This window comes from Corallococcus sp. NCSPR001 (assembly GCF_017309135.1).
GTDB lineage: Bacteria > Myxococcota > Myxococcia > Myxococcales > Myxococcaceae > Corallococcus.
Window position 1 is genome coordinate 961,710 of sequence record NZ_JAFIMS010000002.1, and the last position, 907,630, is coordinate 1,869,339.

The 907,630-nt window shown below is 70.3% G+C and carries 744 protein-coding genes, 2 tRNA genes, 4 pseudogenes and 4 riboswitches (2 of these 754 only partly in view); of the genes and pseudogenes, 394 read left to right on the forward strand and 356 right to left on the reverse strand.

Features of this window, described 5'->3' with window-relative positions; translation table 11 throughout:
- Both JYJ93_RS06030 and JYJ93_RS06035 read right to left on the reverse strand, forming a co-directional pair.
- A protein-coding gene (locus JYJ93_RS06030; protein ID WP_206787209.1) for a HAMP domain-containing sensor histidine kinase crosses the window boundary here: on the reverse strand, positions 1-553 show its start. 926 nt of this gene lie to the left of the window's left edge; the window shows 553 of its 1,479 coding nt (coding positions 1-553); it begins with the start codon at positions 551-553; the stop codon falls past the left edge of the window.
- Positions 554-653: 100 nt separating this feature from the next.
- Positions 654-848 (reverse strand): hypothetical protein, encoded by a 195-nt coding sequence (locus JYJ93_RS06035; RefSeq protein WP_206787210.1) that lies wholly within the window; start codon positions 846-848, stop codon positions 654-656.
- Between the two features lie 239 nt (positions 849-1,087).
- On the opposite strand from JYJ93_RS06035, the gene JYJ93_RS06040 reads away from it, so the two are divergent.
- On the forward strand, positions 1,088-1,510 hold the full coding sequence (locus JYJ93_RS06040; RefSeq protein ID WP_242543683.1) for a response regulator: 423 nt from the start codon (positions 1,088-1,090) through the stop codon (positions 1,508-1,510).
- A gap of 6 nt (positions 1,511-1,516) precedes the next feature.
- Here JYJ93_RS06040 and JYJ93_RS06045 read toward each other — a convergent pair whose 3' ends face one another.
- From JYJ93_RS06045 to JYJ93_RS06055, 3 genes are read right to left on the reverse strand one after another with little or no spacing between them, the layout of a single operon-like run.
- Entirely contained in the window at positions 1,517-2,821 is a 1,305-nt protein-coding gene (locus tag JYJ93_RS06045; protein WP_206787214.1) for a dicarboxylate/amino acid:cation symporter, read from the reverse strand.
- An 11-nt stretch (positions 2,822-2,832) separates the two neighbouring features.
- Complete coding sequence (locus JYJ93_RS06050; protein WP_206787216.1) at positions 2,833-4,614, reverse strand: monovalent cation:proton antiporter-2 (CPA2) family protein; 1,782 nt, start codon at positions 4,612-4,614, stop codon at positions 2,833-2,835.
- A gap of 55 nt (positions 4,615-4,669) precedes the next feature.
- Positions 4,670-5,437, reverse strand: coding sequence for an SDR family oxidoreductase (locus JYJ93_RS06055; RefSeq protein WP_206787218.1), 768 nt, complete (start codon positions 5,435-5,437; stop codon positions 4,670-4,672).
- Positions 5,438-5,559: 122 nt separating this feature from the next.
- On the opposite strand from JYJ93_RS06055, the gene JYJ93_RS06060 reads away from it, so the two are divergent.
- A complete protein-coding gene (locus JYJ93_RS06060) occupies positions 5,560-6,468 on the forward strand; it encodes a LysR family transcriptional regulator (protein WP_206787220.1) in 909 nt (302 codons plus the stop codon).
- Between the two features lie 2 nt (positions 6,469-6,470).
- Here the strand turns inward: JYJ93_RS06060 and JYJ93_RS06065 are convergent, their stop codons facing one another.
- The 7 genes from JYJ93_RS06065 to JYJ93_RS06095 form a co-directional block, all read right to left on the reverse strand.
- The gene (locus tag JYJ93_RS06065; RefSeq protein WP_206787223.1) at positions 6,471-8,204 is read right to left on the reverse strand and encodes an ATP-binding protein; all 1,734 of its coding nucleotides are present in this window, start codon (positions 8,202-8,204) and stop codon (positions 6,471-6,473) included.
- Positions 8,205-8,319: 115 nt separating this feature from the next.
- A complete protein-coding gene (gene cheB, locus JYJ93_RS06070; RefSeq protein ID WP_206787225.1) occupies positions 8,320-9,387 on the reverse strand; it encodes a chemotaxis-specific protein-glutamate methyltransferase CheB in 1,068 nt (355 codons plus the stop codon).
- The gene (locus JYJ93_RS06075) at positions 9,384-11,534 is read right to left on the reverse strand and encodes a response regulator (protein WP_206787227.1); all 2,151 of its coding nucleotides are present in this window, start codon (positions 11,532-11,534) and stop codon (positions 9,384-9,386) included. Before JYJ93_RS06075 ends, cheB begins: the two co-directional genes overlap by 4 nt.
- Before the next feature lie 3 nt (positions 11,535-11,537).
- The gene (locus tag JYJ93_RS06080) at positions 11,538-13,181 is read right to left on the reverse strand and encodes a methyl-accepting chemotaxis protein (protein ID WP_206787229.1); all 1,644 of its coding nucleotides are present in this window, start codon (positions 13,179-13,181) and stop codon (positions 11,538-11,540) included.
- Entirely contained in the window at positions 13,178-13,792 is a 615-nt protein-coding gene (locus JYJ93_RS06085; protein WP_206787231.1) for a chemotaxis protein CheW, read from the reverse strand. The genes JYJ93_RS06080 and JYJ93_RS06085 overlap by 4 nt, the downstream gene beginning before the upstream one ends.
- Positions 13,793-13,804: 12 nt before the next feature.
- Entirely contained in the window at positions 13,805-15,604 is a 1,800-nt protein-coding gene (locus JYJ93_RS06090; RefSeq protein ID WP_206787233.1) for a protein-glutamate O-methyltransferase CheR, read from the reverse strand.
- Positions 15,601-16,086 carry a chemotaxis protein CheW gene (locus JYJ93_RS06095; protein ID WP_206787235.1) on the reverse strand — a complete coding sequence of 162 codons (486 nt, stop codon included), beginning with the start codon at positions 16,084-16,086 and terminating at the stop codon, positions 15,601-15,603. Before JYJ93_RS06095 ends, JYJ93_RS06090 begins: the two co-directional genes overlap by 4 nt.
- A 212-nt stretch (positions 16,087-16,298) precedes the next feature.
- Here JYJ93_RS06095 and crtI point away from each other — a divergent pair, with 212 nt between their 5' ends.
- From crtI to JYJ93_RS40535, 3 genes are all read left to right on the forward strand, one after another.
- Positions 16,299-17,879, forward strand: coding sequence for a phytoene desaturase family protein (gene crtI / locus JYJ93_RS06100; RefSeq protein ID WP_206800123.1), 1,581 nt, complete (start codon positions 16,299-16,301; stop codon positions 17,877-17,879).
- 74 nt (positions 17,880-17,953) lie between these two features.
- On the forward strand, positions 17,954-19,402 hold the full coding sequence (dgt, locus tag JYJ93_RS06105) for a dGTP triphosphohydrolase (RefSeq protein ID WP_206787237.1): 1,449 nt from the start codon (positions 17,954-17,956) through the stop codon (positions 19,400-19,402).
- 85 nt (positions 19,403-19,487) lie between these two features.
- On the forward strand, positions 19,488-20,276 hold the full coding sequence (locus tag JYJ93_RS40535; RefSeq protein WP_206787239.1) for a hypothetical protein: 789 nt from the start codon (positions 19,488-19,490) through the stop codon (positions 20,274-20,276).
- Positions 20,277-20,283: 7 nt separating this feature from the next.
- On the opposite strand, the gene JYJ93_RS06115 is transcribed toward JYJ93_RS40535, so the two are convergent.
- A complete protein-coding gene (locus JYJ93_RS06115) occupies positions 20,284-20,643 on the reverse strand; it encodes a VOC family protein (protein WP_120598699.1) in 360 nt (119 codons plus the stop codon).
- Between the two features lie 166 nt (positions 20,644-20,809).
- Entirely contained in the window at positions 20,810-22,594 is a 1,785-nt protein-coding gene (locus JYJ93_RS40540; RefSeq protein WP_206787241.1) for a methyl-accepting chemotaxis protein, read from the reverse strand.
- Positions 22,595-22,896: 302 nt separating this feature from the next.
- On the opposite strand from JYJ93_RS40540, the gene JYJ93_RS06125 reads away from it, so the two are divergent.
- Positions 22,897-23,106: a CsbD family protein gene (locus JYJ93_RS06125; protein WP_014400294.1), complete on the forward strand. Its 210-nt coding sequence runs from the start codon at positions 22,897-22,899 to the stop codon at positions 23,104-23,106.
- Positions 23,107-23,192: 86 nt separating this feature from the next.
- Here JYJ93_RS06125 and JYJ93_RS06130 read toward each other — a convergent pair whose 3' ends face one another.
- On the reverse strand, positions 23,193-23,354 hold the full coding sequence (locus JYJ93_RS06130; RefSeq protein ID WP_014400293.1) for a hypothetical protein: 162 nt from the start codon (positions 23,352-23,354) through the stop codon (positions 23,193-23,195).
- A gap of 479 nt (positions 23,355-23,833) precedes the next feature.
- Here JYJ93_RS06130 and JYJ93_RS06135 point away from each other — a divergent pair, with 479 nt between their 5' ends.
- Both JYJ93_RS06135 and JYJ93_RS06140 read left to right on the forward strand, forming a co-directional pair.
- A complete protein-coding gene (locus tag JYJ93_RS06135) occupies positions 23,834-24,748 on the forward strand; it encodes a universal stress protein (RefSeq protein WP_242543684.1) in 915 nt (304 codons plus the stop codon).
- Between the two features lie 37 nt (positions 24,749-24,785).
- Positions 24,786-26,651, forward strand: a complete 1,866-nt coding sequence (locus tag JYJ93_RS06140) for an ABC transporter ATP-binding protein (RefSeq protein WP_206787243.1) — start codon at positions 24,786-24,788, stop codon at positions 26,649-26,651.
- A gap of 7 nt (positions 26,652-26,658) precedes the next feature.
- Here JYJ93_RS06140 and JYJ93_RS06145 read toward each other — a convergent pair whose 3' ends face one another.
- The gene (locus JYJ93_RS06145) at positions 26,659-27,018 is read right to left on the reverse strand and encodes a thioredoxin family protein (protein WP_014400290.1); all 360 of its coding nucleotides are present in this window, start codon (positions 27,016-27,018) and stop codon (positions 26,659-26,661) included.
- Between the two features lie 214 nt (positions 27,019-27,232).
- Here JYJ93_RS06145 and JYJ93_RS06150 point away from each other — a divergent pair, with 214 nt between their 5' ends.
- A complete protein-coding gene (locus tag JYJ93_RS06150) occupies positions 27,233-28,579 on the forward strand; it encodes an SMI1/KNR4 family protein (protein ID WP_206787244.1) in 1,347 nt (448 codons plus the stop codon).
- Between the two features lie 111 nt (positions 28,580-28,690).
- On the opposite strand, the gene JYJ93_RS06155 is transcribed toward JYJ93_RS06150, so the two are convergent.
- Positions 28,691-28,966, reverse strand: a complete 276-nt coding sequence (locus tag JYJ93_RS06155; protein ID WP_120560922.1) for a hypothetical protein — start codon at positions 28,964-28,966, stop codon at positions 28,691-28,693.
- A 115-nt stretch (positions 28,967-29,081) separates the two neighbouring features.
- A complete protein-coding gene (locus tag JYJ93_RS06160) occupies positions 29,082-29,729 on the reverse strand; it encodes an ElyC/SanA/YdcF family protein (protein WP_206787245.1) in 648 nt (215 codons plus the stop codon).
- A 274-nt stretch (positions 29,730-30,003) separates the two neighbouring features.
- Between JYJ93_RS06160 and atpG the strand changes: the two genes are divergently transcribed.
- From atpG to JYJ93_RS06210, 10 genes are all read left to right on the forward strand, one after another.
- Complete coding sequence (gene atpG, locus JYJ93_RS06165; protein ID WP_206787246.1) at positions 30,004-30,897, forward strand: ATP synthase F1 subunit gamma; 894 nt, start codon at positions 30,004-30,006, stop codon at positions 30,895-30,897.
- 332 nt (positions 30,898-31,229) lie between these two features.
- Positions 31,230-32,675 (forward strand): F0F1 ATP synthase subunit beta, encoded by a 1,446-nt coding sequence (gene atpD / locus JYJ93_RS06170; protein ID WP_120587022.1) that lies wholly within the window; start codon positions 31,230-31,232, stop codon positions 32,673-32,675.
- A 7-nt stretch (positions 32,676-32,682) separates the two neighbouring features.
- A complete protein-coding gene (locus JYJ93_RS06175; protein WP_206787247.1) occupies positions 32,683-33,240 on the forward strand; it encodes a hypothetical protein in 558 nt (185 codons plus the stop codon).
- A gap of 29 nt (positions 33,241-33,269) precedes the next feature.
- Complete coding sequence (locus JYJ93_RS06180; RefSeq protein ID WP_206787248.1) at positions 33,270-33,674, forward strand: F0F1 ATP synthase subunit epsilon; 405 nt, start codon at positions 33,270-33,272, stop codon at positions 33,672-33,674.
- Positions 33,675-33,781: 107 nt separating this feature from the next.
- A complete protein-coding gene (locus JYJ93_RS06185) occupies positions 33,782-34,051 on the forward strand; it encodes a hypothetical protein (protein WP_206787250.1) in 270 nt (89 codons plus the stop codon).
- Positions 34,052-34,474: 423 nt separating this feature from the next.
- Positions 34,475-35,506, forward strand: coding sequence for an ADP-ribosylglycohydrolase family protein (locus tag JYJ93_RS06190; protein WP_206787252.1), 1,032 nt, complete (start codon positions 34,475-34,477; stop codon positions 35,504-35,506).
- A gap of 194 nt (positions 35,507-35,700) precedes the next feature.
- Positions 35,701-36,105 carry a phage holin family protein gene (locus JYJ93_RS06195; protein WP_206787254.1) on the forward strand — a complete coding sequence of 135 codons (405 nt, stop codon included), beginning with the start codon at positions 35,701-35,703 and terminating at the stop codon, positions 36,103-36,105.
- The gene (locus tag JYJ93_RS06200; protein ID WP_206787256.1) at positions 36,102-36,599 is read left to right on the forward strand and encodes a hypothetical protein; all 498 of its coding nucleotides are present in this window, start codon (positions 36,102-36,104) and stop codon (positions 36,597-36,599) included. Before JYJ93_RS06195 ends, JYJ93_RS06200 begins: the two co-directional genes overlap by 4 nt.
- A 36-nt stretch (positions 36,600-36,635) precedes the next feature.
- Complete coding sequence (locus JYJ93_RS06205; protein ID WP_277989510.1) at positions 36,636-37,958, forward strand: cytochrome ubiquinol oxidase subunit I; 1,323 nt, start codon at positions 36,636-36,638, stop codon at positions 37,956-37,958.
- A complete protein-coding gene (locus JYJ93_RS06210) occupies positions 37,948-38,961 on the forward strand; it encodes a cytochrome d ubiquinol oxidase subunit II (protein ID WP_206787259.1) in 1,014 nt (337 codons plus the stop codon). Before JYJ93_RS06205 ends, JYJ93_RS06210 begins: the two co-directional genes overlap by 11 nt.
- Here JYJ93_RS06210 and JYJ93_RS06215 read toward each other — a convergent pair.
- The 7 genes from JYJ93_RS06215 to JYJ93_RS06245 all read right to left on the reverse strand — a co-directional run bounded on the left by JYJ93_RS06215 (position 38,951) and on the right by JYJ93_RS06245 (position 45,488).
- Positions 38,951-39,478, reverse strand: coding sequence for a hypothetical protein (locus tag JYJ93_RS06215; protein ID WP_206787261.1), 528 nt, complete (start codon positions 39,476-39,478; stop codon positions 38,951-38,953). The two genes, JYJ93_RS06210 and JYJ93_RS06215, sit on opposite strands and share 11 nt — an antisense overlap.
- 42 nt (positions 39,479-39,520) lie before the next feature.
- Positions 39,521-40,291, reverse strand: a complete 771-nt coding sequence (locus JYJ93_RS06220; RefSeq protein WP_206787263.1) for an SDR family NAD(P)-dependent oxidoreductase — start codon at positions 40,289-40,291, stop codon at positions 39,521-39,523.
- 57 nt (positions 40,292-40,348) lie between these two features.
- Positions 40,349-40,930 (reverse strand): class I SAM-dependent methyltransferase, encoded by a 582-nt coding sequence (locus JYJ93_RS06225; protein ID WP_206787264.1) that lies wholly within the window; start codon positions 40,928-40,930, stop codon positions 40,349-40,351.
- A gap of 118 nt (positions 40,931-41,048) precedes the next feature.
- Entirely contained in the window at positions 41,049-41,945 is an 897-nt protein-coding gene (locus JYJ93_RS39855) for a hypothetical protein (protein ID WP_242543685.1), read from the reverse strand.
- Between the two features lie 225 nt (positions 41,946-42,170).
- Positions 42,171-43,760, reverse strand: coding sequence for a glucose-6-phosphate isomerase (locus JYJ93_RS06235; protein ID WP_206787266.1), 1,590 nt, complete (start codon positions 43,758-43,760; stop codon positions 42,171-42,173).
- Between the two features lie 169 nt (positions 43,761-43,929).
- Positions 43,930-44,829 carry a sterol desaturase family protein gene (locus tag JYJ93_RS06240; RefSeq protein WP_206787268.1) on the reverse strand — a complete coding sequence of 300 codons (900 nt, stop codon included), beginning with the start codon at positions 44,827-44,829 and terminating at the stop codon, positions 43,930-43,932.
- A gap of 20 nt (positions 44,830-44,849) precedes the next feature.
- Entirely contained in the window at positions 44,850-45,488 is a 639-nt protein-coding gene (locus tag JYJ93_RS06245; protein ID WP_206787270.1) for a TetR/AcrR family transcriptional regulator, read from the reverse strand.
- Positions 45,489-46,046: 558 nt separating this feature from the next.
- On the opposite strand from JYJ93_RS06245, the pseudogene JYJ93_RS40545 reads away from it, so the two are divergent.
- Positions 46,047-46,310, forward strand: a pseudogene (locus JYJ93_RS40545) (M23 family metallopeptidase); the annotation flags it as partial.
- A 174-nt stretch (positions 46,311-46,484) separates the two neighbouring features.
- Here the strand turns inward: JYJ93_RS40545 and JYJ93_RS06255 are convergent.
- On the reverse strand, positions 46,485-48,194 hold the full coding sequence (locus JYJ93_RS06255) for a GTPase (protein ID WP_206787273.1): 1,710 nt from the start codon (positions 48,192-48,194) through the stop codon (positions 46,485-46,487).
- Positions 48,195-48,315: 121 nt separating this feature from the next.
- Here JYJ93_RS06255 and JYJ93_RS06260 point away from each other — a divergent pair, with 121 nt between their 5' ends.
- On the forward strand, positions 48,316-51,252 hold the full coding sequence (locus JYJ93_RS06260) for a hypothetical protein (protein ID WP_206787274.1): 2,937 nt from the start codon (positions 48,316-48,318) through the stop codon (positions 51,250-51,252).
- A gap of 3 nt (positions 51,253-51,255) precedes the next feature.
- On the opposite strand, the gene JYJ93_RS06265 is transcribed toward JYJ93_RS06260, so the two are convergent.
- Positions 51,256-51,948: a hypothetical protein gene (locus JYJ93_RS06265; RefSeq protein ID WP_206787276.1), complete on the reverse strand. Its 693-nt coding sequence runs from the start codon at positions 51,946-51,948 to the stop codon at positions 51,256-51,258.
- Positions 51,949-52,259: 311 nt separating this feature from the next.
- On the opposite strand from JYJ93_RS06265, the gene JYJ93_RS06270 reads away from it, so the two are divergent.
- Positions 52,260-52,595 carry a hypothetical protein gene (locus JYJ93_RS06270; protein WP_206787277.1) on the forward strand — a complete coding sequence of 112 codons (336 nt, stop codon included), beginning with the start codon at positions 52,260-52,262 and terminating at the stop codon, positions 52,593-52,595.
- 77 nt (positions 52,596-52,672) lie between these two features.
- Here the strand turns inward: JYJ93_RS06270 and JYJ93_RS06275 are convergent, their stop codons facing one another.
- Positions 52,673-54,940, reverse strand: coding sequence for a di-heme oxidoredictase family protein (locus tag JYJ93_RS06275; protein WP_206787278.1), 2,268 nt, complete (start codon positions 54,938-54,940; stop codon positions 52,673-52,675).
- 290 nt (positions 54,941-55,230) lie between these two features.
- Here JYJ93_RS06275 and JYJ93_RS06280 point away from each other — a divergent pair, with 290 nt between their 5' ends.
- Both JYJ93_RS06280 and JYJ93_RS06285 read left to right on the forward strand, forming a co-directional pair.
- Entirely contained in the window at positions 55,231-55,881 is a 651-nt protein-coding gene (locus JYJ93_RS06280; protein ID WP_206787279.1) for a 2OG-Fe(II) oxygenase, read from the forward strand.
- Positions 55,878-56,549 (forward strand): SRPBCC domain-containing protein, encoded by a 672-nt coding sequence (locus JYJ93_RS06285; RefSeq protein WP_206787280.1) that lies wholly within the window; start codon positions 55,878-55,880, stop codon positions 56,547-56,549. Before JYJ93_RS06280 ends, JYJ93_RS06285 begins: the two co-directional genes overlap by 4 nt.
- Here the strand turns inward: JYJ93_RS06285 and JYJ93_RS06290 are convergent, their stop codons facing one another.
- The 3 genes from JYJ93_RS06290 to JYJ93_RS06300 form a co-directional block, all read right to left on the reverse strand.
- Positions 56,550-58,427 (reverse strand): hypothetical protein, encoded by a 1,878-nt coding sequence (locus JYJ93_RS06290; RefSeq protein WP_206787281.1) that lies wholly within the window; start codon positions 58,425-58,427, stop codon positions 56,550-56,552.
- A 100-nt stretch (positions 58,428-58,527) separates the two neighbouring features.
- A complete protein-coding gene (locus JYJ93_RS06295; protein WP_206787282.1) occupies positions 58,528-60,138 on the reverse strand; it encodes a Na+/H+ antiporter in 1,611 nt (536 codons plus the stop codon).
- A 126-nt stretch (positions 60,139-60,264) separates the two neighbouring features.
- Positions 60,265-60,795: a hypothetical protein gene (locus tag JYJ93_RS06300; RefSeq protein WP_206787283.1), complete on the reverse strand. Its 531-nt coding sequence runs from the start codon at positions 60,793-60,795 to the stop codon at positions 60,265-60,267.
- Between the two features lie 251 nt (positions 60,796-61,046).
- On the opposite strand from JYJ93_RS06300, the gene JYJ93_RS06305 reads away from it, so the two are divergent.
- Positions 61,047-61,949: an arginine deiminase-related protein gene (locus JYJ93_RS06305; RefSeq protein ID WP_242543686.1), complete on the forward strand. Its 903-nt coding sequence runs from the start codon at positions 61,047-61,049 to the stop codon at positions 61,947-61,949.
- Positions 61,939-62,733: a hypothetical protein gene (locus tag JYJ93_RS06310; protein WP_206787284.1), complete on the forward strand. Its 795-nt coding sequence runs from the start codon at positions 61,939-61,941 to the stop codon at positions 62,731-62,733. Before JYJ93_RS06305 ends, JYJ93_RS06310 begins: the two co-directional genes overlap by 11 nt.
- A 5-nt stretch (positions 62,734-62,738) precedes the next feature.
- Here the strand turns inward: JYJ93_RS06310 and JYJ93_RS06315 are convergent, their stop codons facing one another.
- The gene (locus tag JYJ93_RS06315) at positions 62,739-63,392 is read right to left on the reverse strand and encodes an MBL fold metallo-hydrolase (RefSeq protein ID WP_242543687.1); all 654 of its coding nucleotides are present in this window, start codon (positions 63,390-63,392) and stop codon (positions 62,739-62,741) included.
- 139 nt (positions 63,393-63,531) lie between these two features.
- On the opposite strand from JYJ93_RS06315, the gene JYJ93_RS06320 reads away from it, so the two are divergent.
- From JYJ93_RS06320 to JYJ93_RS06330, 3 genes are all read left to right on the forward strand, one after another.
- Positions 63,532-65,403: a lipase maturation factor family protein gene (locus tag JYJ93_RS06320; protein WP_206787285.1), complete on the forward strand. Its 1,872-nt coding sequence runs from the start codon at positions 63,532-63,534 to the stop codon at positions 65,401-65,403.
- Positions 65,404-65,512: 109 nt separating this feature from the next.
- A complete protein-coding gene (locus JYJ93_RS06325; protein ID WP_242543688.1) occupies positions 65,513-69,532 on the forward strand; it encodes a protein kinase in 4,020 nt (1,339 codons plus the stop codon).
- Positions 69,533-69,648: 116 nt separating this feature from the next.
- Positions 69,649-70,488: an Ig-like domain-containing protein gene (locus JYJ93_RS06330; protein ID WP_206787286.1), complete on the forward strand. Its 840-nt coding sequence runs from the start codon at positions 69,649-69,651 to the stop codon at positions 70,486-70,488.
- Between the two features lie 63 nt (positions 70,489-70,551).
- On the opposite strand, the gene traB is transcribed toward JYJ93_RS06330, so the two are convergent.
- From traB to JYJ93_RS06350, 4 genes are all read right to left on the reverse strand, one after another.
- The gene (traB, locus tag JYJ93_RS06335; RefSeq protein WP_206787288.1) at positions 70,552-72,177 is read right to left on the reverse strand and encodes an outer membrane exchange protein TraB; all 1,626 of its coding nucleotides are present in this window, start codon (positions 72,175-72,177) and stop codon (positions 70,552-70,554) included.
- Positions 72,174-74,276: an outer membrane exchange protein TraA gene (traA, locus tag JYJ93_RS06340; RefSeq protein ID WP_277989458.1), complete on the reverse strand. Its 2,103-nt coding sequence runs from the start codon at positions 74,274-74,276 to the stop codon at positions 72,174-72,176. Before traA ends, traB begins: the two co-directional genes overlap by 4 nt.
- 141 nt (positions 74,277-74,417) lie before the next feature.
- On the reverse strand, positions 74,418-75,482 hold the full coding sequence (locus tag JYJ93_RS06345; RefSeq protein WP_206787290.1) for a hypothetical protein: 1,065 nt from the start codon (positions 75,480-75,482) through the stop codon (positions 74,418-74,420).
- 87 nt (positions 75,483-75,569) lie between these two features.
- Positions 75,570-77,309, reverse strand: a complete 1,740-nt coding sequence (locus tag JYJ93_RS06350) for a GTPase (RefSeq protein ID WP_206787292.1) — start codon at positions 77,307-77,309, stop codon at positions 75,570-75,572.
- Between the two features lie 111 nt (positions 77,310-77,420).
- Here JYJ93_RS06350 and JYJ93_RS06355 point away from each other — a divergent pair, with 111 nt between their 5' ends.
- Entirely contained in the window at positions 77,421-78,800 is a 1,380-nt protein-coding gene (locus JYJ93_RS06355; protein WP_206787294.1) for a thioredoxin family protein, read from the forward strand.
- A gap of 28 nt (positions 78,801-78,828) precedes the next feature.
- On the opposite strand, the gene JYJ93_RS06360 is transcribed toward JYJ93_RS06355, so the two are convergent.
- Positions 78,829-79,977, reverse strand: coding sequence for a metallophosphoesterase (locus JYJ93_RS06360; RefSeq protein WP_206787296.1), 1,149 nt, complete (start codon positions 79,975-79,977; stop codon positions 78,829-78,831).
- Positions 79,978-80,008: 31 nt separating this feature from the next.
- Positions 80,009-81,136: a LuxR family transcriptional regulator gene (locus tag JYJ93_RS06365; RefSeq protein ID WP_206787298.1), complete on the reverse strand. Its 1,128-nt coding sequence runs from the start codon at positions 81,134-81,136 to the stop codon at positions 80,009-80,011.
- A gap of 389 nt (positions 81,137-81,525) precedes the next feature.
- Between JYJ93_RS06365 and JYJ93_RS06370 the strand changes: the two genes are divergently transcribed.
- From JYJ93_RS06370 to JYJ93_RS06395, 6 genes are all read left to right on the forward strand, one after another.
- The gene (locus JYJ93_RS06370) at positions 81,526-82,701 is read left to right on the forward strand and encodes an amino acid deaminase/aldolase (RefSeq protein ID WP_206787301.1); all 1,176 of its coding nucleotides are present in this window, start codon (positions 81,526-81,528) and stop codon (positions 82,699-82,701) included.
- A gap of 4 nt (positions 82,702-82,705) precedes the next feature.
- Positions 82,706-84,061, forward strand: coding sequence for a D-arabinono-1,4-lactone oxidase (locus JYJ93_RS06375; protein WP_206787303.1), 1,356 nt, complete (start codon positions 82,706-82,708; stop codon positions 84,059-84,061).
- A gap of 143 nt (positions 84,062-84,204) precedes the next feature.
- Positions 84,205-85,146: a hypothetical protein gene (locus tag JYJ93_RS39865; protein WP_242543689.1), complete on the forward strand. Its 942-nt coding sequence runs from the start codon at positions 84,205-84,207 to the stop codon at positions 85,144-85,146.
- 17 nt (positions 85,147-85,163) lie between these two features.
- Positions 85,164-88,007, forward strand: a complete 2,844-nt coding sequence (locus JYJ93_RS06385; RefSeq protein WP_242543690.1) for a DUF4105 domain-containing protein — start codon at positions 85,164-85,166, stop codon at positions 88,005-88,007.
- A 747-nt stretch (positions 88,008-88,754) separates the two neighbouring features.
- Positions 88,755-89,255 carry a hypothetical protein gene (locus JYJ93_RS06390; RefSeq protein ID WP_206787307.1) on the forward strand — a complete coding sequence of 167 codons (501 nt, stop codon included), beginning with the start codon at positions 88,755-88,757 and terminating at the stop codon, positions 89,253-89,255.
- Between the two features lie 253 nt (positions 89,256-89,508).
- A complete protein-coding gene (locus JYJ93_RS06395; RefSeq protein ID WP_206787309.1) occupies positions 89,509-90,030 on the forward strand; it encodes a GreA/GreB family elongation factor in 522 nt (173 codons plus the stop codon).
- A gap of 1 nt (position 90,031) precedes the next feature.
- On the opposite strand, the gene JYJ93_RS06400 is transcribed toward JYJ93_RS06395, so the two are convergent.
- On the reverse strand, positions 90,032-90,748 hold the full coding sequence (locus JYJ93_RS06400; protein WP_206787310.1) for a class I SAM-dependent methyltransferase: 717 nt from the start codon (positions 90,746-90,748) through the stop codon (positions 90,032-90,034).
- A gap of 136 nt (positions 90,749-90,884) precedes the next feature.
- On the opposite strand from JYJ93_RS06400, the gene JYJ93_RS06405 reads away from it, so the two are divergent.
- The 5 genes from JYJ93_RS06405 to JYJ93_RS06425 all read left to right on the forward strand — a co-directional run bounded on the left by JYJ93_RS06405 (position 90,885) and on the right by JYJ93_RS06425 (position 94,295).
- Entirely contained in the window at positions 90,885-91,373 is a 489-nt protein-coding gene (locus JYJ93_RS06405; RefSeq protein WP_206787312.1) for a hypothetical protein, read from the forward strand.
- A gap of 134 nt (positions 91,374-91,507) precedes the next feature.
- A complete protein-coding gene (locus JYJ93_RS06410) occupies positions 91,508-92,233 on the forward strand; it encodes an SDR family oxidoreductase (protein WP_206787314.1) in 726 nt (241 codons plus the stop codon).
- Positions 92,230-93,021, forward strand: coding sequence for a dihydroneopterin aldolase (locus tag JYJ93_RS06415; protein WP_206787315.1), 792 nt, complete (start codon positions 92,230-92,232; stop codon positions 93,019-93,021). Before JYJ93_RS06410 ends, JYJ93_RS06415 begins: the two co-directional genes overlap by 4 nt.
- Before the next feature lie 77 nt (positions 93,022-93,098).
- Positions 93,099-93,845 (forward strand): queuosine precursor transporter, encoded by a 747-nt coding sequence (locus tag JYJ93_RS06420; RefSeq protein ID WP_206787316.1) that lies wholly within the window; start codon positions 93,099-93,101, stop codon positions 93,843-93,845.
- A 33-nt stretch (positions 93,846-93,878) separates the two neighbouring features.
- Positions 93,879-94,295, forward strand: coding sequence for a hypothetical protein (locus JYJ93_RS06425; RefSeq protein WP_206787317.1), 417 nt, complete (start codon positions 93,879-93,881; stop codon positions 94,293-94,295).
- A gap of 7 nt (positions 94,296-94,302) precedes the next feature.
- Here JYJ93_RS06425 and JYJ93_RS06430 read toward each other — a convergent pair whose 3' ends face one another.
- Positions 94,303-96,912 (reverse strand): U32 family peptidase, encoded by a 2,610-nt coding sequence (locus JYJ93_RS06430; RefSeq protein ID WP_206787318.1) that lies wholly within the window; start codon positions 96,910-96,912, stop codon positions 94,303-94,305.
- 271 nt (positions 96,913-97,183) lie between these two features.
- Between JYJ93_RS06430 and JYJ93_RS06435 the strand changes: the two genes are divergently transcribed.
- The 5 genes from JYJ93_RS06435 (at position 97,184) to JYJ93_RS06455 (ending at position 104,523) form a co-directional block, all read left to right on the forward strand.
- Entirely contained in the window at positions 97,184-98,329 is a 1,146-nt protein-coding gene (locus JYJ93_RS06435) for a heparan-alpha-glucosaminide N-acetyltransferase domain-containing protein (protein ID WP_206787319.1), read from the forward strand.
- Between the two features lie 53 nt (positions 98,330-98,382).
- Entirely contained in the window at positions 98,383-98,694 is a 312-nt protein-coding gene (gene grxC, locus JYJ93_RS06440; RefSeq protein WP_330166759.1) for a glutaredoxin 3, read from the forward strand.
- 268 nt (positions 98,695-98,962) lie between these two features.
- The gene (locus tag JYJ93_RS06445; RefSeq protein ID WP_206787320.1) at positions 98,963-100,600 is read left to right on the forward strand and encodes a right-handed parallel beta-helix repeat-containing protein; all 1,638 of its coding nucleotides are present in this window, start codon (positions 98,963-98,965) and stop codon (positions 100,598-100,600) included.
- Between the two features lie 106 nt (positions 100,601-100,706).
- Complete coding sequence (locus tag JYJ93_RS06450) at positions 100,707-102,611, forward strand: PAS domain S-box protein (protein ID WP_269012843.1); 1,905 nt, start codon at positions 100,707-100,709, stop codon at positions 102,609-102,611.
- Positions 102,601-104,523 carry an ATP-binding protein gene (locus JYJ93_RS06455; protein ID WP_206787324.1) on the forward strand — a complete coding sequence of 641 codons (1,923 nt, stop codon included), beginning with the start codon at positions 102,601-102,603 and terminating at the stop codon, positions 104,521-104,523. The genes JYJ93_RS06450 and JYJ93_RS06455 overlap by 11 nt, the downstream gene beginning before the upstream one ends.
- Before the next feature lie 21 nt (positions 104,524-104,544).
- On the opposite strand, the gene JYJ93_RS06460 is transcribed toward JYJ93_RS06455, so the two are convergent.
- Positions 104,545-105,405 carry a general secretion pathway protein GspE gene (locus tag JYJ93_RS06460; RefSeq protein WP_206787326.1) on the reverse strand — a complete coding sequence of 287 codons (861 nt, stop codon included), beginning with the start codon at positions 105,403-105,405 and terminating at the stop codon, positions 104,545-104,547.
- 314 nt (positions 105,406-105,719) lie between these two features.
- Between JYJ93_RS06460 and JYJ93_RS06465 the strand changes: the two genes are divergently transcribed.
- The 4 genes from JYJ93_RS06465 to JYJ93_RS06480 all read left to right on the forward strand — a co-directional run bounded on the left by JYJ93_RS06465 (position 105,720) and on the right by JYJ93_RS06480 (position 108,455).
- Positions 105,720-106,457: a MotA/TolQ/ExbB proton channel family protein gene (locus tag JYJ93_RS06465; protein ID WP_120547582.1), complete on the forward strand. Its 738-nt coding sequence runs from the start codon at positions 105,720-105,722 to the stop codon at positions 106,455-106,457.
- A 142-nt stretch (positions 106,458-106,599) separates the two neighbouring features.
- Positions 106,600-107,088: a biopolymer transporter ExbD gene (locus JYJ93_RS06470; protein ID WP_206787329.1), complete on the forward strand. Its 489-nt coding sequence runs from the start codon at positions 106,600-106,602 to the stop codon at positions 107,086-107,088.
- Positions 107,089-107,106: 18 nt separating this feature from the next.
- Positions 107,107-107,685: a biopolymer transporter ExbD gene (locus tag JYJ93_RS06475; RefSeq protein WP_206787331.1), complete on the forward strand. Its 579-nt coding sequence runs from the start codon at positions 107,107-107,109 to the stop codon at positions 107,683-107,685.
- A gap of 110 nt (positions 107,686-107,795) precedes the next feature.
- A complete protein-coding gene (locus JYJ93_RS06480; protein ID WP_206787332.1) occupies positions 107,796-108,455 on the forward strand; it encodes an HAD family hydrolase in 660 nt (219 codons plus the stop codon).
- A gap of 71 nt (positions 108,456-108,526) precedes the next feature.
- Here the strand turns inward: JYJ93_RS06480 and JYJ93_RS06485 are convergent, their stop codons facing one another.
- Entirely contained in the window at positions 108,527-109,660 is a 1,134-nt protein-coding gene (locus JYJ93_RS06485) for an acyl-CoA desaturase (protein ID WP_206787333.1), read from the reverse strand.
- Positions 109,661-110,018: 358 nt separating this feature from the next.
- Here JYJ93_RS06485 and JYJ93_RS06490 point away from each other — a divergent pair, with 358 nt between their 5' ends.
- Together JYJ93_RS06490 and JYJ93_RS06495 are read left to right on the forward strand one after the other, a co-directional pair.
- Entirely contained in the window at positions 110,019-110,225 is a 207-nt protein-coding gene (locus tag JYJ93_RS06490) for a cold-shock protein (RefSeq protein ID WP_120547587.1), read from the forward strand.
- Positions 110,226-110,318: 93 nt separating this feature from the next.
- Positions 110,319-110,510: a hypothetical protein gene (locus tag JYJ93_RS06495; RefSeq protein ID WP_120621161.1), complete on the forward strand. Its 192-nt coding sequence runs from the start codon at positions 110,319-110,321 to the stop codon at positions 110,508-110,510.
- A gap of 114 nt (positions 110,511-110,624) precedes the next feature.
- Here the strand turns inward: JYJ93_RS06495 and JYJ93_RS06500 are convergent, their stop codons facing one another.
- Complete coding sequence (locus tag JYJ93_RS06500) at positions 110,625-110,846, reverse strand: hypothetical protein (protein WP_120560975.1); 222 nt, start codon at positions 110,844-110,846, stop codon at positions 110,625-110,627.
- A gap of 211 nt (positions 110,847-111,057) precedes the next feature.
- Here JYJ93_RS06500 and JYJ93_RS06505 point away from each other — a divergent pair, with 211 nt between their 5' ends.
- Positions 111,058-113,514: an ATP-binding protein gene (locus JYJ93_RS06505; RefSeq protein ID WP_269012841.1), complete on the forward strand. Its 2,457-nt coding sequence runs from the start codon at positions 111,058-111,060 to the stop codon at positions 113,512-113,514.
- A 7-nt stretch (positions 113,515-113,521) separates the two neighbouring features.
- Here JYJ93_RS06505 and JYJ93_RS06510 read toward each other — a convergent pair whose 3' ends face one another.
- Positions 113,522-114,112 (reverse strand): VTT domain-containing protein, encoded by a 591-nt coding sequence (locus tag JYJ93_RS06510; protein WP_206787334.1) that lies wholly within the window; start codon positions 114,110-114,112, stop codon positions 113,522-113,524.
- Positions 114,113-114,229: 117 nt separating this feature from the next.
- On the opposite strand from JYJ93_RS06510, the gene JYJ93_RS06515 reads away from it, so the two are divergent.
- From JYJ93_RS06515 to trxA, 5 genes are all read left to right on the forward strand, one after another.
- Positions 114,230-114,886 (forward strand): LON peptidase substrate-binding domain-containing protein, encoded by a 657-nt coding sequence (locus JYJ93_RS06515; protein WP_206787335.1) that lies wholly within the window; start codon positions 114,230-114,232, stop codon positions 114,884-114,886.
- Between the two features lie 122 nt (positions 114,887-115,008).
- Positions 115,009-116,901: an NAD(+) synthase gene (nadE, locus tag JYJ93_RS06520; protein ID WP_206787336.1), complete on the forward strand. Its 1,893-nt coding sequence runs from the start codon at positions 115,009-115,011 to the stop codon at positions 116,899-116,901.
- A gap of 202 nt (positions 116,902-117,103) precedes the next feature.
- On the forward strand, positions 117,104-118,264 hold the full coding sequence (locus tag JYJ93_RS06525) for a hypothetical protein (protein WP_206787337.1): 1,161 nt from the start codon (positions 117,104-117,106) through the stop codon (positions 118,262-118,264).
- A gap of 170 nt (positions 118,265-118,434) precedes the next feature.
- Positions 118,435-118,758 (forward strand): FKBP-type peptidyl-prolyl cis-trans isomerase, encoded by a 324-nt coding sequence (locus JYJ93_RS06530; protein WP_120560981.1) that lies wholly within the window; start codon positions 118,435-118,437, stop codon positions 118,756-118,758.
- A gap of 9 nt (positions 118,759-118,767) precedes the next feature.
- Complete coding sequence (gene trxA, locus JYJ93_RS06535) at positions 118,768-119,151, forward strand: thioredoxin (protein WP_206787338.1); 384 nt, start codon at positions 118,768-118,770, stop codon at positions 119,149-119,151.
- 39 nt (positions 119,152-119,190) lie between these two features.
- Here trxA and JYJ93_RS06540 read toward each other — a convergent pair whose 3' ends face one another.
- Positions 119,191-120,078: a hypothetical protein gene (locus JYJ93_RS06540; RefSeq protein ID WP_206787339.1), complete on the reverse strand. Its 888-nt coding sequence runs from the start codon at positions 120,076-120,078 to the stop codon at positions 119,191-119,193.
- Positions 120,079-120,195: 117 nt separating this feature from the next.
- Here JYJ93_RS06540 and JYJ93_RS06545 point away from each other — a divergent pair, with 117 nt between their 5' ends.
- The gene (locus tag JYJ93_RS06545) at positions 120,196-122,655 is read left to right on the forward strand and encodes a TonB family protein (RefSeq protein ID WP_206800139.1); all 2,460 of its coding nucleotides are present in this window, start codon (positions 120,196-120,198) and stop codon (positions 122,653-122,655) included.
- A complete protein-coding gene (locus JYJ93_RS06550) occupies positions 122,652-123,464 on the forward strand; it encodes a hypothetical protein (protein ID WP_206787340.1) in 813 nt (270 codons plus the stop codon). Before JYJ93_RS06545 ends, JYJ93_RS06550 begins: the two co-directional genes overlap by 4 nt.
- Position 123,465: 1 nt before the next feature.
- Here JYJ93_RS06550 and JYJ93_RS06555 read toward each other — a convergent pair whose 3' ends face one another.
- From JYJ93_RS06555 to JYJ93_RS06575, 5 genes are all read right to left on the reverse strand, one after another.
- A complete protein-coding gene (locus JYJ93_RS06555) occupies positions 123,466-124,002 on the reverse strand; it encodes a Uma2 family endonuclease (RefSeq protein WP_206787342.1) in 537 nt (178 codons plus the stop codon).
- 128 nt (positions 124,003-124,130) lie between these two features.
- Complete coding sequence (locus tag JYJ93_RS06560; protein WP_206800715.1) at positions 124,131-125,099, reverse strand: Ig-like domain-containing protein; 969 nt, start codon at positions 125,097-125,099, stop codon at positions 124,131-124,133.
- A 110-nt stretch (positions 125,100-125,209) separates the two neighbouring features.
- A complete protein-coding gene (locus JYJ93_RS06565; protein WP_206787344.1) occupies positions 125,210-125,959 on the reverse strand; it encodes a putative metal-binding motif-containing protein in 750 nt (249 codons plus the stop codon).
- A 129-nt stretch (positions 125,960-126,088) separates the two neighbouring features.
- Complete coding sequence (locus tag JYJ93_RS06570) at positions 126,089-126,724, reverse strand: hypothetical protein (RefSeq protein WP_206787346.1); 636 nt, start codon at positions 126,722-126,724, stop codon at positions 126,089-126,091.
- 113 nt (positions 126,725-126,837) lie between these two features.
- Entirely contained in the window at positions 126,838-127,434 is a 597-nt protein-coding gene (locus JYJ93_RS06575) for a hypothetical protein (protein WP_206787348.1), read from the reverse strand.
- Between the two features lie 219 nt (positions 127,435-127,653).
- On the opposite strand from JYJ93_RS06575, the gene JYJ93_RS06580 reads away from it, so the two are divergent.
- Both JYJ93_RS06580 and JYJ93_RS06585 read left to right on the forward strand, forming a co-directional pair.
- Positions 127,654-128,517: a deoxyribonuclease I gene (locus JYJ93_RS06580; protein WP_206787350.1), complete on the forward strand. Its 864-nt coding sequence runs from the start codon at positions 127,654-127,656 to the stop codon at positions 128,515-128,517.
- Positions 128,517-130,235, forward strand: coding sequence for a carboxypeptidase regulatory-like domain-containing protein (locus JYJ93_RS06585; protein WP_206787351.1), 1,719 nt, complete (start codon positions 128,517-128,519; stop codon positions 130,233-130,235). The genes JYJ93_RS06580 and JYJ93_RS06585 overlap by 1 nt, the downstream gene beginning before the upstream one ends.
- Position 130,236: 1 nt before the next feature.
- Here the strand turns inward: JYJ93_RS06585 and JYJ93_RS06590 are convergent, their stop codons facing one another.
- The 6 genes from JYJ93_RS06590 to JYJ93_RS06615 all read right to left on the reverse strand — a co-directional run bounded on the left by JYJ93_RS06590 (position 130,237) and on the right by JYJ93_RS06615 (position 136,937).
- Entirely contained in the window at positions 130,237-130,776 is a 540-nt protein-coding gene (locus tag JYJ93_RS06590) for a MarR family winged helix-turn-helix transcriptional regulator (RefSeq protein ID WP_206787352.1), read from the reverse strand.
- A gap of 180 nt (positions 130,777-130,956) precedes the next feature.
- Complete coding sequence (locus JYJ93_RS06595) at positions 130,957-134,220, reverse strand: P-loop NTPase fold protein (RefSeq protein ID WP_206787353.1); 3,264 nt, start codon at positions 134,218-134,220, stop codon at positions 130,957-130,959.
- A 149-nt stretch (positions 134,221-134,369) separates the two neighbouring features.
- The gene (locus JYJ93_RS06600) at positions 134,370-135,005 is read right to left on the reverse strand and encodes an EcsC family protein (RefSeq protein ID WP_206787354.1); all 636 of its coding nucleotides are present in this window, start codon (positions 135,003-135,005) and stop codon (positions 134,370-134,372) included.
- Between the two features lie 43 nt (positions 135,006-135,048).
- Positions 135,049-135,489, reverse strand: coding sequence for a hypothetical protein (locus JYJ93_RS06605; RefSeq protein ID WP_206787355.1), 441 nt, complete (start codon positions 135,487-135,489; stop codon positions 135,049-135,051).
- A gap of 111 nt (positions 135,490-135,600) precedes the next feature.
- Positions 135,601-135,993 (reverse strand): aspartate 1-decarboxylase, encoded by a 393-nt coding sequence (panD, locus tag JYJ93_RS06610; RefSeq protein ID WP_206787356.1) that lies wholly within the window; start codon positions 135,991-135,993, stop codon positions 135,601-135,603.
- 101 nt (positions 135,994-136,094) lie between these two features.
- The gene (locus tag JYJ93_RS06615; RefSeq protein WP_206787357.1) at positions 136,095-136,937 is read right to left on the reverse strand and encodes an LEA type 2 family protein; all 843 of its coding nucleotides are present in this window, start codon (positions 136,935-136,937) and stop codon (positions 136,095-136,097) included.
- A gap of 90 nt (positions 136,938-137,027) precedes the next feature.
- Here JYJ93_RS06615 and JYJ93_RS06620 point away from each other — a divergent pair, with 90 nt between their 5' ends.
- From JYJ93_RS06620 to JYJ93_RS06645, 6 genes are all read left to right on the forward strand, one after another.
- Complete coding sequence (locus JYJ93_RS06620) at positions 137,028-138,554, forward strand: alpha/beta hydrolase (RefSeq protein ID WP_242543691.1); 1,527 nt, start codon at positions 137,028-137,030, stop codon at positions 138,552-138,554.
- Positions 138,555-138,568: 14 nt separating this feature from the next.
- On the forward strand, positions 138,569-139,303 hold the full coding sequence (locus JYJ93_RS06625) for an ATP-binding cassette domain-containing protein (RefSeq protein WP_206787360.1): 735 nt from the start codon (positions 138,569-138,571) through the stop codon (positions 139,301-139,303).
- Positions 139,300-140,472 carry an ABC transporter permease gene (locus JYJ93_RS06630; protein WP_206787361.1) on the forward strand — a complete coding sequence of 391 codons (1,173 nt, stop codon included), beginning with the start codon at positions 139,300-139,302 and terminating at the stop codon, positions 140,470-140,472. The genes JYJ93_RS06625 and JYJ93_RS06630 overlap by 4 nt, the downstream gene beginning before the upstream one ends.
- Positions 140,473-140,566: 94 nt before the next feature.
- Positions 140,567-141,640: a DUF2804 domain-containing protein gene (locus tag JYJ93_RS06635; RefSeq protein ID WP_206787362.1), complete on the forward strand. Its 1,074-nt coding sequence runs from the start codon at positions 140,567-140,569 to the stop codon at positions 141,638-141,640.
- A 99-nt stretch (positions 141,641-141,739) separates the two neighbouring features.
- Positions 141,740-143,149 carry a tail fiber domain-containing protein gene (locus tag JYJ93_RS06640; RefSeq protein ID WP_206787363.1) on the forward strand — a complete coding sequence of 470 codons (1,410 nt, stop codon included), beginning with the start codon at positions 141,740-141,742 and terminating at the stop codon, positions 143,147-143,149.
- A gap of 161 nt (positions 143,150-143,310) precedes the next feature.
- On the forward strand, positions 143,311-144,300 hold the full coding sequence (locus tag JYJ93_RS06645; protein ID WP_206787364.1) for a hypothetical protein: 990 nt from the start codon (positions 143,311-143,313) through the stop codon (positions 144,298-144,300).
- Here the strand turns inward: JYJ93_RS06645 and JYJ93_RS06650 are convergent.
- From JYJ93_RS06650 to JYJ93_RS06665, 4 genes are all read right to left on the reverse strand, one after another.
- The gene (locus JYJ93_RS06650) at positions 144,292-145,644 is read right to left on the reverse strand and encodes a phosphoenolpyruvate kinase (protein WP_206787365.1); all 1,353 of its coding nucleotides are present in this window, start codon (positions 145,642-145,644) and stop codon (positions 144,292-144,294) included. The genes JYJ93_RS06645 and JYJ93_RS06650 overlap by 9 nt on opposite strands.
- A complete protein-coding gene (locus tag JYJ93_RS06655; RefSeq protein ID WP_206787366.1) occupies positions 145,641-146,288 on the reverse strand; it encodes a DUF3226 domain-containing protein in 648 nt (215 codons plus the stop codon). Before JYJ93_RS06655 ends, JYJ93_RS06650 begins: the two co-directional genes overlap by 4 nt.
- Complete coding sequence (locus tag JYJ93_RS06660) at positions 146,288-147,430, reverse strand: AAA family ATPase (protein WP_206787367.1); 1,143 nt, start codon at positions 147,428-147,430, stop codon at positions 146,288-146,290. The genes JYJ93_RS06655 and JYJ93_RS06660 overlap by 1 nt, the downstream gene beginning before the upstream one ends.
- 134 nt (positions 147,431-147,564) lie before the next feature.
- Positions 147,565-150,120 carry a M1 family metallopeptidase gene (locus JYJ93_RS06665; RefSeq protein WP_206787368.1) on the reverse strand — a complete coding sequence of 852 codons (2,556 nt, stop codon included), beginning with the start codon at positions 150,118-150,120 and terminating at the stop codon, positions 147,565-147,567.
- Between the two features lie 324 nt (positions 150,121-150,444).
- On the opposite strand from JYJ93_RS06665, the gene JYJ93_RS06670 reads away from it, so the two are divergent.
- The 8 genes from JYJ93_RS06670 (at position 150,445) to JYJ93_RS06705 (ending at position 160,767) form a co-directional block, all read left to right on the forward strand.
- Positions 150,445-151,497, forward strand: a complete 1,053-nt coding sequence (locus tag JYJ93_RS06670) for a hypothetical protein (RefSeq protein ID WP_206787369.1) — start codon at positions 150,445-150,447, stop codon at positions 151,495-151,497.
- A 155-nt stretch (positions 151,498-151,652) separates the two neighbouring features.
- Positions 151,653-152,342 (forward strand): CHAP domain-containing protein, encoded by a 690-nt coding sequence (locus tag JYJ93_RS06675; protein WP_206787370.1) that lies wholly within the window; start codon positions 151,653-151,655, stop codon positions 152,340-152,342.
- Positions 152,343-152,355: 13 nt separating this feature from the next.
- Positions 152,356-153,249, forward strand: a complete 894-nt coding sequence (locus JYJ93_RS06680; protein WP_242543692.1) for a biosynthetic peptidoglycan transglycosylase — start codon at positions 152,356-152,358, stop codon at positions 153,247-153,249.
- 232 nt (positions 153,250-153,481) lie between these two features.
- Entirely contained in the window at positions 153,482-154,858 is a 1,377-nt protein-coding gene (locus JYJ93_RS06685) for a DUF2156 domain-containing protein (RefSeq protein ID WP_206787372.1), read from the forward strand.
- Between the two features lie 129 nt (positions 154,859-154,987).
- Complete coding sequence (locus JYJ93_RS06690; protein ID WP_206787374.1) at positions 154,988-155,782, forward strand: alpha/beta hydrolase; 795 nt, start codon at positions 154,988-154,990, stop codon at positions 155,780-155,782.
- 9 nt (positions 155,783-155,791) lie between these two features.
- A complete protein-coding gene (locus JYJ93_RS06695; protein ID WP_206787375.1) occupies positions 155,792-157,795 on the forward strand; it encodes an ATP-binding protein in 2,004 nt (667 codons plus the stop codon).
- A gap of 560 nt (positions 157,796-158,355) precedes the next feature.
- A complete protein-coding gene (locus JYJ93_RS06700; RefSeq protein ID WP_206787377.1) occupies positions 158,356-158,730 on the forward strand; it encodes a hypothetical protein in 375 nt (124 codons plus the stop codon).
- A gap of 129 nt (positions 158,731-158,859) precedes the next feature.
- Complete coding sequence (locus JYJ93_RS06705) at positions 158,860-160,767, forward strand: sodium:proton antiporter (RefSeq protein ID WP_206787379.1); 1,908 nt, start codon at positions 158,860-158,862, stop codon at positions 160,765-160,767.
- Here JYJ93_RS06705 and JYJ93_RS06710 read toward each other — a convergent pair.
- Complete coding sequence (locus tag JYJ93_RS06710) at positions 160,754-161,305, reverse strand: beta/gamma crystallin-related protein (protein ID WP_206787381.1); 552 nt, start codon at positions 161,303-161,305, stop codon at positions 160,754-160,756. The genes JYJ93_RS06705 and JYJ93_RS06710 overlap by 14 nt on opposite strands.
- A gap of 344 nt (positions 161,306-161,649) precedes the next feature.
- On the opposite strand from JYJ93_RS06710, the gene JYJ93_RS06715 reads away from it, so the two are divergent.
- The 3 genes from JYJ93_RS06715 to JYJ93_RS39870 are packed head-to-tail and all read left to right on the forward strand — an operon-like array spanning position 161,650 to position 164,933.
- Positions 161,650-162,960: a cytochrome c peroxidase gene (locus tag JYJ93_RS06715; protein WP_206787383.1), complete on the forward strand. Its 1,311-nt coding sequence runs from the start codon at positions 161,650-161,652 to the stop codon at positions 162,958-162,960.
- 12 nt (positions 162,961-162,972) lie between these two features.
- The gene (locus tag JYJ93_RS06720) at positions 162,973-164,091 is read left to right on the forward strand and encodes a metallophosphoesterase (RefSeq protein WP_206787385.1); all 1,119 of its coding nucleotides are present in this window, start codon (positions 162,973-162,975) and stop codon (positions 164,089-164,091) included.
- Positions 164,092-164,114: 23 nt separating this feature from the next.
- Entirely contained in the window at positions 164,115-164,933 is an 819-nt protein-coding gene (locus JYJ93_RS39870) for a cytochrome C (protein WP_242543693.1), read from the forward strand.
- Between the two features lie 40 nt (positions 164,934-164,973).
- Here JYJ93_RS39870 and JYJ93_RS06730 read toward each other — a convergent pair whose 3' ends face one another.
- Both JYJ93_RS06730 and JYJ93_RS06735 read right to left on the reverse strand, forming a co-directional pair.
- Positions 164,974-165,159, reverse strand: a complete 186-nt coding sequence (locus JYJ93_RS06730; RefSeq protein WP_206787387.1) for a hypothetical protein — start codon at positions 165,157-165,159, stop codon at positions 164,974-164,976.
- 55 nt (positions 165,160-165,214) lie between these two features.
- A complete protein-coding gene (locus JYJ93_RS06735) occupies positions 165,215-165,424 on the reverse strand; it encodes a hypothetical protein (protein ID WP_206787389.1) in 210 nt (69 codons plus the stop codon).
- A 560-nt stretch (positions 165,425-165,984) separates the two neighbouring features.
- On the opposite strand from JYJ93_RS06735, the gene JYJ93_RS06740 reads away from it, so the two are divergent.
- Positions 165,985-168,342, forward strand: coding sequence for a hypothetical protein (locus JYJ93_RS06740; RefSeq protein ID WP_206787391.1), 2,358 nt, complete (start codon positions 165,985-165,987; stop codon positions 168,340-168,342).
- A 42-nt stretch (positions 168,343-168,384) separates the two neighbouring features.
- Here JYJ93_RS06740 and JYJ93_RS06745 read toward each other — a convergent pair whose 3' ends face one another.
- The 3 genes from JYJ93_RS06745 to JYJ93_RS06755 all read right to left on the reverse strand — a co-directional run bounded on the left by JYJ93_RS06745 (position 168,385) and on the right by JYJ93_RS06755 (position 171,882).
- A complete protein-coding gene (locus JYJ93_RS06745) occupies positions 168,385-169,419 on the reverse strand; it encodes a rod shape-determining protein (protein WP_014400170.1) in 1,035 nt (344 codons plus the stop codon).
- Between the two features lie 217 nt (positions 169,420-169,636).
- Positions 169,637-170,356 (reverse strand): glycosyltransferase family 2 protein, encoded by a 720-nt coding sequence (locus JYJ93_RS06750; RefSeq protein WP_206787393.1) that lies wholly within the window; start codon positions 170,354-170,356, stop codon positions 169,637-169,639.
- A 56-nt stretch (positions 170,357-170,412) separates the two neighbouring features.
- Positions 170,413-171,882: an aminotransferase class I/II-fold pyridoxal phosphate-dependent enzyme gene (locus tag JYJ93_RS06755; RefSeq protein ID WP_206787394.1), complete on the reverse strand. Its 1,470-nt coding sequence runs from the start codon at positions 171,880-171,882 to the stop codon at positions 170,413-170,415.
- A gap of 201 nt (positions 171,883-172,083) precedes the next feature.
- On the opposite strand from JYJ93_RS06755, the gene JYJ93_RS06760 reads away from it, so the two are divergent.
- The 8 genes from JYJ93_RS06760 to JYJ93_RS06795 all read left to right on the forward strand — a co-directional run bounded on the left by JYJ93_RS06760 (position 172,084) and on the right by JYJ93_RS06795 (position 181,028).
- On the forward strand, positions 172,084-172,395 hold the full coding sequence (locus JYJ93_RS06760) for a hypothetical protein (protein ID WP_206787395.1): 312 nt from the start codon (positions 172,084-172,086) through the stop codon (positions 172,393-172,395).
- Between the two features lie 63 nt (positions 172,396-172,458).
- Positions 172,459-173,286 (forward strand): 2,3,4,5-tetrahydropyridine-2,6-dicarboxylate N-succinyltransferase, encoded by an 828-nt coding sequence (locus JYJ93_RS06765; RefSeq protein WP_206787396.1) that lies wholly within the window; start codon positions 172,459-172,461, stop codon positions 173,284-173,286.
- 83 nt (positions 173,287-173,369) lie between these two features.
- Positions 173,370-174,002: a cupin domain-containing protein gene (locus tag JYJ93_RS06770; protein ID WP_206787397.1), complete on the forward strand. Its 633-nt coding sequence runs from the start codon at positions 173,370-173,372 to the stop codon at positions 174,000-174,002.
- A 45-nt stretch (positions 174,003-174,047) separates the two neighbouring features.
- A complete protein-coding gene (dapE, locus tag JYJ93_RS06775) occupies positions 174,048-175,136 on the forward strand; it encodes a succinyl-diaminopimelate desuccinylase (RefSeq protein ID WP_206787398.1) in 1,089 nt (362 codons plus the stop codon).
- 165 nt (positions 175,137-175,301) lie between these two features.
- Positions 175,302-175,703: a cell envelope biogenesis protein TolA gene (locus JYJ93_RS06780; protein WP_206787399.1), complete on the forward strand. Its 402-nt coding sequence runs from the start codon at positions 175,302-175,304 to the stop codon at positions 175,701-175,703.
- Between the two features lie 179 nt (positions 175,704-175,882).
- Positions 175,883-178,141 (forward strand): family 2 encapsulin nanocompartment cargo protein terpene cyclase, encoded by a 2,259-nt coding sequence (locus tag JYJ93_RS06785; RefSeq protein ID WP_206787400.1) that lies wholly within the window; start codon positions 175,883-175,885, stop codon positions 178,139-178,141.
- Between the two features lie 54 nt (positions 178,142-178,195).
- The gene (locus tag JYJ93_RS06790) at positions 178,196-179,593 is read left to right on the forward strand and encodes a family 2B encapsulin nanocompartment shell protein (RefSeq protein ID WP_206787402.1); all 1,398 of its coding nucleotides are present in this window, start codon (positions 178,196-178,198) and stop codon (positions 179,591-179,593) included.
- 34 nt (positions 179,594-179,627) lie between these two features.
- On the forward strand, positions 179,628-181,028 hold the full coding sequence (locus tag JYJ93_RS06795) for a family 2B encapsulin nanocompartment shell protein (RefSeq protein WP_206787404.1): 1,401 nt from the start codon (positions 179,628-179,630) through the stop codon (positions 181,026-181,028).
- A gap of 72 nt (positions 181,029-181,100) precedes the next feature.
- Here the strand turns inward: JYJ93_RS06795 and JYJ93_RS06800 are convergent, their stop codons facing one another.
- From JYJ93_RS06800 to JYJ93_RS06820, 5 genes are all read right to left on the reverse strand, one after another.
- Positions 181,101-182,543, reverse strand: coding sequence for a hypothetical protein (locus JYJ93_RS06800; protein ID WP_206787406.1), 1,443 nt, complete (start codon positions 182,541-182,543; stop codon positions 181,101-181,103).
- A 318-nt stretch (positions 182,544-182,861) separates the two neighbouring features.
- Entirely contained in the window at positions 182,862-184,106 is a 1,245-nt protein-coding gene (locus tag JYJ93_RS06805; protein ID WP_269012837.1) for a hypothetical protein, read from the reverse strand.
- Positions 184,107-184,114: 8 nt separating this feature from the next.
- Positions 184,115-184,426, reverse strand: a complete 312-nt coding sequence (locus JYJ93_RS06810; RefSeq protein ID WP_206787408.1) for a 4a-hydroxytetrahydrobiopterin dehydratase — start codon at positions 184,424-184,426, stop codon at positions 184,115-184,117.
- Between the two features lie 75 nt (positions 184,427-184,501).
- Positions 184,502-185,986: a glycerol kinase GlpK gene (gene glpK / locus JYJ93_RS06815; protein WP_206787409.1), complete on the reverse strand. Its 1,485-nt coding sequence runs from the start codon at positions 185,984-185,986 to the stop codon at positions 184,502-184,504.
- A gap of 214 nt (positions 185,987-186,200) precedes the next feature.
- Positions 186,201-186,440 carry a hypothetical protein gene (locus JYJ93_RS06820; RefSeq protein ID WP_206787410.1) on the reverse strand — a complete coding sequence of 80 codons (240 nt, stop codon included), beginning with the start codon at positions 186,438-186,440 and terminating at the stop codon, positions 186,201-186,203.
- A gap of 395 nt (positions 186,441-186,835) precedes the next feature.
- Between JYJ93_RS06820 and JYJ93_RS06825 the strand changes: the two genes are divergently transcribed.
- Positions 186,836-187,960 (forward strand): alpha/beta hydrolase, encoded by a 1,125-nt coding sequence (locus JYJ93_RS06825; protein WP_242543694.1) that lies wholly within the window; start codon positions 186,836-186,838, stop codon positions 187,958-187,960.
- A gap of 69 nt (positions 187,961-188,029) precedes the next feature.
- On the opposite strand, the gene JYJ93_RS06830 is transcribed toward JYJ93_RS06825, so the two are convergent.
- Positions 188,030-189,013, reverse strand: a complete 984-nt coding sequence (locus JYJ93_RS06830; protein WP_206787411.1) for an SDR family NAD(P)-dependent oxidoreductase — start codon at positions 189,011-189,013, stop codon at positions 188,030-188,032.
- 428 nt (positions 189,014-189,441) lie between these two features.
- A complete protein-coding gene (locus JYJ93_RS06835) occupies positions 189,442-190,053 on the reverse strand; it encodes a TetR/AcrR family transcriptional regulator (protein WP_206787412.1) in 612 nt (203 codons plus the stop codon).
- A gap of 77 nt (positions 190,054-190,130) precedes the next feature.
- Here JYJ93_RS06835 and JYJ93_RS06840 point away from each other — a divergent pair, with 77 nt between their 5' ends.
- Positions 190,131-191,027, forward strand: a complete 897-nt coding sequence (locus JYJ93_RS06840; protein WP_206787413.1) for an NmrA/HSCARG family protein — start codon at positions 190,131-190,133, stop codon at positions 191,025-191,027.
- 84 nt (positions 191,028-191,111) lie between these two features.
- The gene (locus tag JYJ93_RS06845; protein ID WP_206787415.1) at positions 191,112-191,528 is read left to right on the forward strand and encodes a DUF6194 family protein; all 417 of its coding nucleotides are present in this window, start codon (positions 191,112-191,114) and stop codon (positions 191,526-191,528) included.
- Between the two features lies 1 nt (position 191,529).
- On the opposite strand, the gene JYJ93_RS06850 is transcribed toward JYJ93_RS06845, so the two are convergent.
- From JYJ93_RS06850 to JYJ93_RS06860, 3 genes are read right to left on the reverse strand one after another with little or no spacing between them, the layout of a single operon-like run.
- Positions 191,530-192,732: a lipocalin-like domain-containing protein gene (locus JYJ93_RS06850; RefSeq protein WP_206787417.1), complete on the reverse strand. Its 1,203-nt coding sequence runs from the start codon at positions 192,730-192,732 to the stop codon at positions 191,530-191,532.
- Between the two features lie 3 nt (positions 192,733-192,735).
- Positions 192,736-195,276 carry an ABC transporter permease gene (locus JYJ93_RS06855; RefSeq protein ID WP_206787418.1) on the reverse strand — a complete coding sequence of 847 codons (2,541 nt, stop codon included), beginning with the start codon at positions 195,274-195,276 and terminating at the stop codon, positions 192,736-192,738.
- On the reverse strand, positions 195,273-196,004 hold the full coding sequence (locus JYJ93_RS06860; RefSeq protein WP_206787419.1) for an ABC transporter ATP-binding protein: 732 nt from the start codon (positions 196,002-196,004) through the stop codon (positions 195,273-195,275). Before JYJ93_RS06860 ends, JYJ93_RS06855 begins: the two co-directional genes overlap by 4 nt.
- 221 nt (positions 196,005-196,225) lie before the next feature.
- On the opposite strand from JYJ93_RS06860, the gene JYJ93_RS06865 reads away from it, so the two are divergent.
- Positions 196,226-198,346 (forward strand): ATP-binding protein, encoded by a 2,121-nt coding sequence (locus tag JYJ93_RS06865; RefSeq protein WP_206787420.1) that lies wholly within the window; start codon positions 196,226-196,228, stop codon positions 198,344-198,346.
- Here the strand turns inward: JYJ93_RS06865 and JYJ93_RS06870 are convergent.
- A complete protein-coding gene (locus tag JYJ93_RS06870) occupies positions 198,297-199,121 on the reverse strand; it encodes an alpha/beta fold hydrolase (protein WP_269013117.1) in 825 nt (274 codons plus the stop codon). The two genes, JYJ93_RS06865 and JYJ93_RS06870, sit on opposite strands and share 50 nt — an antisense overlap.
- Positions 199,122-199,191: 70 nt before the next feature.
- On the opposite strand from JYJ93_RS06870, the gene JYJ93_RS06875 reads away from it, so the two are divergent.
- From JYJ93_RS06875 to JYJ93_RS06920, 10 genes are all read left to right on the forward strand, one after another.
- On the forward strand, positions 199,192-199,485 hold the full coding sequence (locus JYJ93_RS06875) for a DUF3467 domain-containing protein (RefSeq protein ID WP_206787422.1): 294 nt from the start codon (positions 199,192-199,194) through the stop codon (positions 199,483-199,485).
- Between the two features lie 60 nt (positions 199,486-199,545).
- Complete coding sequence (locus tag JYJ93_RS06880; protein WP_269012836.1) at positions 199,546-200,295, forward strand: hypothetical protein; 750 nt, start codon at positions 199,546-199,548, stop codon at positions 200,293-200,295.
- 43 nt (positions 200,296-200,338) lie between these two features.
- Positions 200,339-201,238, forward strand: coding sequence for an oxygen-dependent coproporphyrinogen oxidase (hemF, locus tag JYJ93_RS06885; RefSeq protein ID WP_206787423.1), 900 nt, complete (start codon positions 200,339-200,341; stop codon positions 201,236-201,238).
- Positions 201,238-201,768 (forward strand): hypothetical protein, encoded by a 531-nt coding sequence (locus JYJ93_RS06890; RefSeq protein ID WP_206787424.1) that lies wholly within the window; start codon positions 201,238-201,240, stop codon positions 201,766-201,768. The genes hemF and JYJ93_RS06890 overlap by 1 nt, the downstream gene beginning before the upstream one ends.
- 174 nt (positions 201,769-201,942) lie before the next feature.
- Positions 201,943-203,022: an Immediate early protein ICP0 gene (locus JYJ93_RS06895; protein ID WP_242543695.1), complete on the forward strand. Its 1,080-nt coding sequence runs from the start codon at positions 201,943-201,945 to the stop codon at positions 203,020-203,022.
- A 61-nt stretch (positions 203,023-203,083) separates the two neighbouring features.
- Complete coding sequence (locus tag JYJ93_RS06900) at positions 203,084-203,698, forward strand: sigma-70 family RNA polymerase sigma factor (protein WP_014400131.1); 615 nt, start codon at positions 203,084-203,086, stop codon at positions 203,696-203,698.
- Between the two features lie 85 nt (positions 203,699-203,783).
- Positions 203,784-204,431, forward strand: coding sequence for a zf-HC2 domain-containing protein (locus tag JYJ93_RS06905; protein ID WP_206787426.1), 648 nt, complete (start codon positions 203,784-203,786; stop codon positions 204,429-204,431).
- Positions 204,428-204,880 (forward strand): hypothetical protein, encoded by a 453-nt coding sequence (locus JYJ93_RS06910; protein ID WP_206787428.1) that lies wholly within the window; start codon positions 204,428-204,430, stop codon positions 204,878-204,880. The genes JYJ93_RS06905 and JYJ93_RS06910 overlap by 4 nt, the downstream gene beginning before the upstream one ends.
- Before the next feature lie 713 nt (positions 204,881-205,593).
- Positions 205,594-205,830 (forward strand): chaperonin, encoded by a 237-nt coding sequence (locus tag JYJ93_RS06915; RefSeq protein ID WP_206787430.1) that lies wholly within the window; start codon positions 205,594-205,596, stop codon positions 205,828-205,830.
- Positions 205,831-205,892: 62 nt separating this feature from the next.
- Positions 205,893-207,506 (forward strand): phospholipase D-like domain-containing protein, encoded by a 1,614-nt coding sequence (locus JYJ93_RS06920; protein ID WP_269012835.1) that lies wholly within the window; start codon positions 205,893-205,895, stop codon positions 207,504-207,506.
- Here the strand turns inward: JYJ93_RS06920 and JYJ93_RS06925 are convergent.
- Both JYJ93_RS06925 and JYJ93_RS06930 read right to left on the reverse strand, forming a co-directional pair.
- On the reverse strand, positions 207,503-208,870 hold the full coding sequence (locus JYJ93_RS06925) for a hypothetical protein (protein ID WP_206787434.1): 1,368 nt from the start codon (positions 208,868-208,870) through the stop codon (positions 207,503-207,505). The two genes, JYJ93_RS06920 and JYJ93_RS06925, sit on opposite strands and share 4 nt — an antisense overlap.
- Positions 208,871-208,974: 104 nt before the next feature.
- The gene (locus JYJ93_RS06930; RefSeq protein WP_206787436.1) at positions 208,975-209,571 is read right to left on the reverse strand and encodes a hypothetical protein; all 597 of its coding nucleotides are present in this window, start codon (positions 209,569-209,571) and stop codon (positions 208,975-208,977) included.
- 269 nt (positions 209,572-209,840) lie between these two features.
- Here JYJ93_RS06930 and JYJ93_RS06935 point away from each other — a divergent pair, with 269 nt between their 5' ends.
- The 7 genes from JYJ93_RS06935 to JYJ93_RS06965 all read left to right on the forward strand — a co-directional run bounded on the left by JYJ93_RS06935 (position 209,841) and on the right by JYJ93_RS06965 (position 217,162).
- Positions 209,841-210,221: a BlaI/MecI/CopY family transcriptional regulator gene (locus tag JYJ93_RS06935; protein WP_014400122.1), complete on the forward strand. Its 381-nt coding sequence runs from the start codon at positions 209,841-209,843 to the stop codon at positions 210,219-210,221.
- 5 nt (positions 210,222-210,226) lie between these two features.
- Complete coding sequence (locus JYJ93_RS06940) at positions 210,227-212,548, forward strand: M56 family metallopeptidase (RefSeq protein ID WP_206787438.1); 2,322 nt, start codon at positions 210,227-210,229, stop codon at positions 212,546-212,548.
- 86 nt (positions 212,549-212,634) lie between these two features.
- The gene (locus tag JYJ93_RS06945) at positions 212,635-214,350 is read left to right on the forward strand and encodes an aldehyde dehydrogenase (protein ID WP_206787440.1); all 1,716 of its coding nucleotides are present in this window, start codon (positions 212,635-212,637) and stop codon (positions 214,348-214,350) included.
- 49 nt (positions 214,351-214,399) lie between these two features.
- On the forward strand, positions 214,400-215,575 hold the full coding sequence (locus JYJ93_RS06950) for a tetratricopeptide repeat protein (protein WP_206787442.1): 1,176 nt from the start codon (positions 214,400-214,402) through the stop codon (positions 215,573-215,575).
- A 72-nt stretch (positions 215,576-215,647) separates the two neighbouring features.
- Complete coding sequence (locus tag JYJ93_RS06955) at positions 215,648-216,199, forward strand: hypothetical protein (protein ID WP_206787444.1); 552 nt, start codon at positions 215,648-215,650, stop codon at positions 216,197-216,199.
- Positions 216,200-216,339: 140 nt separating this feature from the next.
- A complete protein-coding gene (locus tag JYJ93_RS06960) occupies positions 216,340-216,735 on the forward strand; it encodes a hypothetical protein (protein ID WP_206787445.1) in 396 nt (131 codons plus the stop codon).
- A 7-nt stretch (positions 216,736-216,742) separates the two neighbouring features.
- Entirely contained in the window at positions 216,743-217,162 is a 420-nt protein-coding gene (locus JYJ93_RS06965; RefSeq protein ID WP_206787446.1) for a hypothetical protein, read from the forward strand.
- 12 nt (positions 217,163-217,174) lie between these two features.
- Here JYJ93_RS06965 and JYJ93_RS06970 read toward each other — a convergent pair whose 3' ends face one another.
- Genes JYJ93_RS06970 through JYJ93_RS06980 form a run of 3 tightly spaced genes read right to left on the reverse strand, consistent with a single transcriptional unit; the run spans position 217,175 to position 220,976 of the window.
- Positions 217,175-218,236, reverse strand: a complete 1,062-nt coding sequence (locus JYJ93_RS06970; RefSeq protein WP_206787447.1) for an SDR family oxidoreductase — start codon at positions 218,234-218,236, stop codon at positions 217,175-217,177.
- A 17-nt stretch (positions 218,237-218,253) separates the two neighbouring features.
- Entirely contained in the window at positions 218,254-219,390 is a 1,137-nt protein-coding gene (locus JYJ93_RS06975; protein WP_206787448.1) for a cyclic nucleotide-binding domain-containing protein, read from the reverse strand.
- Positions 219,387-220,976: a cation:proton antiporter gene (locus JYJ93_RS06980; protein ID WP_206787449.1), complete on the reverse strand. Its 1,590-nt coding sequence runs from the start codon at positions 220,974-220,976 to the stop codon at positions 219,387-219,389. Before JYJ93_RS06980 ends, JYJ93_RS06975 begins: the two co-directional genes overlap by 4 nt.
- Positions 220,977-221,050: 74 nt before the next feature.
- Between JYJ93_RS06980 and JYJ93_RS06985 the strand changes: the two genes are divergently transcribed.
- Complete coding sequence (locus tag JYJ93_RS06985) at positions 221,051-221,821, forward strand: ABC transporter ATP-binding protein (protein ID WP_206787450.1); 771 nt, start codon at positions 221,051-221,053, stop codon at positions 221,819-221,821.
- The gene (locus JYJ93_RS06990) at positions 221,818-222,621 is read left to right on the forward strand and encodes an ABC transporter permease (protein ID WP_206787451.1); all 804 of its coding nucleotides are present in this window, start codon (positions 221,818-221,820) and stop codon (positions 222,619-222,621) included. The genes JYJ93_RS06985 and JYJ93_RS06990 overlap by 4 nt, the downstream gene beginning before the upstream one ends.
- A 94-nt stretch (positions 222,622-222,715) precedes the next feature.
- Here the strand turns inward: JYJ93_RS06990 and JYJ93_RS06995 are convergent, their stop codons facing one another.
- Positions 222,716-223,591, reverse strand: a complete 876-nt coding sequence (locus tag JYJ93_RS06995; protein WP_242543697.1) for a PQQ-dependent sugar dehydrogenase — start codon at positions 223,589-223,591, stop codon at positions 222,716-222,718.
- A 167-nt stretch (positions 223,592-223,758) separates the two neighbouring features.
- On the opposite strand from JYJ93_RS06995, the gene JYJ93_RS07000 reads away from it, so the two are divergent.
- The 3 genes from JYJ93_RS07000 (at position 223,759) to JYJ93_RS07010 (ending at position 226,666) form a co-directional block, all read left to right on the forward strand.
- Positions 223,759-224,337 (forward strand): type 1 glutamine amidotransferase domain-containing protein, encoded by a 579-nt coding sequence (locus JYJ93_RS07000; protein WP_206787452.1) that lies wholly within the window; start codon positions 223,759-223,761, stop codon positions 224,335-224,337.
- Positions 224,338-224,771: 434 nt separating this feature from the next.
- Entirely contained in the window at positions 224,772-225,650 is an 879-nt protein-coding gene (locus tag JYJ93_RS39880) for a hypothetical protein (RefSeq protein WP_242543698.1), read from the forward strand.
- A 131-nt stretch (positions 225,651-225,781) separates the two neighbouring features.
- Positions 225,782-226,666 carry a hypothetical protein gene (locus JYJ93_RS07010; RefSeq protein ID WP_206787453.1) on the forward strand — a complete coding sequence of 295 codons (885 nt, stop codon included), beginning with the start codon at positions 225,782-225,784 and terminating at the stop codon, positions 226,664-226,666.
- Here the strand turns inward: JYJ93_RS07010 and JYJ93_RS07015 are convergent.
- Both JYJ93_RS07015 and JYJ93_RS07020 read right to left on the reverse strand, forming a co-directional pair.
- Complete coding sequence (locus JYJ93_RS07015) at positions 226,643-227,530, reverse strand: nucleotidyl transferase AbiEii/AbiGii toxin family protein (protein ID WP_206787455.1); 888 nt, start codon at positions 227,528-227,530, stop codon at positions 226,643-226,645. The two genes, JYJ93_RS07010 and JYJ93_RS07015, sit on opposite strands and share 24 nt — an antisense overlap.
- Positions 227,531-227,553: 23 nt before the next feature.
- Positions 227,554-228,477, reverse strand: a complete 924-nt coding sequence (locus JYJ93_RS07020) for a DUF1684 domain-containing protein (protein ID WP_206787457.1) — start codon at positions 228,475-228,477, stop codon at positions 227,554-227,556.
- A gap of 117 nt (positions 228,478-228,594) precedes the next feature.
- Between JYJ93_RS07020 and JYJ93_RS07025 the strand changes: the two genes are divergently transcribed.
- Together JYJ93_RS07025 and JYJ93_RS07030 are read left to right on the forward strand one after the other, a co-directional pair.
- Positions 228,595-229,437, forward strand: coding sequence for a 2-oxo acid dehydrogenase subunit E2 (locus tag JYJ93_RS07025; protein WP_206787459.1), 843 nt, complete (start codon positions 228,595-228,597; stop codon positions 229,435-229,437).
- 28 nt (positions 229,438-229,465) lie between these two features.
- Positions 229,466-229,696 (forward strand): hypothetical protein, encoded by a 231-nt coding sequence (locus JYJ93_RS07030; protein ID WP_206787460.1) that lies wholly within the window; start codon positions 229,466-229,468, stop codon positions 229,694-229,696.
- A 17-nt stretch (positions 229,697-229,713) separates the two neighbouring features.
- On the opposite strand, the gene JYJ93_RS07035 is transcribed toward JYJ93_RS07030, so the two are convergent.
- Positions 229,714-230,463: a glucose 1-dehydrogenase gene (locus JYJ93_RS07035; RefSeq protein WP_206787461.1), complete on the reverse strand. Its 750-nt coding sequence runs from the start codon at positions 230,461-230,463 to the stop codon at positions 229,714-229,716.
- Between the two features lie 106 nt (positions 230,464-230,569).
- Between JYJ93_RS07035 and JYJ93_RS07040 the strand changes: the two genes are divergently transcribed.
- Complete coding sequence (locus JYJ93_RS07040) at positions 230,570-231,175, forward strand: TetR/AcrR family transcriptional regulator (RefSeq protein ID WP_242543699.1); 606 nt, start codon at positions 230,570-230,572, stop codon at positions 231,173-231,175.
- A gap of 92 nt (positions 231,176-231,267) precedes the next feature.
- Positions 231,268-231,828, forward strand: coding sequence for a hypothetical protein (locus JYJ93_RS07045; RefSeq protein WP_206787463.1), 561 nt, complete (start codon positions 231,268-231,270; stop codon positions 231,826-231,828).
- A gap of 54 nt (positions 231,829-231,882) precedes the next feature.
- Here the strand turns inward: JYJ93_RS07045 and rsgA are convergent, their stop codons facing one another.
- Positions 231,883-232,974, reverse strand: coding sequence for a ribosome small subunit-dependent GTPase A (gene rsgA, locus JYJ93_RS07050; RefSeq protein ID WP_206787464.1), 1,092 nt, complete (start codon positions 232,972-232,974; stop codon positions 231,883-231,885).
- 344 nt (positions 232,975-233,318) lie between these two features.
- Here rsgA and JYJ93_RS07055 point away from each other — a divergent pair, with 344 nt between their 5' ends.
- A complete protein-coding gene (locus JYJ93_RS07055) occupies positions 233,319-234,056 on the forward strand; it encodes a MerR family transcriptional regulator (protein WP_206787465.1) in 738 nt (245 codons plus the stop codon).
- A 70-nt stretch (positions 234,057-234,126) separates the two neighbouring features.
- On the opposite strand, the gene JYJ93_RS07060 is transcribed toward JYJ93_RS07055, so the two are convergent.
- On the reverse strand, positions 234,127-234,897 hold the full coding sequence (locus JYJ93_RS07060) for a hypothetical protein (RefSeq protein ID WP_206787467.1): 771 nt from the start codon (positions 234,895-234,897) through the stop codon (positions 234,127-234,129).
- Positions 234,898-235,121: 224 nt separating this feature from the next.
- Between JYJ93_RS07060 and JYJ93_RS07065 the strand changes: the two genes are divergently transcribed.
- From JYJ93_RS07065 to JYJ93_RS07080, 4 genes are all read left to right on the forward strand, one after another.
- Positions 235,122-236,003, forward strand: coding sequence for a hypothetical protein (locus JYJ93_RS07065; protein WP_206787469.1), 882 nt, complete (start codon positions 235,122-235,124; stop codon positions 236,001-236,003).
- 223 nt (positions 236,004-236,226) lie between these two features.
- On the forward strand, positions 236,227-243,669 hold the full coding sequence (locus JYJ93_RS07070) for a HAMP domain-containing protein (RefSeq protein ID WP_206787471.1): 7,443 nt from the start codon (positions 236,227-236,229) through the stop codon (positions 243,667-243,669).
- A 119-nt stretch (positions 243,670-243,788) separates the two neighbouring features.
- Positions 243,789-245,762 carry a PAS domain S-box protein gene (locus JYJ93_RS07075; RefSeq protein ID WP_206787472.1) on the forward strand — a complete coding sequence of 658 codons (1,974 nt, stop codon included), beginning with the start codon at positions 243,789-243,791 and terminating at the stop codon, positions 245,760-245,762.
- A 116-nt stretch (positions 245,763-245,878) separates the two neighbouring features.
- Positions 245,879-247,804, forward strand: a complete 1,926-nt coding sequence (locus tag JYJ93_RS07080; protein WP_206787474.1) for a sulfatase-like hydrolase/transferase — start codon at positions 245,879-245,881, stop codon at positions 247,802-247,804.
- Here the strand turns inward: JYJ93_RS07080 and JYJ93_RS07085 are convergent.
- The 9 genes from JYJ93_RS07085 to JYJ93_RS07125 form a co-directional block, all read right to left on the reverse strand.
- The gene (locus tag JYJ93_RS07085) at positions 247,801-248,712 is read right to left on the reverse strand and encodes a DUF3396 domain-containing protein (RefSeq protein ID WP_206787476.1); all 912 of its coding nucleotides are present in this window, start codon (positions 248,710-248,712) and stop codon (positions 247,801-247,803) included. The two genes, JYJ93_RS07080 and JYJ93_RS07085, sit on opposite strands and share 4 nt — an antisense overlap.
- Positions 248,709-249,428, reverse strand: a complete 720-nt coding sequence (locus tag JYJ93_RS07090) for a hypothetical protein (RefSeq protein ID WP_242543700.1) — start codon at positions 249,426-249,428, stop codon at positions 248,709-248,711. The genes JYJ93_RS07085 and JYJ93_RS07090 overlap by 4 nt, the downstream gene beginning before the upstream one ends.
- Positions 249,429-249,533: 105 nt before the next feature.
- Positions 249,534-250,220, reverse strand: a complete 687-nt coding sequence (gene drmC, locus JYJ93_RS07095) for a DISARM system phospholipase D-like protein DrmC (protein ID WP_206787478.1) — start codon at positions 250,218-250,220, stop codon at positions 249,534-249,536.
- Positions 250,211-252,058: a DUF1998 domain-containing protein gene (locus tag JYJ93_RS07100; protein WP_206787480.1), complete on the reverse strand. Its 1,848-nt coding sequence runs from the start codon at positions 252,056-252,058 to the stop codon at positions 250,211-250,213. Before JYJ93_RS07100 ends, drmC begins: the two co-directional genes overlap by 10 nt.
- Positions 252,045-255,383: a DISARM system helicase DrmA gene (drmA, locus tag JYJ93_RS07105; RefSeq protein ID WP_206787482.1), complete on the reverse strand. Its 3,339-nt coding sequence runs from the start codon at positions 255,381-255,383 to the stop codon at positions 252,045-252,047. The genes JYJ93_RS07100 and drmA overlap by 14 nt, the downstream gene beginning before the upstream one ends.
- 8 nt (positions 255,384-255,391) lie before the next feature.
- On the reverse strand, positions 255,392-258,892 hold the full coding sequence (locus JYJ93_RS07110) for a DNA methyltransferase (protein WP_242543701.1): 3,501 nt from the start codon (positions 258,890-258,892) through the stop codon (positions 255,392-255,394).
- 425 nt (positions 258,893-259,317) lie between these two features.
- Positions 259,318-262,497 (reverse strand): DISARM system SNF2-like helicase DrmD, encoded by a 3,180-nt coding sequence (gene drmD, locus JYJ93_RS07115; RefSeq protein WP_206800153.1) that lies wholly within the window; start codon positions 262,495-262,497, stop codon positions 259,318-259,320.
- Positions 262,498-262,613: 116 nt separating this feature from the next.
- Positions 262,614-263,528, reverse strand: a complete 915-nt coding sequence (locus JYJ93_RS07120) for a type VI immunity family protein (protein ID WP_206787486.1) — start codon at positions 263,526-263,528, stop codon at positions 262,614-262,616.
- The gene (locus JYJ93_RS07125) at positions 263,525-264,334 is read right to left on the reverse strand and encodes a hypothetical protein (protein WP_269012828.1); all 810 of its coding nucleotides are present in this window, start codon (positions 264,332-264,334) and stop codon (positions 263,525-263,527) included. Before JYJ93_RS07125 ends, JYJ93_RS07120 begins: the two co-directional genes overlap by 4 nt.
- A 196-nt stretch (positions 264,335-264,530) precedes the next feature.
- Here JYJ93_RS07125 and JYJ93_RS07130 point away from each other — a divergent pair, with 196 nt between their 5' ends.
- The gene (locus tag JYJ93_RS07130; protein ID WP_206787488.1) at positions 264,531-266,246 is read left to right on the forward strand and encodes a DUF4157 domain-containing protein; all 1,716 of its coding nucleotides are present in this window, start codon (positions 264,531-264,533) and stop codon (positions 266,244-266,246) included.
- Between the two features lie 6 nt (positions 266,247-266,252).
- On the opposite strand, the gene yedA is transcribed toward JYJ93_RS07130, so the two are convergent.
- Positions 266,253-267,152: a drug/metabolite exporter YedA gene (gene yedA / locus JYJ93_RS07135; protein ID WP_206787490.1), complete on the reverse strand. Its 900-nt coding sequence runs from the start codon at positions 267,150-267,152 to the stop codon at positions 266,253-266,255.
- A 207-nt stretch (positions 267,153-267,359) separates the two neighbouring features.
- Here yedA and hrcA point away from each other — a divergent pair, with 207 nt between their 5' ends.
- Complete coding sequence (gene hrcA / locus JYJ93_RS07140) at positions 267,360-268,391, forward strand: heat-inducible transcriptional repressor HrcA (protein ID WP_206787492.1); 1,032 nt, start codon at positions 267,360-267,362, stop codon at positions 268,389-268,391.
- A gap of 9 nt (positions 268,392-268,400) precedes the next feature.
- Here hrcA and JYJ93_RS07145 read toward each other — a convergent pair whose 3' ends face one another.
- Entirely contained in the window at positions 268,401-269,309 is a 909-nt protein-coding gene (locus JYJ93_RS07145) for a lipid kinase (RefSeq protein ID WP_347402693.1), read from the reverse strand.
- Between the two features lie 310 nt (positions 269,310-269,619).
- On the opposite strand from JYJ93_RS07145, the gene JYJ93_RS07150 reads away from it, so the two are divergent.
- Entirely contained in the window at positions 269,620-270,072 is a 453-nt protein-coding gene (locus JYJ93_RS07150) for a transcriptional regulator (RefSeq protein WP_206787493.1), read from the forward strand.
- Positions 270,073-270,144: 72 nt separating this feature from the next.
- Here JYJ93_RS07150 and JYJ93_RS07155 read toward each other — a convergent pair whose 3' ends face one another.
- The 3 genes from JYJ93_RS07155 to JYJ93_RS07165 all read right to left on the reverse strand — a co-directional run bounded on the left by JYJ93_RS07155 (position 270,145) and on the right by JYJ93_RS07165 (position 272,173).
- Positions 270,145-270,858 (reverse strand): HAD family hydrolase, encoded by a 714-nt coding sequence (locus JYJ93_RS07155; protein WP_206787494.1) that lies wholly within the window; start codon positions 270,856-270,858, stop codon positions 270,145-270,147.
- 46 nt (positions 270,859-270,904) lie between these two features.
- On the reverse strand, positions 270,905-271,732 hold the full coding sequence (locus JYJ93_RS07160; RefSeq protein ID WP_206787495.1) for a hypothetical protein: 828 nt from the start codon (positions 271,730-271,732) through the stop codon (positions 270,905-270,907).
- Positions 271,733-271,825: 93 nt separating this feature from the next.
- Positions 271,826-272,173 carry a hypothetical protein gene (locus tag JYJ93_RS07165; protein WP_120551649.1) on the reverse strand — a complete coding sequence of 116 codons (348 nt, stop codon included), beginning with the start codon at positions 272,171-272,173 and terminating at the stop codon, positions 271,826-271,828.
- A 215-nt stretch (positions 272,174-272,388) separates the two neighbouring features.
- Between JYJ93_RS07165 and JYJ93_RS07170 the strand changes: the two genes are divergently transcribed.
- The 3 genes from JYJ93_RS07170 to JYJ93_RS07180 all read left to right on the forward strand — a co-directional run bounded on the left by JYJ93_RS07170 (position 272,389) and on the right by JYJ93_RS07180 (position 276,286).
- Positions 272,389-273,390, forward strand: coding sequence for a site-2 protease family protein (locus JYJ93_RS07170; RefSeq protein WP_206787496.1), 1,002 nt, complete (start codon positions 272,389-272,391; stop codon positions 273,388-273,390).
- Positions 273,387-274,139 carry a hypothetical protein gene (locus JYJ93_RS07175; RefSeq protein WP_206787497.1) on the forward strand — a complete coding sequence of 251 codons (753 nt, stop codon included), beginning with the start codon at positions 273,387-273,389 and terminating at the stop codon, positions 274,137-274,139. The genes JYJ93_RS07170 and JYJ93_RS07175 overlap by 4 nt, the downstream gene beginning before the upstream one ends.
- A gap of 149 nt (positions 274,140-274,288) precedes the next feature.
- Positions 274,289-276,286 (forward strand): ATP-dependent DNA helicase, encoded by a 1,998-nt coding sequence (locus JYJ93_RS07180; protein WP_206787498.1) that lies wholly within the window; start codon positions 274,289-274,291, stop codon positions 276,284-276,286.
- On the opposite strand, the gene JYJ93_RS07185 is transcribed toward JYJ93_RS07180, so the two are convergent.
- From JYJ93_RS07185 to JYJ93_RS07205, 5 genes are all read right to left on the reverse strand, one after another.
- Positions 276,240-278,381 (reverse strand): TonB-dependent receptor, encoded by a 2,142-nt coding sequence (locus tag JYJ93_RS07185; RefSeq protein ID WP_206787499.1) that lies wholly within the window; start codon positions 278,379-278,381, stop codon positions 276,240-276,242. The genes JYJ93_RS07180 and JYJ93_RS07185 overlap by 47 nt on opposite strands.
- A gap of 129 nt (positions 278,382-278,510) precedes the next feature.
- Positions 278,511-278,930 (reverse strand): DUF5684 domain-containing protein, encoded by a 420-nt coding sequence (locus tag JYJ93_RS07190; RefSeq protein WP_206787500.1) that lies wholly within the window; start codon positions 278,928-278,930, stop codon positions 278,511-278,513.
- A gap of 117 nt (positions 278,931-279,047) precedes the next feature.
- Positions 279,048-280,154, reverse strand: coding sequence for a PilT/PilU family type 4a pilus ATPase (locus JYJ93_RS07195; protein ID WP_206787502.1), 1,107 nt, complete (start codon positions 280,152-280,154; stop codon positions 279,048-279,050).
- Position 280,155: 1 nt separating this feature from the next.
- On the reverse strand, positions 280,156-282,036 hold the full coding sequence (locus JYJ93_RS07200) for a PilT/PilU family type 4a pilus ATPase (protein ID WP_242543702.1): 1,881 nt from the start codon (positions 282,034-282,036) through the stop codon (positions 280,156-280,158).
- 179 nt (positions 282,037-282,215) lie between these two features.
- On the reverse strand, positions 282,216-282,755 hold the full coding sequence (locus JYJ93_RS07205; protein ID WP_206787503.1) for a GNAT family N-acetyltransferase: 540 nt from the start codon (positions 282,753-282,755) through the stop codon (positions 282,216-282,218).
- A gap of 270 nt (positions 282,756-283,025) precedes the next feature.
- Between JYJ93_RS07205 and JYJ93_RS07210 the strand changes: the two genes are divergently transcribed.
- Positions 283,026-283,751: an ADP-ribosylation factor-like protein gene (locus tag JYJ93_RS07210; protein ID WP_120561098.1), complete on the forward strand. Its 726-nt coding sequence runs from the start codon at positions 283,026-283,028 to the stop codon at positions 283,749-283,751.
- Entirely contained in the window at positions 283,748-285,241 is a 1,494-nt protein-coding gene (locus JYJ93_RS07215) for an ATP-binding protein (protein ID WP_206787504.1), read from the forward strand. Before JYJ93_RS07210 ends, JYJ93_RS07215 begins: the two co-directional genes overlap by 4 nt.
- Before the next feature lie 32 nt (positions 285,242-285,273).
- Here JYJ93_RS07215 and JYJ93_RS07220 read toward each other — a convergent pair whose 3' ends face one another.
- Together JYJ93_RS07220 and JYJ93_RS07225 are read right to left on the reverse strand one after the other, a co-directional pair.
- Positions 285,274-286,599 (reverse strand): MgtC/SapB family protein, encoded by a 1,326-nt coding sequence (locus JYJ93_RS07220; protein WP_206787505.1) that lies wholly within the window; start codon positions 286,597-286,599, stop codon positions 285,274-285,276.
- A gap of 218 nt (positions 286,600-286,817) precedes the next feature.
- Positions 286,818-287,951: an aquaporin gene (locus JYJ93_RS07225; RefSeq protein WP_330166758.1), complete on the reverse strand. Its 1,134-nt coding sequence runs from the start codon at positions 287,949-287,951 to the stop codon at positions 286,818-286,820.
- Positions 287,952-288,067: 116 nt separating this feature from the next.
- Between JYJ93_RS07225 and thiL the strand changes: the two genes are divergently transcribed.
- From thiL to larC, 8 genes are all read left to right on the forward strand, one after another.
- Positions 288,068-289,039, forward strand: coding sequence for a thiamine-phosphate kinase (gene thiL / locus JYJ93_RS07230; protein ID WP_206787506.1), 972 nt, complete (start codon positions 288,068-288,070; stop codon positions 289,037-289,039).
- 64 nt (positions 289,040-289,103) lie between these two features.
- Positions 289,104-290,477: a methyl-accepting chemotaxis protein gene (locus JYJ93_RS07235; protein WP_206787507.1), complete on the forward strand. Its 1,374-nt coding sequence runs from the start codon at positions 289,104-289,106 to the stop codon at positions 290,475-290,477.
- 50 nt (positions 290,478-290,527) lie between these two features.
- A complete protein-coding gene (locus JYJ93_RS07240) occupies positions 290,528-290,950 on the forward strand; it encodes a chemotaxis protein CheW (protein ID WP_014400068.1) in 423 nt (140 codons plus the stop codon).
- A 71-nt stretch (positions 290,951-291,021) separates the two neighbouring features.
- Complete coding sequence (locus JYJ93_RS07245) at positions 291,022-291,390, forward strand: response regulator (RefSeq protein ID WP_014400067.1); 369 nt, start codon at positions 291,022-291,024, stop codon at positions 291,388-291,390.
- Between the two features lie 68 nt (positions 291,391-291,458).
- Positions 291,459-293,897 carry a chemotaxis protein CheA gene (locus JYJ93_RS07250; protein WP_206787508.1) on the forward strand — a complete coding sequence of 813 codons (2,439 nt, stop codon included), beginning with the start codon at positions 291,459-291,461 and terminating at the stop codon, positions 293,895-293,897.
- Complete coding sequence (locus JYJ93_RS07255) at positions 293,894-294,484, forward strand: chemotaxis protein CheC (RefSeq protein ID WP_206787509.1); 591 nt, start codon at positions 293,894-293,896, stop codon at positions 294,482-294,484. The genes JYJ93_RS07250 and JYJ93_RS07255 overlap by 4 nt, the downstream gene beginning before the upstream one ends.
- Positions 294,485-294,528: 44 nt before the next feature.
- Positions 294,529-295,281, forward strand: coding sequence for a nickel pincer cofactor biosynthesis protein LarB (gene larB / locus JYJ93_RS07260; protein WP_206787510.1), 753 nt, complete (start codon positions 294,529-294,531; stop codon positions 295,279-295,281).
- 6 nt (positions 295,282-295,287) lie between these two features.
- Positions 295,288-296,466, forward strand: a complete 1,179-nt coding sequence (gene larC, locus JYJ93_RS07265; RefSeq protein WP_206787512.1) for a nickel pincer cofactor biosynthesis protein LarC — start codon at positions 295,288-295,290, stop codon at positions 296,464-296,466.
- Here the strand turns inward: larC and JYJ93_RS07270 are convergent.
- The 10 genes from JYJ93_RS07270 to JYJ93_RS07315 all read right to left on the reverse strand — a co-directional run bounded on the left by JYJ93_RS07270 (position 296,444) and on the right by JYJ93_RS07315 (position 308,834).
- A complete protein-coding gene (locus JYJ93_RS07270) occupies positions 296,444-297,211 on the reverse strand; it encodes a VOC family protein (protein ID WP_206787513.1) in 768 nt (255 codons plus the stop codon). The genes larC and JYJ93_RS07270 overlap by 23 nt on opposite strands.
- A gap of 109 nt (positions 297,212-297,320) precedes the next feature.
- Positions 297,321-299,018 carry a DUF6311 domain-containing protein gene (locus tag JYJ93_RS07275; protein ID WP_242543703.1) on the reverse strand — a complete coding sequence of 566 codons (1,698 nt, stop codon included), beginning with the start codon at positions 299,016-299,018 and terminating at the stop codon, positions 297,321-297,323.
- Positions 299,019-299,079: 61 nt separating this feature from the next.
- Complete coding sequence (locus tag JYJ93_RS07280; protein WP_206787518.1) at positions 299,080-300,411, reverse strand: hypothetical protein; 1,332 nt, start codon at positions 300,409-300,411, stop codon at positions 299,080-299,082.
- A 93-nt stretch (positions 300,412-300,504) separates the two neighbouring features.
- Positions 300,505-302,235, reverse strand: a complete 1,731-nt coding sequence (locus tag JYJ93_RS07285) for a caspase family protein (RefSeq protein ID WP_206787519.1) — start codon at positions 302,233-302,235, stop codon at positions 300,505-300,507.
- Positions 302,232-303,029 (reverse strand): hypothetical protein, encoded by a 798-nt coding sequence (locus JYJ93_RS07290; protein ID WP_206787521.1) that lies wholly within the window; start codon positions 303,027-303,029, stop codon positions 302,232-302,234. Before JYJ93_RS07290 ends, JYJ93_RS07285 begins: the two co-directional genes overlap by 4 nt.
- A complete protein-coding gene (locus tag JYJ93_RS07295; RefSeq protein ID WP_206787523.1) occupies positions 303,026-303,724 on the reverse strand; it encodes a sigma-70 family RNA polymerase sigma factor in 699 nt (232 codons plus the stop codon). Before JYJ93_RS07295 ends, JYJ93_RS07290 begins: the two co-directional genes overlap by 4 nt.
- Before the next feature lie 158 nt (positions 303,725-303,882).
- Positions 303,883-304,158: a hypothetical protein gene (locus JYJ93_RS07300; RefSeq protein ID WP_206787525.1), complete on the reverse strand. Its 276-nt coding sequence runs from the start codon at positions 304,156-304,158 to the stop codon at positions 303,883-303,885.
- A gap of 37 nt (positions 304,159-304,195) precedes the next feature.
- Entirely contained in the window at positions 304,196-306,112 is a 1,917-nt protein-coding gene (locus JYJ93_RS07305) for a serine/threonine-protein kinase (RefSeq protein ID WP_206787526.1), read from the reverse strand.
- A complete protein-coding gene (locus tag JYJ93_RS07310; protein WP_206787527.1) occupies positions 306,109-307,035 on the reverse strand; it encodes a DUF2381 family protein in 927 nt (308 codons plus the stop codon). The genes JYJ93_RS07305 and JYJ93_RS07310 overlap by 4 nt, the downstream gene beginning before the upstream one ends.
- A gap of 1,109 nt (positions 307,036-308,144) precedes the next feature.
- Positions 308,145-308,834, reverse strand: a complete 690-nt coding sequence (locus JYJ93_RS07315; protein WP_206787528.1) for a hypothetical protein — start codon at positions 308,832-308,834, stop codon at positions 308,145-308,147.
- Between the two features lie 203 nt (positions 308,835-309,037).
- Between JYJ93_RS07315 and JYJ93_RS07320 the strand changes: the two genes are divergently transcribed.
- Positions 309,038-309,694, forward strand: a complete 657-nt coding sequence (locus JYJ93_RS07320) for an outer membrane beta-barrel protein (protein WP_206787529.1) — start codon at positions 309,038-309,040, stop codon at positions 309,692-309,694.
- A gap of 17 nt (positions 309,695-309,711) precedes the next feature.
- Here JYJ93_RS07320 and JYJ93_RS07325 read toward each other — a convergent pair whose 3' ends face one another.
- The 5 genes from JYJ93_RS07325 to JYJ93_RS07345 all read right to left on the reverse strand — a co-directional run bounded on the left by JYJ93_RS07325 (position 309,712) and on the right by JYJ93_RS07345 (position 314,306).
- Positions 309,712-310,281, reverse strand: coding sequence for a head protein (locus tag JYJ93_RS07325; RefSeq protein WP_206787530.1), 570 nt, complete (start codon positions 310,279-310,281; stop codon positions 309,712-309,714).
- A complete protein-coding gene (locus tag JYJ93_RS39885; RefSeq protein ID WP_242543704.1) occupies positions 310,278-310,784 on the reverse strand; it encodes a hypothetical protein in 507 nt (168 codons plus the stop codon). Before JYJ93_RS39885 ends, JYJ93_RS07325 begins: the two co-directional genes overlap by 4 nt.
- Before the next feature lie 171 nt (positions 310,785-310,955).
- Positions 310,956-311,522 carry a head protein gene (locus JYJ93_RS07335; protein WP_206787531.1) on the reverse strand — a complete coding sequence of 189 codons (567 nt, stop codon included), beginning with the start codon at positions 311,520-311,522 and terminating at the stop codon, positions 310,956-310,958.
- Positions 311,519-311,791, reverse strand: a complete 273-nt coding sequence (locus tag JYJ93_RS07340; RefSeq protein WP_269012825.1) for a hypothetical protein — start codon at positions 311,789-311,791, stop codon at positions 311,519-311,521. Before JYJ93_RS07340 ends, JYJ93_RS07335 begins: the two co-directional genes overlap by 4 nt.
- 166 nt (positions 311,792-311,957) lie before the next feature.
- The gene (locus JYJ93_RS07345) at positions 311,958-314,306 is read right to left on the reverse strand and encodes a lamin tail domain-containing protein (RefSeq protein ID WP_242543705.1); all 2,349 of its coding nucleotides are present in this window, start codon (positions 314,304-314,306) and stop codon (positions 311,958-311,960) included.
- A gap of 244 nt (positions 314,307-314,550) precedes the next feature.
- Here JYJ93_RS07345 and JYJ93_RS07350 point away from each other — a divergent pair, with 244 nt between their 5' ends.
- From JYJ93_RS07350 to JYJ93_RS07370, 5 genes are all read left to right on the forward strand, one after another.
- Positions 314,551-315,063, forward strand: coding sequence for a transcriptional regulator (locus JYJ93_RS07350; protein ID WP_206787533.1), 513 nt, complete (start codon positions 314,551-314,553; stop codon positions 315,061-315,063).
- A 101-nt stretch (positions 315,064-315,164) separates the two neighbouring features.
- Positions 315,165-316,013 carry a nucleotide exchange factor GrpE gene (grpE, locus tag JYJ93_RS07355; protein WP_269012824.1) on the forward strand — a complete coding sequence of 283 codons (849 nt, stop codon included), beginning with the start codon at positions 315,165-315,167 and terminating at the stop codon, positions 316,011-316,013.
- Positions 316,014-316,015: 2 nt separating this feature from the next.
- Positions 316,016-317,845 carry a molecular chaperone DnaK gene (dnaK, locus tag JYJ93_RS07360; protein WP_206787537.1) on the forward strand — a complete coding sequence of 610 codons (1,830 nt, stop codon included), beginning with the start codon at positions 316,016-316,018 and terminating at the stop codon, positions 317,843-317,845.
- A 94-nt stretch (positions 317,846-317,939) separates the two neighbouring features.
- On the forward strand, positions 317,940-318,233 hold the full coding sequence (locus JYJ93_RS07365; protein ID WP_242543706.1) for a hypothetical protein: 294 nt from the start codon (positions 317,940-317,942) through the stop codon (positions 318,231-318,233).
- 103 nt (positions 318,234-318,336) lie between these two features.
- Positions 318,337-319,770: a serine/threonine-protein kinase gene (locus JYJ93_RS07370; protein ID WP_242544239.1), complete on the forward strand. Its 1,434-nt coding sequence runs from the start codon at positions 318,337-318,339 to the stop codon at positions 319,768-319,770.
- 95 nt (positions 319,771-319,865) lie between these two features.
- Here the strand turns inward: JYJ93_RS07370 and JYJ93_RS07375 are convergent, their stop codons facing one another.
- On the reverse strand, positions 319,866-320,726 hold the full coding sequence (locus JYJ93_RS07375; RefSeq protein WP_242543707.1) for a YsnF/AvaK domain-containing protein: 861 nt from the start codon (positions 320,724-320,726) through the stop codon (positions 319,866-319,868).
- Between the two features lie 361 nt (positions 320,727-321,087).
- Between JYJ93_RS07375 and JYJ93_RS07380 the strand changes: the two genes are divergently transcribed.
- From JYJ93_RS07380 to JYJ93_RS07415, 8 genes are all read left to right on the forward strand, one after another.
- Positions 321,088-321,378, forward strand: a complete 291-nt coding sequence (locus JYJ93_RS07380; protein WP_206787541.1) for a hypothetical protein — start codon at positions 321,088-321,090, stop codon at positions 321,376-321,378.
- Positions 321,379-321,540: 162 nt separating this feature from the next.
- A complete protein-coding gene (locus JYJ93_RS07385) occupies positions 321,541-322,752 on the forward strand; it encodes an ABC transporter substrate-binding protein (protein ID WP_206787543.1) in 1,212 nt (403 codons plus the stop codon).
- Between the two features lie 21 nt (positions 322,753-322,773).
- Positions 322,774-323,694, forward strand: a complete 921-nt coding sequence (locus JYJ93_RS07390; RefSeq protein WP_206787544.1) for a branched-chain amino acid ABC transporter permease — start codon at positions 322,774-322,776, stop codon at positions 323,692-323,694.
- Complete coding sequence (locus JYJ93_RS07395; protein WP_206787545.1) at positions 323,694-324,764, forward strand: branched-chain amino acid ABC transporter permease; 1,071 nt, start codon at positions 323,694-323,696, stop codon at positions 324,762-324,764. The genes JYJ93_RS07390 and JYJ93_RS07395 overlap by 1 nt, the downstream gene beginning before the upstream one ends.
- Positions 324,761-325,639 (forward strand): ABC transporter ATP-binding protein, encoded by an 879-nt coding sequence (locus JYJ93_RS07400; protein ID WP_206787546.1) that lies wholly within the window; start codon positions 324,761-324,763, stop codon positions 325,637-325,639. The genes JYJ93_RS07395 and JYJ93_RS07400 overlap by 4 nt, the downstream gene beginning before the upstream one ends.
- Positions 325,636-326,388, forward strand: coding sequence for an ABC transporter ATP-binding protein (locus tag JYJ93_RS07405; protein ID WP_206787547.1), 753 nt, complete (start codon positions 325,636-325,638; stop codon positions 326,386-326,388). The genes JYJ93_RS07400 and JYJ93_RS07405 overlap by 4 nt, the downstream gene beginning before the upstream one ends.
- A 179-nt stretch (positions 326,389-326,567) precedes the next feature.
- Positions 326,568-327,335 (forward strand): hypothetical protein, encoded by a 768-nt coding sequence (locus JYJ93_RS07410; RefSeq protein ID WP_242543708.1) that lies wholly within the window; start codon positions 326,568-326,570, stop codon positions 327,333-327,335.
- Positions 327,336-327,507: 172 nt separating this feature from the next.
- Entirely contained in the window at positions 327,508-329,928 is a 2,421-nt protein-coding gene (locus JYJ93_RS07415) for a sialidase family protein (RefSeq protein ID WP_242543709.1), read from the forward strand.
- On the opposite strand, the gene JYJ93_RS07420 is transcribed toward JYJ93_RS07415, so the two are convergent.
- The gene (locus JYJ93_RS07420) at positions 329,925-330,569 is read right to left on the reverse strand and encodes a YiiX/YebB-like N1pC/P60 family cysteine hydrolase (protein WP_242543710.1); all 645 of its coding nucleotides are present in this window, start codon (positions 330,567-330,569) and stop codon (positions 329,925-329,927) included. The two genes, JYJ93_RS07415 and JYJ93_RS07420, sit on opposite strands and share 4 nt — an antisense overlap.
- 270 nt (positions 330,570-330,839) lie before the next feature.
- On the opposite strand from JYJ93_RS07420, the gene JYJ93_RS07425 reads away from it, so the two are divergent.
- The gene (locus tag JYJ93_RS07425; RefSeq protein ID WP_206787550.1) at positions 330,840-333,035 is read left to right on the forward strand and encodes a PhnD/SsuA/transferrin family substrate-binding protein; all 2,196 of its coding nucleotides are present in this window, start codon (positions 330,840-330,842) and stop codon (positions 333,033-333,035) included.
- Here the strand turns inward: JYJ93_RS07425 and thpR are convergent.
- Together thpR and JYJ93_RS07435 are read right to left on the reverse strand one after the other, a co-directional pair.
- On the reverse strand, positions 333,032-333,583 hold the full coding sequence (thpR, locus tag JYJ93_RS07430) for an RNA 2',3'-cyclic phosphodiesterase (RefSeq protein WP_206787552.1): 552 nt from the start codon (positions 333,581-333,583) through the stop codon (positions 333,032-333,034). The genes JYJ93_RS07425 and thpR overlap by 4 nt on opposite strands.
- 15 nt (positions 333,584-333,598) lie before the next feature.
- Positions 333,599-334,144, reverse strand: coding sequence for a metal-dependent hydrolase (locus JYJ93_RS07435; protein ID WP_206787554.1), 546 nt, complete (start codon positions 334,142-334,144; stop codon positions 333,599-333,601).
- A 161-nt stretch (positions 334,145-334,305) separates the two neighbouring features.
- On the opposite strand from JYJ93_RS07435, the gene JYJ93_RS07440 reads away from it, so the two are divergent.
- The gene (locus tag JYJ93_RS07440; RefSeq protein ID WP_242543711.1) at positions 334,306-335,457 is read left to right on the forward strand and encodes an adenylate/guanylate cyclase domain-containing protein; all 1,152 of its coding nucleotides are present in this window, start codon (positions 334,306-334,308) and stop codon (positions 335,455-335,457) included.
- A 61-nt stretch (positions 335,458-335,518) separates the two neighbouring features.
- Here the strand turns inward: JYJ93_RS07440 and proS are convergent, their stop codons facing one another.
- Entirely contained in the window at positions 335,519-336,952 is a 1,434-nt protein-coding gene (gene proS / locus JYJ93_RS07445; protein ID WP_206787558.1) for a proline--tRNA ligase, read from the reverse strand.
- Between the two features lie 127 nt (positions 336,953-337,079).
- On the opposite strand from proS, the gene JYJ93_RS07450 reads away from it, so the two are divergent.
- The 3 genes from JYJ93_RS07450 to JYJ93_RS07460 all read left to right on the forward strand — a co-directional run bounded on the left by JYJ93_RS07450 (position 337,080) and on the right by JYJ93_RS07460 (position 339,495).
- Complete coding sequence (locus tag JYJ93_RS07450; protein ID WP_206787559.1) at positions 337,080-337,775, forward strand: DUF4336 domain-containing protein; 696 nt, start codon at positions 337,080-337,082, stop codon at positions 337,773-337,775.
- Between the two features lie 117 nt (positions 337,776-337,892).
- Positions 337,893-338,507 (forward strand): MXAN_6652 family MXYO-CTERM-anchored protein, encoded by a 615-nt coding sequence (locus tag JYJ93_RS07455; protein WP_206787560.1) that lies wholly within the window; start codon positions 337,893-337,895, stop codon positions 338,505-338,507.
- An 82-nt stretch (positions 338,508-338,589) separates the two neighbouring features.
- Complete coding sequence (locus tag JYJ93_RS07460; RefSeq protein ID WP_242543712.1) at positions 338,590-339,495, forward strand: endonuclease/exonuclease/phosphatase family protein; 906 nt, start codon at positions 338,590-338,592, stop codon at positions 339,493-339,495.
- 4 nt (positions 339,496-339,499) lie between these two features.
- On the opposite strand, the gene JYJ93_RS07465 is transcribed toward JYJ93_RS07460, so the two are convergent.
- Positions 339,500-340,063, reverse strand: a complete 564-nt coding sequence (locus JYJ93_RS07465) for a hypothetical protein (protein ID WP_206787562.1) — start codon at positions 340,061-340,063, stop codon at positions 339,500-339,502.
- Positions 340,064-340,330: 267 nt separating this feature from the next.
- On the opposite strand from JYJ93_RS07465, the gene JYJ93_RS07470 reads away from it, so the two are divergent.
- Positions 340,331-340,915 (forward strand): YdcF family protein, encoded by a 585-nt coding sequence (locus tag JYJ93_RS07470; RefSeq protein WP_206787563.1) that lies wholly within the window; start codon positions 340,331-340,333, stop codon positions 340,913-340,915.
- 7 nt (positions 340,916-340,922) lie between these two features.
- Here the strand turns inward: JYJ93_RS07470 and JYJ93_RS07475 are convergent, their stop codons facing one another.
- Positions 340,923-341,360 (reverse strand): MarR family transcriptional regulator, encoded by a 438-nt coding sequence (locus JYJ93_RS07475; RefSeq protein WP_242544242.1) that lies wholly within the window; start codon positions 341,358-341,360, stop codon positions 340,923-340,925.
- A gap of 142 nt (positions 341,361-341,502) precedes the next feature.
- Between JYJ93_RS07475 and modA the strand changes: the two genes are divergently transcribed.
- The 4 genes and pseudogenes from modA to JYJ93_RS40775 form a co-directional block, all read left to right on the forward strand.
- Positions 341,503-342,318, forward strand: coding sequence for a molybdate ABC transporter substrate-binding protein (gene modA / locus JYJ93_RS07480; RefSeq protein WP_206787565.1), 816 nt, complete (start codon positions 341,503-341,505; stop codon positions 342,316-342,318).
- On the forward strand, positions 342,318-342,995 hold the full coding sequence (gene modB, locus JYJ93_RS07485; RefSeq protein WP_121715184.1) for a molybdate ABC transporter permease subunit: 678 nt from the start codon (positions 342,318-342,320) through the stop codon (positions 342,993-342,995). The genes modA and modB overlap by 1 nt, the downstream gene beginning before the upstream one ends.
- 190 nt (positions 342,996-343,185) lie before the next feature.
- The gene (modC, locus tag JYJ93_RS07490; protein ID WP_206787566.1) at positions 343,186-344,256 is read left to right on the forward strand and encodes a molybdenum ABC transporter ATP-binding protein; all 1,071 of its coding nucleotides are present in this window, start codon (positions 343,186-343,188) and stop codon (positions 344,254-344,256) included.
- Between the two features lie 336 nt (positions 344,257-344,592).
- Positions 344,593-344,787, forward strand: a pseudogene (locus JYJ93_RS40775) (GntR family transcriptional regulator); the annotation flags it as partial.
- An 883-nt stretch (positions 344,788-345,670) separates the two neighbouring features.
- Here the strand turns inward: JYJ93_RS40775 and JYJ93_RS40780 are convergent.
- The 6 genes from JYJ93_RS40780 to JYJ93_RS07520 all read right to left on the reverse strand — a co-directional run bounded on the left by JYJ93_RS40780 (position 345,671) and on the right by JYJ93_RS07520 (position 357,168).
- The gene (locus tag JYJ93_RS40780; protein ID WP_330166757.1) at positions 345,671-346,189 is read right to left on the reverse strand and encodes a hypothetical protein; all 519 of its coding nucleotides are present in this window, start codon (positions 346,187-346,189) and stop codon (positions 345,671-345,673) included.
- Positions 346,186-346,848 (reverse strand): pentapeptide repeat-containing protein, encoded by a 663-nt coding sequence (locus JYJ93_RS07500; protein WP_206787570.1) that lies wholly within the window; start codon positions 346,846-346,848, stop codon positions 346,186-346,188. The genes JYJ93_RS40780 and JYJ93_RS07500 overlap by 4 nt, the downstream gene beginning before the upstream one ends.
- A 107-nt stretch (positions 346,849-346,955) precedes the next feature.
- Positions 346,956-349,394 (reverse strand): isoamylase, encoded by a 2,439-nt coding sequence (locus tag JYJ93_RS07505; RefSeq protein ID WP_206787572.1) that lies wholly within the window; start codon positions 349,392-349,394, stop codon positions 346,956-346,958.
- A 229-nt stretch (positions 349,395-349,623) separates the two neighbouring features.
- The gene (locus JYJ93_RS07510) at positions 349,624-352,857 is read right to left on the reverse strand and encodes a DUF4215 domain-containing protein (protein WP_242543713.1); all 3,234 of its coding nucleotides are present in this window, start codon (positions 352,855-352,857) and stop codon (positions 349,624-349,626) included.
- Between the two features lie 10 nt (positions 352,858-352,867).
- Positions 352,868-354,118, reverse strand: coding sequence for a carboxypeptidase-like regulatory domain-containing protein (locus JYJ93_RS07515; protein ID WP_206787574.1), 1,251 nt, complete (start codon positions 354,116-354,118; stop codon positions 352,868-352,870).
- A 23-nt stretch (positions 354,119-354,141) separates the two neighbouring features.
- A complete protein-coding gene (locus tag JYJ93_RS07520) occupies positions 354,142-357,168 on the reverse strand; it encodes a protein kinase (protein ID WP_242543714.1) in 3,027 nt (1,008 codons plus the stop codon).
- Positions 357,169-357,671: 503 nt separating this feature from the next.
- Here JYJ93_RS07520 and JYJ93_RS07525 point away from each other — a divergent pair.
- The 3 genes from JYJ93_RS07525 to JYJ93_RS07535 are packed head-to-tail and all read left to right on the forward strand — an operon-like array spanning position 357,672 to position 360,398.
- Positions 357,672-358,820 (forward strand): hypothetical protein, encoded by a 1,149-nt coding sequence (locus tag JYJ93_RS07525; RefSeq protein ID WP_269012823.1) that lies wholly within the window; start codon positions 357,672-357,674, stop codon positions 358,818-358,820.
- Positions 358,821-358,832: 12 nt separating this feature from the next.
- Positions 358,833-359,822, forward strand: coding sequence for a HEAT repeat domain-containing protein (locus JYJ93_RS07530; RefSeq protein ID WP_206787577.1), 990 nt, complete (start codon positions 358,833-358,835; stop codon positions 359,820-359,822).
- A gap of 48 nt (positions 359,823-359,870) precedes the next feature.
- Positions 359,871-360,398 (forward strand): hypothetical protein, encoded by a 528-nt coding sequence (locus JYJ93_RS07535; protein ID WP_206787578.1) that lies wholly within the window; start codon positions 359,871-359,873, stop codon positions 360,396-360,398.
- Between the two features lie 64 nt (positions 360,399-360,462).
- Here JYJ93_RS07535 and JYJ93_RS07540 read toward each other — a convergent pair whose 3' ends face one another.
- From JYJ93_RS07540 to JYJ93_RS07565, 6 genes are all read right to left on the reverse strand, one after another.
- The gene (locus JYJ93_RS07540) at positions 360,463-360,738 is read right to left on the reverse strand and encodes a hypothetical protein (protein ID WP_206787579.1); all 276 of its coding nucleotides are present in this window, start codon (positions 360,736-360,738) and stop codon (positions 360,463-360,465) included.
- Positions 360,739-360,756: 18 nt separating this feature from the next.
- Complete coding sequence (locus tag JYJ93_RS07545) at positions 360,757-361,449, reverse strand: lysoplasmalogenase (RefSeq protein WP_206787580.1); 693 nt, start codon at positions 361,447-361,449, stop codon at positions 360,757-360,759.
- A gap of 73 nt (positions 361,450-361,522) precedes the next feature.
- A complete protein-coding gene (locus JYJ93_RS07550; protein ID WP_206787581.1) occupies positions 361,523-362,905 on the reverse strand; it encodes a hypothetical protein in 1,383 nt (460 codons plus the stop codon).
- Positions 362,906-362,917: 12 nt separating this feature from the next.
- Positions 362,918-368,842: an AAA domain-containing protein gene (locus tag JYJ93_RS07555; RefSeq protein WP_206787582.1), complete on the reverse strand. Its 5,925-nt coding sequence runs from the start codon at positions 368,840-368,842 to the stop codon at positions 362,918-362,920.
- 311 nt (positions 368,843-369,153) lie between these two features.
- A complete protein-coding gene (locus tag JYJ93_RS07560) occupies positions 369,154-369,810 on the reverse strand; it encodes a 4Fe-4S single cluster domain-containing protein (RefSeq protein WP_206787584.1) in 657 nt (218 codons plus the stop codon).
- Positions 369,807-371,528, reverse strand: a complete 1,722-nt coding sequence (locus JYJ93_RS07565; RefSeq protein ID WP_242543716.1) for an AAA family ATPase — start codon at positions 371,526-371,528, stop codon at positions 369,807-369,809. The genes JYJ93_RS07560 and JYJ93_RS07565 overlap by 4 nt, the downstream gene beginning before the upstream one ends.
- Before the next feature lie 913 nt (positions 371,529-372,441).
- On the opposite strand from JYJ93_RS07565, the gene JYJ93_RS07570 reads away from it, so the two are divergent.
- A complete protein-coding gene (locus JYJ93_RS07570) occupies positions 372,442-374,169 on the forward strand; it encodes an SH3 domain-containing protein (protein WP_206787588.1) in 1,728 nt (575 codons plus the stop codon).
- On the opposite strand, the gene JYJ93_RS07575 is transcribed toward JYJ93_RS07570, so the two are convergent.
- A complete protein-coding gene (locus JYJ93_RS07575) occupies positions 374,166-375,383 on the reverse strand; it encodes an FAD-dependent monooxygenase (protein ID WP_242543717.1) in 1,218 nt (405 codons plus the stop codon). The two genes, JYJ93_RS07570 and JYJ93_RS07575, sit on opposite strands and share 4 nt — an antisense overlap.
- Positions 375,384-375,583: 200 nt before the next feature.
- On the opposite strand from JYJ93_RS07575, the gene JYJ93_RS07580 reads away from it, so the two are divergent.
- From JYJ93_RS07580 to JYJ93_RS07635, 12 genes are all read left to right on the forward strand, one after another.
- Positions 375,584-376,378 (forward strand): SDR family oxidoreductase, encoded by a 795-nt coding sequence (locus tag JYJ93_RS07580; protein WP_206787589.1) that lies wholly within the window; start codon positions 375,584-375,586, stop codon positions 376,376-376,378.
- A 156-nt stretch (positions 376,379-376,534) separates the two neighbouring features.
- Entirely contained in the window at positions 376,535-377,362 is an 828-nt protein-coding gene (locus JYJ93_RS07585; RefSeq protein WP_206787590.1) for a TadE family protein, read from the forward strand.
- 14 nt (positions 377,363-377,376) lie between these two features.
- A complete protein-coding gene (locus JYJ93_RS07590) occupies positions 377,377-379,050 on the forward strand; it encodes a pilus assembly protein TadG-related protein (protein ID WP_206787591.1) in 1,674 nt (557 codons plus the stop codon).
- A 14-nt stretch (positions 379,051-379,064) separates the two neighbouring features.
- Positions 379,065-380,174, forward strand: coding sequence for a pilus assembly protein (locus JYJ93_RS07595; RefSeq protein ID WP_206787592.1), 1,110 nt, complete (start codon positions 379,065-379,067; stop codon positions 380,172-380,174).
- Positions 380,171-380,371, forward strand: coding sequence for a hypothetical protein (locus JYJ93_RS07600; RefSeq protein ID WP_206787593.1), 201 nt, complete (start codon positions 380,171-380,173; stop codon positions 380,369-380,371). Before JYJ93_RS07595 ends, JYJ93_RS07600 begins: the two co-directional genes overlap by 4 nt.
- A gap of 160 nt (positions 380,372-380,531) precedes the next feature.
- Entirely contained in the window at positions 380,532-381,617 is a 1,086-nt protein-coding gene (locus JYJ93_RS07605) for a 3-oxoacyl-[acyl-carrier-protein] synthase III C-terminal domain-containing protein (protein ID WP_206787594.1), read from the forward strand.
- Positions 381,611-382,186, forward strand: coding sequence for an isoprenylcysteine carboxylmethyltransferase family protein (locus JYJ93_RS07610; RefSeq protein ID WP_206787595.1), 576 nt, complete (start codon positions 381,611-381,613; stop codon positions 382,184-382,186). The genes JYJ93_RS07605 and JYJ93_RS07610 overlap by 7 nt, the downstream gene beginning before the upstream one ends.
- Positions 382,179-382,454: an acyl carrier protein gene (locus tag JYJ93_RS07615; RefSeq protein WP_206787596.1), complete on the forward strand. Its 276-nt coding sequence runs from the start codon at positions 382,179-382,181 to the stop codon at positions 382,452-382,454. The genes JYJ93_RS07610 and JYJ93_RS07615 overlap by 8 nt, the downstream gene beginning before the upstream one ends.
- Positions 382,451-384,208: a fatty acyl-AMP ligase gene (locus JYJ93_RS07620; protein WP_206787597.1), complete on the forward strand. Its 1,758-nt coding sequence runs from the start codon at positions 382,451-382,453 to the stop codon at positions 384,206-384,208. Before JYJ93_RS07615 ends, JYJ93_RS07620 begins: the two co-directional genes overlap by 4 nt.
- Positions 384,209-384,221: 13 nt before the next feature.
- Entirely contained in the window at positions 384,222-385,319 is a 1,098-nt protein-coding gene (locus JYJ93_RS07625; protein WP_206787598.1) for an NAD(P)/FAD-dependent oxidoreductase, read from the forward strand.
- 91 nt (positions 385,320-385,410) lie between these two features.
- The gene (locus JYJ93_RS07630) at positions 385,411-385,971 is read left to right on the forward strand and encodes a gamma-glutamylcyclotransferase (RefSeq protein ID WP_206787599.1); all 561 of its coding nucleotides are present in this window, start codon (positions 385,411-385,413) and stop codon (positions 385,969-385,971) included.
- 145 nt (positions 385,972-386,116) lie between these two features.
- Complete coding sequence (locus JYJ93_RS07635; protein ID WP_242543718.1) at positions 386,117-387,568, forward strand: DNA/RNA non-specific endonuclease; 1,452 nt, start codon at positions 386,117-386,119, stop codon at positions 387,566-387,568.
- A gap of 27 nt (positions 387,569-387,595) precedes the next feature.
- On the opposite strand, the gene JYJ93_RS07640 is transcribed toward JYJ93_RS07635, so the two are convergent.
- The 3 genes from JYJ93_RS07640 to JYJ93_RS07650 form a co-directional block, all read right to left on the reverse strand.
- Positions 387,596-388,279, reverse strand: a complete 684-nt coding sequence (locus tag JYJ93_RS07640; RefSeq protein ID WP_206787600.1) for a RibD family protein — start codon at positions 388,277-388,279, stop codon at positions 387,596-387,598.
- 240 nt (positions 388,280-388,519) lie between these two features.
- The gene (locus JYJ93_RS07645; protein ID WP_206787601.1) at positions 388,520-389,008 is read right to left on the reverse strand and encodes a hypothetical protein; all 489 of its coding nucleotides are present in this window, start codon (positions 389,006-389,008) and stop codon (positions 388,520-388,522) included.
- 13 nt (positions 389,009-389,021) lie between these two features.
- Positions 389,022-389,738 carry an NIPSNAP family protein gene (locus JYJ93_RS07650; RefSeq protein WP_206787602.1) on the reverse strand — a complete coding sequence of 239 codons (717 nt, stop codon included), beginning with the start codon at positions 389,736-389,738 and terminating at the stop codon, positions 389,022-389,024.
- Between the two features lie 67 nt (positions 389,739-389,805).
- On the opposite strand from JYJ93_RS07650, the gene JYJ93_RS07655 reads away from it, so the two are divergent.
- The 4 genes from JYJ93_RS07655 to JYJ93_RS07670 all read left to right on the forward strand — a co-directional run bounded on the left by JYJ93_RS07655 (position 389,806) and on the right by JYJ93_RS07670 (position 394,056).
- A complete protein-coding gene (locus JYJ93_RS07655; RefSeq protein WP_206787603.1) occupies positions 389,806-391,413 on the forward strand; it encodes a PLP-dependent aminotransferase family protein in 1,608 nt (535 codons plus the stop codon).
- Between the two features lie 120 nt (positions 391,414-391,533).
- Complete coding sequence (locus tag JYJ93_RS07660) at positions 391,534-392,109, forward strand: hypothetical protein (protein ID WP_206787604.1); 576 nt, start codon at positions 391,534-391,536, stop codon at positions 392,107-392,109.
- The gene (locus tag JYJ93_RS07665; protein ID WP_206787605.1) at positions 392,082-393,167 is read left to right on the forward strand and encodes an MBL fold metallo-hydrolase; all 1,086 of its coding nucleotides are present in this window, start codon (positions 392,082-392,084) and stop codon (positions 393,165-393,167) included. Before JYJ93_RS07660 ends, JYJ93_RS07665 begins: the two co-directional genes overlap by 28 nt.
- A complete protein-coding gene (locus JYJ93_RS07670; protein WP_206787606.1) occupies positions 393,139-394,056 on the forward strand; it encodes a hypothetical protein in 918 nt (305 codons plus the stop codon). Before JYJ93_RS07665 ends, JYJ93_RS07670 begins: the two co-directional genes overlap by 29 nt.
- Here JYJ93_RS07670 and JYJ93_RS07675 read toward each other — a convergent pair.
- The 3 genes from JYJ93_RS07675 to JYJ93_RS07685 are packed head-to-tail and all read right to left on the reverse strand — an operon-like array spanning position 394,053 to position 396,102.
- Complete coding sequence (locus JYJ93_RS07675; RefSeq protein WP_206787607.1) at positions 394,053-394,640, reverse strand: Uma2 family endonuclease; 588 nt, start codon at positions 394,638-394,640, stop codon at positions 394,053-394,055. The genes JYJ93_RS07670 and JYJ93_RS07675 overlap by 4 nt on opposite strands.
- Before the next feature lie 51 nt (positions 394,641-394,691).
- Positions 394,692-395,732 (reverse strand): class I SAM-dependent methyltransferase, encoded by a 1,041-nt coding sequence (locus JYJ93_RS07680; protein WP_206787608.1) that lies wholly within the window; start codon positions 395,730-395,732, stop codon positions 394,692-394,694.
- 40 nt (positions 395,733-395,772) lie between these two features.
- Positions 395,773-396,102 carry an MXAN_6627.5 family MYXO-CTERM protein gene (locus JYJ93_RS07685; RefSeq protein ID WP_206787609.1) on the reverse strand — a complete coding sequence of 110 codons (330 nt, stop codon included), beginning with the start codon at positions 396,100-396,102 and terminating at the stop codon, positions 395,773-395,775.
- Between the two features lie 125 nt (positions 396,103-396,227).
- On the opposite strand from JYJ93_RS07685, the gene JYJ93_RS07690 reads away from it, so the two are divergent.
- Positions 396,228-397,550 (forward strand): response regulator, encoded by a 1,323-nt coding sequence (locus JYJ93_RS07690; protein WP_206787610.1) that lies wholly within the window; start codon positions 396,228-396,230, stop codon positions 397,548-397,550.
- Between the two features lie 30 nt (positions 397,551-397,580).
- Here JYJ93_RS07690 and JYJ93_RS07695 read toward each other — a convergent pair whose 3' ends face one another.
- Positions 397,581-398,222: a hypothetical protein gene (locus JYJ93_RS07695; protein ID WP_120549386.1), complete on the reverse strand. Its 642-nt coding sequence runs from the start codon at positions 398,220-398,222 to the stop codon at positions 397,581-397,583.
- Between the two features lie 57 nt (positions 398,223-398,279).
- Here JYJ93_RS07695 and JYJ93_RS07700 point away from each other — a divergent pair, with 57 nt between their 5' ends.
- From JYJ93_RS07700 to JYJ93_RS07720, 5 genes are all read left to right on the forward strand, one after another.
- Positions 398,280-398,777 carry a hypothetical protein gene (locus tag JYJ93_RS07700; RefSeq protein ID WP_206787611.1) on the forward strand — a complete coding sequence of 166 codons (498 nt, stop codon included), beginning with the start codon at positions 398,280-398,282 and terminating at the stop codon, positions 398,775-398,777.
- Between the two features lie 59 nt (positions 398,778-398,836).
- Positions 398,837-399,460 carry a thioredoxin-dependent thiol peroxidase gene (gene bcp, locus JYJ93_RS07705; RefSeq protein ID WP_206787612.1) on the forward strand — a complete coding sequence of 208 codons (624 nt, stop codon included), beginning with the start codon at positions 398,837-398,839 and terminating at the stop codon, positions 399,458-399,460.
- 229 nt (positions 399,461-399,689) lie between these two features.
- Entirely contained in the window at positions 399,690-400,211 is a 522-nt protein-coding gene (locus JYJ93_RS07710; protein ID WP_206787614.1) for a hypothetical protein, read from the forward strand.
- 137 nt (positions 400,212-400,348) lie between these two features.
- Positions 400,349-400,720 (forward strand): hypothetical protein, encoded by a 372-nt coding sequence (locus JYJ93_RS07715; protein ID WP_206787615.1) that lies wholly within the window; start codon positions 400,349-400,351, stop codon positions 400,718-400,720.
- Between the two features lie 171 nt (positions 400,721-400,891).
- Positions 400,892-403,237 carry a kelch motif-containing protein gene (locus tag JYJ93_RS07720; RefSeq protein WP_206787616.1) on the forward strand — a complete coding sequence of 782 codons (2,346 nt, stop codon included), beginning with the start codon at positions 400,892-400,894 and terminating at the stop codon, positions 403,235-403,237.
- Positions 403,238-403,246: 9 nt separating this feature from the next.
- On the opposite strand, the gene nagZ is transcribed toward JYJ93_RS07720, so the two are convergent.
- The 4 genes from nagZ to JYJ93_RS07740 all read right to left on the reverse strand — a co-directional run bounded on the left by nagZ (position 403,247) and on the right by JYJ93_RS07740 (position 408,850).
- Complete coding sequence (gene nagZ, locus JYJ93_RS07725) at positions 403,247-404,356, reverse strand: beta-N-acetylhexosaminidase (protein WP_206787617.1); 1,110 nt, start codon at positions 404,354-404,356, stop codon at positions 403,247-403,249.
- A 474-nt stretch (positions 404,357-404,830) separates the two neighbouring features.
- On the reverse strand, positions 404,831-406,930 hold the full coding sequence (locus tag JYJ93_RS07730) for a BatA domain-containing protein (protein ID WP_206787618.1): 2,100 nt from the start codon (positions 406,928-406,930) through the stop codon (positions 404,831-404,833).
- A complete protein-coding gene (locus JYJ93_RS07735) occupies positions 406,927-407,808 on the reverse strand; it encodes a DUF58 domain-containing protein (protein ID WP_206787619.1) in 882 nt (293 codons plus the stop codon). The genes JYJ93_RS07730 and JYJ93_RS07735 overlap by 4 nt, the downstream gene beginning before the upstream one ends.
- A gap of 13 nt (positions 407,809-407,821) precedes the next feature.
- The gene (locus JYJ93_RS07740) at positions 407,822-408,850 is read right to left on the reverse strand and encodes a MoxR family ATPase (RefSeq protein ID WP_128799546.1); all 1,029 of its coding nucleotides are present in this window, start codon (positions 408,848-408,850) and stop codon (positions 407,822-407,824) included.
- 362 nt (positions 408,851-409,212) lie between these two features.
- Here JYJ93_RS07740 and JYJ93_RS07745 point away from each other — a divergent pair, with 362 nt between their 5' ends.
- Positions 409,213-410,496 carry a hypothetical protein gene (locus tag JYJ93_RS07745; protein ID WP_206787620.1) on the forward strand — a complete coding sequence of 428 codons (1,284 nt, stop codon included), beginning with the start codon at positions 409,213-409,215 and terminating at the stop codon, positions 410,494-410,496.
- A gap of 8 nt (positions 410,497-410,504) precedes the next feature.
- Here JYJ93_RS07745 and JYJ93_RS07750 read toward each other — a convergent pair whose 3' ends face one another.
- A complete protein-coding gene (locus tag JYJ93_RS07750) occupies positions 410,505-411,422 on the reverse strand; it encodes a LysR family transcriptional regulator (protein ID WP_206787622.1) in 918 nt (305 codons plus the stop codon).
- A gap of 67 nt (positions 411,423-411,489) precedes the next feature.
- Here JYJ93_RS07750 and JYJ93_RS07755 point away from each other — a divergent pair, with 67 nt between their 5' ends.
- The gene (locus tag JYJ93_RS07755) at positions 411,490-412,443 is read left to right on the forward strand and encodes an NAD(P)-dependent alcohol dehydrogenase (RefSeq protein ID WP_206787623.1); all 954 of its coding nucleotides are present in this window, start codon (positions 411,490-411,492) and stop codon (positions 412,441-412,443) included.
- A gap of 44 nt (positions 412,444-412,487) precedes the next feature.
- A complete protein-coding gene (locus JYJ93_RS07760; protein WP_206787624.1) occupies positions 412,488-413,462 on the forward strand; it encodes an alpha/beta hydrolase in 975 nt (324 codons plus the stop codon).
- Positions 413,463-413,468: 6 nt separating this feature from the next.
- Here JYJ93_RS07760 and JYJ93_RS07765 read toward each other — a convergent pair whose 3' ends face one another.
- From JYJ93_RS07765 to JYJ93_RS07775, 3 genes are all read right to left on the reverse strand, one after another.
- Positions 413,469-413,885 (reverse strand): type II toxin-antitoxin system VapC family toxin, encoded by a 417-nt coding sequence (locus tag JYJ93_RS07765; RefSeq protein WP_206787625.1) that lies wholly within the window; start codon positions 413,883-413,885, stop codon positions 413,469-413,471.
- Complete coding sequence (locus JYJ93_RS07770; protein ID WP_206787626.1) at positions 413,878-414,180, reverse strand: type II toxin-antitoxin system Phd/YefM family antitoxin; 303 nt, start codon at positions 414,178-414,180, stop codon at positions 413,878-413,880. Before JYJ93_RS07770 ends, JYJ93_RS07765 begins: the two co-directional genes overlap by 8 nt.
- A 135-nt stretch (positions 414,181-414,315) precedes the next feature.
- On the reverse strand, positions 414,316-415,461 hold the full coding sequence (locus JYJ93_RS07775) for a hypothetical protein (protein WP_206787627.1): 1,146 nt from the start codon (positions 415,459-415,461) through the stop codon (positions 414,316-414,318).
- A gap of 179 nt (positions 415,462-415,640) precedes the next feature.
- Between JYJ93_RS07775 and JYJ93_RS07780 the strand changes: the two genes are divergently transcribed.
- Both JYJ93_RS07780 and fliB read left to right on the forward strand, forming a co-directional pair.
- Positions 415,641-419,414, forward strand: a complete 3,774-nt coding sequence (locus JYJ93_RS07780; RefSeq protein ID WP_206787628.1) for a TIGR02266 family protein — start codon at positions 415,641-415,643, stop codon at positions 419,412-419,414.
- A 9-nt stretch (positions 419,415-419,423) separates the two neighbouring features.
- Positions 419,424-420,785 carry a flagellin lysine-N-methylase gene (gene fliB, locus JYJ93_RS07785; RefSeq protein ID WP_206787629.1) on the forward strand — a complete coding sequence of 454 codons (1,362 nt, stop codon included), beginning with the start codon at positions 419,424-419,426 and terminating at the stop codon, positions 420,783-420,785.
- Between the two features lie 3 nt (positions 420,786-420,788).
- On the opposite strand, the pseudogene JYJ93_RS07790 reads toward fliB, so the two are convergent.
- A pseudogene (locus JYJ93_RS07790) lies at positions 420,789-421,352 on the reverse strand (DsbA family protein); the annotation flags it as partial.
- Between the two features lie 183 nt (positions 421,353-421,535).
- Here JYJ93_RS07790 and JYJ93_RS07795 point away from each other — a divergent pair.
- Positions 421,536-423,566, forward strand: coding sequence for a S9 family peptidase (locus JYJ93_RS07795; protein ID WP_206787632.1), 2,031 nt, complete (start codon positions 421,536-421,538; stop codon positions 423,564-423,566).
- A gap of 37 nt (positions 423,567-423,603) precedes the next feature.
- On the opposite strand, the gene JYJ93_RS07800 is transcribed toward JYJ93_RS07795, so the two are convergent.
- The 8 genes from JYJ93_RS07800 to JYJ93_RS07835 form a co-directional block, all read right to left on the reverse strand.
- Positions 423,604-423,882 carry a hypothetical protein gene (locus JYJ93_RS07800; RefSeq protein WP_206787633.1) on the reverse strand — a complete coding sequence of 93 codons (279 nt, stop codon included), beginning with the start codon at positions 423,880-423,882 and terminating at the stop codon, positions 423,604-423,606.
- A gap of 80 nt (positions 423,883-423,962) precedes the next feature.
- The gene (locus tag JYJ93_RS07805) at positions 423,963-424,682 is read right to left on the reverse strand and encodes a DUF4142 domain-containing protein (protein ID WP_206787634.1); all 720 of its coding nucleotides are present in this window, start codon (positions 424,680-424,682) and stop codon (positions 423,963-423,965) included.
- A gap of 329 nt (positions 424,683-425,011) precedes the next feature.
- The gene (locus JYJ93_RS07810; RefSeq protein WP_206787636.1) at positions 425,012-426,760 is read right to left on the reverse strand and encodes a tetratricopeptide repeat protein; all 1,749 of its coding nucleotides are present in this window, start codon (positions 426,758-426,760) and stop codon (positions 425,012-425,014) included.
- Positions 426,761-426,768: 8 nt separating this feature from the next.
- Positions 426,769-429,912 carry a DUF4175 family protein gene (locus JYJ93_RS07815; RefSeq protein WP_206787637.1) on the reverse strand — a complete coding sequence of 1,048 codons (3,144 nt, stop codon included), beginning with the start codon at positions 429,910-429,912 and terminating at the stop codon, positions 426,769-426,771.
- Between the two features lie 235 nt (positions 429,913-430,147).
- Positions 430,148-430,681, reverse strand: a complete 534-nt coding sequence (locus JYJ93_RS07820) for a MarR family transcriptional regulator (RefSeq protein ID WP_242544252.1) — start codon at positions 430,679-430,681, stop codon at positions 430,148-430,150.
- Between the two features lie 262 nt (positions 430,682-430,943).
- The gene (locus JYJ93_RS07825) at positions 430,944-431,297 is read right to left on the reverse strand and encodes a helix-hairpin-helix domain-containing protein (protein WP_206787639.1); all 354 of its coding nucleotides are present in this window, start codon (positions 431,295-431,297) and stop codon (positions 430,944-430,946) included.
- Positions 431,294-431,539, reverse strand: coding sequence for a hypothetical protein (locus JYJ93_RS07830; RefSeq protein ID WP_206800182.1), 246 nt, complete (start codon positions 431,537-431,539; stop codon positions 431,294-431,296). The genes JYJ93_RS07825 and JYJ93_RS07830 overlap by 4 nt, the downstream gene beginning before the upstream one ends.
- A gap of 417 nt (positions 431,540-431,956) precedes the next feature.
- Complete coding sequence (locus JYJ93_RS07835) at positions 431,957-432,940, reverse strand: aldo/keto reductase (protein WP_206787640.1); 984 nt, start codon at positions 432,938-432,940, stop codon at positions 431,957-431,959.
- Positions 432,941-433,047: 107 nt separating this feature from the next.
- Here JYJ93_RS07835 and JYJ93_RS07840 point away from each other — a divergent pair, with 107 nt between their 5' ends.
- The 10 genes from JYJ93_RS07840 (at position 433,048) to JYJ93_RS07885 (ending at position 448,407) form a co-directional block, all read left to right on the forward strand.
- Positions 433,048-433,602, forward strand: a complete 555-nt coding sequence (locus tag JYJ93_RS07840) for a TetR/AcrR family transcriptional regulator (RefSeq protein ID WP_269012821.1) — start codon at positions 433,048-433,050, stop codon at positions 433,600-433,602.
- 35 nt (positions 433,603-433,637) lie between these two features.
- A riboswitch (cobalamin riboswitch) is annotated at positions 433,638-433,844 on the forward strand.
- A gap of 63 nt (positions 433,845-433,907) precedes the next feature.
- The gene (locus JYJ93_RS07845; protein ID WP_206787642.1) at positions 433,908-435,893 is read left to right on the forward strand and encodes a TonB-dependent receptor; all 1,986 of its coding nucleotides are present in this window, start codon (positions 433,908-433,910) and stop codon (positions 435,891-435,893) included.
- Entirely contained in the window at positions 435,874-437,481 is a 1,608-nt protein-coding gene (locus tag JYJ93_RS07850) for an MXAN_6577-like cysteine-rich protein (RefSeq protein ID WP_206787643.1), read from the forward strand. The genes JYJ93_RS07845 and JYJ93_RS07850 overlap by 20 nt, the downstream gene beginning before the upstream one ends.
- 43 nt (positions 437,482-437,524) lie before the next feature.
- Positions 437,525-437,748, forward strand: a riboswitch (cobalamin riboswitch).
- Positions 437,749-437,903: 155 nt separating this feature from the next.
- On the forward strand, positions 437,904-439,328 hold the full coding sequence (locus JYJ93_RS07855) for a hypothetical protein (RefSeq protein WP_206787644.1): 1,425 nt from the start codon (positions 437,904-437,906) through the stop codon (positions 439,326-439,328).
- Positions 439,329-439,336: 8 nt separating this feature from the next.
- A complete protein-coding gene (locus tag JYJ93_RS07860) occupies positions 439,337-439,999 on the forward strand; it encodes a cell surface protein (protein ID WP_206787645.1) in 663 nt (220 codons plus the stop codon).
- Between the two features lie 144 nt (positions 440,000-440,143).
- On the forward strand, positions 440,144-440,461 hold the full coding sequence (locus tag JYJ93_RS07865; RefSeq protein ID WP_206787647.1) for a hypothetical protein: 318 nt from the start codon (positions 440,144-440,146) through the stop codon (positions 440,459-440,461).
- Positions 440,462-440,480: 19 nt separating this feature from the next.
- Positions 440,481-440,641: riboswitch (cobalamin riboswitch) on the forward strand.
- 169 nt (positions 440,642-440,810) lie between these two features.
- A complete protein-coding gene (locus JYJ93_RS07870) occupies positions 440,811-442,127 on the forward strand; it encodes a hypothetical protein (RefSeq protein WP_206787648.1) in 1,317 nt (438 codons plus the stop codon).
- Positions 442,127-442,900, forward strand: a complete 774-nt coding sequence (locus JYJ93_RS07875) for a cell surface protein (protein WP_206787649.1) — start codon at positions 442,127-442,129, stop codon at positions 442,898-442,900. The genes JYJ93_RS07870 and JYJ93_RS07875 overlap by 1 nt, the downstream gene beginning before the upstream one ends.
- A gap of 202 nt (positions 442,901-443,102) precedes the next feature.
- The gene (locus JYJ93_RS07880; protein ID WP_206800184.1) at positions 443,103-444,797 is read left to right on the forward strand and encodes an FHA domain-containing protein; all 1,695 of its coding nucleotides are present in this window, start codon (positions 443,103-443,105) and stop codon (positions 444,795-444,797) included.
- A gap of 85 nt (positions 444,798-444,882) precedes the next feature.
- A complete protein-coding gene (locus JYJ93_RS07885) occupies positions 444,883-448,407 on the forward strand; it encodes a serine/threonine-protein kinase (protein WP_206787650.1) in 3,525 nt (1,174 codons plus the stop codon).
- A 34-nt stretch (positions 448,408-448,441) separates the two neighbouring features.
- Here the strand turns inward: JYJ93_RS07885 and JYJ93_RS07890 are convergent, their stop codons facing one another.
- A complete protein-coding gene (locus JYJ93_RS07890; protein WP_206787651.1) occupies positions 448,442-448,921 on the reverse strand; it encodes a hypothetical protein in 480 nt (159 codons plus the stop codon).
- Positions 448,922-449,134: 213 nt separating this feature from the next.
- Between JYJ93_RS07890 and JYJ93_RS07895 the strand changes: the two genes are divergently transcribed.
- A complete protein-coding gene (locus JYJ93_RS07895) occupies positions 449,135-451,354 on the forward strand; it encodes a ferrichrome ABC transporter permease (RefSeq protein WP_206800186.1) in 2,220 nt (739 codons plus the stop codon).
- Here the strand turns inward: JYJ93_RS07895 and JYJ93_RS07900 are convergent.
- The 3 genes from JYJ93_RS07900 to JYJ93_RS07910 all read right to left on the reverse strand — a co-directional run bounded on the left by JYJ93_RS07900 (position 451,351) and on the right by JYJ93_RS07910 (position 454,061).
- Positions 451,351-452,121 carry a YoaK family protein gene (locus JYJ93_RS07900; RefSeq protein WP_206787652.1) on the reverse strand — a complete coding sequence of 257 codons (771 nt, stop codon included), beginning with the start codon at positions 452,119-452,121 and terminating at the stop codon, positions 451,351-451,353. The two genes, JYJ93_RS07895 and JYJ93_RS07900, sit on opposite strands and share 4 nt — an antisense overlap.
- Positions 452,122-452,142: 21 nt before the next feature.
- Entirely contained in the window at positions 452,143-452,493 is a 351-nt protein-coding gene (locus tag JYJ93_RS07905) for a histidine triad nucleotide-binding protein (protein WP_206787653.1), read from the reverse strand.
- 62 nt (positions 452,494-452,555) lie between these two features.
- Positions 452,556-454,061, reverse strand: coding sequence for a hypothetical protein (locus JYJ93_RS07910; RefSeq protein ID WP_347402694.1), 1,506 nt, complete (start codon positions 454,059-454,061; stop codon positions 452,556-452,558).
- Positions 454,062-454,109: 48 nt separating this feature from the next.
- Here JYJ93_RS07910 and hprK point away from each other — a divergent pair, with 48 nt between their 5' ends.
- On the forward strand, positions 454,110-455,075 hold the full coding sequence (gene hprK, locus JYJ93_RS07915; protein ID WP_206787654.1) for an HPr(Ser) kinase/phosphatase: 966 nt from the start codon (positions 454,110-454,112) through the stop codon (positions 455,073-455,075).
- Positions 455,072-455,935 carry an RNase adapter RapZ gene (rapZ, locus tag JYJ93_RS07920; protein ID WP_206787655.1) on the forward strand — a complete coding sequence of 288 codons (864 nt, stop codon included), beginning with the start codon at positions 455,072-455,074 and terminating at the stop codon, positions 455,933-455,935. The genes hprK and rapZ overlap by 4 nt, the downstream gene beginning before the upstream one ends.
- Before the next feature lie 21 nt (positions 455,936-455,956).
- Here the strand turns inward: rapZ and JYJ93_RS07925 are convergent, their stop codons facing one another.
- Complete coding sequence (locus JYJ93_RS07925; protein ID WP_206787656.1) at positions 455,957-456,799, reverse strand: DUF1629 domain-containing protein; 843 nt, start codon at positions 456,797-456,799, stop codon at positions 455,957-455,959.
- A 168-nt stretch (positions 456,800-456,967) separates the two neighbouring features.
- On the opposite strand from JYJ93_RS07925, the gene JYJ93_RS07930 reads away from it, so the two are divergent.
- The gene (locus JYJ93_RS07930; protein ID WP_206787658.1) at positions 456,968-458,110 is read left to right on the forward strand and encodes an ATPase, T2SS/T4P/T4SS family; all 1,143 of its coding nucleotides are present in this window, start codon (positions 456,968-456,970) and stop codon (positions 458,108-458,110) included.
- Positions 458,111-458,129: 19 nt separating this feature from the next.
- Complete coding sequence (locus JYJ93_RS07935) at positions 458,130-458,549, forward strand: hypothetical protein (RefSeq protein ID WP_206787659.1); 420 nt, start codon at positions 458,130-458,132, stop codon at positions 458,547-458,549.
- A 23-nt stretch (positions 458,550-458,572) separates the two neighbouring features.
- On the opposite strand, the gene JYJ93_RS07940 is transcribed toward JYJ93_RS07935, so the two are convergent.
- Both JYJ93_RS07940 and JYJ93_RS07945 read right to left on the reverse strand, forming a co-directional pair.
- Positions 458,573-459,397 (reverse strand): class I SAM-dependent methyltransferase, encoded by an 825-nt coding sequence (locus JYJ93_RS07940; RefSeq protein WP_206787660.1) that lies wholly within the window; start codon positions 459,395-459,397, stop codon positions 458,573-458,575.
- A 10-nt stretch (positions 459,398-459,407) separates the two neighbouring features.
- The gene (locus tag JYJ93_RS07945) at positions 459,408-460,799 is read right to left on the reverse strand and encodes a general secretion pathway protein GspE (protein ID WP_206787661.1); all 1,392 of its coding nucleotides are present in this window, start codon (positions 460,797-460,799) and stop codon (positions 459,408-459,410) included.
- A gap of 155 nt (positions 460,800-460,954) precedes the next feature.
- Between JYJ93_RS07945 and JYJ93_RS07950 the strand changes: the two genes are divergently transcribed.
- The 9 genes from JYJ93_RS07950 (at position 460,955) to JYJ93_RS07990 (ending at position 468,414) form a co-directional block, all read left to right on the forward strand.
- Positions 460,955-461,980: an SPFH domain-containing protein gene (locus tag JYJ93_RS07950; protein ID WP_206787662.1), complete on the forward strand. Its 1,026-nt coding sequence runs from the start codon at positions 460,955-460,957 to the stop codon at positions 461,978-461,980.
- 25 nt (positions 461,981-462,005) lie between these two features.
- A complete protein-coding gene (locus JYJ93_RS07955; protein ID WP_206787663.1) occupies positions 462,006-462,926 on the forward strand; it encodes an NAD+ kinase in 921 nt (306 codons plus the stop codon).
- Between the two features lie 419 nt (positions 462,927-463,345).
- Positions 463,346-463,768, forward strand: coding sequence for a PTS sugar transporter subunit IIA (locus JYJ93_RS07960; protein WP_014399911.1), 423 nt, complete (start codon positions 463,346-463,348; stop codon positions 463,766-463,768).
- 33 nt (positions 463,769-463,801) lie between these two features.
- Positions 463,802-464,287: a PTS sugar transporter subunit IIB gene (locus JYJ93_RS07965; RefSeq protein WP_206787664.1), complete on the forward strand. Its 486-nt coding sequence runs from the start codon at positions 463,802-463,804 to the stop codon at positions 464,285-464,287.
- A gap of 4 nt (positions 464,288-464,291) precedes the next feature.
- Complete coding sequence (locus tag JYJ93_RS07970) at positions 464,292-465,011, forward strand: PTS sugar transporter subunit IIC (protein ID WP_206787666.1); 720 nt, start codon at positions 464,292-464,294, stop codon at positions 465,009-465,011.
- A complete protein-coding gene (locus JYJ93_RS07975) occupies positions 465,008-465,826 on the forward strand; it encodes a PTS system mannose/fructose/sorbose family transporter subunit IID (RefSeq protein ID WP_206787668.1) in 819 nt (272 codons plus the stop codon). Before JYJ93_RS07970 ends, JYJ93_RS07975 begins: the two co-directional genes overlap by 4 nt.
- A gap of 33 nt (positions 465,827-465,859) precedes the next feature.
- Entirely contained in the window at positions 465,860-466,138 is a 279-nt protein-coding gene (locus JYJ93_RS07980; RefSeq protein WP_014399907.1) for an HPr family phosphocarrier protein, read from the forward strand.
- Between the two features lie 43 nt (positions 466,139-466,181).
- Complete coding sequence (gene ptsP, locus JYJ93_RS07985) at positions 466,182-467,990, forward strand: phosphoenolpyruvate--protein phosphotransferase (protein ID WP_206787670.1); 1,809 nt, start codon at positions 466,182-466,184, stop codon at positions 467,988-467,990.
- A 94-nt stretch (positions 467,991-468,084) separates the two neighbouring features.
- Positions 468,085-468,414: a hypothetical protein gene (locus tag JYJ93_RS07990; RefSeq protein ID WP_206787672.1), complete on the forward strand. Its 330-nt coding sequence runs from the start codon at positions 468,085-468,087 to the stop codon at positions 468,412-468,414.
- A 44-nt stretch (positions 468,415-468,458) separates the two neighbouring features.
- On the opposite strand, the gene JYJ93_RS07995 is transcribed toward JYJ93_RS07990, so the two are convergent.
- From JYJ93_RS07995 to JYJ93_RS08015, 5 genes are all read right to left on the reverse strand, one after another.
- Positions 468,459-468,980 (reverse strand): MgtC/SapB family protein, encoded by a 522-nt coding sequence (locus tag JYJ93_RS07995; RefSeq protein ID WP_206787674.1) that lies wholly within the window; start codon positions 468,978-468,980, stop codon positions 468,459-468,461.
- A gap of 13 nt (positions 468,981-468,993) precedes the next feature.
- Positions 468,994-469,599: an MXAN_6521/LA_1396 family lipoprotein gene (locus tag JYJ93_RS08000; RefSeq protein WP_206787676.1), complete on the reverse strand. Its 606-nt coding sequence runs from the start codon at positions 469,597-469,599 to the stop codon at positions 468,994-468,996.
- A 99-nt stretch (positions 469,600-469,698) separates the two neighbouring features.
- The gene (locus tag JYJ93_RS08005; RefSeq protein ID WP_206787678.1) at positions 469,699-472,350 is read right to left on the reverse strand and encodes an MMPL family transporter; all 2,652 of its coding nucleotides are present in this window, start codon (positions 472,348-472,350) and stop codon (positions 469,699-469,701) included.
- A 117-nt stretch (positions 472,351-472,467) separates the two neighbouring features.
- Positions 472,468-474,636, reverse strand: coding sequence for a site-specific recombinase (locus JYJ93_RS08010; RefSeq protein WP_206787681.1), 2,169 nt, complete (start codon positions 474,634-474,636; stop codon positions 472,468-472,470).
- Positions 474,637-474,754: 118 nt separating this feature from the next.
- Entirely contained in the window at positions 474,755-475,351 is a 597-nt protein-coding gene (locus JYJ93_RS08015) for an ABC transporter substrate-binding protein (protein WP_206787683.1), read from the reverse strand.
- A gap of 234 nt (positions 475,352-475,585) precedes the next feature.
- On the opposite strand from JYJ93_RS08015, the gene metK reads away from it, so the two are divergent.
- The 3 genes from metK (at position 475,586) to JYJ93_RS08030 (ending at position 478,182) form a co-directional block, all read left to right on the forward strand.
- Complete coding sequence (gene metK / locus JYJ93_RS08020) at positions 475,586-476,776, forward strand: methionine adenosyltransferase (RefSeq protein WP_206787685.1); 1,191 nt, start codon at positions 475,586-475,588, stop codon at positions 476,774-476,776.
- Between the two features lie 129 nt (positions 476,777-476,905).
- Positions 476,906-477,823: a formyltransferase family protein gene (locus JYJ93_RS08025; RefSeq protein WP_206787687.1), complete on the forward strand. Its 918-nt coding sequence runs from the start codon at positions 476,906-476,908 to the stop codon at positions 477,821-477,823.
- Positions 477,824-477,876: 53 nt separating this feature from the next.
- Complete coding sequence (locus JYJ93_RS08030; RefSeq protein WP_242543721.1) at positions 477,877-478,182, forward strand: type II secretion system protein GspG; 306 nt, start codon at positions 477,877-477,879, stop codon at positions 478,180-478,182.
- Between the two features lie 194 nt (positions 478,183-478,376).
- On the opposite strand, the gene JYJ93_RS08035 is transcribed toward JYJ93_RS08030, so the two are convergent.
- Positions 478,377-478,850, reverse strand: coding sequence for a YchJ family metal-binding protein (locus tag JYJ93_RS08035; protein ID WP_206787688.1), 474 nt, complete (start codon positions 478,848-478,850; stop codon positions 478,377-478,379).
- A 139-nt stretch (positions 478,851-478,989) separates the two neighbouring features.
- Between JYJ93_RS08035 and JYJ93_RS08040 the strand changes: the two genes are divergently transcribed.
- The 3 genes from JYJ93_RS08040 to JYJ93_RS08050 all read left to right on the forward strand — a co-directional run bounded on the left by JYJ93_RS08040 (position 478,990) and on the right by JYJ93_RS08050 (position 481,571).
- On the forward strand, positions 478,990-479,883 hold the full coding sequence (locus JYJ93_RS08040) for an undecaprenyl-diphosphate phosphatase (protein WP_206787690.1): 894 nt from the start codon (positions 478,990-478,992) through the stop codon (positions 479,881-479,883).
- 14 nt (positions 479,884-479,897) lie between these two features.
- A complete protein-coding gene (locus tag JYJ93_RS08045; protein WP_206787691.1) occupies positions 479,898-480,521 on the forward strand; it encodes a CoA pyrophosphatase in 624 nt (207 codons plus the stop codon).
- A gap of 129 nt (positions 480,522-480,650) precedes the next feature.
- Positions 480,651-481,571, forward strand: coding sequence for a class I SAM-dependent methyltransferase (locus JYJ93_RS08050; RefSeq protein ID WP_206787693.1), 921 nt, complete (start codon positions 480,651-480,653; stop codon positions 481,569-481,571).
- A gap of 8 nt (positions 481,572-481,579) precedes the next feature.
- On the opposite strand, the gene JYJ93_RS08055 is transcribed toward JYJ93_RS08050, so the two are convergent.
- The 4 genes from JYJ93_RS08055 to JYJ93_RS08070 form a co-directional block, all read right to left on the reverse strand.
- The gene (locus JYJ93_RS08055) at positions 481,580-482,173 is read right to left on the reverse strand and encodes a hypothetical protein (protein ID WP_206787694.1); all 594 of its coding nucleotides are present in this window, start codon (positions 482,171-482,173) and stop codon (positions 481,580-481,582) included.
- 3 nt (positions 482,174-482,176) lie between these two features.
- The gene (locus JYJ93_RS08060; protein ID WP_206787695.1) at positions 482,177-484,597 is read right to left on the reverse strand and encodes a hypothetical protein; all 2,421 of its coding nucleotides are present in this window, start codon (positions 484,595-484,597) and stop codon (positions 482,177-482,179) included.
- 137 nt (positions 484,598-484,734) lie between these two features.
- Positions 484,735-486,090 (reverse strand): sigma-54 dependent transcriptional regulator, encoded by a 1,356-nt coding sequence (locus tag JYJ93_RS08065; protein WP_206787696.1) that lies wholly within the window; start codon positions 486,088-486,090, stop codon positions 484,735-484,737.
- Complete coding sequence (locus JYJ93_RS08070; RefSeq protein WP_242543722.1) at positions 486,087-487,307, reverse strand: ATP-binding protein; 1,221 nt, start codon at positions 487,305-487,307, stop codon at positions 486,087-486,089. Before JYJ93_RS08070 ends, JYJ93_RS08065 begins: the two co-directional genes overlap by 4 nt.
- A 74-nt stretch (positions 487,308-487,381) precedes the next feature.
- Between JYJ93_RS08070 and JYJ93_RS08075 the strand changes: the two genes are divergently transcribed.
- Positions 487,382-488,788, forward strand: coding sequence for a serine hydrolase domain-containing protein (locus JYJ93_RS08075; protein WP_206787697.1), 1,407 nt, complete (start codon positions 487,382-487,384; stop codon positions 488,786-488,788).
- Between the two features lie 42 nt (positions 488,789-488,830).
- Here the strand turns inward: JYJ93_RS08075 and JYJ93_RS39890 are convergent, their stop codons facing one another.
- From JYJ93_RS39890 to JYJ93_RS08090, 3 genes are all read right to left on the reverse strand, one after another.
- Positions 488,831-489,307, reverse strand: coding sequence for a hypothetical protein (locus JYJ93_RS39890; RefSeq protein WP_242543723.1), 477 nt, complete (start codon positions 489,305-489,307; stop codon positions 488,831-488,833).
- Between the two features lie 824 nt (positions 489,308-490,131).
- The gene (locus JYJ93_RS08085) at positions 490,132-491,604 is read right to left on the reverse strand and encodes an MBOAT family protein (protein ID WP_206787698.1); all 1,473 of its coding nucleotides are present in this window, start codon (positions 491,602-491,604) and stop codon (positions 490,132-490,134) included.
- Positions 491,605-491,607: 3 nt separating this feature from the next.
- A complete protein-coding gene (locus tag JYJ93_RS08090) occupies positions 491,608-494,355 on the reverse strand; it encodes a GDSL-type esterase/lipase family protein (RefSeq protein ID WP_206787699.1) in 2,748 nt (915 codons plus the stop codon).
- A gap of 178 nt (positions 494,356-494,533) precedes the next feature.
- Between JYJ93_RS08090 and JYJ93_RS08095 the strand changes: the two genes are divergently transcribed.
- The 4 genes from JYJ93_RS08095 to JYJ93_RS08110 all read left to right on the forward strand — a co-directional run bounded on the left by JYJ93_RS08095 (position 494,534) and on the right by JYJ93_RS08110 (position 500,724).
- Complete coding sequence (locus JYJ93_RS08095) at positions 494,534-495,595, forward strand: mannose-1-phosphate guanylyltransferase (RefSeq protein ID WP_206787700.1); 1,062 nt, start codon at positions 494,534-494,536, stop codon at positions 495,593-495,595.
- Positions 495,596-495,816: 221 nt separating this feature from the next.
- A complete protein-coding gene (locus JYJ93_RS39895) occupies positions 495,817-498,198 on the forward strand; it encodes a serine/threonine-protein kinase (RefSeq protein ID WP_242543724.1) in 2,382 nt (793 codons plus the stop codon).
- A gap of 169 nt (positions 498,199-498,367) precedes the next feature.
- The gene (locus JYJ93_RS08105; RefSeq protein WP_206787703.1) at positions 498,368-499,738 is read left to right on the forward strand and encodes a phosphomannomutase/phosphoglucomutase; all 1,371 of its coding nucleotides are present in this window, start codon (positions 498,368-498,370) and stop codon (positions 499,736-499,738) included.
- Between the two features lie 53 nt (positions 499,739-499,791).
- On the forward strand, positions 499,792-500,724 hold the full coding sequence (locus JYJ93_RS08110) for an ROK family protein (protein WP_206787705.1): 933 nt from the start codon (positions 499,792-499,794) through the stop codon (positions 500,722-500,724).
- Between the two features lie 45 nt (positions 500,725-500,769).
- On the opposite strand, the gene JYJ93_RS08115 is transcribed toward JYJ93_RS08110, so the two are convergent.
- Both JYJ93_RS08115 and JYJ93_RS08120 read right to left on the reverse strand, forming a co-directional pair.
- A complete protein-coding gene (locus JYJ93_RS08115; protein WP_206787707.1) occupies positions 500,770-501,807 on the reverse strand; it encodes an oxidoreductase in 1,038 nt (345 codons plus the stop codon).
- A 62-nt stretch (positions 501,808-501,869) separates the two neighbouring features.
- Entirely contained in the window at positions 501,870-502,712 is an 843-nt protein-coding gene (locus JYJ93_RS08120; protein ID WP_206787709.1) for a DUF547 domain-containing protein, read from the reverse strand.
- Between the two features lie 155 nt (positions 502,713-502,867).
- Between JYJ93_RS08120 and JYJ93_RS08125 the strand changes: the two genes are divergently transcribed.
- Positions 502,868-503,890: a Rieske 2Fe-2S domain-containing protein gene (locus JYJ93_RS08125; protein WP_269012819.1), complete on the forward strand. Its 1,023-nt coding sequence runs from the start codon at positions 502,868-502,870 to the stop codon at positions 503,888-503,890.
- 23 nt (positions 503,891-503,913) lie between these two features.
- Here JYJ93_RS08125 and JYJ93_RS08130 read toward each other — a convergent pair whose 3' ends face one another.
- Both JYJ93_RS08130 and JYJ93_RS08135 read right to left on the reverse strand, forming a co-directional pair.
- A complete protein-coding gene (locus JYJ93_RS08130) occupies positions 503,914-504,123 on the reverse strand; it encodes a hypothetical protein (protein ID WP_206787713.1) in 210 nt (69 codons plus the stop codon).
- A 149-nt stretch (positions 504,124-504,272) separates the two neighbouring features.
- The gene (locus JYJ93_RS08135; protein WP_206787714.1) at positions 504,273-505,670 is read right to left on the reverse strand and encodes a TolC family protein; all 1,398 of its coding nucleotides are present in this window, start codon (positions 505,668-505,670) and stop codon (positions 504,273-504,275) included.
- Between the two features lie 202 nt (positions 505,671-505,872).
- Here JYJ93_RS08135 and JYJ93_RS08140 point away from each other — a divergent pair, with 202 nt between their 5' ends.
- Positions 505,873-506,361: a MarR family transcriptional regulator gene (locus tag JYJ93_RS08140; protein ID WP_206787715.1), complete on the forward strand. Its 489-nt coding sequence runs from the start codon at positions 505,873-505,875 to the stop codon at positions 506,359-506,361.
- Positions 506,362-506,375: 14 nt separating this feature from the next.
- Here JYJ93_RS08140 and JYJ93_RS08145 read toward each other — a convergent pair whose 3' ends face one another.
- The 4 genes from JYJ93_RS08145 to JYJ93_RS08160 form a co-directional block, all read right to left on the reverse strand.
- Positions 506,376-507,176 carry an energy transducer TonB gene (locus JYJ93_RS08145; RefSeq protein ID WP_206787716.1) on the reverse strand — a complete coding sequence of 267 codons (801 nt, stop codon included), beginning with the start codon at positions 507,174-507,176 and terminating at the stop codon, positions 506,376-506,378.
- 17 nt (positions 507,177-507,193) lie between these two features.
- The gene (locus tag JYJ93_RS08150) at positions 507,194-507,631 is read right to left on the reverse strand and encodes a biopolymer transporter ExbD (protein WP_120589507.1); all 438 of its coding nucleotides are present in this window, start codon (positions 507,629-507,631) and stop codon (positions 507,194-507,196) included.
- A gap of 3 nt (positions 507,632-507,634) precedes the next feature.
- Positions 507,635-508,327, reverse strand: a complete 693-nt coding sequence (locus tag JYJ93_RS08155; RefSeq protein ID WP_206787717.1) for a MotA/TolQ/ExbB proton channel family protein — start codon at positions 508,325-508,327, stop codon at positions 507,635-507,637.
- 217 nt (positions 508,328-508,544) lie between these two features.
- On the reverse strand, positions 508,545-509,540 hold the full coding sequence (locus tag JYJ93_RS08160; RefSeq protein WP_206787718.1) for an aldo/keto reductase family protein: 996 nt from the start codon (positions 509,538-509,540) through the stop codon (positions 508,545-508,547).
- A gap of 158 nt (positions 509,541-509,698) precedes the next feature.
- On the opposite strand from JYJ93_RS08160, the gene JYJ93_RS08165 reads away from it, so the two are divergent.
- From JYJ93_RS08165 to JYJ93_RS08215, 11 genes are all read left to right on the forward strand, one after another.
- A complete protein-coding gene (locus JYJ93_RS08165) occupies positions 509,699-511,264 on the forward strand; it encodes a hypothetical protein (RefSeq protein WP_206787719.1) in 1,566 nt (521 codons plus the stop codon).
- Positions 511,265-511,283: 19 nt separating this feature from the next.
- Positions 511,284-512,282 carry an AAA family ATPase gene (locus JYJ93_RS08170; RefSeq protein ID WP_206787720.1) on the forward strand — a complete coding sequence of 333 codons (999 nt, stop codon included), beginning with the start codon at positions 511,284-511,286 and terminating at the stop codon, positions 512,280-512,282.
- Positions 512,275-514,047, forward strand: coding sequence for a hypothetical protein (locus tag JYJ93_RS08175; protein ID WP_269012818.1), 1,773 nt, complete (start codon positions 512,275-512,277; stop codon positions 514,045-514,047). The genes JYJ93_RS08170 and JYJ93_RS08175 overlap by 8 nt, the downstream gene beginning before the upstream one ends.
- A complete protein-coding gene (locus JYJ93_RS08180) occupies positions 514,044-515,030 on the forward strand; it encodes an ABC transporter ATP-binding protein (protein WP_206787722.1) in 987 nt (328 codons plus the stop codon). Before JYJ93_RS08175 ends, JYJ93_RS08180 begins: the two co-directional genes overlap by 4 nt.
- The gene (locus tag JYJ93_RS08185) at positions 515,027-516,550 is read left to right on the forward strand and encodes an ABC transporter permease (protein WP_206787724.1); all 1,524 of its coding nucleotides are present in this window, start codon (positions 515,027-515,029) and stop codon (positions 516,548-516,550) included. Before JYJ93_RS08180 ends, JYJ93_RS08185 begins: the two co-directional genes overlap by 4 nt.
- Before the next feature lie 5 nt (positions 516,551-516,555).
- Positions 516,556-517,407, forward strand: coding sequence for a DUF58 domain-containing protein (locus tag JYJ93_RS08190; RefSeq protein WP_206787726.1), 852 nt, complete (start codon positions 516,556-516,558; stop codon positions 517,405-517,407).
- 82 nt (positions 517,408-517,489) lie between these two features.
- The gene (locus tag JYJ93_RS08195; RefSeq protein WP_206787728.1) at positions 517,490-519,223 is read left to right on the forward strand and encodes a BatA and WFA domain-containing protein; all 1,734 of its coding nucleotides are present in this window, start codon (positions 517,490-517,492) and stop codon (positions 519,221-519,223) included.
- Complete coding sequence (locus JYJ93_RS08200; RefSeq protein WP_206787730.1) at positions 519,220-521,955, forward strand: VWA domain-containing protein; 2,736 nt, start codon at positions 519,220-519,222, stop codon at positions 521,953-521,955. The genes JYJ93_RS08195 and JYJ93_RS08200 overlap by 4 nt, the downstream gene beginning before the upstream one ends.
- Before the next feature lie 708 nt (positions 521,956-522,663).
- Positions 522,664-524,346, forward strand: coding sequence for a hypothetical protein (locus tag JYJ93_RS08205; protein WP_242543725.1), 1,683 nt, complete (start codon positions 522,664-522,666; stop codon positions 524,344-524,346).
- 1,648 nt (positions 524,347-525,994) lie between these two features.
- Entirely contained in the window at positions 525,995-527,011 is a 1,017-nt protein-coding gene (locus tag JYJ93_RS08210; RefSeq protein ID WP_242543726.1) for a hypothetical protein, read from the forward strand.
- 8 nt (positions 527,012-527,019) lie between these two features.
- Positions 527,020-527,409 (forward strand): LuxR C-terminal-related transcriptional regulator, encoded by a 390-nt coding sequence (locus tag JYJ93_RS08215; RefSeq protein WP_206787732.1) that lies wholly within the window; start codon positions 527,020-527,022, stop codon positions 527,407-527,409.
- On the opposite strand, the gene JYJ93_RS08220 is transcribed toward JYJ93_RS08215, so the two are convergent.
- From JYJ93_RS08220 to JYJ93_RS08250, 7 genes are all read right to left on the reverse strand, one after another.
- Positions 527,392-528,372 carry a DUF4438 domain-containing protein gene (locus JYJ93_RS08220; protein WP_206787733.1) on the reverse strand — a complete coding sequence of 327 codons (981 nt, stop codon included), beginning with the start codon at positions 528,370-528,372 and terminating at the stop codon, positions 527,392-527,394. The genes JYJ93_RS08215 and JYJ93_RS08220 overlap by 18 nt on opposite strands.
- 16 nt (positions 528,373-528,388) lie before the next feature.
- Positions 528,389-529,486 carry a hypothetical protein gene (locus JYJ93_RS08225; protein WP_206787734.1) on the reverse strand — a complete coding sequence of 366 codons (1,098 nt, stop codon included), beginning with the start codon at positions 529,484-529,486 and terminating at the stop codon, positions 528,389-528,391.
- A 59-nt stretch (positions 529,487-529,545) separates the two neighbouring features.
- A complete protein-coding gene (locus tag JYJ93_RS08230; RefSeq protein ID WP_206787735.1) occupies positions 529,546-531,540 on the reverse strand; it encodes a hypothetical protein in 1,995 nt (664 codons plus the stop codon).
- A 21-nt stretch (positions 531,541-531,561) separates the two neighbouring features.
- Positions 531,562-532,866, reverse strand: coding sequence for a hypothetical protein (locus JYJ93_RS08235; protein WP_206787737.1), 1,305 nt, complete (start codon positions 532,864-532,866; stop codon positions 531,562-531,564).
- Between the two features lie 36 nt (positions 532,867-532,902).
- Positions 532,903-533,967 (reverse strand): hypothetical protein, encoded by a 1,065-nt coding sequence (locus JYJ93_RS08240; RefSeq protein ID WP_206787739.1) that lies wholly within the window; start codon positions 533,965-533,967, stop codon positions 532,903-532,905.
- A 42-nt stretch (positions 533,968-534,009) separates the two neighbouring features.
- Entirely contained in the window at positions 534,010-535,209 is a 1,200-nt protein-coding gene (locus JYJ93_RS08245) for a hypothetical protein (protein WP_206787741.1), read from the reverse strand.
- A gap of 215 nt (positions 535,210-535,424) precedes the next feature.
- Positions 535,425-536,741 carry a hypothetical protein gene (locus JYJ93_RS08250; protein ID WP_242543727.1) on the reverse strand — a complete coding sequence of 439 codons (1,317 nt, stop codon included), beginning with the start codon at positions 536,739-536,741 and terminating at the stop codon, positions 535,425-535,427.
- Between the two features lie 128 nt (positions 536,742-536,869).
- On the opposite strand from JYJ93_RS08250, the gene JYJ93_RS08255 reads away from it, so the two are divergent.
- Positions 536,870-537,919 carry a hypothetical protein gene (locus JYJ93_RS08255; protein WP_206787743.1) on the forward strand — a complete coding sequence of 350 codons (1,050 nt, stop codon included), beginning with the start codon at positions 536,870-536,872 and terminating at the stop codon, positions 537,917-537,919.
- Positions 537,920-537,962: 43 nt separating this feature from the next.
- On the opposite strand, the gene JYJ93_RS08260 is transcribed toward JYJ93_RS08255, so the two are convergent.
- Both JYJ93_RS08260 and JYJ93_RS08265 read right to left on the reverse strand, forming a co-directional pair.
- Positions 537,963-542,699 (reverse strand): translocation/assembly module TamB, encoded by a 4,737-nt coding sequence (locus JYJ93_RS08260; RefSeq protein WP_206787745.1) that lies wholly within the window; start codon positions 542,697-542,699, stop codon positions 537,963-537,965.
- Entirely contained in the window at positions 542,696-544,873 is a 2,178-nt protein-coding gene (locus JYJ93_RS08265) for a BamA/TamA family outer membrane protein (protein ID WP_269012817.1), read from the reverse strand. Before JYJ93_RS08265 ends, JYJ93_RS08260 begins: the two co-directional genes overlap by 4 nt.
- Positions 544,874-545,040: 167 nt before the next feature.
- On the opposite strand from JYJ93_RS08265, the gene JYJ93_RS08270 reads away from it, so the two are divergent.
- Positions 545,041-545,352 carry a hypothetical protein gene (locus JYJ93_RS08270; protein ID WP_206787746.1) on the forward strand — a complete coding sequence of 104 codons (312 nt, stop codon included), beginning with the start codon at positions 545,041-545,043 and terminating at the stop codon, positions 545,350-545,352.
- A gap of 60 nt (positions 545,353-545,412) precedes the next feature.
- Here the strand turns inward: JYJ93_RS08270 and JYJ93_RS08275 are convergent, their stop codons facing one another.
- Positions 545,413-546,966 (reverse strand): 4-alpha-glucanotransferase, encoded by a 1,554-nt coding sequence (locus JYJ93_RS08275; protein WP_206787747.1) that lies wholly within the window; start codon positions 546,964-546,966, stop codon positions 545,413-545,415.
- Positions 546,967-547,112: 146 nt separating this feature from the next.
- Here JYJ93_RS08275 and JYJ93_RS08280 point away from each other — a divergent pair, with 146 nt between their 5' ends.
- The 7 genes from JYJ93_RS08280 (at position 547,113) to JYJ93_RS08310 (ending at position 553,735) form a co-directional block, all read left to right on the forward strand.
- A complete protein-coding gene (locus JYJ93_RS08280) occupies positions 547,113-547,697 on the forward strand; it encodes a DNA-3-methyladenine glycosylase (RefSeq protein WP_206787748.1) in 585 nt (194 codons plus the stop codon).
- Positions 547,698-547,732: 35 nt separating this feature from the next.
- Positions 547,733-548,362 carry a sigma-70 family RNA polymerase sigma factor gene (locus JYJ93_RS08285; protein ID WP_120592678.1) on the forward strand — a complete coding sequence of 210 codons (630 nt, stop codon included), beginning with the start codon at positions 547,733-547,735 and terminating at the stop codon, positions 548,360-548,362.
- Between the two features lie 65 nt (positions 548,363-548,427).
- Positions 548,428-548,667, forward strand: coding sequence for a zf-HC2 domain-containing protein (locus JYJ93_RS08290; protein WP_014399836.1), 240 nt, complete (start codon positions 548,428-548,430; stop codon positions 548,665-548,667).
- Positions 548,664-549,734: a radical SAM protein gene (locus JYJ93_RS08295; RefSeq protein WP_206787749.1), complete on the forward strand. Its 1,071-nt coding sequence runs from the start codon at positions 548,664-548,666 to the stop codon at positions 549,732-549,734. The genes JYJ93_RS08290 and JYJ93_RS08295 overlap by 4 nt, the downstream gene beginning before the upstream one ends.
- A 202-nt stretch (positions 549,735-549,936) precedes the next feature.
- Positions 549,937-550,689 carry an SDR family oxidoreductase gene (locus JYJ93_RS08300; protein WP_206787750.1) on the forward strand — a complete coding sequence of 251 codons (753 nt, stop codon included), beginning with the start codon at positions 549,937-549,939 and terminating at the stop codon, positions 550,687-550,689.
- A 127-nt stretch (positions 550,690-550,816) separates the two neighbouring features.
- Positions 550,817-551,440, forward strand: coding sequence for a DedA family protein (locus JYJ93_RS08305; protein ID WP_206787751.1), 624 nt, complete (start codon positions 550,817-550,819; stop codon positions 551,438-551,440).
- 93 nt (positions 551,441-551,533) lie between these two features.
- On the forward strand, positions 551,534-553,735 hold the full coding sequence (locus JYJ93_RS08310; protein ID WP_206787753.1) for a hypothetical protein: 2,202 nt from the start codon (positions 551,534-551,536) through the stop codon (positions 553,733-553,735).
- Positions 553,736-553,954: 219 nt separating this feature from the next.
- Here the strand turns inward: JYJ93_RS08310 and JYJ93_RS08315 are convergent, their stop codons facing one another.
- Positions 553,955-557,104 carry an ABC transporter substrate-binding protein gene (locus JYJ93_RS08315; protein ID WP_206787754.1) on the reverse strand — a complete coding sequence of 1,050 codons (3,150 nt, stop codon included), beginning with the start codon at positions 557,102-557,104 and terminating at the stop codon, positions 553,955-553,957.
- Positions 557,105-557,169: 65 nt separating this feature from the next.
- Here JYJ93_RS08315 and JYJ93_RS08320 point away from each other — a divergent pair, with 65 nt between their 5' ends.
- Entirely contained in the window at positions 557,170-558,207 is a 1,038-nt protein-coding gene (locus tag JYJ93_RS08320; protein WP_206787755.1) for a lasso peptide biosynthesis protein, read from the forward strand.
- On the opposite strand, the gene JYJ93_RS08325 is transcribed toward JYJ93_RS08320, so the two are convergent.
- Positions 558,191-559,216: an arginine N-succinyltransferase gene (locus JYJ93_RS08325; protein WP_206787756.1), complete on the reverse strand. Its 1,026-nt coding sequence runs from the start codon at positions 559,214-559,216 to the stop codon at positions 558,191-558,193. The genes JYJ93_RS08320 and JYJ93_RS08325 overlap by 17 nt on opposite strands.
- A 340-nt stretch (positions 559,217-559,556) precedes the next feature.
- Here JYJ93_RS08325 and JYJ93_RS08330 point away from each other — a divergent pair, with 340 nt between their 5' ends.
- From JYJ93_RS08330 to JYJ93_RS08355, 6 genes are all read left to right on the forward strand, one after another.
- Entirely contained in the window at positions 559,557-560,585 is a 1,029-nt protein-coding gene (locus tag JYJ93_RS08330; protein ID WP_206787759.1) for a polysaccharide lyase, read from the forward strand.
- Positions 560,586-560,778: 193 nt separating this feature from the next.
- Positions 560,779-561,486, forward strand: a complete 708-nt coding sequence (locus JYJ93_RS08335) for a hypothetical protein (protein ID WP_242543729.1) — start codon at positions 560,779-560,781, stop codon at positions 561,484-561,486.
- Positions 561,486-562,403 carry a type VI immunity family protein gene (locus tag JYJ93_RS08340; RefSeq protein ID WP_206787763.1) on the forward strand — a complete coding sequence of 306 codons (918 nt, stop codon included), beginning with the start codon at positions 561,486-561,488 and terminating at the stop codon, positions 562,401-562,403. Before JYJ93_RS08335 ends, JYJ93_RS08340 begins: the two co-directional genes overlap by 1 nt.
- 28 nt (positions 562,404-562,431) lie before the next feature.
- A complete protein-coding gene (locus tag JYJ93_RS08345; RefSeq protein WP_206787764.1) occupies positions 562,432-563,718 on the forward strand; it encodes a TIGR04013 family B12-binding domain/radical SAM domain-containing protein in 1,287 nt (428 codons plus the stop codon).
- A gap of 22 nt (positions 563,719-563,740) precedes the next feature.
- On the forward strand, positions 563,741-564,076 hold the full coding sequence (locus tag JYJ93_RS08350) for a hypothetical protein (protein ID WP_206787765.1): 336 nt from the start codon (positions 563,741-563,743) through the stop codon (positions 564,074-564,076).
- A gap of 81 nt (positions 564,077-564,157) precedes the next feature.
- On the forward strand, positions 564,158-564,403 hold the full coding sequence (locus JYJ93_RS08355) for a hypothetical protein (protein WP_206787766.1): 246 nt from the start codon (positions 564,158-564,160) through the stop codon (positions 564,401-564,403).
- Positions 564,404-564,461: 58 nt separating this feature from the next.
- Here JYJ93_RS08355 and JYJ93_RS08360 read toward each other — a convergent pair whose 3' ends face one another.
- The 3 genes from JYJ93_RS08360 to aceB form a co-directional block, all read right to left on the reverse strand.
- The gene (locus JYJ93_RS08360) at positions 564,462-564,872 is read right to left on the reverse strand and encodes a hypothetical protein (RefSeq protein ID WP_206787767.1); all 411 of its coding nucleotides are present in this window, start codon (positions 564,870-564,872) and stop codon (positions 564,462-564,464) included.
- A gap of 210 nt (positions 564,873-565,082) precedes the next feature.
- Positions 565,083-566,369: an isocitrate lyase gene (gene aceA, locus JYJ93_RS08365; RefSeq protein WP_206787768.1), complete on the reverse strand. Its 1,287-nt coding sequence runs from the start codon at positions 566,367-566,369 to the stop codon at positions 565,083-565,085.
- A gap of 62 nt (positions 566,370-566,431) precedes the next feature.
- Positions 566,432-568,054 carry a malate synthase A gene (gene aceB / locus JYJ93_RS08370; RefSeq protein ID WP_206787769.1) on the reverse strand — a complete coding sequence of 541 codons (1,623 nt, stop codon included), beginning with the start codon at positions 568,052-568,054 and terminating at the stop codon, positions 566,432-566,434.
- Positions 568,055-568,328: 274 nt separating this feature from the next.
- Between aceB and JYJ93_RS08375 the strand changes: the two genes are divergently transcribed.
- Complete coding sequence (locus tag JYJ93_RS08375) at positions 568,329-568,688, forward strand: PspC domain-containing protein (protein ID WP_206787770.1); 360 nt, start codon at positions 568,329-568,331, stop codon at positions 568,686-568,688.
- Between the two features lie 21 nt (positions 568,689-568,709).
- On the opposite strand, the gene JYJ93_RS08380 is transcribed toward JYJ93_RS08375, so the two are convergent.
- Both JYJ93_RS08380 and JYJ93_RS08385 read right to left on the reverse strand, forming a co-directional pair.
- Positions 568,710-570,617: a methyl-accepting chemotaxis protein gene (locus tag JYJ93_RS08380; protein ID WP_206787771.1), complete on the reverse strand. Its 1,908-nt coding sequence runs from the start codon at positions 570,615-570,617 to the stop codon at positions 568,710-568,712.
- A gap of 29 nt (positions 570,618-570,646) precedes the next feature.
- Positions 570,647-571,198 carry a PDC sensor domain-containing protein gene (locus tag JYJ93_RS08385; RefSeq protein ID WP_206787773.1) on the reverse strand — a complete coding sequence of 184 codons (552 nt, stop codon included), beginning with the start codon at positions 571,196-571,198 and terminating at the stop codon, positions 570,647-570,649.
- Positions 571,199-571,455: 257 nt separating this feature from the next.
- Here JYJ93_RS08385 and JYJ93_RS08390 point away from each other — a divergent pair, with 257 nt between their 5' ends.
- Positions 571,456-571,998 (forward strand): Uma2 family endonuclease, encoded by a 543-nt coding sequence (locus JYJ93_RS08390; RefSeq protein WP_330166756.1) that lies wholly within the window; start codon positions 571,456-571,458, stop codon positions 571,996-571,998.
- 4 nt (positions 571,999-572,002) lie between these two features.
- Here the strand turns inward: JYJ93_RS08390 and JYJ93_RS08395 are convergent, their stop codons facing one another.
- On the reverse strand, positions 572,003-572,482 hold the full coding sequence (locus JYJ93_RS08395; RefSeq protein ID WP_269012816.1) for an MOSC domain-containing protein: 480 nt from the start codon (positions 572,480-572,482) through the stop codon (positions 572,003-572,005).
- Positions 572,483-572,582: 100 nt separating this feature from the next.
- On the opposite strand from JYJ93_RS08395, the gene fumC reads away from it, so the two are divergent.
- Complete coding sequence (gene fumC / locus JYJ93_RS08400; protein ID WP_206787777.1) at positions 572,583-573,980, forward strand: class II fumarate hydratase; 1,398 nt, start codon at positions 572,583-572,585, stop codon at positions 573,978-573,980.
- 10 nt (positions 573,981-573,990) lie between these two features.
- Here the strand turns inward: fumC and JYJ93_RS08405 are convergent, their stop codons facing one another.
- The 3 genes from JYJ93_RS08405 to JYJ93_RS08415 form a co-directional block, all read right to left on the reverse strand.
- Positions 573,991-576,732 (reverse strand): hypothetical protein, encoded by a 2,742-nt coding sequence (locus JYJ93_RS08405; protein ID WP_206787778.1) that lies wholly within the window; start codon positions 576,730-576,732, stop codon positions 573,991-573,993.
- Positions 576,733-576,849: 117 nt separating this feature from the next.
- The gene (locus JYJ93_RS08410; protein WP_206787779.1) at positions 576,850-579,681 is read right to left on the reverse strand and encodes an ELWxxDGT repeat protein; all 2,832 of its coding nucleotides are present in this window, start codon (positions 579,679-579,681) and stop codon (positions 576,850-576,852) included.
- Positions 579,682-579,901: 220 nt separating this feature from the next.
- Positions 579,902-582,769: an ELWxxDGT repeat protein gene (locus JYJ93_RS08415; RefSeq protein ID WP_206787780.1), complete on the reverse strand. Its 2,868-nt coding sequence runs from the start codon at positions 582,767-582,769 to the stop codon at positions 579,902-579,904.
- A 184-nt stretch (positions 582,770-582,953) separates the two neighbouring features.
- Between JYJ93_RS08415 and clpP the strand changes: the two genes are divergently transcribed.
- A complete protein-coding gene (gene clpP / locus JYJ93_RS08420; protein WP_206787781.1) occupies positions 582,954-583,553 on the forward strand; it encodes an ATP-dependent Clp endopeptidase proteolytic subunit ClpP in 600 nt (199 codons plus the stop codon).
- Between the two features lie 126 nt (positions 583,554-583,679).
- Positions 583,680-584,087, forward strand: coding sequence for a hypothetical protein (locus tag JYJ93_RS08425; RefSeq protein ID WP_206787782.1), 408 nt, complete (start codon positions 583,680-583,682; stop codon positions 584,085-584,087).
- A 3-nt stretch (positions 584,088-584,090) separates the two neighbouring features.
- Here JYJ93_RS08425 and JYJ93_RS08430 read toward each other — a convergent pair whose 3' ends face one another.
- The 5 genes from JYJ93_RS08430 to JYJ93_RS08450 all read right to left on the reverse strand — a co-directional run bounded on the left by JYJ93_RS08430 (position 584,091) and on the right by JYJ93_RS08450 (position 591,225).
- On the reverse strand, positions 584,091-585,989 hold the full coding sequence (locus tag JYJ93_RS08430) for a bifunctional metallophosphatase/5'-nucleotidase (protein WP_206787783.1): 1,899 nt from the start codon (positions 585,987-585,989) through the stop codon (positions 584,091-584,093).
- Between the two features lie 135 nt (positions 585,990-586,124).
- A complete protein-coding gene (locus tag JYJ93_RS08435) occupies positions 586,125-586,574 on the reverse strand; it encodes a DUF3293 domain-containing protein (protein WP_206787784.1) in 450 nt (149 codons plus the stop codon).
- Complete coding sequence (locus JYJ93_RS08440; protein WP_277989459.1) at positions 586,567-588,162, reverse strand: MBL fold metallo-hydrolase; 1,596 nt, start codon at positions 588,160-588,162, stop codon at positions 586,567-586,569. Before JYJ93_RS08440 ends, JYJ93_RS08435 begins: the two co-directional genes overlap by 8 nt.
- 136 nt (positions 588,163-588,298) lie before the next feature.
- The gene (locus JYJ93_RS08445) at positions 588,299-588,814 is read right to left on the reverse strand and encodes an ester cyclase (RefSeq protein ID WP_206787785.1); all 516 of its coding nucleotides are present in this window, start codon (positions 588,812-588,814) and stop codon (positions 588,299-588,301) included.
- Complete coding sequence (locus tag JYJ93_RS08450) at positions 588,811-591,225, reverse strand: acyl-CoA dehydrogenase (RefSeq protein WP_206787786.1); 2,415 nt, start codon at positions 591,223-591,225, stop codon at positions 588,811-588,813. Before JYJ93_RS08450 ends, JYJ93_RS08445 begins: the two co-directional genes overlap by 4 nt.
- Positions 591,226-591,424: 199 nt before the next feature.
- On the opposite strand from JYJ93_RS08450, the gene JYJ93_RS08455 reads away from it, so the two are divergent.
- Together JYJ93_RS08455 and JYJ93_RS08460 are read left to right on the forward strand one after the other, a co-directional pair.
- Positions 591,425-592,642 carry a phospholipase D-like domain-containing protein gene (locus JYJ93_RS08455; protein WP_269012815.1) on the forward strand — a complete coding sequence of 406 codons (1,218 nt, stop codon included), beginning with the start codon at positions 591,425-591,427 and terminating at the stop codon, positions 592,640-592,642.
- Positions 592,643-592,719: 77 nt separating this feature from the next.
- A complete protein-coding gene (locus JYJ93_RS08460; protein WP_206787789.1) occupies positions 592,720-593,988 on the forward strand; it encodes a phospholipase D-like domain-containing protein in 1,269 nt (422 codons plus the stop codon).
- 3 nt (positions 593,989-593,991) lie between these two features.
- Here the strand turns inward: JYJ93_RS08460 and nth are convergent, their stop codons facing one another.
- Positions 593,992-594,741 (reverse strand): endonuclease III, encoded by a 750-nt coding sequence (nth, locus tag JYJ93_RS08465; RefSeq protein ID WP_242543730.1) that lies wholly within the window; start codon positions 594,739-594,741, stop codon positions 593,992-593,994.
- 892 nt (positions 594,742-595,633) lie between these two features.
- On the opposite strand from nth, the gene JYJ93_RS39900 reads away from it, so the two are divergent.
- Positions 595,634-596,059 (forward strand): hypothetical protein, encoded by a 426-nt coding sequence (locus JYJ93_RS39900; RefSeq protein WP_242543731.1) that lies wholly within the window; start codon positions 595,634-595,636, stop codon positions 596,057-596,059.
- A gap of 12 nt (positions 596,060-596,071) precedes the next feature.
- Here JYJ93_RS39900 and JYJ93_RS08475 read toward each other — a convergent pair whose 3' ends face one another.
- Entirely contained in the window at positions 596,072-596,563 is a 492-nt protein-coding gene (locus tag JYJ93_RS08475; protein WP_206787791.1) for a GNAT family N-acetyltransferase, read from the reverse strand.
- Between the two features lie 166 nt (positions 596,564-596,729).
- Between JYJ93_RS08475 and JYJ93_RS08480 the strand changes: the two genes are divergently transcribed.
- From JYJ93_RS08480 to JYJ93_RS08490, 3 genes are all read left to right on the forward strand, one after another.
- The gene (locus tag JYJ93_RS08480; protein WP_206787793.1) at positions 596,730-602,378 is read left to right on the forward strand and encodes a hypothetical protein; all 5,649 of its coding nucleotides are present in this window, start codon (positions 596,730-596,732) and stop codon (positions 602,376-602,378) included.
- 33 nt (positions 602,379-602,411) lie between these two features.
- Entirely contained in the window at positions 602,412-603,335 is a 924-nt protein-coding gene (locus JYJ93_RS08485; RefSeq protein WP_242543732.1) for a CHAP domain-containing protein, read from the forward strand.
- A gap of 77 nt (positions 603,336-603,412) precedes the next feature.
- Positions 603,413-603,820, forward strand: a complete 408-nt coding sequence (locus JYJ93_RS08490) for a hypothetical protein (protein ID WP_206787795.1) — start codon at positions 603,413-603,415, stop codon at positions 603,818-603,820.
- Between the two features lie 13 nt (positions 603,821-603,833).
- Here the strand turns inward: JYJ93_RS08490 and bla are convergent, their stop codons facing one another.
- Both bla and JYJ93_RS08500 read right to left on the reverse strand, forming a co-directional pair.
- Positions 603,834-604,580 (reverse strand): subclass B1 metallo-beta-lactamase, encoded by a 747-nt coding sequence (gene bla / locus JYJ93_RS08495; protein WP_206787797.1) that lies wholly within the window; start codon positions 604,578-604,580, stop codon positions 603,834-603,836.
- 114 nt (positions 604,581-604,694) lie between these two features.
- On the reverse strand, positions 604,695-607,145 hold the full coding sequence (locus JYJ93_RS08500; RefSeq protein ID WP_206787799.1) for a protein kinase: 2,451 nt from the start codon (positions 607,143-607,145) through the stop codon (positions 604,695-604,697).
- A gap of 168 nt (positions 607,146-607,313) precedes the next feature.
- Between JYJ93_RS08500 and JYJ93_RS08505 the strand changes: the two genes are divergently transcribed.
- From JYJ93_RS08505 to JYJ93_RS08565, 13 genes are all read left to right on the forward strand, one after another.
- Complete coding sequence (locus JYJ93_RS08505) at positions 607,314-616,853, forward strand: flagellar hook-length control protein FliK (protein WP_206787801.1); 9,540 nt, start codon at positions 607,314-607,316, stop codon at positions 616,851-616,853.
- A 13-nt stretch (positions 616,854-616,866) separates the two neighbouring features.
- On the forward strand, positions 616,867-617,475 hold the full coding sequence (locus JYJ93_RS08510; protein WP_206787803.1) for a hypothetical protein: 609 nt from the start codon (positions 616,867-616,869) through the stop codon (positions 617,473-617,475).
- A 57-nt stretch (positions 617,476-617,532) separates the two neighbouring features.
- Positions 617,533-618,228 carry a 7-cyano-7-deazaguanine synthase QueC gene (gene queC, locus JYJ93_RS08515; RefSeq protein WP_206787805.1) on the forward strand — a complete coding sequence of 232 codons (696 nt, stop codon included), beginning with the start codon at positions 617,533-617,535 and terminating at the stop codon, positions 618,226-618,228.
- A complete protein-coding gene (ddpX, locus tag JYJ93_RS08520; RefSeq protein ID WP_206787807.1) occupies positions 618,228-618,833 on the forward strand; it encodes a D-alanyl-D-alanine dipeptidase in 606 nt (201 codons plus the stop codon). Before queC ends, ddpX begins: the two co-directional genes overlap by 1 nt.
- A 98-nt stretch (positions 618,834-618,931) precedes the next feature.
- Complete coding sequence (locus JYJ93_RS08525; protein ID WP_206787809.1) at positions 618,932-620,170, forward strand: serine/threonine-protein kinase; 1,239 nt, start codon at positions 618,932-618,934, stop codon at positions 620,168-620,170.
- 44 nt (positions 620,171-620,214) lie between these two features.
- Positions 620,215-621,027, forward strand: coding sequence for an alpha/beta hydrolase (locus JYJ93_RS08530; protein ID WP_269012814.1), 813 nt, complete (start codon positions 620,215-620,217; stop codon positions 621,025-621,027).
- Between the two features lie 117 nt (positions 621,028-621,144).
- Positions 621,145-621,774: a methylthioribulose 1-phosphate dehydratase gene (locus JYJ93_RS08535; protein ID WP_206787811.1), complete on the forward strand. Its 630-nt coding sequence runs from the start codon at positions 621,145-621,147 to the stop codon at positions 621,772-621,774.
- Positions 621,771-622,316, forward strand: coding sequence for an acireductone dioxygenase (locus JYJ93_RS08540; RefSeq protein ID WP_206787813.1), 546 nt, complete (start codon positions 621,771-621,773; stop codon positions 622,314-622,316). The genes JYJ93_RS08535 and JYJ93_RS08540 overlap by 4 nt, the downstream gene beginning before the upstream one ends.
- A complete protein-coding gene (gene mtnC, locus JYJ93_RS08545; RefSeq protein WP_206787815.1) occupies positions 622,313-623,014 on the forward strand; it encodes an acireductone synthase in 702 nt (233 codons plus the stop codon). The genes JYJ93_RS08540 and mtnC overlap by 4 nt, the downstream gene beginning before the upstream one ends.
- Positions 623,015-623,034: 20 nt before the next feature.
- Positions 623,035-623,919: an S-methyl-5'-thioadenosine phosphorylase gene (locus JYJ93_RS08550; RefSeq protein ID WP_206787816.1), complete on the forward strand. Its 885-nt coding sequence runs from the start codon at positions 623,035-623,037 to the stop codon at positions 623,917-623,919.
- 26 nt (positions 623,920-623,945) lie between these two features.
- Positions 623,946-625,061 (forward strand): S-methyl-5-thioribose-1-phosphate isomerase, encoded by a 1,116-nt coding sequence (gene mtnA / locus JYJ93_RS08555; protein ID WP_206787818.1) that lies wholly within the window; start codon positions 623,946-623,948, stop codon positions 625,059-625,061.
- Positions 625,058-625,702 carry a class II aldolase/adducin family protein gene (locus tag JYJ93_RS08560; RefSeq protein WP_206787820.1) on the forward strand — a complete coding sequence of 215 codons (645 nt, stop codon included), beginning with the start codon at positions 625,058-625,060 and terminating at the stop codon, positions 625,700-625,702. The genes mtnA and JYJ93_RS08560 overlap by 4 nt, the downstream gene beginning before the upstream one ends.
- Before the next feature lie 103 nt (positions 625,703-625,805).
- Entirely contained in the window at positions 625,806-629,006 is a 3,201-nt protein-coding gene (locus JYJ93_RS08565) for a tetratricopeptide repeat protein (RefSeq protein WP_206787822.1), read from the forward strand.
- Positions 629,007-629,014: 8 nt separating this feature from the next.
- Here JYJ93_RS08565 and JYJ93_RS08570 read toward each other — a convergent pair whose 3' ends face one another.
- Positions 629,015-630,187 carry a metallophosphoesterase gene (locus tag JYJ93_RS08570; protein WP_206787824.1) on the reverse strand — a complete coding sequence of 391 codons (1,173 nt, stop codon included), beginning with the start codon at positions 630,185-630,187 and terminating at the stop codon, positions 629,015-629,017.
- A gap of 124 nt (positions 630,188-630,311) precedes the next feature.
- On the opposite strand from JYJ93_RS08570, the gene JYJ93_RS08575 reads away from it, so the two are divergent.
- Both JYJ93_RS08575 and JYJ93_RS08580 read left to right on the forward strand, forming a co-directional pair.
- Positions 630,312-630,992 carry a TIGR02269 family lipoprotein gene (locus JYJ93_RS08575; protein WP_206787826.1) on the forward strand — a complete coding sequence of 227 codons (681 nt, stop codon included), beginning with the start codon at positions 630,312-630,314 and terminating at the stop codon, positions 630,990-630,992.
- A 3-nt stretch (positions 630,993-630,995) separates the two neighbouring features.
- Positions 630,996-631,712: a double-CXXCG motif protein gene (locus tag JYJ93_RS08580; protein WP_206787828.1), complete on the forward strand. Its 717-nt coding sequence runs from the start codon at positions 630,996-630,998 to the stop codon at positions 631,710-631,712.
- Here JYJ93_RS08580 and JYJ93_RS08585 read toward each other — a convergent pair whose 3' ends face one another.
- From JYJ93_RS08585 to JYJ93_RS08595, 3 genes are all read right to left on the reverse strand, one after another.
- Positions 631,713-632,249, reverse strand: coding sequence for an FHA domain-containing protein (locus JYJ93_RS08585; RefSeq protein ID WP_206787830.1), 537 nt, complete (start codon positions 632,247-632,249; stop codon positions 631,713-631,715). It lies immediately after the preceding gene.
- Positions 632,250-632,333: 84 nt separating this feature from the next.
- Positions 632,334-633,968, reverse strand: coding sequence for a long-chain fatty acid--CoA ligase (locus tag JYJ93_RS08590; RefSeq protein WP_206787832.1), 1,635 nt, complete (start codon positions 633,966-633,968; stop codon positions 632,334-632,336).
- A 105-nt stretch (positions 633,969-634,073) separates the two neighbouring features.
- On the reverse strand, positions 634,074-635,111 hold the full coding sequence (locus JYJ93_RS08595; RefSeq protein ID WP_206787834.1) for an ATP-dependent 6-phosphofructokinase: 1,038 nt from the start codon (positions 635,109-635,111) through the stop codon (positions 634,074-634,076).
- Positions 635,112-635,249: 138 nt separating this feature from the next.
- Between JYJ93_RS08595 and JYJ93_RS08600 the strand changes: the two genes are divergently transcribed.
- Positions 635,250-636,008: a glucosamine-6-phosphate deaminase gene (locus tag JYJ93_RS08600; RefSeq protein ID WP_206787836.1), complete on the forward strand. Its 759-nt coding sequence runs from the start codon at positions 635,250-635,252 to the stop codon at positions 636,006-636,008.
- 30 nt (positions 636,009-636,038) lie between these two features.
- Here the strand turns inward: JYJ93_RS08600 and JYJ93_RS08605 are convergent, their stop codons facing one another.
- From JYJ93_RS08605 to JYJ93_RS08615, 3 genes are all read right to left on the reverse strand, one after another.
- Positions 636,039-636,809 (reverse strand): transglycosylase SLT domain-containing protein, encoded by a 771-nt coding sequence (locus JYJ93_RS08605; protein WP_206787838.1) that lies wholly within the window; start codon positions 636,807-636,809, stop codon positions 636,039-636,041.
- A 94-nt stretch (positions 636,810-636,903) separates the two neighbouring features.
- Positions 636,904-637,455 carry a hypothetical protein gene (locus JYJ93_RS08610; RefSeq protein WP_206787840.1) on the reverse strand — a complete coding sequence of 184 codons (552 nt, stop codon included), beginning with the start codon at positions 637,453-637,455 and terminating at the stop codon, positions 636,904-636,906.
- Positions 637,456-637,473: 18 nt separating this feature from the next.
- Positions 637,474-638,070 carry a hypothetical protein gene (locus JYJ93_RS08615; RefSeq protein WP_242543734.1) on the reverse strand — a complete coding sequence of 199 codons (597 nt, stop codon included), beginning with the start codon at positions 638,068-638,070 and terminating at the stop codon, positions 637,474-637,476.
- Between the two features lie 361 nt (positions 638,071-638,431).
- Here JYJ93_RS08615 and JYJ93_RS08620 point away from each other — a divergent pair, with 361 nt between their 5' ends.
- The 3 genes from JYJ93_RS08620 to JYJ93_RS08630 are packed head-to-tail and all read left to right on the forward strand — an operon-like array spanning position 638,432 to position 640,963.
- Entirely contained in the window at positions 638,432-638,905 is a 474-nt protein-coding gene (locus tag JYJ93_RS08620) for a hypothetical protein (RefSeq protein ID WP_206787844.1), read from the forward strand.
- 2 nt (positions 638,906-638,907) lie between these two features.
- Positions 638,908-639,612: a hypothetical protein gene (locus tag JYJ93_RS08625; protein WP_206787846.1), complete on the forward strand. Its 705-nt coding sequence runs from the start codon at positions 638,908-638,910 to the stop codon at positions 639,610-639,612.
- A gap of 55 nt (positions 639,613-639,667) precedes the next feature.
- The gene (locus JYJ93_RS08630; protein ID WP_206787848.1) at positions 639,668-640,963 is read left to right on the forward strand and encodes a hypothetical protein; all 1,296 of its coding nucleotides are present in this window, start codon (positions 639,668-639,670) and stop codon (positions 640,961-640,963) included.
- Between the two features lie 225 nt (positions 640,964-641,188).
- Here the strand turns inward: JYJ93_RS08630 and JYJ93_RS08635 are convergent, their stop codons facing one another.
- Both JYJ93_RS08635 and JYJ93_RS08640 read right to left on the reverse strand, forming a co-directional pair.
- Positions 641,189-641,713, reverse strand: coding sequence for a hypothetical protein (locus JYJ93_RS08635; protein ID WP_206787850.1), 525 nt, complete (start codon positions 641,711-641,713; stop codon positions 641,189-641,191).
- A 245-nt stretch (positions 641,714-641,958) separates the two neighbouring features.
- Positions 641,959-642,705, reverse strand: coding sequence for a hypothetical protein (locus JYJ93_RS08640; protein ID WP_206787852.1), 747 nt, complete (start codon positions 642,703-642,705; stop codon positions 641,959-641,961).
- Positions 642,706-643,179: 474 nt separating this feature from the next.
- Between JYJ93_RS08640 and JYJ93_RS08645 the strand changes: the two genes are divergently transcribed.
- The 6 genes from JYJ93_RS08645 to JYJ93_RS08670 all read left to right on the forward strand — a co-directional run bounded on the left by JYJ93_RS08645 (position 643,180) and on the right by JYJ93_RS08670 (position 650,092).
- Positions 643,180-643,410: a transposase gene (locus JYJ93_RS08645; protein WP_206787853.1), complete on the forward strand. Its 231-nt coding sequence runs from the start codon at positions 643,180-643,182 to the stop codon at positions 643,408-643,410.
- Between the two features lie 582 nt (positions 643,411-643,992).
- A complete protein-coding gene (locus tag JYJ93_RS08650) occupies positions 643,993-646,797 on the forward strand; it encodes a beta-propeller fold lactonase family protein (RefSeq protein WP_206787855.1) in 2,805 nt (934 codons plus the stop codon).
- Between the two features lie 119 nt (positions 646,798-646,916).
- Complete coding sequence (locus JYJ93_RS08655) at positions 646,917-647,387, forward strand: DUF4375 domain-containing protein (protein WP_206787857.1); 471 nt, start codon at positions 646,917-646,919, stop codon at positions 647,385-647,387.
- Between the two features lie 49 nt (positions 647,388-647,436).
- Positions 647,437-648,360: a DUF6310 domain-containing protein gene (locus tag JYJ93_RS08660; protein ID WP_206787859.1), complete on the forward strand. Its 924-nt coding sequence runs from the start codon at positions 647,437-647,439 to the stop codon at positions 648,358-648,360.
- The gene (locus tag JYJ93_RS08665) at positions 648,357-649,112 is read left to right on the forward strand and encodes a DUF5953 family protein (RefSeq protein WP_206787862.1); all 756 of its coding nucleotides are present in this window, start codon (positions 648,357-648,359) and stop codon (positions 649,110-649,112) included. Before JYJ93_RS08660 ends, JYJ93_RS08665 begins: the two co-directional genes overlap by 4 nt.
- Before the next feature lie 119 nt (positions 649,113-649,231).
- Positions 649,232-650,092, forward strand: coding sequence for an alpha/beta hydrolase (locus tag JYJ93_RS08670; protein WP_206787864.1), 861 nt, complete (start codon positions 649,232-649,234; stop codon positions 650,090-650,092).
- Positions 650,093-650,097: 5 nt separating this feature from the next.
- Here JYJ93_RS08670 and JYJ93_RS08675 read toward each other — a convergent pair whose 3' ends face one another.
- Positions 650,098-651,906, reverse strand: a complete 1,809-nt coding sequence (locus JYJ93_RS08675; protein ID WP_242543735.1) for a hypothetical protein — start codon at positions 651,904-651,906, stop codon at positions 650,098-650,100.
- Positions 651,907-651,920: 14 nt separating this feature from the next.
- Complete coding sequence (locus tag JYJ93_RS08680; protein ID WP_206787866.1) at positions 651,921-652,259, reverse strand: hypothetical protein; 339 nt, start codon at positions 652,257-652,259, stop codon at positions 651,921-651,923.
- Between the two features lie 141 nt (positions 652,260-652,400).
- On the opposite strand from JYJ93_RS08680, the gene JYJ93_RS08685 reads away from it, so the two are divergent.
- On the forward strand, positions 652,401-653,804 hold the full coding sequence (locus JYJ93_RS08685; RefSeq protein WP_206787868.1) for an FAD-binding oxidoreductase: 1,404 nt from the start codon (positions 652,401-652,403) through the stop codon (positions 653,802-653,804).
- Here JYJ93_RS08685 and serA read toward each other — a convergent pair.
- From serA to JYJ93_RS08700, 3 genes are all read right to left on the reverse strand, one after another.
- On the reverse strand, positions 653,801-655,054 hold the full coding sequence (serA, locus tag JYJ93_RS08690) for a phosphoglycerate dehydrogenase (protein ID WP_206787870.1): 1,254 nt from the start codon (positions 655,052-655,054) through the stop codon (positions 653,801-653,803). The genes JYJ93_RS08685 and serA overlap by 4 nt on opposite strands.
- 157 nt (positions 655,055-655,211) lie before the next feature.
- A complete protein-coding gene (locus JYJ93_RS08695; protein ID WP_206787872.1) occupies positions 655,212-656,867 on the reverse strand; it encodes a trypsin-like peptidase domain-containing protein in 1,656 nt (551 codons plus the stop codon).
- Between the two features lie 130 nt (positions 656,868-656,997).
- The gene (locus JYJ93_RS08700) at positions 656,998-657,375 is read right to left on the reverse strand and encodes an STAS/SEC14 domain-containing protein (protein ID WP_206787874.1); all 378 of its coding nucleotides are present in this window, start codon (positions 657,373-657,375) and stop codon (positions 656,998-657,000) included.
- 287 nt (positions 657,376-657,662) lie between these two features.
- On the opposite strand from JYJ93_RS08700, the gene JYJ93_RS08705 reads away from it, so the two are divergent.
- The gene (locus JYJ93_RS08705) at positions 657,663-658,694 is read left to right on the forward strand and encodes a class I SAM-dependent methyltransferase (protein WP_206787876.1); all 1,032 of its coding nucleotides are present in this window, start codon (positions 657,663-657,665) and stop codon (positions 658,692-658,694) included.
- An 11-nt stretch (positions 658,695-658,705) separates the two neighbouring features.
- On the opposite strand, the gene JYJ93_RS08710 is transcribed toward JYJ93_RS08705, so the two are convergent.
- Positions 658,706-663,667, reverse strand: a complete 4,962-nt coding sequence (locus tag JYJ93_RS08710; RefSeq protein ID WP_206787878.1) for an ATP-binding protein — start codon at positions 663,665-663,667, stop codon at positions 658,706-658,708.
- Between the two features lie 443 nt (positions 663,668-664,110).
- Here JYJ93_RS08710 and JYJ93_RS08715 point away from each other — a divergent pair, with 443 nt between their 5' ends.
- From JYJ93_RS08715 to hppD, 3 genes are read left to right on the forward strand one after another with little or no spacing between them, the layout of a single operon-like run.
- Positions 664,111-665,091, forward strand: a complete 981-nt coding sequence (locus JYJ93_RS08715) for a fumarylacetoacetate hydrolase family protein (RefSeq protein ID WP_206787880.1) — start codon at positions 664,111-664,113, stop codon at positions 665,089-665,091.
- Positions 665,088-665,747, forward strand: coding sequence for a maleylacetoacetate isomerase (maiA, locus tag JYJ93_RS08720; protein WP_206787882.1), 660 nt, complete (start codon positions 665,088-665,090; stop codon positions 665,745-665,747). Before JYJ93_RS08715 ends, maiA begins: the two co-directional genes overlap by 4 nt.
- Positions 665,748-665,787: 40 nt before the next feature.
- Positions 665,788-666,951: a 4-hydroxyphenylpyruvate dioxygenase gene (gene hppD / locus JYJ93_RS08725; protein ID WP_206787884.1), complete on the forward strand. Its 1,164-nt coding sequence runs from the start codon at positions 665,788-665,790 to the stop codon at positions 666,949-666,951.
- Positions 666,952-667,005: 54 nt separating this feature from the next.
- Here the strand turns inward: hppD and JYJ93_RS08730 are convergent, their stop codons facing one another.
- On the reverse strand, positions 667,006-667,293 hold the full coding sequence (locus tag JYJ93_RS08730) for a hypothetical protein (protein WP_206787886.1): 288 nt from the start codon (positions 667,291-667,293) through the stop codon (positions 667,006-667,008).
- Between the two features lie 90 nt (positions 667,294-667,383).
- Between JYJ93_RS08730 and JYJ93_RS08735 the strand changes: the two genes are divergently transcribed.
- From JYJ93_RS08735 to JYJ93_RS08745, 3 genes are read left to right on the forward strand one after another with little or no spacing between them, the layout of a single operon-like run.
- A complete protein-coding gene (locus JYJ93_RS08735; RefSeq protein ID WP_206787888.1) occupies positions 667,384-667,677 on the forward strand; it encodes a hypothetical protein in 294 nt (97 codons plus the stop codon).
- Positions 667,674-667,871: a hypothetical protein gene (locus JYJ93_RS08740; RefSeq protein ID WP_206787891.1), complete on the forward strand. Its 198-nt coding sequence runs from the start codon at positions 667,674-667,676 to the stop codon at positions 667,869-667,871. Before JYJ93_RS08735 ends, JYJ93_RS08740 begins: the two co-directional genes overlap by 4 nt.
- A gap of 49 nt (positions 667,872-667,920) precedes the next feature.
- Positions 667,921-668,280: a hypothetical protein gene (locus JYJ93_RS08745; protein ID WP_206787893.1), complete on the forward strand. Its 360-nt coding sequence runs from the start codon at positions 667,921-667,923 to the stop codon at positions 668,278-668,280.
- Between the two features lie 341 nt (positions 668,281-668,621).
- On the opposite strand, the gene JYJ93_RS08750 is transcribed toward JYJ93_RS08745, so the two are convergent.
- From JYJ93_RS08750 to JYJ93_RS08765, 4 genes are all read right to left on the reverse strand, one after another.
- Positions 668,622-670,319 carry a M57 family metalloprotease gene (locus JYJ93_RS08750; protein ID WP_206787901.1) on the reverse strand — a complete coding sequence of 566 codons (1,698 nt, stop codon included), beginning with the start codon at positions 670,317-670,319 and terminating at the stop codon, positions 668,622-668,624.
- A gap of 88 nt (positions 670,320-670,407) precedes the next feature.
- Entirely contained in the window at positions 670,408-671,289 is an 882-nt protein-coding gene (locus tag JYJ93_RS08755) for a sulfite exporter TauE/SafE family protein (RefSeq protein WP_206787903.1), read from the reverse strand.
- 11 nt (positions 671,290-671,300) lie between these two features.
- Complete coding sequence (locus tag JYJ93_RS08760) at positions 671,301-671,621, reverse strand: rhodanese-like domain-containing protein (protein WP_206787905.1); 321 nt, start codon at positions 671,619-671,621, stop codon at positions 671,301-671,303.
- Position 671,622: 1 nt separating this feature from the next.
- Positions 671,623-672,324 (reverse strand): MBL fold metallo-hydrolase, encoded by a 702-nt coding sequence (locus tag JYJ93_RS08765; protein ID WP_206787916.1) that lies wholly within the window; start codon positions 672,322-672,324, stop codon positions 671,623-671,625.
- A gap of 99 nt (positions 672,325-672,423) precedes the next feature.
- Between JYJ93_RS08765 and JYJ93_RS08770 the strand changes: the two genes are divergently transcribed.
- The 8 genes from JYJ93_RS08770 to JYJ93_RS08805 all read left to right on the forward strand — a co-directional run bounded on the left by JYJ93_RS08770 (position 672,424) and on the right by JYJ93_RS08805 (position 678,427).
- Positions 672,424-672,849: a YeeE/YedE thiosulfate transporter family protein gene (locus JYJ93_RS08770; RefSeq protein ID WP_206787918.1), complete on the forward strand. Its 426-nt coding sequence runs from the start codon at positions 672,424-672,426 to the stop codon at positions 672,847-672,849.
- Positions 672,850-672,861: 12 nt separating this feature from the next.
- Complete coding sequence (locus JYJ93_RS08775) at positions 672,862-673,323, forward strand: DUF6691 family protein (RefSeq protein ID WP_206787920.1); 462 nt, start codon at positions 672,862-672,864, stop codon at positions 673,321-673,323.
- Between the two features lie 45 nt (positions 673,324-673,368).
- Positions 673,369-673,890 (forward strand): RNA polymerase sigma factor, encoded by a 522-nt coding sequence (locus JYJ93_RS08780; protein ID WP_206787922.1) that lies wholly within the window; start codon positions 673,369-673,371, stop codon positions 673,888-673,890.
- The gene (locus JYJ93_RS08785; RefSeq protein ID WP_206787924.1) at positions 673,877-674,635 is read left to right on the forward strand and encodes a zf-HC2 domain-containing protein; all 759 of its coding nucleotides are present in this window, start codon (positions 673,877-673,879) and stop codon (positions 674,633-674,635) included. Before JYJ93_RS08780 ends, JYJ93_RS08785 begins: the two co-directional genes overlap by 14 nt.
- Before the next feature lie 273 nt (positions 674,636-674,908).
- Positions 674,909-675,250 (forward strand): rhodanese-like domain-containing protein, encoded by a 342-nt coding sequence (locus JYJ93_RS08790; RefSeq protein WP_206787926.1) that lies wholly within the window; start codon positions 674,909-674,911, stop codon positions 675,248-675,250.
- Positions 675,251-675,335: 85 nt separating this feature from the next.
- Positions 675,336-676,952 carry a bifunctional metallophosphatase/5'-nucleotidase gene (locus JYJ93_RS08795; RefSeq protein ID WP_206787928.1) on the forward strand — a complete coding sequence of 539 codons (1,617 nt, stop codon included), beginning with the start codon at positions 675,336-675,338 and terminating at the stop codon, positions 676,950-676,952.
- A 36-nt stretch (positions 676,953-676,988) separates the two neighbouring features.
- On the forward strand, positions 676,989-677,450 hold the full coding sequence (locus JYJ93_RS08800; protein WP_206787931.1) for a DsrE family protein: 462 nt from the start codon (positions 676,989-676,991) through the stop codon (positions 677,448-677,450).
- Between the two features lie 167 nt (positions 677,451-677,617).
- Entirely contained in the window at positions 677,618-678,427 is an 810-nt protein-coding gene (locus tag JYJ93_RS08805; RefSeq protein ID WP_206787932.1) for a sigma-70 family RNA polymerase sigma factor, read from the forward strand.
- Here JYJ93_RS08805 and JYJ93_RS08810 read toward each other — a convergent pair.
- On the reverse strand, positions 678,414-679,493 hold the full coding sequence (locus JYJ93_RS08810) for an aminomethyltransferase family protein (protein ID WP_206787934.1): 1,080 nt from the start codon (positions 679,491-679,493) through the stop codon (positions 678,414-678,416). The genes JYJ93_RS08805 and JYJ93_RS08810 overlap by 14 nt on opposite strands.
- A 38-nt stretch (positions 679,494-679,531) precedes the next feature.
- On the opposite strand from JYJ93_RS08810, the gene JYJ93_RS08815 reads away from it, so the two are divergent.
- Genes JYJ93_RS08815 through JYJ93_RS08825 form a run of 3 tightly spaced genes read left to right on the forward strand, consistent with a single transcriptional unit; the run spans position 679,532 to position 681,659 of the window.
- On the forward strand, positions 679,532-679,858 hold the full coding sequence (locus JYJ93_RS08815; protein ID WP_014399741.1) for a cupin domain-containing protein: 327 nt from the start codon (positions 679,532-679,534) through the stop codon (positions 679,856-679,858).
- On the forward strand, positions 679,855-681,258 hold the full coding sequence (locus tag JYJ93_RS08820) for a vitamin K epoxide reductase family protein (RefSeq protein ID WP_206787936.1): 1,404 nt from the start codon (positions 679,855-679,857) through the stop codon (positions 681,256-681,258). The genes JYJ93_RS08815 and JYJ93_RS08820 overlap by 4 nt, the downstream gene beginning before the upstream one ends.
- Positions 681,259-681,281: 23 nt before the next feature.
- On the forward strand, positions 681,282-681,659 hold the full coding sequence (locus JYJ93_RS08825) for a translation initiation factor (RefSeq protein ID WP_206787938.1): 378 nt from the start codon (positions 681,282-681,284) through the stop codon (positions 681,657-681,659).
- A gap of 65 nt (positions 681,660-681,724) precedes the next feature.
- Here JYJ93_RS08825 and JYJ93_RS08830 read toward each other — a convergent pair whose 3' ends face one another.
- The gene (locus JYJ93_RS08830; protein WP_206787940.1) at positions 681,725-682,732 is read right to left on the reverse strand and encodes an isocitrate/isopropylmalate dehydrogenase family protein; all 1,008 of its coding nucleotides are present in this window, start codon (positions 682,730-682,732) and stop codon (positions 681,725-681,727) included.
- A 367-nt stretch (positions 682,733-683,099) separates the two neighbouring features.
- Between JYJ93_RS08830 and JYJ93_RS08835 the strand changes: the two genes are divergently transcribed.
- Positions 683,100-685,283: a hypothetical protein gene (locus JYJ93_RS08835; RefSeq protein WP_242543736.1), complete on the forward strand. Its 2,184-nt coding sequence runs from the start codon at positions 683,100-683,102 to the stop codon at positions 685,281-685,283.
- 95 nt (positions 685,284-685,378) lie between these two features.
- Entirely contained in the window at positions 685,379-687,295 is a 1,917-nt protein-coding gene (locus tag JYJ93_RS08840) for a HEAT repeat domain-containing protein (RefSeq protein WP_206787944.1), read from the forward strand.
- Between the two features lie 2 nt (positions 687,296-687,297).
- On the opposite strand, the gene JYJ93_RS08845 is transcribed toward JYJ93_RS08840, so the two are convergent.
- Positions 687,298-688,080: a DUF2270 domain-containing protein gene (locus tag JYJ93_RS08845; RefSeq protein WP_206787946.1), complete on the reverse strand. Its 783-nt coding sequence runs from the start codon at positions 688,078-688,080 to the stop codon at positions 687,298-687,300.
- A 174-nt stretch (positions 688,081-688,254) separates the two neighbouring features.
- Here JYJ93_RS08845 and JYJ93_RS08850 point away from each other — a divergent pair, with 174 nt between their 5' ends.
- Together JYJ93_RS08850 and JYJ93_RS08855 are read left to right on the forward strand one after the other, a co-directional pair.
- The gene (locus JYJ93_RS08850) at positions 688,255-690,300 is read left to right on the forward strand and encodes a hybrid sensor histidine kinase/response regulator (RefSeq protein WP_206800204.1); all 2,046 of its coding nucleotides are present in this window, start codon (positions 688,255-688,257) and stop codon (positions 690,298-690,300) included.
- 30 nt (positions 690,301-690,330) lie between these two features.
- A complete protein-coding gene (locus tag JYJ93_RS08855) occupies positions 690,331-691,587 on the forward strand; it encodes a tetratricopeptide repeat protein (protein ID WP_206787948.1) in 1,257 nt (418 codons plus the stop codon).
- 1 nt (position 691,588) lies between these two features.
- Here the strand turns inward: JYJ93_RS08855 and JYJ93_RS08860 are convergent, their stop codons facing one another.
- Together JYJ93_RS08860 and JYJ93_RS08865 are read right to left on the reverse strand one after the other, a co-directional pair.
- Entirely contained in the window at positions 691,589-692,098 is a 510-nt protein-coding gene (locus tag JYJ93_RS08860) for an O-acetyl-ADP-ribose deacetylase (RefSeq protein ID WP_206787949.1), read from the reverse strand.
- Positions 692,095-692,712 carry a DUF4230 domain-containing protein gene (locus JYJ93_RS08865; RefSeq protein WP_206787951.1) on the reverse strand — a complete coding sequence of 206 codons (618 nt, stop codon included), beginning with the start codon at positions 692,710-692,712 and terminating at the stop codon, positions 692,095-692,097. Before JYJ93_RS08865 ends, JYJ93_RS08860 begins: the two co-directional genes overlap by 4 nt.
- 95 nt (positions 692,713-692,807) lie before the next feature.
- Here JYJ93_RS08865 and JYJ93_RS08870 point away from each other — a divergent pair, with 95 nt between their 5' ends.
- A complete protein-coding gene (locus JYJ93_RS08870) occupies positions 692,808-693,410 on the forward strand; it encodes a 2OG-Fe(II) oxygenase (RefSeq protein ID WP_206787953.1) in 603 nt (200 codons plus the stop codon).
- Between the two features lie 25 nt (positions 693,411-693,435).
- Here JYJ93_RS08870 and JYJ93_RS08875 read toward each other — a convergent pair whose 3' ends face one another.
- A complete protein-coding gene (locus JYJ93_RS08875; protein ID WP_206787956.1) occupies positions 693,436-693,978 on the reverse strand; it encodes a hypothetical protein in 543 nt (180 codons plus the stop codon).
- Positions 693,979-694,234: 256 nt separating this feature from the next.
- On the opposite strand from JYJ93_RS08875, the gene JYJ93_RS08880 reads away from it, so the two are divergent.
- Positions 694,235-694,939 (forward strand): hypothetical protein, encoded by a 705-nt coding sequence (locus JYJ93_RS08880; protein WP_206787957.1) that lies wholly within the window; start codon positions 694,235-694,237, stop codon positions 694,937-694,939.
- Positions 694,940-695,015: 76 nt separating this feature from the next.
- On the opposite strand, the gene JYJ93_RS08885 is transcribed toward JYJ93_RS08880, so the two are convergent.
- The gene (locus tag JYJ93_RS08885; protein ID WP_206787959.1) at positions 695,016-696,527 is read right to left on the reverse strand and encodes a hypothetical protein; all 1,512 of its coding nucleotides are present in this window, start codon (positions 696,525-696,527) and stop codon (positions 695,016-695,018) included.
- 174 nt (positions 696,528-696,701) lie between these two features.
- On the opposite strand from JYJ93_RS08885, the gene JYJ93_RS08890 reads away from it, so the two are divergent.
- Positions 696,702-697,448: a hypothetical protein gene (locus JYJ93_RS08890; protein WP_206787961.1), complete on the forward strand. Its 747-nt coding sequence runs from the start codon at positions 696,702-696,704 to the stop codon at positions 697,446-697,448.
- Positions 697,449-697,450: 2 nt separating this feature from the next.
- On the opposite strand, the gene JYJ93_RS08895 is transcribed toward JYJ93_RS08890, so the two are convergent.
- From JYJ93_RS08895 to JYJ93_RS08905, 3 genes are read right to left on the reverse strand one after another with little or no spacing between them, the layout of a single operon-like run.
- A complete protein-coding gene (locus JYJ93_RS08895; protein WP_206787963.1) occupies positions 697,451-697,828 on the reverse strand; it encodes a DUF2019 domain-containing protein in 378 nt (125 codons plus the stop codon).
- A complete protein-coding gene (locus JYJ93_RS08900; RefSeq protein ID WP_206787965.1) occupies positions 697,825-699,252 on the reverse strand; it encodes a hypothetical protein in 1,428 nt (475 codons plus the stop codon). Before JYJ93_RS08900 ends, JYJ93_RS08895 begins: the two co-directional genes overlap by 4 nt.
- A gap of 49 nt (positions 699,253-699,301) precedes the next feature.
- On the reverse strand, positions 699,302-699,859 hold the full coding sequence (locus JYJ93_RS08905) for an XRE family transcriptional regulator (RefSeq protein ID WP_206787974.1): 558 nt from the start codon (positions 699,857-699,859) through the stop codon (positions 699,302-699,304).
- A gap of 90 nt (positions 699,860-699,949) precedes the next feature.
- Here JYJ93_RS08905 and JYJ93_RS08910 point away from each other — a divergent pair, with 90 nt between their 5' ends.
- The gene (locus JYJ93_RS08910; RefSeq protein ID WP_277989460.1) at positions 699,950-700,666 is read left to right on the forward strand and encodes an SDR family oxidoreductase; all 717 of its coding nucleotides are present in this window, start codon (positions 699,950-699,952) and stop codon (positions 700,664-700,666) included.
- Positions 700,663-701,685: an S-adenosylmethionine:tRNA ribosyltransferase-isomerase gene (locus tag JYJ93_RS08915; protein ID WP_206787976.1), complete on the forward strand. Its 1,023-nt coding sequence runs from the start codon at positions 700,663-700,665 to the stop codon at positions 701,683-701,685. The genes JYJ93_RS08910 and JYJ93_RS08915 overlap by 4 nt, the downstream gene beginning before the upstream one ends.
- A 6-nt stretch (positions 701,686-701,691) precedes the next feature.
- On the opposite strand, the gene JYJ93_RS08920 is transcribed toward JYJ93_RS08915, so the two are convergent.
- The 3 genes from JYJ93_RS08920 to JYJ93_RS08930 all read right to left on the reverse strand — a co-directional run bounded on the left by JYJ93_RS08920 (position 701,692) and on the right by JYJ93_RS08930 (position 705,304).
- A complete protein-coding gene (locus JYJ93_RS08920) occupies positions 701,692-702,915 on the reverse strand; it encodes a zinc-dependent alcohol dehydrogenase (RefSeq protein ID WP_206787978.1) in 1,224 nt (407 codons plus the stop codon).
- 162 nt (positions 702,916-703,077) lie between these two features.
- Positions 703,078-704,598, reverse strand: coding sequence for a Ppx/GppA phosphatase family protein (locus JYJ93_RS08925; RefSeq protein ID WP_206787987.1), 1,521 nt, complete (start codon positions 704,596-704,598; stop codon positions 703,078-703,080).
- A gap of 118 nt (positions 704,599-704,716) precedes the next feature.
- Positions 704,717-705,304, reverse strand: coding sequence for a hypothetical protein (locus JYJ93_RS08930; RefSeq protein WP_206787988.1), 588 nt, complete (start codon positions 705,302-705,304; stop codon positions 704,717-704,719).
- A gap of 274 nt (positions 705,305-705,578) precedes the next feature.
- Between JYJ93_RS08930 and JYJ93_RS08935 the strand changes: the two genes are divergently transcribed.
- A complete protein-coding gene (locus JYJ93_RS08935) occupies positions 705,579-706,682 on the forward strand; it encodes a serine/threonine-protein kinase (protein ID WP_206787990.1) in 1,104 nt (367 codons plus the stop codon).
- 10 nt (positions 706,683-706,692) lie between these two features.
- Here JYJ93_RS08935 and queF read toward each other — a convergent pair whose 3' ends face one another.
- Positions 706,693-707,058, reverse strand: a complete 366-nt coding sequence (queF, locus tag JYJ93_RS08940; RefSeq protein WP_043322193.1) for a preQ(1) synthase — start codon at positions 707,056-707,058, stop codon at positions 706,693-706,695.
- Positions 707,059-707,251: 193 nt separating this feature from the next.
- On the opposite strand from queF, the gene JYJ93_RS08945 reads away from it, so the two are divergent.
- Positions 707,252-709,156 (forward strand): ATP-binding protein, encoded by a 1,905-nt coding sequence (locus JYJ93_RS08945; protein ID WP_206800205.1) that lies wholly within the window; start codon positions 707,252-707,254, stop codon positions 709,154-709,156.
- Here the strand turns inward: JYJ93_RS08945 and JYJ93_RS08950 are convergent.
- From JYJ93_RS08950 to JYJ93_RS08960, 3 genes are read right to left on the reverse strand one after another with little or no spacing between them, the layout of a single operon-like run.
- Positions 709,143-709,988, reverse strand: a complete 846-nt coding sequence (locus JYJ93_RS08950; protein ID WP_242543738.1) for a ChbG/HpnK family deacetylase — start codon at positions 709,986-709,988, stop codon at positions 709,143-709,145. The two genes, JYJ93_RS08945 and JYJ93_RS08950, sit on opposite strands and share 14 nt — an antisense overlap.
- On the reverse strand, positions 709,918-710,934 hold the full coding sequence (locus tag JYJ93_RS08955) for a hypothetical protein (RefSeq protein WP_206787999.1): 1,017 nt from the start codon (positions 710,932-710,934) through the stop codon (positions 709,918-709,920). The genes JYJ93_RS08950 and JYJ93_RS08955 overlap by 71 nt, the downstream gene beginning before the upstream one ends.
- Before the next feature lie 11 nt (positions 710,935-710,945).
- Positions 710,946-713,111 carry a serine/threonine-protein kinase gene (locus tag JYJ93_RS08960; RefSeq protein WP_206788011.1) on the reverse strand — a complete coding sequence of 722 codons (2,166 nt, stop codon included), beginning with the start codon at positions 713,109-713,111 and terminating at the stop codon, positions 710,946-710,948.
- A gap of 299 nt (positions 713,112-713,410) precedes the next feature.
- Between JYJ93_RS08960 and JYJ93_RS08965 the strand changes: the two genes are divergently transcribed.
- The 3 genes from JYJ93_RS08965 (at position 713,411) to JYJ93_RS08975 (ending at position 716,576) form a co-directional block, all read left to right on the forward strand.
- Positions 713,411-714,691, forward strand: coding sequence for an amidohydrolase family protein (locus tag JYJ93_RS08965; protein ID WP_206800207.1), 1,281 nt, complete (start codon positions 713,411-713,413; stop codon positions 714,689-714,691).
- Positions 714,692-714,746: 55 nt separating this feature from the next.
- The gene (locus JYJ93_RS08970; protein WP_206788013.1) at positions 714,747-715,307 is read left to right on the forward strand and encodes a redoxin domain-containing protein; all 561 of its coding nucleotides are present in this window, start codon (positions 714,747-714,749) and stop codon (positions 715,305-715,307) included.
- Positions 715,308-715,523: 216 nt separating this feature from the next.
- Positions 715,524-716,576 (forward strand): glycosyltransferase, encoded by a 1,053-nt coding sequence (locus JYJ93_RS08975; protein ID WP_206788015.1) that lies wholly within the window; start codon positions 715,524-715,526, stop codon positions 716,574-716,576.
- Positions 716,577-716,680: 104 nt separating this feature from the next.
- On the opposite strand, the gene JYJ93_RS08980 is transcribed toward JYJ93_RS08975, so the two are convergent.
- Positions 716,681-720,244: a hypothetical protein gene (locus JYJ93_RS08980; RefSeq protein WP_206788017.1), complete on the reverse strand. Its 3,564-nt coding sequence runs from the start codon at positions 720,242-720,244 to the stop codon at positions 716,681-716,683.
- Positions 720,245-720,313: 69 nt separating this feature from the next.
- The gene (locus JYJ93_RS08985) at positions 720,314-722,383 is read right to left on the reverse strand and encodes a chloride channel protein (RefSeq protein ID WP_206800208.1); all 2,070 of its coding nucleotides are present in this window, start codon (positions 722,381-722,383) and stop codon (positions 720,314-720,316) included.
- A gap of 219 nt (positions 722,384-722,602) precedes the next feature.
- Here JYJ93_RS08985 and JYJ93_RS08990 point away from each other — a divergent pair, with 219 nt between their 5' ends.
- Positions 722,603-723,043, forward strand: a complete 441-nt coding sequence (locus JYJ93_RS08990) for a peroxiredoxin (RefSeq protein ID WP_206788019.1) — start codon at positions 722,603-722,605, stop codon at positions 723,041-723,043.
- A gap of 11 nt (positions 723,044-723,054) precedes the next feature.
- On the opposite strand, the gene JYJ93_RS08995 is transcribed toward JYJ93_RS08990, so the two are convergent.
- The 3 genes from JYJ93_RS08995 to JYJ93_RS09005 form a co-directional block, all read right to left on the reverse strand.
- Positions 723,055-723,837 carry a DUF1109 domain-containing protein gene (locus JYJ93_RS08995; RefSeq protein WP_206788022.1) on the reverse strand — a complete coding sequence of 261 codons (783 nt, stop codon included), beginning with the start codon at positions 723,835-723,837 and terminating at the stop codon, positions 723,055-723,057.
- Entirely contained in the window at positions 723,834-724,418 is a 585-nt protein-coding gene (locus JYJ93_RS09000) for an RNA polymerase sigma factor (RefSeq protein WP_242543739.1), read from the reverse strand. Before JYJ93_RS09000 ends, JYJ93_RS08995 begins: the two co-directional genes overlap by 4 nt.
- Positions 724,419-724,530: 112 nt before the next feature.
- Positions 724,531-725,958 carry a site-2 protease family protein gene (locus JYJ93_RS09005; protein ID WP_206788024.1) on the reverse strand — a complete coding sequence of 476 codons (1,428 nt, stop codon included), beginning with the start codon at positions 725,956-725,958 and terminating at the stop codon, positions 724,531-724,533.
- Between the two features lie 96 nt (positions 725,959-726,054).
- On the opposite strand from JYJ93_RS09005, the gene dusB reads away from it, so the two are divergent.
- On the forward strand, positions 726,055-727,068 hold the full coding sequence (gene dusB / locus JYJ93_RS09010) for a tRNA dihydrouridine synthase DusB (protein ID WP_206788026.1): 1,014 nt from the start codon (positions 726,055-726,057) through the stop codon (positions 727,066-727,068).
- Here dusB and JYJ93_RS09015 read toward each other — a convergent pair.
- Positions 727,047-728,363, reverse strand: a complete 1,317-nt coding sequence (locus tag JYJ93_RS09015) for a family 1 glycosylhydrolase (RefSeq protein ID WP_206788028.1) — start codon at positions 728,361-728,363, stop codon at positions 727,047-727,049. The genes dusB and JYJ93_RS09015 overlap by 22 nt on opposite strands.
- A 347-nt stretch (positions 728,364-728,710) precedes the next feature.
- Between JYJ93_RS09015 and JYJ93_RS09020 the strand changes: the two genes are divergently transcribed.
- The 4 genes from JYJ93_RS09020 to pyk all read left to right on the forward strand — a co-directional run bounded on the left by JYJ93_RS09020 (position 728,711) and on the right by pyk (position 733,006).
- A complete protein-coding gene (locus JYJ93_RS09020; protein WP_206788029.1) occupies positions 728,711-728,917 on the forward strand; it encodes a hypothetical protein in 207 nt (68 codons plus the stop codon).
- 124 nt (positions 728,918-729,041) lie between these two features.
- Entirely contained in the window at positions 729,042-730,508 is a 1,467-nt protein-coding gene (locus JYJ93_RS09025; protein WP_206788038.1) for an NFACT RNA binding domain-containing protein, read from the forward strand.
- A gap of 152 nt (positions 730,509-730,660) precedes the next feature.
- Positions 730,661-731,476 (forward strand): hypothetical protein, encoded by an 816-nt coding sequence (locus tag JYJ93_RS09030; protein ID WP_206800210.1) that lies wholly within the window; start codon positions 730,661-730,663, stop codon positions 731,474-731,476.
- A 99-nt stretch (positions 731,477-731,575) separates the two neighbouring features.
- Positions 731,576-733,006 carry a pyruvate kinase gene (pyk, locus tag JYJ93_RS09035; protein ID WP_206788040.1) on the forward strand — a complete coding sequence of 477 codons (1,431 nt, stop codon included), beginning with the start codon at positions 731,576-731,578 and terminating at the stop codon, positions 733,004-733,006.
- A gap of 9 nt (positions 733,007-733,015) precedes the next feature.
- On the opposite strand, the gene JYJ93_RS09040 is transcribed toward pyk, so the two are convergent.
- The gene (locus JYJ93_RS09040; protein ID WP_206788051.1) at positions 733,016-734,524 is read right to left on the reverse strand and encodes an HD family phosphohydrolase; all 1,509 of its coding nucleotides are present in this window, start codon (positions 734,522-734,524) and stop codon (positions 733,016-733,018) included.
- A 173-nt stretch (positions 734,525-734,697) separates the two neighbouring features.
- Here JYJ93_RS09040 and rpe point away from each other — a divergent pair, with 173 nt between their 5' ends.
- Entirely contained in the window at positions 734,698-735,357 is a 660-nt protein-coding gene (gene rpe, locus JYJ93_RS09045) for a ribulose-phosphate 3-epimerase (RefSeq protein WP_206788053.1), read from the forward strand.
- Position 735,358: 1 nt separating this feature from the next.
- On the opposite strand, the gene JYJ93_RS09050 is transcribed toward rpe, so the two are convergent.
- Complete coding sequence (locus JYJ93_RS09050; protein WP_121781376.1) at positions 735,359-735,757, reverse strand: response regulator; 399 nt, start codon at positions 735,755-735,757, stop codon at positions 735,359-735,361.
- Between the two features lie 253 nt (positions 735,758-736,010).
- On the opposite strand from JYJ93_RS09050, the gene JYJ93_RS09055 reads away from it, so the two are divergent.
- From JYJ93_RS09055 to JYJ93_RS09075, 3 genes are all read left to right on the forward strand, one after another.
- Positions 736,011-736,087, forward strand: a tRNA-Pro gene (locus JYJ93_RS09055).
- Positions 736,088-736,734: 647 nt separating this feature from the next.
- Positions 736,735-737,403, forward strand: a complete 669-nt coding sequence (locus JYJ93_RS09065) for an IS630 family transposase (RefSeq protein WP_206788057.1) — start codon at positions 736,735-736,737, stop codon at positions 737,401-737,403.
- A 512-nt stretch (positions 737,404-737,915) separates the two neighbouring features.
- Positions 737,916-738,584, forward strand: a complete 669-nt coding sequence (locus tag JYJ93_RS09075) for an IS630 family transposase (protein ID WP_206788057.1) — start codon at positions 737,916-737,918, stop codon at positions 738,582-738,584.
- 119 nt (positions 738,585-738,703) lie between these two features.
- Here the strand turns inward: JYJ93_RS09075 and JYJ93_RS09080 are convergent, their stop codons facing one another.
- The 3 genes from JYJ93_RS09080 to JYJ93_RS09090 all read right to left on the reverse strand — a co-directional run bounded on the left by JYJ93_RS09080 (position 738,704) and on the right by JYJ93_RS09090 (position 742,230).
- Positions 738,704-739,939 carry an IS701 family transposase gene (locus tag JYJ93_RS09080; RefSeq protein ID WP_242543740.1) on the reverse strand — a complete coding sequence of 412 codons (1,236 nt, stop codon included), beginning with the start codon at positions 739,937-739,939 and terminating at the stop codon, positions 738,704-738,706.
- A gap of 58 nt (positions 739,940-739,997) precedes the next feature.
- Entirely contained in the window at positions 739,998-741,362 is a 1,365-nt protein-coding gene (locus JYJ93_RS09085) for an IS701 family transposase (RefSeq protein WP_206788059.1), read from the reverse strand.
- A 62-nt stretch (positions 741,363-741,424) separates the two neighbouring features.
- Positions 741,425-742,230 (reverse strand): IS5 family transposase gene (locus tag JYJ93_RS09090; RefSeq protein WP_206788061.1). Its coding sequence is split into 2 segments (ribosomal slippage): positions 741,425-741,900 and positions 741,900-742,230, totalling 807 coding nucleotides; the frame shifts between segments, so codons are not numbered across the junction.
- A 129-nt stretch (positions 742,231-742,359) separates the two neighbouring features.
- On the opposite strand from JYJ93_RS09090, the gene JYJ93_RS09095 reads away from it, so the two are divergent.
- Together JYJ93_RS09095 and JYJ93_RS09100 are read left to right on the forward strand one after the other, a co-directional pair.
- Positions 742,360-743,165, forward strand: a protein-coding gene (locus JYJ93_RS09095; protein ID WP_206788063.1) for an IS5 family transposase whose coding sequence is annotated in 2 segments (ribosomal slippage) — positions 742,360-742,705 and positions 742,705-743,165 — 807 coding nt in all. Because the reading frame shifts where the segments join, the coding sequence is not laid out codon by codon here.
- Between the two features lie 50 nt (positions 743,166-743,215).
- Positions 743,216-743,359 (forward strand): hypothetical protein, encoded by a 144-nt coding sequence (locus tag JYJ93_RS09100; RefSeq protein WP_206788065.1) that lies wholly within the window; start codon positions 743,216-743,218, stop codon positions 743,357-743,359.
- On the opposite strand, the gene JYJ93_RS09105 is transcribed toward JYJ93_RS09100, so the two are convergent.
- The 3 genes from JYJ93_RS09105 to JYJ93_RS09115 form a co-directional block, all read right to left on the reverse strand.
- Positions 743,356-744,579 carry an IS701 family transposase gene (locus JYJ93_RS09105; RefSeq protein ID WP_206788069.1) on the reverse strand — a complete coding sequence of 408 codons (1,224 nt, stop codon included), beginning with the start codon at positions 744,577-744,579 and terminating at the stop codon, positions 743,356-743,358. The two genes, JYJ93_RS09100 and JYJ93_RS09105, sit on opposite strands and share 4 nt — an antisense overlap.
- 87 nt (positions 744,580-744,666) lie before the next feature.
- Positions 744,667-745,203, reverse strand: coding sequence for a transposase (locus JYJ93_RS09110; RefSeq protein ID WP_206788071.1), 537 nt, complete (start codon positions 745,201-745,203; stop codon positions 744,667-744,669).
- A 41-nt stretch (positions 745,204-745,244) separates the two neighbouring features.
- Positions 745,245-745,781 (reverse strand): helix-turn-helix domain-containing protein, encoded by a 537-nt coding sequence (locus JYJ93_RS09115; RefSeq protein WP_206788073.1) that lies wholly within the window; start codon positions 745,779-745,781, stop codon positions 745,245-745,247.
- Positions 745,782-746,112: 331 nt separating this feature from the next.
- On the opposite strand from JYJ93_RS09115, the gene JYJ93_RS09120 reads away from it, so the two are divergent.
- The gene (locus JYJ93_RS09120; protein ID WP_206788075.1) at positions 746,113-747,042 is read left to right on the forward strand and encodes a hypothetical protein; all 930 of its coding nucleotides are present in this window, start codon (positions 746,113-746,115) and stop codon (positions 747,040-747,042) included.
- 752 nt (positions 747,043-747,794) lie between these two features.
- Here the strand turns inward: JYJ93_RS09120 and JYJ93_RS09125 are convergent.
- Positions 747,795-748,085, reverse strand: coding sequence for a hypothetical protein (locus JYJ93_RS09125; RefSeq protein ID WP_206788077.1), 291 nt, complete (start codon positions 748,083-748,085; stop codon positions 747,795-747,797).
- Positions 748,086-749,166: 1,081 nt separating this feature from the next.
- On the opposite strand from JYJ93_RS09125, the gene JYJ93_RS09130 reads away from it, so the two are divergent.
- Positions 749,167-749,820 carry an NYN domain-containing protein gene (locus JYJ93_RS09130; protein ID WP_206788087.1) on the forward strand — a complete coding sequence of 218 codons (654 nt, stop codon included), beginning with the start codon at positions 749,167-749,169 and terminating at the stop codon, positions 749,818-749,820.
- Positions 749,821-750,337: 517 nt separating this feature from the next.
- On the opposite strand, the gene JYJ93_RS09135 is transcribed toward JYJ93_RS09130, so the two are convergent.
- The 3 genes from JYJ93_RS09135 to JYJ93_RS09145 are packed head-to-tail and all read right to left on the reverse strand — an operon-like array spanning position 750,338 to position 752,693.
- Complete coding sequence (locus tag JYJ93_RS09135; RefSeq protein WP_206788089.1) at positions 750,338-751,309, reverse strand: hypothetical protein; 972 nt, start codon at positions 751,307-751,309, stop codon at positions 750,338-750,340.
- An 11-nt stretch (positions 751,310-751,320) separates the two neighbouring features.
- Positions 751,321-751,503, reverse strand: a complete 183-nt coding sequence (locus JYJ93_RS09140) for a hypothetical protein (protein WP_121722547.1) — start codon at positions 751,501-751,503, stop codon at positions 751,321-751,323.
- A gap of 8 nt (positions 751,504-751,511) precedes the next feature.
- A complete protein-coding gene (locus JYJ93_RS09145; RefSeq protein WP_206788091.1) occupies positions 751,512-752,693 on the reverse strand; it encodes an MBOAT family protein in 1,182 nt (393 codons plus the stop codon).
- A 330-nt stretch (positions 752,694-753,023) separates the two neighbouring features.
- Here JYJ93_RS09145 and JYJ93_RS09150 point away from each other — a divergent pair, with 330 nt between their 5' ends.
- Positions 753,024-754,811 carry a hypothetical protein gene (locus JYJ93_RS09150; RefSeq protein ID WP_206788093.1) on the forward strand — a complete coding sequence of 596 codons (1,788 nt, stop codon included), beginning with the start codon at positions 753,024-753,026 and terminating at the stop codon, positions 754,809-754,811.
- Between the two features lie 78 nt (positions 754,812-754,889).
- Positions 754,890-755,141 carry a hypothetical protein gene (locus tag JYJ93_RS09155; RefSeq protein WP_206788096.1) on the forward strand — a complete coding sequence of 84 codons (252 nt, stop codon included), beginning with the start codon at positions 754,890-754,892 and terminating at the stop codon, positions 755,139-755,141.
- A 204-nt stretch (positions 755,142-755,345) separates the two neighbouring features.
- Here JYJ93_RS09155 and tuf read toward each other — a convergent pair whose 3' ends face one another.
- From tuf to JYJ93_RS09170, 3 genes are all read right to left on the reverse strand, one after another.
- On the reverse strand, positions 755,346-756,542 hold the full coding sequence (gene tuf / locus JYJ93_RS09160) for an elongation factor Tu (protein ID WP_206788097.1): 1,197 nt from the start codon (positions 756,540-756,542) through the stop codon (positions 755,346-755,348).
- Between the two features lie 340 nt (positions 756,543-756,882).
- Positions 756,883-757,686 (reverse strand): hypothetical protein, encoded by an 804-nt coding sequence (locus JYJ93_RS09165; RefSeq protein ID WP_206788106.1) that lies wholly within the window; start codon positions 757,684-757,686, stop codon positions 756,883-756,885.
- Between the two features lie 282 nt (positions 757,687-757,968).
- Positions 757,969-759,951, reverse strand: coding sequence for a glycosyl hydrolase family 18 protein (locus JYJ93_RS09170; RefSeq protein WP_206788107.1), 1,983 nt, complete (start codon positions 759,949-759,951; stop codon positions 757,969-757,971).
- A gap of 502 nt (positions 759,952-760,453) precedes the next feature.
- Here JYJ93_RS09170 and JYJ93_RS39905 point away from each other — a divergent pair.
- A pseudogene (locus JYJ93_RS39905) lies at positions 760,454-760,609 on the forward strand (IS5/IS1182 family transposase); the annotation flags it as partial.
- Positions 760,610-760,673: 64 nt separating this feature from the next.
- Here JYJ93_RS39905 and JYJ93_RS09175 read toward each other — a convergent pair.
- Both JYJ93_RS09175 and JYJ93_RS09180 read right to left on the reverse strand, forming a co-directional pair.
- Positions 760,674-761,807: a tetratricopeptide repeat protein gene (locus JYJ93_RS09175; protein ID WP_242543742.1), complete on the reverse strand. Its 1,134-nt coding sequence runs from the start codon at positions 761,805-761,807 to the stop codon at positions 760,674-760,676.
- An 89-nt stretch (positions 761,808-761,896) separates the two neighbouring features.
- Positions 761,897-762,853, reverse strand: coding sequence for a Circumsporozoite protein (locus JYJ93_RS09180; protein ID WP_206788111.1), 957 nt, complete (start codon positions 762,851-762,853; stop codon positions 761,897-761,899).
- 722 nt (positions 762,854-763,575) lie between these two features.
- Between JYJ93_RS09180 and JYJ93_RS09185 the strand changes: the two genes are divergently transcribed.
- Positions 763,576-764,895 (forward strand): hypothetical protein, encoded by a 1,320-nt coding sequence (locus JYJ93_RS09185; RefSeq protein ID WP_206788113.1) that lies wholly within the window; start codon positions 763,576-763,578, stop codon positions 764,893-764,895.
- A 107-nt stretch (positions 764,896-765,002) separates the two neighbouring features.
- Here the strand turns inward: JYJ93_RS09185 and JYJ93_RS09190 are convergent, their stop codons facing one another.
- Positions 765,003-766,574, reverse strand: coding sequence for a serine hydrolase (locus JYJ93_RS09190; RefSeq protein WP_206788115.1), 1,572 nt, complete (start codon positions 766,572-766,574; stop codon positions 765,003-765,005).
- 207 nt (positions 766,575-766,781) lie between these two features.
- Here JYJ93_RS09190 and JYJ93_RS09195 point away from each other — a divergent pair, with 207 nt between their 5' ends.
- Positions 766,782-768,407, forward strand: a complete 1,626-nt coding sequence (locus JYJ93_RS09195; RefSeq protein ID WP_206788117.1) for a hypothetical protein — start codon at positions 766,782-766,784, stop codon at positions 768,405-768,407.
- A 15-nt stretch (positions 768,408-768,422) separates the two neighbouring features.
- Positions 768,423-769,049: a hypothetical protein gene (locus JYJ93_RS09200; protein WP_206788119.1), complete on the forward strand. Its 627-nt coding sequence runs from the start codon at positions 768,423-768,425 to the stop codon at positions 769,047-769,049.
- 74 nt (positions 769,050-769,123) lie between these two features.
- On the opposite strand, the gene JYJ93_RS09205 is transcribed toward JYJ93_RS09200, so the two are convergent.
- The 5 genes from JYJ93_RS09205 to JYJ93_RS09225 form a co-directional block, all read right to left on the reverse strand.
- Positions 769,124-770,482, reverse strand: a complete 1,359-nt coding sequence (locus JYJ93_RS09205; protein WP_242543743.1) for a hypothetical protein — start codon at positions 770,480-770,482, stop codon at positions 769,124-769,126.
- Positions 770,483-770,705: 223 nt separating this feature from the next.
- A tRNA-Asp gene (locus JYJ93_RS09210) sits at positions 770,706-770,782 on the reverse strand.
- 222 nt (positions 770,783-771,004) lie between these two features.
- Entirely contained in the window at positions 771,005-773,023 is a 2,019-nt protein-coding gene (locus JYJ93_RS09215; RefSeq protein WP_206788121.1) for a putative metal-binding motif-containing protein, read from the reverse strand.
- Positions 773,020-773,874, reverse strand: a complete 855-nt coding sequence (locus JYJ93_RS09220) for a hypothetical protein (protein ID WP_206788131.1) — start codon at positions 773,872-773,874, stop codon at positions 773,020-773,022. The genes JYJ93_RS09215 and JYJ93_RS09220 overlap by 4 nt, the downstream gene beginning before the upstream one ends.
- A 189-nt stretch (positions 773,875-774,063) precedes the next feature.
- Positions 774,064-774,648: a CAP domain-containing protein gene (locus tag JYJ93_RS09225; RefSeq protein WP_206788133.1), complete on the reverse strand. Its 585-nt coding sequence runs from the start codon at positions 774,646-774,648 to the stop codon at positions 774,064-774,066.
- A 97-nt stretch (positions 774,649-774,745) separates the two neighbouring features.
- Here JYJ93_RS09225 and JYJ93_RS09230 point away from each other — a divergent pair, with 97 nt between their 5' ends.
- The gene (locus JYJ93_RS09230; RefSeq protein WP_206788135.1) at positions 774,746-775,321 is read left to right on the forward strand and encodes a hypothetical protein; all 576 of its coding nucleotides are present in this window, start codon (positions 774,746-774,748) and stop codon (positions 775,319-775,321) included.
- Here the strand turns inward: JYJ93_RS09230 and JYJ93_RS09235 are convergent, their stop codons facing one another.
- Complete coding sequence (locus JYJ93_RS09235; RefSeq protein ID WP_206788137.1) at positions 775,322-775,909, reverse strand: Crp/Fnr family transcriptional regulator; 588 nt, start codon at positions 775,907-775,909, stop codon at positions 775,322-775,324.
- 67 nt (positions 775,910-775,976) lie between these two features.
- Here JYJ93_RS09235 and JYJ93_RS09240 point away from each other — a divergent pair, with 67 nt between their 5' ends.
- Complete coding sequence (locus JYJ93_RS09240) at positions 775,977-777,209, forward strand: sterol desaturase family protein (protein ID WP_206788139.1); 1,233 nt, start codon at positions 775,977-775,979, stop codon at positions 777,207-777,209.
- A gap of 124 nt (positions 777,210-777,333) precedes the next feature.
- Entirely contained in the window at positions 777,334-778,176 is an 843-nt protein-coding gene (locus JYJ93_RS09245) for an alpha/beta hydrolase (protein WP_206788141.1), read from the forward strand.
- A gap of 45 nt (positions 778,177-778,221) precedes the next feature.
- On the opposite strand, the gene JYJ93_RS09250 is transcribed toward JYJ93_RS09245, so the two are convergent.
- The 5 genes from JYJ93_RS09250 to JYJ93_RS09270 all read right to left on the reverse strand — a co-directional run bounded on the left by JYJ93_RS09250 (position 778,222) and on the right by JYJ93_RS09270 (position 784,078).
- Positions 778,222-779,550: a DUF418 domain-containing protein gene (locus JYJ93_RS09250; protein ID WP_206788143.1), complete on the reverse strand. Its 1,329-nt coding sequence runs from the start codon at positions 779,548-779,550 to the stop codon at positions 778,222-778,224.
- Positions 779,551-779,622: 72 nt separating this feature from the next.
- Positions 779,623-780,204: a hypothetical protein gene (locus tag JYJ93_RS09255; protein WP_206788145.1), complete on the reverse strand. Its 582-nt coding sequence runs from the start codon at positions 780,202-780,204 to the stop codon at positions 779,623-779,625.
- Positions 780,205-780,221: 17 nt separating this feature from the next.
- Positions 780,222-782,171, reverse strand: coding sequence for a tetratricopeptide repeat protein (locus JYJ93_RS09260; RefSeq protein WP_206788155.1), 1,950 nt, complete (start codon positions 782,169-782,171; stop codon positions 780,222-780,224).
- Positions 782,172-782,687: 516 nt separating this feature from the next.
- Positions 782,688-783,299 carry a hypothetical protein gene (locus JYJ93_RS09265; protein WP_206788157.1) on the reverse strand — a complete coding sequence of 204 codons (612 nt, stop codon included), beginning with the start codon at positions 783,297-783,299 and terminating at the stop codon, positions 782,688-782,690.
- Positions 783,296-784,078, reverse strand: a complete 783-nt coding sequence (locus JYJ93_RS09270; RefSeq protein ID WP_347402712.1) for an ATP-binding cassette domain-containing protein — start codon at positions 784,076-784,078, stop codon at positions 783,296-783,298. Before JYJ93_RS09270 ends, JYJ93_RS09265 begins: the two co-directional genes overlap by 4 nt.
- Positions 784,079-785,272: 1,194 nt before the next feature.
- Between JYJ93_RS09270 and JYJ93_RS09280 the strand changes: the two genes are divergently transcribed.
- Positions 785,273-786,214 carry a hypothetical protein gene (locus JYJ93_RS09280; protein WP_206788168.1) on the forward strand — a complete coding sequence of 314 codons (942 nt, stop codon included), beginning with the start codon at positions 785,273-785,275 and terminating at the stop codon, positions 786,212-786,214.
- 56 nt (positions 786,215-786,270) lie between these two features.
- On the opposite strand, the gene JYJ93_RS09285 is transcribed toward JYJ93_RS09280, so the two are convergent.
- The 5 genes from JYJ93_RS09285 to JYJ93_RS09305 all read right to left on the reverse strand — a co-directional run bounded on the left by JYJ93_RS09285 (position 786,271) and on the right by JYJ93_RS09305 (position 789,365).
- Positions 786,271-786,777 carry an SgcJ/EcaC family oxidoreductase gene (locus tag JYJ93_RS09285; RefSeq protein ID WP_206788176.1) on the reverse strand — a complete coding sequence of 169 codons (507 nt, stop codon included), beginning with the start codon at positions 786,775-786,777 and terminating at the stop codon, positions 786,271-786,273.
- Positions 786,778-786,805: 28 nt separating this feature from the next.
- Entirely contained in the window at positions 786,806-787,363 is a 558-nt protein-coding gene (locus tag JYJ93_RS09290; protein WP_206788178.1) for a DUF2378 family protein, read from the reverse strand.
- Between the two features lie 156 nt (positions 787,364-787,519).
- Positions 787,520-788,467 carry a hypothetical protein gene (locus JYJ93_RS09295; RefSeq protein ID WP_206788180.1) on the reverse strand — a complete coding sequence of 316 codons (948 nt, stop codon included), beginning with the start codon at positions 788,465-788,467 and terminating at the stop codon, positions 787,520-787,522.
- Entirely contained in the window at positions 788,413-788,922 is a 510-nt protein-coding gene (locus JYJ93_RS09300; RefSeq protein WP_206788182.1) for a phage holin family protein, read from the reverse strand. Before JYJ93_RS09300 ends, JYJ93_RS09295 begins: the two co-directional genes overlap by 55 nt.
- An 11-nt stretch (positions 788,923-788,933) precedes the next feature.
- A complete protein-coding gene (locus JYJ93_RS09305) occupies positions 788,934-789,365 on the reverse strand; it encodes a hypothetical protein (RefSeq protein ID WP_206788184.1) in 432 nt (143 codons plus the stop codon).
- A gap of 428 nt (positions 789,366-789,793) precedes the next feature.
- Here JYJ93_RS09305 and JYJ93_RS09310 point away from each other — a divergent pair, with 428 nt between their 5' ends.
- A complete protein-coding gene (locus JYJ93_RS09310; RefSeq protein WP_206788185.1) occupies positions 789,794-790,972 on the forward strand; it encodes an efflux RND transporter periplasmic adaptor subunit in 1,179 nt (392 codons plus the stop codon).
- 21 nt (positions 790,973-790,993) lie between these two features.
- Positions 790,994-794,101, forward strand: a complete 3,108-nt coding sequence (locus tag JYJ93_RS09315; RefSeq protein WP_206788194.1) for an efflux RND transporter permease subunit — start codon at positions 790,994-790,996, stop codon at positions 794,099-794,101.
- 61 nt (positions 794,102-794,162) lie between these two features.
- Here JYJ93_RS09315 and JYJ93_RS09320 read toward each other — a convergent pair whose 3' ends face one another.
- Positions 794,163-794,756, reverse strand: a complete 594-nt coding sequence (locus JYJ93_RS09320) for a hypothetical protein (RefSeq protein WP_206788196.1) — start codon at positions 794,754-794,756, stop codon at positions 794,163-794,165.
- Positions 794,753-795,712 (reverse strand): 3-hydroxyacyl-CoA dehydrogenase family protein, encoded by a 960-nt coding sequence (locus JYJ93_RS09325; protein WP_206788198.1) that lies wholly within the window; start codon positions 795,710-795,712, stop codon positions 794,753-794,755. The genes JYJ93_RS09320 and JYJ93_RS09325 overlap by 4 nt, the downstream gene beginning before the upstream one ends.
- Before the next feature lie 240 nt (positions 795,713-795,952).
- Between JYJ93_RS09325 and JYJ93_RS09330 the strand changes: the two genes are divergently transcribed.
- Both JYJ93_RS09330 and JYJ93_RS09335 read left to right on the forward strand, forming a co-directional pair.
- Entirely contained in the window at positions 795,953-797,461 is a 1,509-nt protein-coding gene (locus tag JYJ93_RS09330) for an aldehyde dehydrogenase family protein (RefSeq protein ID WP_206788206.1), read from the forward strand.
- A 177-nt stretch (positions 797,462-797,638) separates the two neighbouring features.
- Positions 797,639-797,938, forward strand: a complete 300-nt coding sequence (locus JYJ93_RS09335; protein ID WP_206788208.1) for a hypothetical protein — start codon at positions 797,639-797,641, stop codon at positions 797,936-797,938.
- A 73-nt stretch (positions 797,939-798,011) separates the two neighbouring features.
- Here JYJ93_RS09335 and JYJ93_RS09340 read toward each other — a convergent pair whose 3' ends face one another.
- Entirely contained in the window at positions 798,012-798,842 is an 831-nt protein-coding gene (locus JYJ93_RS09340; RefSeq protein ID WP_206788209.1) for a class I SAM-dependent methyltransferase, read from the reverse strand.
- A gap of 75 nt (positions 798,843-798,917) precedes the next feature.
- On the opposite strand from JYJ93_RS09340, the gene JYJ93_RS09345 reads away from it, so the two are divergent.
- The gene (locus JYJ93_RS09345; protein ID WP_206788211.1) at positions 798,918-799,340 is read left to right on the forward strand and encodes a helix-turn-helix domain-containing protein; all 423 of its coding nucleotides are present in this window, start codon (positions 798,918-798,920) and stop codon (positions 799,338-799,340) included.
- Between the two features lie 20 nt (positions 799,341-799,360).
- Here JYJ93_RS09345 and JYJ93_RS09350 read toward each other — a convergent pair whose 3' ends face one another.
- The 5 genes from JYJ93_RS09350 to JYJ93_RS09370 form a co-directional block, all read right to left on the reverse strand.
- Positions 799,361-799,678, reverse strand: coding sequence for a hypothetical protein (locus JYJ93_RS09350; RefSeq protein WP_206788213.1), 318 nt, complete (start codon positions 799,676-799,678; stop codon positions 799,361-799,363).
- A 209-nt stretch (positions 799,679-799,887) separates the two neighbouring features.
- Positions 799,888-800,520, reverse strand: a complete 633-nt coding sequence (locus tag JYJ93_RS09355) for a glutathione S-transferase N-terminal domain-containing protein (RefSeq protein WP_206788223.1) — start codon at positions 800,518-800,520, stop codon at positions 799,888-799,890.
- Between the two features lie 29 nt (positions 800,521-800,549).
- Positions 800,550-801,773: a serine hydrolase domain-containing protein gene (locus JYJ93_RS09360; protein WP_206788225.1), complete on the reverse strand. Its 1,224-nt coding sequence runs from the start codon at positions 801,771-801,773 to the stop codon at positions 800,550-800,552.
- A 96-nt stretch (positions 801,774-801,869) separates the two neighbouring features.
- Positions 801,870-802,928 (reverse strand): hypothetical protein, encoded by a 1,059-nt coding sequence (locus JYJ93_RS09365; protein WP_206788227.1) that lies wholly within the window; start codon positions 802,926-802,928, stop codon positions 801,870-801,872.
- 77 nt (positions 802,929-803,005) lie between these two features.
- Positions 803,006-803,794: an AraC family transcriptional regulator gene (locus tag JYJ93_RS09370; RefSeq protein WP_206788236.1), complete on the reverse strand. Its 789-nt coding sequence runs from the start codon at positions 803,792-803,794 to the stop codon at positions 803,006-803,008.
- A 77-nt stretch (positions 803,795-803,871) separates the two neighbouring features.
- On the opposite strand from JYJ93_RS09370, the gene JYJ93_RS09375 reads away from it, so the two are divergent.
- Positions 803,872-804,363, forward strand: a complete 492-nt coding sequence (locus JYJ93_RS09375) for a DUF1772 domain-containing protein (protein WP_206788237.1) — start codon at positions 803,872-803,874, stop codon at positions 804,361-804,363.
- A 17-nt stretch (positions 804,364-804,380) separates the two neighbouring features.
- Here the strand turns inward: JYJ93_RS09375 and JYJ93_RS09380 are convergent, their stop codons facing one another.
- Complete coding sequence (locus JYJ93_RS09380) at positions 804,381-804,788, reverse strand: DUF3224 domain-containing protein (RefSeq protein ID WP_206788239.1); 408 nt, start codon at positions 804,786-804,788, stop codon at positions 804,381-804,383.
- 249 nt (positions 804,789-805,037) lie between these two features.
- Here JYJ93_RS09380 and JYJ93_RS09385 point away from each other — a divergent pair, with 249 nt between their 5' ends.
- The gene (locus tag JYJ93_RS09385; RefSeq protein WP_206788241.1) at positions 805,038-805,208 is read left to right on the forward strand and encodes a hypothetical protein; all 171 of its coding nucleotides are present in this window, start codon (positions 805,038-805,040) and stop codon (positions 805,206-805,208) included.
- 4 nt (positions 805,209-805,212) lie between these two features.
- Here the strand turns inward: JYJ93_RS09385 and JYJ93_RS09390 are convergent, their stop codons facing one another.
- Positions 805,213-805,656 (reverse strand): DUF4437 domain-containing protein, encoded by a 444-nt coding sequence (locus JYJ93_RS09390; RefSeq protein WP_206788243.1) that lies wholly within the window; start codon positions 805,654-805,656, stop codon positions 805,213-805,215.
- 102 nt (positions 805,657-805,758) lie between these two features.
- Between JYJ93_RS09390 and JYJ93_RS09395 the strand changes: the two genes are divergently transcribed.
- The gene (locus JYJ93_RS09395) at positions 805,759-806,682 is read left to right on the forward strand and encodes a LysR family transcriptional regulator (protein WP_206788245.1); all 924 of its coding nucleotides are present in this window, start codon (positions 805,759-805,761) and stop codon (positions 806,680-806,682) included.
- 27 nt (positions 806,683-806,709) lie between these two features.
- Here the strand turns inward: JYJ93_RS09395 and JYJ93_RS09400 are convergent, their stop codons facing one another.
- The 7 genes from JYJ93_RS09400 to JYJ93_RS09430 form a co-directional block, all read right to left on the reverse strand.
- Positions 806,710-807,213, reverse strand: a complete 504-nt coding sequence (locus JYJ93_RS09400; protein ID WP_206788247.1) for a nuclear transport factor 2 family protein — start codon at positions 807,211-807,213, stop codon at positions 806,710-806,712.
- 78 nt (positions 807,214-807,291) lie between these two features.
- On the reverse strand, positions 807,292-807,693 hold the full coding sequence (locus tag JYJ93_RS09405; protein ID WP_206788249.1) for a hypothetical protein: 402 nt from the start codon (positions 807,691-807,693) through the stop codon (positions 807,292-807,294).
- Positions 807,694-807,712: 19 nt separating this feature from the next.
- Positions 807,713-808,294 (reverse strand): hypothetical protein, encoded by a 582-nt coding sequence (locus tag JYJ93_RS09410; RefSeq protein WP_206788251.1) that lies wholly within the window; start codon positions 808,292-808,294, stop codon positions 807,713-807,715.
- A gap of 109 nt (positions 808,295-808,403) precedes the next feature.
- Positions 808,404-809,162, reverse strand: a complete 759-nt coding sequence (locus tag JYJ93_RS09415) for an ABC transporter ATP-binding protein (RefSeq protein ID WP_206788253.1) — start codon at positions 809,160-809,162, stop codon at positions 808,404-808,406.
- Positions 809,159-810,130: an iron chelate uptake ABC transporter family permease subunit gene (locus tag JYJ93_RS09420; protein WP_206788262.1), complete on the reverse strand. Its 972-nt coding sequence runs from the start codon at positions 810,128-810,130 to the stop codon at positions 809,159-809,161. Before JYJ93_RS09420 ends, JYJ93_RS09415 begins: the two co-directional genes overlap by 4 nt.
- A complete protein-coding gene (locus JYJ93_RS09425) occupies positions 810,120-811,154 on the reverse strand; it encodes an iron chelate uptake ABC transporter family permease subunit (RefSeq protein WP_242543745.1) in 1,035 nt (344 codons plus the stop codon). The genes JYJ93_RS09420 and JYJ93_RS09425 overlap by 11 nt, the downstream gene beginning before the upstream one ends.
- Entirely contained in the window at positions 811,117-812,094 is a 978-nt protein-coding gene (locus JYJ93_RS09430) for a siderophore ABC transporter substrate-binding protein (protein ID WP_206788264.1), read from the reverse strand. Before JYJ93_RS09430 ends, JYJ93_RS09425 begins: the two co-directional genes overlap by 38 nt.
- Positions 812,095-812,256: 162 nt before the next feature.
- On the opposite strand from JYJ93_RS09430, the gene JYJ93_RS09435 reads away from it, so the two are divergent.
- The gene (locus JYJ93_RS09435) at positions 812,257-813,846 is read left to right on the forward strand and encodes a family 43 glycosylhydrolase (RefSeq protein WP_206788273.1); all 1,590 of its coding nucleotides are present in this window, start codon (positions 812,257-812,259) and stop codon (positions 813,844-813,846) included.
- On the opposite strand, the gene JYJ93_RS09440 is transcribed toward JYJ93_RS09435, so the two are convergent.
- Together JYJ93_RS09440 and JYJ93_RS09445 are read right to left on the reverse strand one after the other, a co-directional pair.
- Positions 813,843-815,267 (reverse strand): hypothetical protein, encoded by a 1,425-nt coding sequence (locus JYJ93_RS09440; protein ID WP_206788275.1) that lies wholly within the window; start codon positions 815,265-815,267, stop codon positions 813,843-813,845. The two genes, JYJ93_RS09435 and JYJ93_RS09440, sit on opposite strands and share 4 nt — an antisense overlap.
- A 34-nt stretch (positions 815,268-815,301) precedes the next feature.
- Entirely contained in the window at positions 815,302-815,574 is a 273-nt protein-coding gene (locus tag JYJ93_RS09445) for a DUF2277 domain-containing protein (protein WP_128799261.1), read from the reverse strand.
- Positions 815,575-815,707: 133 nt separating this feature from the next.
- Here JYJ93_RS09445 and JYJ93_RS09450 point away from each other — a divergent pair, with 133 nt between their 5' ends.
- From JYJ93_RS09450 to JYJ93_RS09460, 3 genes are all read left to right on the forward strand, one after another.
- The gene (locus JYJ93_RS09450) at positions 815,708-816,112 is read left to right on the forward strand and encodes a hypothetical protein (RefSeq protein ID WP_206788277.1); all 405 of its coding nucleotides are present in this window, start codon (positions 815,708-815,710) and stop codon (positions 816,110-816,112) included.
- An 86-nt stretch (positions 816,113-816,198) separates the two neighbouring features.
- Positions 816,199-816,624, forward strand: coding sequence for a hypothetical protein (locus JYJ93_RS09455; protein ID WP_206788279.1), 426 nt, complete (start codon positions 816,199-816,201; stop codon positions 816,622-816,624).
- Positions 816,625-816,752: 128 nt separating this feature from the next.
- The gene (locus JYJ93_RS09460; RefSeq protein WP_206788281.1) at positions 816,753-817,814 is read left to right on the forward strand and encodes a ferrichrome ABC transporter substrate-binding protein; all 1,062 of its coding nucleotides are present in this window, start codon (positions 816,753-816,755) and stop codon (positions 817,812-817,814) included.
- Between the two features lies 1 nt (position 817,815).
- On the opposite strand, the gene JYJ93_RS09465 is transcribed toward JYJ93_RS09460, so the two are convergent.
- From JYJ93_RS09465 to JYJ93_RS09480, 4 genes are all read right to left on the reverse strand, one after another.
- Positions 817,816-819,123, reverse strand: a complete 1,308-nt coding sequence (locus JYJ93_RS09465) for a hypothetical protein (RefSeq protein WP_206788283.1) — start codon at positions 819,121-819,123, stop codon at positions 817,816-817,818.
- A gap of 112 nt (positions 819,124-819,235) precedes the next feature.
- Positions 819,236-820,393, reverse strand: a complete 1,158-nt coding sequence (locus tag JYJ93_RS09470) for a trypsin-like serine protease (protein ID WP_277989461.1) — start codon at positions 820,391-820,393, stop codon at positions 819,236-819,238.
- Between the two features lie 142 nt (positions 820,394-820,535).
- Positions 820,536-823,178, reverse strand: a complete 2,643-nt coding sequence (locus tag JYJ93_RS09475) for a winged helix-turn-helix domain-containing protein (RefSeq protein ID WP_206788301.1) — start codon at positions 823,176-823,178, stop codon at positions 820,536-820,538.
- 48 nt (positions 823,179-823,226) lie between these two features.
- Positions 823,227-823,856, reverse strand: a complete 630-nt coding sequence (locus JYJ93_RS09480) for a histidine phosphatase family protein (RefSeq protein WP_206788303.1) — start codon at positions 823,854-823,856, stop codon at positions 823,227-823,229.
- A 490-nt stretch (positions 823,857-824,346) separates the two neighbouring features.
- Here JYJ93_RS09480 and JYJ93_RS09485 point away from each other — a divergent pair, with 490 nt between their 5' ends.
- From JYJ93_RS09485 to JYJ93_RS09495, 3 genes are all read left to right on the forward strand, one after another.
- Entirely contained in the window at positions 824,347-826,227 is a 1,881-nt protein-coding gene (locus JYJ93_RS09485) for a nucleoside-diphosphate sugar epimerase/dehydratase (protein WP_242544288.1), read from the forward strand.
- A gap of 767 nt (positions 826,228-826,994) precedes the next feature.
- The gene (locus tag JYJ93_RS09490) at positions 826,995-828,362 is read left to right on the forward strand and encodes a hypothetical protein (RefSeq protein ID WP_206788307.1); all 1,368 of its coding nucleotides are present in this window, start codon (positions 826,995-826,997) and stop codon (positions 828,360-828,362) included.
- Between the two features lie 124 nt (positions 828,363-828,486).
- On the forward strand, positions 828,487-829,638 hold the full coding sequence (locus tag JYJ93_RS09495; protein WP_206788316.1) for an aminotransferase class I/II-fold pyridoxal phosphate-dependent enzyme: 1,152 nt from the start codon (positions 828,487-828,489) through the stop codon (positions 829,636-829,638).
- On the opposite strand, the gene JYJ93_RS09500 is transcribed toward JYJ93_RS09495, so the two are convergent.
- The 6 genes from JYJ93_RS09500 to JYJ93_RS09525 form a co-directional block, all read right to left on the reverse strand.
- Positions 829,559-830,305 (reverse strand): sugar transferase, encoded by a 747-nt coding sequence (locus tag JYJ93_RS09500; RefSeq protein ID WP_206788324.1) that lies wholly within the window; start codon positions 830,303-830,305, stop codon positions 829,559-829,561. The two genes, JYJ93_RS09495 and JYJ93_RS09500, sit on opposite strands and share 80 nt — an antisense overlap.
- Positions 830,306-830,373: 68 nt before the next feature.
- Positions 830,374-831,699 carry a lipopolysaccharide biosynthesis protein gene (locus JYJ93_RS09505; protein ID WP_206788333.1) on the reverse strand — a complete coding sequence of 442 codons (1,326 nt, stop codon included), beginning with the start codon at positions 831,697-831,699 and terminating at the stop codon, positions 830,374-830,376.
- On the reverse strand, positions 831,696-832,919 hold the full coding sequence (locus JYJ93_RS09510; protein ID WP_206788335.1) for a glycosyltransferase family 4 protein: 1,224 nt from the start codon (positions 832,917-832,919) through the stop codon (positions 831,696-831,698). The genes JYJ93_RS09505 and JYJ93_RS09510 overlap by 4 nt, the downstream gene beginning before the upstream one ends.
- 1 nt (position 832,920) lies before the next feature.
- The gene (locus tag JYJ93_RS09515; RefSeq protein WP_242543746.1) at positions 832,921-834,204 is read right to left on the reverse strand and encodes an O-antigen ligase family protein; all 1,284 of its coding nucleotides are present in this window, start codon (positions 834,202-834,204) and stop codon (positions 832,921-832,923) included.
- Positions 834,205-834,238: 34 nt separating this feature from the next.
- Entirely contained in the window at positions 834,239-836,443 is a 2,205-nt protein-coding gene (locus JYJ93_RS09520) for a polysaccharide biosynthesis tyrosine autokinase (protein WP_206788345.1), read from the reverse strand.
- Positions 836,440-837,561, reverse strand: a complete 1,122-nt coding sequence (locus JYJ93_RS09525) for a polysaccharide export protein (protein WP_206788352.1) — start codon at positions 837,559-837,561, stop codon at positions 836,440-836,442. The genes JYJ93_RS09520 and JYJ93_RS09525 overlap by 4 nt, the downstream gene beginning before the upstream one ends.
- A gap of 248 nt (positions 837,562-837,809) precedes the next feature.
- Between JYJ93_RS09525 and JYJ93_RS09530 the strand changes: the two genes are divergently transcribed.
- Together JYJ93_RS09530 and JYJ93_RS09535 are read left to right on the forward strand one after the other, a co-directional pair.
- On the forward strand, positions 837,810-838,751 hold the full coding sequence (locus JYJ93_RS09530; protein ID WP_206788355.1) for a GNAT family N-acetyltransferase: 942 nt from the start codon (positions 837,810-837,812) through the stop codon (positions 838,749-838,751).
- A gap of 30 nt (positions 838,752-838,781) precedes the next feature.
- On the forward strand, positions 838,782-839,648 hold the full coding sequence (locus JYJ93_RS09535) for a hypothetical protein (protein ID WP_206788356.1): 867 nt from the start codon (positions 838,782-838,784) through the stop codon (positions 839,646-839,648).
- 6 nt (positions 839,649-839,654) lie between these two features.
- Here JYJ93_RS09535 and JYJ93_RS09540 read toward each other — a convergent pair whose 3' ends face one another.
- Positions 839,655-840,827 carry a zinc-dependent alcohol dehydrogenase gene (locus tag JYJ93_RS09540; protein ID WP_206788359.1) on the reverse strand — a complete coding sequence of 391 codons (1,173 nt, stop codon included), beginning with the start codon at positions 840,825-840,827 and terminating at the stop codon, positions 839,655-839,657.
- Positions 840,828-840,993: 166 nt separating this feature from the next.
- Between JYJ93_RS09540 and JYJ93_RS09545 the strand changes: the two genes are divergently transcribed.
- Both JYJ93_RS09545 and JYJ93_RS09550 read left to right on the forward strand, forming a co-directional pair.
- Complete coding sequence (locus JYJ93_RS09545) at positions 840,994-841,839, forward strand: AraC family transcriptional regulator (protein ID WP_269012811.1); 846 nt, start codon at positions 840,994-840,996, stop codon at positions 841,837-841,839.
- 45 nt (positions 841,840-841,884) lie between these two features.
- The gene (locus JYJ93_RS09550) at positions 841,885-843,111 is read left to right on the forward strand and encodes a hypothetical protein (RefSeq protein ID WP_206788363.1); all 1,227 of its coding nucleotides are present in this window, start codon (positions 841,885-841,887) and stop codon (positions 843,109-843,111) included.
- A gap of 13 nt (positions 843,112-843,124) precedes the next feature.
- Here JYJ93_RS09550 and JYJ93_RS09555 read toward each other — a convergent pair whose 3' ends face one another.
- Both JYJ93_RS09555 and JYJ93_RS09560 read right to left on the reverse strand, forming a co-directional pair.
- Positions 843,125-844,447, reverse strand: a complete 1,323-nt coding sequence (locus JYJ93_RS09555) for a hypothetical protein (protein ID WP_206788365.1) — start codon at positions 844,445-844,447, stop codon at positions 843,125-843,127.
- 14 nt (positions 844,448-844,461) lie between these two features.
- Positions 844,462-845,334 carry an ATP-grasp domain-containing protein gene (locus JYJ93_RS09560; protein ID WP_206788367.1) on the reverse strand — a complete coding sequence of 291 codons (873 nt, stop codon included), beginning with the start codon at positions 845,332-845,334 and terminating at the stop codon, positions 844,462-844,464.
- Between the two features lie 214 nt (positions 845,335-845,548).
- Between JYJ93_RS09560 and JYJ93_RS09565 the strand changes: the two genes are divergently transcribed.
- Positions 845,549-846,577 (forward strand): serine hydrolase domain-containing protein, encoded by a 1,029-nt coding sequence (locus JYJ93_RS09565; protein WP_206788369.1) that lies wholly within the window; start codon positions 845,549-845,551, stop codon positions 846,575-846,577.
- 7 nt (positions 846,578-846,584) lie between these two features.
- On the opposite strand, the gene JYJ93_RS09570 is transcribed toward JYJ93_RS09565, so the two are convergent.
- Positions 846,585-847,214, reverse strand: a complete 630-nt coding sequence (locus JYJ93_RS09570) for a hypothetical protein (protein ID WP_206788371.1) — start codon at positions 847,212-847,214, stop codon at positions 846,585-846,587.
- An 82-nt stretch (positions 847,215-847,296) separates the two neighbouring features.
- Between JYJ93_RS09570 and JYJ93_RS09575 the strand changes: the two genes are divergently transcribed.
- Positions 847,297-847,734, forward strand: coding sequence for a hypothetical protein (locus JYJ93_RS09575; RefSeq protein ID WP_206788373.1), 438 nt, complete (start codon positions 847,297-847,299; stop codon positions 847,732-847,734).
- A gap of 492 nt (positions 847,735-848,226) precedes the next feature.
- Here JYJ93_RS09575 and JYJ93_RS09580 read toward each other — a convergent pair whose 3' ends face one another.
- Both JYJ93_RS09580 and JYJ93_RS09585 read right to left on the reverse strand, forming a co-directional pair.
- Positions 848,227-849,789, reverse strand: coding sequence for a HEAT repeat domain-containing protein (locus tag JYJ93_RS09580; protein WP_206788375.1), 1,563 nt, complete (start codon positions 849,787-849,789; stop codon positions 848,227-848,229).
- A gap of 102 nt (positions 849,790-849,891) precedes the next feature.
- Positions 849,892-851,151 (reverse strand): GAF domain-containing sensor histidine kinase, encoded by a 1,260-nt coding sequence (locus JYJ93_RS09585; protein ID WP_206788377.1) that lies wholly within the window; start codon positions 851,149-851,151, stop codon positions 849,892-849,894.
- 178 nt (positions 851,152-851,329) lie between these two features.
- On the opposite strand from JYJ93_RS09585, the gene JYJ93_RS09590 reads away from it, so the two are divergent.
- Positions 851,330-853,138 carry a glycosyl hydrolase family 18 protein gene (locus tag JYJ93_RS09590; RefSeq protein WP_206788387.1) on the forward strand — a complete coding sequence of 603 codons (1,809 nt, stop codon included), beginning with the start codon at positions 851,330-851,332 and terminating at the stop codon, positions 853,136-853,138.
- A 324-nt stretch (positions 853,139-853,462) separates the two neighbouring features.
- Entirely contained in the window at positions 853,463-858,412 is a 4,950-nt protein-coding gene (locus JYJ93_RS09595) for a hypothetical protein (protein WP_206788389.1), read from the forward strand.
- Between the two features lie 22 nt (positions 858,413-858,434).
- Here JYJ93_RS09595 and tal read toward each other — a convergent pair whose 3' ends face one another.
- Positions 858,435-859,556: a transaldolase gene (gene tal / locus JYJ93_RS09600; RefSeq protein ID WP_206788391.1), complete on the reverse strand. Its 1,122-nt coding sequence runs from the start codon at positions 859,554-859,556 to the stop codon at positions 858,435-858,437.
- 195 nt (positions 859,557-859,751) lie between these two features.
- On the opposite strand from tal, the gene JYJ93_RS09605 reads away from it, so the two are divergent.
- Entirely contained in the window at positions 859,752-861,644 is a 1,893-nt protein-coding gene (locus JYJ93_RS09605; protein ID WP_206788392.1) for a transketolase, read from the forward strand.
- 3 nt (positions 861,645-861,647) lie between these two features.
- Here the strand turns inward: JYJ93_RS09605 and JYJ93_RS09610 are convergent, their stop codons facing one another.
- Positions 861,648-862,181 (reverse strand): ankyrin repeat domain-containing protein, encoded by a 534-nt coding sequence (locus JYJ93_RS09610; RefSeq protein WP_206788394.1) that lies wholly within the window; start codon positions 862,179-862,181, stop codon positions 861,648-861,650.
- 221 nt (positions 862,182-862,402) lie between these two features.
- Here JYJ93_RS09610 and JYJ93_RS09615 point away from each other — a divergent pair, with 221 nt between their 5' ends.
- On the forward strand, positions 862,403-863,755 hold the full coding sequence (locus tag JYJ93_RS09615) for a cytochrome c peroxidase (protein WP_206788396.1): 1,353 nt from the start codon (positions 862,403-862,405) through the stop codon (positions 863,753-863,755).
- 10 nt (positions 863,756-863,765) lie between these two features.
- Here the strand turns inward: JYJ93_RS09615 and JYJ93_RS09620 are convergent, their stop codons facing one another.
- Together JYJ93_RS09620 and JYJ93_RS09625 are read right to left on the reverse strand one after the other, a co-directional pair.
- Positions 863,766-864,305 (reverse strand): ankyrin repeat domain-containing protein, encoded by a 540-nt coding sequence (locus JYJ93_RS09620; protein WP_206788398.1) that lies wholly within the window; start codon positions 864,303-864,305, stop codon positions 863,766-863,768.
- Positions 864,306-864,320: 15 nt separating this feature from the next.
- Positions 864,321-865,790 (reverse strand): catalase, encoded by a 1,470-nt coding sequence (locus JYJ93_RS09625; protein ID WP_206788400.1) that lies wholly within the window; start codon positions 865,788-865,790, stop codon positions 864,321-864,323.
- A 139-nt stretch (positions 865,791-865,929) separates the two neighbouring features.
- Between JYJ93_RS09625 and JYJ93_RS09630 the strand changes: the two genes are divergently transcribed.
- Positions 865,930-866,874: a LysR substrate-binding domain-containing protein gene (locus JYJ93_RS09630; RefSeq protein WP_206788406.1), complete on the forward strand. Its 945-nt coding sequence runs from the start codon at positions 865,930-865,932 to the stop codon at positions 866,872-866,874.
- Here the strand turns inward: JYJ93_RS09630 and rraA are convergent.
- A complete protein-coding gene (rraA, locus tag JYJ93_RS09635; RefSeq protein ID WP_206788416.1) occupies positions 866,849-867,346 on the reverse strand; it encodes a ribonuclease E activity regulator RraA in 498 nt (165 codons plus the stop codon). The genes JYJ93_RS09630 and rraA overlap by 26 nt on opposite strands.
- A 117-nt stretch (positions 867,347-867,463) precedes the next feature.
- On the opposite strand from rraA, the gene JYJ93_RS09640 reads away from it, so the two are divergent.
- Positions 867,464-868,396 carry a hypothetical protein gene (locus tag JYJ93_RS09640; RefSeq protein WP_206788418.1) on the forward strand — a complete coding sequence of 311 codons (933 nt, stop codon included), beginning with the start codon at positions 867,464-867,466 and terminating at the stop codon, positions 868,394-868,396.
- 15 nt (positions 868,397-868,411) lie between these two features.
- Here JYJ93_RS09640 and JYJ93_RS09645 read toward each other — a convergent pair whose 3' ends face one another.
- The 3 genes from JYJ93_RS09645 to JYJ93_RS09655 form a co-directional block, all read right to left on the reverse strand.
- Entirely contained in the window at positions 868,412-869,467 is a 1,056-nt protein-coding gene (locus tag JYJ93_RS09645) for an alcohol dehydrogenase catalytic domain-containing protein (protein ID WP_206788427.1), read from the reverse strand.
- 18 nt (positions 869,468-869,485) lie between these two features.
- Entirely contained in the window at positions 869,486-870,781 is a 1,296-nt protein-coding gene (locus JYJ93_RS09650) for a universal stress protein (protein ID WP_206788435.1), read from the reverse strand.
- Positions 870,782-870,880: 99 nt separating this feature from the next.
- On the reverse strand, positions 870,881-871,417 hold the full coding sequence (locus JYJ93_RS09655; protein WP_206788438.1) for a flavodoxin domain-containing protein: 537 nt from the start codon (positions 871,415-871,417) through the stop codon (positions 870,881-870,883).
- 198 nt (positions 871,418-871,615) lie between these two features.
- Here JYJ93_RS09655 and JYJ93_RS09660 point away from each other — a divergent pair, with 198 nt between their 5' ends.
- Both JYJ93_RS09660 and JYJ93_RS40550 read left to right on the forward strand, forming a co-directional pair.
- Positions 871,616-874,147, forward strand: coding sequence for a cation-transporting P-type ATPase (locus tag JYJ93_RS09660; RefSeq protein ID WP_206788440.1), 2,532 nt, complete (start codon positions 871,616-871,618; stop codon positions 874,145-874,147).
- Positions 874,144-876,990: a PAS domain S-box protein gene (locus JYJ93_RS40550; protein ID WP_206788442.1), complete on the forward strand. Its 2,847-nt coding sequence runs from the start codon at positions 874,144-874,146 to the stop codon at positions 876,988-876,990. The genes JYJ93_RS09660 and JYJ93_RS40550 overlap by 4 nt, the downstream gene beginning before the upstream one ends.
- Positions 876,991-876,997: 7 nt before the next feature.
- Here the strand turns inward: JYJ93_RS40550 and ppsA are convergent, their stop codons facing one another.
- On the reverse strand, positions 876,998-879,346 hold the full coding sequence (ppsA, locus tag JYJ93_RS09670) for a phosphoenolpyruvate synthase (RefSeq protein WP_206788443.1): 2,349 nt from the start codon (positions 879,344-879,346) through the stop codon (positions 876,998-877,000).
- A 146-nt stretch (positions 879,347-879,492) separates the two neighbouring features.
- Between ppsA and JYJ93_RS09675 the strand changes: the two genes are divergently transcribed.
- From JYJ93_RS09675 to JYJ93_RS09685, 3 genes are all read left to right on the forward strand, one after another.
- A complete protein-coding gene (locus JYJ93_RS09675) occupies positions 879,493-881,355 on the forward strand; it encodes a bifunctional acetyl-CoA hydrolase/transferase family protein/GNAT family N-acetyltransferase (RefSeq protein WP_242543747.1) in 1,863 nt (620 codons plus the stop codon).
- 123 nt (positions 881,356-881,478) lie between these two features.
- Positions 881,479-882,834: a universal stress protein gene (locus JYJ93_RS09680; protein WP_206788444.1), complete on the forward strand. Its 1,356-nt coding sequence runs from the start codon at positions 881,479-881,481 to the stop codon at positions 882,832-882,834.
- A gap of 10 nt (positions 882,835-882,844) precedes the next feature.
- Positions 882,845-884,293, forward strand: a complete 1,449-nt coding sequence (locus JYJ93_RS09685; protein ID WP_206788446.1) for a glycosyltransferase — start codon at positions 882,845-882,847, stop codon at positions 884,291-884,293.
- Here the strand turns inward: JYJ93_RS09685 and JYJ93_RS09690 are convergent.
- The 3 genes from JYJ93_RS09690 to JYJ93_RS09700 form a co-directional block, all read right to left on the reverse strand.
- Positions 884,290-887,070, reverse strand: coding sequence for an HAD-IC family P-type ATPase (locus tag JYJ93_RS09690; protein ID WP_206788448.1), 2,781 nt, complete (start codon positions 887,068-887,070; stop codon positions 884,290-884,292). The genes JYJ93_RS09685 and JYJ93_RS09690 overlap by 4 nt on opposite strands.
- Before the next feature lie 84 nt (positions 887,071-887,154).
- Positions 887,155-887,733, reverse strand: a complete 579-nt coding sequence (locus tag JYJ93_RS09695; RefSeq protein ID WP_206788450.1) for a DUF1629 domain-containing protein — start codon at positions 887,731-887,733, stop codon at positions 887,155-887,157.
- A gap of 1 nt (position 887,734) precedes the next feature.
- On the reverse strand, positions 887,735-889,036 hold the full coding sequence (locus JYJ93_RS09700; protein ID WP_206800215.1) for an AHH domain-containing protein: 1,302 nt from the start codon (positions 889,034-889,036) through the stop codon (positions 887,735-887,737).
- Between the two features lie 157 nt (positions 889,037-889,193).
- On the opposite strand from JYJ93_RS09700, the gene JYJ93_RS09705 reads away from it, so the two are divergent.
- The 3 genes from JYJ93_RS09705 to ahcY all read left to right on the forward strand — a co-directional run bounded on the left by JYJ93_RS09705 (position 889,194) and on the right by ahcY (position 892,452).
- Positions 889,194-890,141 carry a DUF2381 family protein gene (locus JYJ93_RS09705; RefSeq protein WP_206788452.1) on the forward strand — a complete coding sequence of 316 codons (948 nt, stop codon included), beginning with the start codon at positions 889,194-889,196 and terminating at the stop codon, positions 890,139-890,141.
- Positions 890,142-890,152: 11 nt separating this feature from the next.
- Positions 890,153-890,644, forward strand: a complete 492-nt coding sequence (locus tag JYJ93_RS09710) for a serine/threonine protein kinase (RefSeq protein ID WP_206788454.1) — start codon at positions 890,153-890,155, stop codon at positions 890,642-890,644.
- Between the two features lie 213 nt (positions 890,645-890,857).
- Positions 890,858-890,930: riboswitch (S-adenosyl-L-homocysteine riboswitch) on the forward strand.
- A gap of 91 nt (positions 890,931-891,021) precedes the next feature.
- Positions 891,022-892,452, forward strand: a complete 1,431-nt coding sequence (gene ahcY / locus JYJ93_RS09715; protein WP_206788456.1) for an adenosylhomocysteinase — start codon at positions 891,022-891,024, stop codon at positions 892,450-892,452.
- Between the two features lie 69 nt (positions 892,453-892,521).
- On the opposite strand, the gene sthA is transcribed toward ahcY, so the two are convergent.
- The 4 genes from sthA to JYJ93_RS09735 form a co-directional block, all read right to left on the reverse strand.
- Complete coding sequence (sthA, locus tag JYJ93_RS09720; RefSeq protein WP_206788459.1) at positions 892,522-893,919, reverse strand: Si-specific NAD(P)(+) transhydrogenase; 1,398 nt, start codon at positions 893,917-893,919, stop codon at positions 892,522-892,524.
- 91 nt (positions 893,920-894,010) lie between these two features.
- Entirely contained in the window at positions 894,011-895,504 is a 1,494-nt protein-coding gene (locus JYJ93_RS09725; RefSeq protein WP_206788462.1) for a PPC domain-containing protein, read from the reverse strand.
- A 161-nt stretch (positions 895,505-895,665) separates the two neighbouring features.
- Positions 895,666-896,337 (reverse strand): hypothetical protein, encoded by a 672-nt coding sequence (locus JYJ93_RS09730; RefSeq protein ID WP_206788464.1) that lies wholly within the window; start codon positions 896,335-896,337, stop codon positions 895,666-895,668.
- A 73-nt stretch (positions 896,338-896,410) separates the two neighbouring features.
- A complete protein-coding gene (locus JYJ93_RS09735) occupies positions 896,411-896,866 on the reverse strand; it encodes a cupin domain-containing protein (RefSeq protein WP_206788466.1) in 456 nt (151 codons plus the stop codon).
- Positions 896,867-896,949: 83 nt separating this feature from the next.
- Here JYJ93_RS09735 and JYJ93_RS09740 point away from each other — a divergent pair, with 83 nt between their 5' ends.
- Entirely contained in the window at positions 896,950-898,389 is a 1,440-nt protein-coding gene (locus JYJ93_RS09740) for a PLP-dependent aminotransferase family protein (RefSeq protein ID WP_206788469.1), read from the forward strand.
- Between the two features lie 93 nt (positions 898,390-898,482).
- Positions 898,483-899,214, forward strand: a complete 732-nt coding sequence (locus tag JYJ93_RS40555; RefSeq protein WP_206788471.1) for a DUF4328 domain-containing protein — start codon at positions 898,483-898,485, stop codon at positions 899,212-899,214.
- Positions 899,215-899,220: 6 nt separating this feature from the next.
- Here the strand turns inward: JYJ93_RS40555 and JYJ93_RS09750 are convergent, their stop codons facing one another.
- Positions 899,221-899,661 carry a nuclear transport factor 2 family protein gene (locus JYJ93_RS09750; protein ID WP_206788481.1) on the reverse strand — a complete coding sequence of 147 codons (441 nt, stop codon included), beginning with the start codon at positions 899,659-899,661 and terminating at the stop codon, positions 899,221-899,223.
- 285 nt (positions 899,662-899,946) lie between these two features.
- On the opposite strand from JYJ93_RS09750, the gene JYJ93_RS09755 reads away from it, so the two are divergent.
- The 3 genes from JYJ93_RS09755 (at position 899,947) to JYJ93_RS09765 (ending at position 903,201) form a co-directional block, all read left to right on the forward strand.
- The gene (locus tag JYJ93_RS09755) at positions 899,947-901,464 is read left to right on the forward strand and encodes an acetyl-CoA acetyltransferase (RefSeq protein ID WP_206788483.1); all 1,518 of its coding nucleotides are present in this window, start codon (positions 899,947-899,949) and stop codon (positions 901,462-901,464) included.
- Positions 901,465-901,630: 166 nt separating this feature from the next.
- Positions 901,631-902,365, forward strand: coding sequence for a lysophospholipid acyltransferase family protein (locus JYJ93_RS09760; protein ID WP_269013143.1), 735 nt, complete (start codon positions 901,631-901,633; stop codon positions 902,363-902,365).
- Between the two features lie 299 nt (positions 902,366-902,664).
- Entirely contained in the window at positions 902,665-903,201 is a 537-nt protein-coding gene (locus JYJ93_RS09765; RefSeq protein ID WP_206788485.1) for a DUF4833 domain-containing protein, read from the forward strand.
- Between the two features lie 9 nt (positions 903,202-903,210).
- On the opposite strand, the gene JYJ93_RS09770 is transcribed toward JYJ93_RS09765, so the two are convergent.
- Positions 903,211-904,635 carry a hypothetical protein gene (locus JYJ93_RS09770; RefSeq protein ID WP_206788487.1) on the reverse strand — a complete coding sequence of 475 codons (1,425 nt, stop codon included), beginning with the start codon at positions 904,633-904,635 and terminating at the stop codon, positions 903,211-903,213.
- A gap of 285 nt (positions 904,636-904,920) precedes the next feature.
- On the opposite strand from JYJ93_RS09770, the gene JYJ93_RS09775 reads away from it, so the two are divergent.
- Together JYJ93_RS09775 and JYJ93_RS09780 are read left to right on the forward strand one after the other, a co-directional pair.
- Positions 904,921-905,577 carry a hypothetical protein gene (locus JYJ93_RS09775; RefSeq protein WP_206788489.1) on the forward strand — a complete coding sequence of 219 codons (657 nt, stop codon included), beginning with the start codon at positions 904,921-904,923 and terminating at the stop codon, positions 905,575-905,577.
- Positions 905,578-905,821: 244 nt separating this feature from the next.
- A protein-coding gene (locus tag JYJ93_RS09780) for a non-ribosomal peptide synthetase (protein ID WP_206788498.1) crosses the window boundary here: on the forward strand, positions 905,822-907,630 show its start. 3,324 nt of this gene lie beyond the right edge of the window; the window shows 1,809 of its 5,133 coding nt (coding positions 1-1,809); the start codon lies at positions 905,822-905,824; its stop codon lies off the right edge, out of view.

Sequence of the window (907,630 nt, forward strand, 5' to 3'; positions counted from 1 at the left end):
GCCGGCCCACCAGCCTGCGGCCCATGGCCATGGCGGCCAACAGGAAGAACAGGGAGAGCGCCGCCGTGGCGATGAAGGTGCCCACCACGGTGGTGCGCACGTGCATCTCCTGTTCGGACATGGACTCGGTGATTTCAATGGCGCCCATGCGCCGGCCCAGGAACACCGGCGTGTATGAGCGCAGCACGCCCGGGCTGGTGGTGGTGTCCATCAGCCAGCCGTCGTTGCCCGCGCGCAGGCTGAGCAGCAGGGTCGGGGGCAGCGCCGGCGCGAAGCCGGAGCCCGGGCCGCCATCCAGCCACACCCACCGCAGCCGCACCTGCTCCTGGAAGCGGTTGGCCTGGTTGAGGAGCGTGAGCGCCTCGGCCTCGCCCGCCAGCTGCCACGCCTTGCCAATGGAGCCGGCCAGCGTGTGCCCGAGCAGGCGGTGGTCGTGCTGCGTGTCGATTTCCGACCGGGCGAGCTCCCGGTTGACCTGGAACGCCTGGAGCCCGGCCATCACCGCGACGGCGAGCAGCACGAGGGCCAGGGTGAATTTGCGAGCGAGCTTCACGGAAGAGGCAACCCCCGGTTCGTGCGTGAGGGGGAAGGAACACACGGACCGGGGAGGTACGCTACGGGTACCGCGGGTGCTGCGTCACGACAGTGTGTGGCTAGTTGCTGCTCGAGCCTTCGGCCGGAGCGGCGGGGGCCTTCTGGGAGGTGCCCGTCTTCGCCTTCTTCGCCTTGGTGCCGGCCTTCGCCTGGGCGGTGGGCGCGCTCTTGGCGGGCTTGGGGGCCGCGGCGAACGCGCCCATGGAGGCGAGGGACAGGGACAGGCCGAGGACCAGGGCGGAAGTGCGCTTCATGGAGAGACTCCGAATCAGACCCGCGAGGTGTGGAGTGGCGTGCGGGCTGACCGGGGCTAGAGCATTGGCCATGCCAACACGCGCCCCAGAGCGGGGGGCTGCCAACGCGGGGCACGATGTCCATGCATGCCTGGGGCACATTGCCCCGGCGGGGGCAGGATGCCCCGGAGCCCCACGCGACATGACGGATCCACGTCTCTTGAGGGCACGTGGCATGCGCCATGCTCCTCCGCAATCAAATGACGAACGCACCTCCGCGAGAAGAAGCCACGCACGCCCCGCGCATCCTGGTGGCCGAGGACGACGACGCGATGCGCGCCATGCTCGTGCGGACGCTCAAGCGCGCGGGCTACACGGTGGTGGAGGTGGAGGACGGCTTCGAGCTGGGGGACTACGTGACGATGATGCAGGGCCACGGAGGCTCGCTCGCCCCGCCGGACCTCATCGTCAGCGACGTGCGCATGCCGGGGCGCACCGGGCTGGAGGCGCTCGGGAGGCTGCGCGCGCAGGGCATCGCGTGCCCGGTGCTGCTGCTCAGCGCCTTCGCGGACGAGGAGACGCACGCGGAGGCCCTGCGGCTGGGCGCCCGCCGGTTGCTCGACAAGCCGGTGGACCTGGACGTGCTGAAGGAGGCGGTGCGCGACGCGGTGGCGCGCCCCTGATCCGGCTCAGGCCGGCGTCCCCGCGTCGGCGGGCGGGACCTCGGGGACGGGCTGCCCGTTGAGCTCCGCGCGCAGCCGTTCGCGGTCCAGCTCGTTCTCCCAGCGGGACACGACGATGCTGGCCACGCCGTTGCCAATGAAGTTGGTGAGCGCGCGCGCCTCGCTCATGAACCGGTCGATGCCCAGGATGAGCGCCAGCCCCGCCACCGGCACGGACGGCACCACCGCCAGCGTGGCGGCCAGGGTGATGAAGCCCGCGCCCGTCACGCCGGAGGCGCCCTTGGACGTGAGCATGGCCACGCCCAGCAGCGTGGCCGTCTGCGTGAACGTCAGGTCCACGTTGAGCGCCTGCGCCACGAACAGCGCCGCCATGGTGAGGTAGATGTTGGTGCCGTCCAGGTTGAAGGAGTAGCCGCTGGGCACCACCAGGCCCACCACGGACTTGGAGCAGCCCAGCCGCTCCAGCTTCTGCATCAGCGGCACCAGCGCGGACTCGGACGACGACGTGCCCAGCACCAGGAACAGCTCCGCGCGGATGTAGCGCAGGAACTTCAGGATGGAGAAGCCCGTCGCCCGCGCGACGAGCCCCAGCACGACGACGACGAAGAGCACGCACGCCAGGTAGAAGCAGCCCATGAGGCGCAGGAGCGGCCCCAGGCTGGTGACGCCGTAGGCGCCCAGGGTGAAGGCCATGGACGCGCCCGCGCCAATGGGCGCCAGCTTCATCACCGCGCCAATCATGTGGAAGAAGGCCTTGGAGAGCGCCTCGAAGAGGACGACCACGGGCTTCGCCTGCGCGCCAATGGCCGTCAGAGAGAAGCCGAACAGCAGCGCCAGGAGCAGCACCTGGAGCAGGTCGCCCTCGCCGGTGAAGGCGTCCACGAAGGTGCGCGGGATGATGTGCAGCAGGAAGCCCAGGGTGGACTGGTCATGCGCCTGCTGGGCGAAGCGGGCCACGGCGCTCGCGTCCAGCGTGCGCGGGTCCACGTTGAAGCCGGAGCCGGGCTTGAGCACCGTCACCACCAGCACGCCGATGAGGAGCGCGAACGTGGAGATGACCTCGAAGTAGAGCAGCGCCTTGCCGCCCACCCGGCCCACCTTCTTCATGTCCGCCACGTTGGCCACGCCCAGCACCACGGTCAGGAAGATGACCGGGGAGATGAGCATCTTCACCAGCGCGATGAACCCGTCGCCCAGCGGCTTGAGCTTCACCGCGGTGGACGGCGCGAAGTGGCCCAGCAGGCCCCCCGCGAAGATGGCGGCCAGCACCCACAGGTAGAGGCGGGAGGAGGGCTTCGTGTCGGCGCTCATGGCTGTGTCCCTCAGGCCGACTTCTGCTCGGCTTCGTCCTTCTCGAACAGTTGCTCCAGCTCACGGCGCGCGCGGACGATGACCTCCATCATCTTCTTCTCGTCCTTGAAGACCTTGGCGCTCTCCAGCATCAGGGCCTCGTCGTGCTCGCGGAAGCGCTCCACGGAGCGGCGGGCCTCCGCGAAGGTGAGGCCCAGCTCCTGGAGCACGTCGCCGGCCATGGTGAGGCTCGCGTCGAACGTCTCGCGGATGAGGTGGGTGACGCCCAGGTCCAAGAGCCGGTACGCGTGCTCGCGGTTGCGCGCCCGCGCGTAGATGGTCAGGTGCGGGAAGTGCTCCTTCACCATCTGCGCGGTGCGCAGGGACGCGGCCATGTCGTCGATGGCCAGCACGAACACCTTCGCCTTCTCCGCGCGGGCGGCGCGCAGCAGGTCCAGCCGGGACGCGTCGCCGTAGAACACCTGGTTGCCGAAGCGCTGGATGAAGTCGATGTGCTCCGCGCTCGCGTCGATGGCGGTGAACCCGATGCGGCGGGCGCGCAGCAGGCGGGCCACCACCTGCCCCACGCGCCCCATGCCCGCGATGATGACCGGGTGGTCCTCTTCCGGGGCCACGTTGTACTCGCGCTGCGGACCCTTGTGCTTGAAGCGCGGCGCCACCCAGCGCTCGTGGATGGCGGACAGGAACGGCGTCACCACCATGGACAGGCCCACCACCAGCACCAGCAGGTCCGCCTGCTCGCGGTCCATCACGTGGAAGGACACCGCCAGGGAGAAGAGGACGAAGGCGAACTCACCGCCCTGGGAAATCACCACCGCCAGGCTCTCCGCGGAGCCCGGCTTCTTCAGCCCCACGCGGCCCAGCCCGTACAGCACCAGCGCCTTGAGGAGCGTGAGGCCCAGCACCAGCGCCAGCACGCGCAGGGGCTCGCGCGCGAGCAGCGCCAGGTTCACGGACATGCCCACGGCGATGAAGAACAGGCCCAGCAGCAGGCCCTTGAAGGGCTCGATGTCCGCCTCCAGCTCGTGGCGGTACTCGGACTCCGACAGCAGCACGCCCGCGAGGAACGCGCCCAACGCCATGGACAGGCCCACCGCGCTGACCAGCGACGCGGTGCCCACGACCACGAGCAGCGCCGTCGCGGTGAACAGCTCCTGGCTGTGCACGGACGCCACCGCGCGGAACACCGGGCGCAGGAGGTAGCGGCCCGCCACCACCACCACCAGCACCGCGCCCACGGCCTTCACGGCCATCAGCCACCCGGGCTCCGTGGATGGCGTGTCGGACGTGCCCAGCAGCGGCAGCGCGGCCAGCAGGGGAATCACGGCCAGGTCCTGGAACAGGAGGATGCCGAAGGCCAGTTGCCCGTGCTCGGTGGTGAGCTGGTTCTTCTCCCCAAGCAGCTGGAGCGCGAACGCGGTGGAGGACAGCGACAGGCCGAAGCCCGCGATGATGGCCGCGTTCCAGGACAGGCCCAGCGCCTTCGACACGCCCGCGAGCAGGAGCCCCGTCAGCACCACCTGCGCGCCGCCCATGCCGAACACGGAGCGGCGCAGGTTCCACAAGCGCGACGGCTGCAGCTCCAGGCCAATCACGAACAGCAGCAGCACCACGCCCAGCTCCGCGGTGTGGAGGACGCTCTCCACGTTGGAGATGAGGCCCGCGCCATACGGCCCGATGGCCGCGCCCGCCGCCAGGTAGCCCAGCACGGAGCCCAACCCCAGCTTCTTGAAGAGGGGCACGGCGACGACGGCGGCGGCCAGGAACACCAGCGCCTGATGCAGGAAGGACATAAGGCGCCTGCATGGCACGCTGAAGGCCACCTCGGCAACAGGCGTGGGGCGCGGCTCAGGCCTGCTGGGTGGGCATGAGGGTGAGCTGCTGGAAGTTGATGTGCCGGGGCAGGGCGGTGGCGAAGGCGATGATGTCCGCGACCTCCTCCGGGGACATCCAGGTGAGCGACTTCCGGGCGCTGTCTAGCCAGGCCCGCGCGCCCGGGTCGGTGTTGCCGTCGTGCAGGGCCGTATCCACCAGCCCCGGCTCCAGGGCCATCACGCGGACGAAGCGGGGGCCCAGCTCCGCGCGCAGGTGGCGGGACAGGTGGGTGACGGCGGCCTTGGTGGCGCCGTAGACGTTGAAGTTCGCGTACACCGCCTGCGCGGCCACGGACGACACGTTGACGAGGTCCGAGCGCCCGCCCGCCTTCGCCGCCGCCAGCAGCGGCTCCACGAAGGTCTCCACGACGCGCACGGTGGCCTTCAGGTTCAAATCAATCATCCGCTCCCAGTCCTCCGTGGGGTGTGCCTCCATGGGCGTGGGCCGCATGAGGCCGGCGTTGTTGAGGACCAGGTCCACGACGCCCAGCTCGCCCGCGATGACCTTCGCCGCCTCCTTCACGGACTTCGCATCCACCACGTCGGTGCCCAGGGCGAGCGCCCGGCCACCCCCTTGCGTAATGGTGGAGGCGAGCGCGTCCAGCCGCGCCTTGCTGCGTGCGAGCAGGGCGACGCTCGCGCCGTCCCGCGCGAGGCGCAGGGCGGTGGCGGCGCCGATGCCGCTGGAGGCGCCGGTGATGACGGCGACGCGGCCAGACAGGGGCAGGGTGGGGGATGCCATGGCAGGACTCCTGCTCGCGCTTGGGAAGGGGACTGCTTTCGCGAGACAGGACAAGGGATAGGGAACGGGCGCTTGTGGGGGTAGGTCTGGAATCCGGATGGACTCCTGAAGAAAACTCAGGAATGGCCCTGACCCCGCTCAATGCCTTGCACCAGTTCATTACCGTCGCGCGGCACCGCAGCTTCACGGCCGCGGCGGCGGAGCTGGGCGTGTCCGCCTCCGCGCTGAGCCACACGGTGCGCCAACTGGAGGAACGGCTGGGCGTGCCGCTGCTGTCGCGCACGACGCGCAGCGTGGCGGTGACGGCGGCGGGCCGGCGGCTGGTGGAGCAGGCCGGGCCGGGCGTGGCGCAGGCGCTGGGGGCGCTCAAGGACGCGTCCTCGCGGCCCGGCGAGGTGACGGGTGCGTTGCGGCTGACGCTACCGGCCACCGCGCTGCCCTTCGTGCTCACGCCGCTCGTGGCCTCGTTCCGCGAGCGCCATCCCCAGGTGGAGATGGACCTGGTGGTGGAGAGCCGCAAGGCGGACATCGTCGCGGAGGGCTTCGACGCGGGCATCCGGCTGGAGGAGTACCTGGAGCGGGACATGGTGGCGGTGCGCATCGCGCCCCCGTTCCGCTTCATCGTGGTGGGCGCGCCGGAGTACCTGGAGCGCCACGGCACGCCGGTGAAGCCCCGGGACCTGCTCCAGCACGACTGCTTCACCTACCGCTCGTCCAACACCGGCGCGCTCTTGCCGTGGGATTTGGAGAAGGGCCCGCGCACGTGGCGGCTGCCGGTGCGCGGCACCGTCACCACCAATGACGAGCGCGTCTGGCTGGGACTGGCGGAGGCCGGCCTGGGGCTGGCGTACGTGCTGGAGTCACAGGTGGAAGCGCAGCTGGAGGCGGGCACGCTGCGCCGCGTGCTGGAGGACTACGCCGCGTCCGTGCCGGGCCTCTTCCTCTACTTCCCCAGCCGCGCGCGGGTGTCCCCCGCGCTGCGCGCCTTCCTGGAGCACGCGCGCCCTCCCGCGAGGAGGAAGGGGCGCTGAAGTCAGTGCTCGTAGGTGTCGCGCGGACGCGACATGCCACCGGCGGCGGCTGCCTGCGGAGCGGCGACGGGCATGCCGATGTGCGCCACGGGCAGCGTGAAGGTGAAGACGCTGCCGGTGCCCAGGATGCTCTCCGCGCGGATGGAGCCGCCGTGCGCCTCCACCAGACCCTTGGCGATGGCCAGCCCCAATCCGGTGCCGCGGGCCGCCGCGTCGCGCGCCTGCCAGTAGCGGTCGAAGATGTGCGGCAGCGCGTCCGGCGCGATGCCGTTGCCCGTGTCGCGCACGTCGAAGGACACCTCGCCGCCGCGCATCACCGCCTTCACCGCCAGCGTGCCGCCCGGCGGGGTGAACTTCACGGCGTTGCCCAAGAGGTTGCCCATCACCTGGAGCACGCGGCTGCGGTCGCACTTCACGCGCAGGCCCTCCGTGGGCAGGTCCGCCTCCAGGTGCAGCCCCTTGGCCTCCGCCAGCGGACGGATGGCCTCCAGCGCCTCCGTGGCCAGCGCCACGGCGGTGTGCTCGCCCAACTCCAGCGGCAGGTGCCCCGCCTCCAGGCGGCCCCAGTCCAGCAGGTCGGAGATGAGCCGCGACATGCGCTCCGCCGCGTCGTTGATGCGCGTGGCCTGCTTCGCCACCGCCTCGCCGCCCGGCTTGCCCGCCGTGCCGCGCAGCAGCAGCGCCGCGCCCAACTGCACCACGCCCAGCGGGTTCTTCAGGTCGTGCGACACCACCGCGAGCAGGTCCTCGCGCGCGCGCGCCGCCCGGCGGGACTCACCCACCAGCCGCGCGTTGTCGATGGCCAGGCTCGCGCGCAGGCACAGGTCCTCCGCCAGCGCCAGGTCGTCCGGGCCGTAGCGGCGCCCGGAGCCGGAGCTCACGAACGTCACCGCGCCCAGCGTGTGGCCGCGCGCGCGCAGCGGGATGATCATGTACGAGCGCGCCTGCAACGCCTCCAGCATCGCCGGGTGCGCGGGCTCCGCCGCCGCCGCGCGCAGGAGCGACTCCGTCACCGCGGGCACCAGCTCCGGCTCGCCCGTGCGCAGCACGCGCAAGAGGCCCACGGGCGCGTCCTCGCGGACCTCCGTACGCATGGGCAGGCCCCGGGCGCGCTCCTGCTGCGTCGGATCCAGGCACGCCACCGCCGCGCGGCCCACCCACGGGCCCTGCTCCAGCGCGTCCACCAGGCACCAGTCCGCCAGGTCCGGCACCGCCAGGTGCGCGAGCAGCGTGTACATGCCCTGCGGATCCGGCGGGTGCGTGAACAGCGTCGTCATCGCCTGGTAGAGGAAGGAGCGGCGGCGCTCGGCGGTCTCCACCTCCGCGCGCGCGGCCTGCTCCAGCTCCAGGGCGCGTGAATAGACGGCTTCGGCTTCCGTGAGCGCCCGCGCCGTCACCAGCACCGCCGGAGACGCCTCCGCGTCCGAACCCAGCGGCGTGAGCACCAGCGCGTGCCGGCGGATGCCCTGCGCGCCCGGCCACGGCGCCTCCACGGTGGTGGACTCCCGCAGCGTCACCACGCGGACGCGCGCGGACTCCAGCGCGGCCAGGGATTCTTGCGGCAGCCCCAGCTCGCTCCAGTGCCGGCCCGACAGCGCGCCCGCCTCACGGCCGAGCGCCCGGGCCCCCGCCGCGCTACACGACACCAACCGCCCCGTGCCATCCAGCAGGTAGGCGGGGTCGGGGATGGCGGCGAACACCGCTTCGTAGGCCAGACCGGTCGTGGGAGCGCTCATCGGGAAGAGGGGGGCGGGGGTGGGATGCCCCAATTGGACCCGATATTGACACTCCGTGCCAGGGCCGCCATTCCGGCCACGCAATCCGATGAATCAATTTCACTCAACCAACACTTCAGCCAAGCCGGCCCGTGGGCTGGAGCAGGGCCAGCAGCCGCCGCGCGATCTGCCCGAGCGGCAGGACCTCGTGCGCCAGGTTGGCGCCCACCACCACGGCGGGCATGCCGTAGACGACGGACGTCGCCTCGTCCTGGGCGATGACCCGCCCGCCTGCCTGGTGCAGGTCCCGGATGCCGTCCAGGCCGTCCTGCCCCATCCCCGTGAGCACGACCGCCAGTGACGTCTGCCCATACGCACGGGCCACGCTGCGGAAGAGCCAGTTGGCGGACGGCCGGAAGCCCTGGATGGGGGCGGCGCCGGACACCTGCGCGCGGTGATCCGTGGTGACACCCAGGTGCTTGTCGTCCGGGGCCAGGTACACGGTGCCGGGCACGAGGGGCTCGCCGTCCTCGGCCACCTTCACGCACAGCTTCGTGGCCGTGCCCAGCCAGGTGGCCAGGCCGGAGCCGAAGCCCAGCGCGATGTGCTGCACCAGCAGGATGGGGGGCGGGGGGGCATCCCTGCCGCCCAGGTCGGACAGGATGCGGTAGAGCGCGGCGGGGCCCCCGGTGGACGCGGCCATCGCCAGCACGGCGGGCGGGCGGGCGCCGGGCGTGGGCGTGGACTCCGGTGGAGACGAAGGCGTGAGGGCGCGGTCCGGCCAGCGGCGGACCACCTTCACCTGGGCCATGGCCTTGAGCGTGTCGCGCAGGCGGCGGCTGTCCGCCTCGAAGTCCGGCGACTCCGGGCCCACCGGCTTCTGGAGCACCGCCAGCGCCCCGGCCCTCAGCGCGGCCATGGACGTCTGGATGTCGCGCTCCACCAGCGTGGACACCACCACCACCGGCGTGGGGACCTCCGTCATGATGCGGCGGGTGGCGTCCAGGCCGTCCATGCGCGGCATCTGGATGTCCATGGTCACCAGCGCGGGCTGCAGCCGCTGGCACAGCTCCACCGCCTCCAGGCCGTCCCGGGCCTCGCCCACCACGGTGAGCGCCGGGTCGGTGCGCAGGATTTCCACCAGCAGCCGCCGGGCGGTGGGCGAGTCCTCGGCCACCAGGATGCGCAACGGTTCGGTCTTCATAGCAGTCGCCTCAGGGTCTCCAGCAGACTCGTGGGGTCAAACGCGCTCTTCACGATGTACGCGCTCGCGCCGGCTTGCAGGCCGCGCGCCTTGTCCTCGGGCTTCTCACGCGACGTGACGAGCACCACCGGCAGCCGTCCAAAGCGTGGAGAGGTGCGCACGGCCTCCGTCACCTGGAAGCCGTCCATGCGCGGCATCTCCACGTCCATCACCAGCGCGTCCGCGCCGCCCGCCTGGAGCCGCTCCCACGCCTCCGCGCCGTCCGCGCACGCGGTGACGTCGTAGCCGGCGCCCTCCAGGATGCTCTGCTCCAGCATGCGCGTCGTGGGCGAGTCGTCCGCCAGCACCACGCGCCGCCGCGCCACCTGCTCCTTGGGCGTGGGGAAGAACTGCGCGGAGGGGCGTCCCCCCGCGGCCCGCACCAGCGACGCGGGGTTGAGCAAGAGCGCCATGCGCCCATCCGGCAGCACCGCCGCGGCGGCCACGTGCCGGGCGCGCTTCACGCGGCTGCCCAGCGAGCGCACCAGCACCTCCTGCTCCGCGATGACCTCGTCCACCACCAGCGCCGCCTGCGCGGTGCCCGCGGACAGCACCACCGCGGGGGGCCGCGTCTTCGGCGGCCCCGGGGGCAGGTCCAGCACGCCCGCGAGCGACGCCAGCGGCACCAGCGCCTCCGGCGTCACCCAGGACATGCGGCCCTCCACCTCGCGCACGTCGGAGGGGGCCAGGCGCAAGAGCCGGTCCACGCCCTCGCTGGCGAGCGCCAGCACCTGCCCGCCCACGGACACCAGCAGCACGCGCAGGGTGCTCAGGGTGAGGGGCACGTCCAGCGTGAAGCGGGTGCCCTGGCCCGCCTTGAAGGCCACCTCCACGCTGCCGCGCAGGGCCTCCACCTGGGCGCGCACCACGTCCAGGCCCACGCCCCGGCCGGACACCGCCGTCACCTTCGCCGCGGTGGACAGGCCCGGCAGGAACACCAGCCGCGCCGCGTCCTCGTCGTCCTCGGGCGCCTCCATGCCCCGGGTCCGCGCGCGCTCGCGCAGGGCCTCCAGGTCCAGGCCGCGCCCGTCGTCCTCCACCGCCACCTCCACCCGGCTGCCGCGCAGCCGCGCGGACAGCACCACGCGGCCCTCCTCCGGCTTGCCGTGGCGCACGCGCTCCTCCGGCGCCTCCAGGCCGTGCGCCACCGCGTTGCGCACCAGGTGCAGCAGCGGTTCACGCAGGGACTGCAAGAGCGAGCGGTCCAGGTCCAGCCCGCCGCCGTGCACCTCCATGCGCACGCGCCGGCCCAGGCCGTGCGCCACGTCGCGCGCGGCGCGCTCCAGGCCGGTGCAGCCCTCCTCGAAGGGGAGCATGCGCGCGCGGCGCACCTCATCATCCAGGCCGGTGGAGGACTGGAACAGCGCGCGGCGGTCCTGCGCCAGCACGCGCGCCACCCGCCCCAGCTCCAGCTCCACGCGGCGCAGCGTCGTCTCGGACTGCGTGCCGCGCACCCGCTCGCGCAGCCCCGTCACGTCGTCGCGCAGCGCCTCCAGCGACTCGGCGTGGCCCTCCAGGCGCAGCATCGCCACGCGCAACTCACCGCTGCGGCCCAGCAGCGCGTCCAGCTTCTGCCCGGACACGCGCACCGGCAGCGTCTCCCCGCTGGCCTGCGCGGGGAGGGCGGGCTCCGGCTCGGCCTCCGCGGGGGCCGGGGGCTTCGCGTCGGCGGCGGGGGCGGCGGGCGCCGGCTTCGGCGGAGTCTGGCCAGGCGTGCCGTGCGCGGCCTGCTCCAACTGGGGCAGCAGCGTCTCCAGCGGCGAGCCGGCCAGCTCCTGGCGCGAGGCCAGGCGGCGGCCCGCGTCGTCCAGCGCGTCCACCGTGGCGAAGCACAGCTCGAAGAGGTCCGGCGAGGGGGCGCGCCCGTGGATGAGCGGCTCCAGCACCTCCTCCATGCGGTGGCAGGCGTTCTCCACCATGCTGGCGCTGGCCGCGCGCGACGCGCCCTTCACGCTGTGCAGCGTGCGCAGGATGCCCGGGATGAGCTCCTTCGCGCGCGCCGGGGCCTGCTCCAGCGCGAGCAGGTCCCGGTTGAGGGACACCACGTGCCCCTCCAGCTCCTCCAGGAACGAGTCCAGCAGTGCCTGCGCCAGCCTGTCGCGATCCATGGGTTAGCGCCCGAACTCCCCGAGCAGCCCCTTGAGCTTCTGGCCCATGGCGTTGATGTCCTGCATCGCGCGCTCCGTCTGCCGCGACGAGATGAGCCCCTGCTGCGTGGCCTGGTTCACGTCGTGCATCGCCTGGCGGATCTGCCCGATGCCGGTGGCCTGCTGGTTGGCGGACGCGGCGATTTGAGCGGCCGTGAGCGACGCCTGCGTGAGCAGGTCCGCCAACTGCTGGATGGTGGTGCCCGCTTCGGTGACGACGCGCGTGGCGGCGGACACGCTCTTGGTGCCCTCCTCCGTGGTCATCACCGCGCCGTGGGTGGCCTTCTGGATTTGACCCAGGATCTGGCGCACCTGCGCGGTGGCCTTCTTGGACTGGTCCGCCAGGGCCTTCACCTCGGAGGCCACGACGGCGAAGCCGCGGCCGTGCTCGCCCGCGCGGCTGGCTTCAATGGACGCGTTGAGCGCGAGCATGTGCGTCTGCTCGGAGATGTCGTTGACGGTGGTGATGATGTCGCCAATGGCCTGGGCCTGCTCGGCCAGGGCGAGGATGCGCGACGCGATGGACTCCACCTGGTCGCGCACGGCGCCCATGGAGGACACGGCCTCCTCCACGGCGCGGCGGCCGGAGCGGCCCACCTCCTCCGAGTGACGGGCGGACTCGCTCACCGCGCGGGCGCGGCCGGCGGCCTCCTCCGACGTCTTGGTGATCTCCTCGATGGTGCTCACCGTCTCCGTGACGGCGGTGCCCTGCTCCTGGGCGCCGGCCACCTGCTCGGTGGTGCTGGCGAGGATTTCGGAGGACGCGCCGGCCAACTGGTTGACGAACTCCGCCACGGTCTTGAGCGTGTGCTCGCGCTGCTCGGCCTGCTTGGCCAGCTGGATCTCCGCCTGCTGGCGGCGCTCCGCCATGCCATTGAAGGCGCCGGCCAGGTCGGCCATCTCGTCCTTGCCGCGCACGTCGATGCGGTGGGTGAGGTCGCCCTTGCCCAACTGCTCCGCGCCGAAGGTGAGCTTGCGCAGGGGGTCGGTGATGCCGCGGGTGATGACGAAGCTGCCCACGCCCACGATGGCCAGGCCCAGCAGGGTGCCCAGCGCCAGCACCCAGACGCTGCGCTGCGCGGCCTGGGAGGCGGCGTCGGAGTACTGCTTCCAGCGCTCCTCCTCCGTGTCGCGCATCTCGAAGATGACCTCCCGGATGCTCTCCATCTCCTTCTGGCCGCGGTTGGTCTTCACGATGGCCTGGGCCGCCTCGAAGCCCTGCTCACGGCGGACGCGGATGGTGTCCGCCAGCTCGTCCAGCTTGTTCAGGACCAGGGGCTCCAGCTTCGCGAAGCGGGTGCGCTGATCCGGGTAGCGGGCCATCGCCGGGCGCAGGGCGTCCAGGTCCGTTCGCAGCTCGGCCATGGCGTTCTGGTACGGGCGCAGGTAGCTCTCTTCACCGGTGAGGATGAAGCCGCGCTGGCCGGTCTCCGCGTCCACGACGAGCGCGCGCACCTCGCGCAGGAGCTTGTAGTTGTTGTGGGCCTCCAGCAGGCCCTCGGTGGTGGTGGTGAGCTGCTGGGCGCCCTGGAAGGCCACGCCTGCGATGATCAGCAGCACCAGCAGGGACAGCCCGAAGCCCAGCGCGATGCGATTCCCGATGCTCATGCGACTCCTTCTTCGGAAAGCTCGAACACGAGACGCTCGTCGGCGAGGAGGGCCTCTCCCTCCAGGACGAGCGTGCCGTCGGGGCTGACGCCGGACACCAGCGCGCCCGCTTCCTCTTCCAGGGAGGGGGGCGCGGGCAACAGGTCCGTGCCCGTCAGCACCATCACCTCCATCACCTCATCCGTGCGCAGGCCCAGCTCCGCGCGGGCCACTCCCACCACCAGCACGGGGCCGGTGCCCTGCGCCGCGGGCCGGCCGAACAGCGGCGCCAGCTCCACCACCGGCAGCACCTCGCCGCGCAGCAGCGTCAGGCCGCGCAAGAGCGGCGGCGCGCCCGGCAGCAGGGTGAGCTCCGGCGCGCGCATAACCTCCAGGATGAAGCGCGACTCCAGGGCATACGTCTGGCCCGCGGCCTTGAAGCGGACCATCTCCCGCTGGCTGCCGGGCAGCACGGGGACTTCCGGCGGGCGGGCCAGCAAGAGGGCGCGCGCGTCGAGCGCTTCGCGGGCCGCGTCGTCGGTGAAGGTGTCGCGTGCCTCGGTGGCGCGCTCCAGCGCTTCCAGCCGGGCCCGGGCCTTGTCCCAGTCGATGTTTCCCTCGCGCTTCGCCATCCGCTCGCCTCTTTAGACTTCGGTCTGCTCCAGGCGCCGCCACTCCGCGCGGGCCACGTCCGCCAGCGCCCCGGCCCGCTCACCTTCCGCCAGCGGCACCAGCGCCTCTGGCGACAGCTTCCGGCACAGCCCTTCCGCCTCGCGGTAGGCCCGGGCGGCGGCGGCGGACTGGTCCTGCCGGCGCAGCACGTGGCCCAGGAGCAGGTGGCCCACCGCGAGCCCCGGCTCCAGGTAGAGCGCCTGCCGGGCGGACTTCTCCGCGTCGGCCAGCCGCGACTGCCCCAGGAGCAGCAAGGCCTCCAGATACCGCAGACCGGCGACCAGTGGGTGACGAACCGAAGCCTCCTCGCAGGCGAACAGCGCCGCGCGCGGGTCCAGGTTGGCCAGTGCACGAACCGCGGCCAGGGCGCCCTCCGGGTCGGCGGATTGGGCCCCCGCCCGCCGGGCCGCCTCGCGCCAGTCGCCCCGGGCCAGCGCCACCCGCACGGCCTCCAGGGCCTCCACGCTGAGCGTGAAGCGGGTCCGCGTGCCCGAAGTGGACGCATCCCCGGTGCGGCCCGCCGGTGTCCCCGAAGCGGGAGCGGCGCCGGAGCGGGCTCCCCCCGGCAGGGGCGCACCGCCGCCCGGAGTCCCGAGGCCCGGAGCGGGCGCACCGCCGAAACGTCCGAGCTCCGGAGCGCCGTGGGGGCCGGTCCCCGGAGCCGGCGCGCCGGTCCCCGCTCCCGCGAGCCCGGACGTCCACGGCGGGGAGACACCCCCGGTCGCGCCAGCCGCTCCGGCCGTCGCGGGCATCCCGGCGGCGAGCGTCCCCGGCGCGGCGCCTCCGGCACCTCCCGCCGGAGGCGGCCGGGCCCCTGGCGGCGCGGGGAACGAACCGGAGCCGGGACGTCCGCCGGAGGCCGCCCCCGGCGTGGCCACGGGGAAGGGCGTGCCATCCGCGCGCAGCGGCGCCAGGGGCTGGAGCGGGACGAAGTGCCCGGCGTTCGCGCCGGCCAGGGGCTTGCGGTACAGCACGCCCCACTCCGTGAGGACGGGCTCGAACGGCGCGTAGTCCCCGAGCGGCGGATCCGACGGCCCCGTGAACAGGTACCCGCCGTCATTCAGCGACGCATGGAGCCTGCGCGCCACGCCCTCGATGGTGGCGCGGTTGAAGTAGATGAGGACGTTGCGGCAGAAGATGACGTCCATCTGCCAGAGGCCGCTCTCCGCGGAGGGCCACGTCTCCAGCGCCAGGTTGAGGTAGCCCAGCTGCACGTGGCGCTTCACCTCCTGCGACAGCAGGTAGAAGCGGCCCTCCTGCTTGAGGTGGGGGCGCATGCGGTCCGCGGAGGGGCCGCGCAGGGACCAGTCCGTGTAGCGGGCCTGCTGGGCGCGCTGGAGCGCCGTGCGCGACACGTCCGTCGCGCGCACCGTCATGCGCTCTTCCCACCCCTCGGTCATCAGCAGCGCGGCGATGGAGTAGGGCTCTTCCCCGGAGGAGCACGCCGCGCTCCACGCGCGCAGCAGGTGGTCCGGCCCCTGGCGCTCGCGCAGCTCCGGCAGCACCTCGCGGCGCAGGTGGTCGAAGTGCTCGTGGGTGCGGAAGAAGTACGTCTCCCCGATGGTGAGCTCGGTGAGCAGGTCGTCCATGAGCGCGCTGTTGAACGACAGCTCGCGCAGGTAGGCCTCCACGTCCTCCTGGTTGGCGCGGGCCATGGCGCGCTGGATCCCTTCCAGCGCGGCGGCCAGGCAGCTGGGCGCGGCGAGCCCCGCGCGCTCCTCCACCAGGGCGAGCACCTCCTTGAAGCCCGGGGGGAGGACGCCGCCAATCAAGCAGGCTCCGGACGGGCTCCGAGCGCGCTGTCGAGTTGCAGGGCCTCCGCCTCGGAGAGGAAGGAGCGCAGGTCGTGCACGAGCACCAGTCCGTCCGTGAGCTTCGCGGCCCCGGCCACGAACCCCACGCCCGGCAGCTCCCGGGGGGACGGGTCCCACTCCCCGGGGGTGACGGCGTGGAGTCCTTCCGCCCGGTCCACGCGCATCGCCACCACCCGGCCACCGGCGGAGGCGACGATGAAGTGGTCCATGGGGGACAGGGCGCGAGCGGGGTGGCGGAAGCGGCGGCGCAGGTCCAGCACGGGCAAGAGCTCCCCGCGCAGGTTGAGCAGGCCCTCCACCACGTCTGGGGCCCGGGGCAGGGGCGTGAGGCGCGCGGCGCGCACCAGCTCGCGCACGTCCTCCACGGGCAGGCCGTAGCGCTGCCGCTCCAGGGTGAACAGCAGGACTTCCTGTGGGCGGGCCTCCGAGGGGGGATTCATGGATGCGCGTCGCAGGCTACAGGAGGCCGGGCACCCTGGGGATTCAGGATGTTGGCCCGTCTTCCAGAGAACGCTCCGAAGGAGAAGGAGCGGGTCGGCCTGGAGCCAACGCCCGGCGGGCCGCCCGGAGTCCCGGAAGGAAACGCTTTTTCGTGCGGGCCGTCCTCAAGGGACAGTCGCCAGGCGGCATGGGGCCGGGCATCGTGAGGCACATGGTTCAGCACGTCATCGTCGTGGGCGCGGGCCCGGGGGGCCTGACGGCCGCCATCAACCTCGCGGGGCAGGGCTTCCGGGTCACCGTGGTGGAGAAGGACCCGGTGCCCGGCGGCCGGATGAAGGGGCTCACGCTGGGGGAGGGCGGCGAGTACGCGGTGGACACCGGCCCGTCCATCCTCCAACTGCCGGGCATCCTGAAGCAGATCTTCTGGCGCTCGGGGAAGCGGCTGGAGGACTACGTCACGCTGGTGCCGGTGGACCCGAACACTCGCGTGCACTTCTGGGACGGCACGCACCTGGACACGCGCAAGGACCTGGAGCGGATGGGCCAGGACCTGGAGAAGTTCGGCGCGGGGAAGGGGCGCGCGCTCCAGGAGTGGATGGAGGACGGGCGGCGCAAGTACGCGCTCGCGTACGAGAAGTTCATCTGCACGAACGCGGGCAGCCTGGACTACTACGCGCCCTGGCGGCTCGCGCCCACGCTGCGCTTCAAGCCGTGGCAGACGCTCTACCGGCAGCTGGACTCGTTCTTCCACGACGACCGGATGACGTACGCGCTGGCGTATCCGTCCAAGTACCTGGGGCTGCACCCGACGACGTGCTCCTCGGTGTTCAGCGTGATTCCGTTCATCGAGCTGTGCTTCGGCGTGTGGCACGTGCAGGGCGGGTTCCGGGAGCTGGCGCGAGGCATGATGAAGTGCGCCCAGGACCTGGGCGTGACGTTCCGGATGGGCACGGCGGTGGAGCAGGTGCGCACGGAGGCCGGGCGCGCGGTGGGCGTGAAGCTCGCGAATGGCGAGGCACTGGACGCGGACGCGGTGGTGGTGAACGCGGACCTGGCGTACGCGGCGCAGAAGCTCTTGGCGCCGGAGCTGCGCGAGGGCACGCGGCTGTCGGACGGGGCGCTGGAGCGGGCGAAGTATTCGTGCAGCACGTTCATGGCGTACTACGGGGTGGACACGACGTACGCGGACCTGCCGCACCACCTCATCTACCTGTCGGAGAGCGCGAGGCGCACGGACAAGGACGCGCTGGAGGACCGCACGGTGGACGTGGACGACCCGCCCTTCTACGTGTGCAACCCGGGGGTGACGGACGGCACGGGAGCACCGAAGGGGCACTCCACGCTGTACGTGCTGGTGCCCACGCCCAACACGGCGCGCCCGGTGGACTGGGCGAAGACGGAGGCGGCGCTGCGCGAGCGCATCCCGAAGATGCTGGAGAAGGTGGGCATCAAGAACCTGCGCGAGCACGTGAAGGCGGAGCGCTACTTCACGGCGGAGACGTGGAGGGACGACTTCAATGTGTTCCGGGGCGCGGTGTTCAACCTGTCGCACACCTGGATGCAACTGGGCCCGCTGCGGCCCCGCGTGAAGAACGCGCAGGTGGAGGGGCTGTACTTCGTGGGCGGCGGGACGCACCCGGGAAGCGGGCTGTTGACCATCATGGAGAGCGCGAACATCGCGGCGGACTACCTCACGCGTGAAGCCGGCAAGGGTCCGCTGAAGGGCTGGCCGTACGTGCCGCCGATGGAAGATGTCGGCGACGAGCCGCTCCGCGTGGCGCGGAGCGGCTGAAGGGGCGCGCCGGGTCATCCCATGTCAGACCTCCCCGCTAGGTTCGGCGACATCGTCGAAGCAGGGGGGACATCATGGGGCTGGATTGGAAGACCTTGCTGTGTGACACGCGGATCCGCGAGGCCATGGGTGGACGGGCCTCCGCGCCGCTGGAGGACGATGGCCGGACCGAGTTCGATAGGGATTATGACCGGACGGTCTTCTCCACACCGGTCCGGCGCCTGAAGGACAAGACCCAGGTGTTTCCGCTGGATCCGAACGACGCGGTCCGGACGCGCCTGACGCATTCGCTGGAGGTGTCGACATTGGCCCGGGGGCTCGCGCGTGGCGCGGCCCGTTGGATGTGGCGCGAGGGCCACATCGATTCCAGCCAACGGGTCCTCGACATTGAAGCCATCGCGGCGACGTGCGGCCTCATTCACGACCTGGGAAACCCTCCATTCGGTCATGCGGGCGAGGAGGCCATCAGCAGCTGGTTCAAGAAGCGCTTCGGCGAGACGGGCCAGGGGCTCTACCCTGGGACGAAGACGGCTCCTGGACGTGACGGCCAGCTCCGGAGTGATTTCTTGCGGTTCGAAGGAAACGCCCAGACGCTGCGCATCGTGTCGCGCCTTCAACTGCTCGCGGACTCCTACGGGCTGAACCTGACGGTGGGCACGCTGTCGGCCGCGATGAAATACACGGCCGCTTCGGATGAGACGTCCGACACGGGGCCCGCCGACAGGAAGAAGCCCGGTTATTTCGCCTCGGAGCAGCCCCTCGTGGACAGGGTTCGGTCGCTCACCGGAACGGGCGCTGCGCGCAACCCCATCGCGTACCTCGTCGAGGCCTGTGACGACATGGTCTACGCGACCGTGGACCTCGAGGATGGAGTGAAGAAGGGCATCGTGAGCTGGCACGAGGTCGAAGCCTTCCTGGAGGGGAACGACGATTCGGGCATGGCGCAGCGCATCCTCAAGAGTGTCCATGAGTACATCGAGAAAGCGGACACGCCGCTGGCAGGGCGGGCTCAGGACGAAGCCCTCGCGCAGCACTTCCGGACCCTGGTCATCGGCGAGGCCAAGAAGGAGGTCCTCGCGGCCTTCCGGCGGCACTACGCCCGGCTCATGCAGGGAGAGGCGCTGACACAGGGCGACCTCATCAATGCCAGTGGGGCGGCCCGCCTCATCGAGGTGTGCAAGAAGTTCGGGCGCGAACACGTCTACAACGCCCCGGAGACGCTCCGCCTGGAGACCCTGGGCCGCCGTGTCATCCACGGATTGATGGACATCTTCTGGGAGGGGGCTCAGGGATGTCCGGACCCGGTGGACACCACAAGCAAAGCCTGGAAGAAGTTCAACAAGAGCCCTGAAGGCAAGGTCTACAACCTGCTGTCGAGGAACTACCGGACCGCGTTCGAATCCGCCTGCAAGAACCCGAGCCTCCCTCCGCTGTACCACCGCTATCAGTTGGTGACTGACTACGTCTGTGGAATGACAGACACCTTCGCTTGCGACCTCCATGCGCGGCTCACCCACGGATAGCGCGGTCATCCACGATCCCGTGGGGGTCCTGCGCAGGCGTCTGAGCGACTTCGTCACCCGCGTGCCGCATCCCTGGCATGGGGCGATGCGGACGCTCCTGGACGTCTTCCGGGAGCATGACTGGCAGGTCTTCGTCTTTGGCGGCACGTTGAGGGACCTGCTGGCCGTGTCGGCGACGGCGGCGCCCCGGGACGTCGACCTGGTGGTGGCGGGGGCGACGGGGGATGCGCTCCGGGAGGCGTTCTCTCGGGAGTTGGTCCGGGTCAACCGGTTCGGGGGGTTGCGGCTCCAGGTCCAGAAGCTCCCGGTGGACATCTGGACCCTGGAGTCCACGTGGGCCTTCCAGCAGAGGCTTGTTCCCGGAGGGGACTTCGCGCACCTGCCGAGGACGACCTTCCTCAACGTGGAGGCCGTCGCCGCGGAGCTGGACACCCGGAAAGGGCGTGCGCGCCAGGTGTACGGAGACGCTTTCTTCCGTGCGGTGCGCGAGCAGGTGCTCGAAATCAACCTGGAGGAGAACCCCTACGAGGGCCTCTGTGTGGTCCGGTCCCTGCTCACGGCGAGGAAGCTCCACTACGCGCTGGGGCCTCGGCTGGCGCAGTACATCGCCCATCATGGCTCCCGCATCGACGCGGCCGAACTGGAAGCCATCCAGCGCTCCCACTACGGCCGCGTCCGGCTCGACCGGGACCAGTTGATGCGCCTGACCCGGATCGTGAGCCGGAAGGTGACGGCCACGCGGCCGAGGCCCGTCGAGCTGCCCCGGGTGCATCAGCTCGAATGGAAGCTGCCGCGTCCCCAGCAACTCGACTGGCACTCCCGGGAGTGGAGGTCCACGTCCCGGGAAGAGCCCCCTTCGCGGCGCACCGGCTGACCCTTTGTCAGGGGCGGCAGCTCACCTCCACGAGGATGCCGCCCGGGGCGCGGCAGTAGACGAGGGTGCCCCGGTTGTTGCGGATGACGTCGGACACCTCCAGGCCGTCCGCCTTCACGCGCTCATGGAAGGCGAGCACGGGGGCTTCGGAGTCCTGGAGGAAGCCGACGTGGAAGTCCTCGGGGAAGACGTCGGAGTCGCGCTTGCGGCGCTGGAGGATGAGCACGAAGCCATCCGTCCCGCCGAGCATGGCGATGGCGGGCGAGTCATGGTTCTTCGCGTGCGACGTGAAGCCGCAGTAGCGCGTGAAGAAGCGGGCGGTGGCCTGGACGTCGGGGACCTGCAGATCAAGGTGGTTCAGCTTCATGGTGGACCTCGCGAAGGCACACGAATGCCTTCGAAGGGCCGTGGGTCCTGAATCCCGAAGGAGACGGACAAGTGCTTCCACCATGGAAGTGACCGGGGCTCACCGAACCGGTCCGCCGTTTTTCGACCGGGATGGAGGCTAACGCAATGACAGACGGAAGGCCAGACTACGACACGTACCGCTCCGCCAGCTCCGACACCTGCCCCGTCGCCTGGGCCACCGCCGTCGCCGCTTCCTGCGTCGTGCCCAGCTGCCGCAGCGTCGCGGCCATCAGCTCGTCCATCTCACTCACCGCGCTGAACAGCTGATCCACGCCCGCGTGCTGCTGCGCCACCGCTTCGGCGATCTGCCGCACCGCCGACGCGGACTCGTGCGTCAGTTTGATCAGCTCCCGCAGCCGCTCGCCGCTCTTGCGCAGCGGCACCAGCGCCGCCTCCACGCCCGCGGAGCTCTTGTCCGCCGTCACCACCGCTTCGCCCGTGGCGGTCTCCATGCCCTCCAGCAGCCCGCGCACCTGGCCCGTCGCCTTGATGGACTGGTCCGCCAGCTCGCGCATCTGCCGCGCCACCACCGCGAAGCCCCGGCCCTGCTCGCCCGCGCGGCTCGCCTCGATGGCCGCGTTGATGGCCAGCATGTGCGATTGGTCCGCCAGCGACTTCACCACCTCCGACACCCGGCCCACCTCGCGGGCCCGCGTGCCCAGGTCCACCACCTGCCGGTTCAAGCCGTGCGTCAGGCCCCGGATGTCGTCGAGCCCCTGCTCCGTGCCCGCCAGTGACTCCTCGCCCAGCTTGCCCATCGCCGCGGCGCGCTCCGCCACCTGCAGGACGCTCCCCGCGCGGCTCGCCGCCAGCTTCGACATCTGCTGGATCTCCTGCGCCGTCGTGCGCGCCTGATGGATGGCGGACGCCTGACGAGACAACGTCTGGTTCTGCTGGTCGCTCGCCTCCGTCAGCCGCGTGCCCGCCTTCGCCAGGTGCCCCGCGGACGAGCTCAGCGCCCGGGGCAGCTCCTGCAATTGTTCGTAGAGCAGCCACGTGCGCGCGGACAAATCCCCCAGCTCATCCGTGGACACCCACTGCGGCGGCGCCGCGCGGCCCTCCACCAGCGCGTCCAGTGACGCCCCCACCGCCCTCGCGCCCTGCGCCAGCCGGCGCGCCGCCCACGCCGCCGTGAAGATGGCCCCCAGCGCCGCGAACCCGCCCAGGAACGCCACCGGCAACGTCAAATCGCGCTGCAACGGCTGGATGCGCGCGCGCACCCGCGCCGCGCCCCGGTACTCGCCCGACAGCTCCAGGTCGTCCGCCAGCGACGACAGGTTCTTCTCCAGCCGCAGCTGCAACGTGGCGATGCTCGTGATGCACGTAATCAGGAGCGCGGACACGACGATGGCCGGCAGGAACCAGCTCTGCCGGGGCAGGAACAGCCCTTCGCCAACGGGGCGCTCGTGCGGCGCGCGGCGGAACGCCTCCAGCGTCACCGCCGCCAGCGCCTTCTCGTAGAGCATGTACATGATGGGCGCGCTGAAGAGCCCCGCGCTCATCGCCACCGCCACGCCCACCAGGATGACGCGCGGCGGCCGGTCCATCGCCAGGCCAATGGCGCCGTTGAAGAAGATGCCGCCCAGGAACCAGCCCGCCTGCGCCTCCACGAACGTGAGCACGCCCGGCAGCCGCAACAGCCGCCCCAGCCGCTCCGCGGGACTCGCCTTCGCCTCCACCGCGTGCCTGAGCAGCGCGCCCACCGCGCCAATGGGCACCACCAGCGCCAGCCCGCCAATGACGATGGGCGTGACGACGCCGAGCACGAACCCCACGTTGCTCGCGTCCACCTCCAACAACTGCATGTCGACGTAGATGGCCGGCGCCACCGCCACCGTGACGACCAGCGTGCGCAGCAAGAGCAGCTTGAAGAGCAGCGCCTGGGTCGAAGGGGGGGATGGCTGTGTCATCGGGTGACGGATCCGGTTGAACGGCTCAAGCCTGCGGGCGAAGTGCGGATGCGTCAATGCAACGTCTTCGTCTTGCGACCCAGACTCCCGGGTCTCCGTGGATAACAGGGACGCAGCGGGTAGGGAGGGCAGGGCGCGTGTCGTTTCATCGCGCGTCGCGCGCTGTCCATTGCCTGACATTCCGGCCTGTCGCGGTCCAAGCAGGGCGGCCGTGCGGACGAGCCACCGTCACCTGCCGCGCGCCTGGGACGTGAGCACGTTGTCTTCCACAACGATTCACACACCGACGTCAGGAGGACGCCATGGGCGAGTGGACTGACAAGGCCAAGGGGAAGGTGAAGGAAACCGTGGGCGTGGCGACGGGCGACCGTTCGCTGGAAGCCGAAGGCAAGGCGGACACGCTCAAGGGCAAGGTCAAGGGCGTGGTCGAGGACGTGAAGCACGCCATCAAGGACAAGACCGACGAGCGCGAGGAAGTGCGTCGCGGTGACGCGGATCCGTATCAGCGCTAGCGACACACCTCACAGCCGTTGAAATCATTCGGGCCGCGGAAGCCTTCGTGCTTCCCGCGGCCCGAGCTGTCTTCCGTGGCGCGTGCTCACTGCCGCATCTTCTCGCAGGGACACGCCACCTCCAGGAAGGTGGTGGACTTCCCGCTGAGCATCACCCAGAGGCAGCGCAACACACAGGCTGTTCCGAACTCCCGGTAGATGAGTCCCAGGTTGGCAACCACCTCACGTCCGGTGATGACCCCTCGCATGTTCCCGCTCCCTTGCGTCCTGCCGTCCGACCCGCCGCCCATGGCCTCGTGAGAAGCCGTGAAGAGGTCTTTGCAAAGGGCTGGCCGAACCTCTGAAAGCGCCCCCATTCCCCAAGGTCCGGCGGTGAACGTCTCAAACCGTTGAAATGGCGGCCCTGAACGCACGCCTGCCCTGGGGTCCTTGAACGAAGCGGTGCGGCGCCCTGAAAACGTTACAGAAACAGGACGGCGTCCAGAGGATGGAAGGCCTGTCCGCCTGCCCCCGCCAGAGCGTCCCGCCGGGCCACGCCGCTCGCATGCCGCGCCGCAGGGCTGCGGACGCAGCGTCCCCGCAGAAGACGGGTGGCACATCCACCGACGGGTCTGAATGTATGTCCATGAGGGCCCGCGTGAGACGGCAACCCTTCGCGGTGCGTCCCGTGGTGAAGGGGGAGGGAGTCGAGATGAGGCCAAACGTGTCTTCCAGGAGGAGCCTGCCCTTGCTGCCCGACAGCCTCCCTCGCGCCCAGCGGGGGCTGCGGCGGGTGGCGGTGGGGTTGGACTTCTCCCTGCAATCCGAGTTCGCGCTGGCCCGCGCGCTGCGGCTTCCGCTCGCGCATGGGGCGGCCTTCAGCGTGCTGCACGTGAGCCCGGCCTTGGATGGCCACGCCGGCCCGGACGGGGCGGTGGACGGCGAGCAGTGCCTGCGCCGGTCGGTGACGTCCGCGGCGAAGCGGCTGCGGCAGCGGCCCGACGTGGACGTGCGCGAGGAGCTACGCACCGGTGACGCGCCACACGAGGCGGCGGAGCTGGCGAAGGACCAGGGCGTGGAGGTGCTGGTGGTGGGCCGGCCGCACCTGCCCCAACCCGCGAAGCCCCTGCCGGACGACGCCATGGTGATGCGCCTGGTGCGCGAGGTGGACGCGTCCGTGCTGGTGGTGATGCCGCACCCTGGCCGCGTCTACCACCGGCCCCTCGTCGCGGTGAACTTCTCGCGGGAGTCCCGCCGCGCGCTGGAGCTGACGATGCGCCTGTGTCCGGCCTCGACCCCCATCGAGGTGCTGCACGTGGTGGACCTGCGCGAGAACGAGGACGCCCCCCTCGCGGAGCAGCTGCGGCTGCGGCAGGAGCGGGAGGACGCGGCGCGAAGAGCGCTCGCGCGCTTCCTGGCGCCGTACCGGGAGACAGGCCGGGCGATGGAGCTCCGCCTGCGCTTCGGAGACCCGTGCGAGTGCATCCTCGCGGAGGCACGGGAGCGCGACTCGGACCTGCTCACGCTGGGCATGTCCTCCGCGAACCCGCCCACCTCGCTGACGGAGGGCGTGCTGCGGCACTCGCGCTGCGACGTGCTCATCTCGCGGCACGCCGCCCCGCCCACCCCCCTGCCAGACGGCGGGGGCACCCCGGCCTCCTGAAGGCAGGGAAGTCCAGCGCGGCGGGCGCTGGAGCGTTATGAGGGGCGGCACCTTGTCACCCCCCCTTCCGACACCGCCGCCTACGCTCCGGGCCCGCCTGAAGAACGCGGGCATCCTCTTCAAGCAGCTCCCGGGCACCTTCCACCTCTTCTGGAGGGCGAGCCCCCGGGGCGCGGTGGTGCTGGGCGCGCTCACGCTGGTGGCGGCGGTGCTGCCGGCGGGCATCGCGTGGGTGGGCAAGCTCATCGTGGACACGGTGGTGGCCGCGGCGAAGGGCGACGTGGCGGCGAACTCGCGCGTCGTGGGGCTCGTGGCCACGGAGTTCGCGCTGATGGTGGCCTCCGCGGTGGTGGACCGGGGGCTCACGCTCACGAAGGACCTCCTGCGCGCGCACCTGGGCAACCTGCTCAACGAGCGCATCCTCCAGAAGGCGCTGGACCTGGAGCTGAAGCACTTCGAGGACTCGGACACCTACGACAAGATGCAGAACGCGCGGCGCGAGGCGAACGCGCGCCCGCTGTCGCTGGTGATGCAGGCGTTCAGCATCGTGCGCAACGTCATCACCCTGTCCACCTACGCGGTGCTGCTCGTGGCGCTGTCGCCGTGGAGCGTGGTGGTGCTGCTCGCCGCGTCCATCCCCGCGTTCATCGCGGAGGCGCGGCTGGCGGCGGAGGGCTTCCGGTTGTACTCGTGGCGCGCGCCGGAGGGCCGCAAGCTCAACTACCTGGAGTGGATCCTCACGCGAGACAGCACCGTGAAGGAGGTGAAGCTCTTCGGGTTGGGGCCGCTGGTGCTGGGGCGCTACCGCGACCTGTTCCAGAAGTTCTTCTCGGAGGACCGGGCGCTCGCGCGCAAGCGCATGGTGTGGGGCCTGGGGCTGGGCCTGCTGTCGCTGGCGGCCTTCTACGGCTGCTACCTCTTCGTGGCCAGCAAGGCGGCGGCCGGCGGCATCTCCGTGGGCGACATGGTGCTGTACCTGGCCGTGTTCCGGCAGGGGCAGGCCGCGTTCCAGGGCATCCTCACCAGCGTGGGCTCCATGTACGAGGACGCGCTCTTCATGAGCAACCTCTTCGCCTACCTGGACATCCCCACGGTGGAGAACACGCCGCGCGTGCTGCCCGCCGTCTCACCGCCGCGCGGCAGGCACAACGCCATCGAGCTGAAGGACGTCTCCTTCCGCTACGCGGGCAAGGACGCGTGGGCGCTGCGCAACGTGAACCTCACGCTCAAGCCCGGCCAGAAGCTGGCGCTGGTGGGGGAGAATGGCGCGGGGAAGAGCACGCTCGTGAAGCTGCTCTTGCGCATGTACGAGCCCACGGAGGGACAGGTCCTCTACGGCGGCGTGGACACGGCGCGGATGGACGCGGACGACCTGCGTGGCCGCTTCGGGGCGGTGTTCCAGGACTTCGTGCGCTACCAGTTCAGCGTGTCGGAGAACATCGGCCTGGGCCACGTGCCCGCGCTGGAGGACCGGCCCCGCATCGAACGGGCGGCGGAGCAGGGCGGGGCCAACTCCGTCATCGCGGCGCTGCCGGCGCAGTACGACACGATGCTGGGCGGCTGGTTCGAGAAGGGCCAGGAGCTGTCGAGCGGCCAGTGGCAGAAGCTCGCCGTCTCACGCGCGTTCATGCGTGACGACGCGGAGGTGCTCATCCTGGACGAGCCCACGGCGAGCATCGACGCGGAGGCCGAGCACGCCCTCTTCGAGCGCTTCCAGGCGCTGGCCGCGGACCGCATCGCCATCGTGATTTCGCACCGCTTCTCCACGGTGCGCATGGCGGATCAGATCGCCGTGCTCCACAACGGCACGGTGCAGGAGCTGGGCAGCCACGACGAGCTGATGGCGCTGGACGGGCGGTACGCGCACCTGTTCCGGCTCCAGGCGCGCGGCTACCGGGACTGAGGGCTTCTCAAGCCTGCGCCTTGGCTCCGCCGGGCAGGTGGTCCCGGATGACGCCCAGGAAGTACGGCTTGCCGTAGTACTGGCTCATCTTCCCCAGCAGCTTCCCGTTGCGGAACAGCAGGAAGGTGGGGATGCCGAACAGGCCGAAGCGGGTGGCCAGGGCCTCGTGCTCGTAGGCGTTGACCTTGACGACGCGCATGGGGGCGCCGTCCAGCTCCTTGAGGAGCTCGGGTTCGGCGGCGGCGTAGATGTCGCAGTTCGGGCAACCGGGGCCCCAGAAGTCCACCACCACCAGCTCGTCGCGGGGTTCCATGACGAGCGAGTCGAAGGTCTCGGTCGTTGCCTCGATGCTTACGGGATGCGCCATGGCGCCTTCCTAACGCCCGGGGGGACGGGCTTCCATCCGGGTTGCCTGGACCCGGGGCAGGCGGCCAGGAGGGATGGAGGGGGCGGGCGTGTCAGGTTGTCCAGATATGTCTAGAGGCCGTCGGGTGGACGAAACCCGACATGCACACTGCTCACGGGGGCCCAAGGCGCCATAAGGTGCGAGCCCTGGTGGCTGTCGATGTCGTGGAGGGGTCATGCACGAGTGGTTGGAGGCACTGCGCAAGTCGGCGAAGGCGACCTCGGAGGGTGTGCAGGCGGAAGAGGTCCGCCGCGCGGAGACGGAGTGCGGCGTCCCGTTCCCCGAGGACCTGGCGGACCTGTACCAGGCGCTCAACGGCGGTGAGTTCCAGGGCGAGGTGCGGCTGTTCCCGCTGCGTGGCGAGGAGGGAGCGCCCAGCGTCCTGGAGAAGAGCCGGCTGATGGTGGTGGGCCTGCCCGCCGCGGGCGTGTGGCGCTTCGGGCTGAAGGGGGCGCACCGGCACCTGTTCGTCGCGCGCAAGTCCGCGATGGAGGAGCAGGGGGACGGCGGCGGACCGCTGCCCGGCTGGGTGGACGCGCTGGACGGCGACACCTGGGTCTTCGGCACCTGGGACGGCGAGAAGAAGGAGATGCGGCTGTACCGCAGGCTCAAGGACATGCTCGAGGTGCTGATTCCGCCCGTGGAAGAGGTGGAGAGCTTCGGGGAGCGGACCTTCGCGCGAGCCATGAACGCCGTGCTCCAGGGAGCGCTGTCCGGAGCGGCCGCGCAGGCGCTGGAGGACGAGGAGGGAGCCCCCGCTGGCCGTGGCGGCGACTACTCGGGAGCCCTGGCCGCCCTGGCTCATGACGCGGGCGAGGACGAGGAGGAGGAACTCGAAGCCGCGGAGGCCGCCGACGAGCTTGAAGCCGCGGAGGCCGAGGACACGGAGGCCGAGGTGTCCGGCGAGGAGGAACTGGAGGCGGAACTGGCCGAGGACACGGGTGAGGCGGAGGCCGAGGCCGCCGAAGAGGAGGCCCCCGAGCAGGAGGAGCTGTTCGAGGAGCCCGAGCCCAAGCGCCCCGCCGCGAAGAAGGCCCCCAAGGGCATCGCGAAGAAGGCCGATGCCCCCGAAGCGGAGGCGCCGAGCGAAGCTGTCTCCACCCGAACGCGAGCGCGCAAGGCGGCCGGGAAGAAGGGCGCCGCGAAGAAGGCCGCGCCCGCGCGTGGGGCCGCGAAGAAAGCCACGGGCAAGACCGCAGCGAAGAGGTCCGCTGCGAAGAAGGGTGCGACCCGAACCCGCGGCACTGCCGCGAAGGGAGCGGCCCAGAAGCGTGGCGCTGCCGCGAAGAAGAGTGCCACCGCGAAGAAGGGGGCTCAGACGCGCGGGGCTGCCGCGAAGAAGGCCACGGGCAAGGCCGCCGCGAAGAAGGGCGCTCAGACGCGCGGGACTGCCGCGAAGAAGGCCACGGGCAAGGCCGCCGCGAAGAAGGGCGCTACCAAGAAGGGGGCAGCCGCCAAGAAGGGCGCATCCACGCGCGGGGCCGCGAAGAAGGCCGCCGCGAAGAAGTCCTCGCGCCGTTAGTGCCGGGCCGCATGGGGCCTCCCCTCGGAGGCCCCGCCTGAAAACGAAGGGCGCGTCCCATGCACGGGGACGCGCCCTGTTCTTTGCGCCGCATCCGACCGCTGGACCCGGCTACCCCTCGGGCAGCAGGTCAGGCGACTGGGCACGCGGTCCGGGCTCGTCGGGCTGCGCGGTCAGCTCGCGCTCCTCTTCCTCTTCATCGCCCCGGCCGAAGCGCTGGATCTGATCCGGCAGGATGTCCCGCGCATCCGCTTCCTCCTCCATGGGGGGCGACAGCGCCAGGTCCTGGTCCGAGATGTTGATCTCGTCCTCTCCTGTGTCCGGGTTCCGGTGGCGCAGCGAGGTGGACTCGCCCACATCCTCGTCTCCGAGCTTGTTGAACTTCATGGGGTCTCCTCGACAGGGACGGTTGAGAAAAGCTTCCGTGTCCCCACGAAAATGGGCCCCCCGGACGGGAGCGGCAATGGACGCCGCCCGCCTGCCTGGCGGGCCTGGTCCCCCGTCAGCGGGGAGCCGTCGGCGGCTGGCCGTCAGTGCTGCCGGGCTTCACCTCGAAGAGCACCATCCCCAGCGCCAGCACCCGGGACAGCGTCTCGCGCACCGTGTAGCGCCAGGGAGTCGCCCGTCCCTCGTCCGCCGCCACGCCCCACGCGTCGATGCCCACCGAGTTGGCGATGAAGAGCGCCCGCGACAGGTGGAAGCGCTGCGTGACGAGCACCGCCCGGTCCGCGCCGAACACCGAGCGCGCCCGCAGGCAGCTGTCATAGGTGGACAGTCCCGCCTCGTCCCCCATCACCGCGTCCTCCGGCACGCCGCGCTCCAGCAGGTAGCGCCGCATGGCCCGCGTCTCGTTGTGGAAGGGCGCGGAGTTGTCCCCGCTCACCAGGAGCGACCGCACCTTGCCCTGCCGCCAGAGCGCGATGGCCGCGTCCAGCCGCTGCGCCAGCACCGGCGACGGCACCGCGCCCGGCGCCAGCCCCGCCCCGAACACCAGGGCGATGGGGGCCTCCGGAGCCACGGCCAGCGGCACGATGCGGCCCTGGTAGCGCAGGCGCACGAAGTGGGACAGACCCAGCAGGACGGCCAGGGCCAGCCCGAGCAGCCCCAGGCCCCTGCGTACCCACACCCTGGTCGTGCCGCCAGCCTTCATGGACCCCGCAGAACGGTCGGAAGGGGCCATTCTCTTCCGGAGCCCCCCGCTCGGAAAGCACCACCCGCGCCCCTCTGGCGGGAACTGGTCACGCCCGCCCGGCCCCCGGACGGGCCATGGCGGCGGGCTCTGGTGGCAGGCAGGGGCCCCGGGTCCGGGCACCCCGCCGTTGACCGGCCTCCGCCCCGCCTATATAGGGGGCCCGCCGTCCCTTAAGGCCAGCCCGGGCTGTCACGGGGCGCGCGCCGCACGTCTTACGAGGAGTTTCCGGTCCATGGCGTCCCTTCGCGACATCCGCAAGCGCATCCGCTCGGTGAAGAACACGCGGCAGATCACCAAGGCCATGAAGATGGTCTCCGCCGCGAAGCTGCGGAAGGCGCAGGACGCCATCCTCGCCGCCCGCCCGTACGCGCAGACGCTGGAGCAGATCATCTCCGAGCTGGCCGTGCGCTCCGCCGACCAGGAGCTGGCGCACCCGCTGCTCGCCACCCGCCCCATCCGCCGCGTGGAGCTGCTGCTCCTCACGTCCGACCGCGGCCTCGCCGGCGGCTTCAACTCCAACGTCATCCGCCGCGCCAACCGCTACCTGTACGAGAACAGCAACCTCCAGGTGCGCGTCTCCACGGTGGGCCGCAAGGGCAACGACTTCTTCCGCAACCGCGGCCAGTCCATCCGCAAGGACTTCGCCGGCCTGTACGCGACGCTGAACTACCGCTCCGCCGCCAACGTCGCGGAAGAGCTGGCCGCCGCCTTCCTCAACGACGAGGTCGACGCGGTCTACGTCGTCTACAACGAGTTCGTCTCCGCCATCACCCAGAACGTGGTCGTGTCGCAGCTCCTCCCGCTGCAGCCCGCCACCACGAAGGCCGCCACCCCCGCCCCGGAGACCGTGACCTCCGCCCTGGCCCTGGTGGACTTCAAGTACGAGCCGTCCCGCCAGGCCGTGCTGGACCGGCTGGTGCCCCAGGCGGTGAACATCAAGCTGTACCGGGCGCTGCTGGAGAGCGTGGCCAGCGAGCAGGGCGCGCGCATGAGCGCCATGGAGAACGCCACCAACAACGCCACGGACATGATCTCCAGCTACACCCTGCTCTACAACCGCACCCGCCAGGCGGTCATCACCAAGGAGCTCATGGAGATCGTCTCCGGCGCCGAGGCGCTCAAGTAGCCCGCCTCCCAGCCGGCTGCCTCCCCTCGGCTTCAGACGATGGGCCCGATGCTTCGCGCTCCCACGAGCGCCGGGCACGGGCCCTTCGTCGTTCCAGACTCCCCCCTTTGAGGCTCCCCAGCGGCCAGGCGCGTCAGAGGGGAAGCGCAAGGGACTGGCGCTGGGGACACCGCTCCGCTAAGCGGGACTTACGCAGGCGGACCCGGGAGGCTTGACCCTGCCGGGCACCCCCCGGTAAAGGGGGCCCGCCCACACCCCTCTTCGGGGTTCGATTTCCTGACGGGCGGCGGCGCCCCGGCCGCTCGCCACACGAGACAAGGCAGAGGAGTCCCATGAGCGCTCAAGTCCCGACGACTGGCAAGATCACGCAGGTTCTCGGCCCCGTGGTCGACGTGGAGTTCCCGCCCGGCGGGCTCCCTGAGGTGTACGCCGCCCTCAAGGTGACCAACCCCAACCTGGGCGCGGAGAAGGACAACCTCACCATCGAGGTCGCGCAGCACCTGGGTGAGAACACCGTGCGCTGCATCGCCATGGACTCCACCGAGGGCCTGGGCCGCGGCATGCCGGTGAGCAACACGGGCGCCCCCATCCAGGTGCCGGTGGGCAAGGCCACCCTGGGCCGCATCATGAACGTCACCGGCGAGCCGGTGGACGAGATGGGCCCCGTGAACGCCACCGAGTACTGGCCCATCCACCGCGCCCCCCCTCCGTTCACGGAGCAGGACGTGCGCGTGCAGATGTTCGAGACCGGCATCAAGGTCATCGACCTGCTCGCCCCCTACACCCGTGGCGGCAAGATCGGCCTGTTCGGCGGCGCCGGCGTGGGCAAGACGGTGCTCCTGCAGGAGCTCATCCGCAACGTGGCCGTGGAGCGCGGCGGCTTCTCCGTGTTCGCCGGCGTCGGTGAGCGCACCCGCGAAGGCAACGACCTGTACCACGAGATGCAGGAGACCAAGGTCATCCAGACCGACAACCTGGAGAAGAGCCAGGCGGTCCTCGTGTACGGCCAGATGAACGAGCCGCCCGGCGCCCGCGCCCGCGTGGCCCTCTCCGCGCTGACCATGGCGGAGTACTTCCGCGACGTGGAGGGCCGTGACGTGCTCCTCTTCGTGGACAACATCTTCCGCTTCACCCAGGCCGGCTCGGAAGTGTCCGCCCTCCTGGGCCGCATCCCCAGCGCGGTGGGTTACCAGCCCACGCTCGCCACGGAGATGGGCGGCCTGCAGGAGCGCATCACCTCCACCACCAAGGGCTCCATCACCTCCGTGCAGGCCATCTACGTGCCCGCGGACGACCTGACGGACCCGGCCCCCGCGACCGCGTTCGCCCACCTGGACGCGACCACGGTGCTCAACCGCTCCATCGCGGAGCTCGCCATCTTCCCCGCCGTGGACCCGCTGGACTCCACCAGCCGCATCCTGTCCGCGGACGTGCTGGGCGCCGAGCACTACGCCGTGGCCCGCCGCATCCAGGGCATCCTGCAGCGCTACAAGGAGCTCCAGGACATCATCGCCATCCTCGGCATGGACGAGCTGTCGGAAGAGGACAAGCTGTCCGTGGCGCGCGCCCGCAAGATCCAGCGCTTCCTGTCCCAGCCGTTCTTCGTGGCCAAGGTCTTCACGGGCCTGGACGGCCGCTACGTGAAGCTCCAGGACACCATCCGCTCCTTCAAGGAGATCGCGGACGGCAAGCACGACGACCTCCCGGAGTCCGCCTTCTACATGGTCGGCTCCATCGAGGAGGCGCAGGAGAAGGCCCGCAAGCTGGCGGCGGCGTAAAGCACCCATGCGCCTGACCGTCGCGCTCGCCCTGCTGCTGTGTGGTGCCGCGCCTTCCGCCCTGGCGGAGGAGCGCGGCAGCCGGGCACGGGTGAGCGCGAACGGTCTCTACAGCGTCCGCAGCGTGGACGTGGGCGTGGGGAAGTGCCGGCTGGAGATGCTCAAGGAGAGCGGGCCCCTCTGGACGGCGGACGTGTGCGTGGGGACGGTGGATGACCTGTACTTCGCGTCGAATGACGGGGAGAAGGTCTGGGTGATCTACCCGCTGGTGGAGAAGGGCAAGCCGCTCCCCAGCAAGGGCAGGAAGAAGGCGAAGGGCCAGAGCCTGGCGTGGGCGCGGGTGATGGTGGCCGCCCAGTTCGACCGCACCGGGCAGAAGCTCCAGGAGCGGCGGCTGACGGAGTTGATGACGGCGAAGCAGCTGTCGGAAGTGCGGCAGCTGGCCCACCACCTCAAGTGGCTGGAGGGCACGCTGGGCATCCCGGGCAGGGGCCCGCGCCTGACGGACGCCGGGGTGGTGGAGTTCGAGCCGGTGGGCGTGAAGACCCAGCGGCTGACTTTCTGATGCGGTAGTGCGGTAGCACGAGGACCTTCATGGCCAAGCTGACTGTCGAGATCGTCACCCCCGAGAAGCGCATCCTGTCCGTGCAGGCCGACGAGGCCATCGTGCCGGGCGGAGAGGGCCTGTTCGGCGTGCGTCCCGGCCACACGCCGTTCCTGTCGCTGGTGGAGCCGGGCACGCTCACCCTCATCGAGGCGGGCAAGCAGGACCGCTACTTCGTGGCCGGCGGCTTCGTGGAGGTGAGCAACGACAAGGTGCTGGTGCTGGCGGACGCCGCCGAGCACGTCACCGGCATCGACGTCGCGAGCGCCCGCCGCCGCATGGAAGAGGCCCAGGCGCGCCTCAAGGACCTGAACACCGCAGACGCGCGCTACGCGCTGGAGCAGGCCGCGGTGCGCCGCGAGGCCGCGCGCATCAGCGCCTCCGAGTCCCGCTAGGGGCCTGTCTTCGCGGTCTACCGGAAGGGTGGAGTTCCGAAGCCCCGCGGCACGGGGGCCGGCGCTCCACCCTTTTCGCGTTCCAGGGCGCATGATGCGGCGCTGAAATGAGCACGCCCGACTCGCCCGTCCTGGAGCTGTTCCACCGCATCGCGGATCCACCGTCCGCCACCGCGCGCCGCTTCGTCACGGACCACGCGCTGGAGGACCGCGTGCGCTTCCGCAACCTCACCTACGAAGAGGTGGAGCAGGACTGGCGCGAGCGCGGCGGCCACACGTCCCCCGCGCTGTGGGACGGCGCGCGGCTGCACCAGGGCGCGGAGGCCGTGGTGGCGCGGCTGATGGCGGTGGTGAACCTGGGCCGCGACGACGCGTGATCCGCGCGCATGCACGTGCGTCGCCTGGATGAAGTGAAGTCGCCCGCGTCAAGGTGAACACCTGAGCCCGTGGGCGGCGCACGCGCACGGGTCCACCCGTGCGTCCCTTTCGGTCCATGCGCAGCATTCGAAGTTGGACATGCATGCGTGCTCGCGCGTTTCAACGGGCTCGCCTGCTTGCTGAAACGCAGCGGGATGCGATAGCTACCGCGCCCCCGGTTGCGCCGTGGTTGCGGCGGAGGAGGCGGACAGTGGCGACGCGCGTGGTGCAATCCAGCGGGACCTTTCTTGTCCAGCGCTCCACCGCACCCGCTTCGTGCACGTCAAGGCCCCATGTTCGATCCGCCATCGCGTCGCGCGCCCATGCAGCGTTCATCTCGGTGCTCGTCCTTGGCTGAGGCTCGGGTAATCTCCGCCCCTCCGATGCCGCTGACTCCCGCAGACCGCCAGGACCGTTTTCACGCGGCATTCCTGGGGCTCGCCATCGGGGATGCGCTCGGCTTTCCGCTGAGGGGCATCCCCCCGGCGAGCCTGGCGCGGCTGCCCGGCCTGGCGGAGGACTTCGCGCCCCGGCCGCGCGGCAAGTTCGCCAAGGGCCAGTTCAGCGACGACACGCAGCTGCTGCTCGCGGCCGCGGAGAGCGTCATCCGCGAGGGCAAGGTGGACGGCCGCAGCGCGGCGCTGCACCTGGCGTGGCTGTGGCAGGAGGGCATCATCCTCCAGCCGCCGCGCAGCCTGTCGGAGGCGCTGCAGCGGCTGGCGGGCGGTACGCCGTGGATGAGCGCGGGGGCTCCGCTCGGCACGAAGTGCCCGTCGGTGCTCAGCCGCGCGCTGGTGGTGGGGCTCTTCGAAAGCGGCCAGCGCGCGCGCCTGCCGCACGACGCGGGCGTACTCACCGTCATCACGCACAAGGACCCGGTCTGCGCCGCCGCCGCCGCCGCGTTCGCGCAGGCCGTGGCGCTGGGCATGGAGCAGGAGGCCCTCACGCCCGCGGCCTTCTGCGAGGCCCTGGCGCTGTCCACCGCCGTGCACGACAAGAACCTGGCGGAGGAGATCCGCCACCTGCCGCGCCTGCTCACCTGGGACACCCAGCGCGCGCTCAACCAGCTGCGCAAGGTGGGCGTGCCCCCCAGCGAGCTGAAGGGCGTGGACGGCCTGCCGTGCCACGTGGTGCCGGTGCTGCTCACGTCGCTGTACGCGACGCTGAAGGTGCCGCACGACTTCCGCGAGGCCGTGGTCCTCACGCTGCGCTGCGGCGGAGAGGCGGACGTGGCCGCGGCCCTCACCGGCGCCCTGCTGGGCGCGCATCTGGGCACCCGCGCCATCCCGGCCCGCCTGCGCAAGCAGGTGCTGTACGCGGAGAACCTGCTGGACACCGCGGACCGCCTGTTCCGGGCCCGGCAGGTGCGCGAGACGCTGGCCACGGCGATCGCGCACCAGAAGACCCGCCGCTAGGCCCTGGCGGCCGGCCGCCCCGCCCGGGAGGGCTGGGGCACCAGGCAGGCAGCCGGACGCGGATGGGGTGTGCGGCGGGACTTCTCCCACACACCCTTCCTGACCACCTTCAGGGACAGACCGGGGACAGCCGGGACGCCAGGCAGGCGGCCGTCGGTGATTCCCCGTGAAGTCATCCTGTCGGAGGCACGGTCGTGGACCTTGAATCAGAACGCCTGGAGCGCAGCCAGCTGGAGACGCTCTCCACCCCCGAACTCATCCGGCACGCGCTGTCGGAGACCCGCCTGTTGGTGAAGGCGGAGGTGATGCACGCCAAGAAGGAGCTGAAGCAGGAGCTGCAGGCAGCCAAGCTGGCGGGCATCTTCCTGGGCGCCGGGGCCGTGCTGGCCCTCACGTCGCTGGCCGTGCTGTTCGTCGCGCTGGGCCTGGCGCTGCCCCTGGGGGCCGCCGTGGGCGTGCTCATCGTGGGCGCGGTGCTGCTGGCCGTGGCCGGCCTCCTCCTGTTCCTGGGCACCAAGCGGATTCCCAAGAAGCCGCTGGTCCATACCCAGGAGCGCCTGAAGACGGACTTCCAGATGACCCGGGAGACGCTGCAATGAGCCAGGCACCCGACACCGAAGCGCACGTGGACCACGCCATCACCAAGCGCATGGGTGACCGCGAGCAGGTGGAGCAGACCGCGGACCGCATCCGCGACGAGCTGCTGCTCACCCTGGAGGAGCTGGACCGCCGGCGCACCCGCGCCACGGACGTGCGCTACCACGTCAACCAGAACAAGGACCTGCTCCTCACCGTGGGCGCCGCCGCCCTGGTGGCGGTGGGGCTGGGCGTGGGCATCGCCATCTACCGCGCCCGTCACCACGACGAGCGCGTGCGCCGCATGCGCCGCAAGGCCCTGGAGCGCGCCTGGGCCCACCCGGACCGCGTGGCCACCAGCATCGAGGACAAGCCGCTGGGCGCGGAGCTGGGCCGCAAGGTGGTGATGATCTTCGCCACCTCGCTCGCCACCGCCGTGGCCCGCAACTCCATGCAGACCCTGGTGCCCTCGCGGACCGTTGCCAAGGTGCCTGCGGACAAGGATAAGAAATCCTGAATGCGTAAAATGCGCGCATAAAGCAGACTGATGTCCATGACGGACCTGCTCTATGCGCGCGCGCAGATGGGGCTCTCGCTCGCGTTCCACATCGTGTTCGCGGCGGCCGGCGTGGCGTTGCCGGTGCTGATGGTGTTGAGCGACCTGAAGCACCGGCGCACGGGGGACGCGGACTACCGGAAGCTCAGCGAGAAGCTGGCCAAGGGCACCGCCATCCTCTTCGCGGTGGGCGCGGTGAGCGGGACGGTGCTCTCGTTCGAGCTGGGCCTCTTGTGGCCGGAGTTCATGGGCCGCTACGGGGAAGTGATTGGCCTGCCCTTCAGCCTGGAGGGCGTGGCCTTCTTCACCGAGGCCATCTTCCTGGGCATCTACCTGTACGGCCGCGAGCGCGTGTCGCCGGGCCTGCACCTGTTCAGCGGCGTGATGGTGGCGGTGAGCGGCGCGGCGAGCGCGTTCTTCGTCACGCTGGTGAACACGTTCATGAACAACCCGTCCGGCTTCACGCCCACGCCGGCGGGGCCCGCGGACGTGCAGCCGCTGGTGGCCATGTTCAGCCCCGGCTGGCAGTACCAGACGGCCCACGTGCTCCTGTCCTGCTATCAGGCCAGCGCGTTCGCGATGGCGGGCATCCACGCCTTCATCATGCTGAAGCACCCGGGCGCGGCGTTCCACAAGAAGGCGCTGTCCATCGCGCTGCCGCTCGCGTGCGTCACCGCGCTCGCGCAGCCGCTGGTGGGCGACCTGTCCGCGAAGCACGTGGCGCGCGCGCAGCCGGTGAAGCTGGCCGCGATGGAGGCGCACTTCGACACGGAGGCGGGCGCGCCCCTGCGGGTGGGCGGATGGCCGGACGTGGAGAAGCGCACGGTGTCGGGCTCCATCGACCTGCCGAAGGGGCTCTCCATCCTGGCGTTCGCGGACCCCAACGCGGAGGTGAAGGGCCTGAACGAATTCCCCCGCGACGTCTGGCCCCCGGTGGCCAAGGTCCACATGGCCTTCCAGGTGATGGTGGGCACGGGCAGCCTGATGGCGCTGCTCGCGCTGGCCACGCTGTGGCGCCGGTGGCGGGGCCGCGAGTGGCCGCACGGCAAGGGGATGATGCGCGCGTGGCTGCTGTCCGGGCCGCTGGGGCTGGTGGCGCTGGAGGCGGGGTGGCTCGTCACGGAGTGGGGCCGGCAGCCGTGGATCGTCCGCGACGTGATGCGCACGGGCGAGGCGGTGACGCCGGTGCCGCACCTGGCCGCGCCGTTCTTCACCTTCACGGCGGTGTACCTGTTCCTCGGGGTGACGGTGCTCTTCGTGCTCTGGCGGCAGGTGGCGGGCACGCTGCCCGCGAAAGACGGGGTGGCCCATGCCCATTGAGACGACGGTGCTGGGGCTCGCGGTGGCGGGCACGTTCGTGCTGTACGCGCTGCTGGGCGGGGCGGACTTCGGCGGCGGGGTGTGGGACCTGCTGGCGCGCGGGCCTCGCAAGGCGGAGCAGCGCGCGCTCATCGCCCACGCCATCGGCCCGGTGTGGGAGGTGAACCACGTCTGGCTCATCGTGGGGCTGGTGCTGCTCTTCAGCGGCTTCCCGCGCGCGTTCGCGGCGCTGAGCGTGGCGCTGCACGTGCCCCTGACGCTGCTGGTGCTGGGCATCGTGTTCCGGGGCACGGCGTTCACCTTCCGCGCCTACGACACGCGCGGGGACGCGGTGGAGCGCCGTTGGGGCGTGGTGTTCAGCGTGGCGAGCGTGGTGGCCCCGCTGCTCTTGGGCATGTGCGTGGGCGCGGTGGCCAGCGACGCCATCCGCATGCAGGGGCACGCGGTGGTGAGCGGCTTCTTCGCGTCGTGGCTGTCGCCCTTCGCGCTGTCGGTGGGCGTGCTGACGCTGGGGCTGTTCGCGTTCCTGGCGGCCGTGTACCTCACGCATGAGGCACGCACGCCGGAGCTGGCGGAGGACTTCCGGCGCCGGGCGCTGGTGACGGGCGGGCTCCTGTTCCCGCTGGCCCTGGCCGTCCTGCTGCTGTCGCGCGAGGGGGCGCCCCGGGTGTGGACGGGCCTCATCCAGACGCCGTTCGCGCTGGCGCTGCACACCGGCACGGCGGTGGCGGCGGTGACGGCGTTCGCGCTCCTGTGGACGCGGCGCTTCCGGGCCGCGCGGGTGGCGGCGGCCACGCAGGGCGGGCTCATCGTGCTGGGGTGGGCGGTGTCGCAGGCGCCGTACCTCGTCTACCCGCACCTGACGCTGCAGAGCGCCGCGGCGCAGCCGGTGGTGCAGCGGCTGCTCCTGGTGGCGCTCGGGGTGGGGCTGGTGACGGTGGTGCCGTCGCTGGTGCTGCTGTTCCGCGTCTTCGGGCCCCGGGGCCAGCAGGCTACGACTTGAGCACGGGGAACAGCGGCGGGTGCACGACGCGGGGCTTGTCGTCGCCTCGCGCCACCAGCACGCGGGCCCCTTCGAGCAGCTCCTCCGCATCCAGGGCCTCCACCACGGTGCGCGCGGCCGTGTCGGGGTCCATCACGCGGCAGTGCACGCGCATGACGCCCTGTTCCGTCTCGCCGCCCTCCACCTCGCCGTTGCCCGTCCAGCCGAGCGCGTCCGTGAGCAATTCCTCCACGGCGTTGCGCTGCTCGAAGTCGTGGCCGGTGCCCTTGCCCTGCACGGTGTATTCGACGAGCAGCACGGACAGGGCGTCCGGCTCGGGCTCGTCGTAGCCGGCGTCCACCAGGGCCTCGGCCTCCTGGGCGATGACCATGTCGGGGTCCTCGTCCGGGGGGACGGGAACGGTCTTCTGCTCGCCGCCATCACCGACGGTGCCCCAGTGCACCGTGACGACGCCCTCGTGCTCCCACGCCTCCCAGTAGCGCAGGGTGTCGCCGTCCTTCTTGTAGAGCTTCAGCAATGCGTTGGCCTCATTCGCGCGGACTGCATACCGCAACCGGGTTCAGTAGGCACGGCCCTGGCCGCCGTCCACGGGCAGGGTGGAGCCCGTCACCCACTTCGCCCGCTCCGAGCAAAGGAAGGCGACCACGTCCGCCACCTCCTCGGGCGTGCCGAAGCGGCCCCAGGGAATCTGCTCGCGCACCACCTTCGCCACCGCCTCCGGGTCGTGCTGCTGGCGCCGGTCCCAGCTGCCGCCGGGGAAGAAGATGGAGCCCGGGGCCACGGCGTTGACGCGGATGCGGTGGGACGCCAGGTCCACGGCCATCTCCTTCGTGAGCGCGATGAGGCCCGCCTTGGCCGCGCTGTAGGGCGCGCTGGTGGCGTACTCGCGGCCGAAGATGGAGCTGATGTGCACGATGCTGCCGCCGCCAATCTGGCGCATCACCGGCACCGCGCGCTGGCTGCACCACACGGCGGACATCAGGTTGCGCTGGAGGACGTCGTTCCACTGCTGGGTGCTGGCCGCGTCGAAGGCGCCCGCGCCGCCGCTGCCGCCCACGTTGTTCACCAGGATGTCGATGCCGCCAAAGGCGCGCACCGCCGAGTCCACCGCCAGGTACGCGCCCTCCTGCGTGGCCACGTCGGTGACGACCGTGGCCACCTGGGCGCCCTCGGAGCGCAGCTCCTTCGCGAGCACCTCCAGCGGCTCCGGGTTGCGCGCGCACACGCACACCCGGGCGCCCTCGCGCGACAGCACCATGGCGATGGCCCGCCCGATGCCCTTGCTGCTGCCGGTGACGAGCGCCGACTTTCCCGTGATTCCGAGTTCCATGCCGTCCCTTCTACCGCCTGCCCGGGCCGGGTGGGGGACGGGATTCACCCAGGGCGTTCAAAGCCGTTCGAAGACGTCCAGGCGCCAGGTGCCCTCCATCTCGCCGCGCAGGTGGCGCAGGTGCCTGGGGGTGAGCCGGCGGAAGGCGTCGTGGACCTCGTGGCCGCTGCAGCGCATGTCGCGCGTCTGGCCGGTCCAGTGCACGAGGACCAGGTGCCCGCCGGGCTCCAGGTGCTCCAGGATGCGCTGCTGCGCGAGCGCCATCTCCGGGAGGCTCCACCAGGCGCCGCGCCCGGACAGCAGGGTGAGGTCGAAGGTCCCCTCCGGGTAGCGGTCCGGCACGTTCATGCGCTCGAAGCGCACGTGCGACAGGTGGCGGCAGCGGTGGATGGCGCGGGCCTGGGCGGAGTCGGAGGTCTCCAGGGAGAGCAGGGTGTCACAACGGGCCTGGAGCTTCTCCGTGAGCAGGCCGATGGCGCCGCCAATCTCCAGGGCGGAGCGGTAGCGCGCGCGGGGAAGCGCGGACAGGGTGACGTCGTCGCGGCTGCGCACGCAGCCGTGCGCGGCGAAGGGCCACGGGTCTTCGGCTTCCCGAGAGGGGACGGGAGGGGCGAGCTGGAAGGCGGAGGACGGTTTCATCGGGAGGCGGCTCCTGGGGGTGAGCCTTCACGATGGAACCCGCCCGGGCCCTCCACATCCCGTGCGCCCGGGGCCATGAAGGTGTCGACCCTGGGGCAGTCCGAGCGTCGGGCGTTGATCAGGGGCCGTGCCAGTAGTCTGGCTGACAGGACCACGGGAGCTTCTCGCCGCGCCGGTCGCAGTGGAAGCCCTCGTCGCAGGGGTTGGGCTCGTCCGGGTCGCAGGCCTGGAGGCAGTGATAGCGGTCGCAGACCTGGCCTTCGCCGCACGTCGGGTTCGTTTCGGAGCAGCGATGAACGCACTCCGCCCAGACCTTGCCCGGGAACTCCGGGTGCGAGATCCACTCGCACTTGCGGCCATCGGGACACGGTGTGTCCAGACAGTTCGGACCATGGATGGATGCGCAGATGGAGGTGCCCTCCTCGAATGGGACACAGCGCTCCCCCTGCGGGCAGCCGCGCTCCTCACAGGTGGGGAGACACGAGGGCTTCGGCTTCACGTCCGCGCAGAAGAATCCCTCTGAACACGTCCCGGGTTGGCCAGGGGTGCAGGCACGAGCACAGTAGCCATCCCTGCCCACGCACTCGGACTCCGCCCTGCAGGCGGAGGTCGCATCGAAAGCGGTCTCCAGGCAGGGCTCTCCCTCCTGGCGGATGCCGACGAGCGCGCAGAGCCTGACCAGGACTCCGCCCGCGCTGAGGACCGGCAGGCTCGTGCATCGTTGCCCTTCGGGGCACTGACTGTCGGTCGTGCAGGCGCTGTCCGTGCAATAGCGCCGGAAGCGGACGTCGCGGTAACAGACGAGAGGGGCCTCACAGTCGGTCTGCTTCGAACAGGTGTAGTGGTAGGTCACCCGCCGCATCCGCTCGTCGTAGGTCAGCATGGGGACCAGGCCCTCCGGCTCCGGAATGGAGGAGGCACCGGCTTCCCGCACCTGGCGGAGGACGAAGAGGGCGGGGGCCAGGAGGACGAAGCAGGCCACCAGGCTCAGGGGCACGTGCCAGGGCCTCGTCATGGTCCACCACACCGCTCGATGCACTCTTTGCTCGGCTCGGTGTCCTCTGGACAGAGGCGCCTGTAGTCGCGCGCGTCACAGCCTTCCGGGCGGTGCACCTCCGGGCATGCCGCCAGCCCGCCCAGGACGCACAGCCACAGCCCCATCGCGTGTGCTCGGCCCATGACGGTCCAGGCTAGCCGTGGCCTGGAGCCGTCAGGCATTGCCCTTACGGGCAATGATTTGTCACACGGACTGGAAGCGGGCCTCCGCCGGACGCGCCCCACCCGAGCGCTTCACGCCGTGGTCGCCGTTCACGGACAGGTGCTCCAGCAGCTTGAACACCGTCTCCACCTCATCCGCCGCGCCAATGTCCTGCGCCAGTTGATCCGCGGACCGCGCCTCCGCCTTCGCCGCCTTCAGCTTGGAGAGCAGCTTGCCCTGGAGCTCCAGCACGCGCCCCGCGGCCTTCTTGCCCGCCTCCACGCCCGGCTGGTGATAGGCATTGATGTTCACCAGGCTCGCGTAGAGGCCCACCGCGCGCTCGTACAACGCGATCAGCGCCCCCACGGTGCGCGCGCTCACGTCCGGCACGGTGAGCGTCATCGACTCGCGGCCCTTCTCGAACAGCGCCCGGCGCGTGCCCAGGAGGAACCCCAGCAGGTAGTCACCGCTGGTGTTCTCCCCCTCCACCGCCAACGACTTGCCGTCCCGGTCCTTCAGCACCTCCACGAAGGTGACGAAGAAGTTGTTCACGCCCTCGCGCAGTTGCTGCACGTAGGCGTGCTGGTCCGTGGAGCCCTTGTTGCCGTAGACGGCGATGCCCTGGTTCACCACCTGGCCGTCCAGCGACAGCTCCTTGCCCAGCGACTCCATCACCAACTGCTGGAGGTACTTGGACATCAGCATCAACCGGTCCTTGTACGGCAGGATGACCATGTCCTTCTGGCCCTTGCCGCCGCCCGCGTGGAACCACATCAGCGCGAGCAGCGCCGCCGGGTTCGCCGCCACGTCATGCCCGCGCGTCGCCGCGTCCATGTCCTTCGCGCCCGCGAGGAAGCCGTCCACGTCCAGCCCCTGCAACCAGGCCGGCAACAGCCCCACCGCCGACATCACCGACGTGCGCCCGCCAACCCAGTCCCACATGGGGAAGGTGCGCAGCCACTTGTGGCCCTTGGCGTAGTTGTCCAATTCGCTGCCGTCGCCCGTGACGGCCACCGCGTGCGCGCCGAAGTCCAGGCCGCGCTGCGTGTAGGCGGCCTCCGCCTCCAGCATGCCGTTGCGCGTCTCCTTGGTGCCGCCGGACTTGCTGATGACCACGGCGAGCGTCTCCGCCAGCCGCTCGCCCAGGCCGTTGAGCACCCGGTCCATTCCATCCGGGTCCGTGTTGTCCAGGAAGTGCACCTGCATGGCGTCCCGGCCGCTGCCCAGCGCGTCCGCCACCAACTGCGGGCCCAGCGCGGAGCCGCCGATGCCGACGATGAGCACCTGCGTGAACTTCGCCGCCTTCGCGGGCTTCACCTTGCCCGCGTGCACGTCCTTCGCGAACGCGGCCACCTGGGCCTGCATGTCCGTGATGGCCGTCTTCAGCTCCGCGTCCGGCGCCAGCTCCGGGGCGCGCAGCCAGTAGTGGCCCACGCGGCGCTTCTCATCCGGATTGGCGATGGCGCCCTTCTCCAGCGCGTCCATGGCCTGGAACGCCGCGTCCATGCGCGGGCGCATCCCGTCCAGGAAGTCCGCGCCGAAGTTCATGCGGGAGATGTCCAGCGTGAGCCCCACGGAAGGGACGACGCACAGGTGCCGCTGGTACCGCTCCCACAACTCGCGCTCCGTCATGACCCGACTCCCTTGCAAGGGGCGCCGACCTCATGCGCGGCGCCCGCCAGAACCGTCGCGGCGCACCGTAGCAAGGCCCGCACGGCGCGGACGCAACGATGTCGCGGTCCGCGTTGTCTGGACGTCGCCTGGACGTCGCTTCTGTCCTCCACCCGGAAGGTCGCCGCCCCTACGGTGCGGAGGGCGCGGCCTCCACGGGCGCGGGCTCCGACGCCGGCAGCGCCCCCTTGGGCTTCCACGCCGGGTTGCGGAAGATGTAGCCCAGCCGCTGGCTCAGCGGCCCCGGGCGGGCCGCGTCCCGGGCGATGGCGGCGAACTCGTGGAACGCGATGCGCACCGGGTTGTGCGTGGTGAGGTTCTTCGTCAGCCCGTAGATGGGGCGCTCGGTCTCCGGGACGAACGTGCCGAAGAGCCGGTCCCAGATGATGAGGATGCCCGCGTAGTTCACGTCGATGTAGGCCGCGTTGGACGCGTGGTGCGCGCGGTGGTGCGACGGCGTGTTGAACAGCCACTCCACGGGCCGAGGCAGCCTGTCGATGGCCTCCGTGTGGATCCAGTACTGGTACAGCAGGCTGATGGCCTGCTGCGTGACGATCATCTCCGGGGAGAAGCCCAGCAGCGCCAGCGGCGCCCAGAACACCCAGCCCGTCATCGGCGTCCACGTCTGCCTCAGCGCCGTGGACAGGTTGTAGTGCTGGCTGGAGTGGTGCACCACGTGCGACGCCCAGAAGAAGCGGCTCTCATGATGGACGCGGTGGAAGGCGTAGTAGCAGAGGTCTTCCAGGAAGAAGAGCAGCACCCACGCCAGGAGCCCGTGGCCCAGGCGCAGGGGCGTCAGGTGGTAGAGCGCCGCGTAGCCCGCGAACGCCACGCCCTTCCAGAACACGCTCACCGCCACGTTGCCCAGGCCCATGGAGAGGCTGGCCAGCGTGTCCTTCCACGTGTGCCCCTTGATGCTCTCGCCGCGCTCCTGCCGCAGCTTGCGCACCCACAAGGCCTCGGCGATGACGGTGATGACGAACACCGGGATGGCCGGGGTGATGAGGTCGGGGATGTGCGACATGTCCATGGCTGCTGACCTCCTGCGAATCAATCCTTGGGGGCGAACGCGACGCGCATGAAGCGCGCCAGCGTGTCCAGCATGCGGCGGTGCGCTGGATCCGAAGGACGGGCGGCCCCACCCACCGCCGCGCCCTGCACCGCGTCCAGCGCCAGCTCCACCACGTCGTCGAAGTCCGGGTGCGTGGCGGCCACGTCCGGGAACAGCTCGCGCGCCACGCGGTGCATGTTCTGGCGGTGCGGCCCGTCCACCACCGCCAGCGCCCTCTGCAGCTCCGGGCTGGTGCGCGCCGCGACGTACAGCTCGATGGCGGCCTGGAGCTCCGGCCGCTGATAGGCGGCCCACAGCATGTCCACCGCCGCCCCCACCCGGTCCTTCCCGGACGGACGCGCGCCCACGCCCGCGAGGAAGTCCTGGATGAGGCGGGGGAAGAGGTGCTCCACCGCCACCGCGAGCAGCTCCTCCTTCGTTTCGAAGTGCGTGAAGAGCGCCCCCTGCGACACCCCCGCCCGCTTCGCCACCTCCACCGTCGTCAGCCGCGCGTAGCCCTGCTCCACCAGCGTCTCGATGGTGGCGTCCAGCAGCTTGCGGCGCGTCGACTCGCGGCGCTCCGCCTGCGTGCGGCGCACGGGAGCCTCGGCCTTCCTGGCGGCGGACTTCGGGGGCATGCCGGAACGATAACCGCCTACTTAAAAAGTGACCAGTCACTTTCTGAAGGGACGCCTTCAGGGTGTCTGATCGCCGACCCCTGGGCCTGCCCGTGGGGCTTTCGAGCAGGCGGGCGTCTGTCTTTAGCTCTGGTCAGATGACAGGGATTGGAGCGGCATGGGTTGAGAGGGATGAAGCCCGCCAACCGGGCAGGCAGGGAGACAGGCGCTCTTGTGCTTTCGGAGCGTTCTCCCTCTGGAGTGTGGTCAAGGGTCGCCCCCTTGAGACGGAGCAGGGCGCGGCTCGGCTGCTAGTGATCCGTTCGGGACTGAGCGAAAATCACAGGGAAATAGCGCAAGCCCTTGCGCCGGTTGTCCGCCCGCCCCGATATGAACATCTCCGCTCTTTTCGTCGGCTCCCTCCTCGCTTCGGCTCCTGTCCTCCCTCCCTCCGCCAACGCGGTCGCGAACATGCCTGAGGTCGGCGTGCCCTTCGCGTGTGGCCGCATCTATACGGTGAGCCAGGGCCATGAGACTGGCAGCCACCAGCACAACGACACGTTCGCGTGGGACTTCCGGATGCCGGAAGGCACTCCCATCGTGGCGGCGCATGACGGCGTCGTGCGCATGGCGCGTGGCGACAGCCGGCAGGGCGGGTGCGGCGAGCAGTTCGCGCCGCTGGCCAACTACGTCGTCATCTCCCACGGCGACGGGCTGGAGACGCAGTACCTGCACTTCAGCGCCGTGGTGGTGAAGGCCGGTGAGAAGGTGAAGGAGGGCCAGCTCATCGGCTTCTCCGGCGCGACGGGCTGGGCGTGCGGCGCGCACCTGCACTTCAAGGTCGCCAAGGAGCAGGGCGCCGGGTGGAACAACCCGTCCGTGCCCGCGCGCATCGTGGGCTATGGCGATCCGGTGCGTGACACGCTGGTGTCGGCGCCGCTATGCAAGGACTCCGCGCAGCCGATGATGGCCTCCAACGGCGGCGTCCACCTGCCGGGCCAGGCCGTGATGTCCATGTCACCCGACAGCGCGAATCCGCTCCAGGATGCGTCTCGCGGCCTGCCGCCCGGTGCCAAGGCCATCATCGACGGCCTCTCCCAGCCTCCTGCCCAGGGCGGCGAGGGCCTCGACAAACCGGCTCCGGCCCGCGCTCCCCGCATGGCGAGCGGCTCCAACGAGACTCGCTGACGCGAGCAGCGCTCCGGCGCCCGCGAGCAGCCCGAAGAAGGCCCCCGCGTTGAGGAAGTACTCCAACGGCAACAGGGGGCCTTCGACGTAGCCGCGCACCACGCGGTACCCCACGTGCCCCAGCAGCGCGAGCAGGGGCAGGTTGATGAGCGGCAACACCAGCCACCGGGCCGTGCGCCACCAGCGGGCCACGGCCTCCGCGACGGCGGTGGAGGCCGTGTAGCGCCAGGCCCCCGCGCGGGCCACGCGCAGCTCCGACAGCATCACCTCCACGTCCGGCACGCCCAGCACTTCCGCCTCCAGGCCCTGCGTGCGCGCCACGCTGCGCGCCTCCGCCAGGGCGGTGCGCGCGGCGGACTCCGCGAGGAAGTCGTCCTCGAAGGGCTCCACCACGGCCACCTCCGCGGCGCGGGCGCGGGTGCGGTCCCTCACCGCGTCCACCACCGTGGAGGCCGCCGCCACCGCGAGCCCCGCGGGCAGGCTGCGGCGCGCGACGAGCGCCCCCACGCCCATGCCGGACGCGCCCCACAACGACAGCCTCAAGCCCCACGCGGCGGGGCCCCAGAAGCGGCCCGCGGCCTGACGGCGGACCTCCGATGCCAGGTGCCCGTGGGCCAGGGACAGCCGCGCGTCGAAGTCCGCCTGGAGCGACTCCGCCGCGCGCGCGAGCCCCGCGTCCAGCGCGGTGCGCGTCTTCGCGAGCAGCGCGTCCGTGTCGTCGAGCGCCGTCCGCACGGTGTTGGCCAGTTCCTCCAGCGCGCCCAGGGCGTTGGTGTGGCGCACGCGCGCGGCGACGGCCTGGGTCGCCAGGCCCCGGAGGTGGAAGAGGAGCGGGCCGAACTCGCCGGAGACGTCCTGGCCGTCCTTCGCGGACCTCGCGCTGATGGCGAAGACGGGCACGTCCTCCGCGGCCAGGCCGTAGTGCTGGGTGGCCACGCGGCGGACCTGGGATTTCAGCGCGTCGCGGGATTCGGCGGACAGCTCGTCCGCGAAGTTGAGGATGAAGACGAGCGCGCGGCGCCGGGCGAACTCGCCGAGGAACTCCACCTGGGTGGCCTCCGCGACGCTGCCCCGGTGCATGACCACCAGCGCCACGTCCGCCTTGTCCAGCGTGGCGCGCGCGACATCCCGGTGCGCCGTGGCCACGCTGTTCAGGTCCGGCGTGTCGATGAAGACCTGGCCGCTCCACAGGCCCTGGGGGCCGGGCGTGTAGCGCACGACGCGCGCGCCGGTGCGGGCCAGCTCGTCCGTGGCGGTGCCCTCCGGCGCGAAGAGGGTGGAGACGGTGCTGGTGGGGCGGTCCACGCCTTCACGGGAGAGGTTCTGGCCGGAGAGGGCGTTGAGCAGGGTGGACTTGCCCGCGCCGGTGGCGCCCACGAGCGCGACGACGAGCGGTGCGTCCTTCCGGGCCATGCCCCGCGCGTAGTCCTCCAGCAGGCGCTCCAGGCGCGGGCCATGGGGCTTCAGCGCGGGCAGCGTCAGCGCGTCGGTGAGCAGCGGGCGGAGGGCTTCGGGGTCGGGGAGGCGGGTGTCGTCCACGGAAGGGTCAGCGTGGCGTGGCGCGCGCGTGCTGGCTACCGGGATGTGCGGTGACGGTGCGCCAGCGTGCATTCCCCTCCCTGGACGGTGGGGGATGGCCTGCTGCTACGGTCCGTGACACATGCACTTTCGTATCGTTCGTGGGTGGTGCCTCGGGCTCCTGCTGACCCTGTCCGCGTCCGCTGCCGAACCACCGTCTCAGGGCGTGGTCCTCGCCGCCGAGCCGCGGACCTTCGCGGAGGCGAAGGCGCTTCCTCCCCAATTCACGGAGTCCGCTGCCTGCGACCTGGGGCTGGGCAAGACGCCCGACATCACCGTCTCCCAGACCGTGGAGGTGACGCAGGCCCTTCCGGACTTCTGCCGGCCCGCCGAGGCGGTCATCACCCAGAGGCTGTCCCTGCCTGATGGCTCACACGTCGAGCGCGACTTCCGCATCGTGGATGACGCTCCTGGCACCCAGCTGCCCCCGCCTTCCCCGCGCCCAGGCTTCCGCGTCCGCTGCGAGGCGAAGCGGCTGGAGCTGTCCGTGGAGGGCGTGCCCGAATCCCCCGCGTTGACGCTGGAGCCCATCGGTATCGGCGCCACCTCCGGCTCGGTGAAGTTCCGGGTGTCCCGGGACAGCGAGGCCCGCTTCCTGCCCCTGCTGGCCCGGGACGACGCCGGGGCCCGCCGGGCGCTGGAGGCATGGGACTTCCTGGCCGCCCATGGCGTCCCCTCCCGCATGTACGTTCGAGACGCGAACCTGCCGGAGGCGGACAGCGTCGCGGGGCTGGCCGCCGCGCTCGAGCGCGCCCGGAGTCGCGCCGCCCTGGCCGCGGGTGAGGACCTGGAGCAGTACGCCCCTCGCGACGTCCTGGCGCCGGACCTGGAGGGAGACCGCCCGCCGTTGAAGACGGGCGTTCCCGAAACCATCGGCGAGCTCCAGCCGCCCGCGCCGGGCTCGGCAGCGGACTCGGACCTGTTCTGGCGCCAGGGACGGTTGTGCGTGGTGCGGCAGGACTCCGGTAAACGGATGCGCTGCTACGACCCCGTGGCGCGGCGCTGGGGCAAGGCCGTCGCCGTGAACCGGGGTGAACAGTCCGCCTGGAGCCCTCGCGTGGGCCGCTGCGGCATTCCCCTGGGGACCCGGAACGTCCGTCCTCCCTCGGAGCTCGAGCCCGTCCTGCGCCTGTCTCCCCGGGCCGTCCTGCTCTGGAACATCCGGGCCCACGAGGCGCACGTCATGGAGGTTCCCGAAGGGGACGGCCCACCGCGCCTGCGCGCGCCGGAAGCGGAGGAGCTGAAGACGGCGATGCTCGCGTCCACCGGCTCCCGGCTCCTCGCCGAGGGCCGGTTCATCCTGGACGAGGACCGCAAGCAGTTCTGCTCCGCGCGCAGGCCCCTGGGGTGCTGGTCCCTGCAATGGAACCGTGGGCCCGAGGATGAGGGCGGCAACCCATTGTCCAAGGCTCGGGTGTCCCCGGACGGCCGGTGGGTCGCCTACCTTCGCGGTCCTCCTCCCAGCAAGGTGGGCCCGGAGGAACGGACGCGGGCGCTGGTCGTGCGTTCCCTGGAGCTGGGGCCGTACGTCGCGCCCCGTGTGCTCGCTTCGACGGAAGCGCCTCTCGTGCGGACGGACGTGGTGATGCGGAAGCCGGCCTGGGACGGGCCCGCGCTGACGTGGAACGACGATGAACGCCTCACCCGCGCGCGGATCTCCTGCGACCTGGGCCAGGATCCACGCATCCCCTTGGAGCTGGAGACGAAGCGCACTGTCTCGCCGTACAACCCCCTCGGCTCCGCGGACAGCTGCCACGGCGGTTGGGTGAAGCTGCGCCAGGAATGGACCGCGCCCGGAGGCTTGCGGTTCGTTCGCCATGCCTCCGTCGTCACCGGGGACAGCCGGTCATCGGAAGGCGACATGAAGATGCGCTGCGAGCCCGGACGTCTGTCGTTGTGGATGGAGGGCGTGCCGGGCTTCCCGGCACTGACGCTGGCCTCCAACATGGGCGCGTTCGGCGCGGTGCGCTGGGACCTGGCGCCGGAGACCGAAGCCCGCCTCCAGGCGCTGCTCGCCCGCGACGACGCCCCCGCCCGCGAATCCCTGGCCGCCTTCGCGCGGCTGGTGAAGCTGAATGACGACGCGCGCGACGCCTCGTTCGGGGAGAAGAAGGAAGCGGTGCGCATCTCCCGCATGGGCTGTCTCTCCACGGCGCTGGAGGCCATCGCCGCCCGGCGGGCGCTCGCGGAAGGGGTCCACCCGGAGCTGCATGTCTCGCTGAAGACCGAAGGCGCCTGCGCCAGACGCTACGGCATGCACGCCCTCCAGCAGCGGCTCCAGGCCGCCACGCGTCCGCTCCCACTGAGCGTCGAGGCGGTGAAGGGCAAGGCGGAGGTCATCGGCCAGGTTCCGTTCGCCCCCAGCATCCCCCCGGAGCGTCAGCCCCAGCTGTACTGGCGGGAGGGCACCCTGTGCTTGGTCCAGCCGGATGGCGCACGGGTGCGCTGCTACGACCCGGCGGCGCGCGAGTGGGGGCCCGTGGCCGCCAGGCAGGACCGCCCGTTCCCGCGAGAGGACCTGCTCATGAAGTCGCGATCTCCCCCGGGCTCGTGCGACCCGCCGGGCGGCCCCTCCGTCCCCAATTCGGAGGCGCTGCGGGATGCCCTGCCGCTGTCGTCGCGGGCCTCGCTGTTCGCGGACACCTCGCGCGGCGAGCTGGCCCCGGAGTTCCAGGTCATCGAAGCCCCCGAGGACGCGGGCCCCGCTCGCACGCGAGCACCCACCGTGGAGGAGCTGGCGCTCGCGGCGCGCAACGGCGGAGGCTCCGCGTCCCTGGGGAACGGCGGGTTCCTGCTGCACACCCCGAAGGACGAACGTTCGCCGTGGCTGTGCACGGCGGTGCGCCCGTGGATGTGCTGGAAGCTGCCCGTGGAGTCCGACGACTACGGCGTGCGCGCCCCGCTGGTGTCGCCCGATGGCCGCTGGCTGTCCTATGTGCGGATCCCCTGGGGCAAGCCCGAGGACCCGAAGAAATACCCCAAGGAGCTCGTCCTGATGCCGCTGCCGGCCAGCCCCTGAGCCTCAGCCCGCCACGGCCTCGGCGGCCTGGGGGACCTGGCCTGTGTCCCCCACGGTCTTCCAGAGCCAGGCGTTCACGTCGAAGCGCGGGTCGCCCAGCTGGCGCCCCAGGTCGATGCCGTCCCAGGCCAGGTTCTGATCATCCGGAGGGCCCATGTCGCTGAGCGTGCCCATCAGCCGGTTCAGCTGCTCTTCGGGGAAGCGCTCGTTGGAGGCGCCAAACATCGCGTAGAAGGCTAGGTATTGCGTCGAGGCCTCATCGGGGCGGCTCGCGCGAAAGCCGGTGGGCGGCAGCGGGCGCGGGTGGTTGAGGTTCCAGCGCTGCTCCCGCTCCGATGCCAGGCCATCCAGTCCGGAGTCGGTGCCAGCGAACAGCAGGCCCAGGTCGCGTCCGGCCTCCGCGCCATGGATGCGCGTGCTGGGGCCGTCGCCGGTGGTGAGCAGCCACCGGACGCGCTGGGCCGCGCGGGAGAACAGCTCCAGGGCGAGCCGCCCCTCCCGGCGCTCCTCGTCGGCACGCTCCCGGAGGAAGTCGCGCCGCAGGTGGGCGTGCTGCCGGAAGAACTCGCGCACCTCCGCCACCCGCCGCGCCGCGACAGCGGTCAGCCAGTGTCCCCGTGCATCCATGAAGGCCACCGCTTCCGCCTGGAGGTCATTGTCGGAAAGCGGCGGCGGAGGGGCGGGACGATGCGCCATGGGTGTTCTCCGGGAAAGGGTCACCGGAAAGGTCGGAACGCTTCACGAGGCCGGGAGTGGGGACTCCTCCGCACCTGTCCGCCATCGCGCATCGCGGACGCCGACCGTGCTCTCGTGCGCAGTCACCCGGACCTCCCGGGTGTCAGGCGGCCTCCGCGGATGTGTTCTCGCGGTGGAGCAGGGTGTGCCTGTTCATGCGCGCACCGTGAGCCCGGAGAGTGACTTCGCGCTTCGTGAGAATAGCGGCCGGGCCGGCGTATCCCCCTTGCTCGAGCGCGGCCGTCGCCGCTGGCTCCTTCCTGGTGGCATGCATGACGCGATACCTGACCGGCCTTCCTCACCTCCTCCCCTTCGCGGCGGCCTCCGTCCTGGCGGCCTGCGGCGGAGACCCCTCCCCCAGCGGCTGTGTCCGGACCATCTCCAAGGACGTGACCTCCACGACGGCCTGGGCGCCGGACACGACCGTGGAGTACGCGGGGGCGCTCACCGTGGAGCCGGGGGTGCGCCTCCAGTTCGAGGCGGAGTCCGGGCTCCGCATCACGGAGACGGGCTCCCTGGTGGCGCGCGGGACGGCGGAGGCGCCCATCGTGTTCACGGGCAGGACGGAGACGCCGGGGTACTGGAAGGGCATCTCCATCCTCTCCTGAGACGGCACGACGCCGGACGCGAGGGGCTCGAGTGGCCCCTCCCGCCCGGCGTCTGGGTTTGAAGCCGGCTTGCCGCCTTACAGCGAGTTGACGAACTTCAGGAGCGCGTTGCGGTCCGCGGCGCTGAGGTTCACGAAGGCCTGCTTGGAGGCCTCGCCCTCGCCGCCGTGCCAGAGGATGGCCTCGGTGACGCTGCGCGCGCGGCCGTCGTGCAGGTACGCCTCACCGCCGGACACGCCCGCCGTCAGGCCAATGCCCCACAGCGGGGCCGTGCGCCACTCGGAGCCGGAGGCCTGGCCTTCCGGCAGGTTGTCCGCCAGGCCCGCGCCCATGTCGTGCAGGAGCAGGTCCGTGTACGGGTGGATGGTCTGGCCGCGGAACTCGGCCATCGCGCTGTACTGGCTGGTGGTCAGCGTGGGCGCGTGGCACTTCGCGCAGCCCGCGTTGTTGAACACCGTCTCACCCTGCATCGCCGTCGCGTCCGAGTGGTCGCGGCGCGCCGGGACGCCCAGCAGCGCGATGTAGCGGGTCATCCGGTCCAGTTCGGTGTCGCCCAGCTCCGTGCTCGTGCCCGCGCAGCCCTGCTGGGACGAACCGCAGTCCTGCGTCTTGAACACGTTGGTCGTCACGCCCATGTCACTGTTGAGCGCCTCGGCCACCTGGTGCTTCACGCGCGCCGTGCCGGCCTTCCAGCCGAAGCGGCCCATGCGGGTGACGCCCGTCTCCGGGTCCTTCACCGTCTGCATGCGGCCGGAGATGCCGTCGCCGTTCGCGTCGTTGGGGTCCGCCAGGCCGGCGATCTGCGACTCCGGCACCGCCTCCAGGAGGCCCATGCCCACCAGCTGCGGCGAGATGCGCGCGGAGAAGTTCGTCGGCGTCACGTTGAGGAAGCTGTAGTTGGGCTTGCGCAGGCTGTACGCCGTGCCGCCGTTCAGCGTGCCGCTCGCCGTGGTCGTCCAGCTGCCGATGCGCACGTCCGCCTCCGGCGTGCCGCTGACCGCGCGCGGCTGCAGGCGGAAGCCCAGCGCCGGATCCACGGACACCACGCCGTTGTTCACCTTGCCCACCTTCACCACGTAGTTGTCCAACGTGGTGTTCGTGGTGGAGGGCGGCAGGCCGCGGCCGTTCTGCTTGTGGCAGGAGATGCAGGACACGTTGACGTAGTTGTTGCCCAGCTTGTTCGCGTGCGCGGTGAAGACGGGGTTGTCCGGCTCGGAGTGGGTGCCGTCGCGGAAGTTCGTGTGGTGCAGGCGGCGGCCCTCCACGAAGGGCTGCGCGTTCACCGGCGCCATGTTGGTGGCCATCTGCAGGAAGCGGTTGTCCGGCTCGTTGGAGAACGGCGTGTGCAGCGTGCCGCGGCCGCCCGACCAGGCCTTCTCCGGCAGCGGGAAGGAGTCGCGCAGGCTGCCCTGGCCCTCGAAGGGCACGATGCCGCCCTGGCCCACGATGTAGAGCATGCCCGTGGAGTAGTAGTTGAAGCGGCCTTCCACCGGCGCCTGGAGGAACACGCCAATCTCCAGCTCCATCCGGTCACCCACGCGGATGGCGCGGCCCTCCTTGGCGTTGAAGTTCACCGACGACGTGTACTTGTAGTCGTTGACCTTCACGAAGTCCGCGTTGTGCCAGTACTCGGCCACCGTGTTGATGCCGCGGAAGAACGCGCGGAAGTCCGGCGAGTCATACGGATAAATCGTGTACAGGTTCACCGTGATGACGCTGCCGCCCTTGGCGACCTGGTCGACGATTTCAATCCAGTGGGTGCGCTTCTCGAAGTACAGCTTCAGGTAGTGGTCGTAGGCCTGGTACTGGTCCTCGCGCATGTGGCGGTCGCGGACGCGGTCGCCCACGCGGGTGATGAGGGCCGTGGAGGTGTTCTCCACCGTGGCCGGCTCCAGCGCCGTGCTGCTGGTGAACAGCGGCACCACCGGGCCCGCGTCGCCGTTGGGAGGAGGGCCGGCGTCCACGCCGGTGCCCGCGTCGGGCGTGCCCGTGCCCGCGTCCGTGCCGCCGCCCGTGCCGGTATGCGTGTAGCGCGTCCAGGTCGTGTCGCGCGCGCAGGCACAGGACACGTCCCAGTACGTGAAGAAATAGTCGATGGTGTTGCCGGTGCTCAGGCCCGTGACGGTGTACTGGTTGCGGCCTCCCGTCACCGTCATGCGGATGTTCTGCTGTCCGCCGCCGTTGAGCACGTAGTGGATGTCCGCCCAGTCCGTCGTGTCGACGTAGAAGACGGCGGAGGAGCCCGATGGCGTAACGCCATACGTGGCGGCTTCTGCGGATTGCACCGCCAGACAACTGACGGCCAGGAATGCGAGCGCGATTCCCGTGAGTCTGCTTCGGCTCATGGTTGCGAACTCCATGGTGGGGGTGGATGGGGCGTGGGACGGCGAGCGCTGCGAAGGGGACTTCGTAGTTTGACCGAAGAAAGTCTGAACGCCTGGGAGCCGCAAGGTGGGAGGCCGGAGAATTCGACTTAGACCTGATAACTGATAAATAAGTGAAATTGATGTCATCCTTGACGCGCCGTGCTGTCGCGGATTGACGCGACGTGTTGCGCATGGGGGCGTGGAGGGCCTCCGCCCGAGCGGCGGCGGGGGATGGGGCAGCGCGGCGTGGGTGGGTAGACTCCGGGCCCATGCGCTTCCAGCCACCGTGGGGTGGAGCCTTCCGGCTCGACACCTTCTTCCACCGCACTCCGGACGTCCTCCCCGAAGAGACGATGGCCTCCATCCGCTCGGCCATCCTGGGCTCGTCGCTGCTGGGGGAGTCGAACCTGTCGGGGCAGTTCTCCGGCACGTATGGCTTCTCGCTGACGTTCCGCCGGGACGCGCTGCCGGAGGTCCATGAGCGCTTCCCGGCGTTCGCGCCGTACCTGGCGAAGACGCTCCTGCCGGAGTGCAACGCCTTCCTGCTCAACCCGCTGCTGGTGGGCAGGGGCCGGAACGTCGCGGCGCACATCGACCGGAGTCTTGAATTCTACGGCCCGAGCATCGGCTGTCCGGTGGCGGTGAGCGTGCTGTATGTCCAGGTTCCGAAGGAACTCCGGGGCGGGGCGCTGCGGCTGTACCACCGGGGCGCTCGGGTGGCGGAGCTCACGCCCCAGGAGAACGCGCTGGTGATGTTCCGGGGCGACCTGCTGCATGAGGTGGAGGCCATCACCTCCGGCGCGGAGTCCATGCGGGAGTCGCGGATCAGCCTGGTGGTGGAGCAGTACCGCGCGCCGCCAGAGCAGCTGGCGAACGTGCCCCGCTTCGAACTGCGCACGCGTTCGGGGGTGCGGGCGTGAGCGACCTGACGCTGGAGTGGAGGCTGCCCGCGCCGCCGGAGGCGGTGTTCCCCGCGTTCTCGGAGCCCGCGCTCATCCGCCGCTGGTTCGGCGCGCCGCCGGGCTGCTACCGCACGCACGCGCCAGACCCCGGCGCGCTGGGCCAGCCCTACCGGGTGGGCCTGAGGGACTCGGCGGGCCGGGTGTTCTCGCAGGTGGGCTGCATCGTGCAGGTGGAGCCGGGGCGGTTCCTGGCGCTGGAGATGGACTGGGAGGGCGGCGGGCCGGTGCCGCCGGGGCGCACCCGGGCGGAGCTGACCTTCCATGCGACCGGAGCGGGGGACGCAGGCACGCGGCTGGAGCTGCGCCAGGGCCCGTTCGCGGACGACGCGGCCCGGGACGCGCACCGCGCCTACTGGGAGGCGTGCCTGGGGCGGCTTGGGCGCGTGGTGGCGGGCGAGGCGGTGCCGTGCTTCGAGGAGTTCTGGGAGGAGTCGCGCGGCTACGTGGGGCCGCTGGCGGTGGCCGCGTACACGGTGCTGGCGGGGCTGCGCGAGGCGGGCGCGCCGAAGGAGGCGGTGTCCCAGGTGGAGGACGTGCTCTACACGCACCTGTCGCGGCTGCGCGAGGACACCGCGGACGTGCTGGGCGCGGTGCTCCAGTCGCGGGTGGAGGGAAACGCGAGCTGACTAGGGGTTGGGGCAGGGGGCCGCGTCGTCGTTGCCATTGATGACGCGCACCTCCATCCCCGAATAGACGCGGTCGGCCAGCTCGCGCGCGCTGCACGCGGGCAGCAGGGGATTGTTGGCCACGTTGAACCCCTGCTCCACGGTCTGGAGCCCGTGCAGGCCCAGCTCCTGGAGGGACGGGTTGTCCGTCACGGTGAGGAACTGGAGCTGGCGCAGCCCCTCCATCCGGTTCAGCTCCCGCAGGTCGTTGTTGTAGCGGACCGACAGCCGGTCCAGCCGCAAGAGCCGCCCGAAGCCGCCCAGGTCGGTGAGGCGCGGATTCAACTCCACGAGCAGGGTGTGGACGGAGTCCAGGTGGCCCAGGCCCGCCACCGACGTCAGCAGGGCGTTGTTCCGGACGGTGAAGACCTCGGACACGGTGCGCAGCTCCGGCATGCCGCCCGCGGACACCAGCGCCGCGTTGTCGCCAATGAGCACCGAGCCCACGCGGATGAGGCTGGGGAAGCCCTCCATCGTCTGGAGCTTCGCGTTCTTGGCGACGGTGATGGAGCTCGCGGACTGGAGGTTGTCGAGTCCCTGCACCGTCGTCAGCTTCCCGCTGGAGAAGATGGACAGGTGTTCGACGGTGCGCAGGCTGGACAGGCCGGACAGCGACTCCAGGGACGCGTTCTGGCTCAGCGACACGCTGCCCGCGGACTCGAGGAACGGCATGGACAGCGTGCGCAGCCGCGGGTTGCCCTGCACGCTGAGGCCATCCGGGAGGCTGTCCACCCCGGGGAACTCGAAGGTCTCCAGCAGCGCGTTGTCGGACACGCCCAGCCAGCGGCGCGGGGTCAGCGCGCGCAGCCCGTCCAGCGACGGGAGCACGGGGTTGCCCCGCACGGACACGTTCCGGTCCACGTGGACGCGGCCGGCCGGGTCTCCCACGGTGGCCGTGGACAGCGCCGCGTTGTCATCCAGCCACAGCTCCCCGGCGAACCTCAGCCCGGGCAGCGCCACGCGGGTGAGCTGGGGGTTGGCCTGGATGGACAGGGCGCCCATGACGGCGGACAGCTCCGGCAGGGCCAGGTCCGTCAGGGTCTCGCCGTGGATGAGCAGGTCCCCGTCCACGCGGGTGACGCCCTGGAGCCCCGCCAGGTCCTCGGCGGTGGCCACCACGTACGGGCCGCCGCTGTAGACGCGCGCGGGCTGGCACAGCAGGAGGGTGGTCAGGGCCTCCGCGTCGGGGTCCCGCTGTCCGTTGTTGTCGAGGTCTCCAAAGGCCTCCACGCGCGTGCCGGGCCGCCCGCAGGCCCCGCCGGCCGGCTCGGGCTGGACCTGGATGCGCAAGAGGGCGCTGTCCACGAGGCAGAAGTGATGGGAGGCCTGGACCTCCGCGGTGCCGAGCACGCCGTCGCCGTCCACGTCGTCGCCTGCCTCCAGCACGGTGGCGGGGGACAGGCAGAGGGGGCTGTCCGTCACCGGCCGGGTCCGGGTGACGATGGCCGCGGCGCGCGTGCAGGCGGGGACCTCGCGGGTGACCTCGGCGTCGTCCAGCACGCCGTCCCCGTCCAGGTCGAGCCCCGCCTGCGTCAGCCGGCCCCCTTCCGCGCACACGGCGCCAGGGGCGAGCTCCGAGGTCCGGACCAGCACCTGCGTGGGCGCGTCCGCGCAGACGTAGTCGGTGTGGGTGACCTCGGTGGCCGCCAGCGCGCCGTCTCCGTCCAGGTCCAACCCCGTCTGCACGGCCTTTCCACCGAACGCACACGCGGCCCCCGGTGCTTCCGGGAGCACGCGGGAGAGGGCGGGGGCCTGCGGCTTGAGGGCGGTCAGGTCGAGCGGTGCGCACCCTCCCGCGACGAGGGAGAGCACCAGCCACGAACCCCGGATCCACCGCATGCGCGTCGCCTCTCCTGTCCTGCCGGAAGGCCCTGACGATACCGGGCCCCCGCCCCTTCATACGAGGGGGAGGGCCCGGCCGGGTCGTCGGGCCGGCCGCTCAGGAGGCCAGGGCCTGCGGAGGAGGGGCGGGGGTGTCCTCCTCCGGGACGTGGGCCTCCGCGTCCTTCGCCTGGGCGATGCGCTCGTCCAGCTCCGCGGTGAGGTGCTCGAAGACCTCCTTGTTGAGCGTGCCCTGCTGGTAGGCGCTGAAGAGGGCGTCCTTCTCCACGACGAGGACGCGGCGGATGGCCTCCTGCTTCTCCTCGTCGTGGAAGCGGTTGGACTGCTGCTTGAGCGCGATGATCTCCTGCTCCACCGCCTGCGCCTTCTGCTGGTAGTCGCGCTCCAGGGGCTCCAGCGTGTCCACCGGGATCTCGCGGGCGCGGCGCATGGCCTCCAGCGACGCGAGCGCCGCGTGGATGGCGCCCAGCCGGCCCCGGGCCAGCTCGTACTGCTCCTGGTAGACGTCCTTGATGCCGGTGATGCCCAGCGCCTTGAGCATGGGCGCCATGGTGAGCCCCTGGACGATGATGGACAGCACCACCACGCCGAACGTCATGTTCACCAGCAGCTCGCGGTGGGCGAAGTCGTTCGGGAGGCCGAGCACCAGCACCATGGACACCGCGCCGCGCAGGCCGCTCCAGGTGAGCACCGCGCTCCACTTCCACGGCAGCTTCTCCGACGTGAAGCGCAAGAGGCCGGACACGCCATAGACGACCACCGCGCGGCCCAGCAGCACCGCGGCGTAGGCCAGCAGGATGGGCAGCCACGAGTCGAGCAGCGACGACAGCTGCACCTCCAGGCCGATGAGCAGGAACACCACCGAGTTGAGCGCGAACGCCAGGTACTCCCAGAAGCTCTCCACCGCGATGCGCACCGTGGGGCCCATGCCCTCCTGGGCCGCCCAGTTGCCGCACACCATGCCGGCCACCACCACCGCGATGACGCCCGAGTAGTGGAAGTGCTCCGCCACCACGAAGGACCCGTACGCGGCGATGACCGTGCAGGTGATCTCCACCATGGCGTCCTCCACGCGCAGGATGACCTTGCCCACCGCCCAGCCCACCGCCGCGCCGATGACGGCGCCCATGCCGGCGACCTTGATGAAGTCCATCACCGCGCCGCCCACGGTGAACTCCTGGCCCGCGGCCACGCCCACCACCAGCGTGAAGAGCACCACGGAGGTGCCGTCGTTGAGCAGGCTCTCGCCCTCCACCAGGATGGCCAGCCGCTTCGGCGCGCCCAGCGCCTTGAACAGGCCCACCACCGCGATGGGGTCCGTGGACACGATGAGCGACGCGAACACCATCGCGTGGATGAGGCCGAAGCCCGCCATCAGGTTCATCCCCCGCATGACCGGGGACAGGAACAGCGCCGTGAGCGCCATGGACGCCACCAGGCCCGGGATGGCCATGGAGGTGATGGCCAGCTTGTTCTTCATGAACTTGCGGAAGTCCACGTGGAACGCCGCCTCGAACAGCAGACCCGGCAGGATGACCGCGAACAGCAGCTCCTTCGTCAGGTGCGGCGGTTCAAAGGCCTGCACGATGCCCAGGCCCAGGCCCGCCAACACCAACGCCACCGTGTACGGAAACTTGAAGTAGCGCGCCGCGATCGCCACCGCTGTCGCGATGGAGAAGAGCAGCACGAAGGCCAACTCGAAGTGCATGAATCCCCAGCCCCGTTTGTGCTCAAAAATGGGGAGGATGCCATGCGCGCGGGGCGGTGGGGCAACCCCCTTTCGGAGGGAAACGAGAGGGGACGGGCAGGCGTTGCAAATTGCCAGCCTGCTTTCTCAGGGCACGAGACTGAGCAGGGTGAGCGTGGCCGGACCGGCGACGGAGGGCACGCCCGTGGTGGCGCAGGCGAGCAGGTCCGTCTGCGCCAGGACGACGGTGTAGTTGATGGTGCCGCCCTGGAAGCGCCCCTCGGTGATGCTGCCGATGATGGTGGCGACGACCTCTCCCGCGGGACGCAGGGAGATGGACACGGCACCGGTGGACTTGCTGGTCGTTCCGTCGCTCCACCGGATGGTGAAGCTGGCGGTGCCGGTGCTCGGACCGCAGGCGAACTTGCCGAACGCGTCGTAGGTGAAGAGCGCGGACGCGATGTTCGTCGACGTCAGGCCCGTGCAGGGGCCGAAGACGGCGTCCGAGTGGACCTGGGTGTCCTTCGCGGTGTTGGTGAGCGGTGGCTTGTACGTGGTGGCGGACGTGCCCACCGGACACGTGAGCAGGGCGATCTCCGCGCGGGACTCGGTGGCGGACAGGACGGTGCCCAGGCAGAAGGCGAACGCGGCGATACGCGACAGGGATTGCAGGTGCATGGTCTGGCTCCAGGAGAAGGCCCCCGGCACGGGGACCGGACGAGGCGGAAGGGGGCGCCTCGCGGTGTCTGGAGATGGGGTCTGGCCGCCCGTTCCTCCATCTGTCCAGGAAGGCAGGGGCTTCGGGGCAAAGCGCGCTCAAGGATGGAATGAACATCCAATGTGGAGCGGTGGACGGCTGGACTTCAGGCGGACGGGTGGCGCGGGACAGATGCGTTGTGGGGGCTCCGGACGGCGGCTAGAAGCGAGGGATGATGGACCTCTTCCTGATGTCGCCCCCGGGCCGGGGCTGGGCGTTGCGAGGCCGTTCGAACTTCCGCAGCCGCGAGGCCGCCCCGGCGGATGCGCGCGGCGCGCGGCGGGAGTGGCTGACGCTCGCCCGGCACATCGAGTCCCGAGGCGGCACGGTGGTGGCGCTGCCCTCGCCGTCTGACGCGCTGACGGGCATGCCCTACGCGGCCGAGTGCGGCCAGGTGGTGGCGCGCGAGGGCCAGGCCCCGCTGTTCCTGCTGCCCAGGATGATGAGCGTGCATCGCTTCGCGGAGCGCGACCACTGGACGCCGCTGGCGAAGCGCCTGGGCCTGGAGGTCGTGGACCCCGGCGTGGGCATCTGGGAGGCGCACGGTGACGTGGCCACGTTCGACGGCGTGACGCTGCTGTTCTGGGGCGGGCGCACGACGCTCGACGGGCTGGAGGCGGCCCAGCGGTACTTCCCCGGCGAGGTGCTGCGCGTGCAGGTGCGCGAGCCCGCGTTCCACGGGAACATGGCGGTGCTGCCCCTGCCGGCGGTGGACCGGCTGGTGGTGTGCCCGGACGTGATGGCGCCGGAGTCGGTGGCGCTCCTGGAGCAGCGCTTCGGCGCGGACCGGCTGGTGCGGGTGACGGAGGCGGACATCCGCCGCTACGCGACGAACGGGCTGCCGCTGGGGAAGGACCTGCTCGCGCCCACGGTGATGCCCGCGCACATCGTGGAGACCTTCGAGCGGCTGGGGATGCGCGTGGTGTCCATGCCGATGCCGGAGCTGACGGAGAAGGGCGGCGGTTCGTCGCGCTGTCTCGTGTCGCGCGCGTCGGTGGACGCCTCGCGCGTCTCGCTTCCTCCGGAGTACCGGTTGGACGTCGTGGCGAAGGACCTCGACGCCGATGGCGGGTGAGCTCGCGTCGCTGGCCCGGGAGTTCTTCGCCTCGACCCCGGAGCTGTCATTGCAGGCGCTGGGCTCCGGCGTGCACGTCCCGTCGCTGGACCTGGCGCCGTACGGCATCCCGGTGACGCACCTGCTGGCGGAGCACAACGCGGAGCTCGCGCGGCAGTACCTCACGCTCAATCAGCTGGCGTTCGGCGGCATCGGCGTGCCGCGTTGGGTGCTGTCGGACCTGTACCTGTTGCCCGGCGCCATCGGGCTGTTGCGCTGTCCCGCGCGGCTGCTCAAGGCCCCCGCGCGCGAGCGGCTGCTGCTGGCGGACGAGGAGTCGGCCATTGGCGCGGCCTGCTACGTGGCGCCGTCGCTGACGCCGGGGCTGTTCGTGGGGGTGTCGCTGTTCAGCTTCCTGCCAGGGCGGGGCGCGTCCGCGTGGGTGAAGCTGCTCACGCTGGGCATGGTGCGCGCGAAGCGGCTGCGCGGCATCACCCAATGGGACAACCCCGCCGTGCGCGTGCACTCGCGGCTGGGGCCCATGCGGCTGGTGGGGCGCGTCCCGGGGGGACACGACTACGACGAGCGCACCTTCGTCTACGAGACGGACCTGCGTGACGAGTCGCGCGTGGCCCAGGCGATGATCCGCGGCGCCGCGCCGATGCCCGCGGTCCGCATCCCCGTCACCGACCTGCTGTCGCTGGGCGCGCTGCTGGACCGGGCGGAGGCCGGGGCCCGGCTGGAGCTGGTGCCTCCGGGCCAGGACGACGGCCACGTGCTGGTGCGCGAAGTGCCTCCGGGCTGAAGGCTTCAGGGCGCGGGGGCGTGCGGGAACTCGTCGTCCTCTTCCAGGGCCTTGCGCAGGGCGCTGGCGCCGTCCTTGAGGATGGGCGCGCCGTGCGCGAAGCAGACGGTCTGGATGGGCAGGTGGTCCAGGATGCGCTGGATGCTGGTGCGCGTGCGCAGCGGTTCGTCCTGGTACTCGCCGGGGACGAAGGTGGGCGTGCGCCGGCCCTCGTGTGACAGCAGGTCGGAGATGAACACCACGGCGTGCGGGCTCTTCTGGAGCCACAGCGTGTACATGGCCTCCGTGGGCCCCGGCGTCTGGAAGGTGTTGAGGCCGCCCGGCAGCGTGGTGCCGTTCACGTATTCGAAGTCCGGCTTCTCCTCCAGGCCCTGCGCGCCCTCGGGTGCCCAGACGGGTACGCCGAACGCCTTGCGCAGGCGCCACGCGGAGCGCTGGTGGTTGCCCGCGGTGAGCACGATGGCGTCGATGTCGCCCAGCTTGCGCAGGGCCTTCTCGTCGATGGGCAGCGGGTCGATGAGGGTGACGGTGCCGTCGTCGTCCACCACCGCGTAGGCGTCGCTGCGGATGCCGCCGAGCCGGTCGTCGGAGACGGTCCAGTGGTGCACGCCGGGGACGATTTCATCCGTCTTCTTCGCCTGGGCCTTGGGCTCGCTCATGCGGACAAAGCTAGGCACCTGTCCCCAGGTGACAGGGGGGCCCGCTCCGCTGCCCGCCTGCCCCTCCAGCGAGCCCTCCTGGCCCCTTCGCATCCCGCCCGCCGCGCGCACCTTTGTCGTTGGACGAAGGAGCGACCCGATGCGCGAGATGCCACCGCTGGTGCTATTCGATGGAGACTGCGGCTTCTGCAAGCGCTGGGTGGCGCGCTGGCGCCAGGACACCGGCGGCCGGGTGCGCTTCGCGCGGGGGAGCGGATGGCTGCTCAAGCTCCTGGGCATTTCGAAGAAGGACATGCTGCGGGCAATGCAGCTGGTGGAGCCGTCGGGGCGCCGCTCGTCCGGCGCGGAGGCCGTCTTCCGCATGCTCGCCTGGTCGCCTCGCTGGAGCACGCGGCTGGCCGCGCGGCTGGGATTGGCGCCCGGCGTCCGGCAGGTGGCGGGCGCGGTGTATTCGGTCATCGCGCACCACCGCCGGCGCGCGTCGAAATGGGACACGTGGTTGTTCAGCCGCGTGACGGAGCCCGCGGAGCACCGGCTGGTGCGCTGGGCCTTCATGCGCCTTTTGGGGGGCACGTTCCTCGTCGCCTTCACGTCGCTGGGGAAGCAGGTGCTGGGGCTCTACGGAGAGAAGGGCATCCGTCCCATCCGCGACGTGGCGCAGTCCGAGCGTTGGGCCGCGCAGGGCCGCTGGCGCCGTCCCTCCGTGTTCTGGAAGGACGCGTCGGACGCGGCGCTGGTGCGCGGCTGCCGCGTGGGACAGGCGCTGTCGCTGGCGCTGCTCTTCAACGTGGCCCCGCGCCCGAGCGCCGCCGCGCTGTGGGCGCTGTATCTGTCCTATGTGTCACTGGGGCGCGAGTTCCTGTCGTTCCAGTGGGACGTGCTGCTGTTGGAGATGGGGCTGCTGGGCGCGCTCACCGCGCCGGCCGGCGTGAGGCCCGGGCTGGGGAAGCGGGACGTGTCCGCGCTGGAGGTGTTCCTCTTCCGCACGCTCGTGTTCCGGCTCTACTTCGGGTCGGGCATCAGCAAGTTCCACTCGGGTGACCGGACTTGGCGCGAGTTGAGCGCGTGCGACGTGTACTTCGAGACCGCGCCCCTGCCCACGCGCGGCGGCTGGGCCGCGCATCAGCTTCCGCGCCGGGTGCGCCACGCGGGCACGGCGGCGGTGCTGGCGGCGGAGACGGCGGTGCCGTTCCTCGCGTTCGGTCCCCGGCGCGTGCGGCAGGCCGCCTTCGGCGTCTTCTCCGCGTTGCAGGCGGCCATCATGGCCACGGGCAACTACGGCTTCTTCAACGTCCAGTCGCTGGCCCTGGGGCTGTGGCTGCTGGACGACGCGGCCCTGCGGCGCGTGCTGCCAGAGGCGCTGTGGCGCGACGCCGGGCCCACGCGGCGGCCGTCGGTGCCGGGTACGGCGCTGGCCATGGCCGCGGCGGTGCCATTGCTCACGCTGGGCACCGTGGAGCAGCTGCGCCGGACGGGGTGGTGGCCTCGCGGTCCGGAGCGCCTGGTGCGGGCGGTGGACTGGCTGGAGGACCGGGTGATGCCGCTGCACTCGGTGAACTCCTACGGCCTGTTCGCGGTGATGACGGTGGACCGGCCGGAAATCACCGTGGAGGGCTCGAATGACGGCGTGCACTGGGTGGAGTACCCGTTCCGATACAAGACGTCGGGCGTGGACCGGCCACCGCGGCAGGTTGCTCCGCATCAGCCCCGGCTGGACTGGCAGATGTGGTTCGCCGCGCTGGGGTCGCCGCCGTCGTGGTTCCTGGCCCTGATGGAGCGGCTGCTGGAGGGCTCGCCGGAGGTGCTGGGGCTGTTCGCGTCCAATCCCTTTCCAGACCGTCCGCCCCGGCTCGTACGGGCGGTGCTGCACGATTACCGGATGACGTCCCGGTCGGAGCGCCAGCGCACCGGGGCCTGGTGGAAGCGGGAGCGGCGCGGGCTGTATGTGTCGCCGTTGACCCTCGCGCCCGGGTCGTCCGAGCAGGCCGGACGGCTGACCTGGTCCGTCTGAAACATTGCTGGGTCGATGTGAATCGTGCGCGGTACGCCAGGACCCCACACGGGGGCGGAATGGCTAATGGCTCCCCGTGCGAAAGCAAAGGGCCGGGGACTGGCGGGGGATGGCGATCGCTGGGTACGGTTCAAGGGCGATGGTGTCCGGTGCTTCCCCGTCTTCCCTCATCTTCGGCAGGTATGCGGTGCTGCGCCGCGTGGCCGTGGGGGGCATGGGGGAAATCTTCCTGGCACGTCAGGTGGGGGTGAGCGGCTTCGAGCGCCCCGTCATCCTCAAGAGCCTGCTGCCGGACCTGCTGGAGCACGACGGCTCGGTGGAGATGTTCCTCGACGAGGCGCGCGTCGCGGCGCACCTGAACCACCCGAACGTCGTCTCGCTGTACGAGGTCGGCGCGTGGCAGGGCACGTTCTACATCGCCATGGAGTACATCGAGGGCGAGAACCTGGGCCGTCTGGCCAAGGCCGCGGCGCGGGCCAGCACGCCGCTGCCCCACCGCGTCTGCGCGCAGATGATCCGCGACGCGGCGCTGGGGCTGGACCACGCGCACCACGCGCGCGACAGCCAGGGCCAGTCGCTGGAGCTGGTGCACCGGGACATCAGCCCGCAGAACATCATGGTGCGCCTGGACGGCCTGACGAAGGTGGTGGACTTCGGCGTGGCCAAGGCGACCATCCGCGCCAGCCGCACGCGCACGGGCGTGCTCAAGGGCAAGCTGCGGTACATGTCGCCGGAGCAGGTGCGCAACGAGCCCGTCTCCGGCACCAGCGACCAGTTCGCGCTGGGAGTCGTGCTGTGGGAGCTGTGCACGCGCCGGCCGTTCATCGACACGGACAACCCCGCGGAGGCCATGCGGCGCATCGCGCTGGCGGCGGTGCCCCGGCCCTCGCAGTTCGTGGAGGGGCTGTCGCCGCTGCTGGAGCAGATCATCCTGCGCATGCTCCACCGCGCGCCCGGTCAGCGCTTCGCCCGCTGCGCGGACGTGGCCCGCGCGCTCCAGACCTATCTGGACGAAGCGCCGGAGCCGCCGGAGGAGAGCGTCCCCGCGGTGGTGACGCGGCTGGTGGGTGACGTGGTGCTGGCGCGCCTGCGCGACGCGGGCGCTGGCGAGCCCGGGCTGCCGCAGGTCCGCGAGCCCTCCAACGTGTCGTGCCCGCGCTGTGGCCAGTCCACCCCCGCGACCAGCCGCTTCTGCCCCGCGTGCGGAAACTCGCTCACGCCCCCGGCCGGGGACGCCGCGCCGAAGCTGCTCACGCCGGTGTCCGGCAATGACGTGCCCAGGCTGGCCCGGACGCCCGCCTCCGGAGCCGCCGCGCCGGACCTGGCGATGATGCCCGCGCTGCGCGAGCCGCCCGTGCACCTGGGCGACGAGGACCTGCCCGACGCGCCGACGGCCAAGGCGCCCGCGCGCCGCGGCGACGGCGCCGTGCACGAGCCGCCCACCGACCCGACGATGGAGGTGCCCGCGCCGCTGGCCTCCGCCCTGGCCGGGCCGCCCGCCGCGCACGAGGACGACGAGGGGCCCCCGGCCCTGGGGGACGAGGCCCCGGGTCCCACGGTGAAGATCCGCGCGATGGACGCGCAGGCGCAGATGCGCCGGCTCACGCTGCTGGTGGTCGCGGGCGAGCCGGCCCAGGCGGCCCGCCTGCGCGAGGCGGTGGCGCAGTTCTCGACGCGCCACCACGTGGAGGCGATGGCGCTGTCGGACACGCACTGGTGTCTGCCTTTCGGCCTGCCGCAAGCGCACGCGGAGGACGCGACGCGGGCGCTCCAGTGCGCGGAGGACTTGGGCGGCGCCGGTTTGAACCTGCGGCGGGGCCTGGAGTCCGGCGTGGTGCGCGTGAGCGCGGAGGCCGGAGCGTCGCGGCTGTCCGGCGTGGGGCTGGAGCGGGCCCAGGCGCTGGCGGACGCGGCGGTGTCCGGCGAGCTGCTGGTGGGCGCCTCGGTGAAGTCGCTGCTGGTGGAGGCGGGCGGGGTGCGCATCGGCATGGCACGCGAGCTGCCCGGTGGCACGGCGTGGCGGGTGGAGTCCGGCGCGCCCGCGACCCGCGTGGACGCGCTGGTGGGGCGCGACGAGGCCCTGACCCAGGCGGCGCTGGTGGTGGAGGCGGCGTGCAGGAGCGAAGGCGGCGCGCGGCTCTTCGTGGGGCCCTCGGGCGTGGGCCGCAGCCGCTTCCTGGAGGCGGTGGCGGAGCTGGCCACGGGCGCCTCGCCGCGCGTGGTGTACGCGTGGGGTGGAGACCCCCGCTCCGCGGGAGCGCTGGGCCTGTGGCGCACGGTGTTCGCCGCGCTGTCGCGGGCCGCCACGGGTGGAGACGCGTCGCTGCCCCCGCTGTCGGGGCTGGGCTTCTCCGAACCGGAGGCCGCGGCGCTCTGGCGGAGGCTCGCGCGGGGCGCGCCGCAAGGTGGCGGACTCCTCCCGGCGGGTGACGGAGCGGTGGTGGACGCCATCCAGCGCGTGGCGAAGCCGTCCGGCCTGTTGCTGCTGGTGGACGACATGCACCGCGTGGACGGCCCTTCGCTGGAGATGCTCGCGGGGCTGCTCGCGGCGAAGGAGCCAGGCGTGTCGCTGGTGGCCACGGGTGACGTGGACGCGGTGCCCACGGCCCTGGCGTCGCTGCCCGTGACGGTGCTGGAGGGGCTGTCGCCGTCGGAGCTGAACGCGCTGCTCACCGCGAGCCTGGGCATGGCCCTGTCGCCGTCGCTGGAGCGGGCGGTGGCGGACCGGGTGCGCGGCAATCCCGCGCATGCGCTGGCGCTGGTGCGGCTGCTGGTGTCGGTGGGCGTGTTGCAGCGAACGGAGGGCGGCTTCCAGTCCAACGGCCCGCTGTCCCCCGCGGCGCTGCCGCAGGGCCTGGGGCAGGCCTTGGGCGCGCGGCTGGAGCTCCTGCCCGCCGCGTCGCTGCGCTTCCTCCAGCGGGCCGCGGTGGAGGGCTCGCTCTTCTGCGCGGAGCTGGTGCGCGCGTCGCTGCTGGCCTCGGACGGCGCCAGCGTGTTGGAGGACGCGGAGTGGGTGGTGCCCGTGCCCGGGCAGCCCGGCATCTTCCGCTTCAGGAGCGAGGAGGCGCGGCAGGTGCTGCGCGAGCGCCTGTCCCCCTCGCAGCTGCGGAGCGCTCACCAGGAGCTGGCGGAGGCGCTGGAGATGGTGGCGTTCGCGCAGGAGCCGGCCCGCGAGGTGCGCGTGGCGGACCACCTGCTGGGCGCGGATGCCGCTGGCGCGCCGGCCGCGTGCGAGCGGGCGGGAGACTGGTTCGCGGCGCGGGGCGAGTGGCGCTCCGCGGTGGAGTTCTTCCGCTGGGCCTTGGGCCGGGCGCCCGGCGCGACGGCGGCGGTGGTGCGCTGGCAACTGGACGTGCTCGCGCGCGCGGCGGGCTGTCTCACGCAGGCGGACCCCGCCGCCGTGGACGGGCTGGTGACGCCGTGGCTGGACCGCGTGCCGGTGATGCAGACGCCCAGCCGGTGGGCGGAGGTCGCGCGGCGCCTGGCGGTCGCGGAGCTGAAGCTGGGGCGCGTGGACGACGCGGAGGTGCGCCTCGGCATGGTGCAGGGGCCGGCGGGCGCGGACCCGGAGGTCGAGGCCCTGGTGCTCTGCGAGCTCGCGCGGGTGCGTGAGGCCAAGGGCGAGACGACGGCCGCGGTGGAGCTGCTGGCGCGGGCCTTCCAGCGCATGGGGAACCGCACCCCGCACACGACGGACTTCTTCTGGGAGCACTACCTGCTGCTGGGCCGGCTGCAGCAGCGGCTGGGGCAGTTGGACCGGGCTCGGGTGGCCTTCACGCGCGCGGCGGAGCAGGCGCGCTCGGTGGGCAGCGCGGCGGGACAGGCGCGGGCGCTGTCGCAGCTCGCGGGCCTGCGGGTCCTCGCGGGCGAGCCGGCCCAGGCGCTGTCGGACCTGGAGCGCGCGCTCGCGCTGGCCGAGCAGGGCGGGGATGCCCAGGAGGTGGCGCGCATCCACTACAACGCCGGGCGCCTGCTGGTGGCGGGAGGCCGGGCCCCGGAGGCGCGCGAGCGGCTGGAGCAGGCGAGGGAGCGCGCCCGGGTGGCGGGCTGGCGGGAGGGGGAGGCCCTGGCCGCGCAGGTGCTGGGGGCGATGGAGGCCCGGGCCCCGCGCCGGGGAAGTGGGCAGTAGTCGTCAGCAGGCGTGCGGGCGGGCGGACTTCGTCGCGGGCGCTCACGGTTTTCACGCCCGCCGGGTGATCCACCGGTAGACTCGGCCATTCCCCACCTGCCCCCGTGCCTGCCTTCGTGAAGACCTCACGTCCCGTCTCCTTTTCCCTGTTGGGGTTCCTCGCGCTGGGTGTCCTGGGCGCATGTGGACCGACGCCCACGACCATCACCCTGGAGCCGCCCGAGCAGCGCTACCTGCGCACCCAGGGGCAGAACCTGCCGCTCAGCTACACGGTGTTGGACGCGGACGGGCGCAAGATGATGGACACGCGCCTGCGCTGGACCAGCTCCGCGCCGGAGGTGGCCTCCGTGCTGGAGGACGGCACGGTGGTGGCGCGCAAGTCCGGGAAGACCATCATCGGCGTGCAGGGGGGACGCGCGAAAGCGGCGCTGCCGTTGGACCTGACCATCCTCGCGTCGCTGGACGTGCGCGCGCCGGGCGCGGACTTCGTGGAGGTGGGGCGCACCATCAAGCTGCGCGTGGTGGCGCGCAATGAAGCGGGCCACGTCATCCCCGACGCGGCGCCCGACTTCCGCTCCAGCAACGAGGCCGTGGCACGCGTGGAGAACGGCGAGCTCATCGCCGCGTCGGCCGGCGTGGCCACCGTCTCCGCGACGCTGGGGCACCTGCACCGCGCCATCGCCGTGCAGGTGGTGCCGCCGGACTTCGCGCGCCTGGGGCTGAACCTCACCTCGTACACCTTCAAGAAGAAGGGCCAGTCGGTGATGGTCCAGGCGCGCGCGTACAACCGCAACGGCGTGGCGCTGGAGAAGGTGCCGCTGGAGTGGTTCAGCTCCAACAGCGCCGTGGTGACGGTGTCGCCCGAGGGCCGCGTGACGGCCGTGGGCAAGGGCCGCGCGGTGGTGTCGGTGGTGGCCGGCCGCCGCCGCACGGCCGCCGACTTCATCGTCGAGTAGCGCCGCGTCCGCGACGCCGGGCCCGCCGCCCTGGAGCGACGGACCCTCGATGCGACGGCGCCGCTACGGCTTCTTCTTCGGCGCCGGAGACTTCGGAGCGGGGCGCTTGCCGGGCTTCTTCTTGGACGCGGCCTCCACGTCATCCGGGCAGGGCGGGCGCGGCCCGTCGCTCGGCGGCTGGATGGTGAACTCCACGCGGCGGTTGAGGGCCATGCCCTCCTCGGTGGCGTTGTCGGCCACGGGCATGCTGCGCCCGAAGCCCTGCGAGCACACGCGCTCCGCGGCGACGCCGCTCTCGATGAGGAAGCGCTTCACGCTGGCGGCGCGGCGCTTGGACAGGTCCAGGTTGTACTGGTCGCTGGCGCGCGAGTCGGTGTGACCCTCGATGAGGATGCGGTCCATCTTCGGGTTCTCCTCCATCACCCGCGCGACCTCCTCCAGCACCGGGTAGGACTCGGAGAGGATGACGTCCTGGTCGGTGGCGAAGTTCACCTGCTCCAGGATGACGATCTTGTTCCCCGACGTGCGCGCGAGCGGACAGCCGTCGCGGCCGCGCTTGCCCTGCGGGACGTCCGGGCACTTGTCGATGCGGTCCACCACGCCGTCGGAGTCCGCGTCGGTGTCCGGGCAGCCGCTGTTCTCCACCGGGCCCGCGAGGTTGGGGCAGCGGTCGCGCTCACCGATGACGCCGTCGAAGTCGGGGTCCACGGGCGGCGGGGGCGGCTCGGGCGGCTCCTTGAAGCGCTCGATGGCCTCCCACTCGCGCGTCTTGGCGGGCACCCAGAGGATGGACGTGAAGAAGCTCAGGTTTGGAGACGCCAGCGAGCAGCCGCAGCCCAGGCCGCCGCCGAAGGTGAAGGTGACGCCCAGCGAGCTGTACCAGCGCAGGCCGATGAGCAGCTCCGCGGGAATCTGCCGCTCCTGGCCCGGCGCCTTCTTGAGGCCGACCGCGCCGTTCACCATGCCCAGCGCGGTGATGCCGCTGCCGCGCAACAGGGGCACCTCCGTGCCCAGGCCGAACGGCGCCATGTCTCCCAGCTGCACGCCGCTGAAGATGACGTCCGGCCGCTTCCAGAAGCCGCCGTTGAAGGCGAGCAGGATGCCGGACTCGAAGCGGTAATCGAGCACCAGGCCCGGCGCCCAGGTGAGCTCGCCGTCGCCCGCGAACGCCTCCTGCACGCCGGTGGGGAAGCTGACGTTGAGCGTGAGCGCCGCGCCCCAGCCGTGGCCCTCCGCGGAGCGGCGGAAGCCGGGGATGGCCACCTTGCCCATCAGGCGCAGGTCGCCCAGGGCGAAGCTCTCCACGGGCCCTTCGGTGCCGATGACCTCCAGGTTCTGGCCGCCCTGGAGGAGCACGAGCGGCATGTCCACGCCGACCTCGAACCAGTCGAAGAGGCCGACGGTGGCCATGACATCCAACTGGAGCCGGTTGCCCACGAGGCTGATGGAGCCCAGGTCTCCGTCCTTGGGGACGAGCGAGAGCGGGTTGATGGAATAGCTGAAGTAGGGCCCGGCGGAGACGGACAGGTGGGACAGGGGCCGGGACTGGGTGACCATCACCAGGTCCTGCGGCGCGCCGGAGGGGCGGAAGACCTGGATGTTGAAGCGCGGATCCGGCGCGGCGTGGGCGGCGGTGGACAGCGCGAGGGCCAGCAGCAGCGGGAGCAGCGGCGTGCGGGAGGGCTTCATCGGACGCGGCGGGCGGAGCGCAGGAAGAGGAAGCCCAGGGCGAGGGTGACCAGCATGGCGGTGCTGCCGGTGGGCGTGGCCTCGGCGGTGGTGCCGCAGCAGAAGGCGCCGCCCTGGGGTTCAGTGCCGGGTTTGCGGCGGCCGCGTTCGCACTGCTGGGTTTCGGCGGAGCAGAACTCGACGCCCAGGCAGTCGCCGCTGTCGGCGCACGTTTCGAGACAGGTGTTGGACGTGAGGTCGCAGGTGCCGCCGCAGGGGCAGTGGGCATCCGCGAAGCACTCGACGCACGCGGAGCCGTCGCACACGGTGCCTTCCGCGCACGTCACGGCGCAGGCGCCGGTGTTGGAGCAGGTGCGGGTGGTGGGGTCGCAGGTGCCGCTGCCGCAGTCGGAGTCATTGACGCAGCCCACGCACACGCTGTTCTGCACGGTGCCGTCGGAGAGGCAGAACGGGGTGTCACCGCCGCACGAGTCACAGCGGGGACCACAGCGATTGTCGGTGGTGCAGGAGCTGCACTCACCGCTGACGCAGGTCTGGCCGTCGCCGCATTCCAGGTCGTTGCGGCACTGGACGCAGACCTCGCCGTCGAGACAGAAGGGGCGCTCGCCGGGGCACTTGGAGCAGCCGGGGCCGCAGCGGTCGGAGGTGTTGCACTCGGCGATGCTGTCGACGCAGGCGCCGTTCAGGGTGTCGCAGCGCTGGCCGTTGGAGCACTGGCTGTCGGTGGTGCACTCGACGCAGGAGGGCGGGGCGCCGGGAGTGGGCGCGGCGCACTGGGTGCCCTTGGGGCAGCAGTTGCAGGAGTTGCCGGCGCAGGCGTCGTTGGTGTTGCAGGGCGTGCAGACGTGGTTGGAGCACGACTCGCCACGGTCGCATTGGGTGTCTTCGTTGCACTCGACGCAGGTGTTCGCGGTGAGGTCACAGACCTGGCTGCCGGGGCACTCCGCGTCGGAGGTGCACTGGACGCAGGTGAAGTTCGGCTCGTCGCAGACCTGGCCGGAGCCGCAATCGGAGTCGCGGACGCAGCCAGTGCACACGTTGTTGGTGGTGTCGCAGCGGCCCGTGGCGCAGTCACTGTTCTGGGTGCACGCGACGCAGGTGAACTGACCGTTGACCTGCGCGCAGATGGGCGCGGTAGGACCGCAAGGTGAGCACGTGTCTCCGCACAGGAGGTTCGTGTCACAGGGCGCGCAGAGCGCAGCGGAGTTGCAGTAGTAGGACGGACCACAACTGCCATTGCCGGGCTGGTTCGCGAACTGCCGGTTGCACTGGACGCACTGGTCCAGGTTGTCCGGGAACGACGGGCGGCCGGTCTCTGTCTGGAACAGCTGCGCGGGCTGGACCAGCGAGAAGCCAGCGGTGTTGAGCGGGACGACCGGATCCTCACCAGCGGGCTGATCGAAGTCCGTGAATGCTCCGTCCAGGACGGCGAACTCCAGCGCAGCGTGCTCCACGATCTGCACGTAGAGCAGTTCAATAGGGTAAAGCCCGGATTGGGTGAAGGTGACGGAGTTGGTGGTGCGTCGTGTTGGCGCCCCCAACTCCGGCGGCCGGATGATGATGTCGTAGCGTCTGCTTGCCTTGTCGAACAGGACGAGGCTGATGGCGTCATCGGCGTAGAAGCCGAAGTGCAGGACGCGCCCGACCATGGCCGGAGTGACATTCAAGTAGCCGCGGAAGCGTGAGACGAAGCGCGTGCTTGAATTGTTGTAGTGGAAGGGGCAGCCGCCCTGGGCGCAGCCCGAGACCACGTTGACGAAGTCGCCGTAGCTCAGGATTCGACCGTCGTTCAGGTTGTTCGACAGGTCGAACGCGGAGCGCAGCACGGAGGTCATGCGCGTCGCGCGGTTCTCCTCCATGTAAGCATTCAGGTTGTCCGTATAGAGCGACTGACTTTGCGGATACTCCGCCGTGGTGCGCGTCCACACGTTGGACGCCATGCAGAGCCCCGTACCTGTATCCGTGGGCGACGGCGCCGCGGGTGCCCCCGTCACCACGACAGCCGGCAGCTTCTGCGCCACGGCAGGCGCGCTCGCGAGGCACACGGCGAGCAGGGACAGCGCGGCGTACGCGCGGAGGGGGAGGGGAGCAGTGCGCAAAGCGCGCGCAGCCTTACAGATTAAGTTGACGTTCTCAACCTTCCGCCCACGTCCCGAGTCCCAGTGCCCGAATGCGACCTCCAGGGTCCTCCGTCCCTCCGCGTCGCAATCAATCCGGACAGCATGCAAAACAGGAAACCGTCACGCGCGACGGCACGCGACATCCCCGTCCTGCGAACGGATGAACGCCGCGGCGAGCTCGTTGCCCAGGGCCGCGCACAGCACCTCGAACGTCCGCCGACGCGCTCCGCCGAAGAAGCCCGGCTGCCGCGCCAGGGTCTCCGGGTGACGCACGAAGACGTTGTACCCGAGGATGCAGCCGTCCGCGCGCAACACGGTGATGCCGTCGGTGGCCATCATGCCGCGCAAAAGCTGCGAGGCCGCCCGCACCGCTGACGCCGCGCTGCCGTCCTGGGTCGCGTGGTGCCGGTCCAGCAGCGCCACCACGTCCATGGGCCGGGGCAGCAGGATGCCGTCCACGAACAGCGCGGAGCCCGCGCGCTCGCGGGGCAACACCGCCACCAGCGTGCCGTGAGAGGACTGCATCACCTCGAACAGCACCCGCTGGAAGAAACCTCGCGCGTACTCGCGGCTGGAGGGCAGGACCTGCTCGGTGACCGCGCTCGCCAGCGCGTCCAGCACCACGGAGGGCGGCTCCAGGTCGACGCGCGCGCCAGACAGGTACACGTGCCGGCACAGCCCGCCGCCTCCGCGCAGCTCGATGATATTGTCCGCCAACTGCAACACGCCCACCACGCGGGCGCCCCGGTCCGGCGCGTGCCGCAGGCGCTCCAGCGGCGTCTCCGCCAGGGGGAACGGATCCGTGCGGAAGATGCCGTAGGTGAGGCCCGCGGAATCGCGCACCAGGTACAGCGCCCACCAGCGCCCCTGTCCCAGCGGCGCGCACTGCTTGAGCGCCCGCTGGATGGTGGCGCGGTTGCGAGGCCCCGAGCCCAGGGGAATCGGGTCGTGCCCGCCCAGCATCTCCATCATCGTGCCCAGGTCGTCACCCAGGAACGCGGTGGGGAACAGCAGCGCGCCCTCTTCGCGGTAGCGCGACAGCGTTACCAGCAGCTCGCTGAGCGCGTCCGCCGTCTGCGGACATGTCATGTCCGCCTCGTCGAGGAACGCACTGACGGACTCGGTCAGCAGATGACGGAACGACAGGATGAGAGGAGAACCCGCCTCCGGGCCCGGACCGGTCATGGCGGACCCAGCATGACGCATCGGTGACGATGAGGCACGAAGTCTCGCCTCCATCCGGGAGGCGGGACCCTGTCAGGAACCGGCCGCCTACTCCGCCGCCCGCCGTGCCGTCTCCAGGGTGGAGGCCGTGCGCAGCCAGCCCTCCGCCTGGGCGTCCAGGTGGGACAACAGCTCCGCGAAGAAGCGCGTCTCCAGGGCCCGCGCCAGCGTGGCCCCGTGCGCGTCCGCCCACTTGCGCGTCACCGTCGCGCGCACCTGGGCGCCCAGCAGGTCCACGAAGCGCTCCAGCAGCGGCGTGGACAGGAGCGTCCCCGCCCACACCACCGCGTCATGGCCCAGGCCGCCGGTGGCCACCGTCACCACCGCCGCCGCGCCGGATGGCACCGAGTACACCAGCGTGGTGAGCGCCTGGAGCAGCTCCTCGCGCATGCCGCCCTGCAGCTCGCTGCCCACCAGTTGGCGGCAGAAGTCATACAGCGTGGCCCGGTCCGCCGCGTGCGCGTGCAGCGCGCCCAGGTCCAGCGGCGCATCCAGCCGGCCGAGCATCGCGGGTCCGAACGCCTGCGCCAGCTTCTCGCGCGTCTCCCCGTCCCCGCGCCACGCGGCCACCTCCGGCGCGAAGGCATCCACCAGCCTGCGCAGCCCGTCCTTCAGCGAGTCATCCACCGCCTGCGAGGGCAGCGCCTCATGCGGCTGGGGCCCGGTGAAGGACTCGCGCACCTTGCGGCTCACGAACGTGAGCGCCGTGGCCAGCCCCCGGAACGGCAGCCGCACGAACCGGTGGAAGGTGCTGCGCGCATCCAACTCGTCGCGGAACGCATCCACCAGCACGTCCGCGGGCACGGCCTTCAGCGCCGCCTGCGCGCCAATGCCTTGCAGGTCGTGCCGCAGCCGCTGCCTCAACCGCTCCGGCTCACGGGCCGCGCGGGTCGCCGCTTTCGCCACCGCGTCCAGCTCCGAGCGCGCATCCGACAGCGACGCCTCCAGCGCCCGCGCCTTCAGCTCGCGCGCATGTTCCGCCTGTCCCAGCAGCGCGGCGAGCGGCGGCCGTCCATCCAGCGCCTCCGTGGCCAGCGGCTTCAGCCCCGCCTCCACGTCCGGCTGGTGCGGCGCCAGGTAGCGCGCGAGGGGCGGGTGGCCCACGTCCTGGGCCAGCTTGTCCAGGTGGCCGCGCGCCACGTCCTCGCGCGTGGCCTCGTTGTAGACGAGCAGGTACGGCTTGCCGTGGCCCACCGCCGCGCGCAGGAAGTCCACCAGCGCCGCGTTCTGGTACGTCTGCCGGCTCACCACGAACACCAGCACGTCCACCGTGACGAGCAGCGCCTCGGCCCGCTCGCGGTTGTCGCGGTACACGCTGTCGAAGTCCGGCGTGTCCATCACCAGCAGCCCGCGCGGGACGGCCTCCGACAGCACCAGGTACAGCCGGCCCGCGGGCCCGGCCTCGTCCACGGGCGCCACGGTGCCGTCGGCCACCGGGATGATGTCGTAGCGCTGGGTCAGCATGTCCTTCAGCGCGCCCGTCCACGTCTCTTGATTCGCCGCGGCCAGGCACTGCTTGGTGAGCCCGCCCTCGGGCCGCGCGGGGGACAGGGACGCCTTCGCCAGCGAGTTGAAGAGCGTGGACTTCCCGACGTTGTTGGGGCCGGCGATGGCCACGAGGAGCAGCGGCGCGTCCCCATCTCCCAGGCGGGGCAGCAGGTCGCGGCGCAGGCGTTCAGCCAGGCGGCGGGCCACGTCGGCGTCACCGCCGTCGGGGAAGCGCTCGGAGGCGGGCAGGGCGTCCAGGGCGGACGCGAGGGCGGTGCGCAGGGCGCGAGGGTCCTTCATGGGCATAGGGGGCCACGCGTAGGACAGCACGCACGCGGCGTGGTGCCCAGCGCGGTGTGCGCACTCTGTCCACCGGGGACACCCCTGGAGAGGCGCGGTAGGGTGCGCCGCATGCGCTCCCTCCTCGCCTGCCTGCTCCTGTCGGGGTCCATCGCCTGCACGGCCACGAACGCCAACGCGCCCGCGCCCGCGTCCGCCGAGGCCCACGCCGAAGGCCCGCTGCCCTTCATCCCGGACGACTACGCCCGCGCGCTCGCGGACGCGAAGGCGAAGGGTGTGCCCCTGTTCGTCGACACCTGGGCGCCGTGGTGCCACACCTGCCGCTCCATGCGCGCGTATGTCTTCACGGACAAGGCGCTGGCGAAGCACGCGGATCGCTTCGTGTGGCTGGAGCTCAACACCGACCTGACCCAGAACGCGACGTTCCAGGAGAAGTACCCGGTGGAGTTCTGGCCCACCTTCTTCATCATCGACCCGCGCGAGGAGAAGGCCCTGCTGCGCTTCGCCGGCAGCGCGACGGTGCCCCAACTGGAGCGCCTCTTCGAGGACGGCGAGCGCGCCTGGCAGGGCGGCGCCACCGGAGCAGAGGCGCTGCTCGCCCGGGGTGATGCCCTCTACGGAGAGCGCAAGCCCGCGGAGGCCGCCGAGGCGCTGTCGCTCGCGCTCGCGGAGGCGCCCGCCGATTGGTCCCGCCGGGGCCGCGCGCTGGAGTCGCTGCTGATGGCGCAGTACGGAGCGAAGCAGTACGTGCCCTGCGCACAGAAGGCGGTGGCGGAGCTGCCGAAGGTGCCGCGCTCACTCAGCCTGGCCAACGGCGTCCTCAACGGGCTCACCTGCGCGCTGGCCATCCCGGAAGGGACGCCCGAGGCGGCGGACCTGCGGCACGCGCTGGAGGCGAAGGCGCGCGACGTGCTGGCGCCGCCCGCCATCGACATGGAGGCGGATGACCGCTCCGGCCTGTACGAGGTGCTGGTGGAGGCGCGCAAGCAGGACAAGGACACCGCGGGCGCGAAGCAGGTGGCCCAGCAGTGGCTGACGTTCCTGGAGGGCGAGGCCGCGAAGGCGCCGAACCCGGAGGCGCGCAGCGTGTTCGATTCGCACCGCATGCTCGCGGCGATGACGCTGGAGCAGCCGCAGCGGGCCATCCCCGCGCTGGAACAGAGCGAGAAAGACCTGCCACAGGACTACAACCCGCCCGCGCGGCTCGCGACGCTGTACCGCCTGTCGGGCCGGCTGGACGACGCGCTCGCCGCGAACGACCGGGCGCTGGCGCGGGTGCAGGGGGCGCGGCGGCTGTCCGTGCTCTCCGGCCGCGCGGACATCCAGGTCGCGCGCAAGGACACCGCGGGCGCGGTGAAGACGCTGGAGGAGGCGCTCGCCTTCGCGAAGACGCTGCCCGCCGCGCAGGTGTCCCCGCGTCAGGTGGAGTCGCTGGAGAAGAAGCTCGCCGGCCTCAAGTCGCCCGCCGCCGTGCCTGGCGCGGCGCCGTAGTCCGTACACGGACCGTCGCGCGGGACCATCACGGAGCCAGCGGCACCGCGCGACGGCCAGCCAGGTCGAACAGCTCGAAGTCCTCCGCGCGGCCCTCGCGCATGGCGCCGTCGGTGAACACCATCACCGCCTCACCCGGGCCCGTCACGGGCGGCGGGCCGTGCGCGTAGTCCACGCGCGTCCCGTCCGTCACCAGGTGGCGCAGCACTCCGTCGCGCACGGGACCGGGTGACACCAGCTCCCGCACCCGCTTGTCCCGCGTGTGGCCCACCACCTGGGTCAACCCGAGCGGCAACCTCCGCGGATCAAACCTGCGCCGGGGCGTTCCCCGCACGCGCTCCCCGTCCTCCGCGGCGAGGCTGGGCCGCTGGTAGAAGATGCCCACGCCCTCGCCATCCTTCGCATTGCCCGGATGATGCAGCCCCGGCAGCACGAGCGGCCCGCCCTTCCACGCCGCCACCGCCCGGTCCATCACGCCGTTGAGCGCCTCCGCCACCGCGCGCGCCTCCGCCCACCGTTCGGGCTCGAGCCCCACGACCCCCAGGTCCTCGCGCGTGACGCCCGCGTGCAGCACCAGCAGCGAGTCTCCGGCCGCATGTGCCACGCGGAAGCGCCGTGCTCGCAGCAGATGCTCCACCCACGCGCGCTGCTCCTCGGTCCAGGTGCTGAAGTCCCGCGCCGCCAGCTCCACCGTCGGCAATCCGGGCCAGCGCTGGAGGAAGGCCCGCTCCGCCGCCGCGTCGGTGTCGTCTCCCGCGTAGATCCGGTCCGCCTCCACCTGTGCCGCGCGGAACGTCGCATCCGTGAAGTCCGCCAGCTCGCCCACGCGCCCCAGGTCGTGGTTGCCCAGGAGCATCACCGCCTGATCCGCTGGATGGGACGCGAGCCACGCCACCAGCCGGAGCGCGCTCCGGGCCACGCGCTCCCGGTCCGCCGCCGGGCCCCAGTCGAAGTAGTCGCCCACGCACACCAGGCACGCGTCCGGCCGCAGCCCTCCCGCTTCGTCCAGCAGCCCGTGCAGCGAGAGGATGGACAGCACCCGGTCGAAGTCCGCCTGCGGGTCCCCCATCGCCACGTGCAGCGTGCGCCGCCGCCCATCCGCCGGCACCGCGTGTGGCCCCCTCGCCACCGCCGCGTCGGCGCGGGCCAGCGCCTTCCTCAAGAGCGCTTCATCCATCCCCCCATCCTAGTCACGCCGCGCGGGCGCATCAGGACTGGAAGAAGCGAGAGATGAGCGCGGAGCGGCTCTCCACCTGCGCCTTGTTCAGCAGGTGCGTGACGTGCACCTCCACCGTGCGCTCGGCGCAGCCCAGGTGCAGGGCGATGGCCTTGTTCGTCTCTCCCTGCACCACGTGCTCCAGCACCTGCGCCTCGCGCGCGGTGAGCCCCCAGCGCTGGCTCAGCACGGGCAGCCGCGACGTCGGCTCCATCGGCGGTCCGGGGTCCAGCACCAGGTAGTGGTCCGGCAGCCCCTGCGTGCGCAGCGGGCCGGAGGAGAACAACGGCCCCGTGCCCGGCGGGCTCCGCAGACACTCGCGCACCTGCGCCGCCAGCGCCTGGGAGTCCTGCTCCCACCGCGCCTGCCCCGCCTTGTTCGCGTGCATCACCCGGCCGCTGAACGTGACGACCCACGCGGGCCGCCCCAGCACCTCCAGCGCCGCGCCCAGCGCCGGCCCCAGCAGGCCCGCCTCGCGCAGCCGCCGGTCCATGGCCATCCGCCGCTGGATGGCGGGCGTCAGCGCCTGCAACAGCCGCTGCTCCCGCTCCGTGAAGGGCTCCGTCCGGAAGGCGCCCACCCACCCCAGCAGCATGTCGCCTTCGCACACCAGCACCCGCAGCTGCGCCAGTTGCTCCAATCCCAATTGCCGGTAGAGCTGGGAGGCATGCCCGGCCAGCTGCGTCCGCGCGTGCTCCCACTCCTCCTCGCTCAATCCCAACCGCTCCCACAGCGGGCCCTCGCCCTCGCCGGTGATGGGCAGGGCGCGCAGCGGCTCCGACATGCCCAGGGGCGAGAAGCGCATCGCCCGGTTGCGCTGGGCCAGCGGCGGACGCGCGGGATCGAAATAGCCGAAGTGGCTGCCCGCCGGTGGCAGCGATGCGTCAAAGGCCTCGGAGAGGACGGAGGGCGGCTGAGGGAAGCCCACGCCGTGCACGAACGACGTGTGATAGCGGTCCGGGCCCACGTCCACGCCGTAGGCCGCCGTCCGCTCCGCGCGCAGGGCGCCTCGGAGCGCGACGAGGACCGTCGGCAGGGCCTCGGAGCCGGGCTCCAACCCCTCCAGAAGGCCCTCCAGCTCCTGCAAGAGGCGTTGGTCCTCGGAAATCAAATCAATCACGATTTTCTTACTATAGCCGTTGGAGACAATTGGAAGACTTGTGAGGTCGGGAGTGGAATCAGTGCTTCTTCCGCCTGTCCAGGTGGGAAGTGATTCCCTGCCCCCCGAGTCGTTTAAGACTCGCGTGATTTCCTCAATAGAAATGACTTTCGGCTGGCGGCACCATGGCGTTCCGTGCCCTTCCGGGGGGGTGGGCCGACCTAGGAGTCGAAGTATCCGCGTGTGCGCGCGCCGGGCGTTCCCCCAGGGATGTCCGGCGCGCTGCCCCTTTTCCGGCTCCTGTCCTCGCCTGTCCACCACCCCACGCGCCCGGTGCCAGCAGGCCCCGGGCCCGACGGGGCGCGGCGATGATGTCCGCTCCCGTCGTGACCGCGCCCGGAGGCCCTGAAATGCCGCGTGATTACGCCTACTACGCCCAGGCGCTGGAGGGACGGAGGCTGCCCCTGGCCTTCGCGGACCTGGACCTGCTCAACGAGAACGCGGCGGCGCTGGTGCGGCGCGCGGGCGGGCTGCCGGTGCGGGTGGCCACGAAGTCGGTGCGGTGCGTCGCGCTGCTGCGGCGCGTGCTCGACGGGCATCCCGGCTTCCAGGGCCTCATGTGCTTCAGCGCCGATGAGGCCGTGCACCTGCGGGAGCGCGGCTTTAGCGACCTGCTCATGGGCTACCCCGTGGTGGATGCCGAGGCCCTGGCGGAGCTGTGCCGGCCGCCAGCGCCCGTGACGCTGATGGTCGACTCGCCGGAGCACGTGGCGCTCGCCGCCCGCGCGGCCCGCCGGCACGGGACGCGAGCGCCGCTGTGCCTGGACGTGGACCTGTCCGTGGACCTGCCGGGCCTGCGCTTCGGGGTGCACCGCTCGCCGGTGCGCTCGCCGGAGGACGCGCTGGCGGTGGCGAGGAGCATCGCGGCGGAAGGGGACGCGGTCTTCCTCGCGGGCGTCATGGGCTACGAGGCGCAGCTCGCGGGCGTGCCGGACGCCGCGCCGCACGCGGGACCGAAGAACGTGGTCATCCGGGCGCTCAAGCGGGGCTCGGTGGGCCGCGTGCACTCGCGCAGGCAGGCGGTGGTGGCCGCGCTGAAGGAAGCGGGGTTCGCGCCGCGCTTCGTGAACGGCGGGGGCACCGGCAGCCTGGAGTCCACCCGCGAGGACGCGAGCGTCACGGAGCTCACCGCGGGCAGCGGCCTGTACTCGCCCGCGCTCTTCGACGGCTATCGCGGCTTCCAGCATCAGCCCGCGGTGGCGTTCGCCATCCCCGTCACGCGGCGTCCCGGCCCGGGCCTCTTCACGCTCCAGGGGGGAGGCTTCGTGGCCTCCGGCTCGGCGGGCGTGGACAAGCTGCCCGTCCCCTACCTCCCCGAGGGCGCGAAGCTCCTCCCGCTGGAGGGCGCGGGCGAGGTGCAGACGCCCATCGCGTACGCGGGCCCGGTGCCGCTGCCCCTGGGCGCGCCGGTGTTCTTCCGGCACGCGAAGGCAGGCGAGGTGTGCGAGCACTTCCGCACGCTGCTGCTCATCTCCGGGGGGCGCGTCGTGGAAGAGGTCCCGACCTACCGGGGCGAATGGGGGTGACGGCATGACGACCGACACGGCGAAGACGAAGACGTGGCGCAACTGGTCCGGTGGGGTGGAGGCCCATCCCTCCAGCTTCCTCCGGCCGGACTCCGTGGACGCGCTGAAGGCCGCGCTCCGCGACGCCAGCGCCCAGTCGCGCACCGTGCGCGTGGTGGGCAGCGGCCACTCGTTCCCGCCCCTGTGCGCGACGGACGAGACGATGGTGTCGCTCGAAGCGCTGCGGGGCCTGGAGTCCGTGGATGAGCGCACGCGCGAGGCCGTGGTGTGGGCGGGCACGAACCTGCGCGAGCTGGGCGCGCTGCTCGCGTCGCACGGGCTCGCGATGGAGAACCTGGGCGACATCAACAAGCAGTCGCTGGGCGGCGCGCTGGGCACGGGCACGCACGGCACGGGCGTGGGGCTGGGCATCCTCTCCACGCAGGCGGCGGCGATGACGCTCGTCACGGCGAGCGGGGACGAGGTGACGTGCTCGGAGGACACGTCGCCGGAGCTGCTCCAGGCCGCGCGCGTGTCCCTGGGCGCGCTGGGCGTGATGACGCGGGTGCGGCTGCGCCTGCTGCCCGCGTACCGGCTGCGGCTGACGCGGCGGAACCTGGGGCTGGAGGAGTGCCTCGCGGGATTGGACGAAGCGCGGGCACGCCACCGGCACTACGAGTTCTTCTGGTTCCCGCACTCCGACCGCGTGATGACGAAGGCGATGGACCTCACGGAGGAGACCCCGCACGGGGTGGGCGTGGGGCGCTGGTTCAGCGAGATGGTGATGGAGAACGCCGTCTTCGGCGCGGTGAGCCGCGCGTGCCGCATGCGGCCGGCGTGGTGCGCGCCGGTGAGCCGGCTGTCGGCGAAGCTGGCGTCGGAGGGGGTGCTGGCGGGGCAGAGCCACACGCTGTTCGCCACGCCGCGGCTCGTGCGCTTCCAGGAGATGGAATACGCCGTGCCGGTGGAGCGGGGGCCGGACTGCCTGCGCGAGCTGTCCGAATACATCATGCGCGAGCACCTGCCCGTGCACTTCCCGGTGGAGTACCGCTTCGTGCGCGGCGACGACGTGTTCCTCAGCCCGGCGCACGGCGGGGACCGCGCGTTCATCGCGGTGCATCAATACCAGGGCATGCCGCTGGAGCCCTACTTCTCCGGCGCGGAGGCCATCTTCCGCAACCACGGTGGCCGGCCCCACTGGGGCAAGCTGCACACCCAGACGGCGGCGACACTGAAACATCTGTATCCCCGCTGGGATGACTTCCAGCGCGTGCGCGAGCAGCTGGACCCGCAGGGGCGCTTCCTCAATCCCTATCTGAAACGTCTCTTCCTGGAGGGCGTCCGTCATACCCGCGGTGAAACAGGGGCGCGAAGCGCGTGACGCACCCCGGGGCCTGTTTTTCGCGCCGTATCGCGTCAGACGATCCAGCAACCTCTCGATAATGCACAATCCAGCGCCCGGCATGCGGTTGGCTAGGGCACTGGCTGGCGCCAGGCCCGGTGGCGCCCTTTCGAGGGGGATGGATGCGGACGAAGTCTTCATGGAAGCGCGTGGTGACGGCGTCGATGCTGATGCTCGCGGTGGGGTGTCGCACGCCCGCCGGGGGCTTGAGGGCCGCGGGGGCATCGGATTCGGGCAACTCCTCGGACTCGGGCGCGTCCAGCCAGGGGGACTCCAGCCAGTCGGACTCGGGCAACTCCAGCCAGGGTGACTCCAGCCAGGGCAACTCCAGCCAGGGGGACTCCAGCCAGTCGGAGTCCAACGGCTCCAGCGACGAGGGCTCCAGCGAGTCGGGCTCGGGCGAGTCCAGCGACTCCGACTCGGGCAACTCCAGCCACGGGGATTCGAGCAAGTCGGACTCGGGCGACTCCTCGGGCTCCAGCGACCACAGCTCGCGGGAGGGCGGCTCCAGCCACTCCGGCTCCAGCGAGAACAGCAACGCGGGCACCAGCGAGTCGAACCAGGTGGACCAGGGCGACGACTCGCGCACGCGCAGCGAGAGCAGCAACGGCCGCGAGAACCAGCTCCTGTCGACGGCCACGGTGGCGCTGACGGTGATGGGCCTGGGCATCATCATCTGGCAGTCGTACGCGCGAGCCGAACGGCGCAAGGGCAGGCACCCTCCGCCGAAGGAGGTGGGGCACGCGGCCCAGACGTACCTGCGGGCCCGCACGCACCAACTGCGAGAGGACCTGGCGCTGGGCGCGGGCCCGACGGTGGAGGACCTGGCGCAGGCGGCGCGCATCCGCCGTGAGAACCTGGATGTCTTCGGCAAGCTGCTGCGCACGCACCGCAAGGAGCTGCTGATGATGGCGGACGCGAAGACGCTGACGCCCGAGCGCGCCCGCGCCTGGCTGGAGCGCGTGGGGCAGTTGGCGCGCACCGAACCCCGGCTCGAAGAGGACCGTCAGGCCTTCATCCTGGAACTGGAGGGGGCGCCCCAAGCGGCCGAGGCCCTCCAGTGAGGCCTCGCACAGCCTGGATGGGATGGCTCACGGTGCTGCTGTTGCCCGTGAGCGCGCAGGCTCGTGACGAAGAACCCCTGGGCCACCTCGCGGTGCCGGCGTTCTTGAAGGAGCGGTCTCCGGAGGTCGTCCTGGCCGAACGGGTCGCGGCCTTGGAAGCCACCGCGGGCATCGTCCTGCGTGGCGCCGCAGCGCGGGATGCCTTGCTCGTCTCCGACGTGGAAGCAGGGCTCGCCGCCCTGCCTCCCGCGATGCGCCGTCCACCGGGAGGCCGGTTGGAGTTCGTGCTCCACGCGGAGCCCGCGCCGCTGGGCCTGGGTGACGGCACGACGGCCCGTCCGGACTGGTCGGAGCAGCGCGAGCAGTTCCACCTCTACCGCTACGCGCCTTCCGAGGAGCGCCGGGCCACGCTGCGTCTGTCACGTCTCACCGATACGGAGGCCGAGCAGCTGTGGCGCCGCCGCGCCGTGGTGCACGCCGTGATGCAGCGCTGGGACGACGCGCGCGGTTGGAGCAGGCGTCCCCAGTGGCGCAGGCTGGATGGATGGCTGCTCCCCTTCGAGCGCCCCCTCACGTGGAAGGAGACCGCGAGCATCACCTACGCGGGGGCCTTCAGCCGCGCGCGGGGGCAGGCGAGCGCCTCGCTGGACCTCGTCACGTTCGCGGAGGAGCTGTTCGTCCCCGTGGAGTCCCTGCGTCCGGACGCATTGCCCGAGGATGATCAGGTGCGCTGTCAGGAGCTGTCCAAGACGCGCGCCGTGTCGGAGTTCATCTCGGAGGCGCGCCTGGGCACGCTGCCCGCGCGGGGAGCCTGCCCGGCCTTCGACACGTGGGCGGAGGCGGAGGCGCTCTCCCATCTGGAGGTCCTGCTCGTCGCGGCCACGGGCCGTCAGCCCCAGTCCCTCTTCGGCCACCTGCTCCTGCGCCCGGTCTGGCGCGAAGGCGCCACGGTGCAGGGCCCCGGCTTCGAGCGCGTCGTGCAGCTCGTGGCCCTCACCGGCATGGAGGAGAAGGGCCTGGGCTACCTGATGAAGGGCATGACGGGCGGCTACAGCACCGTCTTCCTCACGGGCACCCTGGGCGACATCACCCATGAATCGCTGGAGCTGGAGCAGCGCACCATCCGCCGCTTCCGGCTGAACCTCACGCCCGGCGAATCCCAGCGCATGCTGGAGCGCACCTGGGAGCTCGAGCGTCGCGGCTACCTGGGCTACTACTTCTTCACCGACAACTGCGCCGCCGCGCTGCTCTTCCTGCTCAATGGCTCGCTGGAGAACGGCCGTCACGTGAGCGCGCCGGGCACCCTGTGGGTCCTGCCCACGGCCACGCTGGACACGCTGGCGAAGACGAACGTCGTGGACGCGAACGGGCGCGCGGTGCCGCTCCTGGAGCACGTCCCGGACGCCTTCGAATCCACGGGAGACCGCGCCCGGCGCGCGCTCGTGGAAGAGGAGCGGCTGCTCACGAAGCTGGCCTCCCTGCTTCCATCCACCGCGCTCGCGCCATTGCACCAGGTGCACCGCCGCCTCCAGTCCCCTGAACCCGACGAGCGCAGGCAGGCCTGGGAACAGTTGATCCACGCCGTGACGACGGCGCTCGACGCGGCATCTCCCTCCGCGCGCCCCGAAGCCCGGGATGCCCTGCACGCGTATGTGGCCCACGCGGTGCGGGTGGAGCGCGCGGCGGTGGACCAGGCCGAAGGGGAGACGCTCGCCATCGAACGCGAGCGCCTCGTGTCCCTCGACTTGAAGGGGCAGGGCGGCGCGGCCCAGGGCGTCAAGGACCGGCAACTCCTCTTCGAGCGCGAGGACGCCATGCAGCGCAAGCTCGCGGTGCTCGACCGCACGGCCCTGCTCCAGCAGGCCCTGGACACCGCCATCAAGCGCCCGCCCACGCCGGACGAGCTCAAGGCCCTGGTCCGCGCGGAGCACACCGAGGCCGCCTTCGCCGCGGCCACCGAGGCACAGGGCGCGCTCAACGACGGACCGCTCGCGGACGTGGATCTGCGGGCCTTCCTCGCGAAGGACCATGAACAGAAGGTGGAGACGGAGACCACCTGGGCCCGGGGCGCGCTGCGTGAATCCGGCGCGGCCCGCACGGTGGTCAGCGGCGGCGTGGACTTCCCGGAGGTGGGCGCCGCGCGGCCGGTGGTGAGCCTGCGCACCTCCGCGATGAACGAGGCCCTGGGCGACGCGCGCCTGCACGGCTTCCAGTCCAGCAGCGAGCTGCGCGTGCTGGACGGAGAGCTGTCGGTGGAGCCGCGCTGGGGCGTGCCGCGCATCCTCGGCTCACGCCTGACGCTGGTGGGCTACCGCACGCTGATGCCCGAACTGCCCCAGCAGCAACGGTCGTTCTCCGACGCGCTGGGCTGGGGCGCGGAGGCGAGGATGTCCACGGACATCAGCCGTCCGCTGCCCTACCGCGCGACGGTGGAGGCGGAGGCGCTGGGCGTGGTGGCGGCCTCGGAGCGCTTCGACACCTTCCTCGCGGTGGGGCTGGGCGCCCAGGCCACGATGGCCTGGAGCCCCACGGAGACGGTCCCCACGGTGGGGCCCCGTCTGTCATTGGCCCATCGCGTGGGCCTGCCAGGGCCTGGCAACAGCGCCCTGCGCCTGGAGGCCACGTACGTGCCGTCGTGGCGCACGGGCATCACGCCGGGCTTCACGCACGAGGCGGACGCGACGCTCCAGGTGGAGTGGTACCTGGGGCGCATCTCCCGCTGGAGCGTGCTGCTCACTCCCCGCGCACAGGTCCACTGGGAGGGGACACTCGCGTCGTGGGCAGGTCCCGGGAGAAGTCTCGCGAGCCTTCCGGAAGGGCTGGCGCGACATCGCCTTGCGCTAGGAGTGGAGGTCCGCTGACGTACTGCGTCCGGAAGACGGGCGTCTCACCGGTGAACACCGGCCGGCTGGCCGCGCCACAGAGCGCTCCGATGAACAGGCCGATGACGTGCAGCAGCGTCCAGTTCCCCCAACCCAGGCCCAGGAAGATGCGCTCGCCACCCACGCTGAAGACGTTGAAGGCCACGTAGAACGCGGCGGGCACCACCACCGAGGCGACGGCCGCGGCGCCCAGCGCCCGGCGGAGGCGCCCCGCATGGAAGCCGCCGAACGTGCCAGCCAGCAGGCCGTTGAACAACGGAATGAAGAACGTGACGGTGCTGATGAGCACCATCGTCAGCACGCTCACGTCGAACCGGTTGTGCTTCAGCTCGAAGTGGCTCTCCTCCACACGCACGCCGGGCGGAAGGACCTCGTAATCGAATCGCGCGTTGTTCAGGGGAGGGCGGTCGCTCGAATTCGTGACGCGATCCGAGTCCTCCGTATAGGTCTCACTCATGGAGCTTTGGCCTCCGTGCGGGCGGGGGAAGGACGTGCCCGGACACCTTGGGAGATGGTGCTGGAAGCGGGCGGGTGGAAGGGCTGACGGCTCCACCGGTCCCCGGGAAGGTGGGCGCATGCCGTGCCTGCCTGCCGGGAATTTCGCGACCCGGCGTGAGGGCGGATGCCGTACACGGGGGCTGTCACGCACCGGAGACTTGGCGTCTGGTGGCTGGCGGCTATGCTGCCGCGCCTCCGACGTACCGCTTCCCAGCCTGGATGGATTCCATGAGCCTTCGCCGCAACCTGCTGACCATCGCCGTCCTCTCCTCCGCGCTGCTGTCCGGCTGCGCGCTGCGCCCGCGCTACAACGAAGTCATCCAGGCCAACGGCGGCGCCTCCGAGCTCCAGGCGGGCCAGCTGATGGTGCTGCGCGTGACGGACGCCGCGACGGGCAAGCCGGTGAAGGGCGCCAAGATCCTGGGCGGCGAGTACCGCAACCACATCAACGCCACCACCGATGAGAACGGCGAGTTCTCCCTCCCGCTCGACCCGGGCCTGGTGAAGGAGAACCCCCTGGTGGAGGTCGTGCTACCCAAGGGCGTGAGCCGCTACAAGCTCCAGGTGGTGCCCTCCGGTCAGGCCCCCGCGCCCGAAGGCGCGCCCATCGCGCCCCCGGCTGAGTCGTCCGCCGCGGAGCCGTCCGCCACGGAGCCGTCCACCACGCCCGCGACGCCCGGCGCTCCGTCCGAGACCGCGGCCCCGGCGGCCTCCGAGTCGGCGAAGTAGGTCCGCTTCGTCAGGTGAACCCGCGGATCAGGCGCCTGCCCCGCAGGCGCCTGGCCGCCGCTGGAAGTCCTCGCCGATGGTGACGAAGCGCACGCCGCGGCGTCCTCGCGTGCGCTCCCCAGCAGCAGTGCGCCTTCCAGGAGATCGCCCGCCTTCATCAGCTAGAGCCTCTACGCACAGCGAGCGAGCAGGCGGACCCGCCGTGCAAAGCCTGGGAAACGTTGAGAAATTTCCCGGACGAAGGGAGCTGGCCATGTCGAAGGCATTCACCAAGGAAGACGGGGGCGGCGACGAGGGGCTCACCCCCGCGCGTCCCCGGTCGACGTCGGCGGAGCAGCGCTACATCACGCCGGAGGGCTACCGGGCGCTCCAGGAGGAGCTGCTGGAGCTGCAGGGCCCCGCGCCCCGGGACTGGCCGGAGCTGGAAGCGGGCGTGCGCAAGCGCGAGCGGGAGCGCCGGACGCGCGAGCTCACCGCCATCCTGGAGGACGTGCGGGTGGTGGAGGCGGATCCCTCGCAGGCGGGCCGTGTCTTCTTCGGCGCGTGGGTGGTGCTGGAGGACGAGGACGGCGCGCGCATGCGCTATCGCATCGTCGGTCCGGATGAAGCGGACGTGAAGGCGGGGCGGCTGAGCGTGGAGTCCCCGCTGGCGCGCGCGCTCCTGGGCAAGGAGGCCGGCGAGGCCGTGCAGGTGGAGCGTCCGCGCGGCACGGTGGAGTACGAAATCCTCGCGGTGGAGTACGCAGAGTCCGAAGCCGCCGCGGCCGCGCCGTGATTCAGCGCTTCGTGGCGATGACGGTGACGAGCCGGCCGAAGGGCTCCGGCATGTCGCCCTCGCGCACCTCCACGTCGAAGCCCGCCGCCTCCAGCAGCGCGCGGGCGCGGGGCACGAGGAACGTCAGGTAGTACATGACGAACGGCGGCTTCCAGAGCGCGTTGCGCACGCGCATGGCGGCGTTGAAGCCCTTCGCCACCCAGTAGCCGGGGTTGAGCGCGGACGGCGGTTGCGCCGTGACGAAGACGAAGCGGCCCCCGGGCTTCAGCGCCCGCGCGATGCCCTCGACGAGGCGCGGCTCGTCCTCCTCCAGGATGTGCCCGAAGGCGCCGAAGCTGGTGACCACGTCGAACGCCGCGTCGAAGGGCAGCGCCAGCGCATCGCCCCGGACGAAGTCGAGCGCCGCGCTGCCCGGCGCATCCGCGAGCCCGCGCCGCGCCTCCTCTAGCATGCCCTGGCTCAGGTCGAACCCGACGACGCGCTCCGTGCACAGCGGGCGTAGCACGCGCATCGCGGCGCCGGTGCCGCAGCACACGTCCAGCGCGCTGCCCACGCTGCCTTCGGGGCCCACGTGCGCGAGCGCGGCCTTGAGCACCGGATCCGGCGTGCGGAACGGCGTGTGCTCGAACTTGGGCGCGAGCAGGTCATAGCCCTCCTCGACGGAGGTGAGGGCCTGCCGTGCAAGCTCGCGGAAGGTGGGGCCGTCTCGGTGGAACATGACCGGAGATGTACCCACATCCCCCCGGGCCCGCCACCCCGCGGCCTCCGGTGTCGAGAGGGACTCGATGGGATTTGAATGTTCCGGCGGGACCCCCGTCAGTCAGGACAAGCAACTCGGACGGAGGATGGAAGACATGGCTTTCAAGCTCGGACTCGCGACCCTGGCCTTCGGTGCAATGCTGCTCGGTTCCTCCACGTCGTTCGCGGCGGACTGGCGCGGCCCGACCCGGGCGGATGCGCAGTGGGGCGGCCAGCAGCGGTACAACGGCGGCTGGGACTCCGCGCCGCAGGGCCAGGCGTTCCGCTACGACAATGACGACGCGAAGACGCGCCGCTTCATGGGCTGCCGCGGCCCGAACTGCAACTACGGCCCCATGCCGCGCCCGGTGGACTCGCGTGGCCGCTACGAGCTGCAGACGGTGGAGCGCTGGGTGCCGGCGCGCTACGAGCAGGTCTGGGTCCCCGAGCAGTGCGTGTCCCGTGGCCGCCACGGCCGCCACACGCGGTGCACGCCGGGCTACTACGACCAGCGCTATGTGGCGGGCGGCTACCAGGCGGTGACGGAGTGGGTCTGGGTGCCGTACGGCGGGCGCCGCTGGCAGACGGTGGTCTACTACCCGTAGCAAACACGAGGAGCCAAGACGGGACGGACGACGCAAAGGGGATGAAGTGCCGCGGGGCGGTGCCGGGAGTGGGGACTCCGGGTGCCGCCCCGCGGTGTTTTTTCGCGGGCGGGCCTGTTAGGCAGGGCCCGCATATGGGGACCGCATTCATCACGGGCGCGGGCGTGCGCATCGGCAGCGCGGTGGCGCGAGCGCTCGGCCGCGCCGGCTACGACCTGGCGCTTCACGCGAACCGCTCCATGGAGCCACTGGAGTCGCTGGCGCGGGAGCTGCGAGCGCTGGGCCGCGACGTCACGTTGTACAGCGGCGACCTCTCCGACGCGCAAGCCGTGGACGCGCTGGGCGCGCGGGTCCGGGAGGCGCACCCCGCGCTGGACGTGGTCGTCCACAACGCGGGGCTCTATGAGCGGGTGGACTTCGCGGCCGTGACGCGCGAGCAGTACCGCCGCATGCTCGCCGTGAACGTGGACGCGCCCTTCTTCCTCACGCAGGCGCTCTTGCCGTCGCTGCGCGCGGGGAAGGACCCGCTGGTGGTGCACCTCACCGACATCGGCGGGGAGCGGGCGGTGAGCCACTACGCGCACTACTCGGTGAGCAAGGCGGGGCTCGTGATGCTCACGCGCGCGCTGGCGGTGGAGCTGGCGCCGCACGTGCGCGTCAACGCCATCTCACCGGGCGTGGTGGCCTTCCCGGAGGACTTCGACGAAGCCGCGCGGAAGGAAGTGCTCGACCGCGTGCCCATGGGCCGCGAGGGCAGCGTGGAGGACGTGGCGCGCACGGTGGTGTTCCTCGCGCGCGAGGCGCCGTACCTCACCGGGCAGGTCATCGCCGTGGATGGTGGAAGGAGCGCGCAGCTGTGAGCCAGGAACCCGTGTGGATCCACCCCGTGGTCACCGACGCGCAGGGCCGTCCGCTGGACGTGATGGAGCTGCGCGGGCTCACGGTGGACGTCATCGTGGGCCTCTACAACCGCGAGCGCGTGACGCCGCAGCCCTTGCGCCTGGACGTGGCGCTCTTCCTGGACGCGCGGCAGGCGGCGGTGGGCGGGAGGCTGGCGAACACGGTGCACTACGGGCGCCTGGCCGGGGAGCTGCGCTTCCTCCTGGATGCGTGCCGCTTCGAGCTCTTGGAGTCCGCGGCGGAGGCGGTGTGCCGCTATCTCCTGGCGCCGCCCACGGACGCCGCGCCGCACGCGCCGCTGCACGCCGCCACGGTGCGGGTCACCAAGCCGGAGGCCCTGACGGGCTGGGCCATCCCGTCGCTCCAGGTGCACCGCACCGCGGAGGAGATGGTGTACCGGACGGACGCGAAGCCCTTCGGCCACGTGGACGTCATCCACGAAGGCGCGACCTACGGCGTGTACCGGCTGCGGGTGGAGCCGGGAGCGAGCATCCCGCCGCGCGCGGACGGCCACACGGAAGGCATGGAGCTGGTGCTGGGCGCGGGGCTGGTGCTGCAAGGACAGCCGGTGGGGCGGGGGATGGCGTTCAGCGGACCGGAGGTCTTCGGGCACGGCTACGACAACCCGACGGCGACCGAGCAGACGGTGCTGGGGGTGTACCGGCCGCGCCTGGTCCTGTCGGAGGCGGGCGGCTCCGGGGAGACGGCTCCCGTGGGGCAGGGCAGGCAGTACTACCTGCCCGAGTAGGCCCCGGGCGTCCAAGCGACGAGGGCGGGAGGGTGTGCTAGCTGTAGGGGCGCCTCTGCTCTTGAAGGACGCATCGGATGACCCTGGACCGGCGGATTCAGCTTTTCGTGGTGCTCGCGGGGCTGTTCATCACCTCGCTGGTGGTGGGCGACATCATCGGCGTGAAGCTATTCGAGGTGCACCTGGGCCCGGTGGTGGCGGTGATGTCGGTGGGGATGTTGCCGTTCCCGGTGACGTTCCTGCTGACGGACATCCTCAACGAGTTCTACGGCAAGAAGGTCGCGCGGTTCGTGACGTGGGTGGGCTTCGTGATGGCCATCTTCACGTTCGTGATTGTCGCGCTGGCGGGCCTGATTCCGTGGGCGCCGATGACGGAGGCCAGGGACTACAGCGGGACGGTGGCGGCGTCGTTCAACAACGTCTTCGGCGGTTCGCAGCGCATCCTGGCGGCGTCGATGATTGCGTACCTGGTGGCGCAGTTCCTGGACATCTCGGTGTTCAACCTGCTCAAGCGGGTGACGAACAACCGGATGCTGTGGCTGCGGGCCACGGGCTCCACGGTGGTGTCGCAGCTCATCGACACGGTGGTGGTGCAGTTCGTCGCCTGGACGGGCGTGCTGCCCCGGGAGGTCATCTTCCGCATCATCTTCACCTCGTACGCGGTGAAGCTGCTGGTGGCCATTGGACTGACGCCGCTCGTCTACCTGGGGCACGCGCTGGTGGAGCGCAAGCTGGGCATCGCCCCGGTGGTGCTGGGCGAGGACGGTGAGCCGGTGAACCTCGTGACCACCAAGGCCGAGCCCCCGTCCGCGGCCGCGGCCTGAACGCGGTAGACTGCGGGGGCAGGAGGGTGCCCCATGCAGTTCACGATCACGGACCATCCGCTAACGCCGCCGCTCGCGAGCTATCTCTGGACGTTGTTGTTCTTCTTGCCCTGGGTCGTGGTGCCGCTGGTGCGCTGGTTGAGACGGGGGCCTCGCGACAGCCATGACGTCCTGGGCCTGATGGCACCGTCGCCCCGGAGTTCCATCTCGACCTTCCGTGACCTCCTGACCTGGGGCTGCGTGGCGGTGGCCCTCATCGGACCGCTGCTGCTCGGCATGGAGATCCTCATCAGCGCGGACACGCTGGTGGAGCATGTCGCTCAGGCGGGGGATGGCATCGATCCCACCCACTGGAAGTGGTTCGCCGCGATGACGCTGCTCTTCGTCCTCGTGCGCATGAGGTGGCTGCGGAGCGCCTCGTCCCACCGGGACGTGCTCCGCATCGCCTGACCATGTCTCAGCGCGCGTTCGCCGCCGGGTGTTTGAGTACCTGCATCGTGCCGCGCGTGACGCCGAACTGTTCGTGCACCGCCGCGCGCTTCACCGCCTCCGCGGGCGACAGCCGGCCCGCGAGCAGCTCCTGATACGCGCCCAGCACCCGAGCGGCCTCCTCGCGCGTCTCGCGCACGAACTCCACGCGGAAGCGCCGCACGCCGCGCTCCAGCAGCCGGGGCACCAGTGACGCCGCGCTCTGCGCCTGGGCGTTGAACACCGTGTTGCGGCACCCCACGTCCACGATGACCGGATGCTCCAGGCCCAGCCGGTCCTTCAGCGCGATGGCGCTCTTCTCACACGGCCGCCCGCAGGTCTTGTAGTCGCGCCCGTTGGACAGCGTGTGTGAGTACACGCAGTGCTCCGTGTGGAACGTCGCGATGTGGTGGTGCAGCGCGACCGCGAACCGGTGCGCCGGCGCCTGCTCCAAGAGCCCGAAGAGCTGCTCCGAATCCAGGTCGTGCGACACCGTCAGCGTGTCCAGCCCCAAGCTCAACAGGTGCGCCGCCGTCAGCGAGTTCGTGACGTTCAGCGAGAAGTCCCCGTGCAGCACCGGCCGCGAGGCCCCCGCCGGCTGCTCCAGGAAGTGCATCATCGCGCCCCAGTGGCGCACCAGCACCGCGTCCGGACGCAGCCGGTCCAGGCGCGTGTCGTAGCCCTCCTCGCCCGGCTTCTGCACACGCACCGTGGCGATGGTGACGCGCAGCCCAGCAGAACGCGCCCGCTCCACCGCCTTCTGGAGCCCCACCATCTCCATCCAGTCCAGCTCCACCTCGCGCAGGCCCGCGGCGATGACCGCCTCCAACTGCGCGTCATCGCGGCACAGCGGCAGCAACCGGGGCGCCTCCTCCGCAGGCCGCGACGCCACCTTCGCCAGCAGGTCCTGACGCACGCTGGCCTCCACCGTTTCCGTGCTCACCGTCCGCGCGGGGCCACGCTCCACATCCGCAGTCAGCTCAGTCACCAGCTGCCGCCGCAGCGCCTTCAGCTCCGACACCGGCAGGTGCAGCCCCGGCGCCAGTCCGGACGCATCCAGCTCCGCCAGGTGGAACGACGTCCCGCCCAGCGCGGCCAGCTTGTCCTTGAGCAATGCCGCGTCCACGCCCGCGCCCCGCGACGGCGCGAGCAGCGTCGTGCCCACGGCCTCGCGAGTGAAGCGCCCGGTGCTCATCCGCACGCGCAGCGGCGTGCCCTCCGCGCCGGACACCACCAGTGACAGCGGGATGCGGCCCTCGGGCTCACCCTGCGCGAGCAAATCACCCGTGCGCCGCGCGAGCGCGGGGTCGCTGTTCAGCCACACGCGCTGCCCCGGCGCCACGCGGCCCAGGTCCGGGCCCGGATGGCCGAAGCCCAGCACCCACGCGTCGCCCTCGCGCTCCACGCGGAAGATGGGGCCGCCCGGCTCGTGCTTGTCCTCCGGCGCGCCCGCGTCGAACACCACGCCCATGCCCGGGCGAGGATCCACGTCCGCGGGCTCCGTGTCCCCGGGCAGCGGCGCGGACACGTTGCCCGCCGGGGCCTCCGGGCGCTCGTCGCCCAGGCCCAGCGCGCCCGTCCACGGCCGGTCGTCCGGCACCACGAGCACGTCCTTGCCAGACACCGCATGCACCCGGCCCAGGTACAGCCCGCGGTGCTTCGGGAAACGCCCCTCCACCAGCGTCTGGTGGTCGGAGCCCGCCAGGAAGCCGTGGGAGAAGCCCCGGCTGTACGACAGCGACATCTCCGCCAGGTCCTTCGCCAGCCGCACGCTGTCGGGCTTGCCGGCCATCACGCCGTCCAGCCAGCGGCGGTAGCCCTGCACCGTGCTGGAGACATACGCCGGCCCCTTGAGGCGGCCTTCAATCTTCAAGCTGTGCACGCCGATGTCCGCCAGCTCCGGCACCGCGCGCACGCCCGCCAGGTCCTTGGGGCTGAGCAGGTACTTCACCTCGCCCAGGTCGCGCGTCTCGCCGTCCACCACCAGGTCGTACGGCAGCCGGCACGACTGCGCGCACTGGCCCCGGTTCGCGGACCGGCCGCCCCAGGCCTCGCTCGTGAGGCACTGGCCGCTCCAGGACATGCAGAGCGCGCCGTGGATGAAGACCTCCAGCTCGATGTCCGTCTGCGACGCCAGCCGGCGGATCTCCGCCACCGACAGCTCGCGCGGCACCACCATGCGCGTGAAGCCCAGGCCCGTGGCGAACCGCGCGCCTTCCGCGCTGGACAGCGTCATCTGGGTGGACGCGTGCAGCTCCAGCTGGGGACAGATGGCTCGCGCCAGCAGCGCCACCGCCGGGTCCTGCACGATGAGCGCGTCCACGCCTGCCTTTGCCACACCGCGCAAGAGGTGCTCCACCACCGGCAGCTCCGGCTCGAACACCAGCGTGTTCAGCGTCACGTAGGCGCGCGCACCGGCCCTGTGGATGAGCCCCACCGTCTCAGGCAACCGCTCGAGCGAGAAGTTCTCCGCGCGGGCTCGCGCGTTGAAGCCTTCGTCGAGCCCGAAGTAGACAGCGTCCGCGCCACTGGCGAGGGCGGCACGCAACGACTCCAGGTCACCAGCGGGGGCGAGGATTTCGGGGCGTCGGGCAGACATGACTCCTACCTAGCACGCCCGCTCCCGCCGCTCCCCTCTTGATGTCCGTCCACCTCCCCACCGGGCGGGCGCCCGACCCTCGCGGGTCAAGCCTGAATCCAGACAGGGTGCTTGGCGCGACAAGGATTCCAGTGGGAAGAGATTGGCCGTCCGAATGTTTGTCTTTGACGGCCGGAGTGATATCCGGTCTGCCGGCGCGCAGTGCAGGCATCCACTTCGAGGGGGAGGGATGCCATCCAGGCCGCGCGCCATCATTCCGAAAGGATTACCCATGCAGCGCGAGCAGGTGTCGGGGGCGCGCTCCGCCTCTGGACGGCTGGAAGCGGTGGATGCCATGCGGGGCACGGTGATGTTGCTCGTGTTCCTCTCTCATTTCGCGGACGCGTATCTCTATCCGCTGGGCGGTGAGGCCGCGCACCTGCGCGAGCGGCTCAACCTGCTGACACGGTTGGCCACGCCCGGCTTCATGGTCATCAGCGGCCTGATGCTGGGGCTCCTGTACGCGCGCAGCCGCGACTTCGGCCCGCTGCGCACGCGGCTCCAGCGCCGGGGTCTGTTCCTGCTCACCGCGGGACACCTGCTCATCGTGCCCACGTATCGCTTCTGGCCGGACGAGCCGTGGGTCCTGCTGCGGGCCCTGCCGGTGACGGACACCCTCGGCGTGGCGCTGCTCGTGGGGCCCTGGGTGGTGACGCGGCTCGACGGACGGGCCCGCGCGGTGCTGGGGCTGGGGCTGTTCGCGCTGAGCTGGACGGTGAGCCTGTGCTGGTGGCCGGAGTGGGGCGTGGCGCGCGCGTTCAAAGAGATCTTCTTCGGCCAGCGCGAGCTGTCCGTGCTGCTCTCCGGCTTCCCGGTGGTGCCGTGGCTGGGCGTGTACCTGGTGGGCAGCATGTTCGGTGAGTGGCTGGGGACGTGGGGCCGCGCGGACGTGAAGGGCATGGGGCGCCGCTTCGAGCTCGTGGGCCTGGGCATCGCCGTGAGCGGCGCTGGGCTGGTGGTGCTCCACATCGCGGTGCACCACCTGTGGCATGGCGCGGGCTTCGACACGCTGATGGCGCTCACGTCGCAGGCGCAGAAGTACCCGCCGGGGCCCGCATATGTCGCGCTCTATGGCGGCACGGCGCTCGCGCTGTTGGGGCTCCTGATTCGCGCCGAGCAGGCCGGATACCTGTCGCGCTGGCTGCGCGTGGCGAGCGTCATCGGCCGGCACTCGCTGCTCGCGTTCGTGCTCCAGTTCTACGTGTACTACGCGGGCCTGTACCTCCTGCGGCTGCACTACACGCCGCTGTGGCCGCTGCTGTTCGCGTGCACCGCCGCGCTCCAGTGGTGCGCCCTCTACGCGTGGGACCTGCGCGGACGTGCCCGGGAGGCCAGCGAGCGCCTGCCCGCGCCCGTGCCCGTGTCCGGCGTCCGCTGAAAGGCGAGCGGGCAGGGGAGCGAGCGCACTCGCGCCGGGTGGCGGACCGCGGGATGAGTCCCCACCCTTCGACGCAGGAGGCCGTGATGCTCGAGGTCGTCGTCTACATGAAGCGCACCTGCCCCTATTCGCGGCAGGCCATGGACCTGCTCAACGAGAAGGGCTGCGAGTTCCAGAAGGTGGATGTCGCCGCGGACGAAGCGCGGCACGAGGAGATGATGAAGCGCTGTGGCCGCCGGACCGTGCCGCAGATCTTCATCGCGGGCCGCCACATTGGCGGTTGCGATGACCTGTATGACCTGGAGGCGCGCGGGGAGCTGGACGCGCTCCTCGGCCGGGACGCCCAGGACTCCGCCGCCCCCTGAGGCCGACATCCGCCGTCGCGTTCGGGCCGTGTTCCTCCTTCCTGAGGACACGGCCCGAGTGTTTCTGCGCGCGGTGCCCACCCTCCAGCACATTCGCGGGCCGCTGTCGCCATGCCCAACCGCGTGGATTCACATGCCTGCCCGGCTGCCCTGCGACCGGGCGTCAGCAATGTCCACGGCTGACGGGGAATGCACGGCACGCATGTTCCCGTTGCCCGCCGACCCCGCGAGCGCACCCCCGCGCCGTGAACCCCTACCAGGAGTCCACATGCGCTTCCGCCAGACCCTGACGACCCTCGTCTGCGCCACCGGGATGCTTGCTGGCACCGTTGGCTGTACCGGCAAGGTCGAACCCGCGCCCGCGACAGCCACACCTCCGGGCACATCCGGTCCACCTGTCGTGCAGCGCCCGCAGATGCCCGCCGACGCGGGCACGCCCCCCATCGTTGACGGCGGCGTCGCCACGCCCACGGATCCCGTGGACCCGCCGCCCATGGAGGAGCCCGAGCCGCCGCCGCCCGCCGAGCCGCAATACACGCGGGTGCTCTGGGTGTCCCCCAGCGGCAACGACTCCGCGGCGGGCACGGAGGCGCTGCCCCTGCGCACGGTGGCGCGAGCCCTGTCCCAGGTGAAGCCCGGCGAGGCGGTGTTCCTCCAGTCCGGCACGTGGCGCGAACACGTGCAGTTAACGGAGCGGCAGGGCACGGCGGACAAGCCGCTGACGCTGAGGGCCGCGCCGGGCGCCACGGCCATCCTCAAGGGCGGCTCCATTGGCGGGACCTCGCTGGTGGACGTGAGCGGCGCGTACTGGAACCTCCAGGGGCTCACGGTGGACGTGGGCGGCGAGTCCATCTTCGCGGTGATGTGGCGCGGCGCGGGCGCGCACCACGGCGTGCTCCGCGACAGCATCGTGAAGAACGGCACGGAGGGTGCGGGCGTGTACGTGACGGAGAAGGCGCACGACGTCCTCATCGAGGACAACGACATCTCCCACTTCGACCAGGGCGACGTGGACAGCCACGGCGTCGCGGTGCAGACCTCCGCGTTCAACGTCACCGTGCGCGGCAACGACATCCACCACAACTCCGGTGACGGCGTGCAGTGCCTGGGGCCGGAGGGCGGCGCCACCAACCCGGGCACGCCGTTCGACAACCTGCTCGTGGAGGACAACCAGCTCCACGACAACCGGGAGAACGGCGCGGACATCAAGACGTGCACCCATGTCACGCTGCGCGGCAACACCATCTACAACCACCGCGCGGTGTCCACCTCCGCGGGCGAGGGCATCCTCGTCCACATGTCCCCGTCCGACGTCACGCTGGAGGACAACGTCTTCTACGCCAACGCGCGCGCCATCCAGATTGGCGGCAACCGCGAGGGCGCGCCCCCCACGCGCGTCATGCTGCGCCGCAACCTCATCCATGACGGCCTGGGCGAGGCGGACGGGGAGGAGGGCACCGGCATCCGCATCGACGCGTCCGTGGACGTGAAGGTGCAACACAACACGGTGTCGAACCTGAGCGGCGCGTGCCTCATCTTCGGCACGGGCTCCAACGGTGCCAGCCAGGGCCTGGACGTGCGCAACAACATCTTCGCCGGCTGTGGCATCGCCGCGCGCGGCGGCGCGGGCCGGAGCGGCGCCGTGGTGGACGGCAACCTGTACTTCCGGAGCAGCGGCGCGGCGGTGTTCAACCTGGAGGGCGCCACGATGGGCCTGGCGGACTGGCGCACGAAGGCTGGCCTGGACAAGCGCTCCCAGGAGCGCGCGCCCGGCTTCGTGGACACGGGCGCGGATGACTACCAGCTGTCCTCGCAGTCCCCCGCGCGCGAGGCGGGCCTGTCCCTGGGGCTGCCCTTCTGCGGTGCGGCGCCGGACCAGGGCGCCTTCGAGTCGGGCTGCCCCTGACCCCGGGGGTTGTGTAGACTCCGGGGCCCCTCGCTCCGGAGTCCAGCGCCCCGTGTCGGCCCCGTCGGAACCCGCCTTCGGCATCGTCCTGGTCCCCCCAGGGTCGGTGGCAAGAGAACCCCTCAACGCCGCCGCCGAGCGCGCGGGCCTGCGCGTGGTGGACGACCCGGACGACGCCGCCCTGGCGCTGGTGGACCTCACCGCCCCCGGCTGCGGCCCCGCGGTGGTGGAGCTGCTCACATCCCTCAACGGGCCGCACCTCACGCTCATCGCCGTGGTGTCCCCGGAGCCGCGCGGCTTCGCCGCCGTGGACACGCTGCGCCCCGCGGACATCGTCACCCACCAGGGGCTGCCCTACGAGCTCACCTGGCGCCTCCAGCGCGCCGCGGAGCGCCACCGCGAGCGCGAGGAGCAGGCCCGCAGCCAGACGGACCTGGCGCTGCTCCTGGAGCTCACCGCCGACTACGCGGAGAGCTCCGACGTGGAGGCGCTCCTGCACGGCGTGACGCGGCGTCTGGCGGAGCAACTGGACATCGCGCGCGCCACGCTGGTGATGGTGGGCGGCGGCGTGGACGAGGGCGTCATCGTCGCCGCCAGCGACGACCCGGGCATGAAGGACCTGCGCATCGACCTGGCGCGCTACCCCGAAATCCGCGAGGTGGTGCGCACCGGCAAGCCCGTGGTCATGCAGGAGGCCGCCACGCACCCGCTGCTGGGCGACCTGGAGCGCCGGGCCGTGGCCGCGCGGGGCATCCACGCCATCGCCGCGCTGCCCCTGCCCATCCGGGGCCAGGTGCGCGGCGTGCTGCTCTTGCGCGCCGCCGGGCGCAGGCGGGCCTTCAGCACCCGTGAAATCGACTTCCTCACCACGGTGGCCCACGCGACCGCGGTGGCGCTGCGGAGCGCGTCGGTGCTTCAGTCCGTGCAGACGGCGCGGCTCGCGGCGGAGGAGAAGGCCGCGTCCTTCAAGCCCTACCAGCTCTTCTTCGCCCACGTGAGCGAGGGCGTGGCCATCCTCGACGACGAGGCCGCCGTGCTGTCGCTCAACCCAGCCGGCGCGCAGATGCTGGACACCACCGCCGGCGAGGCCCGGGGCAAGCACCTGAACCAAATCACCCAGCCGGTGGATGACGGCGTGCTGATGGAGCTGGTGACGTCCGCGTCGCGGGGTGAAGCGCGCATGGGCGTGGACGTGGTGGTGCGCACGCCCGCCGGAAGGTGCCTCACGCTGTCCATGTCCGCGGCGCCGCTGCGCGACGAGGACGCGGCCACCATCCTGTCCTTCCGCGACGTGACGCACGCGCGCAAGCTGGAGGACGAGCTTCGCAACACGAAGGACTTCCTGGAGCGGCTCATCGACTCGTCGGTGGACGCCATCATCGCGGCCGACCTGAAGGGGCGCATCATCCTCTTCAACAAGGGCGCGGAGGCCATGTGCGGCTACACCGCGCAGGAGGCCCAGGAGAAGCTCAACGCGCTCCAGCTCTACCCGCCCGGCGAGGCCCAGCGCATCATGGCCCAGCTGCGCGGGCCCGACATGGGCGGCAAGGGCCGGCTGTCCCTCACGCGCCAGGAGCTCATGCACCGCTCCGGTGAGCGCGTGCCCGTGAACATGACGGCCTCCATCGTCTACGAGGGAGGCCGCGAGTCCTTCACCGTGGGCATCTTCACGGACCTCCGGGACCGGGTGCAGCTGGAGCGCAAGCTGTACGACGTGGAGACGCGGCTGGAGGAGAGCGAGAAGAACGCCGTCATCGTCGCGCTCGCCGGCACCGCGGCCCACGAGCTCAACCAGCCCCTCACCTCCGTGATGGGCTACGCGGAGCTGCTCAAGCGCAAGCTCAAGGAGGAGGACTTCGCCTACAGGCCGGTGGACATCATCTACCGCGAGGCGGAGCGCATGGCGGAGATCGTCCGGAAGATCGGGAAGATCACCCGCTTCGAAGTGAAGTCGTACGTGGGGGCGAAGCAGATCCTCGACCTGGACAAGGCCAGCTCCCATGAAGAGTGAGGTCCGCGCCGTGCGTCCGTCCGGAAATCTGGCCCCCGACGCCTTCCAGGCCTTCTTCGACGCGCTGGACGAGCCCGCCGCCGTCTGCGACGTGTCCCTGCGCATCGCGGCCGTGAACCCGGCCATGCGCCGCTTCTGCGCCACGCACGACATCAGCGTGGACGTGGTGTCGGAGGCCCTGTCCAGCGCCGTCGCGCCGGAGGACGGGCAGTCCCACGAAATCGACCTCGTGCTCCAGAGCGGCACCTCGCTGGTGCTCACCCTGTCGCGCCGCTCGGACACCGTGGCGGTGCGCGCCCGCGTGGACACGGAGGTCATCAGCGGCCGGCTGGTGGTGGCGGAGCGGGCCCTGCTGGAGCAGGCGCGCACGGAGGGCGTGCTCCTGGACCTGGGCCGCAGCGTGGCGGAGGCCGGCGGCGAGGAGGAGCTGGTGGCCGCGGTGGCGCGCGGCGTGAAGGAGCTCTTCCCCGGCCGCGCCTTCTGCATCCGCATCGTGGACGCGCGCACCGGCGGCCTCACGTCGCTCTACGCCGAAGGCCGCCTCAAGGAGGGCGCGCACGAGCCGCTGGTGCTCTTCCAGCGCTCGGTGGAGAAGACCAACCTCACGCAGACGGCGCTGCCCCAGGGGCGGGTGACCATCTCCGAGGAGGTGCCGCTGCTCTTCCACGGCAGCACCCGCGCGGTGAGCGCCCCGCTGGTCGCGAGCAGCCAGCTCTTCGGCGCCATCAACATGGAGTACCCGGAAGGGCTGGACGCGGACCCCGCGCACGACGAGCGCGTGCTGCTCCAGCTGGCCAGCCAGGTCGCCGTGGCGGTGAAGAACGCGAAGCTCATCGACGAGCTGACGTTCGTGCGCAAGTACCTGGAGGAGCTGCTGGAGAAGGCCAACGCCCTCATCCTGGTGGTGAACCGGGACAAGCAGGTGGTGGTCTTCAACCAGGCGCTGAGCGCGCTCACCGGCCTCACCAAGGAGCAGGTGCTGGGCCGCGACTTGTCCTCGCTGGTGGCGGACAGCGAACAGCTGCGGCTGGTGCCCGTGCTGGCGGCGGCCATGCGCGGCGAGTCCGTGAACAACTTCGAGACGCGCCTGCTCACCCGCGAGGGCGGCGAGGTGCGCGTGTCCTTCGCCACCTCCTCCATGCAGACCCAGCCCGGCGAAGTCGAGGGCGTCATCGCCATTGGCCAGGACGTCACGGTGGTGAAGGAGCTGGAGAAGCGCATCATCCACGCGGAGAAGCTGGCCTCCATCGGGCAGCTCGCGGCCAGCGTGGTGCATGAAATCAACAACCCGATGACGGCGGTGGCCACCTACGCGGACGCGCTGCTCCAGCGCTCGCGGATGACGCCGGGCGCGAACCCCGCGGATCAGGAGAAGCTGAAGAAGATATTGGAGAGCAGCCACCGCATCCTGCGCTTCACCCGCGACCTGGTGAGCTACGCGCGGCCCGCGCAGGACCGGCCGGAGCGCGTGTCGCTCAACGCCGTCGTGGACATGGCGGTGGGCTTCTGCGAGCACGTCGTGTCCCAGGCCCGCGTCAGCGTGCAGCGCGACTACGCGAGCGACGTGCCGCCCCTGGCCGCCGTGCGCGCCAACCTGGTGCAGGTGTTCGTCAACCTCATCACCAACGCCTGCCACGCCATGCAGCCCGGCGGGCTGGTGGCCCTGACCACGCTCCAGGAGGGGACGGAGGCGGTGGTGCGCGTGCGCGACACCGGCACCGGCATCGAGCCGCGCAACCTGTCGCGCATCTTCGAGCCCTTCTTCACCACCAAGCCCGAAGGCCGGGGCACCGGCCTGGGCCTGTCCATCTGCCAGGGCATCGTGGAGAACCACGGCGGGCGCCTCACCGTGGAGAGCACGATGGGGCAGGGCACCACCTTCACGGTGCGGCTGCCCCTGGCCGCGGATTGAGCGCGCGCGGCGTGGGGCGCCTCAGCCCTCGCCGCCCTCGTCGTCCAGCTCGCGCCGGAACTCCTCGTTCGTGAGCAGGCCCTTGCGCGCCATGATGCGCATCAGGGCCCAGAAGCGGCGCTCCAGCTCCTCCAGCCGGTCCGGCTCCTCGCGCGCCGCCTGGCCGAAGAGGTAGTCCAGGTCATCCAGCACGCCGCCCCCGCCGGCCGCGGGCGCCCGCGGCTTGCCCTTGTCCGCCGCGCCCCCGCGCTTGCGCTTCGCCTGCTCCTCGCGCTCGCGGATGAGGTCCGCCAGCGACGTGCGCTGCGTCTTCTCCGACGCGGGCAGCTCCTCGCCGACGATGACCTCCTCGTCGTCATCCTCCACGGCCGGACGCACGGGCACTGGAGCCGCTCTTGCAGCCGGCCGCGCCGGAGCGGGGCGGGGGCCCGTGGCCACGGGGACCTTGTGGTAGTAGCGCAGGATGGCGCCGCGCACCGCGGACAGCGCCGTCACCCGGCCGCTGACCTTCAGGCCGCTGGTGAACTCAATCTCTTCAATCGCGGTGATGTTCAGCGGATCAGCCATCGCCACCACCAGCTGGCGCTTGCCGCCCACGTTCTCCAACGCGTACGGGAACAGGTCGTGCTGTTCGCAGAAGCGCGCGCGCAGCAGGTGCACCGCCGCCCAGTCCGGGGTGATCGCCGCCAGGTCCACCTGCGGCATCCCCAGCGCCTCGCTGAGCGCCTGCGCGAGCGTGGCCTCCGTGATGGCGCCCTGCCCGATGAGCGTCACGCCCAACCGCTGCCGCGTCTGCCGCTGCGCCGCGAGCCCCGCCTCCAGCTGGGCGGGGGTGATCGCGCCACGTTCCACGAGCAGCTCACCAATGCGCTTCCTGGCCATGGTTTTCCCGCCTAACACGTCATCCCAAGGTGCCCAAATCGCTGGCATGCCTGTTGCGCAAGCCACTGAAAAGGGCCCGTCCTGTGCCCTGTGGAGCGACTTGGCAAGCCGCGCGCCAACGCAAAATTCCTGTGAGATTTCAGTAACTAACGCTGAGGGTGCCTGCCTTGACACGCCTGGGAGCGGTTCCTAGACTCGGCGCCACCGTGATCCAAAATTCCTGCCGCTGACCCGGGTGGATGTCCACCTGGCCGGCAGCAGTGCGGAGCGGCTCGCAGGCGCGTGCCGCGCCGTCCATCTGGAGGCTTTCCGTGATGAACCTGGGGTTCGTAGCCAATCTGTCCGTCCTCGCCAATGCCGGCGGAAGCAATGAGACCTTCCTGCAGGAGTTGGGGCGCCGCTGGGAGTCCGGTCAGGCCGGTATGTACCCCATCGCGGTCTGTCTGGTGATCGCGCTCTCCATCATCATCGAGCGCAGCATCGTCCTGTTCGGCAAGGCCTCCATCAACAAGGAAGGCTTCCTGCGCGGGCTGAAGAAGCACATCTACGCGGGCGACCTGGACAAGGCCATCAACTACGTGGCCGGCCAGAAGAGCACGCCGCTGACCAACGTCGTCAAGGCCGGCCTGATGAGCGTGCCCAAGGGCCAGGAAGAGGTCCAGGCGGCGCTCGACGAGGCCAGCCTGCGTGAGACGCCGAAGCTGGAGGCGCGCACGGGCTACCTGGCGATGCTCGGCAACGCGGCGATGCTCGCGGGCCTCCTGGGCACGGTGAACGGTCTCATCACCTGCTTCGAGGCGGTGGCGAACGTGAACCCGGCCGACAAGGCGACCATTCTGGCGAACGGCATCTCCGAAGCCATGAACTGCACGGGCTTCGGTCTGCTCACGGCCATCCCGGCGCTCGTGGCCTTCTCCGTGCTGATGGGCCGCACCCAGGGCATCATCAACGACATCAACGAGACCAGCGTCTCCGTGCTGAACCTCATCGTCGCCAACCGCGACAAGTTCAAGAACCTGAACATCCCGGCCTCCGCCCACGCCGAGGAGTAGTCCTCCTCGCCGTAGCGCGGTGTCGTGGAACCGGCGGTACTGGCGCGCTGTCTGGAAGCTCCAGGAGGCGCGCCAGCCTTCGCAGTCTTCTTGAAACGTCGTTCGTGCGCGAAGAGCGCGGTAGGGTTGGGAGGTAGTCGCCATGGCCGGCGGAATGGACCTGGGCACCGGTGGAAAGGGTGGCAAGAAGCCGCTCGATACCGCCATCAACATGGTGCCCTTCATCGACCTGATGGCAGTGACCATCAGCTTCCTCATCATGACGGCGGTCTGGACCCAGATTGGCCGTCTCCAGGTGTCGCAGGCCGGCGGGGCCTCCACGGACGAGCAGCAGGAGGAGGAGAAGACCAAGACGGTCCAGCTCACCCTCCTGGTGTCCGCCACGGAGATGCGCCTCACCGCCGACCAGAGCGCCTTCGACCCCATTCCCCTCACCCGGGATGACAAGGGGCGGCCGGACCTGACCAAGCTGGTTGCGCGCTTCAAGGAGTTGAAGGCGCAGCTGCCGGACCAGTCCGCCATCACCCTTCAGACCGAGGACGCGGTCCGCTACGAGGACCTGGTCCGTATCATCGACGAGTGCATCGGCTCCGGGTTGCCCCAGGTGTCGGTCTCCGCGGCGATGGGCTAACAGGAGTCACCGAACGCCATGGGCATCAAGGTTCCCGGTAAGCGGTACGGCAAGCGGTTGGAGCACTCCAAGGTCTTCGGCCACGGCGGTCACGGCAAGAAGAACGGCAACGCGGACCTGCTCATCACCCCGCTCGTCGACATGTTCGTCATCATCGTGCTCTTCCTCATCGCGAACTTCTCCGCGACGGGCGAGGTGCTGATGATGACCAAGGACATCGTCCTTCCCGAAGCGGTCAACGTGAAGGAAGTGGAGATGCACCCGGTGGTGATGGTGTCCAACGACCAGGTCAGCGTGTCGGGCACCATCGTGGGCCGGGTGGAGGACCTCACCAAGGACGAGTACCTCAACATCCCCGCGCTGGAAGAGAAGCTGCGGGACATGAAGAAGCAGTTCGAGGACCTGCACTCCATGGCCGGCGGTGGCGAAACCTTCAAGGGTGACGTGAACATCCAGGCCAACAAGGACGTGCAGTTCAAGATCATCAAGCGGGTGATGTTCAGCTGCGCCACGGCCGGCTACGGCAACATCAACTTCGCCGTCATCCAGGCCGGTGGCGCCGCGGCCGGTGAGAAGACCGCCGCCGTCACGCCGTAACAAAAGCTTCGCGGCGGCTCCCGGCCGGTTCCGGGAGCCGCGCTTTACCAACGACGCCCTGACCCTGCCTGGGTCGGGGCGTTCGCGTTTCTGCTAGAGAAGCGCCCATCATGCTCCTGCGCGCCGTGCTCTTCGACCTGGATGGGACGCTGGTGGACTCGCTGGAGGACATCGCCACGGCGATGAACCACGCGCTCGGGCAGCACGGCCTGCCGCCGCACCCGGAGGCCGCCTACCTGCGCTTCGTGGGAGAGGGCGTGGCGAAGCTCGCGGAGCGGGCCACGGGCGGGGCGTCCCCCGCGCTCCAGGGGCAGGTGCTGGCCACCTACCACGCCTACTACGACGCCCACCTGTTCGACCGGACGTATGCCTACCCGGGCGTGGAGGACGCGCTCGCGGAGCTGGCGGCGGACGGCGTGCGGCTGGGCGTGCTCAGCAACAAGTCCGACGACTTCGTGAAGCGGCTGGCGGCGCGGCTGCTGCCCAGGGTGCGCTTCACGGCCGTGTACGGCGAGCGGCCGGGCATCCCGCGCAAGCCGGACCCCACCGCGGCGCTGGCCCTGGCAGCGGAGCTGGGCGTGGCGCCGGACGCGTGCGGCTTCGTGGGGGACACCTCCGTGGACATGGACACCGCGAAGGCCGCGGGCATGTACGGCGTGGGCGTCACCTGGGGTTTCCGCACGGCGGAGGAGCTGCACGCGCACGGGGCCCGCGCGGTGGTGGCCTCGGCGGGGGAACTCCTGGCGGCACTGCGGACCGCGGGCGCCTGAAAAGCAGCAGGGGCCGCCTCCTTCGCATGAGGAGGGCGGCCCCTGGGGCTGACGCGCGGTGGCCGGGTGGCTTAAGCGGCCACGGCGAGCTTCGGCTTGGCCTCTTCCTCGGCGGAGCCCATCGCGGGCGGACGGCTCAGCATCTTGAGCATCCGGTAGTGCGACGCCACGGCGCTGCGGAAGGTCTTCGCCTCGATGTAGGGCAGGCCATGCTCCTGGGCGGTGGCCTTCACGATTTCGCTCAGGGCCGGGTAGTGGATGCTGCACACCTTGGGGAACAGGTGGTGCTCCACCTGGAAGTTGAGGCCGCCCACGTACCAGCTCAGCAGGCGGTTCTCGCGGGCGAAGTTCGCGGTGGTGCGCAGCTGGTGCGCCATCCACGCGTCCTCCACCTTGCCGTCCGTGTCCGGCACGGGGAACTCCGCGTCCTCCACCACGTGGGCCAGCTGGAAGACGATGCCCAGGATGAAGCCCGCCGTCATGTGCATGGCCAGCTGCCCCACCACGAACTGCCACCAGGTCACGTCCAGCACCAGCCACGGAATCACCAGCGTCCAGCCGTAGTACACGGCCTTCATCGCCAGCAGGCGGGCCCACTCGGCCGGCGCGTGCTTCTTGTCCTTGTAGGGGCCCAGGTCCTTCTGGAAGAAGTACTTGTAGTCCTTGGCGAACACCCAGAAGACGGTGGTCAGCGAGTAGGCCACGAACGCGTACAGGTGCTGGAAGCGGTGGTACGCCTTCCACTCGCTGTGCGGTGACAGCCGCAGCTGCGGGCTCACCGTCAGGTCCTCGTCCATGCCCTGGATGTTGGTGTAGGTATGGTGAAGGACGTTGTGGGTGATGCGCCACATGTAGCTGTTCGCGCCAATCATGTCGAACGCGAGGCCCACCACCGTGTTCACCCTGGCGTCGTCGCTGTAGGAGCCGTGCACGCCGTCATGGCCGATGCAGAAGCCGATGCCCGCGATGGCCACCCCCATCAGCACCGCCAGCCCCAGCATGCCCCAGGCGTTGAAGTGGCCGCTGAGCAAGAGGCCGTAGACGCCCGCCGTGAAGCCCAGGATGGACAGGGCCTTCACATACATGGCCTTGTTGGCCCGCTGCGAGAGGTTCCGGGTCTCGAAGTACTCGGAGACGCGCCGCTTCAGGTCCTCCGCGAAGGAGGCATCGCGCTGGCCAAAGGTCACACGGGTCGGGTTTGTCACTGGGAGGGACGCCTCACGGGAGGGGGACGGCAGGGTGGAGCGGGAACGGGCGGAGTCCACGATAGGCCACGTCCAGGCGGAAGTGTTCAGGGCTGGAAACTATTCCAGAACACGCGTGCGCCCGAAAAGTGTCACCCCTGGCTGCCTGGAGCGTCGGCCAGCGGGAAATGCACCGCCCCGAGAAGGCGTTTCACCCTGTGATCGAGGTTGTTACCTTTGACGGCGTGAGGGAGACCGGGAGTGGTTCCCGGCTCGACTTCATGCCTGTTCAGGGTTAAGGCGCGGTCTTCGCCCCAAAATATGGGGGCGGGCAGTCCGGCGATTTCGCCGGGTTGCCAGTGGGAGAAGGAAGCAGATCATGGCAAGTGGTACGGTGAAGTGGTTCAATGATGCGAAGGGCTTTGGTTTCATCACCCAGGACAGCGGTGGTCCGGACGTGTTCTGCCATCACACGGCCATCCAGTCGGACGGCTTCCGCACCCTGGCTGAGGGCCAGAAGGTGGAGTTCGAAGTGAAGAAGGGCCCCAAGGGGCTCCAGGCGGAGAACGTCCGCCCGGTCGGCTGAGCCTACCGGCTCGGTTGCTCTTCACGCATCCACGAGGTCCGGCCTTGACGGGGCCGGGCCTCTTTTTCGGTCAATGTTTTCAGAGGAGGTTCCATGCAGGGAAGGTCCACGAAGCGGCAGAAGGAGATGGCGCGCGCGCAGAAGCAGCGCGAGAAGGACGCCAAGAAGGCCGAGCGCAAGACCGAGAAGGACCAGCGTCCGACTCGCGGCCCGGGCGAAGAGGATCCCGACATCGCCGGTATCATCCCGGGCCCGCAGCCGCTGCCCGACGCGTTCAATACCTGAGCTTCATGAAGCGACACCGCCCCGGCCCATGAGGGCACCGGGGCGGCGGTGGGCGAGGGGCCGGTGGGCCCCTTTTTCATGTCCGGGCTCCCGAGCTTGGGGGGGGCCGCGTGCCTAGCCCATGCCGTAGCGCATCCGCTCCTTGTCCTCGGCGCGGTTGTACGCGGTGGCCGCGGCGATGACGTGGCACACCCAGCCGAGGATGCCGCCCGTGCCCAGCCAGAAGCCGGGCGTGATGATGAGCCAGAAGACCCCGCGCAGGATGTCACCGTTGTAGATCTGCCCCACGCCGGGGATGAAGAACGACAGCAGCGCAGCAAGACCGGGACGCGACATGGATTTCGTTCCTCCTTGCCCTTCCTACGGTCCCCAAGGGTGTCCATTGCATCGCCTGCCGCACACCGCCTGCCTGCCGGGCGGGCCTGCCGGCGGATGGGGTGCAACGCACGGCGGTCCCCGCTAGCATGACGCATGTTCCTGCCGGCCCTGGTGTCACGGCCCGGAGGGGACGGGGGGAATCATCATCCAAGGTCGTCCTCAGGCCCGTGTGGCGGCGTTCCCGGTCCGGGGCCTCGTGGAGGTCCTCGCGTTGGCGGCGGTGTACCTGCTGGCCGCGCGGGTGGCGCTGTCCCTGGCCGCGGAGAAGAGCCACATCTGTCCCGTGTGGTTGCCCTCGGGCGTGGCGCTGGGCGGGCTGCTGCTGCTGGGCGTGTCGCGCTGGCCCGCGGTGGCGCTGGGCGCGGGCGCGGTGTCGTACGCCATGGGGGTGACCCCGGGCGTGGGGCTGTCCGTCGTGCTGGGCTCCACGCTGGAGGCGGTGCTGCCGGCGCTGCTGTTCCGCAAGATGGAGGGCGCGCGGGAGCTGCACCGCGTGCGCGACGTCGCGTGGCTGGGCGCGGGCGCGGGGCTGGGCGCGCTCGTGGGCTCCGGGCTGGGCACGCTGGGGCTCGTCCTGGGCGGGGTGGTGCCCGCCGCGCAGTGGGGCGCCTCCGGCTGGCTGTGGTGGATGGCGGACCTGCTGGGCATGCTGCTGGTGACGCCGGTGGTGCTCCTGCGCAGGCCGCGGCGCATGGCGCGCTCGTGGGAGGCGCTGCTGCTCACGGCGCTGACGTTCATGGTGTGCGTGGGCGTCTTCGCCTTCCCGCGGCCGGGCTCCGGGGCGGCGCACGCGATGACGTTCCTGCTCTTCCCGCTGATGGCCTGGGCGGCCCTGGGCTTCGGGCTGCGGGGGGCGGCGCTGTCCTCGCTCTTCATCGCGCTGGCGGCCATCGCCGGCACGGCGCGGGAGCTGGGCCCGTTCTTCACGGTGGACCTGCCGCACCGGGGCCTGGTGGTGCTGCAGCTCTTCATCGGCATCACCGCGCTGACGGGCCTGCTGCTCGCGGCGGCGCGCGCGGAGCGGCGCCAGGCGGTGGAGCTCCTGGAGCTGCTCGCCACCACCGTGCGCGCGGTGCACGAGGGCGTGCTCATCTGCGAGGTGCGCGAGTCGGGCGGCCTGCACACCGTCTTCGCCAACGAGGCGCTGTGCGCGCTGGTGGGCCGGCGGCGCGAGGAACTCGTCGGCGCGGCGCCCGGGGAGCTCCTGGCGTCCGCGGACGGCGGGGGCCGGCAGCGGCTGCTGGAGGCGCTTCGCGAGGAGCGCTCGCTGCGCGCGGAGGTGGCGCTGACGCGGCCGGATGGCACGCGGGTGTGGAGCGAGATGCAGCTGTCCCCGGTGCGCGCCAATGGCCAGGCCGTGACGCACTTCGTGGCGACCCACCGCGACGTCACCGCGACGAAGGAGCTGCAGGCGCGGCTGGTGGCCGCCGAGCGCGTGGCGGCCGTGGGCACGCTGGCCGCGGGCGTGGGCCATGAAATCAACAACCCGCTGGCCTACCTGGCGCTGAACCTGGAGGCCGCGCGCAGGAGCCTCTCGGCGGGCCTTTCTCCGGAGGCCCCGCCGGGCGTGCGCGACGCGCTCTCCAGCGTGCGCGGGGCCCAGGAGGGCGCGGAGCGCATCCGCCTCATCGTGAGGGATTTGCAGGTGTTCAGCCGCGAGGGCGCGCCGGAGAGCGGCCTGGTGGACCTGAACGCGCTGGTGCCGCCCGCGGTGCGCGTGGTCCTGCACGCCCTGCGCGCTCGCGCGCGGCTGGTGGAGGACTTCGGGCCGGTGCCGCGCGTGATGGGCAGCGAGGCGCGGCTGGGGCAGGTGCTGCTCAACCTGCTGGTGAACGCCCTGCAGGCCATCCCGGAAGGGGACCCCGGCCGCCACGAGGTGCGCGTGCGCACCGGCACGGACGCGTCCGGCCACGCGCGCGTGGAGGTGGAGGACACGGGCGGCGGCATCCCGCCGGACGTGCTGCCGCGCATCTTCGACCCGTTCTTCACCACCAAGGGCAGCGACGAGGGCACCGGCCTGGGGCTCGCCATCTGCCAGCAGATCGTCCGCACCCACGGGGGCGAACTGCGCGTGCACAGCGTGCCGGGCCAGGGCGCCACCTTCACGCTGCTGCTGCCGCCCGCGCCCGTGCGGAGCGCGGGGAGCCCGGCGCCGCTGCATGCCGTGGCGTCCGTCGAGGAGGCGCCGGAGCCGGCGGCCTCCGGGCGGCACGGGCGGGTGCTCATCGTGGACGACGAGCCCCGGCTGGCGCAGTCCATGCGCCTCTTGCTGGAGCCTGGCCACGAGGTGGTCACCGTCACGCGCGGCGAGGACGCGCTGGAGAAGGTGGCCGCGGGCGCGTCCTTCGACGTGGTGCTGTGCGACCTGCAGATGCCGGGCATGGACGGCATCGCGGTGTACCGGCGGCTCCAGCAGCAGGCCCCCGAGTTGGCGGCGCGGGTGGTGTTCATCTCCGGCGGGGCGTCATCGCCGGAGGCGAGAGCGTTCCTGGAGACGGTGGCCCAGCGGGTGCTGGAGAAGCCGGTGCGCCCGGACGTGCTCTTGTCCACGGTGGAGGAGGTGCTGGAGGGCCACTCCCCGAAGGTGGCGGCGCGCGGCGCGGTGGGCGGCACGCGCCGCGGCTAGGCGCGACTCAGACGCGCAGCCACTTGCGGGCGGTGGGGCCGAAGAAGCGCACCACGCTGCCCACCAGGAAGAAGCGCACCGAGCGGCCGATGACGGACGCCAGCAGGAAGCGCTCCAGCGGCACCGACACCAGGCCGCTGCCGATGGCGACGATCTTGAACGGCGTGGGCAGGATGGAGCACAGGAGCGCCAGCACCCAGAAGTTGCGCCCCAACAGCTCGCCCACCGTGCCGGACACGCCGAAGCGGTCCACGCGCACGTCCAGGTCGATGTGCAAGAGCTGCGTGATGCCCTCGCCCACGAAGGCGCCCAGCCCGTAGCCGATGAGGCCGCCCACCAGGCTCGCCAGGGTCCCGAGCAGGCAATAGCGCACCCACTTCTTCGGCTGGGCGAGCACCATGGGGACCAGCACCGCGAAGGGCGGGATGGGGAAGACGGACCCGTCCACCACCGACACCGCCATCATCGTGGCGAGCGCGTGCGGGGTGGACGCGGCGGCCTCCACGCGCAGGTACATCCGGCGGTACCAGGACAGCTTCGGGGCGTCAGCGGCCGGGGCGGCCGGGGAGGTCGGGGGGGAAGGCTCGGTCGAGGACATTCGGGGGCGCACCCTAGCGGAACCCGGGGCCCTTGCCACCGGGACGCCGGGCCCGGATGCCTGCCTGATTGGAATGCGCCCCATGCCCCGGGGGCTTACACACGGGGAAGGGTGACCATGACCGCACAAGAGACCGTGGAACGCGCCGCCGGTGCGCTGAAGGTGTTTCCCCTGCCGTCGGCGGTCCTGTTCCCGCACACCGTGATTCCCTTGCATATCTTCGAGCCGCGCTACCGGGCGCTGGTGAAGGACGCCCTCGCCACGGACCGGGTGCTGGCCCTGGGCCAGCTGGAGCCGGGCTGGGAGGGCAACTACGAGGGCCGTCCGCCGCTGCAGCCCCTGATGTGCGCGGGCGTCATCGTCTGGGACGAACAGGTGGAGGACGGGCGCTACAACATCCTCCTGCAGGGCGTCAGCCGCGTGCGGATGGTGAAGGAGCTGTCGCCGGACACGCTCTACCGCCAGGTGCGCGCCCAGGTGCTGGCGGATCCGCCCTACACCGGGCCGGAGGAGGAGCAGCTGCGCCAGGCCGTCTTCGAGCTGGCGGGCAGGGTGCCGCCCTCGTTCGCGGAGAGCCTGCTGCCGGTGGCCGCGCGCGCCGGTGGGGGCATGCTGGCGGACGTGGTGGCGTCCGCGCTGGTGCCAGAGCCCGGACGGCGGCAGGAGCTGCTGGGTGAGCTGGACGTGCGCCGCCGCCTGGAGCAGGTGCTGGTGGACGTGAGCGACCTGTTGAGCCAGTTGCAGCCGGTGCGCCCCAGCGGACCGATGAACTAGCCGGGCCCTCCGGGCGAGGGAACTGAACGCCCCGGGGCCCGGGGCCGCATCCTCCGCTTGCCCTGGCCCCCCCATGCGCGCATTGCTCGGGACATCACGCCTTCCGAGGAGAGCGACGCACCATGCGGCTCGTGAAGATTGGCATCGCAAGCGTCAACACCACCGTGGGCGCCTTCCAGGCGAACACCGACCGGGTGCTGGACCTGGCGAGGAAGATGGCGGCGGAGGACGTCACGTTGGGCGTCTTCCCCGAGCAGGTCATCGCCGGCTACCCCGCGGAGGACCTGGTGCAGTGGCAGGGCTTCATCGACCACCAGTGGCCGCAGCTGGAGCGCTTCGCGAAGGAGACCGCGGCGCTGCCGCTGGTGAGCATCCTGGGCGTGGGCGTGGCCCACCAGGGCGTGCGCCTCAACTGCGCGGCGGTGGTGGCGGGCGGCAAGGTGCTGGGCCTGGTGCCGAAGGAGAAGCTGCCCACGTACAACGTCTTCTATGAGGGCCGCACCTTCGGCCACGGCCAGCCGGGCATGGCGGAGACGCACCGGGGCGTGCCGCTGGGTGACTACCTCTTCCAGTTCGACTTCGGCACGCTGGCGCCGGAGGTGTGCGAGGACATCTGGAGCGCGGACGGCCCCATGCGCCGGCGCGCGTACTCCGGCGGCGAGCTGGTGGTGAACCTGTCCGCGTCCCCCTTCCGGCTGGGCTTCTGGGAGACGCGCCGCGAGCTCATCGCCACGCGCGCGTCCGACCACCAGGTGACCATCGCGTACGCGAACGCGGTGGGCAGCAACGACGGCCTCATCTTCGACGGCGGCGGCTTCATCAACCAGAACGGCCGCCACGTGCTGGAGACGCCGCGCTTCCAGCAGGGCTTCACCTCCGCCGTGGTGGACCTGGACCGCACGCTGCGCCTGCGCACGGAGAACACCACCTGGCGCGTGGACCGCGAGGACTGGGTCACGGCCGGCGGCAGGCAGGTGCCCACGCTGGACTGCACGCAGGCGGTGGCGACAGAGCGCCAGAAGCTGACGTACCCCGTGCCCGCGCACCGCAGCTTCTTCCTGCCCGCGCCGGACACCCGCCGCACCGCGCGCGTGGCGCTGTGCGAGGACATCCTGGACGCGCTGTCGCTGGGCGTGGGCGACTACTTCGAGAAGACGCGCGCCTTCAAGCTGTTCGGCATCGCGCTGTCGGGCGGACGGGACTCGCTGCTCACGCTGCTCATCGCGCACCGGTACGCGAAGCGCGCGCGGCCGGACAACCCGGGCTCGCTCATCCAGGCGTTCTACATGCCCAGCCCGTACTCCAGTCAGCAGACGCGCGACGCGGCGGAGACCATCGCGCGGGAATTGGGCGTGCCCTTCCAGGTGGTCTCCATCGAAGAGGCCTTCGAGCGGGAGAAGGCCGCCGCCCAGACGATGCTGGGCGCAACGAAGCTCACCCCCATCACCGAGCAGAACATCCAGGCCCGCATCCGCGCCCAGCGCATGTGGAACTGGAGCAACTCCTGCGGGGGCCTGTTCCTGCAGACGGGCAACATGAGCGAGAAGTCCGTGGGCTACACCACCATCGGCGGGGACCTGATGGGCGCGCTCGCGGTCATCGCCAACGTGCCCAAGACGGTGGTGATGTACCTGTTGGACTACCTCCAGGAGACCACCGGCTACGAGGGCATCCGCAAGGTGCTGGCCAAGCCCGCGGGGCCGGAGCTGGCGCATGATCAGGTGGGCGAGGAGGAGCTGATGCCCTTCCCCATCCTGGACGCGTGCTTCTACCTGCACGCGGGGGAGAAGCTCACCCCGTCGGAGATGCGCACCGCGCTCACCGCGATGTTCCCGGAGGTGGATGCGGAGCGGCTGGGCGGATACGTGGACCGCTTCGTGCGCCTGTTCCACCAGTCCATCTACAAGTGGGTCCAGGCGCCGCTGTCGCTGCACATCGGCAACCTGGACCTGGACCGTGAGCGCGCGCTGCAATTGCCTGTCGTCACCGGTTCGGCCTGGCTGCGCAAGGCGTGACGGAAGGTCCATGGACGTCTGTCTTTGACGGTGGACAGGGGGGCGTCCGGGCCCTCCGTCCCCGTGAAGTGGCTCTGAAACCACGCCCTGTCCCCTGGAGGGCAGGCGGGCAGGTCAGCTGTCTTTGACCTTCCGCGCAAGGCTTGCCGGATGTCCCTCGCACGACAACCTTCATGTCAGTCAGTCGACGATGGAGGGTTGGATGAAAGCGAAAATTCTGGCGGGCGCCATCGCGGCGCTCATGTACGGGACGGGCGCAGGTGCGGCGGAGAAGGATTGCCCTCCAGGGCAGGCCGCGGTCCCCAAGGACCAGCAGAACAAGGACACGACGGCGCAGTCCTCCCAGGGCGGGGTCCAGGAGGAAGACCTCCTCATCGAGGAAGCGCCCGTGGATGAATCGCTTCAGGGCACGGGCGGCAGCGGGTCGATGGACGAGTCCTCGAAGAGCAGCAAGAACCTGGGCACCAGCGACCAGGGCCTGAGCAGCCCCAGCTCCAGCAGCACCGGTGAGGGTGGCGTCGTCTACCTGAACAAGCCGATGCGGTGCGAGCCGATCAGCCCGTCCGGGACGGGCGGCAGTGGCGCCAGCGGCATCACGCCGCAGAACGAACCGGTTGCGCCGGAACCCCCGGCGCCTCCTCCCGCGGCGGTGCCTCCCGCTCCGCCTCCGCCTCCGTCCGGCACGAGCAGCGGTGGCATGAGCCAGCGTGACAGCTCGCTGTCCGGCGAGCAGGCCACGGGCGGCAGCGGCATGACCACGCCGCCTCCGGCGTACACGCCCTCGGCGTCAACCAATGAGGACATCCAGCCGCTGGAGGTGGAGAAGAAGAGCAAGAACGACAAGAAGGGGCTGACGCTCCTCATCGGTGGCGGTGTGGAAGGCTACACCGGCGCCCTGGCCCCGCAGCTCGCCCCCGGTCCCTCCGCGGCCGTGACGGCGTCGCTCAAGCCGACGTCCGTGCTGGGCATCGAGGTCGGCTACTCCGGCGCCTTGAACAACATCAAGGACGCGGGCTCCGCGGGCGCGGATACCGGCCCGGACCTGGTGCGCAACGGTGGCCAGGCGGCCCTGACGCTCGCCGTGACGCCGTCGGCGGTGCAGCCGTACCTCCTGGGCGGCATCGGCATCAGCAACTACCACTTCCGCGGCGGTGAATCGCTTGGCTACAGCGATGACACCGTGGGCAACATCCCGGCGGGCGTGGGCGTGCGCGGCCACTTCGGCCACTTCACCGCGGACCTGCGTGGCTACTACAACTTCCTGTTCGACAAGCAGTTCGCCCCGGACATCCAGCCGGGCGGCAGCGACCCGTCGGGCGGTGGCAGCTACACGACCACGCTGAACGTGGGTGGCACGTTCTGACCTGAAGTCTCCATGGCAGGAGCTGGCGGCGGGGTGTCCGGAATCATCCGGAGCCCCGCCGCCACTTTTTTATTCCAGCCCGGGGCGGGGCATTCAGGGAGGCGGGAGGCTGCGCACGGCGTTAGAGTGCGCATTTTTCCAGGGCGGACCCTTCCGCCAAGGAGCTTGAGATGAGCCTGGGTGTAGAGGACGTGAAGGTCGGAACCGGGGCGGAAGCGGTCGCTGGCAAGCGGGTGACGGTGCACTACGTGGGCACGCTCACGGACGGCAAGAAGTTCGACAGCAGCCGCGACCGGGGTCAGGGCTTCACCTTCGGTCTGGGCGCGGGCCAGGTCATCCAGGGCTGGGACCAGGGCGTCGCGGGCATGAAGGTCGGCGGCGTCCGCAAGCTCACCATCCCGCCGGAGCTGGGCTACGGCTCGCGCGGCGCGGCCGGTGTGATTCCCCCCAACGCGACCCTCTTGTTCGAGGTGGAGCTGTTGGACGTTCGGTAGGAGGACTTCATGGCGACGCTCGAAATCACGAAGGACAACTTCAAGGAGACGGTGGGCAAGAGCGGCATCGTCATCCTGGACTGGTGGGCGACCTGGTGTGGTCCCTGCCGCGCGTTCGCGCCCATCTTCGACAAAACCTCCAACAAGCACGCGGACGTCGTGTTCGGGAAGATCGACACCGACGCGCAGCCGGAGTTGTCCGGTGCTTTCGAGATTCGCTCCATCCCCACGCTGATGGTGTTCCGGGACGGCATCCTGCTGTTCGAGCAGCCGGGAGCGATGCCGGAGGCGGCGCTGGAGGACCTGCTGCGGCAGGTCCGCGCGCTGAACATGGATGACGTGCGGCGCGAGGTCGAGGCGCAGCGCGCCGCGAAGGAAGCGCCCAAGGCCTGACGCTTCCGCCGGGGCCCTCCCCCTCGTGACGGGGAGGCCCTACGGCGCGGCGACGGTGCAGACGCCGCCGCCGTTGAGGTGCGCCTGATCCACGATGCTCTGGGTGACGAACTCCTGGAGCGTGCGCAGGGCGTAGGCGCCGGGCTGGTAGACGACCGGCTGGCCCTGGGCGTCCCGCAGCTCGCCGCCGTCCAGCCCGCGCAGGTCGAGCAGTTCCTGGGACGCCAGCCCCTCCGGCGTGATGGCGTGGTCCGCGTCCGCGGTGGCGGCGATGGCCTCGAAGCGCAATTGCACGCCGCGGTGGGTCCCCAACCGGTCGTAGAACATGTGCTCGGCGTGGATGGTGACCTCCGCCTCCGCCACGGAGCCCTCCGGTACGACGATGCCCTGGGTGCCGTCCACGCCGTTGATGCAGTCCACCATCCGCGCGTCCACCGGGAAGCCCATGCGGAAGGTGTAGAGGCCCAGCGCGGGGTCGCGGTTCTGCGCGCGGCCCTCCACGAAGTAGCTGAAGCCGCGCTCGCGCATCATCGCCAGGTCCTCCTCGGACACGGACGTGCCCGCCACGGTGCGCGCCTCCGGAGGGCTCACGCGGAAGGCCACGCCGTAGCGCCCCGCCTCCAGGCCCGTGAGCCCGGTGAGGGGCACGTCCCCCTTCTGCACGTCCACCAGCAGGTGCTCCGTCGTGGCGTGCACGTCGCCGGCCGCGGAAGTGAGCGTGAAGTCGCCCAGGGACACCAGGTACTTGGTGAACTGCACGGACCAGCCGTCCTGGAAGAGGTGATCCGCGTAGCCGCGCTGCGTCCCGTCCCCGCCGCTCAACGACACCCGCACGTCGCCCTGCGCCACGGCGTCACCGCAGCCGCAGGCCATGAGCGCCAACGCGCCTGGCAGCAGGCCACGGGTCCACTTGCTTCGTTGGTTCATGCATCCGGTTGGTATTTGTAACTATGTTGCAAGTCAAGTCTGGGTTGCGATATCCACGGGTGGCCGTTGGGAGGTCCGCCCGTGCCGGGTGGACCCCGAAGGCCGAGGTCGTTGCCTGTGTTCATCCCGACGCTGGTGCTCTGGCTGTTGAGCGCGTCGCCCGAAGCCCCCGTGACGCCGCCCGTCCCCGTGGAGGCACCGCCGCCCGTGATGCCGGCGGACGTCCCGCCGTTGACCCAGGCCGTGCGGGTGCTGCTGCGGCTGACCATCGACGCAGGAGGAGAGGTGTCCCAGGTGGAGGTCCAGGAGTCCGGAGGCACCGCGTTCGACCGGGCCGCGATGGCGGCGGCCCTGCGCTGGCGCTTCCAGCCCGCGCGCCAGGGCGCGGAGCCGCTGGAGGTTCGCGTGGACGTGCCGGTGACGTTCGAGCCGGTGGCGGAGTCTTCCGTGGTGGAGGTCGCGGAGCCCGCGCCTCCTCCGAAGCTGGAGCCGCCCTCATTCTCCACCACGGTGCGGGGGCAGTCCGCCGCTCCGCCTCCGGTCGCCGTGGGGGACTTCCACATCACGGTGGGTCAGCTGGCGGATGTGCCTCGCAACTCGGCCACGGACCTGATGTTGCTGGCGCCGGGCGTGATGCTGGCCAATCACGGCGGGGAAGGGCACGCGGAGACCGTCTACCTGCGCGGCTTCGACGCGGGCGAGGGCAAGGACGTGGAGATGCGCCTGGACGGGGTGCCCCTCAACGAGGTCTCCAACGCCCACGGTCACGGCTACGCGGACACGTACTTCATCATCCCGGAGCTGGTGCAATCCCTGCGCGTGACGGAAGGGCCGTATGACCCATCCCAGGGCGACTTCGGCGTGGCGGGCACCGTGGAGTACCAACTGGGGCTGGAGCGGCGGGGCATCACCGCGTCCGCCAGCTCCGGCAGCTTCGCGTCGCGCCGGCTGTCCCTGGTGTGGGGCCCGCCCGAGTCCACCGCCGCCACCTTCGTCGGCGTGCTGCTGCGCCAGGGGCACGGCTTCGGCCCCAACCGCGCGTACGCGAACGCGGGGCTGATGGCCCAGACGGAGCTGCGCCTGGGCCCGGAGACGAAGCTGCGCCTGTTCGGCGCGAGCTACGCCGCGCGCTACGCCTCCGCGGGCGTGGTGCGGGAGACGGACGTCGTGGACGCGCGGCTGCCGTGTGACGCGGACGCGGACTCGCAGTTCTTCTGTCTCTACGACCCGAACCAGGGCGGCGCGAGCCAGCGCCACATCGCCTCCGTGGAGCTGACGTCCCGGCTGGAGCGCGGAGGCCGCTTCGTGCAGCAGGCCTTCGCCATCGCCCGGCGGATGCGCAGCCGCGAGAACTTCACCGGCTTCCTCCAGGACACGCCTCCCATTGGCGAGGCCCAGCGCGGCGACAACACGGAGCAGTCCTACCAGGGCACCACCGTGGGGCTGCGCGGCCGTTACACGCCGGGCCTCACCGGGTGGGGCCAGCCGCAACCGGTGGAGCTGGGCTACGTGGCCCGCTACGACAACGTGCACACCCGCGCGCGGCGCCTGCGCGACAAGGGCGGCGCGCCCTACGCCACCGTGTTCGACAACCAGGTGCGCGTAACGAACCTGGGCGCATACCTGTCCCTGCGCGGCGCGCCGCTGGAGTGGCTCACGCTGCGAGGCGGCGTGCGCGTGGACACGTTCCTGTTCGGCGTGGAGGACCTGAACCGGCCGGCGGAGGACCGGCAGGGGGCGCGCATCCCGGAGGAGTCCGTGGAGGCCTATGGCTTCTTCGCCAGCCCCCGGGCCAGCGCGGAGGTGCGCCTGACGCCGCGCCTCACGTGGCTGACCAGCGCGGGCCTGGGCGCACGCTCCAGCGACGCGGCCGGCCTGTCCGACGCGGAGTTCGCGCCCTATGCGCGGGTGACGTCCGGGGAGACGGGCCTGGGGTGGCGGTGGGACGACGGTCCGTCATCGCTGGAGCTGCGGAGCGCCGTGTTCGCCACGCGCGTGTCCCAGGACCTGGTGTTCAGCGAGACGACGGGGCGCAACCAGCCCATCGGCCCGTCGCAGCGGCTGGGCGCGTTCGGCAGCGCGCGCTTCCAGTGGGAGCAGCACCTGGACGTGCAGGCGAGCCTCGCGTGGGCCCGCGCGACGCAGCCGTTGCCCGGGGCCTCGGCGTGGAGGCCGTGGGACGGCGCGGTGCTGCCGTACATCCCGCAGGTGCTGGGGCGCGTGGACGCGTCGTGGCGGGGCACGGCCACCGTGGCCCGTCAGCCGGTGGGGTGGAGCGTGGCGTTGGGGCACAGCGCCATCGGGCCCAGGCCCCTGCCGTTGGATCGCTACAGCGAGTCCATCTTCCTCTTCGACGTGGCGGCCCGCGCGAGCTGGCGCGCCGTGGAGCTGGGCCTGTCCGTGGAGAACCTGCTGGACGCGCGCTGGCGCGAGTCCGAGTTCAACTACGTGTCCAACTTCCGCGGCCCCGACGCGCCCGCGTCCCTGCTGGCCACGCGCCACTTCTCCGCCGGTGCTCCCCGCACCGTGCGCGGCACCCTCACCGTGTACCTGGACCTCCAGGAGGATCGGCCATGAAGCGCTACTCCCGTCGTGCCTTCACGTGGATGTTGGGCGGAGCGTTCGCCGCGGGATGCGGGCTGTCCGGCACCGGTGGCCGGAGCATCACCTTCCGCATGGGCCTTCGCACGGGACTCGCGTCCGGAGAGACGGCCGTCGGCGCCTTCACCACCGACACCGGTTGGCGCGTGACGCTCACCACCGCGCGCCTGGTGCTGGGGCCCATCTACCTGTTCGAGAAGGCCTCGCCCCTCCAGCCCCAGGCCCTGCTGCGCCGCCTGGGAGACGCGCTGCTGCCCACCGCGCACGCGCACGAAGGGGACTTCTTCTCCGGGGGCCGCGTGCTGGGCGAGTGGGACCGGGAGGTGGTCTTCGATCTGCTCGCGGACGCGGGACAGGCGCGCGTGTTGGGGCGCTCCCCTGGCATCGCGGGCATGGCGCGCTCGCTGTCGCTGCTGCTCCAGCCGCCGTCGAGCGCCCTGGGCGCGGAGGCGGACGTGATGCAGGGGCGCTCCCTGTTCCTGGAGGGCGTCGCGACCCAGGCTTCGGCGCGCGTGCCCTTCCGCGTCGCGATGGACTTCCCTCCGCCCGTGGAGCTCCAGCGCGTGGACTTCGTGCCCATCGAGGTGGACCTGGACGACGAGGGGCTCTTCGTCCTGGAGCCACGGCCGGACCGCTGGTTCACCGGCGCGCGCTTCGACCGGCTGACGGTGCCCGCGGAGGGGACACCGGTGGACGTGGGGACGGACACGCAGGTGTACCGGGCGCTGAGCGTCAACGTGCGCCGCTTCGACGCGTTCACGGGCGCGTGGGAGCCCGTGGCGTGATTCACACCTGCGTCCAGAACGGCGCCAGCACCAGGTCCACCTTGCCGAAGGGGTCGGCGCGCACGCGGTCCTCGCTCACGAAGGTGTTCATCAGCACCCAGCGCTCGTGGTCCTGGCGGAACACCTCCACCACGCGGTGCACGGGGTTGATGATCCACGCGTTGCGGATGCCCGCGCGGGCGTAGCGCGGCATCTTGATGGCCAGGTCCAGCTTCGCGGTGGCGGGCGTCAGCACCTCGCAGACCCAATCCGGCACGCGGTCGATGAACGAGCCATCCGGCAGGGTCGGCGGCCGTCCGCTCATCCATCCCGCCAGGTCCGGGACGAGCACGTCCTCGCCCAGCAGCAGCCGGGGCTCGGAGGTCCACCACCAGCCCTCGGGTGCGCGTCCCAAGAGCGGCGTCATGCCCTGCTTGCGCGCGATGGGCGGCGACGAGACGTAGAGGACGCCATCCAGTGCTTCGCCCACGAGGTAGTGGGGCAGGGTCTGCACTTCCTCGTAGGGGGCGAGCGTCCTTCGGGGAGCGGCGTGGCGCATGCGGGAGGCCTCCGGGTCCGAGAGATACCGTCACCGTAGCGGGCAGCCCTTCACGCGGCATTGGACCGGCGGGGAGGCCCACCTTGTCCTGGTGGACGCACGCCCTCCCCGCGGGCTGTGTGGGATTGCTATTCGCGCTCCAGCACGAACTGGAGGTGCTCCGAGGCCACGGGGCCGAACTGGAACAGGTGGATCTGGTCCCCCGGCTCCGACGTGAACGTCACCGTGTGCGTGATGCCGGCGCAGATGAACCGCGCGGGGGCGAGCACCGACGCCACGTCCGTCCCCGCCGTGTCGTTGGTCACCTTCGTGGGGACCTCCTGGTTCAGGTAGAGCGTGACGTGCTCGGCGTTCTCCGGGTCGGAGATGAAGCCCGTGTAGCCGCCGAAGCCCGCCTCCACCGGGCGCAGGGTGACGTCGTAGCGCGCGTGGCCGGTCTGCGTGTCGGGCGGGAAGTCGAAGGGCGTGCGGCCCGCGGTGACGGCCTCCGGCGTGTTGACGAGCGTGTGCGTGCACGCGTGCTCCAGCTCCGGGTCACGCTCGCCGGTGGTGAAGTCCAGCGCGGTGTCACCGCCCAGCCTCACGGTGGCCGCTGACAGCGCGTTCCCGGCCGCGTCCTTCAATGCGTCCAGCGCCAGGGCGTGGTGCGTGGAGACCTCCAGCGGCCGGGTGCTCTCCTCGGTGCGTGGCACGGTGACGGTGAGCGTGCGCGCGTCCTCGGACCAGATGCCGGTGAGGACGCGGGCGGGGGCGGTGGTGTCCGTGCGGTCATGCAGCGTGACCTGGGCGGCGGTGATGTCCATGGGCTCGCTGAAGGTGAGCGTCAGCACCTTGCGGAAGGCGATGACCGGCGTCTGGCCGGACGCGTCCAGGTACATCTCCAGCGGGTAGACGTCCGTCTCGCCCTCGGAGGGACGGGAGGTGGTGACGGTGGCGGTGGACGCGGTCGTGCCGGCGTCGGTGCCGGTGCCCGCATCGGAGCCCGCGTCCGTCGTCATGCCCGCGTCCGGCGTGACGATGGAGGCGTCATCATCGCAGCCGGTCAACGCGAGGGCGGCGCAGGTGGCGAACAGGAAGGTGGCGGAGGAGAGACGCATCGGGGAGTCCTTCAGGCATGCGGGGAAAGGCCCGCGCCGGAGCACCGTTCCGAGGTGAGATGCTCCAGCGCGGGAGCGGACCTGCTCAGGCCCGCGTCAGGGGACGGCGATCAGCACTGCGACCCGTCGCAGTTGTCATCGATGCCGTTGCCACAGATCTCCGTGGCGCCCGGGTGGATGCTGGCGCCGGAGCCCGGCGTGTCGTTGCAGTCGAAGCGCTGCGTCGTGTAGCCGGAGGGCGGCGTGCACGCGGTGAGGACGGACACGGAGTTGTTGCCGTACCCGTCGCCGTCCGCGTCCTGGTAGTAGCGCGTGCGCGTGTCGTTGAGGAACTCCGGCACCACGGTGAGCGCGTTGCCGGACGCCGGCCCCGCCTCGAGGATGTACGTCGTGCCCGCCGTCAGGTCGTAGACGGACACGTACGTGAGCGAGCACCCGGAGGCCGACACGCCGTGCGCCAGCGCGGAGGGCACCGTGGCGCTGGTGGCGCCGTTGACGACGGTGAAGGCCACGTTCTGCGTCCGGTAGAACGCATATGAACCGGTGGTGGCCGGGACGTACGTCACGGAGCCCTCGGCGCCGGACGGCAGCGCCAGGTCATACGCCTTGTGCTTCGTGCTGATGGCGGGCGCGCTGGTGACGCGCGTGGCGCTCGCCGTGATGGACACGTGGTCCGTGGGGTTGCCGGCGTGGGTGCACGCGTGCGTGGTGATGCTCGTGCCCAGCGACGTGCAACCGGCCTCCAACTCCTGCGAATCCCGCGCCTCGAAGGAGGCCTCCGGCGCCTCCTCCATCGGTCCGCAGGCCGTCAGGCCGAGCGACAACCACGCGCCCAGCGCGATGCGCTTCATCTTCAACATGGGTGTTTCCTTTCGGGATGCCGGACGCGGCGGGGTGCCAGGCGGCCAGGAAGCCACCGGTGCGTCCGGTGACCCACTCATGCCGTAAACGCAATTTTGTTGCAATAAGTCGCGGGGCGATTCAGGCCGTCACTGGAGGTGTTCGATGACGAGCCCGAGGTTCGTGAGCGGGGTGGGGCCGAAGGTGACGGTGTACTGGACCTTGTCCGTCAGCTCGTAGCCGACCATCTGCTTCAGGCCGTCACAGAAGCCGCCCGTGGCCTGGGTGCCCATGGGCTCCACGACGCGCTCGCCCTCCTTCACGGTGACGGCGACGTCGGGCGTGCTCAGGTAGAGGATGAAGTCGCCGCTCGCCCAGGCCTTGAAGCTGAAGGTGCCCATGGACTGGCCGTTCTCCGGGCGCAACTGGACGGTGTAGTGCGTGTGGAAGTCGTCCACGCGCGGCTGCCGCTCTGGCGATGCGGTGACGGTGGCGAAGGGGCCGTTGGTGACATGCCAGCAGGCGTGCTCGCCGTTGTCCCCGAAGTCGAAGTCCGTGCGCGGCACGTAGTCCGGGTCCGCCACGCACGACAGGCCCGCTTCGCTGGCCAGATAGCCCCGGTTGCAGTGGCACCAGTCGCCGTCAGGCTCGCGGTGGATGTGGCCGTTGGGGGCGCATGGGTCGCCCTGCTCCTGGGGCGTGCCGGGCGAGGCGGCGTCGCTGCCGCAAGCGGTCAGGACCGCGAGGCCGCCGGCCAGGAGGAGGGCTGGAAACGGGGTGCGCATGGGGCTGTCTCATCGGAAGCTGGGACGTAGATGCAATTGAGATACAGAAGTTTTCGGATGTTGGGAAGGCCCGTGGACCTTGGAGGTGTCCACGGGCCTTCGGTCACGCGGGCCTACTCCTCGGGGTGGTCGTGGCCCGTCTCCTCGACGATGAGGAGGAACGTGGCGGGCTGGGGAACGACGGCCGCGAAGTCCAGGCGGTAGTCCACGCCGCCCTCCAGGTCGGCCGTGACGGCGGTGCGCAGGTTGCCGCAGACCTCCTGCGGGACGTGGTAGCGGCACTCGAGGCCGACCTCCTCGTTCGTGGCCGCGTTGAAGATGCGGACGGCGCGGTAGCCGGAGGTGAGGAAGGCGTACTCGGTGGACTCTTCCGGCGTGAAGATGACGGAGCCCGCGTAGGCCAGCGTCCACTGCTTGTAGCGGATGGCCGGCAGGGTGACGTTGTACGCGGTGTGCCCCACGCTCACGTCCACGAAGGACGGGCCGCCATAGGGCGCGGCGGTGACGGACTCGAAGGGGCCGTATTCGGCGTGGATGCAGGAGTGCTCGGCGACCTCCGCCAGCTCCTCCGTGTCCTCGCAGGCGGCGAGCAGCTCCGACTGCTGGGTGACGGGGGCTTGCGTATCCGGTGCGGGGGCTTCTTCGGTTCCGCAGCCGGCGAGCAGGACGACGGCGCCAGCGGCGAGCAGGGCATGGAGATGCTTCGACATCAGGGACTCCTTGGGTGGGTACCGCGGGTGAAGGCGGGAGTCCGCAGTAGATGCCACCAGGAGTCACATGCAATCAAGTTGCATTTTGTGAGGTGGTGCCTGGGGGAGTGTCGGGCGGGGTGGGCTGTCACTCCGATTCCACGAAGGAGGGCTGGTCCTGGGACGCGGGCGTGCCGAAGATGGGGCGCTTTTGTCCCGCAGGGCTGGAGGTGCCGTGAAATGAGAGGGTCGTCCTTCTTGTCGCGCGTCCTGGTGTTGTCCGTGCTGGTGCTCCCCGCGTTCGCGCAGGCGGGCTCCTATCTCCGGGTGGTGAGCTGGAACCTCCGCCACGAGGGATGGGCGGCCGAGCAGACCTACCTGGATGACGCGAAGCAGCTGTGGAACCAGTTCGGTGCGAACAGCAACTCGAACAATGGCTGTGACCTGGTGTTCCTCCAGGAGGTGATGGACGCGGCGGCGGCGACGGCCATCGCGACGAACCTGACGACGGTCTCCGGGGTGACATGGAAGGCGGTGGTGACGCCGCTCATCGGCCGGTCGTCCTACAAGGAGCACTACGCGGTGCTGTACCGGACGGACACGGTGTCGCTGCTGTCCTCCACGGTGTGGACGGACACCGGGGACCTGTTCGAGCGCGAGCCGCAGGTGGTGAAGGTGCGCCACGTGCCCACGGGCGCGGACTACACGTTCCTCAACTGGCACGCGGTGTGGGGCACGGCGACGGACCGCACGCTGGAGGCGCAGGCCATCGACGGCGTGTTCGCGTCCGTGCAGTCCGCCAGCAGCTCGGACCAGGACGTCATCCTCGTGGGCGACCACAACATGGCCTGCACCCACGCGTCCTGGAGCCAGCTGAAGGGCCTGTCGCCCACGGTGACGTGCAAGCTGGACGTGGCCACGACCATGAACACGTCCGGGGGCTACGCCAACCCGTACGACCACTTCTGGATGCAGGACACCTACGTGACGGAGTTCTCCAGCACGGGCCGCGACTACATCGCGAACCCGCTGGACTACGTCACCCGGCTGTCGGACCACGCGCCGGTGTGGCTGTCCCTGTACTCCAACAGCGACACGGACTGATGCGCGTGAAGCAGGTGCTGGGAGGTCTGCTGGTGGCGGTGCTCGTGGGCGTGGGCCTGTGGATGCTGCTGCGTCCCGAGCCCGCGCCACCGCTGGCGCCGCCATCACCTCCCGTGACCGCGCGGGTCGAGGACGCCGGTGTGCCGGAGGTGGCTCCTCAAGTGGAGGCCGCGGTGGACGCGGGCCTGTGGCTGACGGCGACGCTGGAGGGCTCACGTCCGTTCGAGGGCGAGGCGCGCGTGGGCGCGGCGTTCATCTCCGACGCGGATCGCGGTTGGTGGGAAGAGGAGGGCCGCCGGCGCATCTCTCGCGCGGGCCCCAAGCGCCTGGAGGAGATGGCCAATGTGCGGGAGTGGGTGGAGTCTCCAGCCACTGCTTCCGCGCAGGGCGGCGTGGTGGGGCCGGTGGCGGTGCCTTCCGCGCCGCGCTACCAGGTGATGGCGTACGCGCCGGATGGCACGGTCTGGTGGGGCGACCATGTGCCCGACACGCAGCCGGTGACGGGGCGGGTGGACGTGGGCCGGCTGCGGGAACATCCACCCACGGGCGTGCGCGTGCGGCTGGAGGGGGCTCGGGATGTCCCGGGCACCTTCACCGTGCGGATGCAGCGGGGCGTGGATCCGGACGACGCGGAGGAGGCCAGCATGCTGCTGCCGGTGCTGGCGCTGGCGGCGCCGGAGTTGATGCACGCCTTCGAGAACGACACCCCCGTGCCCCTGGTGAAGGACGGAGAGACGCGGCTCGCGCCCCTGCCTCCGGACCGGTCGCTGAGGCTGTGGTTGCGCACGCCTTCGGGGAAGCAGAGCGAGCCGGTGGAGGTCCCCCTGCGCGAGGGCATCGTGGCGCCGGTGACGCTGGACGTGGCGAAGCTGTTCCCCGAGGGCGTGGGGGAGACCGTCACGCTGCGGGGCCGGGTGCTGCTGGGGGATGGGGCGCGGCCCCTGGGGCCCGCGGTGTACCGGCAAGGGGATGGCGGCGAGGAGCACCCGCTCGCGCCGGACGGCCACTTCACGATTCCGGACGTGCCGAAGTGGCAGGAGACCCGCTTCACGGTGCGGCGGGAGGTGACGGAGGACGAGGGACGGCCCGTGGGGCCCTCGTGGTGGGACTTCGTCTTCACGCCGACGGCGGAGTCGCGAGGCACCGTGGACGTGGTGTGGCGCATGCCGGTGTACCGGTGGCTGGTGCTGCGGATGGATGGCTTCACGCGGGCGCAGTTGAGGGAACGCACGTCGCCGCCCTATCCGGTGTACCTGCTGGAGCGCCGCGACGCGCAGGGCGTGTGGAGCGTCGTGCCCACGCGGGAGTTCCGCCCGGAGGAAGATGGCCTCGCGGTGTCCCTGCTGGAGCCCGGCACGTACCGGATCCAGGTGGCGTCGTCGCCGTATGCCTCACGGCCGAGCAGCACCGCCCGGGCGGGCGAGGACTTCTCGGACGTGGAGACGCGGCTGTCACCGGAGGACGCGGCCGTGTCCACGTGCGAGGTGCGGGTCTTCCGCGAGGGACGGCCGGTGGCGGGCGCGCTCGTCATCGCGGGCGGAGCGAATCCATCCCTGCCGCCCGTGCGGGGGGAGACGGACACCGCGGGCCGGTGGCGGATGGGGCTCATGACCTCCAGCGCGCTCCCCTTGCAGGTGCACGAAAGGGACGCCATGGATTGGGAGGGCGACGGAGCGGAGGCGTGCCACCGCTCGGGCGTCGTGGAGGTGCGGCTGTAGTTCAGGCGGCCGACGCCGTTAGAAGCTCGTCGGGGGCGCTGGCCAGCTCGACGTTCTCCTCGGTGACTTCCTCGGCGGTGCGGGCCTGGACGGTCAGGGCCTGCACCCACAGCTCCAGGACATCCATCAGCGCGCTGCGCGTCTCGCCCTGGAGCGGGGCCAGGCGCCGCGCCATGCGCTCCTGCACCTGCGCATCCATCTGATCCGCGAGCACGCGGCCCACGTCGGTGAGGCGCACGCGCACGCGCCGGCGATCATGCCGCACCGAGCGCTCCCGCCGCACGAGGCCGCCGTCCTCCAGCCGGTCCACCAGCCGGCTCAGGCGCGGCATGGCGAGTCCCCCCAGGCGCGCGGCGAGCACACCCACGGGCAGCAGGCTCTCCGAGCGCAACCACCAGATGGCCTGAAGCTCCCGAGGCTCCCAGTGGGGATGGCTCAGGGCATCCAGGGGACTCTCCAGCGCGCCGCAGCGGGCCGCGTCCACGAGGAGATTCCGCCACCGCGCCACCTGCACGCGCACCTCCGCCGAGAGCTCCGTCATGTGTCCCTCACCGCCGTCAGCAAGCGCCGCGTCCGAGCCTCGCGTGCGCCGCCTCCGGCATCCCGCGGGCTCAGCCCGCGAAGACATCAACGGAAATACGTGACGGATATATCGAACTGGTTACTGACCGGATTTTCGCGGGGCGGGCCTACCGCGTCTGGCACGACGGATGCTGGCGCCTCACGAGGCCTTGCTCACCTTGGGCCGAGCGGGTGCTGCTGTCCTCCTGCGAGCCATCAGCACCGAGCGGGCCTGGAAGGAGTAGCGCGCGACGCGGGGCGCCCACTTCACGAAGGCAGCGCAGGAGAGGTCCTCCGGGAAGACGTGTTGTTGCCGGAGTTCATCCACCCGCGCCTTCAGCTCCGCCCAACGCTCCGGTGATTTCTCGGAGCTGGGGCAGGCTTGGATGAAGTCCCACCACGAGCCCGTGGGCGCCTGTTCCACCAGGGTCTCCAGCACTCGCGTCGCTTCCGCTGGATGGCCAATCAGCATCGCGAGCAGGAACTGCGCGAACCGGCATTCGCCGGGACGCTCAGGGCTTCCGATGAACGCGGCCCGCTCGTTGGTTGGGAGGGAGGCATGCAGGAGGCGGTACGTGTTGACGAAGCGCTTGGCGGCCCGGGGTGAAGGGATGAACCCATGCAGCGCTTTCATGAAGCGGCCCTCCTCGTCCGTGATGCGTAACAGGAGCGGCGCTGGAGGCGGAGGGGGCGGTTCGCTGGCTCTGACGGGCTTCGCTTCTGGAGAGGGGACGGGCTTCTGTTCGGGATCAGGCAGCGCGGGTGCCGGGAGGGCGGGTTGGAGTGCGGCGTCTCCGGGCGGTGCCGGGAGGGTGGCTGGAGCCGCTTCGGCGGCGGCTCGGGTCAGGTCATCGATGAGGGAGCCGAAGCCCTCTGGATCCATGACGCGCAGGGCGTAGGGAATCTGGAAGATCTTCTCCAGGTAGTTGAGCGGCGTGGATTGCCAGTGGTGCTGCTCCTCGCTGGACATGCCGTTGTCCTTTTGGAGCGAAGACTGGAAGACCTTGGAGTTCTGCTGGAGGGAGTGCAACAGCCAGCGTGAGTCCACGCCCACCACGACGACGAACAGCTCGAAGGCGAGGAGGAGGTGGACGGCCTGGAGCACGTCGACGACTTTGTCCTCGGGGCAGCGGTCCAGGTCGTCAATGTAGAGGATGATGCGGTCGATCCGCGGCAGGTCGGAGGGCTTGTTCGAGTGTTCCTCGCGTGCCGCCTTGAGCAGCTCGGTGAGCCGTTCGAAGTCCTGCTGGGCGCGGGCAATGACGCCCAGGTGCTGGGTGTAGTCCGTGCTCTGGTGCCGCTTGCGGATGAAATCGGAGACCTGTCGGTCCGCGCGCAGGGCATCGAGCTGCGCCTCTACGTCGCGAAGCGCGGCCATGGCTTCGTCCACGGACTTCTGGGCCTGATCCACTTGAAGGGTGAGGGTCTTGCGCTCTTCTTCCATCTCCGCGCGCCGCGCCTGCTTCCGTTCTTCGATCTGCGTGGTGGCCGCGTTCCATGCGGTCTCCAGTTCCTTCGCCGCTGCCTTCGCCGCCGCGAGGAAGGGCCGCAGTTTCAGGACGAGTCCTGCGATGCCCGCGAAGCTCAGGAGCCCGCACAGCTCCTTCCAGGCCTCGATGAAGTGAGGTGCTACCAGCAACGCGAGGGCAGGGAGGCCCAGGCACACGAGCAGCAACAGCAGGAAGCTCCGCCGTTCTCCGGAGGGTTTGGACGCGAGCGACTGCCAGAAAGCACGGAGGCGTCCGGACAGGTTTCGCAGCTCCAGGAGTTGTTCGATGCCCTCCGGCGTCAGAGCTTGCTTCAAGGGAAGCTGGAGCTTCGTGGAGAGTTCCTCCGCCTGCTTCTGAAGTCCCGTGGTCTCCATGATGCGCTGGAGGGTGTTCCGGTTGAGCTTCACGTCTCGCAGGTCGGAGCGGAGCTCTTCCTCCGCGTGCTCCAGCTTCTGGAGTCTTTCCTCGCTCTGACGGAGGCTGAGTGCGACGGATTCCTTCTGCTGCTGGGCTTCGGCCAGCACGTTGCGCGAGCTGTCCGTGGCGGCGAGCAGTTGGGCGCGCTTCGTGGCGGCGGTGACGGTGTCGCCGCTGGAGAGCTTCTGGGCAAGCTGTTCGAAGATCTCCGAGGTCAGGCTGGCCCAGAGGTTCTGCGTGTCGATGTAGCTCCAGGCGTTGAAGCGGATCTGAACGATCTTCTCGCAATAGCCAGGAGTCGCCGTCGCCGCGACGGCGTCGATGGACTTCTCCAGCCGACGCATGAAGAAGCTCTTGCCGCTGCCCCAGTCGCCGAAGAGGCCCAGGGACAACGGAGGCTCCACGTCCCGTGCGGCCAGGACGGAGACCAGCGCCTGCACTTCCGAGTCGATGCCGAGTCGGTCCTCGCCTTGGAGGTCATCCGGGCGGAAGCCCACGAGGAGCGGTTCGTCCAGGGGCTCGAATGCGATGGCCTCCCGGCTCAGGCCCATGGCCGCCATCGCCTGGACGAGCGGGCTTTCGTTGACGGATAGGACACCGTGGAGCAGATGGGTGCTCTCGATGTGATCCGACAGTCGGACAGTGGCTGCCTTTGCGGCGAGATCGAAGGCTTCGCGAACGTAAGTGGAGAGTTCTGGAAGGGTTCTGATTGGGGAGACTTCGTAGCTGCCACTGCGAGGAATCTCGGTGCGACTCTCCTTGTGGATGGCAGTCATCAGCTCGTCAAGAGAGATTCCTCTGCGCCGCATCATCTCAGGAAGAGGACCGGCTGCTTCTTGCGCGAGCGCGGCGACGAGATACTCCAGAAGGATCTTAGGCCACGGCTTAGGGACAGCCCGGCGCATGCCATCCGCGACCTCAAGGACTTGACGTGCAGGGGACGTTAGCTTCTCGAACCACAGCCGCTCGGTGAGCATCTGCTGGGCCCAGGCTGCCTCGTCCCTCTCCGGTGCGAGATGCCCCTGTACGATGGACCAGAGACTGCTTTCTCTGAGCCAAGTCAGAGGGATGGCTTGGCAACGCCTTGGTGAAGTGGAGGAAGAACGAAGAATGCCCACGAGGCGGCCATCGGAAATGATGGGCGCTCCACTGCTTCCGGCTGCGGGAAGTGGGCCATCAACTCTTAAGAGCAGCAAGCCATTGGTCTCGACGAGGACTACGCTCCCCGAGAACCGCAGTGTGAATTGGGTTGGCTCATCATCATTGAAGATCCCTCGGGACTGCCAACTCGCGCCTACCTGCGGGGGGTGGAACGTCAGCGCTGGGGGACGTTGGGGGGCACCGTCTTGGTGCACCAACTGCAAGAGCGCGATGTCTTTCTGTGAATCACGCCCCACGACGCGGGCTGTTGCAGAAAGTTCCCGATTGTCCGGGTTGATGACAATGATGCGAGACGCGTTGCTGGGAATGGCGTGGTTGGTGGTGAGCGCCAGTCCCGGTGCCAGCAATGTCGCCATGGCGTGCCAGCGGGCTCTATGGAGAGGCCCCTCTGGAATCACGATGAGCGCGATCGAATCGAGGACCGAATGCTCTTTATTCACCAACTGCCCCCCAACGTGTCAGGCCTTGCTTCCGCAATCCTAACACGTTGGGCCGGTGCCTACGGTCACTCCGCGCCCGCTGCCTTGCGCCGCGCGGTCCGCGCCTTCGCGTGGGCCTTGTCGAAGCCTTCGTAGAAGCGCACGGCCTGCTCACCCACCATCTGGATGTGCTGGTTGTTGAGGTACGCCGTGATGGGCGCGGCGACCAGCGGCATCGCGCGGCCCAGCGTCGTCATGCCGCCCTTCGCGAGCAGCAGCGCCGCCAGCTTGCCCAGCACCTTCGGTCCGGAGCGGTGCAGCGGCCCCAGCCCGTTGGCGTAGCCGAACAGGTCCAACAGCTCTCCGCGCGCCCGGTCCGTCTTGAGGTTCGCCTTGTAGAGCGTGGCCACGTCCGTGAGCAGGACGAGCTGCAGGTACGCCATGAACGTCAGGTCCGCCGGCAGCGAGATGAGCCCGAACACGCCGCTCACGCCGCCCACCATGCTCGCGAGGCTCTTCTTCTCGTCCACCAGCCGCTGCGCCAGCTCCTTGGTCGTCGCGGACGGGTAGCGCTTCTCCAGCGCCGCCACGCGCACGCGCGCCCGGCCAATCTCCCCCTGGATGAGGTCCGACAGGCGCAGCGCCCCCAGCTTCTTCATCTCCGCGGGGGACAGCTTCTTCATGAAGCCCAGCCGCTCCGTCACGCTGTCGTAGAAGGCCATGTCGTCTCCTCCTTGGGGCCGCGATGAACGCGGCCGGTCGTCTCTAGTAACCCCGGTCCGCCAGATACAGGTCCACCAACGCGCCCTCTTCGTACCAGGCGTGTCGCATCTCGGACTGGAACCACCGCGAATCCGGGCGCGCCGAGCGCACCTCCAGCTTCACCCGGTTGGGCCCCGTGTCGATGACCGCCGCCCGCGCCTTGCACGCCGCGCCCGGCTCCTCGCCGAAGCCGCCCTCCAGGCACACCTCGTCCCCCACCGACAGGCGCCGGGCGTACTCCTGGGCCAGGTAGAGGGCGTCGTCACAGCCGCCGCGCACGGAGGACTTCCCCAGCGCCGCGCAGCGGTCCTGGGCGGGCGCGCGGATGACCGGCACGTTGGAGACGAACGCGTCCTCCTCGTTGGGGTCGCGCTGATACGGGCCCACCTGCTTGCACCCCGCCACCGTCACCAGGACCGTCAGCCCTGCCCACGTCCACTTCATCGCGTCATCGCCTCCGGGACGCGCGCCGCCGCGCCTCCGCGCCTACAGGGAAAGGGCGGGAAGCATGGCAGACAGGGCCGGAGCGGCAAAGCCGCCCCGGGGAAAGCGTCCCTAGGCGATACGGCGCGCGGGACCGGGGATTTCCTCGGTGACGCCGGGGACCGCCCGGTTCTTGCCGTCCACGAAGACGACCGTGGGCTTCCAGTTGGCGACCTCCGCCTCCTCCACTTCCGCGAAGGTGGCCAGGATGACCAGGTCGCCCGGCTGGTTGAGGTGCGCCGCCGCGCCGTTGATGCAGATGACACCGCTGCCGGACTCGCCCTCCAGGGCGTACGTCTCCAGCCGGGTGCCGCGCGTGACGTTCCACACCGCGACCTTCTCGAAGGGCAGGATGTCCGCCGCCTGGAGCAGGTCCTTGTCGATGGTCACCGAACCCTCGTAGTCGAGGTCGGCCTGGGTCACCGTCGCGCGGTGGATCTTGGACTTGAAGAGGATGCGGCGCATGGGGGGCCCTCGGGAAGCGGCGCAACCGTAACGGCTCCCCTGTCCGGGGACAACATCCCCGGTGTCCCATGCACCGCCCGCTTCCCTGCACGCCCTGCTGTCTATTTCGTGAAATTCACGAGCTGGCTCAGGTTCAGGGGCACGGACTGCGCGTCCGACGTCAGGTTGCCCGTCAGGCTCACCTGCGCGTTGCCGCCCGAGCGCAGCGCCATGGCCGCCGAAGCCGCGCTCGCGAAGTTGATGGTGAGCGGCAGGGTGACCTGCTTCGTCCCGCTGCCATCCAGCATGCCCAGGTTGCCCGTGGACAGGTTGCCCACGTTGGCGCCCGCCACCTTGAGCGCGCCGGTGATGCCCGCCACCGGCAGGGGGAAGGCGTTGCGGTTGGTGATGGCCAGCGGAAACTCCACCGTGGCCCCGCTCAGCGTGACGTTCGTGATGCGCGGCGCCTGGAACTGCACCTGGGGAACCTTGGGGACGGGGAACGTGCCCTCCTTCTCCAGGGGGAATCGCAGCACGCCCAGCGGCGTCTGGACGCCCAGCGAGCCCTGCGCCTTGAAGGCCGCCACGTCCTTGTCCAGGAACGTGGTCACCACCGGCGCGATGTCCGCGAACTTCACGTTGGCGGGGAAGACAATCTGGCTCTTGCCGTTGGACTTGAGGTTCAGGCCCTCCTTCGGCTTGCCGGCCACCAGCTGCTTGCCCTCCACGAAGAAGGCGTAGTCCACCGACGCCAGCTTCAGGCCCAGGCTGTTGGGGTTGTCCAGCTCGTACACCAGGTCCACCGTGGCGTCGGACAGGGAGGCGTTCGCCAGCCGGGCTGTCTTGAACTTCAGCGTGGGCTTCTTGAAGGCTCCGTTGAGCAGGCTCTGCAGCGTGGCGCAGCCGGCGAGCGTGGTGAGCGAAAGGGCGAAGAGGACCAGGAACGCGCGTTTCTTCATGGGCATGGGCGTAGCAGAGGACGCCCCGCGTTCGCGCGGATTCAATCGCCGCGCATGTCGGGGCTTCGACGGGTGCACCTTCGGTGCGCCAATGGTATGCGCCAGGGGCTCCCCCGTGCTGGAGGTTGGCCCCTCGTGACAGGTGGCATCTTGTCTCACCCCCTCGCCTCGCTGGCGGTGCTGGCGGCGCTGTCACTCACGGGCTGTTCCCGGTCCTCCAGCGCGGAGGCCGCCTCCCCGCGGCGGATGGACCTGAAGCCGTGCCGGCTGGACGGGGTGGCCGCGCAGACCCTCTGCGGCACGCTGGAGGTCTTCGAGGACCGGGCCGCGGCGAAGGGGCGCAAGATTCCGCTGCGCGTGGTGGTGGTGCCCGCGCTCGCGTCGCAGCCGAAGGAGGACCCGCTGTTCTTCCTCGCGGGCGGCCCCGGCCAGGCGGCGTCCCGCACGCGCATCCTGCCCGCGCTGGAGCGCATCCGGCGCCAGCGCGACATCGTGTTCGTGGACCAGCGCGGCACGGGGGACTCGCACCCGCTGGACTGCGAGGCGTTGAACCCCTCGCGCGCGTCGCTGGCGGAGCGCTTCGAGGACCGCGAGGACGCGGACGTGATTCCCCAGTGCCGCAAGGGCTGGGATGCGGACGAGCGGCTCTACACCACGTCCATCGCCATGGACGACCTGGACGACGTGCGCGCGGCGCTGGGCTACCGGCAGGTGAACCTGTGGGGCATCTCCTACGGGACGCGCGCGGCGCTGGTGTACATGCGCCAGCACCCGGACCGCGTGCGCACCGCCATCCTGGATGGCGTGGCCCCCATGGGGCAGTACCTGCCGCTGTACGCCGCGCGCGACGGCCAGCGCGCCCTGGACCTGCTGATGGACGCGTGCGCGAAGGACAGCGTCTGCGCGAAGGCGTATCCGGACCTGCGCGCCCGCACGGAAGCGCTGCTCGCGAAGCTGGAGGCCAGCCCCGCGAAGGTGCACCTGGCGCATCCGCGCACGGGCGTGCCGGAGGACTTCACGCTCACCCGGCGCGTCTTCCTGTCGGAGCTGTTCTCGCTGCTCTACAGCCCGGACGTCGCGTCGCTGGTGCCCTTGATGCTGGACCGCGCCGCGAAGGATGACTGGACGCCCTTCGTCGCGCTGTCGCTGGGGCTCACCGACGAGGTGGCGCGCACCACCAGCCGGGGCATGTTCCTCGCCGTGGTGTGCGCGGAGGACGCGCCCTTCTTCACGGAGGAGGACGCCGAGCGTGAAGCGAAGGGCACCTGGTTCGGCCCGCGCATGGCGCAGGAGCTCAAGCGCGCGTGCGCGAAGTGGCCCCAGTCCAACGTGCCCCCGAGCTTCCGCGAGCCCGTGAAATCGGACATCCCCACGCTGCTGCTGTCCGGTGAGCTGGACCCCGTGACGCCGCCGCCCTGGGGCGAGGAGGCGAAGCGGACGCTCACGCACAGCCTGCACGTGGTGGTGCCGGGGCTGGGGCACAACACGGTGGGCGCGGACTGCGCGCGCACGCTGATGGCGGACCTGCTCACGCGCGGCAGCGTGGAGGGCCTGACGCCCGACTGTGGCGCGGGCCTCAAGCGGCCACCCTTCTTCACCTCCTTCGCCGGCCCTGTCCCGTAGGACCCAAAGCGCCCATGATTGAAGCCAGGAACCTGCACAAGCGCTTCGGCTCCGTGACGGCCGTGCACGACGTGACCTTCACCGCGGAGGACGGCGTCATCACGGGCCTCCTGGGCCCCAACGGCGCGGGCAAGACGACCACGATGCGCATGCTCTACACGCTGGTGCGCCCGGACGGCGGCACCGCCACCGTGGACGGCGTGGACGTGGCGAAGGAGCCGCAAGTGGCCCGGCGCGCGCTGGGCGTGCTGCCGGACGCGCGCGGACTCTATCCGCGCCTCACCGCGCGCGAGCACGCGCGGTACTTCGGCGAGCTGCACGGCCTGTCCGGCGCCGCGCTGGACGCGCGCGTGGAGGAGCTGGTGGAGCTGCTGGACATGAAGGACATCGCGGACCGGCGCACGGAGGGCTTCAGCCAGGGCGAGCGCGTGAAGGTGGCGCTGGCGCGCGCGCTGGTGCACGGGCCGCGCAACGTGCTCCTGGACGAGCCCACCAACGGCCTGGACGTGATGGCCACGCGCTCCGTGCGCACGCTCTTGCGCAAGCTCAAGGCGCAGGGCTGCTGCGTGGTGTTCTCCAGCCACGTGATGCAGGAGGTGGCCGCGCTGTGTGACCGCATCGTGGTGGTGGCGCGCGGGCGGGTGGTGGCGGACGGCACCGCGGACGCGCTGCGCGCCTCCACCGGCAAGGACAGCCTGGAGGAAGCCTTCGTGAGCGTGATTGGCAGCGAGCAGGGGTTGCGCGAATGAAGGGCCTCATCGGGACGGTGCTGCGCAAGGAAGTGCTCGACCACCTGCGGGACAAGCGCACGCTGGGCACCGCGGTGATGTGGCCGCTCCTGGGCCCGCTGGTGTTCCTGGTGATGTTCAACGTGATGGCCTCCTGGTACCGGCAGGACCGGCCGCTGGAGATGCCGGTGGTGGGCCGCGAGCACGCGCCCAGCCTGATGGCCTTCCTGGAGCGCTACGGCGCGAAGCTGACGGAGGCGCCGCAGGGCTACGAGGCGCTGGTGCAGGCGGGGAAGCTGGACCTGGTGCTGGTGGTGCCGGAGGACTACGCGAAGTCCTTCACGGACGGGCACACCGCCGCGGTGCGGCTGGTGGTGGACAGCTCGCGCAACAAGGCCCGCCAGTCCGTGCAGCGCGCGCAGCGGATGCTGGCGGTGTACTCGCAGCAGACCGGCAGCCAGCGCCTGTTCGCGCGTGGCGTGTCCCCGGAGCTGGCGGTGCCCGTGCGCGTGGACGAGCTGGACCTGTCCACCCCCGAGCGCACCGCGGCCACGGTGCTCACCACCATCCCGCTGTTCCTGGTGATGGCGGCGTTCGCGGGCGGCATGCAGCTGGCCAGCGACACCATGGCGGGTGAGCGCGAGCGCGGCTCATTGGAGCCCCTGCTCCTCAACCCCGCCCCGCGCGGCGCGGTGGTGGCAGGCAAGTGGCTGGCCACCTGCGCCATGGCGGGCACGGGCGTACTCTTGTGTCTGGTGGGTTACTTCCTGGTGGTGAAGCGCGTGCCGCTGGAGGACCTGGGCGTGCGCGCCCGCTTCGACACGCCGGCCGCGCTGGGCATGCTGGCCGCGGTGCTGCCGCTGGTGCTGGCCGCGTCCGCCGTGCAGATGTGGGTGTCCACCTATGCACGTTCGTTCAAGGAGGCGCAGACGTACCTGTCCCTCCTGATGGTGCTGCCCACGCTGCCCGGGATGCTGCTGGCCCTGTCCCCCATCCAGACGCAGACGTGGATGTTCGCGGTGCCGGTGCTGGGGCAGGAGCTGCTCGCGGGCGAGGTGATGCGCGGCGAGACGCTGGGGCCGGTGCCCTTCCTGCTCGCGTTCGCGTCCTGCGTGGCGGTGTCCCTGGTGGCGCTGCGGTTCACCACGCGTCTGTTGACCCAGGAGCGCATCATCTTCGGCAGGAGCTAGCGGGCAGGCGTGAGCGCTCCGAGTGTCTTCGGGGCACAACTTGGCTCGCGTGTTCACGTGACAGCGCCAGCGAAGTGCCATCCAATGTTTCGCGATGACGCTCGAGCGTGAACGAGAAGCCTTGCTGCCCTTCGCCCCGAACTCGGTGGCCTCCACGGAAGGGGAACCGCGGTTCGGCACGTACCAGGGAGAGCTGCCGGAGGTGGACCTGCCCCGGCTGCTGGGGAAGTGGGCTCCGGGGCGCACCACGCGGCTGCTCAAGCGCAAGCGCTGGCACTACACCTTCGTCGCCACGCAGGAGGTGGCGGCCCTCTTCGCGGTGGTGGACCTGGGCTACACGGCCAACGCCTTCGCGGTGGCGGTGGACCTCCAGGAGAAGAAGCCCCTCTGTGACGTGAGCTTCCTGGGCGTGCCCGGGCCGCTCGCGGAGGTGAGCGACAAGCCGGGCGCGGGGCTCGTGGCGGCCTTCCGCACGCTGGGCGGGCGCATGTCCGTGAAGCGCGGCGAGTCCGACGAGCGCTACCAGGTGGAGGTGGACGTCAGCCGCATGCGCACGCAGTCGCTCCAGTCGTTCCAGTGGAACGGCGAGCTGCTGGTGGCGGGCGGTCCGCCGGCCCTCACCGTCATCGCGCCGGTGCAGGGCGACGGGCTGGTCAACGTCACCCAGAAGCGCAGTGGCCTCTTGGCCTTCGGGAGCCTGGAGGCGGGAGGCCGGCGCTTCCGGCTGGACGGCGGCGTGGGCGGCATGGACTACACGCAGGGCTACCTGGCGCGGCACACCGCCTGGCGCTGGGCCTTCGCGGCCGGGCGGCTGCCGGACGGCACGCCCGTGGGGCTCAACCTGGTGGAGGGCTTCAACGAGGGCGCCACCGAGGCCAACGAGAACGCCGTCTGGCTGGGCGACCGGCTCTACCCGGTGGGCCGCGCGCACTTCGAATACGACGCGAAGGAGCTCCTGGACCCGTGGCGGCTGACGACGGCGGACGGCGCGGTGGACCTGCGCTTCAAGCCCATCTACGTGCACCGCGAGGAGCGCAACCTGCGGCTGGTGGTGAGCCACTTCGCCCAGCCCGTGGGCTTCTTCGAAGGCACCCTGCGCGTGGGCGGCCAGGAGCTGAAGCTGTCCAATGTCCCCGGCGTCACCGAGGACCAGGACATGCTCTGGTAGGGGTGGTTCTCCTGGATGGCGGGACTCCCTGGGAGGTCCTGGGTTGTCCGCGACCCGGCGCTTTGCCAGTGTGATGGGCCTTCACCTGGAGAGCACCGCATGTCGTCTGTCCGAGGAGCTGGCGTCGCGTTGAGCTGTGTCGTGGGGCTGCTGGCCGGCGGGTGTGGCGCTGACGGCACGCAGGGGCCGGCGGGGCCGGTGGGTCCCGCGGGGGCGGTGCAGGTGGGCACGGGGCTGAAGCTCGACGGCGAGGCGGTGAGCGTTGTCTACGGTGACGGGCCGGGCACGGCGGTGGAGGGGAATGATCCGCGCCTGTTGGCCGCGGGGCAGGGCATCCGCAACGGGACGGAGCCGCAGGACGCGTCGTTCGCGGTGGCGGGCACGGGGCAGGTGCGCGGCCGGCTGACGGCGAACGCGGAGGTGTTCCTGGACGCGGCGGCGTCCGCGAAGGACACGGTGCCGCTTCTGCGCGTGCGGAACACCGTGTCCGGAACCAACGAGCCCACCTGGGACAACTACCGCGTCTTCACGGTGGACTCCGCGGGCGGGCTGCTCGCGCGCGGCGAGCAAGGCGTTGGCAACATCCCCATCACGGGCGCCGGGGACCGGATGATGTGGCACCCGTTCAAGGCGGCCTTCCGCGTGGGCCATGCCGAGACGGAGTGGGATGAGGCCAACATCGGCTTCGTGTCCTTCGCGGCCGGCAACCAGACGACGGCCAGCGCGTACGGCACCGTCGCGTTCGGTGAGCAGTGCGCGGCGTCCGGCACGGTCGCGGCGTGCATGGGCAGCAACAACACGGCCAGCGGGACCGCGTCCTTCACCGCCGGTGCCTCCAACACCGCGAGCGGCTTCTGCTCCATGGCGGTGGGCTACACCAACGTGGCCACGGGGCAGGGCTCCATCGCGCTGGGCTATCGCACCAACGCGAACGCGGACTACTCCACGGCGATGGGGCAGCGCGCGAGCTCCGGCGGCTTCCGGGGGGCCTTCATCTGGGCGGACAACTCCACCAACGCCTCCGTGGTGGCGAACACCGCGGACAACCAGTTCACGGCGCGCGCGGCGGGCGGGTTCCGCTTCCGCACGAGCAGCAACATGGCCATGGGCTGTGACCTGCCGGCGGGCTCGGGCGTGTTCAGCTGCACGTCGGACCGGACCACGAAGGAGGACTTCCGCCGCGTGGACGCGGAGGCCGTGCTGGCGAAGGTGGCGGCGATGCCGGTGGAGAGCTGGCGCTACAAGACGGAAGCCGACGGCGTGCGGCACGTGGGCCCGGTGGCGCAGGACTTCCGCGCGGCGTTCGGCCTTGGCGCGGACGACAAGAGCATCGGCCTCCTGGACATCGACGGCGTGAACATGGTGGCCATCCAGGCGCTGGCGCGGCGCACGGAGGAGCTGAACGCGAAGAGCGCGGAGGTGGACGCGCTCAAGGCCCAGATGGCCGAGCTCCAGCGCAGCCTGTCCCGCCTGGAGGCGGCCGTGCATGCGCAGGCCGCGAAGCCCTGAGAGACTCCCGCGTGTTCATGCAGGTCGCAGCGAAGGCGCGGTGTAGGCTCTTCGCGCCTTTTTTCGCCTGAGGAGGACTCCACCCCATGTCCTGCCCGCATTGTGGTCAGCCGCTCCCTGAAGGCCATTCGTCGCGGACGTGTCCCTCTTGCGGTGGGGATTTGAACGCGCCGGGGTCGCCGGTGATGGACGAGGTGGCGGACCACGCACAGCGCGCGGCGGACACGGCGGGCCGCGCGGTGCAGGACGTGCTGGATGACCCGAGGCTGCGCGAGCGGCTGCCCGGGGGCTCGCTGCCGCTGCTCGGTTCCGGGCTGGTGGCGGCGGCGGTGGTGGTGCCCGTGCTGCCCTTCGTCGGCGGCGGGTTGGGGCTGCCCTGGTCGGTGTTGATGCTGGTGGGCGCCGGCATGCTGGGCGCGCGCGAGTGGCGGGCCGCGGGCCGGAAGCTGCCGGACGCGCTGGTGCCGGTGGTGAGGTGGGCCGCGCATCCGGCGTTCCTGCCCATGTTCACCGCGCTCACCGTGACGCAGGCGTTCCTGTCGCTGGGCCTTGGCGTGGCGCCGCTCTTGTGGGTGCTGGCGGCGGTGGTGCTCGCTTCCGTGCAGTGGCGGGCGTTCAAGGCGTCGTCGCTGGCGGAGCCGTCGCTCACGATGCGGCCGGCGGACGTGCGGCTGAAGCGGTGGGTGTTCGCGGGCGTGGCGGCGTGCGCGGTGGGGCTCTTGCTGCCGTGGAGCTCGGCGTGGTCGCTGGTGCCCACGGCCCACCTGCAGCGCGAGCGCAACATCACCATCGACGACAACTTCGCCTGGGACATCCAGGACAACGACACGTGGAAGTTCAACACGCTGGTGCTGCCGTCGGGGCAGGGCGCGGGGACGGGGCGCGGCCGGCTGGGCGCGACGGGCGTGGTGCTGGGGCTCTTGGCGCTGGGCGTGCTGGGGTCGGTGCGGCGCGCGCGGGAGGCGCTGCCCTCGGTGGTGCCGGCGGTGCTCGCGGGGCTCATCACCGTCTGGGCGCTGACGGGCCTGTCGTCACGGCCGGGGCCGTGGCTGTTCCTCCTGGGCATCCTCGCGGTGGACGTGGCCGTCGCGCGCGAGTGGCTGGGGCCCCGGAGCGCGGTGCCCCCCGCGGAGCCGCCCGCGTCAGCGTGACGCGCGGCCCTGCACGATGGCGCGGAAGGAGCGGCTCCTCAGCTCCTCCAGCGTGAGGCCGGTGGCGCGGGCCTCCTCCTCCGTGAGGGCGCCGCTGGCCAGGCCGCGCAGGAAGAAGTTGAGCAGGCCCTGGCCGGTGGCGGCGTCGTCGAACACGTCGCCCAGCAGGGTGGCCTGGGCGGCCTTGTCCACGAAGGCCTTGAGGCGCTGGGACGCTGGCTCCAGGCCCTCCAGGAAGAAGGCGTAGACGGCGGCGTAGCGCACGGGGAGCTGGGCGGGGTGCAGGTCCCAGCCCTGGTAGTAGCCGCGCTCCAGCGAGTGGCGCGTGTGCCGGTACGCCAGCTGCCACGCGCGGTGCACGGCGTCGGTGTTCTCGCGCCGCTGCGTGGGGAGCAGCGGGGTGTCGCCCTGCTTGCGGTGGGGGCCCACGGGCATGACGTTGGTGGCGCCGTCGGACAGGTGCACGCCGCTGCCCGCGAGGAGCACCTGCACGGTGTCGCGCAGGGAGTCACAGGCGGGGTGGAGCATGTGCTGCATGTGCGCGCTGACGTCCAGGGCGGCGGTGTAGTCGTAGACGCCCAGGTGCACGTGGGAGCAGCGGCCCTCGCCGGCCTCCACGAGCGAGCGCAGGTGCGGCCGGCCGCGCGAGTCGAAGAGGGCCTGGGGCGTCTCCACCATCAGCTCCAGGGCGAGCGCGCCGGGGGCCAGATGGTGGGCGGACTCCAGCTCCGACAAGAGCTTCGCCAGGGCGGTCACCTGTTCCGGCACGGTGACCTTGGGCAGGGTGACGACGAAGGACGGAGGCATCCTGCCACCGGATTGCTCCAGCAGCGCGGTGACGAAGAGGTCCAGGGTGCGCGAGGCGCGGGCGTAGAGTTCTTCGGTGAAGGACTTCACGCGGATGCCGATGAACGGCGGGAGCGAGCCCTGCTCCAGGCCCCGGGCCACCTCCGTGGCGGCGGCGACGGCGTGGGCGTCTTCTTCGGCATCGGGGCGGTGGCCATAGCCGTCCTCGAAGTCGATGCGGAAGTCCTCCACGGGTTCACGCTGGAGCTTGTCCACGACGCGGTCATGGACGCGCTGGGCGAAGCCGCCGCGCTGGGGCAGCCCCAGCCCGTGCGCGAGCTGGGAGCCATCCGCGGCGTAGTCGCGCAGCGCCGCGAGCGCCAGGTCCCCCATCTTCCGCGCCGTGCCCGCGCGGAAGAGGTGGGCGCCGCCGTACACGGTGTGCACGGGCTGGCGCCGGGAGGATTCACCCGGGTAGGCGTGGCCGAACGCCACGTTGGCGCGGCGCAGGGCTTCACGGGAGGCGGCGGAGGCTTCGGGCGTGAGCGTGGTCTTCATGGGGCTGGGGCTTCGGGAGCGGGGATGAACAGGCGCCGCATCCAGGCCACGAAGCGCTGGGCGAGCTCGTGGTCTGCCTGGAGGTAGTGCTTGGAAACGGCCTGGCCGAGTGGCGTGCCGGGTTCCTGCTGCCAGGCGAGCCAGGTGTGGATGGCGGCCTTGGAGTGGTAGGTGGGCTTGAAGCGGCGCTCGGGGAGGGCGTCCAGGGCCGTGAAAGCCGCGGGCAGGAGCGGGTCGCCCTGTGTGACGAGCTGCTGGAGGAAATCCTCCAGGATTCCGGTGAGCTGGTTGTCCGGCATCATCCAGATGCCGATGCGCGGCAGCGTGCCTTGGGTGGGGATGATGATGCCCGCTGCTTCAGGCTGCCCGGGCAGTTGGGTGTAGCCGGAGTGCTCCAATACATCGCGCAGCGACTGCCACCGGTGGGCAAGGTCTTCATCCGCGTCGACAACGACGCCGATCGTCTTCACTCCAGGCACGCGCGGTCGGACTTTCAAATCGTCGCGAAGACGCTCGTAGCCGTCCTTGGCTTCAACAACGAAGAGTTGCTTGTTGTCGAGCTTGTGGTGGTTGCAGAGGTGGTAGACGACCTCGCGGTCCTCCGCGCCTTCGACCAGGAGGATCCGCTCTGGCTTGGGCGGCATCAGCGGACCTCGATGGATTCCCGGGTGATGATCTCCAGGTCGCCCTCGTTGAAGACGGTGGCTTTGATGTCGCCGTCAGTCTGCGCGAGGCTGATGAGCATCCCGTCTTCAGGGTGAGCGGACGCTGCTTTCTGGAAGGCAGAGATGCAGTCCCAGCTGTGCGTGGTGGCGAAGACCTGCACATTGAGCTGGCTGGAAGCCTCGAAGATGAACCGCCAGAGCTGCTCTCGAATAGAGTAGTGGATTCCGTTCTCGATCTCATCGATCAGGAACAGCCCATTCCCAGAGCTCACGAGACCCAATGCCAGCTCGAAGATGCGAGTCATGCCATCTCCCATGCTCTGAAGAGGCTCTGGGATGGGATGTCTTGCCCTGGCAACGAGCGCATAACGCATGCCGGGTTGTCTGGAGTCTTCAATCAGTGAGATGCGTTCGATGTCCGGAAGGATGAGCCTCAAGGCATCAACAGCGGATTGCTCGTTCGCGGTCAGGACGATGTTGTCCCAAAGGGCTCCGATACTTGATCTGTCGAGACCACGGACTGGGACGTAGTTGCAGACCAAGGAGCCCCGTTGCTCAGGATGGGACTTGCGGCGTGCCTCTGAAGTCGATGCCGCGATGGCGTCATTGAGCGCACGAATACGAGAGCGTCTGGGGGGAGACGCGCCATACCGGACCTCCAGCGCCTCGTCGCTCTGCAGTTCCTCGTAAAACCGCGCATCACCTTCCATGACGAAGTGCGCACGGACGTCAGGCTCCTGCGACTGGACCGGGATGACGAGCCGACCTGATTGGATCCGAAGCTCTTTGTCTCCTTGTAGCGGCCCAAGCCGGATCGACTTCGGACGATCTTGGGGCGGACCGTGGAAGAACATCCGGTCGACATCAATCGGAGACTGTGCCTTGTCGCGGAGAGCGCCTCGTTGAATCTCTTGCCTGCGTTCGAGAAGGTCACGAAGTTCCCATGCAGCCTCCAACCCGGCTGCATAGACCTTGATCGCCTCCAACAACGTGGTCTTCCCCACGTTGTTCTTGCCGACGATGAGATTGACGCGGCCCAGGCGCGGAATCTCCAGGTCCCTGAACGCTCGGAACCCCTGGATGCGGAAGGAGGGGAGGAGGGGAGCGGAAGGGGGCGGCATGGCAGCGGTGTCCTGGCGCACGGCCAGATGCCGTGCAGTGCGCCCCGGGCAAGCCCCGAGGCATCTCGAACCATCCCCAGAACCCCCCGGCCGCGCAACTTCCAGATGCGCGGCCGGAGGCGTCCTTCAGGGCCTCACGGCCGGCGCTTCAACCACGCGGCCACCTCCGGGGCCACGCGCTCGCGCAGGGCCACGTCCTGGGTCAGCCTTTCCAGCGTCTGCGCGGTGGCCTGCTGGGCCTCCGGGATGGGGTTCGCCTGGAGCAGGGCCTTCATCTGCTCCAACTGCTCGCGCGTGCGCAAGAGGCCCAGGCCTTCCACCACCCGGCGCAGGAGCATGGGCGCCGCGCCCGTGCGCGCCACCAGATCCTTCCATCGCTTCTGCAGCTGCGCCCACCACGCGTCGCGCCCGGTGCGGTTGCCCAACAGGCCCGTCGCGAAGCTCGCCACGTCCTGCGTCTTCACCGTCTCCGTGAACAACAACCCCTGCGCCCGCTCCGCCAGCGTCGCGTCCTCGAAGGACGTGAGCGCCATCAGGTAGCGCCGCTGCGTCGCCGGGTCCGGCTCCCTCGGCATCCGCTGCGACAGGTCATCGAACAGCGCCGCGTCGCCCGCGCGCGCCACCATGCCCACCGCCGTGTCCAGCAGGTTCGCGTCCAGCGCGGTCTTGTCTCCCTGGAGCATCCGCGCCACCAGCGGACGCGCCTGCGCCAGCACCTCCGGACTGCGCGCCAGGCCGCCCACCGCGCGCACCAGCGCCGCGCGGCGCAGCCGCACCCGGTCCGGCTCGCCCGGCGCCGCCTGCCAGCTCAGCTTCTTCAGGCCGCCGCCCAACAACTGCTCCACCCACCGGCGGAAGCGCTCCTGGTCCTCGCCCTCCGTCAGCCGGTTCTCGATGTAGCCGAGCCGCCCGACGAGCTCGTCCAGCACCGCCTCGTCCTCCTCGTCCCCGAAGCGCGCCGCCAGGTCCAGCAGGTCCGCCACCGGCGCCTGCGCCGAGCGCACCAGCGCCCACGTGTCCGCCAGCAGCGAGATGCGCTCCGACGGCGCCAGCGTCCCCAGGTTCGCCGCCAGCGCGTCCAGCGCCGACTTCTCGTACGCCACCCGGTAGAAGCCCGTGGAGCCGCCGTTGGCGCACAGCCACTTCACGTCGCCCGAGCCGCCCTCCAGCGTCACCGTCGTCTCCGCGTCGCGGAAGAGCACGCGCTGCTCCCGCACGCCGCCCGCGTCCTCGAAGCGCAGCACCATGGGCACCGGCCACGTCTCCGAACTCTTCACCCCCGGCTCCGAGTAGAAGCGCCGCTGCGACAGCGTCACCTTCCGCCCCTCCACCTTCACCGACACCAGCGGGAAGCCGCTCTGGCCAATCCACTTCGTCGCCAGCTCGTTCACCGGCTGCTTCGCCGCCTCACCCAGCGCGTTCCACAGGTCTTCCTTCACCGCGTTCGCGCGCGCGTGCTTGCGCATGTACAGCCGGATGCCTTCGCGGAAGGGGCCCTCTCCCAGGAACCCCTCGATCATCCGCAGCACCGCGCCGCCCTTCTCGTACGTAATCGCGTCGAAGCTCTCACCGGCCTCGCCCGCGTTGCGCACCTCCCCGTGGATGGGGTGCGTGGACTTGAGCGCGTCCAGCGCCAGCGCGCTCGCCCGGTGCGCGTCGAAGTCCAGCCACATGCGCCAGTCCGGCCGCCACTGGTCGACGATCTTGAAAGCCATCCACGTGGCGAACGCCTCGTTGAGCCAGAGGTCGTCCCACCACACCATCGTCACCCAGTTGCCGAACCACTGGTGCGCCAGCTCGTGCGTCACCACCTCCGCCACGCGCTTCTGCACGGACAGCGGCGCGGTGGCCGGGTCCAGGAGCAGCGCCACCTCCCGGTAGGTGATGAGGCCGGCGTTCTCCATCGCGCCCGCCTCGAAGTCCGGGATGCCCACCTGGTCCACCTTGCCAAAGGCATACGGCAGCCCGAAGTAGTCCTGCAGCCGGGGCAGCACCTGCAGCGCCGCGTCCTGCCCGAACTTCGCCAGGTGCGCCTTCTCCGGCAGCGCCCACGTGCGCACCGGGATGCCTTCCGCCTGCTCCTCCGGCGTGCCCACCAGCGGGCCCACCACCAGCGCGATGAGGTACGAGCTGAGCAGCTCCGTCTCCTCGAACGTCACCTTGCGCAGCGCCCCGTCCTTCTCGTCCTTCACCACGCGGCCGTTGCCCAGCACCGTGTGGCCCTCCGGCACGCGCACCGTGAGCGCCCAGCGCGCCTTGAAGGCGGGCTCGTCGAAGCAGGGGAACAGCCGGCGCGCGTCCGCGGCCTCGAACTGCGTGGCGGCCACCTTGCCCGCCGCGTACAGGCCGCGCAGTCCGTCGCTGAAGTGCCCCGTCCACAGCACGTCCAGCGTGGCGCTGCCCGCGGGCAGGGGAGCGTCGAACGTGAGCACCACCGTCTCGCTCACCGGGGCCACGCGCTTGGAGGTGGGCTTGCGCACGTCGTTGCCGGCGCGGAAGGTGACCTCGCCCAGCTCCAGCGCGTTGGCGTGGAGGATGATCTCCGTCGTGGGCTGGGACAGCTCCAGCTCCACCCGCTGTTCACCCGTGAAGGTGCGCCCCTCCAGGTCCAGCGTCACCGTCGCCTGATAGCGGCGCGGACGGAGGGTGGTGGGCAGGCGGAAGTTCTTGTCGTCGGTGGGATGCGCCATAGGGGCGGCAATCTAGCGCCGGCCGCGCCTTGTGCTCGTGCTCCATTTCCCAGTGTCCTGCGCTTCACGGCGCTCCGCCCCCGCTGGCGGGGGCACCCGCTGCCCGAAGAAGCTCGACTCGCGCTGGAAGGAGCACACGCTGCGCTGCTCCGCGGGCGACAGACGCGAGTCGTGGGCGAAACGCACCAGGGGCTCGGTCCAAGCCCTGGGGGCCTGTCGCGCCGTACATCCACCTCCACCGGGCGACACCTCCGTTGGCCGGAGGGCAGGAAGGTGCCTCGGTGGATGGCATTGGAGCGGGGGACTCGCGCAGACTGTCCGGCCATGGGCTCTCGTCTCATCCACGTCCTCCTCGTATCCGTGGTCACCGTGGTGGGGCTGCTCGTCCCGTGGGTGCAGGCCGACGACTGGGTCCGCCTGCTGGCGACGGTGCTGGGCTCGGCGGCCGTCTGGCGGCTGTCTCCGGTGGAGCAGGGCGTGGTGCACCGGCTCGCGGAGCTGGGCGTCTTTTGCGTCGCGGGGGCGATGCTGGGGAACGCGCAGGCGTTCGCGCTGCGCCGGGCGGGGCTCCAGGTGCCGGGCTGGGCGGGGCGCACGGCGATGGCGGTGGCGGTGGGCCTGGTGGGCTCGCGGGCCCTGGCCGTGGCGCTGGGGCTGTCGCCCGGGACGGCGGCCATCGGGATGGGCATGGCGGTGGGCCTCACGCAGGGGTGGCTCCTGCGCCGCGAGGCGCATGGCGCCGCCGTGTGGGTGGCGGCGTGCACGGTGGGCTACGGCATGGCCGGGCCGGCGGCGGACTGGAGGGACCAGGCGTGGAGGGCGGCGGTGGACGTGGGCGCGACCTGGCGTTTGTCCTCCATCGTCATCACGGCGCAGGCCATGACGTGGGGCGCGCTTGCGCTGTGCACGGCCATTGGCGGGGCGTTCATCCTGTCGAGCCTGCGCGCGCAGGTGCTGCCCGCGCCCGGTTCGCGGATGCCCGGCGCCGTGGGCCAGTTCGCGGTGCTGGGGCTGGCGCTGCCCTTGATGGTCGCGCTGGAGGCCCGGGAGAAGAGCCCGCTGTCCCTGGCGTCGCCAGCCCCCAACCCTCCAAGGCTGATACAGCCCAGGCCCATGCGGACCTGGGGAACCGACCAGCCCGTCGAGGTCTTCAGCCCCGGATGCTCGGGCAGGGGCTGCGGGCCGGCGCAGACCCTTGAAGGAGGGCCCCGTCCGGCGCCCGTCCTCCATGACGAGCACCTGCGCGAGTTGTTCCGCGAGGAACGGAAGCGGATGCCGCCGCCGTCGCCCGGTCGCCGGTGGAACAACCCCGCGTCGGGTGACGCGCAGCTGCCCGCGGGCGCGACCGGAGGCAGCACGAACAGCGTCGTGTACTGAGGGACCCAGGGCGCGCGGTTGCCATGGGTGGGAACTTCCTTTCCCATCGCGAGCCGGAGGGCGCGCGCGCTTCGTCGTGAGGTGGACACGCGCAACGCCGCGGAGGCCGGGCACGGCGGTTGCTCTGCCGCGTCCGCATGGGACGAGGCGTGTGGGTGGGCGCGTTGGTGAGCGCGCTGGTGTGGGGCGGGGCGGCTCAGGCAGCGAACAAGGCCACGGCGATGAAGAAGGCGCGGCCGGCGGTCCAACTGGCGGACCGGGCGCTGTGGCGGGCGAAGTCCTGGGTGGGAATGACGACGCTGGCGAAGATGAGCTCGGCGGTGAGCGATGACTGCTCGGGCATGACGCGGCTGGCGTTCCAGCAGCGGCGGTTGGACCTGCTGCCGGACGACGTGCTGCCGGAGGAGAACGGCGTTACGGCCATCCACCGCAAGGCGCGCGCGCTGGGGATGCTGACGGAGACGCCGAAGCCGGGCGCGCTGGTGTTCTTCAAGAACACGTTCGACCGCAACCGCGACGGCCTCATCAACGACGGCCTCACGCACATCGGCATCGTGGAGCGGGTGGGGGAGGACGGCACGGTGACGTTCGTGCACAAGTCCGGCGGGCTGGTGAAGCGCTCGCGCTTCAACCTCGCGCAGCCGGAGGCGCGCAAGGACGCGAAGGGCCGCATCCTCAACGACTGGCTGCGCCGCAAGGGGAAGAAGTCGCGCGGCTACCTGGCGGGAGAGCTGGTGGCGGGCTTCGCGTCGGTGGACGAGCGCTGGCGTTCGCCCGAGCCGCAGCCGCGCCTGGCGTCCGCGAAGCTCACCGTGAAGGGTGACGCCCGGACGGCGCGGCGCTAGACACGGCCGGAAGATGTCCACCGTCGAAGGTCCATCCGAGTCCCCGAGCCCCGAACCCGCCGCGTCCCTGCCGCCGGTACCGCCGCAGGTGCGTCCCGCGCCGCCGCCGCGAAAGAGGCGGTGGGCGCGCTGGGTGCTCGGCGGTGTGTTGGTGCTGGGCCTGGGGACCGCGGCGGTCACGTTCGCCGGGCTGCCGGACGCAAGCCCCCTGGCGAAGGAGAACCCGAAGACGACGGCGCTCATCGAGCAGCGGGCGAGCGAGGCGCGCGAGGCCGGGCGCAAGCCGCGCCGCAGGCAGCAGTGGGTGCCATTGTCCGCGGTGTCCAAGCCCGCGGTGGACGCGGTGCTCCTCTCCGAGGACGCGAGCTTCTACCTGCACGACGGCGTGGACACGGTGGAGCTGGCGCGCGCGGTGGGGCAGGCGGTGGAGAAGGGCGAGCTGGGGCGCGGGGCCTCCACGCTCACGCAGCAACTGGCGAAGAACCTCTGGCTGTCCACGGACCGCAGCCTGACGCGCAAGCTGAAGGAGCTGGTGCTGGCGCACCGGTTGGAGGAAGCGCTGACGAAGCAGCGCATCCTGACGCTGTACCTCAACGTGGTGGAGTGGGGGAACGGCGTGTATGGGATTGAGGCGGGGGCGCGGGAGCACTTCGGCGTGTCCGCGTCCCAGCTCTCCGTGGCGCAGGGCGCGGTGCTCGCCGCGATGCTGCCGTCTCCGCGCAAGCGCTCGCCGTCCAGCGGCTCCCGGGCGCTGTGGAAGCACGCGCACCGCGTGGTGGACGCGCTCAAGACCTACAAGCGCATCAGCGCGGTCCAGGCGGAAGCCGCGCACGCGGAGGTGGACCGGCTGCTCGGCCGCGCTCCCGCGGATGACGGTGGAGACGACGCGGAGGACGACGGTTCTTGAGCGGTACTGCCGCCGGGTCCCCCATGGGAGGGCCGCCCCAAGGGGGCCCGGCTTCCGGCCCTGATATCCCCGTCAGGGACGTTCCCCTGGAGTGCGTGGGAGCGGCCGGATTGGATCCATGCCCCGCGCGTTTCCACCGGGAGTGGTCCGTTCCTCCAGGGAGGGCCCTGCCTCCCCGCGTGGCTTTGGCTGGCGGGGGGACCCCGTGGAACGTAGTTTGAGCGCAAACACCATGGCCGACCCCCACCAGGACCCCGCAGTCGACCCGCGCGAGCGGGTGCTGACGCTGCTCAAGCAGCACGGCTGGAACGCGACGTCCTTCCAGGTGCTGCAGCCGGGCTTCGAGTACTGGTTCGCGCCGGAAGGGGACGGGTGCATCGCCTACGTGGACACGGGCGGCGCGTGGGTGGCGGGAGGAGGCCCCATCGCCGCGCAGGAGCGCGTGCGCGACGTGGTGGGGGCCTTCCACCGGGCGGCCCGGAGCGCGGGCAGGCGCGTGAGCTTCTTCGCCACGGAGTCGCGCTTCTCCAAGCTCGTCCCCTTCGAGGAGCTGCCCATCGGTGAGCAGCCGGTGTGGGACCCGGCGAAGTGGGATGCGGTGGTGAAGGGCAGCCGCAGCCTGCGTGAACAGCTCCGTCGCGCGCGCTCCCACGGCGTGCGCGTGCGCGAGGTGCCCGCGGAGGTGATGGAGACGGAAGGCCACCCGCTGCGAGCGGCGGTGGAGGTGCTGGCCGAGCACTGGCTCGCGTCACGCCGCATGGCGACCATGGGCTTCCTGGTGGGGCTGGCCCCGGGAGCCTTCGCCCGCGAGCGCCGCGCCTTCGTGGCGGAGGTGGAGGGCCGCGTGGTGGGCTTCCTGTCGGTGACGCCCGTGTACGCGCGCGACGGCTGGTTCCTCCAGGACCTGCTGCGCGAACCCTCCGCGCCCAACGGCACGGCGGAGACGCTGGTGGACGCCGCGATGCGCGCGGCGGCCTTGAACGGGCGCCAGTACGTGACGCTGGGTCTGGCGCCGCTCGCGGGGCCGGTGCGGCCGTGGCTGCGGTTCGCGCGCAGCGCCGGGCGCCCGCTGTTCGACTTCGAGGGCCTGCGCGCCTTCAAGGCGAAGTTCCGCCCCGACGCGTGGGTGACGCTCTATCTGTCGCACCCGAAGGACGAGCCGGCACCGTGGGCCATCTACGACGCGCTCCGGGCCTTCGCGCGGGGAAGCCTGGTGAGGTTCGGGCTCGTGACGCTGCTGCGCCGGCCGCGCTTCTTCGTGCGGGCGCTGACGGCGCTGCTGGTGCCGTGGACGGTGCTGCTCGCGCTGCCCATGAGCGCGCGCTGGTTCCCCTCGCCGTGGGTGCAGCACGGCTGGGTGGCGTTCGACGTGGGGCTCATCGTGGGCCTGTTGCTGCTCCTGCGCCGCTGGCGTGACAACCTGGCCACGCTGCTGGGGCGGCTCACCACCGCGGATGCCTGTCTGACATTGGTGCAGGCATTGGCCTTCAACGCCGCCCGCGCGCGGGGGCCCTGGGACTGGAGCATCATCATCGCGTCGGTGCTCGCCCCCGCGACCGCGTCCGCCATGCTGCTGCGCTCCCGCGACCTGCGCGTCCCGGAGCCTTGAGGCGCTCCAGGCCCCGGTGATGGATGCTGCCCGGGCTGGACTCTTCTCCCAGGAAGGAATTGATCCAACGCGTGGGGACTCCGTCACTTCATCCTGGGGTCGACTGTTCCCTTCACATTGGAGCGACACATGAACGTGCTTGCCCGCAACAACATCAAGGTGAAGGGGCAAGGCACGCAGCCCATGGTGTTCGCCCATGGCTTCGGCTGCGACCAGAACATGTGGCGGTTCGTCGCGCCCGCGTTCGAGCAGGACTACCGCACCGTGCTCTTCGACCACGTGGGGGCTGGCGGCTCGGAGCTCGCGGCCTATGACCGCGACCGGTACGCAACGCTGGAGGGCTACGCCGATGACGTCCTGCGGATCTGCCACGAGCTGCGGCTCGAGCAGTGTGTCTTCGTCGGTCACTCGGTGAGCGCGATGGTGGGCGTGCTGGCGGCCATCAAGGAGCCGGAGCGCTTCGCCCGGCTCGTGCTCATCGGCCCCTCGCCCTGCTACATCAACGATGGCGGGTATGCCGGCGGCTTCTCCCGCGAGGACATCCTCCAGTTGTTGGAGTCGCTCGATGACAACTACCTGGGCTGGTCCAGCACGATGGCGCCCGTCATCATGGGCAACCCGGACCGGCCCGAGCTTGGCGCGGAGCTCACCAACAGCTTCTGCCGCATGGATCCCGAAATCGCGAAGCAATTCGCGAAGGTGACCTTCCTCTCCGACCATCGGGCGGAGCTTCCGAAGGTCAAGACGCCCTCCCTCGTGCTCCAGTGCTCGAACGACGTCATTGCCGGGGATGCGGTGGGGGAGTACGTGTGCCGGCGGCTGCCTGCGGGCCAGCTGGTCCGCCTCAAGGCGACCGGACACTGCCCGAACCTGAGCGCTCCCGAGGAAACCATCGCCGCGATGAAGCACTTCCTGGGCTACTGAAGGAGGACAATGCAAGGAAGCGCTGACACCGGGCAGGGGGAGGACTCTTCCGAGGACTCGGCGGAAGAACTCTATGAGAATGCTCCGTGTGGCTACCTCTCCACGAGCCCGGAGGGGCGCATCCTCAAGGTCAACCAGACCTTCCTGACCTGGACGGGCTACTCCAGGGAGGACTTGCTCGGCGGCAAGCGGTTCTGCGAGCTGCTCACGGTCGCGGGCCGCATCTTCCACGAGACCCACTACGCCCCGCTGCTCCAGATGCAGGGCTTCATCCACGAGCTCTCGCTGGACCTCGTCCGTGCGGACGGCCGTCCGCTGCCCGCACTGATCAACTCCGTGCAGAAGCGGGACGCGCTCGGCAGGCCGCGCTCCGTCCGGACGACGCTCTTCAACATGACGGAGCGCAAGCGCTATGAGCGCGAGCTGCTGATGTCCCGCCGCAAGGCGGAGCAGCTGGCCCAGGCGAAGGCGGCGCTGCTCGCCACCCTCAGCCATGAGGTCCGCAACCCCCTCAACGCCATCACCGCCGCCACGCGGCTTCTGGGGATGACGCCGCTCTCCGACAAGCAGTCGAAGTACCTGCGCATCCTCGGCTCCGCGTCCGGCAACCTGCTCGCGCTGGTCAACGACATCCTGGACTGGAGCAAGATCGAGGCGGGCAGGCTCTCGCTGGAGCAGCGCGAGTTCTCTCTCCGGGAGCTGCTCGGCGACATCCTGAACGGCCAGGCCGCCCGGGCCGAGGAGAAGCGGCTGCTGCTCCAGATGGAGACCGACGAGCGGGTCCCGGCCATTCTCCTGGGGGACCCCGTCAAGCTGGGGCAGATCCTCACGAACCTCGTGAGCAACGCCCTCAAGTTCACGGAGAAGGGTGGGGTCAAGGTCAGCGTGGTCCTCCGGTCCCGGGACGGCGACGCGTGTGACCTGTCCTTCCAGGTGAGTGACACGGGGATCGGGATTCCACCGGACCGCCTCGCCGCCATCTTCGAGGAGTACACCCAGGCGAACTACGACATCGGGATGAAGTACGGCGGGACGGGGCTGGGCCTCTCCATCAGCCAGAAGCTGGTGGCGCTGCATGGCAGCAAGATGGTCGTGGAGAGCGAGGTGGGGAAGGGAACCCGCTTCTCCTTCGACCTGCGCTTGAAGTCCGCGGCGGGGGGCGCCGCCGCCGGCGCGGCTCCCAGCACCGAGGCGTCTCCGCGGGCCCTGCGGGGCCTGAAGGTGCTCGTGGTCGAGGACAACGAGGTCAATACCTACGTGCTCGCCCGTTGGTTCGAGCACTGGGGCGTTTCGTTCGACGCCGCCAGGAACGGACACGAGGCGGTGGAGCGCCTCCGCCAGGGGGGCTACGAGCTCGTCCTCATGGACCTGCACATGCCGGTGCTGGATGGCTACGACGCGTTGAAGGTCATCCGGCAGCTCCCGGACGAACGGCTCCGCCAGATTCCCATCATCGCCATCTCGGCCTCCACGCGGGCCTGGCAGGAGAGCAAGGTCCTGGCCTCGGGGTTCACGGACTTCATCGGCAAGCCTTTCGACGAGGGCGTCCTGTTCAGGAAGATGGCGCGGTGCACTTCCCGCGCGGCTCCAGAGGCGCCCGCGCATCCCCCGGAAGCAGCGCCCCCTGCCTCCGGGGCCGCCGCGGACTCCCTGGTCCTGGCGCCCGACTTCAGCTTCACGAAGCTGAGGCAGTGGGGGGCGGGAGATCCCCGGGCGAGCCCGGCGCTGGCCCGCTCCTCCGTCCAGGCGCTGGAGCAGGCCCGGCTGGCGCTCACGGCCGCGATCAAGAAGGGGGCCCCCGACGAGTACGAGCGCGCGTGCGAGGCCCTCACGGGAACCCTGCACCTGCTCGAAGCGCACGGGCTCGCGGCAGCCCTCCGCCGTGCCCGGTCACTGCTCGCCGGCAACGCCCCGGAGCCGGCGCGGATGCAGGCCGCGGTGTTCGCGATCGACTGGGAGGTGGAGAGCCTCGTCGGCGCACTCCTCGCCGTCGCGAGCGAGGTCAACACCTGACCCGCCGGCTCACGCAGGCTCCTTTGAGTCATGGAGCGGCTGCGTCCGCGGTCGGCACTTCATCGCAGCCACAGTGCCAGCGGCGCCCACAATAGAGGGGGGCCTCATCGGACCAGATCGAGAAGACCCGGTCGATCGCGGGCATACCGATGCAACCGATGATCTGCTCTGACTCGTGCAATTCGGCTGCACAGCGACCATTCTCGTCGGGTGGCTCCATGGAGAGGGTGCAGTCCCCGGCGCTGACATGGACTTCCAGGGAGCGTCGCTTCCAGGACGTCCTCTCCACATCGCAAGGCCAGGGAGGGATGTCCGAGGTGACGGTCCATGCCGGCCCGCCAGCGTCGGTCGCGACCTCCGAGCCTGGCTCCTGACTGGCGGATGCCTCTGGGCTCCCTCCTGCCGGCGAGACGACGGAGGCGCGAGGAGTGCAAGCCGCCAACATGAAGACGGCCAGGACTGCGGGGTGGTAACGGATCCTCATCGCTACTCCTGAGCACAATCCAGGCTCTGCGCATAGGAGCCTTGAAGGCCATGAAAGAGCTCCCAGGTGAATCACCATGACACTTAGCGTCCATGCCTGTCGCAGGAACGAAACAGGTGAAACGGAGGACCTGACCGTGGAACGCACGGGCGGCGGAGAGCCCAGCCTGTTTGGCTTCGAGGTCTGCCGGACCGAGCTCTGGGGAGCGCCTTGCATTGAGGAACTGGGCGCCGTGCTGTTGCCTGGCCTAGCGGAGCATGACCTCTACGTCGAGGGGGCAGAGTTGGAAGTCCTCAAGAGCGAGGTCGAGAATCTGCTGGCGAACTGCTCCACGATTTCCGCCGCGACGGGCTACCGGGAAGACTTCATCGCGTTCCGGCTGGAGAACTTCCTGCTCGCCGTCAAACGGGCCCTGTTGGAAGGCGGCGTGGGGGGCGTCTGCGTCTTGTAGCCACCGCATCCCCTTTCATCTCCCGTGCGGTCCGGCCTCACCGGACGCGGCTTCGTCTCCCGGCCAACCCTCGCGAGCAGACCCCCGGCGCGCGCGGAAGCCACACGGCTACGGTGCGCGGCCTCGTCCATGGCCTCCCCTTCCTTCGACAACCCGTCGCTGACCCTCGGCCTGTCCCTGGTGGCCGGCATCCTCGCGCAGCTCGTGGCCCGGCACCTGAGCGTGCCCGGCATCGTCGTGCTCCTGTCCGCGGGCGTGCTGCTGGGGCCGGAGGCCCTGGGCTGGGTCCAGCCCGCGTCCCTGGGCCCCGCGCTCCAGACCGTGGTGGGCTTCTCCGTGTCCGTCATCCTCTTCGAAGGCGCGATGAGCCTGGACGTGCGCAAGCTGCGCCGCGAGGCCCGCTCCATCCAGCGCCTGGTCACCCTGGGCGCGGCCATCACCGCAGTGGGCGGCACCCTGGCCGCCCGCGCGCTCATGGGGTGGGACTGGGTGGTGTCCGCGCTCTTCGGCACCCTGGTCATGGTGACCGGCCCCACCGTCATCACGCCGCTGTTGCGCCGCGTGCGCGTCACCCACCGCGTCGCCACCGTGCTGGAGGCCGAGGGCATCTTCGTGGACGCCGTGGGCGCCATCATCGCCGTGGTCGCGCTGGACATGGCGCTGCACGCGGAAGAAGGACCGTGGCTGCTGGTGAGCGCCCTGGGCTCGCGCTGGGGCGTGGGGCTCGTCGTGGGCGGCATCACGGGGCTGCTCATCACCGTGGGGCTGCGCAAGGCGTCCTGGGTGCCGGAGGACATGACCAACGTCTTCGCCCTGGCCCTGGTGCTGGGCGCCTTCCAGGTGAGCAACGCGCTCGCGCCGGAGAGCGGCGTGCTGGCCGCCATCGCCGCGGGGCTCGTCGTGGGCAACGGCAAGGTGCCCGCGCGCCGGGAGGTGCTCGCCTTCAAGGAACAGCTCACTCTCATGCTGCTGGGCATGCTCTTCATCCTGCTGGCCGCGGACATGCGGCTGTCCCAGGTGACGGCGCTGGGCTGGCGCGGGCTCGTCACCGTGCTGGTCCTGATGCTCGTCGTGCGGCCCGTGGCCGTCGCCGCGTCCACCGCCGGCTCCGGCCTGTCCCGCAACGAGAAGGCCTTCATCGCGTGGCTGGGCCCGCGCGGCATCGTCGCCGCCGCCGTGGCGTCCCTGTTCGCCACGCGCCTGGGGGACCAGGGCGTCCAGGAGGGCCAGGCCCTGCGCGCGCTGGTGTTCCTCGTCATTGGCGTGACCGTGGTGGTGCAGGGCCTGTCCGGCGGCTTTGTCGCGGGGCTCCTGGGCGTGCGCCGCGTGGTTCCGAAGGGCTACGTCCTCCTGGGCGCCAACGCGCTCGCGAGGCAGGTGGCGCACGCGCTCCAGGCCCGCGACCAGGCCGTGCTGCTCGTGGACTCCAGTGACGCCACGCTGAAGCGCGCGCAGCAGGAGGGCTTCCGCGTCCTCTTCGGAAATGGCCTGGAGGAGCGCACGCTCCTGCGCGCGGAGCCCGAGGGCCGTCAGGGCTTCGTGGGCCTCACCCACAACGAAGGCGTCAACCTGCTCTTCGCCGAGCGCGTGCGCGCCCTCCAGCGCACCGCCCGCAGCTACACCGCCCTGCACCGGGGCCACGTGGGTGTGTCCACGGACACCGTGAGCGCCACCGGCGGCCACGTCTTATTTGGCGCGGAGCGCGACCTGGACGTCTGGGTGGCGCGCTGTGAACAGGGCGCCGTGTCCCGCGAGTCCTGGCGCCTGGAGGCCCCCCAGGTGGAGGCCACCGTGCCTCCCGCCACCGGCAACCTGGAGGAGGCGCTCGTCCCGCTCGTGCTGGAGCGCGCCACGGGCGCCGTCCTCTTCGATGAGACGGCTGTCCCCGTGGCCGGTGACCGCGTGGACTTCCTCGTCGCGCACGGACGGAGGGAGGAAGCCCACGCGTGGCTTTCCTCTCACGGTTGGCGTCCCGTGACGGCTGACGCCTCAATCCCAGACACGTCCTCCGCCCCGGCGGGGCCTATCCGGGCTTGATGGAGGAGATGGCGTCGTTGTCGAAGAAGCCGCTGGCGCTCGGGTAGTAGCCGTTGTGGCCAGGGCCGCCCGTCGCGGAGACGCTCCACGTGGTGCCCTTGAAGTTCGAGTCCTTGTACAGCAGCCAGGTCCCGCCCAGGACGATGGCGGAGGACGCCTGGTCGTTGAAGTCGATGTCGCCCAGCGACGCGATGGAGCTCGTGACGGCGACCATGCGCGACCCGTAGTTCGTGTCCTGGAAGAGAATGGCCATGTTGCTCCCCTGCACGCCCGGCAGCGGGCGCACGGAGGAGATGGAGTCGTTCGAACCGCCCCACGTCCCGGGGCTGGGGTACTCGCCCGGCGTCAGGACGTAGACGGAGCCGCCGTAGCCCGCGTCGTTGTAGACGAGCCAGATGCCGCTCTGGACCCGGATGGACGACGTCTGGTCATTGAAGCCGTAGTCGTTGCCCAGATTCGAAGAGCCGCACGTCGTCAGCACGACGCTGCGTCCGCCGAAGTTGACGTCGCGATACAGGGTGATTTGGGGCTCGGCCATGGTCTGCTCCTGGTTCACGGTGGGTTTGGACAGCACACACCCCGGGTGCATTGGTTGTGCCATGGTGAACATTGAGAGGCTTTCCCTGAGAGGGATTGCAGCGAGCCGCCATCCGCGCGTGCGGAGGGGACGCGCGTGCGTCCAACGCAAACGCCACGGGGGGGCTTGCTTGGACGCGAGTGGAAAATTGAAGTGCCTTTGATGTTCCAATCCCAGACACTTCTCCCTCCCCCTGGCCCTAGAGACCGTTGAACGTTTCTCGCGGGTTGCGTGGAATGCCGCGACCGGCCTCGGACCCGGGCGGATGTCCCGCGGCGGCTCCAGAGGACGGGTAGGAGGCCTTCATGCGGCTGCCCTCGGGCGTCGTCACGATGCTCGCCGTGGTGCTCCACTCCGGCGTGGGACTGGCAGCACCTCCCCCTTCACAGCCCGCGAACGCGACACCGCCGAAGCTGCCGCCGGGCGTCTCCGCGACGCTGTGGCGGCTCTCGGTGCCCAAGGGCTCCGAGCCCACGCCGGAGCGGGTGGCGCTGGGGGAGAAGCTCTTCCGGGACAAGCGCCTCTCCGTGGACAACACCGTGGCCTGCATGACGTGCCACGAGCCGGAGCTGGGCTTCACCGACGGCAAGACGCTGTCCGAAGGCGTCAAGCAGCAGAAGGTGACGCGCAACAGCCCCACCGTCCTCAACGCCCTCTTCAATGCCACCCAGTTCTGGGACGGCCGCTCGGCCACGCTGGAGGACCAGGCGAAGCTGCCCATCCTCAACCCGCGTGAGATGGGCATGCCGGACCCGGACACCGTCGTGAAGAAGGTGCGCGGCATCCCCGAGTACGTCACCGACTTCCAGAAGGTGTTCGGCCGCGAGCCCAACTTCGACGACCTGGCCGTCGCCATCGCCGCGTTCGAACGGATGCAGTTCTCCGGCGACGCGCGCTTCGACAGGTTCATCGCGGGGGACAGCAAGGCGCTCACCGCGGCGGAGAAGAACGGCTGGGCGCTCTTCAACGGCAAGGCGCGCTGCAACTCCTGCCACGCGGGCAACGCCGTCTCCCCGCTCTTCAGCGACCAGAAGTTCCACAACATCGGCGTCGCCGCGCACAAGCAGGACTTCGTCACCCTGGCGCGCAAGGGCGTGCAGGTGGTGCGCACCGGCGACGAGAAGCAGATTGACGAGCTGGCGCTCAACTCGGAGTTCTCCGAGCTGGGCCGCTTCCTCGTCACCAAGCAGGAGAACGACGTGGGCTCGTTCAAGACGCCCACCCTGCGCAACGTGGGCATCACCGGTCCGTACATGCATGACGGGTCGCTCACCACGCTGTGGGACGTGATGGACCACTACAACAAGGGCGGCGTGGCCAATCCCTACCTCGACGGGGGGATGCAGCGGCTGGGGCTCACCGAGCCGGAAATCGACGACCTGGTGGCGTTCCTCTTCACCCTCACGGACACGAAGTTCGACAAGCTCAACAAGGAGCAGCTGTCGAAGCAGCGCGCCCGGAAGAACACCCGGCCGGAGCGGGACACCGCCATCGCCATGGGCAAGAAGGGCAACCTGGGCGACCTGGCTCCCAACCCGGACCTGAAAGCGAAGAATCCGGCGGACCTGGGCTTCTACGGCGACGTCACCCCGGTGACGACCACCCAGCAACGGTAGCGGAGGCGCGCCATGGCAAACAAATTCCAGAGCATCGAGACGAAGCACTACGCCGAACGCGACGCCTTCTTCGAGGGCCTGCGCAAGCTGGACCGCCGCGCCTTCATGCGCGTCGCCGGCATCTCCGCCGGCATCGTCGCGGGCATGGGCAGGCTCACGCCCAACAGCTTCCAGCTGGTCAACGTGGCGGAGGCGCAGGGAGAGAAGCCGAAGTTCTCCTTCGCGTACATCTCCGACACGCACCTGTATGAAAACAAGCTCAACGACCGCTTCGTGCGCGCCATCTTGAAGGCCGTGGATGACGTGAACGCGCTGGACCCCCAGCCGGACTTCGTCCTCTTCGGCGGCGACCTGGCGCAGCTGGGCCAGGCGGGTGAGCTCAAGCTGGGCGCTCAAATCCTCAAGTCCGTGAAGGCCCCCATCAAGATGATGGTGGGCGAGCACGACTGGTTCCTGGACATGGGCGAGCTGTGGCGCGACCTGTTCGGCGCGCCCAACTACTCCTTCGACCACAAGGGCGTGCACTTCGTGGTGCTCAACTCCATCCACGAGAAGGACTTCTGGACGGAGCGGAAGCTGTCCCCCATGGAGCGCATGAAGATCGTCGCGGGCCTGGACAATGGCATCCAGTCCCGTTTCGAAGTGGGCGCCGAGCAGCGCCAGTGGCTCCAGAACGACCTGGCCAAGGTGGCGAAGACGACGCCGGTCATCGTCTTCAGCCACTCGCCGCTCTACAAGTACTACAAGCCCTGGAACTTCTGGACGGACGACGCGGACGAGGTGCAGGCCCTCCTCAAGCCGTACGAGAAGGTCACCGTCATCCACGGACACACGCACCAGCTGCTCAGCAACCGCATTGGCAACATCTCCTTCCACGGGATGCTGTCCACCGCGTGGCCGTGGCCGTACGCGCCGGAGGGCCTGCCTTCGCTCACGGTGCCCATGAACCGCGCGGATCCGTTCAGCCAGTTCGACGGCTGCGGTGACGGCCGCATGGACGTGTTGGAATCAGGGCTCGTGGACAAGCTCTACAACCTCTGGCAGCGCGACCCCATCACCGTGCGCGCCAGCTACCTGGGCTCCGGTGGCAAGCAGTCCGCGCCGCCCAAGCCCAAGCTGCCCACCTACTAGGACCGGAAGAGGAACCCCCTCCCATGAACCTGCGAATGAAGCTGCTCGTGGTCCCGTGCGCGGCCCTGTCCTTCGCCGGCGGCGTGGCGCTCGCCACGTCCCCGGAGCCGAAGCCTGAGCCGTTGCCCAGGCACGTCGTGCCCGCGTCCAAGGACGGCAACCTGGTGCTGGGCCTGTGCGACGGTGAGACGTCCATGGAAGTGCAAGGCGTGAAGGACGGCCAGAAGCTCACCCGCGCCCAGGCCATCACCGCCACCGCGCAGTTGATGGACGACTGGCGCAAGAAGAACCCGAACGCGAACTGGGACGACGTGCCTGGCCCGGTGCTGGCGCAGGCCACGCCCCCGTCCGCGAAGAAGAGCCCTCCGCCCGCGCCCCAGCCCAACCCCGGTGCGAAGCCCTCGGGCAACGACGTGCGCCAGGGCGGGGTGGGCGCGGAGACGGGCGCCAGGGCGGTGCCCCAGCAGCAGAAGACGAACCTCCAGACGGGCCACACCTACGGCGCGTACTCCGAGCGCGACGAGAAGGTGTGGGCGGACTCCGTGCAGGAGACCGTGAAGGAAGGTCACCGCGTGTTCCATGACGCGGAGGCGCTGGGCGGCACGGTGGGCGTGTCGTGCGACATGTGCCATCCGGACGCGGCCAACACCCACCCGGAGACCTACCCGAAGTACCAGGTGCAGCTGGGCCGCACGGCGCTGCTGCGCGACATGATCAACTGGTGCATCGAGAACCCGGTGCGCGGCAAGCCGCTGGCGGACGGCGACCCGAAGATGCGCGCGATGGAGGCGTACATCTACGCGCAGCGCAAGGGCGTGAAGCTGGAGTACGGCAAGCACTGATGTCCGGGCAGGACCGTGGGCCCCGGGGCGCCTCGTGCGCTCAGGGGCCCAGGGACAGGGCCAGGGAGGTGTAGGTCGCGCGGAACGGATACGCGAACAGCAGGCTGTAGGTGATTCGCAGCGGCGTCAGGTGGCGCCGGTCGATGACGCCCTTCGAGGGGCCGCGTTCAGCCCGGCGGCGCAGGTACGCCCCCAGCGCGAAGGACACCACCCCGATATGGGCCACGCGTTCATGGGGAAATCATCAAGCGCGCTCAGGACGGGACGCAGGCCGGCCCCTGTCACATCCGGCCAAGGAAGAAGCGGATGAGCAGGAACAGCGCCATCGCATAGGCGTACCCCAGAAGCACGCGCCCGGCGATGCGCTGCGGCGTCGGCTTGCGCGGCCCGGCCTCTGGAGGAGGCGCGTTGCGCTGATCGCGCATCACGAGGAATCGCCCCAGGCCGAGCGCGACGATGACGGAGATGATCACAAGGTCGAAGGCGCCCATGGCACGGGAGCTTCGGGCCTCGGCCTGACTGGATTCAAGGCCGGTGACGCATCGCAAGAACCGGTCCAACAAGTTTCCGCTGGCCCGACGAGGTGCCCCCCGGCCGCGGTTGCTCCGAAACCTGTCGGACAGTCGGACAGGTTCCCGTGGGTGGAACGGAGCGGAGGCCCCCGCCAGCTACAGTCCCCAAACCTGTCGGACCGTCGGACAGGTTTCGTCAGTTCGGATGAGGCAGCGCCCCTGGCCAGCCACGGTCGTCAAACTTGTCGGACAGTCGGACAAGTTTTCGCGGCTCGGGTCTCGGGGGCCTGGTTGCCGTTGTCCAAAGCTGTCGGACAGTCGGACAGGTTTTCGCGGCTCGGGTGTCGGGGGCCCTTGGCCTGCCATGTGGCCCGACGCTGTCCGACTGTCCGACCGGTTTTGGCTGCGCGCCGCAGCCGGGGCTCGGCAGGGGGCTTCCCTTCTCATCCGTGGGCGCGGCCTTCAGGCCCGAAGACCTGACGGGATTCGGGGCTCGGGGTCTTGCCTTCCACCCACCGGGTCCCGGTTGAATGCGGGCCATGTCCCTCGCCCTTGTCACCGACCCCAGCGGTTTGCTGGAGCGCGCGCCGCGTCTGGCGGAACTCCTGCCGGATGCCGCACTGTCGGAGGCGCTCGCGCGGGGGGATGCGTGGGCGGTGCACGCGGTGCTCTCACGCCGGCTGGAACATGAGCCGCCCGGGCCCACGCGGGAGCTGCTCACGGCGCTGGTGGAGGACCGGGGCGCCTTCGTCATCGCGGCCCGCCCGCCTTCCGAGTCCTCCGTGCTGGGGACGGGCGTGCGGTGGAGGGGCTCGCCTGCGCGCGGCGCCGCTCCGAACGCGCCCTTCGTCGCGGAGCGCACCGTGTCGGTGCTGGGCGTTCCGGTGTGGCCCTTGGAGGGCTACCTCGTGCGCGCGGACGGCAAGGCGCCGCTCCAGGTCATCGGTCAGGTGCCTCCTTCTCGTGGCAGGTCGCGCCGCCGCGCGGTGGCCCTGGCCGGGATGGCGCTGGGGCTCTGCGGCCTGGCGGGACTGGGCGCCGTGTGGCTGGAGGCTCGCGGCATGCGCGCCGTGACGGTCGTCAATGGCCTGTCGCGCCCCGTGGACGTGCGCATCGGCGGCGAACACTGGGTGGTGGCGCCCGGGACGCAGGAGCAGGGGCGCGTGAAGCTGGGAGAAGGGCCGCTCCACGCGGTGACGACCTGGCCCGGCCAGGACTCCGTCATCGAGGACGTGACGCTGCCGGTCCAGGGCGAGCGCATCCTCTACAACGTGAAGGGCGCCGCGAGGCTGAAGGCGGAGGCCACGGACACAAGCCTTCCCTCCCGCTCCCTGCCGGAGGCCGCCTCGGTGCTCCAGGCGGACGAGCGGCTCGCCGTCCAGGCCGCGAAGTGGGAGGCCGCCGCGCAGGCCTTCGCGGATGAGGACAACTGGCAGGCCGTGGGCCGCGTGGCGTCCGCCGTGGCGGAGGTGGAGCCGGGCAACAGGCTCGCGCGGGAGACGGCCGCGCGCGCATGGCTCGTCGTGGACACGCAGGTGCCCGCGAACCTGCCGTCCGACCTGCGCTGGCGCAACACGCGCGACTACGCGGCGATGCTGATGCACACCTGGCAGGAGGACCCGGCCGCGCAGGCGCTGGCGCTGTCGTTGATGCGCTACATCGGACAGGGAGGCCAGGCCCGCGCACGCTACGCGGAGCACGCGCAGCAGCATCCGGACTCACCGCTGGCGGCCCTCTACCTCCAACGCGCGGGCTCGCAGGACCCGAGCTCCGCGGCCGCCGTCGACGCCTGGGCGAACCTGGCGGAGCGCTTCCCGGACTCACCCGACGTGACCCGCGCGTGGCTGGAGGCGCGGTGGCGCTTCGAGCTGGGGGACGGCTCGCGGTCCTGGAGTGACAGCGAGCGCCAGGACTTCGTCGTCGGGACGGCGAGACGGGTGCAGGCGCTCGAGGAGAAGCACCCGCCGGAGACCCTGGAGGCGCTGGAGCTGGACGTGCGCATCCTCCTGCGCGCGCAGCTGCGGGACGCGGCCACGGCACGGGTGCGCCGCTACGGCCAGGACCCGCGCCGCCGGACCTGGGACTTCCTGGTGCTCGCCGGACGCACGGCCGAGGCCGCCGGGCCCGAGCACACGTCCTACGTGATGCGCGACTGGATTCCCCCCGCCCTCGCGCGGCAGCCGGAGCGGATGCTGCTGCTGGACCTGCTCACCGGCCAGCGCTCACCGAAGGACGCGGAGCTCGCCGCGCTGCCGTCCGTCGAAGCCCGCTCCGTGCTTCGCCTCACCCGGGATGCGCTGGTGGATCCAAGGCGCGCGCTGAAGGAGGGGGATGGCGACCCCTCGACAGTGCTGTCCCAGCTGGACCCGGAGGTCCTCGCGCTGCTCGCCCTGGAGCACACGCGCACCGGCGACGCCGTGGGCAAACGGCTCTTCAGCTTCTCGCTGCCGCTGATGCTCGCGCGCGACCCGCTGCGAAACCACGTCCTGTCCACCTCGGGTGTCCCCGGACTGGACTTCAACCGTCTGCCCCCAGGGCTGCGCGCCGCCGCCACCCTGGTCCACGCCCGGCGCGATGCGAAGGAGGGCTACCCGGTGTTCACGGAGCGCCTGGACGGCCTGGCCCGCATGGACGCCCTGGGCGGCTTCTCCGTCCGCGCCGCCAGCGGCTGGATGCGGCGCGCCTTCGACGCCTGCATGGACACGAAGGTGGAGCAGTCCCTGCCCCAGGGCGTCCTCCTGAGAGGGGACCTGCTGAAGGAGCAGGCCCGCCAGGAGGAGGACCGGGAGGCACGCCGCCCGAACTGCGAGGCGCGCATCGTCAGGCCCACGGGGCTGCCCCTGCCCCGGGCCGCCGCCACCCCGCCGCCCGGAAACGCGAACGGCGCCGACCCCTGAGCGAGGTCCGGCGCCGTCACGGTGCAGCGGGGGAGGGGAACCTCAGCCCGGCTGGCAGACCTGGCGGAGGATGTCCAACGACTCCAGCGCCTTGCCCGCGCCAATCACCACGGCGGACAGCGGGTCCTCCGCGAGGAACACCGGCAGGCCCGTCTCCTCACGGAGCAGCGTGTCCAGGTTCTTGAGCAGCGCGCCGCCACCGGCGAGCACGATGCCGCGGTCCGCGATGTCACCGGCCAGCTCCGGCGGCGTGCGCTCCAGCGTCAGCTTCACCGCTTCCACGATGCCGTTGACGGGCTCCGCGAGCGCGTCGCGCACCTCGTCGCTGGACACCGTCAGCGTGCGCGGCACGCCGGCCACCAGGTCGCGACCCTTGATCTCCATGGTCATGACCTCGTCCGTCGGGTACGCCGTGCCGATGCCCATCTTGATGAGCTCCGCCGTGCGCTCACCGATGAGCAGGTTGTACTTGCGCTTGACGTACTGGATGATCGCCTCGTCCAGCTTGTCGCCGCCGATGCGCACGGACTTGGCGAACACGATGCCCGCGAGGCTGATGACCGCGACGTCGGACGTGCCACCGCCGATGTCCACAATCATGTTGCCGCTGGGCTCCGTCACCGGCAGGCCCGCGCCAATCGCCGCGGCCATGGGCTGCTCGATGAGGTAGACCTCGCGCGCGCCCGCGTTGGCGGCCGCCTCACGCACCGCGCGGCGCTCCACCTCCGTGATGCCGGACGGGATGCCGATGATGATGCGCGGGTTCACCAGCGTCTTGCGGTTGTGCGCGCTCTGGATGAAGTAGCGCAGCATCGCGGCGGTGATTTCGAAGTCGGCGATGACGCCGTCCTTCATGGGCCGGATGGCCACGATGTTGCCCGGCGTCCTGCCGAGCATCTCCTTGGCCTCCTTGCCCACGGCGAGCACCTTCTTGCCGCCGCGCGAGTCCTGCTGCACCGCCACGACGGAGGGCTCGTTGGACACGATGCCCTGGCCGCGGATGTAGATGAGCGTGTTCGCCGTACCCAGGTCGATGGCGAGGTCGCGCGAAAACAGGGTGTGGAGCCAGTCGAACATACGGGGGCGGAAACTTTCGGAAGGACCGGGAAACTCCCCGCCCTTCAGACGGAGTGCGTTGTCGAAACTACTACGCGCCGCGATACGGAGGAAGAAAAGCCGGAACCCGTCTCAGGGTGCCGCTCGCTGGACAACCAACCGCACCCGCCCGTCTGTTCCCTTGTCCGCATTCGGACCCAGCTCCCCCGGACAGCGGCCGGGCGGACGTCCGGGCCTCTCAGCGCTTCAGCGAGTACTTCGCGATGGCGTAGAGGGCGCGCACGCCGTCCTTCCAGCCAATCTTCTTGCCCTCCTCGTAGGTGCGCCCATGGTAGCTGATGGGCACCTCGAAGACGCGCCAGTTGCCGCGCGCCACCTTGGCGGTGATTTCGGGCTCGAAGCCGAACCGGTCCTCCTCCACGTGCACGGAGCGCAGCACCTCCGCGCGGAAGGCCTTGTAGCAGGTCTCCATGTCCGTGAGGTTCAGCCCGCTCGTCATGTTGGAGAGCGTGGTGAGCAGGTTGTTGAGGACGGTGTGCCAGTAGTACAGCACCCGGCGCGGCGACCCGATGAAGCGGCTGCCGAAGACGACGTCCGCGTCGCCATCCAGGATGGGCTGGATGACCCGGGGGATGTCCCGGGGGTCGTACTCCAGGTCCGCGTCCTGCACGAGGATGATGTCCCCCGTGGCCTCGGCGAAGCCCCGGCGCAGCGCGGCCCCCTTGCCCTGGTTCTGCTCCTGGAAGAGCACGCGGATTTCGTTGCGGTTCTTCGGCGTGCCGCCCAGGACCTCCAGGCCCTGCTCGGACAGCTGGCGCAGGAATTCGCGGCTGCCGTCCTTCGAGCAGTCGTCCACGAGGACGAGCTCCTTGGGGAAGTCCACGGCGACGCAGCGCCGGAGGATTTCCGCCAGGGTGGGAATCTCGTTGTAGACGGGGATGACGAGCGAGACGAGCATGGCGGCCCCGCCCTATCGCATTTCCCCCGCCAGGGCGACTCCCTTGCTCACAAAATTCAGGGCTGGCCCGCCGCGCTCCGGAGCGCGTCCAGCAGGGACTCCAGGTCCGCGTCGCCGGTGAGCGGGTGGATGAGCGTGGTGCGCAGGTACACGCCCCGGGGCAGCCGCGTCTGCACCAGGTAGAAACTTCCGCGGGAGACCAGCGCTTCACGCAGGCGGACCTGGAGCGCGTCCCAGCCCTCCGGCGGCACGTGCGCGGGGGTGTGGCGGAAGCAGATGATGTTGCAGTCGGGCTCCAGGGCCAGCTCGAAGTCCGGGGCGGCGGTGAGCATCCGGGCGAAGCGTCTGGCCTGGTCGTAGGAGGCGGTGACGGCCTCCTCGAAGACGCGCGTGCCCAGCACGGACAGGCACGCGTAGACCTTGAGGGGCATCATCTCCTTGGTGCACTCCAGCGTGCGCAGGCCCACGTCGCTGTAGGGGCGCGCGTCGTCGCCGTCGCCGTGGAAGAGGTAGTGGGCCTCCTGGGAGAAGGCGTCGAAGGAGCGCGCGCCGTCGCGGAAGAGCACGGCCGTCACCAGCGCGGGCATGAGCAGCCCCTTGTGCGCGTCCCACACCACGGAGTCCGCCCGCTCGATGCCCTTCACCTGCGCGCGGTACTTGGGGCTCAGGGACGCCGCGGCCCCGTGCGCGCCGTCCACGTGGAACCACAGGTCGTGCCTCTGCGCGAAGTCCGCCACGGGCTCCAGCGGGTCGAACGCGCCGGTGGCGGTGGAGCCCGCGCTGGCCACCACGGCGATGGCCTTCCTCCCCGCGCGGGTGGCCCGCTCGAGCGCGTCCTCCAGGGCGTCCGGCCGCACGCGGAAGTGGTCGTCCACGTCCACCGGGGTGAGGCCGCCCTCGCCCCAGCCCATGATGCGGACCGCGCGGGCCAGGCAGTAGTGGGCGGAGCGGGGGACCAGCACCGTCAGGGGCGGGCCCGCGTGCGCGCCGCCGTTCCACGCGTCGTAGCCGGCCTTCGCCTGACGCGCGGCGAGCAGGGCGGTGAGGTTGCCCGCGCTGCCGCCGGAGGTGAGCACGCCCCGGGCGCTCGGGGGCAGGCCCAGCTTCCCCGCCATCCACGCGAGCACGTGGTGCTCCATCGCGGTGGCGACGGGGCCCATCTCGTACACGGCCATGCCGTTGTTGAGCAGCGACGACACGGCGTCGCACAGCGCCGCCAGCGGCACGGGCGCCGTCACCTGGTGGCCCACGTAGCGCGGGTGGTGCAGGTGATGCGAGTCCTTCAGCACGCGCGCCATCAGCGCCGCGAAGGCCTGGGAGACCTCCGGCGCCGGCTCCTCCGGGAAGGCCGTGGCGAAGCGCTCCTGGTTCACCGCGGGCGGGGCCCAGGGCAGCACCGGCATCGCGCCCCCGGCGAGCGCGGCCTTCAGGTAGTCCGCGAGCTGATCCATCAGGGCGTGGGCGGTGGCCCGGAAGGACTCCGGTTCATAGGCGGCGCGCAGCGGCGGGAAGACGGGGTTCGTCATGGCGGACGCACGCTAACGGGAGCGCGTCCTCCCGGTGCGGGAAACCCGGCGCGAGGCGCCCGCCGGGCTCCAGGCCGGGCGTCCGGCGCCCCTGTCATGCTCCCGGGGCGGCCGGGCGGGCAGGGGCCCGTCGAGGGGGCGGGCGGCTCGCGGCGCCCACGGACCGTCCCCACCTTTCCAGCGCACAGGAGGAGACGACCGATGGCCTTCGACGACACGCCGTCCGAACGGCGCTCCATCATCAGCGGCATGCGCGTGCGCTCGGCGGATGGGACGCTCCTGGGGTACGTGGCCCTCATCGGCCAGGAGCATCTCTACGTCCGGCGCTCGCCCTTCGTCCGCCACCGCGACTGGAAGGAGGCCCCCCTGTCCGCCGTGGGCCGGGTGCTCCAGGGCGCCGTCATCCTGAAGGAGGGCACGGGCCCGCTGGCTCACGCGGATGCCATGTTTCACGGAGAAATCCCGACGCAGACCCTGCCCCTGGTGCTGGGGCCCGAACCGTCGCACGCGTGAGGCCGTCTGGCGGTGGACATTGAGGAGGGCGCGGGCCGCTGAAGTGTGATTCAACTCGGCGTCATGGCGACATCCCTCGAAGAGCTCTCCCAGCGGGTGTCCGCGGCGTTCGCGGACCGGGCGAAACTGAAGGACGCGGACACGGTGGCGGCGGTGCGCGAGACGCTCGCGCGGCTGGACTCCGGTGAGCTGCGTGTCGCGGAGAAGGGCCCGGAAGGCTGGCGGGTCAACGCCTGGGTGAAGGAGGCCATCCTCCTGTTCTTCGCCGTGTCGGAGATGAGGGTGATGGAGGTGGGCCCCTTCGAGTTCCACGACAAGGTACCCCTGAAGAAGGGCCTGGAGGCGGCGGGCGTGCGCGTGGTGCCTCCGGGCACCGTGCGCTACGGCGCCTTCGTGGAGAAGGGCGCGGTGGTGATGCCCGGGTACGTGAACATCGGCGCGCGGGTGGGCGCGGGCACCATGGTGGACACGTGGGCCACGGTGGGCTCCTGCGCGCAGGTGGGCCGCAACGTCCACCTGTCCGGCGGCGTGGGGCTGGGCGGCGTGCTCGAGCCGCCCACCGCGTCACCGGTCATCATCGAGGACGGGGCCTTCCTGGGCAGCCGCTCCATCGTGGTGGAGGGCGTGGTGGTGGAGGAGGAGGCGGTGCTCGGCGCCAACGTGGTGCTGACCGCGTCCACGCAGATCATCGACGTCACCGGGCCCCAGGAGGTCATCCACAAGGGCCGCGTTCCGGCGCGCAGCGTCGTGATTCCGGGCATGCGGGAGAAGCAGTTCCCCGCCGGGAAATACATGGTCCCGTGCGCGCTCATCATCGGGCAGCGCAAGGCGTCCACTGACCAGAAGACCAGCCTCAACGCCGCCCTGCGGGACTTCGCCGTCGCGGTGTGAGCCCGCGACAAATCCGGTGCGGGCGCGGGCGCGTATAGGAATTGTTACGCGACTTGTGACGTCCGCGCCGTTTTCAGGAGAGCATGGAACACCTCGATGACATCCTCCCCGAGTGGCTGCTCGGGACCCTGGAGCCGGCCCGGCGCGACGCCGCGGCCCGGCACCTGGAGGGCTGTGAGCGCTGCCGGGCGGAGCTGGCCCGGCTGTCGCCCGCCGTGGATGCGTTGGGGACGCTGGTGGAGCCGGTGGCGCCCCCCGCCTCGGTGCTCACGCGCCTGATGGAGCGGATGGAGGGGCCCGGCCGCTTCGCCCGTTGGGCCGGGAAGGTCGCCGCGTTCCTGGACGTGGCGGAGGCGCGGGCCCGCGAGCTGCTGGAGTCCATGGCGGAGCCCGCCAACTGGATGCCCGGCCCGGTGGAGGGCGTGGAGCTGATGCCGGTGGAGACGGGCCCGGGGCGCGAGGGGATGATGGCCGCCGTCGTGCGCCTCCAGCCCGGCGCCCGCTATCCGCGCCACACGCACCTGGGCCGCGAGTGGAACCTGGTGCTGGAGGGCGGCTTCCGCGAGGACTCCGGCCACGAGGTCTGGCCCGGGGAGGAGCTGGAGAAGGTGGACGGCTCGCTGCACGACTTCACCGCGCTGCAGGGCCCCGCGTGCATCTGCGTCACGGTGTTGGATGGCGTGACGTCTTTCGAAGAGCTGGCGGACGGCGCCTGACGGGACGATGTTCCGGGCCCGGGCGGGGAGTATGGTGCTTCGCGCATGGCCTCCATCGAACTCGCCACCCGACTCGCCCAGACGACGCTCGAGCTGTGTCGCATTGAAAGCCCCATTGGCCACGAGGGTCCCATCGCGGACCACGTGGAAGGCTGGGCGCTGAAGCACTTCCGCCGCGAGGAGGTCTTCCGCGTCGGGCACACGCTGCTGTTGGGCTCGCTGGAGGACCCCCGTCCCACGGTGGCGCTCATCGGCCACCTGGACACGGTGCCCATGCACCCCGGGGATGTGGGCCGCGCGCCGCGCATCGAAGGCGAGCGCGTGCACGGGCTGGGCGCGTCCGACATGAAGGGCGGCGTCGCGGTGATGATGGCGCTGGCGGAGGACCTGAAGCGCGCCGAGCTGCCCGTCAACGTGGCCTTCCTCCTGTACGAGCGCGAGGAGGGGGCCTACGCGGAGAGCGGCCTCATCCCGCTGTACGCGAAGCGGCCGGACCTCTCGCGCGTGAAGTTCGGCATCGCCATGGAGCCCACGGACGGCGTGGTGCAGGTGGGCTGCGTCGGCAGCATGCAGGTGACGGTCCGCTTCACGGGGCGCAGCGCGCACTCCGCGCGGCCGTGGCAGGGGGAGAACGCCATCCACAAGGCGGGGCCGCTGCTCACGGAGCTGCTGGGCCGCGAGCGCGTGGAGGTGAACGTCTCGGGCTTCCCCTTCTACGAGGTCCTCAGCGCCACGCTGGCCAAGGGCGGCCGCGCGCGCAACGTGGTGCCGGAGGCGTTCGAGCTGAACCTCAACTACCGCTTCGCGCCGGGCAAGAGCGTGGCTCGGGCGAAGGAGGACGTGCTGGCGCTGGTGGCGGGCCGCGCGGAGGTGGAGTTCACGGACAGCTCGCCCAGCGGGCCGGTGGCCGCGGGCAACCCGCTGTTCCAGCGGCTGATGTCGCTCACGGGGCTGCCCGCCGCGTCGAAGCAGGCGTGGACGGACGTGGCCCGCTTCGGCGAGTGGGGCGTGGACGCGGTGAACTTCGGGCCCGGTGAGACGGCGCAGGCGCATCAGCTCCACGAGAGCGCGCCCATCCCTCCGCTGGCCGTGGCGTACGAGAAGCTCGCCGCGTTCCTGAAGGGCGCGGCCTGAGCGCACCGCGCGGCACGTGAGCGCTCCGAGGCCGGATTTTCGGCCTCGCGCGGGATGTAGCGCCGGACGCATTCGTCAGATGGCGTGCATCCGCGCAGCGGGGCATGCGTGCACTTCCGGCGGTTGCGCTTACCCTCCAGGTGTTGTCATCCCTGGAGGTTGTTGATGCACGCCGAGTCGAACATGCAGGACCCGAACGAGACCCCGTCGTCCAACACGGTGCTGCCGGCCGGTGAGGCCACGCCGTCGCGCCGCCGCTCCCCTGGCGCGCGCAAGGGCGCCCGGAAGGCGTCGTCCCGCCGCACGGGGGCCGCGAAGAATGCGACCTCCAAGCGCACCACCGCGAAGAAGGCCGCGGGCAAGCGCACCGCGAAGAAGGCCGCGGGCAAGCGCGGCACGGCGAAGCGCGGCACCGCGAAGAAGGCCACCGCCAAGCGCGGCGCCCGCAAGGCCCCGGCCCGTCGCGCCGCCGCTGGCCGCACCGCGCGCAAGACGTCCGCTCGCAAGAGCACCGCGCGCAAGACGTCCGCTCGCAAGAGCACCGCGCGCCGTTCCACGCGCCGCTAGCAGGTCACGCGAGGGTCACGCGGGGAGGCGGATTCTCAAACCCTGATCCAACTGGGTCATCCCCCATCCCCGCGAACCCTTATTCGCTGGATTAACCAACGTTTCCTGCTCAAGCCGTTGTCCGTGGTGTTGACCACTGGACGACAGTACAAGCCCCCGGGGATCAACGAGGGGCGAGCATGTCCAAGGGGAAGCAGAAGCAACCGTTCCAGTTGCCGGACTTCTACGTGCCGTGGCCGGCGCGCCTGAATCCGAACCTGGAGGGGGCCCGCGCGCACACCAAGGCGTGGTCCTACCAGATGGGCATCCTGGGACCGCCTCGGGATGGCACGGACCGCGAGGTCTGGTCCGAGCGCCGCTTCGACGGCATGGACTACGCGCTGCTCTGTGCGTACACGCACCCGGAGGCGCCGGGCCCGGAGTTGGACCTCATCACGGACTGGTACGTCTGGGTCTTCTACTTCGACGACCACTTCCTGGAGGTCTTCAAGTACTCGCGCGACGTGAAGGGCGGCCAGGCCTACCTGGATCGGCTGCCGCTGTTCATGCCGCTGGACATGTCCCCGCCGCCGGAGCCCACCAACCCGGTGGAGCGCGCCCTCTGGGATTTGTGGCAGCGCACCGTGCCCTCCATGTCCATGGACTGGCGCAAGCGCTTCTACGAGAACACCAAGCACCTGCTCGATGAGTCGATGTGGGAGATCGAGAACATCAGCGAGGCGCGCGTCTCCAACCCTATCGAGTACATCGAGATGCGCCGCAAGGTGGGCGGCGCGCCCTGGTCGTCCGACCTGGTGGAGCACGCCGTCTCCGCGGAGATTCCGGACCGCGTCGTGAAGAGCCGCCCGATGCGCGTCTTCAAGGACACGTTCTCGGACGCGGTGCACCTGCGCAACGACCTGTTCTCCTACGAGCGCGAGCTGGAGGAGGGCGAGCTCTCCAACGGCGTGCTGGTGGTGGAGAAGTTCCTCGACTGTGACACCCAGCGCGCGGCGGAGCTGGTCAACGACCTGCTGACGTCGCGGCTGCAGCAGTTCGAGACCACGTTCGCCACGGAGCTGCCGTGGCTGTTCGCGGAGTACGGGCTCAACCCGGTGGAGCAGGCGCAGGTGCTCACGTACCTGCGCGGCCTGCAGGACTGGCAGTCCGGCGGCCACGAGTGGCACATGCGCTCCAACCGCTACATGAACCAGCACTCGGAGGAGCGGCCGGCGCTGTCCATCCCCGTGCCCTCCGGCCTGGGCACCTCCGCGCTGCGCATCCCGCTGACGCCCGGCGGCCTGGGGCTGGGGCCCCGCTCCCGCTCCCTGAGCCACGTGCCCCGCCAGTACGTGGGGCCCACGAAGCTGCCGGCGTTCTACATGCCGTACAGCACGTACCAGAGCCCGCACCTGGACCGCGCGCGCAAGAACTCCAAGGCGTGGGCGCGGCGGGTGGGGATGCTGGAGGTGGTGCCCGGGGTGGGGTTCTACGTCTGGGACGACCACAAGTTCGACGCGGCGGACGTGGCCCTCTGCGGCGCGTACATCCACCCGGACGCGACCCCGGAGCAGCTGGACCTGACGGCGTGCTGGCTCGTCTGGGGCACCTACGCGGACGACTACTTCCCCATGCTCTACGCGAACACGCGGGACATGGCGGGCGCGAAGATGTTCACCGCGCGGCTGGGCCAGTTCATGCCGGATGACGTGGAGGCCGCCAACGCCGCGGTGCCCACGAACCCCGTGGAGCTGGGCCTGGCGGACCTGTGGAAGCGCACCGCCGGCCCGCTGTCGCCGCGCGGCCGCAAGCTGTTCCGCAAGGCCATCCAGGACATGACGGACAGCTGGGTGTGGGAGCTGAACAACCAGCTGCTCAACCGCGTGCCGGACCCCGTGGACTACGTGGAGATGCGCCGCAAGACGTTCGGCTCGGACCTCACCATGAGCCTGTCGCGCCTGTCCAAGGGCGACGCGGTGCCGGAGGACGTCTTCAACACCCGCACGCTGCGCGGGCTGGAGAACTCCGCCGCGGACTACGCCTGCTTCGTCAACGACCTCTTCTCCTACCAGAAGGAGATCCAGTTCGAGGGCGAGCTCAACAACTGCGTGCTCGTGGTCCAGAAGTTCCTGGGCGTGGACAAGGACGAGGCCGTGAGCGTGGTCAACGCGTTGATGACCGCGCGCATGCAGCAGTTCCAGCACCTGGTGGCCAAGGAGTTGCCGGTGGTCATCCGCACCTTCAACCTGGATGCGAAGGCGCAGGAGAAGCTGAACAAGTACGTGGAGCAGCTCCAGCAGTGGATGGCGGGCATCCCCAGGTGGCACGCGGAGGTGGCCCGTTACACCGAGGCGGAGCTCATCCACGACGCGGCGCCGAAGCTCAAGGCCGGGAACGTCTCCGCCCTGGGCACCTCCGCCATGCGCCTCGCCGAGCTGTTCCGCGCCGGCAGGCCCTGAGTCCCACTGAAGTCCGAAACCTTTTTGAACCCTTAACCTGGAGAAGGTGACCCCATGTCCAACGACCTGAAGAAGTTCGACGACAACAACCAGAGCCTTGGCACGCAGGCGGCGCGTCAGCTGGCGACGACGACCAAGTCCGAGCCGCAGATGCAGGGCATCTCCTCGCGGACGCTGCTCAAGCTGCTGCCGTGGGTGCAGGTGTCCGGCGGTACGTACCGCGTCAACCGCCGCATGACCTACGCGGTGGGCGACGGCCGCGTCACCTTCACCAGCACCGGCGCCAAGGTGCAGGTGATTCCGCAGGAGCTGGGCGAGCTGCCCCTCTTGCGCGGCTATGAAGACGTGGACGCGCTCACCGCGCTGGCCAACCGCTTCGTGCAGAAGGAGTACAAGGCCGGTGAGGTCATCACCGAGGCCGGCAAGGAGGCGGACTCCATCGTCCTCATCGCCCACGGCAAGGTGAACCGCATCGGCACCGGCAAGTACGGCGAGCCGGTGGTGCTGGAGACGCTGGCGGACGGCGACCACTACAGCTACCAGGCGCTGCTGGAGTCGCAGGACTACTGGCAGTTCACGGCGAAGGCCGTGACGCCCGTCATCGCGCTCATCCTCCAGCAGTCCGCCTTCGAGGCGGTGGTGGCGCAGGTCCCGTCGCTGCAGAAGCACATCGACAACTTCAAGGCCCGCTCCAAGAAGAAGCAGGACAACTCCGGCCAGAAGGCCATCGAGCTGGCCGCCGGCCACCACGGCGAGCCCGTGCTCCCCGGCACCTTCGTGGACTACGAGACGCACCCGCGCGAGTACGAACTGGCCGTGGCGCAGACCGTCCTCCAGATCCACACGCGCGTCGCGGACCTCTTCAACGACCCCATGAACCAGACCCAGCAGCAGCTGCGTCTGACCGTGGAGGCGCTGAAGGAGCGCAAGGAGCACGAGCTCATCAACAACCGTGAGTTCGGCCTGCTGCACAACGCGGACCTGAAGCAGCGCATCCACACCCGCTCCGGCGCGCCGACGCCGGACGACATGGACGAGCTCCTGGCCACGGTGTGGAAGGAGCCGTCGTTCTTCCTGGCCCACCCGCGCGCCATCGCCGCGTTCGGGCAGGAGTGCAACAAGCGGGGCATCTACCCCACCAGCACCGACATGAACGGGACCATGGTGCCCGCGTGGCGCGGCATCCCCATCGTGTCCTGCAACAAGCTGCCCATCAGCGAGTCGCGCACCACGTCCATCATGCTGATGCGCGCGGGTGAGAAGAACCAGGGCGTCGTGGGTCTGCACCAGGCGGGCATCCCGGATGAGATCGAGCCCAGCCTGAACGTCCGGTTCATGGGCATCAACGAGAAGGCCATCATGAACTACCTGGTGACGGCGTACTTCTCCGCGGCGGTGCTGACGCCGGACGCGCTGGGCATCCTGGAGAGCGTGGAGCTGGGCCGCTCGTAGTTCTTCGTCCGCACGCAAACGGGAGGCTTCTTCCATGACGACTTCACAGAAGGACGTAGCGGCGCACGAGGGCACCACCCTCAGCACGGCGGGTGCGCGCCAGCTCGCGACGACGACGAAGACGCAGCCGGTGATGCAGGGCATCTCGCCCCGCTACCTGCTGAGCATCCTGCCCTGGGTGCAGGTGTCCGGCGGCACGTACCGCGTGAACCGGCGGCTGACGTACACCGTGGGCGACGACCGGCTGAACTTCAGCAACATCGGCGCCAAGGTGGAGATCATCCCCCAGGAGCTGCTCAAGCTGCCGCTGATGCGGGGCTTCGAGGACGTGGATGACCTGCTCATCCGCACCCTGGCGGGCCGCTTCACCCAGAAGCAGTTCAAGCCGGGGGAGAACATCGCGGAGGCGGGTAGGTCCGCCGAGCACGTGTTCCTGCTGGCGCACGGCAAGGCGCAGAAGCTGACGGCCGGCAAGTACGGCGACCCCGTCGTGCTGGACACGCTGGCGGACGGCGACCACTTCGGTGACCAGGCGGTGGTGGAGTCGAACGACGTGTGGCCCTTCACCGTCAAGGCCGTCACGGCCTGCACGGTGATGGCGCTGCCGCAGGACGTGTTCGAGTCCCTCATCACCCAGTCCCCGGCGCTGAAGGCGCACGTGGAGCGCTACAAGGCGAACCTCAAGAAGCCCCAGGACAAGGCGGGGCAGGCCGCCATCGCGCTGGCCGCCGGTCACCACGGCGAGCCCGTGCTGCCCGGCACCTTCGTGGACTACGAGCTGAAGCCGCGCGAGTACGAGCTGAGCGTGGCGCAGACCATCCTGCGCGTGCACACCCGCGTGTCGGACATCTTCAACGACCCGATGAACCAGACCGCGGAGCAGCTGCGGCTGACCATCGAGGCGCTGAAGGAGCGCAAGGAGTGGGAGCTCATCAACAACCCGGAGTTCGGCCTGCTGCACAACGCCGACCTCAAGCAGCGCATCAACACCCGCTCGGGTCCGCCGACGCCGGACGACATGGATGAGCTGCTGACGCGCCGCCGCAAGACGCGCTACTTCCTGGCCCACCCGCGCGCCATCGCGGCGTTCGGCCGGGAGTGCAACAAGCGCGGCCTGTACCCGACGGTGGTGGACGTGGGCGGAGCGAAGTTCCAGGCGTGGCGCGGGGTGCCCATCCTCCCGTGCGACAAGCTGCCCATCAGCCGGGAGAACACCACCTCCATCATCGCCATGCGCATCGGTCAGGACGACCAGGGCGTGGTGGGCCTGCACAACGCGGGCATCCCCGACGAGGTCGAGCCGAGCCTCACCGTGAAGCGCATGGCCGTGAACGACCAGGCCATGACGAACTACCTGGTGAGCACCTACTACTCCGCCGCCGTGCTCGTCCCGGACGCGCTGGGCGTGCTGGAGAACGTGGCGCTCGGCGGCTGAGGGCGTTCCCCGCCGTGAAACATGGACGGGCCCGGTGCCTTCAGCGCGCCGGGCCCGTTTGTCTTTGGGGGCCTAATACTTCACGCGCACCAGGAAGACGTCCCCGCGCGTGGGCTTGAGCTTGTCCACGCCGAAGTCGGTGACGCGGTCGGTGTAGCCGTACAGCACCGCGTCTCCGTCCGGCATCAACGTCACCGCCGGCACCGCCTCCACGCCGTACAGCTCGCCGCGCGCTTCCGGCGCGGTGCCCAGGAAGAGGCGCGAGGCCAGCGGCTGTCCCGCGGGGTCGAAGCGCTGGGTGAAGAGCTGCGCGGACCCCAGGCCGTCCGTGCCCGAGGCGCCGTTCTCCAGCCACGAGTACGTGTAGCCCACCACCAGCACCTCGCCGGTGGAGTGGATGGCCACGCCCTGCACGGACGCGTCCACGCCCAGGTCTCGCGCCCAGCGCTCGGTGCCGTCCGCGCCCGTCACCACCACGAAGGGGCTGGGGCTGGAGGCGCCCTTCAGCGACGTGCCCGCCCAGGCGAAGCTGCCCTGGTAGTCGCCGCCCGCCACCACGTCACCGGCGGCGTCGCGGCTCACGTCCAGGGCGCTCCCCTTCACGCCAGGGCGCACCTTCGCCCAGCCGAGCGCGCCGTTCTGCCGGTACAGCGCCACGAAGGGGCTGCCCGTACTGGAGCCCTGCGTGACGTTGGTGCCGAAGCGCACGGTGCCCGTGTAGCGCCCCGCCACCGCCACGCTGCCGTCCGCGCCGGGGGCCAGGGAGAGGGGCTCGGCGCTGGCGCCCTCGGACTCCGCGCTGCCCACGGCGAAGGCGCGCTCCGCGGTGCCGTCCGCCGCGAACACCGCCACGCCGGCCGAGGACCCCTTCACCTCGTTGCCCAGGTCCACGCTGCCCGGCGCGGTGTAGGCCACGTAGAGCCTTCCCTCCGCGTCCGCCGCCACGTCCTTCACCGTCAGCTCGCCGGGGAGCCGGTGGGCCCAGAGCGTCGCGCCGTCCGCGGACACCTTCGCGACGAAGGCGCCGTCACGGAGCTTGCCCGTGCCCAGGTCCACCGTGCCCTTTAGGTTGCCGGCCAGGAGCATGCCGCCGCTGCCGTCCGCCGCCACGCGGGCCCGCACGTCCGCGCGCAGTTCGACGGGCGTGGGGTCCACGCGCACGTCGTACGTCCGGGTCCACAGCGTCTGGCCTCCGCCGGAGCGCCGCGTGAGGACCAGGTCCACGGCGTCATCCGTGGGTGCGCGCGCGTCCAGGTCGTCGTAGCCGTGCACGGCGGCGGTGAAGAGGTCGCCCGTCGCGGCGTCCACCGCCAGGTCCAGCGCCAGGTCGTCCTGCGCGGCGCCCTCCTTCGCGAGCCACAGCGTGGCCCCCGAAGCGGGCGGCACGGTCTCCGGCTCCTTCACCGGAGGCGGTTGGGTCTGGGGGTTCTCATTGCCCGGCGGCGTCTGCGTGCCGCTGCCCGGTGGCGGCACCTCGACCGGCACCGATGGCTGGTCGTCGGGTGGGCACCCCATCTTCGAATCCTGGCAGGTGTCCGGATCAGGCTTTTCAGCCCCACCTCCGCACCCCCACCCTCCGCCGACCGCGAAACCCAGCACCGTCGCACCCACGACAGTCCGGCGCCACCCCCGCCCCAGATACATGGAATCCCCTCCGTGTACGGCAGGGTTCGCATGCCATCCCACACCGGCAAATACGGCACGGAAGGTTGCTCGGCTGCCCGCTGCCGGACGGCGCGTGGCGCTCACGGGTGGGGTTTGGGACGCCGTGGGTGGGCGACGCGAGCACCCACGAAGGTCCTCGCGTTACCCACCCCGGCGCAAAGCCAGACACTACCGCCAGAATCCGATGGAGACGCCCCAGTTGGAGTAGCGGCTCGCCAGGTCGAACGACGCGGTGATGGACCAGTCCTCCCAGTAGCGCAGCACGAACAGCTCGAAGCCGCCGGTGAGGTGCGGCCGGGGGTTGCGGTCCCGGAAGGGGGACGGCTCCAGCCACGTGCCCGCGCGCAGGCGCAGGAGGCCGGGGAAGGTGTCCCACTCCGCGCCCAGGCGCGGCTGGAAGGTGGCGGTGTCGCCCACGGGCTGGGGCTCCGTGGTGGCGGCCAGCGAGCGCGACGCCACCGCGTTGCTCACGCTGGAGATGAGGTCCACCTGCGCGGTGATGAGCCACCGGCCGGCCAGTGCGTCGCGGGGCTCCTCGTCCGGCACCGGCAGTGCGTCCCCGTCCACCTGGAGCTGACGCCGGGCGGCGGGGGACAGCCGGTTGTAGCGGTGCGCGCCTTCGCCCAGGCGCCAACTGGCGCCCAGGGACAGCACCGCGGGGGACACCACGGCCGCGTAGATTTGACGGCCCGCGATGAAGGGGCTCTGGTCGTCATCGCGGCGCCAGCCGGCCACCACCTCCGGGCGCACCGACACGCCAATGCGGTAGGCGCGCCCGTGCGGACGGAAGAGCATGTCCACCGCCACGCCGGTGTCGCCGTAGCGCCAGGACTGGTCGCCCAGCTCACTGAAGCTGGCCTGCGCGGAGAAGATGCCCAGGGACAGGATGAAGTCGTCCTGGCCAAAGGCGATGGAGCCCGCGAGCGTGGACTGGGTGAGGGAGACGCGCAGCTTCTCGCCCTCGCCCCGGCAGCCCAGGGTGAGGCAGTAGCCCGTGCGGCTGTTGCGCCAGAGAAAGCCGATGCCGAAGCGCTTGTATTGCAACATCAGCGCGCCCAGCAGCTGGCGGCTGTCCACGGATTCGTCGGCCAGGCCGTCGTTGTCCACGTCCCGGCGCTTGGTGCCGGTGAAGGGCAGGTCCAGCCAGGACAGGGTGACGCCCAGGTCCCAGTCGCGCTCCAGCGACGGGCTGCGCTGGGCCAGGGCGGCCAGGTTGCTGGACACGCCCGCCGCGCCCTCCGCGATGCCCACGTAGGCGCCGCCCAGGCCCACCACGCGCGCCGACCCCAGCAGCGCGCCGGAGTTGAAATACAGACGTTCCGGACGGGGCTCCGTGGGAGCGTCGTCCTGGGCCAGGGCCGGGAGCGCGGCGAGGGACACCGCGCACGCCAGGGCCGCCAGGGTGCCACGCACGCCGTGAATCACCGGACGGCGGCCCCTTCGTCGAAGAGGCGGTCCGCCTCCGCCGCCAGGGCGGTGTCGCGGGCCGTGAGGCCGCCCGCGTCATGCGTCACCAGCGCCAGCGTCACCTTGCGCCACCGGATGTCGATGTCCGGGTGGTGGTCCGCGGCCTCCGCGGCCTTCGCCACGCGCTCCACGAAGGCGATGCCCTCCAGGAACGAGGGCGCGTCGTAGGTGCGGCGGATCATCCCGCCCTCGTGCTTCCAGGCGGGGTGCTGGCTGAGGAAGGTCTGGAGCGCATCCGGGGAGAGCAACGTGCGGTCGTAGGCCATGGCGGTGTTTCTACCCGCTCCCCCGCCCGATGGAAGCCCCGGCGCGTTCAATGCGCCGGGCTCCTCTGTCTCATTTCACGCGCGCGAAACCGCCTGCTTCCACTTTTCCAGGTGGCGCGCTCGCACCTCCGGCTTCATCTTCGGCTTGAAGGTCTTATCCGCCTTCCACGCGCGGCGGATGGCGTCCGGGCTGGTCCACACGCCCGCGCCCAGGCCGCCCAGGAAGGCCGCGCCCAGGGCCGTGGTCTCCAGATTCCGCGGGCGGACCACCGGCACGCCCAGCAGGTCCGCCTGGTACTGCATGAGCAGGTTGTTGGCCGCGGCGCCGCCGTCCGCCTTGAAGACGGGGATGTCCCGCCCGCTGTCGCGGCGCATGGCCTCCGCCAGGTCGTGGATTTGAAGGGCCACGCCCTCCAGCGTCGCGCGCGCCAGGTGCGCCACGGTGGTGGAGCGGTCGATGCCGGCGAACAGGCCGCGCGCCTCCGGGCGCCAGTGCGGCGCGCCCAGGCCCGCGAGCGCCGGGACGAAGACGACGTCGCCGGAGTCCTTCACGCTGGCGGCGAGCGCCTCCACGTCCGGGGCCTTCTTGATGACCTTGAGGCCGTCGCGCAGCCACTGCACGGCGGCGCCCGCGATGAAGGAGCTGCCCTCCAGCGCGTAGTGCGTGGTGTTGCCCAGCTTCCACGCCACGGTGGTGAGCAGCCCCGCGGTGGAGCGCACCGGCTGCGTTCCGGTGTTCATGAGCAGGAAGGCGCCGGTGCCGTAGGTGCACTTGGATTCGCCGGGCTCGAAGCACGCCTGCCCGAAGAGGGCCGCCTGCTGGTCGCCGGCCATGCCCGCGACGAGGATGCCGTCCGGCAGGCTGCGCATCCCGCGCGTGGTGCCGTACACCTCCGCGTTGCCGCGGATCTCCGGCAGGCACGCGCGAGGCACGCCCAGCAGCGAGCACAGCTCGTCATCCCAGTTGAGCGTGCGCAGGTCCATGAGCAGCGTGCGGCTGGCGTTGGACACGTCCGTGACGTGGGCCACGCCGCCGGTGAGCTTGTGCACGAGCCACGAGTCCATGGTGCCGAAGCACACGTCACCGCGCTCGGCGCGCTTCTTCGCGCCCTTGAGGTGCTGGAAGAGCCAGGTGAGCTTGGTGCCGGAGAAGTAGGGGTCCAGCACCAGGCCCGTGACCTCGCGCACGCGAGGCTCCACACCCTGGGCCTTGAGCCGCTGACAGATGTCCGCGGTGCGGCGGTCCTGCCAGACGATGGCGCGGGCCAGGGGCTCGGAGGTCTCACGGTCCCAGAGGCCCGTCGTCTCGCGCTGGTTGGTGATGCCCACCACGGCGATGTCGCTGCCGGTGAGGCCGGCGTCCTTGAGCGCGCGCGCGATGCACCCCTCGCTGGTGTTCCAGATGTCGATCAGGTCGTGCTCCACCCACGACGGCTTGGGGAAGTGCTGGGGCAGCTCCTTGTAGGAGCGGCCCACCACCTGCAACCGGGTATCGAGGATGGAGACGTGGGTCCCCGTGGTGCCCTGGTCCAGCGCCAGGACGTATTTCGCCTTCGCCATGCGTGCGGAGCCTCTTTCGTCGGCCAGTGGCCGGACACTTAAAGGGGACCCTACTCCAAGCGGAGGCGCTCGCACCCACGGCGCGTGCGGGATGTCAGGCACCGGGAGCAGTCCGTGGAACGCTCCCGTGCCCGCGTGGGGGTGCCGTGACGGCGCGCCTGACCGGGGGAAGTCCACGGTACTTCCCGGCGCTGCCGAGCGCGGCGGCCCGGTTTCAGTAACCCGTGGTGGCCCGCGAGCGGTTGTTGAAGTAGCGGCGCAGGCCGTAGGCGCCCAGGCCCGCGAGAATCATCCGGCCCAGCGAGCCGCCCGCGCCGGAGGACCTGCGCCCCCGGTACCCGTAGCCGATGGGGCGGCGGCCGTAGGCGCTGCGCCCGCGGTTCCATCCACTGCCCCTGAAGACGCTCCGTTGCGACGCGCCCAGCGCGCCCAGCAGGTTGGATAGCAATGCCATGGTGTCACTCCGTGGTGAGAGGGGTACGGGGCCCATGCGTCCTCAACGGGGGTCGGACCCGTGAAGGACGCGCGTGCGTTGAAAGGTGGGCCTTACGCCGTGTGTCGACACCCCATGTCGAACAAGGGGCGCGAAAGCCCGTGTCCCGGGCTGGAGGGCAGGCGGGCGGGTTGGGTGCACGGCCCTACGGGAACGACGCGGATCCGGATGCATGGGATTGAGGCGCTCAGGCGGTGGCCGCCTGCCCATCGAACGGAAGCCCTGGCCAGGTGAGGCACGGCCCACCCGGTTCCCTGCCCTGGAGGGCGTCTCCAGATTGCGGTCCAGGTGGGCGCACCTCCGGCGCCCCGGCCTCAATCACAGTCAACGCGCGGGATGCGCAGGACACGTTCAAGATGCTCGGACTGAAGAAGACCGTCGGGATGTCGGTGCTGGCGCTGGGCATGCTGGGCTTTTCCGGCGCGGCGCTGGCGAAGGACGCCGCCGCGGCCGCCAAGGTGGATCCACAGATGCAGGTCATCCTGGACGCGCACAAGTCCCTGAAGCCGGTGCCTCCGCACACGGTGTCGCCGCAGGAGGCGCGCAAGGGCATCACCGCGAAGGACGCGGTGGAGAAGACGCTGAAGGACCAGGGCAAGCCGGTGACGCCGGAGAAGGTCGCCAAGGTGGAGGACACGAAGCTGAAGGGGCCTGCGGGGGACATCCCGGCGCGCGTGTACACGCCGGAGGGCGCGGGTCCGTTCCCGGTGGTGATCTACTTCCACGGCGGCGGCTTCGTGCTGGCGGACCTGGACACGTATGACGCCAGCGCGCGCGCCCTGGCCAACCAGGCGAAGGCGGTGGTGGTGAGCGTGGAGTACCGCCACGCGCCGGAGAACCCGTTCCCGGCGGCGGCGGATGACGCCACGGCGGCCTTCCAGTACGTGCAGAAGAACGCGAAGGAGTTCAACGGCGACGGCAGCAAGGTCGCGGTGGCCGGCGAGAGCGCGGGCGCGAACCTGGCGACGGTGGTGTCCATGCGCCAGAAGCAGGGTGGCGGCGAGCTGCCGGTGTTCCAGTTGCTGGTGTATCCGTTCGTCAGCAGTGACGTGAGCACGCCTTCGCACGTGGCGAACGGCCAGGGCAACTACCTCATCGGCAACCAGGACATCGCGTGGTTCTGGGGCAACTACCTGGGCAAGGACTGGGCGAAGAACAAGGACCCGAACGCGCTGCCCTTGAACGCGAGCAAGTCACAGCTGAGCGGCCTGCCCCCGGCGATGGTGCTGACGGCGGAGCTGGATCCGCTCAAGGACGAGGGCCAGGAGTACGCGAAGAACCTGAAGGCCGCGGGCGTGAAGGTGGACGTGAAGAACTACGCCGGCGTGACGCACGAGTTCTTCGGCATGGCGCCGGTGCTGGACGTGGCGAAGAAGGCGCAGGCGGACGCGGGCATGGCGCTGCGAAAGGCCTTCAAGGCGGCGCCGGCCCCTCGGACGGGCATTGGCGGCTCGGGCATGACGGAGCCGGAAAAGGAGTAGTCGGCGGTAGGCAGTCGGCGAAACGCGTGGGGGTCCGTCATCCCTGTGGGGCGGACCCCCATGTTCTTTTCAGGCGCGGGGGATGTGTCCCTGCTCTCGCAGGAAGGTCACGGTGCGGGCCACGCCGTCCGCGAGCGGGGTGGGGCGGAAGGCCAGCTCCCGTTGGGCCCTGGCCGCGTTCACGCGGGCTTCCCAGCGCATGAAGGAAAGCTGGCCGGGCGCGACGAGCGGCGTGAACGGGAAGACGCGCGCGAGCGGCGCGGACACGCGGGCCAGGGCCTCCATCAGGAAGACGGGCGCGACGGCGGGCGGCTTGCCGGCCCCGGCGGCCTGGTGGATGGCGAGCGCGAGGTCCGCGTTGCTGACGAACTGGTCGGCGACGAGGTAGCGCTCGCCGTTGACGCCATTCTTCGCGGCGGCGAGGTGCACGTCGGTGCATCCGTCCACGTAGACCACGGACATGCCGCCCGGAGGCAGCAGCGGCGCCTTCTTGTTGAGCAGCTGGATGAAGAAGGAGTTGAGCCCCACGTGCACGGGGCTGGGGCCATAGACGGCGGCGGGGTTGACGTAGACGACGTCCAGGCCCTGCTGGCGGATGGCCTCCACGGCGCGCTCTGCGTCCTGCTTGGAGCGTTCGTAGACGGTGGGCTTGGGGTGCGGGTCGATATGCGCTTCGGTCAGCTCACCGCCCCGGGGCGCGGCGAAGACATCCATGGTGGACGTGTAGACCACGCGGCGCACCTTCGCGGCGTGCGCGGCGGACAGGACGTTGACGCTGCCCTGGCGGTTCACGCGGTCGAAGATGGAGTCGTCCCGGTGCCACTGCTCCGGCATGCCCGCGGCGTGGAAGACGAGCTCCACGTCGTGCAGGGCGGCGGGCAGGGTGCCCGGGGACGTGACGTCCCCCTGGACGAGGTGCACCGTGGACGGGAGCAGCTTCGCGGCACGGGCCACGTCCCGCACCAGCGCGCGGACGGAGGCGCCCTGCTTCACGAGCCGATGGGCGATGGCGTTGCCGATGAGGCCGGTGGCCCCGGTGACGAGGACGTTCATGGGACCGGCAATCTAAGCCCCCGGGCCGCCAAGCTGTACACCGCCGGTCCGACACGGCCCGCTTGTCGAACAGGTCCCCAAGGCTCGAATGGGGCGCCCGCTCCCCGGCCGCGGTCTTCCAAAACCTGTCCGACAGTCGGACAGGTTTCGCGGCGGCACGGCCGGAACCGCGGCCCCAACGCACAAGGGGCCCAACTTGTCCGACAGTCGGACAGGTTTCGCGGCGGCCCAGTTGGAGCGGCCACCCGCGAGCGTGAAGGTCCAAACCTGTCGGACAGCCGGACAGGTTTAGCTGCGGCCTGGTTGGAGCGCCCCCCTTGCTGCGATGGTCCCGACTTGTCGGACAGTCGGACAGGTTTCGGCGGTGCGTCGCGGACGGAGCGACTCACTGGGTCTCTCCTTCTCATTCACCGAAGGGGGCGCTCGCGTCAGCGTTGACGCGTGCTGCGTGGCTCGGGGCGGGAGCGCAGCCCGTCGAAGAACATCCCGGTGAGGCGGTGGACGCGCTTGGGGCCCGAGGCGTTCTCCGCGACGGCGAGGGAGATGGCCATCGCCATGCACACCACGTCATCCAGGAGGACGTCGCTCCGCACCTCGCCCGCGTGCTGGGCGGCCTTCAGCAGACGCTCGCCCTCGGCCGTCGTCGCGTCGCAGCCCTCGGTGTGGTTCTTGAGGACGATACCCAGCGACGCCGCGAGCCCCTTGTACATGCTCGCCGAGTGCGCGAGCTCCTCCAAGTAGACGCGCAGCGCTTCGAGCGCGGGCAGTGACTCCGAACGTTCGCGACTCTTCTTCGCGAGCGTCAGCAGTTGTTCGTCACACGTCGCGGCGAGGAGCGCTTCCCGCGACTCGAAGTGACGGTAGAGCGTGCCAATGCCGACCTCCGCCCGCTTCGCCACGTCGGCGAGCGACGCATCCGCGCCGCGCTCGGAGAACACGTCATGCGCCGCCACGAGCAGCCGCTCCCGGTTGCGCCGTGCGTCCGCGCGCAGAGCTCCGCCCGTCGCGTCCTCCTGCGGGTTCTTTGGCTGCTTTGTCATTGCCACTTGAAAAACGGAGGATAGCTCCGCATTTAACCGGAGCAATCCTCCGCTTAGCAAGGGAAAGGCAGGACCTGATGGCGACGAAGAGCGAAGTCGTGTTGGTGCTGGGCGCGACCGGACAGCAGGGCGGCGCGACGGCGCGGGCATTGCTGAAGGACGGCTGGCGGGTCCGCGCGCTCGTGCGGGACCTGGCGAGCGCCAGGGCCCGGGAGCTTGAAGCGGCGGGCGTGGAGCTGGTGTGTGGGGACATGGGGGACCGCGCGTCGCTCGACCGTGCGGTCGCGGGGGCGTACGGCGTCTTCAGCATCCAGCCCAGCTCGCCACAGGTGCACTACGGCGTCACGGACGACGACGAGGTCCGCTTCGGCACCTCCATCGCGGACGCGGCGAAGGCGGCGGGCGTGGAGCACTTCATCTACACGTCGGTGCTGGGGCTTCGTCCCGGCACGGGGGTGGGCCACTTCGAGACCAAGTGGCGCATCGAAGAGCACGTCCGGGCGAGCGGCCTCCGTGCGACCATCGTGCGGCCGGGGACATTCATGGAGCTGCTGCTGTTGCCGAACATGGGCCTGACACCGCGGGGGCTTCAGTTCTTCATCCAGCCGGAGCAGCCCATGCAGTTCATCGCGGGGGAGGACATCGGCGTACTGACCGCGCGCGTGTTCGCGGATCCGCGCACGTACGTGGGGACCACGCTGGAGATGGCGGGGGACTCGCTCACCGGCAACGCGCTCGCGGAGAAGATCGGCCGGGCCACCGGGACGTCCATCGCCTACTCAAGGTTTCCGCCAGAGGTGCTCGCGGCGAACCCGATGCTGCGCAAACTGGTGAAGCTGTTCGAGGATGGTTTTGTGTTCGAGAGCGCGGACATCCCGGCGCTGCGGCGGCTGGCGCCGGGCCTGCTCACGTTCGATGCGTGGCTGGAGCGCGGGGGCGCCGCGGCCATCCGGGAGCGCTTCGCGGCATCGTGACCCGGGAGTCCACCGCGCACCGCTGTCCCCCGTTGTCGCCCGTGCGTGGTAAGTCACGCACGGTACGACTCGGGGGAAATCGTCATGACGGGAGCCATCAGCCTGGAAGCGCTGGCGGAATACATCCAGGACGCGTTCAGGGACGTGCACGTGGACACCTCCACGCCGGACCTCTTCTTCTTCGCGGGGGACGAGCGGAAGCATCCCTTCGCGACCATCGTCACGCGGGACACCGAGTTCGACCACCACTCGGAGCTGGACCGCGGCGACGGCGTGTTCCGGCTGAACCTGGGCGTGAGCAAGGAGAGCTTCCAGAAGCTGTTCCCGGAGCCGGACCCGAACGTGGACTACACCGACCTGGACGTGCTCCTGCCGCACCCGGCCTACGCGCGGATGTTCTGGCTGAGCGTGGTCAACCCCAGCCACGAGACGCTCCGGCTGCTGCGCCCGTACCTGAAGGAGGCCCACGACCTCCAGGTGAATCGGGGCGCCCGGGGCTGAGTCACGGCGTGCGGCTGCGCACGGTCTCGTCGCTCCGGGGCGCGTCCGCGTAGCCAGTCATCTCCAGGTAGCCGCGCCCCTGCACGGGCCGGCCCTCTCGAGTGCCGTCCACGGTCACCGCGCCCTCCCAGTAGCGCACCAGCACCGGCAGCTCCTGGTCCGGCAGCTTCGGCGTCACGGTCAGCTCCAGCGACACCTTGGGAACCTGGACGCGCCAGCCCGCCGGGTATTCGCCGCCACGCGGGCTCTTCCAGGTGCCTCGCGGCTCCAGCCGCATGTCGTCCGCGCTCAGGTGCACGGCCTCACCCGCCAAGGGAATGTACGTGCCCGCGCTGAAGGCGTCCTTCGACCCGTCCTTCTTGCGCAGCTGGTAGAGCATCAGGTCGCTGCCGTCGGAGAGCTGGAGCGCGAACCAGTCCCAGCCCACTTGGTCGCCGCTCAGCGCGCTGGTGCTCCACTCGCGGTCCATCCAGCTCTCGCCCTTCACCTGCACCGTCTGCCCGTCCACCGACACCGTGCCCCGCGAAGGCATGCGCGGCATCGAGTAGTAGTAGGACGCGTTGCCCCGCTCCGCGCCCTTCTGGCTCAAACCCTTGTCGCCTTGGAGCACCGGCGGCTTGCCCTCGTCCAGCGTCAGCTCCAGCGTCACCCCGTCGCCCTGCGCGCGCAGGTGCATGGGCCACGTGCCGCCGTTCGTGCCTTCGCCGCGCACGTCCCAGTCCTGAAGCCAGACATGGAAGGGCGCCCCGTCCGCGCCCGCCAGGCCCTGCGCCGCGCGGCTGAAGCGCTCGGTGACGTGGAACTTCCCCGCGCTCACGTCCGTGAGCGTGAAGTGCCCCATGAAGACCTGCCGCGTGCCCCAGCCGGACTCACGCTTCGGCTGCTCTGGCGACAGCGCGCTGCGGAACAGCGTGAACTGGTAGCCGAAGGCGCGCCCGTCCTGCGTCTCCAGATTGCCCGTCCAGTACCACCACTCGGTGCGGAAGTCGGGGTGGGGGCCGTGGTCCTCCGGGAAGTGGAAGGGCCGGGGCTCCATCGCGCGCGCGTAGCCCTCCGTGCCGCCGTCTCCGCCCATCGCGGAAGCGACCGTCATGCCGCCTGCGTTCGCGGGCCCGGTGTCCTCCGTGTCCCGCAGCACCACGCCCACCGCCACGCCCAGCGCGGCGAGCACCACCACCACCCCGATGACGAGTCCCCGCCCCATGCGTCACTCCTCCCGCAGCGCCATGGCCGGGTTCGCGCGTGCCATGCGCCACGCCGGGTACAGCCCCGCGAGCGCCGCCGCCACCAATGCCAGCACCAGCGCCTGTACCACCACGCCCGGCGCCACCACCAACTGCAACGTCCACCCGAACGAGCGCTGGTTGATGACGTGCACCAGCACGTAGGCCAACGCCAGACCCAGCGGCACGGAGAACAGCCCCGCGAGCAGCCCCAGCAGGCCCGTCTGCATCGACACCATGCCCCACAGTTGTCCCGGTGTGAGCCCCGTCGCGCGCAGCACCGCGAACTCGCGCGCCCGCTCCAACTGCAACGACATCAGCGCGCTCAGCACGCCCACGAACGCGACGCCAATGGCCAGGAGGCGCAGCACCTGCGTGATGGTGAAGGTCCGGTCGAACACCTCCATCGACGCCTGCCGCAGCGCCCGGTTCGCGCGCACGTTCAACGCCTGCTCACCGCCCGCGCGGTCGCGCACGCGGGCCACCAGTTCGTCCACGTCCTGTCCGGGCGCGGCGAAGAGGGACAGGCCGGACACGCCCCGGTCCTCGTACCAGTGCTCATACGTGGCACGCGGCATCAGCACCGTCCCCACGTCGGAGCCATAGTCGAAGTACACACCCGCCACGCGGAAGTCGTGGGGCCCCTTGTCGGTGGCCACGCGCAGCGTGTCTCCCGCGTGCACGCCCCGGTGGAACGCGAAGGGCTCCGACACGATGAGCGCGTCCGGTGACGCGTCCAGTTGCCGCCACACGTCCTCCGCGCGCCCTTCCTTGAAGCGGTACGTCCGCTCGTGGCCCTTCGCGAAGTCCACCGCCAGCAGGTCCGTGTCCACGTCGTTGATGCGCACGTGGATGACGCGGATGGAGCCGCTCGCCTCGACCCCCGGCGTGGACCTCAGCTTCTCCGCGAGCCCCGGCACCAGCGACGAATCCCCGCGCCGCGCCACCAGGGACGGCGGCGACACGAACACGTCCGCCTGTAGCGCGGACTCCAACCACGCCGCCACCGTGCCTCGGAAGCTGGACACCATCAGGCCCACGCCCACCGTCGTCGCCACCGCGACCATCAGCGCCGCCAGCGCCACCGCCGTGCGCGACAGGCTCGCCGTCACGCCGCGCGCAGCCATGCGTCCCAGGGGACCGAACAGCGCGCCCAACGGCCGCGCCGCCGCCACCGTCAGCTTCTCCGTCACCCAGGGCACCAGCAGCGAACTGCCCAGGAGCACGCCGAACAGTCCCGTATACGCCGGCAGCAGCGCCTGCGTGGGCCACGCGAGCACCGCCGCCGAGAGGGCGAGGATGAATACCCCCAGCACCGCCAGCCGGGGCGCCCGGTGGCGCGACACGTCCTCCACCGTCGAGCGCCGCAGCGCCGTCACCGGTGCCGCCCGCGCCGCTTCCCACGCGGGCACCAGCGCCGCCAGCACCGTCGCGCCCAGGCCTAGGCTCAGGCCCTTGAACAACGTGAACGGCTCCAGGGACAGACGCCGCACGTTCACCACGAAGTACAGGTCGTTGATGGTGCGGGTGATGAGGCCCACCAGACCGCTCGCCATCAGGATGCCCAGCAGCAGCCCCGCGGTCGTGCCCACGATGCCCAGGAGCAGGGCCTCGCCCAGCACCACCGCGAACAGCTCACCCCGCGTCACGCCCACCGCGCGCAGCCGGCCCAGCATCCCGCGCCGTTGCACCACGGAGAACGTCATCGTGTTGTAGATGAGGAACATCCCCACCACGAGCGCCAGCAGCGACAGCGCGGTGAGGTTGGTGCGGAACGCCCGCGTCATCTGCTCCACCGTGCCCGCGCGCCCGGACGTCTGGACCAGCTCCGCGCCCGGCGGCAGCGTGGCCCTGAGCGCCGAAGCCTGCGCCTCTCCGCCCTTCAAGCGCAGGTCCACGCGCGTCAGCCGCCCCTCCAGGCCCAGCACCTCCTGCGCGGTGGAGACGTCCGCGATGAGCAGCGACTCCAGCGCGCGCTCCGTCGTCTCCTGCGAAGGTGTCAGCAGGGCCGACACGCGCAGCTCCCGCCGAAGCCCCGTCACCGTCACCGGCAGCGTGTCCCCGGCCTTCACGCCCAGGCTCCGCGCCGTCTTCGCGCCCATCACCACCGCGCCGGGCCGCGTGAGCAGCGCGCCGACGTCCCCCACCGCGCCTCCGGAGGAGAAGTCCCGGAACGGCGCCTCCGCGAACGGATCCAGGCCCAGCAGCGTGAGCGTGCGGTGGTTGCCGCCCTCCACCTGCACGAAGCCCTGCACCACGGGCGCCGCGTCCGGTGCGTCCGGCCGCAGCTTCAGCGCCGTGTAGACGCCCTCCTGCAGGCCGGACGTGCCGCCGGTGATTTGATGCGTGGCGCGGCCCGCGACGACGTCCGTGGACTGCTCGAAGGCGCGCAGCGCGCTGCCGCTCGCCAGGTCGATGGACACCACCACCGCCACGCCCATCGCGATGCCCAGCAGCGACAGCGCCGTCAGCCACGGGTGCCCGCCCAGATGCCGCAGGCTGGAGCGCGCGAGCAGCGCCCTCATGGCGTCGTCCCCCGTCCGCGCGCGCCGCCGGGGCGGTCCACCAGCCGCCCGTGCTCCAGCGTCAGCACGCGGTCCGCGCGCGCCGCCATCGCGGGCTCGTGCGTGACGATGAGCGCGCAGGCGTTTCCCTGCCGCGTGAGCCCCTCCAGCAGGTCCAACACCTGCCCGCCCGTCTCCTCGTCCAGGTTGCCCGTGGGCTCGTCCGCGAGCAGCAGCGGCGGGGCGTGGGCCAGGGCTCGCGCCACCGCCACGCGCTGCTGTTCTCCGCCGGAGAGCCGGTCCGGGAAGCTGTTCGCGCGCGTCCCCAGGCCCACGCGTGTCAGCAGCTCCCGCGCCCTCGCGCCGGCCTCCGCGCCCGAGCGGCCGAGCAGCTCCAGCGGCAGCCGCACGTTCTCCTCCACCGTCAACGTGGGCAGCAGGTTGAACGCCTGGAAGATGAAGCCAATGCGCTCGCGGCGCAGCAGCGTGCGGTCCCGCTCCGGCATGCGCCCCAGGTCACGGCCCTCCACCAGGATTTCACCGTGCGTCGCCTGGTCGATGCCGCTGATGAGGTTGAGCAGCGTGGACTTGCCGGAGCCGCTGCGGCCCAGCAGCACCACGAACTCGCCCCGGTGCAGGGCGAGCGACGTGCCGGAGAGCACCTCGCGCACGGAGTCACCTTCCGCGTAGGACTTGGTGACGGCGCGCAGTTCGACGAGGGGCCGCGAATCGGAGGGAGAGGAGGGCATGCCTGTCATCCGACATAGCCGATGCCCGGCGTCCGGGAGCGTTTCCCCGGCCCACTCGAAGGGATGCCCGCTACTGGACGCCAGCAGCGCCAGGGAGCGCTCAGCCCATGACACCTGGCAGGTCGTCCGGGTTGCTTTTCGTGCGTCCCGACACGTCCCGGTGTTTGATGGCGGCCTCTTCTCGCCGGAAGCCTTGCCTTCCGCGGGGTAGGGGGGGCCACATGAACGAAGCCCAGGCCGGGTGGATCGCGGCGTCCGGCGGTGTGCCCTTGCCGCTGCATGAGCTGCTTCAGCAGCTCCCTGCCTTCTTCGGCCTCTACCGCGGCCCCGGCCACCACATCGAGTTCAGCACCGCCACGCGCCTGCCGCTGCTCGACACGCGCGGCCAGGTGGGCATCCCGCTGCGCGAGGCCTGTCCCCAACTGGGAGGTCCCGGCTGGCACGAGGCCTGGGACCGCGTCTTCGCCACCGGAGAAGCCCTGCACCTGCGCGAGGCCTCCGCCCGCGCGCGCACCGCCGACGAGGAACTCTTCTTCAACCTGTCCCTGCTGCCGCGACGCGATGCCCAGGGGAGGGTGGAGGGCGTGCTCGCCTTCGCGGTGGACGTGACGGAGCTCGTGCGCATCCGCCGCGCCGCGTGGACCACCGCGGCCTGGCGCACCGAACGCCTCCAGGCGATGACCGCCGCGCTGTCGGAAGCGCTCACCCCCGGGCAGGTGGTGGAGGTGGCCGCGCGCGAGGGCGCCATCGCCATGGGGGCCCTCACCGGCCTGGTGGTGGTGCCCGCGGGCGCGGCCCTGGATGTCTTCGAGCGCGCGGCGGCGCATGGCTTCTCCCCGGGTGAGCTGGAGGGCTGGCAGCGCTTCGAGGTCTCCGCGACCTGCCCCCTCACGGACGTGACGCGCACCCGCGAGCCCTGCGCGCTGGGCTCGTGGACGGAGTGCATGGCGCGCTACCCGAGGCTCGCGCAGTTATCCCGCGAGCGGACCCTGGCGGCGTGGGCGTGCGTGCCGCTGGTGAGCGGCGGGCGCGTGTTCGGCTCGCTGGGCCTGGGCTTCGGCGACGCGCGCGACTTCGACGCGCCGGAGCGCGCCTTCCTGCTGACGGTGGGCCGTTTGTGCGCGCAGGCGCTGGACCGCGCGCGGCTGTACGACGAGGAGCGCGCGGCCCGGAGCGTCGCGGAGGCGGCCAGCCGCGCCAAGGACGCGTTCCTCGCCACGGTGTCCCATGAGCTGCGCACGCCGCTCACGTCCATCCTCGGCTGGTCGCAGATGCTGCGGCAGGGCCTGCTGGGCGAGGACAAGCGCCAGCGCGCGGTGGAGGCCATCGAGCGCAACGCCCGCGCGCAACGACAGCTCATCGAGGACCTGCTCGACATCAGCCGCATCGCCAACGGCCGTCTGCGCCTGGAGCCGGTGCCGCTGGAGCTGGGCCACGTGGTGGAGGCGGCGCTGGATGCCGTCAGGCCCACGGCGCTCGCGCGCGAGCTGACGCTCGATGTCTCCGTGGACGCGGACGGCGTGCCGCTGTTCGGCGACCCGGACCGCTTGCAGCAGGTGGTCTGGAACCTGCTCTCCAACGCCATCAAGTTCACGCCGCCCGGAGGACGCGTGATGGTGTCCGCGCGCACGCGCGACGAGGGCGCGGAGCTGGTGGTGCGCGACGACGGCGAGGGCATCCCCGCGGACTTCCTGCCCTTCCTCTTCCAGCGCTTCCAGCAGGCGGACACCGGCGTGAGCCGCCAGCACGGAGGCCTGGGGCTGGGCCTGTCCATCGTGCGGCACCTGGTGGAGCTGCACGGCGGCACCGTGACGGCCGCCAGTGACGGGTTGGGCAAGGGCGCCACGTTCACCGTCGTGCTGCCCCGCTCGCGCGTGGGCACGGCCCCGGGGTCCTCGCGCGTGCCGCGCCCCGTGGAGGGCCTGACGCTGCCGCGCTTCCCGGAGCTGGAGGGCCAGCGCGTGCTGGTGGTGGACGGCCAGCCGGACGCGCGCGAGTGGATGTCCGTGCTGCTCACCCGCGTGGGCGCGCACGTGCTCACCGCCACCAACGTCACCGACGCCATGGATGAGGTGCGCCGCTCCCCGCCCACGGTGCTGGTGACGGACGTGACGCTGGCCGGAGAGGACGGCTATTCGCTCCTGTACCGGCTGCGCGCGCTGCCCTGGGAGTCCGGAGGCGGCGTGCCCGCGCTCGCCGTCACCGCCGCCGCGCGCCGCGAGGACCGCGACCGGGCCCTGCGTGCCGGCTTCAGCGCCTTCGTCACCAAGCCGCTCGACGCGGTGGAGCTGCTCACGGCGGTGGCGCGCCTTGCCCCTCCGCCCAATCCGGCTGAGCCCTGAAGTCCTCCTCCGAGCGCCACGGCTGGAGGAAGTCCCCCACCTCCCGGCCAAGCCGCGCCCCGCACACGTCGCGCGGGATGATGTGGAAGCCCTCCCGATAGGCCACCTGCCGCACCTCCGGACACGCCTTCATCCGCCGCGCGAGCCAGCGTCCGCCCTCCGGATCCACCACGTGGTCCTGCTCCGCGGTGGCCACCAGCACCGGGCAGCGCACCCGGGGCGCGTCCGCCAGCGCCAGGTCCTGGAGCCTGCACAGGTCGCGCAGCCGGGCCACCGGGAACGCGGGCAGCACCGGCGCCTGCGCCAGCGCGGCCGGGTCGGAGATGTCCGTGCCGCCCTTGTCCACCCAGGGCGTGGTCCATTCGAGCAGCGGCGTGCGGCACAGCTGGCGCACCAATGCCATGCGCGCGCCCTTGAAGCGCACCGCGGGCGCCACCAGCACGAGCGCGTGCACGGCCTCCGGTTGATGCGCGGCCAGCCGCAGCGCGAGGAGCGCGCCCATGGACAGTCCGGCGACGAACACGCGGCGGTGTCCGGCGAGCGACGCCAGCGCCTGGTCCGCGCAGGCCTGCCAGTCGCGGAAGTCCACGTCCAGCATCGCCTCCGGCGTGGTGCCGTGGCCCGGGAGCCGGGGCGCAAGCACGCGCATCCCCCGCGCCGCCAGGGCCTCGCCCAGGGGACGCACCTCCCAGGGGCTGCCGGTGAAGCCGTGCAGCAGCAGGCAGGCGTCCGGCCCGTGCCCCAGGGCGAAGGGCGCGGTGGACTCCCCGTCGATGTCCCGCCAGCGCGTGCTCACGGGGAGGACACTGGCCACGGCGGGCCCCAGGCGCTATGCCGCCTGACTCATGGCCGACACTCCGACGAAGCCCCCTGAAGTGCAGCTCCAGGTGCAGATGACCGAAGAGGTGTCCAATGGCCAGTACAGCAACCTGGTCCTGACGAACCACACGGACTCGGAGTTCGTGCTGGACTTCCTCTATGTCCAACCGCAGCAGCCCCTGGCCCGCGTCCGCTCGCGCATCATCACCAGCCCGCGCCACGCGAAGCGGCTCCTGAAGGCGCTCCAGGAAGGCGTGCAGCGCTACGAGGCGCGCTTCGGCGCCATCACCCTGGGCGAGGACGAAGGCCCCAAGCACTGACGGGCCGGGTCCATCGGGACTTTCCCTCCCGGCCATTCCCGGCGCACACTGCACGGCATCGTGTTCCGTGCCCTCGTGTTCGCCGCTGCCCTGCTGTCCGCCGCCCACGCCTCCGCCCAGTGCACCGGGGACGGAGTGCAGCTGTATCCCGCGCCCGGCGGCATCGTCCCCACCAACATGCGCATCCTGCTGGAGGGCGTGGGCACCGCGAAGTCGCCGGTGCTGGGGCTGGTGGGCAAGCCGCTGAAGCTGGTCTCCACCGACCACGAGGTGAAGCTCAAGGTCACCAAGGGCTGGGAGAGCTCCCTGGGTCGCGCCACCATCATCCTCAAGCTGGCGGAGCCGATGCAGCCGGACAAGCGCTACTTCCTGAACCTGCAGGAGGTGCTCCCCAACGTCGCGCTCCTCAATGGCCAGGTGGGCGCGCAGCCGTCGTGGCTGAGCGGCAAGGGGCCGGACGCCAAGGCCCCCAAGTGGGTGAAGCGCCCCGCTGTCTCGGAGGGCTTCGTGCGCCGCTCGCCCCAGGGCATCGCGCGCTTCGTGAAGCTCAACCTGGCGCTGCGCGAGGAGAGCCCCGCCTTCCTGGTGGTGAAGCTGTCGCCCCGGCGACTGGGCCTGTCACCCCAGCAGTACCTGCTGCCCGTGCAAGGCAACACGGCTTATCTGGGCCATGAGGCCTGCGGTGGAGCGTTCTCGCTGGAGGACGGGCGCAGCTATCGGGCGCGCATCGAGGCCTTCGATGCGGCGGGCAACCTGGCGCCGTCCACGCCTCCCGTGGACTTCGAGGCCCCGTCCGCCCAGGGCCCCTAGTAGTGTGCCCGCCCGTTCAACCCGAACCAGGGAGACGACGGGCATGACGGCGACGGTGGATGTGGAGGGGTTGAAGGGGCGCATGGCCGCCTTCATCCAGAAGCTCCAGGACGACATCTGCGGAGCGCTGGAGCAACTGGACGGCCAGGGCCGTTTCCGCGAGGACGCGTGGAGCCGCCCCGGCGGCGGTGGCGGCCGCAGCCGCGTGTTGGAGGACGGCGCCGTCCTGGAGAAGGCGGGCGTCAACATCTCCATCGTCCACGGCGAGTTGGAGGAGGCCTTCGCCAAGAAGCTCCAGGGCGAGGGGCGCACCTTCTGGGCCGGGGGCCTGTCGCTGGTGCTGCACCCGAAGAGCCCGCATGTGCCCACGGTGCACGCCAACTACCGCTTCATCCACCAGGGCGGGCGCGCGTGGTTCGGCGGCGGCGCGGACCTGACGCCGTACTACCTGGACGAAGAGGACGCGGCGCACTTCCACCGCACGCTCAAGGCCGCGTGCGACGCGCACGACCCCACGTACTACCCGCGCTTCAAGGCCGCGTGCGATTCGTACTTCCACCTGCGCCACCGGGGCGAGGCGCGCGGCCTGGGCGGCCTCTTCTTCGAGAACATGGGCGGCGACCTGGAGCGCGAGTTCGCCTTCGTGCAGGCGTGCGGCAACAGCTTCATCCCCGCGTACCTGCCCATCGCGCAGAAGCACAAGGACACGCCGGTGACGGAAGGACAGCGCTTCTGGCAGGAGGTGCGCCGGGGCCGCTACGTGGAGTTCAACCTCGTCTACGACCGGGGCACCATCTTCGGCCTGGAGACGCAGGGGCGCACGGAGTCCATCCTCATGTCGCTGCCGCCGCGCGTGCGCTGGCGCTACGACCACCACCCGGAGCCCGGCACGCCCGAGGCCCGGCTGCTGGAGGTGCTGCGCAATCCCCGGGAGTGGGCCTGATGGCCTCGTCTTCGGAGACTGGGAACCCTGGGGAGCCCGGCCCCGAGCGCCCGCGCAACACGGCGGTGCGCATGGGCATCGCCGTCACCGTCTTCGCGGCGATGGCCGCCACCGGCCTGTTCATCACCCGGCTGTCCGCGATGAGGGCCTCCGGAACCGTGCCGCCGGAGCAGGTGGCCACCGAGGCCCGCGTCCAGGTGCTGGCCCTGTGCGACGCGGTGCAGGGCTTCCGCGACGAGCACGGCGACTACGTGTCCATCGCGCCCTATCCCGCCCCCGTGCCCCAGCGGGGCGAGGCGGTGCCCTTCCCGAAGGACCACGAGGACTTCCGTCGCATCGGCTTCGACCCCGGCCCCACCGTCCACCTCCAGTACGAGGTGCGGGTGGAGGAGAGCCCCGTGGGTGAACCGGAGGTGTCCTGCCTCGCCCGCGCGGACACGGACGGAAACGGCCTCAACGCCGTGTACCGCGTCCGTCTGGATGCCAACGGGATGACGACGCCCGTGGAGGTGGATCACGAGGGGGAGTAGCCCCCCATGCAACTCGGGGTTCTCGTTGTGAGAGAATCCCCCGTGATGGGAAACGTCGGCGACATCCGCGGCCCCCGCGCAGGGGGTCCCAACGGCTCGGGTGGGCCCCGCTCCGGCGGTGGGCCCTCCGCGCCCGCGAGCCCGTCACCGGCGTCTCCGTTCCGCGATGACGGGATGGAGACCTCCACCCCCACTACCTCCCCCGGGGACCGCACCCGCATCGGCGCTCCGCCCGTGGGGCTTCCGCCAGAGGCGGACGGCGGCGCGTCGTTGGAGCCTGGCAGGGAACCTGGAGGCGAGCCCGGCGAGCCGGGCCTCCCTGGCGGCGAAGGGACGGAAGTGGCTCCGGACGGGGGCGACGTGGGGGCCCGCTCGGTCCGCGTCGGCGTTCCCAACCGGGGCCCCCGCGCGGACGGGACGGGGCGCGCGCCCCGCGCGGACGCCGGCACCGGCTTCGAGTCCCCCGGCGCGGCCCCCCAGACGCCCCGGCGCAAGGGCGGCGACGGCTTCCGGACGCCCGGCTCCAGCCCCACCACCGCCAGCCCCTACCTGGGCGCGGGCGAGGCGCGCGGGCCGGTGCTGGACGTGGAGTCGCTCATCCCCTCCGGCCTGGACGACCTGGAGAGCCACCTCGCGGTGGGCAAGCGCTTCGCGTCGGACGCGGCGCTCCTGTCCGCGCAGGTGCGGCCCTCGTCGCTGCCCTCGTCGGACCGGGTGGCCCGCTTGTGGGCCTTCTTCGCCGCCTACGCGGAGGCCGCCGCCCAGCACCCGCCCGCGGAAGAGGGCCGGGCCGCCTTCGAGCAGGCCCTCAAGGACCAGGGCTTCGCGCAGCTCCAGGACGCCCACACCGGGCAGAACGGCGTGGCGGCCGGCATGTGGGTGATGGACGCGCCCACGCCGGAAGAGGCCCGCGAGCGCGCGGACGCCGTCCAACTGGAGCCCCCGCCCGACGTGCGCCACTCCGAGCAGGCCGCCCCGCTCACCCCCGGCCTCTACCAGCCCCTGCCCGGCCCCTTCGTGCGCCGGGACGCCCAGGGCCGCCCCCTCCAGAACGACGATCCCCGGGACCGCCACGGCTCGGACCGCCGGCTGGGCGCCCGCATGTTCTGGAACGTGCTCCACACCTTCCGTGCGGGTGAGGACACGGAGGAATCCTCCGTCACCCAGGCCCAGTGGGACCGCATGGTCTTCGGCGCGGTGCTGGCCATGGTGGGCCTGGCCCTGGCGGCCATCGCGCTCGTCAGCTCCCTCTAGGAGCGACGGGGCGCGTCGAAATCATTGGGGTTGGCGCGGCCTGTGCTACGGTGCCGCGCACTTGGCCACCGACGACCTCACACTCGTCAAGCGCGTCCGCAGCGGGGACCAGCGCGCCTTCAAGCTCCTCGTCGAGCGTTACCAGCGCAAGGTGTATGCCGTCGCGCTCGGAATGCTGAAGGACAAGGAGGAGGCGATGGACGTCTCGCAAGAGGCGTTCGTCAAGGTCTACAAGTACCTGGACCACTTCAAGGGCGACGCGTCCTTCTACACGTGGCTCTACCGCATCACGTCCAACATCTGCATCGACGTGCTGCGCAAGCGCCGCGGCGGCGGCGAGCCCGTGGAGTTCGACGAGACGCAGGACGTGGACCTCTCCGAGGCCCGCATCGGCGCGCTCGGCAGCCGCCTGGGGACCAATCCCCAGAAGAGCGCCCTGCGCAAGGAGCTGGCGGAGAAGATCCAGGAGGCCCTGGCCACGGTGCCGGAGAAGCACCGCGCCATCCTCCTGCTGCGCGAGATTGAAGGAATGTCCTACGAGGACCTGGCCCGCACGCTGGACATCCCCAAGGGCACGGTGATGAGCCGGCTCTTCCACGCGCGCGCCAAGGTGCAGAAAATCCTGGGGGATTATCTGGAGCTGGACGAAGCCAAGAGCGGGGTGGGCAACGAATGAGGACGCCAGAAAGGCCTCCTCGAATATCCGAGGGTCCCGTCGCGTCCCCACCGACGAATTCCCACCAGCCCGCAGGGTGAAGAGTATGGCCGGAAATCCCGCGTGTGAGCGTTTCGTACCGCTCCTGTCTCCCTACATCGACGGTGAACTCGCTCCCGGGGAGCGCGTCCACGTGGAGCGGCACCTGGCCGCCTGCCGGGATTGCACGGGCCGCGCGGCGGACCTGCGCGCGGAGTCCGGGTTGCTCCGGGTGGGCCTGGACATGGCGGTGGACGACGTCGACTTCAAGGACTTCGCCCAGAAGGTCATGGCCCGGGTGACGCCGGAGAAGCCGCCCCTCATTGAACGGATGCGGCTGGCCCTGTCGGAGATGTTCCTCTACCAGCGCACGGCGATGATTTCGTCGCTGGCCACCGCCGCGGTGGTGATGCTGGTGGCGCTGCCGCTGGTGCTGCGCGACAACGCGCCGGAGGGCTACGCCGCCGAGCGCATGACGGTGAAGTCCATCCAGTCCTACCAGGGCGCCCGCGTGGCCCCGGTGGTGATGGAGACCGAAGGCGGCGGCTCCATCATCTGGATGGTGGACGAGCAGGAGCAGGCCCCGGAGCCCGTGAAGGAGAAGAAGCCGGGCGCGGTGGAGTCCCAGGATTCGAGCGTGACGCCGGAGGACCAGGAAGGACAGCCGGCGCCGGCTCCGTCCGTCCCGCCCCGGCCCACCGGAGGAGCGCTATGACGAAGCCGACGTGGGCGGTGCTGGCACTGCTGTTCGCCGTGGGTCTGGTGATGGGGCCGGCGGTCGCCTCCGCCCAGGAGCAGAAGGTGAAGGTGCAGGTGGAGGTGGTGCTGGCCTCCAACAAGGGCACCGTGGTGGACCCCCCGGAGCTCTCCAAGATGAAGGAGGCGTTCCAGAAGCAGAACTTCAGCTTCACCTCCTTCAAGCGCATGTCGCTGGACACCGTGGAGGTGGGCGCCCAGAAGCCCACGGAAGTGAAGCTCCCCAACGGGACGAACGCGTCGCTCCAGCTTTTGGGCATGAAGGACGGCAGCGCCACGCTGCGCGTCATCATCCCGAACCAGTCCTCCGTGGAGGTGGAGCTGGGCCGCCAGGGCGCCGTGTACCAGAAGGCCGGCAAGCACGTGGGGGGCGAGCTCATCCTCGTCCTGGTGCCGCCGTCGAAGTAGCCGTGTGAGTCGTGCCGGATGCGCGCCGCCCTGGAGGCAGGCGCCGTCCGCGGAATCCCCACCCTGACGCCTGGATGGCCCCCTGTTCCCCGGGCGGCCCCGCGTCAGGGTTCCCCGTCCCTGAATCTTCCCAGGTCCTCGCACATCCACCCCTGCGTGGACGGTGTGCTGTCCCAGCGTCGGACAGCTCCGTTCCACGCCTGACGTGCGCCGGGGTGCGCATGGCACCGGAGGGCAGGAAAGAGGGCGGAACTACCTGGAGCGGGGCTGAAAGAAAGACAGTCCTGCCCGGCGTGACAGGGGGCCCGCGGACTTTCTTCCCTCGAAAAACGCCGGTTTGAGCGACGGCACGGCAGTTGCTCTTGGGTCTGAGGGCAGGACGGGCGGGACGGTGGGCGGGCAGGGCGGCGGGGCGGGACGGGGCAGCACGGGGCGGTACGGGGCAGGGCGGCGGGACGGGGCAGCAAGGCAGGACGGGGCAGGGCGGGTCGGGGCAGCAAGGCAGGACGGGGCGGTACGGGGCAGGGCGGGTCGGGGCGGTACGGGCGGGCAGGGCGGCGGGGCAGCAAGGCGGTACGGGGCAGGGCGGGTCGGGGCAGCACGGGGCGGTACGGGCGGGACGGGGCAGGGGCAGCACGGCAGGACGGGCGGTACGGGGCGGTACGGCACATCACGCAGACGGGCAGACACTTCATCCTCGGAGAACGAAGACCATGGCGACCAAGACCCAGAAGCAGACCATCCAGCGCAAGGCCCGTCAGGTGAAGGCGAAGACGGTCAAGGCCGTGTCCAACGCCGGCAAGCAGGCGAAGCGCGTGCAGGTGACGCTCGGTGACCTGATCGCCGCGGCCTTCGACACCGTGGGTGGCGAGGCTCGCAAGGTGGCCAAGGTTGTTTCCTCCACCGACATGACGCTGGCGACCGGAAAGCACATTGTCTTCGTGGGGTGATGCTTCCGCCGGCCGGGCGCGGACGAGACATCGGGAATCCACTCCAGGGCCAGGTGACCGACGTGAAACGCATTCTCAGCCCCGGACGCAACTGCTGGACGCGTTCGGAAACGCATGACGCGGGCGTGCTGGTGGACGCCCGGGACTACTACCGGGAGCTGTATCGGGCCATCCGGAAGGCCCGCCGCTCCATTGTCATCACCGGTTGGCAGTTCGACAGCGACGTGACGTTGCTGCGCGGTGAGGACCTGGAGGAGGCGAACGGCGGCGAAGTCCGGCTGCTGCCGCTGCTGGATCAGATGTGCCGGGAGAACCCGGAGCTGCACGTCTACATCCTCGCGTGGGACTTCAGCATGCTGCTCGCCATGGAGCGCGAGTGGATGCAGAACCTGCTCTTCAACTGGACGACGAACGAACGGCTGCGCTTCCGCTTCGATTCCTCCAGTCCGCTGTACGGCGCCCATCACCAGAAGCTCGTCGTCGTGGACGGCGTGATGGCCTTCACCGGTGGCATGGACGTGTGTGACTGCCGCTGGGATGACCGGGACCACCCCGCGCGCTCGAAGCTGCGCTGCGACTCCGGCCGCGACCCGCACGGGCCCTACCACGACGTGCAGACGGTGCTGACGGGCCCCGCGGTGAAGCCGCTCGCGGAGCTGTTCGAGGCGCGCTGGGCGCACTCGGGCGGAGGCGAGCTCCGCCTGGAGCCCGTGAACCGCGACGACATGACTTTCGAAGCGACGATGCCCGCGCCTCCGGGCCCGGTGGCCATCAGCCGCACCTTCGGCAAGACGCTCCTGCCGCCGCAGGACGAGGTGCAGGAGATCCGCGCGCTGTACGTGGACGCCATCGACGCGGCCGAGCGCTTCATCTACATCGAGAACCAGTACTTCTCCTCGCGCGCCATCTACGACGCGCTCGTCAAACGCATGCGCGCGGCCGGACGGCCCCGGCTCCAGGTGATGCTGGTGCTGCCCCGTCAGCCGGAGGCGCTGCGTGAGCAGATCGCCATGGGTGTCGCCCAGGTGCGCCTCTTGCGCGCGCTGCGCGCGGTGGCATCCGAGACGGGCCACGGCTTCGCGGTGTACGGCTCGGCGGCGAAGGACGAGGACGGCTCGGACGTCTTCACGTACATCCACTCGAAGGTGCTCATCGTGGATGACACCTTCATGACCATTGGCTCGGCGAACACGACCAACCGCAGCCTGGGCCTGGATTCGGAGCTCAACCTGAGCTGGGAGGCGGAAGGCCCCGGCGACGCCGTGTCGCGCGCCATCCGCCGCGTGCGCGTGTCGCTGATGGCGGAGCAGGCAGGCCTGGCGGGTGTGGCCGCGCTGCGCCCGCTGGTGGACGCGACGCACATGGTGGAGACGTTGGACGGGCTGGCCCACGCGGGACAGCACCGGCTGCGTCCGCACCCGCTGGAGACGGTGTTCGACCAGAACCCCCTCTTCAAGCCGCTGGAGCCGGAGGAGTTCCTCATCGACCCGGAGGAGTCGGTGCTGGACGAGTCCCTCTTCGAGGCCCTGCACAAGGGCGACGACGGCCTCTTCGCCTCCGGCGTGCGCCTCTTGTCGCGCTGGCTGGTGGGCAAGTCGTGCGAGACGGCCCGGCGGCACAGCGCCATCCTGCCCTGCGATCCCGTTCAGGAAGAGGGCGGGACGCTGGGGAGCTAGCGGCGGGCGAAGTCCACGCCCACGCCCGCGCCCGCGCTCACGCCTTGCACCAGCGTGCCGTCCGGCTGCGGGAAGGTCTGCGTGGAGCCCGCGCCCCAGATGTACATGGCGGGCAGCACGCGCTGGCGGAACTCCGCGGCCACCGAGTAGCGGGGCTTGTCACCCAGGCCCACCACGATCACGCGCGCGATGCCTCGCGACTCGCCGCCCGGGCTGCTGAAGCTCAGGGACAGGTCGCCGTCCGCGCGGCCGAAGGCGGAGTACTCCACGGCGCCGCTGGCCACCACCTCCGGGGAGTCCGGTCCGTCGCCTCGCGCCACGGACACCTCCAGGTAGCCGGAGAAGTCCTGGGGCACGCGCTGGTCGGACTGGGGCTCCTCGGAGAGGCCCACGGCGGAGAAGCGCGACAGCTCGTAGCCCGCGCCGAAGTAGCCGAAGCGGAAGCCTCCGCCCTGCCGGCGCCCCTGCGCGGTGACGCTGATCTGCGTGCCCTTGAAGTTGCCCTCGAACGCGACGCCCAGGAGGGCGCCCACGTCCTGCGCGCCCTCGTTGAGCCGCGCGCCGCCGGCGACCAGGGCCCACGTGCGCAGCCGCTCGCCCTTGTACATGGCGAACTCGCCGCCCACCGACGCCACCGTGGCCTCCGGCGTCACACCGCCCGCCTCGCCGAAGTCGTGCGCCGCGGAGGCGCGCACCAGGTAGCGGTCGAAGTTCCCCTCGCTGTCGCTGGCGATGCGGCCGATGTCCAGCAGCAGCTCGCCGGAGAACACGCGCGCGGCGAGCACGTCGCTGGCCAAGAGCTGCACGCGCGCGGGCCCCGCGGTGAATGACAGCGTGCCGCCCGCCGGGTGGTAGTTCGGGTTGAGCTGGTTGTCGTAGCGGTTCACCAGGTAGCCGCGCCCCAGCGACTCCTCCAGGAACGGCTGCACGCGCAGGCCGAAGCGGCCGGACTCGTCGCCAATGCGCAACAGGCGCACCACCTGGCCGTAGTCACTGCGCTCGTCCCAGTCCTCGCGCCGCAGCCACGCGCCGTAGTCGTCGTCCTTCTGCTTCGGCTCGCTGTCCAGGAGCCGGAAGCGCAGCGGCGCGCCCAGCATGAAGGCGAAGTCCTCGCCGCCATCCACGCCCAGCGACGGGTACGCGTAGCCGAACAGGTCCTGCCCCCCGCCCCGCGTCCCGGACGGGAAGCTCAGCGGCCCCACCTCCAGGAGCGCCCGGAACCCGATGCCGTCCGAGCCGCCCGAACTCCCCGATGATTCCGACGCGGAGTACGACTCCTGCCGCGGATCATTCGGGACCTCCTCGATGGTGGAGGACTGGGAGTGAAGCAGCGCGATGAGGGCCACGAAGGGAGCACCAGTCATTGGTGCTCACTCTAGTTGGAGGGGCGCGGGCTGGACAGACGAATACCCGGGACGGCCCGCGAGCGGGCTTTCCCGGGTATCCGCCCTCGCGTGGGGCGCGATGACTAGTTCGTGGGATCCGGCGTGGCGTCCGTCTCCACCTTGGAGGTGTCCGTGCTCGGGGCGTCCACATCGCTGTTGAGCGCGCCGGAGCCGGCCTCGTCGCTCACATCGCTCACGTCGCTCTTGCCCTCGGTGGTGCTGCCGGAGCCGCCGGTGCCACCCAGGTTGCCTTCGGTGCCCAGGTTGCCCTTCTCATTGGGGTCGCGGTTCTGGTTCACCGCGCCGGAGGGGGACTGGGTGTCGCCCAGCTCGGTGGGCGTGTTCTGCTGGACGTCCCATTTCTCTCCGTCCCCGGTCTTCACGGCCTCGTCGGGCGCGCCGGAGCCGCCGGTGGCCTCGCCCTCGTAGACGGTGGGCGCGTTCATGCGGTCGCGCTTCTCCAGGTCGCTGACGTTGCCGGTCTCACCGGGCAGCTCCTGGTTGGAGGAGTCCGAGGACGAGGAGTCGATGCTCCCGCTGGTGTCCTGGGTCTCACCCGCGCTGCCCGAACCTCCGATGGCACCGGCTTCCGGTGACGAGGCCTCGCGCGTGTTGGCATTGTGGCTGGCGCAACCGTACAGCGACAGGGCGGCGATCGCCGCGAACAGAGGGAGCTTCATGGGAAATCTCCGTGTGTGTCGGGTGGGTTCAAGTCGGCTGCCAGAAATCTGGTTGCCCTTCCGACAGAGACAAGGACACACACGGTCCTCTGCTACCCGACCCTTACCTGAGCGGCCGGGCGAGCAGGCGCCCGGGTGCCGGGCCGTAGGCGACTCGCCAATCCCAATCACGACGCACGTCCGCCTCGCGGAGACACCTGCTTGACGACAGCTGTAGTCAGGCGTACCTTGCTTCTTGACTACAGCTGTCGTCACGAAGGGCAGGGCGCATGAAGAAGCCGGTGGGAGAGCAGGAGCTGGCGGTGCTGCGGTACGTGGCCGAGCACGGGCCGGCGACGGTGGGCGAGGTGGCCGAGCGCTTCGGTGAGGCGCAGGGCCTGGCGCGCTCCACCATCCTGACGGTGATGGAGCGGCTGCGGCTGAAGGGGCACCTGACGCGGAGCAAGGTGGACGGGGTGTTCCAGTACGCCTCGCCGGTGGCGACGCAGGAGCTGCTGCGCGACGTCGTCGGGAACTTCGTGCAGCGCACGCTCTCCGGATCCCTGTCGCCGTTCGTGACCTACCTGTCGGAGACGGAGGACGTGTCCGACGAAGAGCTGAAGCAGCTCCAGGACGTCGTGGCGCGCCTGCGCCAGAAGCGGAAGGAGTGAGCCCCATGACGCCTCTCATGACCTCGCCGTGGTGGTCGTCGTGGTCGGAGTCGGTGTGGCGCGCCTCGTGGCAGGGGGCGCTGTGCGCGCTGGCGGTCTGGTTGCTGGCCCGGGCCGTGCCGCGCCTGCCCGCGGCCCTGCGCGCCGGCCTCTGGTGGCTGGTGGCGCTCAAGTTCGTGCTCACCCTGGGCTGGCCCAAGCCCATGCCGCTGGCGCTGCTGCCCGTGGAGTCCACGGCCGCGCAATCCCAGACGGTCCGCCTGGACAGCGCGCAATCCCAGACGCAGGGACAGACGGTCATGGTGCTCACGGCGCCCGATGCGACCGTGCGCATGCGGCTGTCGCCGCAAGAGCAGACACCGGTTCACGTGGAGCCCCCTTCGGCCAGGGCGCGGGCCGCCTCGCTCTTCAAGGGCGCGGTGGCGTCGCTCCGCGCGCATCCATGGACGGTGGGCGGGGTGTGGGCGCTGCTCGTCCTCTGGGGCGCGGGCGTGGCGTGGAAGGTGCGGGGGCACGTGCTGGCGTGGCGCCAGGTGCGGGGCATGCGGGAGCGCGCGCGGCCCCTGCGTCACCCGATGCTGGAGGAGGAGGCGGAGTTCCTCGCGAATGAAGCGGGCCTGCGCCGTCCGCCCACGCTGCTCGTGTCGGACGAGGTGGTGAGCCCGCTGGCCGCGGGGCTGCTGTCGCCGGTCATCGTGCTGCCCGCGAAGGCGCTGCGCGACCTGCCGGAGGACTCGCTGCGCATGGCGCTCGCACATGAGATCGCGCACCTGCGGCGCGGGGACCTGTGGCTGGGCTGGGTGCCGGCGCTGGCGGAGACGGTCCTCTTCTTCCACCCGCTCGCGCGCCAGGCGGCCCGTGAGTACGCGCTCGCCCGGGAGGAGGCGTGCGACGCGGAGGCGCTGCGCCTCACCGGCGCGGAGCCCGCGGACTACGGCGAGCTGCTCATCGCCTTTGGCATCACCCGGCCCCCGGGCAGCGCAGCGGCGCTCGGGGCGTCGGCCCACCTTCACGCGCTGCACAGGAGGCTCCGCATGCTGGAACATGTCGATGTCGTCCCCACGCAACCCCGCCGGTGGCTGAAGGGGGCGCTGTTCGCCCTCGGCGCGGTGGTGTTGATGCCCTTCCAGGTCGTCGCCAAGGCGCCCGCGGAGAGCACCGCCCCCGCCGCGAAGGACGCGGCCCCTGCCCCCGTGAAGGTGGGCACCGTCCGAACCCTGCCGGAGGACGCCGCGCCGGCTCCCCGGACGACCGTCGCTTCCCGCGCCACCGCGACGCCTGCTCCTGACGCGAAGCCGTCTTCCGCGGCGAAGCCCACCGCGACGGAGCACTCCGCGAAGGCGCCCGGCACGCCCGCGGACGCGACGCCGCTGCCCGCGCTGCCCCCGCTGCCTCCGCCCACGCCGGGGAAGGCGACCACGCAGCGCACCACCCTGCACGTCCCGCCGTCCGTGCCCGCGCCCGCGCCCATCCCGGACGGTGACAAGCTGGCGCCGGTGCCGCCGGTGCCGCCCGCGCCGCCGGTCGGCAGCAGGCCCACCCCGCCCGTGCCACCCGCGCCGCCGGCCCGTGGCGTGGTGTCCCCGGTAGCGCCCATGGCCCCCATGCTCGCCGCCGCGCCGCGTCCTCCCGCGCCGCCCGCGCCTCCGGACATGGACATCGAGGACGGTGACACCTTCGCGTACCTCTCCGATGGCCGCACGATGATGGCTGGCTCCACGGACGACCTGTACCTGGCGCGCACCTTCAAGCAGACGGGCAAGGACCTGCTCTTCGTGCGCCGCGACAACAAGCCCATGCTGATCCGCGACGCGAAGACGCTGGAGCAGGTGCGCAAGCTGATGGAGGACGACCGCAAGCTGGGCGACGCGCAGGGCTCGCTCGGTGAGAAGCAGGCGGCCCTGGGCAAGCAGCAGGCGGAGCTGGGCCAGAAGCAGGCGGACCTGGCCTACCCCATGTCGCAGATCGCCGCGAAGCACGCCGCCATCGCCTCCAAGCGCGCGGAGATCGCCATGGAGCGCGCCCGCCTCCACTCGCTCGCGGATGGCCCGGAGCGCGACCGCAAGGAAGCGGAGCTCGACAAGCGCGACGAGTCCTTCGACAAGGAGCTGGAGGGGCTGGACAAGGAGCAGGAGGCGCTCAGCGAGAAGATGGAGGCCCTCGGCGAGGAGCAGGGCAAGCTGGGTGAACAGCAGGGCAAGCTGGGCGAGGAGCAGGCGAAGCTGGGCCTGCAGCAGGCCGCCCGCAGCCGCGAGAACATGAAGAAGGTCATGGCCGTCATCGACGAGGCCATCCGCAAGGGCCTGGCCGAGCCCCTGCCCACCTGAGGACGGAGGGCGCGGCCCCTCGGTGACGGCGCACGCGGGGGTTCCCTCTACCGGGACCCGGTGTGAAGCCTGTCTCGGAGGTCGCCATGTCCGCCGCCGTCCCGCAGCACACGTCACGCACCACCATCGACATCCTGGTGCGCCGGGTCCGTGAGGGCTCGAGCGCGTGGGCGAAGCTCGCCCTGACGGAGCGCATCCGGCTCCTGGAGGAGCTGCGCCACGCGTACGTCGCCATCGCGGAGCCCAGCGTGCGCGCGGCCTGCGAGGCGAAGGGAATCGACCCCGGCGGTCCACTCGCGGGTGAGGAGTGGCTCGCCGGGCCCATGGTGGTGGTGCGCAACCTGCGGCTGCTCTCGGACGCGCTGAAGGACATAGAGAAGCACGGCGCGCCTGTCATCCCCGCGAAGCACCTGCGCACGCTGGAGGACGGGCGGCTCGCCGCGCGGCTGTTCCCCCGGGACAGGCTGGAGGGGATGCTGCTGCCCGGCACCACGGGCGAGGTCTACTTCCAGCCCGGCGTCACCGCGGCCAACCTGCGCGAGCACCAGGCGTCCTTCTATCGCAAGCCCCACAAGGGCCGGGTCTGCGCGGTGCTGGGCGGCGGCAACGTCAACTCCATCCCGCCGCTGGACTGCCTCTACAAGCTCTTCGTCGAGGGCACCGCCTGCGTGCTCAAGATGAACCCCGTCAACGCGTACCTGGGCCCGTTCCTGGAGCAGGCCTTCGCGCCGCTCATCGCGCGCGACGCGCTGGCCATCGTGTACGGCGGCGCGGAGGAGGGCGCGCAACTGGTCCACCACGGCGCGGTGGACGAGGTGCACATCACCGGCAGCGACAAGACCCACGACGCGCTCGTGTGGGGCCCGCCCGGCCCGGAGTCCGACGCGCGCCGCATGAAGAACGAACCGCTGCTCGCGAAGCGCGTGTCCAGCGAGCTGGGCAACATCTCCCCCGTGGTGGTGGTGCCGGGGCCGTACTCGGATGGCGAGCTGCGCTTCCAGGCGGAGGACATCGCCGGCATGGTCGCCAACAACGCGTCCTTCAACTGCAACGCGGCCAAGCTGCTGGTGCAGCCGAAGGATTGGAGCAGGCGCGGCGCGCTGGTGGACCGCATCCAGGCGAGCCTGGGCCAGGCGCCGGTGCGCCGCGCGTACTACCCGGGCGCCCAGGAGCGCTGGCACCAGTTCACGGACGCGCGCCCCAACCTGCGGCTGGTGGGCAACCCCGGCGAGGGCGACCTGGCCTACGCGCTGATTCCGGACGTGGATCCCTTGAAGACGGACGACCGCGTCTTCCACCACGAGCCCTGGTGCACGGTGCTGTCGGAGACGGGCCTGCCGGGCTCCGATGAACCGGTGGCCTTCCTGGAGGCCGCGGTGGCGTTCCTCAACGAGAAGGTGTGGGGCACGCTCAACGTGACGCTCATCGTCCACCCGAAGACGATGCGGGATCCGAGGGTGCGCGCGGCGGTGGAGAAGGCGGTGCGGGATTTGCGCTACGGCACCGTGGCCCTCAACACCTGGCCCGCGGCGGGCTACGCGCTGGGCAGCATGCCCTGGGGTGGCCATCCGTCCGCGTCGCCACGGGACATCCAGAGCGGGCAGGGCTGGGTGCACAACACGTTCATGCTGGAGTCCATCGAGAAGTCGGTCCTGCGCGCCCCGCTCACGTCCCTGTTCCCGCCCCCGTGGGTGCCCGGTCACAAGGCGATGGCGACGCTGGCCCGCCGGTTGACGGAATTCGAGCAGTCCCCGTCCTGGTGGAAGCTGCCGGGTGTCGCCCTGGCCGCGCTGCGCCGGTAGGGGCAGGCGGGGAGGCGGGGAATCTGGGGGCTCGTGGTAGGTAGGGGCCATGGCATCCAGGTACGCGCAAGAGGGTGGGCAGTCGCTCCAGCAGGGTCAGCCGGCGGAGGCGGTGAAGAGCTTCCAGAAGGGCCTCTCCATCGACCCGAAGGACGTGGACTGTCTGATGGGCCTGGTGCGCACCCACCTGAGCACCGGCGCCGCGAAGGAGGCCGAAGGGGCCGTGACGCGCCTGTTGCAGGTGCAGCCGGACAACACGGAGGCGCAGGCGCACCTGGCCATGCTCAAGGCGCAGGCCGGAGACCCCGTGGCGCTGGTGACGCTCAAGGCGCTGGCCGCCGCGCCCACCGCCGGCTACTTCGAGCGCTTCAACCTGGGCACGCTCCTGGCTGAACGCGGCGACCTGGAGGGCGCGAAGGCCGCCTTCGAGGCCGCGCAGGTGGTGGCCCCCCACAGCGTCTATCCGCACTTCGAGCTGGGCCGCATCGCCGTGCAGCGCGGGGACACGGCGGCGGCGGTGACGCACTTCCAGCAGGCCTCCGTGCTGGCGCCCCAGGAGTCCCTGCCGCACCTGATGCTGTCGCGCGCGCACGCGGCGAACGGCGCCATCGGGGCTGCCATCGCGGCGGCCACGCGGGCGCTGGAGCACGCGCAGGGCCGCACGCGCGTGGCGGTGCTGCAGGACCTCTTCCGCCTCTACCTCCAGGCCAGCAGCAAGGACGCGGCCCGCCGCACCATCCTGGAGCTGCGCGAGCTGGACCCGGCGCAGGTCCGCTACGTCCACCTGCACGGCCTGGCGAGCATGCTGGCCGGGGAGCTGGCGGAGGCGAAGGCCCTCTTCACCGAAGCCCTCCAGCGCGCTCCGAACCAGTGGGACATCCGCCACTCGCTGGCGCAGGCGCACGAGGCGCTGGGCGAGCGCGCCGAGGCCCGCAAGCTCCTGGAGGAGACCGTGGCGATGGTGCCCCACGAGCCCGGCCCCACCAACGACTTGGTGCGCCTGCTGATGGGCGACCAGGACCACGCGCGGGCCCGCGTGCTGCTGGAGCGGGTGCTGGAGGCGAACCCCCAGGACGCGCTCACGCACCTGAACCTGGCGCGCGCCACCCAGCCGTTCGACCGGGCGGAAGCCACCAGGCACGCCAGGCAGGCGCAGTCGCTGGGCACGGCGGACGCGTCCGTGAAGGACCAGGCGGCCCAGCTCCTCACGGAGCTGAGCGGCTGACGCACCCCGTCTTCCCCTGACCCGGGCCCGTGCCTACCTTCAGGCCCGGTCCAATCAGGGGCAGGGGGGCGCATGCGCAAGGCGGAGCAGGCATTGATCGAGCAGCTCGAAGCGCGCTTCCGCGAAGTGACGCGGCTGCTCTACACGACCTCCATCCCCGCGTCGGTGCTGGACGCGGAGCTGATGCCGATGATCGCGGAGGACGTCACCTTCACCGACCCCTGGCAGAAGGGGGGCGGCAAGGAGACGTACCGCAAGGGCGCGGCGGGCTTCCACTGCATGTTCCGCTTCGACTTCGACATCTTCCAGCTCAACGTCCAACTGGAGCCGGATGGGAAGAGCGGGCGGGCCATCGTGGACGGGGTGATGAACCTCAAGCAGTTCGCGTGGCTCTACACGTACCCGCTGCGCACGCTGCTCGTGTACGACTTCACGCTCCAGCGCGGCGAGGACGGCGGCGAGGTGCTGCCGCTCATCCACGCGCATGAAGAGATGTGGAGCTTCGGCGACATGATCGCCAACGTGCCCGGCGTGGGCGCGCTCTACGACCGCTTCCGCAACGCCTTCAGCGTGGGCTTCCTGGCGGCGTCCGCGCTGTGCGGGCGCCTCAAGCAGTCCACTTGAGACCGGGGCAGGGCGCGGGCGTCATGCCCTGACATGTCTGTCGTTATCCGCGGGGTGTTGCTCGCGGTGCGGCCGTCTGTCGGCCAGTGGGCACGGGTGTTGCTCTGGGGCGCGGGGTCCCCTGTCCCCGGAGGTCCCGCGTGCGCCGCTGGCTGTTGCTGCTACTCCCTCTTCTTGCTGGCTGTGAGCCCGGGCTGGAGGCGGCCGGCGTGTTGGATGCCACGGCGACGCGGCTCGAGGACGACCGCGTCTCCGTCGAGGTCACCCTGGCCTGCGGCCTCGTCTACGGCATGGGGCGGTCGCAAGGCTGTGACGCGGATGGCGAGCGCGTCTGCGTCTCCGCGGCGTGGTACGCGGCCGACGACACGGCCTTCGCCCATCCGCTGCACCGGGCGGAGTCGTGCCAGAAGGTCCCCGACATCATCGGCACCCAGGTGACGGTCACCACGCCGGACGCCGTGGCCCGTGACCCCGGGCTGCGCATCCTGGTCAGCGCGGATCCCCGCGTGTCGAACGTCGTCATCCCCAACCCCTGAGACCCCCATGCATCCGACCTTCATCCTCGTGGCCCTCGCGGGCCTGCTGACGGCCTGCGGGCCTCGTTGGGACGCCGTGGGCGTTCGCGCCGCCTCCGCCATCCGTGACGCGGACGACCACGTCACCGTGACCGCCGTCCTGACCTGCGTGCCGGCGAACGGCTCGGAGCCCGACGGCTGTGACAAGGACGGGGAGTCCCTCTGCATCGGGCTCGTCGGGTACCCGACCCCGGAGGTCCTGCCGGAGGAGCGCTCCTCCCTGGGCGTCTGGCGCGTCTCCGAGTGTCTGCAACCCAAGCACTGGGAGGGGACGACCGTGGTGTTGCGCTCACCGGAGCCCGTGCCGCGCGACGTGCCCTGGACCCTGGAGCTGGGACGGACCCTCATCGGTGGAGAGGGCCCGCGCGTCTTCCTCGCGAGCCCCTGACGCACGGGTGCTTCAGGCGGGGATGAGCTTCTCCGCCTGGAGTTGACGCATCAGCGCGACCATGGCCTCCGCGCTGTCCAGGTGCATCTCCTGGAAGCCGAAGCGGCGGGCCTTGTTCACGTCGAAGAAGGCGTCGTTCTCCACGCCGAAGATGAAGTCGCCAAAGGCCCAGTTGGCCAGCTTCTTCAGGCCATGCGGATGCAGGCCGTGGCGCTGCGTGAGCGCCTCCCAGACGGGCGACTTGTCCTTCATCGCCTCTGTCAGGGAGAAGGGCTGCGGATCCGCGCACGGGATGCCGAACGCGTCCGCGATGCGTGGGAACACCTGGCTCCAGCGGAAGACGTCGCCGTTGGTGATGTTGAAGATCTCCCCCGCGCACGCCTCATTCAGGGCGGACCACTCCATGGCCTTGGCGAGCACGGTGGCGTCCGTCACGTTGGCCAGGATGGAGTACGCGCGGGGCGTGGAGGGGAAGCGCAGCGGGACGCGCAGCGCCTTGCACAGCGACGCATACACGCCGATGAGGTTGCCCAGGTTCATGGGGTTGCCCACGGCCAGGCCCATCATCATGTCGGGCCGCAGGGCGGTCCAGGTCCAGCGCCGGCCCTGGGACGCGTCGCGCAGGAAGTCCTCCTGGTCGTAATAGAAGTTGGGCGGGAAGTGGCGCGGGTCGGTCTCCTTCGCGGGCGTCTTGTAGAGCCCGAACTGCGCGCCATACGCCTTGCCGCCCTGGATGAAGGACACATGGCGGAAGCCGGGCGCGTGCTTCTCCAGCGCCTCCACGACGTTGCGCAGGAGCGACACGTTGATGCGCGTGAGGTCCGCCGCGTCCGGGTGCTCCTGGTAGGCGGCGAAGAAGACGTGGGTGACGTCGCGCAGCCACTCCGCCGCGCCGGCGAGCGAGTCCGGCGACAAGAGGTCCAGCGGCTTCACCTCCGCGCGCGTGGCGAAGTCCGGCGCGCGGCGCGACACGGCCTTCACCTTCCAGTCCGGCCGTGTGTCCAGGTACGTGAGGAGGTTGCGGCCGATGATGCCGGTGGCGCCCAGCACCAGCGCCGTGTGCTTCGTCGTCATGAGGGTGTCTGTCTTTCTCAGCGGCCGAACAGCCCGCGCCGCTTCGTCTGCTGCGCCTGTCCGCCCAGTCGTGACAGCCTCTGGCCCAGGATGCGGCTCATCTCCAGCGCGACGGCCGGATTCGCCATCATCACGCCGCGGAAGTCCTCGCGGCCCACGGCGGCCAGCTCGCACGGCGTGGCGGTGACGGCGGTGGCGTTGCGCGGCTCGCCCGTGAGCAGGGCCAGCTCTCCGAAGAAGCCGCCCTGCTTCACCGTGGCCATGGTCTGCCGGGAGGCATCCTTCATGGCCACCTCGCCGGAGATGACCACGTAGAAGGTCTCGCCCGCGTCGCCCTGGCGGAACAGCTCCGTGCCCGCGGGCGTCTGGAGCAGCTCCGCGCCGCGCGCCACCGCCTCCAGTTCGTGGTCACTCAAGGGTGCCAGGAAGTCCAGCTTGCGCAACGTCGTCGCCAGTGATGACGCCACGCCCGCGCCCAGCGGCGGCTCGGAGGTGAGGAACTCCACCGCCTGCGCCACCTGCGTGCGCCGCGCCACGAGGATGACGTTGTGCCCGGCCTTCAGCACCGTGTTGCCCTCCGGCAGCGCGGTGTGGCCCTGCGGATCCACCAGCGCGATGAAGATGCACTCGCGAGGAAAGCCCTCCATGCCGCGCACCTGCGCCACCGTCTGCCCCGCCACCCGCGCGCGCACCGGGATGGCCAATTCAAACAGGAGCGCGTCACCGCTGCTGAGCGGCAGCGACCCGGACACCTGCGGGAAGTCGATGGCGGTGGTCATCTTCGCCACCACCACGTCCGCCTCCGCCACCAGCTCCTTCACGCCCGCCAGCCGGTACGCGTCGCGGTAGTTCGTGTCCAGCATCCGCACCATCAGGCGCGCGCTGGACGTGGAGCGCACCAGCATGGCGAACGCCAGGTTCGCCGGGTCGTGCGCCAGCACCGCCGCCGCCACGTCCGCCGTCCCGATGCCCGCCGCCTCCAGCACGCGCGGGTTGGTGGCGTCTCCGCACACCGTCACCACGCCCACCTCTTCGAAGAGGCGCGCGCAGATGCCCGCGTCGCGTTCAATCACGGTCACCGTGTGCTGCTCCGACACGAGCCGCGCCGCCAGCGCGCCGCCCACCCGTCCTCCCCCCGCGATGACGATCTTCATGACGCCTTGTGCTCCTTGCCTTCCGAGTTCGCGTGCCCGCCGTGCAGCACCTTCTCCAGGTCCAACATCCGCGCGTCCAGGTGCGCCAGCATCTCCTCCGCCGTCCCCTCCGGAATCAGCCCGTTGCGCCGCGCGCCCTGCAACGCCGTGCGCTCCGCGTCGATGAGCCGCCGCCGCGTGCTCAAGAGGTCCTTCGCCCCCTCGGCCAGGTGCTGCTCGCTGATGCGCCGCAGCTCCCGCTCCGCCCGGGCGATGTTCACCTGGTACTCGCTGCGCAGGTGCTCATAGGCCGCGCGCGGCAGCAGGCCCTGCGAATGCAACGCGTCCAGCTCCACGTGCGCCGCGCGGCTGGCGATGAGCTTGCCGCGCTGCTCGGCCATCTCCAGCGCCACCGCGTCCTGCTGGAACAGCCCCAGCCACTTGAGCGCGCCCGTGAGCATCAGCCCCTGGCCCACCATGGACACCAGCGTGACGCCGAACGCGATGGAGACAATCTGTTCGCGCGCGGGCGTGGTCTCCGGAAGACCCAGCGCCAGACCGATGGACAGCGCGCCCTTGATGTTGCCCAGCAGGAACACGTGCTGCCAGCGCAGCGGGATGGACTCCGCGGGCTTGAACAGCCGCAACAGCAGGAAGGGCACGTAGATGGCCACCGCGCGCCCCAGCACCACCGCCACCACCGCGATGCCCACGCCCGGCAGGTGCCCCTGGAGCGCCTCCGGCCGCGTGTCCAGGCCCACGGAGAGGAAGAGGAACGTGTTGACGCCGAAGGTGGCGTACTCCCAGAAGGAGTGGATGGCCACCTGGCTCTGCGGCGGCACCTCCCGCCGCAGCGTCACGCCCACCGCCAGCCCCGCCACCACCGCGGAGATGGCGCCCGACAGGTGCACCTCTTCCGCCATCACGTAGGACGCCAGCGCCACCGCCGTCGTCACCATGATCTCCGCGAGCGGATCCTCCGCGCGCCGGATGATGAAGCCGCCCAGCAGGCCCAGCGCCAGGCCCACCACCGCGCCGCCCACCGACGCGAGCAGCACGTGGCCGCTCAAGGAGCTCAGCGAGGGCGCCGCGCCGCCCGCCACCACCGCCGCGATGGCCGTGTACGCCACCAGCGCGGTGCCGTCGTTGAAGAGGCTCTCGCCCTGGATGATGCCCGACAGCCGCCCGGGCACCGGCGCGCGGCGGAAGGCGTAGAGGATGGACACCGTGTCCGTCACCGCGAGGATGGAGCCCAACAGCAGCGCGGGCCCCCACGCCAGATGCAGCATCCAGTGCAGCGCGGCGCCGGTGGCGCCAATGGCGAGCACCATCCCCAGCGTGGACAAGAGGCCAATGGGGACCGCGTTCGCGCGGATGCCATTGAGGTCCGCCATGATGCCGCCCTCGAAGAGCAGCAGCGGCAGGCAGATGAGGAACACCACCTGGGGATTGAGCGGAGGCACGCCCGGCAGCAGGTGTGCAACCGAGATGAGCAAGCCACCAAGCACCAGCGCGACGTTGTACGGCACGCTGGCCCGCTTGGCGGCGATGGCAAGCGCGATGGCCGCCACCATCAGGCCGATTAAAATGGGTACTTCCAGCAGCACGGCGACTCCACTGGGACCGGGAAGGGGACGCGAAGCTTTCCAGATTCGATCCGCGTGGTACAGCGGGACCCCCGATGAAATCCGGCTCGCTTGACACCCTGGTGCTCTCCGTCACGGCCCTGCGTAAAACCTACGGCGCCCACACCGCCGTGGACGGCATCTCCTTCCACGTGCGCCGCAACGAAATCGTGGGGCTCCTGGGCTCCAACGGCGCGGGCAAGAGCACCACCATCAACATGCTCCTGGGCGTGCTCCAGCCCACCTCCGGCACCATCGCCATCGAAGGCACGGATTTGGAGACCCAGCGGGTGAAGGCGCTGTCGCGCACCAACTTCGCCGCCGTCTACGCGCCCCTGCCCGGCAACCTCACCGTGGCCCAGAACCTGCGCGTCTTCGGCCTCATCTACGGCGTGAAGGGGCTGTCCGCCCGCATCGAGACGCTGCTGGAGCAGTACGACCTGAAGCGCTTCCGCGACACCAAGTGCGGCGTGCTGTCCTCCGGCGAGCAGACGCGCGTGTCCCTGGCCAAGGCCATGCTCAACGAGCCCCGCCTGCTGCTGCTGGACGAACCCACCGCGTCGCTGGACCCGGCCACCGCGCTGGACATCCGCACCCGCATCAAGGCCTTCGCCGCGCAGGGCCACAGCAGCGTGCTGTGGACGTCCCACAACATGTACGAGGTGGAGTCCGTCTGCGACCGCGTCCTCTTCCTGGCGCGCGGCCGGGTGCTGCTGGAGGGCGACCCGAGGACGCTGCCGCGCGAGCACGGCAAGGCCTCGCTGGAGGAGCTGTTCATCGCCGTGGCCAACGAGCCGCTGGCCCTGGAGAGGACCGAAGCGCCATGAACCTGAACCACGTCGCGGGCATCGCGCTGCGCCAGTTCTATCTCTACAAGGGCAACTTCGCGCGCGTGGTGCCGCTGTTCGCCTGGGTGGCCGTGGACATGGTGCTGTGGGGCTTCATGACCCGGTACCTCAACGAGGTGACGTCCGCCGGCTACGACTTCGTGCCGGCGCTCCTGGGCGCGGTGCTGCTCTGGGACTTCTTCGCGCGCGTGATGCAGGGGCTGACGACGGGCTTCTTCGAGGACGTCTGGTCGCGCAACTTCCTCAACGTCTTCGCCACGCCGCTCACGCTGCCGGAGTACGTGGGTGGCCTGGTGGTGACGAGCATCGCGACCAGCGCCATTGGCCTCGTCGTGATGCTGCTGTTGTCCACCACGGTGTTCGGCCTGTCGTTCGCCGCCTACGGGGCGCTGTTCATCCCCTTCGTGATGGTGCTGTTCCTCTTCGGCATCGCGCTGGGCATCCTCAGCAGCGCGATGGTCTTGAGGTTGGGCCCCGCGTCCGAGTGGTTCGTCTGGCCCATCCCCAGCCTGCTGTCCCCGTTCGTGGGCGTCTTCTATCCGCTGTCCACGCTGCCGGAGTGGATGCAGTGGGTGGCGAAGCTGCTGCCCCCGTCCTACGTCTTCGAGGGCGTGCGCACGCTGGTGGCCGGCGGCGAGTTCTCCGGCGCCACGCTCGGCTGGGGCTTCGCGCTGGCGCTCCTGGACATCGTGCTGGCGGGCTGGGTGTTCCAGCGCGTCTACCGCTACGCGGTGCGCACGGGCCTCCTGGCCCGCTACAGCGCGGAGAGCGTGAGCTAACGCCGCACGCGCAGCAGCAGGTCCTTCTTCGGGCCGCACTCGCCCCGGCCGTCGCAGTTGCTGGTGGTGACGTACAGGTGGCCGTCGGGGCCCATCAGCACGTCGCGCAGGCGGCCCCAGGTGTCGCGCAGGTACACCTCGTGCCGGGCCAGCCCAGGTTGTCGCCCGCCTTCACCACGTTCACCTCGTCGTGGCCAAAGCGCATCGTCTCACCGCTGGGGCCGTGGTCGGTGAGGTACAGCGTGGTGGCGTCCTTCCAGTCAAAACCTTGCGTGTTGCGCACGCCCAGCAGGAACACGGGCGAGTCCGGAAAGGGATTGTCCCGGGGCACCGCTCCATCCGGCGTCAGGCGCAAGAGCTTGCCCGCGGGGCTGGCCAGGTCCTGGGACAGGTCCGGATCCCGGGCGTCGCCCGTGCCCACGTAGAGCATGCCGTCCGGTCCGAAGCGCAGCCGCCCGCCGTCGTGATACTTCGCGGAAGGGATGCCGCCGAAGATGACGCGCTCGAAGGCCGCGCTCGTGCCGTCCGCTGACAGCGTCCAGCGCTCCACCCGGTTCTGCGCCTTCCCGTCCGCCTGGGTGGTGACGTACAGGTAGAACTGACGGTTCGTCGCGAAGTCCGGGTGCGCGGCGATGCCCAGCAGGCCCCCCTCGCCGTTCGCCGTCAGGGGCAGCGTGGCCACGGCTCGCGGTTGCAGTTGGCCTCCGCGGAGCAGCCGCACGCGGCCCGGCCGCTCGGTGATGAGCGCGTCCCCGGCTCCGCCCGGCAGGAAGGCCACGCCCCAGGGGACCTCCAGCCCCTCGGCCACCACCTCCACGGTGACGGGCACGTCGCCGTCCTGTCCCCAGCCGTCCTCCATCCGGACGCAGTCCGCGGCGGAGGCCGTCCCCTGCGCCTGGCTCTTGCGGCAGGCGGAGGCGGAGGCGGTGAGCACCACGAGGGCGGACAGGAGCAGGCGTCGGCAGCGCATGGCGGCAATCTAGCGTTGGTGAACGCGGCCTACCGACCTGGAAGGGGGGCAGGCGAGCGCACTCGGGACTGGAAGACGGTGCCGGGTGGCATTGTCGCGGCCCCTGTCGTGGGCACCTTGCTCGGGCGGGTTCAACGGCAACCTTTGCCCAGCGGGGAGGCAGTTCCATGGCGCGCATCGCATTCATCGTGGCGAATGACTTCGAGGACTCCGAGTTCCAGGTCCCCTACGACAAGCTCAAGCAGGCGGGCCACGAGCCCGTCGTCATCGGCGTGGAGGCCGGCAAGACGCTCAAGGGCAAGAAGGGCGCGGAAATCCGCACGGAGAAGGCGGTGAAGGAGCTGAAGGCCGCGGACTTCGCCGCGCTGGTGATTCCTGGTGGCTACTCGCCGGACCACCTGCGCATGGACATCGCCATGGTCGGCTTCGTGCGCGACTTCTTCAAGGCGGACAAGCCCATCGCCGCCGTGTGCCACGCGCCGTGGATGCTGGTGGAGGCGGACATCGCGGACGAGCGCACCGTCACCTCGTTCCCCTCCATCAAGACGGACCTCATCAACGCCGGCGCGCGCTGGGTGGACCGCCAGGTGGTGGAGGACGGCAACCTCATCACGTCCCGCAAGCCGGATGACCTGGAGGCCTTCTGCGCCGCCCTGCTGCGCCAGCTGAAGGACGGCATCGCCCCACGTCTGGAGTCACCTCTGGCCCCGGAAGCCACCGCGGACCGCGCACCGCCAGTGCACTGAACCGAAAACAACGCGGAACATGGTCCAACAGGACCCAGGCCCCCAGGGTGCGTCATGCGCTCTGGGGGTTTCTACGTGCCGCGCGAAAGACCGGATTTTCTCCGGCGGCTCCCCCTGCCTGCCCCCGCTTCCAGAGGGAAAATGTTGGCGGGAAGACCCTGCGTCCCCGCGGCGCATTGCGGTGTCGGGAGCATGCGTTGGGTTTTTGCTCCTCTGGAATTGTTCCGTTGTCTTTGGTTCTTCGGTACAACACACTCAGACATTTGTACGGGGTTGCCACAACCCCAGGGGAGTCATCTCTTCCCTGAATTTTACAGCTGAGTTGCGATTATGCAGCTCAGGTGTTTATTGTTCCGGCGGTAACGCCCCCCTCGACGGACCGCGCCAACACTGGCGGTCACTGTGCGCTCCCCATGAATCCGGCTCCTCGAACCATGGTGTCCCAGCCCCGTCAGGTTGTCCGGGCGGTGCTCAACGAAGCGCTGGAGAGCAAGCTGGGCGGTGAGGTGGTGGTGAAGTCCACCACGGTCTCCGGGCGCATCTTCGTGGTGGAGCGCAAGGTGGCGTGGACGGTGCTCACGGGCCCGGGCGCGCGCAGCTTCTCCACGGCGCTCATCGACGCGAAGCTGGTGAGCCGCGAGGACGTCGAGCAGGTGATGGCGGAGTGCCGCAAGAGCGGCGGCAACTTCTGCGAGACGCTGGTGGCGTGGGGTCTGGTGCCGCGCGACACGCTGCGCGACCTGCTCCGCGGCCATGTGGGCGCGCAGTTGGAGACGCTCTTCGTGCTGACGGAGGCGCAGGCCCTCTTCGTGCCGCAGCCGCGCTCCTACTCCAGCCAGCTGACGTTCGACCTGGCGGAGCTCACGGCCGACGCATCACAGACGCAGCCTGCCGTTCCGCAGTCGCAGTCCCCCTCGGGTCCCCCCGTCCTACTGGAAGGTGAAGTCATGGCGAACGTGAAGCAGGCGCTGGAAGAGGCGATGAAGATTGAAGGGGCGTTCGCGGTCTGTCTCGCGGATGCCAACAGCGGGATGACCCTGGGAAGCGTCGGTGGGAACGCGGCGTTCAACGTCGAGGCGGCGGCCGCGGGCAACACCGAGGTGATGCGCGCCAAGCTGAAGACGATGAAGGCCCTGGGCATCAAGGACCGCATCGAGGACATGCTCATCACCCTGGGCGAGCAGTACCACATCATCCGACCGCTCGCGGCCCGCGAAGGCCTGTTCCTCTACATCGCGCTGCATCGCTCGAACGCGAACCTGGCGATGGCGCGCTTCCGCATGGCGGATGTGGAGAAGACCATCCAGCTCTGAGGCTTCACCTGAGTGCCACCCCCACGCCGCCCGTTTCCCTCCTGGAGGGAAGCGGGCGGAGGCGTTTTGAGGTCATAGGTTTTATGACAGGCGGAGTGCCCAGGTATATATACCTGGGCACTCCGCCTGATATGGCCCGCCGAACGAAACTCCAGCTTGCCGCCGGGCTGATCGCCCAGGCCTTCCAGGATGAGCCTGGACGGGTCTACTCGCGCCCGGCGCTGACGGCGATGCTCAAGCGGCACCGCGAAGAATGGGGGCTTCCTGCTTCAGTAGGGCTGTCCGGCTTCATCCAGTTCCTGGCGGACTCGAAGCAGCTCTCCGTGGTTCGCTTGTCCTCGGACACTGGCGAGGTGGTGACGCGCTACGTGTGGGAGCAGGCGTCGCCCCTGGCCGTGGCGCTGACGCTGCGCCCGTCCGCCTATCTCTCCCACGGGACGGCGGCGTGGTTGCAGGGGCTGACCGACCAGTTCGCCAAGGTCATCTATGTCAACAAGGAGCAGAGTCCGAAGCCCCCTCCCAGGGGCGGGCTCACCCAGGAGGCCATCGACCGTGCCTTCAAGGGACATCAGCGCGCATCCACCTACGTCTTCCACTTCGACATCTACCGGGCCGTCCTGCTCAGCGGAAAGAACACGGGAGCGCTGGGGGTGGAGGACGTACCGACACCCGAAGGGGAGTTCCTGCCCGCCACGAACGTCGAGCGGACGCTGATAGACCTGACGGTCCGCCCCACCTACGCAGGGGGAGTCGAGGAGGTCCTGGGGGCCTTCCGGCGTGCGCGTGAGCAGGAAAAAGTGGACGTGGAGAAGCTGCTCCAGACGCTTGCTCAACTGAACTACGTCTATCCCTATCACCAGGCCCTGGGCTTCTACATGGAGCGGGCGGGCTTTGAGGCTGATGCCCTTTCTCCTCTGCGGGCTCTAGGACTTCAGCACGACTTCTACCTGGCTTACGGGCTCAAGGACCTCGTGTACGACGCGGGCTGGCGGCTACACCATCCCCGCGGCTTGTAGCCGGGCAACCTCCGCGCAGACGAAGTCGAAATAGAAGTCGAAGGACTCCAGCACTTCGCCTGTGACCGCTGCCTCCACTGCGGACCAGCTGCGGCGATGGAACTCCCGGTGGCGCTCCTCCGCAAGAAGCCGCAGGAGCGTCAGGGGCACATCCTTGGATGCGAAGATGCCCTCCAGGAGCGCGCGGTGCATGGTCAGGTCCACGCCCGCGTAGCGGACGCAGGCGTGCAGGTCATAGAAGTCCCGAGCTCGGCTGGCAGGGTTCTTCCGTGGCTCGTACTCGTCCATCTGCTGGCAGAGGGCCCGTAGCTTCTCGGCGGCGATCATCGCGGGCGTGTACACGAAGCATCGCTGACCGTTGATGAGCGTGGCCTCGGCCTTGCCCTGGCAGAACTCGAACTTGCTGATGTCGATGGTCCGCTTCGGCGCACTTCGCCGATGCAGCTCCTGGACCTGAGCCGGGTTGGGAACAGCTCCTTTCTTCGCCTCACGTCGACGCAGCTCTTCTTCGAGCCGCTTCATCGCCGCGACAGCCAGGACCTTGAACTCCGCATGGTAGCCACCCCAATTCACCCCAGGGCCTGAGCTGGAGGGCTTGGGCCCGAAGCGGAAGTCGATGAGCGCATACCCGGCAGCGGAGAATCGCGATGCCAGCGCGGCCTCCAGCTCACGCCCCAAGGCACCTGCGTCCTCGACGTCTCCTTCCATTGAGTAATCCAGGTCCATGGAGGCTCGCGCGCCCAGTTGATGGATCAGCTGCAACGCGTTTCCTCCCTTGAGCACCAGCCGGTCGAGCAAGGACTCGTTGGACGCGATGGCGGAAGCGGTGAGGACCGCGAGCTCGAATGCAGGAGTGGACGTCACGGTGGCATTTCCGGCAACAGGGGTCAGTGGTCGCCCGCGCGCTTCTCACCGGCTTCCACGCGCAGGGCCAGGCGGTTGCCGCGCGGAGGCAGCGGGCAGGTGGCGAAGCGGGAGAAGGCGCACGGCGGATTGTAGGCGCGGTTGAAGTCCAGCACGACGCGGCCGTCCTTGTCCGGCAGCGGCGCTTCGAGGAAGCGGCCGGCGCCGTAGGTCGCGTCGCGGTTCGTCTCGTCACCGAAGACGATGAACAGCGCTTCGTCTCCCTCCTCCCCCACGGGCGTCAGGCGGTACTCCTTGCCCGCCATCGTGAAGACGAGCGTGCCGGCGGCCTTCATCTCCTCCGCGTACCCCAGCACCGTGGGCACGCTGAGCATGCGCGGCTTTTCGTCCGGCACCAGCTTCGCCTCCACCTTCCAGTCCGCGCTGGCCGGATACATGGGGATGCCGTGGAACTGCTTGCGCGCCGCCGCCTCCGCGTCCTTCACCCGCACGCCCAGCCGGTCCTGGCGGCGGATGATCTGGAAGTTCACGCTCCCCAGCCGCACCACGTCCGGCGCGCCCTTCTCGTCTGTCTTCAGCGCGCCGCCCGTGAAGGGTTTGCCCTCCAGCGTGAAGGCCACCCCCGGCGCGGGCTGGAAGCTCACGGTGTCGCCCTTGCGCACGAAGGTCCCCGCGTTGGCCGGCGCCGGGGAGGGCAGCGGCACGGCGCTGCCGGGCGCGGAGCCGGCCGTCTGCTCGCCCTCCTTCAGCCAGGTGAGCCCCACCAGCGTCAGCCAGCCGTCCGGCGACTGAAGGTGTTGCAGCCGCTCGGCGTGCCACGCCTGGGTGGCGGCGGCGACGTCCTCCGCGGGGGCCTTCTTCTGCGTCTGCGCGGCGGGCTTCGGGAGCGGCTTCGCGGGCGGCGAGGCCTGTAATGCCAGGGACAGGACCAGGGCGAGGGTGCTCATGCGGAGGGGCCTCGGAGCGCGGGAGGGAAGGGCAGGGGCGCTGGGGCCAATGTCTAACAGGTGCCCGTCCCGGTTGCGCGCGGTCCTCCCGCCGTGCAAAGGCTTGAGAAACCTTCCATGAACCTGGACCTCCACCCCGCGCCTCCAGCCAGTGCCCTGCGAAAGCTCGCGCTGGGGACGTGGCGCGCGCCGCGAGACCCCACCGCCTACGCCGCGCTGGAGGTCCGCATGGAGCCAGCGCTCGCGTTCATGGCCACGCACCGCACGCTCACCGGCCGCCGGCTGACGGTGACGCACCTGGTGGCGAAGGCCGCGGCGGACGCGCTGCGCCGCTACCCGGAGGCCAACGTCGTGCTGCGCGGCCAGCGCCCGTGGCTGCGCGAGGACGTGGGCGTCTGCGTGCTGGTGGTGCAGCCCGCGAGCGGCGCGTCGCGCGTGGACCTGACCACCGCCACCGTGCACCGCGCGGACCAGAAGTCGCTGGAGGCGCTGGCGGATGCCATGGAGGCGCGGGTGTCGCGGGTCCGCGCGCGCGAGGACGTGGAGATTGAGCGGGGCAAGCGCCGCTCGTCGTTGTTGCCCGGCTGGCTGATGGGCCCCGCGCTGCGGCTGTTGTCCTTCGTCTGGTACGGCCTGAACGTGGACCTGCGCCGGGTGGGAATGCCGTTCGACCCGTTCGGCTCCGTGGCGGTGACGAACCTGGGCTCGCTCGGGTTGGAGCGGGGTTTCGTCGCGATGGTGCCCTACACCCGCGTGCCGCTCCTGCTGGCGCCCGGGCTCGTGCGGGACGTGCCGGTGGTGGAGGACGGAGCGCTGGTGCCCGGCAAGGCCATGACGCTCACCTGCACCTGGGACGCGCGTCTCATCGACGTGGACCTGGCGGCGCGGGTGCTCCGGCACATCGGCGGCGCGCTGGAGGACCCGAGCGGGTGGGATGCACCCGGGACCGAAGCGCGGTAGAACAGGGGCATCATCCGGAGGTCAGCGCATGTCCGTGGATCCCTTTCGTCGCGTCGGCTCGTCCCGCCCCATCGGCCGGGTGCTGAGCGGTCAGGACCGCTTCGAGAAGGAAGCCCTGGAAGGGCCCCCTGAAGGCCCCCTGGCCATGGACCGCCGCCAGCGCATGGCGGGCGGTCCGCTGCCGGTGAACGGCGAGAGCCCCTTCGCCGCGAAGCTGCGCAAGCTGGGCGCGTCGAACCCGGACGGCAAGGAAGACTGACGCGTCCGCCGCCGGCCTCAGACCTGTCCGGCGCCGCCATCCACGAAGAGCTCCGCGCCGTTGACGAAGCTGCTGTCGTCCGACGCGAGGAACAGCGCCGCCTTCGCCACCTCGTCCGGCTGCCCCATGCGGCCCAGCGGGATGAGGCTGGTGAGGAAGTCCTTGAGCTGCTGCTTCCCCTCCACGTCGGGCGCCAGCCCGTTGAGTCCCGGCGTGTCGATGGGGCCCGGGCTGAGCGTGTTCACCCGGATGCGGCGCCCCTTCAAGTCGGACGCCCAGGTGCGCGCGAACGAGCGGATGGCCGCCTTCGTCGCCGCGTAGACGCTGAACGCCGGTGAGCCGTCCGAGCCCGCGGTGGAGCCCGTCAGGATGACGGAGCCGCCGTCCTTCAACAGCGGCAGCGCCTTCTGCACCGTGAACAGCGTGCCCTTCACGTTGACGTTGAACGTCTGGTCGAAGTGCGCCTCCGTGATGGAGCCCAGCGCCGCGAACTCGCCCAGGCCCGCGTTCGCGAACACCACGTCGATGTGGCCCGCCTCCTCCTTCACCCGCGCGTAGATCCGGGCCAGGTCCGCCATCACGGACACGTCCCCGCGCACGCCCACCACGCCGTGGCCAATCTCCTGCACCGCCCGGTCCACCTCCGCCTGCCGGCGGCTCGTGAGGAAGACCTTCGCCCCCTCCTGCGCGAAGCGCTTCGCCGTCGCGAAGCCGATGCCCGTGGTTCCACCCGTGACGACCGCCACCTTCCCGTCGAGCCTGCCCATGGTCCTGCTCCTTGTCCGGTCTCCGCACTGGCGGAAGAGTTATGGACTTTGTGGTCCATATCTAAGAATGGTGGACCGAACGGTCAATAACTTTTATTTTCCGGGCATGGCTCGGCCTCGGACATTCGATGAAGCACAGGTGCTGCGGGCGGTGCGCGACCAGTTCTGGAACAAGGGCTACGCGGCGACCTCCATGGATGACTTGATGCAGGCCACGGGGCTGGGCAAGGGCAGCCTCTACGGGGCCTTTGGCGACAAGCATCAGCTCTTCCTGAAGGTGTTCGACACGTACTGCGTCAGCTCCCTGGAGTCGGTGAAGAAGGCGCTGGAGGGGCCGGACGCAGGGGCGCTGGAGCGGCTGCGCCAGTACATGCTGGGAGTGGCCACCGCGTCCGCGGCGCCCGCGAACCGGCGCGGGTGTCTGCTGTCGCGCGGCACGTCGGAGCTGGCGGCGCAGGACGCGCGGGTGGCGGACCGGGCGCTGGAGACCTTCCGGGGGCTGGAGGCGGCGTTCGTGCGCTGCCTGGAGCAGGCCCGGGCGCATGGGGACCTCGCGGCCCAGGCGGACCCCCAGCGGTTGGGTGCCATGCTGCTCGCGGTCTTCCGGGGGCTGGAGGCCGTGGGCAAGGCCGGCATGGACGAGGCCAGTCTGCGCGGCATGGTGGAGACAGCATTCGAACACCTGCCCGCGCCGGTGAAGCGCCGCCGCTAGCGCCGGCCTCTTCCGGTGACCCCCGCGTTCAGGCTAGGCACAGGGGCCTGACCGCGGGTGCGAGCGGTCACTCAACGGGATTGGGGGCATTGATGCGGAAGGCACATGCGGTGGCGGCGTCGATGGCAGCGCTGATGCTGGGGCAGACGGGCTGCTATCGGACGAGCATCGTCACGAACCTGCGGCCGGAGCCCCTGGTCCACCAGGACCGGCAGTGGTTCACGGCGGCGGGCCTGTTGCCCGTCTCCAGTCCCCCGGGCAGCGAGTGCAAGAACGGCATCGCGTGGGCGCAGAGCCGCGCGACCCCCAGCGACTTCTTCATCCAGGCGGGCCTCGCGGTGGCGGGCGCGTTCATTGGTTCGGCGGTGTGCGCCGGTGGCGACCGGACCACCGAGGAGCAGGGCAACTGCGCCGCCATTGGCCTGCTGGTGCCCACGCTCCTGGTGGGCTCGCGCACCGTGGCGTACTCCTGCGCGTCGCAGTACCAGAACGTCAACCCGCGCCATGACCTGGGCTCGGGCCCGGAGACGCCGGCCCGGGTCCCGGACCCTGCGAACGCATCGGAGGAGGGGGAGGTCCCGGCGCTCGAGGCTCCGACGCCGCCGCCGCTGCCGCCGCCTGGCTCCGTGCCGGACTCGAACCCCGGACTCTGATGCACCTCCGGACGCGGCGCGGAAGGTGTCCGCGCCGCGCCCGAAGGTGTCTGTCTATTCGCCGCGCCGCTTCGAGCGCGTCAGGGTCCAGCCCTGGTTGGACCGGGCGCGCTCCACCCGCTTGTGCGCACGCTGAGCGGCGGCGTCCGTCTGACGGAGCTGGAAGGCCTGCTCGCGCTGGAGCTTCTGGAAGCTCGCGCGCCGCTCCTCGGAGAGCGTGCCGTCCTCCACCGCCGCCCTCACCGCGCACCCCGGTTCACCCTGGTGGCCGCAGTCGCTGAAGCGGCAGCCGGTGGCCAGCGCGAGCACGTCCGCGAAGGCGGTGGCCAGGCCCTCCTCCTCATCGCCCCACAGGCCCAGCTCGCGCATGCCGGGCCCGTCGATGACGAGGCCGCCGTGCTCCAGCACGAACAGCTCGCGGTGCGTGGTGGTGTGCTGGCCCTTGTCCTCCGGCCCCACGGGCTGGGTGACCAGCCGCGCGGCGTCCAGCAGCCGGTTGGCGAGCGTGGACTTGCCCACGCCGGACGAGCCCAGCAGCACGCCCGTCCTTCCGGGAGGAAGCCGGGCGCGCACGTCCTCCACGCCCAGGCCCGTCCGCGCGCTCACCGCGAGCACGTCCACGCCGGGGGCCAGGGACTCCACCGCCAGGACGCGCTCGGCCGCGTCGTCCGCGAGGTCCGCCTTGCTGAGGAGCACGACGGGCGTGGCGCCGCTGTTCCAGGCCACGGTGAGGGAGCGCTCGATGCGGCGGGGGTTGAAGTTGCCATCCAGTCCGGTGACGAGGAACACCACGTCCACGTTCGCGGCGATGAGCTGGGCGTCGTGTTCGCTGCCCGCCTCGCGCCGCTTCAGGAGGCTGCGGCGGGGGAGCACGGCGTGCATCAGCGCCTCGCCGTCACCGGACGCGGGCGGTTGCAGGAGGACCCAGTCGCCCACCGTGGGCAGGGCCTCCACGCCCTGGGCCTGATGGAGGAGGCGTCCCGAGGCGCGCGCGAGGAAGGCCGCGCCAGCGGTCTGCACGGTGAGCAGTCCCCGCTGCTGACGCACGACGCGCCCGGGGACGAGGGTGTTGGAAGACGACTGCGAGATGAGAGACGACAGAGAGACGTCGAGGTCGGGACCCCAACCGAGGGTTTCGAGTGACACTTGAGGAACTCCGGGCAGAGCGATGCCAGAAGCGCGCGGGAGGTGACTCCGGGGCGCCGGGCGGAAAAGGAGGCGGGGCTCGCGCTGCGACGGACGACGGTGCTGCTACGACCGGCTCAGCGAATGAGCGCCCGCGTGGCGGACAGGGCCGCGACGACAAGGGGCGGAGTCATCAGGACAGGTCTCCTCAAGGGTGCGCGTCACCACCGGCGGTCATCGCCGTTCGCGTACTCAAGGACCCTAGCAATTCCTGCGTGCGTTTTCCCCCTTGAACCTCACGCGGCGTGAGGTTGTACCCATGCCATCCAGTCGCGCGAAGGGGCGTGGCTGGAAAGGGGTGAGGCATGCAGCACACGGAGCTGAAGGTCGGGGAGCTGGCCCGGCGCACGGGGCTGTCCATCCGCGCGCTGCACCACTACGACGAGATTGGCTTGCTCAAGCCCTCGGCGCGCACTGCGTCGGGGCACCGGCTCTACACGGCGGCGGACATCGCCCGCCTGAGTCACATCCTGTCGCTCAAGCAGCTCGGGTTCTCGCTGGAGGAGATTGCCGAGACGCTGGGCCGGGCGGACTTCTCCGCCCTGCGCGTGGTGGAGCTGCGGCTCCAGCGGGCCCGGGAGCAGCTGGCGGAACAGCGTCAGCTCTGCGACCGCCTGGATTCCCTCGCACGGCAGCTGCGCGCGGCGGAGCCCGTCTCCGCCGACGACTTCCTACAGACCATCGAGGCCATGACCATGTTCGAGAAGTACTACACCCCGGAGCAGTTGAAGGAGCTGGAGGCCCGTCGCCAGGCGATGGGTGACGACGCCATCCAACAGGTGGAGGCCGAGTGGCCCCGTCTCATCGCGAGCATGCGCGAGCAGATGGAGCAGGGCGCCGACCCCGCGTCCGAGCCGGTGCGCGTGTTGGCCACGCGCTGGCGCGAGCTCGTCCGCGCGTTCACGGGCGGCAACCCCGGCATCGAGAAGTCGCTCCAGACGATGCACCAGCAGGAGCCCCAGATGGCCCAGCGGCAGGGCCGCGACCCGAAGCTCATGGAGTACGTGGGCCGGGCCATGGCCTGTCTGGACGCGCCGAAGTAAAGCCAGACAAAGGCAACGGCCGCCAGCGAAGGGCTGGCGGCCGTGGCTGTTCATGTCAGGGCAAGCAAGGCTACTGGCCGCCGACAGAGCCGCCCGTGGTGCCATTGGAGCCGCTGGTGCCGGTGCCGCCCACGCCACCCATGGTGCCGCCGGAGCCGCTGGTGCCGGTGCCGCCGACGCCGCCCGTGCCCGTCGTGCCGCTGGTGCCACCCGTGCCGGTGCCGCCCGGGTTGATGACGGTCGAGCCATTGGACTCGGTGCCGGGCTCGGTGGCGCCGGTGGTGCCGGTGCCCGTGCCGCCAATGGTGCCAGTGCTACCGGAGCCGCCAATGGTGCCGGTGCTGCCAGAGCCGCCAACGCCGGTGGTGCTGGTGTCCGAACCGCCGTAGGTGCCGGTGCTCGTGCCCGTGGAGGGCGTCGTGTACGAGCCCGTGCCGGTGGAGGGCGCGGTGGCCCCGGTGCCGTAGGTGTCCGTGCTGGAGCCGGTGGTGCCGGTGCCCGTGCCGATGCCGCTGGTCCCGGTGCCGCCCGTGCCGGAAGTGCCGCCGCCGGTGGTGCCGGTGCCGGTGGTGCCCGGAGTCGTGTTCACGCCGGTGCCAGAGCCGCCCGTGCCGGTCGCGGTGTTGCCCGTCTCCACGCCCGTGGAGTTGGTGGTGCCCGGCGTGACCGTGCTCGTGGAGCCGGCGGTGCCCGTCTGCCCGCTGTTGATCATCTCCGGCGAGCCGCCCGAAGAGCCGGGAGTCGTCCCGGGGCTCGACCCGTCGCCTACCTGTTGGGCGAGCGCGGTGGTGGAGAGCAGGAAGCTGAAGGCCAGTGCCGCGGTGCCAATGGAGCGTCGCATGTGTGGAATCCTTTCCCGTCGTAGGTGGCGTAAAGGTGTGTGCTTCACCGGACAGGGCAACCCGTTGGAACCAGCCGGCACATGGCAGGCCGCCAGCTCGCAGGTCATTCATGGGACGGGGCACGCGGGACAGGGGTTGCACGTACGCGCGCCCGACACGGTGAAACAGGCGGGAGGTCTTCTCGCCGTTTCTGTGCTGTCCTCCAGACCAGCAAGGAGCGTGCGTGAGCGGACGGGAAGGGCACCTGGCGGCGGGCCGCAAGAGCGCGCGCCTCGCGCGAAGCGTGAGCGCCCGTGCATGGCCGCTCACGCTCGTCATCGCCGCGGGCCTGGGCCTGCTGCTCTACGTCGCCACCACCAGCCTGCCGTACCTCATCGCCTCACCCGCCGGGGACGCGCACCTGGGCGCGCTCAATGACTGCCTGGCGCGGCAGCTCGATGGGGCCACGCGCCTGGGCTGGGCCGTGGCGCCGGATGCTTCGCGCGCGGCGGTGTTCGGGCCCCGCGTCGTCGCGGTCTGCGGCGAGGATGGTTCTCACTCGCGCCTGGAGATTGCTGGCGCCACCGCGCTCGCCTTCGATGGCGAGCGCCGCCTGTGGGCCGCCGCCGGAGGCCATCTGCTGCGGGAGCGGAACGGCGCGCTCCTGCCGGTGGGCGACATCACTCCGCCGGAATGGCTGATCGGCCACGCGGGCGGCGTCCTCGCGCTGGATGCCAGCGGGCAGCTCGTCTCCGTGGCGGCGGACGGCAAGGTGCTGGGCCAGGCGCAGGTGCCAGGGCCGGGCGGCCGTCTGTCCATTGGCCCTGGCGGTGTGCTCGCGGCGGTGGAGTGGGGCGGCGGCGTCATCGTCTACGACGCCCGCACCCTGGAGCTGGTTCGGGCGGAAGCTCCGTGCAACGTGGAGTTCCTGTGGTGGCTGGACACCGTGGATCAGGTCCTGCTGACCTGTGGCGCGCCCGCGACCAGCGCACTTCGCTTCGATGTCCGCACCGGCGCGCGTGAAGAGGTGCCGGCACGTACGCGCGCGCCTGCCCGAAGGCTCTCGGGGCGGGCGTTGTATGTGCAGGGGTGCGACGGCTTCCCGTGTACGGCCTCACCTCCCTGAAGCTGTTATGGGGAGGTTCCGCCCGGGGTTCGTGACCGCGACCCGGGGCTTCCGGGGTTGGTGGGGCTCACGTCCAGGCACGGCGTTCAGTGCCTGACACACAGGGCCTTTCCGACCCGGCTTTACATTCGACAAACCCGCGAACTCATTGGACGTTCCTGGGATCGCGGACCGGTTTCGCAGTACCGGTCGCAACGCTTCCGCCGGATCAGGGGTTTCACTCGTGGACGACACCAAGGTTTCCAGCTCCTCCGCTCCCCGCAAGCGCGCCAACGGCCGAAAGACGGCCGCCAGCGCCGCAGGCCAGGACGCTGGCCCTCCAGGCGCCCGGTCGCAGGGCAACGTCGCGGCCAACCGGCTGAGCGACACGGAGGCTTCGCGAGTCGAGCCCGCGTCCGCCCGCCGTGCCCCCGCGCGTGGCCGCAACGGCAACAGCCGTCCGGCCGCCGACGACGGCCTGCGCCCCGGCGGCCCTTCTCCGCTCCAGCAGTTGCTGGCGGCGCTCCGGGCCGTGCAGGGCGGTGACTTCTCCGTGCGGCTGCCGTCCGGCGCGCAGGACGTGGTCATGGATGAGATCGCCCGCGCGTTCAACGCGGTGGTGACGCTCAACTCCACGCTCACCCACGAAATCGTCCGCGTGGAGCGCGTCGTCGGCCGCGAGGGCCGCATGGGCGAGCGCGTCACCCTGGGCGACGTGCGCGGCGACTGGGCCACCAGCGTCCAGTCCATCAACGCCCTCATCGGCGACCTGGTGCAGCCCACCACGGAAGTCGCCCGCGTGCTGGTGGCGGTGGCCGAAGGCGACCTCACCCAGAAGATGGCCCTCGAAATCGACGGCCAGCCCGTGAAGGGCGAGTTCCTTCGCATCGGCACCACCGTGAACGCGATGGTGGATCAGCTCAACAGCTTCGCCGCGGAAGTGACGCGCGTCGCGAAGGAAGTCGGTACGGAAGGCAAGCTGGGCGGCCAGGCCGACGTGAAGGGCGTGTCCGGCGTGTGGAAGGACCTCACGGACAACGTGAACGTCCTCGCCGGGAACCTCACCGCGCAGGTGCGCAACATCGCGGAGGTCACCACGGCCGTGGCCCGCGGCGACCTGTCCCGCAAGATCACGGTGGACGTGAAGGGTGAAGTCCTTGAGCTCAAGAGCACCATCAACACGATGGTGGACCAGCTCAACAGCTTCGCCTCCGAAGTGACGCGCGTCGCGCGCGAAGTGGGTACGGAAGGAAAGCTGGGCGGTCAGGCCGCGGTGTCCGGCGTGTCCGGCACGTGGAAGGACCTCACGGACAACGTGAACTTCATGGCGTCCAACCTCACGACGCAGGTGCGCGGCATCGTGAAGGTGGTGACGGCGGTCGCCAACGGCGACCTCACCCAGAAGCTGATGGTGCCGTCGCAGGGCGAAATCGCCGCGCTGGGCGCCACGCTGAACAACATGACGGACACGCTCAACGTGTTCGCGCAGCAGGTGACCAGCGTCGCGCGCACGGTGGGCGTGGAGGGCAAGCTGGGCGCCCAGGCCCAGGTGCCCGGCGCCGCGGGGACGTGGAAGGATCTCACGGACAACGTGAACCTGATGGCGTCCAACCTCACCAGCCAGGTGCGCAACATCGCGGAGGTTTCCACCGCCGTCGCCAATGGCGACCTGTCGCGGAAGATCACCGTGGACGTGAAGGGCGAGGTGCTGGAGCTCAAGAGCACCATCAACACGATGGTGGACCAGCTCCGCGCGTTCGCCGCGGAAGTGACCCGCGTCGCGAAGGAAGTGGGTACGGACGGCAAGCTGGGCGGTCAGGCCGCGGTGCCGGGAGTCGGCGGCACGTGGAAGGACCTCACGGACAACGTGAACAGCATGGCCTCCAACCTCACCACCCAGGTGCGCAACATCGCCCTGGTGACGACGGCGGTGGCCACCGGTGACCTCTCCAAGAAGATCACCGTCGACGCGCGCGGCGAAATCCTGGAGCTGAAGAACACCATCAACACGATGGTGGACCAGCTGAACAGCTTCGCCTCCGAAGTGACCCGCGTCGCGCGCGAGGTGGGCACGCACGGCAAGCTGGGCGGTCAGGCGGAAGTGAAGGGCGTGTCCGGCACGTGGAAGGACCTCACGGACAACGTGAACTTCATGGCGTCCAACCTCACCACGCAGGTCCGAGGCATCGCCAAGGTCGTGACCGCGGTCGCCAACGGCGACCTCACCCAGCGCCTGAAGATGGAGGCCAAGGGCGAGGTGGCGGAGCTCGCGGACACCATCAACGCGATGACCCAGACGCTCTCCATCTTCGCGCAGCAGGTGACGGACGTCGCGCGCACGGTGGGCGTGGAAGGCAAGCTGGGCGCCCAGGCCGTGGTGCCGGGCGTCGCGGGCACGTGGAAGGACCTCACGAACAACGTGAACCTCCTCGCGAACAACCTCACCGACCAGGTCCGTAACATCGCGGAGGTCACGACGGCGGTCGCGAAGGGTGACCTGTCCCGGAAGATCACCGTGGACGCGAAGGGCGAGGTGCTGGAGCTCAAGAGCACCATCAACACGATGGTGGACCAGCTCCGCGCGTTCGCCGCGGAAGTGACCCGCGTCGCGAAGGAAGTGGGCACGGACGGCAAGCTGGGCGGTCAGGCCGACGTGAAGGGCGTGTCCGGCGTGTGGAAGGACCTCACGGACAACGTGAACAGCATGGCCTTCAACCTCACCACCCAGGTGCGCGGCATCGTCAAGGTGGTGACGGCGGTGGCCGACGGCGACCTGTCCCAGAAGCTGGTGATGGAGGCCAAGGGTGAGATCGCCGCGCTCGCGGACACCATCAACGCGATGACCCAGACGCTGTCCGTCTTCGCGCAGCAGGTGACGGACGTCGCGCGCACGGTGGGCGTGGAGGGCAAGCTGGGCGCCCAGGCGGAGGTGCCGGGCGTCGCCGGCACGTGGAAGGACCTCACGAACAACGTGAACCTGCTGGCCAACAACCTCACGGCCCAGGTGCGAAACATCGCGGAGGTCACGACGGCGGTCGCGAACGGCGACCTGTCCAAGAAGATCACCGTGGACGCGAAGGGCGAGGTGCTGGAGCTCAAGAGCACCATCAACACGATGGTGGACCAGCTCCGCGCGTTCGCCGCGGAAGTGACCCGCGTCGCGAAGGAAGTCGGTACGGAAGGCAAGCTGGGCGGTCAGGCGGACGTGAAGGGCGTGTCCGGCGTGTGGAAGGACCTCACGGACAACGTGAACGTCCTCGCGGGCAACCTGACGGACCAGGTGCGCAACATCGCCAAGGTCACGACGGCGGTGGCCAACGGCGACCTGTCCCAGAAGATCACCGTGAGCGTGAAGGGCGAGGTGCTGGAGCTGAAGAACACCATCAACACGATGGTGGACCAGCTCCGCGCGTTCGCTTCGGAAGTGACTCGCGTCGGCAAGGAAGTGGGTACGGAGGGCAAGCTGGGCGGCCAGGCCGCGGTGCCCGGCGTCGCGGGCGTGTGGAAGGACCTCACGGACAACGTGAACGTCCTCGCCGCGAACCTCACGGACCAGGTGCGCAACATCGCCAAGGTGACGACGGCGGTGGCCTACGGCGACCTGTCACAGAAGATCTCCGTGGAGGCGAAGGGCGAGATCCTGGAGCTCAAGAGCACCATCAACACGATGGTGGACCAGCTGCGCGCCTTCGCTTCCGAAGTGACCCGCGTCGCGAAGGAAGTGGGTACGGACGGCAAGCTGGGTGGTCAGGCCGCGGTGCCCGGCGTCGCCGGCACGTGGAAGGACCTCACGGACAACGTGAACAGCATGGCGTCCAACCTCACCAGCCAGGTGCGCAACATCGCGCTGGTGACGACGGCCGTGGCGAACGGTGACCTGTCCAAGAAGATCACCGTGGACGCGAAGGGCGAAATCCTGGAGCTGAAGAACACCATCAACACGATGGTGGACCAGCTCAACAGCTTCGCCTCCGAAGTGACCCGCGTGGCGCGTGAAGTGGGCGCGGAGGGAAAGCTGGGCGGTCAGGCGGAGGTGAAGGGCGTGTCCGGCACGTGGAAGGACCTCACGGACAACGTGAACTTCATGGCCCGCAACCTCACGACGCAGGTGCGCGGCATCGTGAAGGTGGTGACCGCCGTCGCCAACGGCGACCTCAAGCAGAAGCTGGTGGTGGACGCGAAGGGCGAAGTGGCCGCCCTGGCGGAGACCATCAACAACATGACCGACACGCTGGGCATCTTCGCGGAGCAGGTCTCCACGGTGGCCCGCGAGGTGGGCGTGGAGGGCAAGCTGGGCGGCCAGGCCCGCGTGCCCGGTGTGGCCGGCACGTGGAAGGACCTCACGGACAACGTGAATTTCATGGCGTCCAACCTCACCACCCAGGTGCGCGGCATCGTGCGTGTGGTGACGGCGGTGGCCAACGGCGACCTGACCCAGAAGCTCATCGTGGACGCGAAGGGCGAGGTCGCGGCGCTCGCGGACACCATCAACAACATGACCGACACGCTGGGCACCTTCGCGGAGCAGGTCTCCACGGTGGCCCGCGAGGTGGGTATCGAAGGAAAGCTGGGCGGCCAGGCCCGCGTGCCCGGCGCGCGCGGCACGTGGCGGCAGCTGACGGACAACGTGAACCAGCTGGCCGGGACGCTCACCAGCCAGCTGCGCGCCATCTCCGACGTGGCCACCGCCGTGACCAAGGGCGACCTGACCCGCAGCATCACGGTCGTCGCGGAAGGCGAGGTCGCGGCGCTGAAGGACAACATCAACCAGATGATCGTCAACCTGCGTGAGACGACGCAGAAGAACCAGGAGCAGGACTGGCTCAAGACGAACCTGGCGAAGTTCAGCGGCATGATGCAGGGCCAGAAGTCCCTGGACGCCGTCAGCCGCCTCATCATGAGCGAGCTGACCCCGCTGGTGTCCGCGCACCACGGCGCCTTCTTCCTCTCCGACCCCGAGGGCGGCATGCCGTCCCTCAAGCTCACCAGCACCTACGCGTACCGGGAGCGCAAGCACCTGGCGAACCGCTTCCGCCTGGGCGAGGGGCTGGTCGGCCAGTGCGCGCTGGAGAAGAAGACCATCCTGCTGACGCGCGTGCCGTCGGACTACATCACCATCTCCTCCGGGCTGGGTGAGGCCGCGCCGCTCAACATCATCGTCCTGCCCGTCCTCTTCGAGGGCGAGGTGAAGGCCGTCATCGAGCTGGCCTCGTTCCACCCGTTCAGCGCCATCCATCAAATCTTCCTGGATCAGCTGACGGAGAGCATCGGCGTGGTGCTCAACATGATCATGGCGAACATGCGCACGGAGACGCTGCTCTCCGAGTCGCAGCGCCTGACCCAGGAGCTCCAGAGCCAGTCGCGCGAGCTCACCCAGCAGCAGGACGAGCTCAAGCGCACCAACATCGAGCTGGAGGACAAGGCGAAGGAGCTGGCGGACCAGAACACCCGCGTGGAGGAGAAGAACCGCGAGGTGGAGCTGGCGCGCGTCAGCCTGGAGGAGAAGGCGGAGCAGCTCACCATCATCTCCAAGTACAAGAGCGAGTTCCTGGCCAACATGAGCCACGAGCTGCGCACGCCGCTCAACTCGCTGCTCATCCTCGCGAAGCTCCTGTCGGACAACAAGGACGGGAACCTCTCCAACAAGCAGGTCGAGTACGCCAACACCATCTACGCGTCCGGCGGGGACCTGCTCAGCCTCATCAATGAGATCCTCGACCTGTCCAAGGTGGAGGCGGGCAAGATGCAGGTGGAGCCCCGGGACATCGTCCTCACGGAGCTCAACCAGTTCATCGAGCGCAGCTTCCGCCCGGTGGCGGACCAGAAGGGCCTCACCTTCCAGGTGGAGGTGCTCGCGGGCACGCCGCGCCACGTGCGCACGGACCCGCAGCGGTTGCAGCAGGTGCTCAAGAACCTGCTCTCCAACGCCTTCAAGTTCACCGACGAGGGCGGCGTGAAGCTCTCCGTGCGCCTGGCGGACAAGGGCATCCGCTTCGACCACGAGGCGCTGCGCCGCTCGCGCCACGTGCTGGCCTTCGCGGTGAAGGACACCGGCATCGGCATCGCCAAGGACAAGCAGCGCATCATCTTCGAGGCGTTCCAGCAGGCGGACGGCTCCACCGCACGCAAGTACGGCGGCACCGGCCTGGGCCTGTCCATCAGCCGCGAAATCGCCAAGCTGCTGGGAGGCGAGATCCGCCTGGAGAGCGAGCCGGGCAAGGGCAGCACCTTCACCCTCTACCTGCCGCCGGAGTACCAGGGCGCGGACGAGGAGGTGCCGCAGGGCGGCGAGGCGGCCGGCCGCGCGGTGGGGACGCTGGCGGAGACGCTCGTCACCCCGTCCACGTCCGGCACCCCCGCGACCACGCCGCAGACGGCGCTCGCCCAGCCGGCGCCGGTGTCGGTGGCGGAGCCGCAGGCCCACGTGCTGGACGCCGCGCTGCCCCCGCAGGTGGAGGGCTCGCACACGCCCGTCGTGGTGGAGGACGACCGCGAGTCCATCCGCGAGGGTGACCGCACCTTGCTCATCATCGAGGATGACCTGAAGTTCGCCCGCATCATGGTGCAGATGGCGCGCGAGAAGGGCTTCAAGGCCCTGGTCGCCACGCGCGGTGACAGCGGCCTGTCCATGGCGCACGAGTACCAGCCGGACGCCATCACCCTGGACATCCAGCTGCCCGTGGTGGACGGCTGGAGCGTGCTGGACCGCCTCAAGCGCAACCCGCGCACGCGCCACATCCCCGTCCACATCATCAGCGTGATGGACAAGCACCTGGGCAACACCCAGGGCGCGTTCGGCTACCTGACCAAGCCCGTGAGCAAGGAGGGGCTGGAGCGCGTCTTCGGCCAGCTGTCCCGCTTCCTGGAGCGCCGCGAGCGCCGCCTGCTCGTCATCGAGGACGACGACGTGCAGCGCAGCAGCCTCACCCAGCTGCTCAGCGACGGCGGCGACGTCGTCGTCACCGCGGTGGCGTCCGGCCAGGAGGCCCTCGCGAAGCTGGAGGAGAACGAGTACGACTGCCTCGTCATCGACCTCCTGTTGCCCGACATGGACGGCATCAAGCTGGTGGAGGAGGTGAAGACGCAGCAGCGCTTCCGCGACCTGCCCATCGTCGTCTACACCGGCCGTGAATTGACGCCCAAGGACGAGGCCCGTCTGCGGCGTTACACCGGCAGCGTCATCCTGAAGAGCGGCGCGAAGAGCCCCGACCAGCTGCTGAGTGATACAGCGCTCTTCCTGCACCGCCTGGACGAGAATCTTCCGGCGCGCGCGCGCGCGGCCCTGGCGCAGCGCAACGACCAGGACGCTCCGCTGGCCGGCAAGAAGGTGCTGCTGGTGGATGACGACATGCGAAACATCTTCGCGCTCACCAGCGTGCTGGAAAATCACAGCATGCAGGTCGTCTTCGCGGAGAACGGGCGGGCTGCCATTGAGATGCTCGGCCAGCACCCCGACGTGGATGTCGTGTTGATGGACGTGATGATGCCGGAGATGGATGGCTATGAAACCATGCGTGCCATCCGCAAGGACCCCAAGTACGCCAGCCTCCCCATCATCGCCGTCACCGCGAAGGCGCTGAAGGATGACCGGGAGAAGTGCATGGCCGCCGGTGCGAGTGACTACCTGCCCAAGCCGGTGGATACCGACAAGCTGCTGGAACTGGTCCGGCTGTGGGTGAGTGCTTGATACTCAACGAGGACGATCCATCCTCCCGCCCCCTTTGCACTTCCGTCTGGAAGGGGGCAGCCCTAGCCTTGTTCGCCGTGTCTCGGGTCCCCTGACCCACGCGCTCCCCCGCCGCGCACATGAACTCCACTGAGCACACTCCGGAACGTCCCCAGGAAGCCGCGGCGAGCCCCCGCGCGGCCATCCTGATGGTGGACGACCATCCGGCCAACCTGCTGGCGCTGGAAGCCATCCTCGAGCCGCTGGGCCAGGACCTGGTGAAGGCGACCAGCGGCGAGGAGGCGCTCAAGCAGCTGTTGCAGCGCGACTTCGCGGTCATCTTGATGGACGTGCAGATGCCGGGGCTGGACGGGTTCCAGACGGCGGCGCTCATCAAGCAGCGCGAGCGCACGCGCACCATCCCCATCATCTTCCTCACCGCGCTCAGCCGTGACGCGGCGCATGTCTTCAAGGGCTACGCGCACGGCGCGGTGGATTACCTGCTCAAGCCCTTCGACCCGGAAATCCTCCGCTCGAAGGTCAGCGTCTTCGTGGACCTGTTCCTCAAGGAGCAGCAGCTCCAGCGCCAGGCGGCCCTCTTGCGCCAGCGCGACCGCGAGGCCCTGGAGCGTCAGAGCGCGCTGCGTTACCGGCGGCTCACGGAGGCCCTGCCGGAGCCCATGTGGGCGGCTCGCGCGGATGGGGCCCTGACGTACGCCAACCGCGCCTGGCGGGAGTACACGGGCCATCAGGAGGGGTATGAGCTGTCGCTCTCCTCGTTCCTCCTGGATGTCCACCCGGTGGACCGGGAGCGGATGCGCACGGTGTGGAGCCACGGGCTGGTGCAGGTGCAGGGCAGCTCGCAGGAGTTCCGGCTGCGGCGCAAGGACGGCGTCTACCGCTGGCACCTGGCGCGCGCGGTGCCCGAGCACGACGAGCACGGGCAACTGGTGGGCTGGCTGGCCATCGCCACGGACATCGACGACAAGCGGCGCGCGGAGGAGGCGCTGGCCCGCTTCAAGACGACGCTGGACGCCACGCTGGACTGCGTCCTGATGTTCACGCCGGACACGCTTACGCTCGCGTACGCGAACGCGGGCGCGGCCAAGCAGCTGTCCGCCTCCGTGGAGGAGCTGGTGGGCCTGTCGGTGCTGGAGGTGGAGAGCGCCTTCGACGAGACGGGCTTCCGCAAGCTCCTGGCGCCGCTGATGTCCGGCACGCTGCCGTCGCAGACGTACTCCACCAACCACCGCCGCCGCGACGGCACGGAGGTGCCGGTGGAGGTGGTGCTCCAGTACGTGGCCGAAAAGGAAGGGCCCGGCCGCTTCATCTCCGTGGCACGCGACATCACCGAGCGCCAGCGCGCGGAGACGGCGCTGCGGCTGGCGAGCGAGGCGAAGGACGCGTTCCTCGCCGCCGCGAGCCACGAACTGCGCACGCCGCTGGCCGCGGCGAAGGGCCACGCGCACCTGGCGCTGCTCAAGCTGGGCGGGCAGACGGAGGCCGGCCCCGGCAAGTCGCTGCAGATCATCAACCGGCAGATCGACCGCATGGCGAAGCTGGTGGAGGACCTGCTGGACATCAGCCGGCTGCAGGCGGGGCGGCTGTCATTGGAGCTGGAGCCGTTTGATTTGTCGCAGCTGGTGCTGGAGACGCGGGACCGCATGGCGGTGCTGTCGCAGACGCACGAGCTGAAGGTGGAGGTCCCCGAGCACCTGGAGGGCACGTGGGACCGGGGGCGGTTGGACCAGGTGCTGACGAACCTGCTCTCCAACGCCATCCGCTATTCGCCGGAGGGCGGCCAGGTGCTGGTGCGTCTGGTGGCCGAGGGCGACAGCGGCGTGCACCTGTCCGTGAAGGACCAGGGCGTGGGCATCCCCAGCGAGAAGCAGCGCCTCATCTTCGAGCGCTTCGGCCGCGCGCACGGCAGCAAGTACGGCGGGCTGGGGCTGGGGCTCACCATCAGCCAGGGCATCGTGGAGCAGCACGGCGGCCGCATCTGGGCCGAGTCCACGGGCACGGCGGGCCAGGGCTCCACCTTCAACGTCTGGCTGCCCCGGCGCACGGAGGCCCAGGCGGCCACGCCGACGGAGTCCTCGCGCACGCCGAGCTGAGCCTTTCGCGTCGGGCGGGGACGCGGCCCGCGGCCGTTTGCGTCCCACGGCGACGCGGTTCGCGGGGCCCGTGACTCTGGAGGGCCGCTGGTACGGCGCGTGCTCAGGGACGGGGCATGTCCACGTCCTCGCGGCCCAACATCCTCATCCTGACGGTCGACCAGCTCCAGTTCCCCCGCTTCGCCTATGGGCCCGAGGGCGGCTTCCTGCCGGCCATCAAGGACATCCTGGGCTTCGTGGACGAGGGCGGGGAGGACAACCCGTTCCGGAAGTTCTTCCCCGGCTTCGCGGCGCTGCGCAGGAACGCCGCGGTGTTCCGCAACCACACCATCGCGGCGTCGGCGTGTACTCCCAGCCGCGCGGTCATCTACACGGGGCAGTACGGCACGCGCACGGGCGTCACGCAGACGGACGGCCTGTTCAAGAGCGGTGACGCGGCGGCGTTCCCGTGGCTGTCGGCGCAGGGGATTCCGACGCTGGGGCACTGGTTCCAGAAGGCGGGCTACCGCACGCACTACTTCGGCAAGTGGCACGTGAGCAATCCTCCGGACCATTCGTTGAAGGAGTATGGCTTTGACGACTGGGAGCTGTCGTATCCGGAGCCGCACGGGGCCTCCATCAACAACCTGGGCGCGTTCCGGGACGAGGGCTTCGCGGACCTGACGTGCGGCTTCCTGCGGCGGATGGCCCTGGGTGAGCCGTACAACCGGGCGCTGGCGGAGCAGTCGTACGCGGCGCCGAGGGCCGCCGCGCCGGAGGGCGAGGCCCCGCCGTGGCTGGCGGTGGCGTCGTTCACCAACCCGCACGACATCGCGACGTATCCCATCCTGCCGCGGCAGTTGGACCCGGGGGCGCCCAAGCTGGGGCCGCTGCCGGTGCCGGCGCAGGGGGCGCGGTCGGTGACGCCCACGGCGGGGACGCTCACGGTGCCGCTGAACCCGCTGGGGTTCCCGCAGGACAACGCGGGCGTGCCGTCCAACCTGCGTGACACGCTGAAGAACAAGCCGGATTGCCAGCGGGACTACGCGTACAAGATGGGGCTCGCGCTGTCGTCGAAGACGGGGCTGACGCTGCACCAGGCGAACGAGAACATCGACCCGGTGACGGTGACGTTGAACTCGGGCATCCCGTTCCAGCTGACGCACGACCCGGAGAAGGCGGCGGAGCGCTTCCAGCAGTACTACGCGTGGCTCATCCACCTGGTGGACGGGCACATCGAGCGGGTGCTGCGGACGCTGGACGAGACGGGGCTCCGGGAGAACACGGTGGTGGTGTTCCTCTCCGACCACGGCGAGTACGGCGCGGCGCACGGCTACCTGATGGAGAAGTGGCACGCGTCCTACCAGGAGGCGCTGCACGTGCCGCTGGTGGTGCGGTTCCCGAAGGAGCAGCCCACGCGGCACATCGACGCGTTGACGAGCCACGCGGACATCGTGCCCACGGTGCTGGGGCTGGCGGGCATCCCGCGCGATGAGCAGGTGGCGATCCGCACGGACCTGCGGCTCCACCGCCCGGTGCCGCCCTTCGTGGGCGCGGACCTGAGCCCGCTGGCGAGGGGCGAGTCCACCACGGTGCTGGAGCCCAACGGCACGCCGCGAGAAGGCGTCCTCTTCATCACGGACGACGAAATCACGGAGCCGCTGCCGCGCACGGGGGACCCGCACCAGTTGCACGACGACGCGCTGTACACCGTGTACACGCGAGCGGTGGAGCGACTGATGGAGCAGGGCAAGGTGCCCGGGTTGAAGCCCGGAGCGGTGTGCCAGCCGAACCACGTCCGCTGCGTGCGCACGCCCCGCTGGAAGCTGGCGAGGACCTTCGACCCGTCCGGGAAGCACGCGGACCAGTGGGAGCTGTACGACCTGCAGACGGACCCGCTGGAGCTGGAGAACCTGCTCGTCTTCGACCAGCCATTCCCGACGCTGGTTCCGTCACTGCCGCGAGGGCTGTCCCGCGTGGAGGTGGAGGAGGCGGCGTGCGCGACGCATGCGCTGCTGGAGCGCTACGAGGCGGAGAAGCTGTCGCCCTGGCCGCAGGGCTAGAGGAACCGCCGGAGCCACCGGTTCGTATCGTGCTGGAAGGGGAGGAGCTCTTCGCCATCGTATTGGAAGAGGGTGGGCTCCATCAGGCGGGCCAGCGCGCGGTACTGGGGAGGGATGGCCTTCGCCTGCGTGTCGATGGGGTCTGGCCATTCGTCCAGCGTGACGAGGACGCGGTCACCGTCCATGGGGAGCAGGGAGACCTCCGGGAAGGGGAGCGCGTTCCGGAGCGCGTCGATGCCGCCCAGCTGTGTCAGCAGGGGTTGGCCGAGGAAGGTGAGCCAGGCGGGGGGCAGGGCGTGAGTGCCGATGACGGCGTTGAGCCTGCTGTTGTTGTAGGCGTCCAGTCCCGGATACCGGGCGAGGAGTGCCTCGATGAGGGTCCAGTCGCCCGAGCTGAACAAGCCTTGGGGTGAGACGATGGCGAAGCTGGCGTAGCCGAAGTTGAAAGGCAGCTCACGACCCAGCTCGAGCGCGAGGGCACGCAGGTGTGATGCTCCGTGCTCCAGGAGGTATTCGGTCGGGAACGTGAACGACACCGAGCTGATGGGGTCCTTGAAAATGGGGTCCCCGAGGCGGCGCGCGTAATACTCGAAGTGATAGCTGCCGGCCTCGCTTGGGCTCTCCATCAGCTCAATGGACCAGACGCCCTTCCATGGTGGGTCCAGCAGATACTTCCGGATCCGTTCCCAGCCCTGCGCGTCGAGCGGGTCCAGTTCCCCTTCCTCGGATGGATACCAGCCCAACGACCCGGGAGGGATGGCCTGAAGATAGATCTGAAGGGCGCGCCAGATGGCATGGGCGAAGGCCTCAGGATGTTCGTGGAAGAAGAAGGAGATGACGACTCCGTCGCGTCCCGCGATCCAGCCGCCTCGACCTTGAAGTCGGATGACGGGAAAGGCGTCTCTCATGGCGTCCTCACTCCAAATTTTGGCGAGATGAGCAAGGCGGGTCCACCCAGGGCTGCCTCGTAGATATTGCCTTGGTGCTTGCCAAAGTATGGGCTGCTGGGCCCATAGGGTGCCCACCGCGGTGGATTGCTATCCGGACAAGGGAACTTGAAGTCCAGGGTGAACACGGACTTGAGCAGGTCGCGGTCTCCGTGGAGGACGAGGTCCGGCTTGATGGTGCCCCGGAGTTCGTCGGTGCAGCCGTCGGCGATGAGCTGCGCTTCCTTCGCCCGGCTGAGGGTCTCCAGGAAGCGGGCGTTCGGGTAGTAGCGGTAGCGCTGCTCGATGCTGAAGGGCGCGGGCCACAGCTCTTTCAGCACCGCTTCCGCGCACTGGAGCGCGAGCACGTGCTTCAGCTTTCCCAACTGCATGGCCCGCGTCACGGGCTTGCCGCAGCGGTCTTGCTCCACCACCTCGGCGCACTCCTGGCGCGTCGGAGGCCGGTTTTCGAAGTAGCGCGCGTTTCCCACCTGCTCCGCCTGGACGGCGCACGCGGCGAGCTGCTGCTCCAACTCATCCGCGTCGTGGTCCTGCTGCATCAGCGCGAGGACGGCCGGAGGGATGGCCTTGACCAGCGGGGACGCCATGGCCTGGGTCGCGGCCCGCGCGGACGCCTGCTCCGCCACATACGCCGCGTGCCGTGCCTTCGCGGCGGTGTCCGTGTCGACGAATCTCAAGTCCCTATGCCGTGAACCGCCGGCACAGGCCGTGAGCAGGGCACAGGCCACCCAGAGGCTCGTCACTGTACGCACGCGCCGGACTCTATCCGGCGTCACACTGAATCAGGCGACCCTTGAGAACCATTCCCCCGTGGAGAACTGGGCCTCCAGCACCGCCGCCAGATGCACGTCCTCCAGCAGCACACCCACTTCGATGTTCCGTGTCTGTCCCCGGTCGGTGAAGTTCGCGGACGTCACGAAGACCCACCGCGCGTCCACCACGACGCACTTCGCATGCAGGCTGGCGAAGACGCCCTTCTCCGGCGAGAAACCGTGGCACTCCGGAAACGGTGGCCCGAAGGGCCAGTGCTCTCTCAGGAACGCCTCAGCCACCGATGCACTGGCATAGAGCCGGCAGCCCACGCCCCGCTTGAGCGCTTCGTGCAGCGGCCTCAGGACCTCCGCCGCGTGGTCGAACGCGAACCCGGCCACCAGCACCGTGCTCGTGGCCTTGTGAAACAGGTCCGCGAGCACCACCGCCGTGTCGCGGGCTCCGCTCCATCGGGTCTCCGGCCCCGTCCAGACCAGCTCCGGACGCCGGGGTCTCCTACGCCGCTCCACGAGCAGCGTGTCCAGCAGCACGAGCGTCCCCTCTCGCCCCAGCGCGTTCAATGCCGCGGTCTCGCCCGCAAGCTGCTCCAGCCCCTCACCCTGGAGCGCCAGCCGCGACAGCGGAAACCCGAGCCTCCGCGATGCGACCACTGCCCTCAGCCGTTCCAGGTCCGGCGTCGCCACACCGCTCAGGTCCACGGCGTCTTCAGGAAGGCGACGTCCTCGTGGCCCAACGTGGGCACGACGAGCGCGCGGTCGAGGTACTGGTTGAAGCGTTCGCACGAGCACTCGGGAAGGAAGAGGCAGCCGTGGCACGCGGCACCCTCCAGGTCTCGGTCGTCACGCCCCGTGGGCTCGTGGTGCGCGCAGACCGGGTCGTTGGAGCAGAGGCGCGCGTCCTCCAGTGCACGGGACAGGTGCTGCCCCAGCCTCCGTCCCTCCTCCACCAGTCCGCCCAACGTGCCCTCCGCACCCGTGGTCCCCGTCATCAGCAGGATGCCCGCCATGGGGACGGCGTCGCTGTGCGGCGCGCAGTACAGCCGTTCACGGATGGAGCTCGCGGGATAGCCACACTCCAGCGCCACCTCCGTCATCAGCAGGTGCGCCAGCGAGTGCAGCAGGTAGAGCCGCACTCCCGGGAACGGGAGCTTCGACCCGGAGCCCTGCTTCCAGCGCTCCCATCCGGCCTTGAGCACCTCCTCGCGCCGTCGCACCGGCGCGGAGGTCTCCCACGCGTGCACCTGCTGTTCGTCGAGCACCAGCAGCATGCCCTCACCCTGCATCTCCGTGACGGGCACCCAGTCGCGGTGAAGCGACATCGGCGCGAGCGCCACGTCCAGGTCGTAGCGGCCCTGGAGGTCCTTCGTCAGCGGCTCCAGCCGGGTGAAGCCAACCTGGGCCTGGACCTCGCGCAGCCGCCGCGCCAGCACCACGCGCTCGACCCACGAGGGCAACCCGCGCGGTCGCGCGATGCGCCGGGCCCAGAAGACCTCGGTGCGGTCCCGGGGCATCTCCCCCGGCTTCTCCTGCGGTTGCGCGAGGAACTGGAGCCACTCCGCGGTGCGGATCTCCGGGATGGCTTCGGGCGTGTGCTCGCGCTCCGCCTGGATGGCCGCCAGCACCTCCGCGTTGGAGACGGAGCCCAGCGCCGCTTGAACCTGGGGAATGGTCCGGAAGGCGGGCAGGCTCTCCGCCGTGGCCGCCTGGAGGATGTTCCACGCGGATTGCACCTTGCGCCGGAGCGACTCGGGTTCAGGAATGGTGATGGCGCTGGTGGTCTGCGCGAAGTAGCCGTTGCTGGCGGTGCGGACCAGCAGCCGCTGCTTCTCGTCGCAGCGCTCCCGTGCCTCCAGCCCCAGCCAGGGCCGCTCTCCGTCGCAGCGGTCCTGTTGCTCCTTGACCATCATGTCGGCCAGGCGCTTGCGCTTGCCGCAACTCGAGCACGCGACCTCGATGTCGCTGAAGTCTCCGCTCACGCCCTCTTCCAGCCTGAGCTGCGGGGCGTCGCAGGGCTTGCGCTCGTGCGCCCACCAGGACCAGTCGATGTCCGACAGGTGGCCCCGGGGACACGCCGCGACGAAGCGCACCGGCACGCAGCGCTCCGGCTTCGCCTCCATGCCCGAGCAGCGGTGGCGGTACTCCTGGTTCACACGCTCCAGACTGTTGGCCCGCACCAACGCGCGGCAATGGGGGTTCTGGCAGACGAACCAGCGCGGAAACTCATACACCTGGATGCCGCAGGACTCCGTCGGCTCGCGTTCATCCCCGGCGGGAGGTTTGCGGAAGGGAGCCTCCTTGCTGAGTGGCCACTTGTTGCGGTGGTAGAGCGGTTCGACGATCTCCAGGAGCCGTGGCTCGTTGACCACCTCGCCCTGGCCCTTGAGCCGCCAGAAGTCCAGGCCTCCCACGAGGACCGCATCGTTGAGCAGGTCCAGCATGCTGCCCGGGCCGAAGGTGGAGACCACCTGGCTCTGGCGCACGCGTCCGTCCGGTGGCCGCGTCGAGCGGGGCCGGGTCCACTTCCTACGGTTCGTCATGCGTCACCTCCTCGGGTGCGGCCTTCGGGGCGCGGTAGCCGCCCAGCGGTTGACGTGAAATCCACAGGTGCACCGAGGACTCCACGTCACGCATGGACGTGGGCGCTTCGAACTTGAGTTCGTCCTGGGTGAGGTTCTCGGTGGTGTCCAGGAAGCCGCGCAGCAGGGGCTTGAGACCCTTTCCCTCCGGGTCGTAGGGCGAGTACGCGCGCTGGGCGGCGTCCTTCTTCGCCTGCTCGATGATGTTGCGCCACGAGTCGAGCAGGCTCCGCGCACGCTGCATCACGATGCCGCTGGCGCGCTCCGACTCCTCCTTGGGCAGACCGCGCCCGGCGCGCTTCGCCAGTGTTTCGAGCGTCTGCTCCAGTGCGTCCCGGTGCGCCTGCAACGACTTCCATTCCAGGGGCGCGGTCATGGCGGTGTCCATCAGCCGGCCCAGCGCCACCACCACGCCCGCGAGGCCCCGGTCGAGCGCCGGAGCGGAGAAGGGCGTCACCGAGGTGGCTTCGACGAAGCGGTAGAACGATTCGTGGTACGTCCCGAAGCGCTCGTAGTGGCTGCGGTCGCGAGGCTTGGCGGCGTTGAGGCACGTCACCACGAGGCCGGGTTTGTTCGTGTTGCGGCCCACGCGGCTGGACGCCTGGATGTACTCACTGGTCGTCTTGGGTTGACCCGCCACGACCATGAGCCCCAATCGGTTGATGTCCACACCCACGGAGATCATGTTGCTGGCGAGCACGACGTCGATGCTCTGGGGCTGACCGTGCGTGAGCTCCAGGCGGTTCTTCGAGGCCTTGATGTCGGCGGTCTTCTCACGGCTGGTCAGCTCGATGGGCTCGCCACGGATGGTCCGGCTCCGGTACCAGGGGTGCTCGGCCTCTTTGTCGAAGTCCTCTGGACGGCGGCGGGCGCGGTCCATCACCAGCCGTCGCACCTCGTCCTCGACGAGCCGGCGCATGCCGCCCAGTTCGCGCAGGCTGTTGAAGTAACCAACGAGGGTCAGGTACGGGTCGGCGCTGGGCGCGCCATGGAGTTGTTCACCGCGCGCGGCGGCGGCGAGCACGCTGACGTAGACGCGCAGCAGGATGGCCTTCATGGGCCGCCCGGGCGCCGCCACGCCCAAGTACTGGCGCGCGCCCTTCTTGCCCACGGAGGCGAAGAACGTCTCGGAGGCATCCACGCCGGGGGGCGGGAAGAGCGCCACGTCCCGTCCATAGAGGCGGCTCACTTGTTGCCGCGAACGGCGGACCGTGGCCGTGGAGGCCACCAGCTTCGCCCGGGGTGCGAGCGTCAGGACGGCCCCTTCGTACAGGCCCACCATGGAGCCCAGGGGACCGGAGATGAGGTGCAGCTCGTCCTGCACGATGAGCTCCGGGGGACGCAGGCCCTTCGGGAGCGTCACGAGCGCCGCTCTCACGTCCGCGGCGTCGTCGCACGGGCCGACGAAGCGCTTCCCGGTGCGGCCCAGGGCCCGGCCGAAGAGCAGACCGGTCTCTCCACGCCAGGGCAGCATGGCGAACTTGTCCACGGTGGCCACGAGGAAGCACGGCAGCTCGCGGTAGATCTGCTCGTCGACGAAGAGGACGGGGAGCCCCTCCGGGTTGCGGCCCAGGTTGAAGGCGCACGCGATGTTCGCGCAGCCGACGAGCACCTCCTCGGGCCTGGACTTGGAGGGCCGGAGGATGAAGCACTCCCGCTCGAAGGGCGTGGCGCACCACGGGCAGGTGGCGAGCGGAAAGGGCGACTGGGCGCGAGCGCTGTTGTCGTTCTTGTACTCGGTGATCTGCGTGGAGACCTGCTCCAGCGTATTGGCGGTGGCGGAGCGGCCGACCCACAGGCCGATGGAGAAGCGGACAGCCCCCAGACGTTTCGGCTCCTGCTGGCGGAGCACGTCGAGCGCGCAGATGAGCGTCGCCGCGCGGCCGAGCTGGTCGAGCGTGAGCAGCCGCAGGGTGTAGCGCAGCAGCACGGCCACGCCCAGGCCGCCGTGGAGATGCGCCTGGCCGCGGAGGCGGCGCAGGAGCAGGGTGAAGGCGATGAGGCCCAGGTACGCCTGCGTCTTGCCGCCGCCCGTGGGGAAGAAGATGAGCTCCACGAGCTCGCGGTCCGCGTGGGCTTCGTCCTCGACGGACGGGAGGTTGAGCAGGATGAAGGCGAGCTGGAAGAGGCGCCATTCGGGAGCCCGGTCTGGGCGGGCCTTGCGTTCGGCCTGGCCCATGACGCTGTTCATCCAGCGGAAGGCGTCGAAGGCGAGGGGCTCCCGCTCCAGGAGCAGGATGCCCTCCTCGATGCGGGTGGCCGCGCGGTGGGCGCGGCGGACCAGCTCATCCCGGGTCTCCTCCCGGCGCTCGCTGCCCACGTCGAGGGTGGCCTGGTCGGTCACCCAGTCGCGGTAGGCACGCACCAGAGGGCTCAGGGCCGCGACGGCTTCCGAAGGCGTCGTGAACGCGGCGAGCTGTTCCATCCCCACCGCGACCTCGCGAATCTGGCGCGCTTCGACGGGGAGCACTTCGACGCGCGGCAGCCAGTCCGTCTCCACGCGGGTGACGGGTATGGAAGTGGAGGGGACACGCACGGAGACGCCATGGCCCACGGCCCACTGCTGACGGTGGCGGAACTGGAGGTCGTTGACGCGGTCGTCATCGTCCTCGCTTCGGGCGTCGCTGGAGTCCTGCCGGCTGACGAAGCCCTGCGCGCACTCCAGGGCGAGGTGCGTCTGGAAGGCATAGGCCTCGTCGCGGTCCGCGGCGGTGGGGGTGGGGGGACGCGCGTTGACGAGGAAGATGGCGACGGCGAGTTCTCCTTCGCTTGTCTTCTCCACGTGCCCTTCCAGGCGCAGGCCCCGACTGTCCTGGAGATATATGCCTTCACGCAGCACCGAGTCGTTCAGGGACAGCGTGACGGTGCGTTGGTGGAAGGTGCGGGTCCACGGCTTGCGTCCGTCTGCCTCGGTGCGCTGGTAATCCGCCCAGCAGACATGCGCGGTGAGCTGGGACGTGCCTGACGGGACGAAGACGGACAGGCCCATGGAGGCGGGAAGGCGGCGCACCTTCTTGGCGGTGGGGTCCGGCCGGGAGGCTTCCTCGTTGTCCTCGTCGTTGCCCGCAGCCAGGTCGTCCTCTTCGTCGTCCGGGTCGTCCTCGATGACGCCCTGGTCCAGAGGGACGAGGAAGCCCGTCAGGTACCAACGGGACGGCGGCGTGCGGAGCACTTCGGTGGCGTCCGACACGGGAGCGCCCGGGGGCTTGTGGAACGGACCGACGAGGTCCGCTTCGAGCGCATCGATGAGGTGGGAGCGGACCGCTCCGGCGTCATGGGCATTCATGGGAGGCCTCAGGCGGTCTGGGTACGGGTCTTCGCGGGACGACGTGACGTGGGGTGGGCTTCCTCGTGGGCGCGCTGCTCGTTCAGATCGAAGAGGCGGTCGAGGACTTCGTCTTCGAAGGCTTCGAGTTGTTTGGGAGTGGCGCCGCAGTACGGAGGGGCGTGGATGTCATTCCAGCCGTAGGCGTCCAGGACGGCCTGGTCCACGGCGACATGCAGGTCACGCAGGCGCTGCGTCGCGGCGTCCGTGACGGACTTGTCCTTGAGCCGGTTGTACGTCGTCGTCAGGCCAATGTTGTGGGCCTGCATGTACCGGCTGCGCTCGAAGTCGAAGCGCTTCCCGATTGCATCAAGTGATGCAAGCACTGACTCGTCAGGAAAGGGGAATGTTTCAAAACAGTCGCTGGGTGCGTAACGAAGATCGTTACGCATTGAGGACGATAGCAGGCGCGCCCAGGCTTCATGTACCCGCGATTGCAGCACCGTCAACCAATGGTCCTGCTCCACCGGAACGACGATGGCAGCCTCACTGAAAACCACGAACGATGGCTGCCACGAGAACATCAGGTGCTTCGAGACACGTGAGATCGCAAGGCAACGCGAGCTTGGTCGAAGGACCTCGTAGAGCGCGGGGGTATACCTTCCGTACTGCCACCAATATGACTTCCGACGTTTGCCGTCGGCATTGTCCTTGAGCTTGATGCGCTCCGGCTTCACCAAATCCCTTACGATGTGAAGAAGGTCAGGCCATCGTTCTGCCTCCTTCAGTTCCATTTGCTCGAAGTTGATGACGTATCTTTCCAGTTCGGGGCTGGGGTCGGAATTGATCTCCTCGCCACCCACGTAGCGGAAGATGCGCTCCGCGTTTTTGGATGACTTCGCGACAAGGGCCGAGCGCTGTTCAGGGCTGAGGACGAACCCCATGCCAAGCACGATGCTTCCCTGGAAGCTCTTACCCGCATTGTTGGCGAGCACTACGGGATCCGCACGTTCAGGCTTCCCCCTCAGTCGGGAGTTGAGGTGCTTCACGGGGTGTCGATCCAGCCGAGCCTCCAGCTTCAGGTCAGAGACGTGCCCCTTCGCCAGATGCACCACGGACACCGAAACATTGGCGCCAGCTACGGGCCACTTCATGGATCGCACGGCGTCGTACAGATGTCCGCCATGGTCCACCAGGTGCTTCAGTCCCGTGGTCCTCGTGTCCCCTTGCGCGATGGTGTTGGTGGCGATGAAGCCGAAGCTGCCGTGCTCACCCAGTAGGTGGAACGCACGGCGGAAGAAGTGCGCGGACAGGTCCGCATTGCCGTGCGCGCCCTCGTGAACCGCCTGGAGCCAGGGCAGGTAGTTATCTCCTCCTGTCTCGATGATCGCGTTCTTCCCCGCGAAGGGCGGGTTGCCCACGAACCCATCGATCCATGCCGCCTTGTTGGGCTGCTCGTTGTCGAGCGGATCGGGCCGACTTCCATGGAACACCTCCGGGAACTCCAGCGGCCAGTGGAACGTCCATGACGGCGCGGAGAATGCAGCGATGTCCGCCGGCATGGGAGGCAGAACGCCCTTCTTCTCCTGGGCCAGCCACACTCCAATCCGATCGAGCCGACGGATGCGCTCCTTCTCCCGCTCCTTGTCCGAACCATGGGCGAAGAACGCACCGACGCACGCGTTGGCAATCTGTTTGACGTCCGCCAGCGCGGCGTCCGCGTCACGGAGCAGCCCTTCCTTCACCCGGCCGGGGTCCAGGTCCAACTGCAACGGCTTTCGCTCTGGTCCTTCCAGGTCGAGCGCGAGTTGAAGGATCTCCTCGCGCTTCTCGAGCGAACGCGTCAGCTGCTTCTTGATGAGCGCCCACGGCAGCTCTGACTGCTTCTTGCTGTCCGGGTCCCAATGGAACGCTTGAAGCTGATCCAGGTCGAGCCCCACCAGTGAGTCGCCACACTTGAGCGCATGGTCCAGGAACGTGAAGGGCTCTGACTTCGCCAGCGTCACGAGCCACAACGACAGCTTCGCGAGGCTCACCGCCCACGGATTCTTGTCCACACCGTACAGGCACCGCTGCGCCACCAGCCGGCGCGCTCGCATCACCTCATCCTCGTGCTTGTCGCGCTTCAGCACGCCCTCACGGGTCCAGGCTGCGACGACCTGGTCCGCGAGGAAGCGGCAGGACTCCACCAGGAACGCGCCCGACCCCATGGCCGGGTCACAGATCTTCAGATTGAGGAGGCGCTCCGAGGAAGGCTGGGGGCCCATCGTCTTGAGCAGCGGCTCCAATGCACGCTGGACGATGGGCGTGGAGAGGCTTCGAGGCGTGTAGTGGCTGCTGGTCCGCCGTCGCTCGTTTCCGGGCTGGAGCACCCACTGGGAGGCTCGCCGCGTCTCGGTGCCTCTCACGCGGTAGGGCTCCAGCGCGGCCAGGACCATCTGCTGCGTGACGGCCTGCTCCAGCGTCTTCGCCAGTGCCTTCACCGCCTTCGTATCCAGTCCTGCTTCTTCCTCCATCCATGCGGCACGACGCTTCGCGGGCTGGGCCAGCACCTCGTCCGCGGAGACCCAGACCTTCGAGGGCTTGAGGCAGAGTCCAGCGCCAGTCAGGCGCTTGACGTGAAAGCCCATCAGCCCCTCGTACACGGAGCCGATCTGCTCCACGTCCAGCGACTTGAAGCTCAGTCGCTGTCCCTTGAGGAAGATGAGCCGCTCCAGGACCTGATGGACGGTCTCATCATCAATGGATGGCGTTGGCGTATGCGCGCCCGCATCGTCGGAGGTCCCGCCACCCAGGAAGGGAAACCTGTCGGGGTCGAAAAGCTGCCCGCGACGTGCCGGCATGCGCAACTTGTCGTGTGAGGCACCCAGATAGACGCACCGGAAGAGCGCCAGCAGTCGTGGCCACGCACCGAACCGCCGGTTCATCGCATCGGGATATTGGCTGGCATCCTCGACCAGTTGCTCGTGAAGCGCCTTCACCGACAGGTCATCGCGGTAGGGCTCCTGGTCCACGGGAAGCAGGCCCTGGTCCTCCGCGTAGAGGATGAAGACGAGCCGCAAGAGCGTGGAGAGGAGGCCGCCGTAGACATGGTCCTCGCCTCGTGAGAACGCTTCATCCAGGGCCCGCGAACGATCCCGCTCAGCGGCCGTCTCGAACCCCGTCAGCAAGATGCCGAGCGCTTCCAGCACCTGGTCCGCGAGTTCTTCTGTGACGTCCGCCTGGCGGCGTCGCGATTGCTCCAGGAGCGCGGGGAGCTGGTGCTCGGGCAGCACGCCGAAGAACCGGCGCGCGTGCAGGAGCATCACCATCGCGTCGAACAGGGGCCGGCCACTGGAGGTGACGAGGTCCTTGAACCGGAAGGTGAGATGCCCCGAGGTCTCCCCGTGGGGGGCGTAGACCAGGCGCACGCAGTCCCCATTGAACAGCAGGCCGATGGGGACGCGGGCTGCGCGCAGCAAGCGGTCGAACTTGGCGGTCGGTTCGTAGAACCACGCGCCCGTGGTGTCCTCCTTCTTGTCCAGGTCCAACCCGGCCGGCAGTTCCCAGGTCAGGAGCGCGAAACCTTCCGCGGCCCGGCTGATGGGCGTGGAGTCATCCGGCAGGCCTTCTGGCTTCGCGGGTGGAGGACCGCGTCGCCGCAGCCCCCGCGTAGGCCGGATCGTCTGTTGTCCCTCCGCGATGTCGAGCCGGAGGTTCTCCGGAAACTCCGTGAGGAAGTCATCGTCGGCGTAGCCCAGCACCTCCCGGAGGAAGCGCGGGACGTCCGTCACCCGAGGTGACTCCCGGCCCGCCAGCAGGACGAACCGCGACTGCGCGGACACCGGCAGGCGCTGCATGCACTGCGCGTCCTCGAGGACTGGGATGGAGACCACCAGCCCCTCGATGGGCTGCGCCATCCCCATCCATGTCTGGTGATAGCGACGCTCGACGTCACCGCCAAAGTGCCCGTCCATTAGCGCGCCCCCGGCCACAGGTAGACCATGCCCACGGGCACCAGACGGGCGACCCGCACGGCGTAGGTGGCTTTCAAGGATTCGGGCTGCTCAACGAGCTCCTTCCCGAGCGCTGTCAAACGTTGTTCGAGGTGGGCCTTGTCTCGCTTCCATTGGTCCTGCTCCGCCCGTGCGTCGAGCTTGAGCTCGAGCTGTGCGCCAAGCGCCTCTTGGATGGCTTCCTGCTGCGTGAGGAGAATCTGGGTCAGGGCCTTGGCTTCGGACGCCCCCCGGGCCGCCAGCTTCTTGCGAGCCTCCTTCTCCCGCTCCGAGGCCTGCTCCTCGATGGCGGGCCAGAGCTTCGAGAAGTCGGACGCGGCGCTGGCCAGCAGTCGTTTCTGGACGGCCTTCGGTGTCGCGGAGAGCGCGGGCGCTTCCGCCAGCGTGGTCTCCAGTTGATCAATCGCCTTGCGGTCCGCTTCGTCCGCGAAGGGCTTCAGGTGCCCGCGACCGCCGCCGTCCAGCCACTTCGCTGAAACGGAGACGACTTCGTCATGGAGCCGCGCCGCACCCTCGCCAAAGAGCGAGAGCCGGCCGAAGACGATGACCCGCGCCACCGAGTCGCGCTTCGTCTGGACCACCGTGACCCGGCTCAGGTCGTTCGCGGAGAACCCCTGCGCCAGGAACCGCTGGAGCACCCGCTGCACAAGCGGATGGGACAGATGCAGGTGAGCAAGCTTGCTGGAGACACCCGGAGGGGCCTCGAAGACCACGGGGGACAGGGGGCGCTTGCGCCACTCCCAGGGGGCCTCATCCAGTTCCCTCCTGGGGCGGATGGCATCCAGGGTCGTGTTCCATGAAGCGGGGAGGGCAGGAACCTTCCACGCCTCCAGCGTCCGGCCCTCCTCCGTGATGGTCTCCCGCTCCAGCCGCCCCGCGCCGGCCAGCTCGAAGCCCACGTCCAGTGCGTCGCGCAGCAGGACGGGATTGAAGTCCATCACCTTGCCGCTGCGCTCACGGAGTTCCCCAATCGCATCCAGCTCCTTGCGCAGGGATTGAAGCGTGCGTTGGGACTCCAGTTCCCGCTTCGTGACGTCGGTGCGGGAGGAGGTCGCGGCGCGGGAGAGGCTCTCCAGCGTGCCCTTGTGGATGCCCGATGCGAGGGCATCGTGCATCTGGTCCATCAACACGCTGCCAAGGCTGCCGAGCTCGCGGGTGATGGTCTCCACCTTGCGGGCCAGGGTGTCGAGCACCGCGTCCTCGGTGCGCTGGCTGTAGACGAAGTAGCCGCAGCGGACCGCGGGCGCGGGTTGCAGGGCCCGGTCGATACGACCATTGCGCTGTTCCATGCGCGAGGGATTCCACGGGACGTCATAGTGGAAGAGGTCCGCGCAGTGGCCTTGTAGATTGATTCCTTCGCGCGCGGCGTCGGTCGCGAGGAGGACCCGGACGGGGTACTCCTCCATCGGGCCGTTGAATGCGGCCTGGACCTGTGCGCGCCTCACATCATCGATGCCTCCCGTCAGGGTGAGGATTCGCTCATCGCCCCGGTGGGTCCCTTCGAAGGCCGCGGTGAGCTGCTCCTTGAGGAAACGGAGCGTGTCGCCGTACTCCGTGAAGATGATGACCCGGCGGGGCTTCCATGCGGCGCCTCGGGTGAGCGGACATTGATGCTCGCGAATCCAGTGGAGCAGGGCCCGCAGCTTCGCGTCCCGGGCAGTGCGGTGCCGAGCGCTCAGCTTGAGCATGTCATCCAGGAGCTGGCGTGCCTGGATGCGGGCGGACAGCTCCTGGCTCTGTTCGCGGATGGTCTCCGCGAACGCCAGCTCAAGGGATTCGTCTGTCTCGCCGTGCTCCTCGGACTCGGGGGCCAGGTCGCCGGTGAGCGCTCCGCCATCTGGGGCCAGCGAGCCCGCGCCGAAGGCCGCCGCATGGACGGAGAGGGTGCGGTGGAAGGCCTCGATGCTGGAGAGCAGACGCTTCTGGAGATTGATGAAGACCAGGCGCCCCTGCTTCGTCGCAGGAGCCATCAGCTCAGTGTAGCGAGCGAGCTTCTGGGACAGCTCCAGTTCGGTGGCCGGCCCTTCGCCCAGGTCGACGCGTTGCTCGACGGACTTGCCGTCCGGAGCGAGCCACTCCGCATGCCAGCGCCCCGCCTCATGCCTCAAGCGCACGCCAACGACGTGCCGCTCGGGGTAGCGCTGCGCGCTGCCAAGGGCGCGCAGGTCGCCTTTGAGCCGGCGCACCATGACAGGGGCCAGCTGGGATTCGCGGACGCGGGTGCCGCGGGTGAAGCGCTGGGGGTCCAGCATCTCCAGCAGCGCGGAGAAGCTGTTGGAGTGGCCGTTATGGGGTGTGGCGGAGAGGAACAGCCGGTGTTCGAAGCGCTCCGCCAGGGACCGGATGCTGCGGGTGGTCTCCGTGTCGATGGCGTACCGACTGGCCGACGCGGGAGCGACGACGTGCGCCTCGTCGAGCACCAGCAGGGACTTGTGATGGCCCTTCTCCTCCAGCAGGGTCTTCAGTGGCTCGAAGTACTCGCTGCGCCGCAGCGTCTGGTACGACACGATGAAGCGCGAGTGTGTTGCCCAGACGGGGACCTGGAAGCCGCGCTCCTGACGGCGGCGGGAGACGAACTCGCTGTTGAAGATCTCGAAGCGCAGGCCGAAGCGCTTCTCCATCTCATCGCGCCACTGGAGCGTCACGGACGCTGGGCAGACGATGAGGACGCGGTCTACGCGCTGGCGGAGGATGAGCTCCTGCAACACCAGTCCGGCTTCGATGGTCTTTCCGAGACCTACGTCGTCGGCGATGAAGAGGTTCACCCGGGGCAGCTCAAGCGCCTTCTTGAGTGGCGTGAGCTGGTGATTCATCAGGTGGATGCCCGCTCGGAACGGCGCCTGGAAGAGCCGGGCGTCGGTGGCGGTGACCGAGCTCCACTTGAGCGCATGCAGATACGCGGCGAAGTGACGGGGCTCGTCGAAGCGTTCGGGTGCTCCCAGTCCACCCTGCTCGGGCCGGATGACCCGAGCGGCGAGCTCGCGCTCCCATAGGACAGACAGGGGACGACCCTGTGCGTCATCATCCAGACAGGTCAGTCGAACGAGTGTGTGTTGCTCCCGGACATCCGAAGGAGCCACGACTTCGTTGACCAGATATTGGCGGTGTCGGACCTGCGCGATATCACCCGCGCACGGCATGGGAGTGGTGGGCACAGACACACCGTGCCGCTACATCCCTGTAGTGCACCATTCCCCATAATGAGTAGAGGGTTTGGTGGGATGTGTGCATGCCTATGGTGCACCGATACATTTATTCAGTGCAGGAGGCGCAGCAGCCACCGGTTCATGTCGCTCTCGTACGGGGTGAGCTCATGTCCCTCGTACTTGAACGTGAATGGCTTGAGCAGGCGCGCGAGGGCGCGATGTTGAGGTGGAACGACTGTCTTCTCGGTGTCGATGGGGTCGGGCCACTCGTCCAGGGTGACCAACAGACGGTCCTCTGCGATGGGCAGAAGCGAGACATCCGGGAAGGAAAGCGCGTTCCTCAGCGTGTGGATGCCTCCCAGTGACCCGAGCAACGGCTCACCCAAAAAGGTGAGCCAGGATGCGCTCAATGCATGAGTGCCGAGGCGTGAGCTGAATTCGCCAGCGTTGGGGATATCCAGGCCCGGATAACGGGCGAGGAGCGACTCGACCTGGTTCCAATCCGCCGAGGCCCATGAACCCCTTGAGGAGACAATCGCGAAACTGACGTATCCGAAGTTGAAGGGAAGCTCGCGAGCCAGTTCCAGGGCCAGTGCGCGCAGTTGGACCGCGCCGTGCTGCAGCAGGTACTCCGTGGGGAATGTGAACGACAGAGTAGTGGCGGGTGCATCATGAATGGGACTGTCCAGCCGTCGTCCGTAGTACTCGACTTGGTAGCTCCCGGTTTCGCTGGGGCTCTCCCGCAGCTCCACGGTCCGGCTGCCTCCCCCAATCCGCTCGATCACCACATGGCGATTGTGTTCCCAGCCTGCGTCATCCAGCGGGACCATGTCCCCATCCGAGGACGTGTACCAGTTGAGTGAGCCGGGAGGGATGGCGCGACGATAGGTTTGAATGGAACGCCAGATCGCAGACCCTACCTCCGAGTGGTCGCGATGGATGAAGAAGACAAGTACGACGCCATCTCGTCCGGCGAGCCACTCGCCTCTGCCGCGAAGTCGGATGCTCGGGAAGATGGGCTTCATCGCTTGAAGGGCTCCACGCCTGCTTTGGGCGACACGAGCATGGCCCGTCCACCCAGTGCTTTCTCGTAGATAGCCCCTTGGGAGTCGTAGGCGTAGGGGCTGTTGCTTCCGTATTCAGTCCACCGAGCCGGGTTGGTGTCCGGACAAGGGAACTTGAAGTCCAGGGTGAGCACGGACTTGAGCAGGTCGCGGTCTCCGTGCAGGACGAGGTCCGGCTTGATGGTGCCCCGGAGTTCGTCGGTGCAGCCATCGGCGATGAGCTGCGCTTCCTTCGCCCGGCTGAGGGTCTCCAGGAAGCGGGCGTTCGGGTAGTATCGGTAGCGCTGCTCGATGCTGAAGGGCGCGGGCCACAGCTCTTTCAGCACCGCTTCCGCGCACTGGAGCGCGAGCACGTGCTTCAGCTTTCCCAACTGCATGGCCCGCGTCACGGGCTTGCCGCAGCGGTCCTGCTCCACCACCTCGCTGCACTCCTGACGCGTCGGAGGCCGGTTTTCGAAGTAGCGCGCGTTTCCCACCTGCTCCGCCTGGACGGCGCACGCGGCGAGCTGCTGCTCCAACTCATCCGCGTCGTGGTCCTGCTGCATCAGCGCGAGCACGGCCGGTGGAATGGCCCGGACCAGCGGGGAAGCCATGGCCTGGGTCGCGGCCCGCGCGGACGCCTGCTCCGCCACATACGCCGCGTACCGTGCCTTCCCAGCAGTCTCCGAATCGACGAAGCCCAGCTCTCCGTGCCGGGAGTGCCGTGAACCGCCGGCACACCCCGTGAGCAACGCACACACCATCCAGAGATTCGTCACGGGGCGCACGTGCCGGACTCTATTGCCTCCTCGGGCTTCGGCGGTGGTCATGCTCGCGGCTCGCGTGAGCCGGGCGCCCTGGTGTAGTAGATGTTTCACGGAACACGCCCTGATACATCTGGGAGCACGGAACTTGGATTTTCGGCACCATTGGATCTCCCCCTCGTTCCTGGCACAGGCCTGCGCTCGGGGCCAGGCTCTCCCAATGCGGTTGCGCGTCCGGTTCGAGCGCGCCTTCGGAGCCGACCTGAGCGCTGTCCGCCTGCACGAGCATCCCCTGGTCGCGAGCATGGGAGCCGAGGCCCTGTGCTGGGGAGAGCAGATCCTCTTCGCTCCGGGCGCACTGGCGCTCGACCTGGCTCACGGGAGCCGGATCCTCGCGCATGAGCTGGTGCACGTGCTGCAACAGCGCGCGGGCCGCGTCCCCCACGGGCACGGCGGGACCGGACTGCTCGTGGATGGGGCCCTGGAAGCGGAGGCCGAAGCCCTGGCGGCACGGGCCCTCTCGGGTGAGCGTGCGGAGTTCGCGGTTGCCTGGACGGGGACTTCGCCCACCCCAGCGCTTCAGGCGTACCACGTCATCCCGAATGCTCAGTTCGGCGCGCAGGACGTCAACCTCCACAACGCCACCTTCGAGACCCAGCGGGACGGACTGCGGCCCCAGCCCTATCCGAAGACGAACGGGGACAGCTTCCTCATCGACGCGGGGACCGCGAACGTCATGGTGCGGGCGCACAACCAGGTCGCGCTCCGGTTCTCCGATGACAACGAACTCGCCATCGAGGACACCGATCCCCGCCACGAGCAGGCCAAGCACTTCTTCGCCACGGACCGCGCCATCGACCGGTGCAACCGCGCGTTGAGGTCCGTGGGCTCCAGCTATCGCATCGCCAAGGTCCCCGGGCCGCGCTACCTGGAAATCGGCCCCCCCGCGCAGCCGGGCTGTCTGCCCTTCCTGAGCGGCCCGGGACCCAAGCGGCTGTTCCAGGTGGCGATGTCCGAGGACGGGCACCTCGAGCCCGCGGTGTCGCAGAACTGCAACGAAATCTCCGGCAAGGTCATGGGGGAGCAGCAGGACTCGCAGCGCACCGTGAGGCTCTCGCAGTCCGGCAACCAGCTCTTCCTCAACCTGCCGCGCTGGCAGCTCGGAGGGTGGGCCCCCGTCTTCCCGGCCCACGGCGACATCCCCTTCCGGCTGGCGGTGCTCCTCACCACGTTCCTCTTCCACGGACAGGGAGAGGGCCCCAACGCCGCCGCGGCCCGGCAACGCGCGGTCAACGATTACCAGGTGGGATTGCAGAACGCGCTGGCGGGCGCCAATACGCCCAACGCCCAGATGGCGGCGCTCGCGGGCTACTACGGCCCCATTGGCCGCAACTACGGCCGGCTGGTGAACCGGGTCCGCGCCAATGCCGGCATGACGCTCAATGGCGTCAACCTCAATGGACAGACGCTCCAGGCACGGTACGAGCAGCTCCTCTACCGGCTGGGCCTCAACGCCTACGCGGATCCGCGCGTGGGCGACGCGTTCCAGACGTACTCCGTGGGCGCCATGGAGCGCTACCAGGATGCCCAGAACCGCAACTGGATGCGGATGCGGGACGAGGTCGCTCCCCGCCCGGTGGCGCCCATCCCTCCGCCCGTCTACTGCGAGCCGGTGTGGGAGTATCACTGGGGCGGCGTGGTCGCGGAGAGCGGCGCGGACCGCATCACCTTCGAGAACTACGCCCGCAACTACGAGGATCGCCAGGGGCCCCAACTCCAGGGCGGCGAGTTCCGCGCGTTCTTCCAGATGACCCGCGTGCCCACCGGGGTCAATGATCCGCTCATCGCCCAGTCCTGGCACGAGAGCTGTTACGCCCACGGCTTCGCCAATGCCCTGACGATGTGCGTCTCCAAGCTCAGCCGCTGTGGGCGCTGAGCCGGCTCACCGCTTCCCGCGGGCCAGCAGCATCACCGCGACCAGGATGGCGCTCATGGCCCCCCAGGTCATGGGGCCCAGCGTCTCTCCCGCGAACACCACGCCCAGCAGCACCGCCACCGCCGGGTTCACGTACGCATAGCTCGTCGCGAGCGCCGGCCTCGCGTGCCTCAGCAGGTAGCCATACGCGCTGAACGCCACCAGCGAGCCGAACACCACCAGGTACACGAACGACACCAGCGCGCGCGGGGGCACCGCGTCCGCCATCCGCTCTCCCAACACGAAGCTCAGCGCCATCATCATCACGCCCGCGCTCAACATCTGCGTCGCTGGCGCCATCAACCCGGAGGGCATCGGCAACCGCCGGCTCCACACCGACCCGAAGGCCCACGCCGCCGGCGCCACCACCACCGCCAGCGCCGCCACGCCTCCGCCGCTCATGTCACCGCCCAGGTTGAGCAGCGCCACCCCCGCGAACCCCAGCACCAGCCCCGCCAGCTCCGCGCGGCCCGGCCGCTGCCCGAACGCCGCCCCGAAGATGGCCGCCCACAGCGGCATGCTCCCCACCACCAGCGCCGCCACCCCGGACGGCACCCCCAGGTTCTGCGCCACCGCGATGCCCCCGTTGCCCAACACCAGCAACAGGAAGCCCGTCACCACGCCCGCCCCCCACTGCCGGAGGCCCGGCCCCGGCTGCCCCTTCAGCCGCAACCCCGCGAACAACACCCCGCCCGCCAGCAGGAAGCGCAGCCCCGCCATCCGGAACGGCGGAAAGCCCGTCAGCGCGAACCGCATCGCCAGGTAGGTCGACCCCCAGATGACGTAGAGCGCGAAAAGGCTGAACAGCAGGCGGCCCCGGTGGGGCGCGGGCTCGACGATGTCGGGGGTCGCGGTCGCGGTCGTCACGGCGGCGGCCTTCTAATCCCCACCTCCCTCCCGTGCGATGTGCGCTTTGCCGTACCCGTGCCACGCAGGCCGGCCGGCCAGCGCCCCGCCTGCCTGCCCTCCGGAAAGGCCCCTCCCAATTGAATGCCCCGGGCGTCCCTTTTAGAATTCTACAGGAGGCATGGAGACCCGAGGGTCGGGCCGACACCCTCCGGAGCGTGAGCGGGAATGCCCGACGAATTGGGTGAGCGCGAGAAGGAAGTCCTCCGGGCCGTGGTGCAGGAGTACATCACCACCGGCGGCCCGGTCGGCAGCCAGCAGCTGACTCGCAGAGGCGAGTTCGAAGTGTCTTCCGCGACCATGCGCAACGTGCTCGCCGACCTGGAGGCCCTGGGCTTCCTGGAGAAGCCCCACACGTCCGCGGGCCGCGTGCCCACCGACCGGGGCTACCGCTTCTACGTGGACACCCTGGTGAAGCTGCGCGACCCCGCGCCCCGCGACCGCGAGCTCATCCACGCCGGCCTGGTCCACGAGTCCAACCTGGATGACGTCCTGTCGGAGGCCAGCCGCGTGCTGCATTCGCTCACGCGCCACGCGGGCGTCGTCCTCACGCCCCGCGCCGACGCCGCCGTGTTCCAGCGCATCGAGTTCCTGCGCCTGCGCGAGAACCGCGTGCTCGCCGTGCTCGTGGGCCAGAACGGCCAGGTGCACAACAAGGCCCTCACCGTGGACTTCCCGGTGACGTCCGACGAGCTCATGAAGGCCAGCAACTACCTCTCCGAGCTCCTGCACCAGGTGCCCCTGGAAGAAGCGCGCGAGCGCATCCGCGCGGAGATGGACCAGGAGCAGGCCCTCTACAACGCGCTCACCGCCAAGGCCCTCAAGCTGGGCGCCGCCGCCACCGACCTGCAGACGCCCGAGCGCGTGCTCATCGAAGGCACCGGCTCCTTCCTGGAGCAGCCGGAGTTCGCGGACGTGGAGCGCATCCGCGCGCTCTTCCGCGCCCTGGATGAGAAGCACAAGCTGCTGCACCTGCTGGACCGCGTGCAGCGCACCAAGGAGATGCACGTCTTCATCGGCGCGGAGAGCGAGTTCTCCGCCGCCGGTGACGTCACCGTCATCGCCAGCCCCTACGGCACGGCGGAGGCGGTGCTGGGCACCGTCGGCGTCATCGGGCCCACGCGCATGGACTACCGGCGCGTGATTCCCCTGGTGAACTTCACCGCCCAGGTGCTCTCCAGCGTGCTGGAGAAGGTGTAGCGCGAAGCCCTACTGCGGCGCGGGCGCGTAGACGCGCAGCGCCGAGGGGGCCACCTCGAAGCGCATGGGCGTCATGCCCACGTTCTCCCCGTCCGCGTTGACCTCCATGGGCGGATCCGTCTCCACGACGAGCCGGGACGTGTGCAGGTGCACGACGGACTCGTGCTCCAGGTGCCCGCCACTGCGCATGCCCAGCGCCACGCGCGCCAGCGTGGCCACGTCTTGCAGGTGGCCCAGCCCCGTGCGCTCGCCGCCGTCCTCCATGGAGGGCGCGGTGATGGCGTAGACGTGGAACTTGCGGTCGTCCAGCGTGGCGTCCGGCGCCACCATGTTGCCCGCGCCGTGGTAGCGGCCGTTGCCCACCACCAGTTGGAGCGCGTCCAGCTCCAGCGTCTGGGAGTCCGCCTGGAGCCGGACGTGGAAGGGCTGCAGCGTGCGCATCTCCGCGGCGGCGGCCATGGGGTAGGCCAGCTTGCCGGCGCGCTGCTTCAATTCCTGCGTGAGCCGCTTCGCGATGGCGGTGGTGAGCCCCAGGCTGGCGGCGTTGAGGAAGGGCCGCCCGTTGACGAGCCCCACGTCCACGCGCGCCGTGTAGCCGCCCGCGATGACGTCACACGCGGCCTCCAGCGTGTCCGGGATGCCCAGCGAGCGAGCGAAGTCATTGCCGGTGCCCAGCGGCACCACGCCCAGCGTCACCTCTCGCCCCATCAGGGCCTGCGCCGCGCAGCTGATGGTGCCGTCGCCTCCTCCCACGAGGACGCGGCGGGCGCCCTGGGCGATGGCCTCCTCCACGACCTTTCGCAGGCGCTTGGGCCGCGTCAGCGCGTGCGCGGCCATGAGCGGGATGCCGTGGGCGGCCAGCAGCTCCCGGGCATGTTCGAAGGCGTCGCGCCCGGAGCGCGAGCGCGTGTTCACCACCAGGACCGCGGGCCCTTCGTCCAGGTGGCGGAGGCGCGGAGGTGCGTTGAGTGCGGGTTCCAGAGGAAACCTCGGCTTTGAGTGCAGCGCCTCCAAGCTGCGCACGACCGTCCCTGGGCACCAGCGGGACCCACGCCAAAAAGGGCAGGGGCTCTGTCCATTCCCCACCTCGGGCGCGCGTGGAGGTTCCACGGGAAGACAGGGGTAGGGGGCTGGCGGGTTCCCTCCCTGGGTAGGCGTGTTCACCTTCCAGGCGACGCGGACTCCGTGCCACGGACCCGCGCCGGGACATTCTCCAGGAGGGGATTGAATGGCACGAGGAAGCAAGGACAAGTATTCGGCGAAGCAGAAGCGCATGGCCGAGCACATCGAGAAGGGCTACGAGGACAAGGGCACCAGCGAGAAGACCGCGGAGGCCCGCGCGTGGGCCACCGTGAACAAGCTCACCGGTGGCGGGACGAAGGGTGGCTCCGGCAGCAAGGCGAAGGCGGCCCGCCGGCGCCCCACGGCCCGCAAGAACGCGCGCAAGGCCGGACGCGTGGGCGGCAAGCGCCGCGCCGCGACCGCGAAGAAGACCGTCTCCCGCCGCAAGAAGGCCGCGCCCGCCCGGGCCCGGCGCACCACCACCGGCCGCAAGGCCACCTCGCGCACCGGCACCGCCGGCAAGCGCTCCACGGCCCGCAAGAGCACCGCGCGCCGCGGGACGGCTCGCAAGAGCACGGCGTCCCGTTCACGCGCGAAGCGGGGCGGTTCGCGCAAGTAGCAGCGGCAAGGGCTCCACCGGTGGCCACGCTCCTCGTGGCCGCCGGGGACGCCTCCACCCCGTCACGCGCTTCTAGCGCGACTCCTCGTCCTTGGAGGTGTCCCGCGACGCCGCGTCCCAGGGCCAGATGTCGGGGTCCGTCTCCAGGCGGCGCAGCAGCTCCGCGGGGTCCTTCACCAGCGTGCGGCAGCCGGCCGTGCGCAGGTCCTCCGCGCGGAAGCCACCGCACAGCATGCCCACGGACGCCAGGTGCAGCTTGCCCGCGGCCAGCGCGTCGTAGGGCGTGTCGCCCACCACCACCACCGTGGCGGGGTCCGGCTTGCCCAGCTTCGCGAGCGCCGCCTCGAAGATGTCCGGGTGCGGCTTGCTCTTGTCGACCTCGTCCTTGGAGGTCTTCACCTCGAAGAGGCCGTCGATGCCGCACAGCTCCACGTAGCGCTTGAGCTCGTCGTCCTTGGCGCTGGAGGCCAGGGCGACCTTGGCGCCACGCTTGCGCAACAGCTGGAACAATTCCTTCACGCGCGGGAAGGCGCGCACCTTGGGCAGGAACTCGCGCTTGAAGCGCGCGGAGCGGTCCTCCTCCAGGTCCTTGCCGAAGCGCTCCAGCTCCTCGTCGTTGAAGAAGACGGGCAGCAGCTGGTCGGCGCCCTTGCCAATCTGGCTGCGCACGTGGGCAAACGGGATGTCCCGCCCGAACTCGATGAACGACCGGCGCCAGGCCTCGGCGTGCTCGTCCACGGAATCCACCAGCGTCCCATCCACGTCGAAGATGACGTTCTCGACCATGCGCGGCAAACCTCCGCCGCCAAGGTGGCGATGGGCAGCGGGCCGGTCAACCGCCCGTGGGTGACTTCGGTCCACTCTCCTGCGCTTCACTGTCCACGAGTGTCCGGGTCTGCACGCTGTATCCCTCCGGAGCGGCGGGGGTGAAGGCGTCGTTGGGCAGCGGCGTCTTCAGGTCCACCTTCGACAGCACCGTCTCCCCCTGCTTCGCGTCCCCCAGCCAGCGCGTGAGCTTGCTGGGCACGCACAGGCCCAGGGCCGCGTCGCAGTGCTCCTCCTCCATCCGCACCTCCGCCCGGGTGCCGTCCGGCGCGCGCGTCTTCTTGGCCAGGAAGTCCAGCGAGGGCCAGCGCAGCACGTACGTCACCTCCACGCCGCCGCCCGCCTCGCCCTCCAGCGCCATGGTCAGCTCCACGGCCTCCTTCGCCTGGGGCAGGCCCTGGCCGGTGACGCGCTTGGCCTTCGCGCTGCGCAGGAGCAGCGGCGCGCGGAAGCCGTCCGGCACGAAGGGGGTGAAGATCTCGGTGAGGAACGCGGACAGCTTCTCCGCGGAGACCTGGGACGTGAAGGTGGTGAACTGCTTCGTCGCCTCCACCTGCTCGTACAGGTGCTTGCCGTCCCACCACACCTGCCGGGCCTGGGGCGCGGACACGGTGCCGCGCATCTTCTGGGGCGCGCGGTACGCGAAGGTGAAGCCCGCGGAGGCGGTGTCCCCTTCCGTCTGGGTGCCCTCCATCTGGTAGGCCTGGAGCTTCGCGTCGCGCGCGGCCAGCTTCTCGCGCACCTGGGCCATCAGCTCCGCGTCGTTCGCGCCTCCGGACGAGGACGAACGGCACGCGACGAGGCACACGAGGGGCACGAGGAGGAGGGCGCGCATGGGGAGGGACTCCAGGGCAGGGGCTGGAAATGGAAAAGGCCCCGCTGTTTCCAGGGGGCCTTCGGACTGCCTCGGTGAGGAGGCAGCTTGGGACTACTTCACCGCCACGCCGGTCGCGGAGGAGCTGGTGATGCCGATGATGGTGCCGAACAGGGCGAAGATGCCGTGACGGGGCGTGGTGGAGGCCGACTTCAGGTCCACCTTGGAGGCGCCCATGGCCTTCGCCTCGGTGATGAGGAGCTTGTTCACCACGGTGTCCAGGTCGCTCTGGACGATGTCGATGATGTGGAAGATCGCGGTCAGGCCCAGCGAGCTGCCCTGGATGACGGCCACGGCCTCGCCGTTGGCGGCGATCTCGGAGCCGGAGACGACGGCGGACTCGACGCTGGTGCAGCCCACGAGGGAGGCGGCGGCGACGGCGGACAGGATGAACTTCTTCATGGTTATCTCCCCAACTGACGATGGCTTGGATGGTGACGGAGCCGCCCGGACGGGCCCTCCGCCGTTCGGTAAAGCCTCAAGCGGCGCGGTTCGTAGCAGAAGGCTTTTTCAAGTCAAGGACCCGGGGCGGGGTATTCCGAGTTCTGTTGGACACTTCATCCGCCGGGCGGCGCGGGACCGGTCGCCCCTGTCGCGGACGTGAGGCATCTTCGCGCATGCACCCGGTTTCCGTTCCCCATCCCGCCCCGAACCGCGTCTGGCTGCACCTGCTGCTGTTCGTGGTGACGCTGGGGACGACATTCCTCGCGTACCTGCTGCTCTTTGGCCGCTCCTTCCCATTCAGCGGGGGCGGCCTGCTGGAGGAGGACCGGACCCAGGCGCTGTTCTTCAGCGGGTCGCTGCTGGCCATCCTGGGGTCGCACGAGATGGGGCACTACGTGCTCGCGCGGTGGCACCGGGTGGACACGTCCCTGCCGTACTTCATCCCGCTGCCGGTGCCGGGGAGCCTGGGCACGCTGGGCGCGGTCATCCGGCTGCGCGGGCGCATCCCCACGCGCAACGCGCTGGTGGACATTGGCGCCGCGGGGCCGCTGGCGGGGCTGGTGGTGGCGCTGCCGCTGCTCTACTGGGGGCTGTTGCACTCCACGGTGGTGGACTCGCCGCCGGTGCCGTCCACGTTCCCCGGGGAGTCGTCGCTGTGGGTGCTGGGGCAGGACCTGCTGCGCTGGGTGATGGAGAAGCTGACGCAGGCGCCGCCCGCGATGCCGCCCGTCTACACGAGCCACCAGACGCTCTTTGGCGACAACCTCATCATGAAGGCGCTGACGTGGCTGGCGCTGGGCCCCCTGCCGGAGGGCAAGGACGTGGTGGTGCACCCGGTGGTGATGGCGGCGTGGTTCGGCCTGCTGGTGACGCTGCTCAACCTGCTGCCGGTGGGGCAGCTGGACGGCGGGCACCTGACGTTCGCGGCGCTGGGGCCGAAGGCCCGCTGGGTGGGCAAGGGCGTGGCGGTGGTGCTGCTCTTCCTCACCGTGTTCGTCACCGCGTCATGGGGCCTGTGGCTGGTGGTGGCGAGCAAGGTGGTGGGCTTCGGCCACCCGGAGGTGCTGCGGCCGGAGGAGCCCCTGAGCGTCTCGCGCAAGGTCATTTGCGCGCTGTGCCTGCTGGCGCTGGTAGGGTGCGCGATGCCCATCCCGCTGCGAGAGGTGTGGTCATGAAGTACCAGTGCGAAAGCTGCGACCGGCTGGTCAAGGTGGAGACCTACGTCCTCGAGGACCATGCGCTGGCCGTGGGGTGCCCCGCGTGTGGAGCGTGGACGCGGGCGGCGCCCTCGATCTCCAAGCCGGCCTCTCCTCGTCCCCCTCCGGAAGGTGACGGCCTGGAGGAGGTCGCGGTGGCGGCGCCCTACGCGGGCCCTCTTCCGCCGCCGCCCTCGCGGCCCAGCGTCACCGCGCTGCGGGTGGTGCGCCCGGACGCGCCCGCCGCGGCCCCGCTCACGCTGGACGAGGACCCCTTCCAGGCGCCGCCGGGCCGCTGCCCCAAGTGCGTGGCGCCCATGCGCGAGGACGACGGGGCCTGTTCGGCGTGCGGACTGGTGTACGCGAACTTCATCCCGGAAGAGCACCAGCCCTCCGAGGTCCTGGCCCGGGAGTGGCGTGAGCTGATGGCGGCCTGGCACGACCCGGACGCGCATGACCGCGTGCTGACCCAGGCGATGCTGCGGGGCGAGATGGCCATGGTGGGCCGGCTGTACCGCATGCGGCTCGCCCGGGCGCCGAACGACGCCCAGGCGCTGCGCGGACGGGATGAGGTGGTCCGCCGCGTGACGACGGCGACGGCGCTCACCTCCGACGGGCCGTCACCGGAGCTGGGGCGCAGGGTGAAGAGCGTGGTGATGGGCACCGTGCTGGTGGTGTCCCTGGTGCTGCTGCTGGTGCTCTTCCACATGATGCGCGGCTCCTTCTAGGCGGCAGGCCAAAGCGGAGCGCTGGCCGGCCCGCCAGGTGGGCGAGCGGGGGAAGGGATTTCAGCGGCACGACAGGGAACGCGCGGGGGGCGCCGGGCGCTGTTATCCTGCGGGGCCGCTTTCACGTCCTCCTGCCCCCGAACCGCCGCATGTCCGCGCCCGCGCCCCGTCCTCTCTCTGTCGACAGCCTGCTGGGTCCTGGTGGCGCGCTGGAGGAGGCGCTGCCCGCGTACGAGCACCGCCCGGAGCAGCTCCAGATGGCGCGCGCGGTGGAGCGGGCCTTCTCCGAGGGCAGCTACCTGCTGGCGGAGGCCGGCACCGGCACGGGCAAGACGCTGGCGTACCTGGTGCCCGCGCTCCTGTCGGGGCGCAAGGTGGTGGTGTCCACGGCCACGAAGACGCTGCAGGACCAGGTGTTCTTCAAGGACCTGCCGCTGCTCAGCGAGAAGCTGGGGCTGCGCTTCGAGGCGGCGTACCTCAAGGGGCGCGGCAACTACCTGTGCCTGCACCGCTACGACTCCTTCGAGAAGGACCCGCAGTTCGTCTCGAAGGAAGAGGCGAAGCAGTGGCCGCTGCTCAAGAAGTGGGTGACGCAGACGGAGACGGGGGACCGGGCGGAGCTGGATTTGCCGGAGTCCTTCGCCGCGTGGTCGCGGCTGTCCACCACGTCGGAGACGTGCCTGGGCTCGCGCTGCTCGCAGTACGAGACGTGCTTCGTCACGCGGATGCGCAAGCGCGCGGAGGTCGCGGACCTGCTGGTGGTGAACCACCACCTGTTCTTCGCGGACCTGGCGCTGCGCAGCTCCGGCAAGCGCACGGAAGGGGTGCTGCCCTTCTACGACGCGGTCATCTTCGACGAGGCGCACGCCCTGGAGGACGCGGCCAGCAGCCACTTCGGGTGCAGCGTGTCCAACTACCGGCTGGAGGAGCTGTCGCGCGACGCGGTGGCGGCCCTGCAGGCGAAGGACGAGCGGCACGCGACGCTCTCCGCGCTGGCCCAGCGGGTGCGCTCGCACGCGGACGCGCTGTTCCTCCAGGCGCCTCGCGCGCTGGGGCTGTCCAGCCAGGAGTCCACCGTGGCCCTGCGCCCGGAGACGATGGGCAAGCTGTCCGGCGCGCTGGAGCAGGTGCGCGAAGGCCTGGCCGCGCTGGCGTCCTTCGCGGGCAGCGAGCGCGAGCCGGAGCTGGCCGCCATCCACCGCCGCGCGGAGGAGATGGCGGAGCAGCTCACCTTCCTGGAGAAGTCCGAGTCCGCGGACCACGTCTACTGGGCGGAGGCGCGCGGCAAGGGGCTGTTCCTGCGCGCGAACCCCATCGACGTGGCGAAGGAGCTGCGCGACCGGCTCTACGGCGCGCTGGACACGGTGGTGTTCACCTCCGCGACGCTCGCGGCGGACAGCCGCTTCGACTTCTTCGCCAAGCGCATGGGCATGTACGACGACGAGGGCCAGCCCGTGACGCGCGTGCGCACGCTGGCGGTGCCCAGCCCGTTCGACTTCCCCCGCCAGTCCGCGCTGTACCTGCCCACGCACCTGCCGGACCCCAGCGCCCCGGGCTTCATCGAGGCGGCGGCGGAGGAGATCATCCAGCTGTGCGAGGTGACGGGCGGGCGCGCGTTCGTGCTCTTCACGTCGCTGCGCAACATGGTGCGCGCGTACGAGCTGACGGCGACGCGGCTGCCCTACCAGGCGCTGCTCCAGGGAGAGCGGCCCAAGCAGCAGCTGCTGGACGCCTTCCGCCAGACGCCCAGCGTGCTCTTCGCCGCGCACAGCTTCTGGGAGGGCGTGGACGTGCCCGGGGACGCGCTGAGCCTGGTCATCATCGACCGGCTCCCCTTCGCGTCTCCTGGCGACCCGCTGGTGGCCGCGCGCATCCGCCAGATTCAGGCGCGCGGGGAAGAACCCTTTGATCAGTACCAGCTGCCGCAGGCGGCGCTGGCGCTGCGCCAGGGCTTCGGGCGGCTCATCCGCACGCAGGCGGACCGGGGCATCGTGGCGATGCTGGACCGCCGCATCGTGACCAAGGGCTACGGCCGCGTGTTCCTCTCCAGCCTGCCGCCCGCGAAGCGGATGGAGGACACGACGGAGCTGAGCCGCTGGTTCAACGGCCCGGTGCGCCCGGTGCCGCCCGTGCGCTCGATTCGCTGAACACGTCGCGCAGGCGCAGGCCCACGCGCGCCTGGAAGGGCGGGGCCAGGGTGTCCACGCCCGCGCGGCCCGCGAGGTACTGGCGGTCGAAGAGGTTCTCCACCGCGCCGAAGGCGTCCACCTTCCAGAAGAGGTGGCGGCTCACGAACAGGTCCACCACCGCCGCGCCGCCCATGCCGCGCGTGTTGAGGTCGTCCTCGTACTGCGGACCGAACACGCGCAGCTGCGCGGTGACGGAGACGATGCGCGGGTCGTCGAAGGTGACCGCGAGCGAGCCGCGATGCCTGGGGTCCTGTGGGAGCTGGCGGCCCACGAGGTCGGGCTGGCCGGGAGCGCGCGTGACGACGGGGTCCACGAAGGTGTAGGCGGCGAGCGCGGTCCACTGGCGTGACACGCGCCAGTCCGCGCCCAGCTCCACGCCTCGCACGCGGGCCCGGCCCAGGTTCTGGCGCTGGCGGGTGGCGCCGTCCGGCAGGGGCGTGGCGAGGGTGACGTTGGTGACGGGCGCGTCCAGCACGTTCCAGAAGCCGGTGACGCGGCCGGTGAGCCCGCGCGGGCCGGTGGCCTCCACTCCCGCCTCGGTGCCCCAGAGGCGCTCGGCGCCCAGGTCCGGGTTCGCGGCGGTGAGGACGGTGCCCACCTGGAAGGGGCGGTAGAGCTCGTTGAGCGTGGGGGCGCGGAAGGCGCGGTACGCGGAGGCGCGCAGGGTGAGCCACTCCAGCGGGCGCACGCGCGCGGCCAGGCGCGGGCTGAGCTGACTCGCCGTGCGGGGATCGAAATAGGTGGTGCGGGTGGCGCCGTTCGCGAAGGCATTCCACTCCCTGCCGTCGAAGTTGCGCCACGTGTCCCAGCGCAGCGTGCCGGCGAGCTCCAGCGCGGGGGACACGGTGTAGAGGTCCTGCACGAAGACGCCGCTGGACAACTGCGTGCCCTGCGTGTTGCGCGAGTAGAGCGTCGTGGCGGTGTACGTGGAGGGGAAGAGCAACTCGTCGGCCCTGCCGTGGGAGCGGCGCACGTCCACGCCCGCGGCGAGCACGTGGCTTCCTCCCAGCGCCAGCTCCGGCCCGGTCCAGACGAGCGAGCCGCCCTGGTCGTTCGCGGGCACGTCCTGGAAGGCGGAGCGGACCTCGAAGTTCCGGTCCGGGGTGACGCGGGCGCGGTCCTGGGCGAAGTGCTGGGTGCGGCCGAAGAGGCCCAGCTCGAAGGTGCCGGCGGAGTCCGTGCGGAGGCGGGCGTTCGCGGCGAACCACGCGAGGTCCACGCTGGCGACGGTGTATCGGGTGCCCCCGTTCTGCGTCTCGCGGAACACGCCCGCGCGGGCGGAGAGGGAGAGGTGGTCGGTGGCCTCTGCCTCGATGCGCGCCTGCGCGCTGACGTGGTTGGAGGGGGTGTCGCCGTCGATGCGGCCCCGCTGTCCCTCCGGGACGATGCGGTAGCCGTCGCTGGTGAGTCCCTCGACCTCCAGGGATGCACCCACGCGGCCCCAGCGGTCCGCGATGCGCGCGGCGGCGAAGCCGGTGCCCAGGTTGCCCACGGACACGTCCGCGTCGAGCACGGGGCCGGTGATGGGCCGGGAGAACAGTTGCACCACGCCGCCCAGCGCGGCGCTGCCGTAGAGCGCGGAGCCGCCGGTGGGGACGACCTCGATGCGGTCCAGGCCCAGGCGGGGCAGGGCGCGCCAGAAGACCCAGCCGCCGTAGGGGTCGTTGAAGGGAAGCCCGTCCAGGAGCACGAGCCCGCGAGCCACCCCGGAGGGCGCGAGCCCGCGCAGGTTGAGCCCCTGCGCGGTGGGGTCCGCGACCAGCGACGGCGTGCGGCGGAACGTGGCCGCGGACGGCAGCGTGCGGATGAGCGCGTCCTGCGTGAGCGTGGGGCTGCGTTCCATCTCCGCGCGGGGAATCACCACCGTGGTGGCGGGCACGTCGCGCAAGGGGCGCGGCAGGCGCGTGGCGGTGACGACGGTGCGGGTCTCGCGAGGAGACTCGGGCTCGGGGCCCGTGTCCTCGTCCACGGTCTGCGCGGTTGCCACTCCGGGCAGCAGCAATGCCAGTCCAAGAGGGAGTGCCAGACAGGAGAGCGCGCGCGGAGCAGGCATCGGGCCCGCTCTACTGGATGTCGGGCTCGCGGGCGAGCAATGGCGGATGGCAGAAACACGAACGGCGGTGAAGCGACCTGTGAAGGCCCCTCCACCGCCGCCGTTCACGGCCGCGAAGGCCGTGGGGAACTACGCCGCGGCCATGCCACCGCCGGAGGCGGCCGGACCCTGGTACTGAGCGTCACCGAAGCCGAGGATGGCGTAGAAGACCGGGCCGAGCAGCGCCAGGCCGATGCCAAAGCCCGTGCCCTTGCCGAACGACTTCGCCATGTCGATGCCGATGATGAACAGCGCGATGATGTTCACGCACGGCAGCAGCGCCAGCACCACCCACCACGCCGGACGGCCGACGATCTGGGTCATCACATAGATGTTGTAGAACGGCACGATGGCCGCCCAGCCCGGCTGACCCGCCTTGGCGAACGTCTTCCACAGGCCGGCGATCGTCAGGCCGATGAAGGCCAGGTAGATGATCCAGAAGAGCGGGCCCGGGCCCGACGCCTGCTGGTCCTGCATCTGCTGCATCATCTCAATCTGCTGCTGATCCATGACTTCCCCCTCGGAAGTGTGGGCCCGTCCCGGTAGGCCGGGTCCCAGTTCACTCCCGAACAAACGCGAAGTCGGGGGGAGAAAGCAAATTCCTTCCCGACTGTCAGCGCGGGCCGCTCAGGCCTTCAGCGTCTCCGGCACCTGCCAGTCCGGCTTCAGGCGCTGGATGACCTTCACGAAATTCTCCTTGTCCTGGGCTTTCTCCAGGGCGGCTTCCGGGAGGATGACGTCGTCCTTCACCAGCCGCTCCAGGTGCATGTCCAGGGTCTGCATGCCCTGGCCCTGGCCGGCCTGCATCTTGGAGGCGATCTGGAACACCTTGCCCTCGCGAATCATGGCGGCGATGGCGGGGCTGCCCACCAGGATTTCGAGCGCCGCGACGCGGCCCTTGCCGTCCGAGGTCTTGATGAGCTGCTGGGCGACGATGCCGGCCAGCGACTCCGCGAGCATGCCGCGCACCTGTCCCTGCTCGTCCGCGGGGAAGGAATTGATGATGCGGTCGATGGTGGCGGGGGCGCTGTTGGTGTGCACGGTAGCGAAGACGAGCACGCCGAAGCTGGCCAGCTGGAGCGCCAGCTTCATCGTCTCGTTGGTGCGCAGCTCGCCGATGAGGATGACGTTGGGGTCCTCACGGCCGGCGGAGCGGATGGCGGTGGCGAAGCTGGAGGCGTGCGGGCCCACCTCGCGGTGGGTGACCTGGGACTTGAGCGATTCGTGCACGAACTCCACCGGGTCCTCGACGGTGAGCACGTGCGCCGGGCGCGTCTTGTTGATGTGGTTGATCATCCCCGCGAGCGTCGTGGACTTGCCGGAGCCCGTGGGGCCCGTCACCAGCACCAGCCCGCTGCGGCGGTCCGCCATCTTGCGCACCACCTCCGGCGTCTTCAGGTCCTCCAGCGACAGGACCTTGCTGGGGATGGTGCGGAACACGGCGCCAATGCCGGTCATCCGGTAGAAGTAGTTGGCGCGGAAGCGGGCCTTGGTGCCGTAGCCGTAGGCGAAGTCCAGGTCCAGCTCCTCGGTGATCTGCCGCTTCTGTTCGGGCGAGCAGATCTCGAAGAGCAGCGACTCCAGCTCCTCGGTGGTGAGGGCCTCTTCGCGCAGGGGCACGAGCTCGCCGCGGATGCGGCCCAGGGGCGGGTAGCCTACGCCCAGGTGCAGGTCGCTGCCCTTCTTGTCGAGCAGGACGTCGAACCAGGCGGCGATGCGGGGATTGTCCGTCATGTCAGGCGCCCTTCTTGCCAAGCAGTGAGCCCACCTTGGACAGCATCCGCGCGCCCTCCTGGGCGGTGGCGGGCGGGGGCACGGTGGGGGCGGCGCCGGGCCGCTTGCCCGTCACCATGGCTTCGATTTCGTCCGGGTTCTCCGCGAAGCCCTTCACCGTCTCCAGGGTCGCCTTGCCGGAGCGGGCCAGGTCCGCGAGCGAGTCCTCGAAGCGGATGATGCCCAGCGACTTGCCGCGCTGCTGGAGGGAGGGGATTTGATACGTCTTGTTGTCGCGGATGAGGTTGCCCAGGGCCACGGAGCCGGTGAGCACCTCGGCGGCGGCGACCAGGGACTTGCCGTCCGTGGCGGGCATCAGCCGCTGGCTGACGATGAGGCGCAGGCCGCTGGAGAGCGACAGCCGCACCTGCTGTTGATCCGCCGGCGGGAAGAGGTCGATGAGCCGGTCGATGGTCTTCGCCGCGCTGGGCGTGTTCATGGTGCTGATGAGCAGGTGGCCCGTCTCGCTGGCGGCGAGCGCCATGCGCACGGTCTCCGTGTCGCGCAGCTCGCCCACGACGATGACGTCCGGGTCCTCGCGGAGGCTGCCCTTGAGGGCGCTGGCGAAGGTGCGGGTGCTGGTGCCCACCTCGCGCTGGCTGATGAGGGCGCGCTTGCGCGGGTGTACGTACTCCACCGGGTCCTCGACGGTGAGCACGTGGTGCGTGGTCTCGCGGTTGATGATGTCCACCAGCGCGGCGAGCGTGCTCGTCTTGCCGTGGCCGGACGGGCCGGTGAGCACGATGAGGCCCTGGTGGTGGTGCGTGGCCTTGGCGATGTCCGCGGGCAGGCCCAGCGACTCCAGGGTGGGGATTTCGCGGGGGATGACGCGGAAGGTGCCCTTGAGGCCCGTGCGCTGGCGGCACACGTTGACGCGGAAGCGGCCGGTCTCCTCGGAGTCCAGCGCGAAGTCCACGCTGCCGTCCTTCTCCAGCACGTGCCGCAGCCGCTCCGGGATGATGGGGAGCAGCAGCCGCTCCACCGTCTCCGGGGACAGCGGCGTGTCCTGCGGGAGCAGCTCTCCGGCCAGGCGCATCAGCGGAGGCCGTCCGGCCACCAGGTGCAGGTCGCTGGCGGCCATGCTGCGCGCCTGCTCCAGCAGCACCGCCAGGTCGCGGCCCGGAGCGGAGGTCGCGCGTGAGATGGGGATGACCCGCGCGGGCGGATTCGCGCTGGCGCTGGAGTGGGCCACGGCGCCCGAATGGGCCGCCGCGGTGGAGTGGGCCGCCGCGCCCGCGTATCCGCCTGCGCCCGCGTGGGACGGGGCGGATCCCGCGTGTGAAGCGGCGCCCGAGTGGGCCGCTGCGCCCGGGTGAGCCGCGGCGCCGGGAGCTGCGCGCGCGGCGGCTCCGGCACCCAGGCCACCAGACTGCGCGGCTCGCGCGTCCACGGGCGCGGAGACGGCGGGCACTCCCGCGTAGGGCGTGCGCGTGGGGGCCTGCGCGGACACCGCGGGCATTCCCGCGTAGGGCGTGCGCGTGGGCGCGGCAGGCGCCGCTGGAGCCGCGGCGGCTGCTGGAGCCGCCGCCGCCGCCGCGCCCTCCGTGCCCCTCGTGAGGCGCACGTTCATCAGCTCGCCCCGGCGCACCGCCGCGATGTTGAGGGAACCCAGGCCCGTGGCGTTCACCTGCCACTGCACTGGTGTCTCCGACACCGTGGACGCGCGCGCCATGCCCACCATCGCCTGGAGGGCCTTCACGAGCTCATCGGTGGAGAGTGCGCCTGGATCGATGGGCTCGTACCCGTTGGCGCCGCGCACCATCGGAGGACGGCCGCTGGCCAGGGCCAGCTCGGTGATTCCAGGACGCGAGAGATGACGCAGCAGTTCCGCGAGCGGTTTCATTCAGGGGGGAGGCCCCACCGCTGCCGTGCGTCAGGCCCGGCGGGGTGGAAACTCCCGCGAGGATAGTCGACCGCCACGCTCCAGGTCACCCTGGGGGCATGGGCCCAAACGCACGACGGGAGCGGCCGTGCGAGGGCCCCTCCCGTCGGGTCCAACCGATTTCGTTGGGGTGCTGAGGACTACAGCTCGCGCGACATCAGGAGCCGCAGCTTACCGGACTTCTTGGAGACCACCGTGGCCACCGTGGTGAAGCCCGCCTTGCGGTAGAAGCCCACCGCCGGCGCGTTCGCCGGATCCACGCGCAGCGCGATGGTCTTGCGGTACATGTCGCGCGCCGCGTCCAGCGCCTTGTCCAGCAGCATGGCGCCCACGCCGTGGCGCCGCAGCTCCGGCTTCACCACGATGTTGCGCAGGTAGGCCGCGCCCGGCACCGGACCGTCGCGCTCCACCGTCACGTAGCCCACCACCTGGTTCTGCAGCCGCGCCACGTGGAGGAAGGGCTTCAGCTGGGTGAGGGCCTTGAGGCTCTCCTCCTGCGTCTCACCCCGCCCCTTCCAGGGCTCGGAGTTGGCGCGCAGGGCCGACACCGTGGTCAGGTCCTCGTCGGTGGGCGGACCGAATTTGACCCCGGTCACAAGATCGTTGGGGAGCGTCGCTCCATCCAGCACCGGCGTGGGGGCCGCCACCTCGACGCCAGGGTCCACCTGCTTCATCGTCATCGCCTTGCTCCTCCGTCGCGTCCGCGATCCTAACCGGTCCCCCCGTACCCATGCACGCGATCATTCCGCGCGCATTGTCCTCTTTTCAGTGTGGGGAGACGTCCTCCTCCCAGGCGGGGAGCAGGAACTACTCGAACCCCCGTCGGCGGGAGCGTCATTCCGGGAAGACGCGTTCCGCCCCGCCGTCTGGACTGCGAGCGGCCTTCCGCGCGGAGCGTGGGGCCATTATAAAACCCCTGTCCGGGTCCCCCTCGGTCCGAGTTCTGCCCCTTGCAACTCAACCACGCCCAGCGCGAGCTGACGCTCAAGATCGTTTATTACGGCCCCGGGTTGAGCGGGAAGACGACGAACTTGCGCAAGCTGCACGCGCGAGCGCGGCCGGACGTGCGAGGGCGCCTCCTGTCGGTGGATACCCACGACGACCGGACGCTCTTCTTCGACCTGCTGCCCGTCTTCTTCTCCACCTCCACGGGCTTCAAGGTGAAGGTGAAGCTCTTCACCGTGCCCGGTCAGGTCATCCACAACGCCACGCGGCGGGTGGTGCTCCAGGGCGCGGACGCGGTGGTCTTCATCGCGGACAGCCGGCGCGGGGCGGCCCAGGAGAACAACGCCTACTGGCGCAACCTGCAGGAGAACCTGCGGGAGATGGAGCTGGACCCCACGCAGGTGCCGGTGGTCATCCAGTTCAACAAGCGCGACCTGCCCGACAGCCTGACGGACGAGGAGCTGGCGGAGGTGCAGCGCCGGGGCAGCCAGCCGGTGGTGGGCTCCGTGGCCGTGCGAGGCGAGGGCGTGGTGGAGACCTTCCATGCCGTGGTGCAGACGGCCTGGCGCGCGCTGGAGGGCCGGGCGCAGCTGTCGCGCAACGTGGGCCTGAGCGAAGAGGAGTTCCTGGGGCAGATCTTCCGTCACATCGACCTGAGCGGCACGGCGCTGGAGGGGCGGTACGGCCCTGGCGCCATGCCTGGCGGCAGGGAGAGCGGGAGGGCGCCATGAGCGGCGCGTCAGGCGGAGGACCCCGGAACACCGCGAGCGCGCCCCGGCGCGAGTCCGCGCTCCAGCGGCGGCTGTCGCTGGGGGACCTCCTGGATCTGCCATCCTTCACGGAGGTGGTGAAGGGCTTCAGCGACCTGTACCGCGTGGGCATCAAGGTGCTGGACACGCGCGGCAACAAGCTGGCGGACGTGAAGGTGGGCCACGGCGACTTCTGCGCCTACGTCTTCTCCTTCCCGGACGGGCGCCACGCGTGCACCGCCATGGTGGGCCGGGTGAAGGACGGCCCCGTGCTGCCGGAGGCCGGCGGGCGCGTGGCGGACGGAGACGTCTCCGAAGCGGCGGGCCTCATCGCGCTCACCTGCTTCACCGGCCTGCGCTACGTGGTGATGCCGGTGCGCTGGGACGGCGACCTCCTGGGCCGGGTCATCCTGGGGCCCTTCACGCCGGAGGAGCTGACGGACTTCCCGGAGACGCTCACCAGCATCCACGGCCTGGACCTGGAGCGCGCGCAGGAGCTCCTGGGCCGCGTGCGCCGCGTGCCGGAGCGCACCGCCGCGCAGGTGCTGGGGCACTTCGGCCAGGTGCTGGGCGCGCTCGTCGCCAGCGGGCAGAAGGCGTACCTGGCCACGCACCTGCATCTGGAGTCCACGCTGGAGGTGCACCGCGAGCTGGAGGCGCAGAACGCGCGGCTGCTCCAGGCGAACGCGCGGTTGAAGGAGCTGGACCGGTTGAAGTCCACCTTCCTGGGCACGGTGAGCCACGAGCTGCGCACGCCGCTCGCGTCCATCCTGGGCTACTCGGAGATGATGGCGGAAGGGCTGGCGGGGCCGCTCAACCCGGAGCAGCTCCAGTATGTGCGCACCATCGTGGAGAAGGGCGAGACGCTCCTCTCGATGATCTCCTCGCTCTTGGACCTGAGCCAGATTGAAGCGGGGCGCCTGCGCCTGTCCATGGCGCCGGTGGATCCGGGCTACGTCATCCAGACGGCGGTCTCCAGCGTGCTGCCGCAGGCGCAGCGCAAGGGCCTGGAGCTGGAGGTGCGGCTGCCGCACACGCCGCAGCCCCGGCTCGCCGGAGACCTGGACAAGCTGCGGCAGGTGGTGGTGAACCTGCTGGCCAACGCGGTGAAGTTCACGCCCGCGGGTGGCCGGGTGAAGGTGACGCTGTCGGACGCGGCGATGCAGCAGGAGCTGGGCGTGCCCGGCTACCGCATCAGCGTGGAGGACACCGGCGTGGGCATCCGCGCCGAGGAGTTCGAGCGCATCTTCCAGAGCTTCTACCAGGTGGACGGCAGCTCCACGCGTGAGTTCGGCGGCGCGGGGCTGGGCCTGGCCATCGTGAAGAGCCTGGTGGAGGGCCACGGCGGCCGGGTGCGCGTGGAGAGCGAGTTCGGCCACGGCTCGCGCTTCATCGTCCAGTTGCCGCTGCACCCGCCCATGCAGGGCGGGCTGACCGCCGCGCCGCCCATGCCGGAGCCAGACCGCTTCTAGCGGTCGCCGGAGCCAGACCGCTTCTGACGCGGTCAGGGATGGTGGGGCTCGATGAGCCCCGGGCCGCCCGGGTTGTTCGGGAGGAACTCCGGCAGGCGCGTCTGCACGAGCGCGCCCACGAGCCCCAGCAGCATCACCACGCCCAGCGCGCGGCCCAGCCGCAGCGTGAGCGAGCGCTGCTCCGACACGCGCGCCACGAGGATGAAGTTGATGGCGGCGCTGGCGAGCGACGCGATGATGGCGCCCACTCCGGCCGTCGTGGGGGAGATGGTGCCGTTGGCGCACAGCGACGCGGCGGACGCCACCGCGGACGCGCTGGACACCAGGCCGCCCACGGCGCTCACCGCGTAGAAGCCCCAGCGGCCCAGCAGCGTCTGGCCCACCGTGCCCACCACCTGGAGCGCCAGGAAGATGAGGCCGAACTTCAGCGCGGACGGCAGGGAGAAGGGCGACTTGAGGGGCAGGGCGGGGGGCTCGGCGCCGGGCGTGGCCTCCTTGCGCGAGCGCACCAGCGCCAGGCCCGTGCTGGACAGGAGGATGAGGACCAGCGGGATGGCGGAGTCCACCAGCGCGCGGAAGGAGAGCAGCCCCAGGAGCACGGCGTTGCGCAGCGCCATGGCGGCGGTGGCCAGCATCACCCCCCGGTAGGCCACGTCGAGCAGGCGTCCGGACGTCTCGCGCACGCGGTTGGCCAGCTCCGCCACGGTGACGGTGCTGTTGACGAGCCCGCCCAGGAACCCCGTCACCTCCACGCCGTGCGTGCCGAACATCTTCCACAGCAGGTAGTTCACGAAGCCGATGGCCGCGATGAGGATGACGGTCACCCACGCGGCGCGCGGCTCGATGAGGCCCCACGGGTCCACCGGCTGCGCGGGCAGCACCGGGTAGATGGCGAAGGCGAGGATGGCCAGCAGGATGGCGCTGCGCAGCTCCTCGGCGGTGATTTTGTGGCTGAAGGTGGCCATCCGCTCCTTCCACGCGAGCAGGCCCGCCGTCGTCACGCCCACCGCCGCGGGCGTCACCGTGTGGCCCAGGCCGCACAGCACGCCGGTGAAGCCCGTGACGAGCAGCGCGGCGGACGTGGTCAGCTCCGCGCCGCCGTTGGCGCGCAGGGACTGCCAGTTGAGGAAGCACAGCAGCACGCCCAGGAGCGCGAGGCTGAGCAGCGCGAAGTTCGGACCCAGCAGGCCGCCCATGCCGCCCAGCAGCGCCGCGAAGCCGAACGTGCGCAGACCGGCCTCCTTGCCGCGCCACTCGCGCTCCAGCCCGACGAACAGGCCCACCGCGAGCGCGAGCGTCAGCCGCATCAGCGTCTGGAGCGGCGGCCATGCGACGACGGGGGGAAGACCTTCGATCATGCGGAAACCCTCTCCCATCTCTCTCTGCTCGCCTGTCGGGCGGACGTCAACGCCGCACCCCGTCACGCGCGAAGCCCTCGAACCATCAGGCCTGGCCCTCCCGCCCGGCGCGGTCGTTCCAAACCTGTCCGACAGTCGGACAGGTTCGGCTGGGGCTCCGCCGATGGCAGGCCCAGCGGGAAGAGTGGGCTCTTCTCCGGAAGGACGCACCCTCCGCGTCAGGTGAGGGCGCGGGGGCCTTCAGGGGCAGGGCCGCCGCTGATGACGTGCAGCCGCTCCCAGCCCTGGCGCGCGAGGAGCTGATGCAGCCGGAGCCGCAGCGCCGCCTGCAACGCCTTCACTCCGGCCTCGTCCTTCAATGACAGCGCGGGCAGCGACCAGCGTTCGCGCACGCGCGCGTCCATGCCGGGAGCATGGTCCGCGACGTCGATGAGGACGTAGTGCGATGCGGGCACGGTCCGGTCGCGCAGGGGCGCGGCGCGCAGGTTCGCCTCCCGCATCAGCGCCTCCACCGCCGGCGGCGGCCCGTCATCCAGCCCCGAGCCCGGCGGCGGCGCCACCACCGCCCGCGCCCGGTCCGGGTGCGCCAGCGTGTTGAAGAGGGCGGCGGCCAGGTGCGCGGGCCCTGCTTCCGCGCACTCGAAGACGACCGTTTCCACGGCCGTGGGCGCCGGCCTCGGCGTGCCGCCCAGCAGCCACCGGAAGAGGAACACCGCCAGCGCCGCGCCCAAAAGCTGCGCCGCGACGAAGGACTCCACCTCCCACGGGCTCATCACGCCCACGTGGGCGCTGGCCGCTCGCGCCAGCACCAGCGCCGGGTTCGCCAGCGAGCGCGAGTCCGTGAACCACACCGTCGCCGCCACGTACCCCGCGATGGCCAGCGGCGTCGCCGACGGGCGCGTGCGCACGCAGCCCCGCACCACCACCAGCAGCCCGAACGTGGCCACCATCTCCGTGAGGAACCGCGCCCCGTCCGCCGCGGGCACCCTCGCGGTGAGCAGCAGCGGCTCATTGCACATGCGGTGCGCGATGAGCCGCCCCACCAGGCTGCCGGACAGCTGCGCCAGCGCGTACAGCGGCACCTCGCGCCAGGGCGTGCGGTCCCCCAGCGCGTCCGCGAAGGTGAGCGCCGGATTCAGGTGCGCGCCCGACAGCGGACGCAGCACCCACAAGAGGCACGCCAGCACCGCGCCGCAGGACAGGGACATGAAGAGGCGTCCCTCCGTGGCGCTCGCGCCCAGGTGCTCCGCGACGTGGTGCGACCCCTCCAGCGCCACCACCAGCAGCCCGCAGCCCAGCGCTTCCGTCACCAGCCGGCGGCGCAGGTCCATGGGTGTGGAGGAAGAGGGCACTCCCCAGTCCTATGCCTGGGCGGTCCGACACCGTCAACGCCGCGCGCCCCCATCTCGCGCTCGCGTTCGCGGGTCGTCATTGCGTCCCCCGGCGCGAGCGTGGTCTTCAGTGCCGCATGCCCGGCGAGTTCGACCTCATCCAACGCTTCCTCGCCTGCTTCCCGCGCGCGCGAGTGCCGGTGGGCCCGGGAGACGACTGCGCCGTGCTCGCTCCTTCCAAGGGCGCGCTGTGCGTCACCACCGACGCAGTGGTGGAGGACGTGCACTTCACCCGCGCCACGTTCTCCGCCGCGGACATCGGCCACAAGGCGCTCGCGGTGAACCTGTCGGACCTGGCCGCGATGGGCGCCACGCCGCGCTGGTTCGTCTGCGCGCTCGCGCTGCCCCGGGACTTCCCCGCTCGCGAAGTCTCCGCCCTGGGCCGGGGCATGGCCGCGCTCGCGAAGGCCCACCGCATCATGCTCGTGGGCGGCAACTTCACCTCCGCGCGCGAGGTGTCCGTCACCCTCACCGTCACCGGCGAGCTGTCCCACGCGCCCATCACCCGCGCGGGCGCCCGGCCCGGAGACCTCCTCTATGTCTCCGGCACCCTGGGCGACGCGCGCCTGGGGCTCCAGCACCTCCAGGCCGGCGTCCCCGGTAGCCATCGGAGCGCGGCCGTGAGACGCCAGCGGCGCCCCGAGCCCCGGGTCGCCCTGGGGAGGCTGGCCGCGCGCTTCGCCTCCGCCGGGATGGACGTGTCGGATGGCCTGGCGCAGGACCTGGGCCACCTGTGCACCGCGTCCCGGGTGGGCGCGGAGCTGGAACTGGACCGGCTGCCCCTGTCACCCGCCGTGCGCGCGGCGCTGGGGCCGGAGGGTGCCCTGCGGGGAGGGGAGGACTACGAGCTGTTGCTCGCCGTCCCACCTTCACGCATGCAGGCGTTCGAGCGCGCGTGCGCCCGCGCCGGGCAGGAGGTGACGCGCGTGGGAGTGCTCACCCGGGAGCGGACATTGCGAATCCGAGACGCCGGGGGGCATGTTCTGACCCCTCCATCCGGATTCGATCACTTCGCCCGGTCAAGCAGGCAGATCCGGCCGGATGATTGACCCGTACCGGACAGCAAGGCTAAACCCCTGGGCTGTTTTCCGCCCCTCCCGCTGAAAGCACTCCGTGCGCCGCCCCCTTCGCGACGACCCCTCCTCCGGCCTCACCCCCCGACGCGAGCCGGTGCAGCGACTGCTGCGCGCCGTCGAGGGTCCCAAGGCGGTTCGCGAGCAGTCCCTGCACCGGAAGATCACCACCGGCTACATCCTGCTGGGCCTGCTGCTGGGCACGTGGCTGCTCTGCACGGAGAGCCTCTTCGACGCGTCCTGGGGCCGCTGGAGCTTCATCATCCGCGTGGGCGTGGGCGTGCTCATCACCTTCGGTGGCGCCACGTTCCTGCCGTCGCTCCTGGCGCGCGTCACCCGCGTGAAGGTGCTCAGCCGCTCCGCCTTTGAAATCTCGCAGGGCGACCTGTCCAAGCCCGTGGCCGCGGAGGTGCACAGCACCCGCGACGAAATCGACGAGCTGACGGGCGCCATCTCCCGCATGCAGGAGAACCTGCGCGAGCTGGTGGGCAAGATTCAAGACACCGCCAAGAGCGTGGCGGACACCGCCATCGACCTTCAGCGCAGCGCGGAGAACGTCAACGGGTCCACCGAGGAGGTGGGCTCGTCGATGGACAAGATCGCCAGCGGCGCGGAGACCCAGTCGCAGCTGGTGTCCCAGGCCTCCAAGGTCATCACGGAGATGGCCGGCAGCATCCAGCGCACGGCGGCCAGCGCCCTGGACGCGGCCCGCACGTCCGCGGAGACCAGCAGCAGCGCGGAGGACGGCTCCAAGGCGGCGCGGCTCGCGGGCGACAAGGTGAAGAAGGTCTTCAACCGCATCGAGTCCGCCAGCCAGCAGGTGTTCGCCTTCGGCGAGAAGACGCAGGAGATTTCGAAGATCGTCGACGCCATCACCCAGGTGGCGCAGCAGACGAACCTCCTGGCCCTCAACGCCACCATCGAAGCGGCGCGCGCGGGCGAGTACGGCCGCGGCTTCGCGGTGGTGGCGGATGAGGTGCGCAAGCTGGCGGAGAGCGCGGGCCGCTCCGCGGAGCAGATCTCCCGCCTGGCGCGCGACATCTCCGGCCAGTCCACCTCCGTCGTCAGCGCCATGAAGGAAGGCATCGCGGAGCTGGCGGAGGGCCGTGAGGACCTCACCGACATCATGCGCTCCATGGGGGCCATCACCGACACCGCCCGCAAGGGCGCGGAGAAGGTGACGCTCATCTCCGACAGCACCCGCGACCAGATGAAGGGCAGCGAGGAGATGGTGAAGGCCATCGAGGAGATCAAGCTCGTGGCGAAGAACAACGCCAGCTCCACGGAGGCCATCCAGGCCGTCATCCAGGAGCAGACGGCCGCGGTGTCGCGGATGACGTCGCTGGCGAGCGAGCTGACCAACCTCTCCGTGGAGCTGCAGAGCGTGGTGCGCAGCTTCCGCCTGGGGCCCTGAAGCCCCCATCCCCCGCCTTTCCGCCGCCTTCCGGCACCAGGGCCTTCACCGTGCGGCACGTCATCTTCCGGGTCGAGAAGGAACGCTACGGGTTGCCCTTGTCGGCCGTCCGGGAGGTCGTCGTTCCCCCGGAGCGCTACACCCGTGTACCGCGCGCCCCCGCCGCCATCACCGGGGTGATGAACCTGCGGGGCCGGGTGGTGACGGTGGTGGAGCTGCGCCAGCTGCTCCACCTGCCAGAAGGTCCCACGCCCCTGTGCCGTGTCGTGCTACTGGACCGGGGTCGCAGGGATTTGGGACTGCTGGTCACGGACGTGGATGGCATCGAGGCGGTGGAGCGCGTCAGCGCCGCGCCGGGCAAGGTCATGCCCGCGGTTCGCGGCGTTGCCCGCCTGGGCGGTCTGGGAGTGACCGTGCTGGATCCGGAAGGACTTGATGCGGCGGTCGTTGCCTTGTTCACTCCCTCCAAGTGAGTAGCCCCCCGGAAACGGCCGGTGATAGGGTGCGCTCCCTCTAGGCCTGAAACGGAGGCGGAGTTCTTCACATGGCTAAGCGGGTGCTGGTCGTCGACGACGCCATCTTCATGCGCAACATGATCAAGGACATCTTTGCGTCTGGAGGGTTCGAGGTCGTCGGTGAGGCGGCCAACGGCCTGGAGGCCGTGGAGAAGTTCAAGGAGTTGAAGCCGGACCTCACGACGATGGACATCGTGATGCCCTTCAAGAGTGGCATTGAAGCCACGCGGGAAATCATCAAGGCCGACAGCAGCGCGGTCGTCATCATGTGCTCGGCGCTCGGGCAGGAGAGCCTGGTGATGGAGGCCATCGAGGCGGGTGCCTCGGACTTCATCGTCAAGCCGTTCCGGGCGGAGGACGTGCTGGCGGTCGTGAAGAAGGTGTTGGGCGAGGCCTGAATCGGCGCACACGGGGCCGCTGCCGCCCGGGTCGCGGCCCTGTCCGCCTGTGAAGGAGGTGCCGGGTCATGACGATGGACATGTCCCGGTACCTGGGCCTCTTCATCTCGGAGGCCACCGAGCACCTGGAGGCGCTCGGGCGGGACCTCGTGGAATTGGAGCGCGAGGCCACCGCCAGCACCGTGGACTCGATGTTCCGGCACGCCCACTCGGTGAAGGGCATGGCGTCGTCCATGGGCTTCGAGCCCATCGCGATGCTGGCGCACCGCGTGGAGGACCTGGTGGACGCGGTGCGGCAGGACCGCAAGCTCCTGGACCGGGACCTGGTGGACCTGCTGCTGAACGCCACGGACACGCTCACCGCCCAGGTGCGCGCCGTGTCGTCCAACCGTGAGCCGGAGCAGGCGGAGGGGTTGCTCAAGCAGCTGAGCGCCCGCGTGCAGTCGCTCACCGGCCACGCCCCCGCCGCGACCCGTGTGGCCCAGGTCAACGCGCTCAAGCCCGCGACCCCGTCCGGAGGAGACGACGGGGAGGGCTCGGGAGGCGGCGAGGGCCCTTCGGGTGCCTCGGGTTCGGGGACGCCGGGCGGCTCCGCCGGGCCCGCGCCGGGTTCGGGGACGCCGGGCAGTGCGGCCGGTGCCTTGGGGGCCGGTGCGCCGGGTTCGGGGACGCAAGGCGGCGCGGCCGGAGCTTCGGCCTCGGGTGCCGGAGCGGCTGGAGCCGGTGCGTCGGCCTCGGGAGCCTCCGCGTCAGGTGGCGTCGCGCCTTCGACTCCGGGGGCCTCCGAATCGGGGACAGCCGCTCCGGCCGCTTCCAGCGCGGCGGTGCCCTCCGCCCTGGCGGTGATGCCGCCGGCCACGCTGATGCCGCCTCGCGACCTGAGCGGCCCGGATGCGCTCTACGGCGCCCCGGGCGCGCGGTCCCTGGCGGTGGTTCCGGAGAGCGACCCTTCGTCCTCCGTGGTGGCGCTGGCCTCCGGGCTCAAGGCCGTGACCAGCGTCGCGGACGGCAAGTCCGGCGCGCCGCGCTGGTCGGTGCGCCTGCGCATCTCCCCCACCTGCCAGGTGCCCGGCGTGCGCGCGTTCCTCGTGCACAAGCGGCTGTCCTCCCTGGGCACGCTGGTGGACCTGCGCCCGCCCCTGGAGGAGCTCAAGGCCGGTCGCATCCCGGACGGCTACATCCAGGTGGACGTGGAGACCGGCGTGGGCGACGCCGGCATCCAGGCGGCCCTTCGCAACGTGGCGGAGGTGGAGGTCGTCTCCGTCGCTCCGGCCGTCCCGGAGCCGCCCGTGCTCCCCGTCGTCGCGCCCGCGTCGGACCCGGCGCGCGCCACCGCGGACGCGGGCTCCCGCACGGTGCGCGTGCGCACGGAGCTGCTCGACTACTTCCTCGACACGGTGGGGGAGCTGATGCTCGCCACCGCCCGCCTGCGCGAGGTGGGCAAGGTGCTGCCGGAGAACACGCGCCCCGCGCTGGAGGAGGGCGTCTACCGGCTGCACACGCTGGTGAAGGACCTGCACGACAAGGTCATGAGCGCGCGCATGACGCCGCTGTCGCTCATCACCGACCGGCTGCCCCGCGCCGCGCGCGACCTCGCCCGCCGAAAGGAGCGCGAGGTGGAGCTGGTCATCACCGGCGCTGAAATCGAGCTCGACCGCGCCATCCTCGACGAGCTGGCGGACCCGCTGCTGCACCTCTTGCGCAACTGCATCGACCACGGCCTGGAGTCCCCGGAGGAGCGGACGGCCGCGAAGAAGTCCGCGCGAGGCCGCGTCACCGTCACCGTGCGCCGCGCCCGCGATCGCGTCATCATCGACATCGAGGACGACGGCCGGGGCATGGACCCGGCGAAGCTCAAGGCCTCCGCGCTCAAGCGCGGGCTCATCACCGAGGACGCCGCCCAGCGCATGGCGGACCGCGACGCGTTCCTCCTGTCGTGCCTGCCGGGCGTCTCCACCGCCAAGGACATCACCGACATCTCCGGCCGCGGCGTGGGCATGGACGCGGTGAAGCGCGTGGTGGAGAGCGTGGGCGGCACGCTCGAGATCGACAGCGAGCGCGGCCGGGGCACGACCTTCACGCTGCGCCTGCCGCTCACCGTCGCCGTGGTACACCTGCTCCTCGTGGAGGTGGGCGAGGAGGTCTTCGGCCTGCCCATCGCCAAGGTGGTGGGCGCCACGGAGGCGGATCCCGAGTCCCTGAGCAGGAGCCGTGAAACGGCGCTCCTGCCGCACGGCAACGGCCTCTTGCCGGTGCACGCGCTGGAGGCGCTGCTGGGCGTGCCCGCGACGCCCAGGCCCGGCTACCGGCCCTTCGTGGTGATGGAGGGCGACGCCGGCACCGGCAAGGTGGCGCTGGCGGTGGATCGCCTCCTGGGGCAGGAGGAAGTCGTGCTCAAACCCTTGTCCCGCCCCCTGGACTTGCTGCCGGGATTGTCCGGCGTGACCATCCTGGGCAGCGGTCGTCCCGTGTTCATCCTGGACGTCCCGAGGTTACTGACCGCGTGAGCCCCCCCCTGCCCAGTGACGCGCAGCTCGACGCCCTGCGCGAGGTGGCCAACATCGGCTGTGGACACGGCGCCAACGCCCTGGCCCGGCTGGTGGGTGGCCGCGTGGACCTGTCCGTCCCCGAGGTGCGCGTCACGGACGCGGCCCAGGGGCCCGCGCTCTTCGCGGACGAAGCCCCGGCCGTCGCCGTGCGCCTGGGCATGACGGGCGAGCTGCGCGGCGCGCTGGTGCTGGCCATGCCGTCCGGGGACGCCGAGGCGCTGGAGTCCGCGCTGCTGCGAGGCCACCCCGCGTCCCCCGAGGAGCGCGAGAGCGCCCTGGCCGAGGCCGCGAACATCCTCGCCAGCGCGTGCCTGTCCGCCATCGGGCGGCTGACGGGCTGGCGGCTGTTGCCCTCCGTGCCCCAGCTCCAGCGCGGGCCCGTGCGGCCGGTGCTGGCGGGCGTGCTGGGGGACGTGGAGCCGGGGCCGGGCGTGGTGCTGGCGGCGCGCTTCTCGGCGTCCGGCCCCACGCCGCTGGGCGGCCAGATGCTGCTGGTGCTGGAGCGCGGGAGCGCCCAGGCGCTCCTGTCCCGGCTGGGACTCTAGGTCCGCCTGGAGGCGCGGGGGCGGCTGGGGTAGACCGCTCGCCCATGGACGAGAAGGCGCTCAGGGCCCTGCTGGGCCAGGTGAAGACGGGCAAGGTCAGCCTGGACGACGCGGTGGGCAAGCTGAAGGACCTGCCGTACGCGGAGCTGGGCTACGCGACGGTGGACACGCACCGCAACCTCCGGTTCGGCTTCCCGGAGGTGGTGCTGGGCGAGCCCAAGACGGTGGAGCAGCTGCTGGGCATCGTCGGCGCGCTGGTGGAGCGCAAGCAGACGGTGCTGGTGACGCGGCTGCAGCCGGACAAGGCGGAGGCCCTGGTGGCGCGCTTCCCCAAGGGCGAGTACCACCCGGTGGCGCGCATCTTCCACCTGGCCCAGCGCAAGGTGAAGGCGGGCCGCGTCGCCATCGTGACGGGCGGCACCAGCGACATCCCCGTGGCGGAGGAGGCCGCGCTCACCGCGCAGGCCATGGGCGCGGACGTGCGGCGCGTCTACGACGTGGGCGTGGCGGGCATCCACCGGCTCCTGCGCCGGCGTGAGGAGATTCAAGAGTGCCACGTCGCCGTGGCGGTGGCGGGCATGGAGGGCGCGCTCGCGTCCGCGCTGGGAGGCCTGGTGGGCATCCCGGTGGTGGCGGTGCCCACGTCGGTGGGCTACGGCGCGAACTTCGGGGGCGTCTCCGCGCTGCTCTCGATGGTGAACTCGTGCGCCTCCAACGTGGCCACGATGAACATCGACAACGGGTTTGGCGGCGGCTTCTACGCGGCGCTCATCTCCCGCACCAAGGGACGGAGCTGACAGGCCATGCGGCGCATCCTCTACCTGGAGCCGGTGGGCGGCATCGCCGGGGACATGTTCCTGGCGGCGGGCATCGACCTGGGCGTGTCGCCGGACGCCATCGCGCAGGCGCTGTCCGGCCTCAACGTGCCGGGCTGGAAGCTGGCGGTGTCGCGCGCGGTGCGCCACGCCATCAGCGGCACGCACCTGGACGTGGTGCTGGACGCGAAGGAGGCGCACCCGCACCGCGCCTACGCGGACATCCGCCAGCTGATTGAGGCCGCGCCCACGCTGCCGGAGCGCGCGAAGGCGCGGGCCCTGGCGGTGTTCCGCGCCATCGGCGAGGCCGAGGCGAAGGTGCACGGCGTGCCCATCGACGAAATCCACTTCCATGAAGTGGGCGCGGTGGACTCCATCGTGGACATCTGCGGCGCCGCCGTGGTGCTGGAGCTGTTGGGCGACCCGGAGGTGCACGCCGCGCCGCCGCCCCTGGGCAGCGGCACCATTCGCGTGGCGCACGGCCAGATGCCCATCCCCGTGCCCGCGACGCTGGAGCTCCTGCGCGACGTGCCCGTGCGCTTCGAGGGCGTGGGCGAGCTGACGACGCCCACGGGCGCCGCGCTGCTCAAGGTACTCACGAAGATTGGCCACCCGCCGGACTTCATCGTGGAGAAGGTGGGCTACGGCGTGGGGACGAAGGACTTCCGCGACCGGCCCAACGTGCTGCGCGCGTCGCTGGGCCGCGTGGAGACGCAGGCCACCGAAGGGCTGTGGGTGGTGGAGGCGAACCTGGATGACGCCACGCCGCAGCTCCTGGCGTACCTGGTGGAGCGGCTGTTGGAGGTGGGCGCGAAGGACGCGTGGGTGTCCCCGGTGGTGATGAAGAAGGGCCGGCCGGCGCACCTGTTGGGCGCGCTGGTGGAGGGCGGCCTGCGCGAGGCGGTGGTGGACGCGATGCTGAACGAGTCCACGTCGCTGGGCGTGCGCTACCACCGGGTGGAGCGCCACGCGCTGGAGCGCGACTTCGTGGAGGTGGACACGCCCTGGGGCAGGGTCCGCGTGAAGCGGGGCCTGCGGGACGGCCGGGTGCTCAACGCGCACCCGGAGTTCGACGACTGCGTCCGGCTGGCCCGGGCCGCGGGCGTGCCGGTGAAGCAGGTGATGGCCGCCGCGATGGCGGCCCTTACGCCGGCCGCGCCAGGGTGATGACGCCGAAGGCCGCGCCGCCGGGGTCGGCCACGATGGCGATGCGGCCGTAGGGTGAATCGAACGGCTGCATGATGACCTTGCCGCCCCTGGCGGTGACGGTGGCCGCGGCCTCGTCGGTGTTGGCCACGGCGAAGGTGATCATCCAGTGGGGCGGCACCTCGGCGGGCGTCTTGTCGTCCATCTGCATCACGCCGGCCGTCTCACCGCCGTCCTTCTTCAAGACCCAGTACTGCATCCGGTCGTCCGGCATCTTGTCCGCCGTCATGCCGAAGAGGTCCTTGTAGAAGGCGACAGCCTTCGCGCCGTCGCGGGTCTTGGCTTCGTGCCACGCCATGGCGCCGGGCTCGTTCACCAGCCCGGAGCCCGCGAACTGGTTGGGCTGCCAGAAGCCGAAGGGCGCGCCGGTGTTGTCCGCACAGAAGGCCATGCGCCCCGCGTCCATGACGTCCATGGGCTCCATCATCGCCTTGCCGCCCAGCTCCTTCAGACGGGCGACGGAGCGGTCCACGCTCTCCACGGCGAAGTAGGTGTTCCAGATGGGAGGGAACGGCGCGTCGCTGGGACGCGGCATCAGCGCCGCCACCGGGTGGGCCCCCTTGAACGCCATGGTGTAGTGGCCGTTCTCCTTCGAGCCCTCCTGGAACGTCCAGCCGAACAGCGCCCCGTAGAAGTCCTGGGCCTTCGCCAGGTCCCAGGCCATCAGGTCCACCCAGGACACCGTCCCCGCAGCGTGCTTCGTCATCGCAGGCATCGTCGCTCCCCTCGCAGTGCGCCCGGTGTGAGACCGGGGCTACCTGCAAGGTAACAGCGGATCCGAAGCGGACTGAAAGGATTTTCAGTGCCGCTTCGTGTCAACGGATGGGCTGACGCGCGAGCCCCTGCGCGAACGCATCCGTGTTGCCGCCCGCCACGCACACCATCAGGTCCTCCACGCGTCCACAGCGGGCGCCCGCGTCGAGGAAGGGCCGCACGTGCTGCGGCGGCACCACATACGCGGTCTTCGCGTCCAGGCCGCCCGAGGGCAGCCGCGCGTGGCACTCCGCCGCCAGCGCCTCCGGCGTGCGCGACGCGTAGCCGCTGTTGAACGTCAGCTTCAGCCGGTACGCCTGATACGCCAGCGCGTTCACCAGCGGCTCGTCATAGCGGCACACCCACTGCGCCTGCGGCGGGAAGAGGGCCAGGTGTTGATAGGGGCCCTTCAGCGCCTCCCACTCCGCGGACGCCAGGCGATGGAAGCGCACGGGCTTGAAGAGGGCGCTCTTCTCCTCGCGCACGTCGTACGCCTGGAGCGCCAGCGCCACCGTCAGCGTGGCCACGGTCACGGCGGGCACGTTGCGCCACAGCCGCGCCACCATCAGCACCGCGCCCACGACGAGCAGGGAGTGCAGCGGCCAGACGAAACGGCCGGAGGCGCGGAACGCGTTCGTCGCCTTCACCAGCGGCGCGTACAGCCCGCCCAGGTCCGCCACCGGCTGGCCCAGCCATGTCACGCGCGACGACAGCGCGTAGACGGCCATGAGCAGCACCACCACCGCCGCGGGCAGCACCCGGCGCCAGTCCAGCGTGCGCGCCTCCCGCATGCGCACCAGCAGGCTCACGCAGGCCACGACGCCGAGCAGCAACGCCCCCGCGCCCAGGTAGCCGAAGCCCTCGCCCTGCCGGGGCGCGGCGGGCAGGTCCGGCAGCAGGCGCCCCCAGCCCATGGGGTTCACCAGCGTGGCCAGGTCCGCGGAGAAGTCCCCGAAGCCCTCCGCGCCCAGCCCGCTGCCGCCGAAGTAGCCGAAGAGGGCGAACAGCCCCACGTCCAGCGCCGCGATGCCCGCGCACAGCGCCGCGACGCGCGCGGGGCCGAGTTTCCGGCTCCAGGCGAGCCGCACCCCGAGCGCCAGCGTCAGCGGCATCAACATGGCCACCCAGTACGGATGGGTGCCGGACGCGATGGCGTTGAAGAGCGCCGCCAGGCCCAGGCTCCGCGTCGCGGCGCGCGCGTCCGGGATGTCCCGCAGGTTGAGCCACAGCAGGGCCAACAGCAGCCAGTGCGCGCACAGCGTGGGGTGGCCGAAGCGCGCCGCCATCACCGGCGACAGCGCCAGCAGCGTGCCGCCCAGCACCATGGGCACCGGGCGCGGGGACACCGTCTCCACCAGCCGCGCGCCGAAGTATCCCATCAGCGCGTAGCACAGGGCCAGCCACGGCCCGGTGTACTGGAAGTCCACGGGCAACAGCGGCGACAGGGGCTTGAAGAGCAGCGCCGCCCACGGGTTGCCGTCCGTGAGCGCCACCGACGAGCCGTACGGGTAGAAGTGGTTGGGCGCCGCGCCCAGGGGCAGCGTCCAGTCCGCGTTGCGGAAGAAGAGCCAGCCGAAGATGTGCGCGGCCCAGTCCTCGCGCATCATCCAGTCGATGCGCGTGGGCGGCAGCACCGGCCCGCCGCCCAGCCACAGGAACCAGCCCAGCCCGCCGAGCACCGCCAGCGCGCGCGCCACGACGAGGGCCCGGTGGGAGGTGGACGACGAGGGCGGGGGGCTCAGGGGGACGGACTCGCTCAAGGCGCGGCGACTGTAGGCGCCCGCTTCCGTGCCCCGCAACCGCGCGCTTCCCGCGTGGGGCTCACGGGCAGAACTGCACGTAGCGCAGGCCGCGCGTCGTCGGCGGCGCGCCGCCGTCTGGCTGATGCTCGTAGTGCACGTAGGAGAAGCCCGCCTGTATCCGGTCCTGGTCGTCCACGTGGAGCGCGGAGGGACCGGGGAACGCGTTGCCACCGTCCCGCGTCTCCAGCACGAACGGCGGTGTGGCGAAGGCGGGGGACGTGCCGTAGAGCTTCCGCACGGACACCTGGCTGGTGCTCCCGTTCTCGAACGCGTTCACGTCCGCGTCATCCAGCAGCACGTGACGGACGTCCGGGGAGCGGGCGCTTCGCACCAGCGCGGGGCCCCGGCTCAGGTAGGCCCCCAGTCCGTAGGACTTCCAGCCGGTGGCCTCCTTCGTCCACAGCCACGCCCCCTGGGTGTTGGAGCCCACCACGGAGGGCCGCCCCTCCGCGTCCACCTCCAGCGCGATGCGGTAGCGCGGGGAGCTCAAGGGGAGCCACCAGTCCAGCGGCTCCTCGGTCCAGGTCCCCGACGCGTTGCTCGCGTACACGACCTGGTTCTGCGTGCCGTGCGTGCGCACCAGCGCGATGTGGAGGTGCCCCGCGGAGTCCACCACCATCCGCTCGCGGTCACCCCGGGGCCCGACGCCCTCCAGCGGCGTCATGACCCAGTTCCCCTGGGCGTCGCGGGTCCCAAGCACGTAGCCCACCTGGGGGGCGAGCAGGCCGATGAGCAGGTGCGGCTCTCCCCGGGCATCGAGGGCGAGCGCCGTGGACCAACCGGTGACGAGCAGCCGCGCCTGCCAGACCCCGCCCGTGTCGTGCGCGTAGCCCACCGCGGTGCCCTGCTCGTACATCACGTGCCGCGTGCCATCCGCGGCCACCGCCATGGACATCTCAAAGGGGCGCGCCACGCCCTCCACCCGCACCGGCACGTCACCCGGCCGGGTGGTGCCGACATAGAGGAGCTCGTCCTTCGAATAGGCGTAGTGGCCCACGCCCTGCGCGTCGAAGACGAAGCTGGCGGTGAGGTTGTCGATCTCCTCTTCCAGCACCCGCGACGTCCAGCCCCGCCCCGCGCCGCACGCGCCCCCGTCCAGGACCGGCCCGTCCCCCCCGTCGCCCGCGTCGGGCGGCTCGCTCCCGTCACCGCCATCGGAGCCGGCGTCGTCCTCCCCTGCGTCGGGGCGGGTCACCACGAGCTGCACGCAGGTGCCGGCGGCGTTCCGGGTCACCTGGCCCTGCCCGGGCTTGGAGACCCCATTCGTGCAGATGGGGTCGCAGCCGGTCAGCAGGCCAGTGGCCACGGCGGCGCCCGACAGCGCGGTGTACACGAGGAAGGAACGGGACACGGGAAGGACCGTCAGGGCTCGAGGTTGGCGCGGTGGGCGCGCACGGTGGCGCACCCACGCACGGACACGGCCGGGCCCGGCAGCCCGCGTCCGCTAACGCCTCAGGGAAATCTCCAGGCCGTACTGCCCGTCCATGACGGTCTGGCCATTGGCGGTGACGCGATCCAGGCCCACCTGGGCCGAAAGCCGCAGCGGCATGCCCGCGAACCGCCCCGTCACGCCCGCGGCCACGTGGCCGGTGAGCATCGCGGGGTCCGCCTGCCGGAAGCCCGGCGCGGTGAGGCCCAGAAGCCCCCAGCCCAGCCCCACCTCCGCGAACAGCGGCGTGTTCGCGGGACGCTCCAGCCCCACCAGCCCCTCCACCGTGAAGCGGTGCAGCCGGATGCCGTCCCGGGCCGCGAGCGGCGTCACGCCGTACGCCCCGCGCGCGCCGTAGTAGAGCAGGTCCATGGAGGACGGCGTGCGCCACGACAGGCTGGGCCCGGCGGAGAACCTCGCCAGCCCCAACGGCGAGCGCCCCGCGCCCAGGCCCAGCTCCAACCGCGACGTCCAGTCGGACGGCGCGGCCACGGCCAGCGGGGAGCGCGCCCCTCCGATGACGGACGGCTGGAAGGGGTTCGTGAAGTCCACCGGCACCAGCCCCACGGCGGCGACGTACTCGTCGTAGAACGACCGGTCCAACGGAACGGCGAACAGGCCCCGGCGGAGCGCCTCCTCCGCGGGACCTCTTTCTTGAAGCTCGCGCGGGCGCAGCTCCGGCGTGCCCGAGGACAGCTGCGCCAGCGTGACGCGCGCCTCCGCGTCCGGCGTGCGCACCCAGTACACGTCGCGCAGCGGCAGCAAAATCTGCGTCCACTGCTCCTTCGAGCGCCGCACGTCCACCAGCCGCTGGCCGTCCGCGTCCTCCACGGAGATGCGCGCGTACTCGAAGCCGGCGGGGAAGGTGACCCGGGGCCCCGCGGGCGCGGGCCCCACCAGCGGGCGGCGGGGCTCGGCCGTGGGCGCGAAGGCGTTGACGGACAAGCGCGCGGGCATGCCCTTCACGCCGTGCAGCGAGGCGGCCACGAACGCCGCCAACTCGCTGTACTCCACCTGGCCATCGCCGTTGATGTCCGCGCCGCCCAGGAGGCCGGAGCGGGCCACGTGGCTGAAGACGCCCGCGCGGATGCGGGACCACTCGTGCGTCTCGCCGTCCTCGCTCTCCGCGAAGAGGGCGCCCACGTGGGGGCGCGACGCCAGTTGCTCGCGCGCGAGCACCCCGCGCAGCTCCGCCAGCACCGCCGCGTCCGGCGTCCCGCCGCGGCTGCCCACCACGCCGGAGGCGCGGCACGCGTCCGCGATGACGTGCACGTAGTCCGCGCCCAGCGGGTCCACGACCTCCGAGTAGAGACTGCTGCGGTCCAGGCGCGCGTCGGCGAGCGTGAAGTAGGCGCGGCCCGCGTCGTCCGTGTTGCCGTGGCCCACGTAGATGATGAGCACGTCCGTCTGGCGTCCCGCCGCGCGGTCCGCGAGCGTCGCCGCCTGCAGCCGCTTCACGGCCTGCTCCACCGCGGCGCGCGTGGGGGCCTGCGCGGACTTCAGCACCAGGCTGCCGCTCTTGCGCGTGGGCTCGTCCGGGTCGACGAGCAGCGTGGTCTCCACGCCCAGCCGCTTGAGCGTCTCCGCCCACAGCACGCCGTCGTCGTCCGCGTAGCGAAGCGGCGCGAGCGCGGGATCGTCGCTGCCGTTGTGGGCAATGACGAGCGCGCGCCGCACGGTGTCCGCGAATGCCTCCGGCGCCGCCATCAGCAGCGCCGCCCCCAGGAGGACTTCCAGCTTCTTCATGGAGAATCCTTTACCCGGACCTCCTGCCTGAGCACCACCACCCCCTCCGTCATGCCCTGACGGAGGGCCGCCAGGGCGGCGGCCGGGTGCTCGGAGAACGTGGCGGTGACCTCCGCCATATCGGCGCCCGCGGGCAGCGCGACCGTCAGCTCCAGCGGGCGCTCCTCGCCGGCCTTGCCGCTGAGCGGGAAGGGGCCGTTGACCTCTTCGTGGCCGCCGGTGCGCACACGCACCGCGACGTGGGTGTAGGGCGGACGGGCACCCGCCGCGAAGGCCAGCGTGGCGCCCGGGGTGCACGCGGCCCCGGTGCGCAGCTCGCGCAGCGACTGGCCGGGCGCCGCGCAGAAGACGCGCAGGACGGGCTGGGCCACCGGGGTGGCGGGCACGACCGCCGGGTCATGCACGGCCCCCCGGACGCTGAACTCGGGCTCGGTGGTCTCGGTGGAGGGGCCCACGGACGTGGGCGTCACCACCACCGCGAGGAACAGGGCCGCGAGCGTGGCGCCGAGCACCGCCAGCGTGGGCCACCGGGCGGGGGCGGCGTCCGGGGGCGAGGCGGCGTTGAGGGCGGCTTCGAGCCCCGCGGCGGTGAGGGTCTCCAGCTCCGTGGCGGTGGGGGTGTCCGTCTGGCCGGACTCGAAGACGCGGTGGGCGCGGGCCCACTTGTCGTAGCGGGCGCCGCAGCGGGCGCAGGCGTGGGCGTGGCGCAGCAGCCGTGAGGATTCGGGGGCGGACAGCTCCCCCAGGGACCAGCGCGTCAGTCCCGCGTCCACATGTCGCTCGTACCACTTCATGGGAGGCTCCCGAATGGGATGGCGCACAGCAGGGCCAGGGTGGCGAGCAGGACGCCCAATTGCAGGCGTCCCGGCACGACATCGCTGTCCAGCCAGCCCGAGTCCTTCAGGTGTTCGGTGAACTGCAACCGCAGGCGGCGCTCGCGCACCCGCACCTCGCCGCGGGTGAGCTGGAGCTGGTCGGCGGCGGACTCCTGGGACAGGCCGTCCATGAAGCGCAGCTGGGCCAGGGCGCGCCCTTCGGCGGGCAGGGCCTCCAGGAAGCGGCGCACGATGGAGCGGACCTCCGCGCCCAGGGCCTCTTCTTCCGGGCTCTTGTTCTCGGTGGGGGCGTGGGTGAGCTCCGGCGCGTCATCCAGGGGGATGGCCTCCCGGGCCACGCGGCCGGAGGCGCGCATCAGGTCGATGGCGGTGGAGCGGGCGACGGTGAGCAGGAAGCCCAGGTAGGGGCGCACGCCGTCGTAGGCCTGGCGCATGTGGGGGCGGAAGGCCCGCACGAAGGTCTCCTGGTGGGCGGCGTCCAGGTCCAGGGGCGTGAGCGCGACGGAGCGGGTGCCGGTCTCTGAATGGACGGAGAAGCGCCGGGACAGGTAGCGCAGCACTTCCGGCGAATAGGTTCGGTAGACCTGGGTGAGCACGGCGGTGTCACCCCGGCGGAAGGCCTCCAAGACTGACCGCTCGGTTCCAGGCAGCACGCGGAATACTCCGTCTCATGGAGGCGCCCGGCCGGGCCCCTTCTGGAAATGAGATACGAAATGACCCCGAAATCCGGGTCGTCCCCACACGCACGGCGCGCGTTTTATTGAGCCCCGGCCCAGGGATGGTTGCGAATCCGGGCGTGTGGGAGTTCCACTCATGCTGGGCCGGTGGGCGTGTCCAGCGCTTCACCCGTCCACCACCCTGGAGAGGGCTCCTTCCAGCGGAGCGTGGAGGGGCGGCCGAAGAGCTCCACCAACGTCTGCTCCATCCGGGCCCGGGCCTCCTCGAAAGAAGTGGATGGGGTGCTGTCGAACAGCCTCCCATCCGTGACGCCTTCCTGGGTGTAGACGGCGTAGCGCCAGGCTTCGGTGGGCTTGGGTTGGTAGAGCACGACGGAGCGGAGCGCTTCGTTCGCCAGGATGTGGCTCATCCCCCGGGTCTTACCGCAGGCGCACGACGCATGGCCGCTATGGGAACGCGTCCACCACCGTGTAGCCCGCGGTCCGAGGAAGGAGCGCGGCGCCGGGCTTGGAGCCCGTCTCCAGTGGCCAGAAGCCATCGTCGTTCCCCAGGACGAGGCAGACCGGGTAGGTGTGGCCATCCGGCGTCTCCGCTCGCGTGTAGCGGCCCATGACCCGTTCTCCCCCTGTCCACAGTCGTCCGTAGAGCAGGGTCCCCTTCGGAAGCCCGCCGTGCTTCTCCTCCAGGACGCTGACGATGTCGCCGTCATGCACGGAGAGCATGAGCATGGCATCCAGGCGGTCGGGATAACGGATGTCGACCGTGATGGCTGCCTTCGCATCCCGCCGCAGCTTCAGCGCTTTCATCGCCTCCAGCGCCTCCGTGGGGCATCGCTGGGGTTTGGGCACCACCTGTGCACCCGCGCAGGCAATGAGGGTTGTCGCCGCACCGACAGCCAACGTGCAGCCGCGTGGCAGTGAACGTCCGCGGACAGGTGGGTCCTGCTTCAAGGGAATGCTCATGAGGTCCTTCTCCGGCGGGAGCGGCGCAGGGGAAGGAGGGGCCGCTCCGGACGCGGCAGCTTGGTCGGGCCCAGGCGCCCGCGCCACGGAAGGCGGGGAAGGGCGAACTGGCGCATCGATGTCGGACCTTGAAAAGAGTCCCAGGCTCCAGCCCACCCAGACCATGAACAGCACGCATGCGAATCCCACGGCACCCTGACGCCACAGGGTCCGCCACGTCCGTTGGCGGCGCACCGTGCTCGCGGCCAGGATGGCCTTGGCTTCCGCCCAAGCGACATGACGCGGAGACCGGCGCCGCAGCTCGCGTGCTTCGCGGAGGCGTTGAATCCGGTCCAGACGCTGAAGGCGTGCGTGCTGGAGCGGCACCTCCTGACCCGGTGCCACCGGCCCCACCATCCCGGGCGCCTCCTGCGTCGTACATGAGGAATCCGAGGGAGGTGTGGCCCAGTCGAACAGGGGCAGGTCCCAGGTGGTATCCGTATGGGCCAGGACCTGGTGCAGTTCGGAGGCCAGAGCGGAGGCGCTCGGAGGCCGTGCTTCGGGCGCGAACGCGAGCAGGCGGGTGACGAGTGAGGCCAGCGCCTCCGGCACCCGGGGGTTGGGCCATGCGTGTCCAGGCCCTTCACCTTCCAGCAGGAGCGCCGGATAGCTGTCGGTCATCAATCGATGGAAGGTGACGCCCAGGGCGTACAGCTCATCCGCCTCGCCATAGCGAGGACACTCCTGTGACGGAGCCGCCATCCGCCAGCGGTGGAGCTGGGGACTCAAGTAGTGAGCCGTGCCAGGCGGAAGCTGGCCCGTTCCGGTCAGGGGCTTCGCTTCGGGATGCCAGCCCGCTCCCCAGTCCAGAAGGGTGAGCCGTCCACCGGGCTGGACGCGGAGGTTGTCGCCTTTGACGTCGCGGTGCAGGACACCGTGCCGGTGCGCGAAGGCCAGGACCTCCGCGGCCTGGATGAACAATGCGCTCACCTCGTGGGCCGTGGGGTTGCGAGCGCGGGCCCATTCATAGAGCGACTCACCCTCTACGTGCTCCATCACCAGGAAAGGGTAGTTTCCGGACCCTGACCGCCATGCCCCGTCCTCCCTGAGGCGAGGCACTCCCAAATGCCGCAGGCGGGACAGCACCTCCGCTTCGCGTGAGAACCAGGGGCTGTCGGGCTGTCGCGCCAGCTTCAGGGCGTATCGCCTGCCGCGAGGCCGGTGGTTCGCCTGAACGACGTAGACCGTGCCGTACCCGCCTGATGCCACCCGACGGAGGACGCGCCAGGGACCGATAAGCGTCCCCGGTGGAAGCGCATCCACCATCAGCAGCAAGGAAGGTCGGGCAGGGCCGTGGGCCTTCTTGCCGGGCTGGGTGGAGGCATGATGCTGTTCGCCGGGCGGTGCCTCGTGCGGGCTCATGGCGCCACCTCTTCCCAGCGGACGCCGCGTTCACCCTTCGAGTCCAGCAACTCCAAGGTGAAGTGCGTGCCAGCAGGCAGGTCCGGAAGCGCGCGCCATTCCACCACCACGGTGGCCTGCTCCCCAGGCGCCAGCTGATTCACCTGCATGAGCAGGGGGAACTCACGGGCCGGCGGTGCATTGGACCCGCGTGGTGTCATCCGCGCGAACCCCGGTATCCAGGGGGCGCTCCCCACGGTGTTGATCAGCAACGTCGACAGGGCACGGGTGCTTTCCGTGCGGTAGAGCACATGAGGGCGTTTGGCGAGCATCCCCGGGCTCACGGACGGATCCCGGAGGTAAGCCACCGCGACGCCGCCAGGGGTGACATCCCCCATCAACACCGCGCCGCCCAGTCCACGCAGTGCGCACTGCGCACGCAGCGTCGCCAGCCCCGCCTCGGTGGCGACGCACCGGGCCCGCAGGTCCGCGAGCTCCTTCCCCAACTCCTGCGCGGTGCGTCCCTGCCGGAACACCTCCACCTGTGAATCCACCTCCGCCGCCACGGTTGTGAGCACGAAGCCCACCTGGGCCGGCGCGCCGGTCCCGGCGAAGCGCACGGTGAGCACGGGCTCCTTGCCCGCGGGGACATCCATGGACGCCTTGAGGACAAGCACGTCCTCATGCACCGCCACGCGGGAAAAGAAGGGCGCGAGCACCCTCCGGTCCACGGACTCCGGAACGATGGGCGCATCGAAGGTGACGGTGGTGACTTCATGCGCCGCGACATGCAGCGGATGCAGCACCGGCGGCTCCTCCGCGCGCAGCGTGAGCTGCCGGGCCTTGCGCTCCCGGACTTCCGGAGTGTGGGACTGCGCCACCGCCGTGGTGCCCAACAGGACCGTCAGCACCAGGGGAATGACCGAAGTGGGCAGCGACATCATGGGTCACCTCCATCCTTCAAACCTAACAGATAGGGGTGACACGCATGGGAATGCACGGGCCTGGGAGGCCTTTGGCTGCAGCGGCTGGGCAAGGAAAACCCAGCCTACCTCAAGGATTGCGTAGGGAAAGCACTACTCGGCCTTCGTATTTTCGGCTGGGGGAGCTTCGCGAAGGGGCGGCGGAGTCTGCTCCTCAGTGGGCGGAGCAGGGACCTCTGCTGTGTCGGGCCGAACTTCCAGAGGGGCGTCGGGTGTGCGTGGCGCTTTCGCTACCACCTCGCCTTGGGGGGTGACCGCGTAGACCTGCCACCAGTCGAGGACCCGGCCATTCGGACCACCACACCGGCTGAATCGCTGTTCCACGGCGACGTAGTACAGGCCGGCGGTTGGCCCGGTGAATACGGCGACATCGAGTCCCTGCTCCGGGCTCGCGCAGCCATGGAAGAGCCGCGGATGGGGATGGGTTCGGACCACTTCCCGCAGCGCTCCTGCCGCGGCCACTGCGGCACCCGCTTCGGTGAAGGGGAGGACGGAGGCCGAGGAACGTTCATCCGGCCACTGCACCTCCCCCGTCCATGACGGCTTGTGCCGAGCGCATCCGCCAGTCAACGCGATGAGCCCTGAGAGCAGGAGTGCCTTGCGCATGGTGACGTTCACTCAGGAGGATGGGGCGGCCGCGCAGGGGTGATTGTGGATGTACCCGACCACCCAGACGCGGGCCGCGGGATGGTCCGCGTCCTTCACGGCGAAGTATGGATTGCATGTCTCGTGGTCGCCCTGGATGGGCTCCGTCACCCTCCATGACATGGAATCCGGCGGACCTGCGACGTACACCGTGGCGCAGTACTCCGTGGAAAGTCCCTTGATGGGAACCTTCCTCGCCGGGTCGCACACATTCGCTCCAGGTCTCTTGAGCAGTGCGTCCGCCACATCGCGAAGAAACCCGATGGGAATCGCGGAATCGCCAGCGGGCAACGCCATTGCGGGAACCTCGGCCCAGGGACCTTGTGCAATCGGAGCACCAGGTGCCGTGGTGTTCGGAGGCGGTGAACTCGCACAGGCCAGTGACATCAGAGGCACAAGCCATGACAGCTTCATGGAAAGCTTCGCTACGACCGCCGGCCCGTCTTCCGCGCGAAGAACTCGCGGTTGAACGTCGCCACGCCCCACATGCGCGGGTCATCCGGGAAGTCCTCCTTCGCCAGGGACTCGTCGCTCTGCTCCGCCAGCCAGCGGCTGAACTCGTCCCGCGACGCGAAGGTCCGTAGGGCCCGCGAGTCCCCCTGGATGTACCGGAAGCCCTGCGCGTACGTGCCATCCCCGGACCGCCACAGCGCGCGGGACACGCCCTCGCGGGGGTCGACGGTGATGGACAGGTCCGCTCCCGCGTCCAGCAACTCCGCCACCCGCTGCGCCAGCGCGCGCCCGTACTTCCGCGAATCGAAGTGGGCCTCCGCGCGGGCCTGCTCCTTCGCGTCATGCTCCCGCGTGGCCGAGTCCGTCATCCGGATGCGCGGCGCCGCGTGCGCGTCGCAGACGATGGACAGCGCGATGTCCCCCAGCCCGGGCGCCGACGCGTGATGCCGCCGCATCAGTCCCTGCACCTGGGCGCGCCGCGCCTCCGGCAGCGAACCGAACGTCAGCGCTCCGTCCGGCGCCGTGAAGATCAGCGTAACATCCAGGAGCTCCCCTTGATGCTTCAACGAAGCGGACAGCTCGATGCGGGCCAGCCCACGGGCTTCGCGCTCGGCACGCAGCCAGCGGATGATGTCGGAGTCTTCGGTCGGGAGTGAGGACATGGCTCGCTCCAGGACTCTGGCACGGCGCGAGCCCGCCATGACCTGAAACGAAAGACTGACATTCCTGTCGTGCTCGGGGGCCATTCCCACGCGGCGGAATCCGTGCCCCCGCATGGAGAGGCCCTGGCCGTGGGCTTGCAATGCGTGGCGCCGCCAACACTCAACCACCGCCGTCGGACGACGGCCCCTTCACCCTGGACGACATGACTGCTCGACACATCATCGCATCGCTGGCGCTGACCACCTGCCTGGGAGCGTTGCCGGCGGCGGCGCAGGAACCCTCGAACTCCGGGCTCGCGCTGGGCGTGCGCGGCGCCTTTGGCATTCCGGTGGGCGACTCCGGCACGGACCTCTCGCTGAAGGACACGTTCGGCAGCACCCTGGCGCCGCAGGTGGACGTCTCCTACTTCTTCAACCGGCGGCTCTCGCTGGGCGCCTACTTCCAGTACGGCTTCGGCTCCGGTCCCGGTGACGTGTGCTCGGACGGCGCGGACTGCAAGAGCAAGGTCCTGCGCTTCGGCATCGACCTGGACTACCACTTCCGGCCGGACGGCTTCGTCTCGCCGTGGGTGGGCGTGGGCGTGGGCTATGAGATCGGCTCGCTGGAAGCGGGCGAAGGGGCGGGGAACTCCTGGTTCAAGCTCGAGGGTTATGACCTGGGCCACGCCCACTTCGGCGTGGACCTCCAGCTCACCCGCTCCATCGCGGTGGGGCCCTACATCTCCGCGTCCGTGGGGCAGTACAACAAGGGCGCCATCCGCTTGGGCAACGCGGCCGAAGTCAGCAACGACCTCTCCGACGACGAGAAGCAGATCCACGTCTGGATCCAGCCGGGCGTGCGCGTGCAGTTCCGGCTGTAATCACCGCCTCGCCGTCCTCACGTCTCCTGCGATGGAGGCGTGGGGGCGGGCAGGGGATAGAGGACGCGGTAGTCGATGCGGTGGTGGTAGGCGGCCAGATACGGCGCCCCCGCGATGTCGATGACCACCTGCTGGGGCGGCGTGGGCTGCTGGTTCATCCACGCCTCCGCCTCCTGCTTCGTGGCGAAGGACAGGCCCGAAGGCTGGCGCCGCTGGTCCGCCATTTCCTGGAGATAGAATTCAAGGCGAGGCTGACGACCCAGTCCCCTCCACCCGCTCGTGGGATTGAAGAAGACGGAGAAGTACTCATCCGCCACCAGGATGGAGGCAAACAGCGGCGGACGTTTCTGGGCCATCAGCCAGGCATCGGCATCCTGCCGGGTGTCGAACCGGGCAATGGCAAGAGGCGGCGCGTAGGCTTCGAGGTTCCGGACGTAGTCCTCGAAATCGGCGACCTGCCCTGTCGCGTCGAGGAACTGGAGGGCAGCCGCCGCGGTGCGGATGGCCTCCTCGCTTCCAGGAGTTTTCGGAGCATCGTCGAGTAGGACCCGCCCGAGCACATCCATCAGGTCGAAGGGCTTGGTCATGGGCGCGTCTCCGCAAGAGGGAGAACAGATGCGCTGTCGTGGGCCGTCATGAGTAACGCCGGGGCCAGGACGAGCATCCCCACGCCTGCGGAGACAACGACAAAGGCGACCCCCGCGATGATGATCACGCTGCCCACGAGCAGGGATTCGCGGTGGCGGCTCGCCCAGTCCGACAGTGCCTCCGTGGAGGACATTTCCTGGGGACGAAGCTTCTCCAGTTCGAGGCAATCCCTGTAGGCCGGATCGCACTGATTGACGCAGTGGTCATTCTTTCCGCCCGAGCCTCGCGGGAGGCGGACATGGCCATAGCCACGAGGCAGGGGAGTCCTCATACACTGCTGGATGCACTCGACGTTCTCCGCATCGCAGTCCCGCACGGAGCGCGCGGTCCGTACGATGCGCCGGCCCTCGGGGGGCTTCACGTAGGGAGTAAGGTCGAAGTCCTCCGCCGGTCGCCACTCCTGGGTGAAGCTCCCATCCGGCGCCTCCCGCAGGAGCAGCACCCGCCGGGGAAGCTCCTCTCGTGAGGGCGATACCACCGCCGCACGTGTCCCACCACAGGCCGCGAGCCACAGGCAGAGCGCCACAGTCGTGACGCTCCTGCCCAGGTGAATCCAGACATGCATCCTTCCACCCAAGCAGAACCCCGGAGGGAAGTCATGTCATTGATGCCCTCACGTCTCCTGCGACGGAGGCGTGGGGGCGGGCAGGGGATAGAGGACGCGGTAGTCGATGCGGTGGTGGTAGGCGGCCAGATACGGCGCCCCCGCGATGTCGATGACCACCTGCTGGGGCGGCGTGGGCTGCTGGTTCATCCACGCCTCCGCCTCCTGCTTCGTGGCGAAGGACAGGCCCGAAGGCTGGCGCTGCTGGTCCGCCATTTCCTGGAGGTAATGCTCCAGGATGGGGGGCATGAAGACCAGATGCGTTCGCCCCGTGGCTGGAACGAACATGGCGGAGTAGTAGTCGTCTCCAATCAGCACGCGTGCCGAATCGATTGGGGGCTTGCGCGCGTTCATGGCGGCTTCCGCCTCCTGTCGGGTCATGAACCGGGCGATGACCAACGGAGGCGCGGAGGACTCCTGGCTTCGAACATATGCTTCAAACTCGGTGTCCTGCCCGGTGCCCATGATGAAGTAGATGGCATCCATCGCGAAGAGGAAGGCCTGCTTCTCCTTCTCGGAGGTGCTCTCCGCGTAGTGCCGTCCCAGCACCTCCAGCTTGTCGAAGAAGTGCATCATGGTGCGCTCTCCACCAGGCGCTGTGCCGGGGCCTCGGATGACGTCGTGAGAAGCAATGCAGGGGCGAGCACGATGAGCCCCGCACCCGCTGAGACGACGACGAACGCGACCCCTGCGATGACCACCACACTCCCTACCAGGATGGCGCGTTGGTTGCGCCGGGCCCATTCGGAGATCGCATCCAGAGAGGAAAGCTCCTGGGGCCTGAGCTTCTCGAGATCGATGCAGTCCTGGATGCACTCGACGTTCTCCGCATCGCAGTCCCGCACGGAGCGCGCGGTCCGTACGATGCGCCGGCCCTCGGGAGCCTTCAGGTAACTGGCGAAATCACAGGCAGAGCGCCACGGTCGTGACGCTCCTGCCCATGTGAATCCAGACGTGCATGCTCCCACCCAAGCAGAACCCCCGGTGGAAGTCATGTCACCGCGAACCGCTTCAGAACGCGGTGTTGTTCGCCTTCCGGCCCGGGGTCGCGGTGAAATAGTACAGGTCGTACCCCAGGCCCCAGGTCCCCGTGGCGCTCAGGTCCGGGGTCCGGTTGAACGAATAGCCCGGGTACACGTTGATGGCGGAGGACTGGTACGAGTGGCTGTCCTGCACCGTCCCGTCCGCGCGCACCAGGTACACGATGTCGCCCGCGCCCTGCTGGTTCACGCCCCGGTCGAACCGCAGCCCCGAGCCGCCGTTGGAGTACGTCGCGTACTGCGCCCCGTTCGGCAGCGCGGTCGCCCCCGAGTACACCACGTACGCCTTGCCCGCCGGCAGCACCGTGCCCGACACGAACGTGTGCCGCGCCGGGTCCACGCCCGAGTACGACTTCGCGTCGTGGATCTTCCAGCCGCTCAGATCCACCGACCCCGGACCCGCGTTGTAGATCTCCACGAACTGCTGGTCGTAGTCCGGAGTCGTCCCACCCGAGGCCGGCGGGTTGGGCTGCGGCAAGTACTCGTTGATGAACACCTGCTGCGTCGGCCGCGTCAGCGTGAACACCCCGTCGCTCGCGTCCGCCACGTCCGCGCGCGACGCGTCCGCCACGCGCACCTTCACGGCCGTGGAGGACTCGCTCGGCACCGTCCACGCGTAGCGGCCGGTGGACGCCGTCACGTTCGACGCCACCGCGCGCCACACCGTCCCGTCCAGCGTGTACGTGATGTTCACCTGCGACACGTTGCTGGACGTCCAGGTGATGTTGAACGTCTGGCCCGCGTTCAGCGTCTCACCGCCGTTGGGCGCCGTGACCCTCACGCTGGCGGACTGCGCCGCCGAGCCGAAGTTGAACTCGCTGAAGATGGGGTAGTGGTCCGACGTGGTGTCCTTGTAGCTGACGATGCTCGGCTTGAGCACCTTCGTGGAGTTCGCCACGTGGTACGCCGCCAGCTCGTTCGTCACCAACTGATGGTCGATGAACTGGCTGTTGCTCACCGTCGAGCGCTGCCCGGACTCCGACAGCGGCTGGGTGAGGAACTTGTAGCGCGCGGCGTCGTTCACCAGGTTCAGGTACGGCGACTCGTAGGGCGTGTAGATGGACGCGTCCACGTCGTCGTTCCAGTCGCCCAGCACCATCACGTTCTGCGTCGGCAGGTAGGTGTCCAGGTAGTCCTTGAGGCACGACGCCGCGCCCTGGCGCCGCGCGTACGAATTCGAGTCCGCGTATGCCTTCATGTGCAGCACCATCACCGTCAGGTCCACCGGTGAGGAGCCCCGGAGCACCTTCAGGTCCACGCGCAACGGCGGCCGGTACGCGAAGTCCAGCGCGCACTCCGTCAGCACGACGTTGGAGCTCACCAGCTCCACCGAACTCGTCTTGTAGAGCAGCCCCACCTTCTGGTCCGCGGAGCCGTAGGGGTAACCGCTGGCGAGCAGCCCGCTGTAGCCATTGAGATTCGCCTTCAGCGAGTTGAACGCGTTCACGTCGACGATCTCCGCCACGCCCAGCACGTCCGGCCCCGCGTCCGCGATGACCGCCGTCGCGTTGGACAGCTGCAGCGCCTCGTCCGTGGGGCCCTCGGCCGTGGAGCCGAACCATTCGATGTTCCAGTTGCCCACCTTCAGCGGCACCGTCGTCGGCTGCGTCCCGCCATCCGTGCCGCCATCCGGCTTCGTCCCGCCGTCCGGCTTCGTCCCGCCGTCCGTCACCGGGCCGCCGTCGGGCAGCTCCCCGCCCGACGTGGGCACGGGCACCTGGATGACCGCCTCCGCGTGGGCGCCGTTGGCGTCCTCCACCCGCAGCGTGAACTCATACAGCGCCGGGCCAAACGGCGTGCCCGTCAGCACCCCGTCCTCCGTCACCTCCAGGCCGTCCGGAATCGCCCCGCCCACCTGGGTCCAGGTCAGCGGCGGCGCCCCGCCCGTGGCGGTGAAGGTGAAGGTGTAGGGGCTGCCCTCGGGCGCGTTCGGCAGCCGCGACGGCGTCGTGGTGATGACCGGCGCGGGCCACACGCGCAACGCATAGCCCCGCGTGTGCTGGGCGCCCTTCGCGTCGCGCACCACCACCGTCATCGCCCACTCGCCGGCCGTCGTCGCGGGCCCCACCAGCCGCCCGCTGTCTCCATAGAAGGAGAAGCCCGGCGGCACCTGGTCCACCGAATACGTGAGCGGCGGCGTGCCGCCCGTCGCCGTCAGCACCTTCTCGTAGGCCGCGCCCACCGTGGCCGCCTGCAGCGTCACCTGGGGCAACACCGGCCCCTCGGAGGGGCCCGGTTCATTGGAGCCGCAGGCCACCAGCGCGAACAGGGACGTGAACACGACGAGCGATGACAGCGCTCGGAAGGACCGGGACGACATAGCGGAACGCTCCAGCACCGGGCCCGCCCCAACGCGGCCTTCCCGGAAGAGGGCACGCACCTTAACGTGTCCGCCATCCGACTGTCGCGAGCCCTGCGGCTTGCACCCCGGCGGAGCCCCTGACGCACTGCCACACGGCAATCGATGGCGCGCTCCGCCGTCCTATACGGACAACGCGGAAGGCTTTGCGCACGGTCGATACGTGCAGTTGGATGGGTGGAGCAGACGACGGAGGAGACGCGTCATGGCCGAGAAGTGGGACAGGCAGTTGATGGACTTCCTCAAGCGCACCGGCGAGGACCTCAAGCGCACCACGGACGACCTCCGCGGCGAGGCCGAGCGCCTCCTCAAGGAAGTGAAGGACCCGGAGAAGCAGGCCAAGGTGAAGGAAGGCCTCGTGCAACTGCGCACCTGGGCCGCCGCCACCACCAAGACCGCCGCGGAGAAGATTGAGACCGCCGTGCGCCGCGTGGAGACCTCCGTCGAGGAGGCCTTCAAGCCCGGCTCCACCCCCGGTGCTGCCTCCACCCCTCCGCCCGCCGCCGAAGCCAGGGCCGCCAAGGCCGCCCCGGACGAGGAGGCCGCCCCCAGCCGCCCGCCCCGCGCCAAGAGCGCCGGCGCGTCCAAGGGCGGCAACAAGTCCATCGGGCGCAAGAAGACCGCGAGCGCTCCCGCCGCCGCCAAGGGCGCCCGGGCCCCGAAGAAATCAGCTTCCAAGAAAACCTTGGGACGCAAGAAACCCGCGCCCGGGACGTGAAGTTCCGCTGCGTATGAAGTCGCGCCTGCCCGCACGCCGGGCATGCGCGACCGCCCCGGGTCCTGTTGGATCGCTCCGCGTCGCGTGAGATAGTGCGCGCCGTGTCGGGTACCAATGACAAGGACAGCATCCAGACGGACATCGGGCAGGACGTGATCGACGAGGCGGTTCGCAGCGTCGAGCGTCGGATGGACGGAGACGCGGACAGCGCGGGCACGGAGGTGGAGCTGGACGTCTCCGCCCCGGCCGCCGAAGCGGACGCCGCCACCCCCGAAGTCGCTCCCCCCACCGAGGACGCGGCCGCGCTCCGCCAGGAGGTGGAGTCGCTGCGCGCGCAGCTGGACTTCAGCCAGACCAAGGCCCGCGAGACGCTGGAGCGCCTGAAGGAGGCGCACGAGCGCGCCAAGGACTTCCAGGACCGGGCCATCCGCTCCGCCGCGGACCTGGAGAACTACCGGAAGCGCGCGCAGAAGGAGAAGGAGGACGTCCAGAAGTTCGGCGTGGAGAAGCTCCTCAAGGACCTGCTCCCCGTCGTGGACAACATGGACCGCGCGCTCGACGCCGCCAGCAAGTCCCCCGACTTCGACAGCTTCCAGAAGGGCGTGGCCATGACGCGCAAGTCCTTCGAGGACTCGCTCGCCCGTCATGGCGTGAAGGGCTTCTCCGCCAAGGGGCAGCCCTTCGACCCGCGCCTGCACGAAGCCATCCAGCAGGTGGAGTCCGCGGAAGTGCCGGCGGGCCACGTGCTCTTTGAGGTGACGCGCGGCTTCTATCTCAACGACCGCCTGGTGCGTCCCGCCATGGTCGTCGTCGCCCGCGCGCCGGAAGTCGCCGCCGCGGCGCCGGAAGCCGCCGCGGCTGGCACGGAAGCACCGAAGGCCTCTGAAGAAAGCAGCGCGGAGCCCCAGACTTCCGCGCCGTCCGACAGTTCCTCCGGGGGGAGTCAGTAGTCATGGCGAAGGTGATTGGAATCGACCTGGGCACCACCAACTCCTGCGTCGCCGTGATGGAAGGCGGCGAGCCGGTGGTCATCCCCAACAGCGAAGGCAGCCGCACCACGCCCTCCATGGTGGGCTTCACCGACTCCGGTGAACGCCTGGTGGGCCAGATTGCCAAGCGGCAGGCCATCACCAACCCGGAGAACACGGTCTTCGCGGCCAAGCGCCTCATCGGCCGCAAGTTCGACTCGCCGGAGGCGAAGAAGGCCATTGGCGTCTCCTCCTTCAAGGTGGCCTCCAGCCCCAACGGCGACGCGTGGGTGGAGATTCGCGGCAAGGGCTACAGCCCACCGGAAGTCAGCGCCATCGTGCTGATGAAGATGAAGCAGACGGCGGAGGACTACCTCGGCGAGCCCGTCACCGAGGCCGTCATCACCGTCCCCGCGTACTTCAACGACAGCCAGCGCCAGGCCACGAAGGACGCGGGCCGCATCGCGGGCTTGAGCGTGCTGCGCATCATCAACGAGCCCACGGCCGCCGCGCTCGCGTACGGCCTGGACAAGGTGAAGGACGCCGCCACGGAGCGCGTGGCCGTCTACGACCTGGGCGGCGGCACGTTCGATATCTCCATCCTGGAGCTCACCGCCGGCGTGTTCGAAGTGAAGAGCACCAACGGCGACACGTTCCTGGGCGGCGAGGACTTCGACCAGCGCCTCATCGACTACCTGGCCAAGCGCTTCGCGGAGCAGAACAACGGGCTGGACCTGCGCAAGGACCGCATGGCGCTCCAGCGCCTGAAGGAAGCGGCGGAGCGCGCCAAGCACGAGCTGTCCAGCGCGCCGGAGACGGAGGTCAACCTCCCGTTCATCACCGCGGACGCGTCCGGCCCCAAGCACCTCACGGAGACCGTGGACCGGTCCACCTTCGAGGCCCTGGTCGCGGACCTCATCGACCGCTCCATCGAGCCGTGCCGCATCGCGCTCAAGGACGCGGGCATCACCGCGCAGGCCATCAACCAGGTCCTCCTGGTGGGCGGCATGACGCGCATGCCGCGCGTGCAGCAGAAGGTGAAGGAGTTCTTCGGCAAGGAGCCCCACAAGGGCATCAACCCGGATGAGGTCGTCGCCGTGGGCGCCGCCATCCAGGGCGGCGTGCTCAAGGGCGAGGTGAAGGACGTCCTCCTCCTGGACGTCACGCCGCTGTCCCTGGGCGTGGAGACCGCGGGCGGCGTCTTCACGAAGATCATCGACAAGAACACCACCATCCCCTGCAAGAAGGGCCAGGTGTTCTCCACCGCGGTGGACAACCAGCCGCTCGTGTCCGTGCACGTCCTGCAGGGCGAGCGCGAGATGGCGGCGGACAACAAGACGCTGGCGCGCTTCGAGCTGGTCGGCATCCCGCCCGCGCCGCGTGGCGTGCCGCAGATTGAAGTGTCCTTCGACATCGACGCGAACGGCATCGTGCACGTGAGCGCGCGCGACCTGGGCACCGGCAAGCAGCAGCAGGTGCGCGTGGTGGGCAACTCCGGCCTGTCCGAGGCCGAAATCCAGGCGATGATCAACGACGCCCAGTCGCACTCCGCGGACGACAAGAAGAAGAAGGAGCTGGCGGAGCTGCGAAACAACGCGGACGGGCTCATCTACACCACGGAGAAGAGCCTGGAGGAGTACGCCAACCTCCTGTCGGAGAAGGACCGCGGCGAAATCCAGGCGGACCTGGAGCGCCTGCGCTCCGTGCTCAACACCTCCGACGCGGGCGCCCTGAAGGAGGCCTTCCAGCGGCTGGAGGGCAGCGCGTACCGCATCGCGGACGCCATCTACACGGACCAGGCCAAGTCCGGCTGATGCCCAACCCCGGGCGCGGGCCGGGCGGCGCAATCGCCCGGTCCCCCCGTTCGTAGGCCCGGGGTCCACCTCTCTTCTCCCCGGAGCCTCCCCCATGCAACTGACCGAAGCCGTGATGATCATCATGGTCACCGGCATGACCGTCGGTATTCCCCTGCTCGGCCTCACGCTGCGCTTCGCCCTCAAGCCCGTCATCGAGACCTGGCTGCGCGTGCGCGAGGTCCAGGCCCGGCCCGCCGGAGAGCTGGAAGGGCTGCGCGCGCGCGTGGCGCACCTGGAGCACATGCTGGACCGCCACGGCCTGCTGGAGCACCCGGTGACCCGTGCGTCGGCGGAGCTGCCGGAGCGCCTGTCCACCGTGGCCCGCGTGGAGCGCGAGCGCGTCTGACGTCCCACCCGGTGGGCGCTCCATCCCCGCCGGGTTTTCGGGTATTGATGGACGCGTGGCGTTCCAATCCCCGGAAGAAGAGCTGGCCTTCCTGCGCGGCCTGATGGCCGTGAACCGGATGGCCGACGACATCCTCGAGGACTGCCTGGAGCGGGGGCTGGACCTCGACACCGGCCTGGATGTGTTCCTCACGCAGTGCGCCCGCATGGTGCACGCGAAGGCGGGCTTCGTGTCGCTCCGGGGCACGCGAGGGCCCGTGCTGACGCGCGTGCTGGGCGAGCTGGGCGTGGACGTCTTCCAGGCGGCCCACTGGAGCGGCCCCCGGAAGCTGCGTGAAGGCCGGATGCTCTTCTGCCAGCAGCTCACCCTGGGGAAGCTGAACCTGGGCGGGCTGGGCCTGGTGGTGGACGGGGACTTCGCGGACGGCGGCCAGCGGGTGATGGGGCTGGTGGAGGCGATTGGCGAACAGCTGGACTCCGCGGTGCTGTCCTTCCTGGCGCTGACGGATGGCCGGGGCCCGCTGGAGCGGCTGGACGAACTGGACGTGGAGGGCACGCCCGTCAACCGCGGTCGCATTGGCCGCTATGAGGTCGTGAAGCCCCTGGGCACGGGTGGCATGGCGCAGGTGCTCATCGCGCGCACGCACGGGCCGGAGGGGCTGGGGCGGCTGGTGGCGCTCAAGCGCATCCTCCCCCACCTGACGGCGCAGCCGGAGATGGTGCAGCAGTTCCTGGACGAGGCGCGCATCGGCCTGCGGCTGTCGCACCCCAACCTGGTGCACGTCTACGACTTCGGCGAGGCGCAGGGCGCGTACTACATGGCCATGGAGCTGGTGAACGGCATCGACCTGGACCGGCTCCTGCGCGCCAACAAAGGGCCGCTGGAGCCGCCGGTGGCGTCCGCCATCGTGTCGCAGGCGCTGCTGGGGCTGCACGCCGCGCACTCGCTCAAGGGGGAGGACGGCGCGCCCATGGAGCTGGTGCACCGCGACCTGTCCCCCCACAACGTGATGGTGGGCTTCGACGGCCAGGTGAAGGTGCTGGACTTCGGCGTGGCCAAGGTGCGCGCGCAGCGCACGGTGACGCTGCCGGGCATCGTGAAGGGCAAGCCGCTCTACATGTCCCCGGAGCAGGCGCTGGGCCAGAAGCTGGATGCGCGAAGCGACCTGTTCGCCATGGGGCTCGTCCTCTACCAGGCCCTCACGGGGCGGCGCGCCTTCGAGCGCGAGGACGAGTTGGACACCATGAAGGCCATCTGCCAGGAGAAGCTGACGAAGCCCGCGGAGGTGCCCGCGGTGCTGTGGAACGTGCTGTCGGTGGCGCTGTCCAAGGACCCCTCGGCCCGTTTCCCCACAGCGCACGCCATGGCGGACCGGCTGGTGGCCGCGAGCCCCCCCGCGCGCGATACGGCGCTGGCGGCGCTGGCGGGACGGCTCTTCCCGGAGCGGCTGCGCGACTCGCAGCGGCTGGAGACCGCCGTGAACCACCAGCGGGAGTCCCCCACCCGCGCGACGCCGCCCACCCGCGCTCCGCGCTGACAACGACGAGGTGCCGCCTCCCCCGCACACCGCGCGCGTGAAGGCGCGGCATGCGGGGGCGGAGCACAAGGACTTCGATGGTCTGTCCGGCGGCGCTACGAGCGCTTGAGCGGATCGATGTCCGCGTCCGCGCGGTAGCCGGCGCGGCGCTTCTCCTCGTCCACGGAGGGCTCGGTGCGCACCACCTTCACGTCCTCCAGCTCCTCGTGGCGGACGCGGCCCTCCATGTTGCGGCGCTCCTCGATGGGGCGCTTGTGGATGGTGATCTCCTCGTCCGTGTACGCGCGCTTGGTCAGCTCCGCCTCCTCCGCGCTCAGGGGGATGCGGATGGTCTCCTCCTGGAAGGTCGCCACGTCGCCGGGAATGGTGTCCTTGTCCTTCACCGCGCGGCGCACCACCTCCACCTCCTCGTGGCGCAGGGGCACTTCCACCGTCTTCATCTCCTCGACGACGATCTTCCGAACCTGCGCCTCGCCCGCGGAGCGCTGGTGCTTGGTGACGCCCAGCTCCTCATGGTGCGTGCGCAGCGTGACGTCCTCGTTCGCGATGCGCTCGGCGGCTCGCATGTCCGTACGCAGGTCGCGCTCCCGCAGCTCCCGGTCCTTGAAGCCGACCTTCTCCGCGCCGGTCCGGGGGACCTCCGTCACCTTCGTGGTGCCCGTCTTCAGCCCCGCGCCAATGCCGCCCACGGTGCCGCCGGTGGCCGTCGCCGCCGTCGCGCCCACGGCGCCGGAGTCGGACAGCCCTCGCAGGGCTTCGCGGCCGTGGTTGAGGAAGATCTCCCCGTTGCGGATGTCGCTCACCTCCGCGTAGCGGACCAGGTAGTCCTTCGGGAAGAACATCCCCTTCTCGATGTGGAACTCGCCCTCGCTCACGGCGAACACCTTGCCCAGCTTCTCGCCGTCACTGCTGCGGACGGTCATCCCTTCCTTGATGTCGTTGCGCTTGATCATCATGGACTTGGCTCCTTGTGCCTTCACGTCGGGTCGGGTGTGGCCGCAAGCGGAACTCGGAGACCGTCCAGCGCGCTGGAGTGGGTTTCCTGGGAGGAAGTGGACGCTGAGATGTCCGCCACGGCCATCACCGGAAAAGTGGGTTCAATGACGCCCAAGAAAACCCCTGGTGCTGGATGCTCCAGGGGCTCGGCACGCCGCACGCCGCTTTCAACGCCGCGCCCCACGCCTCCCCGCTCCCTGTCCGGAGGGCAGGCATGCAGGAGCGGCACCCCCGGGCTTCACGCTGGCCGCGCGCGTCCCCACACCTCACTGTGAGGGCGCGTGCCTGGAGGATCCGGCCCGCGCGACAAGGAGTCTTTCGATGCGAGCCACGAGACCTGGCCGGGGACTCGGGTGGATGGCCGGCGCGGTGGGACTGCTGGTGGCGGGGCGGCTCTTGCGACGTCGCGCGGGAGCAGCGCTTCCGGAGCCCGTCTCCTGGCCGGCTGACGCGCTGACGGACGCCGGGGACCCTCCCTCCGCCGGGGGGGCGCTGACGCACGAGGACATGGCTCCCTGGGAGGACGGCGGGACTCAGGAGACCGAGCCCCAGCCCCCGCCGAGGATCCGCCGGGGACCGTCGGGCCGGGAGCACTTCTGGCTGGAGCCCTGAGCGGGCAGGGCGCGCACTCAGGGTCGGGGCGGGGGAGACGCGACAGCGATGTTCCGGGGTGTTGGCGGGACTCCGGAGCCAAGCTGTGCGCTTGACCCATGGGGAGGGCTCCCCTAGAAAACCGGGGCTTTGCCCGTCATCTCCCCCGGAGGAAGCCCCCGCATGCGACGACTTGCCCCGATGCTCCTCGCAGCGCTCGCCGTCCTGGCGGCCGCCTGCGAGAAGAAGACGCAGCCCACGGGAGAGGCGGGAGGCGCCCCCGCGGCGCAGGCCCCGGCCACCGCGCAGGGCGGCGGTGCGCCCCCGGCCGGAGACGACGTCATCGTGCTGGGCGAAGTGGGCGCGCTGACGGGCGGCCAGGCGACGTTCGGCATCTCCACCCGCAACGGCATCGCGCTGGCGGTGAAGGAAGCCAACGCGGCCGGCGGCGTGAAGGGCAAGAAGCTGGTCGTGCGCGTGTACGACGACCAGAGCAAGCCGGAGGAGGCCGCGCAGGCCGTCACCCGCCTCATCACCCAGGACAAGGTGGCGCTCATCCTGGGCGAGGTGGCGTCCTCCAGCTCCCTGGCCATGGCGGAGAAGGCCCAGGCGGCCGGCGTGCCCATGATCACCCCGTCGTCCACCAACCCCTCCGTGACGGAGAAGGGCGACAACATCTTCCGCGTCTGCTTCATCGACCCGTTCCAGGGCTTCGTGATGGCGAAGTTCGCGCGGGAGAACCTCAAGCTCAACAAGGTCGCGGTGCTCCAGGACAACAAGAGCGCCTACTCCATTGGCCTCACGGAGGTGTTCCGCCAGAAGTTCGCGGAGCTGGGCGGCAAGATTACGGCCACGGAGAGCTACAGCCAGGGCGACACGGACTACCGCGCGCAGCTGACCGCCATCAAGAAGACGCAGCCGGAGGGCATCTACGTGCCGGGCTACTACAGCGAGGTGGGCATCATCGCCCGCCAGGCGCGCGAGCTGGGCCTGAAGGTGCCGCTGATGGGCGGCGACGGCTGGGACTCCGAGAAGCTCTTCGAGCTGGGCGGCAGCGCCATTGAAGGCAGCTACTTCTCCAACCACTACTCGCCGGACAACCCGGACGAGCGCGTGAAGAAGTTCATCGCGGACTACAAGGCGGACAACAACGGCGCGGTGCCGGACGCGCTCGCGGCGCTGGGCTACGACGCCGCGCGCGTCGCCATTGAAGCGCTCAAGAAGGCCCCGGACACCAGCGGCCCGGCGCTGCGCGCGGCCATCGCGCAGACGAAGGACTTCCCCGGCGTGGCGGGCAACATCACGCTGGACGCCAAGCGCAACGCGGTGAAGTCCGCCGTGGTGCTGAAGGTCCAGGACGGCAAGTCCACCTACGTCACCACCATCTCGCCTTAACCCCAGGGCCCACCCCGGCACATGTCGCAGCTCATCCAGCACCTCATCAACGGTCTGGCCGCCGGCACCATCTACGCCCTGGTCGCGCTGGGCTACACGATGGTGTACGGCGTCCTCAAGCTCATCAACTTCGCCCACGGCGACGTGATGATGGTCGGCGTCTACATGGGCTATGCGACCGCCTTCGCCCTCGGGCGTCAGGCGCAGCGGTCCATGTGGGGCGTGATCGTCATCTTCGCGGTGGCCATGGTGGGGTGCGCGCTGCTCGGCTTCCTCATCGAGCGCTTCGCCTACCGCCCGCTGCGGGAGAAGCCGCGCCTCACCGCGCTCATCACCGCCATCGGCATCTCGTTCGCGCTGTCGTACGGCTTCCAGTTGGACATCGGCTTCCTGCCGGGCGCGTCCCCCCGGGCCTTCCCGGAGGTCATCACCCCCAGCGAGTGGTTCATCATTGGCGACCGGGACGTGGTCATCTGGAACTGGCAGGTCATCAGCTTCCTCATCGCCGTGGGGCTGATGGCCGCGCTCCAGTTCCTCGTGTACCTGACGCGCTTCGGTAAGGCGATGCGCGCGGTGTCCTACGACCACCGCACCGCGGCGCTGATGGGCATCCCCACCGACCGCATCATCGCGCTGACGTTCATGCTCTCCAGCGCGCTGGCGGCGGGCGCGGGCCTGCTCTACGCCATCAAGGACACGTCCGTGAGCCCGCTCATGGGCCTGTACGTGGGCCTCAAGGCCTTCGTGGCGGCGGTCATCGGCGGCATCGGCAACGTGCCGGGCGCCGTCGTGGGCGCGCTGCTCCTGGGCCTGGTGGAGGAGTTCGTCGTGGGCTACGCGGCCAGCACCTGGCGTGACGCGGTGGCCTTCGCCTTCCTCATCCTGGTGCTGCTGGTGAAGCCGGGCGGTCTGTTCGGCCGCGTCGCGGCGGAGAAGGTCTGATGGCGGCCCCTGGCGTAACGACGCTGACCGACGTGGACGTGGGCCGCGTGCCCCCGGCGCTGCGCGGCATCCTGCCCGTGCTCATCGCGGTGCCGGTGCTGGCGCTGGCGGAGGTGCTGCTGGGCACCTCGCCCTTCGCCACGTACCTCTTGTCCGTGGTGGGGGTGAACATCATCCTCGCGGTGAGCCTCAACATCGTGAACGGCATGACCGGCCAGTTCTCCATTGGCCACGCGGGCTTCATGGCGGTGGGCGCGTACATCGCGGGCGTCACGTCGCTGGAACTCAAGGAGGTGGCGCTGTCCTTCCTGCCCGTGGCCGCCAGCGACCAGGTGCTCTTCACCGTGGCGCTGCTCGCGGGCGGCACCTGCGCGGCGCTGTGCGGCTTCCTGGTGGGCCTGCCGTCCCTGCGGCTGCGCGGGGACTACCTGGCCATCGTGACGCTGGGCTTCGGTGAAATCATCCGCGTGGTGGTGCAGAACACGGAGGCCTTCGGCCGCGCGCTGGGCCTGTCCGGCATCCCGCAGTACTCCAGCGTGGCCATGGTGTACTTCTGGGTCTTCCTGGTGGTGCTGGTGGCCCGGAGAATCGCGGGCTCCAGCCACGGCCGCAGCCTGTGGGCCATCCGCGAGGACGAGGTCGCCGCCGAGGCCATGGGCGTGGACACCACCGGCTACAAGGTCCGCGCGTTCGTCATCTCGTCGTTCTTCGCGGGCATCGCGGGCGGCCTGTTCGCGCACTTCGTGCCCATCATCAACCCGGGCTCGTTCACCTTCGTGAAGTCCATGGAGATCGTCGTCATGGTGGTGCTGGGCGGCCTGGGCTCCACCACGGGCGCCATCGTCGCGGCCATCTTCCTCACGCTGCTGCCCGAAGGCCTGCGCTCGCTGTTCGGCGCGCTGGGCGCGGAGGGCAGCCTGGCGCAGAAGGTGGATCAGATCCGCATGCCCGTGTACGGCATCCTTCTGGTGGTGCTGATGCTCTCTCGGCCGCAGGGCCTGTTCGGCACGAAGGAGCTCTGGGACGTGCTGCCCCGGTGGCTTCCCCGGAAGAAGAAGGGGCTGACATGAGCACCGTTGCCGCCGCTCCTCCTCCTGGCGACGCGCTGCTGCAGGCGTCCGGCGTGAGCATCCGCTTCGGGGGCCTCAAGGCCCTCACGGACTTCAACCTCACCGTGCGCCAGGGCGACCTGTTGGGCCTCATTGGCCCCAACGGCGCGGGCAAGTCCACCGCGTTCAACGTGCTCACCGGCGTGTACCAGCCCACCGAGGGCGAGGTGCGCGTGGCCGGGCAGCGGGTGAACGGCTGGGTGCCGCATCAAATCAACCACCTGGGCCTGGCGCGCACGTTCCAGAACATCCGCCTGTTCCGCGCCCTGACCGCGCTGGACAACGTGAAGGTGGCCTGCCGCGCTCAAGGCGGGCTGCACCCGGTGCGCCTGGGCCCCATGGCCAAGGCGGCCACGGCGATGCGCAACTACCGCGACTGGTGGCGCGCGCTCCTGCTCACCCCCGGCTTCCAGGCCGAGGAGCGCGAGCTGACGCGCCAGGCGGAGCACCTGCTGGAGGTCATGGGCCTGTCGCACCGCCGCGACGAAGAGGCGAGGAACCTGCCCTACGGCGAGCAGCGCCGGCTGGAGATCGCCCGCGCGCTGGGCACGCGCCCCAGGGTGCTGCTGTTGGACGAGCCCGCGGCGGGCATGAACACGCGGGAGAAGGCGGACCTGATGGTGCTCATCCGCCGGCTGCGCGACGAGTTCTCGCTGGGGGTGCTGGTCATCGAGCACGACATGAAGCTGGTGATGGGCATCTGCGAGCGCATCACCGTGCTGGACCACGGCGAGACCATCGCCCGCGGCGCCCCGGCGGAGGTGCGCAGCGACCGCAAGGTCATCGAGGCGTACCTGGGCGACAGCTACCTGGAGTCCCACGGAGGCGCGGCGTGAGCGAGCCGGTGAAGGTGCTGGGCGAGCGGCGCGCGTTCGAGCCGCTCCTGTCGGTGGAGGGCATCCAGGTCCGCTACGGCGCCATCCAGGCGCTGCGGGGCGTGTCCCTGACGGTGGGCAAGGGCGAGATGGTGGCCCTCATCGGCGCCAACGGCGCGGGCAAGACGAGCACCCTGCGCGCGGTGAGCGGCATGCTCAAGCCGTCCGCGGGCCGCATCACGCTGGCGGGGCAGGACACCACCGGCCTGAAGGCGCACCAGCTGGTGCCGCGCGGCATGGCGCACGCGCCGGAAGGGCGGGGCATCTTCCCCAACCTCACCGTGACGGAGAACCTGGAGCTGGGCGCGTACCTGCGCAAGGACACCGCCCAGGTGCGCCTGGACATGGACAAGGGCTTCAGCCTGTTCCCGGTGCTGCGCGAGCGTCAGAAGCAGTTGGCGGGCACGCTGTCCGGCGGTGAGCAGCAGATGCTGGCCATCGCCCGGGCGCTGCTCAGCAAGCCGCGGCTGCTGCTCTTGGACGAGCCGTCCCTGGGCCTGGCGCCGCAGGTGACGGAGACCATCTTCCGCACGCTGCGCGAGGTGAACGCCACCGGCGTCAGCGTGCTCCTGGTGGAGCAGAACGCGCACCTGGCCCTCAACGCCGCCCACTACGGCTACGTGCTGGAGACGGGCGAGGTGGTGATGGCCGGCCCCGGCAAGGCGCTGCTGGACAGCGCCGAGGTGCGGCGCGCGTACCTGGGCGAATAGCCCTCCCGCGCCGAGTTTCCGGCCCCGGTGCCGTTGTCCGCCCCCGGACGCTTTCGGGGGCGGGGCGCGGGCAGTTGCTCGCGTCGCGTCGAAACTCGGGTAGTCAGCGGCGGAGGACTTCGTCTAGCGTCCGACAAGACCGTTTGTTTTCTTCCACTTCCCTCTCAGGAAGCGTGCCCATGCGCCCGTTGTCCCGCCTCCTCCTCGCGTCGCTCACCACCCTCGCGCTCATCGCCGGCGCGTGCGCCAACCAGCAGAAGACCGACGGCTCCTCGTCGGGTGGCTCCCAGGCGACCTCCACCATCGAGGACGTGCCCAACGAGCCCACCCCGGGCGCGGCGGGCGGCCCCGAGACCGCCGCGGCCCCGGCCTTCAAGCCCTACGAGGCCGCAGAAGGCTTCACCATCGACATGCCGATGGAGCCCCAGGTGTCGCGCCGGCAGGTGCCGCTGGGCTCCAGCACGGTGAACACCGCGGCCTTCTCCGTGCGCACCGAGGACGGCACCATCTACTCGGTCAGCACCGCGGACTACCCGGAGCGGCTGGTGGCGAGCCGTCCCCCGGAGGCCCTGCTGAACGAGGGCCGGGACGGCATCGTGAAGGAGGTCCAGGGCACCCTCAAGGAAGAGGAGGAGATCACCCTGGATGGCTACCCCGGCAAGGCCTACACGGTCAGCTCGCCGGTCCACGGCGCGGTGAAGGCGCGCAACTTCCTGGTGGGCCCGCGCCTGTACACGCTGCTGGTCATCTACAACCCCAACCACCCCAACACCACGGCGGACGCGTTCCTCACCTCGCTGAAGCTGGTGAACCCGCCCCCGGCCATCACCACCATGACGCCGGACGCTGGCGCGGCCATGGACGCGGGCACGCTCGAGGGCGCGGACGCGGGCACGACGACGACCGACGCGGGCACCGCCGCCCCGCGCCGCCGCAAGGCGAAGTAGTCGCAAGGCGCCGCCGCGACGCTCCCAACACTCTCGGGGGCGTCGCGCGGTGGGTGTGTTCACCTGTCCGCGTGGAGATTGCCGGGCCCTCCGGGTCCTCCTCCGCCGGATTGCTCCCAGGTCGGCCGTCCCTACCTTTCGGGCGGGGATACGACAGGGGGCGCACAATCACATGATGTCCTGGGTGGGGGCCCTGCTGACCACGGTGGTGGCGGCGGGAGGAGTGCCCATGGTGCCGGCCGGCGGGGGCAATGCCCTGACGCTGCCAGCGCATCGGCACGCGGTGCGAATCGAGACAGGCAACGGGCATGTGCCCACGTGGCTCCTGGCCATCCAGCAGCAGGGGGCGGAGGGCGAGGGGCTGAACCTGTTCCGTTCCGAGGACGGGTTCCAGGGCTTCTCCAAGCTGGCGGAAATCCAGCCGGATGCGTCGCACCACGACCGGGCGGAGCTGGTCGCGGTGGGGCGCGACGTGGCGATGGTCTACGCGTACGAAGGCCCCTCGCTGGCGGCGTCGTCGCGGCACGACGTGTACTTCCAGTGGTGGCGCTACGACGCGGCGGCGGACACCTGGACGCCGGAGCCGGCGGTGCGGGTGTTCAACGCGGACAGTTCGACGGCGTACTCGCGGGCGCTGCTGGCGCGGGACTCGAAGGGACGGCTGTGGGTGCAGGCGTTCCGGCTGGAGCCGGACGGCGGCGCCACGGCGGTGGTGGCGGTGTCCACCGACGGCGGCGCGAGCTTCCAGAAGCAGCCGGACCTGGGGCGCACGCGGAAGCGGGGCGGGGGACGGCTCTTGAGCGTGGGCTCCAAGCTCGTCTTCTTCTGGGCCATGCACGACGGCTTCGAGCCCACGCGGATGCGGGTGCGTGACGCGGCGGATCCGCTGGACACGTGGGGGCCGCAGCGGGACGCGTTTTCCGACGGCATCTACCATGGCGCGGCGCTGAGCGCGGTGGAGGACGGCGAGGGCGGCATCCACCTGGTCTACAAGGACGAGACGGAGCGGCTGTACTACCGGCGCTTCGACGGGACGTCGTTCGGCTCGCGCATCCTGGTGGAGGGGACGCCGGACTGGGCGTTGCAGCCCGCGGTGACGCGCATCGGGGACGCGCTGTATGTCTTCTACAATCACTTCCAGACGGCGACGGATTACGAAATCCGGGTGCGGGTGCTGCGCGACGGCGTGTTCAGCGACCCGGTGACGCTGGACTCGCGCACGAGCTTCAAGGGCTACCTGAGCACCCTGGACGTGTTGCCGGACAGCGTCACGGAGGTGCCGTGCTTCTACGGCGACGCGGTGGACGCGAACTCCAGCGGCCGGGTGATGCGCGTGGCGCTGGCACGCCAGCCGGAAGGCGGCGGCTCCGGGCAGGACGGCGGCACTCCGGATGGCGGCGGTGGCGGCTCGGATGGCGGCGTGGACGCGGGGACGCCGGACGCGGGGTCGGGCACGGACGCGGGTTCGGGCACCTCGGACGGCGGCGTGGACGCGGGGACGCCGGATGGCGGCTCGGGCTCGGACGGCGGCGTCGACGCGGGGACTCCGCCGGTGGATGGCGGGACGCAGGGGCCGGTGACGCTGGAGCCGGTGTTCACGAACACCACGCACGAGGTGCTGGCCGTGGACGGCGCGGGCACGGTGTACGCGCTGGCGCTGGACGGGAGCCGCTCGAAGCTGCTGGCGAGCACGGACGGCGGGCGCACCTTCAGCGCGCGAGGGCAGGGCGTGGGCGGCGCGTCGTTCTGGGTGATGGCGGTGCTCAAGGACGGGACGCTGCTGGCGCAGATGAGCCGCAGCGGCAGCTACCACCTGGAGCGCTCCACGGACGGCGGGCGCACGTGGGCGGACGTGGCCTCGTTGGGGAGCTACCGCGCGATGTCGCCCGCGAGCTTCGCGGAGCTGGGCGGCACGGTGTTCTTCCTGGAGTACCAGACGTTCACCTCCGCGAACACGCCGCTGCGGCTGTGGGCGAGCACGGACGGCGGAGCGACATGGGCCCCGCGCGCGACGTTCCAGGACCACCGGCACGGCACGGCGCTGCACGCGGACGCGACGCGCAGCGTGCTGTGGGCCACGTTCGGCAGCAGCAGCGCGCAGGCGGCGGTGGTGCGCTCGACGGACGGGGGCCGCACCTGGACGAAGGTGATGGGCGGCTACGCGGCCAACGCGGTGACGGGGACGGTGCTGCCGGGGGGCGAGCTGCTCCTGGGGCAGTCCACGCTCTATGAGCCCGAGCACCCGAAGCTCCTGCGCGTGTATGCGAGCGGACGGGTGGACGCGCTGATGACATTGCCAGGGCCGGCGTACTCGTTGGAGGCGCTGACGGCGGGCGGCTTCGTGCTGGGGACGGCGAGGGCGGACGTGGGCGACGTGCAGCCCGCGTCGGACCTCTATGCGCGGCTCTTCACCAGCACGGACGGCGTGACGTGGACGGAGGCCCGGAAATACGAGCGGACCACCAGCGGCGTCCTGGCCCGCGCGGAGGTCTGGGGCGTGCTGTCCAATGGAGACCTGGTGGTGCGGGCGGAGAACCTGAAGGGCTTCGGGACCGGAGGGAAGGGGTTCCAGGTCCTGCGCGTGAAGCGCTAGGGCGCCCGCGGGAAATCCGAATACACGACCGCGAGCCTGGCATCCGCCGCCAGGCTCGCGGGCGTCACCAGCTCCAGGTCCACCGGCACCGGACCCCGGTAGCGCTCCGCGATTTCACGCCGCAGCCCCGCGACGTCCAGGTCGCCCAGCCGCTCCATCTTCCCGTACTCCACGCCCGCGCCCATCGCGTACGCCTTGCGCACCAGCTCCGAGCAGTACATCGCCTCGTCCCCCCACCCGAAGAGCGCGTCGTACGGCTTGCCCAGGTGCCGCTTCGCCTCCTCCACCGCCCGCGCCTTCGCCGCGTCATCCACGCCCTGCGGCCGCATCACCAGCAGCCGCCCGTTCACCCCGCGCGCCTTCCATTGCGCGAACGGCGTGCGCTTCACCGGCTGCACCGCCTCCACCACGAACGTCCCCTCCGGCGTCACCTCCACCAGCCCCACGTGTGACAGCGGGCTGTGCGTGGCGACCTGGATGGCCTTCGACTGGCGTGATCCCGACGTCTGGAACACCACGTCCCCGGTCCGCACCTTCGCCGCCACGCCCTCCGCCTGCCGCGGCGCCGCCTGCGTCCCGCGGCCCACCAGCCACGCCGCCCCCACCAACACGAGGGCCAGCAGCCACAAACCCCTCACCATCCAGCGCATCCGTCCGTCCCTTCCATGGGTTGCATCCGTCCACCCACCCCCAGTGCAGCGCGGGTGCCAGTCAGCTCGGAGTGAAGTTCACCCGTGGTGTGTGGATGTCGCTTCCGACCCTGGGTCAGGACGTGGTAAACCTGGGGAATCTACTTATTACAGCGAATCAAGAATAGTGTGGCATCGCCGGAAATTTTCAGGTAGTTACGGGGCACTCGCGCGCAGGCGATCCATGCGTGCAGGAGAGGGGGCTCATCGGAGGAATTCGTCGTGACCGCATCGAACGCGCCCATCCGTTGCCTGCTCTATCCGTCCCTCGGCGAGGTACGGGAGCACGTGCGCGTGGAGCTGTTCGCGCGGGCGCTGTCGGAGCGGATGGGCCGCCCGGTGGTGATGTCCATGGCGCCCACCTACGAGTACCTGGAGGCGGAGCTCGCGGCGGGCCGGGTGGAGATGGCCTGGGGCACGGCCGAGCAGTGCAACGCCTTCGAGCCGCAGGCCCGCGCGGTGCTGCGCGCGGTGCGCTCCGGCAGTTGCTACTACCACGCGGCCCTCATCTGTCGCGCGGACGAGCCGCTGACGCTGGAGACGCTGGCGGGCAAGCGCGTGGCGTGGGTGGCGCCGCGCTCCACCGGCGGGCACCTGCTGCCGGTGCGCCACCTGGAGTCGCTGGGCCTGCGCCCGGACGCGCTCTTCTCCGAGCAGCGCTTCCTGGGCACCTACCGCAAGGCGCTGGACGCGGTGATGCGCGGCGAGTCCGACCTGTGCGCGCTCTTCTGCAACCACAAGGACGCGCACGCGATGCGCGCCACGCTGACGACGTACCTGGGCGCGGACGCCCCCCGGCTCACGCCGTTCCTCTTCACCATCCCCACGCTCGCCGACGGCCTCATCCTCACGAAGCGGATGCCGGAGGCGGACGCGCAGGCGCTCATCTCCGTCCTCACCCGGATGAACACCGACGGCGCGGGCCTGGAGATGCTCATGGGCCCCTTCCGGGTGGAGACCTTCGTAAGGTCTCCCGGCCTGGACGCGCCCGCGTCCGGTCCGCGCCCCTCGGGGGCCGCGGAGTACGTGGCCGGAGAGCTGGACGCGGAGGGCCGCTGCCTGCGGCTGTGGTCCCCGTCCGGCCGCGCCTTCGGCCTGAGCATGCGCGGCGCGGAGGGGCGCAAGCTGGAGGAGGTCCTGGGCTCCGCCGCGAGCAAGCCCCTCATGTCCCTGCTCGACGCCGTCCTCCGGGGAGGCTCCGACGGGCGGCTGGAGTACCGGCTCACCGTGAACGGCGACGAGCGCGTCTACGCGGCGGAGATCACGCCCTGCGAGCCCTCGCCCGGGGACACGGGCGTGCGGCTGGGCCTGCTGGTGCGCGACGTCAGCGGCCTGCGCGCGCTGGAGGATCCGCTGTACCGGCTGGCGTCGTTCCCGCTCTTGCACCCGGAGCCGCTCCTGGAGCTGGGCATGGACGGGGAGCTGCGGTACGCGAACCCCGCCACCCACGCGGCCTTCCAGGACCTGGTGGAGAAGGGCGCCGAGCACCCGCTGGTGAAGGCGGCCATCGTCTGGGCGTGGCGCGGCGCGCCCCCCGGAGAGCCGCCGCCCACGGTGCACCTGGACGGGCGCTACTGGGAGCTCACCATCGCGCAGCTGTGGGATCCGCCGGGCCTGCGCGTGTTCGCGCGCGACGTGACGCTGCGCAAGCAGCTGGAGGCGCGGCTGTTCCAGGCGGACCGGCTGTCCGCGCTCGGCTCGCTCGCGGCGGCGGTGGGTCATGAGATGAACAACCCGCTGGCCTTCGTGCTGGCGAACCTCTCGTACATCCGCGAGGAGATGGACCGCCTGAAGCAGCCGCTGCTGGACGGCAGGCCCGTACCGCGCGCGGACCTGGACGACATGCTGGAGGCGCTGGGCGAAACGGTGGAGGGCGCCACCCGGCTCAAGCACATCGTGCAGGACCTGCGCACGCTGTCGCGCAAGCCGCCGGAGCACCGCGCCCGCGTGGCCGTGCAGCCGGTGCTGGAGAACGCGCTCAAGCTCCTACGCGGTGAGCTGCAGCACCGCGCGCGGCTGGAGCGGGACTTCCACGACATGCCCACGGTGGACGCGGACGAGGCGCGCCTCACCCAGCTCTTCCTCAACCTGCTGCTCAACGGCCTGCAGCAGATGGACACCCAGGACGCCGCGCACAACGTGCTGCGCGTGGCGGCCTACACCAGCGAGGACGGCGAGGTGGTGGTGGAGGTGCAGGACTCCGGCAAGGGCCTGTCCCCGGACGCGCTCGCGCACATCTTCGAGCCCTTCGCCACCTCGCGCCCCAACAGCACCGGCCTGGGCCTGTCCGTGAGCCACACCATCGTCACCGGCCTGGGCGGCACGCTGCGCGCGGAGAGCCGCGAGGGCCGCGGCACGCTGCTCACCGTCACCCTGCCGGCGGCCGTGCCCGTGGCGGAAGGCCTGCGCGCCTGCTAGCCGCGCTCCAGCATCACCTCCAGCCGGGGCACGTAGTGGCCGCGCGTGCTCTCGAACAGGACCAGCCGGTCCACGCGCCCCTCGCCCCAGGACGCGTCCTGCAACTCCCGCGCGCACGCCGCCAGCGCCGGGTCTCCGCGCGGCGGCCGGGCCCGGGCCAGCGTCAGGTGCGCGATGTACTCGCCGTGCTCGGACGTGAAGCCCAGGGGCTCCAGCGCGCGCGCCACGTCCGCCTGGAGCGCCTTCAGCGCGGCGGTGTCTCCGCGCACGTCCGCCCAGAGCACGCGCGGGTGGGACGGCGGACCGAACGTCCCGCCACCCGCCACGGATAGGACGAACGGCGCGTGGTACAGCCCCACCGGCTCCAGCGCGTCGCGCAGCTCCGGCAGGCGGCTGTCGTCCACGTCGCCCAGGAAGAGCAGCGTCAGGTGCACGCCCTCCGGCCGCACCCATTTCGCGTCCGGGGCCAGGGCGCGCAGGCGCTCGATGCCCCGCCCGGTCTCGGCGGTGAGGACCTCTCCCAGCGTCACGGCGGTGAACAGGCGCATCGCGAAAGCTCTCCTTCAGGAAACCTGCGCGCTCCCCGCCGCGCGCGCCCTCTTCCGGGGCCACAGCGCGTAGACCCAGGCGGGCAGGAACACGAGGAACTCCACGCCGCTCACGTACAGGCCCCGCGCGGACAGCATGCCCGCGCCAATGGGCGCCACCGGCAGCGGCCGGACCGGCGCGAAGACGCGCGCATTGGAGAAGGGCCAGAAGAGGGCCGCGCCCAGCCCGCCGTCCGTGAGCGTGTCCAGGATGCCGTGGCTGGCCACCGCCGCGAGCGTCAGGAGCCCCCAGCGCGTGGCGGACTCGCCCTTCCACCGGGCCAGCGCCGCCACCGCCAGCGCCACCGCCGCCGCGAACACGAACGAGTGCGACGCACCGCGGTGTCCCCACGTCGCCGCGTAGGGGATGCGCAGCGCGAACGCCACCACGTCCGCGTCCGGCAGCAGGGCGAGCAGGGACAGGAACGCCATCACCGCCACCCGCCGCCGCCAGGGCGCGCCCGCGCCCGTCTCATGACGCCCCAGCGCCATGCCCACCGCTACGTGCCCGATGCTCGCCATGGGCCCGGACCCTAACGCAGGGGCCCCCCACCTGGAGAGCGCCCCATGCGTGGGGTAGCGTCCGTTGATACATGCGGTTCCTGTTTTCACGCGCCCGAGTCGAAGCCACCCTGCAACGCCGTCTGGAGGAGTGGCGGGCCGATGTCGGCTCGTGGCTCAACATGACGCGTGTCGGGGCCACCACCGCGTGGCTCCTGCTGGCCATGGCGGACGACTGGAGCGTGTCGCGCGGCGTGCTGGGGGCCTATATCGCGCTCGCGGTGGTGTCGTGGGCGGCGGCGCGCCGGGTGCCGGACCTGCTGCGGCGGCCCGCGCTGGGCGTGGCGCTGCTGGACATGCCGCTCATCTACTTCCTCCAGGCGCAGGCCATCCCGGCCACCGACAACGGCGTGCCCACCGCGCTGCTCACCATGGGCGTGTACATGGTGCTGGTGGTCATCGTGTCCATGGTGACGCTGTCGCGGCTCATCGTCGCGGGGGCCACGGCGCTGGGCATCGTCGCGGTGGCCCTGCTCACCTTGAGCGCGGGCCTGGCGCCGTCCCAGTTCCTGCCCGGCATGGTGCTGGTGATGGTGCTCGCGTCGTCCGTGGCCTTCTTCATCAGCCGCACGGTGATGGGGCTGGTGACGGACGTGGTGCGTGAGGAGATGCAGCGCGAACGGCTGGGCCGCTTCTTCTCCCCGGAGGTCGCCCGGCGCATCTCCGAGCGCGGCACCGACGGCGAGGCCGGCGAGCACCGCGAGGTGACGCTGCTCTTCTCCGACATCCGCGGCTTCACCACGCTGTCGGACCGGATGGACAGCCCCCAGGTGGTGGCGCTGCTCAACGAGTACCTGTCGCGCATGGTGGAGGTGGTGTTCCGCCACGGCGGCACCCTGGACAAGTTCATCGGCGACGGCATCCTCGCGTACTTCGGCGCGCCCCTGGAGCAGCCCGACCACCCGGAGGCCGCCGTGGCCTGCGGGCTGGCCATGCTGGAGGCGCTGGAGGCCCTCAACCGGGAGCGCACCGCGCGGGGGGAGTTCACGCTCGACATCGGCGTGGGCATCCACACCGGCCGCGTGGTGGTGGGCGCCGTCGGCAGCGAGCAGCGCCGCGAGTACACCGTCATCGGCGACGCGGTGAACCTGGCCAGCCGCATCGAGGGCCTGACGAAGAAGGTCGGCGCCCCGGTGCTCGTCTCCCACGCCACGCGCGAGCGCTGCGGGGACACCTTCGACTTCGAGGCCGCCGCCCCGCTGCCCGTCGCGGGCAAGCCGGAGCCGGTGGCCACCTTCCTGCCCCGAAAGCGCGCCCTGCTCGCCGCGAGCTGAAAAGACAACGGGGCCGGGAGTCGCCTCCCAGCCCCGCGGTGCGGCACACGTCGCCGCGTGCTCAGTACGCCTTGGAGAACACGATGCGGCCCGGCGACGGGTTGCCCGTCATCACGCACTTGCCCGGCTCCTGCTTGACGCTGAACGGGCGGCAGCGGGTCGTGAGGCCCGTCTCCTCCTTGATGCGCGCCTCCGTCTTCGGGTCCAGGTCCCAGTGCGCCAGGAGGAAGCCGTCCTCCGCGCGCGCCTTCAGCTCCTCGTAGGAGTTGACCTCGAAGGTGTGCGAGTCGCGGAAGTCCTTCGCCTTCTGGAACAGGTCCTTCTGCATCTGGTCCAGCATGGCCTGGGCCTTGGCGGCGGCCTCGTCCAGCGACACGAACTCCTTCTGGCGCAGGTCGCGGCGCACCATCACGCACGAGCCCTTGGCCAGGTCCTTGGGCCCCAGCTCGATGCGCAGACACGTGCCGATGAGCTCGTGCTCGTTGTACTTGAAGCCCGGGCCCTTCGTTTCGTCGTCGTCCACCACCACGCCCAGGCCCGCCTTGCGCAGGTCCGCGGCGAGCGCGTGCGACTTCTCCATCACCTGCGTCTTCTCCGCCTCCGTCGCCTTGCCGGCGATGGGGATGATGACCACGTGCGTGGCGGCGATCTTCGGCGGCACCACGAGGCCCGCGTCATCCGAGTGCGTGAGGATGAGGCCACCGATGAGGCGCGTGGAGGAACCCCACGACGTCTGCCACACGTGGTGCACCTTGCCGTCGCGGCCCTGGAACGTGGTGTCGAAGGCCTTGGCGAAGTTCTGGCCCAGGTTGTGGCTGGTGCCCGCCTGGAGCGCCTTCTTGTCCTGCATCATCGCTTCGATGCTGTACGTGCGCAGCGCGCCGGCGAACTTCTCCGACTCCGACTTGCGCCCCGGCAGCACCGGCATGGCCATGTAGTCCTCCGCGAACGTGCGGTAGACCTCCAGCATCTGCAGCGTGCGCTCCTCCGCGTCGGCCTCCGTCTCATGGCAGGTGTGGCCCTCCTGCCAGAGGAACTCCGTGGTGCGCAGGAACAGGCGCGTGCGCATCTCCCAGCGCATCACGTTGGCCCACTGGTTCACCAGCAGCGGCAGGTCCCGGTAGCTCTGGATCCACTTGGAGAAGCTGCGGTTGATGATGGTCTCGGACGTGGGCCGGATGACGTACGGCTCCTCCAGCTTCGCGCCGCCCGCGTGCGTGACGACGGCCAGCTGCGGGTTGAAGCCCTCCACGTGCTCGGCTTCCTTCTTGAGGAAGGACTCCGGGATGAGCAGCGGGAAGTAGGCGTTCTTCACGCCCGTGTCCTTGAACATCTTGTCCATCGTCCGCTGGATGTTCTCCCACAGCGCGTAGCCGTTGGGGCGGATGACCATGCAGCCCTTCACGTCCGAGTAGTCGGCGAGCTTCGCCTTCTGGACCAGGTCGACGTACCACTCGGAAAAGCCCTTCTCGCGGGGCGTGAGCTTCTCGGCCATGTGCTTGGGAACCTTGCTAGGGGATGGAAAGTGGGGGTTGCCTACGCCGGGATGTTCCGGAAATCAACGCCGGACACAGGCCGGACTCGTCCCCTGAACGCCGTCCGTGCTTGGAAAACGACCCGCCATGCCCACGCCCCCTGACACCGCGCCCCGCCAGCTCGCCGACGACGTCCACGTGTTCGACGCCCCCTTCTCCCTCTTCGGCGTCCCCGTGGGCGGGCGCATGACGGTCCTCCGCCTGCCGGACGGCGGGCTGTGGGTGCACTCGCCCGTCGCCTTCACGCCGGAGCGGAGGGCCGCCGTGCAGGCCCTGGGCCCCGTGCGCTTCCTCGTCGCCCCCAACCTCTTCCACCACCTGCACCTGCCGGACTGGGCCGCGGCCTTCCCCGACGCGCGCGTGGTGGCGCCCGCGGGGCTGCGCGCGAAGCAGCCGGCGCTGCGAATCGACCTGGAGCTGGAGGACACCCCCGACCCCGCCTGGGCCCCGGTGGTGGACCAGATGCACGTGCGCGGCATGCCCCAGCTCAACGAGTTCCTCTTCTTCCACCGCCCGTCCCGCACCGCCATCGTCACCGACCTGGCCTTCCACTACGCGCACGCGGAAGGCCTGAAGCTGCGCGCGTACCTGTGGCTGGACGGCGTCCTGGGGAAGTTCGCCGCCCCGCGCTTCCTGCGCCTGTTCACCCGGGACCCGGAGGCCGTGCGCGCTTCACTCCGGCGTGCGCTGAAGTGGGACGTGGAGCGCGTCGTCGTCTGCCATGGCCAGGTGCTGGAGCACGGCGGCCAGAAGGCCCTCCACGACGCCTTCTCCCGGCTGTAGGCCGCGGTACGCCCTGCCTCCGCGTCGCGGGGGAGTGTCGCCTGCTGCACTCCACGCCGCGCTGCGCTACAAGGGAACCTCCTCTTTTTCCTGAGTTCCCCCCAGGAGGTTCATTCCATGCGGTCCATTCTTCCGTCCGTGGGCGCGGTCGCGGTGTGCCTTGTCGCGGGCTCCGCGTTCGCCAACTCCACCGGCATCAACGGGCGCAGCGGCAAGCAGGGCGTGTCCTGCACCGCGTCCGGCTGCCACGGCGGCGGTTCGAGCACCCCCACGGTGACGCTGGAGGGGCCCACGGCGCTGACGGCGGGCCAGACGGGGCAGTACTCGCTGGTCATCACCGGCGGCCCTGGCGCGAAGGCCGGCATGAACGTGGCCGTGGACGGCGCGACGCTGACCGCGGGCTCGGGCACGAAGGTGATGAGCGGCGAGCTCACGCACTCGCTGCCCAAGACCTTCACCAACGGCTCGGCGCGCTTCGACTTCTCGCTGGTGGCCCCGGCCACCAACGGCACCTACAAGGTGTACGCCGCCGGCAACTCCGTGAACGGCGACACCGCCGCCACGGGTGACGCGCACGCCAACGCCACGCTGGACGTCGTCGTCACCGGCGGCAGCGACCCGAAGCCCGTCGAGGAGGACGAGGGCGGCTGCTCCGCGGCCACCAGCGGCGCTCCGGCGGTGCTCATCGCGGTGTTCGCGGCGCTGGCCGCGCGCCGCCGCCGCAAGGCCTGAGCCCGCCTGCCCTCCGGCCGGGCCCCGGGGGCGGGACGACAGCGCGAGGGCGGGCGGCCTACCATCGCCCCCCTTGATGCGAATGACGCGAACGAGCCCCCTCCTCACCGTCCTGTTCGTCGCGGGAACCCTGGCCTGTGCCTCCGGTCCCGTGCGTCCCACCCTCTCCTCGGGCACCACCCCCGTGGCCGCCGCCCCCGCGCGCGACCCGGGCGCCCTGCGGGTGATGACCTTCAACATCCAGTCCGGCCTCAAGGGGCTGGAGCAGGTGGCGGAGGTCATCCGCCAGGAGGGCCCGGACGTCGTCGCGCTGCAGGAGGTGGACGTGGGCTCCACGCGCGCGCACGGCGAGGACCAGGTGGAGCGGCTGTCCGCGCTCACCGGCCTGAAGTACCGCGCGCACTTCGGCACCACGCGGCTGTACGGCGGCGCGTACGGCATCGCGCTCCTGTCGCGCCACCCGTTCCAGTCCCTGGCGCAGTACCCGCTGCCCACGCCGAAGGGCGCGGAGCCGCGCACGCTGGCGCACGCCGTGCTGGACGTGGACGGGCGCGAGGTGAGCGTCTACGCCACGCACCTCATCCGCCGGCCCTTCAACGGCGCGGCGCGCGTGCGCCAGAGCGTCTTCATCTCGCGGCTCCTGGCGAAGGACCCCCGGCCCCGGCTCCTGATGGGGGACCTGAACGACGACCCGGACTCGCGCCCGGTGCGCCTGTTGCGCCGCCAGCTCCAGGACGTGGCGCGCGTCACGCGCTCCGACGGGACGGGCACCTACCCGATGCCGCTGTTCCTGAAGTCCCTGCGCATCGACTACGTGATGGCGTGCGGCGCGTTCACGCCGGTGTCCACGCGCGTGCTGCGCGTGGGCGTGTCCGACCACTACCCGGTGGTGGCGGACCTGAAGCTTCAGCCCGCCGAAGCTCCGGTCGTCGTGGCTCCGGCTGGGGCCGCGCCCGCGGGCACGGCCACGGCCGCCTCGGCGCCCTGAAGGCTCACGCGGGGGTGGGCAGGGTGAAGCGGTAGAGGACCTCCATGTCCCCCCTGCTGAAGCCCTTCACCACCTCGTGGTGGATCTCCTTGCGGCCGCTCAGGTACGCGAGGCCTCCGGCGGCGAAGCCCATCACCGCGAGCTCGAAGTAGATGTGCGGCCGGGGCACGCCGGTGATGCGCAGCTCCACGGTGTCGCCTTGCAGCTGCGCGGTCAGCTCGCCCTCGGTGAAGTAGCCCTTCCAGATGCCGGGGGTGAACAGGGCGAAGCGGCGGAAGTCGTCCTTGCCGAACATCGTCTTGAGCTGGCCCTGGCTCAGCGCGTACTCGGCGGATTTGACGCCGTATTGCCAGTAGGCCTTGGTGTCGCCGCCGTAGAAGCGCTGGGTCATGGCTTCGTTGAAGCGCAGGAAGGCGTCCGCCGGGATGCGTGAGACGGGCATGATCAGCTGCCCGAAGATGGGGTCCCGCTTCGCCTGCTCCGCGAGGAAGGCCTTCCATGCCGGTTCGCCGAAGGCCTGCACCGCCATGGTCTGCCGTGCCAGGAATGCGACGCCTTTGACATCCATCCGTATGCCTCCCACCGGCCGCCCCGGGTTCGCCTCGGACCCCGGCCGGGTCATTTGCGCATTGTGTCTTGAGACCCACTCCGGGGCGATACGCATCGCGACAATTCACCGGGTTGTCCGTCCGCCGGACTGAGTGAAACCTGTTATCGCGGACACAATGCCTTGCTGAAGGTGTTTGCAGGGCCACGGGATGTCCGGTGCAGGACTAGGTTCCCGGCGGTGCGGCCCCTTGCCCTTCTTCCCAGACCCGGACGTGCGCGCCGGGCGATGCTTTTGTGCGCGGGCGTGCTCACGGGCGGCGTGTTCGGGCTGGCCTGGTGGGTGGACCGCTTTGGCCGGCACGAGCGCGTGACGGACGCGGATGCGCTGGTGGTGCTGGGCGCGCGGGTGCTGCCGGGCGGTGTGCCGTCCGGCGCGCTGGTGGCGCGCATGGAGCAGGCGGTGGCGCTGTACCGCCGGGGCGTGGCGCCGTGGCTGCTGTTGTCCGGAGGCGTGGGCGCCCATTCGCCGTCCGAGGCGCGGGTGATGCGCGAGCTGGCGGTGGCGGCGGGCGTGCCCGCGTCCGCGTGCGTGCTGGAGGAGGACAGCCACTCCACCGAAGCCAACGCGCGGTTCAGCGCGCGCGTGCTGCGCGAGCGGGGAGCGCGCCGGGTCGTGGTGGTCTCCGACCCGTACCACCTGCTGCGCGCCAGGCAGTGCTTCCGGCGCGAGGGGCTGGAGGTGGCCACGAGCCCCGCCCCCATCGACGGGCGGATGCGCGCGAGGGACCGCGCGTACTGGACGGTGCGGGAGGCGTTCGCGCTGCTGCTGCACCCGCGCCTCTTGTGGGCGCGGGCGCCGGACGGGCGCTGAAGGTGCCTCAGGTTCCGGGCGCGGTGTCCGGAGCGGGCGCGTCCAGCTTGCTGAGCACCTTCTCCAGGACGCGGAAGAGGGCCTGGCGGTCTTCGGGGTCGAGCATGCCCATCACCACGCCCATCGCGCGGTGCATGGAGCGGTCGAGCTTGGCGAAGGTCTGCTTGCCCTTGTCGGTGAGCCGGCAGCGCACGACGCGACGGTCGGTCTCTCCGCGTTCGCGGACGATGTGGCCTTCGCGCTCCAGGCGGTCCACGACGCCCGTGACGGTCTTTTCGGTGACGCCCAGTCGCCGGGCCAGCTCGCCCATGGTGAGCGAGCCGTCCAGGCCCAGCCACAGCAGGGCATGCACCTGGGGCGGCGTGAACTGGAGCTGCTCGCAGGTGCTGGCGATGGGGTCACGGAGTGAACGGCGACGACCCAGCGAGAACATCAACTCCTGCATCCGGTCGATGTCCTTCGAGAGCGCTTCATCCTCTTTATGGATATTCCGTGACACAGAATATTCATTAGCGGCGGGGTGCGGGCAGGTCAACTTGTAGGCTCGAAGACGGCTTCCGGAGGGTTGGGGGCGGGAGGAGCGGACGATGCGGTGTGCGTGGTGGGGATTGCTGCTGGTGTGGGTGACGGTGTCGTCGGCGCGGGCGGAGGAGGTGCTGGTGTTCGCGGCGGCGAGCACGACGGACGCGCTCGAGGCGTTGGCGCCCGCGTTCCAGCAGGCGTCGGGGCACCGGGTGCGGTTCGCCTTCGGGGCGTCCAGCGACCTGGCACGTCAGGTGGTGGCGGGGGCGCCCGCGGATGCGTTCCTCTCCGCGGACGAGGCGAAGCTGGACGCGGTCGACCGGGCAGGGCTCGTGCAGGCGGGCTCGCGGGTGGACCTGCTGTCCAACCGGCTGGTGGTGGTGGTGCCGGTGAAGTCGGCGGTGAAGGTCGCCGGGCCGGCGGACCTGAAGGGGCTCAAGCGGGTGGTGCTGGCGGAGCCGGCGGCGGTGCCGGCGGGCGTGTACGCGAAGGCGTGGCTGACGAAGGCGGGCGTATGGGCGGACGTGGCGTCGCGCGTGGTGCCGGCGGTGGATGTGCGGGCCGCGCTGGCGGCGGTGGAGGCGGGGAGGGCGGACGCGGGCGTGGTGTACGCGACGGACGCGGCGCAATCGAAGAAGGTCCGGGTGGTGTTCACGGTGCCGGAAGGGGACGCGCCGCGCATCGTGTATCCGGCGGCGGCGTTGACGCAGGGCAAGGCGCCGGAAGGTGGGCTCGCGTTCGTGCGCTTCCTCCAGACGGAAGACGCGCGGAAGGAGTTCCGCCGGCTGGGCTTCCTGGACGCGAGCACGGCGAAGGCCGCGCCGGACGCGGGAGCGACAGGCACCGCGCTGGATGCAGGGAAGGGGACGCCCGCGCCGTGATGGACGAAGGGCTGACAGGATTGGTGCTGTTCACGGTGGCGGTGGCGGCATTGTCCACGGCGCTCATCCTGGTGCCGGGCGTGGCGGCGGCGTATGCGCTCGCGCGCTGGAAGGGCCCGGGGCGCGGCGTGGTGGAGACGCTGCTGGCGCTGCCGCTGGTGCTGCCTCCGACGGCGGTGGGCCTGGTGCTCTTGGAGTTGCTTGCGCGGGACTCGGTGTTGGGGCGGATGCTGGATGCGCTGGGCGTGGAGGTGGTGTTCACGCCGAAGGCGGTGGTGCTGGCCAGCGCGGTGATGGCGTTCCCGCTGCTGGTGCGCTCCGCGCGCGCGGGTTTCGAGGAGGTGGATCCACGATTGGTGGCAGTGGCTCGAACGCTGGGGGACACGCGCACGCGCGCCTTCTTCCGGGTGACGCTGCCGCTGGCGTGGCGCGGGGTGCTCACGGGAGCGCTGCTCGCGTTCTCAAGGGCGCTGGGTGAGTTCGGCGCGACGGTGTTGGTGGCGGGCAACATCCCGGGCAGCACTCAGACGCTGTCGCTGGCCATCTTCCAGCGCACGCAGGTGGGACAGGACGCGGAGGCGCTGAAGCTCGCGGGCGTCTCGGTGGTGCTCGCGTTCGGGGCCATGTACGTGACCGAAGTGGTGACGCGGCGGCGCGGAGCCCGGGGGCTCGCGTGAGCCACGGACTGACACCGTCCCGTGTGCCCGGCAGGGCAGGGCCTGCTTCGACGAGGCCTACGCGGAGCCCCGCGCGAGTAATCCACGGGCCGGCATCGCGAGCGCCCGGGAGGGCAGGGCCTGATTCGAAGGAGCCCGGGGCCGCGGAGGACCTACGAGGCGCCACGCGAACAGGAGGCGTGCGTCCGTGATGGAGCTGTCACTCAGGCTGCCCCTGGCGCGCTTCACGCTGGAGGTCGAAGCGCGCTTCTCGTCCGCGTCAGTGGCGGTGCTGGGGCGCTCGGGCTCCGGGAAGACGTCGCTGCTGGAGGTGCTCGCGGGCCTGCGGCGCGGCGCCACGGGGCGCGTCGTGGTCGATGACCGCGTGCTCCTCGACACGGCCGCTCGGGTCGATGTGCCGCCCGAAGCGCGCCGCATGGGCTACGTGCCGCAGGACGCATTGCTCTTCCCGCACCTCACCGCCGGACAGAACATCCGCTTCGGCGTGCGCGCCGGACGACCGTCGCGCGTGGACGAAGCCGTGCACCTGCTGGAATTGGAGCCGCTGCTGCACCGCTACCCGGTGACGCTGTCCGGAGGCGAGAAGCAGCGGGTCGCCCTGGCACGGGCGCTCGCCACCGACCCGGCACTGCTGCTGCTGGACGAACCCCTGGCCGCGCTGGACATCGCATTGAAGGAACGCGTGCTGCCGTACCTCCTGCGCGTGCGCGACGAAGCCCGGGTGCCCCTGCTCTACGTGACCCACCAGCTCGGCGAGGCACGGGCCCTGGCCCGTGAGGCGCTGCTCCTGGACGGCGGCGCGGTGAAGGCCGTGGGCCCCGCGGACACGGTGTTGGGCACCGTGGCGCGAGGCCTGCTCACCGGTGAACCCGAGGAGAACATCCTCGAAGGCACCCTGGAGCATCCCGGGTCCGGAGGCACGCGGCTGCGAGTCACGGACGGCCTGTCCCTCTGGGTGCCGGACGCGCCAGAACTGCCGCATGGCACCCGCGCCGCCTACGCCGTGCCCGCCGAGGACATCCTCCTGTCCACCGGACCACTGACCGGCGTCTCCGCGCGCAACGTGCTCGAAGGCACGGTGACGAAGCTGGAAGACGCGGGGGCAGGGGAGTGCGCGACCCACGTTGATGTCACGGGGGTGCACTGGGTGGTCCGCCTCACGCATGCCGCCGTGCGAGAGCTCCACCTCGCACAAGGGCTGCGCGTTTACCTCGCTGTGAAGTCCTCCGCCTGCCGTCGCCTGGCGGGACGGACTTCCTGAGCCGTTGGCCAGAGGTTCGCTGAGGAGGTCCGGGACCCGAAAGGACTTCGCGAGATACGCGTCTCGCGGAGCCCAACGGAGAGCCACGCCAGTCCAAGGCGATTTCGCGGACGGCAAGGCGGCGTCACCGGCGGAGGCGGCCCGCCGGACGCGCTGGCTCAAAACCTGTCCGACAGTCGGACAGGTTTTCGCCGCACGATGCCTGAACCCGTGAACGTGTCCGACTGTCGGACCGGTTTGCGTTGCCCGGCGCCGGAGGGAGCCCTCTTCCAGCAAGCGACCATGTCAGACCCCCATGGTTGGATGGCGATGCTGAGGCGAAGAGGGGGACGGGGGATGAACCGGGGCGGGCTGGTGGCGTATGTGGAAGCGCGGATTGAGAGCGATATCGCGCTGGGGCGGTGTCACCCGAGCGGGAGATTCGCTTCCGAAGCGGAGATGGCACGTCGCTATGGCGTATGCCGGGGCACCATCCGCGAGGCGCTGCGGCGGTTGGCGGCACGGGGGCTGGTGGTGCAGCGCCCCGGGCGCAAGACGCGCGTGGTGGCGCTGGATGAATCGCTGACGCTGGAGAACCTGGGCGTGGCGCTGCATGACGCGCGCTCACCGGACGCCCGGTGGCACCTGGATGGATATCTCAGCCTCAAGCGGCAGGTGCTGGTGGAGCTCCTGGTCGACTGCTGCGCGAAGGCTTCCCCAATGGCTTTGGGACAGGTGAAGGATGCCTGCTTCAAGTTGCAGGACGCGGCGCGATGGGGGTCGGGGGCCTGGTGCGCGCAGATGGAGTTCGAGTTGCTGCGGGTGGCGGCTCGGGTGGCTGAGCGGCCCGGGTACATGCTTCTTGTCCAATCCCTGCACCGGGCCTTCCTGGGCGGAGCGGTCCAACTGCAACCCCTCATGGGCGGAGCGTTGCTGCGTGAGTGGGCCTGGTGTGCGCTGGAGGCTCTGTATGAGCGCGACGCGCGGACGCTTCAGCACGAACTGCCGGCGCTGCTGAAGGTGTGCGACGACCGCGTGCTGGAGGCCTTCGCTCCGGTCCGCCAGGAGCCCGTCTCCTCCGAAGCAGCGGGCCCTCAGGAAGCGCCGCCTGGCGCTCCCGCGTCAGCCTCTGCTCCGTGCGGTGCGCCAAAGGCACGGCCTGACGTGGCCGAGAGAGACCTTGGCCAGCGCGTGCCAGCCGCGGAGAAGATCGGGGTGCTGCCGCCTCCAACCGTCCCTGGGCCCATTCTCAACGAGCCCGTGGGGCATGGCACCGGGGCGGACGAGCAGGCCGCGGCCTCGGAGTCCCTGTCCGACTCCCGGATGGAATCGCCTCATGAGACCGGAGGCCGCCTGGACGGGTGGATTGCGCGACTCTGGCGCTTCATGGTCCATGCCCTGGGGCCGTCTGGTTCGTGCTCGCAGCCCTGGGGCTTCAGTGCCCGCGCGCCTCCGCCTCGAACCGCCGATGGACGGACTCCATCCGCTCCAGCGCGTCCGGGAGGCTGCGCTCGATGTCCTCACGCTGGGCCTGCACCAGGGCTTCTGGAAACCCCATGCGCTCCAGCAAGTTCAGCTGCATGAAGAACTCCTCGCACTGGCGGTGGCCACTCCGGCCATCCAGGTACTGACCTGCCCACAGGAGGAAGTCTCCCCAGGAGATGGACCCGTCACGGTGGCGAAGGAACAGGCTCGCCAGGTGGTCCGCGTCATTCACGTCCCGCTCCTCGACGGTGGCCAGCCGCGGAAACTCCGGCATGTCGTAGAGCAACCAGAGTGCCCTGTCGGCATCTGGCACCGTGCACAGCTCCAGCAACCAGAGCGGTGGGGCGTCCAGCTTCATCACCCACGCATCCGCCCAGGCGATGATCCGCTGGAGCCCGACGAGCCCCGTCCTCACCATCACCGCGACGCGCGCGACGGCGACCGGGTCGAACGGGGTGCCGTCCCTCACCGCTTCGCTCCCGTCTTCTTCGCCCCGCCGCGTCCCGCACCCTTCGCGTGGTAGCCCTCCACGCGCATGCCCAGTTCATGGACCACGGACATCGCCGTGTCCTGCGGGATGCGCGTCTCCTTCAGCTTGTTGCGCGCGGGGTCCAGCACCAGGCCCGTGGCCCCGGAGAAGTCCGTCCGGGTCAGCGTGCATCCCCGGAAGTTGCTGCCGGTGAGGTCCGCGCCGGTGAAGTCCGCGTCCGTCAGGTCCATGTCGAAGAAGTTCGCCTCCCGCGCCACGCAGCGCACGAAGGACGTCTGGCGCAGGCTCAGCCCCACGAACGAGCTGTACGGCATGCCGCACTCCTCGAAGTTCACCTCCGGGTTCGCCGCCACGCCCGTCCAGTCGATGCCCATCAGCTTCGAGCCCTCGAAGCGCACGTCCCGCAGCCGGATGGCGTTGAAGTTCGCCCGCGTCAGGTTGCAGCCCTGGAACGCGCACGCCTCCAGCAGCGCCTCCTTCCACCGGCTCTCCTGCAGCTCGCAGTTCACGAAGGTGCACCGGTAGAACTCCTTGTCGCCCAGGTCGACGTTCTGGAGGTCCAGCCCCTCGAACGTCTCCTTCTCGAAGGAGTCCTCCTGCTGGAGCCGCTTCACCACCGCGCTGTCGTCCTGGGCCATGGCGGCCTTATACCGGCCCGTCGTCACGCACGCGCGCTTGCGCGGTGACCACTCCAACGCGAAGGGCCCGGCTCCAGGGGAGCGCCGGGCCCTCCACGGCCTGCATGCTACTTGGCTACCAGCAGCAGCACGCCGCGGCCGCACACGCCGTAGCTCGTGCCCTCGCCGCCAATCAGGTCCGCGCTGCCCGGGTTGAGCACCACCTGGTTCGCGCCCTCGGCCCACGAGCAGGTGTCCGTCACGCGGTACCACTGCTTGCCGCTGCCCGGCCACGGCAGCAGGAAGTTCACGTTGGCGGACCAGCCGTTGTACGCGACGTAGATGGCGCTCACCGTCTCACCGGAGAACTCCGACGCGTCGATGCGGTAGGCCAGCGAGTGGTTGCCCGCGTTGTCGAAGTACGCCGCGTCCGGCACGTAGCCGTCCGGCTTGAACCAGCGGTGCTGCTCCATCACGTTCCCGTTGTTGTCGTTCGTCTTGTAGAAGTCCGCCGGACGCAGCGCGGGGTGCGCCTTGCGGAACGCGATGAGCCGCTGGGTGAACGTGCGGAAGTTGGACTGGTCCGTGGTCCACGCGTAGTCCAACCAGTTCTTGTTCGAGTCCAGGTTGTACACGTTGTTGTTGCAGTACTGCGTGCGCAGGAGCTCGTCGCCGCCCGTCAACATGGGCACGCCCGCGCTCAGCATCATGAACGCCATGCCGTTGCGCGCCGCCTGACGCTGGAGCGCCGCGCTGCCGCCCTGGTCCCAGCTGTGATTGCTGTCCTCGCCGCCGTCGGACGGGCCGTAGGGCCACGGCTGGCTGTTGTTCTTGCTGTTGCACGAGTACAGGTCCTTCAGGGTGAGGCCGTCGTGGGCCACCATGAAGTTCACGGACGCCGCGGGCTTGCGGCCGTCATCCGAATACAGGTCCGACGAGCCCGCGAAGCGCGTGGCCAGGGCCGAAGGCTTGATGCTCTCCACGCCCATCTGGTTCTGGTCCTTGCGGAAGGTGTCGCGGAACGCGCCGTTCCACTCCCGCCACTTCGCCGGGAAGTTGCCCACCTGGTAGGAATTGCCGCCAATGGCCCACGGCTCCGCGATGAAGTCCGTGCCCGCGCCGCCACCCTCCGGCCGGGGGTCCAGCTGCGTGGTGATTTGGTTGAGCGCCGTGTTCGGGTTGTCGCGGTCGTAGAAGTAGCCGTCGTGGGTGTCCGTCTGGTGCTCGTAGATGTTGCCCAGCACCGACGCCAGGTCGAACCGGAAGCCGTCCACGCCCAGCGTGTCCTTCCAGTACGACAGCGAATGCAGGATGACGTTGCGGGCCGTGGGATTGAACGTGTTGAAGTTGCCGCCCACGCCCGTGTTGTCCCAGTTGAACTTCATGTCCTTCGTCAGGCTGTAGTACGTGGGGTTGTCCAGGCCCCGGTACGACATGACGTTGTACGTGCTCGGGTCGCCGCTGATCCACCCGCCGCCTTCGCCGGTGTGGTTGTAGACCACGTCCACCAGCACCTTGATGCCGGCGTCGTGGAACGCCTTCACCATGGTCTTGAACTCGCGCGTGGGGCCGCCCGGCGTCTGGTCGCACGCGTAGCGGCGGTCCGGCGCGAAGTAGCTGAGGTTCATGTAACCCCAGTAGTTGTCACCCGCGGTGCTCGCGACCGTGTCGTTGTTGCCGTTGTCCGTCTCGTGCAGCGGCAGGAACTCCACCGCCGTCACGCCCAGCGCCGCCAGCTGCGCGGCCTTCTGGCCCGCCGTCTTGTAGGTGCCCAGACAGGCGGCATCCAGCCCGGAGCCGGTGTCCTGCTTCGTCAGGCCGCGCAGGTGCACCTCATAGACGATGTCGTCCTTGAAGGCGCGCGTGGGCTTGGTGCCGGTGGCCGTGGTGTCCGGCGCCAGCACGACGCCCTTGGGCGCGAACGGGCCGCTGTCCTTGTAGCGGTGCAACGGACCGGACGCGAACACCGTGCCGTCCGTGTTGCTGGGGTTCACCGGGTCGTGCGACAGCTCCAGCGCGTACGGGTCCCACAAGAGCTTGTTCGGGTTGAAGCGGTTGCCCGAGGAGTCCACGTCCGCGATGAAGCCCACCGTGTTGTTCGTCTTGCTCCAGCTGGAGTTGTACGTCCAGTTGGGGCCCCACGCGCGGTAGCCGTAATAGACGGTGCCGGTGACGCCGTAGCTGTTCTTCAACGTGGAGACGGAGACGGTCTTCGTCCAGACGTTGGTCGTCGCGTTCTTCGTCATCACGTAGCTCACGGCCTCCTGCGCGCCCTGAGCCGTCTTGTAGATCCACACCTCGATGCGCGTGGCGCGCGACGAGTACACGTTGAAGGTGATGTTGGCCTGCGTGGCGTCGTACTTCGCGCCCAGCGTCCAGGAGAGCAGCTCCTGCTCGCGCTGCGCGAGGTCCTCCACGGCGGGCGCGGAAGGGGCGGGAGCGGGGGCTTCAGCAGGGGTTTCCGGGGAGGCGCAGGAGACCAGCGCCGAAGCGAAACCCACGGCGACGAGGGGATGCCACCGCGTGAGCCAGGGGCTCCGGCGGTGACGACGGGGAGGGGTCATCATGGATGTGGCTCCAGACGCGGCAAGCGAGGTTCACGACCGCTGCATGGCCACCGGGCCCGCGACTACCCGGGGCCCGTCCGGTTCACCACCCCCACGACCGTGAAGTCAACCGCACGTTCCCCCACTCAGGCACCCGGGTCCGCTCACGTGTGACGCAAGACATGGCCCGGTGCGTCAACGCGTGTGACCTCCCTGTTTCACGAGGGAGGTCACACGCCCGTGCAGCCGCTCAGGGCGCGGGCGGCGGAGGGACGACGCAGGTCTTGCTGGCCCCACACACCAGGTCGAGCGCGCAGTCCTCGTCGCCCACGCACTTCGTGCCCAGGGGGCAGTCGTAGCCGCTGCCGCCGTTCATCCCGCTCACCTTGAAGCCGTTGTTGCCGACCCGCTCCGTCAACGTCTGGTTGCCGATGGAGCCCTTCAGCTTGTGGGTGACGTTCACGGTGATGGAGCCGGTGACGACCGACGCCGTGATTTCGAACGGCTCCTCCACCGCGTTGATGGCGTCCCGGATGACGAGGGCGATCTGCGCCGCGGGCGTGCTGTTCGCCACGGTCACCCGCTGGTTGGCGGGGTTCCTGAGGCTGTTGTTGCGGTCGAACTCGAAGGTGACCGGCGTGTTGATGCCGTCGCTGATGGTGAACGTCTCCTCGTCGGACAGGTTCGCGCTCGAGACCGCGGTGATGGTGCCCGTCGCCGCCTGGAGCGTCTGCACCTTGCAGTTGGCGCTGCACGAGCCACAGGTGAGGGTGTTGCCGTCGTCGCAGGCCTCGTTCGCCGGGTTGGGGTCCTGCACCCCGTCCCCACACACGTTGCCCGTGAGCGAGAGGACCGTCTGGCAATCGTTGCTGCAACGCTTGCAGCTCGCCGTGCCATAGGCGCAGGCGGTCTCCGTGTCGGTGTTGCCGTCGTCGCAGGCCTCGTGGGCCGAGTCCAGCACGCCGTCACCGCAGACGTTGCCCGTGACGGAGACCAGCTCCTTGCAGTCGCCGCGGCACACCTTGCAGTTCGCCTGGCCATAGGGGCACGAGGACTCCGTCTGCGTGTTGCCGTCGTCGCAGACCTCGTTCGAGACGCTGGGATCCTGCACCCCGTCCCCGCACACGTTGCCACCGAGCGTCAGGAGCGTCTGGCAATCACTGCTGCACCGCTGGCAGCTGGCCACGCCGTAGGGGCACGAGGTCTCCGTGGTGGTGTTGCCGTCGTCGCAGGCCTCGTGGGTCAGGTCCGCCACGCCGTCGCCGCAGACGTTGCCCGTGACGGGCACGAGCTCCTTGCAGTCGCCACGGCACACCTGGCAGCTGGCCTGGCCGTAGGGGCAGGAGGTCTCCGTCCGGGTGTTGCCGTCGTCGCAGACCTCGTTGGTGGCGTCCTTCACGTTGTCGCCGCAGATGTTGCCCTGGAGCGGGAGGACCGTCTGGCAGTCACCGCTGCACTTCTGGCAGCTGGCCTGGCCGTAGGGGCAGGCCGTCTCCGTCTGGGTGTTGCCGTCGTCGCAGGCTTCGTGGTCCGGGTCCCTGGCGTTGTCGCCGCAGACGTTGCCGCGAACCGACACCAGCTCCTTGCAGTCACCGCGGCACACCTGGCAGTTGGCCTGGCCGTAGGGGCAGGAGGTCTCCGTGGCGGTGTTGCCGTCGTCGCAGACCTCGTTGGTGGCGTCCTTCACGTTGTCGCCGCAGACGTTGCCCTGGAGCGTGAGGGTCTCCTGGCAGTCGGCGCGGCACTTCTGGCAGCTGGCCTGCCCGTAGTCGCACGCGGTCTCCGTCTGGGTGTTGCCGTCGTCGCAGGCCTCGTGGTCCGGGTCCCTGGCGTTGTCGCCGCAGATGTTGCCCGTGCGCGACAGGCTCTCCTTGCAGTCGAAGCGGCACACCTTGCAGTTGGCGGTGCCGTAGGGGCAGGCGTCCTCCGTCTCGGTGTTGCCGTCGTCACAGGCCTCGTTCGTGGCGTCCTTCACGTTGTCGCCGCAGACATTGCCCGTCAGCGCGAGCGCCGTCTTGCAGTCGCCGCTGCACGCCTGGCAGGTGGCGGTGCCGTAGTCGCACGCGGTCTCCGTCCGGGTGTTGCCGTCGTCGCAGGCCTCCGGGCGGTCCGGCCCGTTGACGTTGACCACGCTGTCGCCGCAGATGTTCGGCTTGCAGGTGCCCAGGCAGTCGTCGTCGTCGCGGGTGTTGCCGTCGTCGCACTGCTCCTTCGCCGCCGTGTTGGTGACGCCGTCGCCGCAGGCCACGGGGGTGCAGTCCACGTCGCAGAGGGCGGAGTTGGGCCCGTCGTCGCACTGCTCGCCCGCCGCGGTGTTGAGGTACCGGTCACCGCAGGCCGCGGGCGTGCAGTCCGCGTTGCAGGTGCGGGAGTTGCCCGCCGTGTCGCACAGCTCGCCGCGCGTGGTGTTGGTGAAGCCGTCGCCGCAGAAGGCGATGGTGCAGTCCGCGTCGCAGGTGTTGCTGTTGACGGGGCCGGGGTTGTCGCACTGCTCGCCGGAGGACGTGTTCACCACGCCGTCGCCGCAGGCGCGCAGCGTGCAGTTGGCGTTGCAGTAGGCGGACTCGCCCTTGTCGTCGCACTGCTCGCCCGCGGTCCGGTTGACGATGCCGTCACCGCAGACGCGCACGGTGCAGTTGAGGTTGCAGGTGGCGGACTCGCCCTTGTCGTCGCACTGCTCCTCGCCGTCGCGCACGCCGTTGCCGCAGCCTTCCGCGGACCGGCAGTCCGCGCTGCAGCCGTCCTCGCTGACGTTGTTGCCGTCGTCGCAGATTTCACCCTTGATGGTGTCGAGCACTCCGTTGCCGCAGGTCTCGTTGGACTTGCAGTCGGAGCTGCACCCGTCGCCGTTGACGTTGTTGCCGTCGTCGCACTTCTCGCCCTTGGCCACGTCCACGTAGCCGTTGCCGCAGCTCTCCTGGGAGCGGCAGTCCGCGCTGCACCCGTCGCCGCTGACGGTGTTGCCGTCGTCGCAGCGCTCCTCCTTGGAGGGGTCGGTATAGCCGTTGCCGCAGACCTCGGTGGAGAGGCAGTCCGCGCTGCAGCCGTCGCCGGAGGCGTTGTTGCCGTCGTCGCACTTCTCGCCCACGGCCGTGTCCGTGACGCCGTTGCCGCACAGTTCGTTGGACTTGCAGTCCGCGCTGCAGCCGTCGCCGTCCTCGGTGTTGCCGTCGTCGCACTTCTCGTTCGTGATCCGGTCCACGACGCCGTTGCCACACGTCTCGGTGGACTGGCAGTCGCGGCTACAGCCGTCGCCGTCCACGACGTTGCCGTCGTCACATTGCTCGGAGCCCTGGATGACGCCGTCGCCACAGTCCGTGGAGATGCAGGTGGCCTGGTTCGCGGCGCACTTCAGTCCATCCGGACACACCAGCCCGGCGGGGCAGTCCACCGTGGTGGGCTGGAAGCAGGAGGAGAGCAGCAAGAGCGGCGCGGCCAGGAGCAGCAGGGCGCGCGCCATGGAGGAGGGAGAGACGCGTGTCATGCGAGAGCCTCTAGAAACGGAACGTGGCCACGGCACCGCCCGAACCCGCGCCGAGGAGCGGCGTGACCTGCACGGTCGCCGCCTCCTGGCCCGGTTCGATGCGGTACGGCTTGGGTTGGTTGAGGACGGCGAGCACCGCGCCGGTGACGATGACGGCTCCGCCCACGGCGTACCCGGCGATGGCGCCGGTCTGCATCAGGTTGCCCTTCGAGCGCTCGTCGGCGACGGCGGTGGGCGGCACGCAGCCCCCGCATTCGGCGATGCCGGACTCGAAGGCGCGGAAGTGGTCGCGGGACTGCAGGTGCAGGAAGGCGCTGCCGCCCGCCACGGCCACGCCCGCGCCCATCACCAGCCAGGGCATCGCGCCGGACCAGCGGCGCTTGTAGCGGATGAGGTCGTCGGAGGTGAAGAGCTTCAAGTCCAGCGTCGTCGTCTCACCGGGCAGCAGCGTGCGGCTCTGGTCGCTGGGCAGGTAGCCCGCCATCGTCGCGACGATGCTGTGCGCGCCGGGGCGCACCAGCGCCTCGTGGCGGCCGGGGGCCACGAACAGCGTCTGGCCGTCCATCGTCACCGTGGCGCCGGGCGTGGCGCAGGTGATGGCCACCCGCGCGAGCTGCTTCTCCACCAGCGTCTTGTAGTTGCGGGCGTACTCGTACTTCTCCTTCTCCAGCGGCGCCGGTCCGAAGCGCAGCGCCGCCACCAGGTGCTCGTGCACCTCCACGGGCTGGTCCAGGTTCATCAGCGCCAGCGCGAGGTTGTAGTGGATGGCCGGGTGGTCCCAGCGCGCCAGCGCCTGGCGGTACTTCTCCACCGCCTGCACGAAGATGGATTCCTTCAAGAGCGCGTTGCCCTCGCCGAACAGCGCGAGCGACGCGTCCTGGTCCGTCCTGGAGATGCCCTGGGCCCAGGGGCGCTCGTCCGCGCCGGGCTGCGAGCCCTCCAGCGTGCTGCTGGCCTGCTCCTGCTGGGACTCCACGGCCTTCGGCGTGGGAGGCGGGGGCAGGGGGAGGGACTCGGAGAGGGGCGTGTCCGAGGGAGCCGGCGCGGCCTCGGCGGCGGTGGGCTTGCGCTTGCGCTTCGAGGTGCCGGACAGCTTCGTCTTGCCCAGGGGCTTCGTCGCGGGGGCCTTCTTCTTGAGCCCCGCCTTCTTCGTGCCCCGGGACGTCTTCGTGGTGCCTGCCCGTGGCGCCGGCTCCTGCGCCAGCGCGGGCACAGACTCCAGCGCCAGCAGCACGGACAACGCGAACGCGGACCTGCTCATCACCCTGTTCTTCAAGATGCTTCTCACTTCAGGACCTCGATGACCGGACTGCCCAACTGGGATTGCAGACGGGAGACGCGCTCCTTCTCCCGCTTGAGCAACGTGGAGAGTTCTTCCGCCGCGCGGAGGGCGTCCTCGCGGGCGTCGCGCGCGGAGTCGGCGCTCTCCTCGGCGCGCTTCTTGGCGAACCGGGCGCGCAGCTGCGCTTCCTGCGCGCGCTTGAGCGCGGACACCAGTTCGTCGTTCTTGCTGAGCAGCTCCTGGTTGGCCAGGGCCACCTGCGCGTTGGCGGACTCCGCCGCCTGCTGCGCCTTCTGGCGCTCCAGCTCCTTGGCCTGCACCTCGGCCAGACGCTGCTTGGCCTCGGCCTCCGCGCCGCGAGCGTTGGTCTCGGCGGCGCGCGCGATGATTTCGGCCGCCTGGGCCGCCTGGGCCTGCTTCTCGGCCTCCTGCTGCGCATTGCGGATGACGATGAGCGCCACCACCGCCGCCACCACCAGGAGCCCCAGGAACGTCGCGCTGCCGATGAGCAGCGCGCGCTTCAGCCGGCGCCCCTTCTTCGCCTGCGCGAACACCGCCGTGAGGAAGTCCTGCTGAAGGCGGGGCAGCTCTCCCCGGTAGCGGCGCTGGAAGCGCTGGGCCTCCTCCACCAGCTCACCGCGCCACAAGAGGTGCGCGTCGAAGTTCTTGCCCTGCCACTGCCGGGCCGCGTTGCGCAGCTGCTCCAGGAACGCGGAGTCCTCCTGGCCCTCGTCCAGCCAGCGCCGCAGCGTGGGCCAGCTGTGCAGGAGCGACTCGTGGACGATCTCCACCGTGGCGCCCGTGGCGCCGCCGCCGGTCTGCACCACCAGCAGGCGCGCCTGCACCAGGTGGTCGATGAGGCGCTGCATCTCCCCGGTGTCCTTGGTCAGCTCGCGCAGCTCGTCCAGGGACACGATGGCGCGCGTGCGCTCCGGGGTGACGAGCCGCAGGAAGAGAGCGCGCACCAGGGTGCGCTCCTGCGTGGACAGGCTTTCCAGCACGCTGTCCGCGTGGCTGGCCAGCGCGCCCGCGATGCCGCCCATGGCCTGGTACGCGCTCTCCGTGAGCAGCCGGTGGGTGACGTCACGTGCCTCCCACAGCTGCGTGGCGGCGAACTGCAACAGGGGCAGCGCGCCCTGGGACGCGTCCAGGTGCTCCAGCATGCTGGACACCATGACGGGGCTCTCGAACTGGTAGCCCGCGCGCTCCGCTGGCTGCACCAGCGCGTCCTTCAGGCCTTCGCGGGCGGGGGCGGTGAGGAAGTAGAGCCCCTGGCTGAGCTCCGCCATGAAGCGCTCGTCCTCCGGCACGCGGTCCAGGAAGTCCGAACGGATGGAGAGGATGACGCGGATGGGCGTGGTCGCGTCGTCCGCGATGCCGGACAGGCACGCGGTGAAGGCCATCCGCTCCTGCACGTCCGGCACCAGCGTGTAGAGCTCCTCGAACTGGTCGATGAAGAGCAGGATGCGCCGCTTCTCCCGCCGCGCGCGGCTGCGCAGCACGTTGCCCACGTAGCCGGGCTCCGCGCGCAGCCGCTCCACCACCCGCTGCTGCTCCACCAGGTCGTCCTCGATGGTGGTGGACGAGCTCATCAGCGGCGTGACGATGCTGGCCAGCGCCGACAGGGGGCTTCTGCCGGGGCGGATGACCAGCGCCTCCCACGGCGTGCCGGAGCGCTTGAGCACGGGCACCAGGCCCGCGCGCACGAACGACGACTTGCCCGTGCCGGACGGGCCCACCACGGCCAGGAGCGGCCGGTCGTTGATGCGGTTCACCAGCGCGGCGATTTCACGCGTGCGGCCGAAGAAGCGGTCCGCGTCCGCCTCCTGGAAGGAGCTGAGGCCCGCGTAGGGGCTCTCGTCCACGCGCAGCTCGCGGCTCATGCGGCCGGGCAGGAACGGCTCCAGCGCGCGCAAGAGCGACGCCGCGTCCGGATAGCGCTCCTCCTTGCGCTTGAGCAGGCAGCGGTCCACGACGGCCGCCAGCTCCTGCGGCACGTCCGGCGCCAGGGTCCTGAGCAGCGGCATGGGCTCGTCCAGCATGCCCGTGACCATCAGCTGCGGGCCGCGCAGCGGATCCAACGGGTGCTTGCCGGCGAGCATGCGGAACAGCATCAACCCCACGGCCCAGATGTCCGTGCGGTTGTCCACGGCCACGCCAATGCCCCACTGCTCCGGGGACATGAAGGCCATGGTGCCCATGATGGCGCCCTTGCGGGTGAGGTTGGACACGTCCTCGCCCATGCCCTCCACCGAGTGCAGCCGGGGCTGGCCCCGCGGGCCGCCCGCGGGCGCTTCCGCGGGCTCGTCACCCTGGAGCACCTTGGCGATGCCGAAGTCGAGCACCTTGATGGCGCCCGAGTCCGTCACGACGATGTTCTCCGGCTTCAGGTCGCGGTGGACGATGCCCTGCTCGTGGGCGCACACCAGCGCCTTCACCACCGGCACCATCAGCTCCACCGCGCGCGCGGGAGGCAGGCGCTGGGTGCCCAGCACCTTCGTCAGCGGCTTGCCCTGCAGGTACTCCAGCACCATGAACGGGCCGCCGGTGAACTCGCCGACCTCGTAGATGATGACGATGTTCTCGTGGCTGCACCGCGCGGTGGCGCGCGCCTCCAGGATGAAGCGCCGGGTGATGTCGGCGTCCTCGCTGTGCAGGAACTTGATGGCCACCCGGCGTCCCAGCCGCACGTCGCGCGCGAGGAACACCGTGCCCATGCCGCCGGAGCCCAGCTCTCGGATGAGCTCGTAGTGCTGTAGCCGCATGCCCGGGCGCAGCGCGTGGCCCTGGATGGAGGGGTGGGTGTTGTTGCCGGTGTCACCCGTGCCACCCGTGCCCGGACGTGACGGCCCGTCCCACGTGGACGAACCCGTGTTGGAGCGCGACGGCGGCTCCACGGGCGCGGGAGCGGCTCCGAAGAGCGACTCCACGTCCGCGGCCTGTGTCCGGTCCGAAAGGTCCGAGGACACACCCGTCACGCCCACCGCGGGAGGCTCCCGCCGCACGGCACCTGCTTCGTTCTTCATCATGTCCGGCCACTTTTCCCGCGACGCATTCACAGCCATGGCGCGACCCGGGCACCTCCGCCCGATGCATCCATGCGCTGGCTAAAGCCCCCCGGCACTGCCTCCCCAGGCCGTAATCATACACGGTCACTGAATCGCGGACACTTCACGCCCCTCCGCCGGAGGCGTGTCTGTTTTGACCTTGGGGGGCAGGAAGGCAGACGGGCGCAGGGGGCAACGCCTTGTGACATCCACCCGTACACGCACTCGGAGAGTCATTGCGTCACCGCGACACGAAGTGTTTTGACCCCACGCGTCGTTCCATAATGCGGGGACTTTTCTTGTGACGCGCGCCGTCAGTAGATGGAATCTCTAGAGTGAAAGAGGGCAGAACCCAGTAAAAATCCAATCAATCTGTTTTCCTTGATTGAAACAAGGAATCCATGGTTATTTGGACTCCCATGGTTCCTTCCACTCCGACCCAGACGCCCGCATCCGGTCCTTCGCGACGGCGAGGAATACCCTGGGTGCTGGCGGGTGCGGGCCTGGTGGCCGTATTGGCGGCCGTGGGGCTGGTGTGGCGCGGCGGTGACGACACCCGGGCGCCGTCCGCGGTGGCGGCCCCCGTCAAAGCCACACAGCCCGGAGGGGCGCATGGCGGTGGTGGGGGCGCGGCGGCGGCGCCAGCCGGCGTGGAGGAGGCGGAGGCCGCGGAGCGCCGCTTCTCGGACCAGACGTGCTTCCCGGAGCTGGCGCGCTTCAACGACGGCGTGACGCTGGAGACGTTCCGCGACCAGGCCGCGCCGCTGCTCGCGTCGAAGGACCCCATCGTCCGCGACTACCTGAAGTCGAAGCTCGCGGAGCTGATTGGCGACGACGCGAAGAAGGCCGGGCAGGTGATGGACTGGGCCCGGGAGGCGCAGGGCGCGGAGTTCCAGGTGCTGCTGTCCGGGCTGCGCGGGTCGGACGCCGTGCAGAAGCCGCAGGTCGCCGCGCGGCTGCTGGAGGCGGGGATGGACAAGGGGCTGTCCATCGAGCGGAGAGCGGGCATGCTCTCCGCGCTGGACACGCAGAAGCACCTGACGCCGGACGCGATGGACCGGATGGCGGACTTCGCGCGCGACCCGGCGTCCACCGAGGCGGGCTGGGCCGCCACGCGCACGCTGGGCCGCGTGATGGCGCGCGAGTCGGAGAACCTGGGGGACGCGTCGCCGTACCTCGACCGGCTCATCACCATCGCCACGGACGCGCCGGACGAGCAGATCCGCCACCTGGCGCAGACGGCGCCGCTGCACAACTCGCCCGTGCTGGACGCGAAGGCCACGGCCCGCTTCGAGCGCATCCTGCGCAGCGAGGGCAACGAGGACGGCCGTGACGCGGCGGCGCAGGTGCTGGCCATGTCCTCCGACAAGGAGCAGGTGCTGAAGACGTTCACGGACGCCTTCCAGAACGAGCAGTCCGTGTGCGTGCGCTGGGCGCTGTTCCGCTTCTCCGCGCGCGTCGCGGGCCGGGACGCCCTGCCGGTGATGGCGAGCATGGCGACCGTGGATCCGCGCTTCCAGCCGCTCTACGGCATCTTCGAGACGCTCTACGCCCAGGGCAACGTCGACTTCATCCGCATCTGGAACGAGCTGCCGGACCAGAACCCCTTCGGCTGCATGGACCGCCACAACTAGGAGCCCTGCCGCATGCCCCGCTACCTCCAAGGTCTTCGCGCGCTCGGCGGCCTGACGTTGATGCTCGCGTCCCCGGTCGTCACCGCGCAGTCCACGCCCTCCGCCGCGAAGCCCGCGCTGAACGGGGAGCGCTGTTCGGTCCGGGGGTTGATGGATCAGCTCCGCCAGGGGATGGGCTCCAGCTCCAAGGCCTACCGCGAGTACCTCCAGGCCGTGCTGCGCGAGGCCGCCGTGTCGCTGCCCTCCGGCGAGCTGCACGCGGCGTTCGAGCGGGAGACGGACCCGATGATGGTGGAGCAGCTGGCCGCGGCGCTGGTGGCCCGCAGCGAGCGCGAGGCGGAGAAGGACGCCATCCAGGCCGTGGCCCGCCGCGCGCTGGAGGACCGCGACCCGTCCGTCCGCGCCGCCACCGTCCGCGCCATGCGCCGCACCGGCGCGCTGGAGAAGACGGGGGACATGTACGAGCGGCTGATGCGGGACGGCTCGCCGGAGGTCCGCATGGAGGCGGCGCAGAACCTCATCGAGGACAACGCGCATGTCTATTCCGGCCACCACGGCCCGGCCACGGACATGGCGGTGAACGCGGCGACGGTGTCCACGGATCCGAAGGTGACGGCGAGGATATTGGAGTCCCTGGACACGCGCAGGATGGGGCCGGAGGCGGGGCAGAAGCTGCTGGGGATGCTGGGCCACGAGAGCGCGGACGTGCGGCGCTCGGCGGCGCTCGCGCTGGGCGGCGTGCCGGCGGCGCAGATGGGACCGGCGCGCGAGGCGCTGGTGGGCATGTACCGGGGTGAGCGGGACGCGGGGGTGCGCAAGGCGCTGGTGCAGGGCATCGCGGAGCTGGGCTACGCGGACGCCGTGCCGGAGCTGCGCAAGCTGCGGAGCGTGGACCCGGGCATGGCGCCGGAGATCGACGCGTGGATCCGCGCCCTGGAATCAGGCGTTCAGGAGTGGGGCCTGCTCCTGAGAGAGAAGCAGCGGCTGCAACAGGTCCGTTGAGCGGCACCTCATGGGGCCGGACCCGCCGGCCCGAAAGGAACACCCCCGATGCGTCACATGAAGAAGAAGGCCTTCGCGGCCATCCTGGCCCTCGCGGTTCCCTCGGTCGCGGCTGCGTACTCGTACACGGTGAAGTCGCCCTTTCCGGGCACCGTGACGGCGACGACGTACTACTCCAGCGGCACGTTCCACGGCGCGTTGGACATCTCCAGCGGCCGTTGCAACTACTGGGGCGTGGAGACGGGCGTGATGGCGTCCCTGTCCTGGAACGTGACCATCCGCACGCCGGGCGTCTATTGCAACGGCACGGGCAGCGGCACGCAGAACGAGGCGAAGCACGCCTTCTCCAACGGCAGGACGTTCCGTCTGTGGCACTTCATCAAGACGTCGGACTCGTTCGACCGTACGTGCAACCGCTGCCAGGTGGGCAACGAGGGCGGTACGGGCAACGCCACGGGTCCCCACGTCCACGTGCAGTATGACCAGTCCGGCAGCAACCTGACCGGCTGGTACTCCGGCTACACCACCAAGGGTGAGGCCGTGGACCGCTCGGAGACCATCGGCGTCATCCAGTAGCTCCCAGCTTCCCGCCGGAGGCGGAGCGTCGTGGGGCGCTCCGTCGCCGGTGGGGGGTGGGCAATCAGTAGCAGAAGCTGTTGCAGTACGGCGCGCCGCTGGGCTGGGTGCAGCAGGTCTGGCCGTTGGAACAGGTGCCGTTGATGCAGGCGGGGCGGCAGAGCCCTTCATCGCCCGGGCCGGTATAGGCACAGACGGTGGTGCCCGGGCAGGCGCCGGTGCCGGTCTCGCACGCGAGCCCCTGCTCCCGCGAACCGAGGTCCACGTCCGCGCCGGCGCTACCGCCGCACGCCGTGAGACCGACAACGCACATCGCCGCGACCATCAGGGAACGCCACATGGATGAGACCTCCAGGAGTCAGGTGGGACTGTTGGAGGATATAGGCATCGCGGCCGGAGCATGCGCGACCCGCGTGGACGCGGCGAGACAGGACTGCGCGGCCCAGTACAGCAGCATGACGGCGCAGCCCAGGCCGGGAAGGGGCGCGACGAAGAGCCGGATGGAGAGCAGTCCGTCGCTGGCGGTGAATAGCAGCGCGCCCATGAGCGCCAGCCATTGCTCGCGCCGCGACAGCGCCACGTCGCCCATCAGGACCGTCGCGCGCCAGCCCATGGCGCAGATGACGGCGACATAGGCCGTCACCGGCGGAGCCATCCCGCCCAGGCCGGGCCACAGCGCCACGGTCGCGCCCACGGCCAGGAAGATGAAGGGCAGGGCACGAACCAGGGCCAGGCGCCGCGTCACATGGAGGAACGCGGCGGCGTAGCCCACGTGAGCCAGGAGGAACGCGCCCAGGCCCGGAAGGAACAGGTCCGGCCCCACCTCCAGCAGCACGTCCCCGAGCAGCGACAGCGCCAGCCCTGCGAAGATGAGCCGCGCATAGCGTCCCCGCGCGGGCCACAGCCACAGCAGTAGGCACACCATGGGCAGCGCCTTGGTGACGAGCCGCGCCTCGCGGGGGCCCACGTCCATGACGAAGAGGAAGCCCACCGCGCCCGCGAGGCCCACCGCCGCCAGGAGCTGGGTCCCACCTGTCCACGACTCGCGCATGGGGTGGCACCTTACTTCCCGAATGGAGCCTCTGGCTTGGGCTTGCTGGCGCGCACCTCGCGGCGCGAGGGGCTCAACGCAGGGTTCTGGAGGCAGCCGGGTCGGAAAGATTGAGATCATCCGCCGATGGTGAAGGCTCGTCGAAGTAGACCGACTTCACCGGCTGGACTCCAGCCTCGACGGCTCGTTCAACAATCACTTCCGTCCCTTCCTCCTTGAGCCGTTCGCGCAGTTGCTGGAACTCGCCACACCATACGGTTTCCATGTCGCGGTCGCGTTCGGGCTTCCGGTCATGCTGAGTCCCGTTGGAGCCCACCAGTCGGACTTGCACCCGTGCTGCATCGGCTGGTGCTCCCAGTTCTATGCCGTAGTCGGCGACTCCTGGTTTGCGCACGACGAGGCGCCCCTGCTTGGGCCAGGCCACCGTCATGGATTCGCGAACCTCATAGCCCAGAGCGGTGAGGCCACTCAGGATTGCATGCCGCCGGGCGGCTGCGCTCGCTTCCTTCCTCTCGGCTTCAAGAGTGGTCGTTGCTTCCTGGAGAAGCGCATCCATGGCTCCGAAGGTCTCACGTTCGACCGCATCCGCGATGCGCGCGCCCATGGTCCGTGCCGTGGGGGATTCCAGCGCCATTAGGCCGCTGCGCACGTTCCGCAGGCTCGCCACCACGTTCTCATGTGACTGGCGGGCCCGGCGGTGCGCGCTGACATCGAGCATGAGTGAATCCGTCAGCAGTGCGCGACGGCCGGGCTGAATTTCTTGGGCAATAGCGGAGGCCCTCTCAAGAAACGGGCGTGCCACCTCGGCGTCTTCCAGTGCTTCGATTTCCGCGAGCAGCGTCCGCAATCGCGCGTCAATGCTCCCTTCCTTCAATGGGACTTGTTGCTCCAACCAATCCGTGAACCGCTGGCCCCTCAAACCCATGGCGAGAAGTCCGGCCAGCTCCATCTGGTTCGCCGAAGCACCCCCGTCGCTTTCCACAGGCAGCGCGCGTAGGGCTTCCGAGATGACAGCTTGCATGTCGCGCATCGTGGCCTCGTCCGCGCTTCGTACTCCCGAGACTACCCGCTCCAATTGGGGGGGCGGTGCCTTCCTGGCGGACGTAAAGGCCGCCAGGAGCGTCCGTGCGGAAGCCTCCATGCGATGTCGCTTCGAACGTGCGAGTTCCGCCGCAGCGATAGCCTGGGCTTGGAAACGCTCGCGTTCGGAATCCAGGAAGGCGACTTCGCGAGCCGCCTGTTCCCGAAGGGCCGCCCAATTCCCATCCTGGAACAGGCGCTCCAAATGGCCCTGGTGTTGCTGGAGGCGTTCCTCCAACTGCGCGTCGAGCAGTCCATGGCGCTTCGCGCACCGGCTTAGTTCCTGGACTGCGTCCGCGACTTGGTTCAACTGCTGCCTCCCAATGGCCTCCAGTTCCTCGCGCGTCACGATTCGGATGACCTTGGGCCCACTCATGTCCGTCTCTCCTCAGCGCAATGCCGCATGAATGGCTTCTTGGAGCCGAAGTTGCTCCTGCTCAGGATGGTGGTACCAAGCATGGGAAGACACGCGGTGCAGCTTGGGAATCTTCTGTTTGATGACTCCAGGCCGCCAGATCTCCCGGGCTCGGGCACGGACCAGCAATTCGTGTTGGGGAGCGTCGCATTCAATGGCGATACCGAACAGTCCATTTCGGGGGTCCTCAATGGCGAAGCTGACGCCAAAGGCATCTCCGTCATCCTCTGCGACCGGTGTGTAGCCGAGTTGCTGGATGTGTTTCGCTACCGCTGCGGCGAAACCATCTACGGGGGCCTGTCCTGCGCGCAGCGCGACTGCTCTGCTGGAAAACCTGCGGGTCGAATCGGCGGCGGTTGTCAGGTCTCCGCTGCTGAGCTTCTCGGCGTAATCGAGATAGGCATGCAGGTAGTCCCGTGGCTTGTTGGGCGCGCGCCCCGTCTTTCGCATATCCGAGACATCGTCGATTGGAATGGATGTGACCAGGATCACCTTCGCTCGGGCACGTGTCACCGCGACGTTGAGGCGCCGCTCGCCGCCCGCGTGTCCAAGGACACCAAAGTTCTTGCGAAGCTTCTTTTCACCCTTCCTGAGCCCGAACGTTGTGCTGAAAATGATGACGTCACGTTCGTCACCCTGCACGTTTTCCACGTTCTTGACGAAGAAGCCCATGTCCTCTCCATCCTCCTGGCGTGCGCACTCTCGCTCATAGGCAGTGCGAAACGCGGCATCTCCGTCCGCGCGTTCCTTGAGCAGATCCTCGATCAGATCGGCCTGTTTGAGATTGAAGGTGACGACGCCAACGCTGGGACACTGGTCGAGTGGCTGGGACCAGAGGGTCGCGAGTTGCTCCACGACCTTCCGTGCCTCTTCTTCATTCCGTTGGTCCGAATAAGGTCCACCGACCCACTTCACCTGGACGGGAAGCATCTCCTTGATCTTCGCTTCCGGATGCCGGACGGGAACGTTGAGACGATTGTCGTAGAAAGCGGCGTTCGAGAAGTTGATGAGTTCCCGGTACTTCGACCTGTAATGGATCTGGAGCGTGGTGGATGGCAGCACGCCTCGTCCCAACTGTAGGAGGTCGGGGCAGTCCTTCACCTCACGCCGGTTCCATGTCTCCTCAAGGGCGATCTTCTCTGCCTCGGTGGCGACATCATTGGACTCATCCCCGTCGAACTCCTCTTCCTCTTCACCGTCGATGCGGCTGGAGAAGAAGCTTGTCGGGGGCATCTGCTTCTCGTCGCCGCTGATGACGACCCGGCCCGCCCGAAACAGCGTGGGTACGGCGTGCTCCACGGGCATCTGGGAGGCTTCGTCGTAGATGACAAGGTCGAACAGCCTAGCCTTGAGCGGGAGCACCCGGCTGGCCACGTCCGGATTCATCAGCCAGACGGGTCTGAGGTGCATGAGTCCCAGCTCGGCCCCTTGGTCCAAGATCTCCCTCAGTCGTTTCGTCCTGGGACCTCGCAACAGGGTGAGGTTGTCCCAGGCCGCTTGGGTTCCCAATCGCGCACGGTCGAAATCAGACGAGAGCAGACTCTTGTTGATGACGCGCAGTTCCCTGTCGGCTTCCTCGAGGTTCCGTACCTTCCGTTCGAGCTCCCGGCGCTCAAGGAGCAGCTCAGGCCGGGCCTGCTCGATGCCCGCCTTCCATGCGAGCAGCGCCTCCCGGTGGATGATCCGCCGGACTTCCTCCTCAAGCCTGTCCGGTGCGATGGCTTCGAGTGCCTTCTCCTGGCTCCTCAGGAGGGAGAGAACCACCAGCGCTACCTTATCCATCCGCTGTGCACGGGCCCGGAAGCGCTGAAACCCTTCGAGCGTCCCCAGGGCCTTGTCGATTTCCTGCAGCCGCTCGAGTTCCACCTGTCCCCGGCGGACCATCTGTTCGGACTCGGTAAGCCACGCCTCCTGGAACCAGGGCTCCAGTGACTTGAGGGCCGCTTGGCTGTTCCTTCGCGCGGCATGTCGGGCGAGAGCGTTCTTCAAATCCGCCTTGAAACGCTCGTAGCCTTCGGACGTACCCGAGCGGGCCATGGTCTCCGCTTCGGCTGACCGAGGACACATTTGAACCGCTGCGACGGCCACTTGCACCGGGCGGAGAAGCGCCAGGGTTTCGTCGACTTCACTTCGGAGTGCCCGCAGGGGTGGCGGAGCAGCAGGGGCCGCCAGCTTCAATGCATCACGGGCCTCGACGACAACGAGGCGGATGGGGCGCAACCGTACTTCGAGGTCGAGTGCCTGCCGTAGTGCGAGCATGCGAAGCTCGGTCTGTTCCTCTCCATTCGCGGCGAGGAATGCACGCACGCGCCGACGGCGTTGCCAGCGCCCCGGGGTGAGCCGCCCAAGGAAGGACACCTCGGCTGTAGCGCTCGTCGCGGCATCGAGCAACTCGCGGAGCTCCCCCGCCGAGAGGCTGGCGATGACTGGAAACAGCGCGCGGTCATGCGCACGTTCATCCAGCCGGCTCAGGGTTTCCGCGGCTTCGCCCAGCGATTCGACGAGGCCCTTGCCCAGGACTGAGCCATCCTTCTTGGGGTGGAAGAGGTCGAACCATGAGGCGACCCGGGTGCGTGTCTCGTCGGACATCACCTCGAACACTCGCCCTACGTCCTCCATCCAGGTGCGTAGGGGCGCGGGATCCTCGATATCGAAACGGCTTGGCTGTGCCAGGACGTCGCGCCGTGCCGCCTCCACCTTGAGGAATGCGGAGAAATCCCTCAGGAAATCCTCGGTGCCTCCTTTGTCGGACTGGAAGACTCGCAAGACAGCGAGCGGGCTGGTTTCAAATCGAGACGCGAGCCAGAGCGGGGCAATGGGCGCGCAGAGTTCTTCCAGTCCCGAAATCTTGCCCGGGTCCAGTGTGGAGAAGTGACGCCTCAGGGATGGAACGTTGACGGGCGTGCCGCTGGTCTCTAGGTCAATGAGAGCCCCTAGCAGGGCCCGGTAGCTCTGACCCGTAGAGGGGTCGGGCTGGTGGAGGGCTTCATGGTAGCGGTCGACCTCTGCTTCAAGGACTTCAATCCGGCTTGCGAGGTCCAGGCGCTTCTTTCGCAGGGCCAGGGTGGGGAGTGCGTCCGTCCGCCGGACCGTGCTCACCTGCTCGCGAAGCGCTCGGACGATGGCTTCCCGGTCCCGGTTCACGTCCGTGATGACGAAGAGGCGCTCCTGAAGTCCCTCCGCAGCGAGTCGCTTCTGGACGATCCGGAGTGCAGCCTGCTTCTGGCAGACGACGAGGACGGACTCCCCCCGGCCAATGGCGTCCGACACGATGTTGACGATGGTCTGGCTCTTGCCCGTGCCAGGGGGACCCTCAACCAGAAGTCCCGGCGCCGAGCGGGCTTGTAGGACGGCGGACTCCTGGGAAGGGTCGCTTTCGACAGTGAGGAAGCGTTCACGTTCCGGCACCGAGCCAAGGGGGGCCGGTGACGGCTGTCTTTCGGAGACGCGTAAGGCTGCCTCCAATCCGGTTCCCGTCGGAGGCATCCGACGCATCTGGCGAAGATCCTCGCTCAGTGACTGACCGGTGAACTCGGCGTTGAAGAGTCCGGCGGCGCAGGCGAGTTCGCTCGTCCCGGTGTTCAGTTTCAAGTCCTTTCCGGGAATCCGGCCCAACTTGCGTGAACGTGGAGTCGCAAGCGTGCCCAGGATGTCCATCACGTCACTGACATGCAGGGTAGGCCGCGAGAGCAGATCGTCCAGGGCCGCCTTCCAGCGCGCGAACTCCGCTGCGCCAAGGAGGGCTTCGAGTGCGTGATTGAGGCGCACCTCTTCGCGCCGGTCGAAGGACAGGGTTCCGACGTTGCTCCCCATGGGGAACTCCACCATCACGGGCCAGAGCAAGACTGGCGCGATGCGTGGCACGGTCCTGGGGCCGGAGCGGCTGTCGCGCATCAGAAGGAAGGGGAACCCCAGGAAGCGGCCGTCAATGCCTGTGTCCCGCCGAAACATGAGGGCATGGCTCACCAGCCGACGCAGGCGGCCTTCGACTCCTTCGTTCGTGAAGGCGGCGGGGTCGAGCGAAGTGGGGCTCTCCGAGCGGCTGATGACGTGCTCGAGAAGTGCTTCCGCTGGCCGGTGCGCGGTTCCCAGTTCGGTGAGGTCGATTCGTGGCGTGGTCTTGCCAATGACGAACCGGACCAGCGGACCTCGCTGAACCGAGCCCGCGACGCGCTTTTCGAAGAGCTCGATCAGGTTTGCGACGTACTGCTGTTTGGGGGGCTCTTTCCACGCATCACGGGGGACGACGAGCACGACGACGGCGCGCTCAAGCGGCATGCGGCGCTCGACACGGAAGGTGTCCACCCACTCGTCCACGCGCGCGATTCCGCAACGCGCGAAGTTCGCGGTGCGCGCATCGAGTTCCTCGAAGAGCTCGCGCCGTGCGCGTACGAGGTTCTTCTCTGCTTGGGCGCGGTCAAGGGACACACCCTGATGCGAGGCGAGCTCCATAGCCCGATCCGTCAGGTGGCCAAGCGGGATGAACTGATGGGTGGCTGCACCGATCAGCAGGATGAGTTCCTCGTCCGTCAGCCGCGCGCGTTCGACCAGGGAGCCCAGGCCCACGTGGTCAGTCTCGGGGTAGAGGAGACGGAGCGCGGCCCGTTGCGCCTCCAGGTTCGCGCGGGAGGACGCCAGCATCGCGACCCGGAGGCGGTCTTCATCGACTTCAATCTGGAGCGACTCTGCTCGCTCGCGCACTGTCTCCGCCCGCGAGCCCAAGCGGACGAGCCAGAGTTCACGCCCCATGAGCCCCAGATGCCGCGAAACGCTCCCTGTGATGAGCGCGTAGCCGTCTTCGGGGTGCGCGAGGAGCCAGGCGGGCGTGACAATGTCTCCGGCCGACGTCAGGGGCAGGTCCGGATTCAAGGTCATGAGCACGAGCGCATGGCGAAAATCCTCCGACAGGGTTTCATCGGAAACGAGCTGACGCACCTGTGCGCACCGGCGGGGATCGAACTTCTGCTCCTCCAGCCAAGTGGTCACGGCTCCGCGAAGCGTGAGTGCCCGTGCTTCGTCCCGGTACTGGGGTTCCGCAGCCGCCAGGGCATAGAGTTCCGGTCTGGTGAACGACCGCTTGCCCAGTGACAGGAGCGGCCCGGTGGCCTCGGCTGTTGCGCCCGTGGCTTCCGGATCCGCCTGGGCGGGCTCGCCCGCGAGCCATGCCTTGAGCTGGGGCCATGACCAGCGCTTCAGCGGGTCTCGCGTGAGCAGGCCTCGCAGGAGCAGACGCTGCTCAGGGGACAGGTCCTCGGGCAACTCCACGCCACGGGTAACGATGTGGATCTGGAAAGCCCGGACGTCGACGTTCGCGAAGCAGGCCCCCGCCGTCACCTGCTCAAGGAGGATCATCCCCAGGCTCCACCAGTCGCTGGCCGCGCTCACCGCTCCCGCGATGACTTCAGGGGCGGAGTACCGGGTCAATTCCAGGGGCGCGACGGACTCCAGGTCGAAGTCGGAGAGGCGGGCCGAGCCGAAGCCGGTGATCACGAGGTCCAATGGCTCTCGGGAGCGCAACAGGATGGTGCTGGGTCTCAGGTCGCGGTGGCGAAGACCGGCCTCCGTGAAGCTCGCCAGTGCTCGGCCCAGTTCATCGACCATCCGCCGCAAGAATTCCGGCTCGCCCTTCACGAAGAAGTCCGCTTCCGCGAGCTGACCTCCATGGATGCGCTCGAAGACTTCGTAGGCGCGGCTCTCGTGCCGGCCTGTGGCGAGAAGCTCTGGAATATGGTCGCGAGGCATCCGCCGCAGCGCCTCGTGCACCGCCTGATCAGGTTCAGCATCGGCGCGATAGAGCGTCAGGATTGCACGATGTCCTGAATCGTCCTCGACTTCGAAGGACTCCCAGGGTGCATCACTACCAGGTTGTTGCCCTACGACCTGCCAGCCGTCCACCACGAGTGGGGCCGCCTGCGCGGGAGCCGCTGCGGGCACAGGCGGTGTGGTGATGCTCTCACCGCACTCCAGACAGAGTTGATCTCCCTCGTCCATCTCATGCCCATTGGTGCAACGGGGCACTGGAACAATGGGGACGGAGGCGGCCGGCGATCCCTGGCTGGTTATGGCTCTCGGAAGTCCCAGTTCCTCTTCAGAGATATTCCACTGACACTGCTCTCCCTGCGCCAGGAGGTTTTCGCAAAAGAACTCTGATGCCGGACGCTCGGTCCCACACTTTGGGCACAGCCGGACGAGCTGAGGTTGTAGGTTCGTCATGAGGGATTTCTCTTGTGAGAGGGGCGCGCCTCGGTCGTTGACGCGACATGCCCACCTGCGGAAAGAGCCTGAGCGAGACGGTGCATGTCGCCACGCCGAGGAATGCCTGCCATCCAGACCGTGCCGTCTTCGTCGAAGTGGACGTCCAGTCGTTGGTCGTCCGCCGTCAGGGGGCGTTCGTAGGGCTGGAACCGCTCTTGCCCCAGGGGCGTGAGGCAATGCAGTCGCTGGTTGTCGCTTCCCCGAAGGGCCAGGGTCTGGGGTGCGTCAATCTTGAAGGGGTCGGTGATGAGGGCGTCGATGAGTCCCGTGCAGGCCGCGAGGTGCTCGGTCAACGACTCCCATGGATGGCCTGAGTAGACCAGCACATCGCCTCGCGTCGCCGTCCGGAGACGGATCAAGAGGGTTCGCAGCGATTCGGGTTGATCAAAGGGTTCACCGCCGCTGATGGTGACGCCGTCTGCTTGGGCAAGCCACGGCTCGATCACGTCCATGACGGCCGCGACGGTTGTAATCCCACGTCCTTCCGCCCAGGTGTCTGCGGAGATACAGCCGGGGCACTGGATGGAGCAGCCCTGGAACCAGATGCCTACGCGGGAGCCCGGTCCCAATGTGTGGACGGGATGATGCAGCCGGGAGATGGCAACCTTCAAGCGGCGCTTCCTCGCGTGCCGAGGTCTGCCAGGCGAAGCGTCGTAAGTGCGCCTTGCGTGATCACCTGCTGGATCTCGAAGCCCCGGCCCGGTTCCGCATCCAAGTCGAACAAGGCACGTGCAAGCGGATTGAGCAGGTGCGTCTCGACTTTGTTGCGGATGCCACGCCCGCCGTTGGATAGGTCGGCGAGGCAAAGTTCCCGCAAGTCCTCACGTGCGACTTCATTGAGCTGGAGGGTGATGCCCTGGCCAGAGGCGATATCCGAGAGAGTCGTCTCCAGCATGCCGAGGAAGATCTGTTCCGCGATGGCCGGGCGTACGAAGTCGAAGACGAGGATGTTGTCGCCAATGCGGTTGAGAATTTCGGGACGGTTGAGGACGACCTTGAAGTGACGATCGATCTCCGCGCGGACTTTGGACTGGACATCCGTGACAGCATCCTCGGCGGTGACATTGGGCACCCGAGTGCCATCCGCTTCGAGCCGATAGATGCCGAGGTTCGAGGTGAAGATGATGAAGGCTTCCGAGAAGTAGACTCTGTCTCCGCGCCCCGATGTCAGGACACCGTCGTCCAGGATTTGAAGGAACTTGTCGAGGATGCGGGGGTGGGCCTTCTCAATCTCGTCGAACAACACCACGCTGAACGGTCGCTCACGAATGGCATTGGTGAGTTCCCCGCCAACGTCATAGCCCACGTAGCCTGGCGGTGCCCCGACGAGTCGTTGATCAGAGTGCTCCGCGCTGAACTCGGACATGTCGAACCGGATATAGGCCCCCTCCTCGCCAAAGAGCAGGCTGGTGATGGTCTTCGCCAGTTCGGTTTTGCCGACACCTGTGGGGCCAGCCAGGAATGCGACGCCGCGGGGACGGCTTCCCCGGCGAGTCGAGCCAACTCCCGTCACCGCGCGCTTCAGGATGTCGAGCATGTGGACGACGGCGGCATCCTGCCCCTTCACGCGGTTACGGACGAAGTCCGTGGCACCCCTGATCTTCGCGCGATCGATTCTGCGCCACGGATCCTCGGTGACCCCGAGCTTGTAGCGCCGGACCGCATCCGCGATATCGGCGAAGCCCAGTCCTTCGGTCCGGCCCAGAATGACGATGGATGCGAGATCCACCAAGAGTAGCCCATCGGTCTGGTCGACGAACGAGTCGAGCGCCTTCTCCGCTATGGTGGCTTCCGCGTCCTGGAAGCCCTCCAGTCCGCGCAATTGACTCGCGGCGAGCGCGCGTCTTGCCTTGGAGTCAGGCCGTGCGATGGGGACATGGCGAATTCGCGGGTTGTCGATGAGCAACCAGTCCGGCAGGTCTCCTTCCTTTTCTACGACCCACACCACGGTATTGAAGAAGGGCCGCGGGGGCGTGCCGTGTGGGCGGGCGCGCGCCTGATGGGAGAGCACCAACGCCCGGGTGAACGCCTGATGTTCGGACGGGGTGAGGCCGTTGGGACGAAGGATGAGGCGGGAGGCGAAATCCGCGATGAGCGCGATGGGCTCACCACCCCGACTCACGATGCGTTGGACGGTGTCCGCGAAAAGCTCAATCCCTGCGGGGGCGGCGTCATTGCCGACCTGCAGTCCTAGTTGCTTCAGGACTTCCGTCCCTAGGGCTGGGTCTTCGCCCAGTAAGGGAATCACTTTGAAGCCCGTGACGGGATCGTAGGTGAAGACATGGGCATATCCTGCTTCTCGCAGCTCCGAAGCCAGGACGTGGGTCATGGGGCGAGGAGTCACCACTCCGGGGCGTGTCTCGAAGAGCTGTTGGTCCCGGACATTCCCCGAGAGGACGAATTGGCTCTTGAGCGGTAAAAACCGAAGGAGATCTCGCAACCAGCGAGGCTTCTCGAAGGAGTTCTGAGTTGCCATGGAGTCCTGGGCACACCCCACGTCATAGGAGAACCGCTCCCACCCGAGTGGTCTCTTGGAGTGCAGTACGACGCCCCGCAGGCTAGCGGCTTCTGGACGATTCGGCACCTACCCAGAGCAAGGCGAAAACAGGGGGAGGAGGGAGTAGGCCGGGGTCGTTTCCACCCGTCAATCGCGGCTCGGGAGAGAACTCCCGCATTACTGGAGGGCATGCGGAGCAGCGCTGAAGTGATACCCGGCGCGTCGGAACAAGGCGGTCCAGCAGCTTGTAATACGAGTAAAGTGCGGTTACCCAGATGGGCACCTGCACTGGCCGGTGGTCGCTGACCGTTTGGGTAAGGATGCAGGTTGACGCTGCTCATGTCGGGCGCGATGTAGAATCGCGTTGATGCGCAGCCCGGTGTTCGGACCGCGCGGTCAGGCCTATCAGTGCGCCAATTCTGTTCGGGTCTTCGTCTATCGCCTTTGTCCAGTCCGCGCTCAGGACGAATAGCCGGTCACTGCGCTTCAAGAACGCCACGCCGTCGTCCGCCATCACGGCGTAGAGGCTCCTCCCTGCGTCTGCCATTCGCGGGTCCGCTCGCGCTTGCCGCGTTGATCAGCTGTACCTCTCCGCGTGGGTGGGGCCATCACCCAGACGAACGGCGACCTGTACGTCGTTCCGTAGGCGGGCCTGTGGATGTACGTTTAACTCGGCTTAATTCAATTCGGATGCGGCTCCGCGTGACTTGGGGAAACGACGCTTTCATCCCCGAGGCCGCTCCCGATGATTCAGTTCCCGCGCTTCATGCCCCTGGCCGTCCCTCCTCGCCCGCAGCCCCTGCCGGCTCCGGCGGGAAGGGGGCAACCGGCGCCCCAGCCCCAGCCGTTCGGCTCGACGTCCTCGTTCGACGCCACGCCCGCGCCCGCGAGCAACCTGCACACGGAGCGGTTGGGAGACGGCAGCGCCAACTGCCTGGAGAAGGCGGTGGGGCTGGCGCGGCCGGGGGACTCCATCGTCCTCATGCGGGACGCGAGCGACGGCGTGGGCCATGCCCTGGTGCGCAGGCCGGACGGCTCCGTGGTGGACCCCAACCACCCCACGGTGCGCTACGAGACGCTGGGCCAGTGGCAGGCGACGCACCCGCGCTACTCGCAGCCCGTCCCGGTGCCCGCGAGCAGGATGCAGCAGGTCCTCTCCACGCCTCCGGGCCCCCAGCGCGAAGCCCTCATCCAGAAGCTGGGGTTGTCTGGCGTCGCGGACCGGCGGGTGGCGGATGGCGAGCGCTGGGTCACGCCGACCGGCAACATGAACATCCGGAGCGGACCGGGCACGAACTTCGCGGACGTGGGGGACTTGAAGGCGGGCGACAAGCTGAAGGTGCTGGACCAGACCGAGGACGGCTCCTGGCTGAACGTGGAGCTGATGGATGGCACCCAGGCCTGGGTGTCCGAGTCCCTCACCGGGCCCACCGCCGCCCCGCCGCCGCCCCCGCCGCCGTATGAGTCCCCCGTTCCCAAGTGGATGGCGGACGGCACGTGCCCGCCCGACATCGAGATGCACGTCTGGACCCAACTGCCGAAGGAGAGCCGCGCGGAGATCCTCCAGACCGCCCGGGAGAAGGTGGTGGCGGAGCACTGGCCGATGCCGGAGTTCGACGTCAACGGCCCGCCGCCAGCCTCCGTGGACTCCCTGGTGTGGGACCACCTGCCGCCCGAGGGCAAGGAGTCCCTCTTCCGTCAGGAATGGCAGGCCGCCGTGCGCGAGCAGACGGCGCTCATCTTCAACGGTGTCCCCGAAGGCGGCGCGGTGGCGGAGCACCCCTTCCTCGGCGTGGACAGCTCGCTGGGCAATGGCCAGGTGGGGGAGTGGCTCGACAACGCCCTGCAGGTGGGCTCCGCCGCGCAGTACATCAACCTGGAGAAGGCGCTCGGCCAGGGCTGGCGCCAGGTCCACTACAACCTGTGCGGCCCCCTGGCGGTGGGCGCCTCGCTGGGCATGTCACCCAAGGAGGCGCTGACGGCCTTCGCGGCGACGAGCGCGGGCATCCTCAACAGCGGAACCACGACCACGGCGACCCCCCTGGAGACGGTCTACGAGGCCCGGGGATGGACGACGGGCTACACGTCGGGGACGGCGTCGATGCCGGCGCCGGAGGACATGGCGCGGATGCTCGATGACGGCAAGGCGCTCATCGCCCTGGTGAACATCGACACGAAGGGCGCGGACGGCATGCTGACCTTCTTCGAAGACAGCACCCAGGCGGTGGCGCACTGGGTGAGCGTGAGCGCCGTGGAGGAGAACGGGAAGGGCGACTGGACGGTGCGCGTCTACAACCCCTTCGAGAACCGCGAGGAACTCTACGCGTGGGATGACTTCGAGGCGTCCTGGGGGAAGAACGGCGGGCTGGTGCCCTCGACCGAAGCCGAGGGGGAGTTCGTCTTCAAGTTCAACGCGGGCCACGGCCTGCTCGTCGCCACGCCGCCCCCGCCGGACGCCGCGACGTCTCCCTAACCCGGAGGCGGGAGGCTCAGCGCCACCGCGCCGCGGCCCCGGCGCTGCTCGCGGACCCACTGCTTGGAGTAGTGGAGCTTGCGCAGCATCCCCTGCAGCGAGGGCTGCTGGCTGGCCATGAGCAGCAGGTAGCTCCACACGGAGCTGCCCCGGCGGTTCAACAGCGAGTAGGCGAACTGGGTCGCGTCCTGGTTCACATAGCTAGGGACGTTCTCGAACCACTCGGAGCTGCTGCGCGCCGCCAACTGGATGGCCAGCAGGGCGGCGCGCCGCTCCTCGTCATACGCCTCCAGCGCTGTGGGCACGTCCGGCTGTGTTCGCAGCTGCCGCGCCAGCCCGATGGCGTCCTGCATGGCCAGCTTCGTCCCGGAGCCAATGGAGAAGTGCGTGGTGTGCGCGGAGTCGCCCATGAGCACCAGGTTGTCGTGGTACCAGCGCTCGTTGGTGATGCGCTTGAAGTTGAGCCACGGCGCCCGGCCCATGCCCTTCAACTGGTTGAACAGCGATTTGCCCTGGAGCCGGCTCTGGAAGATGCCCTCCAGCTTGCGAAGCGTCTCCTCCGGTCCCAGCGTGTCGAAGCCCAAGGCCTTCCAGGTCGCCTCCTGGCACTCCACGATGCAGGTGCTGGTCTCACTGTTGAAACGGTAGCCGTGGAACCAGAGCCAGCCGGCGGGCGTCTCCTCGAAGGCGAAGGTGAAGGCGTCGAACACCTTGTTGGTGCCCAGCCAGATGTACTTGTTGCGGCCCTCCTCCACGTGCGTCTGGAAGTGATGGGCGTGGCGCTGGCGCAGCCGGCTGTTGACGCCGTCGCAGGCGACGACGAGGTCCGCGTCCATGAACCCGGAGAGGTCCGTGACGTCGTGCTCGAAGCGCACGTCCACGCCCAGCCCCCGCGCCCGCCGGATGAGGATTTCGAGCAGCCGGTCGCGTCCCAGCGCGAAGCCATAACCGCCGATGTGCGTCGCGTGATGGCCCCGCAGGTGCACCTCCTGCGTGTCCCAGCGCGCCGCGGCCTGGGCAATGCGCTGCGCGCTCACCGGGTCGTTCCGGTAGAGGTCGTCCAGCAGGTCATCCCAGAACACGACGCCCCAGCCATACGTCACGCCCGCGGGGTTGCGCTCGACGACGGTGATGTCGTGCCTCGGGTTGGACAGCTTCGCCAGGATCGAGAAATAGAGCCCGGCAGGGCCTCCGCCAACACAGACCATCTTCATCGAATCCCCCCAGCGCGCGAACGGCCCGGATGCTACCGGCCTGTCAGGGAAATCGACGCTGGTCGGAAGCGCCGTCTGTCGTTGCTGGCAGGACAGAAGAAGAGAGGGCTTGCGCGGTGGCGGACAGGCCGCGGGGCGACGTCCAGGAACCGCTCCCACTCCCTTGTTAGAAGCCCCCTCCTCTTTTCCCGGGACACCCCATGCGCATCGAACTCACTGGAAGGATTGCCCTCGTCACCGGCTCCACGGCAGGCATCGGCCTGGCCACGGCGAAGGGGCTGGCGGCGGCGGGCGCCACGGTCATCGTCAACGGCCGCAAGCAGGCGTCGGTGGACAAGGCCATCGCGGCGGTGCGCGAGGCGGCCCCGGGTGCCACGGCGAAGGGCTTCGCGGGCGACCTGGGGACGGCGGAGGCCTGCAAGGCGCTCGTCGCGGCGCACCCCCACTGCGACATCCTCATCAACAACCTGGGCATCTTCGGGCCCAAGGACTTCTTCGACGTGACGGACGAGGACTGGAGCCACTTCTTCGAGGCGAACGTGCTGTCCGGCGTGCGGCTGTCGCGCGCGTACCTGCCGGGGATGCGGAAGCAGGGCTGGGGCCGCGTCGTGTTCGTCTCCTCCGAGTCCGCGCTGAACATCCCCACGGAGATGATCCACTACGGCGTCACCAAGACGGCGCAGCTGGCCGTCGCGCGCGGCCTGGCCAAGCGCATGGCGGGCACGGGCGTCACGGTCAACTCCGTGCTGCCGGGGCCCACCCTCTCCGAGGGCGTCCGCGGGATGTTCCGCGAGGAGCACGAGAAGTCCGGCCGCTCCTTCGAGGACCTCGCCGTGGACTTCATCCAGGCGAGCCGGCCCAGCTCCATCCTCCGCCGCCCCTCCAGCGTGGAGGAGGTGGCGAACATGATCGTCTACGTCGCGTCACCCCAGGCCTCCGCCACGACCGGCGCCGCGCTGCGGGTCGACGGCGGCGTGGTGGACTCCATCGCCTGAAGTCCCACCTGTCCTGGCAGTGGTTGCTTTTGGAAGTCATGGACAGACAAGCATCCGCCAGCTGACAGATGTCTGCCTGGGAGTTGCCCTTTCAGGCAGGCGTGGGTGGCGAGGACTGGTCAATCCCTTCCGGCCTGTGTGAGGCTGGGAGGTCAAATGCAAACGGTTGATTCGGCCAGCCGGGGGGAATCGGGCCAGGCCGCGGTGGAGTCCGCGCTGGTGGTGCCGTTGATGGTGTTCCTCATCCTGGGGACGCTCCAGCTCACCACGCTGCACCATGCCAGGTTGATGACCGAGTACGCCGCCTACCGCGCGGCCCGCACGGGCATTGTCAATCATGGGGATTGCGAAACCATGAAGAGCGCCGCGTACATGGCGCTCGTGCCCACGCTGGGGCCGCCCCGGTTGGGGGGGCGGGGGCGGACGGACACGCTCCTCAACGCCATGGAGGTCCATGACGCCTATACGCTCGGGAGATACGCGCAAGAGAACCAGCGTTTCCCCGGCTCGAGCCTGGAGCGGGTGCGCGTGGAGGTGGTGAACCCCAGTGCCGGCCCGTACAGCGGCCTCTTCTCCTCTTATGGCTCGCACCTGGGTGGCAGGGAGATCGACTTCGACGACTATCGCGACGCCACCATCGTGGCGGCGAACCTGCTGTCCGTGCGGGTGACGTACTTCTACGAATTGCGCATCCCGTTCGCGAACTGGCAACTGCATACCTTCTACATGGGCCGTGAGGTGCTGGGGCAATTGGAGGGCGTCACCTTCCTCACCCAGCGGGCCCCTGGAGGCGGGTCCGCGTCCCAGTACCTGGAGGCGGAAGGGGCCAGGCGCAAGCAGGCCTATTTCAAGGAACTCGCCAAATTGGCCAATGCTCACACGTACGCGATCCCGGTGATCGCCACCTCCACCATGCGCATGCAATCCAATCTCATCAGTGGCGATGAGGGCCGAGGGCCCGTGTCCTGCGCGGTGGACGGTTAGGAAGGGGGCACTGGATGTTTGCCATGGTCAGGCGGATGCGCCGGGACGAACGGGGACAGGCACTGGTGCTGGGGGCCGTGTGCATGCTGGTGGTGGCGGTGGCGGTGATGTCCTCCGTCAGCATCGGGCACGGCGTGTATGAGAAGATGAAGCTCCAGGACGCGGCGGACGCGCAGGCGTACACGCTCGCGGTGAAGGAGGCCCGCGCGTACAACTTCCTGGCCTACACCAACCGCGCGATGATCGTTCATTACAACGCCATGCTCACGGTGATGTCCTACGTGAGCCACGCGGTGTACCTGGACCGGACCATCGGGGCCGCGGCGAAGTTCCTGAAGCTCCTCCCAGGCATCGGGCCGGTCTTCGCGGCCATCTCCGCGATGATCAAGGCCTGGGTGAAGACGGTGGAGAAGATCGTCCCGACCCTGGTGAATGTCCTCACCCAGCTGAACATCGCCCTCTGGATTGCCCAGGAGGGCATGCTGTCCGCCACGCTGCATGACCTCTACAGCGACGCGGCCCGCGACAAGAGCATCCACGCGACGGACCCGCGGGCGGAGGTGGAGTACTCCATGGCCCGCAATGCCAGCTACCGGGACATTCCGCTGCCCGCGCTGTACTCGGACATCGGCACCATCAACCACTCCAACGCCAAGAACTTCCTCCACGTGCTGGACGACGGTCCGCGCAGCAGCAGCCCCACCATGGGACCGGACCCCACGGGCATGCAGACGCGAGGGAGGCTGCTCAATCGCAACCGCAACCGGCTGTCCGACCCGGACATGGCCAAGTACCGCCTGCTCATGGGCAGCATGGCCAACGCGGTGCGCAGGGACTGGACCGCCACCGGCGAGGGCCCGGTGCTCATCGGGCGCGAGTGGAACCTGCGGCTGTGCCTCATCGTGGGAGAGCTGCGCGTCCAGAAGACCGCCGACAGTCAGATCAAGAGCTTCTCCGAGCAGTTCGAGGGCAACCGCAACGATCAGCTCTTCGCGGCGGATGACATCAAGATGGAGGTGCGCCCCGGCTGCGGCCTGGGCTTCCTCGGATGGTCCACCGTCTTCGAGCTGCACTTCCGAGTCGCGGCGGACGCGCGCAATGGCTTTCATCAGGAGTATGGCAACCAGAAGGTGTCCGCCCACCATCCGTGGCAGGGCATCACGCCGTTCGTCACCTCCGACACCAGCTTCGTCGACCCCTGGCACAACCACTTCGGCTACCCCTGCAACATGGTGGTGCTGAGCAAGGACATGGGCGCGGAGCGCAGCGGTGGCGGGGACGGGGGCCAGAAGGAGGTCTTCCAACTGGACAACCTCAGCCGGAGCCACTTCATGCGCAAGCAGGGGACCGGCCGCTTCAACTCCGGCACCGCCGAGTCGAATGGCACGACGAACCTGGAGGCGGGCATCCAGGAGTCCGTGCTGGACATGACCTGGAAGTACGTCGGGGGGAAGCAGGATGCCTTCGCCCAGGACTTCCGGACGTACTCCGGCGGAATGATGGCCATGTCCGTGGGACGCGCCATCTACCACCGGCCGGGTGAATGGAAGGAGGAGCCCAACTTCTTCAACCCCGTCTGGACCGCGCGCCTGGCGCCCGTGCAGACCCACTGGGACGAGGAGAACCTGGGGTGGCTGATTCCCTCCTACCGGGACGCGAAATGGCTCTTCAACGGCGTGACGTACTGAGGAAGGGGCGGGTGATGCGTTCCATGTCCCGGAGCCGGCGCGGCTCCGCCACGGTGGAGCTGGCGCTGCTGGCCCCCCTCTTCGTGGCGCTGCTCCTGTGGGTGAACTACTTCTGGGAGGTCCAGCGCGCGCGCCTCAAGGCCGCGCAGCTGGCGCGCTTCATCGCCTTCGAGCGCGTCGCGCGCTCGGACCTGACGGGCATCACGAGCGATGCCCTGCGGCGCTTCCAGGACCTGGACAGCGCCACGGAGGATGGCGAGCTGGCGAGAACCTCCCGCAACAACGAGGTGACCCTCTCCGCCAGGATGCAGGACGCGGACGCACCCTTGAAGCGCCTGGGGCTGGCGGACATCGCGGCGGCGGCGGGTGCCTCCGGCTCGGTGGGCGGGACGCTCGCGGCCCTGGGCAGCTCGCCGGAGCAGATGGCGCGGAAGATGGGGCTGGACACCCGCAACGGCGCGGTCCAGGTCGACGTGGAGGTCCGGATCGTGAACCACATCATCCCCCAGGCCATCGGCCTCTACACCACGGGCTTCAACGATTCGCGGCTGGACCTGGTCTTCCGGGAGAACTTCTACGTCTACCACGACACCTGGAGGGCCTGGCGCTCCGGGGACAGGCCGTCCCAGAGCTACGACCGGGTGGAGCAGCTGACGCGCGACCGTGTGCGTCCCATCCTCTACGCGGGCGCCGCCGATTCGGGCGTCGTCAACGCCATCAGCAATGCCTTGCAGGTGCTCCAGCTCGATTCACCGTTCGACGCGAGCTACATCCGCGACTCCATCCGGCTGCGCCACGTGGAGGAGCCCGGCGTTCCCACCGTCACCGCCACCCGGATGACTCCCGGTGACAAGCTGGAGGCGGCGTACTGGCTGGATGACACGAACTGGTGCCTCGGCTCCTGCGAGCCCCGGGAGATCCAGATGAAGCGCGGCATCATCCCGTCCAGCGGCTACGGCGCCAACTGGCCCATGCGGGCCTACCGCTGCCGCGGGCCGTACTTCCAGGGCGCGACCGAAACCGGCATCCCCGAGGCCGAGTACGTGAAGTGGGGAGAGCGCGGCTACTTCCACGAAGCCAACGACGCCTGCACCGGCTTCCAGAGCAAGGAAGAAGACGAATGAACGGCTGGATGTGGAGAGGCTACCGCTGGTTGCGCAGGCCCCGCTCGCGCGGGCAGGCCGCGGCGGAGTTCACCTTGCTGTTGATGGCCCTGATGTTCGGCACCCTGGCCATCACCACGTTCGCACCGGACATGTTCGCCGCGCTGACCATCTACGTCCGCGGCTACTACTGCGTGCTGGGCTACCCTTTCGGCTGAGGCAGGGCTCCGGGGGCCGCGCGGGGCGTCGCGTGTGCAACAGTGTGGGCTGTCAGTGAGGTTCAAGGGCGTGCAGGTCCGGCGATACACCATCGCATCCGGGCCTGCGGGGGATTAAGCCTGGGGACTCGGCTCCCCGGGTGGGACCCTCCAGGACTTCATGCCCAGCACGACCCGTCACGACCCCGCGCCATCCCCTTCGTTGAGCGCGGTGGGACGCGCGCTTCCCCCGCACTACGCCAGCCAGGAGCAGCTCATCGCGGCGCTGCGCGACCTGTGGGCGACGAAGCACTACAACCTGGAGCGGCTGGAGGACCTGCACCGCAACGTGCAGGTGGGCGGGCGGCACCTGGCGCTGCCCCTGGAGGAGTATCCGGCGCTCGCGACGTTCCAGCAGCGCAACGACGCGTGGATCCGCGTGGCCACGGAGCTGTCGGAGCAGGTGGCGCGCGAGGCGCTGTCGCGCGCGGAGCTCACGCCGAAGGACGTGGACCACGTCTTCTTCGTCACGGTGACGGGCATCGCCACGCCCAGCGTGGACGCGCGGCTGGTCAACCGGATGGGCCTGCGCGAGGACGTGAAGCGCACGCCCATCTTCGGCCTGGGCTGCGTGGCGGGCGCGGCGGGCCTGGCGCGCGCGGCGGACTACCTGCGCGCGTTCCCGAAGCAGACGGCGCTGCTCATCGCCACGGAGCTGTGCTCGCTCACGCTCCAGCGCGAGGACCTGTCCATCCCCAACATCATCGCCTCCGGCCTCTTCGGTGACGGCGCGGCGTGCGTGGTGCTGCGCGGCGCGGAGGCTTCCGCAGCGGGGCCTCAAGTGGTGGGCTCGCGGTCGGTGTTCTATCCGGACACCGAGCGGGTGATGGGCTGGGACGTGGTGGACACGGGCTTCAAGGTGGTGCTGTCCGCCAAGGTGCCGCAGCTGGTGAAGGAGCACATCCGGGGCAACGTGGATGGCTTCCTCGCGGAGCATGGGCTGAACCGCCAGGACGTGAAGCACTGGGTGGCGCACACCGGTGGCCCCAAGGTGCTGGAGGGCTTCGAGTCCGCGCTGGAGCTGGCGCCCGGCGCGCTGGAGCGCTCGTGGAAGTCGCTCAAGCAGGTGGGCAACCTGTCCAGCGCGTCGGTGCTCTTCGTGCTGGGGGAGACGTTGGAGGAGGTGGACGCGAAGCCGGGCGACTGGGGCGTGGTGATGGCCATGGGCCCGGGCTTCTGCGCGGAGATGGTGCTGGTGCGATGGTGACCGGCACCCAGGCGTTGTTCGCGGGCTTCATGGGGCTGCTCGTCGCGGAGCGGCTGTTGGAGCTGGTGCTCTCCAAGCGCAACGCGGCGAGGGCCTTCGAGCGGGGCGGGGTGGAGACGGGGCAGGGGCACTACCGGTTCATGGTCGTGTTCCACACGCTGTTCCTCGTCGCGTGCGTCGCGGAGGTGTTCGGCCTCCAGCGGCCCTTCTGGGGCGCGTGGAGCTGGGCGGCGCTGGCGGGCGCGGCGGTGGCGCAGGGCTTGAGGTACTGGGCCATCGGGACGCTGGGCGATCGGTGGAACTCGCGCATCATCGTGGTGCCGGGGCTGGCGCCGGTGACGGGCGGGCCGTACCGGTTCCTGCGGCATCCGAACTACGTGGCGGTGGTGTTGGAGCTGTTCTGCGTGCCGCTCATCCACGGAGCGTGGGTGACGGCGGTCGTGTTCACGGTGGGCAACGCGGCGCTGCTCTATGTGCGCATCCGCGCGGAGGAGGCGGCGCTCGGGGCGATGTACTCCGAGGCCTTCGCCCACCGCCCCCGCTTCATTCCGGAGGTTCGCCGTGGCTGACATCGTGATGGAGGCGATGGCGGAGATCCGCCGCATCGCCCGGGAGGAGCTGGAGTTCGAGGGCGCGGTGGAGCCCACGCACGACCTGCTCCGCGACCTGCAACTGGACAGCCTGGGGCTGACGGTGCTGGCGGTGGGGTTGGAGAACCGCTTCCGGGTGATGCTGTCGGAGGAGGACGCGCAGGGCGTGCGGACGGTGGAGGACCTGGCGCGGCTGGTGGCGGCGCGGGTCGAGGCCTCGAAGCCGGACGTGGGAGCGCACCCGTGAAGGGGCCGCCCCTGCCGGCGCTGAAGCACGCCACGGTGAACGCGATGCTGAAGGCGACGTCGCACACGTCGCTGGGGCTGGTGTTCGTGGACGCCTCCGAGCACGAGACATCCCTGCCGTGGGCGCAGGTCTACCGGCGGGCGAAGCGCGCGGCGGCGGGGCTGGCACGGCTGGGCGTGCGTCCGGGGGACCGGGTGGCGCTGCTGTTGCCCACGTCCCCCGCGTTCATGGATGCGTACTTCGGCGCGCTGCTGGCGGGCGCGGTGCCGGTGCCGCTGTATCCGCCGGTGCGGCTGGGGCGGTTGGACGAGTACCACCGCTCGACGGCGCGCATGCTCCAGTTGACGGGCGCGGTGGTGGTGCTGACGGACACGCGCGTGCGGCTGCTGCTGGGCCCGAGCATGGCGCTGGCCCGGCCGAGGCTGGGCTGTCACACGGTGGACGCGGTGCTGCACGGCGACGAGGACCTGGAGGTGGAGGTGTCCCCCGATGCGCTGGGGCTCATCCAGTTCTCCTCCGGTTCCACGGTGGAGCCGAAGCCGGTGGCGCTGACGCACGGGGCGCTGGTGGCGCAGGTGGCGGCGCTGGAGGCGGCGATGCCGGTGGCGCCGGGCGTGACGCCGGTGGGCGTGAGCTGGCTGCCGCTGTACCACGACATGGGGCTCATCGGCTGTGTGCTCGCGGCGCTGTACTACCCGGGCAGCCTGGTGCTGATCCCGCCGGAGACGTTCCTGGTGAAGCCGGCGCTGTGGCTGCGCGCGCTGTCACGGCACCGGGGCTTCGTGTCGCCCGCGCCGAACTTCGCCTATGGGTTGTGTTTGAAGCGGGTGAAGGACGCGGACCTGCAGGGCGTGGACCTGTCCGGGTGGCTGCACGCGCTCAATGGCGCGGAGCCGGTGTCCGCGGACACGCTGCGCCGCTTCGCGGAGCGGTTCGAGAAGTGGGGCTTCTCCGCGCGGGCGCTGCGGCCGGTGTATGGCTTGTCGGAGGCGTCGCTGGCGGTGACGTTCCCGCCGGCGGGCCGGGGGCCGCGCGAGCTGGGCGTGGATGCGGACGTGCTGGCGCGCGAGGGGCAGGCGCGTGACGGGGCACGCACGCTGGTGAGCGTGGGCGCGCCGGTGGCGGGCTTCGAGGTGCAGGTGCGAGGCGAGGACGGCGCGGTGTTGCCGGAGCGCCGGGTGGGGCGCGTGTTCGCGAAGGGGCCGTCGGTGATGCGCGGTTACTTCGAGGACGCGGAGGCGACGTCGCGGGCGCTGGTGGGCGAGGGCTGGCTGGACACGGGAGACCTGGGCTTCAGCGCGGACGGGGAGCTGTACCTGACGGGCCGCGCGAAGGACCTGGTCATCATTCGAGGCGCGAACCACGCGCCGCAGGCCTTCGAGGATCCGCTGCTCAAGGTGGACGGAGTGCGCACGGGCTGCGCGGTGGCGCTGGGCTTCACGCCCGAGGGTGGCCAGGACGAAGCGTTGCTCATCCTGGCCGAGCGCGCGGAGCGGGGCGCGGACGTGGCGTCGGTGGAGGCGGACATCCGCGCCGCGGTGGTGGAGGCGACGGGCGTGCAGCCGCACACGGTGAGGCTGCTGGAGCCGGGGACGCTGCCGCGCACGTCCAGCGGCAAGCTGCGAAGAAGCGAAGCGCTGCGGCGCTACCTGGCCGGAGAGCTGACGGCGCCGAAGAAGGTGGGCGCGGTGGGGCTCGCGGTGGAGATGGCGAAGAGCGCACTGGCGATGGTGCGCGCGGAGCACGACTCGTGATGTGGCAGGACTCGTGAAACAGCATGACGTGGTCGTGGTGGGCGGAGGCCCTGCCGGGCTCGCGGTGGCCATCACGGCGGCCCGGCGTGGGCTGGACACGGTGGTGGTGGAGCGTGCATCCACGCCCGTGGACAAGGCGTGTGGTGAAGGCCTGATGCCCTCTGGCCTCGCGGCGCTGGAGCGGCTGGGTGCGCTCGCGCACCTGGACCGAAGTGACAGCTCGCCCTTCGTGGGCATCCGCTATGTGCAGGAGGACGGGAGCACGGCGGAGGGATTGCTGCCCGCGCCCGGTGGGCTGGGAGTCCGCAGGCTGGCCTTGTCGAATGCACTGGCGACCCGCGCGCGCGAAGTCGGCGTGGACCTGCGCGAGCACACGCACGTCGTGTCGCACCTGCGCACGCCGGACGGCGTGACGCTGGAGACACCCGTGGGCCGCGTGTCCGCGCGCTTCCTCGTCGCGGCGGACGGCTTGAACTCACCGCTGCGCAAGGCCGAGGGCCTGGACGTCGAGCAGGACATGCCCCGGCGCTACGGACTGCGTCGCCACTTCCGGCGCGTCCCCTGGACCCCCTACGTGGAGGTGCACTTCGCCTCCGGCGTCGAGGCCTACGTGACGCCCGCCGGAGCGGAGCGCGTGGGCATCGCGTTCCTCTGGGAGGACGGTACGGTGCCGGGCCGCGTGGGCTTCGACGCGATGCTGGAGCGCTTCCCCCGACTGGCGGAACAGCTCTCCGGCGCGGAGCCGGACTCCCAGCCTCGCGGTGCCGGCCCCCTGGCTCGAGTGGCCCGCACGCGCATCGCGGATCGCTTCGCCCTCGTCGGTGATGCCGCCGGCTACGTGGACGCGGTGACCGGTGAAGGACTCACGCTCGCCTTCGCCTGCGCGGAGTCTCTGGGCGCGCTGCTCCCGGACGCACTGGCGAAGGGCGCGGGCCGCGACACGCTGCTGCCCTACGAGCGCACCTTCCAGCAGGTGTTCCGCAAGTACGCCTGGACCACGCACGGCCTGCTGATGCTCGCGCGCCGCCCGCGCCTTCGCAGGCCCGTGGTGCGCCTCCTGGGCCGCGCGCCCTGGCTCTTCGAGCGCATCCTCGCCGCCGTGGTGAGCTGACCCGGAAAGCCCGGAGCCACCTGGAACCCGGACGCGGATCCGCACGGCACGGCCCTTGTTCCACCGCCGCGCGCCGGGGACACTCGTCCCCATGGCATCTGGCCCCGCGCCTTCGCGTCCCTGGTTCGCGTTCTCCCTCGACCTGGCTCCGGCCGCGGCGAGCCGGCACCTGCACGGCCTGCCCCCCGTGCCCGACTTCCCCGAGGGCGAGCTCGCCGAGGCCCTGGACGTGGACGTCGTCTACGACGTGCACGTGCCCAACTGGGGCGGCCGGGTCGCACGCCTGGTGGATGCCCCCGGACACCGGCTGTCCGGGCGCCTGCGCCCCGTGGCCACCGAAGCCTGGCCCGTCCTCGCCCGCCTGGAGACCGCGCTCGCCTTCGCCTCCGAGGAGCGCCTGGTGAAGGTGCGCACCGCCTCCGGCACCGTGGTGGACGCCCACGCCTTCACCCCCGCCGAGCGCAACACCTCCACGCAGGGGCCCGTCAGCGAGGCCTTCCTGATCACCCTCGCCGTCGCCGCCGAGCGCGCCCGCCTGCCTGCCGCCGTCGTCGAAAAACTCCAGGCCGAAGCCCGCATCGTCCACGCCGTCCAGCACGCCCGGCCCGACGGACACCGCCCTCCGCCCCCCTCCAAGTCCGGCATTAAGTGACAGCCGGGTCCAGCCGGACCGAAAAACGCCCTGCCCCCTGAGAAAAAAGGCGGGGTGACGCAACCGGGCGCCGCGTCACACCGACGATGGAAGGGAGGGGCCCTCCCCGATCGTCTCCCCCGCCGGCCCCGAGGACTTTCACCGCATGTCGCTGCGAATCCCGACGGGAGTCTCCACCCCGCGTCCCACGCCCGCGAATGCCGCCGCTCCCACCGCCGCGCCCGCGAACACCGCGGTGCCCGCCGGGGCGGACCTCCCCGCCAATGCGCCCGCATCCAATGTCGTGGCGCCCACGGGGGGCAGCTGGAAGCGCTCCGCCACCAAGGAGGTGGCCATCTCCGACCTCCAGCAGAAGTTCGGCTGGACGGACGAAAGCTGGCAGGGGCGCCTGCTGCACGCGGCGGACGAGGGCGCTGACGGCAGCCGCGCCTCGAACGGCCAGGTGTCCGCGGCGGAGCTGGAGTCGTACCTCTCCGCGCCCACGGACGCGCAGTTCCTCACGTCCACGGCGCTCCAGCAGCAGCGCGCGGCGCTCGACGCGAAGCTTCAGGGCGGCGCGCAGTCCGCGAAGGTGGACAGCTTCGACAGCCCCTGGCAGCAGTCCGTGGCGAAGCGCGCGGACCTCCTGGGCGGCAACGGCGACGGGGAGCTCTCCGCCGATGAGCTGACGGCCTACATCAACGCGTCCAAGGCGAACCAGGCCAAGGGCACGGGCACGGCCGCGAACACGCAGTGGGTGCCGGACCAGCAGATGGCCGCCTTCCAGAGCCGCGTGGCGGAGGTCGCCGGCGAGGTGGATCCGCTCCAGGGCGTGGGCCAAAGCGGCGCGACGCCCGGCCTGAACATGGTGAAGGAGTACTCGCGCACGCTCATGGACACGGACAAGAACGTGCCCACGTTCGTGAGCTACATGCTGTCCGCGGCGGACGTGAAGGAGACGCCCGCGGACGTCAGCCGGCTGGACAGCACCTTCGTGCGCGACCCGGAGCTGAAGCAGGGCGGCGTGGTGGACTCCGACTACAACAACACCGGTTTCGACCGGGGGCACATGAAGCCGGCCGAGGACTCGCCCACGCAGGCGGCGATGAACGAAAGCCACTACATGAGCAACATCGCGCCCCAGCACGGCAACCACAACCAGCAGGTGTGGCGCACGCTGGAGCGCGGCGTCTCCGAGATGATCAAGGAGACCGGCGGCAAGGCCTACATCGTCACGGGCAACCTGTACCTGGACGACAAGGGCAAGCCGCTGCCGCCCGAGTCCCTCCAGACGACGGGCTCGAAGGCCGACCGGCAGATCGCGGTCCCCACGCACAACTTCAAGACGGTCCTGGTGGAGCTGCCCAACGGCAACCTGTCGATGTTCGCGTACATGGTGCCGAACGCGAAGGAGGGCCCGTCCAAGAAGGAGGACATCCTCCCGCTGCTCCAGCAGTCGCGCGTGCCGGTGGACCAGATTGAAGGGCTGCTGGGTCAGGACCTCTACGCGCAGCTGCCCAAGAGCGTGCAGGACAAGCTGGAGAAGGACACCTCCGCCGCGGGCGTCTTCCAGCAGCAGAGCCTCTACGAGTCCGCCACGCTGCTGCGCGCCCCCTGAAGCAGCTGTCGGGGGCCGCACACGCGGTCAGCGCCGCACGCGGTAGCGGAGCCATACGATGCCGGAGTCGCGGCGCTCCACGTGGGTGAGCTCCAGCGCGGCGCCCGCGCCAGTGGAGCCCTGGGGCCGGTCGAACAGGGTCGGGGTGCCGGTCAGGCCGTCGGCGGTGGGGTGCACGAGGAGGCTCACCTCGTCGATGAGGCCCGTGGCGAGGAAGGAGCCATTGATGCCGCCTCCGCCCTCCAGCAGCACGGTCTTGATGCCGAAGGTGTCTCCGAGCTTCTCCAGTACGCGGGCGAAGTCGATGTCCTGCTTGCCGCCGAAGACATAGGAGACGCCGCGCTCGCGCAGGTGGGCGAGGTGCGCGTCGGGGACGGACTCGGTGAGCACGACGACGAGGTGGTCGTCATCGATGGCGCCGGATTCCCAGTTCAGCTTGCCGTGGGCATCCAGGGCGATGGCGTAGGACTCCGCGTCCTTGCGAGCGACGAAGTCCGTGCGGGGCAGGGGCGACGCGGGAGCGGGCTTGGACACCGAGCCTTCGGCGGCGAAGTCCTCCATGGTGATGCGGCCGCACATCCAGGCGTCCGCGTCGAAGGTGTCGGCGGTGCGCTCGTACTCGCCGCGCATCGACGCCGGGTCGGGCCAGTGCTTGACGACGATGCGCCCGTCGATGGACGAGATCATGTGGCAGATGACACGGGGCTTCATCGGGTGGCTCCGGAGCACGGCCCATCTTCAGGCGGCGGAGCGCGGATGGTTCCCGAGGCGCCCCGGCCTGTCGAACCGATTCCGCGCCGGTCCGTTCACAATCGCGCGAGCCGCTACTGCGTCGCGCCAATTCCCACGTAGGAGCAGCCAGCCAGGGCGAACAGCGAGACGGCGGCGAGCAGTCGCGTCATGAGCGCATTCAAACGGATGCGCCGATGGGGGGTCCAGCCACGGAGCCGTTCAGCCGTTGGCTGTCGCCCGGGTGAACTCCATCACCCAGTTGGTCTCCCAGGTCTCTCCGTCGAGGGAGAAGGCCTGTTCCCAACGCGCCCGGTCGTTGCCCAGGCGGGTCCAGTGGAACACGACCTGGACCGGGCAGCCTCCTTCGGTGTCCTCTCCGTAGAAGCGGCCGTGGTCGCCCGTGAAGCCTCCGTGCACGGGGGGCTGGAGCACCGCGTGGCGACTGTCGATCCAGTGGATGGACCAACGGCGCTCCCGCTCGTCGAACAGGCGCAGGGCCATGCCGGAGAAGCCCCGCTCGAAGACGGTCTCCTCGACGTTGGAGAGGCCGCCCAGGTGGGGCTGGCAGCGCATCCTGGACGTGAAGACGTCCCAGTCGTTGCTGCCCGTCAGCCGCTGCTTGAGCTTCCGGTTCACGCACGTCCATTCGCCCATGAGGAAGTCGAAGTCGTGCACGTCGCCCGTGGGCAAGGGAGGGAGGGGCTTCATGGTTCGGATCCTTTCAGCGCAGCTCGGAGCGCGCGGTGGGAGACAGCGTCAGGTGTTCGATGGGTGCGCTCAGCCACGGTTGCAGCGGCTCCGCCCAGCCCTTCGCGGCGGCTCGGCGTCGAAGGTGCTCGGCATCCGGAAACACGGTGAGCCAGGCGAGGACGTGCTCGCCCGTGCGCACGGGCAGGGCAGGGAACGTGTTCTCCGCGGACTCGGTCTGGAACAAGGCTTTCGGCGTGGCGCCCAGCTCCGTGAGCACCGGGCGCACGTGCTGTTCGAAGCAGGCCGTGAGGGCTTCATCGGCGGGGGCTTTCAGGTAGCAGAGCGTCACCTCCACCCGGGAGTCCGGACGCGCGTCCGCGTTTGGCGGGGGGCGGGGCGTGCCCGGATGCTCGAGGCCCGTGTCCGGCCGCACTGGTCGCAGGAGCAGGACGTTGTCGGAGTCCTGCATCGTCGCGTTCGCCGCGCTCCGGTGCTCCTTCCACACCGGGCCGCCGTAGAACGCGCTCAGCGCTTCGCGCCGTGAGGCCATGTCGCGGAAGCCTCGCAGCCAGACGAACCGGTCCGGACGGTCCTCGTCGCGGAACTGACCGATGAGGTGCATGCCGGTGGCTTCCTGCGACTCGATGAAGGCCCGCTCGAAGAGCGAGATGAGGACCTCCCGCTGACCGGGATGGAGCGTGTACTGGCGCAGTTCGAGGACCGAACAGCAGGAGAGATGGGACGGCATGCGGCCATCCTTGCCAGAGAACTGGTAGGGTCATGAAGACCACTTCCGTAACAACAGGCCATACCAGTTGAAGACCTCCACCGGCGTCGCGTCATCGCTCCTCTTGCGGCTCGACTCGCGCAGCCCCACGCCGCTCCATGAGCAGCTCTTCGAGGGTATCCGCGCGCGCATCCTCGCGGGGGCGCTGGCACCCGGCCTGCGGCTTCCCTCCTCCCGTCAGCTCGCGACCGAGCTGGACGTGGCCCGCAGCACCGTCCTCCAGGCGCTGGACGCGCTCACGGCGGAGGGCTACCTCGTGGCCCGGGCGGGCTCCTGCACGCGAGTCGCGCCCGCATTGCCCATCCTCGCTGGAGACCGGATCCGTGAACCCGGGCTCCCTGTCGCCACACGCGCGCCGAGCTCCGATGCGCGAGACCCGCGTTCCCGGCTCGCCGCCACACGCGCGTCTGGCTCCGGGGCGCGGGGGCCTCGGCTTGCTGCGTCCGCACGGGCGTTGAAGGCTTCACCGGTTGGTGCTCCGCGCCTCGGGGCCGCGCCTCGCGCGTTCCGGCCCGGTGTGCCCGCGCTGGACCTGTTCCCCACCGCGCTCTGGGCCCGCACGGTGTCTCGCGTTCATGCTCGCGCGAGCACGGGGCTGCTCGACGGAGGGGACCCTTCGGGCCATGCGCCGCTGCGTGATGCCATCGCCACCCATGTGTCCGTGTCGCGGGGCGTGCGCTGCTCCCCGGCGCAGGTCTTCATCACGGCGGGCACCCAGCAGGCCTTCGATGAAGTGCTCCGGCTCGCGCTGGACCCGGGGGACTCCGTCTGGGTGGAGGACCCTGGCTATCCCGGTGTGCGTCGCGCCGTGCTCTCCGCGGGGGGACGTCCGGTGCCCATCCCCGTGGATGGGGACGGGCTCGACGTGAGCGCGGGGCTGGCTCGTGCGCCTCGGGCACGGGTCGCGCTGGTGGCGCCTTCGCACCAATACCCGCTGGGCGTCACGCTGAGCCTGGCGCGGCGGATGGCACTGCTCCAGTGGGCCGAACGCACCCGCTCGCTGATCATCGAGGACGATTACGACAGCGAGTTCCGTCACCGAGGCCGCCCCCTCACCGCGCTCCAGGGACTCGATGACTCTGGCTGCGTGGTCTACGTGGGCACGTTCAGCAAGTCGATGTTCCCCGGCCTGCGCCTGGGCTTCCTCGTGGTGCCGCCCTCGCTCGTGGAGGTGTTCTCCGCCGCGCGCGCCGCCGCGTCCGCGCCCGCCTCCTCGCTGGAGCAGGCCGCGCTCGCCGCGTTCCTCGCGGAGGGACACTTCGCCCGTCACCTGCGCCGGATGCGCGCGGCCTATCGCGAGCGCGGTGAAGCCCTGCTCGAAGCCCTGCGCGCCGACTGCCCGGGCGTGCTGACGCCCCGGCCCTGCGACACCGGGATGCAGGTCTGCGCGTCGCTGGCCGCCTCCCTGTCCGACCTGCGTGTCCGCGATGAGGCCGCCCGGAAGGGCGTGGAGGTCGCCGCGCTGTCCGGCTACTTCCTCGGCCGCCGCCGCGAGTCCGGCCTCGTCTTCGGCTTCGGCGGCGTGCGCCCGGACGACATGCGCGCCGGGACACGCGCCCTGGCCCGGGCCATCGAAGCCGCGCGCCGCAACGACCTCCGCCCCTCTCCACCCCACCCGAAAGGATCTCCCCGGTGAGGGACGATCCGCCCATGAACAGGATGCTGGGTGCGTTGGCCACCGGGCTGTACGAGGCCCCGGCCACCGTTCAGTCGCCCTGACATCCCTTCCCGAGCGCGAGCCGTCTACGATGGCGCCATGACCTGGCGTTTCCTCCTCCTCCCGCTGGTGCTGCTGTCCGCATGCGGGCAGCGGCGCAGTGACCCCGCGCGCGTGGCGGAGGACCTGATGCGCCCCGCGCCCGTGGGGGCCTTCGCCGCGGGCACGCCTCCGGCCACCACGGAGGACTGCACGGTGCGCACGGCGAAGCAGTGCTTCGACCAGGCGCTCACGCTGCTGGCCACGAACGCGAAAGGCCCCGAGCGGCTGCGCGCGTTGTCACTGATGGGCAAGGCCTGTGACGGGCAGGTGAAGGACGCCTGCTCCTGGCTGTCCCAGCACGTGAAGGAGCCCCGGCGCGTGCGCGGCGGCCCGCCGGAGGACCCGGTGTTCCAGGAGGCCTTCGAGCACTGGCGCGAGGGCCGCAAGCACCACGTGCGCGTGACGTGCCGGCTGGTGCAGGGCGGCGTGCCCCAGCAGTGCGAGGTGCGGGAAGCGACGCTGCCCCCGGACCTGCTGGCGCAGGCGCTCGCCAGCATCCAGGCTTCGCGCTACGTGCTGCCCACCCTCGACGGAGAGCCCTTCGAATGCGACTGGACCATCGTCATCAAGTGACGCGGCTGTGGCCCGTGCTGGCCCTGTCGCTGTTCACCGGCTGCTTCGCCGGCACCGTGCACCGGGGCCCGGTGACGGACCATTTCGACGGGGAGTCGTTCCAGAACATCGGCGACGCGCCGAAGCTGTCCCCGCTCACGTTGATCGCGGCCGTGATGGAGGAGCAGCGCGGCCCCTGGCGCGACTACGCGGACGAGCCCGCCGGTCCGAAGCCTCCGGAGCGCGTAGGCCCGGGCGAGCTGCGCGTGACGTTCATCGGCCACGCCACGGTGTTGCTCCAGGCGGACGGGGTGAACGTGCTAACGGACCCCATCTATTCGGAGCGGGCGAGCCCCCTGTCCTTCGTGGGCCCCAAGCGCGTGCGGCCCCCGGGCATCCGCTTCGAGGACCTGCCGCCCATCGACATCGTGGTGGTGAGCCACAACCACTACGACCACATGGACCTGCCCACGCTGCGGCGGCTGGAGGCCGCGCACCACCCGCTCTTCCTCGTGGGCCTGGGCAACCGCGAGCTGCTCCTGGACGAGGGCTTCCAGCGCGTGGAGGAGCTGGACTGGTGGCAGTCCGCGAAGAGTGGTCCCCCGGGGTTGAAGGTCTGGGCGGTGCCCGCGCAGCACCGCTCGAACCGGGGGCTGACGGACCAGGAGGAGACGCTGTGGGCGGGCTACGTGCTGGAGACGTCCGGTGGCCCGGTGCTCTTCGCGGGTGACACGGGGCTGGGGCCGCACTTCGACCGCATCGCGGAGCGCTTCGGGCCCATGCGCCTGTCGGTGCTGCCCATCGGCGCGTTCCGCCCGCGCGTCCTGCACCCGGTGCACATGGGGCCGGAGGACGCGCTGAAGGCGCACCAGGTGCTGCGCTCGGGCACGTCCGTGGCGATGCACTACGGCACCTTCCCCATGGCGTGGGACGGGCAGGACGAAGCGAAGTACCTGCTCCTGCGGCTCCTCTTGAAGGAGGAGGTGCGGCCGCGCTTCTGGGCGCTCGGCTTCGGCGAGGGCCGGGACGTGGCGCCGCTGGCGCCGGACAATGACGGGCGTGCCGATGCCGGACGCTGAAGGGGCGGTGCCGCCGGAGGTGGAGGCGAAGGAGAAGATGGACCGGGCGCGCGCGTGCATCCGCGCGGGCGCGTGGGAAGAGGCGATTCCGCTCTGTGACGAGGTGTACCGGCGCTTCACGCTGTCGAAGGTGCCGGCGCTCCAGCTCCAGGTGGCGCGGGCGCTGGGGCACCGGGGCGCGGCCATTTCGGAGCAGGGGATGTTCCACGAGGCGCTGGTCCACTTCGACGAGGTGGAGCGCCGCTTCTGGAGTCCGCGCCGGCCGGAGCTCTGGGAGGGCGTCGCGTGGGGGATGCTGTATCGGGCCCGCGTGCTCCTGGAGATGGACCGGGAGGAGATGGGCCGCAACTGGCTGGAGCGGCTGCTGAGCCGCTTCAAGGCGTTCGCGCAGCGGCCCGACCTGCGCGTCCCGGTGGAGATGGCGCGGACGGTGTTGCTCGCCGCCCATAACCAGGGGCAGCGTTTCGAGGAGGCGCTGAGCCAGTCCGAGGCGCTCCTGAAGGAGTACGACGGAAACACCGAGCCGTTCCTGGTGGAGCAGACGGCGGTGGCCCTGGTGCAGCGGGCGCTCGCGCTCCAGGGGTTGGGGCACACGGACGAGGCGCTGGAGGCGTTCGACGAGGTGGACGTGCGCTACTGCGAGGACACGGACCCGAGGATGCGCGCCCTGGTCTCCACCGCGCTCATGGGACGGGCCCTCGTGTTGCTCCAGGAGGAGTTCCTCCCTGAGGCGCTGGGCGCGCTCGACGCCATCCTCGAACACGCGGGCCCCAACCCGGGACGGCGTCTGCTGGAGCCCGTGAACTTCGCGAAGTTCCACCGCGAGGTCGTCGAGCGCGAGCTGCAAGTCGAGCGCGAGCGGGCCGCGCGCAGGCGGAAGCCGCGTTAGCCCGGAGACGGCAGCGACTTCCAGAGCCAGCCCAGCCGCAGGTCCCGCTCCTCGAAGGGTGGGGCGCGGATGAGGTCATCGTCCTCGCTGTAGACGCCGACCTCCACCCAGAGACCATCCCGCAACTCGCTCACGGTGAGCGTGCGCGCGTCCAGGTCCACGAACCACAGGTGCTTGATGCCGATGCGTGCGTAGAACGGCCGCTTGATGCGCGTGTCGTAGGCGCGCGTGGACGGCGAAAGGATTTCGCACGCCCAGTCGGGAACGTCCGTCCACTGCCCCTTGGGAATGGCGGGCACCCGGTCACACCGCCAGCCCGCCAGGTCCGGGATGAACTCCGGAGAGCCGCCCACCCGGATGCCGGGCTCGGTCATGATCCACCAGCCACCTGGCTGCTCACCGCTCAACTGGAGTGCATCATCCAGCTCACGGTGAAGCCTGTACTCGAAGTGGCCATGCGCGGCGCGCGGCCGTGCATGCGTATAAAGCGTCCCATCGATGATCTCGCCCACCACGCCCTCGGGCAGGGCCTCGATGTCAGCGAAGGTCGCCGGACCTTCGAGTGGTTTCGCGCCATAGGCCATGCCCGAAGTGTGGGGTTAGCAGCACGGTCTGACAAGCAGGCGCCGGGACCGTCAGTCCGGCTGCGCGATGATCAACGTCTGCAAGGGCAGATGCCGGATGGGCCGCGTGCTCTGGACCTTGAAACCCGCGTCATCCAGGAAGCCCTCGACCTCCGCGGGCGTGTACGACGCCGCGCCGGACGTGAGGAAGTAGTGCAACCCGATGAGCGGCGCGGACGTGCTCTCGGTCTCCCGCTCCTCGCGCAGGTACTCCAGCACCGCCAGCGTGCCCCGGGACACCATGGCCCCGCGCACGCGCCTGAGGAGCGCCACGTTCTGCGCGGGCGTCAGGTGGTGCATCACCTGGAACAGCAGCACGCCGTCATACGGCCCGCCCAGCTCCGCGTGCAGCACGTCCCCTTCCTTGTGCGTCACCCGGTGCGACATCCCCGCCTGGGCGATGATGTCCCGCCCCACGCGCACGCTGCCTTCCAGGTCCACCACCGTGGCCTTCAGCCCCCGGTGCATCCGGCACAGCTCCGCCGCGTACCAGCCATGCGCGCCGCCCAGGTCCAGCAGGTGCCTGGCGCCCCGGGGCAGGGGAATGGCCGCCGCCACCTCCGGCGAGGCCAGCCGCGCCAGCTGGTACATGGCCTGGATGTAGTCGCGCCAGCGCGGGTCGTCCGGAGCGAACTGGTGGATGTCCACCGACTGCCCGCTCTTCACCGCGTTCTCCAACTGCCCCCACCAGTCCCACTGCGCGTAGTTGAACTCCAGGAACGCCGTGATGGCCTGCGGCGAGCGCGGGTCCAACCACCGCCGCGCCCGGGGCGCCAGCCGGAAGCGGCCCCGGCTCAGCTCCACCACCTCGCAGGCGATGAGCGCTTCCAGGAGCGCCCGCATCCCTTCGGTGCTCGTCTTGAGCCGCGCCGCCAGCGCCTCCGCCGTCGCCGCGCCGTCCGCCAGCGCCGCGTAGACGCCCAGCCGGGCCCCGGCCATCAGCGTCCGCGACGCCATCATCCCGAAGAAGGCGTGCGCCAGGGGCTGCGGCGCCAGGTTGAGGAAGTCCGCCACCCGCTCCAGGAGGTTGCTTGCCTTCAGGCCCAGCCGCATCGCGCGTCGCTCCTTGGAGTGGGGGGAGTGGGCCTGCCGGTTACCGGCGGCGCCGCGAGCCTGCCACGGCGGCCACGCCCAGCACCATCAACGCGGCCTGGGGACCCAACAGACAGCCCTGCGTCTCCGCCTGGCGGATGCCGGTGTACTTGCACTTGCCCGCGTTGCAGCTGAAGCGCGGCGCGCAGTCGCTGGTGCTGCGGCAGTCCGTGGGCACGCGGCCGGTGTTGTCGTCCCCTTCCGGGGAGTTCGGATCGTCCGGCTGGCCCGCGTCCTGCTGGCCCTCCTGGGCCAGGACCGTCAGGGGGGAGAACAGCAGCAGCCCGGCCAGGAGCCCTGCCGGGGGGATGCGCGAGAAGAGGGAGGGCATGAGGCGGGCGACACCCTAACGCTCCAGCGGGGCGCTTGCATCCATCCTCTGAAGCGGGCGGCCTTCCGGGGTTCCCTGGAAACGCTGGCCGCCCTGGCGCCCGAATCTGCTACGGTCCCCCCGCGATGGCGCCTCGAATCCTCGTCGTGGACGACAACCAGGAGCTCCTCTCCCTCCTCACGCAGTTGTTCGAGGACGCCGGGTACGAGGTGGTGGGCGCCAGCCGTGGCAAGCAGGCCATCGAGGCCGCCCGCGCCCAGCCCCCCGGCTGTGCTGTCTTGGACATCCTGCTGCCGGACATGATGGGCTACCACCTGGCGGACACGCTGCGGAAGGACAACCCCCAGCTGCCGCTGCTCTTCATCACCGGCGTCTTCAAGGGCGGCAAGCACGCCACCGAGGCGCGCCAGAAGTACCAGGCCGCCGGCTATTTCGAGAAACCCTTCGAGGCCCAGAAGCTGCTGGAGGCCGTGGCCAAGGTCCTGCCCGCGGAGAAGAAGGTCCCCGCCGCCTCCATGCAGGACGCCTTCGAGGTGGAGCTGGACATCGACGTGGAGGAGGAGGGCCCGCAGGACGCCATGGAGCTGACCGGCCGCATCAAGGTCACCGGCGGCGGCAACCTCACGGCGGAAATCCGCGGCGCCGACCTCACCGCCACGCCCATGCAGAAGGTGTCCACCACCCAGGTGCGGCCCCCCACGCCGGGCCGCCCGCCGGATCCGCTGCCGGTGGGCGCGGGCGCGCCGGGCAGCCGCCGGGGCGAGCTGCGGGACAACCTGCCCTCGCTGCTCACCGCCTTCTACCTGTCGCGCGAGACGGGCGAATTGGGCGTTCAGCGCGGCAAGGTGAAGAAGGTCGTCTACTTCGAGAACGGCACCCCGGTGTTCGCGCTCTCCAACCTGCTGGCGGACCGCTTCGGGCAGTTCCTGGTGCGCGTGGGGAAGATCAAGCCCGAGCAGCTCCAGGACGCGTCCGCCGTCGCCGCGCAGAGCCACCGGCGCACCGGCGACGTGCTGGTGGAGCGCGCCCTGCTCAAGGACACGGAGCGGCTGTACTACGTGGGCCAGCAGGTGAAGGCCATCATCTACTCGCTCTTCTCCTGGGAGGAGGGCACGTACGTGATGAGCTTCAAGGAGAAGGCCTCCTCGGAGTCCATCAAGCTGGACGTGCACCCGGCGAACCTCATCGTCCGGGGCATCAAGAAGCTCTACAAGCCGGAGCGCCTGCGCCGCCTGCTCCAGCCCGAGGACCGGCTCATCCCCGCCGTCGCTCCCGCCTACGGCCTCAATGAGGTGGATCTGGAGCGCTGGGAGGCGGAGCTGCTGCCCAAGATCGACGGCAACCGCGTGGTGGGGGAGCTGCTCGCGTTAGCCAACCGCCCGGACCACGTCGTCTACGGCTTCCTGGTGTCGATGATGGCGCTGGGCATCCTGGACAAGCGCTCCTGAGCACCTGGGGGCCGCGCGGCCCTCGCTCGCCTAGACGAGCCGCGAGCCGATCCAGAACAGGCCCAGCGCGCCGGAGCCCAGCGCCACGCCGCGCTGGATCCACAGGCTGATGCGCGCGTTGGCGCGCGACAGGCCTTCGGCGAACAGCAGGCCCACGGCGCCCATGCCGATGAGGATGCCCAGCGCGAAGCCGGGCAGGTACGTCCACGCGGACAGGCTCATGCTGCCGCCCACCAAGAGCGGGGGCAGCGCGATGAGCAGCGACCGCACGCCGCTGACGGCCATGAAGGCGCCCGCGGCGGTGCTCACGGTGTGCACGTGCTCGTGCGGCTCGCGGTCGTGGCCGGGCAGGTGCGGGTGGCCGTGGTCCAGGCTGTGCGGGAAGAGCAGGGCGGTGACGGCCAGCGCCACCAGCACCGCGCCGCCGAACACCTCCGCCCACCGCTCGAAGGTCTCCGACAGGCCCACGCCCGCGAAGAGGCACACCGCCGCGATGCCGCCCAGCATGGCCGCGTGGCCCAGGGCGAAGCGCAGCGCCGTCATGAGGGCGACGCGGCGCCGGCCGCCACCCAGGGTGCCGAGCGTGGCCATGGCGGCGCAGTGGTCCGGCCCCAGGGCATGGAGCATGCCTTGGGTCAGGCCGAGCAGGAAGGCGAGCAGGATGGGAGCCACGACGGCGCACCCTAGCCGTGGTTTAACCCTGTGGCCAGCAGGAGGACGTCCCACACCATGCGCATTGCCCATCCCCGAACTTCCGCCGCGCTGCTGCTCGCGGGGCTGCTCGCGCTCTCAGGCTGCTCCACGGACCCCGGTCCGGAGCAGATGAAGAAGGCCGAAGAGCGCTACCAGGAGCTGATCAACCAGCAGCTCCCCGCCCAGGACCCGGCGTGGGCCGAGGTCGCCGCCCAGTTCGAGGCCGTCCCCAAGGACTCCAAGGTCCGCCCGGAGGCCGACAAGCGCCTGGCCGCGCTGAAGGCCGCCCAGGAGAAGGTTCCGCCGCGCCCCCTGGCCCGGCCCGGTGCGACGGGCAAGGGCGCCAGCGACGTGGAGGCCAAGCGCGCCGCGTGCGAATCGCTCGCGAAGAAGATGGGCGAGGCCCACACGGACGCGACGCGCAACATGCTGCGCAAGGTGCTGGAGAACTGCCAGGCGGATCTGGTCAAGCTGGAGGCCCACGACCACCCGCCGGGCGAAGAGGTCCATCCGGCGGGCGAGGGCGCGCGCTGACGTCCCTGACGCGCGCGTGGAGTTGAGAAGCCCTCGGGGTCTGGGTATGGAGCCGACCCATGCCCATGCCCCAAGCAGGTGACAAGGCCCCCGGCTTCTCGCTCCCCGACCAGAGCGGCGCCACCGTCTCCCTCTCGCAGTTCAAGGGGCGGCACGTCGTCCTCTACTTCTATCCGAAGGACGCGACCCCCGGCTGCACCACGGAGGCGTGTGACTTCCGTGACGAGCACTCCGCGCTGGTGAAGGCCGGCGCGGTGGTGCTGGGCGTGTCGCCGGACAGCGTCGCGTCCCACCAGAAGTTCGCCACGAAACAGGGGCTGCCGTTCTCGCTCCTGGCGGACCCGGACCACGCGCTGGCGGACGCGTACGGCGTGTGGGGGGAGAAGTCCCTCTATGGCCGCAAGTTCATGGGCCTCATCCGCGCGACCTTCCTCATCGGCCCGGACGCGAAGGTCGTCCGCGTGTGGCCCAAGGTGAAGGTCGCCGGGCACGTCGCGGAGGTCCTGGCCACGCTCCAGGGCGGAGCGTCCTCCGCCGCGGCTCCGGCCCCCCAGAAAGCTCCGGCGAAGGCTCCGGCGAAGAAGGCCTCCGCGGCCGAGGCGAAGCCCGCGACTGTCAAGAAACCGGCGGCGAAGAAGGCCCCGGCGGCGAAGGGCGCGGCCCGCAAGGGGGCCCGCGCCTGAAGTGGGGTGGGCGCCGGTGCACTCCTGGCGGGACAGGGAGGCTGGGACCGTGTATGCCTGCGCCCGTGGCTGGCTCCTCTCTTTCCGAGCGGGGCTGGCCGTTCACGATGAAGCCCTGTCGGCCCTTGGGCCGGACAGCGGGCGGCCGGCAGGGCCTGCCCTCGGGTGGATGCCCGGTGGTGGGTGAGGACGGCATGACCATTCCTCGGGGATGGCGGAGACGATGAACATGCGCGAGCGAGGCATTCAGCGGTGGATGGGAGCGGCGGCGCTGGCGGCGGGCGTGCTCTTGGGCACGGCCTGTGGCGGGCTGCCGGAGACGGGCGGCAAGCAGCCGGATGAGTCGCGGGGCAATGCCTTCGCGCAGCGTGGGACGCAGCCGGAGGCCGTCTACAACGTGGCCGAGCAGCAGGGGCACGAGAACCCCGCGGACGCGCACCACGGCGACGCGGCCGCGAAGCTGCCCGCCCACGTGCTGACGGTGGACCGGGGCTACAACTCCACCATCGAGAAGATCGGCTCCAGCATCGACCCCCGCACGCCGGCCAAGGCGGGCAAGTCCAACAACTCCAAGTGGGACGACGCGGGCGGCATGATGGCGCACCGCTACGGCGTGCTCGGCGGGGCGGCCTACTCGCCCGCGGCCCAGGGGCTGGGCGGCTGGAACGTCTCCACCGCGAACGAGGGCACGCGCGGCTTCGAGGCGCCCTACACCTACGTCAGCCCGCCCGTCTACATGCAGAACCGGTAGCTGGACTGAAGTTCCAGGGATGCCCGCCGGCCAGCATGCCAGCGGGCGTCCGTGCTCCGGCCCCGCCACTCCCGGTGGGGCACCGGGGTGGCCACTCCTTCTGTCGAGGCCATGACGGCTTCTGGAGGGAGCAGGCCATGCACTCAAAGAGACTTCATCACTGGACGCTGGTGGCGGTGTGCGCCGCGACGGCCGCGCTGGTCGGCCCTGGCTGCAACCGCGACAAGCCCACGATGCCGCGTGCGGGGAGCAGCTACCAGGGCGTCGCCAACACGCAGCAGCCCGCGCCGCCGGGAACGGGGGGCTCGGGCACCACCACGCCCACGGACGCGAAGGGGTCACCGCTGAAGCCGCAGCCCGCCGGGGCCCAGGGCCTGCAGAACCAGATTGGCGCGCCCGGCTTTACCACGCCCCAGGAGCCGGTGCCCGGAGACCGTGGCGGGGCCCTCCGCTTCCAGGGCCCCATGGGCCAGGGCTCCGACCTGGGCTCCAGGCACGCCACCCACTGACGCGACGCGTGGGTGCCTTGATTTGAAGAGATGTCTTTGATTGCCGCCCTGAAATCATGAGGCGGAATCCACCCGGGCCTTGCCGCGTGACGCGCTCGTCACGCGTCGGTCACGGCTGATATGCCATTGCCCCAGCCGCGCCGGTCTTCCGGGCGGTCAGAGGGGATTTCCATGCGAGGAATGAAGCGGGAGGCGCTGGTCCTGGTGCTGGGACTGGCGTGGGCCGTCATGGCCTGTGGCGGGCAGGTCCCGGACACCGGGAGCGCCCGGCTGGTGGCCGTGGTCCAGTCCGCGAGCGCGGCCAGCGTCACCCAGGTCACCGTGGCGGTGTCGGGCCCGGGGATGGCGCCCATGTCGGGGGCGCTCGTCAAGGACGGGAGTGGCTGGAGCGGCACGCTGTCCTTCATTCCGGTGGGCACCGGCCGGGAGTTCGTCGCGAAGGCCTTCGACGCCGCCGGCGTGCTCCGCTTCGAGGGACGGGCGTCCGGCGTCACCATCGGGGCGGAGCAGACGACGGTGATGCTCACCCTGCAGGACCTGGAGACGCCACCGCCCTTCGACAATGACGCCCCCGTCATCCAGTCGGTCACGGTGTCGTCCAGCGCCGTCGCGCCCGGAGGGCGCATCACGTTGACGGCCGTGGCGAAGGACCCCAATGAGGGGGACACGCTGACGTATGCGTGGACCGCCGCGTCGGGGACCTTCAGCGCCGCGGCCAGCGCCACGACGAACTGGACCGCGCCTTCGACGGAGGGGCCCGTGGTCCTCACGTTGACGGTACGCGACGCCCAGGGCGCGGAGGCCAGGCTGAGCGTCACGCTGACGGTGACGACCCCGACCGGACAGGCGCTCGTGCAGGCCTCCTTCAACCTGTGGCCGCGGGTGACGCGTGTCACCGCGTCGGAGACGGCGGTGGAGGTGGGCGGCACGACGGTGGCCACGGCCCTGGCCGCGGACGCGGATGGGGACGGGCTTTCGTACCTGTGGACCGCCGGCTGCGAGGGTACCTGGACGGACGCGACGCAGGCCTCCGCGTCCTTCACGCCAGGCGCCCTTCCGCCCGCCGCGGAGGACTGCAACCGCTGCCCCCTGACGGTGACGGTGCGGGACGGGCGGGGCGGCGTGGGGACGGGGACGCTGCGCATCTGCGTGGGGACTCGGGACAGCCTGCGCTTCCACCCGGAGATTGTCGGCACTTCGCCCGCCACGGCCACGGTGGTGGCCAGCGCCCGGATGACCTTCGGGGTGACGGCTCGGGACGCCCAGGACCGCGCGCTCACCTTCCACTGGACCGCCGGTGGCGGCACCTTCGAGCCGCCCGTGTCGGGCGCCACGTCGAGCGAGGTCGTGTGGCTGCCGCCGGCATGCATCGCCCCGGGCGCGCAGTCCACCGTCACCGCCACCGTGGAGAACGCCCTGGGCCTGTCCACGGAGAAGACCTTCACGGTGACGGGGCTGCCGGCCTGTGCGTATTCCGGCTGGAGCGCCGCGGGCACCCTGAACTCCGCGCGTTCGTACGTCAGCGCGGCGCTGCTGCCTTCCGGGCAGGTGCTGGCGGCCGGTGGGTACACCGTGGGCGAGGGGGACATGGCCGCCAAGCCCCTCGCGGACCTGTACAACCCGGCGACGCGCGCATGGACGCCGACGGGGCCGATGGTCGCGGCGCGGCGTGAGCACACGCTGACGACGCTGCCGTCGGGAAAGGTGCTGGCGGTGGGGGGCACCAACAAACTCAGCAGCGTGCCCCTGGCCACGGCGGAGCTCTATGACCCGGCGACGGGGACGTGGGCCTCGACGGGCAGCATGGCGCTGGGCCGTTTCGGCCATGGCGTGGTGCTGCTGCCCTCCGGGGAGGTCCTGGTGGTGGGGGGCGTGGTGGGCGCCTCCAATGGCGGAAGCCCGACGGCCACGGCGGAGCTCTACAACCCGGCGACCGGGACGTGGCGCTCCGCGGGGAACATGTCCGTGAGCCGGCGCCTGCACGCCGTCGCCTTGCTGGCGTCCGGGCAGGTGCTGGTGTCGGGAGGCGTCTCGGGGGCGGCCCTCCCGTTGGGGCCTTCGGAGCTCTACGACCCCTCGACGGGGAAGTGGACGGTGACGGGGAGCATGGTCCAGCCCCGGTCGATGCACTCCCTGACGGTGCTCGCGTCCGGGCAGGTGCTGGCGGCGGGAGGTCAGAACAAGACGCAGCTTGTCGGCGAGGCGGAGCTGTACGACCCGGCGACCCAGTCCTGGAGCGTGGTGGGGAAGATGGTGCGGGGCCGCACCCATGCCGTGACGGCGTTGCTGCCGTCGGGCCGGGTGCTCGTCACGGGCGGGAGTTCTGTCTTCAGCTCGACCACGGCGACGGCGACGTCCGAGGTGTTCGATCCCACCTCGGGGTTGTGGACCGCGACGTCGAGCCTGGGGCGGGCCCGCATCGAGCCCGGGGCCGTGCAGCTGCCGTCCGGGCAGGTGCTGGTGGTGGGGGGCTTCGCCGGCTACTCGCTCTCCGCGGCGGAGCTGTACACCGAGTAGCCCCGCGGCCTACCGCGACGCGAGCATGACCTCCGTGGGGTCCTTGCCGGTGAATGCACTGGCAAGGCCCTGGGCCAGGGAGCGGTGCTCCGCGTCGCCCAGCGTGGCGAGCCGGTCCTCGGCGGGGTGCGCGAAGCGGGCGGCGAGCGCGTCCAGGCGGCGGTGCGCTTCGGTGATGCGCTCGCGCGGGACGCGGCCGGACTCCACCGCCTTCACCAGCGCTTCGATGGCGGTGCGCTGCACCTCCGCCTTGTGGCACACGAGGAACAGGTCCACGCCCGCGAGCGTGCCCTGCACCGCGGCCTCCGCCACGGAGTAGTGGTCCGCGATGGCCTTCATCTCCAGGTCATCGCTGACGACCACGCCGTCGAAGCCCAGCTCCTTGCGGAGCAGGTCATGCAGCGCGCGGTGGCTCATGGTGGCCGGGACGCCCTGCTCCAGCGCGTCGAACAGCACGTGCGCCGTCATCAGCGACGCGAGCCCCGCCTTCGCGAAGGCCTGGAACGGCACCAGCTCCACGCGGCGCAGGCGCTCCAGGTCGTGCGGCAGCTTCGGCAGGGTGAGGTGGCTGTCCGTCGTCGTGTCGCCGTGGCCGGGGAAGTGCTTCCCGCAGGACGCCACGCCGCCGGCCTCCAGTCCCTTCGCGAGCGCCACGCCCAGACGGCCCACCTCCACCGGGTCGCGGCTGAAGCTGCGGTCGCCAATCACGGGATTGGCCGGGTTGGTGTCCACGTCGAGCACGGGGGCGAAGTCCCAGTCGAAGCCCACGGCGCGCAGCTCGTGCGCGAGCAACCGGCCCACGCGTTCGGCCAGGGACTCGTCGCCGCGCTGTCCCAGCTCGCGCATGGGAGGCAGGGCGGTGAAGGGCTCACCGCGAAGGCGCGCCACCCGGCCACCCTCCTGGTCCACGGAGAGGATGAACGGCCGGCCCGCGCGCGTCTTGATGTCACGGCACAGCGTCGCGGTCTCCGCCGCGGTGCCCACGTTGCGCTTGAAGAGGATGGCGCCGTAGATGCCGTCGTCCATCAGCGCCGCGAGGTCGGCGTCGATGCGGGTGCCAGGGAAGCCCACCATGAAGAGGCGGGCACAGTCGCGGTACAGGGCGGAAGCAGGGCTCACGGCCGCGCAGTGTGGCAGAGCCCGCCGCCCATGGGGCATTACGAGCGCATGCCGAGCGTCGGCTGCCTGTCAGGGCACGGGGCGGGCCGACCCTCAAGCTGTCGGGCAAGGGCCTCCGGCCAGAACGTCTCGAAAACCTGTCCGACAGTCGGACAGGCCTTGAAGGCCGAGGCCGACAGGGGCTCCCGCCACAGCCGAGGGGCGGAAACCTGTCGGACAGTCGGACAGGTCTTGAAGGCTGAGGCCGACAGGGGCTCCCGCCGCAGCCGATGGGCGGAAACCTGTCCGACAGTCGGACAGGTCTTGAAGGCCGCAGCGGGCAGGGGCCCCGGTCCAGCCGGGCGGCGAAACCAGTCGGACAGTCGGACAGCTCTTGGAGGACCGTGACCAGGATTGCTTCCGCCGCAGCCGGGCGGCGGAAACCTGTCCGACAGTCGGACAGGTTTTGGAGGAGCGCCGCCGGGGCGGGCGGGGCTACTTCCGGAGGAGCGTGCCTTCGAAGAAGAACGCCAGGCACGCGGCCAGGATGAGCCACGTCCACAGCGGTACGGCGGGCTTGTCCGCGTCCCCCGTGGAGGCCTTCACCGTGTCCTCGCCGAAGTAGGCCGTCAGCGTGTCCGGCGGCACGCGCGTCAGGTCGCTCTCCGCCGGGTCCAGCGTGGCGGCGAAGTCCAGCGCGGCCACGGGCTTCCCATCCGCGCCCAGCACCGCGTGCACTCCCGGCTCCACCGTGGGGCCCGCCACGAACGAACCGTCCGGCTGCGCCTTCACCGGCAGTTCGCTGCCATCCGGCGCGCGCACGCCCGCCACCTTCTGCGTGCCCTCCGGGCGCAGCGTCACGGTCTCGCCCACGCGCACGCGCACCTCCTCGCGCTCCTCCAGCGAGCCCGTGAGGTACGCGGCGAAGCGTTGCATCAGCGGCAGGAAGCTCGTGCGGATGGCGAAGTCACTCCAGTCGCGGTCCACCGTGCTGGTGAAGAGCGCCACTCGGCCCTTGCCCCGGCGCGCCACCGCCACCGCGGGCGCCCCGTCCTCGTACGTGGCCAGCACCTGGCTGGTGCCCGGCGCGGACGGGCTGTCCGCCTCCAGCAGCATGTACTTGTAGAAGCGCGCCCCGATGAGCCCCTCCTCCGCGCGGCCCGTGAAGGGCGCGAACAGCGGATGGTCCACCTTCACCTGCGCCAGCTTCGCCGTCTTCGTCTCCGCGTCCGGGTCTTCCCGCTCGGCGCTCGTACGCACCAGGCGCAGGGGTCGCGGCAGGAGCTTGCCGAGCCGTGAGTTGTACGCCTCCGGGTTCACGTGGTCGCCCACGCTCACGAAGAGGCCTCCGCCGTTCTCCACGAAGGCCGTCAGCTTCTGTGCTTCTTCCTCCGACGGCGCCGTCGTGTTGAGCAGCAGCACCAGGTCGTACGCGCTGAAGTCCTCGCGCAGCCCCACCTCCGCGTCGCGCACCGCCACGTCCACCGGCGAGCCCGGCGACGTGAGCGCCGCGTCCACGAAGAAGGCCTCGTCCCGGTAGCGCGTCGCGTGCGGCGAGCCATTCACCACCAGCGCCTTCAGCCCGCGCGGCACCGGCAGCACGAAGGCCCTCCGGTCATCCTCCGCCAGCGCGTCCGGCGCGAGCGTCACCTGGCCCACCACCGTGCCGCCCTGCGGGAAGCGCACCGTCAGCGTCTTCTGCGTCGTGCCGCCCGCGGGCACGTCCACGAAGCCCTTGGCCAGCGTGGACTCGCCCACGCGCACCGCGGCCTCCAGGTCCTTGGCCGGCTTCGTGCCGAAGTTGCGCACCGTGAAGGTGAATTGGTACGCGCGCGGCCCCGCCTGCAGGGCGGGCTCCACGCGCAGGTCCACCAGCGCGTGGTTGTCCAGCGACTCGCGTCCGGACGCCACGTCGCGCAGCACGACCTCCGGCTTCACCATCGCCCCCGTGGGCCCCTTCACCGTGGGCGGCGGCGCTTCCAGCCGGAAGCCGGAGCCCGTCATGTCGGAGACCACCACCAGGCGCTTGCCCGGCATGGGGTTCTCCTCCAGCGACCGAGCGGCCATGTCCAGGCAGCGCGACAGGTCCGCGGTGCCGTAGGTGGGCTTCGCCTCGTCCACCAGCGCGCGCAGCCGCGCCCGGTCGAAGCCCGGCGGCGGCGGCGCTTCCGGCGCGCCCGTGCACACCATCACCGTGGCGGGCTCCTCCGGCAGCAGGTCCTTGAGCGCGTCGCGCGCCTCGTCGCGGCCCTTCTCGAAGTTCGACGTGCCGTCCGACCAGCGCATGGACAGCGACGCGTCCAGGATGACCGCCGTGGCCGCGGGCCCGCGCGTCACCGTGGCCGCCTGCGCGTCGCGGGTGAACTCCGGCCGCGCCAGCGCGATGGGGATCGCCAGCAGGATGAGCGTGCGCAGCGCGTACAGGAGCAGCCGCTTCAGCTTCAGCCGGCTCGCCGTGCGCTTCTGGCTGCGCAGCACGAACGCGAGCGGCCCGAACGGATGCGCCCTCGGCCGGCGCCGGTCGAACAGGTGCACCAGCACGGGGATGAGCGCACCCAGCGCGCCCAGCAGGAACCACGGGTTGCCGAACGTCACCGGCGCCTCCCTCGGCGTCCCAGGAAGCGCAGCAGCACCTCATCCAGCCGCTCGTCCGTGCGCACCAGCTCGTAGTCCACGTCGGCCTCGGCGCACTTCGCCTTCACGTCCGCGAGGAACGCGCCGAACTCCTCCAGGTAGCTCTGCTTGATTTCGCGCGGGTTCACCTCGATGCGGCCCTCGCCCTCCATGTCCAGGAAGAGCGTGGGGTCGTCGAAGGGGAACGTCAGCTCCGCGGGGTCCACCAGGTGGAACACCGCCACGTCGTTCTTGCGCTGCCTGAGGGCCAGGATGCGCTTGAGGGCCTCCTGCCGCTCATCCAGCAGGTCCGACAGCACGATGACCGTGGAGCGCCGGGGCAGCACCTCCGCCAGGTGATCCGCCGCGCTGCCCAGGTCCGTGGGGCCCTTGGGCTGCGTATGCTCCAGCGTGTCCAGCAGCACGTTGAGGTGTCCGGCGGAGGCGCGGGGCGGCACGTCCTTGAACGCGCCGCCCACCATGACGGCCAGGCCCGCCGCGTCCTGCTGGCGCACGAGCAGGTAGCTGAGCGCGCCCGCGAGCGTCTTGGCCACCTCCAGCTTGGACATCGCGCCGCTCTGGTAGCCCATGGACGCGGACGCATCCACGACCATCACCGAGCGCAGGTTCGTCTCATGCTCGAAGCGCTTGACGTAGTACTTGTCGAACTTGCCGTAGGCCTTCCAGTCCAGGTGGCGCAGCTCGTCGCCGGGGGCGTACTCCTTGTGCTCGGCGAACTCCACGCTCTGGCCCTGATGGGGGCTCTTGTGGAGGCCGGACAGCACGCCCTCCATCACGGCGCGGGCGCGCAGCTTCACGCCCTGGAGGCGGGACAGCGTCTGGGCGTCGAGCAGCGACATGGGATGGAAGCGCCTAGCCCTTCACCACCGTGAGGAGCTGGTCGATGAGCTTCACGGACGTGATGCCGTCGCTCTCCGCGGTGAAGTTGGGCAGCACGCGGTGGCGCAGCACGGGCCTCGCCAGCGCCCGCACGTCCTCCACCGTGGCCACGAAGCGGCCGTTGAGGATGGCGCGCGCCTTGGCCGCGAGCACCAGGTACTGGCTCGCGCGGGGACCCGCGCCCCAGGACACGTTCTTCGCCACGAAGTCCGGCGCGCCCGCTTCCTTGGGGCGCGTGTGGCGCACCAGCTCCACCGCGTAGCGCACCACGTGGTCCGGCACCGGCACGCGGCGCACCAGCTCCTGCAGGGCGAGGATGCGCTCGGGGGAGAGGATCTTCTCCAGCTTCGGCGGCGCGCCGGCGGTGGTGCTCTTGACGATCTGCACCTCCTCCTCGGCGGTGGGGTAGCCCACGTCCACCAGGAACATGAAGCGGTCCAGCTGCGCTTCGGGGAGGGGATAGGTGCCCTCCTGCTCGATGGGGTTCTGCGTCGCGAAGACGAGGAAGGGCAGCTCCAGCGGGTACGTGCGGCCACCGGCGGTGACGCGGTACTCCTGCATGGCCTGGAGGAGCGCGGCCTGCGTCTTGGGCGGCGTGCGGTTCACCTCGTCCGCGAGGATGATGTTCGCGAACAGCGGGCCCTGCATGAAGCGGAAGGAGCGGCGGCCGGTGGTCTTGTCCTCCTCCAGGATGTCCGTGCCGGTGATGTCCGACGGCATCAGGTCCGGCGTGAACTGGATGCGGTTGAAGGACAGGTTGAGCACGTCCGCCAGCGTGGAGATGAGCAGCGTCTTCGCCAGGCCCGGCACGCCCACGAAGAGGCAGTGGCCGCGGCTGAAGAGCGAGATGAGCAGGTGCTCCACCACGTCCCGCTGGCCGACGACGCGCTTTTCAATCTGCTCGACGATGGCGTTGCGGGCCTGGGCAAGCTCTTCGACGGCGCGCAGGTCCTCGGGGGTGGCGTCGGACGGGGGAAGAGGGGCGGGGGCGGCGCTTTCCATGGAAGGGTTCTCTTAATCGGCGCGGAGGGGGCGGACCAACGGTTTCCGTCGCCCTGGGGCCCCGAGCGTGGGGTGCCAACCGTTCCAGGGACCCGGTATTCCTTCGTGGACGGCCACGGGTCCGCCTGGCCCCGTGCCTGCCCCCCGGCCTGTTTCAGTGCCCCCTGGACAGGGGGAATGCCGGACCGTGGACACACTGCTTACGTTCCCAAGGCACCTGCGATGGGGCAGGGCAGGCATGGGAGCACGGCATGCGTTCAGCACGGCGAGTCATCTGGGGCGGGTGGGCACTTCTGGGCGCGGGACTCCTCGGGCTGGGAAGCACCGCGTGTGGTGGTGCTTCGGCGGAGGAAGCTGGCGATGTGACCGCCAGTGCGGAAGCCCAGGACACCCCGGTCCCCGCGCCGGCCCCTCGGACGGCTGCTCCCTCGCCTGGGACCCAGGCGCCGACGCAGGCCCCCGCGGCGGAGGCGCCCAAGCCCACGGCCCCGGCGGCGAGCCCCTGGTCCCTCACGCAGGGCGGTCCCCAGGACGACACGGGCGCGGGGCTGGCGGTGGGGAAGGGCGGAGATGTGCTGTGGGTGACGTCCGGCACGCCGCGCTCGGATGAGGACCGGGAGCAGGTGGACGGCGAGCGGCTGGTGCTGACGCTGTCGCGCTACTCGGCGGACGGGACGAAGCAGTGGGCGAAGGAGTTCGAGCGCAACCGCCTGTCGGACCTGCGCGTGGCGGGCTCCACGGGAAATGACGGCGCGGTGTTCCTGTCCGGCAACGCGTTCCTGTACTCGGCGGACTTCGGGCTGGGCGAGGCGCAGGACGGCTTCCTGGTGAAGTTCACGCAGGCCGGTGAGCCCGAGTGGCAGCGCCGCGTGGGTCAGAAGGTCTACGCGGTGGCGGCGGACGCGGCGGGCGGCGTCGTGGCCCTGGGCGAGGAGTGGACGCCGGAGGCCCACACGCCCCAGTTGGTGCGCTACGCGGCGGACGGCACGGTGGCCTGGACGAAGACGTTCAACGGCGCGAAGGAGGGCACGCTGCTGTCGGCGGTGGCGCTGTCCGGGACGGGCACGCCGGTGGTGGCTGGGCGGTTGGTGGGCCCGGTGACGGTGGACGGGCGCACGTTCGACGCGCAGGGCACGGGCGGCTTCGTGGTGCTGGCGTTCGGCGCGGACGGCGCGCTGGCCTGGGGCCGCGAGGTGCCGGGCGTGAACGGGCGCGTGGGCTCCGTGTCGGTGGGCGCGGACGGCACGGTGGCGGTGGCCGGCGAGGCGGTGGGCCTGCTGGTGTGGAACGGCGTGGCGCTGGATGAGGGCGGTCCGTTCGTGCTGACGGCGGCGGCGGACGGGCAGGAGCGCTGGGTGAAGCAGCCCACGTGTGGTGCGACGTCCGTGGGCACGGTGGCGGCGGTGGAGCCCTCGGGCCCGGTGGCCACGGCGTGCGGCGACACGGTCACGCGCTACGCGGCGGACGGCGCGCTCCTGGGCACGAAGTCGCTGGCGCCGGAGTCGTGCGAGAGCGGCACGTGCTCGCTGGCGACGACCACGCTGGTGGCGGCGCCGGAGTCCGGGCTGGTGGTGTCCGGGTGGCAGCGCGACGGCGCGGGGAACACCTGGAACCAGGATGCGTTCCTGCGGCTCGTGACGCCCTGAATTCGAGGTTACGTGGTCGCCAGGCCCGCGGCTCGTACTGCGTCCTGTACGAGCCCGCGGAGCCAGGCGTGCTTCGGGTCGCCCTCGTTCCCCAGATGCCAGGCCAGGAGCATCTCGATGGGAGGCATCGGGACAGGCAGGGGCCGAAGCGCGAGTCCGAGTGCCTTCGCGTGCGCGGAGGCGAAGCTGCGCGGAAGGACGGCGAGCCGGTCCGAACCTAGAACGAGCGGCAGTGCCAGGGAGAACGTGGTCACCACGCGCGTCACGCGACGCGGGAACCCCTCCTTCTCCAGGAGCACGTCGATGCCGCCACGGCGCGACTGCGCGAGTGGGGCCACCAGGACGTGCTCCCACTCGGTGAACCGTTTCAGGGACATGCGCCCGGTGGCGAGCGGATGCGCCCCGCGCATGACGCAGACGAAGTCGTCGACGAACAGGCGTTGTGAGCGCAGGTCCCGCTCCTTCGCGACCTCCGGGACGATGGCGATCCCGCCGTGCTCCCGCAGGAACGTCCCCAGGTCCGGCGTCTGGGTCCGCAGCGTGAGCAGGGCCCCGGGAGCCCGCGCCCCGAGGAGCCGGTCGAGCGTCGGCAGGAGCAGCTCCGCGACGCGGTCCGACGTCGTCACGTAGAGGTCCCAGGTCGCGGTCGCCGGGTCGAAGGGACGTCCCTGGTCGAACAGTCGTCCGGCCGCGAGCATCACCTCCCTGGCGGGCGCGCGAAGCGCCTCGGCCCGCTGCGTTCGCACGAGCGACCTTCCGTTGCGGACCAGGAGCGGGTCGTCGAAGTCGACGCGCAGCCGGTGCAGGGCATTGCTCGCCGCCGCGGGCGTGATTCCCAGCTTCTTCGCCGCGCGTGTGACGTGAGCCTCCTCGAGGAGATGATGAAGCGCGCGCACGTGGTTCAGGTCGAAGGCCGAGAGTTTCACGGCATGAACAATAGGCCTTCTGACCATCAAGTTCCGCGAATTGATGCCGCCCCGTAGCTTGAGGGCCATGAACGCACTCACCTACAGCCGCTTCGGCGGTCCCGAAGTCCTGCGGCACACCCAGCAGCCGGCGCCCCGTGTCCGCGCTCACCACCTCCTCATCCGAGTCCGAGCCGTCTCGGTGAATCCCATCGACGGGAAGATCCGGCGTGGCGCGCTGAAGTTGCTCAGCGGTGCCCGCTTCCCGAGGTCACCGGGCTCGGACTTCGCCGGTGTCGTCGAGGAGGTGGGGCCGGGCGTCGAGGGCTTCTCGGTCGGAGACCGCGTGTTCGGCTTCCCCGGAAGCATGCGGGAGGGAACGCTCGCCGGGCTCATCACGGTCGCGGCGAACTCCGTCGCCAGGGTTCCGTCAGGGCTCGACGACGTCGGGGCCGCGGCGGTCTCGATGGTGGGGCTCGCGGCGCTCCAGGCAGTGCGTGACGTCGCGCGCGTCGCTCCCGGTGAGCGCGTCCTCGTCAACGGTGCGACGGGCGGGGTGGGGCTCATGTTGATTCAACTCGCCCGGTCGCGTGGCGCGCACGTCACCGCCGTCACGTCCGCCGCGGGTCTGGACACGGCGCGGAAGTACGGTGCCCAGGGGGTCCACGATTATCGCGCCCGGCCGCTTTCGATGCTCGGCGAGCGTTTCGACGTCGTCTTCGACCTGAGCACGAAGCTGTCCTTCGCGGAGGCGCGGGACCTCCTCATGCCTCACGGCAGGCATGTGGGGTTCGAGCCGTCCCCTCTGTCGCTCATGGCCTCCGCGCTGCTCGGCCCGTTCCGTCGCCAGAAGCAGCTGCTGCTCGTCACAAAGCCGTCCGCCAAGGACCTCGCGGAGCTCGCGGAGAAGTTCCAGACCCGGGAACTCCTCGCGCCTCCCGTGGAGGTGTTCGAGCTGTCCGATGCCCAAGCCGCGTTCGAGCGGTCCGAGCGAGGGGGCGTCATCGGCAAGGTCGTCATCCGCGCGGCCTCCTCGCCTTGAAGTCCCTTCGCAACCCCACACACCGCCGCATCCAGGAGCCACCCATGTCCACGCGTCATCTCGTCGATCCGTCCCTCCTCCCTCTCATCGCCTACCCGTTCCTTCCGGGGCTCTCCCGCGAGAACCTCGCGGACGGCCGCACGTTCATGGACCAGATGATTGCGTCCATCGCTCCCCGAAACACCGCGCTTCGCAGTGAGGTGCGCATCCCCGGGCTGCACGGAGCGCCCGATGTCCGGCTCGTCATCCAGACGCCGCCGGGCCAGAGCACGGCACCCCGGCCCGCCGTGCTGTTCCTGCATGGCGGCGGCATGGTGATGGGCACCGCCGCCATGGGCGAGGGCTTCGACGCCGAGCTCGCCCTCTCGCACAACACTGTCGTCGTCTCGGTCGACTACCGCCTCGCGCCGGAGGTGCCGTTCCCGGGTCCCATCGACGACGCCTACGCGGCGCTGCGCTGGGTCCACGCGAATGCCGCGTCACTCGGCATTGACCCGTCGCGAATCGTCCTCATGGGTCAGAGCGCGGGTGGCGGGCTCGCCGCCTCGCTGGCGCAGCTCACCCGCGATGACAACGGGCCACGGCCCGCGGCGCAGATCCTCATCTACCCCATGCTCGACGCCCGCACGGGGACGGCCCTGGAGGTGGACCCCAACCCGACGACAGGCGAGTTCTCATGGACGCGTGCGCACACGCGCTTCGGCTGGGAGTCCCTGCGCGGGGACTACGTCCCGACCGACTTCCGCGCCGGGCACTTCTCCGCGTCGCTTGGCCAGGACGTCTCGCACCTGCCCCCTGCGTTCATCGCGGTGGGCTCGCTCGACGTCTTCTTCGACGAGTCCATGGACTACGCCCGCCGCCTCTCCCGCGCGGGAGTCCCGGTGGAGCTCCACGTCTACCCTGGAGCCATCCACGGCTTCGACGCCATCCCGAATGCCTGGATGAGCATGAGCTTCAAGCGCGAGCTGAACGACGCGCTCACCCGTGCGCTCCGGGCGCCGACCGAGCTGACGTCGTGAGCCCTGTTACCACGCGACCTCGATGCCCCCCGTGTCCTGTGCCCAGTCGGTGATGGCGCGGTCGCGGGTGAGCAGCGGCAGTCCGAGCCTGCGGGCCGCCGCCACGATGAGCCGGTCGAAGTGGTCTCGATGCTCCCAGTCGAGCCGGGCCGCCTCCCGGACATCCGCTTCGCTCATGGCGTCGTGCACCAGCTCCGGACATTCGATGTCCGACCACCATGCGTCCAGGGTGGTGGGGAAACGCAGCTTCCCGCCCTGGGCAAGCAACCACGTCTCCAACACGACGGGCGCGGGCACCACCAGGTAACCGCGCCGGTGCTCGAAGGCGGAGAACGCGCGCTTCGCCGTGGGCCCGAGCTTCTGGAACTGCTCTCCCGCGTAGAAGAGCAGGGCATTCGTGTCGAGCACGTAGCCTTCACTCAAGCTCCAGCACCTCCGCGGAGGTCAGGGCCGAGCGCTGGAGCCGCTGACTGGGGCTCTCATCAGGAGCCTCCAGGTCACCCACGATGCGCAGGGAGCCTCGAAGCTTCGACTTCCGTTTCCGGGCAGGGCGCACCTTTCGCTCTGCTTCCAGCAGGGCCTCCAATCGCGAGGGCGCGATGAGGAACGCCTTCAATTCATCGTGCACCGTGATGGCGGTGAGATGCCGCTGGGTGGCCGCCTGCTGCACGAGCGCGCTGAGATGGCTGCGTGCTTCACTGAGCGGGATGCGCTGCATGGGCAGGGGCCACGTGGGCGGTGAGGCGGCGGCGCGACGCGCGGTCGCGGGACGAGGAGGTGTCCGCCGTCGATGTTTGCTGGCCATGGTGTACGGATAATAGGCACAGGTCCGACACACCCTCGGGCCCGACCGTCAGGCCGCTGCGGCGGTGTTCAGCTTGAGGTCCTGGTTCAGACCCGCGTCCTTACGCACGCGCCAGATGTACTGGTCCAGGAAGTAGTGGTGCAGCGCGAAGCCCCAGATGAAGCCTTCCATCAAATCTCTCAGCGTGAGCCCACTGCTTCCCAGCGCCAGCTTCGCGTCGAACGCACCGCAGCCCGGGTGCACGCCCATGCCGCAGCCCAGGGTCCGGTACACCAGCGTGAACGTGAGCCCGCAGAGCGCGTAGATGATGAAGCGCTGGCTCACCTTCGGCGCCCAGCCGAACGCGGTCCGGTCCACGCCGTCCGAGTGGTAGCGGTTGCGGTGAAAGAACCAGACGATGCCGTGGTACTGCACGTTGTGGAACGCCGTCACCGCCACGGTGAACATCAGGAAGTCCATCCGCCGCGACACCGACGGCCAGAACACCAGCGACGTCAGCCCCAGCGCCGCGCCCAGCATCAACAACTTGGGCCCGTTCACCCCCAGCCCCCGGCGCCACCGCCACACCTGCCTCGCCGCCAGCACCCCCACCACCCCGAGCACCACGGCGAAGCACGCGTGCGCCACCCCGACCTCCCAGGTCGGCTCCGCCATCAGCCCCAACCGGCGCCGGGCTCCCGGATGCGTCAGCGCGAACGCCACGAACGGCGCGAGCAGCCCCACGTACAGGGTCACGCTGTCCAGCCGCCGGTCCCACGCGTCCCGCTCTCCGGCCTTGCGCTGGTAGAGCACCATGATGCCGTAGTGCTGCCGCACCACGTGCCAGTACGCCCACAGCGCCGCCAGCGTCACGAACACCGCGAACGGCCACCGCTGCCCGGACAGCACCGACGCCGCGAACACCGCCGGCCCCGCCGCGAACCACCCCAGGCTGCCCCAGAGCAGCCGGGCTCGCGCCTTGCGCTCCCGAGCGTCCAGGTACGTGCGCGACACCGTCGCGAACAGGTGCGGCCCGTCCAGCAGCAACACCCACGCCCACCAGAGCGGCGGCCCGCTCACGCCTCCCAGCACGTGCAACGCCATCAGCGCCAGGCTCGCGCCCAGTCCCCCCACCGTGGAGAGCAGGTCATGCCGTCGGTCCACCAACCACCGCGCATGCAGGGGAGCCGGGGCGAAATGGGGGACCGCGTTCATCGAGGGACTCCCGTCCGGTGGGCCCGGACTGCTTCCTGGGGGAAACGAAGTCCCAGGATAGCGGGGACATACACGTAAGTCAGATGCGCACCTGAAGGTCTCGAACGGGCACCGGCCGGACGGGCAGGGGGCCAGAACCCCCTTGAGGGAATGGCCCCCGGACGCGACAGTGCTGAACCATGGATCAAGGTCGGCGTACCTCGGACCGCAAGTCGGTCGGTCTGTTGGTGAAGCTCAAGCATGAGACCGTGGGGAGCTTCACCGAGGAGTTCGCCACCAACATCAGCCCCGGGGGCATGTTCATCCGCTCGCGCACGCCGCAGCCGGTGGGCACGCCCGTGCGCTTCGAGGTGCAGATCGCCAACGGCGTGCGCGTGCTCCAGGGCACCGCGACCGTGCGCTGGGTGCGCGATGTGAACGACCCCGCGGGGCCTCCGGGCATGGGGTTGCAGTTCCAGGACCTGGACACCGCGAGCCGCGCGCTCGTGGACCTGATGCTCCAGCGCAAGCCGGGTGGCAGCACCGCGCCGGCCGCGCCGCTGCCGTCCATTGCTCCGATGGTCGCGCCGGGCATCGCGCCGCTGGCCGCGCCAGGCATCGCGCCGTTGACGACGCCGGGCATCGCGCCGGTGCGTCCGCCCGTGGCCGCGCCGCCAGCCGCCGCCGCGCCCCGGCCCGCCGCTGCGCCCCGGCCCGCGGCCGTCGCACCGCCCGCGCAGCCGGCGGTGGGTGGTGCCGCGCTCGATTCGCTGTTCGATGACCTGGATGCTCCGTCCAGTCCCGCGCCCGGCGCGGACGAGCCGCTGTCCCTGGGCGGCTCGGACGAGCCGTTCTCGTTGGGCTCGCCCGACGAGGACATGGGGCTGGCGCAGGCGGACTCCGCGAACGACGTGGACATCCCGCTGGATGAGCTCATCGCGGGGACGCCTCCGCCCACCGTGCAGGGCGTGCTGTCGGGAGGCGACGAGCCGCTGCCGGGGCTCGACTTCGAGTTCGAGGCTCCGGTCGTGGGAGAGCCCATCGCGATGGGGGAGCCGCTGGAGGAGGTGCCCATCGAAGTGGGGCTCTCCGTGGAGGACGGCGCGGCTTCGGCCGACGCGGGTGGGTTCGAACTGGACTTCTCGGATGTCTCCCCCGAGCCGCCGCCTCGCGCCGCGCCGGTGCCTCCGGCGCCCGTGCAGCGCGCGGCCCCTGCGCCTCCGCCCGCGGCGCCGCCGGTGGCGCCCGCGAAGCCCTCTGGTGGCAGCGCCGAGTTCGACTTCGACCTGTCCTCCCTGGATGACGACGCGCCGCTGGAGTTGGCGCGCGAGCCCACTTCTTCGCCGGGCCGTCAGCGTCCGCTGGGGCGTGAGCCCGCATCCTCGCCCGGCCGTGCCGCCGCGCCGGGGCTGGGGCGTGAGCCGGGCTCCGCCGCTGGCCGTGCGCCGGGACTTGGGCGCGAGCCTGGATCCGCCGCCGGTCGCGCGCCGGGACTTGGGCGCGAGCCTGGATCCGCCGCCGGTCGCTCCGTGCCGGGCCTGGGACTGGAGCCTGGATCCGCCGCTGGTCGCGCGCCGGGACTTGGGCGCGAACCTGGATCCGCCGCCGGCCGTGCCGCGCCGGGTCTGGGGCTTGAGCCGCGCTCTTCTGGCGGTCGCCCCGCCGCGCCGGGTCTGGGACTTGAGCCGCGCTCTTCTGGCGGTCGTCCCGCCGCGCCGGGCCTGGGCCTTGAACCGCGCTCCTCTGGCGGGCGCACCACCGCGCCGGGCCTGGGGCGTGAGCCCGGATCCGCCGCCGGACGTCCTTCCGTTCCGGGCCTGGGACTGGAGCCTGGATCCGCGGCGGGACGTGCTCCGGGGCTGGGCCGCGAACCTGGATCCGTGGCGGGCCGTCCCGGGGCACACGCTCCCGGTGAGCTGCCGTTGGAGCCCGGCTCCTTCGCCAACCGTCCCGCTGCGCCCGGCCTCTCGCAGGAGCCGGCGTCGTCCTGGGGCCGCGCTGTCCCGCAGCAGCCTCCCGCGCCGCAGAGCCCGTCCGGCGGCAGCGCCGAGTTCGACCTGGACCTGTCCATCGACGACGACGGGCCGCTGGAACTCGCGCGCGAGCCCGTGTCCTCCGGGGGCCGTCCCGCCGCGCGGCCCGTGGCCCCTCCGCCGCCACAGCCGCCGCCGAGCGTGCTTCCTCCCTCCGTGCGCCAGGCCCCGCCCGCGCCCGCTCCGGTCGCCCCCGCGACGCTCGCGCCCGCCGCCGCGCCGGTGGCCCCCGCGCCCCCGGCCCTGGACGCCAACGGCCAGGTGCGCCCCATCTACCTCACGCCGCCGCAGACGCTGGCCGGCACGGGGCCGGTCATCGGCATCGACCTGGGCACCACCAACTCCTGCGTGGCGCTCCTGTCCAACGGCCGTCCCGTCGTGCTCCGCTCGCGCGAGGGCTACAACACCATCCCGTCCGTCATCTCGCTGAGCGCGCAGAACAAGCTGCTCGTCAGCCATCGCGCGAAGAACCAGCTCGTGCTGCGGCCCACGCACACCATCTACGGCGCGAAGCGCCTGGTGGGCCGCCCCTACGACAGCGCCGTGGTGAAGCAGGTGCGCGAGCGCTTCCACTACGAAATCACCCCCGACGCCGCCGGCCGCGCCGCCGTGCGCCTGGGCAACGACGTGCTGTCGCTGGAAGAGGTGCAGGGCATCATCCTGCGCGAGTGCAAGGAGATGGCCGAAACCCACCTCAACCAGAAGGTGGAGCGCGCCGTGGTGACGGTGCCGGCCTACTACTCCGAGCCCCAGCGTGAAGCGGTCCGCAAGGCCGGCGCGATGGCCGGCCTCAAGGTGGAGCGCATCCTCAACGAGCCCACGTCCGCGGCGCTCGCGTACGGCCTCAACCGCGAGCTCAACAAGAAGGTGCTCGTCTACGACCTGGGCGGCGGCACCTTCGACGCGACCATCCTGCGCATCGAGAAGAACGTCTTCGAGGTGCTGGGCACCGGCGGCGACATCTTCCTGGGCGGTATCGACTTCGACAACCTCATCGTCGACTTCCTCCTGGAGCGCTTCCAGGAGAAGGAAGGCATCGCGTTCAACGGGGACGGCATCGCCCTGTCTCGCGTGGGCGACGCCGCCGAGCGCGCGAAGATGGCGCTGTCCGAGCGCAGCACGTTCGAGGTCCACATCCCCATGTTGATGATGGACGACGCGGGCCGTCCCCGGGACCTGCGCGTGACGATGTCGCGCCAGGACCTGGAGAAGATCTGCGACCCGCTGCTCAACCGCACCATCGACGTGGTGCGCGACGTGCTCCTGGACTCCAAGCTGAAGGCCTCGGAGGTGGACGACATCATCCTGGTGGGCGGCATGAGCCGCATGCCGCTGGTGCGCGACAAGCTCAAGGGCCTGTTCAGCAAGAACGCGCAGGCGAGCGTCAACGCGGACGAGGCCGTGGCGCTGGGCGCGGCGCTGTACTCGGGCTCGGTGGACAAGGTGAGCAGCGTGGTGCTCATCGACGTGCTGCCCATGACCATTGGCGTGGCCATGCCCGGCGGCGGCTTCAAGCGCGTCATCGAGCGCAACAGCCCGCTGCCCACGCAGCGCTCGTTCGCCATCAGCACGTCGCAGGACAACGAAGAGCGGATGGAGCTGTCCGTCTTCCAGGGCGAGGACAACCACATCTCCGCCAACGAGTACCTGGGCACCGTGCGCATGGAAGGCCTGCCGAAGGGCCCCAAGGGCTCCGTGCGCGTGGCGGTGACGCTCAAGCTGGACTCCGAATGCGTGCTGCACGTGGAGGCGCGTGAGTATTCGACGCGCAAGGAGGTGAAGGCGACGCTCGCCACGCGCTACTCGCCGGAGGAGCTCCAGAAGCAGCTCCAGGTGAGCAAGGAGGCGGTGAGCGCCGCCGAGGAGCGCCGGGGCGCGGACCTGAAGGATCGCGCGGGCCGCTTCTGGGGATTCGTGAAGAAGGCGCTGGGCCGCAAGTAGACTGGCGCGATGACCGCCTCCGCCCCCCGCTACATGGCGCGCTTCCGTTGCATCGCGGAAGCGTGCGAGGACACCTGCTGCGCGGGGCTGACGGTGCCCATCAGCGAGTCGCGCTGGAGCCTGCTGCGCCAGAAGGTCGCGGGCACACCGGACGAGGCGCGCGTCGCGGCGCTGATTACACCGAACCCGGACGGCGCCACGGGCCAGCAGGCGGGCATCCTGGGAAAGCGCGCGGACGGACACTGCGCCTTCCTGGACGAAGCGAAGCTGTGCTCGCTCCAGCGCCGCTACGGCGAAGCGGTGTTGCCGGACGGCTGCTCCGTCTTCCCGCGAGTGCTCACGCGCTGGGGCGCGCAGGTGGAGATGGCCGGGTCGCTCGCATGTCCGGAGACGGCGCGCCTGTGCCTGCTGGCGGAGGACGCGCTGGTGCGCGAGCCCGTGCCCGAGGAACAGGCCCTGCGTCCGCAGGTCGCGCGGCAGGTGGCGGCGGGAGATGACGCGTGGACGGCCCACGCGGACACCGTGCGCGAAGCGATGCTGCGGCTCTTGAATCGCCGCGAGGTCCCGTACGCCGCGAGGCTGTACGCGCTGGGCCGCATGGCGCTGGACCTGGGCGACTTCTACCTCCCGGGGACGACGGCGTTCGGTTCAGCGGCAGGCGAGGCGACACGGCATCCCAGCGCGAGTGACGCTTCCGCGATCGAGGTGCGTGAGCCCATGTCGGACTCCGCGCCGGAGGCAGGCGAGGGCCGCGCGGAAGCAGCCGAAGCGCGGCTCACGCAGGTCCTGCGCGAGTACGAATCCGCGGACATGCTCGCGTCCCTGCACGCGCAGCTCCAAGTGCTGGAGCTGCCCGGAGGCCCGTGGGCCGGCATCTGCGGCGCCGTGCTCCGTTCACGCGAGGCCGCCGTGAGCAGCCCGCGCTTCCTCGCGCTCATGGACGCCGTGCGCGCGTCCTACGGTGGCGCGGACACGCATCCCGACCCGGCTTGGGAACTCCACGCCGCGCGGCGCTCCGCACTGGAAGCCCTGCACGGGGAACGCGTGCACCAGTACTTCCTGCACCACGCGCTCAACCACGTCCTACGCCACCCGTTCACGGAAGCCGAGAGCCTCCTGAACGCCGTGTTCCTGCTCGTGCTGCGCGCCTCCGTGGTGCGCTGGGTGCTGCTCGGGCACCCGGCCGTGGTGGCGCTGCTGGAGGCTCCCGGCACGCCCGTGGCCTCGCTGGATGCCGCCGCCGTGGAGGCGTTCCAGGTCGTCGCCAAGCACGTGGAGCAGGCGCCCTCGTTCCTGGACTTCGCGAAGGGGCTGGCCGGCGAAGGTCCGGAGACCTTCGCGCGGCTGCTCATCCTGGTGAAGGGCCTGTAACGCTCAGCCCTGCTGCTTCGGCTTGGCGCCCAGCTGCTGCATGGCCCGCTGGAACGATGGGTACTCGTGCGCGCCCTGGATGGCCAGCTTGTCACCCAGGATGAAGGTGGGCACCGCGCGGATGCCCATCTCCTGGGCCCCGCGCACGGACTCCTCCACCACCTGCCGGTAGCGGCCTTCCTCCACCGCGCGCTGGAGCGCGTCCGGATCCAACCCGGCCTCCACGCCCGCGGCCCGCAGCGTGTCCCACTGCCAGAGGTCCTGCCCTTCACTCCAGTAGCGCCGCAGGATGGCCGCCTGGAAGGGCTCCAGCCTGCCTTGAGCGCGCGCGTACTCCGCCGCCTCGTGCGCCCGGCGCGTGGACGGGATGATGTCCCGCTGCACCATCGTCAGCCCGGCCTTCGCGGCGCGGAGCTTCAGGGGATTGTTGGGGTCCTTCATCCCCTGGCGCACGTACTCGGGCAACGGCAACCCTTCCGGAGGCGTCTCCGGGCGCAGGAAGTAGGGGTGCCACTCCACCTGGACGTCGTATTCCTTCTTCAGCTTCTCGACCTCACCGAGGCCGACGTAACACCAGGGTCAAACGAAGTCGGACCAGATGTGGACGACGATGGGTGCGCTCATGGGCTGAATCTCTAGCACCGCGCGTCAGGGCCTTCCACCCATTCCACCGGGGCCCGCATCCATCGGTGGACAGTGCGTCCTCCCGAGGGCACGGTCCGGGTTCCATCTCTCCGGAGGAACCCACCCATGCCCCTGTCGCTCCTCGCGGCCCTGGCGCTCGGCGCAAGCCCCGCGCCCGCGCCGCATCCGTTCAATCAACAGGACCTGGTCACGCTGCGCCGGCTCAGCAGCCCGCGCGTCTCTCCCGACGGCCGCCAGGTCGCCTACGTCCTGCGCTCCACCGACCTGGAGGCGAACCGCGGCCGCACCGACCTGTGGCTCGTCAACCTGGACGGCTCCGCGCCGCGCCAGCTCACCACGGACCCGAGCAGCGACAGCGACCCCGTCTGGGCGCCGGACGGCAAGAGCCTCTTCTTCCTGTCCTCGCGCGGCGGCTCCTCGCAGGTGTGGCGCCTGCCCGTGGACGGCGGCGAGCCGATGCCCGTCACGAAGCTGCCGCTGGACGTGAACAGCTTCGCGCTGTCACGTGACGGCCAGCAGCTCGCGGTGGCGCTGGACGCGCGCCCCGACTGCGCGGACCTCGCGTGCAACACCCAGCGCGCCGCGGAGGCCTCCAAGAAGAAGACCACCGGCCGCGCGTATGATCAGCTCTTCGCCCGCCACTGGGACACCTGGAAGGACGGCACGCGTTCGCACCTGTTCGTCGTCCCGGTGGCCGGCGGCACGGCCGTGGACGTGATGAAGGGCATGAACGCGGACGCGCCCAGCAAGCCCTTTGGCGGCGCGGAGGAGTTCACCTTCACCCCGGACGGCAAGGGCATCGTCTTCGCCGCGCGCGACGTGGGCCCCACCGAGTCGTGGTCCACCGACCTGGACCTGTTCCTCGCGCCCGTCGACGGCAAGACGAAGCCGCGCAAGCTCACGGAGAAGAACCGCGCCACGGACACCAGCCCCGTGTTCAGCCCGGACGGCAAGACGCTCGCGTACGTGGCCATGTCCCGCCCCGGCTTCGAGGCCGACCGCTTTCGCGTCATCCTGCGCACGTGGCCGGGGGGCCAGGAGCGCGTGCTGACCCAGGACTGGGACCGCTCGGCGGGCTCGCTCGCGTGGAGCAAGGACGGCGCCACGCTCTACACCACCGCCAACGACGTGGGGCAGAACACCGTGTTCGCCCTGGACGTGGCCACCGGCAAGGCGCGCAGCCTCACCCAGGGCGGCAGCGCGGATGGCGCCCAGCCCGCGGCGGACGGCCAGGTCGTCTACGCCATGGATGACCTGGACTCGCCGGCGGACCTGTACGCGGTGAAGGCGGACGGCACCGGCGCGCGGCAGCTCACCCAGGTGAACAAGGACGCGCTCGCGGGCCTGAAGTTCGGCGCCTTCGAGCAGTTCAGCTTCCCGGGCTGGAACAACGAGACGGTGCACGGCTACGTGGTGAAGCCGGTGGACTTCGACCCGAAGCGCCAGTACCCGCTGGCCTTCCTCATCCACGGCGGACCGCAGGGCAGCTTCGGCAACCACTTCCATTACCGGTGGAACCCGCAGGTGTACGCGGGCCGCGGCTACGTGGCGGTGATGATCGACTTCCACGGCTCCACCGGCTACGGCCAGGCCTTCACGGACTCCATCTCCGGGGACTGGGGCGGCAAGCCGCTGGAGGATTTGCAGAAGGGCCTGAGCGCCGCGCTCCAGAAGTACCCCTTCATCCACAAGACGAAGCGGTGCGCGCTGGGCGGCAGCTACGGCGGGTACATGATCAACTGGATCGCCGGCAACTGGGCGGACGGCTTCCAGTGCCTGGTGAACCACGACGGCATCTTCGACGAGCGCGCCGCCTACTACGACACCGAGGAGCTGTGGTTCCCCGAGTGGGAGCACAAGGGGCTGCCCTGGGAGAAGCCGGAGTCGTACGAGAAGTTCAATCCGGTGAACCAGGTGGCGAAGTGGAAGACGCCCATGCTCGTCATCCACGGCGGCAAGGACTACCGCGTGGTGGACACGCAGGGCATCGCCACCTTCACCGCGCTCCAGCGCCGCGGCATCCCGTCCCGCTTCCTGTACTTCCCGGACGAGAACCACTGGGTGCTCAAGCCGCAGAACAGCATCCAGTGGCACGACGAGGTGCTGGGCTGGCTGGACCGCTGGACGCGCAAGTAGCGCGCGTCCAGCAAGGCATCCCTTGAGGCGCTGGGCTTCAGGGGATGCCGAAGCAGTCGTCGATGCAGCTGGCGATGACCTCCGCGCAGGTGCGGTCGGCGATGCACTGCGAGCACTCCGCGGTGCGCTCGCGGCGCTTGTCCTGCTCGCTCTCCTTCTCCTCCTCCCAGGCGCCAATCTTTTCGGCGCACTTGCCGGTGTCCAGGTCGGAGTCGAAGCACGTCTTGCGGTAGTCGCAGATGGCGTCGGCGTCGTTGGAGCATCCGGTGAGGAGCAGCACGGAGACACAGGAGGCCAGGGCAATCAGTCGGGACATGGCCCGGCACTATGCACGCGGAGGGCGCCTCCCGTGAATGCACTTCAGGGGAGGCGCTTCCACGCTTCACTGCTGCTGCATTACTTCGTCTTCGTCGCACCGCCCATGGAGCCGCTCGGCGGGGTGGCGCCGTGGTTCATGGAGCCGTGGTCCATGGTGCCGCCCTGCATGCCGGCGCCGCCCACGCCCATGGCGTCGTCCAGCTTGCCCAGCGTCTGGTAGGCCATGTCGCGGTGCTTGGGCAGCTCCTGGGTGAGCTGCGTGAGCATGGTGGTCATCTCCGCGGGAGCGGAGGTCATGCCCTGCTTGGCGGCCATCACCTTGCCAATGGCCTCGTCATGGGCGCCGACCTGGCCGGACATGTAACACGAGTCGAACGGCGCGCCCTTCAGCGCCTGGAGCTTCTCCATGTTCGCCTTGTCGGCGGCCATGGCCTTCTTCTCCACGTCGTTGGCGGGCTTGGGCATCTCCGCCAGCTTCAGGTTCTGCGTCTTCGCAAAGTCCATGACCTGCTTGTCCGCGGCCGTGTGCGAGTCGATCATCATCTTCGCGTAGCTCTGCACGTCCGGGTTCTCCGAGTTCTTCTGCGCGAGCTCGGCCTGCTTGATCTCCGACTGGTTGATGTAGTGCAGGCGCTCCAGGAAGGCCTTCGGATCCGTGGGGGCCATGAAGCCCTTGAACTCGGCCATGCCCTTGGCGGCGGGAGCGGGCTTCGTCATGGGCGCGGCCGTCTGGGCCAGCGAGACGCCGCCGGTGAAGAGGACCGCGGCGAGGGTGACTCCGTGCAGGGTGCGCTTCATGGGTGCAGCTCCTTTTCAGGGCCTCGGAAGTGAGGCGGGACAAGTCGGTGGACCGGACACACCCGGTCCGCGCGGCGCACCTTGGAGCAGGGCGCGGCGCTGGACCCAGTGGGTGGGAAGGAGGACGTGTGCCAATTCACGTTGCGCCCACGGACCGGTGCGCCAGTGGACAGCGCCACTGACCCCGGGACCGGGAGCGGACGTTCAGCACCGCACGACTGTCTGGGAACTCCATCCCGTCCTCCTCGTGCCCGGAAAGCTAGGCATCCCGGGAGGGAGGGAAGGGAACGGAGACAGGGGCCCGGCTGGCTGGCCGCCGGGGAGGAGGGCTACTTCGCGGGTTTTGGAGCGGGCGCGGGCTTCGGGGCGTCAGGCGTACCGGCGGGGACGTTCTTCGTCTCCGACAGCTCGTCCTCGGCGCGCAGGAAGGCCTGGGCGGCGCGGTCCACGTCGTCGGGCTTGAGGCCCGTGAGGTTGGCGGCGGCCAGGCGCGTGCGGGACGCGAGCGCCGTCTCTCCCAGCGCGCCGTGGATGCGCGTGAGGGCCACGTGGATTTCCGGGTCGAACGGGTCGGAGGCCAGCGCCTCCAGGTACGCCGTCTTCGCCTTCGGGTAATCCTTGCGGAACAGCAGGATGCGGCCCAGGTGCACATTGGTGGAGGGCGAGCCCGGGTGCATGCGCAAGGAGCCGCGCAGCACGGACTCCGCCTCCTCCAGCCGGCGCAGCTCCAACAGCGCGAGCGCGAACTTGTTGGACACGGACTCGTACTTGTCGCCCACCAGCTTGTGCGCCCGCGCGTACTCCTCCGCGGCGGCCTTCACGCGGTTGCGCTCGCGCAGCACCTCGCCCAGGTGCGCGAACTTGCGCGCGGGGACCTCGGTCACCTCGGAGAAGCCGCCGAAGGAGATTTCACGCCCCTTCTTCTCGCTGTCCTTCTGCGCGCCCTTGGCGTCCTCCTTGAGCACCACGCGGTCGTCGCGAGGCACCAGCTCCTGCGGGAAGGGCTGCTTCTTCACGTAGGACAGCCAGGTCTTCTCGAAGAGGGGGAAGGACATGCCCGTCGCCGCCTCCACCGCCTTCTTGTCCGGCTGGCCCGCCTTCAGCTCCTGGAGCAGCGTGCGCAGGCCCGCGGTGCCCTGGGTGCCGTGGATGTAGTCGATGGCGTAGAACACCTCCGCGAACGCGGTGGCCGCGTCCTCCGCCGTGGGCAGCATGGCGATGGAGGGGTGCATCTTCTCGAAGGGGATGAGCTTGTCCTCCTTCACGCGCTTGCCCAGGAGCGCCTGCGTGGACGGCGTCATGGCCAGGCCGCCCTTGCCACGCCAGCGCGACTCCAGGAACTTGGCCAGGCCCTCATGCAGCCAGATGGGCACGGTGTTGTGGGACATCTGGCTGACCACCAGGTGCACGTACTCGTGCGCCAGCGTGTCCTGCCAGTCGTAGCCCTGGGCCACGGCCTTGGGGCTCGTCACCATCAGCTTGTTGAACTTGCAGATGGCGATGGTGCCCGTGGTGCGGATCTGCTTCTCCGTCAGCGTGCTGACGCGGGACAGCTCGCGCGCGTTGTTCACCACCTCCACGCGCACCTTGCCCGGCGGCGTCCACCCCAGGTCCTCCGCGAGCGCGCGGTGGATGGACTCCAGCGTCTCCAGCGCGTAGGGCACCAGCACCTCTTCCTTGCCCTTCGGGTAGAAGAAGATGAAGTGCTCGCTCTCCGCCTTCTGGTGGTCCTTGACGATGGCGCGCGTGTCCTTGGCCAGCCGCAGGTAGCTGCCCGGCTTGTCCTCGATGTTGGCGCCTTCCAGCAGCGTCACCGCGTCTTCGTACTGCCCCTCCTCGAAGGCCACGCGCCCCTGGAAGTACTTCAGGGGCTCCAGCTCGGAGGGCACGCGCTTCTCGACCTCGGCCAGCTCGCGGCGGGCGCCGCCCACGTCCCAGTCGTCCAGCGACTGCTCCACCTTGCCCAGCCGCTGCTTCACCTCTTCCTTGAGGGCCGCGTCGGGGGGCTGCGCGAAGGCCGTGGGGACGGCGACGAGGAGGGCGCACAGGACGCCCAGTCCGTTGAGGGACGCGTGCATGTGGCGGCTCACTTCACCAGCTCCTCGTAGTAGCGCTTCACCTGCTCGCGGTACTTCTCCGGCGCGCCCTGCTTCATCGCGTCCAGCAGGTCCTTGCGGAACTCGCGAGGCGCCTGGAACGCGTCCTCGTCCGGCAGCTCCACCTTGTCCTGCGGGTTGCGGCCGTTGCCCTCCTGGCGCCGGCCGGAGCCCATGGGCATGGGCAGCCCGCGGCCGCCCTTGCGGCCCTTCTGGCTCTGCTGCATCTGCTGCTGGAAGCGCTTGAGGCCTTCCATGGCGGCCTGCTGTTCGCCGTAGCCGCGGCCGGGGTCCTTGCCCTGCATGCGCTGGGACGCCTCGCCCATGCGCTGGCCAATCTCATCCATCTGCTGGCCGGCCTCTTCGCCGAACAGCGGCGCCGTCTGCTCCATGTCCTCCATCTGCTGGCGCAGGCCCTGCGCGCGCTGCTCCAACTGCTGCTGGCGCTGGCCCAGCTGCTGGAGCTGCTGCTTCTCCTGCTGCGACAGCTGCGAGCCCGGCGGCGGGAAGAGGTTCTGCAGCTGCTGGCTCACGTCCGCCACGTCGCGCGCGTCCCGCTTGAGCTGCTCCGCGAGCTTCGCGGACTGCTGGCGCACTTCGGGCGGGTTGCCGAACATCTCATCCAGCTGGCGCTGCTGCTCGCCCATGCTGGACAGCTGGCGCGCGGCATCTTCCGCGCGCGCGGCGGACTCCGCGGCCAGGTCGAAGTCGTCCACCTTGAGCGCGTTCTCCACGTTGCGCAGCTCGGACTGGGCCTCCTCCAGCGGGCGGGCCGCGCGGCTGTTGAGCCGGCCCGGGTCCAGCTTCTGGTAGTCGTCCTGCACCTGCTTCAGCTTGCGGTTGAGCTCGTCCTTGAGGGCCTGGCCCTTCTCCTTCAGCCGCTCGCGGTTCTGCCCCCGGGCCTGGTCGCGCAGGGCGCGCGTCTGCTCGGCGACCTTCTGCTGCTCGTCCATGGTGCCCTGCAGGTCGTCCATGAACTTGCCGAACTTCTCCGCGAGCTCCGGGTACTGCTCCGCGCCGAAGTCCTCCTGGGACTTGTCCATGGACTCGAGCATCTCGTCCATCTGCATGCCCAGCTCCTGGAGCTTCGCCAGGGCCTCGTCCGCCTTGCCCTCCTGCATCAGGCGCTCGACCTCATCCATGGCGCCCTGCATGTCCTCCTGCTGCATCATCTCCGACAGCGCTTCGGCGTTGAGGTGCTCGTCGCGGATGCCCTTGCGCAGCTCCGCCATGCGCTGCATCAGCTCCTGGATGCGCGACTTGAGCTGTTGGATCTGCTGCATCACCTGCTCGCGCGCGGCCTCGTCCGGGTTGGCCTTGAACTGCTCGATGAGGCGCGACAGGTCGCGGCGCTCGTTGGCCAGCTGCTTCGTCAGCTCCTGGAGCGCCTCCAGCTTCTGCCGGTCCAGCAGCGACTCCAGGTAGAGGATGTCGCGCTCCAGGCCCTCGATTTCGTCCTCCACCACGGCGGTGAGCCGGGTGCCGGTGCCCCAGTCCTCGCCGCGCGCGCGCTGGGTGCGCAGGTACAGGCGGCGGAAGTCGGCGGTGGTGCCCACGCTGCGCTTGAGCTCCCCGCCGATGTTCAGCAGCGCGGAGACAATCTCCTTGGGCACGTCCTTCTCCCGGGACAGCTCGGCGCCCTGCGCGCGGAAGTCGTCCGCCAGCTGCTGGCCGCTCGTGTCCACGGACTTCGCGGTCTCCACCGCGGCCGCGTCCTTCTGCTTCGCGCGGTCGGGCCCCTCCAGGCGGTCCGCCAGGTGGTCCACGAGGCGGCCCCACAGCACTTCGGCCTTCTCCAGGGCGGCGCGGCGGTGCTCGGCGGCGCTGTAGACGCGCAGGGTCTGCGTGCGGCTGACGCCCTTCTTGGGGCCCTCCACCGCGTCGTTGTCCCTGGCCTCCACGTAGTAGGTGATGCGGTCGCCGGGGGCGGGCTTGAGCGGGCCCAGGTCCCAGTTGAAGGTGCCCCGGCTGCGGCGGCTGTCCTCGCGCGGCAGGTTCACGCGCGTCTCCTGCTTCGCGCCGGGCATGCGGTATACGAGCGCCAGGCCGGACAGGCCGTAATCGTCGGTGGCCTCGTACTTGAGCGTCACCGTCTGGCCGGGGTCGACCTCAATCTCCGTGGACGGGACGAGCAGCGTCACCTGGGGCGCCTTGTCCGCCTCCACGGTGAGCGGGATGTCCGGGCCCACCGCGAGCGGCTTCGCGCGCGCGCCGTAGAAGACGAAGTGGTAGTGGCCGCCCTGCTTCGCCACGAAGCTGCCGGTGAGCTCGCGGCCGCCGGTGACGGTGAGGGGCAGCGTCTGGTCGTTGACCACGACCTCCGCGCGCTCGATGGGCCGGTCCGAGCGCGTCTTCAGCGCGACCTCGGTGCCGGCGGGCGCGCTGGCCTCGCCGTTGGTGCCGGGCACGGTGCGCGGCGCGAGGCCGGTGTACGCGGGGTAGCGGTAGGTCAGCTCGATGTCGCCGGTGATGGGCTCCGCCTGCGCGGCGGTCTCCGGACGCGCGGCCTGCTCGCGCAGGTGCTTCCAGCCCGCGGCCCAGCGGCCCCCCACGAAGAACATCAGCACCGCGAGCGCCAGCACGACGCCGCCGCACGCCATGGCCACGCGCCGCAGCGGCTGGCGGTCCACCACGAGCCCGGGGTCCACCGTGCGGGCGCGCTCGTCCATCTGCCGCAGGAACGCGTCCGCGAGCTGCGGGGACCAGCCAGCCTCTTCACGGCGCTCGCGCGACAACTCCACCGCGGCGAGCACGTCCAGCGACAGCTCCGGGCGGCGCTGGCCCACGAGCCGGGCGGTGCGCGCGTCGTCGCCCACCTGCCGGTGCGCGAGCACGACGCCGAAGACGTACGCCACTGCGGCGCCCACGGGCAGGGCGAGCCACAGGAGGCTCCGGGCGAGCCCCGGCACCGCGCGGCCCAGCAGGCCCGTGGCGAACAGGAGCACGAGGGCCGCGACGGCGCCCAAGAGCAGGCCCTGGGCCCAGAGCTGGCGGCGCTGGCGGGCGCGCACCTGGGCGAGCAGCTCCGCCACGCCTCCGGAGCGCGCTTCGCGCCGGGCCTGGGGGGGCGGGGCCGGAGGAGGCGGCGGGGGCGGCAGCTCGGGGGCTGGGCTCTGCGGTGTCTCGAGGTTCACGCTGGCTTGTCCGCTCGTCGGTCGCGAGCCAACCCCGGGCGGGGCCGGCTATTTCCCAATTGTGGCGCACTCCCGCCGTCTTCGCGCGTGCATCGCCGGGGCGGAGGACAGAAAGGAAGGGGCCTGTGTCCGCCGCACGAAGGAGGGGCGGACGGCAGGGTTCTGGGGACAACGCGGAAGGGGGACCCGGGCCCTCCCCGTCCGGTGCGGACGGCGGGAGGGCAGGGGGGCGCGCTCAGCCTTCGGCGGGAGGGGTGGGGCGGGAGGGGGCCGCGTCCTCCAGGGGCGCGGAGAGGCCGCCCAGCTCCTCGGCGAGCGCCTTGAGCACCTCCTGGGTGAAGACGATGCGGTCGCGGGGCAGGCGGGCGAGCACGCGCTGCACGGCGGACTCGACGGTGCCCTCGGACGGGATGTCCAGCGCGCGGCCGGCGTCGGTCAGCGCGAAGAGCGCCTTGCGGCCGTCGAGCGGATCCGACTTGCGCTCCAGCAGGCCGCGCTTCTCCAGGCGCTTGAGCACGCCGGTGAGCGTGCTGGGGTGCACGTGGAGGATGTTGGCGAGCGTGCCGGCGGTGATGCCCGGGAAGCGGCCCACGAGCCGGATGACGAGGCGCTGCGGGCCGGTGAGCCCCAGCGTGGACTCCATCCGCTTGGACGTGGACTGCAGGCCATGGTCCACGGCCCACAGCAGGCGCATGAACTCCAGCACCTCACCCAACTGCTGCTGATGCTGCTGCGAACCCCGGGACCTGCTGCCCTCCGGGCCTGCCATCGACTCCGGGGCTTGTGTGTCCTTCATGGGCGCATCCTCCCTCACCTCCGGCCTCCCTGTCTTTCCGTTGTGTTCCAAAGATGGGCGTGTCCTAGCGCGTCGGCCTGGGCGTTCCAGCAAAATCCGGAAGGGGTGCGCTCAGGCGGACGGGGCCGCCCGGCTGGAGGCCTTGGGAGGCGGCGGAAAGCCGCCATCCCCGGGGCATGCCGGAGCCCGGGAATGGCGGCCCTCCTGAACCTGACTCAACCAATGGTTGTATTTGTCATGGGTTCGTGACGCTTGCCTCCCTTCCCGGCGACAGGGAGGCGGGGACCTGCTCCTTCTTGAGGGTCGTGGGGCCGGTGAGGGCCAGGTGGGCCCTCAGCTTGAGGAACTTCTTCTTTCCGAAGCCCTTGACCCGGACCAGTTCCTCGACGCGACCGAAGGGCCGCTTCTTGCGGTGCTCAAGGATGCGCTGCGCCGCCTTCTCACCCACGCCCGGCAGCAGGTCCAACTCCGCCGCCGTGGCTTCATTCAGGTTGACCACCCCCACGTATTGCATGCGCGGGCTGGCGGCATCCGCACGCCCCGGCCCCATCAGCACGCAGCCCAACACCCACGCCCAGGCCCACTTCACGAGTGGCCCCCCACGCCCGCCTCCAGCGAAGGCTCGCCGCCGCCGAAGCGGCTGCCGGCCGCCGTGTCGCGCTTCTCCGCCGCTTCGCGCACGTGCAGCTTCCCGTCCAGGGGCAGCACGTCCAGCAAGACGTTGAGCGAACCGTCCTTGTTGACGAACGCGCTGCCCGCGCGCACCCAGATGCTCCCGCCCTTGCCCTCGCGGATGGAGAACACCGCCAACCGCTTCCCCGCCATCAGCATCGACACGCTTCCCCCTTCAGACTCCCGCGCCACCACGGCCCGGGCACCTCGCTGGCTCGACCGCCTGAGGTCGCGTCCGGGCTTGAGCAGCCCGCGTGCCAGCGGCGTGCTCCTCTGAAGTGGAGTCCGTGCACCGTGCGGCGGTGCGTGAGGCGTCCACGAGCGGGGATGGGCGCGGATGCTCCAGTGGGTGTCTTGCGCGGTGAGAGACGGGACAGCGCGTCCGCACAGCAGTCACCGGGAACAGGGATGGCGGGCGAATTGACTCCGCGGTGCGGAGACAATTGGAGGCACGCTCCTAATGCGGCTTCGGCGAGGAGAACCTGCGCCGGTCGCTCCAACTCGCCACCGACTTTCCCGAAGCGGAGATTGTCGCAGCACTGCTGCGACAATTGGGGCGAGGGAGTAGGAATCGCCTCAGCGCTCGCTGTCGAGCATCTTCATCTGCTGCTCGGGGTAGCGCGTGCCGGCGATCGCCTCTTTCGGGAGGATGGCCTCGACGGCGGCCACATCATCGGATGACAGGGGCTTCTCCAATGCTCCGAGCACGTCGTGCAGTTGCTTTCGCGTGCGTGCTCCGACGACGGGCACGAACCCCGGTTGCTTCGCGAGCACCCACGCCACGGAGAGCTGCGCGGGCGTCATCCCTCGCTCCGCGGCGTATGCGTGGAAGCGCGCGATGGCCGCCGCGTTGCGCTGGCCCGCTTCGCCAGCGAAGCGCGGGTAGTGCACGCGGGCTCCTTCCACCTTCGCGCCCGTCAGCAGTCCGCGGGAGAGCACGCCGTACAGCGTCGCGCTCATGCCCAGCTCGGTGAGCGTGGGGAAGAGGGTCTTCTCCGGCTCGCGCGTGATGAGCGAGTACTCAATCTGAAGGTCGCTCAACGGGTGCACCTTCGACGCTCGGCGGATCGTCTCGGCGCCGACCTCTGAGAGTCCGATGCTTCGCACGTAGCCGCCCTTCACCAGGTCGGCGATCGCTCCCACCGTGTCTTCAATCGGCACGGTCGGGTCCAGCCGGGCGGGGCGATAGACGTCGATGTGGTCCACGCCGAGTCGTTGCAGGCTGTACGTGATGAAGTTCTTCACCGCCGCAGGGCGCCCATCGAAGCCCACGGGTGCTCCGTCCGGTCCGCGCATGGCCCCGAACTTCACCGAGAGCCGCACCTTGTCGCGCTGACCCTCGATGGCTCGGCGGATGAGCAGCTCGTTATGACCGCTGGCGTAGAAGTCGGCCGTGTCCAGCAGCGTCCCCCCCCGGTCGATGGCCTCGCGGAGGGTCGCGATGCTCTCCGTCTCGTCGGACGGCCCGTACGCTCCGGACATGCCCATGCAGCCCAGCGCGACGGGAAACACCCGCGGGCCTGTCGTACCGAGTTGCGTCGTGCGGTGGGTCGGGGGCATGGCTTCCTCTCCTCCTGCGGTTGGGCTATACGGAACGTTGTTCCGGTACGGCCGCACATATGCGGAACGTTGTTCCGTTTGTCAAGGCGATGAAGAAAACCCAGAGAGTGGATGCCCAGCGCAACCTCGACTCGCTGCTTGAGGCAGCGAAGGCCGTGTTCGCTGAAGCCGGAGTCGACGCGCCCGTGCGCGAGATCGCGAGCCGTGCCGGTGTCGGCATCGCGACGGTGTATCGGCACTTCCCACAGCGGGCGGATCTGATCGCCGCCGTGTACCGGCGTGAAATTGACGCGTGCGCGGCCGAGGCTCCGGCGCTGGCGCGCGAGCATGAGGCCTTCGAGGCGCTGACGCGGTGGCTTCACCGGTTCACCAGCCTCATCGCCACCAAGCGAGGGCTCGCCGCGTCGCTCAATGTGCAGGATCCGGCGTACCAGGCGCTGCCCGCGTACTTCCGTGAGCACCTCGAGCCGGTGCTCCAGTCGCTGCTCACGGCTGCCGCGGCGGCAGGGCAGGTGCGCAAGGACGTCGACGCGTACGAGCTCCTGCGCGGCGTGGCGAACCTCTGCGTCCCCGTGGCGGAGGTCGGCCCCGGTTTCACCCGGAGGATGGTCGACCTGCTCATCGACGGACTGCGCTACGGCGCGACGGCGCCCGTGCCTTGACGGGCTGGGGGTGACCTCCTAGAAGGGCCGGGCCCTTGGGTGCCCATGCCGGGCCTTCAAGAGGGAAGCCGGTGTGAGTCCGGCGCGGTCCCGCCACTGTGAACGGGTTGCCCTGAGGTCCAGGGCCGGAAGCCTCGGCTGTCACCACTTTCGCGTTCCGCGAAGGGAAGGTGGAGGGTTCCTTCCAGAAGGGCGCAGCGTGCGCCCACGTCTGGAGCCTGTCAGCCAGGAGACCTGCCCAGGGGTGCGGCAGCGGTGCTGCCGTGAGGCCTTCTCTCTTCGACGGAGGGAGCGGAAGGCGGAGCATGTCGCGCTCGCTTCTCGCCCGGACCGTCGTCGGTCTGGCGCTCGGTTTCCAGGCACAGGCCCTCGCCGGGCAGGAGACGCCTGCGTCCGAGACGCCGCTCCCTGAGTTCGTCCTCCCCACCGTGGAGGTCATCGGCGAGGAGGTCCCCGAAGCTCCCGTCGACTCCGCTCGACGCCGCGACCCCACCGGCGCCATCACCATCATCGATGCTCGCGAGCGCGCGGGCGAAGCGCGCGACACGGCGGAGCTGCTCGGCGGATCCGCGAGCCTCGTCGTGCAGGACTCCGGTGGATACGGGCAGAGCAAGAGCCTGGTGGTTCGCGGCGCGTCATCCAATGGCGTGCTCGTGTTCCTGGATGGCATCCCGCTCAACGGCGCGGGCGGCGCCGCGGACCTGTCGCTCATCCCCGTCGCGCTGCTGGAGCGGATGGAGATCCTCCGCGGCGCGGCCGGTGCCCGCTACGGCGCGGGGGGGCTGGGCGGCGCGGTGAACCTCGTCACCCGCGCGCCTTCGTCGCGGTTGCTCTCCAGCGGCGAGGTCACCTACGGCAGCTTCGACACCGTGATGGCCCACGTCGCCGCGTCGGGCGCGCTGCTCGAAGGGCAGGCGTTGGTGCTGCTGCATGGCGGCCGTTCCCAGGGCGACTTCAGCTACCGCGTCGACGAGCTGCCCGCGCTGGACGACAACCCGCTCACGCAGGAGGTGCGCACGCGCAATGACGCTCGCGGCGGCGGCGCGCTCCTGAAGTACCGGCATGGCCTGGACGGCGGCGGACGCGTGGATGTGCTCGCGGAGCTGTCGCTACAGGACCGCGCGCTCGCGGGCACCGTGCAGAACCCCACCGTGTCCCGCCGTCAGGACCAGACGCGCCTGTCGCTGGGCGCTCGCTGGGCGCGGCCCTTCGGTGACACGGGCGAAGGCAGTGCTCGCGGCTTCTTCCGCAGCGACTGGCTGGACGTCACCGGCGGCACCACCGGCGTGGAGTCCGGTGCGCAGCGCTACACCGTGGGCGGCGCGGAGGTGGAGGGGCGCGCGGTGCTGGGCCGCAACGCGCTCGCCGTCACGCTCGCTGGCTCCTCGGAGTCCGTCACGCAGGCCGTGGGCGGGCAGGCCGCGTCGTGGTGGCGCGCGAGCGTCATGGCCATGGACGAACTGTCCCTGTTCTCCGAACGCCTGAAGCTGGTGCCTTCCGTGCGCGTGGAGCGCGTGGGGCACTACTCGCTCCTGTCGCCCAAGCTGGGCGCGAGCGTGGACCTGGGCCGCGGCTTCGGCGTGCGCGCCAACGCGGGCCAGTCCCACCGCGCGCCGTCGTTCCTGGAGCTCTACATCCGTCAGGGCCTGCTGCTGCCCAACCCGGAGCTCAAGCCCGAGCGCGCCCTGTCCGTGGACGCCGCGGCCCTGTGGCGCGACGACGTCTGGAGCGTCACCGCGGGCGGCTTCGCGGCGGTGTACGAGAACCTCATCGCCTACGAGCTGTATCCGCCGAATCTCGCCAGGCCCTACAACTTCGCCGCTGCTCGCGTGTGGGGCGCGGAGGTGGAGCTGGAGGTCCGGCCTCGCGCGTGGCTCACCGCCACCAGCAGCTATGCGTGGACCCGCACGCAGAACCGCTACGGCGACCCTCGCTACTTCGGCAAGGAGTTGCCGTATCGCCCTCGCCACAAGTGGGTGGGCCGGCTGCGCGTGGGACCGGACTGGCTCAATGGCCGCACGGAGGTCCTCGTCCAGTCCTCGCAGTTGATCAACCGCGTGGGCGAAGCGCGGCTGTCACTGCCTTCGCGCACCTGGGTGAGCGTGGGGGCCTCCAGCACCTTCCTGCACCGGCCGGACCTCACCGTGTCGTTCGACGTGAAGAACCTGCTCGATGCGCGGACTGCTGATTACACCGGCATGCCGCTGCCTGGCCGCGCCGCTTACGTGACGCTCTCCGTGGCGCTCGACCCTTCCCCCTCCGAGGACTCCCATGTCGCGTCTCCTCCCTGATGCTCGGCTCGCGCTGCTGCTGTCGGCCCTGGCGGCGGCGCTCCTCACCGGCTGCCCGGAGGAGAAGGTCCTGTGCACGTCCGGCCTGAGCGTCTGCGGCGCCGAGTGCGTGGACCTCCAGGGCGACCCGTCGAACTGCGGCGCGTGTGGCACCGCGTGCCGGGCAGGGGAGACGTGTCAGGCGGGCGTGTGCGGATGCCAGCCGGGCACGGAGACGTGCGGTGATGCGTGCGTCGCGCTCGCGAGCGACCCGCTGAACTGTGGCGCTTGCGGCGCCGCGTGTCCGTCCGGTCAGGTCTGTGAATCCGGCACCTGCCGCGAGGGATGCTCCGCCGGTGCGGCGCGGTGCGGGGGCAGTTGCGTCGTGCTGGCGAATGATCCGCTCAACTGTGGTGCCTGCGGCGCGGTGTGCCCGGACGTGCAGTCCTGCCACTCGGGCCGGTGCATGTATGACGTGGTGACGGCCTGCTACACCAACGGGCAGTTGGTCGGCATCCAGGCGGGGACGGACCGGATGGGACCCCGGCGGCAGTTCGGCTCGGGGGTGCAGGCGCTCGCGGCCTGGGATGGCGTGGTGCTGGCGGCGGACGCGGCGCGCTCGGTGCTGTCGCAGGCTCCCGCGGGTGCGCTGGGGACGGTGGCGGAGGAGGACTCGCTGGGCGCGGTGGCGGCTTCGCCCAATGACATCCTCGTTGACCCTCCATATGTGTATGTCCTCGACTCGGTGAACAACACGCTCCAGGTGCTCAAGCGGGAAGGGGCCGCGCAGGGCGGGGGACTGGGACTGCGCACGGTGGGGCAGGTGAACCTGGGCGCGAACACCAGCCCGCAGGTCATCGCGAAGCGCGGCGACACGTTCTACATCCCGCTGTTCGGAACGGCCGGCTCCGACTTCAAGCAGGGCAACGCCGTGGCTCGCGTCAGCGTGAGCGACCCGGAGAAGCCCCGGCTCGTGGACACCGTTCCGCTCACCGGCCTGGACCTGAAGTCTTTCGACGGCGGGATGACGATGGCGCTTCCGTACGCGGCGGTGTCCGTGGACGCGGGCGTGTACGTGGCGCTCACCAACCTCAACCCCGCGAATGACTATCTGCCCAACGGGCCCGGGATGCTCGCGCGCATCGACCCGGCGGATGGTGGCGTGCGGGCCATCGACCTGGGCGCGAAGGACTGCCTCAACGCGGGCGACGTGCAGGCGGTGGGCGACCAGTTGGTGGTGAGCTGCCTGGGCGAGGCGGTGTTCGACACGGCGGGCGGTTACCAGGCCAAGGCGGTGCGGGCCACGGGGCTGGTGCTGGTGAAGGATGACAAGCCCGTGGCGTCGTATGCGCTGTCTCCGGGATGCACCGGCGGGCCGGAGAATGGCTGCGCGCTCGCGGTGGGTGGACGGCTCGCGGTGGTGGGCAATGCCGTGTACGTCACGGACGTGAACGCGGGCCGCGTGTTCGTGGTGGAGGTGCGCGACGGCCAGTTGGTCGAGCGGCGCGGCAACTCCACGCCGCACGCGATGGGACCGGCGCTGGATGCGTGTCCGGTGGACCCTCGTCGCGGCATCTCCAATGCCATCGACATCGTCGCGGTGCCGTGAGGCATTGGCCCCGCTTGTATTGACAAGCCCTGTCGTCCGCCATACTCCAGCGCCCGTCGTTGGTACGCCGCATCCGCACGGTGTGGCGTTTAAAGGGAACCCGGTGTGAATCCGGGACTGCCCCGCAGCGGTGAGCAGGAACGAACGCCGTCCTCGCAAGCACTGGCCCTTCGGTGGGCTGGGAAGCGACGGCCAGTAGGTGGGTGACCCGATGAGGGCCTCCCGCGCCTGTGAGTCCGAAGACCTGCCACGACCCATGCCTCCGGGCATGGCCAGACCGGAGCCTCCGAGGGGAGGTGACGGAGGTCTTCCGCTCGCGCGGCGTGTCGTGTCCTGACGTGTCCCTCGTGCGCGGTCCGCTCTCCGTCCATGCCCCTTGGATTCACCTCGCCCGTGGGGGCGATGCAAGGGAGCAGTCGCGGATGAAGACAGAGCGGATGATGACGGGGCGGGGACTCCAGGGCTTCGCGTGGGTGCTGACGAGCCTCGCGATGGCGCTGACCAGCACGGGTTGCGGCGATGAGTGCGTCGATGACTTCGACTGCCGCGACCAGGGCGCCGCCCCCGCGGGACAGCGCTACACCTGCGTCGAGAGCAAATGCGAGCTGACGTCCGTCTCCGTGCCGGATGCAGGCACGGAGACCGATGCTGGCACGAGCACCGATGCCGGTACGGACACCGACGCGGGTACAAGCACCGACGCCGGTACGACCATCGACGCAGGCACGGAGACGGATGCCGGTACGGAGACGGATGCCGGTACAGAGACCGATGCTGGTACAACCACCGACGCAGGCACGGAGACGGACGCGGGCACGGACACCGACGCGGGCTCGGATCCGTGCGAAGTCGCGACCTACGACCCGAAGCTGGGCACGCTCCAGCTCCAGACGGGCTTCGTGGCCGGTGAGGCCGCATCGCTTCCCACGGCCGCGGGTCCGGTGGGCGTGACGCCTGGCCCCACGTACTCGCTCTACACGGTGGTGTCGGACGGCTACGCCGGCCCGCATGCGCTGTACTCGCTGGGCACGTGGCCGCAGGTGTCGCTGGGCGCGGCGCCGCTGTTCGACGTGGCCGCTCCCGCCGACCGGGGCCCCTCCGCGTCGCTCTTCCTCAGCCCCTTCGTGGAGACGGATGGCCAGCACGTCCTCACCGGCTACACGAAGTCCGGCGCGGGCTTCCCGGGCTCCGTGGGCGTGTATGACGTCTCCTCGCCCGCGAACTCCACCTACGTCTCCGCGCCGAGCAACTTCTCCGCGGGCGTCGTGCCGGGCGCGTTCCTCATCAACGGCGGAGGGCTCGACACGGTGTCGGCCGGTCTGGCCGTCTACGCGTTGAAGACGGACAGCTCGCCGTTCACCTCGCTGAAGGTGGGCACGCTCCCCCCGGAGACGGGCGGCAGCGGCTTCACCGCCGTGTCCACCCACGGCGTCGCGATGATTGGCTACTTCTCCGACGACACCTTCCTCAACGAGGGCCGCGCGGTGGCCCCGGCGGCCATCACCGAAGCGCTCAGGTCCGGCACTCCGTTCGTCGTGGCGGATGCGCCCTTGCTCGACGTGGGCTCCAACTTCGTCGCCGCCTCGGGTCACGGCGAGGGCGTGTCCGTGCTCCGCGGTGACTACGTCCCGCCCGACTACAACTTCGCCGGCACGGACGTCTCGCGCTTCGCCTTCACCGTGACGGAGGCCGGTGAGACCGTGACCGTTGGCGCCCGTCAGCCGGTCCTCGTCTACGTGAATCAGTGCACGCGCGTGACCGGGATGACCGCCATCGGTTCGGACCTGCTCGTCGGCGTCGATGACAAGAACGGCGCGCGCCTGGTCCGCATCCAGCAGGCTCCGTGAGCACGCCCATGAAGAAGACCTTCGCGCTGGGCTTCACCGCGCTCCTCTCCGTGGCTTGCGGCGGCGAGGACTGGCAGGACTCCCTCCAGGGCCAGCCGCTGGTGGGGGATCCGTTCGCGGACCGCATCGTGTCGTTCTCTCCGGGCTCGGGCGCCGGATTCGGTCAGGCCCAGCTGCCGGGCATCGTGCTGGGCGCTCCGCGGGGGGATGGCGCGTCGTCGGGCTCGCTGGACGTGCTGTCGCTCGGACGCAACGGCGTCATCGTGCTGGAGTTCACGGACATCGCCGTCACGGACGGGCCAGGCGTGGACCTGCTCGTCTTCGAGAACGCGTTCATCAAGCCCAGCGGCAAGCCGTTCGCGGAGACGGGCGTGGTGGCCGTCAGCGACGACGGCATCATCTGGCACGAGTTCCCCTGCGCCTCCTCCGACGTGGCGAACAACTACCCGGGCTGCGCGGGCGTCACGCCCGTGTACTCACACCCCTCCAACGGCATCCCGGCCACCGACCCGGCCGTGGCGGGCGGGGACGGCTTCGACCTGGCGGACGTGGGCCTCACGCGCGCCCGCTTCGTGCGCATCCGCGATTCGGGCGCCAACGGCTACGCGGGCACCAGCGGCGGCTTCGACCTGGATGCCGTCGCGGTGGTGAACGGCGTGCAGTTGCCGTAGCCGCGCCGCGAGCGCCGGAGCCGTTCTCCAGCGGACGGTCCCGGCGGTCTCGCGCGTTCATACGGCGAGTCCGGGCCGCACGAGGCTTCCGGGGTGGGGGTGGCGGCATTAGATGCCCGTTGTCCCTCCCCCGGATGTGCCTTCATGAAACGTCGTTCCGCATCACTCCTCGTGCTGCTCGGCATGGCCGCTCCACTCCTCGTGCCCTCGGAGGTCTGGGCGCAGACGTCCTCCCGCACGCGTGCCGCGCCACCGAAGGTAGCGCCTCCGCCGCCAGCGCCTCCGCCGGCACCGGCGTACGAGTACACCTTCGTCAAGCGAGAGGGCCCGGACGAGGACCTCGCGGAGCTCCAGCGCCTGGGGGCGGAGGGCTGGCGCGTGGTGTCCACCGTCGTCGTGGACGGCAGCACGCGGCGCTACGTGTTGATGCGCGAGCGACGCGCTGAACTCGCGCCGCATTGACTTTGCTCCTGGGTCGCCATAGTCCCGCCCCGTCATCGATGCCTTCACGCCATGGGGCGTGAGGGCTTCCAGGGAACCCGGTGTGAGTCCGGGACTGCCCCGCAGCGGTAAGCAGGAACAGCGTTCGCACGAACACCGTTTCAGCGAGTCCGAAGACCTGGCGAAGACCCGGCGTCCTCCGCGTGGAGGGCCCGGCGACAGACCGGAACCTCCGCGGGGAGCTGACGGCGAAGGCAGGCCTCCAGGGTGCGACGCGCACCTGGAGGTCCGGTGCCTTCCGTCCGCGAAAGCCTCCCGCCAGGGCAATGCCTTCCGCCTTTCGTGCGGGAAGGCCAGGAGCGAGGACGCGATGCGGACCGACATGAAGCGGATGGGCACGAAGGGCCAGCGCGCGGCGCTGATGGGCGCCCTGCTGGCGGTGGTGCTGGGCGGCACGGGCTGCGGCGACGATGAGTGCGTGGACGCCTTCGACTGCCGCGACAAGGGCGCCGCCCCGGCGGGCCAGGCCTGGGCCTGCGTCGAGGAGAAGTGCACCCAGGTCGTCGTCGACATCGAAGAGGACGACGCGGGCACCGGCACGGACGCGGGCACGGAGGCCGACGCGGGCACCGGCACCGACGCGGGCACGGAGACCGATGGTGGCACCGACACGGATGGCGGCACGGTCGCCTGCGCCCCGCTGCCTCGCGAGCAGGTGCTGGGCACGCTCCAGCTCCAGGCGGGCTTCAGCGTCGCGGAGTCCGCGGACCTGTCCACGGAGGTGCTCGCGGTGGTGTCCACGCCCGGCCCCACGCATTCGCTCTTCGGGTTGCGCGAGACGGCCACGGGCCGCGATGTCTTCGCGCTGGGCACCTGGCCGGACGTGGCGCTGGGGAGCGCGGCGATCGACACGGTGATCGCGCCCGCGGATCGCTCCAACCCGACCGCCACCTTCCCGTCCTACTACCTGGCTTATGACGGCACGCGCCTGCTCGCGGGCTACACGAAGAGCGGCTTCCCCGCGCCGGGCTCCGTCGCGGTGGTGGATGCGTCCGGGCGCGACGCGACGGCCTACCTCAACGCTCCGTCCAACTACACCGCCGCGGGCACCACGGACGCGTTCTTCGTCAACGGCGGCGGCCTGGACACCGTGTCGGGAGACCTGGGCATCTACGCGCTGGTGACCTCCGCCAAGCCCTACGTCGCCGTGAAGGTGGTGGACTTCCCGGCGCAGGTGGGCGCCAGCGGCTTCACCGCCGTCGCGGACAACGGCATCTCGGTGTTCGGCTACGCGGAGGCGGACACGTACGTGAACGTGGCGCACGCCGTGTCCAACGCGAAGCTGGGCGAGGCGCTGGCCAATCGCACGCCGGTGGTTCTCACGAACGAGCCGAAGGTGGACGTGGGCTCTGACTTCAACAACGCCGCGAGCTTCGGCAACGGCGTGGCGGTGGTGCGCGGTGCCTACGGCGCCGCGGGCTTCGGCGTCACGGACGTGTCGCGCTTCTCGCTCACGCCCGGCCTGGGCGGCGGCCAGCCCATCAGCGTGGGCACGCGCACGGCGGTGCTCAACGCCGCGGACGCGTGCACGAATGTGGACCTGCTGTCGTCGCTGGGCGCGGACCTGCTCGTGGGAGTGAAGGACGTCAACGGCCGCCGCCTCGTGCGCATCCGGCAGGGCCAGTGATGAAGCGCCCGCTGCTCGCGCTCGGCGCGCTGCTGGCCCTGGGCGCGTGCACGGGCGAGTCCGAGCCCGGACCGCTTCCGGGGGAGGAACTCGTGGATGCCGGCATCCAGACGGATGCCGGTGTCCCCGATGCAGGCACGGAGGCCGATGCGGGGACGGACGCCGATGCCGGTGTCGACGCGGGCTCGCGGCCGGTGGATCCGTTCGCGGACCGCGTGACGGCGTACGCGTTCGGCGACTCGGCCGGCTTCGGGCAGGACCGCTTCCCGGACATCGTGCTCGGGCCTCCGGTGGGGGCGGGGCAGAACACCGGCTCGCTCGACGTGCTGTCGCTGGGGCGGGGCGGCTCCATCACTTTGGAGTTCACCGACCTGTTCGCGGTGGACGGCCCGGGCGTGGACCTGCTCGTGTTCGAGAACGCCTTCCAGAAGTTCGGCGGCGACATCTTCGCGGAGACGGCCCAGGTGTCCGTCAGCGACGACGGCGTCACCTGGTTCGACTTCCCGTGCGACGCCACCGACAAGGACGGCGGCTACCCGGGCTGTGCCGGCACGCACCCGGTGCACTCGGCACCGGACAACGGCGTGTCCCCCACCGACCCGGCCGTGGCGGGCGGGGACGGCTTCGACCTGGCGGACGTGGGCCTTCCCCGCGCGCGCTTCGTGCGCCTCACCGACACGGGGCTCAACAGCTACGGCGGCACGTCCGGCGGCTTCGACCTGGACGCGCTGTCGGTGGTGAACGGCCAGCTCCCCGACGGCGGTGTGCCCTGAGCACAATTCCGCACGCTGCGCGTGGGTGATTTCCGCTTCATCCACCGCCCCAGGTGAACTCCGACCCCGGCATCGGGGTGGAGCCCCCCGGGTATGACGCGACGCGGGAGGGCTGCCGGGGCCTCGGCTGGACGCCCGTCTTCCACGGGAAAGCGTCTCGGACTCTCGGAAGATTGGGAGGTCGTGTAATGTCTTGCGCCCGATGTGGCAGATCATCATCAACGGGCCCGGCTACTTCGACACGTCGTACGACCTGCCGGAGGGCGTCACCAGCCTCGGCCGTGCGGACGAGAACGACATCGTGCTGGGCGGCGACCTGGTGTCGCGCCGGCACGCGCGGCTCTACGTCGAAGGTGACGTGCTGCGCATCGAGGACCTGGGCAGCCGCAATGGCAGCCGGGTGAACGGCTCGCCGCTCCAGGGCAGCAAGCACCTGAACGCGGGCGACACCGTGGTGCTGGGGGAGAACACCCTGGCGGTGCGCCAGCCGCACACGGTGGAGAACGCCGCAACGGAGATGATGGACCTGGGCGCGGGCGGCGTCGTGCGCTTCGGGCACGGCACGGACGTGGGCCCCTCCGTGCTCCTGGCCAAGAACGTCAGGGACGCGGACGTGCTGCGCCTCCTGGACAACGTGGGGCCGCTGCCGTTCGACGATGCGTTCTCCGGTCCCTCGCCCGTGCCCGCGGGCTCCGCCGTCGCCAGCCCGCGCGTGTCGTACGAGACGCTGGTGCTGCTGGTGCACGCCGCGGAGGCGCTGGCCACCGCGCGCACGCTGACCGCGTTCCTGGAGTCCGCGATGGACCGGCTCCTGGAGCGCACCGACGCCACCACGGCGGTGGTGCTGCTCAAGCACGCCACCGGGCCGCTGGTGCCCGCGGCGGTGCGCCACCGGGGTCGGTTGGCCAAGGGCGAAGTGCCCGTGTCGGACGCCATCGTGGACGAGGCCATCCGCCAGGGCCGCGCCATCGCCGTGGGCGACGTGAAGGACGACCGCCGCTTCGCCGGACGCGAGAGCGTCATCATGTACGGCGTGGACCGGGTGCTGTGCATCCCCGTCGGCACCGAGCCGCCCTTCGCGGGCGTGCTCTACGTCAACGTGCCCGGCGGGGGCGACACCAGCCTGGAGCTGATGCTGGACGCGTGCACCGCGGTGGCCCACCTGGTGGCCAGCGGCGTGCAGCGCTTCGCCGTGCGCGACGGCTCCAGCACGGACCGGATGCGGCGCAACCTGGAGCGCTACCACTCGCCGGAGGTGGCCGAGCGCCGCGCCGCCGAGGCCCAGCGCACGGGCGGCAGGCTGCCGGGCCTGGAGGAGAAGAACCTCACCGTGCTGCACGCGGAGCTGGCGGACTTCGGCGGCGTCGTCAGCCGGCTGGGCGCGGCGCGGGCCACGCAGCTGCTCAACGACTTCCACGCGCGCATGAGCGGCATCGTCTTCAGCTTCGAGGCCACCGTCGAAGGCTTCCTGGGCGAGTCCATGCGCGCCCTCTTCGGCGTGCCCTACGCCAAGGGCGACGACGCGGTGCGCGCGGTGAGGGCGGCGCTGGCCCTGCGCGCGGACTGGGAGCGGGGCATGGCCCGCAGGCCCCAGGACGAGCGGTGCGACCTGCGGATCGCGCTGCACTCCACCAAGGCGCTGGTGGGGATGATCGGCACCGAGGCCCGCACGGAGTACAGCGCCGTGGGAGAGGGCATGGGGGTGGCGGGCTGGCTGGCCTCCACCGCGGCGCCCGGCCAGGTGCTGATGACCGGCAAGCTGCTGGCGGCCACCGGGGCCCGCTTCGACGTGATGCCCCTGGGCGAGCGGGTGGTGCGGCCCCCCCGCGACAAGGTCGCGGTTTTCGAGGTGATTGAAGAGGACATGGGCATGCTGACCAACCCCGGTATCCGGTGAGGCGGCCGGCGCGGCCGGTTGACGGGTTGAAGCGGGCCCCCTGCCCGGGGTTCAATGCGGTTTCCGTGGTGGACCCCCGCACCGCATGAACTCTTCGACCCAGCCCGCCCGATTGCGTCCCTTCCGGCCGCAGCCCTTCGGCCGGTACACGCTCCTGTCGCACCTGGCCACCGGCGGCATGGGGGAGATCTACCTCGCCCGCCTGGAGGGCGCGCAGGGCTTCGAGAAGCTGTGCGTCATCAAGAAGATCCTCCCGCAGTTCGCGGAGGACCAGGACTTCGTCGACCGCTTCGTCGGTGAGGCGCGCACGCTGGTGCGGCTGGGGCACGGCTCCATCGCGCAGGTGCTGGACATGGGCGTGCACGAGGGCGAGGCCTACATGGCCCTCGAGTACGTGGACGGCAAGGACCTGCGCAAGGTGGCCGCGCGCGTGCGCGACCGGCAGACGCCGCTGCCGCTCACCTTCGTGCTGTACGTGATGGGCCGGGTGCTGGACGCGCTGGCGTACGCGCACCGCAAGCGGGACGAGGAAGAGAAGGAGCTGAAGCTCGTCCACCGGGACATCTCGCCGCAGAACATCCTCATCTCCTACGAGGGGGAGGTGAAGGTCATCGACTTCGGCCTGGCCAAGAGCCGGCTGTCGGCGGCGAAGACGAACCCCAGCATCATCCTGGGCAAGTTCCTCTACATGTCGCCCGAGCAGGCCCGGCACCAGCCGGTGGACCGCCGCAGCGACCTGTACGCGGTGGGCCTGTGCCTCTACGAGCTCATCTCCGGCAAGAACCCCTTCGACGCGCTGCCGCCGGGCGAACTGATGTCCGCGGTGGCGAACCCGAAGGTGGCGCCGCTCGGTGAGGTGGAGCCGCTGACGCCGCCGGCGGTGTCGCAGCTGGTGGCGAAGGCGCTGGCGGTGGATCCGGCCCAGCGCTTCCAGAACGCGGAGGACTTCCGGGGGCGCCTGCAGGCGTGCCTGATGGAGATCGACACCAGCGCGGGCCCGGAGAGCGTCAGCAAGTTCATGCGCGACCTGTTCTCCGCGGACTACCAGTCCGAGCGCCGTCTGCTGACGTCCCTGCGCGAGGTGTCGCGCGACGTGCGAGGCAGCGGTACGTACGAGGCGCTGGCCCCCGCGCCGCGCCCGGCGATGCAGGCGCCCCCGCTGCCGCCCAAGACCATCCGCCTGGATGGTCCGGTGGAGCCGCTGTCCTTCCACCCCACGCCCCGGAGCCGCGAGGACGGCGGCGGCGCGCGCGACGACGGTGAGACGCGCCCCGGCGTGATGGTGGACGAGTCCACGCGCCCCGCGTTCCCGGTGGAGGCGCTGGAGGAGGCGGCCCGCGCGAAGATGCGGCCCAGCCCCGCGTCGTCGGAGCCGTCGCCCACGGTGGAGGTCCGCCAGGACGCGATGGACCGGCCCACCATCCTCGAGGGCCTGCCCGCCATCCGGTTGCCCTCGGACCGCGCCGCGGAGGAGCAGGCCCCGGCGCTCGGCGAGCCCACCGCGCCCCGCGCGGACGCGTTGCCGGGCTCCGAGTCGCAGGGCGAGCCCACCGCGCCGCGCGCCCCGTCGCTGCCGTACGCGGAGCCAGGGCTGCCGTCGCGCGACGCGCCTCCGGTGCCGGACGTGCCGGTGTCGCGGCCGTTCGCGGACGCGGGAGGGCGGGGGGCTTCGCTGCCCTTCTCCGATTCGGTGGGCCCGCGGGGCGTGCCGCCTCCTCCGATGGCGCCGGTTGCCGCCGCGCGGACCGCGGAGGGGCCCGTGCCCTTCGTGCCGGTGGATGCGTCGCGGCCGGTGGCGCCTCCGCCGATGCCTTCCTTCGACTCCGGGGCGGGGCGGTTCGAATCGGCGGGGGAGTCGCTGCCGTTCATGGAGCCGCCGCCTCCGCCGGACGGCCCGTTCGCGGATGACGAGGAGCTTCCGGAGAGCCCGTTTCCGTGGCCGGAGCCCCTCCCGGAAGGAGGCCGCTCCGCGGGCGCCGAGCTTCGCGCCGCGGAGGTGCGCATCCCGGAAGGCCAGCGCCCCACCGCCGCGATGCCGTCCCTGGCGTCGGCGCGGCCTGGCGTCACGACGCCGTCGAACGGCAGCCGTCCCGCGGCGCCGCCCGCGTTCGATGCGGCTCGCGCCTTGGAGCCCCTGCCGGCCTACGAGCCGGTGCGAGCGTCGGAGCCGTTGCGTGGCTTCGATTCGCCCCGCGCCGCCGAGCCCGCGCGTGCCGTGGAGGCCCGCATCCCGGAAGGTCAGCGCCCCACGGCCGCGATGCCGTCCCTGTCGTCCTCGCGCCCTGGCGTGACGACGCCGTCGAATGGCAGCCGTCCGGCGCCGGTGCCGCTGCCGTCGTACGCGGCGCCCACCATCCAGGTGCCCTCCATCCAACCCAGCGCCTCGCGCTCCTTCGAAGCCGAAGAGGACTCCGAGCCGCTCGATGCGGGCCCGGCTCCCCGGCCCACGATGCAGGACACGCGGCCGTCGGAGGACCTGGTCTCGGTGGATGCCCGCGCGCTGGAGGCGGACTCCAGCGTGCCGTACATCTCCGCGGAGCCAGACGACGCCCCGGCCGCGCGCGAGGGTGACGCGGACACGCACCCGCGCATCCCCATGCCCCGGGCCTCGCGCCGTGAGGAGCCCCAGGCCCGCGTGATGCTGGACGAGTCGCTGCTGCGCGAGACCTCCTCGTCCACGGGCAAGCGTGAGGCCGACACCGGCCCCACCGCTCCGGCCCGCGGAAAAACGGGGTCCCGGCGCGCCGTGCGCGGTTCGTCGCCGAGCACGCCGCCCCCGCGCTCCAGCACCGCGTCGAGCATGCGCGCCGTCGCCCGCGCCCCCGCGCCCGCCGTGGAGCCGGACGAGTCGTCCACCTCGCGCACGTCGCGCGACGACTCGACCCGGCGCAAGGCCATACCGGTGCGGCCGGAGCCCGCGGAGCCGCCGCGTGCCTCACGCCGCGAGCCCGCGCCGGTCCGCAAGGGTGGGGCGCTGCGCTCCGCGCTGGTGTTCCTGCTGCTGATGGTCGTCGCGCTGGGCATCGTCGGCGCGGGGCTCTACTTCGTCCCCGAGCTGCGCGTGGCCGCGGGCCTGGAGCAGTCGCGGACGTCGACGCCGCCTCCGCCCACCCCGGTGCAGCAGATTCCCATCCCGCCCGGGCCTCCCCAGGGCCGTCCGCCCGCGCCTTCCGCAACCACGGACACGCCTCCTGCCCAGAACGTGGCCGCGGAGCCCGCGCAGGCCCCCACCGAGCCGGATGCCACGGACACCAACGAGCTGGCGGACGACCTGCTCGGCCCGGGTTCGTCGGCGGAGGGCGCTGCCGCCCCCACTCCCGCGGCGAAGAAGGCGGCGCCGGCACGCCCCGCCAAGCGCCCCGCGCCAGCGCGTGCGCCCGCCAAGGAGAGCACCCTGCCTCCGGAGCTGGAGAAGGAATGGGCGCAGACGAAGACGCTCTTCCGGTCGCTCAAGAACAACCATGGCTGCGAGGCCATGTCGATGCAGTGCACCCTCTTCGACAAGCTGGCGGACGACTTCATCGTGGGCGGCAGTGAGACGCCGACCCTCAAGCAGGTGAAGGACCTGCACGAACAGTTGAGGAACGTGAAGCGCCGCCAGGACTTCTAGGCGTCCGCGAGGACGCCCTCGTCAGGGGCGTGCCTCAGCGCCGCGTGCCCGCGTCCATCATCTCCATGCCCGCGTCGCGTCCGGAGCCTCCCGTGCCCGCGTCCATGCCCCCGGAGCCCCCGGTGCCCGCGTCGAGCCCGGAGCCACCGGTGCCCTGCGAAGGCGCCGCGCTCCGGTAGCTCTCCGCGAGCCCCGTGCCCAGCTCCCCGCTGCCGCCCACCCGCTGGCCCGCGCCGGTGTTCCCCTCCAGCCGGTTGGGAGCCGCGGTGCCGCCGCCCAGCGAGCCGCGGCTGTCGCTGTTGTAGGGCTTGCCGCCGCCCTCCTCGCTGGAGGTGTCGCGCAGCGGGCTGCCCGCGCTTTCGCCGGCCGGTTCCGCGCGGGAGCGGTGCTGGAGCTGGACGGGGTCCTGGAACCCTCGCGTCTCGTCCGGGGGCGACTCCTTGCCGCAACCCCAGCCTCCCAGAGCGCCGCCCACCAGCAGTCCCAGTCCCACCGCGCGCTTGAAGCCCGTCATGATTTCCCCCTCGGGCGCGAGGAAGTCCGCGCCTGTCCGTCCGGGAAGTTAGGGCGGCTGTCCCATGGGGCCACCCACCCACCCCGACGGATGCCCGCCTGGCCGCTCGCCGGGCTCCGGGACGTGCCCGTGTTGACAAGACTGTCGCCCTGGCGGGAAACACCCAGAGCGCGGGAACCCTACGCCGTGCGTCTCCCCCACCCCAGAGGCCGCATGGTGCGCTACGCGCTCGCCATCTTCACCAGCGCCTTCCTGCTCTTCGGCGTCCAGCCGCTGGCGGGCCGCTACGCCCTGCCGTGGTACGGCGGCACGCCCGCGGTGTGGACCGCGTGCATGCTGTTCTTCCAGGCCGTGCTGCTCGCGGGCTACGCCTACGCGCACGCGGTGGCCTCCCGGCTGCGCCCGCGCGCGCAGGCCGCCCTGCACCTGGGCCTGCTGGTGGTGGCGCTGGCGGCGCTCGCGGCGAGGGCCTCCTGGACGGGCTCTCCGCTGGCGCCAGGGGACGGCTGGCGCCCCGTGGACGACCACCTGCCCGTGCTCCGGTTGATGCGGATGCTGGCCGCGACGCTGGGCCTGCCCTTCTTCGTGCTCAGCACCACCGGCCCGCTCCTCCAGTCGTGGTTCGCCCGCGCGCGGCCGGAGCGCTCGCCCTACGTGCTCTACGCGCTCTCCAACGCGGGCTCGCTGCTGGCGCTCCTGGGCTACCCGTTCCTGGTGGAGCCCTGGGTGGGCCGGAGCGCCCAGGCATGGGGCTGGGCCGTGGGCTTCGTCCTCTTCGTCCTCTGCGTCCTCGCCTGTGCGCGCGACCTGCTGCGCCGCGCCCCGGAGCCCTCCGCCACGTCGCCGTCCCCGGGCGCGGAGGTTCGCTCCGAGGCTTCCCCCGTGTCGGCATCCCAGCGTCCGGGCGTGGGGCTCACGCTGACGTGGCTGGCGCTGAGCACGTGCGCGTCGGTGTTGCTGCTGGCCACGACGAACAAGCTCTCCCAGGACGTGGCGGCGGGCCCCTTCCTGTGGGTGATGCCGCTGGCGGTGTACCTCATCACCTTCATCCTGGCCTTCTCGCGCGAGTCCTTCTACGCGCGCACGCCGTACTCGGTGGGGCTCATCGCCTCCGTGGTGCTGGTGACGTACGCGCACAAGGAGGGCCCCGCGCTGGGCCTGGGGTGGCAGGTGCTCTTCCACGCGTCCGCGCTCTTCACGGGCGCCATGGTGTGCCACGGCGAGCTGTACCGCCGCCGTCCGGCGCCGCGCTACCTGAGCGCCTTCTACCTCTGGGTGTCCGTGGGCGGCGTGCTGGGCGGCGTGTTCGTCAACCTCATCGCGCCCGCCATCTTCACCTCCTACTGGGAGCACCCGCTGGCGCTGGCCGCGTGCTGCGCGGTGGCCTTCGCGGGGCTGATGCGCAAGCCGAAGGAGGAGACGGTGGTGGCGCGCACGCAGCGCCTCTTCCGCGGGGCGCTGCTGGTGGGCGTGGCGGTGCACCTGCCGGTGCTCGTCCTCACGGACCTGGGGCGCGTGCGCTTCGCCGCGCGCAACTTCTTCGGCGTGGTGCGCGTGCTGGAGCTGTTTCCGGACGACCCCCGGCAGCATCAGTATGTCCTGCGCCACGGCGCCATCACCCACGGCTGGCAGTACATCCCCCCGGAGCGCCGCGGCCTCCCCACGGCGTACTACACGCAGGACGCTGGCCTGGGGCTCGCGCTCGCGGAGCAGCGCCGGTCGCGTCAGGCGCTGGGGCTGCCCACCGGCCTGCGCGTGGGCATGCTGGGGCTGGGCGTGGGCAACAGCGCCACGCTGATGGCCGCCGGGGACGACGTGCGCTTCTACGAAATCAACCCCGACATCATCGGCCTCGCCAGGGGCCAGGGGGGCTTCTTCAGCACGCTGACGGACACGCCCGCGCACGTGGAGGTCGTCGAGGGCGACGCGCGCATCTCCCTGGAGAAGGAGCTGGAGCAGGGCTCGCGCCAGTTCGACGTGCTGGCGCTGGACGTCTTCAGCTCGGACGCCATCCCGGTGCACCTGCTGACGAAGGAGGCGGTGGCGCTCTATCTCCAGCACCTGGCGCCGCGCGGCGTGCTGGCGCTGCACATCAGCAACCAGCACCTGGACCTGGTGCCCATCAGCCTGGCGCACGCGCGGGCCGCCGGACTGTCCGCGGCGCTCGTCGTGCGGGACAGCGACGGTGACGCGGTGGCCAGCTCGTGGATGCTGCTGAGCCCGGACCCGGAGTTCGTCTGGGGCTCCACCTTCAGCCAGGGCAAGGCGCGCGTGCGCCGGCTGGTGCTGCGCGGCGAGCCGGAATACGTCTGGACGGACGAGCGCAGCAGCGTGCTCCAGGCGCTTCGCCCCAGGGCCCAGGGCCTCGCCGCGGCGAATCCGAACGTCATGGACGTACCCACGCGGGCCGTGGTCCAGCCCGCGTCACCCTAGCGGCCCGGCGCGGTGGAGGACGGCGTGGGCTTGACGGCCAGCCGCGCGTCCAGGGCGGCCAGCGCGCCCAGCACCGCGCACGGCAGCACCAGCGTCACGGCCCCGTGGCGCAGGAACAGGTAGGGGCCCAGCGTGCAGCCCACGAGGAACGCCAGCACCAGGCCCAGGTGCAGCCGCGTGCGCTCGAACTCCACGGCGGAGGGCAGGCGCCGCACGCGGTGCCACAGCCCCTGCGCGTTCTCCCCGCGGAGGCCGTCGCGCACCCACGCCAGCATCTGCACCAACTGGATGCCGATGTCCGTGAGCATCCCCGTCACGTGCGTGGTGCGCACCACCGCGCCGGACACCCGCGTGACGAGCGCGTTCTGCAGCCCCATGGCGAAGGCGAAGCCCCAGAGCAGCTCCGGCGCGCGCGTGTCCGGCCCGGACGCGAGGCCCACGCCCACGCCCCCCAGCACGAGCACCTCCACCCCCAGCGCGGCCACGTGACGGCCCCGCTCGCGGTGCCGCGAGGCGTCCAGCAGCACCGTGGCGCAGAAGGCCCCGGCGACGAACACCGCCATCAGCTGCGCGGGCAGCCGCGCCGTCTCCCAGCGGCCCTGGGCCAGGGACTCGCCCAGCGTGGCCATGTTCCCGGACATGTGGGACGCGTGCGCGCCCAGCGCCACGAACCCCATGGCGTTGACCGCGCCGGCCACGGACGCCAGCAGCACGGCGAGCAGGGAGTAGGCGCGGCGGGACCGGGGCGACGACTGGGCGCTGAACATGACGGGCGAACCGGAGGCAGGTTAGCCCGGCGGCCAGTGCAGGGTGCGGCCCGCGAGCAGGTGCAGGTGGATGTGGAACACCGTCTGGCCCGCGTCGCGCTGGGTGTTCATCACCACGCGGTAGCCCGTGTCCGCGTGGCCCCGCTCGCGCGCCAGCTTCGCCGCGCCGACGTAGAGGCTGCCCACCAGCTCCCGGTCCTCCGCCGTGACGTCGTTCACCGTGGGGATGTGCTTGCGCGGGATGAACAGCACGTGGGTGGGGGCCTGGGGGTTGATGTCCTCGAAGGCCAGGCAGTTTTCGTCCTGGTAGACGACCTTCGCCGGGATGAGGCCATCGCGAATCTTGCAGAAGAGGCAGTCGGATTCGGGCATGGCCGTGGCTTACCAACCCGGCGGGGGGGCCGGAAGGGTCTTCCGCGTCCCAACTGTCCCGCTCAGGGCAGTCGCCACGAGTAGCCGGGGTCCGGCGCGCAGTCCGCCACGGGCAGCTTCACCAGCGCCAGCGGGCCGTCCTGGATGAGCAGCGTGCCCGCGCCCTCGAAGCCCGCCCGGGTGATGACGTGGCTGAAGCGGCGGGAGTCCCGCCCGGGGCCATTGTGGGGATACAGCGGCACCTTCCGGTGGAAGTAGCTGTAGCCCCCCGTCCACGCCAGGTGCACCGCCTCCACCTTGAGTCCACACACGTCGTCGCGCCGGCCCGCCGCCTCCAGCAGCCGGTTGACGTGGCCCTGGTCGTCCCAGGCGCTGTCCCTGGGGCGCACGCGTTCGTACTGGCCCACGTCCCCGAAGGTGAGCGCCCCCGCGCCCGCGCCGGACAACAGCGCCCCCGCCACCACCGCCAACGTGGCGGTGGCCCTCGCCGGAGTGCCGCGCAGTACCCGCATGCAGGAGTCCAGCCCCACGCCCGCGAGCGCCGCGAACAGGGGCAGCACCGGCACCAGGAAGCGCAGCTCCTTGTGCGGTTGAACCGCGTGCAAGAGGAAGAAGGCCGCGGCCAGGAGGGACAACCCCCACGCCCGGGGCACGGCCAGCACCGCCAGCGCGGCCGTGAGGACGGTCAGCACCGGCATCGCCGTGCGCAGGACGCGCGGGTAGTACTCGAAGGGCTCCGTGCCCCACTGGGCCGCCTTGCCCTGCACCACGTTGAAGTCCAGGTAGACGATGGCCGAGTGGAACCACCGCCCCCAGGTGAGCCTGTCCAAAAGGCCAAAGGCCAGCGCCCACCCGGACAGCACCGCCAGCGCCACGCCCGCCTGCCGCCACTGGCGCCGGCAGAGGAGCACCGCCACCAGCCCCACGCAGAAGACGCCGTTCTGAAGCCGCAGCAGCACCGCCAGCCCCAAGAGGGACGCTCCGGTGATGAGCGCGCGCCGGGACGCGGCCTTGGGCAGCGCCAGGGCCAGGCCCAGCACCACCGGCAGCACGGAGGCGTTCTCGCTCATGGCCCGGGGCGCGAAGTACAGCGGCACCGACGCCAGGGCGAACAGGGCGGCCCCGCCGGAGGCCGCCAGGGTGGAGGCCCCGGACGCGCGGGCCAGCCGCCACGTGGCCCACGCCGTCGCCGTGCCCACCAGGGCGAAGAAGCCCTTCACCCACGCCAGGTAGCCCGCCGGGTCCGTCAGCCCCACCCACCGCCCCAGCCCCAGCACCCCCGCCACCAGCGCCGGCAGGGCCCAGTTCCGGGCCCCCTGGACGAACTCCCAGGCGACCAGCCCGTAGCCGTAGACCAGGCGGTGGGCGGGCTCCAGGCTCTGGTAGACCTCGTCCGGCCAGTAGATGCCGTCGTCGTGGAGCGCCCGGTACAGGCGGAAGGCCGCGCCCAGGACGAGCACGCCCCCCAGCAGGAGCAGGCCCAGCCGGCGCTCGAAGGGGGCTTCGCCTGGAGTTCCGGCGCCGCCCCCGGGGGCGGCTGTAGGGGAGGCGGGGGGGACGGCGGACACGGTGCGGTTCACCTCCGGAGGCCGGTGGGTGATATCCAGGTCCCGACGATGAAATCCATTCGCATCTCCCAGCTCCTCGAGGACCAGGGCCACGACCTGCGGCTGACCCTGATGGCGGGCACCCAGGGGCTGGCTCGCACGGTGGACTCCTCGCGCATCCAGAAGCCGGGCCTGGCGCTGGCGGGCTTCACCGAGCACCTCCACCCGCACCGCGTCCAGGTCTTCGGCAACACCGAAATCTCCTACCTGGCCACCCTGCCGGAGGACGCGCAGCACGCGTCCCTGGCCAAACTCTTCAGCGAAGAGGACCTGGCGTGCGTGGTGGTCACCAAGGCGCTGGACGTGCCGCGTGCACTGGTGGACGCCTGCGAGGCGGCGGGCCTGTCGCTGATGAAGACGCCGCTGCTCTCCAGCGAGTTCATCCAGCGGGTGCAGAGCTTCCTGGAGGACGCGCTCACGGAGTCCAGCAGCCTGCACGGCGTGCTGATGGACGTCTTCGGCGTGGGCATCCTGCTCTTGGGCAAGAGCGGCATCGGCAAGAGTGAAATCGCCCTGGACCTGGTGATGCGCGGCCACCGGCTGGTGGCGGACGACATCGTGGACGTCACCCGGCGCAAGGGGGCCGTCTACGGCGCGGGCAATCCGGTCATCAAGCACCACATGGAGATTCGCGGACTGGGCATCATCAACATCAAGGACCTCTTCGGAGTGTCCGCCGTCCGGGAACAGAAGAAGATTGAGCTTGTGATTGAACTGCAGGAATGGGATCCGCACCAGGAGTACGACCGGCTGGGCGTGGAGGACAAGCACCTGCAGATCGTTGGCGTGGACATCCCCCTGTCGGTCGTCCCGGTGCGTCCTGGACGCAACATGGCCACCATCGTGGAGGTGGCCGCGCGCAACCAGTTGTTGAAGCTTCAGGGCCACCATTCGGCGCGAGAGTTCGCCGAGCGACTCAATCGAGCCATCGCCCAGGGGGCGATGCGCCGCACCTTGGGAGAAGAGGTCGAGTGACCGCCCCCGCGAAGCAGATCATCATCATCACCGGCATGTCAGGTTCCGGTAAGTCCACCGCCATCCGCGCGCTGGAGGACGCCGGTTTCTTCTGCATCGACAACCTGCCGGTGCTCCTGTTGCCCAAGCTCACGGAGCTCGCGGGCGGCGGCAACATCGAGCGCATGGCGCTGGTCATCGACGCGCGCGAGGGCGTCTTCCTCAAGGACGCGCCGCGCGTGCTCGCGGAGGTGCGCCGCGCGGGCCACCAGGTGGACGTGCTCTTCCTGGACGCCAGCGACGACAGCCTCATGCGCCGCTTCAGCGAGACGCGCCGCCGCCACCCGCTGGCCCCGGATGGCACGGTGGCCGAGGGCATCCACCGGGAGCGCGAGGCGCTGAAGGACCTGCGGGAGCTGGCGGACCAGGTCATCGACTCGTCGGCGCTCAACGTGCACGACCTGAAGCGCATGGTGCAGGGGCGCTTCAGCCCGGAGCCCACGACGGGGCCCAGCCTGTCCATCATGTCCTTCGGCTACCGGTACGGCGTGCCGCCGCAGGCGGACCTGGTGTTCGACGTGCGCTTCCTGCCGAACCCGTACTTCGTGCCGGAGCTCAAGGGGCTCACGGGCAAGAACCCGAAGGTGTCCGGGTACGTGCTGGAGCGCGAGGAGACGCAGGCGTTCCTGGAGAAGGTCGTGGACCTCTGCCGGTTCCTGTTCCCGCGCTACCAGAAGGAGGGCAAGGCGTACCTCACGGTGGCGCTGGGGTGCACGGGCGGCAAGCACCGCTCGGTGGCGCTGGCGGCGGAGATGGTGCGCCGGCTGTCCACGGACTACGGCCGCGTGCAGTTGTGGGACCGGGACATCGAGAAGGAGTAGCCCGGCCCGGCTCCGGAGCCTTCAGTGCCGGGTGTCGGTGACGGGCGTGAAGCGCGCGCCCGTGACGCCCTCCTTCTCCAGGGCCTCCTTCACGACCTCGGAGACGACGAGGGTGACGGGCCAGCCCCAGGGGCGGAACACGCGGGCGCGGCCCACCTGGGCGGGGTCGATTCGCAGGCCCCGGACGGAGCGGTACTGGCCCACGCGCGAGGGGACGCCGTCGCCGGGGCCATAGCGGTGGAGCTCCAGGCAGGCGGGTTCATCCACGCAGCGGATGAGGCGCGTGGCGACGACGAGGAAGTACGGCTCCGGCTGTCCCTCGATGTCCACGGGGATGAGCTGCACGTCCTCCGGCGCCAGGCGCGCGAACACGGCGGCGACGCGCGGGTGCACCACGGGGGTGAGGCCGGCGCCAGCGAGGCTGAAGTCCAGCGGGGCGGCCCTTTGCTCATTGGGGATGTGGAGGGGCCCGGGCGGATTGACGGGGCGCCCGGCGGTGAACATCCACACGTCGCCCACCTCCTTGTCCTCCAGGTCCAGCGGGTCACCGGGCTCCCAGCGGCCGGGGGCGCGGAAGTCGTCGTGCAGGTCGTAGAAACGCGGATGCGTGACGCCGGCGCGGCGGGCCGTCTTGCGGTTGCTGACGTGCGGGGCGGCCCCGTGCGCGACGATGCGGACGGCCTGGCGGCGCGGGCGGCTGGTGCGGACCGGAGGCGAGGTCTCCTCCGCGACCGACGCGCGCGAGCGCCGGGGCGAGGCGACGGTGGGTTCGGTACCGCCGGGCAGACTCTGCCGGTCCGGGGGGCTGCTTTCGGAGGGGCGGTGCCACAGCCGTCGCAGCGCGTTGGTGAGACGCCTGAACATCAAGCGATGTTACCCAAGCGCCCGCTGGAGGGGAGCCCCTCCTGTGAGCTTCCTCGCCCGTTCTCAAGGCAGGCCGGCAGCCGTACCGGTTTTCAAGGAGGAGAAGGCTTCCCGGGGACCGTTTCCCCCGTGGCCGGGCCGCGACGGGCCATGCCATGGTCCGCGCCCATGACGACGCTGAGCCCGGAGTCCGAAGCCCCCGCCACGCCGGAAGCCGTGTTCGCCAGCCTGCTCCAGAAGCTGGGCGAAGCAGGCCGGGCGCCGTCCGGAGCGGCCGCATCGCCGAGGACGCCGGAGGCATTGGCCGCGGCCCTCTTCGACATCGCGGGCAGGGCAGGAGCGGCGATGTTCTCCGTCTGGGCGGCGGATGACACGGACAGCGTCGTGGACGAGGACGACGGCGACGAAGCCCGAGCGGAGACGGGCGGCCGGGTGATCAACGCGGGCATCACGCTGTTCTTCATCGAGAAGGACACGCCGGGCACGGTGGGCTTGCTGGGCGCGGAGCGGGTGCCGGTGCGTCAGCCCATGGCATACGAGCTGTACCGGCCGCTGGGGAAGGCGCTGACGGAGTACGCGAAGCGGGGCGCGGATCCGGTGATGCCGGACCGGGGCCATGTGGCCTTCCCGGTGGGCGCGGTGGATCCAGACCTCGAGTTCCGCGTGTCGTTCCGCGAAGACGCACTGGGTACCTGGACCACGGCGCTGGCGAGGGACCGGGAGACGCGCCAAGCGTACCCGAGCATCACCAGTCTCCCGCTCTCCGCGGAAGCGGCGGTGTTCCTCAAGGGGCTCTTCAACCGCCTGGACAAGACGCTGTTCAACGGCCAGGTGGTGCTGCTCACGGGAGCCTCCAACACGGGCCGCAGCACGACCCTGCGCGCCGTGATGGACGCGCTGCCGGACAACGTGCACGCGCTGGCGGCGGTGGAGGAGCCGAAGGGCGGACCCGGTGGAGCGATTGGCGTCGTGAAGGTGGGAGGGGAGCTGAAGCTGGTGCAGGCGCTGCGTTCATTCCTGCGGCAGGACCCGGACCTCGTCTTCGCGGACGAGGTGCGCACGCTGGAGGACATGCGGATGCTCTGCACCGCGTCGCAGACAGGACACGCCACGGTCTGCGTCCTGGAAGCGAAGACCCCCGAGGAGGGCTACGCCTGGCTGACGGAGGCCATGCCTGGGACTCCCGTCCACTCGCTCATCGTGCATCACACGCGCGACGCGGCGGGGGCTCTCGCGATGACGCTCCACGAGACGAAGCCCACGGAGGACGGCGACACGCTGCACGTCGTTCCGTGGACGCCGGCCGCGTGAGCCGGGTTGGGACCGCGCCATGCCAATGCCGCCGCACAAAGTGGGGATCGTGGTGGATCCGGGCTTCGGAGACCGGGTGGCTGAGCTGGCTCGCGTCTTCCACGTATGGGTCGTTGAGTCGCGCGAGAACACTCCCGTCATCCAAGGCATCTGGAAGAGCGGCCTGGTGGAAGCGGCAGCCGATCCTCTTGCGGTGGGCGTCACGTCATTCGCCACGTTCGAGGGAGAATCTCTTGAGGAGATGTGCGCCAGGATCGCCGATGACGTGAACGTGCACCATGGTGAGTTCGCACATGATCCCCCGTGGTCCGAAATCGAGGTCTTCGGGGGCAAGCTGACTTCAATCTTGCGGCACGTCTTCGAGGAACTCGGAGCAACGGCCTTTACTCCCACTCAGGAGGGGTTCGTCTGTCGGCGGTCGTTGCCGAGCGGCCCCTGAGCACCCGGACCTCCATCTGATGCTCAGGGCGTCCGGATCGCGGTCAGCTGCCGCATGCCCCACCGCAGCGGAACGCTGCCATCCGAGCGCCGCAGCGGCTCCACGGCCTGAGTAAACGAGGCCTTGAGCGACGCCTGGGCCGCCGGGGACAGGCGGTCCGCGTCATACGTCGTGAGCAGCGACTCCCAGACCTCGCTCGGCGAGCCATCGCCCTGCACGGAGAGGGACCGCACCGTGACGTCCACGAAGCCCTTTGCGAAGAGTGTCCGCAGTCCGTCCGCGGAGCGGACCCGAGCGTCGCCAAGCCGCGTGGGAGGAACCGCCGCCGCGTTCTTCATGAATCCGGCGAACACCTCCAACGCATTGCCCGACACCAGGTCTCCACCCACGACGATGGACACCCGTCCACCCGGCTTCAGCACGCGCCGCAGCTCCGCGAGCACGGTCTCCACATCGTCCATCAGCATGAGCGCCAGGTGGCTCAACACGACATCGACGCTGGCATCTCCGAACGGAAGCGACTGCGCCCGTCCCTGGAACAGTGTCGCAGCGCCATTCAGTCGAGTTCGCGCCGCAACAAGCTCGTGCTCACTCATATCGAGCCCCAGCAAATACAGCCCGGGCTGCTTCCTCCGAGCGAGCAACTCCAGCAGATACCCATCCCCACAAGCCAGGTCGAGCACCGCCAGTGGCCGCGCATCGAGAGGCACGACCGCCTCCAGCAGCGCATAGGTCGAAGGCGCTGTCTCTCCATCCCACCGCACGGGCGCCTGTCCGAACCACTTCGAAGTCACGCCCGCGAGGCGCGCGTGGAAGTCCAGCAGGTACGACTCGGAAGGGGAGGGCATGTGGACCTCTTCAACGCCGGGGCTTCTTCTGTCCCGCGTTCGTGGCTTCGGCGTTGAGCGCCAGCACGGAGTACAGGTTCATTGTGTAGACGCTGTTCTCCGGCTCCAGGTCCGAGGCCTTCTGGAAGAACGCACTGGCGCGTTCGTAGTCGCGCTGGTGGTTCAGGAGGATCATCCCCATGCGGTTGTAGAGCGGCGCGGGCTTCGGCAACAGCCCGATGCTGCGCTCCAGCAGGTCCAGCGCCTCCGCCAGCTTCCCCGCCTGCTCCAGCCGCACCACTCGCTGGAGCACCTCCTCCTGCGCGTCCTCCTTCCGGGCCACCGGAGCCGGCGCCACCGGAGGCGGCTTCGACGTCAGCGCCGAGGCCAGCGACACCGAAGGCATCGGCGCCTGTGTCTTGGCTCCCGGAGCACGGGCCACCGCCTTCGCGGCCGAAGGCACGGTCTTCGGCTCACTCCGCCCGAACGCGGGCACGCCATCCCCCGTGAACGCCACCTCCGCCGACGCCAGCGTGCCCACCAGCTTCGTCACGCCGCGCTCCGACAGCGACTCGAACACCGCGCGCAGCTCCAGCTCCGTCACCTTCGTGATGAGCGCCATGTCCGACAGCGCCGTGCGCCCGTCCACGAACGACAGCACGTACGCCTCGAATGGGCTCAGCGGCCGGTTCACCAGGTCCAGCCCCGCCACGATGACCGGCCGCACCGGCGGCCCCTTCGCCTGCGCCTGGAACGTCACCACCCGCGTCGCCTCCTGCTGCGGCGGACGGGGCACGCCGCGCGCTCCCGTCTGCTCCGGGCTCGTGAGCAGCGCGCGCACCAGCGACACGTTGTCCCGGGGCGGCAGGTCCTCCACGCTCCTCACGAGCAGCAGCTCGCAGCGCGCGCACTGGAAGTCCCCCGGCTTGCACGACGCGCCACAGTGCGGACACGCCAGGTCCTCCGGCGGGTGCTCGAAGGCGTGCGCGTCCGCGTAGTAGTGCTTGCGGATGGCCGCGCGGATGGACCTGCGCACCGCCACGAACGGCAGCACCTGCGCCACGCCCACCGTCTTCGCGATCTCCTCCAACGCCCGCTGCCGCTGCGGCTCGGAGATGGCCACATACAGCGCGTCCTGCACCAGCCGCAGCGGCATGAAGTCGAAGCCCTCCGCCAGCCGCACCGGCACCTTCTCCAGGAGCGCCGCGTCCACCTTCGCCTGCGCCAGCTTCTCCGTGGACACGAAGCGCGTCTTCAGCTCCTGCGCGAGCAGCCGCAACACCGGCGTCTCGTCCACGCCCAGCCGCACCAGGCACTCGCCCAGCTTCAGCCCCGTCTCCTTCTGCCGCGCGAGCGCCCGGGACAGCACCTCCGGCGTCAGCACTCCATCCAGGATCAACTGCTCCCCGAGCTTGCGCGTCATGCCCCGATTCAAGGACGCCCGGGCCCACCCCGTCCACCGGCATCCACGCCACCTACACCCCTTTCCCGCACTCCCTGTTGCGAACGTGTATAGATGACACTAAGATGGTGTCCAGGTTACACAAACCAGATGCAGCAGGTGAGGGGGATGCGCGGATGTTCATCGGGTACATGAAGTCAACGCCGACCACGTACGTGATGCAGTACCGGGACGGCGAGGTGGTCCGTGAGGGCGCGGGCCTGTCGTTCCTCTATTGGAAACCCGCGACGACGCTGGTGGCGGTGCCCCTGTCCAGCTCGGACGTCCCGTTCGCCTTCAATGAGGTCACCCGGGACTTCCAGCCGGTGACGATTCAAGGGCAGCTGACGTACCGGGTGGAGGACCCTCGGAGGCTCGCGGGGCTGTTGGACTACTCCATCACCCCGGGCGGGCGTCACCGCTCGGACGACCCGGAGAAGCTGGCGGACCGGCTGGTGCAGGCCGCGCAGGTGCGCGCCCGCGCGGTGGTGCAGTCCCTGAGCCTGCGCGAGGTGCTGGTGCAGTCCGACCTCCTGGAGGCCCGGGTGCTGGCGGCGCTGGCGGAGGCCGAATCCGTGAAGTCGCTGGGCGTGCACGTGATGGCCTTCTCCGTGCTCTCCATCCAGCCCACGCCGGAGATGGCGCGCGCCCTGGAGGCCGCCGCGCGCGAAGGGCTCCAGCGGGAAGCGGACGAGGCCATCTACGCCCGCCGCAACGCGGCCGTGGAGCAGGAGCGCCGCATCAAGGAGAGCGAGCTGGCCACGGAGCTGGTGGTGGAGGAGCGCCAGCGCCAGATTCGCGAGGCGAAGATGGCCGCGGACATCGCGGTGGAGGAGCAGCGCGCCGCCCTCATGGAGCGCTGGGCCCAGAACGAGCGCCAGTCCGCGGACGCGCGCGCGTACACCCTGGAGAAGACGCTGGAGCCGGTGAAGAACGTGGATTGGAAGACGCTGCTGGCCACGTCCGCCAACGGCGGCGACCCCGCGCTCCACATCGCCCTGGCCTTCCGCGAGATGGGCGAGAACGCCCAGCGCATCGGCGAGCTCAACGTGTCGCCGGACCTGCTGCGCTCACTGCTGCCCCCGGACGTGAACGCGGGACCCCGCTCGGGCCCCAAGCCGAACAAGCCCGGCCGCGCGGACGTCCAGCACTTCGACCGCTGAAGAAGGCCCCGGAAGGAGTCACGCCATGTTCGAGAAGGTCGTCCTCGTCACACGCAAGACGCGGCTGGCGGACCTGGTGGTCCGCTTCAACACGAAGAAGCAGGCGAAGTTCTACGTGGAGCACAACGGCCAGGACTTCCACGGCTTCGAGGCCGAGGACGACACCTACCGCCGCGCGGTGGACGGCCTGCGCTCGCAGCTGGACGTGGGGCTGCCGGTGCAGCAGGTGGACCGCTCGCTCGTACCCACCTTCCTCTTCACCGGCAAGGAGGTGGTGGTGGCGGTGGGGCAGGACGGGCTCGTCGCCAACGTGGCCAAGTACGTGGGCAGCCAGCCGCTCGTGGGCGTGAACCCGGATCCGGAGCGCTTCGACGGCGTGCTCCTGCCCTTCCTCCCGCGCGACGCCCGGGGCGCCGTGCTCAGGACCCTGGAGGGCCGCGCGAGGATGCGCCAGGTGCAACTGGCGGAGGCGCGGCTCCAGGACGGCCAGCGGCTGCTCGCCTTCAACGACCTGTTCATCGGCGCGCGCACGCACGTGTCCGCCCGCTACCAGGTCCGCTACGGCGGCAAGGAGGAGTCGCAGTCCTCCAGCGGCGTGCTCGTGTCCACGGGCGCGGGCTCCAGCGGGTGGCTGTCATCCGTGTTCGCGCTCGCGCAGGGGCTCACCCGCTGCACGGGCGGCACGCCGGGGAAGCCCTGGACGCTCGGCTGGGAGGACGCGCGGCTCGCCTTCGTCGTGCGCGAGCCCTTCGTCAGCCGTCACTCCGGCGCGGACATCGTCGGCGGCTTCGTCACCGCCCAGGCGGAGCTGGTGCTCGAGTCCCGCATGCCTCAAGGCGGCGTCATCTTCAGCGACGGCATGGAGGAGGACTTCCTCACCTTCGGCGCGGGCGCCACCGCCCGCATCCGTCCCGCCGAGCAGAGGGCTCGCCTGGTCGTCCACTGAGACACCGCACCCGATGCGACAGGTCCCCAGAATCCGGCGGACCCCGAGTACCGTTGGACCTCGCGGGCCCTCCTGGGATTCCCCGGTGATACAGCCGCTCCCATGCGACGGGACGGTCGGCTCCCTACCCACCGAGCGGGGGCGCCGGACTCGCCCCGCGGGGCACGCACCGTGGGGCCGCACCGCGCATCTCCTAGAGCGTGGGGAGACCGCGCCCGGCTCCCCGTCCGGCAGACGACACCGTGTCCCTTCCCCGGACCTGAAATTCCAGGCATGGTGGGCGCAGTCGCCTTACCTTCGAAGCGAAGTTGTTGGGGCAGCGGTTCCCAGGTGCAGGCGGAAGACTTCACCGGAGTTGCGTCCGGTCGTTGATGAGCGTAGGACGCAAATTCTCCCGGGAAGTGGCTCAGGGGTGATCAATGGTCGGCCTCGTCATCGCATCGCACGGGCGTCTCGCGGATGAGCTTGTCTCTACCGCTGAACAGATCGTGGGCAAGCTGCCCGCGGTGGCGACCTGCAACATCGAGCCGGGGGCTCCCGTCGAGGACCTCCGCGCCAAGATGAAGCAGGCGGTGAAGGCCGTGGATGAAGGGGACGGCGTCATCATCATGGCCGACCTCTTCGGAGGGACCCCCTGTAAGGAATCGCTGATGATGTGTCAGCGGATGAATCTGGAAGTCCTGGCCGGCGTCAATCTGCCCATGCTGCTGAAGGCCAATTCGCTCCGTTCGGAGCAGATGGCCCTGTCGGACATGGCCAACCAGCTGGCGTCGTACGGCCAGCGCAACATCACCTGTGCATCCGCCCTGCTTCGCGAGGCCCAGCAGCAGCCGCGAACTTGACGGACCCGCACGGGTCGGCGATTCGAGACTGTCGTGATCACCCTGGTCCGCGTCGACAACCGCCTCATCCATGGTCAGGTGGTCGAAGCCTGGCTCCCCCACCTCAAGGTGTCCCGAGTGGTGGTGGCGGACGATGAGGCGGCCTCCAGTCCCCTCATCCGTGCCGCCATGGCGCTCGCGGTGCAGAGCGCCATCGAGGTGCAGATCCTCCCCCTCGCCCAGGTGGACTTCGCGGCCCTGTCCAAGGACGGCGTGCGCACGCTGGTGCTCCTGAGGGATGTCTCCTCCGTGCCCTTCGCCTTCCAGCACGGGCTGGCCATGGACCAGCTCAACCTGGGCAACGTGCACTTCGGCACCGGGAGGCGGCAGGTGTCGCCGTCCGTCTTCCTGGCGGAAGGGGAGCTTCAGGCCCTCCAGCAGCTGTCCGCGCAGGGCGTGCGCGTGGAGGCGCGCGCCGTGCCCGCGGAGAAGTCCGTGGACCTGCCGGACTTGACCGAGCGCTGGTCGAAGGCCGGGTGAGCCGGTGAACGTCGGCTGGACCCAGGTGGCGCTCGCGTGTCTCTGGGGGGGCCTGGTGGCCGTGGAGCGCAAGGCGTTCCTCCAGGCCATGCTGTCCCGGCCCCTGGTGGCCGCCACGTTCATGGGCGCCCTGTTGGGCGACGTGGGCGGCGGCCTGTCCGTCGGCATGCTGCTGGAGCTGTTCTACCTGGGCACCGCCAACCTGGGCGCCTCCCTGCCGGAGAACGACACGCTCGCGGCCACCGGCACCGCCGCCGCCGCGGCCACCCTCACCGCCGCCACCGGCGCGGGCTCCACGCCGGCCATCTGGTCGCTGGCCGTGCTGCTCTTCATCGGGCTGGGGCGGGTGGGGCGCAGGCTGGACCGGCTGCTGGAGGGCTACTCCGCCCGGCTCGCGCGCGTGGCGCTGGCATCCGCGGAGGCGGGCAACCTCCACCGCGCCATGCGGCAGAACCTGTGGGGCATGTGGCCGCACTTCGTGGCCTACGGCGCCATCACCGGCGCGTGCGCGCTGGCCGGCTACTTCCTGGAGCCGCTGATGGTGGCGCTGCCGCACGGGATGGTGCGGGGCCTGGCGTGGGCGTACCCGGCCATGGCGTCCGTGGCGGCGGCCATCGCCGCGCAGTCCAGCCACGCGAAGCGCGCGCCCCTGTACGCGGGCCTGGCCGCGGCGGCCGTCACCGCGGCGGTGGTGCTGGTGCAGTTGCAGGAGCACCGGCCATGACGACGCCGACTCCAACGCCCGCGCCCGCCGTGCCCGCCGCCGCGCCGGCCTTCACGCCGCCCGCGCGGCTGTCCCGGGGCACGCTCTTGCGCGTGTTCCTGCGCTCGCTCTTCCTCCAGGCGTCGTGGAACCCCAAGGGCATGCAGAACCTGGGGCTCGCGTACGCGGTGTACCCGGCGCTGGCGAAGCTCTACCCGCCGGGCCCGCTGCGCGAGGCGGCGGTGAGAAGGCACCTGGTCTTCTTCAACACGCACCCGTACGTGGCGGCGGCCATCGTGGGCGGCGTGGTGAACCACGAGCAGAAGATTGCCCGGGGGGAGGAGACGCCGGACCGCGTGGTGGGCTTCAAGGCGGCGCTGATGGGGCCGCTCGCGGCGCTGGGGGACGGGTTCTTCTGGCTGTCGCTCAAGCCCGCGGTGGGCGGGCTGTGCGCGGCCATGGTGCCGCTGTTGGGCGTCTGGGCGGTGGCGCTCTTCCTGGTGCTGTACAACCTGGTGCACCTGCTCTTGCGCATCCGGCTGTACTGGCTGGGCCTGAGCCTGGGAGACCGCCTGGTGGAGGCCGTGGCGCGGGTGAACCTGCCCGCCAAGGGCGCCCGGCTCCGGGGCGTGGCGGCGGCGAGCGCCGGCGGCCTGGCCGCGTGGCTGGCGGTGAGCTTCGGAGCGACGGCGGGCGGGACCTGGGCGCCGTTCCTGGCGGTGGGGTGCCTGGCGGTGGGCGTATTGGCGTACGTGCTCGTCAACCGGCGCGTCCCCACCTACGTGGTCCTCTACGTCGCGGCGGGATTGGCCTGCGCGGCGGGAGCCTTTCTGTGAGTACGAACAGTCGAGTGAAGCGGGAGTCGCACGATGGCCAGTGAAGCCGAGGGAACCTTCGAGATCATCAACGCGCTGGGGCTGCACGCCCGGGCCGCGGCGCAGATGGTCAAGGTCGCCAACCGCTTCAAGAGCGAGGTCTCCATCCAGGCCTCCGGGCAGCGCGCCAACGCCAAGTCCATCATGGGCGTGCTGATGCTCGCGGCGGCCCAGGGCACGAAGGTGAAGCTCACCTGCAAGGGCGAGGACGCCGAGGCCTGCTTGTCCGAATTGAAAAAGCTCATCGAGGACCGGTTTGGCGAAGCGCAGTAAGCGTCGAAAGGGGAGTTAGAATCCCCAAGAGGTCAGGAGAACCGTGAGCAGCCAGGCCACCCCTACACTCAGGTTGACGGGCATCGGCGCCTCCCCGGGCATCGCCGTGGGCCATGCCTTCATCCTGGACAGGAAGCGCATCCGCACGCCCAAGCTGCGCCTGGCGGACGCGGAGGTGGAGCCCGAGCGGATGCGGATGAAGACCGCCATCGACCTGTCCGACCGCCAGCTCGCGGAGCTCAAGGACCAGATCACGCGCACGGAGGGCAGCGACCACGCCCTCATCCTGGAAGCGCACCGGCTGATGCTCCACGACCCCATGCTCGTGGACGAGGTCAACCGCCTCATCGTGGAGGACCGCATCAACGCGGAGTGGGCGGTGCGCCGCACAGCCCGGAAGATCAAGCACCTCTTCGACAACATCCCGGACGAGTACTTCCGCGAGCGCCGCTCGGACGTGGACTACGTGGCCGACCGCATCATCCGCAACCTGATGGGCCAGGTGGTGGACGAGGACGTGGAGGTGCCCGCGGAGGCCATTGTCGTCGCGCATGACCTGCCGCCCGCGGACGCTGCGATGATGGCTCGCAGCGGACGCGTGGCGGGCTTCGTCACCGACCTGGGCGGACAAACGAGCCACACCGCCATCGTCGCCCGCGCGCGTGAGACGCCCGCGGTGGTGGGCGCGGGGCGCGCGAGCGAGCAGATCTCCCCGGGCGACCTGGTCGCCATGGACGGCACGCGGGGCGTGGTGCTGGTGAACCCCACGGAGGACCAGCTCGCGCTGTTCCGCGAGGAGCAGCGCCGCTACCTGGAGAGCGAGCAGCTGGCGCTGGCCACGAAGGACCAGCCCTCGGTGAGCACGGACGGCTTCCGCATCCGGCTCAACGGCAACATGGAGTTCCTGGAGGAGATCCCCTCGCTCCTGGCTCACGGCGCGGAGGGCATTGGCCTGTACCGCACGGAGTTCATGTTCCTGGACCGCAAGACGGCGCCCACGGAAGAGGAGCACTACCGCGCCTACAAGCAGGTGCTGGAGGCCATGGGCGGGCGCCCCGTCACCATCCGCACGCTGGACCTGGGCGGCGACAAGGTGCCGGGCAAGACGAAGCACGAGAAGGAGCCCAACCCGGCCATGGGCCTGAGGGCCATCCGCTACTGCCTGTCCAACCGGGAGCTCTTCCGCGTCCAGCTGCGCGCCCTGCTGCGCGCGAGCGTGCACGGCAACCTGCGGCTGATGTTCCCGCTCATCTGCGGCGTCAGCGAATTGCGTGAGGCGCGCAGCGAGCTGGAGGCGTGCCGCACGGCGCTGGGACGCGCGGGAGTGCCGGTGGGCAAGCGCTTCCCGGTGGGCATCATGGTGGAGACGCCCAGCGCGGCGACCATCGCGGACCGGCTGGCGCAGGAGGCGGACTTCTTCTCCATCGGGACCAACGACCTCATCCAGTACTCGCTGGCCATCGACCGCCAGAACCGTGAGGTCGCGTACCTCTACCGGCCGCTGCACCTGTCGGTGCTGCGCATGCTCCAGAACGTCGTGGACGCGGCGAAGGCCGCCAACATCCCCGTCTCCATGTGCGGCGAGATGGCGGGCGATCCGCTCTTCACCCTGGTGCTCCTGGCGCTGGGCTTCGACGAGCTGTCCATGACGTCCGGTCAGATTCCGGTGGTGAAGCGGCTGATGCGCCGGGTGAGCCGGAGCGAGGCCATCGAGATGCTCCAGGGCGCCATGGAGCTGACGACCGCCGAGGAGATTGAGCGCTTCGTGCGCACGGAGATGGACCGGCGCTTCGGCGGCCAGGAAGGCTCGCTGCTGTCGCCGATGCGGGACCCTGAACCTGAGTCCGTGTAGGCCCTGCTCCCCCGCGTGAATGCGCGGGGGAGGGGGTCGCGGTTTCCAGGCGGAGTGCACACGTTCGCCGGACACGGATGCAGGAGGCAGCAGCGTGTTCAAGCCAACGGACATTCAGCGGGGCATGACGGTGCGGGACCGGGACGGCGAAGCGCTCGGCGGCATCGTCGCGGTGGACCCGCGCGGCTTCACCATCGGCAAGGGGCGCATCTTCGAGCGGGAATACCCGGTGCGCTTCTCCGATGTCGACGACCTGGACGGAGACGACGTCTACCTGCGCCGGGACCTGGCCAGCCTCCCGGGCGCCGTGCTGACCGCGGGCGCGCTGGAGCTGGACGACGACTCGCGCCACGGCCTGCACGCGTCGCGACGGCCGGTGGCCTACACGCACGACCTGACGGGTGCGCTGGTGCCCATGGAGTAGCGGGCGTTCACACGCACGCCCCGCTTCACCCGGGACGGGACTCCTCATTCATCCGAGGGGGACCCGTCCTCGCTGTTCTTGCCCTCGGGCGGCGGGTCGTGCCGCCCGCCGCCGTGCCGGCCCTCTTCGGGTGACAGCAGCCGGGAGACGGGGCGCAGCACCACCAGCGACAGCAGGGCCAGGGCCACGGTGGCGCCAGCCGCCACGTAGAGGCCCAGCCCGGAGGCCAGGCCCACGGAGGCCGTCAGCCAGAGGTTCGCCGCCGTGGTGAGCCCTCGCACCGCCCCCCCGTGGCGCAGGATGACGCCCGCGCCCAGGAAGCCGATGCCCACGACAATCTGGCTGGCGATGCGGCTGATGTCCGTCTGCGTGCCGCTGGGGTTCGCCGTCATCCGGAGCAGCTCCTCCGTGTACACGCTGGAGAGCGTGAAGCAGCACGCCCCCAGCGCCACCAGTGTGTGCGTGCGCAGCCCCGCGGCCTGGTTGCGCGCCTCGCGCTCCACGCCCAGGAGGCCGCCCAGCAGCATGGCCAGGGCCAGACGCCCGATGATGACTTGAGGATCCACCCGGGCCCGGACGCTACTCGCCCAGGTCGATCTTCTCGTCCTTGTCCACGTCGTTCAGTTCGGGACTGGGCAGCGTGTCCAGCGTGGCCACCAGCAGCTTGTAGGACGGCACCACGTAGGGCTCCACCTCCTGGCCCAGCTCCGTCACGTACTGCTCCTTGCGCTCCACGTACTTCTTGTCCTCGGAGTCCCAGCTGCCGCCCGCCTCCGCGGCCCACACCTCCTGGCCGTCGCGGCAGCGGATGAGCTGCGCGCGCACCGCCACCTCCGCGCCATCACCCACGCGCTTCACCGCCGGGTCCAGCCAGAGCACGCCTTCGATGCCCTCCACGCACTGGTCCTTGAAGGTGGGGTCCGTGGGACGCTCCGGGAGGGACGTGTTGGACTTCACGATGTAGTCCCGGTTCTGGTTGAGCCACTGCCGCGCGACGAGGCTCCACAGGTCCCCGATGTACTGCTGTCCCTGAGGGAACGGCTGCGTCACCACCGCCAGCCGCTTCACCTGCAGCCGGTCCACCGTCGCGTAGTCGGGCCGCAGCCGCTGGCTCTTCACCGTGCTCGCGCAACCCGTGAGCACCATCAGGCCCAGCACCGCGCCCACCCGCTTGAACGTCCCCATGGCTCGAAGCTCCCGAAGAAAAGAACGGCCCCGCGCTTCCCTTGGGGGAAGGCGGGGCCGAAAGGTCCGGCGCGGATATTAAGCGCTTCCTCCGCGCTGTCAGGCGGCGCGTGTGGAGGACGTGTCACCGCCGGAGGCGGAACCGCCCTCTGGCGAACGTCCCGCGTCCTTCTGCCGCTGGTCGTGCATGAGCTGCATCACCGCCGCCAGCACCGTGAAGGACACCAGCAGCGTGGTGATGAGGCCGATGCAGGCGACGAGGCCCATGGAGCGCAGGCCGTTGTGGCTGGCCACCAGCAGCGCCGCGAAGCCCGCCACCGCCGTCAGCGTGGAGGACGCCACCGCCGCGCCCACGCTGCGCAGCGCCACCAGCGGGGACGTGCCCTCCAGGAAGCGGTGCAGCAGGTACAGGCCGTGGCTCACGCCGAAGCCCAGCAGGATGGGCAGGATGATGATGTTCATGAAGTTCAGGCGCAGGTCGAACAGCGCCATGAAGCCCATCATCATCGCCAGGCCCACCGTCAGCGGAATCACGGACGCCAGCGCCAGCTTCGCGTTGCGGAAGTCCGCGAAGTGCATCACCAGGATCCACAGCGCGGTGAGGATGACCGTGAGCTTCGCGTCCTTGAGCACCATGCGCGCCAGCGACGCGTAGAGCTGCGTGGCGCCCGCGGCGCGGAACTCCTTCTCCACCGGCGGGCCGGAGGGGCCGGCGTCCGTGAACTTGCCCGGCGTCACCATGCCCTTGATGGAGCTGGTCTGGTCCGCGAACTGGAGCATCTGCTTGCCGTCCCACAGGTCCACGCTCGGGTAGATGAACGTGAGGTAGCCGTGGTTCTCCGGGCTCGTCGTGGGCAGGTGGCGGAACTGCGAGGCGTAGATTTCCGGCACGTGGTGCACGTCGAAGGGGCGCGCCTCCAGCATCTTGAAGAACAGGGCCGCCTTCTCCTGCGTCTCCGGCGGCAGCGCCTTCACGTCGATGTCCTTCAGCTCCTCCTGCCACTCCTCCAGGATCTTCGTGTTCGCCTGCGCGATGCCCTCCGGCGGCACGAAGGTGAACAGGCTCATCACCTGGGAGATGGCGGGGCGCTTCTTCGGGTCGGTCGTCAGCTCCTTGTAGAGGGCCTCCGTCTCCGCCAGGTCCTTGGTGTAGACGGCGAGCGGGTCGCTGGCGATCTTGAAGCGCGCGTTGATTTCATCCTGCAGCACCACGGACGGCTGGTTCGCCGGCATCAGCGCGCGGGTGTTGTAGTTGAAGCGCACGCCGTACGGCAGCCGCGCGAAGAAGCCCGCGTCCGCCGGGGGCTCGCCGCTCTTCCACGGGATGGCCGCGCCGCACACCATGGCGACAATCACGCAGCCCACCGCCAGCACCAGGCCGGGGCGCGGGATGCGCAGCTCCTTGCCGGACGCGTTGACCGCGGGCGGCGGCTTCATCACGCCAATGAGCTTCTGCGGCAGCTCCGGGTTGCGCCGGCCCGCCAGCGCCAGCATCGCCGGGCACCAGGAGAACAGCGTGAAGCCCAGCATCAGCGTGCCCGTGCCGGCCAGGAAGCCGAACTGGGAGAAGCCTTTGAACTCGCTCACCATCAGCACGTAGAACGAACCCGCCACCACCACCGCGGACACCAGCGCCGGACGGCCCGCGTTGATGACCGCGTCGCGGATGGCCACGTCGTAGCGCTTGCCCGCGCCCAGCTCCAGGCGCGTGCGGAAGATGAAGTGGATGCCGTAGTCGATGCCGAACCCCATCAGGATGCCGCCCAGGATGGAGGTGATCATGTTGAGCTCACCCAGCGTCGCGTAGGTGAAGCCCAGCGTGTACAGCGTGCCCGCCACCGTGCCGCTCACCACGATGAGCGTGGGCGCCCACTTGCGGAAGAACGCGATGGTGATGGCGAAGATGGCGACGAGCGCGATGATGGTGACCGGCTGGAGCGAGTCCTCGATGGCGTACGAGTCGTCCACCGCCGTCTTGTAGGAGCCCGTGAAGCCGTAGGCGACCGTCTTCTTGTCGCCCATCTTGTAGTAGTCCTCCACCAGCTGCACGCCCGCGGCGTTGCTCTTGGAGTACTGCTCCAGGTCCACGCGCAGCTTGTCCACGTACTGCTTGGTCTGGCCAATCTGGTTGGTGTCCCACATCGGCTTGATGAGGAGCAGCAGCAGCTTGCGGTCCTGGGAGATGTAGTAGTCGTCCGCGATGCTCTTGTTGCCAACGCTGGAGTACTTGTCGACCAGGTCCTGCAGGTCCAGCTTCACCGGCTCCGTCTTCTTGATCTCGATGTAGAAGGGGTTCGCGCGGCGGATCTGATCCTTGAGGAACGCCATGATGCGGCGCTTGCCCTCGGCCAGGTCCTCCGTCTTCACGAACAACACCATGTTGTTCTGAACGAACTCGACGGGGATCTTGTAGGTGACGGAGCGCGCGTTCTCCTTGTCCTTGCCCACCATCGCGGCCACGTCGTCCGCGACCTTCTTGAGCGTGGCCTCGTCGTCACCGCGGAAGGTGAGCATGAAGAAGCCGCTGCCGCCCACCATGTCGATGACCCGCTTGACGTCCTTCACCTCCTGCAGGTCCTGGGAGATGAGGTCCAGCTGGTTGGAGTTGATGGTCAGCTTCGACGTGCCCCACACGGCCAGACCGAGCAGCAGCAACAGCACGGTCATGACGGTGCCGGGGCGCCGGACCAGCATCTCTGCGTAGGCCAGGGCGAGGCGGGGCGGGGGATGGGAGGAAGGATTGCCGCTCATGGGCGCGGGACCCTATCGCTGAACGTCCCTGCCCGGAAGCAAAGCCAGGGACGCCTGTCCGCCCCACCTCCGCGCGAGACAGGGCCTCCCGCCTCGCGGGAATAACCCCTCGAAGCGTCAGTGCCCCGGAGGCCCGGCCAGGGGGACGACCTGCTCCCCGGTCCCACCCGTGACGGGCGCGTCGCGGGGCGGGAGGAGGAAGGGGAGCGGGCTGCGCAGGAAGCGCAGGAACACGGCGCCCAGGAAGCGGGGGCCCTCGCGGACCGGCACGTCGCGGGCGCGCAGGGCCACGCCCAGGGCCAGCGCGAAGGACACGCCGAAGTTGACGACACCCACGACGAGCACCCCCGCGGCGGCCGCCAGGAAGCCCGGCTCCAGCACGGCGGAGGGGCCCAGCGCGCACCCGGCCAGGGCCAGCGAGCCGAAGGAGAAGGTGACGTGCCGCACGTCCAGGGGGATGCCGAAGAAGCCGCCCACGCCCGGCGCCACCGCGAGCAGCACGCCCAGGGTGACGCTGCCGCCCACGCCCGCGGCGTGGTGTTCGAGCGCGTCCGCCACCCTGCGCGCGCCGTTCACGCCGAAGACCGCGCGCAGCACCCGGTGGTGGGCCAGCGCCTCCGGCAGGCGGCGGTAGACGATGAAGTTCTCGAACCAGCCCGCGGCCACGCTGGACGCCCACAGCAGCACGCCGGTGAGCGCGGCGTAGAGCAGCGTGGCGCTCTTCCAGGGGTGGAGCGTGTCCACGACGTGGCGGGCCTTCTCCGGCGACAGGAACGTGTGGCCCGTGAGCGACTGGAAGCCCAGCGCGAGCGCCACCGCGACGGGCAGCACGCAGCCCAGGTTGCCCAGGATGGCCGCCAGCTGGGAGCGGGTGACGCGCGGCACCAGCGCGGACAGGCGCTCCATGCGCCGGGCGCGGCTGTCCGGGCCGGTGTCCTCGCCCACCGCCGCCGCCAGCGTGGAGGCCGTCATGGACGGCTGCTTGGTGGCCAGCGTGAGGCCCAGCAACTGCATCACCACGAAGGCGCCCGCGTAGTTGAGCGCGACGAAGAGGCCCGCGAAGAAGGGGGCCAGCGGCAGGCCCGTGAGGACGAACTTCATCGCGGCGGCGAGCGCGGTGAGCAACCCGCCGCCCGCGGCCGAGTGCACCATGTGGTGGAACTCGGCGGGGGTGGAGGTGATGTAGTGCTCACCGGTGTTGCCGGTGCGCTCGATGATCTTTCGCGCCATCAGCCGCGAGTTGCGCCGCACCAGCGCGCGCACGGAGCGGTCCGCGTGCGCCAGCCGCAGCAGGTCCGACAGGAGCGCCAGCGCCTCGCGCCAGCGGGGCTCGCCGCGGGGCGCGCCCAGCACCCGGGCGATGGCCTCCATCCGGTCCAGGCCGCGCTGGATGCGCTCCAGCCGGTACACCAGGTCCACGCTGACGCCGGAGTCCTCCAGGTGCCGGGTGACGGTGCGCACCACGCCGCGGCAGTCCTCCACCGTGCGGGTCAGGTCCGCCAGCGCCTCCTGGGCCCCGTCGCGCGCCAGCACCGCGTCGGAGACCAGCCGCAGCCGCAGGAAGGGGGACGCGCGGAAGGCCAGGTCCGGGGTGCGGTCGCGCACGTCCTCCGCCATCCCCAGCCCCGCCACCTGCACGCCCAGCAGCAGCAGCGCGTCCATCAGGTCCCCGCGCACACGCGAGGACGGGGTGGGCTCCGGTGGGGGCGGCTCGCCCACCAGCGCCGTCAGCCGCGCCAGCAGCATGGGGGACAGCGCGCCCAGCCACTCCGCGTCCTCCGGCACCGGGAACAGGCGCAGCAGCAGCTCCGACAGCTTGCCCGGCTCCGGCGGCGCGGGCAGCACGCCGCGCACGAAGCGGTCCGTCAATTCGGAGAAGAAGCCGTTGCCCGCGCTCAGGCCCACCTGGGCGAAGAGCTTCAGGCCCCGGCTGCCAGCGCACACCCCCGCCACCAGCCGGGTGACGGACGCGCGCAGGGCGCTCTCGCCCTCCAGCACGCGCACCAGCAGGGACAGCCGGGAGTTCGCGGGGGACAGCGCGGGGTCGTCCGCGTCCGTGAGGCCGTGGGCGGGGATGCGGTCGCGCATCCAGTGGATCCACCGCGCCACCCACTCCAGGCGCGGCTCCAGGCCGTCGCCGGGGACCTCCACCAGGAGCCGGAGCAGGTCCCGCACCGCGGGGTGGCCGGGGGCCCGGGGGGCATACTGGACGCAGAACGCGTCCATCTCACGGTCGGACGGCACACCCCGGAGCAGCAGCCGCGGGGCGGGGGTCGAAACACTCATTCGCCAGGCGCTCCGGGGGAGGAGGATCGCCCCAGCCTACCCGGCCCGCGCCTCCCCCGAAACCCGGAGGGACGGCGAGGGCCGGGTCGCCCGGCTGCCCAGGTGGCGACTGACTGGATTACTTCACCTTCACCGAAGCCAGTTCGTTGTTCTTCGTGCGCATGGCGCCGAGCAGCGCGTCCCAGCCGCCCTCCTTGAAGAGGGGGCGGACCTGATCATCGCGGATGCCGGTGAGCATGGAGTCGCCCAGCACGGACACGTCCACGACCTTCCAGCTGCTGCCCACCTTCTCCACGGCGTACTTGAGCTTCATCTCCTGCTTCTTCAGCGGGTGGTTGATGAAGATGGTGGAGCCCACGAGCGCCTTGTCGCCCGTCACCTGCGGCTCGTCGTAGGTGATGGAGTCCAGGTTCTTGAAGTTCTCACGCACCTTGGGGAAGGCGATCTTCGCGAACAGGCTCTGGAAGAGCTGGGTGAACTCCTTGCGCTGGGCGTCCGTGGCCTTGGTCCACTCTTCACCCAGCAGGAAGAGGCCCTGCTGGTCGCTGCCCAGGTTCTCCAGCGCCTTGAGGTCCTTCTCGTAGCGCACGGACTGCACCACGGTCTTCACCGGCTTGGTGATGGCTTCGGAAGCCTTGGGCGCGGCGAGCGCGGGCAGGGCGAAGGTGAGGGCAACCAGGAAGGGAAGGGTGCGAATGCGGGCGATGGCGTTCATATGGGTCGTTGACCTCCAGAAGAAGGGCGCGGGTCCTGTAGCCCAGGAGAACGCCGCGCGAACCATGAAATTCAACCGGCGGCCAGGCACACCCGCGACGTCGGTCCGCCTGCCCGGGGGGCGCTTCGCGCCGAATAAACCCCTGTATCGACAGGTTTGACTCTGCTGGGACCGCACGTTTAGTGTCCGCCCCTCTGCGCTGCGTCACCGAATAAGCGCGAAGCCCGAGAAGACATGCCTACCGACTTCCTGTTCACGTCTGAATCCGTCACCGAGGGCCACCCGGACAAGATCGCCGACCAGATCTCCGACGGTGTGCTCGATGCCATCATCGCCAAGGATCCGCAGGCGCGCGTCGCCGTGGAGACGCTCGTCAAGACGGGCCTCGCCATCGTCGCGGGTGAGGTGACGACGAACACCTACGTGGACATCCCGAAGATCGTCCGCTCCACCATCACGCGCATCGGCTACACCGACAGCGCCATGGGCTACGACGGCAACACCTGCGGCGTCATGGTGGCCATCGAGGGCCAGAGCCAGGACATCGCCCGGGGCGTGGACAACAAGAAGGACCAGGGCGCCGGCGACCAGGGCATGATGTTCGGCTTCGCGTGCGACGAGACGCCGGAGCTGATGCCCGCGCCCATCCACTACGCGCACGCGCTGACCCGCCGCCTGGCGGAGGTGCGCCGCAAGAACCACCCGTGGATCCGCCCGGACGGCAAGAGCCAGGTCACGGTGGAGTACAAGGACGGCAAGCCGCTGCGCATCGACGCGGTGGTGCTGTCCACGCAGCACTCGGATGACGTCTCCAACAAGAAGATCCAGGAGGCCATCCGCGAGGACGTCATCCTGAAGGTCCTGCCGAAGAAGCTCATCGACAACAAGACCAAGTTCTTCATCAACCCCACGGGCCGCTTCGTCATCGGCGGCCCCATGGGCGACTCGGGCCTCACGGGCCGCAAGATCATCGTCGACACCTACGGCGGCATGGGCCGTCACGGTGGCGGCGCGTTCAGCGGCAAGGACCCGTCCAAGGTGGACCGCTCGGCCGCGTACATGGGCCGCTACATCGCGAAGAACGTCGTGGCGGCGGGCCTGGCCAGCCGTTGCGAGGTGCAGGTGTCCTACGCCATTGGCGTGGCGGAGCCTGTCAGCGTGATGGTGGAGACCTTCGGCACGTCCACCGTGCCGGAAGAGCAGATCGCCCGCGCCGTGCGCCAGGTGTTCGGCCTGCGCCCGCGCGAAATCACGGAGCACCTGGACCTGCTGCGGCCCATCTACCAGAAGACCGCCGCGTACGGTCACTTCGGCCGCGCGGAGAAGGAGTTCACCTGGGAGCGCACGGACAAGAAGGACGCGCTCCGTGAGGCCGTCGCCGCCCCCGCCCCCAAGACGCGCACGCCCCGTCTGAAGGCGGTCTGACCCCACCGAAAGCACTCCGGCCGGGTCCACGCGCTCGTCTCCTCCCCGGGGGCGAGCGCGTTTTCATTTCCGGGCAGGGCGCGTGCGTTGGCCGGGCGCACACGTTGGGTGAATTGTTAGGACACGGCCATGCCGACTCCGGGTGCCGCGTCTGGCTGGCGCATCGTGCTGCTCACCGTGGCCCCCGCGGTGGCGCACGACTTCACGCTGGCGCTGAGGGCCCTGGGGCATGACGTGGTGGCGCTGGTGGTGCCGTCGGGCATCCGGGGCCTGCGCCCGCTGGACATGGAGGGCTGGGCGGAGCTGGGGCGGCTCTTCGAGGCCGCGCCCCCGTCCGTGGACGTGCTGCTGGTGAGCGAGCGGGCGCACCTGACGCCCCGCCTGGCGGGCCTGAAGCCGGACCTCCTCCTGTGCTTCTTCTTCCCGTGGAGGCTGCCACCGGAGGCGCTGGCGTTGCCCCGGCTGGGGGCGGTGAACGCGCACCCGTCCCTGCTGCCGCGATACCGGGGGCCCTGTCCATTGGGGTGGGCGCTGCGTGAGGACGCCCGCGAGCTGGGGCTCACCTTCCACCGCATGGACGCGAGCTTCGACACCGGGCCCGTGCTCGCGCAGGGGACGTTCGCGGTGACGGACGAGGACGCGGAGGAGGTGGTCTTCGAGAAGCTGATGCTCACGTCGCGCCGGCTGCTGCCCGGGGTGATGGAGCGGGTTGCACGAGGAGACGTGGGGGAGCGGCAGGCGGAGGCGGACGCGACCTTCGCGCCCTTCTTCGAGCTGGCGTACCGGGACATCGACTGGCGCGACAGCGCGCGCGCCGTGCACCTGAAGGTGCGCGCGTGCCGCTTCGCGGGGTGGCGCGAGGGGAAGGGGGATGCGAGGGCCCGGCTCGAGGGCCGCTGGGTTCGCGTCCAGCGCACGCGGGCGTGGCGGGGCGAGGACCCTCGCGCGGAGCCGGGCACGCTGCTGGCCCGGCAGGGGGATGAACTGCTGGTGCAGTGTGGGGACACTCCGCTCTGGGTGGTGTCGCACGCGCCAGAAGAGGCCTGAGGGTGGAGTGACGTGGGCCCACGGGTCGCGCGGCGGCGGTGGGCGTGTCGGTGATGGGCCAGTTCGGCCAGGCGAAGCAGCAGCGCGTGGGGCTGGACTTCGGTTCGCTGGGGCAGGGGCTCCAGCTGTACGCGATGAAGAAGGGCCGGCTGCCGGACACCCCCTCCGGGCTGCGCGTGCTGGTGGAGGAGAACATCCTCCCGGAGCTGCCGCGCGACCCGTGGGGCAATGACTATGTGTACACGCTGGACCGGGGCGTGCCGGCCATCGTGTCACTGGGCGCGGATGGCGCACCGGGCGGCGACGGTGATGACCGGGACCTCTCGTCGCTCGACAGGGACGCGCGGTCCGGAGGGTGACGTGAGGAGGAAGAAGGGTGCTGCCCGAGTGGAGAAGCCACGATTGGGTGGCGTTTCAGGCCAAGGCGGATTCGAACCGCGAGCCCCATTGTGGTGGAGCTTTACCAGAGCGTGTAGGGCCTCTCCGGCCGGGCAGCACTTCCATGGACGCAAGCGCCGCGAAAATCCTGACGGGGATTTTCGCGGCCGTGCCTTCAGTCCGCGGGGAAGGTCTCGAGCGTGAGGGACTCCGGCGGGACCTTCAGCTCGCGCGGCAGCTTGAGGACGCCGTCCAGGTAGCGCCAGCCGGTGCCGTCGTGGCGGAAGTCCGAGCGCTCCACGAAGGACTGGTCCTTCCCCTTCTCGAACACCTTGGCGAAGAAGAGGACGCGGGAGAGCCCCGTCGCGTCCGGAGGCTGGTGGCCCAACACCGCCAGCCCCGGGTACTGGTGGGCCTGGGCGAAGGCGCGCAGCTCGCGCACGACGTCCGCTTCCGGACGGGCCCGCATCGGGTGGTCGGGGTGGAGCGTCTTCCACAGGTACGCGGCGTCGCGCTGGGCGAAGGCGCTGTAGCGGCTGCGCATGAGGCGCTCGGCGTCCGGGGCTTCCGCCTCGCCTTTGTGGAAGGGGGCGCAGCACTGCTTGTAGCGCTGGCCGGAGGAGCAGGGGCACAGGGGGACGGGGGGCATGGCGGGGTGGAGCCTACCCGGGTTCGCCTCCCGGCTTCCCACGCCGGACGGTCGGGTGGCGGACCCGGGCCCCGGTGTGGGGAACCTTCGCGCTTGCGGGGCAGGGGGGCAGGGCATATCCCTGGCGGCCACGTTCCCTATGAGCCTGCTCGAAGCCATCGTCCTGGGTCTGGTCCAGGGTCTCACGGAGTTCCTGCCCATCAGCTCCACCGCGCACCTGCGCATCGCGCCAGAGCTGTTCGGCTGGCCCGACCCGGGCGCGGCGTACTCGGCCATCATCCAGTTGGGCACGGTGGCCGCGGTGCTCATCTACTTCCGCAAGGACATCGTCGCGCTGGTGAAGGCGTTCGTCGTGGGGCTGGTGAAGCGGGACCCGTTCGGCACGCTGGAGGCGCGGCTCGCGTGGTTCGTGGGCGTGGGCACGCTGCCCATCGGCATCTGCGGGCTGGCGTTCAAGAAGCTCATCGAGACGCAGTTCCGTTCGCTCTACGTCATCGCGGGCAGCCTCATCGTGCTGGCCATCGTGCTGTTCGTCGTGGAGAGGCGCGCGTCGCACCAGCGCACCGTGGCGGACATGACGTGGAAGGACGGCATCCTCATCGGCCTGTGGCAGGCGCTGGCGCTGGTGCCGGGCTCGTCCCGCTCCGGCACGACGCTCACGGGCGGCCTGTCGCTGGGGCTCAAGCGCGAGGACGCGGCGCGCTACTCGTTCCTCTTGTCCATCCCGGCGACGACGCTGGCGGGCATCTTCGAGCTGAAGCACCTGCTGGAGGCCACGCAGCGGCCGTCGACGGTGGCCCTGGTGGTGGGGACGCTGGTGGCCTTCCTGTCGGGCATGGCCGCCATCGCGTGGCTGTTGAGCTTCCTGAAGCGGCGCACCACGTTGGTGTTCGTGGTGTACCGCATCGCGCTGGGGGTGCTGCTCTTGGGGCTGTTGCAGGCGAACATCCTCAAGCCGATGTCCGGCGTGGAGAACCTGGCGACGCCGGAGGCTCCGACGAAGCCGCCGGTGGAGAAGCAGATCACGGACTGAGGAAGGGGGAGGTCGTGCGCGTGCAGGCCCTGTTCGATGCGCTGGAGTCGCGGCTGACGGCGAGGCCGGCGCGGACGTTCGAGTGGAAGGGCCGGGCGCTGCGAGAGGCCGCCGTGCTGGTGCCCCTCTTCGAGCGGGATGGCGTGCCCCACGTGGTCTTCACGCGGCGGCCCGCCACCCTGCGCACGCACGCGGGGCAGTACGCCTTCCCGGGCGGAGGCCAGGAGGCGCGGGACGTCACGCCGGTGGAGACCGCGCTGCGCGAGACGGAGGAGGAGCTGGGCATCGCTCGCGCGCACGTGCGCGTGCTGGGCCTGCTGGACGAGACGCCCACCACGTCCGCGTACCGCATCCGTCCCTACGTGGGCGTCGTACCGGGGGACGGAAGGTACGTGCCCAATCCGATGGAAGTGGACCTGGTGCTGGAGGTGCCGCTGGCGCGCCTGCTGGACCCCGCCATCCTCCGGGTGGAGCGGCACATCTGGGAGGGGATGGAGCACGACGTGCACTTCTACACGCACGGCGAGCACGTCATCTGGGGCGCCACGGGGCGCATCCTGCGCAACTTCCTGCAGTTCGTGGTGGAGGTGCCGGGCATCCAGGACCTGCTGGACGCTCCCCTGCCTGCTGACCGCTGAGCCCCCGGGTCCGTGCTGGCGGGCGGCCCTGGCGCAAAGGCGCCTTGTCGCCTTGGACGGCCGGTCCCACGTTGAAGGGGAAACCCTTCGAAAGGGCGCGACGTGGATGGTGGCAATGGGGCCGGGGGCATGGAGGTGAGGGAGGCCGCGCTGGTGGCGCTGGGCGAGGCTCTTCGCGCCAGGGGGTATGCCTTCACGACGGTGACCCCGGAGACGCACCGGCGGGTGAACGCGCGGCCGGGGGCGAAGGTGGCCCACTCGGTCCGGGACGTCTTCGGATGGAGCCGGCCTTTCGGACCGGGCGTGCTGGAGCCCCGGATGGTGGCGCTGCTGGAGGAGGCGGGCGCGCTGGTGGACTGCAGGGACGGGACGCACCGGAGCCGGGTGCGGTTCTCCAGCCTGGGCGCGGGGCTGTACGTCCATTCGGCGTGGCCCACGTCGGAGCAGGACGCGGTGTTCTTCGGGCCGGACACCTACCGGTTCTGCGCGTTGCTCCAGCGGGTGCCGGGCAGTTTCCGGCGCGCGGTGGACCTGGGGTGCGGCTCGGGGGCCGGGGGCCTGTCGGTGGCGGCGCGGAGCGCGCAGGTGGTGCTCGCGGATTTGAACCCGTTGGCGCTGGAGTACTCGCGGGTGAACGCGAGGCTGAACGGCGCGCACGCGGTCCAGGCGGTGCACTCGGACCTGCTGCGGGACGTGTCTGGCCGGTTCGACCTCATCATGGCGAACCCGCCGTACCTGGCGGACACGGACAAGCGCACGTACCGGGATGGCGGCGGCACGCACGGCACGGAGCTGTCGGTGCGCATCGTGCGTGAGAGCGTGGAGCGCCTGGGGCCGGGCGGCACGCTGGTGCTCTACACGGGAGCGCCGGTGGTGGACGGTGAGGACCTGCTGCGCACCGCGCTGGAGCCGGTGTGGCGGGGCGCGCCGCTCTCGGAGGTGCGCTACGAGGAGCTGGACCCGGACGTGTTCGGCGAGGAGCTGGAGAAGGAGCCGTACGCGGGCGTGGAGCGCATCGCGCTGGTGGCGCTGGTGGCGCGGCGGGGCTGAGGGCCGCGTCAGGGCTGGCGGCTCACGTCGCAGCGGCCGGTGGCCTGTCTCGCCAGGTCTTCCGCCACGGAGCGCAGCAGGCTCCCCAGGACGGGTGTTCCGGAGGACGAGGCCTCACCCTGGGTGAGCCAGCGCGCCATGCGGCCCAGGCTCGCGGCCGTCACGACCTGGAGCCGCACCTCCACCCGCACGACGAAGTGCTCGTCCGCTCCGGGCCTGGAGTCCAGCGTCCAGGCCACGCGCTCCAGCTCCAGCGTGCCCACGCCTCCGGTCAGCTCTCGCCCGTCCAGGACGTAGCCCTCTTGCGTGAAGGCGAGCACCTGGGTGACCCGCGCGCTGTCCAGGTGCGCGTCGAACCAGAAGGCGCGGCGCTTCCAGAGCGTCAGCTCCACCTCCAGCTTCCCCGCGAGGCCCAGCCGCACCAGCCGGTCCAGCTCCGGGGAGATGAAGGCGCGTGCCTCCGGCCGGACCATCACGCGCTTGCCGGAGAGCGTCGCGGTGCAGGCGGCGGACGCCTCTTCCGCGTGTGCTCCGGACGCGAGCAGGCCCGCCGCGACGACGAGCGCCGCGCCTTGCCTGCCCTTTGTGGCGTGCCTTCCCATGGCTCAGAAGGTCCGGTTGAACAGCAGGCGCGCCTCGGGCTCGAGCCGGGCCTTTTCGTCGATGCGCCAGGCGGCCTCGAAGCGCAGGGTGTCACCGAGGTGGAGGCTGGCCCCCAGGCCCAACTTCGCGTCCGACCATGCGCTCGCGGCGTGCACCGAACCCAGGTCCGCGAAGAGGCCCAGGCAGTCCCAGCGGTACTCGGCGCTCGCGAGCACCGAGCTGTCTCCGCCCCGGAACTCCTTGAAGCCGAAGCCTCGCAGCGCGCTCCAGCCTCCCAGCGCCTCCTGCTTCTGCAGCGGCAGGTCGTGGCCCGTCGCGGCCCGCAGGCGCAGGTTCAATCGAGTGTCCCACTTCATGGGCATGTCCAGCGCCACGTCGCCCACCAGCTTCCAGAAGCGCGCATCCGCGCCGTCCGCGCCCGGGCCTTCGCCCACCTCCAGCGTCACGAAGCCGCGCAGCCTGGATTCGCGCCTCCAGCTCTCATGATGCTTGAAGAGGGACGTCTCCGGCGTGCGGAAGAGCGAGCCCACGCGCGTGTCGCGCTCCGCGGTTTCGCTGTACTCCAGCCGCACCACCGCTGAACGGAAGCGCCCTTCGTTCACCGGCGCGTTCGGGAACGGCGGGTCATCATTCCGGAAGAGGCTGAGCGGCGGCGTGAAGGACTGGAGCGAGCTCATCGTGTCACCGCGCACCTCCACGCCCGCGAGCCACGAGTCCGCCCAACGCCAGGTGGCGAAGGCCGTGAAGCCCTGACGGCGGAAGTAGTCCCGGTCCGGCCGGTTGATGAGGAACGAGTAGAAGTACGAGTCGAAGTCCCCCAGCCGCCAGCGGTCCAGCGTGTCGATGAAGTCGTGCACCTGCGCGCCCAGCTCCTCGATGCCCAGCGCGGGCAGTTGCACCTTCGCGCCGCCCAGCAGGTTGACGTGGCGCTGACGGCTCGTGCCCTCCGGATCATCCGGGATGTGCTGTCCGCCCAGCCGCAGGGGGATGAAGAAGCCTCCCTCCAGCGTCGTGTGCACGCGGTCTCGGGAGTCGAAGATGCGCAGGCTCGCCTTGAGCCCCGGCGCGAAGCCCGTCACCTGCGTGTGCACGGGCAGCAGGTCCACGTCCAGGTCCGGAGGACGCGGGCGCACGTGCACGATCAGCCGCTTCCCCGCCAGCGTGAGGCCGTCGCTCCCGGCGTCGCGCCAGCCGTTGAACATCCGGTTCCAGCCCAACTCGAACTCCACGCGCTCGTGGCGCCGCGGCTTTCGGCGGGGCTCCTCTTGCGTGCGGTAGGTCCGCGTGCCGTCGGCCTCGCGCTCCTCGACGATGCGCACGGCCGTGCGTTCCTCCTGGAGGTCCTCGCTGTCCACCGCGCGCAGGAAGGGCAGCCGCGACTCCATGCGCTCCATGGCGCGGCGGGCATCACTGCGGAGGAAGACGTCGCCGGGCTCCAGGCCCAGGGCTTCGCGCACCCGTGTGGCCATCGCGTCGTCCACGCCACGCACCTCCACGGACTCCAGCTGGCCTTCGTCCACCGTCACGACCAGCCGGCCTTCAGGGGACAGCGTCGCGGACACCGTCGCGAGCAGGTATCCGTCGCCCTCGCGCAGCGTCTTGAGGACGCGGTCGAGCGCGGCGTCCAGGCCTCCCCGCATGATGCCGGGGCGGAACGCGCCGCCCTCCCGTCGCGCCAGCCACGCCCGGGGCGGGCGCGGCGGTGGGCACGGGCTGACGACCCTCAGTTGCCCGCGGCGCGTGTGGAAGCTCAGCGTGGTGACCTCGTCATCGTCCTCGGCCGCGTCGGCGGAACGCTCGAACAGCGCTCCCCACAGTTCGTCGGGCCGGAGGTCTTGAAGGCCTTCGAACTCCACCGAGGTGAGCGTGGGGTTCTCCTGCAACGTCACTTCGAGCAGGGCCGGACCCTGCTCACTGACGCGAACACGCGGCTCCACGCGGGCGAAGAGGCCGGTGCGCGCCAGGCGATGCAGCAGGGACTGCACCTGCGTGGCCGTCAGGGGGCGGGATGCATCCGGGGGCGGTGCGCCCACGAGCTTGCGGACCTGCGCCTCCGTGAGCCGCTGGAGCCCGCGAAACTCCAGGCCCGTGGGCGTGAGTCCCCGGCCGTCCACCTCGACCTGCATGGCTCCGAGCACCGTGGAGTCCGAGAGGTCGCCATCGTCCTCGTTGAAGCCCTCCGGGCACGTTGAGTCATCGGAGTCCTCCGATGGCGCAGGCGCCGTGTGGAGGGTGGCCGAAGCGTCGGAAGGGTTGCCCTCTTGAGCGGGGCGGGCCGCGTCGCTGGCCGAAGGCGCGGAGGCGCCACCGGCATCCGGTGCGGGATGGGAAGCGGGGACCCCGGCGGAGGTGCCGGCATCCGGTGTGGGTTGGCCCAGGGCAGCGAGCGAGACGAAGCAGAGCGCCAGTGCGAGACGGTTCATGGAGGGCGGTAGGAGCATGCTCCGTTCCAGGCGGGGCCTCGCGGCAAGTGCCCGGAACGACGGAGGGCGAGCAGACGGGCGGATGTCATGGACACATCCGGATGTCTCGGGCGGTTGTGGCCGTGACATCGCGCGGCTCACGAAGACACAGGCAGACCCAGGGCCTTGATGCGCCGGTAGAGGTTGCCCCGGTCCACCTGGAGGATGCGCGCGGCCCCGGCGATGCTCTCACCTTCGCGGAGCGCGGCGCGGATGAGGTCCCGCTCGAAGTCCTCCACGTGCTCGCGGTAGCTCTTGTCCCCCAACGTCCTGCGCGGCGCGGGTGCGGCGCCCGTGGGAGCCGCCACCGCGTCCGGTCCCAGCTCCAGCGGACCCTCGCCGCGAAGCAGGTTCAGCCGCTCGATGACGTTGCGCAGCTCGCGCACGTTGCCGGGCCACGGGTAGGCGCGCAGCGCGGCCTCCGCTCCCGGCGCGAGCACGAGCGGCGTCTTGGGGCCCGCGAGCTCCGCCGCGAAGACGCGCGCGAGGGGCAGCAGGTCCTCGGGACGTTCGCGCAGCGGCGGCAGGTGCAGGGGCAACACGTTGAGGCGGAAAAAGAGGTCCTGCCGGAAGCGGCCTTCCTTCACCGCGCGGCCCAGGTCCTGGTGCGTGGCCGCGAGGATGCGCACGTCCACGGGCACTGGCAGCGTGCCGCCCAGCCGCTCCACCTGCCGCGTCTCCAGGACGCGCAGCAGCTTGGCCTGGAGCTCCAGCGGCATGTCCCCCAACTCGTCCAGGAACAGCGTGCCGCCTTGGGCCTGTTCGAAGCGGCCCGCGCGCCGCGCCACCGCGCCGGAGAAGGCGCCTCGCTCGTGGCCGAACAGCTCGCTCTCCAGCAGCGTGGAGGGGATGGCCGCGCAGTTGACCGCCACCAGCCGGCCCTTGCGTCCGGAGGCCTTGTGCAGCGCCTGCGCCACGCGCTCCTTGCCCGTGCCCGTCTCTCCGGTGATCAGCACCGCCGTGTCGCTCGGGCCCACGCGCGCGATGAGCTGGCGCAGGGACTCCATGGCCGGGCTCTCGCCCACCAGGTTCCCCGGCTGGGCCAGCGCGTCGAGCAACCGTTCGCGCTCCTCGCGCAGCGCGCCCAGGGCCAGCGCGTTGTGCAGCGCCGTGAGGAGCCGCTCGGGGGACGGAGGCTTCTCCACGAAGTCCGTGGCGCCCAGCTTCAGGGCCTGCACGGCTTCGGTAGGAGAGGCTTCGCCGGACAGGACCACCACGGGGACGGGCAGCGGCTTGGGCAGACGCGCCAGCAGCTCCAGCCCGGTCTCGCCCGGCATGCGCAGGTCCAGCAGCATCAGCGCGGGCGGCGCGTCCGGGGCTTCGAGCAGACGCGAGGCCTCCGCCGTGGAGCGGGCTTCCACGGGCGTGAAGCCCCCGTCCTGGAGCAACCCGCGCACGGCCCGCAGGACGCCGGGGTCGTCATCGACGATGAGGATGCGGGCTCCGGTCTTCATGTGGGCACCTGGGAGGCGTCGGAAGGCAGCACCACCTGGGCCCGGGTGCCACCCTGGGCGCCCGGCTCCAACCTCAAGGTGCCGCCGTGCTCGTGGGCAATCTTCTGCGCGATGGGCAGGCCCAGCCCGCTGCCACCGGGCTTGGTGCTGAACAGGCCCCGGGTGAGGGCAGGGCCCTCCAGGACGCCGGTGACGCCGCTGCCGCCGTCGCTCACGGTGACGTGCACGCGTCCGTCCGCGGCTCCGTGCAGCGCGACGTGGACGGGTGGGGCGTCCGGTGCGGAGGCCTCGGTGGCGTTCTTCACCAGGTTGCCGAAGAGGCGGCGCAGTCCATCCGGGTCCGCGCGCAGTGACACGTCTTCACCGGGGTCGAGCATCACGGGCACCGGCGACGTGCCCGCGTACAGCGCGCACACCTCCGCGAGCAGTGGACGCAGCGCGACGTCCTGGAAGCGGGGGGCCGGCAGGCGCGCGAAGGTGGAGAAGCTCTGGGTCATGCGCATGAGCAGCTCCACCTCCTCCTGGAGGAGGGCCACGGCTTCGGCGAGGCGTGTCGGGTCGGGTGGGGTGCCGGCATCCTGGGGAGACAGACGCGCGAGCGACAGCCTCATTGCGGTCAGGGGGTTCTTCAGCTCGTGGGCGAGCGCCCGCGCCACGTCCTGCCACGCGGCGATCTGCTGGGCGGCCTTGAGGTGTTCGCGCTGGTCCAGTAGCTCCTGGCCCATGCGGTTGAACTGGCCCAGGAGGAACTGGAGCTCATCGCGAGCGGGCTCGGGGACGGGGAGACGGACGGACAGGTCTCCGCGCGAGTAGGCCCGCATGCCTTCCAGCAGCGTGGCCATGGGGCGCGTGAGGACGCGGCCCAGGAGCACGGCGGACACGGCCAGCACGACGGCGGCGATGGCGCCCACCCCGGCGATGAACACGGGCACGCGGCGCACCAGGGCCCGCCGTGCCAGCTCCGCCTGCGCCAGGTTCAGCCGGGCTTCGTCGAGCGCATCCGGCGGCAGCCCCCGGCGGCTCAGCTCATCGGAGACGGTGTCGAGCACGGCCTCCACGGGCGCGATGGAGATGGAGAGCACGCGCTCCAGCACGCCCTGGGCGAGGGCGCCCAGCAGCCCCAGCGGGATGAGGCCCGCGAGCAGCATCACGGCCAGCAGGCGCCGGCGGAAGCGGAACGGAGGCGGGGGAGGGCCCATGGATGGCGCGCGGCTCATGGCGCGCTGTTCATATCGCGGGGCATGCATCGTTTGCGCGGATGGGGACTCCCCAGGGGGTGCTGGAGATCCCCATGCGCCATTCCTCGAGGTCGCTCGCGTTGGCTGCCGTCTTCCTGGTGGGCCTGCTGGTGGCCCTTCCCGCTCAGGCCCGTGACCCGCTCCGCGAGCGCATCGACGCGTTCGTGCGCGCGGAGCAGAAGCGGCTGGGCGTGCCGGGGCTCGCGGTGGGGGTGGTGAGCCACGGCAAGGTGGTGCTGGCGAAGGGGTATGGCTTCGCGAACCTGGAGCACCAGGTCCCGGTGGGGACGGACACGCTCTTCCAGTCGGGTTCCGTGGGGAAGATGTTCACGGCGGCGGCGCTGATGCTCCAGGTGGAGGCGGGGCGCGTGTCGTTGTCCGACAGCGTGACGAAGTACTTCCCGGATGCGCCCGAGACATGGAAGCCCATCACGGTGCGCCACCTGCTGACGCACACGTCTGGCATCAAGGACCTGGAGGGACTGCTCGACGAGCGCAAGGACTACACGGAGCAGGAGTTCGCGGAGTTCATCTACAAGCTACCGCTGGAGTTCCCGGCGGGGCTGCGGTGGAGCTACAGCAACTCCGGCTATGTGTTGCTGGGCATCCTGGTGAACCGCGTCGCGGGCATGACGTATCAGGAGGTGCTGGCGCGCCAGGTCTTCAAGCCCGCGGGCATGAAGACGGCGCGCGGCATCAGCGAGGCGGACATCATCCCGAACCGCGCGGCGGGTTACGCGCTGGTGGGGGGCGTGGTGAAGAACCAGCAGTGGGTGTCGCAGGCGTTGAACACGACGGGGGACGGCGCGCTCTATTTCTCGTTGAAGGACATGCTGTCGTGGGATGCGGCGGTGGAGAAGCGGGCCATCCTGACGCCGGAGAGCTGGCGGGAGGTGTTGTCGCCGGTGAAGCTGAACAGCGGCGTCGTCTGGCCGTATGGCTTCGGGTGGGAGGTGCTGGAGCGCAACGGTCAGCCGCTGCACAGGCACACGGGATCGTGGCAGGGATTCCGGACAGCCTACTCACGCTTCCTGGGGGACGGGCTGTCCATCGTGGTGCTGGCGAACCTGGACAAGTCGAACCCGGCGCTGCTCGTGGAGGGAATCGCGGCCATCGTGAATCCGGCGCTCGCCGTGCCGCCGCTCAAGCCCATTCCGGACACGGAGCCGGAGGTGACGGCAAGGCTCACGGAGTTGCTGGAGAAGACGCGGCAGGGGGCCTGGGAGCCGTCGATGTTCGCCTACGTCCCGGCCAGGTACTTCGAGGAGGCCGGTCCGTTCTTCCGGTCCATGTTGCAGGGGCTGGGGCCAGCGGGGCCGCTGGTGCTGGCGAACCGTGAGACGCGAGGCGACGACCGCATCTACACGTACCTGGTGCGGTTTGGCACCGCGACGTGGCGGTACCGCGTGGGCCTGACCACGGACAACCGGGTGACCCTGTTCACTCTCCAGGCGAACTGAAGCGGTGGCGTAGGCTCGGCGGGACTGTGCGTCTCGCCGGGGCTAGGGGGAGTAGGGATAGCGCTCGATTCGCCCATCGGGCGAAATGGCATACAGCTCGAACCAGTCCGTCTCGAGGCCCGTGACACTCGGGCCGAAACCGGGGCACCTGTCCACGCGTCGATTGACGCGGACAAAGTACCAGCCCGCCTCCTGACCGATGACGACTTCAAGGGCCTGGGCGGAAAAGGCGCACTGGCCCTTGGACTCCTTTGGAAACTGCTTCAGCGCCTCTTCCAGGGCTGCATGCGCGGCCTGAATGGCGGGCCCTTCCAGGGTGGCGAGTGGCGTCAGGTTTTGCTTGGGCCAGGGAATTGTTGCTTCAGCGCCGGTCGCGGATGTCCCCGCATCTGGAGGCGCCTCCTGCGCTTGCGCTGCCGCTGGACTTGGATCCGGCCGTCTGTTGCAGAAAGGCATCCCAAGGAGCCCTGTCTCCAGCAGCAACGATGCAATCAACATCGAGTGCGGAACCTTCAACATGTTGCACCTGAATGGCTCATGGGCCTCTAAGGGTTGAGTGCCGCTGAGCAGTTGGGGGGAATGCCTTCAGGCCTGAGCATGCTGGGAGGACTGGGTTCGCAGCGTGCCTGGAAGTCCCAACGCTTCCTATCGACATCCCACCGGAAGACATCGCCTTTCTGGTTCCACCTGTAGAACCGGGGCGCATCACGATGCCCGGTGGCAAGCCAACCCCAGGCTGGAATCACCTGTCCTTGTTCGTCGCGCGCGAGCCGTCCATCCGGCGTCGTGCCATAGGCGACCATCACCCATGCACCTTCCGACTTCGCCATGGGCCAGGTGCGCAGGTCCTGATTGCTCAGGCCTGAGGCGCATGGATGGTTGTGCGCGTATCCAAAGACCGGAAGGTTCCTGCCGAGATCCGTGTCGTCGACACCTCCAAACGGGGGCATGCAGGAGCCGCTCGACTTCGATGTGTTGCGCACAGGCCATGAAACGCGCCAGTCCGAAGGCGTTCGATAGATGGCGACGCAGTACTCCGATGCCTCCGGACGAGGGCGCCCTGTGTTCGAATCACATGTGTCAACCGCCCCTGGAAGCTCAAGCAATGCCTGGAGCGTTGGAATCACCAGGTCATCTGGAACAAGCGCGGATTGCGTCAAGACAGCGGGAATCTCAGGCCATGGCCCAGGCGCTATGGTCAGCCCGTCCAAGCCGTCCTGCGTGGAGAGTTCCGATGCCAGGTAGAATCGCCGCGCACCTGAACTCGCGCACGCGATGCCCAGGCCCGCGATGCTCAGCCAGAGGAGCTTTCGCCGGAGGAGACTCATCCGGCGCCAGCCTACTCAGAACTGCAGGTACACGTACGGACGGGTCTCCAGCGTGGACAGCTGGCGGATGCCCAGGCCCAGGAGCACCAGCACCACCGCTCTCGCGGGCGCGGGCAGCTTGAGGAACACGAGCGCCGCGGTGTCGTAGAGCTTCATCGGCACCGCGTGCGCGAGGATGGCGATGGCCAGCATGCTCCACACCAGCGGGCCCACGTTCGCCAGGCCCGGGATTCCGGCCAGCATCCGCGCGTAGAACTCACCCGCGTGCGCCATGTCCGGCGCCCGGAACACCACGCGCGTCAACACCACCAGCGTGAACGTGGCCAGCATCCCGAACGCCACGCGCACCGGTCCGGGCTCCTGCTGCTTGCCCTTGAACCACCACCAGCACCGCACCCCGCACAACGCCACGCCGTGCACCGCGCCCCAGACCGCGAAGCGCCAGTCCGCCCCGTGCCACAGGCCTCCCAGCACCATCACCATCATCAGGTTGAAGCACACGCGCGGCTTCGACCGCCGGTTGCCGCCCAGCGGGATGTACAGGTAGTCCCGCAGCCACGACGACAGGCTCATGTGCCAGCGGTTCCAGAACTCGAACAGGTTCTTCGCCAGGTACGGCCGCGCGAAGTTCTCCGGGAACTTGAAGCCGAACAGCGACGCCACGCCAATCGCGATGTCCGAGTACCCCGAGAAGTCGTAGTACAGCTCCAACGTGTACGCGACCGCCGCCACCGCGCACTCCGCCGACGAGTACGCGTGCGGACTGCCGAACACCGGATCCACGATGCCGCTGCCCAGCACGTCCGCGATGACCAGCTTCTTCACCAGCCCCACCGCGATGCGGAACAACGCCTTGTTCCCGTCATCCGATGACAGCGTGGGCACTTCCCGGAAGTGCGCCATCAGCTCCGACGCGCGGACAATCGGTCCGCTCAACACGCGCGGGAAGAACAGCATGTAGAGCAGGTGCTCCACGAACGAGTGCTCGGAGCTGGCCTTCCCCCGGTACACGTCCACCGTGTAGCTGATGGACTGGAACACGAAGAACGACAGGCCCACCGGCAACAGCAGATGGAACGGCTCCGGCCGCACCTCCACGCCCCACGGCCCCAACAGCGACGCGACCGTCCTGCGCAACAGCTCCAGGTACTTGAAGCCCGCCAGCAGCCCCAGGTTGGAGACGATGGACAGCACCACCAGCGCCTTGCGCAGCCCCGGCCGCTCCGTGGCCCCCATCCCCTTCACCAGCAGGTGATCCACCGTCACCCCCGCCAGGAAGATGAACAGCGGCACCAGCTTCACCACCAGCTCGCCGGGCGGCATGCTGCCCACGAACGCGCTCAGCGGCACCCCGAGGAACGACAGGTAGACCAGCAGGCTTGCCGCCAGCAGCAACAGCATCCGCGGCCAGTAATGCCGGTGCACCGCCCAGTAGAGCGCGAACACCGTGATGACGAAGACGACGTACTGGAGGCTGTGGGACAGCACGGCTCAGGGCGCTCCCGCGGCGGAGGCCGTCGGCTCGCCGCCCTTCTTCGTGGACTCGTACGCCGCCATCAGGTCCTTCACGAACGCGTTCGCCAGCACCGCGTACCCCCGCGGCGTCAGGTGCACGCCGTCCGCGTGGCCCAGCGGCTCCGGCTGGCGCTGCCAGCGCTGCATGGAGCGCTCACCGCCCATCGCCGCGCGCGCGGACCAGTACGCGCAGCCCGCGTCCTTCGCCACCTGCGGCAACGTGCTCAGCACCTTCGCCAGCGACGGCGCCTCGTCCCAGCGGCCATTCGCGTCCTGCTGGAGCCGGTCCGTGGGGCCGATGAGCAGACACTCCGCGTTCGTCGCCTTGCGCATGCGCGCAATCAGCGCTGCGTAGTCCTGGCGCAGCCCGGCCGCGTCCAGTCCCGGCAGCTCCGCCTCGTTGGTGCCGTACCAGAACACCAGCAGGTCCGGCCGGCGCGCGGTCAGCTGCGCGTCCATCGCCGGCGCATCCATGTCCCGCGCCGTGAAGGCCGTGGCGCCGGGCAACCCCAGCGCGTCGTACACCAGCCCCGGCACGTCGTACTCCAGCGACGCGCCCAGCACCGTCGCGCTCCCGCCGCCCTCCGGCACCTTCACCTGGACCGAGTGCGCCACGCCCGTCACCGGGAACGAACGGATGCGCACCGTGGGCTGCGTCAGCGGCTCCGGCGGCGGGGCTTCCGGCGGAATCTCCTCGCCGTCCACCGTGATTTCAGGCGCCGCGGCCCCTGGCGCGTCCAGCGCGTACAGGTCCAGCCGGCCCTGGCGGTTCTTGTCCTCCGCGCAGCCTTCGCAGAAGGAGATGCCCAGGCTCGCGCCGGGCGCGCCCACCGCGCGGATGCCGGTGAGCCCCCAGATGCTTCCGGAGGCGCCGCCGGGCGTGCGCTTCGCGTCCTCCACCGTCCACGCGCCGTCCAGCGTGCGCGTCACGTGCGCCGCCTCCAGGCGCGAGGACGGCTTGCCCGCCGCGATGAAGCCCCGGCCCGCGTCACCGAAGCGCTTCGTCAGCGCGTCGCGGACCTGGTCGGAGAAGTAGTGCGCCGCCGTGTGTGACGCGCCCAACTGCGCGACGCCCACGCGCAGCTTCGCGCCGGACTCGCGGCGGGCCAGGGACTCGAACGTGCGGCGCAGCGCCGGGGTCGCGTCCCGCAGACCGGTCATGTCCGCGCCCGGCACGCGCGGCGGATGCGTGCGCGCGAAGGCCCGCTGCAAGGCCAGGTCGAACAGGTGGCCCAGGAGGTTGGAGCCGCGCACGCGCGGGTGCACCAGGTCCTCCAGCATCAGGCCGGACTCCAGCCACTTGAGCGCGGAGCCCTCGCCGCCCATCGCCGCCAGCGTGTCGTAGAAGGCGCAGCCTCCCGCGCGCGCCTCCTCGCGGAACACCTCCGCCACCTCCGCCGAGTGCCGGCGCGTAATCACCTCACCGCTCAGCGTGCGCACGCCCGCGTCGATGGGCGACATGACGAGGCACGCGGACTCCGGCACCGCCGTGCGCACGCGCGACACCAGCTGCTTCATCTGCGAGCGGACCTCCTCCAGCGTGGTGCGCTCGCGCGAGAGGAAGAACGCCTCGTTGCCGCCCACCATCAACACCACCAGCGACGGCTTGCGGTGCTTGAGCTGCGCGCGGAACGCCTGGGGCTGCGCGCGCAGGTACACCTCCGCCATGCCGCCCAGGAGGCCCACCGTGTCGTAGACGACGCCCGGCGTGCCTGACTCCACGGAGACGCCGTGCAGCTCCGTCTTGCCGCTCGCGGTGAGCGTCAGCGTCCTGGCGCCCTCTGGAATCCTGAGCCGCGCGAAGGCCGCCTCCGCCTTGGAGCCGAACGCGCGCGTCTGGATGCGCTGCGTGTTCTTGCCGTCCACCGCCACCTGCACGGCGCCGTTGGCGGGCTGGGCCAGGAAGAACAGCTCCGCCTCGCGCGCGCCCTCCACGGAGTAGCGCGTGGACTGCGCCGGGCCGCTCGTGGAGAAGGCCACGCCCGTCCAGCCCACGCGGTCCTTGGGCCAGTGCGTGTCCACCAGCCGCTCCATCTTCCATCCGTCCGTGCTCGCGGTGCCCGCGCGCGTGGCGCGGCCGGCGCTCGCCAGCCGGTGGATGTAGAGGAAGCCCGGACCGCCCGAACCGAAGCGCTCCTGGAGCCGGTCGCGCACCACGTCCGTGACGTAGTCGGAGGCGATCAGCGAATCGCCCAGGTGCACCACCCGCACCGGCGTGCGCCGCGAGTCCGCGCGCAGGTCTCCCAGCGCCTTCATGAACGGCGCCAGGCCGTCCTCTTCACAGGTCCCGTCCGCGCGCGTCTTGCGGCAGTTGAGCTCGATGTCCACGTGCTTCGCGCCCATGCGCTCGCGCAGCGCTTCCAATTCCAGCGCGCCCGCCAGCGTGGGGGCGGAGAGCTCCTCCAGGCCGATGCCGGGCACGGCCGGGGCTTCCCCCACCTGCGGGCCCGCCCGCGGATCCGTGTCGTTGGCGGCGGTGTCCGCCTCCGCGACCGCGGCGGGCGGGGCGTCCGGAACCATCGTGTCCGAGGGCGGACGTGGAGCCTTCACGCCGCGCAGGGACGCGGGCAGCGCGATCGCCGCCAGCTTGGGCCCGAGCGAACCTTCCTGACGGAGGCTGGGGAGGGGGCGGTACTTCTCCGGCAATGGAGCCAGGGACAACCCCACCGCCAGCAGCACGGTGAAGGCCAGCGTCCATCCGGTGGATGTGGGTTTGAGGCTCAACGCCGGGGCATGAGACTGGCTTTTCGGGGGCGGGTCAAAACTCTGCCCACATTGTCGCGCCCCATCCCTCGGAGGGCAGGCGGCCGTGCCCCTTCCGCCGCTGGCGCGAAGCGCTATGGTGCGCCGCCGTGCGCGCCAGGCGGTGGCCCGGCGTGCCCCTAGGAGCTCGCACCCGCATATGGCCCTCTACCCCGTCATCATGGCCGGAGGCTCCGGCACCCGCTTCTGGCCGCTGTCCCGCCAGGCCCGTCCGAAGCAGTTCCTCCCGCTGGCCTCCAAGCAGCCGCTGCTCACCGACACCGCCCAGCGCCTCAAGGGCCTCGCGCCGGTGAAGAACACCTTCATCGTGTGCGGCCCCGTGCACGCGAAGACGGCCATGAAGCTGGTGAAGGGGCTGCCCAAGGGCAACCTGCTGGTGGAGCCCGTGGCGCGCAACACCGCGCCCGCCATCGCGCTCGCCGCGCTCCAGGTCGCCGCGCGCGACCCCAAGGGCGTGCTCGCGGTGCTGCCGTCGGATCACCACGTGGGGGACGTGAAGGGCTTCCAGCGCACGCTCGCGGAAGCGGCCCGCATCGCGGAAGGCGGCCACATCGTCACGCTGGGCATCAAGCCCGCGCGCCCGGAGACGGGCTACGGCTACATCCAGGTCGGTGACGCGCTGGAGGGCGGCGGCCGCCGCGTGAAGGCGTTCAAGGAGAAGCCCGACCTCAAGACGGCGCAGGAGTACGTGGCCGGCGGCGACTACCTGTGGAACGGCGGCATCTTCGTCTTCCGCGCGGACGTGATGCTGGAGGCCTTCCAGAAGCACATGCCGGAGATGCAGAAGGGCCTGGACGCGCTCCAGAAGGCCGCGGGCAAGCGCACCTTCCCGGCCGTGCTCAAGCGCGTGTTCCCCAAGCTGCCCTCCATCTCCATCGACTATGGCGTGATGGAGAAGGCGGAGAACATCGCGGTGCTGGACGGCGACTTCGGCTGGTCCGACGTGGGCTCCTTCGCCGCCATCCCCGAAGTGCGCCCCGCGGACGCGCAGGGCAACGTCGTCTCCGGCGACGCGGTGCTGGTGGACTGCACGAACTGCGTGGTGCTGGCCGACAAGCGCACGCTCTCCGTCGTGGGCATGCACGACGTGGTGGTGGTGGACTCCGGTGACGCCGTGCTCGTGGTCCCCAAGGACAAGAGCCAGGACGTCCGCAAGGTCGTCGAGGCCCTCAAGGCCAGGAAGCGCACCCGGCTGCTGTAGGCCTTGAGGCGACTCCGCCTCCTGTTTCACCCCACACATTTCTTCCTGGGGCTCCCTGTCGTTTCTACAGGGGGCCCTGGTTCGTTTTGCGGGGTTTGCTGGCACTCGCGGGTGTTGGAGTGTCGTGGCCTGGACGAAGGCGGGTCCCCGGGCATGAGGCGCGCGGGTTGCAAGCCCACCCCGGGTCCGCCCCATTTCCGGGGCGACAGGCGGGGTGGGCGATGGGCTGCAAGCGCTGCGTGGGCGAACACCGGGAGGGGGAGGCGTGCTCCGTCGCTGGCCGGCCTCTGGTGCCGGGGGATTCGCTGGAGGGTCAGCGGCACGGGCCGCTGCTCTTGAAGCGCCGGCTGGAGGTGGGGGCGGTGGCGTCGGTGTACCTGGCGGAGTACGTGCCCACCGGGCACCGCTTCTCCGTGAAGGTGCTGCACGCGCATCTGGCGGCCCGTCCCGCCGTGCGCGCCCGCTTCATCGCGGAGGCGCTGGCGCAGCGCAACGTCGTGCACCGCCACGTGGCGCGCGTGCTGGACGTGCGCCTCGGTCCGCAAGGGTTGCCCTGCGTGCTGCAGGAGGCGCCGGAGGGTGAGTCGCTGAGCGCGATGCCCCTGCCGCTGTCTCCGGCCGAGGTGGGCGAGGTGTTGGATCAGGCGCTCGCGGGGCTGGAGGCGGCGCACTCGCGCGGGCTGGTGCACGGGGACCTCACGCTGGATTCGATGTTCGTCACGCGCGACGCGAAGGGCGAGCGGCGCGTGCGGGTGCGCGACTTCGGCGCGGGCGCGGTGCGCGAGGCGGCCCTGTCGCAGGAGGAGCGCGCGCAGGGCGTGACGGTGGGCTCGCCCACGTTCATGGCGCCCGAGCAGTGCGCGGGGATGAATGGAGGCCCGCGCGCGGACCTGCATGCGATGGGCGTGGCGGGCTACCTGCTGGTGACGGGCCGGCTGCCGTTCGGGTTGGGGCGCTCCTCGGACGTGACGCTGTTCCCGCCGCACGCCATCAACGCGAGCGTGCCGCCCGCGCTGTCCACCGTGCTGTTGCGCGCGCTGGCCGCGAAGCCGGAGGAGCGCTTCGACAGCGCGTGGGCCTTCCGCGTCGCGCTCGCGGAGGCGCTGGGCATGAAGGCGCCGGTGCGCAACGCGTCCGCGGATGCTCCCGAGGAGGTGTCCCAGGTGGAGGGGGTCTCCGCCGCGAAGGAGGCCGCCGGGAAGCACGACGCGGCGGACGACTTCGACATCGTGGAGGACGTGCCCGAATGGGGCATGACCGCCACGTCCGTGGAGGACGCCGCGCTGCGCGTGGCGGATGGGGCGCCGTCCAACGCCCGCTCCGGTGACGGGGCCATGCGCGCGGAGGTGGCCGCGTTCTGGGCCTCCGCCGTGGCGCTGCTGGGGGACGCCGATCCGGAACCGCCGGCGGGAGGCCCCGCGTCCCACGCTCCGGCCAGGACGATGAAGCTCGGCATCGTCGAGCCGAACTCGCTCCAGGCTGGCGCGCCCATCCTGCTGGTGGATCCGGCCTCGCCCCTGGACGTCACGACGCAGGCGGCGGTGAACCCCACGTCCACGCTGGGCGCCGCGGCCATCCCGTTCATGACCCTGGCGCCCTCGCTGGAGCCCGCGTCCATTCCGTCGCCTCCGCCCATCCCGCTGGTGGACGTCGTCCATGACGCCGCGCCCATCCCGCTGGTCAACCCCGCCGTGCCGCCGCTGGAGGCCTCCGCGCCTCGCACGGACGCGCCCGCGGACCTGCGCGTGCGCCTGGGCCTCACGCCGGGCGAGGTGCTCCAGTCCGTCTGCGTGAGCGACGTCGCCCCTGAAGGCCTCTTCGCCGAGTGCCAGGGCTCACTGCCCCCGCTCGCCGCGCGGCTGACGGTGGAGGTGTCCTTCCGGGGCGAGACGGCGCTGGGCGCCTGCGACGTCGTCCGCCACGTCACCTTCGACGAGGCGCGCACCTGGAACGTGCCCGCGGGCGTCTTCGTCCACTTCTCCGACGAGTTCCCCGCGCTGGGCCGGCTGCTCTCCCGCGCCCTGATGGAGGACGCGGAGCCCGCGCCCGACGCGGAGCTTGCCCGCATGCTGTCCCGCGCGGAGGCCGTCGCCCGGGACCCCTACACGCTGCTGGGCGCGAAGCACGACGCGGACTTCGGTGACATCCACCGCCGCGCCCAGGCCGCCCTGCGCCGGCTGGTCGCGTTCCAGAACCGCCCGCTGCCCACCGGCCAGCGCCAGTCCCTGGACGCCCTGCGCGTGCGCGTGCTGGCCGCGCAGCGGATGCTTGGAGATCCGCTCTCCCGCGTCGGCTACGACGCCACCCGGGGCAACCTGGGGGGCCTGGCCCGCTGCGTGGCCGCGGGCGTCCCGGAGCCCACCATGGAGGCGCTGCGCAGCGCCTTCCTCGCGGCCCGACCGGAGGTGGAGAAGAAGGCCCGCGCGCTCTTCACCCAGGGGCATGCGTTGGAGGTCCAACGGGCCGTCCCGGCCGCGCTGGAGCGCTACGCCGAGGCCCTCAAGCTGGACCCGCTGAACACGTCCTGGCTGAAGCACTACCAGGCGCTGCGGCGTCGGGTGCCGGCCGGGGCCGCAGCCCAGGCCCCCGAGGCCATGGCCTGATGGGGGCCATCAGCCTCCGCCAGGGGTAGGTTCCGCCCTCCCCGGGGGGCCGGGCGTTCAACAGTCAGCCGGGCTCGTTCGGGCGTGTGCAGCCCCCGGGCCCGCTCGTGTAGTGTCCGACGCCTTCCGTTACGCCCTCCCGGTTCCTGTCGAGGGTGGGGACACTGCCATGAACGCGCACATCTTCCGCGAGTACGACATCCGAGGTCTGGTGGACAAGGACCTCACCATCGAGGTGGTGGAGCTCCTGGGCCTGGGCCTGGGCACCATGATCCGCCGCAAGGGCGGCACCTCCATCGTGGTGGGCCGCGACTGCCGCGAGTCCTCCACGCGCTTCCGCGACGCGCTCGCGAAGGGCCTCACCGCCACCGGCCTGGACGTCTACGACGTGGGCGTGGTGCCGACGCCGCTGACCTACTTCGCGGCGAACACGCTGCCCGTGGACGGCCTGGCGATGATCACCGGCAGCCACAACCCGAAGGAGTTCAACGGCTTCAAGATTGGCGCCGGCAAGACGACCTTCCACGGCCCCGAAATCAAGGAGCTGCGCCGCCTCATCGAGGCGAAGGACTTCGCGACCTCCAACAAGCCCGGCAAGGTCACGCCCTTCGACATCATCACGCCCTACAACCACTTCATCCGTCAGACGGTGAAGGTGGGCCGCAAGGGGATGAAGATCGTCATCGACGCGGGCAACGGCACGGGCGGCGCCATCGCGGTGCCCCTGTTCGAGAGCATGGGCTTCGACGTGGTGCCCCTGTTCTGCGAGATGGACGCGGACTTCCCCAACCACCACCCGGACCCCACGGTGGTGGAGAACCTCCAGGACCTCATCAAGAAGGTGAAGGAGGTCAAGGCGGAGGTGGGCATCGCCTACGACGGCGACAGCGACCGCATCGGCGTCATCGACGACCAGGGCAACGTGCTCTGGGGCGACCAGTTGATGGTGCTCTTCAGCCGCTACGTGCTGAAGGAGTCCCCGGGCGCGGCCATCATCGGCGAGGTGAAGTGCAGCTACACGATGTACGACGACATCGCGAAGCACGGCGGCAAGCCGGTGATGTGGAAGGCCGGGCACTCGCTCATCAAGTCGAAGATGAAGGAGGAGCACGCGGAGCTGGCCGGCGAGATGAGCGGCCACATCTTCTTCAAGCACCGCTACTTCGGCTTCGACGACGCGGTGTACGCGTCCGCGCGCCTGCTGGAGATTCTCACGCACGAGAAGCAGTCCATGTCGCAGCTGCTCTCCGACGTGCCGAAGACCTTCGCCAGCCCCGAGCTGCGCTTCGACACGACCGAGGAGAAGAAGTTCGCCATGGTGAAGCGCGCCACGGAGATTTTGCGCGACGCGGGCCACAAGGTGGTGGACGTGGACGGCGTGCGCGTGACGTTCGAGGACGGCTGGGGCCTCATCCGCGCGTCGAACACGCAGCCCATCCTGGTGCTGCGCTACGAGGCCAGCACGGAGGCCCGCGTGAAGGAGATCCAGGCGCTCATCGACACGACGGTCGCCCAGGCGCAGAAGGACGTCGGCGCCTGAGCCGCTGACGCTCCACGCGAAGCACACGCACGCACTTAACGGAGGAGCTGGACATGCCGACGCTGGGAATCGACCTGGGCGGGACGTTCGCCCGGGCCGCGGTGGTGGACGGGAAGGGTGAAATCCTCGCGAGCGCCAAGGTCGCGGTGCAGGACCGCAAGCCGCAGGGCGTGGTGGAGACCATCGCCCAGGCGGCGGAAGAGGCGGTGAAGAAGTCCGGCGTGAAGGTGGATGGCTGCGGCGTGGGCGCGGCGGGGCAGATCCACAAGGACACGGGCGTCATCTCCGTGGCGCCCAACCTGGGCTGGCGGGACGTGCCCCTGGCCGCGATGTTGACGAAGCGGCTGGGCTTCGACGTGAAGGTGGTGAACGACCTGTCCGCGGCGGCGTGGGGCGAGCTGCACGCGGGCGCGGGTCGCGGCGCCCAGGACATCCTGGTGGTGTTCGTGGGCTCCGGCGTGGGCAGCGCCATCATCTCCGACGGTCGGCTGGTGAACGGCGGCGGCGGCGTGGCGGGCGAACTGGGCCACATCAAGGTGGTGCCCGGCGGCCGGCTGTGCGGCTGCGGTGAGCACGGCTGCCTGGAGGCGTACGCGGGCGGCCACAACCTCATCGCGCAGACGAAGGAGTTGCTGGCGTCCGGCGGCTCGCCCGTGCTGGAGCGGCTGACCAACGACGACCCGGACACCATCACGCCGGTGACGCTGGAGACGGCGGCGGAGGCGGGGGACGCGAAGGCCAAGGAGATCCACGCCCGAGCGGCGCACTTCCTGGCGGTCGCGGTGGCCAACTACGTGACGGTGCTCAACCCGTCGCGGCTGGTGCTGGGCGGCGGCGTGCTGACGCACTGCCCGGGCATCAAGCGGCTGGTGCTGGAAGGCGTGCAGCAGTGGTCGTCCCGCGTGTCGCGCGAGGGCCTGCTCATCGCCGACGCGGAGCTGGGCGACGACAGCGGCATCATCGGCGCGGCGTTGCTGGTGAAGTGAAGCACCCGGCGCGGGGAGGAGGCTCCCCGCGCCCATGACCTCGGGTTACGGCCCGCCGGGAGTCAGCTTCGCGATGCGCCCCTCCTCACCCACCGCCCAGGCCGTGTCCTTCGAGCGAGGCGGCGTGGACACGGCGTGGAAGCCGGTGGCGTCCAGCGGCTCCCACGTCCTGCCCGCGTCCTTCGACACGTCCGAACCCGTGGGGCCCACGGCGACGAGCCACATCTTCCGCTCGCGCGTGAGCGGCGCCACGCAGGAGCGGTAGCCCCCGGGCGCCTTCCGCGGCACGGTCCACTGGCGCTTGCCCGCATCCAGCGTGAGCGCCACGTTGCCGGTGGCCACCTCCGGCTGCTTGTAGTTGCCGCCCACGGCAATGCCCGCCATGGGGCTCCAGAAGTAGAGCGAGAACACGCCCGCGCCTTCACCCGTGGCCAGCGGCGTGGGCGCGACGCCCCACGTCTTGCCCCGGTCCGCCGAGTGCAGCACGCGCGCGATGGAGCCGCCCAGGCCGAACCAGACGTCGGACTTGCCGTGCACCGCGATGCTCGTGCCGCTGGCCGCGAAGCCCGCTTCCCCTTCGAGCGCGGCCGGCAGCACCCCTGGCGGCACGGGCTTCCACGTCGAGCCGCCGTCCTCCGTGGTGATGACGACGAAGTGCTTGTCCACCGGGTCGCTGAACGCGATGCCGTGCTGTTCGTCCCAGAAGGCCATGCCGTTGAAGAAGGCCCCGGGCACGGTGTTGGTGAACTGGAGCGTCCAGTGCGCGCCGCCGTCCGTCGTCTTGTAGATGCGCGACTTGTCGCCCGCGCCAATGGACAGCACGTAGGCGGTGCGGTCGCTGAAGGCATCCACGTCGCGGAAGTCCAACGCCTCCGCATCTGGCACGGGGGCCCGCGTCCAGGTCTTGCCGCCGTCCGTGGTGCGCACGACGGTGCCCTTGTCGCCGCTGGCCCACGCCACGCGGTTGTCCACCGCGCTCACGCCGCGCAGCCGCACCGTCGTCCCGCTCGCCTGCGGCTCCCACTTCATGTCCGCGCTCCCCAGGGCCAGCCACGTCGCCAGCCACACCGCTCCCATCGTCATGTCCCGGCGCCTCCCGCGTGTTCCTTCCGCGATGGAGGGACGCTAGCCGAGAAGGGGCGGTGTCAGGGCCGCTGCTCGGCGGTGCTCGCGGCGTCGGGCAGCGAGGTGTCCTCGGGGATGAACTCGATGTGGCACCGGTCCAGGTCGGGGCCGCAGGCGCGGTCCAGGTCGCCGCGCGTGTCGCAGCCCGGGCGCTCCTCGCAGGTGTCCGGCAGGAAGGCCCAGACGAACTGGAGCACGTTGCCGCCCCGGCCCTCCGGCAGCGCGGCGAGGAGGTCCTGCTTCCGCTCCTCGAACAGGTGCGCCAGGCGCACGGTCTTGTCCTCCAGCTTCACGTTCCGCGCGTCCCCCACGTACCGGCGGCTGGCGTCGTTGAGCTGGGCGTCCAGGAACTCCGGCTGATAGGGCGCGCCGTCCAGCCGGGGCCCCCCGCGCGTCCCCCGGAAGAGGGCGAAGTTCACGCGCGGGTCGGCGTACTCGCCCAGCAGGATGTGATGCTCCAGGGCGTACAGCGTCAGCCGCTCGCCGCCCACCGGCCACGCGCGGCCCCAGTAGAAGCGGCCAAACCAGGACGCCTCCACGCCGTTCGGGTAGCGCTCCACCAACTGCAGGAGCACCAGCGCGTTGTACGCGTTGATCCAGTACGCCATCCCGTCCTGGGGCGACGGGAAGAGCTCCGGCTGCCGGTGCGGCGACACCGCCGCGAGCGACGCGACGAAGCGCTCCAGCGCCGCGCGGTCGCGCTTCAGGCCCTCGAAGTCCAGGTCCCCGCTGGGGCGCACGTGGTTCAGCGCCTGCGCGTAGTCCGAGTAGCCGAAGGGACCGGCCGCTGGGGGCACCGGCGCCGGCAGTGCGCCGCGCACGTACAGGCCCGCTCCCGTGGCGAGCGCCACCAGCACGGCCATGGTTCCCACAGCGAACCAATGCATACGGCGGCGGGGAGGGGCGGGAGCATTCACGGCCGGGCAGTCTATGCCACCCACCTGGGTCCGCAGCGACAGACCGCTATACTGCGCGTGCCATGGAGCCTACCCCCGACGTCGTCAGGCATTTCCATCCGGTGCTCCCCGCCCGTCAGCTCCGCGGCCAGCCCGTCCGCGTGGAGCTGGCGGGCCACGCCTACGCGCTCTTCCGGGACGCCTCTGGAAAGGCCGCCGCGCTGTCGGACGCGTGTCCGCACCGCTTCGCGCCGCTGTCGAAGGGCACCGTGACGAAGGAGGGCCAGCTCCAGTGCCCGTACCATGGCTGGCGCTTCGACGCGCGAGGCCACGGCACCAACCCCAGCCAGCCGGAGCTGCGCCACTGCGAGGCGAAGAGCTTCCAGGTGGTGGAGCGACACGGCTACCTCTGGCTCGCGCGCGCGGACACGCCCGAGTCCGCGATGCCGGAGCTCGCGGGCGGGGACTACGTCTTCGGTGGGACGTTCTCCACGCTGTTCCAGGCGCCGCTGCACGTGGCGCTCGACAACTTCAGCGAGGACGAGCACACGCCCTTCGTGCACACCCGGCTGGGGTGGAGCGGCTCGCAGGCGGGCCACGTGGAGTTCGAGGCGCACAACCACGAGGACCACACGGAGGTGCACTACCGCGCCCCGCAGCGGCCCGCGCCCATCATGCGCCTGCTCGCGGTGGGCAAGAGGGACCTCTTCCGCAATGACTGGGTGACGCGCTTCGATCCGGTGCGCAGCGTCTACACCGTCAGCTGGGTCCAGCCCTCCGGAGCGCCGCGCCCCTTCATCACGCAGGCGCACATCTTCTTCGTGCCGGAGACGGCGCGCACCACGCGCCTGCACGTCTTCTCCTTCCTGCGCACGACGGTGCCCGCGCTGAGGCCCCTGCTCCCGGTGGCGGCGAAGGCCGCGCTGGGCCTCACCTGGTGGGAGGTGCGCGACGACGCGCGCTTCATCCCCACCGTGGCGGACACGCCCTACAGCCACAAGGGCATGCGGCTGGACAAGTACGACAAGCCGCTCGTGCACCAGCGCAAGCTCATGGAGCGCATCTACTACGCGCACGAATCGCACGAGGCGCATGAGCCTGGCGGGCCGGCGCTGTCCCCGGTCCGCGACGCCACCGGCACCTGAGGGCCGGTGGGACACGCGCGCCGTCAGTGCATGGGCGCGGGCTCCTCGTAGCCAGGCAGCATCTCGCCGGTGCGGGCCTCGTAGGCGTTGCAGCCGCTGTTGCCGGAGACCACGAGCGCGAACTGCTTGAGCTCCGGCTGGTTGCAGCTCTGCGTCGCGTCGTCGCTCGGCTCGTCGCTGTTGCCCGCGAAGAAACGGCAGTTCTTGCAGTTGCCCCAGGATGCATCCGCCATGGTTCCCTCCTCGTGGAAACGGGTCCTACAGAGGAGGGTGGGGCCGGTGACGGACCCCCACAACGAAGCACCTGCTTCCCGCCCGGGAGGGCAGGGGACCCGGCGCCCTGGAGCAGGCGCCGGGAATTCCACCTCACGTCACACCGCGCCTACTGCTGGGGCGCGGGCTGCGGCTGGGCCGGCTGCTCCTGGGCGGGCTGCGGCTGGGCCGGCTGCGACTTCGGCGCGCCCGCGCCGGGCTCCGCGCCCAGGGCGGCCGCGTCCCTCTTCACCGAACCGGACTCGAAGGAGCCCAGCGAGTTGAGCAGGCGCAGCGCGGCGAGCGACGCCTGGAGGCGCTCGGACACGAAGCCCACCTCCGCGTTGGTGAGCGCGGTGTTGGCGTCCGCGACCTCCAGGTAGGTGGCGACGCCCGCCTTGAAGCTCACGTCCGTCAGGCGGTTGGACTCGCGCGCCAGCTCCAGGGCCTCCTCGGCCTTGGAGCGGTTGGCCAGCGCGTTCTCCAGGTCCAGCTTGGAGCGCCGCACCTCTTCCTTCACCCGGGCCTGCGCCAGCGCCTGGGTGACGGTAGCCTCGCGCACGCGCGACGACGCCTCGGAGAGGTTCGCCTCACGCAGGCCGCCGTCGAACAGCGTCCAGCTGGCGCCGAAGGTGATGGCCCAGGTCTCGTTCTGGCCGGTGAAGCCCGCCGCGTTCGCGATGCGGTACGCGCCCGTCACGCCCAGCGTGGGCAGGTAGCTCAGGATGACGCCCGTCTTGTTGATGCGGCTCAACTTCAGGCCCACTTCCGCGGCCTGCACGTCCGAGCGCTCCTGGATGGCCTGGTTCACCAGGTCGTCCGGCGACGCCTGCGCGGGCACCGTCGGCTCCGGCGGCGGGGCCAGGTCGAATTCCGGCTCGCGCTGGATGAGCGTGCCCAGCGCCAGCTTCAGGCCCGCGAGCGCGTTCTTCGCGCGCACCAGGTCCTGCTCCGCGCGCGAGCGGTCCAACTGGGCGCGAAGCAGCGCCACGCGCGTCACCGTGCCCGCGTCGAACCGGGCCTGGGTGTCCTTCTCCCGCGCCTGGTTCAGCTCCAGGAGCCGCTCCTGCGCGCGCAGGGCTTCCTGCTGCGCCGCGGCGCCGTAGTACGCCTGCGCCACGCCGAAGAGCACCTGCCGGCGCGCCGTCTGCGTGTTCAGCTCCGCCAGCCGCACGGACTTGTAGGAGGCCGCGATGCCCGCCCACAGCTGCGGCGCGATGATGGCCTGCCGGATTTCCGCCTGCGCGCCCTGCTGGATGAGCGGCTGGATGGTGATGTCCACCGGGGCGATGGGGCCCGCGGGGATGATGGCCGCCACGTTGTTGCGCGTGATGGACGCGCCCACGCTGATGTTCGGCAGGTAGCCCGACCAGGCCTTGCGCGTCGCGAGCGATGCCTGCTCGAAGCGCTCCTGGGCGATCTTCAAATCGAGGTTCTGCTGGCGGGCGGACTCCAGGGCCTCATCCAGCGTCAGTACGGGCGCCGCGGCCAGGGTGGCCGACAGGGACAGCGCCAGAAAGGTACTCATACCGCTCGACCTCCTCACCGACCCGCGGAAGCGCGAGGCGGATCCGTCCGATGGACGACTGCGTTGCGTCCTCTACCCGACCTGGGGGCGGCGTTGAAGTAATCCGCACTGTCGGATGTTGGAATATGCGGAATGTAGTAGCGGTCAATGGTTGATGATGTCAATTGTTTATGTGTGTCCGATGAATTAACGTAACTTCACTATGAATGGCTTCAGCGACGGTTCCAGCGAGCAGGTGACGCGCCGCCCAGCGGCCACTTCCGACTTGTCGGAGGGCGGGAGTGGGTTGCCGGAGCAGGCGTGGACGCTCCTCTTCGAGCTCCTGCACACGCACATGCGCAACTTCCCCGCGCTGGCGGCGGAGTTCGACCTGTCCCCCGTGCAGGCGCACGTGTTGAGGCAGTTGGGCGAGGGAGCGCTCGCCATGAGCACGCTCGCCCACTACCTGTCGTGTGACGCGTCCAACGTGACGGGGCTGGTGGACCGGCTGGAGGCGCGCGGGCTGGTGGAGCGCAAGAGCAGCGACCAGGACCGCCGCGTGAAGATGCTGGTGCTGACGGAGGCAGGCGCGGAGCTGCGCGGCCGGCTGATGGCGCGGCTGACCGCGCCGCCGCCCCTCATCGCCGCGATGCCGGACGAGGACCTGGCCGCGCTGCGCGACATCATGCGCCGCGCGCTCAAGACGCAGTAGGCCCGAGGCGCCCTTCAGTCCAGCAGGAAGGTGTACGAGTACTTCATCTCCGTGGCCACCGCTTCGCCGCCCTTGATGGCGGGCTTGAAGCGGAAGCGGCGGATGGCGTCGCGCGCGGCCTCATTCAGGCCGTAGCCGGGCCCGGAGATGACCCTCACGTTGCTCACCTTGCCGTCCGCGTCGATGGTGATGGACAGCGTGACGGTGCCCTCGATGCCCGCGCGGCGCGCCTCGTCCGGGTAGGGAATCTTCACCTCGGACGCGACCGACGGCTCCGTGTCCACCTGGTACACGGGCACGTACTTGGGCGCGGAGTAGCCCTTCACGTCCTGGGGCGCCTTCGCGGGGCCGTTGGCCTTGCCGTAGGCGGTGTTGCCCACGGGCGCGGCGAAGGAGCCCGCGCTGGTGGTGGACGACATGGTCATGCCCACCACCAACGGCGGCGGCTTGGCGGACGGCTCCGGCGGCGGCGTGTCGTTGGGCGGCGGCGGGGCCTCCGTCGGCGGCGGGGGCCTGGCGGCTTCCGCGACCTTGATGGGCGGCGGCTTCACCTTGACCTTCGGGGGCGGCGGAGGCGGCGGCTTGGGCTCCTCCGGCTTCTCTTCCGGCGGCGGCGGGGGCGGCGGCTTCTGCACCTCCACCATGACCAGCTCCACCGGCTTCTGGATGGCCGGAAGCCTGCGGCCCTCCAGGGTGGACAGAAGCCCGAAGCCCACCCCGTGCAGCGCGAGCGACACGAGGACGAACACGAGCAGGAACCGCGTGGAGCGGTCGCGCTGGGGCAGGGGAGAAGGGTCGAGGACCGCCTGGCTCATCTTCGCTCAGCCTCGTCTCAGGGCGTGGCGGGCGCGGCCCGTGCGGGGGCGGCGTCCTTCTCGATGTTGAGGGCGAACTTCGCGATGCCCTGGCCCTTCACCACGTCGATGAGGCGCATCACGCGGCCGTAGGCGAGCGTCTGGTCCGCGCTGATGATGGCGCGCGTGTCCTTGTCCTTGGCCACGGCCTCCGTCACGCGGCGGGACAGGTCCGCCTCCGTCACCTCCGCGCCGTCGAAGTAGAGCTTGCCCTCCTTGTCGAGGACCACGTTCACCAGGCCCTGCACCGTCTCACCGCCGTTGGCGGCGCGGGGCAGGTCCACCTCCACCGTCTCGCGGACGATGAAGTTGGCCGTCACCATGAAGATGATGAGCAGCACCAGCACCACGTCCACCAGCGGGGTGACGTTGATGCCGCTGATCTCCTCGTCGCTGTCGTTCGCGCCGCCGGCCATGGGCTAGTTGCCTCCCGCGGCGCCCGGCTTGCGCGCCTTCATGGCGCCCACGAGCGCGTGGCCCAGGGCGGTGGTGCGGCTGGTGAGCGTCTTCAGCTGGCGGTTGAAGATGTTGAAGGCGACCACGGCGGGGATGGCGACGGCGAGGCCCACGGCGGTGGCGACGAGCGCCTCCGAGATGCCGGCCATCACCGTCTGCTGCATGGCGCCGCCCTTGGCGTTCATGGCGCCCAGGTCGTTGAAGGCCTTGATGATGCCGAGCACCGTGCCGAACAGGCCGATGAACGGGGCGTTGTTGCCCAGCGTGCCCAGGATGGACAGGCCGCGCTCGTACTGGGGGCGCTCGCGGGCGACGGTGGACGCGATGACCTGCTCCACGGTGTCGGGGCCCTGGGACGCGGAGGCCAGGGCCTCGCGGATGACGGCGGCCTCCATGCCCTTCTGGTTCTTCACCTCACCGGCCACGGCGTCGAACTCGCCGCGCGCCAGGCGCACCGCCAGGGCCTCCGAGTTGGCCAGCCGGTGGCGCGAGAAGTAGACGGCGCGCTCCAGCATCACCGCGATGGAGAGGATGGACAGCGACACGAGCAGCCAGAGCACCCACTCGGCGCTGCCCAACGTCACCCCGAGCAGCTTGCTGCTCAACCATCCGAGTTCGGGGTGGGCCGCCTGGGCCAGGAGGAAGAAGGACGTCATGTGGAAGATGCCCGGTTCAAGAGTGGGACCGCTCTAACGCGCGGCGCAGTCTCTTGTTCCCCCCGACTTAAAAGTCAAATGGATCGGGGTGGAGTTCACCCGCCTGACGCGCGCCATGGGACGGGCGCGCGAAAAACCAGGGCGCGGATGTCATACGCCGGGCACCCGGCGGGACGGGCGATGGAGCGCCTGCCCCGCAGGGTGAGGGGAGCGTTCTTCAGGGCCTGCGTTGGGGGCTGGTGGTCTGCGCGGGGTCGCGCTCCACGACGGGGCCGAGGATGGAGTCGATGCGGCGCAGCAGCTCCGCGTCCAGCTTCACGCCGGTGGCCTTCACGTTGTCGAGCACCTGCTCCGGCTTCGTCGCTCCGATGATCGCGGAGGAGACGCTCTTGTTCTGGAGCACCCACGCGATGGAGAGCTGCGCCATGGACAGGCCGGCTTCCTGGGCCAGCGGCTTGAGCTGCTGGACGCGGGTGAGCACGTCGTCGGTCATGAAGCTGGTCATGAACTGCGCGCCCTGCTGGTTGGCGGCGCGGGTGTCCGACGGCGGGGGCTTGCCGGGGAGGTACTTGCCGGAGAGCACGCCCTTGGCCATGGGGGACCAGACGATCTGGCCGAGGCCTTCGGCGTCGGAGGTGGGGATGACCTTGGACTCGATGACCCGCCAGAGCATGGAGTACTGCGGCTGGTTGGAGATGAAGGGCACGCGCAGCTCGCGGGCCAACTTCGCTCCGGCGGAGATCTGCTCGGCGGTCCATTCGGAGACGCCGATGTAGAGCGCCTTGCCCTGGCGGACGATGTCCGCGAACGCGAGCATGGTCTCTTCGAGGGGCGTCTCCGCGTCGAAGCGGTGGGCCTGGTAGAGGTCCACGTAGTCCGTCTGGAGGCGGCGCAGGGAGCCGTGGATGGACTCGATGATGTGCTTGCGCGACAGGCCGCGGTCGTTCTGGCCGGGACCGGTGGGCCAGTAGACCTTGGTGAACAGCTCGTAGCCTTCGCGGCGCTGGCCCTTGAGGGCGCGGCCGAGCACGGCTTCGGCCTTGGTGCCGGCGTAGACGTCGGCGGTGTCGAAGGTGGTGATGCCCGTGTCGAGCGCCGCCTTCACGCACGCGACCGCGGCGTCCTCCTCCACCTGGGAGCCGTGGGTGAGCCAGTTGCCAAAGGAGATTTCGCTGACCTTCAGACCGCTGCGACCAAGGAATCGGAAGTTCATGGGGGGCGGCACACTAACCGCCGCCTGCGGGAGGCCGCTCGGGTTTCGCGGTTTCTCGACAGCTGGAGTCAGGAGGGCGACCGTCCACGGCGGGATTCGACCGTTCCCGGGCGTCGCTTGTGAACGGTGGGCCGGGTATCCGACACTGGCTTCCACGCATGGCCGCCAGTGACGAACGCCGCTTCCAGTCTCTCGTGCTCGCGCCCATCCGGCGCGTGCAGCGGCGGCTCAACGTGGTGGCCTGGAGTGGCGCGGGCATCGCTCCTCTCTGGGCCCTGGCCACCGCTTGCGTGGTGTCCCGGTTGCTCTTGCGCGACCTGTCCGTCTGGGCCGTGCCCCCGCTCGTCATCGCGGGGCTGGCGTGGTGGTTCGTGCGTGCCCGTTCGCGCGGCGTGTCGCTGGAGTACGCGGCGGTGCTCGCGGACCGGTCCGCCAATGCGGGTGGCCTGCTGCTCACCCGGCTGGAGCGCCCTGTCGGCGAGTGGGAGCTGAGCCTCAACCAGTTCGCGCAGCATGTGAAGCCTCCGGAGGTCCCCTGGCGCAGGCCCGTGGGCGCGCTTCTTGGCGCGCTCGTGTTCCTCGCGGTGGGGTTCCTCGTCCCGCTGCCGACCCTGCGCACCTCGAACATCAACGCCGCCGCCGCGACCCAGGTCGCCGCGGTGCAGGCGCAGGCCGAGGCCCTGGCCCGCGAGGAGCCCCTGGGCCCCGACGTCGAGGAGGAGCTGCGCCGGCTGTCGGAAGAGGTCGCTCAGGGCCGCTTCGACTCCGCGGATTGGGAGGCCTCGGATGCACTGGAGCAGCGGCTCGCTGAACGCGCCTCCGAGGCCGCCGCCGAGCTCAACCGTGCCTCCGAGGCCGCCGCTGAATTGGAAGATGCGCTCGCCGCCGCTGGCGGTGCGGAGGCCGCCACCCGTGAGCGCGAGTCGCTGGAGCAGGCGCTGATGGCGCTCGATGCTCGCGCCAGCGGGACCTCGGAGGACGACGCCACCGGCGCTCAGGAGGCTCCCGCGTCCGAGCGGAATTCGCAGGGACAGGGCGCCGGTGATCAGGATGGCGACAAGCAGGGCACGGGGGAACAGGGGGGCGAGAAGCAGGGCTCCGGCGACCCTTCGGCCCGCGAGGCCGAGGCTCGCGCTTCCGCCCGTGCCCAGGCCTCGGGTTCACCGGATCAGATCGCCGACCTGCGCCGCACGCTGGAGCGCCGGCAGCAGTCGCTGGCCGAGCGCTTCGGTGAGGAAAACGCGTCGCGAGGGAACCGCGGCGCCCAGGCCCGGCGTCCCACCCGGCGGCAGCAGTCCGGGCAGGGACAGAAGGGCCAGGGCCAGAAGGGACAAGGCCAGGGCCAGGACGGGCAGGGCGAAGGCGAAGAGGGCGACGGTGAGGGTGCGCAGGGCCGTCAGCACGCGAGCCGGAACACGCGGCAGGGCAAGGGCGAGGGCGCGGGCGTGAGCCGGGGCGGAGAGAGCCAACCGGTCGTCTTCGGCGGCGAGGCGGAGATGGATCCGGACCGGCTCGCGTTCCAGCCGCTGCCAGACGGCAACGGCGGCGAGGCGGAGGAGTTGTGGGGCCTTCGCGCGGCGGATCCGCAGGCCCGGACGGGGCAGGCAGGGCCGTCCAGCGCGAAGGGCACGGGCGCGAAGGGCGATGCGACGGCGGGGCCGACCTCCGGTCCGCTGCTGCCTCGCAACCGCGACCTGGTGAAGCGGTACTTCGGTGGTCCGTAGTCCAGAAGGGGGAAACGACGTGGCAGCGGAGCTTCTGAGTCCCGCCGAAGCGCAGGGCGCGGCGGACGTGGCGTCCCGGCTCAAGGCCGGGCTCAACCAGGTGATGCTCGACCAGGAGATGGTCGTCGAGCAGGTCGTGACGGCGGTGCTCGCCCGGGGCCACGTGCTCATGGAGGGCCTGCCCGGCCTGGGCAAGACGGAGCTGTGCAAGGCCCTGGCGCGGCTCTTGTCGCTGCCCTTCCGCCGCATCCAGTTCACCCCCGACCTCTTGCCCGGCGACATCACCGGCACCTACGTGCTGGAGGGCGAATCGCGCCGCGACTTCGTCTTCCGCGAGGGGCCCCTCTTCGCGAGCCTCGTCCTCGCGGACGAGATCAACCGCTCCAGCCCCAAGACGCAGTCCGCGCTGCTGGAGGCCATGCAGGAGCGGTCCGTGACGGTGCTGGGCCAGACGCGGCCTTTGCCCGACCCCTTCTTCGTGCTCGCCACGCAGAACCCCATCGAGCTCGAGGGCACGTACCCGCTGCCCGAGGCGCAGCTGGACCGGTTCCTCTTCCGCATCCTCGTGCCGCCCGTGGGCGCCAGGACGCTGCGCACCCTGCTCACCACGCGCGTGCGCGGCGCGCCTCCCGCGCAGGAGCCGGTGCTGGACGCCGAAGGCCTGTCGCGCCTGTTCGCCGCCGTGGACCGCGTGCACCTGCCCGGCCCGGTGGCGGACTTCATCGGCCGGCTGGTGGAGGCGTCCGACCCGCGCCAGCCCTCCGCTCCGGAGCCCGTGCGCCGCTTCGTGCGCTTCGGCGCGAGCCCTCGCGCGGCGCTGGCCCTGGCCGCCGCGGGCCGTGCGCGCGCGCTGCTCCAGGGCCGGCCCAACGTGGGCTTCGATGACGTGGTGGCCGCCGCGCCCGCCGCCCTCAACCACCGCCTGGTGCTGGCCTACGAGGCGTCCCTGGAGAAGGTGACCGCGCCAGACGTCGTGCGCGAGCTGCTCAAGGCCACCCCCGAGGTGCCCCGTGGTTAGCCGCGCGCCCCTGGCCTTCGCCGTGCTCCTGGGGGCCCTGCTCTGGACGGGCCTGCCGGGCGTTCCTGGAGGAACGACGGCGTTCGCCACCAGCCCGGTGGTGGAGGTGGCGCGGGAAGCGGAGCCCCAGGGCAGCGGCTACCGCGAGGTGGTGGAGACGACGGAGAGCCTCCCCACCCAGGGCGACCTCAAGGCGACCGTGCGCGCCGTCACGCTCGTGCCGAACCGGGGCTACACGCCCATCCAGGTGACGGTGCACAACACCGGCGGCCAGCCGCGCCCGGTGCGCCTGTCCATCCACTCGCAGGGGCGCATCATGGAGCGCTCGCTGGAGCTGGGCCCCCGCGAGCGCACCGTCACGTGGCTCTTGATGCCCGCGGACCTGCAGTCGGGGACCCTCCGCCTGGACTCGCCCGGGATGGACACCGCGGCCCAGAGCTTCTACCTGGACGGCTACCGGGGCGCCCGCGTGATGGTGCTGGGCGACGTGAAGGCCTTCGAGGCCGCGACCGGCCTCACCCGCGCGGCGGAGAACCTGGAGCCGCTCGTCGCCACGCGCTTCGTGGAGCCGCACACCGCGCCGCGCGAGCTGGCGGCCTACGCGGGCTACGACGCGGTACTGGTGGCGGTGCCAGCGGACCAGGTGCCCGACGACGTCTGGGCGGTGCTGGAGACCTTCGCCGTGACTGGCGGAAAGCTGGTGCTCGACCAGCCCCCCGCGACTCCGCGCCTGCGCTTCCCGCTGCTCCAGGATGAGAAGGCCGAGCTGTCGCCCTACGGCTTCGGCTTCGTGCGCCAGTTCCGCGAGTGCCGGAAGCAGAATCCGGGCTGCGGCTTCAACCTCTGGGAGGACACGGAGCGCTCGCCCGCCGCGGTGGTGCCCGCGGGCCCGCCGCCCCGCTGGGAGCGCTACAGCATGCTCAGCGATGGACGCCTGCCGCTGCTGTCGAGCGCCCGCGCGCCCGTGGGACGCTTCCTGCTGCTCATCGTCCTCTTCGTGCTCGCGGTGGGGCCCGGCGGGTGGATGCTCGCCCGGCGCAAGGGGCCGTTGGCGGTGCTCATCGCCGTGCCCACGCTGGCGCTCCTCACGAGCCTGGGGCTGGTGGCGTGGTCCGTGCTGGTGGACGGCTTCAGCGTGCACGCCGCGCGCTACAGCCTCACGCTGCTGGACCGCGAGCGGTCCCGCGCGGTGACGGTGGGCCTCAACGCCTGGTACGCGAACCTCGCGGAGGACAGCGTGCGCATGCCCGCCTCCAGCGTGCTGCTGGCCTCGGAGTCCCCGACGGGCCAGGAGGATCCGCCGCGCCTGCTGGACTGGACGAACGGGCTGGTGGTGAAGAACAGCTTCCTGCCTTCGCGCAGCTACCGCGAGTGGGGCGAGGTCGCCGTGGTCCCCTCGCGCGCGCGGCTGACGGCGCGCAAGGCCGACGGCGGCGTGCAGGTGCAGAACGCGCTGGGGGCTCCGCTGAAGGGCGGCCTGTTGATGCTGGACGGCCAGCTCTGGGCCCTGCCGGAATTGGCCGACGGCGCGGAGGGGCTGGCCACGCCGAAGGACGCGGAAGGGCAGGACCTGTTGTGGGGGCTCGAGCATGAGCCGCGCATGCGCTTCCCGGGCGCGTCACTTCCCCTGGAGCAGCCGCTGAAGGACGGCACGTTCGTGGCGCGGCTGGGCGGGCGCGGCTTCACGCCCACGGCGGCGCTGGACGTGGAGCTGGAAGCCGAGATGCACCTGGTGCGCGGTCAGGTCGAGGAGGCACGACGATGAGCCTGCTGGAGGTGAAGGGGCTGCGGCGCGACTACGGGGCGCTGCGCGCGGTGGACGACGTGTCGTTCTCGCTGGAGGCCGGCGGCATCCTGGGCTTCATCGGGCCCAACGGCGCGGGCAAGAGCACCACGCTGCGCATCCTGGCCACGCTGGACGTGCCCACCGCGGGCACGGTGCTGCTGGACGGCACGTCGCTGGTGGACGCGCCGGACCGGGCCCGGCCGCTCCTGGGCTACATGCCGGACCGCTACGGCACCTACGACGACGTCACCGTGAAGGAGTTCCTGGACTTCTTCGCGCGCGCGTACGGACTGCGGGGCGCGCTGCGCAAGCAGCGGGTGGACTCGGTGATGGAGTTCACCGGGCTGGGGCCGCTGGCGGACAAGCTCACCACGGAGCTGTCCAAGGGCATGCGTCAGCGCGTGGCCCTGGGGCGCACGCTGCTCCATGACCCGCGGCTGCTGCTCCTGGACGAGCCGGCGGATGGGTTGGATCCGCGCGCGCGCATCGAGCTGCGGGAGTTGCTGCGCGCGCTGGCGGACCAGGGCAAGGCGGTCATCATCTCCAGTCACATCCTCACGGAGCTGGCGGAGATCTGCGACAGCTGCGTCATCATCGAGCAGGGGCGCCTGCTGGCCCAGGGCAAGGTGGAGGACCTCTTGCGCCAGAGCGCGGGCCCGTCCCGCGTGATGGAGCTGACGGTGCGGCTGGCGGCGCAGGGCGACGAGGCGGAGGCGCTCTGGTCGCGCACGGAGCGCACGCTGCTGGAGCAGCCGCGCGTGAAGGACGTGGCTCGCGAGGCCAGCGCGCTGCGCGTGCGGCTGGAATTGGAGGCGGACGCGGGGCCGGCGCAGTCGGAAGCGGCCGCGGCGGCGCTGCTCGCGGCGCTGGTGTCGCAGGGGCTGCCGGTGTGCGCGTTCAGCCCGCGCGAACGCAACCTGGAGGACGCGTTCATGACGGTGACGAAGGGGAGGGTGGCGTGAGCACGCAAGCGAGTCCCGCGTCGGGCGCGGCCGAGTCCGCCCCCTCGCCAGGTGTCCCGGCCGCGGCGTCCGACCGTTGGGGGAAGTGGGGTGACCGGCTCAACCCGCTGGTGGTGAAGGAGGTTCGGCAGGGGCTGCGCACGCGCGTCTTCTGGGTGAGCTTCGGTTTGTTGCTGGCGGCGTGTCTGGTGCTGTCGCTCATCGCGTTCGCGAACACGCACGACAGCACGTACACGCGCGAGGGGCGGTCGTACTTCTTCTCCTTCTTCGTGTGCCTGGCGCTGGTGCACTTCGGCCTCATCCCCTTCAACGCGTACCGGTCCCTGGCGCGCGAGCGCGAGGACGAGACGTGGTCGCTGCTCCTGCTCACGGGGCTGGGCCCCCGGCGCATCCTGCGCGGCAAGGTGGCGTCCTTCCTGGTGCAGGCGGTGCTGTACGCGTCGGCGGTGGAGCCGTTCCTGCTGTTCAGCTACTTCCTCAACGGCATCGACCTGCCCACCATCCTGATGGTGCTGCTGCTGGGCGGGGCGTGGCTGGTGTTCCTCACGCTCGTGTCGGTGTGCGCGGCGACGCTGGCGGACAGCCGGATGGGACGGGCCGCGGTGCGGCTCGCGCTGGTGGGCGTGCTGGTGGTGACGTTCTTCCAGGCGCTGACGTTCACCTTCGTGGTGACGAACGAGCGGGGCAGCGGGTTCTCGTTCGACCGGAACTTCTTCCTGGGGCTGGGCGCGGCGTTCTGGCTGCTGGTGTCGGACGGGTGGCTGATGTTCGAGACGGCGGTGTCGCGGCTGTCGCTCGTGACGGAGGACTACACGCGCCATCCCCGGCGGGCGTTGGTGGTGCAGGTGGTGCTGACGTTCGTGGGGATGACGGCGGTGTGGTGGCTCCTGGACCGGGATGACGACATCCCCGAGGTGATGGGCATCCTCGGAGGGCTGCACCTCATCTTCGCCACCCTCTTCATTGCGACGGACGTGGACGGGCAGTCGCGGCCGCTGCGCGCGGGCACCCGGATGTGGACGCTGTTCCGGCCCGGGGCGCTGCGCGGCTTCCGGCTGTCGGTGCTGCTGCTGGTGGGGTGGGCGGTGGGGTGCGCGGTGCTGTTGTGGCTGTCGCCTCGGGCGACGGGGAACCTGCGGATGGCGATGTCGCAGGGGGCGCTGGCGCTCTACGGGGTGCTGTACCTGTCAGTGGCGCTGCTGTTGGGGCGGATGCCGCGCTCGGGGCGGTTCGCGTCGCCGGTGTCGGTGCGGTTGCTCTACGTCCTGGTGGGAATCCTGGGGGCGGGCGTGCCGCCGCTGCTGGCGGTGTTCCTGGACCTGGAGGGGCGCGATGAGTTGCTCAACCTGCTCAACCCCGTGCTGGGGACGGCGAACTTCGGCAAGCATGACTTCAGCGGCTACCTCGATGCCAAGATGCCGCCGTCGCTGCTCCTGTGCGTGGCGCTGGTGGCGTTCCTGGCGGCGTTCGCCGCGGACCGGGTGCTCGCTGAGCGCGAGCGGCGGGTCCACCAGCAGTGAGCGCGATGTTGGATGAGGCGGAGGTCGCGCGGCTGGCGCCGGGGCTGGGCCTGGCGCTGCCGCGACTGCCGCAGCGGGGACGGGTGGGCGAGGTGCGCGCCACGTCCGCGGGCAGCGCGATGGAGCTGCATGACTTCCGCGCGTACCAGCCGGGGGATGACCTGCGGCAGTTGGACTGGAACGCGGTGGCGCGCACGGGGGAGCTGGTGCTGCGCGTGCGGCAGGACGAGGTGTCGCCGCGCGTGGAGGTGCTGCTGGATGGTTCGCGCAGCATGGGGCTGTCGCCGCGCAAGGCGGCGGGGGCTCGTGAGGTGGCGCTGCTGACGGTGGAGGTGGGCGGGCGGCAGGGGCTGACGCCGACGCTGCTGTGGGGAGGGGCGCGGTCGGAGCGGGTGCAGGGGCCGGCGTGTCGCGCGACGCTGCGCGGGGCGGAGTTCGAGGCGCGGGATGATCTGGCGTCGGCGCTGGGGCGGCTGCCGCCGTTGCGGCCGTGTGGTCTGCGGGTGGTGGTGAGCGACTTCCTCTTCGAGACGGACCTGGAGGCGCTGTGCGCCCGGCTGTCTCGGGGCGCGTCGGCGCTGTTCCTGGTGCAGGTGCTGGACGCGGAGGACCTGGATCCTACGGGCGGCGAGGGCGCGCGGCTGGTGGACGCGGAGAGTGGCGTGGCGCTGGAGGAGCTGCTGACGGACGGAGTGCTGGCCTCCTACGCCCGCCGCTTCGCGGAGCACCAGCGTGCGCTGCGAAGCGCGGCGGTGCGGGCGAGGGGAACGCTGCTCACCGTGAACGCGGCGGAAGGACTGCGCGCGCAGGTCGCGGGGCCGTTGCGCGCGTTGTTCATCGCGGGAGGCGGGGCGTGAGCAGCATGGAGCGCGAGGCGGTTCGCACCGACGTGCGCCGTCACGGGTGCACTCGCGTGCGGTACGTCGTGGGAGGCGGGGCGTGAGCTTCGGGTTTCCCTGGGGACTGATGGCGTTGGGCGCGCTGGTGCCGCTGGTCGCGGCGTACTTCCTGCGCCGACGGCAGAAGCCGGTGGTGGTGAGCGCGCTGTTCCTGTGGCGCACGCCGCGTCCTCGCGCCGAGGGCGGGCCCCGGTGGGAGCGCTTCACGCGTGAGGCGTCACTGCTGCTGGAGGCGCTCGCTGTGCTGGCCGCCGCGCTGTACCTGGCGGACGTGCGGCTGGGAGAGAACGCCCGGCGCCGTCACCTGGTGCTCGTCGTGGACGGCAGCCTGTCCATGTCCGCGCGGACTCCGGATGGCAAGACGGTGCTGGAGCACGTCCGCACGGAGGCCGCGAAGCGTGTGGAATCGGAACGCGCGACGCACGTCACGGTGCTCGCGAGTGGCGTGGCGCCCCTGGTCCTCGCCGGACCGGAAGCCGATGCGTCGCGGGCCCTGGGCGCGCTGGAGTCCTTCGAGGCGCGCGGTCCGGACCATGACGTCATGGCCTCTCTCCTGTGGGCGCAGGAGCTGGCGGGCCCGGGCAAGCACGTGCACTTCTTCACCGACGCGCCGCCCTCCGAGGACACGACCGTGCCGCCCTCCGTGCGCTGGACGGCGCTGGGCTACTCCCAGGGCAATGTGGCGCTGGTCTCCGCGCAGCGGCGTGACGAAGGTGGCCGGGCCACGGTGACGCTGCGGGTCGCTCGCTTCGGGGCGGGGCCTTCGGAGATTGAAGCCCGCGTGCGCGCGGCTCCCGGCCCCGGCGCGCGTGAAGGCACCGAACGCACGGAGCGCATTTCATTGCCGGAAGAGGGCGCCGCGACCGTGCGCCTCATGTTCCGCGAGGCTGGCGACGTGGAGGTGTCCCTGCCGGACGACGCGCTGCCCGAGGACGGACACGTGCGCCTTCCACCATCCCCCGTGATGCCGGTGTCCGTGGGGCTGACGGAGGGCCTGTCGCCCGCGTCGAAGCAGGCGCTGGAGCGCTTCCTGGCGGTGTCTCCCGATGTGGCGCACGGCCCTCCTATCCCCGGCGCGCCGGTGCTGTCCGTGGGCCCCGCGCGCGCGGAGGCCCGCGTGACGCTGGGCGCGGAAGGACCGCTGCGCACCTTCGTGGGGCCGTTCTTCACGGAGAAGGGCAGCACGCTGATGGACGACGTGCAGCTTTCGGGCGTGCGGTGGACGGCGGGCGCGAACCCTCCAGGCCGTCCGTTGATGACCGCGGGCGAAGCCGTGCTCGTGTCGGAAGAGGAGGGCGGGCGGCTGCACCTCAACGTGGACCTGGCGCGCTCCAACCTCCAGCGGACCACCGCCTGGCCCGTGCTGCTGGGCAACGTGGTGCGCGAAGCACGGCGGCTTCGCGAGGGCTTCCCCCGGCGTCAGCTCAACCTGGGCGAAGCGCTCTCCGTGGTGACGGAGGCCGGTGCACGCTATGCGCTGAAGGGGCCTTCGGGCCGCAAGCCCGTGTTCGGCGCGGGCGCGCTGAGCCTGCCCGCGCCCACCCGCCCCGGCCGCTACGTGCTGGAGCGCGAGGGCCGTGAAGTGGACTCGCTGGAGGTGCTGGCGCTGGACGCTCGCGAGTCGGACCTGCGGGGCCGGGGCAGCGTGGACGTGGCCGCGAAGGACGTGGGCGAGGACTCGGAAGGGAACAGCGGCCATGAGCGCGCGCACTGGCCCCTGATGGTGTTGCTGGCCGCGCTGCTGGCGGACTTCTACGTCACGAGGAAGGCATGACCTTCACCCTTCCCCAGGCGTGGTTGCTGCTGTTGCCGCTGGGCCTCTTCCTGTGGCGCTACGGCCGGAGGCCCGGTCCGCCCATGGTGCTGCGGTGGGTGCTGCTGGTGCTCGGAGTGGGCGCGCTGTCCGGGCCGGAGCTGCGGCTGGCGAACGCGGGCAGCGACGTGGCCGTGGTGGTGGATCGTTCGCGCTCCATGCCGCTGGACGTGGACCGCGTGGCGCAGGAACTCGTCTCGCTGGTGGAGTCCCAGCGCCGGCCAGGAGACCGCGTGGGCGTCATCACCTTCGGCCGCGAGGCCCGGGTGGAGTCCCCGCTGTCGGAGTCCGGGCGGTTCGGTGGCTTCACGCGGGCGGTGGACGCGGAGGCGTCCGACCTGTCGGCCGCGCTGGACGCGGCGGGCGCGCTCATTCCCCCCGAACGCACGGGCCGGGTGCTGGTGGTCTCCGACGGCCGGGCCACGGGAGCGGACGCGCGGGGCGCGACGCGGCGGCTGGCGGCGCGGGGCATCGCGGTGGACTACCGGCAGGTGTCCCGGCCGGAGCCCGCGCTGGACGTGGCCGTGGTGTCGTTGGACGTGCCCGCCACGGTCTCCGTGCGCGAGCCCTTCCAGTTCTCCGCCGTGGTGCAGGCGACCTCGGCGGTCACCGGCACCGTGCGTCTGGAGCGCGACGGGAAGGTGCTGGTGAAGGGGGCGTACGACTTCAAGCCCGGACCCAACCTGCTGCCCCTGCGCGACCTGCTGGAGGAGCCGGGGCTGGTGCATTACCGGCTCACGGTGGAGGTGCCCGGAGACGGCGTCCCGGAGAACGACGTGGGCGTGGGCGTGCTGCGCGTGGAGGGGCCGCCGCGCGTGATGCTGCTCACCGCGCAGCCTTCGGGAACACTGGCGAAGGCGCTGGCGGCGACGGGGATGGCGCTGGAGGTGAGGGCGCCGTTCCACCTGTCGCTGGAGGCGCTCGACGGGGTGGGCGTGGTGGTGCTGGAGAACGTGGACGCCAACGCGCTGGGCGAGACGGGGTTGAACGCGCTGGCGGACTACGTGGACCAGGCGGGCGGCGGGCTGGTGATGACGGGAGGGCGGTCGAGCTTCGGAGAGGGCGGCTACCGGCGCTCGCCCCTGGAGCCGCTCCTGCCCGTGTCGCTGGAGATGCGTGAGGAGCAGCGGCGCGCGTCGGTGGCGATGAGCGTGCTCATGGATTCGAGTTGCTCCATGGGCATGCAGGTGCCGGACGGGCGCACGAAGATGGAGCTGGCGGCGGAGGGCGTCACGGCGGCGCTCACGTTGCTCAACGCGAACGACGAAGCCTCCGTGCACATGGTGGACACGGAGCCGCATGAAATCTTCCCGTTGAGTCCGGTGAGCAAGGGCCTGCCGTTCGAGCAGGTGGCGCGAGGCTTCAGCGGAGGCGGCGGCATCTACGTGGGCACGGCCCTGCGCGCGGGCAGCAAGGAGATCCTCCGCAGCGAAAAGCCCACGCGGCACGTGGTGTTGTTCTCCGACGCGGCGGACTCCGAGGAGCCGGGCGACTACCAGGAGACGCTGGCGGCGCTGCGAGCGGCCAACGTGACGGTGTCGGTCATCGGCCTGGGCAAGCCCACGGATCCGGACGCGGACCTGCTGCGCGAGGTGGCCCGGCGGGGCGCCGGGCGCATCTACTTCGCGGAGGACGCCATGAGCCTGCCGCGCATCTTCAGCCAGGAGACGCTCGCGGTGGCGAGGGCCACGTTCGTGGACGAGCCCGCGTCGCTGGAGGCCGCGCCGGACCTGCCGCTGCTGGGGCCGCTGCCGACGACGGGCCTGCCGCAGGTGGGCGGCTACAACCTCACCTACCTGAAGCCGCGGGCGAACGTGGCGCTGCGCACGTTGGACACGAACGCCGCGCCGGTGCTGGCGCTGTGGCCGCATGGCGCGGGGCGCACGGTGGCGCTCACGGCGGAGGTGGACGGCAGGTACACGGGTGAGTTGCGCGAGTGGGGCGCGCTGCGGGCGACGTTGGAGTCGGTGGTGCGCTGGTCGATGGGGCGGCCGACGCCGAAGGAGGAGGCGGTGGTGCGTTCGGAGCGCCAGGGCAACCTGCTGCGCGTGACGTTGGACCTGCCGCCGGGCGAGCCGATGCCGGGCGCGTTGCCCACGGCGGTGTTGCTGACGGGCGACGGGCGCTCGGGAGTGGAGAAGCCGCTGCACTGGGAGGACGAGGACAGGTTGGTGGTCGAGTACCCGCTGACGGGCAGCGGCACCTGGCATCCGGTGGTGAAGTGGGGTGGACGCGTGTTGAGGGCGCCACCGGTGGCGCTGCCATACGCGCCGGAGTTCGAGCCGGGCAGCGCGAAGGAGGGTCTCAAGCTCCTGCGAGCGCTGGCGGCGGTGGGCGGAGGGCAGGAGCGGCTGTCGATGACGGGCCTGTTCGCGGAGGCGCCGGAGTCGGAGGGCCGCGTGGCGTTGGCGCCCTGGCTGGTCGCGGTCGCGCTGGCGGCGATGTTGGCGGAGGTCGCGGTGCGCAGGTTCCTCTCCGCGCCGCGGGTGCGGGCGGCGCGGGAAAAGCCCGTGAAGGAAGTCAGCGCACGTGAGCCCACGGGAGCGCCGCGCACGGACGTGAAGCCCTCCGCGGCGCCCCGGCCTGTTCAGGGCGAACCCGCCGAGCAGAAGCCGGAGCCTCCGAAGCCCGCGGGTGTGGACTCCGCACTGGAGGCCGCGCGGGCAAGGGCACGGCGTCGTACAGGGCGCTGAGCCGACGTGCGCGGGCGCGAGCACGCGCACGGCGCCAGAGGTCCTCTGAGGGCCACGCTATCCACGAGAGAGAACCCCGCTGGGGCTGCCCGGCAGCAAGCGAGCCTCACGAACCTGTCCGACAGTCGCACCCGTTTGAAGGACCTCGGCTCCAGGGCTGCTGGTCCACCTGGGCTGCGGGAACTTGTCCGACAGTCGGACACGTTTGGAGGCCCCGGCTCGGGTCGGATGCTGGCCCACCCGGGCAGCGGAAAACCTGTTCGACAGTCGGACCGGTTGGGAGGACCTCGGCTTGGGGAGCATTGGTCCACCTGGCCTGCGGGAACTTGTCCGACAGTCGGACAGGTTTGGAGGCCCCGGCTCGGGTTGGCTGCTGGTCCACCCGGGCAGCGGAGAACCTGTCCAACAGTCGGACCGGTTGGGAGGAACTCGGCGCCAGGGCTGCTGGTCCACCTGGGCTGCGGGAACTTGTCCGACAGTCGGACAGGTTTGGAGGCTCCGGCTCGGGGGCCACTGGTCCACCTGGGCTGCGAGAACTTGTCCGACAGTCGGACAAGTTTTGGGGCCCCGGTTCGGGGGCCACTGGTCCACCTGGGCTTGGGCTGCGGGAACTTGTCCGACAGTCGGACAGGTTTGGGACCACTCGGGGCGGACCGTGCCCCTTCCTGCGCCTGATGCCGGGCTTGCTTTCGCGGTATGACGGCGCCGATGACGGAGCCCCGGGCCTTGCGGTGGGGGCTGGGTGTCGTCCTGGGCGTGCTCGCGCTCCAGGCCTCGCGCCTCGCACTGCACAAGGCATTCAGCATCGACGAATTCCAGTACGCCCATGCCGCGTGGCTCATGGCCCACGGGCAGGTGCCCTACCGCGACTTCTTCGAGGTCCACTTCCCTCTCGTGTACCAACTGCTGGCGCCTCTGTTCCGGCTGCTGGGAGATGATCCGCGCAACGTGCTCGCGCTCCGGGCCGCGATGCTCGTGCCGCTCGCGGGGACGTGTGTCTCCGTGTTCTTCCTCAACCGGCGCGAAGGACGCATCGCCGCGCTCCTGGCGCCAGTGCTGCTGCTCTGCACCCCTGGCTTCCTGCACTTCGCCACCGAGGTGCGCCCGGATGCGCTCACCGCCGCGCTCTTCCTGGGCGCACTCGCTGCGCTGTCCGTGCAGCCCGGCTCCGTCCGTTCATCGTTCCTCTCAGGTGCTTTGCTCGTTGCCTCCGTGTGGGGCTCCCAGAAAGCGCTCTTCTTTGGCGGACTCGTGGCCGCGGTGCTCCTGGTGGACCTCCTGCCGCGTAGGAACGCTTCTCCCTCGCTCATCGCCGCGCCTCGCGCCTTCTTCATGGGCATCGCCGTTGCGACGGGCTCGGTGGCCGCCTACCTCACGGTGACGGACTCGTGGGGCGCATGGTGGCGGTGGTGCTTCGTCTGGGCTTCCGAACACCAGCGCCACTATCCGGGTTTCTCCTGGCGCGAATACCTAGTGCCGGCGATGGGAGCACAACCCGCGTTCTTCCTCCTCGCTACCGTCGGGCTCGTCGCCACGTTCCTTCGCTTGCGGAAGCACCCTCGCACCCCCGACCTGCTCCTGGTCGTGGCCGTGCCCGCGACCTTCGGCGCCTATGCGCTCCAGCGCGCTCCGTTCCCGTACAGCCTGTTGCCCTTTCTGGGCGTGCTCGCGCCCCTCGCCGCTCGCGGCCTCCTCATCGTGCTCTCTGGATTGCGCACCCCCGCTGCGCGGACCTTGGGGCTTGCCGGGCTGGGCGGCCTGTTCGTTGTCCAGGCCGCGCGGGTGGAGGCCTTGCTGGACGGCGGCGGCAATGCCCGGCAGCGCGAGGTGCTTGCTCGCATCGCCGCGCTCACGGGACCGGAGGATGTCGTCTACGACAACTCGGGGGGCTATGTGAGCCGCCCTCACTCTCACTTCTACTTCTACACGGACGCGTATCTGCGCGGCTCGCTCGTGGGTCTGCTGTCCGACGAGATGCCCCGGGCGCTCGTGGAGCAGGGCTGTGTGCTGCGGGTGGATGACCTGCGTACCTCCGGTCTTCCTCCGGCGCTGCGCCGCTTCCTCGACGCGCACTACCAGCCCTACGACGGTGACCTGTTCCTGTGGGGACAGCGCTACCGCGTGCCCTCGGGCTCCGGCGCCCTGGAGGATCACTTCCTCGCGGTGCGCGCCGACCGGTACTTCGTCCAGCCCGCGAGCACGCTCGACGCCGGTGCGCTGTTCATCGATGGCGAGCGCATCACCACGCCTGAGTTCACGCTGTCCCGGGGCGAGCACACCCTTCGCTATGAAGGGCGCGCCGAAGCCTTCCAGCTCCTGTGGCTGCCCCGTGATGCGAAGCGCTGGACGCCACGGCCCGGGGCTCCGTCCACGTACTCGCGCCTGTTCTGAGCACGCGTCGAGAGCAGGCGACCTGGCGTGAGCACAGCCTTCCGGGATGAGGGCACTGTCGTCCTGGCGGTCCGCCGTGGTGCCTCCATCCTGAACTCAACCGTGGAACCCGGCTCCGGGTCGAACTTCCCTGCGCAAGGGTGATTCCTACTGTGCGTGGGCAGGCTGGTTCGCAGGGGAGGTTGCCGTGGCTGGTGATGAATCGGGGCGGAAGCGGAACAGTGCGCCCGTTGCCTCCCAAGGCGTGATGTCGCTCCTGGACCGCTGGGTCTCCGACCTCGAACGGGATGATCCCTTCTCACAGGAGGATCCGCTCGATGACTCCGGCACAGGCGGCCGGATGACGCAGGGCGGGCCCGCTGACTCCTCCCGCGCGGCCCGGGAGCGGCGTGGCTCCAGGCCTCCTTCCTCTACGCGGGAAGGCGAAGCACCGGAGACAGCGGGTTTGCCGCTGCGTCCTCCTCGTCCGGCCTCCGACCCGTTCGCTGAGCCAAGACCCAGCCGTCATGCCTCCTCTCGCGAGACCCGGGGAGAGGGGCGCCCTGTGCGTCCTGACCGTGCGCCGTTCTCGGAGGCGAGGTCCCGTACTGCTTCTGCTTCCAATGCCCCTGGTGCCGCACGTGACGGCATGCATCCTCCACGAGCGGGTTCCAGCTCACCCGCTGAGTCCGCGCCTCGAAGCCGGATGACACAGGGGGAAACCGCTGCTTCGTCTCGTTCCTCCGGTGAGGGCCTGCACCCTCTACGTCCCGGCCGAGGTTCGCGCGATGAGCCTTCGTCCCGCTCCAGGGAGATGCAGGACGGCCCCTCCGATTCCTCCCGTCGGGCCCGTGATGGCATGCGCCCTCCGCATCCCAGCCGCGGCTCGCTCGCGGAGTCCGCGCCCCGACCCCGGATGACGCAAGACAGCCCCACTGCTTCTCCCCGCGCACCCCGTGAGGAGCGCCGGCACGAAGCGACTCCATTCGGCGAGCAGCAGCCCCGCGTCGATTCCGCTCGCTCGGCGCGCGAGGAGCGTCGCCTTGAGTCGGAGCCATTCAGCGAACGGGCATCCCGTATGTCGAGGGCATCGGGACGCCCGGCCCATGATGAAAATCGCCACTTGAGCGCCGACGCGGATCCGTTCGCGCCGCCAGTTGCGGCTTCTGCTCGCTCGCAGCGAGAGGAGAGGCGCCATTCGAGCAGCGCCGCGGAATCGCCAGTGTCGGAAACGGTTGCTCCTCATTCGCATCGTGAGGGGAGACGCCATTCGGGCGCTGCTGCGGATCTGTTCGCGTCAAAGGCCGCGGGTGCTCGTTTAGAGCGTGAGGCGAGGCGTCATTCGAGCAGTGCCGCGGAACCGCCAGCGTCGGAAGCGGCTGCTGCTCATTCGCATCGTGAGGGGAGACGCCATTCGGGCGCTGCTGCGGACCTGCTCGCATCTGGGACAGATGCTGTTCGTTCGGAGCGTGAGATGAGGCGCCATTCGAACTCCGAGGCGGATCCGTTCACTGCGTCAAGGGAGGATGTTGCTCGTTCTGGGCGTGAGGCGAGCCGCCATTCGAACAGTGATGCGGACCCGTTCGCGCTGGAGGCGGCGGCTGCTCGTTCGGCCCAGGATGCAGGCCGCTACGCTCGCTCGGGTTCGGATCCATTCAGGGAGCCAGAGATGGCCTCCACCCGTTCGGTTCGTGAGAAGAACCGCCACTCTGACGGTGGCGCGGATCCGTTCGCGACGCCAGCGGTGGCCTCGGGTCGTTCGGCCCGTGAGGCAAACCCTCACGCGCGCTCCGGTGCGGACCCCTTCAGGGAGTCCGGGCCGGCACGGGGCCGCGTATCCCTGGAGGAGGACGTCCACCTCCGAGCCGGAACCGACTTCTTCACCGAGTCCCAGTTCCGCGCGGCGGACGTGCAGGACTCTCCCTTCCGCGCGGCCCGTGAGGAGCTCCGGCTCCAGGGGCCCGTGGTCACCTTCCCGGATGGCGCGCGAGTCGTCCTGGGCAGCGAGGGCGGCAGGCCCATCCATCGCGGCACCGTCGCGGTGCGTGGCCCGTGTGCGCCTTCGCGTGAGGCGCTCATGGGGTCAGGCCTCACGGAGCCCCAGTCCCGCGCCCTCGAGTTCGTCCTCGCCTGGTTCGGGCACCCGTTCGACTCCGTCACCTCCGAGCCCCCGTCCGGCGGAGCGCCCCGATGGGGCGCCTGGCCTTTGTCAGGGCCTACGCTCATCGCCGCGCTCGCTCACTGGAAGCAGCATGAACCCGAGGCATTCGACGCGTGCCTCGGACGGCTGGGATTCGATGCCACGGCCCAGTTCGCTGAAGACCCACGGCTGATCGCGGCGCTCGCCCGGGCCGGCCGGGAGCGCGGCGCTCAACGGGCGCAGCTCGAGACGCTCGTCACGCACGTGCTCCGCCCCATGCTCGACTCCTGCGCGCAGGCGGAGACCGCCGTGGACGCACCCGGTGGACTCTTCGCCTCGGCCCGCGCGCTGGCGCTGCTCTTCCACTCCGAGCTTCGCTTCGGCCACGGCGGCGTCACGAGGCTCGTGACGCTTGCTCGCGAACGGCCGGAGCCACCCGCCGCGGGAGAACACCTCGCGGAGGACCTGCGCGCCTCCGGCCGCTCACGCGAAGCCTCCGAGGTCTGGCGCATCCTCACCTCTCCCGAGCTGGCGGATCCGGCCTAGCGCACGCCATGCGGACGCCTCTTCCACCCGGGAGCCATGTCCTGCTCGTGGTCCCCGACCCCAACGCCCCGGCCGCGCCCCAGGAGCAGAACCGCGCCCTGGCCGGCGAGCTCATCCTCAACGGTCAGCGCTACCACCTGGTGCCCGCGGAGGACTCCGCGAACCCTCCGACGACGACGCCCGCGGCCGAGGCTCGGCTGCTCACCTCGCGCGAGCTGCAGGTCGTCTCATGCGTCTGCGCGGGCTGGGGCAACAAGGAGATCGCCACGAAGCTCCACATCAGCACGTGGACCGTGGCGGCCCACCTGCGACGCATCTTCGTCAAGCTGGGCGTGGACACCCGCGCGGCCATGGTGTCGCGCTGCCTGGGCGCGGTGTCCCTACCACGGACCCCGTGAAGGCCCGCGCGCTGGAGGCGCCACGCTCCGGCGCAGCCCCAGCACGAGCGCCACGTTGGCCTGCGGCCGGCACGCCAGCCGCACGCACTCCGCCGGACAGATGAGCAGCGGCGTCACCCCGGGCCCGTGCCCCGCCACCTTGCTGTCCGAATGCACCACCACCCCCACGGTGACGATGCCCGCCCGCCGCGAGGGCCCGAAGCGGTAGTCCAACGGGCAGATGGCCACCAGGTCCCCCAGCCGGAGCGCGTCCAGCCGGTGCCTGCGCACCCGCCGTGCATCCGACAACTGGATGTCCAGGTCCCCCAGCACGCCCTCCGAACGCCCGAAGCCCGAGCCCATCAGCTCCGCCGGCACCGTGTGCGTCACGGGGACCACCAACCGCCCCGCTTCCGTCCGGATGCCCCAGCGCCGCAGCAGCCGGGGCGACAGGTTCAGCGCCCGCACCCGCGGGAAGTCCGGCAGCTCCAGCCCCTGGCCATACGCATCCAACTGCACGCGGTCCCCGATGCACAGCCGGCGCTTCACCGCGGGCGGGAAGTCCACGATGACGTGGTTGATGCCGCCGTGCTTGCCCACCACCGTGCCCACGGCGCCCCTCGCGGGGCCGGTCGTCACGCGCGCGCGGTTGCCCACGCACGCATAGAACATCAGCGCCCGGTTGGAGCCGCCGCGCTGGCCGACGTCGTCCTTCCCCGTGTTGTGCAGCGACACACCCGCTTCCATGTGGTCCGCCGCCAGCCCCACCGCGCGGTCTCCCACGCGGCGGTTGAGCACGATGCCGCCGCTGCCCGGCACCAGCCGGGGCACCCCATCCCGGCCAATGCGGTACGGCGACGCACGCACGATGGGGTGCGACACCTGGCCCGCCACCGCCGAGGCCACCATCCGCGACACGTTGGTGCGCGGCGCCGAGGCGGCCCCCGTGCTCGCCTCCATCAGGGGTTGCAGCGGGATGTCCATGGCGCGCCTCCCTTCTTCAGCGGATCGCCGGCGCGGGGCTGGTGATGCCCAGCGTCGTGCGCAGGGTGGGGGACACGCCCCGGAACGAGCGGCCATCCGGCGTCATCCGGTACGCGGCGATCCACTCTTCGGCCACCGGGCCCAGCGGCATCACCTCCGTCTGGAAGTCCCTGAAGTCGCGCGTCTTGAACGGGTTGTCCGCGATGAAGTTGAGCAGCAGGCGCCCCGCGTCCGCCATCTTCGAGCGCTGCGAAATCTCCCCCGTGCCGCCCAGGTAGCGCTGCGACACCACTTCAATCACGTCCCACTTGGTGTTCGCGTCGAAGGCCTTCTTGATGTCCGGCGTCTCCATCGCGTCGAGGATGGTCTTGAGGTACTCGCCCACCTCCACGGTGAGCGCCAGGATGTTGCCGTAGGTGGCGCGGTCAATCTGCCAGCGGATGTCCGTGCCCAGCCGCTGGATGGTGGCCTGGCTCGCGAAGGGCCGCTCGTTGAGCTGCTGCGAGCCGCGGATGACCTCACCGATGAGCAGGTCGCGGAAGTACTGCGCGATGGCGGACACGAAGGCGACGAACTCGCGGTGGAAGTTGCGGAACATCACCGCGCCCGGCGGCGCCGCCAGGCTGCCGTAGTTGAAGGCGCGCCGGTACGCGAGCTGCCGGTCGCGCGGCTTGTAGCGCAGCGGCTGGTGCTTCTCCATCAGGTACAGCGCCCGCGCGCCGGGGCCCCGCTGGATGCGCATGCGCCCGTCGTGGAAGAGGCGCAGGAGCACGCCCGCCACCTGGAACACCTTCATCCGCTCGTGCTGGTAGATGTAATAGAGCTCCGCGGTCGCGTGGAGCTGCGTCTCGATGACGGACTCGTCGAAGTCCTGGACGAGCACCGGCCGGCTGATGGAGTCGAAGGAGGGCGCGCCGTTCTTGTCCAACCCCATCAGGTCGGAGAAGAGCGACGCCGTCGAGCCGTCGGAGGCGCTGGCGAGCAGCTCCTCCTCCCGGAGCGCCAGCTGCTTCTGCAGCTCCGAGCGCTGCTCATCCGACGTGACGTTGGCGAGGACTTCCCGCTTCCACTGCGAGAACAGCCGCTGAAGGGCTTCTGCCGTACCGATGCTCATGGCATGCCACCTGGGTCAATGACGTTGAAGGAAAGGGTTTCAGTCCGGTGCGCGCGCGCTCACGGCTTGCGCGCGTGGCGGACATGGCGGCGCGTGTGGCCCGACTTGGCGTGCCCGTTGGACGGCGTGGGCCGGCTGTCCGCGCCGTGCCGCTCCTTGCCGGCGATGATGCGCTCCACGGCCTTGAGCTGATCCGAGAACGCCTGCTCCAGCTGACGGGCCAGCTCCGGCCCCTGGGCCTCCAGCTGCTGCTTCACGTCCGTCATGATGCGCGCCCGGCTCCTCTCGATGAGCGAGGCCACGTCGTCCATGCTGGCCCCGTTGCCCACCGTGGCGGAGGCAGGCGCCTCCCGCTCGCCGCCTTCCGCTTCCATCGGGTGCTCCACGGCCCCGGGGTTGATGATGCGCGGCTCCAGGTCCTTCTCGATGCGGTCCAGCGAGACGCGGATCGGCGGAGGCACCGTGAACGGCTCGCCGGTGTTGCAGTGCGCTCCCTCCGGGAAGCCGTACTTGTGGTTCCGGTCGTCCTCGATCTCCTCCGCCTGACCGGGCGCCTCCTGGGTCAGCGTCTTCGCCAGCTCCAGCGAGTCCTCCTCCAGGCCGCACTGCTCCCGCAGGAAGGCCGGGCTCACGTTGAAGACGTCCACGTTGTCGTCCAACTGCTCGATCATCTCCTCGTGGAGGTCCACGCGGTTGCCGCCCGGCACCACGGCCTCGTCGTAGTCCAGGAGGAACAGGTCGATGATCCGGTCGATGTGGTAGAGCTTGCGGTCCAACCGGGCCAGCTCCTTCCAGAACTCCACCGACGTGCTGGGGTCCATCAGGAGGTCCTCGATGAGCTCCTGGGTGTCGTTGCGCTCCCGGAACTTGTCGTTCAGCTCCTGCTCCTTGCCCGTCAGGTCCCGGAAGGTCAGCGGGACGGGGAGCACCAGGTTGAGCAGCCGCGCCCCAGCGTTGGGCCGGTCGAACGCGTCGATGAAGAGCGTCAGCGCTTCCACGAAGGCGGCCAGGGGCGCGGAGGCTCCCTGGACCTTCGCGTTCAGCGCGACGCCCCGGCTGGTGCCGTTGGAGTTGGAGAAGGAGGTGGTGGACGTGTCCAGCAGGCTGCCGGCCACGTCCCGCAGGCGCCGCAGTTGGATGAGCTCCACGGGCACCGCGGACGCGATGCCGCGCATGTCCTCTGAATTCTGCCGGGGCGCGTGGTTCAGGAGCACGTCCAACAGCCGCGACATGGCATCCGGCCGGACGATGGCGCGCAGGTCCGACTGCCCCCGGGCGCGCAGCTGATCCAACAGCTTGCCGTAGGACGCCTGGCCGTCACCCCAGTCGTCGTAGCCCTCCTGGATGGAGGTGGCGGTGAGCTGCTCCAGCGAGTTGATGAGCGCCTCGCGGCGCTGGCGCAGGTCCTGGAGCGCCACCTGGAACACCGTGCCGCCCTTGTCGAAGCCCGCGCGGAAGAGCGCCTCGCCCGCCAGGATGCGCAGGAGCGTGGCGTTGTCGTCAATGGTCGCCGCGAGCCGGCCGAACTCCTGGACCACCGTGGGGTTCACCATCCCCACCAGGCGCGCCACGCGCGCGGTGTCCCCCAGCTTGCGGATGGAATAGAAGGCCCGGTCGCGCGACACGGGGTCCACCGCCAGGTTCGCCGCGGCCTCGCCTTCATCCAGCTCCGCGAGGATGGAGTCGCGCCAGCCGCACATCGGCGCCTTGAAGTCGCGGTTGGAGGCCAGGTTCACCGCGATCTCCAGGTCGTCCACCAGCGCCTTGCGCTCCTGGCGGAAGCGCCGCTGGCCCGGCGAGTCCAGGATGCCGGTCATCGGGGTCATGGCCGGCTCGGGCGTGGCCGAGACGCGGATGGGCTGGCCGCGGCTCTCGTCGTCCAGGCGCGCGGCCGTGGTCGGGTAGAGCTTGCGCAGCGCGTACACCACCGCCTGAGGGTCACGCGCGTCGGACACGCCGAGCTGACGGCGCAGGAACTCGTCGAACTTCGACTTCGCGCTCGAGGCCAACTCGATGGTCGCGGCGGGGCTTCTCCCCTTCACGTTCTCGTACATCGTCCCTCCCTTGAGGTCCTGTCATGCGGCCAGGGTGACGCCCATGCCCGGCATCCGCGCGTTGCGCGTGCCGAGCTTCACCAGATGATTGAGCACCGTGCGCGAGATGCGCTCGGGCGAGGCCAGCCTTCGTTCGAGCGCCTCGCGGCTGGCGCTCACCACGTGGCGCGGCGGAAGGCCCGGCGGGATGTGCCCGCGCGCCAATGACTCCGCGCCCCGGTCGATGCGCTCCTGGTCCGACGGCCAGAAGGGCACCACGTCCACCAGCGCGCGCTGTGCCAGGCCCCGGCGGGGCTGGAACGCAATCTCATCCACGACATGGGGGATGAGCCGCGTCGCCGTGCTCAGGAGCAGCCGTGGGATGCGCGCGAAGGGCAGCCGCGCGCGGTACAGCCGGTCCCAGTTGTCGCGCACGTCGCAGGCCCGGTGGATGAAGCCCATGCGCCGGAGCATCTCCGCCTGGATGAAGACCCGCAGGAAGGGCGTGGGGTGCGCGCTGAGCGGATGGAACGTCAGCACCCGCGACGACGGGTACGCGAGGAAGTCCTTCATCGAGTGCACCGACGCGGGCCCTCCGAGCAGGCACGCGATGAGGTCCGCGAAGATCTCCTTGTGCCAGCGGCCCCACAGGCGCGTGAGCCACGGGTTGCCGGTGGCGTGCAGCACCCGCCGCTGGAGCGCCACCTGCGTCTCCTGCCAGATGCCCAGGTCGGCCTGCAGGTTGTGGCCGATTTCGTGGAGGATGACGCCCATGCCCCACGGGGCCTCCACGCGCTCGTAGGGCACGCGGATGAGCGGGAAGGGGTTGCGCTCCCCGAGCAGCCGGCTCAGCAACACGCCGCGCCGGAAGGTGGCCGGAGAGAAGCCGTGCTCCAGGTAGGTGAGCGGCTTGAGCACGGGGCCGTCCAGGAGGCCTGGCGCGGCCTGGCGCACCGCCTGGAAGCAGTCCACCGCGATGGCGTCGCAGGCCGCCAGCGCTGGCGCGAACCGCGTGCCCCGCTGGCTGAAGACGTCGAAGAAGAGGCCGTAGGCGCGGCGGGCGCGGTCGATTTCGCGCTCCAGCAGCGCGTTGCGCTCCAGCACCTCCTCGGAGCTGAGCGGGGCGTCGCGCAGCCGGCCGTTGAGCCGCGCCAGGGCGCGGCGCACGTCCCGGTCGATTTCGCCCAGGCGCGTGTTGGCCGCGGCGAAGTGCGCGGCGGAGGGGGCGTAGGGGACGTCCCGGGGCCGGATGCCCACGTCCTGTGGCGTGAGGCGCGACAGCCGCCCCGCCCGGAACGTGATGCTCTGGACCTTGGCCCGCAGGAACCGCTGAAGCGTGTCCGCCATGTGCCCGCCTCCCCCTTGCCGCCCACGCCCCCTGGTTCACCGAACGATGACGCGCACCGGCCCCCGCAGCGTGACGGTCCGCAGCCGGCGCAGGCCGGGGCCGCCGCCCATCATGGGATTCGTCCGGCCGCGCGGCCCCGTCCGGCGCAGGCCCGCGCGCGCCCGGAGCTGCCGCACGGCGGCGCTCGTGCGGGCCAGGCGGCGCACCACGCGCGGGTTGGAGATGACGCGCCCGCCAATGCGGCGCAGCATCCGCGGCACCGCCTGGGGGCTCGCGCCCTGCTGGCGCACCAGCCGCGTCACCTGGCGCACCACGCGCGTCACCGCCGGCAGGGCCCGCGGGCCGTAGCGCTGGCTGATGCGCGAGGCGAGCTGCGTCGTCATCTGGCCCACCGCGCGTCCCAGCGCCCGGGCCTGCTGGGGCGACTGCCGGCGGCGCGCGGGAGACAGGGTGGAGCGCACCACGTGCCGCGCCGCCAGCCCGCCCAGCACGCGGTTGAAGGCGTCCATGTCCTCGTCGCTGGCGTAGTCACCGGCGGCGTCCGCGAAGGCGTCCATCGCGTCCGCGCGGAGCAGCCCTCCCAGGGTGCGGCCAATCTCCTGGCCCGCGATGCCGCCCAGCCGGGGCGCGGCCTGGCGGATGAGCCTCATGGCGATGGGCATGGCCCTGCGGCGGATGCGCTGGAAGGTGGGCCCGGCCACGGTGGCGAGCCTTCGCGCGCCGGCCGCCAGGCGGCGGAGGAACTCGTCCTCGTCCTGGGCGTCCATCGCGTCCGCGAAGGCGTCCTCCAGGGCGTTGGGGTTGTCCATCTCGAAGCCTTCGCCCTCGAAGGGCTCCTCCATGTTGGTGGGGTTCTCCTCGAAGCCCTCCTCCATGCCCTCGGCCTCGAAGCCCTCGGCCTCGAAGCCCTCCTCCATGCCCTCGGCCTCGAAGCCCTCGCCCTCGAAGCCCTCCTCCATCATGCCCTCGGCCTCGAAGCCCTCGCCCTCGAAGCCCTCCTCCATGCCTTCGTCCTCGAAGCCCTCCTCGCCCTCTGCCAACAGGTCGGACATCTCATCGCCCTGGCTCGAAAACTCCTCTTCGAAAGGCTGCGGTTGCATGGGTCCTCCTCCTTGTCCTGAAGACTTCTTGAGTGGGTTCACCTAGGCGCGCCGGACGCTCGCGGCGCTGACCACGGAGACGGGGATGTGGCGCAGCGCGTGCCGCCGGGCATGCACCCGCCGCGCGGCCAGGCGCGGCGGAACGACGCCCATCGAGGGCACCTGGACCGCGCGCGTGAGCACCCGGCGCCCCGCGCCCCGCACCACCCTCGGCAGGGCGGTGATGGCGCCGCCCGGGCCGCGCAGGCGCAGGTTCCCCGCCGCCAGCCGGGCGATGAGGCGCATCAGCCGCAGCCGCCGGCCCGCGGTGCCCGGCGTTTGATGGCAGAGCCGCATCAGGAGCTGCTCCACGCCGCGCGTGCGCGCTCGCAGCACGCCCTGGGCGGCGCCACCGAGCGCGGTGCTCATGGGCACCGCCTGCCGCGTCACCACCCGCGCCGCGAGCCCCGCGCCCAGGGGCAGGGCCACGGCGGCCGGCACCTGCCGCGCGTCCGCCATGTCCGCCAGCGCGTCCAGCGACGCGTCATCATCCGCGCCGTCGCCGCGCAAGACAGAGGACGCGATGCGCCCGCCCACGCCTGGAATCAGGCCACCCACCGCCCCCGCGAGCGCACCGCGCAATCCCTGTCCGCGCAGCAGCCCCTGCGCCGCGCCAATGCCCGCCGCGACCACGCGTCCCCACGGCCCCGCGAGCCCCGCCACGCGCTGGACCACCGGCAGCGCACGGGCAATCAACGGACCCGCGCGGCGCAGCGCCGCGGCCCCCAGCTGGCCCGCCCGCCGCACGCCCCGGGCGATGCCTCGCGCGGCGCCGCGGATGCGCCGGGTGATGCCGCGGAAGAAGGCCTCGGCGTCATCCGCGTCCATGGACTCCAGGACGAAGGGGTTGAGCGCCCGCGCGAGCGTCACCGCGGCGGGACCGGACACCAGCCGGTTGCTGGTGGCCGGCACGAACAGGCCGCTGGTCGGGCTCGGCTCGAAGCCGTCGAAGCCGTCCTCCTCCAGGAAGGCGTCCTCCGCCTCGGCCTCGGCGAACAGCTCCTCGAAGCCGTCATCCTCGAAGCCCGAGGGCTCGAAGCCCTCCGGGGCGAAGGGGTCCTCCTCGAAGCCCTCCGCCTCGAAGGACTCCAGCTCGCTGAACTCATCCGCCAGGTCCTCCAACTCCTGGAGGGCATCCGCGCCCTCCCAGGGGTCCATGGCGTCGAGGGACTCCACATCGGACAGGTACTCAGCGCTGGTCATCGCTTCCCCCCCGCAGGTGCGACCTCCACCCTTCACGGGCCGCAAGTTGGAGAAGGGACAGGGGGAGTGACAGTCACTCGTTTGAGCTAGTGCTGTCGGAATCCCGCGCGCGCGATGACCCTGGGAGAATCTGGACGCCATCAAAGCCCGGCGGGGCGACGGCGGTCCGGGGGCGCCCGGCGCGAAGGCCGGGCGCACGGCACTGCTTCAGCGGCTCAGTTCTTCACGCACGCGGCCTGGCCACCCGCGTCCTTGTACGCCTTCACGCGCTTCACCAGGTTGCCGCCGTCCGTCTCCGGCGTGGTCTGCTCGTAGTTGCCCGCGCCGAAGAGCATGCCCACGCCGCCCGCGGCGGCCACTTCACCCGGGTGCGTGAGGAAGTAGTCCACGCGGTTGTCGCGCCACTTCTGATTGGTGTTGGGCAGGGACATGTTGCCCACCGGCAGCTGCCACCAGATGTGCGGCTTGCCCAGCCGCGTGGACACGGCCTTCGCCCAACCGAAGGCCTGCTGGAAGTGCGGCAGCTTGCGGTTCTCCGGATCCCACCAGGCCGCGCTGCCCGTCGTCTTCTCGTACCAGCCCGCGTCGCGGTCGGACGCCTCCACCGTGACGAAGTCCGTGTCGCCCGCGCCCACGGACAGCAGGAAGTCCGCGACCTTGTTCGCCTCGCCCGCCACGTCGAACGACGCATCCGTATTCTGGGACACGTCCGTCTTCGTCGCCCACGCGCTCGCGTGCAGGCCCACCTTCGCGTTGGGCGCGTACTTGCGCACCATGGCGATCATGCACCTGCCCAGGCCCGCCCCGTTGTTCTCCTGGGTGCCGCAGTCCGTGGGGTTCGCCGCCTTCACCGCGACGGGCGTGGAGGTCGCCTTGCCGTCCTTGGGGAAGAACTGGAGGTAGGCCCACATGTCCGGCTCGATCTGCAGCAGCGCCTTCTCCTGGCCCACCTGCTTCAAGAGGAAGCGCCAGTCCGCGAGGTAGCGGCCCAGGAACGCCGAGTCGTTGAGCGCCTTCAGCTGCTCCTCGCCCTCGGTGTAGCCGCTGGCCTGGAACGCCTCGTAGTAGGTGATGAAGGGAATCTGCCCGTTCGACTGCGCGGCCTTGATGAAGTCGCGCACGTAGGCACCGGGCGGCTCCTGGTCGTACTGCCAGCAGCCCCACCACCCGCAGCCGCCGCCGCTGTTGGAGCACGACGCGCCGTCGGACGTGCACCCGGACGCGCACGAGTTACACGCGTCCTTCGAATCGAACAGGCCCGCCGCGAGGTACAGGTAGCGCACGTCGAAGGGCGCGGCCTTCGCGGTGTCGTCCTCCATCTGCGCGCCCACCAGCACCGTGCTCTTGCCCAGCGGGGTGAGGAACTTCGCGCCCAGGCACTCCGAGCCGTCGCCCGGCGTCACCCCGGGCCCGTCCGTGCCCGGCCCGGGTTCCTCCCCGGGCTCACTCGAATCCGAACAGCCCGCCACGGCCAGCAGGCCCGCGGCGAGGAACGGCCAACACTTCCGACGAAACAGGGCAGGGGTCCGCATGATGTCCAGAACTCTACTCCGCCCTCCTCCCACCCTGCTGGAGGGTTATTCTCACGTTCCGGGAAAGTCTTGAGTCATGCTCGCCCCGTCGGCCCCCCGGCCGGCGTTCCCCTCGAGAGGTGCGCGTGATGAAGCTCCGTTTGTGTGTGCTGCTGGTGCCGGCGCTGCTGGCGGCCGGCTGCGGTCCCCTGGATGAGACCCCCGAGCCCGTGATTGACGAACTGACCGGGCAGGTGCTCCAGGAGGCGACGACGAAGTACGACATGCACCGCCTGCTGGAGGACTCGGACGTCACGGGTGGGACGGGCATCACGCCGGCGCAGGTGCAGGCGTTCCTCCAGCAGCAGGGCTCGTACCTGGCGGGCTACACGGACCCGGCCTACGGCAAGACGGCGGCGACGCTCATCGTGGAGCGCTCGCGGGCGAGCAACATCAGCCCGCTCTACATGCTGGCGCGCATCCAGGGCGAGTCCAGCCTCATCCAGAGCGGCACGTCCACCAACCTGAGCAAGGCCACCGGCTGTGGCTGTCCGGACACCAGCGGCTGTGACGCGCAATACGTGGGCTTCGGCAAGCAGGTGGAGTGCGCGGCGAAGAAGATGCGCGGCTACCTCACCGACCTGGAGGCGGGCCGGGCCACCATCTCCGGCTGGAAGACGGGCGTGACGAAGTCCACGTCCGACCCGTGCTCGGTGAAGCCGGTGAACCACGCCACCGCCGCGCTCTACACGTACACGCCCTGGGTGGGCGCGTACGCCATCCAGTGTGGCCGCACCACGGTGGGCGGCTCGTCGCTGATGGCGTCCATCTACAACCGCTACAAGACGGCGTACCCGTGGACGCTGACCAGCACGACGGAGGGCTGCTACTCCGGCACGGTGGACGCCACGGTGCCGGAGGGCTCGTGCGTGCAGAGTTCGTCGGACGCGCTGTGGCGTCAGTGCTCGCAGGGCGTCTTCATTGGCGGCACCGCCACGAAGCCGTCCAACTGCAACGTGTCCTTCCCGTACTGCGTCTCCACGCGCCTGGGCCGCGGCGTGCCCGTGCGCACCTGCGTGCAGGTGAGCAGCACCCTCTGGCAGCAGTGCGGCGCGGAGGGCGCGTGGCGGGACGCGCCGGGCGCGGGCACCACGGGCGTGGGGCCCATGGGCACGTGCTACGCGGCGTACGCGCTGTAGGGCATCCCACCGCCGCCCGGACGGGACTCACGTGTCCGGGCGGTCAGTAGTCCTTGGTCCAGATGAGGTCCAGGCCGCCGGAGCGCGCGTCGCCGTACATGCCTTCCAGGCTCCAGCGCGGGCTGAAGAGGTACTGGAAGCGCACGGCGTTGGCGTTCTCACCCTTCTGGAGGTTGGCGCCCACGCGGCCGGTGTAGCCCACGTAGATTTTATCCGTCACGTACGTGCCCACCTCCAGCTTGGTGCCGGCGATGCCGCTGTCCCCCGCTTCGATGGAGAGCACGTCCAGGGGCAGCTTCGCGGCGATGGCCTTGCGCGCCTCGTTGGCGACGAACGAGCCCACCACGGAAGCGGCCTGCGCGCCCGCGTTCATGGACGCACCGGAGCCGCGCTCCAGCGTGCGCCGGCCGGTTGCGAGCAGCGTGTAGATTTCCGACTCCGGCAGGGCCGGCTCGCTCGTCGTCTTCAGCGTGACCTCCTTGCCCTGGCCGCGCACGGTGACGAAGACGGTGACGTTCGCGTTGTCGTTGCGGTGCTCGGCGGTGACGTTGATGTATGGCATCATCACGGGGCCGGTGAAGCGCACCTGGCTGTCGCGCTGCACGTCGAAGCGGCGGCCCAGCACGTCCACGCGGCCCAGGAGCACCATCACCTCGCCGAACATGCGCGCCTCGTTGGCGTACTCGACGCGGAAGCCCTCGGACAGGCCCAACTGGACGTTGAGGTCCGTGCCGCGCACCCACAGGTTGCGGGGCGCGTTGATGTTCACCCAGAACTGGCGCTGCGGCGCCTCCTCCTCGCCGTCCTCCGCCAGGGCCTCGGCCTCCGCCTGCGACGTGGGTCCGCCCGCGCCGCCGCTGCCCACGGTGGGCTCCGGGTTGCCGGGCATGCCGGGCGAGTCCGGTGCGTTGCGGGGGTTCTCCGCCTTCTGCGACGTGGCCACCTGCGTGGGCGCCTTCTCCTTCTTCTTGCGCTTGTCCACCGGCACGCCGTTGCGGACCATCACCACGTCCACGGGGCGCTCCAGGGGCTGCAGGTCCTTGCGCTTGGCCTCCGGCAACTCGACGTGCGCCTCCGGGATGGACAGCTCGCTGATGTTCACCAGCCGTTCGGTGAGGCTGCCCTTCATGGACAGGTTCAGCGTCAGCAGGGCCATGAGCTGGTCCTCCACCACGATGGGCAGGTTCTTGGTGTGGCCCTTGCCCACCAGCGCGAACTCGCCGCTCTTGCCCTGGCGGTTCGCGGTGGCCGTCAATTCCAGCGTGCCGTTGCCGGACTTCGCGGTGAGCTTCTTGAGGTCGATGCGCTCCTGCGACGCGTTCAGCGCGAGCTGGATGTCGTGGTACTCGCCGAAGCCCATCAGCCCCAGCCGGCCGTCCTTCCACTCCAGGTCGCCCTTGAAGGTGGGCGCGCCCACGGTGCCGCCCAGGTTCGCGTCCGCCTGCATGATGCCGCCCAGCGAGCGCACGTACGGGGAGATGCCGGAGAGGAACGTCGGGTCGAAGCGGCGCGCGCGCAGCGACACCTCCACCGGCGCCCGCTCCGCCTTCTTCGCGGGCCCCTGCGCGGACTGGAACGCGGGCAGCGACAGGTCCAGGTCCATGGTGCCGCCCAGGAGCAGCGACCCGCCGCCGGGCGCGGTGAGCATCGCGTCGAAGAGGGACTTCGCCTGCGAGTAGGAGTAGTGCAGCCGCGCCTGGCCCAGCGCCGTCTGCGCCACGCCCAGGCGCTGCATGCCCGCGTTCAGCTCCAGCTCCGGAGCCTCCGGCGTGCCGCGCGCCACCAGCTCCATGGACAGCACGCCCTGCGGGCCTCGGTTGCCCTGCGCGGGCTCCACCGCCATGCCGGGAATCTCGTTCAGGGGCACGGGCCCCACGCGCCCCTTCATGCGGAAGGGCACGCGGCTGACCACCTCGCGGTCCTGGAGCGCGGCCAGCGGCGCCAGCACGCGCGCCTCCAGCGTGGCCAGCGGCCCGTTGGGGCGCTGCACGTCCAGCGTCAGCTTCACGTCCTCGTTGCCCGCCAGCGCCAGCGCGGTGCCGTTGAGGGGCGGCAGGCCGTTGGCGGTGACGCCCTTCGCCCGCAGCTCCACGCGGCCCTGCGGCGCGAGCGCGCTTCCGTTCACGTCCGCCTTCAGCGTCAGCGTGCCGTCCGGCTTGTCCACGCCCTCCGCGCCCTGGAGCAGCTTCAGGGGCAGCTCCGCCACCAGCGCCTCCAGGTGCAGCGGCGCCTCCAGCGCCTGCGCGGGCGTGGGCGGCTTCGCGATGACCGCGCCCAGCGTGAAGGGCGTCTTCACCAGGACGTAGGCCTGGGGCGCCACGCCCTTCACGTCCAGCCGCGCGCCCAGCGTGGCGTCGTTCGCGTCGGAGTTCGCGCGCAGCTCGAAGCCCAGCGCCTGCGCGAAGAGCGCCTCCGGCCGGCCGGGGTAGCGCATCTCCGCGCCCACCACCTTCAAGTCCAGCCGAGGGTCCTTCGCGGAGCCGTCCACCACCAGCGTGCCGGTGACCTGGCCGGAGGGGCCGGGCGGCTGGTTCGCCAGCTTCAGCACCTCCGCGACGTCCAGCTTCTCCAGGTTCACCGTCAGGGACAGGGGCTCGTTGCGCCGGCGCAGCACGCCCTGCACGGGCACGTCGAACTTGGACGACACGCGCGCCGCGTTCAACTCCGCGCCCAGCGTGCCGGTGGCGCGGTCCTTCACATATTGTGCCTTCACCTGGAGCCCCAGGCCCTCGTAGCCGCGCGCCTTGCCGTCCGCGAGGGTGAGGTCCACGTCCGCGTCCGGCCGCGCCATCCGGCCCTTCGCCGCGACATGGCCGGACAGCGTGCCGCCCAGGCCCAGGTCCTCCGGCACCGCGATGCGCGGCAGCTTCGACAAGTCGAAGGCGCCCAGGTCGATGCGCGCGTCCACGCGCTCGCCGTCCTTCACCGCGGCGAGCTTCAGGGTCTGCGGCCCCGACGCGAGCGCCAGCGGCGGCTCCAGCGCGATGCGCCCGCCCCCGAAGGCCAGGTGCGTGGGCTGCTGGAGCGTCCAGGTGGCCTCCGGCCAGGACAGCGAGAAGGCGCGCATGGCCAGCCCCTCGTTGTCCTCGTCCACCGTGCCCTCCACGCCCAGCGCGATTTGCGCGTCGCCGTCTACGCGCACGCTGGCCTTCAGCTCGCGGTTGTCGTCGGTGGTGAGCGCCAGCGACAGGTCGCGGAACGTCTTGCCCGCGGTCTTCAGCTGGCTCACCAGCACGGTGGCGTCGGTGGTGAGCGGGCGCGTCACGTCCGGCACTTTCGCCTTGAGCGACAGGTCCTGGATGGCGATGTCGCCGTAGTTCAGCGCCACGAAGTTGCCGTCCGCCTTCACCCCCGGCGATCGCGGCGGCCCCCGCACTTGGAGCTCCAGCGAGCCGCTGCCGGACATGGGCGGCACGGTGCCGCCGGGCAACAGCTTGTCCAGCGCCTGCGACAGGAGCTTCAGGTTGCCCGCGGACAGGCTGCCGCGCGCCTCCAGCGCCTTCGCGGTGCCTTCGCCGGACGCGACGAACGCCGCGCCCGGCATCATCACGCGCAGGTTGGCCACGTTGTAGCGGCCGTCCTTGGCGCTGGCCTTCATCTCGATGGGGCCCACCGACTGGCCGCGGAACTCGGACGGCGTCACCGTGAGGGCCACGTCGCCGTCCAGCGTCTCCACGCTGTCGCCACCGCCGTGCGCGACGAGGTCCGCCGCGATGTTGGTGGGGATGCCGTTCTCCATCAGCTCCGCCAGGTTGACCCCGCGCGCCTTCACGGTGGTCTCCGAGGTGCGGAACGTCTTGAGGTTCACGTCGCCCGTGAGGTCCAGCGTGGCCTTGCCCGCGGACGCGCCCAGCTTCGCCTTCGCGAGGTCGCCGTCCATGGACGCGGTGCCCTTCGCCTCGATGGGCACCACCAGCGGGTACGCGGGCACGAAGGCCTTCACCGGCTCCGGCGGCACGGCCAGCCGGCGCAGCTCCACGGCCGCGGCCGTCTCGCCCGTCTGCTTCGCGCCCAGGTCCGCCTCGATGCCCGCCAGCCCCAGCTGCGCGTCCACCTGGCGCACCACGTCCTTGCCCTGGCCCTTGAGCACCAGCCGCACGGGCCCCTGGAGCGGACGGGTGAGGCCGCCCGTGGCCTGGAGGTCCGCGGCGAAGTCCATGTCCGCCAGCGCGTAGTGGCCCTCACCCTTCGCGCCGAGCTCCTCCAGGCGCACCTGGCGCTCGCCGCCGTCCGGCAGCTCCTGCTGGAAGTCCACGTAGCCGTGGCTCAGCTCGAAGTCCTTGAGGTTGATGCGCAGGGCGCTCTGGCTCTCCGTGGGAGGCTCCTCGGGCTTGGGCTCCCGGGGCTCCAGCGCGCGCATCAGGTTGAGGCCGCGCTCGTCCTGCACCAGGTACAGGCGGGGCGTCTCGATGCGGACCTTCGTCAGGTCCACCTGCTGGCCCAACAGCGGCGACAGGTTCAGCCGCGCCTCCACGCGGGCGATCTCCGCCGCCAGGTCGCCTTCCGGCGTGTACAGCTTGATGCCGGTGAGGACCGCGCCGTTGAAGTCCAGGTCGAACCCGCCCAGCTCCAGCCGGCCGGCGAACTGCTTGTTCGCCAGGTCCACGCCGAAGCGGGCGATGCGGGCGGAGCCACCGGGACTGGTGGCGTACACGAGCACGCCCGCCACCAGCAGGACGATGAGCCCCAGCAGGCCAAGCAGCCCCCACAACAGCCGCTGTCCCCAGCGCTTGCGCCGGTGGGGCGGGGCGGAGGGGGCGGGGGTCGTGGGTTCGCTCAAAACGCCTCTCCGATGGAGATATGGACCGCGCAGAGCCCTTCCGGGGCGCCCGCGTACGCTGCATCCGCGGACGTCGAGGCCTTGTCGAACTTGCGTCCGAAGCCCAGGCATCCACCCGAGGACGGATAGATGTATCCGGGATCGCTGACGGGCAATCCCCGCCCGATGTTCAAGCGCCGGGCAAGGTCCAGTCGGATGGGGCCCACCACCGTGAGGTAGCGCAGGCCGGCGCCCACCGCGTGGTAGTGCTCGGGACCGAACAGCCTGGCGGAGTTCTTGCCGAACAGCGCCTCCGTGCCTACGAGGCCGGAGTCATAGAAGATGGCGAGCATCAGGCTGTCCGTGAGCATGTAGCGCAGCTCCACGGCGGTCTCGAAGAGGCTGTTACCGCCCACGGGCACGGTGTCCCAGGAATCCAGGATGGGGTTGCCGTTCGCGTCCAGCAGGACGTTGCCGTCGTCGTCCTTCTTGTAGGTCGGCGGGAGCGGCGTCATGGGGGACAGCCGCTGGCCGTTGAAGCCGCGCATCGCGGTGGCGCCGCCGGAGAAGAAGCGGGTGACGATGGAGCTCTGGCCGCCGCCCGCCGGGTCCAGCGTTCCCGCGCGCACCTTCACCGCGAGCGTCAGCTCCTTCTTCTCGCCAATGGAGTGGTAGTAGCGCAGGTCCGGCAGCAGCCGGACGTAGTCGTACTGCCCGAAGAAGGGGCCGCCGCCCTTCTGGATGGAGAAGCCCACGTAGTAGCCGTCGCGCGGCTCGGTGCGGTCGTCCCGGCGGTCCCAGGCGAACGCCACCTCCAGGAAGCTCAGCGCCTGGTCGCACTTGCCCTGGGCGTTCGTGTTCACGCAGCCGAGGGTGATGGGCGGGACGCCCTCCTCCAGGTTCACCTGCCCGGTCAGCCGGTAGAGCTGCAGGTTGTACGAGGGGAAGACGGAGAAGGACGGGTGGGGCGTCCAGATGACGCCCGTCTTGAGGTAGCCGCCGTAGAACGAATAGGCCTGCTGGAGGCCCTTCTCCGCGGTGATGGAGGCCTGCAGGGCCACGTCTCGGAAGAGGAAGCGCGGCTGCTCGAACTCCGTGGTGAAGGTGAAGACGGGGGCCTCCTGGGAGCCCTCATCGTTCCGGAGGGCCGCCAGCACGTTGGGGATGAACGCGTAGCCCACGCGCCCGCGCAGCGTGAGCCTGCGCAGGCCGCCGCGGAAGTTGCGGTTGGTCCACTCCCCCAGCACGCGGGCTTCCTGCCGCGCGGCGTCCACGCCGATACCGCCGCCCAGCCGCAGCGAGTGGAAGGGCGACTCACGCACGTCCACCACCACCGGCACCGTGGCGTTCTGCCGGTCCGGCGCGCCCCGGTTCACCTTCACCGCGCCGAACACGCCCATGCGGAAGACGCGCGCCTGCGCCTCCGCCAGCGCCGCTTCGCTGAAGAAGGCGCCCTTGATGACCGCGCCCTGCGCCTGTTCGATGATGCGGCGGGGCGGCACCTGCGGGTTCGCGTCCGTGGCGATGAAGATGTTGCCGAAGCGGTAGCGCAGGCCCGGGGCGATCTGCAGGTCCACCACGGCCTTCTGCGTGGCCACGTCCACGCGCACCTCGCCGCCCACCTCCGCCTCCGCGTACCCCAGGTCCTTGAGCCGCTGGAGCACCAGCTCCTTGGTGGCCGTCCACGTCTCCTCGCGGAACACGTCGCCGGTCCTGACCGGCAGCTCCTCCAGGACGCGCTCCCGCTCGCGCTGCGAGGGCTGGTCCGGCCCTTCGCCCAGGGACTCCAGGCCGTGCGTTTCGACGCGGTCGATGACGGTGGGCGCGCCCTCGTTGACCACCACCTTGAGGCGCACGGCCTTGTCGCCTTCGGGGATGACCTCGTTGGACTCCACCTGCGCCTGGTAGAAGCCCTGCGCCTGGTAGAAGCGCTCGATGCGGCGCAGGTCCGCCTGCCACGCGTTGGTGTCGAAGTAGTGCGCCTTGCCGAAGGGCCAGAACGCGTACCAGGGCGTGGAGGACGTGAGGATGCGGTCCTTGATGTCCCCGTCGTCCACCTGCTTCGTCCCCTCGATGTCCAGGGACTTCACCTTCGGACCGGTGGGCTGATTGGAGGTGGTGGCGCACGCCGTGAGCAGCACGGCCAGCGCGAGGGGCACGGCGGAGCGGAATCGGAGGAGTCGGACGTCGGCCACGTCACGTTTCTTACCGGATGGCCAGCCCCTGACGCGTTTCGCAATGTTTCTTTGTGCGGCGAATGTCGCATTCCACGACCTCGGGGACGGGGTCAGTGTCCGCCAGACCCCCGGGTTCCGCCGTGGCGCGTGCAACCGGGCCCGGGGTGCGTCAGATTCGGGCCCCTATGGTCCGGCGAATCGCACTCCTGCTGTCGGCCACGCTGGTGTTCGCCACCGGCTGCGGCGTGAGCGAAGACGAAGTGGTCCAACTCAAGGAGGGAGAGAACCTCTCCGACACGCCGTACTGCGGCTCGCTCGGGTGCGCGGATCCATTCCGCTTCTGCGCGGAGCTGTTCCTGGAGTTCGGCCGCTCGCCGCCCCTGTGCGTCGTGGACAACATCTGCGACCGGCTGGAGTGCGCGAAGGCGGGCCGCCGCTGCGCCGTGTTCGACGGCTTCCCCGGCCAGGTGAAGTGCATCGAGGACAACGGCCAGTAGGGATAGGGCCGTCGTCCAGCGACCCCGGGGCGGCGCGGCCCCGGGGCTCCAGGCTTCAGGCTAGCGGCGCGACGAGGCGGTGAGCCACGCCAGGCGCTCCGCGGCGTCCTTCGTCTGGGCTTCCGTGAGCAGCGCGTCCGTGTTCTGCGCGATGCGGTAGGCCCAGTTGGCGTCGCCCATGGTGCCGGGCAGGTTGATGCGGTCGCGCGTGCCCAGCACGTCCTGCCACGGCAGCACGCACAGGTCCGAGCCCGCGTTGAGCGCGGCGGCCAGCGTGGCGCGGTGGATGTCCGGGGTGAACTCGCGCGTCACCGCCACGCCTTGGAACTCCGGCCACGCGCGCGCGGCGCTCTGGCGCTCGTGCTCCTGCGCCTGCTCCCACCACTCCGCCTGCGGCTCCGTGTCGTGCGTGCCGGTGGTGACCAGCGACACGGCGGGGAACTGGTGCGGGTCGCGGTAGGTGTTGTCGTCGCGCTCCCAGCGCAGCACCCGGTAGCCGGGCAGCTTCAGGTCCGCCAGGATTTGCCGCACGAACGGGGGAATCACGCCCAGGTCCTCGGCGACGATGCCCGCGCCCTCCGACAGGAGGCGGAAATGCTTCTCACCCTGGCGGCGCCAGGTGGGCTCGTCCCCGGGGACGAAGTAGCCGGTGGGGTTCTTCTCGTCGCGGATCCACTGGCGGAAGTAGCCCACCGCGTGGTCCACGCGGCGCAGGTCGTAGTAGCTGGCCGCCTTGGCCGCGCGCTTCTTCAGCCACGCGTAGTCGTCCTTCTCCATCGCGGCGAAGTCGAAGTAGGGCAGGCCCCAGTCCTGGCCCGTGGCGGAGAAGTCGTCCGGCGGCACGCCCAGGCGCGCGTCGCGGCGCAGGATGTCCGGGTGGGCCCAGCAGTCGGAGCTGTCCTGCCCGATGATGAAGGGCTCATCCCCGCACAGCAGCACGTCCTTCGCTTTGGCCTGCGCGCGGACCTGGTTCCACTGCGCCTCCGCCAGCCACTGGAGCCACGCGTGGTAGCGCACGCGGCGCTCCAGGCCTTCCTTCTGGATGGCGAGCAGCGCGTCCGGCTGGCGCGTGCGCAGCCCCTCGGGCCACTGCCACCAGGGACGGCGGTCCTCCTTCTCGCTGATGGCGGTGAAGAGGGCGTAGCTCTCCAGCCACTCGCCCTGCGCCTCGCGCCACTTCTGGAACTCCTGGGCGCGCGGCGTGCGCGGGGCCCACTCGTGCTTCTCGAAGTGGTCGAACGCGCGCGCGAACGCGGCGTCCTTCAGCGGGAACACCAGGTCGTAGCGCACGCGCGCCGCGGCGCGGGCCTCCGCCAACTGCTGCTTCTGCGCGTCGCCCAGCGCGCCCTCGCCGCCGGTGGCCTGGAACTCCGGCACCTGGTTCAGGTCGATGAAGAGCGGGTTCAGCCCGAACGCGGACCGCGTGGCGTAGGGGCTCGGGTCGCCAGGCGCGGTGGGGAGGAGGGGCAGCACCATCAGCATTCGCTGACGCGCGGCCTTCATCCAGGAGAAGAGCCCGTCCATGGCACCGAAATCACCGATGCCGAAGTCCGTTCGCGAGCGCAGGGAGAAGAGAGGCAGCAGGAGACCGGAGAGCCGGCCAGGAGTGGACATGATGCGGCGCAATCTGCCCCAGCCCCGCCCCGGTGTGAACTGCTGTCGCGGCGCGGTGCACACCCGCTTGCTTGTCGGGCCCGCCATGGGTCCCGAGACGCTCAATGGTTGACGAACACCCCCATGAGGCAGGAAGGACCGACCCCGTGAAACCGCTCCCCCTGTCCTTCTACGCCCGGCCCACCCTGGAGGTGGCGCGCGACCTCCTGGGCACCCTGCTGGTGGTGGATGGCGTCCGGGGCCGGCGCGTGGGCCGCATCGTGGAGGTGGAGGCCTACCTGGGCGAGCACGACCTGGCCTGTCACTCGTCCAAGGGCCGCACGCCGCGCACGGAGGTGATGTTCGGGCCGGCGGGGCGCTCGTACGTCTATCTCATCTATGGAATGCACCACTGCTTCAACGTGGTGACGGACGCACCCGGGGTGGCGGCGGCGGTGCTGGTGCGGGGCGTGGAGCCGGTGGAGGGCATCCCGCCCGGCGAGCGGACGGACGGGCCAGGGAGGCTGTGCCGGGTGATGGGGGTGAACCTGAACCACAACGGCCTGAAGCTGGACTCAGAAGGGCTGCACCTCTTGGCGGGGACGCCGGTGCCGGACGCGCGGGTGGAGCGGGGGCCCCGTATCGGCGTGGAGTACGCCGGGGCGTGGGCCGCTGAACCCTTCCGGCTGTGGGACCGGGACAGTGGACACGTCAGCCGCTTCGTCTCCCGGCGGCCTCGCCGTCGGCCTTGACGCGGAACGTTTCGACTGGTTGGGTGGGAAACGCCATGTCCCAAGAGGCTCCCCAGGAAGAAGACCGGCAGGAAGAAGACCGGCGGCTCCTGACGCGGGCCCAGGACGGTGACGTGTCCGCCTTCGAGGCCCTCGTGGGCCTGCACCAGGACCGGGTCTACGGCCTGGCGCTGCGGATGACGCGCTCGGAGGCGGACGCGGCGGAAATCACCCAGGACACCTTCCTGTCCGCCTACCAACACCTGAAGGACTTCCGGGGCGAGGCGGCCTTCGGGTCCTGGGTGCACCGCATCGCGGCCAACCACGCCCTCATGCGCCTGCGTCACCGCCGGGTGGCCCAGGCGGCGGAGGCGGAGCTCCAGGCCCCTGAATTCACGGAGCGGGGCACCCTGGCGGACTACCCCGTCACGGACTGGAGCCGGGACGCCGAGGAGAAGGCGCTGGACGCGGAGCTGGGGCAGGCCATCCAGCAGGCGGCCGACCGCCTGCCTGAGGGCTACCGGGAAGTCTTCCTCTTGAAAGACGTGGACGGCCTCAGCTACGAACAGATCGCAGAAGTGACGGGGGATTCCATCCCCGCCATCAAGAGCCGCCTGCACCGGGCACGGCTCGCGCTGCGAGAGGCCATCGACCTGTTCTACAACCGGGACAATCGCGGGGTGTGAAACCCCCAGGGCGCCTCGGCATCTTCGAACTGGAACGAGGGGAGCCGCAGCCAGCCGAGGTTCGGATGTATACCTGCAAAGATTCCATCAACCTCCTGCTGGAGTTTCTCGAAGGTGAGATGCCAGAGGAGGAGGCGCGGCACCTGCAGGAGCACCTGTCGGGCTGCAAGCCCTGCGAGGAATTCCTCAGCACCTATCGGGCGACTCCCGGCCTCTGCAAGCGCGCCATGGCGCTGAAGATGCCGCGGGAGGTGTCGGCGAAGCTGACCGAGTTCCTGCGCTCGAAGATCAAGTCCTGCTCGTGAACCTGAAACAACTGTCGCTGCCGGAACTGGAAGCGGCGCTCGCGCCGGCCCAGCCGTCCGCGACCGCGGTCCGCAAGGTGTTCGCGGGCGTCTTCGCCCACGCCCGTCCCACGGTGGACGCCGTCGCGCTGGCGCCCCAGGTGCCGCGCCGTGTCGCGGACCTGCTCCGCGCGCAGGCGGAGATGCCCTCCCTCAAGGTCGTCGAGCGGCGGCAGGCGGAAGACGGCTTCGTGAAGTACCTCTTCGAGTCGCCGCTGGGCGGCCGCATCGAGGCGGTGCGCATCCCCATCTTCGAGGAGAAGTACGTCGTCTGCGTGTCCAGCCAGGTGGGCTGTGCGTTGGCGTGCGACTTCTGCATGACGGGCAAGCTGGGCTTCCAGCGCAACCTCCAGACCTGGGAGATCCTGGACCAGGTGATGCAGGTGCGCGCGGAGGCGGACCGGCGCGTGGGCGGCGTGGTGTTCATGGGGATGGGCGAGCCGCTGCTCAACTACAAGGAGACCATCCGCGCGGCGCAGATCCTGTCGCACCCGGCCGGGTTCTCCATCTCCGGCACGGCCATCACGTTCTCCACTGCGGGGCACGTGCCCGCGATCCGCCGCTACACGAAGGAAGGGCACCCGTTCCGCCTGGCGTTCAGCGTGACGAGCGCCATCCCGGAGAAGCGCGCGAAGGTGCTCCCCATCGAGAAGACGCACCCGCTGCCGGAGCTGATTCAAGCCATCCGTGAGTACAGCGAGGCGCGGCGCGAGCGGGCGATGATCGCCTACGTGGCCATCCAGGGCTTCAACCTGGAGCGCGAGGACGCGGAGGCGCTGAAGGCGGCGTTCGAGGGCATCCCCATCAAGGTGGACCTCATCGACGTGACGGATCCGACGGGCAAGTACCTGCCGCCCACGGCGGAGGAGTTGAGCGCGTTCCGGGACCACCTTCAGATCCTGAAGGCGCCCATCGCGCGGCGCTATTCGGGCGGCAAGGAGATTGGCGCCGCGTGCGGCACGCTGGCGGCGAGCCAGTACGGCGGCACGGTGCTGCCGACGCCCGTGGCTTTGCCCCGTCAGGCCTGAGGTCCACGTTCCGCCGGCCTGGGCCTGGGTGCCCGGCGGCGGGAGGTGAGGCGCTCGCGGCTTCGCGCGGGGCTTGTGATTTCGACGGCAAGAACCGGAGCGCGGGCCCGGGGCTCGCGGCGCTACGAGGACCGTGCGCCGCGGCGAGAGGGCCCCGCGGGCGCGACCTCATGAGCGGGCCCGTGTCTGGGAGAACCGTCGGATGACGCATCGATTGGAAGGCAAGGTCGCCCTGGTGACAGGGGCGGGTTCAGGGATTGGCCGTGCGACGGCGCTCGCGTTGGCCCGGGAGGGCGCGCGGGTGGTGGCGGCGGGCAGACGCGTGGAGCCGCTCGAAGAAACCGTGCGCATGGCGGGAGGGCACGTGGTGGCCCGCGCCGCGGACGTGACGAAGGAGGACGACGTCGAGGCCCTGGTCCGCTTCACGCTGGAGACGTTCGGGAGGCTCGACGTGGGCGTCAACGCGGCGGGGGGAACGTTCGGCGGCGGGCCCACGCACACGTTGGACACGGCGTCGTTCCGGGAGTGGATCGACGGGTACCTGGTGAGCGCGTTCCTGTCGACGAAGCACGAGGTGGCCGCGATGTTGAAGTCCGGCGGGGGGAGCGTCATCAACATCGGGACCTTCGTTGGGCACACGAAGGCCATCCCCGGGACGTCCGGCTACGCCGCCGCGAAGACGGGCCTCATCGGGCTCACGCGCACCGTCGCGGCGGAGTACGCCCCGCAGGGCATCCGCGCGAACGTGCTCGTCTCCGGCGGCGCGGACACGCCCATGTTCCGGCTCTGGAACGGCTCCGAGGAACAGCGCGCCGCCGCCGCCCGGCTGCATGCGCTCCAGCGCGTCGCGAACCCGGAGGAGATCGCCAACGCGGCCGTCTTCCTCGCGAGCGGGGAGGCGTCGTTCGTCACGGGAAGTGTCCTCACGGCCGATGGAGGCGTCTCGCTCGGCTGAGGCCAGGGGGACCAAGGCCCGCCCGTGTTCACCGTCGCGCGGGTGGTGGAGGATACGGGTTCCGCCGGGCGGGGAGACGACTTAAGTCTCGCGCGGAGGGATTCCGGCCCTGGAGGGCACCGCGCCGATGTGGATCGAGCACGTCGACAAGCTGATTGGGACGCTGGGGCCATTCGGGTTCCTGGTGCTCGGCGTGGCGGCGATGCTGGAGTACGTGGTGCCGCCATTTCCCGGGGACACCATCGTGCTCATGGGCGGCATCTACGCCGTGCGCGGGGAGAAGCCCTGGTGGCTGGTGCTCGCGGTGGTGACTGCGGGCAGCGTGGTGGGCGCGTTCATCAACTACACGGTGGGCCACTGGCTGGCGAAGCGCTTCGAACAGCAGCCCGGGCGCTCCTTCTTCGGGCTCACGCACGCGAGGCTGGAGCAGGTGCAGGCGCGGATGCGGCACGCGGGGCCGTGGCTGCTGCTGGTGAACCGGTTCCTGCCGGGCATCCGGGGCGTCATCTTCATCGCGGCGGGAGCGGCGCGGATGCCGCGCTTCAACGCGCTGGTACTGGGGGCCATCTCCGCGCTGGCGCACAGCGGGCTCATCCTGGCGCTGGGCATGGCGGTGGGCGGCAACCTGGAGCGGCTGACGGTGCTGGTGTCCCGCTACCAGTACGCGGTCATCGGGCTGCTCGGGGTGGCGGCGCTGGCGTTCGGTGTGAGGGCGCTGACGCGGCGGCGTGAGTCCGCCGTGGAACCGTAGCGGGCCCGGCCGGGCAGGGAAGTGTGCGGGGACGACCCGACAGGCTGGGGCGCACGTTGCGTGGGCCCGGGGTGGCGCGGTTGAGTCGGGGGCATGTTCCGCGCCCGTGCTCGCTGGTGGCTGCTCCTGGTGCTCGTCCTGGTGGGAGGGTGCCGCTGTGGCGACGACCCCAACGTGGGCGGTGCGAGCGCCAGCTTCCGGTCGCAGGAGGAGGTGGTGGACTTCGGCCGGGTGCTGGAGGGCACGCAGGTGCGCCGCTCGCTGACGCTGGTGGCCACCGGCCGCGCGGGCGTCACGGTGGACGCGGTGACGGACGCGCCCTTCTTCGTCGTCGTGTCCCAGATTGTCGTGGGGGGCAGCGGCACGGGCACGGTGGACATCCTGTTCTCCGCGGGCAACACGCCGGTGGAGGGGGAGCTGGTGCTCACCGCGGGGCGCACCACGGCGAAGGTGAAGCTCACCGGCGTGGGCGTGCGTCCGCTGACGTGCGTGCCGCGGGGCGAGTGCCGCGACTCGCGCTTCGACCTGGACTCCGGCCAGTGCGTCGAGTCCCCACTGGGGGATGGAGCGTCATGCATCCCGAGCAGCCGCTGCCAGGAGAACGGCCTCTGCCAGGCGGGCGTCTGCGTGGGGCAGCCGCGAAGGTGCAATGACGACAACCCGTGCACGGTGGACAGTTGTTCGCCGACGCAGGGCTGTGTGACGGCGAACGTCGCGTGCCCGGTGCCGAGCGACCCCTGCAAGGTGGGCGTGTGCGACCGCAACTCGGGCTGCCAGGAGGTGGACGTGGCGGACTTCAGCCCCTGCGGCGCGGTGAGCTGCAAGGCGGCGCGGGTCTGCTTCAGCGGCACGTGCCGGTCGGTGACGCCGCCGGACGGCTTCGTCTGCGCGCCAGCCACGCCCTGTCAGGAAGAAGGCAAGTGCAACGCGGGCGAGTGCGTGCGCCCGGACGCGGGAGACCTGGAACCCGACTTCAGCGCGGAGCTGGGCGGGGCGCCCATCGCGGAGGACGGCGGGCCGGTGCTGCTCGTGGACGACGGGACGGTCTACGTGTCGGTGTGCGGTGAGGACGCGGGCTGCTGGCTTGCCGCGTACACGGAGAGCGGACTGCTGCGCTACGAGTCGCCCTACGAGGACGGAGGCGCGAGGACGCTGCTCGCGGCATCGGACGCGGGAGTGGTGGTGTTGGCGCCGGAAGCGCTGGAGTCATACGCGCCGCGAGGCGTAGGCGAGCTGCGCTGGCGCACGTCGCTGACGTTCGCGGATGCGGCGCTGGACGGAGGGACACCGGAGGTCATGCCCGGCACGACGGGAGCGGGGAGGGTGGCGCTCACGAAGGAAGGGGATGTGCTGACATACGTCACGTGGAGCGACGACGCGGGCATGGAGCCGCAGCACTCCCGGCTGGTGTTGCTGAGCGCGGACGCGGGCGCGCCGCTGGCGATGGGGCCAGAGGAGGACGGCGGCGGAGCGGCGAGGCTCGCCGTGGACGACGCGCGCGGCGTGTACCTCTACACGCCGTGGGATGGGCGGCTGGCCTTCACGAACTGGGCATTGCCTGAAGTGAGCACGGACGGCGGGACACTCATGGCGCGGCCAGACCCGTCCTTCGGTGACGCGCCCGAAGACGGAGGCATCGCATCGCTGAGCCTCGAACCGCTCGACGCGGGTGTCCCCGGTGGCGCGCCGTCACTGGCGCTCGCGTCGGGACGGTTGCTCGTGGGCACGCAGGCCTTCTTGGACACGGATGGAGGTGTGCTCACCGCGCTGGATTGGGACGCGGGCACGCGCACGCTTTCGCCCCTGGCCGAGCCGGTGCTCATGTCCCCCGGAGGCATGGTCGGTCATGCGTTCGCGTCCGCGTGCGACCACACGGACGGAACTCCTTGCACCGGTGCGGAACTGCGCACGGTGCTGCGCTCGTTCAGCTCCGATGATGGACACTTCCTCACGGAGGTGGACGTGCTGCCCTCGCTGCTGCTGCCCGGTGCGTTCCACGAAGCCGCGCTGCTGGAGCAGAACACGGTGGGCGTGCTCGCGGAAGCGGAGCTGCCGAACGGTCAGCGCCAGGCGTGGCTCGAATGGATCGCCTTCGGCAACAAGCTCAACCAGTGCTCGCTGAAGGGCCGCGTGGAGGTGGCGGGAGCGGTGTTCGCCGGAGACCTGCTGCACGTGGCCCTGCGCCGCGACGGCGTCTGGTGGCTGGAGTCCTATCCCCTCGGTGGACGCACCGAAGTCCGGGGCTGGCCCCAGCGCAACGCCAGTCCCGCGGGCACGCGCCGTGCCGTGCCGTAGCCGGGATGCACGGACAAGCGGCACCCTCCGGGCGGCCGTCCGCCAAAAACCTGTCCGACAGTCGGACAGGTTTCCGCGCTTCGCCACCGGAGGGCGAGGACGCCGGAGCCTCGAGTCCATGTCAGACCCCTCGGGTTGGATGGCGAGGCTTGGGCGGGGAGGGTGGCGGAGATGGAGTGGGTGAGGGTGATTGCGAAGATGGCGGCCTGGGTGATCCGCTCAGCCGCCCGCGGCGGGGTCCACCCAGAGGTCCTCGAAGCGGACCTGCGGTGGAGTCTGGTGCAGCCGCAGGTTCTGCACGGAGGCCACCGCCACCGCGTGCGTTCGGTCGTGGTACAGCGGGATGAGCGGGCAGTCCTCGCGCGCCAGCATCTCCGCGCGCCGGTACAGCTGCGAGCGCAGCTCCGGGTCGATGGACACGCGCGCCTCGGCGGTGAGCCGGTCCAGCTCCGGGTTGCGGTAGCCCAGCGGGTACACCGTCTGCGCGCTGGAGTTGAGCAGGAAGTGCAGGAACGCGTCCGGGTCCGGGAAGTCCGCCAGCCACAGCGTGCGGAACGCCGGGACCTTCCCCTCGCGCAGGCGCGCCAGGTACTCCTCCGGTGGCAGCTGCTCATGCCGCAGCTCCAGCAGCCCCGCCTGGATCAACGGCCGGAAGAGCACCGCGTCCTCGGCGGCCGTGTCGCGGCCCACCGCGTGGTGCAGGGTGAGCTGCAACCGCCGCACGCCCGCCTCGCGCAACAGCCGCTCCGCCAGCGTCAGGTCCGGCACCGGCGTGGGCCCCAGCTCCTGTGCCCCGTCCAGCAGCTCCGGCGGCGTGAAGGTGCGGGCCACGCGAGCGCCCGGGTGGAACTGCTCCACCACGCTCGGGATGTCCATGCCCGCGCGCAGCGCCCGCCGCACGCGCACGTCGTTGTAGGGCGCCTCGTTCAGGTTGAGCCCCAGGAACGCCGTGGAGGGCGTGGTGCTGGTCACCACCTGGTGCGCGTCCAGCCCATGCGCCTCCGTGTGCTCCACGTGCAGGAACGACACGAGGTCCACCTGTCCGTCCAGCAACTGCCGCACCGCCTGCGGACGCGTCTCCGTGAGGACGAACTCCAACCGGTCCAACAGCGGAAGCCCGCCGCGCCAGTAGGTGGCGTTGCGCTCCAGCACCATCCGGTCCGCCTGCATGCCCACGACGCGGAACGGCCCCGTGCCCACCAGCTTGCCCGTCGGGTCCATCTTCGCCACCGCCGTGGCGGTCAGCGCCATGAGCTGGAGGAAGAACGCCTTGGGCTCGCGCAGGCGGATCTCCAGCGTGCCCTCGTCCAGGACCTCGATGCCCGTCACCTCGCGGGCCATGCCGCTGGCGTACTCGCGCGCGCCCTCCACGTCCTCCAGCAGGCTGCGGTCCGGCGAGCGCAGCGCCGGGTCCATCAACCGCTCCAGGTGGCGCTTCACGTCCTGCGCGGTGAGCAGGGCGCCGTCGTGGAAGGTGACGCCCCGGCGCAGGTAGAAGCGGTAGCGGCGCGCGGACGGATCCGCGTCCCAGCGCTCGGCCAGGTCGGGCACCAGGATGCCGTCCTCCAGCCGCACGAGGCAGGAGAAGAGGCACGCTGTCAGCTCCGTCATCTGGTTCTCCACGGAGAACAGCGGATCCACCGTCTGCCGCGCGCGCAGCGAGCCCGACTGATGCAGGCCCACCCTCAGCGTGCCGCCCACGCGGGCCCGCGGCAGCTGGAAGCGGAACACCTCCGCCTCCAGGCTCGCCGTCTCGTGACCCAACTGGTCCACCGTGCGGTCCAGCCCGTCGCCAATGCGGATGACCCGGCGCGCGTCCTCGCGCACCTGCGCGACCTCTTCACGGATGGACGCATCACCCCGGGTGAGCACCTGGTGCGCGGCCCTCAGCTCCTCGATGGCCGCGCTCAGGCGCATGACCGCCTCGGACAGGTCGCGGCCGGTGCGCGCCTGGGCCTCGGCCTTCTGGCCGGCGCTCTGGCCCACGCGCGACATCTCTTGAATCTGGCGCACCAGGTCCCGCGCGTTGCCGGACTGCTCGATGGCCATGCGCGTGATGTCCTCCACGCGCCGGGCCACGCGCTTGCTGGCCTCCACGACGGTGGCGCCCTGCGCCTCCAGCCGCTGCGTCTCCATTACCGTGGCCTCCACGGCGGCGAAGGTGCGCTGGGTGATGGAGCGGATCTCACTGAGGGCTTCCGACGCGCGGTCGCCCAGGGCCACGCCCGCGGTGGCCTGCTCGCGGCCCTCCTGCACCAGCGCCACCGCGGTCTCCACCGCGTCGCGGATGCCGGTGACCATGGTGCCAATCTCGCGCGTGGAGCGCGTGGTGCGCTCGGCGAGGCTCCGGATTTCGTTGGCCACCACGCCGAAGGGGCGGCCGTGCTCGCCGGCCTGCGCGGCGATGATGGCGGCGTTGAGGGCCAGGAGGTTCGTCTGGTCGGCGATCTCCTGGATGACGTCCACGATGCGGCCAATCTCCAGCGACCGCGTGCCGAGCATCTCCATCAGCTCGGCCGCCTTGCGCACCGTCTCCTCCACCCGGTACATGCCCTGCACGCTGTCGCCCACCAGCGCCTCGCCGCGCTGGGCGGTGGCGGTGACGGCGATGGCCATGCTGTTGGTCTCCGTGGCGCGGCGGCGCACGGCGTCGATGCCGCCCTCCACCAGCGCGACGAAGTCCTCCGCCTCCGAAGCGAAGCGGCCCAGCTCATCTCCGGACGCGGCGATGTGGGTCAGCCGCTCCGTCATCGCCTGGGTGAGGCCGCTGGTGCGCTGGCTGAAGTCGTTGACGGTCTCCAGGCCGTCCACCACCTGGTGCAGCCGCTCGGTCATCTCCAGCAGGGCGCCCGTCGTCTCGTGCGCGAAGGTCTCGATGTGCTGCACGCGCTTGATGGCCACCTGGAGGCTGGTGCCGTTGCCGCCCACGGCGGTGAGCGTGCGCTCCACGGCGCCGCCCTGCCGGCGCGCGGCCTCCAGCAGCATGCGGGCCTGCTCGCTCACGCCGTTGCCGGTGCGGTGCAGGTTGCTCGTCACGCGCTGCACCTGGGACATGGCCCGGCGCAGGGACAGGATGAGGCGGCGCAGGTCCTCCTGGCCCTCGAAGCCGGTGTGGATGGGCGTGGTGAGGTCGCCCTCCGCCAGCCGGGACATCAGGTCGCGCCGCTCGCGCCGCCGCATGGCCGCGAAGCGAAACCACGACAGGTAGCTGCCGATGAGCCAGAGGAACGGCACGCCGAGCAGCAGCACCGCCCAGCCGGCCGTGTCATCCGGCTTGCCCGTCACCCAGAACAGCACGAAGCCCAGGATGAGGGCGGAGACCAGGGCCGCCACCAGCCCGAACGAGAAGAGGTACCGTTTGGCGCCCATGGACGGGGTGGACGCTAACCCGCCTTCTCGCGCCGGTCCTGATTTCGACGCATGCTTCATGAGACATGAAGGCCCTGCTCGCCATCGCCATGCTGGCGCTCCCCGTAAACCCCGCCAGCACGGGAGCCGAGACCGCCAGGGCCGCCAGGGCTACAAGTCCGGCCCGGTTCGTGTTCGCGTGGCGGGGCGTGCCGGTGGGCACGGTGGGCCTGTCCCTGGAGGCGGGGCGGTTCACGTACACCAGCCGGCACCTGCACGTGCGTGACGGCCACGCGGGCGAGCGCGTGCGAGAGGTGGCCCTGCGGGTGGACGCGGCGGGCCGCGTGACGGACTCGGACGCGGTGCCCCAGGCGCTGTGGCTGTGGCGGGGCCCACCCCCCGAGGGCTGCGTCACGGGCCGCGAGGAGCTGTCCGGCCAGGAGGGCCCCCACTGCGTCACGGCGAGAGGCCCCACGAGCGCCGAGGGCACGATGCTGGGCGCCCGCTTCCGCGCCCGCTATGACGAACGGGGAGAGCTCCAGGCGCTGGAGGTGGGCGACTCCCGCTTCACCCGTGCGGCCCCCGGGGCGCGGCTGCGAGCGCCGCCAGAGCTCTTCGCGGAAGGGGTGCCCGTGGAGGGCGGCGCGGAGGGCGCGCTGAGGCTCGTTCCCAGCGGGACGGTCCCCACCCGGCTGCCGGAGATGACGGAGTGGACGCCGGCCGAGGCCCGCGCCCTGTCCGCGAAGGTGCACGCGGCCTTTCCGGACAAGGGGCCCTCGGCGGCGGACTGGCGCGCGGGAGGGGAGGGCGAGGCCGGAGGCTGTCTGGCCCATGCCCTGCGCTACGCGTCCCTCGCACGCGGCCGGGGCCAGCGGGTGGGGCTGGTGCACGGGCTGCTGGTGGTGGACGGCGGCCCCGCCCGGCCGCACGCCTGGGTGCGGGTGGCGCTCAAGGGCGGCGGGACGTTGGATTTGGACCCCACGTCCCTGGACCCCGTGCGCCCGGACACGCACCTGGCGCTGGCGCTGGTGCCGCCGGAGGGCCCCGCGCTGGAGGCAGGGGAGCGCTGGCTGTCGCTCCTGCGCGGGGACTTCCGGGTGGTGCGCGCTACTCGAAAGGAATGACGGACAGCTTCGCGCCGGGCTTCACTTCGAGGATCTCCTTGGCGCGGGCGGGCAGGTGGATGACGGTGTTGTCCAGCCGGGCCTGGCAGCGCACGGAGCGGAAGCGGTTGCGGCCGGATTCGCGCTCGGCGGCGACCAGCACGTCGTCTCCCACCAGCTCGAAGTCCTCTTCCGCCAGCTTCATCGTGCGGTAGCGGCGCACCAGGGAGATGTCCGCCGTGTCCGCCTCGAAGTGCGGGCCGCCGTCGAACGGGTCGATGCGCTCCACGTACCGGAAGCCCACCCGCTCCAGCATCCGCTGCACGCCGCGCGTGGCCGGGCCCACTTCGCCCAGCACCTTCTGCACGCGGTCCGGGAACAGCGACGCGTAGATGTCCGACGCGGGGAACAACTCCTTGATGAACTCCTTGTTCTGGCGGCTCAGCCGGTCGGCCTCCAGGTAGGTGAGGCCGGTGAACTTCTTGCCGCAGGCCTCCCACAGGAGGCTGCGCCCGTCCGGGAGCAGCGGCGGGAGCAGCTCCGCCAGCACGCGCGGCCGGAACAGCCGCCGGTGCATGGCGATGAAGAGGAAGCGCACGAAGGACAGCTGCTTGCCGGGCTTGTCCGGCGTCGCGCGGTAGGGCGGGTCCACCACCAGGCCGCCAATCTCCGTGGGGCCCTCGTAGTTGTACGCGATGGACAGCACCTTGTGCCGCAGGTGCCGCTCCAGCGAGGCGGAGTAGTGCTCGCGCTCACTCACCTCATAATAGATGTGGGGCGCGTCGTACGTGCCGTGCTGGGCGATGATCATCGACGTGCCGATGATGAGGTTGTTGCGCACGTCCTCCAGCACGAAGAGGTACTCGCGCTCGAACGGGTCCTTCACCTTGCCGGCGAAGCTCTTCACCGACTTGTCGATGATGGCCTCGAGCGTCTCCTCGTTGTTCGGCAGGTTGACCGTGTTCAGCACCGCGGCAAGACGCTTCAGGCCGGGCAAATCGGTTTTCTGGACGTCTCGCAGCACGAGCATGGGGCACACGAAGGGCGCCCCGGGAAGGGAGCGCCGGAAGGGCCCGTGACCTTACACCACGCCCCCGTCCCGTCAGCCTCTTGCATGCTCCCCTGTCAATGACGCGTTGCGTTCAGGACATCGCTCCGCCGTCCGCTCGGTGGGTACGGGCAGCCCGGCCTCGACGTGAAACATGTCTCAATCCAGGGGAGGGCCTGTCTGGCTGCATGCTGTGTTGTCAGGCGTCTTGGAATGGTTTGGTGGGGGAATGAAGTGAGGGAATGGTTTGGGGTAATGTTTGTCAAAGCTTTGCTGTCAAAGCATCAGCCCCTCCCCTTCCACCTCCCCCAAGGATTCAGCATTGAAAGCACTGCACCTCTGGCTCGTGGCCTGTCTGCTCCCGAGCCTCGCTGCGGCGGAAATCGTCTGGCGGGGCGATTTCGAGACGGGAAACCGTTCCCAATACAGCGTGGAACAAATGGTGAGCTCGGACCGGCTCCAGGTGGTGACGAGTCCGGTGTCGGAAGGAAAGTACGCCCTCAAGGCGACGGTGAAGCAGGGCGATGACCCCATCAACTCCAGCGGCAACCGCAACGAGCTCGTCTACCTGAGCAACGAGAAGGTGGGGTCGGAGTACTGGTACCGCTGGAAGGTGATGTTCGCGAACGACTTCCCCAGCGTGGACGCGTGGCAGCTCTTCACGCAGTGGCACCACGACGGGTGCTGCGGGTCGCCGCCGATCGAGTTCTTCGTGAAGGGCGAGCTCATCCGCCTGACGCTGAACGACAGCGGCACGGTGTGGAGCACGGCGCTCAAGCGCGGCGCGTGGCAGGAGTTCATCTTCCACGTGAAGTGGTCCCCGGACTCATCCGTGGGCTACGTGGAGCTCTGGCACAACGGCGCCCAGGTGCTGAAGAAGACCTACGGCAAGACGATGTTCTCCGGCCAGAACAACTACCTGAAGCTGGGCCTGTACCGGGCGGACACCATCAAGCCGGTGGGCGTCGTCTACCACGACGGGATGATCCAGGCGACGAAGCGCGAGGACGTGTTCCCGGTGGTGCAGCCCGACCCTGAGCCCGTGGTGGACGCGGGTTCGCCGCAGGAGCCGGACCCGGTGGTGGACGCGGGCAGCCCGGTGGACCCGGACCCGGTGGTGGACGCGGGCAGCCCGGTGGAGCCGGAGCCGGTGGTGGACGCGGGCTCGCCCGTGGACCCCGCCCCCGTGGTGGACGCGGGCACGAACACGGGCGTGAAGCCCGCGCCGCTGGACGAGACCGAGGGCGACGCCGACTTCCGCGGCGGCTGCTCCGCGAGCGGGGGTTCGCTGGCCGCGTTCTCGCTGCTGGGCCTGCTGGGCCTGGCGCGTGCGCGCCGCCGCCGGAGCTGAGCGTCGGTGAATGATGGACCCTCCCGCTCCGGTGCGCCTGGGGCGGGAGGTGGGTTGAAGGAGCCCGCGCCTCCATGCGAGGAGGCGCGGAATGACTCCTCCCCGTTGGATGCGGTGGCTGTGCTGCCTCCTGCTGTGGACCGCGTGCGCGGGCCCAGAGGTGCGCAGGCCCTCAAGTTACTCCCAGGCGGCAATGGACTCCGCGACGTCGGGATGCCTGCGCAATCCGGCGTGCGCATCCCAGGTGGGGCAGGACGCCATCCTGCCGTGGCTGTCACGCGCGGCGGCCCGTGCGGCGCAGGCCGCGACGGTGATGCGCCTGTGGGAAGCGGCGGAGGTGGCCCGTGTGGAGAGCGTGCTGGTGGAGTGCGCGAAGCAGGCGAACTTCGACGTGAACGAGCGCCTGTTGGGGCCCGGGAAGCGGACGTCTCCCCAGGTGTGCCGGGAGAAGGTGGTGGACGCGAACGGCAGGGAAATCACTCGGGCCATGCAACTGGGAGAGGCCAAGCATTCGGCCGCGCTGGAGTGCGTGCAGCGCGCGCTGGGCGCCACGGATGAAGGACGGTTCAGCCTGGAGCCGCGCTATCTGCGGGACGCGAAGACCGGGCAGACGCGGTGGTTGGCGCCGGAGGAGGTGGCGCAATGGCTGCGGGATGGCCTGTTCCACCTGCTCACGGGGAGCATCGCGCCGGATGTGGTACTGCACGCGTTGGGCAACCCACTCCAAGCGCAGCGGGTCTATGACTTCAAGTTCCCGTGTCCCGTGACGAACCCTCCCAGGTGGGACACCTATCCTGAAGGACATCCTTTCGCGAAGAAGGAGCAGGGCGAGGTCTACTCACTGCTCCTTGGTAGAGACACTTCTCCTCGTCTCGTGTCTCCGAATCTGGGAGTCAGGTGATGGCCACTCGCTATCCAGAAAGCCGTGTCACCCTCGACATCGAAGGTGAGTCGATCGTCGTCCTGCGCGAGGCGGTGAGCATCGCCTTCTACATGGGCGGGCCCCACGAGGAGCTGGCCTTGCCACTCTGCCGCGCTCTGGAACGTTACCGGCGTGCCATCGAGCCCCATTCCCTGGATTGGTACGTGGACCGCCACGGCGATTGGAGTCCCCTGGCCGAAGAGGCTGACGCATTCCTGAGCGGGGAGTTGATGCACCCGGCGACCGGGCGCATTGAAGCGAGCGAGAAACCCGACTCCGTGACGGGGATCCGGTTCAAGTACCGGGGCCGAGGGCTGCCTCAACAACCCTTCTTCCAACTCACACCGCATGGCACCTTCGCCGCGGAGTTCTGGCTCCCCGTCGAGTTCCTGGAGCATCCAGGTCCGGACTGGGTGCGTGCATTGGCCTTCGAACTGGGGCGAGAGCTGCCCTTCCACTCTGGCTACGTGGGACTGTCCTTCGACGCCTGGGGCTGGGCGGAGTCCACCACGCCGGTGATGAAGCAGAAGGGATTCCGGCATCCTGGCCTTCTGCTGCCAGGATTGGAGACCCTGGCGCTGGAACTGGGGACACGGCTCTGGGGGCCAACATGGCTCACGTTCCTGGGGCCGCCCGTGCTCAACGAATTGGGTGGCGCGGAGGGCTTGCGCTCCCGGCTGCACTCACCCTCGACCCGGGTGGAAGCCCTGTCTCCAGAACGCGCCGTGGTCTCCCTGGGACCTGCTCCTGAAGCGGGGGACCTGGAGGCCGGTGACATCCTGCCCGCGTACCGTGAGCTGGCTCGCGTGCTGGAGCCGTGGCTCTATGCACACAAGGGCTCCTGGGGCGACCTCACGGAAGCCGAGGTCCGCCAGTGGGAGCGCCGCTTCCTCTGACCGCGCTGTGGCATCATCCGCGACCGTCATGTCGCAGCCGCCTCGCAAGGTCTCGCTCGTCCTGAGCTACCAGTACCCCGGCAAGTACGCCTTCACCGTGCTCGCTGGCGCCGTGGAGGCGGACCCCGCGCTCTCGGACGTGTCCCTGCATTTCCCTCGCAACCGCGAGGACCTGCTGACCACCGTGCGCGAGCGCGTGGACGCGGGCGACACCGTCGTCGCCGCGTGGTCCTTCTACTCCGCCAGCTTCGGCCCCTCCGTGGAGGAACTCCACTGGGTGCGCGAACGGCTGGAGGGCCGCGACGTCCTCTGCATCGCGGGCGGCGTGCACGCCACCGCTGAAACACTCCAGACGCTCCAGGCCGGCTTCGACCTCGTCGCCGTGGGCGAGGGCGAGCACACCCTGCGCGCCCTCCTGGCCCGCGTCCTCGAGGGTGAGGACCCGCGCACCACGCACGGCACCGCGCACCTCCGGGACGGCAAGCTCGTGCAGCACGGCCACGGCGAGGGCGTGCGCCTGGACGACTTCCCTCCGTTCGCCGCGAAGCACGTGAAGTTCGGCGCCATCGAGATCACCCGCGGCTGCATCTACGCCTGCCGCTTCTGCCAGACGCCCTTCATGTCCAAGGCGCGCTTCCGGCACCGCACCGTCGCCAACATCGCCCACTGGGCTCGCGAGCTGCGCCGCGCGGGCCGGCGCGACCTGCGCTTCATCACCCCCACGTCCCTGTCCTACGGCACCCCCGACGAGGCCGTGAACCTGGCCGCCGTGGAGGAACTGCTCGCCGCGGTGACGGAGGCCATGGCCCCGGACGGGCGCATCTACTACGGCACCTTCCCCTCGGAGGTGCGCCCGGAGCACGTCACGCCGGAGTCCCTGGCGCTGCTCAAGCGCTACGTGGCCAACGACAACCTCATCATCGGCGGGCAGTCCGGCTCCGAGCGCATCCTCCAGGCCACCCGGCGCGGCCACGACGTGGAGACCGTGGTGCGCGCCGCGCGGCTCGCCGTGGAGGGCGGCTTCGTGCCCAACGTGGACTTCATCCTGGGCCTGCCCGGGGAGGAGCCCGCGGACGTGGACGCCACGCTGGACCTCATGCAGCGGCTGTCCGACCTGGGCGCCCGCGTGCACGGCCACACCTTCATGCCGCTGCCCGGCACGCCCTACCGCGACGCGGCCCCCGGCCGCCTGGACGCGCGCACCCAGCAGCGGCTGGATTTCCTCGCGTCCCAGGGCCGCCTGTATGGCCACTGGAGGGCGCAGGGCGTGCTCGCGGAGGCCATCGCCGCTCGCAGACAGCCGCGCGCCCGCTAGCCGCACCCGTTACACTCCAGCGATGGCTGAACAGACGCCCTACTGGCTCCTCATCTCCGTGCTCTTCAGCTCCCAGCCCCTCACTCCGGCGCTGGCCATGACGCTGCACGAGGCCGCCTTCGAGCTGTACACGCGCGGCGAGGGCTCACGCGAGGTGGGCGGCGATCTGCTCTCCGGCCGCGTGAGCAACCTGCGCAAGGACGTGTCCCTGGGCGGCATCGCCGGGCCCGCCTTCGAGGCTGAAATCGAGACCGAGCGCGGCTCCGGCGTCGTCCGCTTCGTGCTCACCCGCCAGGGCCTGGAGATGATGAAGGCCCAGCCCCCGGACGTCGCCAGGAAGCCGCAGTACCTCAACTGAGGAGCCGTCCCCCTGGCCGCCCGGCCGCTCCCGGTCCGGCACTCCGTCACCACCTTGAGGGCTCAAGGGAGGAATGACGGCATGGACCCCAAGGACGAATACCTCAAGAAGAGCGCCGGCATCCCGCTGGACCCCAGCAAGCAGAAGGATCCGGACGAGGACGGCGACCGGGTGCCCGCGGAAGGGCGCTCCGAAGAACTCAACGACGTCACCGGGCAGAACGGCGGCCAGCGCTCCGACGTGGACAAGCCCTGGAACGACACGCGGCACCGGCACGCCGGCATCCGCGACCAGTACAGCGACGACAGCGACAAGAAAAAGCCCTGAGGTCTCCCCCAGGGCTTCTTGAAATCAAGGCTGTGAAGGACGGCCTGGGGCGAGGGGACTACTCGCGCTCCAGGTCCAGCTTCATGCCGCCCATGTGCAGGATGGACTGGGACATGGACACCGACGACATGATGGCCAGGTCCTCGATGGCCTGCATCTCCTCGCTCTTGGGCTCCGCGCCCGTCTGCGAGGCCGCGGCCTGCTGCTGCTGGGGCTGGTTGCCCGAGACGTTGATGGGCGTGGAGGTGGCGCCCGCGGTGTAGGCGTTCAGCAGCCCGCCGTGCGGCGTGGCCCCCATCTGCGCCAGCGCCGACGACACCACCGAACCCCCCGTCACCTGCGCGCCCACCTTGGGCTGCGCGGCCGCGCCCGACATCAGCGAGCCGAAGCGGCTGCCCGACACGGAGGAGGGGGTGTTCGTCGTGGCCGGCTGCACCCGAGGACCGGAGAGAGACGTGATGCGGTTCATGGCGGCTCCCGTCAAAAGGCCCCGGTCTGCACGGCACACCCGGAGGCGTGCCTGTGGGGCTTCAAGTTCGTTCCCTGCATTATCGCCCCGACGCCGGGGAAGTTGCCTGATTCGCCCAACGAACGGCGAAGGCCGCGAAATCCCAGGGAATTTCCCCCGGGACGCCGCGGCCTTCAGCGCCTCTTCAGGCGCAGGGATGATCCGCCGGGCCTAGAACTGGTGGGCCTCGGTGGACTCGTGCAGGGCCAGGGTGCTGGCGCTGCCGCCGGAGATCACCTCGGCGACCTGGTCGAAGTAGCCGGTGCCGACCTCGCGCTGGTGGCGCGTGGCGGTGTAGCCGTGCTTCTCCGCGCCGAACTCCGACTGCTGCATCTCGCTGTAGGCCGCCATGCCGCGGTCCTTGTACTGACGGGCCAGCTCGTACATGGAGAAGTTCAGCGCGTGGAAGCCCGCCAGGGTGACGAACTGGAACTTGTAGCCCATGGCGCCCAGCTCACGCTGGAACTTGGCGATGGTGCTGTCGTCCAGGTTCTTCTTCCAGTTGAAGGACGGCGAGCAGTTGTACGCGAGCATCTTGTTGGGGAACTGCTTGCGGATGCCCTCGGCGAAGGCCTTGGCCTGCGCGAGGTCCGGGGTGCTGGTCTCGCACCACACCAGGTCCGCGTACGGCGCGTAGGCCAGGCCGCGCGCGATGGCGCACTCCAGGCCGCCCTTGATGCGGTAGAAGCCCTCGCCCGTGCGGCCCGCCGCCTTGTCGATGAAGGCGTGGTCGTACTCGTCCGCGTCGCTCATCAGCAGCTTGGCGCTGTCCGCGTCCGTGCGGGCCACGAGCAGCGTGGGCACGCCCATCACGTCCGCCGCCAGGCGCGCCGCGGTCAGCGTGCGCACGAAGTGGCTGGTGGGCACCAGCACCTTGCCGCCCATGTGGCCGCACTTCTTCTCGCTGGCCAGCTGATCCTCGAAGTGCACGCCCGCGGCGCCCGCTTCAATCATGCCCTTCATCAGCTCATAGGCGTTGAGCGGACCGCCGAAGCCGGCCTCCGCGTCCGCGATGATGGGCGCGAACCAGTAGCGGTCGTTGCGGCCCTCGGCGTGGTCGATCTGGTCCGCGCGGCGCAGGGAGTTGTTGATCTTCTTCACCACGGAGGGGACGGAGTCCGCCGGGTAGAGGCTCTGGTCCGGGTACATCTGGCCGGCGTTGTTCGCGTCCGCGGCGACCTGCCAGCCGGACAGGTAGATGGCCTTGAGGCCCGCGCGCACCATCTGCACGGCCTGGCCGCCGGTGAGCGCGCCCAGCGCGTTGATGTAGTCCTCCGTGTGGAGCAGCTCCCAGAGGCGGCGGGCGCCCAGCTCCGCCAGCGTGTAGCTCACGCGGATGGAGCCGCGCAGCTTCTCCACGTCCTTCTCGGTGTAGTTGCGCTTGATTCCCTCGAAGCGCTGGGCATGGAGCTTCGCGTGAGGGGAGGCATCGGAAGTGGTCGGCGTCGCGTCGTACATGCCAGGACTCCTCGGGCTGCGGTGAAGGGTTGAGAAGACTTCGTGGAAGCGGTTGAAGAGCGTCAGGACTGCGGGTCGAGGGCCTCGTAGGCCGGCAGGGTGAGGAAGTCCTCGAAGGCGGGCGCGGTGGACAGCTGCTCGAAGAGGGCGCGGGACTTCTCCATGTGCGCCTGGCCGTAGCGCTCGACGGCGCCCTCGCGGCCCATCCGCGCCATCTCCTCCGCGAGCAGCTCGCGGAACAGCTCCGGCGTCACCTTGCGGCCGTCCTCCAGCGTGGCCTCGTGGTGAATCCACTGCCACACCTGGGCGCGGGAGATTTCGGCCGTGGCCGCGTCCTCCATCAGGTTGTAGAGCGGCACGCAGCCCAGGCCGCCCAGCCACGCGGCGGTGTACTGGATGCCCACGCGGATGTTGTGGCGCAGGCCCTCCTCCGTGCGCGTGCCGGAGGGCACCTGGAGCAGGTCGCTCTCCGTGATGCGCACGTCCTCGCGCTTGTTGGCCACCTGGTTGGGGCCCTTCATCTGCGCGTCGAAGATCTCCTTCGCCACGGGGACCAGGCCGGGGTGCGCCACCCAGGTGCCGTCGTGGCCGTTCTTCGCCTCCCGCTGCTTGTCCGCGCGGACCTTGGCCATCACCGCGTCGTTGGCGGCGGTGTCCCCCTTGATGGGGATGAAGGCGGCCATGCCGCCCATGGCGTGCGCGCCCCGGCGGTGACAGGTCTGGATGAGCAGCTGCGAGTAGGCGTTGAGGAAGCCCTTGTCCATGGTCACCTGCCCGCGGTCGGGCAGCACCACGGACGCGTCGGACTGGAGCGTCTTGATGAAGCTGAAGATGTAGTCCCAGCGGCCGCAGTTGAGACCCGCCGAGTGCTCGCGCAGCTCGTAGAGGATTTCATCCATCTCGAACGCGGCGGGCAGCGTCTCGATGAGGACCGTGGCCTTGATGGTGCCGTTCGGGATGCCCAGCTCCTTCTGGGCCAGCTGGAACACGTCGTTCCACAGCCGGGCCTCCAGGTGGCTCTGCATCTTGGGCAGGTAGAAGTAGGGGCCCGTGCCGCGCTTGAGCTGCTCGCGCGCGTTGTGGAAGAAGAACAGGCCGAAGTCGAAGAGCGAACCGGAGATGGGCTTGCCGTCGATGCGCACGTGGCGCTCCGGCAGGTGCCAGCCGCGCGGGCGCACGAACAGCACGGCGTGCTTCTCGTTCAGCGCGTAGTGCTTCCCGTTCTCCGCCGTGAAGGAGATGGTCTTGCGAACGGCGTCGCGCAGGTTCAGCTGGCCGCGCACCACGTTGTCCCAGGTGGGGCTGTTGGCGTCCTCGAAGTCCGCCATGAACACGCTGGCGCCGGAGTTGAGCGCGTTGATGATCATCTTGCGGTCCACCGGACCGGTGATCTCCACGCGCCGGTCCTGCAGGTCCGCGGGCACCGGGGACACGCTCCAGTCCCCCTTCCGGATGTCCGCCGTCTCCGGGAGGAAGTGGGGGCGCTCACCCTTGCGCCAGCCCTGCGCCACCTTCTTGCGCCGCTCCAGCAGTGCTTCCCGCCGCTCACCGAAGGTGCGGACCAGCTTCGCCACGAAGGCCATGGCCTCCTGCGTCAGCACCTCCGCGTAGTCCGGGTGCCAGGCGCCCTCCACGGTCACGCCGGGGCCGAAGGCCGGGGGAGTCTGGGAGGTGCGGGCGTCCATATCGGCTCCTGACGAGATGCGTTGTAAAAGCGGCTCAACGGGCTGAAAGATGTCCCTCCCGTCTAGGGAAGGGAAGCCTTGGTGAATTAGAAGCTGCTTGCCTGTAAGGCTGTCAACATCACCTGGATTAAATCTGTAAATCGACTGACGCAGCCGGCCAGAACCCCCCGGAATCACGACATTGGAGGGCGGGTGCAATCGCGGGCGGTGGGGTCCGTAGGTAGGGATGGGACCCCCATCGTGCCAAGCGGGGGCCTGACTGGGAGGTCACCTCATGGACGTCACGACACGCTGCAGGGCCTGTTCGAAGGAACTGTCCGGGGAGGCGCCGCGCTGCCCGCACTGCCGTGCGCGGACGGTGCCGATGCACCGGGGCGAGGGGCGGGCGCTCCTGGGGGTCTGCTCGGCGCTGGCGCGCGAGCTGGGCGTGGACGTTTCGCTGGTGCGGGTGGCGTTCGTGCTGATGCTGTTCGCGTCCGCGGGGATGAGCGCGGCGCTCTACCTGCTGCTCTGGGCGTTCATCCCGGCGAAGGCGTACGGCCGGGCGCCGCTGCAGGGGACGCTGGACTGGGTGTCCAAGGTCGCGAACACGCCCGTGGACGACGACACGCCTCGCTGGGAGAAGCGCGTCTGACGGGGCCGCTGGCGCGTCCCGCTAGACGCGCCAGACGCCGGCCACGGACTCCATGCGCTCGGCCGCGCCGCGCAGGGCGTGCGTCATGCGCTGGGTGCCGTGCATGGCCTGGAGGGTGTCGTCCATCATCCGGGACAGGTCCGTGACGGCGGTGAAGATCTGGGCGATGCCGGCGTTCTGCTGGATGACGGCGGCGGCGATCTGCTGGGCCGCGGATGCGTTGTCCTGGATGATGTCCGTCAGCGCGGCGAGGCTCTGACCGCTCTCGCGCACCTGGGCCAGGCCCGCCTCGGAGCGGCGCTGGCCCTCTTCTGACAGCGCCACGGTGTCGTGGATGCCGCCGCGGATGGCGTCCAGGATGTCGCGCACCCGGCTGGTGGCCTGGATGGACTGGTCCGCGAGGCCGCGGATCTCCCTCGCCACCACGCCAAAGCCCCTGCCGTGCTCGCCGGAGCGCGCCGCTTCGATGGCCGCGTTGAGCGCGAGCATGTTGGACTGGTCCGCCAGGTCCTTCACCGTCTGGGTGATGCCACCAATCTGGCGCGTGCGCTCGTTGAGGGAGGAGATGCCCTCCGCCAGGCGCGCGCCGTGCTCGCGCAGTTGTTCGAAGCCGTCCAGGCTGGCGCCGAGCGCCGTCTGGCCGGAGCCGCCTGCTTCACGCGCGCGCGCCACCAGCGCGAGCACCGCCTGCGAGCGCTCCGCGGCCAGCTGCGAGGTCTGCTGAATCTCCTTCGCGGTGACCTGCGTCTCCTGGATGGCGGTGCCCTGCCGGATGAGGTTGCGCTCCTGCTGCTCGGTGGCCTCGGTGAGCTCGCTCACCGTTTGCCCCAGCACGCGGGTGGCCTGCTGGAGGCTGGTGGTGGACTCGCGCAGGTGGTCCATCATCCGGGAGAAGGCGGAGGCCAGTTCGCCCACTTCGTCCTGGTGGCCGTGGGCCTCCACCTTCTGGGTGAGGTCGCCCTCGCGCACCACGCGGGACACCAGCTCGCTCAGCGTGGCGATGGGCCGCGTCACCCCTCGCGCCAGGGCCCAGGCGGCCAGGGCGGCGAGCCCCAGGAGCAGGGCCCCCGCGAGCAGGCTCAGTTGCAGGAAGCGCCGCAGGGGCAGGTAGGCCTCGTCCGCCTCCATCGCCGCCACGAAGCGCCAGTCCTCGCCCGCGGCGAAGCGGTGGGCGGCGTCGTTGTGGACCTCGGCCCGCACGGGGTTCGCGAGGCTCGGCGTGCCCTCGGCGCGGGCGCTGAAGAGGCGGGCGCCGTCCGGGGCGAGGATCTCCAGGGTGAAGCTCTTCTGGCCCCGGTCCTGGGCCCGCTGGAGCGCGCCCGCGACCACCTGCTCCAACTGGCCCCAGTCATACGCGGCCAGCAGCACGCCCACCCGCGCGCCGGAGAGGGGGCTGAGCACGGGCAGGGCCAGGGGCATCACGGGGCGGTCGAGGAAGGGGTCCTTCTTCGTGAGCGCGCCCGTGAGGACGCCCGCGTCCAGGCGGTCCTCCAGCGCGGTCTGGAACCAGGGCGCGGCGCGCACCTCCTGTTCGCGGCCGGCGAAGGCCTGGCGCAGCTCCGGCCGGCTCGCGGAGACGGCGCGCCCGTCGGGGGTGAACAGCACCAGCGCGGCGAAGCTGGTGTGCCGGCCGTTCAGCGACGCGAGCACCGCGTCGCTCTTGGCATAGGTGTCGAAGAGGAGCGCGCCGCGCACGATGGCGTCCTCGGTCCAGGCGCGGGCGTTCGCTTCGCGCTCGTGCAGCGAGGCTTCGATGAGGTCCTGCAGGCCGTCCGCCTCCACCTGGAGGACGCCGTGCACCTGCTGCTCCAGGTTGCGGCGGAGGGTGTGGACCCCGGCGCCGACGGCGGGGAGGAGGGCCGCGGCGAGCAGCAGGCAGATCCACAGCGTGAGGCGGCCGCGCAACTTCAATCCGGACAGCAGTCGCATGCGTGAGGACCCAGGGTGGACGGTCGGTGTCACAGGTCGAGCAGGGACAGGCCCACGGTGAGCGCGCCAATCACCCGGGCGCCGTCGCGGACGGGGAGGGACACCTGGATGACGTAGGCCTGGGAGGACTCGTCGAAGAAGGGGGCTTCCCTCAGCGCGGGGCCGCCGCGGCCCCGGGCGTAGGTGAGGCGCCACTTGTCCTCGTCGCCCTGCCAGTAGTCGGACGTGCGCCGGCTGGCGCAGACGAGCGCGCCCTGGTCATCCATGGCGAAGGCCTCCGCCATCGCCGGGCCCAGGCGCTCGCGCAGGCGGAGGAGCGCGCCCGTGCAGGGGCCGTCCAGCACGTGCTGCTTGTGGGGCGTGAGGGACGGGGTCGCCAGCCATTCCGCGTCCAGCTGTTGGATGGTGGCGAGCGGCGTGCGGCGCGCGTTCTGGGCGCGAAGGGCACGCACCACTTCGGGGTCCTCTGCCAGACGCCGCAGGTGGGGCATCACGCCCTCCACCTTGTGGAGCTGCGCGACACCGTCGGGAGGAAGCTGGCCCCCGATGGCCAGCGCCAAACCCAGCCATTGCATGGACATTCAGGCGCCCCCAGGAGCCGTGAGAACGATTGAGAAAAGTGTGTCACGGCCGCCCTGGCGGCGTCACCCAGGCAGGCGTGATTTGAATAATTCAAGCAAAGCTTGTTTTCATCGGGTTCAGGGCAGACGGCATTGCACGGGCCTGTCTTCCTGCCTCCATGCGCCGGGCATGGTCGGCCCTCGGCTTGAGGATGTCAGGGGTAGGGGGCATCCTTGCGCGCATGGGCGATGGAAACGGGAGCGGGAAGGGGAAGTCGGTGTCGTACGCCGTCCTGGAGGACGTGCCGCCGACGAAGGTGGGGGAGATCATCGAAGGGGAGCTGGTCGTCAGTCCCAGGCCGGCGTCTCCCCACGCGCGGGCGGCGACGAAGCTCGGTGGCTGGCTGGATGGGCCGTTCGACGAGGGCAGCGATGGTCCCGGTGGATGGGTCATCCTGGATGAACCGGAGCTGCGCTTCTCGGGGACGGGGGATGCGCTGGTGCCGGACCTCGCGGGATGGCGCCGCGACCGCATGCCGCGCATTCCAAACACCCCTGTCTTCTCCCTGGCTCCGGATTGGATCTGCGAGGTGTTGTCACCGTCCACCTACCGCTGGGACCGGGGCCCGAAGATGCGCGTCTATGCGCGCGCGGGCGTGGAGTGGCTGTGGTTCATCGACCCGCTGGCGAAAGGGTTGGAGATCCACCGTCTCCAGGAAGGCCAGTGGCGCGTGCACGAGGTCCACCTTGGAAGTGGCACCGTGAATGCTGTCCCCTTCGATGCGGTGCCCCTGAACCTGGGCAGGCTCTGGAGCCGGTGACCGCTCAGGGCAGCCTGGGTCGGATGATGCGCGGGGCGTCCGGGTTCACGTCCAGCAGGCGCACGGTGTCGCCTTCGTGCACGGTGCCTGCCTTCAGCACCCGGGCGAGCTGACCCCTTCTGCCCCAGCTGTCCTTCAGCAGGCCGGGGCGCAGGGCGTCCAGCTTCCAGCAGGGCACGCAGGGTTCGGTCAGCTCCACCACCACCTCGCCTCCCAGCGCCAGCCGCTGTCCCGGCGGCAGCGCGTCCAGGGGCAGACCCTCCACCAGCACGTTCTCCTTGAGCGCGCCTCCGGGCACGTCCAGCGACTGGCGCTGCGCTTCGTCCATGAGCAGGAGCTGACGCTTGTGTCCCACCGCCCTTCGCTGGTGACGGTCGCCCTCGAAGCCGTGCTGCTCCACGGCCCGTGCCTCCGGGACGCGGCGCATGGGCGTGCCTCGCTCCTGGGCGAGGAAGAGGGCCTTGATGATTCCAGCGGTGCTCACGACGTGACACTAACGCCCGGTCCTTCACTCTGTCCTGCCACGCCAGCGCGGCGGTGTTAATCGCGCGGGACATCGTTCCTTTTGCGCGGAGGCCGCACCCGTGAGCACGAAGAATGTTCGCATCGAGAAGGACACCTTTGGTCCCATCGAAGTCCCCGCCGACCGGCTCTGGGGCGCGCAGACCCAGCGCAGCCGCCAGAACTTCGCCATCTCCTCGGAGCGCATGCCGCTGGCGCTCGTGCACGCGCTGGTGCTCGTGAAGAAGGCCGCCGCGCTCGTGAACCAGGAGAACGGCTCCCTCTCCCAGCAGAAGGCCCAGGCCATCGTGAAGGCCGCGGACGAGGTGCTCGCCGGCCAGCATGACGAGGAGTTCCCCCTGCTGGTGTGGCAGACGGGCAGCGGCACGCAGACGAACATGAACTGCAACGAGGTGCTGGCCAACCGCGCCTCGGAGCTGTTGGGCGGCGAGCGGGGCGAAGGGCGCAAGGTCCACGCCAACGACGACGTCAACAAGGGCCAGAGCTCCAACGACGTGTTCCCCACCGCGATGAACGTGGCCGCCGTGGAGGCCGTGGTGAAGCACGTGCTGCCGGAGTTGGTGGCCCTGCGCGACGTGCTCGCCCAGAAGTCCCAGGCCTTCCAGTCCATCGTGAAGATTGGCCGCACGCACCTGCAGGACGCGACGCCGCTCACCCTGGGCCAGGAGTTCAGCGGCTACGTGGCGCAGCTGGACCGCGCGAAGGGCCACATCGAGGCGGCCCTGCCGCACATGCTGGAGCTGGCGCTGGGCGGCACCGCCGTGGGCACCGGCCTCAACGCGCCCCCGGGCTACGCCGAGCGCGTGGCGGCGGAGATCGCGAAGCTCACCGGCCACGCCTTCGTCACCGCGCCCAACAAGTTCGAGGCGCTGGCCGCCAACGACGCGCTGGTGCAGGGGCACGGCGCGCTCAAGGGCCTGGCGGCGGTGCTGTTCAAGGTGGCCAATGACATCCGCTGGCTGTCTTCGGGGCCGCGCTCGGGCATTGGTGAAATCAACATCCCGGAGAACGAGCCGGGCAGCTCCATCATGCCGGGCAAGGTGAACCCTACGCAGAGCGAGGCGCTCACCATGCTGTCCGCCCAGGTGATGGGCAACGACGTGGCCATCTCCCTGGGCGGCGCGTCCGGCAACTTCGAGCTCAACGTCTTCAAGCCACTCATCATCCAGAACTTCCTGCAGAGCTGCCGCCTGCTCGCGGACGGCATGCGCAGCTTCCGCCTGAACTGCGCGGTGGGCATCGAGCCCAACCTCCCGCGCCTCCAGGAGAACCTCCAGCGCAGCCTGATGCTCGTCACCGCGCTCAACCCGCACATCGGCTACGACAACGCGGCGAAGATCGCCAAGACGGCCCACAAGCAGGGCAAGACGCTGAAGGAGGTGGCGGTGGAGCTGGGGCTCGTCACCGCCGAGCAGTTCGACCAGTGGGTGCGCCCGGAGAAGATGACCGGGAACCTCTAGGCCTCTCGCCTCACGGCATGGGCAGGGCCCACAGCTCCCGGCCGTGGGTGGGCGTCCAGGCCGGGAAGAAGACGCGGTCGCCCGAGGGCACCAGGGGCCAGGCGGGCGCGGAGGACAGGGGCCCCGGCGCGATGTCCGCGGCGCGCACCGTGCCTTCGGGCGTGCCGTCCGTCCTCCAGAGCTCCAGGCCGGAGGCGCCGTCCGACGCGGCGAAGAGGAAGGGGCCTCCGGGCCTGCTCCGCACGAGCGGGCCCGGTGTCGCCACCGCGCTGAGTCCCCCTTGCGCCTGCATCAACAGGGTGGGCTCGCCCCCGGGCCCCGCGCGCCACAGCGCGTAGCCGTTCGTGGGGGTCGCGGCCCAGAAGAGCAGGTGGTCGTCCTGCACCGTCAGGTGGCTGGGCCACAGGGGCGTGCCTTCCGGCCCGAAGGTGCCCGTCATCGCGTTCACGACCTGTCCGTCCGTCCGGCACAGCTGGGGCGCGCCCTGGCCAAAGCCGCAGGGGAAGTAGAGCGCGTCCCCAAGGGCCACGCCGGGATCCGTCAGCGACGGGTGGGCGCCGGGCATGACGCCCAGGGGCACCGTGCCCTCGGGCGTGCCGTCGCTCTTCCAGAGGGTGAGCGGGTCGCTCTGGTAGCCGGTCCAGAAGAAGAGGCGGTCGCCCACGGCGGCGCCTCCGAAGATGACCCGGTAGGACTCCGGGGGCAGCAGTTGCACGGTGCCCGCCTCGGTGCCGTCGCTGGTCCACAGCTCGGAGCTCTCCATGCTCGGGGTCACCGCGAAGAAGAGCCGCCGGCCCACGGGCATGAGGTTCGTCGCGAGGTAGGGGGTGAGGCCGGCCTTCAGCCGCACGGTGCCCCTTTCCGTCCCGTCCGTCTTCCACAGCTCGTGCTGGACGCTGCCCGCCTTTCCGGAGTCGACCAGGAAGTACGCGGGGCCCTCCGTGAGGAGGGGGCGGGAGGTGAACATCTCCGGGCCCCCCGACGAGACCCAGCGGCTCAGCGAGGACGCGAGCCGCGTGGCGCTCCCGGACGCCGGGGCGTAGTGCCAGAGGGAGTAGGGCACCCCGAGCTCCGGGGCCGCGGACGCGAACAGGAGCTGCCCGTTCACGACGGTGAGCATCTCCGGTGACAGCCGCACGCGGCCGTCCTCGCCCGTGACGGGAGGCTTCGCCTGGACCGTTCCCTCCGCCGTGCCATCGCTCTTCCACAGCCGCCAGGTGTCCATCCGGGTGGGGTCGCGCTGGGTGAAGTACAGCGTGCCTCCCAGGTCCACCGCCTCCGTGAGCGCATCCCACGAGTCCGCGGGCAGGGGAGACGGCGGCGCGACCTGGGTCGCGGGGCCGGTGCTTCCATTGTGCGTCCAGAGCCCGTCCTCCAGGCTGCTGAGATAGAGGACGCCTCGCGCCCGCATCTCCAGGCCCATGGGCACGGCGAGCGGCGCCGACACGGCCTTCGCCTCGGCGGTGGTCGCTCCCACGCGCCACAGCCGGAGCGACGTGTCCGCCGGCGTGGTGGCGAGGAAGAACAGGGCGTCCTCGGTGGCGACCATCCGTCCCCCGGTGGGTTGCGGCGTCTGCTGTGCGCCGTCATCCCAGACGTTCACGCGCGTCGTGTTCTCCCCGGCCCCGAGGGTGCGGAACAGGCGCGTCCCGACCTCCGTGCGCGCGGTGAAGTAGACGGAGAGGCCCTGGCGCGTGAACGCGGTGGGGTGGGAGCTCGCGGTGCCGGGGTTCATGTCGGCGATGAGGGTGGTGCCCTGCGTCGTGCCATCCGTCCGCCAGGGCTCGCTGCCGGTCAGCGGGTCCTCTCCGCTGAAGAACGCCATGCCGTCCCGCACGAAGAAGCCGTCCTGGTCGCGGTCCGGGGCGACGTCCGCGAACGGGACGGTGCCGTCCTCCGTTCCATCCGAGTGCCAGAGGACCACCCTGCTGAGGCCTCCCAGGGCCTGCGCCCAGAAGATCACCTGGTTGCCCAGCCGGGTGAGCCGCCGGGGCGTCTCCACGTTCCCATAGGGGGGCAGGAGCGCCAGCCGCCGCGTCCCCTCCATCGTCCCGTCCGCCCTCACCAGCTGCCAGCCCCCCACGGAGGACCGGGCGGTGACCAGCACCGCGTTGCCCAGCGTCGCGGCGCTCGAGTCCTTCAGGGAGAGGCGGGCGTCGGGTGGCAGCGCCACCTTCCGGCTGCCCCCGGGCGTACCGTCGCTGAACCAGAGCGAGGCCGCGTCCTCGCCGGAGTCCGTGAAGTCCGGCGCCGACAGGTAGACGCCGCCGCTCGCGGCGACGAGGAAGCCCGGGCGGCGGGGCAGCGCCAGCACCAGGGTGGTGCTCTCCGCGGTTCCCCGGGTGCGGAACAGCGCGAAGGTGTCCGCGCCGCGAGGAATCACGGTGTCGAGCGCGTAGGTCGTCCGGGCCACGAAGTAGACGCTGCCGTCGTCCGCGCGCGTGAAGGTGTCCGGCTCGGAGCCCGGGAACCCGGGCAGCAGGTCCAGCAGCATCGCGGTCCCCTGCGCGGAGCCGTCGGTCGTCCAGAGCTCGCGGCCGTGGACGCCGTCGTCCTGGGTGAACAGGAGCGTGGTGCCCAGGTCCATCAGGTCGCGGGGCGCGCTCGTCCTCTTCCCGGGACGGTCGCCCGTCTGTCCATCCCAGACGGGGTACGCGTCCCGGGGACCTTCTTGCGGCGTGCTCTTCTCGCCGCAGGCCGTCCCCAGGACCAGCGCACCCGTCAGCAGCATCTTCACGGACTTCGACGTCATGCATCCCCCTCTGCGCTGGACCCGCGATGGCGGGGCCCGCGTGGCGGGGAATCCCTATCAAATCCGACGGAGCCTTGGACAGACACGCTCCGGCGAACCGATAGGCTTTCGCGGGCGTCAGCGCAGGGGCAGCACCCAGGGCTCGCGGCCCGTCTCCGGCGTCCACGCGGAGAAGAAGACCTTGTCGCCCGCGACCACCAGGTTCGCGGGGGACGAGGACATGGGGCCGGGCAGCGCGTCCGCGAGCGGCTTCGTTCCTCGCGCCGTGCCGTCCGTCCGCCACAGCTCCACGCCCGTGGCGCCGTCCGAGGCCGCGAACACCCACGGCCCCTTCGGGCCCAGCGGCACCAGCGGCCCGGGGATGCCCACGCTGCCCGCGGCGCCGGGGTGCAGGTCCTTCACGGGCACCGTGCCCGCCTCCGTGCCGTCGCTCTTCCAGAGCTCGAAGCCGCTCGCGCCGTCCGTCCACCAGAACAGCAGGTGGTCCCCGTTCGCGGTGAGGCGCGTGGGCGGCGCGGCCACGTTCGCCTGGGGCAGGGCGCGCACGACCCCCGAGCTCTTCCCGTCCGTCTTCCACAACCTCGGAGCCTCGCCGCCAAAGGATTCGAACGAGAGGAACAGCGTGTCACCCACCGCGGCCCATTCGACCCTGCGCGGGACGAACAGGCCGGCCCCGGGCAGCTCGGACACGATGCGGCTGCTTTCGGCGGTGCCGTCCGTGAGCCAGAGCTGGTGGGTCTCCGCCCGGACCCGGAAGTACACGCGCGAGCCCACCGGGTAGATGGCCAGCAGCTCCACTCCGGCGGGGCCGCGCACGAAGGACTTGAGCTTCACCGTGCCCTCGGGTGTGCCGTCCGTCTTCCACAGCGAGTCGCGCAGCTCCACGTCATCGTGCGAGGCGAAGTAGAGCGTCCCGCCCACCGGCGTGAGCAGCCGCGGCGTCCATCCTCCAGGCGAGTCCATGGGCGTGGCCGCCACGCGCACCGTGCCCTCGGGCGTGCCGTCCGTCCGCCACAGCTCCTGGAGGGAGGTCGACAGCTTTCGGACGAACCACGCCTGCGTGCCCGTGGAGGTGAGCGCGAGGCTTTCGTCGCCCTGGGGCAGGTCCGTCAGCGGGCGGACCTCCTCGGTCCGGGCGTCCAGGGTCCAGAGCGTCTTGCGGTCGTGCGCGTCCACGAACAACAGCTGGCCGTTCACCGGGGTGAGGGAGGTGGGCGCTTGCTCGAAGACACCCGGGGCCCTACGGCTCACCTGGCGCGTTCCTTCCGGCGTGCCGTCCGTGCGCCAGAGCACCGGGACGACGCCCTCCTGCCCCGGCTTCAAGAGGAGCCTTTGCGGCCGGGTGAAGTAGTACGCGCCGTCCAGCGCCACGGACTCGGTGAACTCCGAGGAGTAGACGTCCTCGCGGTCCGCGGAGAAGCGCCGCAGCACGCGCGTCCCCTCCGCGGTGCCATCCGTCGCCCAGAGCGTCCCGTCCGTGGACGTGAAGTACTGGAGGCCCAGGCCCCAGCCCTTCAGCTTGAATTCATGGGTGTCCGAGGCAGGGACGAGCGGATCCGGGCCCGAGGCGGTGGTGTTCGTGCGCCAGACCCGGTGGCCTCCCTCCTGGAACCAGTCGCTGTAGATGACCTGCCCGGAGCCGTCCGGGAGCACGGACCAGGACGTCAGCACCGCCGGGTCCCCACCCGACATGGGCGCGAGCACCACGGTCCCCTCCTCCGTTCCATCCGTCCGCCACACCCCCGGGGCGTACCCACGCGCCGTCGCGCTGAAGTAGACGCGCCCGTCCCGCGCGATGAGCTCACCGGGGTTGCTGCCCTCGGGGCCCGGCCACAGGTCCTTGACGCGGACGGTGCCCGCGGGCGTGCCGTCCGTCTTCCACGGCTCCTGTCCGCCCTCGGCGTCCCAGGCGCTGAAGAAGGCCGTGTTCCCCAGGACGACGAAGCGCTCGGGCTGTGCGTGGTAGCCGCGGCTCATCAAGAGGTCCTTCAGCGGGGTGGTGCCCGCCTCCGTGCCGTCGGACGTCCACGGGATGGGGGAGGGCCGCCCCTCGCTCCAGGCCCAGAAGAGGACCCTGCCGCCCAGCGTGGTGAGGTGCTGGGGCGCGGCGGGGCCCAGGCCGTCCAGGAAGCGCGCGACGCGGACGGTGCCCTCGGGCGTGCCGTCCGTCTTCCACAGCTCCGGGCGCTCGTCGTGGCCCGTGGCCCGGAAGAAGAGCGAGTCCCCCAGCCAGGCCGGAGTCAGGGCCGCGTGCCGCTTCGCTCCGACCTCGTGCAGCTCCCGGGTGCCCTCGGGGGTGCCGTCGCTGCGCCAGAGGTGGGCGCGGTGGGGCTCACCCACGGTCGGGGCCTCGAAGTAGAGGGCCCCCTGGTGCTCGGTGATGAAGGACGCGGCGCCGCCCAGGGCCACCACCTGCTCGGTGCCCTGCGCGGTGCCGTCCGTGCGCCACAGGCCATGCAGGTCGCTGCCGTTGAACTTCGCGGGCATGTAGGGGTCCGTCAGCGTCCGGGCCACGAAGTACAGCCGGTCCCCCATCGGGATGAGCGAGGCCGGGTTCGACCCCAGCGCCCCTGGCATCAGGTCCGCCACCATCGCCGTGCCTTCCGGCGTTCCGTCCGTCCGCCACAGCTCCGGTCCATGGATGCCGTCATCCATCGTGAAGAACTGGGTCGCGCCCAGCGCGACGAAGCTGGCGGGGCTCAGCTCGGGGGCGCTCGGAACCCCGGGGAGGATGTCCTTCAACAGGAGCGGCGTGGGTAACGGCGCCTCCGCCTCCGTCACCGGGTCCGGCTGCTCCTGTTCCTCCTGGGGCGCGGGGCCGGGTTCCTGGGGCCCGGAGGCCTCTGGAGGGGGCCCGGGCTCCGGCTCGGACGGTGACCCGCATCCGAGGCTCGCGCCCAGGGTGAGGAGGAAGGTGGTCAGCACACTCCGCGACGGCTTCAAACGCATGATGTTCCCCAGCAATCGATGTCGCACGCAGGGACGGTGAGTGCGTGTCGACGGGGGATGTGTCGGGACGGCCGCTGCTCGCGACAAGGGGGCGGCGCTCCATGCGCGCGCGAACGTGAGGCAGCGCACGGTGGCGGCTTCGTGCGCGACGCAGGAGGCCCCCGGTCTGGCGCGGATGACACGCCGGACCGGGGGCCTCCTTCACTTCCACATCCGGGGCCTATCGCGAAGCCGGAGCCTCGGGGGCCTGACGCGGCAGGGCCCACAGCTCACGCCCGGACTCGGGCGTCCACGCGGAGAAGAAGAGGTGGTCACCCGCGACCGTCAGGTGCGCGGGCGCCGAGGACCGGACCCCGGGGACCAGGTCCACCAGCCGCTTCGTGCCCTGGGCCGTGCCGTCCGTCCTCCACAGCTCCAGGCCGGCGTCGCCGTCAGACGCGGTGAAGAGGAGCGGCCCGCCCGGGCGCAGCGACACCAGGGGACTGGGGGCCGTGACGCGGACGGGGGCGTCGGTCGGTGGGGCGCTCTGCACCGGCGCCGTGCCCTCCGTCGTGCCGTCGCTCCTCCACAGCGCGTAGCCGTTCGAGCCATCCGACGCCCAGAACAGCAGCTGGCCGTTCTGGACGACGAGGGACGTGGGCCCCCCGGTGGTGGGGCCCAGGCCGAACTCGCGCACGACCCCGGAGGTCTGCCCGTCCGTCTTCCAGAGCTTCGGGACATTGCCGCCCAGCGGCAGGAACAGCGTGTCGCCCAGCGCCGCGGCTTCGTGGCTGGGGACGTGGTTGAAGGGCAGGTCCGCCACGAGGTGCGTCGTCTCCGGCGTTCCCTCCGTGACCCACACCTGATGGGTCCAGGAGTCCACCATCAGATGGAAGTAGACGCGCGAGCCCGCGGGCCAGATGTGCCGGATGGAATTCCAGCCGGAGGCGTTCTCGAAGGAGTGGACGCGCACCGTGCCCTCGCGCGTCCCGTCCGACTTCCACAGCGTGTCGCTCATCGGCGTCCAGACGCTCTGGACCGTCGTGAAGTAGAGCGTGTCCCCCACCGCCCGGAGCACGGGCCGGATGTCGCTGTAGATGCCCCGTCCGATGCGGTCCACCACGCGCAGGGTGCCCTCCACCGTGCCGTCCGTGCGCCACAGCTCCTGCAAGTCAGGATGCTGCCCGCGCACGAACCAGATGTGCTTCCCCGTGGAGACCAGCTGGGGGTCGTTGCCCCCGAGGTCTCCCACCCGCCGCGACTCACCGCCCGCGCGGTCCACCCACCAGAGCGAGGTGTGGTCGCGCCCGTCGAGGAACAGCAGGCCTCCGTTGAGCGGCGTCAGGTGCGTGGGCTCCAGCTCGGAGGTGAGCTCCACCCGCTGCGTTCCCCCGTTCGTCCCGTTCGAGCGCCACAGCGCCCGTCCGGACGGACCGGCGCCCTGGGGGACGGGCGTGGTGAAGAAGAGCGTGCCGTCCACGTCCACGACCTCGGAGCTCGCGTCGAAGGAGCCCGCCTGGCCAGCGGCCAGCGGCGCCAGGGTGTCCGTCGTGCCGGGCGTCGCCCGCGTCGCGTGGAGCACGCCGTCCGCGGACGTGAAGAGCATCCGGTCCCCGTTCCAGCCGGTCAGCCAGGGCAGGCCCCGCGGATCCGCGGCGCTCACCGGGAGCGTGCCGTTGGCGGTGCCATCCGTGCGCCACACCTGGTTTCCCCCGGCGGTGCTGAAGGCGGAGAAGAAGACACCCGAGGGCGTGGCCTGGGGCTTCGCCTCGGCGTCCAGCCGCGCGCCCGCGGGCGTCATGCGCATGGTGCCCTCCGGGGTGCCGTCCGTCTTGAAGAGCACGGTGTCCGTCCCCTCGAGCGCGGTGAACCAGGCGCTGCCCGCGAACGCGGCGGTGAACACGGGGTGGCTGTTGGCGGCGCCAGGCATCAGGTCCGCGATGCGGACGGTGCCCTCGGGGGTGCCGTCCGTCTTCCACGGCTCCTCGCCGGACTCGGCGTCCCAGGCCCGGAAGTAGGCCGTGTTCCCGATGACGGTGAAGGGCTCCACCGGCTGCTCCGGGGTGGAGCTGCTGGAGCGCACGGAGTTCAGGGAGACGGTCCCCTCGGGCGACCCGTCCGTGCTCCACAGGGTGAAGGGCCCCGTCTCACTGCCGCGTGCCCAGAAGACGTAGCGGCTGCCCACCCGGGTCATGAGCGTGGGCTCCCAGGGGCCCACCATGCCCACCAGCTGTCGCGTGCGATAGGCCGTGCCGTCCGTCCGCCATAGCTCGGCACCGCCGTCGAACCGCCGGACGATGAAGTCGAGCGAGCCGCCCTCCCAGGCCGGGGCAATCGCGGTGACCCGGTCCACGAAGCCGTACTCCCCCAGCTCATGGGTCCCCCGGGGCGTGCCGTCCGAGCGCCACAGGGTGTACCAGTCACTCCACCACGCGGATCCGGCCACGGCCCGCGCCTTGAAGACGAAGACGCCATCGCCCACGGCGACGTTCTGGGCGTGGCTGCCCAGCAGGGTCACCCGCCGGGTGCCCTCGGCGGTGCCGTCCGAGCTCCACAGCGCGTACAGGCCTGGCAGCATCCGGGCGGTGAAGTAGAGCCGGTCTCCCATGCGCACGAGCGACTCGGGGTTGGAGCCTTCCGCGCCGGGCAGCAGGTCGGTCACCATCGCCGTGCCCTCCCGCGTTCCGTCCGTGCTCCAGAGCTCCTTGCCGTGGACGCCGTCGTCCACGCTGAAGAACCAACGGTGGCCCAGCGGGACGAACCCCTCCGTCCGCGCGGCGGGGAGCGCGGCCAGGAGCCCGGGCGTGACGTCCTTCACCAGGAACGGCGCGGCGATGACCTCCTCCACGGGCTCGGGCTCCTCCTCCGCGGGGCCGGGCTCCTCCTCCGCGGGGCCGGGCTCCTCCTTCACCGGCGGCGGCTGCTGCGCCACCGGGCCGGGCTCCTCTTTCACCGGCGGATCGCCGGGCCGAGGGAGGGGCTCCTTCGGGCCCTCCTCGGTGGGGAGCGGCCCGGCTCCAGAGGCGGGCGCCGCAGACTCGCAACCCGTGCTCGTGCCCAGTGAGAAGAGAAAGACGGCCACCGTGCTCAACGACTGCTTCCAACGCATGACATCCCCCAACAGAGTTGCCGGACGCACGGACGGTGGGTGCGTGTCGGCGGGGGATGTGTTGGGACGCTGCCCGCCGGCAACAAGGGGGGCCACTTCACTTCGGGTCAAAGCGTGGGACAGCGCACGCTCCGGCAAGAAGGGAGGAGCGCGCGGGAAAGGGGACGATTAGGGTACGGGGGCCATGAACGTCCCCTTCGTCATTGAGACCACGCACCGCGGCGAGCGGGCGTACGACCTCTACAGCCGTCTGCTCAAGGACCGCATCATCCTCCTGGGCACGCCCATCAACGACGATGTGGCCAACCTCATCGTCGCCCAGCTGCTGTTCCTGGAGTCCGAGGACCCGGACAAGGGCATCAACCTCTACATCAACTCGCCCGGTGGCTCCGTCACGGCGGCGCTCGCGATGTATGACACGATGCAGTACGTCAAATGCCCCGTGTCCACCATCTGCGTGGGCCAGGCGGCCTCCGCGGGCGCGCTGCTCTTGCTGGCGGGCTCCAGGGGCAAGCGCTACGCCCTGCCCAACAGCCGCATCATGATCCACCAGCCGCTGGGTGGCGCGCAGGGCCAGGCGACGGACATCGACATCCAGGCGAAGGAGATCCTCCGCCTGCGCACGTACCTCAACGGCCTGTTCGTGAAGCACACGGGCCACACCATCGAGCGCATCGAGAAGGACACCGAGCGCGACTACTTCATGAGCGCCGAGGAGGCCCGGCAGTACGGCCTCATCGACGAGGTCGTGGAGCGCGCCTCGGGCGTGCCGGCGCCCAAGTAACTTCCATTCCCACAGGGACCGGAGGAGCAGGCCCCGTGCCGCTGCTCCGGGCAGGCATCCGATGGGTGGCGGCTTCGCAAGCCGCCCCACGGTGCAGCTTGACGGAAGCGTGTCCAATGTCTGGACATGCTTCCCCGTCTCCTCGCCGCCGCTCTGCTGCCTGCCTTCCTGGCGGGTGTGGGTTGTGCCACCGGCCCCACGGGACGTCTGCCCGTGCCCCCCAGCTCCCAGGCGGTCCAGGACCAGTTGGGGGAACGCAATGTCGTCGACGCGGGCGCGGAGTACGCCCGGCAGAACGGCATGGTGCTGGCGGAGGCGGGCCAGGCGGTGCGCATCCGCCCCAACTACTGGCGGATCCGCTTCGCGCTCCCGGAGGAGGGCTCCGGGAAGTTCCTGGAGCTGGACTTCGACGAGCTGGCCCAGCGCGTGACGAGGGAGCGGGTCATCGACATCAACCCCTCCCTGCTGCCCATGCCCAGGACCTCGCTGCCCAGCGAGTCGAGCCCCGCGACGGGCGGCTCGGGCCCCCAGTGAGGGCTACGGCAGCTGCGTGACGCGGTCCAGCGCCGGGGCCTGGAGCGGCGCGGCCTCCGAGCTCTTCGCGGTGAGGTACGCCTCCAGCGCGTCCGCGTCCACCGCGCCGCCCAGCGGGTTCGTGCCCTCCGCGAGGACGGTGAAGCCGTCGCCGCCAGGAGCGAGGAAGCTGTTCACGGTGACGCGGTAGCTGGCGGCCGGGTCGATGACCACGCCGTTGAGCTGGATGCTGGCGGGGTCCACCTTGGAGCCCGCGGGCGCGGACGCGCTGAACGCATACGTGAAGCCCGCGGAGGGGTGGAGGATGCGGGGGCTGGCGAGCTGGAACTGCTGCTCCAGAAGGCGCTCGATCTGCGCGCCCGTCAGCGTCAGGGTGACCAGGCTGTTGCCGAAGGGCTGCACGGTGAAGGCCTCGCCGTAGGTGACGGCGCCCTTGTCGTTGGGGTCGGCCGGGTCGCGCACGAGGTCGGCGCGCACGCCGCCGGGGTTCATGAAGGCAATCTGGGCGGCGCCCACGTTCGGGCCCTGGGTGGCCTCCAGCTGCGCGTCCGCGATGACGAAGCCCATGGTGGACTGGCCGGTGGGGTCCAACTGGATGTTGCCGCGCGCGAGCGTCTGGTCGATGTAGCCGATGACGCGGTTCTCCAGCGGCGTGGTGAGGCCCTTGTAGCGGGTGATGAGCTCGTTGACCTCCGGGTCGGGCGTCACGGTGCGGGTGACGATGACGTTCTGGGCCTGGGCCTTCACGACCTGGCCCGTGGCCGCGTCCAGCGTCAGGTCGATGTCCGTGACGAGCCGGCCCACCGACGCGGCGCTGGTGACGAGCTTGCCGCTCAGCGTGCAGTTGTAGGCCTGGTGGGTGTGGCCGCTGACGATGACGCTCACCGCCGGGTCCAGCTTCGACGCGATCTCCACGATGGGGCCGGTGATGCCCTTGCACTCGTTGTAGAGCGAGTCCGGGCCGGGCGTGCCGCCCTCGTGCACGATGACGACCATGGCGTTCACGCCCTGTGCCTTCAGCTCCGGGACGAGCGCGTTGACGGTCTCCACCTCGTCCTTGAACTCCAGGCCGCGGATGCCCGTGGGGGTGACGATGTTCGGCGTGCCCTCCAGAGTCATGCCGATGAAGGCCATCTTCACGCCCTCGAAGGTGCGCACGTCATAGCGAGGCAAAAGCGTGCTGGTGGGGCCGGTGGCGACGTTGGCCGCGAGGATCTTGAACTTCGCGCCGGAGAAGCCGGTGCCGTCCTGGCAGCCGTCCACCGGGTGGCAGCCGCCGGACTGCATGCGCAAGAGCTCCGTGCCGCCCTCGTCGAACTCGTGGTTGCCCACGGCGCTGATGTCCAGGCCGATGTCGTTCATGGCCTCGATGGTGGGCTCGTCGTGGAAGAGCGCGGAGAGCAGTGGCGTGGCGCCGATGAGGTCACCCGCGGACACCACGATGGAGTTCGGGTTCTTCGCGCGCAGGTCCGCGATGTAGCGGCCCAGGTACACGGCGCCGCCCGCGTTCACGCGGCTGGTGGTGTCCACGCCGCCGTCCGGCAGCAGGGCCTGGTGAATCTGTCCGCCGCTGCCGGCCGCGGGCTCCAACTGCCCGTGGAAGTCGTTGAAGGCGATGATCTTCACGGAGACGGTGGTGCCGCCGTCGGTGTCGCCGGTGCCCGCGTCGGTGTCACCGCCTGCCGGGGGCGGGAAGGTGACGGCCTGGCAGACGTGGTCCACGCAGGTCCAGCCCTGGCCTTCCGGCGCGGGGTTCTGCTCCTGGCAGTCGAAGGCATTGGTGCACTCGTTGTTGCCGCAGCCGCCGTGGAAGGCGAGCAGCAGGCCGGTGACGAAGGCGCCGGCGAGGAGGAAGACGCTGGGACGCGCGGCATCACGCGTGCGGGGGGCGGAGGGCTGCATCGAGACGGCTCCTGGGGCAGGGTGGGCCCGGCGAGGCAGGGGACCCTGGCATCGTCTCGTGGCGTGGAAGTGAGCGCCGGGTTCCGAATGCGTATCGGTCCGTCGGATGTGACGTGGCCGACACCGGGAGCGGGCTCAGGAGCGCGCGGGCTCCCGGCACATCACCAGCTCCGCGGCGCCGCCCACGGAGCCCCAGAGCACGGCCTCCTGGTCGAACAGGCGGCCCATGCGCACGGCCTCGTCGCGGGACAGGCCGGGGGCGAAGAGGCTCTCCTCGAACCAGCGGCGGTCCTCCGCCACGCCCACGGCGGACACGCTCGGGTGGCCTTGCGCTTCAAGCAGCGCGAGCAGCCGCTGCTGGAGGCGCGCGTTGGTGCGGAGCGGACGCGCGTGCGCGCGGGGGTTCCACGCGGTGAGGAAGGCCCAGCGGGTGAACCCGTGAGCGGTGAGTGCCGCGTCGAGCTCCGGATGCACGGCGTCCACGCGCAGCACGTGCTTGCGGTCTCCGACGAGTGGATGCGGGAGCACCACGTAGCCCGTGGCCCTGAAGGCCCCGTGCAGCGCGGCCCGCCGTGCGTCACTCATGCGGCGTCGCGACCGCGGCTCCCGCTGGATTGGGAATGGGAGCGGCCACGGTCGCGGGGACAGCGGGCATCGTCCCCGCGCCCTGCGGAGCTGGCGAAGGAGGCGTCGCGCTCGGAGGAGCGGCCGACGGAGTCGCGGCGGTCGGCCCCGCGCCTTGCGGAGCGGAGGGTTGCGCGTTCATCACCGGGGGATTCACGCTCGGCGGTGCGGCCTGGGGCTTCGCGGCCGTCGGGTTCGCGCCTTGCGGTGCGGCCTGCGAATTCGGGCCCGGCTTCGTGGCCTGCGCGCCCTGCGGGCTCACCGTCGCGGGCACCGGGAGCAGCGGCAGCGCGGGGTGTCCTTCCCTCAGCTTGGGCGGAATCTGGCTGGCCACGATGGGCGCCTCCTCCGCCGTCTTCCACGGACGGTCGGGCCACCAGCGCTCCACGGGCGGCGGCGCCAGCGGGAGGAAGTCCTGCCCGGGCCGGGGCGCGGTGATGCCCACGCCGTCATGCTTCGCGGCCACCAGCGAGCGCTCCATCGGCTCCGTCCAGCCGTGATACGCCAGCGTCACCAGCCCCCAGTGCACCGGCAGGAACAACCGGCCCTGCACCAGCCGGTGCGCCAGCACCGCCTGCTCCGGCCCCAGGTGCCAGTCCGGCCAGCCCGCGCCGTACTGCCCCGTTTCAATCATCGTCAAATCGAACGGCCCCAGCTTCGCGCCAATCTCCTCCATCGCGGGGAACAGGCCCGTGTCGCCGGAGTAGTAGACGCGGTGCTTGGAGCCCACCAGCGCCCAGCCCGCCCACAGCGTCTTGTTCTGCTGGAGGAACCGGCCCGACGCATGCCGCGCGGGCGTGCACACGATGTCCAACCCCTTCACCTTCGTGCGCTCCCACCAGTCCAGCTCCACGATGCGCTTGGCCGGTACGCCCCAGTATTCCAGGTGCGCGCCCACGCCCAGCGGCACCACGAACGTGGTGTCCCAGTCCTTCATCGCCTCGATGGTGGCGAAGTCCAGGTGGTCATAGTGGTCGTGCGAAATCACCACCGCGTCGATGGGCGGCAGCGCGTCCAGCGCGATGGGCGCGGGGAACCAGCGCTTCGGGCCAATCCACCCCAGGGGCGACGTGCGCTCGCCCCACATGGGGTCGGTGAGCACGCGGTGCCCGTCCACCTCCACCAGCGTGGACGAGTGCCCCATCCAGGTGACGCGCAAGCCGTCCTCGGGAGGCGTGGCGAAGCGCTTCGGGTCGATGCGGTCCACCACCACCGGCATCCGGGGCGTGCTCTCCTCGCTGGAGTGGAACAGGTCCGACAGCGTCCGCTCCCAGTTGTTCAGGATGGGCTGCGGGTTCTCGAAGCCGCCGTCCAGCCACTGCGGCGAGCGCTTCATCCGCTCCAGCCGCGCCCCGTCCGGCACCTGGCCGAACGAACGCCACCCGTCGATGACGACGACCCCCAGGAACGCACCCAGCAGGAGCAGGCCCCATCCGAACAGGCGCAACAACCTGCCGCCCCAGGACGGCCGCTGGCCGTGGGAGGGAAAGGCCGTGCGGAAGGCCTTCTGTCGGGCCTTGTCCGCGGCCCGCATGGGTCCCGCGTTCATCCTCATCCCCGGACCCTGATGGGTCCGGTGCGTAGGTGTCAATGGGGAGACATCCCGCTACGCCCCGGTTTTTCCTGACTCCGGCGGCGTCGAGCCCGACCCGTGGCCGTTCCGCGCGCCCGCGGGTCAGGACCTCTCAGGATTCCGGCGGGACGATCTTGAACCCGCGCTGGAGCAGCGGATCCAGCCGGTCCGTGATGTCCCAGGACTCCACCAGCCGGCCGTCGCGCAGCCGGTACAGCGAATCCCCCTGGAACGTGAGCGGGCGGGACCTGCCGTCCCGGGTGGGCGGGCCCTGGGTGTCCGTGCCCGTCGCGCGCCAGCGGACCATCACCCAGTCGTCCTCCGCCATCACGTGGAGCAGCTCGAACCTCAGGTCCGGGAAGAGGGTGAACCCGGCTTCCGCCTGCGTTCGCACCACCTCCGGGCCGCGCAGGTCCTGGGGCGCGCCCTCGGAGCGGTCCACGTAGTCCGCCGCGACGTACTCCGGGATGCGCTCCAGGCGCTTCTGGTTGTAGATCTCCTCGGTGAACAGGCGGGCGCGCTCCTTGTTGGCTTCGCCCACCTGCCGGGCCCGTTCCGCCGGGGACACCGTCGCGCAACCGGTGAGCCCCACGAGCCCCAACACCACCCACGACACACAGGTCCTCATGACGCGCGGGAATCTGCCGGGCGCGCACGGGCGCTGTCAGCCGCCGTGTCGTCGAACCGTTCACCGCCGGGCGCCAGCCGCCCCAGGCCGATGGGCGCCGCCAGGAGGGAGTCGGGGATGCCGAACGCGTCCACCAGCCCCACGGCGTCCGGCCGCAACTCCTCGCACAGCTTCACGCGCTCCTTGCGGATGGCCTGGGCCTTGGGGGCCGTGAGCCAGCCATGCTCCAGGAACCAGCCGCTGGCGGACTCCAGGCAGGACAGGCCGAAGAGGTCCGCCATGCGCCCCAGCACCGGCTTGAGCGCTTCGTCCTTCACGTCCGCCACGCCGCGCAGGAACTGCTCCAGCACGATGCGCTCCACGCTCGCGTGCGCCAGGGCCAGCAGGTGCGCCTGCACCTGGTTGAAGGCCTCGAAGGCCTCCACGCCCGCGGTGAGCCGCTTGCGGATGCGCTTGGACACGGAGGCCAGCAGCGCCTCCTCACGGAAGCGCAGGGCGCGCAGCTGGAAGTCACTGTCGCGCAGGTGATCCGTGTCCGTGCGCCGGCCGGCGATGGGGTTTCTATCCGTGAACACCGTGGTGGCCTGATCCACGATGAGGCGCAGCACGGCGAAGACGCGGTCGTCCTCGAAGCGCTGGCGGTAGCCCGTGAGCAGGCCCTTGGCGACCAACTGCATGAGCACGGTGTTGTCACCCTCGAACGTGGTGAACACGTCCGTGTCCGCCTTGAGCGACGCGAACCGGTTCGCGGTGAGGTAGCCCTGGCCGCCGCACGCCTCGCGGCATTCTTGAAGGGTGGCGGTGGCGTTCCACGACGCGTAGGCCTTGAGCCCCGCGGCGAGCGCCTCGATTTCGCGCGCGTCGTCCTCCGTGCGGTGGACGTAGCGGTCCACCAGGTACTCCAGCGCGAAGTCCACCGCGTACGCCTTGGCCACCAGTGGCAGCAGCCGCAGCTGGTGCGACTGGTGGTCCAGGAGGCGGACCTCGGGCGCGCCCTGGGGGCCGAACTGGCGGCGCAGGTCGCCGTAGCGCACGGCGATGGTCAGCGCGCTCTTGGCCGCGGACAGGGACGCGCACGCCACGCTCACGCGGCCCGCCACCAGCGCGCCCAGCATGGTGAAGAAGCGCTTGGAGTCGCCGGTGATGGAGGAGGTGTACTCGCCTGCCTCCGTCACCTGTCCGTAGCGGTCGAGCAGGTTGTCGCGCGGCACGCGCACGTGGTCGAACCACAGCCGGCCGTTGTCCACGCCGTTGAGGCCCATCTTCTCGCCGCAGTCCTCGATGCGGATGCCCGGCAGCACCTTGCCCTTCTCATCGCGCAGCGGGACGAGCAGCGCGTGCACGCCCAGCCGTTCCCCATCCACCTCCAGCTGCGCGAACACGGTGGCGATGCGCGCGTGGCGGGCGGCGTTGCCAATCCACTCCTTGCGCGCGGTCTCCGACGGCGTGTGGAGCACGAACTCGCCCGTGGCCGCGTCGTAGCGGGCCAGCGTCTCGCAGTCGCGCACGTTGGAGCCGTGGCCCAGCTCGCTCATCGCGAAGCAGCCGGGCAACTCCAGCGAGGCGACCTTTGGCAGGTACTGCTGGTGGTGCCGCTTGGTGCCCAGGAACAGGATGCTGGAGCCGAACAGGCCGAAGTGCACCCCCGCCTTGATGACGAGGCTCAGGTCGAAGAAGGCCATCGTCTCGAACGCGGCGATGAACGCGCCCAGGTCGCCGCCGCCCTCGCGGCCCTTGGGGAAGGCGAGCTGGCCCAGGCCGTCATTGGCCAGGTGCTTGAGCCAGTCGAAGACCTGGTCGCGGTATTCGGTGGTGGAAAGCCCTTCCTTGTAACGGAAGTCCGCGTCCTCCAACCAGCCGCGCACCCGCTGGCGCACGTCCGAGTAGGTGCGCTCCAGCACGGCCGTCATCGCCACGGGGTCGAAGGATGCCGCGTGCGAGCGGGGCTCCGCCTTCGGGACGCGCGACGCCCTGGGCACCAGCGAGCGCACCGCCTCCTTGCCGTCCACGCCCAGGGTGGCCTCGATGGAGGCCAGGGCCCGGGCCAGCTCCGCGGGCGGGATGCTCAGGGGGGCTTCGCCCGCGAGCGCCTGGGCCAGCTGCACGCCCAGCTCCGCCAGGTTCTGCTGCTGACTGTTGGCCAGCTTCTCCGCGGTGGCGCGGATGTGTTCCCGCACGATGGCCAGCTCGCGGGGCGGGGGCGGACGCAGCGGATCCACCCAGAGGGCCAGCACGGAACTGGACTTGAGGTCCAGCCAGGGCTGGGAGCGGGCCGCGGCGCCCAGGGCGCGGAGCTCGTCGCCCGTCAGCTCGCCGTCCGTCCAGGCGACGTACAGCATGGGGACCAGCGGGGCGAGGCTGGAGAGCGAAAGCAGCTCGCGGGCGGAGGGGCGGGATGGGGCGTCGAGCATGCGGACTCTCCAGGCGAGGTGACGGAACCCGGGCAGTGTCGCCACGGTGGAAGGCTCCGGCAACGACGGAATGGGGTCCTGTTCACCGCGCGGATGTCACCCCCGCGGGCAGGCTGTCCCCAGGGAAAGCTTCCCTAGCTTTTCCTGAATGAAAGAGTTTCAGAGGGTAGCGACAGGGCGTCGGTCCAGTGCTCCCGGAGTGGGACGTCCCGAGCGCGAGCACGAGCCGAGGCGACCTGTCGCGCTGCCGCCGGGGCCCGAGGGGTTCTCGTTCGCGCTCTACCAATCCACCGGCGTAGGGCTGACGCCGGGGCACCGGATGCACCTGTTGGAGAACAGCCAGGTCTTCGACCGGATGCTGGAGGACATCCGCGCGGCGAAGCACAGCGTGCACATGCTCGTCTACATCTGGCGGCCGTGCGAGCTGTCGGGCCGGTTCGTGGAGGCGCTGATGGAGCGCTCGCGCGCGGGCGTGCAGTGCCGCGTGGTGGTGGACCCCGTGGGCAGCCAGGCCAAGGGGGCGACGTCGAAGTTCCACGAGCACGTGGAGGCGCCCCTGCGCCAGGCGGGCGTGGAGGTGCGCTTCTTTCATCGCGCGTTGCAGGGGGCGGCCCTGGGGCGGCTCCTGACCCGTTCCCACCAGCGGCTGGTCGTGGTGGACGGGCGCATCGCGTACACGGGCGGCTTTGGCATCTGGAAGGTCTGGGAAGGGGACGGGCTGAAGGAGGACAACTGGCGCGACACGCACATCCGGGTGGAGGGGCCGGAGGTGCGGCGCACCCAGGTGGCGTTCGCGCGGCACTGGCAGGAGTCGGGCGGCGGGCTCCTGCCCCTCGAGGCGTTTCCGGACCTGGATGAGGTGGGAGGTGGACGGTCGGCGTTCATCGACAGCTGTGGACAGCTGGGCACCACCGCGGCGGAGCGGATGGTGCGGCTGGTGGTGGCCGCCGCGACGAAGCGGCTGTGGATCGCCAACGCGTACTTCACGCCGCCCACCCCGGTGCTGGAGCAACTGGAGGCAAAGGCACGGCAGGGGGTGGACGTGCGGGTGCTGGGGCCCGGGCCGAACCACGACGAGCCCCTGGTTCGTGCCTCGCAGCGGTCGACGTATGAGCGGCTGCTGGCGGCGGGGGTGCGCATCTGGGAGTACCAGCCGGCGATGCTGCATTCGAAGACGATGCTGGTGGATGACTGGCTGTGCGTCGTGGGCTCCACGAACCTGGACTCGCTGTCGCTCAACAAGTTGAGCGAAGGGTCGCTGGTGTTCGAGGACCGGGAGATCGCCGCGAAGCTGGAGGCGTGCTGGGAGAAGGACGTGCGGTGCTCCCGGGAAATCACCCTGGCCCGTGGCGGCCGGACGAACCTCTGGTGGCGGCTGGCGCGCCGGGCCACGCAGTTCGTGGGCCGGGACCGTTAGGGCGTGTTCAATGGGCCAACAAGGACGGCAGGGGGTGGCTGCCGCGGGCCGCCCGGCGTTCCTAGCTTGCCGGTGACATGAGTGAGCTAACGGACGAGTTGCTGCCCCAGCCGGGGGCGCATGGGTTCGACGGTGGCGACGAGACGCGCAAGCACGAGATGCAGGGGCCGTTCGAGCTGCCCCCCGGGCCCGAGGGCTTCTCGTTCGCGCTCTACCAGGCCACGGGCGTGGGGCTGACGCCGGGGCACCGGATGCACCTGTTGGAGAACAGCCAGGTCTTCGACCGGATGCTGGAGGACATCCGCGCGGCGAAGCACAGCGTGCACATGCTCGTCTACATCTGGCGGCCGTGCGAGCTGTCGGACCGGTTCGTGGAGGCGTTGATTGAACGCTCGCGCGCGGGCGTGCAGTGCCGCGTGGTGGTGGACCCGGTGGGCAGCGAGGAGACGACCGGGGACAAGGACTTCGATCAGCAGATTGAAAAGCGCCTGACGGACGCGGGCGTGGAGGTGCACTACTACCGGCTGCTCGCGGGCAAGGTGCTGGGCCGGCTGCTCAGCCGGTCGCATCAGAAGATCGTCGTGGTGGACGGGCGCATCGCGTACACGGGCGGCTTCGGCATCTGGAAGGTGTGGGAGGGGGACGGGCTGAAGGAGGACAACTGGCGCGACACGCACATCCGGGTGGAGGGGCCGGAAGTGGGGCGCATCCAGGTGACGTTCGCCAAGCACTGGATCGAGTCGGGCGGAGGGTTCCTGCCGCGCGAATGCTTCCCGAAGCTGGAGGCGGACGGAGGCGGGTGCGCGGCGTTCATCGACAGCTCCGGGCGGTTGGGCATCACCGAGGCGGAGCGGATGGTGCGACTGGTGGTGGCGGCGGCGACGAAGCGGCTGTGGATCGCCAACGCGTACTTCACGCCGCCCAACGACGTCCTGGACCAGCTGGAGGTGAAGGTCCGCCAGGGCGTGGACGTGCGGGTGCTGGGCCCGGGGCCGCATCACGACGTGCCGGTGGTGCGCGCGTCGCAGCGGTCCACGTATGAGCGGCTGCTGGCGGCGGGGGTGCGCATCTGGGAGTACCAGCCGGCGATGCTGCACTCGAAGACGATGCTGGTGGATGACTGGCTGTGCGTCGTGGGCTCCACGAACCTGGACTCGCTGTCGCTCAACAAGTTGAGCGAAGGGTCGCTGGTGTTCGAGGACCGGGAGATCGCCGCGAAGCTGGAGGCGTGCTGGGAGAAGGACGTGCGGCACTCGAAAGAGATCTCGCTGGAGAACGGCGGCCGGACGAACCCCTGGCGGAGGTTCGCGCGGCGGGCCACGCAGTGGGCGGGGCACGACCGGTAGGCTTCAGCGGTGGGAGGTGACGCCCTCCTGCCGGCAGTATTGGAGCACGGGGCAGGTGGAGCACTTCGGGCGCGAGCCGGTGCACACGTGTTTGCCGAAGGGGACGAGGAGCCGGTTGAGCTCCACCCAATACGGCCGGGGGAGCACGGCTTCGAGCGCGGCGAGGGTGCGCTCCGGAGTGGAGGCCTTCACGTAGCCCCAGCGGTTGGTGACGCGGTGGACGTGGATGTCCACGCTGATGACCTCATGGCCGCAGGCGATGCCGAGCGCCAGGTGCGCGCACTTGGGGCCCACGCCCCTGAACGACTGGAGCACGTCCGGATCCGCGGGGAGCTGGCCGTTGAACTCGTCCCGCGTGCGCACGGCGATGGCGTGGACCTGGTGGGCCTTGCCTTCGTGGAAGGTGACGGGGCGGATGAGGGCGTCGATTTCTTCGGGCGTGAGGCGCGCGAGGGCTTCGGGCGTGCGCGCGCGGCCGAGGAGCCGGAGGGATGCGGGGAGGCTGACTTCATCGAGCGTGCGGATGGAGAGGATGCACGCGATGAGCTGTTCGAAGAGGGAGCCGTGGCCCTTCGCGGCGAGCTCGAACATGGCGGCGTCCGCGAAGGAGCGGACTTCATGGCGCACGCGGCGGAGGACCTCCTCGATGTCGAACGGGAGCTTGTCCGTGTCTGACGCCACGGCGTGCGCGGTGCGGGTGCTCTGGACGCGAGGCGCCCGCCGTGGACCTGTCGTCTGCTTCTTGAGAGCCATGCGCGCCTCCTGACCTGGGAAGTTGGGTCCGGAGGACGTGACTGGCCGGGCGCACTTGCCGGGCCGGTGGGCGGGCGGTCAGGCTCTCAGTCTGATGAGGCTACATCCCTTCTTGTCCCCCTGCTGCTGGTGCTCGCCTGTGCGAGTCCAAGGCTCTATTTCCTGAGCAGTGAGCTGTCCCAGTTGGAGAACAACCCGAAGCTGATTGTCGCGCCTGGACCGTGGGCGCATCCGGAGGTTCCCGTGGTCTACGCGGACATGGGCACCGTTCCTGATGACCTGGTGCTCCCCGCGCTCAAGACCTTGATGGCCCTTCCAGGTGCCACGGATGCGTGTGATGCCAACACGGGACGTCCGCGACCGGATGCGACCGAGTATTGCCTGGCGGTGTACCGGACGCCGAAGGACTGGCGCGTCTCCTGGCCCGTCCGGAAACAGACGGGGGAGCGAAGAGGCTGTCAGCCTCCGATGGGCGGTGTCGTGGACCAGGACTTCGGAAGCGACCTGCCCATCTTCGGCTTCGCTCACAACCACCCGTGCGGAACGGACATGAGCAATGCGGACCTGCGGGTGTTCCCGGCCGTCAGACTCGGCGAGGCACGTTGGACGATGATTGAGTACGCCGTGTCTCCTGGTGGGAAGCCTGCTCGGGACGCTCGTGGGCGCCCTATTCCTGCCTGGGCCTGGCTGGCGACAGGGCATGCGGATGCGCCACGCTTCCTGAAATGGAACTTCGAGGGAGACGTCTTCCGCTGGAGCGAGCCGGAGCGACGCTGGCGGCTCGAGGCCCACTGCGAGCCTGCGCCTCCCAGCAATATCGGTTCGACCCTTTCTCCTCCGAAGTGCTACCCACGATGATGCAGGTTCATCGTTTCCACGGGCGAGGTGCCTCTTGCTGAAGCTTCATCACGTCCTGCTGCTGGTGTCGCTCGTGGCGGACGGTGGAAGCACGCCCTTCCGGCCCGATGCAGGGCTTCCTGCAAAGCCGGATGGCGGAGCTTCGGACGCAGGCATCCAGTGGCCCACGGACTTGCGCCCGCTCGCGACGCTGGATGGGCCCGCGGTCCTGGCGGCCCATGCCGCGCTCCAGCGCGTCCTTGCCAGCTTTCCCAAGCAGGACGCGGGGGCTTGTGAGTCGTCCGCCCGTTCGCTGGACGTGGTGGTGGGCCTGGAGGGCGGCGTCTACTTCGTCCGGGTCGACCGGCGGCTCGACCGGTGCGGATGGCCCGCAGGGAGCCAGTTGGAGTTCGACTGGTTCGAGCTGTACGCCGTTTCGCCCGAGGGCAAGGTCCTTGGGCGACGCGCGGTCATGCCGTAGCGCTTACGTCCCCTAGGTCAGGGGCATCGCGTACCAGCGGTCGCAGCCGAAGTGGCCGGTGCGGCCCATGGGGGCGCAGAGCGGTTCGAAGCCGACCTTGCGGTAGAGCTTCTGGGCTTGATCCATGCCCGCGAGCGTCTCCAGGTAGCACTGCTTGAAGCCGGCGCTTCGCGCGAACTCCAGACAGTGTCTCAACAAGCGCTCGCCCATGCCGTGGCCCCGGGCCGTGGGCAGGAAGTACATCTTCCGCAGCTCGCAGACGTCCGGCGCGCCTCCGTCCAGCGGCGCGATGCCCGCGCCTCCCACCACCTGGCCCCCATGCTCCACCACGAAATACACGTGCCGGGGACGGCCGTAGGCCGCGCTCATCGCGTCCACCTCCGGGTCGTGGATCGCGAACCCCGGGCCGTCCGCGCCGAACTCCGGCATCACCGCGCGGATGACCGCCGCCATCGCCGCGTCGTCCCGGGCCTCGATGGGCCTCAACGTCAGTTCCGTGCTCATGACCTCCACGGTCCCATGACTCACGCCCTCCGGCCAGCGGCGACGGGTGTGCACGTGTGCAGCGCCCTGCACAACCGCCACTCGCCCGACGCACCCCGGTGGATTTCAATCCCGTGCCTTTCCAGGGCATTCTCCGTGGCACGGTCGTTGTAGAGGGGGAAGTTCCATGTACTGTCCTGCCTGCCGGCAAGAACGCCTGGGAAGCGCGTCCCAGTGCGTCGTCTGTGGCAATCGTCTCGCCGCCCGCGCCCGCTCCGCCATCGAGGCCGAGCTCGCGCATGTCCACTTCCTCCTGGACGAGGTGCGCCGCTGGGACGTCCACGACGTGCCGCCCAACGTCGCCCACCGCCTCAGCGAGCGCTACGAGCGCCAGGCCCGCGTCCTCCTCTCCGTCCTCACCGAGACGCCCATCGACGCGCTGCCGTCCGCGCCCGTCGAGCTCCGCGACGAAGCCGTGACGCCTCCGACGATGGGGGAGGGCGCCGTCGCCCTCGGTCCCGTGACGCTTCCCACCGTGGATGCGGCCGTCGAGGAGACCCCCATCGCGCAGGCCGTGAGCGCTGACGCCCAGGAGGGCGCCTCCGCTTCCGTGACTCCCGCCGCCGCCTCCTTCACCTCGGACGTTGTTGCTCCCGACGCTCACTTCGCTGTCTCCGACGCTGTTGCCTCCGAGAACGCTTCCTCCACGGCTCCCAGCTCCACGGGCGCGTCCTTCCACTTCAACTCGCTCGACCTCATCGCGTGCCTGGGCATCGCCTCGCTGTCGGATGGCTCCGCGGCTCGCCGGTTGAACGCGGGGCGTGTCTCCGCCGAATCCCGTGCGCGGGCCGTCAATGAACAGCGGACCGCTCGCCAGTTGCCTCCCAACCCGGGCGAACCGTTCGTGGAGCCTCCCGCTCCGAACAGCCGCACCGCCCGCATCGTCGAGCAGACCTCGACGTGGAGCCGCGTGTGGCGGCCGTTCCTCTACGAGAGCATCGCGTGGTTCATCGGCGCGTTCCTCATCCTCTCCGGCACGCTCTACTTCGTCTTCGAGTCCTGGGACGGGATGACGTCCGTCACCCGCTCGCTCACCGTCTTCCTCATGACCGTGGGCTACTCCGTCGGCTTCTCCGTGTGGGGCGGCTACCTCGCCCGCCGCGAGTCCCTGCGCAAGCCGGGCCACATCCTCGGCCTCATCGGATCCGCCGTGGCCCCGCTCGGCGGCGTCGCGCTGGGGCCGCTGGGCTTCGGTGAAGCGCTCCATCTCGACGGCGTGCGCCCGTTGCTGCTCGTGCCGCTCCTCTTCGCCTGGTCCGGCGTCGCCGCGTGGTTCGCCCGCAAGCCCGTGGAGTCCTTCGACGCGCCCTCGCGCCCGTTCATCCAGCTGGGGCTCGTCGGCGTCACGCTCATCATGGGCCTGGCTCCCGTGGCCGCGCGCGTGGGCGTCCCGGCGGTGTGGCTCAACACCCTGCCGTGCGTCCTCTTCTTCCTGCTGTCGAGCAAGGCCACCGGGACCTCCCGAAAGGGCGGTGCGCTCACCTTCGCGATCGCCGCGCCTCTGTTCCTCACCGCGATGTTCGCCATCCGGTTGCACCTGGCCCTGGGCGCCGCCGGGACCTCCGTTCCTCCTGGCACCTACGCGCCCTTCGCGGCGTTCCTGCTCGCCACCTGCCTGCGCTTCCGCACGCTGGATGAGAAGCGCGCCGCGGATCCGCTCGCCGTCATCACCATCGCGCTCCAGGTGGCCTGCCTCGCGGGCGCCATCGTCGGCACGAAGCCCGCCTTCTTCTTCACCGCCGCCATCTTCACCGGCACGCTCGTGTCGCTGTCTCGCGGCCCCGTGAACCGCCTGCCGTGGCTCTACCCGGCATACGCGGGCGCCTACTTCAGCTATGCGTCCAGCGCGCAGTTGATCCCCCACGCCCTCACGCTCCTCATCAATGCCATCAAGACGCGCATGGGCTACCCGCCCTCGGCGCCGCTGCCCTTCCAGTACGGCGCGCTGACGGCCGTCCCGTTCGTGCTCGCGGGCCTGGTGCTCGCGTACTTCTCCCAGAAGCGCGGCGAGCGCACCGGTGACGCGCGCTCCCTGGGGCTCGCGGACGTGCTCCTGCGCTGCACCACTTGGGCCGCGCCCGCGTTCGCCCTCTACTCCCACCTGGGGCCCGACTCGCGGCCCTCCTTCTTCGCCACGCTCGCCCTGGCCGTGCTGTCCCTGGGCGCGGGCCTGCTGTTCAAGCGCTTCCCGCTGTCCGCCGTGGGCTCGGTGCTCTTCGGCCTGCTGCCCTTCAGCGCCTTCCGCGTCTATGGCGCGGCCCCCGCGGCCGTCGTGTCCGGCATCCTCGCCCTGGGCCTCGCGGTCCTCGTGTGGCGTCTCACGGACGAGCGCACGCGGCGCTTCATCTCCGCCGTGGTGGGCGTCATCGCCACGGCCGGGTTCGCCATCGCGCTGGGCACGACCCCCGTCGCCGCGCCGGTCGTGGGCATGACGCTGGGGGCCGCGGGCGTGCTGGTGGCCGCGTACCGGCTGCGCGACGAGAACTTCCTGGCCTACGGCGCCTTCCTCGCGGGCGCCATCCTGCCGAAGCTGGCGGCGGCCCACTCCACGCAGGCGCTGGTCGCGGCGATGGTGGGCGGCGCGCTGGTGCTGGCGCTCCTGGGCGAGCGCGGCGGCCTGCTCAAGCGGTTCGGCGTGCCGGCCCTCCTGTACGCGGGGCTCGCGGTGGTGTGGGGCCTGACGAACCAGGTCTTCATGGGCCCCGTGCTCCTCACCGCCGCCGCGACGGTGGCGGTGGCCTCGCGCAGCTTCCCCGGCGTGCGGCCGTTCGCGGTCGTGCTCGTGGGCCTCGCGCTCCTGCCGGACATCCCGCACGTCTATGCGGTGTGGGGCCTGTCGCCGGGGCTGTCGTTGGTGCTGCTGATTGCCGCGTCGCTCGTGGGCTCCATCGTCGCCGCGCGCAAGGGCAAGAGCGCGAGCACCACCACCGCTGGCATCCTCGCGCTCATCCTGCCGCTGTTGCCGGTGGCGCTGGCCCGCTCCAGTGACGAGCCCCTGTTCCTGATGGGCGCGGCGCTGGCGGCGCTCTTCACCGCCCGCACGCTGCCCGTGACGCTGGGACTGATGGTCGCCTCCATCGAGGCGCTCTTCGCGCTGCACGCATCCGGCCCGCTGGCCCTCCTGGGGCTCGCCACGTTCCTCAGCGTCCTGGCCCTCCTGGAGGACGTGCCCGCCGTGCGGCGCATCGCCACGGGCGGCGAGTCCTTCCGCATCGTCGCCACGCTGGGCGCGATGGTGGTGCTGGCGGACGCCTCGCTGGCGTGGGACGGGCACGCGCTGTCGGAGCTTCGCGGTGCCGCGCAGCTCGCGCTCATCGGTCCGGCGTTGCTGCCGCTGCTGTGGACGCGCTCGCTGCACCGGCCCTTCGCCGCGGCGCTGATGGTGCCCTATGCCGTCGTGACCCTGATGGCGTGGCACCCGCCCTTCGCGTGGACCGCGCTGCTGCCGCTGTTCCCGCTGCTGGTGGTGCGCGGGGTGGAGCACGTGCCGGCCATGGCCTCGCTGCTCCTGCGCTCGCGGGAGGAGCGCCCGCGCCACGAGCTGTCAATGAGCATGCAGGTGGCGCTCATGTGCCTGGGCGGGCTGGCGCTGCTGGTCCCGGAGCAGGAGCTGAGCCAGCGCACGGCCCTCTTCTGCGCCCTCGCGCTGGTGCCCATGACGGGCCCGCTGCCCTCCGTCCGCGTCATCGGCGCGTCCCTGCTGCTGATGTTCATCCCGGAGGCGCGGCCCTGGGCCACGGGGCTGCTGCTGGCCCTGGCGCTGGCGGATCACCACGCGCCTCAGGCCCTGGCCTCCTTCTTCCGGAGCCCGCGTGACACGGCGCTGCGCGCCTCCGCCACGGGCTCGGCCCTGGCCATCGCGGCGATGTCCACGCTGGTGTCGCCGACCCCTGGCGCGCTGGCCGTGCTGGGTGCGGTGATCCTGGTGTCCGCGTTCCTGCTGTCGCAGCGCTGGCTGCTCACCGCGGCGGTGGCGGCGTTCGCGCTGGCGCCGCTGGGCCAGACGGGAACCCTCGCGGTGGGCGAGTGGCGCCCGGAGGGTGGGGTGCTCGTCGCGCTCGTGGGCCTGGCCTCCGCGCTGCTGTCCGCGCTGTGCCAGTCCGGCGGCGTGCAGCGCGCGCTGACGAACGTCACCGCGCGCCTGACGCCCGGCATCGAGGGCACCTGGAGCGAGCCGCTGTGGGCCGGTGGCGCCGGCACCGTGGCGCTGCTCGTGGGCCTGCGGCTGTTGGACGCGGGGCCGGGCGAGCTGCCCCCGTCCGTGGCGCTGGTCGCGGGCGCCGCGTCGCTGACGCTGATGGTGACGCGCGAGCGCCTGATGATGAACGCCGCCACGGCGCTGCTGGGCCTGGTGCTGGTCGCCGCCGTGCCGCCGCTGTGGGCGCCCGCGGTGGTGGCGGGCACGGGCCTGCTGCTGGCCCTCGCCGGCTTCGCGCTGGACAGGCGCGGCGTGGTGGTGGGCGCGGCGCTGCACCACGGTGGCGCGGTGCTGGCGCTGCTGTCGCTCGCGGGCCTGCGTTCGCTCACGCACCCGGGCATGCCGCTGTGCGTGTTCTTCGTGTTGGCCACGGCGTGGGTGGTGGTGCTGCGCCGCCGCGACCGCGAGTGGGTGGGCTGGCTTGCGTCCCTCTTCGCCGAGCACGCCTTCCTCCTGCACTACGGCGCCACGCACTCCACCGGCCGGGGCGCGCAGTTCCTCCTCCCGTACCTGGGCGCGGCGACGGCGCTGCTGGCCACGCTGGTGCTGTCCGTGGCGGGCAAGGCGGTGCGCGGGCGCATGGGGCGGGCGTTCTCCTTCATCGCCCTCACGGAGGTGCTGTTCGCGGTGCTGTCGGTGCGTCTGCCGGGCGGCGCGGGGCGCGAGGCGTGGGTGGCGTGCGGCGGGCTGGTGTTCCTGCTGTTCGCCCTGGTGCGCCACGCGGCGCGCGAGGAGGACGAAGCCGCGGCGTGGCTCGCGCAGGCGGCGGTGGCGCTGGGCTACTTCTGCGTGCGCTTCATCGGGCTGAACGCGCGGCCCGACGCCGCGGACAGCCTGGTGTCCATCATGGGCGGCGCGGTCTTCATCGGCCTGTACCTCTTCGTGCGGCGCGAGGGCTCGGGCCTCCAGGCCTTCCGCCGTCCCGCCGTGGCGGGCGCGTGGCTCTTCCCGCTGGCGGGCCTGTTGACGGTGCCGTGGAGCCATCCGTTCATCGCGGTGGCGCTGCTCGTGGGCTACGCGGCGCACTTCGCGGCGCTCGGGGCGTTCACGAAGCAGCGGGGCCTGGCGTCGACGATATCCGTCGCCGCCTTCAACACGGCGCTGTACCTCGTGTGGCTGGGCACCGGCTCCGGCGAGCCGCAGTACTACGCCATCCCCGCGGGCCTCTCCCTGCTCCTGCTCCTGCGCGTCTTCCGCAAGAGCCTGTCGATGGATGCCTACGCGCAGCTGCGCGCGCTGGCGGTGACGGGCATCTACGTGGCGGGCGCGTGGAAGCCGCTGCTCTTCAACGACGGCGAGGCGATGCTCCTGTGCGTGTTCCTCTGCCTGGTGGGCGTGGGGGCGGGCATCGCGCTGCGGATCCGCTCCTACGTGTACCTGGGCTCGGCGTTCCTGGTGACGGCGGTGGCCGCCAACCTGGTGCGCTTCGGCATGCGCGACCACCGCATCGGCGCGCTGTTCCTGTCGATGTTGGGATTGCTCGTGGTGGGATTCATGGTGGTGCTCAGCGCCCACCGCGCCACCCTGCTCCAGAAGTACGGGCGGGTGCGCGACCTGCTCGCGACCTGGGAGGGATGATCGCTGTTTGACGTAAAACGAATCCGGGGTTGAATGCGCCCGCTTTCACCCCCGGAGGACTTGTTGCTGCTGCGCCGTTCGTCGCTCGTCACCCTGATGTCGCTGGGCTGCCTGGTGGGTTGTGCGCACGTCCCGGACGCCGCGCCTCGCATGGCGGTGGAACTTCCGGTCGCGCCCGTCGCGCGGCCCCCGGTTGAAGCCCCAAGCGTCGCGCCGGTGGGCGCGGAGGGGGCACTGGGTGTGAAGGCTGAAGCGCCTCCGCCGCTGGCCTTCGTGATGCCGGAGGGGAGCGAGGGACTGACCGCTCTGCTGGATGCCGAGCCGCACCCGGTGCCGGAGGAGGCGGGCGTCATCGCGGCGGCGCTGGAGGCCGCGGCGCTGTTCACCGGGCCCACGCAGGGGCCGGGCGGCTTCTGGGATGAGCTGCTGCCTCCGCCGTCGAAGCTGGCGCGCGGCATCGTGGCGCGCGCGGCGCAGTTGGTGGGGGCGCGGCGGTTGGACCGCTCGGTGCCCAATGACTGTTCGGGGCTGGTGCGGCTGGCGTACATGCAGGCCGGCATCGACCTGGTGGCGCACGGCTTCCTCGCGGGCGAGAACGCGGTGACGGGCATCTTCCGCCGCGCGCAGGCCGTGGGCGCGGTGCACCGGCTGAACCCGCGTCCGGGCGACCTGGCGTTCTTCAAGGAGACGTACGACCGCAACCGCGACGGCAAGCGCAACGACGGCATGACGCACATCGCGGTCGTGGAGTCCGTGGCGCCCGACGGCACCGTGACGTTCATCCACCGGGGCGGCAAGGGCGTGGCGCGCAGCCGCATGAACCTGGCGCGCCCCACGGTGCACAAGCTGAACTCCGGTGCGCTGCTCAACGATTTCATCCGACCGGCGAGCAAGGGGATGCGCGCGTACCTCGCGGGTGAATTGTTCGTCGCGTTCGCTTCGCCTGGAGCTTTGTAGTCTCACGGCAGTCGCGGGGGCCTGCTCGCACCGCGAGCGCGTTTGAATCCAGACGCGGGTGTGGCGTCATCCCGCGCATGAGACTGCCCCTGACGTTGCTCCTCGGAAGCCTGTTGCTGTCATCCGGCTGCATCGTGGCGGAGACGCGTCCGCACAGGCCGCCTCCGAGGCCGCCGCCTCCGTCACGCCCCGTGGCGATGAGCTACGACGAAGCCGTGCATCGCGGGTTCGACCAGTGCCGTGCGCGCGGCTACCGCTGCGATTTGCAGGAGGCGCACCTCACCGGCAACAACGTGTGGAAGGTGAAGTTCCGCGTGGATGGCCGGGGCGAGAAGGGCCACCTGCACCTGGATTACGACGCGTACTCGCGCAACCTCATCAAGGTGAACGACAAGGTGAAGGACAAGGGCGGCCGCGGCTGGGACGACGACTGGGACGGCCCGGGGCGTGGCAAGAAGAAGGGCCACGCGCACCGGGACGACTGAGACACCGCGCGTTTCAGCGCGAGGTCTTCTTCAGCAGTGCCTCCGTGTGGTCGAGCAGCTCCGGTCCGCCGGGCTGCTCGTGGCCGGGGATGACGATGCGAGCGTTGGGGAAGTGCTCGCGCTCGCGCTGGATGCTCGCGGGCCACGCGGCGATGTCCGCGTCCTCCAGGTTGCCCAGGGTCTTCGCGTGGGCGTCCTTGATGAAGCAGCCGCCATAGAGGATGCCTGACGCCGGGTGCATGACGACGAGGTTGTCGGGCGAGTGCCCCGCGCCGGGGAAGAACACCGACAGCGGCCCGAAGTCCTGCGCATCCGCCAGCCGCTTCGAGGGAACGGGGTTGCCCTGCTTGCCCGCGCGCAGCGCCGTGTCCTCGCGAGCGTGGACGGGGATGCCCTGCGCGTCGAGCGTGGGAATGCCGCCGGTCCGGTCGAGGTGGAAGTGCGTCACCACCGCGGCGCGCACCGGATGGTGGAGCGTGTCGCGGGCCCAGGTGAGCAGCGCCTGGGCGTGCTCCGGCGTCCAGCCGGTGTCGACGAGGATGGACGCGTCACCGTCCTCCACGAGGAGCCCGTTCGCGGTGATACCCGCCCAGTCCCCGCCCGCTTCCGTGACATGCATCCACACGCCAGGCGCCATGCGCCGCACCCGCACGTCCTTCGCGAGCACGAACTCCTCCTGGGAAGGGGGAGGATTCACGGAGGGCGTGGAGGCACAGGCCGTGAGGAGGAGCAGGAGGGGACCGCAGCGCAGTGGATTCATGGGGCTCCAGGGAGGGGACCGCGAGAGAGGCCCGCCGCGAGTGCAAGATGGATGCACAGCGGATCCGCTGGGAACGCGCGGCCTGCGTGACACACGTGCGTCCGGAGGGCCACGCTACGGCGCGGACTTCTTCTTCAGCTCTTCGATGGCCCGGTTGAACGTCTGCGGGTTGCAGGCCTTGCCGCCTGGCGGGTTCTCCGCCGCGCGCGTGAGGGCGGGCAGGGCGGAGGCGTTGCCCAGGCTCGCCAGTCGCAACGCTGCCTTCGTGCGCACGCCGCAGTCGCTGGACTCCAACGCCGTGGAGTAGAGCCCCACCAGGTCCAGGCCCGGGGTGTCCTTCGAGTCCAGATAGCGCAGCGCTCCCCACTGCTTCGTCGAGGGAGTCCCCTTGGCCAGGGACGCGAGATGGGAGTGCACCGTCGTGGCGGGCAACGCCTCCAGGGCCCTGCGCGCGGAGATGTCCTTCTCGTTGTTCCCGAAGTCCTCGGCCAGTCCATCCAAGAGCCTCGGCTCTGGCGCCTCCCGGCCTTCCTCGTCGAGGCCCAGGATGAGGCCGTGCTCCTCGTTGTGCCTGTTCAGCGCGTGCTTCGCCACAGCGCGCAGCCGCGTCGCCTCCGCGTCATCCGGCGTGTCTGGCGCCTCCAGCCGCTGGAGCGCTTCCTTGGGCTTGCCGTCGTTCAACAGCCCGCGCGCCTGCACCAGCGGATCATTCGCGTGCGCCATCCAGGCGGCGCCCGCCACCACCAGCGCCAGGACACCCGCGCCGCCAGCCAGGACTCGCGGACGCTGACGCAAGGCTGCCACGCTCTCGCGCGCCTTCGCGCCCAGACCCGCCAGCGGTGACGGCTTCGTCCCGGAGTCGGGGATTCCCAGCGCCGCGCCGAACGGCGAGCCCTCCGTCGAGCGCGTCACGCGGTACAGCTGCACCTTCTCATCGCGCCCGGGCAGGGGGATGGTGCCGCAGGGCTCGGCGGCGGCCTCGGCGCGGTTTCGCACCATGTTCACGGCTTCGGTGAAGGTCACCTCGTCCGCGGCGGCCACGTGCTCCACCGCCTTCACGACCTCCATCGGCTCGCCGAGCACGGCGTCGTTCGTCACCAGCACCTCGCCCGAGTGCAGGCACACGCGGACGTGGAGCTGGTGCTCCTCCGGCACCGTCTGGTTGTAGCGCCACAGCGCCTGCTGCATCGCCATGCCGCAGCGGATGGACGCGGAGGGAGCCCGGAAGATCGCGACCAGCGCGTCGCCGCGCTTCTGCACCAGCTTCCCGTCGTGCTCGCGCACCAGCGGCATCAGCAGCCGGTCGTGCGTGTCCAGCATCCGCGCGTTCTCCTCGTGCGTCTGCCGGCTCATCCGGTCGGTGAAGCCCTGGATGTCGGTGAGCATCACCGTCACGTTCTGCGCCTTCGTCACCGGCGAGCCGCCGGTCACCGCGCCCAGCGCGCCCGACAGCAGGCCCGGGGTGCCGAACGCCGCCGTGCCCGTGCGCGGCGGTGCCTGCACCGGAGGCGCCGTCACCGGGGGCGCGGCCTGCGCCACGCCGAACGCCGACGTGCCGGAGCCCGGGCCCGCGGGCGCGGGGTTCACGCCGAACGCCGCCGTGCCCGAACCCGGCGCGGCCGGCGCCGCCGGATCCACCCCGAACGCCGCCGTGCCGGAGGACGGCGTCATGTTCGCGTGGACGATGGGCGTGCCCTGGCTGGGCGTGAACGCCATCAGCGCCGCGTGCGCCAGGCCCAGCGCGTCCGCCAGCTCGTTCGCCGTCTGGGGCCGCTTCGCTGGGTCCTTGTCCAACAGCCGCATCACCAGCGACAGCAGCCCCACGTAGCGCGACAGCTGCGGCGCCGCCCGGTCCAGGGGCAGCGGCGCGTGCGAGGCGTGCTGCGACAGGAAGTGGCGCGGCGTGGGCCCGTCGAACGGCAGCCGCCCGGACAGCACGCGGTAGGCCAGCACGCCGAAAGAGTACAGGTCGCTGCGCGTGTCCACCTTCGCGCCCACGGCCTGCTCCGGGGACAGGTACTCCGGCGTGCCCAGCACCACGCCCACCTGGCTGAGCGCGGTGCCGGCCTCCGGCTCCACCAGCCGCGCGATGCCGAAGTCCAACAGCCGCGCCTGTTCTCCTCGCGCGGACGGGGAGATGAGGACATTCTCCGGCTTCAGGTCGCGGTGGATGATGCCCTTGTCGTGGATGGCCGCGAGCCCTTCCGCCAACTGCTGGAGCAGCGCCAGCGCGCGGGGCGCCAGCAGCGGTCCGCCCTGGAGCGCGTCATGGAGGCTCTGCCCCTCCACGAACTCCATGACGAGGCACGCGGCGTCGCCGGACTGGCCGAAGTCCACGATGCGCACCACCGCCGGGTGCTCCACGGCGGAGAGCAGGCGCGCTTCGCGCTTGAAACGCTCGGCCATGCCGGCCTGGGCGTGGAGGTCGTGGTGGAGGACCTTGATGGCGACCTTGCGGCCCAGGGAGACCTGCTCGCCCAGGTACACCTCACCCATGCCCCCAGAGCCCAGGGGCTTGAGAACCCGGAATCGACCGTCGAGAACCAGTGCGTCGGGGGCCAGCACGGCGCGGCATCTTGCACGGCTTCCGCTTTGGGCGCATGACGTTCCTCCTGGACGGAATCACCTGGGAAACGCCTGGGTACGCCGTGCCCCGCCGCCTGCCTTCCAGCCAAGGGTTTGCCTAAAAATTCCAGGGCTTAGGGGTCATGGTAGCCTCCCCAGCCTCCTCCGATGGCCACCGATAGCGAGTCCCCCAAGCCCGTCGCGCCCGCTTCCGGCGCCGCCCCCGAGCTTCGCCTGTTGGATCGGCGTGCGTTCGTGGGCTTTCCGGCATTGGAGGTTCAGCCCGGGCTGCGCATCGCCGACTTCGCGCTCCAGATTCCGGACGTCAGCTTCCCGTTCAACGTCAGCGCGGGCGCCACGCGCTACCAGCGCAAGAAGCTGCTCTTCGGCTTCCTGGAGCTGACGGTCGACGCGGACCTCGTCACGCGCAAGGTGGCGGAGCTGGCCGGGCGGCTCGCGGGCGTGGAGGAGCTGCGGCTGCACTTCCGCCCCGGCTACCTGGAAGGCCAGGGCCGGCTGCCGGCGCCGGAGCGCACGCCGTTCACGTTCAAGATCGCCTTCGACGCGGACGGGGACCGGCTGGCCGTCTACGTCTACGACGTGCGGCTGTATGGCTTCTCCGCCACGCCGTCCGTGCAGCTGCCGGGCCTGTTGTCCGAGGCCGTGGGCGCGCTGGGCCTGTTGCCGGACGTGGAGGTGCGCGGCGCCACCGGCTTCTCCACCCGCGTGCTGCCCGCGCTGTGCGAGCGGGCCGCGCTGAGCCGGGGCTACAAGGTGCCCACGCTGGACACCGCGCGCCTGTCCGCGGCGGAGGTCTCCAGCACCGGCCTGCGTCTGCGCTTCGCCGCCGGAGGGCTGCCGCCGCCCGCCGCGCCGGACGAGGAGCTGATGCTGGCGCTGGAGGGCGCCCGGGCGTTCGCGGACGCGGAAGGGCTGGTCGCGCAGGGACGGCTCGCGGAGGCGCGGCAGGCGTACCTCCAGGCCGGTGACGCGCAGGACGCGCACCCGTTCGCGGCGGAGCGGCTCCTGGCGCTGCTCGTCGCGGATCCGCAGGCGCACGACCTGGCCCTGGATGTGGCGGCCACGCTGTCTCGCCGGCGTGACCGCAGCCCCGCGGCGCTGTGGGGCGAGGCCGTGGTGCGCGAGCGCCGGGGCGAGGGTGCCCGCGCGGCGGAGCGCTACCTGGCGCTGTGCGCGCTGGCCCGCCGCACGTCGGAAGAGGCCGCCGCGTTCTTCGCCGCCGAGGCCGCCGCGCGCTCCTCGCGAGACACCGCGCCCCAGGTGGCGGTGAAGGCGCTGCATGAGCTGCTGGGCCTCAAGCCGGACCACCTGCCGTCGTTGAAGGCGCTGGCGCGCGCGTCGGATCAGGCGCGCGACCGGGCGGGCGCGGTGCGGGCGTACCGGCGGCTCGCGGCCCTGGCTCGCGACCCGTTGGAGGCCGCGGACGCGCACGTGCATCTGGCGCGGCTGTGCGCGCAGACGGAGGACGACATCGCGGGGGCCCGGCTGCACTGCGAGGCCGCGCTGCGCCTGTCTCCGGATCAGCCGGACGCGCTCTTGCTGTTGGGCGAGCTGTGCCACCGCGGCGGTGAGCACCTGCGCGCGCTGAAGGCGCTGGACCGGCTGCGTGAAGTGTCCATGGCGCGCCATGAGCTGGACCGCGTGGGACAGGCGGACCTGCTCGCGGGCCGGGTGTGGGAAGACGGCCTGAAGCAGCCGGAGAACGCGCTCCTGCGCTACCGCGAGGCGGTGTCGCTGCTGCCCGGTGAGCCGGAGCCGCTGTTCGCCTCCGCGCGCGTGGCCGAGGGCCTGGGCCGGTTGCAGGAGGCCTTGAGCGGCTACCAGCAGGCGCTGGAGCTGGCGGGGCCGGCGCCGCGTTCGGAGAGCGTCCGTCACGCCGCGCACGAGAGCCACCACGCGCTGGCGCGGCTGTCGCGCACGAAGCTGGGCGACCCGGCGCGGGCGCGCGAGCACCTGGAAGCGGCGCTCGCGTTGGATCCGCGCGACGCCGTCGCGCTGGAGGAGCTGATCCCGTACTTCCGCGTCACCGGCCGCTCGCAGGAGCTGGCCGAGGCGCTGGAGAAGGCCGCCGCCCTCAAGGAGGAGCCGAAGGCCCGCGCCGCGCTGTGGGCCGAGGCGGGCGAGCTGTACCGGGGCAAGCTCCAGCAGGCGGACAAGGCCGACAAGCTGCTCACGCTCGCGCTGGAGGCGGACGGAGACCACCGGCCCGCGCTGGAGTCGCTGCTGGCGCTGGCCGAGGCCCGCCGTGATGGGGCGCAGCTCACGCGGTGCCTCGCGGCGCTGGCGCGGCTGACGACGGAGCCGAAGGAGCGGGCGCAGAAGTACCGCCGCCTCGCGGTGGCCGCGCGCGACCTGGCCTTTGATTTGGACCTGGCCGTGCACGCGTTGCAGGAGGTGCTGCGCGCGGAGCCGGACGACCTGCCGGCGCTGGGCGAGCTGTGCGCGTTGCAGCGCAAGCGCTCCGACCTGGCGGGGCTCGCCACCGCGCTGGAGGACCGCGCGCGCGTCGCGGAAGCGCAGGGCGACAAGCGGCTGGCGGCGGCGGCGCTGCGCGAACTGGCGGGCGTGCTGGAGGCGCGGTTGGGCCGCGTGGGCGACGCGCTGGTGGCGCTGGAGAAGGCCGCGCGGCTCGCTCCGGACGCGGCGGTGCTGCTGGACCTGGCGGACCTGAGCCTGCGCTGCGAGCGGCCCGAGCACGCCCGGCGCGCGCTGGAGTCGCTGCTGGCCACGCTGCCGCGCACCGCGGCGCCGGAGAAGCTGGCGGACGTGCGCGCCCGGCTGGGCCGCGCGTGCGAGCTCCTGGGTGACCGCGAGGGCGCCATCGCCGCGTACGCGCAGGCGTTCCCGCTGCGGCGGCTGGATGACGTGCTCGCCACGCGGCTGGAGGCCCTCTACACGGAGGCCGGCGAGACGCAGGCGCTGGCGGAGCTGTGGGCCACGCGCGCGCAGGCGCTGGCGGGCGCGGACCGTTCGGAGGAGGCGGCGCCGCTGTTCCTCCAGAGCGCGCGCGCCCTGCTGGAGCGTGGAGAGAAGGCCGCCGCGCTGATGCGCCTGTCCTCCGCGCTGGAGGCGAGCCCCGAGGGCCCGCTCGCGGCGGAGGTGCTGGAGGCCCTGGCCGAGCTGGAACTGGAGCGCGGCGAGAAGCTGGAGGCGGCGCGGCTGTACGCGCGGCGGGCCACGCTGGTGCCGGATGCCCGGGCGGGCGCGAAGCTGCTCTTCCGCGCGTCGCTGCTGGCCGCGGGCACGAGCCGCGAAGAGGCCTTCCTCGCCGAGGCGTTGGAGCGCGACGCGACGTTCGCGCCCGCGCGCATCCGCCGGGGCGAGCTGCGGCTGGCCACGGATGCCCGCGCCGCGCTGGAGGACTTCGAGGCGGTGCTGGCGCTGCCGCCCGCGGACGTGGATGCCCCGCGCGAGGCGGAGCGCGTGGCCCTCACGCGCAAGGCCGCCACCGCCGCCGTGCGCGCGAACCGCACGGACGCGGCGCGGCGCCTGCTCGCGGAGTTCTGCGCGCGCACGCCGGAGGACCTGGACGCGCGGCTGGAGCTGGCCGCGCTGCACCGCAAGGCCGGTGCCCGCGAGGCCCTGGCGGACCTGCTGGTGGAGCTGTGGCCGCGCCTGTCCGGAGATGCCCGCCGTCAGGCCCGCCGCGAGCTGGCCGAGCTGTGCCTCTCCCTGGGCCGCGCGAGCGCCGCGATGGATTCGCTGCGCAGCCTGCTGGCGGAGGAGCCGCAGGACGCGTGGGCGGCGCAGGCGCTGCTGGAGCTGCTGCCTCCGCCCGGTACGGGCACGCCGGAAGAAGAGTCCGAGCGGCTGGAGCTGCTGGGCACGCTGGTGTCCGCCGCGTCGGGTGAAGCCCGCGCCGAGCTGCTCGCGCGCCGGGCCATGCTGCACCGGAGCGCCGGCCGCACGGGGCCCGCGCGCGACGACTGCGCCCAGGCCGCGAAGCTGTCGCGCCGTCCCGCGCCGCTGCTGCTGATGCTGGCGGAGCTGGCGCGTGAGGCGTCGGACGCGCCCGCGGAGCTGGATGCATGGCGCCGCGCCGTGGCCGCCGACGCGACCCTGGGCACGCGCGCCCGGGAGCGGCTGCTGGCCCTGGCCACCGTGCTGCTGGAGAAGGACGAGCGCGCCTCCGCCGGAGACGCGCTGCGCGCCGCCATCGCGCTGGAGCCGCCCGCCGACGCGCGGTGCGATGCCTTCTTCCAGTTGGCCGAGCTGGCCCGCCGCGAAGGCAAGCCCGCGGACGAAGCCGCCGCGCTGGCCGAGGCCGCGCGCCAGGGGCCCACCGCCCGCCGCGTGGAAGCGCTCCTACTGCGCGCCGCGCTGCTCGAAGGGCAGGGGGACCGCGAGGCCTCCGCGCGCGACCTGGAGGCCGCGCTCGGTCTGGCGCCGCGCCACGAAGAAGCGACGCTCGCGTTGCAGCGCGTGCTGCGCGACCTGGAGGATTGGGCCCGGCTCGCGGAGCTGCTCGCCGCCGAGGCGCCCCACGCGTCGCCCGCCGCCGCCGCGTCGCTGTACTCGGAGCTCGCGAGCCTCTACCTCGACCGGTTGGGGCAGGGCGCGCCCGCGGAGGCCGCGCTGCGCCAGGCGCTGCGGCTGGCCCCGGCGGACGCGGCGGTGCGCCGCCGGCTGGTGTCGCTGGTGGCTGGCCGTGGAGAGTTGCTGGAGGCCGCGGGCCTGCTGGAGGCCGCGGCGGAGGACGCCGACGCCGCCGAGGCCGCGGCGCTGCTGCGCGAGGGCGTCACCTACGCGCGGCAGGCCCAGGAGCTGGACCGGGCGCTGGCCCTGGCGCGTCGCGCGCATGAGCGGGTGCCCGCGAAGGGCGAGGACCTGGCCACGCTGGCGGACCTGCTCTACCTGCGCGGCGTGGTGCGCGAAGCCCTGCCGTTGCAGGAGGCCCTGGTGCAGGCCGCGGACTTCCGCGCGGCCCCGGAGGCGGCGGAGGCCACGAGCCTGCGCCTGGGCGACCTGGCCGAACAGGCCGGCGATGTGAAGCGCGCGGTGGCCGCGTACCGGTACCTGCTCACGCAGCGTCCGCTGTGCGAGCGCGCCGTGGAGCGTCTCTCCGCGCTGCTGGAGCGCGACGACCCGCGCGGTGCCTTCGAGGTGCGCGTCGCCCACGCGCGCGTCCTGGCGCCGTCCGAGGACACCGTCTCGCGGCTGGTGTCGCTGGCGGAGCGGGCGCGCGAGGCGCTGGCGGACGCGGCCATCGCCGCGTCGCTGCTGTCCCACGCGGCGAAGATGGCGAAGGAGCCCCTGCCGCTGCGCCGCCGGCTCGTCGCCCTCTACCGTGAGACGGGCCGCACGTCGGAGCTGCTGGCGGAGCTCCAGCCGGTGGCCGCGCTCAGCCTCCAGGCCGGGGACGTGGACGCCGCGCTCGCGGCCTACGATGAGGAGGCCCGGCTCGCGGAGTCGATGGGCCGCACGGACGAGGCGCTGCGCTCGCTCGCCAACGCCCGTGACCTGCTCGCCGCCGGTGAACGCAACGCGGAGGCCGCCGCGTGTGAACGCCGCCGCGCGGAGCTGCTGCGCGACGTGAAGCTGGACCTGAACGCGGCGGAGGCCTCGCTGGAGCTTGCCTTCGGCCTGGCCGCGGAGCTGGACACCGCGCGCATGGGCGCGGCCCTGGCCGAGCGCCGCGACGACGCTGCCGCCGAAGCGCGCTGGTGGGAGCGCGGGCTGCCCCGGATGACGGGCACGCGCGAGGGCGCGGCGGTGCTGCTGCGCCTGGCCCGCCTGAACCTGGGCGAGCTCGCGGACACGGCGAAGGCGGAGGGCTTCCTGCGCCAGGCCTTGCGCCAGGACCGGTGGCTCACGGAAGCCGAGAACCTGCTCGCGGAGCTGTTGGAGCGCGACGGCCGGCTCGCGGAGCTGGCCGCCTGGTACGAGGAGTGCGCGGAGTCGGAGCTCGACGCCGACCGTCACGCGGCGCTGCTCCTCCAGGCCGCGGTCCTCTACCGCGACCGCGCGAACAAGCCAGAGGCCGCCGCCGCCGCGCTCATCGCCGCGCGCGCCGCGAAGCCGGACGACCTGAACCTGACCGCGCAGGCCGCGGAGCTGCTGCACCAGGTGCGCCGCCCCGCGGACGCCGCCGAGTTCGACGCCATCCTGTTGGAGGCGGATCCGTTCCGGGAGCCCGTCTTCACGCGCCACCGCGCTTATCTGGAAGAGAGCGGCGAGCGCCAGGCCCTGGCCGAGCTGATGCTCCGCCGCGCCGAGCGCCAGACGCCCGCCGAGGCCGCCCAGAGCTACCTCGCCGCCGCGAGCGCCTTCCGCGAAGAGGGGGCCCGCGAGCGCGCCATCCTCTGCGAGGACCGCGCCTTCGAGCTGGACCCCGCCAACGCGGAGGCCTTCCAGCACGTGCGCGAGCGCGCCGCCGGTGACGTGCGCCGGCTGGCGGACCTGCTGGGCCAGCGCGCGGAGGCCGTGGCCCCCACGGAAGCGCTGCCCCTGTTGCGTGAGCGGGCCCAGCGCCTGCTGGACGCGGGCGAAGCGCTCAAGGCCGCGGAGGCCTTCGACGACTACCTGGGCCGCGCGAACGGTGACGTGGACGCCCTCTGCGCTCGCGCCGAGCTGGCCGCCCAGGGCGGAGGCCCCGCCGCCGCGCAGCCGTATGACCGCCGGGTGCTGGCGCTGGGCGGGGACTCGCTGCCGGTGCCGGTGCGCGTGCGCACGTGGCTGCGCCTGGGCCATGCGTCGCTCGCGTCGGGCGCGTTCCACGACGCGGCGGACGCCTTCGAAGCGGTGGTGTCGCTGGAGCCGGAGGGCGCGCGCGGCGGTGAGGCGCTGTCGCTGCTCGCGGAGGTGCACTCGCGCACGGGCAACGGCCCCGGCCTGTACCGGGCGTCGTTGCAGCTGGCGCGCAGGGCCCAGGACGCGGCGACGGAGGAGGTGCTGCTGCGCCGCGCGGCCGACCTCTTCGACGACCCGCGCGAGGCCATCGACGCGCTGGTGCCCCTGGCCCGGCTGCGCCCCGCGGACGCGGGCGTCATCGACCGCGCGGTGGAGGGCCTGCGCGCCCTGGGCCGCCATGGCGACCTGCTGGGCATCTACGAAGCGGGCGCGGAGGCCGCGGGAGGTTCGCGCGCCGCGGAGCTGCTGCTCGCCGCCGCGTCCGTGGCGAACGAGTCGCTGTCGGACGCGGACACGGCGTGGGCCCTCACGCGCCGCGCGGCGGAGGCGGATCCGGAGAACCCGGCCGCCCTGCGCGCGCTGGTGGACGGCCTGCGTGCGCGCAAGGAGTCCACGGAGCTGCTCGCCGCGCTGGAGCGGCTGATTCCGCTCACGGACGACGCGGACGAGTCCGCGGTGCTCCGGCTGGAGCTCGCGGGGCTGGCGAAGGACGCGGGCCGCGAGGAAGCCGCCCGCGACGCGCTGGAGGCCGTGGTGGCCCGGGGCGCTTCGGGTGCCGGCTACGCCGACGCGCTGGAGGCCCTGGAGCCGCTGCTCGGTGATGCGCACGCGCGCCGCGCTGAAGTCCGCGTGGCCCGCGCGGAGCTCGCGTCGGGCGAACAGCGCGTGTCGCTGCTGGTGGCCGCCGCGCGCGCCTTCGAGAAGGCGGGCCTGCTGGAAGACGCGCTGAAGGCCGCGAAGGCCGCCGTCGCCACGGAGCCGGACCTGCGGGCCGCGCTGCTCGTCGCGCACCTGCACCGCGCCTCCGGAGACGCGCCCCGCGCGGCCCGCGCGCTGTTGCAGGCGGCCCGGCTCGCCGCGCCGGAGGAGCGTCCCCCGCTGCTGCTGGAGGCCGCCGGCCTCTGGGAGAAGGCGGGCGAGATGGGCGAGGCGCTGGAGGTCGTCGAGCGCATCGCCACCGACGCGCCGGACATGCTGTCCGCGTCGGAGCTGGCCGAGCGCTTCGCCCGCCTGGGCGCCTTCGCGCGCGCCCTGGACGTGGGCTTCACGCCCGCCATGGCCGCGGGCGAGTACACCGACGCGCTGGCCATGGCCGCGCAGGCGGGCGACGTGGCCCGCACGCGCGTGGCCCTCTGGGCCCTGGTCGCGACGCCGGACGCGGACCCCGCCCACGCCACCGCGCTCGCGGACGGTCTGCGCGAGGACGCGGAGTGGGAGGGCCTGCTGGAGCTGGCGGCCCTGTCCTACGACCGTGACGCCGCCTTCGCCGTGGCGCTGCGCGACGAGGTCCTGCGCGCCCGTCCGGCCCCGGTGCTCGCGCGCCTGCGCGCCCTGGAGGAGCTGGGCGGAGAGCCCGGCCTCGGCGCGCGCCTGATGCTCCTGCTGCCGGAGCTGGGCCTGGAGCCGGAAGCCCTGGCCGAAGCGGTGCTCGCCCGCGTGCGCGCGCTGCCGGAGCCCGCGCGGCTGGAGTCCCTGGCCTTCGCCGCGGACGGCTGGCCCGCGCGCCGCGAGGAGCTGCTGCGCGAGCGCTACGCCCTGGAGCGCGAGCTGGGCCGCCTGGAGTCCGCGGAGCGCACGCTGGCGCTCATCGCCCAGGACACGAACGACGCGAAGGCGCGCGCGCTGCTGCACCTGGAGCGCGGTGAGCTGCTGCAAGGCCCCCTGGCCCAGCCCGCCGAGGCGCGCGAGGCCTTCGAGGCCGCCCTCACCGACGACGCGGACAGCCTCGCCGCCGTGCAGGCGCTGCTCGGGCTGGTGGACGAGGCGCGCGAGTCCACCGTGTTCCTCACGCTGGCGGACGCCCTCGCGAAGCTCGCGGGCGCCGACGCGTGGGCGCCGTACCGCGAGCGTCTGGCGGACGCCTACGAAGCGCAGCAGCGCTGGGCCGAAGCGGCCACGCAGCTGGAGCAGCTCCCGGACACGGACGAGCGGCTGGCCCGCCGCGTGAAGTTCGCGGACGCGCGCGGCCTGGTGGGCGAAGCGCTGCGGCTGCGCGAGCGCCTCACCCAGGACCCGGCGGAGCTGGAGGTCATCCTCCGCGGCTACCTGGACGCGCAGCTCGTGGGCCCGGCGGTGCGTCTAGCGGAGCGGCTCGCGGACGCGAAGCAGCTCACGCCCGCGCTGACGCGGTGGGTGACCGAGCGCTTCTCTCCCGTCCCCGACGGCGCGGTGCTCGCGGTGCGCTTCTGGCCCGCGCTCCTGCGTGAGAAGTGGCCGGACGTGGACGGCTGGACGCTGTACGCGGAGGCGCTGCGCGCCCTGGGCCGTCCGGAGGCGGAGCGCACGGACGGCATCGGCGCCGCGCTCGTGGCCAGCGACGCCCCCGCGCCGCGCGCGCCCGTGTCCCGCCTGGAGCGCCCCGCGCAGGACTTCCAGCACCCGGAGCCGGAGGGCCTGGTGCCGGTGACGGAACAGAGCCTCGCGCGGCTGCACGTCGCGCTGGGCCCGGTGCTCGAGTCGCTGGGCGCCGAAGGCGTGCGCGTGTCCGTGGATCCGCGCGGCGGCGTGGAGGCGTACCTCACGTCGCCGGACGCGCTGGTGGTGGGCGCGGGCGCGCTCGGCTGCTTCGGCGCGGTGGAGCTGGGCTGGCTGTGCGCGCTGGCGCTGGCGCTGGGCTCGGAGGGCGTGGAGCTCACCCGCCCCGGCGCGGTGCTGGCGTGGGAGGACGCGGCGGTGGCGGCCTGGCGCGCGATGCCCGCGTCGCTGGCGGCGGGGCGCGTGCTGGCGCGGTTGGACTCGGACGTGCGCGGCGGTGACCCGACCGGCGTGGATGTGGGTGCGGTGCTGTCCCGCAGCGAGGCCTTCCGGCAATTGGCCCTGGCGTCGCTGGACGCCTAACCTGGAGGGCGTCATGCACCTGAAGCGACTGGCAGTGGCGCTCTTCCCCGCGGCGGCCCTGGCCGTGGCGGTGGGCTGTTTCTCCGACCCCGTCTACCCGGGCAACCAGGTGATGGGCACGTTCCGCTTCCAGGCGAAGCTGGACGCCGCGCGCACCACGTGTGACGCGGGCTCGCGCGACTTCGCGCAACTGGACGACGCGGGCAGCTTCTTCTTCGAGGGCACCTTCTCCCGCGACACCGACGCGGGCACGGGCTTCTTCACCGTGCAGGGCTTCTCACGCGACGCGGGCTACACCGGCCAGAGCGTGTCCTCCACCCACCGCGCCACCGCGCGCCGCGACTCGTGCGGCACCGGCTGCGAGGACTCCGAAATCGAGGAGGCCATGAACGTCATGCTCCTGAGCGACAGCCAGGCGCGCAACGTGGCCCGCGACTGCAAGCGCCTGGACGGCGGCGTGCCGGAGGGGGACATCCCCGCGCCCACGGAGAACGGCTACGACGTGTCGCTCGCGTGCGGCACGCTCACGGACATCTTCCTGCCGGGCAAAGGGGCGAGCTGCAAATGCAACCCGGTCACCTGCACCACCGTGTACACGGTGAGCGGCGACCGCATCGACTGAAACACCCGGGGCCCGTCCCCGTCGTGTAACGTGCGCCGCCCCGAAGTGGAGGATGGAATGGCGAAGCGTGCGGTGGTGCTCCTGTCCGGAGGCCTGGACTCAACGACGTGCCTGGCGATGGCGAAGGCGGACGGCTTCGAGCCGGTGTGCCTGTCCATCGCCTACGGACAGCGCCACTCGGTGGAGCTGGAGCGGGCCAGGAAGGTCGCGGCCACCATGGGCGTGCGCGACGTGCGCGTGGTGACGGTGGACCTGCGGCAGGTGGGCGGCTCCGCCCTCACGGACGACATCCCCGTGCCCAAGGACCGCACGGAGGACGCCATGTCCCACGACGTCCCCGTCACCTACGTGCCCGCGCGCAACGCGCTGTTCCTCTCCATGGCGCTGGGCCTGGCGGAGGTGGTGGGCGCCACGGACCTCTACATCGGCGTCAACGCGGTGGACTACAGCGGCTATCCGGACTGCCGCCCGGAGTTCATCCGCTCCTTCGAAGCCATGGCCCAACTGGCCACCAAGGCGGGCGTGGAGGGCGCGACCTTCAAGGTCCACGCGCCGCTGTCCGGCCTCACCAAGGCGGAAATCATCCGGGCCGGCGTGAAGCTGGGCGTGGACTACGGGATGACGCACTCCTGCTACGACCCGGACGCCCAGGGCCGCGCGTGTGGCCGCTGCGACAGCTGCCTGTTGCGCGCGAAGGGCTTCCAGGAGGCGGGCGTGCCGGACCCCACCGTGTACACGGACGGGGTGCGCTGATGCTCCCGGCGGCAGGCCTCACGCTGACCCTGGCGCTGCTCGGAGGCGCACCGAAGACCGAGCTGGTGGACGCAACCACCGTCATCCCGGACCTGGTGCTGGACCTGCGCTACGCGACGAAGGACAACTTCCTCAAGCGGCAGGTGTACCCGGACGGCGCGCGGTGTCTGTTGTTGCCGGACTCCGTGAAGCGCCTGTCGAAGGCCGCGGAGGTGCTGCGGGCCCAGGGCTACCGGCTGAAGGTCTACGACTGCTACCGGCCGCGCGCGGTGCAGTACGAGATGTGGAAGATCCTCCCGAAGCCCGGCTACGTGGCGGACCCGCGCAAGGGCTCCAACCACAACAGGGGCGGGGCGGTGGACCTGACCCTGGTGACGAAGGACGGGGCGGAGGTGGAGATGCCCACCCCCTTCGACGACTTCACCCCCGCGGCGCACCACGGCTACACCGGCGGCACCCCCGCCTCGCGCGAGCACCGGGAGGTGCTGCGCAAGGCCATGGAGGGCGCCGGCTTCAAGCGCAACCGGATGGAGTGGTGGCATTACGACCTGCCCGGCGCTACGAAATTGCCGGTGCTGGACGTGCCCTTCACCCCCGCCGGGTGACGCCTGGCTGCCTGCCGGCCCAGTGGTTTCGGGCGGTTGCGTCACGGACTGCGCGTAAGTGGGCGCGCGCGGGGAGTGCCTGCTATTCCTGGCGTCCCATGAGTCAATCGCTCGCGGCCGGCCTGGAAAACACGCTCATTTCTCCGAACTCGGGAGCCGCCTCGCTGGCGCCCACGCTGGCGCCGGGGGGATCCACGACCCAGCGGCGAAACACCGTGCTGCCGCGCGTGGAATGGAAGGGCCAGCAGCCCAGCGTGATTCCGCTCCAGCGCGAGCGCTTTGAAGAAGTGCGCCCGCTGGGGCAGGGCGGCATGGGCGAGGTGGTGCTCATCCGCGACCACGACATCGAGCGGGAGGTCGCGCTCAAGCGGCTGCCCCCGGGCGCGGACCTGGACCGCGTGCTGCGCTTCGTGGAGGAGATCCGCACGGTGGGCATGCTGGACCACCCGAACATCGCGCCCGTGCACGACGTGGGCGTGGATGAGCAGGGCCGGTACTACTTCCTGATGAAGCACCTGAAGGGCGAGACGCTGGAGTCCATCATCGCCCGGCTGCGCAGCTCGGAGCTGGACGCGCTGGTGCGCTATCCGTTCCAGGTGCGGGTGCAGATCTTCCTGGGCGTGCTGCACGCGGTGTCGTACGCGCACGGCAAGGGCTTCATCCACCGCGACCTGAAGCCCGCGAACATCATGGTGGGCCCCTTCGGCGAGGTGACGGTGCTGGACTGGGGCCTCGCGCGCCGCGTGGGTGCTTCCGCGGCCCGGGCGCTCCCGGCCGGCGAGCCGACGGACCTGCACTCGGCCCGGCCGCTGCACACGGAGCTGGGCTCCGTGGTGGGCACGCCGCTCTACATGTCCCCGGAGCAGGCGCGCGGCGAGCACGAGACGATGGACGCGCGCAGCGACGTCTACAGCCTGTCCGTCCTCTTCCACGAGCTCCTGTCGCTGGGGCACTACCTGGAGGGCCTCCAGTCGGTGCCGGACATCATGACGGCGGTGCAGACGCGCGAGCTGAGCATGGGGGCCATGCACAAGAACACCGCGCAGGGCCCGGTGCCCGCGGAGCTGATGTGGTTCGTGAAGAAGGGGATGAGCAAGGACCCCAAGGACCGCTTCAATTCCGTGGACGACATGGTGGCGCAGCTGCAGGCCGCGCTGGAGGGCCGCATCCACGTGCATTGCCAGCGCACGATGCTGAAGAAGACCCTGCACAAGGGCCTGCGCATCGCGGACCGCAACCCCATGGCCCTCACGGCGGCGGGCGTGGTGGGCGCGGGCCTGGTCATCGCGTCGGCGGTGAACCTGGGCCTGTCGCTCTTTGGCGCGATGCTGCACTGAGCCTTCTGTCGCCCCGAATGCGCGCGGTGTGATGGAGTGCCGGCGTGCAACGCCTCCGCCGCCTCCTCATGGCCTTCGTCCTCATCACCGGCATGCTGTACCTCGCGCTGTGCGCGGTCCTCTTCGCCGCGCAGCGCTCCCTCATCTACCCCGCGCCCCGCTCGGAGCCCTCGAAGCTGCGTGACCAGCCGGGCTTCGGCGTGGTGCCGCTGGCCACCGGTCTCAACGTGGACCGCTTCTATCTGCCCGCGCCTCCGGGAGCCCCCACCGTGGTGCACTTCCACGGCAACGGCGAGCAGCTCCTGTGGCAGCAGGGATTGGGGCAGGCGCTCGGGGACGCGGGGCTGGGCTTCCTCGCGGTGGAGTACCCGGGCTACGGCGCGTCGCCGGGCAGCCCAACCGAGGCGGGCCTGTATGCGTCCGCGGAGGCCGCGCTCCAGTTCTTGCGCGACCAGGGCGTGAAGCCGGAGGACATCGTGCTCAGCGGGCGCAGCCTGGGCACCGGCGTCGCGGTGGAGATGGCGCGGCGCGGATATGGCGCACGCATGGTGCTGGTGTCGCCGTACACGTCCATGGTCGCCATGGGCCAGCGCACCGTGCCCTTCCTGCCCGCGGCGCTGCTGATGCGCGATCGCTTCCAGTCGCTCGACAAGGCGAAGGACATCCCCATCCCCGTCCTCATCATCCACGGCGAAGAGGACGAAGTGGTCCCCGTGGACATGGGCCGCACGCTGGGCCAGCGCTTCCCGAAGGCCCGCGTGGTGACCGTGCCGGGCGCGGGCCATAACGACGTGCTGGAGCGGGACGGACAGCAGGAGTTCGCGCGGCTGGCCACGTTCGCGCTCGACGGGACCTGAGCGGCCCGGCATGACGTCCTGCGTCGCGTTCCCTTGCGCCTACCGGCGACCGGCGGACTATGCTCCGTGTCATCAACGCGATGTTTCATCGCGTCCTCAAGCTCCCCCGAGGGATGGATGAGCATCGAACCGGCCCCCGCCGCGCCCCTGTCCGAAGCGGCCCGTGAAATCGTCGAGGTGGGCCGCTTCTTGAGCGTGCGCAACTTCGTGCCCGCCACCAGCGGCAACTTCTCCCGCAGGCTGGATGCCCGCACCTGCGCCGTCACCCGCTCCGGCGTGGACAAGGGCGAACTGGTGGAGGCGGACATCCTGGTCGCGGACATCCACGCGCCGCCGCCCAAAGGGTCGTCCGCGGAGACGCCCCTGCACCTCCAGTTGTACCGTGACCGGCCGGAGGCTCAGGCCGTGCTGCACACGCACTCCGTGGTGGCCGCGCTCCTATCGAACCTGCGGCTCGCGGAAGGCGAGCTGGTGCTCCAGGACTTCGAATTGCTCAAGGCCCTGGGCGACACGCGCACGCACGAGACGGCGGTGTCCATCCCCATCTTCCCCAACGACCAGGACATCCCCCGGCTCGCGGACAAGGTGACCGCGATGCTCACGAAGCGCACGGAGTTGGTCGCGTATCTCATTGCCGGACATGGGCTCTACACCTGGGGCCGGAGCATGGCCGAGGCCCGCCGCCACGTGGTGGCGCTGGAACACCTGCTGACGTACGAACTCGAGAAGATGAAGGTGCGGCGATGAGCAAGCTGATTGTCTACAACGACCACCAGCCGGAGACGCCGCTGGGCGTCTTCACCGAAGCCGAGGACATCCGCCGCGAGCTCAAGCCCGCGGGCGTGCGCTTCGAGCGCGTGAACGCCTCCGTGGACCTGCCGGACGGCGCGGGCCAGGAAGAGGTCCTCGCGGCCTACAAGCACATCGTGGACGCGGAGATGAAGGCCCACGGCTACAACACCGTGGACGTGGCGCGCATCAAGCCGGACGCCCCCAACGTGGAGGCCGCGCGCGCGAAGTTCCTCTCCGAGCACGCCCACACGGAGGACGAGTCGCGCATCATGGTGGAGGGCAGCGGCTGCTTCTACCTGCACGCGGGCGACAAGGTCTTCCAGGTGGAGTGCACGCGCGGTGACCTCATCAGCGTGCCGGAAGGCATGAAGCACTGGTTCGACATGGGCGAGAAGCCCCGCTTCGCCGCCATCCGCTTCTTCATCCGCCCGGACGGCTGGGTGGGCCACTTCACCGGCGAGACCATCGCCGAGCGCTTCCCGAAGTACGCTCCGTGAGTGCTCCCAAGGCGGTCGTCACGGACATCGAAGGCACCACCAGCTCCATCGCCTTCGTGAAGGATGTGCTCTTCCCCTTCGCCCGGAAGCACCTGGCGGAGTACGTCGCCACGCACGGGCAGTCGCCCACCGTGCGCCAGTGCCTGTCCGACGCCCGCACGCTCGCGGGCGAGCCCGGCCTGGACGAGGTGGGCACCGTCGCGCTGCTCCAGCGCTGGGCCAACGTGGACCGCAAGGCCACGCCGCTCAAGACGCTCCAGGGGCTCATCTGGGAGGAGGGCTACGCGCGCGGTGAAATCAAGGGCCACGTCCACGCGGACGCGGCCCGGGCCCTGCGCGAATGGCACGCGAAGGGGATGCTCCTGTATGTCTATTCCTCCGGCAGCATCGCCGCGCAGAAGCTCATCTTCGGCTACAGCGTGGAGGGGGACCTGACGCCGGTGTTCTCCGGCTACTTCGACACCACCACCGGGCCCAAGGTGGAGGCAGCGTCGTACACGAAGATCGCCCAGGCGCTGGAGCTGCCCCCCGGCGACATCCTGTTCCTCTCCGACAACACGGCGGAGCTGGACGCGGCGAAGCAGGCGGGCCTGCGCACCGCGGCCCTGGACCGGGGCGAGGTGGCCCTGCCGCCGGGCCACGGGCACCCGGTGTTCCACGACTTCACGTCGCTCGACCCGTTCGCGCACGTGTCCTGAATCCCTAGCGGAGTTTCCCCATGTCGAGTTCCAACAAGCCCGTGCTGGGCATCATCGGCGGCAGCGGCCTGTATCAGATTGATGGCCTGACGGATGTCTCGTGGCGCCGGGTGTCGTCGCCGTTCGGTGAGACGTCGGACGAGTTCTGCTTCGGGCGCATCGGCGACCAGCCGGTGGTGTTCCTGCCGCGCCACGGTCGCGGGCACAAGATTCCGCCGTCGGAGCTGAACTTCCGCGCGAACATCGACGCGCTCAAGCGCAGCGGCGTGACGGACATCCTCTCCGTCTCCGCGGTGGGCAGCCTGCGGGAGGACCTGCCGCCGGGCACCTTCGTGGTGGTGGATCAGTTCGTGGACCGCACCTTCGCGCGCACGAAGAGCTTCTTCTCGCAGGGGCTGGTGGCGCACGTGTCCATGGCGAAGCCCACGTGCTCGCGCCTGGGTGACGCGGTGATGTCCGCGTGCGAGGGCCTGGACATCCAGGTCGTGCGCGGCGGCACGTACCTGGTGATGGAGGGCCCGCAGTTCTCCACGCTGGCGGAGAGCAAGCTGTACCGGCAGTGGGGCTGCGACGTGATTGGCATGACCAACATGCCGGAGGCCAAGCTCGCCCGTGAAGCGGAGATCTGCTACGCGAGCGTGTCGATGGTCACGGATTACGACTGCTGGCATCCGGACCACGACGCGGTGACGGTGGACCAGGTGGTCGCGGTCCTCCTGGGCAACGCGGGCAAGGCGCGCGGGCTGGTGAAGAACATCGCGCCGCTCGTGAGTCAGCACACGTCGCTGTGCAAGGCCGGCTGCCAGACGGCGCTGGAGCACGCCATCATGACGTCGCCCGACGCGCGCGACCCGGCCATGGTGGAGAAGCTCTCCGCGGTGGCGGGCCGAGTCCTCAAGCGCTGAACGCACGGAACAAGGAAGACACGGCGATGAAAGTCCAAGGCGTTCCGATGCGCTCCATCTGGGTCGAGTCCGACGGCTGGAGCGTCGGCGTCATCGACCAGACGCGCCTGCCGCACGCGTTCGTGAAGGTGAAGCTGTCCACGGCGGACGAGGCGGGCCACGCCATCCGCAGCATGCTGGTGCGCGGCGCGCCGCTCATCGGCGCCACGGCGGCGTACGGCGTGTGTCTGGCCATGCGGCAGGACGCGTCCGACGGCGCGCTGGAGCAGGCGCTGACCCTGCTCCGGGCCACGCGGCCCACGGCGGTGAACCTGCACTGGGCGCTGGATGGGATGCGCCAGGTGCTCGCGCCGCTGAAGCCGTCCGAGCGCGTGGCGGCGGCGTACCGGCAGGCGGCGGCGCTGTGCGACGAGGACGTGGCCATCAACCGCGCCATCGGCGAGCACGCGCTGAAGCTGTTCCAGGAGGCGTGGGACAAGAAGGGCCGCAAGGGGCGGCTCAACGTGCTCACGCACTGCAACGCCGGCTGGCTGGCCACGGTGGACTGGGGCACGGCGCTGGCGCCCATGTACCTGGCGCACGACGCGGGCCTGCCCCTGCACGTCTGGGTGGATGAGACGCGTCCTCGCAACCAGGGCGCGGTGCTGACGGCGTGGGAGCTGGGACAGCACGGCGTCCCGCACACCGTCATCGCGGACAACGTCGGCGGCCACCTGATGCAGCACGGGGAGGTGGACCTGTGCATCGTCGGCACGGACCGCACGACGGCGCGCGGGGACGTGGCGAACAAGATCGGCACGTACCTGAAGGCGCTGGCCGCGAAGGACAACGGCGTGCCGTTCTACGTGGCGCTGCCTTCGCCCACCATCGACTGGACCATCCAGGACGGCGTGAAGGAGATCCCCATCGAGCAGCGCGACGGCGCGGAGCTCAGCGACGTGACGGGCCGGCTGCCTTCGGGGGACATCGCCACGGTGCGGATTACTCCGCCGGGGAGCCCCGCCGCGAACTACGCGTTCGACGTGACGCCCGCGCGGCTGGTGACAGCGCTCGTCACGGAGCGCGGCGTGTGTCCGGCGACAGAGGAAGGGATGCTGTCCCTCTTCCCGGAGCGGCGCGCCCAGCGGAGCGCGGCGAAGTGAGCGGGGCGGGGGGCCACCAGGACTTGCGCGAGGCGATGGTGGCCACCTCGCGGCGGATGAACACGTCCGGGCTGAACCAGGGCACGTCCGGCAACCTGAGCCAGCGGGTGGAGGGCGGCTTCCTCCTCACGCCGTCCGGGATGAACTACGAGACGATGACGCCGGAGGACCTGGTCCTCATGCGCTTCGACGGCTCGCACGAGGGCCACCGCAAGCCGTCCACCGAGTGGCAGCTGCACCGGGACATCCTCCAGGCGCGGCCGGAGGTGGGCGCGGTGCTGCACGCGCACAGCATGTTCAGCACCACGCTGGCCTGCCTGCGCCGGGGCATCCCCGCCTTCCACTACATGGTGTCCGCCGCGGGCGGCACGGACATCCGGTGCGCCGAGTACGCCACCTTCGGCACGCCGGAATTGGCGCGGCACATGATGGTGGCCCTGGAGGGCCGCAAGGCGTGTCTCCTGGCCAACCACGGCATGGTCGCCCTGGGCGTGGACCTGGCCGCGGCCTGGAAGCTGGCGGTGGAGGTGGAGACGCTGGCGGCCATGTACTGGCGCGCGCTCCAGGTGGGTGAGCCCGTGGTGCTGGACGACGCCGAAATGGAGCGCGTGTTCCAGCAATTCCGGGGGTATGGCCAGTAGGAAGTGCTCCGCGCACACGTTCCTGCATGATTCCTGGGGTCCCTGCCTCTAAGTCGGGAAGGGGGACCCGGATGGGTCATCCCGGTCTCCAGGAGGAGTCGGAATGCGGTGGGTTCTCGGGTGCATGGTGATGATGGCACTGGGGTGTGCCTCGCTCATGCCGGTGGGGCGTGAGCCCTCGGACCCCCGGCTGACGGAGGCGAGCGAGGCCTATGACCGGTCCGCGACGCTCTATGAGGAGGGCCGGTACGCGGAGGCCGTGGCGCCCGGTGAGCAGGCCCTGGCGCTGCGGGAGGCCGTGCTCGGGGGCTCGCATCCGGACGTCGCCTACTGCCTGAACCTGCTGGGAGAGGTGTACCGCCTCCAGGGCGACTTCGTCCGGGCGGGCGTCGCCCACGAGCGCGCGCTGGTCATCCGCGAAGCGGTGGTGAACGACGACGCGGCGAAGGCCGTCACGGTGGCTTCGCTGCTGAGCTTCGCGGCCTCCCCCGACATGGAGACGGACCGTCAGGCCGGGGGCTTCTACGGCCACGGGCACGCCATGTCCCGGCGGACGAACAACCTGTTCAGCATGGACAAGCGCCGCCGCATGGGCGCGTTCGCCAGCCAGGAGGTGACGCTCAGCGAGAACCAGTCCGCCTACGCCGAGTCCCTCAACAACCTGGCCAACCTCCATCAGCAGCAGGGGCTCTACAGCCGGGCGGAGCCGCTCTACTCGCGCGCGTTGGATTTGCGGGAGACGGTGCTCGGCAAGCACCACCTCACCGTCGCGGACTCGCTCAACAACCTGGCGCTGCTCTACCGGGAGCAGGGGCTGTATGGCCGGGCGGAGCCGCTCTACGTGCGGGCGCTCGCGCTGCGCGAGTCGGCGCTGGGCAAGGAGGATCCGCTGGTCGCGGACTCGCTCGACACGCTGGCCACGCTCTACCAGGACCAGGGCCAGTACGGCCGGGCGGAGCCGCTGGGCCTGCGCGCGCTCTCCATCCGCGAGGAGGCGCTGGGCAGGAAGCACCCGCTGGTCGCGGACTCACTCAACAACCTGGCCAATCTCTATCAGGACCAGGGGCTGTACGAGCGCGCGGAGCCGCTCTACGCGCGGGCGCTGGCCATCCGGGAGGCGGCGACGGACGGCAGCCCGTCCGACCTGGCCGCCGCGCTCAACAACCTGGCGACGCTCTACCAGGCGCAGGGGAGGTACGACCGGGCGGAGCCGCTCTACGCGCGGGCGTTCCGCATCTGGGAGAAGGCGTTCGGCCGGAACCATCCGCACGTGGCGGCTTCGCTCAACAACCTGGCGACGCTCTACCGGAAGCAGGGGAAGTACGACCGGGCGGAGCCGCTCTACGAGCGCGCGCTGGCCATCTGGGAGCAGGTGCTCGGCCGGAACCATCCGGACGTCGCGGGCTCGCTCAACAACCTGGCCACGCTCTACCGGGACCAGGGGAAGTACCGCCAGGCGGAGCCGCTCTACGAGCGCGCGCTGGCCATCCGTGAAGCGGTGCTGGGCCGGAACCATCCGGACCTCGCGGCGTCGCTCAACAACCTGGCGCTCCTGCGTCTGGCGCAGCACCGCCTGGACGACGCGGTGCCCCTGTTCACGCGCGCCTTCGGGGTCTCCGAACAGCGCCTGCGCCGCGAGGCGCTCGAGTTCTCCGAGGCGCGGCTGGCCAGCTTCCTCCAGCACCTGCGCGCGGACGAGGAGCAGCTCTACGCGCTCGTGCGTACGCACCCGGACTCCGCGGCCGTCCGGCGTCTGGCATTGAGCGCCGCGCTGCTGCTCAAGGGCCGCTCCGTCGAGGAGACGGCGGACATCTCCCGCGCGGTCTACCGGAGCCTGGGCGCGGAGGAGCGCGGCACCTTCGAGCGGCTGCGCAAGCTGCGCACCCAGCTGGCCAGCCTCTCGCTGCACGGGCCCGGCGCGCTCACGCCGTCCGCGTATCAACGGCAGCTCACGGCGCTGACCGAGCAGGGCGATGCGTTGGAGTCGACGCTCGCCAGCCGTTCCGCACCGCTGCGCGCGTTGGCCGCGCTGCCCTCGCCGGGGGACATCGTCGACCGTGTCGCTGGGGCCCTGCCGGACGATGGCGCCCTCGTGGAGTTCATCACCTACGAGGACCGCCCCCTCGTGCTGGGGACGGGCACGGCCCACCTCCGCTGTCTGGCATTGGTGCTGCTGCCCGATGGGAACATCCGCGCGTTGGACCTGGGGCCCGCGGCGCCCATCGAAGCCGCGGCCTCCAGCCTGCGCGACGCGCTGGCCCGCCGGGACGCGGCCTTCGAGGACTCCGCCCACGCGCTCTACCGGCTCGCGTTCCAGCCGCTGCTCCCGTTGTTGGGGAAGGCCCGCCGCCTCTTCCTCTCACCGGATGGCCAACTGGCGCTGGTGCCCTTCGCGGCGCTGCACGATGGGCGGCAGTACCTGGTGGACAGCTACGACTTCACCTACGTGACGTCCGGCAAGGACCTGCTGCCCCGGCCGCGGCAGCCGCGGCCGGCGTCCTCGGTGGTGGTGCTGGCGGATCCGGCCTTCAACACGGGGCCGCAAGCCTCCGCTGGAAGCGCGCCCGTGGTGGCGGAGCGCTCGCCTTCCCTGCGGCGCGAGGACCTGGTGGCGCGCGACTGGGCGCCGGTGCCGTTGCCGGGCTCGCGCGAGGAGGCGGAGGCCATCCAGCGCCTGTTCCCGCAGGCGCAGCTGTTCCTGGGACCGAAGGCGACGAAGGAGCGGCTGCTGCACCTGCGCACGCCGGGCATCCTGCACCTGGCGACCCACGGCTTCTTCCTGGAGGACGCCGCCGCGCCGGAGAACACGCGAGCCGTCGCCACCTTCGGAGCGCTGGGCGAGGACCCGCAGGCCGCGCGCCCGCCGGATCCGCTGCTGCGCTCCGGCCTGCTGCTCGCGGGGGAGACGGAGAAGACGAGCGCCTCCGACAGCGCGCTGGTGACGGCGCTGGAGCTGGCGGGGCTGGACCTGTGGGGCACGCAGCTGGTGGTCCTGTCCGCGTGCGACACGGGCCGGGGCGCGGTCCGCCGGGGCCAGGGCGTCTACGGCCTGCGCCGGGCCTTCCTGGTGGCGGGCGCGGAGACGGTGGTGATGAGCCTCTGGAAGGTGGACGACGCGACGACGCGCACGTTGATGGAGACCTACTATCGCCACCTGCTCGGCGGCGAGGGCCTGGCCACGGCGCTGCGTGAGGCGATGCGGGAGCTGCGAGTCGCGCAGCCCCATCCGCACTACTGGGCTCCGTTCATCGCCATGGGACGGGACACGCCGCTGCGATGGATTGACGCGGACGCGCGGCGGTAACCCGCGCTTCAGGCGCTGCGCAGCGTGAGCAGCGTGACCTCGGGAGGGACGCCGATGCGGAAGGGGAGCCAGTGCCCCGTGCCGCCGGAGACGTAGAGGTGGTGGTCCTTGAAGCGGTAGCGGCCCAGCATGTGCTTGAAGGCGAAGCCGAACAGCGGCACTCCCAGGAAGGCCACCTGACCGCCGTGCGTGTGGCCCGCGAGCGTGAGGCGTGCGCCGCGCTCGGCGGCGTAGGGGAAGAAGTCCGGGTGGTGGGAGAGGCAGAGCACCACGTTGTCCGGGCTCCCGTCCTTGAAGGCCGTCTCCGCGGAGCGCTGCCAGCGGCGGTCGCGTCCGGTGCGGCTGGCGCCGGACATGGGGAAGTCCACGCCCACCACGCGCACGCGCTGACCGCCGTGCTCCAGCACATGGGCCTCATCCACGAGCAGCCGGACCGGCGCGCCCTGCCGCGACAGTTGCTCATAGCCGCCCAGGACTTCCTCGAGCCCGCGCCAGTGCTCATGGTTGCCGAGCACCGCGAGCATGCCGTGGCGGGCCGTCGTGGAGGCGAGGGCGGCCATCGTCTCGTCGATTTGATTCACGTCGTCGATGAGGTCACCGGTCATCACCTGGAGGTCCACGCCCGCTTTGTTCATCACCTCCACGGCGCCGCGCAGGTACTCGGGGGAGATGAAGGGGCCCACGTGCACGTCGGTGATCTGCCCGATGCGGAAGCCATCGAGAGCGGCGGGGAGGCCGCGCAGCTTCACCTCCACCTCGCGAACGCTGAAGCCCAGGCTGCCGCCCACGACGCCCACGCCACTGGCGCTGATGGCGAGGACGGGCATGGCCTGACCGGCCTTCACCAGGAGGTCCCGGCGCCCCAGGTCCACGCCCGGAGGCGCGGCCTGCCGCTTCCGTTCCGCGCGCAGCTTGAGGAGGAGGAACGGCGGTCCCATCAGCATCACCAGCAGCGCGGCGATGCTCCACACCACGGCGAACAGCTTCACCGGCACGAGAGCCGGAGGTGTGTGGTGCAGGCCGTAGCCGGTGACCGCGGGCACGGTCCACGCCGCGAACGCGAAGACAGACAGGCCCACCAGCACGCCATGGCGCCAGCCCCGGGTGACAGCGGGCAACAGCCTGCGCAGCACGAGGTACGCGCCCAGGTAGACGAACAGCAGGACCAACAGCCTTCCCATGGTGTGCGCGCTCTCGGGTGTGAGGAGCCCCGAGGATAACGGCTCCCCTGACAGCGCGCTGTGCCCCGTGACCGGGCTGCTCGCCTCCTGGGCTTCACGGAACTTAACGTGGAATAACGGGAAAATGAGACGAGACTCAGGAGCCGGTCTCCGCGTCGTGTGCCTGTGGCTGGTGTTGTCGCTGGGCTGTGCCTCCGCACCCGTGAGAACGGAGTGCGAGGCCCGCGACGAGGACCAGTGCCTCACGCACGTCTGCGAGGACGACGTCTGCGCGCTGTTCCGGTGCGAGGACCTGGCCCCGAAGCGCATCGTGCGGACACGAGGGGCCATGCCGGTGGCGCCCATCTTCGTGGCGCCCGGCAGCGGGCCGCAGCGGACCTGGGGAAGCGCGCAGGGGCTGCCGAGAGATGCGGTGCCCGTCATGGTCTTCCGCTGGCACCGGCGGGAGAAGCTGCCCAGCGAGCTTCGCCGCGAGAAGTCGCAACAAGAGTGGGCGAAGCGGCCGAAGGAGCGGCACCACATCTTCCCTCAGGCGTTCAAGGGTGAATTCGAAATCAAGGGCATCGAGATTCACAAGTACGTGTTGATGATCGACGCGGAAGTACACGCACGCATCCATCGAGGCGAGCGTGGCGGGCCATGGAATCGGGACTGGCGCATCTTCATTAATCGGGTCGAAGAGGATGTTCCCGTCTCCGCGTACTTTGAGCATGCCTCCTGGATGATCCAGAAGTATGAGCTCTTCGGTCTGCCCATGACGTACTGGCAGCAGATAGAGCTCTCACCCGTGCCCTTCGAGGACTGAGCCATGCGCTACTTCACGGTGGAGTGCTTTGAATTCGATGAGCCAGGACAGTGGAGCGGGCAGTACCGGGCGAGCCATCGGTGGCGCCTGGCTGGGGTCGACTGTCCTCGGGAAGGCGTCTGGTCAGGGAAGAGTGCGTTCCCGACCGTGGACCTGTCGGCAGTGGATGAGCCGGTCCTGGCCAACCCCAAGGGCCCCACATCCTTGGAGGAGTACAACAGGCTGGTTGCTCTGGTGCGTCCCTTCGTTCCTCCTGAACTCCCTGTCCGTGCAGGTGTTTCGTTCGGGCCCATGGTGGGAACCGCTCAAGGCCGGTTCGGCCCGGTCACTTGCTATCCACCGTGGGAACTGGTCCTCCGTGAAGACGCGGTCGAACTGCTCAAGGCCGAAGGGCTGCAGGGCATCATCGCGGTCCGCATGGAACTCCGGTCCCGCCGGAGCAACATGCCCGCGCTCTACGAACTGGAAGCGCGGCCCCTGGCGAAGCTGCACCCCGACTGCATCGGCGAATTCAAGACGCCCGCATGTGACGTCTGCGGCAGGCCCGAGTCGTTCCGCCTGCCGCCGAAACGCTGGTTGCTGCGCTCCTCCATCCCAGAAGGGCTCGACGTCTTCGGCATCCAAGGGGCCAGCCCGCGCGTCGTCAGCGAGCGCTTCGTCGAAACCGTGCAGCGGCTGGGCCCCAGCGACGTGCACTACCGCGAACTGCCCGCCGAGTAATCACATCCCTCCACCCGGGCTCGCGAGCCGCAGGTGCGAGTGCAGCGTCTCCGCTCGCAGGTACAGGAACTGCGCATCCCCGAAGGCCAGCGCGTCCCCGTCCGCGAGCATCCGCTCCTCGCCTTCGCCCAGCTCCGCGGCGTTCAGCCAGGTGCCATTCATGGACTTCAGGTCCTGCACCGAGCACGTGCCCTGCGCCGCATGCCAGCGCAGCACCGCGTGCTGCTTGGACACGGACGGGTCGTGCACCATCAACGCGCACCCATCCGTCCGCCCCACCCGCAGCTCCTGCCCGTCCTGCTCCGGCCCCAGGAAGTGGACTTCCAGTGAGTCGAACGCCTGGAGCATCACCAGCAGCCGGTCCACCAGCCGGGACCGGTGCGCCATGCCCACCGTGCGCGCCTCCGCCAGCCGCAACGCCACCTGCTGGAACACCGGCTCCGGCGGCTGTTGGATGAGCACCACCGGTCCGGAGGCTTGCAGGAACGCCTGGACGGGCGCGTAGGCGAACGGGCGGAGCTGTTGGACGGAAGGCATCACGTCTTCACGTTACCCCCAGCCCCGCCTGTGCGCGAGCCACGGACTCCCAGTGTCAGCTGCCCGTCGGTCCTTCCAACCACTTCAGGACGCGACAGACGCCTTCATCAGGTGGTCGCCGTAATCCTCCCGCAACTTCATCTTCAGGAACTTCCCCGTCGACGTGCGCGGAATCTGGGTCACGAAGAGGATGTCATCCGGCAGCCACCACTTCGCGAACTGCTTCTCCAGGTGCGCTGTCAGCTCCGCCTTCGTCGCCTCCTGCCCCGGCTTGAAGACCACCGCCGCCAGCGGGCGCTCGTCCCACTTCGGGTGCCGGCCCGCGAACACCGCCGCCTCCAGCACGGACGGGTGCGCCATCAGCGCGTTCTCCAGCGCCACGGAGCTGATCCACTCGCCGCCGGACTTGATGACGTCCTTGCTGCGGTCGGTGATGTGCAGGTAGCCCGCCGGGTCGATGGTCACCACATCGCCCGTCTTGAACCACCCGTCCTTCGTGAACCGGTCCTTGCCCTCGTCGCCGTAGTACGACGCCGCCACCATGGGCCCGCGCACCTCCAATTCGCCCATGGCCTTGCCGTCCCAGGGAAGAATCTCCCCGGTGTCGCTCACGTGGCGCGTCTCCACGAACGGCACGGAGTAGCCCTGCGAGGCGTACGCCTCCAGCTGCGTCTCCGGCGACGCCGTGTGCAAGTCGCCCTTGAGCCGCGCGAGCGTGCCCACCGGGTTCATCTCCGTCATGCCCCACGCGTGCAGCACGTTCTGCCCGTGGCGCTTGCGGAACCCGTCAATCAGCGCCGGCGGCGCCGCCGAGCCACCAATCACCATGTGCCGCATCCGGCCCAGGTCCCACTTGCCCGGCTCGCGGTCCAGCTGCGCCAGGATGCCCAGCCAGATGGTGGGCACGCCGCCCGCCACCGTGACCTTCTCGTTCTGCATCAGCTCCAGGAGCGACTGCGGATCCAGGTGCGGCCCGGGCAGCACCTGCTTCGCGCCCGTGAGCAGCGCGTCGAAGGGCAGGCCCCACGCCGCCGCGTGGAACATGGGCACCACCGCCAGCACCGTGTCGGACTCCCTCAGCCCCAGCACCTCCGGCATGCAGCACACCAGCGTGTGCAACACGATGGAGCGGTGGCTGAAGAGCACGCCCTTCGGATTGCCCGTCGTGCCGGACGTGTAGCAGAGCATCGCCGCGCTGTTCTCATCCAGGCGCGGGAACTCGAACGTGGGCGGCTCCGCCGCGAGCAGCTTCTCGTAGTCCAGCCGCCCCTCCGGCACCGGCCCGTCGTCCGGGATGACGATGACGTGCTTGAGGCTGCCGGCGGCCTTCTCGAACTTCTCCACCAGCGGCAGCAGCGAGCGGTCCACCACGATGACCGTGTCCTCCGCGTGGCGCGCGATGTAGCCCAGGTCGTTGGGGTGCAGCCGCAGGTTGAGCGTGTGCATCACCGCGCCCATCGCCGGCACGCCGAAGTAGACCTCCAGGTGCTGGTGGTGGTTCCAGCTCAGCGACGCCACGCGGTCCCCGGACTTCACCCCCAGCCGCGTGAGCGCGTTCGCCAACTGGCAGACACGCTTGTGGAAGTCCGCGTACGTGTAGCGGTGCAGGGACTTGTCCGGCTTGCGGCTGACGATCTCCTGCGCGGCGTAATAGGAGCGCGCCCGCTCCAGGAAGTGCGTCAGGGTGAGCGGGAAGTCCATCATGCGACCGGTGAGCATCGGCACCATCCCTTCGGGAGAGGGGGAGAAGGGCGGATGCTACCGGATGCGCGGCGTCACGCCTGCCACTCCACGTGGGGGCAGGCATGGCGCATCACGTCAATGTCAGCCGAAGAAAACCTGCGCGACCTCGAAGAACTCCCTGGGCACGCGCTTGAGTTCTCGGGTGGCCTCGGCCAGGTGCTCGCTGACGATTTCGTTGCCGCGCAGGGCGGCCATCTTGCCGAACTCGCCCCGGGCCACCATGTCGCACGCATGCACGCCGAACCGGGTGGCGAGCACACGGTCGTGCGCCGTGGGGGCGCCGCCGCGCTGGATGTGGCCCAGCACGGAGACGCGCGTCTCGAAGCCGGTGCGCCGTTCAATCTCCGCCGCGACGATGTTGCCCACGCCGCCCAGGCGCGGACGGCCCGCTTCGTCCAGGGCGCCCGTGGTGACGAGCTGCTCGGTCTGCTCCGCGGACATCTTGATGCGCGTGCCCTCCGCCACCACCACGATGGAGAAGGTGCGCCCGCCCGCGTGCCGGCGCTGGAGGTGCTGCGCGACGGCCTCCAGGTCCGCGGGAATCTCCGGGACGAGGATGACGTCCGCGCCGCCGGCGATGCCCGCGTAGGTGGCGATCCACCCGACGTGGCGGCCCATCACCTCGCACACGATGACGCGCTTGTGCGACTCGGCGGTGGAGTGCAGCCGGTCCACGGCCTCCGTGGCGATGGCGACCGCGGTGTCGAAGCCGAAGGTGAAGTCCGTGCCGTTGAGGTCGTTGTCGATGGTCTTCGGCACGCCGACGATGCGCACGCCCTCCTGGGACATGCGCGTGGCGGCGGACAGGGTGCCCTCGCCGCCGATGGCGATGACCGCGTGGATGCCATTGCGCTCGATGGCGCGCTTCACGCGCTCCAGGCCGTTCTCCACCTTGAACGGGTTGACGCGCGACGTGCCCAGGATGGTGCCACCCCGGTGGAGGATGCCGGAGGTGGTCTCCCGCGTGAGGCGGAAGTGGTTGTCATCCAGCAGGCCCTTCCATCCATCCCGCAGACCCATCATCTCGAAGCCGTGCTCGCTGGCACGGCGGACGATGGCTCGGATGACCGCATTGAGGCCGGGGCAATCACCCCCGCCGGTGAGCACGGCGACTTTCATGGGTCCGGTTCTAGCCCGACCCGGCCTCCACGCGTGAGGACGGATTGCACGGAATGCCCGTGGGAAACCTTCCCCGGTCCCCGGGCGTGCGGGGGACCGGCGATCCGGGAGGGGAGGCCGGCGTATGCTGACCCGCCCATGGACCTACGGGTGTTCCAGACGGAGCAGGAGGCGGCCACCACCTGCGCGGCGCGAATCGCCGAGGCGGTGCGTCACACGCCGGAGCTGGTGCTGGGGCTCGTCACGGGGCGCTCGCCGCTCAACGTGTACCGGAGCCTCGTGGAGCTGGCGGCCCGGGGGGCGCTGGACCTGTCGCGGGCCACGACCTTCAACGTGGACGAGTTCCTGGGCCTGCCGCCCGAGGACGCCGGCAGCTTCCGCGCGTACATGGACCGGCACCTGTTCCGGCATGTGAATCTGTCAACGGAGCGGATCCACTTCTTCGACGGGTGCGCGCCGGACGCGGAGGCGGAATGCGCGCGCTATGACGCGGCGCTCGCGGCGGCCGGAGGGCTGGACCTGCTGCTGTTGGGCGTGGGCCCCAACGGGCACATCGCCTTCAACGAACCGGGCGAGGTGCTGACGGCCACGAGCCACCGCGCGCGCCTGTCGCGGGAGACGCGGCTGTCTCACGTGATGGCGTTCGGGGATGATCCATCGAAGGTGCCCATGGCGGCGCTGACGCTGGGCATGGCGGCGGTGCTCCAGGCGCGCAAGGTGGTGGTGCTGGCGTTCGGCGTGAACAAGGCCGCGGCGGTGACGGCGATGGTGCACGGGCCGCTCACGCCCCGGTGGCCCGCGTCGTTCCTCCAGCTCCACCGCGACGTGGAGCTGTGGCTGGACACGGGCGCGGCGAGCGGCCTGCACGGGCGCAAGCTGGAAGCAGCCGGGACCTGAGGCAGGCGTCGTGCCCGCCGGTCCCGGGCGTCAACGCGTCGCGGAGGCGAGCTTGGCGGGGGGCTTGTTGCCCGCGGCCGGACGGGTCGCGGGCTTCGCGGGCGCCTTCCCCTTCGGTGCCGCGGACGGCTTCGGTGCCGCATCCGGCGGACGGGCCTTCCGCGCGACGGGGGCCTTCACGGCGGCGGCCGGGCGCTTCGCCACGACCGGCGCCTTCGGCCGCGTGTGCTCATAGGCCGCGAGCACCTTGGCCACGTAGAACTCCGTCTCCCCGTTGCGCGGCACGCGCCCGTTCACCGAGCCCGGGCCCGCGTTGTACGCGGCCACCGCGAGGGGCACGTCGCGGAACCTTCGAAGCTGTTCGGCCAGGTAGCGCCCGCTCGCGTTGACGGCCGGCGCCGGGTCGAAGGGGTCCTCCACCCGCATGTGCGCCGCCGTGTCCGGCATGAGCTGCCCGGGCCCCATGGCCCCCGCGGGCGAGATGCGGTGCACCCGCGTCTCCGACTCCACCTGGATGAGCGCCTTCAGGAGCCCTGGCGGAATCCCGTGGCGGCGCTCCGTGTCCTCGATGAGCGGCTCCAGCGGGGGATGGCCGTCCAGCACGCACTCGGGCCGGTGCGCCACGTAGGCCCCCAGCGCGCGCGCCTTCGTCTGGAGGAAGGAGAAGGACAGGGGCGACACCTGCGTGTCGCCCAGCCACGCCACGCCCAGGTTGAGCAGCACCACGGGCACCAGCGCGCACGGCACCAGCCACGCCCATCCCGGAATCTCGATGCCGCCCACGGCCCGCTTGCGTCCCACCCTCCCCACTTAAGGGCGCCAGGTGCCCCCGTCCAGCTTCCGGCCAGCCCGCCGCCCCGGCGGAGTCCTCTTCGCCGGGGCGGGAGTGGAGGCTTCAGAACAGCAGGCCGAAGTAGTTGGCGCTCGCCTTGGCGCCCACGCAGACCTCGACGTCCGCGGTCCACGACTGCGTGGGGGGCGTCCCCGTGGCCTGGAAGAGGAACTCCAGCTCCTCCTGCTTGGCCAGGTCCAGCACGTCCACCGCGCCGCTGCTGGTGAGCTGGAGCTTGTTCGTGGAGCCGCCGTTGCCGGTGCGCCGGAACTCGCCCAGCAGCACGTACTGCGCGGAGCCCGGCTTGCGCACGGAGAGGCTGGCGCGCTCGATGCCGCTGATGTCCGTGCTGGCGGTGGCGTCGAAGAGCTTCAGCCGCAGCTCCGTCTCCACGTCGGCGTCCTCGGGCAGCGCGCTGGCGAAGTCACCCAGCGGAATCGTGAAGGACTGCTCCACGGAGCCGGCGAGGGGCGGGGAGGCGGGGAAGGACAGGTCGTTCTCGTTCTTGCAGATGCGCTCGGCTTCCACCTCGACGGTGAAGAGCGAATCACAGCCCGTGCCCAGCAGGGCCACGGCGCCAGCGAGCAGGAGGGTGCGGAAGGTTTTCGTTCGCATGATGGAAGGGCTCCTGGCTCAGAAGAAGTAGACGATGAAGCCCAGCTTCACCGACGGGATGGTGGCGCGCAGGTGCAGCGGTCCGGACGTGACGCTGTCGTCGCCGGAGGCGTCCTGGATGAGCGGCGTGGGGTCCGGCACGGTCATCGCCACGTAGCTCAGGCCCACGTTGAGGAAGAAGTTGAAGCGGCTCTTCGTGCCCACCTCCAGGCCCAGGCTGCCCGTCACGTAGTTGTAGGTGACGTCGCGGATGGCCTCCGACGTGGCGCTCGGCTCACGGCCCAGCCAGTCCAGCACCTCGCTGTACTCCGAGCCGAAGTAGTGCCCGGCCTCCACGTTGAGGGACGGCGCGATGAAGGTGTCCATCGGCAGGATGCTCAGGCCACCGCGCACGCCCACGCTGAGCGTGTTCGTGGTGGGGCCCGCGTGCAGCCGCAGCCAGTTCGTGGGACGCACCACCGCGGACAGGCCGATGCCGTGCGGAGCGCCCGCGTCCAGCAGCAGGCCCACCTTGTAGGGCGTGTCGTCCTGCGCGAGCGCCGGGGTGGCGGTGCCCAACACCGCCAGGCACCCCAGGGCGATGCCGGAGGAGAGAAGGGAGGGGTGTCGTCTCAAGGAAGGGGAGTCCATCGTCATGACGAAAGTTCCACGGTGAATGCCGGCCCAGCGGCCATTCTTCGCGGAAGGCGAGCGGGAAATGAAGTGCTTCACGCGAAACCCGTACGGGCTTTCCGGGATGCCACGACCCGCGGTGGAGGGACTGCCCGGTTCCCGACACGCCGCGTGGTCGCTCAGGACTCGGGATTGCGCGCAATGCCTGTCAAATCAAGGACGTCCTGTTCAATCCCGTGGGCGATGTGCATCCAAATCACCGGATGCGAGCGTATGATGAAGGCAAACAGCGGCGTGGCATTCAGGGCCGGGAACCGGGGGGCCAAGGATGATCGACGAAGTCGATCTGCGCATGAGGGCGTGGGTGGGACGCATTGCCACGGATGCGCCGGTGCACCTGGGCGTGCCCGACCGTGAGGCCCTGGACCGGGGTGTCTGTCTTTACCTCCTGGAGCTGGGGCCGGCGCCCCTGACCCGGGCGGGGAAGCGGGGCGGGCTGCAGTTCACCGTCTGCTACCTGGTGACGGTGGGCGCGGAGACGCCCGAGCGCGCGCACCGGCTGTTGGGCGACCTGGTCTTCGCGGCCATGAGCGACAAGGAATTGGAGGTGGACCTGAGCCCGGTGCCGGCGGCGCTGTGGGCGGGGTTGCGCTCGGTGCCGCGTCCGGCGTTCCGCCTGCGGGTGCAGGTGCGCAAGGAGCAACCCCTGGCGGAGGTGAGATGTCTGTCTTTGGTGGATGGAGAGTCCGCGCAGGCCCCCCTGCTGGGGCGGGTGGTGGGACCCGGTGACGTGCCCATCCGCGACGCGTGCGTGGCGCTGCCGGTGAAGGAGGAGTGACGATGCTCGCGGGTCCGTCATCCGGGGCCGTGGAGGCGCGGCCTCGCGAGCGGCGGCACCTGGCCTGGGTGCTGTCCCTGGCCCGGTGGGTGAAGACCTGGGCGGAGCGGGTGCTCGCGGAGCACGCCGCGGCGGTGGCGAAGGCGGCGGTGGAGCTGGGAGGAGGCGCGCGGGTGCGCTCGCTGCCCCTGCGCGAGCCGGCCGTGGTGCTGCTGCCGGTGCCCCCGTGGCCTCCCAGGGTGGACGCGCCGGTGTCCCCGCCGCCGTTCCCGGAAGCGCCCACGCCCCGCTTGAACACGCTGCGGTGCATCCCGACGGAGGGGGACGCCCCGAACGTGGAGCGCGAGGCCGTGTCGCTCCAGGTGGTGCCCCGGGTGCCCTTCGGGTTCGACCCGGATGATCTGCTGCCCCCGGAGCCCGTGGCGGTGGTGGCCCCGCCACCGTCGCCCGTGCTGCTGCTCCAGGCCGCGGCGCTTCCATGCGACGAGCCGCCGCCCGTCGCGTCCCGGCCGTTGCAGGAGGTGACGTCGTTTCCCAGGGACCCCGCGAAGGACCTCATCGCGCTCCTGAAGGAGTCGATGGGAACACCGGCCGAGCCGCCCGTGCCCTGGTCGGAGGCGATGCCGCCCTCGCCCGACGAACCCGCCGATGCGGCGGAGATGCTGCGTCAGTGTGAGCGGTTGGAGCTGGAGCCGCCGGTGGAGTGACGGCGGGGCGTGCATCCGGCGGCCTGTTTCGCGCGGGGCTATGCTGTCGTGCGCGATGCCCGAGCGGTCACGTCCCAGCGCTGTCCTGCCAGGCCTTACGGCGGCTGATGTCGAGCGTCAGCTGGAGGGCCGCGCGGAGGTGCTCGCGGCGGCGCGGCGTCCGTATGCGGAATTGGAGAAGGCGCTGTCCGGCCGGCGATGGCGGCGGGCGCTGACGCGGCGTCCGGAGCTGGTGCCCGCGCTCGTGGCGGAAGCACCGGCGGTGGAGGAGGCGCTGGACCGGGTCCAGCGCCGCGCGGCGCAGGAGGCCTGGCCGGACGACACGCCCGTGTGGAAGGCGGCGCGGGAGTTGTCGGCGCGGCGGGAGCGGCTGACACGGCTGGCCCGGCGCCGGTTGGATGTGCTGACGGTGGCGCCCGAAGGTGTGTCCCTGGAGGAGGCGCTGAGGCGGCTGGATGCGCTGGTGCGCCAGGAGGTGCGGTGGGCGCTGAAGCCCGGCGAGGTGCTCGTCTTCGAGCATGATGCCTGGCGACAGTCGGGGCCGAGCCTTGTACCCAGGCCCCGGAAGCAGGCTGTGTCGCCGCTGATGGCGAGCGGATGGGCGGCGCTGGGCGCGCTGGGCTTCCTGTTCTTCCTCTCCGTCCGCGACGGGAGGGAGCTCCTGCTGCTCCTGCTCCTGACCGGCATGGTCGTCGGAGGGGCGTTGCTCCTGGGCACGGGCCGGCTCCGGCTCACCAGCGAGCGGCTCATCTGGGCACCGCTGTTCGGTGAGCCGCAGGAGGTGCGGCTGGGCACCATCGCTCCCAACGGGCTCCGGCTGGAACAGAACGGGAACCTCCACGTGGAAGGGGACCGCCGGCTCCATTCGCGCTCCTTCAAAGGGGCCACCGCGGTCGCGCTGCTCGTGGAGTTGCACCGTCAGCCGCCCCTGCGCGGCGCGGCCCGGGCGGGCGTGCGCCTGGACACCGTGGCGGTGTTCCCCGCGAAGCTCGGCGAACAAAAGGGCTTCTGCGTGCTGGGGCCCCAGGGCCTGTCCTTCATCCCGGAGGGGCGGGGCTCCCGGTCCCTGCGGGCCGTCACCGGTCATCCGTCCGCGCTGAGCGGCTTCGACTCCGACCTGGTGCTGGACGCCCTGCGCTGGCTTCCAGAGGCGGAGTTCGACGCCTGTGTGATGCGCATGGTGGAGGCCACCGGCGGTGTGGCCTGGTCCCGCACGGACGCGCGCTACGTGCCGGGCGCGCCGGTGTGGCGGCGAATCCGCATCGAGCGCGGGGGCCTGACGCTGACCGGCCGCGTGGAGTGGGACCAGCAGGATGCCGCCGACTGGCTCCTGCGCGACTGGCCTCGTTGACGGCGGTCCGCGACTCACGGCGCGACCTATTCACCGCAACACAGATCCTTCACTCAGTGAAGGCGGCGGAACATTGCAGGAGTCACGCCCACGATGACGAGCAGAGTTTGCACAGGTCAAAAACCTCAGCTTGCGACTGCAAGACTTTGGTGGTCGCCGGACGGCCAAGGACGTTTCAAGAGTTTCGCAGCGCTGGGGGCTATGCGAGATGGCGTGAACGCCGAACTACTTTCCCGGTAGCGGGCCAGCAACGGCTCCTGCAGGGATAGTCGGAGCGAATTGTGCAGGGACTGTTTCAGCTAAGAGCTCCCGTAGTTCGTCGATTTCAGGTTCCTGCTTGGAGCCGAACCGCATGCGTAACAACGCCATAAGAATATTAAGTGCGTCATCGACCAGCGCGAGGGGCAGTGGCGTGTATGCCGCCGGTGCGACTGGCACTACGGGGAATAGGCGGTCGAGCCGTGCAACAGACGCCAGTACCTCAGGACTATTGTTCGAAGGGCAGTAGAAGAACTGACTGTACATTAGGGCATCAATGCGATGCCGCATCACTTCTGGAAATCCATTCGGATGATCAGCGGTCTGAACGCCAGAGAGCGGAGCGACGAGGATATTTCGCTCTTGTAGATGCTTTTTCCCTCCGAGCTTCACGACCGAATCGACATCTGGGAATGTCGTTCCGAACAGGGCTACTACTATGGCAAGGCGACGCTTGGCCTTTTGAACCATCAGTTCTTCGTGATCGGCCAAGTTCAACTTGTAGACCGGTAAGCCCCCACGACGTCTAAAGTCACTCGTCGTAACATTTCGAATCGTCGAGGAGGCTGACGCATGCCCTCGAGGGTCATTGCGCGCGACTTCCAAAATTTGCGGAATTGGTAGAGGCGCGGGCGCAGGTACCCACGCAAGTTGGCCGAGAACAGGGCCCTTCCCAGCTTGGGCTGGATCGAGAGCCCTATAAAATGGGGCGACGAGATCGGATAGACCCATGGTGGTCAGGAGTCCCCATTGGGTTGGCGCAGATCGCCGAAAACGACGACCCCTGAAAACTCCGGCAGGCCGTCGCTGACATCCTCGATATTGACTGCCTGCAGGAATGCTTCGTCGTGCGGTCCCGTATCCAGCGGAGTGGTTTGCGCATCAGTCCTTGAGCGCTTTGTCAGCGAGGCAATCAGCTCAAGGGCCTTCTTCTTTTTGGCGGTAGAAAGGTTCACGGCGGGCACCCGTTCAACCTTTGGAGGAGGGACTGCCTTCCGGAAGTCCAGAAAATTGGAGGGTTCGATGTCCTCCATGGGTTCCGTCTCGAAGTACACGTGAGTAAGGAGCCCAGCAGTATCGTCCCCCCATTTTCTCACGGCCTGCTTCAGCATCACCGTGGTGTAAGTGGAGAAGGCGTCGACCAAGGCCTCGATTGGCAGCTCGCTTTGCGCGACCTTTCCTCCGTAAACGAACTGCTCGTCGTTCGTGTACTTGGACTCGTAACTCCGGCGAAAAATCAGTCCTAGTGCATGGGCTTGATCGACCGCATGCAGCGACTCGGCACAATAGGGCCCGAAGCTGACAAACCTCCACGGCCACCCGGTTAGGGTTCGTCCCCCTGTTTTTCGCGCATGGTAGAGGTCGGCTAGGTAGAGGAACTTCACGAGCCGTAGCTTGGTGAGTTCCTCCCCTCGTACCGCAGCCCAGGAGCAAATGAGCTGCACCAGTTCTGGAAGTCGGCTTCCAGGAATGTCGCCAGCCATGAAAAACGAGTCTTAGCATGTGGCACTGACAATCATGCAAGGCCCGTGTGCCTGAGGGACAGCCGAGGGACCGTAGACCTAGTTATCGGAATGCGGCGTGCGCAAGTTGCTCGACCGGGTCGAAAATGATTCATCCCATAGTGTGGGGCGGCGCACGCAGAGTAACCACAGGTCTGTCCCGTGCTGTTTCACGATGGGCGCCTGTCCCTTGATGAAGGGAGTGACTCCATGGACGAGGCGCGTACTTGGCTTCGCCTCTCCACATCACGAACCAGCAGATCGCGTGTCCAAGAGGTACTGCTCCCTCCAAACTGCGGAGGACGGCACCTCAGCACTCAATGAGGCGGTAGTCGGAGTTCCTTGCCCACTTTCCGCTGAGTGGTGTGCTCGCTGGTCCACTAGTACGTCGGCACAGTGATCCTCCCCGGACTTTGTGGACACCCGAGATGAGGTGACCGAAGGATGTCCACGACGATGCCGAGACGAGAGCGCAGGACGTACACGCCGGAGTTCAAAGCCCGAGCGGTGAATCTGGCGCTGGAGGAGGGCAAGTCCCGGGCGCAGGTGGCCAAGGACCTGGACCTGACGCGCAGCGCCTTTGAAATCTGGGTGAGGCAGGCCCGCGCCGATGCGGGCCAGGGGCCGTCCGGGGCGCTGACGACGGTGGAGTCGACGAAGAGGACGCTCAGGTCCAATTCGTCCTGAGCCCGTAGCTGCCTGGAGTTTTTGCACCAGCCGCAGCCAGGTGCCGTCCTTGCGCCAGCGCACGAAACGGTCGTAGACGGTCTACCAGGGCCCGTAACGCGAGGGCAGGTCTCGCCGGCGCCCGTGTGTAGGCGCCAAAGAATCCCATTGAGCACTGTGCGGTGGTCGCTCCACGCCCCGCCTCATCCCTGGTGCGGCAGCAGAGGGGCCAAAGCCCTCCACTGCCGCTCGTTCAACTCGTAGCGCATCATCCCGGCCTGCCTCCTTGGAGGAGACAACACCCGGATAGTACCCATGCATCAGACAGGGCCTGGCGGGCCAGTCTTGAACCCGGGACGCGCCGCGCCTCATCTCTGAGCCCCTATCGCAGCAAACCCTGAAGATGAGGTGGGAAGGTGTTGGTCGGCCTCCCCAAGGCCTTGCAGGATGCCGCCGACCGGCTCCTGCTCGACTGGCCTCGTTGACGGCGGTCCGCGACCAGGGAACGCCCTTCACTGCGTACAGAGGGATGGAGTCGAGGTCAGACGCCACAACTACAGTGAAGCAGGGGCCCCCCAGCCCCCCTTTCCCCGAGAGACTTCCATGAAAGCCAGACACCCGGCGGTGCGCCGTGCCTTCCAGCGCACCGCGTCCGCGGCGACGCTGCTGTTGGGCCTCGCCATGGGCAGCCCGTCGCAGGCGCAGCACTTCACCGTCTTTGAAAGTGGCCAGGTGCGCCCCCTGGCCCTGTCTCCCAACGGCCAGTGGCTCTACGCCGTCAACACGCCGGACAACCGGTTGGAGATCTTTCAGGTGGGCACCAGCGGCCTCACCCACAAGGGCTCCGTGCCCGTGGGCCTGGAGCCCGTGGCCGTCGCCGCGCGCACCAACAGCGAGGTCTGGGTGGTCAACCACCTGTCCGACAGCGTCAGCGTCGTGAAGGTGGACGCGAACGGGCAGGGCGGCCGCGTGACGCGCACGCTGCTCGTGGGCGACGAGCCCCGCGACATCGTCTTCGCGGGCACCGGCAAGAAGCGCGCGTTCATCACCGCCGCGCACCGTGGGCAGAACGCCGGGTTCGACCCGCAGCTCACCACGCCGGGCGTGGGCCGCGCGGACGTCTGGGTGTTCGACTCGGAGAACCTGGGCACGACGCTGGGCGGCACGCCGCTCACCCGGCTCACGCTGTTCGGTGACACGCCTCGCGCGCTCGCGGCCACGCCGGACGGCAGCCGGGTGTACGCGGCCGCGTTCCACTCCGGCAACCGCACCTCCGTGGTGCATGAGAGCCTGGTGCCCAACGGCGGCGAGTCCGTGGGCGGCGTCCCCGGCCCCAACGTCAACCACCAGGGCATCCCCGCCCCGGAGGTCTCCGTCATCGTGAAGTACAACGGCGAGGACTGGGTGGACGTGCTCAACCGCCCGTGGACCGACTTCGTCCGCTTCTCCCTGCCGGACAAGGACGTCTTCGCCATCTCCGCCAACGCCAACCCGCCCGTGCCGGTGTCCGGCGCGGCGGGCACCTACGCGGGCGTGGGCACCATCCTGTTCAACATGGCCGTCAACCCGGTGAGCGGGAAGGTCTACGTGAGCAACACCGAAGCGCGAAACGACCTGCGCTTCGAGGGCCCCGGTACGATGACGGGCAACAGCCTGCGCGGCCACCTGCACGAAAGCCGCATCACCGTGCTGGGCGGCCCCAGCGCCCCGTCCGTCACGCCCCGCCACCTCAACACGCACATCAACTACGCGGCCTGCTGCGCGGCCACGCCCAACGCGGAGAGCGAGAAGAGCCTCGCGCAGCCCACGGGCATGGCCGTGACGTCCGACGGCGCCACGCTCTGGGTCGCCGCGTTCGGTTCGTCGAAGCTGGGCGTGTACGCCACGTCCCAGCTGGAGTCCGGCACCTTCACGCCCTCCACCGCGAACCAGGTCGCGCTGACGGGCGGCGGCCCCACCGGCCTGGTGCTGGATGAGGCCCGGGGGCGCCTGTACGTGCTCACCCGCTTCGACAACGCCATCTCCGTCGTCAACACCGCGACGAAGACGGAGGTCGCGCACCTGCCCATGTTCAACCCGGAGCCGGCCAGCGTGGTGCAGGGCCGCCCGTTCCTCTACGACGCGCGCAACAGCTCCAGCCACGGCGACTCATCCTGCGGCAGTTGCCACATCTTCGGTGACTTCGACAGCACCACCTGGGACCTGGGCAACCCGGACGGTGACGTGAAGGCGAGCTACAACCCCATCGTGCCGGTGCTGCCGGAGTTCGGCACGGACCCCACCTTCGGGCAGGACACGTCCTTCCACCCGATGAAGGGCCCCCTGTCCACGCAGAGCCTTCGCGGCATGGCCAACCAGGGCCCCATGCACTGGCGTGGAGACCGCACCGGCGGCGACAGCGCGCCCAGCGTGCAGCCCAACAGCGGCACCTTCGACGAGGTCGCGGCCTTCAAGCAGTTCAACCCCGCGTTCAAGGACCTGCTGGGCCGCGGCTCTCAGTTGACGGAGGTGGAGATGCAGAAGTTCTCCGACTTCATCCTGCAGGTCGTCTACCCGCCCAACCCCATCCGCAAGCTGGACAACTCGCTCACGGCTTCGCAGCAGGCGGGCAAGGACTTCTTCACGAACACGACCAGCTTCTTCCAGGGCTCGTGCGAGTCCTGCCACCGCGTGGACGTGAACGCGAACCCGGGCGAGGGCCCCTTCAAGGGCTTCTTCGGCACGGATGGCCGCAGCTCCTTCGACGCGGAGCCGCTGTTCCCCAAGGTCCCGCACCTGCGGAACATGTACCAGAAGGTCGGCATGTTCGGCGCCGCGTTCCCCTTCGGCAACACGCCGGCGGATCCGTTCCTGGGAGACCAGGTGCGCGGCACGGGCTTCAACAGCGACGGCGCCATCCCCACGCTGTTCCTCTTCAACAGCGGCTTCGACTTCCACCCCATCTTCAACCAGGTGGGCATCCCGGACACGCCCGCGGGCTTCCAGGCGAAGAAGGACATGGAGGAATACATGTTCGCCTTCGAGACCAACCTGGCGCCCATCGTGGGCCAGCAGGTGACGCTCACCGCGACCAACGCGGCGGTGGTGGGTTCACGCATCGACCTCTTGATGGCGCGCGCGGACGCGGGCGAGTGCGACCTGGTGGCCAAGGGCCGCGCGGGCACGTACGAGATGGGCTTCCGCTACCTGGGCAGCGGGCAGTTCAAGGCGGACCGCGCGGCGCTGCCGCTGGTGCCGTCCGCGTCGCTGCGCTCGGGCGTGGCCGCGAGCCAGGGCGTGCTGACGTACACCTGCGCGCCGCCGGGCTCCGGCCAGCGCGTGGGCATCGACCGGGACCTGGACGGCTTCCTGGATGGGGATGAGCGCGCCGCGGGCACCAACCCCGCGGACCCCGCCAGCCACCCGTAACGGAAGGACACCCGGCGGCCCGGGGACCTGTTGCCCGGGCCGCTTGTCGTCGCTCTCTCCCGGACGCCTGATATGTGAGGAACCCGTACGGCCTGGACCGTGAACGGGAGGCGCCATTGGTGTCTGGGAAGGATACGCGGCTGCCGCGTGCGAGCGTCGAAGCGCTTCCGGTGGAGGAGCGGCTGTGGCGGCTCATGGAGCCTGCCTGGGGACATGACGCTGTCGAAGGAACGCACGGCCAACAGGTGCTGGCCCTCACAACCTTCTTCATCCGGGACATCGGAAACGGTGGGTTGGATCAGGCCCTTTACAACTTCGCTCCTTCCTCGGTGGAGTTCGTCCTGCGGAGTTTCGAGGAACTTGGCGCCGCCGAGCATGTCGCTCTGGTGAGAAGGGGAGTCGACGTGCTCTTTGGCTCGCGCCCTCCCGGAACGCTCGAGGCGCGACGGCGCATCCTCGACACGAAGCCGCGAGCGTGGATCGACGCGCATCTCGGCCTACTGAGCGAACAGCTCCAGGGGGAGGAGAAGCTTGAGGCCTGTTTTCTTCGCTATATCGACTCGCACCCCTCCGAGTTCTTCCGGGACTGAGTGTCGGGGGCTTCAGACAGCTCCCTGACCCGGCACAAAGGCCCTGCTCATGCGCATTCTCGCTAGCATCGCACTCCTGACGTTCCTTTCTGCGTGCGCCTCGTCGGCACCGCCAACGGGGGCCCACGAAAGCCGGAACAAGAGAGTCATCAATCTCCAGCGAGCGGCGGCGCTGCCCTGGAGAGACGATGGGCAGTGCGTTGTCCGAGAGGCTTCCCAGCCTTGGCCCGTGATGGTGGAGAGGTGCTATCAGGCCCTCGACCATGACCGGATTGAGTTCCACGACACCACGGGAAGGTGCGCGGTCGCCTCCGCTGGCGCCGCTGCCGTAGGAATCGGGTTCTGCGTGCTGGCGGCGCCTGAGATCGTCGTGGGTGCGGTGATCGTCCTTGGGGTGGTGGTCGTCGCCGTCGCCATCAAGGAGGAACTGGATGCATATGAGTTGCGGCACCTCTATCCCGAGGAAGCAGGCGCCGCGCGAGGAGCGAAAAGAGCGCCTCGCGCGGCCATGACGGAACGGAAGCCCAAGTTGGAACCGGAGCCAGCGGGGCAGGACTGGCGACCCCCAGTGCCGCCGATGCCTGTGGACCGGACGCGCCACGCCAGCTGCGAGCCCATTCCGGTGAAGCACCGAGGTGGCGATGACGCGCACAACACATGTGCCGATAGGATTCCGCCCAACCGTTATCCCGGCATGGACGTGCTCGTTGGCGGAAAGCACTTCGATGCGCTGCAAGTCGGCGCGCGCGTACTGTGGGAGATCAAGACCGACCAGTTCGACACGTACAGTGTCTTCCTCCGGGATCAGGTGATTGAAGATCAGGTGGCGGAGTTCAGGGAAGATCGCGAGATTGCGCGGAACTGCGGATACGGTTTCGTCGTTGGGGTGAGCAGCGCCGCGCACAAGAAAGCGCTGCTGGATCTCGCTCCCGACCTTGAACCCCATCTCGTCGTCACGGAGTGCAAACGATGAGCATGCAGGCTCGTCTCCATTTCGCGGTCTACGCGCCTGAACTCGTAGCTGACGATGGCCGCACACCCGCTGTTGTCCATGGAATCGAGCGGGCCCTTCCAGGTTTGCGCCTGGAGTGGGAAATCGGGAAGGGCGGGCGCCCGGTCGAATTACCGCGGCGCGATGCCTGGCTCGCCGAGGCGGCAACACGCGGGAGGTTCCCGATGCTGTGCAATGGCGACGAGAGTTCCCCCGTGACGATTAGCGGGTTGAGAACGCCTCCGAGTCAGGCCCCAGGCGGTCAGGCACTGCTCGATATCCATGCGAGGCTTCCGCTGGATGCGACCGTTACCGCGGCAGCAGCGAATGTGCTGGAGGGCATCGCCGAAGGCGCTCGTGCGTTCTGGGGGCATGTATCGCCGGAGGGCTATGGTTCGGAAGTCGCGCAGCAGTTGCGCGGCTCGGCTCACGGGTCGGAGCGCTCACCCCGTGGGCTTCCCATGCTCACCCCTCCAGCGCGACTCCGCTCGCCCGAGATTCCTCAGTGGCTGGGGTGGCTGAACTTCTGGTCCGCCGCTGCCGCACGTGCCATCGGGTTTCCCGAACGTGCTCTTGACGCAGACTTGCTTGGGCGGGCGCGGCGTACGGCATCGGGGGGCTGGGTCGTGCAGCTCACGGATGCACCGCTCGACTACGACAATCCTGCCCACCTGGAGACGCTCAAGCGGACGTACGAGCGCTTTCCAGAGATCGGCGGACGTTCGGCGCCTTGATTTCAGACCGTCCAACGTCAGGGGACGCGCGGGGGGGCTCAACCCCGGGGGCAATGCCTGGATCCTGGTGCGATGAGCACCCTCGTGGACTGCGGTCTTCCACAGCGAAGGGCGGGCACATGGCCAGCGAAACGCAGACGGGGCGGATTTCCGGCAGCTTCCTCACCACGCGCGATGGCACGCAGCTGTACTTCAAGGACTGGGGTCCCCGGGACGGGCAGCCCGTCGTCTTCTCGCACGGCTGGCCGCTCACGTCCGACGCCTTCGAGGACCAGATGCTGTTCCTGTCCGAGCGGGGCTACCGCACCATCGCCCATGACCGCCGGGGACACGGGCGCTCGTCGCAGCCGTGGGATGGCCACGACATGGACACGTATGCGGACGACCTCGCGGCGCTGACCTCCGCGCTGGACCTGCGCAAGGCCGTCCACGTGGGCCACTCCACGGGCGGGGGGGAGGTGGCGCGCTACATCGGGCGCCATGGCACCGGGCGCGTAGCGAAGGCGGTGCTCATCAGCGCCGTGCCGCCCATCATGCTTAAAACAGACTGGCACCCCAACGGCCTGCCCATGAAGGTCTTCGACGACATTCGCGCGGGCGTGCGCGGGGACCGCTCCAGCTTCTTCAAGGAGCTGAGCCTGGCGTTCTACGGCTTCAACCGGCCAGGCGCGAAGGTGTCGGAAGGGCTGCGCGAGAGCTTCTGCCTCCAGGGGGCGATGGGGAGCCTCAAGGCCGAGTACGACTGCGTGAAGGCCTTCTCCGAGACGGACTTCCGCGCGGACCTGGCCCGCTTCGACGTGCCCACGCTGGTGATGCACGGCGATGACGACCAGATCGTCCCCATCGACGGCGGGGGGCGTATCACCGCCACGCTCGTGAAGGGCGCGAAGCTCCAGGTCTTCCCGAGCTTCAGCCACGGCATGTGCTCCGTCAACAAGGACGTCATCAACGGAGCACTGCTGGCCTTCCTGAAGGAATAGCGGCCCTACAGGTCCAGGATGAGGCTCAGCTCCTCCTCGGTGGCTTCATCCGTCTGGACGGCGGCGTCGTTGTCATCCGAGTCATCCCCATACTTCGACCAGCCGGCGAGCGCCGCCGACGCGCCGAGGCACATCATCTGCCGGGGCGTGGCCCCGACGCCGTCGCCGTCCTGGTCGCGGTAGAGGGCGAGCCACCGGTAGCGGTCCGCGTCCGCGTCATCGCAGTCATTGCCCACGGCCTTGGCGAAGTAGGGCGGGGGCAGGGCCTTTCCAGTGCAGAAGCGCTGCGCGGGGATGGGCGCGGTGAAGCCGTCCCCGTCGTGGTCCGCGTGGGTGGCCTCCAGGTCCTGCCAGCGCGCCGCGTCCTGCGCGTCGCAGTCCGTGTCGCTGGCGGACCAGGGGCTGGGGACCTGTCCGTTGGTGCAAAGGAGCGTTGATGCTCCCGCGCCCACGCCGTCCCCGTCCGTGTCCGCGTAGGCCGTCACGTTGCGGTACGCGGCGGCGTTCGTGTCGTCGCAGTCTTCGCCCGACAGCGGCTTCGTGCCGTAGCCGGCGGGCAGGGCCGTTCCCGCGCACAGCTCGCCCGTCTGCGCCACGGTGTACGTGTCGCCGTCGGCGTCGCGGTGGGTGAAGCCCAGCATCCGCCACGCGGTGGCGTCCTGGGGCGCGCAGTCCGTGGCCTGCGTGGAGTAACCCCCGGGCACGGCCGCCGTACCGCAGACGGAAGCCGCCGCGCCGGAACCCACGCCGTCCCCATCCACGTCCGCGTGGACGCTCCAGGCGCGGAAGAGCGCCGCGTTCCCGTCGTCGCAGTCGTCATTCCGCACGGACTGGGAGTAGCCCTGGGGCAGCCAGAAGCCGCTGCAGACCTCGCCCGTCGCCGGGGACAGGTAGCCGTCGCCGTCGGCGTCCCTCGAGGCGTAGGCCTGCGGCTGCCAGCGGGTGCTGTCGCCCGGCGCGCAGTCCCCGCCCCGGAAGGTCTCTCCCGGCACGGACTCCTCCGGATCCACGCAGCGAAGCATGGGGCCTCCGTCGCCGTAGCCGTCCCCATCCACATCCCACCAGCGCTCGACCCTCACGGTGCGCCGGGCCTGGTGGTCGTCACAGTCGGCGGGGCCGGGCACGGTGTCGTATCCCGCGGGCAGGTGCTCGCCCGCGCACACGGTGCCTTCCTGCGCCACGGTGAAGCCGTCCCCGTCCTCGTCCCGGTGCGTGAAGGGCAGCTGTTGCCAGAAGCGGGTGTCCCGAGGGGCGCAGTCGCCCGAGGTGCGCACGTATCCCTGGGGCGGCGAGCGCCCCTGGCTCGGACACCAGGTGATGGCCTCACCCGCGCCCACGCCGTCCTGGTCCGCATCCGCCCACGCCTGGGCGAGCGCCGACACCGTGGCGTCCCCATCATCGCAGTCCGGTGGGCCCGCCTGCTCCCGGTAGCCCAGGAGCGAGTCCCCCACGCAGCCCGTCACCGGCCCCGGGCCCGTGGCCCCGTCCCCGTCCGCGTCCGGGTACAGGCCCCGCACGGAGCGCCAGCGGGTGGCATCCCCCGGCGCGCAGTCGCCCGCTTCCCGCGTCCACCCCGTCGTCGTGTCGCCCACGCAGGTGACGGGCTGGGCCGCGTCGCCGAAGCCGTCCCCATCCGTGTCCGCGTAACCCGTGACGGACCGCCACAGGGTGGGGTTCGCGTCATCGCAGTCCAGCGCCGCCGGATGGCCGTCACCGTCCAGGTCCCGGGGACCCACGCTGCCGCCACCGCAGCCCAACTGGAGTCCCAGGGCCAGCCACACCCATGCCCGCATCATGCGCACCCGCGTCTTCATGGAAGCAGCCGGGGCTACTGACGGGTCAGCGTGCAGGTCGGGTAGTAGCCGGCGTATTCCCTGTACCAGCTGAAGTGGAAGCGTCCGGGCCGGGTCATGGCGAGCAGGGCCAGCCGGTCACACCGGGTCGCCTCCGTGCCGTCGTACGCCGGGGCGTCGAAGTAGAGGGTGCGGGGCGCGCTCTCCCCCTGAAGGACGCCGGTGATGACGAAATGGCCGGCGCCGGCCGTGTAGGCATCCACGGTCGCGAAGACGTAGGTCACACCCGGGACGGATTCCTCTGGCGCCGCCAGGGCCGAAGCCGGGGCAAGGGTCAGGGTGGCCAGCAGGGCGAGTGCGCGGAGCGACGACATGGGGTTCCTCGGGAAGAAAGGGCCGCGACGGGGGCGCGGCGTCGAGCGCTATACGGAGTGCGTTGGATTCCTTGGATTGTTTCCCGCACCGGCCCGCCGCCGGGCTTGTCATGCCCCAGGGGCTGCAATACGCCTGGAGCCATGTCCACCGCCGCGCTGCCCGCCGACTTCCTCCGCGCCATCGCCGAGTCCTTCCCCGCCGACTTCCTCACCCGGGAGCCCGCGGAGCTCCAGGAGTACGGCCGCGACTGGACGCGCGTGTACGCCCCCGCTCCGGGTGCGGTGGCCTTTCCTCGCACCACGCAGGAGGTGGCCCGCTTCGTGGCGCTGTGCCACCAGCACCGCGTGGCCATCGTGCCCTCCGGCGGGCGCACGGGCCTGGCGGGCGGGGCGGTGGCCATGCACGGCGAGGTGGTGCTGTCGCTCAAGCGGATGACGCGCATGGAGCCCGTGGACCTCCTGGGCAACACCGTGCGCGTGCAGGCCGGCGCGGTGACGGAGGCCGTGCACCAGCACTGCGCGCCGCACGGGCTCACCTGGCCGGTGGACTTCGCGTCCAAGGGCAGCAGCACGGTGGGCGGCAACATCGCCACCAACGCGGGCGGCGTGAAGGTCATCCGCTACGGCCTCACCCGGCAGTGGGTGCTGGGCCTCCAGGTGGTGACGGCGCAGGGGCAGGTGCTGGAGCTCAACGGCGCGCTGGAGAAGAACAACACCGGCGCGGACCTGCGCCAGCTCTTCATTGGCAGCGAGGGCACGCTGGGCGTCATCACGGAGGCTACGCTCAAGCTGACGCGGCTGCCCGGCAAGCAGGACGTCTTCCTCTTCGCGGTGCCGGACGTGGCCGCCGTGCTGCGGCTGTTCCGCGACGCGCGCCAGGCGCCCCTGGTGCTCTCCGCCTACGAGTTCTTCACCGACAAGTGCCTGGCCCGCGTGCAGCGCCACCGCAAGCTGCGCTCGCCCTTCGAGGCCCCCAGCGGCTGCTACGTCCTCGTGGAGTCCGAGGGCGGCGACCCGGCGGCGGTGGAGGCGTGGCTCGGCTCGCTCTTCGAGCGCGGGCTCGTCACCGATGGCACCCAGGCGCAGGGCGCCGCGCAGGCGCAGGAGCTGTGGTCGCTGCGCGAGTCCATCAGCGAGAGCCTCTCCGCCACGGGCGTGCTGCACAAGAACGACATCTCCCTGCCGGTGGCGAACCTGGAGGCGTTCTGCGCGGAGCTGGATGCCGTCTTCGCCAGCCGCTACCCGGGCTGGGAGATCTGCCTCTTCGGCCACATTGGTGACGGCAACCTGCACGTCAACGTGATGAAGCCGGACGCGGTGGAGAAGGCGGACTTCTTCGCCCACGCGAAGCAGTCCGACCACGCCATGTTCGACCTCGTGCGCAAGCACGGCGGCAGCATCTCCGCCGAGCACGGCATCGGCCTGCTCAAGAAGGACTACCTGGACTACACGCGCGCGCCGGGGGAGATGGAGCTCTTGCGCGCCCTCAAGCGCGCGCTGGACCCCGCGGGCATCCTCAACCCGGGGAAGATTCTGGACGCTTAGGACACGATGCGCGTCTTGATGTCCGTCTCCAGCCCGGCGATGGCCTCGCACACCTGGCGGGACACGTCCTGGTCCAGGTCCATCACCAGGTAGCCCACGTTCGCGTCCGTGCTCAGCACCTGCGCGTGGATGTTGGCGTTCAGGTCGGACACGATGCGGTTGATGTCGCGGAGCACGCCCGGCGTGTTGCGGTGCACGTTGATGATGCGGTGGGTGCCCGGGTTGATGGGCGCCTCCACGTTGGGGAAGTTCACCGCGCCCGTCGTCGCGCCGCCCTTCACGAACTTGAGCAGCGACGTGGCCACCTCCTTGCCAATGGACGCCTGCGCCTCCTCCGTGGACCCGCCGATGTGCGGCGTGAGCACCACGTTGGGCAGCCCCTGCAGCTCCGTCACGAAGCCGTCCGAATTGCCCTCTGGCTCCTCCGGGTACACGTCCACCGCCGCGCCGCCCAGGTGCTTGGAGCGCAGCGCCTGCGCCAGCGCCGGGATGTCCACCACCGTGCCGCGGCTGGCGTTGATGAGGCACGCGCCCGGCTTCATGGCGGCGAGCTGCTCCTGTCCCATCATCAGGTGCGTGGAGGCCAGCGCCGGCACGTGCAGCGTCACGAAGTCGGACTCCGCCAGGAGCGCGTTCAGCGTGGGCACCGACCGCGAGTTGCCCAGGGGCAGCTTCGTCATCACGTCGTAGTAGAGGACGCGCATGCCCAGGGCCTCCGCCAGCACGCCCAGCTGCGAGCCGATGTGCCCATAGCCGATGATGCCCAGCGTCTTGCCGCGCACCTCGTGGCTGCCCGTGGCCACCTTGCGCCACTGCCCCGCGTGCACCTCCCGGCTGCGGTCGAAGAGCTGGCGCGTGAGCACCACCACCTCCGCCAGCACCATCTCCGCCACGCTGCGCGTGTTGCTGAACGGCGCGTTGAACACCGGCACGCCGTGCACGCTGGAGGCGAGCAGGTCCACCTGGTTGGTGCCGATGCAGAAGGCCCCAATCGCCAAGAGGTCGTCCGCGTACTTCAGCGACTCCTCCGGCACCGTCGTCTTGCTGCGGATGCCCAGCAGGTGCACGCCCTTGAGCCGCTCCGCCAGGTCCTCCGGCTTGAGCGCGGCGGACAGCCGCTCCACCTCGAAGCCCTCCGCCTTCAGCATCTCCTGGGCCGAGGCGTGGATGTTCTCCAGCAGCAGGACTCGCATCGGCCCCTCGGTGCTCACGGGGCGGCGGGGCGACGGCGGGAAGCGGGGTGTGCTCATGGCGCCTTGCGTTAGACCTCGCCCTCCAAGGTGTCAAGGGTCGGGTGGGGAGGATGGTCCTCCAAGGAGGGGGAGCTGAGGGGCAAAAGACACCGGGCCCGCCGCTCCCCACGGTGGGGAGCGACGGGCCCGGAAGAAAGACAGCAGAAGCGAAAGGCTACTGGAGGGTCCAGGCCGCCGTGCCGCTGCACGCCTCGTTGCCGAAGCAGCCCACGCGCATCTGGTACGTGCCGCCCGCGCTCGCCGGCACGGTGTAGGCCGCGCGGGACAGCGAGCCGCAGCCGGAGGCGTCGTCGTTGAACGTCACCTGCTGGCCGGCCGCGTTGAACAGGCGCACCACCGTGTCACCCGTGCCGGACGCGCCCGCCACGCCGCAGCTGCCGAAGGACAGCGTCTGGCCGGCCGCGAGCGTCACGTCGCTGTTCGCCGTGCCCGTGGTGGCGTTGGCGGTGTTGCTCACGTTGAAGGCGAACGAGCCCTGGGTGGCCGCGCTGGCCTGGGCAATCTCCCAGGCCACCGTGCCGGCGCAGGCGCCGGCCTGGTAGCAGCCGGCGCGGACCTCGTAGGTGCCCGCGACGCTGGCCGTGTAGGAAATCCTGGAGCCGTAGCCGCTGCCACAGCCGTCGTCGTTGAAGGCGACCTCCGTGCCGGACGGGCCGCGCAGGCGCAGGAAGGAGTCACCGCTGGTGAGGGCCGCGCCGGTGACGCCGCAGGTGCCCACGGTGAGCTTGTCGCCGGCCTTGAGCGTCACCGTGCCGTTGACGGTGTTGCGCGTGGCGCTGGCGGTGTTGGACGCGTTGAAGGCGTAGTTCGTCGCCGGGGGCGGCGTGGTGTTGCACAGCCGCACGCTGGTGTTGGCCGCGCAGAACGCGGAGATGGCCTGGTTCACGTAGATGACGCCCTCGCCGCCGCAGGCGCTCTCCTGGCACACGTTGACCACGTTGCAGCCCGCGCCCGAGCGGGGGACGTAGTCCTCGTCGCCGAACACCAGGATGCCGGCCACGGTGTTGTTGGCCGTCTCGTACACGCCGGAGCCGGAGTTGCCCGCGAAGGTGTCCGTGGTGGCGATGAAGTAGTCCTTGAACGACGCGTTGTTCTCACGCACGGAGCCGCCCGAGTCGATCTTGAACGGGATGCCGCTGCCGCTGCCGATGACGGCCACGTTCTGGCCCACCGCCAGCGCGTCGTTGCCCGGGCGGATGGGGGCGGGGGTGAAGCGCGGCGCCGCCGAGCGGTCCAGCCGGATGATGGCGAAGTCCACGTAGCGGTCGCCGCTCTCCACCAGCTTGCGCGTCACGATGCTCTTGCAGGAGAAGATGTCCTGCGTGGTGAGGGTCTCCAGCGTGTTCTCCGCCGTCTTGTAGAACTTGAAGACGAAGCGCGTGTCGCGGCAGTCCGCCGCCGTCTCCACGCAGTGGCCCGCGGTCAGCACCAGGTCATCGTCGATGAGCGTGCCCGAGCAGAAGGCCGGCGCCGGGTCGTTCCGGAAGCGCTGGTCCGTGCAGAGGTTCTCCCAGTCGTCCAGCGTCACGTCGCTCAGCACGACGTTGTTCGGGTTCGAGTCGTCGATGTCCTCCGGGAACAGCAGCGCCACGGTGGACTGCTGGGCCCGCTCCCGCAGGGCCGCGCTGGGGTGCGCGTAGACGTCGAAGCGGTCGTCGTTGCCGTAGACGACCGGCGCGCTGGACTCGTTCAGCGCGGGCTGCTGCTCCGGCGAACCGGACTCGGGGGCCGGCCCGCAGGCCAGGGCGGTGAGGGTGCAGAACAGGGTGCCGAGCAGCTTCGCGCGGCGGGCGGGGGCGGACACGGACATGCGGGGTGACTCCTGACGGGTACGGCGACAGATACAGCGAAGAAAGGGGGTGTTACTGGAAGACGTAGACGGACCCGTGCGGTCGCATGGAAGGACCGGGGGGAGGGGATGCCAGGGGTTCTGCCGTTCTTCAGTCCGCGTCGGGGGCTTCGAGCCAGGACAGGGCCTCGGAGCGGGTCTCGAAGGTCTTCGCGGGGATGGTGAGGCCGGCGTTCTTGGTCATGCGCCACGCCTGCAGGCCGCTGCCGGGGTCGCTCACCACGCGCGCGGAGCGCTTCATGCCGAGCTGCTGGGCGTAGGCGTTCAGCCGGGCCATCTCCCCCACCACCGAGGCGGGCATCACGCGCAGCCGGGACTGGTCCACCAGCGCGGACCACTCCGCGCCCTTGCGGGCGGTGATGTCCTTCTTCAGTTGCTCGACGTACTCGGTCACGTCCTTCGGCGTCACTTCCGACGGATAGATGATCTCGATGATGTCGTGGGGCAGGTGGGCGATTTCAATCTTCATGCGCGGCTTGCGGCTCTCTTCCAGGCGGGGCGGGCCATCCTAACCGCAGTGTCTGTCGCCGGATACCGCGCCCCCCGCAAACCCCCGCCCGGGGCGGGGATTGTCGGACCTTGCGGGTAGAACCGTGCCCGGAGGGCCTTGCGGACCCGGTGCGTCACGCTACGTGCGGCCGGTATGGGCCGGGCGGTGCAGGGGGGGCCCGGCCGGCTGGCCGGGGCTGGACCTGGCGAAAGGCGGGGGCTCGGGAAGTGGATGACCCCCGCTCCCAGGTTGTCAGGATGATGCCCATGCGCCAGCCCATCCTGTCGGTCCACGGCGCGGCTCTGCCGGTCGCGCCTGAAGCCAACCACCTCGTCCTGGTGAATCCCCCCCGGGAAGACGAGCCTCCCACGGAAGAAGCGTTCATGGAGGCGCGCGAGTGGCTGGACAGCCTGCACTCGCGGATGGTGCAGGGGCCGGATGAGACGCTGCATGCCGGCATGACGGCCCTGCACGGGGGGCTGATCCACCGGCGGCGGCGGTGGAGCCCGGAGGTGTGGAAGCGCTTCTGCCAGGAGCTGGCGCGCAAGCACCCCATGCGCCCCTTCCTGCACCAGTGCCCCTTCACCCGGCACGCCTTCGAGCGGCCCCGTGGCTACGCGGGGGACGCGGCGCTCATCGACTACCTCTACATGGACCACGCGGCGGACGAGCTGCACGCGGGCCGCGAAATCTACCGCTACATGCACGGGCAGCCCTCCGCGCGCAGCGTGCGCGAGCGCCGGGAGCTGCTCGCGCGGATGATGGACGAGACGGCCGCGCGGCGCCCCGACGGGCGCGTGCTGTCGGTGGCGTGCGGGCACCTGCGGGAGGCGGAGTCGTCGCGCGCGGTGGTGGAGCGGAAGCTCCAGGAGCTCATCGCGTTCGACCAGGACCCGGTGAGCCTGGCGGAGATTTCGCGCCTGCACCCGGGGGGCATCGTGCGGCCGGTGTGCGGCTCGGTCCGCTCCCTGCTCGCGGGCAAGGCGGTGTTCCAGGACCTGGACTTCGCGTACTCCGCCGGGCTGTACGACTACCTGTCGGACTCCGTGGCCGCCCGCCTCACCGCGCTGCTCTTCCAGATGCTGCGCCCGGGCGGACGCCTGCTGGTGGCCAACTTCGCGGTGCACCCGCCGGAGACGGGCTACATGGAGGCCTTCATGGACTGGTGGCTCACCTACCGGGACGAGGACGGCATGCGCGACCTCCTGTCGGAGACGCCGCTGGAGCAGGTGGACAACGTGCGGCTGTTCCGCGATTCGCAGGACAACGTCATCTACCTGGAAGTGACGCGCCGCTAGTCAGTGCCCGGTCAGTGCACCGGTGAGCCGGAGCGGGGCAGGGTGACGGTGAAGGTGGAGCCCTGCTCCGGGGCGCTGGCGACGTCGATGTTGCCGCCCAGCGCCTGGACGATTTCGCGGACGATCCACAGCCCCAGCCCGAAGCCGCCGTAGTGGCGCACGGACACCGCGCGCTCGAAGCGCTCGAAGATGCGCGCCCGGTCCTCCTCCGCGATGCCGATGCCGTGGTCGCGCACCTCCAGGCGCACGCGCGTGGCGTCCCCGTCCAGCGTCACCTCCACGGGCTTGCCCGCGCCGTACTTCATGGCGTTGGTCAGCAGGTTGCCCACCACCTGCTCCATCCGGAGCGCGTCCCAGTGGCCGATGAGGCGCGGCTCGCTGGCGTGGAAGCGCACCTCGCACTCGGCGCGGGTCAGGGCCTCGCGGCTGCGCTCCAACTGGCCGCGCACCAGCGCCACCAGGTCCACGTCCTCGCGCTTGATGTGCAGCTGGCCCTGCGCGATGCGGGAGATGTCCAGGAGGTCGTTGACCAGCTTCCCCAGCCGCTGCGTCTGCGAATAGGCGGACTCCAGCTTCGCGGTCAGCTTCTCCGGCGGCATGGGCGCGCCCTTGGCCTTGGCCTGGAGCCCCTGGATGTGGAGCTGCAGCGACGTGAGCGGCGTCTTCAGCTCGTGCGCGGCGATGGACAGGAAGTCATCGCGTCGGCGCACGGCCTCCTGCTCCTCCCGGTACAGGCGGCCCTGCTCCTCGGAGAGGGCGGCCACGCGCTCGAAGTTCTCCGCGTTCTCCAGCGCCGCGCCCGCGAGGATGGCCACGAAGGACGCCAGGCGCTCCTCGTCCTCGCCGAAGAGCGCGCCCACCTTGCGGTGGCTGGCCACCACGCACGCCACCGTCTTGCCGCGCACCTGGAGCGGCGCGCACAGGAGCGAGCGCACCCCGAGCAGCTCCATGCTCTCACTGATGCCGCCGGGCAGCCCCTGGCCCAGCACGGTGATGCGGCCCGTCTCCAGCGCGCGCGCGAGCGCGGTGCGGCTGAGGCCCTGGTTCTTCGCGTCCTCTTCCGACACCACCGCGCGCGGGTCCACCACGGCGCAGCGCTCCGCGCGCAACAGCTCCTGCATGGACTGGCGCGCCGTTTCGAAGACGGCCTCGCGCGACAGGGCGGACGCGAGCCTGCGCCCCACCTCCAGCACGCGCGGGAAGCGGTCCACCAGCGACAGCGTCTCCACGCCGGCCGTGGCGTGCTCCGCCTCCCGGTGCAGGCCGTCCTCCATGGCCTCCAGCTCGCGCGCGGCCGTCTCCAGGTCGCGCGCGGCGCCGGGCCAGCCCTGTACCCGGCCCACCTCGCCACGGGCCTGGAGCGTGAGCGCGCGCTCCTGGCGCATCTCCAGCTCTTCGGCCACGCGCAGGGCTTCGTCCAGGTGCTTGCGGGCCCGCGCGGGCCGGCCGCGCAGCGCGCACATCAGGCCGCGCTCGCGCAGCGCGTGGGGCAGGTTGTTGCGGTAGGTCCGCGCGACCTCGTGGGCGCGCTTCGCCACGCTGTCGGCCTCCTTCAGGAGCAGGTCGCGCTGTCTGGGATTGAGGGGGCTGGCCTGCTGCGCCAGCCGCCTGCGCGCGGTGGCGAGCCACGGGGTGATGGGGGCCACGTACTCCTGACGCAGGTGCGCGTCCTCCACCACGCGCTCGGCGCGCTCCAGCACCTCCGCGGCGCGCGCGGGCTCGTTCTCTCGCAGCAGGCGCAGGGCCTCCGCCTGGAGCACGCCCGCGAAGGACTGCGGGTCGGTGGCGGTGGGCGCCGCCAGCTCCGTCTCCAGGAGCGCCGCGGGGATGCGGCCCCCGGTGGACTTGGCCCACGCCTCCAGGCCCAGGCGCAGCGAGTACCGGTCCCCCAGCGCGAGCGCCGCCGCGTGCAGCTTCTGGCTCACCGCCGCGGCCTCCTTCAGGCGGCCCAGGCGGTAGAGCGACATGGCGATCTGGAAGGTGGCGTTGTTCACCTCCCACGGGTCGCCGGTGCGCTCCAGGAGGCGCACCGCTTCCCGGCACTTCTCGATGCAGTCCTTGAAGCGCGACGAGGCGTAGAGCGCCAGGCCGTAGAAGTGCAGCGACTGGCCCTGGCCCCACACGTCGCCCAGCTGCTGACGCAGGGCCAGCGACTTCTCCGCGTAGGCGTACGCGCGCTGGAACCAGGGCAGGGTGGTGAGCGCGGGCGAGTGCGCGGAGTAGGCCTGCGCCAGCTCCGGCGTGGGCGGGTAGCGCTCCGCCAGGTTCATGTCACGCAGGTGCGCCCACAGCACCGCGGCGCGGCCCCGCTGGTACCAGTAGCCGTACGCGAGCCGGCTGTAGAGGTTGACCGCGAGCAGGTCCTCCTCGCTCCGCGCCAGGGACTTGCGGGCCAGCCACAGGCGCGGCGCCACGGTGTGCGCGGCCTGCATGAGGATCTCCCACGCCGCGCTGGCGCCGGTGGTCAGTTTGCCGGGCGGCACCCAGCGGCCCAGGAGCTTCAGGCCCTGCTCCAGGTAGGCGTTGGCCTGCACCGTCTGGCCGCGCTTGAAGGCGAGCTCGCCCAGGTGGCCCAGCGTGCGGCCCTGCTCCAGCCGGTCGTGCGCCAGGGCCTGCGCGGCCTCCAACTGCCGCTGCGCCTCGTCGTAACGGCCGCGCATCATCAGCGCGGTGCCCAGCCCGGACGCGATGCGGTAGCGGGTGCGCGCGTCCGCGCCGGAAGCGCCGCGCTCCGCGATGCGGTAGTTCACCTCCGCGCTGTCCAGGGAGAAGCGCTGGCGCGCCTGCTCCGCGGCCACCAGCGCGTAGGGCAGGGCCTGCGCGCTCTCACCCGCCGCGTCGAAGTGGTAGGCCAGCTCGAACGGGTCGGTGGGCACGGCCTGCTGCGCGGCCCGCGCGGCCAGCCGGTGCAGCTCCCGGCGCTCCTCCGGGGAGAGCAGGTCCAGCAGCACCTCGCGCAGCTTGTCGTGCACGAAGGTGGAGCGCGTGCCCTCCGCCCACAGCATGTGCCGGCGGCGCGGGGGCTCCAGCGCGGTGGTGACGGCCTCCAGCGGCGTGCCGGCGAGGGCCGCCACCGCCCTCGCGTCGAAGGACTTGCCCAGCACGGCGCCCACGCTGAGCACGTGCAGGGACTCCGGCGGCAGCAGGCGCAGGCGTCGCACCAGGAAGGTGGCCGCCTGGCGCGACGAGCGCGCGTGCGCCATGGCCTCCGGCTGCACCCGCCAGCCGTCCGGGCCGGGCATGAGGACGCCGTCCTCCACCAGCCCGTGCAGCACCGCGGAGGCCATGAACGGGTTGCCCTCCGCCAGCCGCGTCACCAGCTCCAGGGCCTCCTGTGGCAGCACGCCGGCCATGGACTCCGCCAGCAGCGCCACCTCGGCCGCGCCAAAGGCGGACAGCTTCAGGTGCGCGCCCGGCGCCAGGCGCCTCAGCAGGTGGTCCGCGTGGATGTCCTCGCTGCGGAAGGACACGATGAGCAGCAGCCGCCCGTCCCCGGCGCGGCGGCCCTGCGACCATGCCTCCAGCGCGCGCAGCGTGAGCGTGTCCGCCCACTGGCAATCCTCCAGCACCACCACCGCGGGCGCGTCCGGCGTGCCCAGCGCGCTCAAGAGCGCGGTGAGGCTCCAGACGCTGCGGCTCTCGCTCAACGACTCCGGCCCCAGCCCCTGGGCCCGCGGCGTCCGCGAGTCCGGGAGGAGCACCTCCGCGAGCGGGGGCAGCACCGTGCACAGGCCGGCCTCCTGGCCCGCGAGCCGCTCCCGCAGGAGCGCGCCCAGCGCGGGCTCCTCGCGCGCGGCGGCGGCGATGCCCTCCGCCACGCCCGAGAAGAGCTGGAAGGGGCGCTGCGCGGCCTGGTCCTGCGCCTGGCCATGCAGCACCCACGCGCGTTGGCCCGAGGCCCGGGCGGAGAACTCCTCCAGGAGCCGGCTCTTGCCGCCGCCGGACTCGCCCTCCACCACCACGGCGCGCGAGCCGCCCTCGTGCGTGCGCTCGAGCTCGCGCTCCAGCGTCATCAGCTCCTCGCGGCGGCCCACGAAGGACGGCTCGGTGAGGCTCTGGCGGTGGTCGTGCGCGCCGGTGACGAGCGCGGGCTCCGCCTCCCCCCGGGACAGCGCGGCCTCCAGCGCGTTCAGGTCCGCGAGCGCGGCGTCCGCGGACTGGTAGCGGTCGCGCGGATCCGTCTGGCTCAAGCGCGCGATGAGCTCCTCCATCGCCAGCGGCACCTCCACGCCCACGGGCCGCAGGCGCGGGTGCGCGGTGAGGTGCAGGCGCAGCACCTCGCCCACCGTCGCGCCCTCCAGCGCGGGGCGGCCGGACAGCGCCTCGAAGAGCACCAGGCCCACCGCGTACAGGTCCGACGGCGCCTCCACCGGCCGGTTGATGAGCCCCGCCTGCTCCGGGGACATGTAGCGCGCGGTGCCCACGGGCAAATCCCGCAGGGTCGGGTCCAACCGCTCGCTGCGCGACAGGCCGAAGTCGGTGAGCCACGCGGAAGCCATCGGGTAATCGCGCACCAGGATGTTGGAGGGCTTCACGTCGCGGTGGAGGACGCCCTCCCGGTGCGCCTCCGCGAGCGCCTGCAGCAGGCGCTGGCCCAGGACGATGGCCTCCGGCAGCGACAGGGGGCCGCGCCGCAGGCGCTCCTCCAGCGTCTCGCCGTCCACCCAGGGGGTGACCAGATAGAGCAGCTCGTCGAACGTGCCCAGGTGGCGCACGGGCACGAGCGCGGGGCTGTGCAGCCGCGACAGCACCTCCGCCTCGTGCTCCAGCCGGTGGCGGGCCGTGGGGACGAAGGCGGACAGGGCGGTGATCTTCACGAGCACGCGCTCGTGCGTGAGCAGGTCCAACCCCTGCCAGGTGGAGATGCCCCGGCCGGCCTTCACCCGCTGGCGCAGCTCGTAGCGGTTGCCCAGCCGCTGGCCCGGGTGTGGCTCCCTGGGGGTGTCGCCGGCCTGTTGGAAGCCTTGCGCCATTCAATGCCCTCGCGAGCCCCCAACCGCGTCGCCCCGGCGGCGTGGTCGGCCGGATGTCCCTCTTCCTCAAGCTGGGTTTCCGCCCGGGTCCCCGCCAGGGGGGGGCGGCCCGCGCCGTGGGCGCGCTGCTCGGGATTTGAACAGTCGGAACGCGCCCACTTCCCGCCTCCATCCCCCGGTGCCCCCTGTCCGTTCGTGGAGCAGGCGGCCCGACAGGCGAACTCGTGGGTTTCCACGACGTCCCGGCGTACGAAAGGGCCGCGCTCCGTTCTTCATCCGACAGCCACGCGAATGCGAGCGGCCAGCAACGTTGCTGGAGGAAGGAAGGATGCCGCGCCGCGTTCAACGGGCGTGCTTGACTCGCCTGGTGGCCCGGCGGAAAAGCCCGTCGGGTCAGGCGGCCTCCCCCTTCCTTCCCCACAGGCCGCCGAGGGAGCGCGGAATTGAAGCTCGCGACGCTCAAGGACGGAACCCGCGACGGTCGGCTCATCGTCGTCAAGCGTGACAACTCCGCCTACGCGCTGGCCACCAACGTGGCCCTCACGCTGCAAGCGGCCCTGGATGACTGGGACGCGAAGGAGCCGCAGCTGCGCGCGCTGGCGCAGCAACTGGAAGCCGGCGCGGTGCAGAGCCGCCCGCTGGACGTGAAGGCGCTGCACGCGCCCCTGCCGCGCGCCTACGAATGGGTGGACGGCAGCGCGTACATCAACCACGTGGTGCTGGTGCGCAAGGCGCGCAACGCGGAGCCGCCGGCCACGCTGCGCACGGATCCGCTGGTGTACCAGGGCGGCTCCGGAGACTTCCTCGCGCCCACGCAGGACATCCCGCTGCGCGACGAGGTCTGGGGCCTGGACTTCGAGAGCGAGGTCTGTGTCGTCCTGGGTGACACGCCCATGGGCACGAAGGCCGAGGACGCGGACAAGCACATCAAGCTGGTGATGATCGCCAACGACGTGTCCCTGCGGAACCTCATCCCGGAGGAGCTGGCCAAGGGCTTCGGCTTCTTCCAGAGCAAGCCCGCCACCGCGTTCGGCCCCTTCGCGCTGACGCCGGACGAGCTGGGCCCCGCGTGGAAGGAGGGCCGCGTGCACCTGCGCATGCGCAGCACGCTCAACGGCCAGCTCGTGGGCGACACGGACGCGGGCCCAGAGATGCACTTCTCCTTCCGCGACCTCATCCAGCACCTGACGCGCACGCGCGCCTTCACCGCGGGCACCATCCTGGGCAGCGGCACGGTGTCCAACGAGGACCGCTCGCGCGGCATCTCCTGCCTCGCCGAGCGCCGGATGATCGAAACCATCGACGCGGGCAAGGCCAGCACGGCGTTCATGAAGCCCGGGGACACCATCGAAATCGAGATGCTGGATGGCGAGGGGCACAGCCTCTTTGGCCGCATCTCCCAGACGGTGGTGAAGGCGCCATGAAGAACCTCAAGCTGCACGGCTACTGGCGCTCCTCCGCGTCGTGGCGCGCGCGCATCGCGCTGAACTGGAAGGGGCTGCCCTTCGAGTACCTGGCGGTGCACCTGCTCAAGGACGGTGGTCAGCAGAACTCCGCGGACTACCGCGCGCTGAACCCCATGGCCCGCGTGCCCACCCTGGAGTGGACGGAAGCGGACGGGCAGGCGCGCAAGCTGTCCGAGTCCATGGCCATCCTGGAGTACCTGGAGGAGCGCGTGCCCTCGCCCGCCCTCCTGCCCACGGATGCGTACCTGCGCGCGAAGGCCCGCATGCTGGCCGAGATGGTGAACGCGGGGATGCAGCCCCTGCAGAACACGTCGGTAACGCTGCGCATCAAGAACGAGCTGAAGGCGGACGAGAAGGCCTGGGCGGCGCACTGGAACGTGCACGGGCTGACGGCGCTGGAGGCGGCGGTGCAGGCGACGGCGGGGCGTTATTGTGTGGGAGACGCAGTGTCGTTCGCGGACGTCCTGCTCGTTCCCCAGCTCTACGGGGCCCGCCGGTTCGGTGTAGACCTGAAGTCCTATCCCACGCTCTTGCGGATTGAAGCGGCGTGCAACGAACTCCCCGCCTTCCAGGCGGCGCAGCCGGACCGGCAGCCCGACGCGCAGCCGGCGTAGTCACGAAACATCTTCTTCATCACCACGAGGAGTCAGCGACATGGCCAAGCAGGAATCGCTGGGCATCAAGGCCCTGGAGAGCATCCACTGGTACGTGCATGACCTGGAGCGCAGCCGCCAGTTCTACACGAAGGGGTTGGACTTCGCGGAGGTGGCTGTGTCCGGGCCGGAGCTGGAGGCGCACGGCAAGCAGAAGTCCGCGCTGTTCCAGGCGGGTGAGATTGCCCTGGTGGTGAGCCAGCCTGTCGGCGAGGGCGGCCGCGCGTGGCGCTACCTGCGCAAGCACCCGGACGGGGTGGGCACGCTGAACTTTGAAGTGGAGGACGTGGAGAAGGCGTTCAAGCTGCTGGAGCAGCGCGGCGCCACGTTCATCACGGACATCCAGCGCTTCACGGACGACGCGGGCGGCAAGCTGTCGTTCTTCTCCATCACGACGCCGTTTGGCGACACCACGTTCCGCTTCCTGCAGCGCAACAACTACAAGTCCATCTACCCGGGCTTCCAGGTGCACGCGCAGCCCAAGGGCGGCCAGAACAAGTACGGCTTCGACAAGCTGGACCACGTCACGTCGAACTTCCAGACGATGAAGCCCATGCTCCTGTGGATGGAGCACGTGATGGGCTTCGAGAAGTTCTGGCACATCGAGTTCCACACGGACGACGTGGCGTCGCAGCAGAAGCGCGACCACGGCAGCGGCCTGAAGTCCGAGGTGATGTGGGACCCGAAGAGCGGCGTGAAGTTCGCGAACAACGAGCCCAAGTTCCCGTTCTTCAAGGCCAGCCAGATCAACATCTTCAACGAGGACCACCGCGGTGACGGCGTGCAGCACCTGGCCATCACGGTGAAGGACATCCTGACCTCCGTGAAGGACATGCGGCAGAACGCGGGCATCCAGTTCATGCCCACGCCGGGCTCGTATTACGACGCGCTGCCGGAGCGCATCCAGAACATGGGCATCAAGAAGATCGACGAGGACATCAACGTCCTGCGCGACCTGGAAGTGCTCATCGACGGGGACAAGGAGCGCAGCTACATGCTCCAGATCTTTATGAAGGACGCGGCGAGCCTCTACAAGCAGGCGGACGCGGGCCCGTTCTTCTACGAAATCATCCAGCGCAAGGGCGACCAGGGCTTCGGCGGCGGCAACTTCCGCGCCCTGTTCGAGAGCATCGAGCGCGCGCAGAAGGCTGAAGGGCGCGTGTAGTTCCGCGAGGGACCCGGCCGCGCATCATCGCGGCCGGGTTTCCGCCCAGCTGGGCTAGGGATCGTACGGCTCACACAGCTGCATCGGCATGAGCCACTTCGCGAAGGCGGTCTTGATGCCGCTCTTGGCCACGGGCCGGTTGCAGACCAGGCAGATATCCATGCCCACCTGCGTCGTATAGGTGGCGTCGCTGTAATACTTGACGTGGTAGGTCGCGGTGCAGTTGTTCAGCGCCTCTTCCTGCGTCGAAAGCGCGGGCTCCTCGCTTCCGTCCGCTTCGACGCCGCCGCAGCCTGCCAGCAGCCCCAACGACAGAATTCCGCCAACGATACGCTTGCGCATGGTTTGCTCCGATTGGAGTGGCACGGCGTGCGGAAGCCTATCATTCCAAGGCGAGCTGCCGCGGCGTCCTGCATCGCCTATCTTTACTCCATGCGAATGTTCATGGGGCTGCTCGTGGCGGGCGCGCTGGGGTGGGGCTGCCAGGCCGCCGGGGACAAGGTGCCAGCCAAGGCGCCCCTGGACTGCAGCGCCACCTACGTCGCCTGTGGTTGCGGCTGCTGCGGCGGAGTGGAGCCGGAGGTGCAATGTCTGTCCTGCTCGAAGGGCGACGACCTCCAGGCCCTCATCCAGAAGGACGAGGAGGCGAAGAAGGATCCGCAGTGCGCCGTCATGGGCTGCTCCCCCGGCACGAAGTACGTGTACTGCGACGCGAATCCCCAATGACCCTCATTGAACCCATCATGCTCGTGGGCGCCGTCATCAGAGGTGTGACGGGCGCGGTCTGGGGCTTTGGCTCCGGAATCGGCTGGGCGGCGGCGGGGCTGCTCGTCATCGCGATGTTGATGGCGCTGGTCACGAAAGGGCCGCGCGCGGTGCTGCGCGACCTGCGGGGGATGTTTCCCCGGGAGCGAGCCTGAGGCACGGTTGTCTGAGCGCCCCTGAACGCGCTTCGTCTATCCTCTCCCCATGACCTCGCCAACACCGCCCCGGGACTGGGACGAGCTGGAACGCCGCACGAGCCCGGCGCCGGTCGCTCCTGTCCCCGGCGCACGACGGCTGCTGGTGGTCGAGGATGCTTTCGACATCCAGGGGCGAGGAATCCTTGTCGCTCCCGATGTGGACATGGGGGAGCGGGGACAGCTGGAGATCCGTGTTGCGTTGCGGCGGCCGGATGGCGACGTCCTGGAGGCTGTCGCGCTGGCGCAGATCCCGCTCGGCTCGTTCCGGTCACGGCCTCAACACGTGCTCTGCTTCAGCACGCTCTCCAAGCAGGACCTCCCCGCGGGAACGGAGGTGTGGCTGCTTGGAGAGGTGGAACCTGCCTGACAGGACCGTGCGAGCCATGCCGTAGCAGTCAACCCGTTCGGCGGGGCCGGCGTCCTCGCACGGCGGTGGGGCCATGGCCGTGACTTCCGCCTCCTGCTCCACTCCGCCATGGCCCGAAAAGAAGCCCACCGGCGGCAATGCCGCGATGAATGACAAACGCATGGAGTGGCCCTTGGGTGCAGACGGGCTGGACCGCGTGTGAGAAGCGTTGAGCGCCCGGGGCCCCACCTGCCTTGGGTAGGGCTCCACGACCCACCCCCGTGGCAGGAGTCAAAGGACTCATCCACGAGCGCCTGGCTTTCGTCCGGCAGTCTCGTGGAAGAGAGGAATTGACGGCCCGCTCAGTTCTCGTAGATCTCCACCTCGTTGATCCGCACGTAGCCCGGCTGCAGGGCGGACCCGAGTTTCCCGAGCACCCGCAGCTTCGACGTGGTGGTGGGGGTCAGGGTGTAATGGGAGCGCCACCACTGGCTGTTTCCCTGGACCTCGTGGAGGTCCTCCCAGGCGTTCCCGTTCCAGATCTGGATGCTGTAGGTCTGGGGAGCGCCGTATTCGCTCATGAAGAGCTCGACGTGCCGGAAGGTGCGGGGGCCACCGAAATCCAGCTCCACCCACTGCGGGAGCGCGGCGCCCCAGGCATTCGTCCAGCTCGTGTCACCGCCAATCAGCGTACTGAAATCGCCGTCGTTGACCTTGGACGCGGAATAGCAGCCGAGCGCGCAAAAGGAAGAAGACGCCGAGGCCTTCGCGGAGAGCGCCAGATTCTCATGGTTGTTGTAGACCTCAAGCTCGTTCACGCGCACATATCCCGGCTGTGTGGTGGAACCCAACCGGCCCAGCAGCCGCACGCGGCTGGCGACCACAGGCTCGAAGGTTTGGATTCGCTCCACCTGCGTATTGCCCGTGACGTTGTTCACCGCCACCCAGGCGGAGCCATTCCAGACTTCGATTGAATAGGCCTGCGGGACACCGCCGCTGCTGAAGACGGCGTTGACCTGGTTGATGACGTGAGGCTGACCGAGATCCACCTGGACCCATTGGGGGAGGGCCGCGCCATTGGCGTTGGTCCAGCCATGGAGGCCATTGAGCGTGCTGTCGCGGGATGCGTCGTTGACCCGGTTGGGTGAGTAGCAATGCTCGCTGGTGCCGACGCAATAGGTGGATGACGCCGAGGCGTTGCCCATCAGGGCCAGGTTCAGGTTCCCACGGCCATAGAGCGCCCGGATGCCAATCCGGTCGCGCTGCGTGAGGTGCAGGTCCACCGTATTCGTGCCCGCGCACTGCGGGTAGTGCATCACCGAGTCTGGGTCATAGCTCGTGAGCGTTCGCCAGTTGTTGTCCTCATGGCAGACGCCGCTGTCGGGTCGCGTGTGCTCATGCCGCAAGCCCAACGTGTGCCCCAGTTCATGGCGGAGGACCCCCTCCAACGTATAGGGCGGGATGCTCCCGAAGGCGCTGGCGTCGATGAGGACGTTGCGGTTCGCGCGGACATCGTCAGGGAAGAAGGCTCGCGCCAGATAATCCTGGCCCGAGACAGGGCTGACGTCGAAGACGACGTTGGGATTGCTCGCGCCGCAGTTGCTGTCCTCTGCCTGGGCGTGGATGAAGTCGACGTTGGCCGCGCTTTCCCAGGCATTCGCGGCGCGTGACATCGCCTCGACGACCCTGGCATACCGCGAGCCGAAGCCCGTGCTTACGCAGTACCGGAGGTTGAGCTTCTGGGCGCTGTTCCAAGTCGCCGTCACTCCGTTCACGGTACGGACGATGAGCGCGCCGGGCTTCGAGAGGCCGTCGTAGTACTCCCGCAGTTCATCGAGGTCCGACATCGGCATGTCACCGTCGACGATGTAGATGCCGGTCTCCGGTTCGCGATACGTGCGCCTCTCGAACTCCTCGAAGCTGAGCCTTTGGGTGCTCAAAGGCCCCTCGTCAGGGGCCTCTGTCGCCACTCCGGCGCCGCATCCCGCCGACGCCAGGAGGGCTGTGAACCGCAAGGCATGACAAACCCAGGCGTTACGCTTCGGGGTCGTTCTTTTCATGTGCGTGAGCTCCAGCCAATGCCTTGGGCAGACATGGCGTTTCCAGGCCCGAGGGAGCGAGGAATTGGCTCACGGAACGTACGGGAGTCTACTGGGCGCCGGCATCACCCATAGGGGTGACGCTGCCCGCGCCTTCGCCCCGCGTCAGTGCCGTGCCGGGCGCCAGGCCCTTCTCACCCAGCAGCAGCCCCGTCAACGTCTCCCGGTTCTTGAACATGATGAAGACGCCCATCACGACGAGGAAGAGGGAGAAGGCCCGCTTGAGGGCCGCCTGCGAGACGTAGTGGGTGGCCCAGGTGCCAATCAGGATGCCCGCCACGGCGATGGCCGTGAAGATGCCCAGGGAGAGCCAGGGCACCTGGACGTGGCCGAGGTAGCCGGCGAAGCCCACGAAGGAGTTGAGCGCGATGACGAGCAGGCTCGTGCCCACCGCCTGCTTCATCGGCAGGCCCACCAGGAGCACCAGCGCCGGGACGATGAGGAAGCCGCCGCCCACCCCGACCAGCCCCGTGAGCCCACCCACGCCGAGCGCGGCCAGGGCCATGACGGGGAAGGACGCCTTGCGGGGTTCAGGCACGGGCGCGGACTCCTTGCGCGCGGCGAGGGCGGCCTCCTTGCGGCTGTTGCGGAACATGAAGAGGGCGGCCACGAGCATCACCGTGGCGAAGAGCAGCAGCTGGAAGGCGCCCGAGACGAAGGCGGACAGGCGCGCCCCCGCGTAGGTGCCCGCCATGGCCACCGCGCCGAAGACGAAGGCCGCCCGGAGCTGCACGTTGCCCTTGCGCCAGTGGCCCGCCGCGCCGAAGAGGCTGGTGACGCCCACCACGGCCAGCCCCATGGCGATGGACTCCTTGGCCCCGAAGCCCAGGACGTACACGAGGATGGGGACGGTGATGATGGAGCCGCCGCCGCCGAGCAGGCCGAGCGACAGGCCAATCAACGCCGCGAGTGAGAAGCCGAGGATGGGCATGGTGTCTACCTTCAGCCCTGTGTCGTGCGGGGTTCGCGCACGGCGAGCATCCCGCCCGCCAGGTTGTAGAGGTTTTGGAAGCCGCCGCGGGCGAGCGCCTGCGCCGCCTTCACGGAGCGACCGCCCGAGCGGCAGATGAGCAGCAGCGGTTGTTCGCGCGGCCACGACGCGGCCGCCGCCTCCAGCGTGCCCAGCGGGACGAGCTCCGCTCCGGGCAGGTGGCCCAGGGGGCCCGTGAACTCATCCAATTCGCGCACGTCGATGCGCCGCACCTCGGGGCCGAGCGTGTCGAGCTGCGCGGGCGTGACGTCCTGATACGGATGGGATGTCATGTCAGGCCCCCTGCGGTGAAGGCGCCGTGTATCCACAGGCGCGGTTGGCTGGGACCGCGACGTCGATCTTCTTGGGCTTGGGCAGCTGGAGGTTCTCCATGATGGCGATGAACTCCTCCCGGCTCTTGCCCGCGACGCGCGGGTTGTGTTGCTTCTCCTCGCCAATGCTCGTCACCATGTGACCGTGGTAGTCGTGCGCGGGGTAGACGCGCGTTTCGTCCGGCAAGCGGAAGAGGACGCGGGTGAGGCTGTCGTAGAGCTGGCTCGCGTTCCCGTTCTGGAAGTCGGTGCGGCCGTTGCCGCGCACGAGCAGCGCGTCGCCGGTGAAGACGCGGTCGCCCAGGAGATAGCTGACGCTGTCGTCCGTGTGTCCCGGGGTGGCGAGCACCTGGAAGGCGAGCCCCCCGACGCGCACTTCGTCTCCGTGGCGCACCTGGACGTCGGCGCAAGCGGCACCTCCCTCGCCCCCCACCACCGTGGCCCGCGTGCGCTCGCGCAGAACACCGGACGCGGTGACGTGGTCCGCGTGCACGTGGGTGTCGAAGACGTGGGTGAGGGTGAGGCCCAGCTCGCTCACCAGTCGCAGGTCCCGGTCGACCTGCTCCAGCACGGGGTCGATGAGGACGGCCTGTCGCGTGGCCTCGTCGCCCAACAGATAGGTGTACGTCGAGGACTCTGAATCGAAAAGCTGGCGGAAAATCATGTTGAAACCTCCTGTCCTTGAGAGCCAGGGGAGGGAAGAAAGGATTCAGGGATTTCCCCTGGCTGAATCCTCCACCTCTGAATCTGGCTCTCACAGGACATGATCTCCTCGTTCCTTCCTCCCCTCCTGGGTGGGGCGCTCATTGGCCTGAGTGCCTCCCTGCTCCTGCTGGCCAACGGCCGCGTGGCCGGCATCAGCGGCATCGTGGGCTCGCTGCTGGCGCCCGTGCGCGGCGACATCTCCTGGCGCGTGCTCTTCTTCGGGGGGCTGCTCACGGGCGGCCTGCTGCTGGCATGGCTGCGTCCCATGTCCTTCGCGGCCCCTGCGTCCCTGAGCGCGGGCGGTGTGGCCCTGCTGGCCGTGGCCGGACTGCTGGTGGGCTTCGGCTCGCGGCTGGGCAACGGCTGCACCAGCGGACACGGCGTCTGCGGCATCAGCCGCGGCTCGGTCCGTTCCATCGCGGCCACGCTCACCTTCATGGCCACCGGCGTCCTCACGGTCTTCGTGATCCGCCACGTCCTCTAAAGAGAGTTCTCCATGCGTTCGAACATCAGTGCATTCCTCGGCGGTCTGCTCTTCGCCATCGGCCTGGGCATCAGCGGCATGACGAATCCCGCCAACGTCATCGGCTTCCTCGACATCGCCGGTGACTGGGACTTCCGGCTCGCGTTCGTGATGGGCGGCGCCATCGCCGTGCACGCGGCGCTGCGGCCTCTCATCCACAAGCGCGAGCGGCCCCTGTTCGCCGCGAAGTTCCCCGCTCTCTCCGCCAGCAGGGTGGACCGCAAGCTCCTCGTGGGCGCGGGTCTCTTCGGCGTGGGGTGGGGCCTCGGCGGCTACTGCCCCGGTCCGGCGCTCATGTCGCTGGCCACCGGCGCGACGCAGTTGCTCGTCTTCGTGCCCGCCATGTTCGCCGGCATGTTCCTCGCCCAGGTGCCGCGGACACGGCGGAACGCGAGCGCGGGAGTTCCGGCCCCGGGCGCATCGCCCGCTTCGTAGCCCCTCGGGAACTTTTCCCGACCGCCACCGTGTCCCTGGAGGAACGTGAGCAGCCGGTCCTTCATTGAACGTGCCCTGGAGCACCTGCCCGCCCTGCGACGGGTGGGCCGCCGTCTGACGGGCAGCACCGCTGAGGCGGATGACTTGGTGCAGGAGACGGTGGCGCGCGCGCTGGAGCGGCGCGGCGAGCTGAGGGACCCGGAGCGTCTCAAGGGCTGGCTGCTCGCCGTTCAGCGCACCGTGTACCTCAACTCCCGCCGGGGCCTGCGCCCCCACCTGGAGGTGCTGGAGGGCGGGCTGGGCAAAGCGCTTCCTCCCGAACCTTCCGCGGACCTGGAGGCGGAGCTGCACGCCCACACGCTCAGCTCGGGCATGAAGGCGGCGCTGGAGTCGCTGGCCCCCGAGTGGCGGGATGCGCTGTGGCTGCGCGAAGTCGAAGAGCTGAGTTACGAGGAGATCGCCCGGGTCCAGGGCTGTCCGGTGGGCACCGTGCGCTCACGCCTCGCGCGGGCCCGGGGGGCGATGCTCGACTTCCTGGAGAAGGAGAAGGCACATGGAAGCCTGTAGCCCGGCGTGGCAGGAGCGGCTCTCCGCGTGGTTCGACGGGGAGGGCCCGGCGCACGAGCGTCAGGCCGTGGAGCAGCACCTGTCCCGATGCGCGGGCTGTGCCCGGGAGGCGGCCCGCTATGCACCGCTGCGCGAGGCACTGAGGGCCCAGGCCGCCACGGAGACGCACGTGCCGCCCGAGCTGAGGGCGCGTGTCACCCGGCTGGCGCCGCGCTTCCGCCCGGCCTTCCGGCGACGGTGGACGGTGGGGCTGGCCGCGGCGGTCGCGTCCGTGGGCCTCCTCTGGACGTCGTGGCCCAGCGGCATGAATGACGCGCTGGCGATGGACCTCGAGCGGCACCACCTCAAGGCCTTCTCGCGCGCGACTCCCTGCGAGTTCGAGTCCTCGGATCCGGCCGAGGTGAAGGCTTGGGTGGCGCGGGAGGTGGGCTATGCGGTGGACGTGCCGGTGGTGCCCGGCGCGACGCTGCTGGGTGCCCGCCGCTGCCGTCTGCATGGTCAGCTCTCCGCCTCGCTGCTGTACCGGTACGAGGGGGGCACGGCGATGACGCTCTTCCTGCCGCCGCCGAACTCGCCCGCGGCGCGGGAGGCGGCGAGCTTCGCTGGAGAAAAGACGCGCTGCACGCAGGGGCCCATCGGTGAGCGCATCTGTGTGGCGCCGCGTGGGGGTGGGCAGGCCGCGCTCGCCGTCTCCGAGCTGGAGTCGCCGGTCCTTGTCGATGCCCTGACCCGCCTGGCGCCTTGAGGTCGCGAGGCCGGGAACTTTCGAGCGTCCCGGTCGTGTCCTCGGGGGCATGTCTTCGTGGATGCCGCTGGCCAGGAGGTGGCGCGCCGCGTGGGCGAGCAGTCCCTGGCGTCCATTCGCGAGGGCCTGGAGTCCATCGCGGGGATCCGCTGCGCCGGGCTCCTCCCTTCAGGGGAGGCGGGTGTTGAATCCTTTTGAGCCTTCGTGGCTCTCACCCCGCTGTACCCCGTTCCCCAGGGCCCGCGGGCCTCTGGGCCCGGTTGGAGCCGCTCCATGAAGTCCATTCTCGTCGTCGCTGCCCTGTTCGCCAGTCCGCTCCTCGTCTCCTGTGCGCACCAGCGCTCCGCCGGGGCCGAGGCCCACCAGCGGGTGGAAGCCGGTGCGACCCTGGTGGATGTCCGCACGCCGGAGGAGTTCGCCGCCGGGCACCTTCCCGGGGCGATGAACATCCCAGTGGATGAATTGCCCCAGCGGCTCTCCGAGCTGGGCTCGCCTGAGAAGCCCCTGGTCATCTACTGCCGCAGTGGCGCGCGCAGCAGCCGCGCCGAGCGCCTCCTGAAGGAGCGCGGCTTCCAGGACGTCTTCAACCTGGGCCCCATGTCGGCCTGGGAGTGACGGGAGGGAGCGGCCGGGGCGCGGGAACTTCGCGCGGTGCACCTCGTGTCTCCATCCCTGTCCCTCTCCCTCAAGGTGCTTCACGATGATGCGTCTCCTCTCCCTGCTCGGCGCGCTGTTCGCGCTGGGCGGTCTGGGCCCCGGCTGTACCCTGACGCGTCCGGGCTCCATCTCCCTGCCGGCCGCCCGCGTTCCCGCGACCCAGCGCAAGCAGCTCACCGTCCTCTACGTGGCGGACCTGCACGCGCAGCTGCGCGCCCATCCCGAGCTGTTCTGGCGTGAAGGGAAGGAGCGCATCGAAGAGGCCGGCGGCTTCGCCCGCGTGGCCGCCGCCATCCAGCGGATCCGCGCCGAGCGCGGCGGTGACGTGCTGGTGCTCGATGCCGGTGACACGATCCAGGGCTCCGGCGCGGCGGCGCTCACCGAGGGCGGTGCCCTCATCGAGCCGCTCAACGCGCTCGGGTTGGACGCCGCGGTGCCTGGAAACTGGGAGGTGGTGTACGGCCCCCAGGTGCTGCGCCAGCGCGCCCGCGAGCTGAAGCATCCGCTCGTCGCCGCCAACCTGCGCGACGCGGCGAGCGGCGAGCGCCTCTTCCCTCCGTACTTCGTGAAGGAGGTGGGCGGGGTGAAGGTGGCTGTCATTGGCTTCACGGACCCGGACGTCCCGCGCCGCCAGCCTCCTGGCTACAGCCAGGGTCTGCGCTACGACGGCCCGGAGGAACTGCCGGCGCTCGTGCGCGAGGTGCGCGAGCGTGAAGGCGCCCAGGTGGTGCTGCTGATGACGCACGTGGGGCTCGCCAAGGCGGTGGGGCTCGCTGGCAAGGTGCCCGGTGTGGACGCCCACCTGTCGGGGGACACGCACGAGCGCACCTACGCGCCGATCGCGCAGGCCGGGAGCTGGGTGGTGGAGCCCGGTGCCTTCGGCTCCTTCCTCGGGCGGCTGGACCTGTGGGTGGAGGAGGGCAGGGTGGTGGACCGCCGCTGGGAGCTCATCGAGCTGACCGCCTCGCGCTTCCCCGAGGACCCGAAGGTGGCCCGGCTGGTGGACGCCGCCCTCGCTCCGCACGAGGCGAAGCTGGCCGCGCCGGTGGGCCACACCGACGTCACGCTCGCGCGCTACGCGGTGGTGGAGAACCCGCTCGACAACGTGCTGGCCGACGCCATCCGCATCGCGGGAGGGACGGAGATAGGCCTCTCCAACGGCTTCCGCTTCGGCACGCCGCTGCTGCCCGGGCCGGTGCGCGAGGCGGACCTGTGGAACCTCTTCCCCATCGTCAACAAGCTGAAGACGGGCAAGGTGAGTGGCCGTCAGCTTCGTGCCTTCTGGGAGCAGGAGCTGGAGAACGTCTTCGCGAAGGATCCGGAGAAGCGCTTCGGTGGGTGGCTGCCGCGCCCGTCGGGGATGACGCTGCGCTTCCGCGCCGACGCACCCAAGGGGCAGCGCCTCCTCGCCCTCGAAGTCGGCGGCAAGCCGGTGGAGGACGCGCGCCTCTACACCGTGACTGCCTGCGAGCGTGAGGGCGATGCCTCCGACATGGTGTGCCGGATTCCCGGCGTCCAGGAGCCGCACGTCCTGGACATCGATGCGCACGAGGCGGTGCGCCGTTTCCTCGCCGGCAGTCCGCGTCTGGACGACGCGCTGCAAGGGCGCGCCGTGGGCGAGGACCTCCCACCCGTGCTGCGCACACAGCAGGTGCAGTGAGCCTCTTTTCAGCCAACCCGAAGCGGAGCTCCTCGAATGAATCGCAACCTGCTGCTCGTCCTCGCCGCGCTCGTCATCATTCCTCTCGCCGCCATCGCCGCGGCGCCGTCCCAGTCCCCCGGGAAGAAGGCGCCCGCGCACCAGGGCAAGCTCGTCTTCGTGTCCACCACGGGCCTGGAGGACATCGGCACGCTCTCCAGTTCCTTCCGGCACGCGAAGACGGCCAAGGAGTCCGGCTACCTGTCGGACGTGGTGTGGCTGAGCTACGGCCGCGCGGTGGTGGCGTTGGATCCGACGGTCAAGGCCGTTCCGCAGGCGGTCCGCGAGGAGGCCCAGGCCGCGAAGGCCGCGGGCGTCCGGCTGGTGGCCTGCGGCAACGCGCTCGCGAAGTTCGGCATCGACCCGAAGAAGCTCCAGCCGGAGGCGGAGGTGGTGGACAACGGCGTGGCGGAGCTTTCGCGCCTGGTGGCCGAGGGCTATCAGGTCATCCGCTACTAGCGCGCCTCATCCGTCCCATCGGAATCCCTCGCACCCATGAGGGTCGTTCAGCACCGGCGCCAGGTTCCGGCTATGCATGCTCATGAGGATGGCCAGGAAGGCATCCTCACGGCCGAGCGGTCTCCGCCTCGGGCGTGATGGGGACCTGTGGAGGAGGCGACCGGGTGATGTCGACGCGAACCGATGAGCAGCTGATGGAGGCCGCGCGCGCTGGCGATGACAAGGCGCTGGATGAGATCCTCGCCCGCCACGAGAAGCAGGTGTACCGCTTTGGCCTGCGCATGTGCGGCTCGGAGGAGGACGCGAAGGAGGTGCTCCAGGAGACGCTGCTCGCGGCCTTCCGGGGCATCCACGTGTTCCGGGGCGACGCGGAGCTGTCCACGTGGCTGTATCAGGTGGCCCGCACGCACTGCCTCCGCCTGCGCCGCAAGCGCGTCGGAGCGCCCGAGGAGTTCCAGCCGCTCGACTCCCCCGCCGCCACCCATGTCGCCGCGGAGGAGGCCACCCCGGACATGGCCTCCCATGCGCGGCAGATGGGAGAGGTGTTGCAGGCGGCCATCCTCGCGCTGCCGGAGGCCCATCGGGAGGTGCTCATCCTCCGGGACGTGGAGGGGCTCTCCGCGGAGGAGGCGGCGAAGGTGGTGGGCATCGAGGTGCGGGCGCTCAAGAGCCGGCTGCACCGCGCGCGGCTCCAACTGCGCGAACACCTCTCCACGCTGATGGGGGAGGGCGCCGGGGAGCAGGCCCCGGCGTGCCCGGAGCTGGCCCAGGAGCTCACCGAGTTCGCCGCGCGGGAGGTGGACCAGGCCACCTGCGTGCGCCTGGAGGACCACCTGTCGCGCTGCCCGCGCTGCGCCGCCGCGTGCGACTCGCTCAAGCGCACGGTGTCCCTGTGCCGGCGCATCCCGGGGGACGAGGTGCCCGCGCCCGTGCGCGCGGCCGTGCGCCAGGCGCTGTCCCAGGCTACGAGGCCGTGAAGGGCAGGGCGGCCACCGTGACGGTGCCCGCGCCTTCGCCACCCAGCGTCAGCTCCGTGCCCGGCTCCAGCGAATCGCGGTGCACGTAGCCCAGCGCCACCCGCTGGCCCTTCACCGGGGACGTCACCACGCTCGTGACCCAACCCACCTTCTTCTCCCCCCGGCGCAGCTCCGTGCCGGGCGCCACGTCCTTCTCACCCAGCAGCAGCCCCGCCAGCTTGCGGTTCATCTGCCCGCGGAAGGTGGCCCGGGCGATGACCTCCTGCCCGATGTAGCAACCTTTATTGTAGGAGATGGCGTGGGTGAGGTTCGCCTCCAGGGGGATGGTGGTGTCCACCATGTCCTGCCCGTAGCGCGGCACCCCCGCCTCCACCCGGACGAGCTCCAGCGCGTCGAACCCGAGCGGCTTCAGCCCGTGCGCCCCGCCCGCCTGGACCAGCGCCTCCCACACCGCCTCCAGCCCCGCGCGCGGCACCAACACGTCCACCCCGGACAGCCCGCCCGGCAGCGCCGTCCCCAGGAGCCACACCTCCTGGCCGGCGAGCGTGGCCTTGCGGCTGGACAGGGGCGCCGGGAGCTCCGAGGGGCCGCCCGGGACGGCGGCCAGCACCTGGGCCGTCCGGGGGCCGAGCAGCTTGAGCCAGGCCAGCTCCGGGGTGCCGTCGTGTAGCTCCGCGTCCTCGGAGATGAGGTATTTGTCCAGGAACTCCCGCACCTTGGCGCCCAGGCCGGGCTCCAGGTCCAGCAGCAGGTCGTCCTCCCGCTTGAGGATGCGAGCGTCTCCCACCATGGCGCCCTTCACCGTGAGGAAGGCGGCATAGGCGGCCGAGCCCACCGGGAGGTTCTTCACCTCCTGGGTGACCATGCCGTGGAGGAAGGAGGCGCGATCCTCCCCCGTTATCCGGAGGATTTCGCGGTAGGACGCATCGTGCAGTGCCACGGCGTCGCGCGCCGCGCCATACTCCGCGCCCACGTCTCCATACCCGGCCACGACTTCACGGCCGCCCACCGGAATGAAGCGGGCACCCACCCGCTCGTGAACAAAATGCAGCGTCAGCGGTTCCATGCCCGTCGCTATATAGAGGCGCAGGAGCGGATGCCACGATGGATGTGAAGCAGCTTTCGGCCTTCCAGGGCTTCTCCTTGGAGAAGCTCCAGAAGCACACCGTCTTCCAGTCGGGTCGTTTCTTCCTCGACGTCTACTGCCTGGCCCCGGGCCAGGCGCAGAAACCCCACCGGCATGCCACGTCCGACAAGGTGTACCTCGTGCTGGAGGGGAGCTGCCGCTTCCGCATCGGCGACGAGGAAGCGGCGCATGGCCCCGGTTCCACCCTCTTCGCCCCCGCGGGCACCGAACACGGCGTCGTCAATGACGGCCCGGACAACGCCCGCCTCCTCGTCCTGATGACCCCGCCTCCGGAGCACGCATGAGCAAGAAGGCCCCGACCCCGGCCGCCCCCGTCCCCACCCGTGGCGCACTCGCGCTGCTGGTGCTGGGCCTCCTCACCAGTGCGCTCGCCGTCTATCAATGGATGGAGCTGCTCACGCTGCGCGCCGGTGGCGCCACCAGCTGCGGCATCAACGAGCACGTCAACTGCGAGACCGTCTGGAACTCGGACTTCGCCAGCGCCGTGCACGACACCCTGGGCATCCCCATCGCGGGCCTGGGGCTCGTGTGGGGCCTGTCCGCCGTGGGGCTCGCCGCGCTGTACCTTGCGTGGGCGAAGGCGGGCCGCTCGGTGCGTCCGGCGGCCAGCGGCCTGCGCCTGCTGGCGGTCGCGGGCGTCATCTCCGTCGCCGTCTTCGCCAGCGTCAGCGCGAGCGTGGGCGTGGTGTGCCCCACGTGCCTGGGCACCTACGTGCTGGTGCTCGCGTTCGCGGGCGTGGCCTGGCGCGGCCTGCCCGGACCCCTCATGCCCCAGGCGGGCGAGTGGGGCGACACGCTCATGTGGACGATGGGCATCTCCGCCGTCGCCTTCGTGGCCATGCTGATGCCCGGCCGGGCCACGCCGCACGCGCAGAAGGCCGGTGACTTCCTGAAGCCGGTGGCCTCCACGCAGACGCAGACGTCGGACAGCTCCAGCAGCACTCCGCCCCCGCCCGCGCCGCCCTCCACGCTGCCGGAGTTCATCGCCAGCCTGGATCCGCAGCAGCGCCAGTTCCTGTCGGACGCGCTCGCGGTGTACCGCTCGGCCACGCCGAAGCTCGCGGCCTATCCGCCGCGCGCCCTCTTCGGCCCGCCGGACGCGCCGGTGAAGGTGCTGGAGTGGACGGACAGCAAGTGCCCCCACTGCAAGGCGCTGGTGGAGGAGCTGGCCCTCATCAAGCAGCACGCGCCCCAGGGCATGCTGTCCGTGGAGGCCCGGCAGTTCCCGCTGGATGGCCAGTGCAACCCGGCCATCCCCAACCGCGGTCCGGACGCGCTCAGCGTGCGCTGCGCCGCGGCCCGCGCCACGGTGTGCCTGGAGGGCGCCAAGGACTTCTGGACACTGCGCGAGAAGCTCTTCGCCGCGCAGGCCTTCCTGGACACGGACAAGGTGATGGAGATCGCCAGCTCCGGCTCCGTGGCGCGCCCGCAGCTGGAGGGGTGCATGTCGGCGCCGGAGACCATCGGGAAGCTGCGCCAGGACGTCGAGTACGCCATGCGCTTCAACATCCAGGGCACGCCGCTGGTGCTGGTGAACGGCCGTGAGGTGCCCCCGTCCGCGCCGCTCATCTACGCGCTGGTGCTGGCGAGCGGAAACCCGGACGCCCCCGGCTTCAGCGCCCTGCCGCCGCCGCGCTCGCGGGGCACCGGCTCCCCCGGCCACGAGGGCCACGCCCACCCGTAAGGGAACAGGAGCGCGAAGAAGCCATGGGCAAGCGCGACAAGAAGGACGAGGCCCCGCCGCCGGGGCCCTTCAACAACCCCTTCGCCGCCCTGTCCGCGCAGCGGGAGGCGCTGCCCGTGGGGCCGCCTCCGCCCGCGCCTCGCGAGAAGCCCGAGCCCAAGGGCCCCGCGCGCGCCGTGGTGCGCATGGAGCGCAAGGGCCGGGGCGGCAAGGAGGTGACGGTGGTGGAGCAACTGGGGCTGCCCGCCGCCCAGCTGGACACCTGGCTCAAGGCGCTCAAGAACGGCCTGGGCTGCGGGGGCGTGGTGGAGGAGGACGCGCTGGTGTTGCAGGGCGACCAGCGCGAACGGCTCCCAGCGCTCCTGGAAGCGCGGGGCGTGCGCAAGGTCACCGTCGGCTGAAGAAGCACGAAGGGGGCGGAGGAGGAATCCTCCCGCCCCCTTGGCTTTTGAAGCGGTGAAGCGGACTACAGCGCGGCGATGATGGCGTCGGTGAACTCGCGCGTGGTGGCGCTGCCGCCCAGGTCGCCGGTGCGCACCTTGGACTCGCCGCCGTAGACCTTCTGGATGGCGTTGGCCATGCGCTGGGACGCCTCACGCAGGTCCAGCCACTCCAGCATCATCACCGCGGACATCATCAGCGCGGTGGGGTTCGCGATGCCCTTGCCCGCGATGTCCGGGGCGGTGCCGTGCACGGCCTCGAAGACGGCGGTGCGCTCGCCGATGTTGGCGCCCGGCACCATGCCCAGGCCGCCCACCAGGCCCGCGCACAAGTCGCTGACGATGTCGCCGTAGAGGTTCTCCAGCACCATCACGTCGAAGCGGGTCGGGTCCTTCACCAGTTGCATGCAGAGGTTGTCGACGATGACCTCGTCGTAGGCGACCTCCGGGAACTCGCGGCTGACCTTGCGGCAGCAGTCCAGGAAGAGGCCGTCCGACAGCTTCATGATGTTCGCCTTGTGGATGGCGGACACCTTCTTGCGGCCGTTCTTCTTGGCGTACTCGAAGGCGAAGCGCGCGATGCGCGTGGACGCCTTCTCCGTGATGACCTTGATGGCCTCCACGACGCCCGGCACCACGATGTGCTCCAGGCCCGCGTAGAGGTCCTCGGTGTTCTCACGCACGACCACCAGGTCGACGTTCTCGTAGCGCGTCTTGACGTTGGGGACGCTCTTCACCGGGCGCAGGGACGAGTACAGGTCCAGCCGCTTGCGCAGGCCCACGTTCGCGGAGGGCAGACCGCCGCCCACGACGGTGCCGGTGGGGCCCTTGAGCGCCACGCCGCTGCGCAGCACCGCCTCCACCGTCTCGTGGGGCAGGTTGGTGCCGAACTTGGCCACCACCTCCGTGCCCGCGTCCTTGAACTCGAAATCCAGGGGGACCTTGAGGGCTTCCAGGACGCGAATGGTGGCCGCCGAAACCTCGGGACCGATGCCGTCGCCGTTGATGACCGTCACAGTGCGCGTGTTCGCCATGGGGGCGGTTCACACCACAAATCCGGGAGGGCCGGAAGGGCGAAAGCAGCCGGGATTCACCCCTGGGCATGGCCCCCATCAGCCCGGGTGGTCCGTCCGGCCGCCCGGCAGGGGGACGGGGGGCCCCGCCGGGGGTGGCCCCGGCCGCGGCCCGCGCGGGTGTGTCGAACGTGTATCGGGCCAGGGGCCTGGGATGTCTGTCGTTGCTCCGCGGACAACGGCGGTCCCTGTCCATTGTGGCCTGCGCGTCCTCACGGCTCGAGCCGCTCCCTCTGGGGCGCGGGGGAAAAAGCCCCGGCACGCCTCGTGCTCATGGGCCGCGGTGTCCGGGCCGTGCTGGCCCGTGCGCACCCCGATGAGGCTGTCCATGAGCTTGCGCAGAACCCCCGTCCGGCTGCCGCGCCCCGTGCGCTGGGCCATGCTGTCCACCCTGTCGCTGGCGGCGCCCCAGGCGCTGGCGGCCACCTGCCCCCAGCCCACGCTGACCGAGTGCTCCAACGTGGACTACCGCGCGTCCGCGTGCGGCCAGGAGAACGACGCCTTCTGCCAGGGCCTGATGGAGTCCGAGTGGAAGGCCCGCTACACGTCCGCGTCCAAGCGCACCGCGCTGCTGCCCGACACCATGGGCGGCGGCGTGGAGACGGTGGCGGTGCAGCCCAACGCCGTCCTCGACACGCTCTTCTCCGGTTCGGACGAGTCCATCGTGGGCCAGGTGCAGCGCGGCCAGGTGCTGGCGCGCAAGGACTACAAGAACCTCACCAAGGTGGAGGCGGCGTACAACAAGCAGCGCGGCGAGTGGGACGCCAACGGCGTGCTGGAGCGCTCGTGCCAGGAGTTCGTGCACGAGAAGCACTACGACTACAGCCGCTTCGAGCAGGACGCGGGCCGGTTCGGCGACGACTTCCGCGCGCAGTTCAACGCGGCCTACGGCTCCAGGGGCATCGCGGAGCGCACGCTGTTCAGCAAGGACGGGGTGAAGCAGGCGCCCATCTGGGACGGCAAGACGCGCGTGGAGAAGAACGCGTACTTCCGCTTCGTGCCGGGGCCGTACCCCAAGAACACCAAGGCCTACGAGTTCACCTCCGAGGCGGCCCGGAAGGCGAACAACGCCGAGGCCCGTCAGGCGGTGCTGCCCTCGGACGCGTGGCACCAGGTCATGAGCAAGTCGCTGAGCAAGGTCGCGGACGACGTGCTCAACGACTCGCAGCAGCGCCAGGAGGCCTTCTCCGCCCTGCTGGACCGGCGCAACGCCGCCTACGCCAGCTGGCAGCGCGAGTCGGAGATGCTGCGCAGCCGCGACTTCAGCACGGTGGATCTGGACGAGAAGACCGCCGAGCAGTTGTACGGCCTGGACAAGGCCCTGGAGGCGTCGCTGGAGAAGGCGGACGCCGAGGGCTGCCTCGTCACGGACAAGACGACGGCGTGTGACTGGAGCCCCCGCCGCTACAAGGCGATGGTGGACGCGGTCATGGTGCCCCGCCGCGAGGCGGACCTGCGCCAGTGCCTCACCGTCACCGGCAACGACTTCGGCGCGGAGAGCTTCATCCGCAACGCGGACCGGCTGAAGATCAAGGGCCTGGACCAGAAGGACTACACGCTCAACCCGACGCTGGTGGCCGCGTACACCCGCCTCCTGGCGGAGTACCTGGCGCAGCAGGCGGCGAACCAGCAGCCGCCCACGAACCCGGTCACCATGACCAAGCGCCAGGGGCAGGACTTCTCCGCGGGCGGCTACTCGGGTGACAACAACTTCGGCGGTGGCTATTCGCTGCGCGCGGGCTGGGAGCTGTCCACGCCCGGCTCCGCGTTCACCGGCAACTGGTGCGACACCAACGCCGCCATCTTCAGCGAGCTGGGGCTCTACGCGAACGTGTTCAGCCCGACGCGCACGGAGGTCGCCTACCTGAAGGGCCGCGCGTCCACGCAGCCCTCGGCCATCCGGGTGGAGCTGAGCGCGCGCGTGCTGGGCAACCCCGTCTTCACGTTCGACCAGTCCTACCCGGCGCGCTTCACCTTCGTGGAGCGCAAGCCCTTCGTGGACAAGGACGCGGCCAAGGGCAGCGCCACCTTCATGGTGTGGTTCATCCCCGTGACGGTGAGCGGCGGCCTGTCCGTGGAGGTGGGCATCGTCGCGTCGATGGGCGGCGCCCTGGGCCGTGACTGCACGCGCAACCTCATCACGCTGGACCTGCTGGGCAACATCGGGCCCTACGCGTCCGCCAACGGCTTCGTGTCGCTGGCCATCGGCATCCCGGGCCTCCAGATTGGCGTCCGCGGCACGCTGACCATCCTGCGCTTCGAGCTGCCGCTCCAGGGCCGCATCGGCGTCGCGCTGAGCTCGCCCACGCACCCGACGAACCCCAACACGCTGTTCCTGGGGCTGGGCACCAGTCTGAACTTCACGCTGCGCTCGCTGGATGGCCGGCTCTCCCTGTTCGCGGAGCTGGGCTTCCTGAAGGCGGAGTTCCCCATCGTGTCGTGGCCGGGCATCGGCACCAGCGCGCAGCTCTTCAACGACCAGCATTACCTGCCGCTCGCGCAGCTGTACTGAGCCGCGCGCGCTCTCGCAGGACCCCCGGGGCTGGCTTCCATGGCCCCGGGGGCGCGGTTCCCTCTTCCTTCGACTTCTTGCTTCCGGAGTGTTTCATGCGTCGCTCGACCCTCGTTCGTGGCGTGGCTGGCCTGGGTGCCCTGGTGTGCCTGGGGGCGCTGCCCTTCTGGCTGTCCGAGCCGTTCCCGTCCGCCGCGACGGTGCAGCCCGCCGAGTCCGCCCACCGGCTGCCGCTGTTCCGCTGGCGCGTGGGCGAGGCGCACACCTTCCACCTCGTCTGGGATGACCTGACGCGCGTGGCCCTGCCCATGCCGTCGCAGGACGCGAAGGCCCAGGAGCTGGAGGGCGTGCTGCACCTGGACGGCGAGCTGACGCTCCAGGCGCTGGAGACGCGCGCCACGGGCACCCGGCTGCGCCTGACGCTGCGTCGGCTGGCGCGGCACGAAGCCGTCCTCTCCGGACAGGCGCTCTTGCCCGACGCGGCGGCGTTGCAGGCCCACTTGCCGGACACCGCCAGCGCGTGGCTGGAGTTGGATGCGCGCGGCGCGCTCCAGGCGGTGCGCTTCTCCGAGGCGGAGCCTCCGCTGTTCCGCCAGTTCGCGCAGACGCTGTCGGCGGAGCTGTTCCCCTCCGAGCTGCGCGACGCGGCGTCCTGGACCACCACCGAGTCCACGCAGACGGGCGAAGTGGAGTCCACGTTCGCCTTCGAGCCGGGGGACACCTCGCGGCTGACGCGCCGCAGGTCGCGCTACCAGAGCCTGCGCGCGGCGGGCGCGGCGACGGTGGCGAAGCAGGAGCTGGGCTCGCTCACGACCTTCGACCGCGACGCGCAAGGGCACCTCGTCGCCATCAGCCAGGACGAGGTGCTGGACGCGCTGGGCACGGACGGGCGCGTGCTCGTGTCCAAGCGGCTGCGCCTGCGGCTGACGTACCAGTCGCGGGAGGTGCAGCCCCTGCCGTCGTCGGACGAGCAGAAGCTGGTGATTCGCACGCCGTCGCAGATTGCCTTCGAGCTGGATCCGGAGACGGCGGCGCTGCAAGGCCAGGCGGACGGGATGACGGTGGACGCGCTGCTGGAGACGCTGGAGGACGCCAGCGGCCCGGACGCCATCGCGGAGATGGACGTGTTCGCGCGGCGGGCCATCGCGGCGCTGACGCTGGAGCCGAAGCGCTGCCAGGAGCTGGCGCGCCTGTTCCTGAAGCCGGGCACGAAGCCCGCGATGCGCGAGCTGATGCTGGACCTGCTGGTGGGCGCGGGGCACGCGCAGGCGCAGGCCACGCTGCGCACGCTCCTCCAGTCGCCGGAGGCCCGGGAGCACGCGGGCGCGTACGTGATGATGGTGCAGCGCGCGGGGTTCCTGACGAAGCCGGAGCCGGAGACGGGCGTGATGATCAACGGCCTGCTGGAGCGCGCCCGGACGGAGCACGACGTCCCGGTGGAGCGGGCCACGTCCTACGCGCTGGGCGTCTGGTCGTCGCACCTGGACCCGCAGTCGGCGGAGGCGCGCGCGGCGGTGCGGACGCTGGAGACCGCGGTGGCCCAGGCCTCGGGGGACGAGGCGCGGGCGCACGCGCTGCGCGCGATGGGGGGCACGCGGGCGGAGCGGCTGATGGACGTGGTGCCGCCGCACCTGCGCGCGGAGTCTCCGGACGTGCGGGCCGCCGCGGCGGACGCGCTGCGCGCCGCCCCGCAGGAGCTGGCCACGCGGCTCTTGCTGGACGCGCTGGAGACGGAGAAGGACCGGGGCGTGCAGCGGGCGCTGCTGGACGCGCTGAACACGCGGTCGCTCGACGCGGGCGCGCTGGAGCACCTGCGCGCCTGGGTGGTGGCCGGAGGGTTGGCGCCCGGCGAGGAGCCCGCGCTGCTCGCGGTCGCGGCCCAGCACCTGGAGGGGGGCACGCCCGTGTTCCAGATGCTCCAGGCCATCGCGGTGCGGCCGGACTTGCAGGCCCCCACGCGCGCCCGGGTGATGGCGCTGATGGCGCAGGTGGGCGCGCAGCTGGGCGGCTAGGGTCAGTGCTCGAACGGGGCCGGCGGGCGCGGCGCGTTGGGGCGTCCGCCCGTCCGTGGGCGCTTGCGGCGCTGGATGGCGTAGGGCCGGTAGAAGGACTCCCACAGCGCGGCCCTGCGTCCTCGCGGCCGGGTGCGCAGCTCGCCCAGCGGCGCCCGGATGAAGAAGGACGCGGTGAAGAGGTACGCCGCCGCCACGGTGAGGAAGAGCAGCGCGCCCATCACCGCCGGCCCCGGGATCCAGGCCACGTGCGCCCGGTCCACGAACTCCCCGAAGTCGCGCGGGGGGCGCGGGTGGCTGTAGACCTTGAAGAACCAGGTCAGCAACAGGACGATGAGGATGGGCCCGTACGCGCGGTTGAGCCGCGTCGCGATGGCGGACAGCAGTGACAGCTGGAGCTGCGGCCGGGACATCTCCACCGCCAGCTCCCGCAGCGCATCCGGATCCACCGGCTCGCGCCGCAGCATCGGCGCCCACCAGCCGTCCTCCAGCAGGCGCACGCGGCGGTTCCACAGGTCGTAGTAGCGGTAGCGCCGGGCTTCGATGAGCAGGAAGGACACCACCATCCAGATGCCCACCAGAAACGTGACGTGCGAGCTCTCCGGCGAAGCGAAGCCGAAGGAGATGACCGCCGCCGTCGTGGTGAGCGCCCAGTTCGTCGTGGTGTCCAGTCGCGTGCGCCACGTGTCCGAACGGCTCAGCTCGCCACGGAAGAGCTGCGCCATGGCCTGCTGGGAGACCTCCGGCTGCTCCAGTTCGTTCTTCCTGTGCTCCTTCGCGCTCATCCGTGCCTGGAAAGGTGGGGACGACCGCTCGCCGCGGCCAGGGGGGGCGGGCAGGCGGGGGCTCGGGGCCCGCAATGGAGGCGTTCATGTGGAACGCCTGACATTGCCGCACCGCGCGGGGACGGGGGGCGGGTGGCTGGGCGCCCGGGGCGTGCGCATCGTGCGCCCTTGAGCGTGCCTTCTTCCCATGACGCCATCGCCGCGCTGTCGGGTCTGCTCTCGGACGAGGGCGAGCGCATCACGCGCTTGTGGTCCAAGCGCCTGCGCGCGGAGACGTACGAGGTGGAGGTCCCCGGCCGGGACCTGCGCGCGCCGCTGCGCCATCTGCTGGATGAGCTTGCCCGGCTGCTCGAGGACCGGGGCGAGGACGCCGTCCGGCTCTGGCCGGAGGTGGTGCGTTCGCACGGGTCCTTCCGGTACGACCAGAACTTCGAACCCGAGGACCTGACCCGCGAGTTCAAGTCGCTCCAGGAGGTGCTGCTCTACGTCTATTCACGCCGCAACGGAGGCGTCATCCACGCGGACGTGGCGGAGCTCGTCTCGGAGCTGGTGTGGGAGGCGGACGCGTCCGCGCAGGCCTCCTACGCGCGCGTGCTCAAGACGGAGGAGGTGCGCTTCCGCGAGGCGGCGGTGATGGAGTCGGTGCTCAATCACGTGGAGGTGGGCATCCTGCTGGCGGAGACGGACGGCATGGTGTCCTTCGCCTCGCCGCCGGTGAGCCGCCTGATGGGCGTGCCCATGCGCGCGGTGGTGGGCGCGCGCGCCACGGGCTCATTGGGCCCCGTGCTCACCCAGGTCAACGCGCGGCACCCCACGGGCGAGCCCTTCAAGGTGCAGGACATGCCCTTCCTGCGCGCGCTGCGCGAGAAGGCGCCGGTGCGTGGCGTGATGATGCAGGTGGAGCGCCCCGGCGGCGGGGACGCCACGCTGGAGATGAGCGCCACGCCGGTGTGGGAGGAGGACCAGGTCCTCGCGGGCGTCATCCAGACCTTCAGCGACCGCACGGAGGCCGCGGTGAAGACCAAGGCCCTGGAGAACGCGCACGGCGAGGTGCGCAGGCTCCAGGGACAGCTCCTGCGCCGCACCCGGCAGCAGGCGCTGGGGCAGTTGGCGAGCGGCGCCGCGCACGCGCTCAACAACTTCCTCAACGTGCTGCGCCTGCGCATCACGCTGCTGCAACGCGAATACAAGCCCGAGCACGTGGAAGCGCTGGACAAGACGGTGCGCAACATCGGCGAGCTGGTGGCGCGGCTGCAGGAGTTCAGCGTGCAGCGCACCGAGGAGCGCCTGGGCAACGTGCCGGTGGACCAGACGGTGCGCGAGGCGCTGGAACTGGCCCGGGGCGAGCTGGAGCAGCGTCAGCACCCGGTGCACACGGAGCTGGACCTGGGCTTCCCGTGGGGCGTGAAGGCGGACGCGGGCTTCTTCCGCGAACTCATCGTGAACCTGCTCCTGTCCGCGCGCGACCGCATGGAGGAGGGCGGCACGCTGGTGGTCCGCTCGCGCCCCTTCGGCGAGGACTGGCTGGACCTGCGCATCGAGGATGGGGGACGGCCCTACGCGCAGGATGAGCTGGCGGGCCTATTCGATCCGCTGCGCCGGGACCCGGGGGCGCCGCAGTTCTCGCTGTTCCTGGCGGTGGCGCGCACGCAGGTGCAGCGCTGGGGCGGAGAGCTGACGGTGGAGAACCGGCGCGACGGCTCGGGCGCGAGCTTCATCGTGCGGCTGCCGCGCTTCAGCGACGTCTCGGCCGGGGCGCCTGTGTCCGCCGAGCCGCCGTCCGCGCAGGCACCGGGACCCATGCCGCGCATGCCCGGGCGCGCGCGCCGCGTGCTGGTGGTGGACGACGACCTGGACAACGCGCGGATGATGGCGGAGGTGCTGGGCGAGGAGGGCTACGAGGTGCAGGTGGCGCACAGCCCGGACATCGCCCTGCGCGTCTGGGAGAAGCAGCCCTACGACGCCGCGCTGCTGGACGCGGTGATGCCGGAGATGACGGGCTGGGAGCTGGCGCGTGAGCTGCGGCGGATCTCTCCCCATGCGCTGCTGGCCATCGTCACCGGCATGGACGTGCGGGGCCAGAACCGCGCGAGCCTGGCGCAGGTGGATGCCGTCTTCCGAAAGCCCATCGACGTGGGCGCCCTGGACGACTTCCTCTCCCAGAGCCGGGGCGAGGAGGAGACGGCCGGGCCCGAGGACGCGCATGACGTCACGCATTGATGGCGAGGAAGTCCGCATTAGAGTCCGCGTGTGATTTCCCCGGTGGAACTGGAGCGCCTGCGCCGCAAGGTGGAGGCGGGTGAAGTGCTCAGCGGCGCGGAGCTGGAGGCGCTGCGTGACGAGGCCGCGCGCACGCCCGGGCCCACGCTGCGCCTCACCGTGGCGCATGCGCTGGTCAACGCGGACGCGGAGCGCGAAGCCCTGCCGTTGATGCAGGCCCTGCGGCGTGACTTCCCCAAGGACCTCCAGGTGCGCCTGGGGCTCGCGCGGGCGCTGCTGGGATTGGAGCGTCACCGGGAGGCGGAGGCCGAGCTGCGCGAAGCGCTGGTCCTGAACCCTGGCGATCCGGAGGCCCTCAAGGTGCTGGCCGTGCTCGCGCTGCGGCAGGGCGAGGGTGCACGCGCCCGCGCCTACGTGGCGGAGGCCGTGGAGCGGGATCCCTTCGACGCGGAGGCGAAGCTGCTGCGCGCGGAGCTGGAGGCCGCGGACCTGCCTCCGCCGCCCGCGCCCGAGGAGCAGGTGTTGCGTCCAGAGTTCACCGCCGCGCTCACCGCCGCGTTGGGCCGCGCGGGCGTGGCCTTCCGGCGTCAGGGCCGCGACTTGCTGGTGAAGCTGGCCTCGGGCGGCGTGGGCCGCGTGGACGTGGGCTCGCTGTATGCCGCGTATCAGGAGGCGCCGGGCCCGCAGGGGCTCACCGCGCACGTGGAGGCGCTGGCGTCGAGGCTGGGCGGGTTGTCCTCGGGAGTGGGGCCCACGGGGGTCTCCCTGGACGCGCTGCGCCCGGTGCTGCGGCCCCAGGGCTTCGTGGCGGGGACCCAGGGCGCGCTGTTCCGTCCATGGCCCGGGGGACTGGAGGTCTTCTATGTGCTGGAGGACGCGGAGTTCGTGCGCTACCTGCCGGCCTCCGCGCTGAAGGAGGCGGGGCTCACGCTCGAAGCGGTGGACGCGGCGGCGTGGCACAACCTGGAGCTCAGGCCCGCGGACGTGCGGCCCGTCGTCATCGACCAGAGTGAGGTGCGGCTGGCGGAGGCGTTCTCCGGCATCTGGGCGGTGGCGGGCGGCGACGGGCATGACGGCGCACGGCTGCTCACGAAGGCCCAGCGCCGCAGGCTGGAGGCCGCCACGGGAGGAGGCCCGCTGCGCGTGAGCCTGGGCCGGCGCGAGGTGGCGCTCCTGTGCCGCGACTCGGACGGTGAATCGGTGCGGAGGCTCGCCGCGCTGGGGCACGCGCCGGACGGGGTTCCCGGGTCGTTCGTCCTGGAGGGGGATGCGCTGCGGAGCACGTGACCTACGCGTTCAGCGCCCGCTGATACACCTTCAGGTCCTGCTCGCTGAAGAGGACCACGGTGACGCGCTCCAGCTCCGGCCGCCGCGCCAGGGCCGCGCGAATCTCCCGCAGCGCGATGGGCGCGGCCCGTTCGATGGGAAAGCCATAGGCGCCGGTGGAGATGGCGGGGAACGCCACCGTGCGCAGCCCGTGCTGCTCCATCAGCGCGAACGTGCTCCGGTAGCACGAGGCCAACAGCGCGTCCTCGTCGCGGTCCCCGCCCCACCATGAGGGGCCCACGGCGTGGATGACGTGGGCCGCGGGCAGCCGGTAGCCCTTCGTGATGCGCGCCTCGCCCGTGGGACAGCGGCCCACCGTGCGGCACTCCGCGAGCAGTTCCGGTCCCGCCGCGCGGTGGATGGCACCGTCCACGCCGCCGCCACCCGACAGGCCGGAGTTCGCCGCGTTCACGATCGCGTCCGCCGCGATGCGCGTGATGTCTCCTTGAATCAACTCCAGACGTTCCGTCATCCCGCGCTCCCCACCGGCAAGGTCTCCACGAACCGCACCTCGCGGAAGCCTAGCGTGAGCAGCAGGCCCCGCAGCGAGCGCTCCGCGGACTGACGCGCCTTCTCCTGGAGGCGCCGGTCCTGCCGCACCTCTTTTTCAAACGCCAGCCGCGCCTTCTCCAACAGCTGCGCCGTCTGCGCGCTGTCCAGGTTGGAGTCGATGATCTCCGTCTCCCCGGGCCGCAAGGCCACCGTGACCTGGAGCGGCGGCAGGAGCACATCCACGCGCGTGCCCACCGCGCGCAGGTGGCTCGCGTCGAAGCGCTGGAAGTCGAACCCCATGTGCGCGTCCGCGAACACGATGGCGCGGCCGTGCGGGTTCTGGAGCGTGTAGCTGGCCCAGAGCAGCACGTCCTTCCACAGCGCGTCCGTGGCCTGCGGCTCCGGCGAGAACGTGACCTTCTTGTAGAGGGACACGTCCAGCGTCTCCAGCCGGGCCACCTCCCGCATCTGCTCCACGACCGCCGCCGTGTCCGGCAGCCGGGGAGACGTGGGGCGTAGCAGCACCCAGGCCCCCAGCGCGCCGAGCGCGACCGCGGCGACGAGGGAGAGGGCTCGCGTGACGTTCTTCGCCATGGGGGAAAGTCTACCCGCTTCCGGAACGGGGGCGTCCTGGTGCAGCGTGTCGGACGCGGGCTTCCGGACAGGGACTCGCGAAGGAGTCACGCAGGATGGAGCTGACGGACGTGGAGGCGGAGGCCCTGGGTTCCCGGGGATACTTCGTTCGGGACGCCTTCCTTGGCGAGGCGCGAGCGCTGGCGGCAAGGGCCGCGGCGCTCGCGCGAGTAAAGGCCGGGATGCTGAAGCCCGCGGGCATCCGGCGCGGCGCCGGCCGCACGTTGGATGCGTCCGTGCGTGGCGACCACATCGAGTGGGTGCTGCCCGGCGCCGCCCCCGACCTCGAAGCCCTGTGGCACCACTTCCAGTCGCTGGGAGAGGCCGTGTCCGTGGGCGCCTACCTGGGGCTGGGACGCTTTGATTTGCAGCTCGCCTGCTACCCCGGCGGCGGTGCGCACTACGCCCGCCACCGCGACGCGTTCCCCGGCCAGTTCAACCGCCGGCTCACCGCCATCTGGTACGCGAACGCGGATTGGAAGCCGGAGCACGGCGGCATGCTGCGCCTCTTCCCGGAGGACACCGGCGCCCCGGTGGAGGTGGCGCCGGTGCTGGACCGCCTGGTGGTGTTCCTCAGCGAGCGGCTGGAGCACGAGGTGCTGCCCGCCCACGCCACCCGCCTGGCCCTCACCGCGTGGTTCTACGGGCGGGGCACCTGAGGGCCACAACGCGCCTCCACGCTCTCTATCCCGCGTCGTACACGCCCGCGTCGTACACGCCCGCGTCGTACACGCCCGCGTCGTAGGACGGACCGGGGCCCGCGTCGTAGCCCGCGTCCCAGTCCGGGCCGGTGCCCTCCAGCGTGCCGATGATGTAGATGTCGCCCGTCCCCCCGCCCGGGCAGTTCCGCTGATTGCGCATCAACTGGAGCTGCGCGTACGCCACGGAGCCGGAGGACACGTCCACGAACGTGGTGCCGGCGTACACCTCCAGCCCCGCCTGGTTGTAGGCCCTCACGTCCACCCTGCGCCCGGCCCCGGAGGGGATGTTGCTCAGGTATCCCTCGATGTAGCCATTCCCCACGTAGAGGGATTGGGGATACGAGGGCGGGAGGTCCGGCGCGCTCACGGTCGCCTCGGCCGAGGTGACGCCGCACGCGTCACCCGCCAGCGAGATGCGCATCTTCACGGACTCCGTGCCCCCGAGGTCCTCGGGCCCGGCGCCGCAGGCCGCGACCATCAGCGCGCAGCCCGTTCCCAGCACGAATCCCCATCCGGTTCGCTTCATGTCGTCCCTCTCCCTGGTGGCGCGTCGTTCGCGCGCCCTTGAGACACGCACCCCATCCGGGTTGGGACATCCCCCGTGACGAAAGTGCGGGACGGCAACGGCGCGGAGAGGAAAAGGGGCCAAGCCTGCCTGCTCCACGGCCTGCCCGGACGCGGACCGATTCCAGGGGGAACGGCGGCGTCCGTGGCCCCTGTCGCGTGACGGGAGCGTGTCTACGTTCTTCCCCAGTCATCTTCTTGGACGGGGGATTGAGAGCATGTTCCAGAACAGGACGAAGCGTCATTGGGTGATGGGACTGGCGTTGGGGGCGACCGTGGCGTTCAGCGCCGGGTGCAGCAGCTCCAAGGCCGCGCGCGTGGACGACGCGATGCTGGCGCGCGTCCCCGAGGACCAGTTGGGCGAGGTACGTGACGCGCAGATGGCCCGCACCAAGGCCGCCGACAACGTGACGCGCGCCGAGGTGGCGGTGCGTGACGCCGAGCGCGCCGCGGAAGTGGCCCGCCGCAACAACGACGCCGCCAAGAGCCGCATGGAGGCGGAGAAGGCCGCGGTGAAGGCCGCCGAGGCCACCGGTCAGCGGGACGCCATCGCGCAGGCGCAATCCAGGCTCCTGGGCGCCGAGGCGGGACGCGCCGCCGCGGACGCCGAGGTGGCCTGGCACGACCGCAAGACGGACACCGCCAAGGCGGAGAAGGACCTGCGCGACGCCGAGCTGAGGGTGGCGGAGTCCGAGCTCAGCCTGGCCGAGTACCAGGCGCTGGAGAAGAGCGGGGATGTGCGCGCCAAGAACCTGTCCGAGGCGAACTTCATGTCCGTCGTCGCTCGGACCAAGGGCGAGGTGGAGGACGCCCGGCGCCGCGTGGACGAGCAGAAGCGCGTGGAGCAGGACGCCCGCGCCCAGTGGCAGCGGCTGCGCTCGAACGCCCCGCAGGGCTACGGCGGCAGCGGCGACGCGGACTGACGGTCCGGCGTGAAGCGCTGACAGGGATGGCCCCGGGCACTCGCGAGAGTGTCAGGGGCCCGTCCCATGCGTGGGGCTACTCCACCTTCAGGGTGGCGGTGCCCTTCAGGTCGCGCTGGAGCGTGAGCCAGAGCGCCTTGCCCTCCACGTCCACGGAAGCGAAGTAGTCCGTGTCCGCGGTGAGCGCCTGGCCATCCAGGGTGACCGCCGTGGGCGCCGTGGTGGCGGTGTAGCCATGCACCACCAGCATGGGGTGCGCGAGCGTGCGCCCCGCGGTGTCGAACGCCAGCGTCACGCGGTTGGAGGCGGCGTCCGCCTCCCACGTGGCGTAGACGGGGTTGTAGCCGGCGACGTCGTAGGTGACGGAGTCGGTGCGGCCCACGCCGCCCGGGCCGCGCGTGCGCACGGTGCCCTGGGAGGCGGTGAGCTTCACGCCCTGCCAGGCCTCCACCTCCGACACGAGCGACAGCACGGGGTTGGCCGCGTGCGTGCCCAGCACCATGAAGACGGAGTAGCTCTGGTAGGGGTGGCCGGAGAGCATCACGCCGTCATCACCCAGGCGCGGGTACTGCGACAGGCCCACCGCGCCGAAGTTGCTGCCCCACGCGAGCCGGTGCGAATTGGTGACGGAGGGCAGCTCGTACTGGTTGAGCTGGTAGGGCCAGTTGTAGTCCACGGGCATGGGGCCGTTGGCGTGGCGCGTGCCCCACTCCGGATACAGCCAGTAGCCGCCCGCGGGCTTCTGCTCCCACGTCTGGGTCTGCACCGCGCCCATCTCCGCGTCCGGCGCGGCGGTCCACATGCGCGTGTAGGGGACGACGTTGGGCTCGCGGTAATCCCAGCCGGTGTTCATCGTCACGGGGGAGGACAGCGTGACGAAGCGGAAGCGGTCGCCCCAGCCCAGGCCGGCGATGTCCGTGCTGGCGTTGCCGTCGAAAGCCAGGTCGCCGTAGGGCGAACGCACGTCGGCTTCAATCTGGTTCGCGGGGAAGCCGGACGCGTCGTGGGTGATGGCGTACAACGGATGGTCACGGCCGGTGGCGAAGAGGTACTGCACGGTGACCTGCACCACGCGGCCATCCAGCGACAGCGGCCACTTCAGCTCGTGCAGGGCATGGTGCGCCCCCTTGAAGACGAAGCGGCCGGTGCCGCGCACGTCCTGCGTCCAGGCGCCCCACGTCTGGCCTTCCTTCAGGTGGCTGGTCACCATGCCCCAGCCGGGCACCTGGGTGCTCTGGCCGTCGCAGACGCGCTCGGCGCCCGCGACCTCGTAGGTGTAGCGGCGGATGTAGCCGCCATTCCAGCCCGCGGGGTCCGCCGCGTCGTTGCGCACGAGCGACACGGAGCGCACGTGGCAGTCGCGGTCGCGCCACACGTAGCGGTCCGTCTTGAAGCCGCTCAGGTCCTTCGCGCACTGCAACCGCAGGGGCGCGCACGTCCCGCTGGCAGGGTCGGCGGTGGTGCTCTCCACGCAGGGGTCGGTGACGGGGTTGGGGTTCTCATCACCGGGGCGCACGTCCTTGCCGCCACAGGCGGTGAGGCCGAGCGCCAGCAGGGCCACGGTGTGTCGAGCGGAGGGGAGGGGCATGGGGGCGGTCTCGAAGAAGAGGGAGCGCAGGCTTGCCACCCCCACGCAGGGTGACGCAAGCCCCTACGGAGAGCGCCAGCGCATTGGGTTGTTCCCGAAGCGGGCGGGCGGCCGAGCGGTGGGGAGCACGGCGGAGAGGCCCCGGAGCACGAAGACCGTGTCCACCGTGCGGGCATGGCGAACGGACGGCGGCTCGTCACGGTGGGACTCCTGGGCCTCTTCTCGGTACCGGCGATGGCGGGGGAAGGGGTGCAGGGGCGGGTGCAGGAGTTCTTTCTCGGAGACGGAGCGCCACCGCAGCAGCGCGGGCAGGTGGAGCTGGGCACGGGGCTGGAGTGGACGCGTCAGGACGATGAGACGCGCTTCGAGCTGCCGGTGCGTGCCGAATACGGCCTGAGCGACCGCGTGCAGTTGGAAGCGAAGGTGGCGCTGACGACGCCGGAGGATCCGCGAGGGCTGGACACGGCGGAGGCGGGCATCGGGCTGGCGCTGATCAACGACAGCCGGCGAGGCTTCACGTTGAGCGTGGGCATGGACCTGGAGGCCACGCGCGATATCCGGGACGACCGCTTCCGCCCGGGCTTCGAGCCCTACCTGCTGGCGTACCAGGATGTGGGACCGGTGGGCTTCAACCTCCAGTTGAAGGCGGAGGAGCTGCCAGGGGTGCGCGGCCTGGGAAGCGAGCTGCATCCGGACTTCGCGGCCGGAGCGGTGCTGGCCCTGGGGCCGCTGAGGCCCATGGTGGAGGCTGGCTGGAGGGACGAGGACGGCACCTCTACCCTGCTCCTGTCACCGGGGCTGTTGGCGCGCCCGCTGAAGTCCCTGGAGTTCGGAGTGGCGGTGCCCTGGAGGATCCACGCGGGAGGAGCCCGCGACGTGGGCGTGATGGGGATGCTGACCTGGCAGGGCGGCGGGGCGTAGGCTCAGGTGTCTGAGAACTTCAGGTTCCCAGCCCTCCACTCGCTGAGTGTCATCTCAGCGTCGAGTCTCACCACGCCCGCAGGGCCCTGGGCCAACCGCTCCAGTTCCGCCTCCGCGAGCGCGGGCGCGAATTCCAGGGCATGAGATGCCGCCCAGAGACGAACGCGAGGATTGCTGTCCTCCAGCAGTCCCGTCAGCGCTGAACGTCCATCCTCTCCCCGGGCGCGCAGTTCCCGCGATGTGGCGATGAGCTTGTCGTACTGAGCATTCGCGGACCGGTGCTTGCCTTCGACGGACGCCTGTCCGTGCAACTCCGCGGCCTTTGCGAAAGCTGCCGTCAGTTCATGAATGGAAGCCTGCTTCAGCGACGTCTGCTTCATGGCGTGACTCCGAAATCACGGAGGACCTTCAGGCCGAACGCTCGCTGGGCTTCGAATGACTGACTGCTGAGCCATCCACGCACAGTCCTGCCTTGAGAAAAGGAACGAATCGAGGAGTAGAACCCGCTGATCTGCTGGTGAACGGCCTCATCCAAGGGAATGACGTTCACCGTATTGTGGAGTGCCTGTGGGCCGAAGCGCGCCACGTTCCCGTCGGTCTGCTCCACGATGTGGTGCCACTCCTTCCCGTTCCCGGCCGGTCCCATGGCCCGCTTGAACGACTTGAAGGACGAATAGCCCTTGGGCCCGCTTGAGGGTGAGCCTTCTGAGCTTGAGTCATCGACTCGCTGGAGGATGATGACCGCCCCGGGGCCGCTGCTCAACACCGCCGCTGTACGTCCCACGGGGACCGAGATGCGCTCCAGTACCAGCGCTCCCTCCGCTGACAGCGACAGCACGGGCACCGTGGCGTCGATACCCGAGGCCAGCCCTTTCAGTGTCCGCGTCGTCGCCGTCGTCGCGCCCCAGATGGCAACGACGCTCGTCATTAGCCGGGCCGTCTCGCGGATCTGCTCGCCGGCGGTCATGTATTGGAAGCGCTCCCAATACTCAGGTGACGACGCGATGAGGGCCACGACGCTCGCGGGAAGGTGGCGCAGGCCCGCGATGCTGTCCGCAGGGCGGGAGAGGACCTGTCCCAGTGCGTGATACAGCTCCACGAAGGCGTCTTCCGCGCCATCCAGCGAGCGGCTGACGACATCCGCGTCGTCGTACACCTCGGCCAGCGGCCTTGAGTCCGACACCCGGAGTTGCGCATCGAGCGGGCGGAAGACCCCGCCCTTGCCACTGTAGAAACGCCCCAGTTCGAAGTTGCCCGCGCGGAAGGCGCCGTTCCTCCACACGATGGACGCGACCTTCTGCTGCGTGCGCCCATTGAGCGCCCACGCGAGGTATCCATCTGGCCGCAGCATCGCCACCTGCTCGCGGGCGAAGCGCGTCACCCGCCGCGCCAGTTCCTCGCGGGAGACCTCTCCGCGCTCCAACACCTCCCGCAACAGGAACCCCGCCACCATGCGCGGCGGGAAGGTGCCGAGCGTCACCGGCTTCTCCATCAGCCGGTCCAGCACCTCCACTGCGTCGTCCGGAGTGAAGGGATTGCGGCGCAGGGGCAATGCGTCCACGTCCTCCATCCCGGCGCGGACCAGCAACGTCTCGAAGGCGTCCACGTCCAGCAGGCCCACCTCCAGGGCCTCGCGCGAGACCTTCCCGGCAGGTGCGAGGAGGACCGTCCCCGCTGGCATTCGGACGGGTTGCGAGATGCCCTGCCGGAAGGTCCGTGAACTCCCTCTCGTGGAGGAAGTCTCCACGCCCGCGCAGCCCACCATCAGCCAGGCCGCGAACAGCGCCAAGACACCTATGCGCATCGTCCAGCTCCGGGTCGCACCTCGAATGCTTCCACCCCAGTCCGCATGCTCACAGCGACGGCGCGAGCAGCACGACGGAGTAGCCCACCGCCGTGCGCGCGCCGGGGTTCTCGTAGGAGTGCTTCTGGTCTCCCCGGAACACGACGACGTCTCCGGCCTCCAGCACGAAGCGCTCGCCGCTGGCCACCAGCGCGATGGTGCCGGACTCACAAGCCAGGTACTCACGCGTGCCCGGCGTGTGCGGCACGCCGGTGATGCGCGCCCGGGGCGGCAGCTCCATCCGGTCGAACTCCATGCCCGGAATTGGATCCGGCAGGAGCTTGCGCAGGAAGGCCGCGCCTCGCTGCTTCATGGGCAGGCTGTCTTTCCGGTAGTGCCGGGCGCTCGCTTTGGGCCGGGCCAGCAGCTCTTCCAATGACACCTGGAGCGCCCCCGCCACCCGGTGCAGCACCGACAGCGTGGGGTTCGCCGCTCCAGACTCCAGATGCGCCCAGGTGGCCCGGGGCACGCCCGCCAGCTTCGCCAACTGCACCTGCGTGGCCCCTCGCGTCTCCCGCAGCGTCCGCAGGTTGCGTGCCAGCCTGCCTGGAAGGTCCTCTTCGCTCATACGCTGGCATTCTGCCAACGCATTGGCGCCCATGCCATCCTGTCGGCACCCATCCGCTATCCATGTCCCAAGGAGAGACATGCCATGGACATGCGGAATCAAGCAGTGCTGGTGACGGGCGCGAGCCGCGGACTGGGCCGGGCCCTGATGGAAGCCTTCGCCCTCCGGGGCGCCCGGGTGGTGGGCGTGGCTCGCGACGCGAAGGTGCTGGAGTCGGCGGTGGCGCCCCTGAAGGCGCGAGGACTGGCGGTGCACGGGCTCGCCTTCGACGTGGGGGACAAGCAGGCCATCTACCCGCTGGTCGGCGCGGCCACCGCGCTCGTGGGCCCGCTGGATGTCCTGATCAACAACGCGAGCACCCTGGGGCCCACGCCCCTGCCGCTCCTGCTCGACACGGCGTGCGAGGACGTGTCGCAGGTGCTGGAGGTCAACCTGCTGGGGCCCTTCCGCCTGACGAAGGCCGTCGCGGGGAGCATGGTCGTCCGGGGCCGGGGACTCATCCTCAACATCACCTCCGACGCCGCCGTGTCCGCCTATCCCCGCTGGGGCGCCTACAGCGTGTCGAAGGCCGCGCTGGAGCACCTGACCCGCATCTGGGCCTCGGAGTTCGAGGGCAGCGGCGTGCGCCTGCTCACCGTGGACCCCGGGGACATGGACACGGCCATGCACCGCGACGCGCTCCCGGACGCCGACCCCGCGACGCTGGCGAAGCCGGAAGACGTGGCCGCGCGCATCCTCGCGCTCGTGGAGGCCCGTGACACCGCGTCCGGCCAGCGCTTCGAGGCCGCGAGCTGGGAGGCCGCATGAACGCCGCACGCTGGCCCCGGGAACGCCCCGACACCGCGAGGCTCCTGCACGTGCAGCCCCGCCGTGAACGCTTCACCGACACCGTCGCCTCGGAGCTGCCTCAACTGCTCCGCGAAGGCGACCTGCTGGTGATGAACGACGCGGCCACGCTTCCCGGCTCCCTCACGGGCCGCACCCACTCGGGCGCCGCCATCGAGCTGCGGCTCCTCTCCCACGAACCCGACGACACCTGGACCGCCGTCCTCTTCGGAGCGGGGGACTGGCGCCGACGCACCGAGGACCGTCCTCCTCCGCCGGAGCTCCCCGTCGGCGCGCGCCTGGACGTCGGAGGACTCACCGCGCGCGTAGTGGAGGTGCTGCCCCCATCCCCCCGGCTCCTGCGCGTGGCCTTCGACCGGTCCGGCGCGGCGCTCTGGCATGCCCTCTACTCGGCGGGCCGGCCGGTGCAGTACGCGTATACGGCAGGACCGCTCGCGCTGTGGCACGTGCAGACGCTCTACGCCTCACGGCCCTGGGCCGCGGAGATGCCTTCCGCGGGGCTGCCCCTCACCGCGTCCGTGCTGCTGCGGCTGAAGGCGCGCGGCGTGCGCTGGGCATCCCTCACGCACGCGGCGGGGCTCTCCTCCACGGGCGACGCGGCGCTGGACGCGGCGCTGCCCCGGCCCGAACGCTCGGACATCTCCGAGCGCACGGTGTCCCTGGTGGAGGAGACCCGCGCGAGGGGCGGGCGCGTGGTGGCGGTGGGCACCACCGTGGTGCGCGCGCTGGAAGGGCGCGCGACCCAGCACGGGAGGCTGGTGCCGGGCGAGGACGTGACGGACCTGCTGCTCGGGCCCGGCTACGTGCCCCGCGTGGTGCACGGGCTGCTCACCGGCGTGCACGATCCGGGGAGCAGCCACCATGCGCTGCTCCAGTCCTTCGCGCCGCTTCCGCTGCTGCTCCGGGCCTCGGCGCATGCGGAAGCGGCGGGCTACCTGGGGCACGAGTTCGGCGACACGTGCCTCATCCTGGATTCGTGACGCGCGTCACTGGAGCGTGGCGCCCGGCTCCAGCTCCACCTTCACCCAGCCCGGCTTGCGCAGGTCGAAGTTGCGGTACGCGTCGATGGCGGAGGCCATGGACTTCACGTGGCTCAGGATGGCCGTGGGGTCCACGGTGCCGGAGCGCACCAGCTCCAGCAGCTTGGGGATGTACTTGCGGTGGTTGCAGTTGCCCATGCGCAGGGTGAGGTTCTTGTTCATCGCCGCGCCAATGGGGAACGCGTTCATCGTCTGCGGGTACACGCCGATGATGGACAGCGTGCCCGCCTTGGCCAGCGCCTGCACCGCCCACTGCGCGGCCTGCGACGGCGCGTCGCCGGGCACCCAGTTGTCGCCGTCCGGATTCTGCTTGGGGGCGACCTGCTCCACCTCGCGCTTGAACTCGGGCTTCTCCGCCTTGGCCTTCTTGGCCGCCGGGCCGTGGTGCGCGTGCTGCGCGTCCACGCCCACCGCGTCGATGGCGCGGTCCACGCCGATGCCGCCGGTGAAGCGCTTGAGCGTCTCCACCGGATCCTCCTGCTCGAAGTTGATGACCTCCGCGCCCTGGGCCTTCGCGAGCGCCAGCCGGTCCTCGTGGCTGTCGATGGCGAAGATGCGCCCCGCGCCCAGCAGCTTCGCGCTCACGATGGCGAACAGGCCCACCGGGCCGCAGCCGAACACCGCCACGGTGTCACCGGGTTTGATTTCCGCCATTTCCGCGCCGAAGTAGCCCGTGGGGAAGATGTCCGAGACGAGGATGGCCTGGTCGTCGGTGACGCCGTCGGGCACCTTCACCATGGTGATGGCCGCGTGCGGGATGCGCGCCTTCTCCGCCTGCATGCCGTCGAAGGGGCCCGTCATCGCCGGCCCGCCGAAGAAGGCCGTGCCCGCGTCGGGGCCGTTGGGGTTCGCGTCGTTGCACTGGGCATAGTAGCCCGCGCGGCAGTACGAGCAGTTGCCGCACCCGATGGTGGAGCAGATGACCACGCGGTCGCCCACGTTGAAGTTGCGCACGTCCTTGCCCAACTCCTCGATGACGCCCACGCCTTCGTGGCCGAGGATGGTGCCGGGCTTCATGCCGGGCATGGTGCCGCGAATCATGTGCAGGTCCGTGCCGCAGATGGCGCTGGCGGTCAGCCGGATGATGGCGTCCGTGGGCTCCTTCAGCTTCGGCTCCGCGACGTCGTCCAGCCGGATGTCCCCGATGCCATGGAAAACGACTGCCTTCATGTTCCGCTCCTTGCCCCGCCAGGGCCTCGAAAGACGTGAAGGCCCACGGCGCCTTCGCGAAGGCACACGGGACCCGTTCGTCTGGACTCTGGGCATGGCGCTGGAGCGGGGCAGGACAGGCGCCGCGCTCCCTCCGCCGGAGAGCGGGCGGGGAGACGGACGCTAACGCCCGGCCGAGTGGACCTGGAAGGTGAGCCGCTTGCCGAACACCTTGCGGAAGGCGGCGACCTCGCGCTCGGCGTTCCACAGCTCCAGGTCGAGGGGGTGGCGGGCGTGCAGGTGCAGCGTCACCGCCTCGCGGCCGTCCGTCACCTTGAAGTCGCGGATGGGCTGGTGGTGGCTGTGGTCCAGCGAGTTCGCCACCCGCAGCAGCGTGGCCAGCTTGCGCACGCGCCGCGCTTCGGACGGGGTGAGCCCGGCCATGCCGGAGTGGGACAGCTCCGGCGGCGAGCGCCGGTGGTAGCGGGCGACGCGCGCGATGATTTCACGCTCGCGGTCCGCCAGGCCCGGGAGGTCCGCGTTGTGGATGAGGTAGTAGGTGTGGCGGTGGTGGCGCTCGTAGCTGACCGCCGTGCCGATGTCGTGCAGGAGCGCGGCGACCTCCAGGTGCGGGCGCACGGACAGGGGCAGTTGGTGCAGCGAGGCCAGGCCGTCGAAGAGGGCCAGGGACAGGCGCGCCACCTGGCGGGCGTGCTTCTCGTCGAAGCGGAAGCGCTGCCCCATGGCGAGCGCCGCGTCCGCGAGGCTGTGGTCCTCGCGCGATTCGTCCTGGCGGTAGAGCAGGTCCACGAGCAGGCCGTCGCGCAGGCCGCGGTTGACGATGCTGACGGACTCCACGCCCAGGTGACGCGCGACGCCCTCCAGGATGACGGCGCCGGAGACGATGATGTCCGCGCGGCGCGGGTCGAAGCGCTTGCGGCGGCGCTCCGGCGGCATCTTCGCCAGCGCCTCCACGGTCTGGGTGAGCTGTCGCACGGTGGCATTGCCTCCGTTGTCCGCGGCGGCGAAGCCGACCACGGCGCCAATGGTGCCGGACGAGCCCAGCGCCACGCGGGGCAGGGCGGGGAGCTTCTCCGGGAGCGTCTTGTGGAGGGTCTCCTCCACGAAGCTGCGCATCAGCCGCAGCTGCTTGGGCGTCACGGCGCGCGCGGTGTCGAACACCTCCGTGAGCCGCACGGAGCCCAGGGAGAGGCTCCAGAGCTCGTCGGGCTTCTCGCCGGTGGCGATGGCCACCTCCGTGCTGCCACCGCCAATGTCCACGAGGAGCGAGCGGGAGTTGGCGGGCTTGCGGTGCAGCACGCCCAGGCAGATGAGGCGGGCCTCCTCCTTGCCGCTGACGACCTCCAGCTCCAGGCCGGCCTCTTCATGCACGCGCCGCACGATGTCCTGCTGGTTGCGGGCCTCGCGCAGCGCGCTGGTGGCGACGGCGCGCACCTGGGCCTTGTGACGGCGGCAGAGCGCGGCGTAGCGGCGCAGCGTGGACAGGAGGCGGTCGGCCGTCTCCGGCGACATCACGCCGGTGTTGAAGACGCCCTCGCCGGGGCGGATGGGGTCTCGCTCCTGGTGCAGGGTCTCGAGCGAGCCCTCGGCGTCCGGGCGGGCCAGCTCCAGGCGCACGGCGTTGGTGCCCACATCGATGGCGGCGAGGACGGGGGTCGGGGAGGGACGGGCGGGAAGGGCCATGGGCTCGCGGACGAAAACGCCTGGAGGGGCACGGTCCTTCCGGGCCGTGTCCCTCCAGGTGGGGGCGGTTCCTAGCGTAGCCGTGTGACAGCCGTGTGGCGTTGGTGAAGATGGGGCTTCAGGAGGGGGAAGCGCCGGCTTCCTCCTGGGCGCCCTCGGCGCGGATGCGGCGGGAGCGCTCCTGCAACTCGCGCCAGTTGGCCTCGTACTGATCGCGGGCCGTCTTCCAGACATGGCCGCGCGCGTGGCGCAGGTTCTTGAGCATCTCGCCGGAGGACTTCAGGCCGCGCGTGATGAAGTCGAGCTCCTCGCGGGTGAGCAGCGAGTCCTCGGCCCGGGTGCGCTTGTGGGCGGCGATCCAACTGTCCATCTGCGCGCCCAGCTCCTTCAGCTCGGCTTCGCGTTGGCGCTGGTAGCCTTCGCGGAGCCCTGCCCACCGGGAGCCCGCTTTGTCCAGGTGCTCGCGGAAGCGGCCGCGGGCCTTCTCCGCGCCGGCCTTGACGCGCTCCCAGTCGCGCTCGTCGGCGCGGCGGAGCGCCTGGAGCTCGCGGTTGACGTCGTCGTTGAAGGCACGGGCGCCGGTGAGGACATCCAGCGTGTCCTCACTGTCGGCCAGGTCCGCCTGGGCTTCGATTTCGCGGAAGCGAGCGGTCGCCTCGCGCTGCTCGGCCTCCATCTTCTGGATGTATGCGTCCCGTTCCGTCATGGCGTCCTCCCAGGCACGTTGAATGGAAGAAGCATGGGAACGCCCGCGGGGCGGTGCAGGACGGAGGGGAACGGGTGGCGGAGCGCTCCGTGAGGCAGGCCATCCATGCGTCCCGCGTCGCAGCCCGCTGTCTCCCGCCTGTCAGTCCCCGCGCCCCAGGTAGGCCCCCTGGCGCGAGACAGCGACACCGCGCCTTTCCATCACACCTGTGCGAATCCACCCGGCCAGGGAGGGCCCATCGACGCATGAGACGTGAATCGATACCCTGCGACCCGTGACCGTCGCCGCCGCAGAGAAGAGTGAGAGGATCCGCCACCGCAAGATTGGCGCCTGCCGCGTGCTCGGCGAGCTGGGCCGGGGCGGCATGGCGTTGGTGTATCGCGGCCTGCATGAGCTGCTTCAGCGCGAGGTCGCCATCAAGGAGCTGCTCCCCGAAGGCCAGCGCGACCAGGAGGCCCTGTCCCGCTTCCGCCGGGAGGCGCTGGCGCTCGCCGCCTTCCGCCACCAGAACATCGTCACGCTCTATGACCTGGTGGAGAAGAACGACAGCCTCTTCATGGTCATGGAGTACGTGGACGGCCCCACCCTCCACGGCCTCATCAAGGACGGCCCGCTGCCCCCGGACGTCGCCGCCGTCATCGGCGCGCGCATCGCCAGCGCGCTCGACCACGCGCACTTCCGCCGCATCATCCACCGCGACCTCAAGCCCGCGAACGTCATGCTCACCAAGTCCGGTGAGGTGAAGCTCATGGACTTCGGCATCGCCAAGGATGTCAGCCTCGAAGCCCTCACCCAGCAGGGCATGGCCGTGGGCACCCCGTCGTACATGTCCCCGGAGCAGGTGACGGGCGCGCCCATCGACGCGCGGACCGACATCTTCTCCCTGGGCGTGCTCCTCTACGAGGCCCTCTCCGGCACCCGCCCCTTCGTGGGCAAGACGGCCGGCGAGGTCTTCGCCCGCATCCGCGACGGCAAGTTCACGCCGCTCCAGAAGGTGGCGCCGAACGTGCCGCCGCCGCTCGCGCGCATCGTGAAGCGCGCGCTGTCGGTGAAGCCGGAGGCCCGCTTCCCGGACGCCGCGGCCATGCGCCGCGAGCTGGACCTGTTCCTCGCCCACGAGGTGCGCGTGTCCCACCCCGCGCTGCTCGTGGCCTTCCTGCGCTACCGCGAGAAGCTCACGGAGACGGAGGCCCTGGCCCACCTCACCCAGCAGGAGCTGGGCGTGCTGGACGTCTTCGCCACGAAGAAGCCCACGCGCGCGCCGGGCAAGCTCAAGTGGGTGCTGGCCGCGCTCACCGCCGGCGTCGCGGCGGCGGGCACCGGCCTCTACCTGTCCCAGTCCCAGTGGGCGCCGCTCCTGGAGCAGCTCACCCGCTGAGAGGCGTGGCTCAGGCCTGCTTCTTCTTGTCGTGCGTGACGGTGACGATGGTCCCGATGCCGCCGCGCACGAAGAAGTCGCCCACCACCGTGAGCTTGCGCGGCTGGATGGCCTTGATGATGTCGTCCGCGATGGTGTTGGTCACCTTCTCGTGGAAGGCGCCTTCGTTGCGGTAGGACCACATGTACATCTTCAGGCTCTTGAGCTCCACGCAGAGCTGATCCGGCACGTACTTGATGGTGAAGCGCGCGAAGTCCGGCTGGCCCGTGAGGGGGCACAGGCAGGTGAACTCCGGCACGTCGAAGGCGATCTCGTAGTCGCGATCGGCGGCGGGGTTGGGGAAGGTCTGGATTTCCTTGGACGGCTGAGAGGGCATGCGCTGTCGTGTAGCACACGTTCGGCGTGTGTCACCGCCCTGCACAACGTCGCCTCCCCGGCTGCCCGGCACCGGCTCTGTTCGGGTCCCAACGTGCCGCGACCCCCTGGGACAGGAGAACGTCCGGGGGTGGTTGGCGATCATGCTCGGGGATTCCTATCTCCCTCCGGCGACCCCTGCTTCGCCCCCTTCCATGCTGCCACCCAATGACCTCGAGGATGTCCTCTCGTGCCTGCCCCAAGCGCTCCTGCGCGTGGGGGCCGACCTGCGCGTCCAATGGTGCGAGGAGGGCTTCGCGGCCAAGACGGGCGTGACGCTCTCACAGGGCAGCACCCTGCTGGAGGCCCTGGAGCCGGGCCGCAGCCTGGACGCCCTGGAGCGCGCCATCCGCGAGCACCGGGCCCACTCCGGCCATGTCATCACCCGAACGCTGCGGCAGGTGCGTGTGCAGGTGAAGCCCACCCACACGAACGGCACGGCCGGGGCGTGGCTGGTGGTGGAGCCGTCCGGCGTGGACGACGAGGGCGCGTTTTCACAGGCCGTGCGGGAGATTGCCCGCGCGGTGGGTGAGTCGCTGGAGGTCGACCGCGTCTGCTCGGCCGCCGTCGTGTCGCTGGTGCGGTGTGCCCAGGTGCGGCGCGCGGAGGTGTTCCTCTACGAGGAGGACGACGCGACGCTCAAGCGCATGGCGGTGTCGGACCTGGAGGGCCTGGACGCGCCGCAGGACGCGTTCGACCCGTCCGAGGACCCCTACCGCCAAGCCCTGGCGCTGCGCCAGCCGCAGCTGGGCATCCAGCGCGGGTACGGCGACGCGGTGGGCTCCGTGTTCGCGGCGGTGCCGCTGTGCGCGCCGCGCCGCACGGTGGGGCTCCTGCTCATCTACAAGGAGCAGGGCGCGTCCTTCTCCGTGCGCGAACTGGAGATGTGGAGCGCGGCGGCCAGCCAGTTGGCGGTGGCGGTGGAGAACGCGCGGCTGTTGCGCGAGGCCCAGTCCGCCCTGCGCGTGCGCGAGGAGTTCATGTCCATCGCGTCGCACGAGCTGAAGACGCCGCTCACGCCGCTGAAGCTGGGGCTGTACTCCATGGAGCGCCGCCTCGCCGCGGGGCAGCCGGTGGCGCTCGCGAGCGTGCTCAAGTCCAAGCGGCAGGTGGACCGGCTGGCGGGGCTGGTGGAGGACCTGCTGGACGCAAGCCGCCTGGAGCTGGGCCGGCTGGCGCTGGACTCGTCTCCGCTGGAGGTGGGGCAACTGGTGGCGGAGGTGGTGGACCACTTCCGGCACGCCTTCGAGCGGCCCTTCACGGTGGACGTGCCGCACGACGGCGTCTGGGTGCTGGGGGACCGGGACCGGCTGGAGCAGGTGCTGGTGAACCTGCTGGAGAACGCGCACAAGTACAGCCCGGTGGGGGCGCCCATCGCGGTGCGGGTGGGGCGCACGGCCGAGTCCGCGCGCATCCAGGTGCAGGACCACGGCATCGGGATTCCGGGCGCGGATCAAGCGCTGGTGTTCCAGCGCTTCTACCGGGCGCGCAACGTGTCGCACCGCAACTTCGGCGGGCTGGGGCTGGGGCTGTTCATCAGCCACTCCATCGTGAAGATGCACGGCGGCGCGCTGGCGCTGCGCAGCCGCGAGGGCGAAGGCTCCACGTTCCTCCTGGACCTGCCGCGCATGCCCGCGCACGAGGTGCGCAGGCTGCCCCGGCGCGTGCTGGTGCTGGACGAGGACTCGAATCAGGAGGCCACGGCGGAGCGTACCCTGCGCGCAGAGGGCTTCGAGGTCTTCACCGTGCAGAGCGGCGCGGAGGCCCTGCGCAAGGCGACGCACCTGCCGGTGGACCTCATCGTCCTGTCCACGAGCGCCACGCAGTCCGCGGTGGGCAGCTTCCTGGAGACCTTCGCCACGCTGCCTCGCGCCAGGCCGGTGCCCATCCTGCTGGCGGGGGATGCGCGGCCGTGGTGGGCGCAGGAGAACGCCGCGCTGTGTCCTCGGCCGTACCGCCCGGAGGAGCTGCTCGCGGGCGTGCGCACCATGCTGACGCGAGAGAATCGCCGGACGCTGACGCCGGTGGAGTCGGAGCTTCCGCTCGTCACGCCCGCGTGAGTGGGGCCTCGCGCAGGACGCGGTAGTCCGTGGGGCGCACTCCCGCGTGTTCCAGGGCCGTGCGCGCACGGGCGTCCACGAAGGTGGCCCGCTCCACCTCTCGCTGCGCGGCGTAGCGCGTCGTGACGAGCTCGGGCAGGTGGCCGGGGTGACACATCCACTCCGTGACGCCTTCGCCAGGCAGCGCCGCCAGGGTCTGGGCGAAGCGCTCCGGCGTCCAGTACGCCGTCGCGCCAGACTCGCCCACGAAGTGGTCGTTCGTGGCCACGCTCCGGGCCCGCAGCTCGCCGCGCATGTCCGCGTCGATGGAGCGCACCGGCAGGCCCGCGCGCCTCGCGACGCGGGACAGTCCCTCCAATACTTGAGGATGCCGGTGCAGGTGCTTGTGCACGTCCAGGTGCGTGGCGGCCTGGCCCAGCAATCGTTCCAGCCGCTCCAACTGCGCGAGCGCCTCCGCCTCCACCACGTCCGCGGGCAGTCCGTCCACGCGGCCGCCGTCGAGGCCTCCATCCACGGTGCGCCACTCGCGCGGGAAGCCCTGGGCCACGGGCGCGCCCCGGTCCAGGTTCAGGTGCAACCCGATGGCGAGTCCCCGGGCCTGCCTCGCGGCGGACTCGGAGTCCGGTGCGTTCACCAGCAGGGTGGCGGAGGAGACGACGCCCTCGCGCAGGGCCTGGAGGATGCCCCGGGTGATGCCCGGGTCGTAGCCCAGGTCATCGGCGTTGATGATGAGCGCGCGGGGCTGCGTGGCCTGGCCTCCTTCAAGGGCGGGGACGCGCCTGGAAGAAGCGCCACATCTGAAGGGTCGCGTCCAGGTCCGTCGTGCCGCCATTGTAGAGGGGCTGGCCCGGCCAGGCATGCTTGCCGCCAGTGACGGTGCACAGGCTCGCGGTGGCGCTCTCCGGCTGGCAGCCCGTATACGCCACACAGGTGCTGTTGCCCTGCTGATACGTCTGCTGCTGGGGGCCGGTGCAGCCGTTGAGTTCCGCGAAGCGGCGCACGGACTCCGGAGCGGACGGGTAGGGCCTTCCCCCGAGCACGTTGCTGCCTCCGTCGTAGAAGATGGTCTCGTCGGCGCTGCCGTGGAAATGGAGCACGGGGACGGGACGCGACGGGCGGCAGTCCGTCACGCCCTCCATGCCGGACACGGGCGCGATGGCGGCGATGCGCTGGGCGCGCTCACAGGCCAGCCGGTAGGAGAAGAACCCCCCGTTGGAGAAGCCGTTGGCGAAGACGCGGCGCGGGTCGGTGCACACGCGGGTGTCCAGGTCCGCGAGCAGCGCGTCCACGAAGCCCACGTCGTCCACGTTGGCGATCTGCGCCGGGCCACAGCACGCCTCGCCATTCCAGCCCCGTGTGTCCGCCTCGCCCCGGCCGTAGATCTCCGGGAAGTTGAGGCCGCGCGGGTATACGGCGATGAAGCCCTCCGCGTCGGCCAGGGTGGAGAAGCCGGTCAGCGCCTCCTGCTCCTGCTCGGTGGAGCCGAAGCCGTGGAAGCTGAGGACGACGGGCGTGGGCTTCGTGGCGTCGTAGCCGGTGGGGACATGGACGCGGTAGGCGCGCGTCTGGCCGCCGTGCTCGACCGTCCAGTCGTAGGTGCCGGGCGTCACGGTCAGGCCCGAGCAGGCCGTGCGGTCCGCGGGAGCCACGTCCCCGGCCGGCGTGTCCGGAAGCTCCGTTTCGTCGTCGGGCGGCGTGCTGGAGTCGTCCGTGGCGCCGCACGCGGTGGCGGTCAGCAGCAGGCTGGACGCGGCGAGGGCGAGCAAGCGAAGGCGCATGGTGGTGGAAGCTAGTTCCCCGCTCCGCACTCCGCCGCGAGCGCCACCGCCCGGTCCGGAAACCTTTCCGCCAGCGTACGTTTCACCTCGGCCACCCCGGTGGCATCGCCTTCGTGGACGTGCAGTTGGCAACGCGCGGTGAGGGCGCGGGGATCGTCCGGGGCCAGACGCTCGGCCTCCCGATATTCGCGCTCGGCGCCGCGCAGGTCGCCCTGCCGGAAGAGGACCGCGCCCAGGTAGGAGTGGGCCACCGCGAGCGAGGGGGCCTTGCGCTGCGCGCGCTTGAGCAGGGCGGTGGCGTCGTCCAGCTTCTCCTGCCGGAAGCGCACGAAGCCCAGCTCCGCCAGGGACTCGGCGTCGTCGTGCTGGCGCGTCCAGGCGGACAGCACGGTGGCGGCCTCGTCCAGCCGGCCTCCCTGCGACAGGAGCTGGCCGTAGCGGGGGGCGACCTTGGCGGAGCCCGGCGCCTGCGCGTACGCCTTCGCGAGCGCGGTCAGCGCACCCGGCACATCCCCCTGGAGGGCCCGCAGGTCGGCCAGGGCCAACGGCGCGCGGATGTCCTTGGGGGCCAGGACGGTGGCCTCGTCGATGGCGCGCTCCGCGCGCTTGCCCATGCGCAGCTCGGTGGCGGCGCGCGCGGCGAGCAGGTGCGCCTCCGCCTCCTTCGGGAAGCGCGAGGTATAGGCCTCCGCCAGCGCCAGGGCCTGCGGGTGGGCGCCCGCGTCGAGCAGCAGCGTGCCCGCGCGAGCCAGCTCCCCGGCCGTGGCGCGCACGTCCTTGCCCAGCCCCTCCAGCGCGGACACCTTCGCCTCCGCCGTCGTCGCGGCCTCGGCGGCGGCGATCCTCGCGGGGGGCGGCAGGTCCGGGCGCCGCAGGTACCACGTGGCCCCCGCGCCCAGTCCGCCCAGCGCGAGCACGCCCGCCACGATGGCCAGCGCCCTGCGCGACCGGGGAGCGCCACGCGACGCCGGCTCGCGAGCGCGCACCGTGCTCTCGGACACCGGGGCCTGGAGGCTCGCGGCGCCCTCCGCCGGGGCGCTCGGGGTCGAGGCCGGAATCTCCGCCGTCACGGGCCGGGTCGCACCGCGAATCGACACGGTGTGGCTGCCCACGGGCGGAAGGGGGCGCAAGGCCTCCGGAGCGGCGACCGGTGGAGGCACGGGCCAGGACGGGATGCCCTGCACGCCGAACGGCGGGAGCACGTCCATGCCGGGGGTTCCATCCGCGCCCGAATTGGACGGATCCGCGAGCCTCGCGTTGCGCAGCGCCAGCCGCTTGGGGTCCCGGTCCGGCGGAAACAGCGTGTCCAGGTACCCGGCCACCTGCGCCGGCGCGGCGACCTCCGCGGGCCCGCCCAGCCTCTCGATGGCGGCGATGAACGTCTGCAGGCTGTCGAAGCGCGCCTCCGGGTCCTTCGCGAGCGCCTTGAGACACACCGTCTCCAGCGCCTGCGGCACGGACGGGTCGAACGCGGTGGGCGGCTTCGGCCTTCCTTCGGAGATGCGCGTGAGCACCTCGTCGGTGGACATGCCGGTGAAGGGCCGCCGGCCGCACAGCTGCTCGTAGAGCATCACCCCCGCGGCGAACAGGTCCGCGCGGTGGTCCACGCTGCGGCCGGCGATCATCTCCGGCGACATGTAGAAGAACTTCCCCTTCAGCGTCCCGGGCTCCGTCCCCGCTCCCATCGCGTCCGCCTTCGCGATGCCGAAGTCGATGACCTTCACCGCGCCGTTCGCCCCGACGTGGATGTTGTCCGGCGTGAAGTCGCGGTGGACGATTTTCAGCGGCCGGCCCGCCTCGTCCACGGCGCGGTGCGCGGCATCCAGCCCCCGGCACGCATCCACCAGCACGCGCAGGGTGATGCCCAGGGGCACGCGCTGGCCTCGCTCGGCGGCCTCCTGCCGCACCTCCGCGAACGAGCGCCCCTCCAAGAGCTCCATGGCGATGAAGGGCTCCCCGCCCTCCATGCCCAGCTCCAGGATGGACACCACGTTGGGGTGGCGCACCTGCGCGGTGATGCGCGCCTCGTTGAGGAACATCTGCACGATGCGCCGGTCCGCGACCAGGTGCGGCATCAGCCGCTTCACCGCCACGGCCGGGCCACGCTGCCCGTCCAGGCTGATGGCGCGCGCCAGATACACCTCCGCCATGCCGCCCGTCGCGATGCGCGCGCTCAAGCGGTAGCGGCCTGCCCAGGAAACGCCGGGTTCCGACACCAAGGTGGCGCCAGTCTACGGGCCCGCGCCCCCGGCGCCCAACGTCATGACGCGCCGCCTGCCTGCCTGGCCCCGGCTGCCCGGCGCATGCCCACCGTATTGGGCCGGCCGGGACGACGGGTGTGGGTGAACGGATGTGTGGAGCCGATGACGGAGGACGGGCCGGGAGTGCTAACGTCGCGGGCCTCACGCGTGACCCCTAAGGGGAGGGGGCCGCCTTCACGAACCTCGCGTACTTCACGCGAATGCAGGGAGGGATGTTGGGCACCGTCCTCAAGGGTGGTTTCGTCGTCGAGCTGGAACCTGCGTCCGTGGAGCGGGTGGACCTGCGCATCGAAGGTGAGCGCATCGTGGCGCGGGGCGAGGACCTCGCGCCCGGCCCCGACGACGAGGTGGTCGCGCTGTCCGGCAAGCTCGTCTTCCCGGGGCTCGTCAACGCCCACCACCGGCTGGCGACCGTGCTGTCGCGCGGCCTGGTCCGTCCGACCCCCACGTCCTACCAGGGCCTGCTGGAGCAGGTGCGCTGGCCCTTCGAGAACGCGCTGGACCTGGACGCGGTGCAGGTGGCCGCCACGGCGGGCGGCCTGGAGTCCATCCAGTGCGGCACCACCACCTTGTTCGACCTGCACGCCTCGCCCAAGGCGGTGACGGGCTCGCTCCTGCGCGCGGCGCGCGGCCTCCATGAGGTGGGCGTGCGCGGCGTGCTGTCCTACGCGGTGACGGACCGCATGGGCGCGGTGGGCCGCGAGGAGGGGCTGGAGGAGACGGTCAGCTTCGCGCGCAAGGCCCGGGGCCGCTTCCGGGGACAGGTGGGCGCGGGCCCCTGCTTCACGCTGGGCGACGACGCGCTCCAGGGCCTGGGCGAGGCGCTCAACACCACCGGCACCGGCCTGCACTTCCCGCTCGCCGAGGACCCGCTGGACGAGCGGCTGTCCACCGAGCGCCACGGCAACTCGCCGGTGACGCGGCTGCTCACCAGCAACCTGCTGTCACCCCGCGCCATGGCGGCGCACGTGGGGCACCTGGCGTGGGCGGACCTGGCGCAGGTGCTGGCCACGGGGACATGGTTCCTGCACACGCCGCGCTCCAACCAGGGCCAGGAGGTGGGCTACGCGCCCGCGCTGAAGTTCGGGGCGCGCGCGTCGCTGGGGACGGACGGAACGTCGCCGGACCTGTTCGCGGAGGCGCAAGCGGCGTACCTGCGCTCGCGCGAGGCGGGGCAGCCCATCGACGTGCTGCGCTACCTGGCCAACGGCCACCGGCTGGCGTCACAGGTGTTCGAGGCGGCCATCGGCCCCATGCGCGAGGGCGCGCTCGCGGACCTGCTGGTGCTGGACTACCTGTCGCCCACGCCGCTGACCGCGGAGACGCTGGCGTGGCACGTGGTGCACGGGCTGGGCAGCCGCCACGTGGAGGCGGTGATGGTGGACGGCGTGTGGCGCGTGTGGGCGCGCAGGCCGCTGTCGGTGAACCCCACGGTGGTGGCCGAGCAGTCGCGCGAGGCCGCCGCCGCCGTGTGGGCCCGCATGGCCTCGTCGTAAGGGCCTGGGGCGCCGGGAGCTTGTCGCGGTGGCCGGGGCCCGTTAAGTCCCGGGCATGCTCAACTCCCTGCTCGTCGTCGGATGGCTCAGCGCAGCGATTCCCCAGGTGGGTGACACCGCCCCGGACTTCACGGTGAAGGACACCGCGGGGACGACCTACACGCTGTCGGAGATGGTGAAGAAGGGGCCCGTCATCGTGGCCTTCTTCCCCAAGGCGTTCACCAGCGGCTGCACGAAGGAGCTGACCGCGTACCGCGACCGCTACAAGGACATCGAGCAGGCGCAGGGGCAGGTGCTGGCCTTCTCCACGGACGACGCGGAGACGCTGGCGCGCTTCAAGACGGAGCTGAAGGCGCCCTTCGTGTTCATCCCGGATCCGGACGGCAAGGTGGTGGGCGCGTACGACGTGAAGATGCCGGTGGTGACGGTGTCCAAGCGCTACACGTTCGTCGTGGGCGATGACCGCAAGGTGCTCAAGGTGAGCGAGGGCAAGGACGCCATCGACGTCTCGGGCGCCATCGCCGCGTGTCCCCTGCGCAAGGGCGGCGCCGCGAAGCCCGCGGCGGCCCCGGCGGGCACCACGCCGCCCACCCAGGCCGCGCCCGCGACGAAGTAGCCGCGAGGCGCTCTGGCTCACGGGACAGGGGCACGGTCCACTCGCGGACGTCCTCATGGCACGCGCGGGCCGGACGCCGGCCGTGCCGTTGAGGAGTTCACGCGGCACGCGGCCTGCTGGCTTGTCCGCCCGGGGCGCGGAGCGATAGCCCTGGGGCATGCCGCGCGCGGGGCGTCCTCCGTCCGCCGGGCTGGGGGCGTGAGGAGGCCCGAGTGGATGGACATCGTCTTCCTGGGCCCCGTGTGCCGGGCCACCGCCGAGGTGCAGGCGGCCACGGCCCCGAGACAGCTCGCGCAGGCGCTCCGGCGGCGCGGCCACGCGGTCCTCTTCCTGGAGCGCTCGGCGCCCGGTGCACTCGGAGATGCGTCGTATCTGGACCTGGCGGACCTCCACGCGCGCTTCCATTCGAGGGTGCGCCGCGCGGACTTGGTGCTGGTGGACGCGGAGGCGCCGCAGGTCGCGGACGTGAGCCGCTGGACCACGAACACGGCGAGGGGGCTCACCGTCTTCTGGGACCGGGACACGCCCCGGACGCTGGCTCGGCACGCCCTTCGCGAGGACCCCGCCTGCATGACGCCGGGCCTCTTCGCGGGCTACCGGCTGTATCTCTGCTCCAGTGGAGGCCCGGTACCCCGTCAATTGGAGCGCGAGTGGGGCGTGGCCCGCGCGCGCGTGTTCCCGCCGGGAGTGGACGCGGAGCACTTCGCGCCCGGAAGCGGCCGGACGCGCTGGGACCTGGGGGACGCGGGGCCGGCGTCGCCGGAGCGGCGGGGGCTCCTGAAGCAATGGTTGCTGGGCGCCGCGCGAGGCTGGCCCGAGGGGCGCTTCGTGCTCGCGGGCACGCTGTCGGCGGTGGATGACGCCTGGCCCGCCAACGTAGCGAGGCACGCGGTCCCCTCCCTCCAGGAGCACGGGGGCTTCCTCGGTGCGCAGCGCTTCACGCTGGCGCTCTCCCAGGCCGAGCACACGCCGGGAGCGAACCTGTTCGAGGCCGCCGCCCGCGGAGCGGCGCTCATCTGCGACCCCTGGCCGGGCCTGGAGGACCTCTTCGCGCTGGGCGAGGAGGTGATGGTCGCCCGCACGGAGCAGGACGTGCTGCGCTACCTGCTCGCGATGCCCGAAGCGGACCGGCGCCACCTGGGCATGCGAGCCCGGGCCCGGGTCCTGGCCGAACACACCGTGGCCCACCGGGCGCTGCGACTGGAGCAGTACGCGAGCGAGGCGGAGCGCGGAGCCGCCTGGATGGCTCCGGTCCGCTCCCTGAACTGAGCGTCCGGAGCCGGGGAAGACGGACGCGCCGCCCTGCCAGTGGCGCACCGCGAAAACCTGTCCGACAGTCGGACAGGTTTTGGACCGCCGCGACCCGAGGGGGCCTACTCCGCCGCTTCCGGGGCCTTCACCATCTCCCGGGGCGGGAACACGAACTGCGCGGCGCCGGCCACGAGCGGGGACTCATCGCGCTGGAACATGGCGAGCGCCTCCAGCCGCTCCTCCGTCCACCCGCGCCCGTCCCCCGCGTCGCGCACCAGGCAGTGCAGGGCCACGCGCCGCGCCTCCGGACTGGGGCTGTGCGCCAGAGGTCCGCCCACCGTCTCCATCATGTCCACCGGCAGGTTCGACACCGCCACCTGGGCCGCCATCAGCGCGTCCGCGTGGAGCCAGCCCTCCTGGCCCATCGTGTCCAGGTGGCTCGCGAAGGCCGGCGGCGCCAGGGCCACCGCCGCGCAGCGCACGCGCAGCGTCGCCAGACACGGGTCCTTCGTGAGCAGCCCCGTCACCAGTCCCTGCACCGCGCTCAGGGGCACGGGCCGCATCCGGTCCCGGGGCTGGAGCAGCGCGTCCATCGCCACGCTCAGCGCGCGCCGGTCCTGGGACACCGCCTCCAGCATCCGCTCGAACAGCTCCACGTCGCGCTCGTCGGCCCGGTACACCAGCGCGCCCATCGCCGCGCGCACCTCGTCGTCATACGGCGAGGCCAGCCGCGCGCCACAGGCGGAGAGGAACACGCGCTCCCGGTCCTTCACGGACAGCCAGGCCGCGCGCCGCAGCAGGTCGATACGCGCATCCGGCTCCGGCCGCGCCAGCACCTTCGCGAGCAGCGCGGACAGCCGCGCATCCAGTCCTTCCGTCAGCCGGTCCGCCGGGATGTCCCCCACGCGCGACGCCATGATGGCGTCCTCGCTGGTGACGGCGCGCTCGAACACCGCCCACGTGGGCTCGCGGTCCAGGTGGTCCCACAGCGCGCGCAGGAGCGCGATGCGCACGTCGCGGTGCAACGGCTTCGCGTCCAGTTCCAGCAGCCGCTCATAGCTCGCGTCCGAGCGCAGCTCGCCCAGCAGGCGCACCACCTCCTTGGCCACCGTGACCTTGGTCAGCGGCACCTCCGCCAGCAGCGTCAGCACCCGCGTGACGGGCATGCCGTTGAACGCGCGGCGCAGGCCGTAGATGGCGATGCGCGCGCGCGAATCCTCCAGCGCCGCCAGCAGCGTGGGCACGCCCTGGCCCTGGTCGCACCGGGCCATCACCCGCAGGGCCCGCTCCTGCACCGCGGGCCGCTTGTCGTTCGCCAGCGCCAGGAGCGAGTCCATGGGCGCCCAGTCCAGCGCCGCCATCCGCGTCACCGCCACCAGCACGGACGGCGTGTCCCGCTCCATGTCCGCGCACAGCTTCGAGAGCGCGCGCGAATACGCTTGGTTCTGCTCCACCGTCCACCGGAAGAACCCCGAGTCGAACGGCAGGAGCCAGTGAGTCACGCCCGTGGCGAACTGGCCGGTGATGACCGGCGCGTTCAGGTACGGCCCCAGCAGGTCCTGCCGCCGCCGGTGCAGGAACTCGCGCACCACGGGGATGGCGATGGCGCTCTCATCCCGCTTGAGCAACGCGGGCAGCATCCGGTCGAAGTCCTTCACCGCGCGGGAGCGCAGCACCCACAGCGCATTGCCGGACGGCTTGCCCAGCCGCAGCGCCACGCGCTCCAGCTCCTCCACCAGCTCCCGGTGCAGCGGGAGCCCGTCCTTCTCCGCCGCCGCCAGCGCCACCACCTCCTCGTCCCAGCCCCGGTCCCGCCAGCGGCGCAGGGTGGCCGCGAGGGTCGATTCGAAGCGCGGCCGGTCCTCCCGGGACAGCCACGCGCTCAACGCCAGCGCCAGCCGGTTGTCCGGCGCCGTGTCGCGCACGGAGACGAGCCAATCCGACAGGCCGGGCACCAGCGCCGCGCGCTTGCCCAGGCTCGCCGCCAGTTGGAGCAGGGGTCCGCCGCGCTCACGCTCCGTCCAGACCTTCGCCAGCGCCAGCAGGTGGGGCGCGGCCTTGCGCACCTCGTCGTCCGTCAACCGGTGGCCCAGCCCGCCGTCCTGGATGCGGCCGCGCTCCTTGAGGAAGGTGCCCAGCCACTGCGCGCCCCACGCCGGGTCCGCGCCGAAGGCCCGTACCAGCAGCCGCTCCGCCGACTGCGCCGTCCCCATGGACAGGTCCGCCGCGTCCAGCGCGTCGCGCAGCATCCTTCCCAGGGCCTCGGTGTGCTCGGCGCGCCACATCCGCCGGGGCCACTCGGTCAGCGCCTGGAGCATCACCCCGCGCACGGGGTCCTGTTCGTTCTTCCGGGCCAGCACCATCGCCAGCGCGGGGGCCACCCACGCGGGCTCATCCGGGCGCAGGCCGGGCAGCGCCAGGAGTGCGCTCAGCGCCACGCCGCGCATCGCCGCGTCCGGGTGCCCCAGCGTGCCCCGCAGCGCGCCCAGCGCCTCCTCCCAGGGCAGGAAGCGCGCATAGGCGAACCGCGCCTCCGCGCGCGTCCCCAGCGCCACCACCTCGTCCAGGTGCCGGCGCGCCTCCCGCTCGCGCAGCTCCACCGGCAGGTGCCGCACGTACTCCGGCGCGATGACGCCATCCCGGGTGCGCGCCCCCACGGTCCAGCGCGCGTAGACGCTCTCACGCAGGGCCGGGTCCGCGATGCGCGCGATGAGGGGCGTGCCCCACGCGGGGGCCCGCTCCACGGACGCGGCCCAGGCATTGGTGAGCGTCGCGTGCAGCGGCTCCGGCAGCTCCTTCAGCACGTCCTCCGCGCGGCCCAGCAGCGTCGGGTCGCGCTGGACGATCCACGTCAGGGACTCGGCATCCAGCGACGCCAGGGACCTCGCGAACAGCAGGTGCGGGAGGAACGCCGGGGACCGCTGGCGCAGCAGCGCCACCATGCGCAAGGGGCGATGCTTCACCAGCGTCCGCACGGCGTGCTCGTCCGGCGGGATGCCTCGCTCCAGGAGCAGCGCCAGCAGCGTCTCCGCCACGTCCGGCGTCCGCTCCGCCAGCCACCCCATGCCCCACGCCAGGTTCTGCCTCGTGACGGGGTCCGGCTCGCCCGGGACGGCATTCAGCTGCTCCAGCAGCACCTGTCCCAGCACGGAGGGCGCATGCCGGGCCAGCCGCGCCCAGAACCGGTAGCTGGGCCGCTCCAGCGCGCGCGCCAGGTGCTTGCGCAGGCTCGCCTCGGAGCCCAGCGGCGCCGTGTCCGCGAAGGTGACGTGCTCGCCCCGCTCCGCCAGCCCGTCCAGGAACGCGTCGATGACGGCGTGCCGCTTGCGCTTGCGCAGCTGGTGGATGACGGCCTGCTCGCGGCGCATCCCGTGCGCCATGCGCAGCGCCTCCAGCGCCTGGGCATCGTCACAGGCCAGCGACACCAGCTCGAAGGCCAGCGCGCGCACGCGGAAGGACTCGTCCGCCGTGGCCTTCAGCACCGCCGCGCCATCCCGGCGCGTGAACTGGGCGGCCAGGGCCAGCCGCCGCTCGAAGGCGTCACCCCGCGACAGCGCGTCCAGCTGCGCCTGCGCCGCCGGGTCCGTCCGCGCCTTGCGTCCCAGCGCCACCATCTGACGCACCCGGGCGTCGTGGAAGGTGGCGTTCAGCTCGGAGCGCAGGGCGGACAGGGCGGGGTCGGACATGGCGCCCAAGGATGCCCGCTCCCCGGGTTTCCTGACAGACCCACCCTGGCCACGCCCTGCATCAAAGGCTCAGTGCGCCGCCTCCGAGGGCGTGACGGGGTAGTTGCCCGTCGAGTGCGCGCGCGTGTGCTGCGCGAAGAGGAAGCGCCGCACGGCGGCGCGGGTGATGAGCCCGCACGGAGAGAGGCCCAGCACGGGCGCCACCGGCAATGCGTCCACGTCCTCCTGGTCCATCACCTGGAGCGCATGCGCCAGGTCCGAGTCCGGCGCCAGCGCGGGCAGCTTGCGCGCCAGGTCGCTGGCCACGAGCAGCGGGTACATGGACTCGTCGCGCCACACCTCGCGCAGCTGCTCCACCTGCACCGTGCCGTAGAGGTTGCCCTCGGTGTCCAGCACCGGCAGCGTGCCGGCCTCGGACGTGAGCAGCTGGTCCGTCAGCGCGCGCAGCGGCGTGCCCGCGGTCACCGCCGGCACCTCCGTCATCAGGGCGCGCACGTGCGTGGCCGCCAGCAGGTCCTCGTCGCTCTGCACCTTGGGCGCCGTGCGCTCCGTGAGGAAGTGGCACACCGCGGACGCGATAGTGCACGTCACCATCAGCGGCAGGATGATTTCGTGGCTGCCGCTCAGCTCGTACAGCATCATCATGCCGGTGAGCGGACCGCGCGTGAGCGCCGCCACCGCGCCGCCCATGCCCACGATGGCGTACGCGCCGCTGGGGCCCGTGGCGTGCGGGAAGAAGTAGTGCACCAGCGTGCCGAACGCGCCGCCCGCCATGGCGCCAATCAGCGCCGCCGGGAAGAACGTGCCGCCGGAGCCGCCTGAACCAATGGTGAGCGACGTGCCCACGAGCTTCAGCACGCACGCCGTCACCAGGAAGAGGAAGGGCAGCTGTCCCGCCGCCGCCAGGTTGATGTAGTCGTGCCCGCTGCCCCACACCGTGGGGCTCAGGAACGCGAGCAAGCCCGTGCAGAGGCCGCCCAGCGCGGCGCGCACCGGCAGCGGCTTCTTCCCCAGCCACGGGGACAACCTTCCACCCATGCCGCCGTGGAAGAAGTGCTCCACCCCGTGCAGCAGCTTCACGAACGCGAACGAGAGCAGCCCGCACCCGATGCCCAGCGCCGCGTAGGCGAAGACCTCCGAGCCGCTGACCAGCTCGTAGTTCACCCGGTTGAGCATGGGCGCTTCGTCCAGCACGCCGCGGCTCACCAGCGTGCCCGCCACGCTCGCCAGGATGATGGGGGAGAACACCCGCAGCTCGAACTCGCGCAGGATGATCTCCATCGCGAACACCGCGCCCGCGATGGGGGCGTTGAAGGACGCGGAGATGCCCGCGCCCGCGCCGCACGCCAACAGGATGGACAGCTCCCTGCGGCTGAAGCCCAGCACGCGCCCCACGCTGGACGCGAACGCCGCGCCGCCATAGACGATGGGGCCCTCTCGGCCCGCGGAGCCGCCGCTGCCAATGGTGATGGCGGACGCGATGAGCTTGAGCAGCCCCCGGTCCGCCGGCACCACGTTGGCGCCGCTCTTCACCGCGCGCACCACCTCCGGAAGGCCGTGGCCATGCGTCTCCGGCCGGTCGCGCAACAGCCGCCCCACCGCCAGGCCGCCCACCGTGGGCGCGAGCAGCATCAGCCACCAGGGCAGGTGCGGCAGCACCGCGGGCAGGTTGTGCGCGTGGCCGAACACGGCGTTCACGGCCGCCAGGCCCACCAGCGGGTAGTAGAGCGACAGCGCGCCCAGGGTCAGCAGCGCCAGCAGGCGCAGGCGGCGCTTCACCTCGTCGCGAGGGCCGCCGGGCTCAATCACCCGCGCCAGCAGGAGCGCGCCCAGGGCGAGCGGCACGCCCACCAGCGCGTATTCCAGGTGCCAGCGCGCGGAGGAGAGCGACTCCATCAACGTGCGCAGCCGCTGCGGCTTGAACGTCGCCGCCAGCTCCGCGGCGCTGAACGTGATGCCACTCATCACGCCAATGAGGTTGGAGAAGATGCCCGCGGCCAGCCCGCTGTAGAGCCCGACCACCGCGCCCGCGATGGGCAACACCGAGGGGGTCGGCAGGCGGATGCGATTGGACGCGCCCAGCAGGAAGTAGATGAGGCGTGAAAGGTTCTGTCGCGCCCAGAGCGTGAGCGCGGTCATCCGCTGCGCTTGGGCAGGCGGAGGTTCGTCCGAGGTGTTCATTTGGTGCACCTACTAAACGGAGGAGTCCGGTGCGTTTCAAGCATCTTGATGATGGCGCCCCCCCGGTGCCGTCCGCCTGCACTCCACTCCACACATCACCCGAGCGGTGCCCGGCCCCCTGCCCCCGGAGCGTGCTACGACGCCCCCGGTTTCCACCCCATGAAGGAGGCATCGCACATGCTCAAGCAGGGAGACGTGGCGCCGGAGTTCACCGTGCAGGACTCGACGGGGAAGACGCACCGGCTGTCGGACTACCGGGGCAAGAACGTGGTGCTCTGGTTCTACCCGAAGGCGGACACCCCGGGATGCACCGCGGAGGGCTGCTCCTTCCGCGACCACAAGACCCAGTACGAGTCCAAGGACACCGCCATCCTGGGCATCAGCTTCGACACGCCGGAGGAGAACCAGGCGTTCTCCCAGAAGTTCGGCTTCAACTTCCCGCTCCTGTGCGACGTGGATCGCAAGGTGGGGCTGGCCTACGGGGCCGCGGATGACGCCTCGGCCTCCAACGCGCGCCGCGTGGGCGTCGTCATCGGGCCGGACGGCCGCATCAAGGAGTGGCACGCCAAGGTGGACGCGCGGGCCTTCCCCCAGGAAGCGCTGTCGCGGCTCCAGTAGGGCGCCCGCGCTCAGGGCGCGAACGAGCGGGACGGCAGGCGCGAGCGGATGAACACCGCCACGCCCGCCAGCACGAACCACGGCAGCACGTGGCCCAGCATCAGGTGGCCCGCGCTGCCGTCCGGGCAGTGCACGTGAAGTACCAGCAGGCTCACACCCGCGGAGGACAGCCCCGCCGCCAGCGCCCGCACGGGCTGGAAGGCGGAGCGGCACAGGAGGACGAGCGCCAGGGCCAGCGGCACCACCGAAAGCGCCACCTCCGCGCCCATGCACCCCAGGGTGCCCGCGAGGAACGGCCGCACCTGGACGCCCGAGCGCCCGGTCAACTGCGCCAGCGCCACGACGAGCGCGCCCACGGCCACGAGCGTGAAGGGCCAGGCGCGCTGCCTCGGGGCCAGGGCCACCATCGCTCCGCCGCCCACGCCCACGACGATGAGCAGCGCCACCAGCGCCACCGCCATGGGCGACGCGGAGTTGAGCAGCAGCCCGTGCCGGCCCACCCAGAAGAGCCCCAGCACGCCCACGCCCAGGTAGGTGGCGAGCAGCACCGCCACCTCCTTCCACCACGGCGTGGGCAAGGGGTGCGCCGCCAGCTCCGTGAGCGACTGGCGCCGCGACTGCTCGAGCTTCGCTTCATCGATGGGGACGGCGGGCGCGGCGGAGGCGGGGGGCGCCAGCACCTGGAAGCCCTCCAGCAGGGCGCGGCAGTCCGAGCACCCGGCCGCGTGTGACGCCAGGTCCGGAGGCAACGGGCCGTCCATCCGGTCCAGGACGCGTTCGCACTCGGGCGTCATCGGGAGGTCTCCTGCTGAAGGGGCGCGAGCAGCTCGCGCAGCCGCGCGTAGCCCCGGTGGGCGCGGACCTTCACCGCGCTCTCGGTGAGGCCCAGGGCCTCGGCGATTTCAGCGAAGCCCATGCCCTCGAAGCGGTGCATGAGGATGGGCAGCCGCTGGCCTTCGGGAAGCTGCGCCAGGGCGTGTTGCACCGCGCGCTCCAGCCCCAGGTCGCGAGGCTCCGGCGTGTCCGCCACGGCGGTGAGGGGCAACTCCCCCTCGGGCGTGAGGTCCTCCGGCCGGCGGTGGCGGCGCGCATGGTCGCGCGCGGCGTTGGTGGCGATGGCGTACAGCCAGGGCCGGACGCGGGCGCCGGGCTGATAGCGGCCCCGCGCGCGCACCAGGGACAGGAAGGTGAGCTGCGCCAGGTCCTCGGCGGTGGCGGGGCTGCCGGTGAGGCGCGCCAGGTAGCCCTGGACGGGGCGCGCGTAGCGCTGGAAGAGCGCGTCGAACGCCTGCGCGTCTCCCTGGCAGAACCGCTCCATCAACACCTCGTCCGGGTCGCCGGCACCTCCCCCGGAGGCTTCCGGAGACGCTGGCATGTCCCCGGTACGCACGGGCGCGGCATCAGGTTTCACGGGAGGGGACGAAGGGCTCACGGGCGGGCGTGGATTCTAGGGCCCCAGGGGCGCCGGTCGGGAGAAAGTCGCCCTGTCAGGACGAGGCGGCCGGCCGCAGCCTCGCCAGCCACTCCTCGAAGGCGGGGTGCCCGTGCAGGTGCGCCAGGTCCTCGTCGGAGGCGGCATAGGCCGCGTCCTTGAAGCCCAGCTCCTCCGCCCGCTGTAGCAGCCGCACCGCGTCCGCCACGTTGCCCGCGCGTGAGAAGGCGCAGGCCGCGTCGTACGCGATGCCCGGGTCCGGCACGTGCTTGAGCGCCGCCTCGCTCACCGCCGCGGCCTCCGAATAGGCGCCCCGGATGAACAGCGCCCGCTCCGCGCACCGGAACGCGGCCGCCGGGTCCACGCCGGGCAGCCGCAGCGCCTCGTTCACCTGGCCCAGCCGGATGAGCGCGCCCGCGTACTCGTGCATCACCGTGCGGTCCCGCGACTCGCCCCACGCCTGCTTCCAGTAGCCCACCGCCCGGGCGTCATCCCCCACCAGCGAGAACGCCGCCGCCACCGCGTGCATCTCCACCGGCTGGCCCTGCACCTGGGAGAAGTGGTCCAGCGCGGGCCGCCCGTGGCCCTGCTTCAGCGCCACCCAGCCCAGCAGGTAATGGGTCCGGCTGGTGAGGTTCGGGGACAGGCCCTCCGTCTCCAGCACCCGGTTGCCCTGCCGCCACGCGTCGTCCAGCCGGTCCTCGCGCAGCGCCTGCTGCGCCTCGCGCAGGGTCTGGGCATTGGGGCCCTCCTCCTCCTTCGCCTCGTTGCGAGCGCGCATCACGTCCGTCAGCACGCGGAACGACTGGAAGCCGAACATGGCGAAGAGGACGCCCATGAACAGGGCCCCGAGCTTGATGCTGAGCAGCACCAGGCCCACGCACAGGCCCAGCGCCAGCACGTGCGACACGATGAAGCCGCGCCGCCCGAACATCCGCGTCGCCAGCGCCGTGCTGATGTGCCCGCCATCCAGGGGGGGCACTGGCAGCAGGTTCAGCACCGCCCACCACATGTTGGCGAAGAAGAAGTTGCCCAGGAAGAAGTCCGCCATCTCCGAGCGGCCCTCCACCTGCGTCAGCACCACCCGGCACAGGACGCCCAGCGTCAGCCCCGCCAGCGGCCCCGCGAAGCTGCTCACCACGTCCCGGTGCCAGACCAGGGGCGCGTCCGTGTTGGGCCGGGTGACGCCGCCCATGAAGACCAGGTCCACGCTCGGCTGGTAACCATAGAAGCGGAAGGCCACCGCGTGCCCCAGCTCATGGACGAGCACGGAGACGAAGATGATGAACATCCACGCCAGCACGTAGGCCACCACCGCGCCCATGTACCCGGGCGACGCGGAGTCGGCCAGCTGCGCCCCCAGCCACCCGGCGCCCGAGTGCCGGCCCGGCAGGGGAAGGGACTGGTAGGCGAACACCGCGGAGAAGAGCAGGTGACTCGTGTGGACGTGGACGGGGACGCTCCCGAGCCGAAAACGGAACATGGAGGGGGACCTTAATCGTTGGCCCCCACTCGCGCAGGGCCGTTCTCATGGCCCGCGCACTTCTGTTCCTCCAGCGGGTATAGGGTGTCTTTCCGCATGCTGAAGCTGGGTCCCTACACGCTCCCCAACCCCTACATCCTCGCGCCCATGGCCGGCGTGAGCGAGCGCCCCTTCCGCGTCATCGCCTTCCGGCTGGGCGCGGCCCTCTGCCCCACGGAGCTGGTCAGCGCCCAGGGGCTGATGCGCCAGAACCAGCGCACCCTCAAGTACCTGCGCTACGACGCCACCGTGGAAAAGCCCTACTCGCTCCAGATTTTCGGAGGCGAGCCGGAGGCCATGGCCCAGGCCGCGCGGGTGGGCAAGGCCGCGGGCGCGCAGGTCATCGACATCAACATGGGCTGCCCGGTGAAGAAGGTGGTGCGCAACGGCGCCGGCAGCGGCCTGTTGTGCGACGTGCCCCGCGCCGCCGACATCGTCCGCGCCATCCGGGAAGCCACCGGCCTGCCCGTCACCTGTAAAATCCGCTCGGGTTGGGACGCGCGCACGCTCAATTATCTGAAGGTGGCGGAGGCGCTGCAGGAGGCCGGGTGCGCCGGGCTCGCCCTGCACCCACGCACGCGCGAGCAGGGCTACTCGGGGCAGGCGAACTGGGCCCACATCGCGGACCTGAAGCGCCACTTCCCGGAGCTGCCCATCATGGGCAACGGCGACGTGAAGACGGTCGCGGACGCCCACCGCATGCTGGACAGCACCGGCTGCGACTTCGTGATGATTGGCCGGGGCGCCCTGGGCAACCCGTGGCTCTTCCGCGAACTCTCGGGCGGCCCGCCCGCCACGCCGGAGGAGCGCTGCGCGCTGGTACTGGAGCACGCCCGGGCCCACGCGGAGTTCGTCGGGGAGCCCTTGAGCGCGGTGCGCTCCTTCCGCCGGCACCTGGCCTGGTACGCCCACGGCCTCAAGGGCGCGGCGCACTTCCGCTCGGAGGTGAACGGGCTGGACTCGCCGGAGGCGGTGGAGGACAGCGTGCGCCGCTTCTTCGCGGGCGCGGACACGGACCCCACCGCTCCCCTGGAGGAGCCGGAAGTGGACTACCGCGCGGCGCTGGGCTGAGCGGCGCCAGCGCCTGGCGGCACCAGCACGCGCCCGGTGGCCACGGCGCGGAAGTAGTCGCAGGCCGGGGTGGGGCGGCGCTCCAGCGTGTCGAAGTCGACGTGGTAGAGGCCGAAGCGCGGGCCCCAACCCTCCAGCCACTCGAAGTTGTCCAGCAGGCTCCAATAAAGGTAGCCCTGCACGTCCACGCCCGCCTCGCGCGCGGCCAGCACCTGGCGCAGGTGCGCGTGCAGGTACTCCGGCCGCACCGTGCCCTGGCGGTCGTCGATGCCGTTCTCCGTGACCCACACCGGCTTGCCGTAGCGCTTCACCTCCTGGAGGAGCTGGAGGAAGCCCTCGGGCCGCTGCTCCCACCCGATGTCGGTGAGTCCGCGCCCGTCCGGGTCGCGGTACTTGAAGTCGATGAAGGGTGGGCGCGGCATGAAGCGCAGGTGCGCGCGCGTGTAGTAGTTGACGCCCACGAACTCCACGGAGTCGCGCGCCCCCTCGATGCGCACGTCCGTGGACGCCACGCCCGGCATGAACACGCGCAGGTGCCCGGAGGACAGCGCTTCGTGGAACGCGTGGTTGTAGGCCGGGGCCGCCAGCCGCACCAGCGAGCGGTCCAGGGGATGCCACCAGCGGTCCGGCGCGAACGCGAGCATGTTCTGGGAGATGCCCAGCTCCACCCGGCCCAGGTGCTGGCCCAGCTCTTCCCGCGCGATGACGTGCGCGCGCACCATGTTGCCGAGCGCGGCCATCGTCTTCGCCCCGTCCGCGATGCCCGGCGGCATCAGGCCCTGGAGGTAGCCGCCCAACAAGAGGACCATCGGTTCGTTGAAGGAGATGACGAGCGCGTCCAGCCCCTCCAACAGGGGCGCGCACCGGCGGACGTACTGGCGGAAGGCCTCCAGGCTCTCCGGAAGGTGCCAGGGCGTGGACGCGTGGAACCACGTGGGGTGGGTGAAGTGATGGAGCGTCACCACGGGCCGCAAGCCCATCGCGCGCAGCTTCAAGAGCCGCTCGCGGTAGCCCTCCAGCGCCGCGCCATCGAACCGGCCGCGCTCGGGCTCGATGCGCGCCCACTCCAGCGACAGCCGGAACGCCGTGGCCCCCACCGCCTTCGCCAGGGCGAAGTCCTCCGCGTAGCGGTTCCAGTGGTCCACCGCGCGGCCGCATCGCGCATGGGGCTCCTTCAACTTCCCCTGCCGCTCCCACTGGGCCCAGTCGTTCTCGATGCCGCCCTCCACCTGGTACGCGGACGTGGCGACGCCGAAGGTGAAGGACGCGGGGAAGGTCAGCGCGGGGGAGCTCATGCGGGCGGGCACCGTAGGCCGCCGCCTCCACGACGTGAAGCGACGCGATGCGCGCGCGCCGGATGCACGGCAGCGGACATCCAGACCTGTAGCGCGGACCCTCGAAGTGCGTCCGGAGCCGGAAACTCGGCCTCGCACGCGACGCGCCGGACCCCCGAAATGACCGCCACGAACGGTTCGAAGCGCCCGGAGGCCAAAAATCGGCCTCGCCGCGCACTGCAATACATCACCATGCGTTGACACACTGGCATGTCGCCCGTACCATTCATTTCAAGCACTCACGTTCAGTTCGAAGTGGGTGCAGGGCTCGCGTCCTCGCGGGCCTCAACACTGAACGGAGGATTCCGATGGCCGCGAAGAAGAAGACCGCGAAGAAGGCCGCGACGAAGAAGACCGCGACGAAGAAGACCGCCCGCAAGGCTCCTGCCGCCAAGCGCGGTACGGCCAAGAAGGCCGCCGCGAAGAAGCCGGCCGCCAAGAAGGCCGCGAAGAAGAAGACCGCTTCCCGCCGCAAGGCTGCGGCCCCCGCGGCCCCGGCGACCCCGGAAGCCTGAAGTAGCGGTGTCATTTCGGGCGTCCGTTGACGTCCGGTGAACGGCTCGGCGAAACCCGCCGGGCCGTTTTTCTTTTGCGGGCCAGGGGTTTACCTCTCCTCGTGTGTCCGCCCGGGAGGGGCCCATGTCGCTGCGTCCGGTAGAGTTCGAGGAGGTCGTGGCGGAGGCCGCGGCCCGGCTGGTGGGCGCGGTGGCCCAGAAGGCGTGGTGCCCGCTGCCCCGCCTGGCCTACCTGGAGCTGCGCGTCCCCGGCAGATCGGTGGTGCTGTGCCTCTGCGCCGAAGGCGAGCTGTCGCGCCTGTCCGTCGCGGAAGATCGCTTCCCCACGCCAGGAGAGCCCGCCCCCTTCCAGCGCTGGCTGCGCCAGGAGCTCACCGGCTTCAAGCTCCAGGGCGCGCGCTACCTGGAGGAGAGCCGCGCCATCGTCCTGGAGTTCGAGCGCGAGGACGTGCGCCGCCGCCTGGTGATGGAGGTGGGCGCGCCCGGAGGCCTGCTGCTCCTCAGCGACAACCACCGCGTCCTGATGCTCTCCGGCGAGGGGTTCGGTCAGCGGCGCAACCTCTATCCCGGAGCGCAGTGGTCGCCTCCGGAGCCCGTGTCCGCGGAGGCGTTGGCGAAGGGCCGCGCGCAGCCCTCGCGTCTGGAGCCGAAGGAAGACGACGCGCTGCCCAGGCTGCAGGCCGCCGAGCGGGTGCTCGGACAGAAGGACCGCACCAGCCGCGCGGACGCCATCCGCCGCCGGCTCGCGCAGCCGTACCGGGCGCGGCTGAAGCGCTCCTCGCGCACGCTGGAGAAGGTCCGCGCGGACGCGGCCCGGGGCCCGGAGGCGGAGAAGCACCGCCAGGTGGGCGAGGTCCTCACGCAGAACCTGTACCGGCTCAAGCGCGGCGTGTCCCAGACCTTCATCGTCCTGCCCGTCTACACGGAGGCCGGCGTGGAGGAGGTGGAGGTGAAGCTGGACCCGACGCGCACGCCGCAGGAGCAGGTGGACTGGCACTTCCACCAGTACCGGCGCCTGCTGCGCGGCGTGGAGCAGGCCCGCCACCGCGAGGCGGAGCTGGCGCGAGAGGTCGCCCACGCGCAGGCGGCGCTCACGCAGATTGAAGCCATGGATGACGCCGCGCTGCTCGCGCAGGTGGAAGTGCTCCAGGTGACCCAGGGGGAAGAGGGCCCGAAGGGGGGCCTGCCCTTCAAGGAGTACGTGGGCCACGGCGGTTCTCGCATCTGGGTGGGGCGCGGCTCGGAGGACAACGACCAGCTCACCTTCAAGGTGGCCCGTCCGTGGCACCTGTGGATGCACGCGCGCGGCCTGCCGGGCAGCCACGTGGTGGTGCCGCTGGAGAAGAACGCGGAGGTGGCGCAGGAGGTGCTCCTGGACGCGGCGCACCTCGCGCTGCACCACTCGGGCGCCAAGGGCGAACCCCGCGGCGAGGTGAGCTACATGCCGGTGAAGTTCGTCCGCAAGCAGAAGGGCGCGGCTCCGGGGCAGGTGACCTATGCCCGGGAGAAGACCTTCGTGGTGCGCATGGAGCCGGAGCGGCTGGAGCGGCTGCTCAAGTCGCGCCATGGCGACCCGGGCCCCCTGTCCTGAAGGACGATGCCTCTGGGACGAATTCAACCCGGGGTGTCGCGCTCGGCGTGTGGGCCCGGTCGACAGGCGGACGGGCATCCAGCCCCTGGCCTTGAGGTTCGGGAAGTGCCGGGTACGATGCCCCCCGCGTGACGCCCGAAGCCTTCCGCCAGATGTCCCTGTTCCCGCGTGGCTCGTCCGCGGAACGCGCCGCCACTCCCGCGCAGCGCGCGCCGGAGGGACAGGCGCCCCTGCCGCCGCGCAACCGCGTCGCGGAGGAAGCGCCGCGCGTCCTCACCGCGTCGCGCGAGGAGCTCTGGTCTCGCGCGGAGTCGCTCGCGTGGCGGCTGAGCGCGAACCTGGGCATGCCGGTGCGCCTGGCCGTGACGGACAACCGCTCCACCATGGTGTCCTTCCGCCGCGGCTCGCAGGTGCTCCAACTGCGGCTGCACCACATGTTCCTGGACGCGCCCGAAGTCATCGTGCGCGCGGTGGCGGACTACGCGGGCCGGGGGCACCGCGCCGCGGGCGCCCTGCTGGACGAGTACATCCGGGGCCAGCAGCCGCTCATCCGCCAGCTGCGCCGGGAATCCGACGCGGAATTGAATCCGCTGGGCCGCTGCTTCGACCTGCGCGCGCTCTACAACGGCGTCAACGAGGCCTACTTCGGCAACGCCATCCAGGCCCGCATCGGCTGGGGCCGCATGCCCCCGCGCCGCCGCCGCAAGTCCATCCGCCTGGGCGTCTACGACCACCAGACGCGCGAAATCCGCATCCACCCCGCGCTGGACAAGCCGGACGTGCCCGCCTTCTTCGTGGAGTTCATCGTCTTCCACGAGATGCTCCACCAGCTGTTCCCCAGCAGCAATCGCACCGGGCGCCGCGTGCACCACCCGCGCGCCTTCCGCGAGCGCGAGCGCACGTACCCGCACTACGCCGCCGCGCTGCGTTGGGAGCGCGAGAACCTGGGCGCGCTGCTGCGCGGTTGAGCGCACGCCGAGCGGCCTGGACATTTACTGGTTTACCTGCTCGGTCGCGCTCCGTGACTCCTTGACCGAAACGCGCTGGGGCCGGATGTTCGGCCTCATATGCGACGAGCAAAGATTGTCTGCACCCTCGGCCCCGCCAGTCAGACCCCGGAGATGTTGGAAGCGCTGCTGGAGGCCGGCATGGACGTGGCCCGGCTCAACTTCTCCCACGGCAGCCACGAGCAGCATCAGGCGAACATCGACATGCTGCGCGCGGCCTCGCTGAAGGTGCGCAAGGCGGTGGGCATCCTGGGGGACCTGCAGGGCCCCAAGATTCGCACCGGCCGCTTCGTCACCGGCAGCACGGAGCTGAAGCACGGCGCCACCTTCCACATCACCACCGACGAGACGGTGAAGGGCACGGACGAAATCGTGTCCACCACGTACCCGCACCTGGCGGCGGACGTGAACCCGGGCGACCGCATCCTGCTGGATGACGGCCTCCTGGAGCTGCGCGTCGTGGAGACGGACAAGAAGCAGCTCATCAAGACGGAAGTGGTCCACGGCGGCATCCTGAAGAACAACAAGGGCATCAACCTGCCCGGCGTGGCGGTGCGCGCGGACGCGCTCACGCCCAAGGACCGCGAGGACCTCATCTTCGGCCTCAAGGCGGGCGTGGACTACATCGCGCTGTCCTTCGTGCGTCAGCCGTCCGACCTGGACTCCGCTCGCCAGGCCATGGCGGAGGTGGGCCGCACGGTGCCCATCATCTCCAAGCTGGAGAAGCCGGAGGCCATCGCGCGCCTGGACGCCATCCTCGACAAGACGGACGGCGTGATGGTGGCCCGCGGCGACCTGGGCGTGGAGATTCCCCCCGAAGAGGTGCCGGCCGTCCAGAAGGACATCATCCGGCGCTCCAACCTGCGCGGCCTGCCCGTCATCGTGGCCACGCAGATGCTCAACTCGATGATCGACAACCCGCGCCCCACGCGCGCGGAGGCAAGCGACGTGGCCAACGCCGTCTACGACGGCGCGGACGCGCTGATGCTCTCGGGTGAGACGGCGAGCGGCAAGTTCCCCCTGGACTCCGTGCAGATGATGGAGCGCATCATCCTGGCGGCCGAGTCCTCGTCCCGCGCGCAGCTCCAGCCGCGCGTGATTGAGGCCCCGCTGGGCCTGCCGCTGCACTTCCCGGACGTCATCGCGCGCGTGGCGTGCGAGGCGGCCAAGGCCAGCGGCGCCTCGCTCATCGCGGCCTTCACGCTGTCCGGCGTGACGGCGCGCCTGCTCGCACACTACCGGCCCACGGTGCCGATTGTGGCGTTCAGCCCGAACCAGGAAGTGCGCCGCCGCCTGGCGCTGCTCTGGGGCGTGGTGCCGCGCGTGCTGGAGCCCATCCAGGAGACGGAGACCATGCTCCGCCGCGTGGAGGAGGAGCTGGTGTCGCGCGGGCTGGCGCGCAAGGGCGACCGCATCGTGGTGGTGTTCGGCGCGCCGGTGGGCCAGCCGGGGAAGATCAACAGCCTCCGGCTGCACACCATCAGCGCCTGATGCAGCGTCCTACGCCGGGCTCTTCTTGAGGGCCCGGCGGGGAATCTCCGCCTCGACGAAGATGGTGAAGAGGTCCCTGTCGAGCTGTCCGGACCCCGCCTCCTTCTTGAGGATGTCCAGCGCGAGCGCGTGCGGCACGGCCTTCTTGTAGGGCCGGTCGCTCGCGGTGAGCGCGTCGTAGATGTCGCAGATGGACATCATCCGGGACTGCACCGGGATCTCCGGGACGGCGCGAGGGTAGCCCGTGCCATCCAGCTTCTCGTGGTGCGCGTAGGCAATCTCCGGCACGCGGCGCAGCGCGCGGGTCCACGGAATCTGCGACAGGAAGCGGTACGTGTGCTCGACGTGGCTCTCGATTTCGCGGCGCTCCTCCGGGGAGAGCGTGCCGCGGGTGATGGAGAGGGATTGGATTTCATGGGGCAAGAGCAGCGCCTGCCCATGGTCGTGCGCATCCGTGAACGTGAGCTTGCCCAATTCCAGCAGCCGCTCGAAGTTGCCCTGCGCGAGCACCGTGGGCTTGTTGCAGGTGAGCAGGAAGCCCATCACCTCATCCAACTGGGCCAGCTCCTGGCCCAGCCGCGCGTCCTCCTCCTGGTGGATGGAGGGCAGGGCGGCCAGCCCGCGGACCTCCACGGCGGCCAGCCGGCGCCGGGAGCTCTGTAGCTGCAGGTCCTTGCGAGCCAACTGGAAGCGGGCGCGCAGCGCCTCCAGCTCATGCGGGTACAGCTTCTCCGCCTTGACGAGCACGTTCTCGCGCACGCCCACCTTGCCGAAGTCATGCAGGAGCGACGCGTACCGCAGCTCCTGCAGCTCCACGGCGGTGAAGCGCGTCTGGGCATAGGGGCCGGTGGTGTGGTGCTCCAGCGCCTGGGCCAGGGACACGGTGAGGTCCGCGACGCGGCCGGAGTGGCCGGCGGTGGTCGGGTCGCGCGCCTCGATGGCGACGACGGACGCGGAGACGAAGCCCTCGAAGAGGCGGTTGATTTCCTCATGGAGGAGGGCGTTCTCAATCGCGCCAGCGGCCTGGGCTCCCAGGGCGAGCAGCAGCTCCTCGTCCTCCGCGTCGAACACCTGCCCGCCGCGCTTGTTGAGGGCCTGGATGACGCCCGTCACGTCCCCGTTGGCGTCGCGCATGGGGACGCAGAGGATGGTGTGGGTGCGGTAGCCGCTGGAGACGTCGAAGGAGCTGTTGAAGCGGGGGTCGGCGTAGGCGTCGGGGATGTTGATGACGGCGCCCGTCTGGGCGACCTGTCCGGCGATGCCGCTGCCCGAGGGGAGGCGGATCTCGTTCTTGGAGCCCTGGGCCACCTTGCTCCAGAGCTCATCGCGCTCGCGGTCCAGGATGAAGAGCGAGCAGCGGTCCGACTCCACGACCTTGGTGGCCTCATAGAGGATGAGGGGCAGCAGCAGGTCCAGGTCGCGCTCGGCGCTCATCGCCTTGGCGACATCCAGGATGGACGTCAGCTTCGCGAGCCGGCGGGACAGGTTGGGGGAGGCGGGCACGGACTGGGGAAGCACCGGGGCGGGCTCCGTGGGATGCGGCGGATGGCCGCGGGCGCGTCAGGTTGTAGCACGCGGGCTGTATCGGCCGCCCGGACCCCCCACCTGACAGGTCCACCTCTGTCCGCCAGCCCTCTGTCCTGCCGGGCGGAGGTACCCGGGGCGTCCGGAAGCGGTTAAGAAGCGCCGCCATGACCCGCCCCGTCCGCATCTCTCCGTCGCTGCTCTCCTGTGATTTCAGCCGCCTGGGAGAGGAGGTCCGCGCCATCGAGGCCGCCGGCGCGGATTGGATTCACGTGGATGTCATGGATGGCAGGTTCGTGCCCAACCTCACGTTGGGGCCGGTCATCGTGGAGGCCATCAAGCGGGTGGCGACGAAGCCGCTGGACGTGCACCTGATGATTGTCGAGCCGGAGAAGTACGTGGAGGCGTTCGCGAAGGCGGGGGCGGACGTGCTGACGGTGCACCAGGAGGCGAGCCCCCACCTGCACCGCACGTTGCAGACCATCCGTCAGGCGGGGGCGAAGCCCGCGGTGGTGTTGAACCCGGGCACGCCGCTGTCGGCGATTGAAGAGGTGCTCGGGGACGTGGACATGGTGCTCTTGATGAGCGTGAACCCGGGGTTTGGGGGGCAGTCGTTCATCGAGTCCACGGTGGACAAGGTCCGCCGGCTGCGCGCGATGTTGGACGCGCGGGGGCTGAAGGACGTGGACATCGAGGTGGACGGCGGCATCAACGCGCAGACGGCGAAGCGCGTGGTGGACGCGGGGGCGACGGTGCTGGTGGCGGGCAGCTACGTGTTTGGCGCGAAGGACTACGCGCAGGCCATCCGTTCGCTGCGGCCGGCGTGAGTCAGGCGGCTTCGGGCGAAGCGGGGGGGCGCACGGCGGCGGCGGCCATGCGGGCGATGCGGGTCATGAAGGTGGGGTCGCACGGCTTCACTTCGTAGTCGTCGGCGCCCAGCTCGAAGCACACGTGGCGGGTGAACTGATCCTCCACGCCGCTGAGCATGATGACCTTGCTGTCGCGGGTGACGGGGTCCTTCTTCAGCTGCGCGAGCAGGTCGCGTCCATCCTGGTGCTGATTGATGTCCAGGATGATGACCGCGGGCCGGTGTTTGCGGGCCAGCTCCATCACATGTTCGGAGGTGGTGTCGGACACGCAGACGAGGCCGGAGCGCTTGGCCTCCCGGGCGAGTGCGGACACGACAAGGGGCTCATCATCCGAGATGAGGACAGTGGGAGCAGTCATGGTCCTCTGTGGGGGAACAGGGGCGGATCAACGTGCAACATCTTGGAACTACAGGAAGGCCCGGATCTTGTGAAGAGGGTGAACATTGTCCCGTCCTGAAGGGTAGGTAGGACAACAGTCGGGGGAGCGAGGGGGGCGGGGAGGGGGAGGGAAGGGGGAGGCGAAAGAGTCCGTTGACTGAAGGAAGCGGCTCGGATAGATCCGCCCACGCTTCGCCGGGCCCGAGAGCAGTTCCTGGCGCAGCACCGGATATCGGGGAGTGGCTCAGCCTGGTAGAGCACTTGGTTCGGGACCAAGGGGTCGCAGGTTCAAATCCTGTCTCCCCGACCAAACGACGAAGCGGGCTGGAGGCCGAAAGGTCTCCAGCCCGTTTTCGTTTTTGGGGACTGACGCTGCGGTCCTTTCCGTATCCGGATGGCCGCAGGGATCAGGTGCATGTCCTGCTGCGTGGTGGAGCGGTTCTAGTCCTCGTCCCGGATGAAGTCTGCCGAGGCTGCATGTTGGCCCAAGTAGGAGGGTCGACATGCAGGAGCCTGGCGTGAAGCTGAAGCAGGCGGAGAAGGAGGCGCTGGACGCGCTGATGCGCCGGGGCCGGCATTCGGTGCGGGTGTTGAAGCGAGCACGGGCCCTGCAGTTGCTGGGGGAAGGCTGGACGGGTGTGGCCGCTGCAGAAGCTGCGGGCCTCTCGGAGCGGACGGTGCGGCAGGTGCGAGGGCGCTACCGGCGCGAAGGCCTTGATGCTGCCCTCCAGGAGAGGCCACGGCCTGGGCGCCAGCGACGCTTCACTCCCGGGCAGGCCTCCCAAGTCGTGGCGCTGGTGTGCAGCAGTCCACCGGAGGGATATGCCCGGTGGACGCTGAGCCTGCTGGTGCGTGAAGTCGTAGGACGGGGAATCGTGCCTCACGTAGGCATGGAGACGGTGCGCGAGCTCCTGCAGCGGCATGACTTGAAGCCGTGGCGGGAAAAAAAGGTGGTGCGTGCCCAGCCTGGATGCCCAGTACGTCCAGCGCATGGAGGACGTGCTGGCCCTTTACGAGAAGCCCTTCAGCCGACGTGAGCCCGTCGTCTGCTTCGACGAGAGGCCCGTACAACTGCTGGACTCCAAGCGAGACGTGCTGCCCATGCACCCTGGCGCTGTCGCTCGGCGTGACTTCGAATATGTCCGGTGTGGCACCGCCAATCTCTTCTGCGCGGTGGAGCCGCAGACAGGGCGCCACTTCGTCAAGGCGACGCGCTGCCGCAAGGCCGCTGATTTCGCGGAAGCGGTGCGGGACCTGGCGCGCCGCTACCCCAACGCCCGAAAGATTCACCTCGTGCTGGACAACCTCAACATCCACACACGTTTCTCGCTGACACGTCGCTTTGGATGGAAGCAGGGCCTGCGCCTGTGGAGTCGCTTCTGCGTGCACTACACGCCTGTGCACGGCAGCTGGCTCAATCAGGCTGAAATCGAGGTGAGCCTCGTCTCGCGTCAATGCCTGGGACACCAGCGCATCGCTTCCGTGGAGACCCTGCGCGACAGGACTCGCGCCTGGGAACGCGATGCCAACCGCCACCGCGTTCCCATTCGCTGGGCCTTCACCACCGCCAAGGCCCGGCACACCTTCCACTACCAACCGGAGGACTTCATCCGGGACGAGGACTAGTCCTCGTCCCGGATGAAGTCTGCCGAGGCTGCATGTTGGCCCAAGTAGGAGGGTCGACATGCAGGAGCCTGGCGTGAAGCTGAAGCAGGCGGAGAAGGAGGCGCTGGACGCGCTGATGCGCCGGGGCCGGCATTCGGTGCGGGTGTTGAAGCGAGCACGGGCCCTGCAGTTGCTGGGGGAAGGCTGGACGGGTGTGGCCGCTGCAGAAGCTGCGGGCCTCTCGGAGCGGACGGTGCGGCAGGTGCGAGGGCGCTACCGGCGCGAAGGCCTTGATGCTGCCCTCCAGGAGAGGCCACGGCCTGGGCGCCAGCGACGCTTCACTCCCGGGCAGGCCTCCCAAGTCGTGGCGCTGGTGTGCAGCAGTCCACCGGAGGGATATGCCCGGTGGACGCTGAGCCTGCTGGTGCGTGAAGTCGTAGGACGGGGAATCGTGCCTCACGTAGGCATGGAGACGGTGCGCGAGCTCCTGCAGCGGCATGACTTGAAGCCGTGGCGGGAAAAAAAGGTGGTGCGTGCCCAGCCTGGATGCCCAGTACGTCCAGCGCATGGAGGACGTGCTGGCCCTTTACGAGAAGCCCTTCAGCCGACGTGAGCCCGTCGTCTGCTTCGACGAGAGGCCCGTACAACTGCTGGACTCCAAGCGAGACGTGCTGCCCATGCACCCTGGCGCTGTCGCTCGGCGTGACTTCGAATATGTCCGGTGTGGCACCGCCAATCTCTTCTGCGCGGTGGAGCCGCAGACAGGGCGCCACTTCGTCAAGGCGACGCGCTGCCGCAAGGCCGCTGATTTCGCGGAAGCGGTGCGGGACCTGGCGCGCCGCTACCCCAACGCCCGAAAGATTCACCTCGTGCTGGACAACCTCAACATCCACACACGTTTCTCGCTGACACGTCGCTTTGGATGGAAGCAGGGCCTGCGCCTGTGGAGTCGCTTCTGCGTGCACTACACGCCTGTGCACGGCAGCTGGCTCAATCAGGCTGAAATCGAGGTGAGCCTCGTCTCGCGTCAATGCCTGGGACACCAGCGCATCGCTTCCGTGGAGACCCTGCGCGACAGGACTCGCGCCTGGGAACGCGATGCCAACCGCCACCGCGTTCCCATTCGCTGGGCCTTCACCACCGCCAAGGCCCGGCACACCTTCCACTACCAACCGGAGGACTTCATCCGGGACGAGGACTAGTACCACCTGATCAGATTCGAGAGGGGCCGCGCGGCAGGTTCGAGTCGTCGACGAGCCTGCGGCAGAGGGGGCAGACGCCTATCCAGCGCAACAGCACCTGTTGAAGACGGCGGCGGACTTCAGGCAGCGTCCATTTCACCCGGCCCCGGGGGGGAAAGCGCTCGTCGGAGCGCGAGAAAGCCATGGGCCATGGCGCAGAGGGTGGCGTGGTGGTGGAAGCCCCGCCAGGTGCGGCCCTCGAAGTGGTCCAGGCCGAGTTCCTGCTTCATCTCCTGGTAGTCGCGCTCGATGCGCCAACGCAGCTTGGCCAGGCGCACCAGGGTGCGGATAGACGTGTCAGCTGGGAGGGAGGAGAGCCAGAATTTCGTGGGGGCCTGCGCTCCTTGGGGCCATTGGCACAACAACCACTGCTCATCTCCAGGCGGCACTCCATTCATATGCCGGTGCGCCGTCCGGATGCGGACGGCTGCGAAGCGAGAGGACTGCCAGCCCCGGCTTCCCTCGCGCCAGCTGACGGCGCGGTACTTCAACTCCTTGGCCAGCACGCCCACCAGCACCGGCGGATGCTTGTCGTCGTAGTGCCGAGTGGAAGGCCGACCGCGACTGCCCGGCGGCTTCTTGCGAATGGTTGGGGTGCTGCCTGGCGGCCACACAGAGGTCTCGCCCTTGATGCCCACCACATAGTCCAGCCCTCGCTCGACGAGGCCATCGCGAAAATCCCCGCAGTCCCCGTAGCCCGGGTCGGCAAGCACGACATGCTTGCGCACGCCAGAGGCAAGCGCCGAGTCCAACTGCGCCAGAGCCAGCCGCCACTTCTCCGTGAGGCCCACGTCCTCTGGAATGCCTGCCTTCTTGCGACGTGCGGTGTCCTTCGCCCAGGCCTCTGGGAGGTACATCCGCATGCCGATGCAGCCAGAGCCATTCTCGCCCGCCAGGTGCAGACTCACCGCCACCTGGCAGTTGTCGATTCGCCCCAGCGTGCCCGAGTACTGGCGTGCCACGCCGGCCGAGTGCGTCCCCTTCTTCGGAAAGCCCGTATCGTCGAGGACGAACGCCTCCAGTCCCGGCAGTTCCCGCTCCAGCTTTTGGCCCAGGCGTCGGAACACCTCCGCATCGGACCATCCGCTGATGACGACGCACTCCTGAAGCCGCTGGCGCATCGCCTCCGTCTCCGACGCGTTATCCACCAGCCGTGCCGCCATCGGTTGAATGCTTTTGCGCTCGCCGTCGAGCAGCAGCCCCGTCACGTACGCCGCCATCGCGGCGCGCCGCTCGGGGCGGCCCATGCCTTCCACCATCGAGTCGAGGTACTCGCGCAACTCCTCATCGAGTCGCTTCAGCGTCCGCCGGTCCATCGCGACCGTAGATCATGATCGACCGGCGGCTTCAATAACCGACTAACAGCACCTAATACTACTTGATCAGATGCGTGACGGTCCTCGAGGAGGAGCGCGAGCGCCGAGTCTGCGGAGGCACAGCGGACAATGGCCGAGGCGGCGCAGCAGCAGATGCTGAAGCCGCCGACGCACCTGGGGAAGGGTCCAGGGAATCCTCCTCCGGGGGAAAAAGCGCTCGACGGAGCGCGAGGAAGCCATGGGCCACCATGCAGAGGGTGGCGTGGTGGTGAAAGCCTCTCCAGGTGCGGCCCTCGAAATGGTCCAGGCCGACTTCGCCCTTCATCTCCTGGTAGTCGCGCTCGACGCGCCAGCGCAGCTTCGCCAGGGTGACGAGGCGTTTGAGGGGCGTGTCTTCCGGCAGAGACGAGAGGTAGTACTTCGTTGGCGCGGCCTCGCCCGGCGGCCACTCACACAGGAGCCACTCGGGAGCGCCGGGCGCCTTGCGCACGACATGGCCTTCAGCGACCTGGATTCGCACTGCGGCGAAAGTGGAGGACTGCGTGCCGCGGCTGCCCTCGCGCCAGCTGATGCGGCGGTACTCCTCCTCGGGTAACTGGCGCGCCAACTCTTCAATCGTCCAGGGCTGCACGCCGCTGTCGTCGACGAAGCGAGTCCGGGGGCGTCCGTACGCGCCAGCCTTCTTCACGGGCAGGTGCGGCGTCGCCCCCGGAGGCCACACCTTGTGCTGCCCCGGCACGGCGACGAGGTAGGGCAGCCCGCGTGCCGTGAGTCCTTCGCGAAACTCCCGGCAATTGCCATACCCCGCATCCGCCAGGACGACGTGCTTGCGCACGCCCCACTCCAACGCGTCATCCAACTGCGACAGCGCCAATTCCCATTTGCGCGAGGCGCCTACCGCCTCGGGGACTCCGGCCGCCTTGCGTCGGTCCTTCTCCGTCACCCACTCCTCGGGCAGGTACAGCTGCATGCCGATACACCCGCTGCCACGAGCCCCAGCCAAATGCAGGCTGACGGCCACCTGGCAGTTGTCCGTGCGCCCCAGCGTCCCCGAGTACTGACGGGCGACTCCCACCGAGTGCTTCCCCTTCTTCGGGAAGCCCGTGTCGTCCACCACAAGGGCTTCCACCTCCGGCAGCCGCTCTTCCAGCTTCCGCGCCAGTCGCTCCCTCAGCGCCTCGTCGCTCCACGTCCCTTGCGAGACGCACTGCTGCAGTCGCTGGCGCATTGCCTCGACATCCCTGGCGTCCTCTACCAGCCGGGCCGCCATCGGCTCGATGCTCTTGCGCTCCCCATCCAGCAGTAGGCCCGTGACATAGGCCTCCATGGCGCGCCGCCTCTCCAGTCGCCCCATGCCGGCGACCATCTCTTCGAGATAGGCGCTCAGCGACTCATCCAACTTCTTGAGCTGCGCGGGTGTCATCCCGGCCGTAGATCACACGGGCCCCCTGGATTCAAGTGACCGGGTAGTACTAAGACTTCCTTTCATAACCGGCGAGGGAGTCTGCGCTGAAGTATGACGCAGCAACCGAGCTGCAGGAGCGCCAGGTGCAGGTCGGCTCGGCGCTCCTCTCGAATGCGCAGGCGCTTGAGGTGGTGCAACCAGGACAGACTGCGCTCCACCACCCAGCGGTGGCGTCCCAGTTTCTGGCTCGACTCGACTCCTTTGCGCGCGATGCGCGGCTTGATGCGCCGCTCGCAGAGTCCGCGGCGGATGACGGCGTAGTCGTAGCCCTTGTCACCGTGCGCCTTCTTGGGGCGCCTACGCGGCCGGCCGCGGCGCCCGGTGTGTACGGGAGGGATGGCATCGACGAGGGGGAGTGCGCGCTTCATGTCGTGCACGTTGGCGGCCGACAGGAGCACGGCGAGTGGCAGCCCTTTTCGGTCTACGACGAGATGGTGCTTGGAGCCCTTCTTCCCTCTGTCGGTGGGATTCTTGCCCGTTTCGGGCCCCCCTTTTGAGCCCGGACACTGCCCGAGTCGAAGGAGGCACGGCTCCAGTCGATGCGGCCGCGCATGCCCAGTTCGTCGAGCAGCTTCCGCTGTAGCTTGCGAAAGACACCCGCCTTCACCCATTGGTTGAGCCTGCGCCAGCAGGTGATGCCACTCACACCGAAGACTTCCGTCGGCAGGTCCTCCCACGCGATGCCCGTCTTCAGCACGAAGAGGATGCCGCGCAGGGCCGCGCGGTCATCTGCGTACGGTCGGCCTCCCTTGCGGTGGCGACGGCGCTTCGGCAGCAGCGGCTCCATGCGCTGCCAGAGGGCCTCTGGCACGAGCTCACGCTTCATGCCTCCAAGGTGCACATCCACCCGAGCGACTGCATTCCCACCCCATCGCTGGTGGGGTTATGAAAGGAAGTCTAACGAAAGTCAGGGCTGGACTGGCCGAGCACAAGGGGCGTCCCCAGGTTGAGGGGCATGGTCCGCGAACTCGTCCCCGACGCCTTCTGGCAGCGCGTGGCACCGCTGCTGCCGCCGCCCCGGCCCAAGAAGAAGCTGGGCCGTCCTCGGGCAGATGACCGCGCGGCGCTGGAAGCCATCGTCTTCGTGCTCCGAAGCGGCATCCCGTGGGAGATGCTGCCTCGCAAGCAGTTCGGCCTGTCGGGCATGACGGCCTGGCGCAGGCTGGAGGAATGGACCCGGGCTGGCGTGTGGGAAAAGCTCCAGGCGCGATTGCTGGATGAACTGGGCCTGCGCGGCAAGGTGGACTTCTCCCGCGCCGCTATCGACTCCTCGTCCGTCCGGGCGTCAAAAAGGGGGCCCTCACGGGCCCAAACTCGACGGATAGAGCGAAGGCGGGTAGCAAGCATCATCTTCTCGTAGACGCCCAGGGGCTGCCGCTCACCGAGTCCGTGACGGCCGCCAACGTCCACGACACGCACGAACTTTTCCCGCTCGTCGACTCCGTGCCCGCGGTGCGGATGCCTTCGGGGCAGCGCCGCTTTCGCCCGGGAAAACTCCACGCCGACAAGGCCTACGCCTCCAGGAAGAACCGGAGCGGGCTTCGTCTACGCAGCATTGCCGCCCGCATCGCGCGTCCCGGCGTTGAGTCCAAGGAAAGGCTCGGACGCTACCGATGGGTCGTGGAGCGCACGCTGGCCTGGAAGAACCAGCTGCGCCGCCTTCGCGTCCGCGACGAGCGCAGGGACGACGTCCACTTCGGATTCCTCGTCCTCGGTTGCTGCGTCATGCTCCTACGCCGCCTCTGCCCTCACATTTGTTAGAGGCTGTAATCCTACAGCTGCAGTTTGAACCGAGCCCTTCGGGCCCGATAGTGGCACTGCATGGCCACGGCTTGGTGGTGGCGTCGCCAGCGACTCCACGCGAGGACATGCGCAAGCGGAGCCGCCACACGCCGCAGAAGCGCTACCAGAAGCACTCGCACTTCCTGGACGGAGTAGCGGACGAAGGCCGTTAGTGAAGGCCGCGCCGGGCGAGAAACGCGCGCATGGGGTTTCTGCGCCTCGGCAGGCCGAGTGCTTTTGGGGGCAGGCCCTCCTGGAGTTGCTGATTGGCCACGGCACGCGCGGCGGCGAGAAAGACGTGGGCCACCAGGCACAGCGTCATATGCCGGTGCCAGGCCGTCCAGGTGCGCACCTCATAGTCGGCGAGGCCCACCTCGTTCTTGGCGGATTCGAAGTCCTCCTCCACGGCCCACCGGCTGCCCGCGGCGCGCACCATCGACTCCAGTGAGGCATTGCGCCGGGCATGGGCGACGTAGAAGGCCACCTTGCCGTCCGCGAGGCCTCTGCGAAAGAGCAGCCACCGCGACAGGCCCAGGTGCCGGTTGAGCCGCATGCGCGCCCAATCATAGAGGCGAGGGCCCTTGGTGCCCGCGCCTGCGGACAGACGTGTCCAGTCCTCCGGAGGGACCTCCTCCACCATGTCTCCAGGCTTCACCTGGTAGAAGCCGCGCCAGACGTGCGTATTGGAGGCCACCGCCAGCACGTAGGGCTGGTGCAAGTCTTCGAGGAAGCGGCGCAGGGTGCTGTCGCGTCCATAGACTTCGTCCCCCACCACCCACGCCGGCTTCAGTCCCGCGCCCAGCGCCCGCTGCAGCATGCCTTGCGCGAGGGCCGGTTTGGATTCGAAGCCCACTTCGTCCGGAATCCCTCCCGCTTTGCGGCGGGCCGCATCCTCCGTCCAGGGCTCCGGCAGGTACAGTTCCCGGTCCACCAGCGCATGCCCGCGAGGCGTCACGTACGAGAGGAAGACGCCCACTTGCGCGTTCTCCACCTTGCCCGCGGTGCCCGTGTACTGGCGCGCCACGCCCACGGACTTCTCTCCTTTCTTCAGGAAGCCCGTCTCGTCCATCGCCAGGATGCCGCCTTCGCCCAACGCCCTGCGCGCGTACTCCAGCACGTCGTCGCGTACTGCATCCGCGTCCCACTTCGCTCGCAGCAGCAGGTGCTGGAAGGCATAGGGCGCTTGATGCCCCGCATCCTCCGAAAGGCCCCACACATTCTTGCGCTGTGCCCGTCCCAGGAGGGCCTTCACGTACTCGACCGCAGTGGCGTGCGCCTCGCGCCTGCGGAAGTGCGGCTGCAGCCAGGCGCCTATCTCCTCCAGCTCCGTCACGAGACGGCCAACCAGCCGGACTTCCGGTGCCTGCGCTTCTGTGGCTGATGGCTGCTGCATGGGAGGTCTCGTTCCTCCCCCTCCTGTTTCTTCAACAGGAGGAAGCCTGCGGAGTCTTCCGAACTACAGCTGTAGGAGTAAGTGGCACTAAGTAGGTCGCCAGAAGTTCTCTAACAAATCGCGTAGCCAGAAGCCCTCGGCGAGGCAGCCGGCCTTGCGGAGGGCGTCCTGGGGCGACAGGCCCAGCACCCACTGGATGGCGGCATCGATGTGCTGCTGCATCGTGGGGTACTGCCGGTTGGCGGAGACACGCTGCTTGAGTGGGCGCCAGAGGTGGTCCATGCAGTTGAGTTCCGAGCGCTGCTTGGGCAGCAGCACCAGGTGGACACCGAGACGCGTGGCGAGCCGCTGAGATTTCTGGGCGGTATGGCAACTGGCCCTGTCGAGCAACAGCAGCAGCGGGCGTCCGGGGGAGGAGGAGCGCAGGGCATGCAGGAAAGCCATGAAGTCCTCCTGTCTGCCGCGCTGGGTCGCCATGACGATGCGCCTCCCAGTGCGTGGATTGATGGCCCCCCACAGCGTGCGCTTGGCGTTCTCGCCGGTAATCCGCACCTGCGCCTGCTTGCCCACCGGCGCCCAGGCTGCGCGCAGCGGTGGAAACCAACGCAGCACGGTGCTGCCCATGACGACCAGTACCGCACGAGGCCACTGGCGCTTGAGCCTCTTCAGACGGCGAACAAGGCCCCCTTTTTCTGCCCCAGGTGAGATGCAGCCGTCGCGTACATGTACCGAGGCCGCTTCCAAGCCAGCCCCGCCTCATGCAGCCGTCGGCGCAGCGTGCGGGGTGACACCTCCAACCCCTGGCGCTGGAAGTGAGTGCACAGCAGCGGCACCGTCCATCCATGGCTCGCCCAGCCCGACTTCTCCGGGCTTGTGCCTACCACCCTCCTCAGGCGCTTGGAGGTGAGACGCGGGGCTTTTCTGGGGCGGCCCGAGCGCGGTGCATCCACCAGGGCTGACGGGGTGCGCTCTGCCAGGTAGCGCTCCAACCAGCAGTAGACGGCCGGACGACTCAAGGCCGCCAGGTGTGCTGCCTCACCTGGGCTCTTGCCCTCGGCGATGAGCTTGATGGCCAGAAGGCGACGGAAGTGCCGAGCATCGCGTGCCTGCCGCAACGCTCGCTCCAGCTTCCTCCTGTCGTGTGCTGTCAGCCCCAGCTCGGCTGGGCTTCTTGCCGGTCGCATGCCCCAGAATTTGGACATGCGGCCGGATTTTGTCTCGGAACTTCTGGCGGCCTACTTAGCTGATCACGCCTCGCCCGCTTGCGAATGGGTACGGGGACGAAGCCTTCTCCTCGGACTTATCCCGCTAGGGAGAAGAGACTTTCCGGAGGAAGTTGCATGGTAGAGGGGAGGCCGAGCAGTCGCGCCCCCTTGGAACCTGCTGGCCGATGGTGTAAATTCATCTTCGGTCCAAGGAAACCGCACCTGCCGCCGGGTGAAATTCCTCAGGCTGATGATGCTCAGCTTCGTTCATTGCCGACCCTATGGGTCGGTGCGTAATCGGCGGACACCGACCCCGAAGAGTTCGACAATGAACGCCGTTATTGATCTGGATTACATCAAGCTTCTAAAGCGTGAGGCAGCCGAACTAGCGTCGGCCGCTGCATCATCGCATCTCACCGAAGCTATCGCTGCTGGCTTTGGCTTCAAAACCAATGCCGCATTGAAGGCGGCCCTGAAGCAGGGCCCAATCCAGGCCGCGCTTGATGACAACGCTGCTTGGCAGCGTCTCATCGAGATTGGTGCAGACCCGTGCCCGCCCAAAGGTATGCTTCGTCTTGCTGCCATGCGTCCTCTGGTGAAGGATGCAATGGACGCGATGCCTGAGTTGACGACATTCGGCTTAGAAGTTCATAGCCCGCAGAGCAAGACTCGGGAGCAGATCGAAAGCGAGTTCGCAAAAGACCGAGCGGCGATGCTCAAGCCAAGCGCGATCGAGGAGTTTGATCGCTGCTACCAGTGGCTTACCCGTCTTGAGAAAACCAAGGCCATCAATGCGAGTGTGAGCAGCTATGGCCTGAAGCACAAAGTTGAGAGCCATTGGCGAACGGTTGCACCGGGCGGCCTTGCCTATGTAGCCAATGGCATGTGCATTGCGGCTGCACATGCAGCGGGCTTCAAGGTGGCTCGGGTGGGCGACAGCCCGAACGCCATGTTCAATATCAGCCGCCGTTCCCTCAAGGCTAATGATCCCAAAGTCAACAGCCGTAGCAAGTCATCGTTGAATGACGCATGGAAGGTCGAGTGGTCGGATCACCGCTTGATGCGTGCTCCTAATTCAACCGAGCCGCCAGCAAGCTACCAGCGAGTCGATTGCCCTGATGAAGAGGAAGCGATTGCTCGCGCGTTGTCTCTCATCGGGCAGAATAAATTCTATGTGAATATTCGGCGAGGCCGCGAAATGGTTTACGGGCTGGCCGAACTCCAGGCTATCGCCTACTGGCACCGTCAGAGCACTTAACACTGCTGGGGCATTAGTAGAGGAGATTCTCGGCCAGACGCACGACGGCCCCGCTTCCACTCGGAGACGGGGCCGTTTAGTTTCGGGCTATCGCTTCCACCGCAGGACTAGGCGTCTCACGATGCGCACGAACTTCTTCAAGGTCGTCTTCTTCTGGCAGGCCACGCAGTCCACCTCTGCGAAGCACTTGCCAGAGCGGTCCTGCCAGATGCCGAAGTCGGGGATTACCGTCCCAGGAGTCTGACACAACCGGCAGGTTCTCGGCACTTTCGTCCAGTCGGTATCCGTGCTCATGGCGGTGCAGCCTGCGGGTGGTGGCGTCTCATGCGGGCTATTCGGGCGACTGGTTCTTCGGGGGGCTGGATCGGAGCACTACGCCAGGCCTTGCAGCAACTCTGAATCCGAGGGACTCCGTTGAGCATCCTGACGCCGACCTCTGGTTCAACCGGCTTCGTCTCGCCGCACTTCTTGCAAGTGTGTTGAACCCTCGTCCAGTCAACGTCTTCGGTTGCGGCGGCAGGCCCAGGGACATAGACGTTCAACCCATGCCGCCGCGCATCACGAAGAAGCGCGAGACCAATGGCACCTGAGTCGTTGGAGGGGACTCCCCGGTGAGTCCCTGAGCAACTGGACCAGATACCCGAGCGCCGCCATCTCATCCATGGTTAGAGGCGCACGGACGGTGCCTACGACGGTGCCCTTGGGCTTGCGCTGATTCTCAGGCGGAGTGCTGTCCTTATCGTGGCGGGGCATCAGTTCTCCTCGGCGGGTTCGCCGTTGACGGTGAGCACGAGGTCCGTGTCCTCGTCGGTGCGGAGCGTGTGGGTGGCCCAATTCCAGTCACCCCACACCGCAGTGCCGCCTACGCTCTGCCCGGCCCGGTCCTCGTCCACCACCAGCGTCTCCACCGACACGCCCTGCCGGTTGCTCCCGGTGTGCAGCTCGACGCTACGCCCCTCGTTCAGCGCAGCCTCAGCCACCTTGCGCAGGTCCGGTGAACAGCCCGTCAGCATCGGTCCACGAGCACGGCTCTCCACATTCATCGCGCTCCAGTTCGGGGATGGGCGTCGTCGTGCTCACGGCTGCGTCCCCGCCCCGGCCAGGAGTGCGTCCTCCGTCGCGATGGCTTGGCGCTGCTTGGATCCCTTTAGCAACTCCAGGTTGGCCCGCACCTTCCGCGACCAGAGCATAGAGGAGATGAACGGCCGGCCAGCCAGCCACGGATGTGCAAGCAGGCCCACCGAGGCCCAGATTGCGGCGGCGCGGACTTGGTCGCCAAGGCAGGGGGAGCGGGCCAGCGAGTTCATGGGCATCGACGTGCACAAGCGGGACAGCAAGGGGGCATCCTGGCGGAGGGAGGCGGAGTAGTGCTGGAGCAGCGGCTTCGGGTCCAACGGGAACTGTTGAGCAGGCGCCCCAAGGCGCCAGCGCTACTGACTGGAGGACTCCACCGAGAGCGATTGGGTGGCCCGATGCCTGGAGGAACTTGGCCACGAGCTGGTGGCTGTTACCGAGCGACCCTTCAAGGGATGAAAAACAAACGCTCCATCTCATTGAAGTCCGCGCTGAGGCCCTCCAACCACCATCCCCTCCGGCTGCCTCCGCCTCGTGACGACCTGCTACCCCGTGGATGAGACGTTGGATTCCCACCCCAATAGCTCGTAGGTCAGAAGGCTCGCCCTCCCTTTTCAACAGCCTGCTAGGTACAGAGGACGGCTAGGTTAGGCGGCGCGGCAGGTACTGTTATCCGGGTTCATTTACCCCGGCAGGGGACTGTCGGGCATATCCCACATGACTCAGATGTTCAGTATCCAGGAAGGGGGATATGGCCTGCTAAATTCGGCATTACCGGTTTCTGGCTCTCTCGCTCTCCCAACAAGGGGGCGAACTAGTACTTCTCCGAGGGGAGTCCCCCCAGGACAAGAGCCCAAAGTACCTAGATGGGTACTAGGGGTTTTAGCCAAGAAGCTCTTGACCAATATGCCGAGCCCGGTTACCTTCCCCACATCAAATCCCGCAGAAGATACGGGTTGGGCTACCAGCCACGGCTTCTGCTATTAGATCCCCAGGGGGCGCCTGCACAGGTTGCCCCCTGAATTTTTTTCTAGACCTAGGAAAGCTGCTGTGACTGGTCCCGTGGGTGCTGGTGCTGCTCCTGTAGCTGCACCAGACGTTCGCGTTCGTATTTTCGTTGACTTCTGGAACTTCCAGCTCGGGATCAATCAGGCGATTGGAAAAAAATTCCATCTAGACTGGAAGACTTTTGGTCCGTGGATTACCCAGCGTGCAGCCGAGCTGACCTTGGAGGCCGGACAGCAGGGCCGGATGCGATACGAAGGCCTGCACGTCTACCTGTCCTATAACCCCAAGAAACCAGAAGATACGAAGCTTCGACACTGGGCTACGAACGTGCTTGATCGGTTTCCAGGCGTGCAGGTGACCGCCATGGAGCGCAAGCCGAAAAATCCTCCCGATTGTCCGTTGTGCCATGCCTCTGTAGCTGTTTGCCCTCACTGTAGTGGGAGCATGGCAGGCACAGTTGAGAAGGGGGTTGATACCGCCATAGTGACGGACATGATCCGGCTGGCCTGGGAGAAGTCCTATGACGTCGCGGTGCTTGTGAGCAGTGACCGGGACTTTATCCCCGCCGTCGATTTTCTCGACAAGAAGGGCCTTAAGGTCATTCACGCTGGTTTCCCTCCCAAGGGAGTGGATCTCGCGACAAGTTGCTGGGCCTCATTTGATCTTAAGAAAGCCAAGCTCCCCGAGCGGCCGTGAGCGTGGCTGCGAGGAATTTCCCCAAGAGGTAGTTGGCATCGGGACCGCGCGCGTTGCCGGTGTGCTCCTGACGCCGTCTCCAAAATGTCTCCAGGGCTGGAAGGGACTTCGGGGGAGAGGTGGGGTAGGTGGGGCTTCCCCCCCGTGGACTCGAAGTGCCGGATTCACTCACGATTCAGCGAAAGGCGTGCGCCGTCGCGGGTTTGGAGCACCCCGTGTCCACGGGTTCAAATCCTGTCTCCCCGACCAATCGACGAAGCGGGCTGGAGGCCGAAAGGTCTCCAGCCCGTTTTCGTTTTAATGGGCATCAGGAGCCGGATGGCTCTGATCGGGGTTGGATTCGTTCCAGCCCATCGATCCGCGGCCAGAGGCCAGACTGCTGCCCTTCCAGGACTTCACTGAGGAGCAACGTGAAGCAGGAGCGCGGGCGACAAGGCTCTTGCGCGGCATCGGAACCTGTCAACGCGAGTGAGACAGCGACTTCATGAGATGACTGCGCAGCCTCCTGGCAGAGAGGTCAGGGCCGCGCGGGGACGCTCGGCATGGCCCGGGCCGACCAGTCCGCCAGGCTTCGGGTGAACCTCACCGCGCCGTCTGGCGACAGGTGCAAGGCGTCGGAGAAGCCGTCGTCGCCAATCCAGTCGGCGGCAGCGACATACAGGGCCCCTTCGCTTCGAAGCGCTGACTCCACCATCGCGCGGTACGCCCTCCACGCCTCGCTCTGGTAGTAGAGCCGCCGATGCGCCGACGGCATCGGCATCTCGATGACGACGAACTGACCACCACCCGCCCGGGCCCTCCGGGCCATCTCCACCACCGCGGGCGTCAGCGGCGTGGCGGCGGCCACCGCCTGGCGACAGTGGTCCTCAAAGGCCCTGGCGTCCTGCTCCAACAGGGAGAAGTCGGCCACGCGGCCGAACTGGTTGGTTTCCACCCGAGGCATCCCGATACCGCCGAGCCCCCGGCGAATCCGCTCGACCCAGGCCCAGAGCGCCTGCCGCTCCACGAGCATGGGCACGACCGAGACAGCCCGAAACGCCGCGCGGTGCCAGAGGGAGTCGGCCGCGTACAGCCGCTCCGCGATGTCGGGTCGCACGTAGTACGACAGCGCGCGGTTGCCCACGAGCGTCGTCCAGCGGCCCTCGGGCACGCGCGTCAGCTGATCATCGAAGAAGCCGTAGTACACCGCCCGCACCGTCCCCGGATCGCTGGCGGCATACATCTGCAGGTGCTCCACCGGGAAGGTGGCGCCGACCCCCAGGTTCACCGCGACGCGCTCCGGCCTCCGCTCCTGGAACACGCTGGGAACGAAGCCCGCCTGGATGAGCGAGTTCCCCAGGAACAGATCGGTTGTGCCGGACGTGCGCGACGCCTGGCGGAGGACCTGCCGGGGCACGGAGTTGCGGGCCAGTCGCGCGATGCCGACGTTGAGCGCGCACAGCCCCACGGCCGCGACCAGCAGTTGTCGCCACAGGATCCGGAGCGGCATGGGAGGACACCTCAAAAATCGATGTAGATGAACTTCGACGACTGCCCGCAGAACAACGCGATGAGCAGCAGCAGCACGGTCCACCACAAGCCCCACCCCACGCTCGACAGCGGGAGGTTGAGTCCCGGGGGCGGTGCCTCCGTCACGCCGCCGGCGTACTCGGCGGCTTCCTTCAACCATTGCAACAAGCGCATGTGGAACCTCATCCGACGACCAGCCGCCGGAAGAAGACACCGGCCGTGGGCAGGTCCATGGCGAAGAACGCCCATCCGATGTTCACGAGCAGGTACGTGGACAGCCGCGCCACCGCCTGATGGAAGACCTTCCGTTCACCCTCCGGCAGGGGCCGTCGTCGTCGCCACTCCCGGTGGATGACGAGCAGCGTCCCGTGCCACAGGCCCCACACCAGGAAGTTGAGGCCCGCCCCGTGCCACAAGCCGCTGACCAGCATCACGATCAGCACGTTGCGTGAGGCAAAGGCCGCCGAGCCGCGCGAACCGCCCAGCGGAATGAAGACGTAGTCCACCAGCCAGCGGTAGAGCGAGATGTGCCAATGCCGCCAGAACTCAGTGATGTTGGTCCGGAAATAGGGCCAGTCGAAGTTCTCCGGGATGCGGATGCCGAAGAGTCGCCCCGAACCAATGGCGATGTCGGAGTAGGCCGAGAAGTCGAAGTAGATCTTCCAGCCATACGCGAGGAGCCAGAGCGGGAGCATGCGGCGATCCGCGGCCAGGATGTCATCGCGATTGAGATGGTCGGTCACGCTCGTCAGCAGGTCCGCGAGCATGAACTTCTTGACCAGTCCCACCAGGATCCGCGTCACGCCGCGGTTCCAATCCCTCGCGGTGTCCAGGCTCGGTGAGCGGAGGCACGGGAGGAAGTCCTGGAAGCGTTTGATCGGCCCGGCGACCATGGTGGGGAAGAAGAAGATGAACGCGAGGTATTCCCCCAGCGTGCCCCGCTCAACCGTGCCCTTGTACCGGTCCGCGGCGTAGTGGATGAACTCGAACGTGAAGAAGGAAATGCCCAGGGGAAGGAACGCCGAATGCCAGTACAGGGGATGGGTGTCCCAGGGCAGGAAGAGGGCGCCGGTGAAGAAGTTCCAGTACTTGAAGACGCCCAGCATCAACACGCTGATGCCAATCCCGATGAGACACATCCGGGAGCGCAGATCGTAGAACCGGCGAAACGACGCCTCCCAGATGAAGATCAACACACAACTGGCGGCCCACACGCCGTGCGGGGTGGCGAGCGAGAAGTAGATGAAGAATGAGATGCCGGCGACCGCGCAAACCCATACCCGGAGCTTCGGTCCCACGAGGCGGAACAGGACGGCCGACGGGATGAGGAACGCGAAGAAATAAGCGAAGGTATTGAAGATCATCGTCGACCCGCCCCGACCTGATTCCGGTGCGGGAGCTGCCGCGGGCCTCAGCGGGAGGAGCGCGACAGCATACCTCCCGAGTAGGGGGGATGCCACCCGCGGAGGAGTCCCGGCGGCACGGCGCGGACCGCTTGCGGCCGCCGGCGATTCGGGGGCACGAGATGCGCTCGTGATCATCCGTCTCCGCAGCCGCTACAGGGCGAACACCCCGGAAAGTGAGCCCCGAGGGGTAGGGCTGTCTTCCCCCTGGGACGGGTGGGGTCGGTCCGGAGGCATTCCCATCCATTCGGGGACGCGGGCAGTGCCGCCCGCCTCCGCAAGGACCTCCGCATGGCCTCTCCTTCCTCGCCCGTCGCTCCGGACAGCGCGCTTTCCCCCGTCTCACTGGAGGTCCGGGGCAACCGCGGGCTGACGCTCCATGCGCTCACCTCCGCGGAGGACATCGAATGGCGGAATGACTCGGACGAGGTCCTGGGGACGGGCAGGACCTTCTTCGATCGCAGCCCGAGCGAGGCGCTGGTGGTGGTGGCGCGCGAGGGTGACGAGCAGGCCCGGGTGCGGGTGCGGGCGCGCAACGTCTTCACCACGCACGCGGTCTTCGATGCGCCCTCGGTGCTCGCGGCGCTGCGCGACGATGGCTCGGTGGTGACCTGGGGCGGCGAGAACCACCCCGCGCTGCTTCCGCCGGAGCTGGGCGCGAGGCTGACCGGGGTGCGCACCCTGTGCGGAACGTCTCAGGCCTTCGTGGCCCTGCGCGGGGACGGCACCGCGGAGGCGTGGGGGCATCAGGACTTCGGCGGCACGCTGCCGGAAGAGGCCCGCTCCGGTGTTCGGACCGTGACGGACACGCTGTCGGCGTTCGCGGTGCTCAAGGAAGACGGCTCGGTGGTTGCTTGGGGAAACCCCGCCGAGGGTGGAGACATCAGCGCGGTGGCGGACGAGCTGACGTCCGACGTGCTGGCCGTCCTCCAGGTCGAGACGTTCTTCATCGCGTACAAGAAGGGCGGGGGCGTGGTGACGTGGGGCGACCCGAAGGTGGGCGGGGACAGCAGCGCCGTGCGGGAGGAGCTGCGCTCGGGCGTGGTCGGCCTGATTCCCAACTTTGGCGCGGTGACGGCCTTGAAGGAGGGCGGCGCCGTGGTGGCTTGGGGCGACCCGGAGGCAGGCGGTGTGCCGGACGAGGCCACGCGTGAGCAATTGAAGGAGGGCGTGAAGTCCGTCCACTTCAGCATGTATGCCTTCGCGGCGCTGAAGGAGGACGGCTCGGTGGTGGTCTGGGGGGACCCCGAGACGGGAGGCGACAGCCGCGCGGTGGCGGATCAACTGAGCTCGGGGGTGGTGGCGGTGTACTCCACGGCGCAGGCCTTCGCGGCGCTGAAGGACGACGGCTCGGTGGTGACCTGGGGCGGGGAGAAGGGGGGAGACAGCTCCGCCGTCCGGGAGCAGCTCCAGTCAGGGGTGAAGGAGGTGTTCGCCACCACCTTCGCCTTCGCGGCGCTGAAGGAGGATGGCTCGGTGGTGAACTGGGGCCACTACGGCTTCGAGCCCGGGGATCCGGGCCCGAACAATGTCGGGGATCCGGACGTCATCGCGCAGCTCTCCGGAGGGGTGGAGCGGGTGCTGCACTTCCTGGTCGCCTACGTGGGCTTCAAGGCGGATGGCTCCGTCGTGACCTGGGGGGGCACGCTCTACGGCGCGGACAGCTCCGCGGTGCATGAGCGGCTCCAGCAGGGCGTGCTCGACGTGTACATGAATGGGCCCGGGACGAGCCTGGCGGCGCTGATGCGGGACGGCTCCGTCGTGACCTGGGGATACGCGGAGGCGGGCGGGGATAGCTCCTCGGTGGCCAGGGAACTCGCGGAGGGAGTCCATGCCGTCTACCGGGGCTATGGCGCGCTGGCGGCGGTGAAGCAGAGCAGCCTGGTGGCGTGGGGCATGCCCAAGGATGGCGGGGATGCGTCGGGGGTCCGGGAGGAACTGGAGGGCCGCATCTCGTACGCGGAGGCCCCGGCCCGCGCGACCAGCGCTCTCTGCCAGGGGCTGCTGAGCCGGGAGGATTCGTTCTGGCGGAGCGCGGCGCCCTGGTCCCGGCTCCAGGGGCGCGGCCAGCGACGATAGCTCCGTCGTGGCGCTCCTGCCTCCTCGACATGGCTCTTATTTCTCTACCTTCGCTGTAAAACCGGATATTCCGGGAGCATGAGAAAGCAATCCATCGCCCTTGTGTTGACGCTGCTGCTGACCAGCTCCGGAGCGGCCCTGGCCGCGGTGGTGTACGTCACGGGCAGCGGGCAGAGCCATGACTCCGGCACCGCGCTGGCGAATGCCCGCGAGGATGCCATCGCCAGGTGCACGGCGCAGGGCGGCACGCCCGTGGCGGAGGTGTACAGCCACGTGTCCCGGGCCGCCCTGTGGCTGGCGTCCTCGGTCTGGACGTGCGAGCGGCCCTGAGAGGCGCTGCGCCTCACGCCGCGCCTGGGAGTCGGAGGCCCACGCGCTCCCCACGCGAGAGGCGGGCTTCTCGTCCGCGTGACAGAACGCGCGGACGGTGAGGTCGGGCTGGAACATGACTTGAGTCTCCAGGGGCTGGGAGCGCCGCCTGTGGAAGCGCTCCTCGCCCGGGACACCCCTTCCCTGCGCCGTCTGTCGCGCGTGCTACTCGTGGATGATCTGCGCCACGACGCCCACGCCCACGGTGCGACCTCCTGCGCGAACCGCGAACCGGACACCCGGCTCCATCGCGATGGGAGCGATGAGCTCCACCTCCACGGAGGTGTTGTCACCTGGCATGACCATCTCGCTGCCTTCCGGCAGCTTCATGACGCCGGTCACGTCCGTGGTGCGGAAGTAGAACTGCGGGCGGTAGTGGGTGCGGAACGGGGTGTTGCCGCCACCCTCCTCCTTCGACAGCACGTAGACTTCCGCCTTGAACTTCGTGTGCGGTTGGATGGTGCCTGGCTTCGCCAGCACCTGCCCGCGCTCCACATCCTCGCGATTGATGCCACGCAACAGCACGCCGATGTTGTCGCCCGCCCGGCCATGGTCCAGCAGCTGGCGGAACATCTCGATGCCCGTCACCCCCGAACTCCGCGTCTCCCGGAGGCCGACGATCTCCACTGCTTCGCCCACCTTGATGACACCTCGCTCCACGCGCCCCGTCACCACGGTGCCTCGACCGGTGATGGAGAAGACGTCTTCAATGGGCATCAAGAAGGGCCCATCCTCCGCTCTTGCCGGCGTCGGGATGTAGCTGTCCACCGCCTCCAGCAGCTTCAGGATGGCCGTCTCGCCCGTTGCGTTGTCGTCCTTGCCTTCCAGCGCCATCAGCGCCGAGCCCTGGATGACGGGGACGTCATCCCCGGGAAAGCCATACGTACTCAGCAGCTCACGGACCTCCAACTCCACGAGTTCGCATGACCCTGCGTCGTCCACCAGGTCGACCTTGTTCAGGAAGACCACGATGGATGGCACGCCCACCTGACGGGCCAGCAGGATGTGCTCGCGCGTCTGGGGCATCGGGCCGTCCGCCGCCGACACCACCAGGATGGCGCCGTCCAGCTGCGCCGCGCCCGTGAGCATGTTCTTCACATAGTCGGCGTGCTCCGGGCAGTCGACGTGCGTGTAGTGGCGGTTCGCCGTCTTGTATTCCACGTGCGACGTGGAGAGGGGGATGCCACGCCCGCGCTCTTCTGGCGCCTTGTCGAGCTGGTCGTACGCCAGGAACGAGGCGCCGCCCGACTTCGCCAGCACCTTCGTGATGGCCGCCGTCAGCGTCGTCTTGCCGTGGTCCACGTGCCCGATCGTTCCGATGTTCGCGTGGGGTTTGTTTCGCTCGAGCTTTTCCTGGGCCATGAGGCCTCCGTTCCCGCGGATACGTGGTGCCTCGCGGGCTGCATGGGTTGACCGTGCAACGGTGGAGGCTCGCTCAGAGGACCGGAGCCGGTGCCCGGGTCTGAGAGGCCCGGCCCTCCGGGAGGCGGTGCGATAGGTGCGGCAGACGCTGCCCCGGGAGCCCAGGTCGAGCATCACGGATTTCGGCGTGGAGGCGCTGGTGACGCTGGCGCCCGCCGCGCATCCAGGGGCTGGCGCGCCGAAGTGACCCGCGCCGGGTCCTCGTGATGACGAAGAGCCCCTTCCCAGCCCGTGCTGGAAAGGGGCTCCTTGTTTTTCTCCGAGGCGCGGTGCCGTCGGCCTACTCGATGGTGGGGGCCTGATTCATGCCGGCGGTCGGGTCCGGGTTGGCCTGACCGAGCGCGCCACCGAGCAGCGAGCCGCCCGCAGTGCCAACGGCACCGGCCACGCCTTGCACGCCCTGGGAGACCGCCTGCACGCCCTGGGTCGCGGCTTGCACCAGCTCCGTGATGCTGCTGATCACCGAGGTGATGCCCTCCAGCAGCTTGCCGATGCTCTCGGTCTTGCTGGAGCCGGCCGGGGAGAAGGCGTCCGTCTGGAGCGACTGCATCACCGGCGAGGAAGACATGGCGCCCGGACCCTGGAGGCCGTCGATCATCGAGGGCGGGGGCATTCCGCCCGGACCCTGGAGGCCGTCGAGCATCGCGGGCGAGGGCGGCATTCCGCCCGGACCCTGGAGGCCGTCGAGCATCGCGGGCGAGGGGGGCATTCCGCCCGGACCCTGGAGGCCGTCGAGCATCGCGGGCGAGGGGGGCATTCCGCCCGGACCCTGGAGGCCGTTGATCAGCGAGCTCGTGGAGAGCAGGGCATCCGGCACCTGCATGGCGGAGTTGAAGAGGTCGGTCTTCGAGAACCGGGAGTCCGGCTTCTGGGGCGCGTTGGGCGAGTTCGGCTTGCCGTCCGGCTTCTGGGGCGCGTTGGGCGAGTTCGGCTTGGTGTCCGGCTTCAGCGTGGTGTTGGGCGAGTTCGGCTTCTGGGGCGCGTTGGGCGTGCTCGGCTTGGGCGTGCTCGGCTTGGAGGACGGGAGGTCCTGCGCGGGGGGACGGCGGATGGCGTTGGAGGAGCCGCGACCGGAGATCTTCATGGGGGAACTCGTTTCAGGAAGAAGAGGGTTGGGACCGCGTTCAGCGTTGAGTCCACCCATAGCAGCGGGCGTGCCAGGGCCCCGGAGGCCCAGGGACATGCGCAATCCCTTGATCTTCCTTGGGCTTGGAGGCGCGCCAGCGCGATTCGCGCGGCTGGGACTGGTGACCGCCGTCACTGCCTGATGTCTCCAGTCATCAGGCGCGGCCCGTGGCGTGGGCGGAGCCGCCCCGGACGCATGCGAAGGCGTCCGGGGCGGCTCACGTCAGGAGGGCGGAAGGGGCTACTTCACACCCTTGCCCTTGCCCGTCGGGCCCAGCGGCCGGGTCGCGCCGGGCTTGTAGGTGGGCGCCATGTCGAACGTCTTGCCGTTGGCCGTGAGCGAGTAGCCCAGGCCCTCGCGCGCGGCGTTGCAGAGCAGGCCGTCATCCTGGTCCGCGGACCAGGAGAACATGCCGCCCAGCTGGTGCTCGAGGGCGAACTCCGCCTTGGCCTTCACCGTGCGCGGCGTGTCCAGCGAGATGAAGTGCTGCATGGTGCTGCTGTACAGGTAGTCCGCGTTGGGCGTCGGGTCGGTGTACAGCGTGAAGCCGTGCTTGCCCTCCGGCGGGCTCTTCGTGAAGTCGATGTGGTTGAAGATGGAGTCGAAGAACTCCACCGCGCCCGCCTCGAAGGAGCCCAGCGGACTGCCCTGCTTGTTGTGCGTGCCGGTGTCCGGGTTGGCCTGCGCCGCGGCCCGGCCGTAGTTGGCGTAGCCCATGTGGAGCGCCGTGGAGGGCACCCCCGACTCCAGCAGGTACTTCACCGCGGCTTCGGCGGAGAAGGGCCGGCCCGGGGACGCGTGGAGGTTGGTGTGGTGCGCGAGCTCGTTCGCCCAGGAGAAGCCGAAGAAGTCGTACGCCATCAGGTAGACGTTGTTGAGGCCCTTGCGGATCAACTCCGGGATGTTGGCCCGCTTCAGCTTCTCCACGTCGCACGCCGCCGCGATGGTGATCTCCCGCTTCTTGCCCCCGGGCAGGGCCGGCAGGGCGTCCAGGCGGGCGCGCAGCTCCTCGATGAGGAGGGCGAAGTTCGCGCCGTCCTCGGGGAGCACCGGGTTGAAGTCCAGGCCGCCGCCGCCCGGGTACTCCCAGTCGATGTCCACCGCGGAGAACATGGGGAAGCGGGTGAAGATGTCGATGACGCTGTCGATGAAGACCTTGCGCTGCGCGGGGTCGGCCGCCATCGGGGAGAAGTAGGCGGACATGGACCAGCCGCCAATGGAGAACGCCAGGTCCAGCGGGTGGTTCGCCGCGTCGGCCTTCTTCTTCAGCTCGCGCAGACCGCCGAGCAGGCCCGCCACCTGCGACTCGGTGTAGTAGTTCAGCCAGTTCGTCGGCGTCACGTCGTAGTGGCCGGCGGTGAGGCCGCAGTTGCGGTACGACGCCAGGTCACCCCACGCGTCCACGAGCGTCACGTGGCCCAGCTGGCCAAAGCCCGCGCCTTCCGCGTGCGCGATGATGCTGTCCGCGATGTCCTTGTCCCCGGGCTTCGTCTCCGGGTTGCGCGCCTGCTTGTAGACGCCCATGAAGCTGAAGATGAGCCGGTCGTAGGCCGTCACCGGGATGTTCAGCAGGTCGAAGCCGCGGCCGTAGTCCTTGGCCTCGAGCTGGTCCGCGGGCTTGTCCAGGCGGCCGTCGTACTGGCACCAGTCGGTGATGTAGGCCGACACCTTCGGCTTCGTGCTGGCCTGGGCGTACTGGTTGTAGACGGGCTTGGCCACCCGGGCCGACGAGTACGACAGCTTGCTCGTGCCGGAGCCGTCGCGCTCGTAACCCACCTTCTTGTAACCGGCCAGGGTCTGCGCGTCGTCGCGGGTCAGGGCGTCGCCCGGCTCGGGGATGGGGTTGTTGCAATCGGTCGGGTTGCCGAGCTCATCCATCTCCGGCTGCGTGGCGTCCCGCTTGTAGCGCCACGGGTTGGTGTTCGGATCATCCACCTGGCCAGGGCAGTGAATCGCCTCGACCCACCAGGCGTTCTCGTAGACCTTCCCGTTGAAGATGACCTGGAAGGTGTCACCTCCGCTCTGCCTGTTCCAGGCGGCCAGCGGCTGGGTCGCCGTGGGGGCCGGGGCCTGACCCGCGCCGACGGGCTGCGTGCACCCCGACTCCATGTTCACATCCAGCGTCTTCTTCTTCAGGTCCACGTGGACCTGGACCTTGACGCATCCGTCGGCCGCATCGGCCACGTCAGCGCAGTTGCAGTCTTCCTTCGTCTTGCTTGCCATTGTGCGGTGCTCCCCGTCGGGTCGTTCGCCGTGGACCTTCACGCAAGCGAAAAAGAACCCTCCCCGGAGCGACGAGCGCCCGTGAGCGGTGGCAAAGACCCTGATTGCTTGCGTGCCAGGAAGCTGAAGTCCGTGCTCTGTTCCAACAACTGCCTTTTCGGCGGGGGACACGCAAAGACAGACGTGGAATGGCGAACGCTGCTGGGTGGGGCTCACGCCCCTCCAGGCCATGACTCATCCCGCGGTGCGGGGCGCGGCCCTGGAGGGAGCCCGGCCCGGGTGGGGCACGCGGTGGGCGTCAAGGGGGTTGTCGCGTGAGAGGGTTCAGCCGATGCGCGTCAGTTGCTGGGCTTCCGGCGAGGGATGGAGGCGCACGGACCCCGCGGGTGTCCAGTCGCGCGTTTCGCGACGCCAGTGCTCAGGGGGACGTGCGCGAGCGAGCAGGTACGCCTGGCAGCGCTGGGCGAGCAGCGCGTGCAAAGGATTCGGGTCGAGCCAGAAGCTGGGACGCCACCGCTGGGGGGTGGAGCGCAGCCTGCCCTGGTTGCACCACTTCAATCGCCTGCGCACCCGAGAGGAGCGCCGAGCCGACCTGCACCTCGCGCTCCTGCGGTTCGGTTGCTGCGTCGTACTTCAGCGCGGACTCCCTCTCCGGTGATGAAAGGAAGTCCTGGACGGCGCGGGGCCGCGAAGAACACAGCGGCCTCGAGCGTCGTAGGTGACTACTTGCCAGCCAGCGCGGCGACGAGCCGATCCGCCTGCTCGCGGATGTGCTTGTCGGTGCTGGCCTGGGCCTTCTGCGCGTGCGTGCGGGCCTGGGCCTTGTCGGTGTCCGCCAGCGACAGGGCCTGATTGAGGTGCAGCCCCGCGTCGTCCGGATGCGCCTGGAGCGCTGGCGCCAGCACCGCGCGCGCGTTGGCCGCGCCCCCGGGCTTCGACATCAGCAGCACGGCCAGGTCATTCGCCGCGCCCACGTCGGACGGGTCGCTGGCGTGGGCGGCCTCCAGCAGCTTCTGGGCCTCCGCGTCGTCGCCCATCCGCCGGCGCACCTTGGCCAGCGCGATGCGCACCATGGTGTTGTCCGGCACCTTGGCCAGGGCCTCGCGCAGGATGCGGTCCGCGTCCGCGTCCTTGCCGGCCACGAAGGACGCCAGCCCGTGCAGGTAGATGGCGTCCGCGTTGTCCGGCTGCTGGAGTCGGATGTCGATGGCGGCCTTGATGGCCGGCTCGGGCGCGCCCGCCACGAAGCACAGCGTCGCGAACTCCCGGATGAGGGCCGTTTCGCGCGGGCTGCGCAGGATGGCCTTCTGGAGCGTCTGGAGCGCCGCTCCCACCTGGTCCTTGAGCACCTGCACCCGCGCGGCCAACAGCAGCGGCAGGTGTTCCGTGCGGCTGGCCTCCGCCGCTTCCAGATAGCGCTTCAAGGCGCGGTCGAGCTGCTTGTCTCCCTGGAGCGCCATGCCCAGGTACGTCAGCGTCTGGGCGTTGCCCGGCTGCAGGGCGAGCGCCTTCTCCAGCGCGGCGATGGCGGCGGGGTACTGGTGGTGCGCGAGCAGCGCGCGGCCGTGGTTGACGACCTCGAAGAAGCCCGCCTTCGGCTGGGCCGCGAGCGCCTCCAGCACCGCGAGCTGCCTCGCGTCACCCTTCTCCGCGTCGAGCCGGGCCAGGTGGCTCAGCGCCTCGGGGTGGGTGGGGTGCAGGGCCACGAGCCGCTGGAGCACCTCGCGCGCGGCGGGCTCGTCGTGCTGCGCGAGGCGCAGACGCGCGAGCCCGAGCAGCGCGGCCGCGTCCTTCGGATCCTGCTTGAGGGCGCGCTCGAATTCGATGGCGGCATCCTTGAGGAGGCCCTGCTTCATCAAACGCGCCGCGGAGGATGCTTGCTTGGAGACGGCCATGGCTCAGGAGGATAGCCCAGCCCGGTGGGGCTGGGCGGTTTCACGCCTGCCTACCAGGGGGTCACCCAATCCCCGACCGTGCTGAGCCCGTCCTTCACGCCGCCGGCCAGGTCGCCCAGGACGTCCACCGCGCCGTTGAACACGTCGCCGGCCGCGTCCGCCACCGCGCCGCCCGCGTTGATGGCGCCCTCGGCGATGTTCTCCAGCACCTCGCCACCGGCCGCGGCGGCCGTCTCGCCGACCGCCTTGAGGATGTTGCCGGGGTTGACGGAGCCTTCCACCTCGACGCCCAGGCCCAGGCCGGCCGTGGCCTCCACGCCGACGTCGAACTCCAGGTTGCCGCCGTCCAAGCCGATGTCCGCGTGGGCGTCGCCGCTCACGCCGGCGCTGGCGCTGGCGGTGATGCTGGCGGAGGCCAGGGTGTCACCCTCGTGCTTCAGCTCGATGCCGCCCGTGAGGCTGGCCTGCGCGCCCGCGAAGCCGGAGGCGGCGGCGTTGAGGGACAGGTTGCCGTCGGTGCCGACGTGCAGGTCCAGGTCGATGGAGCCCTCGGCGCCAATCTTGCCCAGCGCCGCCAGGTCCAGCTCGACGGAGTACTGCTCGCCGGCGATCTCGAAGTCCACCGTCTTGGTGGCGCTGGCGCCCGCTTCCACCAAGTTGGCGGACACGTCCACCTGCACGTTCACGTCGATGCCGGACAGGCCAATGTCCGCGTCCACGGACGCGTCCGCGCTGAACGTCGGGCCCTGGACATAGGCGTTGGTGTTGACGCCGCCGGGGCCGGTGCCGTTGACCTCGGCGCGCGAGCCGCCCGCCTCGAAGCTGGACTCGCCGCTTAGCACGTTGCGCGAGGGCGTCTGAACGTTGCCCTGCGTCTGCGTGGAGACGCTCGGCTGCGTCCCGGGCTGCTGCTGCGTCGTCGTCGTCGGCTTCGCCGGGGGCGGCGCGACAGGCTTCGGGGGCGGCGGGGGCGGCGGAAGCGGGCGGTAGCCGATGGGCAGGGTCATGGTCGGACTCCGGAGTTCGATGGGAACGGCGCCCGGAACGGCGACCGTTTTTTCCCATTCTCCCCAACCCCGTCCGGAAGTTTCCGCACCTCGATCACTTTGTAAGAAATTCCTGGTCGGATTCCGGTGAAGTGGGATGGTTGATTACATTTCGGTGGGGATGTTTCCATGTCGACGCTCGGAGAGTGGAGCGTCGCGTCAAATCACGAGGGAGAGAGGAGGGCATCGGGTTCCGCCCGGGCGCTGTCCTGAACGGACAAACCTCACAGGCGGAATGTTGGGAAGGGCGGGCGACTCTCGGCCTTTGAGAGTGCCTCCAGCCCCTTCCGGGTGGCGCGAAGAGGAATACGCGGCAGGGCGGAGTCCGGTTACAGGGTGGAGGGGGCGTGGAGCCGGGGCGTCGAAGAGAGCCGCCGCGCGGGCCTGCCTGCACGCAGTGTGGCCTGGCAGTCATATCCCCATCTGTTCCGACAGGGTTTCCGTCAACGACAGACATCGCCAGGTGCTAAGGGGTATCCACGACATGCGGATTTGGGCAACTTTGCCGGATTCAGTCTCATAATCAGTAAAGCCCGAGCACCGTATTTCTTTCCCGAGGAATGCCCATGAAGGTCGGTCAGAAGCCTGCCACCCCATCTCCAGTGAAAGCCCAGACGGCGCAGACGACGACGCGGCCGGCATCTTCTTCGGAGCTGCTATTGCTGGCGGCCCTGAAGGCATCCGTGACCACGCCAGCGGCGTCCACGAACAGCACCGCGCCGGCGGCGTTCTCCGCGGCCACGCCCCAGCAGACGCCGCCGGCCTACGACCTGCTCCCTCCCTCCATGAACCCGCCCCGCAACGAGCGGTTGGACACGGCCGTCAATGACGCCGTCCGGCGCGCGGCGGGTGAGAACATCCCTTTGCCGAGCCCGACCGAGCGCAATGAGCTGTACGCGCTCGCCCAGAAGATGCGCAATGAGGGCTGCTGTGACGTGAAGGAGATTGAAAACGCGCTCGTCGCGAAGCTGCGCGAGAAGGTGACCGGACCGAGCAAGCCCAAGACCGCGGCGGAGCTCGATGCCGTCATCGACCAGGCCTACAAGTACGTCTACTTTGACGACGCGCGTCCCACCTCCGAGTCGGAGAAGGCCGCGTTCCGGGAGCTGGCCCGGGAGCTCTCGGACAAGGGCCTTGGCGGCAAGGACCTCCTTTACGGCCTGTCGGAGAAGATCCGGCAGGTCAAGGACTGGGGCGGCAAGCCGGGCGAACCCGCGGTCATCCGGTCCGCCATCGAGAAAGGCTTTGATCGGGTCTTCGAAGGCTCGCGCAAGCCCAACGCCGCGGAGTACGCGGAGTTCACGAAGATGGCCGAGGACATGGCGAAGTCCGGCTCCAGCTCCAAGGACATCATGTTCGCCGTCGCGGAGAAGATGCGGGCCCGCCAGAGCACGGGTGGTGCGCCGGTCAACTCGCCGAAGGTCATCGACGACGTCATCGACCAGGCCTACAAGTACGTCTACAACAACGAGTCGCGTCCCACGACCGAGGCTGAGAAGGCCGAGTACCGGGCCATGGCCAAGGAGCTCGCGGAGAAGGGCGCCGCCCCCAAGGACATCATGTTCGCCGTCGCGGAGAAGGTCCGGCAGATCAAGGACTACGGCGGCAAGCCGGAGGACCCCAAGGCCATCAAGGCCGCCATCGACAAGGCCTTCGCGCGCGTCTTCGAGAAGGAGAACCGCACGGCCACCCCGGCCGAGTACGCGGAGTACTCGAAGCTGGCGCAGGAGATGGCGAAGGGGGGCTCCGCCTCCCAGGCCATCATGTACGCCATCTCCGAGAAGCTCCGCTCGGAGAAGGACTTCGGCAAGACGCCCAGCCCGGACGGCATCGTCAACATGGCGTTCAAGGACGTGCTCGAAGGCGCCTACCGTCCGCCCAAGCCCCGTGAGATGGAGGCGTGGAGGCGGATCGCGGAGGAGATGCTCAAGGCCGGGAAGGCCCCCCGGGATGTCCTCATGGAGATCCGCTCCCAGCTGCGCGTGGCCGTCTACAACCGCTGAGCGGACCCACGATATCATCCCGAGCTTCGGGCTCGGCCTGGGGGACCGGTGCAGGTGCTCCCCGAAGCCAGGCCGGGCCTGCCGCTCCTCCATGCGCGGCGCACGGCTCACTTCCCGGTGGACACCCCCAGCTTTTCGAGGACCTTCACCGCATTGGCATTCTTCGCGTCCAGCGCGAGTGACTTCCTGTAGCTCGCGATGGCTTCTTCCTTCTGTCCCAGTTGGAGCTGTGCCTCGCCCAGGCTGTCGTAGGCATTCGCATCCGTCGGGAAGAGCTTCACGTTCGCTTCGAACACCCGCACCGCTTCCGCGCCCTTGCCGTCTCCCAGCAACCGGTAGCCGAGCTGGTTCAGGTGCCCTGGCTCCAGGCCCTTCATGCCCTCGTGATGCTTCGCGGTGTACCAGGCGAGCGCGGTGTCGACGCCCTTGAGCCGCATGAGCACATCCACGTGGGCGGACGGCGACTCGGGCTCGGGCTTGAACCCGGTCCAGCCATACTCGGCCGCGACGCTGGCGATGAGGCGGTCGAAGAGCAGGAAGCCGTTGTCGGAGTTGGCCATGACGAACACGCCGCTGCCCGTGTCACTGAAGGCCATGAACGCGGCCTGGAAGCCTTCATCCGAGCCTCCGTGAACGAAGCGGTCGGTGCCGGGCTCCACCTGGAAGCCCAATCCGAACGACTCCGACTGCCGCGTCAGCATCTGCTTCGTCATCGCTTGCGACAGCACGCGCTTGGACTTCCCCGCCTTCGCGCTGGACACCTCAAGGGCGACCCGCGCGAGGTCGGACGGCGTGGTCCACAGTCCGGCCGCGGCCATCTCCGGGTACACGTGCCAGCGGCCCGCGACGCTCTTCCCGCTGGCATACGTCCCGGTCGCGGTCCTTGCGGCGAGGGCCGGAGGGAGGGGCTGCTCGTAGGAGCTGCTGCTCATGCCGAGCGGCTTCAGCACCGTCTCCCGCATGACCTGGGGGAACGGCTTCCGGAGCTGATCCACCATCATCAGTTGGACGATGGATGTCCCCCCGCCGCTGTAGCGCGTCTTCGTACCGGGGACGAGGTCGACGCGCACCGGGGCCGTGTTCGCGGGCGCCTCGCCCTCCAACACCTGCACCAGCGTGGGCATGGGGGCGTCGACGGCGTACCCGGGAAAGCCATGCACGGTCGTCCCCGCGCTGTGGCTGAGCAGCCGGCGCAGGGTGACCTTCTGCTCCTTCGTGAGGTCGTTCTCGGGGACCTTCCACGAGCGCAGCCTGTCGTTGATGTTCTCGTCGAGCGACCATCTGCCAGCCTCGACGAAGTGCAGCGCCGCCAGGGCCGTCACGGGCTTGCTGATGGAGCCTGCCTGGAACAGCGTCTCCAGGGTGACGGGCTCCGAGCCACCCGCCTCCTTCACGCCATAGGTCCTGGCCCAGACGATGGCGTGCTTGTCGACGACGGCGATGCTCAGCCCGGGGATCCGGTACAGCGCCATCCACTGCGAGAGCGTCAGGCTCTGGGGTTTCTCGCCTTCGATGACGACCGGGGCCAGGCCCGCCTCCACTCGCGCCGCGCGGGCCGCCTGTGCAGGGCTGGCCAGCCATTGCGTCGCGGGCTTCTTCGTCCCCTCCGCCGCGAGGGCCGCACCTCCCGGGCTGAACACGATGGCCGCGAGCATGAGGCGGGACAGGGAACGACGCATGGGTTCACCAAGGGAAGGAGTCCGCGAGGTGTACGCCCGCCTCTCCGTTCGATTGCCGGCCCGACCTCGGGACCGCAGAGGAGGACCGCCTGGCATCAGGGCGTGGGCAGGGCTGTCACGTGGCCGGTAATCACCCGTTGGGGTCTCCTGGGGATGAAGGCAAACCGCTGGCTGTTGCTGGGCGCCCTGGGTGTGGCCCTCGGTGTCGTGGCTTGTAGCAGTGGAGACATCGGCAAGCCGCCGGACCCTCCGCCGGTCACGGTGGATGCCGGAACGGACGCGGGGCCGCAGCCCCTGCCCGACGCGGGGCCTGGCTCCCAGTGCCTCGGCGAGGGCACGGCGTGCAGCCGGGACTCGGGCGCCCAGTGCTGTACGGGCCTCTGCTCGGACACGGGCGTCTGTCCGGCCCCCAGTGCCCAGTGCACCGCCGCGGGCGAGGCCTGCACCAGCGGCATCGAGTGCTGCACGAACAGCTGCCTGGACGGCAGGTGCTCCACGCTGCAGTGCTTGGACGTAGGCAGCACGTGCGCGAGCGCGGAGGCGTGCTGCACGAAGCTCTGTGGCGCGGACGGCAAGTGCGCGGCGCTGCCTTCCAGCAGCACCAGCAGCTGCAAGGTGCCGGGCCAGGCCTGCACCGGCGCGGGGGACTGCTGCTCCAGCAACTGCCAGGGAGGAGTCTGCAAGGCAGCGTACTCGTGCCAGGCCAATAACGACCTGTGCATGAAGGGCGCGGACTGCTGCGGCGGTGTGTGCTCGCAGGAGAACACGGGCACCCCGGGCCGCTGCGTGGCGGTCAGCGGTGGCGGCGCGGGCGGCTGCCTCCAGGACGGCAATCCGTGCTCGGGCTCCAGCACCTGCTGTTCGCGCACGTGCGTGGACCTGGGCTACGGGACCACCGTGTGCCAGCCGGTGGGCGGCTGCCGTCCCACGGGCGACTACTGCACCGACGACGGCGTGTGCTGTGGCGGCGAGAAGCTGTCCAACGCGGTGGACTGCCGCGAGAGCCGTTGTGACAAGCCGAATGGCTGCAACCCGGTGGGCAACATCTGCGGCAGCGGCCAGCTGCCGGATGGCGGCATCATCGACGTGAACGCCCGCGAGGCCTGCTGCGACGGCCAGAAGGCCGTGTGCAAGGTGGACTCCGTCGGCGTGCCGCGCTGCTTCGGCGGCTGCCCCAACAACAACTGCCCGGCGGGCTGCCCCACGGGCTACACCGGCGAGGAGCCGTGCTGCATCGCGCAGGACCAGCAGTGCCAGTTCTCCGACCAGTGCTGCGGCGGGGCGCGCTGCCTGCCCGGCGCGGATGGCGGCCTGACCTGCCAGAAGGTGACGTGCGATCCCGTGGGCACGCCCTGTGACCCGCGGAACTCCAGGTGCTGTGCGGGCACCACCTGCTTCGTCGCCTCCGAGTTTGGCTATGCCTGCCGTACCGGGAACGTGCCGGGCGGTGGCGGCACGGACGGTGGCACGGGCACCCAGGACGCAGGCACGGGGGGGACGGACGCGGGCACGTGCGCCGCGAACGGGAAGGCCTGTGCCTCGGGCGCCGCCTGCTGCTCCGGCATCTGCTCCAATGGCACCTGCTCGGCTCCCAGCGCGTGTCAGCCCCAGGGCCAGGCCTGCACGACGCCCGCGGACTGCTGCGTCGGGCTCGGCTGCAACATCCCGGGTGGGAGCGTCGTCGGCACCTGCGAGACGGGTTCGACCTGCTCCGCCGGCGGTCAGGCGTGCTCGCCCACCAGCCCGTGCTGCCCGCGGCTCAACTGCGAGACGATCAGCGGGGAAGCCTGCACTGGCACGACGCCCTGCGTGTGCAACAGCCCCATCGGATGACAGGAGACACCCATCATGCTCACACCTTTTCCGCGTGCCGTGACCGCTGTCGCGTGCTCCCTCTTCCTGTCCCTGGGCCTCACGGCTTGCGGTGATGACGACATCAGCTCCGACGAGCAGGCCCGCCGCGCGTACCTCGGGCTCGACCCGTCCGTCAGCAAGGCCCTGCAGCTGGGCTTCGTCGGCTTCAACACCGCGTCCAGCGCGAACATCGCGCCCCAGTCCACGACGGGCGACGTCTCCGGGACGCTGCTCGTCACCGGGCAGGTGGACCAGGGCAGCTCGGCCAACAAGGGCATGCGCCTGCGCATTGGCATGACCGGGTACTCTGACGGAGAGATCCTCCCAGGCGGGGACGAGGACCCGGTGAACATCACCTACGCGTCGAGCACGGACACGGCGGCGCAGCCGGAGCTCACCCTCCAACTGCGCGACATCCCGGACGGCACGTTCACCGGGACGCTCAAGGGGCCCTTCCAGATGACGGGAGACCTGGAGGGCAGCGTCATCCTGGATCTCACCCTCACGGGTGAAATCGAGGACGACGGCACCGGCAAGGTCCGCCGCACGCCGGGCAGCACCCACGTGACGGGCACCGCCACGTCCGGCGATGGCGTCTACACCGTCGACGTCACGCAGTAGCAGGCTGCACGTGAAAGAAGCCCAGCAACCCGATGGGGTTGCTGGGCTTCTGACTGCACCCACGGGGCTCCGGCCTACAGCGCGAGGATGCGCACCTGGAGCTGCCCCGTGCGCACCTCCGTGACGAGCACCAGCTCACCGTCGTGCACGAACACCCGCTTCGCGATGCCAGGGTGGTAGCCCGCGGAGAGGATGTCGAAGGTGCTGCTCAGCACGCGCAGCTGCGTCGTGTTGCCCACCGTGTCGATGAGGTAGTAGCGGCCGCCGTGGAACGCAGCGTCCACGAACGACAGGCCCATGCTGGTGCGGTAGGTGAGGTCGCCAGCGTTGAAGAACAGGCCGCTGCCCACCAGGACGCCTGACTCGTCCGGCAGGAGCCGGATGGGGTTGGGCAGGTTGTAGTCACCGTGGTACGGCGAGTCCCGCTCGGCGCCCAGCGTGCCCGCCACCGGGTCCACGTCCACCATCGTCACGTCCGTCGGGGAGACGCCCGAGTTGAGCAGGTAGACGCGCTTGTTCACCGGGGAGAACACGAGGCTGCGGGCGGAGTAGCGCCACTCGGCCGTGGCGACGCGCGCACCCGTGGCGCGCTGGTAGAGCGAGTGCGAATCCCACGCGCCGGAGCCGTCGATGGTGAACAGGTAGTTGCCGGCCACCACCATGCTGGAGACCGTCTCCGGCGCCGCGGCGAAGAAGCGGGCGGTGCCGTCGCGCGAGAAGGCGTCCATGCGCCCGCCGGTGTAGGCCAGGTACGTGGTGGCCCCGTCCGGAGTCACCGCCATGGACACGGCGTCGGCCGTGCCCGCGTAGGCGCTCAGGAAGCGGCGATTCTTCACGTCGAGCCGGTGGACCCGGTCGGCGGTGCGGTCGAAGAAGTGGATGATGCCTCCGCTGGTCAGTGTGGCGTCGTCCACGTTGAAGGCCAGCTGCGCGCCATCGAGGACGATGCCCCCATCCGAGGGCGACCCGCCGTCGGACGTGCCCCCGTCGCTGGACGGCTCACCCGTCTCCAGCGACCCGATGATGTCGATGCCACCGGTGCCCGGCGTGCTGGGGCAGTTCGTGAGGTCACGGCGCAGGACGAGGTTGGCCGAGGTGACGCTGCCCGCGACCACATCTACCTGGGTGCTGCCCGAGTACACCATCTGGCCGGAAGCGTTGAGCGCGTTCACCTGGACCGTGCGGGCCGTGCCCGCCGGGACCTGGGTGATGCGGCCCTGGATGGCCGCCTCTGTCACCTGGAGCGCCACGGGGCCCAGGGTCGTCATGTCCGGCGCGGAGACCGTCGCGGTGGCGGAAGTGACTCCGCAGACATCCCCCGTCAGGGCGATCTCCATGCGAATGATTTCGGAGCCCTCCGGGGGCATCCCCTGACACGAGGCAAGCCACGCGCACGTGGCCAGCATCCCCATCCATTGAATGGCAGTCTTCATGCTTGTCTGTTCCGTGGCCCCTTGGGACCACGCCCCCTGCTTGTGTCTGGTTGTGAGGCTTTGGCCGTGACGGGTGGCAGTCTAGAACCTGACGGCGACGGCTTCGCAATCGGTCTGAAGGGACAGGATGGCAAAGCCAGATGGAGTGGGCCGCATCCCACCAGGCCACCCGTTGCGGAAAAAGCGAAGGGCCCGGAACCTTTCGATTCCGGGCCCTTCTTGGTGGCGAGGAGTACGGGACTTGAACCCGTGGCCTCCGGCGTGACAGGCCGGCGTTCTAACCAACTGAACTAACTCCCCACAAAAGCCCCAGGGCGGAACGGGCTCTGAAGCTGAGCCGCTCACCTCGTGCGGGCGCCGGTCTACCGCTGATCACCGGATAAGTACAGGGGGAATGTGGACCCTCCTGTTGGACCGGCGGGCCCGGCACCAGGCCTGCTGGGTGGAACGGCCCACGGGCAAGGCCCCGGGGAAAGACGCGTCGATGGATCCGACGCGCGATTCCAGCCGGGGCCGGGCGACTCAGGGCGCCGTGAAGCTCACGACGGTGCCACCTTCGCCCGCCGCCACGATGCGAGCGGGTGAAGGGGCATCGAGCGAGTACAGCGGGGCTGGTCCTGTGTACACGGTGGTCCACACGGATCCGTTGTAGAAAAGGATCATCCCTGCGCTGGTGGCGACGTAGATGCCCTTCTCGCTGAAGGCAAGGACGTCCCGAATCTGGACCTTCGTTGTTCCGTCAGACTCGACGACGGTAGGCAAGGGGGTCCAGACGCCTCCACTCCTCTTGAAGACCAGTCCATTGTCGCCAGCCGCGTAGGCGAATCGGCTGTCCGTTACATGGATGCCTTTGAGGAATCCGTCGAAGCTTCCGCTCAACGGGTCTGAAACCCACTGAGAGCTTGCCGTGTCATAGCGGTAGGCAACTGCCTTGGCATTGCTACTCCCACCAACGGCCAACAACGTTCCCTCGGACCCGGAGTTCGCGATCGCACGAAGATTGTCACCAACATTACCGAAGGTAGAAAGAGCACCGCTCTGGCCGTAAGGTGATGTCCATTTGAAAATCCTGCCATTGCTTGAAACCGCATAGACGGTGGCGTCTTGCCCGGACTGCTCGATGCCGGTGATGCCATATAGCGATGTTGGAGCGGGCGCGGTGACCTGGAAACAACCGGGATCGCCGTTAAAGAGCCGGGTCACAATCTTCCCTGACTGCGCGACGGCGAAGAGCCGTCCGTTCGCGGACGCCCATGCCGCCGTCCAGTTATCCAGGCAGGAGGAATGCGTATACGGCGTTGCAGTGCCAGTTGTGAAGTCGTAATGGACGAGATTGTTTGTGCCAACCAGCCATCCCTTTTGCCCATTGTCGTAAAGGGTGATGGCCGTCAGGCTATCGCTTCCACCGACTGACGTTTTCACCGTCCAGGTGAGTGGACCACACCCCTCGTCCACCGTGCCAGAGCAGTTGTTGTCCAGCCGGTCGCAGACCTCCGGTAGCCCATTCCGGACGTAGACAGAACTCTCGTCGCAGTCCTGGGCGGGCGAGACACCACCTGCAACGGGCGACTCACAGGCCTGCTCCGCCACTGCCTGGCCCTCGAAGCCGTCACCGTCGCTGTCCACGTACCAGGTCAGCGGCTCCTCGATAGGCACACAAGCAGTCTGGCTTGAGGTGCTGGCACATGCCACCTTGCCAGCGCATTTGAACTCAGTCTCGCAATCACTGCCGAGATTGAAGTTCTCGTCGTTCGTGCCATTGCAGTTGTCATCCTTGCCATCGCAGAGGAACTCTGCCCGGCCCGGCCGGACTTGCGCGTCGTTGTCGTTGCAGTCACCGCCCAGAGCCACGGTCCCAGCAGGCTGGGAACAGGACTGCACCGCGACGTCTCCGTATCCGTCCCCATCTCCGTCCGTGTACCAGGTCGGCTTGTCGTCCGCGTCCGACTCTCCGAGGGTGCAGTTGTCATCCTTTCCGTTGCACACCTCCTTGGCGCTGGGGTTCACAGCCGGGTCCCCGTCATTGCAGTCGGAGCCCTTGATGGTCCCCCCGGGGCCACCGCTACTGAAGTAGCCGTCTCCATCTCCATCAATGGCGCTCACCGTGAAGGCCACGTCCAGCGTGCCCCCCTCGGGGACGTCCGTCTTCTTCTCCTGCGCGGCCCCAACCAAGGGGGCTGAACAGTCGATCTCATGCAACTGCGTCGTCACGTTCAGCGTGTGGCCCCAGTCCTTCGTCCGGAACACCATCACCGACACGGAACCGGGCGTCTTGCCGGGGAGCGCTACGTCGAGGCTGCTCGTGTTCCCCGGGTTGGCCGCGTCCGTTGCGGTCACCGTGACGCACCCGCGCTCGAAGCCGCTGTATTCGAAGGTGACGTTCAGCGCTCCACCCGTCCAGTCGCCAATGCTCCCGTCGGCGTTGCCACACCGTTCAGGGAACTGCTTGCACAGCTTCTGCTTTTCCAGATCGAAGTCGGTGCAGGCCACGCTCGCGAGCACGAACAGGACCAGCGCTGCCCGCAGTCGAAACAGGTTCATGGCCACCTCCCATACACAAGCGCCGACCGGCCATCCGTTCCCATCTGCATGGCGAGGTTCTTCTCGGGAGCACCGATCAGATACATGCCCGTCGCCAACCCCAGCCCCAGCACACCGACCCCCAGCATTCCGACGCCCGCGGCTTGCAGTGTCCGCCCCCGCGACGCGGCCCGGTCAATGTCCGCGAAGTTCGCCAGGGACGGGTCCGCGTTGCGAAGCTTCGACAGCTCTCCACGAGACAGGGCCCAGGAAATCCCACCCGCGACGGTGAGCGCGCCGCCGGCGATCGCGGGGATATAGGCCTTGGAGCGCAAGGAACTCTTCCGCGTCTCCTGGGTCACCTGGAGCGGGGGCGCGATGGGCGCCGATGCCACCTCGACGCTGGCCGGAGACGTGATGCGAGGCGGTGCGGATGGCGGAGGGCCTTCACGCGGTACATCCGTCGCCTGACGCGGTGCGGGCGAGGGCTTGGGCGCGTCACGGCGCGTCTGTTGCGTGCGCTTCACCACCTTCCGCAGCGATTCGAACTGGTTCGCCACCTTGGGCGACACCTTCAAGGGGAGCTGTGCGTCCGGCCGCAGGAACAGGGCGGCCATGAAGGCAGCGTTGGACTCCTCCGTCCGGCTCAACTCCGCCATGAGCAAGCCTTCCCAGAGTGAAAGTTCGACGTCGTCTTCCGGTCCGTTCGCCTGCCGCCGCGCCGTGGCGAGTTGGCCGAGGGCACTCTCGAACTCGAGCTCTTCGTAGAGACTGGCGATGGCCTCCAGATGGCCTTTCACCTCGCTGCTTGGAGCCGCCAGCCCGACTGACGGCAGGATGACGAGAAAGACCCAGCACAGGGGCGGCCCCAATGCCTGAGATGAACGCATGAACTCCTCCCGGAACCGGGCAACTCCTAACATGCGGAGTAGGGGAGGGGGAATGAGAGCGGTCCATTCGCCCCTTCAGCCTGGCACGCAGGGCGACTACGAAGGGGGCCGCGGCTGCCAGGACGGATCAGGCCCGACGAAGGGGGTTCCACCTGGCTACGGGCGGTGCCGCTACGGCCGGCCGAAATCCAGCACCCAATAGCTGTACGTGCTGCCCTGCACGGTGGACTGTCCGATGCCCACGTGAATGTGCGCCGGGCTCATGATGTTGTTGCAGTCGCGGGGATTGGCCATCCATGCATCCACCACCGCCTCCACCGTGCTGTAACCAGCGGCGACGTTCTCCTCCACGTACGATAGCGGGGTGTAGCCCGCGTTCGTGACGCGCCGCAAGGGGGTCCAGCCATTCAGGCTGATGTATCCAAGGTAGCCATTCGTAGCCATGTCTTGGGCGTGATTGGTCGACGTGCACGTTAGTCTCGCGTTCACGGAGAGCGGAGGCACCGGCATCTTCGCCACCCCACCACAGTTAGCGCCCGCAGCACGTCGCTGGTTGAGGAGCGAAAGCACGAAGTTCTCCTGCGTCGCCGCCTTGCAGAAAGGATCGATGGTCGAGCGGCTCTCGACCGTTCGCAGGTCATCCGTCGGGAGGACCGTGGTTTCGCTCGTGGGCGTGGTCGTCTGCTCCGCTTCACAGCCACCCATCAGCGCAGCGCCAAGGAAGAGCAGGGCAAGAGAACGGGATGAGGTCGTCATCGTAAACCTTTCTGTGGGCTAAGTCGGTTTGAGCGGATATTCCCACTTCAAGGGCTTCAGGTGAAGACGCACCACCCTGCTGCTATGAATGAGTCTCATGGGAAACGCATCTGGCAGGCAGAAGCAGAAGCCGCTCATTCTCGGTCCCGCTCCTGGCGCCGGCATGGGCGCCTACGCGGTGGCGTTCGATGAGTTGGAAGACCGCGAGCTGGCCACGCTCAAGGAGAGCAAGTCCCCGGATACCTTCTACCTGCCGTGGAAGTCCGGTGACGTCACGGAGGGCGAGATCGATCTCTCGACCGGCACCCTCACGTACTTCTTCACCGCGAACCTGAGCGGTTGCAGCCTCTGGTACAAGTTCCAGGAGGGCCGCATCTTCATCCGGCACGAGGCGCGCACCGACAGCGCCTCGCAGAACCTGCACAAGCTGGCCGGCTTCAAGTGCGTCGTCGACAGCAGCCTGAACCCGGACGACATCCAGCTCTCGGTCGACCAGGAAACGATGGTTCGCCGGGCGCGGTACTACGTCGTCTACGCGCTCTTCGACTACGAGGCGCGGCAGGTGGAGTTCCGCGCGCAACTGGTCGCGCAGCAGACGAACCTGGTCAGCCGGCAGGAGTCCTACGACCTCGTCAAGGTCTCCTCCAGCGTCGTCAAGTTCCCCAAGCTCTAGTCAACCGTCGCGCTTGCGGCGCCGGGATATGATGCGGCTCAGTCCCACCTCGGTGATGCCAAGGTAGGCCGCCACGTCGCGCTGGGGGACCCGTCCCTTCAAATGGGGATGCTCCTCCCAGAAGTTCACGAGCCGCTCCTCCGCGGACAGCTCCAGGAACTCCTGCTCACGGCGCTCCTTGAGCAGGAAGTGCTGCTCCGCCACGCGGCGCGCCAGCCGCTCCCAGCACACGTGGCCCTGCTCCAGCGCCTGGAAGTCCCGCGCCTGGAACACCAGCACGCGGCTCGGCTCCAGCGCTTCAATCGAGGTCATCGACGGCCGTCGCTGCAACATCTCCGCGTACGCGCCAATCAGCTCTCCCTCGGCGCGGAAGGCCTTGATGGACTCGCCCCCGCGTGGCGACACGCGCACGCCCCGGAAGACGCCCTGGAGCACCACGGCGAACCGGTCCGCCGCGTCCCCTGGCCGCAGGAAGAGCTCCCGCTTCGCGAGCGACTGTTCCTTCGCCACGGCCTCGGCCTTCACCCATTCCTCGGGAGGTAGCGGGGCCAGCGTGGCGAGGCGCTCGAAGAGCTTGGGGAATCTCACGGCTCGAAGGACCCTGGCTTGACCTGGGTTAAGGCGCAGGCCGCTGGGGGAACCATATACCGGCGGCATGTCCATCAACGTCTATGCCGTGGCGACGCCCTTCGTCATTGCCCTGGCCCTGACCGAGTTCGCCTGGTGCGTGGCGCGGCGCAACGGCTACTACAGCTTCCAGGACTCCATCGCGAGCATGGGCACGGCCGTGATGAACCAGTGCGTCAACGTCGCGGTGGCGCTGCTGGTGCTGCCCCTCTTCACGCAGTTGGGCCAGTTCGCGCCGTGGCGGCTGGACGCGACGTCGCCGCTGTCACTGGTGGCGCTCTTCCTGGGCGTCGACTTCCTCTTCTACTGGTTCCACCGCTTCGGCCACCGCACCAACATCGGCTGGGCGGCCCACTCGCCGCACCACTCCACCGAAGAGCTCAACTACGCGGTGGCCCTGCGCGCGAGCGTGACCCAGCGCCTCTTCTCGTTCCTCTTCTACTGGCCGCTGGTGCTGGTGGGCTTTCCGCCGGAGGCGGTGCTGGCGATGGTGGCCTTCCACCTGGTGCTCCAGTTCATCCCCCACACGCGGGTCATCCCCAAGCTCCCCCGGTGGGTGGAGTCGTGGCTGAACACGCCGTCGCACCACCGCGTGCACCACGCGCGCAACGACCTGTACATCGACAAGAACTACGCGGGCTTCCTCATCATCTGGGACCGGATGTTCGGCACCTACGAAGAGGAGACCGAGCCGTGCTCCTATGGCCTGACGACCCCGGCGAACACCTGGGACCCCACGGCCATCAACTTCCAAGCCTGGGCCCGGCTCTTCGCGGACGCCGTCGCCACGAAGAGCCACTGGGACCGGCTGCGCCTCTGGGTGATGCCCACGGGCTGGCGGCCCGCGGACCTTCCTCCTCGTGCGTTGGGCTACTGGAAGCAGGAGGGCGCGGAGGTGAAGTACCACTCGCGGGAACTGCCTGGCGTGCGGAGGTACCTCGTCTTCCAGTTGTTCGCGTCGATGCCGTTCATGCTCCTGGTGAGCCACCATGCCTCGCCGCTCTCGGGCTGGCAGAAGGTCGTGTTGAGCCTGCTGCTCTGGGCGATGGCGACCGCCTGGAGCGGCATGCTGGAGTCGAAGGCGTGGAGCGAGCCCCTGGAGCTCGCCCGGGTGCTCGCGATGGGGGTGGTCGTGACACTGTGGTTGGTCCAGGCCAGCGCGCCCCAGGCCTGGAGTGCGCTCACGGCGGCGTGGCTGATGGTCTCGCTGGTGTGGCTGCGCATGGCGAGGAGCGCCGTGGGCCGCGTCGCAGTGGACTGAGGGGCCGGGCGCCTTGCCGGGCGCGTTCATCCTGCCTGGACCCCGGTCCGGGTTGGCGCGGTGATATCGGCCACCCACCTTCCGCGCCGTCCCGCACCTCGCGCGGACTCATCCGGAGAGGCCGATGAACGCTCAGCGTTTCACCCCACGGAACATGCGCCGGCTGGGCCTGCTCCATGCTCTCTGGATGCTGCTGGCTGTCAGCGCCATTCCCTCCCAGGCCGTTGCATCCGAAGACGTGGCGAACACCGGCTGTCGTCGCAAGCCCACCATCGTCCTCGTCCACGGCGCGTTCGCCGACGCATCCGGCTGGGCCGATGTGATCAAACGGTTGCAGAGGCAAGGCTACACGGCGCACGCGTTCGCCAATCCCTTGCGAAGCATCTCGGGGGATGCGGAGTATCTTCGATACTTCCTGGGGACCCTCACCGGTCCCGTCGTCCTGGTCGGCCACTCCTACGGCGGAGCCATCATCACGAACGCGGCCAACGGGAACCCGAGCGTGAGGGCGCTCGTGTACATCGCCGCGTATGCACTGGATGAGGGGGAGAGCATCTCGGAGGCCAACACGCTCGGCGGCGGCCACTCCGAGCTTGGCGAGCACCTCGTCTTGCGCCCGTTCCCAGGGGGCGGAAGCTCGGACGCCGACGCATACATCGACCCCGCTTTCTTCCAGGAGCTCTTCGCGGCCGACCTCCGTGAGAAGGACGCGGCGGTGGGGGCCGCCAGTCAGCGCCCAGCCGCCGTCTCCGTCTTCAATGAGCCATCTGGGCCGCCAGCGTGGAAGGTCATTCCGTCCTGGTACATGGTCGCACGCGACGACAACACCATCCCGCCCGAGGCTGAACGCTTCATGGCCCGGCGCGCTCGCGCCCATACCGTCGAGATTCGCAGCTCACACGTCGCGATGATCAGCCACCCTGAAGCCGTCACCGAGCTGATCTTCAAGGCTGCTGGTTGCCGTTGACCCGCGGCTGGCCGCCGTTGATGTGTCCCTGGGCGCAGCGTCGCGCTATGCCGGCGCCGTCGTGCGTTGGCCCCGGGCGTCATCACGGCGCATCGGCTGGGCCTTGCCATACGTCAGCGACCGCCACACCCACTCCGCGGGGCCGAAGCGGAAGCGCGACAGCCACAGGTGGCTCCATGCCACCTGGACGCAGAAGATGGCCAGGCAGTACGCCACGCACGCCGTGGGGCCCAGCTTCGTGATGAAGCCCAGTCCGTATCCATAGAAGAACAGCACGCTGATGAGCGACTGTGACAGGTAGTTCGTCAGCGCCATGCGGCCCACGGGCGCGAGCAGGCCCAGCGCTCGCTGCCAGGGGGCCCGCTGGAAGAGCAGGGTGATGCCGGACACGTAGACGGCCGCGAAGCCCAGCTCGCCCAGGTTCCGCAGCGGCGCCATGACGAAGGACACCCACGTCGGCAGCGTCTCCGGGGTGAAGACCTGCTTGAGCATGAGCTGTTGCAGCACCAGGCCGCTGCCGCCGCCAATCACCCCGGCCACGAGCCCCCAGCCGAGGACCCGGCGGAACAGCCCCAGGTGCTGGGGCACGTCGTGGAAGATGCGGCGCTTCCCCGCCAGCAGGCCCAGCAGGAACCGGCCAAAGGTCGAGAGCGTGATGGCCAGCAGCAGCGGGAAGTAGTCGCGGAAGACGAAGTGGAAGGTGGCCTTCGTCACGTCCAACCAGCCTCCACCCGCGTAGGCCGCCAGCGTCCGGGCCCGGATGGCTTCGGATTTCTCGGTGGCCGCCTTGACGATGGCCGCGCCGGCCTCCGGTGAGTCCGCCATCAGCTGTGGGAGCTTGAGGATGACCACTCCCACGACGGACCACCCCAGGGCGAACAGCAGGGCCCAGATGAGCAGCGTCCGTTCCGAGCGCCCCCGGAACAGGAGCAGGCCGAAACCCAGCACCGCGTACGTGCTGAGGATGTCGCCGTACCAGATGAGGAACAGGTGGGAGAGCCCCATCACCAGCATCACCCCCAGCCGCCGGACATAGAGCGGTGTGATGGAGGCCCCTCGGGCCTCGGCGCGGCCCATCTGCACCGCGAAGCCGAGGCCGAAGAGGAACGAGAAGAGGGTGATGAACTTCCCCGCCACGAGGAACACGTACGCCTGCCAGGTGAGGGTGTCCGCGAGCGACGCGGTGTTCATCGCCGCGAGCGTCTGTTCTCGCGGCAGGAATGCCCTGCCGCTGAACCACACCATCACGTTGGAGATGAACACGCCGCACAGCGCGAAACCACGCAGTGTGTCGAGAAGCGCCAGCCGCTCGCTGGAGTCCACGGGACGGGCCTCGGCACTGGGGGACGAGACCTCGGAAGGGGCTGGGGTCATGCTCGGAGAAACCGTGGGCAACGTGAAACGGCCCACCCGTATTCCTCACGAGTGCTTCGCGCGGACTTCGCGTCAGGGAGGTGGGGGAAGCCCCGGCGGAAGCTGTTGCTCCTTGGACTGTACGGGTCCCAGGTGCTGCTGGAACCACGGGAGCAGCGAGGGCCCGTCCGACAGAAGCAGTTCAACGCCTTGCACTCCCGCTCCGCACCACCGCTCCTCGCGCAGGCGGAGGACGTCCTCGCGCACCAGTTGCGCGAAAACCGCCCGCCCGTCCCGGAAGTTCAGCTCCAGGAGGACGGACTCCCAAGGTGGCGTCGTCAGGGCCGGGGTCCGCGAAACCGCTGCCTGGGGCAGCGCGGTCCGAAGCTGCGTCAACAGCGGCTCGGGCATCCGCGCCAACACCTTGTCCCCCTGGCAGGAGACAAGACGGGCCGATTCGACAAGGGGCGCCTCCGCCTTGAGCCGCTCCGCCACGCTGGCGCCCGGCGAAGGCTTCGTGCTGGCGGACAGCGCTGGGGCCTCCACCTGGCCCTTCTCACCGCCCCCATGTTCCGAATCCGCGGTGCCCCGGGATTGCTCCTGACAGGCAGGCGCCATGAGCAGCGTCGCGGCAAGCCCCGCGCAGAGCCACGCCCGGATGACGCCAGGCCGCATGTCGGAATCAGAAGACATCAGCCCGTGGCGCGTGCGCGCTGCGTGGCATGGAGACGTGCTTCGATCTCCTGACGGTCCTCCGCTTCCGGCGCCATCCGCAGATACGTCTGGCAGTCGCGGACCGCGTCCTCTTCCCTCCCCAGGTCGAACAGCGCGATGGCCCGGTTGCGGTAGAGATCCGCCATCTGCGGCGCGTGGCGGATGGCCGCGTCGAGGTCGGCGGCTGCCTCCGCGATCTGGCCGGACGCGTAACGCAAGATGGCGCGATTCGCCAGGAGCCCGGGCTGGGCCGGCGAGAGCGCAAGCGCCGCGCTGTAATCCGCGATGGCCTGCTCGGAGAGGCCCAGGTCGTCATGGCAATCGGCGCGGCCACGCAAGGCGAGCAGGTTGTTGGGGGCCAGGTCCAACGCCTCGGAGAAGGCCTGCACCGCTTGCTGCGGGCGGTTCATCGCGCGATAGCACTGCGCCAGGTTGATCCAGACCTCCGCGTAGGGAGGACTGCAGTCAATGGCCTTTCGGAAATCCGCGAGCGCCTTGTCTGGCCGGCCTGACTTGAGGAACAGGGAGCCCCGCTCGTTGTAGTACTCCGAGTAGTTGGGATCCATCTCCATGGCGAGCGTGATCTGCGAGATCGCCTGCTCGACCATGTCCAGCCCCGCGTAGACCTGCGCGATGTTGTAGAGCAGCACGGAGCGGTGCAGCTTGTGCCGCTCCGGGTGGAGGTGCTCGCTGAGCCGTTCAAACCCCTGCTTGCACAACTCAATGGCTTCCTGGGGCCTGCGCTGCCGCATTCGCACGTAGGCCAGCCCATTGCGATTGAACACATGGGCGAAGTGCTTCTCGCCTTCGGGCAACGACGAGCGCTCGATCTCCTTCAGCGCGTCCTGGAGGTAGCGCTCCGCCCGGTCGTAGTCGGGCTGGGGAAGAAAGCGCGAATGCAACATCGCCAGGTTGTAGTCCAGCCGGATACAGGTCTCCGGAGACTCCACTCCCGGGTCCAGCCGCATCACGATCTGCAAAGCCCGGGCTGGCTCGCCCGCGGCGATATACCCATACATGAGGCTGAAGAGGGCCGAGCGGTAGAGCTTGGGGGCCTCCTTCGCGAGCAGGTCCAGCTCCCCGAGCACCCCGGCGCCGTACCGCATGGCGTCCGCGTAGGTTCCCCGGTGGATCGCGAGGTTCAGCGCGAGCGCCAGGCTCTTGCGCCACATGTCATCTCGCTGGGACTGCTTCCAGTATTTGAGCACCGCCGGGAGGTGCGCTTCATGCTCGGCGGGGTCCTTCGCCATCCGCTGTTCGAGCTCTTCCGCCAGCCGCGCAGCGGTGGCAGGACTCATGGGGGCCTCGGAAGAGGGCGCCAGGTCGAGCCGCACGCGCGAAACCTCGGCGGTGTGCATCTGGAGGGGCGGAATCTGCTCCTCGCCCGTACCAGGAGCCACGGCCAGGACCACGGTCACCTGGAGCGACTGCCCCCGTCGACGGAGGAGCTCTGAGACAAAGAGCTTTCCCAGCGTGCTCGCATGCTCGAAGGCATCGAAGACGAAGACCCACCGGCCCGCGGGCGCGAGCGCTCGCCACGTCGTGAGCAGATTGATGACACCCTGCACGACTCGAAAGGCGCGATCGGGTGGATAGTGCCGGACCTTCTCATCTCCCCTGGCCACGTCCGTGAGGGAGAAGCCCCGAACCTCCATCTTGTGCCGCAGCATGGGGAGGATCGTGCAGAGCTCATAGCTGTGCCGCTCCAAGAGCTCGGGGGCGTTCTGCTCGATGTCGCCCAGCAGGTCCGCCAGCACACCGCGGAGGCCGGCCCACGGCCCCTGCTCGTTGAAATCCGCGGTGACGTGCCACGTGCGTGCGGCCTGCGAACCTCCCTCGCGCAGCCAGCGCGCCAGGAGCTCCTGACGCCCGTCTCCAGGGGCTGCCTCGACCACAACGAGCGACGGAGTCTGCAAGGACTCAAGCAAGGGAAGCGAGTCGTGCCAGGGCATTGTCACTCCACAGGAGACGAGATGGACCGCATTCACGTGCCCGCGATGAAGGGCTCCAAATACAACGCCGTGCGCTCAGGAAGAGCGCACGGCGTCGGATTCCACTGCCTGGGAATTACGCCCAGATCGGTCCGTCAGAATCGCAGAGCCAATCGTAGAAAGGGAACGCCGTCTTCGCCATCTCGGCCTGAACAGTCAGCTTCTTCATCTTCATGAATAGCCTCCCAGATTCGATTTGCGGGGAACCCGCGCCAAAAACCTTCTCATTGGCAGTATTGAAGTGTCAAGCAATGACCTGAAAAGACTTTCAAGAGGGATTGACTGTCTGCATCAAATCCTTGCGTTGCCGCGTTGCGCAGTGGAGGGGCCGGGCAGCCCCATGGGGGCTCATTCCTGCCCCTCGGTTTTCCGAACGTTGACACGCCCTGGCGCTGGCGGTCGCACCGATGACCCGGAGCGTCCCGCCTGGAGTAGAACCGCCGCGGCGCGTTGTCAGACCGCGAGGGCATGCTTGCTTCGACGGACACCCGAGCGAAGGACGTCATGGCAGCCCTGAAACAGCTGGCGTTCCGGATGGCGCGGACCCCTGCCTCTGGCTCCCTGGTGCGCTGCGGAGCCGCTCGTCACCAGCGCCGCGCCGGTGAGGGCCACCTGGAGGACGTCACCGTTCAGCGGCAGGCCGAGGAACACCGCCGCGAAGCCCGTGAAGAGCAGCAGTTGCACGAACGACATCGCGCACGCGGGCAGCACCTTGCCCATGGCGAACGCGAGCCGGGAGGGGCGGATCAGCGCCTGCCTGCCGTGGGTGTGGTACCAGAAGTCCCGGTAGAACGCGTGACCGGAGTAGGTCACCACTATGTAGCTGAACATCACCGCGAAGCCGATGGTGGCCCGGCCCATGGCGCCCGGAGCCGAGTCGAGCCCCGACACACCGGGGCCCAGGATGGCGGAGAGCACCGCGGGCAGGATGAAGATGAACACCATGGCCGTGCGCTCGCGAGCGAGCACCCGCCACTCCGTCAGCGCGTAGCAGCGCACCACGTTGACAAAACCCGACACGCCGCTGGGAGCGGAGGGGGCACTCGAAACGATGTCTTGATTCATGGCGCCTCGGACTCCCGGGCGAAGGCGCTCAGGGACGGGTCCCTCTGCAGGATGTCGCGGAGCCGGTTGCCGGACAGGCGCAGCTCGGACAGGTGGACATCGGAGGGGACCTCGCCCAGCTTCGAGCGGACCTCCTCCAGGCTGCTGGTGGCGAGCGTGAGCTCCCACGAAGCGTCGGGACGCGCGCCACGCAGCGACAGCGTGCGAGTCTGGTTCGACAGCACGGTGCCCAGCTCTCCCAGGTCGCGGGTCTTCCCGTCCCGCAGCAGCACCAACTCCGTGGAGAGTTCCTCGATGTCCTCCGGGTAGTGCGCGGTGACGAGCACCGCTGCGGCTTCCTCGCGCCACGCGCGCACCCGGCGCACGACCAACTGGCGCGCCTCGAAGTCGAGCGCGACGGTGGGCTCATCCAGCAACCGGATGGGAGGCGCATGGACGAAGCTGGCCGCCAGGTGCACGAGCCGCCGCTGCCCACCCGACAGGTGATGCACGCGCATGCGCGCAATGGAACCCAGCGCGAACTCCTCCAGGGTCCGCTCGATGGCGGCCTTCGCTTCACCGCGTCCCAACAACAGCCGGGTCAGGTGCCCGACGTTCTCCTCCACCGTGAGCACGGGATAGAGCGCGATGGCTTGCGTCGCGAACCCGATGGCGCGGCGGGCGTGCAGCCCCCCACGTCGAGCCGCACCGAGCCGCCCGTCGTTCCCCGCACGGTGCCGGTGAGCGCGCCGAGCAGCGTCGTCTTGCCCGCGCCGTTGGCGCCGAGCAGCCCCACGGATGTTCCCCCTTCAAGCGGAGGGAGACATCGCGGAGCACGGGCGTCCCCTGGGGAAAGGCGAAGGAGAGCCGCTCCGCGGAGAGCAGGGCGGTTCCTTGCGCGGGCCCCATGGACTGACGAAGACGCCCAGGTGTTCTGATCTGATCCTGAAATGCTGGTTCTTCAGGAAAGATGATTTTCTCGGTCATCGTCGGGATGACCTTCTGCAGATGCGGTCTGACATCCAGCGTCAGCGGTCCGCGTCGAAGATGAGGCGGCCATACTCAGCACGGAGTCTTCCGTGAAAGTCTTTCCAATCCCATACGTCGTGCTCACCTCCTTCCGTGCCGGAAGCGAAGGTGACACCGCCGGTTGAGGGCGGTACCGCGACCCAGGCGGTCGCGGTCCCCGTGAAACGTTGGCCGAGCAAGGAAGTCGAAGGCTTCCTCGCCCGGGGCGACAGCATGCCGTTCTACTGCCAGGCTACAGCCCTGCGTCTGCTCCATCCTGGAAGCCAGGCTCCTGCTGGAACCATCCCGCGTCTGGAAGCACCCTGAATGAACGCCCTCCATTCACCACTTCCATGCCCCTGGGCAGGCCAATGCAGTGGGGAATCTGAGGTCCGTGCGCATCGTACAGCACGCAGAGCAATCCTCCGGGGCACAGCTCGGGTACACCTGCGTCCGGGAAGCAAGGGATGACACAAGTGGCAGTCAGTTCACTGCCCTCCGCGGACCGTGCGGGGGCGCATACCTGGCCCTGCTCGCAGGCAGGGGCATTCCGGCACGGGTCCGTTGCTGTTACCTCCAGCGGCGCGCTGGCTCGTATGCAGGCCATGAAGGTCAGCAGCAAGCAAGAGGCGGTCGATGTGAGCACTCTGCGATGCGCGTGTGTCATTCGGCGTGTTTTCCTTGTCCCGATGCCCGCCTGAATCCCGTTGGGAAGGGTGATGCTCTTCGCGGTTCCTGTGTTGATTGATGCGTATTTGAAGGCCGCATCCGTCGTCCCTTGTTTGGCTGGGAATCGGCGACCTTCCAGCCGCCCGTTCGTGCCAGCTTCTTCAGGATGGCCTGCGGCATCTCTATCCGCGTCCCGGGGGAGGGCGTACCGCGGCCGAAGGGATGGCGCGCTGACGCGAGGACTCTATCTGTACACGGGTCGCCATGGGAGGCCGTCGTTCCACCCTTCCGGCCCCGGCCGTAGTAGGACCGTCCCGATGTCCGAACTCGACGACGCCTCGCTCCTGGAACTGTTGGACCTGACCTTCGACGCGCTCTGTGCGTCCCGCGTCTCGGATTGGGTGGACCCCGACCGGGTTCTCGCCGCGGTCGACCTCGCCCTGACGCCCGAGCGGGTGACGGGCTGGCACACCCGGCTGGTGGCGCCCTTGCGCACGCGCCTGCTCGCGCGCGCGGCGAAGAGCCCCATCAAGCTGGGGGCGTGGTTGCCCGACGAGGCCACCGCGTCCCTGACGACGCTCCTGGGAAAGCCGGTGCACCTGCCGCGCAAGGCCATCGACGAGCTGGTGGCGTCCGAGCAGGTGCGGGAGACCGTGCGCACCACGCTCCAGGAGACCCTGTCGTCCCTGGTGAGCAAGGTCATCGCGGGGGCTCCCGGGGCAGGTGTCGCCGGGGGCCTGAGGGATGCGCTGAGCTGGGGCGCGCGCGCGGCGGCCTCGGCGGGCAAGGGAATCCTGGGAGGCCTGGGGGGCAGCTTGCAGGACCGCGTGCGCGAGGTCATCGATGGCTCCATGGCCATGGTGCAGCGGCGCATCGCGGAGCGGCTCGCGAGCGAGGAGACCGCCCGCGCCCTGGGCGCACGGCGCCTGCAGGTCTTCCTGGCCACCCTGGAGAAGACAGAGGCTGAAGCAGCGGAGGCACTGGGCCGGGTGCCCCATGAGCACCTCGACCCCCTGGCGCCCCAGGTGATCGCGCACAACCTCGCGCGTCCCGAGGTGCGTGAGGGATTGAAGGCCGAACTCCACACCGTCCTGGAGGACCTGTCGCGGCACACCGTGGGGGAGCTGCTCGACCAGGCCGGGCTGCGTGATGCGACACGCCAGTGGCTGCATGCGCACGGCCTGCCCTTCGCGCGCACGCTGGCTCACTCCGCGCCCTTCATCGCCTGGCGGACCCGCATGGGGCGCTCCGGGACCTAAGCCACGCTGACACCGCGAGCTCGCAAACCCATGTGAGCGGTGGACGGCGGGGAGGTCTACGGCACGGGCTTGGGAACCGGCTTCACGTCGGTGTTCTGACCGGAGACGATGCGCCACTGCTTCTGGGTGCGCTTGAGCACATACCGCATCTGCGTGCGCAGCAGTCCGTCCTCGGTGTTCTGCACGCCGGGAGGAAGCCCCGTGTGGCCGGTGACCTCATGCGTCGTGTCCACGACGGCGATGTCCGCGCTGGGGAAGCGGATCTTGCGCACGGTGACCTCGGCGTGGCTGGTCTTGAAGATGCTCGCGAAGATGGCGGCGTGGCGCGTCTCGATTTCCGCGCGGCCCTGGAACACCGTGCCGACGATGTTGATGAAGTCCGCGTCGTCCGCGAAGTCCCGCGACCATGCCGTCGCGTCGTGGGCGTTCCAGGCTTCGGTCTGTGCCTTCACCAACTGACGGAGGTCCTGCTCGTCCTGAGTGTGGTCAGGGGCCGTGCACGCCGTGGACACCAGCACCAGACTCAGCGCCGCGACGACTGCGAAAGAAAAAGAGCGGGTCATGGCCTCAGTCTGCCATGGGGGCCGGTGCTCACGAATCCCAGCGCACGCGGTATGAACAGGCGTGGCCGTTGTAGTCGAATGGCTCCACGCGGATGTTCTTCGCGCCGGCACGGGTCAGCCCGGCTTCGATGATGCCCATGTGGTAGCCCGGGTTGCCGTTGCACTCGCTCACCTTGATGGTGTGGTTCGCGCGGCCGTGGGTGATGAGCTCGGTCTTCAGGTAGTTGTTCACCGTGGCGAAGCTCTCCTGCATGCGGGAGAGCACCCGGTCGGGCCCGAAGATGGGCCACAGAGACACGAGCGCCTTGCCCAGCAGCGTGTGCTCCAGGCCCTTGATGACGCCCATGCCGAGCCGCCGGTAGCCTTCATTCGCGTCCACGTCCGGGTACAGGTGGCGCGCGGTGATGCCCAGGGCCTCCGCGAAGACGTGGCGGGGCGTGTGGTGCGGGATCTTCTCGTCCAGGTCCAGCCCGATGGCCCTCAGCCGGGCCTTGAGCTCCGGCGTGAGGCGCGTGCCCAGGGAGCGCAGGAAGAGCCCCTCGATGGCATGGCGGTAGACGATCTCTTCACTCAACGCGGCACCCATCCCAGACGTCCGCCCCAGGGCGGGGCGGACGCGCGGAAGCATCCCTGGATTGGGGCTGCAATGCACTCGCGCGCGGGGTGAAGTCAGGGACAGCGAGGCTCCCGGGGCAGAGCGCCCAGACCCGGCGAGCCTCCGTGTATCAAGGGCTTCCCGTGCTCAGTGCATCTTCGGGGCAATCTGCTCCAGCGGCGGCAGTGGCGGGATTCCGCCGCTCGCGCCCATGGAGACGGTTCCAGCGCGGGACGTGTCCTCTTCTTCGCTGCCCTCCAGCTTCTGGCTCACCTGGTCTCCCAACTGGGCCAGTCCTTCCTGTGCGCGGCGCTTCGCGGGCTCCAGGAGCTGACGCTCCTTGTCCGTCACCGGCAGCAGGCTCGCGGTCAGCATGCCCAGGGCCACCGCGCCGAGCGCGAGCGCCAGGGGCTGCTCCTCGAGGGCCCGGTCGTACCACTGCGAGGTTCTTCCCCGGATGGCCTGGGGCGACGGCACGCGCTCGCGCAGGTGCGAGGCCTGGCTTCGCACGGTGTCAGCCGCGTCATGGACCCGGCCGCGCACGCTGTCCGCGGCGCTGCTCACCCGGTCCTTGAGGTGCGTGCCCTCATCCCCGGTGGACTCGTCGCGTGTGTTGTAGCCAGCGACCGGGATGACCCTGCCTGAATCCGGGGCGCCGTAGTACTCGCGCTCGGCCTCGTACAGGGGGATGCGCTCGCGGACGCGGTACTCGCGCTCCTCGATGCGCGAGCGGAAGGCCCGCTTCATCAACATGGAGCCGACCCCGGCCCCCAGCAGCGCGCCCAAGAGCCCCAGTCCTCGTGGCGTGTGGGTGGCCTCATCCGTCCATTCATACGTCTTGCGCATCGCCTTCTCCTTGGCGTGTGATTTCCAGTCGAGCACCTTCTCGCGGGCCTGCTGTTTCAGCTCCTCGCGCTTCTCCGCGGCGAGCTGCTTCGCGTGCTCCGTCACCTCTTCCTTCTTCTCGAGCGCGAAGTCCTTCGCGCGGGCCTTCAAGAGCTCGGGGTTCGCGCGGCGGCCGAGCTCATCCGCCAGCACGCTCATGCGTGCCCGTGCATCCGCGATTTCGCGGAGCGCATCGTCGTGCTCGCCCATTGGCTGTCCTCCTTGAGGGTCTGGATGGTCTTGCGCGGTGCGTGGACCGCCTTGAGTCGTTTCGCTCCCACGGCGGCGATGCCCGCCCCCGCGGCGATGAGCAGCACGGTCACCAGCAGCGCGCTGGCCCACAGCGGCATCACCTGCGCGAGCGCGATGACCAGGAAGGCCACCAGCGCCATGGCGCCCAGGAGAAGCACCCCGCCTCCCGCCGCGAGCATTCCGCCGCCCGCCGTGGCCTTCTTCGCCTCGGAGCGCATCTCCGTGCGCGCGAGGCTGAACTCCGCCCGCAGCAGGTGCCGGCCCTGCTCGAGGAACTCGGACACGATCGTCCCGAGCGACTGCTCGCCCAGCGAGTCCGTGTCACGGAAGCCTTCCGACTGGGGGCGGGACCGGACGTCGTCCGCGTCCAGCCCCATGTATTGACCGCGAGCGCGTGAGGATGAGGGATCCATGTCCGTCCCCCTCACGCCTTGAGGAATCGCGCGGCGACGAAGCCGAGCAGCGCGCACCCCGCCAGCGCCACGCCCGGGCGCTCACGCATCCGCGTCTGCGCCTGGCGCAGCAGCTCCTCCGTGGAGTTCTGTTCCAGGGTGTCGGACGCCTTGCGCACGAAGCCCACGGCGCTGCCAATGAGCTGCTGGGGCAGCTGTGTGTCCCCCTGACCGGAGATGGACTCGAGCTGCTTCGCGAAGCCGTTGAGGCTCTCCACCAGGACGCCCTTGCGGGAGTCCACCTGGGAGAAGGCGCGCTGGCGGGTGATGCCGCCGATGCGCTTTACCTGCTCCGTGCCCTCCTGCTTCAGGCCCACCCGCTCACCGCCGCCCGCTGATGCGGACTGGCTGTCACTGTAGAAGCTGGGATTCCTCAGGCCCTCTTCCTCGATGATGCTGCCCATGTCGCGACCTCCCCCGGTGTGATGGGTTCATGTGTGTCGTTGAACGACTGCACATGAAGCTATGCAATCAGCCGGGGACTGCTTCGAGGACGGCGTGCGCTGGCCGTGGAGCAGGCGGAGTGGCGAACCTGTTTCACGGTGACGACAAGGGAATGACGCGCTCGGTGAGACGGGCTGTGTCTCTTTGCTGTCCCTCTGCGTGGTCATCAGGCGCGGCACCTGGACCCACGTACGATGCTGTGCGTCTCGGCGGCCCGCGCGCCCGTAACAGGCTCGTTACGTGGCCGCTCGAAAAAACGCGCTTCAAACCAACCCAGGGAGTGGTCACAACCTGAACAGATTTTCAAGGGCGCAAACGCACTTCGGTTCAGCTAGAGGGCGGCGCATTCCCTGAATCGGCTGCTCCCGTCAGCCCGTGGGTGCCCACGATGCATGCCTCCGCTCCTGAAGTGCCTCTCGCCTCACCGCCGCGCGCCAGCCGCCTCAAGCGGTGGATCATCGGCGTGCTGCTCCTGCTCGCCATCTTCGCGGGGCTCGCCGCCGTCAAGGCGGGCCAGATCGTCTCGATGATCAACGCCGGTGAGACCTTCGTGCAGCCCCCTGAGTCCGTCACCTCCACCCAGGCGGAGTCCTTCGGCTGGCAGGGCACCCGGAGCGCTGTCGGCACCGTGCTGGCGCTCCGGGGTGTGACCCTGAGCGCGGAGCTACCGGGCGTCGTCACCGACATCCGCTTCGAGAACGGCGCTTCGGTGAAGAAGGGCCAGGTGCTCGTGCAACTGGACACCTCCAGCGAGCAGGCCCAACTGGCCGGCGCCGAGGCGGACGCGGAGTTCGCGCGACTGACCCGCGAGCGCGCCGAGAAGCTCAACGCCCAGGGCGCCAACACCCAGTCGGACCTGGACGCCGTCCGCGCGCGGGCGCTCCAGTCCTCCGCCACGGTGGCCCACCTGAAGTCCCTCATCGCCAAGAAGACCCTCCGCGCGCCCTTCGATGGCCGCATCGGTATCCGCCAGGTGGAACTGGGACAGCTCGTCTCCCCGGGCAACCCCATCGCGTCCCTCCAGTCCTCCACCCCCGCGCTGGTGGAGTTCCAGCTGCCCCAGCAGGCGCTGGCCCAGGTGAAGCAGGGTCAGAAGGTGCGCCTGCGCGTGGACGTCTTCCCGGGCGAGTCGTTCGAGGGGGAGCTCACCACCATCAACCCGGAGGTGGAGCTGTCCTCCCGCAACGTGCGCATGCGCGCCACCGTGCCCAACGCGGATGGCCGGCTCCTTCCGGGCATGTTCGCCAGCGTGGAGGTGCTCTCCGACGCCAGCGAGCAGGTGGTGGCCATCCCCGCCACCGCCGTGCTCTTCGCCCCCTACGGCGACTCGGTGTTCACCCTGTCCGAAGGCAAGGACGCAGCGGGCAAGACGGCCCTGCTGGCGCGGCAGCAGTTCGTGCGGCTGGGGGAGCGCCGGGGGGACTACGTCGCGGTGACGGCCGGCCTGAAGCCCGGGCAGACCGTGGTCAGCAGCGGCGTCTTCAAGCTGAAGAACGGCGCGGCCGTCGTCGTGAACAACGCGCTGGCGCCGCCCATTGAAGTCGCGCCCCAGCCCGTGAACCCCTAAGGGACGCAAGAGGGCGAACCCATGAAATTCACCGACCTCTTCATCCGGCGTCCGGTCGTGGCGCTGGTCGTCAACCTCATCATCATCATCGCGGGCCTGCAGGCCCTGCGCTCGCTCAACGTGCGGCAGTACCCGCGCAGCGAGAACGCCGACATCACCGTCACGACGGTCTACGTCGGCGCCAACGCGGAGCTCGTCCGTGGCTTCATCACCACGCCGCTGGAGCGCGTCATCTCCGCGGCGGACGGCATCGACTACGTCGAGTCCACGAGCTCGCAGAACGTCTCCCTCATCCGCGCCCGGCTCAAGCTCAACTACGACGCCAACCGTGCCCTGAGCGAAATCAGCGCCAAGGTCGACCAGGTGCGCGGCGACCTTCCGCCCGAATCCCAGGTGCCCGTGATGGGCATCGAGTCCGCGGACAGCCAGTTCGCCGTCGCGTACCTCAACTTCACCTCCGACTTCCTCGAGCAGAACGAGCTGTCCGACTACCTGGTGCGCGTGGTGCAGCCCCGGCTGTCCTCGGTGGAAGGCGTGCAGCGCGCGGACATCCTTGGGGCGCGCACGTTCGCCATGCGGGTGTGGATGAAGCCGGACCGGATGGCCGCGCTCAACGTCAGCCCCATCCAGGTCCGTCAGGCGCTCGCCGCCAACAACGCGCTCGCCGCCGTGGGCCAGACGAAGGGCTCGCTCGTGCAGGTGAACCTCACCGCGAACACGGGCCTGCGTTCCGTGGAGGAGTTCAAGCAGCTCATCGTCCGCAAGGATGGCGGCGCGGTGGTGCGGCTGTCGGACGTCGCGGACGTGGTGCTTGGCGCCGAGGACTACGACACCGACGTGACGCTCAACGGGAAGACGGCCGTGTTCGTCGGCATCTGGGCGCTGCCCAACGCCAACTCGTTGGACGTCATGCAGCGCATCCGCACGGAGATGGACTCGCTCAAGAAGGACCTGCCCGAGCAGATCCACGGCGGCGTCGCCTTCGACGGTACGGACTACATCCAGAACGCCATCGACGAGGTGGTGAGCACGCTCATCGAGACGCTCATCATCGTCGTCATCGTCATCTTCCTGTTCCTGGGCTCCGTGCGCTCCATCCTGGTGCCGGTGGTGGCCATCCCGGTGTCGCTCATTGGCACGGTGTTCCTGATGCAGGTGTTCGGCTTCACGGTGAACCTGCTCACCCTGCTCGCGGTGGTGTTGTCAGTCGGCCTGGTCGTGGACGACGCCATCGTCGTGGTGGAGAACGTGGAGCGCCACCTGCGTGACGGACTGCGCCCGGTGGACGCCGCCATCAAGAGCGCGCGCGAACTGGTGGGTCCCATCATCGCCATGACCCTCACGCTCGCGGCGGTGTACGCGCCCATCGCGTTCCAGGGCGGGCTCACGGGCTCGCTCTTCCGCGAGTTCGCGCTCACGCTGGCCGGAGCGGTGACCCTGTCGGGCGTGGTGGCGCTGACGCTCTCCCCGATGATGTCCTCCGTGCTCCTGAAGGCGGGCCACGAGGACAAGGGGCTCGCGGGCGTCATCAACCGCGGCTTCGAGCGCCTGCGGGCCGCGTACGCCCGCACCCTGGACAGCTCGCTGCTCGTCCGCGGGCCCATCTACGCGGCGTGGATCTTCCTGAGCCTGCTCGCGTTCTTGATGTTCAACCAGTCGGCGCGGGAGCTGGCGCCCGTGGAGGACCAGGACTTCGTCATCGGCATCATGAGCACGCCGTCCAACTCCACCCTGGATCAGCTCAAGCCGTCGGTGACCAAGACGAGCGAGCTGCTGATGGAGATGCCGGAGTCCAGCTTCAACTTCCAGATCGTCCAGCCGAGCAACGGCTTCTGGGGCCTGGTGCTGAAGCCATTCAAGGAGCGCAAGCGGACCACGGCGCAGGTGCTGGCGGAGGCGCAGGAGCGGGTGAACACCATTCCGGCGGTCCAGACCTTCGCCCTCCAGCCCCCCGCGCTGCCGGGTGGCGGCAACTTCCCGGTGGAGTTCGTCATCGCCTCCACGGCGGAGGCGGACGAGCTGCTGGGCTTCGCGCAGCAGCTCCAGGAGAAGGCGACGCAGAGCGGGCTGTTCGCCTTCCCGCCCATCATCGACGTGAAGCTGGACCAGCCCCAGTCGGAGCTCGAGGTGGACCGCGAGAAGGTCGCGCAGCTGGGGTTGAACCTGGGCACCGTGGGCCAGGACCTGGGGTCCGCCGTGGGCGGCAACTTCGTCAACCGGTTCAACATCGCCGGCCGCAGCTACAAGGTCATCCCGCAGATCCTGCGCTCCTCCCGCCTCACGCCGGAGCAGCTCAAGGACATCCACGTCACCGGCCCGGACGGCAAGCTCGTGGCCTTGTCGTCCATCGCGTCCCTCAAGGACAAGGTGGCGCCCCGGTCGCTCAACCGCTTCCAGCAGCTCAACGCCGTGAAGCTCAGCGGCGTGGCCATCCGTCCGCTGGACGAGGCGCTCACCTACCTGGAGACGGAGGCCGCGCGCATCCTGCCCGCGGGCTACCGCATCGATTACACGGGCGAGTCCCGGCAGCTGCGCACGGAAGGGGACTCGTTCGCCCCGGCGTTCGGGCTGGCGGTGGTGTTGATCTTCCTGGTGCTCGCGGCCCAGTTCAACAGCTTCCGGGATCCGCTCATCATCCTCGCAGGGTCGGTGCCGCTGGCGCTCTTCGGCGCGCTGGTGACCACGTTCCTGCGGATGCCGAACCCGATGATGCCGTACTTCACGGACAGCTTCACCACCACGCTCAACATCTACTCACAGGTGGGGCTGGTGACGCTGGTGGGCCTCATCGCGAAGAACGGCATCCTCATCGTGGACTTCGCCAACCGCCTCCAGGAGGAGGGCAGGTCGAAGCTCGAAGCGGTGAAGGAAGCGGCCTCCGAGCGACTCCGTCCCATCCTGATGACGACGGTGGCCACGGTCGCGGGCCACTTCCCGCTTGTCTTGGTGTCGGGCCCGGGCGCGGCGGCGCGCAACAGCATCGGGCTCGTGCTGGTGACGGGCATGGCGCTGGGCACGCTCTTCACCCTCTACTTCGTGCCGGCCATCTACCTGCTCATCGCCAAGACGCGCACCGCGGCCGTCAGCGAAGCCCCGGAGCTCCAGCCGGCGCCTGACGCCGCGACGTAGGCGGCGGTTGGAGCAGCGCGGTTGAATGAGCCGCCTGGAGGCACCTGCCCCAGGCGGCTCTTCAGTTTCTCTCCGGAGTGCGCATGCGGATGGCGAGCGCACGGCAACCTGCTTCGGGCGCTGCGTCGGCGGGCGGGGCCCACGCTCCGAGCGAGTGGTAGAGCCTGCCTTCCCTCCGCTCCAGGTAGAGGATCATGTTGAGCGGCCAGCCGCTGCCCTGGAACAGGTGTCTGTCCATGGGCGTGGGCTCCTGGCTGACGCGCAGGCCGCGCTCGTGGGGCGGGCCGATGCGGTGCCAGTCCGGGTGCAGGTGGATGGAGCCGAGCACCTCCAGCCCTTCCGCCTCGGCCTCGGCGGTGATGCGCAGCAGCTCGCGGGGCTCACACCAATAGCCGCGCCTCCCGTTGGCGTAGCAGGCGCCGAAGCGGGGGATGATGGCCGCTTCGAATTCCTGGAGCACGGTGTCGTCGGTCTCGCGGATGTTGGTGGCGAAGCCCACGCGCTCCACGTGCATCGCGTCGTCCGTGAAGCGCCCCAGCAGCACCGCCCAGCTGCGCGGCGGCAGCTCCGGCGTGCACGTTGAGTACTCCCGAACGGCGTCCGCCATGAAGTCGGACAGCGCCGCGGGGTCCACGAGCACGACGTCGGCGCTCATTCCTCGGACTCCGGCGTGGGCAGGCGGCCCGCGGCCCGGTCCTCGCGCAGCTGTGTGATGAGGTGGCGGGCCATGCGCTCCTCGAAGGCGGCGGCGCTGTCCGGCGTCCATGGATAGAAGCCCTGGCCCGTCTTCAGGCCCAGCTGGCCTTGGTCCACCTTCTGCTCGAGCACCGGCGGCACCGGGCGCCCCGCGCCGCGCAGGACGTTCGTGATGAAGTCCAGGCCCACGAGGTCCAGCCGGTCGAAGATGCCAGAGGCCCCCAGGCGCCGCCCGATGCCCTGGGTGAGCACGCGGTCCACCATCTCCGGCGTGGCCACGCCCTCCGTCACGATCCGGAGCGCTTCGCCGATGAGCGCCTGCTGCAGGCGCGGGCCCACCGAGCCCGGCACGTCCCGCGCGAACACCACGGGCGACTTGCCCAGCTCCTCGAGGAAGCGCCGCACCGTCTCCACCGCGTCGGGGGACGTCTTCTCGCCGGGGATGACGTCCACCAGCGGCACCAGGTGCGCGGGCAGGTAGTAGTGCGCGGAGAGGACCCGCTCGGGGTGTGCGCAGTCGCGGGCAATGGCTGTCACGCTCAGCGCGGTGGTGTTGGTGGCGAGCAGGGTGTCCGGTGCCGCGAGCCGGTCCAGCTCCTTGAAGAGCTGCTGCTTGAGCGCCAGGTCCTCGGGGATGGATTCGATGACCAGGTCCTGGACCACGGCGGCCTCGGCGAGCTCCGTGGTGCGATGGATGCGCGCGAGCGCGAGGGTGCGTTGCTCCGCGCCGAGCAACCCCGTCTCCACCAGCAGCGCCGCGTCGCGCTCCAGCTTCACGCGCGCGGCCTCGCTGCTGCCCGCATGCCGGTTGAAGAGCACCACCTGTCTGCCAGCCATGGCGAGCTCGAGCGCGATGCCGCACCCCATGGCTCCGCCGCCGACAACGCCAATCCTCATCAGCCGCTTGTGTCCCATGTGACACGAGCGTGGCTGCCCGCCGCACGCGTGGCAATCCCTTGAATAGTGGCTGCAATTGTCCAGGGCGCGTGTGTGACGCGCCGAGCCTTCAGGGGACGCACATCCCGTCCGGCGGGCCCCTGCCTGCCCCCCCAGACGGACGGGGCGTGCATGACGATATTGCGCTCATGCCGCAGCTTGTCATGAGCCGTGGTTTCAATTGATTCAGCGCGGCCTGCCGCGCGAGGAGGAGCACCCATGCTGGATACCGAACGTGTTGGCGAGCCCCTTCGTCATCTTGAAAGTCGCCTCCTGCTGGCCGAGGCCCGGAGGGCCGTGCCGGAGGCCTTCGACTCCCAGGGCCGGCTGCTCTCTCCCGTCGCGGGAAGGTGGGTCCAGCCGCCTGCCTGGTTCAACGCTGTGTCGCCCATTGATGGCAGCGTCCTCGCGGAGCTGCCGCTGCTGGGCGCCGCGCAGGTCGCCGCGGGCGTCGAGCAGGCAGCGGCGGAGTTCGGGCCCTGGGCGGCGCGTCCGCTCGATGAGCGCGCCCGTGCTGTCGCGGAGGCGGTGGTGTTGCTCCATTCACACCGGGACCTGCTCGTCCGCATTCTCGCGTGGGACATCGGCAAGACGCTGCCCACGGCCTCCAACGACGTGGACCGGTGTCTCGCGGGCATCGCGTGGTACCTGGAGCGGATGGACCGGATGCTCGATGGCCGCAAGCCGCTCGGCCTGGTCTCGAACATCGCCTCCTGGAACTATCCGTTCTCCGTCCTGCTGCTCAACGTGCTCGTGCAGTCGCTCGCGGGCAACTCGGTCATCGCGAAGATTCCGACCCAGGGCGGCGGCGTCTCCCTCACGCTCGCCTTCGCGTTGCTGCGCCGCGCGGGCCTGCCCGTCTCGCTCGTCGGTGGACGCGGGAGGGACCTCTCCGAGGCGCTCGTCGGACATTCCCACATCGCGGGCGTCGCCTTCATTGGCGGCCGCGCCAACGGGGGCGAGGTCCACCGCCGCCTGCGTGACACGGACAAGCGCTACGCGTTGGAGATGGAGGGCGTGAACGCCTACGCGGTCACGCACTTCTCGGATTGGGATGGGCTCGGCGCACAGATTCGCGCGGGCTTCGACTTCGGCAAGCAGCGCTGCACCGCCTACACGCGCTGGGTCGTCGAAAAGTCGCTCGTCCCGAAGTTCGTCCGGACGTATGTCGATGCGGTCTCCACGTTGCGTGTCGGCAATCCGGTCCTGGGGGCGCACGTGGACTTCGGGCCGCTCATCTCCCCCAGCAAGGCCGAGGAGCTCCGCTCTCTTATCGCCCAGGCGCGGGAGCAGGGCACGCAGGTGCTGCATCAGGGGATGCTTGCGGAGGATGCCTTCACCGCGCGGCAGGAGCGGGGCGCGTACCTGCCGCCCGTCCTGCTCTTCGGTGTCCCGCGCGACAGCGAGCTCTACCTGCGTGAACCCTTTGGCCCCGTCGACCTCCTGGTGTCGGTGGACTCCGAGGAGGAGTTGCTGCGGGAGGCCAACGTCTCCAATGGCGCGCTCGTGGCCTCGGTGGCGACGGATGACCCGGAGCTCGCCCGGCGCATCGCGGAGCGGCTCCATGCCTTCAAGGTGGGCATCAATGCGCTGCGCTCGCGTGGCGACCGTGAGGAGTCCTTCGGCGGCAGGGGCGGCTCCTGGGCAGGCGCCTTCGTCGGTGGCATCCACCTGGTGCGTGCCTTCACGGATGGCCCGCATCCCATGGAAGGCAACTGGCCCGCGTGAGGCCTTCATCCGTCGCGGCTCCAACAGTTCGTGAAATCCCTTGATTTCACTGTCTGTGTTGAGTGAGCGATTGTCTGTGAGCTTCAGGAAGAATGGTCTAGAAAACTTTCAGGTCCGCCCCGGCGACCCGTACCGGGACCACGGAAGCACCGCATCCGGACCTGAGAGGAACCTGTCATGTTCAAGAGAGCAGCAGTGCTCATGGTGAGCTGCGTCGCGTTGCTGGCCGGCTGCGGTGGGAACCCGCAGGTGGAGAACGAAGCGAGCCCCTCCGACGTCACGAGCGTTGGCAGCGAGCTCACCTGTGGCGCGGATGGCGAAGCGGTGTGCAACGGCGTGTGTACGAGCGTCTACAGCGACCTGGAGAACTGCGGTTGGTGTGGAATGCGCTGTGGTGTCCCGGGCGGTAACAACGTGTGCTGGTATGGCACGTGCTACGCCTGTGATTCCAACGGCACGAACTGCGTCGCCATCTGAGCTGACGCCTCGGATTGGAGCCTCCTGGCGAGTGAATGCCGCCAGGAGGTTCATCCGGGGATGTGCTGAGCGCTCAGGGGCTGGCAGCCACCTTCCAGCAGGCAGCGGTGTAGCGGACCTCCGCTCCATGCACGAAGGGCTCGAACGCGGCGCGGACCGTTTCGATGACCCGGGCGCGAGTCGTCTCGTCCACCTCCTGGAGGACCCTTGCGAGGAGCCCGAACCGGGTCAGGTAATGGACCAGCTCCTTCTCGGGCAGGGTGCAGGTCACGTCGATGGGCTGGATGTCGATTCCGGTCCAGCCGCTCTCCTCCAGGATGCGGTGGACCCGGTTCGAGTCCGCGAAGGCGAACTGCCCTGGCGCGTCCGGCTGACGGACGGGAAGGTTCGGCACGAGCGGCGCCGCGGCGCGCTCGGCCGTCGTCATGAACGGGTTCTCCGAGGGGCTCCGCCACGCGATGGCCAGGAGTTTGGCGTCGGTTTTCGCGGCACGCCGCAGGTTCGCGAAGGCCTGGACGGGGTCCTCGAAGAACATGACGCCGAAGCGCGAGATGACCCTGTCGAAGGTCGCGGGCTCGAAGGCGTGCGACTGCGCGTTGGCGCGGATGAAGTGGGCCGGAATGCCCTCCTGTTCGGCCCGGGCCCGGGCGGTGGCGAGCATCGGCTCGGAAATGTCGATGCCGGTGCAGTTGCCCATGGCGCCAAGCCGCCGTGCAATAGCGAGCGTCGTGCTGCCGGTACCGCAACCCACGTCGAGCACCTGGCGCGCGGAGCTTGCGACGACGGCTTCGACGAGCAGGTCCTCGAACGGCTTGAACATCGCGTCGAGCACCTCCTGGTTTTCCGCCCAGGCGCGTCCGGCGGTGCCGTTCCAAAGCTTCGACTGCTCGTCCGTGTCATTCATGGGGCGCTCCTTCAGCTTGCCTTCAAGAATCATCACCCGCAGGGTGCCACTTCAAGTCGACTTGAGGTCAAGAGGATGACGGCATTGGACATCACGGAGGTGGCGAAGCGCTCGGGCGTTCCCGCCTCGACACTGCGCTTCTATGAAGAGCGGGGGCTTATCGCCTCCATCGGCAGGCGGGGGCTGCGCCGTCTGTTCGGGCCCGAGGTGCTGGAGCGGCTGGCGCTGATCGCGATGGGCCGGGCCGCGGGCTTCACGCTCGATGAGATTTCGCGCATGTTCGCGCCAGGCGGGCAGCCGCGAATCGACCGGAAGATGCTCTCAGCCCAGGCGGAGAAGCTGGACAAGACCATCCGCGAGCTGAGCGCGATGCGGGACGGCCTGCGGCACGCCGCGTCCTGCCCCGCGCCAAGCCACATGGAGTGCCCTACGTTCCGCCGCCTCCTGCGAGGCGCAGCGTCGGGCGCGCGACGGAAGAGAGCACCTCGGCGGCCGTAGCGCCGGGAGGGGCTCAGCCATCAGCCAATGGAGATTCTGGAGATCTCGGTGAGGTCCAGCCTGCTGAACTCCTCCAGAATCCAATCGATACGTTCGAGAAGATCATCGTTCTTCGGGTTTCCTGCCAGCGCGTCCCGCAGCTTCCGGAGCTCATCCATCAATGCCGGCAGCTCTCCCACGTCGACAATGGGGCCGTCTTCAAACAGGGGAACCCACTTGAGTCCAAGCTTCTCCGCCGCCGGAAGCCACAAGGCGTGGTACGCCCCTTGGGTGGCAACCGGAATGTAGAGTGATTCCCTGTCTTTCGCTTTGAAGCTGACGAGAATTGCGACGGACATCAGCGGCCCTCTTGCTGGTGGCCCACGGTGGCCCAGTCAGGCAGGGGTGGCAAGCGGAGGTCAATGCCCCAGCGCACCTCGAACGTCCAGCCAGGATGGGACGAACGGAGCATTCTCAGCGCGGCTTCCACTCCTGCACGCAGTCCCGGAGTGTCCGCGTTGATGCGGAAATATACGGGAATTGCTCGCACGGCGAAGTCCGGGTGTTCTCAGACATCAAAGCGGAACTGGGTCGCGCTGGCGGAGGGGCGCTGGGCGAACTGCTGACAGAAGCGGTTCAGTGCCGCATAGGAGGCCGTGGGTAGGACGTCCCGGAACTCCAGATGGGTCACGAGGCAGAAGAGGGCGACCTCCAGGTAGCTCAGGTCCCGCTCGGGCGGGAGCGCGGCCAGCGCGGCGCTCGCGTTCTCCTCCAACCACGACATCATGTTGAGCAGGGACTCACGGAGCTTGCGTGCGTGGGTCGTGCCTTCACCGGCGCCGGCCAGCTTCTCCATGACCAGCGTCACCTCCGTTGCCATGGCCTGCAGGGTGAGCTCCTGCAGGTTCGCCAGCAGCGGCGTGTCCAGGTCCTCCGGCCACACCACCCGGAGCCTGGGATTCGACTGTCGCCACAGCTCACGTGAGACATTGAGCGCGCCAAACCAGGCCCCTTGCGCTGTCTTCAGGACCGGGATCCGGAGCGCGGGGTTGCCGCCGTAGTCCTCCGGGTTCGTGGACAGGAGGTCCCTCACCACCTGGAAGGAATGGTCGACGCCCAGCTCCACGGCGAAGAGCCGGGCAATGCGTGTGAAGTGCGAGCTGGAACGGCCGATGATGACAGGCTTGTCGAGCGCGGACATGGCGCCTCCCGTGAATGTGGCGTGGCAGGTTAACCTCCCTGCAGCGCCGCCGCGATGATCCGCGCGGCGATGTCTGGCTGGTCCCCTCCCATGTGGAGCGTGTTGACCGAATAGATGAGGCGACGGCGCAGGTCCCGCGTGGCGCCCATCCCGTTGTTGTAGCCGTGCCGGTCGCCCGACTTTCCCCAGAAGATGACGCCATTGAGGTCGTAGCGGGAGAGCCCCGCGCTGTAGGTGGCGCGACCGCCTCCCGCGGCGGGCAGGTCCGGGACGGTGAACAGCTCCTCCTGCTGCTTGCGCGGCAGCAGCCGGCCCTGGAAGAGCGCGACGAGGAAGCGGTCCAGGTCCTCGGCGGTGGAGATCATCTCTCCGGCGGCCCAGGGCACGGACTGGCTGGCCTCGGTGACGTCCACCAGGCAGCGCGTGCCGTACACGATGGCACCCGTCGGGCAGCCCGTCTCTTCCGGCGCGACCTCCTCGTAGCCGCGCGCGTGGCGGCCGGGGAGGGTCACATCGTTGCCGGGGACGAAGGTGTCCCGCAGGTGCAGCGGCCGCAGGATGCGCTCGCGCACCGCGTCCCCGTAGGGCCGGCCCGTCACCTGTTCGATGAGCAGCCCCGCGACGAGGTAGCCGATGTTGCCGTACTCCTGCTGCGTGCCCGGGGCGAAGCGGGGGCCCTGGGGGAGCGCCAGGGAGACGAGCTCCCGGGGGCTGAAACGCCGGAAGCGGTTCTCGAAGAACCAGTCGGGGTCCTTCTGAGGCACCGGCACGCCGGGCAGGCCGTGGGTGAAGTTGAGCAGCTGGCGCACGGTGATGGGCGCGTAGACGCCCGCGGGCAGCAGGCGCGGCAGGTAGTCCTGGACGGGCCGGTCCAGGTCCACGCGCCCCTCGGCGGCGAGCTGCAACACGACGGTGGCCGTGAAGGTCTTCGTCATGCTGCCAATGCGGAAGTGCGCGTCCGCGGGCACGGGAGCGCCGGTGCGGATGTCGGCCACGCCAGACGTGCCCAGCCAGCGTCCCTCCGCGCCGCTCACCCGGACCAGCGCGCCGGACACCTCCGCGTTCGGCAGTCCCTCGATGGCCTGTCGCAACGCCTCACGGTTCAGGGGCGGCAGGGGCGACCGCGCCGCCTCCAGCTCCTGTTCGCCCACCTCCAGCGCGGCACCGGCCGGTAGCTCCGGCCCGCAGGCGGGGGCCGTGAAGCTCGCGAGCAATGCCATACCCAGCCGCAGTCCACGGTGCAGGACAGCCATGTTCCATCTCCTGTGAGGGAAGGGCCGGTGCTTTTCTTCCGGCCGGCGGATGGAACACCGGTGCTTTCCGGCGGTGTCACCGGTCAGGGCGGAACTTCAGTCCACTGACACGTACAGCTCGCCGTCCTGGCCGATGGCGCCGGGGGCGAGCGACCAGCCCTGGCTCTCCCTCAGGAGGTACAGCGTGCGCTTTCCCTCCGGCGAGCGCGCCGCACCGATGAGCAGGTACCGGCGTGTCCGCTTCGCTCCGGTGAGCGTCAGCACGTCGTGCTTCACGCTCCAGGTGCCCTGGTCGTCCTCGGAGCCGAACCTCATCGCGCCCACCTGTCCGGACGCGCCGCCGTACTTGTATTGGAACGCGTGATTGGCGCCGAAGGTGTAGTCGATGCTGTAGGAGACCGCCGTCATGGTGGTGCCGCCGGTATAGGCGTTGACCCACTGGGCCGCGGAGCTGGTGCCGTAGACGAAGTGGCCCACGACCTCCGCGTCGTCCACCAGCGGCAGGCCCACGGGGCTCCCGCGCACGCCCTTCAGCGCCTCCTCCACCCGGAGGTAGGACGTGTTCCAGGAGAACGAGGCCGACATGGCCTCACCCAGGCCTCCGGGCGTCATGAAGCTCTGGATGAAGAACAGCGACTCCAGGCGGTCTCCCGCCTCCACCAAATAGAGGCTCACGCGGAAGCCGCGGTCGTTGTTCTTCGCGCGCACCACCGCCGCGGTGAAGAAGGCGCGGGCCCCGTTGGACATGAAGCGCCGCATCACCAGCGGGTTGGGCGGCACGCCGTTCCAGTCCACGCCAATGCGCTCCTGCCAGAGCTTCACGAGCCGGCCCTCGGCGTCGTCGAGCCCGGGCAGGGCCGGCAGCCGGAGCGCCTCCACCCCCAGGGTGTCGCCCCGTTCGTCCCACTCGAGGATGAAGCGCCCGTCGGGCTGGGTCTTCCAGCCCTTGGGCGCGTCGAACGCGAAGCCTCCGGGCTCGCCGGGACTGCCGCCGCCACGGGCCCTGCTCACCGTGCCGGAGGCTCCGGACGTGGCGCTGTCGTCCCCCGCGAACAACCCCAGGGCCATGAGCCCCAGGGTGCCGGTGCAGCAGAACGCGCAGGCGCCTCCGACGGTGAGGAGGATCCAGAAGAGGGGACTCTTGGGGCGGGCCATGGTGGGGTGCCTGGGAAGGGGCTCATCCGCTTCTACGCCCCTCGGGTCCAATCTTCCCGCCCGGGCCCGCGAATCCGTCAGCGCCCCGCGCGCCGCAGGACGGCCGGGGTGAGCCCCGTCACCCGGCGGAACACCGTGGTGAAGTGACTCTGGGAGCTGAAGCCGACCGCGAGCGCGATGTCCCCGAGGGAGCGGTTCGTATGGCTCAGCAGGTCTCGCGCCCGCTCCACCCGCCGCTGCTGCACGTAGGCGTGCGGCGTCATGCCCATGGACTGGCGGAAGGCGCGGGTGAAGTAGAAGACGCTCAGCCCCGAGCGCTGGGCCAGTTCGCCCACCTGGATCCTCCGCGCGAGGTGCGCTTCGATGAAGAGCCGCACGCGGTGGAGCGCGGCGGCGGAGAGGCCACCGCGCCGCCGCGCCGCCCGTGTCCCTCCGGGCTCCTGGAGCAGCTTCGCCACGCGGGCCGCATGGCGGTCCTGTGACTTCCTCGCCTCGCCCAGGAAGCGGGCGATGACCTTCAACTCCTCATCCGGCAGGGGCGCCATCATCCGCAGGCCCTCCGCCTGGAGGGGGCCCCAGAGGGTTTCAATCCATTCGCGCGCGTGCGCGGTGAGCGCGAGCCTCCTGCTGCTTCCCGCGCCCTCCCGCTGGATGTAGCCGGCGAGCTCCAGGCGCGCCACGTCGGCGCCTCGCGCGACGGCGCTCAGCGGCGCGGGGCCTCCGAAGTGCAGTTGCGCCAGACACGTCAGCTCCGCGCGGCCGAGCGCGAGCACCTGGCCCACGGTGGCGTCGAACTCCGCGGAGGCATCCTGGAAGCGGACGATGTCCGCGCCAATCTGGGCGAGGAGCGAGTGCCGGGGGCTCATGGAGAACACCGCAGGATCGAGAAAAACAGCACAAGGGCACGAAAGACGTTCGGGTGCACGGGACGCATGCTGTCCCCATGATGAACCTGAAGCCTTCCGGGGCGGAAATCCTGTTGTGGCTCTTCGTGCTCAACCTGGGCGTCGCGTTCGGCGCGGGGCTCTATGAGCACCGCATCTCGCTCCCCCGGTGGCTCGATGTCACGGGCGCGCACTGGTCCGCTGAGGCGGCGCGCCAGGATGACGTGGGCCGTCGCTTCTGGGGCGTCGTCACCACGGCGCCGCTGACGCTGCTCACGCTGGCCAGCCTCTACTTCGCCACGCGAGCGACGGGACCGCTGCGCTCCTGGTGGCTCGCGGCCGTGGGGGTGGTGCTCGTGGACCGGTTGCTGACTTTCTCGTACTTCATCCCCACGATGGTCCGGCTGATGCAATCGCAGGACACTCCGGTGGCCGTGGAGACCGCCATGCGGTGGAGCCGGATGAATCATCTCCGTCATGCGCTGACGGGAGGCGCGTGGGTCGCGGCCCTTCAAGCCCTGTCATGGCTTCGGGTGAAGGGAGCCGGGTGACGTGTGCGCACCGTGAGTCACGGCGCGTCGGGCAGGGTGTACTGGAAGTCGTAGGAGTGCTTCCCGCCCGGCGCGATGTCGATGGTCATCGAACCGGCGAGCCCCGTGAGCTCGCCGGTGCCGGAGTCCGGCACCACCGTGATGACGAGCTGGGGTGCACCGCGCGTCAGGGTCCCGGAGTGCTGGAGCGCGAAGGTGCCGGCGCGGCCGTCCAGCGTGCCGTTGACGCGCTCCATGGCCACATACCCCGCGGACCCCTCCACCGGCGTCCGCACCGCGAGCATCTGTCCGTGGCTCGTGGCGTCCAGTCCGCCGTGAAAGCGCTTGTCGAGCATCATCCGGCCCGGGGCCGCCTCCACCGCGCCCGCCTCCGGGGCCATGGGGGTGAGCTTCACGTCGAAAGGACCACTCGCGCGCTTCGTCATGGGTATCTGCTCCCTTGCCTGGTGGCCGGACAGATACGCCAGGAGCCTGGGGTTGGATTGCAAAAACGCGTCATGGCGACCGTGACGGGCAACACGACAGATGGCTACGCCGCCTCCCCGGTGGTGCCCATCCGGGGCTGAGCCCGCCTGCCCGCCCGCGCTCCGTCCTGGAGGGATGGCAACCCTCCGGGAGGTGCTGCATCTTCGGGAAACAACCGTCAGCCCCCCGCCGGACAAGGAGCCCCGCCGATGTTCCAGCCTCCGAAGGAGACCACCTCGAAGAAGCACCGGGGTGGCTTCATCCAGCAGACGAAGGACTTCCAGAAGATCCGCAAGCCCACCCAGGTGACGGGCAAGCGCATCGGCGGTGCGCTGCGGGCGGAGTTCGCCCGTCAGCAGAAGCGCCGCGATTCGCGCTGAAGCGTCACTTCGCCTTGGCGGGCGCGAAGTCGAAGGGCTTGTCCTGGGCGATGAGCATCACGCACTCGGCGCCCGGCGCGCACTGGTTGCGGTGCACCACCTTGCCGGGCTGGTCCCAGGTGCTGCCGGCCTCCACGGCGCCCGCTTCGGCGGCGCCCTCGCTGGTGTTCGTCATGCGGCCCTTCACCAGCACGCCGTGGTAGCTGGCGGAGTGGGTGTGCGGCCCGGAGTCGAACCCGGCGGGGAACTTCATCAGCAGGGCGTACGGGCCCTTCTTCATGTCGCCCCAGAGCACGTGCACGGACGGGCCGCCGGGCATCATCTCCGTCCAGGTGAGCTTGTCATAGGCGGTCTGCTGGAACGCGGCGGACTCCTTCCCCCCGGCGGCGGCGAAGGTGAACGCGGAGAGGACGGCGACGGCGGCGGCGAGCTTGGGCAGGGTCTTCACGGGAGGCACTCCTCGGTGGAAGGAAACGCCGGGGAGGATGGCCTTGAGGCGGCCCTGCGAAAATGCCCGAATCCGCAGGGCACCTCTGCGAAAGTGCAGGCCATGCCCGAATGGAGCGACCTGCGGCACTTCCTGGCCATCGCGAGGGAGGGGAACCTCTCCGCGGCGGCGCGGCGGTTGAAGGTGGACCAGACCACGGTGGGCCGGCGCCTGGCCGTGCTGGAGAAGGAGCTGGGGGCGCGGCTCTTCGACCGGACGCCCACGGGCCTCAAGCCCACGGCCGTGGCGCTGCGCATCCGTCCGGCAGCGGAGGCGGTGGAGGCGGAGGCGCTGCGGGTGGAGCGGCTCGCCAGCGGTGAGGACCTGCGTCCCTCCGGGCCGGTGACGGTCACCGCGACGGACTCCTTCCTGGTCCACAACGTGATGCCGTGGCTGGCCGCGTTCCAGGAGCGCCATCCGGAGATCGAGTTGCAGCTGCTCTCCGGCTACGAGGCGCTCTCGCTGGTGCGGCGCGAGGCGGACGTGGCCATCCGGCTGGTCCGGCCGCAGGAGGCGTCCCTGCGGGCCCGGAAGGTGGCTGCCATTGGAGTCGTGCCCTTCGCGTCGAAGGCGTATCTCTCCCGCCGGGGGCCGGTGCGCTTCGACACGGGGCTCCAGGGGCACTCGGTGGTGGGCTACGCGCAGGATTCGCGGCGCTGGCCGGAGTCGAAGTGGCTGGACGTGCACGCGGCGAAGGCCACCGTGGCGCTGCGGCTGACGTCCATCCTGGGACTGCTCCAGGCCGCGCGCGAGGGCCTGGGGGTGGCGCTGTTGCCGGCGTTCTTCGGTCACCTGCATCCGGAGCTGGTGCCCCTGCGGGACGCCCTGCCGGAGCTGGAGCGGACCGTGTGGCTGGTGTTCCATGAGGACCTGGCCCACAATGTCCGGGTGCGCGCGGTGGTGGACTTCCTGGCGGAGACCATTGGGAGGCAGGCGGAGGCGCTCGCGAAGCCTCCGGCCCGGTCCCGGAAGAAGCGCGCGCGGTGACGGGGCCGCGTCACCGCACGTCAGGCGTCACGGCGTTCCGAGCCGCTTGCCGCGGGCGAACTCCAGGCCCAGCAGGTTGCCCCGGTGGTGGATGGGATCCAGCGTGACCTTCTGGATGCGCCAGCCCTCCGCGGCCGTCTTCACCACCTCGTGCGTATAGCGCCCCACCAGGGTCCACTCCTGGGGATACCCGTCCATGGTGAAGAAGTGGGACACCTCCGCGTAGGCGTGCACTGTCGCGTGGGTGGGGCTGGTGAACTCCGTGCGCACCGTGTTGGCGGTGGCGTGCTGCACGCGGGTGAAGCACTCCAGCGCCTTGTTGCCGAACTGCGCCAGCACGGCGCGCGGCGCGGTGGAGGGCGGCACGCCCATGAAGCGGGAGTAGTCCGACGTCACCTCCGGGGCGAAGACCCGCTCCCACCGGCTCCAGTCGCCCGTGTCCTTGCCATGGTCGATGGCCTGCCCGTACTCGGCGACCAGCTCCTGCACGGCGATCCAATCCAGCATGTACTCCAGGTTCTTCTCGCGCATCGCCAGCTGCCTTTCTGGAAGAGGGGATGCACAGGCTTTCACTCTCCGTGGCGGGAGAGCAACCCGAGGACGTGCCGCTCAGAGCGACGTGAAGGTGAACTCGACGTCGTCCTTGGCTTGCTTGTCGGTCTCCAGCTTCATGACGCCGGTCACGTTCGGCTGGGTGAGCACGAAGACGTGCTCGGCCAGGACCTGGTCATCGCGCTCATCCACGATGCGGACGCGATGCCAGGGCTGAGTCTCCGTGCTGGTTTCGGCGGGCAGCTCCCAGCGTGGCTCCACCACGAAGGAGACACCGACGAGGGACACCTCCACGCCGGACCCCGTGCGGCCGGCGGCCTGCACGCGCAGCCGGGGTCGGGCGCTGGGGGTTGAAGTGGTCAACGTGACGGATTCAGCCGGGCCTTCCTCCATCACCCAATCCCTTTCGGGGACACAGGCGGAGACCGTCAGCGTCAACAGCAGCAGGGCAGTTCGCATGTGGGTTCCATGACAGGGGTTACGGCTCCGAAACGCTCACGGCCATGCCCGCGGGAATGTCGGACGTGTCGAGCACGCGCGCCCGGGCGACTCCGGTCCACTCCAGCTCGACCGTGCCGGCGGCGTCTGGCTGAAGCTCGACGGTCAGCTCCGTGGCCCACTCGCACCCCGTTCCCAGCTGACAGGCCGGATCCAGGTACGCCGGGGTCTGCGCCCGCACCTCCGTCCCCGCCTCCAGCACGACGGAGCGCGCGGGCCTGGACCCGTTCTCTCCAGGCCTGGCCAGCGAAACGCGCATCCAGGGCTGCGTCGTCCCCGTGGGGTCCGCCGGCGTCCAGCGCGCCTTCACCTCCACCGTCAGGTCGGCCTCGGCGGTCCTCGAGGACGCCTTCGGTACCGTGACCTTCACCGTGATGGGGCGCGTGAGCTTGGGCGCCTCCGTCGTGAGGGTCAGCGGCGCGCTCGTGTAGGGCTCGGAGACGACGTCTCCGGACGTGACTCCGGACGTGGCCACCACGCTGGCGCAGGCGACCAGGAGAATCAGCCGGGTGGCCCAATGACGCAGGCCGGGACTCGCGGAGGCTTCACGGGATGGGGACATGGTGCCCGGGCCCTTGAGCAAGCCCGGTGCCAGGATGTCCCAGAGGGAATGGCTGTCCGGAGTCACCGCTCTTCCGGCCCCGGCGCGACATGTGTGTCACAGCCTCGGGTCAGCGGTAGTGGACCGCGATGCGCTTCCCGTCGAGGAGGTGGATGTCGATGTCCATGTCATAGATGTCGCGGAGGACGGCGGGGCGCATCAGCTCCTCCGGCGTCCCCTGGAAGGCGACCTTCCCGGCGCGCATGGCGATGACGTGGTCGGAGTAGCAGGAGGCGTAGTTGAGGTCGTGCAGCACCAGCACCACGCACTTGCCCAGCGTGTCCGCGGCGCGCCGCAGCTCCTTCATCATGGCCACGGCGTGTTTCATGTCCAGGCTGTTGAGGGGCTCGTCCAGGAGCACGTAGTGCGTGTCCTGGCACAGCACCATGGCCACGAAGGCGCGCTGGCGCTGGCCGCCGGACAGCTCGTCCAGGAAGCGGTGCGCGAGCGGCTCCAGGCCCAGGTGGTGGAGCGCCCCCTCCACGAAGGCGCGGTCCTCCACCGTGGGGCGGCCCTTGGAGTGCGGGTAGCGGCCGAAGGTCACCAGGTCGCGCACGGTGAGCCGTGAGGTGACGGCGTTGTCCTGCCGCAGGATGGCCAGCCTGCGCGCCAGCGCGTCGCCGGGCGTGCGGGCCACGTCCATGCCGTCCACCCACACCGTCCCGGAGGACAGCGGCAACAGGCGGCTGACCATGGAGAGCAGGGTGGACTTGCCGGCGCCGTTGGGCCCGATGATGGACGTCACGCCCGTCTCCGGGAACTGGAGCGTGACGTCGTCCACCACCACGGTGTCTCCGTAGCGGCGGGACACGTTCCGGGCTTCGATCATCGCAGCACGCCTCGCATGAGCAGGGTGATGAACATCAGGCCGCCCAGGAACTCGATGATGACGCGCAGGTTGGCGCCAAAGGAGAAGACGCGCTCCAGCACGAGCTGACCGCCCAGGAGGCCAATCACCGCCAGGAACACGGCGGCCGGCAGCACGTGGACGTGCCGGTGCGAGCGCACCAGCCCGTGCGCCAGGTTCGCCACCAGCAGCCCAAAGAAGGTCACCGGTCCCACCAGCGCCGTGGACACGGACACCAGCACCGCCACCACCGCCAGCAGCCGCGACACCGTGCGCCGGTGGTCCACGCCCAGGTTGAGGGCCACGTCGCGCCCCAGGTTCAGCACGTCGCACGCGCGCAGCAGGCGGAAGCCCAGGACGGACGCGCCCACCGTCATCAGCGCGGAGACGATGAGCAGGTCCGGGTCCGGGTTGTTGAAGCTGGCGAAGAAGCGGTCCTGCAGGAAGTCGAACTCGCCCGGCGCGATGAGGCGCTGGAGGAAGCTGGAGAGGCTGCGGAAGAGCACGCCCAGCACCACGCCCGTGAGCAGCAGCAGGTGCACGCTGCGCCGGCCACCCTCGAACAGCCAGCGGTGCAGCACCGCGGAGAAGGCGACCATGAGGGCGACCTCCACCGTGAAGAGCAGCCGGGGGTCCAGGCTGGCCATGGTGCGCGAGCCCAGGAAGAAGAGCAGGCTGGACTGCAGGAGCAGGTAGAGCGTGTCGAAGCCCATGATGGCGGGCGTCAGGACGCGGTTCTCCACCACGGTCTGGAACAGCACCGTGGAGACGGCGATGGCGTAGCCCACCAGCAGCACCGTGGCGACCTTGCGCCCGCGGAACGGCAGCACGAAGTCCCACCTGCCGCCCGCGTCCACGGTCATGAACACCACCACGCAGAAGGTGGCCAGGCCCCCCAGCAGGAGCAGCCGCCGCTCATGGCCTTCCAGCCTCAGCGCGCTAGCCGACACGGCCGTCCCTCCGCAGGAGCAGGTGGAGGAAGAGGAGGCTGCCCACCACGCCCGCCACGGTGCCCACGGGAATCTCATAGGGCTGGCGCACCACCCGCCCCACGATGTCGCACAGGAGCACGAAGCCCGCGCCCATCGCCGCCACCCACGGGATGGAGCGGCGCGCGTTGTCGCCCACGATGAGGCTGACGACGTTGGGCACCACGAGCCCGATGAAGGGAATCATCCCCACGGTCGCCACCACCACCGCGGTGACCATGGCGACGATGGCCAGCCCCAGCGCCAGGATGCGCGGGTGGCTCAGGCCCAGGTTGGTGGTGAAGGCCTCGCCCATGCCGGCGACGGTGAAGCGGTCCGCGACGACATAGGCGATGACGGTCAGCACGAACGCGCCCCAGAGCAGCTCGTACCGGCCGCGCAGCACGCTGGAGAAGTCGCCCGTGGTCCAGGCCATCAGCGATTGCAGCAGGGAGAAGCGGTAGGCGAAGAACGTCGTCGCCGCGTCGAAGATGGCGCCCAGCACCAGGCCCACCACGGGCACGATGAGCGCCGAGCGCAGTGGAATCCGCCGGAGGATGAACAGGAACAGCGCCGTGCCCGCCATGGCGAAGCCGGCGGCGACCGCCGTCCTGGCGAGGATGGGCAGTCCCGGCGCGAGCAGCGTGACGGCGAGCAGGCCCAGGCTCGCGGACTCCGCCGTGCCCGCCGTGAAGGGCTCCACGAAGCGGTTGCGCGCGAGCATCTGCATGATGAGGCCCGCGACGGCCAGGGACATGCCCGCCAGCACCAGCGCCAGCGTGCGCGGCACGCGGCTGATGACCAGCACCTGCACCGCTCGCTGGTGCTCCGACGGAGAGAGGAGCGCCTCCCAGGACACGTGGCTCACGCCAATCAGCAGGCTGATGCCCGCGAGCACCAGCACCCCGAGCACGGCCACGCCGAGCAGGGGCAGGGGAGCCACGGACCCGGGGAGCGCGAAGCCCGGCTCAGGGAGCGGGGGGCTGTCGGGGCTTCGCGTAGACATCGGAGATCTGCTCCATCAGGCGCCGCAGGGACTGGATGCCGCCGCCGATGAGATAGGTGTTCGCCGGCTCCAGGTACACGACCTGGCCCTGCTTCCAGGCCGTCGTCTGGTGCACCAGCTCGTTGTCCAGGAGCCGCTGCGCGCCGCCGCCCTCGCCAATGGCCGCGTCCCGGTCGATGACGAAGAGCCAGTCCGGGTTGGTCTCCAGGATGAACTCGGAGCCCACGGCCTCTCCGTGCAGCGACGCCTTGAGGCCCGGGGCCGCGGGCGGGATGCCGAAGGTGTCGTGCAGCACGCCGAAGCGCGAGCCCGGGCCATAGGCGCTCATCCGCCCTCCGGACGTCAGCACGATGAGCCCCTTGCCCCGGCTGGCGGTGGTGCCCTTCAGCGTCGCGATGGACTGGTTCAGCGCCTCCACCAGCGCGCGCGCCTGCTCCTCCTTGCCGAAGACGGTCGCCAGCCGCTGCGTGTTGCCCACCACGGTGTCCAGGAAGTGCGCGTCGTCCGTGGTCTGGTCGATGGTGGGCACCATGGCGGCGAGCTTCGTGTACCGGGCGCTGGAGCGTCCGCCGGTGATGACCAGGTCGGGCCGGGCGGCGTGCAGGGCCTCGTAGTCGGGCTCGAAGAGCGTCCCGTAGCGCGGGTACTTCTTCGCGTCCGCGTACTTCGCCAACTGCCCGGGGAAGTACTCACCCGCCACTCCCTGCACGTCCACCCCCAGCGCGTCCAACGTGTCCAGCGCCGCCAGGTCGAACACCACGACCTGCTTCGGGTGCCCGCTCACGACGGTGCTGCCCTGCGCGTGGGCAATGGTCCGGCCCGCTGCCGGAGCCGGGGCCGGAGCTCGCGGGCCCCGCATGAAGAAGACCGCGAGCGCGATGACCGCGACCCCCATGAGGGCCGCGAGGAGGGGAGGGAACCGCCGGGGAGGGGGGCTCACGGGAGAGGCAATCCAGAGAAAGGGAGGGTCAAATGATATTGATATGCAATATCGAAGTTGCGGATATAGCGGATCGCCGCCGGACGGTCAAAACCCATCGGCCTTGCGCGGCCCAGGTCTTCCCTGGAAGCTTGAATTTCAAGACTTCCATGGAGAGGCCTCATGAAGCCCGTCCGAGCCGTCCTGCTGTTGTCCCTCCTCACCACGACCTTCGCCGGGAGCGCCCTCGCGCAGGACAACTCGCGCACGCTGCTGATGCAGTGGCTGGCGGATCCGGACGTCTACAAGGAGAACGACGACCTGTTCTTCCTCACTGGGACGGGCAACGGGGTGCTGCTGCCGCTGTATGAGTCCAACGACCTAACGACGTTCCGCTTCAAGCGCGACTACAACCCGTCCGCGGCGGATCCGACGTACGACTACTGCTTCCTGTGGGCTCCGGACCTGAGCAAGGTGGGCAGCGTCTACCAGCTCCACTTCTCAGGACACCGGGTGCCCAACGGCGCGGCGTGTCCTCCGGCGGGGCAGGAGGTGACGACCTTCGTGGCCACGGCGCCGGATTTGAACCTGGTCTTCGGCGCGCCCCAGCCCATCAACGCCAACACCACCTGGCCGCGCACCACCACCGGCACGGCGTGCCTGCCGCAGGGGTGCAACCGGAACATCCGCATCGACTCCGCGACGTTCAACGACGGCGCGGACCGGTGGCTCTTCTATGTCTGGTTCCAGAACGGCAACAACATCTCCTCGTTCAAGCTGGCCGCGCCCGGCACCGTCTACAACCACGCGGGCCCTGCGGTGTTCGCGACGCCGGCCTACGAGGAGGGCATCAACGAGGCGCCGGAGCTCTTCAAGCGCGACGGGCGCTACTACATGGTCTTCAGCGGCGGTTGGTACAACAGCCAGTACGCCATGTACTACGTGATGGCGGACTCCATCCCGGAGCTCACGCGGGCGCGGGCGGTGCGGCGGCTGTCCCTGCCGTCGAAGAACTCCGCGGGCCGGCTGGTGCAGACCCACGGCCACAACGTCATCGTCGAGCGGCGGGGCGAGTACTTCAACATCTTCCACCAGGGCGCCTTCGACAGCGCGGGCAACCTCACCTCGCGCAGCACGTACAAGCAGCGCGTCGCGTTCAAGCCGGACGGGGCGATGACGTCGCTCAACCAGGTGAGCGTGCGCTGGAACCGGCTCGCGGGGTACAGCTACTCGCTGGACGTCGTGCTGAAGAATGGCTCGGTGGTGGGGCCGTGCACGTCCGTGGTGCTGCTGGGGCAGGCCAACAAGACGGTGTTCGACGGCGTGTGCCGCAGCGCCGGGGACCGCGTGGTGACGAAGGGGGAGATCGCCGCGTTCCGCCTCTTCTATTCCAACAACAACGTCTGGGGGCCCTTCGTGGAGAAGGCCTATGACGGCATCTCCGACGACGTGACCCTGGAGCTGCCCGGCGGCGTCACGCCCTTCGTGGACCTGGAGTGGAGCGAGGAGGAGACGCTGGCGCAGTACTCCATCGACGTGCAGCGGCGGGACACGGGCGCGTGGATTGGCCCGTGCATCGGCGTGGGCGCCGTGAACAAGAGCCTGGCCTGGACCTACCAGGGGCGCTGCGACACGCCGGGCATCAACGTGCCGTTCTCCAACATCCAGGCCTTCCGCGTCTGCTCCGCGGTGAATGGCGACTGGGCCCATGCGCGCTGCGGCGCCGCCGCGTATGACGGGCGGGCCCTGCACTCGCGCATCAACATCCCCTAGCGATGGCGGTGGCAGATGAAGATGAGGGGCGCGAGCGCGCCCTTCACCTTGTAGGAGAAGGAGTGGCCGTCCTCCTCGGCCGAGGCGTATTCGAGGTCGGGCTGGGCATCCATCCACTTCATCGTGGCGGGCAGGTCCGCGCAGGGGTCGTTGAACCGCGCGGCGAGGCGCTTCTGGAAGGCCTCCATCTTCGCGTGGGCCTCCATGACCTCGCGCTCATCCACCTCCCGCTGCGCCTGGGAGCGGATCTCCCGCGTCTGCGGCTCGCTGAGCCAGGTGCTTCCGTCGGAGTAGCGCGCCTCCAGCGCCAGCCTCACGGTGCGCGCCACCGTCGTGTCCAGGGGGACCTCGACCTGGAGGCTCGACTCGTGGGCGTTCTTCCCCATGGGCAGTGACTTCAGGCGCCGGGTCACCCTGCCTTCGGCGTCCACCTCCACCAGCGTCGCCTCGGTGGGGCGGGGGATGAGCTGATGCGCGGACACGTCCACCTGGAGCGGGGTCTTGTCTCCCACCATGAAGTCCCACGGCTCGCGCAGGGACAGGGGCTGCCGGTTCCCGGGGGCGGGGACGTCGCAGCGCACGGCCAGCTTCATGGCGACCTCCTGCTCCAGCGGTGGCTTGCCCTTGCAGGTCAGCTTGATGCGCACGGACTGCTCGAGGGGCCTGGGCGTGCCCTCGCATTGCTGGAGCACCTGCGGGACCGACCAGAGCGCTGGCGTCAGGTCGAAGGTCTTCGTGCCCGGGTAGCGGGAGTCCTCGGGCCGCAGGGTTCGGCCCACTCCCTTCGCGGTGCTCACCAGCTCCACTGACTCCACGCCGGTGAGACAGGAGGCCGTCAGGTCGATGCTCGGGTGGAGCCACCTCGGCGTGGCGCCGCCGCCCTCCACTCCCACGAGCTTCCCCTTCATCACGTAGGCGGTGGTGTCCTGCCTGGCGTCGAGCCGGGGCCGCTCCTGCTCCTCCATGAAGGCTTGCTGGAGCCGCGCGTGATACATCGCGAACTGCATTGGCGTGAGGCGTTCCAGCTGGGCCTGCGTCAGCGGGACGTTGGGGAACGGCTTGTCGGGGAGCGGCTCGCGGCTCTTGAGCACGACCTGGGTGGTGCCCTTGGGGTGCGGATCCACCTTGAGCCAGAGGGACTCGCCGGGCTGGGGCGTCAGCGCGTCCTGCAGGTCCGTCGCGTCGAGCTGGGGCAGAGGGACCTTGATGAAGGCCCGGGCCGGCATGTCGATGCGCTTCACCTTCATGCCCGGCTGGAGACCCGCCTCGGCGGCGACGCTCTTCGGCTCCACCTGGGTGACGGTGACCGTCTCGCCATCCGAGTGGGCGGAGTAGCCCGCGGACTTCATCGTGACGGTGAACGGCGCCGCCGCGAACATCCAGGCGCCAGCGAACACGGACAGCAGCGAGGCAAGGAACATCAGGAGCACTCCGGGAACGGCGGGTCTGTCCAGCTCAACGCGGCGCGAAGCGCTTCGCGGACCGCAGCTTCGCCTTCATGGCTTCCATGTCGCGGTTGCGTGGAGGGGCCGTGGTCACCAGCGAGTCCATCAGCCGCCGCGCGGTCTCGGTGATGTCCTCGACGGCGCGGTTGAAGGCCTCCTCGTTCGCCTTGGATGGGGCGCTGGTGCCGCTCAGCTTCCGCACGAACTGCAGGGCCGCCGCCCGCACCTCCGCGTCGGACGCGGGGGGCTCGAAGTTGAACAGCGTCTTGATGCTCCGGCACATGGACGGCTTCCCCTTCACGTGAGGTGCCGCCAGCGTACTCCACGTCCGCGCCCCCCGCCGTGAACCCTATCGAATCGAATCTTGTGTGGATAAACTGTCTAGCTGGACGTCTCTGCAAGAAAGGACAGGATTCATGAAGCTTGTCTCGGGTGTGTTCGCGGCACTGGTCATCGCGACGATGGCGGCCTGCGGTGGAGTGGAGTCCGGCGACGCGTCGGAGGAGCTGGGGCAGGTCTCCGGCGCCTTGTCGACGTGTTCGACGACCTGTGCGTCGGGGGCGACGGTGGCCTGCTCGGGGAACGCCTGCTCCTCCGTGGATGGCCAGTATGTGCAATGCGACGGCGCCTATCAGTACTGTCCCACGACGCCTCCGCCGCCCAACTGCTCGCGCGCCAACACGTGCATCTTCATCGAGGGCTCGTCGTGTCCCTCCGCCGGCACCTACCGTGATTGCTGTCTGAACGGGCTGCCCACGGGCAGCTGCTATTGCAAGTTCGACAACACCTGGACCTGCACCCTTCCCCCCGACGGTCCGTGACTCCATTGCCGTGAGAATGTGACTTGGCTCAAAGAGGCCAAAGTGGTTCTCTCCGGACTCTCCCCTTCTCCTGGAAAGGTTTTCCAATGATGCGGAAGCTCTTCGCTGTTCCCGTGACGCTCTTCTCGTTCGCGCTGGTTGCCTGTGGTGGCAGCCCCGCCGCCGAGCCGCAGACCCCCGCCCCGACGCAGCAGGAGCAGGGCCTCAACGCCGTGGGCCAGGGCTGTTCGGCGGACACGCAGTGCGCCACGGGCCTGTGCTGGACGGAGGCGGACTCGTACCCCATCTACAATTCGCAGTGGATCCGCGCGGACCAGTGCACCGAGGAGTGCGGTGGCGAAGGCGATAACGCCTACTGCCAGCAGCTCGCCGCGGAGTTCAACGCGCCGTATCCGAACCAGGCGCGCTGCATCCCCGCGCGGGGCGTCTACGACAACTACCCGTACGACGACATCTTCTACGTCTGCGACCTCATCCCGGCGGGGCTGGGCAAGGTCCACTGGGCGGAGTGATGCTCCAACCCACGCCGGAGCTCCGGACACCGGCGGCGCCGTAGGAGGAGGGCAGGGGAGCGTGAGGGGCCAACACCCACGCTCCGCGCCACTTCTCCCGTGGGGCGGGAGGGAGCAAGCTGAGTGGCGTGTCCCGCCGCTCACAGCTGCTTCTGCTGCTCGTCGTCTCCGGGCTCCTGCACGCGGCGCTGCTCTTCGCGCTGTGGAGGAGCCCGTCCGCCGACGTCCGGCGTCGTGAGCCAGCGCAGGCGGTCGAGCTGGAGATCGTCACCCGGGACGCACGCCCCGCGCCGCCCGTGCCCGAAGAAGCGCCTCGGCCCGCGCGCTCGGCGGAGCGTGAGCGGCGGAAGGACGAAGCGCCGAAGCCGCTGGCGCAGCGCGAGCGGAAGAAGGACGAGGCTCCCGCCGCTTCCGGGGAGGCCGCTCCGGAGCCCCTCGCGACAGCCCCCGACGAGCGCCCGCCACCTCCAGCCCGGGACGTCCCGCTCCAGCTGGAGCCGCCCGGGCTGCTGGGCGGTGGGCTCCTCAAGGGGCCGCCGTCGACGGGGCGGACGCTTCGCAACGTCCCCGGCTCGGAGCCGGACCCCAAGGCCCTGGCGGCCCGTGAGGCGGAGGAGGCGCGCCAGAAGGTGGATGGCTGGGCCCACGACGCGACCGCGTCCGCGCGGGCCACGGGCGCGACGCCTCCCTACTTCGCGAAGCTGCGCCAGGGCTTCTCCGAGAAGCTCGTGGACCCGCCTCCGCCCGACACCGACGTGCTCGCCCGCCGGCTGAAGCGCGAGCAGCTGGAGGCCATCGAGCGGTTCGGCAAGACGGGCACTCCCTTCGCGCCCCAGGCGCGCGACGTCCGCCGGGAGACGTCCGACCGGCTGCGCGCGGCGGTGGAGGCCGGGCGCGCGGCGAACGTCTACATGATGGATGTCACCACCCCCATCCTGGCGCTCGTCGCCATCGTGGAGGTGCGGCAGGCGCGCGATGGCAGCCTCATCGACCTCCAGGTGCTGGAGGGCTCCGGGGACCCGAAGTTCGACCGCTGGGCGGTGTCGCACCTGCGGGATGCGCTCGCCAGCGCGGCGCCGCCCACGGACGGCGGCGTGGGCATCCACGAGGACGGGATGCGGACCCGCTGGCGGTTGGAGGAGTACCTCGGCAACCCCCGCGTGCGGGTCCACCTCATCTCCATCTACTGATTCACTTCATCCCGATGCCGCCGAGGGTGTTTCCCGTGGCGGCGTCCAGCACGAGCAGGCTGCCCCAGATCGGGACGTACACGCGGCCCTCCCGGACCCAGAGGGCCGTCAGCATGGAGGTGTAATGGGACTCGGGCAGGGCCACGTCCCAGGCGATGTCGCCGGTGCGCAGGTCGCGCCGGATGAGCTGCGAGCCGCCCTTCGCCAGCTGATAGACGACGTACACGGCGTCCTGGGTGATGTCCCCCACCTCCGGCGCGGTGTCCCGCAGGAGGAGCGGATCCTTGTCCGACAAGGTGTCGTGCCACAGCGGCTTGCGGTTGCCCGGCGCGTACAGCGCCACCAGGGGCACCTGTGTCCCCGGCCACCGCGTGCCCAGCGCCAGCGTGTAGCCGCCCGTGCGGAAGAGGTACTTCGTGGAGAAGCCGCGGATGTCGGAGGGCGGGTAGCTGGAGCGCTCGCAGGTGGTGGGGTGCTCCGCCGGCCGGCTCATGTTGCACGTCTGCGGGCTCAAGGGCGGCGTGGCGCAGCCCTTCGGCGCGCGGGGCGCGGGCTTCGCGGTGGCTGTGCGCGTGTCGAAGAGCAGGTGCTGGTGGTCCACCAATTCCACCCAGACGGAGGTCGTGTCCCCCGGAGGAATGCACAGCCGGCGCGGCGAGTCCGTCAGGGGCACGCGCCCCAGCCGCTTGCCGGTCTCCAGCTCCAGCAGGTTCACCGTGCGCTGCTCGCTCATCACCAGCCGGCCGTTCTGGGCGATGACCTTCGTATGGCGGGAAGCGTCCGGCCCCTCCGAAGGCGCTGACTCCCAGAGCTTCTGGAACGTCCGGCCGTCGAACGCGGCGATGACGTGCTGGAATTCGGAGCCTGTGACGTGCCGGTTCACGTGGCCGACGATGTCCTCCGTCCCGTCGCCGTTGACGTCCACGAACGCGGGCGCGCCCCGCTCCACCCACTGGAGGCTCTCGGGTTCGGGCTTGGGAGGCTCGGGCGGAGGCCCGGGGACGACCGGAGGCGCGACGGGGACGACGGCCGCGGGAGGCGGGGTGCGAGGGGGCTCGTACGTGTCCGGGGCTGCGGAGAGGGCGAACACCGCGCCCATGACTCCCATCAGGACCGTCACCGCGACGCCCGCGAGCATGATCGGGATCTGCTTGTTGTTCGCCTGGGCGGGCGGCGGCGGGCGCACCGGAAGCGGGCCGTCCAGGTCGAAGGCGTGGCCGCAGTAGCCGCAGTCGTAGTGCGTCTTCGCGGCCTGGGGCGTGAAGGGGGCGTTGCAGTGGGGACAGCGCGAAGCTCTGGGCCGGGCCATGACACCGGGTGTAGCACTCCGCGTACCCAAGGTCGCTGAAACACGAAGACCCCCTCCCTCCAAGAAGGGAGGAAGAGGGCCTTCGCGCGCTCAGGCTGGTGTCAGGCGACGGCTACGGCACCGTGGCCTTCAGGGAGACGCCCGAGTACGCGGAGTAGCCGCGAATGGAGACGTACCAGGTGCCGGCCGCGGGGGCGGTGATGGTGCAGGTCTCCGCGTTGCCGCTGAGGTACGGGCGGCAGTTGTACGCCGTGGTGGTGGGCAGAGAGCCCTGGCGCACGTAGAGGTCCGCGTCACCCGTGCCGCCGGACTGCTCCACCGTCAGGGTCGTGGCGCCCGCGGGGACGGTGATGGTGAAGTTCTTCCAGGTGCTGGCGGAGCCGGAGAGGTTGGTCTGGCTCAGCAGCGTCTGCGTCGGCTGCTGGACCGCGTTGATGGTGCTGTCGATCCAGCTGGCGAAGGACGACACGCGGCCGTACATGCCCGCGTAATTCGCGTCGGCGCAGCCGTAGCCCCAGCTCACGATGCCCGCGAGCACGCGGGTGCTGCCCTTGAGGACGGTGAGGGGACCGCCGCTGTCACCCTGGCAGGAGTCCTTGCCCGGGGCCGTCGCGCCCAGCTGGTCCGCGGTGATGGTCTCCTGGCCCTGGTAGTCCGCCTGCGCGTCCGCGTTGCTGATGATGTTCACGTCCACCGTCTGGAGCGTGGTCGGCAGCGAGGAGGAGCCGCTGGACAGCGTGCCCCATCCCGTGACGCGCGCCACGGCGCCCACGCCGCCCACGCCCGCCGCCGCGTCCGCCGCGGTGACGTAGGGGATGGCCTTCACGTTCGCGCCGCTCAGGTCCAGCGGCGAGGACAGCTTGAGGAGCGCCGCGTCCTTGCCGTAGTTGGCGTCCACGTAGCCCGGGTACACGACCACCTGGGACACGGTGCGGACCTGGCCGCCGGTGGTGGTGGTGCGGTTGGTGACGCCCGCCACGATGCGGCCCGGCTTGGAGATGCTGCCGCCGGAGTTCACGCAGTGCTGCGCGGTGAGGATCCAGCTCTCGTTGATGATGGAGCCGCCGCAGAAGTGGCTGCCGCCGCTGCTCTGCAGAGACACCTGCCAGGGGTTCGCCCCGATGGTGGTCGCCGAGCCACCGACGATCTCCTGGGTGGTGGCGGCGGGAGCCGGCGTCTCCGGCTGGGTCTGCTTCTCTTCCGTGGTCTGGGGACCGCAACCGACGACCAGCAGCGACACCGCGCTCGCGGCAGTCCAGCGACGCACCATCTGAGCCGAAATCATGTGAACCCCGTTTTAAATGGGAGGTATGAGGCGCGGGGATTCTGGAGGAATCGCGGACTCGTTGTAAACACCCGGGGCGACGATTTGTCGTAACTGGATAACTACTGTGATGGGGTTGGCATGACCGCTACGCCGTGTCACCCGGGACGAAGGTGAAGCCCGGAGACACCTCCAGGCGGTAGCCGGGGTCGTCGAAGAGCACGCGGGTGCCGGTGCCCTCCAGCATGTCTCGCACGTGGCTCACGTGGACGCGCAAGGCGTTGTCATGCAGGCGCGGGTCGTAGTCCGCGTTCCACATGGCGCGCACGCAGTCCTCCTTCGACAGGATGCGGCCCGGCTGGCGGGCCAGCGCGTAGAGCAGCCTTCGCGGCAGGGCCCTGCGCTCCAGGGAGACTGTTTTTCCCGGGGCTCGCAGTTCGTGACGGCGGGCATCCAGCACCACCGCCTTGGGCGCGGGCGCTTCCGGGGCGGCGGCGGCGAATGGCCGGGTCAGCTCCGCCATCAGCTCGGGGTCCACGCCGCCTCCGGTCCCCTCGCGCGTGGCGGCCTCCAGGGCCTGTGCCGCCTCCCGGGCGCGGCCCGCGTGCTGGTGGAGCGTGGCGCGGGCCAGGTGCCCCAGCGTGCGCTCCAGCGCGAAGTCGTCACCGCGGGCCAGGGGCTCCAGCGCGGTGAGCAGCGCCGTGGCGCGCGGGGCGTCCGCGCTCCGGGCGGCGGCCAGGGCGGCCAGGGCGCGCTGGCGGGCGGCGATGCCGGGGCGCACCTCGCGGGGCTCCACGGTGATGGGCGGCGCGTCCGGTCCCGGCACGTCCAGCGTGCGCGCCACCCGGGCGGCCCGCATCAGCCCCACCACGCCGCGCGAACGGACCTCCTCCTCCACGACGTCCAACTGCGCGTGGCCCTCCGCGCGCCGGCCCATTTCCAGCAGCATGCGGCCCGCGCCCACGCGGCACAGCAGGCGGACGAAGAGGTAGCCCGCCTTCTCCGCGCGGCCCTCCGTCTCCCTCAGCGCCGCGAGCGCCGCCCCGCGCTGTCCCGACTCACCGCGCACCCACGCCGCGATGCAGTCCAGCTCCAGCGCGAGGCGGGGCGCGCCCAGCTGGCCCAGGCGCTCCCGGGCGCTGGCGAGCGCGGCGTCGGCCTCCGTGAAGCGGCCCAGCCGGCTGAGGATGCCCGCGGACATGGCCGCCACCAGGGGGCCTCGCGAGTCGAGCGGCGCGTCCTCCAGCAATGACACGCATTGGGCCAGGGGCTCCGCCAGCTCGCTGTCCCGGCCTTCAATCCAGAGCATCAGCGCGCGGGCGTAGGCGCACCAGCCCAGCACGCGCCGGTCCCCGGTCGCGGCTCCAGCGTTGTCCAGCATCGCCAGGGATTCATCCAACCGTCCCTGGAAGAAGCGCAGCGCGGTCCATGCCAGCAATTGCTGGAGGAAGACCTCCGCGCTGCTCGGCACCGGCATGGCCTCCAGGGTGCGCTCGCAGGCCTCCGGCTCCAGCGCGAAGAGGGCCACCCGCACCAGCACGGCGCCCACGCCCTCGCGCAGGGCCTCGTTCGACTCCGGCTCCGGCGCGCCGGAGCCGGCCTCCAGGGACGCGCGCAGGGCCAACAGCTCCGGATAGGCGCGGCGCAAGTCGAGCAGCCGCACCCGCGCGCGCGCATGGGCCAGCTTCACCTGGGGCGTGCGCAGCGCGGCGGGCAGCGAGTCCAGCAGGCCCAGCAGCTCGTCCGCGGCGCCGTGGCGCACCAGGGACTCCGCCTGCGCGACGATGAAGGCCGCGCGCGCGTCGTGCCGGTCGAGCGCCTGGAGGTGGCGGCACACCGCGCGCACCCGGACCACGGCGGGCAGGGGCTCCCGCTCCAGGACCTCCAGCAGCGCTTCGTGGGCGGCGCGCGCTTCGTCTGGCGACAGCAGGGACACCATGGCTTCGCGCACCAGGTCGTGCACGCCGTGCCGGCCCCTCGGGTCCGTCTCCACCAGCAGCCTCGCGCCCAGCTGGCGCAGCGCCGCGTCCGCCGCGTCGCCGGACAGCACCGGCCGCAGCGTGCTCGCGGTGAGCGGCAGCTGGCTCAAGGCCAGCGTCGCGCAGAGCCAGCGTTCGTCCGGGGGCAGCGCCGCGAGCGCCGCGCGCACGGGTTCGTCCCCGCCCGTGTCGCCCGCGTGGGCGCGGCGCAGGAGGAAGGGCAGGCCCCGCGAGCGGCCCCACGCCGCGTCGAAGCCGTCGCGCTCGCCGTAGAGCGCGTCCAGCTCCCGCCACAGCTCCCGCGCGGCCTCCCGGGACAGGCCCTCCAGCCGCAGCTCCACCCGGTCCGGGCTCGCCGCGTGCCGGGGGACCGATTCGCGCGAGGTGGCCAGCAGCGTGCCCTGCCTCAGCCGCCCTCCCAGGTCCTCCACCAGCGCCGCGCGCTCCGGCGGCCCGAGCACGTGCAGGTCGTCCAGCACGCACAGGGCGCGGCGCGCCTCCAGCTCCTCCGCCAGCGCCTCCAGCCGGGACGCGTCCGACAGGGCCTGGGCCACGGGCGCTTCGCTCAAGAGGCGGCGCACGTCGTCCACCACCGTGTCCAGCGTGTCTCCGGGGCGCACGCGCCGGTGCACGACGGGGCCCCGGTGCTTCGCGGCCACCGCCGCCACCAGCGCGGACTTGCCCGCGCCCGGAAGTCCGTAGACGACCCCCGTGCGCACGCGCCTCAGCATGTCCCCCAGCCGCCGTACCTCCTGGGCTCGGCCCACGAAGACAGCCGGCGGTCCCAGCCCCGGAGCGGTTGGCGTGCGCATGGCGCGCGCCAGTGTACGTCCATCCCGGGACTGCCCGTCACAGCCGCCTCAGGTGTCGTCCAGGCTGAGCGCGCGCAGGTGGCTGACGTCCCCCCAGGTCACCATCCGCAAGGACCCCTCGTGGAGGTCGAACTGGTTCCAACCCGCGTTGAGGACGGAGAAGGCGCGCGGCGCGGCGGCGGGGATGCCCAGGCAGTGGCGCAAGAGGGCGCTGAGCAGGCCGCCGTGGGTGACCACCACGACGCGGGCCCCCGGGTGGCGCGCCCCCAGCTCCTCCAGGCATTGCAGCCCCAGCAGCAGGCGCTGGGACGCGCTCTCTCCTTCGGGCACCACGTAGTCGGCGTGTCCCTCCGTGTACGCGGCGAAGACGGCCGGGTGGCGCTGGCCGGCCTCCGCGCGCGTCAGCCCTTCGAGCACGCCCAGCCCGCGCTCGCGCAGGCGCGCGTCCCGCTGGACGTCGTGGCCCGTCCTCGCCGCGATGGTGGCGGCCGTCCGCACCGCGCGGTCCAGGTCGCTGCTGTAGAGGGCCTGGAAGGGGAGGGTGGAGAGGCGCGCCGCGAGCGCCTCCGCCTGCCGCTGTCCTTCACGGCTGAGCACGCTGTTCAGGTGCCCCTGCAGGCGCCCCAGGGCGTTCCACTCCGTCTCCCCGTGCCGGAGCAGGATGAATTCGGTCGTCATGGCCCAAGCGTGGCGGGCGGGCTCCGGCGGAGCAAGCCGCGAGAAGTGTCAGCCCGCGGGCGCCACCATCGCGCCACGGCCGCGCCCACCCCGTGTGCCCGGGGGTGTGTCACATCGATGAAACACCGCCGCGGCAGGCCGTTGCCCGTGGGCTTCTGACGCCTGGAGAACGCGGCGATGGGCGTGTTCCGGCCCGGTGGGGCAGGGGGCCTGCTCGCTGGCGCGCACGTTCACGGGAATCGGGTCGGACAGCACTCCTGGACGGCTGTGATGCCACTGGACGCGCGTCCACCTTTCCGCGATTCCGAGCTAGGGCGTGTCTTCCTGATTACGCGGGTGGGAGGACGGCGGATTTTCCGTGGACGCCGGGCCGGAGGGGGAGGCATCAATGAAAGACGGTCAGAATCTGGAAGTGATGAGCCTGGACGCAGGGCCCCGGGAAACTCCGGAGCCGGCACCGCGAAGGGCTCACCGCTTCGGCTGGCTGCGGATGCTGGGGGTGGACGCGGTCCTCATCGCCGGCTCGCTGGTCGCCGCCACGGTGCTGCACTTCGCGGATGGGCTGTCCCCGGCCTGCAGGGAGGTCCTGCCCCGGGCCGTGGCGCTGCTGGTCGCGGTGCGCCTGGTGACGCTCGTCTGGCTGGGCCTGCACCGCTGGTCCTTCCACCGCTCCGGCATCCACGAGGCGGTCCGGCTGGAGCTGGCGAGCCTGGCGGGCACCATCGTGTTCGAATTGCTGCGCACCGTCTTCTTCATGGAGTCGCTGCCGGGGCAGGTGGTCGCGCTGGAGTTCTTCGTCACCACCACGCTCCTGGGCTTCCACCGCTTCGCCCCGCGCATGGTCCGGCAGTGGTACCTGGACCGGCAGCGCGCGAGGGCGCAGGGCTCCCAGCGCACCCTCATCGTGGGGGCGGGCAGCGCCGGCGACCTGCTCCTGCGCGACCTGCTGCGGGAACGAAACAGCCCGTGGCACGTCATCGGTCTGGTGGATGACGACCCGGGCAAGCAGGGCACGTACCTCAACGGCAAGCCGGTGCTGGGCGTGCTGGACGCGCTGCCGGAGCTGATGAAGAAGCACCGGGTGACGCAGGTGCTCATCGCCATCCCCCGGCTGTCCCCGGAGCGCACCCGGCACCTCTTGAGCCTGTGCCGGCACCAGAGCGTCAGCTTCAAGATCATCCCGGCCTCGTTCGCCTACCTGGACCAGAAGATCACCGCCGCCATGCTGCACGACCTGTCCCCGGAGCACCTGCTGCCCCGGGACGCCATCTCGTTCGACCACGAGGAGGTGCACCGGCTGGTGACGGGCCGCCGCATCCTCGTGACCGGCGGCGCGGGCTCCATCGGCAGTGAAATCGTCCGGCAGGTCGCGGGGCACTCGCCCGCGTCGCTGGTGGTGGTGGACATCAACGAGAACGAGCTCTACCTGCTGGTGCGCCAGCTCCAGGCGCGCTACCCGCACGTGCCGGTGCACTCCGTGGTGGCGGACATCCGCGACCTGGACCGCATGCTGCGCATTGGCCAGGAGTTCGCGCCGCAGTACGTCTTCCACGCGGCGGCGCACAAGCACGTGCCCCTGATGGAGGACGCGCCGGAGGAGGCCATCAAGAACAACGTCTTCGGCACGCAGAACGTGGCGCGCATGGCGGACGCGTGCGGGGCGGAGCGCTTCATCCTCATCTCCACCGACAAGGCGGTGAAGCCCTCGTCGGTGATGGGCGCCTCCAAGCGCCTGGCGGAGATGGTCATCCGCGACATCGCCGTGACGTCACGCACCACCTTCTGCGCCGTCCGCTTCGGCAACGTGCTGGGGTCCGCGGGCAGCGTGGTGCCGCTCTTCAAGCAGCAGATTCAGGCGGGCGGCCCCGTCACCGTCACCCACCCGGACTGCACCCGCTACTTCATGATCATCCCGGAGGCGGTGGGCCTGGTGGTGCTGGCCGGCCTGGGCGGCTACGGCGAGCTGTGCATCCTGGACATGGGCGCGCCGGTCCGCATCGCGGAGCTGGCCGCGAACATGATCACCATGACGGGCCTGGTGCCGGACAAGGACATCAACATCGTCTACACGGGCCTGCGTCCGGGAGAGAAGCTGGAGGAGGTGCTCATGTCCGAGGAGGAGGAGCTCACCCAGCAGGTGCGCAACCGCATCAAGGTGGCCCGCAGCCCCGCGCCGCCCGCGGACTTCCAGCTCCAGCTCCGGCGCCTGGACCGCGCGGCCCGCGCCGGTGACGCCCACGACGTGAAGCGCGCCCTCCAGGACCTCATCCCCGCGTACACCCCGTCGAAGATGACGGGGACGGTGGCGAAGGTGCTGCCCGCCTTCGCTTCCGCGAAGCCGTCCGCGGCGGAGCAGAACGTCAGCGCCTGAACCCCACGCGGCCCCGGCCGTCCGCGAGAAGCCCCGGTCTCCCGTGCCCCTTCCGGGGTGGGAGGCCGGGGCTTTTCGTCATGGACGGGCCGCGCACACCGTGCTCACGAACCCCCGCCGGATGTTTCGCCGCATGTGCCGGCGGTCCAGCTCCCCGGGTGTGAGCGGGCGGCGAGGGGCCACGAAGAAGACCTCGTTGCGCGCCGTACCTTCCGTGAAGCAGTGCGGTCCCTGAACCCGCTCCCTCACGAAGATGCTGACAAGCTCCGTGCTCCGCCAATCCACAGAGGGTGCTGGCAGGCTGCCCCAACCCCCCGTCATGCCGCCCGGAAACCCATACGGAGCGATGGCGTCGCGATACGGGGTGCCGTCAATGGTTCTCACGATGAGTGGGATTCGCGCCGTCCCACCCGTATGGCTTTATTGGATGAACAGTGTATGGGTCACCTGTTCGGCGCGAAGATGATGCCCGGAGCGGAAGTACTGCCCGGATAACGCCGAGGCGCCCGCGTCGGGAACGAGCATGGCGCTTGCCTGCCCTGGCCTGTGCATCCATCCCCGACCCTGAGTCCGCCAGCCCGGGCGGACAGGCCCATGAAGCCTTGCACTGATGACCCACGGGCAGTCTCAGTGATTTTTTTGTCTCATCACAAAGGAATTACATGAGCCGTCAAAGGCTTTTGGCGTCCTGTGAACGCACTCCGGCGTTCCCACAACAGGGTAGCCTACCGGGCGGTTGACGGCAGCTACCCCACAGGACCCCCCTGATGTTGGAATCCCGTCGTCGCAACTCTGGTCGCGCCCTGTCATCCCTGTTGTCGCTGAGCCTGCTGTTGGGGGGTGCTTGCGGCCCCCAGCCCGAGCAGGACGCGGCCAGCACGGCCAGTCCCAACGGAGATAACACCCCGGGCAGCACCGAAGCCTCCCCCCCGGACGCGGACGCGCTCGCTCCCTCTTCCCCCGAAGAGGAAATCGCGGTCGGCCCCTCCGAGCCGGAGACCGAGGCTGCTCCCACCACTCCGGAGGCGGACGCCCCTGCCGCCGCGGAGTCGCCTGCCACCTCCGCCGAGGAGGCCCTTGGAACCACGGCCCAGGCGGCCGTCAGCCTGCGCACGGTCGCGGCCTGGGAGACGCTGTTCCTGAACCGCTGGAACTCGGAGCACACCTCCAGCTTCCTGCCCATGAGCAGGTCGCTCGACAGCTGGCAGTTCTACAACCTGGCCTACGGCATCGACGGCAACACCGCGATGTATCGCGCCACCGGCAAGACGCAGTACATGGACCGGGCGCTGCTGTATGTGAACAACATGGTCAACAACGCGAAGGTCTCCTCTTCGCTGCCCCGGAGCCAGTTCAAGGACAGCTACATGGGCTGGGCCTCGGCGCGCTCGGACACGCTGGGCCAGGAGGTCCCCCTGTTCGAGAGCTACTGCTGGCGCTACGTGACGCGCATGCTGCGCACCATCCGTGAGACGCCCGCGCTCTACGGCAACAGCACGTACAAGGCGCAGTACGACAAGCTGCTGGCGTTCACCGAACGCAACATGTTCGAGAAGTGGCTCAAGCGCGGCGCGAACAGCTACATCTACCGCGTCAATACGCACATGGCTTCGCACTGGGCGTACATCGCCATGGACCTGTCGAAGATGACGACGAACGCCACGAAGAAGGCGCAGTACATGACCGTCTTCAACAACATCAACCGTGACATGCCCAACAACACCTCGTCGCTGCGCGGCCAGTTGATGACCAGCCCGGTGAACGCCAACGCGTACTTCTGGGCCGCCGAGTGGGGCTCCAAGAAGCGTCCGGGCCAGGACGTGGCGCACGGCAACGGCGTGATGGCCTACCTCGTGGAAGCCCACGACGCGGGCATGGAGTGGACGGACGCGGACATGCGCAAGTTCGTCGTCACCCTGAACAACGTCATCTGGCCGTCCGCCAAGAAGTACGCCAACTACGTGGACGGCACGGGCGCCGGCACGGGCTGGTTCAATGACGGTCTGGTGAAGCTGGGCCGCTACAACGCCGCCCTCCAGCAGCGTCTGGAGACCCACTCCGTGGGCCAGAACACCCAGTACTACGGCAACGGCGCGCTCAACGCGAAGCTGCTGTCCCAGGGTTCGGCGCTCTAGTCCGGATTCCATGATGCGAAACACACACACCCTCCTCCCGCCCGAGCGCGCGGGAGGAGGGAGTGTGCGAACGCTCCAGGCAATGCCGGGGTCCATCCACCCGGTCCTGCCTGGAGCTTTTCGCATGTCCTCCCGCATCTACCTGTCTTCGCCCCACATGGGCACGCTCGAGCGCGGCTATGTCGACGACGCGTTCGCAAGCAATTGGATTGCCCCCCTGGGGCCCCACGTGGATGCCTTCCAGGAGGAGTTCGCCCGGTGCGTGGGCACGCCGCACGCGCTGGCGCTGAGCTCCGGGACGGCCGCGCTCCACCTGGCGCTCCAAATGGTGGGGGTGGGTCCCGGCGACGACGTGCTGGTGAGCACGCTCACCTTCTCCGCGTCGGTGAATCCCATCCGCTACCTGGGCGCCTCTCCCGTCTTCATCGACAGCGAGCGCACGTCCTGGAACATGGACCCCGCGCTGCTGGAGGAGGAGCTGGCGATGCGGGCCCGCCTGGGCCGGCTGCCCCGCGCCGTGGTGGTGGTGCACCTGTACGGCCAGAGCGCGGACCTGGAGCCCCTCATGGCCAGCTGCGACCGCTACGGCATCCCCGTGGTGGAGGACGCGGCGGAGGCCCTGGGCAGCACGTACAAGGGACGAACCCCCGGCACGGTGGGCCGCGTGGGCATCTATTCATTCAACGGCAATAAAATCCTCACCACGTCCGGCGGCGGGATGCTGGTGTCCGCGGACGGCGAGCTGGTCCAGCACGCGCTCAAGCTGGCCACGCAGGCGCGCGACACGGCGCCGCACTACCAGCACTCGGAGGTGGGCTACAACTACCGGATGAGCAACGTGCTGGCTGCCATTGGCCGGGGGCAACTGCACGTGCTGGAGGACCGGGTGGCCGCGCGCCGCGCGAACCACGCCTTCTACGCGGAGGCCTTCCGGGACCTGCCCGGCATCCAGTTCATGCCGGAGGCCCCGTGGGGCCGGCACACGCGCTGGCTGACGACCCTCACCATCGATCCGGAGGCGTTCGGCGCGGACCGGGAGGCGGTGCGGGCCGCGCTGGAGCGGGAGAACATCGAGGCGCGGCCGGTGTGGAAGCCCATGCACCTCCAGCCCGTCTTCGCGAACTTCGAGCGGCGGCGGGGCAGCGTGGCGGAGGACCTGTTCCGCCACGGACTGTGCCTGCCGTCCGGCTCCAACCTCACGCGCCAGGAGCTCGAGCGGGTGGTGGAGGTGGTCCGAGCCGTTCCCCGGAGACAGGGGCTGCGGACGGCGGGCTGACGGAGGCCGGCTCCTGCTGCCGGAGCGCCACGACCCTGGCCTCCGGCCGCGGGGTGCCCATGAACTTGTGCAGGGTGGCCTCGCTCGTGAAGGAGATGCCCTGGCGCTGAAGCACGCGCACCACCGTCAGCGCCAATATCTTGAGGTCCAGCGCCAGGCTCCAGTGGTCCACGTACCAGACGTCCTGGCGGAAGCGCTTCTCCCAGGAGAGCGCGTTGCGGCCATTGACTTGCGCCCAGCCGGTGATGCCGGGCAGCACATCGTGGCGCCGCGCCTGCTCCGCGGAGTAGCGCGGCAGGTACTCCACGAGCAGCGGGCGCGGCCCGACGAGGCTCATGTCGCCCCGGAGCACGTTCCACAGCTGCGGCAGCTCATCCAGGCTGGTGGAGCGCAAGAGCCTCCCGGCCCAGGTGAGGCGCTGCTCGTCCGGCAGCGGCTGGCCGCTGGCGTCCGCCGCATCCAGCATCGTGCGGAACTTGAGGACGGTGAACAGCCGGCCCTTCTTCCCCGGGCGCCGCTGCCGGAAGAGGACGGGGCTTCCCATCGTCAGGCGGACGAACAGCCCCGTGGCGGCCATCACCGGGGAAAGGCATATCAATCCGGCTCCCGCCGCCACCACGTCGATGCTCCGCTTGAAGAACAACCCGGTTCCTGCCTGTCTTTGCATGGGGACGCCGCTCCTTGAAGCCGGCAAGGCTAGAAACCCTTTCGGACCACCACCACGACCCCTGGGCCTCAGCCTGCTGTCGGCTCCCCTGCATCCACGGGCCCTGATGGGACGGCTGGGCGCGCTTGCGCGGGCTCCGGCGCCGTCAGCCGCCGCCAGACGCGCAAGGTCAGCCAGATGCTGCATGCGAGCTCCGACACCCACCCCAGCCCCAGGGCCCAGGCGGCGCCCACCGGCCCCACGCGCGGCACCCAGATGGCGCTGCCCAGCGCGACCACGGCCACGGAGACGACGAGCAGCACCACCTGGCCCTTGAGCTCGCGCGCCGCGGTGAGCCCCACCGCGAGGCTCAAGCAGACGTACTCCAGCGCCGCCGCCCCCATCAGCCAGACGAACAGCTCGAGGTTTCTGGCATAGGCGGCCCCGTAGAAGAGCGTCAGCGCCCACCGGCCGAACAGCGCGGCGCCGGCGATGGCGCACAGGCCCACCCCCGCGGACGCCGCCGTGAAGCCCGCCAGCACCTTGCCGTAGCGGCGCGCGTCCCCCGCCGCGTGGTAGCGGCCCAGCCGGGGGCTCACCGCCTGCCCCAATGAATGCACCACCCGGCCGCCCAGCGCGGCGAAGTACGCGAGCGCGGCGTACATGCCCAGCTCCGCTTGGCCCGCGTGCGCCTCCAGCAGGTAGCGGGGGATGTTGGGCCGCAGCGCGGCCATCAGCGCGGTGAGGCCCAGCACCCAGCACAAGAGGAAGAGCGCCTTGAGCCGTCCTCCCTCCTGGCGCCACGGCGTGCGCCAGAGGGTGCTCCAGGGGCGCACGCCGGGGAACTCGCGCCGGAGCGCCCGCGCGTCGAAGACGAAGAGGACGATGGCCCACGCGAAGGCCATGGCCGCCGCCCCGGCGATGGGGCTGTGCGTGAGCCACAAGGCCAGCGGCACCAGCACCACGGACAGCACGCTCTTGGCGATGGTGGACCGGGCGATGAGCCCCAGCCGCTCCACCTTCTGGAGCGCGCCGTAGAACACCTCGCTCACCGCTTCAAAGCCCTTGGCCAGCGCCACCAGCGCGATGACCTGGCCCGCGTGGAGCGAGTCCGCCATCCCCACGGCGATGGCGCAGCACACCGCCACGCCCGCCAGGACGTTGAGCACCATCAGGCCCAGGTAGTGCTCGAAGCCGAAGGCGCCCTTCGCGTCCGTGGCCTGGAGCGTGCGCAGCTGCATGCGGGACATCAGCAGCACCGGGGCGGTGATGGCCAGGGCGAGCGCGAACTGGCCCACCTCCTCCATGGTGGCCAGCCGCGCGAAGGCCACCAGGACGCCCCACTGCGCGAGGGCGTAGACGAGCCCGGCGGAGAGCGACCAGATGAAGTTGCTCCCCACCGAGCGGGCCGTCATGACCGGGCCGCCGCCGCGCGCTGCAAGACTTCAGACAGGCGCTTCGCGGCGATGTCCGCGGAGTAGCGCTCGCGGCCCAGCTTCCCGGCCAGCGTGCCGGCCTCCGCGAGCCAGCGCGGGTCGCGCAGCCGCCGGGCCAGCATGGCCGCCGCGGCGGGGATGTCCTTGGGCGGCAGCCTGAGGCCGAAGGCCTCCCGGTCCAGCAGCTCCGCCTGCCAGCCGCCGTAGTTGAGCGCCAGCGGACGGCCCGCGGCGAGCGCGTCGAAGAACTTGTTGGCGGAGTTGTCCTGCATGCCCGGCACGTCCGTGAACAGCGACGTGGCGATGGTGGCCGCGCTCAGCACCGCGGGCACCTGCTCCTTGGGCACGCTGGGCAGGAAGAAGAGGTTCTCCCCCTTGACGCCCAGCCGCTCCGCCAGCGCGTGCAGCAGGGCCTCCTCGCGGCCCTGGCCCATGATGACGAAGCGGACCTCCGGGTCCAGCTTGCGCATCTCCGCGGCCACGCGCACCAGGTACTCCACGCCGTTCACCAGCCCCAGCGTGCCCGCGTACAGCACCAGGGGCCGGTCCCCCAGCCACGCGTACTTCCGCCGGAACTCCTGGCCCGCGGACGCCGGCACCTGGAAGCGCTCCGGGTCGCAGAGGTTGGGGATGATGGTGATCTTCTCCGGCGGCACGCCCGCCGCCTCCACGCCCGCCTTCATGCCCGGCGACAGCGCGACGATGTGCTCCGCGCCCGCGTACGCGGCCTTCTCCAACAGCTGCGCGGCCACGATGGCGGAGCGGCTCTTGAGCGCGCCCACCGCGATGGGGATGGCGGGCCACAGGTCCCGCACCTCGAAGACCATGGGCCGCTTGTTCCACCGCGACGCGGCGATGCCGGGCACCGCGATGGTGAGCGGCGTGCTGGTGGCGAAGAAGACGTCCGCGGGCAGCTGCGCGGCGCGGCGCGTGGAATTGACCGCGAAGTGGCTGAAGGCCCGGATGCGGTCCGGGTAGCTCATGGCGTTGCTGTAGGGCACCGGCAGCCAGTGCACCTGGATGCCGCTCTCGTTGGACTCGCGCCAGCCCTTGCCCGTGCTGGCGTCCGCGCGGGTGTCGGAGGTCACCATGTGGACCTCGTGGCCCATGGAGACCAGGCGCCGCGCGAGCTCATAGGAGCGCGTGCCCCCGTGCATGGTGGGGGTGTTGAAGTACTGATGCAGATAGACGATGCGCATGTCAGGCGGCTCCTGTGAACGAGGGTTGGGAGAGGGCGTGGGGCAGGGGCGGGCCCGACTGCGCGGACTTCCGCCCGGGGACCGCGGTCGCGGAGGCCATCACCATCAAGAGGAAGAGGGCCCGGCTGTCGTAGAGGTCGCCGCTGGCCTGGGCGCCCAGCAGCACCAGCACCGCCGCGCCCACGGTGGCGCCGTCCAGGCCCTGGCGCCGCAGGAACGCCGAGCGCGCGAAGGTGCCCAGGACGGTCGCGAGCAGCAGCAGCCCCACGACGCCGCCCTCGCAGAACACCTCCAGGAAGAGGTTGTGCGGGTAGACCCCCAGGCGCAGCGCGGGGAACGCCGCGAGCCCCGCCCCCGCCACCGGGTAGTCCTTCCCCAACTGGAGGGCCCTCTCGTAGAGGATCTCCCGCCCGGACAGGTACACCTTGTTGTCCTTGCCGCTGGCGCCGCCCGCGCCCGACTCGTAGTTGAGGGTGAGGCGCAGGAAGCGCTCCTGCACGGAGTTGCTGAGGGCCTCCCCCAGCGGGGAGAACAGGGCCACCGCGGTGATGGCGGCGGTCGCCAGCAGCAGCAGGATGAGCAGCCGGCGCAGCGGCACGCGCCCCACCACGAGGCAGGTGGTGATGCCCGCGACGATGGCGGCGGATCCGCCGCGCGAGCCCGTGAGCAGCGCCAGCACGACGCCGGTGGCGGCCACCGGAATCCACAGCCACGCCTGGCCCCTCCAGTACCAGAAGTAGAGCGCCCCGATGGCGAGCAGCCCCATGAGGCGCGCGAGGATGTTGGGCCCGCCGCCCATCACCGCCAGCCGCGCGCTGCCGCCGCCCCCCAGCAACTGCTTGACGGCGGTGAGCGCGAGCAGCCCCGTGGCCAGGACGACGGCGGCCCAGAACGCGTCCAGCACCCGGGGCGCGGGCTGGCGCAGGCACGCCAGCGCGAAGCCCACGCACATCAGCCCCACCAGCAGCAGGTCGGCGACCTTGGTCAGGGAGAAGAGCGGGTCGGGCGTCCAGGCGATGCTGGCGCCCATGTAGCCCAGGAAGCCCAGCAGGGCCGCGATGAGCGGCGGGTCGAATCTCGCCTCGCCGGGGCGCGCGTCGCGCCGGGCGCGGTGCAGCATCCCCACGGAGGCGAGCAGCACCCCGCACAGGACGATCCACAGGCGCAGCTCCTGGACCAGGTTCGTGTCCACCTCCTCGTTGACCGCGAGCCCCAGCCGGTGGAAGCCCCAGCGGCCCGCGAGCACGTAGAGCGCCGCGATGAAGCCCAGTCCTGTGCAGCTCATCCAGCTCACGGTGGAATCTCCCGGTGTGGGGGCTTCAGCTCGCGGACGGGTATTCGTATTGGTAGACGCCGCTCACCGCGCGGCCCGTCCGGGAGCGCGGCACGCCGTTGAGGACCACGCCCCGGGCCGGGACGCCGCTCTGCTCCAGCTGGTGCAGCGCGGTGGCCACCTCGCGCAGGGACTGGGTGGCCGCGCGCACCACGGCGAGCCGCACGCCCGCGTGCCGGCCCACGAGCGCCGCGTCCGTCACCGCGAGGATGCAGGGCGTGTCGAAGAGGACGACGTCGTACTCGGCCGCCACGCGCGCCACGAACGTGTCGAACGCCGCGCCGGCCAGCAGCTCCGCCGGGTCCGGCGGCAGCGCTCCCGCGCCCAGGAAGGACAGGCCGGGCGCGGCCTCCGGGAGCAGGGCCTGCTCCAGCGTCGCGGTGCCGCGCAGCACCTCATGGAGGCCGGGGAGGTGCGCCTCGCGGAAGCAGCGGTGCAGCCAGCCCCCGCGCAGGTTCGCGTCCACCAGCAGCACGCGCTGGCCCGTCTCCGCCAGCACCCACGCCAGGTTGAGGGCGACGAAGGAGGTCCCCGCGCCGGGGCTCGTCCCGGTGACGCAGACGACGTGGCTGCCCGTCTCCTTCAGGGTCCGCTGGAGCCGGGTCCTCAGGCCGCGCACGCATTCGACGGTGACGTCCCGGGGGGCGCTGCGCGCCAGGATGATGGACGGGCCGCGGTGGGACCTGGCGCGGCGGGGGCCGGTGGGGACACTGGCGAGCACGGGCACCGCGAGCGCGGACTCCAGGGCCGCGGGGTCGGTGACGCCCGGCTGCAGCGACTTGCGCGCGAAGGCCAGCGCGACGCCGGCCACCAGCCCCAGCACCGCGCTGACCGCGAACACGTCCGGCTTCAGGGGGCGCACCGGCAGGCGCGTCACCACGGGCGCGTCGATGAGGCGCGCGTTGGTGATGGTGCTCGACTTGAGCACCCGGTACTCCTGGGCCTTGTTGTTCAACTGGAGGTACAGCTCGTTGGCCACCTTCACGTCGCGCGTGAGCTGGGCGGACACCCGCTCCGCGTCCGGCAGGCCCTTGAGCCGGGTGTCCAGCGCGCCCTTCTCCATGCGCAGGCGCGCCAGCTTGCGCTCCATCGCCAGGATCAGCGGGTGGTGCTCGGTGAAGCGCTGCCGGAGCTCCGAGCGCTCCAGCGCGAGCGTGGAGAGGTCCTTGTCCAGGTCCACGCTCCGGTTGAGGACGGCCTGCGCCTCCAGCCCCAGGTCCACGCCGCCCTTGCCGGCGCGGTAGTCGCGCAGCGCGGCCTCCGCCTGCTCCAGGCCCTGGCGAAGGCCGGGCAGCTGGCTGTCCAGGAACGACAGCGTGCGGCCCGCCTCCTCGCTGCGGCGCTCCACGTTGGAGCGCACGTAGGTGTCCGCGATGGCCTGGAGCGTGGTGGTGGCCAGCACCGGGTCCGGCCCGTCCAGGGTCAGGTTGAGCACGCCCGTGCCGGCGCCCTTCTCCCCCATGCGCAGCGCGCGCTGCAGGTCCTCCACCAGCTCCAGCTTCGAGCGGCGCATCACCTTGAAGCGCGTCCCCGGCCGGGCGTGCAGTTCGGTGACGAACAGCTCCACCTCGTGCGCCGCGCCCGCCTCCGTCCGGGCGCTGGTGCCCACGGCGCCGTGGAGCACGGCGCGCCCTTCGGGGCCCCACAGCGTGTACGCGCCGTCCGCCTCCGCCACGAGCGTGAGCGGCAGGTCCTCCCACTCGGTGGGCACGTTCAGCCGCTCCACCTGGAGCTTCTCCCCGCCCCAGGCGTACGAGGCCCCGCCCCACCACGGCACCGGCGCCAGGTCCGGCCCCTCGTGCGCCCGGGCACGGGCCGCGCCCACCACCGGGAAGTAGCGGGGCTCCAAGCTGACGCCCAGGTGCAGCGCGTCCGCCACGCGCCCCAGCAGGGCCCGGGAGCCCAGGACCTCCATCTCCGGGGCCGCCATGCTGGGCGCGTCTGGAATCAGCGCGTCCAGCTGGCCCAGGCTGCTGCCCTTCTGCTCGATGCGCAGGATGGCATTGGCCCGATACACCGGCGCCGTGGTGAGCAGATACAGCCCGCCCAGCACCAGGGCCACCGCGACGGACGCCGCGATGGTGCCGCGGCGCTCCCCCAGGATGGCCAGATATCTGCCCAATCCCAGCTCATCATCCTGCGTGCCGGGTCCTGGGCGGGGCGGCGTCACGCGTTCGGGGGTGCTCGTCATGGGTTGTCGATGATGATGGTTCTGTCTCCGATATCCACTGCCTGCCAGAGCAGCTGAACTGTTGGCTGGATTTGCTGGATGATGCGATTCCAACGGGTCAGGTCGTGGGCGGAGACGAAAACGACGTCGCGAGGTTGTAATTGGAACTGTGTCGCGAGCAGCAGCCCGTCCGGTGACTTCGCGTCCAGCTTGAAGATGTAGGGCCGCTCGAAGCTGCCGCGGATGACATAGACCTTGCCCGGGTTGGACGTGAGCGGGTCGAAGCCCTCGGTGTCGCCAATGGCCTCCGCCAGCGTCATCCGTCCCTTCACCATCACGCGCGAGGACGGTTTGCGGACCTCTCCCAGCACGAAGACCTTGTTGCGGCTGCGGTCCGCCACGTTGACGATGTCGCCGTCCTGGAGCAGCCAGTTCTGGCTCACGTCCCCCTGTTCGTAGAGGGCCTGCAAATCGAGCGTGAAGGTGGTGCCGCCCCGGCTGAGGGTGACGGTGCGCAGGTCCGCCTCCGGAGCGAAGCCCTTCGCCTGGGCGATGGCGTCCTGCACGCGCAGGGGCACGTCGGTGACGGGCAGGGTGCCGGGGGCCACCACCTCGCCCGTCACCTGGACCTTCTGGCCGCGGAAGCCCACCACGCGCACGTCCAGCTGGGGCTTCTCGATGACGCTCGCCAGCCGCTGCGTGAGCAGCTCGCGGATCTCCCGCAGCGTCTTGCCCGCCACGGGGATGTTGCCCACGTGGGGGTAGTACATGGTCCCGTCCGCCGCCACCGGATGACCGGTGGCCTCCGCGGGGCGGAACTCGCCGGCGGGGATGGTGAGCTCCGGGTGGTCCCAGACGATGACGCTCAGCACGTCATGCGGCGTCACCCGGTAGTCATAGTCCGTGGCCACCCGCGCCAGCGGATCCACCAGGGGCGCGGGGCGCGCCTTCCTGCGCTCCTCCAGTTGGTGGCTGATGAGGGACGCGTCGATGGGAACGATTTCGTAGGCGCCATCCGCGCCGCCGTCCGCCATTCCCGCGTAGCGCTCCCGGAAGGCATCCTCGTCCATCTGCATTCCCGGGCCCCAGGCGCATGCGCTCAGGCACGACACCGCGGCCAGTAACAGGACGTGTTTCATGGACCGGCAATCTTCAGGAGGAAGCGTGCAAGCGTAAGCCCGAACAATGCCAAATGTCTGGAAGCCGTTATGCCTCGCTGGCGATGTGACACATGCCCTGCCCTCGGGGGCTGGCGTGGGGCGAAGCGCTGGAATCAAGACATCCGCGCAGCACCCCGGGGGGCGGTGACGGACCCGGGTCCCATTCATATACCCTCTGGCTGTTTCGGGCGCTGTCGGGCCCGCTCGTTCGCGCCCGGGGGAACACCATGCGTCCAGTGGCACCGTGGAGAGCCGTCCTCGTCCCTGACGGAGGCCAGCGCGCCATTTCGTCTGACTATTTCCGCTCCGAGCAGCACCTGCGCGCGGAGGGCGTGACGCACAGCCTCATCGTGGAGGATGGAGCGGGGCGGGCCCTGCGGGTGCCGCTCATCGTGCGGCCCATTGAAGGGACGCAGTTCCGGGACGCGGTTTCTCCGTATGGGTTTCCCGGGGCGGAGTTGAACGGGCTCTCCGAGGTGCCGGTGGACGCCATTGATTGGCGGGGCACGGAGCTGGTCAGCATCTTCCTGCGGGACCGCGTTGGCGGGCCGTACTGTTTCGCGGGCGGCCGGCTGCGCACGGAGGTGTGTCTCATCGACCCGAAGCTGCCGGTGAGGTTCCGCGGCGACCACGGCGCGGACATCCGCCGCAACGCGCGGCGCGGCTATGTCAGCTCCGCCGTCCCCGTGAAGGACTCCACGCGGGAGCAGCGCGAGGCGCTCAAGTCCCTCCACCGGCGGAGCCTGGCCGGGGAGCGGTACCCCTTCTCCGACGCCTGGTTCGAGGAGGTCTTCACCTGTCCCTTCGCGTGGCTGGTGACGACGCGCGCGCCGGACGGGGCGGTGGCCGCCGCCTCGCTGGTGGTGCTGAGCGACGGACTGCTACACGACTTCATTGGCGGCACGGCGGACGCGTACCTGATGCATGCGCCCGCGAAGAACGCGTTCCCGGTGATGGTGGAGCTGGCGGAGAAGCTGGACGCCTCCGTCCACCTGGGCGGCGGCGTGAAGCCGGGGGACGGCATCGAGCAGTTCAAGCGCGGCTTCGCCAACGCGATGTCCCGGTTCTACACGCACGACCTCATCTGCGATCCGGAGGCGTACGCGCGGCTGTCCCAGGGGCACGCGGGCGGGGACTTCTTCCCCGCCTACCGCGCGCCCCGTTCCTGACGTTTTCGTGCCGTTGGTGGAGGGGTTCCCATGGTCCTGTCACTTCCCCAGCTCCGTGATGTCGCGGAGGCCCGCTTCACGTGTCTCACGGAGCGGGAGCTCGCCGAGCGCCGGCGAGAAGAGGGCGTTCGCGTCATCTCCCACCGGGGGCACTACTGGGAGCAGTCAGGGGCGCCCGGCTTCTTCCAGCCGGTGCACCTGCTGGCGCGGCTGACGCCGGAGGAGGCCACGCCGCCCACGCCGCTGGCCTGGGGCTACCGCGCCGCGCTGACGCCGGAGACGGCGAACGTCGCCACCGGCAAGGTGCCCGTGGTGCGGCTGAAGGATTTGGAGACGTATGACATGAGCCGGTTGAACTCGAACCGGCGCAACAAGCTGCGCAAGGCCCAGCGCACGGTGCGCATCGTCCAGCTCACGGGGCCGTCGCTGCTCCTGGAGCAGGGCTACCCCGTGGTGCGGGACGCGCTGACGCGCACGCAGCACAAGAAGATTCCCACGCTGGACGAGTACCTCAAGGGCCTGCGGCAGTACTTCACGTCCGACCACTGGTGCGTGCTGGCGGGCATGGTGGACGACAAGCTGGGCGGCTACCTGGATGGCTACATCGTGGACGGCGTCGCGTATGGCTTCAGCGCCTACTACGCGACGTGGGCGCTGCCGACGAACATCTCCACCGGCCTCATCTACGAGTTCGCGCAGGTCTGCCGCCGGCTGGGAGCCCGGACGCTGGTGGGCGGGCTGCATGCCCGCGAGGCGGCCCAGCTCGAACAGTTCAAGGACGAGCTGGGCTTCGTCGTGGATCCGGTGCCCATCCACTGGGGCATGAATCCCCTGGCGCGCGCCTTCATCCGCTGGCGCCGTCCGCACGCGTACTACCGGCTGACGGGCCAGGCCTGACGGCGACTACGGCGTCATCACGACCTTGATGCAGCCGTCTTCCTTGTCGCGGAACTTCTTGTAGAGGGCGGGGGCGTCCGCCAGCCGGGCGCGGTGGGTGATGAGGCGCGTCGGGTCGATGGCGCCCGCTTGAATCTTCTCCAGGAGCGGCCGGGTGTAGCGGTGCGTGTGCGTCTGGCCCGTCTTCATGGTCAGGCCCTTGTTGACGAAGGCGCCCATGGGGACCTTGTCCAGGAAGCCCACGTAGACGCCGGGCACGGAGATGCTGCCGCCCTTGCGGCAGCAGTAGATGGCCTGGCGCAGCGCGTGCGGGCGGTCCGTGGCCAGCTTCACGGCCGCCTTCGCCTTGTCGATGACGGCGTCCAGGCTGCCGGTGCCGTGAGCCTCGGCGCCCACGGAGTCGATGCAGCGGTCCGGGCCCAGGCCGCGGGTCATCTCCTTGAGGGTCTCGTAGACGTCCTGCTTCGTGAAGTCGATGGTCTCCGCCTTGCCCCACGACTTCGCGAGCGCCAGCCGCTCCGGCACATGGTCGATGGCGATGACCCGGCCCGCGCCGAACATCCACGCGCTCTGGATGGCGAACTGGCCCACGGGGCCGCAGCCCCACACGGCCACGGTGTCGCCCTTCTCCATCTGGCAGTTCTCCGCCGCCATGTAGCCGGTGGGGAAGATGTCGGTGAGGAAGAGGACCTGGTCCTCGGTGAGGCCGTCCGGAATCTTGAGGGGACCGACGTCCGCGTACGGCACGCGCACGTACTCCGCCTGGCCGCCGGAGTAGGCGCCCAGCATGTGCGAGTAGCCGAAGAGGCCGGAGGGCGAATAGCCCATCACCTTGGCGGCCATCTCCGCGTTGCGGTTGGAGCGGTCACAGAGGGAGAAGAGGGTCTTCTGGCAGAAGAAGCACTCGCCGCACGCGATGTTGAAGGGGACGATGACCCGGTCGCCCTTCTTGAGCTTCGTGACGCCGGAGCCAGTCTCCATCACCTCGCCCATGAACTCGTGGCCCAGCACGTCCCCGCTCTTCATGGTCGGCATGTAGCCGTCCAGCAGGTGCAGGTCGGAGCCGCAGATGGCGGTGCGGGTGACGCGGATGATGGCGTCGCGAGGGTCTTCAATCTTCGGGTCGGGGGCGGACTCGTAGCGGACGTCGCCGTGGCCATGCCAGCAGATGGCTTTCATCGGGGCTCCTTGGAGGGGATGGAGAAGGCGTTGGAGCAAAGGTGGGGACTTGCAACGTGCACGGCCAACGCTCGCGGGCAGCCGCCGCCTGGCCGGCTGGCGCTCGGAAGGGCGGAATCGGCGTCCGGGGATGCAATGGGACCCCTGGCCGATGCAAAAAGGGAAGGTGACCTTCGCACCCGTCCTCGACTTCGGCCGTTACCTGGGCACGCCCCTCCAGCGCGTGGAGGTGGCGGGGCTCGTGCTCACGGAGAGCACGTATGCGCCGGGTGCCCGGTTGCCCTCCCACGGGCACCGGCACGCGGGCTTCCGGCTCACGTTGGAAGGGGGCTTCACGGACGTGGTGGAGGGCCGCGCGCGAGAGTGCCCGGCCCGCTCGGTCGCCTTCCAGGCGCCCGGACTGGAGCACGCGCAGCGCATCCGGGACGTGCGCACGCGCACCTTCAACATCGACTTCTCGGAGGCGTCCTGGCGGTCGCGGAGCGCGCTGGCCGGGCGGTTGGATCCGCGGGTGGACCTGGGCTCGGTGCGGCTGGCCACGCTGGGGGCGCGCGTGTACCAGGAGTTCCGGCGCGCGGATGACGTGGCGGCGCTGGCCATTGAAGGGCTGACGCTGGAGATGCTGGCGGAGGCGGTGCGCGCCTCGGCGCCGGGGAGGGAGGCGGGGGGCCCTCCGGCGTGGCTTTCGCGCGTCCGGGAGCTCTTGGACGCGGTGCGCGGGCCGCCGCCCACGCTGGAGGCGTTGGCCCGGGAGGCGGGGGTGAGCCCGCAGCGGTTGGGGCGGGCCTTCCGTGAGGCTTACCGGTGCAGCCCGGCGGAGTATCTGCGCCGGTCCCGGCTGGAGCGCGCAAGCCGGGTGCTGCGCGAGACGGGGCGGCCCTTGAGCGACATCGCGCTCGACGCGGGCTACTGCGACCAGAGCCACCTGACGCGCGAGTTCCGCCGCCGCCTGCACCTCACCCCGGCGGAGTACCGGCGGCTGGCGGGGCGTGCATCCGGTTCCACGCGGTAGGTTTCGTCCAAGACGGCGCCAGGCGGGCGGTCCTATCTCCTGGCCATGACCCTGGAATCGCATTCCTTCCGCCGCGCCGTGGCGCTCCTGGGCGCGGCGCTGATGTGGACCGCCTGCTCGGGTTCCCGGCCCGTCCCGGCGGCTTCCGAGCCGCCCGTGCGCCGCGTGGACTCCGGACGCACGCAGTGGGTGCTGCGGCCGTCGGAGGCCTACGACGCGCTGTGCCTGTTGAACCTGCTGCGGGGCGACGCGTTCTACACGCGCTTCTACCCGGCGGAGTTCCAGCGCTTCTCCGCGCTCCTGGAGACGCGGGAGCAGGCCGCGCTCGCGCACCTCACCGAGCGGGTGGCGAAGCAGGGCGGCAAGATGGTGGGGCCGTACCTGACGCTGGTCTTCTCCGTCACGGGGGCCGCCACGGTGGAGGACCTGGCGGCGACGGTGGCGGACGATGCCGCGTGGCGCCGGATGCGCGCGGACTTCCTGGCCACGACGTATGGGCGGGAGGAAGGCTTCGAGCAGATGGAGGACGTGCGCGAGGACCTGGGCGTCCTGCTGGCGTTCCTCACGCGCGTGGAGTTTCCCCGCGTCTGGAGGGCGGAGTACCTGCCGCAGGTGGAGCAGGCCATCGCGGGGCTGGCGGCGAAGGTGGCGCCGCACGACGTGGTGGGCTGGAACGAAGCGGTGCTGGGCCGCGAGCTCCAGGTGCCGGCGCTGAGCGCGCACGTCCTGAAGTTCGCGAAGCCGCACGGCATCCGGGTGACGGGGTGGAACTTCCTCACGGACGCGACCTATCCGGCGGACGTCACCGTGAAGACGGCGGTGCATGAGCTGCTGCATCCGCCGTTCGCGCGCGAGGGTGTGTTGGACGCGAAGCTGTCCGCGCTGGAGGCGGACCCCTACTTCCAGCGGCTCGTGCGCGAGCATGACCCCGCGTTCGGCTACACCTCGGCGCGCGGCCTGACGGAGGAGGACTGCGCGGAGGCCATCGACGTCTACGTCAGCGAGCGGGAGGGCCTGCTGAAGAACCGCGAGGGCCGGCCGCTCACGGGGGCGGAGTTCTTCCGCGACCACGACGACGGCATGCACGTCCTGGCCTTCGTGCTCTACGAGGAGCTCAAGCTCGCGGGCCCTTCACGGGGCGGGACGTACGAGGCCTTCCTGCTGGGCCTGTTCGAGAGGGGCGTGCTCGAGCCCGGCGGGTTGGAGCGCCGCTTCCGCGCCTCCCCGGAGCACTACCCGGTGAAGGCGCTGGGCGAAGCGGCGGCTCCGTGACGGCGCCGAAGCATCACGGCGGGGTGTCCTGGGCGGTGGTCTTGTCCAGGCGCTCCTGGAGGGCCTTCCAGCCGCGGTTGCCCACTTCACGCGCGCGGTCGAGCGTTTCGCCCGCGCCCTGGGCCACCTGCTCCGGAGAGAGCGCCGCCGTGCGCTGGCGCACCCGGTCCATCCAGACGAGCGGGGCGTAGAGCTCTTTGGCACGCTCCGGCCCCAGCAGCACGGTGAGCACGTGCTCCAGGCCTCCGGCTCGCGCCAGCAGCGTCCGGCCCAGGAGCAGCGTCGCGCGGGTCTGCTGGAACACGGGCAGGCTGTCCCCGTGCTTGCGCAGGGCCTCCGCGCTGTCGTGCACCTCGCGCCGCTCCGTGTCCTCCAGGTAGGGGCTGGCCGCGAGCTTGTCGAGCGACGCCGCCGCCTCTTCGTAGCGTCCGCGCCGGGTGTGGATGAAGGCCCAGCCCCACCACGTCAGCTCGTTCTCCACGCCCAGCGTCTGGAGCGAGCGCAGCCCCTGTTCGATGTCGTCCTCGGCGGCGCGCTCGCGCTTGAGGCCCATGCGGTTCCAGGCGCGCAGGAAGTGCCCGGCCGCGAGCACCGCCTCCCGCGACTGCGCGGGCGTGCCCTGCTGGATGGCGGGGAAGGCCTCCGGCGGCAGGGCTTCCGTCTCCCTGATGAAGCCGGTCAGCTCCTCCTCGGCGGCGTAGTGGTAGCCCGCCTGGCAGAAGGCGGCGCCCCGGCTCGCCTGCACCGCGGCGCGCAGGGGGGCGGGCCATCCGGGAGTGGGTGTGGCGCGCGACAGCTCGTAGAAGACGAGCTCCGTGGCGGGGATGCGGTCGGACTTCTCCGCGGTGTCCAGCGCCAGCAGGACGGCGGCGAGGAAGGCGTGCTCCTGGCCCGCGTCATAGGACGGCAGGGGCAGGGCCTCGCCGGAGGCCCACCGGGTCCACAGCAGGGGGAACTCGTCCTCGTCGCGCGTCTGGAGCGTCTTGCGCGCCTTGTAGAAGGCGATGCCCAGGTCCAGGTACGTGCGGGCCGCCGCGCGCGTCGCCTCGTCGGTGATGGGCTTGTCCGGCAGGGCGCGCGTTTCGGCCACGGCCTTCCAGAGCAGGGCCACCTCCTCCGGCGCTTTGGGGTCATCGCCCGCGCGCACGGAGAGCTTGAGGGCGCGGTAGGGCACGAGCGCGACGGAGTCACGGAGGCGCTGGTCGATTTCAGCGCGTTCCTTCGCGGCGCGCTCGGCGTCCGTCTTCTGACAGCCGCCGCAGGCGGTGAGCCCCACGAGGAGGAGGGCGGCGATGCGGTGGCGCAGCCCCCGGTGTGCGCTGACGGAGTCCTTCATGCCCGCGCACGGTATCATCCCAGCAGCGCGGCGAAGAGGTCGCGCGGATCCAACCCGGGCGGCAGCCCGGAGACGCCGCCGTCATTCACCTCCACCACCGCCCAGCCGCCGTCCTCCAGCATCGCCACGTCCAGGGTGAAGAACGGCGAGGGGATGCGGCGGCCCAGCGATTCGAAGGCGGTGAAGTCGGGCACCTCCACGTCGAACTCGTGGTACGGCTCCGCGGCCAGCAGCCGGCCTGCGCCGAAGAACAGCCGGAACTCCAGGTGCGCGGGGCCCGCGGGCGTCCGGCCGTAGACCTTGAGCGGCAGGTAGCGGCGCACCACGAAGCCTCGCTCGAAGCGGTCTCCGCGCTCGTCGAGCAGGTTCTGGCAGATGCGCTCGAAGTCCTCGCGCGTGGCGTCCGCCGGCACGAAGCACGCCTCCGCCCAGCGCTCCTTCGCGGATTTCACGTGGTCCTTGAGGATGTACGGCGCAGGCCCCAGCTTCCGCGCCGCCCGCCACGCCTCCGCCGCGTCCGGCCCCTCCGTCCAGACCGAGCGCGCGGTGTAGCCGGCCAGCCTCGGGTACCAGTTGGGCAGGTAGTGCGCGGCGGCGTACTGCTCCGGCGACGTCACCAGCCGGTGCCCCAGGGCCCGGACGGCCTCGTCGAGCTCCGTGTACTCCTCCTCCGTGAGCATCCAGCCCCGGTACAAGAGCCGGAGGTGGCCGCGCTCCGGCACCCCCGTGAGCGCCCTCACCGCGTCGCCCGACAGGAGGGCGGAGAGGTCCGCTTGATACGTGTCCACGCCCAGCGCTTCGGCCGCGTCGGCCTCCACGTCGAACGGATCCGGCTGGTGCGGGTTGCGACCGAAGAGGATCGCCTTCACGGCGGGGGAAGCGGGCATCCGGTGGCCTTTCGTCAGGGGAAGGGCCCACGTGGACGCGAGCACACGCGGGGCCTGACACGGCCACGGCGGACGCTGGAGGGCGCGGACGCGGGCGGCATGCCGGGACGAAAGGGGGCTTCCAGGAGGCAGACGGCCTCGCGCGGTGATGCCTGACAGAACCCTTTCCGGAAGGCTTGCTTCACCGGGCGGCGGGCCCGTAAAGCCCCACTCCATGTCGAACCCTTCCGACCTCCTCCACGCGGAGCTGCGGCCCTACCTGCGCGGCTACCCCACGGCCTCCGTGTGCGCGGCGATGACCTGGCGGGGCGCGCTGCACGTCGAAGGCCTCCGGCGCAAGGGGACGCCTCCGGCCACGGACGCCCTGTTCTCCCTGGGGGCGCTCACGGAGGTCTTCACCGCGGCGCTCCTGTCGGTGATGGCGGAGCGGGGGGACGTGCGGCTGGACGAGCCCCTGGGGAACATGATCCCCGCGTCGCTGCTCAACGACGAGGTCGCGCGGAGCATCACGCTGGAGCAACTGGCGACGCACACGTCCGGACTGCCGCACCTGCCGCCGAACCTGGGCGCGGCGCCCGCGAATCCGGATGACCCGTTCGGACACTACTCCGCGAGCCTGTTCGGCGAGTTCCTGCGCAACTACCACCCCCGCCAGCCGCCGCCGCACCCGTCCTCCGAGTCCTTCCTGGGCATGGGCGTGCTCGGCCACGCGCTGTCCCGGCGCATGGCGCTGAACTACGGGCACCTGATGCGGGACCTGCTCTGCAAGCCCATGGGGCTCGTGGACACCACGGCGCGCGTCACGGACGAACTGGCCCCGCGGCTGTTGCAGGGCCACACCGCGCGAGGCAAGCCCGTGCCGCCGTGGACCTTCCCGGCGCTCCCGGGCGGCGGCGCGATGCACTCCACGGTGGGGGACGTGATGCGCTTCCTGGAGACGAACCTGGGGCGGGGCGAGACGTCCTTCACCAAGGCCCTGTACCGGATGCAGGCGCCCCGGGTGAAGGCCGGGCCCTTCCAGCGCGGCCTGGGATGGAACGTGTCCCAGGTGCGCGGCAAGGACGTGGTGTGGCGCTCGTCGGTGATGGGGGGCTACGTGGGCTTCATGGGGCTCAGCGTCGCGGCGGACGCGGCCGTGGTCATCCTCGCGGACCACGGCTGGTCGTTGTTCTCCGCGCTGCGGGGGCGCGTGCCCCTGGAGGCGCCGGGGCTCGCGCTGCTGTCGCGGTTCCTGCCGCCGTGAGGGGGCTTCAGGGGATGGTGAAGCGGTAGAGCTGGAAGCCGCCTGACGACGCCATCTCGAAGTCGCGCACGTTGCGTGGGGCGCCGGTCTCGCTGCGCTGCGCGAGCTTGAAGTCGCCGGTGCCGTTGCTGGCCTGGAAGCGGAACTCGTACGGGCCCGGTTCGGTGGGCAGCGGGGCCGCGGACATCTTGGTCACGGCCAGGTTGGCGAAGCCCGGCAGGGTTTCACCGTCCGGGCGGCGCACGGAGCCGATGGCGCGCAGGAAGGGCGAGCCGCCGGTCAGGATGAGGTACTGCGGGTCGGCGGTGCGCGCGGGCTTCGCAGGAGCGGAGGGGGCCGGGGCGGGCTCCTCGGTGGGGCTTGCCGCGCCCTTGGCTCCGCGCTTCGACTTCGATGCAGGATCCTCGCTGGAGGCCGCGGGAGCGGACGCCTCTTCAGTCACTTCGGCGGGAGCGGCCTCGGCTTCGGCGGCCTTCTTCTTCGCGGCGCGGCCTAAAGCCTTGCGCGAGGGAGCTTCCTCGGCGGTCGCTGTCTCCGTGGCGGGAGGCGGTCCTTCCACGGTGCCGGTAGCACCCGTCTCCGCCTGTGGCGCGGCCGTGGAGCTCTCTGCCGGCGCGGGGGCGGTCTCCTGCTGCATGGGGGCGGGAGTTCCTTCGGCCGGGGTCTTTCTAGAGGAAGAGCCCTTGGGTGCCTTGCCTGCGCGCTTGGAAGGGGCCTCGTTGGCGTCTGTCTTCAGCTCGGAGGCGGTCGGCTCTGAAGCTTGGGGAGTCTGTTCGGAGGCCTTCGGGCTCTCCACGGTTGATACGGGCTCCGAGACGACTTCGGCGGGCTTCGATGCATCGGCCTTCGAGTCCGTCTTGGTCGAAGCAGGCTCCGTAGCCGCCGAGGAGGGCTTCGATGCATCGGCCTTGGCACCCTCCTCGGTCGGTACAGGCGCCTGGGCAGCCTTTGACGCGGAGGCCTTCGGGCCCTTCTTGGCTGACGCAGACTCCGCTGCGACTGCCTGGGAGGGCCTTGATGCGGAAGCCTTGGGGCTCTCCTTCGCCGGGGTGGGCTTCGTGGCGGCCTTGGCCACAGGCGCCTTCGACGGCTGTGCGCCCGTCTTCGCGGTAGCAGTCCGCGCGGCGGTCTTCGCAACGGGCGTCTTCGGCGCCTGAGCCGTGGACTTCGCGGCGGGCGTCTTCGAAGCCTTGGTAGCCGTCTTCGCCACGGAGGCCTTCGGCGCTTGAGCCGTCTTCGCGACAGGCTTTGCCTTGGAGGCCGGTGCCTTCGCCGCCGCGCCCTTCACCGTCTTCGCGACCTGCTTCAGCTTCGAGGCCACGGTCTTCAGGGCCTGCGCCACCGGCTTCGTGACCGCGGCCTTCTTCGCCGGGGCAGGGGCCTTGCCCCCGGCGGGACGGCCCCCGGGCTTCGTGGCGGCCTTGCCAGCGGCACTGCGGGACTTGGACGAATCGGAGGAGGCGGAAGGTCGGGTCGGGCGGCGCTGGGCCATAGAGTCATCCTCGGAGGACCCGAGCGGTCGGCGCCGTCGGCCCTCGTCCCCGATGGCTAGTGCACCCACCGCCGCACCGCAAGGCACACGTGGGGCGCGTGCACGCTTCCTGTCCTATGGAGAGGTCAGGACCTGTCCACGACACAGGACAGGGACATCAGCGCGCCAGCGCTTCCAGGTGGGCGATGGCCTCGGCGAGGACGCTGCGGAAGTAGCTGTCGGACTTGCCAGGTGGGTCCCGAAGACGATGGAGCAGCGGCAGCAGCGACGTGTCCTCCAACTTCTCCGCGGCTTCGACGGCCAGGACGACGACCTCGCTGCTCTCCAGTTCGCGGCGCAGCGGCTCCAGGACACGCGGGTCCTTGCGCAGCGCCAGTCCGACCAGGGCCTCGCCGCGAAGCTCCATGTCGGACTCCGTGAGTCGGTCGAACAACGCGTCCCGGAGCTCGGGCGTATCCACGTCCTCCGCCTGGCTGCCCAGGCTGAAGGTCGCCCAGTTGCGGACGTCCTCGTCGCTGTCCCGGGAGAGATCAATCAAGGTCTGGATGGCGACCGGATCCCGATGGGGCATCATCCCCATGACCACGCCCATCCGGACGTCCTCGTCCGGGTGGGCCGTCAGGGGCTGAAGGGCGGGAACCGCTCGGGTATCCCGGAGGTGCCCCAGGGCCACACCCATTGAACCCAGGACGTCGGCATCCTGCTCGGTCGCGAGCGCGGACAGGATTTCATCCGCGCACTTCGCCATGAGTGCGTCGCTGCGTCTCTGCCCGCCCAGTTGCGCGAGGATGTCCGTGCCGCGTCCACGCTCGCGTGAAGAAGCGGAGTGCAGCAACCTGACGGCGGCCTCGAACACCTCGTCGCCGCCCCGGAAGTGCAACTCGCGGATGGCCTCCCAGGCTGTTTCATCCTCCTCGTCACCCTGCAATGCGAGGGCAATCAACTCCTGGATGGAGCGGTCTTTCATGGCGCCAGACCTCAGTAAGCAGTCGATGGCGAAGTTGATGGCGTCCTCGAAGGCTTCGTCCATGGGGCGGTCCGCCGCCCCCCGGGCCACCAGGAGCAGCGACAGGAGCGAAGCGTCTTCCAGGTACCGGGCCGCCTTGATGGCCGCGATCTCGACGGGATGTCCCGCCAGCTCACGGCGGAGCGGCTCCATGGCGCGCGGGTCCTTCCGCTTGGCCAGTCCGACCAGCGCGTCCGCCCGGATGCCGCGGTCCTCATCGGAGACCCGGTCGAAGAGCGCGTCCCGCAGTTCCGGGCTGTCGACCTCGTCCTCGCCCTTGAGGGCCAGTCCGGACAGCACCTCCTTGCGCACGGACGAGTCACCGTCCCGTGAGAGCTCCAGCAAGGTCTGGATGGCCACGGGGTCGCCGGAGTGCGGCATCAGGCTCCGGACGACTCCCTGCCGGACACGGGGCTCCGGATGGTCCTTCAAGGGCCGCAGCGCGGATACCGCTCGGGCGTCCTCAAGGTATCCCAGGGTGCGGCCCATCTGCTGGAGGACGGTGGCGTCCTGCTCCGTGGGAAGCGCGGCCAGGAGGACGTCCGCGCACCGCGCCCTGAGTTCGCAGTGCTCCTTCGAGTCATGTCCGGCCACCTGGATGAGCAGCTCTGCGCCCCGTGCGCGCTCCCGTGAAGTAGGGGAGCGCAGCAGTTGCACTGCGGCATCGAGCACCTCCTCACGGTCACGCTCTCGCAGCGCCTCGTGCGCGGCCATATCCCCCTTCTCAAGGAGGGCCAACTCCAGCGCGGAAAGGGCGTCGTAGGAATCAGCAGGGGCCATGGGGAAAGGATAGCGCGGGGCGCGCTCCCCATCCCTTTACGCGGAGAGCTTCTGTCTGGAGCTCGCGTCCAGCGGGAGGGTGATGGTGAAGCAGGTCCCCTCCTCGGCGCAGCTGGTCACGGTGGCCTTGCCGCCGTGCGCCTCGGCCAGACCCCGCACCAGGGGGAGCCCCAGCCCCCAACCCTTCTCCGCGCTCTCCGTGGCGGAGCGCGTGCGGTGGAACGGCTCGAAGATGGTCTGCTGATCTTCCGCCGCGATGGGCGTGCCCTGATTCCGCACCTGGAGCCTCACCTGGGTCGCATCCCGGTCGAGCAGGATTTCAATCGGAGTGCCCGGCGCGCCGTACTTCGCCGCGTTGGAGGCCAGGTTCTCCACGATGCGGCGCAGCCCGAGCGGATCCGCCCGCATCATGAACTCACCTTCCGCCTTCAGCTCGAATCTCCCCGGGTAGAGCGCCGACAGCTCCTCCAGCGTCTGGGCCGCGACCGCGTGGAGGTCGCACTCCCGCACCTCCAGCGCCACGTGCTTGCCGGCCTGGATGCGGCTGGCGTCCAGCAGGTTCTGGATCATCCGCTCCGCGCGGTCCAGGCTCGCCGACACCCGGGCCACGGAGGACTGGACGCCCGGCACGTCCGCGTGGCGCCTGCCCATCAGCTGCACGCTCAGCTTCGACGCCGTCAGGGGCGTGCGCAGGTCGTGCGTGAGCGCCGCGACGAACGTGTCCCGCATCCGCTGCTCGGTCTTCAGCTTGCGGATCTGATCGCGCAGGTTGATCTCCGTCATGATGGAGGCCGTCAGCTCCTTCATGACCAGGTGGTCCTGCGCGGTCCATTCTCGCACCGTGGGCTGGATGCAGCAGAAGGTCCCCAGCACGTGTCCGTCCGGGTTGATCAACGGCAGCACGATGAGGGCGACGATGCCCCAGGGGCCGGTGGACGGATGGACCTTCAGGAACGAATCCGCCGGCGCGTTGGAGGAGATGATGGGCTCCCCCTCGAGCGTGTAGCGGCACAGCGACGCGTCGATGGGCAGCGTCCGCGTCTCGCGGAAGGGCGAGGGCAGACCGAAGTCCGCCTTGAAGAATTGCCGGTTCGCGTCCACCAGCGACATGATGGTCAGCGGGACGTTGAGCAGCTGCGCCGCCAGACGGGCGAGGCGGTCAAAGGCCTCCTCCTGGGGCGTGTCCATCAGCCCGGTGTCCCGGATGGCCTGCAGACGGTTCGGATCCACGAGGCGACGGTTGCAGCGCTGGGTCCGCGAGAGAGAGGCCTCGTCCAACTCACCTAGGAACTTCATGGGGGTGGACTCTAGAACCTCGAGGCAATGACTGGACAGCTTGAGCCCAGGGGCGAGCTCCTCCGTTCGCTGACCAACCTTCCAGGACCGCTCGGGAAATCTTTCAGGGGCTTTGACCCGCTTCCCCCGGGCCCGCCCTCCCTGTGTCCCGGACCCTTTCCGGGAGGCTTTTCCCCCAATGCATCCCCCTCGTTCGTCGTCCCGCGCGGCGCTCGCCGTGCTCCTGCTGCTTCTGCCCACCCTGGCCCTGGCCGCGGACCGGGGCGCCTGGGCCCCGGGCGTCGCGTACACCGTGGGCGACATCGCGTCCTATGGAGGGAAGGGCTACGACTGCCGGCAGTCACACACGTCCCTGGTGGGCTGGGAGCCGCCCAACGTGCTCGCCCTGTGGCTGGAGCGCACCGGCAACCCTCCCGCGGACACGCAGGCCCCCTCCGCCCCCTCCGGCGTCGGCTCGCCCTCCAAGACGTATGACAGCGTGTCGCTGACCTGGAGCGCGTCCACCGACAACGTGGGCGTCACCGGCTACGAGGTCTTCGTCAACAACGGCGCCTCCGCCTCCGCCACCTCCACCACCCCGAGCGCCACCGTCACGGGGCTCGCCGCCAACACGACCTATACGTTCACCGTGAAGGCACGCGACGCGGCCGGCAACCGCTCCGCCGCGAGCGCCGCGTTCAGCACCACCACGCCCAACCGCCCCGCGCAGGACACGCAGGCCCCCACCGCGCCCGGCTCCCTGCGCTCCACCGGCGTGACGGCCTCCAGCGTGTCCCTGGCGTTCAACGCGTCCACCGACAACGTGGGCGTCACCGGCTACGAAATCTTCGTCAACGGCGGCGCCACCGCGGCGGCCACCAGCACCGCGCTGAGCGCCACCGTGACGGGGCTCGCCGCCAACACCACGTACACGTTCACCGCGAAGGCGCGCGACGCGGCCGGCAACCGCTCCGCCGCGAGCAACAGCGTCGCCGTGACGACGGGCAACACGGCTCCGGCGGGCAGCAAGGTGCTGGTCGGCTACTGGCACAACTTCGACAACGGCTCCACCAACATCCGGCTGCGCGACGTGTCCTCGAAGTTCAACGTCATCCAGGTGGCCTTCGCGGAGCCGGTGGCGGGCGCGCCGTCAGGCACCATGGGCTTCACCCCGTACAACGCCACCGTGGCCGAGTTCAAGGCGGACATCGCCACGCTCAAGGCGCAGGGCCGCAAGGTGCTCATCTCCCTGGGCGGCGCCAACGGCACCATCCACCTGGACGACGCGGCGGCGCGGCAGGCCTTCGTCACCAGCATGCAGGGGCTCATCAACACGTATGGCTTTGACGGCCTGGACCTGGACCTGGAGGGCGCGTCGCTGGCGCTCAACGGCGGGGACACCGACTTCCGCAACCCCACCACGCCGCGCATCCAGAACCTCATCGCCGGCACGCGCCAGTTGCTCAATGACAACGGCTCGGGCTTCCTGCTCACCATGGCGCCGGAGACCGCCTACGTGCAGGGCGGCTATGCGGCGTATGGCGGCCCGTGGGGCGCCTACCTCCCGGTCATCCACGCGCTGCGCGACCGGCTGACGTACCTGCACGTGCAGCACTACAACACCGGCACGGTGATGGCCCTGGACGGCCGCGCGTACGCGCAGAGCACGCCGGACTTCCATGTGGCCATGGCGGAGATGCTGCTCCAGGGCTTCCCCGTGGGCGGCAACGCGAGCGCCGTCTTCCCCGCGCTGCGGCCGGAGCAGGTGGTCATCGGCCTGCCGTCCTCGCCGCAGGCCGCGGGCGGTGGCTACACCACGACCGCCAACGTGCAGAAGGCGCTGGACTACCTGATGAAGGGCCAGTCCTTCGGAGGCACCTACGTGCTGCGCAAGGCCGGCGGCTACCCGGGCTTCAAGGGGCTGATGACCTGGTCCATCAACTGGGACAAGTTCACGAACTTCGAGTTCTCCAACAGCCACCGCGCCTACCTGGACACCTACCGGTAGACCCGTGAGGCTTTTGCCTCCACCCGTGAAACGCGGCGGGACGGGTGGAGTGCAAGGCATTGCCTTCCACCGGGCACGGCAAGGAGGTGGGAGTGTTCCCAGGGCCTCCGGGCTGCCCGCCCCAGGGGGAGCCGCCAGGGGATGATGCCCGGAGAACGCGATGCGCCAAGTCCTCACGCATGCGATCCCGCCGACATCGACTCACTCGTCTGGCTTGCCGAGCGCTACAGTCGGGAGCCCATGGAACGGACGGAGCGCAGTGATGCCGGTGGTAGCGCCATGGCTGGAGGTCAGCGCTTCCAGGCCCGGGTGGCTGCCTGGTGGATGACGCGGATCCTCCTCGGCACGCGCCTGGGCGCCCGGTTTGGGCTGGTGGGGGCTTGTGTCGCGGAGCGGCTTGCCGGGGAGAGTGGAGACGCAATCGACGACATCCGGGTCGAGCTGTCTGGCGGCGCACGGCTCTATGGGCAGTGCAAGCGGTCGCTCAAGGTGGGAGTGTCCGAAGACAGTGAGTGGGGCTCCGTCCTGCTGCAGTTCGCACGGCAGTCCCAGGCGGACGCAGGGGAGACGGGGGAGCGCCGCTATGTCCTCTTCTACGAGGAGCACAATGGAACGCTCACTCGCCTCGTCCAGCTCCTAGACCGCTACCGCTCCCTGGCGGACGGAGCGGCCCTGGTGGCGGCCGCGACCAACGCCCGGGAGCACGAACTGGCCGAAAACATCACCTCGATCCTGGATCGGCTTGCCGGGAAGTACTCACTCGCGGCGCTGAGCACTCTACGACAGCACCTGCTTCGACAGGTGTGTGTGGCACAGCTCCGGCTGGCGGAAGGAGAAGCAGACTTCCTGAGCGCTCAGGATGCCCTCCAGTACGGGCTCCTCTCAGAGTCATGGCAAGCGCCCACGGCCATGGCGCTCCTTCACCGCTGCGCGGATGATCTCCTGGCGGAACGGCGTTTCCATGACCGCAGCTCACTCCGCAAGGTCTTGGCCGAGAAGGTCTCACTTCGGGAGGGGAGTGACTACTGGCGGGACTTTGATCGCCTGGACAAGTTCTCACAGGATGAGCTCGCCGCGCATGAGCAGGAGGGACGCTCCCGCCTCCAACTGGGGAGGACCTTCTCGCTCGAGCGGCCTGCGCTCCGCGCCTTGCTGGACGCACCGGAAGCCTCATTCGTGGTGGTCGGGGACGCGGGTACGGGCAAGACCGGCTGCCTCCTCCAATTGGCTCGTCAGCTGCGCAAGCGCGAGCAGCGTGTCTGGTACTGGGCCGCAGACTCCCTGATGGGGCCCACTCCCATGCGCATGGGCGCCACGCTCATGCTTCAGCACTCCTGGAGTGGTCTCTTCAGCGAGGCGCGGGCCACCGGGGGCATCACCCTCATCGTCGATGGGCTGGATGGCGTCCGAGATGCCAGTGCCCAGAACGCCTACCAGAAGCTGCTGAAACAGGCCCGCGGCGCAGGAGTGCGCGTGATCGTCTCCATCCGCCGGGTGGATGCCCAGTACGCGAGCTGGCTCAAGCAGTGCTTCGCCCGGGAGCTAGAATGGCTGGACTCCGAGGAGGGCGTTCCCGACGCATCGGCCGTGCTGGGGGCTCGGGTGAACGCGCTCCTCATCGATGTGCTCAGCGAGCAAGAGTTACAGCAGGTCCTGACGGCCTTCCCGGTGCTGGGACGCGTGTTGGCTCATGCTCCCGCGCTGAGGTCCGTCATCCGGAACCTCTTCAGCCTGGATCTGCTCTGCCAGATGCTCGATGAGGGGCAGGAGCCCACGGCGCTCTCTGGGATTTCGACACAGGCGGAGCTGTTCGAGCGTTACTGGGAGCGGCGCATCCTGGATCACCCCCAGCACGCCGAACTCGAAGCCGGGCTTACGGCGTTGGTGGATCAGATGGTCCATGAGCGCACACTGCAGATACCTCCGCGAGCGCTACCGACACCCGTGCTCGATGTCCTTTTGAGTACCGGGCTCATCCGCCATCCGCCGCTCATTCCCGGACGGCTCCCCGAGGTGGAGCGTGTCGAGTTCTCGCACCACCTCTTCTTCGACTATGCCGCCGAGCGGCTTTTCGTGCGCCGCCGTCGCAAGCGGCTGACCGCCGAGCTGGTCTCGGATGAGGCCTGGCCGCTCATGCTGCGCCCCAGCTTGGTGTTGTTCCTGCGGTACACCTGGGTGAGGGGGCGGCTCGACTTCTGGGATCTGCTGCTCGAGCTCGAGCGCGCCAGGGTCTCGGGACTGCACCGGCTTTCGGCCTACGTGGTCATCGCGGAGGAGGCGAAGACCGAGGCGGAACTCGACCCGCTCATGCGGGGCGCCTTGGGCCCGGGCCGTGACGAGGAGGATTGGGCGCGTGCACTCAAGGGAGTGGCCATTGGGGCTGCCTTCGTCATGTTGCCTCGCCGCTTCCCGCAGGGAGAAGGCGGATGGTGGCTCCGCCTGGCACAGCAGTTGGTGCGCACGTCGGGACCGGAGCTCTTGGAGGCCTGCCAATTGCTCCTGGCCACCGCAGACACGCACCTCGAGAGCCTGGGAGACGAGGCACGTGGGCTCATGAACGCTGCCGCGATCCTCCTGGCGGACGAGCGGAGCCGTCAGGACCCCTGGGGCGAAGCTCCGCGTCCAATGCTCGGATGGATCTGCCGGACATTCTCCTCAGCTCCGGAGCGTTCCCGTGACTTCATCCGTGAACTCCTCGTTGAAGAGGGACTGGAGACCCGGCCTGCCATTGCGTTGAGCGAGCTTGCGAACCACCTCGGTGACATCGCGCGCGGAGACGCACGCCTGGCGCGCTGGCTCTATGAGGTGGCGTTCGGGTGCTGGGAGGCGCGGACGCTCTCCGGGGCGGAGGCGCTTACGAAACAGGTCGCGCCATGGGGCGCCAGTGGAGAGGGCGCCAGGTTCCAGCTCAACCGAGACTTTCCTTCTTTCTTCAGAGTCTCTCCCGAAGAGGCGACCCGGGCCGTGCTTCACGTGGCACGTCGATTCTCGAAGAGGCACGACCGCGGTTCGCACAGTCAGTCTTTCGAGACGCTCAAGCTGGCGGGCCAGGAGCGGCGGATGGTGGAAGATGGCTACTGGCGCTGGTGCTGGAACTCCATCAATCTCAACACGGAGAACCCGAACGAACTCCTTGAGAGCTGGCGGGATCAGCTCGTAGCGCTGGCGAAAGGTGCAAACGGACAAGAGGTATTCACCCGGGTCTGGTCGGTCCTCCTCCATGAGAACGACCAGGCGAGTCTCTGGTGTCAGGTTCTCGCTGCCATGAGAGAGGCTCCTGAGTTCTTGGGGAGGAGGTGCCTGGAGCTGCTCCTGGCTCCCGCAGTCCTTGTGGGGCGAGGCACTCATTGGTTCGCCCGGAGGGCCCTGGAGACTGTCAGCTACGAACTGGCGCCGGAAGACCTCCATCGCATTGAGGCCGTGATTCTTGGACTCCGAGGCGAAGTGGGCAGGGGCGCACGGACCCGGCTCCGTCAAATCAAACGAGCCAGGGCGACTCTCCTTCGGAGAATTCCCCAGGAGCATCTGGGAGAGCAGGCGCTGCGCCTGAGCAAAGGCTTGGGTTCGAGGAACGCGGACGTCGATGAGGACGTTCCTGTTCCCACCATCCTTCCGATTCCCGAGAACATGAAGGACCTGCTCGCGAACAGGCACGTCGACATAGACCGTCCCGGGCACGGACCCCTCATCGAGGTGGGTGACGCGCTTCGTGAGCTCCTCGCCTTCGAGAGCCCTGGCGCGGAGGTGGCAGAAGTCTTTCGTGTCGTCCGAGAGGCGGAAGCCCGAATGGCGGCGGCTCCGTCTTCCGTGGAGCCCGTGCTGGTTGACGTCGTCCGACGATATGTCCTTCATGCCCTGTCGGACCTGGCGCATGCCAGGGTCTTCCTGGATGACCTGCAGATGGCGGAGATGACTGCCCGCTTCGAGGAGGCACTGGACTCGCCCTCTGATCCCAACGCGAAGGGGCTTTACGCGTTTGGCGCGGAGCCCGGAGATGCTCAGTCCAGCGCGGCCCGGGGCCTCATTGGCCTGGCGCTACGCGAGGGGAGCCTGTCCCCTCATGCAGAAGCATTGCGTCGTGTGGCTCGGAGCCCTCGCGGGAAGGTACGCCAGATGTTGGGGTCGTATCTCTGGCGCCTGTTGGAGCCCTTTCCATCCGTCGTCTTCGAGTCGCTCGAGGAGTGGGTGGAGGAGGTAGGCCTTCGGAGGGATGGCACGGAGCTGCTCTATCGACTCCTCATAGACACTTGGCAACTGCACCTCCGCGGTCGGGATGCGATGCGTGCGGACGCGCTGTTGAAGGCACTTCTCTACAAAGCACGTCAACATCGTGAGGAAGAGCGGGATACTCACTTCGATCTTCGGAAGACAGCGGGAGCAGCACTCGGCATGCTCCACTGTGTTCTTGCGCCGGCCTGGGTGGAAGAGGAACTCTCCCGCCTTCTGGAGGGGCCTCGAGATGGAGCCGTGGAGCTCCAGTACGTGTTGTGGCAAACCACTCGGGTGGTCCTCCCGGAAGGACTCCCTCGAAAGCGCCCGGAGTTGGTTCGAAGACCTGAAATCGTGGAGCGCGCCCAGGCCCTCCTCCTTGGTGTCCTCAAGAGCTGCCTGGGTGAGTTGAGGGCTGATTCCCCTGAATGGCAGCCGCCCCGTGTCATCACGACCTCCTGGGGGGCCGACTTGTGGCGTGAACGCCTTGAGGAGTGCTTCCAGGGAGTCGCGGGCAAGTTCTGCCGGGCTTCCATGCGATGGTTGCGCACCCAGGATCCAGACCTCGCAGCGAGGTTGCGCCTCGTGCCTCTGGACGAAGACGAGGAGAAGGGCGACCCGCTCTACGAGGATATCTCGGCTGAAGGGGCGGAGACTCCGATGGCGGGTTTCGCGTCCCAGGCGGAGGCTATGCGTGCCTGGTGGAGGCGCGTCGAGCCGATTTTGGAATTGCTCCTGGAGCGGCTCTCGCCGTTCACGGCTCGTGCACTCGTCAAGGGGCTCTCGTTCTGCGCTCACCTGGACGCACCTCGCACGCTCCACTGGTTGAGGCGTTACGTCGAGGGGGCCATGAGCCGAGGCCAGCTGAGTGACCGGGAATCGGCGGACCTCGCGGTCGAGTTGCTCGCCCGTGTCTTCGCGGATGACGACGGCGCCCTCGCGGTGCGTACGGACTTCCGAGCCGACTACCTCCGGGCGTTGGATGCGTACCTCAGCATGGGATGGCCGAAGGCCGTCGAGATCGCACTCCAGGTTGAGACCCTGTTCCGCCCGGCGTCAGCCTGACCGCCGGGCAGAAGGCCGATTCCTACGTCTTCTTCAGCTTCTCTCCCACCGCGGAGAGGAGCTGATCGAAGGACTCCGTGAACAGGCGGATGCCGTCCGTGGCCAGCTCGTCCGTCACGGTCTTCATGGAGATGCCGGCCGCCTCCAACTGGCGCATGGTCGCCTCCGCCCCCGGCAGGTCCTCCTCCAGGCTGGAGCGCACCTTGCCGTGGTCGCGGAACGCGTCGATGGTGGCGGGCGGCATGGTGTTCACCGTGTCGCGGCCGATGAGCTCCTCCACGTAGAGCACGTCGCGCAGCTTCGGGCTCTTGGTGCTGGTGCTCGCCCAGAGCACCCGCTGCACCTTCGCGCCCTTCGCCGCGAGCGCCTTCCAGCGCGCGCTCCCGAAGACCTCCTGGAAGGTGCGGTAGGCGAGCTTCGCGTTGGCGATGGCCACCTTGCCGCTCAGCCCCTCCATCGCCTTCTGCTGCTCCGGCGTGGCGCCCGCCTTCAGCTTCTTCTCAATCTCCTTGTCCACGATGGCGTCGATGCGGCTGATGAAGAACGACGCCACGCTCGCCACGCGGCTCACGTCCCCGCCGGACGCGGCGAGCTTCTCCAGGCCCGCGACGTAGGCCTCGGCGATCTCCTTGTAGCGCTCCTGGCTGAAGAGCAGCGTCACGTTGACGTTGATGCCCTCGGCGGTGAGCTGCTCGAAGGCAGGCAGGCCCGGCAGGGTGCCCGGGACCTTGATCATCACGTTGGGCCGCGCCAGCGTCTTCCACAGCCGCCGCGCCTCCTCCAGCGTGCCGTTCGTGTCCAGCGCCAGCCGGGGGGACACCTCCAGGGACGCGTAGCCGTCCTGGCCCTTCGTCGCGTCGTACACGGGCTTGAGGAGGTCCGCGGCGCCCTGCACGTCGCGCACGGCGAGCTGCTCATACAGGTCGTTGCCGGAGAGGCCCTTGCCCTTCGCCGCGTCGAAGAGGTCCTGGTAGTCGTCGCTGCCCGACACGGCCTTCTGGAAGATGGTCGGGTTGGAGGTGAGCCCCTTGAGGCCGTCCTCCTCGATGAACTTCTTCAGCGTGCCCTTCGTGATGTAGCTGCGCTGGAGGTTGTCCACCCAGACGGATTGGCCGAACTCGGCGAGCTGTCGCAGCGGATTCATGGATTCTCCCGGCGGGGGCCCAGGGCTCCCCGGATGGCGTTCTTTCAATGTGCGCATGCCCCGTCGCCCAGGTCCGGCCGGGCGGGCAGGCACTCGCGGATTCTGCCTGTGAACAGGGCCGGCGGGGGGCAGCGCTTCTCGCGAGCCGGAACAGTCAACACAGTACCGGCGGACCCCCAACCCCGGAGCGACACGATGGCGGACACCCTGGCGGACCTCGCGGCGCAGCTGCGCATCGACAGCATCCGCTGCACCACGGCGGCGGGCTCGGGCCATCCCAGCTCGTCCATGTCCGCGGCGGACATCATGGCCGTGCTGTTCCAGAAGTACCTGCGCTTCGACTTCCAGCAGCCGAAGGCCCCCAACAACGACCGCTTCGTGCTCTCCAAGGGCCACGCCTGCCCGGTCCTCTACTCCGCCTTCAAGGCGGCGGGCGCCATCGACGACCGGGAATTACTCTCCCTGCGCAAATTCGGCAGCCGGCTGGAGGGGCACCCGAACCCGCACGTGCTGCCGCTCGTGGACGTGGCCACCGGCTCGCTCGGGCAGGGCCTGGCCGTGGGCGTGGGCATGGCGCTGGGCGCCAGGATGGACGGGCTGCCCTTCCGCACCTACGTGCTCATGGGAGACAGCGAGACGGCGGAGGGCTCCGTGTGGGAGGCGTTCGACAAGGCCAGCCACTACGGGCTGGACAACCTGTGCGCCATCATCGACGTGAACCGTCTGGGGCAGAGCCGTGAGACGGAGCTGGGCTGGAACCTGGAGGCCTACGCGGCCCGCGTCCGCGCCTTCGGGTGGAACGCCATCACGCTGGACGGGCATGACCTGGACGCCATTGACCGGGCCTTCGCCGAAGCCCAGGCGAAGAAGGGACAGCCCACCTGCCTCATCTGCAAGACGGAGAAGGGGCACGGCTCCTCGCTCATCGCCAACCACGATGGCTGGCACGGCAAGCCGCTGCCGGAGGACAAGGCGAAGGACGCCATCCGCGAGCTGGGCGGAGCGCGTGATGTCCGCATCCAGGTGAAGAAGCCGGAGCCGCTGAAGGCCACCGTCCAGGACAAGGCCTCACCGTTGCAACTGCCCACGTATGAAGTGGGCCAGAAGGAGGCCACGCGCAAGGCGTATGGCGACGCGCTCCTGGCGCTGGGCAACGCCCGGCCGGACGTGGTGGCGCTGGACGCGGAGGTGTCCAACTCCACGTACTCGAACGAGTTCCAGAAGGCGCACCCGAAGCGCTACTTCGAGATGTTCATCGCGGAGCAGAACATGGTGTCCAGCGCGGTGGGCATGGCGGTGCTGGGCAAGAAGGCCTTCGTCAGCACCTTCGCGGCCTTCCTGTCGCGCGCCTTTGATCAGGTGCGCATGGCGGCCATCTCCAACGCCACGGTGCACCTGTGCGGCAGCCACGCGGGCGTGTCCATTGGCGAGGACGGCCCGTCGCAGATGGCGCTGGAGGACCTGGCGATGATGCGCGCGGTGGGCGGCAGCACGGTGGTCTACCCGAGCGACGCGAACCAGACCGCGAAGCTGCTGGCGCAGTTGGTGGAGCGCCAGGGCATCACCTACCTGCGCAGCACCCGTGAGAAGACGCCGGTGCTCTACCCGGCGACGGAGGACTTCCCCATTGGCGGCAGCAAGGTGGTGAGGCAGTCCGATGAGGACGTGGCGACGGTGGTGGCCGCCGGCATCACGCTGCACGAGGCGCTCAAGGCCTACGAAGCGCTGAAGAAGGACGGCCTCGCGGTGCGCGTCATCGACCTGTACTCCGTGAAGCCGGTGGACGCGAAGACGCTGCGCAAGGCCGCGCGCGAGACGCTGGGGCGGCTCATCGTGGTGGAGGACCACTGGGCGGAAGGGGGCCTGGCGGACGCGGTGCTGGAGGCCTTCACCGGCGAGCGCGAGCGGCTGCCCACCGTGGTGCGGCTCGCGGTGACGAAGATGCCTGGCTCCGGCAAGCCCGCGGAGCTGCTGGACGCCGCCGGCATCGACGCGGGGCACATCGTGGAGGCCGTCACCTCGCTGGTGGGGGAGGGGACGGCCCGGGAAAGGCCGTCCGAGGACGCCTGGGGCCACACGAACGCGTGAGGCTCAGGGCTTTGGGTCCAACCGGGCGGCCGCGCGCTGCGCGCCCATGGAGCGCGCGTAGTCCAGCGCGGTGCGCTTGTCCGCGTCCCGGGCCCGGTGGTCCGCGCCGCGCTGGATGAGCAGCTCCATCATCTCCAGCTTGTCGAACATGGCCGCGAACATCAGCGGCGTGCGGCCATCCGGGCCCACGCCGTCCACGTCCGCGCCCGCGTCCAGGAGCACCGTGGCGATGGCCTCGTTGCCCTTGAACGCCGCGCCGGCCAGGGGCGTCTGGCCGGCGTCGTTGGGCTGCTCGGGGTCCGCCCCGCGCTCCAGCAGCAGGCGCGTCGCCTCCACGTGGCCGTGGTAGCTGGCCAGCATCAGCAGGGAGTCGCCCCGCTCGTTGCGAACAGTCACGGGGAGCCCTGCGTCGAGCATCTCGCGCAGCTTGCCGGCGTCCCCCGAGCGGACCAGCGCGAAGGCGCTCCGCACGAAGTCCAGCACGGCGGCGTCCTCGGCGGACGGGGAGGCATTCTTCGGATCGTTCGGGGAGCTCATGGTCGGTGTTCCTTCCTGACAGGCCCTCCGCCGTGTCCGAGGGAGGTGCCCCCGGAGTATCGACAGCCTCCCCTTCCGTCAATGCGAGGCACCCGGTCCCATGAGGGACCTGTCCAAAGGGCAATCTCATCCCGGGAATCCGACATCAACCCGCGCTCCCGGACCATGGCCGGGGCCCGGTGGCGACGGCACCCTGGCCGCTCTCAATCGAGGTGCCGGACATGCGCGACTCACGGTCATGGTGGAGGTTGTCCCTGCTGCTGGCGCTGGGCGGGCCGCTGGCGTGCGAAGTCGCTCCGGCTCCGGGGACGTTGTCATTGAAAGCTCCCGCGAGCGGGGACACTCCAGACGACGCAAAGCCGCCGGAGACAGCGGAATCCCTCCAGGCCCTGGCCATCTTCGAGGCCACGCTGCGCGAGGAGCCCACGTCGGCGGCTGGCGGGCTGAAGCCCGTGGAGCGGCTGGGCAAGCTGCTCTTCTTCGACCGCCGCCTCTCCGAGCCCATGGGCCAGGCCTGTGCCGTCTGTCATGGCCCCGAGGTGGGCTGGACGGGTCCCAGCCTGCTCATCAACCTCACCGGCTCTGTATACGAAGGCGCCGTGCGGGGCCGCTTCGGCAATCGCAAGCCGCCGTCATCCGCCTATGCCACGCCGGCTCCCATCCTCCACCTGGTGACGCCAGGCCAGCCCGCCTTCGTGGGCGGCAACTTCTGGGATGGCCGCGCCACCGGCGAGGAATTGGGCAACCCCGCCGCGGACCAGGCGCAGGGCCCCTTCCTCAACCCGGTGGAGCAGAACAACCCCAGCGAGGCCGCGGTGGTGGCCAAGGTCTGCGGCGGCCCGTACGGCGACCTCTTCCGGTCTGTCTGGGGCGCGCGCATCTGCGGCGACGTGCCGCGCGCGTATGACAACATCGCGAGGTCCATCGCCGCGTACGAGAGCTCTCGCGAGGTGAACGCCTTCTCTTCGAAATACGACGCTTATCTCGCCGGCCGCGCGCGGCTCTCCTCGCAGGAGCAGTGGGGCCTGAGGCTCTTCGAGGGCAAGGCGAACTGCGACAACTGCCACACGAGCCAGCGAGGCCCGCACGGCGAGCCGCCGCTCTTCACCGACTACACCTTCGAGAACCTGGGCGTGCCGCGCAACCTGCTCAACCCCTGGTACTGGCAGCTCCAGTTCAACCCGGACGGGCCCTTCTGGATCGACACGGGCCTGGGCGGCTTCCTCCAGACGCGCCAGGACTATGCGCCCTATGCGCGCGCCAACCTGGGCAGGGTCAAGGTCCCCACCCTGCGCAACGTGGACAAGCGTCCGTTCCCGGGGTTCACCAAGGCCTATGGCCACAACGGCTACTTCAAGAGCCTCGAGTCCATCGTCCACTTCTACAACACGCGTGACGTGCTGCCGGTCTGCACGGGGAGCGCGTCTGGGATGCCCGGTGTGGACTGCTGGCCCCTGCCGGAGGTGGGGCTGAACATCAACACGCAGGAGATGGGCAACCTGGGCCTGTCCCCCCAGGAGGAGCAGGCCCTCGTCGCCTTCCTGCGCACGCTCTCGGACGGCTACTTCCAGTGACAGCGCGGGCTCAGGACCTGGACTCCAACCGCGTGGCCGTGCGCCACGCACCGAGTGCCCGCGCGTAGTCCAGCGCGGTGCGCTTGTCCGCGTCCCGCTGCTCGCTCTTCGCGCCGCGCTGGATGAGCAGCTCCACCAGCTCCAGCTTGTCGAACATGGCCGCGAACATCAGCGGGGTGCGGCCGTCCGGGCCCGCGCCGTCCACGTCCGCGCTCGCGTCCAGGAGCACCGTGGCGATGGCCACGTTGCCCTTGAAGGCCGCGCCGGCCAGGGGCGTCTGGCCGGCGTCGTTGGGCTGCTCCGGGGACGCCCCGCGTTGCAACAGCAGCCGCGTCGCCTCCACGTGGCCGTGGTAGCTGGCGAGCATCAGCAGGGAGTCCCCCCGCTCGTTGCGCAGCCCCACGGGTATCCCGGCGTCGAGCATCTGCCGGAGCTTCCCGGCATCGCCCGCTCGGGCCATCGCGAAGGCGGACCTCGCGACGTCCATCAGGGCGGCGTCATGGTCGGCCGGAGTGGGAAGGGGGGGCCTCGGATCGTTCGTGGGGCTCATGGCCGGCATTCCTCCCTAGCGGGCGCGGCGCTTCTGCTGGACGGAGTTCGCGATGCGTGAGCCGTAGTCCTCGTCGGCGGCGCGGAAGTGGGCGATGGCCCGGATGATGATGTCCTCGCGGCTCACCTGCGCCAGGCTGCCGGAGAGGTTCTCCACCAGCCGCGCCTTCGCCGCCTCGTCCATCAGCCGGTAGAGGGCGCCGGCCTGGACGAAGTCGGTGTCCTCGGCGTGCTTGCCGTGGACGAAGGTGCCCGTCATGCCGCTCACCGCGTAGCCCGTGCCGTAGCCCTCGTCCGTCTGCGCGGGGCCGTTGAAGCTGTTGGGCTCGTAGTTGGGGCCGCGCCCGCCGTTGCCGTCGAAGCGCATGGCGCCGTCACGGCCGTAGTTGCGCGCGCCGCCCTTCACGCCCCTGGGCGCGTTCACCGGCAGCTGCGTGCTGTTGATGCCCAGCCGGTAGCGGTGCGCGTCACCGTAGGCGAACAGGCGCGCCTGGAGCATCCGGTCCGGGGACGGGCCGATGCCGGGCACGAAGTGCGATGGATCCAACGCGGCCTGCTCCACCTCCGCGAAGAAGTTCTCCGGGTTGCGGTCGAGCGTGAGCCTGCCCACCTCCATCAGCGGGTAGTCCTTGTAGGGCCACACCTTGGTCAGGTCGAACGGGTTGAAGCGGTAGTTCGCGGCGTCCGCCTCCGGCATCACCTGCACCTTGAGCGTCCACGAGGGGAACTCGCCCCGGTCGATGGCCTGGTACAGGTCGCGCTGGTGGTGCTGCGGGTCCTTGCCGCCAAGGGCTTCCGCCTCCTGCGTGGTGAGGGTGCGGATGCCCTGGTCCGTCTTGAAATGGAACTTCACCCAGAAGCGCTCGCCCTTCGCGTTCGCCCACTGGAAGGTGTGCGAGCCAAAGCCATCCATGTGACGCAGCGTCGCCGGGATGCCCCGGTCGCCGAAGAGCCAGGTGAACTGGTGCGTGGCCTCCGGTGAGTAGGAGAAGAAATCCCAGACGTTGTCCGGCTCCTGGCAGTTCGTGTACGGGTCGTACTTCTGCGAGTGGATGAAGTCCGGGAACTTGATGCCGTCGCGCAGGAAGAACACCGGCGTGTTGTTGCCCACCAGGTCCCAGTTGCCGTCCTCCGTGTAGAAGCGCACCGCGAAGCCGCGCGGGTCGCGGGCGGTGTCCGGCGCGCCCTTGGAGCCCGCCACGGTGGAGAAGCGCAGGAAGGCCTCCGTCTTCTTGCCCACCGCGCTGAAGACCTTCATGCGCGTGAAGCGGGTGATGTCCTGGGTGACTTCGAACGTGCCGTAGGCGCCGGAGCCCACCGCGTGCACCACGCGCTCCGGGATGCGCTCGCGGTTGAAGCGGGCCAGCTTCTCCAGCAGGTGGTGGTCCTGGAGCAGCACCGGACCGTTGGGACCGGCCGTCTGCGAGTGCTGGTTGTCGGAGACCGGCGCGCCGGCTTCGGTCGTCAGGGTGGGTCGCGGGGACATGGACGCTTTCCTTTGCGTGGAGGTCTTCGGGGCACTTCGACGCGGAGAAAGGTAGAGAGGTCTCGCTGATTGGGCCAAGACATCGTTTGGATGGGAGTGATAGGCAGGGGCTATCGGTTCCAGGCGTCAAGGACGGACCATGGCCTCTCTGAACGACATCACCCTGCGGCAGTTGGAGTACCTGGTGGCGGTGGCGGAGACGCTGGGATTCCGGCGGGCGGCCGAGCGGTGCCACGTCTCCCAGCCCGCCCTGAGCGCGCAGATTCAACAGCTGGAGTCGGTGCTCGGGGTGAAGGTGTTCGAGCGGGACGCGCGCCGGGTGATGCTCACGCCCGCGGGTGAGGAACTGGTGGCGCGGGCGCGCCGGGTGCTCACGGAGGCGGAGGACATCCTCAAGGCGGCGGCGAGGATGGGGGACCCGTTCGCGGGGCCGCTGCACCTGGGAGCCATTCCCACGGTGGCGCCCTACGTGTTGCCGGAGGTGGTGCCCGCGCTGGTGAAGCGCTACCCGAAGCTGCAACTGCGCCTGCGGGAGGAGAAGACGGCGCTGCTGATGCGCGACATGGACGAGGGCCGGCTGGACGCGGCGCTGCTGGCGGTGGACGTGGAGCTGGGGCGTCAGGTGGAGCACGTGGTCATCGCGGAGGATCCCTTCGTCGTGGCGGCGCCGCCGGGGCATCCGCTGGAGAAGAAGAAGCACGTGCAACTGCGCGACCTGGATGACGAGGACGTGTTGCTGCTGGAGGACGGGCACTGCTTCCGCAGTCAGACATTGGCGCTGTGCACGCGCGTGGGGGCGCGCGAGGTGGACTACCGCGCCACCAGCCTGACGACGCTCGCGCAGATGGTGATGGCGGTGGGCAGCGTCACGCTGTTGCCCCAGTTGGCGGTGCCCATGGAGAACCGGCGGGGGGAGCTGGTGGTGAGGCCCTTCGCGCCGCCGGGGCCGGGCCGGACGCTCGCGCTGGCGTGGCGCCCGGGGCACCCGAGGGCGGAGGCGCTGCGCACCATCGCGGGGACGCTGCGCTCCGTGTGGCCCGGGGCAGGGAAGGGGAGGCTCAGCGCAGCGCCTTCTCCGAAGTGACGATGCCGTCCGCGTCCGCGTAGAGGTGATGGCCAGGGGTGAAGGTGACGCCGGCGAAGCGCACCTCCACGTCGCGCTGGCCCTCGTTGCGCTTGCCGCTCTTGAGCGGGTGGGTGCCCAGCGCCTTCACGCCGATGCCGGTGCGGCCGACCTCTTCCGCGTCGCGGATGCAGCCGTTGACCACCACGCCCGCCCAGCCGTTCTTCTGGCCCAGGGCCGCGAGCACGTCACCGACCAGCGCGCAGCGGCGGCTGCCTCCGCCATCCACCACCAGCACGCGGCCCTGGCCGGGCTCCTCCAATGCCTTGCGCACCAGCGAGTTGTCCTCCGGCGCGCGCACGGTGCTGATGGGTCCGGAAAAACTCCTGCGCCCGCCGTAGTCCAGGAAGCCCGGCTCGGCGACCTGGAATCGCGGAGTGCCCGCGTGGGCGTCACAGAGGTCAGCGGTCTTGATGTCAGGGGTGTCGCTCATGATCCGTAGGATGCACGCGCCGGCCGGGTATGGCTGTGATTGCGCGTGCGGGTCCGCTTGTCTTGACCGTGCAGTGTCCGAAATCCTATCGTCGGCGTCTTCCTGAGGGGGAAGTCCATGCAAGGGTTGAAGTGGTTCGTGGGCGCGCTCGCGTTGTTGGCGCTCGCGTGTGGTGAGGTGTCTGAAACGTCCACGCCGGTGGTTCGCGACGGTGAGGGATTGCTGGAGCTGCCGCTGGTGTCGACGTCGGCGGGGCGCAGCTACAAGCTGGTGGGGGCGACGTTCGCCATTACCGGGCCGCAGAACGCGACCATCACGGATACGTCCGCGGAGTCGGTGAGTCTGCCGCTCATGGCGGGGACGTACACCATCCAGATGAACGGCGAGTGGCACGTGGAGCGCACGGACGCGCCGGGCGTCGCGGTGCCTGTCACGCTGGTGTCGCCGAACCCCATGTCGTTCGTTCTGGGCGAGGGCGAGACGCGTCCGGTGCGCTTCCTGTTCAAGGTACCTGAGGATGGCACCGCGACCGTGGGCATCGGCGTAGACTCGGGCGGTTGGATTGCCGGAACCATCGAGTTCGAATCCCGTCCGACGTCGCCCGGGGAGCCTTGGGACGTCTTCGGGGAGCTGAGCGGGAAGAGCATTCCCTTCGTCATCAGCTATGAATCGGCGACGGTGACGCGGTCGAATGAGTACGGCTACAAGCGCATCGAAATCCAGACCGCTCCCGTGACTTTCCAGGTCGGGGGCGCGACCGGTGCGGCCTTTCAGCAGCGGATCGTCGGCGCGCTCCATGGTCGTTCGATGAGCTTCTTCCTGGAAGCCTCCGATCCGACCGGCGCCACTGCGGGACCCATCGTTCTTGAGAACATCGAGCGGGCCATCCGCTTCGAGATGGGGCCGATGGCGGTAGCCTTCGGTTTGGATGCTGACGGTTATCCGCTCATGCATCCCGCGCCCATCGCGACGGCGTATGCACGCTTCAACGACGCGAACGCTGGGAGCATCTACGGCAGTCTCACCAGCGGTACGTTCTCGCCGCGGTAGCACCGACCGGCGTGCTCAAGGCCGGATGGCGATCTTGAGCACGCCGTCCTTGCGCTGGCTGAACAGCTCGTACGCTTCGCGAATGTCCTTGAGCTGGAAGCGGTGCGTGAAGAGCGGCGTCAGGTCCACGCGCTTCGCGCGCACCACCTCCATCAGGCGCCGCATGCGCTCCTTGCCGCCCGGGCAGAGCGTGGTGACGATGCGGTGGTCCCCCAGCCCCGCGGCGAAGGCGTCGTAGGGCATTTGCAGCTTCCCGGAGTAGACGCCCAGGCTGGACAGCGTGCCGCCGGGGTTGAGCGTGCGCAGCGCGCTTTCAAACGTCTGCTGCGTGCCCAGCGCCTCGATGGCCACGTCCACGCCGCCGCCGGTCAGCCGCTTCACCTCCGCCACCACGTCCTGGTTGCGGAAGTCGAGCACCACGTCCGCGCCCAGCTTGCGCGCCATGGCCAGCCGCGTCTCGTCCCCGTCCACGCCAATCACCAGTGACGCGCCCATGAGCCGCGCCCCCACGGTGGCGCACAGGCCAATGGGCCCCTGCGCGAACACCACCACCGCGTCCCCAATCCTCACCCCGCCGGACTCCGCGCCGCTGAAGCCCGTGGACGCGATGTCCGCCAGGAGCAACACCTGTTCGTCCTTCAGCTCGTCTGGAATGGGCGCCAGGTTCGCCTGCGCGAAGGGCACGCGCACGTACTCCGCCTGCACGCCGTTCATCGTGTTGCCCAGCCGCCAGCCACCCATGGCCTCCAGGCCCTCGCCGTGACCGCACTGGGACGCGTGCCCGGACAGGCAGCCCCGGCACTGGCCGCACGGCGTGATGGCGCCCACCAGCACGCGCTGACCCACCTGGTAGCCCGTCACACCCGGGCCCAGCTCGTCGATGACGCCCACCATCTCGTGGCCCACGGTGAGGCCGGGCTTCACCGGGTACTCGCCGCGCAGGATGTGCACGTCGGTGCCGCAGATGGTGGTGAGCGTCACCTTGACGACGGCCTCGCCCACGCCCGCCCTGGGCCGCTCCACCTCCTCCACGCCGACCTGCTGGGTGCCTCGGAACACGGTTGCCTTCATGGCTCACCTCGTCTGTCTTCAGGCGCGCGGCATGCGCACCGTCACCGCGGGGCGGTCGCTGCGGGCCATCACCTGCTGCGCCACCGAGCCGAGCACCACCCGGCTCACGCCCGTGCGGCCGTGCGTGCCCATGCACACCAGGTCCACGCAGTGGCGTTCCGCGGCCTGGGTGATGACCCCCGCGATGTCGTCCCCCTTGAGCACCGACAGCTCGACCTTGTGGCTGCCGTCATGCTCCGGCGGCGGGACGCGCAGCTCCAGTTGGTGCCGCGCCGCCTGGAGCTCCTCGGGCGTCGCCTGCGCGGGCTCCACGTGCAGCAGGTGCACCGTGCCGCCCGGGGGCGTGATGGCGAAGGCGTAGGCGATGGCGCGGTCGCCAGCCTCGCCGAAGTCCGTGGTCGCGAGCACCGAACGCACCCGGGGAGGCTCCTGCTCCAGCCCCTGCTCCGCCGGACGCACCGGCACGCTGACCACCGACATGGGAGCCAGCCTCCGCGCGGACTGGGAAACACTCCACAGCTTCGCGAGCGCCCTGCGCTGGTGCGTGCCCACCACCAGCAGATCCACCTGCTCCTCCGTGGCCAGGGCGATGAGGTGGTCCGCGATGCGGCCCAGCCCCGGCTCCAGCCGGAAGCGCACCGGCAGACCCGCTGCGAGCAGGGGCTCCAGCAGCGACTCGGACTCGCGCTCCAGCGCCTCCCGCAGCTCCGGGGACATGTCCTTGTAGCTGTGAGGGTGCACCAGTCCCAGCCGCTCCGCCTCGCTCCCCACCCAGACGATGCGGCCCGCCACGACCTCCACGGGCCCGACCTTCCCGAGCTGCTTCACCCATTCCCGGGCGACCTCGAAGGGTCTGGAGCGGTCCACGCCGAGCATGACCCGCAGGGGGCGTTCACCGCGCGCCCAGGCCGCCAGGCCCGAGCCCTCACGGACCACCAGGAAGGGGACCTCCAGCAGCTGGGCCATCCGGTCGACCGTGCCCCCCAGCCCCCGGAAGGGCGTGTCCTCGCGCGGCGTGCCGGCCACCACCCACTGGATGCCACGCTTCGCCACCAGGTTCCGCAGCTCCTCCTCCGGCTCTCCCGTGAGGAGCACGGAGTCGACCTGGATGCCGGTGGCGCGCAGCCGGTCGCATTCGCCGCGCAGCGTGGCCTGGGCGGTTTCGCAGATGGCGTCGCCGAACGTCCGCACCAGGTTCCCGGTCAGCACGTGCACGAGGCACAGGGGGACGTTCATCCGCCGTGCGAGCAGCGCCGCGATGTCACAGGCGCGCCGGGCGTCTTCCGAGAAGTTGGTCGCGCAGGCGATGGTCATGGCCCCTCCTTGCAGTCACCCTCCCAAGCTAGTCACCCCGCAAGCGCGGGAGTCCCCACGTGGAGCGGCGGACGCGGCGCACGCCAGCAGGCCCCGTCCTCAGCGCGGTGACTCCTGGCTCGCGGACTCGAGGCCCTCGAAGGGACGCGCGGCCTGCCTCAGCTCCACGGCCACGCTCCGCCCCCATCGGGCGATGCGCTCGGGGTCCCGCCAGTCCCCCGCGTGCTCGCGCGCCATGGCGTGGGCGATGAAGCCCCGGGCGTCGGGCTCCAGCCTCCCCCCGAAGGTCTCGTGGCCCCGCGCGCCGACCTGCTCCATGAGGGCCTGGACCTGGGCCGTGGGCGGAATGCGCTCCCGTGACGCCGAGTCGTCGAGCGGTCCGCTGGAGAAGAACCACACGGGCCGCTCGCGCAGCGCATGGACGTGCCGATGCACGAAGCGCCGGGCCTTGCGGTGCCAGCGGTTGGCGTAGAGCCCGCCTCCGACGATGACGGCGTCGTAGGCGGAGACGTCGTCGACGGCGTCCGCGGGTGTCGCCTCCGTGTCGAAGCCTTCGTCCCGCAGGACGCGGGCGAGCAGGTCGGCGATCTCCCGGGTCCCGCCCAGCTTGCTTCCATGGGTGATGAGAATCCGCATCCGCGCCCTCCCGCACGAGCCCACCGTCATGCGTGGAGCGGCCAGTGCGCGTGCGCAAGGAGGCTCTGGGCCAGGCGTCCCCTCCGGCGGCGAGACCGCTTGGAGCCTCGCGACGCGCCGCCGGAGTCCCGAGGGGCCCACGGCCGCCGGACGCGTTGCCGACACCCATGCTGGACCCCAGCTTCTTCCGGGGGCGTCATGCGAGTCCTGGTTTCGGTCGACCGCCTGCCTCATGGCTGGGAAGACGCGCGAGGTCTGGAGACGGAGGAGGTGCTGGCGCGCCGCGCGCGCCATGGCCGCAACGACGTGCGAGGCCGGCCTGCCCGCTCCTCGCTCCAGAGCCTGCGCGAGGCCGCGAGCGACCCGATGCTCTGGTTCCTCGTGGGCACGAGCGCCCTCTACTTCGCCCTGGGCGAGCACGTGAATGGCGGGGTGATGCTGCTCGCCCTGGTGCCGCTGCTGGGCATGGACGTCTTCCTCCACCACCGGACCCAGGCCTCCACCGAAGGCCTGCGCGGACGCCTGGCCGAGCGTGCCACGGTGTCGCGCGACGGCCAGGAGGTGGAGGTCCCGGCGGAGGACGTGGTGCCAGGAGACCTCCTGCGCGTGGAGGCGGGCGGCACGTTCCCCGCGGACGGGCTGGTGGTGCGGGGGCAGGGCCTGCAGGCCGAGGAGTCCTCGCTCACCGGCGAATCGCTGCCCGTGCGCAAGCGGCCGCTGGAGCGCCTCCCGGTTGGCGAGGAGCCCGCGGTGGATGCGATGCATTGGGGGTTCGCGGGCACGCGGCTGCTCACCGGGACGGCCTGGGTGCGCGTCGTCTTCACCGGCGCGGAGACCTTGTACGGGAGCATCATCCGTTCGGCGGGCCAGGAGGCGCGCGCGCGGACGCCGCTCCAGCACGCGGTGGCGCACCTGGTGGCGGTGCTGTTGGGCGTGGCGGCGGCGCTCTGCGTGGTGCTGGCGCTCGTCCGCCTGCGCCAGGGGTTCGGGTGGCTGGACGCGCTCCTGAGCGCGACGACGCTCGGCGTCGCGGCGCTGCCCGAGGAGTTCCCGGTGGCCCTCACGTTCTTCCTGGGCGCGGGCGTCTACCGCCTGGCCCGGCGGCAGGCGCTGGTGCGGCAGGCGGTCTCGGTCGAGAACATCGGCCGCGTGAGCTGCGTGTGCTCGGACAAGACGGGCACGCTGACCGAGGGGCTCCTGCGGGTGGCCCGGCTGCTGCCAGCCCCCGGGACCTCGCCGCAGGCGCTGCTTTCGACGGCGGTGCTGGCCTCGCGGGAGGAGGGGAAGGATCCGCTGGACGTGGCGCTGCTGGAGGCGGGGGCGCGGGACCTGCCGGAGCTGCCCGCGCCCATGCGCGAGGCCACCTTCCCCTTCACCGAGGAGCGTCAGCGCGAGACGGCGGTGGTGCGGCAGGGGCCCGGGACGCTGCTCGCCGCGGTGAAGGGCGCGCCCGAGCGGGTGCTGGACCTGTGCGCGCTCTCCCCGGACGCCCGGCGGGAGTGGGCGCTTCGCGTGGACGCGCTCGCGCGCGAGGGGCACAAGGTCATTGCGTGCGCGAGCCGGACGCTGGACGCGGCGCACTGGCACGGCGGCGAGCCAGACCGGGGCTTCGACTTCGTGGGGCTCGTGGGGTGCGAGGACCCGGTGCGCGCGGGCGTGGAGGCGGCGGTGCGGGAGTGCCGCGACGCGGGGCTGCGCACGGTGATGGTGACGGGGGACCACCCCCGCACGGCGCTCGCGGTCGCCCGGCGGCTGGGGCTGGGGGGCGCAAACCCGGTGGTGCTCACGGGAGAGGCCCTGGAGGCGCGGCTGACCGACACCGGCCGGGTGCCGCCCGTGGACGTGGTGGCGCGCGCGCTGCCCGCCCAGAAGTACGCGCTGGTGAAGGCGCTGCGCAAGCAGGGCGAGGTGGTGGCCGCCACGGGGGACGGGGTGAACGACGTGCCGGCGCTCCAGGCCGCGGACGTGGGCATCGCCATGGGGGAGCGGGGGACCCGGAGCGCTCGCGAGGCGTCCTCCATCGTGCTGCTCAATGACGACTTCGGCACGCTGGTGCGCGCCATCGCGGAGGGCCGGCAGCTCTTCTCCAACCTCCAGCGCTGCTTCCTCTACCTGCTGCTCATCCACATCCCGCTGGTCGGCACGGCGGCGCTGGTGCCGCTCTGGGGACTGCCGCTCCTGTACCTGCCCATCCACATCGTGTGGCTGGAGCTCATCATCCACCCCACCGCGATGCTGGCCTTCCAGGCGGCCGCGCGGCCCGGGCGGCTCACCCCGCTGCGCGCGAGGCCCGCGACGCGCGTCTTCTCCTGGCGGGAGTGGTCCCTGCTCACGGCGGTGGGCGTGCTGATGGCGTGCGGGCTCGTCTGGGCCTTCGCGCGATGCCTGTCCGAGGGGCACGACCTCGAGCGCGCGCGGGCGGTGGCGATGGCCTCGCTCACGCTGGCGAGCGCCACCTTCGCGGCCGTGCTCACCGGTCTGCGGACCCGCACCGCGCGGTGGGTCTGCGCCCTGTCGCTGGGCCTCTCCGTCCTGCTCATCCAGGTGCCCTCGCTGGCCGCGCTCGTGGGGCTGCACCCGCCCGGTGCTCGCGACTGGGGCCGGGTGTTCGCCGCCGTGTGCGCCGCGCTGGTGCCCCTGCTCGTCGTGGGGCCGCACGCGCGAGTTGGTTTGCTCCGGGGCCACCGGTGGCGGATCGGCCGGCCCACGTCGGCCCCGGAGGCCTCATGACGCACCCGCCTCCCGCCACCCCGTCCGTGCCTGCCGCCCGGAGCGCGCCGCCCTGGCTCAAGCGGGGGCTCGTGAGGTTCATCGCCGGGGCGAGCGCGTTCGCGGTCCTGGTGGGCGCGCTCCTGGTGGACGGGTGGGCCCTGTCGCTCTTCAGGGCCTCGGGCCGTCCATTTCCCTGGGACGGATGGGGCCTGGTCTTCGAGGGCGGCGCGCTCTGGCTGCTTCACACCCAGACCGCGCGGAAGGGAAGGCGCCTGGTGGGGCGGGGGCTGGCGACCGGGGGCGTGGTCATGGGCATCACGGGGCTGACCCAGGAGACTCCGGGCGGCGGGATGGGCCTGCTGCTCATGGGGCTGTCGCTCTGGGCCGTGCACGTGCGCACGCGCCAGGGCGGGTACCCCGCGCGGTGGCTGGCCACGGGCGTCGGGTTGATCTCGGTGTGGGGCGTCATCGGAGGGCTGTACCAGGGGCACTGGTTCGGCCTGGCCCCCCTGAACACCGTGACGGGGTGGCCCAGGGGGCCGGGGCTTCCGCTGTCGCTGGCGCTGTGGCTGCTTTCAGTGGGGCTGCTCGCGCTCCATCCGGACCGGGGGCTGACGGGCGTGCTGCTGCGCGAGGACCTCGGGGGGCACTCCGCGCGGCGGCTGCTGTTCGCCGTCCTGCTCGTCGTGCCCGCGGTGGGCGCCGTCCGGCTCCTGGGCGAGCGGCTGGGGCTCTATGGCACCACCGAGGGGGTCACGCTCTTCGTGCTCCTGACGATGGCGGCCTTCCTCGCCGTGGTCCTCTGGAACGCGAACGCCCTCTCCCGCCTGGATGCGAGCCGGCGGCGGGTGGAGCATTCGCTGCGGCTGTCGGAGGCGCGCTTCGGGGGCATCGTCACCCACGCCGCAGACGCCATCATCTCCATCGACGCCGAGCAGCGCATCGTCCTGTTCAACGCGAGCGCCGAGCGCATCTTCGGTTACTCCGGGCAGGAGGTCCTGGGCCAGCCGCTGGACATCCTGCTGCCGGAGCAGCTCCGGGCCGTCCATGCGGCGCACGTGCGGCGCTTCGCGAGGGGCGCGGCGACGTCGCGGCACATGGGCGAGCGGCTGCCCATCCTCGGGCGCCGCCGCGGCGGAGAGACGTTCCCGGCGGAGGCCAGCATCATGAAGCTGGACGTGGAGGGCACGCAGCGGCTCACCGTCATCCTCCGGGACATCAGCGCGCGGCGGAAGGCGGAGGACCTGCTGCGCCTGAGCGAGGAGCGCTTCCGCACCTCGTTCGAGGGCGCGCCCGTGGGCATGGCGCTGGTGGACCTGGATGGCCACTTCCTCCACGTGAACGCGGCGCTCTGCGACCTGGTGGGCTACTCCCGGGAGGAGCTGCTGCACCGGTCGTTCCAGGACCTCACCGCGCCGGAGGACCTGCCGGTGGACGTGGCGAACGCCGAACGGATGCGCCGGGGAGAGCTGGCCTCCTTCCAGCGGGAGAAGCACTACGTGCGCAAGGACGGCCGCCGCATCGCCATCCTCGTCTGGAGCGCGGTGGTGCGTGACGCGCGGGGCATGCCGCTCCACTTCATCTCCCAGATGCACGACATCACGGAGCGCCAGGAACTGGAGCAGGCCTGGCGCTTCCTGGCGGACGTGGGGCCTCGGCTCGCGGCGTCGCTGTCGTCGCGGACGACGTTGGCCACCGTGGCGCGGCTCGCCGTGCCGGCGCTGGCGGACTGGTGCGTGGTGGCCTGCCTGGACGCGAAGGGAGACCTCCAGCGGGTGGAGTTCGCGGCCGCGGACGCGCGCACGGCGGAGCGGCTGCGGGCGCTGGAAGCGGCACATGGACCGGAGTGCCTCGTGCCAGCCCCCCTCATCGCCGCCGCGCGGCGCACGGGGAGGCCGGTGCTGGTGCCGGAGGTCCCTCCTGGAGTGTCCGGCGCGGCCGAGGTGGACGCCGGGCCTCGGGAGCCGCTGCCGCTCCGTTCAGCCCTGGTCCTGCCGCTGCACGGCCGGGAGCGGAACCTGGGCGTCATCCTGCTCGCGGCGTCCGGGGACGGGCGCCGCTACGGAGCGCGGGAGCGGGCCCAGGCGGAGGAGCTCGCCCGTCGCGCCGCGCTCGCCATCGACAACGCCGGCCTGTACGAACGGGCCGAGCAGGCCATCCGCATGCGCGAGGAGGTCTTGCGCATCGTGGCGCACGACCTGCGCACCCCGCTCAACGTCATCCAGCTCAGCGCGAGGATGCTGGAGAAGCACCTGCCTCCGGACGACGGCGCCCGGCCGCGCCTGGACACGCTCCAGAAGTCCGTCCAGCGGGCGAACCGGCTCATCCAGGACCTGCTGGACGTGGCCCGGATGGAAGGGGGGAGCCTGTCGGTGGAGCGCAAGCCGCTGGAGGTGGCGCCGCTCATCCAGGAGGCCCTGGAGCAGCACCGGGGGCTCGCGGAGGCCAGGGCCCTGCTCCTCCAGGCCCACGTGCCAGAGGGCGTGCCCCGCGTCCTGGCGGATCCGGAGCGGCTGGCGCAGATCCTCTCCAACCTCCTGGGCAACGCGCTCAAGTTCACGCCCGAGGGCGGCCGCGTGCTCCTGCGCGTCCAGCCGGAGGTGGGCCAGGTCCGCTTCCTGGTGAGCGACACGGGCCCGGGCATCGCGGCGGAGGACCGGCCGCGCATCTTCGAGCGCTTCTGGCAGGCCGGACCGAAGCGCAAGGAGGGCGCGGGGCTGGGGCTCGCCATCGTGAAGGGACTGGTGGAAGCCCACGGCGGCCAGGTCGGCGTGGACAGCGCGCCCGGCGCGGGCAGCACATTCTTCTTCACCCTGCCCACGGCGGATGGTGCCCAGGCGCACGCCGGGACGTACGCCTGAGCGCGGCCTACCGGCGCAGGGCGGACTCCAGCAGCAGCCGCCGCTCCGCCGCCGCCACGACCGCCCGGGTCGCGCTCACGGCCGCCGGGTCCACGGAGATGGAGGTGATGCCCGCGCGGACCAGGTGCTCCGCGAAGGCGGGCCGGTTGGACGGCGCCTGGCCGCAGAGGGACGACGTGATGCCCGCCTCGCGGCTGGCCCGGATGATGTGGACGATGGCGTCCAGCACCGCCGCGTCCCCTTCATCGAAGAGCTCCGCGCACAGCTCCGAGTCCCGGTCCACGCCCAGCATGAGCTGGGTCAAGTCATTGGAGCCGATGGACACGCCGGTGATGCCCATCCGCGCGTACTCGGGGATGCGGTAGACAACGGAGGGCACCTCCGCCATCACCCAGCGCTCCAGCCCGCGGTGGTGTCCCAGCGGGCTCTGCTCCACGGCCTCCAGGCACGCCTCCAGCTCCCACTTCGTCCTCACGAAGGGAATCATCAGGTGCAAGTTGGGCGTCTCGTCCCGCACGCGGGCGAGCACCTCCATCTCCAGCCGGAACACCTCGGGCTCGCGCAGATAGCGGTAGCAGCCCCGGAAGCCGATCATCGGGTTGGCCTCCACGGACTCGAACTCTTCGCCGCCCTCCAGTCCCCGGAACTCGTTCGTGCGGAAGTCCGTGGTCCGGTACACCACCGGGCGGCCCCGGAAGGCGCGGGTGATGGTCAGCAGCGCCTGGGACATCCGCTCGACGAACTCGCGGCTCCCGCCCCCGGCGATGAGCTTGCGCGGGTGCACGCCGCCCAGGGCCTCGGTGAGCATGAACTCCGCCCGCAGCAGCCCCACGCCATCCACCGGGAGCGCCGCCGCCTCCTGGGCCTGTCCCGGTAGGGCCAGGTTCACGTAGAGCCGCGTGCCCAGCGCCTCCGGCCCGGTGGCCTCCCGGGGTTGGGGTCCCGGCTGGGGGGAGGACGTCCCCACCACCGCCACGGCGGGCGCCTCCGGGGCGCGGCCCTCGCGCACGGTGCCGGCGGCGCCATCCACGGTGACCTCCTCACCGTCGCGCAGGACCTTCGTCGCGGTGCGCGTGCCCACCACGCAGGGCTTGCGCAGTTCACGGCTGACGATGGCCGCGTGGCACGTCATGCCGCCGCTGTCGGTGACGACCGCCCCCGCGCGCCGCAGCGTGGGCACCCAGTCCGGTGACGTCATGGGCGCCACGAGGATTTCACCGGCTTCCAGCCTGGAGCCCTCCTTCGCGTCGCGCAGCACCCGCACGCGGCCGGAGACCACGCCGGGAGACGCGCCCAGGCCGCTCACCCGCGCCTTGCCCGTGGACGCGACAGGCTCCGTCTCCTCCGGCGCGGCGGTGAGCCCCGTCGTCACCGGCCGCGACTGGACCAGGTAGAAGCGGCCGTCCTGCTCCGCCCACTCGATGTCCTGGGGCGCGCCGTAGTGCCGCTCCACGCGCAGCCCCAGCCGCGCCAGCTCCAGCACCTGCACGTCCGTGAGCACCCGCGCGCGGGCCCGCTCCGGGGGGAGCTCCTCGTGCTTCTCATGGCCCACGCCGTCGCGCACGAGCTGGAAGTCCTTCACGCCCACGCGCGTCTCCAGCAGGCGGGGCCCCTCGCGGTCCACGACGTAGGTGTCGGGCTCCACCTGTCCCCCCACCACGACCTCTCCCAGGCCGAAGGCCCCTTCGATGACGAGGTGCCGGCGGTTTCCGGTGGAGGGGTCCACGGTGAACATGACGCCCGAGCGCGTCGAGTCCACCATGGCCTGCACCACCACGGCGATCTCCGGCACCTCCGTGAGCCCCTGCGCCTTGCGGTAGGCCACCACGCGCGGGCCAAAGGCAGACGCCCAGCACGCCCGCACGCGGTCGAGGAGCGCCTCGTCGCCTACCACGTTGGTGAACGACTCGTGCATGCCCGCGAAGGAGGTGGTGGCGGTGTCCTCCGCGGTGGCGGACGAGCGCACCGCCACCGCGGCGCCCTCCCTCAGCCGGTGGTAGGCGGCGAGGATGGCGGTGGCCATCCCGTCGGGCAGGGGCGCCTCGAGCACGAGGCCGCGCAGGTCCTCCGTGAGCCCGGCGAGCGACCGCGGGTCGTCTGGGTTCACGCGCTCCCACAGCGCATGCAGCCGGGCGCGCACGGGCTCCATCGCCTGACGGAAGGCGGCGGCGGTGATGACGAAGCCCGGGGGCACGGGCAGCCCGGCGCGGGTCAGCTCTCCCAGGTTGGCGCCCTTGCCTCCGGCCTGGGCCACGTCCTCCCGCGACAGGGCGTCGAACCCGAGGATGGACGGGGGCGGCGCCGGTTGGGGGGACGGCGTCTGGGGAGAGGGCTCTGGGGGAAGGGTTGGCTCCATGGTCTTGGGCTCCTCGCGCTCCTTCCAAGCTGGGGCTGGCGCCTCACGGACGCACACCGGCAGGGGGGCAGGGACACCGCGAGCCTGCCCGTCGCGGCGCGCGGAGGGCGCGCTCCGTGCTTATCCGCACCGGTATGGATGATTGGATGAAGCGCCACGCGGACCGGGTGAGGACGGCCGGGGAGGCCCTGCGCGCCGTCCTGCCCGGAAGGCGCATCCTCATCGGTTCGGGCGCGGCCGAGCCGGTGACGCTGGTGCGCGCCCTGGTGGACGAGCGGGGCCCCTTCCTCGCGGACAACGAGGTGGTGCACCTGCTGACGCTGGGGCCCGCGCCCTACGTGGAGCCCTCGCAGGCCGGGCGCTTCCGCCACGTCGCCTTCTTCATCGGGCCCAACGTGCGGCAGGCCGTTCAGGAGGGGCGGGCGGACTTCATGCCGGTGTTCCTGTCGGAGATTCCGGAGCTCATCCGCGGCCGCAGGGTCCGCATCGACGTGGCGCTCATCCAGGTCAGCCCGCCGGATTCGCATGGCTACGTCAGCCTGGGCGTCTCCGTGGACATCGTGCGCGCCGCGGTGGACGCGGCCTCGCTCATCATCGCGGAGGTCAACCCGAACATGCCGCGCACGCACGGGGACTCGTTCCTGGACGTGCGCCGCATCCACCACCTGGTGCCGGTGTCGCGTCCGCTGCTGGAGGTCCACCCCGAGCCGCCCGACGCGGTGTCCCGGAGCATCGGGGAGCACGTCGCCCGGCTCATCCCGGATGGCGCCACGTTGCAGTCGGGCATCGGGAGGATTCCAGACGCGGTCCTGGCGGCGCTGGTGAACCACCACGACCTGGGCATCCACACGGAGATGCTCTCCGATGGCGTCATGCACCTGGTGGAGGCGGGCGTCATCACCGGGCGCGGGAAGACGGTGCTCGCGGGCAAGCTCGTCACGTCGTTCATCATGGGCAGCCAGCGGCTCTACGCCTGGGCCCATGACCACCCGGCCATCGAGATGCGGCCGAGCGACGACACCAATGACCCGGCGGTGGTGGCGCGCAACGCCCGGATGGTCGCCATCAACTCCGCCCTGGCGGTGGACCTCACCGGACAGGTGGCGGCCGACACGCTGGGTGGCTGCTTCTACTCCGGCATCGGCGGGCAGGTGGACTTCATCCGGGGGGCGAGCCGCAGCCCCGGGGGCCGGGCCGTCATCGCGCTGCCCTCCACGGCGCACGGCGGAACGGTGAGCCGCATCCAACTGGCGCTGGAGCCGGGCACCGGCGTGGTGACGAGCCGGGGGGACGTCCACTCCGTCGTCACGGAGTACGGCGTCGCGGAGCTCTGGGGGAAGAGCATCCGTGAGCGCGCGCTCGCGCTCATCAACGTCGCCCACCCGGACTTCCGGGCGGAGCTGATGGCCGCGGCCAAGGGACGCCGCTGGGTGCTGCCGGATCAGGTGGTGCCTCGCGCGCGCTACCCCTGGGCGGAGGAGCGGCTGGAGCACACGCTGTCGCACGACGCGCTGGTCGTCCGCGCGGCCCGCGTCACCGACGAGCGCGCCCTGCAGGACCTGCTGTATGGCCTGTCGCGCGAGAGCGGCTACCGGCGCTTCATGGGCTTCAAGAAGGAGCACCCGCACGAGGAACTCCAGCGGATGGTGGACCTGGACTTCGAGCACGACATGGCCCTGGTCGCCTGTCCGCCCGGCACGGAGGAGGTGGTGGCCGTGGTGCACTACATCGTGGATCCAGCCACGCGCCTGGCGGACGTGTCCTTCGTGGTCCGCGACGACTGGCAGGGGCGGGGCGTGGGGACGGTGCTGATGCGGCGCATCCGCGAGGCCGCCATGGCCCGGGGCATCCCCGGCTTCCAGGCGGACGTCCTGGTGACGAACACCTCCATGCTGGCCGTCTTCCACGAAAGCGGCCTGCCCGTGCGCAGCCGCCGTGAGGACGGCATGTACCACCTGGAGCTGCTCTTCCCGGAGGCCCAGGCTCCGCCGTCCCCTTCACCCGGTTAGGGGAGCGCGCGCCGCCTGCTCCTGCCTGTCGCGCTTGCGCCCTCCACCACAGGTCCCAACGTTCCACGGGAGGGGCGCGCCCTCGCGGGCAGCGGGGCATGCCAGGGCCCCTTGGGGGACGTCATGGCCATCGTCGTCGGCACGGATTTCTCCGACCATGCGCGGGAGGCCGTCCGCGTCGCGGCGGCCATCGCGGAGCGGACGGGCACGCCGCTGGTGCTCGTGCACACCGTGGAGCCCGGCATGCTCCGGCGCGACTGGCCGGCCGAGCATGGCAGCACCATCACCGAACTCGAGAAGCGCCTCACCGCCGAGGCCGACAGGTTGAGCCATCCGGGGCTGTCCGTGGAGCCCCGGGTGCTGCTGGGCATGCCGGACGAGGCGCTGGTCGAGCACGCCGCGAAGATCCACGCGCGGATGATCATCACGGCGGCCCTGGGCTGGCGGTCGGAGAAGCGCTGGCGGCTGGGGGGCATCCCGGCGCGCATCGCGCAGCTGTCGCGCTGCCCCTTCCTGATGGTCCGTCTGGCCGAGCCGTTCCTGGACTGGTGCCAGGGCAGGCGCCCGCTGCGGGTCGCCGTGGGCGATGACTTCTCCCACAGCGCGGAGGTCGCGCTGCGCTGGCTTCCGGAGCTGCGCCGGGTGGGGCCCGTCGAGCTGACGGTCGCCCATGTCTACGACACGGCCACGGAGTACGGACGGCTCGGGCTGTACCGCGTGAACCCGGAGACGGAGAACGTCGAGTCCATCCTCGAGCGGGACCTGCGCGAGCGCCTGTCGCGCATCGGTGAGCCCCGGGTGGAGGTCCGGATGTCCTCGGACCCCGGGAACGTGGCGGAGCCGCTCGCCAGGCTCGCGGAGGAGGCGCGGGCGGACCTCCTCCTGCTGGGCAGCCACCAGCGGCGGGGGCTGCGGCGCGTGCGGCACGGCTCGGTGTCGCTCTCCGCCCTCCAGCTCGCGCCGGTGGCGGCGGTCGCCTGCGTCCCGTCCTGCCCGGAGCGGGAGGCCGAGGCGCCCGTGGACATCCCGTCCATCCACCGCGTCCTCGTCTCGACGGACTTCTCGCCGCTGGCGAACCGGGCCATCCCCCACGCCCTGTCGCTCCTGCCCCGGGGCGGAGAGCTCATCCTGGCGTATGTCATCGAGTCGCCGGTCCCCATCGTCTACGCGGACTTCTGGCCCGCGGTGGCCCTGAGCGGGGACGAGGACGAGGAGCCCGAGCTTCGGCGCCAGCTCGAGGCGCTGGTCCCCCGCGACGCGGCCGGCCGGGGCATCACCGTCCGGATGGAGCTGCTGTCCGGGGTCCACGCCGCGCAGGCGCTCTGCCAGGCGGCGGAGCGGTATGGGGCGGACGTCGTCTGCCTCGGCTCGCATGGGCGCACGGGCGTGCGCCGCGCGGTGCTCGGCTCCGTGGCCCAGGAGGTGGTGGCCCGCAGCCGCCGGCCCGTGCTGGTGGTCAAGCACCCCACGCTGCCGTGACGGGGACGCCATGCTGAAGCCCTTCGAGGTCCACGTGCAGGCCAGCTCCCTGGAGCGCTTCCGGCCGGGGCTCACGGGGCTGGAGTGGGAGGCGCTCCAGGCGAACGCGGACGAGGCCCGCGCGCGCATGCTGGGCCGCACCTTCTGGAACGTGAACTCCACGGCCCGGGGCGGCGGCGTGGCGGAGATGCTGCCCCGGCTGCTCGCGTACGCGCGCGGGGCGGGCGTGGACACGCGCTGGATGGTGGTGCAGGGCACGCCCGCGTTCTTCCACATCACCAAGCGGCTGCACCACGCGCTGCATGGCTCGCGAGGAGACGGCTCGCCGCTGGGGGCCGCCGAGCGCGCCTGCTACGAGGAGGTGCTCCGCGACAACGCGGAGGAGCTGCTCGTCCTGGTGCGGCCCGGGGACGTGGTGCTGCTGCACGACCCCCAGACCGCGGGGCTGGCCCCGACGTTCACCGCGGCGGGCGCGCACGTGGTCTGGCGCTGCCACATCGGGTGTGACACGCCCGACGAGGAGGTGGCGCGGGCGTGGGCCTTCCTCGCGCCGGACCTGGCCGCCGCGCGGCTCGCGGTCTTCTCCCGGGCCGCCTACGTGCCCCCCATGCTCGCGGACCGGTCCGTGGTCATCCCGCCCTCCATCGACATCTTCGCGGTGAAGAACCAGCCCATGGCGCCGGAGGTCGCGCTCGCCATCCTGGGCCACACCGGGCTCGTGGGGCTCGCGCCAGACGCGCCCGACCCGGTCTTCACCCGGATGGACGGGGTCCCGGCCCGCGTGTCGCGTGGCGCGGACATCACGCGGTTGGGCTCGGCGCCCGTCCCCGGCACGCCGCTCGTGGTGCAGGTCTCCCGGTGGGACCCCCTGAAGGACCCGGTGGGGGTGCTGCGGGGCTTCGCGCGGCTCCTGCGCGAGTCGCCCGGCTTGCGCGCGGCGCTGGTCCTGGCGGGGCCCTCCGTGACGTCCGTCGCGGATGATCCGGAGGCGGCGGCGACGCTCGAGGCCGTCATCGCCGCGTGGCACGAGCAGCCGCACTTCCTGCGCCAGCGCGTCCACCTGGCCTGTCTGCCCATGGTGGACCCGGAAGAGAACGCCGCCATCGTCAACGCGCTCCAGCGCCAGGCGGCGGTGGTGGTCCAGAAGAGCCTGCGGGAGGGCTTCGGGCTCACCATCACGGAGGCCATGTGGAAGTCCCGGCCCGTGGTGGCCAGCGCGGTGGGCGGCCTCCAGGACCAGGTCCGCCACGAGGTGGACGGCCTGCTCGTGCGGGACCCCGGGGACCTGGCCGGGTTCGCCGCCGCGGTGCGACGGCTGCTGGACGACCCCGTCTTCGCGGCCCGCCTGGGGACCCAGGCGCACGAACACGTCCGCACCCACTTCACCGCCGCCCGCCACCTCACCGACTTCATGGCCCTGCTCCAGGAGCTGGGCGTGCGCGCGGACGGGAGCGTCTAGGTGGCGTGCACGCTCCGGCCCGCCGCCCGCCGCCGGGAGCGCAGCCACTTCTCCAGGCCCACGACGGGCAGCACGCAGGCGCCCACCAGCACCGACCGGGCGATGTCCCCCAGCGACAGCGGCGCGGAGCCGAAGATGCGCTGGAAGAAGGGCACGTACATGAACGCGGCCTGGAGGAGCACCAGCGCGGCGATGCCCATGAAGACGGTGGGGTTGCTCGCGAAGCCCACCTCGCGCGAGGTGCCCGTCAGCGTGCGGCACAGCCACAGGTAGAAGATTTGAAAGCTGACCACGGTGTTGACGGCCATGGTGCGCGCCTCGGCCAGGGCCGGGGCGTTGGAGGCGTCATGGCCGCCGCCCTGACGCGCGAACTCCCAGAGGAACAGGCCGATGGCGCCCGCCGCCATCAGCACCGCGACGAGCCCGGTGCGCATCACCACGAAGTGGCTGAGGACGGGCGTGTCCGGCGCGCGGGGCGGGCGGCGCATGACGTGGCGCTCCTTCGCCTCGAAGGCCAGGGGCAGCGCCAGGGTGACGGTGGCCACCAGGTTGATCCACAAGAGCTGCGTGGGGCGCATGGCCAGCAGCGGTTCGCGCACGCCGCCTGCCTCCTGAAGCGGGAAGAACGTCACGCCCAGCATGAGGATGAGGGCGAGCCCCAGGTTGGTGGGCAGCACGAACGCGAGCGACTTGACGAGGTTGTCGTAGACGCGGCGGCCCTCCTCGACGGCGGCGACGATGGTGGCGAAGTTGTCGTCCGTCAGCACCAGGTCCGCGGCCTCGCGGGACACGGCCGTGCCGGTGATGCCCATGGCCACGCCGATGTCCGCCTGCTTGAGCGCGGGCGCGTCGTTGACGCCGTCGCCCGTCATCGCCACCACGTGCCGCTGCGCCTGGAGCACGCGCACCAGCCGCAGCTTGTGCTCGGGGGCCAGGCGCGCGAACACGTTCGTGTCCTTCACCGCCACGGCCAGCTCCGCGTCGCTCATGCTGGACAGGTGCGCGCCGGTGAGGCCCGGATGGCCCGGAGCCTGGAGGCCGAGCTGAAGGCCAATGGCCTCCGCCGTGCCCGGATGGTCCCCGGTCATCATCTTCACGTGGATGCCGGCGGCGTGGCAGGCCTTCACGGAGGCCACGGCCTCCTCGCGGGGCGGGTCGATCATCCCCTGCAATCCCAGCAGCGTGAAGCCGGCCTCCACGTCCTCGGGCGTCAGGGCCTCCGCCCCGGGCAGGCCCTTGCGCGCGAAGGCGAGCACCCGCAGGCCCTGCCGCGCCATGCGCTCCACCTCCACCAGCACGGCGTCGCGGTCCAGCCCCGGCCCGCAGCGGCGCAGCACGACCTCCGGGGCGCCCTTGAGGATGAGCTCGCGCCCCTCCGGTCCCCCCGCGTGAAGCGTGGCCATGTACTGGTGCTCGGACTCGAAGGGGATGGCGTCCAGGCGCGGGTTGCGCTCGCGCACCTCCATCACGCCCAGGTCCGCCTTCTTCGCGGCGAACAGCAGCGCCCCCTCCGTGGGGTCGCCGGTCATCCCCCAGCGGCCCTCGCGAGGCTGGAGGTCGGCCTCGTTGCAGAGCACGCCCGCGACGAGCAGCGCGCGCACGTCCTCCGGCGGCACCTCCAGGGCGCGTCCCGCGTGGAGCAGCTCACCCAGGGGCGAGTGGCCCACGCCGGTGAGCGCGTAGTGCCCGCGCCGGGTCCACAGCGCCTGCACGGTCATCTCGTTGCGGGTGAGGGTGCCGGTCTTGTCCGTGCAGATGACGGTCGTGCTGCCCAGGGTCTCCACGGCGGGCAGCTTGCGGATGACGGCGCGGCGGAGCGCCATGCGCTGCACGCCGATGGCCAGGGCGATGGTGACGATGGCGGGCAGGCCCTCCGGGATGGCGGCCACCGCCAGGGTGATGGCCACCAGCACCGCGTCGCTGAAGGCATACCCCCGGACCATGCCCACCCCGAGCAGCACGGCGGACAGCACGACGATGCCCAGGCTGATGACGCGGCCCAGCCGGGCCAGCTCCCGCGTGAGCGGCGTGCTCAGGTCCGTGGCCTGCTCCATGAGATGGGAGATGCGGCCCAGCTCCGTGGCGCCGCCGGTGGCGACGACGACGGCGGTGGACGTGCCGGACGTCACCAGCGTGCCGCCGAAGGCCAGGCTCGCCCGGTCCCCCAGCTGCGCGTCCGCGGCCACGGCCGCGACGTGCTTGCTGGACGGGACGGACTCCCCGGTGAGCGCGGCCTCCTCCACCTGGAAGTTGCGGGAGCGCAGCAGGCGCAGGTCCGCGGGCACGCGGTCCCCCGACGCAAGCTGCACGACGTCCCCGGGGACGAGCTCCGCCGCGGGCCTCGCCACCAGGTGCCCGTCGCGCAGCACCTGCGTGGTCTCCGGCACCATGTGGTTCAGGGCCTCGATGGCCCGGCCCGCGCGGTACTCCTGCACGAAGCCGATGAGGGTGTTGAGCACCACGACGGCGGCGACGACGAGCCCGTCGGTCACCTTGCCCAGCAGGATGGCCAGGCCCGCGGAGGCGATGAGGACCCAGATGAGCGGGCTGTCGATCTGCCGCCACAGGAGCTTCCACGCGCTGTCCGGCCGCGAGCGCTCCAGCACGTTGGGGCCATGGCGCGCGAGCCGCTCCCGGGCCGCCTCTTCCGTCAGTCCCTGGGGCGTGCTGGAGAGCCGCTCCAGCACGGCCTCTGGGAGGAGCGAGTGCCAGGGGACGGAAGGTGCGTCGGGGGCGCGAAGCCCTGCCTGCTTCCTCGGCTGTGACGGCTCCTGCATGACGTGCCTCCCCTGGGGAAGCTGGCCACGGGCAGGGCTGGCCGTCAGCGGGAGGCGAGCAGCGGGGCGGTGGTCATCCTGTCTTCAATGGGGATCCGTGACGCGCTCGAACGACACGCCCAGGTTGCCGACCGCTTCGAGGGCGTCCTTGACGGCTTCCGAGACGATGAACGCGACCTTGAACTTCTTCAGACGGAAGACCTGCGCGCCCCCGGTCTTCGAGGGGGCGATTCGCAGCCCGTAGATCCAGTTGTACTCCCCCTCCAATCCAGGAGGGTGGTCGCCCTCGTCGTAGTGATGCACCTCCCGGCACCGTGCCTCGTCGATGCAATCAATGACTTTGGTGGCATTGACGACGAAGTACGGGTCGGCCTCTCCCTCGATTGATACGGGGAAGAGCTGCACATCGCCGGGGGCGAGCGTCCTGAAGACGTTCGCAACGGCTTCGCTGACGATGGGAGCTGCTTCAATCACAGAGAAGTCAAACGTCCGCTTCCTTCCAGGATGTGAGATTCGTGACTTGAGAGATCCCAGGTCAGGAAGGACGCGACCATCCGCGAACATCCAGGGCTCGTCAAAAGCCTCACCAGAACCCCGTGTCGGCGTCTCAAGGAGCCACCGCGGAACATCTCCAAGCTCCACCCAGTAGAAATGACGCTCCACCTCAACCCTCAACCTTCACAATGAAGCTCCGTAACTCGGAATCTTGCGTCAGAAGCTCGTTGGCGATCCTCGCAAGCTCCTTCATCAAACTGGCCCGGCAGTTCTCCGTGGTTCGGCAGTTTGCAACCGAGCGTTCGAGTCGCTGAACTACCCTTCGGTGATACAGCTCAGGGTGCGGACCCTCGTGCCCCTTGAGCCGAATCTTGTTGGCCGCGTCTTCAAGCGTCATCCCGGCCTTCCCGAATATCTTCTCGCACTGGGGCGTCCACGGCCCGCCCGCGGCAGCCGAAACCAGGTTCTTGTTCGTGCAGATGTGATGAACCGGCCCCGTCTCGTCACCAGGAAACCGTCCCTCTCCATACATCGCCAGTGCCGCCGCGGCTCCCGGAGCCAGCGCCACGTTCAGCACTCCTGCGGCAGGCATCGCGATGGACGTCACGCCGCCATTCAGTGCCTCTCCGAGGATGAATCCCGCCTCGGCCTGTCCTCGCAAGGCGGCCTGGGGGAAGCCCGGGAGCCTGGGGCCCTGGGCCGCCATCGCACTCCTTCCGCCCAGGGCCGCGGTGACGAGCAACACCAGGACACGCGTCCCATTGGTCCCGAGCACCTTGCCGAAGCGATGGCCGATGTCCTGCAACTCGATGACGCTCGTTGCCGTCCCTGCGTCATCCCAGAGCCGCACGAAGCCCCGGCCCATCTCCCAGACCGGCACGATGCCCAGGTAGGCCACCATCGCCGCCGTCAACGCGACCGCGATGACCTTCGTGACGGGCTCGGGCAGCGTCATCGTGAGGAGCACGGACAGCGCGGCCGAGGTCACCATGGCCTTGAGGACCACCGGGTTCAGCACCTTGCCGACCTCGGCCTCGACACTCTCCCAGACCGTGTCCAGCGCGAACGACAGGGCCATCAACGTCCGGTCCTTGCGCGAGAACGTCAGCCCCGTCCCGCCCACCAGGGTCAAACAGTCGTCCCCGTCAGGGCAGATGCGCGCGTACAGCGCGTCAGGTGAGCTGCCCGAGCCCGGGTCCGCGAGTCCCTTCGAGGACGCGAGCAGGGCCCTGGACCGCACCCACCCCCGCTGGTCGGCCGCATCCGTCTCGCGGAAGGCCACGTCCATGCGCATGTCCAGGAGGAGCCGCGTGAGGGCCGCCTTGAACGCGTCCTCACCCACCTGGACCGGAGCCACCTCCATGGACTCATGAACCACCTGCCTCCCGCCTCCAACATCCACGTGGACGACGCGGGTGGTCGCACACCCTCCCAGCAAGAGGAGTAACAGAACAAGCCAGACGGATTGCATGGAACTCCCAGGAGCCGGCCCTCTGGAGATCAGGAGCTGCGTCATCCTTGCTTCAGGCTTTTAGATTTCAAGGCTTGGTGTGATTCGCATGTTTGTGGGTTTTTGGGGTGGTCTTGGGTTGGCCGGCGGACTTCCATCCTGATACGTTGTCTATTCTATGCGACCTGGCCCATTCGCAAGATCGATCCTGCTTTTCGTCCTGCTGACCGGAGCGGCCGTGAAGGCAAGCGACAAGTGCGACCGCCCCAAGCAGCGGACCATCCTGCTCTCGGAGCACCCGTCGGACGGCACCCAGACCGTCTACGTGAAGGGGCATGTCATCACGACCTTGCGCTTCGAGGGCCCCGTTGATCCGAGCGAGACGAAGGTCCTTGGCTGGGAGGGCCGGCTCGAACCGCTGACGGTGGTTCGCAACAAGGTCATCATCGAGCCGATCCGGGACCTCGACAGCGATGAAGGGCTCCCCTTGATCGTGACCCTGGCGGATGGCACCGGGATCCCATTCCTCGTAAGGCCCCCGTGGAGGGAGAAGGATGGCGGTGGGTGGCCACCGATTCTCGACCAGCAGGTTGACGTGTTCAAGAATCGGGAGAGCTACGCGGCCATGCACTCGGCCCTGATGGACGCCCTCAAGAAGAACGACGTCTTGACCGAGGAAAACGAACGCTATCGCAAGGAGGAGAACTCCATCGATCATGCGTACGCGACGCTTCTGGCGAATGGGCAGGCAAAGAAGACGCCGTTTCGATTCGTGGCATCCGCCCGCCCGAAAGACCCGGACATGGAAATGATCGTTGAGGTCTACTCGGGCCAAGGCAAGGCGGCAGCCGTTATCTCCCTGACGAACACGGGCTCCGCCGGCACATGGGAGTTCGCGGACGCCTACCTGACGCGCGACATGACGAGCCACACGAAGCAGTCCTTCGCGCTTCGGATGACCCGTTCCGCGATCGCTCCAGGGCAGTCAGGAACCATCGCCGTCGTGGCGGACAAGAGAGCCTTCGAGAAGAACGGGCGATTGGTGGATCTGGCCCTGCAGATCTTCAGGTCTGACGGCAACCAGCAGGTCCTGGTGAGGATGGATCGCACCCTGGTTCGGCAGTAGAAGTTCCTGACATGCCCACCCACCGAGCCCCCCTGCTCTCCTCTATCATCCTGCTTGTCACGTCCTCTGCGTGCACCACGGCCGGTGGCGTTTCATTGCGCTCGGACGGCTCTCCTGGAATGCAGGCGTGTCCAGAGAAGGCGCTCGAAGCCATGCGATACCTGAAGCTGCATGTGGGGGACGCCGCGCTCGTGGAGCTGGACGCGAACCAGATGAGATCGCGCCGCATCACCCTCTACGATGGCCCGATTGAGAGCGTCCTCATGCGCGATCTGGGCCCGCTGGAGACGACAACACGGCTGTACGGAGAGGTCTGGACGAGCGGGCCACAGGCCGTTGTCCGGTACTACAAGGCCCATCCACCCGACGGCGACGAGGTCCCCATCTGCGCCGTGGCACGGCTGAGCGAGGACCAGATGCGGAAGCGACCCGAGTCAAAGCCCGGCACGGCCATTCTCGATGGCTCCGTGGCGTCAGCCGTCGTGGTCAATGCGTTCCGGTGACACCTCGGACACCACGATGGGGCCTCGCCCGGTCTCCTGCCATTCGACAGGGAGAGCACGCCCGCGTTCAGCCGGAGGAGGGGGCAGCTTCTCCCACCCCTCGTGACATTCCCTGAGGCTGTCCGCCAGGACACCTCGGGTGCGACTTCCGGCCGCCTCCCCGGGGGCAATCTCCCTTTGAAATTCAGGGCGCCATCTCGTAGTTTCCCCCGCGACTTCGAGGAGCGTTGCGAGGCCTTCCCGGCCCCAGGCTCGAAGCCGAATGACCCAACGGCGCTCACCTGAACGCGTTTCTCGCGAGGGTGAGGCGGCCTTTCTTCCCAGGGCACGGCCGCTCCCTTGCCAGCAGGCGCGCCACCCTGGATCCGGAGCCACACATGACCGCGGTTATCAAGCAGCAGAATCAGGACTACGCCATCGCCGACCTCAAGCTCGCCAGCTGGGGCCGCAAGGAGATCCGCATCGCCGAGAGCGAGATGCCCGCGCTCATGGCGATCCGCGAGGAGTACGCGAAGCAGCAGCCGCTCAAGGGCGCTCGCGTCACGGGCTCGCTGCACATGACCATCCAGACCGCCGTGCTGGTGGAGACGCTCCAGGCGCTGGGCGCGCAGGTGCGCTGGGCGTCCTGCAACATCTTCTCCACGCAGGACCACGCCGCCGCCGCGCTGGTGGAGGCCGGCACGCCGGTGTTCGCGCACAAGGGCGAGTCCCTCAAGGAGTACTGGGACTTCACCCACCGCATCTTCGAGTTCGGCCCCGCCGGCAGCGACCACGAGGGTCCGAACATGATCCTCGACGACGGCGGTGACGCCACGCTGCTCATGCACCTGGGCAAGCGCGCGGAGAAGGACCTGTCCGTCATCGCGAACCCCCAGAGCGAGGAGGAGACGGAGCTGTACGCCTCCATCAAGGCCAAGCTTGCCGAGGACGCCACCTGGTACTCGCGCAAGAGCGCCAAGATCCTCGGCGTCACCGAGGAGACGACCACGGGCGTGCACCGCCTGCAGGAGATGTCCCAGAAGGGCACGCTCCTGTTCCGCGCCATCAACGTCAACGACAGCGTGACGAAGAGCAAGTTCGACAACCTCTACGGCTGCCGTGAGTCCCTGGTGGACGGCATCAAGCGCGCCACGGACGTGATGGTTGCCGGGAAGATCGCCGTCGTCGCGGGCTACGGCGACGTGGGCAAGGGCTCCGCGCAGGCCCTGCGCGCGCTGTCCGCCCAGGTGTGGGTGACGGAAATCGACCCCATCTGCGCGCTCCAGGCCGCGATGGAGGGCTACCGCGTCGTGACCATGGACTACGCCGCGGACAAGGCGGACATCTTCGTCACCGCCACGGGCAACAAGTCCGTCATCACCCATGAGCACATGGCCAAGATGAAGGACCAGGCCATCGTCTGCAACATCGGCCACTTCGACAATGAGATCGAGGTCGCCTCCCTGGAGAAGTACCAGTGGGAGGAGATCAAGCCCCAGGTCGACCACGTCATCTTCCCGGACAACAAGCGCATCATCCTGCTGGCCAAGGGCCGCCTGGTGAACCTGGGCTGCGGCACGGGCCACCCCAGCTACGTGATGTCCAGCTCCTTCGCGAACCAGACCATCGCGCAGATCGAGCTGTACTCGCACAGCGACAAGTACCAGGTGGGCAAGGTGTACGTGCTGCCCAAGCACCTGGACGAGAAGGTCGCCCGCCTCCAGCTCAAGAAGCTCAACGCCCAGCTCACGGAGCTCACCCCGGAGCAGGCGCAGTACATCGGCGTGGAGAAGAGCGGCCCCTACAAGCAGGACACCTACCGCTACTAGTCACCGCCTGACGTGACACACCCGGGGCACCGTGGGCCTGCAAGCGCCCGCGGTGCCCTTCGTGTTTCTTCAGAACAGCCGGTTGAGGCCGTTGAGCGCCGCCACGCGGTACGCCTCCGCCATGGTGGGGTAGTTGAAGGTCGTGTTGATGAAGTAGTCGATGCCGTTGCCCGGCCAGTCCTGCGCCATGATGGCCTGGCCGATGTGGATGATCTCCGAGGCGTTGTCCCCGAAGCAGTGGATGCCGAGAATCTCTCGCGTCTCCCGGTGGAACAGCAGCTTCAGCATGCCCACGGTGCGGCCGGTAATCTGGGCGCGCGCCAGGCTCTTGAAGAAGGCGTGGCCCACCTCATAGGGGATGCCCGCCTGGGTGAGCTCGCGCTCGGTGCGGCCCAGGCTGCTGATTTCGGGGCTGGTGTAGATGCCGGTGGGGATGTCCTTCACCAGCTTGTGCTCCATCCGCCCCTCCACGATGTGCGTGGCGGCGAAGCGGCCCTGGTCATAGGAGGCGCTCGCCAGGGACGGGGCGCCCACCACGTCACCCACCGCGTAGATGTGGGGCACGGACGTCTGGTAGCCGTCGTTGACCTGGATGCACCCGCGCGAGTCCACCGCGATGCCCAGCGCCTCCAGCCCCAGGTCCTGGCTGTTGCCGGAGCGGCCGTTGGCCCAGAGGAAGACGTCCGCCTTCAGCCGCTTGCCGCTCTTCAACTGGAGCACCACGCTGTCGTCGTGCGGCTCCACGGAGACCATCTCCTCCTGGTGGCGGATGAGCACGCCCTGTTCGCGCAGGTGGTAGGAGAGGGCGTCGGAGATTTCATCGTCCAGGAAGGACAGGAGCCGGTCGCGCGTGTTCACCAGGTCCACCTTCACGCCGAGCATCCGGAACATGGAGGCGTACTCGCAGCCGATGACGCCCGCGCCGTAGATGATCATCGACAGCGGGGACTCGCGCAGCTTGAGGATGGTGTCCGAGTCGAAGATGCGCGGGTGGCGGAAGTCCACGCCCGCGGGCCGGTAGGGCCTGGAGCCCGTGGCGATGACGAAGGCGTCCGCGGTGAGCAGCTCCACGGAGCCGCGCGGCTCCGTCACCTCCACCGTGTGCGCGTCCCGGAACTTCGCGCGGCCCGTCACCAGGTCCACGCGGTTGCGCTCGTAGAAGGTGGTGCGCAGCTGCACCTGCTTGGACACGACGGTGGTCGCCACGCGCATCATGTCCTTGAGCGTGGTGTGCCGGGCCAGCTCCGCCCGCATCTCCGGGTGGTCCTGCTGCACGTCCAGGAGCCGCTGGATGGCGTGGCGCAGGGCCTTGGAGGGGATGGTGGCGGTGTGGGTGCAGGCGCCGCCCACCAGGGCTCCCTGCTCCACGGTGCACACCTTGCGGCCGGACTTCACCGCCTTCATCGAGGCCCCTTCACCGCCGGGGCCGGAGCCGAGGACCACCACGTCGAACCGCCGAGCGCTCATGGGTCCGGAGTGTTCCCCCAACCCCGGCCCCGAGGGAAGAAATCACCTCGGGGCCGGGCACTGCTTCACACATCAGGTTCGCGGGACGGCTTCAGTAGGACGCCTTCAGCGTCACGCCGGAGTAGTCCGTATAGCCCTTGATCATCACGTGGTAGACGCCCGCCGTGGGGGCGTTGATGAGGCACGACTCCGTGTTGCCACTGGTCAGGGGGCGGCAGTCGTAGACGTAGTCCTCGGGCCGCGAGCCCAGGCGGACGTACAGGTCCGCGTCACCCGTGCCGAACATCGTCTGCACGAGCAGCGAGGTCTTCCCGGCAGGCACGGTGACGGTCCAGTAGCGGTACGACCCCTGCGCGCCCGACAGGCCCGTTACCGGGACTCCGTTCGTCAGCGTGCCGGTGCCCGGGTTGCCCGTGCCGCCGGTGACGTAGGCGCCGCGCACGGAGGCGTTGGTGAGCGCCGTGGACGAGGACGCGTTGTACACGCGCACGTGCCAGGTGCCCGCCGTGGGGTTGGTGAGCGTGCACGACTGGTTGTTGGTGCCGCTCGTGTTGGCCAGGCAGTCATAGGAGGACAGGGTGGGGGAGCTGCCGCGCTTCGCGTAGAGGCGCGCGGTGCCGCCCGAGCCGTTCGTGGTGCTGAAGGTGACGCTCGTGGCCCCCGACGGGATGTCGAGCGTGTAGTCGCAGGAGAAGGCCCCGGACGGCGCGCTCACGCCATACATGGGGGTGTTGTTGTTGAGCGCGCTGGTGGTCGTGCACCCCGGCTGTCCCTCCGACAGGGTGTACGTGCCCGTGATGCTCACATTGGAGAAGTCCCCGGTGCCGTACAGGCGCGCCCAGTAGATGCCCGTGGACGACACGGGGAGGGTGCACGTCTCATAGCTGCTGTAGTAGCTGTTGGACCTGCAGTCGTAGACCGACTCGGTGGGAGAGGCCTCCCGGCGCACGAACAGGTCGGCGTCGCCGCTGCCGGTGGTGGTGAACGTCACGTGGGTTGCGCCGGTGGGGACGGACAGCTTGTAGATGCAGGACCAGTTGCCCGCGGTCGCGCCGATGCCGTTCAGGGGCACGTCCTTGGTCAGCGTGGTGCTGCTGGTGCAGCCCGTGGGACCGGACGGCGTGGACGTCGCCTTCAGGGTCGCGCCGCTGAACGCGGAATAGCCATACAGCTTCACGTAATACGTGCCCACCTGTGAGCCGGTGATGGTGCAGGACTCCGTGCTGGTGCTGCCCGCGGAGCTACAGGTGCTGCTCCCCGTGGTCGGCTCCGAGCCGTACTTCACGTACAGGTCCACGTCGCCCGAGCCGCCGGAGGTGCTGAAGGTGAGGTTGCTGTTCGCGGACGCGACGTACAGCGTGTACGTGCAGGAATACTCCCCGGCGTTCGCGCTGATGCCGGTGACGGTCACGTTGGGGGTGAGGGCGATGGGGCCGGAGCAGCTGGCCAGGGCCTGCACCCGTTCTTCTGGCGGAGGGCCCTTCTCCAGCTGGGGCTCCGCGCCCTGCTCCATCTCCGCGCCACAGCCTGTCAGGGCACACGTCAGCCACACCGCCGCCAAAGACTTCCATCCAAGATTGCGCAAGATGTTCCTCGGTTTGTGATAACGCTTTTCGCCCAGGAGTGGCGAAAGCCTGTCGTCCGGTCGGCCTCGGACAGTACGCAAGCTATCAAGCGCGTCTGACATTCCGCGTGAGGACGGCCCGCACGCAGGGCGCGGGCCGGAAGCTGGCGCTGGAGGGCTTCTCAGCGCGGGAGAAAGAGGCTCTCGCCTCGGGCCAGGCGCTTGCTGGCCGCTCGCGCGTCCAGCTTGATGAGGACCTTCGGATCCTCCTCCGCCTGCTGCTGCGCGGAGAGGGAATCCCATTCCTCCAGGTCCAGGACCTCTGGAACGACCAGCGCGCGCAGGTCGGGAGGGTTCTGCGACTTGATGACCTTGCGGCCGTTCATCACGTAATGCGTGAGATGCTTCACGTGCAGTTGGGACGCGTCTCCAAAGAGGGTGAGCCACGCGCCGGAGCCGGAGTCGACGAGCTCCGCCTCCACCACCCCCGCCGCGTACGTCACGCTGTCCATGGACGTGGCCACGAGCGTCTCCTTCACGCGCAGCGTCCCGGTGCAGACGAAGGTGAAGCCCACGTCGACGAGGAGGTTGCGGCACGTGACGTCGCCGAACACGACGAGGATGCCCTCGTCATACCCGGCGACGTCCACCACCACGTTGCCTTCGACGTCCAGGTTCCCCATCACCAGCGTGTAGGCATTGGGAGGCCGCCAGGCAGCGGCACCTGTCTGTTTCACCTCCGCGGGCTGGGCCCAGGGCTCCTCCAGGTCCAGGGTGAGCAGGCCCTCGACGAACTTGCGCAGCGCTTCGGGCGCGGACTGGAGCTGGGGCGGTGCGGTGGGCCTGGGCGGCATGGGCGGGCTTCCTTCCGGTGCGGGGTCCAGGACTCCTCCTGCCCGGAGGCGGAAGCCGGGGCAACCGCATTCGTCACTCGATGGTGGCGAGCGCCTCCACGCCGTGCTCCTGGCACCAGCGGCGGTACGTCTCCAGCCGCTCCGCGGGGCTCACGCTCCGGAGGACCTGGCCGTCTTCGCCCAGGTATTCGATGCCGCCCTTCACGGTGATGTGCAGCACGAGGGGCTCATCGCCCACGACCTGCCAGCTGTCCACGTTGCCGGGCGGCTCATAGACATACGTGCCCGGGCCAATCACCTCGCCGGTGTCGAGCAGCTTGCGGCGCCCGGAGATGTTGTAGGCGTGCGACTCGCCCATGTGGCGGTGCCGGGGGATGAGGGTGCCGGGCTCCAGGCGGAAGAGGTACATCCAGCCGCTGCCATCGCGGAAGAAGCGCAGCGGCTTGAACGCGAGCCCGGGCCGGCCCATGGGAATCCATGGCATGCGTTCGGAGTCGACGGGGTGGGAGGCGTAGGTGGAATCGGTCATGGCGGAAGGATGGTCCTCCGCTGGCCCGGTGGCAGGGCCAGGATTGGCGAAATCCATTGGGCCAATCCGTGGGAGGATGCGGCATGGACTTCCATGTGGAGCTCCGGGGACGCCGGGACCTGGCCGGGCAGATCTACCGGGGGCTGCGCGCGGCCATCCTGGACGGGCGCCTGCGGCGTGGGGAGCGGTTGCCGCCCACCCGCGAGCTGGCCCTGCGCCTGGACGTGGCCCGCAACACCGTGGGCGTGGCGTATGAATGGCTCACCGCCGAGGGGCTCATCGCGGGGCGCACGCGGGCGGGGAGCTTCGTCCAGGGGGAGGCCTCCCGGCCGCGCGGCAGGGCAGGGCGGGAGGCCCAGGTGCCGCTGCGCGCGCGGGCCTTCTGGCGTTCGCTGCCGGACCTGCCCGCTCCGCTGGCTCCCGCCGCGTATGACTTTGGCGTGGGCAGCCCGGATGTCTCGGGCTTCCCCTTCGAGTCCTGGCGCCGGCTGGTGGCGCGCCAGCTGCGGGCCGCCACGGTGTCCGGAGGCTACGTGGACGCCGCCGGGCACCGGGGGCTGCGGGAGGCGGTGGCCCGGCACGTGGGCGTCTCGCGGGGCGTGCGTGCGGAGGCGGAGGACGTGTTCATCACCAATGGCGCGCAGCAGGCGCTGGACCTCGTGGGCCGGGTGCTCATCGAGCCGGGGGACTGCGTCGCCATGGAGGAGCCGGGCTATCCGCCCGCGCGGCAGGTGTTCCAGTCGCTGGGAGCGCGCGTCGTGCCGGTGCCGGTGGACGCGGAGGGGCTGGACGTGGCGGCGCTGCCGGACGCCGCGCGGCTCGTCTACGTCACGCCGTCGCACCAGTTCCCGCTGGGCATGCCCATGTCACCCGCGCGCCGGGTGGCGCTGCTGGAGTGGGCGAAGCGGCGGGACGCGGTGGTGATTGAAGACGACTACGACAGTGAGTTCCGCTTTGGCGGCCGGCCCCTGGAGACGTTGCATGGGATGGACCGCTCCGGGCGGGTGCTCTACGTGGGCTCGTTCTCGAAGGTGATGGTGCCCATGCTGCGGATGGGGTTCCTCGTCGCGCCGCCGTCGCTCCAGCGGGAGCTGCGGTGGGCCCGGCGCGTGATGGACTGGCACAGCCCGGTGCCGGAGCAGGCCGCGCTCGCGCGGTTCATCGACAGCGGGCTGCTGGCGCGGCACATCCGCAAGATGCGGCGGGACTACGAGGCGCGGCACGAGCGCGTGGCGGAGGGGCTTGCGCGCCATTGCGGCGACTGGCTCCAGGGGGTGCCCTCCGTGGCGGGCCTGCACCTGTGCGCGACGTTCCGGCGGGGTGGCATGGCGCTGGAGCGCGAGACGGTGGCGCGAGCCCGGGCCGCGGGGGTCGGGCTCATCACCCTGTCGCGTTACTTCATGGGACCTCGCGCGCGGCCAGGGCTGGTGCTGGGCTATGGCGGCATTCCCGCGACACGCATTCCAGAAGGCATGAAGCGGCTGGGCGCCAGCCTTGCCTATGTGGGATTGACGAGGGATTGAAGACAGGTCCTAATTCCTCTCTTCATGCTCAGTGCCGTCGAGGGGGAAGTTGAGCCGCAGGCCGTGTGTCCGCAGCATCCCGAAAGGGAAGCGGTGCGCACCTGCGCTCGGTGTGGAAGATATGTCTGCTCGGGGTGTGGCCAGGAGAACGGCTGGTGCCGCGAGTGCCTGCGGTTCTCCGCCCTGGAGGTGCCTGACTCGCGTGGCCGGGCTCGGCGAGCGGTGACCGCGCTCCAGTTCTCCGCGGCGACGGACCTGTTGAGCCTGGGCCTCCACGTCATCCTGTTCCTGGGGGTGTTCACCGAGCAGGTGCAGGGCCTGCCCGCCGCGGGCGTGGTCTTCCTGAACGTGGGGGCAGGGGTCCTGGCCCAGGTCTTCCTCCTGATGTGGTTCCACCGGGTCGTCCGTCAGCTCAAGGCCCTGGGAAGAGACATCGGGGATTCCCCAGCGATGGCGGTCTGGTGGTGGCTGATTCCCCTGGCGAACTGGGTGAAGCCCTACCACCTCATGAAGGAGGTCGCGACGCGGCTGGGTGGGGCGCACTTCGCCGCGGTGCTTCCCCTCTCCATGTGGTGGGGGGCCAACGTCCTGTCGCGGATCATGAACCAGGTGGACCAGCGGATCATCGGGAAGCTGGAGACGGCGGACGGGGGCATGTCGACCGCCGGCGCCGTGGTGGGGCTGATCGCCGCGGGCTCCGCCCTGGTCATGGCCCTCTTCAGCGTCCAGATCATCCGGGCGCTCCAGGAGAAGCTCGACCAGCGGCGCGACGGGCTGGAGTTCGCGGACGGCCCCGTGCCGGAGGCCGGGGCCGAAGCGGCGTGAGGCAGGTTACCTGGACAGCCGGGTCGCGTGGCTCGCGGCGAGCTTCCACTGACCATCGCGGTAGACCCAGGTGTCGGTGAACTGGAAGTCGCCTTCGAACTGCGTCTTGCCGGAGTGGCCCTTGAGGGTGGTGATGCCGGTGACGACGGCGGCGTCTCCGTACAGACGGATCTTCTGGTGGTGGTTGCGGAAGACCTCGTAGACGGGGTCCTTCTTCGCCACCTCCGCCAGGTTCTGCTCCAGGTCGGTCACCGTGCCCTTGGAGTCGGTGAGCGTGAAGCGCGCGTCCAGGCTCTTGCGCAGCGTGGCGACGTCGCCAGTCTCGAAGGCGCGGCAGAGCGCGGCCTCGACCTTGAGCAGCTCGCGCTCGTCCTGCGCGGGGTCCCGGGCTTCCGCGGCGCCCGTGGCGAGGGCGAGAACAGTGGTCAGCGTGGTCTGGAGTTTCATCCGCGGCTCCGTGCGTGAGGTGGAAGGTGACAGGCTACCGCGCTCGGACAGGGACCGCGACGCGGACCCGCTGCTTGCCCAGGTAGGCCGCGCGGTGCGGACGGCGCCTGCTCCAGTCCCTCGGGGAGGGTCTCCGTCAGGACGAACTCCCCCCGGCAGCCCAGGTGCATGTCGTTGCGAGGCGTGGCGCCGTGGTCACGGTCGCGGATGTCGTCCGGCCAGCTCCGGGGCCACTTATTGACCGGGATGGCGGGTCGTGGGAGCAGGTCGGTCAGGAGGCGAGTCATGAAGGACGCGAACCGGATTCCCGTCATCGTGGGCGTGGGGCAGATCAACGACCGTCCGGACGATCCGCTGCGGGGGCTGGACTCGCTGGGCTTGATGGAGGCCGCGCTGCGGGCGGCGGACGCGGACGCGGGCGGTGGCTGGCTCTCCCGGCTGGATTCGCTGGCGGTGGTGGATCAGCTCTCGTTCCGGCAGATGGGCCCGCTGCCGCTCGCCCTGGCGGAGCGCCTGGGCGCCCGGCCGCGCCTCCATGAGCAGACGGCGGAGGCCAGCGGTGACAGCCCGGTGCGGCTGCTCCACGAGGCCGCCAACCGCGTTGCCGCAGGCGAGGTGGAGGTCGCGGCGGTCGTGGGCGGTGAGGCGCTGCGCACGGCGGCCCGGCGTGCGGCGCTGGCGGCGGGGGATGCACCCTCCGCGCACAACGCGGCGACGAGCATCGGTGTCCAGGCGCACGCGGCCTACCGCAAGCGCTACGGCCTCAACTCGCCGGTCGACGTCTATCCCCTGTATGAGAATGCCGGCCGCGCCGCGTACGGCCAGACGCTGGCGGAGGCGCAGCGGGAGAGCGGCGAGATCTGGTCGCGGTTCTCCCAGGTCGCGGCGGGCAACCCGGGCGCGTGGCTCCGAGAGCCTTTGTCCGTGGAAGAGATTGTCACGCCGTCACCGTCCAACCGGCCCATCGCGTTCCCGTATTGGAAGCGGATGGTGGCGAACAGCGCCGTGAACCAGGGCGCCGGGTTCCTCGTCACCAGCCTGGCGAAGGCGCTCGCGCGCGGCATGCCGGAGGACCGTCTCGTGTACGTGGGACGGGGCGCGGCGGCGCACGAGCCGGAGGACTTCATGGCCCGCGATGGCTACGCGAGCTCACCGAGCATGGCCGTGTCGCTGCGCCGCACGCTGGAGCTGAATGGGCTGGGCGTCGACGCGCTCGACTTCGTGGAGCTCTACAGTTGCTTTCCCTGCGTGCCGAAGATGGCGCGCCGGGTGCTGGGCTGGCCGGTGGAGAAGCCGGCCACCGTGTTCGGAGGCCTCACGTTCGGCGGCGGGCCCATCGCCAACTACATGGGCCACGCGGTGGTCAGCATGGTGCAGCGGTTGCGCGAGCAGGGACGCCATGGCCTGCTCTTCGGCAACGGCGGCTTCGCGACGTACAACCACGGCCTGGTGCTCACGCGCGAACCTCCGCCCGCTGGAACACTCCCTGAGGCCTTCGAGCATCAGGCGGAAGCGGACGCCGCGCGTGGGCCGGTCCCTCCGTTCGTGGAGGACGCCACGGGCCCTGGCCGTATCGAGACGTACACGGTGCTGTACGAGCGCGACGGCAGCCCGAGGTTCGGCGTCATCGTCGGGCGCGGAGCCTCCGGTGAGCGCTTCCTCGCGAAGGTCCCTGCTCACGACACCGCGGGCATCGACTTCCTGTGCGACGGCAAGGAGGAGCCGGTGGGCAGTGAAGGGCGCGCCGTCGCTGGACCCGGCGGGGACATCCTCTGGCACCGGGCTTCCGCCTCCAGCGGATAGGCGGGATGGGAGACGTCCGGAAGCTCAGCACGGGCGAATGGTCGCTGACACTCGAGGCCGGCGCCGCGATGGATGCCGTCACCCACGCGATCCGCTTCGTGCACCGGGCGTCATCCATGCCCACCTACGCTGTGTGAAGCCATCCATCCATGACAGAGTGGGAGCCATCCGAATCCTCCTCTCGATCGCGTTCTGGACCTTCCTCGCGCTGTCCAGCGCGGTGTTGTTCCTTGGAGCGCTCCTGCTGTGGACGCTCACCCGCCCGTTTGACGCGAATGGACGCGTGCTTCACCTGTACTCGTGCTTCTGGGCACAGCTGTATTTCTACGTGAACCCGATGTGGCACCTGCGGGTGGAGGGCCGCGAACGCCTGCCCTGGAAGGGCGCGGCGGTGCTGGTGGCCAACCACCAGTCGCTGGGGGACATTCTGGTCCTCTTCGGCCTCTACCGGCCTTTCAAATGGGTCTCCAAGGCGGAAAACTTCAAGCTGCCGCTCATCGGCTGGAACATGCATCTCAACCGGTATGTGCCGCTCATCCGCGGAGACCGGGCGAGCATCATCCAGATGATGGCCGAGTGTGAGCGTTGGCTGTCGCGTGGCGTCCCCATCCTGATGTTTCCCGAAGGCACCCGCTCCAAGGATGGGGAGGTGAAGGCCTTCAAGGACGGCGCCTTCACGCTGGCCATCCAGCAGCGCTGCCCCATCATCCCCGTGGTCCTCACTGGCACCGCGCGGACCATGCCCAAGCACGGGCTGGTCATCCAGCAGGCGGTCCACGCCCGGGTGCGCGTGCTGGAGCCCATCGACCCGGAGGGCTTCGCCGGGGACGTGCACGCCCTGCGCGACCACGTGCGCGATGTCATCGTCCGTGAGAAGGCGCGCATGGACGCCGAGCGCTGAACGTCACGCAACCGGCCCGGGACACCGAGCCGTAGCCCCCACGTGGAAGGGGGAGGGGGCGAGCGATTCTGGCGCACCTGGGACTGCTCACGGCGAGTGCAAGGCTGGCCCCGGCGCGTGGGCCACCCCAGGCCGCGGGGGGCTTCGACAGGCGGACGAGGAGGTACTCGGAGGAGCCTGCGCCGAATTCTGTGAAGAGTGTGCCGGGGGGGTGACAGTTCCGGGGGACAGCGGTATTCGACATCCCGATACGGCCTCGCGAGCGACCGCCGTCATGCCGCTATCAAAGGGGGACCCCCATGCTTCCTGGATCCGGGTTCAACAACCTCACTGCCGTTGCGCTGATGACCGTCGCGACCCTGGCCTCCGCGGCCGGGGCGCCGGTCCTATCGCAGTCCGCCTTCTTCCTGACCCGGAGCGAGAACCGCAACCAGGTCCACTACTCCGTGCGCCTGGACGAGGCCTGCCGCCCCGTGGGGACGCGTCCCGTGCATGTGTACTGGCGGATGTTGGAGCGCGGGCCGGCGGAGGTGGAGGAGCTGCTGGGGGTCGAGCAACCCGTGTATGGGTTGGAGGACTCGCAGTCGGTCGAGGCCACCGCGGAGGGCTGGCGGGTCCGGGTGAGCCTGAAGGCCTTTCCCTCGCGCCCCGTCGACATCACCACCACGCGGGTCGACGGCGGATGCCAGGTCCAGGCGTGGACGAAGCTGGGCAACGGCGTCTCCCGCCTGGAGCACGTCTTCGTGAAGACGTCCTGGCCCTTCTCGGTCGACTTCGTGCGGCTGGATGGCGTGGGACCGGATGGAAAGCCGGTCCATGAGCTGATCCGCCAGTAAGCGAGATGGCTACTTCTTGATGAACGCGGCGAAGCGCTTGTCGAGCAGGGGCGCGGCCATGTCGACGGCGTCCCACGTGTCGTCATCCAGCTTTGGCGCGTCGTGACCATGCTCGCCTGCGCGCTTGCCGAACACCTTGATGAGATCCTTCGTGATCCACAGGTCGTTCATGTTGTGGAACCAGCGCCACAACAGCGTCTGGAGTGCTGGCTCATCCCGCAGATGGTTCGCCCAGAGTCCACGCGGCATGGCCTGCTTCACCAACTCCGAGCCCTGGGCCTCCCGCCGCGCGATGCGGGTCAGCAGCGCCTGGTGTGCCGGGAAGCGTGAGGTGTCCAGCAGCCCACGCGTCACCGCATAGCCGACGAAGAGCGCCGTGGTGACATCCGGATACCGGGCGAGCTCCCCCGAGCCCGTCACCGTGAGGGTGACGGAGACCGAATCGTCGAACTCGACCTCGAGCTTCAAGTACCCAGCGCTGTCGAGCGCATGGACCCAATAGGCGACGGTGGGCTCGTCCTCATCCGTGAAGCGTGCCCGGCGGCCGGTGGGCGGCCCCAGCACCTTCGAGACCTCCTCCTCCGACTTCGCCTTCCAGGGCACGCCCAGGACGTCTTCGCCTATCGCCGGCCGTACCCATGCGAGGGAGACGTAGGGGATGAAGCTTCTGGCGGTCTTCGGAACCGGCGGAAAGGCGTCGTGCAGGATGTCATGCGACAGGACCAGCTCCACGCCGTGCTTGGGCGCGGAGACGTTGACCGAATCGTTGTTCTCGCTCGTCGAGGCCGGCAGCTTCTTGCCGAGCACCTCCGTCACGTAGGTGATGACCTCGGGAGCGTCCGCGCGACGTCCGAGCACCGACGCCACCTGCCGTGTCTTCGGACCGAGCTTCGCCACCACCCCGGTGGGCGAGAACGTGGGCGCGGAGACCGTCCGCGGCATCGCGCCGGCCTTCTCGTCGCCGTCGAGCCAGGCGGAGAAGTCGAACGCCTTCGCCTTGGGTGCCTTGACCTTGTTCTTCTTCAACCATGCGGCCAGGGCCTCGCGTCCGGACCCGGCCTCCTCGTCGTCGAGCTCGCTGATGTCCGTCTCTCCCTGGGACCACAGGGCGAGGAACTCCTCCAGGCTGTTCGCGACGGTCCGCGTCTCCCCTTCGGAGCCGAGCAGCGCCACGGCGGCTGGGGCCTTCCCGCCGGGCTTCACCAGCAGGAGCAGCGAGCCATCCGGGAGGTTCAGGAACGAGAAGGCGGAGGCGCGAAGACGCTCCGCCTTCACCGGGTCCCACTCCTCGGGGACGGTCTCGGCCAGCAGCCCATCGAACCAACCCAGGGTTCCATGGTCTTGCTTGCCCACCCACTCGCCGACCTTCTGGAGCAGCGGTGGGACCTCATGACCTTCAGGCGCGGCGGACAGGTTCACGGAGTACTTCGGCATGGGCGGTCGGGTCAGCCTCCTGCTTCGAATCATAGGGCAGCTCCCGCCGGCGCGGCGCCAGATATAACGGATATCCCGTATGTGGCGGGTTTCGCTATGAATCCTGGGTCGTGTGTGGCCATTCCTGTCACAGCCTGCCGGCCCGCGGAAACGCCGCCGCCTGGGACAGGCCCCTGAGCTGTGATTGGCATTCGCAGTGCAGAGGTCTCGGAATGACGAGAGGCGTTCCCGGGGTGGCCCATGGGGACGCTTTTCCCTTCTCGTCATTCCCCTGTGGGTGCCCTCATGACTCGAAAGTTCGTCCAGGCTTTCTCCCTTGTCGCGGCGCTGGTTCTGACCTCCACCACGGCCATCGCCGGTGAGCGGCTGGCGGCGTACATGCCGCGCCTCGACGCCCCGAAGGCTCCCACGCTGGAGTGCACGGACCCCCGGGCGCAGTTGCATGAAGCGGCCAAGGCGGCCGGTGTGAAGATCAACCCGGAAGAGACCGTCACCGTGTCGAAGGACGGCAGGACGTTCGCCGGCAGCAGCATTGCCGGCTTCGAGCAGGTCCCCGCCACCGCGCTGGCCGAGGGCGCGGACTTCGGCTTCACCTACCTGGACGCGCCGCAGGCCGGCATCCCCGCGGGCTACTACAAGCTGCGCGCGCGTGCGGCCGCCGAGGACATCCAGGTGGGCGAGTACCGGGGTGAGGTGGACGTCATCGACGCGTCCGGCAAGGCCGTGGCCCGCCTGCCCGCGACGATGCAGACCGTCTCCACGGAGGTCCCGAATCCGCTGCCCTTCGCGCGCACCACCGTGGACGCGCAGTTCCGGCAGACGAACTTCATGGGTGGGCGGCCTGACCAGCTCACCCGCTACCACCACTCGCTGATCATCATCTACCACTGCCCCAACGGCACCACGATCATCATCTTCATCGACTACTGGGATTGGTACTGAGCCGCCCTTCGCGGACCGACGGAATGCATGAACCCCGGCCCCGGAAGCGCGAGTCCCACGCGCCTTCGGGGCCGAGGCAGCAACCTGACTCCTTCCTGGCATTCGCATGGAGTCACCCGGGATGTCTCCGAATGATGGCACCGCGGTGTTCTTCGCGTGCTAGACGTCCGGGACGCCGGGCTGCCGGGCGGCGAGCCTCCGCGCGGAGAGCCAAGGCGATAGTCATTGCCTGAGGAGCCCTCGCATGACCGCCACGCCCCCTTCCTCCCGCGTCACCGGAACCGAATACGAACGACTGCTCGCGAGCCTGCGTCGCAAGAGCCCCTGGGCGCTGGCAGGCCGGAACACAGCGGTGGCGCGGGATGCTCCGGCGCGCGTCCCGGACTCCAGGGTCGACCACGGTCCATGGCGCTCGGTGGTGGACGTCATCGCGGAGCAATGCCGGCTGCACGCGGACCGCGTGGCGCTCTCGGACGGGACCACTGAAACGACCTATGCGCGGCTGGACGCGCGCACCCACGCCCTGGCCTCGGCCCTGCGGGCCCGCGGCATCGGACGGGGGGACGTGGTCACGCTCGTGCTGGACCGGGGCCCCGCCTTCGTGGAGCTCGCGCTCGCGGTCTGGCGGGTGGGCGCGGCCTACCTTCCGCTGTCGCCGGCGCATCCGCGGGCCTGGCGGGAGGACATCGTCCGCAGGGTGGGTGCGGCGCTCGTGGCCGGCTTCTCGCCGGACAGCGCGGTGCCAGGAGTCCCCTTCCTGGATGCGGGGACCGAAGCGGGCTCCGCCACGTCACACGCGGACGACGCGGTGCTCGCTCCAGAGGACCTCGCGTACATCATCTGCACGTCCGGCTCGACGGGGGAGCCCAAGCTGGTGATGAGCGAGCATCGCGGGGTCGCCAACCTCCTGCACGCCCAGCGGGACTTCCTGGGCGACTTGGGGCCGGACACGCGCGCGCTCCAGTACTTCCACCCGTCGTTCGACGCGTCCCTGTTCGACGTCCTGCTGGCGCTGCCCAACGGCGGGCGGCTGGAGACCCTGGATGCGGCACGGCTCTCCGGCGAGCCGCTGGCCCAACTGCTGGTGGCCCGGCGCATCACCCACGCGGTGCTGCCCGCGACGGTGCTGCGCACGCTGCGGCCGGGCGGCTTCCCCGACCTCCAGATGCTGATGAGCGTGGGAGACGTGTGCCTGCCGGAGACCGTCCGGCAGTGGGGCGCGCAGCACCGCTTCATCAACGGCTATGGCCCCACGGAGGTGACGGTGGCCAGCACGCTCCAGGCCGTGCGCTCCGTGGACGGCGAGCGCGTGCCCATTGGCCGCCCCATCTCGAACTACCACGTGGTCCTGCTCGATGAGCACCTGCGCCCCGTCCCCGACGGAGCCCCGGGAGAGCTGTGCTTCGGAGGAGACGGGGTCGGACGCGGATACCTGGGCCTGCCGGGCCTCACCGCCGAGCGGTTCATTCCGGATGCGTTCGGCCCGCTGCCGGGAGGCCGGCTGTACCGCAGCGGCGACCTGGGCCGGTGGCTGCCGGACGGCACGCTGGAGTTCCTGGGCCGCCGCGACGACCAGGTGAAGATCCGCGGCGCGCGAATCGAGCTGGGCCAGGTGGAGGCGGCCCTGGCCGCGCTGCCGGACGTGCGGGACGCGGTGGCGCTCGTGGACGGCACGGGGGAGCGGCTGCTGGGCTACGTGATGCCGGTCGTCGGCGCGGTGCTGTCCGGCGACGCGGTGCGCGCGGAGCTGCGCCGCCGGCTGCCCGGCTATCTGGTGCCGGACGTGGTGGTGGTGGTGGACGCGTGGCCGCTGAACACGAGCGGCAAGGTGGACCGGGCCCGGCTGCCCCGTCCCCAGCGGCGGGAGCGGACCGGCTACCAGCCGCCGGAGTCCCCCGCCGAAGAGGCCCTGGCGGCCATCGCGGCGGCGCTGCTCGGGATGGAGCGGGTGGGGCGGCATGACGATTTGTTCGAGCTGGGCGGGCACTCGCTGTTCGCGACCCAGCTCGTCGCCCGCGTGCGCCGCGTCCTGGGGGCTCGGCTGGAGTTGAGC

Excerpts from the sequence above, each read along its gene's own strand:
- JYJ93_RS06035 (WP_206787210.1), bottom strand. The coding sequence starts at position 848 with ATGAAGCGCACTTCCGCCCTGGTCCTCGGCCTGTCCCTGTCCCTCGCC.
- JYJ93_RS06040 (WP_242543683.1), top strand. The coding sequence starts at position 1,088 with ATGACGAACGCACCTCCGCGAGAAGAAGCCACGCACGCCCCGCGCATC.
- JYJ93_RS06045 (WP_206787214.1), bottom strand. The coding sequence starts at position 2,821 with ATGAGCGCCGACACGAAGCCCTCCTCCCGCCTCTACCTGTGGGTGCTG.
- JYJ93_RS06050 (WP_206787216.1), bottom strand. The coding sequence starts at position 4,614 with ATGTCCTTCCTGCATCAGGCGCTGGTGTTCCTGGCCGCCGCCGTCGTC.
- JYJ93_RS06055 (WP_206787218.1), bottom strand. The coding sequence starts at position 5,437 with ATGGCATCCCCCACCCTGCCCCTGTCTGGCCGCGTCGCCGTCATCACC.
- JYJ93_RS06060 (WP_206787220.1), top strand. The coding sequence starts at position 5,560 with ATGGCCCTGACCCCGCTCAATGCCTTGCACCAGTTCATTACCGTCGCG.
- JYJ93_RS06065 (WP_206787223.1), bottom strand. The coding sequence starts at position 8,204 with ATGAGCGCTCCCACGACCGGTCTGGCCTACGAAGCGGTGTTCGCCGCC.
- cheB (WP_206787225.1), bottom strand. The coding sequence starts at position 9,387 with ATGAAGACCGAACCGTTGCGCATCCTGGTGGCCGAGGACTCGCCCACC.
- JYJ93_RS06075 (WP_206787227.1), bottom strand. The coding sequence starts at position 11,534 with ATGGATCGCGACAGGCTGGCGCAGGCACTGCTGGACTCGTTCCTGGAG.
- JYJ93_RS06080 (WP_206787229.1), bottom strand. The coding sequence starts at position 13,181 with ATGAGCATCGGGAATCGCATCGCGCTGGGCTTCGGGCTGTCCCTGCTG.
- JYJ93_RS06085 (WP_206787231.1), bottom strand. The coding sequence starts at position 13,792 with ATGGCGAAGCGCGAGGGAAACATCGACTGGGACAAGGCCCGGGCCCGG.
- JYJ93_RS06095 (WP_206787235.1), bottom strand. The coding sequence starts at position 16,086 with ATGAATCCCCCCTCGGAGGCCCGCCCACAGGAAGTCCTGCTGTTCACC.
- crtI (WP_206800123.1), top strand. The coding sequence starts at position 16,299 with ATGGTTCAGCACGTCATCGTCGTGGGCGCGGGCCCGGGGGGCCTGACG.
- dgt (WP_206787237.1), top strand. The coding sequence starts at position 17,954 with ATGGGGCTGGATTGGAAGACCTTGCTGTGTGACACGCGGATCCGCGAG.
- JYJ93_RS40535 (WP_206787239.1), top strand. The coding sequence starts at position 19,488 with ATGCGGACGCTCCTGGACGTCTTCCGGGAGCATGACTGGCAGGTCTTC.
- JYJ93_RS06115 (WP_120598699.1), bottom strand. The coding sequence starts at position 20,643 with ATGAAGCTGAACCACCTTGATCTGCAGGTCCCCGACGTCCAGGCCACC.
- JYJ93_RS40540 (WP_206787241.1), bottom strand. The coding sequence starts at position 22,594 with ATGACACAGCCATCCCCCCCTTCGACCCAGGCGCTGCTCTTCAAGCTG.
- JYJ93_RS06125 (WP_014400294.1), top strand. The coding sequence starts at position 22,897 with ATGGGCGAGTGGACTGACAAGGCCAAGGGGAAGGTGAAGGAAACCGTG.
- JYJ93_RS06130 (WP_014400293.1), bottom strand. The coding sequence starts at position 23,354 with ATGCGAGGGGTCATCACCGGACGTGAGGTGGTTGCCAACCTGGGACTC.
- JYJ93_RS06140 (WP_206787243.1), top strand. The coding sequence starts at position 24,786 with ATGAGGGGCGGCACCTTGTCACCCCCCCTTCCGACACCGCCGCCTACG.
- JYJ93_RS06145 (WP_014400290.1), bottom strand. The coding sequence starts at position 27,018 with ATGGCGCATCCCGTAAGCATCGAGGCAACGACCGAGACCTTCGACTCG.
- JYJ93_RS06150 (WP_206787244.1), top strand. The coding sequence starts at position 27,233 with ATGCACGAGTGGTTGGAGGCACTGCGCAAGTCGGCGAAGGCGACCTCG.
- JYJ93_RS06155 (WP_120560922.1), bottom strand. The coding sequence starts at position 28,966 with ATGAAGTTCAACAAGCTCGGAGACGAGGATGTGGGCGAGTCCACCTCG.
- JYJ93_RS06160 (WP_206787245.1), bottom strand. The coding sequence starts at position 29,729 with ATGAAGGCTGGCGGCACGACCAGGGTGTGGGTACGCAGGGGCCTGGGG.
- atpG (WP_206787246.1), top strand. The coding sequence starts at position 30,004 with ATGGCGTCCCTTCGCGACATCCGCAAGCGCATCCGCTCGGTGAAGAAC.
- atpD (WP_120587022.1), top strand. The coding sequence starts at position 31,230 with ATGAGCGCTCAAGTCCCGACGACTGGCAAGATCACGCAGGTTCTCGGC.
- JYJ93_RS06175 (WP_206787247.1), top strand. The coding sequence starts at position 32,683 with ATGCGCCTGACCGTCGCGCTCGCCCTGCTGCTGTGTGGTGCCGCGCCT.
- JYJ93_RS06180 (WP_206787248.1), top strand. The coding sequence starts at position 33,270 with ATGGCCAAGCTGACTGTCGAGATCGTCACCCCCGAGAAGCGCATCCTG.
- JYJ93_RS06185 (WP_206787250.1), top strand. The coding sequence starts at position 33,782 with ATGAGCACGCCCGACTCGCCCGTCCTGGAGCTGTTCCACCGCATCGCG.
- JYJ93_RS06190 (WP_206787252.1), top strand. The coding sequence starts at position 34,475 with ATGCCGCTGACTCCCGCAGACCGCCAGGACCGTTTTCACGCGGCATTC.
- JYJ93_RS06200 (WP_206787256.1), top strand. The coding sequence starts at position 36,102 with ATGAGCCAGGCACCCGACACCGAAGCGCACGTGGACCACGCCATCACC.
- JYJ93_RS06205 (WP_277989510.1), top strand. The coding sequence starts at position 36,636 with ATGACGGACCTGCTCTATGCGCGCGCGCAGATGGGGCTCTCGCTCGCG.
- JYJ93_RS06210 (WP_206787259.1), top strand. The coding sequence starts at position 37,948 with ATGCCCATTGAGACGACGGTGCTGGGGCTCGCGGTGGCGGGCACGTTC.
- JYJ93_RS06220 (WP_206787263.1), bottom strand. The coding sequence starts at position 40,291 with ATGGAACTCGGAATCACGGGAAAGTCGGCGCTCGTCACCGGCAGCAGC.
- JYJ93_RS06225 (WP_206787264.1), bottom strand. The coding sequence starts at position 40,930 with ATGAAACCGTCCTCCGCCTTCCAGCTCGCCCCTCCCGTCCCCTCTCGG.
- JYJ93_RS39855 (WP_242543685.1), bottom strand. The coding sequence starts at position 41,945 with ATGACGAGGCCCTGGCACGTGCCCCTGAGCCTGGTGGCCTGCTTCGTC.
- JYJ93_RS06235 (WP_206787266.1), bottom strand. The coding sequence starts at position 43,760 with ATGACGGAGCGCGAGTTGTGGGAGCGGTACCAGCGGCACCTGTGCGTC.
- JYJ93_RS06240 (WP_206787268.1), bottom strand. The coding sequence starts at position 44,829 with ATGGACATGTCGCACATCCCCGACCTCATCACCCCGGCCATCCCGGTG.
- JYJ93_RS06245 (WP_206787270.1), bottom strand. The coding sequence starts at position 45,488 with ATGCCCCCGAAGTCCGCCGCCAGGAAGGCCGAGGCTCCCGTGCGCCGC.
- JYJ93_RS06260 (WP_206787274.1), top strand. The coding sequence starts at position 48,316 with ATGCACTTTCGTATCGTTCGTGGGTGGTGCCTCGGGCTCCTGCTGACC.
- JYJ93_RS06265 (WP_206787276.1), bottom strand. The coding sequence starts at position 51,948 with ATGGCGCATCGTCCCGCCCCTCCGCCGCCGCTTTCCGACAATGACCTC.
- JYJ93_RS06270 (WP_206787277.1), top strand. The coding sequence starts at position 52,260 with ATGACGCGATACCTGACCGGCCTTCCTCACCTCCTCCCCTTCGCGGCG.
- JYJ93_RS06275 (WP_206787278.1), bottom strand. The coding sequence starts at position 54,940 with ATGAGCCGAAGCAGACTCACGGGAATCGCGCTCGCATTCCTGGCCGTC.
- JYJ93_RS06280 (WP_206787279.1), top strand. The coding sequence starts at position 55,231 with ATGCGCTTCCAGCCACCGTGGGGTGGAGCCTTCCGGCTCGACACCTTC.
- JYJ93_RS06290 (WP_206787281.1), bottom strand. The coding sequence starts at position 58,427 with ATGCGGTGGATCCGGGGTTCGTGGCTGGTGCTCTCCCTCGTCGCGGGA.
- JYJ93_RS06295 (WP_206787282.1), bottom strand. The coding sequence starts at position 60,138 with ATGCACTTCGAGTTGGCCTTCGTGCTGCTCTTCTCCATCGCGACAGCG.
- JYJ93_RS06300 (WP_206787283.1), bottom strand. The coding sequence starts at position 60,795 with ATGCACCTGCAATCCCTGTCGCGTATCGCCGCGTTCGCCTTCTGCCTG.
- JYJ93_RS06305 (WP_242543686.1), top strand. The coding sequence starts at position 61,047 with ATGATGGACCTCTTCCTGATGTCGCCCCCGGGCCGGGGCTGGGCGTTG.
- JYJ93_RS06310 (WP_206787284.1), top strand. The coding sequence starts at position 61,939 with ATGGCGGGTGAGCTCGCGTCGCTGGCCCGGGAGTTCTTCGCCTCGACC.
- JYJ93_RS06315 (WP_242543687.1), bottom strand. The coding sequence starts at position 63,392 with ATGAGCGAGCCCAAGGCCCAGGCGAAGAAGACGGATGAAATCGTCCCC.
- JYJ93_RS06320 (WP_206787285.1), top strand. The coding sequence starts at position 63,532 with ATGCGCGAGATGCCACCGCTGGTGCTATTCGATGGAGACTGCGGCTTC.
- JYJ93_RS06325 (WP_242543688.1), top strand. The coding sequence starts at position 65,513 with ATGGCGATCGCTGGGTACGGTTCAAGGGCGATGGTGTCCGGTGCTTCC.
- traB (WP_206787288.1), bottom strand. The coding sequence starts at position 72,177 with ATGAAGCCCTCCCGCACGCCGCTGCTCCCGCTGCTGCTGGCCCTCGCG.
- JYJ93_RS06345 (WP_206787290.1), bottom strand. The coding sequence starts at position 75,482 with ATGACCGGTCCGGGCCCGGAGGCGGGTTCTCCTCTCATCCTGTCGTTC.
- JYJ93_RS06350 (WP_206787292.1), bottom strand. The coding sequence starts at position 77,309 with ATGAAGGACCCTCGCGCCCTGCGCACCGCCCTCGCGTCCGCCCTGGAC.
- JYJ93_RS06355 (WP_206787294.1), top strand. The coding sequence starts at position 77,421 with ATGCGCTCCCTCCTCGCCTGCCTGCTCCTGTCGGGGTCCATCGCCTGC.
- JYJ93_RS06360 (WP_206787296.1), bottom strand. The coding sequence starts at position 79,977 with ATGGATGAAGCGCTCTTGAGGAAGGCGCTGGCCCGCGCCGACGCGGCG.
- JYJ93_RS06370 (WP_206787301.1), top strand. The coding sequence starts at position 81,526 with ATGCCGCGTGATTACGCCTACTACGCCCAGGCGCTGGAGGGACGGAGG.
- JYJ93_RS06375 (WP_206787303.1), top strand. The coding sequence starts at position 82,706 with ATGACGACCGACACGGCGAAGACGAAGACGTGGCGCAACTGGTCCGGT.
- JYJ93_RS39865 (WP_242543689.1), top strand. The coding sequence starts at position 84,205 with ATGCGGACGAAGTCTTCATGGAAGCGCGTGGTGACGGCGTCGATGCTG.
- JYJ93_RS06385 (WP_242543690.1), top strand. The coding sequence starts at position 85,164 with ATGGGATGGCTCACGGTGCTGCTGTTGCCCGTGAGCGCGCAGGCTCGT.
- JYJ93_RS06390 (WP_206787307.1), top strand. The coding sequence starts at position 88,755 with ATGAGCCTTCGCCGCAACCTGCTGACCATCGCCGTCCTCTCCTCCGCG.
- JYJ93_RS06395 (WP_206787309.1), top strand. The coding sequence starts at position 89,509 with ATGTCGAAGGCATTCACCAAGGAAGACGGGGGCGGCGACGAGGGGCTC.
- JYJ93_RS06400 (WP_206787310.1), bottom strand. The coding sequence starts at position 90,748 with ATGTTCCACCGAGACGGCCCCACCTTCCGCGAGCTTGCACGGCAGGCC.
- JYJ93_RS06405 (WP_206787312.1), top strand. The coding sequence starts at position 90,885 with ATGGCTTTCAAGCTCGGACTCGCGACCCTGGCCTTCGGTGCAATGCTG.
- JYJ93_RS06410 (WP_206787314.1), top strand. The coding sequence starts at position 91,508 with ATGGGGACCGCATTCATCACGGGCGCGGGCGTGCGCATCGGCAGCGCG.
- JYJ93_RS06420 (WP_206787316.1), top strand. The coding sequence starts at position 93,099 with ATGACCCTGGACCGGCGGATTCAGCTTTTCGTGGTGCTCGCGGGGCTG.
- JYJ93_RS06425 (WP_206787317.1), top strand. The coding sequence starts at position 93,879 with ATGCAGTTCACGATCACGGACCATCCGCTAACGCCGCCGCTCGCGAGC.
- JYJ93_RS06430 (WP_206787318.1), bottom strand. The coding sequence starts at position 96,912 with ATGTCTGCCCGACGCCCCGAAATCCTCGCCCCCGCTGGTGACCTGGAG.
- JYJ93_RS06435 (WP_206787319.1), top strand. The coding sequence starts at position 97,184 with ATGCAGCGCGAGCAGGTGTCGGGGGCGCGCTCCGCCTCTGGACGGCTG.
- grxC (WP_330166759.1), top strand. The coding sequence starts at position 98,383 with ATGAGTCCCCACCCTTCGACGCAGGAGGCCGTGATGCTCGAGGTCGTC.
- JYJ93_RS06445 (WP_206787320.1), top strand. The coding sequence starts at position 98,963 with ATGCGCTTCCGCCAGACCCTGACGACCCTCGTCTGCGCCACCGGGATG.
- JYJ93_RS06455 (WP_206787324.1), top strand. The coding sequence starts at position 102,601 with ATGAAGAGTGAGGTCCGCGCCGTGCGTCCGTCCGGAAATCTGGCCCCC.
- JYJ93_RS06460 (WP_206787326.1), bottom strand. The coding sequence starts at position 105,405 with ATGGCCAGGAAGCGCATTGGTGAGCTGCTCGTGGAACGTGGCGCGATC.
- JYJ93_RS06465 (WP_120547582.1), top strand. The coding sequence starts at position 105,720 with ATGAACCTGGGGTTCGTAGCCAATCTGTCCGTCCTCGCCAATGCCGGC.
- JYJ93_RS06470 (WP_206787329.1), top strand. The coding sequence starts at position 106,600 with ATGGCCGGCGGAATGGACCTGGGCACCGGTGGAAAGGGTGGCAAGAAG.
- JYJ93_RS06475 (WP_206787331.1), top strand. The coding sequence starts at position 107,107 with ATGGGCATCAAGGTTCCCGGTAAGCGGTACGGCAAGCGGTTGGAGCAC.
- JYJ93_RS06480 (WP_206787332.1), top strand. The coding sequence starts at position 107,796 with ATGCTCCTGCGCGCCGTGCTCTTCGACCTGGATGGGACGCTGGTGGAC.
- JYJ93_RS06490 (WP_120547587.1), top strand. The coding sequence starts at position 110,019 with ATGGCAAGTGGTACGGTGAAGTGGTTCAATGATGCGAAGGGCTTTGGT.
- JYJ93_RS06495 (WP_120621161.1), top strand. The coding sequence starts at position 110,319 with ATGCAGGGAAGGTCCACGAAGCGGCAGAAGGAGATGGCGCGCGCGCAG.
- JYJ93_RS06500 (WP_120560975.1), bottom strand. The coding sequence starts at position 110,846 with ATGTCGCGTCCCGGTCTTGCTGCGCTGCTGTCGTTCTTCATCCCCGGC.
- JYJ93_RS06510 (WP_206787334.1), bottom strand. The coding sequence starts at position 114,112 with ATGTCCTCGACCGAGCCTTCCCCCCCGACCTCCCCGGCCGCCCCGGCC.
- JYJ93_RS06515 (WP_206787335.1), top strand. The coding sequence starts at position 114,230 with ATGACCGCACAAGAGACCGTGGAACGCGCCGCCGGTGCGCTGAAGGTG.
- nadE (WP_206787336.1), top strand. The coding sequence starts at position 115,009 with ATGCGGCTCGTGAAGATTGGCATCGCAAGCGTCAACACCACCGTGGGC.
- JYJ93_RS06525 (WP_206787337.1), top strand. The coding sequence starts at position 117,104 with ATGAAAGCGAAAATTCTGGCGGGCGCCATCGCGGCGCTCATGTACGGG.
- JYJ93_RS06530 (WP_120560981.1), top strand. The coding sequence starts at position 118,435 with ATGAGCCTGGGTGTAGAGGACGTGAAGGTCGGAACCGGGGCGGAAGCG.
- trxA (WP_206787338.1), top strand. The coding sequence starts at position 118,768 with ATGGCGACGCTCGAAATCACGAAGGACAACTTCAAGGAGACGGTGGGC.
- JYJ93_RS06540 (WP_206787339.1), bottom strand. The coding sequence starts at position 120,078 with ATGAACCAACGAAGCAAGTGGACCCGTGGCCTGCTGCCAGGCGCGTTG.
- JYJ93_RS06550 (WP_206787340.1), top strand. The coding sequence starts at position 122,652 with ATGAAGCGCTACTCCCGTCGTGCCTTCACGTGGATGTTGGGCGGAGCG.
- JYJ93_RS06555 (WP_206787342.1), bottom strand. The coding sequence starts at position 124,002 with ATGCGCCACGCCGCTCCCCGAAGGACGCTCGCCCCCTACGAGGAAGTG.
- JYJ93_RS06560 (WP_206800715.1), bottom strand. The coding sequence starts at position 125,099 with ATGCGTCTCTCCTCCGCCACCTTCCTGTTCGCCACCTGCGCCGCCCTC.
- JYJ93_RS06565 (WP_206787344.1), bottom strand. The coding sequence starts at position 125,959 with ATGTTGAAGATGAAGCGCATCGCGCTGGGCGCGTGGTTGTCGCTCGGC.
- JYJ93_RS06570 (WP_206787346.1), bottom strand. The coding sequence starts at position 126,724 with ATGCGCACCCCGTTTCCAGCCCTCCTCCTGGCCGGCGGCCTCGCGGTC.
- JYJ93_RS06575 (WP_206787348.1), bottom strand. The coding sequence starts at position 127,434 with ATGTCGAAGCATCTCCATGCCCTGCTCGCCGCTGGCGCCGTCGTCCTG.
- JYJ93_RS06580 (WP_206787350.1), top strand. The coding sequence starts at position 127,654 with ATGAGAGGGTCGTCCTTCTTGTCGCGCGTCCTGGTGTTGTCCGTGCTG.
- JYJ93_RS06585 (WP_206787351.1), top strand. The coding sequence starts at position 128,517 with ATGCGCGTGAAGCAGGTGCTGGGAGGTCTGCTGGTGGCGGTGCTCGTG.
- JYJ93_RS06590 (WP_206787352.1), bottom strand. The coding sequence starts at position 130,776 with ATGACGGAGCTCTCGGCGGAGGTGCGCGTGCAGGTGGCGCGGTGGCGG.
- JYJ93_RS06595 (WP_206787353.1), bottom strand. The coding sequence starts at position 134,220 with ATGGCGACATTGCTGGCACCGGGACTGGCGCTCACCACCAACCACGCC.
- JYJ93_RS06600 (WP_206787354.1), bottom strand. The coding sequence starts at position 135,005 with ATGGCCTTCTACGACAGCGTGACGGAGCGGCTGGGCTTCATGAAGAAG.
- JYJ93_RS06605 (WP_206787355.1), bottom strand. The coding sequence starts at position 135,489 with ATGAAGTGGACGTGGGCAGGGCTGACGGTCCTGGTGACGGTGGCGGGG.
- panD (WP_206787356.1), bottom strand. The coding sequence starts at position 135,993 with ATGCGCCGCATCCTCTTCAAGTCCAAGATCCACCGCGCGACGGTGACC.
- JYJ93_RS06615 (WP_206787357.1), bottom strand. The coding sequence starts at position 136,937 with ATGCCCATGAAGAAACGCGCGTTCCTGGTCCTCTTCGCCCTTTCGCTC.
- JYJ93_RS06620 (WP_242543691.1), top strand. The coding sequence starts at position 137,028 with ATGCGCCAGGGGCTCCCCCGTGCTGGAGGTTGGCCCCTCGTGACAGGT.
- JYJ93_RS06625 (WP_206787360.1), top strand. The coding sequence starts at position 138,569 with ATGATTGAAGCCAGGAACCTGCACAAGCGCTTCGGCTCCGTGACGGCC.
- JYJ93_RS06630 (WP_206787361.1), top strand. The coding sequence starts at position 139,300 with ATGAAGGGCCTCATCGGGACGGTGCTGCGCAAGGAAGTGCTCGACCAC.
- JYJ93_RS06635 (WP_206787362.1), top strand. The coding sequence starts at position 140,567 with ATGACGCTCGAGCGTGAACGAGAAGCCTTGCTGCCCTTCGCCCCGAAC.
- JYJ93_RS06640 (WP_206787363.1), top strand. The coding sequence starts at position 141,740 with ATGTCGTCTGTCCGAGGAGCTGGCGTCGCGTTGAGCTGTGTCGTGGGG.
- JYJ93_RS06650 (WP_206787365.1), bottom strand. The coding sequence starts at position 145,644 with ATGAAGACCACGCTCACGCCCGAAGCCTCCGCCGCCTCCCGTGAAGCC.
- JYJ93_RS06655 (WP_206787366.1), bottom strand. The coding sequence starts at position 146,288 with ATGCCGCCCAAGCCAGAGCGGATCCTCCTGGTCGAAGGCGCGGAGGAC.
- JYJ93_RS06660 (WP_206787367.1), bottom strand. The coding sequence starts at position 147,430 with ATGCCGCCCCCTTCCGCTCCCCTCCTCCCCTCCTTCCGCATCCAGGGG.
- JYJ93_RS06665 (WP_206787368.1), bottom strand. The coding sequence starts at position 150,120 with ATGGCGCATCCCACCGACGACAAGAACTTCCGCCTGCCCACCACCCTC.
- JYJ93_RS06670 (WP_206787369.1), top strand. The coding sequence starts at position 150,445 with ATGGGCTCTCGTCTCATCCACGTCCTCCTCGTATCCGTGGTCACCGTG.
- JYJ93_RS06680 (WP_242543692.1), top strand. The coding sequence starts at position 152,356 with ATGTCCACCGTCGAAGGTCCATCCGAGTCCCCGAGCCCCGAACCCGCC.
- JYJ93_RS06685 (WP_206787372.1), top strand. The coding sequence starts at position 153,482 with ATGGCCGACCCCCACCAGGACCCCGCAGTCGACCCGCGCGAGCGGGTG.
- JYJ93_RS06690 (WP_206787374.1), top strand. The coding sequence starts at position 154,988 with ATGAACGTGCTTGCCCGCAACAACATCAAGGTGAAGGGGCAAGGCACG.
- JYJ93_RS06695 (WP_206787375.1), top strand. The coding sequence starts at position 155,792 with ATGCAAGGAAGCGCTGACACCGGGCAGGGGGAGGACTCTTCCGAGGAC.
- JYJ93_RS06700 (WP_206787377.1), top strand. The coding sequence starts at position 158,356 with ATGACACTTAGCGTCCATGCCTGTCGCAGGAACGAAACAGGTGAAACG.
- JYJ93_RS06705 (WP_206787379.1), top strand. The coding sequence starts at position 158,860 with ATGGCCTCCCCTTCCTTCGACAACCCGTCGCTGACCCTCGGCCTGTCC.
- JYJ93_RS06710 (WP_206787381.1), bottom strand. The coding sequence starts at position 161,305 with ATGGCCGAGCCCCAAATCACCCTGTATCGCGACGTCAACTTCGGCGGA.
- JYJ93_RS06715 (WP_206787383.1), top strand. The coding sequence starts at position 161,650 with ATGCGGCTGCCCTCGGGCGTCGTCACGATGCTCGCCGTGGTGCTCCAC.
- JYJ93_RS06720 (WP_206787385.1), top strand. The coding sequence starts at position 162,973 with ATGGCAAACAAATTCCAGAGCATCGAGACGAAGCACTACGCCGAACGC.
- JYJ93_RS39870 (WP_242543693.1), top strand. The coding sequence starts at position 164,115 with ATGAACCTGCGAATGAAGCTGCTCGTGGTCCCGTGCGCGGCCCTGTCC.
- JYJ93_RS06735 (WP_206787389.1), bottom strand. The coding sequence starts at position 165,424 with ATGGGCGCCTTCGACCTTGTGATCATCTCCGTCATCGTCGCGCTCGGC.
- JYJ93_RS06740 (WP_206787391.1), top strand. The coding sequence starts at position 165,985 with ATGTCCCTCGCCCTTGTCACCGACCCCAGCGGTTTGCTGGAGCGCGCG.
- JYJ93_RS06745 (WP_014400170.1), bottom strand. The coding sequence starts at position 169,419 with ATGTTCGACTGGCTCCACACCCTGTTTTCGCGCGACCTCGCCATCGAC.
- JYJ93_RS06750 (WP_206787393.1), bottom strand. The coding sequence starts at position 170,356 with ATGCTCGTCTCGCTCGTCATCCCCGTCTACAACGAGATTCCCACCCTG.
- JYJ93_RS06755 (WP_206787394.1), bottom strand. The coding sequence starts at position 171,882 with ATGACGAACCCCGTCTTCCCGCCGCTGCGCGCCGCCTATGAACCGGAG.
- JYJ93_RS06760 (WP_206787395.1), top strand. The coding sequence starts at position 172,084 with ATGGCCTTCGACGACACGCCGTCCGAACGGCGCTCCATCATCAGCGGC.
- JYJ93_RS06765 (WP_206787396.1), top strand. The coding sequence starts at position 172,459 with ATGGCGACATCCCTCGAAGAGCTCTCCCAGCGGGTGTCCGCGGCGTTC.
- JYJ93_RS06770 (WP_206787397.1), top strand. The coding sequence starts at position 173,370 with ATGGAACACCTCGATGACATCCTCCCCGAGTGGCTGCTCGGGACCCTG.
- dapE (WP_206787398.1), top strand. The coding sequence starts at position 174,048 with ATGGCCTCCATCGAACTCGCCACCCGACTCGCCCAGACGACGCTCGAG.
- JYJ93_RS06780 (WP_206787399.1), top strand. The coding sequence starts at position 175,302 with ATGCACGCCGAGTCGAACATGCAGGACCCGAACGAGACCCCGTCGTCC.
- JYJ93_RS06785 (WP_206787400.1), top strand. The coding sequence starts at position 175,883 with ATGTCCAAGGGGAAGCAGAAGCAACCGTTCCAGTTGCCGGACTTCTAC.
- JYJ93_RS06790 (WP_206787402.1), top strand. The coding sequence starts at position 178,196 with ATGTCCAACGACCTGAAGAAGTTCGACGACAACAACCAGAGCCTTGGC.
- JYJ93_RS06795 (WP_206787404.1), top strand. The coding sequence starts at position 179,628 with ATGACGACTTCACAGAAGGACGTAGCGGCGCACGAGGGCACCACCCTC.
- JYJ93_RS06800 (WP_206787406.1), bottom strand. The coding sequence starts at position 182,543 with ATGGGGTGCCCACCCGACGACCAGCCATCGGTGCCGGTCGAGGTGCCG.
- JYJ93_RS06810 (WP_206787408.1), bottom strand. The coding sequence starts at position 184,426 with ATGGCCTACGACCGCACGTTGCTCTCCCCGGATGCGCTCCAGACCTTC.
- glpK (WP_206787409.1), bottom strand. The coding sequence starts at position 185,986 with ATGGCGAAGGCGAAATACGTCCTGGCGCTGGACCAGGGCACCACGGGG.
- JYJ93_RS06820 (WP_206787410.1), bottom strand. The coding sequence starts at position 186,440 with ATGGCATTGCTATCCAACCTGCTGGGCGCGCTGGGCGCGTCGCAACGG.
- JYJ93_RS06825 (WP_242543694.1), top strand. The coding sequence starts at position 186,836 with ATGCTCGGACTGAAGAAGACCGTCGGGATGTCGGTGCTGGCGCTGGGC.
- JYJ93_RS06830 (WP_206787411.1), bottom strand. The coding sequence starts at position 189,013 with ATGAACGTCCTCGTCACCGGGGCCACCGGCCTCATCGGCAACGCCATC.
- JYJ93_RS06835 (WP_206787412.1), bottom strand. The coding sequence starts at position 190,053 with ATGACAAAGCAGCCAAAGAACCCGCAGGAGGACGCGACGGGCGGAGCT.
- JYJ93_RS06840 (WP_206787413.1), top strand. The coding sequence starts at position 190,131 with ATGGCGACGAAGAGCGAAGTCGTGTTGGTGCTGGGCGCGACCGGACAG.
- JYJ93_RS06845 (WP_206787415.1), top strand. The coding sequence starts at position 191,112 with ATGACGGGAGCCATCAGCCTGGAAGCGCTGGCGGAATACATCCAGGAC.
- JYJ93_RS06850 (WP_206787417.1), bottom strand. The coding sequence starts at position 192,732 with ATGGGGCGGGGACTCGTCATCGGGGTGGTGGTGGTGCTCGCCGCGCTG.
- JYJ93_RS06855 (WP_206787418.1), bottom strand. The coding sequence starts at position 195,276 with ATGAGGGCGCTGCTCGCGCGCTCCAGCCTGCGGCATCTGGGCGGGCAC.
- JYJ93_RS06860 (WP_206787419.1), bottom strand. The coding sequence starts at position 196,004 with ATGCCCTCCTCTCCCTCCGATTCGCGGCCCCTCGTCGAACTGCGCGCC.
- JYJ93_RS06865 (WP_206787420.1), top strand. The coding sequence starts at position 196,226 with ATGAACGAAGCCCAGGCCGGGTGGATCGCGGCGTCCGGCGGTGTGCCC.
- JYJ93_RS06875 (WP_206787422.1), top strand. The coding sequence starts at position 199,192 with ATGGCCGACACTCCGACGAAGCCCCCTGAAGTGCAGCTCCAGGTGCAG.
- hemF (WP_206787423.1), top strand. The coding sequence starts at position 200,339 with ATGACGGCGACGGTGGATGTGGAGGGGTTGAAGGGGCGCATGGCCGCC.
- JYJ93_RS06890 (WP_206787424.1), top strand. The coding sequence starts at position 201,238 with ATGGCCTCGTCTTCGGAGACTGGGAACCCTGGGGAGCCCGGCCCCGAG.
- JYJ93_RS06895 (WP_242543695.1), top strand. The coding sequence starts at position 201,943 with ATGGAGACCTCCACCCCCACTACCTCCCCCGGGGACCGCACCCGCATC.
- JYJ93_RS06905 (WP_206787426.1), top strand. The coding sequence starts at position 203,784 with ATGGCCGGAAATCCCGCGTGTGAGCGTTTCGTACCGCTCCTGTCTCCC.
- JYJ93_RS06910 (WP_206787428.1), top strand. The coding sequence starts at position 204,428 with ATGACGAAGCCGACGTGGGCGGTGCTGGCACTGCTGTTCGCCGTGGGT.
- JYJ93_RS06915 (WP_206787430.1), top strand. The coding sequence starts at position 205,594 with ATGGCGACCAAGACCCAGAAGCAGACCATCCAGCGCAAGGCCCGTCAG.
- JYJ93_RS06925 (WP_206787434.1), bottom strand. The coding sequence starts at position 208,870 with ATGACTGGTGCTCCCTTCGTGGCCCTCATCGCGCTGCTTCACTCCCAG.
- JYJ93_RS06930 (WP_206787436.1), bottom strand. The coding sequence starts at position 209,571 with ATGAAGCTCCCTCTGTTCGCGGCGATCGCCGCCCTGTCGCTGTACGGT.
- JYJ93_RS06935 (WP_014400122.1), top strand. The coding sequence starts at position 209,841 with ATGAAGAAGCCGGTGGGAGAGCAGGAGCTGGCGGTGCTGCGGTACGTG.
- JYJ93_RS06940 (WP_206787438.1), top strand. The coding sequence starts at position 210,227 with ATGACGCCTCTCATGACCTCGCCGTGGTGGTCGTCGTGGTCGGAGTCG.
- JYJ93_RS06945 (WP_206787440.1), top strand. The coding sequence starts at position 212,635 with ATGTCCGCCGCCGTCCCGCAGCACACGTCACGCACCACCATCGACATC.
- JYJ93_RS06950 (WP_206787442.1), top strand. The coding sequence starts at position 214,400 with ATGGCATCCAGGTACGCGCAAGAGGGTGGGCAGTCGCTCCAGCAGGGT.
- JYJ93_RS06955 (WP_206787444.1), top strand. The coding sequence starts at position 215,648 with ATGCGCAAGGCGGAGCAGGCATTGATCGAGCAGCTCGAAGCGCGCTTC.
- JYJ93_RS06965 (WP_206787446.1), top strand. The coding sequence starts at position 216,743 with ATGCATCCGACCTTCATCCTCGTGGCCCTCGCGGGCCTGCTGACGGCC.
- JYJ93_RS06970 (WP_206787447.1), bottom strand. The coding sequence starts at position 218,236 with ATGACGACGAAGCACACGGCGCTGGTGCTGGGCGCCACCGGCATCATC.
- JYJ93_RS06975 (WP_206787448.1), bottom strand. The coding sequence starts at position 219,390 with ATGAAGATCGTCATCGCGGGGGGAGGACGGGTGGGCGGCGCGCTGGCG.
- JYJ93_RS06985 (WP_206787450.1), top strand. The coding sequence starts at position 221,051 with ATGAAATCCGGCTCGCTTGACACCCTGGTGCTCTCCGTCACGGCCCTG.
- JYJ93_RS06990 (WP_206787451.1), top strand. The coding sequence starts at position 221,818 with ATGAACCTGAACCACGTCGCGGGCATCGCGCTGCGCCAGTTCTATCTC.
- JYJ93_RS06995 (WP_242543697.1), bottom strand. The coding sequence starts at position 223,591 with ATGCGCTGCCGACGCCTGCTCCTGTCCGCCCTCGTGGTGCTCACCGCC.
- JYJ93_RS07000 (WP_206787452.1), top strand. The coding sequence starts at position 223,759 with ATGGCGCGCATCGCATTCATCGTGGCGAATGACTTCGAGGACTCCGAG.
- JYJ93_RS39880 (WP_242543698.1), top strand. The coding sequence starts at position 224,772 with ATGGTGTCCCAGCCCCGTCAGGTTGTCCGGGCGGTGCTCAACGAAGCG.
- JYJ93_RS07010 (WP_206787453.1), top strand. The coding sequence starts at position 225,782 with ATGGCCCGCCGAACGAAACTCCAGCTTGCCGCCGGGCTGATCGCCCAG.
- JYJ93_RS07020 (WP_206787457.1), bottom strand. The coding sequence starts at position 228,477 with ATGAGCACCCTCGCCCTGGTCCTGTCCCTGGCATTACAGGCCTCGCCG.
- JYJ93_RS07025 (WP_206787459.1), top strand. The coding sequence starts at position 228,595 with ATGAACCTGGACCTCCACCCCGCGCCTCCAGCCAGTGCCCTGCGAAAG.
- JYJ93_RS07030 (WP_206787460.1), top strand. The coding sequence starts at position 229,466 with ATGTCCGTGGATCCCTTTCGTCGCGTCGGCTCGTCCCGCCCCATCGGC.
- JYJ93_RS07035 (WP_206787461.1), bottom strand. The coding sequence starts at position 230,463 with ATGGGCAGGCTCGACGGGAAGGTGGCGGTCGTCACGGGTGGAACCACG.
- JYJ93_RS07040 (WP_242543699.1), top strand. The coding sequence starts at position 230,570 with ATGGCTCGGCCTCGGACATTCGATGAAGCACAGGTGCTGCGGGCGGTG.
- JYJ93_RS07045 (WP_206787463.1), top strand. The coding sequence starts at position 231,268 with ATGCGGAAGGCACATGCGGTGGCGGCGTCGATGGCAGCGCTGATGCTG.
- JYJ93_RS07055 (WP_206787465.1), top strand. The coding sequence starts at position 233,319 with ATGCAGCACACGGAGCTGAAGGTCGGGGAGCTGGCCCGGCGCACGGGG.
- JYJ93_RS07060 (WP_206787467.1), bottom strand. The coding sequence starts at position 234,897 with ATGCGACGCTCCATTGGCACCGCGGCACTGGCCTTCAGCTTCCTGCTC.
- JYJ93_RS07075 (WP_206787472.1), top strand. The coding sequence starts at position 243,789 with ATGAACTCCACTGAGCACACTCCGGAACGTCCCCAGGAAGCCGCGGCG.
- JYJ93_RS07080 (WP_206787474.1), top strand. The coding sequence starts at position 245,879 with ATGTCCACGTCCTCGCGGCCCAACATCCTCATCCTGACGGTCGACCAG.
- JYJ93_RS07085 (WP_206787476.1), bottom strand. The coding sequence starts at position 248,712 with ATGAGAGACGCCTTTCCCGTCATCCGACTTCAAGGTCGAGGCGGCTGG.
- JYJ93_RS07100 (WP_206787480.1), bottom strand. The coding sequence starts at position 252,058 with ATGACGAACCGTAGGAAGTGGACCCGGCCCCGCTCGACGCGGCCACCG.
- drmA (WP_206787482.1), bottom strand. The coding sequence starts at position 255,383 with ATGAATGCCCATGACGCCGGAGCGGTCCGCTCCCACCTCATCGATGCG.
- drmD (WP_206800153.1), bottom strand. The coding sequence starts at position 262,497 with ATGCCGTGCGCGGGTGATATCGCGCAGGTCCGACACCGCCAATATCTG.
- JYJ93_RS07120 (WP_206787486.1), bottom strand. The coding sequence starts at position 263,528 with ATGAAGCCCATCTTCCCGAGCATCCGACTTCGCGGCAGAGGCGAGTGG.
- JYJ93_RS07130 (WP_206787488.1), top strand. The coding sequence starts at position 264,531 with ATGCGGTTGCGCGTCCGGTTCGAGCGCGCCTTCGGAGCCGACCTGAGC.
- hrcA (WP_206787492.1), top strand. The coding sequence starts at position 267,360 with ATGCCCGACGAATTGGGTGAGCGCGAGAAGGAAGTCCTCCGGGCCGTG.
- JYJ93_RS07150 (WP_206787493.1), top strand. The coding sequence starts at position 269,620 with ATGGCACGAGGAAGCAAGGACAAGTATTCGGCGAAGCAGAAGCGCATG.
- JYJ93_RS07155 (WP_206787494.1), bottom strand. The coding sequence starts at position 270,858 with ATGGTCGAGAACGTCATCTTCGACGTGGATGGGACGCTGGTGGATTCC.
- JYJ93_RS07160 (WP_206787495.1), bottom strand. The coding sequence starts at position 271,732 with ATGCGCGCCCTCCTCCTCGTGCCCCTCGTGTGCCTCGTCGCGTGCCGT.
- JYJ93_RS07165 (WP_120551649.1), bottom strand. The coding sequence starts at position 272,173 with ATGAAGAAGTTCATCCTGTCCGCCGTCGCCGCCGCCTCCCTCGTGGGC.
- JYJ93_RS07170 (WP_206787496.1), top strand. The coding sequence starts at position 272,389 with ATGCACCCGGTTTCCGTTCCCCATCCCGCCCCGAACCGCGTCTGGCTG.
- JYJ93_RS07175 (WP_206787497.1), top strand. The coding sequence starts at position 273,387 with ATGAAGTACCAGTGCGAAAGCTGCGACCGGCTGGTCAAGGTGGAGACC.
- JYJ93_RS07180 (WP_206787498.1), top strand. The coding sequence starts at position 274,289 with ATGTCCGCGCCCGCGCCCCGTCCTCTCTCTGTCGACAGCCTGCTGGGT.
- JYJ93_RS07185 (WP_206787499.1), bottom strand. The coding sequence starts at position 278,381 with ATGCCTGCTCCGCGCGCGCTCTCCTGTCTGGCACTCCCTCTTGGACTG.
- JYJ93_RS07190 (WP_206787500.1), bottom strand. The coding sequence starts at position 278,930 with ATGGATCAGCAGCAGATTGAGATGATGCAGCAGATGCAGGACCAGCAG.
- JYJ93_RS07195 (WP_206787502.1), bottom strand. The coding sequence starts at position 280,154 with ATGACGGACAATCCCCGCATCGCCGCCTGGTTCGACGTCCTGCTCGAC.
- JYJ93_RS07200 (WP_242543702.1), bottom strand. The coding sequence starts at position 282,036 with ATGAAACCGCTCGCGGAACTGCTGCGTCATCTCTCGCGTCCTGGAATC.
- JYJ93_RS07205 (WP_206787503.1), bottom strand. The coding sequence starts at position 282,755 with ATGACGATGAAGCAGGTGGACCCTGGCGTCGAGGTGGCGGCCCCCACG.
- JYJ93_RS07215 (WP_206787504.1), top strand. The coding sequence starts at position 283,748 with ATGAGCGGCGCGTCAGGCGGAGGACCCCGGAACACCGCGAGCGCGCCC.
- JYJ93_RS07220 (WP_206787505.1), bottom strand. The coding sequence starts at position 286,599 with ATGATCGAAGGTCTTCCCCCCGTCGTCGCATGGCCGCCGCTCCAGACG.
- thiL (WP_206787506.1), top strand. The coding sequence starts at position 288,068 with ATGCCCGGCGAGTTCGACCTCATCCAACGCTTCCTCGCCTGCTTCCCG.
- JYJ93_RS07245 (WP_014400067.1), top strand. The coding sequence starts at position 291,022 with ATGGCTAAGCGGGTGCTGGTCGTCGACGACGCCATCTTCATGCGCAAC.
- JYJ93_RS07250 (WP_206787508.1), top strand. The coding sequence starts at position 291,459 with ATGACGATGGACATGTCCCGGTACCTGGGCCTCTTCATCTCGGAGGCC.
- larB (WP_206787510.1), top strand. The coding sequence starts at position 294,529 with ATGGACGAGAAGGCGCTCAGGGCCCTGCTGGGCCAGGTGAAGACGGGC.
- larC (WP_206787512.1), top strand. The coding sequence starts at position 295,288 with ATGCGGCGCATCCTCTACCTGGAGCCGGTGGGCGGCATCGCCGGGGAC.
- JYJ93_RS07270 (WP_206787513.1), bottom strand. The coding sequence starts at position 297,211 with ATGACGAAGCACGCTGCGGGGACGGTGTCCTGGGTGGACCTGATGGCC.
- JYJ93_RS07285 (WP_206787519.1), bottom strand. The coding sequence starts at position 302,235 with ATGAAGAAGCTGGAAGTCCTCCTGGGGGCGGCGCTGCTGATGGCGGCG.
- JYJ93_RS07290 (WP_206787521.1), bottom strand. The coding sequence starts at position 303,029 with ATGAAGTGGTACGAGCGACATGTGGACGCGGGACTGACGCGCTGGTCC.
- JYJ93_RS07300 (WP_206787525.1), bottom strand. The coding sequence starts at position 304,158 with ATGAGCCACATCCTGGCGAACGAAGCGCTCCGCTCCGTCGTGCTCTAC.
- JYJ93_RS07305 (WP_206787526.1), bottom strand. The coding sequence starts at position 306,112 with ATGAGCCCGCACGAGGCACCGCCCGGCGAACAGCATCATGCCTCCACC.
- JYJ93_RS07310 (WP_206787527.1), bottom strand. The coding sequence starts at position 307,035 with ATGATGTCGCTGCCCACTTCGGTCATTCCCCTGGTGCTGACGGTCCTG.
- JYJ93_RS07315 (WP_206787528.1), bottom strand. The coding sequence starts at position 308,834 with ATGTCCTCACTCCCGACCGAAGACTCCGACATCATCCGCTGGCTGCGT.
- JYJ93_RS07320 (WP_206787529.1), top strand. The coding sequence starts at position 309,038 with ATGACTGCTCGACACATCATCGCATCGCTGGCGCTGACCACCTGCCTG.
- JYJ93_RS07325 (WP_206787530.1), bottom strand. The coding sequence starts at position 310,281 with ATGACCAAGCCCTTCGACCTGATGGATGTGCTCGGGCGGGTCCTACTC.
- JYJ93_RS07335 (WP_206787531.1), bottom strand. The coding sequence starts at position 311,522 with ATGATGCACTTCTTCGACAAGCTGGAGGTGCTGGGACGGCACTACGCG.
- JYJ93_RS07345 (WP_242543705.1), bottom strand. The coding sequence starts at position 314,306 with ATGTCGTCCCGGTCCTTCCGAGCGCTGTCATCGCTCGTCGTGTTCACG.
- JYJ93_RS07350 (WP_206787533.1), top strand. The coding sequence starts at position 314,551 with ATGGCCGAGAAGTGGGACAGGCAGTTGATGGACTTCCTCAAGCGCACC.
- dnaK (WP_206787537.1), top strand. The coding sequence starts at position 316,016 with ATGGCGAAGGTGATTGGAATCGACCTGGGCACCACCAACTCCTGCGTC.
- JYJ93_RS07365 (WP_242543706.1), top strand. The coding sequence starts at position 317,940 with ATGCAACTGACCGAAGCCGTGATGATCATCATGGTCACCGGCATGACC.
- JYJ93_RS07370 (WP_242544239.1), top strand. The coding sequence starts at position 318,337 with ATGGCCGTGAACCGGATGGCCGACGACATCCTCGAGGACTGCCTGGAG.
- JYJ93_RS07375 (WP_242543707.1), bottom strand. The coding sequence starts at position 320,726 with ATGATGATCAAGCGCAACGACATCAAGGAAGGGATGACCGTCCGCAGC.
- JYJ93_RS07380 (WP_206787541.1), top strand. The coding sequence starts at position 321,088 with ATGCGAGCCACGAGACCTGGCCGGGGACTCGGGTGGATGGCCGGCGCG.
- JYJ93_RS07385 (WP_206787543.1), top strand. The coding sequence starts at position 321,541 with ATGCGACGACTTGCCCCGATGCTCCTCGCAGCGCTCGCCGTCCTGGCG.
- JYJ93_RS07390 (WP_206787544.1), top strand. The coding sequence starts at position 322,774 with ATGTCGCAGCTCATCCAGCACCTCATCAACGGTCTGGCCGCCGGCACC.
- JYJ93_RS07395 (WP_206787545.1), top strand. The coding sequence starts at position 323,694 with ATGGCGGCCCCTGGCGTAACGACGCTGACCGACGTGGACGTGGGCCGC.
- JYJ93_RS07400 (WP_206787546.1), top strand. The coding sequence starts at position 324,761 with ATGAGCACCGTTGCCGCCGCTCCTCCTCCTGGCGACGCGCTGCTGCAG.
- JYJ93_RS07410 (WP_242543708.1), top strand. The coding sequence starts at position 326,568 with ATGCGCCCGTTGTCCCGCCTCCTCCTCGCGTCGCTCACCACCCTCGCG.
- JYJ93_RS07415 (WP_242543709.1), top strand. The coding sequence starts at position 327,508 with ATGATGTCCTGGGTGGGGGCCCTGCTGACCACGGTGGTGGCGGCGGGA.
- JYJ93_RS07420 (WP_242543710.1), bottom strand. The coding sequence starts at position 330,569 with ATGGTGAGGGGTTTGTGGCTGCTGGCCCTCGTGTTGGTGGGGGCGGCG.
- thpR (WP_206787552.1), bottom strand. The coding sequence starts at position 333,583 with ATGCGCCTGTTCACCGCCGTGACGCTGGGAGAGGTCCTCACCGCCGAG.
- JYJ93_RS07435 (WP_206787554.1), bottom strand. The coding sequence starts at position 334,144 with ATGGCGAGCATCGGGCACGTAGCGGTGGGCATGGCGCTGGGGCGTCAT.
- JYJ93_RS07440 (WP_242543711.1), top strand. The coding sequence starts at position 334,306 with ATGACGCGTGTCGGGGCCACCACCGCGTGGCTCCTGCTGGCCATGGCG.
- proS (WP_206787558.1), bottom strand. The coding sequence starts at position 336,952 with ATGGCCGAGAAGCTCACGCCCCGCGAGAAGGGCTTTTCCGAGTGGTAC.
- JYJ93_RS07450 (WP_206787559.1), top strand. The coding sequence starts at position 337,080 with ATGCCCACGCCCCCTGACACCGCGCCCCGCCAGCTCGCCGACGACGTC.
- JYJ93_RS07455 (WP_206787560.1), top strand. The coding sequence starts at position 337,893 with ATGCGGTCCATTCTTCCGTCCGTGGGCGCGGTCGCGGTGTGCCTTGTC.
- JYJ93_RS07460 (WP_242543712.1), top strand. The coding sequence starts at position 338,590 with ATGACGCGAACGAGCCCCCTCCTCACCGTCCTGTTCGTCGCGGGAACC.
- JYJ93_RS07465 (WP_206787562.1), bottom strand. The coding sequence starts at position 340,063 with ATGGATGTCAAAGGCGTCGCATTCCTGGCACGGCAGACCATGGCGGTG.
- JYJ93_RS07470 (WP_206787563.1), top strand. The coding sequence starts at position 340,331 with ATGCTTTTGTGCGCGGGCGTGCTCACGGGCGGCGTGTTCGGGCTGGCC.
- JYJ93_RS07475 (WP_242544242.1), bottom strand. The coding sequence starts at position 341,360 with ATGCAGGAGTTGATGTTCTCGCTGGGTCGTCGCCGTTCACTCCGTGAC.
- modA (WP_206787565.1), top strand. The coding sequence starts at position 341,503 with ATGCGGTGTGCGTGGTGGGGATTGCTGCTGGTGTGGGTGACGGTGTCG.
- modB (WP_121715184.1), top strand. The coding sequence starts at position 342,318 with ATGGACGAAGGGCTGACAGGATTGGTGCTGTTCACGGTGGCGGTGGCG.
- modC (WP_206787566.1), top strand. The coding sequence starts at position 343,186 with ATGGAGCTGTCACTCAGGCTGCCCCTGGCGCGCTTCACGCTGGAGGTC.
- JYJ93_RS07500 (WP_206787570.1), bottom strand. The coding sequence starts at position 346,848 with ATGGCCCAGGACGACAGCGCGGTGGTGAAGCGGCTCCAGCAGGAGGAC.
- JYJ93_RS07505 (WP_206787572.1), bottom strand. The coding sequence starts at position 349,394 with ATGATGACCCCTCCCCGTCGTCACCGCCGGAGCCCCTGGCTCACGCGG.
- JYJ93_RS07510 (WP_242543713.1), bottom strand. The coding sequence starts at position 352,857 with ATGACACGCGTCTCTCCCTCCTCCATGGCGCGCGCCCTGCTGCTCCTG.
- JYJ93_RS07515 (WP_206787574.1), bottom strand. The coding sequence starts at position 354,118 with ATGAGCAGGTCCGCGTTCGCGTTGTCCGTGCTGCTGGCGCTGGAGTCT.
- JYJ93_RS07520 (WP_242543714.1), bottom strand. The coding sequence starts at position 357,168 with ATGATGAAGAACGAAGCAGGTGCCGTGCGGCGGGAGCCTCCCGCGGTG.
- JYJ93_RS07530 (WP_206787577.1), top strand. The coding sequence starts at position 358,833 with ATGCCCCGCTACCTCCAAGGTCTTCGCGCGCTCGGCGGCCTGACGTTG.
- JYJ93_RS07535 (WP_206787578.1), top strand. The coding sequence starts at position 359,871 with ATGCGTCACATGAAGAAGAAGGCCTTCGCGGCCATCCTGGCCCTCGCG.
- JYJ93_RS07540 (WP_206787579.1), bottom strand. The coding sequence starts at position 360,738 with ATGTGGCGTTCCCTGATGGTCGCGGCGATGTGCGTTGTCGGTCTCACG.
- JYJ93_RS07545 (WP_206787580.1), bottom strand. The coding sequence starts at position 361,449 with ATGCGCGAGTCGTGGACAGGTGGGACCCAGCTCCTGGCGGCGGTGGGC.
- JYJ93_RS07550 (WP_206787581.1), bottom strand. The coding sequence starts at position 362,905 with ATGAGTGGGCCCAAGGTCATCCGAATCGTGACGCGCGAGGAACTGGAG.
- JYJ93_RS07565 (WP_242543716.1), bottom strand. The coding sequence starts at position 371,528 with ATGACCCACGTCCTGGCTTCGGAGCTGCGAGAAGCAGGATATGCCCAT.
- JYJ93_RS07570 (WP_206787588.1), top strand. The coding sequence starts at position 372,442 with ATGATTCAGTTCCCGCGCTTCATGCCCCTGGCCGTCCCTCCTCGCCCG.
- JYJ93_RS07575 (WP_242543717.1), bottom strand. The coding sequence starts at position 375,383 with ATGAAGATGGTCTGTGTTGGCGGAGGCCCTGCCGGGCTCTATTTCTCG.
- JYJ93_RS07580 (WP_206787589.1), top strand. The coding sequence starts at position 375,584 with ATGCGCATCGAACTCACTGGAAGGATTGCCCTCGTCACCGGCTCCACG.
- JYJ93_RS07585 (WP_206787590.1), top strand. The coding sequence starts at position 376,535 with ATGCAAACGGTTGATTCGGCCAGCCGGGGGGAATCGGGCCAGGCCGCG.
- JYJ93_RS07590 (WP_206787591.1), top strand. The coding sequence starts at position 377,377 with ATGTTTGCCATGGTCAGGCGGATGCGCCGGGACGAACGGGGACAGGCA.
- JYJ93_RS07595 (WP_206787592.1), top strand. The coding sequence starts at position 379,065 with ATGCGTTCCATGTCCCGGAGCCGGCGCGGCTCCGCCACGGTGGAGCTG.
- JYJ93_RS07600 (WP_206787593.1), top strand. The coding sequence starts at position 380,171 with ATGAACGGCTGGATGTGGAGAGGCTACCGCTGGTTGCGCAGGCCCCGC.
- JYJ93_RS07605 (WP_206787594.1), top strand. The coding sequence starts at position 380,532 with ATGCCCAGCACGACCCGTCACGACCCCGCGCCATCCCCTTCGTTGAGC.
- JYJ93_RS07610 (WP_206787595.1), top strand. The coding sequence starts at position 381,611 with ATGGTGACCGGCACCCAGGCGTTGTTCGCGGGCTTCATGGGGCTGCTC.
- JYJ93_RS07630 (WP_206787599.1), top strand. The coding sequence starts at position 385,411 with ATGGCATCTGGCCCCGCGCCTTCGCGTCCCTGGTTCGCGTTCTCCCTC.
- JYJ93_RS07635 (WP_242543718.1), top strand. The coding sequence starts at position 386,117 with ATGTCGCTGCGAATCCCGACGGGAGTCTCCACCCCGCGTCCCACGCCC.
- JYJ93_RS07640 (WP_206787600.1), bottom strand. The coding sequence starts at position 388,279 with ATGAAGCCCCGTGTCATCTGCCACATGATCTCGTCCATCGACGGGCGC.
- JYJ93_RS07645 (WP_206787601.1), bottom strand. The coding sequence starts at position 389,008 with ATGAAGCCCCTCCCTCCCTTGCCCACGGGCGACGTGCACGACTTCGAC.
- JYJ93_RS07650 (WP_206787602.1), bottom strand. The coding sequence starts at position 389,738 with ATGCCGTCCCATCTCTCCTGCTGTTCGGTCCTCGAACTGCGCCAGTAC.
- JYJ93_RS07660 (WP_206787604.1), top strand. The coding sequence starts at position 391,534 with ATGACCTGGCGTTTCCTCCTCCTCCCGCTGGTGCTGCTGTCCGCATGC.
- JYJ93_RS07665 (WP_206787605.1), top strand. The coding sequence starts at position 392,082 with ATGCGACTGGACCATCGTCATCAAGTGACGCGGCTGTGGCCCGTGCTG.
- JYJ93_RS07670 (WP_206787606.1), top strand. The coding sequence starts at position 393,139 with ATGACGGGCGTGCCGATGCCGGACGCTGAAGGGGCGGTGCCGCCGGAG.
- JYJ93_RS07675 (WP_206787607.1), bottom strand. The coding sequence starts at position 394,640 with ATGGCCTATGGCGCGAAACCACTCGAAGGTCCGGCGACCTTCGCTGAC.
- JYJ93_RS07680 (WP_206787608.1), bottom strand. The coding sequence starts at position 395,732 with ATGCGGCTGGGCCTGAAGGCAAGCAACCTCCTGGAGCGGGTGGCGGAC.
- JYJ93_RS07685 (WP_206787609.1), bottom strand. The coding sequence starts at position 396,102 with ATGCCCTCCCTCTTCTCGCGCATCCCCCCGGCAGGGCTCCTGGCCGGG.
- JYJ93_RS07690 (WP_206787610.1), top strand. The coding sequence starts at position 396,228 with ATGGCGCCTCGAATCCTCGTCGTGGACGACAACCAGGAGCTCCTCTCC.
- JYJ93_RS07700 (WP_206787611.1), top strand. The coding sequence starts at position 398,280 with ATGCGCATTGCCCATCCCCGAACTTCCGCCGCGCTGCTGCTCGCGGGG.
- bcp (WP_206787612.1), top strand. The coding sequence starts at position 398,837 with ATGCCCATGCCCCAAGCAGGTGACAAGGCCCCCGGCTTCTCGCTCCCC.
- JYJ93_RS07710 (WP_206787614.1), top strand. The coding sequence starts at position 399,690 with ATGCGCGAGCGAGGCATTCAGCGGTGGATGGGAGCGGCGGCGCTGGCG.
- JYJ93_RS07715 (WP_206787615.1), top strand. The coding sequence starts at position 400,349 with ATGCACTCAAAGAGACTTCATCACTGGACGCTGGTGGCGGTGTGCGCC.
- JYJ93_RS07720 (WP_206787616.1), top strand. The coding sequence starts at position 400,892 with ATGCGAGGAATGAAGCGGGAGGCGCTGGTCCTGGTGCTGGGACTGGCG.
- JYJ93_RS07735 (WP_206787619.1), bottom strand. The coding sequence starts at position 407,808 with ATGTCGCTGCTCGACGCCCAGACGCTGTCCCGCCTCCAGGGCGTGAAG.
- JYJ93_RS07740 (WP_128799546.1), bottom strand. The coding sequence starts at position 408,850 with ATGGAAAGCGCCGCCCCCGCCCCTCTTCCCCCGTCCGACGCCACCCCC.
- JYJ93_RS07755 (WP_206787623.1), top strand. The coding sequence starts at position 411,490 with ATGAACGCACTCACCTACAGCCGCTTCGGCGGTCCCGAAGTCCTGCGG.
- JYJ93_RS07760 (WP_206787624.1), top strand. The coding sequence starts at position 412,488 with ATGTCCACGCGTCATCTCGTCGATCCGTCCCTCCTCCCTCTCATCGCC.
- JYJ93_RS07770 (WP_206787626.1), bottom strand. The coding sequence starts at position 414,180 with ATGCAGCGCATCCCGCTCAGTGAAGCACGCAGCCATCTCAGCGCGCTC.
- JYJ93_RS07775 (WP_206787627.1), bottom strand. The coding sequence starts at position 415,461 with ATGAACGCGGTCCCCCATTTCGCCCCGGCTCCCCTGCATGCGCGGTGG.
- JYJ93_RS07780 (WP_206787628.1), top strand. The coding sequence starts at position 415,641 with ATGGATCAAGGTCGGCGTACCTCGGACCGCAAGTCGGTCGGTCTGTTG.
- fliB (WP_206787629.1), top strand. The coding sequence starts at position 419,424 with ATGACCGCCTCCGCCCCCCGCTACATGGCGCGCTTCCGTTGCATCGCG.
- JYJ93_RS07795 (WP_206787632.1), top strand. The coding sequence starts at position 421,536 with ATGCCCCTGTCGCTCCTCGCGGCCCTGGCGCTCGGCGCAAGCCCCGCG.
- JYJ93_RS07800 (WP_206787633.1), bottom strand. The coding sequence starts at position 423,882 with ATGTCCCGACTGATTGCCCTGGCCTCCTGTGTCTCCGTGCTGCTCCTC.
- JYJ93_RS07805 (WP_206787634.1), bottom strand. The coding sequence starts at position 424,682 with ATGAAGCGCACCCTGCACGGAGTCACCCTCGCCGCGGTCCTCTTCACC.
- JYJ93_RS07810 (WP_206787636.1), bottom strand. The coding sequence starts at position 426,760 with ATGCACGCGTCCCTCAACGGACTGGGCGTCCTGTGCGCCCTCCTCGTC.
- JYJ93_RS07820 (WP_242544252.1), bottom strand. The coding sequence starts at position 430,681 with ATGGCAGGCCCGGAGGGCAGCAGGTCCCGGGGTTCGCAGCAGCATCAG.
- JYJ93_RS07830 (WP_206800182.1), bottom strand. The coding sequence starts at position 431,539 with ATGCTGATGGCGGGGAAGCGGTTGGCGGTGTTCTCCATCCGCGAGGGC.
- JYJ93_RS07835 (WP_206787640.1), bottom strand. The coding sequence starts at position 432,940 with ATGCCCCCGACCCACCGCACGACGCAACTCGGTACGACAGGCCCGCGG.
- JYJ93_RS07845 (WP_206787642.1), top strand. The coding sequence starts at position 433,908 with ATGTCGCGCTCGCTTCTCGCCCGGACCGTCGTCGGTCTGGCGCTCGGT.
- JYJ93_RS07850 (WP_206787643.1), top strand. The coding sequence starts at position 435,874 with ATGTCGCGTCTCCTCCCTGATGCTCGGCTCGCGCTGCTGCTGTCGGCC.
- JYJ93_RS07855 (WP_206787644.1), top strand. The coding sequence starts at position 437,904 with ATGAAGACAGAGCGGATGATGACGGGGCGGGGACTCCAGGGCTTCGCG.
- JYJ93_RS07860 (WP_206787645.1), top strand. The coding sequence starts at position 439,337 with ATGAAGAAGACCTTCGCGCTGGGCTTCACCGCGCTCCTCTCCGTGGCT.
- JYJ93_RS07865 (WP_206787647.1), top strand. The coding sequence starts at position 440,144 with ATGAAACGTCGTTCCGCATCACTCCTCGTGCTGCTCGGCATGGCCGCT.
- JYJ93_RS07870 (WP_206787648.1), top strand. The coding sequence starts at position 440,811 with ATGCGGACCGACATGAAGCGGATGGGCACGAAGGGCCAGCGCGCGGCG.
- JYJ93_RS07875 (WP_206787649.1), top strand. The coding sequence starts at position 442,127 with ATGAAGCGCCCGCTGCTCGCGCTCGGCGCGCTGCTGGCCCTGGGCGCG.
- JYJ93_RS07880 (WP_206800184.1), top strand. The coding sequence starts at position 443,103 with ATGTGGCAGATCATCATCAACGGGCCCGGCTACTTCGACACGTCGTAC.
- JYJ93_RS07885 (WP_206787650.1), top strand. The coding sequence starts at position 444,883 with ATGAACTCTTCGACCCAGCCCGCCCGATTGCGTCCCTTCCGGCCGCAG.
- JYJ93_RS07890 (WP_206787651.1), bottom strand. The coding sequence starts at position 448,921 with ATGACGGGCTTCAAGCGCGCGGTGGGACTGGGACTGCTGGTGGGCGGC.
- JYJ93_RS07895 (WP_206800186.1), top strand. The coding sequence starts at position 449,135 with ATGGTGCGCTACGCGCTCGCCATCTTCACCAGCGCCTTCCTGCTCTTC.
- JYJ93_RS07900 (WP_206787652.1), bottom strand. The coding sequence starts at position 452,121 with ATGTTCAGCGCCCAGTCGTCGCCCCGGTCCCGCCGCGCCTACTCCCTG.
- JYJ93_RS07905 (WP_206787653.1), bottom strand. The coding sequence starts at position 452,493 with ATGCCCGAATCCGACTGCCTCTTCTGCAAGATTCGCGATGGCCTCATC.
- hprK (WP_206787654.1), top strand. The coding sequence starts at position 454,110 with ATGAAATCCATTCGCATCTCCCAGCTCCTCGAGGACCAGGGCCACGAC.
- JYJ93_RS07925 (WP_206787656.1), bottom strand. The coding sequence starts at position 456,799 with ATGTTCAGGCGTCTCACCAACGCGCTGCGACGGCTGTGGCACCGCCCC.
- JYJ93_RS07930 (WP_206787658.1), top strand. The coding sequence starts at position 456,968 with ATGACGACGCTGAGCCCGGAGTCCGAAGCCCCCGCCACGCCGGAAGCC.
- JYJ93_RS07935 (WP_206787659.1), top strand. The coding sequence starts at position 458,130 with ATGCCAATGCCGCCGCACAAAGTGGGGATCGTGGTGGATCCGGGCTTC.
- JYJ93_RS07940 (WP_206787660.1), bottom strand. The coding sequence starts at position 459,397 with ATGCCCTCCCCTTCCGAGTCGTACCTGCTGGACTTCCACGCGCGCCTC.
- JYJ93_RS07945 (WP_206787661.1), bottom strand. The coding sequence starts at position 460,799 with ATGACGCGCAAGCTCGGGGAGCAGTTGATCCTGGATGGAGTGCTGACG.
- JYJ93_RS07950 (WP_206787662.1), top strand. The coding sequence starts at position 460,955 with ATGTTCATCGGGTACATGAAGTCAACGCCGACCACGTACGTGATGCAG.
- JYJ93_RS07955 (WP_206787663.1), top strand. The coding sequence starts at position 462,006 with ATGTTCGAGAAGGTCGTCCTCGTCACACGCAAGACGCGGCTGGCGGAC.
- JYJ93_RS07960 (WP_014399911.1), top strand. The coding sequence starts at position 463,346 with ATGGTCGGCCTCGTCATCGCATCGCACGGGCGTCTCGCGGATGAGCTT.
- JYJ93_RS07975 (WP_206787668.1), top strand. The coding sequence starts at position 465,008 with ATGACGACGCCGACTCCAACGCCCGCGCCCGCCGTGCCCGCCGCCGCG.
- JYJ93_RS07980 (WP_014399907.1), top strand. The coding sequence starts at position 465,860 with ATGGCCAGTGAAGCCGAGGGAACCTTCGAGATCATCAACGCGCTGGGG.
- JYJ93_RS08000 (WP_206787676.1), bottom strand. The coding sequence starts at position 469,599 with ATGGGGACGTTCAAGCGGGTGGGCGCGGTGCTGGGCCTGATGGTGCTC.
- JYJ93_RS08005 (WP_206787678.1), bottom strand. The coding sequence starts at position 472,350 with ATGAGCGGCAATCCTTCCTCCCATCCCCCGCCCCGCCTCGCCCTGGCC.
- JYJ93_RS08010 (WP_206787681.1), bottom strand. The coding sequence starts at position 474,636 with ATGAGTGTTTCGACCCCCGCCCCGCGGCTGCTGCTCCGGGGTGTGCCG.
- JYJ93_RS08015 (WP_206787683.1), bottom strand. The coding sequence starts at position 475,351 with ATGAACGCCATCGCCCGCATTCGCACCCTTCCCTTCCTGGTTGCCCTC.
- metK (WP_206787685.1), top strand. The coding sequence starts at position 475,586 with ATGCCTACCGACTTCCTGTTCACGTCTGAATCCGTCACCGAGGGCCAC.
- JYJ93_RS08025 (WP_206787687.1), top strand. The coding sequence starts at position 476,906 with ATGCCGACTCCGGGTGCCGCGTCTGGCTGGCGCATCGTGCTGCTCACC.
- JYJ93_RS08030 (WP_242543721.1), top strand. The coding sequence starts at position 477,877 with ATGGGCCAGTTCGGCCAGGCGAAGCAGCAGCGCGTGGGGCTGGACTTC.
- JYJ93_RS08035 (WP_206787688.1), bottom strand. The coding sequence starts at position 478,850 with ATGCCCCCCGTCCCCCTGTGCCCCTGCTCCTCCGGCCAGCGCTACAAG.
- JYJ93_RS08040 (WP_206787690.1), top strand. The coding sequence starts at position 478,990 with ATGAGCCTGCTCGAAGCCATCGTCCTGGGTCTGGTCCAGGGTCTCACG.
- JYJ93_RS08050 (WP_206787693.1), top strand. The coding sequence starts at position 480,651 with ATGGAGGTGAGGGAGGCCGCGCTGGTGGCGCTGGGCGAGGCTCTTCGC.
- JYJ93_RS08055 (WP_206787694.1), bottom strand. The coding sequence starts at position 482,173 with ATGGGAAGGCACGCCACAAAGGGCAGGCAAGGCGCGGCGCTCGTCGTC.
- JYJ93_RS08060 (WP_206787695.1), bottom strand. The coding sequence starts at position 484,597 with ATGAACCGTCTCGCACTGGCGCTCTGCTTCGTCTCGCTCGCTGCCCTG.
- JYJ93_RS08065 (WP_206787696.1), bottom strand. The coding sequence starts at position 486,090 with ATGAAGACCGGAGCCCGCATCCTCATCGTCGATGACGACCCCGGCGTC.
- JYJ93_RS08070 (WP_242543722.1), bottom strand. The coding sequence starts at position 487,307 with ATGAGCCGCGCGCCATCCATGGGCCCTCCCCCGCCTCCGTTCCGCTTC.
- JYJ93_RS08075 (WP_206787697.1), top strand. The coding sequence starts at position 487,382 with ATGCGCCATTCCTCGAGGTCGCTCGCGTTGGCTGCCGTCTTCCTGGTG.
- JYJ93_RS39890 (WP_242543723.1), bottom strand. The coding sequence starts at position 489,307 with ATGTTGAAGGTTCCGCACTCGATGTTGATTGCATCGTTGCTGCTGGAG.
- JYJ93_RS08095 (WP_206787700.1), top strand. The coding sequence starts at position 494,534 with ATGGCCCTCTACCCCGTCATCATGGCCGGAGGCTCCGGCACCCGCTTC.
- JYJ93_RS39895 (WP_242543724.1), top strand. The coding sequence starts at position 495,817 with ATGGGCTGCAAGCGCTGCGTGGGCGAACACCGGGAGGGGGAGGCGTGC.
- JYJ93_RS08105 (WP_206787703.1), top strand. The coding sequence starts at position 498,368 with ATGAACGCGCACATCTTCCGCGAGTACGACATCCGAGGTCTGGTGGAC.
- JYJ93_RS08110 (WP_206787705.1), top strand. The coding sequence starts at position 499,792 with ATGCCGACGCTGGGAATCGACCTGGGCGGGACGTTCGCCCGGGCCGCG.
- JYJ93_RS08115 (WP_206787707.1), bottom strand. The coding sequence starts at position 501,807 with ATGACGATGGGAGCGGTGTGGCTGGCGACGTGGCTGGCCCTGGGGAGC.
- JYJ93_RS08120 (WP_206787709.1), bottom strand. The coding sequence starts at position 502,712 with ATGGCCGTGCTGGTGGCGCTCGCCACGGGAGCGGGCCTGTACGTGCGC.
- JYJ93_RS08130 (WP_206787713.1), bottom strand. The coding sequence starts at position 504,123 with ATGGCGGATGCATCCTGGGGCAACTGCAAGAACTGCCGTTTCTTCGCG.
- JYJ93_RS08135 (WP_206787714.1), bottom strand. The coding sequence starts at position 505,670 with ATGAGTACCTTTCTGGCGCTGTCCCTGTCGGCCACCCTGGCCGCGGCG.
- JYJ93_RS08140 (WP_206787715.1), top strand. The coding sequence starts at position 505,873 with ATGAATGGCTTCAGCGACGGTTCCAGCGAGCAGGTGACGCGCCGCCCA.
- JYJ93_RS08145 (WP_206787716.1), bottom strand. The coding sequence starts at position 507,176 with ATGAGCCAGGCGGTCCTCGACCCTTCTCCCCTGCCCCAGCGCGACCGC.
- JYJ93_RS08150 (WP_120589507.1), bottom strand. The coding sequence starts at position 507,631 with ATGGCCGGCGGCGCGAACGACAGCGACGAGGAGATCAGCGGCATCAAC.
- JYJ93_RS08155 (WP_206787717.1), bottom strand. The coding sequence starts at position 508,327 with ATGACGTCCTTCTTCCTCCTGGCCCAGGCGGCCCACCCCGAACTCGGA.
- JYJ93_RS08160 (WP_206787718.1), bottom strand. The coding sequence starts at position 509,540 with ATGAACTTCCGATTCCTTGGTCGCAGCGGTCTGAAGGTCAGCGAAATC.
- JYJ93_RS08165 (WP_206787719.1), top strand. The coding sequence starts at position 509,699 with ATGGCCGCCAGTGACGAACGCCGCTTCCAGTCTCTCGTGCTCGCGCCC.
- JYJ93_RS08180 (WP_206787722.1), top strand. The coding sequence starts at position 514,044 with ATGAGCCTGCTGGAGGTGAAGGGGCTGCGGCGCGACTACGGGGCGCTG.
- JYJ93_RS08190 (WP_206787726.1), top strand. The coding sequence starts at position 516,556 with ATGTTGGATGAGGCGGAGGTCGCGCGGCTGGCGCCGGGGCTGGGCCTG.
- JYJ93_RS08200 (WP_206787730.1), top strand. The coding sequence starts at position 519,220 with ATGACCTTCACCCTTCCCCAGGCGTGGTTGCTGCTGTTGCCGCTGGGC.
- JYJ93_RS08205 (WP_242543725.1), top strand. The coding sequence starts at position 522,664 with ATGACGGAGCCCCGGGCCTTGCGGTGGGGGCTGGGTGTCGTCCTGGGC.
- JYJ93_RS08210 (WP_242543726.1), top strand. The coding sequence starts at position 525,995 with ATGGCCTCCACCCGTTCGGTTCGTGAGAAGAACCGCCACTCTGACGGT.
- JYJ93_RS08215 (WP_206787732.1), top strand. The coding sequence starts at position 527,020 with ATGCGGACGCCTCTTCCACCCGGGAGCCATGTCCTGCTCGTGGTCCCC.
- JYJ93_RS08220 (WP_206787733.1), bottom strand. The coding sequence starts at position 528,372 with ATGGACATCCCGCTGCAACCCCTGATGGAGGCGAGCACGGGGGCCGCC.
- JYJ93_RS08225 (WP_206787734.1), bottom strand. The coding sequence starts at position 529,486 with ATGAGCATCGGTACGGCAGAAGCCCTTCAGCGGCTGTTCTCGCAGTGG.
- JYJ93_RS08230 (WP_206787735.1), bottom strand. The coding sequence starts at position 531,540 with ATGTACGAGAACGTGAAGGGGAGAAGCCCCGCCGCGACCATCGAGTTG.
- JYJ93_RS08235 (WP_206787737.1), bottom strand. The coding sequence starts at position 532,866 with ATGGCGGACACGCTTCAGCGGTTCCTGCGGGCCAAGGTCCAGAGCATC.
- JYJ93_RS08240 (WP_206787739.1), bottom strand. The coding sequence starts at position 533,967 with ATGCAACCGCAGCCTTTCGAAGAGGAGTTTTCGAGCCAGGGCGATGAG.
- JYJ93_RS08245 (WP_206787741.1), bottom strand. The coding sequence starts at position 535,209 with ATGACCAGCGCTGAGTACCTGTCCGATGTGGAGTCCCTCGACGCCATG.
- JYJ93_RS08250 (WP_242543727.1), bottom strand. The coding sequence starts at position 536,741 with ATGCGGACCCCTGCCCTGTTTCGTCGGAAGTGTTGGCCGTTCCTCGCC.
- JYJ93_RS08255 (WP_206787743.1), top strand. The coding sequence starts at position 536,870 with ATGAAGCTCCGTTTGTGTGTGCTGCTGGTGCCGGCGCTGCTGGCGGCC.
- JYJ93_RS08270 (WP_206787746.1), top strand. The coding sequence starts at position 545,041 with ATGGTCCGGCGAATCGCACTCCTGCTGTCGGCCACGCTGGTGTTCGCC.
- JYJ93_RS08275 (WP_206787747.1), bottom strand. The coding sequence starts at position 546,966 with ATGTCCACTCCTGGCCGGCTCTCCGGTCTCCTGCTGCCTCTCTTCTCC.
- JYJ93_RS08285 (WP_120592678.1), top strand. The coding sequence starts at position 547,733 with ATGTCCCAAGAGGCTCCCCAGGAAGAAGACCGGCAGGAAGAAGACCGG.
- JYJ93_RS08290 (WP_014399836.1), top strand. The coding sequence starts at position 548,428 with ATGTATACCTGCAAAGATTCCATCAACCTCCTGCTGGAGTTTCTCGAA.
- JYJ93_RS08300 (WP_206787750.1), top strand. The coding sequence starts at position 549,937 with ATGACGCATCGATTGGAAGGCAAGGTCGCCCTGGTGACAGGGGCGGGT.
- JYJ93_RS08305 (WP_206787751.1), top strand. The coding sequence starts at position 550,817 with ATGTGGATCGAGCACGTCGACAAGCTGATTGGGACGCTGGGGCCATTC.
- JYJ93_RS08310 (WP_206787753.1), top strand. The coding sequence starts at position 551,534 with ATGTTCCGCGCCCGTGCTCGCTGGTGGCTGCTCCTGGTGCTCGTCCTG.
- JYJ93_RS08315 (WP_206787754.1), bottom strand. The coding sequence starts at position 557,104 with ATGGGCGCCAAACGGTACCTCTTCTCGTTCGGGCTGGTGGCGGCCCTG.
- JYJ93_RS08320 (WP_206787755.1), top strand. The coding sequence starts at position 557,170 with ATGAAGGCCCTGCTCGCCATCGCCATGCTGGCGCTCCCCGTAAACCCC.
- JYJ93_RS08325 (WP_206787756.1), bottom strand. The coding sequence starts at position 559,216 with ATGCTCGTGCTGCGAGACGTCCAGAAAACCGATTTGCCCGGCCTGAAG.
- JYJ93_RS08335 (WP_242543729.1), top strand. The coding sequence starts at position 560,779 with ATGGACTCCGCGACGTCGGGATGCCTGCGCAATCCGGCGTGCGCATCC.
- JYJ93_RS08340 (WP_206787763.1), top strand. The coding sequence starts at position 561,486 with ATGGCCACTCGCTATCCAGAAAGCCGTGTCACCCTCGACATCGAAGGT.
- JYJ93_RS08345 (WP_206787764.1), top strand. The coding sequence starts at position 562,432 with ATGTCGCAGCCGCCTCGCAAGGTCTCGCTCGTCCTGAGCTACCAGTAC.
- JYJ93_RS08350 (WP_206787765.1), top strand. The coding sequence starts at position 563,741 with ATGGCTGAACAGACGCCCTACTGGCTCCTCATCTCCGTGCTCTTCAGC.
- JYJ93_RS08355 (WP_206787766.1), top strand. The coding sequence starts at position 564,158 with ATGGACCCCAAGGACGAATACCTCAAGAAGAGCGCCGGCATCCCGCTG.
- JYJ93_RS08360 (WP_206787767.1), bottom strand. The coding sequence starts at position 564,872 with ATGAACCGCATCACGTCTCTCTCCGGTCCTCGGGTGCAGCCGGCCACG.
- aceA (WP_206787768.1), bottom strand. The coding sequence starts at position 566,369 with ATGTACGACGCGACGCCGACCACTTCCGATGCCTCCCCTCACGCGAAG.
- aceB (WP_206787769.1), bottom strand. The coding sequence starts at position 568,054 with ATGGACGCCCGCACCTCCCAGACTCCCCCGGCCTTCGGCCCCGGCGTG.
- JYJ93_RS08375 (WP_206787770.1), top strand. The coding sequence starts at position 568,329 with ATGGACGTCACGACACGCTGCAGGGCCTGTTCGAAGGAACTGTCCGGG.
- JYJ93_RS08380 (WP_206787771.1), bottom strand. The coding sequence starts at position 570,617 with ATGCGACTGCTGTCCGGATTGAAGTTGCGCGGCCGCCTCACGCTGTGG.
- JYJ93_RS08385 (WP_206787773.1), bottom strand. The coding sequence starts at position 571,198 with ATGTCCATGCAATGGCTGGGTTTGGCGCTGGCCATCGGGGGCCAGCTT.
- JYJ93_RS08405 (WP_206787778.1), bottom strand. The coding sequence starts at position 576,732 with ATGACGTCGAAGTCCGTGAAGATGCTGCTGACGGGTGCGCTGGTCCTG.
- JYJ93_RS08410 (WP_206787779.1), bottom strand. The coding sequence starts at position 579,681 with ATGCGTTTGAAGCCGTCGCGGAGTGTGCTGACCACCTTCCTCCTCACC.
- JYJ93_RS08415 (WP_206787780.1), bottom strand. The coding sequence starts at position 582,769 with ATGCGTTGGAAGCAGTCGTTGAGCACGGTGGCCGTCTTTCTCTTCTCA.
- clpP (WP_206787781.1), top strand. The coding sequence starts at position 582,954 with ATGAACGTCCCCTTCGTCATTGAGACCACGCACCGCGGCGAGCGGGCG.
- JYJ93_RS08425 (WP_206787782.1), top strand. The coding sequence starts at position 583,680 with ATGCTTCCCCGTCTCCTCGCCGCCGCTCTGCTGCCTGCCTTCCTGGCG.
- JYJ93_RS08430 (WP_206787783.1), bottom strand. The coding sequence starts at position 585,989 with ATGCAGCCCTCCGCCCCCCGCACGCGTGATGCCGCGCGTCCCAGCGTC.
- JYJ93_RS08435 (WP_206787784.1), bottom strand. The coding sequence starts at position 586,574 with ATGAGTGACGCACGGCGGGCCGCGCTGCACGGGGCCTTCAGGGCCACG.
- JYJ93_RS08440 (WP_277989459.1), bottom strand. The coding sequence starts at position 588,162 with ATGAACGCGGGACCCATGCGGGCCGCGGACAAGGCCCGACAGAAGGCC.
- JYJ93_RS08445 (WP_206787785.1), bottom strand. The coding sequence starts at position 588,814 with ATGAGGACCTGTGTGTCGTGGGTGGTGTTGGGGCTCGTGGGGCTCACC.
- JYJ93_RS08450 (WP_206787786.1), bottom strand. The coding sequence starts at position 591,225 with ATGCTCGACGCCCCATCCCGCCCCTCCGCCCGCGAGCTGCTTTCGCTC.
- JYJ93_RS08460 (WP_206787789.1), top strand. The coding sequence starts at position 592,720 with ATGAGTGAGCTAACGGACGAGTTGCTGCCCCAGCCGGGGGCGCATGGG.
- nth (WP_242543730.1), bottom strand. The coding sequence starts at position 594,741 with ATGGCTCTCAAGAAGCAGACGACAGGTCCACGGCGGGCGCCTCGCGTC.
- JYJ93_RS08475 (WP_206787791.1), bottom strand. The coding sequence starts at position 596,563 with ATGAGCACGGAACTGACGTTGAGGCCCATCGAGGCCCGGGACGACGCG.
- JYJ93_RS08480 (WP_206787793.1), top strand. The coding sequence starts at position 596,730 with ATGTACTGTCCTGCCTGCCGGCAAGAACGCCTGGGAAGCGCGTCCCAG.
- JYJ93_RS08485 (WP_242543732.1), top strand. The coding sequence starts at position 602,412 with ATGCGCCCGCTTTCACCCCCGGAGGACTTGTTGCTGCTGCGCCGTTCG.
- JYJ93_RS08490 (WP_206787795.1), top strand. The coding sequence starts at position 603,413 with ATGAGACTGCCCCTGACGTTGCTCCTCGGAAGCCTGTTGCTGTCATCC.
- bla (WP_206787797.1), bottom strand. The coding sequence starts at position 604,580 with ATGAATCCACTGCGCTGCGGTCCCCTCCTGCTCCTCCTCACGGCCTGT.
- JYJ93_RS08505 (WP_206787801.1), top strand. The coding sequence starts at position 607,314 with ATGGCCACCGATAGCGAGTCCCCCAAGCCCGTCGCGCCCGCTTCCGGC.
- JYJ93_RS08510 (WP_206787803.1), top strand. The coding sequence starts at position 616,867 with ATGCACCTGAAGCGACTGGCAGTGGCGCTCTTCCCCGCGGCGGCCCTG.
- queC (WP_206787805.1), top strand. The coding sequence starts at position 617,533 with ATGGCGAAGCGTGCGGTGGTGCTCCTGTCCGGAGGCCTGGACTCAACG.
- ddpX (WP_206787807.1), top strand. The coding sequence starts at position 618,228 with ATGCTCCCGGCGGCAGGCCTCACGCTGACCCTGGCGCTGCTCGGAGGC.
- JYJ93_RS08525 (WP_206787809.1), top strand. The coding sequence starts at position 618,932 with ATGAGTCAATCGCTCGCGGCCGGCCTGGAAAACACGCTCATTTCTCCG.
- JYJ93_RS08535 (WP_206787811.1), top strand. The coding sequence starts at position 621,145 with ATGAGCATCGAACCGGCCCCCGCCGCGCCCCTGTCCGAAGCGGCCCGT.
- JYJ93_RS08540 (WP_206787813.1), top strand. The coding sequence starts at position 621,771 with ATGAGCAAGCTGATTGTCTACAACGACCACCAGCCGGAGACGCCGCTG.
- JYJ93_RS08550 (WP_206787816.1), top strand. The coding sequence starts at position 623,035 with ATGTCGAGTTCCAACAAGCCCGTGCTGGGCATCATCGGCGGCAGCGGC.
- mtnA (WP_206787818.1), top strand. The coding sequence starts at position 623,946 with ATGAAAGTCCAAGGCGTTCCGATGCGCTCCATCTGGGTCGAGTCCGAC.
- JYJ93_RS08565 (WP_206787822.1), top strand. The coding sequence starts at position 625,806 with ATGCGGTGGGTTCTCGGGTGCATGGTGATGATGGCACTGGGGTGTGCC.
- JYJ93_RS08570 (WP_206787824.1), bottom strand. The coding sequence starts at position 630,187 with ATGGGAAGGCTGTTGGTCCTGCTGTTCGTCTACCTGGGCGCGTACCTC.
- JYJ93_RS08575 (WP_206787826.1), top strand. The coding sequence starts at position 630,312 with ATGAGACGAGACTCAGGAGCCGGTCTCCGCGTCGTGTGCCTGTGGCTG.
- JYJ93_RS08580 (WP_206787828.1), top strand. The coding sequence starts at position 630,996 with ATGCGCTACTTCACGGTGGAGTGCTTTGAATTCGATGAGCCAGGACAG.
- JYJ93_RS08585 (WP_206787830.1), bottom strand. The coding sequence starts at position 632,249 with ATGCCTTCCGTCCAACAGCTCCGCCCGTTCGCCTACGCGCCCGTCCAG.
- JYJ93_RS08590 (WP_206787832.1), bottom strand. The coding sequence starts at position 633,968 with ATGCTCACCGGTCGCATGATGGACTTCCCGCTCACCCTGACGCACTTC.
- JYJ93_RS08595 (WP_206787834.1), bottom strand. The coding sequence starts at position 635,111 with ATGAAAGTCGCCGTGCTCACCGGCGGGGGTGATTGCCCCGGCCTCAAT.
- JYJ93_RS08600 (WP_206787836.1), top strand. The coding sequence starts at position 635,250 with ATGGACCTACGGGTGTTCCAGACGGAGCAGGAGGCGGCCACCACCTGC.
- JYJ93_RS08610 (WP_206787840.1), bottom strand. The coding sequence starts at position 637,455 with ATGCGAACGAAAACCTTCCGCACCCTCCTGCTCGCTGGCGCCGTGGCC.
- JYJ93_RS08625 (WP_206787846.1), top strand. The coding sequence starts at position 638,908 with ATGCTCGCGGGTCCGTCATCCGGGGCCGTGGAGGCGCGGCCTCGCGAG.
- JYJ93_RS08630 (WP_206787848.1), top strand. The coding sequence starts at position 639,668 with ATGCCCGAGCGGTCACGTCCCAGCGCTGTCCTGCCAGGCCTTACGGCG.
- JYJ93_RS08640 (WP_206787852.1), bottom strand. The coding sequence starts at position 642,705 with ATGGCTGGCGACATTCCTGGAAGCCGACTTCCAGAACTGGTGCAGCTC.
- JYJ93_RS08645 (WP_206787853.1), top strand. The coding sequence starts at position 643,180 with ATGCCGAGACGAGAGCGCAGGACGTACACGCCGGAGTTCAAAGCCCGA.
- JYJ93_RS08650 (WP_206787855.1), top strand. The coding sequence starts at position 643,993 with ATGAAAGCCAGACACCCGGCGGTGCGCCGTGCCTTCCAGCGCACCGCG.
- JYJ93_RS08660 (WP_206787859.1), top strand. The coding sequence starts at position 647,437 with ATGCGCATTCTCGCTAGCATCGCACTCCTGACGTTCCTTTCTGCGTGC.
- JYJ93_RS08665 (WP_206787862.1), top strand. The coding sequence starts at position 648,357 with ATGAGCATGCAGGCTCGTCTCCATTTCGCGGTCTACGCGCCTGAACTC.
- JYJ93_RS08670 (WP_206787864.1), top strand. The coding sequence starts at position 649,232 with ATGGCCAGCGAAACGCAGACGGGGCGGATTTCCGGCAGCTTCCTCACC.
- JYJ93_RS08675 (WP_242543735.1), bottom strand. The coding sequence starts at position 651,906 with ATGAAGACGCGGGTGCGCATGATGCGGGCATGGGTGTGGCTGGCCCTG.
- JYJ93_RS08680 (WP_206787866.1), bottom strand. The coding sequence starts at position 652,259 with ATGTCGTCGCTCCGCGCACTCGCCCTGCTGGCCACCCTGACCCTTGCC.
- JYJ93_RS08685 (WP_206787868.1), top strand. The coding sequence starts at position 652,401 with ATGTCCACCGCCGCGCTGCCCGCCGACTTCCTCCGCGCCATCGCCGAG.
- serA (WP_206787870.1), bottom strand. The coding sequence starts at position 655,054 with ATGAGCACACCCCGCTTCCCGCCGTCGCCCCGCCGCCCCGTGAGCACC.
- JYJ93_RS08695 (WP_206787872.1), bottom strand. The coding sequence starts at position 656,867 with ATGTCCGTGTCCGCCCCCGCCCGCCGCGCGAAGCTGCTCGGCACCCTG.
- JYJ93_RS08700 (WP_206787874.1), bottom strand. The coding sequence starts at position 657,375 with ATGAAGATTGAAATCGCCCACCTGCCCCACGACATCATCGAGATCATC.
- JYJ93_RS08705 (WP_206787876.1), top strand. The coding sequence starts at position 657,663 with ATGCGCCAGCCCATCCTGTCGGTCCACGGCGCGGCTCTGCCGGTCGCG.
- JYJ93_RS08710 (WP_206787878.1), bottom strand. The coding sequence starts at position 663,667 with ATGGCGCAAGGCTTCCAACAGGCCGGCGACACCCCCAGGGAGCCACAC.
- maiA (WP_206787882.1), top strand. The coding sequence starts at position 665,088 with ATGAAGAACCTCAAGCTGCACGGCTACTGGCGCTCCTCCGCGTCGTGG.
- hppD (WP_206787884.1), top strand. The coding sequence starts at position 665,788 with ATGGCCAAGCAGGAATCGCTGGGCATCAAGGCCCTGGAGAGCATCCAC.
- JYJ93_RS08730 (WP_206787886.1), bottom strand. The coding sequence starts at position 667,293 with ATGCGCAAGCGTATCGTTGGCGGAATTCTGTCGTTGGGGCTGCTGGCA.
- JYJ93_RS08735 (WP_206787888.1), top strand. The coding sequence starts at position 667,384 with ATGCGAATGTTCATGGGGCTGCTCGTGGCGGGCGCGCTGGGGTGGGGC.
- JYJ93_RS08740 (WP_206787891.1), top strand. The coding sequence starts at position 667,674 with ATGACCCTCATTGAACCCATCATGCTCGTGGGCGCCGTCATCAGAGGT.
- JYJ93_RS08745 (WP_206787893.1), top strand. The coding sequence starts at position 667,921 with ATGACCTCGCCAACACCGCCCCGGGACTGGGACGAGCTGGAACGCCGC.
- JYJ93_RS08750 (WP_206787901.1), bottom strand. The coding sequence starts at position 670,319 with ATGAAAAGAACGACCCCGAAGCGTAACGCCTGGGTTTGTCATGCCTTG.
- JYJ93_RS08755 (WP_206787903.1), bottom strand. The coding sequence starts at position 671,289 with ATGCCCATCCTCGGCTTCTCACTCGCGGCGTTGATTGGCCTGTCGCTC.
- JYJ93_RS08760 (WP_206787905.1), bottom strand. The coding sequence starts at position 671,621 with ATGACATCCCATCCGTATCAGGACGTCACGCCCGCGCAGCTCGACACG.
- JYJ93_RS08765 (WP_206787916.1), bottom strand. The coding sequence starts at position 672,324 with ATGATTTTCCGCCAGCTTTTCGATTCAGAGTCCTCGACGTACACCTAT.
- JYJ93_RS08770 (WP_206787918.1), top strand. The coding sequence starts at position 672,424 with ATGATCTCCTCGTTCCTTCCTCCCCTCCTGGGTGGGGCGCTCATTGGC.
- JYJ93_RS08775 (WP_206787920.1), top strand. The coding sequence starts at position 672,862 with ATGCGTTCGAACATCAGTGCATTCCTCGGCGGTCTGCTCTTCGCCATC.
- JYJ93_RS08785 (WP_206787924.1), top strand. The coding sequence starts at position 673,877 with ATGGAAGCCTGTAGCCCGGCGTGGCAGGAGCGGCTCTCCGCGTGGTTC.
- JYJ93_RS08790 (WP_206787926.1), top strand. The coding sequence starts at position 674,909 with ATGAAGTCCATTCTCGTCGTCGCTGCCCTGTTCGCCAGTCCGCTCCTC.
- JYJ93_RS08795 (WP_206787928.1), top strand. The coding sequence starts at position 675,336 with ATGATGCGTCTCCTCTCCCTGCTCGGCGCGCTGTTCGCGCTGGGCGGT.
- JYJ93_RS08800 (WP_206787931.1), top strand. The coding sequence starts at position 676,989 with ATGAATCGCAACCTGCTGCTCGTCCTCGCCGCGCTCGTCATCATTCCT.
- JYJ93_RS08805 (WP_206787932.1), top strand. The coding sequence starts at position 677,618 with ATGTCGACGCGAACCGATGAGCAGCTGATGGAGGCCGCGCGCGCTGGC.
- JYJ93_RS08810 (WP_206787934.1), bottom strand. The coding sequence starts at position 679,493 with ATGGAACCGCTGACGCTGCATTTTGTTCACGAGCGGGTGGGTGCCCGC.
- JYJ93_RS08815 (WP_014399741.1), top strand. The coding sequence starts at position 679,532 with ATGGATGTGAAGCAGCTTTCGGCCTTCCAGGGCTTCTCCTTGGAGAAG.
- JYJ93_RS08820 (WP_206787936.1), top strand. The coding sequence starts at position 679,855 with ATGAGCAAGAAGGCCCCGACCCCGGCCGCCCCCGTCCCCACCCGTGGC.
- JYJ93_RS08825 (WP_206787938.1), top strand. The coding sequence starts at position 681,282 with ATGGGCAAGCGCGACAAGAAGGACGAGGCCCCGCCGCCGGGGCCCTTC.
- JYJ93_RS08830 (WP_206787940.1), bottom strand. The coding sequence starts at position 682,732 with ATGGCGAACACGCGCACTGTGACGGTCATCAACGGCGACGGCATCGGT.
- JYJ93_RS08835 (WP_242543736.1), top strand. The coding sequence starts at position 683,100 with ATGAGCTTGCGCAGAACCCCCGTCCGGCTGCCGCGCCCCGTGCGCTGG.
- JYJ93_RS08840 (WP_206787944.1), top strand. The coding sequence starts at position 685,379 with ATGCGTCGCTCGACCCTCGTTCGTGGCGTGGCTGGCCTGGGTGCCCTG.
- JYJ93_RS08845 (WP_206787946.1), bottom strand. The coding sequence starts at position 688,080 with ATGAGCGCGAAGGAGCACAGGAAGAACGAACTGGAGCAGCCGGAGGTC.
- JYJ93_RS08860 (WP_206787949.1), bottom strand. The coding sequence starts at position 692,098 with ATGACGGAACGTCTGGAGTTGATTCAAGGAGACATCACGCGCATCGCG.
- JYJ93_RS08865 (WP_206787951.1), bottom strand. The coding sequence starts at position 692,712 with ATGGCGAAGAACGTCACGCGAGCCCTCTCCCTCGTCGCCGCGGTCGCG.
- JYJ93_RS08870 (WP_206787953.1), top strand. The coding sequence starts at position 692,808 with ATGGAGCTGACGGACGTGGAGGCGGAGGCCCTGGGTTCCCGGGGATAC.
- JYJ93_RS08875 (WP_206787956.1), bottom strand. The coding sequence starts at position 693,978 with ATGAAGCGAACCGGATGGGGATTCGTGCTGGGAACGGGCTGCGCGCTG.
- JYJ93_RS08880 (WP_206787957.1), top strand. The coding sequence starts at position 694,235 with ATGTTCCAGAACAGGACGAAGCGTCATTGGGTGATGGGACTGGCGTTG.
- JYJ93_RS08885 (WP_206787959.1), bottom strand. The coding sequence starts at position 696,527 with ATGCCCCTCCCCTCCGCTCGACACACCGTGGCCCTGCTGGCGCTCGGC.
- JYJ93_RS08890 (WP_206787961.1), top strand. The coding sequence starts at position 696,702 with ATGGCGAACGGACGGCGGCTCGTCACGGTGGGACTCCTGGGCCTCTTC.
- JYJ93_RS08895 (WP_206787963.1), bottom strand. The coding sequence starts at position 697,828 with ATGAAGCAGACGTCGCTGAAGCAGGCTTCCATTCATGAACTGACGGCA.
- JYJ93_RS08900 (WP_206787965.1), bottom strand. The coding sequence starts at position 699,252 with ATGCGCATAGGTGTCTTGGCGCTGTTCGCGGCCTGGCTGATGGTGGGC.
- JYJ93_RS08905 (WP_206787974.1), bottom strand. The coding sequence starts at position 699,859 with ATGAGCGAAGAGGACCTTCCAGGCAGGCTGGCACGCAACCTGCGGACG.
- JYJ93_RS08910 (WP_277989460.1), top strand. The coding sequence starts at position 699,950 with ATGCGGAATCAAGCAGTGCTGGTGACGGGCGCGAGCCGCGGACTGGGC.
- JYJ93_RS08915 (WP_206787976.1), top strand. The coding sequence starts at position 700,663 with ATGAACGCCGCACGCTGGCCCCGGGAACGCCCCGACACCGCGAGGCTC.
- JYJ93_RS08920 (WP_206787978.1), bottom strand. The coding sequence starts at position 702,915 with ATGAAGGCAGTCGTTTTCCATGGCATCGGGGACATCCGGCTGGACGAC.
- JYJ93_RS08925 (WP_206787987.1), bottom strand. The coding sequence starts at position 704,598 with ATGGCCCTTCCCGCCCGTCCCTCCCCGACCCCCGTCCTCGCCGCCATC.
- JYJ93_RS08930 (WP_206787988.1), bottom strand. The coding sequence starts at position 705,304 with ATGACGGAACGGGACGCATACATCCAGAAGATGGAGGCCGAGCAGCGC.
- queF (WP_043322193.1), bottom strand. The coding sequence starts at position 707,058 with ATGCCCTCTCAGCCGTCCAAGGAAATCCAGACCTTCCCCAACCCCGCC.
- JYJ93_RS08945 (WP_206800205.1), top strand. The coding sequence starts at position 707,252 with ATGCTGCCACCCAATGACCTCGAGGATGTCCTCTCGTGCCTGCCCCAA.
- JYJ93_RS08950 (WP_242543738.1), bottom strand. The coding sequence starts at position 709,988 with ATGGCGGCACGACGGACCTGGACGCGACCCTTCAGATGTGGCGCTTCT.
- JYJ93_RS08955 (WP_206787999.1), bottom strand. The coding sequence starts at position 710,934 with ATGCGCCTTCGCTTGCTCGCCCTCGCCGCGTCCAGCCTGCTGCTGACC.
- JYJ93_RS08970 (WP_206788013.1), top strand. The coding sequence starts at position 714,747 with ATGCTCAACTCCCTGCTCGTCGTCGGATGGCTCAGCGCAGCGATTCCC.
- JYJ93_RS08975 (WP_206788015.1), top strand. The coding sequence starts at position 715,524 with ATGGACATCGTCTTCCTGGGCCCCGTGTGCCGGGCCACCGCCGAGGTG.
- JYJ93_RS08980 (WP_206788017.1), bottom strand. The coding sequence starts at position 720,244 with ATGTCCGACCCCGCCCTGTCCGCCCTGCGCTCCGAGCTGAACGCCACC.
- JYJ93_RS08985 (WP_206800208.1), bottom strand. The coding sequence starts at position 722,383 with ATGACCGCGCTCACGCTCTGGGCGCGACAGAACCTTTCACGCCTCATC.
- JYJ93_RS08990 (WP_206788019.1), top strand. The coding sequence starts at position 722,603 with ATGCTCAAGCAGGGAGACGTGGCGCCGGAGTTCACCGTGCAGGACTCG.
- JYJ93_RS08995 (WP_206788022.1), bottom strand. The coding sequence starts at position 723,837 with ATGACGCCCGAGTGCGAACGCGTCCTGGACCGGATGGACGGCCCGTTG.
- JYJ93_RS09000 (WP_242543739.1), bottom strand. The coding sequence starts at position 724,418 with ATGCCAGCGTCTCCGGAAGCCTCCGGGGGAGGTGCCGGCGACCCGGAC.
- JYJ93_RS09005 (WP_206788024.1), bottom strand. The coding sequence starts at position 725,958 with ATGTTCCGTTTTCGGCTCGGGAGCGTCCCCGTCCACGTCCACACGAGT.
- dusB (WP_206788026.1), top strand. The coding sequence starts at position 726,055 with ATGCTGAAGCTGGGTCCCTACACGCTCCCCAACCCCTACATCCTCGCG.
- JYJ93_RS09015 (WP_206788028.1), bottom strand. The coding sequence starts at position 728,363 with ATGAGCTCCCCCGCGCTGACCTTCCCCGCGTCCTTCACCTTCGGCGTC.
- JYJ93_RS09020 (WP_206788029.1), top strand. The coding sequence starts at position 728,711 with ATGGCCGCGAAGAAGAAGACCGCGAAGAAGGCCGCGACGAAGAAGACC.
- JYJ93_RS09025 (WP_206788038.1), top strand. The coding sequence starts at position 729,042 with ATGTCGCTGCGTCCGGTAGAGTTCGAGGAGGTCGTGGCGGAGGCCGCG.
- JYJ93_RS09030 (WP_206800210.1), top strand. The coding sequence starts at position 730,661 with ATGTCCCTGTTCCCGCGTGGCTCGTCCGCGGAACGCGCCGCCACTCCC.
- pyk (WP_206788040.1), top strand. The coding sequence starts at position 731,576 with ATGCGACGAGCAAAGATTGTCTGCACCCTCGGCCCCGCCAGTCAGACC.
- rpe (WP_206788053.1), top strand. The coding sequence starts at position 734,698 with ATGACCCGCCCCGTCCGCATCTCTCCGTCGCTGCTCTCCTGTGATTTC.
- JYJ93_RS09050 (WP_121781376.1), bottom strand. The coding sequence starts at position 735,757 with ATGACTGCTCCCACTGTCCTCATCTCGGATGATGAGCCCCTTGTCGTG.
- JYJ93_RS09080 (WP_242543740.1), bottom strand. The coding sequence starts at position 739,939 with ATGGACCGGCGGACGCTGAAGCGACTCGATGAGGAGTTGCGCGAGTAC.
- JYJ93_RS09085 (WP_206788059.1), bottom strand. The coding sequence starts at position 741,362 with ATGACACCCGCGCAGCTCAAGAAGTTGGATGAGTCGCTGAGCGCCTAT.
- JYJ93_RS09105 (WP_206788069.1), bottom strand. The coding sequence starts at position 744,579 with ATGCAGCAGCCATCAGCCACAGAAGCGCAGGCACCGGAAGTCCGGCTG.
- JYJ93_RS09110 (WP_206788071.1), bottom strand. The coding sequence starts at position 745,203 with ATGGGCAGCACCGTGCTGCGTTGGTTTCCACCGCTGCGCGCAGCCTGG.
- JYJ93_RS09115 (WP_206788073.1), bottom strand. The coding sequence starts at position 745,781 with ATGTCCAAATTCTGGGGCATGCGACCGGCAAGAAGCCCAGCCGAGCTG.
- JYJ93_RS09120 (WP_206788075.1), top strand. The coding sequence starts at position 746,113 with ATGAACGCCGTTATTGATCTGGATTACATCAAGCTTCTAAAGCGTGAG.
- JYJ93_RS09125 (WP_206788077.1), bottom strand. The coding sequence starts at position 748,085 with ATGAATGTGGAGAGCCGTGCTCGTGGACCGATGCTGACGGGCTGTTCA.
- JYJ93_RS09135 (WP_206788089.1), bottom strand. The coding sequence starts at position 751,309 with ATGCCGCTCCGGATCCTGTGGCGACAACTGCTGGTCGCGGCCGTGGGG.
- JYJ93_RS09140 (WP_121722547.1), bottom strand. The coding sequence starts at position 751,503 with ATGCGCTTGTTGCAATGGTTGAAGGAAGCCGCCGAGTACGCCGGCGGC.
- JYJ93_RS09145 (WP_206788091.1), bottom strand. The coding sequence starts at position 752,693 with ATGATCTTCAATACCTTCGCTTATTTCTTCGCGTTCCTCATCCCGTCG.
- JYJ93_RS09150 (WP_206788093.1), top strand. The coding sequence starts at position 753,024 with ATGGCCTCTCCTTCCTCGCCCGTCGCTCCGGACAGCGCGCTTTCCCCC.
- JYJ93_RS09155 (WP_206788096.1), top strand. The coding sequence starts at position 754,890 with ATGAGAAAGCAATCCATCGCCCTTGTGTTGACGCTGCTGCTGACCAGC.
- tuf (WP_206788097.1), bottom strand. The coding sequence starts at position 756,542 with ATGGCCCAGGAAAAGCTCGAGCGAAACAAACCCCACGCGAACATCGGA.
- JYJ93_RS09165 (WP_206788106.1), bottom strand. The coding sequence starts at position 757,686 with ATGAAGATCTCCGGTCGCGGCTCCTCCAACGCCATCCGCCGTCCCCCC.
- JYJ93_RS09170 (WP_206788107.1), bottom strand. The coding sequence starts at position 759,951 with ATGGCAAGCAAGACGAAGGAAGACTGCAACTGCGCTGACGTGGCCGAT.
- JYJ93_RS09175 (WP_242543742.1), bottom strand. The coding sequence starts at position 761,807 with ATGAAGCAGGGCCTCCTCAAGGATGCCGCCATCGAATTCGAGCGCGCC.
- JYJ93_RS09180 (WP_206788111.1), bottom strand. The coding sequence starts at position 762,853 with ATGACCCTGCCCATCGGCTACCGCCCGCTTCCGCCGCCCCCGCCGCCC.
- JYJ93_RS09190 (WP_206788115.1), bottom strand. The coding sequence starts at position 766,574 with ATGCGTCGTTCCCTGTCCCGCCTCATGCTCGCGGCCATCGTGTTCAGC.
- JYJ93_RS09200 (WP_206788119.1), top strand. The coding sequence starts at position 768,423 with ATGCTCACACCTTTTCCGCGTGCCGTGACCGCTGTCGCGTGCTCCCTC.
- JYJ93_RS09205 (WP_242543743.1), bottom strand. The coding sequence starts at position 770,482 with ATGAAGACTGCCATTCAATGGATGGGGATGCTGGCCACGTGCGCGTGG.
- JYJ93_RS09215 (WP_206788121.1), bottom strand. The coding sequence starts at position 773,023 with ATGAACCTGTTTCGACTGCGGGCAGCGCTGGTCCTGTTCGTGCTCGCG.
- JYJ93_RS09225 (WP_206788133.1), bottom strand. The coding sequence starts at position 774,648 with ATGACGACCTCATCCCGTTCTCTTGCCCTGCTCTTCCTTGGCGCTGCG.
- JYJ93_RS09230 (WP_206788135.1), top strand. The coding sequence starts at position 774,746 with ATGGGAAACGCATCTGGCAGGCAGAAGCAGAAGCCGCTCATTCTCGGT.
- JYJ93_RS09240 (WP_206788139.1), top strand. The coding sequence starts at position 775,977 with ATGTCCATCAACGTCTATGCCGTGGCGACGCCCTTCGTCATTGCCCTG.
- JYJ93_RS09245 (WP_206788141.1), top strand. The coding sequence starts at position 777,334 with ATGAACGCTCAGCGTTTCACCCCACGGAACATGCGCCGGCTGGGCCTG.
- JYJ93_RS09250 (WP_206788143.1), bottom strand. The coding sequence starts at position 779,550 with ATGACCCCAGCCCCTTCCGAGGTCTCGTCCCCCAGTGCCGAGGCCCGT.
- JYJ93_RS09255 (WP_206788145.1), bottom strand. The coding sequence starts at position 780,204 with ATGCGGCCTGGCGTCATCCGGGCGTGGCTCTGCGCGGGGCTTGCCGCG.
- JYJ93_RS09265 (WP_206788157.1), bottom strand. The coding sequence starts at position 783,299 with ATGAATCAAGACATCGTTTCGAGTGCCCCCTCCGCTCCCAGCGGCGTG.
- JYJ93_RS09280 (WP_206788168.1), top strand. The coding sequence starts at position 785,273 with ATGTCCGAACTCGACGACGCCTCGCTCCTGGAACTGTTGGACCTGACC.
- JYJ93_RS09285 (WP_206788176.1), bottom strand. The coding sequence starts at position 786,777 with ATGACCCGCTCTTTTTCTTTCGCAGTCGTCGCGGCGCTGAGTCTGGTG.
- JYJ93_RS09290 (WP_206788178.1), bottom strand. The coding sequence starts at position 787,363 with ATGGGTGCCGCGTTGAGTGAAGAGATCGTCTACCGCCATGCCATCGAG.
- JYJ93_RS09295 (WP_206788180.1), bottom strand. The coding sequence starts at position 788,467 with ATGGGCGAGCACGACGATGCGCTCCGCGAAATCGCGGATGCACGGGCA.
- JYJ93_RS09300 (WP_206788182.1), bottom strand. The coding sequence starts at position 788,922 with ATGGATCCCTCATCCTCACGCGCTCGCGGTCAATACATGGGGCTGGAC.
- JYJ93_RS09305 (WP_206788184.1), bottom strand. The coding sequence starts at position 789,365 with ATGGGCAGCATCATCGAGGAAGAGGGCCTGAGGAATCCCAGCTTCTAC.
- JYJ93_RS09310 (WP_206788185.1), top strand. The coding sequence starts at position 789,794 with ATGCATGCCTCCGCTCCTGAAGTGCCTCTCGCCTCACCGCCGCGCGCC.
- JYJ93_RS09315 (WP_206788194.1), top strand. The coding sequence starts at position 790,994 with ATGAAATTCACCGACCTCTTCATCCGGCGTCCGGTCGTGGCGCTGGTC.
- JYJ93_RS09320 (WP_206788196.1), bottom strand. The coding sequence starts at position 794,756 with ATGAGCGCCGACGTCGTGCTCGTGGACCCCGCGGCGCTGTCCGACTTC.
- JYJ93_RS09325 (WP_206788198.1), bottom strand. The coding sequence starts at position 795,712 with ATGGGACACAAGCGGCTGATGAGGATTGGCGTTGTCGGCGGCGGAGCC.
- JYJ93_RS09330 (WP_206788206.1), top strand. The coding sequence starts at position 795,953 with ATGCTGGATACCGAACGTGTTGGCGAGCCCCTTCGTCATCTTGAAAGT.
- JYJ93_RS09335 (WP_206788208.1), top strand. The coding sequence starts at position 797,639 with ATGTTCAAGAGAGCAGCAGTGCTCATGGTGAGCTGCGTCGCGTTGCTG.
- JYJ93_RS09340 (WP_206788209.1), bottom strand. The coding sequence starts at position 798,842 with ATGAATGACACGGACGAGCAGTCGAAGCTTTGGAACGGCACCGCCGGA.
- JYJ93_RS09345 (WP_206788211.1), top strand. The coding sequence starts at position 798,918 with ATGACGGCATTGGACATCACGGAGGTGGCGAAGCGCTCGGGCGTTCCC.
- JYJ93_RS09350 (WP_206788213.1), bottom strand. The coding sequence starts at position 799,678 with ATGTCCGTCGCAATTCTCGTCAGCTTCAAAGCGAAAGACAGGGAATCA.
- JYJ93_RS09355 (WP_206788223.1), bottom strand. The coding sequence starts at position 800,520 with ATGTCCGCGCTCGACAAGCCTGTCATCATCGGCCGTTCCAGCTCGCAC.
- JYJ93_RS09360 (WP_206788225.1), bottom strand. The coding sequence starts at position 801,773 with ATGGCTGTCCTGCACCGTGGACTGCGGCTGGGTATGGCATTGCTCGCG.
- JYJ93_RS09365 (WP_206788227.1), bottom strand. The coding sequence starts at position 802,928 with ATGGCCCGCCCCAAGAGTCCCCTCTTCTGGATCCTCCTCACCGTCGGA.
- JYJ93_RS09370 (WP_206788236.1), bottom strand. The coding sequence starts at position 803,794 with ATGAGCCCCCGGCACTCGCTCCTCGCCCAGATTGGCGCGGACATCGTC.
- JYJ93_RS09375 (WP_206788237.1), top strand. The coding sequence starts at position 803,872 with ATGATGAACCTGAAGCCTTCCGGGGCGGAAATCCTGTTGTGGCTCTTC.
- JYJ93_RS09380 (WP_206788239.1), bottom strand. The coding sequence starts at position 804,788 with ATGACGAAGCGCGCGAGTGGTCCTTTCGACGTGAAGCTCACCCCCATG.
- JYJ93_RS09385 (WP_206788241.1), top strand. The coding sequence starts at position 805,038 with ATGTTCCAGCCTCCGAAGGAGACCACCTCGAAGAAGCACCGGGGTGGC.
- JYJ93_RS09395 (WP_206788245.1), top strand. The coding sequence starts at position 805,759 with ATGCCCGAATGGAGCGACCTGCGGCACTTCCTGGCCATCGCGAGGGAG.
- JYJ93_RS09400 (WP_206788247.1), bottom strand. The coding sequence starts at position 807,213 with ATGCGCGAGAAGAACCTGGAGTACATGCTGGATTGGATCGCCGTGCAG.
- JYJ93_RS09405 (WP_206788249.1), bottom strand. The coding sequence starts at position 807,693 with ATGCGAACTGCCCTGCTGCTGTTGACGCTGACGGTCTCCGCCTGTGTC.
- JYJ93_RS09410 (WP_206788251.1), bottom strand. The coding sequence starts at position 808,294 with ATGTCCCCATCCCGTGAAGCCTCCGCGAGTCCCGGCCTGCGTCATTGG.
- JYJ93_RS09415 (WP_206788253.1), bottom strand. The coding sequence starts at position 809,162 with ATGATCGAAGCCCGGAACGTGTCCCGCCGCTACGGAGACACCGTGGTG.
- JYJ93_RS09425 (WP_242543745.1), bottom strand. The coding sequence starts at position 811,154 with ATGTCTACGCGAAGCCCCGACAGCCCCCCGCTCCCTGAGCCGGGCTTC.
- JYJ93_RS09435 (WP_206788273.1), top strand. The coding sequence starts at position 812,257 with ATGAAGCCCGTCCGAGCCGTCCTGCTGTTGTCCCTCCTCACCACGACC.
- JYJ93_RS09440 (WP_206788275.1), bottom strand. The coding sequence starts at position 815,267 with ATGTTCCTTGCCTCGCTGCTGTCCGTGTTCGCTGGCGCCTGGATGTTC.
- JYJ93_RS09445 (WP_128799261.1), bottom strand. The coding sequence starts at position 815,574 with ATGTGCCGGAGCATCAAGACGCTGTTCAACTTCGAGCCCCCCGCGTCC.
- JYJ93_RS09450 (WP_206788277.1), top strand. The coding sequence starts at position 815,708 with ATGAAGCTTGTCTCGGGTGTGTTCGCGGCACTGGTCATCGCGACGATG.
- JYJ93_RS09455 (WP_206788279.1), top strand. The coding sequence starts at position 816,199 with ATGATGCGGAAGCTCTTCGCTGTTCCCGTGACGCTCTTCTCGTTCGCG.
- JYJ93_RS09465 (WP_206788283.1), bottom strand. The coding sequence starts at position 819,123 with ATGGCCCGGCCCAGAGCTTCGCGCTGTCCCCACTGCAACGCCCCCTTC.
- JYJ93_RS09470 (WP_277989461.1), bottom strand. The coding sequence starts at position 820,393 with ATGGTGCGTCGCTGGACTGCCGCGAGCGCGGTGTCGCTGCTGGTCGTC.
- JYJ93_RS09475 (WP_206788301.1), bottom strand. The coding sequence starts at position 823,178 with ATGCGCACGCCAACCGCTCCGGGGCTGGGACCGCCGGCTGTCTTCGTG.
- JYJ93_RS09480 (WP_206788303.1), bottom strand. The coding sequence starts at position 823,856 with ATGACGACCGAATTCATCCTGCTCCGGCACGGGGAGACGGAGTGGAAC.
- JYJ93_RS09485 (WP_242544288.1), top strand. The coding sequence starts at position 824,347 with ATGCTGGGGGTGGACGCGGTCCTCATCGCCGGCTCGCTGGTCGCCGCC.
- JYJ93_RS09490 (WP_206788307.1), top strand. The coding sequence starts at position 826,995 with ATGTTGGAATCCCGTCGTCGCAACTCTGGTCGCGCCCTGTCATCCCTG.
- JYJ93_RS09495 (WP_206788316.1), top strand. The coding sequence starts at position 828,487 with ATGTCCTCCCGCATCTACCTGTCTTCGCCCCACATGGGCACGCTCGAG.
- JYJ93_RS09500 (WP_206788324.1), bottom strand. The coding sequence starts at position 830,305 with ATGCAAAGACAGGCAGGAACCGGGTTGTTCTTCAAGCGGAGCATCGAC.
- JYJ93_RS09505 (WP_206788333.1), bottom strand. The coding sequence starts at position 831,699 with ATGACGGCCCGCTCGGTGGGGAGCAACTTCATCTGGTCGCTCTCCGCC.
- JYJ93_RS09510 (WP_206788335.1), bottom strand. The coding sequence starts at position 832,919 with ATGCGCATCGTCTATCTGCATCAGTACTTCAACACCCCCACCATGCAC.
- JYJ93_RS09515 (WP_242543746.1), bottom strand. The coding sequence starts at position 834,204 with ATGAGCTGCACAGGACTGGGCTTCATCGCGGCGCTCTACGTGCTCGCG.
- JYJ93_RS09520 (WP_206788345.1), bottom strand. The coding sequence starts at position 836,443 with ATGACGAGCACCCCCGAACGCGTGACGCCGCCCCGCCCAGGACCCGGC.
- JYJ93_RS09525 (WP_206788352.1), bottom strand. The coding sequence starts at position 837,561 with ATGAAACACGTCCTGTTACTGGCCGCGGTGTCGTGCCTGAGCGCATGC.
- JYJ93_RS09530 (WP_206788355.1), top strand. The coding sequence starts at position 837,810 with ATGCGTCCAGTGGCACCGTGGAGAGCCGTCCTCGTCCCTGACGGAGGC.
- JYJ93_RS09535 (WP_206788356.1), top strand. The coding sequence starts at position 838,782 with ATGGTCCTGTCACTTCCCCAGCTCCGTGATGTCGCGGAGGCCCGCTTC.
- JYJ93_RS09540 (WP_206788359.1), bottom strand. The coding sequence starts at position 840,827 with ATGAAAGCCATCTGCTGGCATGGCCACGGCGACGTCCGCTACGAGTCC.
- JYJ93_RS09550 (WP_206788363.1), top strand. The coding sequence starts at position 841,885 with ATGACCCTGGAATCGCATTCCTTCCGCCGCGCCGTGGCGCTCCTGGGC.
- JYJ93_RS09555 (WP_206788365.1), bottom strand. The coding sequence starts at position 844,447 with ATGAAGGACTCCGTCAGCGCACACCGGGGGCTGCGCCACCGCATCGCC.
- JYJ93_RS09560 (WP_206788367.1), bottom strand. The coding sequence starts at position 845,334 with ATGCCCGCTTCCCCCGCCGTGAAGGCGATCCTCTTCGGTCGCAACCCG.
- JYJ93_RS09565 (WP_206788369.1), top strand. The coding sequence starts at position 845,549 with ATGTCGAACCCTTCCGACCTCCTCCACGCGGAGCTGCGGCCCTACCTG.
- JYJ93_RS09570 (WP_206788371.1), bottom strand. The coding sequence starts at position 847,214 with ATGCAGCAGGAGACCGCCCCCGCGCCGGCAGAGAGCTCCACGGCCGCG.
- JYJ93_RS09580 (WP_206788375.1), bottom strand. The coding sequence starts at position 849,789 with ATGGCCGCGCACGAGGCGCTGCGAGAGCGTGACCGTGAGGAGGTGCTC.
- JYJ93_RS09585 (WP_206788377.1), bottom strand. The coding sequence starts at position 851,151 with ATGAAGTTCCTAGGTGAGTTGGACGAGGCCTCTCTCTCGCGGACCCAG.
- JYJ93_RS09590 (WP_206788387.1), top strand. The coding sequence starts at position 851,330 with ATGCATCCCCCTCGTTCGTCGTCCCGCGCGGCGCTCGCCGTGCTCCTG.
- JYJ93_RS09595 (WP_206788389.1), top strand. The coding sequence starts at position 853,463 with ATGACGCGGATCCTCCTCGGCACGCGCCTGGGCGCCCGGTTTGGGCTG.
- tal (WP_206788391.1), bottom strand. The coding sequence starts at position 859,556 with ATGAATCCGCTGCGACAGCTCGCCGAGTTCGGCCAATCCGTCTGGGTG.
- JYJ93_RS09605 (WP_206788392.1), top strand. The coding sequence starts at position 859,752 with ATGGCGGACACCCTGGCGGACCTCGCGGCGCAGCTGCGCATCGACAGC.
- JYJ93_RS09610 (WP_206788394.1), bottom strand. The coding sequence starts at position 862,181 with ATGAGCTCCCCGAACGATCCGAAGAATGCCTCCCCGTCCGCCGAGGAC.
- JYJ93_RS09615 (WP_206788396.1), top strand. The coding sequence starts at position 862,403 with ATGCGCGACTCACGGTCATGGTGGAGGTTGTCCCTGCTGCTGGCGCTG.
- JYJ93_RS09620 (WP_206788398.1), bottom strand. The coding sequence starts at position 864,305 with ATGAGCCCCACGAACGATCCGAGGCCCCCCCTTCCCACTCCGGCCGAC.
- JYJ93_RS09625 (WP_206788400.1), bottom strand. The coding sequence starts at position 865,790 with ATGTCCCCGCGACCCACCCTGACGACCGAAGCCGGCGCGCCGGTCTCC.
- JYJ93_RS09630 (WP_206788406.1), top strand. The coding sequence starts at position 865,930 with ATGGCCTCTCTGAACGACATCACCCTGCGGCAGTTGGAGTACCTGGTG.
- rraA (WP_206788416.1), bottom strand. The coding sequence starts at position 867,346 with ATGAGCGACACCCCTGACATCAAGACCGCTGACCTCTGTGACGCCCAC.
- JYJ93_RS09640 (WP_206788418.1), top strand. The coding sequence starts at position 867,464 with ATGCAAGGGTTGAAGTGGTTCGTGGGCGCGCTCGCGTTGTTGGCGCTC.
- JYJ93_RS09645 (WP_206788427.1), bottom strand. The coding sequence starts at position 869,467 with ATGAAGGCAACCGTGTTCCGAGGCACCCAGCAGGTCGGCGTGGAGGAG.
- JYJ93_RS09650 (WP_206788435.1), bottom strand. The coding sequence starts at position 870,781 with ATGACCATCGCCTGCGCGACCAACTTCTCGGAAGACGCCCGGCGCGCC.
- JYJ93_RS09655 (WP_206788438.1), bottom strand. The coding sequence starts at position 871,417 with ATGCGGATTCTCATCACCCATGGAAGCAAGCTGGGCGGGACCCGGGAG.
- JYJ93_RS09660 (WP_206788440.1), top strand. The coding sequence starts at position 871,616 with ATGCGAGTCCTGGTTTCGGTCGACCGCCTGCCTCATGGCTGGGAAGAC.
- JYJ93_RS40550 (WP_206788442.1), top strand. The coding sequence starts at position 874,144 with ATGACGCACCCGCCTCCCGCCACCCCGTCCGTGCCTGCCGCCCGGAGC.
- ppsA (WP_206788443.1), bottom strand. The coding sequence starts at position 879,346 with ATGGAGCCAACCCTTCCCCCAGAGCCCTCTCCCCAGACGCCGTCCCCC.
- JYJ93_RS09675 (WP_242543747.1), top strand. The coding sequence starts at position 879,493 with ATGAAGCGCCACGCGGACCGGGTGAGGACGGCCGGGGAGGCCCTGCGC.
- JYJ93_RS09680 (WP_206788444.1), top strand. The coding sequence starts at position 881,479 with ATGGCCATCGTCGTCGGCACGGATTTCTCCGACCATGCGCGGGAGGCC.
- JYJ93_RS09685 (WP_206788446.1), top strand. The coding sequence starts at position 882,845 with ATGCTGAAGCCCTTCGAGGTCCACGTGCAGGCCAGCTCCCTGGAGCGC.
- JYJ93_RS09690 (WP_206788448.1), bottom strand. The coding sequence starts at position 887,070 with ATGCAGGAGCCGTCACAGCCGAGGAAGCAGGCAGGGCTTCGCGCCCCC.
- JYJ93_RS09700 (WP_206800215.1), bottom strand. The coding sequence starts at position 889,036 with ATGCAATCCGTCTGGCTTGTTCTGTTACTCCTCTTGCTGGGAGGGTGT.
- JYJ93_RS09705 (WP_206788452.1), top strand. The coding sequence starts at position 889,194 with ATGCGACCTGGCCCATTCGCAAGATCGATCCTGCTTTTCGTCCTGCTG.
- JYJ93_RS09710 (WP_206788454.1), top strand. The coding sequence starts at position 890,153 with ATGCCCACCCACCGAGCCCCCCTGCTCTCCTCTATCATCCTGCTTGTC.
- ahcY (WP_206788456.1), top strand. The coding sequence starts at position 891,022 with ATGACCGCGGTTATCAAGCAGCAGAATCAGGACTACGCCATCGCCGAC.
- sthA (WP_206788459.1), bottom strand. The coding sequence starts at position 893,919 with ATGAGCGCTCGGCGGTTCGACGTGGTGGTCCTCGGCTCCGGCCCCGGC.
- JYJ93_RS09730 (WP_206788464.1), bottom strand. The coding sequence starts at position 896,337 with ATGCCGCCCAGGCCCACCGCACCGCCCCAGCTCCAGTCCGCGCCCGAA.
- JYJ93_RS09735 (WP_206788466.1), bottom strand. The coding sequence starts at position 896,866 with ATGACCGATTCCACCTACGCCTCCCACCCCGTCGACTCCGAACGCATG.
- JYJ93_RS09740 (WP_206788469.1), top strand. The coding sequence starts at position 896,950 with ATGGACTTCCATGTGGAGCTCCGGGGACGCCGGGACCTGGCCGGGCAG.
- JYJ93_RS09750 (WP_206788481.1), bottom strand. The coding sequence starts at position 899,661 with ATGAAACTCCAGACCACGCTGACCACTGTTCTCGCCCTCGCCACGGGC.
- JYJ93_RS09755 (WP_206788483.1), top strand. The coding sequence starts at position 899,947 with ATGAAGGACGCGAACCGGATTCCCGTCATCGTGGGCGTGGGGCAGATC.
- JYJ93_RS09765 (WP_206788485.1), top strand. The coding sequence starts at position 902,665 with ATGCTTCCTGGATCCGGGTTCAACAACCTCACTGCCGTTGCGCTGATG.
- JYJ93_RS09770 (WP_206788487.1), bottom strand. The coding sequence starts at position 904,635 with ATGCCGAAGTACTCCGTGAACCTGTCCGCCGCGCCTGAAGGTCATGAG.
- JYJ93_RS09775 (WP_206788489.1), top strand. The coding sequence starts at position 904,921 with ATGACTCGAAAGTTCGTCCAGGCTTTCTCCCTTGTCGCGGCGCTGGTT.